A 901,000-nucleotide genomic window follows, 5' to 3' on the forward strand; every position below is an offset into this window, starting at 1 on the left:
CGCTTCCACCACGCCGCCGCCCTCGTGGCCGAGGATCGCCGGGAACACGCCTTCCGGATCTTTGCCGGACAGGGTGTAGGCATCGGTGTGACAAACGCCGGTGGCGACGATCCGCACCAGCACTTCGCCTTTTTGCGGTGGCATCAGCTCGACTTCTTCGATCTTCAGCGGCTGGTTCGGGCCCCAGGCAACGGCGGCGCGGGTTTTGATCATCTCCATCATAGTCTCCTCAGTGGTTTTCTTTTTAAATCAGGCGATATCGACAACGTCTGATAAATCGTTGGGGGTGCTTTCATCAACAGCGGCGGTTTCCGTCTGTTCAATAATCAACTCTTTCAGCGCGCGCACGTTCGGCCCGAACGCGTCGCGGCGCCACAGCAACCAGGTGGCGGTGTCGGCCACGTCCGGCGGCAGGGTGTGAACCCGAACCCGCTCATGGCCCGGCAGCAGGCTCAGCACCGAATGCGGGATCATCGCCAGCCCGGCGCCGCTGGCGACGCAGGCCAGCATGGCGTGATAGGACTGGATCTCCATAATTTGCCCCGGCCGCGCGCCTTCGCGCTTGAACCAGGCCTCCAGCCGCAGGCGGTAGGAGCAGCTGGCGCGAAAGGCGAACAGCGTCTCGCCATTGGCGTCTTTGGCGCTGTGGATCGGCGCGTGATCGAGACAGGAGATCACCACCATATGTTCAGGATAGGCGATGCAGCCGTTCAGCTCGTCATAGGGTACCGGCCCGTCGACCAGCGCCGCGGCCAGCGTGCCGGCGCGCACTCGATCGGCGATTTCGCCGGAGGTACCGGTGGTCAGCGACAGCGAAACCTGCGAGAAGCGCTGGTGGTAAGCCGCCAGCAGCGAGGGCAGGCGGGTAGCGGCGGTGCTTTCCATCGAGCCGAGGGCGAAGTTGCCCGCCGGTTCGCCGGCGTGGGTGATGCTCATCGCCTCGTCGCTCAGCGCCAGGATGCGATTGGCGTAGCACAGAAAGTTATGGCCCATCGGCGACAGGCGCAGGCGCTGTTTTTCGCGGATAAACAGATCGGCGCCCAGCTCCTGTTCGAGCTGGCGCAGCCGGGTGGTCAAATTCGACGGCACGCGGTGCAGCTGCTCGGCGGCGCGGGCGACCGAGCCGGTTTCCGCCACGCAGCAGAACATGCGAAGCTGGGTCAGATCCATAATATTCTCGTTTCGTGATGAACTTGATAACTATTATTCAGTTTTTGTGAGTTTAATACTGCGGCATGATACTGGCAACTTTCTTTTAACCTTTTGGATACCGGTATGGCTTTACGTATTGCCTTGAGCGGTTTTGCCGCACTGATCGTCGCGATGGGCATTGGCCGCTTCGCTTTCACTCCCCAGGTGCCGCTGATGATCGCGGAACACCAGTTCAGCCTGACCGGCGCCGGGCTGGTGGCGGCGATCAACTATTTGGGCTACCTGTGCGGTGCCTACGACGCGATGCGCGCCACGCGCCACGTCGAGCGGCGTCTGTGGCTGGGCGTATGGGGCGCGATGGCGCTGACGCTGCTGTCGGCGCTGGCGCAGGATGAATGGACCCACGGCGCGCTGCGCTTCGTCATCGGCTGGGCCAGCGGCTGGGCGATGGTGCTGGTGGCGGCCTGGACCAACGAGCGGTTGGCGCACTACGGCCGGCCGGCGCTGAGCGCGGCGGTGTTCGCCGGGCCGGGTGCCGGTATCTTCCTCAGCGGCATGCTGGCGGTGGGCATCAACACGCTGGGGCTGACGGCAGCGCAGGCCTGGCTGGTGTATGGCGGGCTGGCGCTGGTGTTGGTCGGAGGAATTAGCGCCTTTCTGCCGCGCAGCGGCGAGCTGCATCGCCCGGACGTGGCCCCGGAGCCGCTGCTGCTGACGCCGGCGCTTAAACGCCTGGTGTGGAGTTACAGCCTGGCCGGGTTCGGCTACATCCTGCCGGCGACGTTCTTGTCGCAGATGGCGGCGGCACGTTTTCCCGGTAGCCTGTTCGCGCAGTTCGTCTGGCCGGTGTTCGGCGGCGCGGCGGTGCTGGGGATCGTTATCGGCATTTTGACTCGCCACAGGCTGACCACCCAGAGCCGGCTGGCGATCACGCTGTGGATACAGGCGCTGGGCGTGCTGAGCGCCGAAGTGGTGCCGGGCGTGGCCGGCCTGGCGTTGGGGGCGTTGCTGACCGGCGGCGGTTTTCTCTGCGTGGTGCAGCTCGCCCTTCAGCACGGCCGTGAATTGGTGCCGCGCCATGCGCGCTATATGGCCGGGTTGCTGACCACCGGTTATGCGATCGGCCAACTGGTCGGGCCGATGTTGTCGGCGCTGTCGACCGCCATGACCCATCGGCTGGAGCCGGCGTTGTATGTGGCGGTGGCGGCGCTGTTGGCGGCTGGTGCGCTGGTGGTGAATACCCCGGCGCGGCGGCTGGCGCAAAAAACGGCGATGAGCTGATTAAAATCCATACAAAAAACGTGGAATCCCGCAGCCGGCCTGATTGTGCTAAATGCGAATATTTCACCTGCGGATGAAGCACTATCACTGGATAATCGCCGCGCTCTCATCTACAGTGGGGGCAAAATCTTGACCGGGTTCACGTTATCCATCACGAAAACTCTGCCGTCACGAGAGCAAGCAATTCGCCGGCCGCACGCCCTACCAGGCCGCCGGCGGGTTCCGTCCGCAGGAGAACAAGTACATGACATCATTAAGTAAAGAAGCCGCGCTGGTGCATGCGGCGCTGGAAGAGCGTGGTCTGGAGACGCCGCTGCGCGGGGAAGTGCTGGATCGCGAAACGCGCAAGCGCCGCATCAAAGAGCACATGACCGAAATCATGCAGCTGCTGAATCTCGATCTGTCCGACGACAGCCTGGCGGAGACGCCGCATCGCATCGCCAAAATGTATGTCGACGAGATCTTCTCCGGGCTGGACTACGCCAACTTCCCGAAAATCACCGTCATCGAGAACAAAATGAAGGTGGATGAGATGGTGACGGTGCGCGATATCACGCTGACCAGCACCTGCGAGCACCACTTCGTGACCATCGACGGCAAGGCCACCGTGGCCTATATCCCGAAAGACTCGGTGATCGGCCTGTCGAAGATCAACCGCATCGTGCAGTTCTTCTCCCAGCGTCCGCAGGTGCAAGAGCGCCTGACCCAACAGATCCTGGTGGCGCTGCAGACTCTGCTCGGCACCAATAACGTGGCGGTATCGATCGATGCGGTCCATTATTGTGTCAAGGCGCGCGGCATCCGCGACGCGACCAGCGCCACCACCACCACCTCGTTGGGGGGGCTGTTCAAGTCCAGCCAGAATACCCGCCAGGAGTTCCTGCGCGCGGTGCGTCATCACCAGGGGTGATGGCGTTGCGGGGCGACCCGCACGACGACAACAGGCGCCTGCGGGCGCCTTTTTCATGAGCGGAAGACAGCGATAAAAAATGAACAGTCACCCTCTGCCGCGCATCGCCACGCTGGACTGCGTGCGCGGCATCGCCATTCTCGGCATTTTATTGCTGAACATCAGCGCCTTCGGCTTGCCGAAGGCCGCCTATCTCAACCCGGCCTATCTGGGCATGCCGTCGTCGCGCGACGCCTGGACCTGGGCGCTGCTCGATCTCTTCGCCCAGGCCAAGTTTCTGGCGATGTTCGCGCTGTTGTTCGGTGCCGGGCTGCAAATGCTGCTGCGGCGCGGCAAAAGCTGGATCCGCGCGCGGCTGTCGTGGCTGGTGCTGTTCGGCCTCGCACACGCCATCTTCCTGTGGGACGGCGATATTCTGCTGGCCTACGGGCTGATCGGCCTGGTGTGCTGGCGCATGATCCGCGAAGCCAAAGAAACCTTCCAGCTGCTGAAAACCGGCGTGGTGTTGTATCTGATCGGCGTAGCGGTGCTGCTGCTGCTCGGCTTCGTTTCGCACGGTGAACCGGGCAATTTCTGGCAGCCGGGCGTGGCGGAGCTGCAGTACGAGAAGTTCTGGAAGCTGCAGGGCGGTTTCGAAGCCTGGCGCAGCCGCGCCGATCTGCTCTCGTCCAGCCTGCTGGCCATCGGTGCGCAGTATGGCTGGGAGCTGGCGGGGCTGATGCTGTTCGGCGCCGGGCTGATGCGCAGCGGCTGGCTGCGCGGTAGTTATTCCTCCGGTTATTACCTGCGGCAGGCGGCGTGGCTGCTGCCGCTTTCGGTGCTGATCCAGCTGCCGGCGGTGGCGCTGCAATGGCAGGTCCACTGGGACTATCGCTGGAGCGGTTTCCTGCTGCAGGTGCCGCGCGAGCTGGGCGCCCCGCTGCAGGCGATGGGCTATCTGGCGCTGTGCTACGGTTTCTGGCCCGCGCTGTCGCGCATGCGCATCGCCCACTGGCTGACCCTGGTGGGACGCATGGCGCTGAGCAACTACCTGCTGCAAACGCTGATCTGCACCACGCTGTTTTATCGCTTCGGCCTCTATGAGCAGTTCGACCGGCTGCAGCTGTTGGCGTTCGTGCCGCTGGTCTGGTTGGCCAACCTGGCGTTTTCCGCACTGTGGCTGCGTTACTTCGCTCAGGGGCCGATGGAGTGGCTGTGGCGCAAGCTGACGCAGCTGGCCGCCGGCGCAGCGGAACCCAAAGCGCTGAAGTGAGCGTCTGCCGACAGGTTAAAAAAATGTATGTAAACGTTTTCTTTCCTGTGACGTAATTCACGCGAGCAGCGGACCAATCGGGGTAGGATAGCGCCACCGGCCACTACCCTGATTTCAGGATCCCACATGCCTTCAGTTCATCCGATCACCATTCGCGACGTGGCGAAACGCGCCGGGGTCTCCGTGGCGACCGTCTCCCGCGTGCTGAACCACAGCGCGCTGACCAGCAAGGAGACGCGCGAGCAGGTGCTGCAGGCGGTGGCGGAGCTGGGCTATCGCCCCAACGCCAACGCGCAGGCGTTGGCGACCCAAAGCAGCGATACCCTGGGCGTGGTGGTGATGGACGTCTCCGACCCGTTCTTCGGCGCGCTGGTGAAAGCGGTAGACACGGTGGCGCAGAAACACCACAAATACCTGCTGATCGGCAACAGTTATCATCAGGCGGACAAAGAGCGCCACGCGATCGAAGTGCTGATCCGCCAGCGCTGTAATGCCCTGATTGTTCATGCCAAAGCCCTGAGCGACGCCGAGCTGATCGGTTTTCTGGAGCAGGTACCGGGCATGGTGCTGATCAACCGGATTATCCCCGGCTATGAGCCGCGCTGCGTCGGGCTGGATAACGTCTGCGGCGCGGAAATGGCGATGCGTCTTTTGCTGTCGCAGGGCCATCGACGCATCGGCTATCTAGGCTCCAATCACCCGATCGAAGACGGGCCGCTGCGCCAGCAGGGCTATGCGCAGGCGATGGCCGCCGCCGGGCTGGCCACGCCCGACAACTGGCGCGCCTACGGTTCGCCGGATTTGCAGGGCGGCGAGGCAGCGATGGTGGAGCTGCTGGGGCGTAACCTACAGCTGAGCGCGGTGTTCGCCTACAACGACGCCATGGCCGCCGGCGCCATGGCGGTGCTGAAAGAAAACGGTATCACAGTGCCGCAGCATTTCTCGCTGATCGGCTTCGACGACATCCCCATCGCGCGTTACACCAGCCCCAAACTCACCACGGTGCGCTATCCGATCGTCTCGATGGCCACGCTGGCCACCGAGCTGGCGTTGCAGGGCGCAGCGGGCCTGGCGGAGCCGCAGGCCGCTCATCTGTTCATGCCGACGCTGGTGCGGCGCCATTCTGTCGCCCCCTGGCAAAGTGAGGCGACGGTCACTCTCTGACGATTTAATCTTGTGTAACCGTTTTCAATCTGTGAGAAAATTCACAGAATATTAACATCGCGCCGTCTATGCTCTAGGCGTTTTCCGGCGCAAAGGCCCTTGCCGCTGCAACCTTTACCTCGCGCTGACACAGCATTTCTCGGAAATAACAAGATCCACGGACGACAGGTGTTGAGTGGAAATCGCCTGGCCTGGGGTGTGCGCACTGCCGGTGACCATTGGCTCAAAGACGAGTAATACCCTACACAGAACCGGAGACTGACAATGAATAAGAAGGTTTTCACCCTGGCCGCCATGGCCGCAGCCATGATGTTTGGCGCCGCAGCCCATGCTGACACCCGTATTGGCGTCACGATTTACAAGTACGACGACAACTTCATGTCGGTGGTGCGTAAGGCTATTGAGAAAGACGCCAAGGCTTCACCGGACGTCACCCTGCTGATGAATGACTCGCAGAACGACCAGTCCAAGCAGAACGATCAGATCGACGTGCTGCTGGCCAAGGGCGTGAAAGCGCTGGCGATCAACCTGGTCGACCCAGCTGCGGCGCCGGTGGTTATCGATAAGGCGCGCGCAAACGATATCCCGGTGGTGTTCTACAACAAAGAACCTTCCCGCAAGGCGCTGGACAGCTACGACAAGGCGTATTACGTCGGCACCGATTCCAAAGAATCCGGCGTGATCCAAGGCGAGCTGATCGCCAAACACTGGAAAGCCAACCCGGCCTGGGATCTGAACAAAGACGGCCAGATCCAGTATGTGCTGCTGAAGGGCGAACCGGGCCACCCGGATGCCGAAGCGCGCACCACCTACGTGGTGAAAACGCTGAACGAAAAAGGCATCAAGACCCAGCAGCTCCAGATGGATACCGCGATGTGGGATACCGCGCAGGCGAAAGACAAGATGGACGCCTGGCTCTCCGGCCCGAACGCCAACAAGATCGAAGTGGTGATCGCCAACAACGACGCCATGGCAATGGGCGCGGTGGAAGCGCTGAAAGCGCACAACAAGACCAGTATCCCGGTGTTTGGCGTCGATGCCTTGCCTGAAGCGCTGGCGCTGGTGAAATCCGGCGCGATGGCGGGCACGGTGCTGAACGACGCCGACAACCAGGCGAAAGCCACCTTCGAGCTGGCGAAAAACCTGGCGGCGGGCAAACCGGCCACCGAAGGCACCCAATATAAAATCGAAAATAAAGTCGTGCGTATTCCTTACGTCGGCGTAGATAAAGACAACCTGTCTCAGTTTGTTAAATAAGAATTGAGATCCCGCTAAGACCCCGCCGGCGGCGCCAACACCAGGAATACCGCCGGCGGGGATGTTTACGACTGCAAGATCGTTAAGCCAGGTGTATTTATGGCCGATAGCTCACGCGAATTTCTGCTGGAAATGACGGATATCTGTAAGTCATTTCCCGGCGTCAAAGCCTTGGACAATGTCAATTTACGCGTCCGCCCGCACTCGATTCACGCCCTGATGGGGGAGAACGGCGCGGGTAAATCGACGTTGCTGAAATGCCTGTTCGGCATTTACAAAAAAGACAGCGGCAGCATTGTGTTTCAGGGCCGGGAGATCGATTTCAAGAGTTCGAAAGAAGCGCTGGAGCACGGCGTTTCCATGGTGCACCAGGAGCTGAACCTGGTGCTGCAGCGCACCGTGATGGACAACATGTGGCTGGGGCGCTATCCGACCAAAGGCCTGTTCGTCGATCAGGAAAAAATGCTCAAAGACACCCAGGCGATCTTCGACGAGCTGGATATCGACATCAACCCGCGCGAAAAGGTGGGCAACCTGTCGGTATCGCAGATGCAGATGATCGAGATCGCCAAGGCGTTCTCCTACGACGCCAAAATCGTCATCATGGATGAACCGACCTCCTCGCTGACGGAGAAAGAGGTCAATCACCTGTTCACCATCATCCGCAAGCTGAAAGAGCGCGGCTGCGGCATTGTTTATATCTCGCACAAGATGGAAGAGATCTTTCAGCTTTGCGATGAGATAACGGTGCTGCGCGACGGCCAGTGGATCGCTACCCAGCCGCTGGAAGGGCTGGATATGGACAAGATCATCGCCATGATGGTCGGCCGTTCGCTCAGCCAGCGCTTCCCCGACAGGCAGAACACGCCGGGTGAGGTGATCCTTGAGGTGAAGAACCTGACGTCGCTGCGTCAGCCCTCGATCCGCGATGTGTCCTTCGATCTGCACCAAGGCGAGATCCTCGGCATCGCCGGGCTGGTGGGCGCCAAGCGCACCGATATCGTCGAGACGCTGTTCGGCATTCGCGAAAAGGTGGCGGGCACCATCAAGCTGCACGGCAAGGCGATTGACAACCACAGCGCCAACGAAGCCATCAACCACGGTTTTGCGCTGGTGACCGAAGAACGCCGATCCACCGGGATTTATGCCTACCTCGACGTGGGTTTCAACTCGCTGATCTCCAATATCCGCAATTATAAAAACAAGCTCGGCCTGCTGGATAATGCGCGGATGAAGAGCGACACCCAGTGGGTGATCGACGCCATGCGGGTGAAAACGCCGGGGCATCACACCCATATCGGCTCGCTGTCCGGCGGCAATCAGCAGAAGGTGATCATCGGCCGTTGGCTGCTGACGCAGCCGGAGATCCTGATGCTGGATGAACCGACGCGCGGCATCGACGTGGGCGCCAAGTTCGAGATTTATCAGCTGATGACCGAACTGGCGAAGAAGGGCAAGGGGATCATTATCGTCTCGTCCGAAATGCCGGAGCTTTTGGGGATCACCGACCGCATTTTGGTGATGAGCAATGGTCAGGTTGCGGGCATCGTTAACACCAAACAGACCTCGCAAAATGAAATCTTACGTCTCGCCTCCCTGCACCTTTAAGGATCGGAATTATGAACGCGCTAAATAAAAAAACCTTATTTACCTATTTCAAGGAAGGCGGCATTTACGTGGTGTTGCTGGTGCTATTGGCCATCATCATCATTCAGGATCCGACTTTCCTCAGCCTGATGAACCTGAGCAACATCCTGACGCAGTCTTCGGTGCGCATCATCATCGCGCTGGGCGTGGCGGGGCTGATCGTGACCCAGGGCACCGACCTGTCCGCCGGGCGGCAGGTGGGGCTGGCGGCGGTGGTGGCGGCCACGCTGCTGCAGTCGATGGATAACGTCAACAAGGTGTTCCCGCACATGGAAACCTGGTCGATTCCCCTGGTCATCCTGCTGGTGTGTGCGGTCGGCGCGGTGATCGGCCTGGTTAACGGCCTGATTATCGCCTATCTCAACGTGACGCCGTTCATCACTACGCTGGGTACCATGATCATCGTCTACGGCATCAACTCGCTGTATTACGATTCGGTCGGCGCTTCGCCGGTCGCGGGCTTCGATCCGAAGTTTTCCACCTTTGCCCAGGGCTTCTTGCGCTTCGGTGACTTTAAGCTGTCGTACATTACCTTCTATGCGCTGATCGCCATCATATTCGTCTGGATCCTGTGGACCAAGACCCGCTTCGGCAAGAACATCTTCGCCATCGGCGGCAACCCGGAAGCGGCCAAGGTGTCCGGGGTCAACGTGCCGTTGAACCTGATCATGATCTATGCGTTGTCCGGCGTGTTCTACGCCTTCGGCGGCCTGCTGGAAGCGGGGCGCATCGGCAGCGCCACCAATAACCTCGGCTTTATGTACGAGCTGGATGCCATCGCCGCCTGCGTGGTGGGGGGCGTCTCCTTCGCCGGCGGGGTGGGGACGGTGTGGGGCGTGGTGACCGGGGTGATCATCTTCACCGTCATCAACTACGGCCTGACCTATATCGGCATCAACCCGTACTGGCAGTACATTATCAAGGGCAGCATCATCATCTTCGCCGTGGCGCTGGACTCGTTGAAATACGCCAAGAAGAAGTAGATTTGCCGCAGCACAGACAACAAGGCCGGCCTATTGCCGGCCTTTCTTTTGGGCGTTTGCCGCGTCAGGGCTGTTTGGCTTTCTGCTTCTCTTCTTTCAGCTTGTGCTCCAGCTCCACCAACTGTTCCGGTGAAACGGCGGGATAGCCCTGGGCGTCTTCCGGCACGGTGTGCATGGCGGAGATCGGGATCAGCGGGCCAAGGAAGCGCGGTTCGCGCTTGAGGATGTACAGATCGGTCAGCGCGCCCAGGCGAGCGAAGATCTCGCGGGCGCGCACCGTCATCATGTCTTTCGGCGACGGCACCGCGTAGCACTGCGCCTGAATGCCCATGTGCAGGGCGATGAACAGCGCGCGCTCGCAGTGGAAACGCTGGGTGATGATGATGAAATCGTTGGTGTCGAACACCTTGCGGGTGCGCACGATGGAGTCCAGGGTACGGAAACCGGCGTAGTCCAGCACGATATCGCTCGGCGCCACGCCGGCGGCGATCAGATCGCGACGCATGGTCATCGGCTCGTTATAGCTTTGCTGGGCGTTGTCGCCGCTCAGCAGCAGGTATTTCACCTTGCCGCTGTTATAGGCGTTGATCGCCCCCTGAATGCGGTAACGGTAGTACTGGTTGATCACCCCGGTGCGGTAATACTTGGCGGTGCCGAGTACCACGCCGACCTGGCGGTGCGGCAATTCCTGCAGTTCGTCGTAGACGTAAGGCGCGGTTTTCCAGCTGATCCAGCGATCCAGCGCAATAGCCGAACCCATCAACACCGCAATGATGATGAACAGGCTGATGATCAGGCGTTTCCACATGTTGTTGCCTTACGCGCGCCGGGCTGAAAAAGATGGATCAAGGCTACTTTACCTGACCGAACGACGCAAGACGCGAACCGCCTGAAGCACGCGCAACGCCGCATTTTTAGGCGGTTTTGTCGCACAAAAAAGCCCGGCGGTGCCGGGCTGGGTCAATTTAGCGCGCCAGTTAGAACGAGGTGCGCTTGTAGCTGCGGTACTGCGGCCGCCAGAAGTTGTGCTCGATGGCTTTCGACAGCGCGTCTTCGGAGGTGACGATCGCCACGCCCTGCAGCTGCGCCGCTTTACCCACTTCCATGGCGATGCACTTCGACACGCCCTGAATATCGTCGATATTCGGCAGCAGTGCGCCGTGGCCGTCGGTGGCCAGCGGCGAACAGTCCGCCAGTGCGCGGCTGGCGGCCATCAGCATGGCGTCGGTGACGCGGGTGGCGCCGGAGGCCAGCACGCCGAGGCCAATCCCCGGGAAGATGTAGGAGTTGTTGCACTGGGCGATCGGGTACAGCTGTTCTTTATAGCTCACCGGCGCGAACGGGCTACCGGTTGCCACCAGGGCGGCGCCGTCGGTCCAGTTGATGATGTCTTCCGGACGGGCTTCCACGCGCGAGGTCGGGTTGGACAGCGGCATCACGATAGGGCGTTCGCAGTGCTTGTGCATTTCGCGGATCAGCTCTTCGGTAAACAGCCCCGGCTGGCCGGACACTCCGATCAGAATGGTCGGCTTGGCGTTGCGCACCACGTCCAGCAGCGAGATGGCGTCGCTGGCGGTTTCCCAACCGGCCAGGTTGTCGCTCTTCTGTACCAGCTTGCTCTGGAAATCGAGCAGGTTCGGCAGTTTGTCGGTCAGCAGGCCGAAGCGGTCGACCATGAATACGCGGGCGCGCGCTTCGTCTTCGCTCAAGCCTTCGGACTTCATCTGCGCGATGATTTGCTCGGCGATGCCGCAGCCGGCGGAACCGGCTCCGAGGAAGGTGACGGTCTGATCGCGCAGCTGGCTGCCGGCGGCGCGGCTGGCGGCGATCAGGCTGCCGAGGGTGACCGCGGCGGTGCCCTGGATGTCATCGTTGAAGCAGCAGATCTCGTCGCGATAGCGGTTCAACAGCGGGGTGGCGTTGTTCTGCGCGAAGTCTTCGAACTGCAGCAGCACGTTCGGCCAGCGGCGTTTGACCGCCTGAATAAACTCTTCGACGAAGGCGTGGTACTCCTCGCCGGAGATGCGCGGGTGGCGCCAGCCCATGTACAGCGGATCGTTGAGGCGCTGCGGGTTGTTGGTGCCGACGTCCAGCACCACCGGCAGCGTGTAGGCCGGGCTGATGCCGCCGCAGGCGGTGTACAGCGACAGCTTGCCGATGGGGATGCCCATGCCGCCGATGCCCTGGTCGCCCAGGCCGAGGATACGCTCGCCGTCGGTGACCACGATCACCTTGACGTTCTGCTTGGTGGCGTTTTGCAGCATGTCATCGATGCGATCGCGGTTCGGGTAGGAGATGAACAGCCCGCGCGCGCGGCGATAGATATCGGAGAAGTGTTCGCAGGCCTCGCCGACGGTCGGGGTGTAGATGATCGGCATCATCTCGCTCAGGTGCGAGTCCAGCAGCCGGTAGAACAAGGTTTCGTTGGTGTCCTGGATGTTGCGCAGGTAGATGTGCTTGTCGTTATCGTTCTTGAAATCCTGGTACTGACGGTAGGCGCGTTCCACCTGTTCTTCGATGGTTTCCACCGCTTCCGGCAGCAGGCCGTGCAGGTTGAAGTGGCTACGTTCTTCCTCGGTGAAAGCGCTGCCTTTGTTCAGCAGCGGAAATTCCAGCAGAATCGGGCCGGCGTAAGGGATGTAGAGCGGGCGTTTGCTTTCGTATTCTAGTTCCATCAGTTTTACTCTTCACGTATCAGATAACTTTATTGCCGACGATCCTAAGAGATAAAGAGAAGATGTACAGCATTTGTTGCCAGATGATGAACCAGGTTGGCGTAATTATCGACAATCAAATGATTTTTTAACTAAAGAAAGTCTCTCTGGCGGCGTTGGGGCATTGTATTTGGCGGGCGGGGCTGTTAGCGGCGGAACCGGATGGCTCCGCCGTGGTGCGCTTAGAACGCGGCGCGGCTGACGTTTTGGCAGCCCAGTGCCGCCAGCGTGGCGCGGGTGGTGTCCCACTGGCTGAGGATCGCCTCTTGCGGTTCGACCAGCACGGCGCGGCGGATGTTCAGGCAATCGCCGCCGGAGAGGTTCAGCAGGATCAGCGCGGCCTGCAGCGGCGGCAGGCTCGGGTTGAAGGCGGCGTTTTCTGCATAGCGGCCGGCGTAGAGGTTACCGTCCTGCGTTTCCAGCGCCACGCCGCTGTGGGCGTTGCTGTACGGTGCGTGGCTCTGATTGGCCGCCGCCAGCGCCGCCTGCGTCAGCGCATCGTCCAGCGCCAGCCGATGGCCGTGATCGACCTTGTCCATCAGCAGCGAAGCGATATCCAGATCTTTCGGGCCGAAGGCGTCCGGCAGATAGTCCGCCAGCGTGGCCGGCGCGCGGCCCGGCAGACGGATCTGCAGTTCGCCGCCGCTGTTCAGTTCATTCATAAACTGACGGCAGTGGCCGCACGGCGTGTAGTTGACGGTGACCGAGGCCAGCGCCGGCTCGCCGCGCAGCCAGGCATGGGTAACCGCGCACTGTTCCGCATGCACGGTTTGCTGCAGCGGTGCGCCGCTGAATTCCATATTGGCGCCGAAATAGAGGTTGCCACTTTGCCCGCGCGCGATGGCGCCGACGTGGAAGTGCGATATCGGGGTTAACGAGCAGGCCGCCGCCAACGGCAGCAGTGCGAATGCCAGCGCGTCATCGTCCAATCCGCAGCCTGTGCGGATCGCCGCCGCTTGCTCGGCCGTGAACATCGCCGGAAAGTCAGGCACGTCCAGATAGGGCCGCAGGGCGGATTGCAGTGTCGCAGGCAGTGCGCTGAACGCGGTGTGAAAACGCGGATGCATAGAAAGTCTCTCTACAGGTTAACGGGATAACATTCTAGGCAGGCCAGAGACATTAAAGTGTGATTAATGTCTCTTAATTGATGAAATTAATGCAATGAGATACATAAATGCGAGATGTATCGCAGGTTTCATCCTGTTCAACCGAACAGGTGCAGCAGCACCGGGAACAGGAATGGTGCCAGCAGCGAGGTGATGATGCCGCAGATTACCAGCGCCAGCGAGCCGAAAGCGCCTTCCTGGTAGTCCATCTCCGCGCAGCGTGCGGTGCCCAGCGCGTGGGATGCGGTACCCATCGCCAGACCGCGCGCCGAGTGGGTGGTGATTTTCAACAGGTTGAACAGCGTATGGCCGAACACGGCGCCGAGGATACCGACGAAAATGACGCAGACCGCGCTGATCGCCGGAATGCCGCCGAGCGAGTCCGCGACGGCCATGGCGATCGGCGTAGTGACCGATTTCGGCAGGATAGAGGCGGCGATTTCCGGCGTGGCGCCCAGCCACAGGGCGATGGCGCCGCCGCTGATCATGGCGGTCAGGCTGCCGATGAAGCACACCGCGATAATCGACTTCCAGCGCGCGCGGATCTGGTGCAGTTGTTCATACAGCGGGAAGGCCAGCGCGACAACCGCCGGCTGCAGCAGATCGTTGAGGATTTTGCTGCCCTGAAAGTAGCGCTCATAGGGGATGCCGGTGAGCAGCAGCAGCGGGATGATCACCGCCATGGAAACCAGCAGCGGGTTGAGCAGCGGCATGTTCAGCTTGCGCGCCAGCCAGCGCGCGGCGAAATAGACCGCCAGCGTCAGCGGCAGCGACCACCAGATTTCATGGATCATGGGTTGCCCTCCGTGTCGTCGGGTTTACCGGCGATGCGGCGCTCACGGTGAAAATAGTGTGAGGTATAGCCGACCACCACCAGCACCATCAGCGTGCTGATGAGGCAAGAGATAACCAGCGGGCCCAGATGCGCGACGATCTGGTCATAGTATTTCATCACCCCGACGCCGATCGGCACGAACAGCAGCACCATGTAGCGGATCAGCAAATGGCAGCCGGGTTTAACCCATTTGGCCGGCAGGATCTGGGTAGAGAGCAGGGCGAACAGCAGCAGCATGCCGAGGATGCTGCCGGGAATGGCGAACGGCAGCAGCGCCGCCAGCGCATTGCCGACGAACAGACAAAGGTAGATGAGGAGCAGGGCTCTCAGGTATTTCCAGCACAGTGTGAGCACGTTGGCCATTGTCTTTTCCCGTTTAACTGACGTATTCATCATACAATTAAACTGTGAGCCATGCCACAGAACGCACCATGAATTCTCGCTATGGATGCCATGCCCGATCGGCGGGTTGACAGCCCACAATGACCGCTGCTGGCGGGATCAGCGCGCGTCTTCGGCGGTTGCCGCCGCGTGTTCCGCCAGCCGGTGGCCAAGGAAGAAAAACAGCAGGCTGAGCAGCGCGGCGACGATCAGCATCACGAACATCAACGGCGGCGTGGCATAGCTGAGCAGCACCCCGCACAGCACCGGGTTGATGGCGCCGCCCAGCGCGCTGAGGTTCTGTACCCCATAGTAGCTGCCTTTCAGGTGCGGCGGCGCGATAAAGTCGATGAACATGTATTCCACCGGGATAACGATGATTTCGCCGAGGGTGAACACCGCCATCGCCGCCAGCCACAGCCAGACCATCTGGCCGGCCATCATAAAGCCGAGCAGCCCGACGATGAAAAACAGCGTGCCCAGCGCCAGCCAGCGCAGCATGTTTTCCTGACGCATGCCGCGGCTGAGCAGGTATTGCAGGGCGATGACGATGCTGGCGTTGACGATCATCACCAGCCCGATGATTCTGTAGGCGAACTCGGCGCTGGAGACGGTGATCAGGTACTGCGACAGATAGCCGGTGAACTGACCGAACACGACGGCACCCAGGGTACTGCCGAGAGTGAAGTAGATCAGCCGCCGATCGCTGCGCAGGATAGTCACCGTCTGGCGGAAGTTGGGGAGCGCCGCGGGGGCGGCGGCTGGCGTTGCACGCTGTTCCCGACCGCGCAAGCGCAGGCTTAGCGTCGCCACCGTCGCCAGCGCCAACCCGCCCGACAGGTAAAACGGCAGCAGCGGGCTAAGCCCGGCCACCAGAACGCCGAGCGCAGAACCGATCGCCCAGCCGACGTTGACCAGCGTGTAGTTGATTGAAAAAGCCTTGATGCGCTGCTCGACCGGCAGCCAGTCGGCGAAGCAGGCCTTAATGGTGATGCTCAGCACCGAATAACAGGTATGCAGGATCGCCAGCACCACGATCACGCCGCCGGGGCGAGGGATCCAGGGAAGGGCGAAGAAGCTCAGCGCAAACAATAAAATCGACAGCAGGATCAGACGGTTCTTGCTGAATTTGTCCACCAGATAGCCGCCGTACAGGCTGGCAAGGATGCCGAGGGTCAGGCTGACGCCCAGGATCACGCCCACGCTCTTCGGCAGCAGATGGAAATGCTCGGTGAGGTAGATGGTAATGAACGGCAGCGTCACGCCGCGGCCGATGGTCAACACCAGCGAACTGGCCAGCAGCATGTTAATCAGCGAGGGGAATCCCTTCATTCGAGGCCTGTGTATGCATACAGTTATTGGGCAATGCAGATAACATAGCGTATTTTGGCGAGGACGGAAGGGGAAAGCCGAAAATTAGTTTAAAAACAGAGGCTGCGTCGGCAGCCTCGTCAAAAACAGCATTATTTACCGTGTTCGGCCTGCAGCGTGGCGAACCACGGCTGCACGAAGTCGCTGCTGCTGCCCCAGCCGGGGATGATCTTCGCTAGCCCGGCGACGTTGACCGGCCCCGGCTGCGCCAGCAACAGTGCCTGCGGAATGACCGTCGCTTTGAACTGATAGCTGTCCGGCGTGCTTTCCCCGGCGATCTTGTTGGCCACCAGGCGCAGGTTGACTGCGCCGATAAGTTTCGGATCCACCGCTACGCTGACCTGCCACGGGCTGCCGGCTTCGCGCATCAGTTGCAAGTCCTGGTTGGAGATATCGATGCTGTACAGCTTGATCTCGGTGCGGCCGTTCTCTTTCAATGCTTTGTAAGCGCCCTGGGTGAAGGCGTCCCAGGTGCCCCAGATGGCGTCGATCTTGCCTTTCGGGTATTTCGCCAGCACCGCGCCCACTTTATTGGCGGTATCGCCCTGTACGTCGGAGGAGACCGCGCCGATCGATTCCAGCTCGTGAATGCCCGGATGCTGTTTCAGCAGCTGCTGATAGGCGGCCTGGCGGCGTTCCATCGGCGGGAAGCCGGCTACCCAGAGTTTGATGATGTTGGCCTGGCCGTTGAAATCCTTCACCAGCTGGCCGAAGGAGGCGTTGGCCAGCGAAGCGTCGTCCTGCTGCGAGACGGTGACGCCGGGAACGCTGCCGTTGACGTCGGTATCGAAAGCCGCGACGGCGATGCCGGCCGCCGCGATGCGTTTGACCAACTCGGTGGAATAGGGGGCTCGCCCCTGCGAGAGAATGATGCCGTCATATTTCTGGCTGATAGCCTGGTTGACGAAGTCCTGGAAGCGTGCGTCGTCGCCGTTGCTGAGGAAGGTGTCCACCTTGAAGCCCAGCTTGCGTCCTTCCTGAATAGCGCCCGCCAAAAATTGCGTGGTGTTGTCGTCGGATCCGAGGTTGCGGATCACCGCGATGCGCACCGGCCCCTGATGCTGAGCGATGGCGGCCGGCACGGCGGCGTTTTCCGCCGCCTGCAGCGGCAGGGCGGCCAGCAGGCTGAGGGCGAGCAGCGAAGTCTTGAGAATTTTCATTATTATAGGCTCCAAAAAAGCGGGTAAACGGTCCCGGTGAAGGTCTGTTATAGCAGTCTTTCTGTCTGGACGTCTATTTGTTGTTGCGGAGCATCATAGCGAGATGCGGCGGGCGAGGGAATCAGAGCGGTTATGACTTTTTCTTACTGTTTATAACGTTGGGTTTGAGGCATTAAAAAGGGCCGAGCAAGCTCGACCCTTGATGTAACGCGCCGGCGCGGTTACTTGACCTGCATGCCAGGCTGCGCGCCGCTGTCCGGGCTCAGCAGGAAGATCTCTTTCCCGCCGGGGCCTGCCGCCATCACCATGCCTTCCGAAACGCCGAAGCGCATTTTGCGCGGCGCCAGGTTGGCGACCATGATGGTCAGGCGGCCTTCCAGCGCTTTCGGATCCGGGTAGGCGGAGCGAATGCCGGAGAAGATCTGGCGCGATTCGCCACCCAGATCCAACTGCAGCTTCAGCAGTTTGTCGGAGCCTTCGACAAAGTCGGCGCTCTTGATCAGGGCGATGCGCATGTCCACCTTGGCGAAGTCGTCGAAGGTGATGGTTTCCTGAATAGGATCATCGGCCAATGGACCGGTCACCGGCTTGGCGGCGGCCATGTCTTCTTTCGAGGCGTTGACCATTTCGTTGACCTTGTCCAGATCGATGCGGTTGAACAGCGCTTTGAATGCGTTCACCTGGTGGCCCAGCAGCGGCTGCGGGATTGCGTCCCAGCTCAGCTCGGCGTTGAGGAACGCTTCGGCGCGTTCGGTCAGCGAAGGCAGCACCGGCTTCAGGTAAGTCATCAGCACGCGGAACAGGTTGATGCCCATCGAGCAGATGGCCTGCAGATCGGCGTCGCGGCCTTCTTCCTTCGCCACCACCCAAGGTGCCTGCTCATCCACGTAACGGTTGGCCAGATCGGCCAGCGCCATGATTTCGCGGATCGCGCGGCTGAACTCGCGGCCGGCGTAAGCTTCGGCGATGCTCTGCGCCGCGTCGACGAAGGTCTGGTACAGTGCCGGATCGGCCAGGCTGTCGGCCAGCTTGCCGCCGAAGCGCTTGTTGATAAAGCCGGCGTTGCGCGACGCCAGGTTCACCACCTTGTTGACGATATCGGCGTTTACGCGCTGCACGAAGTCTTCCAGATTGAGATCGATGTCATCAATGCGTGAAGAGAGCTTGGCGGCGTAGTAATAGCGCAGGCAGTCGGCGTCCAGATGCTGCAGGTAGGTGCCGGCCTTGATGAAGGTGCCGCGCGACTTGGACATTTTGGCGCCGTTCACCGTCACGTAGCCGTGCACGAACAGGTTGGTCGGTTTGCGGAAGTTGCTGCCTTCCAGCATCGCCGGCCAGAACAGGCTGTGGAAGTAGACGATGTCCTTGCCGATAAAGTGATACAGCTCGGTGGTGGAGTCTTTACGCCAGAACTCGTCGAAGTCCAGATCGCCGCGCTTGTCGCACAGGTTCTTGAAGGAGCCCATGTAGCCGATCGGCGCGTCCAGCCAGACGTAGAAGTATTTGCCCGGCGCATCCGGGATCTCGAAGCCGAAGTAAGGCGCATCGCGGGAGATGTCCCACTGCTGCAGGCCGGATTCGAACCACTCCTGCATCTTGTTCGCCACTTGCTCTTGCAGCGCGCCGGAGCGCGTCCACGCCTGCAGCATTTCGCTGAAGGCCGGCAGGTCGAAGAAGAAGTGCTCGGAGTCGCGCATCACCGGCGTCGCGCCGGAAACCACGGACTTCGGATCGATCAGTTCCGTCGGGCTGTAGGTGGCGCCGCACACTTCGCAGTTATCGCCGTATTGATCCGGCGATTTGCATTTCGGGCAGGTGCCCTTCACGAAACGATCCGGCAGGAACATGCCTTTCTCCGGATCGTACAGCTGAGAAATGGTGCGGTTCTTGATAAAACCGTTTTCTTTCAGGCGGCTGTAAATCAGGGTGGACAGCTCACGGTTTTCATCGCTATGGGTCGAATGGTAGTTGTCATAGCTGATGCCAAAGCCGGCGAAATCCTGTTGGTGCTCCTGGCTCATCTCCGCGATCATTTCTTCCGGTTTCACGCCCAGTTGCTGCGCTTTCAGCATGATCGGCGTGCCGTGCGCGTCGTCCGCGCAGATGAAATGCACTTCGTGGCCGCGCATTCGTTGGTAACGCACCCAGATATCCGCCTGGATGTGCTCGAGCATGTGGCCGAGATGGATGGAACCATTTGCGTACGGTAGCGCGCACGTCACCAATAATTTTTTCGCGACTTGAGCCATAGTGAGAACTTGCTTTCTGTAATGAATAAAAGGGCCTTCGATGTTAACCGATCGCGCCCTTCGCTGCTAGGGCGGTTTCTTACAGGTTATACGCGCCAGCCGACGGGCAGTTCTGATATGCTTAGCCGGAAGCTACCCATTCAAAATCAAGGAGCCGGGATGAACGCAAAATCCCCTGAGCAGACCAACCCCGAAGTTCTGCGCGCCCTGGTGACCGGTGTACTGGCCGCCTTTGAACACCCGACGTTGAAAAACAATCTGACCGCATTGAAGGCTATTCATCACTGCGCGTTGCTGGACGATGTGCTGCATATCGAACTGACGATGCCGTTTGCCTGGCAGAGCGGTTTTGAGGCGCTGCAGGCGAGCGTCGGCCCCGAGCTGTTGCGCGTGACCGGCGCTTCCGCCATCGACTGGAAGCTGAAACACGACATCACAACGCTGAAACGCGCCAACGGCCAGGCCGGCATCAAAGGCGTGCGCAACATCGTCGCCGTCAGCTCCGGCAAAGGCGGGGTGGGGAAATCCAGCACTGCCGTCAACCTGGCGCTGGCGCTGGCCGCCGAAGGGGCCAAAGTCGGTATTCTGGACGCCGACATTTACGGCCCGTCGATCCCCAACATGCTGGGTACCGAACATGAGCGGCCGACCTCGCCGGACGGTCAGCATATGGCACCGATCGTGGCGCACGGCCTGGCGACCAACTCCATCGGTTACCTGGTGACCGACGATAACGCCATGGTGTGGCGTGGCCCGATGGCCAGCAAGGCGCTGATGCAGCTGCTGCAGGATACGCTGTGGCCGGATCTGGATTACCTGGTGCTGGACATGCCGCCGGGCACCGGTGACATCCAGCTGACGTTGTCGCAGAACATTCCGGTGACCGGCGCGCTGGTGGTCACCACGCCGCAGGATATCGCCTTGCTGGATGCCGCCAAGGGCATCGTGATGTTCGAGAAAGTGCATGTGCCGGTGCTGGGCATCGTGGAGAACATGAGCGTGCACATCTGCAGCAACTGCGGTCACCATGAGCCGATCTTCGGCACCGGCGGCGCCGAGAAGCTGGTGCAGAAATACCACAGCCGTCTGCTGGGGCAGATGCCGCTGCATATCTCGCTGCGCGAAGACCTGGATCGCGGTACGCCGACGGTGATCAGCCGCCCGGACAGCGAATTCGCCGAGATGTATCGTCAGCTCGCCGGCCGCGTGGCCGCGCAGATGTATTGGCAGGGCGAGGCGATCCCGACGGAGATTGCTTTCCGCGCGCTGTAATCTGCCTATGGCAATGCAAGAGCCCGGCTTAAACGCTGGGTTTTTTTATGGGATGCGGGCAGGGTTGTGCAAATCCGCGCGGGTATAAGGACGTTCGATTTGCGCCAGCGTTTTGGCGATATGTTCCAGCAACCCCTGGGTGGGGGCCGGCTGACGCTGTCCCATCAGTGCCAACGGCAAGGCCAGCGCGATGGCAAGGTGTGGCCAGGAAAGGCGTGGACGAGCCTTGGCGCGTTGCAGCCACAGGAACAGTGCGCTGGCCAGGTAGCCTAAAATCAGCCCGCTGATCACCTCGGATACTGAGTGAACGCGAATTTCCAGCCGCGACACGCCGATGGTGAAAGGCAATATCCACCCGGTCAATAGCGCGAGGCTGCGCACCGGATGGGAAAATCGGCCGGTCAACGCCCAGAGCAGCGGCGGCCAGATGCTGGCCGCGAGGGCCGAATGGCCGCTGAATCCGGTGAAATCATAACTTGCGTTACCAATACCCCAGCCCATAAAGGCCAGTTTGGACAGGCAGACCAGCCCGCCGGTGAAGCCGAAGATCAGCGCCCACTGCCAGCCTGCCGCGCGGGTGGCGGAAGACGTGAGCAGCAACAAAAACAGAATCAGCGCACAGGGCAGCAGCAGCATGCTGTCGCCGAAAAAAGTCAAAAAATACCAATCCAGCACATCAATCTCCGATGAAGGGCTACGGGGAGCATAAGTCAGCGCAGGAGTGTATCTTGTTACCGCGCGTTGCCCTAGCCGTGAGATTCTTAAAATGCTGCAGGGCCGATAAGACGAGACAGCCCGAATTCGCCCGCCGTCGCGCAATATACAGTGGCGCAAACCCCGACGACTCCCTATAATTGTCGCGTTTTAGTTCCCCCCTTCACATTACGAAATCAGGTCTTTAATTTTATGACTGACAATCCGCATCAGTGCGTCATTATTGGTATAGCTGGCGCATCTGCCTCCGGAAAAAGCCTTATTGCCAGCACGTTGTACCGCGAACTCCGCGAGCAGGTCGGCGATGAGCACATCGGCGTTATTCCAGAAGACAGTTACTATAAAGACCAGACTCACCTGACCATGGAAGAACGGGTCAAAACCAACTATGACCACCCGAGCGCCATGGATCACAACCTGCTGTTCCAGCATCTGCAGATGCTGAAGGCCGGCAAGGCGATCGAACTGCCGCTGTACAGCTACACCGAACACACGCGCAAGAAAGAAACCGTCCATCTCGAACCTAAAAAAGTGATTATTCTGGAAGGTATCTTGCTGCTGACGGATATCCGCCTGCGCCAGGAGATGAACTTCTCGATCTTTGTCGACACGCCGCTGGATATCTGCCTGATGCGCCGCATGAAGCGCGACGTCAACGAGCGGGGCCGCTCGATGGATTCGGTGATGGCGCAATACCAGAAGACCGTGCGCCCGATGTTCCTGCAGTTTATCGAACCTTCCAAACAATACGCCGATATCATCGTCCCGCGCGGTGGCAAGAACCGCATCGCGATCGATATTCTGAAAGCCAAAATCAGCCAATTCTTTGAATAATGCCGCTTAATGGCCGGAAATGTGCATTTCCGGCCGGCGGCCAACTATTTGCACCCCGGCGTAGACCTTTCGCCCGTTGTGTGGCAATTTTTGTTTAGTGACGCGTTTTGATGGAGAAGAAAGACATGAGACTGTGCGACCGCGATATAGAAGCCTGGCTGGATAGCGAGAAACTGGTGATTTCCCCGCGCCCGCCGCTCGAACGCATCAACGGAGCCACAGTAGATGTCCGTTTGGGCAATCAGTTTCGCGTGTTCAGTGGCCATACCGCGCCTTTTATCGATCTTAGCGGGCCGAAAGATGAAGTTAGTGCCGCGCTGGATCGCGTGATGAGCGACGAGATTGTCCTGCCGGAAGGCGAGGCGTTCTTCCTCCATCCCGGCGAGCTGGCCCTGGCGGTGACGTTCGAATCCGTGACGCTGCCGGACGATCTGGTGGGTTGGCTCGACGGCCGTTCTTCTTTGGCGCGCCTGGGGCTGATGGTGCACGTGACCGCGCACCGTATCGATCCGGGCTGGCATGGGCGCATCGTGCTGGAGTTCTACAACTCCGGCAAGCTGCCGCTGGCGCTGCGGCCGGGGATGCTGATTGGCGCCTTGAGCTTTGAGCCGTTGTCCGGCCCGGCGGCCCGGCCATACAACAGCCGCCAGGACGCAAAATATCGCGATCAGCAGGGCGCAGTAGCCAGTCGAATCGACAAGGATTAACGGCGCGGGATGCACCGTCGGTGTGGCGCTGACAAGAGGGTGGCATGAGAAGATTACTGACGACATTGGCGATTTTACTGGTGGTCGTGGTGGCGGGGATGTCCGCGCTGGTACTGCTGGTCAATCCGAATGATTTTCGCGGCTACATGGTCAAAAAGGTCGAGCAGAAGAGCGGCTACCAGCTGACGCTCGAAGGCGACCTGCGGTGGCACATCTGGCCGCAGCTCAGCATTTTGGCCGGCCGCATGACGCTAACCGCACCGGGTGCCAAAGCGCCGGTGGTGAGTGCGGAAAACATGCGCCTCGATGTCAAACTGTTGCCGCTGCTGTCGCATCAGCTGTTTGTGAAGCAGGTGATGTTGAAAAACGCGGTTATCCGCCTCACGCCCGACAGCGAAGAGCACTCGCAGGTGGATGCCCCAATCGCACCCGCCGGTAGCGCTACTGACGCGGCAGACGCGGCCTGGAAGTTCGATATCGATAACCTTCGGGTGGTGGACAGCCTGCTGATTTGGCAGCGTGCCGATAACGAACAAATCAATGTCCGGGATATCAATCTCACCCTGCAACAAACGGAAAAACGCCGGGCGCAGCTGGAACTTTCCAGCAGGGTTAACCGCGATCAGCGTGACCTGATCTTCAGCATGGCGGCCGATGTCGATCTGCAGCAGTTCCCACGTCAGATTGGCGCCAAAGTGACCCAGTTCAATTACCAACTGGCGGGCGCGGATATTCTGAACGGCGGTATTCAGGGAGAGGGTAATGCGCAGGTGGTCTATCAGCAGACGCCGGCGCAGATTGCCGTCAGCCAGCTGAACGTCAGCGCCAATAACAGTCAGTTGACCGGCAATATCAGCGCCACGCTGGGGGCAGTGCCCGGCTATGTGGTGAACCTCAATTCGGCAAACCTCGATCTCGACGCGCTTTCCGGCTGGCAATCCAGCACCACGACCGCCGAGCAGCCCGCCGTGACTTCCGCGCCGGTGATCGCCAGCCAGGTTGACGATAGGCAGCAAAACCTGGAGGCGCTGCGCGATTTCACTGCACAGTTGAACCTGCAGGCGGCACAGGTAACCTATCGCGGTATGAACGTTACCCAGTTGGCCGTTACGGCGGACAACCAACGCGGCCTGCTGACGTTGCACAAGCTTGCCGGGCAGTTGGCCGGCGGAGATTTTTCCTTGCCGGGAACGCTCGACGCGCGCGGCAATAAACCGGTGATAAGCGTGCAACCGGTGCTGAATCAGGTTGAGCTCGGCACGGTGCTCAAGGCATTCGATATGCCGCAGATGCTCACCGGCAAGTTCAGCATTAAAGGGGATCTGACCGGCGAACGCCTCTCTTTACAGGCATTTGAGCGCCGCTGGCGCGGTACGGCGCAGCTGGCGATGCAGGATGCGCAGCTGCACGGCCTGAATATTCAGCAGCTGATTCAGCAGGCGGTGGCGCGTAATGATAACAGCGTACGTGGGCAAGACAGCTATCAGCGCTATACCGAAGTCAAAAGTGTCTCGGCGCAGGCCAGCCTGAATCAGGGCACGGTCAAACTCAGCGGCCTGACGGCGGATTCACCTTTGCTGGCGCTGACCGGCGCCGGCAGCATCGATATGCCGGGCAAACAGTGCGACATGGCGCTCAACGTGCGCGTCACCGGCGGTTGGCAAGGGCGCGGTGAGCTGATTGAGCAACTGCAAAAAACGCCGATCCCGCTGCGGGTCTATGGGCCTTGGCAACAGCTGAATTATCAACTGCAGGTCGATCAAGTGCTGCGTAAAACGCTGCAGGATCGGGCCAAGGATGCGTTGAACAAATGGGCTGAAAAGAACAAGGATTCGCGCGAAGGCCAGGATCTGAAGAAGCTGCTCGACAAGCTGTAATCTCATCTGACGCGGGCCGCATTGTGGCCCGCGTCAATCTCGATGTTTCCCGCGATAATTTCTCTCCGTTACCTTGATGAAGGTCATGAAGACTCGCGCGCAGATTGTGCAGAGTAAGGGGCTGTTCTGCTATGACTATGCGCCTGAGCGCGAAAACATGACGAGTTGAGGAAACATGATAGAGCTTCTTATTGGCGCCGTAGTGGCGGCGGGCGTGGGCCGTTACATCATCAAGGGGTATTCCGCCACCGGCGTTCTGATGGTGGGCGGGTTACTGCTGCTCGGTATCAGCGCCCTGATGGGGAAAACGCTGTTGCCGTCCGGCGCGGCGTCTACCGGCTGGCGCGCGACCGACATGATCGAATACGTCAAGATTCTGTTGATGAGCCGCGGCGGCGATCTGGGCATGATGATCATGATGCTGTGCGGTTTCGCCGCTTACATGACGCATATCGGCGCCAACGACGTGGTCGTCAAGCTGGCCTCGCGCCCGTTGCAGATGATCAACTCGCCTTATCTGCTGATGGTGGCGGCCTATTTTGTCGCTTGCCTGATGTCATTGGCGGTCTCTTCCGCCACCGGCCTCGGCGTATTGCTGATGGCGACGCTGTTCCCGTTGATGGTGAACGTTGGCATCAGCCGCGGGGCGGCGGCGGCCATTTGCGCTTCGCCGGCGGCGATTATCCTGGCGCCGACCTCTGGCGACGTGGTGCTGGCGGCCAAGGCGGCGGAGATGCCGCTGGTGGACTTCGCGTTCAAAACCACGCTGCCGATCTCGATTGCCGCCATCGTCTGCATGGCCGTGGCGCACTTTTTCTGGCAGCGCTATCTCGACAAAAAGAACAATGAACAGCATCACATCATGGACGTCAGCGAAATCAACACCCACGCGCCGGGGTTTTATGCGATTTTGCCGTTTACGCCGATCCTCGGCGTGCTGATTTTCGACGGAAAATGGGGGCCGGAGCTGCATATCATTACCGTACTGGTCGGGTGCATACTGTTGGCGGCCGTGATCGAGTTTGTGCGCAGCTTCAGCGCCAAACTGGTATTCAGCGGCCTGGAAGTGGCCTATCGCGGCATGGCGGACGCTTTCGCCAGCGTGGTGATGCTGCTGGTGGCCGCGGGTGTGTTCGCGCAGGGGCTGAGCACCGTCGGCTTTATCAGCGGCTTGATCGGGCTGGCGCAGTCGTTCGGCACTGGCGGTTTGATCATGATGTTGGTGCTGGTGGTGATCACCATGCTGGCGGCCATGACCACCGGTTCCGGCAATGCGCCGTTCTATGCGTTTGTTGAACTGATCCCGAAACTGGCGGCGCAGATGGGCGTGAATCCGGCCTATCTGGTGATCCCGATGCTGCAGGCGTCTAACCTCGGCCGCACGCTGTCGCCGGTCTCCGGCGTGGTGGTGGCGGTTTCCGGCATGGCGAAAATCTCGCCGTTCGAGGTGGTGAAACGCACTTCGGTGCCGGTAATTGTCGGGTTGGTGGTGGTGATCGTGGCGACCGAGCTGCTGGTTCCCCAGTAAAAGAAAGGCCGGGCGATGCCCGGCCTCAATGCTAAACCTCGTAGTCCCCCGGTGGGGGAGGCGGGGTGATCTTCACTTTCAGGATGCGGTGGCTGTTGACCTCCAGCGGTTCGAACAGATAGTCACCGATCTTGATTTGCTCGCCTTCTTGCGGCACACGCTGGCTGTGTTCCATCAGCAGCCCCGCCAGCGTGTGGTATTCGCGCTTGTCTTCCAGCGGCATCGGCAGGTACAGCACCAGATCTTCCAGCGGCATATAGCCGTTGGCAATCCAGCTGCCGTCTTCGTTTTGCTGAATATCATGGCGTGCGTCCACCTCTTCGCCGGCCTCCGGCAGATTGCCGGCGATGGTTTCCATCACGTCCGTCAGGGTGACGATACCTTCGACGGAACCGAACTCGTCGACCACAAAGGCAAAGTGCGTCTGTGCCTGGCGGAACTGCTCCAGGGCGCTTAACAGCGTGAGCTGTTCCGGGAAGATCAGCGGTTGGCGTATCAACGCGCGCAGATCCAGCGGCGCCTGTGCCAACTGCTGTTTGAGGACGTCGATAGTGTGGATAACGCCCAGCGGTTCGTCGCTGGCGCTGCTTTCCACCACCACGATGCGCGTGTGCTGATTACGCTCCAGTAATTGCGTCAGTTTTTCCTGCGGATCGTTCAGCTCGAGGTATTCGACGTCGTGACGCGAAGTCATGATGCTGCTGACCGTGCGCTGCGCCATGCCCAGCACGCGTTCGATCATGCGCCGCTCTTGCTGATTGAAGATCTCGCCGTTTTCGCTGTCGCTGTCTGCCAGCAGGTTGGCGGAGTGGCTGTCGACCTCCGCTTCTTCGTGTTTACCACTCAGCATGCGCAGTACTGCCTCGGCGGTGCGCTCGCGCAGTGGCCGCACCTTCGACAGGAAGCGCCGGCGGTTGAACTGGGCCAGTTGGTTCAAGGCCTCGATCATCACCGAGAAACCGATCGCCGCGTAGAGGTATCCTTTCGGAATATGATAGCCGAAGCCCTCCGCCACCAGGCTGAAGCCGATCATTAACAGGAAGCTCAGGCACAGGATAACGATAGTCGGGTGAGCGTTGACGAAGCGCGTCAGCGGCTTGCTGGCCAGCAGCATCAGGCCGATGGCGATACACACCGCGATCATCATCACCGCCAGGTGGTCGACCATGCCGACTGCGGTGATCACCGAGTCGAGCGAGAAAACGGCGTCCAGCACCACGATCTGCGCCACCACCGGCCAGAAACGCGCGCCTTTGCGTGCGCCGTGCTGCTCTTCATCCTTGCCCTCCAGCCGTTCGTTCAGCTCCATGGTGGCCTTGAACAGCAGGAATATCCCGCCGACCAGCATGATCAGATCGCGGCCGCTGAAGGGGTGCTCTGCGACGATGAACATCGGTTTGGTCAGCGTCGCCAGCCACGAGATGGAGGCGAGCAGCGCCAGGCGCATGACCAGCGCCAGCAACAGACCGACGACACGAGCCTTATCTCTTTGTTGTTTTGGTAGTTTGTCCGCCAGAATGGCGATGAAGACAAGGTTGTCTATACCCAGAACGATTTCCAGCACGACCAATGTGGCCAGGCCGGCCCAAATTGTTGGATCAGCGATCCATTCCATACGCCCAATTTCACCTGTAAGTTCTACGGCTTATGCCGCACGGGAATGATGGGCGCTGAGGCGGCAAAATTCAACTTTAATCAGAGGAAGTGGATGAAAACAGGTTATTTCGGCAGAAAAAGCACCCAATAATTTAAAGCACATTCAGGTGTGTCTGGCATCATGGGGAAACGGTGTATGAGAACGCTAACTGGGTTGTTCATAAAAGACACATGCTTTAAAAATCAATAATATCAACGTATTGAAATAGGCTTCTTATGCTATTATTTGCATAGCTCCAGCGCATTAGTAGTCTTATTCTGAAAACACCTAGCCACGGGTATCTAAGGCTTGTATCAGCAAGTCAATAGTATAAGAATCTTAGCCATATAAGCGAAGATAACTCGCGTTTTTTGGTTATAAGGGCATAGATTCTCGTTGTTCTTCAAGCTGCGAAATACCAACGTGTGATGCGAGCTCTTTGTCATGCACCGAAGCGTGCTTAGCGTTCATTGGATTGCGTACAGGAATTTTTCATAACAGCGCTTTGGCAGCTATAAGCCAAGGGCGGTAGCGTGTCTGAACGAATTGTTTGCGCTGCAATAGCTTGCCTAAAATTCGCTGTTTATACTATATAAATCAGTTAATTGCTTGTGGAAATGGAAATGCAGAAAAGACTGAAGGCTGTGATCCCAGTGGCGGGTTTGGGCACTCGTATGTTGCCGGCAACCAAGGCGATTCCTAAAGAAATGTTGCCGGTGGTCGATAAGCCACTTATCCAATACATTGTCAGTGAGTGTGTCGCCGCCGGCATTAAGGATATCGTGCTGGTCACCCACTCTTCGAAAAATGCGATTGAAAACCATTTTGACACTTCTTTCGAGTTGGAAGCGGTGCTGGAAGCTCGTGTAAAACGTCAGTTACTGGCTGAAGTGCAAAACATTTGCCCGCCGGATGTGACCGTGATGCAGGTGCGTCAGGGGCAAGCGAAAGGGCTCGGGCATGCGGTATTGTGCGCGAAACCCATGGTAGGGGATTCCCCTTTTGTCGTCTTGCTGCCAGATGTGCTGCTGGATGATGCCACGGCGGATCTTCGTAAAGAAAACCTGGCTAAAATGATCCAACGCTTTGAGGCAACAGGGTGCAGCCAAATCATGGTTGAACCGGTGCCGGAGCAGGATGTGTCAAAATACGGCGTGGTTGACTGTGCAGGCGTGACGATCGCTGCGGGAGAAAGTGCGCCGATGTCTGCCGTGGTTGAAAAACCCTCACGCGAGGAAGCGCCTTCTAACCTGGCGGTAGTGGGGCGTTACGTGCTTTCCGCCGCTATTTGGCCGTTGCTCGAGAAGACGCCTCCAGGCGCGGGCGATGAGATCCAGTTGACTGATGCGATCGCCATGCTGATGGATGAGCAAAGAGTGGAAGCCTTCCATATGAGCGGTAAATCACACGACTGCGGCGATAAACTTGGTTATATGAAGGCCTTTGTGCAATACGGTCTACGCCATGCCACAGAAGGTGAAGATTTCTCGCGATGGTTGAAGCTGGCCTTGAATAACAACTAACATGTGGCTGAGTACGTTCACAAGATTGAAGAGGACGAGCATGACGAAGTTGAAAGCTGTCATTCCTGTCGCTGGCCTTGGCATGCATATGCTACCGGCGACCAAAGCGATTCCTAAAGAGATGTTGCCGATCGTCGATAAGCCGCTGATTCAATACATTGTCAATGAATGTGTTGCGGCTGGGATTAAAGAGATCATCCTGGTGACACATTCTTCTAAGAACGCCATCGAAAACCATTTCGATACCTCATTCGAGCTGGAGGCGATGCTGGAAGCTCGCGTGAAGCGGCAGCTGTTGGATGAAGTGCAGTCGATAACGCCAAAAGGCGTAACGTTAATGCATATTAGGCAAGGGCAACCTAAAGGGTTGGGTCATGCGGTGCTTTGCGCCAAACCATTGATCGGAGACGATCCTTTCGTGGTGCTGTTGCCGGATGTGTTGCTTGACGATGCTAAAGCCGATCTGAAAAAAGATAACCTGGCTCACCTCATTGCGCGCTTCGAAGAGACGGGTTTGAGTCAGGTACTGATCCAACCCGTGGATGAGCATGTTTTGCGCGACTATTCCGTTGTGGAGTGCCAGAACAATGCGTTGCGGCAAGGTGAGTCTTCATCCATTACCGCGATTATCGAAAAACCGGACAGCGGTGTTCAACTGAAATCCAACTATTCAGCCGTTGGGCGCTACGTGCTTTCAGCCGCTATCTGGCCCATTTTGGAAAGAACCGAGCCGGGTGCCTGGGGGCGCATTCAGTTGACGGACGCGATTGCCGAATTGTTGAAACATCAGACGGTAGAGGCCACTGAGTTGGTTGGCGAGTCGTTCAACTGCGGTGAGAAAATGGGCTACTTGCGGGCATTCGTGACTTACGGGTTGCGCCATCCTACGCAGGGAAAAGCCTTCCGCGAGTGGGCTGAACAACTCTTTCTCTAGAGTTGTTCAATTACCTTTATGATGGCTGGTTTGGAGCAATATCCGACCGGCCTCCGCTATGTTTAGGCAAAAGCGATGGTGCTTATGCTGCTCTTTTTATTTAAGAACTATGCAATAATGCTCCTAGGTTTTAAGTCTAACAAATCTGAATTCAACGCTTGCTCAATGAAAGTGCGTTTTAGGATGTCTTCGTGTGAGCATTGATAACTCATTTCGCTGAGTGCCGCGGTAGGCGCCATGGTTGGCTGGGACTTGGCATTACATGCATTTTTTACTTTGAAAGTGATGATAACTCGATGGCAAAAAAACAATGGAAACTGATACCGCTTCTGGTATCTATCAGTGTGGCTAGCGGCTGTACTATCGTGCCGGGCTCTCATCTTTCAACTAGTGGTAAAGACGTAGTAAAACAGCAAGATAGCGATTTTGATCTCGATAAGTTGGTTAACATTTACCCACTGACACCTAGCCTTATCGAGAAGTTACGGTCGAAACCAGTGGTTGCACAGCCTAATTCTTCGTTAGAACGTGAATTGCAAAACTATGAATACCGTATTGGCGTCGGCGATGTGCTGATGGTGACCGTATGGGATCACCCGGAGCTGACAACGCCAGCGGGGCAATACCGCAGTGCCAGTGATACTGGTAACTGGGTCAACTCGGACGGGACTATTTTCTATCCGTATATTGGCAAAGTGAAAGTTGCAGGAAAGACAGTCAGTCAGGTACGCAGTGATATTGCCGGCCGTCTCGCTCAGTATATTGAGAGCCCGCAAGTTGACGTCAGCATCGCCGCATTCCGTTCACAGAAAGTTTATGTGACTGGTGAGGTTGAGAAATCAGGTCAACAACCTATCACTAACGTTCCATTGACGATTATGGACGCTGTGAATGCTGCGGGTGGGCTGAGTGCAAATGCTGACTGGCGAAATGTGGTATTGACACACAATGGCAAAGAACATCGCATATCCCTGCAAGCATTGATGCAGAAGGGTGATCTCACGCAGAATCACCTGCTATATCCTGGCGACATTCTGTACATCCCACGCAATGACGATCTGAAAGTATTTGTGATGGGGGAAGTGAAAAAGCAGTCTACCTTGCGTATGGATCGGAGTGGGATGACCTTAACCGAAGCCTTGGGTAACGCGGAGGGGATGGATCAGGCAATGTCTGATGCAACGGGTGTCTTCGTTATACGGCCTCTGCGTGGAAGTGAAGGGAAGAAGATTGCCAACATTTATCAGTTAAACGCCGCCGATGCTTCTGCGCTTGTTATGGGCACAGAATTCCAATTGCAGCCCTACGATATTGTCTATGTGACAACCGCACCTGTAGTTCGTTGGAATCGTGTGATTACCCAGTTGGTACCGACCATTACCGGCGTACACGATATGACCGAAACAGTACGGTTTATCAAACAGTGGAATTGACAAATGTTTGATTCAATCTTAGTGGTTTGTGTAGGTAATATTTGCCGCTCCCCTACAGGGGAACATTTGTTGAAAAACTTATTGCCTACGAAGAATATTGCTTCTGCAGGACTTGGTGCATTAGTCGGAAAACCCGCAGATCCATCTGCGGTTGATGTTGCGTTAAAGAATGGCACTTCTCTTGAGGGTCATGTCGCACAGCAACTAACAGCATCTATGTGTCGTGAATATGATCTTATACTTGTTATGGAGAAAGGCCATATTGATGCGGTCTGCCGTATAGCCCCGGAAGTTAGAGGAAAAACGATGTTGTTTGGCCATTGGCTGATGCAGCGTGAAATTGCTGATCCATATCGCCAAAGCCGTGAAGCCTTCGAATTTGTTTACCAGCTTCTTGATGAGTCTGCTAGAAAGTGGGCCAACGCATTAAGCCGATAGTCATTCAGGATATCCAATGTCAGAAAAAACAAAAGTAAGTAATGCGAGTAACGATAGGTCCGATGGGGTAGATTTAACTCGCATTGTAGGTGAGGCGATAGATAACCGTTGGCTTATTATTGGGACAACGGCTATTTTCTTAACATTAGGCATACTTTATAGCATTTTCGCTACACCAATTTATAAAGCTGATGCTTTAGTTCAGGTAGAGCAAAGTGTTGGTAACTCGTTGCTGAATAACATCAGTCAAATGTTGCCGACAAGCCAACCTGAGTCGGCTCCAGAAATCGAACTTCTCAAATCACGAATGATTCTGGGAAAGACAGTCAATGAATTAAACTTACAAATAGTCGTCAAGGAAAAGTATTTCCCGATATTTGGCAAGGGATTTACGCGATTAAGTGGCGAGAAGCCAGGTGAGTTAGCCATTTCTAAGCTTACTGTCCCCTCATCTTGGGAAGATAGTGATTATATTACGTTGACAGTGGGTGATGACTCCAGTTTTACTCTTAGTAAAGATGGCGATGAGTTTGCTAAAGGTAAAATAGGTCAGCTTATCTCTAAGGCTGATGATTTCTCTATACAAGTAGATGATATTCGTGCTGATGTAGGCACGAAATTTAAAGTGTATAAGATTAGCGAACTTGAAGCGGTCAATAATTTACTAGAGCAGCTTGATGTAGCTGATAAAGGAAAGGATACGGGGATTCTTTCTCTGTCAATGACGGGTGAAAACCCTGTTTTAATAAGAGAGACTCTTCAATCTATTACGCAAAACTATTTAGAACAGAATGTGGCACGGAAGTCTGAAGAGGATGCGAGAAGTTTAGACTTTTTGAAAGAACAACTGCCAAAAATTCGAGCTGGTTTGGATGGGGCTGAAGAGAAACTAAATCAATACAGACAGAAAAAAGACTCTGTTGACCTTTCACTGGAAGCAAAATCGGTACTGGACACTATAGTATCTGTCGATTCTCAGTTGAATGAGCTGACGTTCAAAGAGGCGGAAATATCTAAGTTGTATACTAAGGAGCATCCATCATACAAAGCTCTTTTAGAGAAGCGTAATACACTGGAAAAAGAAAGAGACAGATTGAATAAACGTGTAAACGCAATGCCTGAAACACAGCAAGAAATCTTGCGATTGAGCCGTGACGTTCAGTCCGGGCAAGCCGTCTACATGCAGTTGTTAAATAAAGATCAAGAGTTGCGCATTTCAAAAGCCAGTACTGTCGGCAATGTACGCATTATTGACCAAGCGATGGTGCAGCCAAAACCAGTAGAACCAAAGAAAATTGTGGTCATACTAGTAAGTATGATTCTTGGAACTTTCATCTCCTTTGCATATGTACTATTACGTTCGTTCCTTCATCGTGGCATTGAAAGCCCTGAACAATTGGAAGAGCTTGGCATAAATGTGTATGCAAGTGTGCCGCTTTCTGAATGGCAACGTAAAAAAGATCTCGATTTTGCTAATAAAATAAAGGGTAAAAAGAAAAATACAGATGCGAATACCTTGCTAGCATTTGGCAATCCGGCTGATCTGGCCATTGAGGCCATCCGCAGCCTGCGAACCAGTTTGCATTTTGCCATGATGGAAGCGAAGAATAATGTCTTAATGATATCAGGCGCTAGTCCTGGGATCGGTAAGACATTTATCAGTGCAAACTTGGCTGCAGTTGTCGCTAAATCTGGTCAACGCGTATTGTTTATCGATAGTGATATGCGTAAAGGCTATGCTCATGAGCTAGTAGGGCTTGCAGGAAATAATGGGCTATCAGATATTTTATCTGGAAAGCTTGAATATAAATCTACAATTAAGTCAGTCGGAGAAGGGGGGTTTGACTTTATCTCTAGAGGCCAGATACCACCGAATCCTTCCGAGCTTTTGATGCACTCGCGTTTTTCGACGCTTCTGAGTGAAGTATCAAAAGATTATGATTTAGTATTGGTCGATACACCACCGATCCTTGCAGTAACGGATGCAGCCATTATAGGTAAGCATGCCGGTACATCGCTCGTCGTTGCCAGGTTCGAAGTCAATACTCCGAAAGAGATTGATATCAGTATCCGTCGATTCGAGCAAAATGGCATCGAAATAAAAGGTGTGATCTTGAACGCTGTAATAAGAAAAGCGATAAACTACTATAACTATGGTTATGATTATTACGACTATAGCTATGAAGATAAGAAAAGTCGGAGTTAATTGGTGAGAAACGGAAGACGGCATTAGATGAATTTAATGCCGTCTTCGACTATATACAGAGTAGTCACTTGATTTCCCTGTAATTTTTAAGTTAGATATATATTGAAGATAACAAGAGAGATTTGTTAGGGTCTCTGCTTATCTAGCATTTAGGGATGGGAAAGCTTATGAGTGCCATGAGTTACTCAAAAAAAACTAATTTAGTTAAAATTTCTTTGGCATTATCAGACTTTTTATTTTTTAATCTTTCATTGTTTATTGGTGTATTTATCGTTGAGTTTTTTGGCGGTGACATAGATAATTTTTTACCTGAAACTGAAATGCCCGCAAGGCTTTTTACCCATATAATGCTTTCGTTATTATGTGTGACTTGGTTTTGGGTGCGGTTACGCCATTATACATATAGAAAACCATTCTGGTTCGAGCTCAAAGAAATTCTAAGAACGCTTCTTATTTTTTCCATCTGTGATTTGGCTCTCGTCGCTTTTTCAAAATGGCAATTTTCCCGCTATGTGTGGGTTTGTACGTGGACTCTTGCTTTGCTGATGGTGCCTTTTGCGAGGGCATGTACAAAACACTTCCTAAACAAAATTGGGCTGTGGAAAAAACATACCGTCATTATTGGAGCGGGCAAGAATGCGCGGGATGCATATGCAGCGTTACAAAGTGAAGAGGTTATGGGATTTGCCATTACGAGCTTTTTCTCACCGACTTCGAATTCAAAAAAAGAACTATTAGGTATTCCTGTTGTATATGACGAGGATAAGTTATGGGCACAGTGCGACCCGGCGACGACTCAATTTATAGTAGCATTAGAGTTAGAGGAAAATATAATCCGAGATGAATGGTTAAAAAGATTGACAACGCATAATTGCCGTTCCGTTTCCGTCATCCCAACTCTTCGTGGTGTTCCGCTGTATGGCACTGATATGTCGTTCATCTTTAGCCATGAAGTGATGATATTAAGAGTGAATAATAATTTGGCGAAAAGGACTTCACGCTTTTGCAAACGCGTTTTCGATATTATTGGAGCAACGAGTATAATTGTTTTGCTCTCACCGGTTTTGGCCATTTTAGCTTATCTCGTTTCAAAAGATGGTGGTGCTGCCATTTATGGGCATGAAAGAGTTGGGCATAACGGTAAAAAATTCAAATGTTTGAAGTTCCGTTCGATGGTTGTAAACTCGCAGGAAGTATTGCAAGAGCTATTAGAGAACAATGCCGAAGCTAGAGCTGAATGGGCCAAGGATTTCAAGCTGAAAGATGATCCCAGAATAACTGCCGTGGGTAAGTTCATTCGCAAGACGAGTCTTGACGAATTACCCCAACTCTTTAATGTAATAAAAGGTGAAATGAGTTTAGTTGGGCCTCGACCTATTATAGAAAAAGAATTGGAGCGCTATGCCGGCGATGTAGATTATTATCTTATGGCAAAACCAGGCATGACAGGTTTATGGCAGGTGAGTGGACGTAATGACGTTGACTATGAAACACGAGTATATTTTGATGCGTGGTATGTGAAAAATTGGTCAATGTGGAATGATATTGCGATTTTATTTAAAACTATTGGTGTTGTAGTCAAGAGAGATGGTGCTTATTAGTTTTCAGGAGACCATGAATTGTGACTCTGCTCAATTACTACTCTATAAGGCTATGTTTTTCATTTTTGCTATGATGTGCAATAATAACTTAAGGCTGCATGATGAATGAAAGTTATCTTAAACGATTCGAATTCTTATTTTATGCCTTTTTCTTGGTCTCTTTCTCACTTCTTGCGGCTATTTCGCCCGTGCTTGGCTTTTATGTCCCGATAATATTCTTGGCATTGAACTTTGGAAGTAATAAAACATTCAGGATATTAATCTCAATAATAATATTGTATAGCAGCATGTTTGTCTTTGCATCAAGAAATATTGCCAGTGGTTCTATAAAAGATGACTTTGCCAATATATATTTCCCTGTTTTTAATATGCTTACCCACGGAAGCACAATATTTTATTATCAATTCACTAAGGGGGCTGAATTCTTCCTGCCACTATATTTTAAAATAATCTATAACGTTTTCGGTATTTCTCAGCCAGTACCAATCATGGCTGCAGTTACCGCTTTATGCTTAGGGTTGTTTTATATTTGGCTTGAAAAGTATGGTTTGAAGAGTATTAGTGAAAATAAGCGTTCATTATGTGTTGCATCATCACTTGCCCTTTTGGTATTTGCTGTAACCACGCAAAATATGAGGCAGGCAATATCATGTGTTTTTTTGCTTTACGTTATAACTTTTTATTTTGAGCGAAAGTGGCTGCTATTTTACGTATTCCTATTCTTGGCAACGACATCACATGTTACTGCTCTCTTAATATTTCCTTTGTTCACTATTCTAATGGGGGAGAATGAAAGAAGGAAGAAGATACTTGCTGCCACAGCAGTATTTGTCTCGTTATTCTTTAACATCGTTATAGGTATTATAATCGCGAAAGGCTTGCTTGGAACTGCAACATATAAACTTCTATTTTATGCGGATGTAGACTCAGGTGATATGACACTTGGCTACCTGAAGTACTTATTTATAACGTGTGTTGTTGGTATTTTCTATTTCTCACCGGAACATAAAAAATATAAAAGTCTTCTTTTCTACGGAACATTCATTTACTTCGTCTTAACGCCGATTCCTGTTGTTTCTCATCGATTGCTTATGTTGATGGTTGCATTTATGAACGGTTACCTAATGTTTTTGGCATTTTTTAGGATATTATGGGTCTATAGAATTATCTTAATAGGATATTGTGTCTATAGAATATTTAAAATAGGGCCTTATTTCTCACCTGATACTGGCGATGATAGCTTTATGAACCTTTGGTTTAGCTACCCTTGGGTAGGTGAAACTTTCTTATATTACCTCAAGTAGAAGTGATAGTCTTTGTAATATAAGGCAATACTTGGATTCAACTAAAATGAAAATTATCATTTTTAATACGCTCTATTACCCATACCAAATTGGTGGCGCAGAGCGCTCAGTACAGCTCCTTGCTGAAAGTTTGAGTAATAACGGAGATGAAGTTACCGTTGTTACCTTACATGATAGCAATGATGTGGAACAGGTTAATTATAATGGTGTGAGTATAGTAAGGTTGCCATTGCTGAACTTTTATTGGCCTTGGAGGGAAGTGCAGGGGCGAGTAACTAAGCTATTTTGGCATATACGTGACATTTATAACAGTAAAATGCTAGAGATAATCACAAATAGGTTTGCCAGCGAAACCTATGATGTCGTACATACCAATAATCTTTGTGGGTTTTCTGTAGCTGTGTGGGAATGGGCAAAACAAAGAAATTTTCCTATTGTACATACTGCACGAGATTACTATCTGATGAATCCTAATGCGAAATTATTTCGCAAAGGGGAAAATCATTCACCGAAAACAATTGATTCATTGATTTTTTCTTTCGTCAAGAGAAGAGATGCGCGAAAAGTTACTAAGTTTGTGGGGATTAGCCAGTATATTAAGAAATTACATGTTCAAAACGATTTTTTCAGGAATGAAATATCCGAAGTTATCTATAACAGTATTGATATAAAAAGAACCCCATGGCCGAATAAAAGAAAATATAAAGACGGCGGCAGGGTTACTTTCGGGTATTTAGGCAGAATAGAGGAAAATAAAGGAATTGAGTTTCTGCTCAATGCACTAGATAAACTAGGCAGAGAAGATCTAAATTTGCTAGTGGCCGGTAAGGGGGATGACGAATACCTACAATTTTTGGAAAGAAAATATTCAAAAATTAATGTTGAATTTATAGGCACAGTCAAGATTAATGACTTTTTCCCTCAAATAGATTACCTGATTACGCCATCATTGTGGCATGAACCATTCGGCCGAGTGGTTGTTGAGGCTAATTCATTTGGTGTCCCTGTCTTAGGTAGCAATCGAGGAGGGATCCCTGAAATCATTGTTGAGAACGAAACTGGGTTTGTATTTGATGCCGATGATCAGTACTCACTAGTTACATTGTTGCAGAATGTTTTAATGTTCGACGGTCATAAATATAGCACGCTATCAGAAAATTCTGTTTTATTTTCACAAAAATTTTCGAGTGAAAATGTTATGAGAGAGTATGTAAGAATTTATGATGATGCAATTCAATCGAACAGTGCTGAAAGAATGTAGAGTATTAAAAATCGTATTGGCTATTAGCGAGTGAAATTATATGATAGAAAGAGAGTTTATCTTTGATAATAGATGGATCGGAGAACATGGGATAGGCCGCTTTGCTAAAGAAGTGCAAAAAAGTAATTTAAAATTAGAAGAAATAAAACTAGCAGGAAATCCAGCGGGGAAATGGGATGTACTGAAGTTAACGCTTTTTTTACTTGTTAATAAAAGTAAATATTATTTTTCTCCCGGGTATAACGCACCTCTTTTATGTGCAAAGCGCTCTATTATTACAGTGCATGACCTGAATCATATTGATATAGATTCAAACAGTTCTTTTTTGAAAAGAGTTTACTATAACTACGTTTTAAAAAGAGCGTGTAAAAATGCACTTATAGTTTTTACTGTGTCAAAGTTTTCCAAGAAAAGAATTGTTGAATGGTCAGGTACCAACGAAGAAAAAGTTATTGTCGTTGGAAATGGCGTATCAGATGAGTTCGATAAAAATGCAGTCGCGTATAAAAATGTATCACCTTATATTCTTATGGTTGGGAATAGAAAGGAACATAAGAATGAAGATATGGCATTACTTGCCTTTTTAAAAGCAAAAATATCTTCTGATTATCAATTATTGCTGACTGGTGATTCATCACCAAAGTTGACTGATATTTTGGCCAAGAATAATGCTTCTGATAGAGTAAGATTTCTTGGTAAGGTAACAAATAAAGAGTTAGCATCCTTGTACAAAGGGGCTACTTGCTTACTTTTTCCTTCTCTATACGAGGGGTTTGGGCTTCCTGTTATTGAGTCCATGGCTTGTGGGACACCAGTTATTACTTCTAATACGACTTCTTTACCAGAAGTTTCAGAAGATGCCGCCTTATTAGTTAATCCTAATGATTTAAATGAGATAACAGGCGCAATTGAAATAATTGTCAATAATGCAGACATTCGCGATTCAATGGTGGTAAAAGGATATAAGCAGGCTGAGAAATTTCAGTGGTCAGAAACTCGGGGTATCATAGAGAATGCAATTAATCGCCTTTAGCCTTTAGTTAGAGAAAGGCCCTGCCAAGGCAGGGCCCTTTGAGTATTGACTTACATTGAGCTCAGGCTTGTCAAAAAATCATTGAACTCGTTAACATTGATTGGATGATATTTTCTCCAAGAGATTTGTGTTTGCTTGTTTGTCGGTGAAACTATCGATATGGTTATAATTCCTTTGCTGCTTTCACTTTCTGTAAAACGATAGGAATCATCTTTAACAACTCTTGCGAGTTCTTTTACTGAAACAGCAGATTTTTTCGGTGTGTTAGTGGTACTGAAGAAACCATAGTTATTTTCCGGTTCATCCTTATTGCTGCCATCGTCAATGAGATCATACCACCAAAGTCCTTTGATATAAGGTTTACTTCTGGCTAACATAGTGAACTTTATTATATTCTGCGCAACACCGTCTTGAGATAGGTCCTTAACATTATACATTGTAGGGTAGCCATTCTCACTAATATATATATCTTTAGGCTTGCCGGTCTTGCTAACAATAAGTTTTTCAACTTTTTCTATTTCTTCAATTCCCCTTTCCGGAGGTTTAGTTCCAGGGGTTGAAATTCTTGTTGAGTAAGCATGGACTGAGATGGCATCAGAATAATCCAAGATGCCATTGTCAATTAGTCCATCAAGCCATGTCATATATTTTGGGATAGTAGGGTTTATTGAGCCAACCATAACTATTGCGTTAGGATCGTTTTGCTTTATTCTTTTATAGCTTTCTCGTGCTAATGCCGTGTAAACTAAAGGATCTTCTGGTGGGATTGAATTTTTTTTTACACCTGTTCCTTGCAGCCATTCATTCCATATTTCATAGTATCTCACTTTATCTCTATAATGATGAGAAACCCAGTTAGCATAATTTGCGAAGGCATTGATCTGGTCTTGAGAATATGGATAGCCTGATGGAGTATATAGCTCATTGCCGTAGTCCAGCACAAGCAGTGCAGTTGTTGATTTGTCCTTACTGATTATTTGTAACAGCTCATTACTTTTTTCAAGTGGGCCCTGAATTGAGTATATTCCCTTTTCTTTTTCAGTGCTGTTCCAGCTAAAGTCGGTTCTAAATGAGTTAAACCCATACTGTTTTGCTAGATTTACATAGTTTTCTGTAGGTGCACTGAATTCCGCTGGATGAACCCCGATACCCAATTCGAAGGCGTATACAGTGCTGCATGCGAGGCTTAATCCCAGCACAGTTAAGATGTTTACATGAAGCAACGATTTTCTCATGACTAGCTCCAATTGTGTTACTATTGAGTATAGCATTACGAGTATATGATTCGCTCTCTAACATGGCAAATGACACTGAAGAGTATTTTAAAAGTAACTATTAATAGTGAATGCAAAATATTGCTTTCTCTCGTTATTTGATGTTCCGCCTGACGTTAGAGCAATTTGCGTGGACATATGATATCTTTATGTGTCAGTTTTTTTTGATTGATGTTGGCAATAGTAAATCTTACCAAGCTTCAGAGGCCGTTCGATGCTATATGTTAATGCTCGGTTTTTAACACAAGAAGTTACTGGTGTGCAGCGGTTTGCAGAGATGATCTCTCTAGAACTTTCTCGTTTAAAGAAAGATATATGCTTCTTATGTCCTCCTGAAATTTTGAGGCTTGGCACAGCAGAAAAATTGAATGTTAAGATTATCGGCCGTTTCTCGGGCCCCTTGTGGGAGCAGATTGAGTTACCTAATTTCCTCAAAAAACTTGACAATCCTCTTTTGTTAAATTTAGGAAGTACTGGGCCTGTTTTCTATGAAAATAAAATAGTCACTCATCATGATGTATCATATCTTAGGTATCCTAGAAGCTACTCAAAATCGTTCGTTTTTTTTATAAACTGATCATTCCTTTAATGGTGAAAAGATCAAGACATCTTATTACTGTTAGCGAGTTTTCAAAGTCTGAAATAAATCAAGCATATAAAACAGAGCTAAGTAAAATATCTGTTATCTATAACTCAGCCAATGTTCTGTTTGAGCAAAAAAAAATTTTAGAGCACAATGATAATCAGGAAGTATATTTGCTGGCTGTCTCTTCCCCTAATTACCATAAGAATTTCCATGGGATGCTGGACGCATTCTTGAGTGCAATGGAGAGAGTGAGTTGCAGTAATATTATAAAACTTAAAATTATCGGCGCCACTTCCCCTATATTTTCAAAACCAAAGTACCAGCGGAACAAATACTCTAATAATGTAGAGTTTATTGGTAGGGTCGATGATAAAAAACTTGCAGGACTCTATCAGAATGCTCTGGCTTTTATTTTTCCTTCTTTTTATGAAGGGTTTGGCATTCCACCTCTAGAAGCTCAGGCGTCTGGCTGCCCTGTTATCGCATCAAATAAGGCTGCTATCCCTGAGGTTCTTGGTAACAGCGTATTATATTTTAATCCCGATAGCTGTGTGGATATTAGTGATGCAATGGTGAGAATTATTGAAAATTCAGATTTACGTAGCTCATTGATTTCACTCGGTCTTGAGAATGTGCGCAGATTTTCTTGGGAACAATCTGCTCGAAAAGTTATCGCTCTTGTGAATAACATTGAAGAAAGTTATTAATACTGCTTTTTAATAGAAGTTTAATTACTGGTTTTAAGGGTTTGTTATGTCAAAGGATTTAAATGTCGGTATTATTGCTGATTGGTTGGTCAGTTATGCCGGTGCTGAGAAGGTTATTTCAGAGTTTATTGATATTTTTCCTGAATCAGAGCTCTATTCTGTTGTTGATTTTCTCTCCGATAAATCACGAGAGCTTTTTAATAATAAAAAAGCCAAAACTACGTTTATCCAAAACTTACCGTTCGCGCAGAAGAAGTATCAAACCTATCTGCCACTTATGCCACTTGCCATTGAGCAACTAGATGTTTCTAAGCATGATGTAATATTATCTAGCAGCCATGCAGTCTCAAAGGGAGTGCTTACTGGTCCCGATCAATTGCATATTAGCTATGTGCACTCACCAATTCGTTATGCTTGGGATCTGCAGCATCAGTATTTGAACGAGTCAGGTATGAGGAAAGGGGTTAAAAGCATGTTGGCCCGTTTCTTACTCCACAAAATTAGAATGTGGGACTATCGAACTGCAAACGGAGTTGACCATTTTATTGCTAATTCTAAATTCATTGCAAGAAGAATAAAAAAGGTCTATGGCCGTGAGGCTGATGTAATATATCCGCCCGTAGATGTGGAGCGTTTTTCTCTGGTATCAAAAAAAGATAACTATTATTTTACCGCCTCTCGGATGGTACCATATAAGAGAATGGACCTCATTGTTGAGGCTTTTAGCCATATGCCGGATAAAAAATTAGTTGTCATCGGCGATGGTTCAGAAATGAAAAAGATAAAGTCTAAAGCAAGTGGAAACATCGAAATTCTTGGTTATCAAAGTAATGATGTTATGAAAGAACATATGCAAAATGCGAAAGCTTTTGTTTTCGCCGCTGAAGAGGATTTCGGTATCACGCCTGTTGAGGCGCAGGCTTGTGGTACGCCTGTGATTGCTTTTGGAAAAGGTGGTTCCTTAGAGACAGTACGACCTTATGGCATTGATAATGCCACGGGTTTCTTCTTTAGAGAGCAAACTATTGCTTCGATCGTAGATGCGGTCTCACAATTTGAAAATCATGTTGATGCTGTTTCACCTGACGCTTGCAGAAACAATGCGATGAGATTTTCTTCGACCAGGTTCAAGCAAGAAATGGCACAGTATATAAACGAAAAATATGAATTATTCAAAGATAAAAAATCAATCGTTTATTAATTATCACGGAATGTTAAGTAGAGGACTTTATGCTGGTTGTTAATTTAACGACAACATCTGGACGATTAGACTTATGTGCGGTTACTCTTTGGTCCCTCATTCATCAAGAGTTGTTGCCCGACCGAATTGATTTATACATATCTCATGATGCTTACATGGCTGATAATGGAATAGATAATCTCCCTGAGTGGTATGAAAAATTAAATAATATAAAAAAAATCATTAATATTAAGTATGTCGAAAACACTGGTCCCTACCGGAAGATTTTTCCTGCATTGGCAGAGTGTGCTCAAGATGACATTTTGGTTTATGCTGATGATGATGTCGTATATGGTAGGTGTTGGTTAAAGACATTAGTTTCTACTTTTAATAGATTTAATGGTGAGGCTGTTGTTGCGGCCAGAGTCAGAATTAAAAATAAGAATTTATTTGGACGATACCAGAGTTATAATCGATATGCAGTCTCTCTTTCCGAAAGGGAGATGTCTAATGATTTTATTATTACCGGTGTGGGAGGATGTGTTCTCAAAAAGGAACATGTGCTTGAATCCTTCATAAGTAATCACGAATTTATCAATATAGCTCCGCGTACTGATGATCTTTGGATTAGCAAGTTACTTGAACTATCGGGAAGTAAGGTTGTTACTTGCCCTAAAGCGCTCGTACATGTCATGGAAATTCAGCACTCTAATGATGCGCTGAGCCAAACAAATAATATTATTTTTAAGACTAAAGGATTCTCTAAATTTATGGTAAAGGTTAAGAATTTGATTTTTGGCTATTTTGGTGTTTCTCTGTCTAACAATGATCAGATTATGCGTAAGATTGATTCTTATTTTTCCATGGAAAGAAAAATTGATTAATTTAGTGTCTTTATACTTTATTTCTGCCATCACTGATAAGTTTTTTTCGTATCCAAGAGGGCCTCATGGGGTTATTTAATAACGTCAAATGGGTTACCATATCTCAATTGATAAAAGTCGTTTGTCAGCTTTTAGGCATGATTATCTTCTCTAGGTTTTTGACCCCTGGAGAGATAGGCGTAATGTCGATGACGCTGATTGTTGTCAACTTCGTAAATGTTTTACGGGATATGGGTTCATCGGCGGCTATAATACAAAGAGATGAACTTACCGACAGCCTTAAATGTAGTGTTTTTTTTCTCAACTTATCCCTGGGATTTTTTTTGTTTATTATAGCTTTTTCACTCTCTGGTGTTATAGCTAACTTCTTCAAAGAGCCGGAGCTGGCAAACACAGTGAAAATAGTAGCGATTGCCTTCCCTATCAATAGTATGACAGCAGTACATCTTGCTTTACTTGAGAGAGAGTCAAAATTTAATAAGACAGCTGTGGTTGAAATTACTGCCTCGATATTGGCCCTTGTTATGGCTGTTTTTTTTGTCATATATGGAGCGGGTGTTTACAGCTTAGTTATTCAAACTGTATTGTATGCAATAATAAGCGCACTGGGTTTTTGGATCTATTCTGGATGGTTGCCTAAGTTTAGATTCAAACTTGATGATGTTCGGTCAATTTTCAGGTTTAGTTCTAATTTAGTGGGTTTTAATTTTATAAATTATTTTTCACGAAACTCAGATCAAATAATTATCGGTCGTTCCTTTAGTTCAGCTGTGTTAGGCCAGTATTCTCTTGCATATAGGGTAATGCTATTTCCAATACAGAACATAACATTTGTACTAACGCGCTCTCTTTATCCTGTATTAAGTCGACTGCAGGAAAATAACGTTGAGGCTGTTTCTACTTATTTTAAAGTTATTAAAACGATAGCTATTGTCATTCCTCCATTGATGTTGGGGATGGCAGTGGTAAGTCATGACTTTGTGCTTGTTGTCTTTGGCGCACAATGGACCATGGTAGCCGATATGTTAATTTGGTTGGCCCCGGTTGCCATAATGCAGTCTATGGTAAGTACTACGGGCTCAGTTTTCATGTCTCGAGCGAGGACGGATCTCCTTCTAAAGATTTCCTTGTATAACTCTATCCTGCAGGTAGGGGCATTCGTTATAGGTGGTCTATTTAGCATTGCTGTCCTCATTAAACTTTATCTTATCGCAAACGTTTTTATGTTTGTGCCAAATATGTACTTGGCTGTAAAAGAAATTGGGGGGGGCTTTATTTCTTTTCTTTCCGTGATCATTCGTCCACTGTTAGCGGCTGCGATGATGGCAATACTTTTGATGGTTATATCTGATTATATTGATGTTTTTTCAATGGAAGGTATAACCGCACTTATTCTAAAAGTGGCTTTAGGCATATTGTTCTACTGTGTTTCAATTCTTATTTTTGAATGGAAGCTTGCGTCAAGTTGGTTCAAAACCAGGAAGATGAAAAGTCTTAATTTTTAGTTAATTTTAATCTTTCCATTTTTCATAAGGGTATACCGTGGTGTTTGTATTTTTACATGAGATTTTATTATAAACACCACTTTTCATTCCTAGTTTAGTTACCATATCAGAAACCATATCTTAATCTCCTCGAGAAAATTTATTTAGGTAAAAAATCCTATACACCTCAATATCTCCGCTTTTTCCTCATGGGCTTCTCTTAAATATCCAATTCTATCTCTTTGAATTAATTCATTTTTTGGCTTTAATCTCTTTTATACTGTTGCTAATTAAACTTTTTCAACGAAAATTATTTTGTTTTTTTATTTTTTCAGGTCTAACCTAACTTATTGTATATTCAGGTTATTTTAATTTCTTTTTGCTCGCATTGACAATGCTAAAACTATGAACTGTACTCACCTTGGTTGCCATCTCATCTTTTGTGGCATCTCTTTTTGTTTATTTTATGGCTTCTTAACAGTTTTACCTATATCTCGCAGGGGGATTCTATGTCGGGGTTAGCTTATCAGCAACAAGCCGCAGCTATTCTTTATGCCGTATTGGGGACTAAAGCTACTATTTCTGCTTTTGATCAAGTTGGGGCGCAGTTTGAGAGTGGTACTCTTTCTAGCAGCGCATATGTTCAGAATCTGCTGTCTTCTTCACAAGGAGTGGCCTTATATCAAGGGAAATCAACGTCAGACGTTGTTCAGGCTATTTATACAACTGTTTATGGACAGGCACCTTCTGCCGCCGAGTTATCTAGCCTCCTTTCGCTAGGCTCTCTCCCGGTTATCTTGTCTTCTGTTATTAATAATGTATTGAATTACAGCGGTTTTGATGCGACTCAACTTGCCGCACAAGATTCTTTTACGAATACCATTAATACTATTCTTTATCCTTCTGTAAATGCTGCCGCAGCTCCTGGTGCCGCTGATGTTCAAGGGCTTTTCTACGTTTTTGGCATGGGTACAACAACCGATGCTTTAAATACATATGGTGCGGCTATTGCGTCTGGCGCTCAAACCGTTTCTGATGTTGCTGCTGCAATAATAAGTTCAAGAACGTATCTATCCGGAATCAGTAATAGTGACTTTGTAGCACGTCTTTTCACTAATGGTTATCAGCGTTCGCCTACTCAGACTGAATTAAATCAGTATCTGAGTGAATTATCTTCAGGTACAACAAGAGCTCAGGTTGCCCTGGAGGTAATTGCTTCATTGAAAGGCACAGTTGCTTCTTCCGATGCGGCTGCTCAGGCCCACTTTAATGGTGCGCTTACAGTGTATAGCCCTGGACAACTTGCCGGATTGGCTTATCAGGAACAAGTTTCTTCGATTTATTTAGCTGTCCCAGGCCGAGATATTGATGCATCTGGTGTTGATCCTTATTCGAAAAGCCTTGCAGCAGGTCAAACCTTTAATAGTTTAATCAGCACGCTTTTAGCTTCTTCCGAGTTTCAGCGTAAAGGAGCCCAGCTCACCGGTAACGACTTTGTTCAGCATGTATATACAGCTGTTCATGGCACGGCTTCGACCGCGGCTCAGTTGGCCCAATACAGCGGGTTGGCAAACAAATCCTTAATCGTCAGTGCAATTATTAATGACCTCCGCACATCAGTAGCAACTGATAATGCGACTGTTACTCAACAACATGCTTTCGAGTATGATATTGGTAGCAGCTTACTTTACAAAACAGCGGCCACGCTTTCAGTCACATCTGGGGGAGGGAATGCTACTGGTACTGTAAATACTGGTGCTAGTCATACCCTGAGTAATGCTGAAACCGCTGTACTTGCTAACGCTGTACTGAATGCCAACGCCGCCAGCCTGGTCAACCTGAAGTTCGCCGATCATCTGGCTAACCTGACCATCAATGGCACCAGCGCGGCAACGGTGAATCTGTCTGATAACGGCGTCAACCCTGGCGTGGCGGTGACTGTCAACAACGGCAACGTCATTCTGAACGCCAGCTCCGGTTCAGACAACGTGGTCGTGACTTCGACGGCTAACATCGCGACCGGTACCGCACAGTTTAACCTCGGCGCCGGCAATGACAGCCTGCACTGGGCGGGTAACGCGGTTTCCGGCGGTGCGAATACCGTTGCCAATACCGTCAAGGCTGACGGCGGTACCGGCACGGACTCCATCTCTGCCAACTTCATCACCAAAACCGTCGTGACCAACCAGAACGCCCTGGGCATTCGCACCAGCACCGTGACCAGCAACGCCAACAACTTCTCGAACTTCGAGAAGATCGACCTGACCGGCTATATCGGTAAGTCTGTCGGTACGCTGATTACGACACCGCTGATTGGTTCACCGACCACCACCAGCGTCACTACGCCAACCCACACCTTCGACTTTGGCCTGACCAACGGCACGTCTACGGTAGAAGGGACTACGGGCGGTACGGTCACCCAGAACGCGGCGGCGACCAACCTGGGGGCGCAAGGGTTCGTGATCTCCGGCCTGGCTAACGTCAACGTCATCAACGCTGCCGGCGGTAACGCCGCACAGCTGGAAGTGAAAGGGGACGCGACCTCCGCCAGTACGCTGAACTTCACCTTCGTCCAAAACGCCACCGACCACTTTAACATCAACTTCGACGCGGTAAGCTCGGCGAACGTGAATGCCGGCGCCATCAGCCTGAACAGCAGCAGCAGTGCGCTGTTGGGCACCGCGCTGACGACGGTGAACGTGGCTTCCGGCGGTACCGGCTCGTTCAGCAACATTCTGTCCCTGGCTGGCACCAATGCGCAGGTTCAGACCGTCAACGTGACCGGTGACCATGCGCTGAACTTGACGTTGGGCAGCGGCTTCAGCAACGTTCGTGATATCAATGCGTCCACCAACACCGCGGGTCTGAATCTCGACTCCAGCCATGGCGGTACCGGTGATGGTATCATCGTTCAATTGCTGAACATTCTGCCGCTGAGCGTCATTACCACCAACCTGTTGGCACCGGTGTTGACGGCGTTGGGCCTGAACGGTTACCAGATGACCGTAGAAGGCTCCAGTGCTGCCGATACCCTGGGCGTTATTGGCAACACCACGCTGACCGGTGGCGCAGGTGCCAACACCTATAACATCAAGGCGAGTAACACGCAGTCGGGTGTGACCATCAAGGACTTTAATAGCCTCAAGGACTCGATTGTCGACGTCAACCATGGCGGCCTGACTATCTCCGATAACGCCAGCGGCACCGCGGTAGCGAACTACGGTACGCGCTCTGCCGACACGTTGGATGCGTTGTTGGGGACACTGGTCGGCGGTTTGACCAATGGCGTTATCGGCCTGCTGGGCGGTATTCTCGGTCTGGATAGCAGCAACTCCCTGACGGCGAAAGTGGGTGTGGCATCCGTTGTATTCAGCGGTGGCGGCAATACCGCCAGCTCCTATGTGATTATCGACAACAACGATAACCACACGCTGGACCTCAACGATACCGTGGTATACCTGACTGGGCAAAACCACCAGCAATTGGTGGATACTCTGCACTACGCCTAAGTATGCGTTCCTGTGGGGTATAATTCCCATTGAAACTGTTAGTCAATAAATAATACGGGGTGTGTAAACACCCCGTATTCTTTGAAAATTGTGAACTACGTCATTATCTCTAATTTATTCCCTTTCGCACTAAGCTCGCTTTGCCCTGTCTGTTATTTACCCCGCTGTTTTTATTTGTTTTTTTCTGTGGTTCGTGAGGCGATTTTTTTTGCTTACGGCCTTGCTGATATCCACTTTCTCTACCTATAGTTAGAAAAAGTATCTGCAGTCTCGAGCATGTCTGGGGTGGGGGTTATTTAGGATTTATTTTATTTTTCCCTTTTTAGGATTTTCCTTATAAGAGTCCAATGCGGATTTTGACTGACAGTACACATGATGTAAGGGTAGAACGTGAATCAATTTATCCCGCGCAACGAAATTGCGGATGTTATACGGACTCGCAGCAAGGTTTTCTGGACCGTTGGCATATTTACCGCATTTATTAATTTATTAATGCTAGTTCCTTCTATCTATATGCTCCAGGTTTACGACCGGGTGCTGCCTTCGCGCAATGAAATCACGCTGTTAATGCTGACGCTGATCATGCTGGGTATGTTCGGCATGATGTCCTTGCTGGAATACGTGCGCAGCATGGTGGTGATCCGTATCGGCAGCCAGCTGGATATGCGGCTCAATACGCGCATTTATACTGCGGCTTACGAGGCGAATTTAAAAAACGGCTCTTCCGATGCCGGCCAGATGCTGAGCGATCTGACCAACGTGCGTCAATTCCTGACCGGCAGTGCGCTGTTCGCCTTCTTCGATGCGCCGTGGTTCCCTATTTATCTGCTGGTGATTTTCCTGTTTAACCCTTGGCTGGGGTTGTTCGCACTGGTGGGCTCCTTGCTGTTGATCGCCCTGGCGGTGATCAACGAAGTGGTGTCGAAGAAACCGTTGGCGGATGCCAGCCGGCTTTCAATCATGTCGGGCAATCTGGCCAGCACCAACTTGCGTAATGCCGAAGTGATTGAAGCGTTGGGGATGTTACCCAACCTGAAGGGGCGCTGGTTCAGTTTGCATCAGCGCTTCCTGAACAGCCAACGTATCGCCAGCGAGCGGGCATCACGGGTCACGTCGATCACGAAATTTGTGCGTCTGTCGCTCCAGTCGCTGGTTTTGGGCCTGGGGGGCTGGCTGGCGATCGATGGGCACATCACGCCGGGCATGATGATCGCCGGTTCCATTTTGATGGGGCGCACGTTGGCGCCTATCGAGCAGGTGATCAACGTTTGGAAAAGCTGGAGCTCCGCCAAGCTGGCTTACCAGCGCCTGGTGCGTTTGTTGGAGCAGCATCCGCCGCGCGGTACCGCCATGTCGCTGCCGCGCCCGGAAGGGGTGATTTCCGTTGAAGGGGTGACCGCGACGCCGCCCGGCTCGAAGGGGAGCGCGGTGTTGCATAACGTCAGCTTCGCCATTCAGCCGGGAGACGTGCTGGGGATTATCGGGCCAAGTGCGTCCGGCAAGTCGACGTTGGCGCGCCTGCTGGTCGGCATCTGGCCAGTCAGCGAAGGCATCGTGCGGCTGGACAACGCCGACATCTACCAGTGGAACAAGGACGAGCTGGGGCCTTACATCGGCTATCTGCCGCAGGATATTGAGCTGTTCGCCGGCAGCATCGCGGAGAACATCGCCCGCTTCAACGAGCTGGACTCGGAGAAAGTGATCGAGGCCGCCAAGTTGGCCGGGGTACATGAGCTGATTCTGCGCTTCCCCAATGGCTATGATTCGGTTATTGGCAGCGGAGGCGCCGGGCTTTCCGGTGGACAGAAACAGCGTATCGGTTTGGCGCGCGCGCTGTATGGCGATCCCTCTCTTATCGTGCTGGATGAACCCAACTCCAATCTGGACGATGCCGGCGAGCGGGCGTTGAACCAGGCCATTACGTTCCTTAAACAGCGAAATAAGACGGTGATCCTGATTACGCACCGCACCAATCTGCTGGCGATGACCAACAAGCTGCTGCTGCTGGTTAACGGGAACGTCAATGCGTTTGGCCCAACGCAGCAGGTGCTGCAGGCCTTGGCGAATGCGCAAAAAGCGCAGGTGCCTACGCAGGCGGTGCGTGCGGTGAACTCCGAGCCGGATGAAGGCGATGTTCCTAAAACTCAAATTAATTAAGCCGTGAACTGGCCTGGCGGCGCCGTTGCGTCGCCGGCAGTCAAAGGAGTTGGTATGTCTACGCATATTGGCGAGCCGAATGACTCGTACTCAGAACAGATCCCGCTGGATGAGCGCCGTTATACCCGTCTCGGGTGGTTGGCGCTGGGTGTGGGCGTGTTCGGTTTCTTGGCCTGGGCGGCGTTTGCACCTTTGGACAAAGGGGTCGCGTCTCCGGGATCGGTAACCGTTTCCGGCAACCGTAAAACGGTGCAGGCACCGGCCAGTGGCATCATCAAAAATATCGTGGTGAAAGACGGCGACAAGGTGAAAGCCGGCGAAGTCCTGGTACAGCTGAGCCAGGTGCAGGCACAGGCGCAGGTCGATTCGCTGCGCGATCAGTATTACACCACGCTGGCGACCGAAGGGCGCTTGCTGGCTGAACGGGACGGTCTGAGCAAGGTCACTTTTTCCCCTGTTTTCGCTCAGGTTAAGGATCAGCCGCGTGTCGCGGAGATCATTGCGCTGCAGACGCAGCTGTTCGCCTCCCGCCGCCAAGGGTTGCAAAGTGAAATTGACGGTTATAAGCAGTCGATGGACGGGATCCGTTTCCAATTGAAAGGCCTGCAGGACTCACGCGCCAACAAACAGATCCAACTCTCCAGCCTGCGTGAGCAGATGAACAGCATGAAACAGCTGGCGGCGGACGGTTACCTGCCGCGCAACCGCTATCTGGAAATTCAGCGCCAGTTCGCCGAGGTGAACAGCAGCATCGATGAAACCGTCGGGCGGATTGGCCAACTGCAAAAGCAGCTGCAGGAATCTCAGCAACGCATCGATCAGCGCTTTGCCGACTATCAGCGCGAGGTCAGAACGCAGCTGGCGCAAACCCAAATGGACGCCAGCGAGTTCCGCAACAAGCTGCAAATGGCCGATTTCGATCTGGGCAACACCGCTATCACCTCACCGGTGGACGGCACCGTGGTCGGATTGAATATCTTCACTCAGGGGGGCGTCGTGGGAGCGGGTGACCACCTGATGGACGTGGTACCCAGCCAGGCGACATTGGTGGTGGATTCTCGCCTCAAAGTCGACCTGATCGATAAGGTGTACAACGGGTTGCCGGTGGATCTGATGTTTACCGCCTTCAACCAAAACAAAACCCCGAAAATTCCGGGAACGGTCACGCTGGTTTCCGCCGATCGTCTGGTCGACAAAACCAATGGCGAACCTTACTACCAGATGCAGGTCACGGTCTCGCCGGAGGGCATGAAAATGCTCAGTGGCGAGGACATCAAGCCGGGGATGCCGGTGGAAGTGTTCGTGAAAACGGGGTCACGCTCGCTGCTGAGCTATCTGTTTAAACCTATTTTGGATCGCGCTCATACTTCATTAACCGAGGAATAATTTTGATTCATTCAAAACGACAGGCTGCCGGTCTGGTTATCGGCACCCTTTTGTTTGCGATGTCTGCGCCGGTTTATTCGATAGGGATTTTAGACGCATATTCGCTGGCATTAGAAAAGGACCCGACCTTCCGGGCGGCTATAAAAGAAAAAGAAGCGGGAGATGAGAACGAAAATATCGGCAGGGCGGGGCTGCTGCCGAAGGTATCGCTGAACTACCAGAATTCGCCGCGCAACTGGCAAACGCAGAAGTACCCGCAAAGCGATTTCTTTGGCAACATTACGGAAGCGACGCGTCGTCAGCAGTACCGCAGCTACTCCAGCTCGGTGACGTTGACGCAGCCGCTGTTCGATTATGAGGCCTATGCGCGTTACAAAGGCGGCGTGGCGCAGACGATGATGTCGGATGAACGCTACCGCGGCAAACTGCTCGATCTGGCGGTGAGGGTGATCAGCGCCTATGTCGAAGTGGCCTATTCCAAAGATCAAATCGCCCTGGCAGAGGCGCAAAAAGCGGCCTATAAAGAGCAGCTGGCGTTGAACGATCGGCTGATGAGCGCGGGTGAGGGAACGTTGACCGACGTTTCCGAAACGCAGGCGCGCTACAGCCTGGCCGAGGCGCAGGTGATCGAGGCGCGCGACGCGCTGGATGCCGCGCAGCGCGAGCTAGAGGTGATCATCGGCGTGCCGTTGAATCAACTGGATGAGCTGCAGGTCTTACGGCCAGGCAAGTTCCAGGTGGCACCGCTGATCCCGTCGAAGTTCGAAGAGTGGCAAAAGATCGCCCTGGAGAATAACCCGGTGCTGGCCGCCTCGCGCCACGGCGTCGATGCGGCAAAATACGAGGTAGAGAGAAACCGCGCCGGCTTTATGCCGAGTGTGCAACTCTATGCTTCGCATTCGGAGAACGATTCCAGCAGCGACAACACGGTTAACCAGAAATATCGCACCGACAGTATCGGGGTGCAGGTGAGTTTGCCGATTTACTCCGGCGGCGGCGTGGCGGCCTCAACGCGGCAGGCGGCGGCACGCTACGGCCAGGCGATGGCCGAGATGGACACGCAGGTTGGCACGACGCTGAACGATCTGCGCAAACAGTTCAATCTGTGCATCAGCAGCCGCGCCAAGCTGGCGGCCTACGAGCTGGCGGTGAAGTCGGCGACTACGCAGGTGACGGCGACCCGGCAGAGTGTTTTGGCGGGGCAGCGCGTCAACGTCGATGTGCTCAACGCCGAACAGCAGCTCTATAGCGCCCAGCGCGATCTGGCCTCTGCCAAGTACAACTACATTAAGTCCTGGATTACCCTGCTGAGCGACTCCGGCACGTTGGACGAGAAGGATGTGCTGCGCGTGGCGCAGTATTTCGCCCGCAGTAGCTAGCAACATATTCTCTATGAGCATTAATCTGAAAGAGCAGCACTAAGCTGCTCTTTTTTGCGTTAATACGTTATGTTATCGGCTCGTGATTGCTCTCGTATTTTTGCTAACCTAGCTTATTTCTACACATAATTCCCGTTAAAGGGCAGTAGGTTAGAGAAATTTATATTTTTAGTAAAAGCGCGGCGATTGGTTGACGATCGTATGAGTTTTAGAATGATGGTGCCGCTGAGGTGTGGCGTCTTCGTTATAAGCATGATTCTGAGTAAAGGGTAGATAATGTCCAAACTAATTCCTGTGGTTATGGCTGGCGGTACTGGGAGTCGTCTATGGCCGATGTCGCGTGAATCGTTTCCTAAACAGTTTTTGTCTATTGATGATAGTGGCGTAAGCCTGCTGCAACAGACGTTACAGCGTTTGTCGGGCCTGGCTGGCATTGAAGTTGCCGCTCCTCTGGTCATCTGCAACGAGGAACATCGTTTTTTAGTTGCCGAACAATTACGTGAAATTGGACAGTTAGCGACCAATATTATTTTAGAACCCGTAGGACGTAATACCGCCCCCGCAGTGGCGTTAGCCGCTCATCTTGCTGCTGAGGGAGACGAAGAGAGTATGCTTTTGGTGCTGGCAGCGGACCATCTGATCACCAAAGTGGGTAATTTTCACGCGGCTATTCAGACGGCTATTTCGTTTGCAGAAAACAACCAACTGGTCACGTTTGGCATTATCCCTGAGCACCCTGAAACGGGCTATGGCTATATTAAGCGTGGCGAGCACCTTTCCAATGCATGTTTCAAAGTTGATTCGTTCGTTGAGAAACCGCGTTTGGAGAAAGCGGTTGAATACCTCGCCAGCGGTGATTACAGCTGGAATAGCGGTATGTTTATGTTCAAGACGGCCAAGTTCCTGCAGGAACTACGGCAGTTCAGTCCTGAAATTTTCAGCACAACCCAGCAGTCTGTGAGCAACAGTCAACGCGACATGAATTTTATCCGGGTTGGGCAAGACATCTTCAAACACTGCCCGAGTGACTCCATCGACTATGCGGTGATGGAAAAGACGCATGACGCGGTGGTGATTCCTATTGATGCGGGTTGGAGTGACGTTGGTTCCTGGTCCTCATTGTGGGAAGTGTCAAAGAAGGATCATTTGGGTAATGTCAACGTGGGTGAAATTATCTCGATCGATTCCAATGATAACTACATTTCCTCTGAGTCCGCGTTGGTGGCGACCATCGGGCTGGAAAACCTGGTTGTGGTCAACACCAGTGATGCTCTACTGATTGCTCATAAAGACAAAGTGCAGGATGTCAAAAAAGTCGTCGATGAGCTTAAAAAGCGAAACCTTCATCATTTCCGCCAGCATTCAGCCTCTTATCGCCCCTGGGGCAAAATTTGCGACATCGACAGCGGCCCGCATTTCCAAGTGAAAAAGATCATTGTGCGGCCAGGCGAAGGCTTGTCAGTACAACGTCATCTCCACCGTGCTGAACATTGGGTGGTCGTGAGCGGGACGGCAAAAGTTAACGTTGATGATAAAGAGTTCTTCTTATCTGAAAATCAGTCCACCTTTATTCCTGCGGGCAGTGTCCATACGTTGGAAAACCCCGGCAAAATCGATTTGGAAATGATTGAGGTCAGATCGGGTCGCTATTTGGAAGAAGATGATATTGAACGCTTACAAGATCGTTATGGCAGAGTTTAAGAAAGGGTTTGGCAATGCAAAAGTTGACATGTTTTAAAGCTTACGACATCCGGGGAAAATTGGGCGAAGAGCTGAATGAGGACATCGCGTACCGTATTGGGCGCGCCTACGGCGAGTTTTTGAAACCCAAGTCTATCGTATTGGGCAGCGATGTACGCTTGACCAGTGAAAGCCTGAAGCTGGCGCTGGCGAAAGGCTTACAGGATGCGGGTTCCGACGTGATCGACATCGGCTTAACCGGGACCGAAGAAATCTATTTTGCCACGACCTATTTAAAAACGGATGGTGGCGTGGAAGTCACCGCCAGCCATAACCCTATCGATTACAACGGCATGAAGTTGGTGCGTGAAGGCTCTCGCCCGATTAGCGGCGATACCGGGTTACGGGCGATCCAAGAACTGGCGGAGAAAAACCAATTCCAGGTGCCGACGGCAACGCGCGGTCGCTATGTTCGCCAGGACGTATTAGGGGCTTATGTAGAACACATTCTGTCCTACGTCGACGTGACAAATTTCAAACCGTTGAAGCTGGTGATCAACTCGGGCAACGGCGCGGCGGGGCATGTGATCGATGCTATTGAAGCGCAACTGAAGGCGCAGGGTGTACCATTGGAGTTTATCAAGGTGCATCACCAGCCGGACGGCACTTTCCCTAACGGTATTCCCAACCCATTGCTTCCTGAGTGTCGTGCGGATACTGCCGATGCGGTGCGTGAGCATGGCGCTGATATGGGTATTGCGTTCGACGGCGATTTCGATCGCTGCTTCCTGTTCGATGAAAAAGGTGATTTCATTGAGGGTTATTATATCGTCGGCTTGCTGGCGGAGGCCTTCTTGCAGAAACAGCCGGGCGCGAAGATCATCCACGATCCACGTCTGAGTTGGAACACCGTCGATGTGGTCACCGGTGCCGGGGGCGTACCTGTGATGTCGAAAACTGGCCATGCCTTCATTAAGGAACGCATGCGTGCGGAAGATGCCATTTATGGCGGAGAGATGAGCGCCCACCACTATTTCCGAGATTTTGCTTATTGTGACAGCGGCATGATTCCGTGGCTGCTGGTCACTGAACTGGTCAGCGTGAAGGGACAAACTCTGGGACAGCTGGTACAGGATCGCATTGTCGCCTATCCGTCTTCCGGTGAGATCAATATCAAGCTGGTTCAGCCGGCCGCGTCTATCGAAAGCGTTAAGCAACACTATTTAGCGCATGCCGACGAGGTGGACTATACCGATGGCATCAGCATGGCGTTCGCAGGCTGGCGTTTCAATCTGCGTTCCTCCAATACGGAACCGGTAGTGCGTCTTAATGTCGAATCACGTGCTGATGTTGCGCTGATGCAAGAAAAAACCGACGAGATTTTGGCGCTGTTGTCAAACTGAGTACGTCGCGAAAGGAGCACTATAGAGCTGTCTTGGACAGCTCTTTTTTTTTGTAAGGCTTAAACTACCCATGTTCTGTCTTACACGCACTTGGGATGCTTTAGAAAGGCAGTGAGGTTTTCTCTTGATATAACCAAGAACGGGGCTAAATATTTTAGCCTCTTTGCAGGGAGCCTGGTCAAAGCCACCTGGTAGGCCGATTGTTTACTTACCGGCCAAAACCAAGTGCACCAAGGGAACTCTGGGGACATATGGATGGTCAATTATGATCGAAAAGGCGTGCGTGAGTCCAAGTTTCATTTAGAATCAATTGATTGCTTAAAGAAGACAGTTCATCTGGAGCGCCAGGGGCGCGAGTAAGGAGTTTTTATGGCGATTTTAGTCACCGGTGGTGCCGGTTATATCGGTTCTCACACTGTTCTAGCTTTGTTGGAACATGGCGAAGATGTCGTAGTGTTAGATAATTTATCGAACTCTTCCAATGAGTCTCTGCGTCGCGTTGAAAAACTCGCTGGTAGAAGTGCTCAGTTTTACCAAGGCGATATTTTGGATGCTGAGTGCCTGCATCGTATCTTCGAGGCTCACGACATCTCGGCCGTAATCCATTTTGCTGGGCTAAAGGCTGTCGGAGAGTCGACGCGCAAGCCGCTAGAGTATTATCAGAACAATGTCACTGGCACGTTGGTATTGTTGGAGGAAATGCGTCGTGCGGGTGTACATAAGTTTATCTTCAGTTCTTCTGCCACGGTGTACGGTACTCCAGAGCAAGTTCCTTTGACTGAGACGTCACGCGTTGGCGGTACGACGAATCCTTACGGCACGTCGAAGTTGATGGTTGAACAAATTCTGCAAGATTTCGCTAAAGCAGAACCGCAATTCTCCATTACCGCCTTGCGTTACTTTAACCCGGTCGGGGCGCACGAATCTGGCATGATCGGTGAAGATCCAAATGGTATACCTAACAATCTGATGCCTTATATTGCTCAGGTGGCAATCGGAAAACTGGAGAAACTGTCAATTTTTGGTGACGACTATCCGACCCAGGATGGCACGGGTGTCAGAGATTATATTCATGTCATGGATTTGGCTGAAGGTCACCTCAAGGCGATTGAACACATCGATGAGCATCAGGGCTTTACGGTCTATAATCTGGGGACTGGGGTAGGGTATTCGGTGTTGGAGATGCTCCATGCTTTTGAAAAGGCTTCAGGTCGCAAAGTAGCTTACCAAATTGTACCACGTCGAGACGGCGACATTGCAGAGTGCTGGTCCGCTCCAGGGTTGGCGTTCAAAGAATTGGGGTGGAAGGCTACCCGTGATTTGGATGCTATGATGCGTGATGCGTGGAATTGGCAGAAGAACAACCCTCAGGGTTATCGTTAAAGTAACACCGAAACAGGTGTGATTTTTTATTACACCTGTTTTATCTAAATTATATTAATGCTTGTTTTTTTACATTATATTTAAGTCAGTCTCATGTATTAAAAAAATTATTATCACCATCAGAGTTATCCTATATTAATTTTTGTCGAGTAAATGTTGACCCTGACCCAAAATCCTGTTCCATTCAGAAACAGAATTCCGGCATGATGAATACTTCCCTGAGCGGAGGTTGTGCCGATGAAAAAGTCACGATTCACCGAAGAGCAGATTGTCTTTGCCCTGAAACAGGCCGAACTGGGTACGAGCGTGCCCGAAGTCTGCCGTAAGCTGGGCATCTCCGATGCCACGTTTTACATCTGGCGAAAAAAATATGGCGGGATTTCCCCTTCTGAGCTGAAGCACATGCGGCAGCTTGAGGAAGAGAATCTCAGGCTGAAGAAGCTGGTTGCCGATCTCAGCCTCGACAAAGCCATGCTGCAGGATGTCCTGGCAAAAAAGAACCGACGCTGGCGCGCCTGCGCGAATGGGGCCGGGACCTGCAGGCACGTTACGGGGCCAGCGAGAGACCGGTCTGTTTTGCACTACAAATCAGCCGTAGCTCTTTCCGCTACCGCTCTGTGGCGGCAGACGACAGTGCACTCCGCCTGCGAATCAGGGAAATCACCGAAGCCCGGGTTCATTATGGCTACCGCAGAGTTCACGTCATGCTCAGGCGGGAGGGCTGGGGGGATAATCACAAACGCATTTACCGGCTCTATCGCGAACAGGGTCTGTCCCTGCGTCTCAAACGCCCGCGGCGGAACAAATCGGCGCAGCGGCGACAACCGCAGCCTCAGGGGCTGTATCCGAATCATGTCTGGGGCATGGATTTTGTCTCTGACGCCTTATTTGACGGGCGTCGGTTACGTCTGCTGACGGTCATTGATCTCTACACGCGCGAATGTCTGGGGATTTGCGTGGGTCAGAATCTGCGCTCAACGGAGGTCGCAGAGATGCTGAACGCCATTGCGCTCAGACGTCCCTTACCACAATTGCTGAAAACCGATAACGGCTCTGAATTTGCAGGGAAAATGCTGGACAAATGGGTATACGAAAGAGGGAGCCGCATAGACTTCTCACGACCGGGAACGCCCACGGACAATGCCACAGTGGAGTCGTTCAACGGCAGGCTGCGGCAGGAGTGCCTGAATGAAAACTGGTTCATGTCCCTGGAGGATGCCCGGTGCAAAATCGAGGCCTGGCGCATACACTATAACCAGAGAGGTCCTCATTCTGCGCTGGGCTGGATGACCCCGTCTGAATTTGCTGAAAAGTCTGCCGGTTGCCAGAACATGCAACCAACATGAAGCCGGTTATTCCTGATTATGACTGGAGCATATTCGGGGTCAGGGTCAAAATAAAGACATTACTAACATCGGGGTGTATTAATCAACGGGGGGCAGGTCAAGCCAGCTATCATTTCTATGTCTAGCCAGACATTATAACGCTTAACGATTTGATATGTTAGAGTATTGTTATTACTAATGCGGTCCCTAGAGGTGGATTGAGTGCATGCTGGAGGATGCTTTAACGGAATGAGGAAACTGTGCTATCCTGCAATGTCTTCAATAGCGAACTATCTGAAGTTGATTTAGAGGGCGTTTAGACCCATTTAAATATAGTTCAATGTGGGGTGTTCTCGGCTTATTCAGGATGACGCAGCGCTAGGGAGACACTGGTTGGGTAGGAAATTCCGAGTGAGTGAGTAGTCAAATGAAAGTAATTGATACAAAGATTGCCGGCGTCAAAGTGATTGAACCTAAGATTTTCGGTGATCGGCGTGGCTTCTTTTTCGAAACGTTCCAAAAGCAACGCTACCGAGAGCTACTTGATATTGAACATGATTTTGTTCAAGACAACTATTCTCGTTCGACACGTGGTGTACTGCGAGGTTTACACTTTCAGACCTCTCGCCCTCAGGGGAAGCTGGTCTATACCCTAAGAGGGGAGGTCTATGATGTCGTGGTGGACATCCGTCCAAATTCACCTTCTTTCAAACAGTGGTTAGGGATCAATCTGTCTGAGGACAACAAGAAACAGCTTTGGATCCCACCTGGCCTTGCTCATGGTTTCTTGGTGTTAAGTGATGAAGTAGACTTTGCTTATAAATGCACCGATTACTATGATCCGAAGAACGAGCACTGCTTGAGCTGGAACGATCCTGAATTGGCGATTGAATGGCCTATAGAGCATCCTCAGCTTTCTGAGAAGGATCTTAAAGGCAAATTATTCAGCGAGCTTTTTTAAATGCGCATACTGGTAACTGGCGGTAATGGCCAGCTAGGCCATTGCTTGGCGGATACACTGCCTGACAATTGGCAGATCATTAGCCTAGACCACAAACAACTTGACATTGCTGATTGGTCTGCAGTTCAGCAAACTGTCGCGGCGTTGAATGTAGATTTCATTGTAAATGCAGCAGCTTATACGCTAGTGGATAAAGCTGAAGAAGAAATCATCGCTGCGGAGGCTGCAAATGTTATCGGTCCAGCTAATCTGGCTATGATTGCTGAGAGCCTAAGCATTCCACTGATTCATATTTCGACAGACTATGTTTTTAGTGGCGCAGAAAAAGGTATTTCTTTGTGTGAAAATTCACCAACGGAGCCGCTAAACGTCTATGGACAAACCAAACTGCTTGGCGAACAAGCCGTACTAACCACGTGCTCACGCGCCGTGGTGATCCGCACATCCTGGTTATTCAGTGAGTATGGCAGCTCTTTTGTACATACCATGCTTAAATTGGGAAAGACACGTAAATCGCTTGCTATTATTAACGATCAATTTGGCCGTCCTACCTATGCTGGTGATTTAGCTAAATGTATTCTCACTATTATTAGCCAAGGGGTTAATGAACCCATGCTATATCATTTCTGTGGAGATAAGATTGTCTCGTGGTATGAGTTTGCTGCGGAGATTTTTTCTTTAGCTAAATTGTTTGATGATAGTTATAGATTTATGGATTTGTCTTCTATTAACAGTGAACAATATAAATGCGCGGCCAAAAGACCTAAGCATGCGATACTTAACTGCGAAAAAATATATCGTGAACGTGGGATCTGCAATAGCAATTGGCGAATGAGCCTGGACAAAGTAGTTCCGAAAATTATTTACCAGATGAATAATTAATATGAAGACATTGTTGAAAAATACAGGTTTGATTTTTAATCTTACTAAGCGGGATGTTGAGAGCCGCTATCGTGGGACCAGTCTTGGTATAGTATGGTCACTGCTAAATCCTGTGATTATGCTTTCCATCTACAGCTTTATTTTTGGTTTTGTGTTTAAAGCCAAGTGGGGGCTGACAACGACAGAGAATTACACGTTGATTATGTTTACCGGTCTACTGACGCATGGTTTTATTGCTGAGTGTCTTGGCAAGGCGACAACGATATATGTATATAATGTCAGCTACGTAAAAAAAGTTTTATTCCCTCTTGAGTCCTTGTGCTGGGTGTCTGTTTTTGGCGCATTATTCCAATTCTTTATGGGATGTATTGTTTTCGCCATTTTTTGTGTTTTATTAAAACAACCTGTTAGTCTAATGGCATTATTGGTCCCTATTGTCATTCTGCCATTGGTTTTATTATCATATAGCATTTCATTATTCTTGTCATCGCTAGGTGTTTATATTCGTGATATGGGGCAGATTGTTTCAGTTATTATTTCCTTAATGTTATTTATGTCGCCTATATTCTATCCTATTACTGCTGTTCCAGAACAATATCGCATGCTGATTTATATTAACCCGTTAACGTTTATTGTCGAAGCTTTACGCGATGTTGTCTTGTACGGAAAATTATTCAGTCTTGAAGGGTATGCACTCTATTGGGGCATCAGTATTATGCTGTACGTATTAGCTATAACTTGGTTCAAAAAGGTAAAGAGGGGCTTTGCTGATGTCCTCTAATGTTGTTGTCTCTGCGCAAAATTTGCGTAAAGTTTATCAGATTTATTCCAGCCCGATGCAGCGTCTGGGGGCTTTGCTGGGTTATCGGGGGGCTAAGGGTAGGGAATTTGTCGCTCTGGATTCCGTTAACTTTGAGATTAGAAAAGGTGAAACAGTCGGCATTATTGGTGTCAATGGTTCCGGTAAATCAACTCTGTTGCAAATGATTTGTGGTACTTTGGCGCCTACAAGTGGCAGTGTATTTACTAAAGGGCGTATTGCACCTTTGTTAGAGCTTGGTGCTGGGTTTAATCCAGAATTTACAGGGCGTGAAAACGTTTACCTGAACGCCTCTCTTTTGGGCCTAACGCGTAAAGAAATTACGGAGCGTTTCGATAAAATAGCCAGCTTTGCCGATATTGGTGAATTTCTCGAACGGCCGGTTAAGACTTTTTCGAGTGGTATGTTTGCACGTTTAGCCTTTGCAACAGCCATTCATGTCGATCCTGAGATATTAATTGTAGATGAAATTCTTGCTGTCGGAGATTCACGCTTTCAGCGAAAATGTGTAAAGAAGTTTAATGAAATCAGAAATGATGGGTGTACAATCCTGTTCGTTTCACACGATGATTATCAGGTTCGCAATATTTGTAATAGTGCACTATATCTTGAAAAAGGTGTGCAGCGTTATTTTGGAAATGCAGATGTTGCTGTTCAGCATTACCTTTCTGATATGCAGAAGAGTGTGGTGGAAGCTCAAGATGCAGAAAATAAAGCTATTGAAAATGAAATTAGTAGCAGATTGGTAAAAATAACTAATGTCTCTCTTCTCGATCAGTCTGGAAATTCAGTAATAGAGCTGGCAAGCGGCGACAATGTTAAACTGTCTTTCGATTATAAATATGAAGGAAGTGACGGGGAATTCGATGGGCTGACCTTTGTCTTTAATCTTTATCGTAAAGATGGGGTATATATCTGTGGGACGACTACAGCAATGCGTGGCTTAGAACCATTTCCCCTTAGTCGGGAAGGTCGAGTGACCATTGATTTCCCCGCATTGAAGTTGTTGTCAGGTATTTATAACTGGCGAGTAGCTGTCAATGATCAAGATGGGATCCAGATAATTAACGAAGCTGTACCGGTCTGTGAGTTTTCTGTAGCCGATAACTTCAGTGCCGTTGGAATTTATGATATTGAACATAGCTGGTCTGTGGTGGCCAAGGGGTAAGTATGGAACGGATTGAGAACGATCTTCTTAAGTTGCAGTTTTTAAAAGAAGAACATCACCAGCGTTATCAGTACGTTGCCAGTTTTGCCAAGGGAGTTGTGGTTGACTGTGCATGCGGTATCGGATATTCGGCACCTATTTTCTTGTCTAACCCTGCTGTAGTTAGTTACACAGGGTTGGATGTTGATCGTGAGGCGATCGCCTATGCAAAAGAGAATAATACGACGAATTCTCGTTTTGAGCACGGTTCGATTTTAGCCTTGCCGTTCGATGACTGTAGCATCGATACATTTATCTCATTAGAAACGTTGGAGCATCTTGAGCAACCTGAATTAGCGATTGCAGAAGTCAAACGCGTGTTGAAACCAAATGGGGTATTTATTTGCTCGGTGCCAACTAAAGATTACGAGAATTTTTGTGTCAGTTTGTATGGGCCGAATCCGTACCATATTCAGGCCTTCTCTTTGGATGCCCTGAAATCATTGTTGCAAGCCCAATTCGCGCATGTTGATATTGCTGTTATCGCTCAAGAACTCGTCTCTATAGTGCATACGTTTCAAGATCAAAAGATGCCGCTTACGGTATTTGATGCAAAAAACAAGAACGTAATGAATGGCTCTTTCATTGCGATTTCATCTAATGCTGATGTTATTTATAATAAGAATACGCTATTTACAGGTATGAGTCGCATAGAATATGATCAAGAATTGGTCTACCCATTGCGCCAAAGTTTAGAGTTTGCAGAACGCTTGGCTGAACAACGTTGGCAGTTGTTGCTTGAAGCTGAACAAAGAATCAATGAAGTAACACGTTATAAAGAACAGGCAGAGTGCATCTCTGAAGAAAGAATGCAAGCATTCAGGGACACGGAAGAGATGGTCCGTTCTCGTGATCAAGCTTTGTCTGAGGCAGAGCGGATTATTCAGTCGCTTAAGGAACAGCTGGAAAGCGTTTCAAAGCAAAATTCGAACCAATAACTCTGTGAATGGATTATATCTACAATGATTGTCACGATTGCCGATAATATCGAAACCATTCTGGTCGATTTTTTTGATACTGTAGTCGAGCGTAGTTGTCACCCTGAGGTCGTGAAACGTAAGTGGGCTGCTGCTCTCGTGGATTCATATCGTATTTCTCTATCCGTAGAGGAGCTATATACGCTACGTCTAAGAATCGAAGCGGGATTGTGCGCCAGTAGTCAAATGCAAGGCGATGACGCTGAATTCCGTTACGACGATATGTCGCTTGCCCTGTATTATGAGCTTCAACGTGCACAGATTGTGGTTCGCTTGCTTGAAAGTGAGTCCTTCGTCGCTTTTTGCCGTGATCTAGAGTTGGCTATTGAACTATCGGTGCAAAAACCGATAGTAGCAACGTTGGATATGCTGAGAGCTGAAAAAGCGAAAGGTAGACGTATTTATCTGGTTTCTGATTTTTATTTGGACCAACAATCAATTATCTATTTCGCCAAACATCATGGATTCTATGATATTTTTGATGGATTTTTCGTTTCTAGCGAAAATAAGCGGACGAAGAAAGAAGGGCGAGCTTATGACGAGGTTATTGCAAGATTAGGTTTGGATGTTAAAAAGACGATCATGTTGGGGGATAATACGCACAGTGATGTGGCGATGTCGGTAGCCAGAGGACTGTTTGCGCATCATTTACCCGTGGAACAGCACCGATATGATGAGAGCCTACGGGCGGATCGTGAGCGCCTTGCGGTGGAGAATAAAGTTAACCAAGTGATCGCTGAAGATAATTTCAGCTTCAACTGGATAAGTAGTGCTATTTATTTATTCACTCGTCGGCTTTATTGGTCTTTGGTGATGAGTAAAGCTAAAAACGTTTATTTTTTTGCAAGGGAAGGCGAGTTTCTTCAAAAGGCGTTTGATAAATTTCAAGCTAGCTTGCCGAAAGGTTTTTCGCGTATTACTAGCCATTATATGTATGTGTCGCGTCGATCAACCTACCTACCTTCATTAGGGCCTTTGGGCGGCAGCACATTCAACAAATTATTATATCAGTATGGTTCATGTAGTCTGGCTGTCTTTTTGAAAAGCATTAATCTCGATGATTATGTATCTGAGTTTAAAGTGCGTTTTCCTCAGGTGGACTTTGAAGAGCAGCACTTGAATATTGCCGGGTTACCAGCGTTTTCTGCGTTAATGGATGATGAATTCTTCAAGACTATCTACGAGCGTGAGCGTAAAGAGCAGAATGTCTATCTTAATGACTACTGTGACTCGTTGATGACGGAAAAGCATGATGAATGGGTTCATGTAGTTGATGTTGGCTGGAAGGGCAGTATTCAAGATAATTTGGTAAAAGCGACCCAGCGCAATATGTCTGGTTATTATTTCGGCATTTTGGATGGGGCAGAAACCCATAAGAATAATATTAAACAGGGGTTGCTGTTTGACCATCAGTGGGGGCAGCGCCTCGGTGATGGTATGTTTAACGAGTTCCGTGCCGGTTTTGAAGTTTTTATGGGAGCATCGCATGGCAGTCTCAAGAGATATGGCGACAGTATCGATAATTTTGTTTTCGACCACAACGATTCAGAGCTCGCTTTCTTCTATGAGCAAATAGCGCCATTCCAAGAGCGTGCATTGCATCAGTTCAATGGTTTTGCAAAAATAGAGCGTGCTTATTCGCTATCTGATCATGAGATCAGCAAAGCGGTTAAAAAGTTTTACTTTCGTGGTGTGATGTTGCCGAGCCGAGTCGAACGAGAACGGTTTTCGTTAATCAAACACTATGAGAATTTTGGAGTATTCAACTTTAGCTCCTTTGGGCAGAGCAGACGCTCCCCTCTGTCTTATTTTAAGCGCTTGGTGAGAAATCCTCGACATACCCTTGGTTCTGCTTGGTGGAAACCTTTGGATTTTCATGCGAATGGCGTGTGGTACTTGAAATATCCTTATTTTTTGGTGAAAAGAATAAAGTTTAAAGGGGCTAAATAATGAGAAAAATTGCTTTTTTACTATGGAGTCCGGATATCAGTGGCGGCACTAATGTTATTTTTGAGCATGCTACACGTATGCGAAAGAATGGTGACGATATCACGATTATCACTGAGGATAAACCGAACGATAAGCGATTGAAGTGGTTTCCAGGTGCAGAAAAAATGACCTGGATGGATTATTCTGAAGCTGCTGACAAGCAGTTTGATCTGGTTATTGCGACCTGGTGGCGTACTGTATTTTATCTTCATAAAATCAATGCGAAGAAATATGCATTTTTTGTTCAATCCATCGAATCGCGTTTCTATCCGGAAGATGAGGTAACTTTACGCACGCTTGTTGATCTTACCTACAGTTTGCAAGTTAATTTTATCACTGAAGCAACATGGATTAAAGAATACCTTAAAGAGCATTTTGACCAAGATGCGTTATTGGTCCGAAATGGGATTAGCAAGGAGTATTTTAACGATGGGATTAAACCCAAAGTGCCTCGAGCACCTGAAAAGCTGCGTGTATTAGTGGAAGGTCCGTTAAACGTTAGCTTTAAAAATACGGAACTTGCGGTGGAGTTATGCCGACAGTCTCGCGCTGATGAGGTCTGGTTTGTCACATCTACAGAAATTGGCGCTTACCCGAATGTTGATCGCCTGTTTAGCCGCGTGTCAATTTCTGAGATCGGTAGTATTTACGCCTCTTGCGATGTTTTGGTTAAACTTTCCACTGTTGAAGGAATGTTTGGCCCACCGTTGGAGATTTATCATACCGGTGGAACCTCTATCAGTTATGATGTGACCGGCTACGACGAATATATTGAGCATAATGTCAATGGACTGGTATCTATCAGCCGCCAAAACCAAGAAATCATCGAATTTATAAACCGCCTTAAGGATAACCCTAATGAGCTGGCTCAATTGAAAGCAAATGCTTTGGCTACCGCTGAAAAGTGGCCGGATTGGGAAAGCAGTTCCAAAGAGTTTGCAGCAGCATGCGAGCAGCTTATTGCATCGGGAGTTATTACCTCGGTTACCTTACTTAAGGCGCAGACCGAGCGTTTTTGGCTCTTCTATGAGGAGTCTTTGCGTCAGGTTCCTTTGAGTGGACAGGTGGGAATTCCCTCTCTAAATCGGTATGCACATTTTCGTCAGCGTGTTATCAATAAATTGCATCGTGACTATCCTGCGATTTTTTCCGTGCTTCGAAAAATAAAATGGACGGTAAAATCATATCTGCCGGGAGCTCGATAAGTGTTTGAGTACGAAGTTGTAGTTTGTACTTACAACGGTGAACGCTACATTGTCGAGCAGCTTGCCTCGATTGTAAGCCAGACAATCTGTCCGCAAAGGATCATTGTCAGTGACGATGGTTCTACGGACAATACGCTTAAATTGGTTGCTGATTTCGCTGCAACGACATCAGTTCAGTTCGATGTACAGCAGCGTGTTGCGGGTCCAAAAGGACCCGCGCATAATTTTCTGCATGCGCTTTCTTTGACGACTGCAGCTAACGTCTTTTTAAGCGATCAGGATGACGTTTGGGTAACTGATAAGATTGAACATTATCAGCGCGTAGTAAGCCAAATCGGAGATGATTCTCAGCCTTTATTGATCTTTTCAGATGCTGAATTAGTCGATAGCGAACTTCGTTTCTTGAACGCTTCTTTTTTACAAAATGAGCGTCTTAATCCTGTACAGCAGTTGGTGTTTCCTCGCTTGATTTTCCAAAACTGCATCCAGGGTGCAACCGTGATGGTGAATCGAGCATTGCTTAAGCTTCTTCGCCCTAGTCAGCATATGTTGATGCATGATTGGTGGCTGGGGTTGCTGGCCATCACTTTTGGACGCTTGGTATTCATTCCTGAACGCTTGATCAAGTATCGGCAACATGCGCATAACGTAGTTGGCAGCAGTGGCTATGGATTGAAACGTATTCTGGCGAAATTTATGCGACTGTCCTCAGTTGCACATCAGAATCGGCTAGTGATTGAGCAGGCGGTAAGTTTCTATGAGATATACGGTAAGGGGCTCAAAAAAGAGGATAAGAAATTTTTAGAGAGGATGTTAAGATCCCGTCGCTTTATGCTTTGGCAGCTTTTCTTGCTAAAATTTGCGGTTGCAAGAACAACCATTACGAGAACTGTTTCCTTATATTTCTTATATTAGAGTTTTTATGCCTGAATCTTTAGTTAAGCCATATCGGTGCTTCATTTCAGTTATATCTCACGGTCATGGCAACATGATCATTGCCGATGGATGCCTAAAACTGCTGGCTTCAAAAAATTACATTGTTGTTTTGAAAGATAACAAGCCACAGCGTGAACTTCAGGAATATTGTCAGGACTCTGGCATTCATTATCTTGTTGATCAGCCAATGGGTTTTGGCGCAAACAATAACTATATTTTCACTTGGTGCCAGCAAGAGCTTGGAATGCGAGATGAGGATCGCTTTCTGGTGCTTAACCCCGATGTTTTTATCGAACCAACCGTGCTGGCAGCGCTGCTGTCGCATGCGGAACATAACTCATACCCGATAGTTGCGATCAATCTTTTCAACGATAAAAATTTTACTTTTTATGATAAGGGGATAAGGCATTTTCCAACCATTAGCAGCTTTGTCGTTTCATTCTTGGTGCAGAAGAATAAGTCTATCTACGACAAGAGTAAAATTACCCAGGATACGGAAGTTGAATGGGCGGCAGGTTCATTTTTGCTGTTTAGTGCCCAATGTTATCGAGAGCTGGGTGGATTTGATACGCGCTACTACATGTACTGTGAAGATCTTGACATTTGCTGGCGAGCGAGGCGGGAGTTAGGGATAAACGTCGTTTATTTGCCTCAATTTAAAGCATTGCATCTTGCTCAAATGCGCAGTCGCTCACTTTTTTCTAAACATTTTATCTGGCACGTTACCAGCGCTTTGCGTTTTTGCTTGAAACAAGCGTTGAATAGATAAAATTGTCTTATCAACCTCACGAGAGTGTCGACCTATCGCACCAATCACTACCCACCCGGTTCAATCCTGAGTTAACATGTGTGCCACATCACAAAACCTGCTGGCCGACGTTGCCGGCAGGGTCATCCTCAGACAGGAGTTCCTAAATGTCCAAGCAACAAATCGGCGTTGTCGGCATGGCGGTAATGGGCCGCAACCTCGCGCTTAACATCGAGAGCCGTGGTTACACCGTTTCCATTTTCAACCGTTCTGGCGACAAGACTGACGAAGTGATCGCTGAGAACCCGGGCAAAAATCTGGCGCCGTATTACACCGTTGAAGAGTTTGTTGAATCGCTGGAAAAACCGCGCCGTATCCTGCTGATGGTGAAAGCGGGCGAAGCGACGGATAAAACCATTGCCTCGCTGACTCCGCACCTGGACAAGGGCGATATCCTGATCGATGGCGGCAACACCTACTATCAGGACACCATCCGTCGTAACCGCGAACTGTCCGACCAGGGCTTCAACTTCATCGGCACCGGCGTTTCCGGCGGTGAAGAGGGCGCGCTGAAAGGGCCTTCCATCATGCCTGGCGGCCAGAAAGAAGCTTACGAGCTGGTGGCGCCGATCCTGGAGAAAATCGCTGCGGTTGCGGAGGGTGAGCCTTGCGTGACCTACATCGGCGCTGACGGTGCCGGCCACTATGTGAAGATGGTGCACAACGGCATCGAATACGGCGACATGCAGCTGATTGCCGAAGCCTATTCTCTGCTGAAGCAGGCGCTGAACCTGAGCAACGAGCAGCTGGCCGAAACCTTCGCCGAGTGGAACAAGGGTGAGCTGAACAGCTACCTGATCGACATCACCAAAGACATCTTCACCAAGAAAGACGAAGAGGGTAAATACCTGGTCGATGTGATCCTGGACGAAGCCGCCAATAAAGGCACCGGCAAGTGGACCAGCCAGAGCTCGCTGGATCTGGGCGAACCGCTGTCGCTGATCACCGAATCGGTGTTTGCACGCTACCTGTCCTCGCTGAAAGATCAGCGCGTTGCCGCCTCTAAAGTGCTGACCGGCCCGAAAGCGGCGCCGTTCACCGGCGACAAAGCCGAGTTCATCGAGAAGGTGCGTCGCGCGCTGTATCTGGGCAAGATCGTGTCCTACGCGCAGGGCTTCTCTCAGCTGAAAGCCGCGTCTAAAGAAAATAACTGGGATCTGCACTATGGCGAAATCGCCAAGATCTTCCGCGCCGGCTGCATCATCCGCGCCCAGTTCCTGCAGAAGATCACCGACGCGTATGCGGCGGACGCCGATATCGCCAACCTGCTGCTGGCGCCGTACTTCAAGCAAATCGCCGACGAATACCAGCAGGCGCTGCGTGACGTGGTGGCTTATGCCGTGCAGAACGGTATCCCAACGCCGACCTTCTCTGCTGCGATCGCCTACTACGACAGCTACCGCTCCGCGGTGCTGCCGGCGAACCTGATCCAGGCGCAGCGCGACTACTTCGGCGCACACACCTACAAACGCATCGACAAGGAAGGCGTGTTCCATACCGAATGGATGGAATAATCCCGCTCGTTGAACGATAAAAAAAGCCGCCGAGGTTAACGCCCGGCGGCTTTTTTATTGCGCGCGATTTAACGTCACGCTTTTTTCTGATGCCGCTCGCGCAGCCGGCCGATCACCGCGCTCAGATCCAGCTCCTGGTCCTGCAGCAGCACCAGCAGGTGATAGATCAGGTCAGAAGCTTCGTTGGTCAGCTCTTCGCGATCGTTGACCGTGGCGGCCAGCGCGGTTTCCACGCCTTCCTCCCCGACCTTCTGCGCGATGCGCTTGGTGCCGCTGGCGTACAGGCTGGCGGTGTACGAGCTGTCCGGGCTGGCGTGCTTGCGCTCCGCCAACAGCTGCTCCAGCTGATAGAGGAACGTCCAGTCGCTGGCGGCCGGGTGGAAGCAACTGCTGTTGCCGAGGTGGCAGGTCGGGCCGATCGGGTTGGCCAATACCAGCAGCGTGTCGTTATCGCAGTCCGGCGTGATGCTGACCACTTTGAGGAAGTGGCCGGAGCTTTCACCCTTGGTCCACAGGCGCTGCTTGGTGCGCGAGAAGAAGGTGACGTTGCCGCTTTGCTCGGTGGTCGCCAGCGCTTCCGGCGTCATATAACCCAGCATCAGCACTTCGCCGGAAACGGCGTGCTGCACGATGGCCGGCATCAGGCCGTCGGTTTTTTCCCAGTCCAGCTGGTTGCTCTGTTGTTCTGTCAGCACACGCGAATCTCCACGCCTTGTTCAACCAGGAACCTTTTCAGTTCGCCGATATTGATGATTTGTTTGTGGAACACCGATGCCGCCAGGGCGCCATCGACGTCCGCATCGCGGAACGCTTCCAGGAAGTGCTCCATGGTGCCCGCGCCGCCGGAGGCGATCAGCGGCACTTTGCAGACCTCGCGCACCCGGCGCAGCTGCTGCAGATCGTAACCGTTGCGCACGCCGTCCTGGTTCATCATGTTCAGCACGATCTCACCGGCTCCGCGGCGCTGCACTTCCTGCACCCAGTCGAGAGTTTCCCACTGGGTGATGCGGGTGCGGCTCTCATCGCCGGTATATTGGTTGACGTGATACTTGCCGGTTTCACTGTCGAACCAGGTGTCGATGCCCACCACGATGCACTGCACGCCGAAGCGTTCCGCCAGGCGGCTAATCAGCTCAGGATCGGCCAGCGCCGGCGAGTTGATTGAAATCTTGTCGGCGCCGAAAGACAGGATCTGGCTGGCGTCCTCGGCGCTTTTAATGCCGCCGGCGACGCAGAACGGAATATCAATCACCTCCGCCACGCGCGATACCCAGCTTTTGTCCACCACCCGGCCGTCGCTCGAGGCGGTGATATCGTAAAACACCAGCTCGTCCGCCCCTTCTTGCGCATAGCGCTGCGCCAGCGGCACGATGTCGCCGATGATTTCGTGGTTGCGGAACTGCACGCCTTTTACCACTTGCCCGTCTTTAACATCCAGGCACGGGATTATCCGTTTTGCCAGCATGCGATCGCCTCCTCAACGCTAAATTTACCTTCCAGCAGGGCGCGCCCCACGATCACGCCGGCAACGCCGCTGCCGCGCAGCTGGGCGATGTCGTCCAGATTACCGATGCCGCCCGAGGCCTGGAAGGCCACCTGCGGATAACGGCGGCCGATCGCCTGATACAGCGCCACGTTGGACCCGGCCAGCGTACCGTCGCGCGAAATGTCGGTGCACAGCACGTGCTTCAGCCCGTAGGGCAGGAACTGCTCCACCACCTGTTCCAGCGTGGCGTCGGAATCCTCCTGCCAGCCGCTGATGGCCACGCGTTTCACGCCCTGCGCGTCGATGCGCACGTCCAGCGCCAGCACCAGCGCGTCGGCGCCGTAGCGCTCGAACCAGCTCTGCACCAACTGCGGCTGTTTCACCGCGGTGGAGCCGATCACCACGCGCGTGGCGCCGGCCTCCAGCAAGGCGCTGACGTCCTGCTCGTTGCGGATGCCGCCGCCGACCTGCACCGGCACGTCAACCCCCGCCAGCAGCTTGCGCAGCAGCGGGATCTGGCGCGCCGCCGGATCCTTGGCGCCGGTCAAATCGACCAGGTGCAGCACCTGTGCACCTTGCCGTTGATAATCCTGCAGGCGTAACAGCGGATCGTTGCCGTAGTCGCGCTGTTGGCCGTAATCGCCCTGATGCAAACGCACCACGTTGCCGTCGATCAAATCCAAAGCCGGAATAATCATGCTGCCTACATCTCCAGAAAGTTTTTCAACAGTTGCGCGCCGGCCGCTCCAGAACGTTCTGGATGAAACTGCACGCCGAAGAAGTTGTCTTTTTGCACGGCGGCGGTGAAGGGCTCGCCGTAGTTCGCCTGGGCGATGGTGCTGGGGCATATCGGCATCGCATAGCTGTGAACGAAATAGAAGTAGGCGCCGTCATCGATGCCGCGGAGCAGATGGTGGCCCGCCTGCGCGGACACCTGGTTCCAGCCCATGTGCGGCAGCGGCAGGCCGAAGTCGGTCATCTGCTTGACCGGCGTATCGATGAGGCCGAGCGTGGTCACGCCGCCGTTCTCTTCGCTGCTGGCCGCCAGCAGCTGCATGCCGAGGCAGATGCCCAGCACCGGCTGCGTGCAGGCCTTGATCAGTTCGATCAGATCGCGCTCGCGCAGTTGATCCATCGCCGCCTGTGCGGTGCCGACGCCCGGCAGGAACAGCTTGTCGGCGCGCAGCACGATCTCCGGATCGCGGCTCACCTCCGGCTGATAGCCCAGGCGCCGCACCGCGTAGGTGACGGAGGCCAGGTTGGCGCAGCCGGTATCCAAAATCACCACGTTCATCACAGCACTCCTTTCGAGCTCGGCAGGGTATTGCCCTCGACGCGGATCGCCTGGCGCAGCGTGCGGCCAAACACTTTGAACAGGCTCTCGACCCGGTGGTGGTCGTTTTTGCCCTTGGTCTTCAGGTGCAGCGTGCAGCCCATGGTATAGGAGAGCGAACGGAAGAAGTGCTCGACCATTTCGGTGCTGAGATCGCCGACGCGCTGATAGTTGAACTCGGCCTTGTACTCCAGGTGCGGGCGGCCGGAGATATCCAGCGCGCAGCGCGCCAGGCATTCGTCCATCGGCAACACGAAGCCGAAGCGGGCGATGCCGCGCTTGTCGCCGAGCGCCTTGTTCAGCGCTTCACCCAGCGCCAGGCCGGTGTCTTCCACCGTGTGGTGATCGTCGATATACAGATCGCCTTTGACGTCGATCTCCATGCGGAAGCCGCCGTGGGTGGCGATCTGATCCAGCATGTGATCGAAGAAGCCGACGCCGGTTTTGATCTTGCTGCCGCCTTCTCGATCCAGCCAGACGTTGACGTCGATCTGCGTCTCTTTGGTCACGCGATTAACCCGCGCGTGGCGATCGCGCAGGGTCAGCTGGCGCACGATCTCTTTCCAGCCCAGCACGCCGCGCTGGTAGCGCAGCCCCTGGATGCCCATGTTTTCTGCCAGCTGCACGTCGGTCGGCCGATCGCCGATCACGTAGCTGTGGGCGGCATTCAGCACGCCGGGTTCGAGGTAACCCTTCACCAGCGCGGTTTTCGGCTTGCGGCAGTCGCAGTTGTCCGCCGGCAGGTGCGGGCAGATCAGCACATCGGCGAACTGAATGCCCTGCGAGCTGAGGATCTGCATCATCAGGTTGTGCGGCGGATCGAAGGTTTCCTGCGGGAAACTGGCGGTGCCGAGCCCATCCTGATTGGTGATCATCACCAGCTGATACCCCGCCTGTTGCAGCGCCAGCAGGGAAGGGATCACGTCCGGCTCGAGCGCCAGCTTGTCCAGGCGGTCAACCTGGAAATCTTCCGGTGGCTCGGCGATCAGCGTGCCGTCACGATCGATAAAGAGGATTTTTTGGCTCACATTGGCTCCTGGCGAGTCTGGTTGGCGCCGGGCAGGGCGGACAAGGCGTCCACCACGCGTTGACATTCGTCGCGGGTGCCTATGGTGATGCGCAGGCAGCCGGACAACCCGGGCTGTTTGTTTTGGTCTCGTAAGATAATGCCCTGATCCCACAAGCTTTTAAACACATTACTTGAGGCGGTGAAGCGGGCCAGCAGGTAATTGCTGTCGCTGGCGAAAACCTGCTCGACGCAGGCGCATTTTTCCAGCTGTTGCTGCAGCCAGCTGCGGGTGGCGGCAATGTCGGTGACGCGCTGGCGCATGGTGCGGATACCTTCTTCGCTCAGCGCCTGTGCGGCGATATCCGCCACCGGCGTCGAAAGCGGGTAAGGCGCGATCACTTTCAGCAGCAGGGCGATCAGATCTTCATTGGCGAGCGTAAAGCCGCAGCGCAGGCCGGCCAGCGCGAAGGCCTTCGACAGCGTGCGCAGGATAGCCAGGTGCGGATAGTCGCTCAGCCACCCGGCCACGGAGGCCTGCGGGCAAAACTCGATATAGGCTTCGTCCACCGCGACGATCGCCTTGCCTTTGGCAAGCTCCAGCAGGCTGCGCAGAGAGTCCGGATCGATCAGGTTGCCGGTCGGGTTGTTCGGGCTGCAGACGTAGATCAGCTTCACGTTGTCCATGCTGTCTGCGATGGCCGGCAGATCCAGCTGCCAGTCCTCTTTGGCGGCTACGGTGCGGCGCTCCACGCCGAAGGTTTCGGCGCTGACGGCGTACATGCCGTAGGTCGGCGGGCAGAACAGAATGGCGTCTTTGCCCGGCTCGCAGAAGGCGCGGATCAGCAGCTCGATGCCTTCATCGGCGCCGCGGCTGACCAACACCTGCTCTTTCTTCACCCCGGCGTAGGCGGCGTAGCGTTCGATCACCAACGCCGGCTGGCACTCCGGATAGCGGTTGAAGGTCTGCGCGGTCAGCTGGAACTCGGGCGCGATCGGGTATTCGTTGGCGTTGAGCCACACGTCGCCCTTACCGCCGAGGCGGCGCGCCGATTGATAAGGGGTCAGCTCGCGAACGTTGGCGCGCGCCAGTTTTTCGATGCTCATGCTTGCTCCTTCAGGGCGGCGACGCGCAGGGTCACGGCGTTCTTGTGGGCGATCAGCTGCTCGGCGGCAGCCAGGGTCTCGATGGTGGCGGCCAGGTTGCTGAAGCCCTGCGGCGTCAGCTCCTGCACCGTCATGCGTTTTTGGAAATCGGCCAGCCCCAGGCTGGAGCAGGTGGCGGTGTAGCCGTAGGTCGGCAGCACGTGGTTGGTGCCGGAGGCGTAATCGCCGGCGGACTCCGGCGACCAGTCGCCGAGGAACACCGAACCGGCGCTGGTGATGCCGTCTACCAGCTCGCGCGCATTGCGGGTCTGAATGATCAGGTGCTCCGGGCCGTAGCGGTTGCTGATGGCCACGCACTCAGGCAGATCGCGCGCTACGATCAGGCGGCTGCTCGCCAGCGCCTGGCAGGCGGTCTCGGCGCGCGGCAGCTCGGCCAGCTGGCTTTCCACCGCTTCGGCCACTGCCTGCGCCATTGCCGCGTCCGGCGTCAGCAGGATCACCTGCGAATCCGGGCCGTGTTCGGCCTGCGACAGCAGATCGGAAGCGACGAACGCCGGGGTGGCGCCGGCGTCGGCGATCACCAGCACCTCCGAAGGTCCGGCCGGCATGTCGATGGCCGCGCCGTCGAGACGCTGGCTGACCTGCCGCTTGGCTTCGGTCACGAAGGCGTTGCCCGGTCCGAAGATTTTCGCCACGCGCGGCACGCTTTCGGTGCCGAACGCCAGGGCGGCGATCGCCTGCGCGCCCCCGACCTGAAACACTTCCTGCACGCCGCACAGCTGCGCCGCATACAGGATCTCATCGGCGATCGGCGGCGGCGAGCACAGCACCACCCGGCGGCAACCGGCGATGCGCGCCGGCGTCGCCAGCATCAGCACGGTGGAGAACAGCGGCGCCGACCCACCGGGAATATACAGGCCCACCGAGTCGATTGGGCGGGTCACCTGCTGGCAGCGCACGCCCGGCTGCGTTTCGACGTCCACCGGCGGCAGTCGCTGCGCGTTGTGGAAGGTGTCCACGTTGGCGACGGCCACCGCCATCGCCTGTTTGATGTCATCGCCCAGTCGGGCGCAGGCGGCGGCGATCTGCTCGGCGCTGACGCGCAGCGCGGCGACGTCCGCCTTGTCGAAACGGGCGCTGTAATCGCGCAGCGCCCGATCGCCGTTGGCCTTCACGTTGTCGAGGATCTCGCTCACCGTGCGGGTGATGCTGTCGGAAGCGGCGATTGCCGGGCGCATCAGCAGCTCGGCCTGGCGTTCGGCGCTGCACGTTGCCCAATCGATCGGCGTGTTGAAGGTCGACATGGCGTTACTCCATCATCTTTTCAATCGGCAGCACCAGAATCGAGCTGGCGCCGAGCGCTTTCAGTTTTTCCATGGTTTCCCAGAACAGGGTTTCGCTGCTCACCATGTGCATCGCCACGCGGTTCTGCGCGCCGGCCAGCGGCAGAATGGTCGGGCGCTCGGCGCCCGGCAGCAGCGCGACGATCTCGTCCAGCTTCTCGCTCGGCGCGTGCAGCATGATGTATTTGGATTCACGCGCCTGGATCACGCCCTGAATGCGGGTCATCAGGCGGTCGATCAGCTGCTGCTTGGCTTCCGGCATTTCGCCGTCGCGCTGAATCAGGCAGGCCTTGGAGCGGTAGATCACTTCCACTTCGCGCAGGCCGTTGGCCTCCAGCGTGGCGCCGGTAGAGACCAGATCGCAGATGGCGTCGGCCAGGCCGGCGCGCGGCGCCACTTCCACCGAGCCGTTCAGCAGGCAAGATTTAAAGCGCACGCCCTGCTTGTCGAGGTATTGCTTCAGCAGGTGCGGGTAAGACGTGGCGATGCGGGCGTCCTGCAGGCTTTGCGGGCCGGTATATTCGGCGTCGAGCGGGGTGGCCAGCGACAGGCGGCAGCCGCCGAAATCGAGGCGGCGCAGGGTGAAGTAGCGCGGGTCTTCGCCCTGAGCGCGGCGGCTGAGCAGCTCTTCTTCCAGCACGTTTTCGCCGATGATGCCCAGATCGACCACGCCGTCCATCACCAGGCCCGGAATGTCGTCGTCGCGCACGCGCAGGATATCGATCGGCATGTTTTCCGCGAAGGCGATCAGGCGCTGCTGCTGCAGGTTGATCTTGATGCCGCAGCGCGCCAGCAGCTCCTGGGATTCATCGCTCAGGCGGCCCGACTTCTGCATTGCGATCCGTAAACGTGTCTTGTCCAGCATGGTAACCTCTGTTTAATCTGTAATTTTATGAATTTATTGTAAAAACTATTCTTTTCTGTCTGTCCGGAGCCAAAAAAAAACCCTCGGAAGAAATCTTCCGAGGGCTCTCTCTTGCGTTCTGCGCGCCACTGGAAGATTAACAAACCGTCTTCCAGCACTCATCGCCTGAAAGACTAGTCAGGGTGATGGTGATGATGGTGGTTGAACTGAACGCGTGTCATGGTGTTTTTCTCTAATCAAAAGCCGGTAAAAACCGTATGCCAATTAAGCTAAACTATCCGCTGTCCACCGCGCAACCCTTTTTTAACGTCATAAATTTAATTTATTGAAACAGGTTAGGTTATTAGCCGCAGACGGCTTTACCTAACCTTAAGCCGGGCAGATTGTATCGCTGTGCGCAGTGGCGTAGCCTTAGGGGTAGGGCGCTGCGATCTTCAGGAGAGGAAGAGGATGAAAAAGGTAGCCATTATTGGTTTGGGTTGGCTGGGCATGCCGTTGGCGCTGTCGCTGATGGGCCGCGGGTATGATGTGGTCGGCAGCAAAACCACGCCGGATGGCGTCGAGGCCGCGCGCATGAGCGGCATCGAATGCTATCAACTGGAGCTGACGCCGGAGCTGGTGTGCGATCCGGACGATCTGGAATCGCTGCTGCGCGTGGATGCGCTGGTGGTGACGTTGCCCGCACGCCGCACTGTCGAAGGCAGCGAGAACTATTTCAATGCGGTGCGCATGCTGGTGGACAGCGCGATGGCCTTCGGCGTGCCGCGGGTAATCTTTACCAGTTCCACCTCGGTGTATGGCGAAACCGCTGGCACGCTGCGCGAAGAGTCGCCGCTGCGGCCGGTCTCGCCGTCGGGCCGGGTGCTGGCCGAGCTGGAGCGCTGGCTGCATGAATTGCCGAACACCTCGGTGGACATTCTGCGGCTGGCGGGGCTGGTGGGCGTCGATCGTCACCCCGGCCGTTTCCTGGCGGGCAAGCTCGATGTGAAGGGGGGGGCGCAGGGGGTGAATCTGGTGCACCAGGACGACGTCATCGCCGCCATCCAGCTGTTGCTGAAGCTGCCGAAGGGCGGTCACGTGTACAACCTGTGCGCGCCGCGTCATCCGGCCAAACGCGAATTTTATCCGGCGCTGGCCGAGCAGCTGCACCTGGAGCCGCCGCAGTTCGCCGACGAAGCGGAGCAGGATGAGCGGCTGGTGGACGGCAACCGCATCTGCAACGAGCTGGGTTTTGAGTACCAGTATCCCGATCCGGCGCGCATGCCGGTCAGTTAAGGCAGCATACGTCGTTTAAAGCGGGAAAAGGTGGCTCGTCACAAAGTCGACGAACAGCCTGATTTTGGCAGACAGGTGGCGGCCCGACGGCCAGAGGACATGAAAAACCATGTTCTCGCGGTCGTATTCATCCAGAACCGTCACCAGGCTGCCCTGTTCCAGCTGTCTGCGCACGGCGATCTCCGGCAAATAAGCGATGCCGAGCCCTTGTTCCGCGAAGCACACCTGCGGATCGAGGGTATTTGTCACCATGCTGGCCGGCCGTTCGGGGAGCATCTCCGTCTTGTCCCCCAGCGGCCAGACATCCAGTTTGCCGGTGCTGGGAAAGCGATAATGCAAACGGGCATGGCTTGTCAGATCCTCGGGCTTGCTCGGCATACCCGCTTTGTTGAAATAGCCCGGCGCGCCAACGAAAACCTTGCGGCAGGTGCCCAACCGGCGGGCAACCAGCCGTGAATCGCTCGGGGTTCCGCTGCGGATAACGGCATCGAAACCTTCCTCAATCACGTCAACCAACCGATCCGAATAATCAATATCCAGCTCGATCTCAGGATAGCGGCGCTTGAAGTCCCCCAGTTTTGGCATGAAAAGCGTGCCCAGCGACGGGAGACTGATGCGCAGCTTACCCTGGGGCATTCCCCGCGTTTGCAACAGTTCGGCTTCCGCGTCTTTCACCTCGCTCAAAATGCGTCGGCACCTTTCCAGGAACACGGCGCCTTCCGGCGTCAGGTTGACCGTGCGGGTGGAGCGGTGAAACAACCGCACGCTGAGCCGTTCCTCCAGCCGGGCGATGGTTTTGCTGACCGCCGACGCGGAGATCCCCAGCTGTTGCCCGGCCGCCGTGAAGCTGCGGCTTTCACTGACCCGCACGAAAACGTCGAGAGAACCCAAGCTTTCCATAGGCTTCCATTCTATTGATGACCTTTACGTCATGAGTGTTGTTCACTTTAGCCTGTTTTTCTTTTATCGGCGAGTGGGCAGCATGATGCAAACGTCATCCGCAATGGGCGGAAACATCTTTGAATGGGGAGTGATTGATGAATCAAACGACGATATCTGCGCCTGCCGGGAGCAGCGAACGGTTGCCGCTGGGGGGCCTGCTGGCGTTGGCGATGGCCGCTTTCATCACGCTGTTGACCGAGATCATGCCGGCGGGCGTGCTTTCTTCGATCGCGGGCGATTTGAAGGTGTCTGAAAGCCTGGCGGGGCAGTTCATCACCGCCTATGCGGTGGGGGCGTTGGTCGCCGCCATTCCGCTCACCGCATTGACGCAGGGCATGCGGCGCCGCCCCTTGCTCTTGAGTGCGATCTGCGGTTTTGCCATCGTCAACCTCGTCACGGCGCTGTCGCATGATTACCACGTCTCATTGGCGACGCGTTTCTTCGCCGGCGTTTTCGGCGGCATCGTTTGGTCCTTGCTGGCCGGTTACGCCGTGCGCATGTCACCGGCCCATCTTGGCGGCCGCGCTATTGCGATCTCCGGCGCCGGCGCCACCCTGGCGCTGGTGCTCGGCGTACCGCTCGGCACGTTGCTTGGCCGAGCCATCGGCTGGCAGGGCGCCTTTGGCCTGATGACGTTGATGGCGGTGATGCTCGTGGTGTGGATCATCGCCATCGTGCCGGATTTCCCCGGCCAGGCTAAGGCGCATCGCCCGTCTCTGAGCGGCGTATTCTTGCAATGCGGGATCCGCGCCGTGCTGTTCGTGGTGTTCACCTTCATCGTTGCCCACAACATTCTGTATATCTACCTGGAGCCTTTCCTCACGCCGTCGGGGTTATCCGAGCGGGTCGATATCGTGCTGTTTATCTTTGGGCTGGGGGCGATTGCCGGATTGGGCGTCGCCGGGATGCTGGTCGATCGGCGAGTCCAATCTCTTACGGTGATGAGCATCGTCATCTTTGCCCTCGCCGCCGTGTTGCTGGCAAGTGGGGGAAGGATAGCCCCGATGGTCTATCTCTCCGTCGCATTGTGGGGCGTGGCTTTCGGTGGCTTTGCCACCCTCACGCAGACGGCATTGTCACGCCTTTCCGGCCGCGCGGCCGACGTGGCGCAGTCCATGTATACGACGGGCTGGAATACCGCCGTGGCCGCCGGTGGCGCGATCGGTGGCATGCTGCTCGACAAGGGCGGAGCGGCCTCTTTTGCCTGGGCCATCATCGGGCTCCTCATCCTGTCTTTAACCGGCACGCTGTTTGCCATGAATCGGGCGCTGGCCTCTCAGCGATGAGGTGATTGGCGTGCGGCGCGCGCCAAATCCTCCAGCAGCGCGTTCAACGCCTCGTCGGGCTGGACAGGGCGGCTGACCAGGCTGAGCGTGGCGCGGTAAGAGAGCGCCGCGCCGCCCAGCTGCCGCAGCAGCCCCTGTTCCACCCAGCGCGCCGCGTAGTGGGTGGGCAGGTAGCCGAGACAGGAGCCGCTCAGCACCAGATGGGCGACGCTTTCCATATGATGGGCTACCGCAGCCAGGTGAGGCGGCGCGATCGGGCACAGCTGCTGCGCCAGCAGGTAGCCGCGCTTGACCCAGCGCGCGTTTTCAATCTGCTCGCGCTCCGGTTCTTCCACCGCGAACAGCGGGTGATCCGCACTGCAGTAGATCGCCTGCGTCTCCTCCAGCCATGGCTGATAACGCAACGCCTCCAACTGTTGGCCGAAGTAGCCGATGCCCAGATCGAGCTGCCGGTGCAGCAGCCCCTGCTCAATCTCGTTCGGTGAACAGATGCGGCACTGCAATTGCACGTCCTGATGTCGGCGCTGGAAGTGTTTGATGGCCTGGCTGAACGGGTTGCCCGGCAGCGAAACCAGATTATCCACCAGACCGATCTGCAGATCGCCGGTCAGCAGGCCGTTCAGCGACTGGCTGACCCGGGTGAAGTCGCGGGCGGCGTTGAACAGCGAGCGGCAGGCGATCAGCATGCGTTCGCCCTTGGGCGTCAGCCGGAAGCCGGAGCGGCCGCGTTGGCACAGGCGAAAACCCAGCCGGGTTTCCAGCGAGGCCAGGTGGGTGCTGATGGTGGATTGGTTCATCAGCAGCGTTTCCTGCGCGGCGCTGACGCCCTGGGCTTCTGCCACCGCGACGAACACCCGCAGCAGTTTCAGATCGATATCGCTTAGGTTGGTGAGCATTCCCCCTCCGCAGAACGTCGGCCGGTTAACCCATTTTTAACATCGAAGAAATAGGGGCGGCGCTGAAGATATGGCCTTCTTTATGGCATGAGGTGGAAATAAAAATCAATACTTCAATAAGTTAGTTGCATCGCGTTTTTCGATGTTTACATGCAAAAGCGGGAATGGTAGCCGGGATGGCCAACGGGGTAGTCTGCGAATGTTGCTCAAATGTTTCAATTCATCGCAGATCAAGACAAGGAAACGCCATGCTGAACCAACCCCAAAGCGGTAACGACATGCCGCGCTTTGCCGGTATTCCCACCATGATGCGCCTGCCCGCAGCCGATCAGGCGCACGGTCTGGATGCCGCCTTTGTCGGCATTCCGCTGGATATCGGTACCTCCAACCGCAGCGGCACCCGCTATGGCCCGCGCCAGATCCGCCAGGAGTCGGTGATGATCCGCCCTTACAACATGGGCACCGGCTCCGCCCCGTTCGAACGGCTGCAGGTGGCCGATCTGGGGGATGTCGCCATCAACCCTTACAGCCTGGCGGACAGCGTGCAGCGCATCGAGGCGGCTTACCACGAGATCCTGGCGCACGGCTGCATGCCGTTGACGCTCGGCGGCGACCACACGCTGACGCTGCCGGTGCTGCGCGCCGTCGCCCGTCGGCATGGCCCGGTCGGGCTGATCCACGTCGATGCGCATTCCGACACCAACGAGGAGATGTTCGGCGAACAGCTGGCGCACGGCACCACCTTCCGCCGCGCGTTCGAGGAGGGGCTGCTGGCACCCGAAAAAGTGGTGCAGATTGGCCTGCGCGGCAGCGGCTATGCGGCGGACGACTTCGACTGGTCACGCCGCCAGGGCTTCCGCGTGGTGCCGGCCGAGGCCTGCTGGCACCGATCGCTGACGCCGCTGATGGCGGAGATCCGCGAACAGATGGGCGATGCGCCGGTTTACCTCAGCTTCGATATCGACGGACTGGATCCGGCCTTCGCACCGGGCACCGGCACGCCGGAAGTCGGCGGGCTGTCGGTCTGGCAGGGGCTGGAAATCGTGCGCGGCTGCCATGGGCTGAACCTGGTGGGCGGCGACGTGGTGGAGGTGTCGCCACCTTACGATCGCTCCGGCAACACGGCGCTGCTGGCCGCCAACCTGCTGTTTGAAATGTTGTGCGTGCTGCCGGCCCGCTGAGGCCGGTGCGCTGACCCTACCGGCGGAGCGGTTGCGTCGGGGCCCCTGATAACAATAACAACGGAGTGGAGGTACCCATGAATCTCGATCTGCTGGTCGTGGTGTTTTACTTTCTGGTGATAGGCGCGGTGGGGTGGATGGGCATTCGCCGCGCCAATTCCAAAGAGGCGTATCTGGTCGCCGGGCGCAATCTGGGGCCGGGGCTGTATTTGGGCACGCTGTCGGCGGTGGTGCTCGGCGGCGCGTCGACCATCGGCAGCGTCAAACTCGGCTACACCTACGGCATCTCCGGCGTCTGGCTGTGCGGCGCGCTCGGGCTGGGCATCGTGGTGCTGAGCCTGGTGCTGGCCAAGCCGCTGCTCAAGCTGAAGCTGTATACCGTCAGCCAGGTGCTGTCGCGGCGCTATCACCCGGCCGCGCGGGTCACCAGCGGCGCGATCATGCTAGCGTATGACCTGATGGTGGCGGTGACCTCGATCATCGCCATCGGCAGCGTGATGCAGGTGATGTTCGGCCTGTCGTTCAGCGCGTCTATCCTGCTCGGCGGCGGGCTGGTGGTGCTGTATTCGACGCTGGGGGGGATGTGGTCGCTGACGCTGACCGACATCATTCAGTTCATCATCATGACCGTTGGCATGATGCTGGTGCTGATGCCGATGAGCATCGTCAAGGCCGGCGGCTGGGACGCCTTCACCAGCCTGCTGCCCGCCGGTTACTACCGGCTGTCGTCGATCGGGTTGGACACCATTCTGGTGTTCTTCCTGATCTACTTCTTCGGCATTCTGATCGGCCAGGACATTTGGCAGCGGGTATTTACCGCCCGCAGCGCTAACGTGGCGCGCTTCGCCGGGCTGGGGGCGGGCGTCTATTGCGTGCTGTACGGCGTGACCGGTGCGCTGATCGGCATGGCCGGCAAGATCGTGCTGCCGTCGCTCAGCAACACCGACGGCGCCTTCGCCGCCATCGCGCAGGCGGTGTTGCCGGTTGGCGTCAGCGGGCTGGTGGCCGCTGCGGCGTTGGCGGCGCTGATGTCCACCGCCAGCGCCTGCCTGCTGGCCTCTTCCACTATCGCGCTGGAGGACGTATTGCCGGCCATCCGGCGCAAACCTTCCGGCGGGTTGGCCGCCGGGCGCGTCACCACGCTTTTCATGGGCGCAGTCATGCTGGGGCTGGCGTTTGTGGTACGCGACGTGATGGCGGCGCTGACGCTGGCCTATAACCTGCTGGTGGGCGGCATGCTGATCCCGCTGGTGGGGGCGATCTTCTGGCCGCGCGCCACCAGCGCCGGCGCCATTGCCAGCATGCTGACCGGCAGCCTGTGTGTGGTGGGGTTGATGGCCTGGCACGGCATCGACGCCAACAGCCCAATCTACGGCGGCCTGCTGGGCGGCGGCGTCGCCTTCGTGCTGGGCAGCCTGCTGAGCCGCCCGGCGCCGCAGCTGCAGGCCCAAACCGAGCGTTGAAACGACGCGGCTAATGACCGCGATGAGGTGGGACATGAACAATCGCAATGTGGCGTCACGCCCAAAAATTGAAGTGCGCTCGATAGACTATGTGCCCCGTCACGAGCGGCATGGCAAGGTTTGGCATCAGGCGCCGTTTTGGTTCACCGGCAATTTCGTTTTGACGACGATGGTGGTCGGTTTCACCGGCCCGGCGTTGGGGTTGGGCGCGCTTTATTCGATGCTGGCCATTGCCGCCGGCGTAGGGTTCGGCACGTTCTTCATGGCGTGTCATGCCAACCAGGGGCCGCGCATGGGGCTGCCGCAGATGATCCAGTCGCGGGCCCAATTCGGCCTGCGTGGGGCCATCGTTCCCTTTGCCGCCGTGGTGTTTGTTTACATCGGCTTCAACGTGTTCAACGTTATTCTCGCGACCGATGCGATCAACACGGTGTTGCCGGGCCACCGTCTGCCCTGGTATGCGTTGCTGATCGCGGTGGCCGTGCTGTTGGCGATCGTCGGCCACGATATGCTGCATGCGGTGCAGCGCTGGCTGACCTATGTGATGATGGCGGTGTTCGGCGTGCTGACGATCGGCGCCGTGTTGTCGCTGCGGATGGACGCCGCCGTCGGCGCCGGGCATTTCTCGTGGGCGGCCTTTTTGATTCAGCTGTCGGCCGCCGCCGGCTACCAGATCAGCTACGCGGTGTACGTCTCCGACTATTCGCGCTATTTGCCGCAGGAAACGCCGTCTGCCAAGGTGATCTTTTGGACTTATCTGGGGGCGGCCGGATCGGCGCTTTGGCTGATGTCGCTGGGCGCATTTCTGGCTTCAGCCTTACCGGCCCCCGATGCGATCGGCAGCGTACAGGCAGTGGGTAATGCCGTCTATCCGGGGTTTGGCACGCTGGCCGTGCTGATCGCCGTGCCCTCGCTGGTCGGCATCATGGCGGTCAACTGTTATGGCGCAATGCTGACCAGCCTCAGCGCGATTGATGCGTTCCGTAAAGTGACGCCGACGTTGAGATTACGCATGTTCGGCATTGGCGTCGTCGCCATGACGGTGTTTGCGGTGGCGTTGGCTATCCCGGCAAGCTATCTCGCCAGCTTCAATACCTTCGTGCTGCTGATGCTGTATTTCCTGGTGCCCTGGACGGCGGTGAATCTGATGGACTTTTACGTGGTGCGCGGTGGGCATTACGCGATCGGTGAAATCTTCAGCCCGGCGGGGATCTACGGCCGCTGGGGGCGCTCCGGCCTGACGGCCTACGCGATCGGCCTGCTGGCGATGGTGCCGTTCATGACGTTGGGCTTTTACACCGGCCCCTTTGCTGTTTTACTGGGCGGCGCGGATATCGCTTTTCTGGTCGGCCTGCTGGTGGCCGGGAGCGTGTATGTCGTGATGTGCCGGAAGCTCGATCTTGAAGCCGAACGGCGGGTGGCGTTGTGCTGCGAGGGTTTATTGGAAGGAGAACGGGAGTGAAGGAAAAAATCAGCGTCGCATGCTGCCAGTTAGCGTTGCGGGTAGGGGAAGCGGAACATAACCGGGCGCTGTCCGCCCAGGCGATCCGCCGGGCGGCGCAGCACGGCGCCAACGTCATCGTGTTGCCGGAGCTGGTGAACAGCGGCTACGTGCTGCGCGATAAGGCGGAGGCGCGGGCGTTGGCCGAGGCCGAAGACGGGCCTAGCCTCAGCCTGTGGCGGGGCCTGGCGCGCGAGTTGGATGTGGCGATCGTCGCCGGTTTCTGCGAACGCCTGCTCGATGGCGAGGTGGCCAACAGCGCGGCATTGATCGATGCGCAGGGGGTGAGGGCGATTTATCGCAAAGCGCATCTGTGGCACGAAGAGAGCACTATTTTTACCGCCGGCGATCGGCCGCCGCCGGTCATCGAGACCCGCTTCGGCCGGTTGGCGGTGATGATCTGTTACGATCTCGAATTCCCTGAGTGGGTGCGGCTGCCGGCGCTGGCCGGCGCTCAGCTGCTGTGCGCGCCGGTCAACTGGCCGCTGGCGCCGCGCCCGCAGGGCGAACGGCCGGCGGAGATGGTGAAGGCGCAGGCCAACGCCTCCGTCAATCGGCTGTTCATCGCGGTGTGCGACCGTTGTGAAACGGAGCGCGGCGTTGCGTGGATCGGCGGCTCGGTGATCGTCGACGCCGACGGCTATCCGTTGACGCAGAGCCTGGCGGGCGAAGGCATGGTACTGGCATCGATGGATATCGGCGCAGCCGATGACAAGCACATCGGCCGCCACAATCACGTGCATCGCGATCGGCGGCCGATGCTGTATTGAAGCGGCGGGGCGGGCTGCTCCGCAGCGTTTTTTTGCCGGCGGGAACAGCCGCCGTTTTGGCGCTTACAGCCAGCCCGATTTTTTCAGCTTCTGATACAGGAAAATGCAGCCGACGGCGGTCACCCCCAGCGTGGCGTGATAGGCCCACGGGAATTTCAGCTCCGGCATGTCGGCGAAGTTCATGCCGTACAGGCTGAAGACCACCGTCGGAATGGCCAAAATCGCCCCCCAGCCCGCCAACCGTTTCACCACCTCGTTCTGCTTGACCGTCACCAGCGCCAGGTTGACGTGCATGGCGTTGGTCAGCATTTCACGCATGTCGTCGATATTGCTGACCACCTGATGCGCGTGATCCTGCACGTCGCGCACATAGGCGCGCAGCTCTTTTGGGATCACCTCTTCGTGCAGGCGGATCAGCTGGTTGCAGATTTCATCCATCGGCAGCGCGGCGTTGCGCAGCGCCAGCAGATGGCGGCGCAGGGTATAGACGTTCTCGATCGCCGCCTGATCGAACTCCGACTGGAACATGTTGGCTTCAATATTCTCGATGGTGCTCTCGAAGCGCGCCACCACGCTGCGGTAGTTGTCCACCACAAAGTCCAACACCGAATAGAGGGCAAAGCCCGGCCCGCGGCACATCTGCTTGCGGTTCTCTTCCGCCTTGGCGCGGATCGGCGCGTAGCTGGGCGAGGCGCCGTGGCGCACCGTCACCAGAAAGTTTTTGCCGACGAAGAAGTGGGTTTCACCGTATTCGATTTCGTCGTGCTCGCCCCACTGCGCGGTTTTGACCACGATGAACAGCGAATCGCCGTAGGTCTCCAGCTTCGGCCGCTGGTGCGCGCACAGCGCGTCTTCGATCGCCAGATCGTGCAGGCCGAACTCCTCCTGCACCTTGCGCATAAACGCCGGTTCCGGCTGCCGGAGCCCCAGCCAGACGAAGGTGTCCGGCTGTTTGACCACCTCGCTGATATCGTCGATGGTCACTTCGCCCAGCCGTTGGCCGGCTTTGTACGCCACACAGTTCACCACCATGCTTTTGCTGTCCATCCGTCCATCCATTAATCAGTCAGGGTTTTGGTGAGAAAATAACACTCATGTTCCACCGGATAATCTTTCAGCGTCATTTGCAGCTGATAGCCGAGTTTTTCGTAGAACGGCCGCGCCTGGAAGCTGAAGGTATCCAGGCGAGCGTAGCGGCAGCCGCGCGCCTGCGCCTCGCGTTCGGCGGCGCGCATCAACCGGCCGCCGAGGCCGCTGCCGCGTTGGGAGTCCGCCACCCACAGCCACTCGACGCTCAGCCAGTTGCCCCAGGTTTCGGCGGTCAGCCCGCCGATCACCGTGCCGGCCTCGTCGCGCGCATAGACGCTGAGCGGCTTGCGGTGGCTGGCGTCGATATGCGGCAGGTTGTAAGCGCGCAGGCCTTGCCTGATCGCATCGAGGGTGTGTTCGTCAATCGCGTCGGTAACGGTAATGTCCATGATTCCTCCTGGGTGATGCGTTAACTTAAGCACACTGCGGCCAAAAGGCAACCTGTTGAAATGTAATGCAAACGACCGCGCCCGCTGAGTGGGCTACACTAAACGGGTCATTTCACCCTCAGGAGGATGCCATGCCCCGATTGACTTTGCTGGCCGGTTTGCTGCTGTGCTGCGGCCTGCTGCACGCCGCGCCGACGGTCAGCCAACTGCAGGACGGCCTGGAACACCCGTGGTCGCTGGCCTTTTTGCCGGCGGAACAAGGTTTGCTTATCACCGAGCGGCCCGGCCGGCTGCGGCTGTGGCAGCAGGGCAAAGGCCTGTCGCCGCCGATCGCCGGCGTGCCGCAGGTATACGCCGAGGGGCAGGGTGGCCTGCTGGAGGTGTTGCCGGCCCCCGACTTCGCCGCCAGCCGCCGGGTGTACCTCAGCTTCGCCGAACCGGGCGAGGGCGGCAAAGCCGGCACGGCGGTCGGCTACGGCCGTTTGAGCGACGACGGCGCGCGGCTGGAAAACTTCAAGGTGATCTTCCGCCAGCTGCCCAAGCTGTCGGTCGGCAATCACTTCGGTGGCAAGCTGGCGTTCGACCGGCAGGGCTACCTGTTTATCGCGCTGGGCGAAAACAACCAGCGGCCGACGGCGCAGGAGACCGACAAGCTGCAGGGCAAGCTGGTGCGGCTGACCGCCGAAGGCGCGGTGCCGCCGGACAATCCCTGGGGCGGCCAGGCCGGCAAACGGCCGGAAGTTTGGTCCTACGGCCACCGCAATCCGCAAGGGCTGGCGATGAACCCGTGGAGCGGTGCGATCTGGGAACACGAGCACGGCCCGCGCGGCGGCGATGAGCTCAACATCCCGCAGCCGGGTAAAAACTACGGCTGGCCGCTGGCCACCTACGGCATCAATTATTCCGGCCAGCCGATCCCGGAGGCCCGGGGGGAACGGGTGCCCGGCACCGAACAGCCGCTGCACTATTGGCGGGTTTCGCCCGGCCTCAGCGGCATGGCGTTTTATGACGGGCAGCGCTTCCCCGCCTGGCGGCACTCGCTGTTCATCGGCGCGCTGGCGCAAAAGGAGCTGATTCGCCTGACGCTGGAAGGCGACAAGGTGGTGGCGGAGGAGCGGTTGCTGGGCGATCGCGGCGAGCGCATTCGCGAGGTACGCAGCGGGCCGGATGGCTACCTGTATCTGCTGACGGACGAGCGGGACGGCAAGCTGCTGAAAGTCGGGGCGTCGTAACGCCCCGCAGCGATCAGGTGAGTTCGCTCATCACGCCGCGCTGGTAGGCCGGGCGAGCGCGCAGCTGCTGATACCAGCGCTCCATGTTCGGCCGCGAGCGGCGGGCGATCGGCATCTCGAACCAGGCGTAGGCGAAGCTGCCGAGCGGAATATCGCCGAAGCCGAACGCGTCGCCGGAGAGGTAAGGCTGATGCGCCAGCGCCTGTTCAATGACGTCGAAGTGTTTTTCCAGCGTGGCGATCGCCGCTTCGATTTTCGCCATGTCGCGCAGCTCTGGCGCGGTGCGGATCAGGCCCCAAAAGACGATGGTGAAGGCCGGAACGATGGTCGAGGTGGTCCAGTCCATCCATTTCTCGGCGGCGGCGCGCGCCTGCAGATCTTGCGGATAGAACGTCGCATCGCCGAATTTCGCCGCCAGGTAGCGCACGATGGTGTTGGACTCCCACAGCACGAAGTCATCGTCCTGCAGCAACGGCACCAGGCCGTTCGGGTTCAGCGCGCGGTAACTCTCTTCGTTAACCTTGCCGAACGCGCCGCCGGCGTTGATGTGGGTATAGCTCAGTCCCAGTTCGGCGGCGCACCACAGCACCTTCCTGACGTTGTTCGAATTCTCACGACCCCAAATGGTCAGCATGGGATAACTCCGTTAGCGGATTAAAGAGCCTTAATACCTACGCCACAATGCGCTTTTTGTCACACCGCAGGGCACTTTTTGCCTGCCGCTCAGCGCTCCCAGCGGCACACTTCCCAGCCGTGCTCCGCCGCCAGCGCGCTCAACTCGCTGTCGGGGTTGATCACCGTAGCGCTGTCGACGAATTGCAGCATCGCCTTATCGTTGAGGGAGTCGCTGTAGCCGTGGCTGTGTTCGAATTTCAGGTGCGGATGCTGCGCCAGCCAGTGTTGCAGGCGGATCACCTTGCCCTGTTGGTAGGTCATGGTGCCGTAGGTGTTGCCGGTGAAGCGGCCGTCGCTGATTTCCACGCCGATCGCCAGCGCATCGTCGGCGCCGAGCTGTTCGGCGATCGGCGCCACCAGGTGCTCGCCGGTGGCGGAGATCACCAGGATGCAGTCGCCGCGCTCGCGGTGCCACTGCAGGCGTTCACGGGCGGCGGGGTAGACGCGCGGCAGGATATCGCGGCGAATGTAGCGTTGCACCCAGCCGGCCACGGTTTGCACGCTCAGGCCGGTCAGCGGCGCCAGCGTGGCCTGCATGTAGTCCTCCATCGACAGCTTGCCCTGATAATAGAGCTGCATCAGCTGCTGCTCCTGCAGTTCCAGCTCCGCCGGCGCGAAGCCCTGGCCGACCAGCCAGCGGATCCACAGGCTGGCGCTGTCATCGTCAATCAGGGTTTCATCCAGGTCGAATAAGGCTAAATCCATCAGTATTTCTCCGGCAGGCAGGGTATGAGGTCGTTTACAGGATAGCGGATAGCGCCCATCGCCAGCCAGCGGCGTCGGCGAAATTGCGCAGAGCATAAGAAACATTGATGACGGTTTTGCGACAGTTTGTTGAACGTTTGCATAACTTAGAACGCAACAATATTGGCCGCCCCGGCGAGCGCGGTGATAACTATGAGGCAAACGCAGCCACCCGCCGGGGAGAGACAATGTTGATTATTCGCCTGTACGGCAGCCCGATCGCGATCGGGGAAGAAGAGGAACCGCATGATGACGCACCTGACGACGCTGAAGACGCTGCCGCTGCTGGATCTTTCGCAGCTTGACGGCGATGCGCGCCGGCGGCGCGCCTTTCTTGACGATTTGCGCGCGGCGGCCCGCGACGTCGGTTTTTTCTATCTGCGCGGGCACGGCGTGGACAGTGCGCTGAATGCGCGGCTGCAGCAGGGCGCGCGGCAATTTTTCGCGCTGCCGGAGGCCGACAAATTGGCGGTGCAGATGGTGCATTCGCCGCACTTTCGCGGTTACAACCGGGCGGCGGCGGAGCTGACGCGTGGCCAGCCGGACTGGCGCGAGCAGTTCGATATCGGCGCCGAACGCCCGGCGCTGACGCTGTCTGACGACACCCCGCGCTGGGCGCGCCTGCAGGGGCCAAACCAGTGGCCGGCGGCGCTGCCGACGCTGAAACCGCTGCTGCTGCAGTGGCAACAGGCGATGACCGCCATGTCGCTGCGGCTGCTGCGCGCTTTCGCTTTGGCGCTGTCGCTGCCGGAGCAGGCTTTCGATCGCTTGTACGGCGAGAAGCCCAACGAACACATCAAACTGATTCGCTACCCGGGGCGGGACGCTACCGGCAGCGCGCAGGGCGTCGGCGCGCACAAGGACTCCGGCTTTCTCAGCTTCCTGCTGCAGGACGAGCAAAAAGGGCTGCAGGTGGAGGTGAGCGAAGGGCGGTGGATTGACGCCCAGCCGCGTGAAGACACCTTCGTGGTGAACATCGGCGAGCTGCTGGAACTGGCGACCAATGGCTACCTGCGCGCCACGGTGCACCGGGTGGAAACGCCGCCGGCGGGGCGCGACAGGCTGTCGATCGCCTTCTTCCTCGGCGCGCGCTTGGACGCGGTGGTGCCGTTGTATCAACTGCCGCCGCCGCTGACGGCGCAGGCGCGCGGCCCGGCCAGCGATCCGCTCAACCCGCTGCTGCGCGACGTGGGGTATAACTACCTGAAAGGCCGCATCCGTTCCCACCCCGATGTGGCACAGCGCTTTTATCGGGACGTCATCGGCGTCTGAACATCAGGCACAAAAAAGCCCGGCGCGCCGGCCGGGCTGATGGCGATTGATTCGGGCGATTATTCCGCCAGCGCCTGCTGCAGATCGGCGATCAGATCTTCCACATCCTCAATCCCCACCGACAGGCGCACCAGCTGCGGCGTGATGCCGGTTGCCAGGCGCTGTTCCAGCGGAATGGAGGCGTGCGTCATGCTGAACGGCTGGCTGATCAGGCTTTCCACGCCGCCCAGGCTTTCCGCCAGGGTGAACAGGTGCGAGCGCTGGATGACCCGGCGCGCATAGGCGTCGTCGCCTTTCAACCGCACCGAGATCATGCCGCCGAAGCGCGTCATCTGGCGCGCCGCCAGTTCATGCTGCGGGTGGCTCTGCAGGCCGGGATAGTAGACGTTTTCCACCTGTGGCTGGCTTTCCAGCCACTGGGCGATGCGCAGCGCGCTGTCGCTGTGGCGCTGCATGCGCAGGGCCAGGGTGCGGATGCCGCGCAGCGTCAGGAAGCTGCTGAACGGATCGAGAATGCCGCCGACCGCGTTTTGCAGGAAACCGAGCTGCTCCGCCAGCGCCGGGTTATCCCCCACCGCCGCGACGCCGGCCACCACGTCGGAGTGGCCGTTGAGGTATTTGGTGGCGGAGTGCACCACCACGTCAAAGCCCAGATCCAGCGGACGCTGCAGATACGGCGAAGCGAAGGTATTGTCCGCCACGCTGATAAGCTGATGCTTTTTGGCGATCGCGGCGATGGCGCTCAGATCCGCCAGTTTCAGCAAGGGGTTGGTCGGGGTTTCCACCCAGATCATTTTGGTATCCGACTCGATCGCCTGTTCCAGCCCGGCGAGATCCGCCGGTGACACGTAGGTGACGCGCAGGCCGGCGGTGCGGCTGCGCACCTTTTCCAGCAGGCGATAGGTGCCGCCGTACAGGTCGTCCACCGCGATCAGGTGGCTGTCCTTATCGAGCAGCTCCAGCACCGTGGAACAGGCCGCCAGGCCGGAGGCGAAGGCGTAGCCGCGGCTGCCGCCTTCCAGTTCGGCGATGGCGCTTTCCAGCGCGGTGCGCGTTGGGTTGGCGCTGCGGGAGTATTCGTAGCCGGTATGCTCGCCCGGCGCCGGTTGGGCGTAGGTGGAGGTGGCGTAAATTGCCGGCATCACGGCGCCGGTGGCATCCGGGGTGTAACCGGCGTGAACGGTCAACGTATCAAACTTGGCCATAATGGGTCCTTATTAACGTAATTTTTGGCGCCAGGCGTTAAGCACGTCTGTGCGGGTAATCAGGCCGAGGAAGCGCTCGCCGTCGAGCACCACCGCGACGTGGCCATGGTTGAAGGTGGCCTGCAATTCTTCGTAGCCGGCTTCTTTTTGCAGCGTATGGACCCGCTTGGTCATTGCGCTACTGGCCGGCAGGCTGAAGTGGGCGGCGTCGGCCTGGACGGCGTTCAGCAGATCCCACTCATCGATCAGGCCGACCACCCGATCGCCTTCCAGCACCGGCAGCTGCGAGATGTCGTACAGCCGCATGCGGGCGTGCACGATCGCCAGCGTGTCGTCCGGCGCGGCAGAAACGGCCGCACCTTCGTCGTGGCGGTAGGCGATCAGATCGCGCAGATCGCCGTGCTGCGGTTTGCTCAGGAGACCCTGTTCCAGCATCCAGTGATCGTTATACATTTTAGACAGGTATTTGTTGCCGCTATCGCAGACAAAGGTCACTACCCGCTTGGGTTCGGTCTGTGCGCGGCAGTAACGCAGTGCGGCGGCCAGCAGGGTGCCGGTGGACGAGCCCGCCAGCACGCCTTCCTTGCGCAGTAGATCGCGCGCGGTGGTGAAGGCTTCTGCGTCGCCGATGCGGTAAGCGTTGCGGACCTGGTCAAAGTCGCTGAGCGGCGGGACGAAGTCTTCGCCGATGCCTTCCACCAGCCAGCTGCCCGCTTCGCCGATGTGGCCGTTATCGAGATAGTCCGCCAGGATAGAGCCGGCAGGGTCGGCCAGCACGAATTCGGTCTGCGGCGAAACGTCGGCGAAGTAGCGGCTCAGCCCGCCCAGCGTGCCGCCGGAGCCGACGCCAACCACGATAGCGTCCACCTCATGCTCCATCTGCCGCCACAGTTCGGGGGCGGTGGTGGTGGTATGGGCCGCCGGGTTGGCCGGGTTGTTGAACTGATCGATATAAAAGGCGCCGGGGATCTCCCCGGCCAGGCGTTGGGCGTAATCCTGATAGTAAGCCGGATGCCCCTTGCCGACGTCCGAGCGGGTCAACAGCACTTCCACGCCCAGCGCGCGCAGGTGGAAGATCTTCTCGCGGCTCATCTTGTCCGGCACCACCAGCAGCAGCTTATAGCCTTTCAGCGCCGCCACCAGCGCCAGTCCCAGGCCGGTATTGCCGGCGGTGGCTTCGATGATGGTGCCGCCCGGCTGCAGCTTGCCGTCGCGCTCGGCCTGTTCGATCATCGACAGCGCCACGCGGTCTTTGATCGAACCGCCGGGGTTTTGATTCTCCAGCTTGACGAACAGCCGGCACGGGCCGGTATCGAACTGGGTCAGTTCCAGCATCGGGGTATTGCCAATCATCTCGATGACGGAATGGGGGATCGCCATGACTTATCTCCAGGATTATTCGGTATAAAAGTCGTTATATGGATGATAGCGCTGATGATAAGCGCTTTAAAAAGAACAAATAACGGCTCTATATGCCATTATGGAATATATTAATCTTTTTAGACGTATAGATGCGCAGATGTTTAGCGGTGCAGATGCTTGGCCGTGTAGCCGTGGGTGGATGCAAAAATGCGCGTCGCGATGCTTTTTTGAACGATAAGCGGGGGCCTGCGTACAGTTATGTAAAAATGCTGAAAATTCACGCTAAACCCTGCAAAAATAAGATAAATCACATAAACTCACAGCATGGGCATTTTCGGTGCGTTGTGTTACCCGCTATGGGCGCCGCAGGGGGTTGCGGCCGGCACGCGCGCACCGGGCCACTCTCGCTGGTTGGCTTAAAACGTGAACATGTTTGAAAGTTAACGCTATTTCAATGGTTTGAATGGACACTCTGGCGACGTCATGATGAAAAAAAACTTATCCACTTCCCTGAAAAAACTGACCTTCAGCGTAGGCATCCTGTTGCTGGCCGCCCCGGCCGTGCACGCGGCCGAGCCGCCGGCGCCGCCGCAGGTAGACGCCAAGGCCTACATTCTGATGGATTACAACAGCGGCAAGGTGCTGACCGAAGGCAATGCCGACACCCGTCTCGATCCCGCCAGCCTGACCAAGATCATGTCCAGCTACGTAATCGGCCAGGCGATCAAGGCCGGCAAGATCAAGCCGGAAGACCTGGTCACCGTCGGCAAAGACGCCTGGGCGCCCGGTAACCCGGCGCTGCGCGGTTCTTCGCTGATGTTCATCAAGCCGGGCGATCAGGTGCCGGTGCTGGAGCTGAATAAGGGCATCGTGATCCAGTCGGGTAACGACGCCAGCATCGCGCTGGCGGACTACGTGGCGGGCAGCCAGGATTCGTTCGTCGGCCTGATGAACAACTACGCCAAATCCCTGGGCCTGCAGAATACCCACTTCCTGACGGTGCACGGTCTGGATGCGGAAGGGCAGTACAGCACGGCGCGCGACATGGCGCTGCTGAGCCAGGCGCTGATCCGCGACGTGCCGGACGAATACGCGCTGCATAAAGAAAAAGAGTTCACCTTTAACAAGATCCGCCAGATTAACCGCAACCGCCTGCTGTGGAGCAGCAACCTGAACGTCGACGGCATCAAGACCGGTTACACCAGCGGCGCCGGCCATAACCTGGTGGCGTCGGCCACCGACGGCCCGATGCGTCTGATCTCGGTAGTGCTGGGCGCGCCGAGCGATCGCGTGCGCTTCAGCGAAAGCGAAAAGCTGCTGACCTGGGGCTTCCGCTTCTATGAAACCGCGACGCCGATCAAGGCCGATAAGCCGTTCGTCACCCAGAAAGTGTGGTTCGGCGACGTCAGCGAAGTGCCGCTCGGCGTGGCGAAAGACGCCTCGGTCACCATTCCGAAAGGGCAGATGAAAAACCTGAAGGCCAGCTACAAGCTGACCCAGCCGACGCTGGAAGCGCCGCTGGCGAAAAACCAGGTGGTCGGCACTATCGATTTCCAGCTGGACGGCAAGACCATCGAACAGCACCCGCTGGTGGTGATGCAAGAGGTGAAAGAGGGCAACTTCTTCAGCCGCATCTGGGATATGGTGATGATGAAGCTGAGCCAGTGGTTTGGCGGGATCTTCGGCTAAATACCCTGATGTGAGGAGCGCGCCCCGGGCGCAAGATTCTCGACCAAGCCGCAACGGAGACGTTGCGGCTTTTTTTTCGCGAGTTTCTGGGATGCGGGTGTTTAAAAGTAGTCCACCAGCATGGTGGCGCCGCTGGTGAAATCGCCTTCCGCCAGGGTGATGGCGCTGTTTTTCACCGGCACCGCATCAAGCGTCGGCGGATTGGCGTAATCGATGTTCAGCGGGGTATTGATGGCGAAGGCCTTACCGTTGGCCAACAGCTTGATGCCCAATCCATTGACGCTGCTGGTTAACACGCTGCCGTCGAAGGCCGCCGCGCCGCCCATGATCTTCATTTTCAGCTGGCGGCTGTTATCCAGAAACTCGCATTTGATGCTGTAATCGATGCGTTGCATATAGCGATTGCCGTCGATGCGCTTGATGCCGACCTTGCCGAAGTCGATATCGATGGTGCGCCCGTCATTGATCACGCAAGGCGGAGGCGCCACCACGGTGGCGGTGATGTTGACCTTGGTGCCCTGGTCGGCGGCCTGGGCGGCGGCGCTGATCAGGCTCAGCGACCACAGCAGAGCGCAGCGCGTTTTTTTCGTCATGTTCATTCTGGCTCCCGTTTCAAGGTGCGCTGAAGATCAGCGTGGCCGAGCCTGACAGCGGGCCGGTAGCGATGCTGGTGTAAGGCACATTGTTCTTCACCGGCACAAAGGTTACGGTGTCGTTGCCCAGCCCGTTGACGATGCGCGTTCTGAAGGCATTGTTGGGCTTTACCACTGTGCCGTTGTACACCATGGCCACGCCGACGTTAGGGTTGCTGGTCTTGATAAAATCGCTGGAGAAGCCACTGGCGTCGCTGACCATGCGGATCAGAATATCCTGCGTCGCGCTCTGGTCGTCGCATTGGTAGCTGAGCGCCTTGTCCTGTTTGATTTGGGCGTCGCTGGCGCTTTGAGTCAGAAAGTCCTGGCGGATCTGACCAAAGTCGACATTAATTTGCTGGCCGTTGTTGATGGTGCAACTGGTGGTGACGAAGTAGGCGTCGTTGTCGGCGATCAGGCGCCAGCGATAAACGCCGCACTGCGGGCAACCCGGCTGATCGTTGGTCTGAATAAAGTTGATTTGGCCGATGACGTCGCCCTTGTTCACCTTGATGTCCGGCGTTGGGAAACGGTTCAACACGATATAGACCCGGATGGCGACCGACTGGGTCTGTAACCCGGTAAGGCTGAGTACGCTGATACCTGATGGCACCGGAGAGTTGTAATCGCTGCCGTTGATGGTGGCACCGCTGCCGATGGTGCCAAAAATCGCACTGTTCATCGACAGTGCCGGGCTGTCGGTTTTGAGATAGTCATACCAGCTCGCGACGTCATTTTTACAGGTGACCTGGCTGACGTTGACGATTTCGTTTTTGCCATAAGAAAGCTGTGGCCCGATGCGTACCCGGACGTCAACCGGCGTGGTCGAGCCCCCGGGTGGAATCAGTCCGCCATCGGATGTGCGGCAGGTAAATGCGTTGGCATTGCCAAGCAGCATGAAGAAAGATAATGCCAGGCAGCAACGTAAAAATAGCAGGGCTGTTTTTCTCACGATAATATCCCAATATATATAAATAGTGTGCGGCATTACTCCGCAATGAAATATCGCCAATCAGGCCGGTTGGCCATATTTATTCCGTTAAAGGGGAGTGAGGGCATCTCTGTTGGGGATGCCGTCGTTATCACCGTTCAGCAACGCGGTGGGATACCACCTCAACGAGTTATTGATAGAGCCGTCCGTCACAATCACTTTTTGCCGGGCGACAAGATCCAACAACAGCCGCCGAGCCCGGTAAACACCGACGTTGACGGCATTGGCCAGTTGCCGTGTCGATAGCCATTGCTGCGGCGGCGGCAGACCGGCGACGGGGCACTTGCGGGGTGACTGCGCAAATAATGTTTGCAGCAGATCGTGCTGCAATTGCCGTATTTCCTTTTGTTTCGGAGATAACGCTTCCATAGCACTTCCTCTGTATTCCGATTGCTGTATTCCTAAGAAAAAACAAACTTTCGCTGCCTACCAACAACGAGGTAAAACGCGAACAAAGAAAAATCCTATCTATTTATCAGGATTGAAAAAAAGGCGTTGCCCGCCCCGTTTTTACCTATACCAAGGCTGGGGGGCGTCACGCTGAAACCTAAAATTTTGGTTTATTATATTCACAAAGCGCCACTTTGCGATCTGATTACTTGGGAATCCCAGAAAAACAGGATATTGCTCTATAAAAGCATCTTTTACGATCTATGAGCCTAAAAATAACAGTAAATTAACTTCAATTAGGAAATAAATTGCGAATGTTCGCCTTGATCAAAAAAAACCTTTTTTTGCTTGGAGGCATTTGCCAGAATATTCATCGCCGGACAAGAAGGGCGGATTAGAAAGTATTGGTCTCTGCTTGTTGTGATTTCGTTTATTTTTATATGACGAATTCATTAATGGGTGGGCCGCTGCGAACTTGCCGTAATCGACATGTTTATTGTCGGTGCCTTTGGGTTTTGGCAGTTAACCAACCAGCAAGATGCTAAAGAATCAGGGCTGCGCATATATAAGCGCGAGCGGGTTTCCTGTTGCTCTTTTTCTTGATTGGAATATGCATTTTTTCTTATAAGGAATATAGGTTCTATGAAACTTAACAAAATCATGATGGCTGCAGTGATTGCATTTGGCGCAAGTTCTTTTGCACAGGCAGCCGATCAGGGACACGGTAAGGTCACCTTCACGGGCTCTATTATTGATGCGCCATGCTCTATTGCACCCGAGTCGATCGATCAGACCGTAGATCTGGGCCAGGTTTCCAACGTGGCGTTGAAAAACGGCGGCAAATCCAACCCGCGTCCGTTTGAAATCAAACTGGAGCAGTGTGATATCACCACGCTGAAAACCGTTAAAACCACCTTCAGCGGCGTAGCGTCGTCCACCGACAAGGATCTGTTGGGTATCGCGGGTACCGCCAGCGGCGCCGGCGTAGCCATCTCTTACAATGGTCAGCCGATCAAACTGGGTGAAGCGACTACCGCGCAGACCCTGAACACCGGCAACAACACCCTGCATTTCGCTGCCTACCTGCAGGGTGAAGGCGCTTCCGCCGCCATCGTTCCGGGCGATTTCACTGCCGTAGCCGATTTCACCCTAGCTTATCAGTAAGTGAGTCCGAAGGCTTAATCAACCAGGCATGGGGTTCGCCGCATGCCTGGTGAATCTCCCTGTCAAAGGAATGTCGCGATGTTTTTACCAAGGAATCGAGCGGGTGCCGTTCTTTTGGCGTCGTTGGCGTTTGCGCCCGGCTATGCAACTTCCGCCGCGCAGGGGTGGGGCAAAGTCAACATGCACGGCGCCATTATCGACACCGCCTGCGCCATTGCCGCCGGCAGCCGCGATCAGACGATCGATATGGACACTATTCCTCTCGGACAGATCATTCGTGACGGCCAGGGGATGACCAAACCTTTCAGTATCGAATTGGTCAATTGCATTTTGGAACGGCCGGAAAACAAGCCTGACTGGAAATTCTTTCAGGTCACGTTTGATGGTTATGCGGAAGGCGCTCTGTTTGGCGTACAGGGCGATGCGCGCGGCGTTGCTTTGGAGATAAAAGACAGCAGCGGCACGGCGGTTATTCCAGGGAAACCTTTGCCGATGGAGGGAATAATACCGGGAAACCGAGTGCTGAATTATTCCATGACGTTGATGCCGAATCACCAGCCGTTGAAGGTGGGAGCGTATTTTTCCACAGTGCGTTTTAAGCTGGATTATTTTTGATTTTTTCTCGTACTGACGGTTAATTCGTTATTGAAAGGACTTTATTATGCTTTCACCGGCAGGGAAGTTATTTCGTCTTCAGGCCTTGGGGCTTTGCGTTGCCCTTTCTCTGGGAAATCCAATCGCGTTGGTCTATGCCGCCGACGTGATTCAATTCAATACCGACGTATTGGACATCAACGATCGTAAAAATATCGATCTGAGCCAATTTACGCGCAGCGGCTACATCATGCCGGGCGTTTATACCATGGTGGTGCACGTCAATAAGAACGATCTGCCGGAACAGCCGGTGACGTTTATGGCGCCCGAGAACGATCCAAAAGGCAGCGAAGCCTGTCTTTCGCCGGAATTGGTTAACCAACTGGGGCTGAAAGAAAAACTGTTAAGCACGCTGAATTGGACGCACGGCGGCCGTTGCCTTGACGCTTCCAGTCTGGCGGGGATGGAAGCCCGCGGCGATCTTGCCAGCTCCTCACTGTATCTCAACATTCCTCAGGCCTATCTGGAATACAGCTCGGAAAACTGGGACCCGCCTTCGCGCTGGGATGACGGTATTCCTGGGCTGCTGTTTGACTATAACGTCAACGCCCAAACGCAAAAGCATCAGAAAGGCGGCAGCAGTTACAGCCTGAGCGGCAACGGCACCGGCGGCGCCAACCTGGGCGCCTGGCGTCTGCGCGCCGACTGGCAGGCCAACCTCAACCATCAGACCGGTTCTTCTCAGCCTACCGATAAACAGTTCGACTGGAGCCGCTATTACGCCTACCGGGCGATCCCGGCGCTGCGTTCGCGGCTGACGATGGGTGAGGATTACCTGAACTCCGACATTTTCGACAGCCTGCGCTTTACCGGCGTCAGTCTGCGATCCGACGACAGCATGTTGCCGCCCAACCTGCGCGGCTATGCGCCGGAAGTGACCGGCGTGGCGAAAACCAACGCCAAGGTGGTGGTCAGCCAGCAGGGGCGCGTGCTGTATGAAACGCAGGTAGCGGCGGGGCCGTTCCGCATTCAGGACATCAATGATGCAGTTTCCGGCGAGCTGGACGTGCGTGTCGAAGAGCAAGACGGCAGCGTGCAGGAGTTCAAGATGAACACCGCCAACATTCCTTATCTGACGCGGCCGGGTACGGTGCGTTACAAGCTGGCGACGGGCAAACCGTCGGAGTGGGGGCACCATCTGCGCGGGCCGATGTTCGGCACCGGCGAGTTCTCCTGGGGGATCAGCAACGGCTGGTCGTTGTACGGCGGGGGCATCGCCGGCGGCGATTACAACGCGCTGTCGCTGGGGATCGGGCGCGATCTGATGGCGCTGGGTGCGCTGTCGTTCGATGCCACGCAGTCGCGTGCGCGTTTGCCGCAGGATGGCACGCTGACCGGCGGTTCGTACCGGCTGAGCTATTCGAAGAACTTCGATGAATACGACAGCCAGGTCACCTTCGCCGGTTACCGCTTCTCCCAGGAAGATTTCATGAGCATGGGGGACTACCTGGATGCGCGTTACGAAGGGGGGCGCAGCGGCAAGAGCAAAGAGATGTACACCATCACCTTCAACAAGCAGTTCCGCGAACTGGGGCTGAGCACCTATCTCAACTACAGCCACCAAACCTACTGGGATCGGGCGCCGAACGATCGTTACAACCTGATGGTATCGCGCTACTTCGACATCGGCGATTTCAAGAACGTCAGCGTGTCGCTGTCGGCCTATCGCAACCGTTACAACGAGCGCAACGACGACGGGATGTATCTGTCGCTGTCGCTGCCCTGGGGCAGTGCAGGCACGCTCAGTTACAACATGACGCTCGATCGCGAGGAGAACGCTCACCGGGTCGGGTACTACAACCGGGTCGATGAACACAACAACTATCAGATCAGCGCCGGCGCCGCACGCAGCGGAGCGACGGCCAGCGGTTATTACAGCCATCAGGGCGACATGGCGCAGATCAACGCCAACGCCAGCTACCAGGCCGGCCGCTACAGCGCCGTCGGCATCGGCGCGCAGGGCGGCCTGACGATGGCGGCGGAAGGGGCGGTGCTGCACCGCGTCAACACGCCGGGCGGGACGCGCTTGCTGCTCGATACCGAAGGCGTCGCCGGTGTGCCGGTACGTGGCTACGGCAGTACGGTGCTGACCAACCGTTACGGCAAGGCGGTGGTGGCGGATGTAAATAGCTACTACCGCAACAAGGCCAGCATCGATCTCAACAGCCTGAGCGACAACGTCGAGGCGACGCGTTCCGTGGTGCAGGCCACGTTGACCGAGGGGGCCATCGGCTACCGCAAGTTTGAAGTGATTGCCGGCGAGAAGGCGATGGCGATCGTCAAGCTGGCGGACGGCAGCGAGCCGCCGTTCGGTGCCACGGTGCTGAATGCCCGTAAACAGGAGACCGGCATCATCAATGACGGCGGCAGCGTTTACCTGTCCGGCCTTAACCCCGGTGAGCGCATGAGCGTGCACTGGAACGGCGCGGCGCAGTGTGAAATCCAGTTGCCGTCGCCGCTGCCGGCCGAAATGTTGATGAACACGTTGCTGCTGCCTTGCCGTCCTCTTGCCGGCAGCAAGCCGGCGGCTGACGCCAACTGACATACACCCGGCGGAGCCCGCTCCGCCGCTAAACCGCCGGGGCGGGCTCGTCCGCTTCCGGCCGACTGGAACCGTGAAGACATGATGAATCTGACTATGACCAGAAAGACCGTTTTCCTTGTGGGCCCGCTCGCTGCCGCGTTGACGATTGGCGCGGTCAGCCTGCCCGCTCATGCGGCTATCGCGCTGGATCGCACGCGCGTGATTTTCGACGGCGACCTGAAAACGGTCAGTCTCAACATCAGTAACCAGAACAAACAGTTGCCGTATCTGGCGCAGGGATGGATCGAAGACGATCGCGGCAACAAGATCCAAAGCCCTTTCACCGTGCTGCCGCCGGTGCAGCGGGTGGAGCCGGGCAAACCGAGTCAGGTGAAGATCCAGTCGCTGCCGGCGGCGCGTCAGCTGCCGCAGGACAGGGAGACGCTGTATTACTTCAACCTGCGCGAGATCCCGCCGCGCAGCAATAAGCCGAACACGCTGCAGATAGCGCTGCAGACGCGCATCAAAATGTTTTATCGCCCGGCGGCGCTCGCCCCGAAAAAGAACGCCGCACCGTGGCAGGAGCAGTTGACGCTGACCCGGCAGGGCGACAAGTACGTGGTGAACAACCCGACCCCGTATTACGTGACGATCGTTGAGGCGAGCGCCGGCAAGGACGGAAAAGGGGCGGCGGGCTTTGAACCGCTGATGGTGGCGCCGAAGGCCAGTGCCCCGCTGAACGTCTCCGCCGTGAGCCTCGGCAACGGCCCGTCGCTGGCATACATCAACGATTACGGTGGGCGGCCGCAGTTGAACTTCCGCTGCGCCGGCAATGCCTGCCAGGTCGTGCCGGTCGCCAAATGACGAGCCGCGCGCCAGCAGGGAAGACAGAGTGAACACAGCGGAGTGAACGAATCATGCAACGAAAGATCCCCATGCTGTTGGGAAAGGCCTATGAACGTCATCAGCGACGCACTATCGGCCTGACGGTGTTGGCCGCGCTGATGGTACCGCTGACGGCAGGCACGATGCTGATGCTGATGCCGTCGGCCCGCGCGGTGGACAACTGGGACGTGGAGGGCGCGAACGGTACGCTCCACGTCTACGGCGCGTTGACGGAAAGCGCCTGCAGTCTGGAAATGACCACCGCTCGTCAGGAAGTATGGCTGGGCGAGACGGGAACGGCGCACTTCCAGCGTCCGGGCGATCGCGGCACGCCGGTGGCGTTCGAGCTGACGCTGAAAGATTGCCTGCGGGCGCCGGCGAGCAACCGCGACGCCTGGACCGGAGTTCTGGCCTGGAGCGGCAGTCAGCCCGCAGTGTCCGTGGCGTTTGCCGCGCCTGCGGATGGCAATGCGCCGAGTTTGGTCAGGGTGGCCGGCGTCACCGGCTTGGGGCTGCAGTTGGCGGATGCCAGCGGCCTGCCGGTGCGCCTCGGCGCGCGTAACAAACCGATCTTGCTGACGCCGGGGCAAAACACCCTAACGTATACGGTGACGCCGGTGCGAACCCCGGCGACGCTGAGTGCCGGCGCCTACCGTGCGGCGATCGATTTCCGCCTTTATTACGACTAATACGCCGCTTGCGCCGGACCGGCGCAAGCCTAATCAAAGGGAGTGGCGTTATGCGCGCGACAAAGACGAACCGGCGCCGGAGCGCGCTGTTGGGGGCAGGCATGGTCATGGCGGCCGGCATGATGGCGCCGCCGGTGGCTGCGGCGGAAAACATGCGCTTCCACGGTACGCTGGTGGCAGAGCCGTGCGTCATTCAGCCGGGAGATGAGGATATCCAACTGGATTTCGGCACCATCGTCGACAAATACCTGTATCTGAACACCCGCACCCATAGCCAAACCTTCGCGTTGCACCTGACCGAGTGCGATCTCAGCTTGGGCAATACGGTGGCCATCACGTTTACCGGCACCGAGAACGCTAAGCTGCCCGGCCTGTTGGCGCTGGATGCCGGCAGCCTGGCCTCGGGGATCGGCATCGGGCTGGAGGACAGCACCGGCAAGGCGCTGCCGCTCAATCGCGCCAGCGATAAATTCCGCCTGAATGCCGGCAACACCACGCTCACGCTGCAGGCCTATGTGCAGGGGGAGCCGGAGGCCATCCAAACGAAGTCCATCGGCCGCGGCACCTTCAGCGCGGTGGCCACTTTTACGTTGGAATACGAATAAGCGTCTACAAGGACAAAAAACGCAATGATGATAAAGCCCCTCAATCGCGCTCTGCGCATGGGCCTGCTGTGCCTGTTGGCGTTGAGCGCCGCCGCCTGTCAAAACCAAAAGTCGGGCAAACCGGCCGTGAACACCAAAAATCAGGCTGTGCAAGCGCCGTCAGAAGAGGCTTTGCGCAAGCAGCGTGAGGCCGAGCAACTGCAGCAGTGCCAGCAGCAACTGGGTGCATTGCGCACGATCGACGAGAAACAGTATCAGCGCTATAAACAGGCCTTCGACAGCCTGATGAGCGGCGCTTCGCAGTACGCCAACCTGCGCGCGCGGGTAAACGGCGACACGCAGGAGACGGTGGATGCGCTGTATCGCTACAAGGTCAACTATCTGTGCGCCGGGGTGAATCAGGCGGTGTTGACCGGCTTGGCAGATCGCGGGGAGCAGATTAAATGAGGCTGCGGCTGCTGGGCTGTGCGGCTCTGCTGTTCACCGGCGTCGCGCAGGCGGACGACGGCGTGCCGGCGCTGCTGCAGTTTGCCGAGCAGTATCAACGGCAGAACACCGGGCCGGCGAGCGAAAACGCGGCGCCCGCCGACCGCGGGGCGGGGCAAAAAAAGCGTGAGCCGGCAAAGCGTCCACCGGACACCCACCAGCCGGCTTCACCGGCCAAAGCTTTTACGCTGAGCCAGGAATTATTGGCGCGTGACCAACAGCTGGCGCGCCAGCGAATGGAACTGACGGTGTTGCGCCAGGAAATTGCCGCGCTGCGGGCGGAGAAAGCGACGCCACCCGTCGCGACGTTGCCCGATTCGTCAACGCTGCAGCAGTGGATCGCCGGGCTGGGCGCCGCCTGGCGCGGCTCGCCCGATGCGCAGCGCGCCGAGGCGCTGCTGCGGCAGGCGATGCAGGAAACCGCCAAAACCAAAGCGACGGCGATGCAGGCCGAACGGCGCGTCACCGAGCTGGAGTCCGCTGCGCAGGCATCGGCACAGACGCTTGCACAACGCCAGCGCGAGCACCAGGAGGAACTGCACGCTCTGCGTACCGCGCTGGAGGCGAGTGAGCAGAAGCGGGCCGATGAGCAGAAAGTGACCCAGCAGACGCGCGAAGCGCTGTTGGCGCTGCATAAGCGGCTGCAATGGGAGGTGACGCCGGAGCAGTTGAAGGATGAACGCAAGCGTTTGTCCTATGCGGCGGGCAGTGCGCTGGGGCGGGATATTCAGGGGGTAGTGACGGAGCGTCAAAGCTGGGGCGTACCGGTGGACCGCGACAGCCTGTTGGCGGGCGTCATCGATAGCGTGTCGGGGCGTTTGCAGCTGCCGGCGGATGAACTGAATAAGCTGACGGCGCAGGCGGATGCCGCCGCCATGGCCGCGCGTGAGAAACGCGTTAACGAACAGCAGCGGCATGATGAAGATTATCTGGCGCAGTTCAGTCAACAAAAGGGCGTAAAACAATCGGCGATGGGCTTTTGGTATCGGGTGGATTACGCCGGTGAGGGCGCGCTGGCGCCAACGGCGGTGGTCGATGTGGTCGTGAAGGAGAAATTGACCGACGGCACGGTGATCCAGGATATGGAACTGAGCGGCAAGGTGCTGTCGCAACCGCTGTCCGAGTATCCGCCGCTGTTCAGGGAGGCGATAAGCCATCTGCACAACCACGGTTCGCTGACGATGGTCGTGCCGCCGGCGCTGGCCTACGGCGAAACCGGCTACCCGCCGAAAGTGCCACCTAACGCCACCATGATTTATGAATTACGCATCGACAACAGTCAGGCTCCGGCAAAGGGGGCCCAGGCGGTTAAACGGGAAGCCGGAACGGCGGGAGGGCAGGGATGAACACCATGATAAAAATCGCGCTATTTGATGAAAACCGTTACTTCAGCGCCGGTTGGCAGGAGGCCCTGGCGCTGCATTTCAGCACTTACGGCAAGCGTACGCTGTTACTGGATGCGCAGCAGGTTCATGAAGCCGATCTGGTGTTCTGCTATTTTCCTCCCGGCGTGCAAAGCTGCTTTTGTCACTTCTTTGAGGCGCAGACCGCAGGGCGCAAAACGCTGTATTTCTCGTTGCGAACGCCGGAGGGGCGGCATAAACGCACCGTCGGCACCCGCTGCTCGCTGGAGGCCGGCGTCATCTACCACGATACGCCGCTGGTATCGGCATTGTATCAGGTGAGCGCCGAACTGGAGCGGCGCGGCAAATGGCCGGGCAGGCCGGGTTGTGGCATGAACTGCGTATGCCAGCACCGAGGCCTGACGCTGCGCGAACAGGAGATCATGCGCTGCATGACGCGGGAGATGGGGGTGACGCAAATTGCGCGGATGCTGGACATCAGCGTGAAAACCGTCAGCAATCACAAAATGAGCGTTATGCGCAAGATGGGATTCCGGCGTAATGCCGAACTTTACGGTTGGCTGCGGCACAGCGCCCGTCCCGGCGCCGTGGGGGCTCGAGCCGGCATTCAGCCGGGCGTTGCGGCAGGGAAAGAGCGGCATTGAAACGGCGCCGGCCAGATCGGAACGGCCGGCGCTTTTAGTGATTCGCCGTGGCGGTCAGTTGCAGGCCACGACCTTGATCGCCAGCCCGCCCTGGGAGGTTTCGCGGTATTTGGCGTTCATGTCTTTGCCGGTTTCGTACATGGTTTCGATCACCTTATCCAGACAAACTCGCGGTTCGCTGGTGCGGCGCATCGCCATGCGTGCGGCGTTGACCGCCTTGACGGCGGAAATGGCGTTGCGTTCGATGCAGGGCACCTGAACCTGGCCGGCGAGCGGATCGCAGGTCAGCCCCAAATGGTGCTCCATGGCGATCTCCGCCGCGATGCACACCTGCGCCGGGCTGCCGCCCAGTAGCTCGGTCAACCCGGCCGCCGCCATCGAACAGGCTACGCCCACTTCCCCCTGACAACCCACTTCGGCGCCGGAGATCGAGGCGTTCATCTTGTACAGCGCGCCAATCACCCCGGACGCCAGGAAATAGCGGGTGTAGGAGTTGGCGTTTACCGGACGGATGAACTTGTCGTAGTAAGCCAGCACCGCAGGGATGATGCCGCAGGCGCCGTTGGTCGGCGCGGTGACCACGCGGCCACCGGCGGCGTTCTCTTCGTTAACCGCCAGCGCGAACATGTTGATCCAATCGACCACGTTCATCGGGTCGATATTGTTCTTGTCGCCGGTCACCAGAATGCGGCGCAGCGCGGCGGCGCGGCGCGGCACTTTCATCGGGCCGGGCAGCAAGCCTTCGGTGTTGATACCGCGTTCGATACCGGCGCTCATCACCTGCCAGACGTCGGCGAAGTGTGCGTCGATATCCGCCTTGCTGCGCAGCGCCAGTTCGTTCTGCATCACCAGGCCGGACAACGACAGCCCGGTGTCTTTGCAATGCTGCTGCAGATCGTGCGCCGATTTGAACGGGTAGGGCACCGGCGTGGCGCCCTCGGCGGATTGGCCGAAGTGCTCTTCGTCGACGATGAAACCGCCACCGATCGAGTAATAGGTTTTGCTGTGCAGCAGGCGTTCACCGGCGAAGGCGTGGATGCGCATGCCGTTTTCGTGCAGCGGCAGGTTGTCGCTGTGGAAGTTCATGCCGCCGTGCAGCGGGAAATCCACCTCGTGGTGGCCGTTGGCCAGCGGCAGGCGGCCGCGCTGTTCGACGTCGCGGATAAAGCCCGGAATGCTGTCGATGTCCACGTCGTGCGGCAGGTTGCCGGCCAGGCCCATGATGATGGCGATATCGGTGTGGTGGCCTTTACCGGTCAACGACAGCGAACCGTACACGTCGACCACCACGCGGGTGGTGTCCTGCAGCTGCTGGTGGGCGATCAGATCGTCGACGAACTGTTTGCCGGCTTTCATCGGGCCAACGGTGTGGGAGCTGGATGGGCCGATGCCAATCTTGAAAATATCGAAAACGCTGACCATGGTCTCGCCTCCTTCTTCAGGTTTCAGGCGGTGAATACGGGAAATGGGGGAGTGCGGGAGGGCCGGCGCGCAGCGGCGCCGGCCGGACGTGATTAGCCGAGCAGGCTGAACACGATAGCAGAGATGGCAATCAGACCCATCACAACCACGAACACGTTGCTGATGTGGCCGCTGTACTTGCGCATGGCAGGCACTTTACGGATGGCATACATCGGCATCAGGAACAGCAGCATGGCGATGATTGGGCCGCCCAGGGTTTCGATCATGCCCAGGATGCTTGGGTTCAGGGTGGCGACGATCCAGGTGGTCACCAGCATGAAGATAGCGGTCATGCGGTTCAGCTTGGCGGTGCTGACGGTTTTGCCGCGGCTCTTCATCGACTTGGCAACCAGGCCGTTGAAGCCTTCACGCGCGCCCAGGTAGTGGCCCAGGAACGATTTGGTGATGGCGACGAAGGCGATAACCGGCGCGATGTACGCGATCATCGGGTTGTTAAAGTGGTTAGCCAGGTAAGACAGAATCGAGATGTTCTGCGCCTTGGCTTCCGCCAGGTTTTCCGGCGTCAGGCTCAGCACGCAGCTGAACACGAAGAACATCACGGTCAGCACCATCATGATGTGTGCATAAGCCAGAATGCGGGAGCATTTTTTCTCGGCGTCTGCGCCGTACTCTTCGCGTTTGGCAACGGCGAAGGCGGAGATGATCGGCGAGTGGTTGAAGGAGAACACCATTACCGGGATCGCCAGCCACAGGGTCATGATCAGGCCGTGGCCCATGCCGGTACCGCTGCCGGACAGCGACACGTTTTCGAAGATGGCGCCGGTCCAGTTAGGGATCAGATACACCGCCAGCAGCATCAGCACCGCGACAAACGGGAAGACCAGGATGCTCATGGTTTTCACGATGGCCTGCTCACCGAAGCGCACGATGGTCATCAGGCCGACGATCAGGATCAGCGACAGGATGGCGCGCGGTGGCGATGTCATGCCCAACTGGTGGGTGATGAAGCTGTCGACGGTGTTGGTGATCGCCACGCTGTAAACCAGCAGAATCGGGTAGATGGCGAAGAAGTACAGCAGGGTAATCAGTTTACCGGCGGTGATACCGAAGTGCTCTTCTACCACGGCGGTGATGTCTTCACCGGGATTTTTGCCGGACAGAACGAAACGGCACAGGCCGCGGTGGGCAAAGAAGGTCATCGGGAAAGCGATGATGGCCATGATGATCAGAGGAATCAAACCGCCGATGCCGGCGTTGATTGGCAAGAACAGGACGCCTGCGCCGATGGCGGTGCCGTACAGGCCCAACATCCACATGGTATCCGTTTTACGCCAGGTACTGCTGGAGCCCGAGGCCGCAGAGGCAATTGTGCCGGTCTGTGTAGTGTCCATAAATATCTCCGAAGTGAACACGAATTTAAAATTAAAAGGCAAAACTTAAGGTTAAACCGTCAAACGTCCTATTCAGGCAACGCTTGCGGTAAGAATCAGGTGTTGCTTGCGGGGATGTTTTGGCGTCCCCCTGGTTGTTTATTGCGTTCATTACCAAGGCACAGCGCCGGGTAATTCACTAAAGACTTTTCACCGTCACGGGCGATAAAAGTCGTTACCGCTGCCGACAGGTCTTTGCCTGTCGATTTTTGTTGGCGGCAAGATAACGATTTACAGTAGAAACAACCGTGATCCTGCTCTCAAATGCGTAATATGTGCAGTTATCCGCTTTTTCATCGATTTTTCGCGCATTTGTTGCACATTTGTGTAAGATTTTGTGCTGAGAACGCTCTCATAAAAATTTCTGCGATTATGCGGTTTGTACAATAATTAGCCGGATAAAGCGCTGTGCTCAGCAGCAAGCCGAGCAATATATTTTATGCGTGGTTTTGGATCTAGCGAAAAACCCGGATTAAGCAGTTTTAGTGACGTAGATCACATTGTATTTTTAAGTAAAATTGAATTTATATTTTTGTTTTTAAATGATTTTTTATGAAAGGCACCGCTAATAACGAAGGGAAATTACTTACGTGGTTAGCGGATAAAAATGCGTAACCATTCATCATATAAATAACAGATACCTAACAGGTATTGGTGAGATTTGCTGCAATCGCGTAAACCGCCGTTTATTTAAACATCCCGGCCTTTGGCGCGATTTATCATATAAAAGCCATAAATAGTCGTTAATTCACCCAACCGACAGCGTGTTTAGCCTGCGAGAAAATAATCACTCGGATGACCTGTTGCATTTTATTAACCTGATGTTGCGTGCGGATAAGCGAAAAACGCGAATCGATTGCGCATTATTTGTACATTTTCGGGCGGGGAAAGAAGGGGATTGCGGCAGTGCGCCGTCGGTTTCGACGGCGCAGAAGGCGGATTAATAGCGGGTAGCGATGGCGTTGTCGTTGAAGAACGCCATGAAGTCGGCGTCCGGCTGGCGGTCGCTGATCACCCGATCGAACTGCGTCAGGGGGCCGATGCAGGCCGGTTTGGTTTTGCCGAACTTGCTGTGGTCTGCCACCAGGATCTTTTGCTGCGCCATCGCCATGGCGCGATGCTTCATCTCCAGCTCGTCGAAGTTGAAGCAGGTGGCGCCGTGCTGCAGGCTGAGGCCGGCGGCGGAGATAAAGGCGATGTTCGGGCAGATGTGATCGAGCTCGTTACGGCCGCTGACGCTGGAAAAGATGTAGTTGTTCGGCTTGAACTCACCGCCGCACAGGACCACCTTGCAGTTCGGTTTGTCCTGCAGCGCCAGGAAGGTGTTCAGCGAATGGCACACGGCGGTGAAGGTCAGCTCGTCGGCGATGGCGTCGATGATCGCCGGGGTAGTGGTGCCGCAGTCGAAAAACACCGTGTCGTTTTCATTGATCAACGGCGCCGCCAGCAGGCCGATGCGCCGTTTCTCCATCACCTGCTTGGCTTTTTGATCGGAAACGAAGTAGTTGGTCACGCCGTTGCTGCGCGGATCGGTCACCACATAGCCGCCGAGCAGTACCACCGCCGCCGGCTCGGCGCTCAGATCGCGGCGAATGGTCATCTCCGAGACCCCCAGCAGCGCGGCGGCTTCTTTCAGGTGGATCTTGTCAGCGCGTTTTAACGCCTGAACTAGCCGGTTGATACGTTCTTCGCGCCGTGTTTCCATAGGTCCGTCTTCCCACAGGTAGTAGAGGTAAAAGGGCGTGCCGGCGTGTCCGGCGCTAAACACAACAATGCGGGGCAATATCGGGCCGCCTTGGCCGCCCGTATTGTCCCGCATCGGAGTGGATTGGCTGTGCCCGTCAGGGCATGCCGACGATCAGTAGCTGCCCGCCGCCGGCTGAGCGCCGGAAACGATGGCGACGCCGGAGCTGGTGCCGATACGCGTGGCGCCGGCGTTGATCATCTTCTCGGCGGTGGCGCGATCGCGCACGGCGCCGGAAGCTTTCACGCCCATTTCGCTGCCCACGGTCTCGCGCATCAGTTTGACGTGCTCTTCCCGAGCGCCGCCGGTGCTGAAGCCGGTGGAGGTTTTCACGAAGGCCACATCGAGTTCGCGACACATTTCACAAACCTGGACGATCTGTGCATCGCTGAGCAGGCAGGTTTCCAATATTACCTTCAACGGGATCGCCGCGCAAACCTCGCGCACGGCGGCGATGTCGGCTTTCACTTCGTCCAGCAGGCCGCTTTTCAACCAGCCGACGTTGATCACCATATCGATCTCTTGCGCGCCGGCGGCGATTGCCGCTTTGGCTTCAAAGGCTTTGGCGACGGTCAGGCCGGCGCCCAGCGGGAAACCGATCACCGAGCAGACTTTCACGGTGCTTTCTTGCAGCAGCTGGGCTGCCAGCGGCACGTAGCCGGAGTTGACGCATACCGCATAGAAGTTGTGCTGCTGCGCTTCTTCGCACAGCTTGGCGATCTGCAGTTCGGTGGCGTCCATCGCCAGCAGGGTGTGGTCAACATAGCTGGCGTAATCGATGGTTTCGGTGGTCATCGCGATTCCTTAGTGAGGTTAAGACAGTAAGCGGGATGGATAATGTGAGAATAATAACATTTAGATGCCGATAAACCTAGTGATGTTTAAAAAATGTCGATTCGATCGTCGCTATCATGCTGTTATAGGTATAACTTAAAGGCGTTTCATTTGTTATTTAAATAACATTTCAGGGCTCGCGGCCTGCGCGGGCGCAACGTCGAGGGAAAAAAGATGAAGATCAACATCGATCTGGCTCCTGAAGCTTTCGGGGCGCATCGGCAGGAACTGTTCCGCAATGCGGATTTCGCGGTGAGCACGCATCGCTGCACAGAACGCGGGCCGATGCTGACGTTGGCAAATCATCGTGGCGCACTGACGGTTTTGCCGTATCAGGGCCTCGCGATCTGGGACGCCGAGTTTGACGGTTATTCGCTGAAGTCGGGCCGCCGCAGCGTAAAGGGCGCCGGAAGAAAGCGCGCTGGCGATGCCGCGTTCTGTCCTGCCTGGCCGAATCAGGACGGTGAGCCGCTGCAGATGCAACGCGTGTGGCTCCAGCTGGCGGGCGATGAGCTGTCGTTGCACGGCGAGGGGGAGCGGGCGGGGGGGCGTTGGCGCATCGGCCCGGCGCTGCGTCTGGCGGCGCAGAGCGCGCAGTTCGCCATTGAGATGCAGGTCACCAACCTGGCCGAGCGGCCGCAGCCGCTGCAGTATGTGTGCCGCCTCAATTACGATTGCATTCCCGATGCGGTATTCCGCCAGAATCTGCCGGCGCCGGCGCTGTTGGGGGATGCGCTCGGGCGGGAGCTGCTGTGCTCCGACGATCTGTCGCGCTACGTGGATCAGGCCGAGTTCTTTATGCTGGCGCCGCAAGGCCGGCGCTATGTGACGCGCTTCGCCACCGGGCAATTCAACTATGGTCTTCGACGCATCGCCGTTCAGGGCAACCGGCGGCTGCTGGCTTTTATCCAGCCGGCGAACTGTCGCCCGAATGCGCCGGAAGGAGAGGCAGAGGTGATGCTGGGAGCGGGAAAAACGCGGGCGTTTTGCGTGACCACCGGCGTGGTGTGAAATAACGGGGCGGTAACGCCCCGGTCATGTTGTGCGGTTACTCTTTCACCCAGCCACGGCGAATGGCGAAGGCGAACAGGAAACGATACAGGCGCGACAGCTTGTCGGCGATGGCATCGCCGAACAGATTCCACACCAGCTGGGCGAACAGGCAGCCGACCAGGCCGAGCAGGAAACCGCCGACCATATCCAGCGGCCAGTGCACGCCGAGGTAAACGCGTGACCAGGCGATGCCGACGGCGACGATCATCAGCAGCACGCCGGACCAGACCCGGTGCCAGAACAGGAACGCCAGCGCAAAGGTAAAGATGGCGGTGCCGTGATCGCTCGGGAACGAGCTGTCCGGCGCATGTGCCAGGAAGGTATAGCCAACGCCGGCGACGAACGGGCGCTCATGCGGCAGCAGCGCGCCGATGGTGGCGGCGGCGAGCATGGCGAACAGCAGCGCGATAGTGGTTTTCGCCACCACCTGGCGCTGCGATGCCAGCTGGCTTTGCGGCCCCCACAGCCACAGGCCGACGATCAGCAGCGGCACGATGATGATCAGATCGCGCGCCAAAAAGGTGGCGAAATCGATCATCCACTCGGGAGACGCCGGGGTCGCATTGATCCAGGCGAAAAGAAAATGGTTCAACTGTTCCATAACCGTTACCTCGTCTTGCGGCGCCAATAGCCGCTAACCGTCCAATAAATAGCCAACTGGCTTAACCAAACCCACCAACCCGCCCACAGGTTATGGGTAAGAAAATGGGCGCCGCGCATGATCTGGCCAAAGCCCATCACCATGCCGAGCGCAATGCCGCCGCACCAGCACCACCAGGCCAGGCGCGGACGCTGCGGATAAAACAGGAAAAACAACGCCATGACCGCGAAACCGCTCGAGGCGTGCCCGCCGGGGAAGCAGCGGCCGGGGCCCGGCAGCGCCGGTACCGCGCCGAACAGCGGGAAGGACATCGCCTTGCCGCCGTACTCGATCAGATCCCACGGGCAGGAGTGCGCGCTGGTGGCCTTGAGAATGCCTACCACCAACGGGCCGATCCCGATCAACAGCATGGTCACGATCAGGCGCGCGCTGCGGCGATAGATGCCCCAAAACAGCGTCAGTACCGCCCCGACGATCACTATTTGCTTCAGCAGGCGGTGGTTGATCAGATCCAGCCAATAATTGTTTTGCCACGGGAAATGCCCGCTGGCGGGATCGTACCAAGAGTTGCTGATCGCCCAGTCCAGCTGTTCGTTGCGGGAGAGCCACAGGAATACCAGGCCGCTGATCAGCAGGCCAAAAACCTGCCAACGGTAAAAGGATGCCGGCAGGGAGTAAAGGGCGGTTGTCTTAATTTGCGGTGTCGTTGAGGATTGATTTAATGACGATTCTGGATTCACGCGCAGGCTCGGTGACAGGATTGAATAACGCCACTGTAATAATTCTGTCTTAAGAAAACCTTAGTCCACCGGTAAGAAAACCCTGTCCGACGCTACCGCCTTCGGCTAAGGTAATCGTTTGCTTTTTTTCGGGATGAGAGGGTGATGATGAAGAATAAAGCGCGTGTCTTACTGTTGGCGGCCGCCGGTGCGGCCTTTTCTCCGCTGTGCTTTGGCCAACCGGCGGCCGCTGGGCCTATCGTGGTGCAGGGCGCCATGCCGGTGGAGGCGGAACGTTTCGCCCAGCGGTTGGTGAACCCGCGCGAGGAGCAGATCGGTGGCTGGCGCTTTTGGCACGGCACCGTAGACGGCTACCCGGTGGTGGTGTCGGAGACGCTGAAGGGCATGTCCAACGCTGCGGCGGCCACGGCGATTGCCGCCACGCAGTTTCACCCGGTGGCGATCATTAACCAGGGGACCGCCGGCGGCCATGACCCGGCACTGAAAGTGTATGACATCGTGCTGGGCAAATATTCGGTCAATCTCGGCGCGTTCAAAACGCCGGCCAAGGCGTTGGGGGAAGGCAGCGACTCGCGGCAGTGGCAGCCGATGGATCTGTTGGCTTCCAAGGGCAGCGCCGGCGAGGACAAAAAGGCGCACAGCCTGCGTCAGTTTCCCGCCGACCCCAACCTGCTGGCGATTGCGCAAAGCGTTAAGAGCGATTACCGACAGGGCAAGGTCGTGGAAGGGGTGATCGGCTCGGCCGACGTGTGGAACAGCGAGCTGGACCGTATTCGTTATTTCCACGACCGCTACCGGACGTCGGTCGAAGAGATGGAGACCGCCTCCGCCGCGCAGATCGCCGCCGAATTCAAGGTGCCGTTTGTCGGCATTCGCGTGTTGTCCAACAACATCACCAACCAAGGCAAGTACGATCCGCAAACCGGGCTGGCATGCCAAGATTATGTCTATCAGGTGGTGAAGGCCTATATCGCTAACCTGAAGAAACACTGAGTCATTGCTCCGGTTAATTGACGATATTAGGCGATTGTCACTACTGATAGCCTATTGTAAAGAAGATTAAACCTGTGGCGAGCTTGGCGGTAGTGTATTAGTTTATAGGCGGATTATTTGACAAAGTGTAGGGATAAAACATGAACAAGGCATCCGTTGTATTTTCCGGCCTGCTGATGGCCGTTTCCGCCGGCGCCATGGCGGCTACCTCTGGCGATGATGCGGATATCAGCAAACAGCCGCTGGAAAAGGTCGCGCCTTACCCGAAAGCCGAGAAGGGCATGAATCGCCAGGTGATCTACCTGCCGAAGCAAGAGCATGAAGAGAACTACAAGGTAGAACTGCTGATCGGCAAGGTGCTGGAAGTGGACTGCAACCGCCACATGATCGGCGGTACGCTGGAGACTAAAACCCTCTCCGGTTGGGGCTATGATTACCTGGTGCTGGAGAAGCTGTCCGAACCAGCCTCGACCATGATGGCTTGCCCGGACAACACCAAGACCAAGCAATTCATCGCCGCTAATCTGGGCGACGCCGCGATGCAGCGCTACAACAGCCGCCTGCCGATCGTGGTGTATGCGCCGAAAGACGCGGAAGTAAAATACCGCATCTGGAAAGCCGAAGATACCGTAAGCCAGGCCGAGCAGAAGTAATCGCCGCCTGATGCCACTCCGCTTGCCCTGCGCGGCAGGCGGAGACTTTTCCCCGTTACGCTTTCCCTTCGCTCGCCAACACCGCCCGTTCGGTTTCTTCGCCCATGGCGACCAGCCAGGCCAATACCGTTGAGAATATTGCATCGTCCTGGCCGTCGGCCTGGGTCATCAGCACATAATCCGTCCCGTCAGGCGCAAAGCCATATGGCGCCACCAGCGCGCCGTTGACGATATCATCCGCCACCAGCGCCAACGGGCCGATGCCGATACCGGCGCCGGCGACCGCCGCCTGCAGGCTGAGATAGAAATGTTCGAAACGCAGCTCGTTGCCCGGCCGGATCTCGATGCCGCTGTGGGCACACCAGTCGCGCCAGGCGTGCGGGCGCGTCTCGGTGTGGAGCAGGGTGCCGCGCAGTTCACGCCCCGTCGCGGCATGCTCCCGGCGGCAAACCGGGCCGACCCGTTCTTTGAGGAACGGGCGGGCGACCACGTCGTCGGCGATCGGGAAATCGTTGCGGCGAATCGCCAGATCGATGCCTTCACGCGAGAAGGCGACGGCGCCGCCGGCGGAGACCAGCTGCAAATCGCGTTCTTTCCCCACCGCCTGCTGCAAACCGGCCAGACGCGGGATCAGCCAGCGGATCAGAAAGGTCGGCTCGCAGGAGATCACCAACGGGCGATTCTGATGATGCCGACAGGCGCGGTCGATCGCCGACTGCAGGTTGTCCAGCCCCCGGCCGATCTCGCTCGCCAGCTCTTGCGCCTGCGGCGTCGGATGCACCATGCGGCTGGTGCGTTGAAACAGCGCGAATCCCAGGGTCTGCTCGAATTCGCGCACCGCGCGGCTGACGGCGCCGTCGGTGATGTTGAGAGATTTGGCGGCTTTCGACACGCTGCCGTACCGCACCGTAGCTTCGAAAGCCCGCAATACCGCCAGGTTAGGCAATCTTCGTTGACGCACTGCGCCCCCTTTTGATTGAGTTTTTGTCAATCATCGATACTACGCAAATCGTTTTTTATTGCCAGCCAAATCAGCCAAAGTGTGCATCACTTTCCACTTACGGGTAACTGCGATGATTGCCATTCTCGCCGATGATCTTACCAGCGCGCTCGACGGTGCGGCTCCGTTCGCCGCACGCGGACTGAATGCCTGCGTCATGCTGCGCCTGCCCGATGCCGCGTTGCAGGGCGCTGAGATCGTCGCCTTCGATTTAGATTCCCGCTTCGTTTCGCCGGAGCAGGCGGAGCAGCGTTTTCGTCATGCCGCCGCCTGCGTGAAGCGGGCGCGCCTCATCTACAAAACGGTGGATTCCACGCTGCGCGGCAATCTGGGGCCGGAAACGCGCGGGGCGCTGACGGGCAGCGGGCGCCGTCTCGCCATCGTCGCGCCGGCCTTCCCGGATGCCGGCCGCACCACGGTGGATGGCCGGCAATACGTCGACGGCGTCGCGCTGGAGCAGACCGCCTTTGCGCGCGATCCGAAGAACCCGATCGTCACCGGCTACGTCATGGAGCGCATGGCGGGGCTGGAGCAGACGCGCTTTCAGGTATTCGACGCCGCAGACAACGGCGAGTTGGATGAGGTCGTGAGGCGGATCGGCATTGCCGAACCGGTGGTGTGGGTGGGATCGCCGGGCCTGGCGGCGGCGCTGTCGCGTGCGTTGTCCCCCGGGGATAACGCGCCGCCCGCTCAACCACCGCTGAGAGCCCGCAAGGTGCTGGTGGCGATTGGCAGCCTGCATCCGGCGAATGCCGCCCAGCTGGCAAGCCTGCGGCAGGCGGGCGCGGTTCTGGTCACGCTGCCTGAAGCGGCCGATCCCGAGGCGGTAGCGCAAGAGGTGCGCGCGGCGTTTGCGCGTGCCGATGTGGTTTGCCTGATATCGCCCCGGGCGCGAGCGGCCGTGGCGGATCATGCCGCTGCGCTGGGCGCGGTCGTCAGCCGTTGCACGGAAGCTTTCGACGGGTTGGTGGCGACCGGCGGGGATACCGCGCGGCGCATCGTCGACGCTATGGCGGCCGGCTCATTGACGCTGTTCGGTGAGGTGGAACCCGGCGTGCCTTTCGGGTTGTTGAATCTGCCGGGCCGCAGGCTGCCGTTCGCCACCAAGGCGGGCGGTTTTGGCCGGGCTGCCACGTTGTTGAACTGCGTAACCCGGTTGCGCGCTGACCGAGAAGGAGAAGAACGATGACCCTTTCCACTTTGCCGCTGGCGATAACCATGGGCGATCCCGCCGGCATCGGGCCGGAGATCATTGCCAAACTGGCGGCCACAGAGCGGTTGAGTACGCCTTATGTGGTGATTGGCGATGCCGGTGCCCTGGCGCGCGCGGCGGCCAGTCTGGGGCTGACGCTGCCTATCCGCGAGCTGCCCGCCTCGCTGGCGGGATGGGACGAAGCCTGGCGGCGGGGGGAGACCGCCGTCTATTCCGCCGGCGTTGCGCTGCCGGGGGACTTGCCTCTCGGCAGGCTCGATAAGCGCGCGGGCGCGGCGTCTTATGCCTGGGTGGTTGCCGCCATCGATCTGGCGCTGGCGGGGCGCATCGCCGGCATCGTCACCGCACCGCTGAACAAGGAAGCGATGCGCCTGGCGGGGATCGATTATCCGGGGCACACCGAGATCCTGGCGGCGCGCTCGGGCACCCAGGACTTCGCCATGATGCTGGCCAACGACGAGCTGCGGGTGATCCTGGTTTCCATTCACGTTTCGCTGCGGGACGCCATCGACGCGGCGACCGTGGAAAACGAACTGCGCGCGTTTCATCTGGCGCAAACGGCCTGTCGGGCGTTAGGCATAGCGAAACCGCGCATTGCGGTGGCCGGCCTGAATCCGCACGCCGGGGAGAATGGCCTGTTCGGCCGCGAAGATCTTGACGTCATCGTGCCCGCCATCGCCCTGGCGCGGGAACAGGGGTTGGACGTCAGCGGCCCCTGGCCCGGCGATACCGTTTTCATGCGCGCCCGGCGCGGGGAGTTCGACATCGTGGTCGCCCAATATCACGACCAGGGCCTGATCCCGGTGAAATATCTCGGGGTGGATCACGGCGTTAACGTCACCGTCGGCCTGCCGTTTATCCGCACCTCGGTCGACCACGGTACGGCGTTCGATATCGCGGGCAGCGGACGGGCGGAACACGCCAGCTTGCTGTACGCCTTCCGGCAGGCGGAAAAAATGCTGCGCGCCCAATAACTCACATCACCTGAAGACAATGACAATAAGGAAACACCATGCACACACCCGAGTTTATTTTCATGCTGACGCGCAACGACAGTACGGTGCCCGATGCGCAAGCGCGGCTACCAGAAGTGCTGGCTGCCGGCGTGAAGCATATCGGCTTTAAGGATATCGGTCTGCCGCTGGATCAACTCAAACTGTTGGCGCAGGCAATTCACGCCGGCGGCGCCACCGCTTATCTGGAAGTGGTTAGCCTGGATGAGGACAGCGAGATGAATTCGGCGCGCGCGGCGCTGGCGTTGGGCGTTGATGTATTGATGGGGGGAACGCGGCCGGAAAGCGTGCTGCCGATCATTCGTCAGTCTGGCCTGCGCTACTATCCGTTCGCCGGCCGCATCAGCGGCCACCCCAGCGTGCTGGAAGGTGACATTGACGATATTGTCGCCAGCGCCCGCCAGCGCGCCGCTTTACCGGGCGTGACAGGGCTGGATCTGCTGGCCTACCGCTTCGCCGGCGACGTGCCGACATTGATTCGTCGGGTGTGCGATGCGGTCGACAAACCGGTTTATATCGCCGGGTCCATCGACCGGGAAGATCGCATCGCCGCCGTGGTGACGGGCAATGCGGTTGGCTTCACCGTCGGTACCGCGGCGCTGGACGGCGTGTTTCCCGCCGACAAGCCGGGGCTGACGGCGCAAATCAACGCCGTGAAATGCCTGATTGGCAATGTGATCCGCAAACTGTAACGCGTCTCCATCCGGTTCTTTCCACGGCGATGGGATGGTTATCTCATTCGTTGAAGAGTTAATTTGCATGGCTTCTCTTTTTTAATGCTCTTGCGAGCAGGCACGCCCTTGGGCGCTCGCCGACGTTTACCCGGCAAAATAGCGTAATTGCCGCCAGGTTCAATATATATAGAGGGAGTGAAAAATGAGTAAAGGGTTAGGGAGTGCCGTTGTGGCGCTGAGCCTGTTGTTAACCGGCTGCGATACTTTCAGCCTGCTGCGCGATCAAAAGATCGCCGACGCCTTTCACGTCGGCGCCGACAAGCGCTCGGTCAGCCGGGATTTCGGCGCGCCGATCGCCACTCGGCCGACGCTGAACGGCCAGGGTGTGTGCCACGACTACAACCACCGCTTGCCGAACGGCACCGTGACGCCGTTCTACGTCGGCTTCAGAAACAGCGACGGCAAAGTGGTGGCCTTTGGCCCCACCACCTGCGGGGAAGCGCAGGCCAACGGCAACCTGAACAGTGATGAACCTATCAAACAGCGGTTCTAGACGGGCATTGCTGCGCCGGCCTGGGGCCGGCGCCATTAAACATCACAACAATCCTTTCCTGTGGTTGCAACCGTTACCTATTTGCATGCACACTGCTTTGCCGTGATTTGAAATATGTGCTTCATTTGAGAAAGGATATCTTAATGGCCAAACTTCTTCCTCCCGGTTATTGCATTGTTGAGCAGCCTGGGCCACTTGCCTTTCAGGCACAACAGCTTTTTGGTGGCCGCACCAACGATGCCAGCAGACAATTTATGGCGGTCAATGCCGATAGTTCGTGGTTAAAGCCGGGGCAAATTGTGCTGCTCATGGATCCAGAAAACCCCCTCACGCCTGATACCATGCGCCTTTTAAGACTGACGAAGCAAAATGTGAATCGTACCATTGCGCCGATGACCACCGATGATGCGGGATTTTTGCAACGAAACTATGGCGCCATTGCGGCACTCACGTCGGCAGGAGACAAGTTATTCGGTACTGCGAGCGATGTCGGTGAGAAGTATTTCCGACAGATTGAGTCTACGTTACAGAAAATTGAACGGAGTTATCAGAGTCAATTTCGCTCTCAAGGTAGTCTGATTAGCCAACAATTTTATGCTGAACGCGCCGCATTATTCGCAGAGCTTAAGGTTATGGTAAATAAGCCTGTTTTGTCGCGACTGGTGCAAAAGGCGGTGAAGTTTAAACCCTATGAAGATATGCGGCATGCACTTAATCTTTCCAGTAAGTCTATTGTTCACGAATGGTCTACAGCGGGGGTTGGTGCAATTAGAGGTTATGCCACTTACCTAGATGGCGCCTCACGGGCTGCCACTTTCATGAAAAGTGGTGGGTATATTGCTATTGCGTTCTCAGGTTTGAATGCAACCAATGAAGTGATGTATGCATGCACCGCTGGGCGTGAGGGGGACTGTCCGAAGGTCGCAGTCAAAGAGTACAGTCAGTTTGGTTTCAGCACTGGAGGCGCCATTTTGGGGGGAAGCGGCGGAGCTATGCTGGTTGGCGGAATTTGTGTGGCTGCCGGCGTTGCTACAGGTGGTGCCGCTGCGTTTGCCTGTGGATTGGTAGGATCGCTGGGGGGAGGGCTGCTAGGCGGAGCCGCTGGTGAAAAAGTTGGAAGCAAGTTTGGTGACAGCGTAAACACGCTATTTTTTGACTGAAGAGGATGTCGGCAGTGGAGCTGTTTTTAACAAAAGTTTTTGTGGCGCTTGGGTTTGTTTTTATCTTGCTATTTTTAGTAAGTTTAGTGCTGTTTGTTAAGAATAAGTCTAACTACGCTCAGCTAGTCGAGAACTATCTCGATGCGGGGTTGCTCATGCCAAGCTATGATAAGTTCTTGGCCCGGATGGGGTTCTTGGGGAGTTTTCCTGTCGCGTGGTTCTTTAGAAAAATTCTTGAGCGTAAGAAAATTAAAATCGCTGCTGGAGAGTATTTGCCGGAAGCTTCTTATGCTTTCCTCCAACAGCAACCCACTGAGAGGGTCGGTTGGGTTAGAAAGTATACGACCTTGTACTTCAGTTTGTTTCCCATTTTCATCGTGCTGGTTGTGTTGTCTTTTTGGATATGAACTGATAAGTAATAGAACGTATGATTTTTTCATTACTAGGATATATTATATTAATCATGTTTTTATATTCTTTTTTATATGGTACGGTCAGGTTAAAATTTTTTAGGTGAGATTTTATAGATAATGCTTTAGTATTCTGATATTATGCGGCGAATGATATTTTATTGCTGAAAAATAAAACTGAAGGTAATTAATATGACACAGGAACAGCAGATCCAAGGTAATCTTGAGCTTGATGATAATGTAACGGTAGATGATAATGAGTTAGGGAGCACGCCGTATGAGCATATTAGAGAAAGGAAGGTTGTTATTCAGCCATATGATTATGCGGTAAGAACACTTATGGACATGATCATTGATGGTGATTTAGTACTAGATCCTAATTATCAGAGAAAATATCAGTGGGATGATGTTAAAGCCTCTAAATTTATAGAGTCAATTATCTTGAATATTCCTGTGCCTGTTGTTTATTTGGCTGAGGAAAAAAATGGTACATTTAGTGTGATTGATGGCCAGCATAGATTGACATCGTTATTTAGATTCATTAAAGCAAATGAGCTAAGAGCGGTCTTTGACGATACTGCTATTGAACCTCTCACTATCTCAGGGCTTAAGATTATGCCAGAGCTCAATGGGCAGTCGCACGCTGAGCTTGACCGCTCTTATAAGTCTATAATTGCCAAGCGTCCGATTAGATGTATTGTGGTGCTCAATGAGTCAGATGAGGCTCTAAAATTTGAAGTTTTTGAAAGATTAAATACCGGGAGCGCTTCTCTAACCGACCAAGAGGTCAGAAACTGTGTTTATCGTGGTAATTATAATGAGTTGATAAAACACCTCTCGGACTATGCTCCATTCAAAGAGTTACTTTCTCTACCAGAGCATGCTGATCGTGCAATGAAAGGAACTGAATTGGTTCTGAGATTCCTTGCATATCGGGAACTTACTGCTACGACCGACTACTCTGATAATTACTCTGAGTATCTTAATTTACATATGGAAGATAATAGAGATATATCATCAGGTCGCATTGAGAATATTAGTAAAACTTTCTATGAAACTGTGGATTTAATCTACAGTACCTTGGGGCCGGGGATAGCCTTCAGAAAACCTAAGGATAGAGTTCATCCAGAACAATCAGGCTTTGCACATAATGTGATTAATGGTGCGATTTATGAGTCTCAGATGGTCTCATTCTCTCGCGTGATAGATAGTGGAGAAAAAATAGAAAATATTAGGAATAAATCGCTGGGAGTGTTCTCCATTGATGAGTATTGGAGCAGCTTATTCCAAGGAACATCGCAAAAGAACAAGGCACTTAGGAGGAGTACGATTTTGACACAAGCTCTTTTGGGGTGAGTTATGAAGATACAATGTGTACCGACACAGGTTAGAAACTTCGAGGAGATTAAGTTTCTTTCAGATACTGCCCGTGAGAAACTAAATCAACCTGGTGGTGTTACGATAGCAAATGCAATTACACGTTCAGGGTTAGTGTTGCTTTGTGGCTATTTTGAGGGATTCTTAAGGGAGATGTGTAAAGAGTTTGTCGATATTATCAATGATTCCGGTGTGTCGGCAAAGCTTTTACCTTTATCAATGCTATCAGACCATTCTGAAAGTTGTTTGATTAAGCTGAATAATAGAAGTGAGACCAAGTTTTCGCAATTTGTAAATAGTTTGGTTTCTGACCTTCCACTATCGATGAATAGTAAAAAATTATCATCAACAAATGCAAATCCCACTGTTGATACTATCGAAAAAATATTTGAAGTGTTTGGGATTGAGGCTGTGCTTGATATCATAACCATTGAAGATTACCACTTTGATGGTATGTATAACAATGAGTCCCAATTAACACATGCTATACGTAGAACCATTAGTGCCGCTGCAAACGGTGATTTGGCTAAAGAAATGGCCATTATCTCTGAGTTAGAAAGAAAATGGACCCCGAAACTGAAAAGGCGCCGGATTGGATATATTCAAGTTATCGATGATCTTTTAAAGAAAAGAAACCGAATTGCTCATGGTGAAGGATTAGAAATTATTACGCCTGATGAGTTAGAAGAAACCCAGGAAGCTGTCCTTCGATTATGCCTTAAGCTAAATTCCAAGCTTGAAGATAAACTAGTGAACTTAATCCCAAGTTATACAATGCACACTGCAGAGCAGGCAGAGCAGGCAGAGCAGGCAGAGCAGGCAGAGCAGGCAGAGCAGGCAGAGCAGGCAGAGCAGGGATCCTGATGGATGTATTGCAGCAGTATTGTGTAGGTAGGTGATGCGATGTAGCTGTTCAAATGGCAAATAATGTTCTGTTTAACAAAAAACCCGATAATCTTGAACCTAAAAGGCGGGATTATCGGGCTCCACAAAATGGGGACATCAAAGAAAAGCAGTGGCACTAATTCAGACTGCGGCCCCCAACGAAAGTTCTGGCCGGCGACAAAAAAATCAAAATATTTTTATCGCCGATCCATCTCTCCCGCTAATCGATCAGCCGAGTATCCCCGGCCATAGCACCACGATGAGTGAACCCGCCAGCGTTAACAGCACGTTAGCGATGGCGTAGGTGCCGGCATAGCCCAACGCCGGGATATTGCTGCGTGCGGTGTCACTGATAATTTCCATCGCCGGCGCGCAGGTGCGGGCGCCCATGATGGCGCCGAACAGCAGGGCGCGGTTCATGCGCAGCACGTAGGCGCCGAACAGGAAGCAGATAACCACCGGCACCAGGCTGACGATCAGCCCGGCGATCAACATCTGGCCGCCGACCGCGCCCAGGCTGTGGCCGATGCCGGCGCCGGCGCTCAGGCCCACGCCCGCCATAAACACCATCAGGCCGAATTCTTTCACCATGTTCAGCGCGCCCTGCGGAATGTAGCCGAAGGTCGGGTGGTTGGCGCGCAGGAAGCCGAGCATGATGCCGGACATCAGCAGGCCGGCGGCGTTGCCGATGCCGAACGAGAAGTTACTGAACTGAATGGTGATCTGGCCGATCAGCAGGCCGATGATGAAGAAGGCGCAGAACGCCAGCAGGTCGGTCACCTGGCTGTGGATCGAGATAAAGCCAATCTTCTCCGCTACGCTCTTCACACGGCGTGCGTCGCCGCTCACCTGCAGCACGTCGCCCTTGTTGAGCACGATGCTGTCGTCGATCGGCATTTCGATCTGGCTGCGGATCACGCGGTTGAGGAAGCAACCGTGGTCGGTCAGCTTCAGCTGGCTCAGGCGCTTGTTCACCGCGTTGCTGTTCTTCACCACGATCTCTTCGGTCACGATGCGCATGTCGAGCAGATCGCGATCGAACACTTCCTTGCCGTTGCGGAAGCTCGGGTCCAGCCGCGCGTGGGCGTCTGGGTAGCCGACCAGCGAGATCTCGTCGCCCACCTGCAGCACCGCGTCACCGTCCGGGTTGGCCAGAATGCCGTTGCGGCGGATGCGTTCGATGTAACAGCCGGTCTGGCGGTAGATGCCCAGTTCTCGCAGGTTTTTGCCGTCGGCCCAGGCCACCAGCTCGGGGCCGACGCGGTAGGCGCGGATCACCGGCAGGTAGACCTTGCGCTGGCTGTCGGTGTCCAGGCCGCGTTCGCGGGCAATCTGCTGGGCAGAGGTGGACAGGTCCTGGTGCTGCAGCTTCGGCAGGTAGCGCGCGCCGAAGATCAGGCTGACCAGACCGATCAGGTAGGTGAGGGCGTAGCCGAGGCTCAGATGATCCTGCGCCGCCAGCAGCGCCGGGCCGTTGACGATGGTGTTGCGCAGCGTGTCGCCGGCGCCCACCAGCACCGGCGTCGAAGTCATCGAGCCGGCCAGCATGCCGGCGGTCAGGCCGATGTCCCAGTGGAACAGCTTGCCGAGACCGATGGCGAGCACCATTGCCGAGCCGACCATCACCAGCGCCAGCATCAGGTAGTTTTTGCCGTCGCGGAAGAAAATCGAGAAAAAGTTGGGCCCGGCTTCCACGCCGACGCAGAAAATAAACAGCATAAAGCCGAGATTCAGCGCCTCGGTGTTAATGGCGAAGTGTTGCTGGCCGAGCAGCAGCGAAACCACCAAAACGCCAATGGAATTACCGAGTTGGACGGAGCCCAGACGGAGTTTACCGAGGCACAGCCCCAGTGCGAGTACCACGAACAGTAACAGAATGTAGTTACCGTTTAACAAACTAGCGACGTTTATGTTCACGGAGGATAACTTATTGTTTACCAGTAAGTGCTTGATATAGATAACTATAAGAGATAAATTCAGCCTTAAAACGACGTCATAAATCACCACCAGCGTAAGGCGAAGCGAACCATCGTTCGGCGGCGTTCATTCTAGACGCTATGACCGATGACAGCCAGCACAGAAAGCTGATTTCCTGCGCCGCCGTGCGCATTTAACTCTCTTTTGACCAAGGAAAAAATTCGGTTCAGCGTCACCTCACGGGTGGCCGGGCTGATTTCTATTGATGCGGTAATTGGGCGGGGGAGAATTCGCATGACGAGTTATAGATATTGGCTGAGCATCCTCAGCTGTTTTTTGTTGTTCAGCCTGGTGTTTCTCGGCCAGCAAACCGGCCTGTTCGGCAGCACGGATCATGAGCATCACGGCGAAACCGGCCTGCTGCTGTTTGTGATCCCCGGTGCGATCGCCAGCTATCTGTCGAGCCGCAAGCGGCTGCTTTGCCCGCTGCTCGGCGCGCTGTATGCGCTGCCGCTGTGCCTGCTTATCCGCCATTTCTGGCTGACACCGTCCTCTTCGTTCTGGCAGGAGCTGGCGTACGCCACCAGCGCGGTGTTTTGGTGCGTGTTCGGTGCGATGCTGATGCTGTTCGCCCTCGGCCTGTTGCAGACGCTGCAGCAGCTGCACCGGCGGCAGCGGCAATAAAAAAAGGCGCGTTAAGCGCCTTTTTTGTCTTTGTCGTTCAAAAAGTTACTGGAACAGGTTCAGGTGTTCTTTGGCGTAAGCTTCGAAATCGGTGCAACCGCCGATGTGCTTCTCATCCAGGAAGATCTGCGGCACGGTTTCAACCGGTTTGCCGACGGTTTTTTCCAGATCGGCCTTGGTGATGCCTTCCGCATGGATGTCAACGTAACGGAAGTTGAAATCGTCGCGTTCTTCAGTCAGTTTTTCCGCCAGTTCTTTAGCGCGGACACAATAAGGACAGCCAGGACGCCCGAAGATTACTGCAAACATGCAACGCTCCTTAATTGGATTTTCAATAAATTGTTCGCTACCGCAACGACATCCCGTCACCGAAAAAGTCATTACCTGCGTCAGATGGCGCCTACTATGCCCGTTGAGGCGGTGAAAAAAAAGCAGGAATTACCTGTTAATCTGATTCATGTAACCAATTAGTCGGCCGGGGCTGTCGCCGCCGACGGGAATTCACTACACTGGGGGCAGACCTTCTGGAGAAGAAAAATATGCGTTCATTCGGTGACTTACCGCGCCCGGTGCTGGTGTTGGAAGGGCTGGGCATCGTGATGCTGGTGTTGGCCTACCTCAGCATTCACGGCCACCTGCAGCTGCCGGGCTGGCTGGCGTCGCAGCAGGCGGCGGTTGGCATGATTTTCCTCGGTGTAGCGCTGATGGTGCCGGCGGCGGCGTTTCTGGTGTGGCGCGTGGTGCAAGGCTTCGGGCCGTTGATGCGCGGCGGGTTGCCGCCGGAAAACGATCGCCGCAAACCGCAATCGAAAGATAATCAGGACAGCGATCCGCGCGCCTGAGCGTCGCGGCCGCTAACTCGCCTGCCGGGCAGGCGTTGGCCTTTTTGGGGTGACGAGTGAAAATTGCCATTCTTTCTCGCGACGGAACGCTCTACTCATGCAAGCGGCTGCGTGAAGCGGCGGAAGATCGCGGGCACAGCATCGATATCATCGACCCGCTCTCCTGCTACATGAATATCAATCCGGCGGCGCCGACCATTCATTATCGCGGCCGCCAACTGGAGCGTTACGATGCGGTGATCCCGCGCATCGGCTCCGCCATCACCTTTTACGGCACCGCGGTGCTGCGCCAGTTCGAGCTGCTCGGCAGCTACCCGCTAAACGAATCCGTGGCCATTACCCGCGCCCGCGACAAGCTGCGCTCGCTGCAGCTGTTGGCGCGGCAGGGCATCGATTTGCCGATCACCGGTTTTGCCCATTCGCCCGACGACACCGGCGACCTGATCGAGCTGGTCGGCGGCGCGCCGCTGGTGGTCAAGCTGGTGGAGGGCACGCAGGGCATCGGCGTGGTGCTGGCGGAAACCCGCCAGGCGGCGGAAAGCGTGATCGACGCCTTTCGCGGGCTGAACGCCCACATCCTGGTGCAGGAATACGTGCGCGAGGCGCAGGGCAGCGATGTGCGCTGCCTGGTGGTCGGCGGCCGGGTGGTGGCCGCCATCGAGCGGCAGGCCAAGCCGGGTGAGTTTCGCTCCAACCTGCACCGCGGCGGCACCGCCCGCAAGGTGACCATCACCGCCAGGGAGCGGGCGATCGCGGTGAAGGCGGCGAGCACGCTGGGGCTGGACGTCGCCGGGGTGGATATTCTGCGCGCCGAGCGCGGCCCGCTGGTGATGGAGGTCAACGCGTCGCCGGGGCTCGAAGGCGTGGAAACCACCACCGGGCTGGACATCGCCGGCATGATGATCGAATACATCGAGCAGCGCGGCCGGCCTGGCTTTCGCCTGAAATCCGGCGGGTGACGGGGCGGGCGGCGCGCTTTTCTCGCCGAGCAATATCTTAATTAGTGAATTAAGCCGCATTGATCGTGGCGTATCGGGTGAATATTCCGTAAGCTATGCGCCTTTTCGCGTATTGAATATTGTGAGGCTGGTTATTATGGATTCACTCATTGTCCCCGATTTGGCGCTGTTGCGGCGCTGGCTGGATCAGTCGGGCATTTCTTTCTTTGAGTGCGATTCCTGCCAGGCGCTGCACCTGCCGCACATGCAGAACTTCGACGGCGTGTTCGACGCCAAGATAGATCTGGTGGACAACGTCATTCTGTTCTCCGCGCTGGCCGAGGTGAAGCCGACCGCGCTGATCCCGCTGGTGGCGGACCTGAGCCAAATCAACGCCAGTTCGCTGACCATCAAAGCCTTTGTCGACATTCAGGACGACAACCTGCCGAAGCTGATCGTCTGCCAGTCGCTGAGCGTGGCGGTCGGCATCACCTATGAGCAGTTCACCCACTTTATGCAGCAGGGTGAAGAGCAGGTCTCGATGGTGATCCTCGAAGCGCGGGCGAACGATCTGCTGTTTATGGGGGATGAAGAAGAGATCCCCGCTGGCGCCGTGCGTCAGCCGATGCTGCACTGATCCTCGCCGTACCTTAAGCATGCCGTCGCTCCGGCGGCATGCTGCCGTTATTCCCCTCCGCAATAAAATATTCTGCACTTTGGCCTTTGCCGCCCGATCTTTCTCTCCTTTTGTGCCGTTAATGGCGTATCACATAGAGAAAAACTGCATAAAAAATCGATAAAAGGCGTTTTTTACCCTGGGGGCTGGCGGGTTGCGGTAGCAGCGGCTATGCTGCTGATTCTGCAAAGGGCTTGCGATTTCCCTTGTGACCACGCGAGCAGGGCAGTGAAAAAAGGCGCATGCAATCATATGCATAGCCATTCAGTTCGCGGTTGCAACGATTGCGCTCAATCAGGAAAGGTTTTGTATCGCTGCAGATACAAGTTCAATTCTATGATTCACCCTGTTTTGGAGGAAGTTACGGATGGTCACCCAACGTAAAAAGTGGTTATCGGGTGTGGTTGCCGGCCTGTTGATGGCCGCGTCCGTCACGGCGTCAGCCGAAGAGAAAACGCTGCACGTGTATAACTGGTCCGACTATATCGCGCCGGATACCCTGGCCAAATTCCAGAAAGAAACCGGTATCAAAGTGGTGTACGACGTCTTTGACTCCAACGAGGTGTTGGAAGGCAAACTGATGGCGGGCAGCACCGGCTACGATTTGGTGGTTCCTTCGTCCAACTTCCTCGAGCGTCAGTCGCAGGCCGGCATTTTCGAGCCGCTCGACAAGAGCAAGATCCCCAACTACAAAAATCTCGATCCCGAGATGCTGAAGCTGGTGGCGCACAACGACAAGGACAACAAATACGGCATCCCTTACATGATGGTGACCACCGGCATCGGCTATAACGTCGACAAGGTGAAGGCGGTGCTGGGGAAAGACGCGCCGGTCAACAGTTGGGATCTGATCTTCAAGCCGGAAAACCTCGAGAAGCTGAAAAGCTGCGGCGTTTCCTTCCTCGATGCGCCGAGCGAAGTCTACGCTACCGTGCTGCACTACCTCGGTAAAGATCCCAACAGCACCAACGCGGCGGACTACACCGGCGCGGCCAACGATCTGCTGTTGAAGCTGCGGCCGAACATCCGCTATTTCCACTCTTCCCAGTACATCAACGATCTGGCGAACGGCGACATCTGCGTGGCGATCGGCTGGTCCGGCGACGTGATGCAGGCGGCCAACCGCGCCAAAGAGGCGAAGAACGGCGTGAACGTGGCCTATGCGATCCCGAAAGAGGGAGCGCTGACCTACTTCGACATGTTCGCCATGCCAGCGGACGCCAAGAACAAGGACGCCGCCTACCAGTTCCTGAACTTCTTGCTGAAGCCGGACGTGATGGCGGACATCAGCAATCACGTTTACTACGCCAATGCGGTGAAGGATTCCACGCCGCTGGTGAATGCCGAAGTGCGCGACAACCCGAACGTCTATCCGCCGGCCGATGTTCGCGCCAAGCTGTTCACGCTCAACGTGCAGTCGCCGAAGCTGGATCGTGTCATTACCCGCGCATGGACTAAAGTTAAAAGCGGGAAGTGATGATAGGGGGATAGCCCCCTATCGTCGGTAAACCGGCAGGCGGGTGCCCCGCCTGCATTGCCGTTTTGGGCCACGGCGCTCGCCGTGGTTTTGTGCCGCTTTACGCCGGAGAGCACCCCGATTGAACGACGCCATCCCTCGTCCTCAAGCCAAGTCGCAGAAGGTTTTCACCCCTCTGCTGGAAATCCGTAACCTCACCAAAACCTTCGATGGGCAGAACGCGGTCGAAGACGTCAGCCTCACCATCTACAAGGGCGAGATCTTTGCGCTGCTCGGCCCGTCCGGCTGCGGCAAATCCACCTTGCTGCGCATGCTGGCCGGCTTCGAGCAGCCTTCGGAAGGGCAGATCGTGCTCGATGGGCAGGATATGTCGCACGTGCCGCCGTACCAGCGGCCGATCAACATGATGTTTCAGTCTTACGCGCTGTTCCCGCACATGACGGTAGAGCAGAACATTGCCTTCGGCCTGAAGCAGGACAAAATGCCGCGGGCGGAAATCGCCGAGCGGGTGGCGGAAATGCTGGCGCTGGTGCATATGCAGGAGTACGCCAGGCGCAAGCCGCACCAGCTTTCCGGCGGCCAACGGCAGCGGGTGGCGCTGGCGCGCAGCCTGGCCAAGCGGCCGAAGCTGCTGCTGCTGGATGAGCCGATGGGCGCGCTGGACAAGAAGCTGCGCGATCGCATGCAGCTGGAAGTGACCGACATTCTCGAGCGCGTCGGCGTGACCTGCGTGATGGTGACGCACGATCAGGAGGAGGCGATGACCATGGCGGGGCGCATCGCCATCATGAACCGCGGCAAGTTCGTGCAGATCGGCGAGCCGGAAGAGATCTACGAGCATCCGAACAGCCGCTTCAGCGCCGAATTCATCGGCTCGGTCAACGTCTTCGACTGCGTATTGCAGGAGCGGCACGACGACGCGCTGATCCTGCAAAGCCCCGGATTGCGCCATGCGATCAAGGTCGATCCGGACGCCTCGGTGGTGGACGGCGTGCCGATCCAGGTGGCGCTGCGGCCGGAGAAGATCCTGCTGTGCGAACAGGTGCCGGCAGACGGCTGCAACTTTGCGGTGGGGGAAGTGGCGCACATTGCCTACCTGGGCGATCTGTCCATCTATCACGTGAAGCTGCACAGCGGGCAGATTATCAGCGCCCAGCTGCAAAACGGCCACCGTTTCCGCAAGGGGATGCCGACCTGGGGCGATGAAGTGCGTCTGTGCTGGGAAACCGACAGCTGCGTAGTGTTGACGGTGTAGTGGAGCCGGTGAGGAGTAACCCGTATGACCCTGCTTTCTGACCGCACGCCGGAACCGCCGGCCAAAACGCCCGGCACCTTCAAGGCGCTGTTCCACCGCCTGCTGATGGCTCATGGCCGCAAGCTGGTGATCGCGCTGCCGTATTTATGGCTGACGCTGCTGTTCATGCTGCCGTTCCTGATCGTGTTCAAGATCAGCCTGGCGGAGCTGGCGCTGGCGGTGCCGCCCTACACCGAGCTGCTGAGCTGGGCGGACAGCAAGCTGAACATCGCGCTCAACTTCGCCAACTACCTGCAGCTGACCGACGATCCGCTGTATATCGACGCCTATCTGCAGTCGCTGCGCGTGGCGGCGGTCTCGACGCTGTGCTGCCTGATCATCGGCTATCCGCTGGCCTGGGCGGTGGCCCACAGCAAGGCGTCAACCCGCAACATTCTGCTGCTGCTGGTGATCCTGCCTTCCTGGACCTCGTTCCTGATCCGCGTTTATGCCTGGATGGGCATTTTGAAAAACAACGGCATTCTGAATAACTTTCTGATGTGGCTGGGGGTGATCGACCAGCCGCTGGTGATCCTGCACACCAACCTGGCGGTGTATATCGGCATCGTTTATTCCTATCTGCCGTTTATGGTGCTGCCGATCTACACGGCGCTGATCCGGCTGGATTACTCGCTGGTGGAGGCGTCGCTGGATCTGGGGGCCCGGCCGCTGAAAACCTTCTTCAGCGTGATCGTGCCGCTGACGCGCGGCGGGATTATCGCCAGTTCGATGCTGGTGTTCATTCCGGCGGTGGGCGAGTTCGTGATCCCGGAACTGCTCGGTGGGCCGGACAGCATCATGATCGGCCGTGTGCTGTGGCAGGAGTTCTTCAATAACCGCGACTGGCCGGTGGCCTCGGCGGTCGCTACCATCATGCTGCTGTTGCTGATCGTGCCAATTTTGTGGTTCCACAAACACCAGAACAAGGAAATGGGGGGGGCAGGAATGAACAACTTGCCGGTAGTGCGTTCACCGTGGCGTATCGCCATCCTGACGATCGGCTTTACCTTCCTGCATGCGCCGATGCTGATGTTGGTGATCTACTCCTTCAACAGCTCCAAGCTGGTGACGGTATGGGCCGGCTGGTCCACGCGCTGGTATACCGAACTGTTCCACGACTCGGCGATGATCAGCGCGGTGGGGCTCAGCCTGACCATCGCCGCCGCCTCCGCCACCGCCGCGGTGGTACTGGGCGCCATCGCCGCCGTGGTGATGGTGCGCTTCGGCCGTTTTCGCGGTTCGACCGGTTTTGCGTTTATGCTGACCGCACCGCTGGTGATGCCGGACGTGATCACCGGCCTGTCGCTGCTGCTGCTGTTCGTGGCGATGGGGCACGCTTTCGGCTGGCCGTCGGAGCGCGGCATGTTCACCATCTGGCTGGCGCATGTCACCTTCTGTACCGCTTACGTGGCGGTGGTGATCAGCTCGCGCCTGCGCGAGGTGGATCGCTCGATCGAGGAAGCGGCGATGGATTTGGGGGCGCCGCCGCTGAAGGTGTTCTTCGTCATCACCTTGCCGATGATCGCGCCGGCGCTGATCTCCGGCTGGATGCTGGCATTCACCCTGTCACTGGACGATCTGGTGATCGCCAGCTTCGTCTCTGGGCCGGGCGCCACCACGCTGCCGATGCTGGTATTCTCCAGCGTGCGCATGGGGGTGAATCCGGAAATTAACGCGCTGGCCAGTTTGATCCTGCTGGTGGTGGGCATTCTCGGCCTGATCGCCTGGTGGTTTATGGCGCGCTCGGAAAAACAACGATCGCGTGAATTACAGCGGGCGGCCCGTAGCTGAATCGTAACAAACCTGCTATTTTTGCAATCAATAAGTATTGCAACTAACTACCTGACGTTACATGCGCCATCTGTATTGGTGGCGCGTCGTAGCGGAACACGGATATGTCAGACATGCTGAAAAGCGGGCAGGGAATGGGATCGACTTCGGATGCACCGGTGCCGGTGATGGTGGCGGGTACCGCCATGGTCGCGATCAAGTGTATCAGCGTGGTGCTGCTGTTGGGCGAACTGGGCGTCGACGGTGCGCAGGAGTTCGTCAACACCAGCGCGCAGGCGTGGGATTCTACCCTTATTTTTCTGGCCGGCCTGATGCTGCTGTGCCTGCAAATCAGCTGCGGTTTTGCGGTGATGCGCGGCCGCAACTGGGGGCGCTGGGGCTATGTGGTCTGCCAGTGCATCGTGGTGCTTTACCTGCTGTTGGCCACCATCGGCAGCGTTTTCCCCGAGGTTTTTACCGTGGAAGGGGAAACCAGCGGCCAAATCCTGCACGTTCTGATCCTGCAAAAGATCCCCGACGTGGTGATCCTGGCGTTGCTGTTCGTCCCTACCGCCAGCCGCCGCTTCTTCGCCGCGCGCAAGTGAGATTTTAGGCGCGCGGAGTGGTAAACTCTGCGCCCTTAATTCGTCATCCTGAACTTCACGGTAATCTTCATGCATTGCGCTTTGTATACGGCGGGCACCTGCCGTTCCTGTCAGTGGCTGGAAAAGCCCTATCCGCAGCAACTGGCCGACAAACAGCATCACCTGCAATCGTTGCTGGCCGGACGCGACGTCGCGCAGTGGCTGCAGCCGGTGGCGGGAGAGCTGAGCGCATTTCGCAATAAAGCCAAGATGGTGGTCAGCGGCAGCGTGGAGCGCCCGCTGCTCGGCATGCTGCACCGCGACGGCATGCCGGTCGATCTGAGCGACTGCCCGCTGTATCCCGCCGGCTTTGCGCCGATGTTTGCGGTGCTGAAAAGCTTCATCGCCCGCGCGGGCCTGACGCCGTATAACGTGGCGCGCAAACGCGGCGAGCTGAAGTACCTGCTGCTGACCGAAAGCACGCTCGACGACGGCGTGATGCTGCGCTTCGTGCTGCGTTCGGAAACCAAGCTGGCACAGCTGCGCGCCGCGCTGCCGTGGCTGCAGCAGCAGCTGCCGCAGCTCAAGGTGATCTCCGCCAATATTCAGCCGGTGCACATGGCGATCATGGAAGGGGAGCGCGAGATCGCGCTGACCGAACAGCAGGCGCTGGAGGAGCGGTTCAATCAGGTGCCGCTGTTTATCCGCCCGCAAAGCTTCTTCCAGACCAACCCGCAGGTGGCCGCCGATCTGTATGCCACCGCCCGCGACTGGGTGCGCGCGCTGGGTATCGACAGCATGTGGGATCTGTTCTGCGGCGTCGGCGGTTTCGGCCTGCACTGCGCGCAACCGCAAACGCGGCTGACCGGCATCGAAATCAGCGCGGAAGCGATCGCCTGCGCCCGCCAGTCGGCACAGCGGTTAGGGCTGCTGCACGTAGATTTTCAGGCGCTCGATTCCACCCGCTTCGCCACCGCCGAAGGTCAGGTGCCGCAGCTGGTGCTGGTCAACCCGCCGCGGCGCGGCATCGGCCAGGCGCTGTGCGACTACCTGAGCCGGATGGCGCCGGAGTATATTCTCTATTCCAGCTGCAACGCCGAGAGTATGGCGAAAGATATCGAGATGTTGCCGGGGTACCGCATCGAACGGGTGCAGCTGTTCGACATGTTCCCGCATACCGCGCACTACGAGGTGCTGACGCTGTTGGTGCGGATTTTATAAAACATAAGGCCCGGATAACCGGGCCTTATTGTTTACTGCGGGAACCACTTGTCGTTGATGGCCTTGTAGGTGCCGTCGGCCTTGATGGCGTCCAGCGCGGCGTTCAGCTTGGCCAGCAGCGCTTGGTTATCCGGGCGCACCGCGATGCCGAGGCCGGTGCCGAAGTATTGCGCATCGGTGATGTGCTCGCCCACCGGCGCCAGCTGCGGGTTGGTCTTCAGCCACTCGTTCACCACGGCGGTGTCGCCGAACACGCCGTCGATACGGCCGTTTTTCAGCTCCAGAATGGCGTTCTGGTAGCTGTCGTAAGAGACGGTGCTAATCTCCGGATGCTTGTCCTGCATGTATTTCTGGTGGGTGGTGCCATTTTCCATGCCGAGCTTTTTGCCTTTCAGATCCGCCAGCGAGCTGAACTTGCCTTTTTGCGCGATCACGATCGCCGAGTTGGCGTAGTAAGGCTGGGTGAAAGCGACCTGTTTGCTGCGCTCCGGCGTGATGTCCATACCGGAAATCACCGCATCGTATTTCTTGAATTTCAGCGCCGCGATCAGGCTGTCGAACGCCTGGTTGGTGAAGGTGCACTGCGCCTGCATCTGCTTGCACAGCGCGTTGGCCAGATCGATATCGAAGCCGACGATCTGGTTGTTGGCGTCCAGCGATTCGAACGGCGGGTAGGTGGCGGAAGCGGCGAAGCGGATGGTTTCGGCCGCGGTGGCGTTAAAGGTGATCCCGGCCAACATCGTCGCGGCAAGCAGCAGTTTTTTCATGCGTAGAGCTCCTGTCTGAATCCTGAAAGTGATTATTCGCTATCGTTTGTTTTTACTGGTAATCACCAGAGGTTTTTACGTGTGCGCCTGCTGATAACCCTGCCACTGGGTGAATTAAAATGCAATATAAATGATTAAGTATTGCTACGGGGATAAAAAAAGCCCCGCGCAATGGCGGGGCTTATGGGGGGAGGCGGCCTCAGTTGCGGCGTTCAAACGCCAGCGCGCGGCGCTCCACCAAGCGCATCAGCAGCGTCAGCAGGCCGTTGACGCACAGGTACACCAGGCCTGCGGCACCGAATACCATGACGTCGTAGGTGCGGCCGTACATCAGCTGGCTGTAACCCATCACCTCCATCAGCGTGATGGTGTAAGCCAGCGAGGTGCTTTTGAACACCAGCACCACTTCGTTGGAGTAAGACGACAGCGCGCGCTTGAAGGCGAACGGCAGCAGGATGCGCAGCGTCTGCCGACGCGACATGCCCAGCGCTTCGCACGACTGCCACTGCCCGGCGGGAATGGCGCGCACCGCACCGTAGAACAACTGCGTGGTGTAGGCCGCGCTGTTCAGCGCCAGCGCTATCATCGCGCACAGCCAGGGCTGCGACAGCAGGTTCCACAGCCACGGGTAGTCGCGGATGGCCGGGAACTGACCGGGGCCGTAGTAGATCAGGAAAATCTGCACCAGCAACGGCGTGCCGGTGAACAGCGTCACGTAGATCTTGACCAGCGGCGTCAGGATTGGCGTTTTCAGCGTCAGGATCACCGTCAGCAGCAGCGACAGCACCAGCGCGACGAGCAGCGCGGCGACGGTCAGCGTCAGGCTGGTGTGCAACCCTTTGAGGATCTCCGGTAAATACTCAATCATCAGACCGGCCCCCGCTCAAAGCGCGTGGCGCGCAGCTCAATGCGTTTGATGACGTATTGGCTGAACAGCGTCACCAGCAGGTAGATGGCCGCTGCGATCACATACCAGGTAAAAGGTTCCTGGGTACGGGTGGCGATGCTCTTGGTTTGCAGCATCAGATCGTTCACGCTGATCAGCGACACCAGCGCAGTGTCTTTCAGCAACACCAGCCACTGGTTGCCGAGGCCGGGCAGGGCGTGGCGCCACATCTGCGGCATGATCAGACGAAAGAAGATCGCCGCCTTGCCGAGCCCCAGCGCCTGGCCGGATTCCCACTGTCCCTGCGGCACCGCTTTGAGCGCGCCGCGCAGCGTCTGCGAAGCGTAGGCGGAATAGAGCAGGGCCAGAGCGATCACCCCGCACAGGAACGGGCTGACTTCGAAATTGTCGATCGCCAGCTGAATCGGCAGCTGGAACAGACCGAGGTTGAGGGTAAAGCCGTCGGAGAGCATCAGCAGCAGCTGCGACGAGCCGAAATAGATAAACAGCACCACCAGGATTTCCGGCAGGCCGCGCAGCACGGTCACCCAGGCGGTGCCGAGCCAGCTGACCGCTTTCCAGCGGGACGATTCCCATACGGCGAACAGCATCGCCAGAATCAGCCCGAGGATCAGGGCGCAAACGGCAAGGCCGACGGTCATGCCGGCGGCGCTTGCTAAAGGTTGTAATTCATTCATCGGGGCGTATTACTGCTGGAACCATTTTTTGTAGATGGTTTCATAGGTCCCATCCTGCTTGATCTTGTCCAGAGCGGCGTTGAACTTGCCCTGCAGATCGGTGTTCTTCTGGCGTACCGCGATGCCGAGGCCGGTGCCGAAGTAGTCTTTATCCGTCACTTTGGCGCCCACTGCCACCAGCGCGTCATTCTGTTTCAGCCACTCGTTCACCACCGCGGTATCGCCGAACACCGCATCAACGCGGCCGTTCTTCAGATCCAAAATGGCGTTCTGGTAGCTGTCGTAAGGCACGGTGGTGATTTCCGGGTGCTTGTCGGTCAGGTATTTCTGGTGGGTGGTGCCGTTTTGCACGCCCACTTTCTTGCCTTTCAGCGCCGCCACGTCGGCGATTTTGCCTTTCTGCGCGATGAACAGCGCCGAGTTATCGTAGTACGGCTTGGTGAACAGCACCTGCTTTTCACGCTCCGGCGTGATGTCCATACCGGCCATGACCGCATCGAAACGCTTGAACTTCAGGCTCGGGATCAGGCTGTCGAACGCCTGGTTGGTGAAGGTGCACTCGGCCTGCATCTCTTTGCACAGGGCATTGGCCAGATCGACATCAAAACCCTGAATCTTGTTGCCGGCGTCAATAAATTCAAATGGAGGATAGGAGGCTTCAGTAGCGAAACGGATCGTTTCGGCTGCGGAGGCGGAAACGCTGATGCCGGCCAGAACGGCGGCGATTATTAGTTTTTTCATCGCAAACTCCCCAAATTGCAGCAAGTTAATTGTTAGTGTGATAAGTAGTTGGCAAACTCGGTGGTCCGCGGCTGCGTGAAGTGGCTGCTGTCGCCTTGCTCCACCACGTGGCCGTTTTCCATGTACACCACGCGGCTGGCGGTCTTGCGCGCCACTTCCACTTCGTGGGTGACGATCACCTGCGTGATGCCGGTGCCGGCCAGTTCGCGAATGATGCTGACGATCTGAGCGGTGATTTCCGGATCCAGCGCCGCGGTCGGTTCATCGAACAGCAGCACCTGCGGTTCCATCATCAGGGCACGGGCGATCGCCACGCGCTGCTGCTGGCCGCCGGAAAGGTGCAGCGGGAAGCGATCGGCGAAGTCGGTCAGGCGCAGACGCTTGAGCAGCTTGTCGGCACGCTCCATCGCCTGAGCCTTGGTCAGACCCAGCACGCGGCAAGGCGCTTCGATCAGGTTCTGAACCACGGTGAGGTGAGGCCACAGGTTGTATTGCTGGAACACCATGCCGACATTTTGGCGCAGTTCGCGAATGGCTTTCTCGCCCGGCGCCTGCTTGAAGTCGAATTGGTTGCCGGCGATCTGCAGTTGGCCCGAACGCGGCATTTCCAGCAGGTTCAGCACCCGCAGCAATGAACTTTTCCCGGCGCCGCTTGGGCCAAGCAGCACCAGGGTTTCCCCGGCTGGACAATCCAGCGTGATGTCAAACAGCGCCTGGTGAGCGCCGTAATAGCAATTGATACCGTTAAGTTGAATACTCATGCGCCAGAATTGAATAGACATTGATGCCGCAAATGTTAACTTCCACAGAATACTTATGCAATCTTTGTGCGTTAAAATTTATGAGTGTGCGGCGGGACAGTAAAAGATTAGCACAAGATACCGCGACTCAAGCCGAGGGAGGGGATTTGTGGCGCAGGCTGTGAGATCGGTAGCGAAATTTTTTCTATTGGACGAAATGCGAGCGGTGGGCGGGCGGCGGGGATGACCGACGCGGCAAGCCCGCGTCGGCCGGGGTATTGCGGGTTACTGGTTTTCCAGCACCTGGCGCACGCTGCCGTTGGTGGCGTGCGCTGGAACATTCAGGTAGCGAATATCATCAACCACCCAGCAGGTGCCTTCGCGCACCATCAGCACTTCGTCCTGCCAGTTCACGCTGCTGTTGGCGTCTTTTTGGTAGCTCAAGTCAACGCGCAGCGGGATGTTTTTCGCGTCGGTGTTAGGAATGGTCGAGGCGCTGGCGACGGACGCGCTGCTTGGCCCCTGCGCATTGCCGGAGAACAGATCGCCGGTTATCCGGTGCTTGCCCGGGTTCTGGCCGGCTCTGACCAGATCCTGATACAGCACTTTGCTCAGGTAAGGTTGCAGCTGCGCGAGGCGGTTGCTGTCCGGCAGGCCGACGCCCTGCTGGATGCGCAGGTCATAGAACTTTTGCGCGACCGTATCCGGGCCGCCTTCCACACAGCTGCCGCTGCGGGTGCCGATATCCTTGTATGCCGGTTCCACCGTGGTACAGGCACTCAGCAACAGCGCTAAGGGTAAAACAGCCGCAATCGTTTTTGTTTTCATCTTATTACCTTATGTGAAAGTTTCTACCATGAAGACCGATAGCTTACAGTATAAATGCGTTTTTTTGGCCTTGCATTCGTACTGCGTGCCATTGATTAAGCGAACATAATGCCAATCCTCTGGTCATAGATACGTTGAATTAATCAAACAAGGAATTCTGATGCAGCTTTCAACTACCCCGACCCTGGAAGGGTTCACCATCACCGAATACTGCGGCGTCGTCACCGGCGAAGCGATCCTCGGCGCTAACATTTTTCGTGATTTCTTCGCCGGCGTGCGCGATATCGTCGGCGGCCGCTCGGGCGCTTATGAGAAAGAGCTGCGCAAGGCGCGCTTGATTGCGTTCGAAGAGCTGGAAGATCAGGCGAAAGAGCTGGGCGCCAACGCGGTGGTCGGCATTGATATTGATTATGAAACCGTTGGTAAAGACGGCAGCATGCTGATGGTGACCGTCAGCGGCACCGCGGTGAAAGTCAGCCGCTAACGCCATTCTCGCGCCCCGGCCGTTCCGCCGGGGCGACGTTTTCTTGCTTTACCCCACCTTGTGCTGCTCGACGATCGGGCGGTGTTCCTGCGGTTTCACCGGCGCCGGCTCTTGGCGATGCTGTATCGGCTGAACGGACGGTTGACGTATCTGCGGCGCCGGGGCCGGATGCGGCATGACGCGCTCTTGCGGCATCGGCGTCGGGCGCACTACCGCCGGGTGCGGCGCTACGGCCGGTTCGTGCACCACCGGCTGAGCGACGTGCGGCGCAACCTGAACCGGTGGCCGCACGGCAGATTGATGCATCGGCGCGACGGCCTGCATCGGATGCGTCTGTACCGGCGCGGAATGCCCGGCCATCGGCTGCTGCGCGTGGGGCGTCGCAGGCGCGGTATGTGTGAACGTCGGCATACTCATCGGTTGCTGCACATGGGGCGCGTTGACCGATTGTTGCAGGTGCGGCGTGGCCGCTACCGGCTGGTGCACGGCTATCGGCTGCTGTACGTGAGGCGGCACCGGCTGGGTATGCGCAAAGTTCGGCAGGGTCATCGGCGCATGGGCCGCAGGCGCGACGCGCGGCTGTTGCGGCGCGCCGATGGGCGTCGGTTGGCTGAAGCGCGGCGTTGGCGCGGCGGTGGTCGTATTGTAATTGTTCACCGTGCTGGTGCTGCTGCGATTCACATTGTTGACGTTGTTATATTGGTTGATGTTGGTGACGCGATTCACCACGGTGGAGGAATGCGACACGTAGGGCGCATTGCGGTAGACCACCGGCTGGCGGCGATCGTCCCAGCGCATATCCCAGTTGTGCCAGCCGCTGTTGTGCTGATTGAACAATGAGGCGACCGCGATGCCGACGCCGAAGCTGATCGCGCCGGCCGCCAGCATGTCGCCGCCGCTGTAGCCGGAAGGTTGATACTGATAGCTGGGATAGGTGGGGACCGGCGTGCCGTAGGCCACCCAAGGGTCGTAATGCGGGACGTAAACCGTATCCGGCTGGCTGGGCTCAATGACGATGGTTTCGCCCGGCGCCGCGACCACGCGCTGGCGATAAGACTGTTGCTCAACGTAACGGGTGGTGGGCGCCACGACGATGCGCTGCTGCGGGGTGTTTTTCAGCGTGCCCTGGCTGGCCGCCCGCTGGCGCATCACCTGAATGGCGTTCATCACGTCGGTGGGATCGTTGAGGTAGGCGCTGCCCAGGGCGGTGGTCCAGGGGATGTTTTTCGCCATCTGATCGAGTACGTCGGGGAATTGCACCAGGCCGCGCACGCTGGGATCCCAGGGCTGAGCGTCGGCTGCCGAGCTGAGCGCCGCCGGCTGCAGGCCGCGGTTTTGCACCAGCCAGGCATCTGCGGCGCTGATTTGGTCGGGATAACCCGCGCCGGCCAACACCTGCGCCAGCAGCTTGTCGGGGAACAGCGCCACCGGGCTGACCAGCTGGTACAGCTGATCGGCGGTCAGCGGCGTATAGGCCGGCGCACTTGCAGTGGCGGCGGGAGCGGCCGGGGGCGGGGCGCTTGCGCCCATCGCGTCGGCGACTTTTTGCCGATCGCAGCCGCTGAGCGGCAGCATGGCGGCACAGAGCAACCAGGACAGACAGCGAGGTGTGAACATGTTCGACTCCGCTCTTTCAGCGCAGATGATACTTTGAGACTATCATGGGCGTGAGAGGCCGCCAGTCGGGAGAAACACCCGCTTGCACATCGGCGTTGTCTGTCATCATTTCTCGGTGAGCGTGATGATTGGACACAGATTAATCGCGCGGCGTTACCGCTTTCACGGACGTCAATCAGGAGGATAAGTGAAAATTTGGCCAGGGATCATCGCCACCGCGCTGTTGGCGGGATGCCAAAATCCGCAGCAGGACACGCTCGTCGATCGTGGCGCTTACCAACTCGAAACCCTGCATCAGGCGCAGGGCGCCGATCAACGCATCCGGTTTTTGGTGATGCACTACACGGCGGAAGACTTCCATTCATCGCTGAAAACGCTGACCGACGAGCATGTCAGCGCCCATTATCTGCTGCCGGCGCACCCGCAGCGCGAGCACGGCAAACCGACGGTGTACCGGCTGGTGCCGGAGGCGATGCGCGCCTGGCATGCCGGCACCAGCGCCTGGCGCGGCCGCAGCAACCTCAACGACACCTCGATCGGCATCGAAATCGTCAACAAGGGCTTCACCCGCAGCATGCTGTTCACCCACTGGCAACCCTATACGGCGGAGCAGATCGCCGTGCTGATCCCGCTGAGCCGCGACATTATCCAACGCTATGGTATCCAGCCGCAGGACGTGGTGGGGCACAGCGATATCGCGCCGCAGCGCAAGCAGGATCCCGGCCCGCTGTTCCCCTGGCGGCAGCTGGCCCAGGCCGGTATCGGCGCCTGGCCGGACGAACGAGACGTGCAGCGTTTGCTGGCGGGGCGCGATCGTCATGCGCCGGTACCGATGGTGCCGCTGCTCGAAAAGCTGGCGCGTTACGGCTATGCGATCGACCCGTCATGGGATGCGCGGCAGCAGCGCAATGTGGTGGCGGCGTTTCAGATGCACTTCCGGCCCGACGATGTGCGCGGCGAGCCGGATGCAGAGAGTGAAGCGATTGTCGATGCGCTGCTGGTGAAGTACGGCGCGGCGCGTTGATTACAGGCCGTGCAGCTTGCCGTGATCTTTCAGCCAGCGGGCGGTGCGCGCGATGCCTTCTTCCAGCGAGACGATCGGCTGATAGCCCAGCTCTTGCTGCGCACGGGTGGTATCGAGCGTGAGGTCGAAGTTGAGTTTGGCGACGCCGTAGTGGGTCAGCACCGGCTCCTTCTCGCTTTTGCTGCCGAGGCGTTCCATGCCGCGCGCCATCATGTCGAGCATCGGATAGGGGACGGAGCGGATGCGGCATTTCATGCCCAGATCGTCGATCAGCTGCTGCACCACGGTGCGTAGCGGGCGCGGCTGCTGGTTGGTGATGTTGTAGGCGCGGCCGGACGGGGTATCTTCTTTTAGCGTCGCCAGCCACATGGCGTGCACCGCATTCTCCAGGTAGGTCATGTCCACCATTGCCGCGCCGCCGCGCGGCAGCAGCAGGTTGCCGTAGCGTTTTATCATCTGCAGCAGCCGCGGCAGCATCACCTTGTCGTGCGGCCCGAACAATCCCTGCGGGCGCAGAATGGTGAAATGGGTCTGCGGATTGGACAGCGCCAACTGCTGAATCACCTGCTCGCCGGCGGCCTTGCTGCGCGCGAATTCGTTGGCGTAGCGCTGCGGGCGGAAGTCTTCGGTCACGTTGCGGTGATGGTGGTAATCGAAATAGATCGCCGGGGAGGAGATGTGAATGAACTGCGCTACGCCGTAGGCCGCCGCCCATTCGCCGAGGCGGCGGGTGGCGCGGACGTTGGCCAGTTCGAAGGCCTCTTCGGTGCCCCAGGGCGAGGTAAAGCTGGAGCAGTGCCACAGCACGTCGACGTCCGCCAGCATCGCCTTGGCCTGCGAAGAGATCAGATTGGTGAGATCGGCATGAATAAACTCCGCGCCCATTTTTTCCAGCAGGCCGCCCATCGCCTGGTTGCGGCCGGTGGCGCGCACTTTGATGCCCTGGCGGCGCAGATATTCAACGGCGTTACGGCCTAACCCACTGGTGGCACCGGTGACCAATACCTTCATAACGGACTCTATTCTCACCCAAAATCGGAACACCGGCGGGCGCTTGCGGCGCTCCCAGCAAATAAGATGCCATTCTTCCGTGATTTCGTGCGCTATGCAATCGGAAAGCCCCGAAGCACAGCGGCAAACTGTGCGGTTGATCGACAAATGAACGGCGTTCAGCGCTGTTGGCGGTCCAGGCTCTCGGCAAGCTCGGCGATGCGTTTCGCCATGCCGCGAAAAATGAACAGGTGTGCGGGCATCATGGCGAACCAATACAGCAGCCCGCTGAAGCCGGCCGGATGCCACCAGGCGCGCACGTCCAGCGTGCGGCGATCGCCGTGATCGGTGATGCTGAAGCTCAGCCGCCCCAGCCCCGGTGCCTTCATGCCGAACAGCAGCGCCAGTTGCCGCAGCGGCTTCAGCGTGATGACTTTCCAGCCGTCGATCTCGTCGCCGAGCGCCAGGGTCGCGCGCGCCGGGCGGCCGTAGGTCACCCCGTTGCCGATCATGTCGTCCATGCGGGCGCGGATGCGCCACAGAATATTGGCGTAGAAATAGCCTTCTTCGCCCCCCAGCTGCTGCACCGTTTGCCACAGGGCCTCGCGGGTGGCGGCGGTGTCCAGCGAACAACCGGCCTGTTTCGGATAGTAACCGTAGCCGGGGCGCCAGCGGGCCCGCGCCGCCGGATCGTAGCCCCAGTCGGCGGAATCGACCACCTCCTGTTCGCGCTGCAGCGTGGTGGCGACCGCCTGATCAAAGGTGTGCAGCCGCTGCGGGATCAGGGCCTGCAGCGGCCGGCCGTCGGCGGGCAGATCGTGCTTCAGCCCCTGGATCAGCGCACGGGCGATCGGCGTCGGCACCGAGGTGATCAGGCTGATGAACCACACCGAAATCAGCCGCGTCGGTAAAGGGATCGGGATCAGCCAGCGCCGCTTGCCGCTGAGAGCGATAAAGCGTTTGAACATATCCTGATAGCTGAGGTACTCCGGCCCGGCAACGTCGAAGATGCGGTTTTCCTGCGCCGGGTGCGCCAGCAGATCGGCCAGATAAACCAGCAGGTTCTCCAGCGCCACCGGCGACGACTTCGAGCGCACCCAGCGCGGCGGCGTCAGCACCGGCAGGTTATAGACCATGTCGCGCATCACTTCGAACGCCGCCGAGCCGGGGCCGACGACGATGCCGGCGCGCAGCTCGGTCACCGGCACGCCGCTCTGGCGCAAGATCTCGCCGGTCAGGCGGCGGGCCGCCAGGTGCGGTGAGCTGTCGTCGTTCGGCTGCAGCGCGCCGAGAAAGATCACCTGTTTGACGGCGGCATTGCGCAGTGCGTCGCGCAGGTTTTCCGCCGCCTGGCGCTCCTTCTCGATAAAATCGTCGCCGTCGCCCATCGCGTGCACCAGATAGTAAAGCGTATCGATCTCCCACAGCGCCGCGCTCAGGGTCTCCGGGCGATACAGATCGGCATACAGGCAGTTGACCTGCGGCCAGTGCCGCTCCTGCAGCCACTCGATGCGCCGCGCGGCGGCGGTAATCTGGTGCCCCTGTTCGATCAGGTGCGGGATCAGGTTCTGGCCTATATAGCCGCTGGCTCCAAGAACCAGTACGCGTTGGGGTGTCATCGGGCCGCCTTGTGCGGTAGAGGATTGGCTGAACGACAGGATGCCAAATTCAGGGTTTAAATGCACTTTTTGTATGGGTATAAGCCGGTTGCATACGTCGCGGTGCGAGTTCACACTACGCGCCCCCTTACCGAACGAAAGACCGGATGTCATGAAGCTCAATGTGATTTGTTACGCCCTGCTGGGCGTGGCGCTGCTCGCCAGCCTGTTCTCGCTGCATCCGGTGTGGATGTGGTTGCTGTTGGCCAACCTGCTGACGTTTCTGATCTACGGCGGCGATAAGCTGGCGGCGCGCAAAGGATGGCGGCGGGTGCCGGAGGCGACGCTGTTGCTGTTCGGCGCGCTGGGCGGGTGGTTGGGCGCACTGGCGGCACAGCAGCTGTTTCGCCACAAAACCCAGAAGCAGCCGTTTAAAACCTGGTTCATCCTCAGCGTGGCGCTCAACCTGGTGGCGGTGCTGGGGCTGTGGTACTGGGCTTATGGCCGCTGGATCTTCTGATTACAACAGCAGCGGTAGGGTAGCGCTGGCGGTGGCCTGCATCGCCTGAGCGTAGGCGGGATCGCGCTGAGCCAGTTCGGCGATCATCAACTCCACCAGCAGCATGGCGCCGACTTTGGCCGGCAGGGCGCCGGCGGTCAGCGGCCCTTCCGGTTTGGCCGCCACCAGCAGCGTATCCGCCATTTTAGCCAGCGGGCTGCGTTGGGTGTTGCTGATTGCGATCACGCGTGCGCCGCGCCCTTTGGCCAACGTCACCGCATGCAGCACGTCCTTGGTTGAGCCGGAGCTGGAGATGACGATTAGCAGATCCCGCTCACTCAGCGAGGCGGCGTTCATCGCCGCCCGGTGCATGTCGCTGAACAGCTGCGCCGGTTTGCCGAGGCGCAACAGTTTGTAGTGCAGGAAATCGCCGATGATGGCGCTGGCGGCGACGCCGTAAATCTGCACCGAAGCGCAACGCTCCAGGCTGTCCGCCGCCTGTTGCAGCGCCTGCGGTTCCAACAGCGCGCCGGTATCCCGCAGCGCCTGCACGCTCTCTTCCACCAAATTTTCCGTTGCGCTTTGCCGCGTCGTCGCCTCCGGCTGGTTTTGTTGCAGGCTGAGGGCCAGCGCCATTTTAAATTCGGTATAGCCTTTACAGCCCAGATGGCGGCACAGCCGCGTGACGCTGGCTTCGCTGGTGGCGCTTTCACGCGCCAGTTCGGTGATGGTCAGGTAAACGGCGAGGGAGGGCTCCGCAAGAAGATAGTTGCCGAGCTTTTGCAGCGTGGGGCTGTACCCCGCCAAATCCTGCCGCAGCCGCAATAACAAGTTGCCTGTATTCATCACGTTACCTTTCTGAGTATTCCCGTTTCTATTGTGGCGGAAAGACGCCACCGCTCGCCAGCGAAATCGACGGATTGTGAAGCCGATCATCGTTGTAAATAAAATTTTCATTAAATTAATTTTAATGTGGTAAAAATTTTCATCATAAAAATGATAGCAGGGGAAAATTTATGTCAACACCAGAATTGTCGCGCTCCGGCGGCTGGTTCGAAAAAGCCCAGCTGTTCGGCAAGTCGTTCATGCTACCGATCGCCGTGCTGCCGGCGGCCGGTCTGCTGTTGGGGATCGGCGGCGCGCTGTCCAATCCCAATACCGTCGAGGCGTATCCCTTCCTCGACGTCGGCTGGCTGCAAAGCGTATTTACCGTGATGGCCAGCGCCGGCGCCATCGTGTTCGCCAACCTGGCGGTCCTGTTCGCGGTCGGCGTGGCGGTGGGGCTGGCCAAAAGCGACAAGGGCACGGCGGGGCTGGCCTCGCTGATCGCCTATCTGGTGATGAACGCCACCATCAATGCGCTGTTGAAAATCAACGGCACGCTGGCCACGCAGAACGCCGGCGCGCTGGGGCAGGGAACGCTTCTCGGGATCCAGACGCTGGAGACCGGGGTGTTCGGCGGGGTGGTCATCGGTCTGGTGACCTGGTATCTGCACGGCCGCTACAACAAGATAGCGCTGCCGCCGTTCCTGGGCTTTTTCGGCGGCTCGCGCTTTGTGCCGATCGTCAGTTCGCTGGCGGCGATGGCGGTCGGCGCCCTGATGACCGTGGTGTGGCCGCCTTTCCAACGGCTGATCTTCGGCATGGGCGGCCTGGTGGAGGCTAGCGGCTATCTCGGCACCTTTATCTACGGCTTCGTGCTGCGCATGCTTGGGCCGTTCGGCCTGCATCACATCTTCTATCTGCCGTTCTGGACCACCGCGCTCGGCGGCAGTGAAGTGATCAACGGACAGCTGGTGGAAGGCACGCAGCGCATTTTCTTCGCCCAGTTGGCCGACCTGAATACGCAGCAGTTCTACATCGGCACGGCACGTTTCATGTCCGGCCGCTTTATCACCATGATGTTCGGCCTGGTCGGCGCCTGCCTGGCGATGTACCAAAGCGCGCGTCCGGAGAACCGCAAGCGCGTCGGCGGGCTGCTGCTGTCGGCGGCGCTGACCTCGTTCCTGACCGGCATCACCGAACCTATCGAATTCTCGTTCCTGTTTATCGCGCCGGCGCTGTACGTGGTGCACGCGCTGTTCGACGGCCTGGCGTTCACGATCGCGCACATCCTGCATATCACCATCGGCCAGACGTTCTCCGGCGGTTTTATCGATTTCATGCTGTTCGGCGTGCTGCAGGGCGAAGCGAAAACCCACTGGATGTACGTGCCGCTGGTCGGGGTGCCCTGGTTCTTCCTGTACTACTTCACGTTCCGTTTCCTGATCTTGCGCTTCAATTTCAAAACGCCGGGGCGCGAGGCGGAAACCGTGCCGGAAGCGGTGATGACCGGCTCCGAACGCTCGCAGCAGGTGCTGGCGGCGCTGGGCGGCAAAGAGAATATCGTCGAACTGGATTGTTGCGCCACGCGGCTGCGCGTGACAGTAAAACAGAGCCGGTTGCTGGACGAAAGCGGGTTGAAAGCCAGCGGCGCGCGGGCGGTGATCGTTCGCGGCAACGGCGTTCAGGTGATCTACGGCCCGCACGTGACCATTATTAAAAACGAAGTCGAGGAGTTGTTGGATTTATGACGCTTTCCATTTTGCAGCAGATTAAGGGCCGGCTGGTGGTGTCTTGCCAGGCGCTGGACGACGAGCCGCTGCACAGCGATTTTATCATGGCGCGCATGGCGCTGGCGGCCGAGCAAGGCGGTGCGGCGGCGATCCGCGCCAACGGCGTCGAAGACGTTAAAGCCATCATGCGCACGGTGGCGCTGCCGGTGATTGGCATTATCAAGCGCGATTATGCCGGCAGCGATGTCTATATCACGCCGACCCTGCGTGAAATCGATGAGCTGATGGCTGCGGCGCCACAGATGATTGCGCTGGACGCGACCGGCCACCCTCGGCCAGGGGAGCTGCAGCTGGCGGCGTTGGTTGCCGCGATCCGCGCCAGGTATCCCCGGCTGCTGCTGATGGCGGACATCGCCACCGTGGAAGAGGCGCAAGAGGCTGCCCGGTTGGGGTTCGACTGCGTGGGCACCACGCTGCACGGCTATACCGCCGAAAGCCGGGGCACCCGACTGGCGGAGGACGATTTCGGCTTTCTGCGTGCGGTGCTGGCGGCGGTGCCGGTGCCGGTCATCGCCGAGGGCAATGTCGAAACGCCGGCGATGGCCGCACGCTGCCTGGCGTTGGGGGCGCATGCGGTCGTGGTGGGCGGCGCCATTACGCGCCCGCAGCAGATTACCCGCCGCTTTGTCGAGGCCATCGGCGGGCGGTGAAGGGCTCCCCGGCGCGCCGGGGAGGAGGGATCAGGCGTGCTGCCGGAGGAACTCCCGCCATAGCTCGACCACCCGCTGCAGATCCTGACGGCTGACGTCGAGGTGGGTCAGAATGCGCGTCAGCGGGCCGCTGCTGATCAGCACGCCGCGTTCGCGCATCCACGGGCCGAATTTGGCCGCCAGCGCCGGTGATTGGCGCAGGTACAGCACGTTGGTCTGTGCGCCGGGTTCGGCGATCTCTACGCCGATCTGCCGCAGCTGTTGCTCCAGCCAGACCGCGTTGTCATGGTCTTCGCGCAGCCGCGCGACGTTATGTTCCAAAGCGTAAAGACCGGCCGCCGCCAGGATGCCGGCCTGACGCAGCCCGCCGCCGGTCATCTTGCGCCAGCGCAGCGCGCGCTGAATGAAGGCCTCGCTGCCGCACAGCAGCGATCCGACCGGCGCGCCCAATCCTTTCGACAGGCAAATGGTGAAGGTGTCGCAGTATTGCACGATCTCTTTCAGCGGCAGGTTCAGCGCCACGGCGGCGTTGAAGATGCGCGCGCCGTCGATATGCAGCGCCAGCTGCCGCTCGCGGGTAAACTGCCACGCCTGCTGCAGGTAGGCCTGCGGCAGAACTCGGCCGCTGATGGTGTTTTCCAGGCTCAGCAGCCGGGTGCGGGCGAAGTGGATATCGTCGGGTTTGATGGCGGCGGCGAGCTTGTCCAGCGGCAGCGTGCCGTCCGCGTCGGCCTCGATCGGCTGCGGCTGGATGCTGCCCAGCACCGCCGCGCCGCCGGCCTCGTATTTATAGTTGTGCGCCTGTTGGCCGACCAGATACTCGTCGCCGCGCTGGCAGTGGCTCAGCAGCGCCACCAGGTTGGCCTGGGTACCGCTGGGCAAAAACAGCGCCGCTTCTTTGCCCGACAGGCGTACCGCCTCGGCCTCCAGCGCGTTGACCGTCGGGTCATCGCCGTAGACGTCGTCGCCGACCTCTGCCTGAGCCATCGCCTGGCGCATGGCGGCGCTGGGGCGGGTGACGGTGTCGCTGCGTAGATCGATAAGCATAGGGTTCCTGGAATGTAAGGGAGAGGAAAAGGGTACATGGCATCATATACCCTTATTTCACCGGGGGCATCTTGCTTAGCGCAGCCAGTTGGTTTTCGCCAGCTCGACCACTTCGTCGCCGCGGCCGTTGATGATGGCGCGCAGCATGTACAGGCTGAAGCCTTTCGCCTGTTCGAACTTGATCTGCGGCGGCATCGCCAGCTCTTGCTTGGCGGTGACCACGTCCAGCAGCGTCGGGCCGGGGTGCGCCAACATCTCCTGCAGCGCGCCGTCCAGCTCCGAGGCTTTTTCCACGCGGATGCCCTTGATGCCGGCGGCGTTGGCGATCGCCGCGAAGTCCGGGTTATGCAGGTCGGTGCCGTCGGTCAGATAGCCACCGGCCTTCATCTCCATCGCCACGAACCCCAACACGCTGTTGTTGAACACCACGATTTTCACCGGCAGCTTGAGCTGCGCCAGCGACAGGAAATCCCCCATCAGCATGGTGAAGCCGCCGTCGCCGCACATGGCGATCACCTGTTTATCCGGTGCGGTGGCCTGGGCGCCGATCGCCTGCGGCATGGCGTTGGCCATCGAACCGTGGTTGAACGAACCGAGCAGGCGACGCTTGCCGTTCATTTTCACGTAGCGAGCGGCCCACACCGTCGGCGTGCCGACGTCGCAGGTGAAGATGGCGTCGTCGCTGGCGTACTGGCTGAGCTGCTGCGCCAGATACTGCGGGTGGATCGGCTGGTCGTCGTTGGCGGTCGCCAGCCCGTCGAGATCCTTGCGCGCGTTGCGGTAGTGCTCCAGCGCCTTGTCGAGGAACGCCCGATCGCGCTTGGGCTCCAGCTGCGGCAGCAGGGCGGTGAGGGTGGTGTGGATATCGCCCACCAGCGCCATGTTGACCGGGCAGTGCGCGCCGATGCTGCCGGGGTTGATGTCGATCTGAATGATGTTGGCGTTGGTGGGGTAGAACGCGCGGTAGGGGAACTGGGTGCCGAGCAGCACCAGCGTGTCGGCGTTCATCATCGCGTGATAGCCGGATGAGAAGCCGATCAGCCCGGTCATGCCGACGCTGTAGGGGTTATCCCATTCGATATGCTCTTTGCCGCGCAGCGCGTGCACCACCGGCGCCTGCAGCAGCTCGGCCAGCTTGACCACCTCATCGTGCGCGCCGGCGCAGCCGCTGCCGCACATCAGGGTGATGTTCTTCGCCTTGTTCAGCGTTTCCGCCAGCTTGTTCAGCTCGCTCATCGGCGGCTGCACCAGCGGCAGCGCCGGGGTATGCCAGGTCAGGGTCGCGTCTTCCGGCGCCATGCGCAGCGCCACGTCGCCCGGCAAGACCACCACCGAGACACCGCGGTTGAGGATCGCCTTGCGCATGGCGATTTCCAGCACGCGCGGCAGCTGTTCCGGGTTGGAAACCAGCTCGCAATAATGGCTGCATTCGCGGAACAGCTCCTGCGGATGCGTTTCCTGGAAGTAGCCGCTGCCGATTTCGCTGGAAGGAATGTGTGCGGCGATCGCCAGCACCGGCACATGGTTGCGGTGGCAGTCGAACAGCCCGTTGATCAGGTGCAGGTTGCCGGGGCCGCAGGAACCGGCGCACACCGCCAGCTGGCCGGTGAGCTGGGCTTCGGCGCCGGCGGCGAAGGCGGCCACCTCTTCATGGCGGGTGCCCAGCCATTCGATGGTGCCCATGCGGTGCAGGCTGTCGCTCAGGCCGTTGAGCGAATCGCCGGTCACCCCCCAAATGCGTTTTACGCCGGCTTGATCCAGCGTTTTGGCGATCAGTGTGGCTACGGTTTGCTTCATGGTTCCCCCAAACATGGTTTGAAAAACGATGTGTACTCGATCCGGTGAGTGGCAGCAGAACAACTGCAAGCATAGCTTACCGGCTGTGGACGAGATGCGGTCAGGAAGGGTAAAGAGCGTAGGACGGAGGAAAGTGTAACCGGGCGGGGATGAGGGAGCTTGCCGATAAATGCCCCATCGCGGCGATGGGGCCAGGGGATCACGCCAGCGTGACGCCGCCCTGCAGCTGGCAACTGCAGGCCAGCACATAGCCCTGAGCTACCTCTTCCGCGCTCAGCGTCATGGTGCTGGTGGTGGTGTAGTCGCCCTCGAGGATGCGGGTTTTGCACGAGCCGCACACCCCGGCGCGGCAGGCGGCGTTGACCGGCAGGGCATTGGCCTCCATCGCCGCCAGCAGCGTGCTGCCGACCGGCACGCGGAATTCGCGCAGAGGGCGGGCGGCGCGCAGCGTCAGCCCTTCGGTGGCATCGGCCTGCGTTGTCGGCGTGTGGAACTGCTCTTTATGGAAACGCTCAGCCGGCACGCCGAGCCGGCGGCACAGCTGCTCCATCTGTTCCATGTAGGGCGCAGGGCCGCAGGTCATCACCGTGCGTTCGGCGATATCCGGCGCCGCCTGCCGCAGCGTCTGTTCATCGATGCGGCCGCTGAGGTAGCCGGGTTGCAGATCCCGCTCGGCCATCAGCGTCAGGCGCAGCTGCGGATGGGCGGCGCACAGCGCGCGCCACTGATCGGCGAAAATCGTGTCGGTGGGGGTGCGCACGTTAACGATCGCGGCGATATCGCAGGCCGGACGGTTGGCGGTCAGCCAGCGGCACATAGAGACGATCGGCGTCACGCCGCAGCCGGCGGCCAGCATCAGATAACGATCGGCCGGGTGACGCTCGCAGCTGAACTCGCCCTGCGCGTCGGACAGCCACAGCGTGTTGCCGGGCTTGACCTCTTGCGTCAGCCAGCGCGATCCGACGCCGTCCGGCAGGCAGCGCACGCTGATGCTGAGAAAGCGGCTCTGGCCGGGCGAGGAGGAGAGCGTATAGGCGCGCAGTGTCTCCTCGCTGTTGCGGATGCTGACCAGCGCGAATTGGCCGGCCTGGTAAGGATAGAAAACGTCGCAGATCAGGTTCAGCGTCCAGACGTCGGCGGTTTCACGCTGGATGGAATGCACCTGCATGCGGTTCGGGCAAAGCGGAGTGGGTTGAGTCATCGGGGCACCTCAAAAAACTAAGGGGCCGGCGCAGGCGGCCCCATAACGTAACGGCATCAGGCGAGCAGCGCTGCGATATCCTGCTCGACGGTGGTGATCGGACGCAGGCCGAATTTCTCGTTGAGGATCGCCATCAGGTTGTCGGTCAGGAAGCCCGGCGCGGTCGGGCCGGTGACGATGTTTTTCACCCCCAGCGACAGCAGCGTCAGCAGAATGACGATCGCCTTCTGTTCAAACCACGACAGCACCAGGCTGAGCGGCAGCTCGTTGACGCTGCAGCCGAGCGTGTCCGCCAGCTTGACCGCCAGCATGATGGCGGAGTAGGCGTCGTTGCACTGGCCGACGTCCAGCAGGCGCGGCAACCCTTCCAGGGTGCCGAAGTCCAGCTTGTTGAAACGGTACTTGCCGCAGGCCAGCGTCATGATCAGGCAGTCTTGCGGCACGCTGCGGGCGAAGTCGGTGAAGTAGCTGCGCTCGTCGCGGCTGCCGTCGCAGCCGCCGACCAGGAAGACGTGGCGCAGTTTTTTCTGCGACACCAGATCGATCACCGTGTCGGCGGCGTTCAGCAGCGTCTGGCGGCCGAAGCCGACGGTGATCAGGTGTTCGATCTCGGTATAAGGGAAGCCGTTCATGCCCTGCGCCTGGCGGATCACGGCGCCGAAGTCGTCGCCTTCCAGATGGTTGACGCCCGGCCAGCCGACGATGCTGCGGGTCCAGATGCGATCGCCGTAGTTGCCGACGTTCGGATCGATGATGCAGTTGGAGGTCATCACGATCGGGCCGGGGAATTTGGCGAATTCCGTCTGCTGGTTCTGCCAGCCGCTGCCGTAGTTGCCCACCAGATGCTTGAATTTTTTCAGTTCCGGATAGCCGTGCGCCGGCAGCATTTCGCCGTGGGTGTAGACGTTGACGTTTTGTCCTTCGGTTTGTTCGAGCAGCATGCGCAGATCTTTCAGATCGTGGCCGGAGATCAGAATGGCTTTCCCGGCTACCGGGCGCACGTTGACCGCGCTGGGCCGCGGATCGCCGTAGGCCTGGGTTTCGCCGCGATCGAGGATCGCCATCACGTTGAAGTTCATCTTGCCGATGCCCATGGCGTTGTTCAGCAGGGTGTCGACGTTGCGCGGCCGGGTGCCGAGCCAGGCCATAAAGGCGTGGTAGTCGGCATAGAGCTGCTCGTCGAACTGGCCGAGCACGTGCGCGTGTTCCATATAGGCCGCCGCGCCTTTCAGGCCGTACAGGCACAGCATGCGCAACCCGTGGACGTCGTCGCCGACCTCGGCCTTGTCGCTGTTGAGGGCAAACTGCGCCGCCTGTTGCAGCAGCGCAGGCATATCGTCACCGTCCAGCTGCAGCGCCGCCATCGGGTGATCGACGCGTACGCCGGCGTCCAGCAGCCGGCAACGGGCGGCCAGCGAATCGCGCAGCAGCAGGGTTTCGCGCGCGTAGCCGATGATGCGCTGAGAGTCGAAGTTAACGTTGGTCAGGGTGGAGAAGAAGGCGCGCGGGGCGAAGCTGTCGATCTGGTGGTCAACGATGCCCAGCGAACGCGCCTGCAGCGCCCAGGCGGAGAGCCCCTGCAGCGCCGCCACCAGCAGATCCTGCAGATCGGAGGTTTCCGCCGTCTTGCCGCACATGCCCTGAGCATACGCGCAGCCGTTGCCTGCCGGGGTACGGATGGTTTGTTCACATTGCACACAGAACATAGTCGCTTCCTTATATTTTTAAAGTTGCATTTGTAATGCTTGTTTAAAAGCATAGATCGGCGATCGGGGTTGCAAAAGGCTTTTGTGCGACTACTGCGGGCAAGTTTGATTTAGCGCAATTTTGCCGTGCGGATGGGAATTATTACGCTTTGGGGGCCGGAAGGCCCCCAGGGGAAAGGATCAGGAGAACAGGGCGATCAGCACCGGCGCCAGCAGGCTCAGCAGGAAGCCGTGCACGATGGCGGGGGGCACCATGTCCAGCCCGCCGCTGCGCTGCAGCACCGGCAGGGTGAAGTCCATCGAGGTGGCGCCGCACAGGCCGAGGGCAGTGGAGCGGCTGCGGCGCACCAGCGTCGGGATCAGCATGATCGCCACCAGCTCGCGCGCCAGATCGTTGAAGAACGCGGCGCTGCCCATCACCGGGCCGTAGGCGTCGGTGATCAGAATGCCCGACAGCGAATACCAGCCGAAGCCGGAGGCCATCGCCAGCCCGGCCTTGACCGGCAGCCCCAGCAGCTGCGCCGCCAGCGCGCCGCCGGCCAGCGACGCGACGGTCACCACCAACGCCACCAGCGTGCCGCGGCGGTTGAGCACGATCTGGCGCAGCGTCATGCCGCTGTTGCGCAGCTGAATACCGACCAGCAACAGCAGGAAGATCAGCGCATATTCACTGCCTTTATGGGCGAACTGCAGCCATTGCCACTGCGTCAGGCCGAGCAGGAAGCCGCCGAGCACCACGCCGCACAGCTTGAGCGACTCCAGCGCCATGTGCACGCGCGATGGCAGCTTTTCCTGTTTATGGCTGCTGCGCCACGGCATGCGCCGCTCCAGCAGCGCCAGCAACAGCAGATTGGCGCAGAGAATGCAGAAAAAGAACACCGCGCTGTATTGGAAGATCAGCACCAGGTTGCTGCTGAGATCTTCCATGAACGCCAGGCTGATACCCATGAAAAACAGGATCACGTACACCATCCAGCTCAGCAGCCGGTTGATCAGCACCAGCAGCGGGTGATGGCGTAAGGGAATGAGGTAACCGACAATCAGCGGTAACAGAATAATCAACAGTCCTGAGTACATGGTGCAGCTTGTGTCCTTGAGTTTTGAAGCGCGCCGAACGGCGGCGAGGAGCACACGCTAACCAAAAGCCCGGCCGGAGTAAAGCGGCAGATTTGACGTTGGCCGCTTGACCTGCAAGGGGTTTTTTGACCATGCTCTGTGAAGGTCACCTCATTGAAGAGGCGACGGCGCGCACGGGAGGCGGCGGATGTTCTTGGAGCGTATCGAAATTGTAGGTTTTCGCGGCATTAATCGGCTGTCCCTGATGCTGGACGACAACACGCTGTTGCTCGGCGAAAACGCCTGGGGTAAATCCAGCCTGCTGGATGCGCTGACGCTGCTGCTGGCGCCGGAGCAGAAGCTGTATCGGTTTGAAGCGCACGACTTTCATTTCCCCCCCGGTGAAGAGTCGGCCAAAGAGCGCCACCTGCAGGTGGTGTTCACCTTCTGTGAAAAAGACATCGGCCATGCACACCTGCCGCGCTATCGCCACCTGACGCCGCTGTGGGTCAAGGGGGAAGATGGCCTGAGCCGCATTCATTATCGCTGCGAGGGCGAGCTGGCCGACGACGGCACGGTGTGTACCTGGCGCGGTTTTCTCGACGCCGACGGCAACGCCTTTCAACTGCACCATATCGAACAGCTGGCCCACGCCATCATCCGCATCCACCCGGTATTGCGCCTGCGCGACGCGCGCTTTATTCGCCGCCTGCGCCCCAGCAGCCTCGGCGATGAACGCAAACCCGATACCCAGGCGCTGGCGCAGCAGCTGGATCAGCTGACGCGCGAGCTGGTGCGTAATCCGCAGAAGCTGACCAACGGCGAGCTGCGTCAGGGCCTGGCGGCCATGCGGCAGCTGCTGGAGCACTACTTCGCCGAGCAGAGTTCGCAGGTGGCGCGGCCGCGCCGCCGCGGCGGCGAACCGGAGCAGGATGCCTGGCGTGCGCTGGACGGCATCAACCGCATGGTGGCCGAACCGAACAGCCGCAGCATGCGCCTGATCCTGCTCGGGATGTTTTCCACCCTGCTGCAGGCCAAGGGCGACGTCAAGCTGGATCCGCACGCCCGGCCGCTGCTGCTGGTGGAAGACCCGGAAACTCGTCTGCATCCGATCATGCTGTCAGTGGCCTGGGGGCTGCTCAATCAGCTGCCGCTGCAGCGCATTACCACCACCAACTCCAGCGAACTGGTGTCGCTGGTGCCGGTGGAGCACGTCTGCCGGCTGGTGCGCGAGTCGGGGCGGGTCGCGACCTACCGTCTCGGGCCGCGCGGGCTGAGCGCCGAAGACGGGCGGCGCATCGCGTTTCACATCCGTTTCAACCGGCCGTCGTCGTTGTTCGCCCGCTGCTGGCTGCTGGTGGAAGGCGAGACCGAAGTGTGGCTGCTGAACGAACTGGCGCGCCAGTGCGGCTACCATTTCGAGGCGGAAGGGGTGAGGGTCATCGAATTCGCCCAGTGCGGCCTGAAGCCGCTGCTGCGCTTTGCCCGCCGCATGGGCATCGAGTGGCATGCGCTGGTGGACGGCGACGAGGCGGGCAAAAAGTACGCCAATACCGTGCGCAGCCTGCTGGACAATCATGAAGACAACGAGCGCGATCGGCTGACCGCGCTGCCGGCGCCGGACATGGAGCACTTCATGTTCCGCGAAGGGTTTGGCCCGGTCTATCACCGGATGGCGTCGGTGCCGCTCAACGCGCAGATGCCGGTGCGCAAGGTGATCCTGAAAGCGGTCCACCACTCGTCGAAGCCGGATCTGGCGATCGAGGTCGCGATGCAGGCCGGCGAATGGGGCACGGACTCGGTGCCGCCGCTGCTGAAGAAAATGTTCTCACGGGTGATCTGGCTGGCGCGCGGCCGGGCGGACTGACGGCCCGCCGGGCGTTATCGGGCGCAGAAATGTGCCGCCAATCCTTGTTCCAGCTCGTCCAGCAGCTGATAGCGGCGGCGATACTCGGCGCGCTTCTTGCTGGCAATCTCTTCGATCGGCTTGCGAGCGATGCGTTCGGGCAGCAGGAAATAGCCGCTGTCGAGCGGTTTGGCGCCCATCGACAGCCAGAACTGATCGTAATCGGCGTGCAGTTTGTCCTTCTTCTTACTCTGGTAACGCCAGTTTTGATAGATATGGGTGGCGTTGCCGACCGCCACGATCTGGCGGATGCCGAGGTGCCGCGCCAGCGTGCAGATGCCTTCCAGCACCAGCCGTTTGGGGAACAGGCCGTGACATTCTTTGGTGGTGTGCTGGATCTCGGCGTGCGGCACCTCATGGTTTGCGCCCTGCAGGCCGCCGATGAACAGCGTCGGCTGCTGCTGATAATGCATCAGCGCAAAGGTGATCTCCGCCAGCATCACGCCGTTGGCGTTGCGCAGCAGCAGCGTGGCTTCCCCTTCTTTATTCAGCTTGTCGATCGCTGCCAGTTCCAGCGCGATCGGCGCTTCGTTTTTGCCCATCGCTCTGGCCAGCACGAAAGACTGCGGGCCGAGGTGGCCGAGGCGCATCTTCAGCGGCATGCGCTGCGCGATGAGATCGTAATGATCGCGCAGGGCGAACAGGCATTCGATCTTGCTCATGTTGGCCGCCAGATACGGGCGATGCAGTTTGCACGGCAGGTTCGGCTGTGCGCTCAGGATCTCCTCCAGCAGCGGGTTGCTGGCCAGGGTGCTGAGCAGGCCGCTGGTAGTACGCCAGTTGAGCAGCGAACGGCCGAGAAACTTCAGGCGAAACGAGGTTTTTTTCCAGGCGTTGCTCGGGGCCTTTTCGCCATTGATCAGCGCCGTCATCAGTTGCCAGCCGTTAAGGGGCTGGGCGGAGGCGAGTGGGTAGCTGAGCTGTGACATGATGAAATCCTTGGCTGTATTGAATGGCGCTATTTCATCAAGGCTTCACTAAACGGGAGTTCAATGCTGAACTGTAACCAGGCGTGTCTCCACATTGTGTTGAGCTAAGGTTTAGTTATTCCCTACGGTGCGTGCTAATTTAGCTCCGCCGCCGCAAAGGGCGGTTGATATTCACAAGCACAGGCAGGTCAATTTTGACAGGGTTTAAAGGACATAAACGCCGCTGGATACTCGCTCTGGCGGTCATTGCTGCGCTTGCCGCGGCGGCCGTTTGGCACTTTCGCCATCCGGCGCCAACCGATTTCAAAACGGTAAAGGCCACCCAGCGCGATCTGCAGCAGAACGTGTTGGCGACCGGCCAGCTGGACGCGGTGCGCAAGGTTGACGTCGGTGCGCAGGTCAGCGGGCAGCTGAAAAAGCTGTATGTCGAGATCGGCGACAAGGTGAAGAAAGGCCAGTTGCTGGGGGTTATCGATCCGCAACAGGCGCAGAACAGCATCCGCGAAGGCGAGGCGACGCTGCGTGAGCTGCATGCGCAACTGTTGCAGGTGCAGGCCGAACAGCAGCTGGCGGCGGTCACGCTGCAGCGCAACCAGGCGCTGGCCAAACTGCAGGCAGTGTCGCGCCAGGATCTGGATCAGGCGGCGACGCAGCTGGCGGTGAAGAAGGCGCAGGTGGGCACCATCAATGCGCAGATCGCGCGGAACCAGGCCAGCCTGGATACCGCCAAGATCAACCTGGCCTATACCCGCATCGAGGCGCCGATGGATGGCGACGTGGTGCAGATCACCACGCTGCAGGGCCAGACGGTGATCGCGGCGCAGCAGGCACCGAACATTCTGACGCTGGCGGATCTCGGCACCATGCTGGTGAAGGCGCAGGTATCGGAGGCCGACGTCATTAACCTCAAGCCGGGTCAGAAGGCCTGGTTCACGGTGCTGGGCGATCCGACCCGGCGCTTCGACGGCGTGCTGAAAGACATTCAGCCGACGCCGGAAAAGGTCAACAACGCCATCTTCTATTACGCGCGTTTCGAAGTGCCCAACCCGAAAAGGTTGCTGCGCTTACAAATGACGGCGCAGGTGCATATTCAGCTGGCCGGCGTTGAGCAGGCGCTGGTGATCCCACTGGCGGCGCTGGGCGATCAGATCGCCGACAATCGCTACCACGTCTCGGTGCTGAAACAGGGCAAGGAAGAGAAGCGCGAGGTGGCTATCGGCCTGCGCAACAATATCGACGTGCAGATCCTCAGCGGCCTCGAGGCGGGCGATGAGGTGATCGTCAGCCGCGGCGGCGTGGAGGCCGGCTGATGGCGGCGCTGTTGCAGCTGAGCGGCATCCGCCGCAGTTACCGTTCCGGCGAGCAGACGGTGGAGGTGCTGAAGGGGATCAGCCTGAGCATCGAAGCCGGTGAAATGGTGGCGATCATGGGGGCTTCCGGCTCCGGCAAATCGACGCTGATGAACATTCTCGGCTGTCTGGACAAGCCGAGCGCCGGCGTGTATCGGGTGGCCGGGCAGGATGTGGCGACGCTGAGCGACGATGCGCTGGCGCAGCTGCGGCGCGAGCATTTCGGCTTTATCTTTCAGCGCTATCATCTGCTGCCGCACCTGAGCGCGGCGCACAACGTCGAAGTGCCGGCGGTGTACGCGGGGCTGGGCAAAGCGGCGCGGCGCGAACGGGCGGTGGCGCTGTTGCGGCGTCTGGGGCTGGGGGAGCGCGTCAACTACCGGCCGAGCCAGCTTTCCGGCGGCCAGCAGCAGCGCGTCAGCATCGCCCGCGCCCTGATGAACGGCGGGCAGGTGATCCTGGCGGATGAACCGACCGGTGCGCTCGACAGCCACTCCGGCGAAGAGGTGATGGCGATCCTCAAACAGCTGTGCGCCCAGGGCCATACCGTGATCCTGGTGACTCACGATCCGGCGGTAGCGCGCCAGGCGGAGCGGATCATCGAGATCCGCGACGGCGAGATTATCGCCGATTCGCGTCCGGCACCGCAGGAGAATGCGCAGGCCAAGCCGTTGGCGCTGGCCGCCGCGGCGGCTTCCTGGCGGCAGGTGGGCGGCCGTTTCCGCGAGGCGCTGGTGATGGCCTGGCGTGCGATGGCGGCCAACAAGATGCGCACCGCGCTGACCATGCTTGGCATCATTATCGGCATCGCCTCGGTGGTGTCGATCCTGGTGATCGGCGACGCCGCCAAGCAGATGGTGCTGGCGGACATCAAATCCATCGGCACCAACACCGTCGATATCTATCCCGGCAAGGACTTCGGCGATGACGATCCGACCTACCGGCAATCGTTGAAATACGGCGATCTCGATGCGCTGCGTGAACAGCCTTACATCAGCGCGCTGTCGCCGAGCATCAGCAGCAGCATGCGGCTGCGCTTGGGCAACGTCGACGCGGCGGCCAACGTCAACGGCGTCAGCGAGCAGTTCTTCCGCGTGTACGGCATGAGCTTTACCCAGGGCGTCGGCATCGATCCGCTGCAGGTGCAGTCGCAGGCGCAGACGGTAGTGATCGACGCCAATACCCAGCGGCGGCTGTTCCCGCACCAGAAGAACGTGGTGGGCGAGGTGATCCTGGTAGGCAACATGCCGGCGACGGTGGTCGGCGTGGCCAAGGAGAAACAGTCGATGTTCGGCAGCAGCAAGACGCTGAACGTGTGGGTGCCTTACAGCACCATGGCCAACCGGCTGATGGGCAACAATTATTTTGACTCGATCACCGTGCGCATCCGCGACGGCTACGACAGCAAGGAAGCGGAACAGCAGCTGTCGCGCCTGTTGACGCTGCGTCACGGCAAGAAGGACTTCTTCACCTATAACATGGACAGCCTGGTGCAAACCGCCGAGAAAACCACCCGCACGCTGCAGCTGTTCCTGACGCTGGTGGCGGTGATTTCGCTGGTGGTCGGCGGTATTGGCGTGATGAACATCATGCTGGTATCGGTGACCGAACGCACGCGCGAGATCGGCATCCGCATGGCGGTGGGCGCCCGTTCCGGCGACGTGTTGCAGCAGTTCCTGATCGAGGCGGTGTTGGTCTGCCTGGTGGGGGGCGCGCTGGGGATTACGCTGTCGTTCGCCATCGGCCTGGCGGTGCAGCTGGTATTGCCGGGCTGGCAGATCAGCTTCCCGCCGGCGGCGTTGCTGAGCGCGTTCCTTTGTTCCACCGGCATCGGCGTGGTGTTCGGCTACCTGCCGGCGCGCAATGCCGCGCGGCTGAATCCGATCGATGCGCTGGCGCGCGAGTAAGTAAAAGGCATAAAAAATGCCAGTCACACGGCGGCTGGCATTTTTATCGCAGTACGGTCAATGCAGCGCGACGCTGCCGGAAGCGTTTAGGACAGCGCCTCGCTTTCCACCGGCACAATAAGGCTGGCATGGTTCCCTTTTGGCCCTTGATGCACGTCGAAGCTGACCTGCTGGCCCGCCTTCAACGTTCTGTAACCATCCATCTTGATGGTGGAATAATGCGCGAAAATATCTTCGCCACCGCCGGCTGGGCAGATGAAGCCAAAACCTTTGGCGTTGTTAAACCATTTAACAGTACCCGTCTCCATGCTTTTACATCCCTCGCAACGCTATTTTAAGTGAGATGAATAACTGATTTCGCACCCGCCGTGGGCAGGTAGCAGCGTGGACAAAGGGTGGTTAAAAGACCACCAGCCACGAATTTACACTCTAGAGCAAATGATCGGGCCGTCAAGGGATCGGCTTTTGTCGGCGGGGAGCAGTTCACCAAAGTTTGAAGCAGGTAACGCTATTGCCACGATTCAGTCACAATTGGCCCGTTTTTTTGCGCACGTTACAGTGCGGCGGGACGAAGCCGAAGATGATAAAATAGTAACTATCCCCCACTTTGAATAACCGAAACCTGCCCCCATATAAGAGGGCAGAGCAGAGAAGATGAGCAGCGATGGGCAATAACAACGACTGGCTAAACTTTGAACACTTGGCCGAAGAAAAACAAATCGATGCGGTAAAACCGCCGTCTATGTATAAAGTTATACTTAACAACGACGATTACACACCGATGGAATTTGTGATTGACGTTCTGCAAAAGTTCTTTTCTTATGATATTGAACGCGCAACGCAACTGATGCTCACGGTCCACTATCAAGGCAAGGCGATCTGTGGTGTTTTTACCGCCGAGGTGGCGGAAACCAAAGTCGTTCATGTGAACCGGTACGCAAGGGAGAACGAGCATCCGTTGCTTTGTACGCTGGAAAAAGCCTGAATAAGGCAATCTATTGGGGAGGTGCTTATGCTCAATCAAGAACTGGAACTCAGTCTCAACATGGCTTTCGCCAGGGCGCGTGAGCACAGACACGAGTTTATGACCGTGGAGCACCTGTTGCTGGCGTTGCTGAGCAACCCTGCCGCGCGAGAAGCGCTTGAGGCATGTACGGTGGATCTGGCCGCGTTGCGCCAGGAGCTGGAAGCCTTCATCGAACAAACCACACCGACGCTGCCCGCCGGCGAAGAAGAGCGCGACACTCAGCCGACGCTCAGCTTCCAGCGCGTGCTGCAGCGCGCGGTCTTCCATGTGCAATCTTCCGGCCGCAGCGAAGTGTCCGGCGCCAACGTGTTGGTGGCCATCTTCAGCGAGCAGGAGTCGCAGGCGGCCTATCTGCTGCGCAAACACGACGTCAGCCGTCTCGACGTGGTGAACTTCATTTCACATGGCACGCGTAAAGACGAGCCGGGCCAAGCGCCGAATGCGGAAAACCCGGTGAACGAAGAGCAGTCCGGAGGGGAAGACCGTATGGAAAACTTCACCACCAACCTCAATCAGTTGGCCCGTGTGGGCGGCATCGATCCGTTGATCGGCCGCGATCGTGAGCTGGAGCGCGCGATTCAGGTGCTGTGCCGCCGTCGTAAAAACAACCCGCTGCTGGTCGGCGAATCCGGCGTCGGCAAGACCGCCATCGCCGAAGGGCTGGCCTGGCGTATCGTGCAGGGTGACGTGCCGGAAGTGATGGCGGACTGCACGCTGTATTCGCTGGATATCGGTTCACTGCTGGCCGGCACCAAATACCGCGGCGACTTTGAGAAGCGTTTCAAAGCGCTGCTCAAGCAGCTGGAACAGGATCAGAACAGCATTTTGTTCATCGATGAAATTCACACCATCATCGGCGCCGGCGCGGCTTCCGGTGGGCAGGTGGATGCCGCCAACCTGATCAAACCGCTGCTGTCGAGCGGCAAGATCCGGGTGATCGGCTCGACCACCTACCAGGAGTTCAGCAACATCTTCGAAAAGGATCGCGCCCTGGCGCGCCGTTTCCAGAAGATCGACATCACCGAGCCGACGGCGGAAGAGACCGTTCAGATCATCAACGGCCTGAAGGCCAAGTATGAAGCGCACCACGACGTGCGTTATACCGCCAAGGCGATCCGCGCCGCGGTGGAGCTGTCGGTGAAATACATCAACGATCGTCATCTGCCGGACAAGGCGATCGACGTGATCGACGAGGCGGGCGCCCGCAGCCGGTTGATGCCGGCCAGCAAGCGCAAGAAAACCGTCAACGTGGCCGATATCGAATCCGTGGTGGCGCGCATCGCTCGCATCCCGGAGAAAACCGTGTCGGCCAGCGATCGCGACGTGCTGAGAAACCTGGGCGATCGCCTGAAGATGCTGGTGTTCGGCCAGGATCAGGCGATCGAAGCGTTGACCGAGGCGATCAAAATGAGCCGCGCCGGTCTGGGCCACGAGCGCAAGCCGGTCGGTTCCTTCCTGTTCGCCGGGCCGACCGGGGTCGGGAAAACCGAGGTCACCGTACAGTTGGCCAAGGCGATGGATATCGAGCTGCTGCGTTTCGACATGTCCGAGTACATGGAGCGGCATACCGTCAGCCGTCTGATCGGCGCGCCTCCGGGCTATGTCGGTTACGATCAGGGCGGGTTGCTGACCGATGCGGTGATCAAGCATCCGCATGCGGTGGTGCTGCTCGATGAGATCGAGAAGGCGCATCCGGACGTGTTCAACCTGCTGCTGCAGGTGATGGACAACGGGACGCTGACCGACAACAACGGCCGCAAGGCGGACTTCCGCAACGTGATCCTGGTGATGACCACCAACGCCGGGGTGCGGGAAACCGAACGCAAGTCGATCGGCCTGGTGCAGCAGGACAACAGCACCGACGCGATGGAAGAGATCAAGAAGGTGTTTACGCCGGAGTTCCGAAACCGTCTGGACAACATCATCTGGTTCAACCATCTGTCTACCGAGGTGATCCAGCAGGTGGTCGACAAGTTCATCGTCGAACTGCAGGCGCAGCTGGATGCGAAGGGCGTCTCGCTGGAAGTGAGCGATGATGCGCGCGACTGGCTGTCGGTGAAGGGCTACGACCGTGCGATGGGCGCTCGTCCGATGGCGCGCGTCATGCAGGAGAACCTGAAAAAACCGTTGGCCAACGAACTGCTGTTCGGCTCGCTGGTGGACGGCGGTTCCGTGAAGGTCGAGCTGGACAAAGACAAGAAACAGCTGACCTACCACTTCCTCAGCGCCGCCAAGCGCAAGGCGGACGAGGGCGCGGTGCACTAAGGCCGCCTTCAGGCAAAGAAAAAGCGATGCTTCGGCATCGCTTTTTTTATGGGTGAGATTCACCGTACAACAGAAACGAGTGAGCCCTCTCAGTTTACCTGCGCACCTGCAACCCGTTGTATAACGTCGCTGCGGGGGTAAACGGAAAGGGCTCCCGAGGGATTACATCCTCGATGCCGCCAGCGTGTGGCGCGCGGTGAGCCGATTAACGGCTACGGAAGACAATGCGGCCTTTGCTCAGGTCGTACGGGGTCAGCTCTACAGTGACTTTGTCGCCCGTCAGGATGCGGATATAGTTTTTACGCATTTTACCGGAGATGTGTGCGGTTACCACGTGCCCGTTTTCCAATTCAACGCGGAACATGGTGTTCGGCAGCGTATCAAGAACGGTGCCCTGCATTTCAATATTGTCTTCTTTGGCCATCGAATCCTCTAGGTCTAACTACCTTAGTTTTTAACCGGCAAGATAATGCCGAAAAACCCCCATTATGTAAAGATGTGTCGGTGAACATTGCACCGTTTCCACCAATTAGTTTACTGGAGAGGGCGGTTCAGCCGGCTGTGGGGATATAACTTGCGGCTCCCAGCACGCCGGCGCCAAAGGCCGCCGTTGAAGGGTGCTGAGCTGCTGCAAAAATTGACGGCGCGGAATTTCACGCGCGCCAAGGCGGGCAGTGTGAGCGTTCAGCACCTGGCAGTCAATCAATTCCCCGCCATAAGCAGCAAAATGGCGGCAAAAGGCCATCAATGCGCATTTTGAGGCGTTGGTGACGCGGCTGAACATCGATTCGCCGCAGAACAACGCGCCCTGCGCCACGCCGTACATGCCGCCGACCAGTTGATCATCCTGCCACACCTCCACCGAGTGCGCATAGCCGAGGCGGTGCAGATGCTGATAGGCGCGCTGTACCTCCGGGCCGATCCAGGTGCCTTCATCCGGCCGGTGGGCGCAGGCGGCGATCACCGCGGCGAAGTCGTGATTGAGCGTGATGCGAAACGGATCGTGGCGCAAAAAGCGTTTCAGGCTGCGGTTGAGATGAAACTCGGCCGGGAACAGCACCGCACGCGGATCGGGCGACCACCACAGAATCGCTTCCCCCGGCGAGTACCAGGGGAAGATGCCGCGCTCGTAGGCCGCCAGCAGCCGCGGCGCCGTCAGGTCGCCGCCGATAGCCAGCAAGCCGTTAGGGTCGCGCAGGGCGCCCTCAGGCGAGGGAAACGCCAGCGACTGGGGGGAAAGCTTAACGATGCGCATACAGGCTCTCTGCGTCCTCTACGGGCCGATTACGGCGCCAGGTTGCTGATACGGTTGCGAAAGCGGGCATAGCGGCCCTGCCGGCGCATCAGGGTGGCGTGATCGCCCTGTTCGACAATCCGGCCGTCGTCCATCACGCAAATGCGGTCGAGATGCTCCAGGCCGTACAGACGGTGCGTCACCAGGATCAGCGTCTTGCCCTGACAATGCCGGCGCAGCAGCGCCAGGATCTGCTGCTCGGTTTCGGCGTCCAGCCCTTCGGTCGGTTCGTCGAGCAGCAGCAGCGGGGCTGGGTGCAGCAGCGCGCGGGCGATGCCCAGACGGCGCTGTTCGCCGCCGGACAGCTGCCGGCCGCCTTCGCCCAGCCAGGCGTTCAGCCCGCTGTCGCTGTCCAGCAATTTGCCGAGCCCCACCTGCTGCAGCACCTCGCTCAGGCGAGCGTCGTCGGCGTCCGGCGCGGCCAGCCGCAGGTTTTCCCGCAGCGTATCGCTGAAGATATGCACCCGCTGGCTGACGACCGTGGTCATCCGACGCAGCGTGGTTTCATCATAATCCTCCAGCGGTTCGCCGTTGAGCAGAATGTTGCCGCCGTCGGTGCGCCAGGCGCGGGTCAGCAGCTGCAGCAGGGTGGACTTGCCGCAGCCGGTGCGGCCGAGCAAGGCGATGTGTTCGCCGGCCGCGACCTCGAGCGTGACGTCGCGCAGCACCGGCTGCGGCTGGTCGGGGTAGGTGAAACTCAGCTGCCGCAGGCTAAGCTGAGCGCGATCGGCGGCGGCCGGGCCGGTGGCCGGGAAGGTGACCTCCGGCTGACGATCGATGATCTGTTTGACCCGCGTGGCGGAGGCGATCACCTGACCGAGATGCTGGAAGGCACCGGCGACCGGCATCAGCGCTTCGAACGACGCCAGCGCGGCGAAGACAAACAGTGCGATCAGCGCACCGGGTTGGGTATCGCCGCCGATGCCGGCGGCGGTCAGCCACAGCAACAGCGTCACCGTCAGCCCGCTGGCGAGGATCATCAACGCCTGCGCTTTGCCGCTCAGCGAGGCCTGCTGCCACTGGCGGCGTTGCCACCGCTGTTCGGTGGCGTTCAGGGTCTGGCGGAAGTCGTTGACGGCACCGAACACCACCAGCTCGGCCTGCCCCTGCAGCCAGGCGGTCAGGTCGGTACGGTATTGGCCGCGCAGGGCGGTAAGCTGGCCGCCGATCGGCTTGCCGGCGCGATAGAACACCGGCGGCACCAGCAGCAGCAACAGTAACAGAATGCCGCCCAGCGTCAGGGCGAGCGCAGGATCGAGCCAGCTCAGGCCGTAGGTGACCACCAGGATCACCACCGCCGCGCTGATCAGCGGCGAGATCACCCGCAGATAAAGATGATCCAGCGTGTCCACGTCCGCCACCAGGCGGTTGAGCAGGTCGGCTTGGCGGAAGCGGGCGACGCCGCCCGGCGTCAGCGGCAGGATCTTGCTGAAGGTGAACACCCGCAGATGCGACAGCACGCGGAAGGTGGCGTCGTGGCTGACGACTCGCTCTGCATAGCGCCCGGCGGTGCGGAAGATTGCCGCGCCGCGCACGCCGGCGGCCGGCAGCATGTAGTTGAAGGTCAACAGGCCCGCCAATCCGGCCAGCGACGAGGCGGCCAGGAACCAGCCGGAGAGTGCCAGCAGGCCGATGCTGGCCAGCAGAGTGACGATCGCCAAAAGGATGCCGAGGCTAATCAGCAGGCTATGGCGGCGATACAACGCCAAAAACGGCAGCAAAACGCGCATGATTAAAGCTCCCCGCGGCGATGGGCGATCAGAGTGGCAAACAGGCCCGGTTGGGCGCTGAGGGTGGCGTAATCACCCTGTTGCACGATGCGCCCGTTATCCATCACCCAAATCTGATCGTAGTCTTCGGTATCTTCCAGCTGGTGCGTTACCAGCAGGGTGGTTTGCTGATGCGAAGCGGCATTCAACGCCTGCATCACCCGTTGTTCGCTGTGGGCGTCGAGGCTGGCGGCCGGTTCATCCAGCAGCAGCAGGCTGCGCGGGCCGATCAGCGCCCGGGCGACCGCCACGCGCTGCGCCTGGCCGACCGACAGGCGAGCGGCGTTGTCGCCCACTTCGGTGTCGAGCCCCTGCGGCAGATAAGGGAGCAGTTCGCTGACGTAGGCGAGTTCCACCGCCTGCTGCAGCTGCGCTTCGTCGGCCTGCGGGCAGCCCAGCAGAATATTGGCGCGCAGGGTTTGCGCCGGCAGGTGCGGGTTCTGGCCGACCCAGCTCAGCTGCTGACGCCAGGTTTCGGCGGACAGTTCACGCAGCTCAATGCCGTTGACGGTCAACGACCCGCGATAGGGCAGGAAGCCGAGCAGCAGATTCAGCAGCGAGCTTTTACCGGCGCCGCTCAGCCCGACCAGCGCCACGCGCTGCTGCGGTTGCAGGGTGAAGCTCAGCGGCCCGGCCAGCAGTACGCCGTTCGGCGACAGGATTTCCAACGCGCTGGCCTGCAGCGTCAGCGGTTGATCGGTGGGCAGTTGCCGCGTGCCGCTGCCCATCTGCTCGCCTTCGGCGCTGAGGAAGGTTTCCAGCGCTTCCGCCGCGCCGATCGCCTGCGCTTTGGCATGGTAGAAGGTGCCGAGATCGCGCAGCGGTTGGAAAAACTCCGGCGCCAGAATCAACACCAGAAAACCGGAAAACAGCGTCACGCCGAGGCCGTAGCTGCCGAAGTTGAGTTCGCCGAGGTAGGAAAAGCCGAAGTACACCGCCACCACGGCGATGGAGATCGAGGCGAAGAACTCCAGCACGCCGGAAGAGAGGAAGGCCAGGCGCAGCACTTCCATGGTGCGGCCGCGGAAGTCTTCGGAGGATTTGGCGATCTGCGCGGTTTCGGCCTGCGCGCGGTCGAACAGCCGCAGGGTGTCCAGGCCGCGCAGGCGGTCGAGGAAGTTGCCGCTTAATCGCGCCAGCGCCACGAAGTTACGGCGGTTGGCGTCGGCGGCTCCCATGCCGACCAGCGCCATAAACAGCGGGATCAGCGGCGCGGTCGCCAGCAGAATGATGCCTGCGGCCCAATTGATCGGGAAGACGGCGATCAAAATCAGCAGCGGGATGAAAACCGCCAGATACATCTGCGGCAGATAGCGCGAGTAATAGTCCTGCATATCCTCGATCTGCTCGACGATGATGCTGGCCCAGCTGCCCGCCGGTTTGCCCTGGATCCAGGCCGGGCCGAGCTGCTGCAGCTTATCCAGCACCTGTTGGCGCATGCGCTGGCGGATCACCTGCCCACACAGGAAACCGATCCGTTCCCGCAGCCAGCTTAACAGCGCCCGCAGCGCGAACGCAGCGGCCAGCCAGATAAACGAAGGGATCAGCTGTTCGCGTGGGGTATGCTCGATGATCAGGGCGTGCAGCAGGCTGGCCAGCAGCCACGCCTGCGCCACGATCAGCAGGCCGCTGAACAGCCCCAACAGCATGGAAAGGCGCAGCCAACGCTGCGCTAACGAACTCTGGGTTTTAAGCCAACGGGTTAACTGTTGCTGTCTGGTTTTTTTCATCAGATATGCGTCTGCGTCGCCGGCGCCCGTTTGTTACGGGCTGGGTTAACGTACTGTTAAATAATAGTGTTTGGCGCAATCGGCGACAAACAAGCGAGGTCCCATGTTACCTCGTCACCCGGCAGACTGAAAATAATAAAGCGGCCAAATGTGGCTATAACAGACGCGTTACCGACTATTTGACTTCCTCACTCGCGGCCTCGGCTTCCAGAGCGGCGCACACCGACGCTCGCCCTGCGATCCGCGCCACATAATGCTGGAGCGGCGGCCACTCGCTCAACGAAATCTCGAAGCGCGCCATCCAGCGCAACACGGTAAACAGATAAGCGTCTGCGACGCTGAAATGCGTTCCCAGCAGATAAGTTTGCGGTGCCAAAGCTTGCGCGATATAACCCAATCGCCGCCTCAACTTGTCGCGCAACAACGTCTTGGCGCCGTCGGGCAAGGCATCATTGAATAAAGGGGCGGCGCCGGCATGGATCTCGCTGGTGATGAAATTAAGCCATTCCTGCAGCCGTACTCGCTCAAAGGCCGTCGGTGGCGGCGCCAGCCGGCACTCTGGGCGCAGGTCGGCGAGGTATTGAACGATGGCTGGGCCTTCGGTGATCACATTGCCATCGTCCAGTTGCAGGGCGGCGACGTAGCCTTTGGGGTTGATGCGATAGAAATCCTCACCGTCGGCGCAGCGCTTGCTGCGATTGTTCACCCTGATCAGGGTGAAAGGGAGCGCTAATTCGCGCAGGACGATATGTGGGGCAAGCGAGCAGGCATCGGGAGCAAAATACAGCTTCATGCTATTTCCTTGTGGGTCAATGAGAACGCTTGCCACAGCATGCCGACACGGGCAGCGGCGGGAAAATGGAAATTTCAGAAAGCCGCTATTAGCTCAGCGACTGGTCAGGGTTTGCTCCCGTTCTCGCAGGTAACTCAGCAGGGTTTGGACGGGGGGCTGGGCCGCCGCATCGGATGAGCACGCGAGGCCGAAACGGCGATAAATCGGCGCAACGAGCGGCAGAGCGCAAACCCCGAGCGCGTCGGGCGGGATCACGGAGGCGGGCATCAGCGCAACGCCCGTGCCCTCCCTGACCAGCGTCAACGCCGTTTGCCAATCGCTGACGGTGGCGCGGATATCGGCCAGCGCCAAACCTGACTGCTGCGCCAATCGTTGCGCATTCACATCACACCCGCCGGTCGCCAGGATAAAAGGCAGCCGGAACAGGGCATCCAGCGCCACCGGCCGCCGCGCTCGCGCCAGCGGGTGCGCGCTGGGCACGACCGCCAGCCAGGCATCCTCTCCCAAAGGGAAGCACAGCCGCTCCGGCGCCGGATTGAGCACCACGCCGATGTCTGCCGTTGCCGATGTTAACCAGCTCTCCACTTCGTGATCGGTGCCCTCGAGCGTAATCAGCTCAATGTCGGGGTACAGACGGCGAAATTTGCGCAGCAGCGGCGGCAACAGCTTGCTGAATGCCGACGGGAAACTGGCCAGGCGTATTTTGCCCGCGTGCGCGTTACCGGCTTGTTGCGCACACTGCTGAATGGCTCGCAGTGCTTCCAACATCGTGCGGGCATGGGTGACGATCTGTAGGCCGCTTTGGGTCAAGACGACATTGTGCGGTTGGCGAACCAAAAGCCGGGTGCTCAGCATTGTCTCCAGTTGAGCGATGGCCTGGCTGGCGGCAGACTGCGTCATACCGCAGAGCGCGGCAGCCTGAGTGATGGTGCCGCTGTCGGCGACGGCAACCAGCAGGCGCCAGTGAAGAAGATTATGCATCGGCGTGCATCCTCTTGAAGAGCGAAGACAAAAAAAGCGGCTCGAGAGCCGCTTTTTGCTGGTGGCGAGAAAGCCTTAGCAGACTTCTGCGCCGGCGATGCCGTCCAGGTAACGCTCTGCGTCCAGCGCCGCCATACAGCCGGTGCCGGCGGAGGTGATCGCCTGGCGGTAAATGTGATCCATCACGTCGCCTGCGGCGAAGACGCCGGGGATGGTAGTTTGGGTCGCATTGCCGTGAATGCCGGACTGTACCTTGATGTAGCCGTTTTCCAGCTCCAGCTGGCCGCCGAAAATGCCGGTGTTCGGGCTGTGGCCGATGGCGATGAACACGCCGGCCAGTTCCAGTTCACGGGTTTCGTTTTCCGCTTTGGTGCTGCGGATACGCACGCCGGTCACGCCCATTTCATCGCCCAGCACTTCGTCCAGCGTATGGTCGGTGTGCAGCACGATGTTGCCGCTTTTCACTTTTTCCATCAGCCGGTCGATCAGGATCTTCTCCGAACGGAAGCTGTCGCGGCGGTGGATCAGGTGAACCTCGGCGGCGATATTGGACAGGTACAGCGCTTCTTCAACGGCGGTGTTGCCGCCGCCGACCACGGCGACTTTCTGGTTGCGGTAGAAGAAACCGTCGCAGGTCGCACAGGCGGAAACGCCTTTGCCCTTGAACGCGTCTTCGGAAGGCAGGCCAAGGTAGCGGGCGGAGGCGCCGGTTGCGATGATCAGCGCGTCGCAGCTGTATTCACCGCTGTCGCCGAACAGGCGGAACGGACGCTGCTGCAGATCGACGCTGTTGATGTGATCGAAGACGATTTCAGTCTGGAACTTCTCCGCGTGCTCGCGCATGCGCTCCATCAGCGCCGGGCCGGTCAGGCCTTCGGCGTCGCCCGGCCAGTTTTCCACTTCGGTGGTGGTGGTCAGCTGGCCGCCTTGTTCCATACCGGTGATCAGCACCGGGCTCAGGTTGGCGCGCGCCGCGTAAACGGCGGCGGTGTAACCGGCCGGGCCGGAGCCCAGAATCAGTAATTTGCTATGTTTAGCCGTGCCCATGAATAACCTCTTTATTCCACAATGGCGGACAATGGAACCGATTGTAGGGAAAATGGCGCAGTAAAAAAAGCGCCGGGCGACGTTGTTAACGATTTGTATGATAGTTGTCGCCTATTAATGCACCCGCTGTCGGCAAATCGTACGCTGAACGCAGAAATTTACCTTATCAAAGCCGCATTCGGCTGCCGAATCGCCAACCGCGCAAAAACGGCGCATTCTGCGACTTCAGCCGCTCCCTGCCGGGGTTTATCTGCCAGCGATTCATAACCAAAAATGGGATGCAGACTTTTCGTGACGGTACGTTGTTCTGATTTTGCTTCTTTTACTTTGACAATCCGCTGCGCATTTGCGAAAACATCATAGGAAGAAGAAATTATCCCCGTAACACCAGCAAATCGTACGTATTTGCGCCGCGAGTCGGCAATGCGCGGTGGATGTGCGGAGCAGGGCGCGCAAGCGTTTGCTGATTTTTTCTCGACCTAAACGTCGTTACCGGCGTCGCGCGGGGTTGGACAGACAGGCTGCGCGGCGTGGAATGATGGTAGTGAAGAAGCACATGACAGGCATCGGGTCTTCGCTTGGAACGAACCCTTACACATTGACGTTGGCTAGGGTGTGGCAAGTGCACGGAAGAAAATAAGAGAGACAATAATAATGGCAGACAACAAGAAACGCCCGGGTAAAGATCTTGACCGTATCGACCGCAACATCCTGAATGAGCTGCAGAAGGATGGGCGTATTTCGAACGTCGAGCTTTCGAAGCGCGTGGGGTTATCCCCGACACCATGTTTAGAACGCGTGCGCCGTCTCGAGCGCCAGGGTTTCATTCATGGCTATACCGCATTGCTTAACCCGCATTATCTGGATGCGTCCCTGCTGGTTTTCGTGGAGATCACGCTGAACCGCGGCGCGCCGGATGTGTTTGAGCAATTCAACTCGGCAGTGCAGAAGCTTGAAGAAATTCAGGAGTGTCATCTGGTTTCCGGTGATTTCGACTACCTGTTGAAAACCCGCGTACCGGACATGTCGGCTTACCGCAAACTGTTGGGTGAAACCTTGCTGCGTCTGCCGGGGGTCAACGACACCCGTACCTACGTAGTGATGGAAGAAGTGAAACAGAGTAACCGTCTGGTTATCAAAACACGGTAAGGTGCAGGTGCAAAACCTGATTAAATTGGTTACACTCCTGTTTATTCATACAGTTTCGGCGCCGGGGAAGCTTCTCGGCGCTGTTGCTATGTCAGCTAACAGGAACCTGGAGAGCCTTTCTTGAGCCAGGAATATACAGAAGATAAAGAAGTTACCCTGAAAAGACTCAGCAGTGGCCGGCGTTTGCTGGAAGCTGTGCTTATCGTGGTAGCGATTTTTGCCGTTTACCTCATGGCTGCGCTGGTCAGCTTCAACCCGTCTGACCCAAGCTGGTCGCAGACCGCGTGGCATGAGCCGATTCACAATTTGGGCGGCGGTGTTGGGGCCTGGTTGGCCGACACGCTGTTCTTCACCTTCGGGGTGCTCGCCTACGCGATACCGCCGATCATGCTGGTCCTGTGCTGGGCGGCCTATCGCCAGCGCGGCAACAGAGACTACATCGACTATTTCGCGCTCTCCCTGCGCCTGATCGGCACCCTGGCGTTAGTGCTTACCTCCTGTGGGTTGGCGGCGCTGAACGTTGACGATCTCTATTACTTCGCTTCCGGTGGCGTGATCGGCAGCCTGCTGAGCAACGCCATGTTGCCGTGGTTCAACGGCATCGGCGCCACGCTGGCGCTGCTGTGCGTGTGGGCGGCGGGGCTGACGCTGTTTACCGGCTGGTCCTGGCTGGTGATCGCCGAGAAGATCGGCGGTGCTGTGCTGGGCGTCGCGACGGTGATGACCAACCGCTCACGCCGCGAAGAGCGCTATTTCGAGGATGACGAACGTTACGTTGACGACGAGCCTGAGCAGGCAGGGAAGGGCGCCGCAGCCGCGGTTGCCGCGACCGCCGCCGGAGCCGCGGCCGCCGATGACGACGTGCTGTTCTCCGCGCCTTCTGTCACCGAAAGCGCCAAAGAGGCGGCGGAAGACGCCGCCGATCCGTTGCTCAGCGGCCTGCGAGCCGACGATGGTGAGGTTGAAGCCGACGCCGCGCCAATCGCGCCGGCGGCTTCGCCTGCACCGGCGGTGACGGCAGAGATCCACGAGCCCGTTGCCGCACCGATCGCCACACAGGCGCCGTCGGTCACGGTGGCGCCGGCCGCGCCGGCCTCGGTCAATCAGCACCCGGTGAGCGCCCCGGCGCAAGACGCCACGCCGCCGCTGTATTCCTTCGAAATCCCGGAAGAAACGCCTGCGCCTAAGGCGACGCGTCCCGTCGATCCTTATCGGGACGACGATGAGCCGCGCCTGGGCAATTGGCAAGAGCCGGCTGCGCCGCAGCCGCCGGCGCGTTCTCCCTTTGATTTTACCGCCGCGCAGCGCGACAGTGCCGACGTCAGCGGAGCGGGGGGGTTCAGCGCCACCGGCGCCAAGCCACAGCTGGATACGGCAGCCGCTGCCGCTGCGGGCGCCGCAGCGGCGACCTTCATGCCGGCTTTCACGGCCACCAGCGACGGCAATCCGCAGGTTAAGCAGGGCATCGGCCCTGAGCTGCCGCGGCCGAATCCGGTACGTATTCCGACCCGCCGAGAGCTAGCTTCTTACGGCATCAAGCTGCCTTCGCAGCGTGCGGCCGAGCAGGAACAGCGCCAGGCCGAGGTGGAGCCTCAGCAGCCGACGGCGGTGAGCCCGCAGGAAGAAGAGGCGCTGCAGGAAGCTGCGCTGCGTCAGGCGTTTGCCGAGCAGCAAAGCCAACGCTACGGCGAAAGCTACGCGCCGGAGCAAGATGACGAGAGCGCCCTGCAGGAAGCCGAGCTGAGCAAGGCGTTTGCCGAACAGCAGAGCCAACGTTACGGCGAAGGTTATCAACAGAACGACGAAGAGGCGCTGCAAGAGGCCGCGCTGCGCCAGGCATTCGCCGAGCAGCAGCAGGCGCGCTACGGCCAGCAAGAACCGGCCCCGCAGGCGCCGGCTGCCAGCCCGGTCGATACCCGCAATGCTTTCAGCTTCTCGCCGATGGCGGATTTAGTGGACGATGGCCCGAGCGAGCCGATGTTCACGCTGTCCCCGCAGCTTGAAGAGCGCATTGAACAGCAAAGCGAGCAAGAGGACGACGTGCCGTTCGGCCAGTTTGAGCCTGCAGCGCCGGTTGCCCAACCTCAGCAACCGCACTCGCAGTCTCAGCAGTACCAACAGCCGCAGCAACAGCAGTATCAACAGCCGTCGCAGCCGCAATATCAGCAGCCCCAGCAACCGGTGCAGCAGCCGCCTCAGCAAACTCAGGCCGAGCAACATCCGGCGATGGACAGCTTGATTCACCCGTTCCTGATGCGCAACGATCAGCCGCTGCAGAAGCCGACCACGCCGCTGCCGACGCTGGATCTGCTGACCGAAGCGCCGAAAGAGGTGGAGCCGGTCGACTCCTTCGCGCTGGAACAGAAGGCGCGCCTGGTGGAGGCCAGCCTGGCCGATTACCGCGTGAAAGCCGACGTGGTGGACATCCTGCCGGGGCCGGTCATCACCCGCTTCGAGCTGGATCTGGCGCCGGGCGTTAAAGCGGCGCGCATTTCCAACCTGTCGCGCGATCTGGCGCGCTCGCTGTCGACTTCGGCGGTGCGCGTGGTGGAAGTGATCCCCGGCAAGCCTTACGTCGGTCTGGAATTGCCGAACGCCAAGCGGCAAACGGTGTACCTGCGCGAAGTGCTGGATTGCCCGGCCTTCCGCGACAACCCATCGCCGCTGTCCATCGTATTGGGTAAGGATATCTCCGGCGAGCCGGTGGTGGCCGATCTGGGCAAAATGCCGCACTTGCTGGTCGCCGGTACCACCGGTTCCGGTAAGTCGGTCGGGGTCAACGCCATGATCCTGAGCATCCTGTATAAAGCCACGCCGAAAGAAGTGCGCTTTATCATGATCGACCCGAAAATGCTGGAGCTGTCGGTTTACGAAGGCATTCCGCACCTGTTGACCGATGTGGTCACCGACATGAAAGACGCCGCCAATGCGCTGCGTTGGTGCGTGGGTGAAATGGAACGCCGCTACAAGCTGATGTCTGCCCTGGGCGTGCGTAACCTGGCCGGCTACAACGAGCGCGTCGATCAGGCCGAAGCGATGGGGCGCCCGATCCCGGATCCGTTCTGGAAGCCGACCGACAGCATGGACATCACGCCGCCGGTATTGGAGAAAGAGCCGTACATCGTAGTGATGGTCGACGAATTCGCCGATCTGATCATGACGGTTGGCAAGAAGGTCGAAGAGTTGATCGCTCGCCTGGCGCAGAAAGCGCGTGCGGCGGGTATCCACCTGGTGCTGGCGACCCAGCGTCCGTCGGTGGATGTGATCACGGGTCTTATCAAGGCCAACATCCCGACGCGTATCGCCTTTACCGTGTCGAGCAAAATCGACTCCCGCACCATCCTCGATCAGGGGGGGGCCGAGTCCTTGCTGGGTATGGGTGACATGCTCTATCTGGCGCCGAACTCCTCGATTCCGGTGCGCGTACATGGCGCATTCGTGCGCGATCAGGAAGTGCACGCGGTGGTCAAGGATTGGAAAGCGCGCGAGCGGCCCCAATATAAAGAGGGTATTCTCAGCGGCGGCGAAGACGGCGAGGGCGGTGCCGGCGGCGGTATGGACGGTGACGAAGAGCTGGATCCGTTGTTTGACCAGGCGGTGGATTTCGTGGTGGATAAACGCCGCGCCTCCATCTCCGGCGTGCAGCGCCAGTTCCGTATCGGTTATAACCGCGCGGCGCGCATCATCGAACAGATGGAAGCGCAGGGCATCGTCAGCGAGCAGGGGCACAACGGCAACCGCGAGGTGCTGGCGCCGCCTCGGCACGATTGATGGTCGTTTAGCCATTGCAATTCAATCAGAAAGGGCCGCTTAAGCGGCCCTTGTGCAAAGAAGCGTAAACCCGTTTCTTCTCGGAACATTGGCCTACCGGCCGATCGCCGGCTTCGGGTAAAGTGAGCGGGTATAGGGTTGATTTGACCCGCACGGCGTCGCCCTGCGGTTAACGCATTTCATAAGGTATCTGGAATAATGAAAAAACTGTTAGTTGCCTGCTGTCTGCTTTCGGGATTCGCTTCTACCTCCGTGCTGGCCGATGCCGCACAGGATCTGCAAAGTCGCCTGGCGAAGGTGAACAGTTTCCACGCCAGCTTCTCACAAACCGTGACCAGCGCCGACGGCGCCGCGGTGCAACAGGGGGAAGGCGAGCTGTGGGTGAAGCGGCCAAACCTGTTCAACTGGCACATGACCTCGCCCGATGAGAGCGTGCTGGTCTCCGATGGCCAGACCCTGTGGTTCTATAACCCGTTCGTCGAGCAGGTGACGGCGACCTGGCTGAAGAACGCCACCGGCAATACGCCGTTTATGCTGATCACCCGCAATAATGCCAGCGACTGGAAACAGTACAACGTGAAGCAAAAGGGCGATGATTTCGAGCTGACGCCGAAGTCCGCCAGCGGCAACCTGAAGCAGTTCGCCATCAGCGTGACCAACAGCGGTACCATTCGTAGCTTCGCTGCGGTGGAGCAGGATGGTCAGCGCAGTTCCTATACGCTGAAAAGCCAGCAGAACGTCGCCGCCGATCCGGCCAAATTCAAATTTACCCCGCCGAAGGGGGTGACGCTGGACGACCAGCGCCAGTGAGGTGCAAGTGAGTAATAATCTGTCGCTCGATTTTTCCCAGAACGAGTTCCAGCCGTTGGCCGCGCGTATGCGGCCGACCACGCTGGCGCAGTATATCGGCCAGCAGCACCTGCTGGCCGCCGGCAAGCCGCTGCCGCGCGCCATCGAGGCCGGGCAGCTGCACTCGATGATTTTATGGGGGCCGCCGGGCACCGGGAAGACGACACTGGCAGAGCTGATCGGCCGTTACGGTCAGGCGGATGTCGAACGGATCTCCGCCGTGACCTCCGGTATCAAGGAGATCCGCGAGGCGATCGAGCGGGCGCGGCAAAATCGCGACGCCGGCCGCCGCACCATCCTGTTCGTCGACGAAGTGCACCGCTTCAATAAGAGCCAGCAGGACGCTTTCCTGCCGCACATCGAAGACGGCACCATCACCTTTATCGGTGCCACCACCGAAAACCCGTCGTTCGAACTGAACTCGGCGCTGCTGTCGCGCGCCCGCGTCTATTTGTTGAAGGCGCTGACCGCCGAAGACATCGGCCAGGTGCTGGATCAGGCGATGAACGACAAGGCGCGCGGTTTTGGCGGCCAGAACGTCGAGCTGCCGGCCGAAACGCGCCGCCTGCTGTCGGAACTGGTGGGCGGCGACGCGCGCCGGGCGCTGAACAGCCTGGAAATGATGGCGGACATGGCGGAGCTCGACGTCAAAGGCGTGCGGGTGCTGACGCCCGAGCTGCTGAAAGAGGTGTCGGGCGAGCGCAGCGCGCGCTTCGACAACAAGGGCGACCGTTATTACGACCTGATTTCCGCGCTGCATAAATCGGTGCGTGGCTCGGCGCCGGACGCCGCGCTGTACTGGTATGCGCGCATCATTACCGCCGGCGGCGATCCGCTCTATGTGGCGCGCCGCCTGCTGGCGATTGCCTCTGAAGACGTGGGCAACGCCGATCCGCGCGGCATGCAGGTGGCGATCGCCGCCTGGGATTGTTTCACCCGCGTGGGGCCGGCGGAGGGCGAGCGCGCCATTGCGCAGGCGATCGTTTATCTCGCCTGCGCGCCGAAAAGCAACGCGGTCTACACCGCGTTCAAGGCCGCCATGCGCGACGCCAAAGAGCAGGCCGATTATGACGTGCCGGAGCATTTGCGCAACGCGCCGACCAAGCTGATGAAGGAGATGGGGCTGGGGGCGGAGTACCGTTACGCTCACGACGAACCCAACGCCTACGCCGCCGGCGAGAACTATTTCCCGCCTGAAATGGCCCATACGCGCTACTATCAACCGACGTCGCGCGGGCTGGAAGGGAAAATCGGCGAAAAGTTGGCATGGCTGGCTGAGCAGGATCAAAATAGCCCGACAAAACGCTACCGCTAGCGAGGCCGTTGCGGTAAGGTTAGCGGGTATCACTCTTCTTTTATGCGGCTATAAATCAGCCGCATAGAACAACAACACTTCTTTCAATAACAACAAGCACAGGATTAGCATGCTCGATCCCAATCTGCTGCGTAATGAGCTAGACGCAGTCGCCGTCAAACTGGCTCGCCGAGGCTTTAAACTCGATCTGGATCTGCTGCGTTCGCAGGAAGAACGTCGCAAAGTTCTGCAGGTAGAAACTGAAACGCTGCAAGCGGAACGCAACTCCCGATCGAAATCCATCGGCGCGGCCAAAGCGCGTGGGGAAGACATCGAGCCGCTGCGTCGCGAAGTGAACGAGCTGGGTGACAAGCTGGATGCCGCCAAGGCGGCGCTGGATGCGCTGCAGAGCGAGATCCGCGATTACGCCCTGACGCTGCCTAACCTGCCGGACGACGCCGTGCCGGATGGTAAAGACGACAGCGAAAACCTGGAAGTGACCCGCTGGGGCGAACCGCGCCAGTACGACTTCGCGGTGCGCGATCACGTCGATCTGGGCGAAATGGCCGGCGGGCTGGATTTTGCCGCCGCGGTTAAGCTGACCGGTTCGCGCTTCGTGGTGATGAAAGGGCAAATCGCCCGCATGCACCGTGCGCTGTCCCAGTTCATGCTGGATCTGCACACTGAGCAGCACGGCTACCTGGAGGCCTACGTGCCTTACCTGGTCAACCACGCCACGCTGTACGGTACCGGCCAGCTGCCGAAGTTCGGCGAAGACCTGTTCCATACCCGTCCGCTGGAAGAAGAAGCCGACAGCAGCAACTACGCGCTGATCCCAACGGCGGAAGTGCCGCTGACCAACCTGGTGCGCGACGAGATCGTGGAAGAGGAATCTCTGCCGCTGAAAATGACCGCACACACGCCATGCTTCCGTGCTGAAGCCGGTTCTTACGGCCGTGACACCCGCGGTTTGATCCGCATGCACCAGTTCGACAAGGTTGAAATGGTGCAGATCGTTCGTCCGGAAGATTCGATGGATGCCCTGGAAGAGCTGACCGGCCACGCGGAAAAAGTGCTGCAGCTGTTGAACCTGCCTTACCGCAAGGTGCTGCTGTGCACCGGCGACATGGGCTTCGGCGCGTGCAAAACTTACGATCTGGAAGTGTGGCTGCCGGCGCAGGATACCTACCGCGAGATCTCGTCCTGCTCCAACATGTGGGACTTCCAGGCTCGCCGCATGCAGGCGCGCTGCCGCAGCAAAGCCGACAAGAAACCGCGTCTGGTCCACACCCTGAACGGCTCGGGCTTGGCGGTTGGCCGTACGCTGGTGGCGGTGTTGGAAAACTACCAGCAGGCCGACGGCCGCATTCAGGTACCTGAAGTGCTGCGTCCTTATATGGGCGGCCTGGAATATATCGGCTAAACGGCAAACCACGAAAAAAGCGCCTGCGGGCGCTTTTTTTATGTCGAGAATTCAGCCCGTAGTCAGCGTATAAGCCTGTTGAATGTAGTCCGCCAGATGCTTGCTTTTCACCTCGTCGGGCGAGTGGAGCTTGATGTGCCGCCGATACTGGCCGCTGCCTTCAAGTTGCTGATAGCGATCTTCCAGTCGGTGCCCTTGGCCGAATTCCACCGTGACGTGATTGCGGTAGGCGAAAACGCCGCAGAAAAATTGGCTATGCGAGAACATGATGCCGCCGTATTTGACCGATTCGGTGACGCCGTTGCCGCTCTCCGCAGCGATCCGCCGCACCTGCTGCACAATGGCCAGCAGGTCACCTTGCGTGCTGCCGATGTCCGCCAGCAGGGCCTCTACCACCGCATTATTTGCCTGACTCATCTTGTTTCTCCGTCGTCAAATTCGCACTGTGCTGAGCATAGCGCTTTTTCAGCCGGTTAGCCGGAAACAAATCGTGCGGTGAAATGATAAGAGGCGATTGACTTTTTTATCGCCAGTGGCATGATGCGCGCACTCTCATTGCGCGTTCGGTCACAATCTCACTATGTCCGCATACTCTCGCCCAGTGCTCTTATTGCTCTGCGGCCTCTTGCTGCTCACGGTATCCATTGCCGTTTTGAATACGCTCGTGCCTCTTTGGTTAACCCATGCTCAGCTGTCGACCTGGCAGGTGGGAATGGTCAGCTCCTCTTATTTCAGCGGCAACCTGTTGGGCACGCTGGTAGCGGGCAAACTGATCCAGCGCGTCGGCTTTACCCGCAGCTATCATCTTTCTTGTCTGGTGTTCGCCGCCGCAACCGCCGGCATGGTGCTGTCGATCGATTTTTGGAGCTGGCTGGGCTGGCGCTTCTTCGCCGGCGTCGGCTGCGCCTGGATTTGGGTGATCGTGGAAAGCGCGCTGTTGCGCAGCGGCAATCTCAGCAACCGTGGCCAGCTGCTGGCGGCCTATATGATCGTTTATTACCTCGGTACGGTGACCGGCCAATTGTTGTTGAGCATGACCTCGACGGAATTGCTGCACGTGGTGCCGTGGGTGACCGCCATCGTGATCAGCGCGATGTTGCCGATGCTGTTTGCGCGGGTCAACCGCCATGAAGACGAGCCGCAGCAGGCAGCGGTGTGGACAATGCTGAAACGCCGCAGCGCGCGCCTCGGCATCAATGGCTGCATCATTTCCGGCATCGTGCTCGGTTCGCTGTACGGCCTGATGCCGCTGTACCTCTCCCATCAGGGCATGAGCGACGCCAACGTCGGTTACTGGATGGCGCTGCTGGTCAGCTCAGGCATCGTCGGCCAATGGCCGGTCGGTCGCCTGGCCGATCGTTACGGGCGTCTGCTGGTGCTGCGCATTCAGGTATTCGTGGTGATCCTCGCCAGCGTGGCGATGCTCGGTAACTACGCCATGGCGCCTTCGCTGTTCATCCTCGGCTGCGCCGGCTTTACCCTGTACCCGGTGGCGATGTCCTGGGCCTGTGAGAAGGCGCTACCGCACGAGTTGGTGGCGATGAACCAGGCGCTGCTGATGAGCTACACCATCGGCAGCCTGCTGGGCCCGTCGATGACGGCGCTGCTGATGCAAAACTACTCCGATCGCGTGCTGTTCGTGATGATCGCTGCCGTGGCGCTGGTTTACCTGCTGATGCTGCTGAAGAAGCAGAAGCCGGATCACCATCACACGCCGTTCGCTGCCGCCTGAGCATAAAAAAACCGGCCATGAGCCGGTTTTTTTTGGCGCTGCGCCAATCAGTAAATGACTTTGTGGCCGTAGCTTTCCAGGATGCCTTTGACGCGATCCATGGTCTCGGCCTTCGGCGGATGAACGCCGTCCAGCTTGTACTCTTCCCCCATCGCCACCCATTTGTGCTTGCCCAGCTCGTGGTAGGGCAGCAGCTCGATTTTCTCGATATTGGTCATGTCTTTGGTGAACTCGCCCAGCAGGTGCGCCGACTTGTCGTCGTCTGACCAACCCGGCACCACCACGTAGCGGATCCAGGTGCGCTGGTTGCGTTTCGCCAGGTAGCGGGCGAATTCCAGCGTGCGGTGGTTGGAGACGCCGACCAGGTTCTGGTGGATCTCGTCGTTCATCTGTTTCAGGTCCAGCATCACCAGATCGGTGGTGTCCAGCAGCTCGTCGATCACCGGATCGTAGCGGCGCACGAAGCCATTGGTGTCCAGGCAGGTATTGATGCCTTCGGCGTGGCAGGCGCGGAACCAGTCGCGCACGAATTCTGCCTGCAGGATCGCCTCGCCGCCGGACGCGGTCACGCCGCCGCCGGAGGCGTTCATGAAGTGGCGGTAGGCCACCGCGTCTTTCATCAGCTCTTCAACGGTCACTTCTTTGCCGCCGTGGGTATCCCAGGTGTCGCGGTTATGGCAATAGAGGCAGCGCATCAGGCAGCCCTGGAAGAAGACGATAAAGCGGATCCCTGGCCCGTCGACGGTGCCGCAGGATTCGAAGGAGTGGATGCGACCAGTTACTGACATTGCGGGGTTTTCTCCAATATTGACTGTCAAACGCAGTCTAAAAATAGGCGCGTGGCCGCCGGCCAGGTATCTGCGATGCAGTGGCGGTGTGAGCCCGCCACCGGGGGTAATGATGCCTGTCGGCCGGTCAGTTGCCGGATAACTGTTTTGCCGGCTATCCATTCAGTATAGATGTCCGGCAAAACAGACTCTACAGAGTCAGGGGAGAGCGGTGGGAGAAAAGGGCCGGCAGAACCGGCCCTGACTTTGGCACCGGGCGGTTTCCCGCCCGGTTGGCGTATTACATCGTTTGAGTGAAGGTACGAGTAATGACGTCCTGCTGTTGCTCTTTGGTCAGCGAGTTGAAGCGCACGGCGTAACCGGAAACGCGGATGGTCAGCTGAGGGTATTTCTCAGGGTTTTCCATCGCGTCCAGCAGCATTTCGCGGTTCATTACGTTGACGTTCAGGTGCTGGCCGCCTTCGATGGAGGCTTCATGGTGGAAGTAACCATCCATCAGGCCCGCCAGGTTGGCTTTACGCACGTCGTCGTCTTTACCCAGCGCGTTAGGCACGATGGAGAAGGTGTAGGAGATCCCGTCTTTCGCGTAGGCAAACGGCAGTTTGGCTACCGAGGTCAGGGAGGCTACTGCGCCTTTCTGGTCGCGGCCGTGCATCGGGTTGGCACCTGGGCCGAACGGTGCGCCTGCGCGGCGGCCATCCGGGGTGTTACCGGTTTTCTTACCGTACACCACGTTGGAGGTGATGGTCAGTACGGACTGAGTCGGTACCGCATTGCGGTAGGTGCGCAGTTTCTGAATTTTCTTCATGAAACGTTCCACCAGGTCGCAAGCGATGTCATCGACGCGGGCGTCGTTGTTACCGAACTGCGGATACTCGCCTTCCACTTTGAAGTCGATGGCCAGGCCGTCTTCGTCGCGAATGGTGGTGACTTTCGCGTACTTGATGGCAGACAGGGAGTCGGCTGCCACGGACAGACCGGCGATGCCGCAAGCCATGGTGCGATAAACGTCACGGTCATGCAGCGCCATCAGCGCAGCTTCGTAGCTGTACTTGTCGTGCATGTAGTGAATGATGTTCAGCGCGGTCACGTACTGCTTGGCCAGCCAATCCATAAAGTGGTCCATGCGCGCCATGACTTTGTCATAGTCCAGCACTTCGTCCATCATCGGCGCTTCTTTCGGGCCGACCTGCATTTTCAGTTTTTCGTCAACGCCGCCGTTGATGGCGTACAGCATGGTTTTCGCCAGGTTGGCACGGGCGCCGAAGAACTGCATTTGTTTGCCGACGATCATCGGGCTGACGCAGCAAGCGATGGCATAGTCATCGTTGTTGAAGTCAGGGCGCATCAGGTCGTCGTTTTCGTACTGAACGGAAGAGGTGTCGATGGACACTTTCGCCGCGAATTTCTTAAAGTTCAGCGGCAGCTTCTCAGACCACAGAATGGTCATGTTCGGCTCCGGAGACGGCCCCATGGTGTACAGGGTGTTCAGGAAGCGGAAGCTGTTTTTGGTGACCAGGGTACGGCCGTCGACGCCCATACCGGCCAGGGATTCCGTTGCCCAGATTGGGTCGCCGGAGAACAGCTCATCGTACTCAGGGGTACGCAGGAAGCGCACCATACGCAGTTTCATCACCAGGTGGTCGATCAGTTCCTGCGCTTGTTCTTCGGTCAGTTTGCCCGCCTTGATGTCGCGCTCGATGAACACGTCGAGGAAGGTGGACACGCGGCCGAAGGACATGGCGGCGCCGTTCTGGGATTTCACCGCGGCCAGATAGCCGAAGTAGGTCCACTGCACCGCTTCTTGCGCGCTGGTGGCCGGGCCGGAGATGTCGTAACCGTATTTAGCGGCCATCTCTTTGATCTGAGCCAGAGCGCGGTGCTGTTCAGCGATCTCTTCGCGCAGCTGGATGGTCATTTCCAGATCTTCGCCGTTTTCCAGTTTTTCCTGCAGCGATTTGAACTGGTTCAGTTTGTCGGCCATCAGGAAGTCGATACCGTACAGCGCCACGCGGCGGTAGTCGCCGATGATGCGGCCGCGGCCGTAGGCATCTGGCAAACCGGTCAGCACGCCGGATTTACGGCAGTTCAGGATGTCTTTGGTGTAAACGTCGAATACGCCCTGGTTGTGGGTTTTACGGTATTCGGTGAACACTTTTTTCAGCTGCGGATCCAGTTCGCGGCCGTACACTTTGCACGAACCTTCGACCATTTTGATGCCGCCGAACGGGATCAGCGCGCGTTTCAGAGGGGCGTCGGTCTGCAGACCTACGATGGTTTCCAGCTCTTTGGCGATGTAACCCGCGTCGTGAGAAATGATGGTTGAAGCAACGTTGGTGTCGAAATCAACCGGCGCGTGAGTGCGGTTTTCCAGTTTGATCCCTTCCATAACCTTGTCCCACAAGGTGGTGGTGGCTTGAGTTGCGCCAGCCAGGAAGGATTCGTCACCCTCATAAGGCGTGTAGTTTTTCTGGATGAAGTCACGAACGTTGACTTCATTCTGCCAGTCACCCTTGCTGAAACCTTCCCAAGCGTTGGCTAATTTCTCGTTAAGTTCGGTCATTGTACACCTACCTTTGATTGTGGATTTCTAACTCTGCGCGCGGTAACTCACAGCTTAGTGCTGTTCGCGGCCCCCGCGCAGATAAATTACCCAGTAAGTCAACCCAACCAGCAGACCGCCGCCGATGATGTTGCCGATGGTGACCGGAATCAGGTTGTCGATGATGAAGTTGCTTACTGTCAGATGAGCGAATTGCTCAGGTACCGCCCCTACGGCTTGCCAGAACTCCGGCGTGGCGAAGTGTTTGACCACGATGCCCATAGGGATCATAAACATGTTGGCGATGCTGTGTTCGAAGCCGCTGGCGACAAACATCCCGACCGGCAGCACCATGGCGAGCATCTTGTCGGTCAGAGTACGGCCGGAGTAGCTCATCCAGACCGCCAGGCAGACCATCAGGTTAGCCAGAATGCCGAGGCACACGGCTTCGATAAAGGTGTGATGCAGCTTGTGGTCTGCGGTTTGCAGGACATTCAGGCCCCACTGGCCGTTGGCGACCATATACTCGCCGGAGAACCAGATCAGCGCCACGAAGAACAGCGCGCCGACCAGGTTGCCGAGATAAACGTTCAGCCAGTTGGCGCCCAGCTGGCCCCAGCTGATGCGGCCGCTGGCCTTGGCGATGACGATAAGCACGGTAGAGGTGAACAGGTCGGCGCCTGACACCACCACCAGCATTAACCCGAGAGAGAAACAGATGCCGCCGACCAGTTTCGCCAGCCCGAAAGGCACGCCGGCGGTGCCGGTGGTCGCCGTGATGTAGAAAACGAAGGCGATGGAAATGAAGACACCGGCGGTGATCGCCAAATAAAACGTTTTCAGCGGATGTTTGGTGGCTTTATACACGCCGGCATCTTCAGCGATTTTCGCCGTTGCCGCAGGTAAAATCAGATCGAATGGGCTGTCAGTTTTCAAACTAACTCTCGCTCTTAAGGGTTAAAACAACGCAATGAGATACTAGCAAAGCAGTATAGGGGAAAATTTGATTTGGATCATAAGGCGGGGAAGTAGAGCGGCAAAATGGCGTGTTTTTTGTGTGGTTTTTTAGGTTAATTTATTGATTTTTAAATAAAAACATTTTTTTAATGTTTGCAAAATTTTTTGAATTCATCGGGTGGACGGCGTAGGGTAAAGTTAAATTTTTAGGCGTTTTGTCGCCGTTCGTCGCTGAAAGTTTAATTATCGGTTAATTATTATTTCACCGTCTGGCAACAATCGCCGGTTTATTTATTCTTATGCTCGTTTAACCGCCTATTTTTCTGCGGGAAAATAAAACAGAATGCGTTGAAATAAACCGCAAAATGAAAACGCCGCAGCGGAGTGCGGCGTTTGACCGGGGAGGGTACCCCAAAAGTGGCGGTACCCTCAATGGCGATTAGGCCTTGGCCCAGTGACGGCGCTTGGCCGCCTGCAGCTTCTCGTAGGCCGCCAGCAGCGCCTGATGGGCCGGCAGCGCCTTCAGATCGGCATCGACGGCGAACAGCCCGTTGAAGCGCTCTTCACCACTGATGGCGGCCGAGGCCGCGTCCACCGCTTCCTGGCCGTACATTTTCACGAACGCGGTATAGTATTGCGCCGCTTCGCGCTCAGGCTCCTGCGCCAGCAGCAGCAGCGTTTGCAGGCAGCGGTAGTAGTTGCTGCGCGCCGGGCTCAGCACCGAGGCGTTGAAGTCCTGCGTCCACTCGGTCCAAATCAGCGCCTGATCCAGATCGCCGCCCGCCAGCGCCAGCATCGACTTCAGCTCGCCCACGCGCAAGGTATGCCAGGCGTTGTCTTTGCCGCTGGCAATGCCCAGCAGTTCGCGTACGCGGGTGAAGTCGTCCAGCCCTTCGTCGTCCAACTGCTCGATCAGCGCCAGGTACTCTTCCGGCTCCCACTCGCTGCCCGGCAGCGCCAGCAGCGTATCGCGCAGGTGCGCGCCCATGCTGTTGTTGGCCAGCAGCAGGTCTTCCGCCGGATAAATGTCGGACATGCCCGGCACGATGATGCGGCAAGCGTAGACGCCCAGGTGCTCGTAGTCGGCGATGTACACTTCCGCGTCTTCTTTGTCGAAGATGCTCATCAGGGTGGCGAACTCTTCCTGCGTGCTGCCGCTGAAGTTCCAGTCAACGAACGGGTAATCGGCGTCCTGTTTGAACAGATCCCAGGAGATCAGGCCGCTGGAGTCGATGAAGTGCGTTTCCAGGTTGGTGTGTTCCGCCACTTCTTCGTCATCGAAGGTCGGTGCGGTGAACACGTCGAGATCTTTCAAGCTGCGGCCCTGCAGCAGTTCGGTCACCGTGCGCTCCAGCGCCACGCCGAAGTCCGGGTGCGCGCCGAACGAAGCGAAGCAGGTGCCGTTGGTCGGGTTGAACAGCACCACGCAAATGACCGGGTAGTTGCCGCCCAGCGAGGCGTCATAGGAGAGGATCGGGAAACCTTCCTCTTCCAGCTTGGCGATGGCTTCCACCACGCCCGGGTAACGGTTCAGCACTTCGTCCGGGATCGCCGGCAGGCTGATGGATTCGGCGATGATGCGGTTTTTCACATAGCGCTCGAACACTTCCGACAGGCCCTGCACGCGCGCTTCGTTGGCGGTGTTGCCAGCGGACATGCCGTTGGAAACATACAGGTTGCCGATGATATTCATCGGGATGTACACCGTTTGCTGGTCGGACTGACGGGTAAACGGCAGCGCACACACGCCGCGATCGGCGTTGCCGGATTGCAGATCGACAAGATCGCTGGCGCTCAGCTCTTGCTGCGGATCGTAGAAGGCGTGCAGGCGTTCGTCGAGGATACCGGCCGGCAGCGCGTCGTCTTCAGGGATCGGGAACCATTTTTCATTCGGGTAGTGCACGAAGTCGCCTTCGGCGATCTGCCGGCCCAGATAGAAATCGGCGAAGAAGTAGTTGGTGGACAGGCGCTCGAAATATTCACCCAGCGCGGAGGCCAGCGCGGCTTTTTTGCTGGCGCCTTTGCCGTTGGTGAAGCACAGCGGGCAATCGCGATCGCGAATGTGCACCGACCACACGTGCGGCACCGGGTTCAGCCAGGAGGCTTCTTCGATGTTGAAACCGAGATCGCTCAGTTTCTGCTGGAAACGGGCGATGGAGTCTTCCAGGGCGGCGTCTTTACCGGGGATAAAAGTTTGCGTCATTGTCTTCACTTTTTGCGCGTACTAAAAACGCGCAATGATACGGGGTTTTACGCTGGAGCTCCACGTATTCCTAAAGCGGCGGCAAAGTCACAGTTTTTTTAAGGATAAAGGCCATAATTCAGCGAGTTATCTGTCACGGAGAAATCTAATGAAATCAGTGAAACTCAGCGCGTTAACCCTCCTGTTGACCGGCTTCAGCGCCTCGGCGCTGGCGCTGCCCAACATCACTCTGCTGGCGACCGGCGGCACCATTGCCGGCGGCGGCGATTCGGCGACGAAATCCAACTATACGGCGGGCAAGCTGGGCGTCGAGGCGTTGGTCGATGCGGTGCCGGCGCTGAAAAACATCGCCAACGTGCAGGGGGAGCAGGTGGTGAACATCGGTTCGCAGGACATGAACGATCAGGTATGGCTGACGTTGGCGAAGAAGATCGACGCCGACTGCAGCAAGACCGACGGCTTCGTCATCACCCACGGCACCGATACGCTGGAAGAGACGGCCTACTTCCTCGATCTGACGGTGAAGTGCGACAAGCCGGTGGTGCTGGTCGGGGCGATGCGCCCGGCGACGGCGATGAGCGCCGACGGCCCGTTCAATCTGTACAACGCGGTGGTGACGGCGGCGGATCCGCAATCGGCCAACCGCGGGGTGCTGGTGGCGATGAACGACACGGTGCTGGATGCGCGCGACGTCACCAAGACCAACACCACCGCCGTGCAGACCTTCCAGTCGCCGAACTTCGGCCCGCTGGGGTATATCCACAACGGCAAGATCGATTACCAGCGCTCGCCGCAGCGTAAGCATACCCGGGATACGCCGTTCGACGTCAGCAAGCTGAACGAACTGCCGAAGGTCGGCATCGTCTACAACTATGCCAACGCCTCCGATGCGCCGGCCAAGGCGCTGATCGCCGAAGGCTATCAGGGCATCGTCAGCGCCGGGGTCGGCAACGGCAACCTGTATAAAACGGTGTTTGACACCCTGGCGACGGCGGCGCACAACGGCGTGGCGGTGGTGCGTTCATCGCGGGTGCCGACCGGCGCCACCACCGAAGATGCGGAAGTGGACGACGCCAAGTACGGCTTTGTTGCCGCCGGCACGCTGAATCCGCAAAAAGCGCGCATTCTGCTGCAGCTGGCGCTGACGCAAACCAAAGACGCGCAGCAAATCCAGCAGATGTTCAATCAGTACTGATCGTTTTCTCTTCTGCGGGGGCCGGTCGGGCTCCCGCAGCTATCTTGGCTGAATACAGCATAAAACACCGCGTTAACCCGCTGAATTTCCCCATGTCGCAGGGTTTTATCGTCCAAACAATCGCGACGGCCGCAGAGCCTGTCATCACCCGGCGCGGCCGTTTACCGCCGACGGGTGAATAAGCGTTGCAGCCATGGGGCGTGAGTGATAAAACCGATGGGTTGGTTAACGCGAGCGTTAACTTCGGGCGTCTTTTCGACAGGTCGCTTTTCTGCGGCGAACAGTGAATGTGGTGAGGGGAAATGACTCAGGTTTATAATTTTAGCTCTGGCCCGGCGATGCTGCCGGTGGAAGTGTTGCGTCGTGCGGAACAGGAACTGTGCAACTGGCACGGGCTGGGCACGTCAGTGATGGAGATCAGTCACCGCAGCAAAGAATTCATCGCCGTTGCCGAGCAGGCGGAACAGGATCTGCGCGATCTGCTGAAAGTCCCCTCCAACTATAAAGTGCTGTTTTGCCACGGCGGCGCGCGCGCGCAGTTCGCCGCGCTGCCGCTGAACCTGCTGGGCGACAAGGCCACCGCCGACTATATCGACGGCGGCTATTGGGCGCACAGCGCCATCAAGGAAGCGGAAAAGTATTGCGCCCCGAACGTCATCGACGTGAAAACCCGTATCGACGGCCTGAGCGGCATCAAGCCGATGAAAGAGTGGCAGCTCAGCGCCGACGCGGCTTATGTCCACTATTGCCCGAATGAGACCATCGACGGCGTGGCCATCGATGAAACGCCGGACTTCGGCGACAAGGTGGTGATCGGCGATTACTCCTCGACCATCCTGTCCCGCCCGCTCGACGTCAGCCGTTTTGGCGTGATTTACGCCGGCGCGCAGAAAAATATCGGCCCGGCCGGCTTGACGCTGGTGATCGTGCGCGACGATCTGCTGGGTAAGGCACGCAAAGAAGTGCCGTCGATCCTCGACTACACCGTGCTGGCCGAGAACGACTCGATGTTCAACACTCCACCGACCTTCGCCTGGTACCTGTCGGGGCTGGTGTTCAAATGGCTGAAAGAGCAGGGTGGCCTGGTGGAGATGCAAAAACGCAATCAGGCCAAGGCCGAACTGCTGTACGCGACCATCGATAAATCCGACTTTTACCGCAGCCAGGTGGCGATCGCCAACCGTTCCTGGATGAACGTGCCGTTCCAGCTGGCCGATGCGGCGCTGGACAAGGTGTTCCTCAGCGAGGCCGAAGCCATCGGCCTGCAGGCGCTGAAAGGGCACCGGGTAGTTGGCGGCATGCGCGCTTCTATTTACAATGCCATGCCGCTGGCCGGCGTGCAGGCGCTGACCGACTTCATGGCCGACTTCGAACGTCGTCACGGTTGATTCCGTCAGCCCGCCCGGCGCGGGCTGCTCAGGCTGTTGTCCTTTTGCATTAAAGCGGCTCCGGCATTATCCCGGAGCCGTTTCGTTTATCAGAATTGGAGAGTTTTGTTCACATGGTGGATTCCCTGACGTTACACCCGGTCGCCCTGGTCAATGGCACCGTCAACTTACCCGGCTCCAAGAGCGTTTCTAATCGCGCTCTGCTGCTGGCGGCGCTGGCGAAAGGAACGACCCGGCTGACCAACCTGCTGGACAGCGACGACGTGCGTCATATGCTGAACGCGCTGCAGGCGTTGGGCGTGAACTATCAGCTTTCCGCCGATCGCACCGTATGCGAAGTGACCGGCGTGGCCGGGCCGCTGGTGGCCGAGCAGCCGCTGGAACTGTTCCTCGGCAACGCCGGGACGGCGATGCGCCCATTGGCGGCGGCGCTGTGCCTCGGCGAAGGCGACGTGGTGTTGACCGGCGAACCGCGCATGAAAGAGCGCCCGATCGGCCATTTGGTGGACGCGTTGCGCCAGGGCGGGGCGCAGATTGATTACCTCGAGCAGACCGATTACCCACCGATTCGCCTGCGCGGCGGCTTCCAGGGCGGCGACGTCACCGTTGACGGCAGCGTCTCCAGCCAGTTCCTGACCGCGTTGCTGATGACTGCGCCGCTGGCGCCGCAGGATACGCAGATCCACATCAAGGGCGAGCTGGTTTCCAAGCCGTACATCGACATCACGCTGCATCTGATGCGTACCTTCGGCGTATCGGTGAGCCACGACAACTACCGGGTGTTCCATATCCAGGGGCGTCAGACGTATATCGCGCCGGGCGATTACCTGGTTGAGGGCGACGCTTCTTCCGCCTCTTACTTCCTGGCGGCGGCGGCTATCAAAGGCGGCACCGTGCGCGTGACCGGCATCGGCCGCAAAAGCGTGCAGGGCGACACCAAGTTTGCCGACGTGCTGGAGAAAATGGGCGCGCGCATTACCTGGGGCGACGATTTCATCGAATGCAGCCGCGGTGAACTGCGCGGTATCGACATGGACATGAACCACATTCCGGACGCGGCGATGACCATCGCCACCGCAGCGCTGTTCGCCGAGGGGCCGACCACCATTCGCAATATCTACAACTGGCGGGTGAAGGAGACCGACCGTCTGGCGGCGATGGCCACCGAGCTGCGTAAAGTGGGGGCGGAAGTGGACGAAGGCGAAGACTACATTCACGTCGTGCCGCCGGCCAAACTGCAGTTTGCCGAGATTGGCACCTACAACGATCACCGCATGGCGATGTGTTTCTCGCTGGTGGCGCTGTCGGATACTCCGGTCACCATTCTCGATCCGAAATGCACCGCGAAAACCTTCCCGGACTATTTCGAACAGCTGGCGCGCATCAGCCAGCCGGCGTAACCCGTCAAATCGTTTATTTTAGGGCCCCTTTGTGGGCCTTTATCATTTTTAACCTTTGGCAACCGGCGTTTCTTCTATACTTTTTCGCGGTTGTGCGCTTATTTTCAACAACCGGACAGTTCCAGGGTAACAGATTGCCGTAGGGCAGCGTATAATACGCCACCGTATTTGCCCCTGATTGGGCAGGTGGCAGAGAGTACGGCGCGCGGGCCTTGAGCCGAGGCGCACCGTGTCTCTGTGAGGTTTTCTACCTGAAGGAGAGAGAAATGACGGCTACAGCCCCGGTGATAACCGTTGATGGACCAAGTGGCGCAGGCAAAGGCACGCTGTGTAAAGCGTTGGCCGAGTCCCTTGGTTGGCGTTTGCTGGACTCCGGCGCGATCTATCGCGTGCTGGCGCTGGCGGCGTTGCATCATCAGGTGGATATCACTTCTGAGGAAGCGCTGGTTCCGCTGGCCGCACATCTCGATGTTCGCTTCGTTGCCCAGGACGGCAAGCTGCAGGTGATTTTGGAAGGTGAGGACGTCAGCAATGAGATCCGCACCGAAACCGTCGGCAACACCGCGTCGCAAGCGGCGGCGTTTCCGCGCGTGCGCGAGGCGCTGCTGCGCCGCCAGCGCGCATTCCGCGAGGCGCCCGGCCTGATTGCCGATGGCCGCGACATGGGCACGGTGGTGTTCCCGGACGCGCCGGTCAAGATTTTCCTCGACGCCAGCTCGGAGGAGCGCGCGCACCGCCGCATGCTGCAGTTGCAGGAGAAGGGCTTTAATGTTAACTTTGAACGTCTTTTAGCCGAGATAAAGGAACGGGACGACCGTGACCGTAATCGGCCTATCGCGCCTCTGGTGCCCGCTTCTGACGCCCTCGTGCTGGATTCTACCAGCATGTCGATCGAAGAAGTGATCCGGCAGGCGTTGACGTATGCACAGAAAGTGTTGGCGTTGCCGCAGCAATAAGCGCGGCGGCGCTATTGGCTTTTTGTCATATTTGTCATAGCGGTATCGCAATATATCGGGTAAAATTTTACCCCTGTAACCTTAAACCCTGTCGGCATGGAGCCAATGGCGGGGTATGTGAAACAACCCCATTCGGCGGGACGCTAAATGGACGTTAAACTAAAGAACCCTGAAGATTAACAACATGACTGAATCTTTCGCTCAACTCTTTGAAGAATCCTTAAAAGAAATCGAAACCCGCCCGGGTTCCATCGTTCGTGGCGTCGTTGTTGCTATCGACAAAGATATCGTACTGGTTGACGCCGGTCTGAAATCTGAGTCTGCCATCCCGGCTGAGCAATTCAAAAACGCCCAGGGCGAGCTGGAAATCCAGGTTGGTGACGAAGTTGACGTTGCTCTGGATGCTGTTGAAGACGGCTTCGGTGAAACCCTGCTGTCCCGTGAGAAAGCTAAGCGTCACGAAGCTTGGATCACGCTGGAAAAAGCTTACGAAGAAGCTGAGACTGTAACCGGTGTTATCAACGGCAAAGTGAAGGGTGGCTTCACCGTCGAGCTGAACGGCATCCGCGCGTTCCTGCCAGGTTCCCTGGTTGACGTGCGTCCGGTACGTGACACTCTGCACCTGGAAGGCAAAGAGCTTGAGTTCAAAGTCATCAAGCTGGATCAGAAGCGCAACAACGTTGTCGTTTCTCGCCGTGCGGTTATCGAATCCGAGAACAGCGCTGAGCGCGATCAACTGCTGGAAAACCTGCAGGAAGGCATGGAAGTTAAAGGTATCGTTAAGAACCTCACTGACTACGGTGCATTCGTTGATCTGGGCGGCGTAGACGGCCTGCTGCACATCACTGACATGGCTTGGAAACGCGTTAAGCACCCAAGCGAAATCGTCAATGTTGGCGATGAAATCACTGTTAAAGTGCTGAAGTTCGACCGCGAGCGTACTCGTGTATCCCTGGGCCTGAAACAGCTGGGCGAAGATCCATGGGTTGCTATCGCGAAACGTTACCCAGAAGGCACCAAGCTGACTGGTCGTGTAACCAACCTGACTGATTACGGCTGCTTCGTAGAAATCGAAGAAGGCGTTGAAGGTCTGGTACACGTTTCTGAAATGGATTGGACCAACAAAAACATCCATCCGTCCAAAGTTGTTAACGTGGGCGACGTAGTGGAAGTGATGGTTCTGGACATCGATGAAGAACGTCGTCGTATCTCCCTGGGCCTGAAGCAGTGCAAATCCAACCCATGGCAGCAGTTCGCAGAAACCCACAACAAGGGCGACCGCGTTGAAGGTAAAATCAAGTCTATCACTGACTTCGGTATCTTCATCGGCCTGGACGGCGGCATCGACGGCCTGGTTCACCTGTCTGACATCTCCTGGAACGTTGCAGGCGAAGAAGCAGTACGTGAATACAAGAAAGGCGACGAAATCGCAGCGGTTGTTCTGCAAGTTGACGCAGAGCGCGAGCGTATCTCCCTGGGCGTGAAGCAGCTGGCTGAAGACCCGTTCAATAACTACCTGTCTATGAACAAGAAAGGTGCTATTGTTACTGGTAAAGTCACTGCAGTTGACGCCAAAGGTGCTACAGTTGAATTGGCAGGCGGCGTAGAAGGTTACCTGCGTGCATCTGAAGCCTCTCGCGACCGCATTGAAGATGCAACTCTGGTTCTGAACGTAGGTGACGAAGTTGAAGCTAAATTCACCGGCGTTGACCGTAAGAACCGCGTTGTAAGCCTGTCCGTACGTGCTAAGGACGAAGCTGACGAGAAAGACGCCATCGCAACTGTTAACAACAAACAGGAAGAAGGCAACTTCTCTAACGCAATGGCTGAAGCTTTCAAAGCGGCTAAAGGCGAGTAATGACGGGGGGCGGTTTCTGACCGCCCCGATACGGTAGTTTAGCTGCAAAGCTTGGAGGTACTATGACCAAGTCTGAACTTATTGAAAGACTTGCTGGCCAGCAATCTCATATTCCGGCGAAGGCCGTTGAGGATGCAGTGAAAGAGATGCTTGAGCACATGGCCGCAACGCTGGCCGAGGGCGAACGCATTGAGATCCGCGGATTCGGCAGTTTTTCTCTTCACTACCGTGCCCCGCGTGTAGGCCGCAACCCGAAAACCGGTGATAAAGTTGAGCTGGACGGCAAGTACGTTCCTCACTTCAAACCCGGCAAAGAGTTGCGTGACCGCGCCAATATCTATGGCTAGTCGCTGACTGCTCATAGCGTTGTTGCTTGTAAAGAATATAAAACGGTGCCTTTAAGGCGCCGTTTTTTTTCGCCTGCGATTCTCCACGATACGCTAGTGAATTGCGTACTGCGCCGCATTTGCGGTGTGGCTGCTGCATAGGCCTCTCTTATTCTGCCATGCTCACCGCATCTTCGTTAAAGCCCGCTGGCGGTGACATATCGCCTCAACGATCCTGCTTGCTTGCCGTGACGCGTTTTTGCTCATGGTGGAGCCGATGGGAGAAGAGCGATCAAAATTTCGCTGGATCTGGCGATATTCGCCGTTATCTGCGGCATCCTGCCGCTGCTGGTTTTACCGCGGTTGCCAGAGCCATGGCTGCTGTGGCCGATGCTGTTTGTCGCCTGTTTACTGCTGCGCACCCGTTGGCCGATCTGCCGTTATTTGGCCTGCCTGGGTTTGGGATTCCTATGGGCGGTTTTCAACGCCGGAAGCCTGCTTGGGCAAATGGAGCGCCTAAGCCACATGCCGGATGTAACGGCGGTGGCGCAGGTGAGCAGTGTCGCACTGAAGCCTGCCGCCAGTAAGCAGACGCTGATGCGCTTCGAACGAGTCGACGGCCATTGGTTGGTGCCTGCGCTGGCGTTTACCACGACGTGGGTCCCAGAACGGCAGCGGCTGTGCGCCGGGCAGCGTTGGCAGTTGAAACTGCGTTTGCGGCCGGTGCATGGCAAGCTCAATGAAGGCGGCTTTGACAGCCAGCGTTGGGCAATCGCGCAGCGCCAACCTTTGACCGCGCAGGTCAGGCAGGCTCGTTTGCTGGATGGCGATTGCGGCCTGCGCCAGCGCATAATCAGCCATGCGGAAACCAACATCGGTGAATTGCGTTACAAAGCGGTGTTGCTGGCGCTGGCGTTTGGGGAACGCACCGCACTGGAACAGGCTTTGCGCACGCTGATGCTGAAAACCGGCATTGCGCACCTGATGGCTATTTCGGGACTACATGTGGCGATGGTCGCCATTTTGTTTTGGGCGGTGCTGCGTGCGCTGCAGTTTTTTCTTCCCGCCCATCTGATTGGTTATCGCTTTCCGCTGGTCGCGGGCTGGGTGGCGACGCTGATCTATGTCTGGTTGGTGGGCGCCCAGCCACCGGCGGTACGCACCGCGCTGGCGATGACGCTGTGGATGCTGCTTCGTTTGCGCGGCGTTCATTGTTCTTCCTGGCAAGTGTGGCTGTGGTGCGTCGGGCTGATTTTGTTGTGCGATCCGCTGGCGGTATTGTCAGACAGTTTTTGGCTGTCGGTGCTGGCGGTAGGGTGTTTGATTTTTTGGTTCGAATGGGCGCCGCTCGGCGAGCGATTTCGTTCCGCCTGGTATTGGGCGCCTGTACGCTGGCTGCATATTCAGTTGGGCATGACGCTGCTGCTGGTGCCGATGCAGGTCGCGCTGTTTTTAGGCCTGACGCTGACCTCGTTGCCGGCCAATCTCTGGGCGGTGCCCATCGTTTCATTGGTGACGGTGCCGTTGATTTTGCTGGCGGTGATCGGCGGCGTCTTCCCCTCGCTAAGTTACGGGCTTTGGTGGTTGGCCGATTTCACGTTGAGCGGGGTGTTTGTGCCGTTGCATTACCTGCAGCGAGGTTGGGTGGATTTGGGGGCTGCCTCGCTGCTGGCCAGCATAGCGGGATGGCTTATCGTTATCTGTTGGCGCTTTCATTGGTGGTGGCGCTATGCGCCGGGCCTGGCGACGATCGTGATATGCTGCGTGCTGTGGCGAGGAAAAGAACCGGGATACCGCTGGCGCGTCGATATGCTTGATGTCGGGCACGGCCTGGCGATGGTGATAGAGCAAAACGGCAAAGGCATATTGTATGACACCGGCGATCGTTGGCCTGCAGGCAGCGCCGCCGAGCGGCATATTTTACCGATGCTGAACTGGCGGGGTATTGCACTGGAACAGATCATTATCAGCCATGCTCATCTCGATCATATCGGCGGGCTGCCGACGGTACAGAGTGCGTTTCCACAGGCGACGGTGCGCAGCCCGATACGCGGGGAGGGGCACTTGCCCTGCGTCGCCGGTGAGCGTTGGCGCTGGCAGTCGTTGCAATTCGAGGTGCTGTGGCCGCCGAAAACGCTCAAAAGGCCGGTCAATGACGACTCCTGTGTGATTCGCATCGACGACGGGAAATACAGCCTGCTACTTACCGGCGACGCGGAAAAGAAGGCGGAAGCACAGCTGATTCGATTGCGCCGCGACCGTTTAGCGGCCACGGTATTGCAGGTGGGGCACCATGGCAGCAGAACGTCTTCGACGCCGCCGTTTCTGCGCGCGGTCAATCCTGAGGTGGCGCTGGCGTCAGCATCTCGTTACAACAAATGGCGATTGCCGGCGCGTCAAGTGGTCGCCAGATACCGGGCAAATGGCATTACATGGCGTGATACGACGCGCTCCGGCCAGTTATCGGTACTTTTTTTCGACAACGATTGGCAAATTAAAGGCTTTCGCGAACAATTAATGCCCCGTTGGTACCATCAGCGGTTTGGCGTAGAGGGTGATAATGAGTAAAATAGGCCGCTATTTCTTCCGATGCTGGTATTTGCATGATGAATGATAAAGATCTCTCGACCTGGCAGACGTTCCGTCGACTCTGGCCGATGATCACTCCTTTTAAGACCGGGCTGATTGTGGCCGCCATTGCGTTGATTATGAACGCAGCGGGGGACACGCTGATGCTGTCTCTGCTTAAACCGCTATTGGACGATGGGTTTGGAAAAACCGACAGCAGCGTGTTGGTGTGGATGCCGCTGGCGGTGATTGCGCTGATGCTGATGCGCGGCGTGACCAGCTTTGTTTCAAGCTACTGCATTTCCTGGGTTTCCGGCATGGTGGTGATGCAGATGCGCCGCCGCCTGTTTGGCCACATGATGAGAATGCCGGTGGCCTTCTTCGATCAGCAGTCTACCGGGACGCTGTTGTCGCGCATTACCTATGACTCCGAGCAGGTGGCCTCCTCCTCTTCCAGCGCCCTGGTGACCGTGGTGCGTGAAGGGGCCTCGATCATTGGCCTGTTCATCATGATGTTCTACTACAGCTGGCAGCTGTCGGTGATCCTGATCGTGCTGGCACCGATCGTCTCCATCGCCATTCGCCTGGTGTCCAAGCGTTTCCGCAACATCAGCAAGAACATGCAGAACACCATGGGGCAGGTGACCACCAGCGCCGAGCAGATGCTGAAAGGCCATAAAGAAGTGCTGATCTTCGGTGGCCAGCAGGTGGAAACCGAGCGCTTTAACTCGGTCAGCAACCGCATGCGTCAACAGGGCATGAAACTGGTCTCCGCGTCTTCGATTTCCGATCCGATCATTCAGCTGATCGCTTCGCTGGCGCTGGCGTTCGTGCTGTTTGCCGCCAGCTTCCCAAGCGTGATGTCAACCCTGACCGCCGGTACCATTACCGTGGTGTTCTCGTCGATGATCGCGCTGATGCGCCCGCTGAAGTCGCTGACCAACGTCAATGCCCAGTTCCAACGCGGGATGGCGGCATGCCAGACGTTGTTCTCCATTTTGGATATGGAACAGGAAAAAGACACCGGCACCCGCGAAGTGAAGCGTGCGAAAGGCGATATCGAATTCCGCAACGTTACCTTCTACTACCCGTCCAAGGAAACGCCGGCGCTGCGTGATATCAACCTGAAAATCGCCGAAGGCAAGACCGTCGCATTGGTGGGCCGTTCCGGTTCGGGAAAATCCACCATCGCCAACCTGTTGACGCGCTTCTACGATATCCAGGAAGGCGAAATCCTGATGGATGGCCACGATCTGCGCGAATATACCCTGGCCTCACTGCGTAATCAGGTGGCGCTGGTCTCGCAAAACGTGCATCTGTTCAACGACACTATCGCCAATAACATCGCCTATGCGCGCGAGAGCGAATACAGCCGCGAGCAGATTGAGAAAGCGGCCGAAATGGCGTACGCGATGGACTTCATCAACAAGATGGAGAACGGCCTGGATACGGTGATCGGTGAGAACGGCGTAATGCTGTCCGGCGGCCAACGTCAGCGTATCGCCATCGCGCGTGCGTTACTGCGCGACTGCCCGATCCTGATCCTGGATGAGGCGACTTCTGCGCTGGATACCGAGTCCGAACGTGCCATCCAGGCTGCGCTGGACGAGTTGCAGAAGGACCGTACTTCGCTGGTGATCGCGCACCGTCTGTCGACGATTGAGAAGGCGGACGAGATCCTGGTGGTGGAGGACGGCCGCATCGTCGAACGCGGCGAGCACGCCGAATTGCTTGAGCGACAGGGCGCCTATGCGCAACTGCACCGCATGCAGTTTGGTCAATAATGATTGAGCGCATCTGGTCCGGCGGTTCGCTGCTTTATCTGGCGCTGCTGCCGTTCTCCTGGCTGTATGGCCTGCTCAGTTGGCTGATTCGCCTCAGTTATCGCTGTGGCCTGCGCAAAAGCTGGCGCGCGCCGGTGCCGGTGGTGGTGGTGGGCAACCTTACCGCCGGCGGCAACGGCAAAACGCCGATGGTGATCTGGCTGGTGGAACACCTGCAGCAGCGGGGCTATCGCGTTGGCGTGGTTTCGCGCGGCTACGGCGGCAAGTCGGCGGTCTATCCCCTGGTGCTTAATCAGAATACCTCGACCCGCGAGGCGGGGGATGAGCCGGTGCTGATTTATCAGCGCACCGGCGCGCCCGTGGCGATCGCGCCCAAGCGAGCCGAGGCGGTGCAGGCCTTGCTGCAACAACAGCCGCTGGATGCGATCATCACCGACGACGGCTTGCAGCACTATGCCTTACAGCGTGACTTCGAGCTGGTGGTCATCGACGGCGTGCGCCGTTTCGGCAATGGTTGGTGGTTACCGGCCGGGCCGATGCGCGAGCGTGCCGCGCGGCTTGGCAGCGTCGATGCGTGCGTCGCCAATGGCGGCGTGGCACAGGCGGGGGAGATTGCCATGCGCCTGCAGGCGCGTGACGCGGTGAACCTGCTGAGCGGTGAACGTCGCCCGGCAGCCGAGCTGCCGCGCGTGGTGGCGATGGCGGGGATCGGTCATCCGCCGCGTTTCTTCGCGACGTTGGAAAAGCTGAACGTCGAGGTGGTGCAGGAAGTGGCGTTTGCCGATCATCAGGAATATCAGCAGCCGCAGCTGACGGGGCTGGTTACCGCAGAGCAAACGCTGCTGATGACGGAGAAGGACGCGGTGAAGTGCCGCGCCTTTGCCCAGCCTAATTGGTGGTATTTACCGGTTGATGCGGTGCTACCGTCCGCTCAGGCTGAGCAACTGCTGCAGGATATCGAATCTCTGCTGACCAAGTAACCTCAGGATGCCAGCGTGACAAGCCCCAGGGCTTGCGCGCAGGCTTCCAGCGAACGCTGCTGGGTTTGCTGATACAGCGCCAGCTCGTCGATCACCTCACTGCCCAACGCTTGTTCAAACGCAGCCCGGCTGGAAGCGGCGTTGTACTGTGCGTGGCGGCTGTCCCCCAGATTTGACTGGAAAATCCCCGCTGCGCTGACCGGCAGAAAATCTTCATACACCAGCGGCTGGAAGCGAACGTGTTCTTTCTCGAGCAGTTGCTCCAGGGTACTGTGCTTATCCAGCGACTCTTTGGCCGCCAGGCCGCATTCGGTCGGGAAATAGCGGAACCAGGCCAGCTGTTGCTCGCGCAGCGTGGCGTAATCATCCGGAAACGCCCGGAAGTTTTCCTCCAGCAGTTGGTAGTAGCGCTCGGCGTTCTTCTCGCTTGGCGGTGCCTGCAGCGCATCGTTGGTCGCCTGCAGCAGGCGGTCGTAGAGTGCGCGCCCTTTAGGCGTCAGTGCCACGCCGCGCTGTTCGATCTCGCCGAAGCGCGCGGTATGGTGACCGGCGATGGCGTGGCCGTCGTGCTCAACGAAATCGACGCTTTCTTCCAACGCCTTGAAGCTGGTCTGGCGCAGCAGGATTGCGCGGCGGCGGCGCGGCGGGCCCTCGATGACCGCTTTGGGCGTAATGCCGCGGCCGGGCATTGCCTGTTGAACGCGATCGATATCCAGCGTGCGCGGCGTCAGGTGGTTGATATGCGGCCCTTTAAACGCCACGACGTCGGCGATCAGGCGATGCTGATCGTGCAACTGCCGGTATTCTTCGGCGCTGACCGTCGCCTGATTGTGCCAGCGGAAGGTTTCCAGCGCTTGTTCGACAAATTCCTGCGCCTGCGCTGCATTCAATCCGCCTTGCGCTTCCTGCAGCGCGATCAGTTCCAACGCGCGATCGGTAAAGATGCGGCGGCGCGCCAGCAAGCGCTCGGCCAGCTCACGCAGCGCGAGATCTTCTATCAGTTCCAGGCGCAGCAGGGAGGTGAACACGCGGAAAGGACTGATCTGCAGCGCGTCTTCATGTACGGCGCGAAAAGCGGTGGAGTGCACCGGAACGCCTGCTACCGACAGGTCATAGTAACCGACCGGCGCCATGCCCATCACCCGGAACAGGCGGCGCAGGGTGGCCAGCTCGCCTGCAGTGCCGACCCGGATTGCTCCGTGGCGCTCCATGGCGAGGCGTTCTATCTCGCCGGTGATTTGCAACTGATGAGCCAGAGCGGCATCTTCGCGCAGAACCTGTCGATTGGTTTCCGCCACCAACTCCAGCAGATCGCCGTACAGCGGTACCTCCTTTTGGTACATGTCCGACATCGCGTGGGAGAATCTGGCGCGGATTTCATTAGGTGAAACGAACTGCTGGGCGGTCATGCGCATAGCTCCTTGATTCAGCATAATCTGAAAAATCGTGTTTTTAGCGGCAAAAGTGCTGGCGAAAAAGTCGTCTGCCTTGTTTTCCCCTCAAGTTTAGCCATCTGATTTGGGATTTGTTATAGAGGCGCCAAGCATATTAGAGTTTTATGCGTTAGCTCTCATTTGCAGCGCACAGACGGACAAATGATGCGCCGGCCTGGGGGAAGAGGCGGTGGATGGGCTGCGAAGAACGGTAAATTAATTCATGTGTATTCAGGGGGATAAAAATAAATTCGGCGTAATGGCGAATTTAATGCAATAAACCTCTTGTGCATTCACCAGATTTATGAGTAAATGCAAGTCGGCCTGTAATCCAGACCTATTTATGTTCGAGTTTAGAGTTAAGCAGTTCCTCCAAAAACGTTATCATCCGATTCCGCTTCAAAGACGAACCTTCTAAGTACCTCCCATAAGTAATGTTTCTGAAATGGCCCCAATTGCCTCTTATGGCAGGTTTTGTAAATATATTTAAAGGTAAATGTAATGTCTAAGAAGACTGGTCAGGTTAAGTGGTTCAACGAAAGCAAAGGTTTTGGTTTCATTGAGCAGAACGACGGCGGCAAAGATGTATTCGTACACTTCTCCGCAATCATGACCGACGGTTTCAAGACCCTGGCTGAAGGCCAGCGCGTCGAGTACACCATCCAGGACAGCCCGCGCGGGCCGGCTGCCGCCAACGTAGTTGCTCTGTAAGATTACAGGGAACGCGTATAAGAGATCTTAATACAACCATGGTGACGCTTTAGCGCCGAGTCATGCGGAAGATATTAAGCTCAACAAGCCCGCCTTAGTGCGGGTTTTTTATTTTTTTGCTCACGAGAGGTTTGTTACGAAAAACTTTAGGATGGGCTGGTAGCGTCCAGACAATATAAAAAATGACGTTGTCAAGGATGCTCAAGTAAAAGGATATAAGTTATGTTTAAAAATACTGTGTTAAAAATGGGCCGCGTGAAATGGTTTAATCAGGCCGAAGGCTATGGTTTTATTTCACCGGTAGATGGCAGCGACGAAATCTATGTCAATCGCAACGCTATCGCCAACACCAAAAATAAGTCGTTGAACGAAGGTCAGAACGTTGAGTTCTCGATCTATCGCAGCTCGCATGGGCTGTCCGCGGCAGACGTTATCGCGTTCTGATCGCATCCTCCTTCCTCGCCAGTGCCGGTGTCGCCACCCGCAAGCACTGGCGAAGATAAATCCCTCGATATCCACTATTATCAGGCCACTGCCTACTTGCCACGGATATCAGGATGACCACCCCGATAATTTCCCTTACCGCTGCTCGCGCGCTGCACCTTGCCGCCCAGGGGCTGCTTTCTCCGCTTAAACGCCAGGCTAAGCCCGATGACGTCGTGAGCGCGATCCAGCGCATGGGGCTGTTACAAATCGATACCATTAGCGTCGTCGCCCGCAGCCCGTATCTGGTGCTGTTCAGCCGTTTGGGCGCCTATCAGTCGGAGTGGCTGGAGCAGGCGCTTGCCGGCCGCAAGCTGTTCGAATATTGGGCGCACGAAGCCTGTTTCCTGCCGATTGATGATTTTGGTTTGCTGCGGCACCGCATGCTGGCGCCTCATGATATGGGCTGGAAATATTCAGCCGACTGGGTGCAGCAGCACCAGGCGGCGATGGACAGCCTGCTGCGGCACATCGAACAACAGGGGCCGGTGCGCTCCGCCGATTTCAGCGCCGAGAAAAAGGGCAACAGCGGATGGTGGGACTGGAAACCGGAGAAACGACACCTGGAGATCCTGTTTACCGCCGGCAAGCTGATGGTAGCCGAACGCCGCAACTTCCACCGGGTTTACGATCTGACCGAAAGATTGCTGCCGGCCTGGGACGATGCGCGTCATACGCTGCCTGCGGAGCAGGCGCGCAGGCAGATGCTGCGCCGCACCTGCCGCTATCTGGGTATCTTTCGCGCTGAATGGTTGGCAGATTACTATCGGCTGAAACGCGTGGCGCCAAAAGCCTTGCTGGCAGAGCTGCAGGAGCAGGGGGAGATTACGCCAGTGCAGGTAGAGGGGCTGGAAGGGCCGTTCTATGTGCATGAATCTCTGGCGGAACTGCTGCCGCTGGCGGAACAGGGCAAACTCAAATCGACGGTCACCAGCCTGCTCTCCCCCTTTGACCCGGTGGTATGGGATCGGCGCCGGGCGCTGGAGCTGTTCAACTTTGACTATCGGCTGGAGTGTTATACGCCGAAAGAAAAACGCCGCTATGGGTACTTCACCCTGCCGGTGCTGCACCGCGGTGAGCTGGTGGGGCGCATTGACGCCAAGGCGCACCGTCGCCAGGGGGTGTTCGAGATCATCAGTTTCCATGCGGAGCCGCAGGTGCGCTTCGGCAAACAGCGGGCGCAGGATATCCGGCAGGCCATCGCGCGTACGGCCAAATGGCACGGTGCGCAACGCGTCGCGCTGGGCGACATTCCGGCGGCGTTGGCCGCTGAATGGGGGGCCGGCTGGGAAGTGGGATAACGAACGACGCCGTCGGTGGGTAAAACGAAGTTCAGCGCCGCTCGTTACAAAGGGGCTCAGTGGCTGAAGTTAGCGAACAGAGCGATGATTTTATGCAGACGTTTGATCACGTATCACGGACTTTTTTTGTGATTTACATCACAAAATTCTACGCCGGGATGCGCCCCAGTTCAAGCTGTTGCCCCCGCGCGATGAGGAAATATCGGTGGGTTGGCGCCACCGGTGATTAACCTGAGGCCGGGCGTTATGCTATCCTCACAGCCTTTCCCAGATGACCTATCCCCTTACGGAGGATGCATGGACCACCGTTTACTCGAAATCGTTGCCTGCCCGGTATGCAACGGCAAACTCTATTTCAATAAAGAAAACCAGGAACTGGTGTGCAAAGCGGACGGGTTGGCTTACCCGCTGCGCGATGGCATTCCGGTGCTGTTGGAAAATGAAGCGCGTGCGCTGTCGCTGGATGAGAAGCACGCATGAGTTTTATCGCTATTATTCCCGCCCGCTACGCCTCGACCCGTTTGCCGGGTAAACCGCTGGCCGATATTCACGGCAAGCCGATGGTGGTACACGTGATGGAGCGCGCCCGCGAGTCCGGCGCCAGCCGCGTCATCGTGGCGACCGATCATCCTGAAGTCGCCAAAGCGGTGGAAGCCGCCGGCGGCGAAGTGTGCATGACCAGCCCGGATCACCATTCCGGCACCGAGCGGCTGGCGGAAGTGATCGCGCACTACGGCTTTGCCGACGACCAGATCATCGTTAACGTGCAGGGCGACGAACCGCTGATCCCACCGGTGATCGTGCGTCAGGTGGCGGAGAACCTGGCGGGCAGCCAGGCCGGCATGGCGACGTTGGCGGTGCCGATCGAGAGTGTCGAAGAGGCTTTCAACCCCAACGCGGTGAAGGTCGTGATGGACGCGCAGGGCTACGCGCTCTATTTTTCACGCGCCACCATTCCGTGGGACCGTGAGCGTTTCGCCGCGTCGAAAGAGAGCATCGGCGACAGCCTGCTGCGTCATATCGGCATCTACGCGTACCGCGCCGGCTTCGTGCGTCGCTACGTCAGCTGGGCGCCGAGCCAGCTGGAACAGATCGAGCTGTTGGAACAGCTGCGCGTGCTGTGGTACGGTGAAAAAATCCACGTGGCGGTCGCGAAAGCGATCCCGAGCGTGGGGGTCGATACGCCGGAAGATCTCCAGCGCGTGCGCGACAGCATCCAACCCTGAGCCTGAGTTCGTCGGCGCGCCGCGCAACGCGCCGACGATGCAATCCCCATGATTGTTCCCCGTTTTGTTGATCTGCGTTGAAGAATTTTTCCGCTCACCGTTCGATGATGTTACATCCCCCCTTATTAGCCTGAGGTGAATGCCTTATGGAGCAGTTACGCGCCGAACTGAGCATTGTGCTGGGTGAGTCCATCAGCCGGCTGGAGCGGGTGAGCGAGCAGCCTTATGCGCATATGTATTCGCTGTACGATCGGCAGGGCAACGCGATCCCGCTGATGGCGAAAAGCTTTATCTGTCAAGGCATCGCCCAGCAGGAGGCTTACAAGCTGTCGATGCTGGCGCGCGACGGGGATATTCGGCTGCCCACGGTGTACGGCGTGGTATGTACTCAACAGACGCCGTATAAGGAAATCCTGCTGATCGAGCGCCTGCGCGGCGTGTCGGCTGAAGCGCCGACGCGCTCGCCGGATCGCTGGAACATGCTGATGGAACAGATCGTTGACGGGATATTGGCCTGGCACCGCATCGACAGCCACGGCAGCGTCGGCAGCGTTGACAGCACGCAGGAGAACGACTGGTTTTGCTGGTATCAACAGCGGGTCGAAGTGCTGTGGGCGACGGTAGTCAATCTCACCACCCCGCAGCTGACCATGGCGGATCGGCGTTTGCTGTACCGCACGCGCGAAACGCTGACCCATTTCTTCGTCGGCTTCGACGATCCCTGTGTTCTGGTGCACGGTAACCTGTCGCTGCGCAGCATGCTGAAGGATCCCAAAAGCGATCAGCTGCTGGCGATGCTTAATCCCGGCGTGGTGCTGTGGGCGCCGCGTGAATACGATCTTTTCCGCCTGTGCGAGGCGGGTATGCCCAGCCAACTGCTATTCCGCTATCTGCAGCGCGCGCCGGTCGCCGACGCTTTCCTGGCGCGGCGCTGGCTGTATGTGGTGTGGGAAGCGGTAGGGCGCTTGGTTCATACCGGCAAGCTGGAGCGGCGGCCGTTCGACTATGCGTCGCAACAGCTGCTGCCCTGGCTGGCCGGTTGAACGGGCCTTACTCGGCGCCGGCGCGATCCGCGCCTTTCAGCCACTGCCACAGGCTGCCCAGCGTTTCATACCAGGCACGTTCGGTATGGCCGAGGAACATCGAGGACGGTGTGGCGCGATCCCAGATATTCAGCGGCGAGTCGATCGCCAACTGGTTGGCCGGCGCCGGGATCGGGTGCAGGCCTTTCGCCTCGAAGAAGCGCATGGCGCGCGGCAGATGGTTGGCAGAGGTCACCAGAATGAACGGTTGCTCGCCGACCAACTTGGCGACCTGAGCGGCTTCTTCCTCGGTATCGCGCGGTTCCCTCAGGATCACCATATCGCTGCGCGGCACGCCCAGGCTTTCGGCCACCAGCGCCGCCGTGGCGGCGTTGCTTTGCATGCTTCCGGCGGATGCGCCGGTAAACACCATTCTGGCGCCGGGATGTGCAAGGTAAAGCCGCACGCCTTCCGTCACGCGCGGCAGGCTGTTGCCGAGCAAATTCGAGCTGGGCGCCCAATCGGGATTGTAGGTATAGCCCCCGCCCAACACCACGATGTAACTGACCGGATCGTTGCCGCGATAAGTCTGGTATTGGGCTTCGATCGGCCGCAGCAGCCGGTCGGCCACCGGCTGCAGGCTGAAAAGCAGTAAAAACAGCCAGCTCAGCGTAAAAATCGTCTTACCGCTTTTTTGCCAGCGGGTGAACCACAGCAGCAGCAGCGCCAGCCCCATCAGCAGCATCAACAGCGGCAGCGGCATCAGCATGGCGCCAAAGAACTTTTTCAGGTTGAACAGCATCGAAAATCAGATCCTTTTGGGTGAAAAATCGGCATCCAGGCATAAACCGGCCGCAAGAAGATACATTCTAAGCCAGTCTGTGCCAAAATAGCAGGTTTGAATAGGCGTGCGCTTTGCCGCCGACAAGAATGAGATCAGCGGAGCCGTTGTCCATGCAGGATCGCAATTTTGACGATATTGCTGAAAAATTTGCGCGTAATATTTACGGCACCACGAAAGGAAAAATTCGCCAGGCGGTGGTTTGGCAGGATCTGACCGGGTTGCTGGCGCAGTTGCCGCAGCGGCCGCTGCGCATCCTCGACGCCGGGGGCGGTGAAGGCCATATGGCCTGCCAGCTGGCAGAATTAGGACATCAGGTGTTGTTGTGCGATCTTTCTGGTGAGATGATCCAGCGCGCCGCGCAGCTGGCTGAGCAGAAAGGTGTGAGCCAGAACATGCAATTCGTACAAAGTTCTGCGCAGGATATCGCTCAACATTTGGAACAGCCGGTTGATCTGATATTGTTTCATGCAGTGCTTGAATGGATCGCCGAGCCCGAAGCGGCGCTGCAGGCGTTGTATGACTGCCTGACGCCGGGCGGCGCGCTGTCGCTGATGTTCTTCAACGCCAACGGCCTCTTGATGCGCAACGTGGTGTTGGGTAATTTCCAACTGGTGGATCCCGAGGTCAGGCGGCGCCGCAAGCGTTCGCTGTCGCCGCAATATCCGCACGATCCGCTATTGGTCTACGGTTGGCTGGAACAGCTGGGCATGCGCATCGGCGGCAAAACCGGCGTGCGGGTGTTCCACGACTATCTGCAGAGCAGACAGCTGCAAACACAAAAATTTGAAGAGTTACTGGCGCTTGAACAGCACTATTGCCGGCAGGAGCCGTACGTGAGTTTGGGGCGCTATATTCACGTCATGGCGCATAAACCAAACCTGAAGGACGAACTATGAGTGAATTTTCCCAGACAGTACCCGAACTGGTCGCCTGGGCACGGAAAAATGATTTCTCTATTTCGCTCCCTACGGAGCGTCTCGCATTTCTGCTCGCCATCGCCACCCTGAACGGCGAACGGCTGGACGGCGAGATGAGCGAAGGTGAGCTGGTTGATGCATTTCGCCATGTCAGCAAGGGTTTTGAACAGACGCATGAAACGGTGGCGATGCGCGCCAACAATGCGATCAACGACATGGTGCGCCAGCGCCTGTTGAACCGCTTTACCAGCGAACTGGCGGACGGCAACGCGATTTACCGCCTCACGCCGCTGGGTATCGGCATTACCGATTACTATATTCGCCAACGCGAATTCTCCACGCTGCGTCTGTCGATGCAGCTGTCGATCGTGGCGCAGGAACTCAAGCGCGCCGCCGACGCCGCCGACGAGGGCGGCGACGATTTCCATTGGCACCGCAACGTGTTCGCGCCGTTGAAATATTCGGTGGCGGAAATCTTCGACAGCATCGACATGACCCAACGCGTGATGGACGAGCAGCAGCAGAGCGTGAAAAACGACATCGCGGCGCTGCTGAGCAAAGACTGGCGGGCGGCGATCTCCAGCTGCGAGATGCTGCTGTCGGAAACCTCGGGCACCCTGCGCGAGCTGCAGGATACGCTGGATGCGGCGGGCGATAAGCTGCAGGCCAACCTGCTGCGTATCCAGGACGCGACCCTCGGCAACGTGGAGCTGGGCTTTGTCGACAAGCTGGTGTTCGATCTGCAAAGCAAGCTTGATCGCATCATCAGCTGGGGCCAGCAGGCGATCGACCTGTGGATCGGCTACGATCGCCACGTACATAAATTTATCCGTACCGCTATCGATATGGATAAAAACCGCGTGTTCGCCCAACGCCTGCGCCAGTCGGTGCAAACCTATTTCGACCACCCGTGGGCGCTGACCCATGCCAATGCCGATCGCCTGCTGGACATGCGCGACGAAGAACTGGCGCTGCGCAGCGAGGAAGTAACCGGGGAACTGCCGCCGGATCTGGAGTTCGAAGAGTTCAGCGAAATTCGCGAACAGCTGGCGGCAATGATCGAAGAGGCGCTGAAGGTGTATCAGGAACAGCAGATGCCGCTCAACCTTGCAGCGGTGATGCGCGATTATCTGGCGCAATATCCGCGTGCGCGTCATTTCGACGTGGCACGCTTAGTGGTCGACCAGGCAGTGCGCCTCGGTGTGGCTGAAGCAGATTTCTCAGGGTTGCCGGCGGAATGGCAGGCAATCAATGATTACGGAGCCAAGGTCCAGGCCCATGTCATCGACAAATATTGAACAAGTAATGCCAGTCAAGCTGGCCAAGGCACTGTCCAACTCGCTGTTCCCGGCGCTGGACAGCCAACTGCGCGCGGGTCGTCACATCGGTATCGATGAGCTGGACAACCACGCCTTTTTAATGGATTTCCAGGATGAGCTGGAAGAATTTTACACCCGTTACAGCGTCGAGCTGATTCGGGCGCCGGAAGGTTTCTTCTATTTGCGCCCGCGCTCCACCACGCTGATCCCGCGTTCGGTGCTGTCCGAGCTGGATATGATGGTCGGTAAAATCTTGTGTTACCTGTATCTCAGCCCCGAGCGCCTGGCGCATGAGGGCATTTTCAGCCATCAGGAGCTGTACGACGAGCTGCTGAGCCTGGCCGATGAGAACAAGCTGCTGAAGTTCGTCAACCAGCGCTCCACCGGCTCGGATCTCGATCGGCAGAAGCTGCACGAGAAGGTGCGCACCTCGCTGAACCGCCTTCGCCGCCTCGGCATGGTCTACTTCATGGGCAATGACAGCAGCAAGTTCCGCATTACCGAGGCGGTGTTCCGCTTCGGTGCCGACGTGCGCAGCGGCGACGATCCGCGTGAAGCGCAGCTGCGCATGATTCGCGACGGCGAGGCGATGCCGGTTGAAACCAGCCTGTCGCTGAACGATGAGAATGAGGCTGAGGATCAGCAGGTTGATAACGCTCCTGACGGTGCAGAGGATGAACAGGAATGATTGAACGCGGTAAATTTCGCTCGCTGACGCTGGTTAACTGGAACGGCTTCTTCGCCCGCACCTTTGATCTGGATGAGCTGGTGACCACGCTGTCCGGCGGTAACGGGGCAGGGAAATCCACCACCATGGCGGCCTTCGTCACCGCACTGATCCCCGATCTGACGCTGCTGCACTTCCGTAACACCACCGAAGCGGGCGCCACCAGCGGCTCGCGCGATAAAGGCCTGCATGGCAAGCTGCGCGCCGGCGTGTGTTACTCGACTCTCGACGTCGTCAACTCGCGCCACCAGCGCGTGGTGGTGGGCGTGCGTCTGCAGCAGGTGGCGGGGCGCGATCGCAAGGTCGACATCAAACCGTTCACCATCCAGGGCCTGCCGACCGCGGTGCAGCCGACCGAGCTGCTGACCCAGACCGTGGGTGAGCGCCAGGCGCGCGTGCTGTCGTTGCAGGAGCTGAAGGATCGCGTGGAAGAGATGGAGGGGGTGCAGTTCAAGCAGTTCAACTCCATCACCGATTACCACTCGCTGATGTTCGATCTGGGCGTGATCCCGAAGCGTCTGCGTTCGTCCGCCGATCGCAGCAAGTTCTACCGTCTGATTGAAGCGTCGCTGTACGGCGGTATTTCCAGCGCCATCACCCGCTCGCTGCGCGATTACCTGCTGCCGGAAAACAGCGGCGTGCGCAAGGCGTTCCAGGACATGGAAGCGGCGCTGCGCGAAAACCGCATGACGCTGGAGGCGATTCGCGTCACCCAGTCGGACCGCGATCTGTTCAAACATCTGATCTCCGAGGCCACTTCCTATGTGGCGGCGGACTATATGCGCCACGCCAACGAACGCCGCATCCATCTGGACGGCGCGCTGGCGCTGCGCAGCGATCTGTTGGGCAGCCGCAAGCAGCTGGCCGCTGAACAGTATCGCCATGTGGAAATGGCGCGTGAGCTGAGCGAACAGAGCGGTGCCGAATCCGATCTGGAAACCGATTACCAGGCCGCCAGCGATCACCTGAATCTGGTGCAGACGGCGATGCGTCAGCAGGAGAAGATCGAACGCTATGAAGCCGATCTGGAAGAGCTGACCTACCGTCTGGAAGAGCAGAACGAAGTGGTGGCCGAGGCGAGCGAGCAACAGGCCGAAAACGAAGCGCGCGCCGAAGCGGCCGAGCTGGAAGTGGATGAGCTGAAGAGCCAGCTGGCCGACTACCAGCAGGCGCTCGACGTGCAGCAGACCCGCGCCATTCAGTACCAGCAGGCGCTGCAGGCGTTGGAGCGCGCACGCGCCCTGTGCCAACTGCCGGATCTGACTGCAGATAACGCCGAACAGTGGCTGGACACCTTCCAGGCCCGCGAACAGGAAGCGACCGAAGCGTTGCTGATGCTGGAACAGAAGCTGAGCGTGGCCGACGCCGCGCATGGCCAGTTCGAACAGGCCTATCAGCTGGTGGGGAAAATCGCCGGCCAGGTCAGCCGCAGCGAAGCCTGGCAGTGCGCGCGCGAATTGCTGCGCGACTGGCCTTCGCAGCAGCACCTCGCCGAGCGCGTTCAGCCGCTGCGCCTGCGCCTGAGCGAACTGGAACAGCGTCTGCGCTCGCAGCAGGACGCCGAGCGCCTGCTGCAAGAGTTTTGCAAACGCCATGGCCAAGAGTACCAGCCTGACGATCTCGATATGCTGCAGCAGGAGCTGGAAGAGCGCCTGGAAGCGCTGACGCAGAACGTCAGCGAAGCCGGCGAACGCCGCATGGAGATGCGCCAGGAACTGGAGCAGATCCAGCAGCGCATCCGTGAGCTGACGGCGCGCGCGCCGGTGTGGCTGGCGGCGCAGGACGCCCTGGGCCAGCTCAGCGATCAGAGCGGAGAGCCGCTGGAAAACAGCCAGCAGGTGACCGAATACATGCAGCAGCTGCTGGAGCGCGAGCGTGAAACCACCGTCGAGCGCGACGAAGTGGCGGCCCGCAAACGTGAAGTGGAAGCGCAGATCGAACGTCTCAGCCAGCCGGGCGGCGCGGAAGATCAGCGCCTGGTCACGCTGGCCGAACGTTTCGGCGGCGTGCTGCTGTCGGAAATTTACGATGACGTCACCATCGACGACGCGCCTTACTTCTCGGCGCTGTACGGCCCTTCGCGCCACGCTATCGTGGTGCCGGATCTGTCGCTGGTGCGTGAGATGCTTGAAGGGCTGGAAGATTGCCCGGAAGATCTTTACCTGATCGAAGGGGATCCGCAGTCGTTCGATGACAGCGTGTTCGCCGTCGAAGAGCAGGACAAAGCGGTGGTGGTGAAGATCGCCGATCGCCAGTGGCGTTACTCCCGTTATCCGGAAGTGCCGTTGTTCGGCCGCGCGGCGCGCGAAAACCGTCTGGAAGTGCTGCATGCCGAGCGTGAAACGCTGGCGGAGCGCTACGCCACGCTGTCGTTCGACGTGCAGAAAACCCAGCGCTCGCACCAGGCTTTCAGCCGCTTTATCGGTACCCATCTGGCGGTGGCGTTCGACGCCGACCCGGAAGCGGAGATCCGCGGCCTGAACGCCCGTCGTGGCGAGATCGAACGTGCGCTGAACAATCACGAAGCGCAGAACCAGCAGCAGCGTCAGCAGTATGAACAGGCCAAAGAGGGCATTTCCGCGCTCAACCGCCTGATGCCGCTGGTGTCGTTGCTGAACGATGAAACGTTGCAGGACCGCGTCGACGAGATCCGCGAAGAGCTGGAAGAAGCGCAGGACGCCGCGCGTCATATCCAACAGCACGGCGTGTCGCTGGCCAAGCTGGAACCGCTGCTGTCGGTGCTGCAGAGCGATCCGCAGCAGCATGAACAGCTGCAGCAGGACTACGCGCAGGCGCAAAGCGTGCAGCGTCAGGCTAAACAGCAGGCGTTCGCGCTGACTGAAGTGGTGCAGCGTCGCGCGCACTTCAGCTACACCGACTCTGCCGGCATGCAGAATGCCAACAACGATCTGAACGATAAGCTGCGCCAGCGACTGGAGCAGGCGGAAACCGAACGCGCCCGCGCCCGTGAGCAACTGCGTCAGTATCAAACCCAGTTCACCCAGTACAGCCAGGTGCTGGCCTCGCTGAAAAGCTCGTACGACGCCAAGCGCGACATGCTGAAAGAGCTGAGCCAGGAGCTGGTGGACATCGGCGTGCAGGCCGACGCCAATGCCGAAGCGCGCGCCCGCGCGCGTCGCGACGAACTGCATGCGGCGCTGAGCAACAACCGCGCTCGCCGCAATCAGCTGGAGAAACAGCTGACCTTCTGCGAAGCCGAAATGGACGGCCTGCAGAAGAAACTGCGCAAGCTGGAACGCGATTATCATCAGCTGCGCGAGCAGGTGGTGACCGCCAAGGCGGGCTGGTGCGCGGTGATGCGCCTGGTGAAAGACAACGGCGTGGAACGCCGCCTGCACCGCCGCGAGCTGGCGTATATGGATGGCGACGAGCTGCGCTCGATGTCGGATAAGGCGCTCGGTGCGCTGCGTCTGGCCGTGGCAGATAACGAACACCTGCGCGACGTGCTGCGCCTGTCGGAAGATCCGAAGCGGCCGGAGCGTAAGATTCAGTTCTATATCGCGGTGTACCAGCACCTGCGCGAGCGCATCCGTCAGGACATCATCCGCACCGACGATCCGGTCGAGGCCATCGAACAGATGGAAATCGAGCTGGGCCGTCTGACCGAAGAGCTGACCGCGCGCGAGCAGAAGCTGGCGATCAGTTCGAAAAGCGTGGCCAACATCATTCGCAAAACCATTCAGCGCGAACAGAACCGCATTCGCATGCTGAACCAGGGGCTGCAGGCCGTTTCGTTCGGCCAGGTGAAGAGCGTGCGCCTGAACGTCAATGTGCGCGAAGCGCATGCCACCCTGCTGGACGTGCTCTCCGAGCAGCAGGAACAGCATCAGGATCTGTTCAACAGCAACCGTCTGACCTTCTCCGAAGCGTTGGCCAAGCTGTATCAGCGCCTGAATCCGCAGATCGACATGGGGCAGCGCACGCCACAGACCATCGGCGAGGAGTTGCTGGACTACCGCAACTACCTGGAGATGGAAGTGGAGGTATACCGTGGCTCCGACGGCTGGCTGCGTGCGGAAAGCGGCGCGTTGTCTACCGGTGAAGCCATCGGTACCGGGATGTCAATCCTGGTGATGGTGGTGCAGAGTTGGGAAGAAGAATCCCGCCGCCTGCGCGGTAAAGACATCTCGCCGTGTCGCCTGCTGTTCCTCGATGAAGCGGCGCGTCTGGACGCCAAGTCGATCGCTACGCTGTTCGAACTGTGCGACCGTCTGGAGATGCAGCTGATCATCGCGGCGCCGGAAAACATCAGTCCGGAGAAGGGCACCACCTATAAACTGGTGCGTAAAGTGTTCCAGAACCACGAGCATGTGCACGTGGTGGGGCTGCGCGGTTTCGCCGGCGAGCCGCCAGCGCTGGGTACTGCGCCGGTTGAAACGCCGTAACGCAGAAAAACGCCCTAAAAATCCGAAAATAGCCGCCGCAGGGTGGCTATTTTTTTGTGCGCGTGGATGATAGTCCTGCTTTTTTATCCGTTGAAAAGCGGTTAGTTTAATCACATAAACAGTTATTCGACGCCCGCAGGGCGAAACGGCCTTTCTGTTTGTATACTGAAACTATATGCAGTTTTTGACGTTTTTTTTGTGAGCATACAGGGGGCAAGGGATGTTGCTTAAAAAGGGAAACTCTCTACGACGTTTGGCGCTGAGTGGCGCTATCGCCTGTAGTCTTGTGTTGTCGTTTTCCGCATCGGCTACCGTCACGGCGTTGCCGGTGGCATCAGCAGGCATGTCCGTTGCGCAGAGCCGTTCTGAGCTGCTGGCCGCGTTGCCGCGCGGCATGGATTTGCACTACCTTTCCACGCTGGCACCGCTGTATGCGGCGAATCACATGCAGCCGATGTGGCAGGATCGCGAAGCCGTTCAGCAGTTTCAGCAGCAGCTGGCCGAACTGGCGATGTCCGGCGTGCAGCCGCAGTTTACCCAATGGGTGAAAATGTTGACCGATCCGGCGCTCAGTGAAGCGGGCCGCGATGCGGTGCTGTCCGATGCGATGCTGGGCTATTTACAGTTCGTCTCTGCCATCGGTGCCAACGGCAACAACTGGCTGTACAGCAATATTCCCTACAAGCTTGGCTTGCCGCCCACCGCGGTGATCAACCAATGGCAACTGGCGGTGCGCCAGGCGCGTACCCTGAGCTATGTGAATTCGCTCGCGCCGCAGCATCCGCAATACGCCAAGATGCATCAGGCGCTGCGCGACATGCTGGCGGACAATCGTCCGTGGCCACAGGTGGGCAGCGGCCCGAGCCTGCGCCCAGGCCAAATGAGCAACGATATCCCGGCGCTGCGTGAGATCCTGACGCGTACCGGCATGCTGGCTGCCTCGGCGCCGGAAGCGGAGCCGGAACCGGCGGTGGTCTCGGCGAAGAGCAATGAGCCCGACGATGGCGGGCTGACGGTAGACGAAGAGAAAAGCCGCGTGACGGTCAGCCCATCGGCGGCGCCGGTAACGGAGTTGACTGCGGAGCAGACGCCGCCGCAGATTGGCAGCGTGGTGAGCGACAATCTTTATACCAATGAGCTGGTGGAGGGCGTCAAGCGCTTCCAGAAATGGCAGGGGTTGACGGCGGACGGCGTGATCGGCGTGCGCACCCGTGAGTGGCTCAACGTGTCACCGAAAACCCGCGCCGCGCTGCTGGCGCTGAATATCCAACGCCTGCGAATTTTACCGGGGCATGTCGGCACCGGCATTATGGTGAATATTCCCAACTACTCGCTGACCTACTACCAGAACGGCAATGAAGTGCTGTCTTCCCGCGTGATCGTCGGGCGGCCGAGCCGTAAGACGCCGCTGATGAGCAGCGCGTTGAACAACGTGGTGGTCAACCCGCCGTGGAACGTGCCGACCACGCTGGTGCGCGAGGACATTGTGCCGAAGGCGATGCGCGACGGTAATTACTTCCAGAAACACGGCTATACGGTACTGTCGGGTTGGAGCAACGATGCGGAAGTGATCAACCCGGCGATGATCGACTGGAGTATGGTTTCTGCGCGCAACTTCCCGTACCGCGTCCGTCAGGCGCCGGGTGCCACCAACTCGCTGGGGCGCTTCAAGTTCAATATGCCGAGCTCGGACGCCATCTACCTGCACGATACCCCGAACCACAGCCTGTTCCAGAAAGATATCCGCGCACTCAGCTCCGGCTGCGTGCGGGTGAATAAGGCTTCCGATTTGGCGAATATGCTGCTGCAGGACGCCGGCTGGAACAACAGCCGCGTGTCTTCCACGCTGAAAGAGGGGAATACCACTTATGTGAATATTCGCCAGCGTATTCCTGTAAAACTGTATTATCTGACCGCCTGGGTTTCGGATGACGGCCAACCGCAATTCCGTACAGATATTTACAATTATGATAATACGGTGCGATCGGGCGCACAAATTTTGGCTCAGGCCAAAAAATTAATGCAGTAAATGCAGTAATTATAAATAAATAACGGTCAGAATGTTTGGCTATACCGCAGGCCCTCGTCGCCGGGGGCCTGTAAACCTAGGCGTATCGCGGGTTGACTCAGCATACGCAGGCGGTTATGGTTCGGACAGTGCGCTGCTTTGTGCATTTATTTTGACATTCTTGCCGGGTTTAATAGAGTCATGGACAAAATTGATCATCACCGCCGTAAATGGCTGGCGCTAGGTGGCGCCGCTATGGGCATAGCGCTGCTTCCAGGGCAGGCGTTTGCCAGTCTTTCCACCGCTCGACCGCGTATTTTAGTGCTGAATAACCTGAATACCGGTGAATCTATTAAAGCCGAGTTCTTTGACGGCAAAGGTTACAATAAAGAAGAGTTGGTGCGGCTAAATCATCTGTTCCGCGATTATCGCGCCAACAAGGTTAAATCGATCGATCCCCGCTTGTTTGATCACCTCTATCGCCTGCAGGGGCTGCTGGGCACCAGCAAGCCGGTGCAGCTGATCTCCGGATACCGTTCCGTAGATACCAACAACGAACTGCGTGCGCATAGTCGCGGCGTGGCCAAGCACAGCTACCACACCAAAGGCCAGGCGATGGATTTCCATATCGAAGGCATCCAATTGAGTAATATACGTAAAGCGGCGTTAAAAATGCGCGCCGGTGGTGTAGGATATTACCCACGTAGCAACTTCGTACACATCGATACCGGCCCGGTTCGGACCTGGTAATCGCTGTGCCATCAGTGAATAACGCCGCCCCTTGCGGACGCGGCGTTATTGTCGTTGGAGCCTTATGAAATACCATCTTATTCCCGTTACCGCCTTTAGCCAGAATTGCAGCCTGATTTGGTGCGAAAACACGCAGCAGGCGGCGTTGGTCGATCCCGGCGGTGAAGCGGAGAAAATCAAAGCGGAAGTCGCGCGGCAGGGGGTGACGATCACTCAGATTCTGCTGACGCACGGCCATTTGGATCACGTCGGTGCGGCGGCGGAGCTGGCGGACCATTATCAGGTGCCGATCTACGGCCCGGATAAAGAAGACGCGTTTTGGCTGGACGGTTTGCCGGCGCAGAGCCGGATGTTTGGACTGGAAGAGTGCGCGCCGCTGACGCCGACCCGCTGGCTGTCGGAAGGCGATGAGATGCAGGTGGGTGAGATGACGCTCAAGGTGCTGCACTGTCCAGGGCATACGCCGGGCCACATCGTCTTTATCAATGAGCAGGCGCGTTTGGCGCTGGTGGGCGACGTGCTGTTTAACGGCGGCGTGGGGCGCAGCGACTTCCCGCGCGGTGACCATCAGGCGCTGATTGCCTCTATTCGTACCAAACTGTTGCCGTTGGGCGACGACATGCGTTTTATTCCCGGCCACGGCCCGATGTCGACCTTCGGTCACGAGCGCCAGACCAACCCGTTCCTGCGCGAAGAGCCGGCGGTGTGGTAACGATTATTTCCCGGCAGGAAAAATCAAGGGGCGCATAGAGCGCCCCTTTTTTTATGACCTTGACCCGTCCTGAATAGCGTTGACACATTTTACTCACGCACAGAGGAAAATGTGATGAACCAGTATATTAAACGCACACAACGCGATTACTCTCTATCCTTTAAACTGGCCGTCGTCGAACAGGTCGAAAAAGGCGAAATGACTTGCCGTCAGGCTACAGACCGTTATGGTATCCAAGGCAACGTAACCGTCATGAACTGGCTGCGCAAATACGGTCAGCTTGACTGGCGAACCTCTCCTTCCACCCAAAAGTGCAGAGGCAACATGCCCAAACTTCCCCTGACGCCCGAACAGCGTATTAAAGAACTTGAGCAGCAACTGGCTGAATCTGAAGTCAAAGCCCAGTTCTTCGAAGCTGTCGTCAAAGTGATGAACACCGACTTTGGCGCCACGCTGACAAAAAAGCAGCTAACCGCCTTATCGCGCAAACACAAGTACCGGGACTCACAGTAACGCGGGCCTGCCGATGGATGGGCATCAGCCGACAAGCGTGGTATCAGTCCCTGCAGCGTGAAGCAGGCAAAGAGGAGCAGGCCCGGCATCTCGTCGAACAGGTGACGGCCATCCGCTTGCACCAGCCCCGACTGGGGACACGTAAGCTGCATCACCTGTTGCGGCAACGCCCCGAACCGGCGTTGCATGTGGGGCGCGACCGGCTGTTCAGTATCCTGCGTTGCGCGCGGTTACTGGTGATGCCTAAGCGGGCATATCACAAGACGACGCAGAGCCATCATCGTTTTTATCGTCATCCCAACCTGCTGAAGGCGGGGGACAATCAGGTCATCGCCAGCCGTCCGGAACAGGTATGGGTGGCGGATATCACCTACTTGCCGCTGAGAACGGGAACGGCGTATGTCAGCCTGGTAACGGATGCCTGGTCGAGAAAAATCGTGGGGTATCATGTACATGACAGTCTGCATACCCGGCACGTCGCCAGCGCGTTCAAAATGGCGCTGGCCGGCAGACGCACGACGTTGCCGCTGGTGCACCACTCGGACAGGGGTATCCAGTACTGCTCACAGGAATATCAGGCGTTACATCAGAGATATGGCATCACCTGTTCGATGACGGATGGGTATGACTGTTACCAGAATGCGCTGGCGGAACGGGTAAATGGGATACTTAAAACGGAATACCTGCTCGGCAGGCCAGAAGACATCGTACAGGCAAAAAAGATGGTCAGGGAGTCGGTGAACCTCTACAACGCACAGCGGCCGCACCTGTCGCTGAAATACAAAACGCCCGATGAGGTTCATCGGGCGTTATCCGGCTGAAAAGTGTCAACCTATATCAGGACTAGTCACCTGCGTCGATGCTTTTAGAGCACGGCGACGATGGCTTCACAGAGCGGCGCCATGTTGTCCGGCGTCATGCCAGCCACGTTCACCCGGCCTGAGTTAACGGCGTAGACGCCGAACTCTTCGCGCAGACGCAGCACCTGTTCTTTGGTCAGGCCGCTGAACGAGAACATGCCGTTCTGCTGGATGATGAAGCTGAAGTCCTGCTGTGCGCCTTTCTCCTGCAGGGTGTTCACAAACAGCTGACGCATACGGTGAATACGCTGGCGCATGTCGGTCAGTTCCTGCTCCCACATCGCGCGCAGCGCGTCGTTGCCCAGAATAGTGGCCACCACGGCCGCACCGTGTGACGGCGGGTTGGAATAGTTGGCGCGAATCGCCGCTTTCACCTGGCTGAAGGCGCGATCGGCGGTTTCGGCATCGGCAGCCACAATGGTGCAAGCGCCGACGCGCTCATTGTACAGACCGAAGTTTTTCGAGTAGGAACTGGCGACGATCAGCTCTTTATGTTTGGCGGCGAAAATACGCAAGCCCTGCGCATCCTCTTCCAGTCCATTGGCGAAGCCCTGATAAGCGAAGTCGAACAGCGGCAGCCAGCCGTTGGCGACGGAAAGTTCGGCCAGCTGCGCCCACTGCTCCGCCGTTGGATCGATACCGGTCGGGTTATGGCAGCAGCCGTGGAACAGCACCACATCGCCGGCCTGCGCCTGTTTCAGGCTGTTCAGCAGGCCGTCGAAATCCAACGCGTGGTTGGCGGCGTCGTAGTAGGCGTATTCCAGCACTTCCAGGCCCACGGCGCTAAAGACGTTCTTGTGGTTCGGCCAGCTTGGGTTGCTAATCCAGATGCGTTTGGCGCTGGTCTGGTTAGCGATAAAGTCTGCCGCCACGCGCAGGCCGCCGGTGCCGCCTGGCGTCTGAGCGGTGCGCGCGCGACGATCGGCGACGATCGGGCTCTCTTTACCGAACAACAGCTCTTGCGTGCAGCTGGCGAACGCCGGGATGCCCTCAATACCGAGATAGTTTTTGGTGGTCTCATTTTCCAGCAGATACTGCTCAGCTTTTTTTACGCTGGTCAGCACCGGGGTTTTACCGGTTTCGTCTTTATAAACGCCAATCCCTAAATTGATTTTATTCGGGCGGGCGTCGGCGCGGAAAATATCGGTCAGGCCCAGTATCGGGTCGGCGGGTGCGGCGGTGATTTTTTCAAACATGTCAGGTGCTTCCAAATCTCGGAGTTAAGCAGACAGAAGCATCAGGGTAACGCCAGTTACCGGCTTTGCCAACCGTTTGCGATAAAAACACCGCGATCTTGCGAAGGGGGAGTATTAGGCAGAAAAAATGATGGGGAAGGAGAAATTGGCAGGATAAAAAATTACCGGCTGACACAAACAAAAACAGGGCCGAAGCCCTGTTTTTTAACTTAGCCGACGGTAAACCGCCGTTAAGCGAGACAACTTAGAACTGGTACACCAAGCCAACGCCAACGATGTTATCGGTAGCGATCTTGTTAGCTTCGGTGAATTCATTTTTATCCAGCAGGTTGATTTTGTAATCAACATAGGTGGACATGTTTTTGTTGAAGTAGTAAGTGGTACCAACAGAAACATATTTGACCAGGTCAGCGTCGCCGCCGTCGAAGCGAGCGCCGTGCGCGGTGCGGCCAGCCAGATCCTTACCTTTAGACTGCAGGTAAGATACTTCTGGACGCAGACCGAAATCGAACTAGTACTGAGCGGTCACTTCGAAGTTCTGAGTTTTGTCAGCGATAGAGAAGTCAGACTCACCGTATGGGGTCATGTTGCGAGTTTCTGCGTACATGGCCGCCAGGTAGACGTTGTTGGCGTCGTATTTCGCGCCCACGGTCCATGCGTCAGCTTTCTTGCCCTTAGCGGTAGAAAGGTCTTTCTGATCATCGGTACGGCTGGATGATGCGTATGCCGCACCGAAGCTTACGCCTTCGCCGATGTCATAAGTAGAGGAGATACCCCAGCCGTCGCCGTTTTGTTTCTTGATGTCGCGACCGTCGTTCTGGTTCTTGCCCTGGTATTGCAGAGCGAAGTTCAGACCGTCAACCAGACCGAAGAAGTTGTTGTTACGATAGGTCGCAACGCCGTTGGTACGGCCGGTCATGAAGTTGTCGGAGTAGGTGTAAGTATCGCCACCGAACTCTGGCAGCATATCGGTCCAGCCTTCCACGTCGTACAGTACGCCGTAGTTACGGCCGTAGTCGAAGGAGCCGTAGTCAGCGAATTTCAGACCGGCAAAGCCCAGACGGGTTTTGGTGCCTTCGGTGCCCTGAGACTCGGAGTGGTTGGACTGAACGTTGTATTCCCACTGGCCGTAACCGGTCAGTTGGTCAGTAATCTGGGTTTCACCTTTGAAGCCAAAACGAACATAGGTCTTATCGCCGTCATTATCTTTGTCTTTGGAGAAGTAGTGCAGACCGTCAACTTTGCCGTACAGATCCAGCTTGTTGCCGTCTTTGTTGTAGATTTCAGCTGCGTTTGCTGCACCAGCAGCCAACAGAGCCGGGATAACCACTGCAAGAATGTTGCGCTTCATCATTATTACCCTCATTGGTGTTATTCGGACACCTTTGCCACTGCCGCCAATAATTCTTTGGGAACTATTGTTGATAGATTGGTGTCGTCCTGTGTCTGAACGCAGTGTTCCATTCACAGGCGGGTTAATCTAGGACGAAAATGATACCAATGTCCCAATCGGGTTGCAAAAAGAAAGCATGTGTAACCAAATGTAATTTTTAGGGAACTTTGTGACGTGCGTCAATATTAAAAAATGCGAAAGGCCAGCGATGCTGGCCTTTGTTTTGTAACGAAATCGTTTAAAAAACGTTTGATCGTATAAATTAGAAGCTTGCGTTACGTGGCGTGCGTGGGAATGGAATCACATCGCGCACGTTTTGCACGCCGGTGACATAGGCGATTAAACGTTCAAAGCCCAGGCCGAAACCGGAGTGCGGCACGGTGCCGTAGCGGCGCAGATCGCGATACCACCAGTAGTCTTCTTTATTCAGCCCCATCTCTTCCAGACGCTGGTCGAGGACGTCGAGGCGTTCTTCACGCTGCGAGCCGCCGATGATTTCGCCGATGCCCGGTGCCAGAACGTCCATGGCCGCGACGGTTTTGCCGTCTTCGTTCATGCGCATATAGAACGCTTTGATGTCTTTCGGGTAGTTTTTCACCACCACCGGCGCCTGGAAGTGTTTCTCAGCCAGGTAACGTTCATGCTCGGAAGAGAGATCGATGCCCCAGGAAACCGGGTTTTCGAAGGTTTGGCCCGAGGCCAGCAGGATCTCGATGGCGTCGGTGTAGTCCACTTGGGCGAAATCGGAAGAAACGAAACGCTCCAGACGAGAGATTGCGTCTTTATCCACGCGCTCGGCGAAGAATTTCAGGTCATCGGCACGTTCATCCAGCACCGCCTGGAACACATACTTCAACATGCTTTCGGCCAGGCCGGCAACGTCGTCCAGCGTCGCGAAGGCCACTTCCGGCTCGATCATCCAGAATTCTGCCAGATGGCGGCTGGTGTTGGAGTTTTCGGCGCGGAAGGTTGGGCCGAAGGTGTAAACCTTGGACAGCGCACAGGCGTAGGTTTCGCCGTTCAGCTGGCCGGAAACGGTAAGGAAGGCTTCTTTACCGAAGAAGTCTTCGCTGAAGTCGACGGTGCCCTTGTCGGTGCGCGGCAGGTTTTCCAGATCCAGCGTGGACACGCGGAACATCTCGCCGGCGCCTTCGGTATCGGAGGCGGTGATCAGCGGGGTGGACACCCAGAAATAGCCGTTTTCATGGAAGAAGCGGTGGATCGCCTGCGCCAGGGTATGACGCACGCGCGCCACGGCGCCAATCAGGTTGGTGCGCGGGCGCAGGTGGGCCACTTCGCGCAGGTATTCGATGCTGTGGCGTTTGGCCGCCATTGGGTAAGTGTCCGGATCGTCGACCCAGCCGACCACTTTGATCGCGGTGGCCTGCAGTTCGAAGCTCTGGCCTTCGCCCGGTGAGGCGACGACCTTACCGGTCACTTCAACCGAGCAACCGGTGGTCAGGTGCAGTACTTCATCCTGATAATTCGGCAGAGAATTATTAACGACGGCCTGTAACGGATCAAAGCAGGAACCGTCATAGACGGCCAGGAAGGAGATACCAGCTTTTGAATCTCTCCGGGTACGTACCCAGCCGCGTACGGTGACTTCACTGTCAACCGCAGCACGACCTTGCAGTACGTCGACTACAGGCACTACGCTCATAGATTTCTCTCTTTAATAATTTGGTTTAGAAATAGCTTACAACCCAAGAATATGGGGGTAATGGCTATGTTACTTGCCGCGGTGCAGAGCACAAGCAGAAATCATCGGATTGGCGCAACATTTATCGTGGCTGGCTGAAAAGAGGGCGTTCGGGATAAAAACAAAAAAGCCGGCGCGTGAACCGGGCCGGCTTTCTCCCTATATAAAGAAGGATCAGCTGGCTTTCTTCACCAGCGGCAGATCGAAGGCTTTGCGCAGGGCCCTGACGAACGCCTGATCCTGACAAATGGTTTTGCCGGGGCTGTCGGAGAGCTTGGCCACCGGTTTGCCTTTGCACTCGACCAGTTTGATCACGATATTCAGCGGCTTGACGCCGGGAATATCGCAGGTCAGGCGCGTGCCGATGCCGAATCCGAGGTTGATGCGTTGATAGAAGTGGCGGTAGAGCGCCAGCGCTTTATCCAGATCCAGGTTGTCCGAGAACACCAGCGTTTTGCTCATCGGATCGATGCCCAGTTTCTCGTAGTGGGTAATGGCCTTTTCGCCCCACTCAACGGGATCGCCCGAATCGTGGCGCAGCCCCTGATAACGCTCGGCGAACTGAGGGCCGAAGTCGCGCAGGAAGGCGTCCATGGTGATGCAGTCGGTGAGCGCGATGCCAAGCTGGTCCGGGTATTCATCCAGCCAGGCTTGCAATGCGGCGCGCTGGCTGTTGGCCAGCACCGGGCTTATCTGCTGGTGCGCCTGGAACCATTCATGCGCCTGCGTGCCGACCGGCACCAGGCCGAGCTGGTGAGCCAGATCGTAATTGCTGGTGCCCGATAAGTACGGGAATTCGGCCTGCAAGGTGCTGACGATGGCCTGCTGAACGCCCTGAGAGAAACGGCGACGGGTGCCGAAGTCCATCAGCTTGAAGCGCGAAAGGTCCAGATCGCCCGCCAGCGTCTTGAACTGTGCCAGCTTGGTCTGCAGATGTGCCACCGCCTGTTCCGGCGTCACCTGCGCAGAGCGGCGGCGGTGCACCACTTCGCTGATCACCGCCAGCAGCGGCACTTCCCACATGATCACTTCGCGCCACGGCCCGGCGATGCGGATGTGCAGCTTGCCGTCACGGTTCTCGACGATCACCTGCTGCGGATCGTAGCGAAACGTCCGCAGCCAGTTCAGATAATCCTGACGGAAGAAGGGCAGGCCCGAGAGATAAGCGAATTCGGCGTCGGTCAGCGCCAGCCTGCTCATCAGCGCCACCTGGGCGCGGATCTCGTCGGCATATTCGCCCAGCAGTTCGTCGCCGCGGCAGCGGAATTCCGCCGCCACGCTGATCGCGGGATAGCGATGGAACACTGCTTGCTGCATATGAAGCTTATAAGCATCGGTATCAAGCAGTGATGTCAAAATCGGGGAAGCGTATTGAGTCATAGCGCGTTACAGCATCCTCGTCAGGCGCGTGTCCAAATCCGGATAATCATAAAAGTGGGGGTGGAGTATACCCGGATTATCCTGTTATTGAAGCTGCATCACACCATAAATCACCAAAGCGGGTCGAGGATTAAACGTGCCTTTATGGCGGCCTGGCGGCGGCGGGGAAGAAAAAAAGCCAGATATGCGTGTAAGGTGAATGACTTAGCCTAATTAGTCATAAAAATTATAATGTTAATTATTTTAAACAGCGAATCAGATAAACCCGACCTGAGTGTGTACGCTGACCCGATCCTTGCCGTTCTTTTTGCAAAAATAGAGCGCTTCGTCCGCCTGTTTGATCGCCGCCTGCAGCGCGGTGAACGCGTTGACCGGCGCAATGCCGCAGCTGGTGGTGAAACGCACTTGCCGTCCGTCGGTCAGATTTAGCGTCAGGCGATGAGTACGGGTGCGCAATTGCTCCATGATGTCCCGCGCGTTGTCCAACGAACAGTTGCCCAGCAGCACCGCGAACTCTTCGCCGCCGTAGCGGCAGAAAATGTCGCTGGCGCGGAACGCGCGTTGCAGCAGGTGGCCGAATGCCACCAGCGCCTGGTCACCCACGTCGTGGCCATAGCTGTCGTTGAGCTGTTTGAAGTTGTCGATATCGATCAGGCAAAAGGCCTGTGGATAGCTGCTGTCACCCAGCAGCTGACATTCAAGGAAGAATTTACGGCGGTTATAAATATTGGTGAGCGGATCGAGGAAGGAAGAGGCCTCGAGCTCTTTAATCAACAGTTGCTTCTCACTTTCCAGCGAGACCTTGTCCAGCTGGTATTGCCTGAGCTGCTGAATGGCGTCGCTGATGGCGATCAGTTCCCGGCTGTAGAAGGCGTCGTTGCGATCGATATTCATCTCGCCGCGGGACAGCCGAACGATATTGTTGTGGGTCTTGGTCAGCCAACGGTTGATGTTGGTGCAGAACACCAGCGCCGGCAAAATGAACAGCAACACCACCAGGCCGGCGAGCGCGATCATGCCGTAAATGGTGGTCTGGCTATCGTAAATTTTGTGACGCGAAGCGACGGTTTCCAGCTCGAAGCTGCGTTGATACAGCGCCTGCGAAAGTCCGCTCAGCTCGTCGACATAGCGCGAAATAAGCGCTGCGGGATAGGGTTTTTGGGTGTTGATGGCGGTGTATAACCCATCGGTGACCTGCTTGAGACGTTCGGCCGACACCAGGGTGAGCAACTGATTGACGAGCTCGGTGGTTTGCACGTCGTCGTAGTTGATCTTCATGAAGATCAATCGGGTGCTCAGTGCGTTCAGCACGCCGGTCAACTGAATGGACTTCAGGTAGGCGTCTTTGCGATCGAGCGGGTTGACGTTGACGTCGATAATCTGATCGCTTAACTCCGTCAGTGACATATTCAGCCGGTTGTTGAGGCGAATGGCCTCGAGAAACATAAAGGAATCGGTATCCACCATCCGGGTATCGTAGGTGTAGCGATAATAGCTCTTGCTGGTTTGCGAGATGTAATAGGCGCTGTTGATGTTGAACAGATTGGCATTGGCGTTGTTGACCTGCGAAAGCTGCAGGTTGTCGTTATCCAACAGCTGTTCCATCAGGCCGATCATCGACAGCGCGGCGATTTTTTGCCGTACTCCGAGCTGCCTGGCGACCGTGTCGTTCAGATGTTCGCGGATCCGGGTAATTTTCTCACGCGCCGCCCGATCGGCGGCCAAACATTGCGCGCGGGTGATTTGCGGATCGATCAGGCTCAATCGTTTGAGGCGGTGAGCCTGCAGTGAGGCCTGGAAGGCCTCGGAAATTTCTTTGGCGCGATCGATCTTATACAGGTTGAGCTGGTTATCGCGGTAGTCGGTATGGGCTTCGAGCAGCTCCTCGACGATGAACAGCGAGAAGGAGGTCATCAGGCACAGGGTAAAAAAATAGATTGCGTATTTGATTTTCATAGTGCGAGTCATCCCTGGGCCTGATTTGGCAATTATACCACTATGCCGCTTGTGCCGCCTCAACTATGCCGGCGCGCCCGGACGGCGTTTTTTTAGCATTAAATGCTGATTTCTATTTAGCCATTGGTCACCCGCGCTGTCGTCTGGCGGCGATTTATGATTTGCCTCTGATTTCTCTCTCGTGGTCGCCCGGCGGCTCTGGGCTTTTCGGCCAGCTGTGATACAGTTTATTCACAATCAGGTCCGCCGTGCGCCGCAGGGGAACACACCGGCTGCGGCGCGGAGGAGAAGAGCGGCCTGCACCTATAACTCACTGAGACGTTTAAGGGTTTTTATGACACAACAGCCACAGGCAAAATATCGCCACGATTATCGCGCGCCTGATTACACCACGACCGATATCGATTTGGACTTCAGTCTGGATGCGGAAACCACGCGCGTGACCGCCGTCAGTAAAATCAAACGTCAGGGTGCGGCCGGCGCCCCGCTGGTGCTGGATGGCGAAGATCTGACGCTGGTGAGCATTCAGGTCGACGGTCAACCGTGGAGTGCCTATCGTCAGCAGGATAACCAACTGATCATCGAAGAGTTGCCGGGACAATTCACTCTTACCATCGTCAACGACATTCACCCGGCGAAAAACACCGCGCTGGAAGGGTTGTACCTGTCCGGCGATGCGCTGTGCACGCAATGCGAAGCCGAAGGCTTCCACCACATTACTTATTATCAGGATCGCCCGGATGTGCTGGCGCGCTTTACTACCCGCATCGTGGCCGACAAGGCGCGCTATCCGTTCCTGCTGTCGAACGGCAACCGCATCGGCCGGGGCGAATTGGCCGATGGCCGCCACTGGGTGCAATGGCAGGATCCGTTCCCGAAACCTTGTTACCTGTTCGCGCTGGTGGCGGGGGACTTCGACGTGCTGCGCGACAGCTTCACCACCCGCTCCGGCCGTAAGGTTGCGCTGGAGCTGTTCGTCGATCGCGGCAACCTGGATCGCGCCGACTGGGCGATGACTTCGCTGAAGAATTCGATGAAGTGGGACGAGACCCGCTTCGGCCTGGAATACGATCTCGACATTTATATGATTGTGGCGGTCGATTTCTTCAATATGGGCGCGATGGAGAACAAAGGGTTAAATATCTTTAACTCCAAATATGTGCTGGCGAAGGCGGAAACCGCCACCGACAAGGACTACCTGAACATCGAAGCGGTGATCGGCCACGAATACTTCCACAACTGGACCGGTAACCGCGTGACCTGCCGCGACTGGTTCCAGCTCAGCCTGAAAGAGGGGCTGACGGTGTTCCGCGATCAGGAGTTCAGTTCCGATCTGGGATCGCGCTCGGTCAACCGCATCGATAACGTGCGCGTGATGCGCGGCGCGCAGTTCGCCGAAGACGCCAGCCCGATGGCGCACGCCATCCGCCCGGACAAAGTGATCGAGATGAACAACTTCTACACCCTGACGGTGTATGAAAAGGGTTCCGAAGTGATCCGCATGATGCACACCTTGCTGGGGGAAGCGAACTTCCAGAAAGGGATGCAGCTCTATTTCGAACGCCACGACGGCAGCGCCGCCACCTGCGACGATTTCGTGCAGGCGATGGAGGATGCGTCCAACGTCGATCTGTCGCGCTTCCGCCGTTGGTACAGCCAGTCCGGCACGCCGCTGTTGACGGTACGCGACGAATACGACGCACAAACCCAGCAGTATCGCCTGCATGTCAGCCAGAAAACCGCGCCGACCGCCGATCAGCCGGAGAAGTTGCCGCTGCATATCCCGCTGGATATCGAACTGTACGACAGCGAAGGCAACGTCATTCCGCTGCAAAAGGGCGGCCTGCCGGTCAACAACGTGCTGAACGTCACCGAAGCGGAGCAGACCTTCGTGTTCGACGGCGTGGCGCACAAGCCGGTGCCGTCGCTGCTGCGCGAATTCTCCGCGCCGGTGAAGCTGGACTATCCGTACAGCGATCAGCAGCTGACCTTCCTGATGCAGCACGCGCGCAATGAATTTGCGCGCTGGGATGCGGCGCAGAGCCTGCTGGCGACCTATATCAAGCTGAACGTGGCGCGGCACCAGCAGAAGCAGCCGCTGTCGCTGCCGCTGCACGTGGCCGATGCATTCCGCGCGGTGCTGCTGGACGAAAAACTGGATCCGGCGCTGGCGGCGCAGATCCTGACGCTGCCGTCGGAGAACGAAATCGCCGAGCTGTTCGCCACCATCGATCCGGAAGCGATCGCTGCGGTGCACGAAGCGATAGTACGCTGCCTGGCGCGTGAGTTGGCCGATGAATGGCTGGCGGTGTATCACGCCAACAAGACCGACGGCTACCGTGTGGAGCACGCCGAGATCGCCAAGCGCGCCTTGCGCAATGTTTGCCTGGGCTACCTGGCGTTCGGCGAAGATGTGGCGCTGGCGGATCGGCTGGTGAGCGAACAGTATCGCCAGGCGGATAACATGACCGATTCGTTGGCGGCGCTGTCCGCCGCGGTCGCGGCCCAGCTGCCGTGCCGCGATGCGCTGCTGGCGGCGTTCGACGAGCGCTGGCATCAGGATGGCCTGGTGATGGACAAATGGTTCGTGCTGCAGGGCAGCAGCCCGGCGGCAGACGTGCTGAGCAAGGTGCGTGCCCTGTTGCAACACCGCTCGTTCAGCCTGAGCAACCCGAACCGCACCCGCTCGTTGATCGGCGGCTTCGCTTCCGGTAACCCGGCGGCGTTCCATGCGGCGGACGGCAGCGGCTATCAGTTCCTGGCGGAGATCCTCAGCGATCTCAACCAGCGTAACCCGCAGATCGCCGCGCGCCTGATTGAACCGCTGATTCGCCTGAAGCGTTACGACGCGGGCCGCCAGGCGCTGATGCGCAAGGCGCTGGAACAGTTGAAAGGGTTGGAAAATCTGTCCGGCGATCTGTACGAGAAGATCAGTAAGGCGCTCGACGCCTGATTTTTTCACGCTGAATAGATCAAGGGACGGCTTTTGCCGTCCCTTTTTTTATCCGTTCAATTCGCCGCCTGGCGCGGGCTGGCCCCGGTAGCCGGCGGCGATAATACCCGTTCCAGCACTTCGGCTTCCAGTTCCGCCAGCCGGGCCGAGCCTTTGCGGCGCGGCCGTGGCAGATCGAGGGAGAGATCCAGCCCGATGCGTCCCTCTTCGATCAGGATCACCCGATCCGCCAGCGCGATGGCTTCGCTGACGTCATGCGTGACCAACAGCACGGTAAAACCGTGCTGTTGCCACAGCGTTTCTATCAACCCTTGCATCTCGATGCGCGTCAGGGCATCCAGCGCTCCGAGCGGTTCGTCCAGCAACAGCAGGCGAGGGCGGTGGATCAGCGCGCGCGCCAGGGCGACCCGTTGCTTTTGCCCGCCGGACAGCGCCGCCGGCCAGTCGCGGGCGCGATCCGCCAAGCCGACCGCGTCCAGCGCCTGCAGCGCCGCATCGCGCCACTGGCCGCGCAGCCCCAGCCCCACGTTGTCGATCACCGTTTTCCACGGCAGCAGGCGCGCATCCTGAAACATCAGCCGGGTATCCTCTTTAACGGCGGCAAGCGGCGCGTTGCCGCTGAGCAGCACGCCGCTGCTGGCCTGTTCCAGGCCGGCCAACAGGCGCAACAGGGTGCTTTTGCCACAGCCGCTGCGGCCGACCACCGCCACGAACTGCCCGGCGGAGATGTGCAGCTGAATATTGTCCAGCACCGTACGGTTGCCGTAACCTTTGCCGATGGACTCCAGCGTCACCGGCGTGCCTTGCGCAAGGCGAGCGGGAAGGGTCATAGCGCTTCTCCCTGTTTCAGTTGATAGGCCGGATGCCAGCGCAACCAGACGCGCTCAAGCAGCTGCGCGCCCACGTCCGCCAGCTTGCCGAGCAGGGCGTACAGCACGATCGCCACCACCACCACGTCGGTTTGCAGAAATTCACGCGCGTTCATCGCCAGGTAGCCGATGCCCGAATTGGCCGAGATGGTTTCGGCGACGATCAGCGTCAGCCACATGAAGCCGAGAGCGAAACGCACGCCGACCATAATCGACGGCAGCGCACCCGGCAGCACCACCTGTGTAAACAGGCGGAAACCGCTCAGGCCGTAGCTGCGGGCCATCTCCAACAGGCCGCGATCGATGTTTTTGATGCCGTGATAGGTATTGAGATAAATCGGGAACAGCGTACCGAGCGCCACCAGAAAGATCTTGGCGGATTCATCGATGCCGAACCACAGGATCACCAACGGGATCAGCGCCAGGTGCGGCACGTTGCGGATCATTTGCACCGAGCTGTCCAGCAGGCGTTCGCCCCAGCGCGACAGCCCGGTAATAAAGCCGAGGATCAGCCCGATGCTGCCGCCGATGGCAAAGCCGATCAACGCGCGCTGGCTGCTGATGCTCAGATGCTGCCACAGTTCGCCGCTTTGGCTCAGGCTCCAGAAGGCGGCCAGCACTGCGCTCGGCGCCGGTAAAATACGGTTGGACAGCCAGCCGGTTTCGACGGCGATCTGCCAGAGGATCACCAGCGCCAGCGGCAGCGCCCAGGGGGCCAGCCGATACAGGATGCGTTGCGCGTTCTTTGCCATCGGGGCGCTCCTCAGCTCTGCGACACTTTTTGCGGAACATAGATGTTGGCCACCACTTCGCCCTGCGGGCGCACCGGCTGAAGGCGCGCGGGTGTTTCCTCCAGCGTCAGATCGAGGTGCGGGAACAGCAGTTCGCCGACGCGGTAGGCCTCTTCCAGATGCGGATAGCCGGAAAGAATGAAGGTGTCGATGCCCAGATCGGCATATTCCTGCATGCGCGCCGCGACCGTCGGGCCGTCGCCCACCAATGCGGTGCCGGCGCCGCCGCGCACCAGGCCGATGCCGGCCCACAGGTTCGGGCTGATCTCCAGGTTATCCTTTTTGCCGCCGTGCAGCGCCGCCATGCGCCGTTGGCCGACGGAGTCGAAACGCGCAAAGGCCTGCTGTGCGTTGGCGATGGTTTCCTCATCGAGGTGCGCGATCAGCCGGTCGGCGGCGTGCCAGGCCTCTTCGGTGGTTTCCCGCACGATGACATGCAGGCGGATACCGAAGCGTACCTGGCGGCCTTTCGCTGCCGCTTTGGCGCGCACCTCTTCAATCTTCTCTTTAACCTGCGCCGGCGGCTCTCCCCAGGTGAGATACAGTTCTACCTGTTCGGCGGCCAGATCCTGCGCGGCGGCGGAGGATCCGCCGAAATAGAGCGGCGGGCGCGGCTGCTGCACCGGCGGGTACAGCAGTTTGGCGCCTTTCACCTGAATATGCTTGCCGTCGAAATCGACGGTTTCGCCTTCCAGCACCCGGCGCCAGATATGGGTGAACTCGGTTGAGGCTTCGTAGCGCTCTTCATGGCTAAGGTGCAGCCCCTCGGCCGCCAACTCTTCCGGATCGCCGCCGGTGACCAGATTGAACAGCGCACGCCCGTTGGACAGGCGATCCAGCGTCGCTGCCTGGCGCGCCGCCAGCGTAGGGGAGATGATGCCCGGCCGCAGCGCGACCAAAAACTTCAGCCGCTGGGTAACCGGGATCAGCGAGGCGGCCACCAGCCAGGAGTCTTCGCACGAGCGGCCGGTGGGGATCAGTACCCCGCCGAATCCCAGCCGATCAGCCGCCTGGGCGATCTGCTGCAAATAACTGTGATCGACGCTGCGCGCCCCCTGTGCGCTGCCAAGATAGTGGCCGTCGCCGTGGGTGGGTAAAAACCAGAAAACGTTCAGGCTCATCGTTAATCTTCTCCCATGAGTTATTGCGCGCTTGGGCGCCAGATGCGTTGCGAGATGTCAACCTTCACCGGCACCAGCCGGTTGGCGTAAAACAGGTCAGCGGTTTGCTGCTGCGCGGCGATCGTCTGCGCATCGAGCGGTGTGATGGCGGTTGGCGGGCGGTGATCCAGATAGCTGGCGATCACCGGTTCCGGCAATCCCATGGCGTTGGCCAGCAGGGTCACGCTTTGTGCCCGGTCGCTGCGGGTGAGTGCATCGGCCTGGGTCAGCACCGTCAATACCTGGCTGATAAAGGTGCCATTGGCTTCGACATAGGGGCGCGCCGCCAGATAGAAGGAACCCGTCTGGTTCAGATTGGTGCCGTCGCCGAGCACCCGCACGCCGCCCTGCAGCAGCGCGGCGGAATAATAGGGATCCCAGATGGCCCAGGCGTCGACGTTGCCCTGTTGGAAGGCGGCGCGCGCATCGGCGGGCGTCAGATAGGCGGGCTGGATATCGGTGAACTGCAGGCCGGCCTTTTGCAGCGATCGCAGCAGCAGGTTGTGCGAGCTGGAGCCTTTCTGGAAGGCGACCTTATGGCCTTTCAGATCGGCGACGGTTTTGATCGGGCTGTTTTCCGGCACCAGGATCACTTCCGCCTTAGGTTTGGGCGGCTCAACGCCGACATACAGTAGGTCAGCGCCGGCGGCCTGCGCGAAGATCGGCGGAATATCGCCGGTGCTGCCCAGATCGATGCTGCCGACGTTCAAGGCCTCCAGCATCTGCGGGCCGGCGGGAAACTCGATCCAGCTGATGCGGGTGGCGGGGAAACGTTCCTCCAGCAGCCGGTGGCTCTTCGCCAGCACCAGGCTGACCGACCCTTTTTGGTAGCCGATGCGGAACTGCGCCGGATCCTGCGCCGCGGCGGCATTGGCCCAGACCAGCGACAGCAGGCCGGTGAGGGTTGCGGCGCTCAGCCAGCGTCGTAAAGCGATGCGTTTTTTCATTCAGGCTCTCCTTTTCCAGGCATTTCAGGCGGTCTGACGCGCCGCCAGCGGCGACGCGACGCGCAGCGCGGGCGGTTTGCGGCGGCCAAGCGCCAGATAAAAACTGGCCAGCGCCTCTTCCAGCCGGGCGGCGACGGCGTCGGTGAGCGTGGCGCCTTCGCCGGTCAGCTGGATCTGGCTGTCGTCGGCGAACACGCCGTGCAGCACTTCCTGCGCTTTCAGCGCCGCCAGCACTGGTTTGAGCGCATAGTCCACCGCCAACATGTGGCCGATCGAACCGCCGGTTGCCAGCGGCAGCACCACCTTATGATCCAGAGCGCGTTCCGGCAGCAGATCCAGCAGGGTCTTCAGCGCGCCGGAAAACGACGCTTTATAAACCGGCGTGGAAATCAGCAGGCCGTCGGCCTGCGCCAGCTGGTCGGCAAATGCCTTGATCGCCGGGCTGTTGAAGTTGGCATACAGCAGGTCTTCGGCATCGAAGTCGTGCAGGGTATAAGCCGTCACGTCCACCCCTTGCTGCCGCAGCCAGTTCTGGCTCAGCGCGAGCAGTGCGGCGGAACGTGATGGGATGCGTGGGCTGCCGGCCAGTGATATAACGCGCATTGCCACTCCTTATAACTAAAAGTTAGGTTTAATTAGAAAATAAACAGGAAGTGTTTTAAACCTACCAGCAATCGGGCGCGTTTTTTAAATCTCATTTTTTGATTTCGATATGCGCAAAAGCGGATTGGCGCCGTTTTGGCGGCGAAGCGGGAAAACGGTTGCGTAAAAACCGCTTTTTTTGCCTTTAATCAATTCCAATTGGGCGGGGGATGCCGGATAATATGCCCCCGGTTTGCAACCGGGAAATCAGGAGAGTCCATGTACTACCCCCTCATCAGGAAAGCGTTGTTCCAGCTCGATCCGGAACGTGCGCACGAAGTGACCTTTCGTCAGCTCAGCCGTATTACCGGCACCCCATTAGCGTTTCTTGTCCGTCAGTCCGTGCCGACCAAACCGGTCAGCTGCATGGGGCTGTCGTTTAAAAACCCGCTGGGATTGGCCGCCGGTCTGGATAAAAACGGCGAGTGCATCGATGCGTTCGGCGCGATGGGCTTCGGCCATGTGGAAGTCGGCACCGTGACGCCGCGCCCGCAACCGGGCAACGACAAGCCGCGCTTGTTCCGCGTGGTTGAGGCGGAAGGCCTGATCAACCGCATGGGGTTCAATAACCATGGCGTGGACAATCTGGTTGAAAACGTTAAGAAATCCCATTTCGGCGGCATTCTTGGGATCAATATCGGCAAGAATAAAGATACCCCGGTCGAACAGGGTAAAGACGATTATTTGATCTGCATGGATAAAGTTTATCCGTATGCCGGTTATATCGCGATTAACATCTCGTCACCGAATACGCCGGGGTTACGATCCTTACAGTATGGTGAAGCGCTGGACGATCTTTTGGCGGCGATTAAAAATAAGCAGCAGGAATTACATGCGCGCCATCACAAATATGTGCCGGTGGCGGTAAAGATCGCGCCGGATCTTTCAGAAGAAGAATTGATCCAAATTGCCGATAGCCTGGTGCGGCATAATATCGATGGCGTGATCGCCACCAATACCACGTTGGATCGAAAATTGATCCAGGGGCTGAATTACTGCGAACAAGCGGGCGGGTTAAGTGGGCGTCCGTTGCAATCACGCAGCACCGAAGTGATCCGTCGTCTCTCCACCGAACTGCAAGGGCGCTTGCCGATTATCGGCGTGGGCGGCATCGATTCGCTGACGGCGGCGCGCGAAAAAATGGAGGCCGGCGCGAGCCTGCTGCAAATTTATTCCGGATTTATCTATCACGGCCCGCGTTTGATTAAAGATATCGTTACCCATATCTAATATTTTTCCTCTCATTTTATTCCGGGGGTTTATTTCTGCCCCCGGCTCGTCTATATTTTGTTCGTTAGCATAAATATCGTTCGCGGAATTATCCGATGTTTAAGCTATTTTATCGGTGATAAAATCGCCTTTTAGGGTGAGTGCGGCGTTGGCATAGGCAGCGAGAAGGATACGAAATGAAGATAAAACCTGACGATAATTGGCGTTGGTATTTTGATGCCGAACACGATCGGCTAATGCTGGATTTAGCTAATGGTATGATCTTTCGTTCACGTTTCCCGGCCAAAATGTTAACGCCGGACGCCTTCGATGAATGCGCTTTTTGCGTGGATGACGCCGCCCTTTATTTCACCTATGAAGAACAGTGCAAACAGGTCAAGCTCAGCCATGAGCAGCGCGCCGAGCTGGTGTTGAATGCGCTGGTCGCCTACCGCTTCCTGAAACCGCTGATGCCGAAGAGCTGGCATTTTTCGCAGCAGCATTACCCGTTGCAGCCGAAAAACGGCGAGCTGGCGGCGGTGAAAGTGATGGAAAGCGGCGCGGAAGCGCGCCTGCTGGTGGTAGAGGCCGGGGATAACGCCAGCCTGTGTCTGCTGGCGCAAAACCAGCTGACGGTCGCCGGCCGCACCATGGTATTGGGCGATGCCATCAAGGTGATGCACGATCGGTTGAAACCCTGCGCGCAGGATGAAAGCGCCGCCCCGGCTTACGACAGGGCGGTATAAGGCGGATTACGCCAGGGTCAAATCACTTTTCGGGATGCAGCTGCAGCACAGGATGGTGCCGTTGTCGCCCAGCGCGCTTTTCTTCAGGGGCGCGACTTCACCGCTCAGCAACGTAATGCGGCAACTGCCGCAAATCCCGGCGCGGCAGGAGTAAGGTACGCGGATGCCTTGCTGTTCCAGCTGCTCGAGCAAGATCTGCTGGTTATTGCCGGTAAACACCTTTCCTTCGTATTCGATAGTGACGCTGTGCTCGCTGTCTTGCGGCGCTTGCACGCTCTCCACCACTTTGCCTGCGCCATAAGGGCGCGGCGGTTTGGTCGACAGCACTTCCACCGTATCGCCCACGCGAATAATGCCGCTGTTGCGCGCGATCATGTTCTGGCCGAAATCGATGTCGCCGTTGTCGGCGGAACGGAATTTTTGCAGCGTGCTCAGCGGTTCGCCGCTCGGGTGCTTGCGGCCACGCTCGGTGCTGACGGTGGTGAGCACGCAGCGGCTGCAGGGTTTCACCAGATCGAACATGACGTCGCCGACGCGGATCACCTGCCAGCCGTCCTCGGCCCAGGCGGTCGCGCCACTCACCACCAGGTTGGGGCGGAACTGTTCCAGCTTGATGCTGCCGGGGCAACGCTGCTGCAGATCGTTGAACGAAGCCTGGTTAATCAGCAGATAAGGATAGCCGTCGGCAAACGTCAGCGGGATCTCGGGGTGCTTCTTCACTCGGCGGGTCAACTCCGGCCCCAGCCAGCGCAGCTGCACGTCACGCTGGAAATAGCCGCTCAGCCAGCGGTTGATCTCATCCGGCGCGATCAGCGCGGTGAAATGGTTGCCCCACACCTCGGTCGGCTGCGGCGCGGCGGCGAAGTCGCTGAAGCGAATGGCGGCGCTTTCGCCGTCCGGCGCGGTCAGGAATAGCCCGTCCGGCAGCAGCGCCGGCGTGAACAGCACCATCTGCGGGTATTGGCGCGCGGTAATAAAGGTGCCATCCGGTTCGGTGATCATAAAGTTGCGGTCGAAGGCCAGACCGCTGCTGCCGACCTGGGCGTAAGAAAGCTGCAGACCGCGCAGTGATTTAACCGGATGGACGTAGAGTCTGGAAAGCGTGATCACCCTTATCTCCGTGCGATTATTAAATAGAAGGGAGCAACTTTATGACAAGCGGTGCGGATTAGCTATAATGCGCAACAATTTTCTTTTTGGTGATAAGCACGATATGAACTCTTTGTTTGCCAGCACGGCGCGTGGATTGGAAGAACTGTTAAAAAGCGAGCTGGAAGCGCTTGGCGCTCACGACTGCAAAGTGGTGCAGGGTGGGGTACATTTTCAGGGTGACGATCGTCTTCTGTACCAAAGCCTGCTGTGGAGCCGCCTGGCTTCGCGCATTCTGTTGCCGCTGAACGAATTCCGCGTGCACAGCGATCTGGATCTGTACCTCGGGGTGCAGGCGATCGACTGGCCGAGCATTTTTGGCGTGGATAAAACCTTTGCCGTGCATTTCAGCGGCGTGAACGAAGAGATCCGCAACAGCCAGTATGGCGCGCTGAAGGTGAAAGACGCCATCGTCGACAGCTTTACCCGCAAACTTGACCAACGCCCGACGGTCGCCAAGCAGCAGCCGGATATTCGCGTTAACGTCTTCCTGCAGCGCGATCTGGCCAGCGTGGCGCTCGATCTGAGCGGTGAAGGCCTGCATCAGCGCGGTTACCGCGATCTCACCGGCCAGGCGCCGCTGAAGGAAAACCTGGCGGCCGCCATCGTGCTGCGTTCCGGCTGGCAGCCGGGCACGCCGATGCTCGATCCGATGTGCGGCTCCGGCACGCTCTTGATCGAAGCGGCAATGATCGCCGCCGATCGCGCGCCGGGCCTGCACCGCCAACACTGGGGCTTCAGCGCCTGGAACGGCCACAACGCCGAACTGTGGCGTGAAGTCACCACCGAAGCGCAGGTGCGCGCACGCCGCGGCCTGCAGGAAACCGCCTCTCGCTTCTTCGGCTCTGATATCGATCGCCGGGTGATTGAAATGGCGCGCGGCAACGCCCGCCGTGCCGGCGTCGCCGAGCTGATCACCTTCAACGTCGGCGACGTGGCGCGGTTGACCAATCCGCTGCCGGAAGGTCCGCACGGCACCGTGATCAGCAACCCGCCGTACGGTGAGCGTCTGGAAAGCGAACCGGCGCTGATCGCGCTGCACAACATGCTGGGCCGCGTGATGAAAAGCGCCTTTGGCGGCTGGCAGCTTTCGCTGTTCAGCGCCTCGCCGGAGCTGTTGAGCTGCCTACAGCTGCGCGCCGAGCGCCAGTTCAAGGCGAAAAACGGTCCGCTGGAGTGCGTGCAGAAAAACTATCAGCTGGCGGCGAACCCAGCCGGAGCCACTACCGGCGGCGTGCAGGTGGCGGAAGATTTCGCCAACCGTCTGCGCAAGAACTTGAAGAAGCTCGACAAGTGGGCGAAACAGCAGGGCATTGAATGCTACCGCCTGTACGATGCCGATCTGCCAGAATACAACGTCGCGGTGGACCGCTACGGTAGCAAGGTGGTGGTGCAGGAGTATGCGCCGCCGAAAACCGTCGATGCGCAGAAAGCGCGTCAGCGCCTGTTCGATGTGATCAACGCGACGCTGGCGGTGCTGGAATTGCCGTCGAATCAGCTGATCCTGAAAACCCGCGAGCGGCAGAAGGGCAAGAACCAGTACGAGAAACTGGCGCAGAAAGGCGAGTTCCTGCTGGTGGAAGAGTATAACGCCAAGCTGTGGGTCAACCTGACCGACTATCTCGATACCGGCCTGTTCCTCGATCACCGTATCGCGCGCCGCATGCTGGGCGAGATGAGCAACGGCAAGGACTTCCTGAACCTGTTCGCCTATACCGGCACCGCCAGCGTGCACGCCGGGCTGGGCGGCGCACGCAGCACCACCACGGTGGACATGTCGCGTACCTATCTGGAATGGGCGGAGAAGAACCTGCGAGCCAACGGCCTGACCGGCCGTCAGCATCGGTTGATCCAGGCCGACTGCCTGTCGTGGCTGAGCAACGCCAACGAACAGTTTGACGTGATCTTCATCGATCCGCCGACGTTCTCCAACTCCAAGCGGATGGAGAACACTTTTGACGTGCAGCGCGATCATCTGGCGCTGATGAAAGATTTGAAACGGTTGCTGCGCCGTAACGGAACCATCATGTTCTCGAACAACAAGCGCGGTTTCCAAATGGATATGGCAGGGCTGAGCGCGCTGGGCCTGGAGGCGAAAGAGATCACCGCCAAGACGCTGTCGCAGGACTTTGCTCGTAACCGTCAGATCCACAACTGCTGGCTGGTGACTCACGCCGGCGAAGGAAAATAATTACTATGTCGTTAATCAGCATGTCCGGCGCCTGGCTCTCTTTCAGCGATGCGCCGCTTTTAGACAACACCGAAATTCATATCGAAGACAACGAGCGCGTGTGTCTGGTCGGGCGCAACGGCGCCGGTAAGTCCACGCTGCTGAAGATCCTCGGCAAAGAGATCCCGCTGGACGACGGCCGGGTGGTCTACGAACAGGATCTGATCGTGGCACGCCTGCAACAGGATCCGCCGCGTAATATCGGCGGCAGCGTGTTCGACTTCGTGGCCGAAGGCGTCGCGGAGCAGGCGGAACACCTGAAGGCGTATCATGCGATTTCTCACCTGGTGGAGAGCGATCCGAGCGAGAAAAACCTGGCGCGCATGGCGCAAATCATGGAGATCCTCGACCACCAGGGGCTCTGGCAACTTGACAGCCGCATCAGCGAAGTGCTGCTGCAGCTGGGGCTGAACGGCGACGCCGAGCTTTCCTCGCTGTCCGGCGGCTGGCTGCGCAAAGCGGCTCTGGGGCGCGCGCTGGTGAGCTCGCCGCGCGTGCTGCTGCTCGACGAACCGACCAACCACCTGGATATCGAAACCATCGACTGGCTGGAGGGTTTCCTGAAAGAGTTTGACGGCAGCATCGTCTTCATCTCGCACGACCGTTCGTTTATCCGCAACATGGCGACGCGCATCGTCGATCTGGATCGCGGCAAGCTGGTTTCCTGGCCGGGCAACTACGATCTGTATCTGCAGAGCAAAGAAGAAGCGCTGCGGGTGGAAGAGCTGCAAAACGCCGAGTTCGATCGCAAGCTGGCGCAGGAAGAGGTCTGGATCCGTCAGGGCATCAAAGCGCGCCGTACCCGTAACGAGGGGCGCGTGCGCGCGCTGAAGGCGCTGCGCGTCGAGCGTTCCCAGCGCCGCGAAGTGATGGGCACCGCCAAGATGCAGGTGGAAGAGGCGACTCGCTCCGGCAAAATCGTGTTCGAGCTGGAAGACGTCAACTATCAGGTCGGCGAAAAAGTGCTGGTGCGCGGTTTCTCCGCCCAGGTACAGCGCGGCGATAAGATTGCGTTGGTGGGGCCGAACGGCTGTGGCAAAACCACGCTGCTGAAACTGATGCTCGGTCAGCTGAAAGCCGACAGCGGCCGCGTGCACTGCGGCACCAAGCTGGAAGTGGCCTATTTCGACCAGCACCGCGCGGATCTCGATCCGGAGCGCACGGTGATGGACAACCTGGCGGAAGGCAAGCAGGAAGTGATGGTCAACGGCCGTCCTCGTCACGTCTTGGGCTACCTGCAGGACTTCCTGTTCCACCCGAAACGCGCGATGACGCCGGTGAAGGCACTTTCGGGCGGTGAGCGTAACCGCCTGCTGTTAGCTAAGCTGTTTCTGAAACCGAGCAATCTGCTGATCCTCGATGAACCAACCAACGATCTCGACGTCGAAACGCTGGAGCTGCTGGAAGAGTTGATCGACGGCTATCAGGGCACCGTGCTGCTGGTCAGCCACGATCGCCAGTTCGTCGACAACTCGGTGACCGAGTGCTGGATCTTTGAAGGCAACGGCGTGATCAACGCCTTCGTCGGCGGTTACTACGATGCGCATCATCAGCGCGCCACGGCGAAACCGATTCGCCAGGCGGCGCCGAGCGCGAGCAAACCGGCGGCGGAGAAAAAGACCGAACAGCCGAAGAAAGCGGCGGCCAAGCTGAGTTACAACCTGCTGCGCGAACTGGAACAGTTGCCGCAGCGGCTCGAACAGCTGGAGGTGGAAATCGAAGCGCTGCAGGCGCAGATGAGCGATGCCGACTTCTTCACGCGGCCGCACAGCGAAACGCAAGAAGTGCTGACGGCGCTGGCTAACGCCGAGCAGGCGCTCGAGCAGGCCTTCGCCCGTTGGGAAGAGCTGGAAGCGATGAAAAACGGCTGACCGTTGCGATACCGCCCGCGCGCTGCTGCGGGTGGTATCGACGTGCCGGTGAGCAACGTTATTGAGGAGGAATATGGTGTGTTCCCACAACAATCATCAGCAGCATAGCCATTCCGTACCTTCGGCGGAGCACCAGGATAACCTGATGCTGTGCCCGCAGTGCGACATGCTGGTGGCGCTGCCGCCGCTGGCCTATGGCAGCAAAGCGGTATGCCCGCGCTGCAAAACCACGCTCAGCACCCGCTGGGACGAACCGCGCAAGCGGCCGATCGGTTACGCGCTCAGCGCCTTGTTCATGCTGGTGCTGGCCAACATTTTCCCGTTTATCAACATGCGCGTCGCCGGCCTCGGCAACGAAATCCGGCTGATTCAAATTCCGGAGGTCATGGTGGCGGAAGACTACGCCAGCATGGCCACCTTGTTTATGGTGTTCGTGCAGCTGATCCCGGCGTTTTGCATGGTGGCGATCGTTCTGCTGTGCGCCAAAGTGCGCTTGCCGCTGGGGCTCAAAGAGTGGATGGCCCGGGTGCTGTTCCAGTTCAAAACCTGGTGCATGGTGGAAATTTTCCTCGCCGGGGTGCTGGTCAGCTTCGTCAAGCTGATGGCCTACGGCGATATCGGCATCGGCAGCAGCTTCGTGCCTTACTGCCTGTTTTGCCTGCTGCAGGTGCGCGCCTTCCAGTGCGTGGATCGGCGCTGGCTGTGGCAGGACATCGAACCGGCACCGCGTCTCGATCGCCCGCTGACGGTGGGGCGCACCGGCATGCGCCAGGGCGTGCGCTCCTGCGCCTGCTGCACGGCGATCCTGCCGGCCAATCAGGTGCGCTGCCCGCGCTGCCACACCAACGGCTACGTGCGCCGCCGCCACAGCCTGCAGTGGACGCTGGCGCTGCTGGTGACCTCCATCATGCTGTATATCCCGGCCAACCTGATGCCGATCATGGTGACCGAGGCGCTGGGCAACAAGATGAATTCCACCATCATGGCGGGGGTGGTCCTGCTGTGGGGGAGCGGCTCTTATCCGGTGGCGATGGTGATTTTCATCGCCAGTATCATGGTGCCGTCGCTGAAAATGCTGGCGATCGGCTGGTTATGCTGGGATGCCAACGGCAGGAAGAAGCCGCGTGCCGACAGCGAGCGGATGCACCTGATTTATGAAGTGGTCGAGTTCGTTGGCCGCTGGTCAATGATCGACGTGTTTGTGATCGCCGTATTGTCGGCGCTGGTGCGAATGGGGCAGTTGATGAGCATTTATCCTGCGACGGGCGCCGTGCTGTTCGCGCTGGTGGTGATCCTCACCATGTTCGCCGCCATGACATTTGATCCCCGGCTGACCTGGGATCGCGCAAGTGAAACAATCAACAAGGAGCCGCAAGGTGACGGAAAATAATCATAGCGTCGCAGACGTTGAGAAGATCAAACGCTGGTCGCCGGTGTGGATCATTCCCATCGTGACCGCGCTGATCGGCGCCTGGATCCTGTTTTACCACTTCAGCCATCAGGGGCCGGTGGTGACGCTGGTCACCACGACGGCGGAAGGGCTGGAAGCGGGTAAAACCAAAATCAAAAGCCGTAGCGTGGACGTCGGCGTGGTGGAAACCGTCACGCTGAGCGATGATCTGAGCAAGGTGATGGTGCAGGCGCGTCTCAATGCCGGCATGGAGAAACTGCTGCGTCAGGACTCCGCCTTCTGGGTGGTGAAGCCGCAGATCGGCCGTGAAGGCGTTTCCGGGCTGGGCACGCTGCTGTCCGGCGCCTATATCGAACTGCAGCCGGGCAGCAAGGGCAAAGACGGCAAAGACAACTATCAGCTGCTCGATGCGCCGCCGCTCGCCTCCCCGGACGCCAAGGGGCTGCGCATCGTGCTGGACAGCGAGAAATCGGGCCAGCTCAACGCCGGCGACCCGGTGCTGTTCCGCGGCTATCGCGTCGGGTCGGTGGAAACCAGCTACTTCGATCCTAAAGAACGCGCCATGCGCTATCAGCTGTTCATCACCGCGCCTTACGACCAGCTGGTCACCACCAACGTACGCTTCTGGAAAGACAGCGGCGTGGCGTTCGACATGTCGGCGCAGGGCATGCGGGTGGAGATGGGCTCGTTGACCACGCTGTTCAGCGGCGGCGTCAGCTTCGACGTGCCGGACGGCTGGGATCGTGGTGAACCGGCGAAAGAGAAGGCAGAGTACCGGCTGTTCGACAACCAGCGCAGCACGCAGGATTCGCTGTATACCGTGCATAAGAATTACCTGCTGTTCTTCTCCGATTCGGTACGCGGCCTGCAGCCGGGCGCCCCGGTCGAGTTCCGCGGCATCCGCCTGGGCACGGTAGCGCAGGTGCCGTTCTATAAAGACGGCATGGCGCAGCGCCTGGATAACGACTACCGCATTCCGGTGTTGATCCGCATTGAGCCCGATCGGCTTCATAAACAGCTGGGGGACAACGTCGATATAGAGGCGCACCTAAAAGACGCGGAATCGCGCGGCATGCGCGCCTCGATGAAGTCCGCCAACCTGCTGACCGGTTCGCTGTATATCGATCTCGACTTCTATCCGCAGGAGAAACCGTGGAAAGGGCCGCGCGAGCTGTTCGGTTATCCGCTGATGCCGACCACCAGCGGCGGGCTGGCGCAGATCCAGCAGAAACTGATGCAGACGCTGGACAAGATCAACGCGATGCCGATCAATCCGATGATCAACGAAGCGACCAAGACGCTGGCGGAAAGTCAGAAAACCATGAAGTCGACGCAGCAGACCATGAAGTCGCTGAACGACATCATCGCCAGCAAAGAGATGCAGGCGCTGCCGCAGGACATGCAGAAAACGCTGCTGGAGCTGAACCGCAGCATGAAAGGGTTCCAGCCAGGTTCACCGGCTTACAACAAGATGGTGGGCGATATGCAGCGCCTCGACCAGGTGTTGCGTGAGCTGCAACCGGTGCTGCGCACCCTGAATGAGAAGAGCAACGCGCTGGTGTTTGAAGCCGCCGGCAGCACTGACCCTCAGCCGAAGAAGGCCACGAAATGATGAAATGGATCCCGGTAGCCCTGGCGCTGTTGCTCAGCGCCTGCAGCAGTTCGCCACAGAAGACCTACTATCAGTTGCCGGCGCTGGGGGTGCCGGCCGCGGCCGGCAGCAGCGGCGCTTCCACGCGCCAGCTGTGGCTGGAGCACGTGAGCGTGGCGGATTATCTGGCGCAGAGCGGTGTGGTGTATCAGACCAACGACGTACAGTATGTGATAGCCCAGAACAACCTGTGGGCCAGCCCGCTTGACCAGCAGCTGCAGCAAACGCTGGTCACCAACCTGAGCAGCGCGCTGCCGGGCTGGGTGGTTTCTTCGCAGCCGATGAGCAGCGATCAGGATGTGCTGAACGTGACCATCAGCGGTTTCCATGGCCGCTTTGACGGCAAGGCGATCGTTCGCGGCGAGTGGGTGCTGAACCGCCAGGGGCGCTTGATCAAACGGCCTTTCAGCCTGGAGTTGAAACAGGGTGAGGACGGCTATGATGCCCTGGTGCGCACGCTGGCGCAGGGCTGGCAGCAGGAAGCTCAGGCTATCGCAGCACAGATGGGCGGCATTTAGTCATAATTTGGTCTAAAATTGTCTAATCCCTGTCAGCTTGGAAAGTCTTTTTTCCTCCCTGGCAGGGATTCTTTTTTTATTTCAAACGGTTAAACCCTTCCCCGGCAGATCAGCCACTTAGCACTTTCCTCGGGCGTAGCTCACAAATATGACATTGGCGTGAATTTTGCGCATTGATCTTCTCTTCTTTTAGCGCTATTGATTACTCGTGGCTGCGCAAAAAGCAGCCATTGTTTTCTTTCCACCAGACCAAAATGAGGGAAACGAGGCATGAAGAGACAGAAACGCGATCGTCTGGAAAGGGCGCATTCGAGAGGGTATCAGGCAGGTATTTTAGGGCGTTCCAGGGAACATTGTCCCTACCAATCATCAGTGGACGCCCGGTCTCAATGGCTGGGAGGTTGGCGAGAAGCCATGGAAGACAGGGCTGTGACCGCTTAAGCGGCTCCCTGTCAAATAAAAGGAATAACCTCCGCCCTTGGCGGAGGTTTTTGTTTGTGGCCTCTGAGGTGGCATCACCCAGGGCGCTCTCAGCGGGGTTATTGCTTCGCGCTGGCCTGACGAGGAGCAAGAAAGCGTGATTCGTATAGACGAGGCACGCTTTAGGCGCTCTGGTGGCGGGTAAACAGGAGATCCTTAAATGGAGGGCGGAGGCGGTGCAAGGCATTGAGGGATAAAAGAAATGCCGCCACGATAGACGTGACGGCATGCGCGATCGTTGGAAAAGAAGGCGGTGGCCGCCTTCTCGTCAGCGTGATTAGAACGCTGCGGTATCCTTGAACAGGCCCACTTTCAGATCGGTGGCGGTATAGATCACTTCGCCGTCAACCAGCACTTCGCCATCGGCGACGCCCATGATCAGCTTGCGGGTGATAACGCGCTTGAAGTTAATGCGGTAAGTCACCTTCTTGGCGGTTGGCAGCACCTGGCCGGTGAACTTGACTTCACCGACGCCCAGCGCGCGGCCTTTGCCTTCGCCGCCCAGCCAACCGAGGTAGAAACCGACCAACTGCCACATGGCATCCAGGCCCAGGCAACCGGGCATGACCGGATCGCCGATAAAGTGGCAACCGAAGAACCATAGGTCCGGATTAATATCCAGCTCCGCTTCCACATAACCTTTGTTGTGAGTCCCGCCGTCTTCGCTCAGTTTGACCACGCGGTCCATCATCAACATGTTACCTGCCGGCAACGGTGGGCCACCGGCGCCGAACAGCTCGCCACGGCCGGATGCTTCGAGGTCTTCTTTCGTATAGGAATCGCGTTTATCTACCATGTTCTCAGTAAGCCTTATTTTAATGAAGGACGCAGGTTAGCTAACACGTGTACGCTGAACAAGTCCGATCAGCCGTGGTTGAACCAGTTGAGCCAGCGCAGCGGCCATGGACGACGGCGTTCCTGCAGGCTCACCTGCGCAATCCGTTCCTGAATGGCCGCCAACAAATTCGGCTGTTGTTCATCAGAGTAGAGGCAACCTGTAAGCAAAGGCAAGGCTTCCGCCGCGCTCTCTACCGCCCACAGATGGAATTGCCCCTCGCGTACCGCGTCGACGACATCTTGACGCAGGCAGAGGTGGCGCACGTTGGTCACGGGCAATACCACGCCCTGTTTGCCCGTCAGGCCGCGGCGTAAACAAACTTCGAAGAAACCTTCGACCTTTTCGTTAACGCCGCCTATCGGCTGTACGTTGCCGAATTGGTCGACGGAGCCGGTGACGGCGAGCTGCTGTGTGATTGGTTGCTGCGACAGAGCGCTGACCAAGGCGCACAGCTCGGCGAGCGAAGCGCTGTCGCCATCCACTTCACCGTAAGATTGTTCAAAGACGATGGAAGCGGAGAAGGGCAACTGCTGATCCAAATCCAGTTCGGCGATAAGGAACGCCTGCATGATCATCATGCCTTTAGCATGCAGGTTGCCGCCCAGCTCGGCTTTGCGCTCGACGTCGGTAAACTCGCCGTCGCCAAGATGCACGACGCAACTGATGCGCGAGGGCTCGCCGAAGCTGCGCGGATGGCCGGGATAATCCAGGACTGACAGGCCGTTGATCTGCCCGATCACTTCACCCTCGGTCTCAATCAGGATCTGACCCAGCTCAATCTCATCCTGCATACGCTCGGCCAGATAGCTTTCACGCCATTCGCGGGCATTCAACGCCGCCTCAAACGCTTTGGCGGTAATGCGCTCCTCTTCGGCATACAGTGCGGCCTCGGACAGCTGCTGGCCAAGCCAAACCGGCGAGAGTGGCAGGATGCCCTGATCGCCGGTGTAACGCACAGCCTGGACGATCAGCGGCGGCCAGGCGTCGGCCGCTAACATCGGCAACTGCCGATCGGCAATCACGCCGTTGACGTAGCCGCACCACTGCGCCATATCATCAACTTCAGTCAGTTGCAGATCGTCTTCGTATTCGCCATAGACGGCTTGTTCACTCAGTTCCGGCTCGATATCGTGGAAATCGGCCAGGCCGTGGCGGTCGCCGACCACAATCAGCCGCAGATCCAGCGGCATCGGCGGAATGGTTACCGGCAGTGGGCGGGTTTCGTCAGGCGAAACCCAATGGAACTGGCGCTGGCCGATCATTTGCTTCAGCCGCAGCCATAGCAACGGCTGGGCCAGCAGCGCCCTGGCCGACAGGATCAGGACGCCGCCGTTGGCCTGGTGCACCAGACCTGGCTGCAGGGTAATGTCGCCATGGTGGATCCGTACGCAGCCAAACAGCTGCTCGGGTTCAATCCATTCCTGAAACACGCAAGCACCGCCGGCGGCGAAAGGTTCATCGCCACGGCTGGCCGGTTCTACGCTGACCTTGCCATCCTGAATGACGTAGTGGCTGCCGCGGTATGTCGCGTCTTTCGTCAGCAACGGTTTGACGGCGTTAGCAATCAGTTCCAGGTACTCTCGCGTTTCTTGCGCTTTCAACAGCATGAAACGCGGTGGCGACTGAGGGTGGCAAAATAGCGTCAGGGCATTTTCCAGCCGAGGCTGAATGGCGGAAAAGGGCACGGGTGCCAACTGAGCGGCGGTATCAAATATCGCCTGATAAGGCGTTACGTCCGGCAATAAAGATTGCCATTCAAGTCGGTTATTGGTCAAAGTGTTAGATGCAATCGTTAAAAAGGGAAAGGGGGATTATACAAGAATAACGGCGGCTTGATACATGTGGAGTGCCAGTTGGCATCAGGGAGTTTGACATCGCGCGATGACTGTGCAAAAAACATTCTAAATGACGGCTTAATTGCCGGGGAAATTCGGCGCAAAGCTGTTATGCTTATTTGAAGTTACGCGGTCACTGAAGAGCTCAAGATGAAATATCAGCAACTGGAAAATCTGGAGAGCGGTTGGAAATGGAAGTACCTGGTGAAGAAGCACCGGGAAGGGGAACTTATTACCCGCTACATTGAAAACAGCGCTGCTCAGGAGGCGGTTAACGAGCTGCTGAAGCTGGAAAATGAGCCGGTAAAGGTACTTGCATGGATTGCCGCTCATATGAATCCGGAGCTGGATAACCGGATGAAGCAAACGATCCGCGCCCGCCGCAAACGTCATTTTAACGCAGAACATCAGCATACGCGTAAAAAATCTATCGATCTGGAGTTTTTGGTTTGGCAACGCTTGGCTGCCCTGGCGCGCCGTCGTGGCGTCACGCTGTCGGAAACGGTTGTGCAGCTTATCGAAGATGCTGAGCGCAAAGAGAAGTATGCGAATCAGATGTCGTCGTTGAAAGAAGATTTGAAGGCGATTCTCGGTAAAGAACCTAAGTAAACGGGGCAGAGCGCCTTAGTTACACTGGGTCTTGAATGTTCTGATAACAGCAGGACGAAAAAAAACCCCGCAATGCGGGGTTTTTTATTAGGCGAGTAAACTTAGCCCTGAGGCTGAGTTACAACGTCTTTGATACCTTTAACTTCGATCTCTACGCGACGATCTGGTGCCAGGCAGTCGATCTGAGCTTTGGTAGCGCGGCCAGCTTTGTAGCCACAGGTGTTGCCAGTAACTGGATCAGCTTTGCCCATGCCACGTGCAGAGATTTTGTCTGACGGGATGCCTTTGGAGACCAGGTAGTCAACAACGCTTTGTGCGCGTTTTTCAGACAGTTTCTGGTTGTACTGAGCAGAACCAACGGCGTCAGTGTAACCCAGAACAACTACGGAACCGTCTTTAGGATCCATGGAGCTCAGCTGGGAGTACAGCTGATCCAGAGCCTGCTGACCTTGTGGCTTCAGAGTTGCTTTGTTGAAGTTGAACAGCACGTCAGACTTCAGAGTGAAACGCTTGGTTTCAACAACTGGAGCCGGAGCTGGAGCTGGAGCAACTGGAGCAACTACGTCATCCTGACCGAAGCGGTAAGAAACGCCCAGGCTCAGCATGGTGTTGTCTGGACGTGCGCCAACGGTACCTGCGTCACCGATGTTGCTTACGAACTGGTAGTCCAGGCGGGTAGCCCAGTTTTTGGTCAGTGCGTATTCAACACCAACAGCAGCCAGCGGAGAAACGCCGGTGTCGTGGTCGCTCAGACGCTGACCAGTGCGGCCGTAGTTAGCTTTGGAGTCTGCACGCCATACCATACCACCCAGACGAGTGTAGATATCCAGATCGTCAGCAATTGGGTAGCTCAGTTTAGCAGCCAGTTGAACGCCCTGCGCTTTGAAAGCACCGTTGTTCACGCTGCCTTTGTAAGGCATACGGCCGAGCCAGTCATAGCCCAGTTCGAAGCCCAGGTATTGGTTTGCCTGGTAGCCCAGGAACGCGCCGGCACCCAGCTGATCTTTGTGGGTTGGGCCGTTGCCGATACCGTTCTGGTAACCGTTGCCGTAGAAACCAGTGTCGTGGTACTGGGACCAGCCCAGTTTAGCACCGGTGTACCAGGTGTTATCTTTTGGAGCGGCTTGCGCTACGGTAGCGAAACCTGCCAGTGCCACTGCTAATGCGATAGCTGTCTTTTTCATTTTGCGCCTCGTTATCATCCAAATAGGCAATGAGCTTTAAAGCTGTTTTAAGCCCTTGGTTAAATTCCTTCGCCAAGGTTTAAGCCCTCGTTTGTTACTCGCCAGTTTTTCTGACGTTATAGAGCAACCTTGGCGATGTAAAGTCTACAACGTGGCGCGAAAGTTACAAGTGTGATGTGATAAGGCTCTAAAAAAAAACGCGGAATCGTACATATTTGCTAACATTCTTAGCCTAAAAAAACGACGATTCATCGGGCGTTTTTGCTTGGCAAACCGCGGCCGGACTAGCTTTGTGCCTTATCCCGCAAAGGTTCCCTCTACGGGGTGCGAAAATGATGGGAAAAATCCTAAATTTACTTAATGATACAAAGAAGAGTGAATTTTTAGGGTGGAACAGTGTCCGTGAGTCGGGTCAATGTCACGTTGAGGACGCATGATAAACCCGTAGGCATTACCCAATTCTGCAGCACGTCTTAATTTTAGACGATCCTCTTCCGTTAGCTCGGGCAACCAGCCGAGTACCACGCTGTAGTTCCCCGTTTGCAGCGCTTTTTCCATTGCCTCAACCGTATTCACCGGGCTGATTTGGCTCAACTGTACCATTTTATCCACCGGCAGGCCGGATTGCTGCAGCCATTGCTTGCTTAACTTTTGCTGCGGCGTCAGCCACAGAAGCCAGCGAGACTGCTTGCCCAGTTGCTGCAGCAGGGGCAACAGCAGTTGAGCCACTGCGGGCTGGCGCTCGTTGTAAACAAGTTCACTGATCAAGCCATTCTCTTTGCCGACATTTGTGTTCTTCGCAACGCTGTTCGCGGTAAAAGAGCCATGGCTAAAATGAGGTTGGTAGAGTGATTGAGTACGCATAAAGTTCCCGCCCGTCGTGTTACTGTATGTTTATACAGTATCCCTGATTTCGGATAAGATCAACCCAAATTTTCGTAGCGGCTCGCATAATTGCGATCATTTTTTGTACCGGTGTTTTTTGTGATTGGCATGCAGACGGATAGTGCGTATTTTTCTAATTAGTTGTTCACGTTACTTTTTTCATTGATGAGAGAAATAATACGACCGGAACCTAAAAAGGAGGAACGCTATGAAAAGGATGTCGACGAGAAGAATTACGCAGGCTAAAAGTTGCTTCGCGGCGCTGGGCTCCATCACCACGCGGTCACAGTTTGGCGGCTATGGGCTGTTGGCTGAGGGGGTGATGTTTGCAGTGATAGCGGAAGGCGAGCTGTATTTGCGGGCTACAGCGAGCATGGAACCGGCCTTTCGCGCTCGGGGCATGGTTAATATGGTCTATTCCAAGCGCGGTGTGCCCATCACTTTGCGCTATTACTGGGTTGACGAGTCACTGTGGCGGGAACGTAACGAATTGGTGGGGCTGGCCTGGCAAGCTGTCAGGGAGGCCCGTCGGGAACAGCGGCTCAAGGCCGGCGACCACGGCAGATTGAAGGCGCTGCCGAATATAGATGTCAATATGGAGCGACTGTTGTGGCGAGCGGGTATCCGCAACGCTTATGACCTGCGGTTGCAGGGCGCGAAACGCAGCTATCTTAGCCTGCTGCAACAACAGACCAATCTGGGATTGCGCGTCCTGTTGTCGCTGGGCGGGGCGATAGCCGGTTATCATCAGGCGGCATTACCGGCTGAATTGCATAACGAATTGGTGCGCTGGTTCGATCATATGATGGCGATGCGCCGCCATGGACATGAGCCGGTGATTCAGGGCCCGTAGAGCAGGCCCTGAATAATTAGGCTGTCTTATTGATTTGGGTGTGCAGCGCGGTGAGTTCCGGCAGAAGTTCTAGCACCAGACCCACCTGCTGCAAAACCAGCTGTTCTTTGCTTTCAGGTTCCGGAACGGCTTGGCGAATGCGCTCCGCCAGCTGTTCCAGCGCCTGCGCAATGCGCTGGCTGTTCTGTTCTTCCTGATGCAGGGCGCCGTCCACGTAACACACGGCATCATTGAGCAGGTCGAGCGTGGCAGGGGTATTCAGCCGCTCGCGGTGCGCACCCAACGCCGAGATGTAACTCAGGAGTGTGTGGTTCAGGCAGAGCAGGCGAAAGGCGGCTTCCTGCAGAGCCTTGTCGGCCTTGGGATCGGCGGACATGTTGGAGATGACCGAAGCCAGCTCGGCATCGCTGTTGTGGGCATCTCGCCGCGCAATGCGGTAGGCGAGGCCGTTATCCTTACCCTGGTGGTATTGCACCAGAATGGCGTCCAGATAACGGCAGTTGGCATTCAGCGTTTTATCCACCACCGCCGGCAGTTGGCGGAACTTCCAGTCCGGCCAGATAAAGCTGACTGCCGCCCAAGCGATGGCGCAGCCCAGCAAGGTATCGTAAACGCGCGGAGCTGCCACTTCGAATCCTTCACCCAACAGGTTAAAGCACAACAGCACCAGCAGCGTGATGAACATCGTCGCGTGCGCATATTGTACGGTGCGGAAAGCGAAGAACAGAACGCCGGTGATGACGATCAACACCAGCTGACCTTCCAGTGAAGGCACGAAATAGAGGATTGGCAGGCCGATAAGAATACCGGCCAGGGTACCGATGATGCGCAATGCCAGGCGTCGGCGGGTGGCATTGTAGTTCGGTTGGCAGACGAACAGGCTGGTCAACAGGATCCAGTAACCGTGCTGCATGCCGGTGAATTGAATGAAGGCATAACCCACGCAAAGCACCACCGACATGCGGATCGCGTGGCGAAACAGGGCCGACTGGGGCGTCAAATGGCGGCTGATGCGCAGCCGGATATCGCTCCAGCCGGTTAAGCGGTCATCGGCCAGGCTGTTCTCTTCCGCTTGCCCGCTGGCCAGCGTCTGCTCTGATTCGATATTGGCCAGCTGCGCATCGATCGCATGCAGGTTTTTCAACAGATGCGCCAGCGCCTTGGTCTGCTCGGTATTGCCCTGGGTTTCGGCGATGCGCACCAATGCCTCCTGAATGCGGCTGAAAGCCGGTTCAAAGCGCGGGTTGTGCTGGTACTTTTGCCGCAGCAGGATCGATTGTGCCAATTGGCGGCAGGCGCGCGCCTGCATGCTCAGCAAACGCTGGAAGCGGAACAAAATGTCGCTGTGGCGGAATTGCCGGCTGAGCGCGTGGTACTGAACGTGGGAAGAGCTGGCGCGTTCGTGGATATCCTGCGCGACAAAATAGTAGTGCAAGGTGCGGCGGGTGCCACGCTGGCCGCGATCGCCTTTCAGGCGCGTCAGCAGCGAGGCTTTGGTTTGGTTAAGCAACGCGACCAAGGCGCTGTTGGCCATCGCGACATCCATCCAGGGCAGATCGGCGTCGCGCTCGGCATCGGGATCGAACAGATTGGCTTTGGCATCCAGATAGTTGGCCAACTGATCGTAGCAGCGCGCGAGGTTCTCTTGCAGCGGCCGGATAGGGAACAGCAGGTGGCCCGCCAGCATCAGCAGGTTGTACCACAGTGCGCCGATCACCAACAGCAGCGGTTGCTGATACCAGGCGTCGTACATGGCGGTACCGAGCATGGTATAAACCGCGATCAGCAGCGCGCCGAAGGCGATGGTGGCATAACGTTGCCCCAAGGCACCGAGCAGGATAAAACCGCAGGTTGACGTGGTTAAGCCAAGGGCGAACAACCAGGGGTAGGGGAACAGCAGCTCGATTGAAGCAGAGGCGACAAAGAAGCACACCAGCGTGATCAGCAGGTTGCGTAACCTGCCGGCCAGGCGGTCATCCAAATCAGTCAGGGCCGCCGCCACGACGCCCAGCGTTAGCGGGATGGTCAGCTTGGGAATGCCCAGCCACCAGGGAACGGCGGTGGTGCCGATCAGCGCAATAAGGATGCGCAGGTGGTACAGCAGGTTGCTGTTGTAGGTATAACGACGAACTGCGGGTGCAAAAGAGAGCACGAAAAACTCCTCAAACGGAGAAAAAATTAACGCTGATGATAGTGGCGGCGAGCATTCTCAATACGCGCTTGCTGAGCCATTTCTACCGAGACGACGCGGCGCCCCACCGGCCACAGCGCGATGGCGGCAATTTTGAAATTGGCGATGCCGACCGGAATGCCGATGATCGAAACGCACTGCACGATACCGGCGGCGATGTGTGACAGGCATAGCCACCAGCCGAACAGCACCAACCAGATAATGTTGAGCAGCGAACCGCCGGCGGAGAGCAGCGCATTGCTTTTTTCCGGGTAGAGTTCATCGACGTGGATTGCCTCATTGCCGAAAGGCACCAGCGACAGCTTGGTGATTTCCCAGCAGGAGCGGGTGAGCGGCAGCGTGATGACCAGCAGCACGCTGAACACCGTGGCGATGAGCCAACCCAGCGTGGTGAAGAAACCGCCCAACACAAAATTAAGAATATTCAGTACAGTACGCATAGACGTCATTCTGCTCTAATGATGGCCAAACCGCGATGCGGGCGTATTCACGATAAAAACGCAAAATCTATTCTACCCTTTTTTTAGGTTCATCGCGCTTTACCGGGGAACGCTGCTTTGATTTTCAGGAAGAAGTAAGCGTTATCCCGGTATCCATAGGCCATCCGCTTCATCACTTTTATCTTATTGTTCATCCCTTCCAGCACGCTGGTATTCAACCTGTGTCTGGCACTCGCGATGATGCCACCGGCATACCCTTTCAGTTTCTCGGCGAAGTGTTGCAACGCCTTGATTCCGCTTTCCTGAGACTGCCTGTACCAGCTTACCCAGCGTCTCTGCGCCTCTTGTTCACTCGGGGCGTACCACAGTTCTTTCAGCGCTGTTTTCATCAGCCAGACCACATTCAACGGCTGATTCGCCTCCAGCAACTCCGTGAGCTTTACCTCATGCCCTTCGGGCAGGTTTTCTGGGTTGCGCAGCAGCAGCCAGCGGCTGCGTTTGATGACCTGACGCGCTTTTGGGTTATCACGGAGTTGATTGGCCTGGTCGACGCGGACCCGGTCGATAACCTCCCGGCCATACTTTGCCACCACATGGAACAAGTCATAGACCACTTCCGCCTGCGGGCAGTGATGCCTGACCTCCAGGTCTAACGCCGTATTCATATCCATGGCGACAGACTGGATAGCAGCACAGCCTTCAGCGCCCAGCCAGACGAAGAAGGGGCGGAAGGCCGCTCTGCTGCGGCCTTCGCCCACCCACAACACCTGTTGCGTATCCGCATCCATCACCACGGTGGCATAACGATGTCCTTTGAACAGGGCGAACTCATCCATCACCAGACGGCGGAGGGTATGGCGCTGCGGCTCTGTCCGTTCCCGCAGCAGACGCCGGTAGTCGATATTCTTGACCGTATGCCAGTGCAGGCCGGTGAGTTGTGCAACGTGCTTAATCGGCAGTAAACGGGTCAATGACTCAACCCATACGGATAGCGTCGTGGTATATCTCTGGCGTTCAGGCAACCAGCTGATTTTTTCGGTGGTGACCCCGCAATGGGGGCAACACAGGCGCCGGACGGGGACGTTGAGCCAGACGACCCAATCGAGCAGCTGGCGTTCACGCACTCGGCGGAAGGAAACATCATGCACAACAGGCACCCGCCCTTCACAGCGCCGGCAGCAGGGGGGGGACGGCAGAATCAGGCTGGAGCTGGATAAGCAGGGAGTTGGCAGAAGGATGCGAGAAGGAATTGACGATAAAGCCTTCCCAGAACAGGGAGCAAAGGTTAGCATTCATAGTGACGGCAGTTTTGAAGGTTTAGGGTGTGTTTTGGCGAATACAAACCTAAACGTTCTGACTGCCGTTTTCTATTGGTTCACGCTAAAGCGCGATGAACCTTTTTTTAGCGCTAGAGTGCCACTGCTTATCACAGGTAAACTGGCAGATATCCGTTATTTAATCTCAACATAGTCATGGCGCGACGATATGGAACTTAAAGCGACATCGCTGGGGAAACACCTGGCTCAGCACCCTTATAACCGCGTGCGGTTGCTGCACGCCGGCGTTGAGGTGAGCGGGGAAAAACATGAATACCTGATCCCCTTCAATCAATTGATTCAGGTCAGGTGCAAGCGCGGCATCGTCTGGGGCGAGCTGGAATTTGAATTGCCGGACGAAAAAGTGGTGCGGCTGCACGGCACCGAATGGCAGGAAACGCAGCGTTTTCATCATTATCTGCAGCAGGCCTGGCAGCAGTGGAGCGCAGAAATGAGCGAGGTCAGCGCCGGCGTGTTGCAACAGCAGGTGGCGCAGATCCAGCGCATCGAGCAGCAAGACAAATGGTTTAAAAAGTCTGAGCTGGGCAAGTTGCAGCAGCAAATCCACGAGGCTTTCTCCGCGTTGCCGATGCCGGTAGCGCGTCTGGATGAGTTTGATAACTGCCGGGTTGATTATCATCTGTGTCTGCAATGGCTGCAGCAGGGGCTGCGCAGCGTCGAACAACGCAACCGGCAGTGGACCGAACGCATGCTGGAGCAACATCACGACTTCTTCCAGACCGTCGAGAGTTCACCGCTCAATGACTCTCAGAGCCGTGCGGTGGTCAACGGCGAGGATTCCGTTCTGGTATTGGCGGGGGCCGGCAGCGGCAAAACGTCGGTGCTGGTGGCGCGCGCCGGCTGGCTGCTGCGCCGTCAGGAGGCGGAGCCGGGCCAAATTTTGCTGTTGGCGTTCGGCCGTCAGGCAGCGAGTGAGATGAATGATCGCATCAAAGCGCGTTTGGGCGATGTCGGCATTCAGGCCAAGACATTCCATGCATTGGCGCTGCAGATCATTCAACAGGGCAGCCGCAAAGCCCCGGCCATCAGCCGATTGGAAACCGATGCCAAAGCGCGCAAAGCGTTGCTGATTACCCACTGGCGCCAACAGTGCGCAGAGAAAAAAGCCCAGGCCAAGGGGTGGCGTCAATGGTTGAGCGACGAGTTGGCATGGGAAGTGCCGGAAGGCGACTTTTGGCAGGATCAACGCCTGGCGGATCGGCTGGCGGGCCGCTTGGAACGCTGGCTGGGGCTGATGCGCATGCACGGCGGCAGCCAGGCGGAAATGATTGAGCAGGCGGATGAAGAAATCCGCGATCTGTTTTCAAAACGCATCCGGCTGATGGCACCGCTGCTGAAAGCCTGGAAAAGCGCCTTGAAAGAGGAAGGGGCGGTGGACTTCTCCGGTCTGATCCATCAGGCGGTCAATATTCTCGACAAGGGGCGCTTTGTCAGCCCGTGGAAACATATTCTGGTCGATGAGTTTCAGGATATCTCGCCGCAGCGTGCGCTGTTGCTGGCGGCGCTGCGCCGGCAAAACAAACAGACCTGCCTGTTTGCGGTGGGGGATGACTGGCAGGCGATCTATCGTTTCAGCGGTGCAGAGTTGACGTTAACCACGGCGTTCGCCACTCACTTCGGTGAAGGGGCGCAGTGCGCGCTGGATACCACTTATCGTTTCAATGAACGTATCGGTGAGGTAGCCAACCGGTTCGTGCAGCAGAACCCGCACCAGTTGAAAAAACCGCTCAACAGCCTGAGCAAGGGCAATAAAAAGTCGGTGGCGATCCTGCCGCACGAGCAGCTGGAGCCTTTGCTGGATAAGCTGAGCGGCTATGCCAAGCCGGACGAGCGCATCCTGGTGCTGGCGCGCTACCATCATCTGAAACCTGAAGCGCTGGCGAAAGCGGCCACCCGCTGGCCCAAGCTGGATCTGGAATTCATGACCATCCATGCCAGCAAGGGGCAGCAGGCGGAATACGTCATCATCGCCGGTTTGCATGAAGGGCGTGACGGTTTCCCCGCCGTGGCGCGCGAGTCGGTGTTGGAAGAGGTGCTGCTTCCGCAGCCGGAGGATTTTCCGGATGCTGAAGAACGCCGCCTGCTGTATGTCGCATTGACTCGCGCCAAACATCAGGTATGGCTGTTGCAGGATCGTGAACGCCCTTCGGTGTTCGTCGAACAGCTGCAAGATCTTGGCGTACCGGTGCAGAAAAAACCATAGGCATCAGGCCTGGCGGTAGCCAGGCCGCGAGGACTACTTCAGGCGCTCTTGCAGATAGCGCTGATAGTCGGGGATGGCGATCTCCACCTCGCTTTTGAACAGTGGAGAGTCGATCAGAAAGTCCGCGGTCGAGCGGTTGGTGGCCACCGGGATATTCCATACGGTCGCCAGCCGCAGAAGCGCCTTCACGTCCGGATCGTGCGGTACCGCGTTCAGCGGATCCCAGAAGAAGATCAGCATGTCTATCTTGCCTTCCGCAATCAATGCGCCAACCTGCTGATCGCCGCCCATGGGGCCACTCAGCATGCTGGTGACCGGAATGCCGCTGGCGCGCTGGATCAGGTTACCGGTGGTGCCTGTGGCGTACAGCTGGTGCTGCGCCAAAATGGTCTTGTGGCTCTCTACCCACTCCAACAGGGCCTGTTTGCGGTGATCGTGCGCCACCAGCGCAATGTGTTTGCGCGCGGCGATAGTGCGGGTGGTCAATTCCATCTCGGTGTCCTTCGCTAATCGGGGATGTGCGACAGATTACTGAAACTGTTTTTCACTGCCTAGCGTTTGCGCTTGAAAATGCGAAGAAAAGGCGCCTTTGCGGGGAAAGACGCCGGGAAGGATCAGCGAACCGGCTGTTTATTGGCCCACCGCAGAAAACGCTTCTGTGTTTCCTTGTCGGCTTGCTGGAACCAATATTGCAGCATCTGTTCCGACACGTTTTCCCCTTTCAGCGTGACCGTTGGGGCGTTCAGCGGCGTGCCGGCCAGCGAGGGCGTTGAGGGATTACCGGCGTTCGCCTGAACGAAGGCCGCGACGGAGGCGGAGCGATTCTGGCGGTTGTAATCCGTCATCACCTTTTCCAAATCGGCATTGAAGGTGACGCTGTCGGGATGCAGCACGTCATGCCGGAACGGCAGGGCGTTGCCGTCTTTATCGACCACCAGATAATTCAACGTCTTGTCAAAGCGTTGCGCATCGCGATCGTTCTCGATGCGCGGCAGTTCGATCGCCACCTGGCTGATCTTTTGCGTATTGAAGGAGGCAACCAGCGGCAGGGAAGCATAGGCCTGCGTATGCTGGCCGGCGCGGACGTTTTTGGTCACTTTAAACAGCAGCTGGTGCTGTCCGCCATCCAGTTCAAGACTGTCGGCGCCTTTTAACAACGAACCTGTCATTTTCTTGCCGTCGACCACCAGCAGGTCGATGTCCGGGGAGAGTTTCAGGGTCGTAGCCGCGGCAGGCATGCTGATGCTGAGCAACGCCGCAACCACCAGACCAAATTTCATCATTATCTCCTTATAAAGTGACGTAGCTCTAAGTGTTGAACGCGGCACAGGTTGTGTCAAAATTTTTCAATCGGGCGTTATGTTCACATTTTTACATATTTTATCGCGATTAGACACGACCATGAGCAGCTGAACCGCGACAGCCTCTGACCATAAGATTGCGCTGAAGTTTCCCTCGCGTTGCGTTTAGCCGAGCGGGTGCCGATCGGTTACACTCGAAGCGGAGAGTGGCGGAGTGATAAACGGGAGTTGAAGATGCAAGATCAAGAGATTATCGAGCTGTTGCAGCAGGTGAAAACTATCGCGCTGGTCGGTGCCAGCGATAACCCGTCGCGGCCCAGCTATGGGGTGATGGCATATCTGTTGGCGCAAGGCTACCAGGTGATCCCGGTCAGCCCAAAACTGGCGGGGCAGACGCTGCTGGGGCAGCCGGTTTACGCTACGCTGGCCGCTATACCACAGCCGGTGGATATGGTTGACGTGTTTCGCAATTCAGAGGCGGCTTACGGCGTGGCGCAAGAGGCGATAGCGATCGGCGCCAGGGCACTGTGGCTGCAGATCGGCGTGATTAACGAGCAGGCGGCGGAGCTGGCGCAACAGGCCGGGCTGCGCGTGGTGATGGATCGCTGTCCGAAAATCGATATTCCGCGTTTGGGGCTGGAGCGTTGAATAAAAAGGGCCTGGCGTGATGCCAGGCCCTCTCGGGTTTCTCAGGTCTTGGCGCGGTCAATTGCGCAAGCGTGGCGCCTGTAGCTGGTGGCGGATGGATTCCGCCAGTTCATCCAGCGATGGTTGCTCGGGGTGTGCCTCCTGGGCTTCGCTATCCAGCTGCGCTTCCGCCAGATAGGTGTGTACCGGTTGGCCTTCCTCGTCTTCCATCACCACGTGGTACCAAGGGGCGGAACGCAGTTCATCGTTCGCCGCTATCTCGTCAGCTTTGGGTTGTTCCAAAGAGTATTCCGGGTCGATATCGATCACGACACCTAAATACCCCAGCAGTTTATGCCTAACCTGTTGTCCGATACCGAATTTGCTGGCAATCATGATGACCTCCTGAGAAACAATGCCTTGCTCATATATGGGGGCAAGGCAGCGCATTTCAAGTTACATCACCCGACAAGCGAATCCTTTCAGGTACAGCCCCTCAGGATACGTGGCGATCACCGGGTGATCGGCAGCCTGCCGGAACTGCTCTATAAATTGTACATCACGTCCGGCATCTACAGCGGCGTCGGCCAAAATTTTCTGGAACAGGTCGGTCGGCATCAGCCCGGAGCAGGAGAAGCTGAGCAGAATGCCGCCCGGATTCAGCAGCTGTAGCGCCAGCATGTTGATGTCTTTGTAGCCGCGGCAGGCGCTGGCCAGCTGGTTTTTGTTCTCGACGAACTTCGGCGGATCCATGATGATCAGATCGAATTTCTCGCCCTGGGTGCGGTAGTTGCGCAGCAGCTGGAACACGTCATCGCGGACGAACTCCGCTTTGTTCAGATCCAGCTTGTTGAGCTCGACGTTCTGCCGGGCGATATCCAGCGCCGCCTGCGAGGTATCCACGCTGATCACCTGCGCGCAGCCGCCCATCAGAGCGGAAACGGCGAAGGCGCCGGTGTAGGAGAAGCAGTTCAGCACCCGACGGCCGGCGGAGTAATTGCGCGCCGCCAGGCGGCTGTCGCGCTGGTCGAGGTAGAAACCGGTCTTGTGCCCCTGCTGAATATCCACCAGCAGCTTCATGCCGTGTTCGGTGATCGGCAGCAGTTCCGGCGGCAGATCGCCCAGCACCGGGCCCTGCGCCAGCGGCAGGCCTTCTTTTTTGCGCACCGCAACGTCGGAGCGATCGTAGATCGAACATTCCGGGTAGCAATGTTGCAGGGCGGAAAGCAGGGCCGGGCGCTGGTATTCGGCACCGGCGGACAGCAGCTGCAGCACCAGGAAATTCTGGAAGCGATCGATAGTGATACCCGGCATGCCGTCGGACTCGCCGGCGATCAGACGGTATCCGTCCAGACCGTCGCGCTGCGCGACCCAATCGCGCCAGCTTTGTGCTTGCTGCAGGCGGCGAATGAAGAAATCGATGTTAATCTCTTCATCTTTCTGGAAGGTCCAGACGCGTGCGCGGATCTGCGACTCGGGCGAATAGGCGCCGCGCGCCAGCCACTTGCCCTGGCTGTCGAGAATATCGATGGTTTCACCGGAGAGGGCTTTACCCTCAACGCGTTGAACGGCACCGGAGAACACCCAAGGGTGGCGACGGAGTAAGGACTTTTCACGTCCTTTGGCGAGAAACAGGCGTACGGTCATAATTAATAATGCTGCCAGCTAGGAGAGAAACAGTGACACGGCGGTGCAAAGGCACGGCAATGCCATAACGAAAACTGAATAAGGGGGCGATTATGACACAAGTTTGCATAGCTGCGTATGTGTATGGCGTGGTGCAGGGGGTCGGGTTCCGCTATTCCACCCAGCGGCAGGCTGAGGCGCTGGGGGTGACCGGCTATGCGCGCAACCTTGATGACGGCAGCGTTCAGGTGGTGGCCTGCGGCACGCAGGCGCAGGTGGACACGCTGGTGGCGTGGTTGAAACAGGGCGGCCCGCGCAGCGCGCGCGTCGAGCGCGTGCTGGTGGAGCCGCAGGGCGCGGTCGATTACGTCGGTTTTGGCATTCGCTATTGAATACCCGCCGGTAGCGGCGCTGCGGGCGGAGCGGTCAGATGCATTTTACCGGTTTCGGCAATCCGGCGATCTTGGTAGCTTGTTTGGCCGGCCCCTTCGGGAACAGGCGATACAGATAGCGGCTGTTGCCTTTTTCTTCGCCGTATTTTTGCGCCATGGCCTTGACCAGCATGCGAATCGCCGGGGAGGTGTTAAATTCCTGATAGAAGTCGCGCACGAAGCGCACCACTTCCCAGTGTGCTTCGGTGAGCACGATCTCTTCCTGTGCCGCCAGCAGTGGCGCCAGCCCTTCATGCCAGTCGGCGCTGTTTTTCAGATAGCCCTGCGCGTCAGTGTCGATAACCTGACCTTCAAACTCCAACATACTGCCTCGATAACGGATAATTCGGAACGGCCGCCAGTTTAGCAAATTTTTTCGGCCGCAAAAAACAAAGCCCCGCCGGAGCGGGGCCAGGAAGGCATGTGTAACGTGCGATCAGTTGCTGCGGGCGAAGCCCAGAATGCTCAACAGGCTGATGAACATGTTGTAGAGCGACACGTACAGGCTAACGGTGGCGCGAATGTAGTTGGTCTCGCCGCCGTGAATGATGTTGCTGGTTTCCCACAGGATCGCGCCGGCGGAGAACAGGATGAACAGCGCGCTGATAGCCAGGTGCAGGGCAGGGATCTGCAGGAACAGGTTGGCGATCACCGCCACCAGCAGCACCACAAAACCGGCCATCATCATGCCGGACAGGAACGACATGTCTTTACGGGTGGTCAGCACGTACGCCGAGCAGCAGAAGAAGACGGCTGCGGTGCCGCCCAGCGCCAGCATGATCAGGTCGCCCGCGCCGGCGTTCAGGAACGAACTGAGGATTGGACCAAGGGCGTATCCCATGAAACCGGTCAGCGCAAACGCCGCCAGAATGCCCGCCGGGCTGTTGGCCAGTTTATGGGTCAGGAACATCAGGCCATAGAAACCGACCAGCATCAGCAGCAGACCCGGCGCCGGCAGACCCAGCATCGTGCTGGCGGTTGCGGTCAGGGCTGAGAAGGCCAGGGTCAGGGATAACAGGAAATAGGTGTTGCGCAGGACTTTATGCGTGCTGAGCAGCGAGTCGCGCGAAGAAGATGAGACGACAATGCGGTCCATAATGCTCTCTCTTATCAAGCCATCACAAAATAATGCCGATAATAGGCAGCGCAAGCGCTTGATTAAAGTTTGTTTACCAATCTTTACCCTTAGTTATCATTACGGCAACAGCGAGGGGATGAGGTGCGCGTTTGTTCACCGTTTGCTGCACCTTCGCCGGTTTTTCGCGCGGTTGAACGCGCCCGGGCTTTACAAGTGAATGAGGTCTGTTTATAGTGCGCGTCGTTGCGGAGGGGTGGCCGAGTGGCTGAAGGCAACGGTCTTGAAAACCGTCGACGGGAAACCGTTCCAGAGTTCGAATCTCTGCTCCTCCGCCATACATTCTGACCCCGTGCTCTCTGAGCACGGGGTTTTTTGCTTTTGCGTGCGCAGAAACTGGGGCGCTTTTGCAGGAAACGCGATCGGCTATTGATAAGGGCCACGCATCGGTGAGATTATGCGGTCATCAAGGTTGGCTGCCCGGATGCCTGCTGCTGTCAGGCGCTGCCGGGGTGATAATCAACGCCACCTTATCAATTTCGCTTAATGCTCGTATGGAGACAGAGATGAACTGGTATCAAGTCGCCCTATGGACCATGATATTTTTGAAGTCCGGCGCTTTCCTGGTGTTCGTGTGGTGGTGGATGTTCAAACGCGCGACCAAACCCTATGTGCGCCCGCAAGACGTCGTGGTGGACGATAAGCCGTATGATGAGAACCTCACCATGGAAGAGGTGATGAAGAATCACGGCATTGTCCGCACGGATATGTCGGTAAAATAGCCCCTCCCCAATCGGTATCTGGGGCGTGTTTGCCATAAACGCGCCCTTTGTGCTGTTTCGTTGTCTCTCCATTACATTCTGTTTTCACGTTAACGGCATAGCGTGACCGGGAAAAGCACGCCATGAACGATGTACGCATCCTGCCGAACTTTACGCATCGAAAAAACGCCGTTCTTAATGCCGAGAGAGAGCATGGGGATTTCTTTGATCAGCTCATCCGGTGCGTTGTCGTCGGGGGTTTTGCTGATTTCTCGGTGGGTAGTCATGTAAAACCCGTGAGCTAACCTCCTTATATCAAAGTTTATTTTTCTATCCAGGCTGTAGGTTTTTTCTCTCACGGTAATGTCCCCGCGCTGCACGATCATGGCATGGTGTTCGTCATAGATGAATAAACTGCCCGTCACTTTTAATTCCAGGTTATCGCCTGAAGCTAATCGTTTTTTAGTTATCGTATCGGCCTGGCAATTCATATGCACTGGTGCTGCGGGCGTTAAAACGCGGAACAGGACAATGAAGAGGATCACTGTCAAAAATCCGATAGTCAGTATTTTGGGATTGTGCAATACGGCCATTTATTTTCCGTTGAGAATTTTGTAGGTGACACACTGGGTATATTGATCTTGCGAACTGAAATAACACACACCAAGAAAGGTGTTATAAGTCAACGTGTGCTTTATGGAGGAGAAATAGATATCCGCCTTGCTGTTGATGCAATCGACGCCGCTGCTCTCTAACGCTTGGTTAACCATGCTTTTTTCCAGGTTGTCATCAATATGCTTGTTCGCATCCAGAGAATACAAGGTGCAGTGGTCTTTTTTTCCTAGCGGAACTAACTTTTCTCTCGGTTGATCGGGCGGTTCAATAGGATAGAACGTCGCGACGAACAACAGCGGAATAAATACGCCGCAGATAGCGGTAATAGCGCTAATCTTTGCCTTCTTCTGCGGTGACGTGATATGAGATCCGGCAACCGGCGGGGGAGGCGAAAGCGGCTCTGATGTGGAAGAGGGCGGCGTTTCGTTCACGGTTATCTGCGGTGATGGATAAATATCAATCATGGCGGTAAAGCAAAAACCGACTTTTGCCAGGGTCTTTATGGGGGCGGTTTCTCTCCCCAGCAGTTTGAATGCTTTCCTTATTTCACTGACGGCCACGTTGAGGCTGATCGATGAGCCTGAAAAACCATACTCTTCCCATACCTTTTTTATCAACATCTCACGTTTCAATGGGATATTCGGATGAGTCAGCATTTCAATTAACAGGCGTGAAGCCGGGTTGGATATCCGTATCGATGACTCATCATTGTCAATGAGTTGGAGACGACACGCGTTTGCGTCATAGATAACGCAGAGGTCGATAATATATTTCATGTATTCAGGTTTTTATAATGATATAGGCTTCCAGTTCGCGGCTAGTATTTAGTGAAACTTCGGAGAGGTCAAGGTTCCGGGCGGAAAACATAAACAATTCAGGGCTTTTTTTATTTTTTCGGCGAACGAAATGTACGGTGGATTACCCTCTTACCGGTCTTTTTTGGTGTTAAATTCTGAAAATATAATATTTTGTAGATTATAATCATTAAAATTTGCGTTAATAAAAATAATGTTCCTGTTGTTAATGGTTTGATGCAGAATTATCTTAGTGTTTTAAGGCACCGGTTTACGTGCCAGTCGCTTATTGTTTGCTCCGAACGGCAATGCGAATTTTCCAAGAAAACGGCGGGTATTTAGTGCAAGGTATCGCCGTTGTCCTTAGCCATGGATGGAGGAAGTATGCTCAGTATCGGTATCGTATCTGAAAACATCTTTTTCAGAGCGGCGATAAAAAGAATATTGATGCCAAGGATTTTTCATAAAGATCACGTTATTGCCTACTACGACGATCTGCCTTTGGCTATGGGGCGTAATTGCCACGATATTCTGATCGTCGATGATGCGGTAAAAGGCATGCTGCGCTTCAGCATGGCGATGACATTATTGTCTGCTATTCATGGCGTAAAGGTTTTTTTGACGACGGAAGACAAGCGCCGTCTGTTATTTCGTTCCGTCTCGCGTGATGTGGTTGTGCTCGATAAAAAAATCAGTATCCCCGGTATGAGTAAAGAGTTTTCTTTTCTGGTGGATAAGGTCACGCAGCACTCTGCATTAAATGGAGACGTTGAGGGCGGAACGGTTCGCAATACGAAAAATCGCCTGACGGAAAGTGAGGTGGAAACGCTCCATTTGCTTTCCTTCGGTTATACGGTGACTCAGGTTTCCCGAATTCTTGATAAAAGCGTAAAAACGGTCAGCACGCAGAAATGCAGTGCATTACGCAAAATGGGATTGAAAAATCGAGTGCACAACTTATTGGAGATTTCATCCGGTTTCTCGGAGGTTATCTAGAAGTCGTTATGTTCACCGTTTTCATTACCGGCTGATGAATAACGCTATGGCTTGATTTTATAAAAACAGGAATGTGTTCGCCCTTTTGCCTCTGTATTACGGGGAGGGATTATTTCATCCCGCCGGCAGCGGCCGTTTTTTATTTATTCCCTCAAACCAAACTGTTATGGAGTTTTATCTCATGATGAAGAAGATGCTTTCTGTTGCAATCATGGCGGCTGCGGTCGCTGCGCCAGTGGCTTTTGCTGAAGACAATTCCGCCGGTGGCGTCATTAACTTTACCGGCGCCATTACCGACACCACCTGTACGATTAACGGCGGCAAGAGCGCGGATTTCACCGTAGCGCTGAGCCCGATCTCGGTGACTGACGCGGGTAACACCGTTGGGCCAATCACCAAAAACAAGAAGTCCTTCTCGCTGACCTTCTCCGGCTGTTCGCCGGCGGCCGGTACCGCAGGCACCCCGCTGAAAATCTACTTCTCCTCGGCGGATAACATCTCGACCGACGGCAAATATTTGCTGAACAACTCGGTCAACGAGAACGACGCTTCCGTCGCGAAGAACGTGGGCTTCTCTCTGGCGGAAACCGGTTCTTCCACCCCCATCCAGCTGAACGTGCCTTATGTCACCGACATCATGGGCGACAAAGCGGCACCGGATTCAGAAACCCTGACGTTGGACGCGTACTACTACAAAACTAACGCCGAAGCGGCAAAAGTGGGCGCTCTGAGCTCCAACGTGACTTACACCATTTCTTACCTGTAATCGCGCTGACAGCCAGGCCCTTGATGGGCCTGGCCACCCGGGGGAACGATGAAAAAATACATGATGATAGCGGCGTTGTTGCTCGGTTCCGTTGGTGCCCAGGCCAATGTGGTGGTTAACGGGACGCGGGTGATCTACCCGGCAAACAACAAGGATGTGATTGTCCAACTGCTGAATAACGGCGCCGATCCCTCACTGGTTCAGGCCTGGATCGACGACGGCGATATCAATTCCACCCCGGAAACCGCTAACGTGCCGTTTTTGCTGTCGCCGCCGGTGGTGAAAGTGAACGGCAACAGCGGGCAGCAGCTGCGCATTCAGAAAGTCGGCGCCGCATTGGCGGCGGATCGCGAATCGGTGTTCTATCTCAACGTGCTGGATATCCCGCCGACGCCGGAAAACCTCCAGGGCACCAATACCCTGCAGTTGGCGATCAAGTCACGCATCAAGCTGTTCTACCGCCCGCAGACGCTAACCCGCGGCGTAGAAAACGCGATGGAAAAACTGACGCTGCAAGCCAATGGTAAAGGGTTCAACGTCATCAACAACAGCCCGTATTTCATCACGGTAGCGAATATCGGCCAGGGTACGGACAAGCATCTGCTGGTTGATTCGCTGATGGTCGCGCCGTTTTCCACCCAGTTTGCTGCCAGTAAACGATCGGTCAGTAAAAACGTCCGTTATGACCTGATGTATATCGACGATCTGGGGGCTTACAAGTCTAAAGCCATCACCGCACACTAACCTGAAAGAACAACAATGAAGCTGAATAAAAAAGTCCTCTCGCTGCTGACCGCCTCTTCATTCTTGTTGCCGGATACGGCCTGGGCGGTGACGTTCGATACTTCGCTGTTGGCCGGCGAATCACGCGATTCCGATCTCTCGCGTTTTTACCTCAATAATGACATGCCTGCCGGCCGGCAGGAGATTGATGTGTATGTCAACCATGACTGGAAAGGGCGCTATGCGCTGCTGTTTGGCACACAACGCGACGATATCCAAATCGACTACCAGGATGCGCAGCGGCTGGGCATCGATCTGAGTCAGTTGCCGAGGCCCCAGGCACCGTTGACGACGCTGTCGATCGCCACGCTGGTACAGGGTGGGCGGTTCGATATGGACGTCGGTGCGCTGAGCCTGCGGCTGACGGTGCCGCAGGCGCGGGTCAACCGGTCGGAGGCGGGATACGTGGATCCGGCCTTCTGGAATCGCGGCATCTCCGCATTGACGCTGGCTTACAACGCGACGTACTACCACGCCGAGGCGCGCGGCGACGGCAATCACAGAAATAATGACGATTTTTATACCGGGTTGGAATCCGGGATCAATCTGGCCGGCTGGCAATTTCGCGACAGCAGCAGCTTTCGCCACGGCAGTGGGCGAGGGAGCCACTGGCAGAACAACACGCGCTACCTGCAGCGCGGCTTCGCCGACATCAAATCCAACCTGATCGCCGGTGATTTTTATTCGCCGGGGGATCTGTTCGACTCGGTACGCATCCGCGGGGTGGCGCTGGCGTCGGACATCAGCATGCGTCCCAACTCGCAGCAGGGCTTTTCACCGGTCGTGCGGGGCGTGGCGCAAACCAACGCCCTGGTGAAAGTGATGCAGAACGGCAACGTGATCTACCAGGAAAACGTGCCGCCGGGCGCCTTTACCCTCGACAGCATTCAGCCGACCGGCTCGGCGGGCGATCTGTGGGTGACGGTCAAAGAGGCGGATGGGCGCGAACAGTCGTTCAGCGTGCCGTTTTCCGCCGTACCCAACATGTTGAAACAGGGTGTCAGCCAATACAGCGTGCTGGCCGGCAAGGTGAACGAAAGCAATACCGATTACGATCCCGGCTTTGTGCAGGGTACCCTGCAGTACGGTTTCAACAACCTGGTGACCGGTTATGCCGGCAGCATTTTGAGCGACGACTATCAGGCCTGGCTGCTCGGCAGTGGCTGGAACCTGCCGATAGGGGCGGTGTCCATCGATCTGACGCATGCCGATACCCGCCTGAAAAACCGCCGTGAAAGCGGGCAGAGTTTTCGTATTGCCTACAGTAAATTTCTCGACGTCACCGCGACCAACTTCACGCTGGCGGCCTACCGTTACTCCACCCGCGGTTACTACAGCTTTACCGACGCCATTTACTCCAATGACGGCTACCGCCAACTGGAACGGCAGTTTGACCGCTGGCGCGACGAGGAGGGCGTGTCCGAACTGGATATGAACACCTGGGACGCGCTGCGTTCCGCTCGGCCGAAAAATACTTTTACGCTTAACCTGAACCAGCGTCTTAACGAAGGGTGGGGCACGCTGTTCTTCTCCGGTTCCCAGCGCGATTACTGGACGGCCAACGCGAAAAGCCGCGAATACCAGCTGGGATACTCCAACAATCTGGGGCGTGTCAGCTACTCCGTTTCCGCCAGTCGGGTGCGTAATAGCCAGCGTGAGGAAGAAACGCGTTATTACCTGTCGTTCAGCCTGCCGCTGTCGGTGTTCGACAACAACGCCTATCTCAGCACCGGCCTGTCGGTGACGGACTCTCACTATCAGCAAAGCACGGTCAGCCTGAGCGGCAACGCGTTGGAATCCAACCGCCTGAGCTACTCGCTGAGCGGCAGCAATCGCAGCGGCGGAGACAACATGGCCGGCCTCAATGCGGCCTATCGCACCCGCCTCTCGACGCTCGGCGTCTCCTACAGCGAAGGCAACGATTATCGCCAGAGCGGCCTCAGCGCGCGCGGCAGCCTGGTGGCGATCCCCTGGCATGTGCTGGCGTCGAACGAAATCGGCAACACCATGACGGTGGTCGAAGCGCCGCAGGCCGAAGGGCTGATGGTCAACGGCGACGAAAGCATTGTGACCAACGCGCAGGGCCTGGCGCTGGTGCCTTATGCTACGCCGTACCGGCAAAATTCGATCACGCTGTCGGATACCGGCCACAGCAGCGGGGCGGAAATCAGCGGCAACGTTGCCAACCACGTGCCGTACTACGGTGCGGTCAGCTACCTGAAATTCGAGACTGACCCACGTCGGCCATTCCAGCTGCGAGCGCAGCGCGCCGATGGCGCACCGTTGCCGTTCGGTGCCGAAGTGCTGGATGAAAGCGGCCGATCGATAGGCTTTGTCGGCCAGGCCAGCGTGCTGTACCTGCGCGCCGAACAGCCGCCGACGGCGTTAACGGTACAACTGCGCGACGGCCGTTGCCGCATCGCCAAACCGACTCTGGCGCTCGACGCGTCGCCCGGCGTTTGCCGCTAATACAGGATAACCAAACCTATGATCAGGCTGATTTTTTTGTTGCTGCTGTCTGGGCTGTTCAGCGGCTATAGCTATGCTTCCTGCTATGGCAAAGGGGTGGAGTTTGCGTCGCCGATTTTCGTCGATCTCTCCGATAAGCTGAGCGCCAATACGCCGGTATGGGAGGCGCAATACAATACCCAGTACACCGGCACCTTTAACTGCAGCAAGTCCAAAAGCAACTTTTCCTACACCATCAAACTTCCGACGAAAGACTCGCAGGCCGCGATTTTCGGTTTTAACGATGGCCAACAGTGGGTCCGCGCAGAAATCACCCACAAGATAAGTGACAGAACGTTGAGGGGGCGAGGGGAACACTCTGCTTCAGAATTAAATTCCCCGATGACCATTCGTTATTCTCTGGTGCAAAAGCCTAAGGATGGGCGGGTGGTACCGGGCGATACACTGATGCTCGATGATGCTTTAATGGTGAGTGATGTGACCGGCATCGGCATACTGGAGTTACCGTTTTGGCTGCTGGAGCAGGTGGGGAAACTGCTCACTTGGTTGCTTACCGGCAATTGGCCTTATGAGGATCGCGATATGTATGGCCAGCCGATGAACATCAAGTACGCGCCGAAAACCACCACCTGCCGTTTTGACAACGCCGGCCTGACGGTCAGATTGCCCAAAATGGGCGTGGCGCAGGTGCTGAGTAACAATCAACCCGGCTACACGCCGTTCTCGCTGAACATCAGCTGCCAGAACATGCAGCAGGAAGGCATCGCCGATCGCGCCGTTGAGATGTTCCTGTCCAGCAATAACCTGCTGGCCTCCGACGCCAGCGTGTTGACCAATGCCAATGCGGGCGGGGCGCAAGGGGTGGGGCTGCGCCTGGTCAAGCGCGACATGCCGAGTTCACCGGTGGTACTGTCGCCTTCCAACGTCGATCGCGGCAGCGCCACCTCACTGTTTCACGTCGCCGCCGGCGGCAGCCTGAACAGTCACTTCATCATCGGCATGGGGGCTTATTATTACCCTTATCAGCGCGATGGCGTCACACAGGGGGAAATCAACACCTCGGCCACGTTGAACATCATCTATCCCTGAGAGGCTCGGGCTCGGAATAACCGGTGCGCAACCTGCTTCGCTCACCGGTGTTCCGTCGGGCGTTCGAAAATATGCGCGCCGGCGCCCTGTTGGCCCCAAATATCGTTTGGGTTGCGCAGCGGGCAGTCGGTGAGCGACAGGCAGCCGCAGCCGATGCAGCTGTCGAGATGGTCGCGCAGCACCGTCAGCCGCTGAATGCGCTCATCCAGGGTTTTGCGCCAGGCGGAGGACAAAATTCCCCATTGTTCGGCGGTCAGCTTGCTGCCGGTGGGAAAGCGGCCCAGCGTGGCGCGGATCTCCTCCAGCGGAATGCCCGCGCTTTGCGCGATCTTGATCACCGCGATGTAGCGCAACACCACCGGCGTGTAGCGGCGCTGGTTACCGGCGTTGCGCGTTGCCTGAATCAGCCCCTTGCTTTCGTAAAAGTGCAGCGCGGATACCGCCACGCCGCTGCGCTTCGCCACTTCCCCCACGGTCAAAAGCCGATAGGTGTCAATCGGTTCATTTCTTGCCATTCCACGTTCCTCAGCTTGACCTCAAGTTAACCTGAGGTTTTATAGTGCAGCCAGCCGGGCTTGGCAACCGGCATCTCTCGTCACCTGCCTGCGCTGCGTCGGGGGAAGGATGGCTTTGGCTGTAAAATCAGGAAGAAACCGTTACATGATGAAACGATACCTCATTATTGCCGCGCTGCTGGCGGCGCTCGCCGTCGCTGCCGTTGCGATGCGATCCACCGCGCGGCAAAACGAAGGCGCGCCGGCCTATCCGCCGGTGAAAGTGGCGCTGGCGCCCGCCCTGCGTGAACAGGCGGCGCGCAGTTACGCCGGCGTGGGCGAGCTGGAGGCGGCCAGCCAGGTGGCAGTGGCGGCGGAGACCAGCGGCCGCATCACGCGCATTCTGTTCGAATCCGGCCAAACGGTGCGGCAGGGACAGCTGCTGGTGCAGCTCAACGATGCGGTCGAGCAGGCTGAGCTGGTGCGCCTGCAGGCGCAATTGCGCAATGCCGATCTGCTGTTGGCGCGCATGCGCAAGCTGATGAACCTCAACGCCACCGCGCGGCAACAGCTGGACGATGCGCTGGCCGAACGGGATATGGCGCTCGGTGCGGTGCAGGAAACGCAGGCCAAAATCGCGCAAAAGGCGATCCGCGCGCCGTTCGCCGGCACCATCGGCATTCGCCGCGTGCATGAAGGGCAATACCTCAACGCCGCCGACGCGGTGGCGAACCTGGTGGACGCCGATACGCTGCGCGTCAATTTCTCGCTGGACGAACAAAGCGGCGCCGGGCTGGCGCTGGGGCAGGCGGTGTCGGTGCAGGTTGGGGCGTATCCCGATCGCGCTTTCCCCGCCGCCATTACCGCTATCGACCCGATGATCGGCAAATCCCGCACCGTGCAGGTGCAGGCGACGTTGACCAACCGCCAGGGGGTGCTGAAGGCCGGAATGTACGCCGGCATTCGCGTCACGCAGCAGCAGCGCGTGGCGGTGTTGACGGTGCCGGAAACGGCGCTGACCTACACGGCCTACGGCGATACCGTGTTCCTGGCGCAGCAGGGTGAAAAGGGCATGACGGTCAAACGCGTTTCGGTCGCCGTGGGTGAGCGCAACGACGGGCGTGTCGAGATCGTCAGCGGCCTGCAGGAAGGCGATCGGGTGGTGACCTCGGGCCAGCTCAAGCTGAGCGATGGCATGGCGGCCGAGCCGGTGGCGCAGGATACGTTGAACGCCGCCCAGGCCGGTTCTTGAGGAGAGACCGATGACATTTACCGATCTGTTCGTGCGCCGGCCGGTGCTGGCGCTGGTGGTCAGCACCCTGATCCTGCTGTTCGGCGCGCTGGCGCTCAGCCAACTGCCGATCCGTCAATACCCGCTGTTGGAAAACTCCACCATCACCATCAGCACCGACTATCCCGGTGCGTCGTCCGAGCTGATGCAGGGCTTTGTCACGCAGCCGATCGCCCAGGCGGTGTCGTCCGTCGAGGGCGTTGACTACCTTTCATCCTCGTCGGTGCAGGGGCGCAGCGTGGTGACGGTGCGCATGGCGCTGAACCGCGACTCGACCCAGGCGTTGACCGAAGTGATGGCCAAGGTCAACCAGGTGCGCTACAAGCTGCCAGAGCAGGCTTACGATCCGGTGATTGAGCGCTCCGCCGGTGAAGCTACCGCCGTCGCCTATGTCGGCTTTTCCAGTAAAACGCTGTCCACGCCGGCGCTGAGCGAATACCTGACGCGGGTGGTGGAGCCGATGTTCACCACTATCGACGGCGTCGCCAAGGTGGAAGTGTTCGGCGGGCAAAAAATGGCGATGCGCCTGTGGCTGGATAGCGATCGGCTGGCCGGCCGCGGCCTGACCGCCGCCGACGTGGCCGACGCGGTGCGGCGCAACAACTACCAGGCGGCGCCGGGCAAGGTGAAAGGGCAGTATGTGGTTGCCAACGTGCGGGTGAATACCGATCTCACCAGCGTGGAGGAGTTCCGCAATCTGGTGGTGCGCAACGACGGCAACGGCCTGGTGCGCCTGAAAGACGTCGGCACCGTGGAGCTGGGCGCCGCAGCCACGGAAACCAGCGCGCTGATGGATGGCGAACCGGCGGTGTTTCTCGGCGTCTTCCCCACGCCGACCGGCAACCCGCTGGTGATCGTCGACGGCATTCGTCACCTGATGCCGGCAATTGACAAGATGCAGCCGCCGGGCGTGAAGATGGCGCTGGCGTTCGAAACCGCACGCTTTATCCAGGCCTCGATCGATGAAGTGGTGCATACCCTGCTCGAAGCGCTGGCGATCGTGGTAGCGGTGATCTACCTGTGTCTGGGATCGCTGCGCACCGTGCTGATCCCGGTGGTGACCATTCCGCTGTCGATCCTTGGCGCCGCCGGGCTGATGCTGGCCTTCGGCTTCAGCGTCAATTTGCTGACGCTGCTGGCGATGGTTTTGGCGATCGGTCTGGTGGTGGACGACGCCATCGTGGTGGTGGAGAACGTGCATCGCCATATCGAAGAGGGGAAAACGCCGCTGGCGGCGGCGATGATCGGCGCGCGCGAAGTGGCGGGGCCAGTGATCGCCATGACCCTGACGCTGGCGGCGGTCTACGCGCCGATCGGCCTGATGGGCGGGCTGACCGGCGCGCTGTTTCGCGAGTTCGCGCTGACGCTGGCCGGCGCGGTGGTGGTGTCCGGCGTGGTGGCGCTGACGCTGTCGCCGGTAATGAGTTCTCTTCTACTGCCTGCCAAACAGAGCGAAGGGCGCGTGGCGCGCGCCGCCGAGTGGTTCTTCGGCGGCCTGACGCGGCGCTATGCGCGCGCGCTGGATTTCTCGCTGCACCACCGTTGGGTGACCGGCGCGCTGGCGCTGCTGGTGATGATCAGTCTGCCGCTGCTGTACCTGATGCCGCAGCGCGAGCTGGCGCCGACCGAGGATCAGGCCATCGTACTGACCGCCATCAAGGCGCCACAGCACGCCAACCTGAACTATGTCGAGCGTTTTGCGTACAAGCTGGACGAGGTTTACAACCGCATGCCGGAAACCGAAAGCCGCTGGATCATCAACGGCAGCGACGGCACCGCGTCCGGCATCGGCGGCATCAACCTGACGCTGTGGCAGGCGCGCCAGCGCTCGGCGTCAGCGGTGCAGGCCGATCTGCAGCGGGCGGTGAACGACGTCGAAGGCACCAGCATTTTCGCCTTCCAACTGCCCGCGCTGCCGGGCTCCACCGGCGGGCTGCCGGTGCAGATGGTGCTGCGCACGCCGCAGGACTACCCGCAGCTGTATCGCACCCTGGAAGAGGTGAAGCAAAACGCCAGAAACAGCGGCCTGTTTATGGTAGTGGACAGCGATCTGGACTACAACAACCCGCTGGCGGAGGTGCATATCGACCGCGCCAAGGCCAACAGCCTCGGGATACGCATGAGCGATATCGGCGAATCGCTGGCGGTGCTGGTGGGAGAAAACTACCTCAACCGCTTCGGCATGGACGGGCGCGCCTATGACGTGATCCCGCAGAGCCTGCGTGAACAGCGGCTGACGCCGCAGGCGCTGGCGCGGCAGTACGTTCGCACGCAGGACAATACGCTGGTGCCGCTCTCCACCGTGGTGTCGGTGGCCGTTAAGGTCGAGCCGAACAAGCTGACCCAGTTTAACCAACAGAACGCCGCCACCCTGCAGGCCATCCCCGCGCCTGGCGTTTCGATGGGCGAAGCGGTGGCCTTCCTCGAACGGCAGGCCAATGCGCTGCCGGCCGAATTTAGCCACGACTGGCAGGGGGATTCGCGCCAATATACCCAGGAAGGCAGCGCGCTGGCATTCGCGTTCCTGGCGGCGTTGGTGATCATCTACCTGGTGCTGGCGGCGCAGTATGAGAGCCTGAAGGATCCGCTGATCATCCTCATCACCGTGCCGCTGTCGATCTGCGGCGCCTTATTGCCGCTGGCGCTGGGTTGCGCCACGATGAATATTTATACCCAGGTCGGGCTGGTGACCCTGATCGGGCTGATTAGCAAGCACGGTATTCTGATGGTGGAGTTTGCCAACGAACTGCAGATGCATCAGGGGTTGACGCGGCGTGCCGCGATTTTGCAGGCGGCGCAAATTCGCCTGCGGCCGGTGCTGATGACCACCGGGGCGATGGTGTTCGGCTTGATCCCGCTGCTGTTCGCCAGCGGCGCAGGGGCTGCCAGCCGCTTCGGTCTGGGATTGGTGATCGTGTCCGGCATGCTGGTGGGCACGTTGTTCACCCTGTTTGTGCTGCCGACGGTGTATACGCTGCTGGCGCGCGATCACGCGGTGGCGTCGCCCCGGCAGCGTGAGTTGGCCGCCGCGCAAAAGGCGCTGACGGAATAAACCGCCGGCGCCCGGATGAAAAATAAACCCGCCGAGGCGGGTTTTTTCGTCAGTTTTTGCAGCCCATCAACTCCGGCAGGACGCCGGGTTTGCTCTTCAGCGAGGCCTGTACGTCGTCCGGCAGACCGGCCCAGATGATCAGGCCGGTACGCTTCTCGATCTCGTCCACCGTCACGCGGAATTGGCAGAAATCGGCGCCCTTCGGCGTGTTTTGATCGAACAGGAAGGCGGCATAGTGGTTCACCGCCGGGCTGTTGTTGATGAAAATCACCTTCCAGTAGGCGCTGGGGATGGTGTGCGCTTTCTGGGTGCCCGGCAGTTTGCCCATATCGCGCTCATACAGCGGCCCGGTCACGGTATAGACTGAGGAGATATCGGCGCGATCGATCAGCTTGCGTTCCTGATCTTCCAGCCGCGCCCAGGCGCCCTGGTTCAGATCGGACTTTTGCGGCGTGATGTTGGACAGGTAGTTCAGCGATTCCCAGTCGGAAACGCCCGCCAGCGAGGCCAGCGGCGCCTGATGACCGCGATCGACCTTCAACGCCGCATTGGCGCCGGTGTAATCGGCGGGCGCCAGGGTATCCGCCGGATTGAGCGCCGGGTCGGTTTTCCAGTTGCGCGTCTTGCCACTGGCCGGCGTGTCTTTGGTGATGTGATAGGCTACCCAGTTGGCGAATTTGGTGGTGCTGTTGTTGTTCAACGTATAAGCATGACGCACGATCGACACGTTGCTGCTGCCGCCGGTCGGGCAGCCGACCGCGCAGTTGTCGATGGATTCGAGCGTGTCGGCCGACGCCTGTACGGCGAACAGCAGGGCGGCCAGGGCCAACATCTTGTTGTTAAAGCGCATATTCATATCCTCAATAAGTTAAAAAATACTGTATATATCTACAGTGAATTAAACTTATCGCAGTGAAACGAATACAACAATGCAACATATTCATGTTGTGAATGTGTCGGCGTTGGCAGAGCGGAACGGCGCCCTACACGCCGCTTGGCCGATCAAAAACGCCAAAATGCGCGTGAACAAAGGATCAGCATCGGATAGATCTCGAGGCGGCCGAGCAGCATGGCGGCGCACATCAGCCATTTCGCCACATCGTTCAGCGTGCCGAAACCGGCGGCGGTTTCTCCGTACCCCAGCCCCATATTGTTGATGCAGGCGGCGACGGTGGCGAAGGCGGTGACCAGATCATAGCCCATCAGATTCAGCAGCCAGATAAACAGGCAGGTGAACAGTACGTAGAGGAAGAAGAAACTCCAGACGGAGCGCAGCGTTCGATCCTGGATCGGTGCATTGCCGACCTTGATGGTATACATGGCGTTGGGATGCACCAGTTGGTTGATCTCGAGCCGACTTTGCTTGTACATGATCAGAAAACGCAGTGCTTTAATGCCGCCGCAGGTGGAGCCGACGCAGCCGCCGAAGAAACTCGCCGCCAGCAGCAGCATGATGGTATGGGACGGGATCCGGGTGTAATCGGCAATCGCCAGGCCGTTGTCGGTCATCATCGAGCTGGTGAGGAAAAAGCCGTGCACGAAGGCGTCTTTGACGCCGTACATGCCTGAACGGTACAGCTCGATACACACGATCGCCACGACGATGGCCAGTATCAACAGGAAAAAGCGCAGCTCGGGGCTGCGGTACAGCGGTTTCAGGCTGCGGCGGCCGACGGCCACGAAATAGAGCGTGAAGTTCACCGCCGCCAGAATAGAGAAAATGCCGCCGACCATTTCCACCGCCGAACTGTCGTAGTACCCCAGGCTTTCGTTGCGGGTGGAAAATCCGCCGAGCGAAACGGTGGAAATGCCGTGGCATAACGCATCGAACCACGGCATGCCCGCCAGACGAAAGGCGACGGTGCAGGCTAATCCCAGCCCAAGGTAGATCAACCACAGGTTTTTCGAGGTATCGGCCAGGCGTTCCTCCTTGAACGGGCCGGGCATTTCCGACTGGTAAAGTTTGGCGCCGCCGATGCCCAGCAGCGGCAGCACGGCCACCGCCAACACGATAACCCCGAGGCCGCCGATAAAATTGAGCTGGGAACGGTAGTAGAGGAATGATTTGGGCACGTTCGAGACGTCATTCAGCACCGAGGCGCCGGTGGTGGTGATGCCGGAGACCCCCTCAAACATCGCGTCGACCAGCCGGACGTTCAGCGTATCATCCAGCCACAGCGGCAGGGCGCTGATCGCGGAAAACAGCAGCCAAAACATCACGATGATCAGAAAGCCGTCCTGAGTGCGCAACTGCACTTTCGACTGGCGGGTGCTGAACCAGCCCAATCCGCCGAGCGTGGCGGCCACCACCAGGGTATAGAAGAATGAGAAGGCGCTTTTTTCTTTATACAACAGGCCCATCAGCAGGGGCGGGATCATCGAAAGGCTGTAAAGAAGGACCAAAAAGCTGCAAAGATGAATGACGACCAGGATTTGTTTGGTTTTGACCATGCTGTTGCTCGGAATGCCTGCCGACAATGTGTCAATTTATTGAAGTGTATCAAGCATAAAGCAGGCGATATAAAAATAGCGTAAAAATTCATATCGCCGAATAAGTATGGCCGGTGAGCCTGCCGGGGAGACGTTATTCCAGCAGGTCGTTGACCGTGCGGCGCACATAGTGCGTCATTTGCGCCAGATCGTCCGGCGATACCGGGCCGCCGCCGGCGCGCACCACCTGCTGTTCAATCTGGGCGATCTCTTGCTCGACCTTGTTGGCGATTTGCACTTTGACTATCTTGTCCACCGAAGACAGCAGCACCTTCAAGACCACTTTCAGCGCGATGTTCTCGCAGAACGAGTCGTAGTGATGAACCGGCGGCGGCGGGGCCGGAGCCGGCTCGGGCGCGCGCGGAGCCAGAGCCTTGAAGCTGTCTACATTTTCAATAATAAGATCCATGTCTCTTATTAGTTCATCAAAATCTTTAGACACTGACTTATTCCCTTCGCTGTGCGCAAAAAACAGAACGCCCGTCCTCGCGCCTAAGGCTGACGAGCGACGGGCAGAACGAATTCGGGCCTGGCCTTCAGACGCTGAATGGCCGGGGGAGGGGCATTCTAACCTTGCGGCGGGTCGGCAACAAGATGGGGCCGTGCGAATGCGCGACCCTTTGAATCACAGGCGCAGGAGGGTGCTTAACTTTTCAGCTTGGCGGTGATTTTTGCCACGTGCTCGCCCTGATAGCGGGCAATGGTCAACTCTTCGTTGCTCGGTTGCCGCGAACCGTCGGCGCCGGCGATGGTGGTGGCGCCATACGGGGTGCCGCCGCGTACCTGCGAAACGTCAAACAGCTCTGGCGTGGCATAGCCGATCGGCACGATGATGAAACCGTGGTGCGCCAGCGTGGTCCAGGTGGAACTGATGGTGTGTTCCTGGCCGCCGCCGGTGCCGGTGGAAGAGAAGACGCTGCCTACCTTGCCGTACAACGCGCCGGAAGCCCACAGGCCGCCGGTCTGATCGAGGAAGGTGCGCATCTGCCCGGCCATATTGCCGAAGCGGGTCGGCGTGCCGAAGATAATGCCGTCATAGTCCGCCAGCTCCTGCGGGCTGGCGACCGGCGCCTGTTGATGTTGTTTGCCCCCTGCTTTGGCAAAGGCCTCCGGCGTCATGGTTTCCGGCACGCGTTTAATCGTCACGTCCACGCCGTTAACCCGATTCGCGCCTTCGGCCACCGCCTGCGCCAGGTGTTCGATATGGCCGTACATTGAGTAATAAAGCACCAACACTTTCGTCATGTTCCGTACTCCCGCTCAGATGATTAACAAAAACCCTTGATAAGCATAGAAGCGAATGACGAATTTGGTTTTGTCGAATGGCGGATTCAGGGCAAGCGCCGCAGCTTGTGCGCCAGCCGCTGTTCCTGCCAGCGGCTGAAGACATTGCGCAGCAGCAGGGTACGCACCGCCCGCATGACCAGCGCGAGGCTCATGCCGCCGATCGCCCACAGCGACCAGAGATATTGCGGGTGGGTAAACCAATTGATGGCGAACAACATCACGCCAATCACGGCGAAACGCACCGCCATGCTCAGCAGTTTGCCTTCTGCCGCGACCTGGCGACGAATGCGCTGTTCGTCAGGCGTCTCTTCCTCCATTGCCTGTTGCGGCTGCGCATTGAGATCGCTGACCTGCACGCCCAGCGCGGCAGCGATCGCGGTCAAGGTTTCCAGGCTGGCCTGTTCACCGTTTTCAATCCGCTGGACGGTGCGGGTGCTGAGGCCGGCGATCGTCGCCAGCTGCTCCTGCGACCAGCCTTTTTCCAGACGTAATGGCCTGATGCGGTACTTTTGCATGGTGCACTCCTGAGTTCGCTGTCACTGTCATTCAGTGTAGGGCGAGCGGGGTGGCGGCGCCACGACAGCGGCACGACAGCGACACGACATCCGCCGCCGGTGTGGGCCGGCGGGCGGTCAGAAGGCGACGTTGCGGATAAAGCGCAGGGGCAGCTCGCCGTGGTTGGCGTAAGCGTAGCGCTGATCGCTGTTGAAGGTTTGCGTGGCGCCGACGGTGAGCGTCAGCGTATCTTGTTCCAGCTCCAGCGTCAGAGTACCGGCAATCACGTAGATCATTTCGCTCCAGCCTTCGGCGTCCGGCGCAGAGTCATAGCGCTCGCCCGGCATCAGCGTCCATTCCCACAGCTCGGCCCGCTGCCGTGCCGGTACGCTGGCGGCGAACAGCGCCTGGCTGCCCGGCTGCGCGCCTTGCCAGGCCAATTCCCCGACCATATGGCTGCCGCGCGCCTCCGGCGCCTGGATCAGATCGGTAAAGGAAATCGCCAGGGCGGCGGCGATCTTGTCGAGCACCGCCAGGCTAACGTTGCGATCGCCGGCCTCGATGCCCGCCAACATACGGCGGCTGACGCCGGAAAGCTCGGCCAGCGCCATTTGGCTCAGGCCCGCCTGTTGGCGGTAGCCGCGCAGGTTGCTGCTCAGGTACTGCAGCACCTTGGGGGGATCGGTTTTTGCGTTATGCGCCGTATTGCTCATCGCCGGGCTTTATCTCATACTGGCAGGATCTGTGCATTATATTGCACTCAGCAGGAAGGGCAAGCCGGTGTCAGCAGCAAAAAAATCCTTTATTTCCGTCGTGGTTCCGCAAATCAGGCTGCCGGAAGCGGTGTTGATTTTCATCACCATGATCTGGGGCGGCACCTTTTTGGCGGTGCATCACGCGATGCAGGTCAGCGGGCCGTTCTTTTTCGTCGGCCTGCGTTTCGCCACCGCTACGCTGGCGCTGACCCTGTTTTCGCTGCGCGTGCTGCGCGGCCTGACCCTGTATGAACTGAAGGCGGGCGGGCTGATTGGGCTGGCGATTATGTTTGGTTACAGCATGCAAACCGTCGGCCTGCAGACCATCACCAGCAGCCAATCGGCGTTTATCACCGCCATGTACGTGCCGATCGTGCCACTGTTGCAGTGGCTGGTGCTGGGGCGGTTCCCCGGCATCATGTCGTGGGTCGGCATTCTGTTGGCCTTTACCGGCCTGATGCTGCTGGCGGCGCCGAGCAGCACCGACATGACGCTGAGCCTCGGCGAAATTCTGACGCTGGCCGGCACCCTGGGGATGGCGGCAGAGATCATTCTGATCGGCGCCTTCGCCGGTAAGGTCAATATCCGCCGGGTGACCATCGTGCAGCTGGCGACCGCCTCGCTGACCTCATTTTTGATGATGGCGCCGACCGGCGAGTCGCCGCCGCCGTATTCGGATTACCTGCTGTACAGCGCCATTGGGCTGGGGCTGGCCAGCGCCTTGATTCAGCTGACCATGAACTGGGCGCAGCGCAGCGTTTCGCCGACGCGGGCCACGGTGATTTACGCCGGCGAACCGGTCTGGGCGGGCATCGTCGGGCGGTTGGCCGGCGAGCGTTTGCCGGGCGTGGCGTTATTGGGGGGCGCCTTGATCGTGATTGGGGTGGTGGTCAGCGAGCTGCGCGTGCGGCGCAAGGATAAAGCGGCGGTGGCGACGGAAGCGGATTAGTGCAGAGGCACAGAAAGAAGAAAGGGGCGGAGATATCCGCCCCTTTTTGCATCATGCGGTTTTCTTCTTGCGCAGGAACACGTAAGACAGGCCGAGCACGATGAACCACAGCGGGGTGACGATCAACGCCTGGCGGGTGTCTTCACGCAGCGACAGCAGCACCAGCACAAACACGAAGAACGCCATGCACACCCAGCACATCAGTTTGCCGGCCGGCATCTTGTAGATCGATTTCTGGTGCAGCGCCGGGCGCTGTTTACGGTAGACCAGATACGAGCACAGGATGATGGTCCAGACGAACATGAACAGAATCGCCGATACGGTGGTCACCAGGGTGAAGACCGTCATCACGTTCGGGATCAGGTAAATCAGCACCACGCCACCCAGCAGGCAGATGCAGGAGAAGGTGAGGCCGTTGGCCGGCACCGCGCGCTTGGACAGATTGGCGAACGATTTTGGCGCGTCGCCTTCCTGCGCCAGCCCGAACAGCATGCGGCTGGTGGAGAACACGCCGCTGTTGGCGGAGGAGGCGGCGGAGGTCAGCACCACGAAGTTGATCACGCTGGCCGCGGCAGGCAGGCCGATCAGCACGAACAGTTCAACGAACGGGCTCTTGTCCGGCACCACGGAGTTCCACGGCGTGACCGACATGATGACGATCAGGGCGAACACATAGAACATGATGATGCGGATCGGAATCGAGTTGATGGCGCGCGGCAGCGATTTCTCCGGATCCTTGGTTTCTGCGGCGGTGGTGCCCACCAGCTCAATGCCGACGAAGGCGAATACCGCAATCTGGAAGCCGGCGAAGAAGCCGCTGATGCCTTTCGGGAACATGCCGCCGTCATTCCACAGATGGGTGAATGAGGCCACGGTGCCGGTCGGCGACTGGAACTGCATGGCGATCATCACCAGCCCGGCGACGATCAGCCCGACGATGGCGACGATTTTGATCATTGCAAACCAGAATTCCATTTCGCCGAACATCTTCACGGTCGCCAGGTTAAGGCCGAGCAGCAACAGTACGCACAGCAGCGAAGCGATCCATTGCGACAGCCCGGGGAACCAGAACTGGGCGTAGGCGGTAATCGCCACGACGTCGGCGATGCCGGTGACCACCCAGCAGAACCAGTAGGTCCAGCCGGTGAAGAAACCGGCCCACGGGCCGAGCAGATCCGCAGCGAAATCGCTGAACGATTTGTATTCCAGATTGGACAGCAGCAGCTCGCCCATGGCGCGCATCACGAAGAACAGCATAAAGCCGATGATCATGTACACGAAGATGATCGACGGGCCGGCCAGGCTGATGGTTTTACCTGAGCCCATAAACAGACCGGTGCCGATGGCGCCGCCGATGGCGATCAGTTGAATATGTCGGTTAGTGAGGTTTCGCCGTAGATGATCTTCTGAAGCGGGCGTCGCGTCAGTCGCTATTTTAGAGTGATCTACCATCTGATGATGTCCTGTTTTACCTGTCATTAGTGAAGTCGCGAGCTCTGAAGTGGCTCTTTTTTATACATTTATCCGGTTGGCCCGGCTTTAGTAAGGTAGTGCAATAACGCCACCTTTGTGCAACATGTTTACAACATTTATACGCGGGATAAAAGTCGATCAATCTTTACACGGAGGAGGCAAATCGGACGTTCAGGGAGCGGAAGATTACTCTTCAAAAGGTGGGATTAACAGACCTTATGCGGCTTATCTCGTTGATTAAACAAAGGGTTGCAAAGCTCGCATGAGAAAAAGTAATGAGTGGAAGCGTTTGACGGCGGCACTGACGAGGAGGACAGTTTATCTCGTTGGGTCGTTAGCTCAGTCGGCAGAGCCGTTGACGCTTAATCAATGGGTCACAGGTTCGAACCCTGTACGACCCACCAACCAAATCAGCGTGTTACGCCGAGGTTTTTCTCTGCTTGTTTCCTCATTGCGCCGTTTTAAGCGCGCTTTTTGCAAAAAAATTCGCATTTTTCGACTGATGTTCAGAAAGGTGATCTGGCGCAAACTGCGGTGTTGCACGGCAGTTTATACGGCAAGAGAGGCTGTGCGCTGGCGCAACGTCGGCGCATGAGCCGATCATTTGCCCAAGAATCTTTCAGGTCAAGATGCGGGGAATAAATGCGCAGCCGACATCAAGATCAGCGCCCAGGCGGCGGCCGAGAGTGCGGCGGTGGCATAGACGCGCCCCAGCGGCAGCTTCAGCATGCCGGCCACCAGCGGTACGGTATAGCGCATTACCGCCAGAAAACGCGAGGCGAACAGCAATGGCAACCCGCGCTTTTGCAGGGCGCGCTGGGCTTTGTGCAGCGGCGCATGAAAACGCGCCGGTAGCCGGCTGCCAAGATCGCGGCGGCATAGCAGTGCGCCGCAGTGGAACGACAAGATCGATCCCAGCGCGGCCCCGAGGGTGATGGCCGCCCAAACGGCGCTGACAGGCAGCGCGTGCTTGCCCGCAACGATGCCCATCAGCAGCGTGACCGAGGCGGGCGGCAGGACGGAGGAAACGAAGATCACGGATTTACCCAGCGCAAACAGGAAAATCAGCAGCAGCAACATCTCCGGCTCCGGGGTGTATTTGGCGATAATATGCGTCAATTCATCCATTTAACACCTGTGGGCGAGGGGGTTGAATGCCAGTGTCCCATCCGCAGGTTCAATAATGGCTAAATAACGCGCCGCTATCCGGCAATCTTTGCGTCTTGCTTGCTCACGTCGGTGCGCCGGTTTTTGAGCGCCCACAACAGCGCGGCGCACAGCAGTGCAAAGGCGGCCAGCACCAGCGGCCCGGCGTGCGGGCTGTGAAAACGCTGTTCCGCCTCGGTGCGGATAAGCGGGGCTAAAAAGCTGAACGCCGCGCCGAGCGTGGTGCAAAAGCCGATGCCGGCCGCCAGTGCCGGGCCGGTGAGCACCTGAGCGGGAAACGTCCAGAAAATCGGCTGTACCGCCAGGAAACTGACTGCACAACAGCTCAGTGCGGCGATAGCGAGCAAAGGACCGGCATAGGAAGAAACCACCAGCCCCAGCGCCGCCGCGACCATGCAGGCGACGGCGATCGGTAGTCTTCTGGCGGTGTTTCTGTCGGCAAAGCGCGGCAGGAAATAGACGCCCAGCGCAGATAACGCCCAGGGAATGGCGGCCACCAGCGAGGCCTTGAAGCCGAGATGGGTGCCCATCAGCGAGGCGACCTGCGAAGGCAGGAAAAACATCAGGCCGTACACGCCGATCTGCAGGGTGCCGTAGATCAACGCCAGATGCCAAACTTTGCCGTTTCTCAACGCTGCTTTGACGCTGCTGGTTTCGGTCTGCTGCTGTTCGGCGGCCAACTGTGCGACCAGCGCCGTGCGTTCTTCCTCAGTCAGAAAGCGGGCCTGCTGCGGGCTATCGTCGAGATAGAAAAAGGCGAAGACGCCGAGGGCGACGGCCGGCAACCCTTCCAGCACGAACATCCAGAACCAGCCGGGCTTACCCAGCACGCCGTGCATCTCCAGCAATGCCCCCGACAGCGGGGAGCCGAGCGTCAGGGCCGCCGGCACGCCGAGCACGAAAATGCCAATGACCGAGGCGCGCACCTTATTGGGAAAATAGATCGACGCGAGCAGCAGGATGCCGGGGTAAAACCCGGCCTCGGCGATCCCCAGCAGAAACCGCAGGACGATAAACAGTTGTTCGTTGGTCACCAGCCCGGTGCAGGCCGACAGCGCCCCCCACAGCGCAGTGGTGGCGCTGAGCCAGCGTTTGGCGCCCCAGCGGTTCATCAGCAGGTTGGCCGGGATGCCGAACAGCGCATAGGCGGCAAAAAATATCCCCGCGCCGAGCGCAAAGGCGGATTGGGACAGCGCGATATCGATAGCCATCGCGTCCTTGGCAAAGCCGACGTTAACCCTGTCGATAAAGGCGACAAAGTACATGGCGAACATCAATGGCACCAGCCTGCGCCAGGTTTTGCGAATGGCGACGTTGAGCGCAGGAGCGGCATAGGTGGTGTGATTCACTGGCGTTAACCTCTCTTCTGAGAATGACAAGCGTCGGTCACAGGACCGTCCTGATGCCGTTGCCCTCAACACGACGGTAACCACGGTTTCTCTTCGCGATCCTTAAAGGTCTAAAGGACTAAAGGACTAATGGTCAGGCCTTTGAGGGCAAAAAAAACGCCGCGTATCGGGTCGGCAGGTTGGTGCAGACATCACCATGGTAAATGGTGTGTTGCTTTTTTGTTAACCGGAAGTTCACACAGGGTCAGGGTAGGTTCAAGCGCTTTGATCGAGATCTGTGTGCGCTATCACCGAATTGACAACCCGGCGATAGGCCTGGAGCAGGGTGCTTTCATCTCGGGAGTGAGGACGCTAAGGTGAGGCACGGCAAAACAGAATGCAGGAGCGCAACATGCTGAAGGTCATCGCTGAAGACTTTATCCACCCGGAACACATTGAAACCGTTATGCCATGGTATCGCGAGCTGGTGGAGAAAACCCGTCAAGAACCGCTGTGCATCAGTTATGAACTGTGCATCGACCAGCAGGACCCCGGGCATTTTATTTTTATCGAAAGCTGGCCGGATCGCGCCGCCCTGGATGTGCATTGTCAGACCGAGCATTTCACCCGGCTGGTGCCACAGATCAATCAGCATCAGCGCAAGCCTTGCACCTTCCTGTTTATGCAGGTATTTCCCGGTTTGAACGGTGACTAGATGAAAAAAGCCCCGCAGGGGGGGCGGGGCTAATGGCTTCTCAATGCATCTTTTAATGGTTAATAAATAACCTTATTGCTTGAGGCATACCCTGAGAATGCTCCTAAATGTATTCATACTATGAATGATTATGCGCAGTGGCCTCGCTGGCGGTCCTGATGTCGCGCAACATACGGCGGCGTATCAGCCCGCTGACCAGGCGAATAGTATACCAGTAGGGGGTGAACCGCCGTCGGCTGGCGTCGTCGGGGCAGAAGATGCGCGTTTCCGTTACCAGGCGGCAGTGGCCGCTCGGCAAAGGGGTCACGACGTAACCCAACGCCAGTTTGGCTACGCCGGGCTGAGCGAAGGCCAGAAACCCCGGCCCGTCGGCGACGTCCTCCAGACCGTATTCGGCCTGCCAAAAGCGGCCGATCAGGCCATAGACCAGCGCCGTTTCATCCCGCTCAAGCAGGCAAAAGTTATGCAGGCCAAACGGCGGTGGGTTGGGTTTATCGCGCGGTATCAGCCGTGCGGGCAATTCGCGCAGCGCTATCATGCTGCGGAAAAAGCGATCGTGCTTGGGATCGTAAGCGGCCACGGCCGCCAGTATCCGGGCCGGCGGTGCGGCGATGGTGATGGCATGCCGCTCCGAGAACTGGTATTGCCCAAGGTATTTATTCAGCAGCGCCATGCTTTGCATTCTCCCGCCATTCGCTTTGCAGCAGAGCGAAACCGAATTCGTCGCCCCACGCGCCTTTAAAAAACACGTTTTGCCGCCAATGGGCCTCGCGCTGAAAACCCAGCTTGCCGAACAGCGCGGCGGCGCCAAGATTACGGGCGTCTACCACCGCGGTAATGCGGTGCTTCGCCAGCGGCCCGAACAGCAGGGCGATGACGGCGTTCAGCGCCTCGTGCGCCATCCCTTGCCGCTGATGGCTGGGCGCGCAGGTCACGCCCAGTTCAGCCTGGCGCCCCGCATCGAAAAAATGCACCGCGACATCGCCGAGCAACGCGCCGTCTTCGCGGCGCTCGACCGCCAGTTGAAACCAGCTGTCTTCACGGTTGAACTCGAGCCGCCGCTGCCGTTCGAAAAAGGCCTGCGCATCGGCGGCGCCGTAGTCGCTCCAGCTTTGATAGCGCGCCACGTCGGGGTGGCTGCGGTAGGCGGTAAAGTGGGGCAGATCGTCGGCCGTGAACGGGCGCAGGATCAGCCTGGGGGTCAGCAGAGGCAAAGGGCGCATTGTTTTTCCTTATCAGCGCATTAGGGCTACCGGCAGTGTAGCCCAGCGCCGAGAGGCGGGCTGCGTAAAATGAGCTGTGGCGGAAAAGCGGAAATGCCGGTTCAGGCGAACCGGCAGGGGTATTATCGGCGGGCGACAGCCTGACGCAGGCGCTCGACCGGGCCTTGTTGAAAAGCGAATGAGGGGGCTTCCTGCCGTGCCAGCCCCTGGCGCACGATGGCCTTAACCGTTTGGCTGGCGGCAAGATCTTTTCCGGCGATCTGTTCGGCGATGCGCAGTGCTTCTTCCCGGGCCGTCCCCTCGCTGATACGGGAAATGGCGCCGTGTGATAACGCCTCCTGCGCATCGACGATTCTGCCGGTCAGCAGCCAGTCGAGCGCGACATAGGGAGAAACTCGCGCCGGCAAGCGCGCGCACCCGCCTTGTGCGGCGACCAATCCGAGCCCGGTTTCGGGGAAGCTGAAGCGTGCGCCCTGGCCGGCGACGATCAGATCGCAGGCCAGGGCGAGCTCAAAGCCACCTCCGTAAGCGATGCCATCAACGGCGGCGATGATCACCTTGGCGATCTGCGCATGGATCAGCCCGCCAAACCCCTCCGGCGTGACGATGGGCAGTTCACCCTGATGAAAGGCGTTGATATCCATGCCGGCGGAAAATACCGCCGGTTGACCGGCCAGGACGATCGCGTGCACCGAGTCATCGTTATCTGCCTGCCGCAGGTAGGTGCGGATCAGCTCGGCCATCTGCAGGTTGATGGCGTTCTTTTTTTCCGGCCGATTGAGGGTGATGACCGCAACCTGCTCGCCATGGCGCTCATAAAGCACCGGAAGGGCTTCATTCATTGTTGGTCTCTCCCCGGAAAAACAGCAGCGTCAGCAGCAGGGCGATGGCGCCGAGCGGCAGCGAAAACAGCGGCAGGTAATGGGCCGGCAGCGCGTAGAGCGTCAGGCCGCCCAGCATGCCGCCCGCCGCGATGCCGGCGTACAGCACCGAGCTGTTGAGCGACACGGTCAGCGCGCCAAAGCGTTTCGACAGCGACAACAGGTGATGTTGGATCGGCACCAAATACATCCAGCCGGTAATGCCCCAGACCAGGAAGATGGCCAGTACCCACCAGGGGGAAGTGACATAAAAGGCCAGCAGAAACAGGGACAGCGTCTGGAGCGCCACGGAAAACAGCAGCACAAACTTGCTGCCGAGGGCATCGGTTAACGCACCGGAGGCAAAATTGCCGATCACCGCGCCAATACCGAACACCAGCAGCGCGAGGGGCAGAATCGCCTGCGGGCCGAACTGGGTGTTTTTCAGCAAGACGCTGACGTAGCTATAGACGATGTGTTCCGAGCAAACGGCAAAAAAGGTGATCAGCAGCGTAGTCAGCACCGCCTTTTGCCGCAGCGGGGCGAGCCGCTCTTTCAGCGAATGCTTGCCCGGTGGCGCAATGGCGCGCAGCGCCAGCGACAGGCCCAGCAGCGCAATTGCCCCCAACAGGGCGATGAACAGGAATATCTCACGCCAGCCGATCAGTTTGGCGAGAAAGGTACCGAATGGAATACCGAGCGCAATAGCCAACGTCATGCCCCCATAGACGATGGAAATGGCCAGGCCGCGGCGTTTTTCCGCCACCAGCCCCACGGCGGCGGCGGCGGCCTGCGGCGTGTAACAGGCCGCTCCCAATGCGGCCAGCACTCTGCCGAACGAGATCTGCAGGTAGCTGGTGGCCCAGGCGCAGGCCAGATTGCCGGCGATGAACAGTACCAGCGCCAACTGCAGGATATGCTTGCGGTTGACGTTGCCGAGCAGCCAGGCGGTCAGTGGCGCGAACAGCATATAAGCCAGCGCGAATACCGATATCAACTGCCCCGCTTGCGCGGGGCTGACGGCAAAGGTATCGGAAATGTCACTGAGCACGCCGGCCACGATAAAGGCGTCGGTGCCGATGGCGAACGTACCGGTTGCCATTAGACAGAGCGTGACCAGATGGCCGTTATAATCCGCTAACTTCATCCTGCCCTCCGCAGATCGTTCACCGCCCAGACCCGTCCCAGCGCCGCCAGGAACGTCTCCACGTCGGCATGGGAGTGCGCCGAGGTTGGCGTTACCCGCAGCCGCTCGCTGCCTGCGGGCACCGTCGGCGCATTGACCGGCTGCACGTAAATATCATGCTCATCGAGCAGTACTTTGCTGATGTGTTTGTTGCGGTGCGGATCGCCGACCCGCAGCGGCAGGATATGGCTGTCGGCCGACACCAGCGGAATGCCGGCGGCGCGCAGGCCGGTTTTCAGATGATCGACGATCGCCAGCAGGTGCTTGCGCTGGGTGTCATGCTCGAGGTTGTATTTAAAACTGGCCAGCGCGGCGGCCACCACCGGCGCCGGTGACGAGGTGCTGAAGACGAATGCCGGGGCCCAGCTGCGCACCGCCTCCACCACCGAGCGGGGTGCGGCGATATAGCCGCCCGCCGCACCGTAAGACTTGCCGAAACCGCCCTGAATAATGGTGATTTTATCCAGCAGGCCCAGCTGTTCGGCGTAACCCAGCCCCCGTTCGCCATAGACGCCGGCGGAGTGGATCTCGTCGAGATAGGTCAGCGCCTGATACTGTTCCGCCAGCGCCACGATCTGTGCCAAGGGAGCGAAGTCACCGTCCATGGAATACAGCGACTCGAAGGCGATCAGCTTTGGCCGCGCCGGATCGGCGGCCTGCAGCAGCTCGGCGAGGTGTGCCACATCGTTGTGGCGGAAGATCTTTTTCTCCGCCTTGCTGTAGCGGATACCGTAAATCATCGAGGCGTGATTCAGCTCGTCGGAGAATACGATCAGATCGGGAATGGCGTCACACAGGGTGGACAAGGTGGCGTCGTTGGCGCCGAAACCGGTAGTGAACAGCAGAGCCGATTCTTTGCCGTAAGCGCTGGCCAGCAGCGTTTCCAGTTCGCTGTGGTAGACCGAGGTGCCGGAAATGCTGCGGGCGCCGCAGGTGCCCAACCCGACCCGGTTAACCGCTTCGGTGGTGGCCAGCAGCACTTTGGGGTGGTGGCTCATCGCCAGATAGTCGTTCGAGCACCAGACGTTGAGACGGCGCTCACCTTGCTGTCCGTGGCTGGTGGCCCAGGGTTTGTCCTGTACGCCGCGTTCAAGGTTGAGGAACTCGCGAAAACGCCCCTGTTTTTTGGTTTCCGCCAGCTTTTCTTCAAGAATGTTCAGTACGCTCATAGCATATTCCTTGTGTTAAACGGCTTTAAGGTTTAGTGACAGACCCTGGCCGACGCCGACGCACATCGTCACCAATGCGTTGCTCGCCTGTCGGTCGCGTAATTCCAGCGCCGCCGATAGCACCAGGCGCGCTCCGGACATCCCCAACGGATGACCGAGCGCGATGGCGCCGCCGTTCGGGTTAACCCGCGCGTCGTTGGCGTCGATACGCCAGTGTTTCAGCGCCGCCAGGACCTGTGAGGCGAACGCTTCGTTAATCTCGATGATGTCGAAGTCGTTTAAGGTGAACCCGCCGCGCTGCAGTAAGCGCTCGGTGGAGGCGATCGGCCCCAGCCCCATCAGCGCAGGTTCAACCCCGGCGGCCGCGCTGTCGCCGATCTCCGCCAGAGGTTGCCACCCCTGACGCTTCACGTAGCGCCCGGAAGCCAGCAGCAGCACGGCGGCGCCGTCGTTGATGCCGGAAGCGTTGCCTGCCGTGACTGTACCGCCGGCGGAGAACGCCGGTTTCAGCGTCTGCAACTGTTGCAGCGTGCTGAGCCGGGGAAACTCGTCCTGCGCGAATGTGCGGGTCGTTTTACGATCCGCCGGCACGTCTACGGGCGTGATTTCCCGCGCCAGCCGGCCGCTGTCGATCGCCCGGCGAGCCTTCTGCTGCGAGGCCAGCGCGAACAGATCCTGTTCCTCGCGTGAGATATGCTGCCGTTGAGCCACGTTTTCCGCCGTGATGCCGAGCGGATCGCTGCCGTAGCGCTCCGCCAGCCGCGGATTAACAAAGCGCCATCCCAGCGTGGTGTCGTACAGCTTTACCCCCTTATCGAATGGCGTTTCGCTCTTGCTCAGCACATAGGGCGCGCGGCTCATGCTTTCCACGCCGCCGGCCAGAATCAGTTCGCTAAGGCCGCTGCGGATTTTTGCCGCGGCGTAGATCACGGCATCCAACCCGGAGGCGCAAAGGCGGTTGAGGGTGATGGCCGGCACCGACGGATCCAGTCCGGCAAGCAGCGCCGCCATGCGGGCGACATTGCGGTTGTCCTCGCCGGCCTGGTTGGCGCAGCCCAGAACCACTTCGTCCAGGCTCGCTTCCGCCGCCGGATGGCGCTGCAGCAGACTGCGAATGATCGTTGCCGCCATGTCGTCGGGGCGGGTATGCGCCAGGCTGCCACCATAGGCGCCGATCGCCGTGCGCGTGCCGTCGATCAGATAAACGCCGTCATCTTGAATGCTCATCATTAATCCTTAAGGCGTGGTCGTCAGCGCCGGTTGCGCGGCGTGCAGAAGGGTGTAATGCGGCGCATAGCGTGCTGCGTGCAGCAGCTGCGCCAGGTTGCTCAGCGTCGTCCTGACGTTTTTCTCCCCCAGGCTATCTAGCCAGCCGAAAATGCCGTCGGCGTAGTTAACGCCGGCGACGGCGGCGACATCGATGTCTTCCCGGCTGCAGACGCCGCTTTCCACCATGATCACCGACTCGTTGATTAGGCTGCTGAGGACGCGGGCGACGATCAGCGCCGGGGAATCCTTGATAAATTCAACCTGCGGGATTGCCGTGTGCAGCAGGCGTAAGAACAGCGCTTTATTGGCTGCAGAGGCATGGCGGCTGTGCGCTGCCACCAGATACGCCGTGTCGGCGTAATTCAGGGCGACATCGACCACAAAGGCATCCGCCGCCGTCTGCTCGGCCAGCTGGTTTGCCGTGCGGCCATCGGTGATGCTGACGCTGAAAGCGTCATTGATCCGGACGGCCGGCCCCAGGCCCGGTAATGCCGGCCGTTGTTCCACGCGCAGCTGTGGCCACTGAAGCGCGGCACGTTGTTGTAACAGGGTAAAAAAAGGGTGTTCGCCGTAAACGTGCAGCGTCTCAATGTCTGCATCGGTGGCGGCCATCACCGGCGGGGCGTTTTCTTCGGCGGCAAAATAGGAGCGGCCGTTCTTTTTTCCCAATAGACCGGCATCGACCAGCGAACGCTGCAGGTGGCCGGGGGTATAGCGCGCGTCGTATTGCATGTCCTGCCAGATTTGCCGACTGACCTGATAGTTGATGTCCTGGCCGATAAAATCGGTCAGCTCGAGCGGCCCCATACGAAAGTGCCCGCCAGCCTTGAGGGCACGGTCGATCTGCGGCGCGCGCGCCACGTGTTCTTCCAATAGGCGGAACCCTTCCAGGTAGTAGGGGCGGGCCATGCGGTTGACGATAAACCCCGGCGTGGCCTGGCAGACAACATCGCGTTTCCCCAACGCGGCCACCAGTTGACGGCAACGCTCCGTGGTGGCGTGTGCGGTAAAGTAGGCCGGGATGATTTCAATCAGTTTCATCAGCGGCGCGGGGTTAAAAAAGTGCAAACCGATAAACCGCTCGCTGTGCGTCACCGCGGTTGCCAGCTTATTCAGCGACAGTGAGGAGGTATTGGTGGCGATCAGCGTGTCGGGCTTGACTGCCGCGGCTATGGCCGCCAGCACCTCAAGTTTGGTTTGCTCTTGCTCGGCGATGGTTTCTATCACCAGCTCGCTGTCGGCAATGGTCTCAAATACCGAGGTGAACACCAGATTGGCCAACACCGCGCCTTTATCCTGCAGCGCGATCTTGCCCTGTTCGACTTTCTTGTTCAGGTCTAGCTCGATATAGTCGCGAGCCTGATTGAGGGTATTGCCGTTGCGATTATAAAGCACCGTGCGAATGCCTTTTTGCGCGAAAAGATAAGCGATGCCTCTGCCCATCGTTCCCGCGCCGATAATCGCAGCCGACTGAATTGCCGCATTACTTTCTGCCATAGAAAATCCCCGTCACTGTATGCCATGCGAAATTCGCAAATGCTTATTATCTCTTTGGATTTACGGCGGCACTGGGTGCCTGTCTGGAAAGTAATTGGCGGTGTCCTGGCTGTCTAACGGTAGAAATGACAGGTTTACGTGCCGAGGAGATTATGCTATTCGCGTAGTTTTCCTGTTCGGTGCAATAAAAAGGCTTATTTTAAAGGGAATAGCTGTTTTCGTTATAGCGTTGGTATTTTTTATTATATGAAACGGCTACTGGCGCCGGGCGACGATATTCTATAGTGAGTCTGACCTATCGATAAATCGGCATCGCTATCTGGAGAACCTGCGTTATGGATACCCGCACTCAACGGCTCATGGCGGAGGTAATTGGCAGCCTGGCCGATCGCGAATGCTTTCTGACGCAGCTGGAGCCCTGCGCCGAGGCGTTGGGGTTTGATTATTTCTCCTACATCGTGTTTTCCTGTTATCCGGCCAGCCGCCCCAAGATGCTGATCGAAGGGAATTTTTCAGCGAACTATCTCGAGGATTACCGGCGGCAGCGGGTGTATTTGCAGGATCCGGTTATTGAGCGCGCTCACCATTCCACGCTGCAGTTCCAGTGGGACGAAAGCTTTTATCACGAGCGGCCGACGCTTTGGCGGTATATGGCGCAATTCGGCCTGTGCGCCGGCTGGTCGCAGTCGGTTAAGGATTGTTATGGCCGGCTGGGGATCCTGACATTTGCCGGTAAAGCGCTACCCGAGCAAACGCCGCAAGCGCGCGCAGTAAATGAAACTTTTTTCCTTTGGCTGGCGCAAACTGCCCATAAAACGCTGCGTGAAGCCTTGATCTCGGTGAACGACGACGCGATAAAAGATGTGCTGACGCTGCGCGAAAAAGACATCTTACGCTGGTGCAGCGAAGGGAAAACGGCGGAAGAGATCGCGCTGTTGATGGGGGTGAGCGAGCGTACGGTCAATTTCCATATCGGCAACTCGATTAAAAAACTTTCTGTCGCTAATAAGACCGCTGCCACCGCCAAAGCGGTTTATTTGCAGCTGATTTAATCTCGAGTGCTAAATAATTAAGCGCCTATCCGTTATCGGTGTGATGTTTATATTTTGTTAAATTAAGAACTATCCTTATCAGTATTTACCCCCGATCACAAAAGCGTGATAAAGCGATTCACCGCGCCCGTGCGCGGCAGTATTCTGTAGGCACCCGGTTTACATAGAAAGGACGTAATATGTACAAGACTATTTTGGTGCCGATCGATATTGAAGAGGACCTGTTGACCGAACATGCGCTGAAGCATGTGGAATATTTGGCGAAGATGTCCGGCGCTAAAGTGCATTTCTTCCATGCGCTGCCGGATGCCTCGGCTTTTGTTACTGCCTATTCGTTCGGTCTCAAGGAATTTGAGAATCAGGCGGAAGTGAAGGCGGTCGAGAAGCTGAAGAAAATCATGTCGGAAATCGATCTGCCGTTGGAACGCCTCAATTACACCGTCAGCTTCGGCTCTGCGCGCGATCAGGCGCTGGAGCTGGCGGAAGAGATCGACGCCGATCTGATCATCATCGGTTCGCGCCGCCCGAGCGTGAAAACCTATCTGCTGGGGTCTAACGCTGCCGCTATCGTTCGCCATGCCAATATTTCGGTGATGGTCGTCAGATAATCCGTCTTAAGCCCACCGTTTTCGGGCGCGTTCTGCGGTTGCCGGTCGGCTGCAGAGCGTGCCTGGCGTTTTATTGCCATCTCAGCCTGAGCTGCTACGATTTTAGCTGACGTTTTTATGCCAACCTGGGCACCGGCCTTGCGCATATTCTTCATCTCGGCCAGAAGAGGGGCAGCTATGCCATTAGAAGTTGATGGGATCATCAGAGGCGATCGGGGCAGTGAACCGAGCCGTTGGCAACATGCGTCAACCAAACCGCTTATCACGCTGACCTGGCATCACACCATTCCCTGGAACTGTTTGCGTAATGTCTGGAATGGTCTGGTCGCGGGGCAGCATTGGGACGCGCTGGACGAGTTTATGAACCTGATCGGTGTGCCAAACCGCGCCGAGGTGCTCAAACAGATCAAGAATAAAAACCTGCAGGATCGCGATGGATTACACACTCTGGTGACCTGGCAAGGATGGAATATCGTCGAGGGGCCGGGTAATGAATATCGTGCGCAGGGGGACGATCCCGGTGAAAACTTCGACGGTTGGTCGGGTAAGGGGATGAGCACTAATCAGCAGGCGACGCAGCAGCAGGTCAACGTGTTGTATCAGGTGATGGCGCCGTTGGGCAACCGGGCGCTGGACGCCGCCAGACAGGCGCCGCCCATTACCACTGAGGAAGCGGGCGTTTTGCAACGGACGATTAAACAGACTCGCCCAACGTTGCGAGGAAAGGAACCGATCCGGTGGCAAGAAGACATGTGGCATCAGGTGCAGCCGGGTAAAGAGGCGAAACACTTCGCCCGCTGGGATACCAAACCGGTATGGCGCAAGCGCCTGCACAGCGACCTGGCTCAGGCAGGATAAAACTCGCCCGCGCCGGATTGCCGGCGCGGGGGAATCAATCCGGCGCTAATCGCACAGCGCCACGATTTCGTCGTACAGCGTCCTGGGGATCTCCACGCCGTCTCGTTCGCTCTGCCTCCGCTGCCGATAACGGCGTTCGCCGGGGATGCGTGCGTCTTGCGCCTGCATATCAGCAAACATCGCCTCTGCGCTGGCGAAATATTTCGCCCTATCCGCACCGAGAAAACGTTCAGGATCCAACGCGATGATCAGCTCACCGCCGTAAGGCGACGAACCGGTGCCGTCGTCGTAGGCCAGCGATTCCTTGCTGGTCATATCGCCGATCAGCGGCCCGGCCAACAATTCAACCATCGCCGCCAGCGCCGAGCCCTTATGTCCGCCGAAGGTCAGCATTGCGCCCTCCAACACGCTGGCGGCATCGGTGGACGGATTGCCTGCCTTATCAATGCCCCAGCCTTCAGGCAGCGGGGTGCCTGCGCGGCGATGCAATTCGATTTCGCCGCGCGCCGTTGCGCTGGTGGCCATGTCGAATAAAAACGGCGGGCGATTCGGGCGCGGCCAGCCGAAGGCGATGGGGTTGGTGCCGAACAGCGGGCGTGAACCGCCGGCCGGCGTCACCCAGGCGTGGCTGGGCGTGCAGGCCAAGGCCACCAACCCCTGCTCGGTCAGCGGTTCGATGTCGGCCCACAGCGCGGAGAAGTGCACGCAGCGGTTGATCGCCAACGCGGCGATACCGTTGGTGCGCACCTTATCGATAAAGGCCGGCAGAGCGGTGCGGTAGGCCAGCAAAGAAAATGCGCCGCCGGCATCGGCGCGCAAGATAGCCGGCGCTTGGTCGAACAGCCTGGGTATCGCATCGGCAGAAACCTTGCCTGCCTGCAGCGATCGCACGCAGCCCAAGAGCCGGTACAACCCGTGCGAAGCGCAGCCGTCGCGTTCACCCTGGGTGACATTTTGTGCCACCGCCTCGGCATGCGCCTGATTGAAACCGTTGCTGCGCAGTGCGCGCAACGCCAGTTGATAAGCCTGTTCCAGCGACAGAACGTGCGTGGATGTCATTTTGATGTCCTCCCTGGGTTCATTCTTCTTCATCGCCGATAAAATTGGCCTGGGGTAAACAGGTATAGGCGCCCCAGTAGTAAACCGCCAGCGCAATCACCGCCATGGTAAGGGTGTCCCACGGGTGGGCAATGGCGCCGATGCCGCCGAAGCTGCTGAGGTAGGAGAGTGAGATCACCAGCGCATAGAAGACGATCAGCCACAGCGAGGACCAAATTTGCTGCCGGAGGCTAACGGCGTGGGTCGGCACCTGATTTTTGAACAGGATGTAGATGAAGAACATCAGGATCTGCAAACCGAGCAGCCAGGAGACGGTATCCCAGCCGGACCAGAAGACGATCAGCGCCGAAATGATAAACGACAACGGGCCGAGCACGCAGAAAGCGCGCACCCGGAACGGACGCGGCATATCGGGCGCATTGCGCCGCAGCCCGGCGGCGGTGACCGGGGCGATGGCGTAGCTCAGCACCAGCGCGGCGGACACCACGCCGATCAGCTTTTCCCACGACGGGAACGGCAGCGTCCAGAATACCGAGAGAGCGAAGGTCAGCCACAGCGCCGGGCGGGGAATGCCGGACTCGCCATCTACCCGGGTGAACAGTTTGAAGAAGGTGCCGGCGCGCGCCCAACCGTAGATCACGCGAGGCGTGGCGTTCATATAGATATTGCCGGTGCCGCTCGGTGAAACGATCGCGTCGCTGACCACCAGAAATGCCAGCCATCCCATGCCCAGCGTGATGGCGATATCGCGAAACGGCAGGGAGAACTGTTGGCTGATGCCGGCCCAGCCGCCGCTCAGCATCTCGCTGGGGATACTGCCGAGAAACGCTATCTGCAGCAGCACATAGATGATGGTGGACAGCACCACCGACAGGATCAGCGCGATGGGAATGGTGCGCTGCGGCCTTTGCACCTCGCTGGCGACCGAAATGATCGGCGTCAGGCCGAGGTAGGCGAAGATGATGCCGCCGGCGGAAATGGCGGCCTCAACCCCAGCGGAACCGAAGGGAGCAAAGCCCTGGCTGTGCAGGTTTTCCGGTTTGAAAAAGCTGAACAACACCACGATCACCAGCAGCGGCACCAGAAATTTCAGCACGCTGATCAGGTTATTGGATTTGGCGAAGGTTTTGACGCTGTAGTAGTTGAGCGCGAAGAAAAAGCACAGCAGCGCCAGCTGCACCAGCCAGCCGATCGGCGTAGGGTCGCCGGAACCCGGCAGGCTGAGGAACGGGAACCAGGCGGCGGCGTATTGCCGGGCGGCGACGACTTCGATGGCGATCAGGCTTGAGAAGGCGATCAGCGTGATAAACCCCAGCAGATAACCCATCAGTTCGCCGTGCGAGAACACCGGATAGCGAATAATGCCGCCGGCGCGCGGCAGGGCGGCGCCCAGCTCGCAGTAGACGATGCCGAGCAGCAGCACCGCCAGGCCGCCGATCAACCAGGAATAGATGCCGGCCGGGCCGGCGATGGAGGAGACATGGCTGGCGGCGAACAGCCAACCGGAGCCGAAGATGGCGCCCAGACCGATGAACGTCAGATCGGTGAGCGTAAGCTGCTTCTTGAATTTGCCTTGGGTTGTCATGGTATTACCCTTTTGTTATTGAGTGGCAGGCAGATGCGGCCGGGCTAATTTGGGGCAGGTGAAACCAGGGGATCTCGGGTGAAAACGCCGTTCACCAGCCGCAGTAGGTTGAGCGGGTTGGCGTCCTGCAGCGGTGGCGGCAACAGCGCCGCTGGTGTGTTTTGCAAACAGACCGGCCGCAGGAAACGTTCGATGGCCATCGTGCCTACCGAGGTGCCGCGTGCGTCGCTGGTCGCCGGATAGGGGCCGCCGTGCACCATGGCGTCGCACACTTCTACCCCGGTCGGATACCCGTTGAACAGCACCCGACCGGCTTTACGTGCCAACAGCGTCGTCAGCCCGGCGGCCATATCGAGATCGCCGTGATCCGCCAGCAGCGTGGCGGTCAACTGACCTTGCAATGCCGACAGCGCCGCGTGCAGCTGTGCTTCGCTATTTACAGCGACCAGGATGCTGGCCGGGCCGAAGACCTCCTGTTGCAGCAGCGGATCGGCCTGCAGCAGCAGTGCCTCCTCCGCTTGATACAGCTGTGCCGTCACCCTATGAGGGGGCGTTTCGCTGCGGCCCGCCAGACGGCGCATACCCGGGTGCGCATCGAGGGCCGCCAGCCCGTGACGGTAGTGCTCCAGCGTGCCGGTATTCAGCATCGGTTGCGGCTCGGCGGCGTTGACCAAGGCGCTCATCGTTTCGGCCAGCCGATCGAAGGCGGCGCCACGCAGCGCGACGATCACGCCGGGCTTGGTGCAGAACTGACCGCAACCGAGCGTAAAGGAAGAGACCAGTTCCTGCGCGATGTGCTGCCCGCACCGCGCCAGCGCCTGCGGCAGGATCACGACCGGGTTGATGCTCGACATTTCGGCGAAGACCGGGATGGGGTGAGGGCGTCGCGTCGCCAGATCGAAGAGCGCTCGACCACCTTGCAGTGAGCCGGTGAATCCCACGGCCTGAATCGCCGGATGTTGTACCAGGTCGGCTCCCACGCGGTTGCCGAAGATCATGTTGAAGACGCCGGCAGGCATCCCCGTACGTTTCCGGGCGCGCTCGATCGCCTGAGCGCTCAGCTCGGCGGTGATCATATGGCCGCTGTGCGCCTTGAACACGACCGGGCAGCCGGCGGCGAGCGCGGCGGCGGTATCGCCACCCGCGGTGGAGAACGCCAGCGGGAAGTTGCTGGCGCCGAATACCGCCACCGGGCCGAGCGCCGTGCGGTATTGCCGTAGATCGGGGCGCGGCAAGGGGGAGCGCTGCGGCAGCGCGCAGTCGATACGCACGCCCTCGACGTCGCCGCGCCGCAGCAGCGTAGCGAACAGCCGCATCTGGCCGCTGGTTCTGGCGCGTTCGCCGCTCAACCGCGCCGGCGGCAAGGCGGTTTCCTGCATGGCGAAGGCGAAAAAAGCCTCATCCAATGCGTCTAACTCCTCGGCAATGGCGTCGAGAAAGTTCGCGCGTTGTTCCGCGCTGAGCTGCGAATAGGGTGCAAAGGCCGCGGCGGCAGCTTCTGCGGCGGCGGAGGTTTCTGCCGCCGTGGCCTGGTGGAAGCGGTAGCCGGTCGGCTGACCGTCGTCGGCACGCAGGCTGAGCAGCGCCGCTTCTCCTGTGGCGCGGCGTTGGCCGCCGATAAATTGTTGGCCGCTGATGGCGGCATAGCGATCGTTGGGCATCGGTTCCCCCCGGTAGAGAAAGCATGACGCCCGGCATGGCCGGGCGATGAAGGCGTTACAGGCCGACGTTCGGCAGCGCAGGGCGAGTGGCCAGCGCTTTATCGATCACGGCGTTGATCTCGGTGAGCGTCCCGCCCTGCAGCGGCAGGCGCGGCGGACGAGTGACGGCGCTGCCGCGGCCGACCCGCTGTTCGCAGAGTTTGATGCACTGCACCAGATCGGGGCGGGCATCGAGGTGCAGCAGTGGCATAAACCAGCTGTACAGCGCCAAGGCTTCCTCATAGCGTTTTTCCTTCGCCAGCCGGAACAGCGTTTTCCCTTCGCGCGGGAAGGCATTGGACATGCCGGAGATCCAACCTTGCGCACCAACGGCGAGGCTTTCCAGCACCACATCGTCCAACCCGGCAAACAGCACGAAGCGATCGCCGACTTCGTTGCGCAGATCGATAAAACGGCGGGTGTCGCCCGAAGAGTCTTTGAAGCACACGATATTTTCGCAGTCGACCAGCGAGGTCAGGATGTCGGGCGTGACGTCATTTTTGTAAATGGGAGGATTGTTATAGACCATGATCGGCAGATCGGTCGCGCAGGCGACGCTGCGGAAGTGCGCGGCAGTTTCGTGCGGCTTGGCGGAGTAGACCAGCGCCGGCATCACCATAATCCCGTCGACGCCGGCCTTTTGCGCTTCACGCGCCATGTTCTGCGCGAAGGCGGTGGTGAACTCGGCGATGCCGGCGATCACCGGAACTTTACCGTCGGCGGCGTCTCTTGCCACTTCGATCACCGCCAGCTTCTCTTGCACCGTCATCGAGGTGTTTTCACCGACGGTGCCGCACACCACCAGGCCGGAGACGCCGTCGCGCACCAGGTTTTTAATCACCGTATGAGTGGCATCGAGGTCCAGAGAGAAATCGTTGCGGAACTGGGTCGTCACCGCCGGGAATACGCCGCTCCAGCTTATGGCTTTATGGCTCATCGTGTTTGTCCTGTCGTCCGAAAGTGTTAATGAAAAGTGAATCTTTGGTAAGGCTCACCGACAGATTGACCGGTATTGCGCGGGGTGGCTTGACGCTTTTCGCCGATTGCCGCGACGAAATTGGCACAATGGCGCCGAATAGCGGGCGTGAAAAAAACGGGCGCCGGTGCACCGTGAAAAGAGGGGGATAACCAGATAAATCAGCGTATTAAGCGGAAAGCGTCAGGCGGAAATCGCGCGGCGTAGAGCCGGTCATCGCTTTGAATTGACGGCTGAAGGCGCTGTGATCGGTGTAGCCGCACAGTAGCGCGATGTCGGTGATCGGCAGATCGCCGGCCAGCAGTTCCGTGGCCTTTTCCAACCGCACTTTGTGGATCATCTGGCGCGGGGTGAGGTGGAAGATACGCTTGCAATAGCGTTCGATCTGCGCCACCGACAAGCCGGTCAGCACCGTCAGCTCCTCAAGTGCGATCGGCCGTGCGTAGTGGCGGCGGATGTGCACGTCGATCGCCGCCAGCCGTTGGTAGGCCGGGTGATGGGCCCTGGCCTCCTGCAGATCGTGAGAAATACCCGCCATACCGATGATTTTGCCCTGCGCGTCGTACAGCGCCAGCTTTTGCGTCAGGCACCAGCCGGTTTCGCGGCCGTTGTACAGGTGCATTTCCAGCTGATCCTGGATCAGCACGCCGTGGCGCAATACCCGCAGATCCTGCTCAGTGTAGCCGGATCCGAGCTGGGCGGGAAAAACGTCGGCGGAGGTCTTGCCCAGCAACGGCGTAACGGTTTTGAAACCGCAGCGCCTGGCCAGCGTCAGGTTGGCCAGCAGGTAGCGGGCCTGGGCGTCTTTGATAAAGAACACCACGTTGGGGATCGCGTTCAGCAGCGGCGCGATCAGCGCCAGCGTATTCAGCAGATCGCGCAGGTTGTTCGGGCGCTGCTGCGCCAGGCCGTCGCACAGGCGCGAAAGATGTTCGACGGCGAAAACGTCCTCTTGCTCCGGCAGCCCCACGAGCGAAGGCGGAGAGAGAGAAACCGGAGGCTGATAGTCTGAAGTGGATCGCATAGCTGTCCCTTTTCGGTCGTTAGCCGGAAAAACAGGCGGCTCGGATTGATGTCTTCGCATCAATATTAACTTTTCTTTAACGAATCAAGCGCTATTTCCGGCCGCCTGCCAAATATGCGGATTGCCGCATACTTTTGCCGCGCGGTGCGTGGCGGTTGCTTGAAAACTGCGGCGTTTCTCGCCACGCGGAGGTTTAGTATGAAAGTAAGATTATGATAAATAAGTTATTGTTATGGTTTTCGTTAAGGGCGTACCCGTGACGCGTCAGGCCTGACTTTTGTCACTGTGCTGATTTCTTCATTTGCCGCGCCGAAACGCATCAAGCCGTTATGGCCACATTCGTTCAGGCTAACGCCATTGGTAACATCTCATTAACCCAGGAGACGCCGATGGCACTTTCTGCGCATATCACCGCTTTGCGGGCGATCGATTCTCATACCGGCGGAGAGCCGACCCGCCTGATCGTCGAAGGCTTTCCCGATCTTGGCGAGGGCAGCATGGCGGAACGGCGGGCGCGTTTCGCGCAACATTATGACGATTGGCGTTGTGCGGTGATGCTAGAGCCGCGCGGTAACGACGTGTTGGTGGGGGCGTTGCTGTGCCGCCCCTGTTCGCCACAGGCCACCGCCGGCGTGATCTTCTTTAACAACAGCGGCTACCTGGGCATGTGCGGGCACGGCACTATCGGGCTGATCGCTTCGCTGGCGCACCTGGGGCGCATCCACGTCGGGCGTCACCTGATAGAGACCCCGGTCGGCCCGGTAAACGCCACGCTGCACGAGGACGGCAGCGTCACGGTGGAGAACGTGGCGGCTTATCGTTACCGCCGCCAGGTGCGGCTTGAGGTGGCGGGTTACGGGCCGGTGACGGGTGACATCGCCTGGGGCGGCAACTGGTTCTTCCTGATCGGCGAGTCGCCGTTGCCCATCGATAAACAAAATCTGGAGGCGTTGACTGCGTTCACCTGGGCGGTGCGGCAGACGTTGGAGCAGGCGGGCATCTGCGGTGAAGACGGCGGAGCGATAGACCATATCGAACTGTTCGGTGACGATCCGCAGGCCGACAGCCGCAGCTTCGTGCTGTGCCCCGGCAAAGCCTATGATCGCTCCCCGTGCGGCACCGGCACCAGTGCCAAACTGGCGTGTCTGGCAGCGGAAGGCAAGCTGCCGCCGGACACGCAGTGGCGGCAGGCCAGCGTGATCGGCAGCGAGTTTCAGGCCTACTATCGCCGGAATGGCGATCGCATTACCCCCTTTATTCGCGGGCAGGCCTATGTGTGCGCCGATAGCCAACTGCTGCTCGACGAACGCGATCCCTTTGTCTGGGGAATACGCTGATGGGCGTCGGGCGGAAAGCTGATGTCATCGTGATCGGCGCCGGCATCATCGGTGCCGCCTGCGCCTGGCGGCTGGCGCGGGAGGGGTATCGCGTCTCGGTGGTGGACGATCGCCGCGCCGGCGCTACGGCCGCCGGCATGGGGCATCTGGTGTGCATGGACGACAACCCGGCTGAGCTGGCGTTGAGCGCTTATTCGCTGCGGTTATGGCGTGAAGTGACGGGGTGCATGCCGCAAGCGTGTGCCTGGCGCGGCTGCGGAACGCTATGGCTGGCGGATAAAGTGGATGAAATGGCCATCGCCGAGCAAAAACGGGCGCGGCTGGCGGAGCTGGGGGTAGCCGCGGAACTGCTGACGGCGGAGCAGATCGCCGCCGTGGAGCCGATGCTGCGGCACGGTCTGGCCGGGGGACTGCGGGTGCCGGGCGACGGCATTCTGTATGCGCCGCTCGCGGCTCGCTGGCTGTTGGCCGACGGTGGCGCGGCGATCGACGTGGTGCATGGCGAAGCATCAGCGCTGGAAGAGGGGGCCGTGCGGCTGGCGGACGGCAGGCGCCTGGCTGCGCCTATAGTGGTCCTGGCCTGCGGCCTTAGGGCCAATAGCCTATTGCCCCAGACTTTGCTGCACGCCAAGAAGGGCCATCTGGCGATCACCGATCGCTATCCGCCGCGGGTGCGGCATCAGTTGGTGGAGTTGGGATACGGCGCCAGCGCGCATGCCAGCGGCGGCACCTCGGTGGCATTCAATGTGCAGGCACGGCCAACCGGGCAATGGCTGATCGGTTCTTCCCGCCAGTTCGATGCCGTCGATTCGGCGTTGGACATGCCAGTGCTGGCGGCGATGCTCACGCGTGCGCAGCATTTCTTGCCCGTGCTGGCGCAGATGAACATCATTCGCTGCTGGACCGGGCTGCGCGCCGCCTCTGTCGACGGGCTGCCGCTGCTGGGCGTGCATCCGCGGCATTCCTGGCTGTGGCTGGCGTTGGGGCACGAGGGATTGGGCGTCACGACTGCCCTCGGCAGCGCCGCGCTGATTACTGCTCAGATCGGCCGGCAAACGCCGGAGATTGACGATACCCCGTATTTGGCGGCGCGGGCGTTTGCCGCCGAGGAGCTGTCGGTATGAATGAAGGACAAAACACGCTTACGTTGAGCATCGATGGCGATCCCTGCCGGGTGCCGGTTGGCATTAGCGTCGCTGCGGCACTCAGCCTGTGTGGCGACGCTCGTTGTCGGTTGTCGATTTCACACCAACCGCGTGCCCCCTTTTGCGGCATGGGCGTTTGTCAGGAGTACCGGGTGACCATTAACGGTCTGCGTCGTCTGGCGTGTCAGACGTTGTGCCAAGCCGGTATGCGCATTGAGAGGAGCGATGATGAGTAACTTCGACTGTGAGGTGCTGATCGTCGGTGCCGGGCCGGCCGGCATGGCGGCGGCGCTGGCCGCAGCGGAAAGTGGTGGTCAGGTGCGCATGATTGATGATAATCCGCATCCCGGCGGGCAAATCTGGCGTGATGGGCCGCAGGTGGCTTTGCCTGAAACGGCGAACCGCTATCGGCATGCGATAGCGACGAGGGAAAATATTGCGCTACAGTCCGGCTGCAAGCTGGTGGCGCAGTGTGGCGTTGGCCGATTGGCCTATGAAGATGCCGAAGGTTGCGGCGTGATTCGCTATCAAAAGCTGATTTTATGCAATGGTGCGCGTGAACTGTTGCTGCCGTTTCCCGGCTGGACGCTGCCGGGGGTGACCGGCGCCGGTGGCCTACAGGCGCAAATCAAGCAGGGGCTGGCGATCCGTGGTGAGCGAGTGGCGATCGCCGGCAGTGGTCCGCTGTTGCTGGCGGTGGCGAACAGCGTGAAACAGGCCGGCGGCGAGGTAGTGCTGGTGGCGGAACAGGCGCCGCTTTGGCGGTTGGCGGCGTTCACCGGCGGGCTGTGGCGCTGGCCGGCCAAACTGCGTCAGGCGTTTTCCCTGATGCCGCGTCGTTACCTTGCCGGCAGCCGGGTACTGGCGGCGTTGGGGCAAGAACGTTTAACCTCGGTGCACGTCAATAACGGCGGGCGGGAGAGAACGATCGCCTGCGACAGGTTGGCCTGCGGTTTTGGCCTGGTGGCGAATATTGAGTTGGCGATGCTGCTGGGGTGTCGGATAGAACACGACGCCGTAGCGGTGGATCATTGGCAGCAAACCAGCCTGGCGCATATTTTTGCTGCCGGGGAGTGTACCGGCATCGGCGGCAGTGAATTGGCACTCACTGAAGGCGCTATCGCCGGTTATGCTGCCACTGGGCAGCGGGAAAAGGCAGAGCGCCTGGCGGCGCAGCGGCGGCAGTGGCGACGTTTCGCTACGGCGGTGGCAAGCACCTTTGCACTTGATGATCGCTTGAATTCGCTGGCCAAACCGCAAACGATACTGTGTCGCTGCGAAGACGTCACGCTGGAACAGGTGAGCCATCAGCCAGATTGGAACACGGCCAAGCTGAGCAGCCGTTGTGGCATGGGAGCTTGCCAGGGCAAAGTCTGTGCGACGGCGGCGAGGCAGCTTTTGGGCTGGCCTTTACCGCCACCGCGTGTGCCTTTAACGCCGGTCAGAGCGGAAACGCTGGTTGCGCTGGGAGGGCATTGCAGCGACGACGCCAATTGATGGCGCATCGCTGCGGTGACGTTTCAGTCCAATCCTACGTCGCTGCATCACCATTGCGGCCAATAGTAGGTTTTCTCACGCCAGCCTTTGCCGTACATACAGGCTTCGATGGTGGCGTCTCGGGCGGACTGATTGCGATCGGTCTGCACTGTTTTAATCGACGGTTCCTTGTCATAGCGGTATCCCGATGGACAGTCTTTCTTGTTCTTCTCGCAAGGAATGTATTTGTTTTCGTAGCTGAACTCCACGTCCCGCACCACGTCCGGGGGGGAAGCGATCATAGCCGCGGCTACGGCATTCGGCATATTCGGCATTCCGGGTACTCTCAACCGCGCCGGGCCTTTCCCATTGTGTGCAGGCGGTCAACATCAATAACGGCAAAACAATCAAACAACGGCAATTCTTCATGGTGTCCCTAATTCTTTCTCTATCCTGAGGCTCGCCGCCTAGGAATGTTCCTAACTGGCGAGGTGGGAAAGTGTAATAAACTGACGGAACAATTGGAAATGATAATTGTTATTGTTTAGGTGTGATTAAGGTAGCGCCGCGTCGTGAGAGGATGTGGCGAATTGAGGGAGGCCTGCAGGGATCGCGATCTCACGACGAGGGGGGCGATGTGACGCTAGTTTTATCCATTCTCTTTTTTGCCGCAATATACCGATCGCCATTGCATCATTTCGAGCAGAGAAACAATATGCATGCTAAGCATTTTCTTATCCTATTTTAAGGTCATTTTTATTTAGGATATTTACCCATGCCTAAAATTTAATTCCCGGTATTAATACCTTATTTTTTTATTTCTGTTTTTTTATTGTGGTTTTATTTTCAGATTTCATCCATGAAAGACTTTTTAGTTACAGGGAATTCATTTGCATTTTAAATTTGGATTTTTTAAATTCAGCTCAGATGAAGGATAACCGTTCGCGACAGAGTCAAAAAAGGAGTTTATTTTGTCTGGGATAAAGAAAACGCCTGAAAGTCATGACGGTTTACCTTCACCATCAGAGGATTATGATGCATTTAAGCACCTCTCTGATGTTGGCGCCGTGTTGGGATATGGGCGAACTCGCTTTTATCAGTGGTGCCGCGGGCGTGGATTTCTAACCCCGATGAATGTGCCTTCACATGAAATGATCAGCCTGGGATATATGGTGGCGGTGTTATCAGAGACCGGCCATACCCGGGTTTACGTCACGCCGGATGGTTTCAGTTACGTCAGTGGTGCGTTTGCGGCAGATATCCAACGTGGCATGGTCAAGTTTTAAATTTGCAATAATCGCCTTTATTTCAAGAGCTTTAATGCAGAATCTTCTTATTCCTGAGGGCTGGTGGGGGCGTGGGAAGTTGTCCGATTTTTTCGCCTCTGCGACATGAATGCTACTGGAGGCAGCTATTCTCTTGTTACGATAAGCATTATTTTCTTCTGGAGCCAAGGATGAAGCATTACGCCGCGTTGTTATTTGCCTCTGCACTGTTAACGGGATGTGCGACTCAAGCCATACCGCCGCAACAGGCTCAGTTACCGCCCCCGAGCCGTCTGATGCTCTATCAGAATATCCCGGATACGCCTTACGCCACGGTGGTGGTGGTTCGCGACAGCGGAATGCTCGCAGGCAGCTGCCGCACCGGCGTCTATGTGAATGGGGAGTTTGCCGCTTCGCTGGAGGCGAAAGAAAAAGCAGAGTTTCGCGTGCCGCCAGGCAATATCTCGGTCAGTATCGGGCAAGATATGATCGAGAATCACCTGTGCATTTGGCGTGATACCGGAGGCAGTATACCGATGACGCTGCGCGCCGGTGAAAGCCGCTATCTGCGCATCGCCGGTGACCGGCAGCGCGGTTTCGTTTTGCAGGCGGGGCGACCGTAACCCCGGCCGGGCAAGGGCGTTAACGTCCTTGCCACCATCCCCAGAGGGTAATTAATAGCCACGCCGCCGCAATCCAGCACAGCACCGCCGCCCCCAGGGCCAACGACAGCCGCAGGCTGTTAATCAGGAAATACAGAGAAATCAAATACACCAGATAGGGCAGCACTGCCCACATGCCGAAAATCAGCGTCGTTTTCAGCGCCGCAATGGAACGCTCGTTGCCGACAATGTAGTGCGCAATCAGGGCGAAGGTGGGGAAAAGCGGAACTAAACCGGCGATATAATAATTGCGCGTTTTGGCCAGCAGGCCGATCAGAACCACGACCAGTGCGCCGATCAGCGCTTTGACAAGGATGCCCATAATGGTCCCGGGTGTGGGGGAAAGCCAACACACTGCCCGAAAGCACGTGCAAGATCAATGGGGTGTGGCGTCACGCGGGGAAAAGCAGACCCGCATGAAGCGCGGGTCTGAGACGCAACGCTTACTGACGGTAAGCGTGCTTGATTTGCTGAATACTGTTCTTGAAGATTTCCGCCTGGGTGGGATCTTCAATCTGGGCGATAAAACGTTCCATGTTGATGATAACTTTCCCGGCGTCGGCCTGGCCGATCGACTTCAGGATCAGCGTCAGCGTGGCTTTGAGGCAGGCAACCTCGGTCGCCAAGATCTCCGGGTTTGCAGACGTAGTGAAATCAACGTTGCTCATTTTCTCTCCTGATTTTTTGAGGCCGTAGCCTGATACAAGCTGCTTTGGCACACCGCGCGCGGGCTAAACGTTGCCCCATGCGCAGCGGCGAATTTAACTGGGCGCGGAGTATAGCATAGCATGCGTCCATCATCTGCACCGGGCTTGCTCAGCTCACGCCGGCGGGCAGCGTCCGTTCACCGCCAGCCTGAATCATCCATTATCGGTAAGTTATTTCGGGGCGGTTAACAAGTATTTGTCCGACACGTTATTGTTGAACCATTGGGGTTATTATAATTATTTGAGGCGGCTGGCACCGATTTTGCCGATGTTCGCCGGGAATAATAGTTCTGCACGTCGGGTGTTCGGCCGGCGATGGCGGTGGTTTTTGCTACGTCTTTAAATATCAAATGATTACAAACGGCCAACCGCCGTGCTAATATTATTCATGTCGTGATTGCTTACACAGATTTCCCCCTCGCTGCATGATTATCGCGCTATCCTGTGTCTGACGCGGCGCAACGAAATTATTTTCGTCGCCCGATCTTTTCCGACGTGACGATTTATTGGCGGCATAGACGGCTAAAATTGAAAAATCAGCTCTGCTCCGCAAAGTTATTCGGAAGTATGTATTAATCTGTGTTCATTCTTGTCTGAAAAACAAGTAATATCTCAGGCGAAAACAGAGGCTGATTGCGTTACTCCCTTTTTTTGGAGATTTTTCCTTGATTAGCGTTCTTCTTGTTGATGACCACGAACTGGTGCGCGCAGGGATACGACGCATTCTTGAAGATATCAAAGGTATAAAAGTTGTCGGTGAGGCCCAATGCGGTGAAGACGCCGTAAAATGGTGCCGTGGCAACGCTGTCGATATCGTGCTGATGGACATGAATATGCCGGGCATTGGCGGGCTGGAAGCCACGCGCAAGATTGTGCGTTATGCACCCGACGTCAAAGTCATCATGTTGACTATCCATACTGAAAACCCGTTGCCCGCGAAGGTGATGCAGGCGGGGGCCGCCGGTTATCTGAGCAAGGGCGCCGCGCCGCAGGAAGTGATTAACGCCTTGCGCTCCGTGCATGCGGGGCAGCGCTATATCGCGTCTGATATCGCCCAGCAGATGGCCCTGAGTCAGCTGGAGCCCCAGGCCGAAACGCCGTTCAGCTGCCTGTCTGAACGCGAGTTGCAGATCATGCTGATGATCACCAAAGGCAAAAAAGTGAATGAGATCTCGGAGCAGTTGAGTCTCAGCCCGAAAACGGTGAACAGTTACCGTTACCGCATGTTCAGCAAACTGAATATCAGCGGCGACGTCGAACTGACCCACCTGGCCATCCGACATGGATTGTTCAATGCGGAGACGTTGTTAAGCAGTGAATGACCGTTTTGATGCCAAAGCCTTCCTGAGTACCGTCACCAGCCAGCCCGGCGTCTACCGTATGTACGACGCCACGGGCACGGTGATCTACGTCGGTAAAGCCAAAGACCTGAAAAAACGTCTCGCCAGCTATTTTCGGCAGCAGGTCAGCAGCCGTAAAACCGAGACGCTGGTTAAAAATATCGCGCAAATAGACGTAACGGTTACCCACACCGAAACGGAAGCGCTGTTGTTGGAACATAACTACATTAAATTGTACCAACCGCGATATAATGTTCTTTTGCGCGACGATAAATCTTATCCGCTGATTTTTCTCAGCGCGGATACCCATCCCCGTTTGGCGGTGCATCGCGGCGCCAAACACGCCAAGGGCGAATATTTCGGGCCTTTTCCCAACTCTTATGCCGTGCGTGAAACGCTGGCGCTGCTGCAGAAGCTGTTCCCGATCCGCCAATGCGAAAACAGCGTGTATCGTAATCGCTCGCGCCCGTGTCTGCAGTATCAGATCGGCCGCTGCCTGGGCCCTTGCGTCGCTGGCCTGGTGAGTGAAGAAGAGTACCGGCAGCAGGTGGACTACGTGCGGCTGTTCCTTTCGGGCAAAGATCAGCAGGTGTTGCATCAGCTGATTGCGCGCATGGAAGAAGCCAGCAAACTGCTCAATTTCGAAGAGGCGGCGCGCATTCGCGATCAAATTCAGGCCGTGCGCCGCGTTACCGAACGGCAGTTCGTGTCGGGCGACAGCGACGATCTGGACGTGATCGGCGTGGCGTTCGACGCCGGTATGGCGTGCCTGCATGTGCTGTTCATCCGTCAGGGCAAGGTGCTGGGGAGCCGCAGCTATTTCCCTAAAGTGCCGGGCGGCACGGATATGAGCGAAGTGGTGCAGACCTTTGTCGGCCAGTTCTATTTGCAAGGCAGCCAGGCGCGTACCTTGCCCGGCGAGATCCTGTTGGATTTCAGCCTGCCGGAAAAAGACCTGCTTGCGGAGTCGCTCTCCGAGCTGGCGGGGCGCAAGATCCAAATTCAAAGCAAGCCGCGCGGTGACCGCGCCCGTTATCTGAAGCTGGCGCGTACCAACGCGGCAACGGCGTTGACCACCAAGCTTTCGCAACAGTCGACGATCCATCAGCGGCTGGCGGAGCTGGCCAAGGTGCTGAACCTGACGGAAATCAACCGCATGGAGTGCTTCGATATCAGCCATACCATGGGCGAACAAACCGTGGCTTCGTGCGTGGTGTTCGACGGTAACGGCCCGGTGCGCGCGGAGTATCGGCGCTACAATATCAGCGGCATCACCCCCGGCGATGACTACGCGGCGATGACGCAGGTGCTGAAGCGCCGTTACGGTAAGGCGCTGGAAGAGAAAAAGATCCCGGATGTCATCTTCATCGACGGCGGCAAAGGGCAGCTCGGCATGGCGATCGACGTGTTCAAATCGCTGAACGTTACCTGGGACAAGAACAAGCCGCTGCTGATTGGCATCGCCAAAGGCGCCGATCGCAAGGCCGGGTTAGAAACGCTGTTCTTCGTGCCGGAAGGCGAGGGGATTTCGCTGCCGCCGGATTCGCCGGCGCTGCATGTGATCCAACACATCCGCGATGATTCGCACAATCATGCGATTACCGGCCACCGGCAGAGAAGGGCGAAAGTCAGAAATACCAGCGCACTGGAGCTGATTGAAGGCGTAGGGCCGAAACGGCGCCAGGTGCTGTTGAAGTATATGGGCGGACTGCAACCTTTGTTGAACGCCAGCGTGGAGGAAATTGCAAAAGTGCCGGGTATTTCACAAGCATTGGCAGAAAAGATCTACAATGCATTGAAACACTGAGGGCAATGTAGCAACATACTCTTAATTTCCACTCTAGCCAGATAGTTACCGTAGCATTATGCAATTGAATATACCGACTTGGCTTACCCTGTTTCGCGTAGTTCTGATCCCATTCTTTGTGCTGGCGTTTTATCTGCCGTTCAGCTGGGCTCCGATGGTTTGCGCCGTTATCTTTGTGTTTGCCGCCGTCACCGACTGGTTTGACGGCTTCCTGGCACGCCGCTGGAAACAAACGACGCGCTTCGGGGCGTTTTTGGATCCGGTTGCGGACAAAGTGATGGTGGCGGTGGCGCTGGTGCTGGTGGCGGAGCACTACCACAGCTGGTGGATCACGCTGCCGGCGGCCACCATGATCGCCCGTGAAATCATCATTTCGTCGCTGCGAGAGTGGATGGCGGAAATTGGCAAACGCAGCAGCGTGGCGGTGTCCTGGATCGGCAAAGTGAAAACCATGGCGCAGATGATGTCGCTGGTGGGCTTGCTGTGGCGGCCGGACCGCTCCGTAGAGTATGTGGCGATCGGTTTGCTGTATATCGCGGCGGTACTGACTTTCTGGTCGATGTTCCAATATTTGAATGCTGCGCGCAACGATCTGCTGGAACCGTGATCGATGCGCTGCAAAAATCGGCAAACGATCGTGATGAGCCAACAATTTTATTGACTCATCACGTCAGGTAAGTAGAATGCATCGCATCAGACGACAACGATGAATTGCCGAAAGATAGCAAAGAAATCAGTCAGTTCTGGTAATGCGGGAATAGCTCAGTTGGTAGAGCGCAACCTTGCCAAGGTTGAGGTCGCGAGTTCGAGCCTCGTTTCCCGCTCCAAACATTAGCCTGCTGAATCCCCGTGATTCGGCAGGTAAGCGAAAGGGGCCTCGGCCCCTTTTTCGTTTTCTATTCCCTCTCGCTTTCTGTACCTCACCCCTCTTTAATCAGCGGCTATGTTTCTGGCCGTCGATTCGATATACCGAAGCAACAGAATCGCGCGTTCTTCTTACATGATGTACTTTTTCTCTCCTCGCAAATAGTCTGGACATCCCAGTGGTTTTTCAGGCGGTATCGCCGCTCGGGGATGCTGCACAAACGACTTCAAGAAGGGATGTTTCCGCGAGTCTGATAACAAGGATTAAACCCTGCTGGGCGGCGTCGCTTGGGCGGATAGCCGCTACCGACGTTGATTCCGCCATCTTTGTTACTGATTAATCGTGATGTCGTTCAAGCCATTGTCGCCCGATGAGTTTTATCGGGCGTTTTACTATTGCGGCGAGGCGTTCTTTAGACGACAAAAGAGGGCGACTTGTAGGTTTCTATAACGTTTACTCTCTGGATAAGAGTAAATTGAACCGAGTTTGATACGGATGTACTGCGAATACGAAGAAGGGAGCCCGATGGTTTCAAAACTGAGTACGGTAGAGTTTATCATCGGCAATATCTCTGCGTCGGGTAAGCTTTCGGCGAAGAAGATGTTCGGTGAGTATGGTATTTATTGCGCTGAGAAAATGGTGGCGCTGGTCTGTGATGATCGGTTGTTTGTTAAACCGACGCCGGGTGGCAAAGCGTTTCTGAACGGACATTCAGAAGCGCCACCTTATCCGGGCGCAAAGCCTTGTTTTGTGATTCCGGAAGAGAAGTGGGGCGAAAGCGCCTGGCTTTCCCAATTAATCGCGCTCACTTATGCTCAGTTGCCTGCGGCGAAGAAAAAGGCCTCGAAGAAACCCACTTAAGCCTATGGATTACGGCGCCCGCCGGGTTGGGGCCTCTTTTTATTGCAATCCATAGGTTAAATATCCACTGCCGGTATCAAAGGAAGCGGGAACGGGAGGGAGTATGACGTCTGGCGCTATGCGGCATCTGGTCAGAAGAGTGGCAGGATGCATATTGTTCTTCGGGCTGGTCGCCCCGCCGTTAGGGGGCATGCTGATGCTGCTGCTGATGACGTTTGGTATCAGTGGCTATGTGGATCCCGGATACTTTAACGTCGGCGATGTGCTGGGAATGCTGGTGTTCATTGGGGCTTTTTCCTATGCGCTCGGTTTTCTGCCGGCATGTTTGGTGGGGGCTATCGTCGGAATCGCTCATCCCGGCATTCGCCGATTGCGGTGGTTTCTGTTGTTATGCGCGGTGCTATCCGCTGTTGCTCCTGGTTTGCTGAATGCCGATCAGCGTATTTTTGGTACGATCGCGGTTTTGCCAGGCACGATCGCTGGGTTTTTATGGTGGCGCCGGAGGTTGCGCGATGTCTCCCATGATGATGCTGTGCACGGTACCCCATCACCATAAGCAAATGAAAAGCCGGAGAGGGCGCGGGTAAGCGGTACCTGCCGAGAAAAAAGAACCGATTTGCCCGTGAATTCCTGAACCGATGCATATAAAATCAACATTCCGCTTGCCTTTGCGTCGGCATTGTGAACAGTGCGCCCACAAAATAAGCAGTTGAAAGCGTTAGAGAACTTTTTGCTATTTCGGGGGGTTGCCAAGGTGGGGGGTTTAGTCCATAATGCAGTCCATCGATTCGGCAGTAACGAAATAAATTACTTAAGAATCAGATGATTAGGATAAGCGATTTCAACATCGCCAACCAAAAGAACAAAACGAAGTGGGTGAATCACCGGCTTTGGCCTGAAAAGGCAAACAGAATAAAGGCGCGTTAACAAAGCGGTTATGTAGCGGATTGCAAATCCGTCCAGTCCGGTTCGACTCCGGAACGCGCCTCCAACTTTCCCGAGCCCGGGTGGTGAAATCGGTAGACACAAGGGATTTAAAATCCCTCGGCTTATGGCTGTGCGGGTTCAAGTCCCGCCCCGGGTACCAGGGAACAAAAATACCGAATAATCAAAGCAATAAGTAGTAATGTCGTAACCGCCGAGAGGCGGTTTTTTTGTGTCTGAAATTCGTACTGCACCGGCATTTTTTCCTTTCTTGTTATCCCCTATACCCATGGATTGCCGCGTGCTTGGGGAGCCCCGCAGGGCTCCGAAATACAACTCATAAGAAACCGAACGCCGCGGCGAGGATCCAGCCGAAGACGCAGGAGACGCTGACGCCGATCAGGCCGGGCAGAATAAAGCTGTGGTTGATCACGAAGCGGCCGATGCGGGTGGTGCCGGAGCGGTCGAACTGGATCGCCGCCAGATCGCTGGGGTAGGTCGGCAGAATATAATAACCGTAACAGGCCGGCGCCGAAGCGACGATATAGGCCGGGTTGACGCCGATTGCCAGCGCCACCGGCACCAGTGCCGCCAGCGCGGCGGCCTGCGAGTTGACGAATTTCGACACCAGCAGCAGGATCAGCGCATAGGCCCAGGGATATTCTTTCACCAGCACGCCCAGCGTGGCTTCGATCTGCGCCAGGTGCGCGCCGAACATGGTTTCCGCCATCCAGGCGACGCCATACACCGCCACGATGGCGATCATGCCGGAGCGGAACACTTCGTTTTTAGAGATAGACGCCGGGTTGGTGCGGGTAATGATGACGATCAACGCCCCGGCCATCAGCATGCACATCTGGATCAGCAGGACCATGGAGAGCGGTTTGCCGCCGAAGCTGGGCCGCAGATCGGAAAACGCCCCCAGCACCGCCACCAGTGCGATGGTGGCGAGGAAAATCCACATGGCGATCCAGTTGCTGCGTGGCAGCACCCGATCCAGTAAGGTGGCGGCATCGCCATAGACATAGCGATGGTTTTCCGGCACTGAGATGAATTTCTGGAACTCCGGGTCTTTGTCCAGGTCTTTGCCGCGGAACCAGCTGAAGATGCCGATCGCCAGAATGCCGCACAGCGTAGAAGGTATGGTGATAGAGAGCAGGTCGAGGAATTCCAGATGGCGGCCATTGAAGGTGTAACTGCTGAGCATCGCCACCAGTGAGACCACCGCCACCGAAACCGGGCTGGCGATAATACCCATCTGCGCGCCGATCGAGCTGGCCGCCATCGGCCGCTCCGGGCGGATGTTATTTTTGATCGCCACGTCATAAATGATCGGCAAGATGGTGTACACCACGTGCCCGGTGCCGCACAGGATAGTGAGAATGCAGGTCACGAACGGCGCGATGATCGAGACATAGCGCGGGTTACGTCGCAGCATCCGTTCGGCGATCTGCAGCATGACGTCCAACCCGCCCGAGGCCTGCAGGGTGGCGGAGGCCGCCACCACCGCGATGATCACCAGCATCACGTCTACCGGCGGTTTGCCGGGCTGCAGGTGAAAGCCGAACACCAGGATCATTAACCCGATCCCACCCAGTAACCCCAGCGCAATGCCGCCCTTACGCGCCCCATACAGCAGGCATGCCAATATCACCGCTAATTGCAGAAAGAAATCCATGATAAATACGCCTTAATAATGTTGAACTTAACTGCGCTCAGTTTCCGGCCGTGTTGGCTGCAGAAAATTGTTTTAAATCTAAAGGCACTAATAATTTTGTGGTTATTAACCCTAAAGAGTGATGCTGGTCACACTCAAAGGAGTCAGGGCGTAGGTGGCATCCGCACGAAAAAGCAAGCTAACAGGTCTGACCTCTACTATATGAGAGGTTTACTGACCCGAGGAGAAACCCATGGACCCGACAAAAATGACAGGACTGGCGCTGTTACAGGCTGCGATGGCCGGTAAAATCCCACCGGCTTCGATCGCTGAAACCGTGCCCATGAAACCGGTGGCGGTTGAAGAGGGGTACATCCGCATCTTGGCGCGGGCTGACGGGCGCCACCTGAATCCGCTGGGGGGCGTTCATGGCGGCTTTGCCGCCACGGTCTTGGACTCGGTGACCGGTTGCGCGGTGCACAGTACGCTGGGCGCGGGGATTGGGTATGGCACCGTCGATCTGCAGGTTAAAATGTTGCGCCCTGTGCCGAAGGAAACTGACCTGATCGCCGAAGGGCGTCTGGTCTATGCGGCCAAAAACGTGGCCTTCGCGGAAGGCACGCTCAAAACGGCGCAAGGGAAGCTGCTGGCTTCGGCAACCGCCACTTGTTTTATTATTCGCCCTACCGAACAAGCATCGCAATAACCTGCCTTTTATCGGGCTTCGGGCTATCAACCCGGGGCCTGATGCATTTCTCTTCGGTTGCACACAGCGCTGCGCTACGGCGGCAGGCGCGATACGCCATTGTGGTCTAGTATTCTGGGGTAAAAATTTATCGGAGTGATTATGCAACCGTATCCGTATAAAGAGGTTGAGTTTGATCATGAGCTTTGTTTGGCGATTGGCAAAGCCGTGTTGGACGTGGTGTCACAGGGGGATGAAACCAGCGCTCCAGGGGTGATGAACGCGATTGAGCGGTCGGTGGAACAGGGGCTGAATGACGACGAAATCGCCGCTGCCGACGATGCCCTGGATTTGATGGCGCGTCTCATCCACGGCTGCCGGTTTGTTAATCTACCGGGTGAAGAGGAGGCTTCTCGTGCATTGGTTGAATTTCAAACGCTACAAGAGTGACGTTGCCAGACAGGCCGTGCCGCCGCATTTGAATGCGGCTGAATTTGCACGGCATTACGCCGATAAGCCGCAAACCGATACGGAAGAGTATCTTTCGTTGAGCGGGGAGATGTGCTGGGATGCGGTGGTGCTTTGTGCCCACCGTTCAGGCGCGCTCAGCAAGGCGAAATACAAGCAGCTGTGGCAGACGGTGTTCGATAAGCAATACAAACATTTCGTTAGCCCGGACGATACCGAGATCCGCACGATGGCCGATATGCTGCGCGCGCCGCAGGGATGTTTTATCGGCATATTCTCCCTGCGTGACGCGGCGGCGCCCCGTTTGCTGCATGCCATGATCGGTACCGGAGCGGGATTTGCCGCAGGCAATAAAAATCTTTGCATCGGCGTGGGGGGCGCGGTCGGCTGGGAAAATCTCAATCTGGCGCGCGATCTGCGTTGGCAGCCTGAAGGCGGCTTTTTACGCCAGGGCGACAACGAAGTGCTGCGCATATTTTATCGGGCTTTCCCCGCCTGAGCCGGCCCGCATGCGTGTAGAGTAAAAAACCGCCGTCTGGCGGTTTTTTATTGGCGCGCGTCGCCCTTATTTGAACCCGCCGTTGCGAATGAATTCGAGGCCGGCGGTGGTGATCCGCGTTTGATTCGGGTCGATATCATAGTTGTTCTCGTCGATGTCGCTCATCACATAGGCCTGTATCAGGCCCTTGGTTTTGAGATAGGCGAAGGGATCGGCGAACGCATGCGGGCTGGTGGCGTCTTGTTTCCACAGTTCGTAGGTTTTTTCATCCAGCGTGCCGGGGTGATTGGCGGCCAGTCGTGTCAGGATCTGATTGTAGAACGCATAATCGGTCATGATACAGTCCCCTTTATCGCGAGCGATAATCGCGGAAAATGGCGGTAAGGTCTTTCAATCATAGCCGATGTTTTCCACCGCCTGTGCGGGTTAGCCGCGTTGGCTTTCAATCCAGTGGAACAGGCGTGAAATGGTGAAGGTGATATCGCCGATGTTGAAGAGTGCGCCGAGCCACAGGGTGAGCATAACAAGGATGCCGATGATGACGGGAAGGTCCATTTTGCTCATGATCGCGTGCTTCATCAATTAAGAGTGTGCTGTAAAGCCTACCATCAAACCCGATTGTCATAAAATGCGCTGCGTATTCTTTCGGTTGAATTCAAAGCAAAAAAGCCACCCAAATGGGTGGCTTTTGTCTTTCAGCGCCGATCAGTCCAGCTTGGGATGCTGGTCGATCAGGATCTGCTTTTTCTTTTCCAATTCGGCGATCTGTGCGTTGATGTCCTCGACTTTCTGTTCGATGTTGTCGTAGGTCTCCTGCAGCAGCTCTTTCGCCTCTGAACGGTCAGATGCAGCCGGCGTCGCGCCGCGCAGCGGTTTGTTGGCGGTTTCTTTCATGTACAGACCGGTGATAAGACCGATCACCGCCACGACCATCAGATAGTAGGCCGGCATGTACAGGTTGCCGGTCACTTCGACCAGCCAAGCGGCGGCGGTCGGCGTCGCACCGGCGATCAGCACCGAAATGTTGAACGAAATCGCCAGCGCGCTGTAGCGGATGTGCGTCGGGAACATCGCCGGCAGAATCGAGGCCATCACCCCGGTGAAGGAGTTGAGCAGCACCGCCAGCACCAGCAGACCGACGAAGATCAGGCCAATCACGTTGCTGTTGATCAGAATGAAGCACGGGATCGCCAGCGCCAACAGGCCGATGCTGCCGCCGATAATGAACGGCTTACGGCCGATGCGGTCACTGGTCAGGCCGATTACCGGCTGTACGAACAGCATGCCGATCATGATGGCGATGATGATCAGAACGCCGTGATCTTCCGAGTAGTGCAGGTTATGCGACAGGTAGCTCGGCATGTAGGTCAGCAGCATGTAATAGGTCACGTTGGTGGAAATCACGATGCCGACGCACACCAGCAAACTTTTCCAGTGTTTGGCCGCGATCTCTTTGAACGAGGTTTTTGGCGGATTTTCGATGGCGTTGCGATCCTCTTTCTCCATCTTGTCCACGTGCTGTTGGAACGCCGGGGTTTCTTCCAGCGCATGGCGCAGATAGAGGCCGATCAAGCCCAACGGCGCGGCGATGAAGAACGGGATACGCCAGCCCCAGTCGAGGAAGTTGGCTTCGCCGACGATGCTGGAGATCAGCACCACCACGCCTGCGCCCATCACAAAGCCGGCGATGGAGCCGAAGTCCAGCCAGCTGCCCATAAAGCCGCGTTTGCGGTCCGGCGAGTATTCGGCGACGAAAATTGCCGCACCGGAATATTCACCGCCGACGGAGAAGCCCTGCGCCAGCTTGGCCAGCAGCAGCAGGATCGGTGCCCAGATACCGATCGACGCATAGGACGGGATCAGGCCGATACAGAAGGTGCTGACCGCCATGATGATAATGGTGACCGAGAGCACCTTTTGGCGACCGAACTTGTCACCCATGGCGCCAAAGAACAGACCGCCGAGCGGACGCACCAGGAAGGGCACGGAGAAGGTTGCCAGCGCGGCGATCATTTGTACGCCGGGCGAGGCGCCGGGGAAGAAGACCTGGCCAAGTGCGTAGGCGACAAAGCCGTATACGCCGAAGTCGAACCACTCCATCGCGTTGCCCAGGGCCGCCGCGGTGATCGCCTTCTTGAGTTTGCTGTCATCGATGATGGTGATGTCGTTAATGTGCATCGGTTTATGTCGTTTTTTTCTTAACTTCATATAATCATCCCTTAATGAATTATTCGTTGTTCGTGAAAGCGTAATCTCCGTTCACTGTTGTTTTCGAGTTATCAAATCGGCTAATCGAATCGCGGTTCAAGACGATTCATTATCCACATTTAAGTTGAGATGTGGATCACAAAATACGGCCGTTTATACCAAGGTTATGTCATTTAGGTGACTAATTATTTTGCATCTATAGCTTAACGTTATATCTTGCGGCGATCAAATACAGCAGTTTAACTTAAGTATTTGCACCGATTTGGTGCGAGAATGGTCTAATAATTGTGCGATTTGACGGTTTTTCGTCTGATTGGCCATGTTTGAAGTATAGAGAGTGCGGGAGATAAAACAGGAAAAATTGATGTGTTTGCCGCTTAAAATCTACCTGGCCGGATGGCCAGGCAGTTTGGATTAGAGGGCCGATGAACCGCCGAATTCCAGATAGATTTTCGCCAGGTTCTGGTACTGCGCGAAGCGGTTTTCGTCCACCGCCAGCTCCGCCTGACGACGCTGCTCCTGAGCATTCAGCCAATCGGTAATGGTGACGGCGCCCTGCCGGTAACGCACCTCGTTCAGCCGCTCCGATTTGCGCGCCAGCGCCAGCGAAGCCTGTAGTTGCGCCTCTTGTGCCAGCAGCTGCGCGCGCAGCGACAGGGCGTTATTCACATCGCCCATCGCCTTGTACAGCGCCTGCCTGAATTCCAGCACCTGCTGTTCGTAGTCGTTACGGGCGATCTTGATATCCACCCCCATTTGCCGCCATTGCAGGAACGGCAGCGTCAGGCCGGCGCCGAGACTGCCCGTCGGGTTGCGCAGAAACTCCAGCAGTGCGCTGCTGCTGGTGCCCAGCGAGCCGGTCAGTCTGAAAGCGGGGTAGTATTGCAGACGTTTCTCGTCGACGTTGGCCAGAGCGGCGCGCAACCGCAGCTCTTTGGCGCTGAGATCCGGGCGACGGCTCAATACGTTGGCGGGAATGCCGGTGCTGATCTGCGGCATTGCCGCCGTCGGCAGACGTGCGGGCGCGATGGTGGTCTGGCCTGAAGGTACGCCCAGCAGCACCGCCTGTTCGTTCAACGCCTGTTGACGCTCGTGTTGCAACGTCAGCAGCCGGCTTTCCTGCGTCAGTACGTTTTGTTCCGCGTTCACCACGTCGAGTGCCGAGATGCTGCCGGCCCGGTAGCGGGCGTTGGCCAGCCGCAGCGTCTGTTTGGCGTAGGCTATGCTCGCCTGGCTGACGCCGATCTGCTGATTGAGGAAGCCGATGCGCCAGTAATTCGTGGCGGCGTTGGCCAGCAGCGTCAGGCGCGCCGTCTGCAGATCCTGCTCGGAAGCCTGGCTGGCCCATTCGGCGGCGTCGCGCTGGCGCGCCAATTTGCCCCACAGGTCGACTTCATAGCTCGTAGAGAGCGTCGCGCCGCTGGTTTTATTCCAGGCGGAGGACTCCGACAGCGGGCGATTGATGTTGCTGTTCAACGAAGCGTTGACGTCGGGCGCGGTGCTGATGCCGACGCGTTCAGCCTCGAGGCGCGCGCGGTAGAGGCGCAACACGGCGACGGCCAGATCGTTGTTGCTGGCCATCACCTGATGCAGCCAGCGGTCGAGCTCGGGATCGTGGAAATCGCGCCAGTCGAACGGCGTCGGCGCGGCGTTTTCGGCGGCGTGCTGCCAGCTCGTCGGGTAGTTGACCTGTGGCGCCCGGTAGTCGCTTTTCAGGGCGTTGCCGCAGCCGGCGGTGAGCAGGGCGGCGAGGCTTAATGCCAAGGGAGAGAAAATTTTCATGGGTTACTCGCTGGCCAATGAAACGACCGGATCCATCCTTGCCGCTTTGCGGGCGGGGAGATAACCGAAGATCATGCCGATTAAGGTTGAACAGAAAAACGCCGTCGCGGCGGCTTGCCAGGAATAGATGGCGGTGAACATGCCGCCCGCCAGCGAGGTGAACAGCGAACCGGCGGCGAACGACAGTGCGATGCCCAATGCGCCGCCGATCAGGCAGACCAGCACCGCCTCGATCATGAACTGTTGCATGATGTCGCCGCGCCGTGCGCCGACCGCCATGCGCACGCCGATCTCATGGGTGCGCTCGGTCACCGAGACCAGCATGATGTTCATCACGCCCAGGCTGCCAATCACCAGCGAGATCGAGGCCACCATCAGGATCAGCAGGCTGAGCGTCATCGAGGTGCGCTCGATCGATTTACGGAACTGATCGCGGTTGAACGTCATGAAATCCTTGACGCCATGGCGCTGGGTCAGCAACTGCGTAATGGCACTGACGGCGGCTTCGCTGGCGACGTCATCCTTCAGCCGCACGGTAATGCCGCTGAGCGTGGTTTTGCCGACCATGCGGTACATCACCGTGCTGTAGGGCATCCAGACGCTGATGCGGTTGGGCGCATAGTTGCGTTCGCTTTTGGCGACGCCGACCACCCGCGCCGGCACCGAGCCGAGAAACACGATCTGGCCGAGCGGTTCGACGCCGAAATCGCCGAACAGCGCCTGGCGCGCGTTGTCGTCGATGATCACTTCCTGCAGCGCGTTGCGATCGTCGCGGAAGGTGGCGCCTTGCACCAGCGTGATGCCGTTGACGCGGAAATAGTCGCGCCCGACGCCGGTGATTGACGCGGTGGCGGATTTACTGCGAAAGCGAATGCTGTCGGACGCGCTGACCTCCGGGCTGACGCTGTCGACGAAGCTTTGCTGCGCCAGCGCGTCGGCATCGGCCGGCACCAGGGTGCGGATGCTGTCGATGGCGTCGTCGAAGAAATCACGCCCCGGATAGATGCTTACCACGTTGGTGCCAAGTCCCTTGATATTCTCCAGCGTGCGCTGCTTGGCCCCTTCGCCCAGCGCCACGACCGTAACGACGGCGGCGATGCCGAAGATAATGCCGGTCATGGTCAGCGCGGTGCGCAGGCGATGGGCGTTCATCGCTTTCAGCGCCATGTGCAGCGATTCACGGGTGCGGTCGATCAGGCTTTGCCAGCCGCTTTGCCGGCTGCGGTTCGGCGGCGGCAGCGCTGCGGCGGGCGCCGATTGGCGGCCGCTGTCAGCGATGATCTCGCCATCCCGCAGCTCGATGACGCGCTGCGCATGTTGTGCCACGTTCATATCGTGGGTGACGATCACCACGGTGTGGCCGCGCTGATTGAGCTCGCTGAGGATCGCCAGCACTTCCTGGCCGGATTGGGTGTCCAGCGCGCCGGTCGGTTCGTCTGCCAGGATAATTTCGCCGCCGTTGATCAGCGAGCGCGCGATGCTGACGCGCTGTTGCTGGCCGCCGGAAAGCTGGCCGGGCTTGTGGTCTTCGCGTCCTTCCAGACCCAACCGAGCGAGCAGCTGTGCTGCCCGCTGCCGCCGCTGATCGCGCCGGGCGTTGGCGTAGATGGCCGGAATTTCAACGTTGCCCAGCGCGCTGAGATCGGGCATCAGGTGATAACGCTGGAAGATAAAGCCGATATGCTCGCGGCGCAGGCGGGCCAGTTCGTCCGGCGATAGGTGGGCGGCGTTCTGGCCGCTGATGTAGTAGTCGCCGCGATCCGGCACGTCGAGACAGCCCATGATGTTCATCAGCGTCGATTTGCCGGAGCCGGAGGCGCCGATGATCGCCACCAGCTCGCCGGCGGCGATGGTCAAATCGATGTCTTTCAACACCGTCAGCGCCTGACCGCCGTTGGTGTAGGTCCGGCTGATGCCTTTTAGCTCGATGATCGCGTTCACAGGAAAATGCCATCCTCAGCCGACTTGGCGGCGGGCTGCGACAGCACCACGGTTTCACCGGCTTTCAGGCCGCTGAGGATCTGAATGTCGACGTTGTTGGTGATGCCGGTGGTCACTTCGCGCGTTTCCAGCCGCTGATCCTGGGTCAGCACCTGCACCTGTTGCACTTTTCCTTCGGTTTTATGCACCGCCTGGATTGGTACCAGCAGAGCATTCTTCGCTTCGCCGAGCAGCAAGGAAACCTGCGCGGTCATGGCGATGCGCAGGCGGTTTTCCGGGTTGGGCACGTCCAGCAGCGCGTTGTAATAGACCGACGCGTTCGAGGTGCCGGAGCCCGAAGCGGAGCTGGTGCCGGCGAGCGAGTCGTCTTTCATCACCGATTCCGGCGCCAGTTCGATGGTGCGCAGCGTGGCGTCGTAGCGTTTATCCGGATCGGAGAAAATGGTGAAGTAAGCCTTTTGCCCGGGCGAAATGCGGGTGATGTCGGCTTCAGAGATCTGCGCCTTGATGGTCATCATATCCAGCCGCGCCAGCTTGACGATGGTCGGCGCACTTTGGGTGGAGTTGACCGTTTGCCCCTGCTGCGTGACCACGGCGATGACGATACCGTCCATCGGCGCGACGACGCGGGTATACCCCAGGTCGATCTTTTTCTTGTCGACTTCAATCTGCGCCTGCACCAGGCGCGCATTGAGCGAAAGCAGTTCGGCGCGGGTGGTGGCGAGCGTGGCCTCGGCGGTTTCGAAGTCTTCACGCGAGCTGGCTTCGTCGTTCAGCATGCGCCGCTGGCGTTTGAAACGCGACTCGGCCTGCTTAAGCTGTGCCTGCTTGGCCTGCAGTTCGGCTTTGATGACGTTCAGCGCCGCCTCGGCGTTGCGCAGATCGTTGCGCTGTTGCAGATCGTCGATGTCGGCGATCGGCTGTCCTTTGGTGACGCGATCCCCCAGTTTGACCTTCAGCGATTTGACTTCACCGGAGACCCGCGCGCCGACGTTAACGCGTTCGACGGCATCCAGTCGCCCGGTGGCCAACACGGCATTCTCGATATCGCCCAGGCGGGCCGGTGCGGTAACGTAATCCTGCTGCGGCGGGCGTTGCCAATAAAGGGTTAGCGCGATGGCGACGGCGATGAAAACGATGACGGCGATCAACGCCAGACGACGGGGTGTGAGTTTCAGTGATGGCATGCCCAGGTTTTCCATAACGATAAAAGCGGCGGTTCCAGTCTGCCATCATGGCAGCGCCAGCCTGAACTGGCGCTAAACGTGAGGCGCTTGCCCGCTGGAAAGGGGATAGTAAAGGCTTTCCCGCTAAAGATCACGGTGAGTTATTATCCGCCGGGTGTGCAACCGGCTGTGCGGCACGCTATACTGGCTAAAAAACCAGTATTCATTCATCAGCAGGATAACGCCGCCGCCATGATGCCAAACCGCCTCGAGCCGGAAATCGACATTTACCAATACCCGGAGCACCTGCGCGCCTGCCTGGCGCCGTTGCCCAAAGGGCCGGGCGTCTATGTGTTTCACGGCCAGAGCGAAAGCCTGCCGCTTTACATCGGTAAAAGCGTCAACGTACGCAGCCGCGTAATGGCACATTTCCGTGCCCAGGATGAGGCAAAAATGCTGCGGCAAACCCGGCACATCAGCTTTATTGAGACTGCGGGCGAGTTGGGGGCACTGCTGCTGGAGGCGCAATTGATCAAGCAACAGCAGCCGCTGTTCAACAAACGCCTGCGGCGCTCGAAACAGCTGTGCGCGCTGCGTCTGCAGGCGGACACGGTGACGATTGCCCACGCCAAAGAGATCGATTTCGCCGTCACGCCCCACCTTTATGGGCTGTTTGCCAATCGCCATGCCGCGCTGGAAAAGCTGCGCGCCATCGCCGACGAGCATCGTTTATGTTACGGCAAGCTGGGGATCGACAAGCTGCCCGCCGGGCGCGCCTGCTTCCGCTACAGCCTGCGCAAGTGCGCCGGTGCCTGCTGCGGCGTGGAGCCGGCGCAGGAACATGCGCGGCGGCTCGGCGCGGCGCTGGAACAGCTACGCATCGCCTGTTGGCCGTTCGCCGGGCGAGTGGCGTTGGAAGAGCAGGGCGAGACGCTGCGCCAGTACCATGTAATTCACAATTGGTTTTATCTGGGCTCGGTCAGCAGCCTGGCGCAGGCACAGCGGCTGCAGAGCGCGGCCAGCCACTTTGACAGCGATGGCTACAAGATTTTGTGCAAGCCGCTCATCACCGGCGATTACCGGATTATTGAGCTGCCGTAATGCCATAACGCTATCGATAACCTAAGACTTATCTGTAAATTCAGGGTATTATGCTAAAAAAGCTTGAGTCCATAAGGTTGTTGTGGATAATGGCACCCCGAAGCGAAGGAACGCGCTATTAACTCAGTTGGCAGAGTGATTGGTTTTATAATGGCTTGTTTTGGCTTGAAAATTGATAGACGCGGGTTCGAGTCCTGCATAGCGCGCCAGCTTTCTTCCCTTCATCTCACCGCGCTTACCGTAAAGCGCACCCGGGTTGATTTGCACTATCGGCTCCTCGTTGGGATTTTCGGGTGTGCTTTACCGTAACCGCTGGCTTTCCTTCCTCTTTCTCTTTCGATCCTTTGCTAAACTGTAATCAGGCAGGCTTGCTGCCCGGCAACAGGAGGTCGATATGTCTCACTCCGAGCAACTGCAGGAACTCTTGCAACGCGTCGCCGCCCTCGAGGCGAGAGAGAAAGCGCTGAGCGCCGCGTCCAACGCTTATCAGGCGATTATCACCACCATGTTGGGCAATATGGAGAAGACCGAACGTGACCGGATCATCGCGATGATCGATCAGGCTCATGAAATCGCTTACGCCCGCGCCATTCAACGCAGCAACGAACCGCAAAAGCAGAAAATCAAACAGGCCGACGATGTAGCCCAGCGCATGTTCATGTTTGCGCAAGGCAAGGCCGCCCAGCCGCGCTGAATCCGAACTATAACAGTTGCCGCCATTAAGTTGGCTAACTGATCTACCCGGCGAAACTGTACTTGTGTTACTTTTGGCGGTGAGATTTGATGGCAATGCTGTTTCCAGCATAAGGTTGTAACGATGGACGCGATTAAAAGCATCTTGGTTAAAGAGATTGAACAGATCAATCGGCGCGAAGGGCGTGACGGCAAGCCGCGCTTCAACAGCGAATTCGCCCGCACTCACCGCTATCTGTGCCTTGCCATGTTCGCCGGTTATTTCGCGGTGATCGCCGTGATGTACCAGGTGCCTTACATGGGGATATATGCCTTCCTGGGCTTCACCGCTTTCGTGCTGTTCATGTTCGCCATGCTGCTGATAGAGATCCGGCCGGTATACCGCTTCGAGGACATCGGGGTGCTGGATCTGCGGGTTTGCTACAACGGCGAATGGTACTTTACCCGCGCGCTGTCGCCTTATGCGGTGCAGCAGCTGCTGGATGAGCCGTCTATCGGCGCCGCGCTGAAACAGAAGATGCGGGTGATCATCGGCAACAAGGGCGAAATCGACTTCTACGACGTGTACGACATGGCCTACGGAAAAAAGCCGCAGGATGAGCCACCGCAGCTGGCGGCGGCAAACTGAAAGGTTTCCGGCCGGCGGCTTGTCGATTATACTCAGCGTTTGAACGTGAAGCAGAGTGAGGACCAAGCGATGAGTGATGATATTTTCGATTTTGATATCGATGCCGAACTGGCGAAAGCCGAAGAAAAAGCGGCGCAGAAGGTAAAAGAGGTCCCTGAGTTCCTCGAAGACGAAGCGGACTGCGAAGGTTGCAAGATCTGATCGCCTGACCCATAAAAAAAACCGCCGCGGCGGTTTTTTTATCTCTGAGCGTCGCGCGGTATCAATCCAGCACGAATCCCCAGATGAGGAACGCCGCCACCAGAATCAGGCAAAGCGCGGACACCGTCACCAGTATTTTCCCCAGAATGTCTTTTTCTTGTTCCCGCTGCTTCACGTTTAAATTATCCAATTAAAAGTCTATGGACCAAACCGGCGATGCTGAGATCGAGCGCCGCTACGCCCAGCGCCATGATTGTCATCACCGAAAGAAATCGAGTCTTGCCGTTCACATCCCTAATCCCTGTTGGCGCCGCTGTTAAATTGTTTTTATATCAACCGGATATAATTCAGCGGCGCCGTACTTCATGCATCATGATAGTGATTAAGAACGTTCTTAAGGCCAGAAGTTCCCTCGTCTGGTAACGCAGCCGGTGCGGCAGCGTCAGTCGGTTACGATCCGCACGCCTATTTTTCTGACTTGATTGCCGTCCATTTCGGCGATGGTCCAGGTCAGGCCGTCCCATTCCACCTGGTCGCCGATCACCGGTTCGCCGCCAATCAGCTGAATGACGAACTGGCCAAGCGTCTGCTGCTCGTCCACGTCGTCTTGCAGATTGAGGCCATAAAGCTGCGAGATGTCGCTTAAACGGGCGTCGGATTGCAGGATAAAGTCGCCGAAGAAGCGCTCGTCGAGCGTCACGGCCGGCGCCTGGCTGAACAGCTTGCCGAGGATCGGCAGGTCGTGCTCATGGCCGATGACGCACAGAATATCGTTCTCCCGCAGTCGGGTACTGCCGCTAGGGTGCAGCAGCTCTTTGCCGCGGAACAGGGCGGCGATGCGGGTGTTGGGCGGCATTCTCAGCTCACGCAGCGCCGCGCCGACGCACCAGTTTTCTGCCGAAAGCTGATACACGAACTGCTCCCACTGGTTCTCCGGGTGCACATCCAACCCAACGCGGGAGATCGGCGTCAGCGCCGGCGGCACGATCACCTTGGCTTTTTTGGCGGCAAACGACAGCGTGGTGCCTTGCAGTAGTAGGGAGACCAGCACCACAAAGAACGCCACGTTGAAGAACAGCTGGGCGTTGGGCAGGCCGGCCATCATCGGGAACACCGCCAGGATCACCGGCACTGCGCCGCGCAGGCCGACCCAGGAAATAAAGCCGCGTTCCCGCAGGGTAAAGCTGCGGAACGGCAGCAGGCCGATAAACACCGACAGCGGGCGGGCAAACAGGATCATCCACAGCGACAGCAGCAGGGCAGGGATGGCGATCGGCAGCAGTTCGTGCGGGTTGAGCAGCAGGCCGAGCACCAGGAACATGCCGATCTGGCTGAGCCAGGCCAGGCCGTCGAAGGTTTGTACGATGCCGTGACGGTTGCGGATCGGTCGATTTCCCAGCAGCAGGCCGCACAGGTACACCGCCAGAATGCCGCTGCCGTCCAGCGCGGTGGTCAGCGCGAAAATAAGAATGCCGCCGCTCACCGCCAGCAGCGGATAAAGGCCGTCCGCCAGTTTGATGTGGTTGATCAGCGTCAGCAGCAGCCAGCCGCCGCCCAGACCGAAGACGATGCCCATGCCGAACTGCTGCATCAGATGCAGCGGGAAGGTCCAGCTCAGCGCGGTTTCCCCGGCGGCGATCATCGCAATCAGCGTGATGGTGAGAAATACCGCCATCGGATCGTTGCTGCCGGACTCGATCTCCAGCGTGGCGCTGACACGTTCATTCAAGCCTTTGCCGCCCAGCAACGAGAAGACCGCGGCGGCATCGGTGGAACCGATAATGGCGCCGATCAGCAAGCCCTGCAGCAGATCGAGATTGAACAGCCAGGCGGCGGCCATGCCGGTCAGGCCGGCGGTGATCACCACGCCGACGGTGGCGAGAGACAGCGCCGGCCACAGGGCGACGCGGAAAGAGCTGACCCGGGTGCGCATGCCGCCGTCGAGCAGGATCACCGCCAACGCGAGGTTGCTGACCAGGTAAGCGACCGGATAATTGCTGAAGACGATGCCGCCGGGGCCGTCGACGCCGGCCAACATGCCGATCGCCAGGAAGATCACCAGGATCGGAATACCGAGCCGGGAAGAAAATGAGCTGAGCAGAATGCTTGCCCCCACCAGCACGGCACCGATGACGAACAAACTGTTAATGGTGCTGGCATCCAAAATATCGTTCTCCTGAGGCTGGGGGATAGGGGGCACTGCGCGTGTGTCGATGATAGCGTGTTTAGTGGGTAAAACGCCAAGGCTGATTGCGAAAACAACCGATCAATTATTGCCCTTTGGTGTGATTAACCGAAGAAAGTGAGGAGAAGAGAGAGAATCCTGCCTTTTATCCAACATTATCAGGCTGCTGTATTTCGGCTTTGGCAACAATGGCCGATCGTGGCTGAGGGAAAAACCATTAAGCCCGCGCAGGCAGGCTCAATGGTTTGCAGGCGCGGTAGGGTTAGTGGTCGAGCGATTCCAGCGCCCGTTTGATCAGCTCGCTGGCCAACTTGCTTTCCGTTTCGGAAATGCCGTCGAGATTGAAGTTGGAGAGTTCAGTGACCAAAACGCTGCGTTCTTTGCCGCTGATTGAGGCGTCCAACGCGGACAGCAGCCTACCGAGGATCTTCAGCAGGGTGGCGTTTTCCACTTCGGCTTCCTGAGCCGGGGTCTTCTTATCAGTCATTCAAAATCCTCTCTGTCGTGACGGAAGGGAGATGCAGCTAACGCCATCGAATGAAGTAAACGATCGCGCAGCCCTTCGGGGGTGTTGAGCCCAATCACTACCGTAAGGCAGGGATCCGGATTTCTACTTATGCATCGCAGTTATAACGATTAGGGTATCTATTCAGCCGTATCACTTTGCCCTAACGGACGGCGCCAGGCTGAGCAATGTGTGCTTTGCATGCAAATCACCAGTATAGGCTTTTTGCACGACGGCAAGATGACAGGAAACCCCTGCAAACGATCGGGTTTACAGGGGCGCAAGGTTATTGCGGTTTGCCGGAGAACAAGAAGCGCAGCACCGGAATACGCTTGTGCAGTTCATATAAAGCGAAGGCCAGCGAGAACACAAACAGCAGGCCCAGCAAGAATCCCAACAGGTTGTTGCCGATATAAGGCGTCACGAAAGCGCCATATATCAGGGTCAACGGGTGGTGCACCAGATATATAAACAGTGAGGCGTTGACCAGATAGGTGATGCGCGGCGAGTGATAATTCAGCAGGTTATGCCCGAAAGAGAACACCACGTTGGTCATCAGGATCCCCATTAGGGTTTTGATCACCACTTCCAGCTCGAACATATAGCTGCTGTGTGCCAACAGCTTTTGATTCAGCATATATGCGATAAACAGCAGCAGCGAGCCGAGCAACGCCAGCGGCGAGCGACGCAGAAAAATCTCCTTAAGCCACACGTACTTAAACGCATAAGCGCCGAGGATGAAGAACGGCAGGTAGAACATCGTCTCCATCACCACGAAATTGAACAGGCCGTTGGATAATAGCTGCGGCGCGACAATTAAAATAATACGGTGTGCGGCCGAATAGCATACCGCATAAATAAAGAAACACAGTGAGATGTTTCCTAATCCACGCAGTCTGTTTATTAACGCCGGAATATGTTCACGAGTTTGACGCTTGATTTTACGGAACAGATAAAAGCAGGCACAGGTTAACAACGACAGCGTCAATAAGAACCACAGATGAGAAACCAATTCCCAAACTGTTACATTTAATTTCTGATAGAGAGAAAATTCATCCCAGCCGTTTAATTTATCGGTGAAATATTTAAGCATGAAAAACTGCGGCACCGTAATTAGCGGGATGGCGCTCAACAGCGGGATCGCCACCCGCTCCAGCCTGACCTTCAGCCACTGGTGGCGCTCGTAGCGCTCGTAAAGCATGTAGGAGAAGTAGCCGGATATCACGAAGAACACCTGCATGCGGAAAGCGTGGATGAAGTCGTTCAGCACCGTGAGCGAGAAGGAGGGGGACGCGCTGTTCACCGCCCAGGCATGGCTGGAATAAATCAGGGAGAGGTGAAACGGAATCCCGAGCAACATCAAATAGGCTCGGATCGAATCGAGGAAAAACTCGCGCTGTTTGCTGCCTTTAGTCATAGATTACCGCTGGTGATTTAATCGGGTGCTCATTAACACGCTTAATAAGTCGTCAAACGTTAAATTGTTATCCGAAACCCTACTATAGCCCCCCGCATTTTTCCATAGCGTCTTGTTGCGCGGCTTGCTACGCTGGTGTTCCATCAGCTGCTTAAACAATGAGCCGTAAACATGAACCATCCATTTATCATGTTGTCGGAAAGCTGAGTAATCCATTAATATGGATTTAAATGATTTGAGCACACGAATAGGGGGGGGATGTGCTAGTTAATATATTATCCGGACAACCACGCGCCGCGAGCGTTCGTTGGTTAGGTGCTACCGTATTGTTCACGCTGTTCAGTTCGCCGGCATGGGCCTTTTCTATTGATGATGTGGCCAAGCAGGCGCAGGATCTGGCCGCCAAAGGTTTCGAAGCCCCGAAAAGCAACCTTCCTTCTCAGTTCCGCGAGATGAAGTTCGCAGACTATCAGCAGATTCAGTTCAATCACGATAAAGCCTATTGGAGCAAGCTGAAAACCCCTTTCAAGCTTGAGTTTTATCATCAGGGGATGTACTTCGACACGCCGGTGAAAATCAATGAAGTCACCTCCACCAGCGTAAAACAGATCAAGTACAGCCCGGATTACTTCAACTTCGGTTCGGTCAAACACGACCCTGAATCGGTGAAAAACCTCGGCTTTGCCGGCTTTAAGGTGATCTACCCGATCAACAGCGCCGACAAAAACGATGAGATCATGAGCCTGCTGGGCGCGAGCTATTTCCGCGTGGTGGGTAAAGGGCAGGTTTACGGGCTTTCCGCTCGCGGCCTGGCTATCGATACCGCTTTGCCGTCCGGCGAAGAGTTCCCGCGTTTCCGCGAATTCTGGGTTGAGCGTCCGAAGCAGGGCGACAAACACCTGGTGATCTACGCGCTGTTGGATTCCCCGCGCGCCACCGGCGCTTACCGTTTCACGGTGATCCCGGGCCGCGACACCACCGTGGACGTCGAGTCTAAAGTGTTCCTGCGCGACAAGGTGGGTAAACTGGGCCTGGCACCGCTGACCAGCATGTACCTGTTCGGGCCGAACCAGCCGTCGCCGACGCTGAACTATCGCCCGGCGTTGCACGACTCCAACGGTCTGTCTATCCATGCCGGCAACGGCGAGTGGATCTGGCGCCCGCTGAACAATCCTAAACACCTGTCCGTCAGCACCTATACCGTCGAGAACCCGAAAGGCTTCGGTCTGCTGCAGCGCGGCCGCAACTTCAAGGATTACGAAGATCTGGACGATCGTTACGATCTGCGCCCAAGCGCCTGGATCGAACCGAAGGGCGACTGGGGTAAAGGCAAGGTCGAGCTGGTGGAGATCCCGACGGCGGATGAAACCAACGACAATATCGTGGCGTTCTGGACGCCGGATACGCTGCCGGAAGCCAAAAAGCCGCTGACGCTGAGCTACCGTCTGAACTTCACCCGCGACGAAGACAAACTGCATTCGCAAGACATCGCCTATGTGGCGCGGACCATGCGTTCGACCGGTGACGTGAAGCAGTCCAACCTGATTCGCGAGCCTGACGGCAGCGTGGCCTTCCTGGTCGACTTCGTCGGCCCGGTGCTGAAAGGGCTGGACGCCAACACCCCGGTCGCTTCTCAGATCAGCATCGGCGACAACGGTGAAATGGTAGAAAACAACGTCCGCTATAACCCAGTGACCAAAGGCTGGCGCTTGACGGTACGTCTGAAAGTGAAAGACGACAAGAAGCCGGTAGAAATGCGCGCGGCGCTGGTCAATGGCGATAAGACTCTGTCGGAAACCTGGAGCTATCAGCTACCTGCCAATGAATAAGCCTACTCAACCCGCCCAGGATTATCTTGCGGCGCTGCCTCTGACCGCTGAGCGGTCGGAGGCGCTCAACCCTCACACGGCGGATGACGCTCAGGCACTGGAGGCGCTCCATCGGCAGATGGGCGCCGCCGACGCCAACGTCAACAGCCTGTCGGCGGATGACGTGGCGTTGGCCTCGGTCAAACCGCGCATCGAAAGCGCCTGGCCGGATGCGGTCAGCGATGACGATTTCGACACCGACGCCGAAGGGCGCGCCATTCTGAAGGCGACGCCGCCGATCAAACGAACCACCATGTTCCCGGAAGCCTGGCGTACCAACCCGGTGGCGCGCTTCTGGGATTCTCTGCTGGGGCGTTCGCCGCACAATCGGCACGCCACCAAAGAGGAGGCCGAGGCCGAGAACCGCTGGCGCGTTGTCGGTTCCATGCGCCGCTATGTGCTGCTGGTGCTGATGCTGGTGCAGACCGGCATCGCCACCTGGTACATGAAAACCATCTTGCCTTATCAGGGCTGGGCGCTGATCGATCCTATCGCCATGCTGGATCAGGATCTGATGCAGTCGGTGCTGCAGCTGCTGCCGTATGTGCTGCAAACCGGCATTCTGATCCTGTTCGCCGTACTGTTCTGCTGGGTCTCGGCCGGTTTCTGGACCGCGCTGATGGGCTTCCTGCAGCTGCTGATCGGTAAAGACAAATACAGCATTTCCTCCACCATCAAGGGCGATGAGCCGATCAACCCGGCGCACCGCACCGCGCTGATCATGCCGATCTGTAACGAAGACGTCGAACGCGTGTTCGCCGGCCTGCGTGCGACCTATGAGTCCGTCGCTGCGACCGGTCAGCTGGAACACTTCGATATCTACGTACTGAGCGACAGCTACGATCCGGACATCTGCGTGGCGGAGCAAAAGGCGTGGATGGAGCTGTGCCGCGATGTCGACGGCCACGGCCGCATCTTCTATCGCCGCCGCCGCCGTCGCGTAAAACGCAAGAGCGGCAACATCGACGACTTCTGTCGTCGTTGGGGCGGTGAGTACAGCTACATGGTGATCCTGGACGCCGACAGCGTGATGAGCGGCGAATGCCTCACCGGGCTGGTGCGTTTGATGGAAGCCAACCCGAACGCCGGCATCATCCAGTCCGCGCCGAAGGCGTCCGGTATGGATACCCTGTATGCGCGCGTGCAGCAGTTCGCTACCCGCGTTTACGGGCCGCTGTTTACCGCCGGCCTGCATTTCTGGCAGCTGGGCGAGTCGCACTACTGGGGCCATAACGCCATCATCCGCGTGAAGCCGTTTATCGAGCACTGTGCGCTGGCGCCGCTGCCGGGCGAGGGTTCCTTCGCCGGTTCAATCTTGTCGCACGACTTCGTTGAAGCGGCGCTGATGCGCCGCGCCGGCTGGGGCGTGTGGATCGCTTACGATCTGCCGGGCAGTTATGAAGAGCTGCCGCCCAACCTGCTGGACGAGCTGAAACGCGACCGTCGCTGGTGCCACGGCAACCTGATGAACTTCCGCCTGTTCCTGGTGAAAGGCATGCACCCGGTGCACCGCGCGGTGTTCCTGACCGGCGTCATGTCCTACCTGTCGGCGCCGCTGTGGTTCATGTTCCTGGCGCTCTCCACCGCGTTGCAGGTGGTGCACACCCTGATGGAACCGCAATACTTCCTGCAGCCGCGGCAGCTGTTCCCGGTCTGGCCGCAGTGGCGGCCCGAGCTGGCGATAGCGCTGTTCTCCACCACGCTGGTACTGTTGTTCCTGCCGAAGCTGCTCAGCATCGTGCTGATCTGGGCCAAGGGCGCGAAAGAGTACGGCGGGGCGTTCCGTCTGTTCATTTCGATGCTGATGGAAATGCTGTTCTCGGTGCTGCTGGCGCCGGTGCGCATGTTGTTCCACACCGTGTTCGTGGTGAGCGCCTTCCTCGGTTGGGAAGTGGTGTGGAATTCGCCGCAGCGTGACGATGACGATACGCCTTGGGGCGAAGCGTTCCGCCGCCATGGCTCGCAGATGTTGCTGGGCCTGGTATGGGCCGGCGGCATGGCGTGGCTGGATCTGCGCTTCCTGTGGTGGCTGTCGCCGATCGTGTTCTCGCTGATCCTGTCGCCGTTCGTGTCGGTACTGTCGAGCCGCGCGACGCTGGGCATGAAGAGCAAACGCGCCAAGCTGTTCCTGATCCCGGAAGAGTACAACCCGCCGCGCGAGCTGCTGGCGACGGAAGAGTACCTGCATCTCAACCGCAACCGCGCGCTGACCAACGGCTTTATGCATGCGGTGGTCAACCCGTCCTTCAACGCGCTGGCGACGGCGTTGGCGACGGCGCGTCACCATCTGCGTGCTACCCTCGATCGCAACCGCGAGGAGCGGGTGAACGAAGCGCTGCAGCTGGGGCCGGAGAAGCTGGTGAAGGGCAAACGTCTGGAGCTGCTGAGCGATCCGGTCACGCTGGCTCGTCTGCACCAGCGCGTCTGGCTGTTGCCGGAAGGCGCTGCCTGGCGTGAGCACTATCAGCAGTTGCCGCACAACCCGCTGGCACACCCAACGGGCCGACGTTAATCGCTGAACGGTAACGCTCAGACGGGGAATGCGCATGGCGCGTTCCCCGTTTTTTTTTACCTTTTGCTTACGCGCGCCGGTACCGGAAGAGAAAGGGAACTGTGATAGACTGCGGCCGATGCGTTGTTCACTCGCGAAACAACCCTTTGCTCAGAGTCAATGTCGTGAAGCTCTCTTCCTACCTTCGGCTGGCCTGCGTGGCGGCCGGCGTGATGGTCTTAACCGGTTGCGGCAGCATCATCAGCCGCACCGTGCCCGGTGCGGGGCATGGCCACCAGTACTATCCCGGCGTGCAGTGGGATTTGCGCGATACGCCCTGGCGTTACGTCACGGTGATAGATGTGCCGCTGTCGATGGTGGTGGACACCTTTATGCTGCCGTTCGATGCGCAGCATGGCCCCTATGAATAAACCTGCTCAGCGGGTGGCGAACACCACCAGCTGATAGCCTTTCTGCCCACAATGGAAAGGCGCCAGCGCCGTCATGCCCAACCCTTGCACGTGAGCGGCCAACGAATGCGGATTGTCGTCGTCGATAAACAGCGCGCCCACGTCGTAGTCATGACTGGTGTACGCTTTGACGGCGGCGTAGAGGCGTTTCAGCACGCCTTTGCCGCGCCAGGCGGCGTCGAGGCAAACCGGGCCGTAGAGAAACACCCGCTGCTCACTCAGCGCCCGCCCGGCAAACGACTGCGTGGCGAGCGTCGCCAGCATCGCATCCACCACCGGCGGCCGCGGTTGCACGTCGGCGGGCATCAGGCAAACGAACCCTGCCAGTTGGTTCTCCTGCTCGGCCACTAGTATGCCGATGCCGCGGTTGATCGCCGTCAGCTGCGCCTCATTCATGCGCGATACGATAAATCCCTGCCGTTTTCGGCGCTCGTCGAGCGCTTCCGGCACGTTTTCCCCCTGCAGCTGTAAAATGGCGGGGTAGTCGGTAGGGCGGGCCCGGCGGATAATCATGCTGCCTCCTTGGCGATAAAAACGTGGTGCGGGTTAACGTTCATCCCATTCATCGGCCGCGGCCTGGCCTTCTTCGGTATCCAGCGGCGGCTCGAGCTGGAAGTCGCCTTCTTCCCATTCGTACAGGGTATTTTCGTCTATCCACTCGGCGGTGATCTCCACCTCGTCGTAGTCACCGTCGAATATCGCCTGCGCCGCCGCACCGCTGCGCAGCGGCAGGCATTCCACCGCTTCGCCTTCATCTTCGAAGAATTCGGCCTGCCACATCGTGTCGCCATCCTGCATCACATACTTTTGCAGATTGAACTGCTGCGGCACCGGCGGTTCGTCATCGCCGCCGCCTTCGGCGGTGTCGATAAACTCTTCACGTGCGGCCTCGATGGCTTCTTCCAGGGTTGCATACAGGCTCATGTTCGCCTCCGTTGACAATCAGAGTAGAGCGCCCGGCGCACTGCCGTCGCGTGGGTGAAAACGTCAAAACTAATTGTTGTCTCACTGGCGCAGGATGCAAATTTTTTTGTTGTCCGCTTTGCGACGACGGTTGTCCGCAAAGCGGGAGAAGAAGAGGCGATGGCGGGAAATAATGACGCTATCGTTCACTCAGGTGCCAGGAGAAGCCCATGTTAATCGATCCTTCAAGCAAATACCGACCGTTCCCGCCGGTGACGTTACCGGACCGCCAGTGGCCTGCGCGTACCCTGCGGCAGGCGCCGCGCTGGTGCTCCAGCGATCTGCGCGACGGCAACCAGGCGCTGGCGGAGCCGATGGATAACGCGCGCAAGCGCGAATTCTATCACTTGTTGTTGCAGTGCGGTTTCAAAGAGATTGAGGTGGCTTTCCCTTCGGCGTCGCAAACGGATTTCGATTTTGTGCGCACGCTGATCGCCGAGCAACTGATCCCGCACGACGTCACGATTCAGGTGCTGACGCAGTCGCGAGACGATCTGATCGATCGCACCTTCGAGGCGCTGCTGGGGGCGCCACGGGCTATCGTGCATCTGTACAACGCCACGGCGCCGATGTTTCGCGACATCGTGTTCCGTCAGGATAAGGCCGCAACCGTGGCGCTGGCGGTGAACGGCGCGCGGCGCATTCGCCGGCATTGCGAGGCTCAGCCCGATACCGCCTGGTGCTTCGAGTATTCGCCGGAAACCTTCTGCTTTACCGAATTAGAGTTCGCGCTGGAGATCTGCGAGGCGGTGGCGGAGGTGTGGCAACCGGGGCCGCAGCGGCCGATGATCATCAACCTGCCGGCGACGGTGGAGGTGAGTACGCCCAACGTGTATGCCGATCAGATTGAGTGGTTCTGCCGTCACTTCAGCCGTCGCGCCGATGTGGCGATCAGCGTACATCCGCATAACGATCGCGGTACCGGCGTGGCCTGCGCGGAGCTGGCGCTGCTGGCCGGTGCCGATCGGGTCGAAGGCTGCCTGTTCGGCAACGGAGAGCGTACCGGCAACGTCGATCTGGTTACGCTGGCGTTGAATCTCTATACCCAGGGCGTGGCGCCGGGCCTGGACTTCAGCCGCCTGAAACAGGTGGTGGAAGTAGTGGAACAGTGCAATCAGCTGCCGGTGCATCCTCGCCATCCTTATGCCGGTGAGCTGGTGTTTACCGCCTTTTCCGGTTCGCATCAGGATGCGATCAAAAAAGGTTTCGCCGCGCAACGGCAGCGACAAGATGGCTGGTGGCAAGTGCCTTACCTGTCGCTCGATCCCGCCGATGTCGGCTGCAGCTATGAGGCGGTGATACGGGTCAACAGCCAGTCCGGTAAAAGCGGGGCTGCCTGGCTACTGGAACAAAATCATGGGCTGGCGTTGCCGCGCGGTCTGCAGATTGATTTCGGCCAGGTGGTGCAGCGTGCGACCGACGGCAGCGGGAAGGAAATGAGCGGCGCACAGCTGTGGCGCTTATTCCGCGACACCTATGGGTTGGTGGAGCAGCCGTGCTTGCAGCTGTTGAGCTACCAGACGGAAAGTCATGGGGTTGAGGCCTACAGTTTCAACGCGCGAGTTGCTTGCGAGGGAGAGCCACTGCGCCTGCAGGGTGCCGGCAACGGTCTGCTTTCCAGCGCGGTGGATGCGCTGCGCCGGCGCTTCGGCTTGCCGCTGGCGATCGAAGATTACCACGAGCATACGCTGGGGCATCAGAGCGACAGCCGAGCGGTGGCCTACATCCGCTGTACGCTGCCGCAAGGTGAGGCTACCTACGGCGTTGGCATCGACGTTGACTCCGCCAGCGCTTCGCTGCAGGCGCTGTTCAACGTTGCCGGGCGCTATCTGTCGTCGGCGCGGTCCGGCTGAAATAGTCGCTGGGCGCAACCCCCAATAACCGGCGGAACATGGCGCTGAACGCGCTGGGGCTGTCATAGCCAAGATCCAGCGCCACTTCTAACACTGAGCGGCCGGTCGCCAGCGCGTTCAACGCCGCCAGCAAACGGGCGCGCCGCACCCAATCACTAAAATGCAGCCCGGTTTCTCGCTGGAAGCGCCGCGACAGGGTGCGTCCGCTGACGCTGAGATGAGCGGACGCCTGTTCCAGCGTCCAGGGCTGTGCCAACGTGGCCTGAATATGGCGGCATAAGGCAAGCAGTGAGGCCTCACGCGGTTCGGGCAGGTGCAACGGCAGGATCGGCAGCATTCTCAACTCATCCAGGATCAGTTCCATCACGCGCTCATCGCGCCCGCCGCTCGGATAGCCGGGCGCAATCTCCATCGCACAGATAATCAACTCGCGCAGCAGCGGTGAAACCTGCACCACCTGGCATTGGGCCGGCAGATCGGCGCGCGCCAACGGATCGACGAACAGCGTCCTGGCTGCCACCTGGCCGGTGATGCGCAGGCTGTGCACCATTTTCGCCGGTACCCAGACGCCGCGGCCGGGTGGCACCACCCAACTGCCGAGCCGGGTCGTGACCTGCACTACGCCGCTCAGGCTGTGAATCAGCTGCGCGCAGTTATGGTAATGATCCGGCTCGCTGTCGCCGTGGCGATAATCCCTGGCCAACGGCCGGACGGGCTGATCGACCGGCAGAACGTCATGAAACAGCAGCATCGTTAGCGGCCTCCGCGCGGCAAAAAGGGGGATGACAGCATGCCATGCGGCGCGGTTCCACACCAGCCTGTGGCACGCGGCAGACAAATAATTTATAAAATGATATTATATAATTTTATAAATTAATTGGAGGGGTGATGGATATCGACGCGATGCGCAAGGCGGCGGCGCAGGCCGGTGCGATGCTGCGTACCTTGGGCAATGAAGATCGGCTGCTGCTGCTGTGCCGGCTCAGCCAGGGCGAGATGGCGGTGAGCGAGCTGGCGCAGGCGCTGGCTATCCGCCAGCCGACGTTGTCCCAACAGCTCGGCGTGCTGCGCGAGGAGGGGCTGGTCTCCACCCGGCGAGCCGGCAAACAGATTTACTATGCGGTAGCCGATGCCAAAGCGCTGGCGCTGCTAACGACCCTGTATCAACTGTATTGCCCACAGCCGGAGAGCCGAGATGACCATTGACTGGCAACACTTCACGCCCTATTCCGCGCTGGCGGGTGGGGCCATTATCGGTGGTGCGGTAGCGCTGCTGCTGCTGTTCAACGGCCGCATCGCCGGCATCAGCGGCATTACCGGCGGCTTATTGAGCGCGGGCGGCCGGGAGCGGGGCTGGCGCGCCGCATTTCTTGGCGGGTTGCTGATTTCTCCCTGGCTGTATGCTGCTGCGGCGGCTTTGCCTCCTGGTGAGGTCGCGGCCGGCAGCGGCTGGCTGGCGATCGCGGGGCTGTTGGTGGGGGTGGGTACCCGATTGGGCAGCGGCTGCACCAGCGGGCACGGCGTGTGCGGCGTCGCGCGGCTGGCGCCGCGATCGTTGGCCGCCACAGCGGTGTTTATGCTGCTGGGCTTTACGACCGTGTGGCTGATGCGCCATCTGCTGGGAGGGTGAAGATGCTTAAGTCTCTGTTGGCGCTGCTGAGCGGCGTGATTTTCGGTCTGGGGTTAATTATCGCCGGCATGGCCAATCCGGCCAAAGTACTGGCGTTTCTCGATATTACCGGCCAGTGGGATCCTTCGCTGGCGTTGGTGATGGTTGGGGCGATTGCGGTAGCGGCGCCGGCCTTTATGTGGGCGCGCCGACGCGAGCGGAGCCTGTTGGGGGAACCGCTGCAGATCCCGGCCGCTAGGCGTGTGGATCGCCGTTTGCTGGTGGGCAGTGCGTTGTTCGGCATCGGTTGGGGCATTGCGGGCATCTGCCCTGGCCCGGCCTGGGTGTTGGCGGGGGCGGAGATACAACGGGTATGGCCGTTCCTGCTGGCGATGCTGGCGGGTATGGCGCTGTATGAGATTATCATGAGGTGGAGGCGTTCATGTCGATAGCCAAGGCGGTGCTGCGCATTGCGCGCCCGACCGATAGGTTGCAAGAGATTGCCACGCTGTATTGCCGCGGGTTGGGGTTTGAAAGGCTGGGCGAGTTTGTCGATCATCAGGGCTTTGACGGCATTATGATCGGGCATCCGCAGCATGCCTACCATCTGGAGTTCACGCAGCATCGCGGGGTGCGGGTCGGGCAGGCGCCGACGCAGGATCATCTGCTGGTGTTTTACCTGCCGGATGAGAACGAATGGCGAGCCGGGTGTGAGCGGATGCGGGCGGCGGGATTCTTGGCGGTCGTCGCCTATAACCCCTATTGGGATAGGGCGGGGCAAACCTTTGAAGATCCTGACGGCTACCGGGTGGTCCTGCAACATCAGGCCTGGCAAGCATAAAAAAACCGGCGCCTCGAGCGCCGGTTTGCGAGATAAAAATGGGTTATCCGTCAGGCGGTGGTCGCCGGTTTTTGCGCGCTCTTGGACTGGGTATTTTCCAGCATGCGGCGAATCGGCACGATCAGCACAATCAGCACGGCGGCGCAGATCAGCAGCGCGACGGAGCAGCGCGCGAACAGATCCGGCAGCATATCCAGCTGGTCGGCCTTGACGTGGCCGCCGATCAGGCCGGCGGCCAGGTTGCCCAGCGCGCTGGCGCAGAACCACAGCCCCATCATTTGCCCGCGCATTCTCTCCGGCGCCAGCAGCGTCATGGTGGCCAGCCCGATCGGGCTCAGGCACAGCTCACCCAGCGTCAGCATCAGGATACTGCCCACCAGCCACATCGGCGATACGCCGGCGCCGCCGTTGCTCAGCACATTCTGCGCGGCCAGCATCATCAGGCCGAAACCACCGGCGGCGCACAGGATACCGATCACGAACTTGGTGATGCTGCTCGGGCGCACGTTATTGCGCGCCAGCGCAGGCCAGGCCCAGCTGAACACCGGTGCCAGCAGGATGATGAACAGGGCGTTGATCGACTGGAACCACACCGCCGGGATCTCGAAGTCGCCGACCATGCGATTGGTGTAATCGTTGGCGAACAGGTTGAACGAGGTCGGCTTCTGTTCAAACGCCGACCAGAAGAACGCGGCGGAGATCAGCAGGATGAAGCACACCAGCAGGCGTGCACGCTCTTTGCGGCTCAGGCCGGCAAAGGCGAACAGGTAGATGAAATACAGGGTGACCGACGCGGCGATGACGTACACCAGCACGCTGGCTACCTCAACCGGGTTGATGACGATGGTGCCCTGAGCGATCAGCACGATGACCGCAGCCAGGACTACCGCCAATGCCAGCAGCCAGGCGCCGACGCCTTTTTTCTTCGCGACCGGGCTGTTCCAGGTGGAATCCAGGCCCACTTCGCGGTCATAGCGTTTCATCGCCGGTACGGCGAACACCCGGAAAATCACCAGCGCCACCAGCATCCCGATACCGCCGATGCCGAAGCCCCAGTGCCAGCCGTGTGACTTGATCAGCCAGCCGGAGATCAACGGGGCGATGAACGAACCGATGTTGATGCCCATGTAGAACAGCGAGAAACCGCCGTCGCGGCGCGCATCGCCTTTCTTGTACAGCGTGCCGACCATCACCGAGATACAGGTCTTGAACAGGCCTGAACCGAGCACGATGAACATCAGGCCGATGAAGAACAGGTTGGTGCCCATCACCGCGGACAGGGCGATCGACAGGTGGCCGAGGGCGATCAGGATAGAACCGTACCAGACGGCCTTGCGTTGGCCGAGCCAGTTGTCCGCCAGCCAGCCGCCCGGCAGTGCCGCCAGGTACATGCTGCCGGCGAAAATGCCGACGATCGCCGACGCGTTCTCACGCGCCAGACCCAGGCCGCCGTCGTACACGGTGGCGGCCATAAACAGGATCAGCAGCGGACGGATGCCGTAGAACGAAAAGCGTTCCCACATTTCGGTGAAGAACAGAGAACCCAGCGGATAGGGATGGCCGAAGAAGGTCCGGCTTTCTGACTTATTGACAGAGGATTGCATAACGATTTCCCAATAAAAAGGCGCTGCATGGCTGCAGCCCGTACTGTGGTTGTATGTGTATTTAATGAAGGCGATCCGCCCAATGCGGATTACCCGACAAAACCGCGGCTGCAACGCTGATAAACCGTGGAAAGCGTGCTGACCTTTTTTCACTTGGCCGATGGTTCACATCTGGCGTGATATTATTTAACCATTTGATAACTGGTCGTTGGTTTTGTCTAGTACCTGTATCCCATTTTTTAGACGAAAAGTCGACAAGCATCTCCTTTTCTGGTTTTTCTGTTGGTTGTGGCGGGAATATGATTGACAGCGGGTTTTATGCGCTGAAAGTTAATTAATTGTTGATAAACAAGATGTTGAGGTAAGAATGTTCCGAGTTGGCCGAAAATTCGCAGGCCCGAAGGAAGCATTATTAAAAGTAGGGGAAACGCGGCGTTGATCCGGCCAATGGCGGAAATTGGCGATAAATGCAGCTATTGTTCTTCCTGCAACGTGTCTTCCCGCATGTAGCCCGGCCGCCGCCGCAGACACCACCAGGAGTAACCGGCGTTGAACAGCACCACCAAAGCGGTGACGCCGAAGACCGCGCGAAAACCGTAGCCGGCGGAGACCGCGGCACCAAGCAATGGGCCGCTGACGTTGCCGACGTCGCGGAACGATTGGTTATAGCTGAAAATGCGGCCGGCCACCTGATTGGTGCAGTTGTAAATCAGCAGCGTCTGTACCGCCGGCAGCAGCGCGCCGTCGGCCGCCCCCAGCAGAAAGCGCAGCACCCCGAGCTGCCACGGCGTTTGCACGAAGGCCATCGGGATCAGCAACAGCACCGAGACGATCAGCATACATATCAGAATGCGCTCCGGGCCGATGCGATCGCCCAGCTTGCCCAGCCGTGGGGCGCTCATCAACGCCGCGACGCCGGGCACCGAGGCGATCAGCCCGCTGATAAACGCCAGGTTATGGGTGGCGCCGGCCAGATCGCGCACATACAGCGTCAGGATCGGCGCAATCGAGCCGGTAGCAATCTGGATAATCATGGTAGTCACGAACAGGCTGAGCACCAGCTTCGGGTTTTTCAGCGAGGCAAACACCTGCCGTGCGTGCAACATGTCGCGTTTCTGTACCGGGGTGAATTGCTCTTTGACATACAGCAGCGTCAGCACGAAGCAGACGAACAGCACCGCGGCGGTGATGTAGAACACCGGGCGCAGACCATAGAGGTCGGCCAACAGGCCGCCGATGAGCGGGCCGATCAGCGCACCGCCGACGCCGCCGGTTGACAGGGTGCCGAGCGCCCAGCCGCTGCGGTTGCGTGGCACCTGGGTGGCGATCAGCGCGTTGGCGTTGGGTATGAACCCGCCGAGCAGGCCCAGCACCGCTCGCAGAACGAGAAATTGCCAGACCGTTTGCGCCATGCCCATCAGTACCATGACGATCGCCATGCCCAATGCGGAGCGCAGCAGTATCAGTTTACGGCCGCGTCGGTCGGCCAGGGCACCCCAAAATGGCGCGGCGATAGCGGAAAACAGGAAGGTGATGCTGAACAGCAGACCGGACCACATGTTGAGCGCCTGATGGCCGGTTACGCCCAGCGTCTCTACATACAGCGGAAGAAACGGCATCACCAGGCTGAAGGCGGCGCCGGTGAGGAAACACCCTACCCAGGCGACGAAAAGGTTACGTTTCCAGTTAACGGGTTCTGCTACCGAAGCCATAAATGTCCACTGCCGAAAGGTGACGCGCTTTGCCGGCGGCAAGATGAAGGGGCAAAACGTGAAAGTTAGCGTGGTAAGTATGCGCCGCAAGCGCGGCGACGGCAAACGAGGGGGCGAAGATTGGGCAAAAAATGAAATAAAGTTTTAAAAATGGCGTTTTAACCTTATTCCGCGCTTGGCGCGCGGAATTTACAGCGTTTTATAGTCCGGCCAGCGCCTCGAAACCGGCGGCGGTGGTGGTGGCGCTAAAGTCGGTGACCTCGTAGTGAGCCACGGCGTTGAAGGGATCTTCGGCCAGGATGGCGTCCAGCCGCGCACGGTCAATGCCCTTGGCCAGGATCACGCCGCCGGTGCGGGGATTTTTGCGGCCGGAGGCGATAAAGGTGCCGTCCTGGAAATAGGTCTTCAACCAGGCGATGTGCCCGTCAAGGTGGCTGTCGACTTCGGCGATCGGGCGATGGTAGGTCAGGCTGACAATGTACATAGCGGCTCCGGGTTGGCGGCAAAGGCTTTACCATCCCACCGTCGCCGTCGATTCTCAAGAGGCGCGCAATAAAAAACCCGCCGGTGGCGGGTTTGCTTTATCAGTAGAGCGAAGGCTCGCCTTCCGGGCGGGTCTTGAAGCGACGATGCAGCCACATATATTGGTCAGGCGCCATCAGGATCTCTTTTTCCACCACTTTATTCATAAAGGCGGCGGCCTCGATTTCATTATCCAGCGGGAAGTTTTCCACCGCCGGTTGCATGATCAGCTCATACCCTTTGCCGTCCGGCAGGCGGCGCGGGGTGAACGGAATGATCGCCGGTTTGCCCATCCGCACCAGCACGTAGCTGCCGGTGGTGGTAGCGGCTTTGTCCACCGCGAACAGCGGCACGAAAACGCTGCTGCGCGGGCCGTAGTCGTGATCCGGCGCATACCAGATGATATCGCCCTGTTTCAGCGCGCGGATCATGCCTTTGACGTCCTTGCGATCCAGCATCGACTTGTTGGAGCGCATGCGCCCCCAGGTTTGCAGCCAGTCCATCAGCTTGTTGTCGTGCGGGCGGTAAACGCCGATGCCCGGGTTATGAATGCCGAAGATGCGCGCGCCCAGCTCCAGCGTCAAAAAGTGCAGGCCAATCAGCAGCACGCCCTGGTGGTTGTCGCGCGCCTTTTGGATGTGTTCCAGGCCGCTGACCTTGAACCAGCGCTCGATGCGCCAGTTAGGCCAAAACCACGCCATGCCGGTTTCAAACAGCCCCATGCCGACCGATTCGAAATTCTTTACCACCAGCGCATCGCGTTCGGCCTGCGGCATGTCGGGAAAACAGAGCTCGAGGTTGCGTTGGGCGATAGCGACGCGGCGCTTGAGAAAGCGCATGGCAAACCGCCCGATCGAGGTGCCGAGCCAGTAGATGACGGGGTAAGGCAGCAACACCAGCAGATACAGCAAGCCGATGCCGACCCAGGTCAGCCAATAGCGTGGGTGCAATAAGGAGCGATTGAAAGTAGGAACTTGAGTCATGGGTTCTCTGTTTGAATACGGTTGTTTAAGTGTAATGACAGAGTCATAGCATGGTCTGGCAGCCGGGTGAGTTCGGCCGCAAGGTTCGTTTCTGCCGTTTGTTTGCGACTATTGTGGCATTTTTCTCGCGCTCCGGGAAAAAACAACGCATTAAAACCCCCTTTTCGGCGTTAAATATGCATCAGGTGCCGGATTTTTCCACAATATTTCCCGCTAAAGGCCAACGGCAATATCATGGCCGGGCATTATTCAGGCGCAACCGTGTAGGCATTATGGCGGGGCTGCGCGGCGGCGGTTTTTCGGGTATCATGTGCGCCGCGCGCGGGCCGGCAGGCTGCGCGCGATAATCAGTCACCTCCCGAAAGACAGGAAAGTACACCATGCCAGTGTTACATAACCGAATTTCTAACGAGGAACTGAAGGCGCGCATGCTGGCGGAAACCGAGCCTCGCACCACAGTTTCTTTTTACAAATACTTCTCCATCGACGATCCCAAAGCGTTTCGCGACAGCCTCTACGTTCAGTTCGAAAAACTGAAGGTGTTCGGCCGCATCTACGTGGCGAAAGAGGGCATCAACGCGCAGATCAGCGTGCCGCAGCATAATTTCGACGCGTTCAAAGCCGCGCTGTTCGCCTCGCACCCGGCGCTGGATCAGGTGCGCCTGAACATCGCGCTGGAAGACGACGGCAAATCCTTTTGGGTGCTGCGCCTCAAGGTGCGCGAGCGCATCGTGGCCGACGGCATCGATGACGAGAGCTTTGACCCAAGCAACGTCGGCGAGTATCTGCAGGCCGATCGCGTCAATCAGATGATCGACGATCCGAATACGGTGTTCGTCGATATGCGCAACCACTATGAGTACGAAGTCGGTCACTTCGAAAACGCCATCGAGGTGCCGTCGGATACCTTCCGCGATCAGCTGCCGATGGCGGTGGAGATGCTGCAGGACAGCAAAGACAAAAACATCGTCATGTACTGCACCGGCGGCATTCGCTGTGAAAAAGCCAGCGCCTATATGCTGCACAACGGCTTTAAAAACATCTACCACGTGGAAGGCGGGATCATCGAGTACACCCGCAAAGCGAAAGAGCAGGGGTTGCCGCTGAAGTTTATCGGCAAAAACTTCGTGTTCGATGAGCGCATGGGCGAGCGCATCTCCGACGATGTGATCGCCAACTGCCATCAGTGCGGTGCGCCGTGCGACACCCACACCAACTGCAAGAACGACGGCTGCCATCTGCTGTTCATTCAGTGCCCGAGCTGCGCCGCCAAGTTTGAAGGGTGCTGCAGCGAGATTTGCCGCGAAGAGCTGAAGTTGCCGCGCGAAGAGCAGCGCGCGCGCCGTGCCGGCCGTGAAAACGGCGTCAAGATCTTCAATAAGTCGAAAGGCTTGTTGCAGACTACGATGCACATTCCGGCACCGGAAGAAGAAGGCCCAGCCCGCTGAGCCTGAGGAAATGAGAAGCCCGGCCGCCAAGCCGGGCTTTTTTTTATTTCTCGCGTACGCCTTCTACGGAGATGATCAGCTCAACGTCTTGCGACGCCGGGCCCAGATCGGTGGTGATGCCGAAGTCTTTCAGCTTGATCTTGCCGTTGGCTTCAAAGCCGGCGCGGTAGCCGCCCCACGGATCGTTGCCCTGGCCAATCAGTTTGGCGTCCAGCGTGACCGGCTTGGTCACGCCGTTCAACGTCAGGTTACCGACCACCGCATAACCGTCGCCGCTTTTCTTCACTTCGGTGGATTCAAACTTGGCCTGCTTGTTCTTCTCTACGTTGAGGAACTCGGCGCTGCGCAGGTGCTTGTCGCGTTCGGCGTGGTTGGTGTCGACGCTGGCGGTATTGATGGTCACGTTGACCTTGTCCTTGGACGGATCTTTTTCGTCGAAGGTGAAGCCGCCGTCGAAGTCTTTAAAGCTGCCGTACAGCCAGCTGTAGCCCAGGTGCTGGATGCGGAATTCGATAAAGGCGTGCTGGCCCTGTTTGTCGATCTTGTAGTCCGCCGCCAGTGCGGAACCGGCGCTAAGCAGCAGGGCGCCTGCGGTCAGGCCCAATACGGTCTTTTTCAACATAGCAATCTCCATAAATCCAAAGGTTAATCGGCGCTGCTACCCAGCATCCGTTTCAAAGTGACATCACGATCGATAAAGTGATGTTTAAGCGCGGCCAGCCCGTGCAGTACCGAGAGCACTACCACGGCCCAGGCCAGGTAAAGGTGAATGGCGCCGGCGGTATCGGCTTGCTCCGCCATGCCGGTCACGGTGGCGGGCACGTCGAACCAGCCGAATACGCTGATCGGTTGGCCGTCGGCGGTCGAGATCAGATAGCCGCTGATCAGAATGCCGAACAGAACGGCGTACAGCGCCAGATGCGCGAGAATGGCGCTGACGCGAGTGAGGCGACCATAGCTGGCCAGAGGCTTGGGCGGCGGCGAGACAAAGCGCCAGATCACGCGGATCACCATGACGATGAACAGCAGCGCGCCGATGCTTTTGTGGATCTCCGGCGCCTGGTGGTACCAGACGTCGTAATAGCCCAGCGTAACCATCCACAGACCAAGTGCGAACATGCCGTACACCGTCAGCGCCACCAGCCAGTGGATTAACACTGACACATGACCGAAACGATCGGCGGTATTTTTCCAGAGCATCCTGTTTCCTTCGATTACCGATTGGCTGGCTGCAATAATTAAACTTTAGGAAACATAAAATCAATAATAAATTTAACTATGTTACTTCTTAGAAATATTAGTCAGTGAATTTGTTTGAGATGTTCGGAGTTCATCAGATAAATCGTTGAAGATGATATTATTTCTTTCACGTAACGATTATGCTAGTTGTTGAAAATTAGGCTTATTATCTATTAATGTCAGCTTTTGTCATTTTACGTAAACCGTCCATAAATTGCTCGGTGGGATTATTTGTTGGCAAAGGTTATGCCTATTTCTCGCGGCGAAGAGCAGATCGAAAGATTAATTTTTTCGAACGGTTACGCTAAATCCTCTGCGGCATAGCGGCGGACTTTGCTACCATTAGCGCCAAGCGTCGGCTCTTGATGGCCGGCTAACCCAATGAAATAACAAGGAAACATCATGGGCCGAACCCGTGTAACCGACAACAGCCTGCGTTTGGCCATCCTGCTGGCGATGTTGGTGATCATTCTGGCTGGGGTGAAAGCCGCCGCCGACATCGTGGTGCCGTTTCTACTGGCGGTGTTCCTCGCGATGGTACTGAATCCTCTAGTGGCTATGCTGGAACGCCGACGGGTGCCGCGCATCCTTGGGGTGACGCTGCTGGTAACGGCGGTGATTGTGGTCGTGATGCTGTTCATCGGCATGCTGGGCGCTTCGCTGAACGAGTTCGCCCGTTCGCTGCCGCAGTACCGCGGCATGATGATCGAGAAACTGCGCGAGCTGCAGTATTACGCCGATCGCTTCAATATCAGCCTCTCCAGCGAAGCGATGCTGCAATATGTCGATCCCAGCGCGGCGATGAATCTGGTTACCCGCATGCTGGGGCACCTGTCTGGCGCCATGACCAACGTCTTCCTGCTGCTGATGACCGTGGTGTTTATGCTGTTTGAAGTGCAGCTGCTGCCTTATAAGCTGCAGCAGGCGCTGGATAAGCCGAATGAAGGCCTCGCCGCGATGCGGCGGGCGCTGGACGGCGTGACGCGTTATCTGGTGATTAAAACCATCATTAGCCTGGCCACCGGGGTGATCGTCTGGATCTTCCTGGCGGCGGTCGGCGTACGCTTCGCCTTTATCTGGGGGCTGCTGGCGTTTCTGCTCAACTATATTCCCAATATCGGCTCGGTATTGGCCGCCATTCCGCCGCTGATTCAGGCGCTGCTGTTCAACGGATTGGGTGATGCGCTGGTGGTGGCGGGAGGTTTTATCGCAATCAACATGGTGATCGGCAATATCCTCGAACCGCGGGTGATGGGGCGCGGGCTGGGGTTGTCGACGCTGGTGGTGTTCCTGTCGCTGATTTTTTGGGGCTGGCTGCTCGGCCCGGTCGGCATGCTGCTGTCGGTGCCGCTGACAATTGTGGCGCGCATCGCGCTGGAGACCACCGAGGGCGGCTATCGGCTGGCGGTTATCCTGGGCGACGGCCGCCCTCCGCGCCAGCCTCCGGCAGAGCCGGAGTGAGGAGAATTCTTGTAGCCACGTTGTGCCCGGGGTTGTTAATGCGTTTGAATAACCCCCCCCAACGGTGGCTTAACGCTTCTATCTGACTGTTTATAGTTTGCGTGGTTGACCAATACATTCACTCTGGTTTATTTACTGTTCATTAAACGGACTGCCTGTTTTATTAAGGGTAAATCAACCATCGAGCCACCAACCTGAAAAGCATAGTTATCTCTGGATTGTTTTAACACCTCTTCAGCCCATTTAATTTGTTCCTCCGTAGGGCTAAATGCCTTGGCAACCACATTGATTTGATCCGGATGAATACATAATTTAGCACCGAATCCAAGGGAACGAGCATGACAGCAATCCGTTAACAACGTTTCGGACGTACAAAATTCGGGGGTGACGCAATCAATAGGGGGCGATAGGTTGGCAAGCCGTGAAGCCACCACGATACGACTTCTCGCATAGAGAAGTGCCTCAGGTGTTTGCAGACAATTAATATCGTGTGAATAATCTAAAGAGCCGAACGCTAATCTGACCACACCGCTACAGGCTATACTCTCACAGTGATACAATCCTCGCGCCGTTTCTATGATGCCGATAAAGGGTAGTCTTGATATTCCGGAATTAAGCCTTGAATTTATATGGACTATCGTTTCACTGCATTCCAGTTTTGGCACCATCACACCCGTAATCAATGGCTTATTTAATGAATTGAGCAAGCTGATGTCGTCATCAAACTCCTTGTCGTTTGGATGATTTATCCGGATATATATTCCGGTTTTAATGCTGCTCTTATTAATTTTATGCAGCCAACTCAGAACGTTATCGCGACCAAGGGGCTTTTCGTTCGGATGAACGGCATCTTCAAGATCAATAATGATCGCATCGGTACCACTGGCCAACGCCTTTGAAAACATAACCTCTTTATTAGCAGGGACAAACAAATAGCTAATCTCTACACTCATACCTTTACCGCCTAAGTGATTGATATAAATTTGTAATCTCATCATTGATTACGGTTATGAGAATGATATTGATTATCATTTACATGAATTTATTTTGATGGTAGCGTAGTGACTGAAAGTTTTCAAGGAGCCTGAGAGAGCAATGAAATATCACGTTGACCTTAAGATGCTCAATTTACACCTAATCGTTTCAACCCTCTTACATTGGGAGAAAATATGATGGAGTTGGCAGATGAGAATGGCTTTGCAGGACAAGCACTTTCAACACAACCTGATTTTTCGGCACGTAACGCACTCTCTCGCATAATTCGTTGTCTTTTTGCGGAAAAACTACTTGATGAAAAGAAACTTGAGGTTTTCGGTGAAGAAAGTAGGGTTAATTACCGCCTCTCTGATGGAGAACATATCCTTCAGCTAAATCTAACGGCGGTTTTTCCGGCGAATAGTGTTATTAATCGTGGTGATATTATCCTCGAGGCAGCCGACGGGAGCAAAACCCCGATTCAGTCACATGAACAACTGATCGACGTCCTGAAAAATGAATTTAGTTTCAGCCCATCGGCTGAGGGTATAGCTAAATTCAATAAAGATGTTGCTAACAGTATCCATAATGATCGGCTGGCCAGAGCGCATCGGTCAAAATGGCGGAATAGCATTGCTAAAGATATGGAGAAAGAGGGGGAGTCTTATTTTGTTAAATGGGTAGGACGCCATCACAGTTTGAGAGAGGGGGCGACCCTCCTGGACCAGTGGGGATCTCTGGAAGGCCACCCTTATTATCCTACCTGGAAGTCCCGGCCTGGATTAAACGATGAAGACATCGAAGCCCTGTCCGCCGAATTTGGAGCCCGAGTCACTCTTCGCATGGGGGCCATACAGGACGACATGGTTTATTGCGAGAAGATGCCTCATGTTCAGGATATCCGTCAATGGCTGTCATCGGCCTTTCCTGGCGTCTGGAGTGAATGGTGCGACTGGCTCGAAAGTCAGCATCGCAACCCTCAAGAATGGCTGCCCATTCCCCTTCACCCCTGGCATCTTGAACATTGGATCTTGGGTCATTTCGCCAAAGAAATAGACGAAGGAATTCTTTTGCCATTTGGTCCCGAAATTGAAACCGCACCCTCAATGTCGTTCAGAACAATGCTTCCGACGGCCCCGGCATTGCCTTTTATAAAATTGCCCGTTGCCATATGGATGACCAGTGAGATGCGCAGCCTCCAGGCTAAATCCATTCACATGGGGCCGCGTATTAGTACGATTATTGAGGATATCCTGGATGTGGAGCAAGGTTTTGACGGCAAGCTCGACTTTTTCCGGGAAGATGCCGCATGGCACTTTCGTCATAAAGATCGTATGGATGACGCTGAGGGTAAGTTTCTCTCCGTCGTGTTTCGTAGTACGGATGCGTGGACAAGAAACGATAATTCATTGGCTATCACGGTTGCATCGCTATTTACCGCGCTCCCGCATAAATCCGATCCCCTTATCAGTGAGCTGATTGCCTTGTCAGGAGACACGCCTGAGACATGGTTTCGTCATTATACCCGGATCATACTGAAGCCGGTCTTGGCTATGTATTTGATTTATGGCGTGGCGCTTGAAGCACACCAACAAAATACGCAGGTTTTATTTGATGATTCCGGCCGCGCTGTGGCCATGCTTATCCGTGACTTCGGTGATGGCCGCAGCTGGGCCCCGGCACTCCGTAAGCAAGGTTACGAACTCAAACCTTATATCTGGCCTGGCATTTTACCCACGGTGTTTGAAGATGATATTGAACCCGTCAGAACCTTCGTCGTGGATGCTTGCCTTGTCAGTCATTTACATGAAATCGCCCTTTGCCTGACTCACTTCTATTGCATCCCAGATAACCGTATGTGGAAAGTTATTGGCGAAGAACTTGACCGTGTATTTAAAGAACTTCACCCAAGGCTGGATGCCAGTTTCTGGCATCAGGAACGCGAGCATTTTATGAACCATCCCTGGTATACCCGCTCATTAATGAGCATGCATTTACAACAATATACTGATTATCGACTTCAGCACGGTCTTAATAATCCTTTAGCTGATTGATACGCCGGTAACTCTGGGACTAGAGATAATGGTTATGAATCGTAGAAAGAAGTTTCTGGTTTTGGCTGTTGTAGAAGTTTTAATTCCTTATATTGCGAACGCGGAAGATACCGTTGTCGTTAGCGCCGACAGTACAGTTACACAAACTGAAGATGCACTATCCAAACAAACCCATATTGGCTTATTAGGAAGTAAAGTCATTCATGATACGCCATTCAGTATCAAGGTATATAACTCGCGATACATTGAAAATAGGCAGGCTAAATCTCTCGGCGATGTTATAAAAAATGATTCATCCGTGCGGGTTACCTCTCCTTCAGGTGGGATCCTGGATTCTTTCATGATCCGTGGATTCCCTATTGGCGAAGGCAATACCGGTGAAGTGGCACTCAATGGTGTCTATGGTGTGGCACCAAATTATCAATTATTGCCGCAATATCTCGAACGAATAGAGTTACTGAAGGGGCCGGGCGCGGGACTCTATGGGATGTCCCCGAACGGAGGGGTTGGCGGTGTCATCAACGCAGTGACTAAAAGGGCTACAGCTCAGGATATTAAACGCCTCACCACCGCCTGGGAGTCCAACAACCAACTCGGTGCATATGTCGATGTCGGTAAATTGTGGGTTAACCCGGACGGGGAGATGTGGGGAATCCGTTTTAACGGTGGCGGTAGTGGTGGCGATTTGGCACTCGACAATGCCAATAAAAATACGGCATTAGGCGCGCTTGCTCTCGATTATGGGAACGGAGGGGTGAGGGCTTCCCTTGACCTGCTTGATCAATATCAGCGAGTCAAATCCCCAAATCGCCCCTTCACCGTCGCTGCAGGCATTGATGTTCCGGATGCTCCTGATGGCAAGACAAACATCGCACAAAAGGGGATGTGGTGGAAAATCCGGGATCAGGGGGCATTGCTACACACAGAATACGATATTAATGACAACGTGACCGTTTTTGCGAATGCAGGCGGTGGACGCTCGATGGTTTCACGCATATCAGAGCAAACCCCTAATATTATTAACGACAAAGGGGATGTCGTCTCGACGATTACTAATTTCCGCTTTAAGGTGAATCGTTATATTTTAGAAACTGGCGCAAGAAGTTATTTTTCAACCGGTTCCATTGATCATCAGGCGACGCTGCAGGTCAGTTATTACCATGATCGCCTCGCTATCGCCAGCACCTGGGGACAAACGGTAGATTCCAATATTTATTCCCCGCCAGACGTTGATGTCACCCTGCCTTCTGCGCCAGCCAGAGTATCAAAAACCTCCTCCAGCCAGTTAAGTGGTCTCGCGCTTGCCGACACAATGACCGTACTGGATGGAAGTGTTGACATCACGCCAGGCGTGCGTGTCCAAAGGGTTCGTGCCGATAACTTCGCCGCTAATGGCGATCGTTCATCCTCCTATGATGAATATGCCGTCACTCCGATGCTTGGCCTGGTCTACCGTCCCTGGAAACCCGTTTCGCTGTATGCCAACTACATTGAGGGGCTCAGCAAAGGTGATGTCGCCCCTGGTACGGCACAAAACGCAGGTCAGGTGATGCGTCCATACCGATCGCGTCAATACGAAGTGGGCATTAAATACGATGAGGCGGGAATCCAAAGCAGTCTTGCTCTTTTCCAGATCACGAAGCCAAGCGGTGCAATCGACGGTAACAATACATTCAATTCCAACAGCGAACAACGGAACCGTGGAATTGAACTGAATATCTCCCATGAACCTCTGGATAATTTGCGAATGTCAGGAAGTCTTTCCCTGATTGATGCTGAGCTCACCAAATCTCCCACCACTGGCGTTCGTGGTAACAAACCCGTTGGTGTATCCCCGATACAAGCAAACACGAGTGTGGAATATGACCTCCCTGTCCTACGGGGATTGTCCCTGAACAGTCATGTCAATTACAGCGGGAAGCAGTACGTCAATCAGGCGAATACGCAGTCTATCCGTTCTTGGACCACGGTAGATATGGGGGCTGCCTATAAAACGCGTGTTTACGGTACACCGGCAACTTTCCGCTTTGATGTTCAAAACGTGTTAGATCGCCATTATTGGGCTGGCGTGGCGTCATACAGCACCATTGCGCAGGGAGCGCCACGCACCTTCCTTGCATCGGTAACCATTGATTTCTGAGAGGATTTAATATGGCTTCGCTGTTAAATACCTATTGCCGGGAAACAACTTCATGGCGGTTAAGCCCGGCCAGAGAATTACCCCCCTATGTGGATCCTGTTATTGCCCGATGGTTAGAGACGTCCCCTGATACTCTTGTTCGCTTATCAGAAATTTACGGTTCTCCGCTCAATATTGTTTGGCCGCATACCGTGGAGAATAATTTCAATGCGATGGCTGCTATTACGGCGGGATTTGGCATTGAAGCGAAATTTTATTATGGCGTTAAAGTCAATAAATCACAGTCGTTATTACAGGCGGCCGTCACTGCCGGAACAGGGGCTGATGTATCCAGCCTGCATGAACTCAACGATGCTATCCGCGCTGGATGCAGAGGCAACGATTTGTGTGCCACTGGGCCTGCAAAAACAATACGTTTTTTGCAGGAGTTAATTCTGCAGGGGGCGCGGATTGTTGTGGATTCAGTCGAGGAAATGGACGACCTCATGGAGGTAGCTAAACGCTGGAAAAGCCCGACAGGCCGGATCAGTATACTACTGCGCCTTCGCCCCGCGTTCAGCCATACCAGCCGTTTTGGTATGTCATCCCGTGAAGTGAGTGCTGTGCTTCAGAAACTCGAGACCTGTAATCCCTTAAAAATCGATGGCTTCCATTTCCATCTTAGTGGCTACTCGCCCGTATCCAGGGTTAACGCTTTTTTTGACACTTTACCGTTAATTGCCTGCGCCCGTAGCCTTGGCCATTCCCCATGCATTATCGATATCGGGGGAGGATTGCCCGTTCAGTATGTAGAGGGGAATTGCTATAAGGCATGGCTATCCTCACAAACGCAGGAAAACTATCGTACTCGACGGGTCCCGGATGCTTTCTATCCCTATGGTGGCGATATAAACGCTGAGCACTGGCTCACTCAGTTTCTTGGCGGCGCGGACCCTGCGGGTAAAAGAGTCTGCGATGCATTAATCGATGAAGGATTAACGCTGTGTGTCGAGCCCGGAAGAAGTCTGGCCAACCAGAGCGCCATAAGTGTTTTTCGCGTATGTCGAGTCCGGCCTCACGGTGATTCCGGATACGTTATTTTTGTCGAGGGAAGTAGCTTCAGTGCATGCGAAACGTGGTTCAACTCTGAATTCCTGAGCGATCCGCTCCATATTCGTCAGAATTCTCATGAGCCACCTCCTGCTGCGAAAGCATGGATTGCGGGTCATAGTTGCCTTGACGAGGACGTTATAACTAACCGTCTGATTACATTCAAGCACCTGCCTGAACCGGGCGACTTGCTGATATTTGCCAATACTGCTGGTTACCAAATGGATTTACTGGAAAACCAGTTCCACCGGCACCCGCTCCCCACAAGACTGACCGCGGTCATGAGCTCGCGCCAAAATCTCATTTTTACCGTTGACAATTAAGGAGTTGTAAAATGATCTTCAGAAAAGTAACTGATTTGATTGGCAATACTCCCGTCATTCAATTACCGCTGGCGCAATCTGAATCTCGCCTTTATATCAAAGTGGAGAAAAACAATCCTGGCGGGAGCATGAAAGATCGCATGGCCAGAAATATGATTGTTGCGGCGCTGAAATCAGGGCGGATCCAACCAGGCGGGACAATTGTTGAATCATCGTCAGGCAATACGGGGATCGGCCTGGCCATTGCGGCTATCGAATTCGGGCTTAAATTTATTGCAGTGGTGGACCACCATGCCGCTCAGGATAAAATTACCATCATGCGAGCTCTGGGAGCAGATATTCGTTACGTTAAGGGTAATTACGGCGAAAATGAAGTCGCGGTTGTGGAACGACAGCGTATGGCGGCTGAAATTGCGAGTGAAATACCCGGCGCAGTGTTCATGAACCAATCAGATAATGCAGCCAATGCCGGTGGATATGCAGACCTGGTGCGTGAAATTATCTGCCAGATTGGCAAAGTCGACGCGTGGGTTGGATGTGTTGGTACTGGCGGTTCGATGACAGGGATAGCGCATGGCCTCAAGGTTCATAATCCGGATACAGTCACGATCGCCGTAGAGCCAGAAGGCTCTATCGTATTTGGAAAGCCGGGAAAGCCCTATTATCAATCAGGAACCGGCACACCGGAAGGAGACACCGTCGGATTAGTTCTGGATTACAGCTGCATTGATTATGGTGAACAGGTTTCCGACGTCTGCGCTTTTGAAACTGCACGCTATCTTGCGCGCCGTTTCGGGCTGCTTGTTGGCGGTTCTACCGGTGGTGCAATATATAAAGCGTTGGAATTTATCAATAATGGAACGATTCGGGGGAATGTGGCTCTCGTTATTGCAGATGGCGGTGAAAAATATCTAAATACGATCTTCAATGAGGAGTGGCTCAAAGAACGGGATCTTCTCTCCGAGCAAGTTTGGGGGCAACTTGATAGCTGGTTTGCACTCTCTTCTGTTGAGGAGGGAGAATAATGTTCTCAGGCGAGAAGTTAAGGGTAACAATATGTGGGGCCGGCCGTACGGGCCATCTTGCTGCCATTTTATTCAGTCAAAATCCCGCAGTTGCAGTCACTCTCTACACTAGCCGGCCAGAAACTGTCACCGCATATCAAGGCAGTGGCGCTCAGTTGCATGCGATCATGCCTGACGGAAATGTTATAAAAGCCCCTGCCGTCAGGATGACGGCGTCAGCCGATGAAGCCTGTAGCGCTGCAGATCTCATTATCATTACTGCCCCAAGCCATGTGCGCGAAAGCGTGCTTCACAGCATCGCGCCAGCGCTGCCCCGGCATAAGCAGGTCTTCGTCGGAGCCATTCCCGGTTTTGGCGGATTTGACTGGATGGCAGAAAAAGCATTTGGAGGCTTATCGAATATTGTTATATGGGGCATGAAAGATGTCCCCCATATTGCGTTTGATCTTGTACCTGGAAAAAGTGTCAGGATGGGGGGGGCGAAATCACAGTTGTACGTGGCTGTTCATTGCCGGGAAACACCTGAGAATACCGATATTCTGCTTGATTACCTAAAGCAGCTTTATGAAGCTCCCGTCACTCTGCTTTCTAATTACCTGGAGATTACCCTTACACCAGGAAATCCAATCATGCACAGCTCCGTCATTTATGGTCTCATCGGTCCATGGGGGCAGTGGCACGGGCATGCTTTCAATCATATTCCGTGTTGGTGGAGTGACTGCCCGGAACTCGGTGCTTATTTCCTCGCTCGCTGTGATGAGGAAAATCAGGCCTTATGTAAAGCGGCCGAACTTTCACTGGGTATCGATCTCAGCTCTGTGCAGTCATTGCAGCAGGAAATAGTCGAGGCATACGGTGACTCAATTTCTGACCCCAGAACACTCCTCAGCGTTTTACGAACGAATAAGGCCTATGAGGGTATCCCGCTGCCTCTGATCCGCGAAGGGCGATCCGACACTTTTATTTTTGATAAAAACCATCGGGTTTTTCGGGAAGATATTGGCTGTGGTTTAAGCCTGCTGGTTTCGATCGGCCAGAGGCTCAGGGTGCCAACACCATATATAGAAGAAATCTATTACTGGTGTTGCGAGTATATGGGAGGGAAGATTGCCCCCTCTCCGATCCCCGCCGATTGGCCAACGATAAGGGGGGAGTGAGGATGCGCGTAACGGGCAGCGTGACTTTTATTGTCCAGTTTCTGTTTATCGTGCAACTGCTTTCGATGGGAGCGATGGAAATGAGTGGCCCTTTTTGGCCGCTTCATCTCGAAAGTATGACGTCCACAGAACTACTGAGCATCGCTGGCACGGGAGTGTATATAGCGCCGATGCTTGGCGTTATGCTAACCAGTACATTCTGGGGGCGGGTAGGCGACAAAACGGGCAATAAAGTCATGATGATCCGCGCACTGATGGGCCTGGCATTAACGCAACTCGGGCTTGCTTTCGCCAATGAAGTCTGGCTGGTGCTTATTTTACGTTTTTTGCAGGGTACCTGTGCGGGTTATATTGCGCCGGCTCAGGCCTATGGTATTGCAATGGTGCCAGCGGCACAGCGTACGAGACTTTTTGCCTGGTTACAGGTGTCAACCAACGCAGGCTCTTTGGCAGGGGCGATTATCGGGGGAGCCATTCTCGATCTACTGAGTTTCTTCTGGATAAACGTCAGCGCATTTATTATTTGTACGCTGTGTGCACTGATTGTTCTTTTCATATTACCTGCTGATGCTCCTCATGAAGTCTCGTCCACTTCAGCTGTTCATTCAAAAGATAAGAAAAGGACTCCAACTGGAATCAACAATGGCGTCATTGTTGGCTTACTGACGGTTCTTGGCTTGTTATTAATGAGCCGCATGATTACGCAAACGCCTTTTTCTCTTTATGTCAGCACGGTGTTCAATGCCCCTAATTGGCTAACAGGATTAGCTTATGGATTACAGGCTACGGGAGTGATTGTATCAGCGTCTCTCTGGGCAAGATTGTTTGAAGCGCACGATATAGCCAGCACGCTCTACCGAATGGTGGGGGTCATCATGGGATGTATCCTGGTAACACTGCTGCTGGCTACAGTAAGGGAAACCCTCTGGTTTATCGGGCTTTATTTTTTATGGGGAATTCTCCTTGGCGCAACCACGCCTGTGCTTACCGCATTAATCTCGCGTACAACAGCCGAAGGTATGCAAGGGTATATATTGGGGGTAGTCCAGAGTATCAGCCAGTTCGCCTCCATTGCAGGTATTGCTTTGGGGGGCGTAGTCCTTCTCTGGCCAGGGTTGTCAGCGTTGTTTCTTTGCGTTGCGGTCATGTATTCCATGACTTTAATTATTACGTTAAAAATCAGCCGCTCTTCAAGGGAATTCAACAAGAAAATAGGTTATGAGAAATGATATTACGACTTGTGCTCTTTATTGTATTGTTAACCTCATCAGTTGCTCATGCTGAACAGACGATGACGCCTGTAACCGATCTCTTCGGCCGGACCGTTAACATCAAATTACCGGTACAGCGTGTCATCCTTGGGGAAGGGCGCCAACTGTATCTGGTCGCCATGCTTGATAAAGAAAATCCTGCCAAGAGGATAGTGGCCTGGCGGAAAGATTTAATACAGTCAGATCCGGCAACATGGCAGCAGTACCGGCAACAGTTTCCACAACTGGAGAAAATCCCGACATTTGGGGGCCGCGAGCAAGGGGCCTTCGATATCGAACAGGCTATTAATCTGAAACCTGACGTCATCATCATGAATATGGATGCGCGAAATGCCATTGTTGACTCAGGGTATGAAGCCGCACTTGCCAGTGCGGGTATCCCAATTGTCTACGTGGATTTTCGGTATGACCCTATTGCACATATTCCTCCAACAGTGAAACTATTTGGCGAGTTATTTGGCCAATCGGAACGCTCTGAAGCCTATTTGAAATTTCGCGAGAGTGAGTTACAACGCGTCACATCCAGGACTTTAAAATTAAAGAATCCATTGCCAAAGGTATTTTTAGAACGTCTTGGAGGTTATTCAGAAGAATGCTGTATGACCTTTGGCAAGGGGAGCTTTGGGCGTTTTACTAAATTAGCCGGAGGAGACAATATCGCAGCCAATCTTGCTCCCGGTTCATTTTTTACGTTAAATCCTGAAAAGGTGATAGCTGCAAATCCTGATGTCGTCATACTCACCAGCGGGAATTTTCAGGCCTTCGTTCCTGGTGGAAGGTGGATCCCTCTCGGGCCGGGCGTCAATATCGACGAATCCAGGCGTAAGCTGGCATGGTTCACCAGCCGTCCAGCTTATGCAGATAGCACTGCACGCCGTAATAGCGCATTTTTCGCCATCTGGCATCAGTTCTACAACAGCCCGTATGATGTCATTGCCATCCAGCAACTAGCCAGATGGATACATCCACAATTATTCGCGGACCTGGACGCTGATGACACATTCCGTCGCCTGCATCAGGAATTTCTTCCCGTTCCGTATCAATCCGGATATATGGTAAGCCTGCAAAAAGAGGAGAATAACCATGACGTTAAGTCTGGCACAACTCCGCGCTGACACGCCAGGGACTGAGCATGTTATTCATTTTAACAATGCAGGAGCAAGCTTAATGCCTGTCCCGGTTATACAGGCTGTACATGAACACTATTTAAAAGAAATTACCCTCGGTGGGTATGAAGCCGCAGATCGTGAGCGCCAATGGCTTGGTGATATATATGGTTATCTGGCGAAATTGATCCAGGCAAAGCCTGCAGATATCGCGCTTGTGGAAAATGCTACCCGGGCCTGGGACATCGCATTCTACTCTCTTCCCTTGCGCCCAGGGGATATCATCCTGACTTCGACCACTGAATATGCAGGCAATTATATACCTTACCTGCAACGACAAAAACGTGATGGCATTCAGATCAACATTCTGGAAGCGGATGAGGATGGGGCTGTTTGTCTGAAGCAGTTACAACATGCCCTTGACAATCCTCGAGTCAGATTAATCAGTCTCCCAATACTGGGAACTCATGGAGGACCAATACAGCCGGTAGAAAAAATAGGCGCCCTTGCTCGTGATGCTGACGTGTGGTTTTTCCTTGATGCTTGCCAGGGTATTGGACATTTACAACTTGATGTCCAAAAAATTGGGTGCCACGTGTTAACAGCCTCAGGGCGTAAATACCTGAGAGCTCCACGCGGTACGGGTTTTTTATGGATGGACAGCACCCTGAGTTCGAATATTGAACCGGTGTGGCTTGATCACCATGCTGCCAGTCTTATAGATGAGCAGCGTTATCATATTAGCGAAGGAGCCCGACGATTCGAATGCTGGGAGGCAAATATTGCTGACAGGCTTGGCCTGGGGGCGGCCGCGAAATATGCGCTTTCGTTAGGGCAAGGTAAAGTAACGCAAAGGATTTTTAATTTGGCTAAGCAACTTCGCTCAGGCCTGAAATGTATACCGCACGTTCAGTTACAGGATAAAGGAGAGAATCTGTCAGGAATCGTTACATTTACAGTTAAAAATAAAACAGCTGAATCTGTTAAGGAATACCTATCGGCTCAACCACGTCGAATTAATGTCTCATGTTCTCGATCGAGTTCGACATTCATTGACATGCGAAATCGTGGGCTGGAGTCAGTCGTTCGTGCATCCGTTCATGCGTATAACAGTGAAGATGAGATAGATATCTTACTTAATGCCCTTGAAAATTTCAGGTGAGGTGAACATGCAGTATGAGGTAATATTACATCCAGTTGCCTTGATCCGTCCCTCTGAAGAGGTCAACATGGAACATGTTATAGCATTAACAGAGGAGATAGCGCGTTGCCAAAAATGGATAACACCCGTTCCCATTGAAAAAAACACGGGGATCATTATGGATGGCAACCATCGATATCGCGTGGCCAATAATCTTGGGCTAACGTACCTTCCTTGTATATTGCTTGACTATACTGATGTACGCGTGAGAGTACACGACTGGAATAATGGTGAGCCGTTCTGCCCGTTAAAAATCAGAGAGCACATAGTCAACCAAGGAAAAATTTTTCCGTATAAAACCACTCGTCATTTATTTTCACCGGTTCTTCCAGTTGTTGATTTTCAGCTAAGGCAGTTACTCGATATAAATTCATTAACCATGTAACTATTGTTGGCTCTGAAAAAAATTAATACCGGAGCCTTTTTTGCTGGAATAGTTTTGCACTAGGGAGTTGGCATGGACTGTGGAATCACTGAGGTTTTGCTACTTGTAGTGAATGCTTTTAGAAACTCTGTCATTACTTAGCTCATGACATTTTAATAATCGCCAATGCTTAGAGGTTTTTACAAAAACCAACTCTATCGACAAATATATACCTGCTAAAACGATTGAGCTTGTCGATAACATCTGCCAGCAGCGTGTTCCGTTGATTCAACTGACAGAGATGGCTTTTGGAAAGGGCGGAAAGGCACAAAAATCTGACTGGTCGCCGGCATCACTGACATGAGAAACGGTTTCAACTGTAGTGGCACAGTAAATTTGCCCACCTGATTAAAGGTGATATTCTCACTCCAACATGAAACAGGTGACTTAATGAACAAGAAAACTAAGCGTACTTTCACCCCTGAGTCCAGGCTGGAATGTGCACAGCTGATTGTTGATAAGGGATACTCGTATCGGCAAGCCAGTGAGGCGATGAATGTCGGCTTTACCACGCTTGAAAGCCGGGTACGCCAGCTCAGGCGAGTGTGTCAGGGGATCACGACTTCTGCGACCCCCATGACTGCAGAGCAGCAACGTATCCGCGAGCTGGAAAAGCAGGTTCGCCGCCTGGAGTAACAGAATACGATATTAAATAAGGCTACTGCGCTCTTGATGTCCGACTCACTGAACGGTTAACGATAGTTGCCAGGCTGAGTGACAGCCACACGGTTGTTACCCTTTGCTCCGCTCTGGGAATACACCGTAGCAGTTACCGATACTGGCGAAAACGACGCGATACTGTCAATCCGGCGCGAGTCAGGTTGTACAGCGAAATACGCCAAGCATGGAACCAGAGTCGGGGCTCTGCTGGTGCACGCACTCTGGCTGAAATGCTGACCCAGAACGGCGTCCCGATGAGTCGTTACCGTGCCGGGCGTCTCATGAAATACCTGAATCTGAGCAGTTGTCAGCCCGGAAAACATCAGTATAAAAAATCCCCGCCAGGAACATATCTGTTTGCCGAATTTACTCGAGCGTCAGTTCACTGTGCCGGAGCCAGACCGGGTATGGTGTGGAGATATTACGTACATCTGGGCAGGGCATCGCTGGTGCTATCTGGCAGTTGTCATGGATCTTTTTGTCCGCAGAATTATCGGCTGGAGTCTGTCAGCGAATGCCGATACAGCGTGGGTAAGTCGTGCCCTACGGATGGCCTATGAGATGCGTGGCCAACCCCGGTAGGTCATGTTCCATAGTGATCAAGGAAGCCAGTATACCGGCCTTAAATATCAACAAGTTCTTTGGCGTTACAGGATAAAGCAAAGCGTCAGTCGGCGAGGGAACTGCTGGGATAACAGCCCAATGGAACGCTTCTTCCGTAGTCTGAAAACAGAATGGTTCCGACAAATGGTTACGCGGGGAGTGATGAGGCCCGGCGTCAAATCGGCGGTTATATCCTGAATTACGACAATAGCGTCAGACCTCATCATTACAACGGGGGGCTGACGCCGGAAGAATCAGAGAACAGATACCGTTCTTACTGTAAAACCGTGGCCAGTATTACTTTACCACTACAACCCCAATCTGCTGTTGTTGCCTGGCTTGTCGTACTGGCTGAAGTTGTTTTCAGGCATCTATCAGAGGATACGTACTTAAAGGTGGCGAAGATCTCAAACCCACTAGATTTAATGAGTTCATCGTTTGACTCTTTAATTGTCATGCTCATTTTGCTATCGATCGTTATTTCTTGGGTAACGATGCGCCTTATCTCAAAGCGTAGAGATTGATAGCATAATAATGTCCGTTGCCCTAATAAAAGGGCATCTCACCACTAATAAGTTTGCATTAACGGAAAAGGCGCCTTTTCCTTCCTCCATTGTATTTTATTTATTGGGAACCCCGTTGAGTAATGGTTAATCCACCGCAATCGTCTCCGATACCGTCGGCGTAAGGAATATTTTGCCGCTTACGCCGGGTAGGGCTGCGTGCTGCAGCGCCGCTGCGTACTGACGCAAAGGATAAATCGCGGCAGGTGGGCGCAAAGCCAGCTGGCCGCGTCGCAGCAGCTGGAATAGCTGATAAAACGCCGTTTGCCACTGCGCCGGTGCTGCCTGCGCATTCCATTTGCGCAAGTGGAACAGCGAAGCGCGCAGCTTCAATTCGTCTACCACGCGCCGCCAGTCCACCTGGCGCCCACCCAGCAGGCCCAGCGCCACAAAGTCGCCGCCGGTGCGAACCGCCCGCGCCAGCTGCAATCCGTCTTCTCCGCCGATGCAGTCGATAGCGGCGCGGGCGCCAAAGTGGGTCATTTGCGCCAGCTGCGGGGCTTCAATAACGCGCCAGGCGCCGGCGGCCAGCAGCGCTGGGCGATGAGCGAGGTTGCGTACCACCACCGCCAGACGAATGCCACGCAGCGCCGTCAGTTGCGCCAACAGCAGGCTAACGGCGGAGCCGCCGCCGTTGAGCAGCAGCACGTCGCCGGCGCTGAGCGGTAGCCATTGCGTCAGCAGCACCCAGCAGGTGAGCGGGTTGATATAGATTTGCGCTGCGCTGGCGTCGTCGATGTCGTCCGGTACCCAGACCACCCGTTCTTCAGGCAACGTGACGAAGGTTTGCCAACTGCCGTCACCCGCTACCGCCAGTGCGCGTCGGCCGGTCGAGCGTCCGCTTTGCGGATCGACGATGACGCCTACGCCTTCATAGCCAGGCACCTGCGGCAGGGCGATGCGGTGCGCGTATTGGCCGTGAATCGGGATCAGGTCGGAAGGGTTGATCGGGGCATAGCGCATCTGCAGTAGCCGCCGGCCGGGGCGCAGCGACGGCATGCTCGTCTGCTGCAGCGCCAGCACCTGGGCGGGATCGCCGAAGCGGCTGAAGCTCAATCGGGGAAATGACGACGGCATGGGTTACATCACGAAGAAAAAATAGACATCCAGCGCCAGCAGCACCAGCCACAGACAAAGATACAGCACCAGGTGCTCACGCACGTTGTTGACGATAGCCGCCAGTATTCGGTTTAACATTTCAGCCGCCTGAAGAAAGAGACCTTTGATTATAGTCCTTTTCTCGGCACCTTTTATAGCGGGGCGCGCGTGAGCGCTGGAAGAGTGGCGATAAAAAAGCCTGCGTTATCGCAGGCTTGATGTTACACCGCCAGCAGCGCCAGCGGCGTCGAATTCGTTGGCGCGCTGGGCGGGTAGAAATAACGCAGCACGTTATACAGCGAGTAGAACTCCAGCCGGTTGCGCGCGTTGATCTTCTCCGTGATATGGCGCTTGTGCACATACACCGTATGCGAGCTGATCTGCAGCTTTTTCGCGATGCGGTAGTTGGGCATTTCCGCCATCCAATATTTCATCACCGTCAGTTCCTGCGGGCTGAACAGGGAACGCTCTTCGCCGTCATCGGCCAGCGCCAGCGGATTTTCGCGCAGCGTGCGCAAGGTGAGCGGCAGAATGCTTTTATTGAACAGGAACGCGTTATCGGCGATGCGCATTGGCGTTTCGCTGTAGGGGTAAGGCGTATCGAGATAGATAAACAGCAAGGCAGACTGACTGGCTTCCATAAACGCCAGCAGCTGTGCGTCCGCTTCGTTATAGCGGCACTGGTTGCTGAGGTTCACCAGAATGTGGCTCGGCTGAAAGCTGGCCAACAGCGGCGTAGCGTACTCAATGCTGTGGCAGCACTTGATCGTTGTAATCCCACTATCAGCAAAGTAGCTGGCTATACCGACCCGGGTGAAGCAGCATTCGTCCACGACAAGTAGTTTCATGGTGACGTCCTTGTTGAAAGCCGATGGAGCATATCTTCTGTAAAATAGGACTTACACTGCAAGTGTTCAATTCGGAAATTCAAATGCTGAATGCAAGAAATTTCCGTTATCAGAATTTTTACTTGGTATTTAAAAGAGTTAGCAGGTTAATAAATTGTAACCGCCAAATTTTGCTGTCCAGGGCTCTGCGGCAACCTGGACAGAGAAATCCTTCGCTTAGCTAAATCGTTTCAGACCAAAGCTGGAGACGTCGACCGGCGGCGCTTTGTCCTGCGCGAACAGCGCGGCAATCTCACCCAACGCGCTGGCGAACTTGAAGCCGTGGCCGCTCAATCCGCTGATGACCATCAGGCGATCGCACTCCGGCAGGGTATCGATAATAAAGTCTTCGTCGGGGCTCATGTCATAACTGCAGGCTTCGCCGTGTAAACATACGCCTACACCCGGCAAAAACTGCCGCAGGAAGGAGAAAACTTCGGTACCGTCGCTGGCGTAGCTACCGAAGGGTTTACGCTGCTCGGGGGCATCCATCGGCTGCCCGCCGTCGTGTTTACCCACTTTCAGGCCGTCGTTATCCGCCGGGAAGCCGTAATAGTGCGTGCCGTCCTGCGCTTCGACGGTAAAGGCCGGGAAGCGATTGTTCACGCTGTAGCGGCCGTCCGCCTGATGCCAGGAGAATACCTTGCGCAATGGCGTAATCGGCAGCTGCGGCAACAGCGCTTTCACCCAGGTGCCGGCGGTGACCACGGCTTTTTGCGCCGTGAAACGCCCTTCGCCGGTGACGACCTCAACGCCGCCATCGATAGGCTCCACCGCGCTGACCGGGCAGTTGAACAACTGGCTGCAGCCGGCCTCTTTCGCCAGCTTGATCAGGCTGGCCACCGCCAGTTCGGAACGCAGGAAGCCGGCGTCCGGCTCGAAAACGCCGACGTAACCTTCCGGAGCGCGGAATTCCGGCCAGCGTTGAGCGATCTGTTCGGCACTGAGGGTTTGTGCGTTCAGGCGGAATTTCTGCGCGCTCTGCTGAGCATTGCGAATGAATTCGGAGTGCTGCGGCCCCAAATTGAGCACGCCGCACGACTGGAACAGTTCCTCGCCGGATTGTTGAATCAGCGCATTCCACAACGCCTGTGCGCGCAGCACCAGCGGCACGTACTTTTCACCTTCGCCGTAAGCGTGACGGATGATACGGGTATCGCCGTGATGGCTGCCGTTGCGGTGCGGGGGAATGGCGCTGTCGATCATCAGCACTTTCAAGCCGGCCCGGGTAGCGTAATACCCTGCCGCCGCGCCGACTGAACCGCTGCCCACCACAATCAAATCATATTCCACGTGCCCACCCTCTCTGATAGCGATTTCTTATCGCCCCATGATAAAAGGTTGCCGAGCGCAATGCACTGATTGAACGGCGAAAGGCAAAGAAAAAGGCGCCGGGAATGGGGCGCGGCGCCTCAGGGGTTAGAGGACGATGAATCAATGTTTTCTGCGATCAAGATCCTGGTAATCCGTAGCTTCAATCTTGGCGATGCCGGCCTCTAAAATATTGATTAATTGACGGGCGACATCTGTGGTCAGCCAAAGCGTTCTGTCTACTTGGGCTTCTTCTGGCGTTTGGTCTAGTGAAGACAGGTAATGAAGGCGTATCATCATGGCGTCGTAAACGTCGACAGTACTGATATCCCAACCGACAAGCGGGTGCGTCTGAATTACTTCATCATTTCTGTCCATAAAGACCCCTTATTGAGTAGTAACTACCGTGAGTGACTAACGAGGATCAATGCGGCTCATCATCATGAGAGCAATTACAGTATACGCATCCGCTTTCATCGGTGGAGGGGGTTGTCACCGAAATTTGCAAAATAAATATTTATTCGAACAATTATTCTACAAACCGGTATGCGAATTTTTGGATGAGTAAAGCGCAGGGCGTTATTCCGCGCCGGCTGGCGGCGGTGAGCCGTGCAGGCATTTTTCCAGCTCTTCGGCCAAATGGGCGAAATGTTTTTGCGTTTCGGCGTCGCGGTTCTGGCTGTGCGATTCCAGCTTCAGGCTGTGGATCAGCAGTTGGTTGGCTTTGTCATCCAGGCTGAAGGCCAGATAAGAGAAAGCCACTTCCAATACGTTCAAGCGCCTTTTCTGATCGGCAATCAGCGCCAGCAGTTCACCAAACGTCATCGCGTCTTCGGATTTCACCTTGTCCGGGGCCATGCTTACTCCTTTGCGTTAACTACAGCGCTGAGGCGGATTTTGTTCCAAAGTAAGGGTAAGCGATGAATGGGCAGGGCGCCAGAAACAAAAAAGCCGGAGAGCGACCCCCGGCAAAAACAGCATTGCAGTGTTATTCTGCGCTGAACCACTCGTCCGCGCTTTCCCAGGTTTCCTGAAGGATTTCCTCGATCAGATCCCGGTCGGTTTTGGCGCCTCCCAGCACGGAGAGGCCGTTGGCGCCGGCATAACGTACTTGCACGACGGCGTCTGGAAACTGGCGATTGACCCGCTTGCCCAGTTCGCCGGTCAGCGCCTCAATGGCACCCGCCGGCAGCGGCCGGGTTTTATCTATAGTGACTTCAACACGCATAATTGCCCCCGAAGCGATTTACTGTTTATTTATACAGTTAACCGCATGCGGGGGCAAGAGGGCGGAGCAAAAATATCAGTCTTTCAGCGACCAGTTCAGGGTTTCACCGGCCAGGAAGGGGATCACGGATTCATTGCCCAGGGCGATCTCTTCCGGTTGGGTGGTTGGCACGCGCTGCAGCTCGATGAAGTCTTCGTTGAGCGGCAGACCATAGAAGCGTGGACCGTTGAGCGAGCAGAAGGCTTCAAAGTGCTCCAACGCGCCGAGTTGTTCGAACACGGCAGCGTAAGCCGGGATGGCATTCGGCGCGTTGAAGCAGCCGGCGCAGCCACAGCTGGATTCTTTGCGGTGCTTGAGATGCGGCGCGGAGTCGGTGCCGAGGAAGAAACGATCCGAACCGCTGGCGACCGCCTGACGCAGCGCTTCCTGGTGGACATTGCGCTTGAGGATCGGCAGGCAGAACAGGTGTGGGCGAATGCCGCCCACCAGCATGTGGTTGCGGTTGAACATCAGGTGCTGTGGCGTGATGGTGGCGCCGAGGAAACGATTGCCTGCCTGCACATATTGCGCCGCTTCTTTGGTGGTGATGTGCTCGAAAACGATCTTCAGCTCCGGGAACTGGCGGCGGATAGGTTCCATGACCTGTTCGATAAAGCGCGCCTCGCGGTCGAAAATATCGACGGCAGGATCGGTCACTTCGCCGTGGATCAGCAGCGGCATGCCGATTTTTTGCATCTGTTCGAACAGCGGGTAAATGCCGGTCACGTCGCTGACGCCGTGGCTGGAGTTGGTCGTAGCGTTGGCCGGATACAGCTTGGCGGCGGTAAACACCCCTTGCTCGAAGCCGTTGACCAGTTCACTGGCGGCCAGGGAGTTGGTCAGGTAGCAGGTCATCAGCGGAGTGAAGTTGTGGCCCTGCGGGACCGCCGCCAGAATGCGATCGCGGTAGGCGCGCGCGGCGGCCACGGTCGTTACGGGGGGAACCAGGTTCGGCATCACGATCGCCCGGCCAAATACCTGGCTGGTATAGGGCACCACCGTTTTCAGCATCTCGTCGTCACGCAGGTGGATATGCCAGTCGTCTGGGCGGCGGATTTTCAGAACTTGAGGTTGTGCGGTCATCTAGCTAGGCTCCGGCGGTCAAATACGTCTAATGAAAAGCGAATAATGGGTTTATTCACGCCGGGGTGTAAGGATAAGCGGAAAGTGCCTGAGATGCATCTGTTTGTTGGCGACAAGTTGAAATCAATAGGGCGGCGGGCGCATAGTGGCAGAGATTTCAACGATGCCGACGCCAATACCGTCGACCTTCATCAAGTGGAAAGGGAGAAAGCAATGGAAGTACGCGTTATCGCCACCCTGCAAGCGAAAGCGGGATTTGAAGCCGCCGTCAGCGAAGCGGTGCACGATATTATCGAGCCGAGCCGCCAGGAGTTGGGCAACCTGCAGTATGATTTGCATCGCGATCTGGAAAAACCGGGTGTCTTCGTGTTCTTTGAGCGTTGGGCCAGCAGTGAAGCGCTGGATAAGCATAATGAGACGGCGCATTTTCAGCAGTTCGTCAGCCGGCTTGACGGCAAGTTGGATGTTTTGGACATCAAGAAACTGAAAAAGATAGCCTGAGCCTTTTTACCGGCAAGAAAAAACCCGCCGATGGCGGGTTTTTTTTAGGGTTGCAGATTAACTCATTCGTTAACCGGCTGCGGCTTAGTGGCCGGCGCGGTCGCCTGGCTCACCGCCGAATGGCCGCCTGCGGAGCCTTTGCCTTCAAAGTTGAAGGAAGGGCGCTGCCAATCGCTGTGCTTGCGTTCTTCCGGCACGTAGGCCGGCGCAGGCGCTTTGGTCATCGGCGCAGTGGCGATGTGTTTGTACAGCACGTCCTGCACGGCTTTTACCGGTGCCGGCTGCTGAGCAACCACAGGCGCAGGTTCCGCGGCGATTGGCGCTGGGGCTTTTTCGACCGGAGCGGCTTCTACGGCGGCTGCCGCAGGTGCGGCTTCTACCACTGGCGTTTCTTCCGCTGGCGTGGCTTCTACCGGTGCAGTTTCGACCACAGGCTTCTCTTCCACCAGCTTGGCTTCAACCACAGGCTCTGCAGTTACGGCTTCAGCTACCGGCTCGGCTTCCACTGCCGGGGCAGTCTCTTCCGCTTTCGGCTCTTCAACTGCGGCAGGTGCCGGTGCGGCTTCCACCGATGCCGGGGTTTCCTCGGCCGGGGTGGCAACGACCGGTGCCACGGCTGCCGCTTCTTCCGTTACGGTGACGGCTGCAGTTTCAACGGCGGCTTCTGGTGCCGGCTCGTTGACGCTGGCCGCAGCCTGAGTTTCTTCCACGGCAACGCTGTGTTGTTCAACCGCTGCGGCGACAACCGGTGCCGCTGCCTGTTCTACGACTTCGGCCTGCACTTCGGTTTCTTCAACCTGAGCAACCGGGTAGCTTACCCAGACTTTGCCCGACGCCATTTCCGGCGAAGCGAATGCGCCTGCCAGCGGCATTGGGGATTGCAGCGGGTAACGCTCATCACGGTAACGGCGGCGGCGCTGGCCGCTGACGCGCAGGTGACGCGGTGAACGACGGGAGCGACGCGGCATGCCTTCGCCGTTGCCGCGGTTTTCGCCCTGGGCATCGTCTTCCGGCTGAGCGGCAACGGTTTCCGGCAGCAGCTTGACGCTGTCGTCGGCAGTCGGCTGCGCGTCGGCGGCTTTCGCTACCGGCGCTTTCGGCGCCAGCAGTTCTTCCGCTGCACGCTGCAGTTCTTCTTCCGCAGACAGGATGCGCACTTTCTGCGACAGAGGGCGGCGCTGACGGCGTTGCATGTTCTGCTGCTGGCGTTCTTCCTGCTCTTCGTCGGTGCTCTCGATCGCGTCAACGCTTTCCAGCGCTTTCACTTCCTGCTGAGCCTGGCGCTTCTCTTCCTGACGACGACGCTGGCGTTCAGCACGTTGCTCACGACGCTGCTGCTGATCTTCGCGCGGCGCTTTAGCGCTTTCTTCCGAGGCGGTTTCCTCAGCGACCGGTGCGTTCTGCTGCTGGTTGCGGCGGTTACGGCGCTGTTCATCACGGGATTCACGCGATTCACGGCCTTCACGGTTCTCACGCGGTTCACGGTTGTCGCGCTCGCGATTGTCACGGCCTTCACCGCGCTCTTTACGCTCGCCGCGTTCCGGACGATCGGCACGCTCACCGCGCTCTTTACGGCCGGTGCCTTGACGGCGTTGACCGCGACGATCCTGACGACGGTTTTCACCGTTGCCTTCCGCCTTCGGCGTTTCGGCCGGTTTGGCTTCTTCGACGGCAGGTTGTTCTTCACCGGCGAACAGGCTCTTCAAACCCCCGAACAGGCGGCCCAGGAAGCCCGGCTTGGCGGCGACCGGCGCTGTGGCTTGAGCCTTGGCGGCGGCAGCGGCAGGCTTGGCCACGGCGACAGCTTCTTCAGCCGGCGGCGGCGCATCGGCGGACAGGGAGAAGGAAGCCAGGGCCGGTTGCTCCGGACGCTTGCGTTCCATCGGCGCATCTTCCAGCGGGCGCTCCATGTCTTCTTCATGCAGCTTCGGCAGCAGGTAGCTCAGGGTAGAGGTTTCTTCACCTTTACGCACACGCAGCACCGAGTAGTGCGGGGTTTGCATCTGATCGTTCGGCACGATGACGGCTTTCACGCCGCCCTGGCGTTTTTCGATCGCGCTGACGGATTCGCGCTTTTCGTTCAGCAGGTACGAAGCGACCTGAACCGGCACGATAGCGTGAACTTCTTTGGTGTTTTCCTTCAGCGCTTCTTCTTCGATCAGGCGCAGGATGGACAGCGCCAGCGATTCGTTGTCGCGGATGGTGCCGGTGCCGTTACAGCGTGGGCACACGTGGTGGCTGGACTCGCCCAGCGACGGGCTGAGGCGCTGACGAGACATTTCCAGCAGGCCGAAACGGGAAATGCGGCCGATCTGGATGCGCGCACGGTCCTGGCGCACGGCGTCGCGCAGGCGGTTTTCCACTTCGCGCTGGTGGCGAACCGGCGTCATGTCGATGAAGTCGATGACGATCAGGCCGCCAAGGTCACGCAGGCGCAGCTGGCGAGCGATCTCGTCCGCCGCTTCCAGGTTGGTGTTGAACGCCGTCTCTTCGATGTCGCCGCCGCGGGTTGCGCGGGCGGAGTTGATGTCGATGGCGGTCAGCGCTTCGGTGCTGTCGATGACGATCGAACCGCCGGACGGCAGGCGCACTTCACGCTGGAAGGCGGATTCGATCTGCGATTCGATCTGGTAGTGGCTGAACAGAGGGATTTCACCGCTGTACAGTTTAATTTTGCTGCTGAAATCCGGGCGGCCCAGCGCAGCGATGTGCTCTTTGGCCAGATCGAGAATTTTCGGGTTGTCGATCAGGATTTCGCCGATGTCCGGGCGCAGGTAATCGCGGAAGGCGCGCACGATAACGTTGCTTTCCTGGTGGATCAGGAACGGCGCAGGGCGGCCCTCGGCGGCTTTTTTAATCGCTTCCCAGTGCTTGAGACGGAAGGAGAGATCCCACTGCAGCGCGTCGGCGGATTTGCCTACGCCCGCGGTGCGAACGATCAGGCCCATGCCGTCCGGCAGTTGCAACGAGGAGAGCGCTTCTTTCAGCTCGGTGCGATCGTCGCCCTCGATGCGGCGGGAAATACCGCCGGCACGCGGGTTGTTCGGCATCAGCACCAGATAGCTGCCCGCGAGGCTGATGAAGGTGGTCAAGGCGGCGCCTTTGTTGCCACGTTCTTCTTTGTCTACCTGAACGATGACTTCCTGGCCTTCGCGCAGCACATCTTTGATGTTCGGGCGGCCATGGGAAGAGTAATTGCTAGGGAAGTATTCGCGGGCGATTTCTTTAAGGGGGAGGAAACCATGTCGTTCTGCGCCGTAGTCCACGAACGCTGCTTCAAGACTTGGTTCAATGCGGGTGATTTTGCCTTTGTAAATATTCGCTTTTTTCTGCTCATGACCCGGACTTTCGATATCCAAATCATACAGCCGCTGTCCATCTACGAGGGCAACACGCAACTCTTCCTGCTGAGTTGCGTTAATCAACATTCTTTTCATCTTAACTTACTCGTTATTTTTACATTATCGACAAAGCTGCGGGCAAAATAACCTCATGGCCGGAGTTAAACCGAAAGCCCCGTGTCTTCTCGCAAAGCCGTCAACCTCACGGTTGTCGCCTGCATAGGGGCGCATTATCTCGGTAAGCCTGCTTTTCTTTGTGAAAGACAGCACTTTTACTAGGGGAATAGCCTCTGAATTACGTCGACAGATCTGATTCCATTTGCCGGCCAAGCTGCAACCCGCAGCCCGCTAATTGTTTGATTTCGCATTACGTCTTACGCCATTGCTGCGTTTTTGCGCGATCAGACAAATTTTATAATCCCACCGTTTTCCCTGTTTAACGGGAATCAACGCGGAAAGTAACTGCATTATTCCACTGCTGATGCCGTTATAGCAAGGTGACTTTTCCTTAACTGCGGAAGAAATCGCAAACGTTCAAATCGGCTTGCTGCCTTATTGTCCGCTGGGGTTTCGCCCGCCGTTAGAGAGACAGTTAAGCACAGAAAAAGATGTGGCGCTATTCACGCGCTCTATTTAGAATCCCGCACCATGAAAACGAACAATCCAGCAGTACAATTCATCACGATATCCGACGACGAAGCCGGTCAGAGAATCGACAACTTTCTGCTCGCTCGCCTGAAAGGCGTGCCGAAGAGCATGATTTATCGCATCGTGCGTAAGGGCGAGGTGCGGGTCAATAAAGGACGCATCAAGGTCGAATACAAATTGGCGGCCGGCGACGTGGTGCGCGTGCCGCCGGTGCGGGTGGCCGAACGCGAAGAGACGCCGGTGTCCGCCAAGCTGGATAAGGTAGCCGCACTGGCAGACTGCATCCTTTATGAAGACGACCACCTCCTGATCCTCAACAAGCCCTCCGGCACCGCGGTGCATGGCGGCAGCGGCCTGAGCTTCGGCGTGATCGAAGGGTTGCGCGCGCTGCGCCCGGAAGCCCGTTTCCTCGAGCTGGTGCACCGTCTGGATCGCGACACCTCCGGCGTGCTGTTGGTGGCCAAGAAGCGCTCCGCGCTGCGCTCGCTGCACGAACAGCTGCGGCTGAAGGGGATGCAGAAGGATTATCTGGCGCTGGTGCGCGGCCAGTGGCAATCCCACTGCAAGGCCGTACAGGCGCCGCTGCTGAAAAACATTCTGCAAAGCGGTGAGCGCATCGTGCGCGTCAGCAGCGAAGGCAAGCCTTCGGAAACCCGCTTCAAGGTGGAAGAGCGTTACGAATTCGCCACCCTGGTGAAGGCCAGCCCGATCACCGGGCGCACTCACCAGATCCGCGTGCACACGCTGCATGCCGGGCATCCGATCGCCTTTGACGATCGCTATGGCGACCGCGAGTTCGATCGCCAGCTGGCGGGTACCGGCCTGAAGCGGCTGTTCCTGCACGCTGCGGCGCTGCGCTTCGAGCATCCCTCCACCGGCGAAACGATGCGCATCGAAGCGCCGATGGACGAAGAGCTGCGCCACTGCCTGCAGGTGCTGCGCCGGCAGGCGGCCAAGTAATCCGCGTCAGACCAGCGGGTTGATGCCCTCAGCCCGCAACATCTCCAACAGCGCGATCAACGGCAGGCCGATCAGGGCGTTCGGGTCCCGGCCTTCCAGCCTGTCAAACAGCGCGATCCCCAATCCCTCACTCTTGAAACTGCCTGCGCAGTTCAGCGGTTGCTCCAGACGCACATAGGCGGCGATCTCCGTTTCGCTCAGCGCGCGAAAATGCACGTGGAACGGCTCGCACAGGGCCTGCAGCTGTTTGCTGCGGCCGTTGTACAGCGCCAGGCCGGTATAAAAAGTCACGGCCTGGCCGGCGGCCAGGCGCAGCTGCGCCCGGGCGTTCTCCTCGGTGTGGGGCTTGCCGGTGATGTTGCCATCGATCACGCAGACCTGATCGGAGCCGATGATCAGATGTTCGGGATAGGCGAGGGCCAGCGCCTGCGCCTTCGCTGCTGCCAGGCGCAGCACCAGCGCTTCGGCGGTTTCGCCCGGCAGTGGGGTTTCATCCACCTCGGGTGCGGCACAGTCGAAGGGCAGCTGCAGCTTCTCCAGCAGCATTTTTCGATAGGGGGAGGTGGAGGCTAAAAGCAATCTCTGCATAATTTTTTTCGCAAACCGTAGCGTAAATGGGTACGGCATTTTAAACTGTCGGCCGCTGTGGAAGCGAATATTGGTGAAAGGAGCCGTTTTACGGCCTTTTTCTTTGACTCTATGTCGTTACAAAGTTAATATGCGCGCCCTATGCAAAAGGTAAAATTACCCTTGACCATTGATGCGGTACGTACCGCTCAGAAACGCCTGGACTATGCTGGTGTCTATGCGCCTGAGCAGGTTACTCGTGTTGCCGACTCCGTGGTCAGTGTGGACAGTGATGTCGAGGTGTCGTTGTCGTTCAATATCGACAATCAGCGCCTCGCGGTGATAACAGGGCATGCGGACGTCACGGTAACGTTGATGTGCCAACGCTGTGGAGTCCCGTTCGAACATCAGGTTCACACAACATATTGTTTTAGCCCGGTCGTCAATGATGAGCAGGCTGAGGCATTACCGGAAGCGTACGAACCGATCGAAGTTGACGAGTTTGGCGAAGTCGATCTGTTGGCAATGATTGAAGACGAAATTATTCTTTCACTGCCTGTCGTTCCGGTACATGAATCTGAACACTGTGAAGTGTCCGAAGCGGACATGGTATTCGGCCAACTGCCTCCCGAGGCGGAGAAACCGAATCCGTTTGCCGTATTAGCCAGTTTAAAGCGTAAGTAATTGAGGAGTAAGGTCCATGGCCGTACAACAGAATAAACCAACCCGTTCCAAGCGTGGCATGCGTCGTTCTCACGATGCTCTGACCACGACTACTCTGTCTGTAGACAAAGTATCCGGTGAAACTCACCGTCGTCACCACATCACTGCCGACGGTTTCTACCGCGGTCGCAAGGTTATCGGCTAAGTAGCGATACCTTGACTCGTCTAACCCTGGCGTTAGATGCAATGGGCGGGGACTTCGGTCCCTGCGTCACAGTGCCTGCTTCGTTGCAGGCACTGGCCTCTAATTTACAGCTTCATCTCCTGCTGGTCGGCAATCCCGACGTCATCTCCCCTTTGCTTGCCCACGCCGATCCGGTTCTTCTGGAGCGTCTGCAAGTCGTGCCCGCCGAGTCCGTGATCGCCGGCGACGCCAAACCTTCACAAGCGATACGCGCCAGCCGCGGCACGTCGATGCGCATTGCGCTCGAGCAGCTCAGCAGCGGAAACGCGCAAGGCTGCGTCAGCGCCGGCAATACCGGTGCGCTGATGGGATTGGCGAAGCTGTTGGTCAAGCCGCTGGAGGGCATCGAACGCCCGGCGCTGATGACGGCGATCCCGAATCAGCAACGCAGTAAAACCGTGGTGCTGGATCTGGGCGCCAACGTTGAGTGCGACAGTACCATGCTGGTGCAGTTTGCCGTGATGGGTGCGGTGATGGCGGAAGAGGTGATCGGCATTGCGCAACCGCGGGTGGCGCTGCTGAATATTGGCGAAGAAGAGACCAAAGGCCTGGATAATATCCGCGAAGCGGCCGCTGTGCTAAAAAATACTCCGGCAATCAACTATATTGGTTACCTGGAAGGAAACGAACTGCTCACCGGCAAGACCGACGTGTTGGTTTGCGATGGCTTCGTGGGCAACGTCACCCTGAAAACCATGGAAGGGGTGGTCAGGGTGTTCTTATCGCTGCTGAAATCGTCCGGCGACGGAAACAAGCAAGCGTGGTGGCTGAAATTGTTGGGCCGTTGGTTGCAAAAACGGGTGGTTAAGCGGTTCGGCCACCTGAACCCCGACCAGTATAATGGCGCATGTCTGTTAGGATTGCGCAGCACCGTAGTCAAGAGCCACGGCGCTGCGAACCCTCACGCGTTTGCAGTCGCAATCGAACAGGCTGTGCAGGCGGTGCAGCGGCAAGTCCCGGAAAGGATTGCTGCGCGCCTTGAGGCTGTATTACCTAAGAGTGACTGATCGTACATGTATACAAAGATTCTCGGTACGGGGAGTTATTTGCCCGTACAAGTGCGCACCAATGCTGATTTGGAAAAAATGGTGGATACCTCTGACGAGTGGATCGTCACGCGTACCGGTATCCGCGAACGTCGCATCGCCGCTGCGGATGAAACCGTTGCGACGATGAGCTTCCAGGCCGCTGAGAAAGCGCTGGAAATGGCAGGTGTGGCTAAAGAAGACATTGGGCTGATCGTCGTGGCGACCACCACGACCACTCACGCGTTCCCGAGCGCGGCGTGCCTGGTGCAGCAAATGTTGGGCATCAAAGACTGCGCGGCGTTCGATCTGGCTGCGGCCTGCGCCGGCTTTACTTACGCGCTCAGCGTGGCCGATCAGTACGTGAAAAACGGTGCGGTCAAACATGCGCTGGTTATCGGCGCGGACGTCTTGTCGCGCACGCTGGATCCTGAAGATCGCGGCACCATCATTCTGTTTGGCGATGGCGCAGGGGCGGTGGTGCTGGGGGCTTCTGAAGCGCCGGGCATTCTGTCTACCCATCTGCATGCCGACGGCAGCTACGGCAACCTGCTGACGCTGCCGTACAAGGATCGTCAGAATCAAGACAAGCCGGCCTATGTCACCATGGCGGGCAACGAAGTCTTCAAGGTTGCGGTTACCGAGCTGGCGCGCATCGTCGATGAGACGTTGCAGGCCAACAATATGGACCGCAGCGAGCTGGATTGGCTGGTACCGCACCAGGCCAACCTGCGCATCATCAGCGCAACGGCGAAAAAACTGGGCATGGGAATGGACAAAGTGGTGGTGACGCTCGATCGTCACGGCAACACCTCTGCCGCCTCGGTGCCTTCCGCACTGGACGAAGCCGTGCGCGACGGGCGAATTCAGCGTGGCCAACTGGTGCTGCTGGAGGCCTTCGGCGGCGGCTTTACCTGGGGCTCGGCGCTGGTTCGTTTCTGATTTGGACAGGAAGAAAAAATGACGCAATTTGCTTTTGTTTTCCCGGGCCAGGGGTCACAGACCGTTGGCATGCTGGCCGAATTGGCCGCACAGTTCCCGATCGTTGAAGAAACCTTCGGCGAGGCCTCTTCCGCCCTGGGTTACGACCTGTGGCAGCTGGTGCAGCAAGGCCCGGCGGAAGAACTGAACAAAACCTGGCAGACCCAACCGGCTCTGCTGGCCGCCTCGGTGGCGATTTTCCGCGTTTGGCAGCAGCAGGGCGGTAAAGCGCCTGCGCTGATGGCGGGTCACAGCCTGGGCGAATACTCGGCGCTGGTCTGCGCCGGCGTGCTGGACTTCAAGGCGGCGATCCGTCTGGTCGAGCTGCGCGGCAAGCTGATGCAGGAAGCGGTGCCGGAAGGCACCGGCGCGATGTATGCCATCATCGGTCTGGACAACGACGCGATCGCCAAAGCGTGTGAAGAGTCTGCGCAAGGGCAGGTGGTTTCTCCGGTCAACTTCAACTCGCCGGGCCAGGTGGTCATCGCCGGCAACAAAGAAGCGGTTGAGCGCGCAGGCGCCGCCTGCAAAGCCGCCGGCGCCAAACGTGCGCTGCCGTTGCCGGTGAGCGTGCCTTCGCACTGCGCGCTGATGAAGCCGGCCGCCGACAAGCTGGCCGTGGCGCTGCAGGACATCACCTTCAACGCGCCGCAGGTGCCGGTGGTGAACAACGTCGACGTGCGCACCGAAAACGATCCGGAAGCGATTCGCAGCGCGCTGGTGCGTCAGCTGTACAGCCCGGTACGTTGGACCGAGAGCGTAGAATTTATCGCAGCACAGGGAGTGACGTCGCTGCTGGAAGTGGGGCCGGGCAAAGTGCTGACCGGCCTGACTAAACGTATTGTTGACACCCTGACGGCTGCGGCGGTGAACGACACCGCCAGCCTGTCGGCGGCGCTTGAACAATAAAGAGGAAAATGATGAGCTTCGAAGGTAAAATCGTTCTGGTCACCGGCGCGAGCCGCGGTATTGGCCGAGCTATTGCAGAAACGTTTGTGGCACGCGGCGCCAAAGTGATCGGCACCGCGACCAGCGAGAGCGGCGCTGAAGCGATCAGCAGCTACCTGGGCGCAAACGGCAAAGGGTTTATGTTGAACGTTGTTGATGCGCAATCTATCGACAGCGTGCTGGCATCGATTCGCGCCGAATTTGGCGAAATCGACATTTTAGTGAATAATGCCGGCATCACGCGTGATAACCTGCTGATGCGTATGAAGGATGACGAGTGGGAGGATATCCTCGACACCAACCTGACTTCCGTATTCCGCCTGTCAAAAGCGGTAATGCGCGCTATGATGAAAAAGCGGTTTGGCCGTATCATCACCATCGGTTCCGTTGTCGGCACCATGGGGAACGCAGGGCAGGCGAATTACGCGGCGGCTAAAGCCGGTCTGATTGGTTTTAGCAAATCTTTGGCACGTGAAGTTGCTTCGCGTGGCATTACGGTCAACGTCGTGGCACCTGGCTTTATTGAGACGGACATGACACGGGCGTTGACAGATGATCAACGCGCAGGCATTTTGTCATCAGTTCCAGCCAACCGGCTGGGCGATGCTAAAGAAATCGCCAGCGCTGTTGCATTTTTGGCCTCTGATGAGGCCGGCTATATCACCGGTGAAACGTTACATGTCAATGGCGGCATGTACATGATTTAAAAAATGTGAAAACCATTTGCGTTATTTGAGGCAAAAACCGCAAAATAGCGTAAAATCGTGGTTTGACCAGCCGGGATTTAGTTGCATCTTTTTCAGCATTTTATACACTACGAAAACCATCGCGAAAGCGAGTTTTGATAGGAAATTTAAGAGTATGAGCACTATCGAAGAACGCGTTAAGAAAATCATTGTTGAGCAACTGGGTGTTAAACAGGAAGAAGTTTTGAACAACGCTTCTTTCGTTGAAGATCTGGGCGCTGATTCTCTTGACACCGTTGAGCTGGTAATGGCACTGGAAGAAGAATTCGACACCGAGATTCCAGACGAAGAAGCTGAGAAGATCACTACTGTTCAGGCAGCTATTGATTTCATCAACGCTAGCCAGCAGTAAGAGAACATATCTAGGCGGTCGTTCGACCGCCTAAGTTTTTTCTATCCCTAGTGTCATATTTTTCCCTCCCTGGAGGACAAACGTGTCTAAGCGTCGAGTAGTTGTGACCGGACTGGGCATGTTGTCTCCTGTCGGCAATACGGTAGAGTCCACGTGGAACGCTCTTCTTGCCGGTCAGAGTGGCATCAGCCTGATCGATCATTTCGATACCACTGCCTATGCGACCAAGTTTGCTGGCCTGGTAAAGAATTTTAATTCTGAGGATTTCATCTCTCGCAAAGATGCGCGCAAGATGGACGCCTTTATCCAGTACGGTATCGCTGCCGGCATGCAAGCCATGCAGGATGCAGGTCTGGACATCACCGAGGCTAACGCCAGCCGCATTGGAGCCGCGATCGGTTCCGGCATCGGCGGCCTGGGTTTGATCGAAGAAAACCACAGTTCACTGGTTAACGGTGGCCCACGGAAAATCAGTCCGTTCTTCGTGCCATCCACCATCGTGAATATGATTGCAGGCCACCTGACAATCATGTACGGCATGCGTGGCCCAAGCATTTCCATTGCCACCGCCTGTACTTCAGGTGTGCACAACATCGGCCATGCGGCGCGTATCATTGCTTACAATGATGCTGACGTGATGCTGGCCGGTGGGGCAGAGAAAGCCAGCACCCCATTGGGCGTCGGTGGCTTTGGCGCAGCGCGCGCCCTGTCCACCCGTAATGACAACCCGCAGGCGGCGAGCCGTCCGTGGGATAAAGACCGTGACGGCTTCGTGCTGGGCGACGGCGCCGGCATGATGGTGCTGGAAGAGTACGAGCACGCGAAAAAACGCGGCGCGAAAATCTACGCCGAAGTGGTGGGCTTTGGGATGAGCAGCGATGCTTATCACATGACGTCACCGCCGGAAAACGGCGCGGGCGCTGCGCTGGCGATGGAAAATGCCCTGCTTGACGCCGGTGTGACCCCGTCACAAATCGGCTACATCAATGCGCATGGCACCTCTACGCCGGCGGGTGACCAGGCGGAAGCGCAGGCGGTGAAATCCGTCTTCGGCGCCGATGCCCACAGCGTGCTGGTGAGCTCGACCAAATCGATGACTGGCCACCTGTTGGGTGCGGCAGGCGCGATCGAGTCTATCTTCACCGTGCTGGCGCTGCGCGATCAGGCGGTACCGCCAACCATCAACCTGGATAACCCGGATGAAGGTTGCGATCTGGACTTCGTGCCTCACGAAGCGCGCCAGGTCAGCGATATGGAGTTCACCCTGTGTAACTCCTTCGGCTTCGGCGGCACCAACGGCTCGCTGATCTTCCGCCGAGTGTAACTCGCGCTGCGGATAGCTGACGAAAAGCCCGGTTTTTTAACCGGGCTTTTTTACGCCTGCCGTTTGGCCGCTGGCGGAGCTGCGTATCGTCTCGCCGCCTGCTATCCTGCGAGCGTAATGAAATAACCCGGCAACAGGAGGAAGCATGTACTGGATTAACGGACAGCGCCACGATGCGCTGGCGCCGAGCGATCGTGGCCTGCAGTTCGGCGATGGCTGCTTTACTACCGCCCGGGTTATCGACGGTAAAATCGAGCTGCTGCCCTGGCATCTGGAGCGGTTGCAGCAAGCGGCGCAGCGGCTGATGCTGCCTGCCACCGATTGGCTGGCTTTCGAGCGGGAGATGGCGCTGGCGGCCGAATCAATTCCGCTCGGCGTGGTCAAAGCGATACTGACGCGCGGCAGCGGCGGGCGGGGTTACAGCCCGACGGGGTGCGAAAATCCGACGCGTATCGTCGCCCGCAGCAGCTACCCAGCGCACTATTTGCAGTGGCGCGAGCAGGGCATCGCGCTTGCGCTCAGCCCGGTGGCGCTGGCGCGCAATCCGTTGCTGGCGGGGTTGAAGCATTTGAACCGCCTGGAGCAGGTGCTAATCCGCGCGCATCTTGACCAGACGGCCGCCGACGAGGCGCTGGTGCTTGACACTGCCGGTATGCTGGTGGAATGCTGTGCGGCTAATTTGTTCTGGCGTAAGGGAAACGCGGTATTTACCCCGGATCTGAGCCAGGCCGGCGTCGCGGGCCTGATGCGGCGGCGGGTGATCGCGCTGCTGGCGGGCTCGGAATACCGTCTGCACTGCGTCAGTGAACCGCCGGAGACGCTGGCCGATGCCGACGAAGTGCTGGTGAGCAATGCGCTGATGCCGCTGCTGCCGGTAAACGCTGCGCAATCATGGCGTTATGCTTCGCGCCAGCTGTATGATTTTTTGCGTCCACACTGTTAACCATGGCTGATTGATGAAGAAAAGAAAGCTGAAGGTCCTGTCTGTTATTGTTGTTCTGGTATTGGCGCTGCTGTTTTGGGGCTACCAGAAGATCGAACGCTTTGCCGATACGCCGCTGGCTATCCAGCAAGAAACCATCTTCAAACTGCCGGCCGGCACCGGCCGGGTAGCGCTGGAAGGGCTACTGGTACGCGATAAACTGGTACGCAACGGGCGCTGGTTCCAGTGGCTGCTGAAGCTGGAGCCGGAGTTGGCGGAGTTTAAAGCCGGTACCTACCGGTTCACGCCGGGCATGACGGTGCGCCAGATGCTGAAACTGTTGGCCAGCGGTAAAGAGGCGCAGTTCACCGCACGCTTTATCGAAGGCTCACGCCTGCGTGACTGGCAGCAGGTGCTGCAGCAGTCCAAATACCTGAAACACACCCTGGCGGGCAAGAGTGAGGCGGAGATTGCCGCAGCGCTCGGCATTCCTGCGGGAGAAACGCCGGAAGGGCATTTGTACCCGGATACCTATCAGTATACCGCCGGCATGAGCGACATCGCGCTGCTCAAACGCGCACACGTGCGCATGAACAAAGCGCTGCAGGCCGCCTGGGCCGGCCGCGACACCAGCCTGCCGTATAAAACGCCGGAAGACCTGCTGACCATGGCCTCGATCGTCGAGAAAGAGACCGCAGTGCCGGAAGAGCGCAGCAAGGTAGCGTCGGTGTTCGTCAACCGCTTGCGCATCGGCATGCGTCTGCAGACCGATCCGACGGTGATCTACGGCATGGGCGAAAGCTATAATGGCAACATCACGCGCAAGGATCTGGAGACGCCGACGCCGTACAACACCTATGTGATCGCCGGCCTGCCGCCAACGCCGATCGCCATGCCGGGTGAGGCCTCGCTGCAGGCGGCTGCCAATCCGGCCAAAACGCCTTATCTCTATTTTGTCGCCGACGGCAAGGGTGGGCATACCTTCACCACCAATCTGGCGAGCCATAACCAGGCGGTGCGCGTGTACCGTCAGGCGTTAAAGGAAAAGAATGAAAAGTAAATTCGTTGTTATCGAAGGGCTGGAAGGCGCGGGTAAAACCACCGCGCGCGATACGGTGGTCAATGTGCTGCGCGAACACGGCGTCAGCGACATCGTCTTCACCCGCGAGCCGGGCGGCACGCCGCTGGCGGAGAAGCTGCGCGATCTGTTCAAGCGCGGCATCGACGGCGAATTGCCGACCATCAAGGCCGAAGTATTGATGCTGTACGCCGCGCGCGTGCAGCTGGTGGAAACCGTGATCAAACCGGCCCTGGCGCGCGGCGCCTGGGTGGTGGGCGATCGCCACGATCTCTCTTCACAGGCTTACCAGGGCGGCGGCCGCGGCGTGGATCCGCAGCTGATGAGCTCGCTGCGCGACACCGTGCTGGGGGATTTTCGCCCGGATTTGACGGTGTATCTCGATCTGCCGCCGTTGGTCGGCCTGCAACGCGCACAGGCGCGCGGTCAGTTGGATCGTATCGAACAGGAGGCGCTGCCGTTCTTCGAGCGCACCCGCGCTCGCTATCTCGAGCTGGCGGCGCAGGATAAAACCATCGTCACCGTCGACGCCGCCCAGCCGCTGGAGCTGGTGACCGCGGCGATCCGCTGCTGCCTCGGCCACTGGCTGCGGCAGCAGGAAGGCGCATAATGAACTGGTACCCGTGGCTGAACGGCCCTTATCGCCAGCTGGTTGGGCAGTACGCCGACGGCCGCGGCCATCATGCGCTGCTGCTGCACGCGGCAACGGGCAACGGTGACGACGCGCTGGCCTACGGCCTGAGCCGCTGGTTGATCTGCCAGCAGCGCAACGGTGAAAAAAGCTGCGGCGAGTGCCACAGCTGCCGGCTGATGCTGGCGGGCAACCACCCGGATTATCACGTGCTGGCGCCGGAAAAGGGCAAGAGCAGCCTGGGCATTGAGCCGATCCGTCAGGTGATTGAAACGCTGTACGCCCACGCGCAGCAGGGCGGCGCTAAAGTGATTTGGCTGCCGCAGGCGGAACAGCTGACCGAGGCGGCGGCCAACGCGCTGCTTAAAACGCTGGAAGAGCCGCCGGAGAAAACCTATTTTCTGCTGGGTTGCCGTGAGCCGTCGCGCCTGATGGCTACGCTGCGCAGCCGCTGCCTGTACTGGCATTTGGCGAGCCCGGATGAGCAGCTCAGCCTGCAGTGGCTGGGCCGACAGGCGGCCGGCTCTCAGACGGACCGCCTCACGGCGCTGCGCCTTCACGACGGTGCGCCGCTGGCCGCCGAACAGCTGTTGCAGCCGCAGCAGTGGCAACAGCGCAGCACCCTGTGCGCCGCGTTGAGCGCCGCGCTGCCGCAGCGCGATATGCTGTCGCTGCTGCCGGTGTTGAATCATGAAGACGTCGCCGAGCGCCTGCACTGGCTGTGCGCGCTGCTGGTGGACGCGATGAAGTGGCAGCAGGGCGCGCATCAGTATGTATTGAATCAGGATCAGCAGCCGCTGGTGCATCAGCTGGCCAGCCTGCTGAGCAGCGCCTCGCTGCAGCAGATCGTGCAGCAGTGGCTGAACTGCCGCCATCAGCTGCTCAGCGTGGTGGGCGTCAATCGTGAGCTGCTGCTGACCGAACAGTTACTTCGCTGGGAACAGATGCTCGGCGCCGCCGGCTATTCCCACCCTCATTCGCTGTAAAGTAAAAGAGTTAAACATTATGTTGTTAGTCGATTCTCATTGCCACCTTGACAGTCTGGATTATCAAACGCTGCACCAGAATGTGGACGATGCGCTGGCCAAGGCCAAAGCGTGCGACGTCGGCTATGTGCTGGCGGTCGCTACCACGCTGCCGGGCTACCGTTCCATGACCGAGCTGATCGGTGAGCGCAACGACGTGGCCTTCTCCTGTGGGGTGCATCCGCTCAATCTGGAAGAGGGGTATGATTACGCCGAGCTGCGCCGCCTGGCGGCGGCGGAACAGGTGGTAGCGCTGGGAGAAACCGGGCTCGATTACTTCTACCAGAAAGACAATCTTGAGCTGCAGCAGGACTCTTTCCGCGAACATATCCGCATCGGCCGGGATCTGAACAAGCCGGTGATCGTCCACACCCGCGATGCGCGCGCGGATACGCTGGCGATCCTGCGTGAAGAGAACGCACAGGACTGCGGCGGCGTACTCCACTGCTTCACTGAAGATCTGGCCACGGCCGAAGCTCTGCTGGATCTGGGCTTTTACATCTCCTTCTCGGGCATCGTGACCTTCCGCAACGCTGAACAGCTGCGTGAGGTGGCCCGCTATGTGCCGCTGGATCGCATTCTGGTGGAAACCGATTCGCCTTACCTGGCGCCGGTGCCGCATCGTGGCAAAGAAAACCAACCCGCCTATGTGCGCGATGTGGCTGAATACATGGCGGTATTGAAGGGCGTCAGCCTGGAGCAACTGGCCGAAGCCACCACCGCCAACTTTTCACGTTTATTTCACCTCGAACTGTGATCTTTGACCTAGGCTATAGCTGTAGGTCATTGTCTGCGTAATTTTTTTTAAGCTCGTAATTAATCACTGAAACGGGTAAGGTTCCCTCCCGTTTCAGGGTGATTGATGCATGTTTTTTGGTCAGTTTTGCCAAAAAACAGCCGGTTTATGCAAAGTTACCGCGGCTCGATCATCGAAACGTGATTGTCATCAAACATTGCGCAGGCTATTTATTTTACTCTGCGTAATAAATTCAAGGGGTGCTCAGACACCCTGAATTGCAGGGGTTTTTCTCCCCCCCTTGCAGCGCGAATTATCGCGACAAGAAGTAGCAAAGCATTATTACTCAGGAGCACACTCAACTATGTTCAAGAACGCATTTGCAAACCTGCAAAAAGTAGGTAAATCGCTCATGCTGCCGGTGTCCGTGTTGCCTATCGCAGGTATCCTGCTGGGCGTCGGCTCCGCCAACTTTAGCTGGCTACCTGCGGTAGTCTCCCACGTGATGGCGGAAGCGGGCGGTTCGGTCTTCGCCAACATGCCGCTGATTTTCGCCATCGGCGTCGCCCTGGGCTTCACCAACAACGACGGCGTTTCTGCGCTGGCGGCGGTGGTGGCCTACGGCATCATGGTGAAAACCATGGCGGTGGTTGCGCCGCTGGTGCTGCACCTGCCGGCTGAAGAGATTGCGGCCAAGCACCTGGCGGATACCGGTGTGCTCGGGGGGATTATCTCCGGTGCCATCGCGGCCTATATGTTCAACCGCTTCTTCCGCATTCAACTGCCGGAATACCTGGGCTTCTTTGCCGGTAAGCGTTTCGTGCCGATCATTTCCGGTCTGGCGGCGATCGTTCTGGGCGTAGTGCTGTCCTTCATCTGGCCGCCGATCGGTACGGCTATCCAGACCTTCTCGCAGTGGGCGGCTTATCAGAACCCGGTCGTGGCCTTCGGCATTTACGGCGTGGTTGAGCGTGCTCTGGTGCCGTTCGGTCTGCACCACATCTGGAACGTACCGTTCCAAATGCAAATTGGTGAATTCACCAACGCGGCGGGCCAGGTATTCCACGGCGACATCCCTCGCTACATGGCGGGTGACCCAACCGCGGGCAAACTGTCCGGCGGCTTCCTGTTCAAAATGTACGGTCTGCCTGCTGCGGCCATCGCCATCTGGCACTCGGCCAAGCCGGAAAACCGCGCGAAAGTCGGCGGCATCATGATCTCCGCCGCGTTGACCTCGTTCCTGACCGGTATCACCGAGCCGATCGAGTTCTCCTTCATGTTCGTCGCGCCGATCCTGTACGTGATCCACGCTATCCTGGCCGGCCTGGCGTTCCCAATCTGCATCCTGTTGGGCATGCGTGACGGCACCAGCTTCTCGCACGGCCTGATCGACTTTATCGTACTGAGCGGCAACAGCAGCAAAATCTGGCTGTTCCCGATCGTCGGCATCGTCTACGGTCTGGTGTACTACACCATCTTCCGCGTGCTGATCGCCAAGCTGGATCTGAAAACCCCGGGCCGTGAAGACACCGCTGCCGAGCAGACTGCGCAGGGCGGTTCCGAAATGTCCGCGGCGCTGGTTCAGGCCTTCGGCGGTAAAGAAAACATCACTAACCTGGATGCTTGCATCACCCGTCTGCGCGTCAGCGTGGCCGACGTGTCCAAAGTTGACCAGGCGGGCCTGAAGAAACTGGGCGCAGCGGGCGTAGTCGTCGCTGGCTCCGGCGTGCAGGCCATCTTCGGCACCAAGTCCGACAACCTGAAAACCGATATGGACGAATACATCCGTAATCACTGATTCAGGCAGGGGAGTTACCAAGGGAGGCGAAAGCCTCCCTTTTTTTGCAAGGTCCAAAGTAGAACGAACCCGCGCCAGAGCAGGTCTGTAATGGATGAGATCGAATTATTGTGCAAAACTGCGCGGGATTTCGCCGTTAAACCGACTTAAGATTGTTGCGTTGACGTGTAGTCCCAACAACATAGGTCTAATGTCTATACCTATAACAAGGATTTTGTAAGAAGGACTCTTCGAGTGAAAAAATACTCCTATCCGTTTCTCTTCGCTGCGACCATATCATTTCTAATTGTTGTTTTTCTATTCATCGTATGGAAGCGAGAAATTTATCAAATCACTTTTCTCCGTGTTTCAACGAATCGCTGCATGGTTGTTTCTGCGATGGTGTTTTCCCTATTTATTTCATTGTATTTTATAAATAAAGGTGCTGTTAAAAGCAATAAGTACATTGATTATCTAAAGTTTTATGGTGGCGCTTGCGTTTCTTTGTTATTTATTTTTTTGATTCCAATAATCACAATTACGTATCTGGTGCCAGGCGAAACGTCCAGTTATACGGTCCACTATTCTTACGCATCAGGAAGTTACAAAAGCTGTTCTGGTGCAGATGTTGATGATCCTGATTTAGGGACCAATATCAGGATATGTTACCCCGGTGGTAACTATGAATCTGACAGGGTGATTTTTGTTCAGAAAAGGAGTAATGCCTTGGGAGCTGTGGTTTTGCATGCAACTACATCTCCTTGAAATATCAAAATGAGGAAGAGTGATCATATCCGCATACTGGAAGGGATGAACAATAAGATAAAAGTGGTGAAGCGAATGGCCTATGGTTTTCGGGATAACGCTTACTTCTTCCTGAAAATCAAAGCAGCATTTCCCGGTAAAGCGCGATGAACCTTTTCTATCAGGCACCAAGCCGCTGTTCGAGTTCGGCGAGAGAAGAGAGGAACCAGACCTGTTCGCCGCGGTTGGCTTCACGCACGAAATCTTGCAGCGCGTTGCTTTGCGCCGGCCGGGGGGGGTGATATCGCCCAGCAGCGCCACGCGCAGGCGGTAGTTGATGAATTTCTGCGATATGGCGCGGCCGCCATGCCGCTTCTGAGTTGGAAGAAGGCGGCGTCGAGGCGGTGACGGGGAGGGCAATCATCCCGGCATCGTGTTCAAAGGCGGGCGCGATAAACAGGCTGACGTCGTTTTCGTCTTTCAACAGCGGCCCGGCTTCGGCGAAAACCACCAGGCGCAGATCATGGATTTGCCGCACGGCGTAGCTCATCGGCGCTCCGGGAGTCAGGGTTTGGCGTGCTTTTGCAGGTAATGCTCAAACACCGCCAGCGTTTCGTCCGAGATATGGTGCTCAATCCCTTCGCTGTCCAGCTCGGCAGTTTCGCTCGGCACCCCGACGCACATCAGCAGATCGACCACGATGCGGTGACGGCGGCGCACCTTCTGCGCCAGCTGCTCGCCTTCTTCCGTTAAAAACACCCCGCGATAAGGGCGCGATTCCACCAGCCCAGCGCTTTTCAGCCGCGCGATATTTTTGATCGCCGTCGGGTGAGACACGCCGAAGCGGCGCGCGATGTCGGTGGTTCTGGCTTCGCGGGTGCTTTGCAGCAAATCGGCGATCAGCTCAACGTAATCTTCGATCAGCGCATTGGACTGCGCTTCGCGGGCGCGGCTAAAACGCAGGGCGTGCTCGGCCTCGTCCGGCATGTCGGTCTGGGCGTGGCGGTCGGCGTTATCTGGCGCGCGGGTAACCATAGCGTGGGGCGTCCTGTAAGCATAAAAATGGCATCTCCCGGCAATGCGGGGAGGGTTGCCCTAAGTTAGTCCAAATAGCACACATTATCAATTCGATGCCACGCATTGTGGTAGTTAGAAATATCTCTACACAAAGCCAATGAATTTCGCCTGTTGCATAAAGTGTAGCCGATGCTACATTGTCAGCATGATAGGTGGAAAAATAACCAGTGAAAGATTGAGGGTACTTCATGCGTGATGCGGCAACCACTCCATCGTTAACCGAACGGACCAACATTGCGATTGGCGCCGCCCTTGCCGGACGCAAGCGCGGTGCCTTTACGCCGTTGCTGTTCGCCGGCCCGGCGGTGATTGCCTCTATTGCCTATATGGATCCCGGCAACTTCGCCACCAACATTCAGGCCGGGGCGAAATACGGCTACAGCCTGCTGTGGGTGGTGGTGATGGCCAACCTGATCGCCATGTTGTTCCAGGCGCTGTCGGCCAAGCTGGGCATCGTCACCAATCGCAATCTGGCGGAGATGTGCCGCGACCAGTTTTCACGGCCGGTAGTGATCGGCATGTGGCTGCTCAGCGAAGTGGCGGCGATGGCCACCGATCTGGCGGAGTTTCTCGGCGGGGCGATCGCGCTGGCGCTGCTGTTCCATATGCCGCTGCTGGCAGGGATGGGGGTGACGGCGGTGATCACCTATGCGCTGTTGATGGTGGAAAAAAAAGGTTTCCGCCCGGTCGAGCTGATGATCGGTGGTCTGGTGGGCATCATCGCGCTGTGTTACCTGGTGGAGATGTTCATCGTACCGGTGGACTGGCAGGCGGCCGGGATCGGCATGGTGACGCCGCAGCTGCCGGACGCGCAGGCGCTGACCATCGCCGTTGGCATTATCGGCGCCACCGTGATGCCGCACGCCATTTTCCTGCATTCGGGGCTGACCCAGCACCGCAGCCCGGCCAGCGATAACGGCGAACGGCGCAAGCTGCTGCGTTTCTCCAATATTGAGGTGGTGATCGCGCTGGCGCTCGCCGGGCTGGTGAATATCGCGATGGTCATCATGGCCTCGAGCGCCTTCCACGCCGGTAACAGCGACGTGGCCGAAATTGGCACTGCCTACCATACGCTGACGCCGCTGTTCGGTGCAGCGGCCGCCGGCATCTTCCTCGCTTCGCTGATCGCCTCCGGCATTTCCAGCTCGGTGGTGGGCACCATGGCCGGGCAAATGATCATGCAGGGCTTCGTTGGCTTCCGCATTCCGGTGTGGGTGCGCCGCCTGGTCACCATGGTGCCGGCGTTTATCGTGGTGGCGATGGGCGTCAACGCCACCGACGCGCTGGTCTACAGCCAGGTGGTGCTGAGCCTGGCGCTGCCGGCGCCGATGATCGCGCTGGTGATGTTCACTCGCCGCCGCGACATCATGGGCGAGTTCGCCAACGGCCGTTGGACCAGCCTGGCGGCGATAGTCGGTACGGTGGTGATCGTGCTGCTCAACGTGGTGCTGCTGTTGCAGACCTTCGGCGTCGAGATCCCTGGGCTGGGGTGATCTTATGGGCCGCGCGGGGTGCGGCCGCTTCGCTAAATTATAAATTCCCCACGCCACCGTCCATCTGCAGCTCGGCGCCGACCATAAAGGCCGACTCGTCCGCCGCCAGAAACACCGCCGCTTTGGCCAGCTCCAGTGCGCTGCCCATGCGGCCGATCGGCACCAGCGCGCGGATATCGTCGCGCAATGCCTGCTCATCCGCTTCCGCCAACCCCAGCTTACCCAACGCCGGGGTTTCGGTCGGGCCGGGGCTGAGGCCGTTGACGCGAATGCCGCGCGCGTGCAGCTCACCGGACAGCGTTCTGGCCAGCGACAGCAAGCCGGCTTTGCTGGCGGCATAGGCGCTGCTCTGCGGCAGGCCGATATGGGCGCTGACCGAACCGCACAGGATCACCGAAGAAGGGTTGGCCAGCAGCGGCAGCAACGCCTGGATCAGAAAAAACGGCCCCTTCAGGTTGATGTCCATCAGCCGCTGATAGCTCTGCTCATCCCACTCCTGCAGCGGGCGATGCATAACGTCGCCGGCGTTGATGTACAGCACGTCCAGCTGCGGCCACCGTTGCCCCAGCCGCTGCGCCAGTTCGCGCTGCTGCGGGATATCGCCGGCGTCGCTCAGCAGCAACAGCGCCTTGCCCGCCAATGCCTGGCCCGCCGCGTCCAGGGCGCTTTGGCTGCGCCCGGTGATCGCCACCGTCGCGCCCTCGGCGATGAACTGGCGGGCGGTTTCCAGCCCGATGCCGCTGGTGCCGCCGGTAATCAATGCGTATTTGCCTTGCAGTCGTGACATAACCGATTCCTCTTTAGCGTTAGTTGCGGCATTATTTGCGCTATAGTTCCTTTTGCATAGTAGGCACCTTTTGGATACTAGAGGGCGAGGTGGGATGAAATGACGGCGCAAGCGCCATTAGCGGCGGAAAATAATTTGGCGGCGTTGCCGACGCCGGGCGAATCCTGCCCGATGGTGGACTTCGTCAATCTGGTGTCGGGCAAGTGGGCGATACCGATCCTGTATCGGCTGATAATGATCGATGGCCCGGTACGATTCAGCGAACTGCAGCGGGCGGTGGCGCCCATTGCGCAAAAAGAGCTGACGCGCCAGCTGCGGCTGTTCGAGCAGCGCGGCCTGGTGACGCGGCAGGTGTTTCCCGAAGTGCCGCCGCGGGTGGAGTATCAGGTCACCGCGCTCGGTAAGTCGCTGCGGCCGACGCTCGATTCGCTGGCCGAGTGGATGCGTCGGCATGCGCCGCAGCTTATCGGCGGCTAGTCGCCGATGCCCGGTGGGTTGATGGCAGAGCGCTCGACCTTTTCGTCGCCTTCGCCCCAGCGCTCCAGCACCTGCGCGTATTCGCCGCTGACGATGACGCCGTTGATGGCGGCGTTGATGGCGTTTACCAGCCCATTGCCTTTCTTGCTGGTAACCGCGACGTAGGCCACGCTGGGGCCGATGCCGACCATTTTGGTCTTGCCGGTCAGCGCCGCCTTGTAGGCGCCGGTGGAGTGGGGGCCGAAGAACGCGTCGGCGCGCCCGGACTGAATGCTCAGGTTGGTGGCGGCGTCGTCGGTCACATAGATCGGCTGCACCGGCGGCAGCCCGGCGGCGCGGTTCTGTTTATCCCATCCCAGCAGAATGTTTTCCTGATTGGTGCCGGATCCGACGATGATCCGCAGCCCGGCGACGTCCTGAGGCCGGTTGATCGAGGTGATGTGGCTGGTGGATTTGACGTAAAAGCCCAGCGTGTCCACCCGATAGGTGGCGAAGTCGAATTTGGTCTTGCGCTGTTTGGTGACGGCGATGTTGAAGATCGCCGCATCGTATTTGCCGGCGCTGATGCCCAGCGGCCAATCTTCCCAGGAGGTGGGCACCAGATTCAGCGCCAGCCCGAGGCTGTCGGCCACCAGGCGGGCGATGTCCGGATCGCTGCCGATCAGCGTTTTATTGTCATCGGCGAACAGCGCCAGCGGTGGGGAGTTCTCGAACGCCACCGCCACCGTCAGCTTGCCGGGCACCGCAAAGTGAAAGTTCGCCGGAATCAGTGCGATAGCGGCCGGGTTCGGCTCTGCGCGTATCGGCTCTCGGTTAGCCTGCAGATCGATACCGCCCGCCGTGGCCGCCTGAACGGCCGCGCTCAGCAACAGCGCGCACAGCGCCGAAATCCTCAGTGGCATAACACCCTCTACTCTTTGTTAATCATGGGGTTACTATTGGCGGCGGCACGGGGCAAGTAAAGCAACAATAGTGAATAACCAAAGTGAAAAGATGCACAAGCGGGGCGCCGGCCTGCGCGAATCTGCAGCACTCGACGCGGAAAGTGCGCAATCAGGTTGAAAGCAGTAGAATTTGTCACTCATACTGCGTACAGCTAATTGTGTAAAACAAGGAACGCCAGATGGCCGAAGAAACGATTTTCAGTAAAATTATCCGCCGCGAAATCCCTGCTGATGTGGTTTATCAGGATGAACTGGTCACCGCTTTCCGTGACATCTCCCCTCAGGCACCCACCCATGTGCTGATCGTTCCCAACGTGCTGATCCCAACCGTCAACGACGTGACCGTGGAGCACGAAGCCGCGCTGGGCCGCATGATCACCGCCGCGGCGAAGATCGCCGAACAGGAAGGCATCGCCGAAGACGGCTATCGCCTGATCGTCAACTGCAACCGCCACGCCGGTCAGGAGGTCTATCATATTCATATGCACCTGGTCGGTGGCCGCTCGCTGGGGCCGCTGTTGTCACGTTAAGCGAGGAAATCATGCGCGGTAAAAAAACTCTGCGTGGTCTGGTGGCGTTGGCGTTGGCGTTGGCGTTGCCCGCCGCGTTGCTGATGGGGTGCAGCTCGCCGTCAGGCATCGCGGTCAATAAACGCCAAACGGTGGTGATGGATCCTTCGGTGCTGACCGCCGGCATTTTGGCCGATACGCCCTCGATTTCGAACGCCTCCGGGCGGGTGATGGCGACCTCGGTGCTCAACAACAGCCAATCGACGCCGGTCACCGTGCATTATCGTTTCTATTGGTACGACGCGCAGGGGCTGGATATTCGCCCCTTCGAGAAACCGCGCGAGATCGTCGTGGCGCCCGACTCGGACGCCAAAATCTACTCGATTAACGGCAACCTGGACGCCAAAAGCGCGCGTCTGTATCTGTACCTGTAAGCGCTTGCCAGGTTTGGAGAAAAAGCATGAAAAAGTACGTCTTAGTGGCGCTGGCCGCATTAACCCTGAGCGGCTGTCTGTCGCGTCCGCCTGAGCCGGATCAGCCGCTGCCGCCGGTCACCGTCGAGCCGGATCAACCGAATCCGCCGGTCGAGCAGCCACAGCCGCCAACCAGCGAGCCGGTGCCGCAGCCGCCGAAAATCCAGCAGCTTGACTGGCTGGGCAGCGTTCAGCCGCTGGTGGGGCAGATGCTGAAGGCCGATGGCGTCACGGCCGGCAGCGTGCTGTTGCTGGACAGCGTCAAGAACAATACCAACGGTTCGCTGCAGATGGGCAAAGCTACCGCTGCGCTGTACAAGGCGCTGGCGTCGAACTCCACCTTCAGCGTGGTGCCGGAAGCGAAGCTGACCAGCGCCCGACAAACGCTGGGCCTGTCGGCGGATGACAGCTTCGGTTCGCGCAGCAAGGCGATTGGCCTGGCGCGCATCGTCGGCGCGCAGTACGTGCTGTACAGCGACGTCAGCGGCGACGTGAAGTCGCCGGCGTTGGATATGCAGCTGATGCTGGTGCAAACCGGCGAGATCGTCTGGTCGGGCAATGGCGCCGTTAAACGCTGAGGCCGCGCTGCGACGATTGATGGAAACCAGACTGCCGGCGGTGAATACCGCCGGTTGTCATTTCAGCCCGGTGCAGGGGCTGACCGGCGAGAGCTGGCGCATCGACGGTGTGGGCATCACGCTGTTGGCGCGGCAGCACAGTGCGGAAAAACGCGCGCTGGGCGTGAGCCGCCGGCGGGAAGCGCGGGTCTTGCGCCGCTGCGCGCCGGGGCTGGGGCCATGGGTTTTCGCACAAAATAATCAGTGGCTTATCCTCGAATGGCTCGAAGGTGACGTCGTCACAGATACCGAGTTTGCGGCGCTGAATCAGCGCGGCGAGCTGGCGGCGATGGCGGCGGAACTGCACCGGCGGCCGCTCAGCGGTTACCGACTGGATCTGCGACGGCAGTTCCGCCGCTACTGGCAACAGCTGGATAGGCGGCGTTTAACCCCTGACTGGCTGCGCCTGCAGCGTCATTTTTTACGCAGCGCCTTACCACGGCCACTGCGCCTGGCGCCGCTGCACATGGACATCCATCCGGGCAATCTGCTCGCCACCGGCGAAGGGCTGCGGCTGATCGACTGGGAATATGCCGCCGACGGCGACGTGGCGCTGGATATCGCCGCGTTGTTTCGCGGCAACGGTTGGTCGGCCGGCCAGCAGCAGCACTTTTTGCAGCACTACGCGCGCCAGGGCTATCACGACGTCGCCCGGCTGCAGGCGCAGGTGCGCCGCTGGCTGCCGTGGGTGGATTATCTGATGCTGCTGTGGTTTGAAGTGCGCTGGCAGCAGAGCGGCGACGCCGAATTTTTGCGCTGGGGCGCGGCGGTGCGCCGGCGACTTTGTTTATCATCATCCGAATTCTGAACGAACAATAATGAAGTGAGGTGCCCGTGGGCCCAGTAATGCTAGATGTCGCCGGCTACGAGCTGGATGCAGAAGAACGCGAAATTTTGAAACACCCGCTGGTTGGCGGATTGATCCTGTTTACCCGCAACTTCCACGATGCGGAGCAGCTGCGTGAGCTGGTGCGCCAGATCCGCGCCGCCTCGCACGATCGGCTGGTGGTGGCGGTAGATCAGGAGGGCGGGCGCGTACAGCGCTTCCGCGAGGGCTTCACCCGCCTGCCGGCGGCGCAGTCGTTCGCCGCGTTGCACGATGCGCAGGAAGGCGGTCGTCTGGCGCAGGAGGCCGGCTGGCTGATGGCGGCGGAAATGATCGCACAGGATATCGACATCAGCTTTGCGCCGGTGCTGGACATCGGCCACGGCAGCGCGGCGATCGGCGAGCGTTCGTTCCACAGCGATCCGCAGCAGGCGCTGGCGATGGCGGAGCGCTTTATCCTCGGCATGCACAGTGCCGGCATGAAAACCACCGGCAAACACTTCCCGGGGCACGGCGCCGTCAGCGCCGATTCGCACAAGGAAACCCCGCGCGATCCGCGGCCGCTGGCGCAGATCCGTGAGCACGACATGGCGATCTTCCGCGAGCTGATCAATCGCCAGCTGTTGGACGCCGTCATGCCGGCCCACGTCATCTATACTGAAGCGGACCCGCGTCCGGCCAGCGGCTCGCCTTACTGGCTGCAGCAGATCCTGCGTCAGGAGCTGGGCTTCGAAGGCGTGATTTTCTCCGACGATCTGTCGATGGAAGGCGCCGCCATTATGGGCAGCTACGCCGAGCGCGGCCAGGCGGCGCTGGATGCCGGTTGCGACATGATCCTGGTGTGCAACCACCGCGAAGGTGCGGTCAGCGTGCTGGATAACCTGTCCCCGGTCAAAGCAGAGAAGGTGAAGCGGTTATATCATCGCGGTCAGTTCACCCGTCAGGAACTGCGCGACTCCGAGCGCTGGCAGCAGGCGCACAAGGCGCTCAGCGCGCTGAGCGAACGCTGGGAGGAGCACAAGCAGCGTTCGCAAGGGTGAATCCAGGCGCCGCGCCGCGGCGCAGAGCGGAAATGATGAGGGCCGCGCCCGCGGCCCTTGGCTTGTTGCGAGGATCCACATGATTATCTATTTGCACGGCTTCGATTCCACCAGTCCCGGCAATCATGAAAAGGTGTTACAGCTGCAGTTTATCGATCCGGACGTGCGCTTCATCAGCTACAGCACACTGCATCCGCGTCACGACATGCAGCATCTGTTGAAAGAGGTGGACAAGGCGGTGCAGCAGGGCGGCGACGCGCACCCGTTGATCTGCGGGGTCGGCCTCGGTGGTTTTTGGGCGGAGCGCATCGGCTTCCTGTGCGGCATTCGCCAGGCGATGTTCAACCCCAATCTGTACCCGGAAGAGCACATGCACGGCAAGATAGACCGGCCGGAAGAGTATCGCGATATCGCCACCAAGTGCGTGGAGGATTTCCGCGAGAAGAACCGCGACCGCTGTCTGGTGGTGCTGTCGCGGCACGACGAGGTGCTGGATAACCGGCGCAGCGCCGAATTGCTGCATCACTACTACGAAATCGTCTGGGATGAACAGCAGACGCACAAGTTCAAAAACATCTCACCCCATCTGCAGCGGATCAAGGCGTTCAAGGCGCTGGGTTAACAGTTTCATAACGCCGCCGCGAGCCGCGCTCCCCGTTTTGTACCGACGGAAAGTGCGGCTTTTTTGTACGCCAAGGTAAAGTTTTTCGTGGCAATCGGCAAAATTTAAAACTGTGACTCAGCGCTAACTATTTGAATCACAATCCCCAAAAAATCCCCGCGTCCAGCCTTTAACCAAAAAAATTTGATGTACGTCAATTTTGGTATGACCAAATAACCTCGCATGTTATTCTGGCCTTAGAGAGCCGATTTATTTTAAGCGAACCCTATGTATTCTAAGGATATTATTTATTTACCCTGGAATAACAAATGGTTCACATTTAGGGGGTTATTTTGACAACGCCAAAGAAGAAAATCGTTATTGTTGGCGGCGGCGCCGGTGGCTTGGAGCTGGCGACCAGCCTGGGCCATAAACTTGGCCGCAAGAACAAAGCGGAGATCACGCTGGTGGATCGCAACCACAGCCATTTGTGGAAACCGCTGTTGCACGAAGTGGCGACCGGTTCCCTCGATGACGGCGTGGATGCGCTCAGCTACCTGGCGCACGCGCGCAACCACCATTTCAGCTTCCAACTGGGGTCGTTGACCAACATCAACCGCGAGACGCAAACGCTGCAGCTGGCGCAGATCTGCGACGAGCAGGGCGGCGAGCTGGTGCCGGCGCGCGAATTGCCGTACGACATCCTGGTGATGGCGCTGGGCAGCACCTCGAACGATTTCGGTACGCCGGGCGTGAAAGAGCACTGCATCTTCCTGGATAACCCGCATCAGGCGCGTCGCTTCCACAACGAAATGCTCAACCTGTTCCTGAAGTTCTCGGCGCAGCCGGGGCAAAAAGAGCGGGTCAACATCGCCATCGTCGGCGGCGGCGCCACCGGCGTTGAGCTGTCCGCCGAACTGCACAACGCGGTGAAGCAGCTGCACAGCTACGGTTTCGAAGGCCTGGACAACAGCGCATTGAACGTGACGCTGGTGGAAGCCGGCGAGCGCATTCTGCCGGCGCTGCCGCCGCGCATTTCCGCTGCGGCGCACCAGGAGCTGATCAAACTGGGCGTACGCGTGCTGACCAACACCATGGTGACCAGCGCGGACGCCAAAGGCCTGAACACCAAGGGCGGCGAGTTCATCGACGCCGATCTGATGGTATGGGCGGCCGGCATCAAGGCGCCGGACTTCATGAAAGACATCGGCGGCCTGGAAACCAACCGCATCAACCAGCTGGTGGTGGAGCCGACGCTGCAGACCACGCGCGATCCGAACATCTTCGCCATCGGCGACTGCGCCTCCTGCCCGAAAGAGGGCGGCGGTTTCGTGCCGCCGCGCGCCCAGTCGGCGCACCAGATGGCCTCGTGCTGCGCCACCAATATTCTGGCGCTGATGAACGGCCAGACGCTGAAGCCATACGTGTATAAAGACCACGGCTCGCTGGTGTCGCTGTCGCGCTTCAGCACCGTCGGCAGCCTGATGGGCAACCTGATGCGCGGCTCGATGATGGTGGAAGGGCGCATCGCGCGCTTCGTTTACATCTCGCTGTACCGCATGCACCAGGTGGCGCTGCACGGCTACATCAAAACCGGCCTGATGATGCTGGTAGGCGGCATCAACCGGGTGATCCGCCCGCGTCTGAAAATGCACTGATCCTGCCTTCGTCGACCAACCCGCGCCGGTTCGCCCGCGCGGGTTTTTTTATGGCGGCGCGAGGCGAACGGCGGCGGTTGTTTGATTCTTCAGCATAAGCTGTCGTCGGCATGGGTAAAATTCTTAAGATTCCTCCTAAACAGCGGCAAAACGGCCGTTTTCCCGCATTTTTGGTCCCCTTGTCTTATTGCGGGCCCTCAAATCATTGTGCAGACTTTACCTCGTTTACAGACGGCGCGTCGCGCACGCCGTAAACCGGGATACCGCAAGCCGCCCATGCGCAAAATAATAAGCGCGGTGCAGCCGGTCACAGACCCCGGACAAAATGCGTGGTAACACTTTCAGGAGGTTTCCTGTGAACAAATCAATGTTAGCCGGTGTTGGGATTGGTATCGCTGCCGCTCTGGGGATTGCCGCGGTAGCCAGCCTGGACGTCTTTTCTGCCGGTCCGCAGTACGCGCAGGTGCTCGCCGCAACGCCGATTAAAGAAACCATCAAAACGCCGCGTCAGGAATGCCGCAACGTCACCGTTACGCATCGTGCGCCGGTGCAGGATGAAAACCGCATCGCCGGTTCTGTGCTGGGCGCAGTGGCGGGCGGCGTGATCGGCCACCAGTTCGGCGGCGGTCGCGGGCGCGACGTGGCGACCGTGGTCGGCGCGCTGGGCGGCGGTTATGCCGGCAACCAGGTGCAAGGGGCGATGCAAAACAACGACGTCAGCACCAGCGTTCAGCAGCGTTGCAAAACGGTCTACGACAAGTCTCAGAAAATGCTGGGTTATGACGTGACCTACAAGATCGGTAATCAGCAGGGCAAGATCCGCATGGATCACGATCCGGGCACGCAAATCCCGTTGGACAAAAACGGCCAGCTGGTGCTGAACAGAGCCTGATCGCCACATTCGAATTAAGCCCGCGGGCAGTGTTAGTTCTGATCGTTTAACCCGGTTAAGCGAGCGGCGTTAACATTGACGCGGGTTTCTGTTTTCTGCCTGCCCAAAAATTTGCGATCGTTCTAATGTCTGCGTGCGATATCACTGGGCAAAACTTCAAAAAAGCCCCCGTGTTTGTTATATTATTGTGCAATTAAGCGGTGTGTTCGGCGCCAATCGCCGCACCGGTAAAACCCGAGTATTTCGTCTCGCAGAGATAACGACATGTTAGATTTTCGCTTTCCGACAGCGTTGCAAATGGTCCTTAGCGTCGCCGTAGCTGAGAAGCAGGGCATGCGTTCGACGAGCGCCACCCTCGCCGCCGCTCTGGAAGCCAACCCCAGCTTTATCCGCAAACTGATGGTCCCGCTGACTAAAGACGGCATCATCGTTTCTACCCTGGGCCGAAACGGCTCTATCCACCTTGGCCGCCCGGCGGAAGAGATCACCCTGCGGGACATCTATCTGGCAGTGATCGACGACAAGCGCATCTGGGCTTCCCGCCCTGAAGTGCCGGCCCGCTGCCTGGTGAGCGCCAACGCCTGCTGGTATTTCAAATCGGTGGTGAACGAGGCCGAGCAGGCTTCGCTCGCGGTGCTGGCCCGCCATACCGTGGCCGATTCGCTGGCCGAACTGGAGCGGGGCGACAAGCGCGCCTGCGCGGAATACGCCGCCGAGCAACAAGAGGCCGAAGCCGCCGGTAAATAATCGCGGTTCGCATGCATAAAAAAGGTCGGGCAATGCCCGACCTTTTTGCATGTTAAGACGATGATTACGCCGTCTGCGGCTGCGCTTTGCGTGCCACCAGGCGCCGGAGAGTGACGTAGAACACCGGCGTTAGGAACAGCCCGAACAGGGTGACCCCCAACATGCCGGAGAACACCGTGATGCCGGTGACGCCACGCACCTCGGCGCCGGCGCCGTGACCGAGGATCAGCGGGATGGTGCCGGCGATGAAGGCGATGGAGGTCATCACGATCGGCCGCAACCGCAGGCGACAGGCCTCCAGTGCCGCTTCGACGATGCCTTTGCCCTGCATTTCCAGCTCGCGGGCGAACTCGACGATCAGAATGGCGTTCTTGCAGGCCAGCCCCATCAGAACGACCAACCCGACCTGCACGAACACGTTGTTGTCGCCGCCGGTCAGCCACACGCCGAACAGCGCCGACAGCATGGTCATTGGCACGATCAGGATCACCGCCAGCGGCAGCGTCCAGCTTTCGTACAGCGCCGCCAGCGCGAGGAACGCCAGCAGCACCGCTACCGGGAACACCACCAGCGCGGCGTTGCCCTGGGTCGATTGTTGGTAGCTCAGATCGGTCCACTGGATGTTCATGCCGTTCGGCAGCAGCTTGCCGGCCATCTGCGTCAGCGCGCCCATCGCCTGGGTAGAGGAGAGCACGCGCGGATCGGCGTCGCCGATCAGGTCCGCCGCCGGGAAGCCGTTATAATGGATCACCGGATCCGGCCCGTAGGTGGTGCCGATGCTGACCATACTGCCGATCGGCACCATTTCGCCCTTGTCGTTGCGGGTGCGCAGGTTGGCGATGTCCTCCACGCTGTCGCGGAACTGGCCGTCGGCCTGCGCCATCACCTTCCAGGTGCGGCCGTAGCGGTTGAAGTCGTTGATGTAAGACGAACCGAGGTAGGTCTGCAGCGTGCTGAACAGCGCATTAAGCGGTACCCCTTGCGCCTTGGCCTTGTCGCGATCGATTTTGGCGTCCAGCTGCGGCACGTTGGCCTGATACGAAGAGATCGGGAACCCCATCCCCGGCGTTTGCATAATGGCGCCGGACAGGGTGTTGATCGCCGTTTGCAATGCGCCGTAGCCCGGCCCGGCACGATCCTGCACGTACAGTGAATAGCCGGAGCCCTGGCCGATGCCGAGGATCGGCGGCGGCATGATTGAGAAGGCGAAGCCTTCCTGAATCTGTGAAATGCGTGCGTTGATCTCGGCGTTGATCTGCGCCGCGGTGCGGGTACGGGTGCTCAACGACTCCAGCGCGAAGAACACCGTGCCGGTATTCGGCGTATTGGTGAACTGCAGCGCATTCAGGCCGGGGAAGGCCACCGCATCGGTGACGCCGTCCACGCTCAGGCCGATGGCGCTCATCTTGCGGATCACCGCATCGGTGCGCTCCAGCGAGGCGCCTTCCGGCATCTTCACGCCGCCGATCAGGTACAGCTTGTCCTGCGTCGGGATAAAGCCGCCGGGCACGGTCTTGAACATCACCCCGGCGGCGGCCAGCAGCAGCAGGTAGACGACGAACACCGCGCCGCGCCGGCCCAGCACGCGGGAGACGCCGCGCTGGTAGCGTTGCGAACCGCTGGCGAAGAAGCGGTTGAACGGCCGGAACAGCCAACCGAACAGCCGGTCGATCAGGCGCGACGGCAGATCTTTCGGCGCGCCGTGCGGTTTAAGCAAGCGCGCCGCCAGCGCCGGCGACAGGGTCAGCGAGTTGATGGCGGAGATCACCGTCGAGATGGCGATGGTGACGGCGAACTGCTTGTAGAACTGGCCGGTAACGCCGGAGAGGAACGCCATCGGCACGAACACCGCACACAGCACCACGGCGATGGCGATGATCGGGCCTGAGACCTCGCGCATCGCCTGGTGCGCCGCCGCCAGTGGCGACAGCCCCTCTTCTATATTACGCTCGACGTTTTCCACCACCACGATGGCGTCATCCACCACGATGCCGATCGCCAGCACCAGCCCGAACAGGCTGAGGGTATTGAGCGAGAAGCCCAGCATATACAGCACGGCAAAGGTGCCGACTACGGAGATCGGGACCGCCAGCAGCGGAATGATCGAGGCGCGCCAGGTCTGCAGGAACAGAATGACCACCAGCACCACCAGGATCACCGCTTCCAGCAGGGTATCCACCACCGCGCGGATCGAATCGCGCACGAACACCGTCGGATCGTAAGGCGATTTCCAGCTCATGCCGTCCGGGAAGCGGGTCGCCAGCTCGGCCATCTTGCCGCGCACTGCGTCCGACAGCTCGATGGCGTTGGCGCCCGGCGACTGGAAGATACCGATACCGACCGCATCCTTGTTGTTGAGCTGGGCGCGCAGCGCGTAGCTGCCGGAGCCCATTTCGATGCGCGCCACGTCGCGCAGCCGCACGATCTCGCCGTTGTCGCCGCTCTTGAGGATGATGTTGCCGAACTCTTCTTCGGTTTGCAGGCGGCCCTGGGCGTTGATCGACAGCAGATAGTCGCTGCGCGTCGGCATCGGCTCCGCGCCGAGCTGGCCGGCGGAGACCTGCACGTTTTGCTCCTGCATGGCGCTCACCACATCGGAGGCGGTCAGGCCACGCGCGGCAACCTTGTTCGGATCGAGCCAGATGCGCATCGCATACTCACCGGCGCCGAAAATCTGCACCTGGCCGACGCCCGGCAGACGGGCCAGCTCATCCTTGACCTTCAGGGTGGCGTAGTTGCGCAGGTACAGCGAATCGTACTTGCCGGAAGGCGATACCAGATGCACCACCAGCGTCAGCGCCGGAGACTGCTTCTGAGTGGTGATGCCCTGGCGGCGCACGTCTTCCGGCAGGCGCGCTTCGGCCTGCGCCACGCGGTTTTGCACCTGCACCTGCGCCTGATCGGGATCGGTGCCCGGGCGGAAGGTGACGGTGGTCACCAGCACGCCGTCGGAACCGGCGACCGATTTCATGTACATCATGTTTTCGACGCCGTTGATCGCTTCTTCCAGCGGCGTGGCCACCGTTTCAGCGATCTCTTTCGGGTTGGCGCCCGGGTATTCGGCGCGCACCTGCACGCTGGGCGGCACCACGTCCGGGTACTCGCTGATCGGCAGCAGCGGGATGGCGATCGCTCCGGCGACAAAAATCAGGATCGACAGCACCGCGGCAAAGATCGGCCGGTCGATAAAAAAACGGGAAAAGTCCATGGGTCAGAAGTCTCTGCTGGGAGCTTAGTTAAGTGCGGAGGCGATAGGGTTCATGGCGACGGCTTTCGCGTCGACCGGCATGCCCGGCATAAACACTTTCTGCATGCCGTCGACGATCACCCGATCGCCGTTTGCCAACCCTTTCTGCACGATGCGCAATCCTTCGGCCATGCGGCCCACGTCGATGTCGCGGCGCTGCGCCTTGCCGTCTTTATCGACGATGTAAACGAATTTGCGGTTCTGGTCGGTCATCACCGCTTTATCGTCGATCAGCATGGCGTTGAACTCGGCGCTGCCGGGCATCTGTACCCGGGCGAACAGCCCCGGCGTGAAGCGGCGCTCGCGGTTATCGAGCAGGGCGCGCATGCGGATGGTGCCGGTCCCGGCGTTCAGCTGGTTATCGGTGAAATCCACCAGCCCCTGATGCGGGGTGCCGTCTTCGCCTACCAGGCCGACTTTCACCGGCAGGCGCGCGTCGTGCCGGCCCTGCTGCTGATAGCGCAGGAAGGTGGCTTCATCCACGTCGAAATAGACGTAGACCTTGTCGAGCGACACCAGCGTCGTCAGCACGCTGGCGCTGTCGCCGGCGGTGACCAGGTTGCCGGCGGTGATCATTGCGCGGCTGGCGCGCCCGTCAATCGGCGCGGTAACGCGGGTAAAGTCGAGATTCAGCTGCGCCATATCGAGCTGGGCCTGCGCTGCCAGCACGTTGCTTTGCGCCTGCGCGGCGGACGACCGGCGCTGCTCCCAAACTTCCTGAGAGATGGCCTGAGTGCCGATCAGTTTCTCGGTGCGCGAGGATTCGCTGCGCGCCAGGGCGGCCTGGTTGCGAGCCCGCACCAGCTCCGCCTGCGCCTGTTCGCGTGCGGCGCGGTAGGTGCGATCGTCGATGGTGAACAGCACCTGGCCTTTCTTCACCTCGTCGCCTTCGGTGTAGTTGACCCGCTCGATGTAGCCGGAGACCCGTGGGCGCAGCTGCACGCTTTGCACCGCTTCGACCCGGCCGTTGAAGGCATCCCATTGGCTGATCGGCTTGACCACCACGCTGGCGGCGCTGACCACCGGCGGCGGTGGCGGGGCGTTGTGTGCGACGCTGTTGTCGCACCCGGCGAGCAGGGCGGCCAACAGCGCCACCCCGGAGAGCCGCTGGCCCAGAGCGACGGCGCGCGTGCGGCCGCCGGCATTGAACGATGAGTTTGGTTGATTTGCCATTATTTTTATTCCGATAAGTAAGCGCGGTCAGGCCCCATACCCGGCCCTGTTCTCCGGGATTCGCCCCTGCGCCGGCGTGCGGCGAGGGGGCGGCTGCGTCGTGTAGCGGCGCAGCGTTAGGTTTTGAAACACATTGGTGTCACATTAATGTATCAATATCGGTTACATTAATTTGGTGGAGTATAGTGGCGGCTTTCCGGTAAATGCAATAATAAAAATTGCATTTAAAGCGAAACTGTTGCAACGTATGTGCATCGGGCAGAGGGTGACCCTGCCGAATGATGGGAGCATCAGCATGAACACTACGGGCTTTATTACCGATTTGAAGGCGTGGATCGACAACAATCTGGAAGAAAAACTGGATATCAACACCGTGGCGGACCGCGCGGGCTATTCCAAATGGCATCTGCAGCGCATGTTCAAGCGCCAGACCGGCTACGCGCTGGGGGAGTATATCCGCATGCAAAAACTGAAAGTGTCGGCGGAGCGCCTGGCCAACAGCGGCGAGCCTATCGTCAGCGTGGCGATTTCGCTCGGCTTCGACTCACAGCAGTCGTTCAACCGCAGCTTCAAACGCCAATTTGGCCAAACGCCGGGCGACTGGCGCCGCGCGTTGGCGCAGCCGGCGTCCATGGGGCGCGCGCACCACTGAGCGGTTGGGCAGTGGGGATAAAAAAGCCTGAATTTGCGTTCGGGCTTTTGTGTCTTTACCCGTGGGGATTCAAAAGTTGGCGCAACTGCCTGACTTCGCCACCGTGTCGCTGTCGCGGCAGAATATGCGAATCGCCTCGTTGAGGGAGTTTGAACGAGAAGGCGTCCAGTAGTTTTCAATGACCAGGTAGCGAACGGTGTGCTGGCGGGAGTGGAAGCCAAGGACGTCAAATATGCCTTCAATAGCGGCAAGTACAGGGTTTGACGAGTCGATTTCATAACGAATATCGACGATGGCCGCCTCCGGCGCCATCCAGGTGCGATTGGAAAGCGGCGGCACGCGAAACTTGAATGAGGCGTTCGCGGATAGGCGCTGGCCATCGAGCTCTTTAAATTCTGCGGCGGGAACATAGCTCTGGTTGCCGCCCGGCAAGGTAATCTGCCCTTTTTCGTCGCGGGTGGCATACACATCCTCGGTGACTTTGTAGATCACTTGCTGGACGTCGGGGGGAATGATGCGGAAGGAGGTTACGGTACGATCCGAAGGCGTGTCATTCGTCAGTTGGAACTCATAGGCTCTTCCGACGGATTGAACGAAAGCTAATGAAACGTTGCCGGCGAAGTACTGATAGGTGGCGCCCAATATCGCCACGAGAATCCCCGAGCCTACCAAAAATGCCGATACTTTCGCCAAACGGTTATTTGATTTTGCTTTAACGGGGCCTGTCTTTGGCCGCGGGGCATTGCCTTTCTTCTTACGCGCCACGTTTCTCCCTTGCATTATGCATTGGCCTATCTTTATGAGGGCATTATGGTCGACAGCTTATGCCGCTGTCGAGGGGGCTCCCTCCCGGTCGGTGCGCTATGCATACAAAAAAGCCTGAACTTTCGCTCAGGCTTTCTCGTTAGAATATGGCGGTGAGGGAGGGATTGATTCGCTGCGCTCACCCTGCGGGCCGCCGTTGGCGGTCCAAAACGCAGGCGTTTTGTCGAACCCTGTCGAGGGTTCTCACCCTCCCGGTCAGTGCGCTATGCATGCAAAAAAGCCTGAACTTTCGCTCAGGCTTTCTCGTTAGAATATGGCGGTGAGGGAGGGATTGATTCGCTGCGCTCACCCTGCGGGCCGCCGTTGGCGGTCCAAAACGCAGGCGTTTTGTCGAACCCTGTCGAGGGTTCTCACCCTCCCGGTTGGTGTGCTATGCATACAAAAAAGCCTGAACGCGAGTTCAGGCTTCTTCGTAGAATATGGCGGTGAGGGAGGGATTGATTCGCTGCGCTCACCCTGCGGGCCGCCGTTGGCGGTCCAAAACGCAGGCGTTTTGTCGAACCCTGTCGAGGGTTCTCACCCTCCCGGTCGGTGCGCTATGCATACAAAAAAGCCTGAACGCGAGTTCAGGCTTCTTCGTAGAATATGGCGGTGAGGGAGGGATTGATTCGCTGCGCTCACCCTGCGGGCCGCCGTTGGCGGTCCAAAACGCAGGCGTTTTGTCGAACCCTATCGAGGGTTCTCACCCTCCCGGTCAGTGCGCTATGCATGCAAAAAAGCCTGAACGCGAGTTCAGGCTTCTTCGTAGAATATGGCGGTGAGGGAGGGATTCGAACCCTCGATACACTTTCGCGTATACACACTTTCCAGGCGTGCTCCTTCAGCCACTCGGACACCTCACCATATTTTTTTGTTGCGAAATCATCGCTGCAACGGGGCGCTACTATAGGGAGTGGGGCCGATCCGGTCAAGAATAATTTCTGTGTTTTTGTTCGTCCGCTCAAGCCGTGCGCACTTTGCTGAAAACTGCGGCGAACGGCAGGGCACATGTCATGAATGGGTGAGAAAATCAGCGGTAAAGTTCGTGGATAACCGACGGTAATGGGGATCACTGTCGCAGAGGGGGAAAGATGCTCGCCCCTCTCGTCGGTGCACCATGCAAAAAAAGCCTGGACGCGAATCCAGGCTTTCTCTTTGAATTTGGCGGTGAGAGAGGGCTTGATTCGCTGCGCTCACCCTGCGGGCCGCCGTTGGCGGTCCAAAACGCAGGCGTTTTGTCGAACCCTGTCGAGGCTTCTCGCCCCTCTCGTCGGTGCACCATGCAAAAAAAGCCTGGACGCGAATCCAGGCTTTCTCTTTGAATTTGGCGGTGAGAGAGGGCTTGATTCGCTGCGCTCACCCTGCGGGCCGCCGTTGGCGGTCCAAAACGCAGGCGTTTTGTCGAACCCTGTCGAGGCTTCTCGCCCCTCTCGGCGGTGCACCATGCAAAAAAAAGCCTGGACGCGAATCCAGGCTTTCTTTTTGAATTTGGCGGTGAGAGAGGGGTTCGAACCCTCGATACACTTTCGCGTATACACACTTTCCAGGCGTGCTCCTTCAGCCACTCAGACACCTCACCGTTTTGTTGCCGGAAACGCTTTGCGCTGTCGACGGGCGCTAATGTAGGAGAATCTGATCTCAGCGTCAACCCTCTTATTCCATTCTCATGACTGTTTAGCCAAACTTGCAGCAATTTGCTGATTTACCGAACGATATTCCCACTCGCGGCCGCCGGCGGGCAGGGCAGGCAGCGGTTGGAATCCATGAAAGACGATTATTTGACCTTTTTCTGTACAGGCAGCTCAATATGTCGCCAATGAGATTGGGTTGTTTGATGTTATATGCATTAATACTGGATTATTAGTCAGATGTGTCGCTAAATGGAATCATGTCGGCGCGGCGTTTTTGGCAAGGAATATCACGACGCCGCGCAGATTGCCGGGTGACAGGCCGGCGATATCGCAGACAGGGACAGACTCATTACATAATAATGCAGTAGAGGTTCGTTTTGACTCCTTCAGATGCCATGCCGGCGCCGCAAGCGCGCCATGCCATTCCCCCCGGTGCGGGGGCGCTGTTCTTCATCCAGATCTTCGCCACGCTGGGCTTCGCCGTGCTTTACTCTACGCTGGTGCTGTACGCCACCAAGCGGCTGGGCTTCAACGAAAGCAGCGCCAACGCCATGATGGGCGTATTCGGCGCCTTCAACTATGGCCTGCACATGTTCGGCGGTTACCTCGGCGGCCGATTCCTCAGCAACCGCAATCTGTTCGTGCTCGGCATGGTGCTGCAGGTGATCGGCTGCGCGCTGATTGCCGTTGCGGGCGTGTGGGGGCTGTACTGGGGGCTGGCGATGTTCCTGACCGGCAGCGGCCTCAACGTCACCTGCATCAATATGATGCTCACCCAGCGTTTCAAGCCGGACGATGATCGGCGCGAATCGGCGTTCCTGTGGAACTACGCCGGTATGAACCTCGGGTTCTTCGTCGGCTTTACCGTCGCCGGTTATTTCCAACTGACGGAAAACTACCGCGCGCTGTTCCTGTTCGCCACGCTGGGCAACGCGGCGGCGATCATCGTCGCCGTCTGCCGCTGGCGCATTCTGGCGGATCTCAATACCCCGCTGCACGACGCCAGCCGCAGCCAATACCGCTGGCGCATGCTGGTCGGGTTAGCGGTGCTGGTGGCGCTGGTGCCGATTATCCGCGTGATGCTGACCCATGCCGAATTCAGCGGCCACTTCGTGATCGTGCTCGGTGCGCTGATCTTCCTGATGCTGTGCGTGGTGACGCTGCGCCACCATCCGCGCGATGAGCGCCGCAGAATGGCGGCCTATCTGATCCTGGCGCTGGGCTCGCTGGTGTTTTGGGCGCTGTACCAGCTGGCACCGATGGGGCTGATGCTGTTCTCCGAGCACAACATCAACCTGAACGTTTACGGCATTCAGGTGGCGCCGCAGTGGATCCAGAACATCAACACGCTGGTGATCGTGGTGGGCGGCCCGCTGCTGGCCTGGTGGTTCAACCGCCTGCGCGCTCGCGGTTGCAACATCGACATTCCGCTGCAGTTCTCCGGATCGCTGTTCTGCATCGGATTGGGCATGCTGGTGCTGCCGCTGGGTATCAGCATGGCGGGCGGCGACGGGCTGGTGGCATTCAAATGGATCGTTATCAGCTATGTGCTGCAAAGCGTCGGTGAATTGATGATCTCGCCGATCGGCTACGCGATGATCGGCAAGCTGGCGCCGCCGCGTTATCAGGGCGTGATGATGGGCTGCTGGATGATGGTGACCGGCGTCGCCTCGGTGCTGGCGGGCTACGTCTCCGGCCTGATGCCGGAAAACAGCGGCAGCACGCCGCTGCAAACCAACCCCGGCTACAGCGAAATCTTCAGCGTGCTGGGCTGGGGGGCGACGGGCGTCGGCGTGGCGATGCTGATTCTCATTCCGCTGCTGCGACGCCTTATCCGGCGCGACGGCCCGTCTGCCGCCTGATTCGCTAACATGCACAACAGCCCCACTGGTCGGGGCTGTTTTTATTTTGGGCTTTAACGCTTGCATCCGGCGGCGAATCGCGGAAGGCTGGAGGAAAACCAATAAAAACAAACGGGAGCCCGCAGTATGAACATCATTTATTACCACCCCTTGTTTAACGCCCAGGAATGGCTGGCCGGCATCAAACAACGCCTGCCGCAGGCCGAGATCCGCGAGTGGCAGCGCGGCGACGAGCGGCCGGCCGATTACGCGCTGGTGTGGCGCCCGCCGCACGAGATGCTGGCCAACCGCCGCGATCTGAAAGCGGTGTTCGCCCTCGGCGCCGGCGTTGACGCGATCCTCGATCAGGAGCGCAAGCACCCCGGCACGCTGCCCGCCGGCGTGCCGCTGCTGCGGCTGGAGGATACCGGCATGGCGCAGCAGATGCAGGAGTATGCGCTGAGCTATGTGCTGCGCTATTTCCGCCGTTTCGACGAGTATCAGGCGCTGCAGCAGCGGCAGGAGTGGCAGCCGCTCGATCCACACTCGCTGGATGATTTCACCATCGGCATTCTCGGCGCCGGCGTGCTGGGGCAGAGCGTGGCGCGCAAGCTGACCGAGTTTGGCTTTAGCGTGCGCTGCTGGAGCCGCAGCGCCAAACAGATCGATGGCGTGCAAAGCTTCGCCGGAGAGGCGCAGCGCGCGGCCTTCCTCGACGGCGTCAAATTGGTGATCAACCTGCTGCCCAATACGCCGGAGACCGTCGGCATCCTCAACCGCGAGCTGTTCGCGCAGTTGAGCACGGGTGCCTATCTCATCAACATCGCGCGCGGCGCGCATCTGGTGGAGGCCGATCTGCTGACGGCCTTGGATCAAGGGCAACTGGCCGCCGCCACGCTGGACGTGTTCGCCCGCGAGCCGCTGCCGCAGGATCACCCGTTCTGGCGTCATCCGCGTGTCACCATTACCCCGCATATTGCTGCCATCACGTTGCCGCAGCAGGCGATGGATCAGATCGTCGCCAACATCCGCGCGCTGGAGGCGGGGCATGCCCCGGCCGGCGTGGTCGACAGGCAGCGGGGTTACTGATCCTTCAGCCGCCGTTCGGTAACTGATAAGCTGTTATCGTCATCGCGCCTGTCCGTACCTTTGCGGGCGGGCCCTCTGGAAGGAGAAACAATGTACCCCGTTGATTTGCATATGCACACCGTCGCCAGCACCCACGCCTACAGCACGCTGCACGATTACATCGCCGAAGCCCAGCAGAAGGGCATCAAGCTGTTCGCCATCACCGATCACGGCCCGGACATGGCCGATGCGCCGCACTACTGGCACTTTATGAACATGCACGTGTGGCCGCGCCTGGTGAACGGCGTGGGCATTTTGCGCGGCATCGAAGCCAACATCAAAAACCTTCAGGGCGACATCGACTGCACCGGCCCGATGTTGACCGCCACCGACGTAATCATCGCCGGTTTCCATGAGCCGGTGTTTGCGCCGCAGGATAAAGCGTCCAATACTGAAGCGATGATCGCCGCAATGGCGCAGGGGGACGTGCATATCATCAGCCACCCCGGCAACCCGCGCTACCCGATCGACATTCCCGCCGTCGCGGCGGCGGCGGCCAAATACGAGGTGGCGCTGGAGCTGAATAACTCGTCGTTCACCCACTCCCGCAAGGGCAGCGAGGCCAACTGCCGGACGATCGCCGCCGCGGTGCGCGATGCCGGCGGCTGGCTGGCGCTGGGCTCGGATTCGCACGTCGCCTTTTCGCTGGGTAACTTTGAGCACTGCGAGCGCATTATCGAAGAGGTGGGCTTCCCGCAGGAGCGCATTCTCAACGTTAGCCCGCGCCGGTTGCTGGACTTTCTCGAGCGGCGCGGCAAGCCGGCGATTGCGGAACTGGCTGATTTGTGACATCGTCCCGGCAAAATTTTCCGTATTGTATAAGGCATTATCATGAATGAGTTTTCCATTGTCTGCCGCGTGCTGGGTACGCTGTTCTACCGTCAGCCGCAGGATCCGCTGCTGGTGCCGCTGTTCGCGCTGATCAAAGAGGGCAAGCTGCAGCAGCACTGGCCGCTGGAGCAGGATGACCTGCTGAAGCGCCTGCAGCAGGGCTGCGACGTCAACCAGCTGGCGACCGACTTCAACGCGATGTTCGTCGGCAGCGAATGCAGCGTGTCGCCGTTCCGCTCCGACTACGTCGAAGGCGCCAGCGAGGCGGAAGTGCGCACCTTCCTGCAGCAGCGCGGCATGCCGCTGGCGGAGGCGCCGGCCGACCATTTCGGCCAGCTACTGTTGGCGGCGTCCTGGCTGGAAGATCAGTCGCAGGAAGATGAAGCGCAGGCGCAGATTGCCCTGTTCGACGAGTTCCTGCTGCCATGGTGCGGCCGCTTCCTCGGCAAAGTGGAAGCGCACGCCACCACCGCTTTCTACCGCACGCTGGCACTGATGACCCGCAACGCCATCCAGGCGATGCGCGACGAGCTGGCGGAGTACGAGCAGGACGACGAAGCGGGCGACGAAGAAGCGTAACGCCGCAGCTCATCCCGGCGGGCCGCCCGGCCCGCCGAACCGCTAAACACAGGTTTGCATCCCCCAGACGTAAATTGACAAAAGTTCCCCTAATCTGGCGGTTTACCATCGGTTCGGCCGCGCCTGCGCGCCGCGCTTTTTCACGCAAGGGGTAGATGATGAAAAGTAACTGGATGCAGCAGATTCAAACGTTGATCGGTCAGAAGGCCGGCGCGATGGGCGGAGCGGAAGGCATCGGCAAGCTGCTGGCGCCCACGGCGCTGGGTGGCCTGGTCGGCGTGCTGTTGGCCAACAAATCCTCGCGCAAGCTGGTGGGCAAGTTCGGCAAGAATGCGCTGATCGTCGGCGGCAGCGCGGCGGTGGGGGCGGTGCTGTGGAACAAGTACAAGCAGCGGGTGAAGGAGACCCATCAGGGCGAACCGAGGTTCGGTTTGCAAACCACGCCGGTGGATCTGCGCGCCAAACGCCTGGTGCAGGCGCTGGTGTTCGCCGCCAAGAGCGACGGCCATATCGATGCCGACGAGCAGCGCGCCATCGATCACAGCCTGGCGCAGCTGCAGGTGGGGGAGGAGGCGCAGGGCTGGGTGCAGGAAGCGCTCGATCAGCCGCTCAACCCGGAATTGATCGCCCGCAGCGTGCAAAACGAAGACGAGGCGCTGGAGGTTTACTATCTGAGCTGCCTGGTGATTGACGTCGACCACTTTATGGAGCGCGGCTACCTCGATGCGCTGGCGCAGGCGCTGAAGATCCCGGCGGACGTCAAGCAGGGCATCGAGAGCGACGTCAACGAGAAAAAACGCGAGCTGGCATAGCGCCGCTTGGCAAGCCGGGGGGAATCGTGTCACTCTTGCCGCAATCTATGTAAGCGGATGATTTAGCAATGATGACCCCACCGAAAGCGGAAAAACGCCCTTATCCCATCACCATCCACGGCGACACGCGCGTGGATGACTATTACTGGCTGCGCGACGACGAGCGCGCAGACCGCCAGGTGCTGGACTACCTGCAGGCGGAGAACGCCTACACCGATGCGATGCTGAAACCGCAGCAGGCGCTGCGCGAAACCCTGTACGAAGAGATGGTGGCGCGCATTCCGCAGCAGGAACATTCGGTGCCTTACGTGCGCCACGGCTATCGCTATCAGACGCGCTATGAGCCGGGCAACGAATACGCGATTTCCGTGCGCCAGCCGCAGGCCGAGAGCGAGCACTGGGAAGTGCTTATCGACGGCAACCAGCGCGCCGAGAACCACGAGTTTTACACCCTGGGCGGGCTGGACGTCAGCCCCGACAACCAGCGGCTGGGGGTGGCGGAGGATTTCCTGTCGCGCCGCCAGTATGACATTCGCTTCAAGAACCTGGCCGACGGCAGCTGGGCGGACGAAGTGTTGGAGAACACCTCCGGCAGCTTCGAGTGGGCCAACGACTCCTCGACGGTGTACTACGTGCGCAAGCACGCCAAGACGCTGTTGCCGTATCAGGTCTATCGTCACGTGGTGGGCAGCGATCCGCAGCAGGACGAGCTGATTTACGAAGAGCGGGACGATACTTTCTACGTCGGGTTGGAGAAGACCACATCTGAGCGCTTTATCCTGATCCACCTGAGCAGCACCACCACCTCGGAGATCCTGCTGCTGGACGCCGATCGTGCGGACGCCAAGCCGCAGCTGTTCGTGCCGCGCCGCAAGGATCACGAATACGCCATCGATCACTATCACCAGCATTTCTACATCCGCTCCAACAAGGACGGCAAGAACTTCGGCCTGTACCAAAGCGAACAGGCGGACGAAGCGCAGTGGCAGACGCTGATCGCCCCGCGCGCCGACGTGATGCTGGAGGGCTTCAGCCTGTTCCGCGACTGGCTGGTGGTGGAGGAGCGCAGCGCTGGCCTGACGCTGCTGCGCCAGATCCACTGGCAGACTGGCGAAGAGAAGCGCATCGCCTTCGACGATCCGACTTACACCACCTGGCTGGCGTATAACCCGGATCCGGATACCGCGCTGCTGCGCTACGGCTATTCGTCGATGACCACCCCGACCACGCTGTACGAGCTGAACATGGACAGCGGCGAGCGGACGATGCTCAAGCAGCAGGAAGTGAAGAACTTCACGCCGGAAAATTACCGCAGCGAGCGAGTGTGGGTGAAGGCGCGCGACGGCGTCGAGGTGCCGGTCTCGCTGGTGTATCGCCAGGACAGCTTCCAGCGCGGTGCCAACCCGCTGATGGTGTACGGCTACGGCTCCTACGGCAGCAGCATGGATCCGGCGTTCAGCGCCAGCCGCCTGAGCCTGCTCGATCGCGGTTTTGTGTTCGTGCTGGCGCACATTCGCGGCGGCGGCGAGCTGGGGCAGCTGTGGTATGAAGACGGCAAGCTGTTCAACAAGCAGAACACCTTCAACGATTTTATCGACGTGACCGAAACGCTGGTCGCCCAAGGGTACGGCGACGGCAAGCGGGTGTTCGCCATGGGCGGCAGCGCCGGCGGCCTGCTGATGGGGGCGGTGATCAACCAGGCGCCGCAGCTGTTCCACGGCGTGGTGGCGCAGGTGCCGTTCGTCGACGTGGTGACCACCATGTTGGACGAGTCGATCCCGCTGACCACCGGCGAATACGACGAGTGGGGCAACCCGAACGAGCAGGCCTATTACGACTACATCAAGCAGTACAGCCCGTACGATCAGGTGAAGGCGCAGGCATACCCGCATCTGCTGGTGACCACTGGCCTGCACGATTCACAGGTGCAGTATTGGGAGCCGGCCAAGTGGGTGGCCAAGCTGCGCGAGCTGAAAACCGACGATCGGCAGCTGCTGCTGTATACCGACATGGATGCAGGCCACGGCGGCAAGTCCGGGCGCTTCAAGGCCTATGAGGATATTGCGCTGGAGTACGCCTTCATTCTTGCGCTGGCGGAGTAACGACGAACGGCGGGCGGCCAGCGCCGCCCGCCTTGTTAGCCAATCAGATAGTATTTCAGCGTGTGCTTCATGTCCGGGCTCAGATCGTCGATGGATTTCAGCATCCAGCGCAGATAGCCGGGGTCTTCCTGGGCGATGCGATCGATCTCCTGCCCGCGATACTTGCCGAATTTGAACTTCTTCAGCAGCACCGGTTGTTCGGTGATCTGCACCATTTGCTCCGGCGTCCAGCCCGAATCCTTGATGATGCGTTGCAGCAGCGCGGCGGTGACGTAGCAGTCATACAGTGCGCGGTGCGGGTACAGCGTGGCGTCTGCCGGTAGCTGCACGTCCAGGTTCAGCGCGTAGCGCAGATATTGGTTGCCGTACTTGATGTCCGGATACAGCGTGCGCGCCAGCTTGAGGGTGCAGATCCAGGCGCCGTTCATCTCCGGCAGCACGCCGCGATCGAAAGCGGCGTTGTGCGCCACGTAGTAGGGGCTGCCCTGATAGCGGCCGATCGCCACCGCGATGCGCGGTTTGCCTTCCACCATTTGCTCGGTGATGTGATGAATCGCCATCGCGTCGAGGCTGATGGGGCGATCCGGGCTGACCAGATCGCTCATCGGGTTGGTTAACTGACCGTCGAGCAGATCGAGGGAGGCCACTTCTACCACGCCGCCGTCCAGCCCGCAGGTCTCGGTATCTATTACGCGTAACGTCATGTTTTCCTCCGCGTTGCCGTCAGCCCTCAGCTTAACCGGCACCGGCGGCCGTGCCAACCGTCGGAAGTCTTGTCGGCGATGATCAGACTTGAGGCGTCATCCGGCGCGGCAACCAGGAGCGCTCCCGTGTTATCCCAGATGGCGCTGCGGCCTGCCGGGATCCAGCCACCGGTCGGTGCCGCATGGTTGGCCATCAGCGTGACCATACCGTAACGCCGGGCATAGTCTGCCAGCGCTGCGCTGTCTTTCGCGTAACCGGCTTCAGATACCAGCACGCCGGCGGCATAAATGTGCGCACCCGCCCGTGCGGCGGCGCTCGCGTGGTCGGGCTCCGAAGTATCGGCACAGATAGCCAGCGCGATGTTGTGGTGATGGAGTTCCAGCAACGAGCCGCCATCGCCGGGCGCGAAGTATTGCTGTTCCGCGCCGTGCAGATGCTGTTTGGTATAGGTAGTCAATGCGCCGTTGGGGTGAAAGATCAAGGCGGCGATATGCAATGCCGGGCCACTGCGCAAAGGCGCGCCGACGACGATTGTCATCTGCCGTGATTGCGCCGCTGCACTGAGCGGCAGCAGGCGAGGATCGTCCAGCGTCAGCGCCAGTTCGGCAGCATTGGCCAACTCATAGCCGCTCAGCGACAGCTCGGGAAAAACCAGCAGCTGCACCTGCTGATCTGCTGCCTGCGCAACAAATTCAAGGTGACGTTCAAGGTTGCAGGCGATATTGGCCGCTGCAGCGGGGTATTGGGCGGCGGCAAGGGTGAGGCAGGACATCGGCCATCTCTCCAGTGAGGCAATAAAAAACCCGCCTTGGCGGGTTTAATGACGGATGGAAGGACGCTTACTCACCAGACGGATGCGCTTTTTTGGCGCGTTTCTCCGCACGTTTCTCAGCTGGGGTTTTCAACGGCTTCTTCTTCGCATTCTTTTTGCTATCCATTCCCTTACTCATGATGGCCTCTCGTTACCTATGATTGGGTGGCTTGCTCAGCCATTAACCGCCTAAAGCCAAGAGGATGCAAGCGGCAAAGTGCAGCTTTAGGTTAACCGGCTGTTTGTGCATGAAATTTTGTTTTTGGATGACCGGGTGCTAAAAACAAATATTATGTTATAATGTTACACTTTTGGTGTTGGGAGAGCGCAATGACAGTCATGACGTTACCGGATGCGCAGCAACTGCTGGCCATGCCGGATTCTGATTATATGAACTCGGTTCAACGGGCGTTTTTCCGCCAGCTGCTGCAGGATGAGCGGCAAAAGCTGCTGCTGCACATCGATGAGCTGAAAAAGGATATCGACGGCGGCGAAGCGACGGGCGATGAAGCCGACAAGGCGGCGCGCGAAGAGGATCTGCGCCTGCTGTTCCGCCAGTTGGATCGCGAAAGCCGCCTGTTGCCGAAAATCGATGCGGCGCTGGCGCGATTGCAGAACGGCGAGTACGGCTACTGCCGGGAAACCGGCGAACCTATCGGGCTGGCGCGCCTGCTGCTGCGCCCGACGGCGGAGCTGAGCATCGAGGCGAAAACCGCACAGGAGATGCGTGAGCCGCATATGCGCAAAGGTGGCTAATTGAGTCCCGCCGGGGGGCGAATGTGCCCCTCAACCGATCGGACCTGTGGGCATTTTGCAGGCAGGTCGTTGTGATTTTGAGCAAACGCGCGCCGAGTTCTCGGGGCGCGTTCGAGTTTTCGGGTTTTACCGTTGACCTGCCGGGCGGCTTCCGCTTTGATGAAAGCATGACTCACAGAGAGACGGAAAGCGCCATGGAACAATTACGAGGTTTGTACCCGCCGTTAGCAGCATACGACAGCGGTTGGCTGGACACTGGGGATGGCCACCGGATCTACTGGGAGCTGAGCGGCAACCCGAACGGCAAACCGGCGGTCTTCATTCACGGCGGGCCGGGCGGCGGCATCTCCCCGCATCATCGTCAGCTGTTCGATCCGGAACGTTACAAGGTGCTGCTGTTCGATCAGCGCGGCTGTGGCCGCTCCCGTCCGCACGCCAGCCTGGACAACAACACCACCTGGCATTTGGTGGCCGATATCGAGCGGCTGCGCGACATGGCCGGCGTCGATCAATGGCTGGTGTTCGGCGGTTCCTGGGGATCGACGCTGGCGCTCGCCTATGCGCAGACTCACCCTGAGCGCGTCAGTGAAATGGTGCTGCGCGGCATCTTCACCCTGCGCAAGCAGGAGCTGCATTGGTATTACCAGGACGGCGCTTCACGCTTCTTCCCGGACAAATGGGCGCGCGTGCTGTCCATTCTGTCGGATGACGAGCGTAAAGACGTGATCGCCGCCTACCGGCAGCGGCTGACCTCGGCCGATCCGCAGGTGCAGCTCGAAGCGGCCAAGCTGTGGAGCGTGTGGGAAGGGGAAACGGTCACGCTGTTGCCGAGCCGCGAATCCGCTTCGTTCGGCGAGGACGATTTCGCCCTGGCGTTCGCCCGCATTGAAAACCACTATTTCACCCATCTGGGCTTCCTGGAGAGCGATGACCAGCTGCTGCGCAACGTGCCGCTGATCCGCCATATTCCGGCGGTGATCGTCCACGGCCGCTATGACATGGCCTGCCAGGTGCAGAACGCCTGGGATCTGGCCAAGGCCTGGCCGGAAGCGGAACTGCATATCGTGGAAGGAGCGGGGCATTCGTTTGATGAACCGGGCATCTTGCACCAGCTGATGATCGCCACCGACCGGTTCGCCGGCAAGTGACGTAAAAAACCCGCCGTAACGGCGGGTTTTTTGTTATTTGACTTTCGGCTCGTACGGCAGGCGCGAAAACCTGTGGGATTCCGCGCGGTAGTGCGCCACGCGCTCGCGAAAATAGTCGCGCAGCGCTTCCGGCTGCTCACGCTCCACCACTTCCGGGATCACCGGCATGTTGTAGCGCTCTTTGTACGCCACGCCTGAGGCGGCGAGATCCACGTTCACCCGGTCCATCTCTTCTTTAGACAGCTCGGCCAGATTGTAACCCACGCTATGCTCCTTACTTACTTTACCGCTTTGAACCTGCGCAGAAGGTAATCCACCCGGCGGCGCTTGGCAAGCCCGTTGCGCCGCTGCCGTGGGCGATATTTGTCCGGGAGTAATGCAATCTATTTATTCTTTTAAATAAGAATGATTCGCTTTTTGATTAGAATAAAAGATGAAAATAATTATCATGTTAATTCTTAATGTAATTAAATTATTTTAATTTGTTGATATATATGGTTTTTATAATTAATGTGATTTGAGTGTAAATAAGGTGTTTTTATTTTTGCGGCAGCAGGGCATAATGCGCGAAAATTAAATTCATGACCTGCAAAATAAAAGGAATCATTATGCTGACGCAAGAAATGACTCAAAAGCTGAATGAGCAACTGAATCTGGAGTTCTACTCCGCCAACCTGTACCTGCAGATGAGCGCATGGTGCAGCGATAAAGGCTTTGAAGGCGCCGCCGCATTTCTTAAAGAGCACTCTCAGGAAGAGATGCAGCATATGCAACGTCTGTTCGACTACCTGAGCGACACCGGCTCTCTGCCGCTGCTGGGCAGCATCGCCGCACCGCCGGTGACGTTCGAATCGCTGGCGGACGTGTTCCAGCAGACCTACGAACACGAACAGCTGATCACCCGTCAGATCAACGAACTGGCGCACGCCGCCATGACCGCACATGATTACTCCACCTTCAACTTCCTGCAGTGGTACGTGGCGGAGCAGCACGAAGAAGAGAAACTGTTCAAATCCGTGCTGGATAAGCTGGCGCTGGTGGGCACCAGCGGCAAAGGCCTGTTCTTCATCGACAAAGATCTGAAGAAAATGGGCGCGATGGGCCAGGGCGGCAACGGCCAGGCTTAATCCGCATCAGAACACCGAAAACCGCGCGCGGGCGAGCCTGACGCGCGGTTTTTTTTACCCTGCGTTTATCACGGTTATGCGGCGATACGTGCTGCCGGATCGCAAAATGCCAGTGATGCGCTCGACTTGCCGCAGCGTGGTCGTTATGATTTACCGCGATACGCTACAGGGATGGTAGAGTCAAAACAGCGGGTTAGCCGATACAACCCGTTTTTCTGTTTACCCGTGGCGCAATCATTTGCGGTGGGTTGGGGCCGCTGATACATCGCCTTGGCTGTGGCCTTAACCCTTATGACCCTCTTTATACTGTTAAGGGATACCACTGTGATCGGTAAAATTCGTTCCTCCTGTCGCCTGCTTTCCACCGTTTTTGTCCTGTTCGTCGGCCTGTCTTCGCAGCAAGCGCTGGCGCACGCCCACCTGAAAGTGCAAACGCCGAAGGCCGACGCCAGCGTCAGCCCGGCGCCGAAAGCGCTGACCCTCAGCTTCTCCGAAGGCATCGAGCCGAACTTCAGCGGCGTGAAAATCACCGGCCCGGACAACGCCGTGGTGAAAACCGGCAAGCTGCAGCTCGATCCGAACAACAACACCCAGGTCAATGTGCCGATCGAAGGCGAACTGAGTGCGGGCAAATACAACGTCAGCTGGCATGTGGTGTCGGTCGACGGGCATAAAACCAAAGGCCAGTACAGCTTCACCGTAAACTGATCGTGAGTCTGGCGACCCTGTTCGTTCTGTGTCGCTTGGTGCACTTTGCGGCGGTGATGCTGATGTTCGGCATCAGCCTGTTCACCGCCTTACTGTCACCGCAGCGCCTCTCCCCGATCCTCTCCCGCGATGTGCGCCCGCTGCTGCTTGCCGGCACCTGGATTGCCGGGCTTTCCGCCGTGGCGCTGCTGGCCATTCAGGCCGGGCAAATGGGCGACGGTTGGGAAGACGCCTGGCGGCTGGAGGTCTGGTGGGCGGTGCTCGGCACCACCTTCGGCGAAGTATGGTGCTGGCATCTGGGCCTGTCGCTGCTGGCGATCCTGAGCCTGTTGCTGCCGGAAAGGCCGCGCGCGCAGGCGTTGGCGCTGTGTTCGGCGCTGCTGCTGGTCAGCCTGGCGTTCATCGGCCACGCGGCGATGCACGAAGGCACGCTGGGCGCGCTGCACTGCGCCAACCATGCGGTGCACCTGCTGGCCGCCGGCTACTGGTTCGGCTGCCTGGCGCCGCTGCTGGTTTGCCTGCGTTACCTGCAGCCGCCGCAGTGGCGCAGCGACGCCATCACCACGCTGATCCGTTTCTCGCGCTGGGGGCACCTGGCGGTGGCGGCGGTGATCGTCACCGGCATCGTCAACAGCCTGATCATTCTCGGCGGTTGGCCGCTCAACCTCGGCTCGTCTTATCAGCGCCTGCTGCTGATCAAAACCGCGCTGGTGGCGCTGATGGTAATGGTGGCGCTGGCCAATCGCTATGCCATCGTGCCGGCAATGAGCCGCGTGCCGGCGCTGGCGCAGCGCGGCGTGGTGCTGGCCTGCTGGCTCGAAGTGGGGCTGGGGATGGCGGTGCTGCTGCTGGTCAGTTTATTTGCAACCTATGCGCCGGTTTGACATTTCGGCTTGCCGCAACCGGGCAAGCTGCGGGAAAATCGACGTGAATAGCAACCTTAAGGCCAACACATGAAATCGGTATTACTCGGCATTACGCTGCTGGCAACCGCGACTGGCGCGCTGGCGGCAGACAAACTGGTGAACATCACCAAACTGGAATACGGCAAACAGTGGGCGTTCACCAAGGAAGAAGTGACGCTGCAGTGCCGCAGCGGCGGCGCGCTGTTCGTGCTCAACAACAGCACTCTGATGCAATACCCGCTCAACGACGCAGCGGAGCAGCAGGTGAAGAAGGGCCATCAGCGCGCGCAACCGCTGGAGGTGCTCCTGCTGGACGACCCTGCCGAACCGGGGAAAAAAATGAGCCTGGCGCCGTTTATCGAACGCGCCGAGAAGCTGTGCGCTGACTAACCGCTTGTTTGCCAACGCCTTGCCCAGAGCGCGCGGATTGATGCGCCTTTGCCGCATAGTTATTTCGTCACGAAACTATCATGCGGCCGCCGGGCGGCTGGCAAAACTGGCGCGGTAGGCTACTCTTAAAGTGCACGGCTGAACAAGCCCTGCATTAAATGCCAACTTTTAGCGCACGGCTCTCTCCCAAGAGCCATTTCCCTAGACCGAATATAGGAATCGTATTCGGTCTTTTTTTGGATTGTTGATTTTAAAGGGTTTATTTTCGTTTGTCCGAAAATGTCCGAAATATGTCCGAATTTTGATATTCGGTCTTTTACAGCATCACGTATTCCTTCCCCCTCGTTTTGAGATATTTCAGCGTCATCATTTCCGTTGTATGCCCCAGCAGCTTTTGAGCAAATGCCTTGTCGTTCTGCTTTTCGTACAGGCGGCCGGACAGGCTTCGGATCTCGTGGAGCGTCGGCGGGCTTTCCTGAAACTCCAAACCTGATGCTTTCCGTGCGGCGACAAATTTTTTCGTTAGCCCGTCCGGATGTAATGAGCCATCAGGCTGTTTTTGTGGATGCCAGCGCTAATCATAAAATCTGTTGTGTTAACCAACCGACAGCGGCCAATCATGGCGCCAAGGTGAACCCCCATACATTTCAGTTATAGGTCAAGGGGGGGGTAAAGCATAGCCCCCGTCTTGCCTTGTTCAGCCTGCAGGCGGCCGTCTACAACATGGCTGAAGCGCATCCGGATCAGATCTTCGCGGCATTGGCCGAAGATTGGGGCGAGATCCATCGTCAGGTAAAATCACGGTGGTAGCAGTATAGTCTCTGCGGCATTCCCTAATGCTTCACTCCAGACTTTCGAGCATTACGACAGTTTTCGCCGCGCGGGTATGATCTTTTTGAACTCCCGACGGTTCAACCCTGCGCGAGCCGAGATCTCATTCGCAAAAATGGACAACCTAGAATTTAACGATTTGTACCAGGCCGCGCTCAACGCGCTGTGGATCTTCATCTTAAACAAATCCTTCCTAACTATCGCCGAGGCATAAAACGCCGCGGCTCAGCTTCTCGATTATGTCGCATGAGTAAACTGACAGACGAGGCACGTGGCTGTGATTATGAAATCAGGATTCTCGGTATCTGTACAGCCGACCCTGAACCAGATGGTTTACACCCGAGTGACGCAGGATGCATCGTGATGGCCACAAAAATACAGGCGTCTCTCGAATCGATTTCACAAGGTATTGGGGCCGGGATGATTCCCGGCTATTTAAGTATTTTAAAATTTTTAGTATGTTATTTTATTTATTTTTCCTAGTGGGACTTCAGATACTTTATCATCTCCATCCGTAATGAAGATGCTATCACTTGTCCTAAGTAATAGTTTGGTATTAATTTCCTTTTTATCTTCAAAGTGGATTGTTACTCTGGTTCCACCACCATATTTTATTTCCTTTAAGATGGCGCCATATACGTTACCATTAAATAAGAATAATGGAGTGCTGACTAAATAAAACAAGGTTGTAAAAGTACATGCTGTAGTGAAAAATTTTCTGTCAATTAGAGGTAGGGATGCACATATAAAGTAAGTGAATGAAACAAAAAACAAAAATAAATAAATTGGGATTGGTATTGCCTTGCTCACCCAAAAATAAGGCATCATTGCAACGGCAATGGATGAAATAAATGAGGCTACAATAGCTCCTGTAATGCTCATTGGTTTTTGTGAGGTGTTATATAACCAATGGATAGCCTTTGGAGTTTTGCTTTTCAATTGAAATGAATCAACAATTTTTCTTTGAATCTTGTTTGACCACTTATTTGATGATAGGTTTATTTTTACTATAAAATAAAAAATCATATATATGATGGCACATAATAGCATTACCGAGAAACTTATTGATGCTATTGTGACCTTTAAGTATGGTGACCCCTCGGCTGGGATTCTAAATCCATTCGATAACGCATAAAAGTAAGTTGCATATTCGCTTAGAAAACCAATGTACCCCGAACCACCAAGCGCGCTAACTATTCCGGCTAGAATTAATTTGATTGGTATTGAAAATCTCGAAGCGGTTTTAACTGTTTCTATGTTCATTGGTATTTGAAATGTCCATATTTAGATTTAACTTATGTTGTTGATTATAATGGGGGTTGTTTTTTGAAACTGGATTTTTATATTAAAAAGTTGCAGCGCAGTATTTTTATAACAGAAGCTTCAGTTAAAGTACAGATTGTTTATGTGAAAAAGCCATGAAGCTAGTAGTCGTTATGTTTAAAATTAATCGATTAACCTTGTGTTTGTCGATGGGGTAATATAGGTGCTAGTTCTTAAGATTCGAATGGGTTATTGAGAAAGATCGTATTGTTGACTGTTTTTTGAATTATTTTTAATCAAATTTGAAAGTTCGAAAACCAAGACTGCTTCTATAGCGAGGCTTATGTTTTGAATGATGTTTCCGAGACTAATGGACGGCATTGATTTTGCCAGTCGTACTACTAGTGTTGGCGTTCTTCATCTTCGGGAAATCATCTGCAAAAATCCCCATCCTCCACCCGCACATATCGCTAATTTAGCCGCACCAAAAGTCATTACGTCATCTAAGGCGCTGATAAGCTCCGTTCATTGTTCTCATTACCGGTTAAGCGAGTATAGCATTGTGATTAATATCAATATGTTAGTTCTTATAAAAGGAAGCCTGTGTTGAACGATCGGCTGAGCCAGTTGAAGAAGGCGTTGCCTGGCTATCTCGAGGCGTGGCGTGAGGGGGCTTTACCCTCTGACTGGGGGCAGATGGCCAACCCCGAAGTGGTTGCCGCCCTGTTGGCGGAGTGGGAGGCGCTAAGCGAATTGGCGTCTCTGTTCGAAACCGCGACTGAAACCCCAACCGAGCCCGCCGCGTTTTGGCGGGCGCGTGCCGAGCTGATGGCGCAGCGCAATCGTGAACTCAGTGCACAATTGGCGACGCCAATCCGTCTGCCTGGCACGCGGGTGGCTTTCTTTGGCTACGTTAAAACGGCGGTAATGGACGCCAGGCAGGTTAAGTCGGCGATTAGCATCACCGGTTTTCTCATTGATGCCGATGATAAAAATGACAGCGTACCGTCATGAACTCTGTCCAGTAATGCATGAGTTTGGAGAATAAACGCGAACGAATAATGTCACTCCTGCGATACGAAGCAAGGTTCAATTCACCCGGCCAATTTGTTAGGATCACGCAACCTAGATGACTAATGGTGCAGTACATTGAAAATTAAAGCGTTGTTATTTGTTGCGTTGGCCGCGCTGGCCGGCTGCAACCAGGAGGGAACCTTGATGAATCAGCCCGCAAACGAGAAAGGCGGCCAAACGGAAGTGTTGCTGGTGAACAGCGTGCTGGTGGACTGCGTGGGCGTCGGCCCGATGAAGTGCATGCAGGTGCGCCGCTCCGCGCAGCAGCCGTGGGAGTTGTTCTATACCGGCATCGAGGGTTTCACTTTCGAACCGGGCTATCAGTATCGGCTGAAAGTGCTTGTTACCCCGGTGGAGAACGTGCCGGCCGATGCCTCATCGCTGCGTTACACGCTGATTGAGCAGCTGGAAAAGAACAAGGCGTAATGGCTCTACCTTGTCACCACCAAATGGCGTTTCATTTGGTGGTGACGACTTCAGGATAGTTTGTCTTTTTTCTTTCTTCTGGAGGATTCGAAAGTGGCGAAGGCATGTGCAAGAGCAAACCCCAACGCACAGTAGCGTAGAGGCCAATTTTCTTTGGCCCATGTTTCAGAGTCAGCAATAAACATCGCGTTGCCGTTGGCAAAAAGGGTAAATTGCCAGCAAAGGATTAAAAAGCATATCGTAACCAGAACGACATAACCCTTGGAACCCAGAGGCGGTCTGAAGCCGTATTTCACGGCCAGACAGGCTGCGGCAGCGAGAGTAGAAAGAATATAATATAAAGTCGGTTCCATCACTGTTCCTGGCTGCCTTTATAAATGGAATTAAGGGTTGAGACATCTGCGCCACCTTCAAGCATCAAGCTGGTTCTTCCCATGTTTCTCCAACCGCGAATATAGTCTGTATTGATGTAGCGAAATAATCGCCAGGCTTCGGGTTTCAGCGACAGTTTTAGTAAACCATAGCCTGATAACAGTAAGTCTACGCCACCTAACGCCATGTCTGCTGCTGAATGGGAATAGCCTAGCGTTGAAGCCGCAGAACGGTACATCATTCGGCCTGGACCAATAGTATTCTTGCCAAATAACAGCGTATAACCGTTTTCGTAGACATTATTGATGCCATTGATTAAAAGTAACGTTCCTGGAATGGCTCCGACGCCAGTCCAATCCAAGCCCACGCCGAGTAAAATTTGTGCTATTCCCGAGAGGAAGCCAACGCCGGCTAACACGTAGGTCACTACGGCGTCATGATTGACTTTCTTTCTCATTACGGCATAAGGTGTCACGGCGTCAGTTCGCAATAAGCGCTCTTGCTCAGAAAGCGATTGATATTCTTGCTTCATTTCTCTCATTGCAACATTCGCCGCTTCACCTACTTGTTGGCATTTTTGCAATTTATCATTCACAAAGCAGTGCATCTCATGTCTGAAGGCATGACCGACTGTCCGATCTTTTAAAAAGTCCCTATTAACGCGCTCTGAGAGTTCTAAAAGCATACGTCCTTGTTGACGAGCCATCGTTTGCGAGTAGGTATTTAAACGTTCCTTTAGTAACAGTGGATTATCCATTTTTCTTTGTTCCTCCCTGGATTTCGACCAAAAAACAGCCACACCATAACGCAACGCCAGAAGCATGATCAACTTTTGCTGATTTGAAGAGGGAAGGCTTGAACGCGCTGAGGGTGCGAAGCGCGGCGCGTGAAGGTATCACGATGCGGAGTTGGGCAACCCTGATCCCTCGACTAAACTGGTCTGTTCACTGCGCTTGTTTTCGCACTTTCTTAAGTATATTGAGAAAATCAGGTATATTGTCCTTCGGTTTTTAGCTACCAAGAAAAAATTACTATGATTATCAAACCTAAAATTCGTGGTTTTATCTGCACCACCGCTCACCCGGCAGGCTGTGAAGCCAACGTCCGTGAGCAAATCGCCTACGTTAAGTCGCGCGGCGAACTGAAAAACGGGCCTAAAAAGGTGCTGGTCATTGGTGCATCCACCGGTTACGGTCTGGCCTCGCGCATCAATGCCGCTTTCGGCAGCGGTGCGGCCACCATCGGCGTATTTTTCGAGAAGCCTGGCAGCGAAGGCAAAACCGGTTCCGCCGGTTGGTACAACTCCGCCGGTTTCGACAAGGCAGCTAAAGAAGAAGGCCTGTACGCGAAAAGCATCAACGGCGACGCATTTTCCAATGAGTGCCGTCAGACCGTTATCGATCTGATCAAGAAAGACCTGGGTCAGGTTGACCTGGTGGTTTACTCGCTGGCTTCGCCGGTGCGTAAGATGCCGGAAACCGGCGAAGTGGTGCGTTCCGCACTGAAGCCGATCGGCGAGCCGTACAAATCCGTCGCGCTGGACACCAACAAAGACGTGCTGGTTGAGGCCGTGGTCGAGCCGGCCAACGAGCAAGAAATCGCCGACACCGTGAAGGTGATGGGCGGCCAGGACTGGCAGCTGTGGATGGACGCGCTGGACGAAGCGGGCGTGTTGGCGGATAACGCGCAGTCTGTCGCTTACTCCTACATCGGTACCGATCTGACCTGGCCAATCTATTGGCACGGTACGCTGGGCAAGGCGAAAGAAGATCTGGATCGCGCGGCGCACGCCATCAACCAGAAACTGCAGGCCAAAGGCGGCGCGGCTTACGTTGCGGTGCTCAAGTCGGTGGTGACGCAGGCTTCTTCCGCCATTCCGGTGATGCCGCTGTATATCTCCATCGTGTTCAAGATCATGAAGGAGCAGGGCATTCACGAAGGCTGCATCGAGCAGATCCAGCGTCTGTTCGCCACCAAGCTGTACAGCGGTGCGGCGCCGGATACCGACGAGAAACACCGTCTGCGCCTGGATGACTGGGAACTGCGCGACGCCGTGCAGGAAACCTGCCGTGAAATCTGGCAGCAGCTGAACGACAGCAACATCAACGAACTGACGGATTACCAGGGCTACAAGGCGGAATTCCTGCGCCTGTTCGGCTTCGGTCTGCAGGGCGTTGATTACGATGCCGATCTGAGCGGCGAAGCCAACTTCGACGTGATCGAACTGGTCTAAGCGCGTCGAGCGGTCAAACAAGGTCGGGTTAGCCCGGCCTTTTTTATGGTTCATCGCGCTTTACCGGGGAACGCTGCTTTGATTTTCAGGAAGAAGTAAGCGTTATCCCGGTATCCATAGGCCATCCGCTTCATCACTTTTATCTTATTGTTCATCCCTTCCAGCACGCTGGTATTCAACCTGTGTCTGGCACTCGCGATGATGCCACCGGCATACCCTTTCAGTTTCTCGGCGAAGTGTTGCAACGCCTTGATTCCGCTTTCCTGAGACTGCCTGTACCAGCTTACCCAGCGTCTCTGCGCCTCTTGTTCACTCGGGGCGTACCACAGTTCTTTCAGCGCTGTTTTCATCAGCCAGACCACATTCAACGGCTGATTCGCCTCCAGCAACTCCGTGAGCTTTACCTCATGCCCTTCGGGCAGGTTTTCTGGGTTGCGCAGCAGCAGCCAGCGGCTGCGTTTGATGACCTGACGCGCTTTTGGGTTATCACGGAGTTGATTGGCCTGGTCGACGCGGACCCGGTCGATAACCTCCCGGCCATACTTTGCCACCACATGGAACAAGTCATAGACCACTTCCGCCTGCGGGCAGTGATGCCTGACCTCCAGGTCTAACGCCGTATTCATATCCATGGCGACAGACTGGATAGCGGCACAGCCTTCAGCGCCCAGCCAGACGAAGAAGGGGCGGAAGGCCGCTCTGCTGCGGCCTTCGCCCACCCACAACACCTGTTGCGTATCCGCATCCATCACCACAGTGGCATAACGATGTCCTTTGAACAGGGCGAACTCATCCATCACCAGACGGCGGAGGGTATGGCGCTGCGGCTCTGTCCGTTCCCGCAGCAGACGCCGGTAGTCGATATTCTTGACCGTATGCCAGTGCAGGCCGGTGAGTTGTGCAACGTGCTTAATCGGCAGTAAACGGACCAGTGACTCAACCCATACGGATAGCGTCGTGGTATATCTCTGGCGTTCAGGCAACCAGCTGATTTTTTCGGTGGTGACCCCGCAATGGGGACAACACAGGCGCCGGACGGGGACGTTGAGCCAGACGACCCAATCGAGCAGCTGGCGTTCACGCACTCGGCGGAAGGAAACATCATGCACAACAGGCACCCGCCGCTCACAACGACGACAACAGGGCATGACGGCAGCGTCAGGCTGGAGCTGGATAAGCAGGGAGTTGGCAGAAGGATGCGAGAAGGAATTGACGATAAAGCCTTCCCAGAACAGGGAGCAAAGGTTAGCATTCATAGTGACGGCAGTTTTGAAGGTTTAGGGTGTGTTTTGGCGAATACAAACCTAAACGTTCTGACTGCCGTTTTCTATTGGTTCACGCTAAAGCGCGATGAACCTTTTTTATTGTCCGCGCGTTGGCGACCACCGCCTGACTCATCAGTCCACTTGATCATTGACAGCAATAAATTATCGTTTTACGATAATTTATTGCTGTTGATTAAGGGATAGAAAATTATGGGCGCTGCGCCAAGGATCCATCTGCCGCTGTATGTGCGTTGTCTGTGTTTGCTCATTATGGCGATGCTGATCGTCAGCACCGGCGTTGAGATGTTCATCATCGTGCGGGACTGGCTGCAGGGCGTAGCCTATCGCGATATCGTCGCCTCTTACCGGGAATATTACCCGGAGCTGCTCGCCTACGCGATCCCGCAGCAACGCTGGGCGCTGTTCGCCACGCTGGTTATCGACATGCTCGGTTATTTGCCCTATTACAGCGCGCTGCTGTGCGGCGCCGGGCTGTTTTATCAATTCTTCCGCGGCAACGTGTGGCATCGCAACAATATGGTGCTGTTGCAGATCATTGGCATCTTGCTGATCGTCGATGTGTTGTTCCCGTCGTTAGCCGGTCTGCTACAGGTAATGGTATTGACCGCCGATGAAAAAATGCTGTTTATCCTTTATTATGGCGTCAATAGCGAGTCGGTGCGCTCGCTGATCGTAGGCTGCGCAATCCTGGTATTTAGCCGGGTATTTCTGGAAGCGTTGCGGCTGAATGAAGAACAGCTTTCTTTCGTGTGAGAATAGAGTGGCAATAATCGTAAGTCTTGATGTCATGTTGGCCAAAAGGAAGATGCGTTCAAAGGAGCTGGCGGAGCAGGTGGGGATCACCGAGCAAAACCTGTCTCTGTTGAAAAACGGCAAGGTCAAGGGAGTCAGGCTGGAAACGCTGGACAAGATCTGCCGCATTCTCGACTGCCAGCCTGGCGATCTGCTGGCCTGGCAGCCGGACGGCGAAGAGTAAGATCCCAGCGCACTCGGAAGTGCGCTGAGCCTGCTGGCCCATTTCTGCGATTAGCGTTGTCTTATTGAACGATATTTGTTTGATTCAGGTTAATTAAAATAACGGGTGATTAACACTTGCGTATTCTTTTTGTCGCAGGCGATTGCATGCGGCGAAAGTTATTAAACTAAATAAACTCGTTTTTCATTTACCGTCACTACCAATAGCGTTATTTTAAGGGAAATAGTATGACATGGCGTAATTCTCTTCTGGCATTGTGTCTTGTATTAAACGGATGCAGTGCCATTCACCCCACTGTTTCATCCTCATCCTCCTCCACTCACTGGGGGAATTGGGGGACACCGCAGCCCGCAACGCGAGAACAGAAACAGCGCATTATCGCCGGCGAATCCGCCGCTGCCGTGCTGAATGAAGGCAGGGTCGGTATCGGCGGTACGCTGGATTGGTCGAAAATAGGGGGGCGCTAACCGCCGATCTTTATTCGGCGGGGCGGCAGACGTTATCTCAAAGATATTGTGGAACGGTTTATTATTAATTCGCTACTCTGTTTTTTCGATGCGTTATTTATCTTTAAACGATGAATCTCTGCTTGTTGAATATATATCAACATACCCAGACATCCTTACAGGAGTTTTCAATGGCAAAGCGTATTGTCGCCATATTGATAATGTCGTTGTTGAGTCTGCAAGCAAATGCGGCCCGTTACGATCGGCAATGCGAGGGAATTTCTCCCGTGCTGTTTCAGAAGAAATTGAAAGAGCTGGCGCATGGCCTGCGACAAGAGATGGCTGAGCCGACCCCGCCCACGGAGAATGAGGCCGAAACCTTGGCGCGTCTGGCGGAATGCGATGCCGAAAACGCGAAAGCGCCGGCGACGGGAGGGCAACATGCGCCCGATCCCGCGGAGCCTCAGGTGTCTTCACTCAACGGCTGTTGAACGGTTCTCTGCGTCGTTTTTCGCGGCGCGCCCCAGTCGGCTTATTCATGGAGCTTGTGTATTGAAACTACCTTCGTTAATCGCTGCGGCGCTGGCGCTGCTGGCCTCATTTTGCAGTCAGGCGTTCATCGATCGCCATTCCTCGCCCGGCGCCTCGACGGAAAGTCCCTCTGCGGCGGGGTGTCCGGCGCGGCTGGATGGCTTGTTACAGCATGTTTGGTTGGCTGAACAGATTCAGGCGGAGCGCATGCAGCTAGCGCTGCTGCGTGCGGAGCGGGAAGCGTTGGAAATCCGGTTGCAAACGCAGGAAGCGGCGAGACCTTCCGCGCAGGGGCATCAGAGCGCCCGATCGGCCTGTGAGCAGGGTGCCGATATCGTCCGCTGCCTGTCGCTGCGTCTGCGGCGGACGTCTCTGACGGGGCCGCATCGGCCGTTTGTCGGCGTTTATTGCCGCGCCTGGCTGAATGGCCGGCCGCTGAATTGCTAAAGATGAGAACAGGGATTTGTCAGGAGTTTATCGATGAAAAGGCTAGTGTTGGCCGGCGCGGCCTTGTGTTGCGCCTGCTTTGCGCAGGCGCGGGTGGATTTGGAATACCACGCGGCGGCGCCGAAGGACAATAAAGTCCCCGAGGAGTACCAGAAAAAACGCAGCGCGCTGCGCCACAAGGTGTGGAATGTCGACAGCCTGACGCAGGCCAATGAGCAGGCGATCGCGCGTGAGCAGCTGCGCGAGGCCGCAGAAGCCGCCAAGCGGCAGCAGCATCACCTGGAGCAGCAGCAGAAAAAGCAGCGCTGCCTGCGGAGATACTCGAAAGATCCTCACCGCGAGGCGAGGTGTTACATGTACAACTTCTAGCTTTCAACGTCCGGGCGCTTGCAGCGCCCGGCGTCGTTTATGCCGGGCGACAATGCTCTTTCAGCATGGCGATCGCGTCCGGCTTCAGCTGATACAGATAGACCGGGCGGCCGGTGGCGCCGTACAAAATACGGGTGCCGAGAATGCCGCTCTCCGCCAGATAGATGAGGTACTTGCGGCAGGACACCCGCGAAATGCCGATGGCGTTGGCCAGGTTGTCGGTGGAGAATTCACTGTCGTGCTGCTGTTCTATCCACTCGCACACCGTGCTCAGGGTGATGCTGGTCAGGCCCTTCGGCAGCTTTTTGCTCTCCTGGCCGCCGGGCTGGCGGCGCAGCAGGCTGTCGACGTCGGCTTGCGAAAACTCGCGCTGCGCCAGAAGCTGTGACTGCTGCCGGTAGTGGCTCAGCGCCTCTTTGAAGCGGCTGAACTGGAACGGCTTGATCAGGTAATCCACCACGCCGTAGTGCAGCGCCTTTTGCACCGTGTTCACATCGCTGGCGGAAGAGATGATGATCACATCGGTCTTCTCGCCCAGTTCGCGCAGGCCGGGCAGCAGGTCCAGCCCGTTCTCCTGCTGCATGTAGATATCCAGCAGCACCAGATCGATGCTGACGCTGGCGTCGGCCAGCAGGGCGCGCGCTTGGCTCAGGGTAGCGACCGTCGCCTGGCAGTGAAAACCGCTGACCTGGCTCAGGTAGTATTTGTTCAGCTCTGCCACCATCGGGTCGTCGTCGACAATCAGTACGTTAATCATGGGTTCTGCTCTTGGCCTGATAGGGAAGGTACACGAAAAATTGGGTCAGCTCGCCCGGTTCAGATTCGAAATCGATGCTGCCCCCCAGTTTCTCCAGATGGCTGCGGATCAGCGCCAGGCCAATGCCGCGTCCCGTTCCCTTGGTAGAAAATCCGTGTTCGAAGATGCGCGCGCCGATCGCCGGATCGATGCCGGGGCCGTCGTCGCTGACGATACAGTGTAATTGATCGTCGTGGTGATGGAAGCTCAGGCCGATCTCGTGGCCCTCAACGCCGTCGATGGCGTCGATGGCGTTTTCGATCAGGTTGCCGAGCACGCTGATCAGCACATGGGTGGTTTCCGCATCGTCGGTTTCCGGCAGCAGGCTGGTTTCCTCGATGGTCAGCTCAACGCCGGCTTCGTGGGCGCGGCTGATCTTGCCGATGAAGAAGCCCGCCACTTCCGGCGAGTGAATCTTGCGCAGCAGCGCGCCGATCTCTTCCTGATAGTTGCTGGCGGTATTGATGATGTAGTTTTCCAACTGCTGGTAGGCCTTCATGTGCAGCATGCCGAGTATCACGTGCAGCTTGTTCATAAATTCGTGCGACTGCACCCGTAGCGCATCGGCGTAGTGCGCCATGCCGCTCAGGCGCTGCAGCAGGCGGCTGACCTCGGTCTTGTCGCGGAAGGTGGCGATGGCGCCGGTCACCTGGCCGTTGACGATCACCGGGACGGTATTGGTCAGCAGTTCGCTGCCGTTGAAGTTGATCTGCCGATCGCGCAGCGGTTTGCCGCTGCCCAGCACCTCCGCCAGATGCAGCTGCGCCGGCCAATGCTTGCTGGCGGCTTCCAGCAGCAGGTTTTCCACCGGGCCGCTTTGGCGCAGCAGGCGCTTGGCCTCGTCGTTGACGATGGTGATGCGGGATTCATTATCGACCGCGATCACGCCTTCTTTAATCGATTGCAGCATGGCGTTGCGCTGTTCGAACAGGTTGGAGATTTCGTAAGGCTCGAAACCCAACATGATGCGCTTGAGTGCGGAGACCAGGAAGAAGGTGCCCAGGCTGCCGACCAGCGCGGCGAAGGCGATGGTCCAATAGATGATCCAGCGGCTTTCCGCCACCACCCGCTGCACGGTATCCAGCGCGATGCCGAGCGCCACCACGCCGATTTGCTGTTTCTGCGCGTCATACACCGGCACGAACACCCGCAGCGCCGGGGCCAGCGTGCCGCGGTTGATGGCGCTGTTGACGTTGCCTTGCAGCGCGGGCGCCAGATCGTCGCCGATAAAATGCTTGCCGATCAGCCAGGGTTTGGGGTGCGAATAGCGGATGCCCTGCATATCCACCACCACCACGAACAGCAGCTCGTTTTGATGGCGCACCTGCTCGGCGAAGCGCTGAATGGCGCCGCTTTGGTCGCGCCGCTGCAGACCGTCAACCACCGTGCTGGAGAGCGCCAGCGTATTGGCGACGGCGATGGCTTTCTGCTGCAGCTGATCTTGCCCCTCGCGGCTCATCTGTACGAAAAACAGCGCGAACACCACCAGCAGCACCGAAGCGATGATGGCGGACACCATCAGCGTGATGGAGGTGCTCAGCTTGAGCGGCACCCGTTGTTTTGGCATGGCGGTTCTCCGAATGGCGATATCACGGCGTATTCTAGCGAGGAATGAGGCAAGCTGCAGTTACCGGCAGCAGGTTATAGCATGCTGCCGGGGAGCGGGGGGCTTATTTTAGTTACAAAAGCGGGTCACTGCTGGTGGTAGATCTCCAGCGCCTGTTGGCCGCTGGCACCCTGATGGATGATTGCCATCAACGCACGCACCACCTGCGACGGATTGCTGTGTTGATAGACGTTGCGGCCGTAAACCATGCCGGAGGCGCCCTGGGCCATCAGCGCGGCGGATTTCTCCAGCACCGGCCCCAGCTCCCCCTTGCCGCCGCCGCGCACCAGCGTCGGGCAGCGCGCCGCTTCCACCACGCGGTGGAAATCTTCCACCCGTTCGGTCGGGTCGGCCTTGATGATGTCGGCGCCCAGCTCGCGCGCCAGCCGCACCAGCGGCACGATCTTCTCCACGTCGCCGAGCGAGCCGTAGGCGGCGCCCTGGCCGGCCGGGGCCATCACCAGTGGTTCGATCATCAGCGGCATGGCGTATTGATCGCAGGCGTGGCGCAGGCGGCCGATGTTCTCCACGCACTGGCGGAAAATGCCGGGCTCATCCGGGATCATATACAGATTGACCACCACCGCGGCGGCGTCCATTTGCAGCGCCGCGAGGATCGGCGCCTCCGGGTTGTGCAGCACCGCCCACATTTCGCGGTGGCGCGCGGCGTTATAGGCGTTGCCGACGTCGGTGCGCATCACCAGCGCCGGTTTTTCGCGCTGCGGCGCGCGCTGCAGCAGATCCGCCTGGCCGTAGTTGACCTGAATGGCGTCAGGGCGCGCGGCGATCAGGTTGCCCATCACCCGTTCGATATCTTCCAGGCCGATCAAGAAATCCGGTTCGTTGGCGATGCCGTGATCGATCGCCACATCCAGGCACTTGCCGTTGTTGAACAGGCGGTTCATCCGCACCTTACTGCTGAGCTGCATGTCAGGTCCTCCTGAGATAGGGATATGTCCATTATTGCCGAGTAAGGATGGTCGGGAAACGCGGAAACCGCAAACTGCGTGGCCGCTCGCAGTTTTTGCCGGCGCACGAAAGGGGGACCTTTGCCGGCGGCTTTCATTTCATTTGTTAGATCCGTGTCATGTTTTTGTTAATAAGCCATTCCAAAATGCATGTTTCGCTTGTTTGGGTTAAAAAGTTTCAATAATCTAAATTATGAAATAAACATTTAAAAACGCGCTGATGGTGCCGTTTTCTGTGCCAGGGGTTTATTTCAATTGATTGTTTTTAATCTGTTTTGAGATCTTGATCACCATTTTCCTAACGGCCTTTATACGGCGATAACGCGGTAAATTCGCCGTATCAAAGGGATAACACCGACCGTATTGTTGTTTGAATGTAAAAAATATTTTTCATTAGCTGTCAACCAACAGACCTCTTCATTCTAACGATTAAAGGGTAACGAACATGAAGCTGAAGAAACTGATCGCCGCCTCGGTACTGATGTGCATGCTGCCAGCCAGCGTGTTGGCGAAAGACATCAAGATCGGCGTTTCCATGGCTTACTTCGATGACAACTTCCTCACCATTCTGCGCCAGTCGATGCAAAACAAAATGAAGGCCGACGGTAACGTCAGCGGCCAGTTCGAAGACGCCAAAGGTGACATCGCGCAGCAAATTCAACAAATCGAAAACTTCGTCAGCCAGGGCGTCGACGCCATCATCCTGAATCCGGTGGATACCCAGGGCGTCAAGCCGATGATTAAGCTGGCCGAGAAGGCCAAGATCCCGCTGGTGTTCGTCAACCGCAAGCCGGAAGTGGCGCTGCCGGCCGGCATGGCCTACGTCGGCTCCGACTCCAAGCTGGCCGGCAAGCTGCAGATGGAGGCGCTGGCCAAGTTGATGAACGGCAAGGGCAACGTAATGATCCTGATGGGTGAGCTGTCGAGTGAAGCCACGCGCGACCGCACTCGCGGCGTGGAAGAGGTGGCGGCCAACTATCCCGGCATCAAAATAGTCGACAAGCAAACCGCCAAGTTCTTCCGCAAAGAGGCGGTGGACGTTACCACCGACTGGATTTTGTCCGGCCAGCAGATCGACGCCATCGCCTCCAACAACGACGAAATGGCCATCGGCGCTATTTTGGCGCTGAAGCAGGCCAAGAAATCCGGCGTGCTGGTGGCCGGCGTTGACGGCACGCCGGACGCGCTGGAGTTCATCAAGAAGGGCGATCTGGCGTTGAGCGTGTTCCAGGACGCCAAAGGCCAGGGCGAAGGCGCGGTGCAGACCGCCGTTCAGCTGGTGAAAGGCGAGAAAGTGGAGAGCAACGTGCTGATCCCTTACCAGCTGATCACCCAGGCCAATTACCAGCAATTCGCCGATAAAAACAAGAAATAAGCCTTGAAGCCCGCCGCGGGCGCCGGTGTGGGGCGAGCGCGGCGGAAAACGTGGGTCAGTGCGGAGGTAAGCGGTATGTACCCTTATGTTCTTGAGGCCGAAGGCATCAGCAAGCAGTTCCCCGGCGTCAAAGCGCTGGATAAGGTCTCGATTAAAATCAAACCCGGCAGCGTGCACGCGCTGATGGGGGAAAACGGCGCGGGTAAATCGACGCTGATGAAATGTCTGATCGGCATCTACCATCCGGACGAAGGCTCGATCAAAATCAAAGGTCGGCCGGTCACCTTCAGCGACACGCTGCAGGCGCTGCATTCGGGCATTTCCATGATCCACCAGGAGCTGAACCTGGTGCCCTACATGACGGTGGCGGAAAACATCTGGCTGGGGCGCGAGCCGGCGCGGCTGGGGTTCGTCAACCACGAACAGCTGAACGAACAGACCCGCGAACTGCTGGCGCGGCTGAACATCAAACTGCAGCCGGAAACGCTGGTGGGCGAGCTGAGCATCGCCAACCAACAGATGGTGGAGATCGCCAAGGCGGTATCCTACAACGCCGATGTGCTGATCATGGACGAACCGACCTCGGCGCTGACCGAAGGCGAAGTGGTGCACCTGTTTGCCATCATTCGCGAACTGCGCGAGCAGGGCAAAGGCATCATCTATATCAGCCACAAGATGGATGAGATCTTCGCCATCACCGACGAAGTGAGCATCTTCCGCGACGGCACCTTCATCGCCTGCGACAAAACCGCAAACCTGACCAAACAGTCGCTGATCACCATGATGGTGGGGCGCGAACTGACGCAGATGTTCCCCAAATTCAACAACAATATCGGCGAGGAAGTGCTGCGGGTGGCGGGGCTGCGCCGCAGCGGCTGGTTCCATGACGTGTCGTTCAGCGTCAAGCGCGGCGAGATCCTCGGCGTCGCCGGGCTGGTGGGCGCCGGGCGCAGCGAAGTGATGGAGAGCCTGTTCGGCATGCACCCGGCGGACGGCGGCGAGATCTTTATCGAAGGCCAGGCGGTGAAAGTGGATTCCCCGGCGAAGGCGATCGAGAGCGGGCTGGCGTTCCTCACCGAAGACCGCAAAAAATCCGGCCTGTTTCTGGTGCTGTCGGTGGTCGAGAACATGAGCATCGTCAACCTGTCGGAATACATCGGCAAGAACGGTTTCGTCAGCCACGTGCAGATGGCCAAAGATTGCATGGATCAGATTAAAAAGCTCAACATCAAAACGCCGACCATGGATCAGATCATCAATAACCTCAGCGGCGGCAACCAGCAGAAGGTATTGATCGCGCGCTGGCTGCTGGCGCAGCCGAAAATCCTGATCCTCGACGAACCGACGCGCGGCATCGACGTGGGGGCGAAAGCGGAAATCTACCGCCTGATCAGCGAGCTGGCCAACCGCGGCGTCGCCATCATTCTGGTCTCTTCCGAGCTGCCGGAGATCCTCGGCATGAGCGATCGGGTAATGGTGATGCACGGCGGCCGCATCACCGGCATTTTGGACAAAGACGACGCGGACCAGGAGAAGATCCTGGCGCTGGCCTCAGAATAACGAAGGGTGAACATCATGAGTAACGTAAAGATTGAGAAGCCGCTCTCCGCCGATTCAACGGGCAAGGGAACGCTGTTCTCCGGGCTGAGCGGCAAAATGCCGAAGGATACCGGCATCTTCATCGTGATGATCGGCATCGCGCTGATCTTCGAAATCCTCGGCTGGTACCTGCGCGATCAGTCGTTCCTGCTGAACCCGAACCGCCTGCTGCTGATCGTGCTGCAGGTGGCGATCATCGGCATCATCGCGGTGGGCGTCACCCAGGTGATCATCACCACCGGCATCGATCTCTCCTCCGGCTCGCTGATTGCGCTGACCGCGGTGGTGGCGGCCAGCCTGGCGCAGACCTCGGACAGCATCTCGCCGATGTATCCGGGGTTGCTCGATCTGCCGGCGGCGATCCCGATCGGCGCGGGGATCGGGGTGGGCATCGTCTGCGGCTTTATCAACGGCTTCCTGATCACCCGCACCGGTATTCCGCCGTTCATCGCCACGCTGGGGATGATGGTGTCGGCGCGCGGCCTGGCGCAGTACTACACCAAGGGCAACCCGGTCAGCTTCCTGTCGGACGGCTTCACGTCAATCGGCCAGGGCGCGATGCCGGTGATCATCTTCCTGGTGATTGCGGTGATCTTCCATATCGCACTCAAGCACACCCGCTACGGCAAATACATCTACGCCATCGGCGGCAACATGACCTCGGCGCGGGTCTCCGGCATCAACGTCAATAAGTACCTGGTGACGGTTTATACCATCGCCGGCGGCCTGGCGGGGTTGGCGGGCGTGGTGCTGGCGGCGCGCGTCAGCAGCGGCCAGTCGAGCATGGGGATGTCCTACGAGCTGGACGCCATCGCCGCGGCGGTGATCGGCGGCAGCAGCCTGATGGGCGGCGTCGGGCGCATCACCGGCACGCTGATCGGCGCGGTGATCCTCGGCCTGATCAAAAGCGGCTTCACCTTTATCGGCGTCGATTCTTACATTCAGGACATCATCAAAGGCGTGATTATCGTTGCCGCCGTGTCGATCGACATGCGGCGCAACCGTAAAAAACACTGATTGCCGTGAATTGCCGCCGGCGCCAGGGTTGGCCGGCGGCGTTTTTTTACCGGGGGACACATCATGAATTACCTGAAAGGGCTGTGGCTGGCGGTGGCGCTGTGCGCGTCTACCCCGGCATGGGCGCAAACCATCGGCGTGTCGATGGCCTATTTCGACCAGAACTTCCTCACCATCATCCGCCAGGCGATCGACAAGGAGGCCAAGGCGCGCGGCATCACCGTGCAGTTTGAGGACGCGCGCGGCGACGTCGGCCGCCAGACCGATCAGGTGCAGAGCTTTATCAGCGCCGGGGTGGACGCGATTATCGTCGATCCGGTCAACTCGGCCAGCACGCCAGTGATGACCAAAATGGTCCAGGCCGCCGGCGTGCCGCTGGTGTACGTGAACCGAACGCCGGGCGACGCCAAACTGCCCCAGGGCGTGGTGTTCGTCGGCTCCGACGAGCGGGAATCCGGCACGCTGCAGATGGAAGAGCTGGCGCGGCTGGCCGGCTATCAGGGCAACGTGGCGGTGATGATCGGCAACCTGACCGACGCCGGCGCGCTGCAGCGCACCAAAGACGTGGAGCAGGTGGTGAGCAAGTACCCGAAAATGAAGGTGGTGCAGAAGCAGAGTGCCAACTATTCACGCAGTGAAGGCATGGATCTGATGATGAACTGGCTGACCAACGGCGAAGCGATCGACATCGTCGCCGCCAACAACGACGAGATGGCGATCGGCGCAATCATGGCGCTGCAGCAGGCGGGCAAGGCGGGCAAGAAAGTGCTGATCGGCGGCATCGACGCCACGCCGGACGGCCTCAAGGCGCTGGCCTCCGGCAAGATGCAGGTCACGGTGTTCCAGGACGCGGTCGGGCAGGGCAAAACCTCGGTCGATGTGGCGCAGCGCATGATCAACGGTGAAAAGCTCGAGCCGTATTACTGGATCCCGTTCGAGCTGGTGACGCCGGCCACGATGCAGAAGTATGCGGCCAGGCCGTGAGTTAACCGTCAGATTCGCGTTGCCGGGGCGCTGCTTGCAGCGCCTTTTTTATTGGCGTCAGTTACATGTCCGTTTGCGGCCAGCGCGGCGCGGGATCTTGCTTCACACTGAGGATCTTTAAACCGCGTGAGGATGAGCGATGAACGCATTGAACGGCAAGGTGGCGGTGATCGGCGGCGCCAGTTCGGGGATCGGCAGGGCGGCGGCGCTGCTGTTCGCCCGCCAGGGGGCTGCGCTGGTGTTGGGCGCCCGGCGTGAGCGGCTGTTGGCGGAGCTGGTGGAGGACATTCGGCGCGAGGGCGGCCGGGCGCTCGCGGTGGCGGGCGACGTGCGCGATGAAGCCTTCGCCGAACGGCTGACGGCGACGGCGGTCGACGAATTCGGCGGGCTGGATATCGCCTTCAACAACGCCGGCGCGCTGGGGCCGCTGGGGCCGTCGCTGGCGCTCACCGCGCCAGAATGGCGCGAGGTGCTGGAAACCAACCTGTCCAGCGCCTACTACGGCGCCAAATATCAAATCCCCGCCATGCTGGCGCGCGGCGCGGGCTCGGTGATTTTCACCTCCACCTTCGTCGGCCACACCGCGGCGTTTCCCGGCACGGCGGCCTATGCGGCCGGCAAGTCGGGGCTGATCGGCCTGACGCAGGCGCTGGCGGTGGAGTTCGGCGGGCGCGGCATTCGGGTGAACGCACTGCTGCCGGGCGGCACCGATACGGCGATGGGCCGGCAGATGAGCAATACCCCGGAGGCGCTGGCGCAGGTGGCCGAACTGCACGCGCTGAAGCGGCTGGCGGTGCCGGAGGAGATCGCGCAGGCGGCGCTGTATCTGGCGTCTGACGCCTCCTCATTCGTCACCGGCACCGCGATGCTGGTGGACGGCGGCGTGTCCATCCAGCGCGGCTGAGGCCACGGGCGCCGTGGCCTCAGCGGGCGTCAGAAAGCGGACAGGTGGCGGCGCACGATCTCGCGGCCGATCTCCAGCGAGGCAGTCGCCGCCGGAGAAGGGGCATTGCACACGTGCAGCGAGCGTTTCCCCTGCACGAAATGGAAGTCGTCCACCAGCTTGCCGTCGGCGGTCAGCGCCTGAGCGCGCACGCCGGCCGGGCCGGGCCGAATATGCTGCTCCTGCAGCGCCGGGATCAGCCGACGGGCGTTCTCGGCAAAGCGGCGGCGCGACAGCGAACGGCGCATTTCCGCCAGCCCTTCGCCGAGGTAGTTGCCGGCGATTTTCCAAAAGCCGCGATAGCCGAGCACCTCGCTCAGATCGCGCAGGCTGAAGTCGCATTTGCGGTAGCCTTCGCGTTTGAAGGCCAGCACCGCATTGGGGCCGACGTCGCGTTTGCCGTTATACATGCGGGTAAAGTGCACGCCGAGGAAAGGGAAATCCGGGTTGGGCACCGGGTAGATCAGATGGTTGACCAGGTGGTTTTTCGCGTCGTCCAACACATAGTATTCACCGCGGAACGGCACGATCTTCATGCCGGTTTCGTAACCGGCCAGTTTGGCGATGCGATCGCTGAACAGCCCCGCGCAGTTGATCAGCAGCCGTCCCTCGAAGGTGTCGCCGGCGGCGGTGACGGTGACGCCGGTGGCGTGCTCGCGGAGGGCCTCAACTTGATGGCCGTAGGCGATCTCGCCGCCGCGTCGCACAATGATCTCCGCCAGCTTGGCGGCCACCTCCGCGTAGTTGACGATGCCGGCGTTGGGCACCAGCAGCGCTTCAAGGCCATTGACGTGCGGTTCGCGCTCCCGCAGCTGCGCCTGTGACAGCCGGGTGACCTGCAGGCCGTTTTGCAGGCCGCGCTGATAGATGTTCTCCAGCCGATCCAGTTCGTTTAGCTGGGTGGCGACAATCACCTTGCCGCATTGGTCGTGATACAGGTCGTGTTCGCGGCAGAAGGCGAACATGCTGCGGTTGCCCTGTTTTGCCAACTGCGCTTTCAGGCTGCCGGGCGTGTAGTAAATGCCGGAATGCACCACGTTGCTGTTGTGGCCGCTTTGGTGCGCCGCCGGGCCGCGTTCTTTTTCCAGGATCAGAATGCGCCGCTGCGGATCCGCTTCCTGCAGCGCATTCACCACGCCGAGCCCCACCAGGCCGGCACCGATAACGATCGCGTCGTACATCACGGCTCTTGCTCCTCGTTTTCCAGGCGGCGTAATTTGCCGCGTACGTTGTTCAGATGGCTTTGCATGGCGGCGGTGGCCGCCGCCGCATCGCCGTCGCGAATGGCGATAAACACCCGCTCATGTTCGTCGATCACCCGCTGGCGCTCGGCCTGCCGCCCTAGGTTTTTGCTGAGCGAGTACACCAGCACCCCCAGATACAGCTCGTGCATGTTATCGAGGATCTGCACGAAAAAGGGGTTATGCGAAGCCTGCATGATGGCGCGGTGGAACAGGTAGTCCTGCCGATAGCCGATCTGGCCGTCGTGCAGCGTACAGTGACGAAAGGCGAGGTGCGCCTGTTCGATCGCCTGCAATTCCTGTTCGGTACGGCGCTCGGCGGCCATGCGCGCCGCCTGCTGCTCCATGACCTCGCGCATTTCCAGCAGCGCTTCCACCTCGCGGTGGTCGGCTACCTCCATCACCAGCGGTTCGTATTTGCTCAGCAGCGAATGCTGTTCCACCCGGTGGCCGCCGCCCTGGCGTGAGGAGATGATGCCGCTGACCTCCAGCACGCCGAGCGCCTCGCGCACCGGCACCCGGCTGACGCCGAACGCGTCCGCCAACACGTTTTCCGACGGCAGCTTCTCGCCGACCGGAAAGGTGCCGTCGTTGATGCCGGCTTTCAGCTGCGCCAGCACCTGATGAGAGGCTTTCTGGCGCGTGACCTTGCGGATCATGACGCGCCTCCCGGCAGCGCGGCGCGCTGTTTATAGCGCAGCAGGTGCATGGCGGCGGCGGCGGCGATCAGGGCCGCACCGCCCAGATCGGTTATCAGGCCCGGTTTGATCAGTAAAATCGCCGCCGCGGTAAACAGCACCCGCTCCAGCCAGTGGGTCTTTATCAGCCAGAAATTGGCGCTGGCGATCGACAGGGCGTAGATCCCCACCAGCGCGCTGATCACCATATGCAGCACCGACAGCGGGTTGAGATCGTCGCCCTGCATCAACAGCATCGGGTTGTAGACCAGAATGAACGGGATGATAAAGCCCGGCAGCGCCAGCCGCACCGCGTCCCACGAGGTTTGCATCGGATCGGCGCGGGCGATGCTGGCGGCGGTGTAGCTGGCCAGCGCCACCGGCGGCGTGATGTTGGACAACGCACCGAACCAGAACACGAAGAAATGCGCCGCCAGCGGCAGCACGCCGGCTTTGATCAGGATCGGCGACACAGTCACCGCTACCACGATGTAGAGCGCGGTCGAGGGTAGCCCCATGCTGAGCACGATGCACACCAGCATCACCACCAGCAGGATCATCCACAGGGTGTTGTCGGTCATGGCGACGATGTTGAACGCCAGCGTGGAGCCGATGCCGGTCATGGTCACCACGCAGATGATTACGCCGATGGCGGCGCAGGCGATGGTGACCTGGATCGAGCCGCGCGCCGCGTCATTCAAGGCCCGCGCGATTTTTTTCGGCGTCATGCGCACCGAACTGTCGGGGGTGAGCCAGCTGGCGACGATGATGGCAATGATGCCGAGGAAGCCGGCATAGATCGGCGTTTTGCCCAGCAGCAGCGTGCCGATGACGATGACGAGCGGGAGCAGCAGCAGCCCGCGCGCCTTCAGCACCGCGCGCACCTGAGGGATGTTCTCCTTGTTGATGCCTTTTAGGCCCTGTTTCTTGGCTTCCAGATCGATAGCCATGATCAGCGCGGCGTAATAGAGCAGCGCCGGCACGATGGCGGCGATGACGATGGTGGTGTACGAGATGCCGAGGAAGCCGGCCATGATAAACGCCGCCGCGCCCATGATGGGGGGCATGATCATGCCGCCGGTGGAGGCGGTGGCTTCCACGGCGCCGGCGAAGCGGGACGACAGCCCGATGCTTTTCATCAGCGGAATGGTGAAGGTGCCGGTGGTGGCGACATTGGCCACCGCGCTGCCGCTCAACGAGCCGGTCAGTGCCGACGAGATCACCGCCACCTGGGCCGGGCCGCCGCGGCGGCGTCCGGCGGCGGCCAGCGCCAGATCGTTGAACAGCGCGGTTGCGCCGCTGACGCTGAGAAAGGCGCCGAACAGAATAAACACCACGATGGCCGTGGAGGCGGTGGACAGGGTGATGCCGAAAATCCCCTCGCCGGTCATGAACAGCCGATACAGCAGGCGTTCTACCGAGAAGCCCCCGTGGCCGAAGATGCCCATGAAGTATTGCCCGAACAGCGCATAGAGAATGGCGAAGCTCGCCAGGCCGGGGATGAAATAGCCGGTGGTGCGCCGCGCGGCTTCGAACAGCACGCCGATACCGATCGCCGCCATCACATAGTCGGTGGCGTTGGGGATGCTCTTGCGCACCACGTGCAGATCGAGGTAGTTAACGTAGAAATAGCCGTAGCTGACCAGCGTCAGGATGATGAACAGATAGTCCCAGCGGTTGAAGCTGCGGGTGGCGTACCGGGCCGAGAAGGGGAACAGGATAAAGCCCAGGATCAGAATGCCGCTCAGGAAAGTGGTGTTGCGGTAGAACTCCTGCGTGTTGGACAGCGCGTTGGCGTAGATGGCATAGGCGGAGATGGCGATCGCGAGGACGGTTGCCAGCTGCAAATAGACGCCGCTCAGCGGCCGGTTGCCGGCGCCGGCTTCTTTGTCCAGATCGACGGCGGGCTGCGGTGAAGAAGAGTGAGTGCTCATACGTCCTCCTGGATTAGGGGTTGGCGGCCAGCGCGGCGGCTTCCGGCGGGATCAGATAATCGGGTATCTCGACGCCGGCTTCGCGGTAGTAGCGATAGGCGCCGAGGTGCAGCGGCACGGAAACGCCTTTCAGCGCATTTTCCAGCGAGATGTATTTGGCCGAGCTGTGTACCTGGTGCACTTCCGGCAGGTTCTCGAACATCGTTTTGGTCAGGTCGTACACCAGCTTTTCATCGAGCCGGCTGAGGGCCACCAGAATATTGGGCTGTGCGATGGTGGCGACCGCCTTGGGCTGGCGCGGGTAGGTCTCCGCCTTGATGTCGAAGCGGAACCAGGAGTTGGCGATGGCGTTGATGCTGGCCAGCTGTTCGTCGGTGACTTCCAGGATGCGTGCCGGCACGCCGCTGGCATACATATCGGTGACGGCGGCGGCCGGCACCCCGGCGGGCAGGGCGCCGCCGTCCAGGCGCCCGTCGCGCATCGCGGAAACCGTGTCGCCGTAGCCGAGGTATTCCGCCGACAGCGACTTCTTGGTCAGGTTGACGCCCTGCAGGATGATCATCGTCGACTGTTCGGTGCCGCTGGCCTGCGGCCCGACGGAAAAGCGCGTGCCGGCGATATCGTTCAGCGTGCCGTCTTTCACCCGGCTTTCCAGCATCACGAAGTGTTCGACGTTGGGCCACAGCATGGAGATGGAGCGCAGATCGCCGTAGGCGCGGCCGTCGAAGTTACGCACGCCCTGATAGGCTTCGACGGCGATCAGGCTTTGCAAAATCGCCAACTGCGCCTCGTCTTTTTGCAGCAGGTCGATATTCTCGATCGAGCCGGCGGAGGATTGGCCGGTGACCTGTATCCCCTGGTGCTTCAGCCGGTTGCTCCAGACGTTGGCCAGCCCGACGCCCATCGGATAGTAGGTACCGCCGGTGGAGGCGGTGGCGACGGAGAGGAAGGTTTTATCGGCGTTTTCCGCTTTGCCGGCGATGGCCAGCAACGCGGCGCCGGCCACGGCGCAGGTAACAAGCAACGTTTTGATTTTTCTATTTTTCATTATTTTCCCCAGCGGTTTTTTTGAAACAAATAGAAAACATTTACGCAAACTTGTATACAACATGGCAGCTTTATTCACCTAAAACGCAGTGCTTGATTTGTGATCTGAGTGGGCGAAAATTGAACGGTGCGGCGGGGGGGGCAGAAATGAAAAACCCGTGGCCGGGCGCCACGGGCATGCGGGGGAAGGTTACCAGCCTTTGACGGCGTCGCCCTTGTAGATGTCGGCGGCGCTGGCCGCCACTTCGTCGGTCTGATAGGCCTTGACCAGATCCTTCACTTTCTCGCTGTCTTTGTTGTCGATGCGGCTGGCGAAGATGTTGACGTACGGCGAGTTTTTGTCTTCGACAAACAGCCCGTCCTTGGCCGGCGACAGGCCAATCTGGCTGGAATAGTTGGTGTTGATGATCGCCAGCGTCACTTTCTGATCGTCCAGCGCGCGCGGCAGCTGCGGCGCTTCAATCTCGACGATCTTCAGCTTTTTCGGGTTGCCGACGATGTCCAGCGCGGTCGGCAGCAGGCCGACGCCCTCTTTCAGGGTGATCAGCCCCTGTTTTTGCAACAGCAGCAGCGAGCGGCCCAGGTTGGTCGGATCGTTCGGCACCGCCACCTGCGCGCCGTCCGGCAGCTGGCTGAGTGCGGTTATCTTCTTCGAATAGCCGGCGATCGGGTAGACGAAGGTGTTGCCCACCGCCGCCAGCTTGTAGCCGCGCTCCTGCATCTGCTTGTCCAGATACGGCTTGTGCTGGAAGGCGTTGACGTCCAGATCGCCGTTGTTCAGCGCTTCGTTCGGCAGCACGTAGTCGTTGAAGGTCACCACCTCCACGTCCAGATCGTATTTCTGCTTGGCAACCTTTTGCACCACCGCCCACAGCGACTGATCGATACCGGCGCTGATGCCGACCTTGATGTGGTGATCGTCCTGTGCCGTCGGGCCACAGGCGGTCAGCAGCAGCGTGCCGGCGGCGGCCAGCGCCAGGGTGAGGTTTTTCAGCGTAAATGTCATTTTCCCAGGGTCCTTGTCAACATTGCCTGCTAATTTGGGCGGGCAGAATAGTGGCAGTGACTGTAGGTAATCGCTGGGCTAAAACAAAATACTGATTCACTATGACTCATAGCGATTAGCTATGAGCGGCCGCCGCCTGGCGCGGTGCGGATTGTTTTGACGGCGAATCGGCGGGCTTATTATGATAGCCGTTGGCCCGCGAGGGCAGACTGGGTACTGAAACGAAGGAAAAGACAATGCGATTGAACACTTGGAGCAAGGCGCTGCTGCCGCTGGTGGTGTTGGCCTGCGTCTCGGCGACTCAGGTTCGGGCGGCGGAGAGCGATACCGGGCCGATCCCCAAACAGCTGCTGGGCAACTGGCGCGTCAGTAAAATTGTGCCGACCCAGACCACCGGCTGCTGGGATCAACAGCAGGCGCAGAGCCTGATCGGCGGCAAAATCAGCTACAAAGCGGATGCGTTCAGCTGGAACGGCACGGCGCTGAAAAGCGAAGGGGCCACCGTCAGCACCGTAGAAGCGCAGGAGTTTGTCGAGGACAATTCCGGCAGCAGCTCCTACATCGATTTCCCGATGCTGGGCATCAGCACGCCGTCGGTCGAACGCGTGGCCATTCAGCACGCGGATACCGCCATCAAAGGCATCACCGATCAGGGCACCGCTGGGGTGCCCGGCGATAACGTGCTGGTGAAAGACGCCAACACGCTGATCCTGTCGCTGTGCAACGTCTGGTTTGAGGCGCAGCGCGAGAGGTAATTTTTTGCCTTCAGCCCCGGCAACGGGGCTTTCCCACCGTTTCGCCACCCGTCATACGCGCCATTTCTGAACTAAAATTAACCATAACGATATGACCCCGGCGTGATATCGGAGCCTCGGCTCTACCGAGTCCATGACAGGAGGCGCTATGTGTTACCACCATATTGTCATTGCCACCGATCTAAGCGATGACGGCAAACGGCTGGTTGAAAAGGGGGCGCTGCTGGCGGAGGCGCTGCAGGCCAAACTCTCGCTGATCTATGTGGACGTTCACTACGACACCTACCACGCGGCGATCGGCTTTTCGGAGCGCAGCTATGACGGCGTGCCATTCGAAGAGAAGATCCGCAAAGAGCTGGAGCCCACCACGCAAAACGTCAATTACCCGATCGCGGAAGTGATTATCGGGCGCGGCGGCTTCGTCGATGAACTGCGTACGGCAGTCGTGGATAAGAACATCGATCTGCTGGTGTTCGGCCATCACCACGATCTGTGGAGCAACCTGTTTTCTTCCACCCGCAATGCCATCAACCAGCTGAATATCGACGTGCTGGTGATCCCGATCCGCTCATAAACGCGGGCCACCGCCGGGCAACGATGGCGGTGGCCGCTGCGGCTTATTGCGTGAAGAAGTCGTTATACAGCATGTACAGGTGCGCCGCGCTCCAGGAGAAGTTCGGCGCGCCTTGCTGCTTGCCGGTGAGCGGGTTGTAGTTCTCGCGGATCGGCCCGTCGGCGACCAGGCCGTCGGCGTGGCGGAAGAAGGCCTGCGCCATCGCCACCGCATCGTCGCGATAGCCGTAGCGCTCCATGCCCTTGAGGCCGAAATACAGCTGATCGACCCACACGCGGCCACGCCAGTAGATGTCCGCGCCGAACGCCGGATTGGTCAGCGCCGCGGTGCCGAGCGGCACGTAGGTATTGAACTCGCGCGGATCCTTCATCACCCTGGCCACCGCATCGGCGTGCGGCTGGCTGGCGGCGCCGTTGAACAGCGGCGACCAGCCTTCCGGCCCTTTGCCGCGTTCGACGATCGGTTTGCCGGCGCAGCCGTTGGCCAACGGCCGGCTTTCGATGCGGATGTCATAGAAGAAACCGCTCTGCTTGTCGAACATGCAGGTGTTGATGTAGGCCGCCAGCCGGTCGGCTTTGGCGCGAAAGGCGGCGGCCTCGGCGCCGCGGCCCAGAATATCGGCCATCTCTGCCAGATAGCGGTTGTCGCTGTACATATAGCTGGCCTGATCCACCGACTCCTGCAGCAGCGAGTAGCCGAGCAGCGTACCGTCCGGCGCGCGGTTTTCGGCGAATTTTACCTGCCAGTCTTCGCGTTTGCCGCCCTGCGCCACATAGCGCGCCAATTGATCCGGATCGATAAAGCCGAATACCGCCGCATCGTCGCGGCCCGACTCCCAGGAGGCGGCGGTCTGCGCCGGGATCTCGATGCTGTCGTACTGCCCCTCGCGCACGATGCGATCGTAATTGTCGAGGCCGGCCAGCGTTTGCTCGCGCTGCCCGCGTTTGACGGCAAACAACATGCGCCCGTCGGGGGTATTGTGCGCTTTGTCGCGGGTGGCGCCGTACTCCGGCACGCCGTTGCCGTTGTGATCGCGGTTGCGCAGCCACCAGTCATGGTAGGCCACCAGCTTCGGGTACATCTCCGCCAGCCAGCCCTTATCGCCGGTGACGCGATACACTTCCATCACCGCCCAGGCCGCCAGGCTCGGCTTGGTGTTGCGCTCGTTCCAGTTGCCGCCGTCGCCGCCGCGCTCCGGGCTGGGGTTGTAGGCGATAAGGTCGGGCAGAAAACCGGCGTCCCACGGGCGCAGGGCGTCGCCCGACCGGATCTGGAAGGCGAACACTGCGCGAATGTTGTCCTTGGCCACGTCCGGGTTGAAGTGCGCCATGGCGTAGGCCTGTTTCCAGGTGTCCCACGGCCAGGTTTGGTTGCCGGAGAACCAGCGCCCGGTCACCGACGGGGTGACCGAGTCGAACTTCATCGCCCCGGCTGCGCCGCGCCAGTTGCCGTTCAGCGTTTCCATCGCTTTGACCGCCACACGGGTTTGTTCCGGCGTGGCGTGCGGGTTGCTGAGCCCAGTGGCGAGATAGCCTTCCCAACGCTGGGCCGACGCGGCCATATAGCGCTGCGGGTGAGCGAGGATATCGGCGATAGCGCGCTGTTCGCGCTGCGCCTCTTCGGCGGTGAGCAGGTGCGAGTAGGTGGTGTACAGGGTGGTGGAGCCGGTGATGCGCGCCGTGGCGCGGAAGCGGTGGCCGTCGACCGTGGTGCGTTGCGGCAGCGATTTGTGGATCTGATACTCGGACTGGCCCGAGGTCATCAGCTGCGACGGCGCGCGCACCTTGCCGAAGGTGACGCGCAGGCCGTCAGCCGTCGGCACAATGCGGCGCGTATAGTCCGGAAACGCCTGCTCGAGGGTCGCCGGCGGCTGCGGTTTTTGCTCTTTGGCCGCGTAGCGCTCCAGCAATTCACCGTCCCACACCAGCTCCAGCGGCGTGTCGGTCAGGATTTGGGTTTCCAGCAGCGAGGTGCGCGCGGCGGCGAAGCGCAGCGTCAGGTTGACGGTCACGCCCGGCGCGCTGAGCCGCTGCACCAGGGCGCCGGGCAGGCTGTAGGCCGTCATGGTGAAATGCACCGGTTTACCGTCTCGATAGACGCTGAGCCGATCGAAATTGTTGGCCATAAAGTTGATGTACTCTTCGGTCAGCAGCGCCGGGCCGGGGAAACCGCCCATGCCTTCCGGCCCGCTCGGCAACAGGTGGCCGTGCCAGGCGCCGAGATCGAAGAACGGATTGAAGCGCTGGTGATCGTCGAAATCGTAATCGAGCATAAAGTGCGGCGCGCCTCGGCGGTCGATGACGTTTTTATAGCGCTCGGCCAACGGGGCGTCGGCGTCGGGTGTGTTCGGCGCACACCCCGTCAGCGCCAATGCGAGGATGAGGGCGGTGGCCAGCGGGGTCAGGGGAATCATGTTCATCGTAGGAGCCTCAACGGTTACCAATAGAAATATTGCATCAGAAACACCGAGTTGCTGGCACCGGTGCTGTCGTTGCGCATGAAGAATTTGCTGTCCAGCGCAGTGGCCAGCTTGCCGCCGGCGTATTCGTACCAGACGCCAAACTGGGCGTATGAGGTGGCGGTATCCGCCGCGCTATCAAACCGGTGGCGGGCGTAGCTGTAGGCGGTGGAGAGATACAGCCCTTTGGCGGTTTCCGTCATCGCGCTGAGCATCAGGCCCGATTCGCTGCCGGGATGGCCGCCGCTGTCGCCTTTGCCGGTGTGGTGCCAGACGCGGCCGGCCAGGTGTGTGCCGCGCAGCCCCAGCAGAAACAGCTGCCCCAGGCCGTCGGTCACTTCCAGGCCGGTCAGCAGTGTCAGATTGTCCTGCAGGTCGTACTGGGTGTAGCCGTTGACCATCGCTCGGTAGGTATACTTGTCGGAATAGCGGTCGTATTTACCGAAGTGCAGCAGCGCCTTGCTCTCGTCGATGCGGCTTTCCGGGGCCGCCGTCACGCTGTAGCGAAAGCGCCCGGTCAGGTTTTGCAGCTTGGCGGCGTAGCTGAGATCGCGGGTGTTGGGGATCACGTAGCCATACTCCGGCGTGAAGTCGCCCCACCACTGCAAATCGTCGAGCGACGAATCGTTGCGCACGCTGAGCATCATCTCGGTGCCGTCGTCGGTGCGGTAACCGCCGTAAAAGCGGTTCAACCCACCCTCGAAGCCGCCCCAGCTGTGGTCCGGCGTCCAGGCGTGGCCCTGGCTGTCCGCCTGCACGGTCCAGCCTTCACCGTAAATCAGGCCGAACCAGTGGCCCCGTTTGATCTCCAGGCCACCTTCGATATAGGTGCCGTCGCTGTATTGATGCTGATGTTCGCCGTTCAAATAGACGCTGCCGCCGATGCCGAGCTCGCCGTAAAAACGCAGGGCGGTCGCGGTGCTATCGGGTAGCGGCGGCGGTGGGAGCTGATTGCGCTCCGCCGGGGCCACCGGTTCCTGCGCCGCCCAGGCGGGCGCATTAACGAGCAGCAACAAGGGCAACAGGGCGTGATGGCTTAGTGATTTCATGGGGCATAGCCTGGTGTTGGATGGATCGGAACGTCAGCCGAGCGGCGGCTCACGCGAGGTCGCTCCCGGATCCCTGGGAGAAGAGAAAAAGTCCGCCCTCATGGGGCGGTAAACGGCAGGTATATTAGTAAAATATTTAGTAAAAAATACGCTTAAATCAGTAAAGCGTTAACTTGATCACAGCGGGCGAAATGGGTATCTTTCGCTGCAGACGCCCGGCAACGGCTGGCATGAGCGTGCGCTGGCCCGGTCTGGGAAGGAGAGGAGGCGGGCGGCGCTGTACGCCGCGGCGCTATCCGATTAAGCTACTGTTTTTCGTCTGTGCATTGGGACTCTATGGCCACACTGAAGGAAATTGCTGAAGCCGCTAATGTGTCCGTCGCCACCGTTTCGCGCGTGTTGAATGACGACCCCACCCTGAGCGTGAAGGCGCAAACCCGCCAGAAGATCCTGGAAGCGGCGGAGCGCCTCGAATACAAGGTCGCGCCTTCCAAACGGCAAAGCGGGCAACGCCTGCATTTCGCCGCGCTGTTCACCTATACGCAGGGCGTGGAGATCAACGATCCCTATTACCTGGCGATGCGCTACGGCATCGAAACGCAGTGCGAAAAGCTGGGCGTGGCGCTGAGCGCCGGTTATGACTTCAACGGCGACAAGGCGCTGCCGGCGGCCGACGGCCTGCTGGTGATCGGCCGGCCACAGCCCGCGCTGTATGAGCAGCTCAGGCAGCAGGAAACGCCGGTCGTATTCGTCGACGGCGTGGTGGAGGATGAGCGGTTCGACTGCGTCAATGTCGACCTGTACAAGATCAGCCGCAAGGTGATCGACTACTTCATCGGCCGCGGCTATCAGCGCATCGGCTTTATCGGCGGGCGCGACGATCCGGCCGGTATCGACCAGCGCGAGCAGGCGTTCGTCGAGTATGGCCGGCAGCAAAACGTGGTGCGAGCGCAGGATATTTACCACGGTGATTTCAGCAGCCAGTCGGGCTACCAGTGCGCCAAAGCGATGTTGCAGAGCAAGAATGGCTATCCGCCGGCGCTCCTGGTGGCGACCGATTCGATCGCGATCGGTGTGCTGCGCGCGCTGCACGAACACGGCATTCAGGTGCCGGGGCAGATCGCGCTGATCAGCGTCAACGACATTCCCACCGCCCGCTTTATTTTCCCCGCCTTGTCCACGGTGCGCATCCCTTCGGAAACCATGGGCGCACAGGCCGTCAACCTGCTGGCGGAGCGCCTGCGCGATGAGCGCGCCGTCCCGCTGTCGATCTTCGTTCCCAGCTCGCTGCAGCTGCGCGACACCACCGTCACCTGACCGGCCCCCACCTCGGCGGGGCGTCGCGTTGGCGCCCCAAATTAACGTCATGATAAAAAAAGGCATTTGAGATTTATTGTGATCCCGTCGTCATTTGGTAAATATCAACTGTAGTTTTTACTAAATATTTACTATCGTTTCCGCATTGCACAGGTGTCGGGAGACGTGACGTGAATAATTGGGAAAACATTGATAAACAGTCGGAGCACCGGTTGGCGCCGCGCGCGAGCTTCTTCAGCTACGCGGACGCCGAGCATGCGCTGAGCTTCGATCGCAACGCCAGCCGGCGCTTCCAGCTGCTGAGCGGCCGCTGGCGTTTTCGCTTCTTCGAGCACCCGGCGCAGGTGCCGGCGGCGTTTTATCGGGAGCCGATGAACGATTGGGGCGATATGGCGGTGCCGGGCATGTGGCAGCTGGAAGGGCACGGCCACCTGCAGTACACCGACGAGGGCTTCCCGTTCCCGATCGACGTGCCTTACGTGCCGACCAACAACCCCACCGGCGCCTATCAGCGCCACTTTACGCTCGACGCCGGTTGGCAAGATCAGCAGGTGCTGATCAAATTCGACGGCGTGGAAACCTACTTCGAGGTGTACGTCAACGGCGACTATGTCGGCTTCAGCAAGGGCAGCCGGCTGTGCGCCGAGTTCGACATCAGCCCCTATGTGCGGCAGGGCGAGAACCTGCTGTCGGTGCGGGTGATGCAGTGGGCCGATTCCACCTATATCGAAGATCAGGACATGTGGTGGATGGCCGGCATCTTCCGCGACGTCTATCTGATCGGCCAGAGCGCCACTCACCTTCACGACCTGACGCTGGTCACCACCTTCGATGAACGCTACTGCGACGCACAGTTGGCGATCGATGCCGAACTGCATCATCTCGGATCGCAGGCCGCCGAGGGCTGCCGCCTGCAGGCGCAGCTGTTCGACGGCGATCGCTGCGTGGCGGAGCAGTGGCGCGACGATCTGCGCATCGAGCAGGCGCTGAGCTGCCGTTTCGAACTGCCGGTCAGCTGCCCGCAGCAGTGGAATGCGGAAAATCCCTATCTTTATCAGCTGCTGCTCAGCCTGTATGACGGCGCCGGCAACCTGCTGGGCGTGGTGCCGCAGCGGGTGGGTTTCCGCGAGATCGCGGTGCGCGACGGGCTGATGTACGTCAACGGGCGCTACCTCAAGCTGCACGGCGTCAACCGCCACGATCACGATCACCGCAAAGGGCGCGCCGTCGATATGGCGCGGGTAGAGCGCGACATCGTGCTGATGAAGCAGCACAACATCAACTCGGTGCGCACCGCCCATTACCCCAACGATCCGCGCTTTTACGAGCTGTGCGATCTCTATGGCCTGTTCGTGATGGCGGAGACCGATTTGGAAAGCCACGGCTTCGCCAACGTCGGCGATCTGAGCCGCATCACCGACGATCCTCGTTGGGAACAGGCCTACGTCGAGCGCATCGAGCGCCACGTGGCGGCGCAGAAAAACCACCCGTCGATCATCATCTGGTCGCTGGGCAACGAGTCCGGCTACGGCTGCAACATTCGCGCCATGGCCCGGCGCTGCAAGGCGCTCGATCCGACCCGTCTGATCCACTATGAAGAAGATCGCGACGCCGAAGTGACCGACGTGATCAGCACCATGTATTCCCGCGTGGCGATGATGAACGCCTTCGGCGAATACCCGCACTCCAAACCGCGCATCCTGTGCGAGTACGCCCACGCGATGGGCAATGGCCCCGGCGGGCTGTTCGAATACCAGTCGGTGTTCAACCGTCACGCCAGTTTGCAGGGGCACTACATCTGGGAGTGGTGCGATCACGGGCTGCTGAGCCACGACGAGCAGGGGCGCGAGCGCTACCAGTACGGCGGCGATTACGGCGACTACCCGAACAACTACAACTTCTGCATGGACGGCCTGATCTATCCGGACCAGCGACCCGGCCCCGGCCTGCGGGAATACCAGCAGGTGCTGTGCCCGGTGGAGGTGACGGCGGAAGAGGGCGCGGGTGACGTGCTGCGGGTGAAAAACCGCTATTGGTTCAGCTCGCTGGCGGACATCACGTTGAAGGTCAGCGTCAAGACCGACGGCCGCCAGGTGGCAAGTTACGAATTCAAGCTGCCGCATCTGCAGCCGGGCGAGAGCGAAGACATGCATCTGCCGGTGTTGGCGCTGGGGCAGGGGGAAACGCTGGTCGACGTGGCGGTGCATAAGGACAGCGCCACCCGCTACAGCGAGAGCGGCCAGCGGCTGGGGCATTATCAGCATCTGCGCCAGGCGGCGACGCGGCTGCCGGCTCCACCGCTGGCCGATGCGCCGGCGCTGCAATGCCGCGAGGAACATCATCAGCTGATCGTCAGCGGCGGCCGTTTCCAGCTGGCATTCTCGCTGCTGAGCGGCGAACTGCTGTCGTGGCGGGTAGACGGTGAAGACGTGGTGGGGCGCGCGCCGCGCATCACCTTCTTCAAACCGGTGATCGATAACCATAAACAGGAATATGAGGGGATTTGGCTGCCGCAACATTTCCCCATCATGCAGCAGCATTTCCGCCGCCTCAGCCGGCAATGGCAGGGCGAAGATCTGCTGCTCGAGGTGCACAGCCTGATCGCGCCGCCGGTGTTCGACTTCGGCATGCGCTGCACCTACCGCTGGCGCATCTCCGCGCAGGGCTACGTCAGCCTGGATCTGGCCGGTGAGCCTTACGGCGATTTCCGGCAGATTATCCCGAAAATCGGTCTCGATTTCGGCATCAGTCGCCGCTTCGAGCAGGTGGAATACTACGGCCGCGGGCCGGGCGAGAACTACCGCGACAGCTGCCGGGCCAACCTTATCGGCCGCTACCGGCAGCGCGCCGACGCGCTGTTCGAACACTATCCGTTCCCGCAGGACAACGGCAACCGGCAGGACGTGCGCTGGCTGAGCCTGCAGGACGCGGCGGGCAAGGGGATCTTCATCCAGCCGCGGCGGCCGATCAATTTCAGCCTGTGGCCTTACAGCGCCGAGATGCTGCACCAGGCCCAACACATCAACGAGCTGGAACCGAGCGACTGCCTGACGCTGAACCTGGACGACCAGATCCTCGGCCTCGGCTCCAACTCCTGGGGTTCCGAAGTGCTGGATACCCACCGGGTCTATCTGGCGCCGTTCAGCTACGGCTTCACGCTGGTGCCGTTCGACGGGCGGCAAACGCAGGGCGCCGCGCTTGCCGGTTATGACTTCGCGCCCGCTCACCATCACCCGCAGTCTGCGGAGGAAAACGCATGATCATTCTCGAATCCCTGGCGGAGTTCCAGCGCATTTATCACAGCGGCAAGAAGTGGCTGCGCTGCATGGAGGCGATCGCCAATGTCGATCGCATCAGCCCAAACGTGTGCCATTCGATCGGCGACTCGCTGACCTATCGGCTGAGCCTCGGCGCCGGCCGCCGGCACGGCTGGCTGGAGGGCAACCGCCGTTACTTCGACGTGCACTATTACCTCGACGGGGAAGAGACCGTCGAGGTTGCCGATAAACGGGCGCTGACGACGGTGGCGCCCTATCAGGACGAAACCGACCGCGAGTTTTTCAGCGGCGAAGGCGAGAGGCACCGGGTCGGAAAAGGCAACGTGGTGATCTTCGAAAACCACCAGGCTCACCGCTTCGCAGAAAGCGGCAAGGTAAAAAAAGTCATTTTAAAAGTGACGGTGGAAGACAGCTATTTCGTCAATAAATAGCGCGCCCGCCGATCGATAACAACAAACCGAAGTCCCCTACACCATTCGGAGAATCTCTATGGCTGCGTCGAACAGAAACACCATCGGCAAGTTTGGCCTGCTGTCGATGACGTTTGCGGCAGTGTTCAGTTTCAACAACGTGATTAACAACAATATTCAGCTCGGCATCGCCTCGTCGCCGGTATTCCTGGTGGCGACGATCATTTACTTCATTCCCTTTTGCCTGATCATCGCCGAATTCGTCTCGCTCAACCGCAACTCCGAGGCCGGCGTCTATGCCTGGGTGAAAAGCGCGCTCGGCGGGCGCTGGGCGTTTATCACCGCCTACACCTATTGGTTCGTGAACCTGTTCTTTTTCACCGCGCTGCTGCCGCGCGTCATCGCCTACGCCTCTTACGCGTTTTTAGGCTATGACTACGTGTTCACGCCGCTGACCACGGCGATCATCAGCATCTTCCTGTTCGCCTTCTCGACCTACATCTCCAACAGCGGCGCGAAACTGCTGGGGCCGATGACCTCCGTGACCTCGTCGCTGATGCTGCTGTTGACGTTTTCCTACATCATTCTGGCGGGCGCGGCGGTGCTGGGCGGCATTGAGCCGGCCGACCCGATCAACGTGCAGGCGATGACGCCGAACTTCAACTGGGCGTTCCTCGGCATTACCGCCTGGATCTTCCAGGCGGCGGGCGGGGCGGAGTCCGTGGCGGTGTACGTGAACGATGTGAAAGGCGGCAGCCGCGCCTTCGTGAAGGTGATCATCGTTTCCGGGCTGTTCATCGGCGTGCTGTATTCGGTGTCATCGCTGCTGATCAACGTCTTCGTGCACCGCACCGATCTGCACTTTACCGGCGGTACGGTACAGGTGTTCGAAGGGCTGTCGGCGCACTTCGGCCTGCCGACGATGCTGATGAACCGCTTTGTCGGCATTGTTTCCTTCACCGCCATGTTCGGCTCGCTGCTGATGTGGACAGCGGCGCCGGTGAAGATTTTCTTCACCGAGATCCCGAAGGGCATTTTCGGCGAAAAAACCATTCGCCTGAACCGGCACGGCGTCCCGACGCGCGCCGCCTGGATTCAGTTCTTCATCGTTATCCCGCTGATGCTGATCCCGACGTTGGGTTCCAGCAGCGTGCAGGACTTGATGAACACGCTGATCAACATGACCGCCGCCGCCTCGATGCTGCCGCCGCTGTTCATCATGTTGGCCTACCTGAATTTGCGGCTGAAGTACGACCGGGTGGCGCGCGATTTCAAAATGGGCTCGCGCCTGCAGGGCATCGCCATCGTCAGCGTGCTGATCGCCATCTTCACCGTCGGCTTCTTCGCCTCGACGTTCCCGACCGGCGCCAGCATCATGACCATCGTGTTCTATAACGTCGGCGGGTTGGTGGTGTTCCTGGGATACGCCTGGTGGAAGTACAACCGCTACTCGAAGACCCTGAACGCCGAGGAGCGCTACCACGAAGACATGCCGCTGGCGCGTCTCGCGCTGGAAGCGCAGGAAGGGGCGCCGGCCGGGCAACCCGCGCTGACCACGCCCGCTTGCCATAAGCCGCTGTAATCTCTCCTCTATCGGCTCCGCGCTCCGGCGCGGAGTCTCGCTTCGCGGAAAAAATTCCTGCCCCGGCGTTTGCATAATGCATAAGTGAATACTAATGTGTTTATATGAACGAAAATGACATCTTCAAAGCGTTGGCCGATCCGACCCGCCGCACCATCTTCGACAAACTCGCCGCCGGCAGCATGAACGCCAGCGCGTTGCGCGAAGGGCTGCCCATCAGCCAGTCGGCAATGTCGCAACACCTGGCGGTGCTGCGCAATGCCGGGCTGGTGCGTGAGGCGAAGCAGGGGCGCTGCGTCAACTATCAGGTCGACCCGGACGGGCTGGCGCAGATCGCCCAGTGGCTGGCGAAGTACCGCGCCTGGTGGCCGGCGCGCATCGACGCGCTGCAAACCTTACTGAAGGACATGGATCAATGAACAAACGGGCTGAACCGCCGCACGATCGGCTGGTGTTGGAATATTCGCTCGATGCGCCGCCGGAAAAAGTGTGGCGGGCGCTCAGCATTCCCGAGCTGCGCGAGCAGTGGCTGCCGACGGGCGACCTGGCGCAGGCCGAGCCGCTGGCCACCACGCCGGGCGAGGCGGTGAGCTACCGTCTGCGTGACGACCAACCGCCGTTCCTCGAAAGCGTGGTGACGCTGCAGATTGTGCCGGATGCCGGCGGTGGCAGCCTGCTGCGGATTATTCACCAGCTTGACGCCGCCAACGACGGCCCGACGACGATGATGTGCGCCGCCTGACGCGTTAAACACACTTCCCTTATTGCCAACCCAGGAGTTCACCGATGCGTGAGAAGATGATGCTCGTCCCGATGGTGGTGGAACAGACCAGCCGGGGAGAACGCTCCTTTGATATTTATTCGCGCCTGCTGCGCGATCGGATCGTGTTCCTCAACGGCGAAGTCAATGACGACGTGGCTGAAATGCTGTGCGCCCAGCTGCTGTTTCTGGAGGCGGAAAACCCGGAAAAACCGATCCACCTGTATATCAACTCGCCGGGCGGGGCGATCACCAGCGGGCTGGCGATTTACGACACCATGCAGTACATCCGTGCGCCGGTGCATACCCTGTGCATGGGCACCGCGCGTTCGATGGGCTCGTTCCTGCTGATGGCCGGCGAACCGGGGCACCGCATGGCGCTGCCCAACGCCAGCCTGCACGTGCACCAGCCGCTGGGCGGCTTTCAGGGGCAGGCCTCCGACATCTTGATCCACGCCGAAGAGATGAAGCGCACCAAAGAGCGAGTGATTCGGCTGTACGCCCAACATTGCGGCCTGAGCGATGAAGCGGTGGAGCTGGCGCTGGATCGCGATCGCTTTATGACCGCCGACGAAGCGGCGGCCTGGGGGCTGATCGATAAGGTGCTGCGGGAGCGGTAAAATGGCTCAGCGGGGCTCGGCGGCCTGCGGCGTGTGCCAAACCCGTTCAAGCCCGAATTCGACCATCGCGAAATAGAGGCTGAAATAGCGCTCTGCCATGATAAAGAACGAGCTGTTGAGTTCGATCACCACGTTATTGGTGGTGGTCAGCAGGCCCGATTTTTCCGCCGCCTGCAGAATGCGATTGACGTGCGCGCGTGAGACGGAGCATGACTTGGCGATTTTCGCCGAGGAGAGCAGCAGAAACGGGGAGTTCTGCCGGATGCTTTCGATATGCAGCATCAGCAGCACCATGTGGCCGGCGTCCTTGCTGATAAACAGCCCGGATTGCTGCACCAGATCGATCAGGTAGATCTCCTTGAGCATCAGCTGCCCGTAGGCGGCGAAAAAGGTGGGCAGAAAGTCGGGCGCCGCCAGCAGCGCCGCGATGGGCATCTGTGGCGCCAGCGCCTGATAGGGCCGCGCCATGGAGGCGATCAACGCCTGGGTTTCCGCCAGCGCGTGCGGCGTAGGCTTATAGCGCAGTTGGCGCTTGTCATGTTCGCAGGGTTTGACCTCCAGCCGGCGGCCGACCCGCAAAAAGAACAGAAAGGAGTCCAGGGAGTTCTCGCTGATCATGTTCTTTCCTTTAAAAAAGGCTTTGATGTCTTTCAGCCCGGCGGTGGGCTGGTGGTAGTAAATGGACAGGATGGTGGAACAAATGATGAACCGGCTGTTCCTGAAGATGATTTTGTAAAACAGCGGATGCTTCTTGTAGGTCTCTTTCAACAATTCCCCGTGTTTGACGATGGCGGTGTGAAATGCCGGTGACTGCCTGATGTTGTTGGCCTGTTTCTCCAGGTGAAACTGTAGCTGGAATCTGCTTAGACTCATTTTTCCCTATTTCCTGTACTTAAAAAATGTGCTGCTTTTTATCGTTATGGGTTTGCTGTGTATGACTTGACGATCTGCTGGCCCTGGTCGTTGATGAGGGTGGCCTGAACGGTGATCTGTGAAGGGAGTGTCGGCGCCGTAACGCCGTCGAGGTGATAATCCCGCATGCTGAACGGTGCGGTCATCATGTCGCTTTCTTGCCGTACCGGGTAATCGCGCCTGTCGGTTTTCACGGCGATGCGGGCGAAGGAGAGATAAAACGCCGACCGGTTGTGACAGCGCAGCAGATAGCCGCCCGGCGTTTTTTGCAGCGTGAACGAGACGGCCTCGGCTGCGTTTTCGGCATTCCCCGGCAGCGCTTTGGGGCGGTAGAAGATTTTCATCTGCGTGTTCATCGCCAGCGTCACGCGCGACGCCAGCGGCGGCGTGATCGGCTGGCTGGGTGGGATCTCATACAGGTTAAGCCAAAACACCGATTCCCTGTCGGTGGGTAGGTTCGCGCCGGCAAACAGGATCCGCAGCCCTTTCAGCGCCGAAGGCGGCAGAGCGAACACGCTGGGCAGGGTAACAAACGGCGCGTGCGACAGTTCGGGGGCGGCGTTGACGTCGCCGTTATCAACCCAGGTTTGCGCCACGATCGGGTAGCCGTTGGTGTTGAGCAGCATCAGGTTTTTTTCCGTGTCGCCCTCGCGGAAAATCACCCGGGTAGCGGAGGCGATGATGCCCGCCTGCGCCCCCATGGCCGCTAGCGCCAGCAACAAGGCGCATCCCATCGTCAGATATTTCTTTCTCATCATTATTGCACCTTAACCCAGACGTAGGCCCTGGCGTCCACTTTGCCGGCGGTGACGGTTTGCCCGGGCAGCCGGGCGAGCGTGGCGGTGAGCTGGGTGGTGTAGTGGGTAAACCCCGCCGCAGTGCTGCCGCCGCCGCTGGCGCCGTTGAGCACCGGGTACCAGCCGGCGTCGTTGCCCTGCGGGCATTGCCCGGCGCTGCAACGCGCCCAGCCGACGAAGTTCATCGGCGCGCCGTTGCCGGCGTTGGCGAGTGCGATGCCCACGCCGGTGGCGACGCTGCTGTCGGTGCCGTAGCCGCCGGAGAGTAGGTAGCTCACGCCGCCGTTGGCGCTGACCAACCCGAGCTGCTGCGCCGCGACATAGCTTTCATACGGTACCTGCAGGCCGAGGGCGGTATTGTTACTGCTGACGCCGGACACGGCGGCGTTGTCGCATTCGATATTGAGGGTGAACTGCGCCTGTGAGATTTGCCCGGCGGTCAACTGGCTGACGGAAATGGTCGGCAGGATCACCAGCGGCGTGACGTTGCGCGCCACGCAGGTGGCGGTATAGGTCAAGGAGGAGATCGGTGCGGTGCCCATGCCCATCGCGTTCCAGCGCCCGGTGCCCCAGGTGGCGTAGTTGGTGGCGGAGTCGCTGCCGATAGGATCCGAGGCGATGCCGGGCCCCTGAAAGGTGACATAGCCGTTCGGTTGCGTGCAGGTATAGTTCGAATTGCCGGTGGTCGAGGCCATGCCCACCAGCGGGTTGCCGGCGCTGTAGCCACAGTAGTTGCTGGCGCCCGCGCCCGGCAGCGAGCTGATGCGGATCAGATCGGCACGGATGGCGCTGAAGTCTTTCACCCGAATCTGAATTTTGCTGCCGACGGTGGCGTAGCGGGTAATCGGCGCCGACTGCCAGTAGCGGGTAAAAACCTTGCCGGAATCCAGATGGGTCAGGCGGATGCCGACGTAGGGGAAGTAGGTGGCGTAGTAGTTGGGGTTGCCGTCCTGGGCGCCCAGATCGTAATAGCCGCCGACGCGATCGTCGCCGTTGGTGGCGAAGACTTCATAGATCTGCCCCGCATCGCCGGCGTCGCATTCATACAACACTTTGTTGGGGTCGGGATAGCGCGTGCCGGAGGTGAGGTCGAACACGCTGGTGCCGAGCGGCGTGCCGACGGGCTGCAGGTAAGTGCTGGTCAGGTTAACCCGGCCCAGCGCCGTGCCCACCCCGCAGGGATCGCAACCGGAATCGATCCAGGGGGCGACCCGGGTGCATTGCGCCAGCGCGGTGGGCGCGCCGAACAGCGACAGGGCGAGCAGCGCCAGGGCGGCGATCGGGTAAAAAATGCGTTTCATCGTCTCTCCTGAAAATAAGTTTAATGGGCTAGCGGCACGGGGCGCTGAGCCGTTGAATCGGGCCGTCTTCCCCGGCAGACAGGCGGTAATGCAGCGTGCACTGCTGGCCGGGGGCGTCGCCCCAGTTCAGCGTCAGTTCCCCGGCACGCTTATCGCTGCGCAGATACACCTGATTGGCCTGGCCGACCATGCCCACGCTGTTGCCTGCCGCGTCAAGGACGTTGGCGCCCATCGGGATCGGTGCGTTATCGGGCCGCTGCGCGGTGATCAGCAGCGCCTGGCCGCGCACGGTGTTGAAGTGCAGGCGCACCGTGGCACCGGCATAAGGAGCCACGCGCCGCTGGCCGTCTTCCAGTTCCGCTTTGTCGTTCATGCCCTCGGGGTTCAGCGCGACGGTGTTGTAGTGATAGGGCACCAGCGACGGCGCCAGGGCGTAGCCGAAGCGATCGACGCGCGCGCCCTGGCCGTCCATCACCCGTGCGCCGCTGGCGCCGGGCGCCTCAATCAGGGCGAAGGTGTCGCCGACATACGGCCCTAATGTTACGCCGCCGCGGTGAGCCACCACCGCCCCCTGCAACGACAGGGAGCCTTGTCGGTACTGGCGCGCGGTGGAGAACGAGCCGGTGACGTTGGCGTAAGGCAGACGGGTTTGCAGGTTGCCGCCCCAGATGCTTTGTTGGCGATCGTCGTCGGTGGTGAAGTTCAGGCCGTAGCTGACCGGCTGTTCGTCGCCGACGCTGCCCGACAGCGCAGCCTGATAGTTGCCGCCCTGTCCCTGGCTGTGGTTGGCCAACAGCGAGACGCTGGGGGCGGATGACGAACGGCCGAGCGGGAAGCTCAGCGACAGGGCGGTGACGGTCTGCGCGTTTTGCGCCAGCGGCGCGCTGTAGACGTTATCCAACGGCCCGTAGCCGCGGTAGTCGCCGTTGCTGTAGCCCAGGCTGCGGGTGCGGGTGACGGAGAGGTTAAGCGCCACGCCGTTGCCGAAGGTTTTCCCCCAGCCCAGCTGGAGCTGATTGTCGCGGCCGCGCTGATCGCGGTAGTCCTGAGTCGAGCCGGACATCGTCAGGCTGCCGAACGCCCCCATCCCCTGATTGACGGCGACCTCGAAGCGCGAACGCTGGCGGTAGGAGTCGGACTGCCAGTTTTGGCCGGTAGTGGCGGCGCGCCGTACGCCGAGCACGTCGCTGAGATCGCGAAAGCCTTCGGTGGAGTAGCGGTAGCCGGCGATGGATAAGGTGGTGTCCGTCGGGCTGAAGGTTCGGCTGTAAGAGAGGTGCAGCATCCAGCCGGAGGCGCCACCGTCCGGCAGGCTGGCGTGGGAATAGGTGGTGTCCATGCCGAAGGCGCCCAGCCAGCTGCTGTATACCCCGCCCAGCATCATCGCCTGGTAGCCGTCCGCCAGCTGGTTGCCGAGGTTGAAGGTCAGGGCGTTGGTCAGGCCGTGCTGCCAGGTCACTTCGCTGAACAGATCGTTGTCGCCGACGTAGCGGGAACGGCCGACGATCGCGGAGTAGCGCGACTGGCCGGGGCGGATGGATTCCGGCACCGCAGCGAACGGCACGGTGAAGGTGCTGACGCTGCCGTCGGCTTCCGTCACCACCACGGTGAGATCGCCGGCGTAGTTGGTGGCGTACAGATCGTTGATGGCGAACGGCCCCGGCGCGACGGTGGTTTCATACAGCGTGCTTTTGCCCTGCAGCACCGTCACGCGCGCGTTGCTTTTCGCCACGCCGCGTACCACCGGCGCATAGCCGCGCTGCGAATCCGGCAGCATGCGGTCGTCCGAACTGAGCTGAATGCCGCGAAAGCCCAGGCCGGAGAAGAAGTGCCCGTCGGTAAAGCCTTCGCCCAACAGCATTTCGCTGCGCCAGGGCAAGATCGCGCGCTGTACGTAGCGGCGGCTGGTGTCCAGGTGGCCGCCGAACTCGCGATCGTAGCGGTAGCTGGACTGCTGGCGGTAGCGCCATAGCCCGAGGTTGAACCCGCCGTTCAGGTTGGCGTAGGTCGAGTCGAGATCGCGGGTTTGCCCCTGTCGGTAACTGACGTGGTACTGGTTGAGGTTGTAATTGACGAAGGCCATCGTTTCTCCGCTGTCCAGGCTGGCGGGATTGACGCTGCCGCGCGGCTGGCCGTTCAACAGCGCCTGCGGAATGCTGAGATCCAGCCGCAGCCGCGAAATGTCTGCGTTCACCGCAATGTCCTTGAGATCCCGACCGGGCAGCAGGCATTCTGCTTCGGCGGCCGCCGGCGGATTTTTCAGCCCGAAGCGCGTCAGCTGCGGCCGATCGAAACAGGGCAACACCTGCTTGCCTGCGCGCACGAAGCGAATTTGGTCGCGCTCGAGAAACTGGCCGTTGAGGTACAGATCGATCTGATAGCTGCCGGGGGCAACGGCGTCCTGTTGGTTGAACTGGCTCAGTGCGCTGTTGCTCAGCACGCTGCCGCGCAGCAGCGCGGGATCGAAGGTATAGCCGTCGGCGGCGGCGCAGCCCAGCGGCAGCGCCAGCAGCGCGCAACACCAGCGCGCGGGCAGCGGCGTCGCCTTGCGGACATCGAACATGAAAACCTCCCTGTCTGGTTTCACCGCGCGACGTTCAGGGTGCGTGAGATTTCCACCCCATAGTCATTGATGACGCGCAGTGCGACCTGCCGCACCTCCCCGTTCACCGGCCAACTGGCCTGCGAAAACGGCGGGATCAGATCCGCCTGCGGGATGGCGATGCGCTTCGCGCCGCTCAGGATCGCGGCCTGGCTGACGTTGGCGTAGTAGCCGGTCGGGTTGTCGACGCGCAGCGCGTTACCGGCCTGGCGCAGGCTGAGCCGATCGATGACGTGGTTGGCGTCGCCGGCCAACCCGGCGGGGCGATAGAACACCTTCAGCCGATTGGTGACTACCAGCAGCAGTTTGTTCTTGTCGCTGTCCGTCTGGCGCACGGCGGGCACCTGCAGGAAGTTGAGATAGAACAGCGATTCGCGATCGCGCGGCAGCGGCTGGCCGACGAACGACAGCCGCACCATCTGCCCGCTGTGCGGATTCATGCGGAAGATTTGCGGCGAGGCGACAAAGGGCGCATCGGCGTTTTCCGGCGTGGATTTGGGGTTATTGATGTCGAGCCAGATCTGCATCAGCGCCGGGGTGCCGTCGTCATTGGTGAACTGCAGCGTTTTTTCCCGCGCCTCGGCGGGGTAGATCACGCGGTTGCCGAGCAGCGTCACGCTGGCCGACGCGTGGGTAGCGGCAAAACTCATCAGGCAAAGCGACAGGGCGGCCCATCGGCGGGCGGAGCGGGTTATCTGCGGCATAAACGTGAACCGATAAAGGGAGCGAGTCATTCAGCGCCGCCCGGCGAAGGGCGGCGCTGGCATCAACAGGTATGGCGCCTGACGCCGGCTTATTTGTAGCTAATGGCGAACTGTGCGGTGGCGATCACCGAACCGGCCGCCACGCCGGTGTCTTCCGCGTAGTAGCGGGCCACCAGGTTCTGCGAGGTGGAAGTGGCGTCTTTGGCCAGCGTCATCGCCGACGTGGTGACGGTCGAACCGCTGGCGAACGACAGCGGCGTGGTGGCGTCGCTGTCCAGCAGTTGAATGGACACTTTGGCCGCATCGCCCGCGTTGCCCAGGTTGCCGTTGGTGGTTGGGTTGTTGCCCGCCAGCACGGTTTTGATCGCCGTATCGCTGGTTGCGGCCGCACAGCCGGTCACGTTGACGGTGAAGGTGGTGTCGCCGGCGGTGGCGCCTTTGGTGGCGAGTTTGCTGGCGGCGACGGTAGGCAGCAGAACGACCGGGTTGGATTGGTTGCCGTTAATATTCACCGAGCAGGTTTGTGTGCTGACTTCGCCTTTAAATTGCACCGTATTGGACGAAGCGGCCGCACAGGTGCCGGAGAGAGCCAGCATGGATAATGCGACTAATTTAACATTCATGTGAAATGCCCTTTAATTTACTTTAGAGAAAAGCTTTCCTGACAGTAATAAATTACTGACGTGCGGTTGTGGGTTAATCATGTTGCGCAATTGTTTTTTAAACGCGTCGGCAAACATGGATTTTCATCCTAACAAACTAAGAATTTTCCCTATAGGTGTTTCGAATAAGGCAATAAGACGAGAAGGCCTGTTGTTACATTTTTTTTCATTTTCGCTTATATCATACAAAATAGAAAATAGATCTATATCATTGCGTTGCGATTTTATTGGATCGCCGGTTTTTGTGATTGAAATAATTTGAAACATTCATGCCTTTTTTGCGTATTAATCAACGTGCTGACGGCTGCCTGATTATTTGAAAAACATGTTATCAAGATGTTTTATATCGGTGTGCTTTGCAGGAGAATTACCCCAAAAAAGAGCAGCGACAAGCCGCCTGAGGTGTGGAAGCATGCGTCCATGCTGATAAGGAGAATTAAAGTGAGAGTGATTTATATCGACGGTTCACCGCTGTGCCGGCTGGGCATGAAAACATTATTGGGCGGCGGGGTAATAACCTTATCCTCACCCAATATGAATATCATTAAAAATATAAGCCCGGCGCCTGATTTAATTATTATGGAGTTTCCTCAGGAGATTTACCGGTTCGAGGCGTATTTAGAATTCATTAAATATTCGCGCGGTGAATATAAAGGTGTCCGGTTACTGTTCTTCATCGATAAGACTTCACCGCTGATCCTGGCGTTTATCGCTGCGGCGCAGCCGGATGCGGTTTTGCACAAACGGGAAGCGCTGCAGGTGGTGCGAGAGACCTGCGCAACGCTGGCCCGCCAGGAGACGAGCGAACGACACGTGGTGAACCGGCAGCGGGCGGCGGCAATCACGCCTGGCGAGGCGGCGGTGCTGTGTGAAACCGCCCGCACCGAAGATATCCGCCTGACCGCGCGGCGGCTTAACCTGCACCCGAAAACCGTTTATTCGCACCTCAATAACGCCGGCAAAAAGTTCGGCATCCGCAATCGGGTCGAACTGCTGAAGATGATTGCGCTGTTGTAGCGTGCCGTTAGCGGGTTTTGCCGACGGCCAGCCGCCATCGCGTGATCTCATCGGCGCCGGGCCCGGCGGCCAGCGCCAGGTTTTGCGGCGGCAGCGATTCGCCGGTCACGGCATCGACCACGCGCAGGGTGGCGGGGTGGCCGGTCGCGCGGTCAACCACGCGCAGCGGCGGCCCGGCCAGCTCGGACAGGTTCCATTTGTCGCCAATCTGGATCATCGCCATCACCAGCAGCCCGAGATCTTTTCCCTTCTCCGTCGGCAGATACTCGTAGCGATCGGGGCGCGTTTGGTATTGCCGCTTTTCGATGAGGCCGCTGCCTTCCAGTGCCCTGAGCCGATCGGCCAACGTGCTGTTGGTGATGCCGGTCGACTGGCGCAAATCGTCATAGCGCGAGAGCCCCAGCAACAGATCGCGCATGAGGATTGCGCCCCAGCGATCGCCCAATGCCGACAGCACGTGGGCCACCGAGCACGTCATGCCTTCAAACCCTTTTGCTTTCACTTTGCCTTGCCTCCGTTTGCCGCCGTAATGCGGATAATTTTATCGCCTCGGCTTGATCACTTCAATGATTGGAGTTATTACTCTTATTATTGGAGTTTATGTTTAACAGTGGCCGATGGTCTGAACGCCGGCCGGAAACCCACGCCTTCACCGAGGAGATACCGCGATGCCACTGTGGCAGATTTACCACCCTGAACCGGCCTTCAGCACCGCCGATAAACGCGCGCTTGCGCAGAAGGTCACCGCCCTGTACCAGGACTTTTTGCCGCGCTTCTACGTCAACGTCTTCTTCCACGCGTTGCCGCCAGGTTCGGCCTATCTCGGCGGCGAACCGGCCGATGATTTCGTGCGGGTGACCATTGACCATATCGCGCGCGCCATGGACAACGATGCGGAGCAGCAGCAATTTCTGGCGGCCTGCACCCGTATCCTGCAACCCTACATCGCCGCGCATGGGCTGCGCTGGGAACTGCACGTGGACGAAACGCCGTTCTCGCTGTGGACGATTGACGGTTTGAAGCCGCCGGCGCCGGGAACGACGGCAGGCGAAAAGTGGCGCAGCGAGAACCGGCCTTCGGTGTGGGAGGGGGTGATGGGTTGAGTCTGGGGATATCAGGACAAAAAAATCCACGCCGAAGCGTGGATTTTTACGTTTCCGGCAGCCGAGAGAAACGCTGCGGGGAAGGGATTAGACGTTGAACAGGAAGTTCATCACGTCGCCGTCTTTGACGATGTAGTCTTTACCTTCTGAGCGCATTTTACCGGCTTCTTTGGCGCCTTGTTCACCCTTGTAGGTGATGAAGTCGTCGAAGGCGATGGTTTGGGCGCGGATAAAACCTTTCTCGAAGTCGGTGTGGATCTTGCCGGCCGCCTGCGGGGCGGTAGCGCCGACCGGGATGGTCCAGGCGCGCACTTCTTTTACGCCGGCGGTGAAGTAGGTCTGCAGGTTCAGCAGCTCGTAACCGGCACGGATCACGCGGTTCAGGCCCGGCTCTTCCAGGCCCAGCTCGGCCATGAACTCGTCGCGCTCTTCGTCTTCCAGCTCGGCGATGTCGGATTCCACGGCGGCGCACACGGCAACTACCACGGAGCCTTCGGCGTCGGCGATTTTACGCACGGTGTCCAGGTACGGGTTGTTCTCGAAGCCGTCTTCGTTGACGTTGGCGATGTACATGGTCGGCTTCAGGGTCAGGAAGCTCAGGTATTTGATCGCCGCTTTGTCTTCTGCGGTCAGATCCAGCGCGCGCAGCATGCCGGCGTTTTCCAGGTGCGGCAGGCATTTTTCCAGCGCCGCCAGCTCGGCCTTGGCGTCTTTGTCACCGCCTTTGGCTTTCTTCTGCACGCGGTGGATGGCGCGCTCGCAGGTGTCCAGGTCAGACAGCGCCAGCTCGGTGTTGATGACGTCGATGTCTTCGGCCGGATCGACCTTGTTGTTGACGTGAATGATGTTGTCGTTCTCGAAGCAGCGCACCACGTGGCCGATGGCTTCGGTTTCGCGGATGTTGGTCAGGAACTGGTTGCCCAGACCTTCACCTTTAGACGCGCCTTTCACCAGGCCGGCGATGTCGACGAATTCCATGGTGGTTGGCAGAATGCGCTGCGGCTTGACGATCTCGGCCAGCTTATCCAGACGCGGATCGGGCATCGGCACCACACCGGTGTTCGGTTCAATGGTGCAGAACGGGAAGTTGGCTGCTTCAATGCCCGCTTTGGTCAACGCGTTGAACAGGGTGGATTTGCCTACGTTAGGCAGGCCGACGATACCGCATTTGAATCCCATGTTATAATCACCTTAAATATCTTAACTATCAGCCGGTTAGGTTTAATCGACTGCATAAAGGGCAAAATAATGCCGCCATTATACACGTAATGGGCGTTTATCTCGATCAGACTTGCTTGGCCGGGGCGAACCCAGCGCGGGCGGCCGGTTTTTATTTGAGATTTGGATCACATTTACCCATACTGGCCGTTCCGATTAACCGACAGGAAACGCGCCGGATGTATTTCTTGCCTACGCCACCCTGAGCTGTGCCCGCCTGCAGTCTGCCGCCCCTTGCGGTACCCCATACCCGCTACGCGGGGAGATGATGCCATCTGTCATAAGTGAATAATGCATGTTTAACCTGAGTAACGTCAGGATCGCGGACGTTAAAAATGAAGTCCTGGCGGGCTTTGTGGTGGCGGTTTCGATGATCCCCGAGGCGGTCGGCTTTTCGCTGGTCGCCGGTCTTTCGCCGATCGTCGGTTTGCATACCGCGTTTATCATCGGCCTGGTCACGGCACTGTTCGGCGGCAAGCCGGGCATGGTTTCCGGCGCCGCCGGCTCCATTGTGGTGGTGCTGATGAGCCTGGCGGCGCAGTACGGCATGGGCTACGTGCTGTGGGCCACGCTGTTCGCCGGGGGGATTCAAATCCTGATTGGCGCCTTCCGGCTGGGCAAGTTCATTCGTCTGGTGCCGCTGCCGGCGATCCACGGCTTCGTCAACGGCCTGGCGATCGTCATCATGCTGGCGCAGCTGAAGATGATCGCCGGGCAGGGGCCGCTGATGTACGGCCTGGTGGCGCTGGCGATTGCGGTGGTGGTGCTGTTCCCGCGCCTGACCAAAGCCATTCCGTCTTCGCTGGCGGCGCTGCTGGTGGTTTCGGCGTTGGCGATTGGCCTCAATCTGCACACGCTGCGGGTGGGCGATCTGGCGGACATTTCCGGCGCGCTGCCGCACTTCAGCCTGCCGACGGCGCCGTTCACCCTGGAGATGGTGCGGGTAGTGCTGCCCTATGCGGTGGTGATCGCCCTGGTCGGTTTGATTGAATCGCTGCTGACCATGACGGTGCTGGATGAAATGGGCGGCAAGAAGGGGAACGGCAACCGCGAGAGCATCGCGCAGGGCGCCGGTAATGCGGTATGCGGCCTGTTCGGCTGCTTCGCCGGCTGCGCGATGATCGGCCAGTCGATCATCAACTTCACCTTGGGCGGGCGCGGGCGCATTTCCGGCACGGTGGGCGCCATTTTGTTGATTCTGTTCGTGGTCAGCCTGTCGCGCTATATCGGCCTGCTGCCGGTGGCGGCGCTGGCCGGGGTGATGCTGGTAGTGTGTTACAACACCTTCGAGTGGAGCTCGCTGCGCCGTTTGCGCCGCATGCCGAAGGCGGACGCGCTGGTGATGCTCGCCGTCACGCTGATCACCATCTTTACCGATCTGGCGGTGGCGGTGATCAGCGGGGTGATTATCTCGGCGCTGGTGTTCGCCTGGCAGCAGGCGCGCATCCGCGTGCGCCAGCGGCAGGTGACGGGCGACGTGGCGGTGTATCAACTGGATGGCCCGCTGTTCTTCGGCTCCGCTGCCGGTTTCGCCGAGCTGTTCGATCCGCAGAGCGATCCGCAGAATGTGGTGCTGGATTTTGCCGGCACCCGGGTGATGGATTCCAGCGGCGTAGAGGCGATCGATAAGCTGACGGCGCGTTATCTGGCGGCGGGAAAAAGCATTCGTCTGCGCCACCTGAGCGGTGACTGCGTGCGCTTGCTCAAGCGCGCCGGGCCGTTCTGCAGCCATGAACTGGACGATCCGCAGTATTACGTGGCGGAAGAGGGCTTCACCGCCGATGACCGCCGCGTGAGCGAGGAGACCTTCAACCCGCGCGGCTAGATGCAGGCAGCGGGCAGGGCGCCCGCTGCGGCAAGGTTCAGGCCTGCGCCTTGAAGCTGTGCAGGCGCTGAACGGTTTTTTCCAGCCCGTCCTTCATCAGCATCTCGGTGCAGCGCAGCGACTCGTCGATCGCTTCGTCAATCATCTTCTGCTCGCTGGCCGGCGGCTTGCCGAGCACGAAGCCCACCACCTTGTTCTTGTCGCCCGGATGGCCGATACCGATACGCAGGCGGTAAAAGTTCGGGTTGTTGCCGAACTTGTTCTGGATGTCTTTCAGGCCGTTGTGGCCACCGTTGCCGCCGCCGAGCTTGATTTTGGCCACGCCGGGCGGCAGATCCAGCTCGTCGTGCGCCACCAAAATCTCGTTCGGCTCGATGCGGTAGAAGTTGGCCATCGCCAGCACCGCTTTGCCGCTCAGGTTCATGAAGGTGGTCGGCACCAGCAGGCGCACGTCGTTGCCCGCCAGGTTCAAGCGGGCGGTGTAGCCGAAGAACTTGCTCTCTTCTTTCAACTGCTGATTGTGGCGCTGGGCCAGCAGATCGACGTACCAGGCGCCGGCGTTGTGGCGCGTCTGGGCATATTCCGCGCCCGGGTTGGCCAGGCCGACTATCAATTTAATACTGCTCACTGGGAGATTCGCTATGATCAGGGTAATGGAAAGGGCCTTAGTCTACCTGCCGGGGCGGCGAATGACAAAATCCGATCTCCGCCGTCGCCTTAGGTAAGAAAGACGAATGATTCATTAGCTGAATAATTCAATTTGTCCGCTAATTTTCAGCGGTGTGTTAAGAAGTGTCAATAATTCTTTACCATTTGTGATCGCCTCCGCAATCCCCTTGCCGCCACAAGGACTATACTTAACTTATCAAAGTGGGTTAACAAGTTGCAGCGTTATCCCGGTTGGCACATGGCAATCATGGAGGTGGCATATGAAACGCAGAAACGCGGACAGAATGGGCAACTTTTTTATGGGGCTGGGCCTGGTCGTGATGATCGGTGGCGTCGGATACTCCATTGTTGCTGAAGTATCCCAGTTCGATTTACCGCAATTTTTCGCCCACGGCGCCATCATGAGTATCTTCGTCGGCGCGCTGTTGTGGCTGGTGGGCGCGCGTATCGGCGGCCGCGAGCAGGTGGCGGATCGCTACTGGTGGGTAAAACACTTTGATAAACGGTGCCGTAACGACCAACATCGTTCGTCGCATTGATTAAAAAAGCAGAAGGGAAGCAAGAGCAGGGCAAGGGAATATCTGCCGTGCATTAAGGTTTGAGGTCATGTCGGACTACGAGTAGAAAACCCGTTGTTGCTCACGCACCAACGGGTTTTTCTTTTTCTGCTGTCGGGCACGCTATCTTTCCGGCACGGTGGGCGCCGCACCGGAAAGACGACGAATCAATGCTCGAACATCGCAGAGATCGACTCTTCGTTGCTGATGCGGCGGATGGCTTCAGCCAGCATGCCGGACAGGGTCAGAGTGCGAACGTTTTTCAGTGCCTTGATTTCCGGCGACAGCGGAATGGTGTCGCAGACGATCACTTCATCAATCACCGAGTTCTTGATGTTGTCCACGGCGTTGCCGGAGAAGATCGGGTGCGTCGCGTAGGCGAATACGCGCTTGGCACCGCGTTCTTTCAACGCTTCAGCCGCTTTACACAAGGTACCGCCGGTGTCGATCATGTCGTCGACCAGCACGCAGTCGCGGCCTGCCACGTCACCGATGATGTGCATCACCTGAGACACGTTCGCGCGCGGGCGGCGTTTGTCGATGATGGCCATGTCGGTGTCGTTCAGCAGTTTGGCGATGGCGCGGGCACGCACTACGCCGCCGATGTCCGGGGAAACCACGATCGGGTTTTCCAGGTTCTGCTGCAGCATGTCTTCCAGCAGGATCGGGCTGCCGAACACGTTGTCTACCGGTACGTCGAAGAAGCCTTGAATCTGCTCAGCATGCAGATCCACCGTCAGAACGCGGTCAACCCCTACGCTGGAGAGGAAATCGGCAACCACCTTGGCGGTGATCGGCACACGCGCGGAACGCACGCGGCGATCCTGGCGGGCATAGCCGAAGTAAGGGATAACGGCGGTAATACGACCTGCGGAGGCGCGACGCAGGGCGTCGACCATCACAACCAGTTCCATCAGGTTGTCGTTGGTCGGGGCACAGGTGGACTGGATGATGAAAATATCACCGCCGCGTACATTTTCGTTGATTTGCACGCTCACTTCGCCGTCGCTAAAACGACCTACAGCGGCGTCACCAAGGCTGGTGTACAAACGGTTGGCAATACGTTGTGCTAGTTCCGGGGTGGCGTTACCAGCAAAAAGCTTCATATCAGGCACGAGAAGAACCTCAGGCTTGCGTCCAGAGAAGATATTGTCATACGACATCACCAAGGGGCAGTCGGCGACGCCGGCGCAATATACATACGGGTATGTAAAACTAAAATTGAGACCGCAGGCAGCGCAGGGATAACAGGGCCAGGTGTGCATGACCCTGCGCAGCGAAACGTTGAGCTACGACTCAAACCGCCCGGAACGAATGCGATGTAGTGGGGAGACGTTAACGCCGCGCGCTACAAAACCACACAACCACTCCGGGGCTTGATTTAACACCTGACGGGCGGCGATTTCTGTGTCGAATTCAGCAAACACACAAGCACCTGTGCCAGTCAGGCGTGACGGGGCGTATTCTAACAGCCATGAAAGAAGCTGTTCAACCTCGCGAAAACGTTTTCTTGCGATCGGTTCGCAATCATTTGCGTACGGCGCCTGCAACAGCTCACTTAAGGAGCGAACCGGGGTGTCTCTTTTCAATTCGGGGTCACCGAAGATAACCGGCGTCGGGATACCGACGCCGGGATGCGCCACCAGATACCACTTTTCCTGCGGCTCGGCCGGCTGCAGGCACTCGCCGATGCCTTCGGCGAAGGCGGCGTGGCCGCGCACGAACACCGGCACGTCGGCGCCGAGGCTGAGCCCCAGCGCTGCCAGTTGGTCGTCGCCAAGACCGCAGCGCCACAGTTCGTTGAGCGCCACCAGCACGGTGGCGGCGTTGGAGGAGCCGCCGCCCAGGCCGCCGCCCATCGGCAGGCGCTTGTCGATGCTGATGTCGGCGCCGCGCGGTGCGGTCTGCAGGCCGCGCTCATCGCAATAGCGCTGCAGCAGGCGGGCGGCGCGCACGATCAGGTTCTGTTCGTCCGGCACGCCGTCGACCGGCGTCAGCAGATGAATGCGGTCGTCCTGGCGCGGGTCAATGGTCAGGGTGTCGCCGTAGTCCAAGAACTGAAACAGCGTCTGCAGCAGGTGATAGCCGTCTTCACGACGGCCGGTGATGTACAAAAACAGGTTGAGTTTCGCGGGGGAGGGCCACTGGCGAATCATTTGAGCGTCCAGTTATCCATTTTCAGCTTGATGCGCTGCTCGCCCTGCTGCAGTTCCAGGCGGTTCGGCAGCGTCGGCTGCACCTCGTTGCTGTAGCCCTGGTAATCCACTTTCCAGGTTTGGCCGCCTTGCTGGTAAGTCAGCTTGCTCAGGCGATATTGGTCATCCAGCGCAAAATCGTTGGCTTCGCCCGGCAGGCCGAGCATCCACTGGCGCAGGTTGTTCAGCGGGATCGCCATGCCGGTCAGCTTGCGGATCATCTCTTCCGGGTTGTCGCTGACGTAGCGTTTGCCCTGGTTGTCGGTCAGCTGCACCACGTTTTTCTGCACGTTGAGATCCATTTCCGTGCTGCCCAGCGGGTTGGTCAACAGCAGACGGTAGCGCTCCGGCGAGAACTGCTGCCAGAAGAAGCGGGCGTAGACTTTTTTCTGATCAGACAAGTAGGCGAAGGAGCCGCGGGTCTGATAGGTGCTGAGCTGCTGCACCGCCTGCTCATGGGCGCGCCACTGGGGAGACGTCGGGCTGGTGGCCGGGCCGGTCGGCTTGGTGGTGGTACAGGCGGCCAGCACCAGGCTGGCCAGCGGGATCAGACGGAGCAAACTAACTTTGCGTATTGGCATAACTTTCTCTTGTCCTTTTGTCCTTGCGGGCATGCGCGACGAAACCCGGATTCAGCGCTCACGCTAACGGGGCGGCGGCGGCGCGTCAATTTTTTGCTGCATCGCGTTGAATCTTGCCGTTTTTACCGGCGCAATGCCAACCCGGTACGCGCATTGGGGCGTCATTAAGATTAACACAATCGTTTCGTGCCGTTGTTCGGGGGCAACAATTTTCGATACGGCGGGGTGACCGCCGTTAGCGTTTGGTTGATGTTTGCCTCGGTATGCTGCCGGGGGTTTTTGTTGCGGGAAATAATCGAATGAAGATTGCGACGCGGATAATCATTTCGCTTCTGTGTTTTGCCGGCGCGGTATTTTTTTATTTTCAGGCCAAGCAGGTTTTTTGCCAGCAGGTCTCTTTTATCCTGGAACCCTCCTACCGTTGCGGCACGCTGGGTTGGTAAACGCGCGGATTATAAGCGGATAACCTGCAGGTTTTACCGAATCCAGTGCGGGAGATCGCATCCTGCGCTAAAATTCAGTATGTTATGTCGTCAAATTATAAATTATCTCACTGTATTTATTAATTATTCATCGATTGATGCCATCTATGGCAACGATTGAACGGAAGATGCGGTTGTTACTTTTATTGATCCTGCGCATCAAGTAGAATGCCGTTCAACGAGAACCCGTACCAACAGAAGTATTACTCGAAGCAATGACCCTGCTGGCGTTAGGTATAAATCACAAAACCGCTCCGGTTTCTCTGCGTGAAAGGGTGACCTTCTCGCCAGAGTCCATCGATGAGGCGCTGACCAGCTTGCTCCAACAACCGTTGGTGCAGGGCGGCGTCGTGTTGTCCACCTGCAACCGCACCGAGCTGTACCTCAGCGTAGAGCAGCAGGAACACATGCACGAGCAGCTGGTCGCCTGGCTGTGCGCCTACCACAACCTGCGCCCGGAAGAGGTGAAGAAAAGCCTGTACTGGCATCAGGGCAACGACGCGGTCAGCCATTTGATGCGGGTGGCCAGCGGGTTGGACTCATTGGTGCTGGGCGAACCGCAGATCCTCGGGCAGGTGAAAAAAGCTTTCGCCGAGTCGCAACGCGGCCAGTCGCTGTCCGGCGAGCTGGAGCGTCTGTTCCAGAAATCCTTCTCCGTTGCCAAGCGCGTGCGTACCGAAACCGACATCGGCGCCAGCGCGGTCTCCGTGGCTTTTGCCGCCTGTACCCTGGCGCGCCAGATCTTCGAATCGTTGGCCGATCTCAACGTCTTGCTGGTGGGCGCCGGTGAAACCATCGAACTGGTGGCGCGCCACCTGCGCGAACACAAAGTGCGGCACATGATCATCGCCAACCGCACCCGCGAGCGCGCCCAGCTGCTGGCGGACGAGGTCGGCGCGGAGGTGATCACCTTGCCGGAGATCGACGAACGCCTGGCGGACGCCGACATCATCATCAGTTCCACCGCCAGCCCGCTGCCGATCATCGGTAAGGGGATGGTGGAGCGCGCGCTGAAGGCGCGCCGCAACCAGCCGATGCTGCTGGTGGATATCGCCGTACCGCGCGACATCGAACCGGAAGTCGGCAAACTGGCCAACGCCTATCTCTACAGCGTGGACGATCTGCACGCCATCATTCAAAGCAATCTGGCGCAGCGCAAAGCGGCGGCGGTGCAGGCGGAGTCGATCGTGCAGCAGGAAAGCACCAACTTCATGGCCTGGCTGCGCTCGCAGGGCGCGGTGGAAACCATCCGCGACTACCGTTCGCAGGCCGACCAAATTCGCGCAGAGATGGAGGCCAAAGCGCTGGCCTCCATCGCGCAGGGCGCCAACGTGGAGCAGGTTATTCACGAGCTGGCCCATAAACTGACCAACCGTCTTATTCATGCCCCCACCAAATCCCTCCAGCAGGCCGCCGGCGACGGCGACGTGGAGCGGTTGCAGTTATTACGCGACAGCCTTGGGCTGGATCAGCATTAGTTTTCTCTATTAACAGGGTTTATTACCACGCATGAAGCCTTCTATTGTTGCCAAACTGGAAGCGTTACAAGAGCGCCATGAAGAAGTGCAGGCGCTGCTCGGCGATGCCGGCGTTATCGCCGACCAAGACCGGTTCCGCGCGCTGTCGCGAGAATACGCGCAGCTGACCGACGTCAGCCGCTGCTTCCTGGAATGGCGTCAGGTGCAGGAGGATCTGGAGACGGCGGAAATGATGCTGGACGATCCGGAAATGCGCGAGATGGCGCAGGAAGAGCTGAAACAGGCGCGGGCGGCCAGCGAAGAGCTGGAGCAGCAGCTGCAGGTGTTGCTGCTGCCGAAAGATCCGGACGATGAGCGCAGCTGCTTCCTCGAAGTGCGCGCCGGCACCGGCGGCGATGAGGCGGCTATCTTCGCCGGCGATCTGTTCCGCATGTACAGCCGCTATGCGGAAAGCCGCCGCTGGCGCGTCGAGGTGATGAGCGCCAACGAAGGCGAACACGGCGGTTTCAAAGAAGTGATCGCCAAAGTTTCCGGCGACGGCGTGTACGGCCAACTGAAGTTTGAATCCGGCGGCCACCGCGTGCAGCGCGTGCCGGAAACCGAATCCCAGGGGCGCATCCACACCTCCGCCTGCACCGTGGCGGTGATGCCGGAAGTGCCGGAGGCCGAGCTGCCGGACATCAACCCGAGCGACCTGAAAATCGACACCTTCCGCTCCTCCGGCGCCGGTGGCCAGCACGTTAACACCACCGACTCGGCAATCCGCATCACCCACCTGCCGACCGGCATCGTGGTGGAGTGCCAGGACGAGCGTTCACAGCACAAAAACAAAGCCAAGGCGATGTCGGTGCTGGGCGCGCGCATTCGCGCCGCCGAGATGGCCAAGCGCCAGCAGGCCGAGGCGTCCACTCGCCGCAACCTGCTGGGCAGCGGCGACCGTTCCGACCGTAACCGCACCTACAACTTCCCGCAGGGGCGGGTGACCGACCACCGCATCAACCTGACGCTCTACCGCCTGGACGAAGTGATGGAAGGCAAACTGGACATGCTGATCCAGCCGATCGTGCAGGAGTATCAGGCCGATCAGCTGGCTGCGCTGTCCGCCGAGCAAGAGTGATGGACTATCAACACTGGCTGAAAGCCGCCGCCGCGCGTTTGACCCACAGCGACAGCGCCCGGCGCGACGCGGAAATCCTGTTGGGTTTCGTGACCGGCAAGGCCAGAACCTTCCTGATGGCGTTCGGGGAAACTCAGCTGACGCCAGCGCAGCAACAGCAGCTGGAGACGCTGCTGGCGCGCCGCGAACGCGGTGAGCCGGTGGCCTACCTGGTGGGCGAGCGCGAATTTTGGTCGCTGCCGCTGTCGGTTTCGCCCGCAACGCTGATCCCACGCCCGGATACCGAATGCCTGGTGGAGCTGGCGCTGGCGCGCCTGCCGCCACAACCCTGCCACTTCCTCGATCTCGGCACCGGTACCGGCGCCATCGCGCTGGCGCTGGCCGGCGAGCGCCCCGATTGTTCGGCCATCGGCGTCGATGTGCAGCCGGAGGCGGTCGCGCTGGCGCAGCACAATGCGCACAAGCTGAAGATCGACAACGTCCGATTTCTACAGGGCAGCTGGTTTGCGCCGGTGGCGGGGCAACGCTTCGCGCTGATCGCCAGCAATCCGCCCTATATCGACGCCGCCGATCCGCATTTGTCGCAGGGCGACGTGCGCTTCGAGCCCGGCAGCGCGCTGGTCGCCGCCGATCATGGGTTGGCGGATCTGGCCGCCATCGTGCGCCAGGCGCCGCACCATTTGCAGCCCCAGGGCTGGCTGCTGTTGGAACACGGCTGGCAGCAGGGCGAGAGCGTGCGCGCGCTGCTGCAGGCCGCCGGATTTTCCGCTGTCGCCACCCACCGTGATTATGGCGACAACGACCGCGTGACGCTCGGCCAATGGCCGGGATAAGCGCCTCTCATAATAACGACGCCCGAGCCATTTAAGGGAGCATCATGACTGCATACACCGCGTTGAAACATTTCCATTTGCTGACGGTCGCCATCAGTATTACCTTGTTTGTGCTGCGTTTTTTTTGGCAATGGCGCCGCTCGCCGATCATGGGCCGCCGCTGGGTCAAGGTAGCGCCGCACCTGAACGACACGCTGTTGTTCGTCAGCGGCATCGCGCTGGTGGTGATGTTCGGGTTTTATCCGCTGCTGGGTATGGACTCATGGCTGACCGAGAAGCTGTTTGGCGTTATTATCTATATCCTGCTTGGCTACGTCGCATTGGGCAAGAAGACCAAAAGTCAGCGGCTGCGAACCGTGGCGTTCGTGCTGGCGTTGGGCTGCCTGTACCTGATAATTAAACTTGCCACGACGAAAATACCGTTTTTGATGGGATACCTATGAGTAGCATTGCTGATTTTGAATTTAACGCCTCGCCGCTGAGCGAAGGGGTGATCCTGGTGTCGCAGTCGGTGCGGCGCGATTTCCCGGTTGCTGACGTGGAGCGCAAGCTGCAACAGCTGGTGGACGAAGCGCGCGCGGCGGTGCCGGTCGATATCACTCAGGAGCAGCAACTGGATGCGCTCATCGAACTGTTTTACAAGACCTGGGGATTCGGCGGCGCCAGCGGCGTGTACCGCCTGTCGGACGCCATCTGGCTGGACAAGGTGCTGGAAGCGCGGCAGGGGACGCCGGTCTCGCTGGGCACTATCTTCCTGCATATTGCCAACGCGCTGGATCTGCCGCTGCTGCCGGTGATTTTCCCCACTCAGCTGATCCTGCGCGCCGACTGGCTGGACGAAGAGCTGTGGCTGATCAACCCGCTGAACGGCGAAACCCTGAGCGAGCACCAGCTGGAAGTGTGGATCAAGGGCAACCTGGGGCTGGGCGCCGAGCTGGAAGACGACGATCTCGACGAGTCGGAGAACATCATGGTGGTGCGCAAGATGCTCGATACGCTGAAGGCCGCCCTGATGGAAGAAAAGCAGCTGGAAATGGCGCTGCGCACCAGCGAAACGGTGCTGTGCTTCGATCCGGAAGACCCGTACGAGATCCGCGACCGCGGGCTGATTTACGCCCAGCTGGAGTGCAACCATATCGCGATTTCCGACCTCAACTATTTTGTCGAGCAGTGTCCTGAAGACCCGGTCAGCGAAGTGATCAAAGTACAGATCCATTCGATTGAGCCGAAACAGGTGACGCTGCATTAATTCAATGACTCCGTGCAGTTTGCAAGGCGACGGTTACAACCTTAACAAAGGCGAAAGCATGAAACAGAAAGTGGTTAGCATTGGCGATATCGACGTAGCAAACGATCTGCCGTTTGTGCTGTTTGGCGGTATGAACGTGCTGGAATCGCGCGATCTGGCGATGAGCATCTGCGAACACTACGTCACCGTGACGCAAAAACTGGGCATCCCTTACGTATTCAAAGCCTCTTTCGACAAGGCCAACCGTTCCTCCATCCACTCGTACCGCGGTCCGGGCCTGGAAGAAGGGATGAAGATCTTCGAAGAGCTGAAAAAAACCTTCGGCGTGAAAATCATCACCGACGTGCATGAAGCGGCGCAGGCGCAGCCGGTTTCCGAAGTGGTTGACGTGATCCAGCTGCCGGCCTTCCTGGCGCGTCAGACCGATCTGGTGGAAGCGATGGCGAAAACCGGCGCGGTGATCAACGTCAAGAAGCCGCAGTTCGTCAGCCCGGGGCAGATGGGCAACATCGTCGACAAGTTCAAAGAAGGCGGCAACGACCAGGTGATCCTGTGCGATCGCGGCAGCAACTTTGGCTATGACAACCTGGTGGTCGACATGCTGGGCATCAACGTGATGAAAAACGTGACCGGCGGCCATCCGGTGATCTTCGACGTGACCCACGCGCTGCAGACCCGCGATCCGTTCGGCGCCGCGTCCGGCGGCCGCCGCGCTCAGGTGGCCGAGCTGGCGCGCGCCGGTATGGCGGTTGGCCTGGCCGGCCTGTTCCTCGAAGCGCACCCGGATCCGAAAAACGCCAAGTGCGACGGCCCGTCCGCGCTGCCGTTGGACAAGCTGGAGCCGTTCCTGGCGCAGATGAAAGCCATCGACGACCTGGTGAAGAGCTTCCCGGAGCTGGATACCAGCAACTAAGCGCTCGTCGCCATAAAAAAAGCCCGACTTGTCGGGCTTTTTTACGTTTAGGCGCCGGTGGCCGCCAGCGCTTCCGGCAGCGTCGGGTAGAACTGCAAGCGGCCCTCGATCGGCTGCACCCGCGCGCGCGCCAGGGTTTTCAGCGGCTGGAACGGCACGTCGGTGATCACCAGCTTTTTGTCCGCAGGCAGCACGTCGATAAAGCGCCGCAGGGCGCTCAGGCCGCCGGCATCGAGCACCGGCACCGCATCCCATTGCAGCACGATCGTGCGGTAGCCTTCGCTGCGCGCCAGCAGTTCGCTAAAGATGCGCTCGGCGGCGGCGAAGAACAGCGGGCCGTTCACCCGCAGTACCAGGCGGCCGTCGCCGGCGCTCAGCTCGCTCAGCCGCGTCATGCGGGCGATGCGGCGCATAAACAGCAGCGACGCCAGCACGATGCCCACGGTAATGGCGATCACCATATCGAACAGCACCGTCAGCGACATGCACAGCAGCAGCACCAGAATGTCGTCCTTCGGTGCCCGGCGCAGCAGATAAATTACCTTGTGCGCCTCGCTCATGTTCCAGGCGACCATCAGCAGCAGCGCCGCCATCGCCGCCAGCGGCAGGTAAGAGAGCCACGGCGCCAATACCAGCAGCGCCAACAGCACCAGCAGCGCGTGGATGATGGCGGACACCGGCGAGGTGGCGCCGGCGCGCACGTTGGCGGCCGAACGGGCAATCGCGGCGGTGGCGGTAATGCCGCCGAAGAACGGCGCGATGATGTTGCCCGCACCCTGGCCGATCAGCTCGCTGTTCGAGTTGTGTTTCTTGCCGGTCATGCCGTCGAGTACCACTGCGCACAGCAGCGATTCGATCGCGCCGAGCATCGCCATCGAAAACGCCGCCGGCAGCAGGGCGGAAACGGTTTGCCAGCTCAGGGTGAACGGCTGCCCGCCGCCGCCCGGTAGATCCCAGGGCAGCAGCAACTGCGGTAGGATCGGCGGGATGCCCTGGCCGCTGCTGCCGTCGGCCAGCAGGTAGCTGAAGCGCGAGCCGATGGTTGCCACCGGGTGGTCAAACAGCGCCAGCAGACCCATTAGCGCGGTGCCCGCCAGCAGCGCCGGCAGGTGGCCAGGCACCCGTAGGCCGAGCTTGGGCCAGAAGATCAGGATCAGGAGCGTCACCGCGCCGATCAGGGTATCGCCGAAATCCAGCGTTGGCAGCGCCTGCAGCAGGGCGTACAGCTTGCCGACGTAATTTTCCGGCGTGTGCGCCAGCTGCAGGCCGAAGAAGTCCTTGATCTGCATGGTGGCGATGGTGATGGCGATACCGGAGGTAAAGCCGAGCGTCACCGGCAGCGGAATGTACTCGATCAGCCGGCCAAAGCGCGCCAGCCCCATCAGCAGCAGAAACACCCCGGAGATCAGCGTGGCGACCAGCAGGCCGGCCAATCCGAACTGCTGCGAAACCGGATACAGGATCACCACGAAGGCGGCGGTGGGGCCGGAGACGCTGTAGCGCGAACCGCCGCTGACGGCGATGACGATCCCGGCGATGGCGGCGGTATACAGGCCGTACTGCGGCGGCACGCCGCTGGCGATCGCCAGCGCCATCGCCAGCGGGATGGCGATAATACCGACCGTCACCCCGGCGATAGCGTCTTTCAGCAACCGCGTCAGGCTATAAGGTTCCCGCCAGCAGGCGTCTATCAGCGCGCTGAAGGGGCGAATTTTGTTTATTTCATGCGTTTTCATCTACGGTGCGTACCAAATCTTCAAAAGTGAAAGGAATGGCGGGCCCGATGAGGTCCGTCTTGTCACGTGACAGATACCATACGCCCTTTGTTCAGAGGATTACCAGACCTGTGTCAATTTGGCGCAGGAAATCAGAGAGTCGCCCTTTTGTTTGGCGCTAAATGCCGATAACAGATAAGTCAGCCGCAGATTCTGCGGCTGAAAAGAAAAGGAATAATCAAGGTTTTAACGGCTAGTGGAGCGCGGGTAGGGATAAGCCGAGAAAGTGGGCTAAAGTGCTTACCAGCAGCTGGTGATCTTCCTTCTGCGGCGCGCCGGAAATGCTGATGCTGCCGACGCAGCCGAGGCCGGCCAGGGTGAGCGGGAAGGCGCCGCCGTGCACCGAATAGTCGCGTACGCTCAGCCCGTAGCGCTCCTCCAGCGACGTTTGCCGCTGCTGCAGGCGCAGGCCGATGGCGTAAGAGCTTTTGTGAAAATGATTCACCAGATTGCGCTTGCGCCGCACCCAGTCGGCGATGTCCGGCGTGGCGCCCGGCATGGCGTAATAAAACAGCGTTTGCCCGGCCAGTTGGATCTCGATGGCGATGCTCAGGCCGCGCCGCTCGGCGGCGGTTTTCAGCGCCGCGCCCAGCTCCCAGGCGGTGGCGGCGTCAAAATGGGTAAAGGCCAGCGTCGCTTCCTGTTCGCTGAGCGCCTGCAGTTCATCGTCGATATTCATACGGTTCTCCCCCGATAACACAAAGCACAGAGTAGCCTGAAGCGCGCATCGTGAGATAGACGGCTTGGCGATAAGATAGAACTGCTACTCTATTAATAGACTGTGTAAAATAGCCGCCGCCGAAGCGGAGACGACAGGGATGCGTTATTCAACGTCTGCATATCAACCCCTGGCGATCCCGAGGAGCCGCTGACTATTTATGACCTACATTGCGTCCATTCCCGCCATTTACAGCGACGCCTGCATCACCTACGCCACGCTGTCGGTAAGCTATTTCGTTCTCAGTAAAAATGCGCCGTTCTCCTCTCGCTCTGCGCTGTGGAAGCGCGTCGTATTCGGCCTGTTGGCCGGGGTGGCGGTGCTGTATTTAAGCCAGGACCGGCTGGAGCTGAGCGATAAGGTGCACTACAGCTTTGCGATGATTCCGATGATCCTGGTGACTTTTTTCGGCGGCGGCATCAGCGGGCTGGTGAGCTTTTTGTTCGCCATGGCGCTGACCGGCGGTTTCACCGTCGATAACCTGTTTATCGCCTCAATCCTGGTGCCGCTGCTGCTGTCGCGCGTGTGGCTGAAGAAATCCCACTGGGTGTTTTACCTGACGATCGGCGCCATCGCGATGTATCGCATCGCGGTGGTGTGGCTGCTGGTGGACATGAGCGGGCTGTGGCTGGACGTGTTGCTGTACCAGGCGGTTTCCGCGCTCTGCCTGGCGATTTGCTACCATGCGCTGAATTTCAAAGAGCGCCACATCTACGCCTATTTCGCGATGCGCGCCCGCGCCACGACCGACAGCCTGACCCATATCAACAACCGCGCCAGCGTCGATTACCACCTGATGCTGCAGCGCGCCGAACGCCGCCCGTGCGGGCTGATGATCCTCGATTTGGATGACTTCAAAAAGATCAATGATACCTACGGCCACCCGGCCGGCGACGTGCTGCTGGCCAGCGTCGGCCGGCTGCTGCAAAACAGCGTGCGCAACGAGGACTTCGTCGGGCGTTACGGCGGCGAGGAATTTATGGTGATCACCGCCAGCTACGATCCGCTGGTTATCGGTGGGGTGGCGGAGCGCATTCGCAGTGCGGTGGAGAGCTCGACGTTTTTGCTGAATGCCCACGATGAAGCGCACATCACGCTGTCGATCGGCGTGTCGCTGTATCTGCCCGGCATGACGCTGGACAAGGCAATCGCCATGACCGACGAAGCGTTATATGAGGCGAAGCGCAGCGGTAAAAATCGGGTGGTGACCAGCCGCGTGATGCAGCTGGCGCCGCTGGGCGCCGGTTTCCCGCGCGAGTAAGCCGCCTCCCGCCGTGCCGGCGGAAGGCGTTGGCTCAGGCCGCCAGCGTGTGTTCGCGGAAGGCGTCCAGCAACTCTTCGGTGAACGTCAGGCGTTTCTGGCGATCGGCCAAATCGAGCGTGAACTTCAGCTTGCTCGGGCCGTCCAGGCGGTAAACCTGCGGATTGCCCTGTAGCAGGCCGATCAGATAACCGGGATCGACGCGGTTGTTGTCGCCGAACTCGATAAAGCCGCCGCGCTCGTTGTTCTCGATGCGTTTGATGCCCAGCTTCTGCGCATGCAGGCGCAGCGCCGCGCACTGCAACAGGTTGCGCGCCGCGTCCGGCAACTGGCCGAAGCGGTCGATCAGCTCGACTTTCAGCTCATCCAGCTCGCCGTCGCGCTTCGCGCTGGCGATACGCTTGTACAGCGAAAGACGGGTATTGACGTCGGGAATGAAATCTTCCGGCAGCAGCGCCGGCATGCGCAGTTCCACCTCGGTCTGGCTGCTGGTGAGATCTTCCAGCGACGGTTCGCGGCCGTTTTTCAACGCATCGACGGCGCTTTCCAACAGCTCCATGTAGAGCGAGAAACCGACGGTGGTCATCTGGCCGCTCTGGTCTTCGCCCAGCAGTTCACCGGCGCCGCGGATCTCGAGATCGTGGGTCGCCAGCGCGAAACCGGCGCCGAGATCTTCCAGCGATGCGATGGCTTCGAGCCGTTTATGGGCGTCGGTGCCCATGGCTTTCGGGTTCGGCGTCAGCAGATAGGCGTAAGCCTGGTGGTGCGAACGCCCGACGCGACCGCGCAGCTGGTGCAGCTGCGCCAGGCCGAAGCGATCGGCCCGCTCGATGATGATGGTGTTGGCGCTGGGGATATCGATGCCGGTCTCGATGATGGTGGTACACACCAGCACGTTGAAGCGCTGGTGGTGGAAATCGTTCATCACCCGTTCCAGATCGCGTTCGCGCATCTGGCCGTGGCCGATGGCGATGCGCGCTTCCGGCACCAGTTCCGCCAGGCGCTGCGCCGCTTTCTCGATGTTTTCCACGTCGTTGTAGAGGTAGTAAACCTGGCCGCCGCGCAGCACTTCGCGCAGGATCGCCTCGCGCACCACCAGGCTGTCATATTCGCGCACGAAGGTCTTCACCGCCAGCCGGCGCGCCGGCGGGGTGGCGATGATCGACAGATCGCGCATGCCGCTCATCGCCATGTTCAGGGTACGCGGGATCGGCGTGGCGGTCAGCGTCAGGATATCGACGTCGGCGCGCATCGCCTTGATGCGTTCTTTATGGCGCACGCCAAAGCGGTGTTCTTCATCGACGATCAGCAGCCCCAGGTCTTTCCAGCGCAGATCGCTCTGCAGCAGCTTGTGGGTGCCGATGATGATGTCTACCTTGCCTTCGGCCGCGTCATCCAGCACCTGCTGCTGCTCTTTGGCGCTGCGGAAGCGCGACATCATTTCGATGCGGATCGGCCAGGTGGCGAAGCGATCGCGGAAGTTGTCGAAGTGCTGCTGTGCCAGCAGGGTGGTCGGCACCAGCACCGCCACCTGCTTGCCGTTTTCCACCGCCAGGAAGGCGGCGCGCATCGCCACTTCGGTTTTGCCGAAGCCGACGTCGCCGCACACCAGGCGGTCCATCGCCAACGGCTGGCACATGTCGCTCAGCACCGCGTTGATCGCCTGTTCCTGATCCGGCGTGGTTTCGAACGGGAAGCTCTGGCAGAACAGCTGGTACTGTTCGCGGTTGTGTTTGAAGGCGAAACCGGCCTTGGCGGCGCGCTGGGCGTAGATATCCAGCAGCTCCGCCGCTACGTCGCGCACGCGCTCGGCCGCTTTCTGCCGCGCGCGCGTCCAGGCGTCGCCGCCCAGTTTGTGCAGCGGGGCGTTTTCGTCCGCGCCGCCGGCATAACGGCTGATCAGATGCAGCGAAGAAACCGGCACGTACAGCTTGTCCTCACCGGCGTAGGAGAGGATCAGGTACTCGGCCTTGATGCCGCCGGCCTCCAGCGTGGTCAGGCCGACGTAGCGGCCGACGCCGTGCTCCAGATGCACCACCGGCTGGCCGGGATGGAGCTCCGCCAGGTTGCGGATCAGAGTATCGGTATTGATGGTGCGCCGGTTATCCTGCCGGCGGCGGCTGACGCGCTCGCCGAGCAGATCGCTTTCGCAGATCAGCGCCCGCTGGCGCAGGCCGTCGAGGAAGCCGTGTTCGGCGGCGCCGACCATCATGTAACGGCCCGCCGTTTCCGCCTGATCGAGGCGCTGAATCAGCGCCGGCGCCAGCTTGATGCGGCCGAGCAGATCCTGCAGCGTTTCACGCCGCCCCTCGCTCTCGACGGAGAAAATCACGCTGCCGTCGAAGCCTTCGATAAAGCGCCGCAGGTTATCCAGCGGGGATTTATGCTGCGCTTGCACCGCCAGATCGGGCAGGGCATGGTAGTCCAGATTGGTATTGCCGGCCTTGGGCGGCAGCTTATCGGTTTTCAGCGCGATGCGCGGCCAGGCCTTCAGCTCGCCGAACAGCGCGTCGACGCGCAGCCACAGCGTATCGGGTGCCAGCAGCGGGCGCATCGGATCGACGCGGCGGCTTTCGTAACGCTGGTTGACGTCCTGCCAGAAGCGCTCGGCGGCGCCCTCCAGATCGCCGGTGTTGACGATCAGCGTATTGGCCGGCAGATAGCTGAACAGCGACGGCAGCGGCTGGCTGAAGAACAGCGGCTGCCAGTATTCGATGCCGGCCGGCCAGGCGCTTTTGCTGACCTGCTGATAGATGTGCTCGGCGTCGCGGCGCACCTCAAACTGCTCGCGCCACTGGCTGCGGAACAGCTCGATGGCGTTTTTGTCGGTGGGGAACTCGTGGGCCGGCAACAGATTGATGGCCTCGACTTCGCTCAGCGTGCGCTGGGTATCGACGTCGAAGATGCGCAGGCTGTCGATTTCGTCATCGAAAAAGTCGATGCGGTAAGGCTCATCGCTGCCCATCGGGTAAAGATCGAGCAACGCGCCGCGGGTGGCGAATTCGCCGTGCTCCATCACCTGATCGACGCTGCGGTAACCGGCCTGTTCCAGCTGCGCGCGCAGCTTGTCGCGCGACAGGCGCTGGCCTTTCTTCATCACCAGCGCGTGGCCGTGCAGGAACTCGTGCGGGCAGACGCGCTGCATCAGGGTGTTGACCGGCAGAATGATCACGCCGCGCGCCATGGTCGGCAGGTGATACAGGCTCGACAAACGATCCGAGATGATTTCCTGATGCGGCGAGAAGCTGTCGTACGGCAAGGTTTCCCAGTCGGACAGCGTGGTCACCATCTGGTCGGTGAACTGCTGGATCTCGTCGCGCAGCCGCAGGGCGTTTTGCATGTCCGGCGCGATCAGCATCACCGGGCCTGGGTGGCGTTCGACGATCTCGGCGCACTCCACGGCGCAGGCCGCGCCGGTCAGTTGCCCCAGCTGGCGCAGATCGCCCGCGCGATCGGGCAGAGAATAACGGGGGGATGAGGAACGGTTACGGCTATCGGAAGTGCTCATTCAGGTATCTTTAATCAATGTGTTAGAGGGCGTTCCGGCACGGATAACCCAGCGCCTTTATGCTGTTTATAGTAGCCCAGCGGCCGCCAAACTGACACAGCAAAAAGCGCTCTACCCTGATGTTCCGCCTGTTATTTAACCGATACGCCGCGTTAATTTTCGCCGGCCAGGGTGAGATAGTGCGCAATCTTGTCGACGTCAAGGTTGCCGCCGCTGACGATAACGCCGACCTTTTTACCGCGCAGATCGAGCAGGCCGTTCATCGCCGCCGCGGCCGCCAGGCAGCCGGTCGGCTCAACCACCATTTTCATCCGCTCCATAAAGAAGCTCATTTGCCGACACAGCTGGGCGTCGCTGACCGTCAGAATGCCTTCGACATATTCTTGAATGATCGGGAAGGTCAGCCGCCCGACCTGTTGGGTCTGCGCGCCGTCGGCAATGGTTTTCGGCACCGGGATGTGCACCGGTTCACCGCGCTGAAAGGCTTGCTGAACGTCGTTGCCGGCTTCGGGCTCGACGCCGAACACGCGACAGCCCGGCGACCAGTGATGCGCCGCCACCGCGCTGCCGGCCAGCAGGCCGCCGCCGCCGGTGCACACCAACAGCAGATCCAATGGCCCGGTCTCTTCAAACAGCTCCTTGGCGGCGGTGCCCTGGCCGGCGATCACCTGCGGATAATCGTACGGTGGCACCAGCGTCAGGCCCCGCTCTGTGGCCAGGCGTCGGGTGATTTCTTCACGATCTTCGCTGTGGCGCTGATAGATGACCACGTTGGCGCCGTAGCCGCGCGTCGCCGCCAGCTTGGCCGCAGGGGCGTCGTGGGGCATTACGATGGTGGCGCTAACGCCCAATTCGCGCGCCGCCAGCGCCATCGCCTGTGCGTGGTTGCCGGATGAAAAGGCGATTACCCCGGCCCGACGCTGCTCTGCGCTGAGTTGCGCGATGGCGTTATAGGCGCCGCGAAATTTGAAGGCGCCGATGCGCTGAAAATTCTCGCACTTGAAGAACAGCTGCGCGCCGGCGATCTGGTCGGCCTGGCGCGAAGTCATGACCGGCGTGCGCAGGGCATGCCCGGCGATAACGTCGGCGGCGGTGGCAATATCGGCGGCGGTGATGCAGCGTGGGACTGAACTCATGGCGACCTCGCACAGGTAAGGATGGGGACGATGCATTGCTTGGTGTGGTTTTTTAATTTACTCTTTGTAAAGTTATTGTCAAATGGTTAACTCAATGAGCGATCTCAGGCAGGAAAATGCGCTGTTGCTGCGCGAAGCGGAAAAAATTGTTCAGGCGTTGGGCGTGATGTTTGCGCCCGGTTGCGAAGTGGTGCTGCACGATCTGACCCAGCCCGATCGCGCCATTGTCGCCATCGCCAACAATCTGTCCAACCGCCGCATCGGCGACGCCGCGACGGAAATGGGGCTGGAGCGCATCGCGTCGCCGGAGTTTCCTGACGTGGTGCAGAACTACGCCAGCGTGTTTCCGGACGGGCGCCCGGCCAAGAGCACCTCGATCGGCCTGCGCAATAGCCAGGGCCGCTTTGTGGCGGCGATTTGCCTCAATCTGGATGTGTCTATCTTCAACAGCGTCACCGCTATCCTGCAGCAGCTGACGGCGGTGGTGCAAAGCGCCGCGCCGCAGGCGGCGGAGAGTGCACGCTCGCTGTCGGACATCGCCGCGGCGATCAACGCGTTCGCCGCGTCGCATGCCACCCAGCCGCGCGCTTTGTCTTCCGAACAGCGGTTTCAGGTGGTGCAACAGCTGAAGCAGCAAGGGTATTTGCAACTGCGCGGCGCGGCCACCATGGTGGCCGAAGCGCTCGGCATCTCGCGGGTGTCGGTCTATAACCTGCTCAAGCGAGACGCCGGATGAGGGGCCGCCCGGCGCAATAAAAGGCCGCCGGGTGTTCCCTAAACGAGGGAGAGCCTTTATTATCCATGATCACTTTGCTTAAGCCACGGCTATCAAACGGATTTCATGTATCAACCTGTCGCGTTATTCATTGGCCTGCGCTACATGCGCGGGCGAGCCTCAGACCGCTTCGGGCGGTTTGTTTCCTGGCTTTCCACCATCGGCATTACGCTGGGGGTGATGGCGTTGGTCACCGTGCTGTCGGTGATGAACGGTTTCGAGAAGGATCTGGAGAACAACATCCTCGGCCTGATGCCGCAGGCGTTGGTCACCAGTCCGCAAGGATCGGTCAACCCGCAGCAGCTGCCGGCCTCCGAGGTGCAGAAGCTGCAGGGCGTCACGCGCGTCGCACCGCTGACCACCGGTGACGTGGTGCTGCAAAGCGCCCGCAGCGTGGCGGTCGGGGTGATGCTCGGCGTCAATCCCGACGAAGCCGATCCGCTGACCCCGTATCTGGTCAACGTCAAGCAGCAACAGCTGCAGCCGGGCCAATACAACATCATCATCGGCGAACAGCTGGCGGGGCAACTCGGCGTCAAGCGCGGCGATTCGCTGCGCGTGATGGTGCCGAGCGCCAGCCAGTTCACACCGATGGGCCGGATTCCCAGCCAGCGCCTGTTCACCCTTATCGGCACCTTCCACGCCAACAGCGAGGTGGACGGCTATCAGCTGCTGGTCAACCAACAGGATGCTTCGCGCCTGATGCGCTACCCGGCGGGCAACATCACCGGCTGGCGCTTGTTCCTGCAGCAGCCGCTGGCGGTCGATACCCTCAGCCAACAGGCGCTGCCGGCGGGCACGGTCTGGAAAGACTGGCGCGATCGCAAGGGCGAGCTGTTCCAGGCGGTGCGTATGGAGAAAAACATGATGGGGCTGCTGCTCAGCCTGATCGTGGCGGTGGCGGCGTTTAACATCATTACGTCGCTCGGCCTGCTGGTGATGGAAAAGCAGGGCGAGGTCGCCATTCTGCAGACCCAGGGGCTGACTCGCCGCCAGATCATGTCGGTGTTTATGGTGCAAGGCGCCAGCGCCGGCATCATCGGTTCGCTGCTCGGCACGCTGCTCGGCGTGCTGCTGGCCACCAACCTGAATAACCTGATGCCGATCCTCGGCGCCCTGATCGACGGCGCTTCGCTGCCGGTGGCGGTCGATCCGCTGCAGGTAACGATCATCGCCGTGGTGGCGATGGCGGTTTCCTTGTTGTCCACGCTTTATCCTTCATGGCGCGCTGCCGCCGTACAACCCGCTGAGGCTTTACGTTATGAGTAACCATCTTTTGCTGCAGTGTGACAACCTGTGCAAGACCTATCAGGAAGGCAATCTGCACACCGACGTGCTGCGCAATGTCAGCTTTGCCATGCAGCAGGGCGAGATGATGGCGATCGTCGGCAGCTCGGGTTCCGGCAAGAGTACCCTGTTGCACCTGCTGGGCGGGTTGGACTCACCGACCTCCGGCGAGGTGATCTTCAAGGGCGAATCGCTGAACGCCATGTCTTCGGCGGCCAAGGCCGAGCTGCGCAACCGCCAGCTGGGCTTCATCTATCAGTTTCACCATCTGCTGCCGGACTTCACCGCGCTGGAAAACGCCGCCATGCCGCTGCTGATCGGCGGCGCCAAGCCGGCGCAGGCGCAGGAGAAGGCGCGGGAGATGCTGGCGGCGGTCGGGCTGGAAAAACGCAGCAAGCACCGCCCGTCCGAGCTCTCCGGCGGCGAGCGTCAGCGCGTGGCAATCGCGCGCGCGCTGGTTAACAACCCGGCGCTGGTGCTGGCGGACGAACCGACCGGTAACCTGGACAAACGCACCGCGGACAGCATCTTCGATCTGCTGGGCGAGCTGAACGTGCGTCAGGGCACCGCTTTTCTGGTGGTGACGCACGATCTGCAGCTGGCCAAGCGCCTGAGCCGCCAGCTGGAAATGGCCGACGGACACCTGCAGGCGCAGCTGACCCTGATGGGGGCCGAGTAATGGCGGGAGCCTCACTGTCCTTCCTGACGGCCCTGCGTTTCAGCCGCGGCCGTAAACGCGGCGGCATGGTGTCGCTGATCTCGGTCATCTCCACCATCGGCATTGCGCTGGGGGTGGCGGTGCTGATCGTCGGCCTGAGCGCGATGAACGGCTTTGAGCGCGAGCTGAAGAACCGCATTCTGGCGGTGGTGCCGCACGGCGAACTCGAGCCGGTCAATCAGCCGTTCAGCGGCTGGCCGTCGATTCTGCAGCGGGTGGAAAAGGTGCCGGGTATTGTGGCCGCCGCGCCGTACATCAACTTTACCGGCCTGATGGAGAACGGCGCGCAGCTGCGCGCGGTGGAAGTCAAAGGCGTTGATCCGCAGCAGGAGAGCCGGCTGAGCGCGCTGCCGCAGTATGTGCAGGGCGACGCCTGGGCCAACTTCAAGCCCGGCGAACAGCAGGTGATCCTCGGCAAGGGCGTGGCCGACGCGTTGGGCGTCAAGCAGGGCGCCTATGTGACGGTGATGATCCCCAACAGCGACCCGGAAATGAAGCTGCTGCAGCCGAAGCGCATCCGTCTGCACGTGACCGGCATTTTGCAGCTCAGCGGCCAGCTCGATCACAGCTTGGCGCTGGTGCCGCTGGCCGATGCGCAGCAGTATCTCGATATGGGTGACAGCGTCACGGGTATCGCCCTCAAGATGAACGACGTGTTCGCCGCCAATAAACTGGTGCGCGACGCCGGCGAAGTGACCAATTCTTATATCTACATCAAAAGCTGGATCGGCAAGTACGGCTACATGTATCGCGATATCCAGATGATCCGCGCCATTATGTACCTGGCGATGGTGCTGGTGATCGGCGTGGCCTGCTTCAACATCGTGTCCACGCTGGTAATGGCGGTGAAAGACAAAAGCGCCGACATCGCGGTGCTGCGTACCCTGGGCGCCAAAGACGGCTTTATCCGCGCCATCTTCATCTGGTACGGGCTGCTGGCCGGGCTGCTGGGCAGCCTGAGCGGTGTAGTGATTGGGGTAATCGCCTCGCTGCAGCTGACCAACATCATCCGGGGCATCGAGAAACTGGTCGGCCACTCCTTCCTGTCGGGTGATATCTACTTCATCGACTTCCTGCCTTCCGAGCTGCACTGGCTGGACGTGCTGATCGTGCTGGCAACCGCCATCGTGCTGAGCCTGTTGGCCAGTTGGTATCCGGCCAGGCGAGCCAGCCGCATCGATCCGGCGCGGGTGCTGAGCGGACAATAAAACCCACGGGGAGGCAGCGATGCCGCCCCGTTTTTTTAGCCTGGGGATGGGTTATGTACTACGGTTTCGATATGGGCGGCACCAAGATTGAGCTGGGGGTGTTCGACGACAACCTGCAACGCATTTGGCAAAAGCGGGTGCCGACGCCGCGTGAAGATTACCGGCAGCTGCTGGCCACGCTGTGCGATCTGACCCTTGAGGCGGATGCGTTTTGCGGCCGGCGCGGCAGCGTCGGCATCGGCATCCCGGGCCTGCCCAACGACGATGACGGCACGCTGTTTACCGCCAACGTGCCGGCGGCGATGGGGCGACCGCTGCCGCACGATCTGGCGGCGCTGATCGGGCGCGAGGTGCGGGTCGATAACGACGCCAACTGCTTTGCGCTGTCGGAGGCCTGGGACGACGAGTTTCGCCGCTACCCGACGGTGCTGGGCATCATCCTCGGCACCGGCGTAGGCGGTGGGCTGATCGTCGACGGCAAGACGGTGCCTGGGCGCAACTATATCGCCGGCGAGTTCGGCCATTTGCGCCTGCCGGTGGATGCGCTCGAGGTCTTGGGGCGTGATGTGCCTCGCGTTGCCTGCGGGTGCGGCCACCAGGGTTGCATTGAAAATTACATATCGGGCCGCGGTTTCGAATGGATGTACGCCCATTTCTATGGCCGGCACTTGCCTGCCACCGAGATCATTGCGCATTATCAGGCAGGTGAGCCGCAGGCGGTGGCTCACGTCGACCGCTTTATGGACGTGCTGGCGATCTGCCTGGGCAACCTGCTGACGGTGCTGGATCCGCACCTGGTGGTGATCGGCGGCGGGCTATCGAACTTCGACGCCATTTACCAGGCGTTGCCGCAGCGGCTGCCGGCGCACCTGCTGCGGGTGGCCCGGCTGCCGCGCATCGAGAAGGCGCGCTATGGCGACGCCGGCGGCGTGCGCGGCGCAGCGTTCCTCAATTTGGTCAACAGGGAAAAGTAAGGAGAGAGTTAATGCACACTCGCCATCGGCTGTGTCAGTTTCGCAAGAGTAAGCATGTGCTGCATCAGCGCTTTCGTTCACGCATTTTTCACCGTGACACCATGGCGGCGGCCGAGCTGAAAAAGCCGTTTGTGGTGGTGTTGACCGGGGCCGGCATTTCGGCCGAGTCGGGCATTCGCACCTTCCGCGCCGCGGATGGGCTGTGGGAAGAGCACCGGGTGGAGGACGTCGCCACGCCGGAAGGTTTTCAGCGCGATCCGGCGCTGGTGCAGGCGTTTTACAACGAACGCCGCCGCCAGCTGCAGACGGAAGAGATCGCCCCGAACGCCGCGCACCGTGCGCTGGCGGACCTGGAAGAGTGGCTGGGGGACAACTTCCTGCTGGTCACGCAAAACATCGATAACCTGCATGAACGCGCCGGCAGCAAGCGGGTGCTGCACATGCACGGCGAATTGCTGAAGGTGCGCTGCACCCAGTCGGGCCAGGTGTTCGAATGGCCCGGCGATCTCAGCGTTGACGACCGTTGCCACTGCTGCCAGTTCCCGGCGCCGCTGCGGCCACACGTGGTGTGGTTCGGCGAGATGCCGCTGGGTATGGACGACATTTACCAGGCGCTGAGCAAGGCCGATTTCTTCGTCGCCATCGGCACCTCCGGCCACGTCTATCCGGCGGCCGGCTTCGTGCATGAGGCGCGGCTGGGCGGCGCCTACGCCATGGAACTGAACCTGGAACCGAGCCAGGTGGAGAGCCAGTTCGACGAGAAACACTACGGGCTTGCCAGCGAAGTGGTGCCGCGTTTTGTGCACAAGTTCCTGGTGGGCAAGGTGGCGCGGGCCGACAGGCCCTGAGAAAGGCATCAGGGCGCACTGCGCGCCCTGATGGGATGGCGGGGCGTGTTAGCGCCCGGCTTTCAGCTTTTGGAAGTAGCTTTCGTACAGCGTGCTGGCGTCGCCGACGTCGTTTTGCCACTCGCCGTGCTCAATCACCGCCTTATCCGGGTAGAGTGATTTGTCGTTGGCGATCTCCGGCGACAGCAGCTTCTTCGCCGCCAGGTTCGGCGTCGGATAACCGATGGTTTCCGCCACCTGCACCGCGATTTCCGGCCGCAGCAGGAAGTCTATCAGCTTCAGCGCCCCCTCGACGTTGCGCGCATTGGCCGGAATGGCCAGGCTGTCCATCCAGAAGATCCCGCCTTCCTTCGGCCAGACGATCTCCAGCGGCGTGCCGGCCTGGCGCGCCACGAAGGCCGAACCGTTCCACACCATACCGACGTTGACTTCCCCTTCCATAAACGGGTTGCCCGGGTTGTCGGAGTTGAAGGCCAGCACGTTCGGCATCAATTTCTGCAGTTCGTGGTAGGCGGCTTCGATCTCTTTCGGGTCGGTGGTGTTGCCGGAATAGCCCAGCTTGAGCAGCGCCATCTGGAACACTTCGCGCGCGTCGTCGGTCAGCAGCAGGCGGCCTTTGTACTGCGGCTGCCACAGATCGGCCCAGGACGTGACGGTAGAGGGCTCCTGCGCATCACTGTTAACGCCGATGGCGGTGGCGCCCCAGATATAGGGGATGGAATAGTCGTTGTTAGGATCGAACGGCTTGTTCAGCAGGGTAGGATCAAGATCCTTGAAGTGGCTGAGCTTGCTCTTGTCGATTTTTTGCAGCATGCCTTCCTTGCTCATCTTGGCGATGAAGTAGGTGGAAGGCACCACCAGATCGTACGCGCCGTCTTTATAGGTCTTCAGCTTGGCGTACATGCTTTCGTTGGATTCATAGGTGGAATAGATCACCTTGATGCCGGTTTCCTTGGTGAACTGCTCCAGCAGCCCCGGCGGGACGTATTCAGTCCAGTTATAGAAATACAGCGTTTTGCCGTCAGAGGCGTTTGCAGAGCAGAAACTCAGCGCCATCATCCCGGCTGCGAGCAGATGTGACCACTTTTTCATGCAGCGTATCCTTCAGCAGTAATGAGCCGAACCCGTATGGGCAAACCGTTTGGCGACCGCGCCATACCCCAGAAAGGGGCCATTATAGGGGCCGGGGCGGGGTGGGTAAAGGCGGTTATCCCAGCGGCAAATCAGCGGGTTAACCGAGCCTGGCCGATCAAAAACGGCCGCAGTCATATCACTGCGGCGAATGAAAGAGGCGGGCGCCGCAGCGCCCGGCGGTAAGGATTACTCGGCCTTGGGCGAGCGATCGCGCATCACCCACTGGCTGGCGATCACCAGCACCAGCGACAGCAGCAGCAAAATGGTGGCCAGCGCGTTGACCTCCGGCGAGACGCCGACTTTCACCATCGAATAGATCTTCAGCGGCAAGATTTCGTAGCTCGGCCCGGTGACGAAGGAGGAGACGACCACGTCGTCCATCGACAGGGTGAAGCTCAGCAGCCAGCCGGCCGCCACCGCCGGCATCGCCAGCGGCAGTATGATCTTGCGCAGAATGGTGAGCTCGCTTGCGCCGAGATCGCGCGCAGCCTCCAGCATCTTCACGTCGAACCCTTTCAGGCGCGCGTAAACGGTCACCACCACGAACGGCAGGCAAAAGGTGATGTGCGAGAACAGCAGCGACCAGAAGCCGAGCGAAATGCCGAGCAGCATGAACAGCACCAGCAACGAGATAGCCATCACGATATCCGGCGACATCATCACCACGAACAGCATGCCGCCGACGAACGGCTTGCCGCGGAAGCGGTAGCGGTACAGCGCCACCGCGGTCAGCGAGCCGATCAGCGTGGCGAAGGTGGCGGAGAGCACCGCCATGGTCAGCGAGTGGCCGGCGGCCTGCAGCAGGCTGTCGTTATTCAGCAGCGTGCTGTACCACTTGGTGGTGGCTCCTTGCCAACTGATGCCGAAGCGCGAGGCGTTGAAGGAGTTGACGATCAGGATGACGATCGGGATATACAGGTAGGCGTATACCAGCGTCATAAAGCCGCCGCGCAGCAGACGTCCAATCATGCCAGATCCTCCTTCTTGTTCAGCAGGCGGGCGGCCCGGTAATAGACCAGCAGCAACAGCCCCATCACCAGCGTCAGGCAGATGCTGGTAGCCGCGCCGAACGGCCAGTCGCGGATGTTGAGGAACTGGCTTTTAATCACGTTGCCGATCAGCAGATTCTTGGCGCCGCCCATCAGATCGGCGACGAAGAACAGCCCCATCGCCGGCAGCACCACCAGCAGGCAGCCGGCGATAATGCCCGGCATGGTCAGCGGCACGATGATGCGGATAAAGGTCTGCAGCTTGCTGGCGCCGAGATCGCGCGCCGCCTCCAGGCAGGACTTATCGAGCTTTTCGATGCTGGAGTAGAGCGGCATCACCATAAACGGCAGCAGGATATACACCAGGCCGAGGATCACCGCTTCCGAGGTGTACATGATGCGCAGCGGCTTGTCGATGACGCCGACCCACAGCAGCGCGTCGTTGAGATAGCCGCGGGTGCTGAGAAACAGCTTTAGGCCGTAGATGCGGATCAGCGAGTTGGTCCAGAAGGGCACGATCAGCAGAAACAGCAGCAGCGGCCGCACCTTCTGCGGCAACCGCGCCAGAATAAAGGCGAACGGATAGCCAATCACCAGGCAGCACAGGGTGGCGACCAGCGCCATGTTCAGCGAGTGCAGCAGCACCTGGGCGTACAACGGATCGAACAAGCGCCGGTAGTTGTCCAGCGTGAACACCATCTGCACCAGGTTGGCGTCATCGCGGGTCAGGAAGCTGGTGGCGATGATCATCAGGTTGGGCATGAACACGAACAGCAGCAGCCAGGCGACGACGCCGACGATCACCACATTCTGGAAGACTTTACGCGATTTCTTCATCGGCCAGCACCACCTCCCAGCTTTCAACCCAGGTCACCGCCATCTTCTGGTTGAGCGAGTGGTCGACGTCCGGATCGTCTTCATTGAAGAACTCGCTGACCATCACCGTTTTACCGCTCTCCAGCTCAACCACCGACTCCAGCGTCATGCCTTTGTAGTTGCGCTCGCGCACGTAGCCGATCAGCCCGTCGTGCTGCGCGCTGTCGTTCACTTCTTCTACCCGCAGATCCTCCGGGCGCAGCAGCACCTTCAGCTTTTGGCCCGGCTCTACCGGCAGATCGGCATAGATGTCGCACTCGCGGCCTTCGACGTTGGCGCGCACCCGCTGCGGATCGAGGCGCTGCAAGACCACCGCGTCGAAGATGTTGATCTCGCCGATAAAGCTGGCGACGAACAGGTTCTTCGGCTCTTCGTAGATTTCACGCGGCGTGCCGTCCTGCTCGATGCGGCCTTCACGCATCACTACGATGCGATCCGACATGGTCAGTGCTTCTTCCTGATCGTGGGTGACGAATACGAAGGTGATGCCCAGCTTGCGCTGCAGCGCCTTCAGCTCGTTCTGCATCTGTTTGCGCAGCTTGTAGTCCAGCGCCGACAGCGATTCGTCCAGCAGCAACACCTTCGGCTTGTTGACCACTGCGCGGGCGATGGCCACGCGCTGCTGTTGGCCGCCGGAGAGCTGGCCCGGCCGCCGCTTGGCGAACGCATCCAGCTGCACCATGCGCAGCGCCTCTTCGACGCGCGGCGTCAGTTCCGCCACCGGCACCTTTTGCATGCGCAGGCCAAAGGCGACGTTGTCGAACACCGACATGTGCGGAAACAGGGCATAGCTCTGAAACACGGTGTTGACGTGGCGATGTTCGGCCGGAATGGCGGTGATGTCCTGGCCGTCGAGCACGATGCGGCCCCGATCGGCGTCTTCAAGACCGGCGATCAGGCGCAGCACCGTGGTTTTGCCACAGCCGGAGGGGCCGAGAATGGTGAGGAATTCGCCGTGGTTAATCGCCAGTTCGAGATCGGCAATGATGGTTTTGCCATCGAACGCTTTGCTCAGGGCATGCAGTTCAACAAGGGGAGTCAGAGAGGATGTCTCAGTCATTTATCGTATTACTCTATCCCGTGGGCTAATGCAGATAGAACCGCAACTGGAAAAGACTGCCGGAGCTTGCGGAATGCCCGCTGATCAAATGAAGCTCAAACCAGTTGCGCCAATGGAAATTTTTCGAGCGCGCATGATAGACGCTGAATGCCGGAATTGAAAGCCGATCCGGCCCAGATGCCGCGTTTTTCATCATGATAGCGACAAATGACCCTGTGATGACAGTGTTATTTCCCTCATAAATCATCACAAAAATTAATGATATTGGCGAATTCTGGTTAAAAATGACCTGACGCAATATTTGATCCTGATCGGTTCCGCATAATGAAACGCGATATTCTGAGGGGCCGCTACCATGGACAAATTACTTGACCGCTTTTTCAACTACGTCTCTTTCGACACCCAGTCCAAAGCGAACGTAAAGCATGTGCCGAGCACCGACGGGCAGTTGAAGCTGGCGCGTGCGTTGCAGCAGGAAATGATCGCGCTCGGCTTCGAGCGGGTGTCGCTCAGCGAACACGGCTGCGTGATGGGCACCTGGCCGGGCAACGTCGCCTGGCCGGTGCCGGCGGTCGGTTTTATCGCCCATCTGGATACCTCGCCGGATTTCAGCGGCAAACACGTCAATCCGCAGATCGTCGAGAACTATCGCGGCGGCGACATCGCGCTGGGCATCGGCGATGAAGTGCTGTCGCCGGTGATGTTCCCGATCCTGCACCAGATGCTGGGGCAGACCCTGATCACCACCGACGGCAAAACGCTGCTGGGCGCCGACGACAAGGCCGGCATCGCCGAGATCCTCACCGCCATGGTGCGCCTGCGCGCGCGCAAAATCCCGCACGGTGACATCCGCGTGGCCTTCACCCCGGACGAGGAGGTGGGCAAGGGGGCACAGCTGTTCGACGTGGCGGCCTTCAATGCCGAATGGGCTTACACCGTGGACGGCGGCGGCGTCGGCGAGCTGGAGTGCGAGAACTTCAACGCCGCCTCGGTGACGATCAAAATCCTCGGCAACAGCGTGCACCCCGGCAGCGCCAAGGGCGTGATGGTCAACGCGCTGTCGCTGGCCACCCGCATTCATCAGGCGCTGCCGGCGGACGAAGCGCCGGAGACCACCGAAGGCTACCAGGGCTTTTATCACCTCAGCAGCATCAAGGGCAGCGTAGAGCGCGCCGAAATGCACTATATCCTGCGCGACTTCGAGCGCGAGGGGTTTGAAGCGCGCAAGCGCAAGATGGTGGACATCGCCCGCGAGGTCGGCAAAGGCTTGCCGCGCGATTGCTATATCGAAGTGAGCATCGAAGACAGCTACTACAACATGCGCGAACAGGTGGCGGAGCACCCGCATGTGATCGCGCTGGCGCAGCAGGCGATGCGCGACTGCGACATCGAACCGGTGATGAAGCCGATCCGCGGCGGCACCGACGGCGCGCAGCTGTCGTTCCGCGGCCTGCCGTGTCCGAACCTGTTCACCGGCGGCTACAACTACCACGGCAAGCACGAATTCGTGACGCTGGAAGGCATGGAGCAAGCGGTGGCGGTGATCATGCGCATCGCGGCGCTGGCCGCCGAGCGGGCGCGGTAAACGGGACGCTTGCGATCGGCATAATCGCTTGCCGTAACAGGGCGTTGCTCATAGTGTGGAAGCCTATTCCCCACGCATAAGGACCGCATGATGAGCACCGAATACCGTATCGCCAGCCCGCATTTGGCGCAGTTCGTTCAGGCGATTTGGCGCCAGGCCGGCAGCACGGCGCGTGAAGCCGAGCTGGTGGCCGATCATCTGGTGCAGGCCAATCTGGCCGGGCACGACTCGCACGGCGTCGGCATGATCCCCAGCTACATGGCGTCGCTGGCGCAGGGGCAATTGCAGCTCAATCAGCATGCCGAGGTGGTGCGCAATGCCGGCGCAGTGCTGACGCTCGACGGCGCGCGCGGCTTCGGTCAGGTGGTGGCCAGCGAAGCGATGGCGCTGGGCATTGAACGCGCCGGCAAGCTGGGCCTGGCGGCGGTGGCGCTGCATAACGCGCACCATATCGGCCGCATCGGCCATTGGGCGGAGCAGTGCGCCCGCGCCGGCTTTATCTCGATTCATTTCGTCAACGTGGTGGGCGATCCGATGGTGGCGCCGTTCGGCGGCAGCGATCGCCGCTTCGGCACCAACCCGTTCTGCGCCATTTTCCCGCGGCCGGGCCGCACGCCGCTGCTGTTGGATTTTGCCACCAGCGGTATCGCCTTCGGCAAGACCCGGGTGGCCTATAACAAAGGGCTGTCGGTGGCGCCGGGCTATCTGATCGACGAACACGGGCAACCCACCACCGAACCGAAGGTGATGCACGAAGCGCCGTTCGGTTCGCTGTTGCCGTTCGGCTTGCATAAGGGCTATGCGCTGGCGGCGATGTGCGAGATCCTCGGCGGCGCGCTCTCCGGCGGCCGCACTACCCACGCTGCCACGCTGAAAACCGACAGCGACGCCATCTTCAACTGCATGACGACCCTGATCCTCGATCCTCAGGCCTTCGACGCCCCGCAAATGCAGGCCGAGGCCGAAGCCTTTATCGGCTGGGTCAAGGCGTCGCCGCCGAGCGGCGAACAGCCGATCGCCGTTCCGGGAGAGTGGGAAGAGGCTAACCGCGCAGCGCGGCTGGAGCAGGGCATCCCGATCGATGCCACTACGTGGCGGCAGATTGGCGCGGCGGCGGAGCAGGTTGGCATGGCGGCGGGGGAACTGGCGGATTATCGCGCGCAGGCGCGCCAGGCATAAAAAAGCCACCCGGCAGGGTGGCTTGTTCGCGTGACGGCAATCAGTCGTTAAAGTACCAATACCCGCTGTTGACCAGCGCGGTCAGCAGCGCCAGGAACGACGGGTCGTCCACCGCGTCGCCGAGCAGGGCGGCGTCGACGCTGAAGTTTTGGCATAGGGCGTCTGCGGCCTGCAGCTGGTCGGTGTCGATCAGCTCGCCGTTGACGAAGCAACGATCGCCGACGCGCAGCACGCGCAACCCACCCAGGCGCTGCAGCGCTTCACCCTGTTGCAGCAGCTCGTAGATTTCCCCGGCCTGATACGGTGGCTCCGGCGGCGCCAGATCCAGCTCGTGGCGCGACTGGGAGATGAACTCGCCGAACCAGTGCTGGAAGTGTTCCGGCTGTTGCACCAGATCCAGCATCATCTGCCGTAAGGCGTCCACTTCCTGCGGCAGGATCTCCGCCGGGTGTTCGCGCAGTTTAACGTCCGGATCGCCGTAGCGCTTGCTGCCCAGCTCGCGCGCCAGCACGTAGTCGGCGAAGCCGCTCACCAGCTCGCGGCCGTTCGGCGCGCGGAAGCCCACCGAGTAGTTGAGCGCGTTTTCCAGCGCGTAGCCTTCGTGCGGGAAGCCCGGCGGAATGTAGAGAATGTCGCCCGGCTCCATCTCTTCATCGATGATGGCGTCGAACGGTTCCACCTGCAGCAGATCCGGATGCGGGCAGTGCTGTTTCAGCGGCGTTTTTTCCCCGACGCGCCAGCGGCGGCGGCCGGTGCCCTGAATGATGAATACGTCGTACTGATCGAGGTGCGGGCCGACGCCGCCGCCCGGTACCGAGAAGGAGATCATCAGGTCATCCATCCGCCAGTCCGGCAGCCGGCGGAACGGGCGCATCAGCGCCGCGGAAGGCTCATGCCAGTGGTCCACCGCCTGCACCAGCAGCGACCAATTATTCTCGCTCAGGTGGTCGAAGCTCTCGAAGGGGCCGTGCGCAACCTGCCAACGGCCCTCCTGGTGGCTGACCAGGCGGCTGTCCACTTCGTTTTCCATCGCCAGCCCGGCCAGCTCATCCGGGGAGATCGGATCGATAAAGTTTTTGAAGCCGCGCTTGAGAATCACCGGACGTTTTTGCCAATAACGTTGCAAAAAATCGTTCCAGTCCAGGTCTAATTGATAATCCATGTTCTATTCCAGGAGAGAGGAGTGAGCCTGAGTGCGATTATAACGGAAGTTTGGCCCCGTGGATCGGGGCCGCAGAGGCATAATTTACTCGTTGTGGTGGGTGTCGTGCTGGCGGGCGAAGGTGACCTGCATGCGCGCGCCGCCGAGCGGGCTGTCGCTGATGACGATTTCGCCGTCGTACTGCTCGATGATCTCCGCCGCCACCGACAAACCCAGGCCCTGGCCGGGGCGCAGGGTATCCACCCGCTGGCCGCGCTGGAAGATCAGCTGGCGCTTGCTTTCCGGGATCCCCGGGCCGTCGTCGTCGATGACGATGGTGAGGTTTTTCTCGGAGTGCAGTGAGGTGATCTCAACGAACTCCAGACAGTATTTGCAGGCGTTTTCCAACACGTTGCCCATCACTTCCATAAAGTCGTTCTTCTCGCCCATGAAGGTCACCTCCGGCGAGATGTCCAGCGTGATCGCCACCCCTTTGCGCTGATAAACCTTGTTCAGCGCCACCACCAGGCTGTCGAGCAGCGCAGGTACCGAATGGATCTCGCGCGTCAACACCGTCTGGCCGGAGTTGATGCTGGCCCGGTGCAGGTAGTAACCGATCTGCTGTGAGATGCGCCCGATCTGATCCAGCATGATCGGCTCGGCTTCTTCGATGGTGGTCTGTTTGCCGCTGCGCAGCGAACGCAGGGTACTTTGCAACACCGCCAGCGGCGTTTTCAGGCTGTGGGTCAGATCCGACAGGGTGGTGCGATACTTGGTGTAGCGCTGGCGCTCGTTGCGCACCAGAATGTTCAGATTGCGCACCAGCCCGCGCAGCTCGCTGGGCGGGTTCTCATCCAGCTGATCGCGCTCGCCGTTCTCCAGCTCGCCCACCTGATTGACCAGCGCCTTGATCGGCCGCAGGCTCCAGTAGGCCGCCAGCCACAGCAGCGGCACCACCAGCAGCAGGTTGGCCAACAGCACGTAGCTGAACCACTCCCACACCACGTCGGAGCGCTGCAGCTCCTGCGGAATGCTGTCGACCACCACGATGGTCAGCGCCGGCAGGCGAGGCGTGGCGGCATAGGTGTTGACCGCCACCGAGTGAGTCAGCGCGTTCTGATCGGTATCGTCATAATTCTTCAGCTGATCCTGCGCTTTGGGGTTGTCCCCCAGCACTTCGCTACTAATGCGGGTATCGGTATCAATTTCGTAAAAGCCGGCCTCTTCCAGCCATTCCTTGTTGATCAGCTTCTCCAGCTCCGGCACGTTGCGCTGGCTCCACAGCAGGTTGCCTTTATCGTCGTAGATAAACACCAGCGTCGGGAAGTTGAGATCGATATCGGGGGGAATGGCGATGGTGAGCTTGTTGTCTTTCCACTGCGCCAGGCTGAAGAACAGGTTGCTCTCGCTGCGCAGCAGGCGGAAGGCGGTCTTGTCGAAGCTGACGATGTAGCCGACGACCGCCACCAAACCGTAAGAGAGCGACAGCGCCAGGATCACCCCGGCGGTCGCCATCAGGAAGCGGGCGCGCAGCGAAAACGGTTTTTTATCCTTGTTGAACATCATGTTCACTTCGCGTCAAAACGATAGCCCTGGCCACGTACCGTGGTGATCACTTCATGTGGGTATTCCGCCTGCACCTTTTTACGCAAGCGGCCCATCAGCACGTCGATGGTATGGCTTTCACGCAGTTCGGCGTCCGGGTAGAGTTGCAGCATCAACGAATCCTTGCTCACCACCTTGCCGGCGTTGCGGATCAGGGTCTCGATGATGGTGTATTCAAAAGCGGTCAGCTTGATTTGCCGATCGTTAACGCTCAGTTCGCGGCGCGACAGATCGATCTGGAACGGCGGCAGCACGATCACCTGCGAAGCCAGGCCGCTGTTGCGGCGCATCAGCGCCTGCATGCGGGCGATCACTTCTTCCAGGTGGAACGGTTTGGTTACATAGTCGTCGGCGCCGGCTTCCAGCACCGCCACTTTGTCCTGCCAGCTTTCGCGGGCGGTCAGCACCAGGATCGGCAGCTTGGTCTGGTGCGCGCGCCAGCGGCGGATCAGGCTCAGGCCGTCTTCACCCGGCAGGCCGAGATCGACGATGGCGATATCCGGCGCGTGTTCCTGCAGGAAGTAATCGGCTTCCTTGGCGTCTTCGGCCGCGTCGACCTGATGGCCCATCTCGCGCATCTGAACGGAAAGGTGGTGGCGCAGCAAACCATTATCTTCAACAACCAGTACTCGCATGGCGAACTCCTGTGACTGTGCGGGTGAACGTCCTGTCACCCACGCGATAAAAGGGAACACGCTCTGCGGCGTGTCAGGGGATAACGCGGCCACCTGAACCATTTTGGCAAAAAATGCTGAGGTTATGGTAGGTATAACCCGCTCGGCCCGCAAGAGAGCCGAAGCAATGTATTAAAATAAGCGTTATCAATTTGTTCGCTGACATTATTGGCAAGCTCTGATAAACGTCGGATAAACAGCGGCGGGGCAACGTTAAACGCACCTTAAACGCGGTGGGCATTGCCGGCAGGCGGAAGGGTGAACCGGATCGCTTGAAAAGCTTTAAAGGTACTAATAAGGTATTATTGATGTATCGGCACACTTTTCAGGAGCGACGGATGAAGCAGTTAACCCAGGCAGAACGCATAGCGGGCGCACTTTACGGACAGATGCTGGGCGACGCGCTCGGCATGCCTTCCGAGCTGTGGCCGCGCGAGCGGGTTAAGCGCTACTTCGGCTGGATAGACGGCTTTCTCGATGGGCCGCAGGAGAACACCGCCGCCTGCTACTTCAAGGCCGGGCAATATACCGACGATACAGCGATGGCATTGGCGTTGGCCGATGCGCTGCTGGAAGCGGAAGGCGAGGTGGTGCCGGAACTGATTGCCCGCAACGTGATCCGCTGGGTGGACGGTTTTGACGCCTTCAACAAGAACATTCTCGGCCCCAGTTCCCAACTGGCGCTGAGCGAGCAGAAAGCGGGCACGCCGATCGCCGAGTTGGAAAACAACGGCATCACCAACGGTGCGGCGATGCGCATTTCGCCTTTGGGCTGCGTGCTGCCTTCCGCGCCGCTGGAGGATTTCTACCGGCAGGTGTGGCTGGCCTCCAGCCCGACGCACAAATCCGACATCGCCGTCGCCGGTGCAGTGGCGATCGCCTGGGCCGTCGCGCGGGCGGTGGAGGGGGCACAATGGGCCTCGATTCGCCTGGCGTTGCCGGAGGTGGCGGAGTATGCCCAGCGCCGGCAGGAAACGACGTTCAGCCCTTCGCTGGCGGCGCGCATCGAACTGGCGTTTCAGGTGGTGGATGAAGCCGCTGACACCGAGCAGGCCTCCGAACGGGTGTATCAGCTGATCGGCGCCGGGGTGAGCACCATCGAGTCGGTGCCCGCGGCGCTGGCGATGGTGCAGCTGGCGCAAACCGATCCGACCCGGTGCGCCGTGCTGTGCGCCAACCTGGGCGGTGACACCGACACCATCGGCGCGATGGCCACCGCGATTTGCGGCGCGCTGCACGGCGCAGAAGCGATCGAACCCGGATTGCTGGCGGAGTTAAAACGGGTGAATCCGCTGGATATCGAGGCTTACGTTCAGGCGTTCGCGCGTTTTCGCCGCCGCCGACAGGGTGAGGCGTAAGCGACCGCGTGACGCAACGGATCAGCTTTCGCTGGTAAACTCGTACATGTCGCTGCGGCAGAAGCTTTCGCTGTATTCGATCGGCTTTTTATGGTGGTCGAACAGCGTCTGGCGCACGATCAGCAGCGGCATCGGCTCCGAGAGCCGCAGCGCCTGACGGATATCGTCGTCGGCCATCGCTGCGCTGACCTGGCTGCGCAGCGATCCCATCTCAACCTTATTGCGCCGGAAGTAGTCGTACAGCGAAATGCCAATCTCGTCGACGTTGGCAATTGCCGTCACCACCACGTAGGACACCGCCACCGACATTGGCCGCCGATCGATCAAGTGAATGCGTTTGAGTTTGTAGATCGGCGTTCCGGCCGCCAGCTGGAGCTTTTCAGCCAGTTCAGCGCCGGCGGGCATCCGCTCGCGGCTGATCCACTGGGTGTCCGGCCGGCGCCCCTGCTGTATCACCTCGCGCGAGAATCCTTTGACGTCCGCCAATGAATAGAACAGCTTCGGCTCGGGCCGCTGCGGTTGGATAAAAGTGCCTTAACCGCGCGAACGGCCGATGATGCCATCCTGTTCGAGGCAGGCCAGCGCTTTGCGCACCGTGATGCGCGAGATGCCGAGCCGTTCGGTGAACAGGCGCTCGCTGGGCAAAAAATCCCCCGAATTCAGCAACCCTTGTTCGATGGCCTGGCGCACCGAGGCGTTGAAGCGCAAATACAGCGGCATCGCGCCCGCGCTGGCCAGATCCTGCTGCAGTTTGTCCAGCAGACGCTGGTTGGTCTCCTTGCTCATAGCCGACGGAAGTCCTGTAGCCGCAATGCGATGGCTTATTTAAGGGGATTTCGCCGGGCAGCGCAACTGCCGCCGCCGGGGTGAAATGAGGTAGAGTAGTGCGTCGGCCCCCAGAGCCAGGAGAAGCAATCCCCCATGAGTGACACCCCACGACACGCGGACGACGCGGCAATCCTGGCCGCCTTCGCGCAGCAGCGTCGGCAAGGTCTGACCCGGCGTTCGGCGCTGCATCAGGCTCTGTTGCAACTGATCGCCGCCGGAGAACTGCCCTGGCGGACGAAGCTGCCGCCGAGCCGTGCGTTGGCGGCCCGGCTGACGGTGGCGCGCGACACGGTGGAACAGACCTACGCGCGGCTGGAGGCGGAAGGGTTCATCAGCCGATCGGTGGGGCGCGGCAGCTTTGTGCGTTATCGCTGCGACACGCTGCTCGGCCGCGAACTGCTGGCGACGGCGACGGGGCAAGAGGCGCGGCTGGCGGAACGCGAGCTGAGCGATCGCGGCCGGGCGCTGCTGGCGGTCAGCCATACGCCGCACACCTGTCGCCAGGCTTCGCTGACGCCTTCGCTGGCGGATCTGCGGGCGTTCCCCATCGAGCAATGGCTGCAGCAGGAAAAGCAGGCGCTGCGGCGGCACGGCGAGCGATTGTTGGGGTATGCCGATCCGCAAGGGCTGCCGGAGCTGCGCGCGGAGATCGCGCACTATCTGCAGCGGGAGCGGGGCATCAAGGCGACGGCGGAACAGGTGATCGTGGTGACCAGCTCTCAGCAGGCGCTGGCGCTGTGTACCCAGGTGCTGTTCGATCCCGGCGATGCGGTGTTCGTCGAAGAGCCGGGTTATCAGGGAGCGAAAAAACTGGTGCAGTCGGCGGGGCTGCAGGCGCGGCCGATCGGCATCGACGAGCAGGGGCTGGACGTCAGGCAGCTGATGCAGGCCTCGGGCAGCGGGCGCGGCGTTTATATCACGCCGTCTCATCACTACCCGCTGGGGTATTCGCTGAGCCTCGATCGGCGGCTGGCGCTGTTGCAGTGGGCGCAGCGGCAGCGCGCCTGGATCATCGAAGACGATTATGACGCCGAGTTCAACTACGACCGGCAAACCAAGGCGGCGTTGCAGGGGTTGGACGGCGGCGGGCGCACGCTGTACATCGGCACCTTCAGCAAGACGCTGTTTCCGGGGCTGCGTATCGGCTTCATGATCGCGCCGCCGCAGCTGGTGCGGCCATTGGTCGCCGCCAGACAGTTTCAGGACGGCTACACGTCGGCGCTGGCGCAGATGACGCTGTTCCACTTCCTGCACGAGGGGAGCTACGCCGAGCATCTGCGCAATATGCGCACGCTGTACAAGGCGCGGCTGGACGTGCTGTACGACGCGGTGCATCGTCACCTTGCGGCCTGGACGCGCCCGGCGCTGCCGCAGGGCGGGCTGCAGCTGGTTTGCCCGTTGGCGGATGCGGCGACGGAGCGGCGGCTGGTGGCGGCGGCGGCCGAGCGGGGAATTCGGCTGTACGGCCTGGCGGACTTCTACACCGGCATGCCGCAGCGCGGGGCGTTGGTGCTCGGCTTCTCGGCCTATACGCCGGATGAGATCGTGCGCTTTATCGCCACGCTGGCGCAGGTGTTCAGCGCGCTGCCGGTGGAAAGCGACGGTTAAAATTGGTCTGCTCTGCGTTTTGAATTGGTCCGTATTGCACTGTCTCCGCGCGGTGTATTCTGCCGCTATCCGATTATTTCCCTAATGGAAATAATATCTTACTCAGAGAGGCGCTATGAACCCATCAAACCCTAAAGTGACTATCCGCAGAATCAATGGCGACGACAAAGCGCAATGGCTGGCGTTGTGGCAGGGCTATCTCGATTTTTATCGCGCCGACGTGGCGCCGCAGGTGACCGAGCGCACCTTCGAACGCCTGGGGCAGGATGAACAGGTGTACGGGCTGGTGGCGGAGGATGCCGAGGGCCGGCTGCTGGGGCTGATGAACCTGGTGTTTCATCCGTCCACCTGGAGCGCGGTCGGCTATTGTTATATCGAAGATCTCTATGTGTCGCCGCAGGCGCGCGGCCGCAAGGTGTCGGAAAAGCTGTTCGAACAGGCGTATCGGCTGGCGGAGGCACGCGGCAGCGATCGGGTCTATTGGATGACCCAGGAGTACAACGCGCCGGCGCGCTCGCTGTACGACAAAATCGGCAGAAGAAGCTCGTTTATCGTTTATACCCGTTAACTGCAGGAGGCGTGTATGGCAATGAATCGTTATGGTCAGCCGGTTGGCGAACCGATGCCGGATTGGCAGCCGGCTCGCCGCCCGGGCGGCGCGACGCTCGGCGGGCGTTTCTGCTCGCTGGCGCCGCTCGAGCCGCAGCGGGATTACGCCGCGCTGTTCGAGGCGTTTCAACTGGCGCCGGACGGCCGCGACTGGACCTATCTGTCTATCGAACGGCCCGATACGCCGGCGGCGATGCTGCAACATCTGGAGACGCTGCAGGCCAACCCGGCGCTGGTCAATCTGACGGTGTTCGACGCCGCCAGCGACGCGCCGGTGGGCACGGTGGCGCTGATGCGCATCGACGAGGCCAACGGCGTGCTGGAGATCGGCCACGTCAGCTGGTCGCCGTTGATGAAACAGCGCTCCAGCGCCACCGAAGCCATCGCACTGCTGCTGCGCTACGCCTTCGACACGCTGGGCTACCGCCGCTGCGAGTGGAAGTGCGACAGCCATAACGCGCCGTCGCGCCAAGCCGCGCTTCGCTTCGGTTTTCGCTACGAGGGTAACTTCCGTTTCGCGGTGATCGTCAAGGGGCGCAGCCGGGATACCGACTGGTTCGCCATCACCGCCGACCGTTGGCCGGCGGTGCGTCAGGCGCTGGCGCGCTGGCTGGGCGCGGACAACTTCGATGCGCAGGGGCGGCAGATAGCCAGGCTGCAGGTGTTGCGCGGCGAATGATAAGCAAAAAGGCGGCCCAGGGGCCGCCTTTTTATCGGGCTAAAGCGCTTACTTCAGCTCGTCGACCATGGTAGTGGCGCGGCCGATGTAGTTGGCCGGGGTCATCGCCTTCAGACGGGTTTTCTCTTCTTCCGGCAGCGCCAGGCCATCGATGAACGCCTGCATGCCGGCGGCGTCCACGCGTTTGCCGCGGGTCAGCTCTTTCAGCTTCTCGTATGGCTTCTCGATACCGTAGCGGCGCATCACGGTCTGGATCGGCTCGGCCAGCACTTCCCAGTTGTGATCCAGTTCGTCCAGCAGGTGCGCCTGGTTCACCTCCAGCTTGCTGATGCCTTTCAGGGTGGCCTGATAGGCGATCAGCGCGTAGCCCAGGCCCACGCCCAGGTTACGCAGCACGGTGGAGTCGGTCAGGTCGCGCTGCCAGCGGGACACCGGCAGTTTACCCGCCAGGTGGCCCAGCACGGCGTTGGCCAGGCCCAGGTTGCCTTCGGAGTTTTCGAAGTCGATCGGGTTGACCTTGTGCGGCATGGTGGAAGAGCCGATTTCGCCGGCGATGGTCTTCTGCTTGAAGTGGTTCAGGGCGATGTAGCCCCAGATGTCGCGGTCGAAGTCGATCAGGATGGTGTTGAAACGCGCTACGCAGTCGAACAGCTCGGCGATGTAGTCATGCGGCTCGATCTGGGTGGTGTACGGGTTCCATGTGATGCCGAGCGAGGTCACGAACGCCTCGCTGAACTGGTGCCAGTCCACTTCCGGGTAAGCGACGATGTGGGCGTTATAGTTGCCGACCGCGCCGTTGATTTTACCCATGATCTCCACGCGCTCCAGCTGGCGGTATTGGCGCTCCATGCGGTAAGCCACGTTGGCGAACTCTTTGCCGACGGTCGACGGGGTCGCCGGCTGGCCGTGGGTGCGCGACAGCAGCGGAATATCGCGGTATTCCAGCGCCAGCCCTTTCAGCGCGTCGATGATTTTGCGCCAGTATGGCAACACCACGTCCTGACGGGCGCTTTGCAGCATCAGCGCGTGCGACAGGTTGTTGATGTCTTCGGAGGTGCAGGCGAAGTGGATGAACTCGGACACCGCGTGCAGCGCAGGCACCGCCGCCACTTTTTCCTTCAGGAAATACTCGACCGCTTTCACGTCGTGGTTGGTGGTGCGCTCGATGGTTTTGATGCGCTGAGCGTCTTCTTCATTGAATTCCGCGACGATTTTGTCGAGGAAAGCGTTTGCGTCGGCGTCAAAAGCGGGAACTTCCTTAATTTCTGCGCAGGCCGCCAGTTTTTGCAGCCAACGTACTTCAACCTGTACGCGGAATTTCAGCAGACCGTATTCGCTGAAAATGGGGCGCAGTGCGCTGACTTTATCACCGTAGCGTCCATCAACGGGGGAAACGGCGGTCAGTGAGGATAATTCCATCGGTAGCAACTCCTGGGATCGATTAACAATGAGCAACGATATTTTGCGCCTGTTTGAACAGACGATTACGGGAAAACATTAACTGCAGGCGGCTGCCGCCGACCTGTTGCCACAGCACGGCGGCGCGAATGCCGGCCAGCAGCGTGGCGCGAACCTTGGCCTGCACCTGCGGGTTCTGCAAGATTGCCGGCGAGCCGGTCACCTGGATGCGCGGCCCGAGCGGGCTGACCACGTCGACGTAAATGCCGGCCAGCGCGCTGATGATGGTGTCCGACTCAAGATCGAAGTGCGCCAGCTGGCGCTCGAGCTGGCCGAGGCGTTCGCCGAGCGTGTTCATCGCCGGTTTGTTGGCGTTAAGCTTGCGCTCCAGCACCATCAGGCTGATGGTGTAGCGGGTCAGTTCCGCACCCGGCCCTTTGTTGTTGGCGTTAAGCACGCCCATCAGGGTTTCGAGGCCGACCATCAAATTGCGTTCTTCACCGCCGAACACCGCCAGCGTGGAGGGCGGGTCCATCTGCAGCAGGCTTTTCAGCGAGGTTTGAAAGGCTTCGCGGTTGCATTGCCCTTCATGGGCCAACTGCTGAACCAAACGCGCCGCCTGGCTGATACCCGCCATGGCCAGCGTGATGTCATAATAATTCTTCGCCACGATTACTCCTGTAAACGCTGTGAACGGTACATGGCTTACTGCATAAGGTTGTGTGTATCGCCAGGATAACGGCGGCGGCCGCGAACGGGAACGATCGGGCGTGGCTGTAACAACGATGACAACGAATGCCGCGGATCATGCCACAAAATCGAGGGTAAACCCAGCGTCTAATACGCCCGTAACGAGGCGGAGGCGCCGTGCGGCGCAGAACTGTGCAAATAGGAGCCGAAAATCTCCGGCGTAGCGACGCGAACATATTGTTGCGGCGGCAAATAAAGTGCGGCGGCTGCATCTATACTGCCAACGTGAGCCCTCAAATAAAGACCTTTATATGCACGTAAAAAACAAGCAGCCGCTGCCGGCGGTGACGCTGGCGGCCATCGGCGTGGTGTACGGCGATATCGGCACCAGCCCGCTGTACACTCTGCGCGAATGCCTGACGGCAGAGGAGGGCATCACCATGACGCCGGCCTCGATCTACGGCTTTCTGTCGCTGATCTTCTGGCTGCTGACGCTGGTGGTGTCAATTAAATACATTTGTTTCGTGATGCGCGCCGACAACGACGGCGAGGGGGGGATCCTGACGCTGATGTCGCTGGCGATCCGCAAGCTGGATGCGCGCTGGGTGCCGGCGGCGGTGCTGATCGGGCTGGTGGGCGGCAGCTTCTTTTATGGTGATGGGGTGATCACCCCGGCCATTTCGGTGCTCTCGGCCATCGAGGGGCTGCAGATTATCGCCCCCGAGCTGGACCGCTTTATCGTGCCGCTCTCGCTGCTGGTGCTGACCGCGCTGTTTGCGATCCAAAAACACGGCACCGGCAGCGTCGGCAAGCTGTTCGCGCCGGCGATGGTGATCTGGTTCCTGACATTGGCGCTGCTGGGCATCGGTGGCATTTTGCATCACCCCGGTGTGCTGCGGGCGTTGAACCCTTACTGGGCGGTGAATTTCTTCCTCGAGTACAAGACGGTATCGTTCTTTGCGCTGGGCATGGTGGTGCTGTCGGTGACCGGCGCCGAAGCGCTGTACGCCGATATGGGCCACTTCGGTAAAAAGCCGATCCGCCTGGCGTGGTTTACCCTGGTGGCGCCGTCGCTGGTGTTGAACTACTTCGGCCAGGGGGCGCTGCTGCTGGCTAATCCGGCGGCGATCAACAACCCGTTCTTCCTGCTGGCGCCGACCTGGGCGCTGATCCCGCTGCTGGTGATCGCCACGCTGGCGACGGTCATCGCCTCGCAGGCGGTGATCTCCGGCGTGTTCTCGCTGACGCGCCAGGCGGTGCGGCTGGGCTACCTGCCGCCGATGCGCATCATTTATACCTCCGATCAGGAGTCCGGGCAGATTTACATTCCGGTGGTGAACTGGCTGCTGTTCGCGGCGGTGCTGATCGTGATCATCAGCTTCAAACACTCCGGCAACCTGGCCTCGGCTTACGGCATCGTGGTGACCGGCACCATGCTGCTGTCGTCGATTTTGCTGAGCATCGTGGCGGTGAAAAACTGGGGCTGGCCGCGTGCGCTGGGCGGACTGATGTTGGTTGTCATGCTGTGCATCGACGTGCCGCTGTTCGGCGCCAATCTGATCAAGCTGGCGACCGGCGGCTGGCTACCGGTGGCGCTCGGGCTGACCATTCTGCTGATCATGCTGACCTGGAAGACCGAGCGTTCGCGCCTGATCCGCCGGCTGCGCGACAACCAGGAAGGACTGACCGCGCTGATCGAGTCGCTGGAGAAGGCGCCGCCGAAGCGGGTGCCGGGCACCGCCGTGTTTATGGAACGCACGCCGCACGCGGTACCGCTGGTGCTGTTGCACAACCTGAAGCACAACAAGGTGCTGCATGAGCGCGTGGTGCTGCTGACCATCGTCACCACCGACATGCCGTACGTGCACAACGTGCAGCGGGTGGCGATCGAACAGCTGTCGGCGAGCTTTTGGCGGGTGGTGGCGAGCTACGGCTGGCGCGAAACGCCCAACGTGACGGACATCCTTTACCGCTGCGGCCTGGAAGGGATGAGCTTCACCATGAACGAGACCTCGTTCTTCATGTCGCGCGATACGCTGGTGCTGGGCAAACGGCCCTGGTATTTGCGCATTCGCGGCAAGGTGTTCCAGCTGTTGCAGCGCAACGCGCTACGGGCGCCGGACCTGTTCGAAATCCCGCCGAACCGGGTGATCGAGCTGGGGGCGCAGGTGGAATTCTGAATAAAAAAAACGCTGCGGTAAACGCAGCGTTTTTCTTTTGCCGGGCAGTTACGCCAGGCGCTGTTCGATGATGCCGCCGCCGAGGCAGATTTCGCCCTGGTAGAACACCGCCGACTGGCCGGGGGTGACGGCGGAGACCGGTTCGTCGAAACGCACTTCGATGCGTTCGTCGTCGAGCGGGGTCACGGTGCAAGGGATATCCTGCTGGCGATAGCGGGTCTTCACCGTGCAGCGGAACGGGCCGCTCAGCGGCAGGCGATCCACCCAGTGCAGCTGCTGTGCGATAAGGCCGACGGACATCAGGCGCGGATGATCGTGCCCCTGTGCGACCACCAGTACGTTGTTGGCCACGTCTTTATCCACCACGTACCACGGATCTTCGCTGCTGTCTTTCAGGCCGCCGATGCCCAGCCCTTTGCGCTGGCCCAGGGTGTGATACATCAGGCCCTGGTGTTCGCCGACGGTCTGGCCGTCAACGCTGACGATCGGGCCCGGCTGCGCCGGCAGGTAGCGGCCGAGGAAGTCACGGAACTTGCGCTCGCCGATAAAGCAGATGCCGGTGGAGTCTTTCTTCTTGGCGGTGACCAGCTCCAGCTGCTCGGCGATGCGGCGCACCTCCGGCTTCTCCAGCTCGCCGACCGGGAACAGGCTCTGCGCCACCTGCTCGTGGCTCAGGGTGTAGAGGAAGTAGCTCTGATCTTTGTTACCGTCGACGCCGCGCAGCAGGCGGCTCTTGCCGTCCACGTCCTGGCGGCGCACGTAGTGGCCGGTGGCGATAAAATCGGCCCCCAGATCTTCGGCGGCAAACTCCAGGAAGGCTTTGAATTTGATCTCTTTATTGCACAGGATGTCCGGGTTCGGCGTGCGGCCGGCCTTGTACTCTTCCAGGAACAGCTCAAACACGTTGTCCCAGTATTCCGCCGCAAAGTTCACCGTGTGCAGTTCGATGCCCAGCTTGTCGCAGACCGCTTGCGCGTCGGCCAGATCGGTCGCGGCGGAGCAGTACTCTTCGTCGTCGTCTTCTTCCCAGTTCTTCATGAACAGCCCAGCGACCTGATAGCCCTGTTGCTGTAACAGATAGGCGGTAACGGAAGAGTCGACGCCGCCGGACATACCGACGATTACTTTTTTCTGGCTGTTGTCTGACATGGGGATCTCACGAACTTGAACACGAACCGTGCTGATAAAAACAAGCGCAGGATTTTACCACGTTGGCCGCGCCGGCGCACTGTTCATCTTGTGCTGCCCGGCGCCCTTAAAACGGCCAGGCGAAGCTGCCGACCAGCGACAGCGGGTAGCGCTCCGGCTGCTGGTAGCTGCGAATGCTCTCCGCCACCAGTGCGGAACGCAGGTTGGGCGCCTGCAAAATCTCGTCGGCGCTCAGCCACAGGCAGCGATCGATGTCGCTGTCGTGCGGCTCGGTCGGCAGCGGCTGTTCCAGCTCGATAACGAAGCAAAAACGCAGGAACGGCGTGCGATCCGGCGCGATCCACTGGTGCAGGCGCAGGAACGCCTGAGGCGTGGCGCGGATGCCTGTCTCTTCCCACAGCTCGCGTTCGGCAGCCTGTACCAGCGTCTCGTCGGCCTCGAGGTGGCCGGCCGGCTGGTTCCACAGCGCTTTGCCGTTGATGGTCTCTTCGACCACCAAAAATTTGCCGGCGGCGTGCACTACGCAGGCCACGGTGACGTGCGGTTTGAACATGCGCTCTCCTTACAGCGGTTTGTCGATGCGCTGGTAGATGTCGTCCAGTTCGGCGATGCGGGTGCGGTAGCTTTGCAGCAGGCAGGCGGTATCGCCGCCGCACCGCTGGCGTTTTGCCAGCCAGGCCTGCTGGCTGTCCTGCATCGCGCCACGCGCGCCCATGGCGAACAGGCCGCGCAGGAATTGGTACTTGGTGGCCATTTGCACATCCAGATCGTTCAGCGTGCGGTTGGCGCAGATGGCTTGCTCATCGCGGTTTGCCGCCTTGGCGCAGTCGAAGCTGGCGGCCTGGGCGGCGAACGGGGCCGCCAGAGCGGCGAGCAGTAGCGCGATCGGCGTGTATTTCATGGCGCCTCCATCGGTTATCGGTCTACAGAGAATCGATGCTTTTCCATTCACCAGGCTGCAGTGAACCCAGCGAAAGATTACCCATACTGTAGCGAATCAGGCGCAGGGTAGGGAACCCGATATGCGCCGTCATACGACGCACCTGGCGGTTTCGCCCTTCATACAGGGTGATTTTCAGCCAGCAAGTGGGGATGGATTTACGTTCGCGGATCGGTGGGTTGCGCGGCCACAGCCACTGCGGCTCGGCCACCAACTCCACCCCGGCGGGCAGCGTGGGGCCGTCTTTCAGCGTGACGCCGCTGCGCAATGGCGCCAGATTGCTCTCCTGCGGCGCGCCCTCGACCTGCACATAATAGATTTTGCCGGTGCGCTTCCCCGGCTGGGTGAGCTGCGCCTGCAGCTGGCCGTCGTTGGTCAGCACCAGCAGCCCTTCGCTGTCGCGATCCAGGCGCCCGGCGGCGTAAACGTCGGGGAAGGGGATGTACTCTTTCAGCGTGGCGCGGCCGGCTTCGTCGGTGAACTGCGGCAACACGTCGAAGGGCTTGTTGAATAACACAATTCGGCGCGGCCCTTTCGGCGCGGCGGGTTTGGCGGCATTCGGCTTGCTGAATCGTTTAACGTTGTGATTTCTAACAGAGAATTTTTTCATAACAGTTGAGATTACGGATGATAAGCGCATTATAACCGAATCCGTTTCGGATTGGCGCGGACCGAATATTCAAGTAGTATCTACACGCATCTTACAAAGCATTAACAAAATTGCGCTTGAAGGAGAGGTTGATGGAAAGCAAAGTAGTTGTTCCGGCAGAAGGTAAAAAAATCACGGTTGACGCCCAGGGTAAACTGGTTGTTCCTCATAACCCGATCATCCCGTTCATCGAAGGCGACGGCATCGGCGTTGACGTGACTCCTGCCATGATCCACGTGGTTGATGCGGCCGTTAAAAAGGCTTACCACGGCGAACGTAAAATCTCCTGGATGGAAATCTACACCGGCGAAAAATCTACCCACGTTTACGGTAAAGACGTGTGGCTGCCGGACGAAACTCTGGACCTGATCCGCGACTACCGCGTCGCCATCAAAGGCCCCCTGACCACCCCGGTCGGCGGCGGCATCCGTTCTCTGAACGTGGCCCTGCGCCAGCAGCTGGATCTGTACGTGTGTCTGCGCCCGGTGCGTTACTACCAGGGTACCCCAAGCCCGGTGAAACAGCCTGAGCTGACCGACATGGTGATCTTCCGCGAAAACGCCGAAGACATCTACGCCGGCATCGAGTGGAAAGCCGGCTCCGCCGAAGCGGACAAAGTGATCAAATTCCTGCGCGACGAAATGGGCGTGAAGAAAATCCGCTTCCCAGAGCAGTGCGGTATCGGCGTGAAGCCATGCTCCGAAGAAGGGACCAAGCGTCTGGTGCGTGCGGCGATCGAATACGCCATCACCAACGACCGTGACTCTGTGACCCTGGTTCACAAAGGCAACATCATGAAGTTCACCGAAGGTGCCTTCAAGGATTGGGGCTATGAGCTGGCGCGCGAAGAGTTCGGCGGCGAGCTGATCGACGGCGGCCCATGGCTGAAGATCAAGAACCCGAACACCGGCAAAGAGATCGTGGTTAAAGACGTGATCGCCGACGCCTTCCTGCAGCAGATCCTGCTGCGCCCGGCGGAATACGACGTGATCGCCTGTATGAACCTGAACGGCGACTACATCTCCGACGCCCTGGCGGCCCAGGTTGGCGGCATCGGTATCGCACCGGGCGCCAACATCGGCTCCGACTGCGCGCTGTTCGAAGCGACTCACGGCACCGCGCCGAAGTACGCCGGCCAGGACAAAGTGAACCCAGGCTCCATCATTCTGTCCGCAGAAATGATGCTGCGCCACATGGGCTGGTTCGAAGCGGCTGACCTGATCGTTAAAGGCATGGAAGGCGCCATCGCCGCCAAGACCGTGACCTATGACTTCGAACGCCTGATGGAAGGCGCTAAACTGCTGAAATGTTCAGAGTTTGGCGACGCTATCGTTAAGCACATGTAAGTGTGTTCAGCGCTTGAATGAGAGCGGGAGCCTTAGGGCTCCCGTTTTTTATTGTTCAAATATGAGTGAGGTATCGGACAGGCTCAGCGAGCGGCGTTAGCCGATTCACGCACGACCAGCACCGGGCAATTGGCGTGGCGGACAACGGCGGTGGCATTGGAGCCGAGGAGGTAAGTGATCGCAGAAGGGCGGTTGGAACCCATCACAATAATCTCCGCGTTAAGCGCATCAGCAAGTTCCAGGATCTGATCTTTAGGATCGCCGACGGCAACGTGCGTGGTCACTCTATCTTCAGGCACGCTGAATTGTTTTGCCGCTTTTGCCAGCCCCTCGGTCGCTAGCGCAATGGTTTCATCTTTGGTTTCCACCGCCGCGGTGGCGGCAAAGCCGAAGGCCGCGTAGGTGGCGCGCGACGGGATCACCGCCAGGAAATGGACGTGGGAGTCTTCGAGCCTGGCGAGCGCGTTGACATGCGGGATGACCTGCTGTGTTAATTCCGGCTCGGTAATATCCACGGGAACCAAGATTGTTTTATACATACTCCCTCCTTATCGTTATCAAAAAACTCCACTTTTTGGATTATAGCTGCTTGATGCAGGGAAAGGAGAGATCCCTATGGCAAACCTGAGAACGTTGGCGCTAAATGTCAGGTGTTTATCGGTGTTATCGTTAAATTCACGCAAGCGCGCCGGTTTTTTGAGTAGAAAAGGAGCCATTGGCTCCCTTGGTTTTAGCTGGCTAAGGTTATCGAAATCTTAATGCGGGATCTCTGAAACCTCTTTGACTTCCGTCTTGTTGATTTGCTGTTTAACGCCATTGGCGTCGGTATAACCGATCAACCCGGCAGCGGTTTCTTTCGGCTTGCCGTCACTGATGAGCGTTCGCCCGTCGTGGGTATGGATGGCGTAGCTGGTGCGTGTGCAGCCTGACAGTGCGGCGATGGCAACCAGGGCGATCGCGGGAAGAACAAGCGTTTTTTTCATTTGTAGCTCCTTTTAGTTATCCAACTCACTCATGTTTGCAATTTGGTCTCGATTGATTTGTTCCGTTTTGCCCGTTTCTGCATTTCGATAGGAGACTAACCCGGTATCTTTATCGACCTGAGGCTTGCCGTCGGTGACAATGGTCTTGCCATCCGTTGTTTTGATCGCCTGATTGGAAGCGCAGCCCGCTATGAACATCACCGTAGTCGCAGTAAGAAGCGCGGCAAAGAGTCGTTTACTTTTCATACTTACCATCCTGGTTACTTAAATGAATTTAATAGCAGGAAAGTAAGTATAGGCAGAATCTCCAGATTGCTAGCGTTGAAACGCTTTTAATGCGATAAAAATTAAGAATTTCTTAATTTATTGATGGGGTGATTGATCGTTCGGATAACAAAGTTATCGATAGGTCAGGGTTCGCAGACGTACTGCCCGGTGAGGGTGCTATGGCTTCATGTCATCATCGGCCCAAGATACTCCGCATGCCGATGCTTGATACTAACAATGTCTCTGGTGGTTTGGCGTTAATTCTGTATAAGTATGCGCCGGGGATCTTTTCGAATACAACGTTGATTCGGCTGATAATCATCCATAAGGACAGGGATATGATAATAACGCATTCAGGCTACAAAACCGGCATCGCCATACTATTGGCAGCGATGACCGCGCTGACGTTAACGGGGTGTACCAAGCACACTGCCCCCAGCCAAAACGATCCGGCGAATAAAGAGGTCGATGATCTTTTCGCCAACCTTGGTGACCCAAAGACGCCTGCGCCGGGAAAAGAAAAATTACATTACATGACTCAGGTGCAAGCTGAGATTCAACGCCATTTAAAAGACGCCGCCACTTACTCAGGCCAACGCTGTACATTGCGTATCACGCTGGCGCCGGACGGCATGCCAGTCGGTGTTCGAACTGAAGGAGGCGATCCGGATCTTTGCCGTGCCGCCATGCAGGCGGTTGCCGATGCGCGTCTGCCTAAGCCGCCAACGCCAGAGATCCAAAATGCGTTCCAAATTATCACGTTGGAATTTCGCCCTCAGTGAATAAGCAACGCTATCCCGGTCAAGGCCGGGATTTTTTATTGCCTGCACCCTGCGTTAATGGGTGAAAATCACTAAAGCCATTGATGAATGGTGACGATAACCCTTAAAACTCCTGATTATAAAAGAGTGGCAATGCGTTTTTTCTGGGTCAACATCGGTGGCAGCGTCGCGGAAGTTTTGAAGGGCGAATTCCTGTGGGCGCCGCAATATGGAATAAATAAAACGGGGAACATGTTTAAACCTGCCGGGTGGGAAACGGTCAAAAAAGTCAAAGAGGGTGACCTGATTTTTTGCCACAAGGGTAGGAGGATAATCGGCGTGGCGACAGCGGTACGCGATGCTTACTCTGCACCGCGGCCGGAGTATCGGGCTGCGGGACCGCGGCATATTGCGGGTACCAAAGTCGATTTGAAACTGACGTGCCTTGAACTACCCATTGATGTTTCCCTTTTTAATCAGGCGTTCATACGCATGCACAACCCGACTTGCCTTCCGCGCGTTTTTAATAAGACAGGCGGATGCACCGAAAACTATATGTGCGAGATCCCCGCACCGGCAGCCGCGTTGATCGCCTGTTTTATCTCGGAAAATCTCTCGATCCATTTCCATGCGGATACCGTCGAAATCACCAAAGAGATCGGTGGTGAGCAAGCAACGGTGATTCAGGCGCGGATTGGGCATGGCCCCTATCGCGATAAAATGTTAAAGCGGTGGGGAAACCGGTGCGCCGTCACGGGGATTGCGGAGCCGTCCATTCTCATTGCCTCTCACATCGTTGCCTGGTCGATTGCGACCTCAGAAGAAAAAGTGGATCCGCACAATGGTCTGCCGTTAATCCCCAATCTGGACAAGCTGTTCGATCGCGGCATGATCAGTTTTGCCGATGACGGACGTTTGTTGTATTCACGGACGATGAGCGGTTTGTTAGGCGAGCTAAGGATCCCGTTGGACGCCAACATTAGCGGGTTGTCTGAAAAGAACAGAGCTTACCTGCGGCGGCATCGAGCGAGATGGGGTTTTGAAGTAGAGCCCTGATGCAGGTTTGCAAATCAGGGCCGGCGCTCCTACCGATACATCATCGCGCTCACGCGCTCTGCTCGATCTTTAAAACCGTTGCTGCGCATCGTTACCACGTAATAGCGGTAGTGATGTTTCTGTGCGTATTCGCGCACCAGATCTTCGGCGAACAGGCCGCTGAAGGTGACGGTGGTGACGAACGTCAGCCCTTTCACTTCGTAGGTGCCGATCTCTTGCGGGGTGCCGATATACGGCGGCGGGAACACGGTTTTGTGGAACTGGCAGCCGGCCAGCAGCAGGGTAAACAGCAGGGCGGCGGAGATTTGCGGTATTCTCATCGGGAAATGCTTTCCTTCCTTGGCGTGTGTTTTGGTAACTCTATAATAGGATTACAAAATTCGACCGGGATGTAAAAACTATCCCGCCGCGGTTGCCGTTTCGTTGATGCGGTATCGCCGCTACCCATAAACATAAGGGGGTATACATGCCTGTTCGTCTTGCCACTGAAACCGATGCCGCAGCCCTGATCGCCCTCGACAGCGTCGCCGAATACGATCCGCGGCGCGCGGCGCAGATCCGCACCTGTTGCGGGCAGGGTATCGTTATCTTGCTGAACAACGGGGCGTGGTGATGGGTTACGGCGTGCTGCACTATCACTTCTTCGGCTGCGGCTTTATCGAGCTGCTGATGGTTGGCGAGCGCTATCGTCGCCGGGGCGTCGGGCTGGTGCTGATTACGGCGTTGAAGTCCCACTGTCGGCACCCGAAGCTGTTCACCTCCACCAATCGCTCCAACCTGCCGATGCAGCGGCTGCTGTTGAACGCCGGGTTTGTTGCCAGCGGCCAGATTGACAATCTCGATGACGGCGATCCGGAGCAGGTATTTTTTATCCCGGCGCGCTAATAAAGCCGGACATCGACCGCCTGCTGTTGCAGCCAGGTGCTGACGTAGCCATAAGCGGCATAGAAGGCCAGCAGCGCGAAGAGCAGCACGGAAAGCGAGGCCAAAAATTTGACGTCGCCGTGCTTCGACAGCTGATAAGCGCAATAGAAAAAGGCCATCAGGCACAGCAGAGTGAAGGCGATAGCCAGCGTGGCGTAAAAAATAAGCATAACGAAACCCGTTCTTCCTTGTAAGCGCGGCAAGGATACCACAGACAAAAAAAGGGGCCCAACTGGGCCCCGGCGTGATTCGCTGCGGGAGGGTTACTCCGCCGCGTCGGGATGGTTTTTGCCTTCTTCGATGAATTCTTCGTCGATCTCTTCGATGTTTTCCTCGCTGTCGCGGCCGGACAGGATGTTCCAGCAGGCGATGAACAGCGCGGCGATCAAGGGGCCGATGACGAAGCCGTTGATGCCGTAGATCTCCATGCCGCCCAGGGTGGAGATCAGGATCAGGTAGTCCGGCATTTTGGTGTCTTTGCCCACCAGCAGCGGGCGCAGGATGTTGTCCACCAGGCCGATCACCACCACGAAGAACACCACCAGGAAAATGGCTTTCCACAGCATGCCGGTGGCGAAGAAGTAGATCACCGCCGGCACCCAGATGATGGCGGAGCCCGCGGCCGGAATGATCGACAGGAACGCCATCAGCGCGCCCCACAGCAGGCTGCCGTCGATGCCGGTAAAGTAAAACGCCAGCCCGCCGAGCGCACCTTGCACTACGGCGACCACCACCGTGCCCTTGACGGTGGCGCGGGAGACGGCGGCGAACTTCACGAACAGGTGGTGCTTCACGTGCTGGGAGAGCGGCAGCGCTTCGAGCGCCAGGTTTACCAGATAGGGGCCGTCTTTCAGCAGGAAGAACAGCAGGTAGAGCATTACGCCGAAACCGACGACGAAGTTGAAGGTGCCCTTGCCGATCAGGAACACGCTGCCCGCCAGGTATTGCCCACCTTTGAGCGCCACCTCGGAAAGCTGCTTTTGGATCTCGGCGGCGCTGTTGAGGTTATGCTCCGCCAGGAAGCGCTGCGCCCAGCCGGGCAGGTGGCGCATAAAGTCCGCCAGCATGGTCGGCAATTGGCTGTTGTTGGTCTGCAGCTTGGTGTAGATCACGTTGAATTCCATCGCCAGCGACGAGGCGATGATCGCCAATGGCGTGAACACGATCAGGCAGATCAGCGCCAACGTCAGCAGCGACACCACGCCGTTGCGTTCGCCGACGTACTGCTTCAGCTTCTTTTTCACCGGATGGAAAATCACCGCCAGAATAATCGCCCACAGCACCGAGGAGTAGTAAGGCCCCAGCACGTCGAGAAAGGCGGCGGTGACGATAAACAGGATCAGGATAAAGAATCCTTTGGAAATGCCTTTAGACATCATAGTCGTCCCTCAAAAGATGAATTTTCAGCATAGATGAACTGAATGAAAACAACACTATCATCACCTTTGCTTAACCGGTAGGGGATTTTTAGTGGCGTATTCCATAGGGTTATTAAGGGCAAGGCGGGTGCCACACGGTGAACAGGCGGCGGCATGAGAAAAGAAAGAGGGCTAAATAATTAATAAAATTTATCGATTGTGTTTCATTTTGTGAGCCGCGCTTGCCGCCTGCGCCAGGCTTTCCTGGTGTTGATGAGGGCGGCCGTTCGCCCGATATCACGAAGGAGTATGCAAATGACTGAACGCAAACGACTCGGCGTCATCGAGAAAACGCTACTGATCGCCTTTGCCGGCCTGCTGGTGTATTTCGCGGCCACCGGCGCCTTGTCATTATCGGGCCTTGATCATCACTGGCCTTACCCTTCGCGATAGGCAGGCACCTGCACCAGGGAAAATTCAGCACCGCTTATCACAAACAGAACGACTTTTCTGCTTATTACCCCGCATTATGCCGCCGGCTGAGAAAAGCCAGCGCCAACAGCGCCCCTGACACCGCAGCCGCCAGCACCAGCCACGCCGGGGCCGCCCAACCGGCCGCGGCCACGATGGCGCTCAGCGCGACCGGGCCGATCACCTGGCCGAGATAGTTCCCCTGCATCACCAGCCCCAGGCTCAGCGGCAGCAGCGTCGGTTCCGGCGTCGCCGCCGGCGTGGCGGCCAGAATGGTGGCGGGCAGCATGCCGGCGATGGCGCAGAACAGGAAACACAAGGGGATCAGCAGGCCGTTGGGCGTCATCGGCAGGAAAATGCCGATGCCGAAGATGCCTATGATCAGGCTGGTGGCCGCGAGCAGGCTACCGGCCCGCAGACCACGCGACAGCAAGAGCCCGGCGGCGAGGTTACCGATGATGTTCGCCGCCACCGCCGCCGCGCTGATGCCGCCGGCGGCCGCCAGCGACAGGCCGATGCGTTGCATCAGGAAGATCGGCAAGAAGGTCATCACCGAGAAAAACTGCAGGTTGTAAGTGGTGAACATCAGCGCCAGCAACAGCGGCCGACGCGCCCGCAGCATCGCACCCAGCGCTTGCCGCAGCTGTAACGGCGGAACGTGCGCCTCGGCGGCACGGCGGGAGGTGGTCAGCGGCAGCATCAGGGCGGCCAACAGCGTCAACGCCGCACCGGCCTGCCAACTTTGTTGCCAGTCGGCGAGATGGGGGCCGAAAAACAGCGAAACGGCGATGCCCGCCGGCATGAAGGTGCTCCAGATGCCGAACACCAGGCTGCGCTGCGCCGGGGCGACGAGGCGGTTCAGCACTGCTGGTGAGGAGACCACCACGATCACGAAGCCGAGGCCTTCGACAAAGCGGCTGACGATCAACCCGCCGAAGTCGTGTAGCGTGGCGCCGGTAAAGCTGGCGGCGCTGACGATCAGCAGCCCGAGCGCCAGCAGGCGCCGATCGCCCCAGCGGCGCACCAGCAGCCCGGCAGCGATGCCGCCGAACACCCCGACGAAGGGAAAGGCCGAAATCACCCAGCTCAGCGCCTCAAGCGAACGGCCAAACTCGGCCTGCAGCGCCGGCAAGGCAATGGTGGCCTTGCCCACGTGCAGCGCCGCGGCGATGCCGGCGAACAGCACGTTGACGACGGCTAACCAGGGTGTGGCGGCGGGAAGAACGCGGTCGATGGCGTCCGGTTTAATCGCGGTCATAACACTCTCCAGTGGCGGTAACGCCATCACTATGAGCTCTTGCAACGGCTGAGGTCGTTCAAATGCTGCGCTATCACGCGGAGAAATTATTCATTTCGAGCTTTATGGATTGCGCGCCTTTGTTGTTTGGTTCGCCAGCGTGCCGCCCTGCTTGGACGCGGGTGCCCGTTCAGCGGTTTACTGTTCCGGCACGCAGCGAGCGTGCCCGATCAATTTTATTTATAAGGAGCAGTGTATGTCAGAGATGATGAATGAAAACGGAGCGCCGGTGATGGAGTGGAGCTACGGCGGCCGGGGTGATGATATCAGCAGCAGCCTGAGCCTCGACACGGTTGAGGAGCAGCCGCAGGGTTTCCTGATGACGATCGATCGGCCGGTGCAGATCTTTAAAGACGCGCTGTCGCCGATGATGGCTTTTGTCACGCTGCTGCGTCCGCTGTATGCGAAGACGGGCGAGGGATTCCAGTTCGTGCCGGTTTCCAACCCCTGGACCGACGTGCAGCGCCTGCCGCCAAGCGCCGGCTATCTGGGCGTGCAGGTCAACGCCGGGCTGTTCTTCCACGGCGCCAAACCGACGCACTATAAAGATCGCGACGGCCAGATGAAACCGATCGACGGCGGTACTGTCCTGCAGAACATCACCGTGCTGCATCAGGTGGCGCAGCCGCAGGGCCCGGGCGAAGGCGGGATCTGAGTCTGAAACGTTATCACGGGGCCGGACGCGGCCCTTATCTCGCCTTGAAAACCGCCCTTGGCTTGGGTAAAAAGGGTTGTCTATTCAAGGAGAAGAGTATGTACAGCGACAACGAGAAAAAATTTTATATCATCCTTAACCGCAACCACGAACCGGCCACGCTGTTTAACGCTTCCTGCCATCTGACGGCGGGCATCACCGATCTGATCGAGCAGCGCGAGTTTCACCACTATCCGAGCAACCTCGACGGCGTCAGCGCCAATATGAGCCACTATCCGATCGTGATCCTGCAGGCCAAGAACAGCAGCCAGCTCAGCAACCTGATTCTGAAGTGCAAGGAAGAGGGCGTGTTGTCCAACTTCTTCACCACCACCATGCTGTCGCACTCCGCCGAGCAGCAGATCGCCGACACCGCCAACACCCCTTACGAACAGCTGGATTTCGTGGCGGTGGCGCTCTACGGCGACGCCGAACAGCTTAAGCCGCTGACCAAGAAATTCTCCGTCTACCGCTGAAAACGCGGGATCTCAGACGCTGGCGCCGTCGTAACTGTGGATCTGCAACGCATCCAGCGCAATGTCAGGCACGCAGCGCAGGTTGACGGCGCACATCGCGGCGCCGTCCGGCGCAGTGCCGTAGGCGAAGGGCTGGGCACCGCAGACTCGGCAGAACTGATGGCGGATCTTGTGGTGATTGAAGGTGTAGGTGCTGAGCTGGTCCTGGCCGCTGTTGAGCGTGAAGGCGCTGATGGGGAAGAACGACAGCAGCAGCCCTTTGCGGCGGCAGATCGAACAGTTGCAGCTGAGGGCCTCGGTGGGCAGTTCGGCGTCCACGGAGAAGGTGACGGCGCCGCAGTGGCAGCTTCCCTGGAATGACATGGCGGTGATCCTGTGGCAGGAGGGCGGGTTTGCCCAGTATAGTGCAATTTATCGCCATTCGGCCGCGCCGGGCGCGGTTTCCTTAATAAATGCGCGGTTTTCTGGTAGGTTAAGGTTTAACGTCATCAAAAGGAGATCGCGATGTTAGAGCATTACTATCCGGCAAACATGGGCGCCGAACCGGTCACGGACGAACAGCACAAGCGGCTGGTGGCGGTGCAGGCGGCGCTGGAGCTTATCAAGGCTACGCTGTCAGACACCAACGATGGCAATGGCGTGGATTTCCAGCTGAAGGCGGCGGAGAAGCACATCGGCCCGATGGCCGACGCCATTCAGGAAGCCCTGAAGTAATGGTTCGCCGTCACCTCAACCGCCCGCACCGGGCGGTTTTCTTTTGCGCCGATTACTGCGATTTTTTTAGTGGCGCATTGCCTTTTTCCCGGCTGGTGCCGTGAACGACGCGATCCTACTCTAGCGATCCGAGTCCTTATCAGGGTCATGCTCATGTTCCGCTTCAGCCTCTTTTCTTTCTTATTACAGCGCCGCCGGCGCTTACCCTGAGGGCGTCGCCTGGAACCCGCGCGCCGGTGCGTTCCTCGTCTCCTCCCTGCGCGGCGGGCAGCTTGGCCTGGTTTATCCCAATGGCCGCTATCGGCGGTTTTCCACCGGTAAGGGGCTTATCACCACCTCCGGCATGCTGGTGGACGCCGAGCGTAATCGGGTGCTGGTGTGCAACGAAGACGTGGGGGCTCCCTCAGCTCTGCGCCCGGTACGCGCAATCGCGTGGCGCAGGTGCTGGAGTTCAATCTCGATACCGGCGAGCTGCAGCAGACGTACGATCTCTCATCGTTAAGCCGTGGGCCGACGCTGGCCAACGATCTGGCGCTCGACGCGCAGGGCAATATCTACGTGACCGACAGCTTCCAGCCGCAGATTTACAAGATCGACCGGGCAACGCGCCAGGTATCGATTCTGATGCGCTCAGCGCGTTTGATGCCGGCCGACGCTCCCGCCGCTGCGCAGGGCACGCAGCCTTATCTCAACGGCATCGTGTCTCACCCGGATGGCTATCTGATTGCGGCGGACTACACCCGAGGGCTGTTGTGGAAGGTGACGTTGGATAACGCGCCTGCGATAAGTGAAATCAGGCTGCCGCAGCGGCTGAAAGGGCCGACGGGCTGCGGCTCAAAAATGCCCATGAATTGGTGATCGTACAGTCTTTTCCGGGGGCAAAGGGGAGCATGTCCGGCGACGTAATGCTGCTCTCCTCGAACGACGGCTGGGCCAGCGCGCATATCACGGCGGTCGACACGCCGCCGGAATTGGATGGGCCGACCGGCGCCGCGCTGCGCGATGGCCAGGTGTGGGTCGTCAACTCCCGTTACCCCCGTTTGTTTGCCGACGTCGCTCAGGCCGAGAGAACCAGGACGTTCAGCATCGTCAGGGTGGCGTTAGAGCGGAGGCCCGCCGATCGGCGACGGTTGCCAACCCGGCCGGAATAGGATTAAATGCCGCACTAACTGTATAAATAAACAGGTGCGCTGCGATGAGTCTGATGTTGAAGGGTGAAAAGATTGACCGTAACCGCTTTACCGGCGAAAAAATTGAAAACGGCAGCTTTATGCTGTGTGATTTTTCGGGTGCCGATCTGACCGGCACCGAATTCATCGGCTGTCAATTTTACGATCGCGAGAGCCGACAGGGCGGTAACTTCAGCCGCGCGATCCTGAAAGACGCGAGTTTTAGAAGCTGCGATTTATCGATGGCCGATTTCCGCCACGTTGACGCATTGGGGGTGGAGATCCGCGAATGTCGCGCGCAGGGAGCAGATTTTCGCGGCGCCAGCTTTATGAATATGATCACCAGCCGCACCTGGTTTTGCAGCGCCTATATCACCAAGAGCAACCTGAGCTACGCCAATTTTGCCAAAGTGGTGTTGGAGAAATGCGAGCTGTGGGAAAACCGTTGGCACGGTGCGCAGGTGCTCGGCGCCAGCTTCAGCGGCTCCGATCTGTCCGGCGGCGAATTCTCCGGTTTTGACTGGCGCGCCGCCGATGTCACCCAGTGCGATCTGAGCAACGCGGAACTGGGCGAGTTGGATTTGCGCACCACCGATCTGCAGGGCGTTAAAATGGACAGTCACCAGGCCGCTCAACTGCTGGAGCGGTTGGGGATCGCAATCATCGGCTGAAGAGCTGCCTGATGCCCAGGCTGATGATCAGCACGCCGCAGGCGCGATCGATCCAGGCTTTACTGCGTCGGTAGGCGCTGGCGATCGGCGCGTGCGATAGCACCAGCGCCACCAGGCCATACCACAGGCTAGCGACTACCGCGACCTCCAGCAGCATGGCGGCGAAGGTGGGCATGGAGACATGGGCAGGCGCCGCCGACGAAAACACCGCGGCGTAAAAGGCGATAGATTTGGGGTTGGCGATGTTGGTGGCGATGCCCTGCAGAAAGGCGACGCGAAAACCGCTTTTTCCGGTCACCGTGGAGGGGCCGGAAGAAGGCGCCGCTTGGGCGATAAGCCGATAGCCGAACCACAGTAAATAGCCGGCGCCGGCCACTTTTACCGCTAGCGCCAACCAGGGGAACAAGGCGAAAATTATACCGACGCCGAGCAGGGCGCTGCTCGCCCAGAACAGGTTGACCAAGACAATGCCCGCCACCAGAGCGAAAGCCTCGCTGCGGCGCGCGGAAACGGCTTTGTGGGCGACGGCGACAAAATTGGGGCCGGGGATCACCACGCCGACGATATAGACGGTGAAAACGGCGAGCACGGCTTGCATATCGATCATCGGTTAGCGGCCTGTAAGAAGGGGGAACCTAGTTCTATAATGAATCGCCGGTATGATCCAGCAGTGCGAAAAAATTTTTTCATAGGCCGTTAGCGGCAGATGCAGGCGGTGCTTTGCGGTAATAAATTTATGAGGCAGATGAATATAATTTAAAATATATCTTGCTTAAATAACTCAGCCGTGTGTAAATAGCGTCATCGGTTTGTAGTACAGACCTTATGAAAGCAGTTTTAGTAAAGCAGTTCTCAGTATTAGCGATATCCCTCAGATACCTCTTTTCCCGCGAATTTTCTTCTCTAGTGCCCCATAAGTTTCCAATAAAAACAGACCTCTATCGCCATATGGCGTCGCAAAAATATAAAGGAAATATCTCTATGTCTACTAAAATGACAGGTTTGGTGAAATGGTTCGATGCAGGTAAAGGCTTCGGCTTTATCACCCCGGCAGACGGCAGCAAAGACGTGTTCGTACATTTCTCTGCTATCCAGAGCAACGATTTCAAAACGCTGGACGAAGGCCAACAGGTTGAGTTCACCATCGAGAATGGCATGAAGGGCCCTTCTGCCGGCAACGTGGTCGCGTTATAATTTTCGGCCGAGGTACGATTTCTTACGACAGCGATGAGGGTTTAAGCCGGAGCAGTTAAGAAATAACGTCCTCAGCCTGAATAAACTCCGGGTTCACCCGGAGTTTTTACCAATACGTCATTAGCTCAGCAGGAAGAGCGGCAGCGAAATTATTCGTTGGCGGACTGGGGTTCGATTCCTCGATGACGTTCCAATAATTAATTATTATTGGCAACAGAAAAACAGATTGTCGCAGAATTAATAACGTCTCGTTTCAGTCTATTTTTCTGTTGTGAAAAAGTCGCGCTTAGGCTGCGTAATGTTGGAGTGTTGGATGGACGCTTACGCCATAACATGACAGCCGGGAAAGTCACCGGCCCGCGATTAATAGCCCCGGCCTTGGCCGGGGTTTTTTGTGCCCGCGATCTTAACGCTGCGAGTCCAGCCGTTCGTTGTTTTTCACCACGTCCTGCGCCTTGAGGTAGCTCTCGATCAGCAGCTGATAGGCCGGGAAGATTTTGGTGTAGACCTCGGCCCACTGCTGAGCGTCGGCGCGGTTCCAGCTGCCCTGCAGCTCGGAGGCCACGCCGGCGGTGTCGATCGGCACCACGCCGGCCTGTACCACGCGCGCCAGGGTGATTTCCTGCGCCATTTTCGAGTAGGTGCCGGAGGCGTCGATCACCGCGAACACTTTATAGCCTTCGGCCACCGCGCTGATGGACGGGAAGGCCATGCAGACGCTGGTGATGGTGCCGGCGATGATCAAGGTTTTGCGGCCGGTGGCTTTGACCGCCGCTACGAAGTCCGGGTTGTCCCAGGCGTTGATTTCCCCTTTGCGGGCGACGTATTGCGCGTGCGGCGCATTTTGGTGAATTTCCGGGATCAGTGGGCCGTTTGGGCCCTGCGGCACCGAGGCGGTGGTGATCACCGGCAGTTTGCTGAGGGTGGCGATGCTGGCCAGGGCGGCGGCGCGGGCGCGCAGTTCGGTCATCGGCATGTCGGCGACGGTTTGGAACAGGCCGCTTTGGTGGTCGATCAGGAGCATGACCGCGTCATTGGCATCAATAACAGGACGCTGGCCGTTGAAGTTGGCTGGAGTGCTCATGGTGTTTTCCTTTTCTCGTCGTAAGGTCAGTGGGTATCTTCTTTGATTGATAAGGCTGAAACTCAGCACTTGCCTACAGTGTAGGGAGGGGAGAAAAATCCGGTAGACCGTGCAGGCGGGATGCATTGTTCCACAGATGGAACGACGGTGCGGCAGGCGAGCGACCCCGCGCTGGGCTAAACTTAAGATGCATGAGAAACATGCGGCAAGGAGCGCCATCCTGTTTACGGAGTTGACGAGGAGGGCCGCCATCATGGCTTATCGGCATATCGTTGTCGCCACGGATCTCAGCGAAGACGCCGAGTTCCTGCTGGGCAAAGGCGCCAGACTGGCCGCCGCGCTCAAGGCCAAACTTTCCCTGATCTATATCGATATTCACCGCGCCGGTTATTACGTCGATCTGGGCGTGGGCGATTACAACTACACCGATCGCACCTTTTCGGAGCGGGTGAAGAATATGCTCAATGCGATCAAAGGGCAGTCGTCCTATCCGGTCGAAGAGGTGATCGTCAGCCGCGGCGCGTTGACGGAGGAACTGAATCGGGTGGCGAAGGAGAAAGGGTTCGACCTGGTGATCTTCGGCCACCATCACGATGTCTGGAGCCGGCTGGTTTCTTCGGCACGCCAGGCGATCAACGAACTGAATGTCGATCTGCTGGTCGTCCCCATCGAGAAGAAATAGTCGCGGCCGCCTGCGGGCGGCTGCCGTTTTTCATTCACATCTTTTATCTCTGAGTGGCCATAACCGCACACCCGCAATAGTCTCGCACGCTGACAATCCGCCAGACAAATAGTGACTTACCGTAATTTTATTTTATCCATCAATATGTTGGCCAAAATCCGATAAAGGTTAATCCAGCGCATTGAAATCACTGACATACCTCCTTTTGGTTAATAAACCGCACGTTTTGACTGGCTCTCAGGGGAGAGGCGCCTTATCCTCGGGGTAATGAGATTTGTATGACTTATATAAATACGTTCACATGGAGGAGGTCTCATGCGTTTTGACAATAAAGTCGTGGTTATCACCGGTGCGGGCAACGGCATGGGGGAAGCGGCGGCGCGGCGGTTCTCCGCCGAGGGCGCCATCGTGGTGCTGGCCGACTGGGCCAAAGAGGCGGTAGATAAGGTTGCCGCTTCGCTGCCGAAGGGCCGGGCGATGGCGGTACATATCGACGTGTCCGATCACGTTGCGGTTGAAAAAATGATGAACGAGGTGGCGGAAAAACTGGGCCGCATCGACGTCCTGCTGAACAACGCCGGCGTACACGTGGCCGGCAGCGTGCTGGAAACCAGCGTCGATGACTGGCGCCGCATCGCCGGGGTCGATATCGACGGCGTGGTGTTCTGCTCCAAATTCGCCTTGCCTCACCTGCTGAAGACCAAGGGCTGCATCGTCAATACCGCGTCGGTGTCCGGCCTGGGCGGCGACTGGGGCGCGGCCTACTACTGCGCGGCGAAAGGCGCGGTGGTCAACCTGACGCGCGCCATGGCGCTGGACCACGGCGGTGACGGCGTGCGCATCAACTCGGTCTGCCCGAGCCTGGTGAAAACCAATATGACCAATGGTTGGCCGCAGGAGATCCGCGACAAGTTCAATGAGCGCATCGCGCTGGGCCGCGCGGCGGAGCCGGAAGAAGTGGCGGCGGTGATGGCGTTCCTGGCCAGCGACGACGCCAGCTTTATCAATGGCGCCAACATCCCGGTCGATGGCGGGGCGACCGCCTCGGACGGCCAGCCGAAGATCGTTTAAGCGTTAACGCACAGGCCCGGTCAGGATGACCGGGCCTGCTGTTTTAGACGCCGATGCGGTCGCGCAGCGTGTAGTAGGCCGCGCCGATGGCGGTGAACGGGATCTGCAGATTGCGCCCGCCGAAGAACGGCAGGTGCGGCAGCTTGGCGAAGGCGTCGAAGCGTTCGGCGTCGCCGCGCATCAACTCGGCGATCAGCTTGCCTGCCAGATGGGTGCAGGTCACGCCGTGGCCGCTGTAGCCCTGCATGTAGTACACGTTATTCTCCAGCCGGCCGAACTGCGGCATGCGCGACAGCGTCAGCAGGAAGTTGCCGGTCCAGCGATAATCGATACGCACCCCTTTCAGCTGCGGGAAGGTCTTCAGCAATTTTGGCCGTATCAGGTTGTCGATGTCGTCCGGATCGCGCGCGCCGTACACCACGCCGCCGCCGTACAGCAGGCGATGATCGGCGGTGATGCGGTAGTAATCCAGCAGGTAGTTACAGTCTTCCACGCAGTAGTTCTGCGGGATCAGCGCCTGTGCGATCTCCGGCGCCAGCGGCTCGGTGGTCACCACCTGAGTGCCGCACGGCATGCTGCGCTTGGCCAGCCGCGGCTCCAGCTTGTCGCCCAGATAGGCGTTGCCGGCGACGATGACGAAACGCGCCTTCACTTGGCCGTTGGCGGTGCTGATGAGCGCCGGTTCACCGTGGCGGATGTTCGTCACCGCCGATTGTTCGAAGATGCGCCCGCCCTGCAGGCGAATCGCCTCGGCCTCGCCCAGCGCCAGGTTGAGCGGATGGATGTGGCCGCCGCTGTGATCGAGCAGCGCGCCGACGTAGCGATCGCTGGCAACTTCCTGGCGTACCCGATCCGCATCGAGCAGCTCGAGCTGGGTATTGCCGTAGCGTTCCCAGTTGCGTTTTTGCTCGATCAGCGCATGGAACTGCTTGTTGTTCAGCGCGGCGAAGATGCCGCCGGGGCGGTAGTCGCAGTCGATGGCGTAGCGGCTGATGCGGCTGCGGATGATCTCCGCGCCTTCAAACATCATGCTGCCGAGCAGGCGGGCGCTTTCCGCGCCGTAGCGCTCTTCAATCACATCGATGTCGCGGCTGTAAGAGTTGACCAACTGGCCGCCGTTGCGGCCGCTGGCGCCGAAACCGATGCGCGCCGCTTCCAGCACCACCACGTTATAGCCGGCTTCCACCAGAAACAGCGCGGAGGAGAGGCCGGTATAGCCGCCGCCGATCACGCAGACGTCGCACTCGATAGATTCATTCAGTTGCGGATAGGGCTGATGTGCGTTGGCCGTGGCCGCATAGTAGCTTTTTACGTGTTCAGTCATGAGATAAACCCTTATTCCAGCGAGATCCAGGTGGTTTTCAATTCGGTGAACTTGTCCAGCGCGTGCAGCGATTTGTCGCGACCGTTGCCGCTCTGCTTGTAGCCGCCGAAGGGGACGGTCATGTCGCCGTCGTTGTAGTTGTTGACGAACACCGTGCCGGCCTTCAGTTGGCGCGCCATGCGGTGCGCACGGGCCAGATCGCGGGTCCAGACCGCGGCACCGAGGCCGTAGTCGCTGTCGTTGGCCAGCTGCAGCGCCTGTTGCTCGTCGTCGAAGGTGGTCACCGCCAGCACCGGGCCGAAGATTTCATCGCGCGCCACGCTCATGGCGTTGTTCACCTGGGTGAGGATGGTCGGCCCCAGGTAGCCTGCGTGGTCGCCCTGCGGATGGTCGCGCCCGTCAAGGAACAGCGCGGCGCCCTGGCTCAGCCCCCGATCGATATAGCCGGCCACTTTTTCGCAGTGGCCGCTGTCGATCAGCGTGCCCATCACCGTGGCGGGATCGAGCGGATCGCCGGGAACGAAGGCCGCCGCGTGTTTGCGCAGCGCCTGCAGGAACGCTTGCTCAATGCTCGCTTCGACCAGCAGGCGAGTGCCGGCGATGCACACCTGCCCCTGATTATAGAAGATGCCGGCGGCGGCGCTGCGGGCGGCCTGATCCAGATCCGGGCAATCGGCGAAGACGATATTGGCGCTCTTGCCGCCGGCCTCCAGCCAGACGCGTTTCATGTTCGATTCGCCGGCGTAAATCATCAGCTGCTTCGCCACCAGCGTGGATCCGGTGAAGGTGAGGGCATCGACGTCGCGGTGCAGCGCCAGCGCCTTGCCGGCATCGTGGCCATAGCCGGGCACCACGTTCAGCACGCCGTCCGGCAGCCCGGCCTGCTGCGCCAGTTTGCCGAGCAGGATGGCGCTCAGCGGCGATTTTTCGGAGGGTTTGAGCACCACGCTGTTGCCGGCGGCCAGCGCCGGACCGAGTTTCCAGCAGGCCAGCAGCAGCGGGAAGTTCCAGGGCACGATGGCGCCGACCACGCCGATCGGCTCGCGCTCGATCAGCGCCAGTGCATCGCGACCGGTGGGGGCGATTTCGCCGTACACCTTATCGATCGCTTCGGCGTACCAGCGGATGCAGCGAATGGCGCCCGGCACGTCGTCGCGCAGGCTGTGGCGAATCGGTTTGCCGGTGTCCAGCGTTTCCAGCAGCGCCAGCTCTTCGTGATGCTGCTCCATCAGCTCGGCGAAGCGCAGCAGCGTGGCCTTACGCTGCGCCGGGGCGGCCTGCGCCCAGTCGCCACGCTCAAAGGCGGCGCGCGCCGCGCTGACCGCCCGATCGATGTCGGCGGCTTCACCCCGCGCGATCTGCGCCAGCTCACGGCGCCCGGCGGGATCTTCCACGGCGAAACTTTTCCCCGCGGCGGCCGGCTGGTAGCGGCCGTCGATAAACAGCTGGTGCTCAATCTTCAGGGCCTGCGCCCGTTGTTGCCAATACTGCAAATGGTGAAAGTTCATGCCTGGCTCCGTTGATCAGAATGTCGTCGGCGTATGGGCGCTGATAATCCGGCAAATGCGCGCCGACGTGTTGCTGAAACTGTGGGGGATGCCGGTATTGATGGCGTAGCTTTGCCCGGCCAACAGGTGATAGCTCTGGCCGTTGACCTGCAGCACCACTTCGCCCTCCAGCAGCGTGCCGATCTCTTCCCCTTGGTGTTTGATGCGCTCGCCGGTGGTGGTGCCCGGTTCGTAGGTCTCGATCATCATCGCCAGCGTGCGGTTCGGGTCGCCGTTGTGGATAAGCTTCATCGAAACGCCCTGGCTGCCGATTTCGATCAGATCGTCACTGCCAATCACGATCTGCGGCTCCGTCGGTTTTTCCGGCTCGGCGAAAAACGCCGACAGCGACAGACCGTATACCGTCAGCAGCTTTTGCAGCGTGCTGATGGCCGGGCTGACCTTGTCCTGCTCGATAGTGCTGATGGCGCTGTGGGTTAACCCAGACAGTTCGGCGACCCGGCGCTGCGACAACCCTAATTGTTGACGGATCTGCGACAGACGTTTTCCCGGTGCCAAGCTGACGTCGCTCATGGGCGTTTTTCCTTTTGATAGTTCCGACAGGCGGTGATGAAACCATCAAACAACAGGCGCGACAGGGCGTACTCGTCGCTGTTCCACTCCGGGTGCCACTGCACGCCGAGCGCGAAAGGCTGATCGCGCACGCTGATCGCTTCCACCAGCCCGTCGGCGGCGTGCGCCTCGATGCGAACGCTCGCGCCCAGGGTTTTGGCACCCTGGCCGTGCAGCGAGTTCACCCAGAATCTGTTGCAATCCGGTATCAGTTGCGAAAGCAGCCCTCCTTCCTGAACGATGACTTCGTGGGCGGGGGCGTATTGCTGTTCCAGCGGCAGGTCGTGATCTTCACGGTGTTCCTGCAGCTCGGGCAGTTCGTACAGGCGGCGATGCAGGGTGCCTTGGGTGGCGACCACCATCTCCTGCATGCCGCGGCAAATGGCGAAAAGGGGAATGCGCCTGTCGAACGCCTGGCGGATCAGCGCCAGGCTCAACGCGTCTCGGCCAGGATCGGCGTCAGGCTCATCGCCGTTTTCACCATAAAGGTGCGGCTGCACATTACTGGGGCTGCCCGGCAGCAAAATGCCGTCGAGGCGCGGCAGCAGTTCCGCCAGCATTTCCGGCTCTGCCAGCGCGTGCGGCAGGGCGATCGGCAAGCCGCCGGCGGTGATAACGGCATTCAGGTACTTTTCTTGCAAGGTCTGTGTGAGGTGCCCGTTTAACCTATACCTGCACATGACGACGCCGATGACTGGTCTGTTAAATATATTGTCCATGCTATCCCCTTGGTACGTTCGAAATTATGAACGATAAGCTTCTCTACCACCGATTTCGTTCAATATTCTATAAATCTAGCAGTCGATTGGGCAATATTCAAACCAAAAGTAACACTTGCAAAACAAATTTGTTTCATCTACGTTTCATTTGTGGGCATTATATTGAACAAGACGGTCAATAAACATCGACGACAGCAAAACACAAACGGCGGGTGAACCATGCAGACCAACATCGTAGAAGTGGAAAACTTTGTTCAGCACAGTGAAGAGAGACGAAGTAGCGCGTTCCAGCGCGAAGTGAAGAAGTACCTGGAACGTTATCCGTTAACCCAACATGTCGACGTACTGTTGACCGATCTGAACGGCAGCTTCCGCGGCAAGCGTATCCCGGTCGGCGGCCTGAGCAAGCTGGAGAAGGGCTGTTACTTCCCGGCGTCGGTATTTGCGATGGATATTCTCGGCAACGTCGTCGAAGAGGCCGGGCTGGGGCAGGAGCTGGGCGAGCCGGATCACGTGTGCGTGCCGGTGCCGGGCACGCTGACGCCGTCGGCGGCGGATCCGCAATATATTGCGCAGGTGCTGCTCACCATGCTGGATGAAGATGGCACTCCCTTTGACGTTGAACCGCGCAATGTGCTGAACCGAGTGTGGCAGCGTTTGCGTCAGCGCGGGCTTTCCCCCGTGGTAGCGGTAGAGTTGGAGTTCTATCTCATCGATCGTCAACGCGACGCGGAGGGCTATCTGCAGCCGCCGTGCGCGCCGGGCACGCAAGAGCGCAACACTCAAAGCCAGGTGTATTCCGTCGATAACCTGAACCACTTCGCCGACGTGCTGAGCGAGATCGACGAACTGGCGCGTTTGCAGGGCATTCCGGCGGACGGCGCGGTGGCGGAGGCGTCGCCGGGGCAGTTCGAAGTCAACCTGCACCATACCGACGACGTGCTGCAGGCCTGCGATCACGCGCTGGCGCTGAAGCGGCTGGTGCGCATGGTGGCCGAGAACCACAACATGCAGGCGACCTTTATGGCCAAGCCGTATGAGGAGCACGCCGGCAGCGGCATGCACGTGCACATCAGCATGCTGAACGCGCAGGGCAACAACGTGTTCGCCGACGACGATGGCGAAGACTCGGTGCTGCTGAAACAGGCGCTGGCGGGCATGATCGCCCTGATGCCGTCTTCGATGGCGCTGCTGGCGCCGAACGTCAACGCCTACCGCCGCTTCCAACCCGGCATGTATGTGCCGACCCAGGCCTCCTGGGGGCATAACAACCGCACCGTGGCGCTGCGCATTCCCTGCGGCGATCGCGATAACCACCGCGTGGAGTACCGCGTGGCGGGTGCCGACGCCAACCCTTATCTGGTGATGGCGACCATTCTGGCCGGCATCGTCTACGGCCTGGAAAGCGCGTTGCCGCTGCCTGAGCCGGTGACCGGCAACGGGCTGGAGCAGGACGGGCTGCCGTTCCCGATTCGCCAGAGTGACGCACTGTACGAGTTCGAACATCAGCCGGTGCTCAATGCACTGCTGGGCGAACGCTTCAGCCATGTCTACCTGGCCTGCAAAACCGATGAGCTGGTGCAGTTCGAGCGCCTGATCACCGAAACCGAAATCGAGTGGATGCTGAAAAACGCCTGATCCCGCTCACCCTGCGACGACCGCGCGCGTCCGGCGCATTTCATCGGCTCTCCTGTGGCCGGTGAGGCTGCGCGCTGCGGTACAGAATTTCTTCTATCACGGCGTACAGGACGCCGACGAGGAAATAACCATGACTCAGTCATCCCCCTGCGCAGACGTTTGCCTGTGCCGCAGTACCTACGGGCCGGTCGCCGGCCGCCCGACATTGACCCCAACCCGTTTTTCCCGCCGCCTGAGCAGCAGTTTCCCCGCGGCCTCTCTGAATGACGTTGCACGGTTGACAGCAGAGGACCAAGAGGGGAAATGCCATGACGATTAAAGCCATCGACGGCGGCCCGGCGGGCAAACCGCAGCTGCGCAAATCCCTCAAGCTGTGGCAGGTGGTGATGATGGGCCTGGCCTATCTGACGCCGATGACGGTGTTCGATACCTTCGGCATCGTCTCCGGCCTCACCGACGGCCATGTGCCGACCTCCTATCTGCTGGCGCTGGCCGGCGTGCTGTTTACCGCCATCAGCTACGGTAAACTGGTGCGCCAGTTTCCTACCGCCGGCTCCGCCTACACCTATGCGCAGAAGGCGATCAACCCGCACGTCGGTTTTCTGGTGGGGTGGTCATCGCTGCTCGATTATCTGTTCCTGCCGATGATCAACACGCTGCTGGCGAAGATTTACCTGACCGCGCTGTTCCCGGAAGTGCCGCCCTGGGTGTGGGTGGTGGGCTTCGTTATCTTGATTACCGCCATCAACCTGAAAAGCGTCAATCTGGTGGCCAACTTCAATACCCTGTTCGTACTGGCGCAGGTCGCGATCATTGTGGTGTTCATCTACCTGGTGGTGCGCGGCCTGCACAACGGCGAGGGGATGGGCACGGTGTGGAGCCTGCGGCCGTTCCTCAGCGAGAATGCGCACCTGCTGCCGATCATTACCGGCGCCACTATCCTGTGCTTCTCGTTCCTCGGCTTCGATGCGGTCACCACGCTGTGCGAAGAGACGCCCGACGCCGCCAAGGTGATCCCGCGCGCCATCTTCCTGACCGCGCTGTACGGCGGGGTGATCTTTATCAGCGTGTCGTTCTTTATTCAGCTGTTTTTCCCGTCCATTCAACGCTTCCACCAGCCCGATGCCGCGCTGCCGGAGATCGCGCTGTACGTAGGCGGCAAGCTGTTCCAGTCGATCTTCCTGTGCGTGACCTTCATCAACACGCTGGCCTCCGGCCTGGCGTCGCACGCCAGCGTGTCGCGCCTGCTGTACGTGATGGGGCGCGATAACGTGTTCCCGGAGAAATTCTTCGGTTACATCCACCCTAAATGGCGCACGCCGGCGCTCAACGTGCTGATGGTCGGGCTGGTGGCGCTATCTGCGTTGTCATTCGATCTGGTGACTGCCACGGCGCTGATCAACTTTGGCGCGCTGGTGGCCTTTACCTTCGTTAACCTGTCGGTGATCAGCCACTTCTTCATTCGCGAAGGGCGCAACAAAAGCTGGAAGGATCGTTTCAACTTCCTGTTCCTGCCGCTGGTGGGGGCGCTGACGGTGGGCGTGCTGTGGCTGAACCTGGAGAAGAGCTCGCTGACCATGGGATTGATCTGGGCGACGCTGGGCTTCGGCTATTTAGCCTGGCTGACCCGGCGTTTTCGCCAACCGCCGCCGCAGCTGGAGCGGCAACCGCAGCAATAAATTCACAGGCGGGAGTTTCCCGCCTTTCTTTTTGGCGCGTGCAGCAGTAGAGTGAAAAACCTGATAAAAAATAACCTATTGGACCTACCTTATGCCCGCTTTGCCCTCGCGTACCCGCGCCACGCTGTTCGGTTTATTGGCCATTGTGCTGTGGAGCAGCGTCGTCGGCCTGATCAGAAGCGTCAGCGAAGGGCTGGGGCCTGTCGGCGGCGCGGCGATGATCTACAGCGTCAGCGCGGCGTTCTTGCTGGTGGCGCTCGGCGTGCCGAAATGGCGCAGCTTTCCGCGGCCTTATCTCATCGTCGGCAGCCTGCTGTTCGTCAGCTACGAGATCTGCCTGTCGCTGTCGCTCGGCTACGCCAATACCCGCCTGCAGGCGATAGAAGTGGGCATGATCAACTACCTGTGGCCCTGTTTCACCGTGCTGATGGCGTTGGCGCTCAACGGGCAAAAGGCCAAATGGTGGCTGCTGCCGGGGCTGCTGCTGTCGCTGTTCGGCATCGGCTGGATCATGAGCGGCGAGGGCGGCTGGTCGCCGGCGCAAATGCTGGCCAACGTGCGCAGCAATCCGCTCAGCTACGGGCTGGCGTTCAGCGGTGCGGTGATCTGGGCGCTGTACTGCAACCTGACCAAGAAGATCGCCCAGGGCAGCAACGGCGTGGTGCTGTTTATCGTGCTGACCGCGCTCGCGCTGTGGCTGAAGTATGCCTTCAGCGCGGAAAGCGGCATGCAGTTCAGCCTCGGCGTGACCGTGACGCTGCTGTGCGCCGGGGTGGCGATGGGAGCGGGGTATGCCGCCTGGAACGTCGGCATTCTGCACGGCAACATGACGCTGCTGGCCACCGTCTCTTATTTTACCCCGGTGCTGTCGGCGGTGTTCGCCGCGCTGGTATTGCACACCTCGCTGACCGCCAATTTTTGGCAGGGCGTGGCGATGGTTACCCTCGGCTCGTTGATCTGCTGGCGGGCAACTCGCGGAAATTAACGGAAATTATCCGCCGTCGGCGCAATGTTGAACTAGAATTTAACTAGCCATGTTGCCTGAAGGAACGACGATGATGAGAAGCGACATTCAATTTATTCAACAACCCGAAATCGACGTGCATCACTATGAGCGCGGCGATACCGTGCGCCTGACCACGGCGAATCTGCGGCATGAATATCAGCTCGACGTTTATATTTTGCGTCGCGACGACAAGCTGATTTATGGTTCGGTCGTTGCGGCGGCGCCCAAGACCGACATTCCGGTCGCCAGCTGGGAGGTGAAAAACGGCGAGGAGGTGGCGTTCCGCCAGGAAAATATCGCCAAGGCGGTGCCGGCGGTGAACTGATTTGACGTTCCGCACTTTCTCCTCATTCTGATGAAGGCCGACGTTTATACGTCGGCTTTTTCTTTTCCACGACGCAATGGTGACCAGATGACGCCCTGATGTCATTTGGCTCAAAAACTGCGCTAAAAATCGCTGTGCATGACAAAAATCACAGCGAATGTGAATTTGCATGAAACATAATTTGACAAATGTGAACGCAATCGATTACCTATTCGCGAAATGCGTAACTGGATCACAGATTCTTACAGTCAGTGGTTTCTATAATGCGCGCGTCATCCGAGTTTCTGTGTGAAGACAACGCCAGGTGTCGGCAGACTCATTGTCATCTTTTCTAAACGGGCAGGAAATGGCCCTTTAAGCATGTGGTAATAAAATGAAAAAAATAGCTCTCGCAGCAGGTGTACTGCTCGCAGCGTCTTACAGTGCATCATCAATGGCTGATAGCAAAGACAGTCAATACGTCTCCGACTGGTGGCACCAGAGCGTTAACGTGGTGGGCAGCTACCACACCCGTTTCGGGCCGCAACTGAACAACGACGTGTATCTCGAATACGAAGCCTTCGCCAAGAAAGACTGGTTCGATTTCTACGGCTACGTTGACGTGCCGAAGTTCTTCGGCGTGGGCAACACCCCGGATCGCGGCATCTGGAACAAAGGTTCCCCGCTGTTTATGGAGATTGAACCGCGCTTCTCCATCGACAAACTGACCGGCACCGATCTGAGCTTCGGGCCGTTCAAAGAGTGGTACTTCGCCAACAACTACATCTATGATCTGGGCCACAACGCCGACGGCCGTCAAAATACCTGGTACATGGGTCTGGGTACCGATATCGACACCGGCCTGCCGATGAGCCTGTCGATGAACATCTATGCCAAATACCAGTGGGAAAACTACCAGGCTGCCAACGAGAACAGCTGGGACGGTTACCGCTTCAAGGTGAAATACTTCGTGCCATTGACCCAGGTATGGGGCGGCAACCTGAGCTACATCGGCTTCACCAACTTTGACTTCGGTTCCGATCTGGGCAAGGACAGCCATTGGGTTGACGGCACCGGCAAACAGGTACGCACCGGCAACTCGATCGCCTCCAGCCATATTTTGGCGCTGAACTACGATCACTGGCACTATTCTTTCGTGGCGCGTTATTTCCATAACGGCGGCCAGTGGCAGGATGGCGCGGATATCGGCACCCCGCAGGGCCCGATCAAGTCTACCGGTTGGGGTTATTACCTCGTGGTCGGCTATAACTTCTGATTTTCCGTGTTATCAGAAACAGAAAACCCCGCCTGGCGGGGTTTTTTTCGTCATCACTGGGCTTGTTCGACCGGGAGATGCTTCACCGGCATAAACAGCCTGCCTTTGATCACGTGACATTCATTATTTATCCAACTAATGATTTGTTCACGGCTGACGCCTTCCGACTGCGCGTACCGATGAAGATCGCCGTTAAAGTGCCGAGTGATGTATTCCATGAGGGTCATTTGCACGTCTTTTGCTCCTGAACGCCCACCCGTTGCCAGCCTGGCCACCGCGGGAGGTTGAGGTTTCTCAGACAGCGAATGTAAATTATCGGCAACTAAATCTCAACATAAAGCACCCTATCAGGGCGACTGCGGCGGGAAAAAGAATCCCGCACGGAGAGGCGGGAAGTGTTCGCTATTATCATTATGGATGATAAGAATAAGATTTGAGGTGCGACGAAAAAGAGCACGCTAACTCTTTTTTGTTACTTTCCCACGCTAGCGTAAGGCTTATTTTTCTTCAAGAAAAATCTGAGGTAAGTATCGGCATTTTCGAGGCGTTTTGCGTTAAAACAAGATTTTGGCGCGTCTGCCGTCTCGCGCGCCATCATCTCGGAGTTTTCCTTATACTTCGTCCGGGAACGGCCCGCTATAGTCAATAGAGTCACCCACGCAGGAATACACAACATGAACAAACGTCGTACGACCCTAACGGTGTTGGCGCTGATTGCGTCACTGGGGTTGTCATCCGCTCCGGCTCTGGCCGACAAAGGCGGCAATGGTAACGGCAACGGTAATGGCCATGGCAACAGCGGCAATCACGGCAATCACGGCAATAACGGTAACCATGGCAACAACGGTAACAACGGCAATCACGGCAACAAAGGCAATAAAGATAAAGGCGGCTATAGGAACGACGATAATCTGGTATCAGTCAGCCTCTCGCGCGACCGCGCCCGTTCGCTGGCGCACAACTATGGCCTGACCGGCTACAGCTCGCTGCCGCCGGGCATCGCCAAAAATCTGGCGCGCGGTAAACCGCTGCCGCCGGGTATCGCCAAAAAAGTGGTGCCTTACTCGATGCTGCGCGAGCTGCCGCAGTACCCGGGGTATGAGTGGCGTATCGCCGGCGACGACCTGGTGCTGGTCGCGCTCAGCACCGCGATTGTGGCCTCCGTCATCAACGGCGTGTTCGACTAACGCCTGTCGAGCGTTATCGGGCCCCGCTGCGGCGGGGCCTTTTTATTTGCCAGCGCGGGGCGGACGTGGTGAACTTTAGGCCTGACGTTTTCACCGCATCATAAGGGAGGTGCCATGTTCAGGGCGTTATTGATCGCCTGTTGTTTGACCAGTTTTCCGGCGTTGGCGGACGGCGCTGCCGCCCTCGGCGAGCTGGTGAACCAACGGCTGTCGTTGATGAAGGACGTTGCCGGTTACAAGGCCCAGCAGCATTTGCCGATCGAAGACCTGGCGCAGGAGGCGAAGGTGTTGGCCAGCGCGCAGGCGGAGGCGGGGCGTTTGGGGCTTGAACCGGCGTCGGTGCGGCCTTTTATCGCCGCGCAGATGGACGCCGCCAAGGCGATTCAGTATCGCTATCGTGCCGACTGGCTGGCGAGCCCGGAAACCGGTTGGCAGCCGCGCCCGTTGACGCAGGTGCGCCCGCAGATTGCGCGGTTGAGCAGCCAGATATTGCAACGGCTGGCGGAGCGGCTGCGTGCCGGCCCGCTTGGCGAAGCGGATCGGGCGGCGTTTATGGCGTCGGTGGATCAGGTGAACCTCAGCGCCGCCGACAAACGGCGGCTGGCGGATGCGCTGCTGGCGGTCAAAACCGGCAGCGCAGGCTGAGCGTCAGTCGTGGCCGACGGTGCTGCGGTGGAAGGTCAGCATCCGGCTGCGGTTGGCGATGAGATCCACGTTGTAACCGCGGAAATAGAGGCAAAAGCGTTTTAACCACGGGCCGTCCTGGCACTCCACCAGCATGCGGCCCTGGCCGAGCGGGCTGAGCGTACCGGTCTGCGCCGCCGGGCCGACGCCGATATGTACCCGATCGCCACGAATTTCAAAAGCGGTGCGATAGTGCGGGTGATACCACAGCCCCTGCACATGCTTCAGGCAGTCGCCGTTGGCCGTGACCGGGAGAAAACGGCGCGCCACATGCCCGACTTCGCCCTCGACCGCTTCGCCGGTCCACTTCAATTTGATTGGCATATGGGCGGACAGCGACACCGCGTACCCGTCCTCGCCCTGATACAGCGGTTCACCGCTGCCCAGATAGGCCAGGTTGCCGTCTTTAACCTCCAGCCAGTGCGGCTCGGCCAGCGTGGCGTAGAGGCCGTCGGGGATCGCCGTGCTGCGCTGCGGCAAAGGTTCGCCCAGCAGCGCCGCCATCACCTGCAAAGCCATACCGAAACTGTCGCAGTCTTCGCGGTTGGCCACCAGCGCGACGCCGACCTGGCGATCGGGCGCCAGCAGGAAATAGGTTTTGTAACCGGCGTGGGAACCGCCGTGGCCGAGCAAGCGGCGGCGGCCCAGCGGGGTTTGCGCCAGTCCCAGGCCATAGGCGCTGAACTGGCCCTGATTGAGGCGGCGCGGGGCGCCGAGTTGCGCCAGCACGCCCTGGCCGGGGCCCTCGTCGGCCAGCAGCGTTTGCAGCCAGCGGGTGAGGGCGTGGAGGCTGCCGGTCAGGCTACCGGAGGCGGAAAGGTGCAGGCCGGCGCTGGCGTGTTGCCAGCCCTGCGGCGCCCGCCAGTAACCCGGCACCAACCCCGGGACCACGTCGAACCAGCTTTCCGGCGCCTGCATCTGTACCTGCAGCGGCCGGGCGATGTGCTGTTGCACCAGTTGGTCGAAATCATACCCTTTGCTGCGCAGCGCGGCCTCCAGCAGCCGATAGCCGGTATTGCTGTAGGCGATCTCGCTGCCGGCTTCGTAGTTCAACTTCTCCAGCCCTTCGACAAACTGCATGACCGGCTGCGCCTCGCTGACGGCGTGCAGCGAGATGCCGAGCAAGCCGAGCGTCTCGCGCACGTCGGGCAGGCCGCCGGTCATGTCCAGCGCCTGGCCGACGGTGACGTCCGCCAGCGCAGGCTGCAGGGCGGGCAGCAGTTCGCCCAAGCGCTGATCGAGCCGAATGGCGCCGCCGGTGGCGTTCAGCGCCAGCGCGGCGAAGATATGTTTGGTCACTGAGGCGTAGCGCACCACGCTGTCGACGGTGAAGGGGGTATTCTGCGCCAGATCGGCCAGGCCGGCGCAGGCGGTGGCGCGGAGTTGTTCGGCGTCAAACAGGGTGATGGCGCCGCCGGGTTCGCCACGCCGTTGCCAGCCGGCCAGCAATTGTTCGGCGAGGGCGCCGGCAGCGCGCCAGTTTAACGGTGTTACAGACATAGGGCCTCCAGAGTGATGGTTTGAAACGGGCCAGCTCGGCCACACGCCGCCCGGCGCTGACGATGAGCGCGGGCTTTTCGGCTGATTGTGGCGCAGTGCGTTTTTCGTCGGCCGCTGTTTTGTGCGCTGTTTAGACCAGTCAGTGGGGAATCACGCGAAACTTTGATATAGCGCGCAGATTGCGGCTGACGTTGCGGCTAAAGGCAGAGGGAGAAACAGGCGCCCGGCGGCGCCTGCAGAGGGATCAGTTGAGTTTGGCGGCGCCGTCCAACAGGCCTTCAATCATCTGCTTGAGCAGGCGCTGCAGCGAGGCGGCGCGCTGCGGTTCGAATGCGTAAGGATACTGTTCGGACATGTAATTCACCTGCGCCAGTTCGAGCTGGATCGCATGCTGTTGCTGCTGCGGCTGCCCGTAGGCGCGGGTGATGTAACCGCCCTTGAAGCGGCCGTTCAGCACGTGGGTGTACTGCTGTTGCTGCTCGCAGCAGGCGACCAGCCGATCGCTCAGCGCCAGGGCGCAGCTTTCGCCGCCGTTGGTGCCGAGGTTGAGATCCGGCAGCTGGCCGTCGAACAGCCGCGGGATCACCGAGGCGATGGAGTGTGCGTCGAACAGCAGCGCATAGCCGTGCCGCGCCTTGAGGCGTGCCAGTTCGTCTTGCAGCTGCTGATGATAAGGTTGCCAAATCTGCTGCAGATAGCCGGCGCGTTCTGCGTCCGTCGGCGTTTTGCCCGGCAGGAAGCTTGGGCGGCCGTCGAACAGCACGTCGGGATACAGGCCGGTAGTGGCGGTGGTATACAGCGGCTTGTCGTCCGCCGGGCGGTTCAGATCGATGACGAAGCGCGAATAGTTGCCGACCAGCACGCTGGCGCCCATCGCCCGGGCAAAGTCGTACAGCTGCGGAATGTGCCAGTCGGTATCGGGCAGCGGGCGGGCGTCATCGGTCAGCCCGGCCTCGACCGCCGGCGTCAGTTGCGTGCCGGCGTGCGGGATGCTGATCAGCAGCGGCAGGCTGCCGCTCTGGAAGCTAAAAGGATCGCGAATGGTCATTGACGTACTTCTCCTCGGAAAATCACCGTACAGGGCAGCTGGCCGCCCAACCAATAAGCCAGTTCCGCCGGCCGCGACAGCGGCCAGTGAACGAAGTCCGCCACCTTGCCGGTTTCCAGCGTGCCGTGGCTGTGTTGCAGCCCCAGCGCTTTGGCTGCGTGGGTGGTAACGCCCGCCAACGCTTCTTCCGGCGTCAGGCGGAACAGCGTGCAGGCCATGTTGATCATCAGGCGCAGCGACAGCGCCGGCGAGGTGCCGGGGTTGGCGTCGCTGGCGATCGCCATCGCCACGTGGTGCTTGCGGAACAGCTCTACCGGCGGGCACTGGGTTTCGCGCAGCAGGTAATAGGCGCCGGGCAGCAGCACCGCCACGGTGCCGGCATCGCCCATGGCGCGGGCATCTTGTTCGGTGGCGTATTCGAGATGGTCGGCGGAGAGCGCGTGATGGCGCGCCGCCAGCGTGCTGCCACCGAGGGCGGAGAGCTGCTCGGCGTGCAGCTTGACCGGCAGACCGGCGGCCTCGGCGGCGGCGAAGACCCGCTCCACCTGCGCCGGTGAGAACGCCAGATGTTCGCAGAAGGCGTCAACCGCATCCGCCAGCCCGGCGGCGGCCGCCTGCGGAATGATGGTATCGCAGACCAGATTGATGTAGTCGTCGGCGCGGTTGGCGTATTCCGGCGGCAGCGCATGGGCCGCCAGACAGGTGGTTTTCACCTCGACCGGCAGCAGCTCGCCCAACTTGCGCGCCACCCGCAGCATCTTCAGTTCGCTCTCCGGGCTGAGGCCGTAACCGGATTTGATCTCCACGCAGGTGACGCCTTCCGCCAGCAGCGGCCGCAGGCGGAACAGCGCCTGCTCCAGCAGCAGCGCCTCGTCGGCCTCGCGGGTGGCTTTCACGGTGGAAATGATGCCGCCGCCCTGCGCGGCGATGTCGGCGTAGCTCACGCCGTTCAGCCGCTGTTCGAACTCGCCGCTGCGGTTGCCGCCGAACACCAGGTGCGTGTGGCAGTCAACAAAGCCGGGGGTGATGATGCCGCCGTCGAATTTCACCGTTTCGTCCGCGATCAGGCCGGGCGGCAGCGCCGCATGTTCGCCAATCCAGACGATCTTGCCGTCGCGTACGGCGATCGCGCCGTCGGTCAGGGTGTGATAGTTGCCGTCGCGCATGGTGACGATATCGGCGCCGTGCCACAGGCTGTCACAGTGAATCTCAGACGTCATTGCTTTCCTCCGCCGGAGCCGCAGCTCCTACATGGTTGTATATACAATTAAAAACAACCTAACGCATTCACCGGGATGTCACAAGAGGCGGGAGAGATTTTGTTATCAGGATGTGATCGACCGCGGAGATGCGGGCGCAGGGCGCGCCCGCCGGGGATCAGACTTCGCTGGTGAAGCGGCCGAACAGTTGATAACGGCTGCCGGGGTACAGCAGCCGGGCCGAGGTCACCACGGTTTTGCCGGACCAGGTGCGGCGATGGATCAGCAGGCCGGGTTCGTGGTCTTCCAGCTGCAGCAGCTCGCGCTCGCGCAGGGTGGGGATCACCGCTTCGACGATGTGCTCACCGGCGGTCAGCGGCGCGGCCTGCGTCAGATAGGTATAAGGCGTGACGCGGTCGAAATCCTGCTTCAGGTAATCCGGCGCCACCAGCGGGTTGACGCAGCGGTCTTCCACCTGCACCGGCACATCGTTTTCGTAATGCACGATCTGCGAGTAGAACAGCCGTTGGCCGGGTTGAATGCCCAACGCCGTCGCTTCTTCCTCGCTGGCCGCTCGGGCCTTCAGCTCGAGGATCTTGCTGCTGTGGCGATGGCCGCGCGCGGCGATCTCATCGGCGATGTTGTGCACTTCCAGCAGCGCGGTATGCGCTTTGGCTTCGGCGACGAAGGTGCCGACGCCCTGCATGCGAATCAAAAAACCTTCGCTGGTCAGCTCGCGCAGCGCGCGGTTGATGGTCATGCGGCTGACGCCCAGTTCCGCCACCAGTTCACTTTCGGAGGGCACGCGCTGGTGCGGTTGCCAATGCCCCGCACGGATTTGATTCACGATCGCCTGTTTGACCCGTTGGTAGATCGGGGCGGGGGCATCGCTCATTGCAGCCGCCAGTTGTAACACGGTCTGTTGTTCAGCCACGACGTTAACCTCGTCAAATAAAAAAATAATAACACCAGTTTACTGTTGATGTCGGCGTATGTATATGTATATACAACTAGTGGCCGTCGCGCCAGAAACTTGACGGCGACCGCCAAAAATTCCTGAATGCGCGCCATCGCCGCGCCTCATTCGCCGTTACACCAACAGTGGAATACTGCCATGCCTGCTTATTTTGCCCCACGCGCTTTGCTCCCAGAGGGCTGGGCGCATAACGTCCGGCTGGACGTCGATGCGCAAGGTTATCTGACTCAAGTTACCGCCGACGCTGAACCGCAAGGCTGCATCCGGCTGCACGGCGATGCGGTGCCGGGCATGCCGAACCTGCACTCCCACGCTTTCCAGCGCGCGATGGCCGGGCTGGCGGAAGTGGCGGGCAACCCGCAGGACAGCTTCTGGACCTGGCGCGATCTGATGTACCGCCTGGTGCAGCGCCTGACGCCGGAGCAGGTGGAGGTGGTCGCCCGTCAACTGTATATCGAAATGCTCAAGGGCGGATACACCCAGGTGGCCGAATTCCACTACCTGCATCACGACGCCGACGGTAAGCCTTACGCCGATCGCGGTGAAATGACCGGCCGCCTCAGCGAGGCTGCGCATCAGGCCGGCATCGGCATGACGATGCTGCCAGTGCTGTACAGCTACGCCGGTTTCGGCGCGCAACCGGCGCAGCCGGGGCAGAAACGTTTTATCCAGGATACCGAAAGCTATCTGCACCAGCAGCAGGTGATTGCCCGCCAGCTGGCGGATCGTCCGTTGCAGAATCAGGGGCTGTGCTTCCATTCGCTGCGTGCGGTGGAGCTGGGCCAGATGCAGCAGATTTTGGCCGCGTCGGATCGCACTTTGCCGGTGCATATTCATATCGCCGAGCAGCAAAAAGAGGTGAACGACTGCCTGGCGTGGAGCGGGCAGCGCCCGGTGGCCTGGCTGTATGATCATCTGCCGGTCGATCAGCGCTGGTGTCTGGTGCATGCCACCCATCTGGATCGCGATGAGCTGGAAGCGCTGGCGCGCAGCCGCGCGGTGGCCGGCCTGTGCCTGACCACCGAAGCCAACCTCGGCGACGGCATTTTCCCCGGCGACGCTTACCTGCAGCGGCAGGGGCGCTGGGGCATCGGTTCCGACAGCCACGTTTCGCTCAACGTGGTGGAAGAACTGCGCTGGTTCGAATACGGCCAGCGGCTGCGCGATCAGCGCCGCAACCGTCTGACGACGCCGGAACAGTCGGCGGTGGGCGATGTGCTGTACCTGCAGGCGCTGCAGGGCGGCGCGCAGGCGTGCGGCGCGCCGATCGGCCGATTGCAGAGCGGCTATCGCGCCGACTGGCTGGTGCTGGACGGCGACGACCCGTATCTGGCGGCGGCGCCGGACGTCTCGATCCTCAACCGCTGGCTGTTCGCCGGCGGCAAAGAGCAAATTCGCGACGTGTTCGTCGGCGGCCGGCAGGTGATCGAGCAGGGGCGGCACGCACTGCAGCAGCAGAGCAGCGCCGAGTTCCTGCAGGTGTTGAAAACCTTTCAGCAGGAGGCGTAATGAGCCTGACCCGTTTTAGCTTCGCCGCGCTGCCGGTCAGCCCGTGGCGCAACGGCGGTGGGGAAACCCGTGAAATCGTCAGCTGGCCCCCGGGCGCGCAGGATTTTGACTGGCGCGCCAGCATCGCTACCATCGCGCAGGACGGGCCGTTTTCCGCCTTTACGGGCATCGACCGCTCGATCACTTTGCTGGAAGGCGACGGCGTGCGGCTGTTCAGCGCCGGGCATATCGACCATCAATTGGCTCGCGTCGGGGAACCGTTCGCGTTCTCCGGCGACGTGGCGCTGGAAGCGACGCTGCTGGGCGGCGCCAGTCAGGATTTCAACATCATGACGCGCCGCGGCCGGCAGGCGGCCGAGGTGCGGCGCAGCACGGCGCCTGTCACCCTGCTATCCCACCAGGCGGGCGTGCTGTATGTGCTGAGCGGGGTCTGGTCGCTGCCGGGGGGCGGCGAACTGCGGGCGCGCGAGGGCGTCTGGTGGGCGGCGCAGACGGTGGGCGGTGAAGTGGCGCCGCTGACGGCCGACGGCGCTCTCCTGTGGGCGAACATCACAGCCTGCTAACGCAGAGTAGAGTCCTGCGCCCGGTTATGGGATTATTCACTTTTTCCCATTAATCATCATAAAGAAGGGCGCATGGCTTCGCTGAAAGACGTCGCAAAACTTGCCGGAGTCTCGTTGATGACGGTGTCCCGCGCCATCAATGAACCCGGCAAGCTGCGGCCGGAAACCTACCGCCGCGTCAAACAGGCTATCGACCAGTTGGACTACGTGCCGGATCTCTCGGCGCGGCGTATTCGCGGTGACGGAAATCGCGTGCAGACGCTCGGCGTGCTGGCGCTGGACACCGCCACGACGCCGTTCTCGGTGGAAATGATCCTGTCGATTGAGAAAACCGCGCGCGAGCGAGGCTGGAACAGCTTCGTCGTCAACCTGTTTGCCGACGACAACGCCGAACAGACCGTCGATTTGCTGCTGGCGCATCGTCCTGATGGGGTGATCTTCACCACGATGGGGCTGCGTGAGGTGACGTTGCCGGCCAAACTGCTGGACAAAAAGCTGGTGCTGGCCAACTGCGTCAGCCCGGCACATTCGATCGCCAGCTACATTCCTGATGACGAGCAAGGGCAGTATGACGCCACGCGCGCGCTGATCGCCAAAGGCTATCGCGCGCCACTGTGCATTCATTTACCGGCGGATACGCTGGCGGCGGGCCTGCGCCGTCGCGGTCTGGAACGCGCCTGGCGCGAAGCGGGGCGCGATGTTGAACAGCTGCGGCAGTATCATCTCGAACTGAGCGGCGGCGACCAAAGCTATCGTGACTGCGTCGCGCTGCTGGAGCGGCATTTCTCTGCAGGAAGGCGCGATTGCGATGTCGTGGTGTGCGGGAACGATCGGATAGCCTTTCTGGTGTATCAGGTATTGCTGGCGCAAGGATGGCGGATACCGCAACAGGTAGCGGTGCTGGGTTACGACAATATGGTCGGCACCGGCGAGCTGTTCCTGCCGGCATTGACGACGGTGCAGCTGCCGCATTACGAGCTGGGCCGCCTTGCGGCGCTGCATGTGATTGAGCAGCGGGAGCCGCGTGAGACGGTGAAAGTGCCTTGCCCGCTGTTGGAGCGTGGTTCGCTGTAAGCGCACCGGGTGCGTCGCTCTGCGCCCGGTGCTCATTCCCATTATCCCCAGAGGCTTGCCAACTGCCATCCCGTGATGGGCTCAAACTGTGCCCGGCCGCCTTCGGCGAACAGGCTGAGGCGGCGATCGCCCGCCGTCGGATAAATTCGGCTGGTCAGGCAGGCCTGCCCCTGATTGACGAAGATCTCCAGCGATGAGCGATCAATGAAGATCCGTAGCGACAGGCTGTCACCTTCTGGCAGCGGCACGCTGCGGCAGGTGCACAGGGCGCGGTTTTCATGAAAACGTTCCAGCACCAGCCGGTGCGCCTGATTGTCGACGAACAGCCGCGCCGCACTCCCGATGGCCAGCCCGTAGCGCTCGGCGTCGTTGTCGGCCGGTCTCAACGTCAGGGTGAGTTCCTGCACGTCGTCCGCCAGCGGCAGCTGCTGATTGGTCAGCGTCTGTGCCAAAAAGGTGTGCGATTCTCGGCGCAGCGCCGTCAGTTCACGCGCCGGGTTCATGCGGAGGCTGCCGTCGGCGGCCAGCGTCAGCTCACGCGGCAGGGTGAGGGCGCCGGCCCAACGGTGCGCTTTGCTGGGCATCGGGGATTCCCACATATCCATCCAGGCAAACAGCAGCCGACGGCCGTCGGCGGCGGTGAAGGTCTGCGGCGCATAGAAATCGTGGCCGGCATCCAGCTCGCAGAAGGGTTGGGTCACCCTAAAGTCGCTGTCAGGCCGCCAGTGGCCGAGCAGATAGCCGCTCTGGAAGCGATTGCGGTAGCGGTAGCCCTGTGCCGCCAGCCCCTGCGGTGAGAACAACAACAGGTGTTGTTCCCCCAGCGGGAAGAAATCCGGGCATTCCCACATATACCCTTGATGCGCCGCCTGCGCACCGGCCAGCACCCGGTCGAAGCGCCAGGCGCGCAGGTCTGCAGAACGGTACAGGCGCACCTGGCCCAGGCCGTTTTCTTTGGCACCGACCACCAGCCACCATTCGCCGTTCTCGCGCCAGACTTTCGGATCGCGGAAATGCTGAATGCCGTCCGGCGCGGCCAGCACCGGCCCGTGCTTGACGAAGCCTAGGCCGTCTTCGCTGGTGGCCAGACATTGCACTTCCCGCACCTGGCTGTCGTCGCCGGGCTCGCCCAGCCACACGTGGCCGGTGTAAATCAGCGTCAGCACGCCGTTGTCATCCACGGCGCAGCCGGAAAAGCAACCGTCTTTGTCATAGGGCGTATCGGGCGCCAGGGCGATGGGCTGGTGCTGCCAGCGGATCAGATCGCGGCTGGTCGCGTGCCCCCAGTGCATGGGGCCCCAGTGCTCGCTATAGGGGTGATGCTGGAAGAAGGCATGATAGACGCCGTCAATACAGATCAGGCCGTTGGGATCGTTGATCCAGCCGGCGGGCGGCGCGAGATGGAACTGCGGGTAGTATTCGTCTCGGCGCTCTGCGCGCAGGGCTTCGACCGCATGGTCGGCTTGAGCTAAGGCAGTGTTCATTGGACAGACTCACTTGATTTAATGGCGGATTGAAAGGGGGTTGCGCTGGCGGAACGTTCGCCGCGCAGCAGGAAACAGGAGACAAGCGTCGTAGCGGCGACCGCGCACCCCATCAGTAGATAGGTGTCGGCAAAGCCGATGCGGTCATAACCGTAGCCCGCCAGCGGCGACAGGAAGCTGGCCATCACCTGGGTGATGAACTGAAAGCCCACCAGGTAAAGCGTTGAGGAGAGGCGACTGTCGAAGCGGCTGGCGATGTATTTGAAGATAGCGATCAGCAGGATCGGCAACTCTACGGCGTGCAGCAGTTTCATGGCGGAGATCATCAATGCGCCGCTGACCAAGCCTGAGCCGAACATGCGCAGCGCCATCACGCCACCGGCCAGCAACAGCCCCTGTTTGGCGCCGATGCGGTTCACCAGCAGCGGCGCCAGGAACATGCCGCCGGCTTCGAGGAAGACCTGCAGCGAGTTGAGGAAGCCGTACATCTCGTTGCCCTGTTCGCGAGAAGCGAACTGCGAGGCGAAGTAGACCGAAAATTGCTGATCGAAAACGTTGTACACGCTGATACCGAGCACAAACACCACCAGCGCCCAGAAGCCCGGCATACGCAGCAGCGCCAGCGCATCCTGCAGCCGCAGATTTTCCGGTTTGCCGAACGCCAGGCCCGCCATGGCGTTCGGCTTCAGCTCGCGCACCTGGCTGAGCAGCAACAGGAATACCACGGCGGCGGCGGAGGCCAGCCAGAAATTGATGTTCGGATCGATATTGAAGATAAAACCGGCCAAAAAGGTGGCGCTGGCCCAGCCGAGCGATCCCCACATGCGGGCGCGGCCGAATTCGAAACCGCTGATGCGGCTGACTCGCTCGGTATAAGATTCCAGCGCGCCGATGCCGGCGAAGAAGGTGGCGCCGATAAATACCCCGCCGACCAGTGCGCCGAGCGGCAGGCTGCTGGCCAGCAGCGGGGCGTAAACGTAGATAAAGAACGGGCCGGTCAGCAGCAGCATCACGCCGAGAAACTGCAGCAGGTGCTTGCGCAGCCCAAGTTTGTCCTGAATAAACCCGTACAGTGGCTGTGCGCACAGCGCCACCAACGAGATAGCGGAGAAGATCAGGCCGGTCTCGGCGCCTTTCAGGCCGATCTTCTGATTCAGCCACAGTGAGATCAGCGAAAAGCTGGAAGACCAGGTGAAGAAAAAGAAGAACAGCAGGCCGCTGAGCAGCACGTAATATTTTTTAGTTTCGCGGTTCATGGGTAGGGCCCCGGTGAGTGAAGTTAGCTCTATTGTTAACGTTAACTCACAAGGGGATGAAGCTAGCAGATATCACGCGTGCGATGTTAATCACAAAAGTTAACGTTAACATTTTGGCGTTGTGATCGAGGTCACGAGTTGGCAAGGGGGGGCGATGTGCCCCCGGAGGATTAACGTTCGTTCAGCGAGCGCAGATGGTCGTCGCGGCGCAGCGTCATCAGCGCAAAGAGGCTGACCACCGAGGTGGCGACCACGTAGTAGGCGGGAATGTCGATATTACCGGTCTGTTTGATGAGGCCGGTGATAATCAGCCCGGCCGAGCCGGAAAACACCGCATTGGACAGCGAGTAAGCCAGCCCCAAGCCGGTATAACGCACCCGGGTCGGGAACATCTCCGCCAGCATCGCCGGGCCGGGGCCGGCCAGCAGGCCGACCACGGCACCGGCGATCATGACCGCCAGCCCTTTGGCCCACAGTGAACTTTGCGCATCCTGCAACAGGTGCAGCAGCGGGAAGGTGAACAGGATCACCGCCGCCACCGCCGTCAGCATCACCGTTTTACGCCCCAGTTTGTCGCTGATGATGCCCGCCGGCAGAATGGTCAGGGCGAAACCGACGTTGGCCAGCACCGTCGCCACCAGCGCCTGCTGGAAGGTGGCGTGTAATGAAGTTTGCAAATAGGAAGGCATCACCACCAGGAAGGTATAGCCGGCGGCCGACCAGCCCATCATGCGGCCGATGCCGATCAGAATGGTTTTCACCACGCCGCCCAGCTTCGCTTCCGGCGGCGCGGCGGCGTGTTCCGCCTGTTGCTGCGCCTGGGTGAACGTGGGCGTTTCCTCGAGCTTGAGCCGCAGCCACAGCGCCACGGCGCCCATCGGCAGCGCCAGCAGGAAGGGAATACGCCAGCCCCAGTCATGCAGCTGCTGCGCGCTGAGCAGCGCGGCCAGCAGCGCCACCAGCCCAGCGCCGGCCAGCAGGCCGAGCGCGACGGTCAGCGACTGCCAGGCGCCGAACAGCCCACGCTTGCCCTTCGGGGCGAACTCGGTCATCAGCGACACGGCGCCGCCGAATTCGCCGCCGGCGAACAGCCCCTGAAACATGCGCAGCAGCGTCAGCAGCAGCGGGGCGGCGACGCCGATCGAGGCATAGGTCGGCATAACGCCGATCAGCGCGGTGGCTAGCGTCATCAGCAGCAGAACCGCAATCAGCGTCGGGCGACGACCGATGCGATCGCCGATGCGGCCGAAGATCACCGCGCCGATCGGCCGACAGAAAAACGCCAGCGCGAAGGCGGCGTAGGTGAGGATCAGGCTGGTGATTTCATTTTCACCCTGCAGCGTGAAAAAATTGGCGGCGATAACGGTGGCCAGGAACCCGTACACCCCGAACTCATACCATTCGATAAAGTTGCCGACCGAGCCGGCCAGCAACGCCTGACGCGAGCGGCGCGCGTCGAGAGTCTGTTGATTCATCCCCGTTCCCATACTTTTGAATTATTGTTCGTCAGTTCTAAATTTATACGACAAAACAATCAATTGATTTCAGCGGGAACTGTGAGGCGATCAGCGCATGCCGTCTGTACGCCACCATTCGGGGCAAACATCGGCGAACGCATGTGAGGTCGGGCGCAACTCCGGCAGATTGGCCCGATCGAAGCTGCCGGTGGCCAGCGCCACCGTCGGCTCGTCGTCGATCGCCCCCAGCGTGCTGCCGCAGCGCGGGCAAAAGGCGCGGCTGGAATAGGGTGAAGAACGGTATAGGGCCGGCATGCCGCCCGGCCCGTTCCACTCGACGGCCTGACGCGGAAATTCGACCCAGCAGAGCGTCGGCGCGCCGGAGTGGCGGCGGCAAAAATCGCAGGAACAGCTGTGTGGGTTGCCTGGCAGGCCGTGCGCCTGAAAGCGAATATGCCCGCACAGGCAGCCGCCGCTATAGCAGGGATTTTCCATGATGTCTCCGTCATGAGCGCAGGGGAAAACGATGAAAATCACTATAGCAATATCGCGAAAAATTAACAGGTTCCCGCTGATGCATTACCAGAGCAACGGCGCCGGTTCGCGGCCGTTTTCGGCGTAGTACAGCGACGGCAGGAACTGCGCCAGATAGCTGAACTCGTTGTAGCAGTGGCGCATTAGGTTAAAGCCGATGTCGTCCGGCAGCTCGTCGTGGGCGTTGGCGCAGGCTTTGCCCAGCAGGAAGCGGCTGCGCAGCACGCAGCCATAGGGCGTGTCGCGCACCAGATGCAGCATCTCGCCGTCGCAGGGATCGCCGTTGTCATCCAGCGCCACCTGGTCACCGAAGCCGATGCGTGCGCAAACGGCGGCGGAGAGCGCCTGCGCGTCGCGCGCCTGGCGCAGCGGCTGCGGGGCGAAGAAGTCCTCGGCGGCGTGAAACTTGAGGCGCGCCGCGACCGGCGGCAGCTCCGCCAGCCACTCGACCGCTTCGATACTGGCGCCGACGTAGCTTTCCCCCTTTTTCCAGTGGCGATCCCAGCCGCGGTGTTCGACGTGATCGTGTGGGTGCCACCAGTTGATGTGCTGCGTGTTCTCAAAGAAGGTGAACCACCAGTCCAGCATGCGCCCCTTGCAGCCGTGCAGATCGGTACGGACCGCGACGGTTAGCAAACCGTCGGCGCTGCGACTCAGCCCCATCTCCAGCCGCAGCGGTTCAGGTTTGAGCAACTCGTTGATATCGTTAACGCCCCACGGCGCCAGCAGGGAAGGATGTGTCATAATGGGTTCCTATTTTATTTTGGAAACGAATCGTGTTTCCAAAATAAAACTATGCCGCTATGCTGAGTCTGTCAATGCTTGTGAGGAATAAATATGGCGAACCCGAATGACGAACCGCTGCGTGCTCGCGGCCGGCCGGCCACGCCGGAAACGGCACTGCGCGCCGCGTTGGCGCAGGCGACGCTGGCGCTGTTGCTCGACGGCGGCTATGCCGCGGCAACGGTGGATGCGGTGGCGAAACGCGCCGGGGTGGCTAAAAAAACCCTGTATCGCTTTGCCGCCAACCGCGACGAACTGGTGGCGCAGGTGGTAAGCGGTTGGACCGAGGCGTTTCAGCCGGCCTTCGCCCAGGATGCCGGGCAGCGGGCGGCGGTTGCGCCGCTGTTGGAAAAAGGGCTGCAGGCCATCGCGCAGCAGGTGCTGAGTGCGGAAGCGGTGGGCATGTTCCGGCTGCTGCAAAGCGAATTTCCGGGGCGCGAGGGGTTGCTGGAGAGCTACCAGCGCAACGGTATTCAGCGCGGCCGGGCGACGGTGGCGGACTGGCTGCAGCGCCAGCAGCAGTGCGGGTGGCTGCGTGAGCGCGACTGGGCGCAAACCAGCGACCTGCTGTTGGCGATGACCATCGCCGAACCGCTGCGGCAGATGACGCTGGGGCTGTTGCCGCCGGGCAGCGCGATCGACGAGCGCATCGCGGCGGCGGTGGCGCTGGTGATGCCGGGTTTGCTGGGAGAGGAGTGAAAACAAAAAAGGGCCGACGAATCGGCCCTTGAGCGGGGGAATGCCGTTACCGTTTAGGCCCGGCGTTCACCAGTTTTTCGCCCGCCGGGGTGACGGTATATTTGGCGAAGTTATCGATAAAGCGCTGCGCCAGATCCTGCGCTTTTTCCTGCCACAACGATTCGTCGGCATAGGTTTTGCGCGGATCGAGAATCGACGGATCGACGCCCGGCAGCGCGGTCGGCACGTCCAGCCCGAAGATCGGCAGCGTGAAGGTCTCGGCCTGCTCAATGTCGCCATTCAGAATGGCGTCGATGATGCCGCGCGTATCTTTGATCGAGATGCGCTTACCGCTGCCGTTCCAGCCGGTGTTGACCAGGTAAGCCTGGGCGCCGGCGGCCTCCATGCGTTTCACCAGCACTTCGGCATACTGCGTCGGGTGCAGCGTCAGGAACGCGGCGCCGAAGCAGGCGGAGAAGGTTGGCGTCGGCGCGGTGATGCCGCGCTCGGTGCCGGCCAGCTTGGCGGTGAAGCCGGACAGGAAGTGGTACTGGGTTTGCTCAGGCGTCAGGCGCGATACCGGCGGCAGTACGCCGAAGGCGTCGGCGGTCAGGAAGATGATCTTGCGCGCATGGCCGGCTTTGGACACCGGCTTGACGATGTTCTCGATGTGATAAATCGGATAGGAGACGCGGGTGTTCTCGGTCTTGCTGGCGTCGTCGAAGTCGATGCTGCCGTCGGCCAGCACGGTGACGTTTTCCAGCAGCGCATCGCGGCGGATCGCCTGATAGATTTCCGGCTCCGCCTGCGGCGACAGCTTGATGGTCTTGGCGTAGCAGCCGCCTTCGAAGTTGAACACGCCGTCGTCGTCCCAGCCGTGCTCGTCATCGCCGATCAGCTGGCGCTTCGGATCGGTGGAGAGGGTGGTTTTGCCGGTGCCGGACAGGCCGAAGAACACCGCCACGTCGCCTTGCTCGCCGACGTTGGCCGAGCAGTGCATCGAGGCGATGCCCTTCAGCGGCAGCAGGTAGTTCATGATCGAGAACAGGCCTTTCTTCATCTCGCCGCCGTACCAGGTGCCGCCGATCAGCTGCATGCGTTCCGTCAGGTTGAAGGCGACGAAGTTCTCCGAGTGCAACCCTTGCTGCTGCCAGTCCGGGTTGGTGCATTTGGCGCCGTTCATCACCACGAAGTCCGGCTCAAAGTCCGCCAGTTCGGCGTCGCTCGGGCGGATAAACATGTTTTTCACGAAGTGCGCCTGCCAGGCCACCTCGGTGATGAAGCGCACTTTCAGGCGCGTGTCGGCGTTGGCGCCGCAGAACGCGTCCACCACGAACAAACGCTTGCCGGAGAGCTGGTTGCCCACCAACGTTTTCAGATGCTGCCAGACTTCCGGGGAGAGCGGCTGGTTGTCGTTCTTGCCGGTGCCGTTGTCCGACCACCAGACGGTATCGCGCGTGGTGTCGTCGCGCACGATGTATTTGTCCTTCGGCGAACGGCCGGTGAATTCACCGGTCGCGACGTTGACCGCGCCCAGCTGGGTGAGGGTGCCGCGTTCCAGCGGCGGCAGGTCGGCGCGGGTCTCTTCGGCGAACAGTAATTCATAGCTGGGGTTATAGACGACGTCGGCGGCCTGATGAATGCCGTAGCGAGCGAGGGTTTGTGGGGTAACAGCGCGTGAAGACATATTCTACTTCCTTATGAGTCATATTATGCCTCTTTCCCGTGCGGTGCCGCGCGCAGGATTAAGGTTCGGATCAAGCTGACCGGATTCAGCTAATGCGTTTCCAGTTCTTTATTAATAAAGCAGGAGGCTTTTTCGCCCTCCTATAGCATAGCAGCGAATTTAAACCCGATTACTTTAATTACAAAATGCTGACGATAATTAATTAAAACTAACCTTGGCGGAGGGTCACAATATTGAATTCCGCCGGCGTAATTTAGTTTTGCATTTTTATTTTTTATCATATCGTCAGAGCTGTCTACTGTTTTATTTCTTATTAGAAAAAGCGAAGTCCACAATAGGATTCTTCGTAATCATTTGTTTTTACTTGGCTATGTCAGGATCGTTGCGCCAGGTGAATCTAACCGTACTGTACGCTTGTCAGCAGGGTGAATAATGAAACAGATAAATGCAGAACTGGCCTGTGATAAAAATACGGCATCGTCCGAATCCTCAGGATTAATTAATCAACTTCGTCAAATAGATATCGGTGCGGTACCGATCGCGCTGTTTATCACGATTTGCGCGATCGTGGCGATTTCCGCCTATGCCAACTTCCTGCCGAAGAATATGATCGGCGGCCTGGCGGTGATAATGACGCTGGGCTTTGCGCTGGCGCAGTTGGGAAAAAGCATTCCCGTGCTGCGCGATATCGGCGGGCCGGCCATTCTGTGTTTGATGGTGCCGTCGGTGCTGGTCTATTTCAATGTCTTCCAGCCTAACGTCATGGGCACCGTCCATTTGCTGATGAAAGACGCCAACCTGCTGTATTTCGTCATCGCCAGTCTGGTGGTCGGCAGCATTCTCGGCATGAATCGGGTGATCCTGATCCAGGGGATGATTCGCATGTTCGTGCCCTTGGTGGTCGGTACGGTGACGGCGGTGATCACCGGGCTGCTGGTGGGCAAGCTGTTCGGTTTTACCTTCTATCACACCTTCTTCTTCATCATTGTGCCGATCATCGGCGGCGGCATCGGCGAGGGGATTTTACCGCTGTCGCTGGCCTATTCGGCGATCCTGGGAGCGACGCCGGATGTCTACGTCGCGCAGCTGGCGCCGGCGGCGGTGCTGGGCAATATCTTCGCCATCGTGACCGCCGGGGTGCTGGCTCGCATCGGCATGCAGCGCAAGGCACTGAGCGGCGACGGCATGCTGATCCGTTCGGCGCAGGAGAACGCGATGTTCGCCATCAAGGAGCAAAGCGGCAACGTCGATTTCCAACTGATGGGCGGCGGTCTGCTGGTGATCTGCGCCTTCTTTATCGTCGGTGGCCTGTTCGAACACATCGTGCATATTCCCGGCCCGGTGCTGATGATCCTGTTCGCGGTGTTGTGCAAGTACTGCCGGGTGATCCCGGCCTCGATGGAAACCGGCGCGCACAGTTTCTACAAGTTCGTCTCCACGGCGCTGGTGTGGCCGCTGATGATCGGTCTGGGCATGCTGTACGTGCCGCTGGAAAGCGTGGTGGCGGTGTTCTCGGTCGGTTATGTGGTGGTCTGCGGCTCGGTGGTGCTGTCGATGGGGCTGGTCAGTTTCCTGATTGCGCCTTACCTGAAGATGTTCCCGGTGGAAGCGGCGATCGTCACCTGTTGCCACAGCGGCCTGGGTGGCACCGGTGACGTGGCGATCCTGTCGGCGTCGAACCGCATGGGGCTAATGCCGTTCGCCCAAATTGCCACGCGCATCGGCGGCGCTTCCACGGTCATCGGCGCGACGCTGCTGCTCGGTTGGTTAGTCTGAGTCCAGAATTTCTTATGGATAGCCGGGGTTGGATTGCCCCGGTTTTTTTATGCTTTTTTTCCGCTTATCGTGATAATGCTGATGATTACCTTGAAAATCATTCGTATGGCGCAAATGCATAGTCGTACTTTATCTAAGAAAATTCTGTACTCGGCGAAAATGTGTCTATTCTTTTCTCTTAAGGGATTATCGTTCTCATTCAGAGTGCCGAGGGAAGGCGCCACCGCATTACCGATATCCCCGTATTGATTCAACACCGGGCCGCTGCCGTTCAGGCAATCCGCCAGTTGGGGCATCCCCCCGATTGAATTGACGAATATGGAGATAAGGTTATGCCATCAAGCAATGCTTCCGTTAAGGCCGAAGGCGTATTAGCCCTGCTGGGCGCTTATAAACCCGATGAAGACGACACCATTACCGTGCTTCATCCGTCGAAAACGTTCGAAAACGCCGGTCTGGAGCTGGTGCGCGGCGATCGCAGTTGGCACGACAAGGGCGTGACCGACACGCCGGTCACCCTGACCTTCAGCTTCTGGGAAAAGGCGCCGGGCAACATGTCGAGCATGGGCATCAGCGGCTTCAGCAGCTTTAACGCCGAACAGCGCGAGCAGGCCAAACTGTCGTTGCAGTCATGGTCCGACGTGGCCAACATCACCTTTACCGAAACCAGCAACACCGCCGCGGCCAACATCAAATTCGGCCTGTTCGACTACAGCTCGCGCGGCTCCTATGCCTTTGCGTATAACCCGGACACCTCGCCTTCGGTTGCCGGGCAAACCTGGTATAACGCCAAGAACCATACCTTCGTCAACAATCAGATCCATGAGAACGAGTACGGTCGCCAGACCTTCACCCATGAAATCGGCCATGCGCTGGGGCTGCAACACCCGGGCGACTATAACGCCGCGCCGGGCGTCAGTATCACCTACGGCAAGGACGCGACCTATTTCGAGGACAGCCGTGCCCACAGCGTGATGAGCTATTTCAGCGAAAGCAACACCGGGCAGGACTTTAAAGGCGCTTACTCTTCCGGGCCGCTGCTCAACGACATCACGGCGATCCAGCACTTCTACGGCGCCAACATGAACACCCGCACCGGCGATACGATCTACGGCTTTAATTCCAATACCGATCGCGACTTCCTCACCGCCACCAGCGCGCAGGACAAGATTGTTTTCACCGCCTGGGATGCCGGCGGTAACGACACCTTCGACTTCTCCGGCTTTGGCCAGAATCAGCGCATCAACCTGAATGAAAAAGCGTTCTCGGACGTTGGCGGCCTGAAAGGCAACGTGTCCATCGCCGCAGGCGTAACGATTGAAAATGCCATCGGCGGATCGGGCAACGATGTGCTGGTGGGCAACGCCGGCGACAATGTGCTCAAGGGCGGTGCGGGCGATGATGTGTTGTACGGCGGCAAAGGGGCCGATCAGCTGTGGGGCGGCGCTGGCAAAGATACCTTCGTCTATTTCGCGGCGGATGAATCGACGGCGGCGGCACCGGATTGGATCCGCGACTTCGTGCGCGGTGAAGACAAGATCGATCTGACGCTGTTCAACACCGGCAGCGCGGACGGCATTCGCTTCGTCGATCAGTTCAGCGGCAAGGCGGGTGAGGCGATGTTGAGCTATGACGCGCAAAGTCACGTCAGCGACCTGGCGATCAACCTGGGCGGCGCTTTTGGCGCCAGCGATTTCCTGGTGAAAGTGGTGGGGCAGCCGCTGGATGCCGGCGATTTCGTGTTGGCGTAATGCGGGCAACAAAAATAGGGCGTTTTGGGTAAAAACCCGACAATTCCTATTAATTCCGTCATATTAGCGTGACATAGTAGCGCGCAGAAGGCCGGGCTTGCATACCTCGGGCTTCTGTCGGATCGCCAACCTTTTCGGTTGGCGATTCATTTTCCGCCTTTCAACATGTTGATGGCGGCGCCGAGCAGGATGCGCCGTTCGATATCGTTGCTGTCCGCCAGCTGCCGCGCCAGATGTTTTTCCAGCGTTTCCACCGACAGCGCTTCGCCACGATGGCGCAGCTGCATCACGCCGTCGCCGATCAGGCGTGCGACCTCATCCCATACGGGTTTAATCTCCTGTTCCGAGAACGTCATGGCCTACCTCGGCTGGTTGATTTTTGCCCAATGTAGCAGCTGAACTGCGGCTTCGCTACCGGCCACCCAAAACAGGAAGCATAAAAAACAAGCCATCAGTATTTCTTCTGGTTTTTACGCTCAATACTGGCGGTGTCGAAAAGCAGGAGAAAACATCATGAACTGGGTCGAAACCTTGGCGGAGTACTACCGCCTGAGCCGCACGGGTGAAACGCAGCATTGGCTGTGTCGCCGCTGGTTGCCACAAGGGGAAGCGCGTTTGGCCTATTTGCAGGAGCTGCTGGAGCCGACCGCGCCGCGACGGCGGTGAGCACGACGCCGGCGCTTAGGCCGGCGCCGGTTCGCGAGATTAACCGAAGGCGATCGCCGCCCAACGCAACAGCAGCAACGCCAGGCAGATCAGCAGCAGCACCACGACCATTTTACTGAGTTTGTTGCCCATGCGTTTTGTTGCCACGTTGCCTCCTTAACTGAAGTACCACCCGCCGACGAGGGTGATGAGGAAAAGCGTCACCAGGGCGACGCCGTTGAGTAAATCGCTGAAGGTATCGTCAGCATCGATGTCGTCTTGCCGCATGTTGCCGCCTGGCGGTTGCCATTGGGTGAATAATGTCCACAGTATGCGCCCGGCAGCGCGACAGGCACAGCGAAGAACGGTAAAAACTCGTAAAGGCGGCGGTGGCGGAACGCGCAGTCGCGCTTGCGACGGATGCAGACGGCCGGCAATACGTTGTACTATCCTGTCTGCATTGATGCATTTTTCCAAAAGGTATAATCATGGCGACGGCAATTCCACAGAAATACGAGCACCTTGAGCGCTGGGCGTTCGGCGATACCGAGCAGCAGGCCGATGAAGTGGTGCAATTGATCCTCAATGGCACCAAAACGGCCACCTGTTCCAACCTGGACGGCGAAGGGATCCCGCAGGCCGGCGACCTGTTCCTGGTGGTGGACGGTAAAGGTGAACCGGTCTGCGCGGTTGAACTGACCGCGGTGGAAATGAAAACGTACGATCAGGTCGATGAAGCGCACGCCTTTGCCGAAGGCGAGGGCGATCGTTCGCTGGCGCATTGGCGCAAAGAGCTGCAGCGCTTCTTCGAAGAGTATGATCTGTTCTCGCCGGACATGACGCTGGTGCTGATGAATTTCAAAGTCGTCGACAAGTTCTAAACGGATGCGCGCCGTTCCCTACGAATGCCAGTGGGCAAGCCCGGAGCTGGCCGCCGAACTGAGCGCCGGCCGCATGACGCTGGCGCAAGACGAGAATTGGGCGCGCAGCGGCGCCCGCGATCGGGCGGAGTACGTCGAGTGGGCCAACCACGTGTGCGGCATGGCCTGCCTGAAAATGGTGCTGAGCCATCGCGACGGCGAAGCGCCGCCGCTGCTGGAGCTGGCGCGGCGTAGCCTGCCTTACGGTGCCTATGTGCGCGAGGGGGAGCGGATAAAAGGGCTGATTTACGCGCCGTTCGTTGAGTACGTGCGCGAGCAGTTTGCGCTGCAAGCGGAGGTGAAGGTGGGGCTGGAGGCCGCCGAGTTATGGGCGCTGCTTAGCCAATACCGCTACTTTATCGCCTCGGTGCATCCCTCCATTCGCCGGCCCGAGAGCCTGCCGCCGCAGCGAGGCGGGCATCTGGTGTTGATCACCGCCGCCGATACGCAAAGCGTAACCTTCCACAACCCTTCGGGCGACAGCCCGGCAACGCGCGAGCGGGTACAGCTGCCGCTCAACCGCTTCACCCCTTTCTTTGCCGGCCGCGGCATCGCCATCGCATAAAAAAACGCGCTGTTTCCGATGAAAGCAGCGCGTCGTCAGCAGGCCCGGCGTATTTTCATGCCAGCCGCATCACCCAGGCGTCCGCCTGCCGATCGTAGTGCTGCTTGTACAGCAGCGACTGTTTGCCATCAAGGATCGCCGGAATGCTGGTGTGTTCATCCCAGCCGTCGAGCTGCATACACAGGTCCGGATCGGACTTGCAGGGAATGCTCAGGGTGCCGGCGCGGTCGGCGCCGGCGTGAAGATGCGCGTCATCGACCTCGAAGCTGCCAATTTTTACGACGGTTTTGCTCATGGGAACTCCTTGCTCAATGATGTGGTAGGAGGTTAGACCAGTAAGGCCATCGGTATGAGCATAGCCAAATGAGCAAAAAATGCCACATAAAAAATACATTCTGGCAACATTCTTCCTGAGCGGCTAGCGGCCACGCTAATAGGTCACGACATAGCTGACGTTATCCTGATAGGTACCGACCGGCACTTCGGTCTGCGCCGGATTGATGGCGGCGGTAAAGGGGATGCTTTGCGCCAGACCGGTGCCGGTGCCGCTTTGCGCGTTGGTGCTGCTCCACACGGTGCTGGTGTTGGGCAGGTAGATCTGATACTGCAGGAAGTTGCTGGTGCCGCTGAGCATTCGCCGCCAACCGGTGATGGGGTTGTTGCCGTTGGTAAAGTAGGAGCTGTATGACTGGGATTTGGTGCAGGTCAGGGTGATGCTCTGGTTGATCGGGTTGAATTGCCCCACCAGCGCCATGCTGCCGAAGTTGACGTTGTTGGCGGTATTGATCAGGCAGCTTTTGGTGATGACCGCGGTGACGGTCACGGTGCTGGGTTGGTTGGTGCCGTCCCACCAGATACACAGCCCTATCAGGCCCAGGCCGCAAATATGGTAGTTCCACACCAGGTTAATGGTGTCGGTATAGGTGCCGGCGCTGACGTTCGCACCCGCCACGGTTTTGACGTACACCGGAAAGTTGACGTTGGAAGAGATCAGGATCAGCGACAGCAGGTTCAGCGAGCTGTAGTCGATGGTCTGGCCGACGCTGTAGGGATATTGGTAGTTGGCATCCGGGTAGATGAGATAGGAGATTTTATCGCCGGAGCCGTTGCCGTTCAGCAGGGCCATATTGTTGGTGGTGGAGGCAATCTTGACCGTGACGGTGTTTTGCGTCAACAGATTGAGCCCCAGCCCGGTACAGTTGAGCCCGGCGGTACCCTGGGCGCTGATCTGGCCGTTGTAGACGGCGAAGGAGTTGCTGCTGGGCAGGGTCACCGTGCCGTTGGTAGTGGCGCAGTCCGCCAGCGCGCGTTGCCCGCACAGCAGCAGCAGCGCCGCCAAAAGAATTTTCACTTGCCGATACATCGTTCTTCTTCTCCGTGTGTTATTGGCAGACGAGGGGACCGACGCGCTGTAGCCCCTGCGGATTGGCCAGGCTGAAGCTGACCTGGCACGGCGCGCCGCCGTCGGCCGGGATCACGCTCAGCCGGTTGTGCTGCTGCACCGGGTCGATATAGGTCATGCCATCCCACCCGACATAGCTTTGTTGATTGCTGCCGATCACCGCCACCTGGCTGCCGTTGGCCAGCGGTTTGCCTTGCGCATCGACCAGCTCCACGTCGGCGGCGGAAAGGCGCTGGACGGGGAATTCGACCAGGTAGCCGCTGTGATCGCGAATGGCGACGGTTTTTTCTACTGACGGTAAATTGACATCCGCCGGCAGATTGAGCGGATCAATCTGGAATTTGGCGTGGTAATACGAAGTGACGGTGGGCACCAACAGGTAGCCTTTGTCGTTGGTGACGCCGATGCGCTGGTTCTCGTAGCTGACCGGAATGCCGGCGTAGCCGTTGGTCGAAACCAGGGCAAAGGCGTCGTTGATGGTGTTGGTGGCGTATACGCCGCCGTTCATCGCCACCAGCGAACCGCTGACTTCGCCCCAGCGGGTGTAATCGTTACGGTTGCCGTACAGCCCGGCGCGGGTTTCCAACAGCGAGGTGCGCCAGGTCAGGTCTGCCTGGCGGTAATCGCTGTTGCTGCCTTGACCGCCGGCGTAGGCCAGGTTCCAGCCGAAACCGCCGTCGGTCGGCGCGGCGCGGCTGTACGCGACGCGTTCGCTCCAGCGGTTGCCGGCGTCGCGGGCGGTACTGACGTTAGCGGTGCCCCAGGCATCGAACGGAATGCTGATCTGCAGCTGCGAGCTGTAGCCGTCGCCGCCGATCTCGCGGTTCGCCGAGGCGTACAGGCTGATATTGCGCCACAGCGTCAGGCTGTACGACAGGTTGACCAGGCGGGTGCGCTGGCCGATGGCGTCGCGCACGTCGAAATAACCGGCGCCCAGGCTGCCGAAGCGGCTCAGGCCGATGCTGCCGGTCAGTTGATCGGTGCGGCGGCTCAGGCGGTGGCTGCTCTTGTAGGTAGAGAGGTCGCCGAAGTCCGCGCTGCGCAGTACCCGTTGGGCATTGAGGCTGAAATATTGGTTGCTGTAGGTATAGCTCAGGCTGGTCTGATCGCCGTGGCGGCCGGTGTACTGATAAACCGGCCTGGCATCCGGTTGCTGTACCGGTTGGCCGGTGATCGGATTGTAATAAAGGGGCGTGACCGGTGGGGCGTTGAAGGCATCGCTGCCCGCCTGGCTGTAACTGTAGGAGGCGTTGAGGACCCCTAACTGCCCCAGGCGCACGCCCGCGCCGGCGCCGGTGACCGCCAGCTCAGCAGCGCCTTCCGCTCGCCCTTCGAGCGTCAACCAATCAGTGACGCCGTAACGCCCGCTGCCGCTGGCCACCCATTGGCCGTAGTCTGCGGAGCGGTAGCCGTAATTTTGACGCAGCGCCCCTGCCGACAGGCTGAAATCGCTTAGCCCGGCCTGCAGCAGCGAGCTGGCGACATAGAACGGCACCGTGGTGCTGATCTGGCGGCCGAGCGCGTCGGTGGTGACCACCGTCGCCTGGCCGGCGCCGTTGATGTAAGGCACGGTATTCAGGGTGAACGGGCCGGGGTTCACGCTGACGGAGGTATTCTTATAGCTGTTGATGTACAGATCGACGCTGCTCGGCACGGCGGCCTGGCCGGAGAACTGCGGCAGCGGATAGGTAATCAGATCCGGCCGCGTGGCGAAGTTGCGCGCCACCTGCAGGCCGCCGATGCGCACCGAACTGGTCCAGGGCAGCGAGCCGGTCGTGAGATCGCCGGCGGTATAGCTGAGCATGGTGTCGTCGTCGCTGTAGCGCCAGCTGCTGTCGTAGCGGATATAGCGATTGTTCTGCTGTGCGGCGGTCTCGCCGTTGAAGCTGCTGCGGAAAATGCCGGTGTTGGCGATAACGCCGAAGCCGTCGAACAGCCGCTGTTCGCTCCAGGCGGAAAAATAGCCCGGATTGCCGCGCCCGCCGCTCTGGCTGACGTAGGCGTCGTAATTCAGCAAGAAGCCCAGGCTGCTTTGCGCCGGCAGCCGCTGTTCCGGGTTGGCGTCGCCGAGGGTTTGCTTGGGCAGCCAGTCGTTGGGCACCGAGATCAACAGCTGCTGCGTTTCGCCGCTGTAGGTGACGTCGACCTTATCCAATTGATCGACGGCGATTTCTTTCGCTTGCTTGTCCGCCACCGGCAGGCCGGCGTCGCTCAGTTGCTGCGGCGTCAAATAGTAGTGGCCGCCGCGGTAGGTGACCGGCACCACTTTGCCGGTCTGGCGGCCGTTCACCACCGGCTCCAGATACAGCGTGGTGTCCGGCATGCTGATGGCGCTGGGCGGCGGCGGAAGGTCGTCGGCGGCGGCGTGCGGCGGCCACAGCTCCACCGCCATACAAAGTACGGCCAGGGCCAGCGGCTTGAGCTGCATGCCGCGCGTGGCCGGCGACGAGATCCGCTTCACCTGCACCTCAGGCTCAGTAAGACGGAATGGTTACGGGTTGCTTATTATCGTTGACCATCGCCTGCAGCTTGCCGGCGGCGAAACTGCCCGAAGGCGGCAGGGCAAAGCGCATCTGCGAACCCGGCAGCACATAGCCCAGCAGCCCGTTGTTGAGCGGCTTGCCCTGGATGCTGACCTGCGACAGGCGAGCGTGCACGATGCCGTCGTTGCGCACGTCGAGCCAGCGCTGGCTGTTTTGCTGCAGCAGCCGGTAGCTGAGCTTCGGCTGGTTGGCGGTGGCATAGTCGCGCGGGTGTTCGAAGTCTTGCTTGGTCCAGACGCCTTTGCCGCTGACGAACAGCGGCACCGAATAACGCATCTGGAATTTCAGCCCCATCTGCGCACCCTTGTCGGGCGCCGCGCCGTCTTTATCCTTGATTGGCACTTCGTCAACCAGTATCCGGTAAGCCCGTTCTTGCCCGGCGGCGACCGGGATCTGCTTGATCAGGCGAATCAGCTGGCGTTTGCCGGGGAGAATGGTGGCGACCGGCGGGCTGGCGACCACGTCGCTCTGGTTGCGGTAGTCGTCCTTACCGCCGGTTTGTTGCCAGCCGAGCACGCGGATCTGCATATAGACCGGTTTGCTGTCGCGGTTTTCCAGCCAAAGGGCCGTCGCCTGCTGGTTGTCTTCAATCGCCGGATCGATAGGCCAAATCAGAATGGAGGCGGCGGCGAAGGCCTGCGGTTGACCGGCTAACAGCAATCCTGCCAGCAGGGGCAGGCGGAGCAGAGTACTACGCATAATGTGATCCTTTTTAAAAGCTCAATAACTCACCGTCACTAAGACCGTATCGTTGTAGGTGCCGCTGGTGGGCAAGGTGCTGCTCGCCATTAAACTGGCGTAGATTTTTATTTCTTGCGTACTGCCGGTGGAGGAGACGGTTTGGACGGCGCCGCCGTTGCCGCCGTCGCCCCACAAAACGGCGTAGTTGGCATCCTGGTAGAGCTGGTAAACCAGCGTTTCCGAGGTCACCGAGTTCAACAGTTTTCGCCCGCCGGCGATGGAGCCGGTGACGTTATTGCCGACGTTCAATCCCAGGGTTACGCTGAGCCCGGGATTGCAGCGGATCAAAATGGAGCCGGCGCCGGCGCTGGAGACGATTTTTATCGGGCTGCTCAAGGACGCCACCTGGCCGAAGCTCATGCTGCCGAACGAGGTAACGTTGGTGACGCCGCTGCCGAGCACGCAGCCTTTGATGATCGAAGCGTTGACCGTAAAGCCCTGGCTGACGGTATCGGCACGGGCCGTCGGGGCGCCGATCAGCGCCGCCAGCAGCAGGGTGCGCAGCGTTCCGTTAATCACCAATTTATCGTCACCTGCACCGTATCCGTATAGTTGCCCGTCGCCGGCGTCGTTTGTACCGGGATCATGCCGTACACCGGCAGCCAGACGCTTTGGCCGGTGGCGGTCTGGGTGACGCCGGTGACGTTATCCCAGACGGTGGCGTAGCTGGCGCTGGTATACAGGTTGTAGTTCACGCGGGCACCCGCCGCGCTTTGCAGATAGCGCGCGGCGGTATTGCCGCTCTGTCCGCCGCTGAGCAGCACCGTGTAACTGGTGCCGTTGTTGCAGTTGATCTGCAGTGCGCCGGCGTTCGCCTGGCCGGTCACCTTTATCGCCGTATTGAGGAAATAGACCGTGCCGAAGTTAAAGGTGCCGAACGTGGTGTTGCCGCCGCTGGTGGTGCCGGCGACGCAGGACTTGACCAGGGTGGCGCTGACGCCCACCGTCGCGGTGCTGACGTCGGCGCGGCAAACGCCCGCCAACGACAGCAGCATGCAGGTGACGGCCAGGCGCGTCATGTTTACCAGGTGACGGTCATGGTGACGGTATCGCTGTACGCACCGGCCGCTGGGGTGGTGCCTGCCGCAGGTACCAGGCCGTAGACGATCAGCGGTACCGCCGAACCGGTGCCGGTGCCGGTCAGCAGGCCGGTGGTGCTGTTCCACGGTACGGCGTGGGCGCTGTCCTGGTAGAGGTTATAGCTGATATAGGCCGGTACGCTGCTGGCCATGCGCCGTTGGCTGCCGGTGGCGTTGAGGCCGTTGTCCAGCGCCACGGTATAGTTGGTGCCGGTGGTGCAGTTCAGCCCCAGCGTGCCGGTGCCGCCGCTGCCGGTGGCGCTGGCGGTGATGACGTTAGCCAGTGAGGAGTAGGTGCCGAAGCTGATGGAGCCGAAGCTGTTGGTGGTGCCGGAGCTGGTGCCGCCGGTGACCACGCAGCCGGCGCCGATGGTCAGGGTGACGCCCAGCGTGCCCTGAATGGTGCCCGCCGCGTAGGAGGTGCCAGAGGCGCACAGCAGAAGCGCTGCCGAGGTTAATGCCGCCAGAGTCTTTTTCATCGTGGTTCCTTGCCGTAGTAGAGAAGCCTGCCAAAAAGCCCGAAAAATGAGTCAAATGCATTAATCTATTTACAGATTAATTAATAGAATAAGAACGTGAGAATGTCGCGCTAAAAGATTAAAAACTTTATTTATTTTTAACCGCGATCGCAGGTTCGCTGCGGCGGCCGTGTCACGGGCATGAACACTCAGGGGGTAATGATAAGGCGGGTGGGAATATTATTACTTAATGAATAACGGAGCGCACTGACGGCGCTCCGTTGACGATGAAACTCACCAGGTGACGGTCATGGTGACGGTATCGCTGTAGACGCCCGCCGCCGGGGTCGTTCCCGCGGCAGGCACCAGGCCGTAAACGATCAGCGGTATCGCCGATCCGGTACCGGTGCCGGTCAGCGTGCCGGTGGTGCTGTTCCACGGCAGGGCGTGGGCGCTGTCCTGATAAAGGTTGTAGCTGATGTAGGCCGGCACGCTGCTGGCCATGCGCCGCTGGCTGCCGGAGGCGTTGAGGCCGTTGTCCAGCGCTACGGTATAGTTGGTGCCGGTGGTGCAGTTCAGCCCCAGCGTGCCGGTACCGCCGCTGCCGGTGGCGCTGGCGGTGATGACGTTGGCCAGCGAGGAGTAAGTCCCGAAGCTGATCGAACCAAAGTCGTTGGTGGTGCCGGAACTGTTGCCGCCGGTGACCACACAGCCGGCGCCGATGGTGATCGTTACGCCCAGCGTGCCCTGAATGGTGCCCGCTGCGTTGGCTGTGCCACTGATGCACAGCAGAGGTGCTACCGAGGTCAAAACCATCAGAGTTTTATTCATCATGATTCCTTGCCGTGTCAGAGAAAGCCCGCAAAAACGCCACCCAGAGCTGAGTTGAACGCATTAATTTACTTACATTTAAATTAATAGGATAAGAACGCGAAATTGTCTTGATCAAAGGCTAAAAACTTTTTTCTTTTCCGGCGGGGATATACGGACGGGGAGGCGGAATAGTGCAACTTGGAAATGATTAGAATAATAACGAATGACGATAGGAATATTATTAGCGTTATTTTGGCGCCGGGGGATGCGGTTCCCCGGCACCGGATCGATTACAGGTGAAAATCCAGCGCGCCGTCGCGCACCAGCTCGCGCGGCAGGTTGTTCTTGATGCGGCTGCCGATGCGCTTGGCGATGCCCAGCGGCTGGCCCTGGTAGGTGACGATGCATTCATCGCCGGCCGGCGGCTGCTCCGGGTAGAGATCGCGGCCGTGATACCACTCCTGCGCCAGCGCGGCGTCCAGTTCGAAATGCGGTTTGCCGCCGGTGCCGGCCAGCGCGATCGCCGCCTCGTGCTGCCAGCGGAAACCTTTCGGGAATCGTTCCGCCAGCTTGAGGCCGATACGCGAGAAGCGCACTTTACCGAACAGCGGTTCCAGCTCGGCCGGGAACAGCCAGAGCTCTTTGTCGCGCTCCCACAGCCGGCTGTCATCGCCCCAGGTTAAGCCGGATGCGGCGGCGGCTTGGGCGACCAGCGCCGCCTCTTTGCCGGACAGCGGGCTGAACGGGAATTTACCCACCTTGTAGGTCGGCTTCGCCAACGGCACCACGGCGCGCTGTTTGCGCAAGCGGGCGACGAAAAAGCCTTCGCTGTCGTAAATCTGCGGGAAGACGTGCAGGAAGCCTTCGGCGGTCAGCGCCTTGTCGGCGCCGGGGAACAGCGCACCCAGCGGCTCGACGCTGACCGCGTCGCCGTAGGTGTCCAGCAGCCAGCGCACCACCTGCTGGTTTTCCTGCGCATTGAGCGTGCAGGTGGAGTAAACCATCACGCCGCCCGGCGCCAGCGCATGAAACGCGCTGTCGATCAGTTCGCGTTGGGTGGCGGCGATCTCGGCCACGCTCTGTGGCGACCAGTTGCTCATGGCGTCCGGATCCTTGCGCACCACGCCTTCGCCTGAGCAGGGGGCATCGAGCAGAATGGCGTCGAAGCTCTCCGGCAGCGCGGCGCCGAACACCCGGCCGTCGAAGTGGGTCAGCGCGGCGTTCTTCACGCCGCAGCGGCTGATATTGGCGTGCAGCACTTTTACCCGGCTGGCGGAGTATTCGTTGGCGACGATGCCGCCCTGATTGCCCATCAACGCGGCGATTTGGGTGGTTTTGGAGCCTGGTGCCGCCGCCACGTCCAGCACCCGATTAGGCGCTGCGCCGCCCGAGAACAGCGCGCTGACCGGCAGCATTGAACTGGCCTCCTGAATGTAGAACAGGCCGCTCAGGTGTTCGGCGGCGCTGCCCAGACGCAGTTCTTCATCGTCGCGCTCGATCCAGAACCCTTCCGCGCACCAGGGGATGGGCTCCAGTCGCCAGTCGTAATCCTGCACCAGCGCCAGGAAGTCGGCGACGCTGATTTTCAGCGTGTTGACGCGCAGGCTGCGGCGCAGCGGGCGCTGGCAGGCGGCGATAAAATCTTCCATCGCCAGCTCGGCGGGCATGATGGCGCGGGTGGCATCAAGGAAAGCGGGGGGCAGAAAAACGGCGGTGGATTTGGCCACGGGGCGAACTCTCAGGGTGCAATAAAGACAAGGGCGAGAGTTTATCACAAAGCGGAAAAAAACAGGGCCCGGCAATGCCGGGCCCTGAGGAAAATGCGAAATTTAATCGCGCGGAATGGCGGTGCCCCAGGTTTTCCAGTCCTTCGGCTCTTCCGGATTCAGCAGGAAGTGTTTGTTCGGCGTCGCTTTCGGCGCCAGCGGAATGGTCGGCGGCGTGGCGAAGGCGATACCGCCGCGGATGAACTGCTGGAAGGTCCCGCTCTTGATCACGCCGCCGGTCAGGCCGAACTGCAGGTTGTACCCCGAAGCCAGCCAGAACACGCTGTTGTTGCGCACCAGATGCTGATACTTCTTGCTGATGCGCAGCGCGACATGCACCCGGTCTGACATGGCGCCAAGGTAGAAGCCGGTGATGGTGCCGACCTCCACGCCACGGAACAGCACCGGCGTGCCGATCTGCAGCGAGCCGGTTTCGGCGGCGTCGAGCACCACGCTCAGGCCGTCGAGATAGCGCGAGTCGGTGATGCTGGCCTGCTGCAGTTCGAAGGTGCGCAGCTCGCGGCCGCGCCCCGGCTCCACGTTGATATAAGGCTGGAGCAGGGTATCGAGGTTGCTGACGCCGGCGGCGGAGATCTCCGGCGAGACGATCGAGAAGCGGCTGCCCAGACGCGCGAAGGTCTGCACGTATTCCGGATACAGCACCGCTTTGGCCAACACTTCGTTGCGCTCCGGCGCCAGCTGCAGCGACTCCACCTGGCCGACGTCGATGCCGAGGTAGCGCAGCGGCATGCCCGCCGACAGCTTGCTGGCGTCGTAGGTTTTCAACGTGATTTGGCTGCCCACCGCGCGAGCGGCGGTTTCGCTGGCGTACAGCACGCGGTTGGCGCCCTTGTTAAGCGTCACGCCCTGCAGGTTGTCGAAGCTGATGGCGCCTTTCAGCGCGCGGTTAAGCGGCGAAGCCTGCACCGTCAGCCCGCTGCCGTTGAGCTGCACCTTGGCGCCGCCTTCGGCCCAGAAGATGCTTTCACGGGTCAGCAGCTTGCGGTATTCCGGGCTGATGTAGACGTCCACCTCAAACTCGTTGGCCTTTGGCCGCACGTTGACGATTTCGCCCACCTGGAATTTGCGATACAGCACTACCGAACCGGCCTGCACGTCCGGCAGGCTGGTGGCGCTGAGGGTCAGGGTGGTGGCCGGGGCGTTGCCGACGATGCCTTCCTCGGCTTTCTCGCTGTTGGCGTACAGCGGGTATTGGCCGCCCGGTTCCCCCTTGCTGCCGGGAATAATGCGCACGCCGCCGTCTACCCACTCCTGGGCGCTGGCGCCGAGCACTTCCATGCCGTCGATGCCCAGCTTGACGTCGAGGCGGCTGTTGACCACGAATTTGCTGTCTTTGTGCAGCAGGCCGCGATATTGGGCGTCGATGGCGGCGGTGAACACCACGCCGCCGGCGGTCAGGGTGCGGCTCAGGATCTGGCCGACTTTCACGCCGTGCACCACCAACGGCTGCCCCACGTCGATGCCGTAGCTTTGCGGCGCATTCAGCGTGACGGTCAGCACACCAGGCTGTTGCAACAGCGTCTCGCTGCTGTCCAGCACGTTGAAGCGCTGCTGCGGCTCGCCTTCACCCGGTACCAGCTCCAGCGTGGTGCCGGTCAGCAGCTGGCTGAGCTTGGCGTCGTTGAGGCTGATGCGCGGGCTGCGCATCACGATGCGGGTGCCGCTGCGCATCAGATCGACCACCGAAGGATCGATGGTCAGTTCACCGACCACTTTGCTGTCCTGCTGCAACGTCAGCTTGGTCAGGGTGCCGACCTGCAGCCCCTGGTACATCAGCGGCGTGCGGTTTTCACTCAGGTTGTTGCCGCTCGGCAGATCCAGCAGGATATTGACGCCGCGCTGGCTGTGGGCCAGATCGGGATACAGGGCATAGCTCTGGTCGCCCTTGGCCTGCTGGCCATCGGCCGGAGAATCGAAGGCGATGGCGCCGTTGACCAGCGCCGCCAGGCTCTCCATCTGTACCGTCGCGCCGGACAGGCTGAAATCGCCCTTGAAGCCGGAGACGTTCCAGAAGCGGCTGTTGTTTTTCACCAGATGGGCGAAGCGGCGATCGATCAGCACGTCGATGGTCACGCCCTTATTGCCTTCGCTGATGGTGTAGTCGCACACCTTGCCGACCGGGATTTTACGGTAGTAGACCAGTGAGCCGCTGTTGAGCGAGCCCAGATCGTCGGCGTGCAGGTGGATCATCAGCTCGCCGGTGTTCAGGCGGTACTTCGGCTGGGTATCGAGCGCGGTGAAGTGGGTTTGCTCCTTGCCGCTGCCGGGCATCATGCCGATATAGTTGCCGCCGACCAGCGCATCGAGGCCGGAGACCCCGGCCAGCGAGGCCTTCGGCGTCACCAGCCAGAACTGGGTGCCTTCGCGCAGCGAGTCTCCCAGATCGCTTTTGATGCTGGCCTCCACCACGATGCTGCGCAGATCTTTGCTCAGGCTGATTTTTTGCACCGTGCCGACCTCAACGCCCTGATAGCGCACCGGCGTGCGGCCGGCGACGATGCCCGCCGCCGATTGGAAATCGATGGTGACGGTGGTGCCGCGCTCCTGGAAATTGTTATAGACCAGCCACCCGGCGATCAGCAGGGCGATGAACGGCAGTAACCAGAACGGTGAAATGCGGCGTTTGTTCTTGACCCGCGCTTCAGTCGGTGTAGTCGGCGTTTCCTGTTGCATGTGCATCCCAAATCAATCGGCTATCGAGCCATTCAACGGCAAGAATAGTCAAAATGACCGCCGAGCCAAAGTAAAACGCGGCCGGTCCCATAGTAAAAGATAACAGCTGGTCGCGGTTTACCAGCGACATCATCAAGGCGATAACGAACAGATCGAGCATCGACCAGCGGCCGATCCAGGTGACCAGGCGCAGCAGGCGAATGCGCGTCTTCAGGCTGTGCGAGGTTTTGAAGTGGATGCTCAGCAACAGCGTGATCAGCACGATCACCTTGGTAAAAGGCACCAGCACGCTGGCGATGAACACGATGGCGGCGATCGGCACGTTGCCGGAGGTGGCCAGTGAGACCACGCCGGAGAAGATGGTGTCTTCCATCCGCACGCCGTTGGCGTAAATGATGGAAATCGGCAGCAGGTTGGCCGGTATCAGCAAGATCATCGCCGCGATCAGCGCCGCCCAGGTTTTCTGCAGGCTGTAGGGCTGGCGGTGGCACATCGGCACATGGCAGCGCGGGCAGCGGCCGCGCGCGTCAGGGTAGCCGGTATAGTGGCAGGACAGGCAAATGTGCAGTGCCGCCGGTGGGCCTTCCGGCTGTTCCTGCGGGTAGTAACGCTCCCACAGCTGCTCCAGGTTGACGTGGATCAGCGTCAGGATGCTGAGCAGGGTGAGCGACAGGTAAGCGATCAGCGCGCTGCCGGGTTGGATGTCGGCGTAATCCTGCACTTTGATCGCCGCCACCGCCATGCCGATCAGATAAATGTCCAGCATCACCCACTCTTTCAGCCGCTCCAACATCAGCAGCACCGGGCGCAGGTTCATGCCGAGCGCGTGGCCGAAGCGCAGGTAGAGCAGCGACAGCGCCAGCGTCAGCGGGGCGCCGAGGGTGCAAAACGCCACCATGCTGGCGGTCAGTGGATCGCCCTGGCGGCTCATCTGCCAGATGCCCTCCAGCAGGCTGGCGTCGATGCGCGTGCCGAGCAGGCGGATGCTGATCAGCGGTTCGGTGAAGGCGAACGGCATCAGCAGCAGCATGGCGATCGCCATGGCGGTCAGGCGCGTCATCGACCAGTCGCGGCCGCTCACCACCTTGGCGTTGCAGCGCGGGCAATAGGCGGCCTGATTGCCGCTGAGCGGCGGCAGCACGAACAGCAGGTCGCACTCGCAGCAGCGCTGGTGGCGCGCTTTGGAAAGGGGGGCGGTGATCGCGTGTATTTTCATCTTTGACAAGTAGCTGCCCTTGAGCCCGCCGGAACTGTCAGCGTAGCTGAAAAATAAACCGGCCGCGTCACCGGCGATCGGGCGCCGGACGGTAAAACGAGGTAAACCGGGATTCTGAGCGGCAAACATACCCCGAGCGGCAGGGTTTTGTGAAGCAACAGATGATTAACCTTGTGGCTATACGCATTTAATGCTTATTTTATAGGGCCTAAGCTTTGGGCTTCTGGCCATCTTCACTGTTTCAATGGTTATCACATGACAAAAGAACAATTCTACGCGGAATTAAAACGTGACCTGAGCGCGTTGCTCGGTGGGGAGACCAACTTTATCGCGGCGCTGTCCAACGCCAGCGCGTTGATCAACGAGCGTCTGGATGACGTGAACTGGGCCGGTTTCTATCTGATGGATGGCGACCAGCTGGTGCTGGGGCCGTTCCAGGGCAAGATCGCCTGCGTGCGCATCCCGGTGGGCAAGGGCGTGTGCGGCACGGCGGTGGCGGAAAATCGCGTGCAGCGCGTCGGCGACGTGCATGCGTTCCCGGGCCATATCGCCTGCGATGCGGCCAGCAATGCGGAAATCGTGCTGCCGTTGGCGGTTGGCGGCCGGGTGATCGGCGTTTTGGATATCGACAGCACGGTTTATCAACGCTTCGACGAACAGGATGAAGCGGGCCTGAAAGCAGTGGTGGCGGGGCTTTGTGAGCAACTGGAACAGTGTGACAGTGCGAAATATGTGACTGTAGCGGCAAGTTGATCGACGGTTAACGTGGCAATTACCGATGGCGTCATTATAATGACGCCTGTTCATGCCTGTGGCTTGTTGGCAATACCGTTGTAATCAGGAAATTTCATGGAAAATCAACCTAAGTTGAACTCTAGTAAAGAAGTCATTGCTTTTCTTGCCGAGCGTTTTCCGCTCTGCTTTAGCGCCGAAGGCGAAGCTCGTCCGCTGAAAATCGGTATTTTTCAGGATTTGGTAGAGCGCGTGCAGGGGGAAGAGAATCTCAGCAAAACGCAATTGCGTTCTGCCCTGCGCCTGTACACCTCAAGCTGGCGTTACCTGTACGGCGTCAAAGTTGGCGCGCAGCGCGTCGACCTGGACGGCAATCCGTGCGGTGAACTGGAACAGCAGCATGTCGATCATGCTCGCCAGCAGCTTGAAGAAGCCAAAGCGCGCGTTCAGGCACAGCGTGCCGAACAAAACGCCAAAAAACGTGAAGCCGCCGGTGAATCCGCCGATGCCGCGCCACGCCGTCCGCGCCCAGCCGGTAAAAAGCCTGCTGCACGTCGCGAAGGCGGAGCCGCGCCGGAAAACCGCAAGCCGCGCCCACAAACTCGCCCACAGCCAGCTCGTCAACCTCGTGCAGCAAAAGAGGAAAACCAGCCGCGTTATGCGCCAGTCACGGATATCTCTAAACTGCAAATTGGCCAGGAAATCAAAGTCAGAGCAGGCAAGAGCGCGATGGATGCTACCGTACTCGAAATCGCTAAAGATGGCGTACGTGTGCAGCTCTCTTCCGGTCTGGCGATGATTGTGCGCGCAGAACACTTGCAGTTCTGATACGGAGGCCAACCAAGGCATGAACAAATTCGTCAGATTAACAGCGATTGCAGGGCTGCTGTGGGCGGGTGTCAGTTACGGCGCGGAAACAGCCAACATCCGCATCGGCCAACTGCCCCAACTGCAACAGGAACCCCAGCACGCTACGGTGAGTGAGCGCGTGACCTCGCGCTTCACTCGCTCTCATTACCGCCAGTTCGCCCTCGACGCGGAGTTTTCAGGCAAGATCTTCGATCGCTACCTGAACATGCTGGACTACAACCATAACGTGTTGCTGGCCTCCGACGTGGCGCAGTTCGCCGGCAAACGCAACCAGGTTGGCGAAGAGCTGAAAACCGGCAAGCTGGACACCTTCTACGCGCTGTTCAATCTGGCGCAGAAACGCCGTTTCGAGCGATACACCTATGCGTTGTCGCTGCTGGAAAAGCCGATGAACTTCACCGGCAACGGCACTATCGATCTCGACCGCAGCAAAGCGCCGTGGCCGAAAGACAAGGCCGAGCTGGATAGCCTGTGGGATGCGAAAGTCACCTATGACGAGCTGAATCTCAAGCTGACCGGCAAGACCGACAAAGAAATCCGCGACACGCTGACCAAGCGTTATCAGTTCGCCATCAAGCGCCTGACGCAAAGCAACAGCGAAGACGTCTTCCAGCTGGCGATGAATGCCTTTGCGCATGAAATCGACCCGCATACCAACTATCTGTCTCCGCGCAACACCGAGCAGTTCAACACCGAGATGAGCCTGTCGCTGGAAGGCATCGGTGCGGTCCTGCAGATGGATGACGACTACACCCTGATCAACTCAATGGTGCCGGGCGGCCCGGCGGCGAAGAGCAAGGCGATCACCGTGGGCGATCGCATCGTCGGCGTCGGCCAGGCCGGCAAACCGATGGTGGACGTGATCGGCTGGCGCCTGGACGACGTGGTGTCGTTGATCAAAGGGCCGAAAGGCAGCAAAGTGCGCCTGGAGATCCTGCCGGCCGGCAAGGGCACCAAAACCCGCGTGGTCACCTTGACCCGCGAGCGCATCCGCCTGGAAGACCGCGCGGTGAAAATGACCATCAAGACCGTCGGCAAAGAGAAGGTGGCGGTGTTCGACATCCCAGGCTTCTACGTCGGTCTGACCGATGACGTGAAAGTGCAGCTGCAGAAGATGGCCAAGCAGAACGTCAAGAGCGTGATCATCGATCTGCGCACCAACGGCGGCGGCGCGCTGACCGAAGCGGTGGCGCTGTCCGGCCTGTTCATTCCGAGCGGCCCGGTGGTGCAGGTGCGCGACAACAACGGCAAAGTGCGTGAAGACGCCGACACCGACGGCGTGACCTACTACAAAGGCCCGCTGGTGGTGCTGGTCGATCGCTTCAGCGCCTCCGCTTCCGAGATCTTTGCGGCGGCGATGCAGGATTACGGCCGCGCGCTGATCGTCGGCGAACCGACCTTCGGTAAAGGCACCGTGCAGCAGTACCGTTCGCTGAACCGCATCTACGATCAGATGCTGCGCCCTGAGTGGCCGGCGCTGGGGTCGGTGCAGTACACCATTCAGAAGTTCTACCGCGTCAACGGCGGCAGCACCCAGCGCAAAGGGGTAACCCCGGACATTCTGATGCCGACCGGCGTCGATCCGGCGGAAACCGGCGAAGCGTTTGAAGACAACGCCATGCCGTGGGACAGCATCAATGCGGCGACCTACAGCAAGACCGGCGATATGGTGCCGTTCGAGCCGGAGCTGCTGAAAGATCACCAGCAGCGCATCGCGCAGAATCCGGAGTTCCAGTACATCGCGCAGGATATCGCGCATTACAAGGCGCTGAAGGATAAACGCAACATCGTGTCCCTCAATCTGGCCGTGCGCGAGAAAGAGAACCACGATGACGATGCGACCCGTCTGAAACGCATCAACGAGCGCCTGGAACGTGCGGGCAAGAAGCCGCTGAAATCGCTCGACGATCTGCCGAAGGATTACCAGGAACCGGATCCGTACCTGGATGAAACCGTGCATATCGCGCTGGACCTGGCTCATCTGGAAAAAGAACAGCCCGCTCAGCAGCCAACGCCGGCCAAATAAGGCCGCGTCAGGCAGGATGAAAAACGCACCCTCGGGTGCGTTTTTTTATGGCCGCGTTACGTGCTGCTCAGACGGCTTTCTTGCGGTGGCGCAGCCCGAGCCGGATGCAGGAAACCACCACCAGCAGGCAGCCGATCAGCGACAGCAACAGCGGGACTTCGTGCCAGAACAGCCAGCCCCAGGCAATATTGAAAACGATGCCGATATAGCGCACCACCGAGACCACGATCAGGTTATCGGAGGAAAAGGCCTGGGTTAAGACAACCTGTCCCAACAGCGATACCAGGGCGATGGCGAGCAGGATGGCAAACTGGTAGACGTTGGGCCAGACGAAGGCGTTCCACATCAGCGGCAGCGAGATCAGCGTCGCGATAAACAGGAAATAGAACACGATCTCGTAGTTGTGGTGGCGTTTGCTGAGCTTGTTGACCGACAGATAGGCGATGGCGGCAAACACCGCGCTCATCACGCCAACCAGCGACGCCAGGGTATACGTTGAGAAATGCCACGGCCGCACCAGCAGCACGGCGCCGATGATGACCAGCGCCAGCCAAAATGCGGTATTGGCACTGATCCGTTCACGCAGCACCAGCAAGGAAAGCAGAATGGAGAAAAACGGCGACAGGTAGGCCAGCATGCTGGCGTCGGCCAGCGTGAGGTGGGCGATGCTGTAAAAATAACAGATGAGATACAGCCCACCCATAGTGCCTCGCAGTACCAGCAGCGGCCGGTCCTCGCGGCTGAAGGCGACGCCGTGGCGATACATCAGCAGCAGAACCAGCAGGCAGCCGATGCTGCTGCGAAAGAACACGATTTCCCCGGTGGGGATGTCGTCGGCGATGGTTTTGACCAGCGCATTCATGACGCTGAAAATCAGCGAGGCGAAAATGGCCAGCAGCGCACCCTGATTCATGCTTGCCCCCGCCACTGACGGTAGGTGATGGCCGCCTGTTCGTCGCAGGTATCGTCCAGCAGCGAATGATGGCAATGCTCGGCGCCGATCCGGGTGACGAAGCTCTGCAGCGCCAGCTGAAAGCGCGCCAACAGGCGCCGGGCGGTGGGCATCTCGACGCCAAGCCGCTCCGCCAGCAAGACCAGCGCGCGGAGTTTTCGCACGTCTTCCAGCGGCACGCGCGGCAGGCACCACAGACCTTGAGCATCCTGAAAGACTCGGGCGACCCTGACGGCGGAAAAATCATAGTAGCGACCCTGCGCGTCCGGTTCGGAATAGGGATCGACCAGCAGCGCGGTATAGCGCGTAAACAGCGCATAGCGTTGTTCCGCCGGCGCGAGCTGCGGGAAATGGTCAATCCAGCGGCGGCTGACCATGCGGGAGGGAACCGGGTAGCTGTCGTCGTTCAAAAAGCGCAGCAGGTTGATCTCTTCGACGCCGAGATGGTTGAGCAGCCTTTTGTAATCCTCCGACAGTTCGAGCATATCGGCGATAACCTCGGGACAGAGGGGCCCTTCGGGATAGGTTTTATACAGGTATTGCACCGGCGTCTGCGGCTGGAATATCGCCTTCAGCGTGGTATCGGCCAGCGCCAGCGGCGGATGAACATAGTTGGTGATGCTGAAGCGCTCGGCGGCCAGCAGGCTGTCGCAGCGCCGGGCGTCGATAGCGTGACGCGCCAGCACCGAGCCGATCCAGTCGAGTTCGGCGCCGTCTGTCGCCGGGCTTTGGGCTGCGAGATAGATCCGCTGTTTGAAGGCCTTGGTATAGGCGCGGTAGGGCTGCGCCGCATCCTGATATTTGGTGTCGGCGTAATAACTGGACAGACTGATGATCCCGACGTGGGATTGGCCAGCCGCCTGCAGCAGGTTTTGCACCATCAGGCCGGAGCCGATGGACGGGGAAAGCAGGATCAACGAACGCAGGTGGGGTAAGGTGGCCCACGGCACCTGCCGCAGCACCTCGTAATAGCGATCGGCGGGCACGGCGAGGATCAGCCGCTGCCAGTCGCCGCCGATCAGCGACAGATCGTCGCAATAACTGTCTACTGCCACCTGCGCATCGCGCTGGGTCTGCCGCGCCTTGCCGACGCCTTCCAGATGCAGGCTGGGCGTGTGCGCGAGATGCGCCTTCAGGCGTTGTCCTTTCTCGCTTGGGCGATTGTACAGGCCGATGCGCGTGTCGGCCGCGGCTTGGATATCCGCAGCCAATTGGATCGCCGCCGGACCGGCGCCGAGGATCAGGGTAGGAAACGCGTTATTCATGGCGATGAGACTCCAAAATCAAGAGATCGTACAGCGGGGTGGCAACCGGTTTACCGCTGACGCGCCAGGGTGAACGGGCAGCCAGATGGTGATAAGGGCAGTTGAAGATCGACTTAAGGCCGTTACCGTAGCGCAGCAGCAGTTTGCCGCGCTGAGGCAGTAAAGGCCGCAGCTGCATCAGCAAGGTCTGCTTGTCCGCCACCAGAGAGGCGATGATGATGTGATCGATGTCGCGGTCGGTCAGGCCGTTCAATTTATCGATGCAGAGGATTTGCCGTGACAGCCCCAGATGGCGCGTGAGGCGGCGGGCAAAACGCTGGGCCGCCGGGTCGCAATCGTAGCAAATGACGGTGGCGGAGAGCCTGGCGACCAGCGCCAGCGCGGTGGTGGGCAAGGCGCCGCTGCCCACCAGCAACACCCGTTCACCGGGTTTGATGTCGGCGGCGGCGATCTCCAGCTGCAGGGCGCTATCGAAATTGTTCAGGTAGGCGTTGGTCTGTGCCGGCTCCCGGCAGAGCGTGGCGACGCGATGCTTCTCGTAATCGCATAAGGCGGCATTGGCCACCGCTCGCAGCTGGGTGATTTGCGCCGTTATCGAGCGATCGTTTTCCAGCTTGCGGCGATAGGCCTGCAGCTGCGGCAGATCGTTAAAGGCCTGCAGGCGGCTGAAGCGCCGTTCCAGCAGGGAAAAATGGCGCCGATCTTGCCGGGCGGAACGGTGAAGCTGGTGGATTTCCTGTTGCAAGCCGGCGAGTTGCGCCAGCATGTCCGCCTTGGTCAGAGTGTACATGGGGTTTCTCCGTGTGCGTGTAACAGCTGTGTCGGCAGCAGAAAGGGGTAGCCTTGCGGGCTGATGCCGCTTTCGATACCGACGCCAAATACGCGGGACATCATCGGGTGCCCCATCATCTGATGGGTGTCGCCGTGGCAAATGACGCGTCCGTGCTCGAGCAAGGTGAGAGAATGGCAGTAGCGCAGCGCCAGCCCCAGATCGTGGATCACCAGCAGCGTGATGCAGCGATGACGCCGGCTGTAGTCGGCGATCTGGTTGAGCACGCGCAGCTGATGGTGGATGTCCAGCGCGCTGGTGGGCTCGTCGAGTAAAATGAGCTGCGGCTGAGAGACGAAGGCCTGCGCCAACATCACCAACTGCCGCTGCCCGCCGCTGAGGCGGTTGAAAGGGCGATCGGCAAGCGCGGAAATGCCGCATTCCGCCAGCGCCTGTTCGACCGCGTCGGCCTGTGCGGCGCTGACGCGCCACCCCAACTGGCGTACCTTGCCCAGCAGCACCATGTCAAACGCGGTCAACGCCGACTCGCCGCGATTGAGCTGCGGCACATAGGCGATGCGGCTGGTTTTCGGATCGAGCGTGCGCTCGCGATAGGCGATAGCGCCGCTGTGCGGCAGCATGCGATTGATCGCTTTGAGCAGCGTCGATTTGCCGGCGCCGTTGGGCCCGATGATGCCGCCGAGCTTTGCCTCCGGCCAGGCCAATGAAACATCGGCTAACAGCTGACGTCGATGCAGCGTGACGCCGACGCCGGTGAGGGTCAGTTGAGTCATGGGCGTTTAACCTGTCGGGTGACGAAGTAGAACAGCACCGGCACGCCGATTAAGGCGATAACGATGCCGATGGGCACTACGCCGTTCGGCAGCACCAGTTTGGCGACGATCGACGCGCACAGCAGCAGCAGGCTGCCGCAAAGGGCGGAAATGCAGATCAGATAGCGTTGATCCTCGCCCACCAGAAAACGGGCGAAATGCGGGGCGATCAGCCCGACGAACCCGATGGTGCCGACAAACGAGACCGAGGCGGCCGTCAGTAAGGTCGCCAGCAGAAAGGCCAGCTTGCGCAGCGCGCTGACGTTGATGCCCAGCCCCTGGGCCTGTTCTTCGCCGGCGGACAGTGCGGTCAGGCGCCAGGCCAGCCGCAGGCTGACGACCAGCGCGCAGAACAGGACGCCGCCGGTGATCGCCACGCCGTGCATATTGGCTTTGAGCAGGCTGCCGAACAGCCAGAAGACGATTTGCTGCATGGCTTCCTGCGAGGCCAGAAACAGCAGCAGGGATTGCAGCGACTGAAAGAAGAACAGCACCACGATGCCGCTCAGCACCAAAATTTGCGGCGTCATACCGCGGCGCTGTCCCAGCAGATAGATAGGTACGCAGGCCAACAGCGCCATTAGCGAAGCCAGCAGCGGCGTGCCCAGTGCCAGCGCGCCACCCAGGCTGAATCCGGTGATGATCGACAGCGCCGCGCCAAATCCCGCCGCGGCCGAGATCCCCAGCGTATACGGGCTGGCGAGGGGGTTGGCCAGCACGGTCTGCATCAACAGACCGGCCAGCGCCAGGCTGGCGCCGACGACCAACGCGGTGAGCGTCATCGGCAAGCGAATCGACCAGAAAACCACCTGATACAGCTCGTTGCCTGGCGCGGAGCCGGGCCAGAGCATGGGCAGGATATCCGAGAGGCTAAGGTGCGCGGCGCCGACGGTCAGATCGACGACGGCGGCCGCCAGCAGCGCGCCGAGCAGCGCCAGCGTCAATAGCCCGCGGCGCAGCCTGCGCCGTTGTAAAAACGCACGTCCTGTGTGGGCCACGGCTACTCTCCTTGCCAGCGTTGCAGGAAGACGCCGTCAGCCTCTATCGGTAAGTATTGGCGGTAGAACTGCGCCAGGTTGCGTGGGGGATCAACGTCGGCAAACGCGGCCGGATAGAGGGCTTTCGCCAGATACTGAACAAAAATAAAATCGTAAATCGTGCGCGCGCCGCCATGGTAGAGCGCATAGAGGCGCTGGTTTTTTATCGCCGGCAGCTGCGGCCAACCGGCACGCCGGGCGTACTGAGCAAGGCGTGCCTGAAGGGGGGCAGCCTGTGCGCCGTAGCCCATCGGTACAGCGTTTGGCATGTTTTCCCAGTCGCCGCCGGCGAGGAAAATGACGTCCGGCTTTTGGGTCAGTACATAGTCGGCGCGTAAAGGCGCGGGGCTAGCGACGACGCCGGCGGCGATATTGCGGGCGCCGGCCAGCTGTAACAGCGGCCCCCAGACGGAGGCGCCATAGCTGCTGCTGTATTCGCCGGGCCCCTTGTCGCCGAGTTCGATATAAGCGGTCGGTGGCGGCAGCTGCGCCTCGCGAATACGCCGCTGAGTATCTTCAAGGCTCTGCCGATACTCGCTGGCCAGCCGTTCTGCACGCTCGGGGTGGCCCATCGCCTGACCCATGGCCCGAATGCTGGCGAGTTTGACTTCCGCACCCTGGTTGAAGTCGACGACGATGTAAGGAATGTTGAGCTGTTGCAGCACCGGCAGGTAGTTGGCGAAGCCGTCGAGCTGCCATTTCGCCAGGATCAGCAGGTCTGGCCGCGTGGTCAGCAGGCGTTCGAAGTCAAAGCTCTGATTGTAGAGCGAACCGACATCGACCAGCTGAGCGAGCCGTGGTAGCGCCGCCTGATAACGCGGCCATTGGCTGGTGCGCAAGGCCCAGTCGCTTTTAGAGAAGGCGGCCACCTGTTGAAAACTGTCCGGGCCGTTTACCGCCAGAAAATCTTCGTAGTAAAAGCCGATATAGGCGCGTTGTGCGGGGGCGGCCAGGGTGACCTGGCGTCCTTCTGCGTCGGTGAGGTGGATTTCAGCTTGCGCGACGTGGCAAAAGAGCAGCCACGCAGTCAGTATACAGACGAGGCGAGGTAACATGATTGACATCCCTTTACGATCAATTGTGATGTTATAATGTAACAATTAATCGCGAGATTCAAACTTTCCTGTCAGGCGAGGCGAGCGCTGCGTGAGCGAAGGCGGTGAGAGCCTGGCGGCCATAAAAAGTGTGCGGGCAATTTTTCTCGACGTCATTTTGCGTGGCCAGGAATTTTTTCTGAGAAATCTCTCCGCCTTGCGCAACAATCGTTTACAATTTGCCAAATCCCGGTCGCGCGTCGTTTTTGTAAAGTTTCGTATTTTTAGTAGGTTAATGACGCGCGACTCTTGAAACTGTGACGAATGCCCATACGATCTAGGGTATCTTAGACAGCGTTTTGTTAACATTTATGAGGAAGTAAACATTTTATGATGCGTATAGCTCTGTTCCTGCTCACCAACCTGGCGGTGATGTTGGTTTTCGGGCTGGTGCTCAGCCTGACAGGAATCCAATCCAGTAGCGTTCAGGGCCTGATGATCATGGCCGGTCTGTTCGGCTTCGGCGGCGCTTTCGTGTCGTTGCTGATGTCCAAGTGGATGGCGCTGCGCTCCGTCGGCGGGGAAGTGATTGAACAACCGCGTAACGAAACCGAAAACTGGCTGCTGGAAACGGTGCGCCGTCAGTCGCAGCAGGCGGGCATCGCCATGCCGCAGGTCGCTATCTACCACGCGCCGGACATCAACGCCTTCGCCACCGGCGCACGCCGCGACGCCTCGCTGGTCGCCGTCAGCACCGGCCTGCTGCAGAGCATGAGCCGCGACGAAGCGGAAGCGGTCATCGCGCACGAAATCAGCCACGTCGCCAACGGCGATATGGTGACCATGACCCTGATTCAGGGCATCGTGAACACCTTCGTCATCTTTATTTCGCGCCTGATCGCGCAGGTCGCCGCCGGCTTCCTGGGCAACCGTGATGGCGAAGGGGAAGGCAACGGCAACCCGATGATTTACTTCGCGGTGTCGATGGTGCTGGAACTGGTGTTCGGCATCCTGGCAAGCATCATCACCATGTGGTTCTCGCGTCACCGCGAGTTCTACGCCGACGCCGGCTCCGCCAAGCTGGTGGGCCGCGAGAAGATGATCGCCGCCTTGCAGCGTCTGAAAACCAGCTACGAACCGCAGGAAGCGGGCAGCATGATGGCGTTCTGCATCAACGGTAAATCCAAGTCGTTCAGCGAGCTGTTCATGTCGCACCCGCCGCTCGACAAGCGTATCGAAGCGCTGCGTTCCGGCCAGTACCTGAAGTAATCGGCTGAATGAAAGGAAAAACCCCGGCTCGCCGGGGTTTTTTTATGTCCGCTATTTCACCTCGCGGCTTGGCTGCGCCGTTGGCGCCGTCGATTGGGTGATGCGCAGGCTGCTGACCGCCGCCGCCAGAGTGGCGAACACACCGGCCAGGATCAGCGATGCGTGGGTGCCGGAGGTGGGGAACAGGTTGAACATCAGCGCCACCAGCGCGGCCCCCGAGGTTTGCCCCAGCAGGCGAGCGGTGCCCAGCATGCCGCTGGCGCCGCCGCTGCGGTTACGCGGCGCGGCGGAGATGATGGTGTGATTGTTGGGCGACTGGAACAGGCCGAAGCCGGCGCCGCACAGCACCATGCGCCAGATGATGTCCCCATTCGACGGATCCGCGGGCAGCAGCGCCAGCGAGAACAGCCCAAGCGCGAACACCGCCAGCCCAATGCAGCCCAGCAGGCCGGCGTGCACGCGCTCCACCAGCCGGCCGGCGATCGGCGCCATGACTACGATCGCCAGCGGCCACGGCGTCAGCAGCAGCCCGGTCGCCACTTCGTCGCGGCCCAATGCGCTTTGCAGGAAGAACGGCAACGACACCATCGCCAGCATTTGCGCAGCAAACGAGCAGATTGAGGTGCCCATCGACAGGGCGAAGATCGGGATGCGCAGTAAATCGACCGGCAGCAGCGGAAATTCCTGGCGCAGCTGGCGGCGCACGAACACCGCGCCAATCGTCAGCAGCGCGGCGATCTCGCTGAAGATCAGCGTCAGGCTTTGGCCCTGGGCGAAGCCGCTGATGGCGGTGATCAGCAGGCCGAAAGTCAACGCGTTCAGCACGGCGCTGGTGGGATCGAAACGGCGGTTATCGCTTTTTTGGCCGTTGGCCGGTAGGAACTTCATGCCCAGCAGCAGCGCGACGAGGCCGATCGGCAGGTTGATGGCGAACAGCCATTGCCAGGAAGCGACCGACAGGATCGCCGCCGCCACCGTTGGCCCGGCCGCCGAGGAGCAGGCGACGATCAGCGAGTTGATGCCCATGCCGCGGCCGAGAAAACGCTGCGGATAGATGATGCGGATCAGCGCGGTGTTGACGCTCATGATGGCGGCGGCGCCAAAGCCTTGCAGCACGCGGGCGATGGTCAGCGTAAGCAGCGAGTCTGACAGGGCGCAGAACAGCGAGGTAATGCTGAACACCAGCAACCCGGCCTGATAGATGCGGCGATAGCCGATCAGATCGCCGAGCGACGCCAGCGACAGCAGAGACACGGTGATCGCCAGCTGATAGGCGTTAACCACCCAAATGGAGCTGGCCGGGCTGGCGTTGAGATCGCGTGCGATGGTGGGCAGCGCCACGTTGGCTATCGCGCCGTCGAGCACGGATACGGTAATGCCGAGGGCGATGGCGAAGATCGCCCCATAGCGTTGCGGGACGGGGAGGCCGTCGGAACAAGGACGCATGTTGGTCTCAGCGGTATTTATTCAGGGGAGTATTATCATGCTAATCATATTCGTCCGTGATTGCATGCCCCTTGTCCGCTTTATTGTAAACGGCGGTGAGTGGACCGGGGTTATCCATTAGGCTTCAATCGCTTAGCGTTCAGCCGCGTTGCGCGCCGCGATCTGTTCCGATTATACTGAAACCCTTGTTTAAATTTCCTGAAACAAAACCGTTAAGTAGGGTATTCACCATGGCTAACGCAGATTCAGACAAGCAACCGGATGCCGTCTCATCCGTGATGAAAGTGTTCGGCATTTTGCAGGCGCTTGGCGATGAGTGCGAGATTGGCATTACCGAACTGTCCCAGCGGGTGATGATGTCCAAAAGCACCGTCTACCGTTTTCTGCAAACCATGAAAGCGCTGGGCTACGTCTCGCAGGAAGGCGAGACGGAAAAGTATGCGCTGACGCTCAAGCTGTTCGAGCTGGGCGCCAAATCGTTGCAGAATGTCGATCTGATCCGCAGCGCCGACGTACAGATGCGCGAGCTGTCGAACCGCACCCGCGAAACCATCCACCTCGGCGCACTGGACGAGGACGGTATCGTCTATATCCACAAGATAGACGCAATGTACAACCTGCGCATGTATTCGCGCATCGGCCGCCGCAACCCGCTGCACAGCACCGCCATCGGTAAAGTGCTGTTGGCCTGGCGCGATCGGGATGAGGTGGCGCAGATCCTGTCGCAGATTGAATTTACCCGCAGCACCGAGCATACCCTGACCAGCGCCGCCGAACTGTTGCCGGTGCTGGAGCGGGTGCGCGAGCAGGGATACGGCGAAGATGCCGAGGAGCAGGAGGCGGGGATCCGCTGCATCGCGGTGCCGGTATTCGATCGGTTCGGGGTGGCGATCGCCGGGCTGAGCCTCTCTTTCCCGACGCTGCGTTTTTCCGAAGCGGCGCGGGAGGAGTATGTGGCGCTGCTGCACGTCGCCGCCCGGCGCATCAGTGAACAGCAGGGCTATCACGACTACCCGTTCTAACCCTTCGCTTCGATGAACAAGGCGCTGCCATGGCAGCGCCTTGTTGCTATTTTGCGCCCGGCGTCAGCCGCTGCGCAATCCGCTCCAGCACTAACATCAGCAGCAACGTGGCCGCCACCAGGATCATGGTCAGCGTCGCGCCGTTGGCGATGCTGCCGCGATCGGTCAGGCTGAAGATAGTGACCGGCAGCGTCGCCCAGCTCGGTGGGTAGATCATCATGGTCGCGCCCAGCTCACCCATTGACAGCGACAGGCTGAGGGCGAAGGCGGAGATCATATAGGGAGCGATCATCGGCAGGGTGACGTGACGCAGGCGAAACAACGGCGAAGCGCCCAGGCTGGCGGCGACGTTTTCGTAGTCGCTCGAAAGCCGGGTCAGCCCGGCCATCACGTTGCCGAAGGTGAAGGCGGAAATCAGCACGAAGTGGGCGACGGGCACGATCAGGAAGGTACCGTTCATCTGCAGCGGCCCCTGGCTGAATGCCACCAGCATCCCTAACCCGATCGACACCGAAGGCACCGCGCTGGGTATGAAGAACAGCGTACTCAGCAGGCGCTGGCCGCGCCCCTGATAGTGGCGCAGCGCCAACGCCGCCCAGGTGCCACACAGCAGCGCGAACAGGCTGGCGCTGAAACCGATAGCCAGGCTGGAGACCAGCGCGTCCCAAGAGGCGCCACTGAAGGCCTGGTGGAAATGGCTGAGGGTGAAGCCGCTCGGCAGCACGCCGTTCCACTGTTCGCTCAGGCTGGACATCAGGATCACCGCCAGCGGCAGGCAGAAGAACAGGGCAAACAGCGTGACCGCCAGCGTGCAGGCCAGGGTGCGGCCGGTGCGAGACCAAATCAACATCGTCAGTTCCTCAGCCCGGCGCGCGCCGCGGCGTAGCGGTAAAGGGAGAACAGCCCGAGCGACAGCGCGATATTCACGACGGCGATCGTGCAAGCGACGGCGTAATCCGACTCCAGAATTGCTTTGGAGTAGACCATCATCGGCAGCGTGGTGACGCCCTTGGCACCGATAAACAGCACGATGCCGAACTCATTGGTGGTCAACAGCAAACACAGGCTGCCGCCGGCCAGCAAGGCCGGCAGCGCGGCGGGCAAAATCACCTGGCGCACCACGCGCCCCGGCCGGGCGCCGAGGATGCTGGCGGCCTCGAGCTGGCTGCGATCGATCTGCGACAGCGCCGCCATCAGCGGGCGCATCACCAGCGGCGTAAACACGGTGATTTCCGCCAGGATCACGCCCCAAATGGAGTAAAGAAAGTCCACCGGCGGCAGGGTAAAACCGAAGGCCGCCATCAGCGTGCCGTTCAGCAGGCCGGCGGATCCGTAGATAAAGGTGAAGGCCAGCGTGATCAGGAAGGTCGGCATGGCGATAAAGGTATCGATCACCCGGGCGATCAGCCGGCTGCCGGGGAACGGCGTAAACACCAGCAGCAGCGACAGCAGGGTGCCGAGCACCAGGCAGCCCAGCGTCGCCAGCAGCGCAATCTGCAGCGTGTTGAGCAGGGCGCCGACAAAGCGTCGGGATTCGAACACCTGTTGCAGCGCGGCGGCGCTGAACAGCCCCTGATCGTCGGTAAACGCCTGTTTGACGATCAGCGCCAGCGGATAGAAAAACAGCGTCGCCAGCACCAGCAGCGGCAGCAGGATCCACAGGCGGCGCGGCAAGCGCAGCCGCAGAGCCGGGTGAATAAGCGTAGAGTCGGTCATGTCAGTCCTCGATCAGTACCGCGTCGTCGGGGGCGAAATAGAGCGGCACGCGCTCGCCGATCTGGGGCATCCGGCTGCGATGGGTGGTGACCACGCGCAGCGGATGGCCTTGCGCGTCGAACTGCAGGTGCGTCAATTCCCCCTGCCAGTGAATATCGCGCAGCGTACCGATGAGGCAGTTGCTGCGCTGGGCGTCGGCATCGAGCGCAATATGCTGCGGCCGAATACACAGCAGTTTGTCGAAACCGCGTTGTGCGCCATAGGTAAAGCAGCCGATCACTTTGCCAGCGCAGCTGACGGTGGTCATGCCTTGCCCGGTAGTGGTCTCCAGCGCGGTGGCCGGCAGCAGGTTGGCGCGGCCGAGGAACTCGGCGGCGAAGCGGTTCGTGGGATGGTGGTAAAGCGCGCGGGTCCCGCCGTGGGCGATCAGGTGGCCGTCGCGCATGATGCCAATCTTGTCCGCCAGCGTCAGCGCTTCGCCCTGATCGTGGGTGACGTACAGGATGGTCAGGTCAGGCAGTTCGCGGTGCAGGCGGGCGATCTCTTCCACCATGCTGTGGCGAATTTGCGCGTCCAGCGCCGACAGCGGTTCATCCAGCAGCAAGACTTTGGGGCGCACCGCGATGGCGCGGGCGATCGCCACGCGCTGCTGTTGGCCACCGGAGAGCTGGCTGGGATAGCGCTTGGCGTAGGCGGACATGCCGACGATGGCCAACGCCTCTTCGACGCGCTCGGCGGTGAGGCCGCGCGGCTTGCCCTGGGCGCGCAGACCGAACGCCACATTGTCTTCGACGCGCATATGCGGAAACAGCGCGTAGTTCTGTACCACCATGCCCAGGCCGCGCTCATAAGGTGGCACGTCGGTGACATCGACGTCACCGATGGCAATACGCCCGGCGGAGGGCTGCACGAAGCCGGCGATCGCCCGCAGCACGGTAGTTTTGCCCGAACCGGAGGGGCCGATCAGCGCCAGCACTTCGCCGGGGGCGATGGTGAGCGTCAGGGGTTTCAGCACCTCGGTGCCGCGATACGACACGCTGACGCGGTCGAGCTGAATGCCCGACGGCCCACGACCAGACGAGAAAGTTTCATAGCTTCAGCCTCACTGTTGCGGGTTAATGTGAAACTGGTATACACCAGATATGCGGCCAAGCTAATCGGCGAATATGACAAACAAATGAAAGCGGCAAAATAGAGTTGCCGGCAACGGAGATTGGGCGTGGGAGAGAAAAGGGGGCGGCAGGCGCAGCCCCGTCATGCTGGGGGTTAAAGCGTATCGACTTCGATGCGCAGGCTGTCGTGGCGCCAGTATTCGATATCGAAATCGAGAATGCGGCCGTGCTGATCGTAATTCAACCGGCGCAGCAACAAGGCGGGTAGGCCGACCATGGCGCCGAGCGCGTTGGCGGCGCGGTAAGGCAGGGCCGTCGGATAGAACGACAGATGCATGTTGCTGTAAATCAACGCGTAATGCTGTTGATAGACCTCGGTCAGGCTGCCGTTGAGATCGTGGCTGAGCAGTGCCGGCACCCGCTGCGGCAGGCAGTGGTTTTCGCAATAGCAGATGGCGCGGCCGTCGGCGTAACGCACGCGGCGCAGCAGATACACCTGATCGAACGGCTCGAGCGCCAGCGGCTGCATCACGTCGAGCGGCACCGTGGTTTTCTCGCCGGACAGCAGCGCGGTGCGCGGCGTTCGCCCCTGCTCCTGGCAGAGGCGGTGGAAGTTGGTGTTCTGCGTCGGATCCAGCCACAGCCGTTCCGGCGTGACGAACCAGCCGCGGCGATCGGCGCGGTAGATGGCGCCGGTGGCCTCCAGCTGCGCCAGGCTCTCGCGAATGGTAACGCGGGTGGTGGAGAAGATGGCGCACAGTTCGCGCTCCGAAGGCAGCTTGTCGCCCGCCTGCAGCGCGCCGCGGGTGATGCGCGCCTGAAGCTGATCCTTGATCTGCAGGTAGTGGGGCATATCGCCCTGATGTTCTTTCATTTCATCTCGCTATGGCATCGGCCCGACATTCCGGCACGCGCTTATTATACATAGCCAGATGAATTTTTTGTTTCACCGCGCTTTGTCGTTTGACCGGGGAAGGAATTTGCCGCCACAATGCCTGTAATCTGGTATAGACCAAATAGGCAAATAACATGTCCGATCGTAACTACCTGCTGTTGACCCCCGGCCCGTTGACCACGTCGAAAACGGTAAAAGAGGCGATGCTGTTCGACAGCTGCACCTGGGATGAAGATTACAACCTGGGCGTGGTGCAAAGCATCCGCCAGCAGTTGGTGGCGCTGGTGACGCCATCCGCCGGTTACACCTCGGTGTTGCTGCAGGGCAGCGGCAGTTTTGCGGTGGAAGGCGTGCTGGGCACGGCCATCGGCCCGCAGGACAAGCTGCTGATCGTCAACAACGGCGCCTACGGGGCGCGAATGATCGAAATGGCGCGGCTGATGGATATCGACCACCACGCTTTCGACTGCGGCGAGGTCAATGAGCCGGACGTGGCGGCGATGGAGGCGGTGCTGAAAAACGATACGCGCATCAGCCATATCGCCATGGTGCACTGTGAAACCACCACCGGCATGCTCAACCCGCTGCAGAAGGTCGCCGGCCTGGCGGCGCGCAACGGCAAGACCTTTATCGTCGACGCCATGAGCAGCTTCGGTGGCATTCCGCTGGATGTGGACGCGCTGGGCATCGATTTTCTGATCAGCTCCGCCAACAAATGCATTCAGGGGGTGCCGGGGTTCGCTTTCGTCATCGCCCGCCGCAGCGAGCTGGAGAAATGTGCCGGCCGTTCGCGCTCGCTGTCGCTGGATCTGTATGCCCAGTGGCGCTGTATGGAAGACCAGGCCGGCAAATGGCGCTTTACGTCGCCGACCCACACCGTGTTGGCCTTTGCGCAGGCGCTGAAAGAACTGGAACAAGAGGGCGGCATTGCCGCGCGCCACCGCCGCTATCAGACCAATCAGCGGCGGCTGGTGGCGGGTATGCGCGAACTGGGCTTTGAGACTCTGCTTGATGATGCGTTGCATTCGCCGATCATCACCGCGTTCTATTCGCCAAAGGCCGACACTTACCGCTTCGCCGAATTTTATCAGCGCCTGAAGCAGCAAGGGTTTGTGATCTATCCCGGCAAAGTGTCGCAGAGCGACTGTTTTCGCATCGGCAACATCGGGGAAATTTACCCGCAAGATATCGAACGTTTGCTGGCGGCCGTCGGGCAGGCGATGTACTGGAATCAATAAGGATTGACCATGAAACAGATCAACGCAGTGATCCTCGACTGGGCCGGCACCACGGTGGACTTCGGCTCCTTTGCGCCAACGCAGATTTTTGTCGAGGCATTCAAACAAACCTTCGATATCGACATCAGCCTGGCGGAGGCGCGCATTCCGATGGGGCTGGGTAAATGGCAGCACATCGAGGCGCTGGGCAAGCTGCCGGCGGTCGACGCGCGCTGGCGGCAGAAGCTGGGCCGTTCGATGACCCATCAGGACATCGACGCGCTGTATCAGGCGTTTATGCCGCTGCAAATCGCCAAAGTGATCGACTTCGCCGATCCCATCGAGGGTGTGCCGCAGGTGATTGCCGGGCTGCGCGAACAGGGCATTAAAATCGGCTCCTGCTCCGGTTATCCGCGTGCGGTGATGGAGGTGCTGGTGCCTGCCGCCGCGCAGCGCGGCTACGCGCCAGATTACTGGGTCGCCACTGACGATCTCGCGGCCGGCGGGCGGCCAGGGCCGTGGATGGCGTTGCAGAACGCGATCGCGCTGGGCATCGATGCGGTGGCGCACTGCGTGAAGGTGGACGACGCGGTGCCGGGCATTGCTGAAGGGGTGAACGCCGGGATGTGGAGCGTCGGATTGGCGCTGTCCGGCAATGAGTTTGGCGCGACCTGGCAGGAGTACCGCCAAATGGCGGAAGGTGAGATAGAGCAGCGCCGTACGGCGGCCGCCGATAAGCTGTACGCGGCGGGCGCGCACTATGTGATAGACACGCTGGCGCACTTGCCGGGCGTGATTGCCGACATCAACCGGCGGCTGGCGAACGGCGAGCGGCCGTAACGACCGAGCGCGGGGCATAAAAAAACCGGGGATAATCCCCGGTTTTTTTCGTTTTGAGACGGCGTTAACGGTGAGCCAATTCGACTTCGTCTTCGCTGTCCATCACGGCTTTGTCGGTTTGCTTCATCAGCTGGCTGGTGATGGTGCCTGCCGCCATGGAGCCGTTGACGTTCAGCGCGGTACGGCCCATGTCGATCAGCGGTTCGACCGAGATCAGCAGCGCGACCAGCGTCACCGGTAGGCCCATCGCCGGCAGCACGATCAGCGCGGCGAAGGTGGCGCCGCCGCCCACGCCCGCTACGCCGGCGGAGCTGATGGTGACGATGCCGACCAGGGTGGCGATCCACACCGGATCCAGCGGGTTGATGCCGACGGTCGGCGCAACCATTACCGCCAGCATTGCCGGGTAGAGGCCCGCACAGCCGTTCTGGCCGATGGTGGCACCGAACGACGCCGAGAAGCTGGCGATGGATTCCGGCACGCCCAGGCGGCGGGTCTGCGCTTCCACGTTCAATGGAATGCTGGCGGCGCTCGAGCGGCTGGTGAAGGCGAAAGTGATCACCGGCCACACCTTGCGGAAGAACTTCATCGGGTTAACGCCGGTGAAGGCCAGCAGCACAGCGTGCACCACGAACATGATGGCCAGGCCGATGTACGAGGCCACCACAAAGCTGCCGAGCTTGACGATGTCGTGAATGTTGGAACCGGCGACCACTTTGGTCATCAGCGCCAGCACGCCGTACGGCGTCAGCTTCATGACCAGACGCACCAGCTTCATCACCCAGGCCTGCAGGGTGTCGATAGCCACCAGTACGCGCTCGCCTTTCGGCTTGTCGTCTTTCAGCAGCTGCAGCGATGCCACGCCGAGGAAGGTGGCGAAAATCACCACGCTAATGATCGACGTCGGGCTGGCCCCGGTCAGATCGGCGAACGGGTTTTTCGGGATGAACGACAGCACCATCTGCGGCACGGTCAGGTCGGCCAGTTTACCCACGTAGTTGGTCTGGATCGCCGTCAGGCGCGCGCTTTCCTGCGCGCCCTGCACCAGGCCTTCGGCGGTCAGGCCGAACAGGTTGGTGACCAGCACGCCCACCAACGCCGAGATCAGCGTGGTGAACAGCAGTGTGCCGATAGTCAGGACGCTGATTTTGCCCAGAGAAGAGGCGTTGTGCAGCTTGGCCACCGCGCTCAGGATCGAGGCGAACACCAGCGGCATGACGATCATTTGCAGCAGCTGCACATAGCCGTTGCCGACGATGTTGAACCAGCTGATGGATTCTTTCAGCACCGGGTTGTCGGAGCCGTACACCAGCTGCAGGCCCAGGCCGAACACCACGCCGACCACCAGGCCGACCAGCACTTTTTTCGCCAGGCTCCATTGCTTGTGGCGGGTTTGCGCCAACAGCAACAGGAGCGCGACAAACACCAGCACGTTAATCACGAGCGGAAGATTCATCCCCAATGTCTCCAATAATCTTTCTTATAAAAACGACTACGCATCACGTATGTCGCGATGTAAATATCGTAACAGTTTGCCGAGTGGCCTACTTATATCCAAATGGAATTTGATATAGCTTTTTGTGTGTTCTTGTTCGTTTTATATACATGAAGGTGATGAGTTGAGCGGATTTTTGTGATCAGAGTCTGATATTTCTGATTTGTTCGACATAGGATTGCACCGGCAGGGTGAAATCACCTTGCCAACAGATGGCAAACGCCACCAGGCACAGACACAGCACGCGCTCGAGCTGGTTGCCTTTTTGCGAGTTGAGCAGCGGCAGGCGAAAACGCCAGCGGCATGGCCACAGCAGCGGAACGCCGGCGGGAGTGAGCATATCGGCCAGCAGATGGCTGAAGTAACCGATGATCATGGCGTGCAGCGCGTCGGCCGGGATCGGCCAGCTGCGCGGCACGTCCAGCTGGAACAGCGCCATGCCGCCGGCGATCGCCAGCAGGCTGTGGGTGAAGCCGCGGTGGCCGAAGGCGCGGGCGATGGGCAGGGCAATCCAGCGCAGACGCTGGCCCAGTATCGACTTGGGGTGATCGATGTCCGGCAGCAGCGAGGTCAGCAGCGCGGCGGGAATGATGTGCCACCAGTCGCCGGTAGCCAGCTCTGGCGTCACTTCCGCCTTCTTGGCGAAGATCGCGCAAGCGACAGAGAATATAAGGTGTCCTTCCGCGGTCATGCTGTTGCGATTCCGGCTGGTAAACTGTTAATTTATCCAGTATATGGGAAAATTCCCAGTAGTGGAAGCAGTTACCCTGTAACCAATTGTTTATTTTTCCCGGTTTTACAACGGCTTGTTACGGCAATGCGTAACAAATCATCGCTTTTGACGGGCGTGAACAAAAAGCGGGCAATGGGCGGTGCGAAACGGAGAGAAACAAGGGCGGTTTTCAGTACGCAGCGGCGGGAGGAAGCGGCGGCCGCGAAGAGCGCTGCGTGGCAGTGACAACGTTCCGCGGACCGTCGCTTTCCCTGTCGCCCAGCATAATAACAACAGCATGCCGATTCAATAATAATGAAACGCTGTTTCGTTTGTTTTGCTGCACGGATCCCTTTTATGGCGCTGAGCGGAAAGCCGGGGCGCCGGTGGCCGGCGCCGCAGGTCAGGCAAAATGGGCGGGGGTGAGCTGTTCCAGGGTCTCCAGCTGGTGGTCCGCCAGGGCCCAGCGCGGATCGTGGCGATATTCGGCGGCCGGGATCACGATGGAGCGCATGCGCGCGGCCTTGGTGGCGATCATGCCGTTAAAGGAGTCTTCCAGCGTGATGCAGCGCAGTGGATCGCTGCCCAGCCGTTCGGCGGCGATCAGGTAGACCTCCGGGTGTGGTTTGCTGTACGGCAGGTATTCGGCGGAAACCAGCTGATCGAAGTAGCCCTCAAGATCGAACATCTTCAGCACCTGCTGTTGCATATGCAGCGGCGAGGCGGAGGCGAGACCGATGTTCAGCCCCTGCTCGCGGCACAGTTCCAACGCCTGCCGGACGCCCGGCAGCAGCGGGCGCGTCTCGTGCACCAGCTCGATGGCGCGTTCGATAATCCGTGCCGACACCTCATCGAGCGAAACCCCTTGCCACGGCATCGCCTGGTACCACATTTTCACCACCAGATCGATGCGCAGCCCCAGGGTGTCCGGCAGTTTGTGGCGATCGGACAGATCCAGACCCAGTGCGCCGAAGACATCCAGCTCGGCCTGCAGCCACAGCGGTTCCGAGTCGATCAACAAGCCGTCCATATCAAAAATTGCGGTTTCAATGCGTTGCGAATAAGCCATTAACGGTTAACTCCTGCCGGCGCGGGTGAATGTGCCCGACACTCTATCATCGCCGACGGCGAGACTAAAATCTTTGCCTGCGCGTTTGGCTTTTGCCAAAGCGAAGGATATTCCACATCTCGCGCAACTTTAGCCACCAGCGTTGGTGTTGGCGCTCGGTAACCTGTTGCAACATGCGCGCATAGTCCAGCACCAATCCCGGCGTCCAGGTCATGCTTTCGCCACGGCTGCGTAGTACCGCCAGCATCCACAGATTGGGATCCAGCACCAATAACAGAAAACGGCGCCACAGATGTTTATCGCCCAGCACGCCCTCCAGCGCACTGTCGAGCGCGCCGATGACCGTGGTGGAGCAGTTACGCCGGGTCAGGTTGTAAGTCGCATCCTGTCGGTAGCGTAACCAGAATGCGCGCAGCGCCGCCGGGTTATAGCGATAGAACTGAATTTTCTTGTCCGGGGGGCACCAGGCGGCGATCTCGCCCGACAGGTCGGACAGGAAACGTCCGTCGACGTTGTTCTGTTCGCCGGCATGCAACAACTGGCGGAAATCCTGAACGGAATGGCTGATGTCGTTGAGCGGGTAGTGACTGATATACACATCCGGCGCGAGCGCCAGGGCGGCATGACCGGTGGAGATATTGCCGCCGTTGTCGACCGCCGCGATGTATCGGTCGACGATGTAACGCCGGCGCGGATCTTTAGCCGCACCAATCGGTGTCCAGACATACACCGTGAGCGGCGCAGTCTCATCCGCCGGGTGTGGTGGCTGCCGGGTTGGGTGCTGATTCAGAGAAAAGCTTGTCAGTCTGCGGGCGATGCGCAATAAAGCCCAGCCGGAAAGCACCATCATCACGCCGAGGCAAAAGGGCACCGTCATCCGATGCGGCGCCGGCCAGCCGACAAAAATCATCAACGAAAGCAGGATTTCGCCGCCGCCCGCCAGCGCCACGGCTTTCCATCGGCTGTGTTGAATCACCGTGGAGGAGGCGATGCGCACGGCGCCGTCAAGCAGCAGCGCGCTGCCAAACACCACGGTGGCGACGATGTTATCGTCTGCGGGCACGTCCAACATTAAAAAGGCCATAAACACGAAGCCCAGCCCCTTAAGCAGCACCGGCCGGCTGGCCGAAGAGCCGATCACCAGCGCGGCGGATATCGCCACCAGCCCCTCCAGCGCCAGGATGACCGCCAGCGCATCCAGCGCCAGCACGGACCGGCCATCCTGCAGGATGTCGAACAGCATCAGCGCCCCTGCGGCTACCCACAGCCAACCGAACAGCACCAGCAGGCGGCGCTGGCCGTGCAGCGCCTGCGCGCCCAGCAATAAGATAATCAGTCGAATCATGACGCCCTCTGGTTAAACGGGTAACCTTATCTCTTCAATGATAGTGCGCGAACGTCGTTAAGCAGTTGATTTCGGCGAATTCGGCTAAGCTTGTAGCACAGCGGGAATGAAGAAAACGGTGGGCGAGTTTCGCCAACTGCAGGTAGACTTAGCCGATTCGGTTACGTCGCTAACAAGGGGAACACATGACGTATCAACAGGCCGGGCGTATCGCCATTTTGAAACGCATTCTCGGATGGGTGGTTTTTATCCCGGCGTTGCTGTCGACGCTGATTTCCGTGCTGGGCTTCATCTATCAGCACAGTGAAAAAACCAAGGGCATCAACGCGGTGATGTTGGATTTTGTTCACGTGATGGTGGACATGGTGCGTTTCAATACGCCGTTCCTGAACCTTTTCTGGTACAACTCGCCGGTGCCTGACGTGGATAAAAGCCTGTTCAGCGGCGCTAATCTGATGTTCATCATCATCTACATACTGATCTTCGTCGGGCTGGCGCTGCAGGCTTCCGGCGCACGCATGTCGCGCCAGGTCAAGTTCATCCGCGAAGGGTTGGAAGACCAGATGATCCTGGAGCAGGCCAAGGGCAGCGAAGGGCACACGCGCCAGCAGCTGGAGGCGCGCATCACGCTGCCGCACCACACCATCTTCCTGCAGTACTTCCCGCTGTATATCCTGCCGATCGTGATTGCGGTGATCGCCTGGTTCGTGATCCGCCTGTTGGGGCAGCTGGCCGGCGCGGCCTGAACCATGAACGGGGCGCCGAGCGGCGCCCCGGAACGTTATGACGCCTCGGGCTGCAACAGCGCCTCCACCGCGCGTTGCGCCGCCACCAGATGCTGGCCACCGAACAGGTTGCTGCGGTTGAGCAGGTAGTACAGCTGATACAGCGGCTGGCGCTCGATAAATCCGGCCCCCAGCGGCCATACGCTCTGATAGCCGTCGTAGATCTGCGGCGGCAGCTCGGGGTACAGCGGCAGCATCGCCAAATCGCACTCCCGGTCGCCCCAGTAGCTGGCCGGATCGAACAGAATCGGCCCGTGGGCGGTCATCGCGCAGTTGCCCGGCCACAGGTTGCCGTGCAGCAGCGAAGGCTGCGGCTGGTGGTGCTGCAAGCGCAGATACACCCGATCGACGATGTCGTCGATGTCACCAAAGGTCATGCCTTTCTCGGCCGCCAGCTGCAGCTGCCAGCCGATGCGCTGTTCGGCGAAGAATTCCGACCAGCGGCGCTGCCAGGCGTTGGGTTGCGGGGTGGTGGTCAGATCGCTGTCGAAGTCGAGGCCGAACTGCGGTTGCTCGCTCCACTGGTGCAGGTGCGCCAGCTGCTGGCCCAGACAGTAGGCGCCGTGGGCGTCGAGGGGTTTCAGCTGCTGATACTCCAGCAGCAGGAAGCTGTAGTCGCGATCGCTGCCGACGCCGTACACTTCCGGCACCCGCACGCTTTTGCTGCGCGCCAGCAACGCCAGCTGATCGGCCTCGGCGGTGAATATCGGCAGTTGTTCACGGGCGTCGCATTTCACGAACACCTCGTTGTCACCGTAACTCACGCGCCACGCCGGGTGAATGTCGCCCCCGGGCAGTTCAATCCTTTCGCGTATCTCTGCGCTGCCAAGATGTTCACTTAACAGACGGCTAACGGCTTGCCACATGGTATTTCCCCCTCTGTGCTGCCTGATAATTCATTAGGTTAGCGTCTTTCCCGTGGTGAAAACACGACGCGGCGCACAGCCGGCGTCAAAGGCGGCGATTTTTTCAGCGCCTCGCCAGCTCAAAGTATATACCCTATTGATTAATTTAAGCGCAATACCGGTTGCAACTTGATGACAACGACGCGATGAGCGGGGGGAGGCGATGCGGCGAGCAGAGGGCATCGCCGCATCGGTGAGTTAACCGCCGGTGAGAGCGCTTTGGTTACGCTGTAACGGACGCAGCTTGCTGTACAACAAGGCGATAACGAACAGCACGGCCTGTACGATGACGATGCAGGGTCCGGTGGCGCCGTCGATGTGGAAGCTGATCAGGGTGCCGAGCACACAGGAGAACACCGATACTATCGTCGCCACCATCAGCATGCGGTCGAAGCGGCAGCACAGCATAAAGGCGATGATGCCGGGGGCGATCAGCATGGCGATCACCAGGATTACCCCCACAGCCTGCAGCGAGGCGACGATGGTCATCGCCAGCAGGCACAGCAGCCCGTAGTGCAGCAGCTTGACCGGCAGGCCAATCACCCGTGCATGATGCGGATCGAAGCAGTACAGCATGAAGTCTTTACGCTTGAGCAGCACCACCGCCAGGGTGATGCCGGCGATCAGCAGGGTTTGCTTCAGCTCGCCGTCGGTAATGCCCAGCATGTTGCCGAACAGAATGTGGCTCAGGTGCTGGTCGGTATCGATGCGCGAGAACAGCACCAGGCCGAAGGCGAACATGCCGGAAAAGACGATGCCCATCACCGTGTCTTCTTTCACCCGGCTGTTCTCTTTCAGGTAGCCGGTGGCTACCGCGCAAAAGATGCCGGAGAGGAACGCGCCGATCGCCAGCGGGATGCCGACCACGAACGCCACCACGATGCCGGGCAGCACCGCGTGCGAGATGGCGTCGCCCATCAGCGACCAGCCTTTGAGCACCAGATAGCAGGAGAGCACGGCGCACACTACGCCGGTGACGATGGCGGCGACGATCGCCCGCTGCATGAACGGGTAGGCGAAGGGTTCGCTGAGCAGTTGATACAGGGTGTCCATCAGCGGCCTCCGGTTTGCGAATGCGCCACGCGGCGCCGGGACGCCAGCAGGCCGTGTTTCGGCGCGAAGAAGAACGCCGCCAGGAACACCAGCGTTTGCAGGGTGACAATCACGCCCCCGGTGGCACCGTCGAGGAAGAAACTCAGGTAGGCGCCGACGCCGCTGGTCAGCGAACCGATGATGATGGCGATGATCACCAGCCGGCTGAAGCGATCGGTCAGCAAGTAGGCGGTGGCGCCCGGCGTGATCACCATGGCGATCACCAAAATGGCGCCGACGGTTTGCAGCGCGGCGACGGTGCAGGCGCTAAGCAGGGTGAAGAACAGGATCTTCAGCTTTAGCGGCGACAGGCCGATCGACACCGCGTGGCTTTCGTCGAAGAACACCGCCAGCAGGTTTTTCCACACCAGGCACAGGATCAGCAGCGAAACGCCGATGATGATTTCCACCTGCAGCACGTCTTCATCGGCGATGCCGAGGATATTGCCGAAGATGATCGACTGTACGTTGACCGCGGTGGGGTTGAGCGACACGATCAGCAGGCCGACGGCGAAGAAGGTGGAGAAGATAAAGCCGATGATGGCGTCTTCGCGCAGCCGGGTGATGTGGCGCACCAGCGTCATCGCCAGCGCCGCCAGCATGCCGGTGAAGAAGGCGCCGGCGGCATAGGGCAGGCCGAGGGCGTAGGCGCCGGCTACGCCGGGCACCACTGAGTGCGACAGCGCGTCGCCCATCAGCGACCAGCCTTTCAACATCAGATAGGCGGAGAGGAACGCGCAGGCGGCACCGACGATGGCGCTGACCCAGATGGCTTTCACCATGTAGTTATAACTGAAAGGCTGCAGCAGAAGGTCCAGCATCAGGATTGTTTCTCCCTGGCCTGGCTGTTGGCCGGCGGATCGCTCTTGGTGTGGCCGTAGAACACCGCGGGGCGCTCATCGTCGGTTAACACCGTAACGGTGCGCGGATCGTTGTCGTCGTGCAGATCCGGGCCGGAGAGGTTGATATGGCGCAGCACGCCGCCGAACGCCTGTTCCAGGTTGCTCTGGGTGAAAGTGGTCTCGGTCGGGCCGGCGGCCAGCACCGTGCGGTTGATGAGGATCACCCGATCGCAAAACTCCGGCACGCTGCCGAGGTTATGGGTGGAGACCAGGATCAGGTGCCCCTCGTCGCGCAGCGCGCGCAGCAGCTCGATAATGGCGTTCTCGGTTTTTACATCCACGCCGGTGAACGGCTCGTCCAGCAGCAGTACCGTGCCCTGTTGCGCCAGCGCGCGCGCCAGAAACACGCGTTTTTTCTGGCCGCCGGACAGCTCGCCGATCTGTCGGCTGCGCAGCTCGCTCAGGCCGACGCGCTCCAGCGCCTTGTCGACCCGCAGCCGGTCTTCGCGCGACGGGATGCGCAGGAAGTTCATCTTGCCGTAACGGCCCATCATCACCACGTCTTCCACCAGCACCGGAAAGTTCCAGTCGACGTCTTCTGTCTGCGGCACGTAGGCGATCAGGTTCTTTTTCAGCGCGTCCGCCACCGGTTTGTCGCTCAGCGACACCTGGCCGGCAGTGGGCCTGACCAGGCCCATGATGCTTTTGAACAGCGTCGATTTGCCGCTGCCGTTGACGCCGACCAGCGCGCAGATCGAACCGCCGCTCAGGGTAAAGCTGGCGTTATGAATGGCGGTGTGCCCGTTGTTGTAGGTTACGGTGACGTCGTCCACGTTCAATTCTGGGCGGACAAACGGTTCATGGGTCATTGATCGAATCCTTTGGCGATGGTTTGCACGGTGGTGTTGAGCAGGTCGATATAGGTCGGCACCGGGCCATCGCGGGTGGACAGCGAATCCACGTACAGCACGCCGCCGTATTTGGCGCCGGTCTCTTTCGCCACCTGCTTGGCCGGCTTGTCGGAAATGGTGCTCTCGCTGAACACCACCGGAATATGGTGGGCGCGCACCGCGTCGATCACCCGACGCACCTGCTGCGGCGAGCCTTGTTCATCGGCGTTGATCGGCCAAAGATAAACTTCTTTCAGCTGGTAGTCCTGCGCCAGATAGCTGAAGGCGCCTTCGCTGGTCACCAGCCAACGCTGTGCGGCAGGAATGCGCGCCAGGCGTTCGCGCAGCGGGGCGTCCAGCGCGCCGATCTTCTCTGCGTAGGCCTTGGCGTTGCGGTTGTAGGTTTCCGCATGGGCCGGATCGTGCTCTACCAGCGCCTTACGGATGTTCTCTATGTACACCAGCGCGTTGCTCGGCGACATCCAGGCATGCGGGTTCGGGTTGCCGTTATACGGCCCTTCGCGGATCGGCAGTGGGGTGATGCCTTCGGTCACGACCGCCGCCGGCACCTGCTTGATGTTCTCGAAGAAGCGCTGGAACCAGCGTTCCAGGTTCATGCCGTTCCACAGGATCAGATCGGCGTGCTGCGCCTTGACGATGTCGCGCGGGGTAGGTTGATAGTCGTGGATCTCGGCGCCCGGTTTGGTGATGGATTCTACCACGGCGGCGTCACCCGCCACGTTCTGGGCGATGTCCTGAATGATGGTAAAGGTGGTCACCACGCGCAGCTTCTTTTCCGCCAGCGCGTGTGGGCTGGCCACGGCGGCGCCGAGCAGCAGGCAGGCGAGCGTGAAAGGGCGTAACAGTGCGGCAGCGCGGGGAAGGCGACTGCGGCGAAAAGTGCAACTTATCAATGGCATGATGACGTCTCCTGGTTCAAATGAAAATGATTATCAATATCAATTGAAGCGAAGTCAAGCGTCACTTGCCCACCGCCGGCGGGGTATTTCTCCAACTGAAAAAATAATACCGTCCGGGGAGTTATAGCATTTTATGTATCAGTATGTAACCGCTGAAGGTAGTCCTTACAGCTGCATATCGCCACCTCCGGCTGTTTTCCCAAGGCCAACTGCCCAAACCCCTGCGCCAGCCGCTGTACATCCTCTTGATCCAGCACGGTTATAAACGCAAAACTGTTGCTGCCGAGTTCGTGGTGAACGCCATTCTCGTCTGTCACCGACGTGACAAAACCCTCCCGCGTCAATTGCCCGGTCAGCTTCGCCAGGTCGGTCAATCCTTCTTCCTGATAGCGAAAAGTCACCACAAAGCAGCTTGTTGCAGATTGACTCATAAATCACCTCTTGGTATATGGATAGCTTGAGATTAGTCCAAAAAATTACTGCAGGTGTCCTTACAAGTTGTATATGCTACGCAACTCATTGAAAGGAGTGAGGGATTCTGTGAAAACAAAAATAGGTTGCCTTACGGCAATTTTACTTTTGTCGGGGTGCGCCAAAGACCCGCAAACGGCAAGCAATATTTCAGGCAGTGGCACAACGCGCGGCGGTTGGTTAAAACCCCCTCCGCAGGCACCGGTAAACCGCACAGGCACGCCGGTTGTCTATAACGATTACATTCGTCAGGCCGCCAGCAACTATGGCGTCGACGAAACGCTGATTAAAGCGATTATTCAGGTGGAGTCCGGGTTTAACCCGAACGTGGTCAGCACCTCGAACGCAGTGGGATTGATGCAGCTTAAGGCTTCTACCGCCGGCCGCGACGCCTATCGCATGAAAGGACGAAGCGGGCAACCCAGCTCGCGAGAGCTGAAGGATCCGGCGGTCAATATTGATCTGGGAACGGCCTATATCAATATTCTTCAAAGCCAGCAGCTAGCCGGGATCAACAACCCACAGACTTTGCGTTATGCCACCATCGTTTCGTACGTGAACGGGGCGGGCGCCATGTTGCGCACCTTCTCCTCGGACAAGCGCGTGGCGGTCAATCGCATCAATCAGATGAGCCCGGATGAGTTTTATCAGCACATCCAGAAAAAGCACCCGGCACCGCAGGCGCCGCGCTATTTGTGGAAGGTGACCACCGCCTACCAGGCGATGTCGCAGTAACCCTCCATCCTGTCGAATCGGCCGCTGAACGCGGCCGATTTTGTTTCCGGCGCCGTTCCAGTGCGCGACTTACTTCTCATTTTTCGTTATTTCCTCACTGCTTATCAGAAAAACCGCACAAAAAGTTAAATTTACGGTAGTAGATAAATCTTTACGTTCATTCAATAAGTTACCGGTAACATTTTTGCTTTTGCGCGCATTGTGACCTTCAATAAATATACAAATAAGTAACAAATTATTTTAAAAACCCGTATCGATCGCAAGGTTGCGGTTAAATAGTTGTGACTATCTTTGGATGGAATGTGACATGTCGAACCATAAAACCAACAATTCGCGGCGCGATTTCTTGTTGAAATCGATGACCTTAATTCCTGCGGCGGTAATTGGTGGCAGCGGCGTTGGCGCGCTGACGGCACCGACACCGGCGGTCGCGGCCTCGAACACCACAACGCAGAACGATTACCAACCGACCTTCTTCACCCCGGAAGAGTGGGCCTTCATCAAGGCCGCCGTCGCGCGCCTGATCCCGGCCGATGAACGCGGCCCCGGCGCACTGGAAGCCGGCGTGCCGGAGTTTATCGATCGCCAGATGAATACCCCGTACGCCACCGGCGCCATCTGGTACATGCAGGGGCCGTTCAACCCCGATGTGCCGAAGGAGATGGGCTATCAGCTGCCGCTGGTGCCCAAGCAAATCTACAACCTCGGCATCAGTGACGCCGACGCCTACAGTAAGAAAACCGCCGGCAAACCCTTCGCCGAACTGGATGGCGCGCAGCAAGACGCCATGCTGCAAAAGTTTGAGTCCGGCGAGGCGGAGTTCCAGCAGCTGCCGTCGAAACTGTTCTTCTCCTATCTGCTGCAAAACACCCGCGAAGGTTTCTTCAGCGATCCTATCCATGGCGGCAACAAAGACATGGTGGGCTGGAAGCTGATTAATTTTCCGGGCGCGCGCGCCGATTTTATGGACTGGGTTGAGCGAGGGGAGCGTTATCCCTTCCCGCCGGTCTCGATTCGTGGGGAGAGGGGCTAATTATGGCAACGGTAATGAAAAAAGTAGACGCGGTGATCGTCGGCTTCGGCTGGGTGGGCGCGATCATGGCCAAAGAGCTGACCGAGGCCGGCCTTAACGTGGTGGCGCTGGAGCGCGGCCCGATGCGCGATACCTATCCGGACGGGTCTTACCCGCAGGTGATCGACGAGCTGACCTATAACATTCGACGCAAGCTGTTCCAGGATCTGTCGAAAAGCACCGTCACCATTCGCCACAACAGCAGCCAGACCGCGGTGCCTTACCGCCAGCTGGCGGCGTTCCTGCCGGGCACCGGCGTCGGCGGCGCCGGCCTGCATTGGTCGGGCGTGCATTTCCGCGTCGATCCGATCGAACTGCGCATGCGCAGCCACTATGAAGAGCGCTACGGCAAAAACTTCATTCCGAAGGACATGACCATACAGGACTTCGGCGTGACCTACGACGAGCTGGAACCGTTCTTCGACAAAGCGGAGAAAGTGTTCGGCACCTCCGGCACCGCCTGGACCATCAAAGGGCAGAAAGTGGCGCAGAAGGGCGGCAACCGCTTTGCGGCGGATCGCTCCAGCGACTTCCCGCTGCCGGCGCAGAAAAATACCTACTCCGCCCAGCTGTTCGAAAAAGCGGCGCTGGAGGTGGGTTATCACCCATACAACCTGCCGTCCGCCAATACCTCGGACTCTTACACCAACCCGTACGGCGCGCAGATGGGCCCGTGCAACTTCTGCGGTTTCTGCAGCGGCTACGCCTGCTACATGTATTCCAAAGCTTCGCCGAACGTCAACATTCTGCCGGCGCTGCGCATGGAAAAACGCTTCGAGCTACGCACCAACGCCAACGTGCTGAAGGTCAACCTGACCGACGACAAGTCCCGCGCCACCGGCGTGAACTACGTCGATGCGCAGGGCCGCGAGATTGAACAGCCGGCCGATCTGGTGATCCTGGGCGCGTTCCAGTTCCACAACGTGCACCTGATGCTGCTGTCCGGCATCGGCAAGCCTTACGATCCGGTGACCGGCGAAGGCGTGGTCGGGCGCAACTTCGCCTACCAGAACATGACCACCATCAAGGCGTTCTTTGATAAAGACGTGTTTACCAACCCGTTCATCGGCGCCGGCGGCAACGGCGTGGGCGTGGACGACTTCAACGCCGATAACTTCGACCACGCCAAAGAAGGCTTCGTCGGCGGTTCGCCATTCTGGGTCAACCAGGCGGGCACCAAGCCGATCTCCGGCCTGCCGACCCCTCCGGGCACCCCGGCCTGGGGCAGCAAGTGGAAAGCGGCGGTGGCGGATGCCTACACCCATCACGTTTCGATGGACGCCCACGGCGCGCACCAGTCGTACCGCAACAACTATCTGGATCTCGATCCCAACTACAAGAACGTCTTTGGCCAGCCGCTGCTGCGCATGACGTTCGACTGGCAGGAAAACGACATCAAGATGGCGCAGTTCATGTACGACAAGATGGCGCCGATCGCCAAGGCGATGAACCCAAAACTGATCGCCGGCAGCCCGAAAAACGCCAACAGCCACTTCGACACCACCAGCTACCAGACCACCCACATGAACGGCGGCGCGGTAATGGGGGAAGATCCGAAGACCAGCGCGGTCAACCGCTATCTGCAGAGCTGGGACGTGCACAACGTGTTCTCGATCGGCGCCTCGGCCTTCCCGCAGGGGCTGGGCTACAACCCGACCGGCACCGTGGCGGCGCTGGCTTACTGGTCTGCCCGCGCTATTCGCGAGCAGTATCTGAAAAACCCAGGCCCATTGGTGCAGGCATAAGGACGGCGAACGATGAAAGCATTTGTACCGGCACTGGTTCTCAGTGCAGTGAGTTTTTCCGTTTGGGCGCAGGACGCCACCGTCAGCAGCGAGCTTATCAAGCGCGGTGAATACCTGGCGCGTGCCGGCGACTGCGTGGCCTGCCACACCGACGGCAAGAGCGGCAAAACCTTCGCCGGCGGTCTGGCGATGGAAACGCCGATCGGCACCATCTATTCCACCAACATCACGCCGGACAAGAAAACCGGCATCGGTGATTACAGCTTCGAAGATTTCGACAACGCGGTGCGTAAGGGCGTAGCCAAAAACGGCAGCACCCTGTACCCGGCAATGCCGTACCCGTCGTTCGCGCTGGTGAAAGAGGAAGACATGCGCGCCATGTATGCCTATTTCATGCACGGCGTGCAGCCGGTGGAGCAGGCCAACAAGGATTCCGACATCCCGTGGCCGCTGTCGATGCGCTGGCCGCTGAGCATCTGGCGCGGCATGTTTGCGCCGTCGCCTGCGGACTTCGTGGCTGATGCCAAGGCCGATCCGGTGATTGAGCGCGGCCGTTATCTGGTGGAAGGCCTGGGCCACTGCGGCGCTTGCCATACCCCGCGCAGCATCACCATGCAGGAAAAAGCGCTGAGCAACAGCGAAAGCGACGACTATCTGTCCGGCAGCAACGCGCCGATCGACGGCTGGGTGGCTTCCAGCCTGCGCAGCGACCGTAAGGATGGCCTGGGCAGCTGGAGCGAAGCCGAGCTGACCGAGTTCCTGAAAACCGGCCGTAACGACAAGGCGATCGTGTTTGGCGGCATGAGCGACGTGGTGGAGCATAGTCTGCAATACCTGAGCGACGACGATCTGACCGCCATCGCACGCTACCTGAAATCGCTGCCGCCGAAAGACGGCAAGCAGCAGGCGGCTCCGGTCGAAGACAGCGTGGCCAAGGATCTGTGGCGCGGTGACGACAGCAAGCCCGGCGCGGCGCTGTATGTCGATAACTGCGCGGCCTGCCACCGCACCGACGGCGTGGGCTACAAGCGCGCCTTCCCGTCGCTGAAGGGCAACCCGGTGGTGCAGACCGAGGACGCGACCTCGCTGATCCACATCGTGCTGACCGGCAACACTACGCCGGCGGTGCAGGGGGCGGTGTCCAACATCACCATGCCGCCGTTCGGCTGGCGTCTGAACGATCAGCAGGTGGCGGACGTGGTGAACTTCATCCGCACCAGCTGGGGCAACAGCGCCAAACCGGTGAGCGCCTCCGACGTGGCCGACGTGCGTAAAGACCGCTCGATGATCCGCGACGAGAAGGCGATGGGCAGCGCCGAGGTGCCGGACCATCCTGACGCGAAGAAGTAAACCGCTTAAGGGCTCCGCAAGGGGCCCTTAGTTTTTTCTGTGCATGCCGGTTTTTTCAGCATTTCCTGTTCGCAAATCGTCCGCTCGGCCGATAAAACATAGACCCGCAGCGGATTTTTCATTATCCTTTGCCGTCCTTTCATCAGGCGTAAGTATGAAATATCGCTTTAATTCACTGATTACTATTAAAAAGTTCGCGGAGAAGGATATCCCGTTAGGCGCAATCGTTGGCGCCGCAGATTAAGGTAGACTGTCTCATGAGTACGATTTCTCCCGATTCAGGCACGCTGACGGCCGCTCAGCCAGCCAAATGGAACAAAACCGACACCGTCTGGATGTTCGGTCTTTATGCCACCGCGGTGGGTGCCGGCACGCTGTTCTTGCCGATCAACGCCGGTTTGAACGGCCCGCTGGTGCTGCTGTTGATGGCGCTGTTCGCTTTCCCGCTGACCTATTTGCCGCACCGCGCGCTCAGCCGCTTCGTGCTGTCCGGCTCCAGCCGCGACGGCAATATTCACGATGTGGTGGTGGAACACTTCGGCGTGCTGGCCGGCAAAATCATCATGGTGCTGTATCTGATGGCGTTCTTCCCGATCGTGCTGGTGTACAGCATTTCGATCACCAACGCGCTGGACAGCTTCCTGATCCATCAGTTTCACGTGGCGCCGCTGCCGCGCATCTGGCTGAGCCTGGCGGTGGTGGTGGTGCTCAATCTGGTGCTGCTGCGCGGCAAAGACAGCATCGTGGCGGCAATGGGCATGCTGGTGTTCCCGCTGCTGGTGTTCCTGATGGGCATTTCGCTGTACCTGATGCCGAGCTGGAATACCGCCAACTTCGTTCACGGCCTGGCCGCCACCCGTTTCGACACGCCGGGACTGTGGCATTCGCTGTGGCTGGCGGTGCCGGTGATGGTGTTCTCCTTCAGCCATGCGCCGATCATCTCTTCCTTCGCCTCGACGCAGAAGAGCCTGTACGGCGACAAGGCGGAACGCCGCTGCGCGCGCATCATGCGCTACAGCTATGTGCTGATCTGCGTCACCGTGCTGTTCTTCGTGTTCAGCTGCGTGCTGAGCCTGTCCCATGAAGATATGCAGCAGGCGAAAGACCAGAACATCACGGTGCTGACCACGCTGGCCAACAAGTTCTCCAACCCGCTGATCGCCTATCTCGGCCCGGTGATGGCGATGCTGGCAATGGCCAAATCCTATCTCGGCACCTCGCTGGGGGTGACGGAAGGGGCGACCAGCCTGATCGACGGCGTCACGCGCGCGGTCGGCAAACCGCTCAGTTCGCGTATGACGCACCGCATCTCGGCGGTGTCGCTGTTCCTGCTCACCTGGGCGGCGACGGTGTGGAACCCCAGCGCGCTGCACATCATTGAAACCATCAGCGGCCCGCTGATTGCCGCCATCCTGTTCATTCTGCCGATGTACGCGGTGCGTGCGGTGCCGGCAATGCGTAAATACCGCGCGGCGAGCAACGTCTTCGTGCTGGTGATGGGCCTGATTGCGCTGTCGGCGCTGATCTACGGCCTGGTGTGATCCTCAGGGCGCGCCGCTTTCCGGCGCGCCTCTTCATCCCGCGTTACACATCCCTTTGCAATTAATCGCCCGGCAACGCGGCGCGACCTTTGATAATGCTAGCCATTCTCATTACTATTCCCTGGTTGAATTGTTTACCAAGGAGCTTTTCGTGCACCGTCGAATCACTCTGTCGGCGCTGGTTTGCGCCGCCGCGCTTTCCGCCCCGGCGATGGCCACTACTTATCCGCTGACCCTGACCGACACTTCCGGCCAGACACTCACCCTCCAGCAAGAGCCAAAACGCATCGTGGTGCAGGACGGGCGCGATATTCTCACGCTGGCGCTGCTCGACCGCGCCAACCCGTTCGATCGGCTGGTGGCCTGGAATAACCTGCTGAAGAAAAGCGATGCGGCGACCTGGGACATCTTGCAAAGCAAATGGCCGGCAGCGAAAAACATCATCGATATGGGGTTCAGCGACAAGGGCGAAGTCAATCTGGAAAGCGTGATCGCCAAACGCCCCGATTTGATGATCGCCCAGCTGCGCTCCAAACCTTCCCTGAACCAAACCGGCGTGCTGGATAAGCTGAAGGCGTTGAACGTGCCGGTGCTGTTTATCGACACCATGCTCAAGCCGGTGGAAAACACGCCGAAAAGCGTGACGCTGCTGGGGGAAACCCTCAACCGCGAAAGCGAAGCCAAGCAATATACCGATTATTATCAGCAGCATTATCAGGCCATTCTGGCCAAGACGCAGGCGGTGGAACCCAAGCCGCTGGTATTCTTTGAGGCCAAGGCCGGCCTCAATGGGCTGGAATCCTGCTGCTTCACCCATGCTCACGTCGGTTGGGGCGCGCTGGTAGAGGCGGTCGGCGCGCGCAATATCGGCTCTGCGCTGCTGCCGGGCGCCACCGGCGACGTGGCGCTGGAGAAAGTGATCAGCATGAAGCCGGACGCCTACATCGTTTCCGGTTCGCAGTGGGCCAGCAAGACCAACGCTGCGGTGCCGTTTGGCTATGGCGTGACGCAGCAGCAGGTGGATGAGGCTTTCAACCGCATGAAGCAGCGCCCGGGGTTCGCTCAGGTGTCGGCGGTGAAGGAAGGGCGGTTCTACGGCATCTACCATAACTTCTACAACCACCCGTACAACATCGTCGGGCTGGAGTATCTGGCGAAGTTTATCTATCCGGCGCAGTTCCCGGATCTGGATCCGGCCAAGACCTACAGCGAGATCCTCAGCCGCTTTACCGAAGTGCCGGAAGGCAAGGGCATTTTGGGCGCGCAGGCGCCGGCGGGGAAATAACGGCAACGGGCGCGACGATCGCGCCCGTTTTTTATCGTCAGGCGGCCGGCGTATAGGTGGAGATAATCTCCAGTACGCCGTTGATGATGAACTGCACGCCCATGCACACCAGCAGGAAGCCCATCAGGCGCGAGATCGCCTCGATGCCGCTTTTCCCCACCAAGCGCATGATGGCGCCGGAACTGAGCAGGCAGCCCCACAGGATCACCGCGACCGTCAGAAAGATGGCGACCGGTGCCACGGCCAGCACCCAGGGTTCAAAACCCAGCGTGTTCGCTTTGACGCTCGACGCCGAGCTGATGATCATCGCGATGGTACCCGGCCCGGCGGTGCTCGGCATGGCCAATGGCACGAAGGCGATGTTGGCCGACGTCTTATGGCGCAGCTCGTGTGACTTGCTCTCCACCTCCGGTGCCTCTTCAGGGCTCTGCTGGGGGAACAACATGCGAAAACCGATGAAGGCGACGATCAGCCCGCCGGCGATGCGCAGGCCGGGGATCGAAATGCCGAAGGTGTTCATCACCACCTGCCCGGCGTAAAACGCCACCGTCATGATGCAGAACACATAAACCGAGGCCATCAGCGACTGCTGATTACGCTCTTCGCGCGTCATATTGCCGGACAACCCGAGCAGCAACGCCACCGTGGTCAGCGGGTTGGCCAGCGGCAACAGCAGTACCAAACCCAGTCCGATGGCCTGGAATAACTGCAAAATACCCGTCATAAAAAACTCCCTGTGCAACGTTCAAGCCGCCAGGCGGCTCATGAGCTGAACAGCCTAGCCTGCCGCGTGCCTGGCGGCAATGGGGATAGCTCGGAAGGTTAATTAACCGTCGGCCGGCGTTTCCTCTTCGCCATTGCACTCGCCGGCGAGCTCCGGTTCATCCTCACAGCCCAGCGGCGCTTCATTGACCGCAATCGCTCGCGGCACTGAACGCGCGCCGAAATGCACCAGCCCATACAGCGTCGCTAATACCGCGCATAGCACGACGAGGACTGCGAGTAACCGGTTCATATTTGCATGGGCCTCGGTGGGAGCTGACTGGTTTCAGGATAGTGGCTGGCGGCGAAGACCGCCACGTGGAGCAGATATATCGCCGAGCGGCGATGACAAAATGCGCTGCGTTCGGAAAAGGTGCGCAATTTTTGTTTTTTTTATGGCCTTTTTCGCTGCAGTTGGCCGGTAAAGGCCGGCGTTTCGCATCAATTGCTACACCCTGCAGGCTCAGCTGCCTACCATAGGCGCGCTTTAAAACGATAATGAGACTGATTATGCAAGACGAGTTGAAACTTTTACTGGGGAAAATCGGCGCATTCGCGCTTTCCGGCGCTTTTTTGGCGGCCTTGGTCGGCCTGGTGTTTATCGACGTACACTGGCTGCACAACTTCGTGCATGAAACCTCGCTGACCGAAGTGGCGCAGGAACTGTTGCTGCTCGCCATCGCCGGTGGTTTTTTCGCCGCGGCCTGGCGACAGGCTGAACGCCGCTCCGCCTGGATGCTGGTCGGCGGCTTCTTTCTCTGCATGTTGATCCGCGAGATGGACTTCGCCTTCGATGCGCTGTGGCACGGTGCGTGGGTGTGGTTCGCGCTGGCGGTCGCCTTGGTTTGCCTGTGGTATGCCGCCAGGCACATCGCGGCGACGCTGCGCGGCCTGGCCGATTTCGTAACGCATCCCGGCTACGGCATGATGTGCGCGGGCCTGCTGTGCATTCTGGTGTTTTCACGCCTGTTCGGCATGAGCGCGCTGTGGCAAACGCTGATGTTGGACGGTTATAACCGGGTAGTGAAAAACATGGTGGAAGAGGGCTGTGAACTGCTGGGCTACGGCCTGTGCCTGCTGGCCACCCTGAGCTACATGAAAACCGTTTTTGCGCCGGATGACGCGAAAGCGTGAGGGCGGCGCTTTATTTATCCGGAACAATATTCTCACTCTAACACTAGAAATCCGTCTGATTGTTAAGGTGGATTCAAAAATTTCAAAGGCTGCCTTCGGGTGGCCTTTTTGATCACAACAGGTAAGAGCATTTGCGGCGAGACGGGCGGTAACGTTGCGGTTGAGCGGAGTGTTCTTTCCGTTGTGATGAAGAACAAGATGGCAGTCCGGTCGAGTCGGCAGCATCGGAACCCTTGCAGTCTCATCCGATGACCTATTGTTTGAGATTTTTGCTATATCGCTTATTGTTTAATCGATCTAATTTGTTTCTTCCTGTTAGTAAAATGGAGGTGACTATGGGTAGGATTGAAAATATAGACAGCATTAATTCCGAAATCGGACGAGCGGTTCGCAGTCTTTCCAGTAAAGGCTACGTTGTTTGCTTGAATGGCATACTAGCTAAGCTAGCAGAGGAGCGCATCAATGAACCGAATTTCACGCGTAGGCGTGTACTGACAAGGGCAATTGAGACATTAATTTAATTAATGTTTTTTAGATGCATGTTTAAGTAAGGCCACGACTGTAAGCCCCAGTAAACCGCTGGGGCTTTTTGCATTTCAGCCCCAGCCAACATCCGACACACACCGTATCGCCAAATCGTTTACGGCTGGTGGCAGAACCCTACCCATAACCCGAAGCCGGGAAAGAGCCCCGGAAGGGGGAGGTTATGAAAATGCCCTGGAAGAACGAACCCAACATTCTCTCAATGCTGATTGCGTTCGGCATGACCTTGCTGGGAGCCATTGCCAGTTACTCATTCAAAGTGCTGAACGGCGAGGCCTTCAGTTGGCGCACGCTGTTTCTGCAGCTCTTCGTTTCTATCTTCGCCGGGTTAACCATGGTGATGATCGCCCTGCACTACGACTAGCCGTCAGAAGTGATGGGTGGCGTCTGTGGAATGGCGGGTTGGTCTGGCGCTTCGCTGATTAAGGCGTTAGCGCGTCGATTCCTGAATAAAGCGAGCGATAGCAATGAATATCAGTAAAAGCGGCATTGAGCTGATTAAGCGCTTCGAAGGTCTGCGCCTGAAAGCCTATCAGGATTCGGTGGGCATCTGGACGATTGGTTACGGATGGACGCAGCCAGTTGACGGTAAGAAAGTCGGGCCAGGAATGCAGTGTAGTGGTCAACTAAAACTGGCCACCGCTTTAGAGTTTTTCCAGTATCGGTTTTCCGATTCGTTTGGGGGCAACCCACCGTTATAGTCATGCGGCCTTAGCGAGCTGTAATACCCGACGATATAGTCTGTGATCGCATGAGCAGCTTCGCTAAAGTTTATATAACCTGTCACTGGCACCCACTCGTTTTTCAGGCTCCGGAAGAAGCGTTCCATCGGGCTGTTGTCCCAACAGTTTCCACGTCGGCTCATACTCTGCCTGATCCGGCAACGCCACAGTAACTGCCGGAACTGCCTGCTTGTATAGTAGCTACCCTGGTCACTGTGGAACATCACTCCGGCTGGTTTACCGCGAGCTTCCCACGCCATTTCCAGCGCTTTGATGGTCAGCTTGCTGTCCGGTGAGAATGACATTGCCCAACCCACCGGTTTCCTTGCGAACAGATCGAGAACAACAGCAAGGTAAGCCCAACGCTTGCCTGTCCAGATATACGTCACATCGCCGCACCACACCTGATTAGGTTCTGTTACTACGAACTGTCGCTCAAGGCTATTCGGAATAACGATGTGTTCATGACCACCACGTTTATACCGGTGGGTAGGCTGCTGACAACTCACCAGTCCAAGTTCTTTCATGAGCCTTCCGGCAAGCCAGCGTCCCATTCTGAAACCTCTCAGGGTTGCCATAATCGCGATACTTCTTGCACCAGCGAGCCATGGCTGATGTTATGCAGCTCCAGAACCTGACTGCGTAACACAGCTCGCCTGCCGTCTGGCTTTTTGGGGCTTTTTTCCCAGTATTTGTAGCTGCTGCGGTGAACCCCGAACACGTGGCAAAGTGTGACCACAGGATACTGCGCTCTGAGTTTCACGATTAACGAGAACTGTTCAGGGAGTCCGACATCAAGAGCGCGGTAGCCTTTTTTAATATGTCGTTTTCCATTTCAATGCGTTGTAGCTTTTTCTTCAGCTCACGTATTTCAATCTGTACCGGGGTTATAGGGGAGGCTTTAGGTATTTTGCCCTGTCGTTCATCCCGCAGCTGCTTTACCCATCGCGTCATGGTAGAAAGCCCCACATCCATAGCACTGGCCGCAGCTGCAACGGTGTAGTTCTGATCAAGAACCAGTTGAGCGGATTCGCGTTTAAACTCTGCGCTGAAATTTCTTTTTTTCATTGAGGCACCTGTAATGTTCTGAGGTGAGCATATCACCTCTGTTCAGATGGCCAATTTACTGTGCCACTACACTCGGGGTATCTGTCGTTTTCGTTGAGAATGAAGATCTGCCGGCCGGCGAGTGTTGACTGCTCCGCTGGTGGGTTTGCAGTGATGGTAGCCTACATCGTTCCTAGCCGTTTCACTTATCATGGTGATACAATCACCTTTCCGTTATGGCGTAACAACATAGTACATTTCAAATTGTGTACATATGAGTGTACATATCTGGCAGGGTAAAGCTGGATAGCGTCGATAACATCATGTAGTTAAACAATATTGTATTTCTTCATGTGATCTGTCGTGTGGGTCACCACTGTAGATAAGGAATTATTAATGCCTGTTATTACTCTTCCTGACGGTAGTCAGCGTCATTTCGACCACCCCGTTTCCCCGATGGATGTCGCGCGCGATATCGGCCCTGGCCTGGCGAAAGCCTGTATCGCCGGCCGCGTCAACGGCGAGCTGGTTGATGCCGGCGATCTGATCGAATCAGATGCGCAGCTGGCCATCATCACCATCAAAGATGAAGACGGTCTGGAAATCATGCGCCACTCCTGCGCGCACCTGCTGGGTCATGCGATCAAGCAGCTGTGGCCGGATACCAAAATGGCGATCGGTCCAGTGATCGACAACGGTTTCTATTATGACGTGGATATCGACCGCACCCTGACGCAGGAAGACCTGGATCTGCTGGAAAAGCGGATGCACGAGTTGGCCGATAAGGATTACGACGTCATCAAGAAGAAGGTCAGCTGGCAAGAAGCCCGCGACACCTTCGCTGAGCGCGGCGAAATCTACAAAGTGGCGATCCTGGATGAGAACATCAGCCATGACGATCGTCCTGGCCTGTATCACCACGAAGAATACGTCGACATGTGCCGTGGCCCGCACGTGCCGAACATGCGTTTCTGCCACCATTTCAAGCTGCAGAAAACCTCCGGCGCTTACTGGCGCGGCGACAGCAAAAACAAAATGCTGCAGCGTATCTACGGCACCGCCTGGGCAGACAAGAAGCAGCTGAACGCCTACCTGCAGCGTCTGGAAGAAGCGGCCAAGCGCGATCACCGCAAGATCGGCAAACAGCTCGACCTGTATCACATGCAGGAAGAAGCGCCGGGCATGGTGTTCTGGCACAACGACGGTTGGACTATCTTCCGCGAGCTGGAAGCCTTCGTGCGCATGAAGCTCAAAGAGTACCAGTACCAGGAAGTGAAAGGTCCGTTCATGATGGACCGCGTGCTGTGGGAAAAAACCGGCCACTGGGAAAACTACAAAGACGCCATGTTCACCACCGCGTCGGAAAACCGCGAATACTGCATCAAGCCGATGAACTGCCCGGGGCACGTGCAGATCTTCAACCAGGGCCTGAAGTCGTACCGCGATTTGCCGCTGCGCATGGGCGAGTTCGGCAGCTGCCACCGCAACGAGCCATCGGGCTCCCTGCACGGCCTGATGCGCGTGCGTGGCTTCACGCAGGATGACGCCCACATCTTCTGTACCGAAGAGCAGGTGCGTGCCGAAGTGAACGAATGCATTCGCATGGTCTATGACGTGTACGGTACTTTTGGCTTCGACAAGATCGCCGTCAAGCTGTCTACGCGTCCGGAAAAACGCATCGGCACCGACGACATGTGGACCCGTGCGGAAGAAGACCTGGCCGCCGCGCTGACCGAGAACGGCATTCCGTTTGAATATCAGCCGGGTGAGGGGGCCTTCTACGGACCGAAAATTGAATTTACCCTGCATGATTGTTTGGATCGCGCATGGCAATGTGGTACCGTGCAGCTCGATTTCTTCTTGCCGGGCCGTTTGGGCGCCTCGTACGTTGGCGAAAACAACGATCGCGTCGTGCCGGTAATGATTCACCGCGCCATTTTGGGCTCCATGGAACGCTTCATCGGTATCCTGACCGAAGAATACGCCGGGTTCTACCCGACCTGGATCGCCCCGGTGCAGGTGGTGGTGATGAATATCACCGACAGCCAGTCTGATTACGTCCAGCAATTGACCAAAAAACTGCAGGATGCAGGTATTCGCGTGAAAGCGGACTTGAGAAATGAGAAGATTGGCTTTAAAATTCGCGAACATACTTTACGTCGAGTCCCTTACATGTTGGTGTGCGGCGACAAAGAGGTCGAAGCAGGCAAAGTTGCCGTTCGTACCCGCCGTGGCAAAGACTTGGGAAGCCTGGACGTAAACGAAGTCGTAGACAAGCTGCTGAAAGAGATTCGCAGCCGTAGTCTTCATCAACTGGAGGAATAAAGTATTAAAGGCGGAAAACGAGTTCAACCGGCGCGTCCTAATCGCATTAACAGAGAAATTCGCGCGCAAGAAGTTCGCCTAACCGGCGTCGATGGCGAGCAGATTGGTATTGTCAGTCTGAATGAAGCTCTTGAAAAAGCTGAGGAAGCGGGCGTTGATTTAGTAGAAATCAGCCCAAATGCCGAACCGCCAGTTTGCCGAATCATGGATTACGGCAAATTCCTCTACGAGAAGAGCAAGTCGACGAAAGAACAGAAGAAGAAGCAAAAAGTTATCCAGGTGAAGGAAATCAAATTCCGTCCTGGTACCGATGATGGCGACTATCAGGTCAAACTACGCAACCTGATTCGCTTTCTGGAAGATGGCGATAAAGCCAAAATCACCCTGCGTTTCCGTGGGCGTGAGATGGCGCACCAGCAGATCGGTATGGAAGTGCTTAACCGCGTCCGTAAAGATCTGTGTGAAGATATGGATCTGGCAGTGGTCGAATCCTTCCCTACGAAGATCGAAGGCCGCCAGATGATTATGGTGCTCGCTCCTAAGAAGAAACAGTAAGGCTTACAAGTAATGGAACCCGCGCGACGCTTGCGCCGTGTGGGTTTTATTCGCCCAACTGATTCGTTGTTTAACAATGCGAAGTGGATTTAATTAAAATGCCAAAGATTAAAACTGTACGTGGTGCAGCCAAGCGCTTCAAAAAAACCGGCAGCGGTGGTTTTAAGCGTAAACATGCCAACCTGCGTCATATTCTGACCAAAAAAGCAACCAAGCGTAAACGTCACCTGCGTCCGAAAGGCATGGTGTCTAAAAACGATCTGGTCCTGGTTACCGCGTGCCTGCCGTACGCATAAGCCATTTTTTTTGAATTTAGAATAAGACTTTAGGAGAGAGCATATGGCTCGCGTAAAACGTGGTGTAATTGCACGCGCACGTCACAAGAAAATTATGAAGCAGGCGAAAGGTTACTACGGTGCCCGTTCGCGCGTATATCGTGTTGCCTTCCAGGCAGTAATCAAAGCAGGCCAGTATGCTTACCGTGACCGTCGTCAACGTAAGCGTCAGTTCCGTCAGCTGTGGATTGCACGTATCAACGCAGCTGCTCGTCAGAACGGTCTGTCTTACAGCAAGTTCATCAACGGCTTGAAAAAAGCGTCGATCGAAATTGACCGTAAGATCCTGGCTGACATCGCAGTCTTCGACAAAGTGGCCTTCGGCGCACTGGTTGAGAAAGCGAAAGCAGCTCTGGCGTAAGTCAGTAGAAGAGGGAGCTTGCTCCCTCTTTTAATCTTTGTTTTCAGCGACAAATATTGACTTTTATTGGCCGCCGCTATATCACTGGTGGGCAATCATCGACAAGGTACCGCAATCATGCACGCAGCTATTTTTCGTTTCTTTTTTTACTTTAGCGCCTGACTTCAGGAGGCTTTGCGCGTAAGAAAAGAAACGAAAAGTAGCGCCTAAGCCTCCCTCGTGGAGGCTTTTTTGTTTTTGGCCATCGTCCCGCCTTGCAAAGCGTTGCGGTGAGAGCGGCAGGCGTTGAGCGAGCCTTGTGCCTCGCTGGTGAGTCGCCTGGCCGGCAACGTATTGAAAAGTCTTTGAAGATTGCTCAAAGGCGTGTTCGAATAATAGATAACAATTACTTAGGGCCATCCCGGCCAGAGGAAGAGGAAAGCAATGCCACATCTCGCAGAGCTGGTTGCCAATGCCAAGGCAGCCGTAGAAGATGCCCAGGATGTTGCCGCGTTAGATTTGGTACGCGTCGAATATTTTGGCAAGAAAGGTCATTTCACCTTGCAGATGCAGTCTCTGCGCGACGTACCGGCGGAAGACCGTCCGGCGGCCGGCGCGGTGATCAACCAGGCCAAGCAAGAGGTGCAAGACGCGCTGAACGCGCGTAAGAACGCGCTGGAAAGCGCCGCGCTGAACGCGCGCCTGGCGGCTGAAACCATCGACGTGTCCCTGCCGGGCCGTCGCATGGAGAACGGTGGCCTGCATCCGGTGACCCGCACCATCGACCGTATCGAAACCTTCTTTGGCGAGCTGGGCTTCTCCGTTGCCACCGGCCCGGAGATTGAAGACGATTACCATAACTTCGACGCGCTGAACATTCCAGGGCATCACCCGGCGCGCGCCGACCACGACACCTTCTGGTTCGACGCCACGCGTCTGCTGCGCACCCAGACGTCCGGCGTGCAGATCCGCACCATGAAGAACCAGCAGCCGCCGATCCGCATCATTGCGCCGGGCCGCGTTTATCGTAACGACTACGATCAGACGCACACCCCAATGTTCCACCAGATGGAAGGGCTGATCGTCGATAAAGACATCAGCTTCACCAACCTGAAGGGCACGCTGCACGATTTCCTGAACAACTTCTTTGAAGAAGACCTGCTGGTTCGTTTCCGTCCGTCCTACTTCCCGTTCACCGAGCCGTCCGCTGAAGTGGACGTGATGGGCAAGAACGGCAAGTGGTTGGAAGTGCTGGGCTGCGGCATGGTGCATCCGAACGTGCTGCGCAACGTGGGCATCGATCCGGAAGTTTACTCCGGCTTCGCCTTCGGCATGGGCATGGAGCGCCTGACGATGCTGCGTTACGGCGTCACCGACCTGCGCGCATTCTTCGAAAACGATCTGCGTTTCCTCAAACAGTTTAAGTAAGGCGGGAATATCACATGAAATTCAGTGAACTCTGGTTGCGCGAGTGGGTAAACCCGGCCATCAGCAGCGAAGCATTATCCGATCAAATCACCATGGCCGGCCTGGAAGTGGACGGCGTGGATCCGGTTGCCGGCGCGTTTAACGGCGTCGTCGTGGGCGAGGTGGTCGAGTGCGGCCAGCACCCGAACGCCGACAAACTGCGCGTCACCAAGGTTAACGTAGGCGGCGATCGCCTGCTCGACATCGTCTGCGGCGCGCCAAACTGCCGTACCGGCCTGAAAGTGGCGGTCGCCACCGTGGGCGCGGTGCTGCCGGGCGATTTCAAAATCAAGGCCGCCAAGCTGCGCGGTGAACCTTCGGAAGGCATGCTGTGCTCGTTCTCCGAGCTGGGCATTTCCGACGATCATGACGGTATCATTGAGCTGCCGCTGGATGCGCCGATCGGCACCGACATCCGCGACTATCTGAAACTGAACGACAACACCATCGAGATCAGCGTCACGCCGAACCGCGCCGACTGCCTGGGCATCATCGGCGTTGCGCGCGACGTGGGCGTACTCAACCAGGTTGCGCTGACCGAGCCGGACATGAGCCCGGTAGCCGCCGCCATCGACGCCACGCTGCCGATCCGCGTTGACGCGCCGCAGGCGTGCCCACGCTATCTGGGCCGCGTAGTGAAAGGCATCGACGTCAAGGCGCCAACCCCGCTGTGGATGCGTGAAAAACTGCGTCGCTGCGGTATCCGTTCTATCGATGCCGTGGTTGACGTCACCAACTATGTGCTGCTGGAGCTTGGCCAGCCGATGCACGCCTTCGATCTGAGCCGCATCGACGGCGGCATCGTGGTGCGCATGGCGGAAGAAGGGGAAACCTTGACGCTGCTGGACGGCAACGAAGCCAAACTGAACGCCGACACCTTAGTGATCGCCGATCATCAAAAAGCGCTGGCGATGGGCGGCATCTTCGGCGGCGAGCATTCCGGCGTCAACGGAGAAACTCAGGACGTGCTGCTGGAGTGCGCCTTCTTCAGCCCGCTGTCGATCACCGGCCGCGCGCGCCGTCACGGCCTGCACACCGATGCTTCTCACCGCTATGAGCGTGGCGTCGATCCGGCGCTGCAGTACAAAGCGATGGAGCGCGCCACGCGCCTGCTGCTCGACATCTGCGGCGGCCAGGCCGGCCCGGTTATCGACGTGACCGATGAAAACGAACTGCCGAAGCGCGCTACCATCACGCTGCGCCGCGAGAAGCTGGATCGTCTGATCGGCCACGTGGTGCCGAGCGAGCAGGTTAGCGACATTCTGCGCCGCCTGGGTTGCCAGGTAACCGAACAGGGCGACAGCTGGCAAGCGGTCGCGCCGAGCTGGCGTTTCGATATGGAGATCGAAGAGGATTTGGTGGAAGAAGTGGCGCGCGTTTACGGCTACGACAACATCCCGGATGTGCCGGTTCGTGCCGATCTGGTGATGACCCAGCATCGCGAAGCCGATCTGACGCTCAAGCGCGTGAAGACCATGCTGGTGGATAACGGCTACCAGGAAGCGATCACCTACAGCTTCGTCGATCCGAAAGTGCAGGCATTGCTGCATCCGAATGAAGAAGCGCTGATCCTGCCGAGCCCGATTTCGGTCGAGATGTCGGCGATGCGTCTGTCGCTGTGGACCGGCCTGCTGTCTGCGGTGGTGTATAACCAGAACCGCCAGCAGACGCGCCTGCGTCTGTTTGAAAGCGGCCTGCGCTTTGTGCCTGATAGTGCGGCAGATCTGGGTATCCGTCAGGACGTCATGCTGGCAGGCGTGATCGCCGGCCATACGCACGATGAGCATTGGGATCTGGCGCGCAAGCCCGTCGACTTCTATGATTTAAAAGGGGATCTGGAGTCTGTTCTCGAGCTGACCGGTAAATTATCCGAAATTCAGTTCCGGGCGGAAGCCAATCCGGCCCTGCATCCAGGGCAAAGTGCGGCGATTTATTTGCACGGCGAACGCGTAGGTTTCATCGGTGTGGTTCACCCGGAACTTGAACGTAAACTGGATCTTAACGGCCGCACCGTGGTGTTTGAACTGGAGTGGAACAAGCTTGCGAGCCGCGCCGTGCCTCAGGCGCGGGAGATTTCGCGCTTCCCGGCAAACCGCCGTGATATCGCCGTTGTGGTGGCTGAAAACGTCCCTGCAGAAGATATTTTGGCCGAGTGTAAGAAAGTTGGCGCAAATCAGGTAGTTGGCGTAAACTTGTTTGACGTGTACCGTGGCAAGGGCGTGGCAGAAGGTGACAAGAGCCTGGCTATCAGTCTGGTATTGCAGGATACCGCTCGTACACTGGAAGAAGAGGAGATAGCCGCTACCGTTGCAAAATGCGTAGAGGCTCTAAAACAGCGATTCCAAGCATCCTTGAGGGATTGAACCTATGGCGCTTACTAAAGCTGAAATGTCAGAACACCTGTTTGAGAAGCTTGGGCTTAGCAAACGGGACGCCAAAGACCTGGTGGAACTGTTCTTTGAAGAGGTCCGTCGGGCCCTTGAGAATGGCGAACAGGTAAAACTGTCGGGTTTTGGCAACTTTGATCTGCGTGACAAGAACCAACGTCCGGGGCGTAACCCGAAGACCGGCGAAGACATTCCGATTACGGCGCGCCGCGTGGTGACCTTCCGTCCGGGGCAGAAGCTGAAAAGCCGGGTAGAAAACGCCAGCCCGAAAGGGTGAGTGACGTGACATCAAAAAAGGCCGCTTGCGCGGCCTTTTTCTTTTTTTGGGAAAATTCAGTTTATTCCTAATGGGCAATGTAAGAATTAAAGTTATTCATTAAAGCACTACGGCAAAAATTTATTTAATCTTATTTGCGGAATATTCTTATATCTTATTTTGTGTGATGGGTGGCCTTATTTTTCATTTCAATAACGACCATAATAATGGCCTGGGCCGTCGCCGCGGTGGCCGCCGCCCCAGTGCGGGCCCCAGCAGCAGGCGCTGAGGCTTAAGGCCAGGGCCACAACGGCCAGCAACATACCTATACGTTTAATCATCTTATTATCCTCCGGTGGGAATCCATTTAATTATAATTGTCTTGCGGCTTGAGAGACGTCAGTTATTCGTTAAACCTTGTCAGTGGTTATGATAATTAAAGGCGGCGGCAAACAGTGTAGAGATTGTGTAAGGCCGTCGAAAACGATCTGAAAATAGGCATCGATGAGATAGTCGTTAAATAAGCACGCTGATATAACCACTGCAGCAAGAAAAATAGAGTGAGAAGGTAAAATGAAAAAGATCCTGTTGCTGGTGTGTTTCCCACTGTTGCTGCCGCTGGCGGCGCAGGCCGATGTGTCCGTCGATATCAACGTGCCGGGCGTTTCCCTGCATCTGGGGGATCAGGACCGTCGCGGCTACTACTGGGATGGCTACGACTGGCGTCCACCGCAGTGGTGGCATGCGCACCAGGGCCGCGGTCTGGGTGAGCGCAATGCGCGCGGTTTGTATTGGGACGGCGGACGCTGGCAACCTTCGCCGCCGCGTGGCTATGAGCATCGCGAGCCGGAACGCAGCGGCAATCCGTTCCACGGCGATCGCGATAATCGCGACCGCCGTCATGACGATCGGGGTGACCATGATCGCCGCGATGACGGCCGCGGTCAGCCTTATCCGCCGGGCAACGCCGGCCCACATCGTTAATCCCTGAGTTTATCGGCGGCTGGTTTTGCCATCATCATGGTGATGACGGGCAGGGCCAGCCGCTGCTTTCCTGCGCCATCGCCTACGCAAGGCTTCCCCTTGCGGCGTTAACCCCCTAATATTCGACTCAGACGTCAATTATCCGGCCACGACAGCGGCCGGCAGGGAACCGCCGCGCCATGCCAACCAGCCGTACTTTCACCTTACTGTTGCAACATCAGCGCTACCGCGATAAACGCCAGGTCACTCTGCTGGCGCTGGGCGTGACGGTGGCGTTGCTGTTCAGCCTTTGCGCCGGTGATCAATGGATATGGCCGTCAGAGTGGTTCAGCGATCGGGCGCAGCTGTTCGTTTGGCAACTGCGTTTACCGCGCGCGCTGGCGGTGATGCTGGTCGGCGCCGCCCTGGCGGTGGCGGGCGCGGTGATGCAGGCGCTGTTTGAAAACCCGCTGGCGGAGCCCGGTCTGCTGGGGGTGGCTAACGGCGCCGGCGTCGCGCTGGTGTTGACGGTGCTGTTAGGGCACGGTTTGTTGCCGGTGGCGCTGATGAGCGCCGCCGCGATAGCCGGTGCGCTGGCGATGACCTTTTTGCTGCTGGGCTTCGCTCGGCGTCGGCGCCTGACCAATGCGCGGCTGTTGCTGGTTGGCGTGGCGCTGGGCATCGTGTGCAGCGCGCTGATGACCTGGGCGGTCTATTTCAGCACCAGCCTCGATCTGCGGCAGCTGATGTACTGGATGATGGGCGGTTTTGGCGGCGTCGACTGGCGGCAAAAGTGGCTGGTGCTGGCGCTGCTGCCGGTGCTGCTGTGGCTTTGCGGCCAGGGCAGAGCGCTCAACCTGATGGCGCTGGGCGAGGTACAGGCGCGGCAACTTGGGCTGTCGCTGCATCTGTGGCGTAATTTGCTGGTGCTGGCGATCGGCTGGCTGGTCGGCGTCAGCGTGGCGCTCGCCGGAGTGATTGGTTTTGTTGGGTTGGTGATCCCGCATATTTTGCGGCTCACCGGCCTGACCGACCAGCGCTATCTGCTGCCGGCCTGCGCGCTGGCGGGAGCTGGGGTGTTGCTGGTGGCCGATGTGATCGCCCGCGTTGCGCTGCTGGCGGCCGAGCTGCCGATCGGCGTGGTGACCGCCACGCTGGGGGCGCCGCTATTTATCTGGTTACTGACCCGGACAAAGGGCGTAAGGTAGTTTTCTTCATTCACCTGCCATTAAAAAACCAAAGGATGACAACCGATGAGCAAGCCAATCTACAACCTGCCGTTACACACCATCGAAAATCAGGCGACCACGCTGGGCGCCTACCAGGGCAAGGTGCTGCTGGTGGTCAACGTGGCTTCGGAGTGCGGCCTGACCAAGCAATATGAAGGGCTGGAAGCGCTGTACGAAACCTATCGCGATCGGGGGCTGGAAGTTTTGGGGTTCCCGTCCAATGAATTCCTGGGCCAGGAGCCGGGCAGCAACGAAGAGATCCTGGCGTTTTGCCGCGGCACCTTCGGCGTGCAATTCCCGATGTTCGCCAAGATTGAGGTGAACGGCGAACATCGGCATCCGCTGTACCAGGCGCTGATTGCCGCGCAGCCGGATGCTGTCGCACCGGAGGGCAGCGAGTTCCTGGCGCGGATGACCAGCAAAGGGCGGGCGCCGAAGCACGCCGGCGATATTCTGTGGAACTTCGAGAAATTCCTCGTCGCGCGCGACGGCACGGTGATCCAACGCTTCTCGCCTGACACCACGCCGGAAGATCCGGCGCTGGTGGCGGCGGTAAAACAAGCGCTGGCAGGATAAGACGGATGCTGCAACTCGTCGAGGTTGGGGTGGCGGGGCGCCTGGCGCCTTTTTCGGCACAGATTGAAGGCGGGTTGCAGGTTCATCTGATCGGCCCAAACGGCGCCGGGAAGAGCACCCTGCTGGCGCGGGTAGCCGGCATGCTGCCGGGGCTGGGCGAGGTTCGCCTGGACGGGCGCGCGCTGGCCGATTATCCGGGTAACGCGCTGGCATGCCGGCGCGGCTATCTTAGCCAGCAACAGCCGCCGGTGTCGTTGATGCCGATGTTCCAGTATTTGGCCTTGCACCGGCCAGCGGCAGCGGCGCAAACCGATGTGGAACACGCCATTCTCTATTTGTGCCAGCGGCTGAGGCTGGTGGATAAGCTGTCACGCATGCTGACGCAGCTCTCCGGTGGCGAATGGCAGCGGGTGCGGCTGGCGGCGGTGTTGCTGCAGGTGTGGCCCAGCGTCAATCCGCACAGCCGGCTGTTGTTGCTGGATGAGCCGACCAACAGCCTGGACGTGGCGCAGAAAGTCGCGCTGGATCGCCTGCTGCGGGAATTTTGCCAGAGCGGGCGCAGCGCGCTGGTGTGCGCGCACGATCTGAATCATACCTTACAGCAGGCCGATCGGGTTTGGTTGCTGCACGCCGGGCGGCTGGTGGCACAGGGGGCCACGCGTGAGGTGATGGCGCCAACGCTGCTGTCGCAGATCTATGAAGTGGACTTCCACCTGCAATGGGTGGGGGACCAGCGTTGGATCATGACCCGCACGGCTTGAGTCGCGGCGGCGGCGGGGTGTAACGTAAACGAAAACTAAACGCAGTGAATATAAATAGCCGGGTAATCATCGGTTAATATTGGGCTGCCTCTCATTTTCTTATCGATTTTCTTGAAAAACGTCGATGACGTGCTACGCTTGATTCGGCAAAAATGAAATACGTAAATAATTATTAATAAATATAAGAAACTGATTTTAATAATGATTTTAAATAGATGATGGCGACACCCACCAATCAGTTGACCCACTGATGACAAGTCTCGTCTTAAGGTTTAGTTAAGCTTGCGGCCTTACATTGGCAGTTAATCCACGGAAACGATTCTTCTCTGGCGTTTAATATCCGTTAAACGAAAGGGATTTACAGTGTCATCAAAAGCAGTTCGATACGTTTGGGGTTAACTATGGATCAATTTTTGCCTTTCTCTCGTCCGGCCATCGGCGATGAAGAAATCGCCGCGGTAGAGAAAGTGTTGCGTTCCGGTTGGATCACCACCGGGCCGCAAAACCAGCAGCTGGAAAGCGACTTCTGTTCCACCTTCGGCTGTAAGCATGCGATCGCCGTCAGCTCCGCCACCGCGGGCATGCACATCACGCTGATGGCGCTGGGCATCGGCCCCGGCGACGAAGTCATCACCCCTTCGCAAACCTGGGTTTCCACCCTCAACATGATCGAGCTGCTGGGCGCCATGCCGGTCATGATCGACGTTGACCGTGATACGTTGATGGTCAGCGCCGCCGATGTTGAGGCTGCCATCACCCCGAAAACCAAAGCGATTGTTCCGGTGCACTACGCCGGCGCTCCTTTGCAGATGGACGCGCTGCGCGCTGTGGCCGAACGCCACGGTCTGCCTTTGATCGAAGACGCCGCCCATGCGGTCGGCACGCGCTACAACGGCGAATGGGTCGGTGCGCGCGGCACGGCGATTTTCTCGTTCCACGCCATTAAAAACGTGACCTGCGCCGAAGGCGGCCTGATCGCCACCGACGACGATGCGCTGGCTGATCGCCTGCGTTGCCTGAAGTTCCACGGTCTGGCCGTCGATGCCTTCGATCGTCAGCAGCTTGGCCGCAAACCGCAGGCCGAAGTGGTGGAGCCGGGTTACAAATACAACCTGTCCGACATTCACGCGGCGATCGCCGTGGTGCAACTGTCGCGCTTCGCTGAGCTGAACGCGCGCCGTAAGGCGCTGGCACAGCGCTACCTGAGTGCGCTGGAAGGCTCACCGTTCCAACCGTTGGGCGTGCCGGATTACCCGCATGATCACGCCTGGCATCTGTTTATGGTCCGTGTCGATCCTGAGCGTTGCGGCATCGATCGCGATCGGTTGATGGAGCGTCTGAAAGAGGTTGGCGTCGGCACCGGGCTGCATTTCCGCGCCGCGCATACCCAGAAATTCTACCGTGAGCGTTATCCGCAGCTTTCCTTGCCGAATACCGAATGGAACTCGGCGCGGCTGTGCACTTTACCGCTATTCCCTGATATGACCGACGCCGACGTGGATCGCGTGGTCAATGCCTTGTCTTCTGTTGTGGAGTCTTTACGTGTCTCGCGTTGAACCGATTAAAAAAGTGTCGATAGTCATTCCGGTATACAACGAGCAGGAAAGTCTGCCGGCGTTGCTGGAGCGTACTACCGCCGCTTGCAAGCAGTTATCTCAACCTTATGAAATCATCCTCGTCGACGATGGCAGCAGCGACAGCTCCGCGGACATGCTGACCGCGGCGGCGGAAAAGCCGGACAGCCACATCATCGCCGTTTTGCTGAACCGCAACTATGGCCAGCACTCGGCGATCATGGCCGGTTTCAACCAGGTGACCGGCGATCTGGTGATTACGCTGGATGCCGATCTGCAGAACCCGCCGGAGGAGATCCCTCGTCTGGTCAGCGTGGCGGAAGAGGGCTATGACGTGGTGGGCACCGTGCGCGCCAACCGTCAAGACTCCTGGTTCCGCAAAAGCGCTTCGCGCGTGATCAACATGATGATTCAACGCGCCACCGGCAAGTCGATGGGGGACTACGGCTGCATGCTGCGCGCCTACCGTCGTCATATCGTTGAGGCGATGCTGCACTGCCACGAGCGCAGCACCTTTATCCCGATTCTGGCGAACACCTTCGCCCGTCGCACGACCGAGATCGACGTGCGTCACGCCGAGCGCGAGTTTGGCGATTCCAAGTACAGCCTGATGAAGCTGATCAACCTGATGTACGACCTGATCACCTGTCTGACCACCACCCCGCTGCGTTTGCTCAGCGTGGTCGGCAGCATCGTGGCGTTGTCCGGGTTTGTGTTGGCGCTGGTGCTGATTGCGCTGCGTCTGCTGCTCGGCCCTGAATGGGCCGCCGGCGGCGTGTTCACCCTCTTCGCCGTGCTGTTCACCTTTATCGGCGCCCAGTTTGTTGGCATGGGGCTACTGGGTGAATACATCGGCCGCATCTATACCGACGTGCGCGCACGTCCTCGCTATTTTGTTCAGAAAGTGGTCGGCGTACAGCAGGACCACAATACTCAGGAAGAAGAATGATGAAAGCTATTGTATTTGCTTACCATGATATTGGCTGCGCAGGTCTGAAAGCGCTGACTGAGGCGGGTTACGACGTGCAGGCCGTATTCACGCACACCGACGACCCTGGTGAGAACAACTTCTTCTCCTCCGTGGCCCGTTTGGGTGCCGAATTGGATCTGCCGGTCTATGCGCCGGAAGACGTGAACCACCCGCTGTGGGTTGACCGCATTCGCGATCTGCAGCCGGACGTGATCTTTTCGTTCTACTACCGCCACATGCTGAGCGACGAGATCCTCTCGCTGGCACCGCAGGGCGGCTTCAACCTGCACGGTTCGCTGCTGCCGCATTACCGTGGCCGCGCCCCGGTGAACTGGGCGCTGGTGAACGGCGAAACCGAAACCGGCGCCACGCTGCACAAGATGGTGAAACGCCCGGATGCCGGCGACATCGTCGGTCAGCAGAAAGTGACCATCGCCGACAGCGACACCGCGCTGACGCTGCACAAAAAAGTGCTGGAAGCCGCGCAGGCCGTATTGAAAGAGCAGTTGCCGAAGCTGAAGAACGGCACCGCCACCTTCACTAAGCAGGATGAGTCTCAGGCCAGCTACTTCGGCCGTCGCACCGCGGCGGACGGCGAGATCCTGTGGCACAAGTCCGCCAAAGAGATCAACAACCTGGTACGCGCCGTCACGGAACCGTACCCGGGTGCCTTCAGCTACCTCGGCCAGCGCAAGCTGATCGTCTGGCGCTCTCGCGTGTTGGATACCCAACACGACAAGCAGCCGGGCACCGTACTGAGCACCTCGCCGCTGGTCATCGCCTGTGGCGAAGGCGCGCTGGAGATCGTTGCCGGTCAGAACGACAGCGGCCTGTACGTGCAGGGCAGCCGCCTGGCGCAGGAGATGGGCATCGTCACCGACGTGCGCCTGGCCGCCAAGCCGAACGCCGTAATGAAACGCCGCACTCGCGTGCTGATCCTCGGGGTTAACGGCTTCATCGGTAACCACCTGACCGAGCGCCTGCTGCGTGACGATCGCTACGACATCTACGGCCTGGATATCGGTTCTGACGCCATCAGCCGTTTCCTCGACAACCCGCGTTTCCACTTCGTGGAAGGCGACATCAGCATCCACTCCGAGTGGATCGAGTATCACATCAAGAAATGCGACGTGGTGCTGCCGCTGGTGGCGATCGCGACGCCGATCGAATACACCCGTAACCCGCTGCGCGTGTTCGAGCTGGACTTCGAAGAGAACCTGAAGATCGTTCGCGACTGCGTGAAATACAACAAGCGCATCATCTTCCCGTCCACCTCAGAAGTGTACGGCATGTGCGACGACAAAGAGTTCGACGAAGACCATTCGCGCCTGATCGTCGGGCCAATCAACAAACAGCGCTGGATCTACTCGGTCTCCAAACAGCTGCTGGATCGGGTGATCTGGGCTTACGGCGCTAAAGAAGGTCTGAAGTTCACGCTGTTCCGTCCATTCAACTGGATGGGGCCGCGTCTGGATAATCTGGACGCTGCGCGTATCGGCTCTTCCCGTGCCATCACCCAGCTGATCCTCAACCTGGTGGAAGGTTCGCCGATCAAACTGATGGACGGCGGCGCGCAGAAACGTTGCTTCACCGACATCAACGACGGCATCGAAGCGCTGTTCCGCATCATCGAGAACCGCGACGGCCTGTGCGACGGCCAGATCGTCAACATCGGCAACCCGACCAACGAAGCGAGCATCCGCGAGCTGGCGGAAATGCTGCTGGAAAGCTTCAACAACCACCCGCTGCGCGACCGCTTCCCGCCGTTTGCCGGCTTCAAGGACGTTGAGAGCAGCAGCTACTACGGTAAAGGTTACCAGGACGTTGAGCACCGCACGCCGAGCATCAAGAACGCTCACCGCCTGCTGGGCTGGCAGCCGACCATCGAGATGAAGCAAACCGTCGCCGATACGCTGGACTACTTCCTGCGCACTACCGTTCAGGAAGGGAACGGTGCATGAAGAAAGTCGGTCTGCGGGTTGATGTAGATACCTTCAGCGGCACCCGTGAAGGGGTGCCGCAGTTGCTGGACCTGTTCGACAAGTACGACATTCAGGCCAGCTTCTTCTTCAGCGTGGGACCGGACAACATGGGGCGCCATCTTTGGCGCCTTTTGCGTCCGAAATTTCTGTGGAAAATGCTGCGTTCGAACGCCGCCTCGCTGTACGGGCTGGACATTCTGCTGGCCGGCACCGCCTGGCCGGGGCGCAACATTTCACGCGCGTTGGGGCCGCTGATGAAGCGTACCGCCGAAGCCGGCCATGAAGTCGGGCTGCACGCCTGGGATCACCAGGGGTGGCAGGCCAAGGTCGGCAAGTGGAGCGAGGCGCAGCTGACCGAACAGGTGCAGCTGGGCGTCGATGCCCTGAGCGCCAGCACCGGCCAGCCGGTGAAATGCTCCGCCGTGGCGGGCTGGCGTGCCGATACGCGCGTGCTGGAGGTCAAGCAACGCTTCGGCTTCCATTACAACAGCGATTGCCGCGGCACCCATCCGTTCCGTCCGGTGCTGAGCGACGGGCGTCACGGCACGGTGCAGATCCCGGTGACGTTGCCGACCTTCGACGAAGTGATCGGCAGCGAAGTCAGCATGGCCGACTTCAACGACTACATTCTGCGCGCCATCGAGAACGATCGCGGCGTGCCGGTGTACACCATTCACACCGAAGTGGAAGGTATGTCGCAAGCGGCGATGTTCGAACAGTTATTGCAACGCGCACGGCAGCAGGGCATCGAATTCTGTCCGCTTAGCGCGCTGTTACCACAAGATTTGGCGTCACTGCCGTTGGGCCGCATCAAGCGTGCTCCTTTCCCCGGTCGCGAAGGTTGGCTGGGTTGTCAAACCGATGTGAAGGACGTTACATGAAGGCGCTAAAAGGATCCTGGGCCATTCTGCTGGCCGTTTTTTTTGCTCTGGTTTACCTGATCCCACTTAACGGCCGCCTGCTGTGGCAGCCGGACGAGACGCGTTATGCCGAGATCAGCCGTGAAATGCTGCAGCGCGGCGATTGGGTTGTGCCGCACCTGCTGGGGCTGCGCTACTTCGAAAAGCCGGTGGCGGGTTACTGGTTCAATAACATCAGCCAGTGGCTGTTCGGCGAAAACAACTTTGCGGTGCGCTTCGGTTCGGTGTTCAGCACCGGCATGACCGCACTGTTGGTGTTCGCGCTGGCGATGCTGATGTGGCGCAATGCGCGCCGCGCCAGCCTGGCGGTGCTGATATTCCTGTCGATGGTGCTGGTGTTCAGCATCGGCACCTACAGCGTGCTGGATCCGATGATCTCGCTGTGGCTGGCGGCGGCGATGGTCAGCTACTACCTGACGCTGAAAGCCACCTCGGTCAAAGGCAAGCTGGGCGCCTACGCGCTATTGGGCTTGGCCTGCGGCATGGGCTTTATGACCAAGGGCTTCCTGGCGCTGGCGGTGCCGGTGATCGCGGTGATCCCGATCGTCATTCAGCAACGTCGTATCAAGGATCTGCTGTGCTACGGCCCGGTGGCGATCGTGACCGCTACGTTGCTCAGCCTGCCGTGGGCGCTGGCGATCGCGCAACGCGAACCCGATTTCTGGAATTACTTCTTCTGGGTCGAACATATTCAGCGTTTCGCCGAAGATAACGCCCAGCACAAGGCGCCGTTCTGGTATTACCTGCCGATCCTGCTGGCGGCGGTGCTGCCGTGGCTGGCGCTGCTGCCCGGTGCGCTGCTCAAGGGTTGGCGCGAACGCGTACAGCGCCCGGAGCTGTTCTTCCTGCTGAGCTGGGCGATGATGCCGCTGATCTTCTTCAGCATCGCCAAAGGCAAGCTGCCGACCTACATTCTGCCGTGCATGGCGCCGCTGGCGCTGCTGATGACCGCCTATGCGGAAGACTACGCCGCCACCCTGCGCGCCAGACTGTTCAAGGCCAATGCCTGGCTGAACGGCCTGTTCGGGCTGATCGGCATCGTGGCGCTGGTGGTGTTGAGTTCCGGCCTGCTGCCGAAAGCCCATCTGTTTACCGCGCAAGAGTGGCCGAAGGTGGTGCTCGGCCTGATCGCCTTCGGCGGTTGGCTGCTGTTCGCGCTGGTTTCCGCACGCGATAACGGCCGTCAATGGCGCTGGGCGGCGGCCTGCCCGGTATTGCTGTGCCTGGTGATCGGCTACGCCATCCCGCAACAGGTGACCGATTCCAAGCTGCCGCAGAACTTCGCGCGCGCCACCATGGCCGAGCTGGGCGACAGCCGTTACGTGCTGACCGACAGCGTCGGGGTAGCGGCCGGTTTGGCCTGGGAACTGAAGCGTAGCGACGTGCTGATGTACAGCCAGAAAGGCGAGGTAGCTTATGGTCTGGAGTATCCGGACGCCAAAGGCCACCTGATCAGCGACGCCGACTTCCCGCAGTGGCTGGCGCAGGCGCGCAAGCAGGGGAACGTGTCGCTGGTGCTGCAGCTGTCCCGTGGCGAAGCGCTGCCGCAGGAACTGCCTGCCGCAGACAAGGTGGATCGCATGAATCGCCTGGTGCTGATGTGGTATAAACAGCAACCATGATCGGTTTTCTGTTAGTGATAGTGGTCAGCCTGCTCACCTGCGGTGGGCAGCTGTGCCAGAAGCAGGCGGCGCACTGTTGGGAGCGGGCGGACGAAGCGCGGCTGAAGCAGACGCTGCGTTGGCTGGCGCTGGCGGTGCTGCTGCTGGGGCTGGGCATGGCGGTGTGGCTCAATGTGCTGCAACGCCTGCCGCTCAGCCTGGCTTACCCGATGCTCAGCCTGAACTTCGTGATGGTGACGCTGGCGGCGCGCTGGCTGTTTCATGAGCCGACGACCGCTCGCCACTGGTGCGGCGTGGCGTCGATTATGCTGGGGATCCTGCTGATGAGCGTGCATTCATGAGGGGCTATGCCTGGGGCGCTGCCAGCGTACTGTTGGTGACGCTGGCGCAGTTGCTGATGAAGTGGGGCATGGTGCAGATCCCGCTGATGTCGTTCGCCGACGTCTCGTTGGCGTTGATCGGCGACTACTGGCTGCCGCTTCTGGCGGTGGGCGGCGGCATCTTCGGTTATGCGCTGTCGATGCTGTGTTGGTTCTTTGCGCTGCGCCACCTGCCGTTAAACCGCGCTTATCCTCTGCTGAGCGTCAGCTACGCGCTGGTCTATCTGGCGGCGGTGATCCTGCCGTGGTTTAACGAATCCGCTACGCTGCTGAAAACGTTGGGCACGCTGTTTATTCTGTTCGGCGTCGGGCTGATTAACAGCAAACCCAAGACAAAATCGCCGGAATAGGGTCAAAACCGGCGATCCTGCTATTATCTCCCTCATGGCGCTTGCCTTTTTCCCCGTGCGGGAGATAAATTAACGCCAAATAGCGCTCTCCTTACGTGGTGCCGGCTTCGCCTCGCAGGCGGTGGTGGTGTGCCGATTGGCATAATGCGGCAGCGTGTTCAATGAAGGAATATTATGCGGATGCGTGTGTGGTTTTTATTAGCCAGTTTGATCCTCGCCGGCTGCAGCAGCCATGCGCCGCCGCCGAGCGGCCGCTTGGCGGACTCTATCGTGGTGGTGGCCCAGCTCAACGAGCAACTGCGTCAGTGGTACGGCACGCCGTACCGTTACGGCGGCCTGGATCGCGGCGGCGTAGATTGTTCCGGCTTTGTTTACCGCACGTTCCGCGATCGTTTCGACATGCAGTTGCCGCGTTCGACCGAAGAGCAAACTTCGCTGGGCACCAAGGTTTCGCGTGATGAGCTGATGCCGGGCGACCTGGTGTTCTTCAAAACCGGCGGCGGTGAGAACGGCCTGCACGTCGGCATTTACGATACCAACGACCAATTTATCCACGCTTCGACCAGCCGCGGAGTGATCCGCTCCTCGCTCGATAACGTCTACTGGAAGCGGGTGTACTGGCAGGCGCGACGCATTTAGCCTTAACCTATTGATTTGGTGTATCATGGCGGCATCACGTGTTTTGAACGGTGCCTGCCATGAACAGTCTGCGTTTACTGATCTCCGATTCCTACGATCCCTGGTTTAACCTGGCGGTGGAAGAATGCATCTTCCGCGAGATGACCACGCAAAAAATTCTCTTTCTGTGGCGCAATGCCGAAACGGTCGTGATCGGCCAGTCGCAGAACCCCTGGAAAGAGTGCAACACCCGGCGCATGGAGCAGGACGGCATTCGGCTGGCGCGGCGCAGCAGCGGCGGCGGGGCGGTATTTCACGACCTGGGCAACACCTGTTTCACCTTTATGGCCGGCAAACCGGGTTACGACAAAAGCGTCTCGACCGACATCATTCTGCAAGCGCTGCGGCAGCTGGGCGTCACGGCCGGCGCGTCGGGGCGCAACGATCTGGTGATGGAAACCGCCGACGGGCCGCGCAAAATATCCGGCTCGGCCTATCGAGAAACCCAGGACCGTGGTTTCCACCACGGCACGCTGCTGCTGAACGCCGATCTGGAGCGGTTGGCGGACTACCTCAATCCGGATCCCAAAAAGCTGCAGGCCAAGGGCATCACCTCGGTGCGTTCGCGCGTCGCCAATTTGGCGGAGTTTTTGCCGGGTATCAGCCATGAGCAGGTGTGCGAAGCCATCGTGCAGGCCTTTTTTGCCCACTATGGCGAGACGGCCGAGCCGGAGATCATTTCGCCGGACGTATTCCCCGATTTGCCCGATTTTGCCGCGCAGTTCGCCAAACAGAGCAGTTGGGAATGGAATTTCGGCAAGGCGCCGGCGTTCAGCCATCTGCTTAATGAGCGCTTCGTCTGGGGCGGCGTGGATCTGTTCTTCGACGTGGAGAAGGGAACGATTGCTCGCGCGCAGGTGTTCACCGACAGCCTGAATCCCGCCCCGCTGCAGCGGCTGGCGGAAGCGCTGGTGGGCTGCGCGTATCGCAGCGAGCCCGTTGCCGCCTGCTGCGATCGGCTGATGGTGGATTATCCGCAACAGGCGGCCGAATTGACCGAACTGCGGCAATGGCTGAGCGAAACGATCCGTTAGCCGGTATGGGATGGTGAAGGGGATGAGCGTGCTCATCCCTTTTTTTATCGCTGAAATCGACGCTTCGCAGAGGCGTAGCGCAGATTTTCTGAAAATCAAGGTGGGCATTTTTTTACGTTTTCAATGCTGAGAATAACGGGCGGAATTGATGCGTTATTAAATTTAATCAGTCATCGTTAACGGCAGGAAAAATCGGCGTTACAGCAGAAAGATTATTTTACTTTATTTAAGATTTTTCTTAAATAAAACAACGGAGATAAGTCAAATTTAGCCCGTCATCCAATCCCCTTAAGCCAAATACCTTTTCATATCACGCATTGGGCGAGAAAGGTGGCATAAGTTCAGCTGCTTTTCTTTTGCGCCTTTCGCGATTGTCGTATAGCTTTAATCTATCAATTAAATGATATTTCATGGGTATTTGCATTGATATTTCCGATTAATCCCAGAAGGATTGATCGATAAAATATATTGATATACGATGATACGCTAGCCATTCATCCTGTGGCATTAAAATGAACATCCAACTCGAAGCTGACTTTATTAGTAGCTATGTTTTTCAACCTGTTTACTCAATGGAGGGCAGGCTGTTGGCGGTGGAAATGTTGAGCCGTTTCAACAGTCTCGACGGTGATTTAGCCATGCCGGCCGAAATTGGGATTAATTTATTGGCGCCTGAACAAAGGATTGAGTTATTTAATGAGCAATTGAAACTTGCGGAGCGGCACGCGGACTGGTTTACCGGTAACAGCGTGCAGTTGACCATCAATATCGAAGAAACCATCGTCGAACTTATTCTTTCCGATCCGGCATTGTGCCAATGGATCAGGCAATATCCTTTTATTGCATTCGAAATGAGTGAGAGTTTTTCGAATCTTTCGGCCGGGAAGAACAACCCGTACGTGCAGCGATTAAGCGAAATGTTTACGCTGTGGCTCGATGATTTCGGTTCCGGTAAAGCCACCTTGACCGCGCTGTATGATGGTTTGTTTGACTATGTAAAGATAGACAAGCGTTTTTACTGGCAGCTGTTTACCCACCAGGGGTATGACGTGGTCATCGACTCGTTGTTAAAGAATATCAACCTGTTGTGTAAAGGCGTGATCGTCGGAGGAATAGAGAAAAAAGAGTACTTTAATAAACTCAGATACGCCGGTGTTTTAGGCCTGCAAGGTTTTTTATGGCCCAGCGTTGGTGTGGATAATCTGCAAACTTTGCTGGCGAAGCCCAGCGAGTTCAATAATTAAGAAGTGATATAAAAAACTACACACAATGAGGTAAATAATGCGCGGGGTGATGTTTGCCGTGATTCCGTCGCCGTTATTCGCCATCGTTTTTTGGCTGATGACACCGTTTTGTCAGCCCGCGTTAAACCGCGTTTCCTCCGTCAGGTGGAAACGCCAAACTCCCCGCATCCGTCCTGGCGACAGGCGGATGCGTTCTCCCTGCATTCCTTCGGTGTTAATCCGCCCGTCCAGGCTCTACACTACGCTGAAACGGAGGGCCTATGCCGCAGTTCGATAACGCTTACTACCAACAGTTACCCGGTTTCTACACCGCCCTGCACCCGACGCCGCTCAAGGATGCGCGCCTGCTGTACCACAGCGAGCCGCTGGCGCGCGAGTTGGGGCTGGATGAAAGCTGGTTTACCCCGGATAAAACCCCCATTTGGGCGGGAGAAACGCTGCTGCCCGGCATGCAGCCGTTGGCACAGGTGTACAGTGGCCACCAGTTTGGCGTATGGGCCGGGCAGCTGGGGGATGGCCGCGGCATTTTACTGGGCGAACAGGTCCTGGCGGACGGCAGCCACCGCGACTGGCACCTGAAGGGCGCCGGGCTGACGCCCTATTCGCGTATGGGGGACGGCCGCGCGGTGCTGCGCTCGGTGATCCGCGAGTTTCTGGCCTCCGAGGCGCTGCATCATCTGGGGATCCCGACCACCCGGGCGTTGACCATCGTGACCAGCCGGCAGCCGGTGTTCCGCGAGCAGCCGGAACGCGGCGCCATGCTGATGCGGGTGGCGGAAAGCCACGTGCGCTTTGGCCACTTTGAGCACTTTTACTACCGCAAACAGCCGGAGCAGGTGCGGCAGCTGGCGGATTTCGTCATTGCCCGTCACTGGCCGCAGCTGCAGGATCAGGCTGAGCGTTACCTGCTGTGGTTTACCGACGTGGTGGAACGGACGGCGCGCCTGATCGCCCATTGGCAAACCGTCGGTTTCGCTCACGGCGTGATGAACACCGACAACATGTCGATTCTCGGCATCACCATTGACTACGGCCCTTACGGCTTCCTCGATGACTATCAGCCCGGTTATATCTGCAATCACTCCGACCATCAGGGGCGTTACGCCTTCGACAATCAGCCGGCGGTGGCGCTGTGGAACCTGCATCGCCTGGCGCAGACCCTGTCGGAGCTGATGACCACTGAACAGCTGCAGCAGGCGCTGGCGGCGTATGAACCGGCGCTGATGCGCGCCTACGGCGAACAGATGCGCGCCAAACTCGGCTTCTTCACGCCGACGGCGCAGGACAATGACGTGCTCACCGGTTTGTTGAGCCTGATGGCGCAGGAAGGGCGGGACTATACCCGCACGTTCCGCCTGTTGAGCGACACTGAACAGCAACAGGCGCAGTCGCCACTGCGCGACGAGTTTATCGACCGCGCGGCGTTCGATTCCTGGTATCAGCAGTATCGTCAGCGTTTGCAGCAGGAGCAGGTGAGCGATGCGGAGCGGCAACGGGCGATGAAGGCGGTGAACCCGCGCCTGATCCTGCGCAACTATCTGGCGCAGCAGACCATTGAAGACGCGGAGCAAGACGACGTGGGCCGTTTGCAGCGGTTGCATCAGGCCCTGCTGCGGCCGTTCGACGATGCGCCGGAATACGACGATCTCGCCGTGCTGCCGCCGGACTGGGGCAAACATCTGGAGATTTCCTGCTCCAGCTGAGATGAAAAAGGGCGCTTAATGGCGCCCTTGACGTTATTGACGCAGGTAGACCTGCGGCAGCGACACTTCGGGATGATGCACCACGCCGAGATCGGCCTGATACCAGCGGGTGAGGATCTCCGTCTGCAACACCTCCTGCGGCGTGCCGCTCGCCACCAGACGCCCCTGATGCAGCAGCAGGATCCTATCGGCGTACAGCGCGGCCAGGTTGAGGTCGTGCAGCACACAGCAGACGCCCAGCGGCTGTTGGCGCGTCAGCGAGCGCAGCAGGCGCAGGCTGTGCTGCTGGTGGTACAGATCCAGCGCCGAGGTCGGCTCGTCGAGAAATAGCCAGGCGGGAGACGGCTGCGGTTGCCACAGCTGCGCCAACACCCGAGCCAGCTGCACCCGCTGTTGTTCGCCACCGGACAGTTGGCGGTAGTCGCGCTGCGCCAGCGCCAGGCAATCGGTCTGCGCCATCACCTGTTGGATCGCCTGATGCTCGTCGCGTTTTCCGTGCGGCGCCCGCCCCATGCTGACCACTTCCTCCACGCTGAACGGAAACGCCAGATCGCTGTACTGGCGCATCACGGCTCGGACTTTGGCCAACTGCTGCGGCGCCCACTGTTCCAGCGGGCGATCAAGCAGGCGACATTCGCCGCAGTCCGGCGTCAAATAGCCGGTCAGCAAGCGCAGCAGTGTCGATTTTCCGGCGCCGTTAGGGCCGATAATCGCTACCATTTCACCGCCGGCAAGGCTGAGCGATACGTCGTTGATCAGGCGGCGCGCACCGAGGCTGTAGCGCAGCTCTCGGGCCGTCAGGCAGGCGGCGTTATCCACCGGTTCGCTCCCGCTGGCGCATCACCAGCCACAAGAAGTAAGGACCGCCGATCAGGCTGGTCATCAACCCTACCGGCATTTCGGCCGGCGCCACCAGCGTGCGCGCCAGCGTATCGCTGACCAGAAGCAGGCAGGCGCCGCCCAGCGCGGAGCAGGGCAGCAGCCAGCGGTGATCGCCGCCGAGGCGCATGCGTACCAGATGCGGCACCACCAAACCGACGAAGCCGATCACGCCGCTCATCGCTACCGCCGCGCCGATCAGCAAGGCGCTCAGCAACAGCAACTGCAGCTTGGCGCGCTGGACGTTCACCCCGAGGTAGTGGGCCTCTTCGTCCCCCAGCTGCAACAGGTTCAACCGGCGCGCCTGCAGCAGCGTCAGCAACGCGGCTGGCAGGATCAGCGAGGCGGAAACCGCCAGCGTCGGCCACTGTGACTGGCTGAGGCTGCCCATCATCCACAGCGAGAACTGGCGCAGCTGTTGATCGCTGCTGACGTAAGAGAGCACGCCGATGGCCGCCATGCACAGGGCGTTGATGGCGATGCCCGCCAGCAGCAGCCGCGACAGATTGCCGTGCCCGCTGCGGCTGATGCCGTAGATCAACAGCGACACCAGCAGGCTGCCGAGGAACGCCGCCAGCATATGGCCGTACAGCGCGATCGTCACCGGCAACGCCAGCGGCATCACGATGAACAGGGCGACAAACAGCGCGCCCCCGCTGCTGATGCCCAGCAGGCTCGGATCCGCCAGCGGGTTGCGGAACAGCCCCTGCATCACCGCGCCGGATACCGCCAGCGCGCAGCCGATCACCACCGCCAGCAGCACGCGCGGCAGGCGGATGTTCAACCAGATGTGCCAGGCGGCGTCGCTGAAAGGTTCGCGCCACAGGGTGCGAAACGACAGCGTCAGCGCGCCCAGGTTGGCGGCGACCAGCGCCAGCAGCGTCAGCAACACCAGCAGACCGATGATGGCCAACTGAGGCGAGGTGCGACAGCGCATTACTTTTGCTCCGCCGCGTGGCGCAGTTTGGCCAGCGCCGCCGGCGTTTCCAGACCGAAGCCCAGCAGCGCCATGTCATCGACGATCAGTACGCGGCGCTGCTTGCCTGCCGGCGTCAACGCCAGGCCCGGCAGCGTCCACAGCTGCTGTTCGCCGCCGAGGGTGCGCACGCCGTCGGTGGTGACCAGCAACAGATCCGGCGCGCTGGCGATGACGCCTTCCTGCGACAGCGGACGGTAGCGGTCAAAACCCTGCATGGCGTTTTTCAATCCGGCGGCGGCAATCACCGCGTCGGCGGCGGTGTGTTGCCCGGCGGCCATCGGCGTGATGCCGCCGTGGCTCATCACGAACAGCACCTTGACCGGCAGCGGGGAGGTATCGACCGCCGCCAGCTGTTGTCGATAGCGCTCGCTCAGCTGTTTGCCTTGCTCAACGCGCTGCAGCGCGGCGGCAATCGTAGCGATTTTCTGCGGCACCGCCTGCAGGGTGGTGTCACCCGGTACGCTGACCACGTTGACGCCGCTGTCCGCCAGCTGTTTGAGCACCAGCGCCGGCTGTGCCAGCTCGGTCGTCAGCACCAGCGTCGGCTTCAGCGCCAAAATGCCTTCGGCATTCAGCTGGCGCATATAGCCGACGTCCGGCAGCTTTTTCACCGCTTCCGGGTGCAGACTGGTGCTGTCGCGGGCGATCACCTCGTCGCCGGCGCCCAGTGCGAAGGCGATTTCCGTCACGTCGCCGCCGATCGAGACGATGCGCTGCGCCGCCGCAGCGGTGAGCGGCAGCGCCAGCGCCATCATCAACGCCAGGCGGCGGATCAAGGAAGATTTCATGCGGCGATGTCCTTGGCGGCGAGCGCGGCAACCTGCTCGCGCCACTGGGTTTGTTCCGGCTGCCCTTCGGTACGCTGGCCATACAGCTGCGCAATCTGCGTGCCGTCGGCGGCGAACAGCTCCAGGCTGGTGACGATGCCGTCCTTGGTCGGCTTGCGGGTGATCCAGCTTTCGGCGATGGCGTCTTCGATCAGATGCAGCGTGAAGCGGCGGTTGAACACGTTGATCCAGCCTTCCTGCGGCATCAAACGTTCGATCTGGCCGGTGAAGATCTGCACGCAGCCGCGGTTGCCGACGAAGATCATGATCTCGTTTTGCTGCTGCTGCGCCGCTTCCAGCAGCTGCGACAGCGCGCTGTTGTCCACCTGATAGGCCAGATCGTCGCCGACGGCGCGGAACGCCTGCTGGCGCGTCAGTTTGTTGCGGCTCAGCAGCTGGAAGAACTGGTGAACGTCGGTCATCGCGCGCCATTCACCGTCGATTTTGGCATGATCCTGCGTCGTTTCATCCGCGGTGCTCGCCTCGGTGGGCTGCAGCGCCAGCGCCGGGTTTTCTTCGCTCAGATGGCGTTCCACCAGTGCCATCCAGGCCGGCAGATCGGTCTCTTCGGTGGTGTAGACCTTGTGCAGTGCATCGCCCTGTTGGTCGAAGAACTGGATGCTGTGGCGCACGCCGCGCTTGTTGGTTTCGCTCATGGCGAAAACGCTGGTCCAGTGGTTGAGGAACAGGCGCAGATCCAGCTCGCGCGGGTTGAGGATCAGCCCGGCGTGGCCGTTGAGGTGCTGGTTGCGGTAGCGGCCCATCTGCTCATGCACCGCATAGCTGTTGCGGGTGATGGACTTGGTGACGCCGATCTGCTCAAGCTCGGTCAGCAGGGTGCGCGCATCGGCCTGCAGGCGGCGAGTGTCGTGGCCGACGCGGGCGTGCGTCAGCTCCGCTTCGCTGACGCCAAGGATCGCCGCCAGATCGCGGGCGTACTTGCCGGGGTGATCGATTTTAGCCTGTTGGTAGCGTTCGTATAGGGTGTTGCTCATGCGGGATTCTCCTGCGCTGTGATGCGAACGGCGGACAACCGGGTTGTCCGCCAGATAGTCAAATGATTACCACTGGTAGCTGACCAGCAGTTTGGCGTTGCGGCCATCCTGCGGGATGCCCGGCGGCGAGTAATATTCTTTGTCGAAGGCGTTGCCCAGCACTACGGTGGTGGTCACGCCCTGCAGACGATCGCGGCCCTTATAGCTCAGATAGAAGTCGTTGACGCCGTATCCGCCTTGTTCCGAGTAGGTGGCGGGCACTCGCTTGGCGCGCTCGGCGAAGGTGGCGACCCAGCCGACGGACAGACCGGTTTCGCCCAGTGGCACGTCCAGCGAGCTGGTGACGGTATCCGGGTTGATGTCGGCCAGCCATTCACCGGTCGCTTCATTTTTGCCACGGGTGCGGTTATAGGCCAAGTCCCAGCCAAACCACGGTGTTTTATAACTGAGTGCCGTGTCCCATCCCCAGATCTTGGCGCGATCGACGTTGGTTGAAAATGTGGTGCAGCTGATGCAGTAAGGCCCGCGTGGCCCACGCCCTATCTCCATGGTGTAATCGGGAGTGATGTAATCCTTAGCCTTGGTATCGAAGTAGCTGGCTTTGAACTGCAGGCTATCATCGGCCAGCATCAAATCATCGAAACGCAGACCAAATCCGTACTCTTGGGTTTCGTTGGTTTCTGGTTTCAAATTTGGGTTAGGCACCCAATAGTTGGTGAGGGTGGTAGGCCCCATGGGTATCGAAAAGTGTTTGGAGTCGTTGTACATCTCACCCATCGTCGGCGCGCGGAACGCCTGAGAGTAGGAGCCGAACAGCATCAACCAATCGGTGGGGGTAATGCTGACTGCGCCGCGTGACGACCACTTGTCAGCATTGACATCGGCATAACCGTCGCTTGAACCTTTGTAATTGTCATAGCGGGTGCCGGCGAGCAGCGTGATGGGCAGATCGCGCAGCGTAATTTCATCCTGCAGCCAGCCGGAGGCGAAGTTGATCTTGGCCTGCGGGAAGCTGGTGGTGGCGCCGCCCGGCTGCTGTTTCTGTTCATAGACCTCGGAGCCGTAGGTCAGCAGGTGTGACGCAAAGCTGTCGGCGAACAGACGCGTGCGGTTTTCCAACTTGCCGCCGTTGGTGGTCTGCTTGCGGAATTCGTCGGTCGCACCGGCGTTGTGCGCATTGATTTTGACTTCCGAGGTATACAGTTTCAAGGTGGCGTCCAGCCAATCCTGGCCGACCGGCTTGAGCTTATAGCTCAGAGCGGCATCGCGCTGGATGGTGGAGCGGTTGGTCATCGGGTTGCTGCTCGAGATGCCCGGCGTCTGCGGGTTTTTCGGCTCCTGGGCGCTGTTGTTGTAGTAACGCAGAGCGCCGCTCAATGACTGATTGTCGTCGATTTTCCAGGTGCCTTTGGCCAGCACGTTGCTGATGGTTTCGTCGTTTGGCGCATCGAAGCCGTTGCCCTGACGCAGATTGCCGACGTCGCGGGTGCCGAACGACAGCAGGCCGTCGAGGTTATCGGTCTTGCCGTAAGCGCTGGCGCCCATGCCCAGGCTGTGATCGCCGGTGCCGGCGGACCCATAGACGCGGAACCCGGTATCGTGGCCCGGCAGCAGCAGATCGGCGGCATCGACGGTCTCGTAGGCGATGACGCCGCCCAGTGCGCCGCTGCCGTACAGCAACGCAGAGGGGCCACGCACGATTTCAATGCGCTTGACCAGCGCCGGATCGAGGAAGGTGCCGCCGATGTGACCGGTATCGGTACCCTGGCGGATGCCGTCGACCAGCGTCAGCACGCCGTTTTTGCCGTAGCCGCGCATCGTTACGTCCTGACCGTTGCTGCGCCCGGTGCCGTTGACGGTGATGCCCGGCACGCGGCGCAGCATATCGGCGGCCGAGGTGGCGGTCTGGCTTTCCGGCGAGTTGCCTTCGATCACCGTGACCATCATCGGCGCTTCAAAGCTGCTGCGTTGGTTGCCGGTGGCGACCACGGTCATGGTCTCGTCGGCGGCTTTGGCTTTTTTGGCCGCTGCCGCGTTGGAAGAGGATGTTGTGCTGGTGTTTTGTGCCAAGGCCACCGTAGGCAGAGCGCAGGCAATCGCCAGACTCAAAGCGGAAAAACGCAGCCGGGTGGAAAATGTCAGAGGCATGGTGCAACTCTCCGTATGTAATAAAACATATCAATAGATTTGCTGGCTGCCTGGATCAAAAGATCGGGGTGGCTGGCGTTTGAGGATGCTGTGGTTATTTGGTCAGGATCAATTTCCCGGCTTTGGTCTGCCGCAGCTGATAGCGCTGGCCCTGATGGGTAATGAACGCGATGCCGTCGGCGCCGAGCAGCTGTGCGCTGTCGTAGCTGGGCGGCGCGTTTGCGCTGTGCTCGGTCGGGGCCGCGGCGGCGGGAGTAGGCGTGTTGGCAGTATCCATCATCATTGTGCTTATAAAACAGATCATTAAATGGTAATTAATATCAAATTGAGAATCATTATCATGTGAAGGAAAGGTTACATCAAGGAAAATTTTCTTACCGATGGAACCTTTTTGTCGAATGGACATCCGGCGGCGGGCCAAGCGCACTCGGCCCGTAAAAAAGGGGCGTTATTTCAGCAGGGTTTCGATGCGGTCAAACAGACGTTCGGGCTTGGTGATCGGTGCAAAGCGTGTGACGCGCTGGCCGTCGGCGGTGAGCAGGAACTTGGTGAAATTCCACTTGATGCGGCGGCTACCCAAAATGCCGGGCGCCAGGCGTTTCAGCTCATTGAACAGCGGGTGCGCGCCGGGGCCGTTAACGTCTATCTTGCTGAACAGCGGGAAACTGACGCCGTAGTTGAGGCTGCAAAAGTTGGCGATCTCAAGCGGGCTGCCCGGCTCCTGAGAACCAAACTGGTTGCAGGGGAAGCCGAGCACCACCAGGCCGCGTTCGCGATAGTATTGCCACAAATTTTCCAGCCCGCGGTATTGCGGGGTGAAGCCGCACTTGCTGGCGGTGTTGACCACCAGGTAAGCGCGCGCCGGGAAATCGCCCAGCGTTTTTTGCTCGCCCTGCAGCGTGACGCAGGGGATGGATAACAGAGAGTGAATCATGCCGGGGCTCCAGGTGCGTTTCGGCGGGTGCAAAGAGGTTGTAATCAGTATAGATGAGCGGGGTGGGAGGGATAAAGCCGGGGCGAAGCCCCGGCCTAGGTTGCGTCAGAAACGGCTATCGACCGCATCCGCCAGCATCGCCAGCAGCTGCTCGCTGTCGGACCAGCTCAGGCAAGGATCGGTGATCGACTGGCCATAGGTCAGCGGCTGGCCGGCGACGATTTTCTGCGTGCCTTCCACCAGGAAGCTTTCCGCCATCACGCCGGTGATGGCGGCGGAGCCGGCGCGGATCTGCTGGCAGACGTTGTCGGCCACTTCCAGCTGGCGGCGGTGCATCTTCTGGCAGTTGCCGTGGCTGAAGTCGATCACCAGGTGCTCCGGCAGATCGAACTCGCGCAGGCTGTCGCAGGCGGTAGCGATGTCGCTGGCGTGGTAGTTCGGCGTTTTGCCACCGCGCATGATGATGTGGCCATACGGATTGCCGCTGGTCTGGTAGATGGTCATCTGGCCATGTTTGTCCGGCGACAGGAACATGTGCCCGGCACGCGCCGCACGAATGGCGTCGATGGCGATGCGGGTGTTGCCGTCGGTGCCGTTTTTGAAGCCGACCGGGCAGGAGAGCGCCGAGGCCATTTCACGGTGGATCTGGCTTTCGGTGGTGCGCGCGCCGATGGCACCCCAGCTGATCAGATCGGCGATGTATTGGCCGACCACCATGTCCAGGAATTCGGTGGCGGTCGGCAGGCCGAGCTGGTTCACTTCCAGCAGCAGGCGGCGCGCCATTTCGATGCCGCGGTTGACCTGGAAGGTGCCGTCCAGCGCCGGATCGGAGATCAGGCCTTTCCAGCCGACGACGGTGCGCGGTTTTTCGAAGTAGGTGCGCATCACGATTTCCAGACGATCCTGGTAGCGCTCGCGCAGGGCGTTCAGCCGGCCGGCGTAATCGACGGCGGCGTCGAGATCGTGGATGGAGCAGGGGCCGATCACCACCAACAAGCGGCGGTCTTCACCGGTGAGGATTTTTTCAATGCGTTTTCGTGACGCTGTCACGTTATCGGCGACGGCCGCCGAGATCGGCAGCTTGTCTGCCAACGCTTGCGGCGTGACGAGGCTGTCGATGCGCGCGGTCCGCAGTTCATCTGTTTTGTACATGTTGTTCCCTGGAAACTGTTCTTCTCTGCGGCAGGAGTGCCGGGAAGTGATGGCGATCACAATAACGCAAAAAGCGCTGAATTCAACCGTAGAGATTGCGTTCTGTTGATCAAAGCCGCGAAAAAAAGCACAAAAAAATCAGCTGCTGCTGAAATAAACGGCAGGCGGCGGGGCGCGACGGCCCCGCGAGGAAAAGATCAGAACATGCGGCGGCTCATGCCGAGGATATCGAGGATTTTGGTGGAGATCTCTTCGACCGAATAGTTGGTGGTATTGAGATAGCGGATCTGGTTTTTGCGGAACAGCGCCTCGACCTCGGCGATCTCCATGCGGCACTGGCGCAATGAGGCGTAGCGGCTGTTTTCGCGCCGCTCTTCGCGGATCGCCGCCAGGCGCTCCGGATCGATGGTCAGGCCGAATAATTTATGCTGAAACGGTTTCAGCGAAGCCGGCAGGTGCAAATTGTCCATATCGTCGGCGATAAACGGATAGTTGGCGGCGCGGATGCCGAACTGCATCGCCAGATAAAGGCTGGTGGGGGTTTTGCCGCAGCGCGACACGCCGAGCAGGATCACCTGCGCCTGATCGAGGTTGCGCAGCGAAATGCCGTCATCGTGCGCCAGGGTATAGTCGATGGCGGCGATGCGGGCATCGTACTTGCCGAGGTTGCTGGCGGTCAGGCCATGGGTGCGGTTCGGCACCGGCGTCGGTTCCACGTCCAGCTCGCCCTGCAGCGGGCCGACCAGCGCCTGCACGATATCCTGGCAGAAGCCCTGGCTCTGGACGATCACATCGCGCACTTCCGGCGAGATGATGGAGTAAAACACCAGCGGCCGCACGCCGGTTTCATTATAGATATCATCGATTTGTTGGCGAACTGCGCGTGCGCGGGCCTCGGTTTCGACAAACGGCAAGGTGTACGTGGTTGCCGTGACCGGGAACTGCGACAGCACCGCGTGCCCCAGCACTTCGGCGGTGATCGCCGTACCATCCGAAATATAAAAAACGCTTCTTTCCACCCGAGGCTCCTTACCTGAGAACGGTGTTCCTGCTGTCATCACTGCCAATATCATGAGCCGCAGACGATTCGCCGGTAAAGGGGCGAGGGAAAAAATTGTGACGGCGGGGCGGTAAACCGCCTTGCGGCGGCGCGTGAAGAAAAGCGCACTTTGACGACGGTAAAAATCGTGGCGCAGCGACGCTTTTCGATCCGAAACGCAAGTTTGCCGCTATTTTCACCAAAAACGGTAGCGTTTGCGTGGTCATTAAAACAGAAGTTTAAAAAGAACGTAATTTGTTGAGAACTAAGCTTTTCGTGCGATTGGGAACGGTTCCCAGGCAAATCAGCCGGTTAGGACATTCTCTTAAAAACCACTTTCTTCAGTGGGTTGATCGATTCACCTTTCCATTTTCCCCAGATCAGTGTGCTAGTCTGATTCGGTTCCGTGTTAGCGGCGCCGTAAAGCAAGCGAATTAAATCCGTCTTTACCCTACTGATAGCAATAAGGATTGTCTCGATGTCCAACAATGGCCCAGACTTGCGTAATGTGCTTTGGTACAACCAGCTTGGCATGCACGACGTTGACCGTGTCGGCGGCAAAAACGCCTCCCTCGGTGAAATGATCACCAATCTTTCCGATTTGGGCGTGGCCGTGCCAAACGGTTTTGCCACCACCGCACAGGCGTTTAACGATTTCCTCGAACAAAGCGGTGTTAACCAGCGCATCTATCAGCTACTGGATCAGACCGACGTTGACGACGTTGTACAACTGGCCAAGGCCGGCGCCCAGATCCGCCAATGGGTGATCGACACGCCGTTCCACGCTGAGTTCGAACGTGAAATTCATCAGGCTTACCAACAGCTCGCCGACGGCGAGCCGGAAGCCTCCTTTGCGGTGCGCTCCTCCGCCACGGCGGAAGACATGCCGGACGCGTCCTTTGCCGGCCAGCAGGAAACCTTCCTCAACGTGCAGGGCATCGACGCCGTGATGGTGGCGATCAAGCACGTGTTCGCGTCGCTGTTCAACGACCGCGCCATCTCGTATCGCGTGCATCAGGGCTATGACCACCGCGGCGTGGCGCTGTCGGCGGGCGTACAGCGCATGGTGCGCTCCGATCTGGCCTCCTCGGGCGTGATGTTCACCATCGACACCGAGTCCGGCTTTGATCAGGTGGTGTTCATCACCTCCGCCTTCGGCCTGGGCGAAATGGTGGTGCAGGGCGCGGTGAACCCGGATGAGTTCTACGTGCACAAACCGACGCTGCAAAACGGCAAGCCGGCGATCGTGCGCCGCAACCTGGGCTCGAAAAAGATCCGCATGGTGTACGCACCGTCGCAGGATCACGGCAAGCAGGTGCGTATCGAAGACGTGCCGGAAGCGCAGCGCAGCCGTTTCTCGCTGACGGATGACGAAGTGCAGGCGCTGGCGCAGCAGGCGATCCTGATCGAAAAACATTACGGCCGCCCGATGGATATCGAGTGGGCGAAAGACGGCCATACCGGCAAGCTGCTGATCGTGCAGGCGCGCCCGGAGACCGTGCGCTCCAACGAGCAGACCATGGAGCGCTACCAGCTGAACGGTTCCAGCCCGGTGCTGGTGGAAGGCCGCGCCATCGGCCACCGCATCGGCGCCGGCCCGGTGAAAGTGATCCACGACATCAGCGAAATGGATCGCATCCAGCCGGGCGACGTGCTGGTCACCGACATGACCGACCCGGATTGGGAACCGATCATGAAGAAAGCCGCCGCGATCGTCACCAACCGCGGCGGGCGCACCTGTCACGCGGCGATCATCGCCCGTGAGCTGGGCATTCCGGCGGTGGTGGGCTGTGGCCACGCCACCGACGTGCTGAAAGACGGCCAGAAAGTCACCGTCTCCTGCGCGGAAGGCGACACCGGCTTCGTTTACAGCGATATGCTGGACTTTAGCGTGCAGAGCTCCGAAGTGACCGAGCTGCCGGATCTGCCGCTGAAGATCATGATGAACGTCGGCAACCCGGATCGCGCCTTCGACTTCGCGCGTTTGCCGAATGAAGGCGTGGGCCTGGCGCGGCTGGAATTTATCATCAACCGCATGATCGGCGTGCACCCACGCGCGCTGCTGGAGTTTGACCAGCAGACGCCGGCGCTGCAAAACGAAATTCGCGCGCTGATGCAGGGTTACGATCATCCGGTCGAGTTCTACGTCGGCCGCCTGACCGAAGGCATTGCGACGCTGGGCGCCGCGTTCTGGCCGAAGCGCGTGATCGTGCGTCTGTCCGACTTCAAATCCAACGAGTACGCCAACCTGGTGGGCGGTGACAAGTATGAACCGCACGAAGAGAACCCGATGCTGGGCTTCCGTGGCGCCGGCCGTTACGTGGCCGACAGCTTCCGCGATTGCTTCGCGCTGGAGTGCGAGGCGGTGAAACGCGTGCGTAACGAAATGGGGCTGACCAACGTCGAAATCATGGTGCCGTTCGTGCGCACCGTGGCGCAGGCGGAAGCGGTGGTGGCCGAGCTGGCGCGTCAGGGGCTGAAGCGCGGCGAAAACGGGCTGAAAGTGATCATGATGTGCGAGATCCCGTCCAATGCGCTGTTGGCGGATCAGTTCCTCGAGCACTTCGACGGCTTCTCTATCGGTTCCAACGACATGACCCAGCTGGCGCTGGGGCTGGATCGCGATTCCGGCGTGGTGTCGGAGCTGTTCGACGAACGCAACGAGGCGGTGAAAGCGCTGCTGTCGATGGCGATTCAGGCGGCCAAGCGCCACGGCAAATACGTCGGCATCTGCGGCCAGGGCCCGTCCGACCACGAAGACTTCGCCGAGTGGCTGATGGAGCAGGGCATCGACAGCCTGTCGCTCAATCCGGACACCGTGGTGCAGACCTGGATCAATTTGTCGAAAAAGAAATAATGTCTCGGCATCGCTAAGGCATTAACGCCAGGCCGCAGTTTACGCTGCGGCCTTTTTATTTCTGAATGTAAATAACGGCGCGTAAAATAATCAATTTGGCGAAAAAAGAATAAAAAAAAGCCCACCGTAGGAGATGGGCAAAGACTACACACAGCAATTCACATGTATGGCATTACATAGTTCAGAAAGGTTGCTTTAAAATCAGTGATTTGAAGCAATAGATGGCCATAATACTAGATTTTTGAACGCGACTAGTCATTAAGAATCATCCTAATCGATAGCGGCATCACATTTTATTTGCGGGCGTTATCTCTTTTTACCGCTTGCAATACACAGGGATTTACATTGCACCTTTCATTCGCCGAGCCCCAATCAATATATGGCGGCATTATATTTGGCGTAGATATTACTCGAATGAGGTAGGAATAATGACGGGGCGAAATATTCCGCCCGACGATGCGGGCGGAAGGGGGGATTAGCGTTTTTCCAGATCTTCGATGACTTGCTCCGGCGCGGTGGTCGGCTCCGGCGCTTCATTCATCCAGGCGGTCAGCAGGCGATAAGATACCGCCAACACCACCGGGCCGATGAACAGGCCAATCATACCGAAGGCCAGCAAACCGCCGATAACGCCGGACAGGATCAGCAGCAGCGGCAGATCGGCGCCCATGCGGATCAGCACCGGGCGCAGCACGTTATCCAGCGTGGCTACCACGCAGCTCCAGACCAGCAGCACGGTGCCCCAGGTGGTATCGCCATGCCAGTACAGCCAGATGATGGCCGGCACCAGCACCAACAGCGGCCCCAATTGCGCCACGCAGCAGATAAAGATCAGCATCGTCAACAGGGTGGCGGCCGGAATGCCGCTCACCGCCAGACCGATACCACCCAGCACCGACTGCACCAGCGCCGTCACCACCACGCCCAGCGCAACGGCGCGGATCGCCTGGCCGCCCAACAGCACCGCCGCATCGCCGCGCGCAGAACCGAGGCGCACCGCAAAGTGGCGGATACCCAGTGCCACCTGCTCGCCGCGCGCATACAGCAATGCGCTGAACAGCAACATCAGCGCGCAGTGCAGCAGCAGACGGCCGATATGCGCCGCCTGTGCCACGAACCAGGTGGCGGTCTGGCCGAAGTACGGCTGCACCTTCGCCAGCAGCGCGGCGCCGCCGGCGTTAACCAGCGTGTGGTAGCTGGTGTAGAGCCTGTCGCCGATCATCGGCACGGACTGCAGCCAGGCGAGGTCGGGAATGTGCAGCTTGCCCGGTGAACTGGCCCAGGCGATCAGCGGCGCGCTGTTATCTACCACGCTGCTGATCAGCAGGGAGATTGGCAGAATGAACAGCAGGATCAGCAGCAGGGTCATGACCAACACCGCCAGCGAACGGCGGCCCCACAGCAGTTTTTGCAGTTTGAGCAGCAGCGGCCAGGTGGCGATCACCACCATGCCCGCCCAGGCGAAGCCGAGAATAAACGGTTGGATCACCCAAAAACAGGCGACGATCATGATGGCGATAAACAGCACGCCGAAAATAATTCGCGGTAAGTCGTAACGCGATTGCGGGAGTGGCATCAGTGGCTTCTCATCCTGGTCAATTAAATCCCTGGCACCGGCGAATCGGGGTGCCTGTCGGTCGGTTTCTCACCGCCGGGCGGCCGCCTGTGGCGGCGCTCGCAGGGCGGTAATAATGTGAATGCCTTCACTAAACGAGTATGTTAGTTTTTAGTGTCACTAAAAAATAGGGTGGGTCTGAATTAAAGGCCCGATTCAGCGTACATCAGCGCATAAAAAATAGACGGACAGGGTCAAAAAGCGAATGATCCCACAGATTTCTCAGGCGCCCGGCCTCGTTCAACGGGTGCTCGACTTTTTGGAAGCACTGAAGCAAAACGGATTCAACGGCGACACCGCCATCAGCTACGCTGACCGGCTGACGATGGCCACCGACAACAGCATCTATCAGCTGTTGCCCGATGCGGTGGTGTTCCCCCGTTCCACCGCCGACGTGGCGCTGATCGCCCGTCTGGCCGGGGAAGAGCGATTCAAGACGCTGACCTTCAGCCCGCGCGGCGGCGGCACCGGCACCAACGGCCAGTCGCTCAATACCGGCATCGTGGTCGATATGTCGCGCCATATGAACCGCATTCTGGAGATCAACGTCGAACAAGGCTGGGTAAAAGTCGAAGCCGGGGTGATCAAGGATCAGCTGAATCAATATCTGCGGCCGTTCGGCTACTTCTTCTCGCCGGAACTGTCCACCAGCAACCGCGCCACGCTGGGCGGCATGATCAACACCGACGCCTCCGGCCAGGGCTCGCTGGTGTACGGCAAAACCTCCGACCACGTATTGGGCCTGCGGGCGGTGCTGCTGGGCGGTGAGATGATCGATACCCGCGCCATGCCGACGGCGCTGGCGGAAACGATTGCTCTGGAAGAGACCGCTGAAGGACGCATCTACCGCACGGTGCTGAGCCGCTGCCGCGAGCAGCGTGCGCTGATCCTGGAGAAATTCCCCAAGCTCAACCGCTTCCTCACCGGTTACGATCTGCGCCATGTGCTGAGCGACGATCTGCAAACCTTCGATCTGACGCGCATCCTGACCGGCGCCGAAGGCACGCTGGCGTTTATCACCGAGGCGCGGCTGGACATCACGCCGCTGCCGAAAGTGCGCCGTTTGGTTAACGTAAAATACGACTCCTTCGACTCGGCGCTGCGCAATGCGCCCTTTATGGTCGAAGCCAAGGCGCTGTCGGTGGAAACCATCGATTCCAAGGTGCTGAACCTGGCGCGTGAAGACATCGTTTGGCACTCGGTGAACGAACTGATCGCCGACGTGCCGGATAAAGAGATGCTCGGGCTGAACATCGTCGAGTTCGCCGGCGACGATCGGGCGCTGATCGACGGCCAGATGGAATCCCTTTGCCAACGGCTGGACGAACTGATCGCGCAACGGCAGGGCGGCGTGATCGGTTACCAAATCTGCGGCGATCTGGCGGGCATCGAGCGCATTTACAACATGCGCAAGAAGGCGGTCGGGCTGCTGGGCAACGCCAAAGGGCGCGCCAAACCGATTCCGTTCGCCGAGGACACCTGCGTGCCGCCGCAACACCTGGCGGACTATATCGTCGAATTCCGTCAACTGCTCGACGACCACCACCTGAGCTACGGCATGTTCGGCCACGTCGACGCCGGGGTGCTGCACGTGCGCCCGGCGCTGGACATGTGCGACCCGCAGCAGGAGGTGCTGATGAAGCAAATCTCCGATCGGGTGGTGGCGCTGACCGCCAAATACGGCGGCCTGCTGTGGGGGGAGCACGGCAAGGGGTTCCGCGCGGAATACAGCCCTGAGTTCTTCGGCGAAACGTTGTATGAAGAGCTGCGCCGCATCAAGGCGGCATTCGATCCCGATAACCGCCTGAACCCGGGCAAGATCTGTTCGCCGCTGGCGGTGGATGCGCCGATGATGCAGGTGGACGCGGTCAAACGCGGCACCTTCGATCGCCAGATCCCGGTCGAGGTGCGCACCTCATTCCGCGGCGCGCTGGAGTGTAACGGCAACGGCCTGTGCTTCAACTTCGACGTGCGCAGCCCGATGTGCCCGTCGATGAAGATCAGCGGCAACCGCATTCATTCACCGAAAGGGCGGGCGACGCTGGTGCGCGAGTGGCTGCGTCTGTTGGCCGAGCAGGGCGTCGATCCTTTGGCGCTGGAAAAACAGTTGCCGCAGCAGCGAGTCAGCCTGCGCGGTTTGATCGAAAAGACCCGCAACAGCTGGCATGCCGGCAAGGGCGAGTATGATTTCTCGCACGAAGTGAAAGAGGCGATGTCCGGTTGCCTGGCCTGCAAGGCCTGCTCCACCCAGTGCCCGATCAAGATTGACGTGCCGGGATTCCGTTCGCGCTTCCTGCAGCTCTACCACACCCGCTATCTGCGCCCGGTAAGCGACTACATGGTCGCCGGCGTGGAGAGCTATACCCCGTTGATGGCCCGCGCGCCGAAGGTGTTCAACTTCTTCTTCCGCCAGCCGTGGCTGCGGGAGATGAGCCGCAACGCCATCGGCATGGTCGATCTGCCGCTGCTGTCCAGCCCGACGCTGCGTCAGCAGCTGTCCGGCCATCGCGCGACCACGCTGACGCTGGAGCAGCTGGAAGGGCTGAGCGCCGAGCAGCGCGCAGAACACGTGCTGATCGTCCAGGATCCGTTCACCAGCTATTACGACGCCAAAGTGGTGGCGGACTTTGTCCGGCTGGTGGAGAAGCTCGGCTATAAACCGGTGCTGCTGCCGTTCTCGCCGAACGGCAAGGCGCAGCATGTGAAAGGTTTCCTGACGCGCTTTGCCCGCACCGCGCGCAAAACCGCCGATTTCCTCAACCGCGTGGCGCAGCTCGGCATGCCGCTGGTGGGCGTCGATCCGGCGCTGGTGCTGTGCTACCGCGACGAATACCGCGAGATCCTCGGCGCCGAACGCGGCGATTTCCAGGTGCAGTTGGTGCATGAATGGCTGCAGCAGCGGATTGCGGATCGCGCCGAACAGCCGGCGACCGGCGAGCCGTGGTATCTGTTCGGCCACTGCACCGAAACCACCGCGCTGCCGGCCAGCGGCCAACAGTGGGCGGCGATCTTCGCCCGCTTCGGCGCCAAACTGGAGAACGTCAGCGTCGGCTGCTGCGGCATGGCGGGCACTTACGGCCATGAAGCCAAGAACCTGCAAAACTCGCTCGGCATTTATGAGCTATCATGGCATCCGACGCTGCAGCGTTTGCCGCGGCAGCGCTGCCTGGCGACCGGCTATTCTTGCCGCAGCCAGGTGAAACGCATCGAGGGCAATGGCGTGCGCCACCCATTACAGGCACTTCTGGAGATGATTGAGTGAAATTGTGGAAACGTGAAACATCGCTGGAGCAGCTGAACCGCGCCGGCGACGGCTGCATGGTCAGCCATGTGGGCATCGAGTTTACCCTGCTGGGCGACGATTTCCTCGAGGCCACCATGCCGGTCGATGGCCGCACCCGGCAGCCGTTCGGGCTGTTGCACGGCGGGGCATCGGTGGTGCTGGCGGAGTCGATGGGATCGATGGCCGGCTACCTGTGCAGCGAAGGCGAGCAGAAAGTGGTGGGGCTGGAGATCAACGCCAACCATCTGCGCGCGGTGTTCGATGGCCAGGTGCGCGGGGTGTGTCGCGCACTGCACGTCGGCCGTCGCCATCAGGTGTGGCAAATCGAGATCTTCGACGCGCGCGATCGGCTGTGCTGCACCTCGCGTCTGACCACGGCGGTCATCGACTGATCCCCGCCGGTTTCCGCAGGCGATCGGTCTGCGGAGCCTTTCGCCTTACAGCTGAAACGGCACGCGTTTGACGAAGTCCTTCTGAAACGCGTTCGCCTTCTCCCAGGTGCCTTCCATTGCATATTTTTGGCAGATCAGCGTCAGCGTGTGGCGGGCGAAGTGGTAGCTTTGCACCCGAAACAGCTGGCAGCGCTGTGGGTTGTTGATCTCGACGATCAGCCGGTTGTGCAGCTTGCTGAGTGCGTGCAGGTAGCTGTCGTCGTCGCCGTTCTCCAGACAAAGATTGGCCATGGTGAGGCTGACGCTGTTGTACCGCTTCAGATGGTCGATATTGCATTCCGGGCGCCGCAGCGCCGCTTCGGCCATATAAAAGTCCACCGTGGCGTCGCGCACGCTGAATTTGTATTCATCAATCTTGCCCAGCAACCATGCGTTGATCGAAAGAGTCATTGGCTTCGCGCTCAAATTCAAATTGAATGATAATCATTATTATATAAACTGCCGCGTTGCCGATCAATCCCGGCGCGGCGTTTTTTTATTGCTCAGGAGAGTAAAAGACCGCCGCCGACCCAACTTAATCCTGAGCGACTAAACTTTAACCTGAGGGCCACGCGCTTGCGCCGCGCCACGAAATGCCGATAAACGCACATTTACGACAGACAGAATGCAGAAATAGGTATTTTCTATGAATGTTTAGAACGGCAACGCACCGCAGCGCTGTAACGCTGACGGGCCACCGGGGAACGCGGTACGGTGATGCAGGATAGATAACGAATTCATAGGGATAGCATGTACACCTTGCCGCCTGACGCCGCAAGCCGCCACGGGTGTCCCGTTGGCTTGCCGCACGCCGCAGCGAAAAACCGCGCTCGCGGCGGATACCCCCGCAAAACAAACGGTTGAAGTGATAATCGTTATCACTAACATATAAGCAACCCAGATTGGCTGTGGCCAAACACGAGTGTGAGGTAGACCCTATGCAAACGGAAAATGTCGGCACTTTTTCTCTGGATGAAAATGTCTGGCAAGGCATTTCGCTCAGCGACAGCGCCGTACGACAAATAACGAAACTGATGCAGCAGGATCCGCAGGTGAAAGGGCTGCAGCTAGGGGTGAAACAATCCGGCTGCGCCGGCTTTGCCTATGTGCTGGATCTGACCCGCGAACCCGCTGATGACGATCTGCTGTTTGAGCGCGACGGCGCCAAACTCTATGTGCCGCTGAAGGCTATGCCGTTCATCGACGGCACCACGGTAGATTATGTCCGCGAAGGGCTGAATCAGATATTCAAATTCAACAACCCTAAAGCTCAGCATGCCTGCGGGTGCGGCGAGAGCTTTGGCGTTTGAGCGATGCAATCAACATGACACGAAGCAATGTAGAAATGCCTAATGAAGTGCAGGCTTGGGTCAGCGAAGGTCGCTACAAAGAAGGTTTCTTCACCCAGCTGGCAACCGATGAGTTGGCCAAAGGCATCAACGAAGAGGTGGTGCGCGCCATCTCGGCCAAGCGCAGCGAACCCGAGTGGATGCTGGAATTCCGCCTCGAGGCCTACCGTGCCTGGCTGCAGATGGAAGAGCCGCACTGGCTGAAGGCCAATTACGATCGCCTGAACTACCAGGACTACAGTTACTATTCGGCGCCGTCCTGCGGCAGCTGCGACGATGCCTGCGGTTCGCAACCCGGCGCCGAGCAGCAACCGGGCGCGGCGACGGAAAAAGATTACCTGACCAGCGAAGTGGAGCTGGCGTTCAATCAGCTCGGCGTGCCGGTGCGCGAGGGCAGTGAGGTGGCGGTGGACGCCATCTTTGACTCGGTCTCGGTCGCTACCACTTACCGTGAAAAACTGGCGGAGAGCGGGGTGATCTTCTGCTCGTTCGGCGAAGCTATCCAGGAATACCCGGACCTGGTGCGTCAGTACCTGGGCCGCGTGGTGCCGTCCAACGATAACTTCTTCGCTGCGCTGAACGCCGCGGTGGCCTCCGACGGCACCTTCGTCTATGTGCCGAAAGGCGTGCGCTGCCCGATGGAGCTGTCGACCTATTTCCGTATCAACGCCGCCAAAACCGGCCAGTTCGAGCGCACCATCCTGATCGCCGACGAAGGCAGCTACGTCAGCTACATCGAAGGCTGTTCCGCCCCGGTGCGCGACAGCTACCAGCTGCACGCGGCGGTGGTGGAAGTGATCCTGCATAAAGACGCCGAAGTGAAATACTCGACGGTGCAGAACTGGTTCTCCGGCGGCGAGAGCAAGGGCGGCATCCTCAACTTCGTCACCAAGCGCGCGCTGTGCGAAGGTGCCGGCTCGAAAATGTCCTGGACCCAGTCTGAAACCGGCTCGGCCATCACCTGGAAATACCCGAGCGTGATCCTGCAGGGCGACAATTCGATCGGCGAATTCTTCTCGGTGGCGCTGACCAGCGGCCATCAGCAGGCGGACACCGGCACCAAGATGATCCACATCGGCAAAAACACCAAGTCGACCATCATCGCCAAAGGTATCTCTGCAGGTCACAGCGAGAACACCTATCGCGGCCTGGTGAAAATCCTGCCGGGGGCGGAAAACGCCCGTAACTTTACCCAGTGCGACTCGATGCTGATCGGGCCGGACAGCGGTGCCCACACGTTCCCTTACGTTGAAGCGCGCAACAACAGCGCTCAGCTGGAGCACGAAGCCACCACCTCGAAGATCGGCGACGACCAGCTGTTCTACTGCCTGCAGCGCGGCATCAGCGAGGATGACGCCATTTCGATGATCGTCAACGGTTTCTGCAAGGACGTTTTCTCCGAGCTGCCGCTGGAGTTCGCCGTCGAGGCACAGAAACTTCTGGCCATCAGCCTGGAACACAGCGTGGGTTAATCGCCGCATTTTTAGCGCCGTCGGCGCTATCTGAGGACACAGCATGTTAAGCATCAAGAATTTGAAAGTCAGCGTGGAAGGCAACGAGATCCTCAAGGGATTGGATCTGGAGATCAAACCGGGCGAAGTGCACGCCATCATGGGGCCGAACGGCTCGGGCAAGAGCACGCTGTCCGCCACGCTGGCCGGGCGTGAAGAGTACGAAGTGACCGAAGGGGAAGTCACCTTCAAGGGCAAGGATCTGCTGGAGCTGGATCCGGAAGATCGCGCCGGCGAAGGCGTGTTCCTGGCCTTCCAGTACCCGGTGGAGATCCCCGGCGTCAGCAACCATTTCTTTCTGCAGACGTCGGTCAACGCGGTGCGCAAATACCGCGAGCAGGAGCCGCTGGATCGCTTTGACTTCGCCGATTTCATCGAAGAGAAAATCGCGCTGCTGGATATGCCGGCCGATCTGTTGACCCGTTCGGTCAACGTCGGCTTCTCCGGCGGTGAGAAAAAACGCAACGATATTCTGCAGATGGCGGCGCTGGAGCCGGATCTGTGCATTCTCGATGAAACCGACTCGGGCCTGGACATCGACGCGCTTAAGATCGTCGCCAACGGCGTCAACTCGCTGCGGGACGGCAAGCGCGCCTTTATCATCGTGACCCACTATCAGCGCATTCTGGACTACATCAAACCGGATTACGTACACGTGCTTTCCCAGGGGCGCATCGTTAAATCCGGCGATTTCTCGCTGGTGAAACAGTTGGAGGAGCAGGGCTATGGCTGGCTTACCGACCAACAGTAATTCAAACGCGCTGCAGCAGCTGTATCGCCTGTTCGAAGGCCGCGGCGGCGAGCGTTCGCCGCATGCGCTGGCGCACTGGCAGCAGGCGCTGCGCCTCGGCTGGCCGACGCGCAAGCATGAAAACTGGAAGTACACGCCGCTGGAGAGCCTGCTGGAGCAGCAGTTCCTCGATCCGCAGCCCGCGCCGGTGAGCGCAGAGCAGCTTGAGGCGCTGGCGCTCGGCATCGATGCCTGTCGGCTGGTGTTTATTGACGGCCGCTACAGCGCCGCGCTCAGCGATGGCGATCTGGGCGACTACCAGTTCGAATTGACCGCCTACGGCACGCCGCAGGCGCTGCCGGAGCCGATCCAGCCGGAGATTTTCCTGCACCTGACCGAAAGCCTGGCGCAGGAAACCAGCCTGATTCGTTTGCCGGCCGGCAAGGCCCCGGCCCGCCCGCTGTACCTGCTGCACATCAGCAGCGGACGCGGCGCCACCGGGGAAGTGAACACCGTGCATCATCGTCACCATCTGGAGATCGGGCGCGGGGCCGAGGCGGAAGTGATTGAACACTATGTCAGCCTGGGCGAGGCCGCGCACTTCACCGGCGCGCGCTTGACCGCCAACGTGGCGGACAACGCCGGGCTGTTGCACTGCAAGCTGGCGTTTGAGAGCCAGCCGAGCTACCACTTTGCCCATAACGATCTGGTTATCGGCCGCGACGCGCGGGTGAAAAGCGACAGCTTCCTGCTGGGCGCCGGCCTGACGCGGCACAACACCAGCGCACAGCTGAACGGCGAAGGCGCAAACCTGGTGATCAACAGCCTGGTGCTGCCGGTGGGCAAAGAGATCTGCGATACCCGCACCTATCTGGAGCACAACAAAGGCTATTGCGAAAGCCGCCAGCTGCATAAAACCGTGGTCAGCGATCGCGGCAAGGCGGTGTTCAACGGCATGATCAAAGTGGCCAAGCATGCGATCAAAACCGACGGCCAGATGACCAACCATAACCTGCTGTTGGGTAAGGTGGCGGAAGTGGATACCAAGCCGCAGCTGGAGATCTACGCCGACGACGTCAAATGCAGCCACGGCGCCACCGTGGGGCGTATCGATGAAGAGCAGCTGTTCTATCTGCAGTCGCGCGGCATCGACAAACACGCGGCGCAGCAGATGATCATCTTTGCCTTCGCCGCCGAGCTGACCGAAGGCATCGCCAACGACACCATCCGGGAACGGGTGCTGGCGCGCATCGCCCAGCGCCTGCCGGGGGAGGCTGCATGAGTTATCCGATTGAACGCGTGCGCGGCGATTTTCCGCTGCTGGCGCGTGAGGTGAACGGCCAACCGCTGGCCTATCTCGACAGCGCCGCCAGCGCGCAGAAACCGCAGGCGGTGATCGACCGCGAGCTGGAGTTCTACCGCCACGGTTATGCGGCGGTGCATCGCGGCATCCACACCCTGAGCGCCGAGGCGACTCAGCAGATGGAAGCGGTGCGGGAGCAGGCGGCACGCTTTATCAACGCCGCCTCGGCGGAAGAGATGGTGTTCGTCAAGGGCACCACTGAAGGCATCAATCTGGTGGCCAACAGCTTTGGCCGCCACCTGCTGCAGCCGGGCGATGCGATTCTCATCACCGAGATGGAGCACCACGCCAACATCGTGCCGTGGCAGATGCTGGCGCAAGAGCGCGGGCTGCAGCTGCGGGTGTGGCCGCTACAGCCGGACGGTACGCTGGATTTGGCGCGGTTGCCGGAGCTGGTCGATGCGTCCTGTAAACTGCTGGCGCTGACCGAGGTCTCCAACGTGCTGGGCACCGTCAACCCGGTGCGCGACATCATCGCCGGCGCCAGAGCCCTGGCGCCGAATTTGACGGTGCTGGTGGACGGCGCGCAGGCGGTGATGCACCAGTGCGTCGATGTTCAGGCGCTGGACTGCGATTTTTACGTGTTTTCCGGCCACAAGCTGTACGGTCCTTCCGGCATCGGCATGCTGTATGGCCGCCAGGCGCTGCTGCAGCAGATGCCGCCGTGGGAAGGGGGCGGCTCGATGATCCGCCAGGTCAGCCTGACGGCGGGCACCACCTTCGCCGATCCGCCGTGGCGCTTCGAGGCCGGTTCGCCGAACACCGCCGGCATCATGGGGCTGGGGGCGGCGTTCGATTACGTCGAAGCCCTGGGCCTGAATGTGATCCACGATTATGAACAGTCGCTGATGCACTACGCGCTGAAGGCGCTCAGCCAGGTGCCGACGCTGAAAGTCTATGGCCCGGCCCATCGCGCCGGGGTGATCGCCTTCAATCTGGGTGAACACCATGCCTATGACGTCGGCAGCTTCCTCGATCAGTACGGCATCGCCATTCGCACCGGCCATCACTGCGCAATGCCGCTGATGGCGTTTTATCAGGTGCCGAGCATGTGCCGCGCTTCGCTGGCGTTATATAATACCCGCGAAGAGGTGGACCGGCTGGTGGCCGGGCTGCAACGCATTCATCAGCTATTAGGCTAGGCCGGGGCACGTCCCCGGCGGTACAAAAGGATCCCCATGGCGAATTTGCCGGACAAAGATAAATTGGTGCGAAATTTCTCCCGCTGTTTGAACTGGGAGGAGAAATACCTGTACGTGATTGAACTCGGCGCCAAATTGCCGCCGCTGGACGAGGCCGAGCGGCAGGCCGGCAACCTGATCTCCGGTTGTCAGAGCCAGGTGTGGATTGTGATGCGCCTCGATGAGCAGGGGCAGGTCGAATTTTACGGCGACAGCGACGCGGCGATCGTCAAAGGCCTGCTGGCGGTGGTGTTTATTCTGTATCGCCAATTGACGCCGCAGCAGATTGTCGAGCTTGACGTGCGGCCGTTTTTCGCCGAGCTGGCGCTCAGCCAACACCTGACGCCTTCGCGTTCACAGGGGCTGGAGGCGATGATCCGCGCCATTCGCAGTAAAGCCACGCAGCTGGCCTGAGCCTGAACGCCCCGTCCTTGAGGGCTCATTGATACATTCGCTTTGTCAATGAGCCTTTACAATCCACGCTTTCCCCCCAGATAACATCCCCAATTCAGTGATATTTCAGCAGCTTATCCGTTGACGTTTCGTTGACAATCAGCGGCGGTGATTACGTTATAACGTGTTGATTTTTAGAGAACTTATTGCCTTTGATGCCAGCATTGCTAGTATTAATCAGGTATTGTCTGATTTACCCGCCGCCAGGCGCTCGTTAGCCTTGGGGACGAACCGTCATAAAAAATATAGGGATGATAATGAAACGTGCGTTGAGTTTAATGGGCATGGTCTTCGCCACCGTATTGGCCGGCACGCAGGCCGCCAGTGCGACCGAGTACCCGCTGCCGCCGCCGGACAGCCGTCTGATCGGTGAAAACACCACTTATACCGTGCCAAACGACGGCCGTCCGCTGGAGGCGATCGCCGCCGACTACAAGATTGGCCTGCTGGGCATGCTGGAAGCCAACCCCGGCACCGACCCGTTCCTGCCTAAGCCGGGTACGGTGCTGACCATTCCGACCCAAATGCTGCTGCCTGATACCAAGCGTGAAGGGATCATCGTCAACCTGGCCGAGCTGCGCCTTTACTACTATCCGAAAGGCGAGAACAAAGTGATCGTCTATCCGATCGGTATCGGCCAGACCGGGATGCACACGCCGCTGGAAGTGACCTCCGTCAGCCAGAAGATCCCCAACCCGACCTGGACGCCTACCGCCAACATCCGCAAACGCTATCAGTCCCAGGGCGTGACGCTGCCTGCGGTGGTGCCGGCCGGGCCTGAGAACCCGATGGGGCTGTTCGCCCTGCGTCTGGCGATGGGGCGCGGTGAATACCTGATTCACGGCACCAATGCCAACTTCGGGATCGGCATGCGCGTCAGCTCCGGCTGTATTCGTCTGCGTCCGACGGATATCGAAGCGCTGTTCAACCAGGTGCCACGCGGTACGCGGGTGCAGGTGATCAACGATCCGGTGAAGATTTCGGTTGAGCCGGACGGCAAACGCTATGTGGAAGTGCACCAGCCGCTGTCGCGGGTAGAAAGCGACGATCCGCAGACCATGCCGATTGCGTTGTCTAAAGCGGAGAAAGCCTTCGCTGCAGATGGGCAAACCGATCGCGCCGTGTTCGATAGCGCGGTTGTACGCCGCTCTGGCATGCCGGTGCTGGTCAACGTGGGGGAGAACCCGTCTGAGGTGCGTTTAACGCCTGTAGCGGCGCCAGCGGCGAATAAGAGCCCATTTAAGGCAGCACCAATCAGTTCAGTGAACTAAGTTTGCAGGACTGAGCGGTCGAAGAGGGGTTCAGCGTGCTGAACCTCTTTTTTTTGCCTGCCGAGCTGGAAAGCCCAGGCGACAAACAGGCAAAAAAAACGGCGCACAATGTGCGCCGTTTTCAATAACCAAAGCTATCTTACTTTTTGTAAGCGTGAGCTTGGTTGTCCAGACGCTGGTTAGCGCGTGCTGCGTCGTCTTTAGCCGCTTGAACGTCAGAACGCATTGCGTTCACGTCGTTGCTCAGCTGATCAACTTTAGCGTTCAGAGTCTGAACGTCAGAAGACAGTTGATCGATTTTAGCGTTGCTTGAGCAGCCAGCCAGCAGAGTGGAACCCAGGATTACCGCGCCCAGTACCAGTTTAGTACGATTCATTATAACACCCTCTAGATTGAGTTAATCTCCATGTAGCGTTACAAGTATTACACAAACTTTTTTCGAAAGAGAATAATTTTTTAGTGTTGAGGTGCTTTATTTTGATCGTTCGCTCAAACTTGCATCTGGTTTTACAAATTAGTTAAAAAAACGAGGGAAAACAGCCGGCTTCCATGGGACTACTCCGATTTGTTATTAGCTAAATAATGAGCAGTTCGCGGTTGCGTTTTGAGAAAAATAGTTTACTGCCGATAAAAAAAACGCCGCAAAGCGGCGTTTTGATCAAGATAATTATGTCACGTTTTATATTACAGCACGTGTACCGAGGCGGTGTTGGTGGTGCCGCTCGGCACCAGCGCGCCGGAAACCATCACCACGACGTCGCCTTTTTGCGCCAGGCCGCTGGCCAGCGCGGCTTCTTTACCGATGCGGTAGAAGTCGTCGGTGGAGGCGATTTCTTTGACCATCTGCGGGATAACGCCCTTGCTCAGCACCAGCTGATGCGCGGTGGTCTGGTTGGTGGTCAGCGCCAGGATCACCGCGTTCGGGAAGTATTTACGCACGGATTTCGCTGACTTGCCGCCGCTGGTGGCGACGACGATCAGCGGCGCGTCCAGTTTTTCGGCGGTTTCAACCGCACCGCGGCATACCGCTTCGGTGATGCGCAGCTTGCGGCGATCGTTCAGGGTATCGATGCGGCTTGGCATCACGCGATCGGTGCGTTCGCAGATGGTCGCCATGATGTTGACCGCTTCCAGCGGGTATTTGCCCTTGGCGCTTTCGCCGGACAGCATGACGGCATCGGTGCCGTCCAGAATGGCGTTGGCGACGTCACCGGCTTCCGCACGGGTAGGGCGCGGATTCTTGATCATGGAGTCGAGCATCTGGGTGGCGGTGATCACCACTTTACGCGCACGGTTGCATTTTTCGATCATCATCTTCTGGGCGAAGATCACTTCTTCTACCGGGATCTCGACGCCCAAGTCGCCACGGGCAACCATGATGCCGTCGGACGCTTCGAGGATCTCGTCGAAGTTGTTCAGGCCTTCCTGGTTTTCGATCTTGGAGATGATCTGGATCTGCTCGCCGCCGTGGGCTTTCAGGTGTTCGCGGATCTCCAGCACGTCGGAGCGCTTGCGGATGAAGGATGCCGCCACGAAGTCGACGCCTTGTTCGCAGCCGAAGATCAGGTCGCGCTTGTCTTTTTCGGCCAGCGCAGGCAGCTGGATCGAAACGCCCGGCAGGTTGACGCCCTTGTTCTCGCCCAGATCGCCGTTGTTCAGCACCTTACAAATGACTTCGTTTTCGGTCACGTTGGTGACTTCCATGCCGATCAGGCCGTCGTCAACCAGCACGGTGTTGCCGATCTTCAGGTCGGCGGCGAAGCCGGCGTAGGTGACCGCTACGCGATCGCTGTTGCCGATCACGCTCTGGTCGGTGGTGAAAGTGAAGGTTTGGCCGGCGACCAGCGAGGCGTCTTTGCCGCCTTCCAGTTTCATGGTGCGAATTTCCGGGCCTTTGGTATCCAGCAGGATGCCGGCGTTGATACCGGTTTTCGCCATCACGGCGCGCATGTTCTTGATGCGGTTGCCGTGCTCTTCATAGTCGCCGTGAGAGAAGTTGAGACGCATCACGTTCATGCCCGCATTGAGCAGGTTGGTCAGCATTTCTTCCGATTCGGTTTTTGGACCGATGGTACAAACAATTTTGGTCTTTTTCATGGCGGAGTTTTCTACAAGTTGTGATGGATAAAAAAACGAATTTGACCGGCGCGGTTTACGCCGGTAGGGAATTTGGGCCGTGCCTGGTGGTGAAAAACATAGTTAAGGATAGGTGACGACAGTTGAAGCGGGGCGGAAAAATTCAGCCCGCGCGGGGGCGCGGGGATGCTGCGCAACGGGGTAAGATCAGATCGTGTTGTTATAGCGTTTTCGCAGATCAAGGGCTGAAACCATTCAACTGATAGACGTTGCGCATTATAAAGGCTAAGCGGTGGGAAACAAAATAAAAAACCGCGGCGGCGCGGCGGATATGTCAAAACGGGGGCAAATGTGGCGCAAATGCAACGCGTTGCGGGTCGCTTGTTGCGCAAATAACCATGCTGTAAATACAGGTTTAACGCGTTTGGGGAATTTCCAGCAGCACGCCGGCGCTCAGGCAGAAGCAGCCGCTGGCGACGTTGGCCGGCAATATCAGGCTCTCGCCGGCCCGTACCACCCGGGTGTCGCCGCCGAGGGTAAATTCGAATTCACCGGAGATCACCTGGGTTTGCCGCGCGTGCGGGGGCTTTTGCAGCTGGCCGAAGGCGCCGGCCTCGAAACGCACTTCCGCCGCCGGTGTACCGTCGCTCATCACGCCTTCACGGCGGGCAAGGCCATTGTCGAGCGGTAAAAAGGCGGTTTTGGCGGTAAAGGTGGTCATGTGGTGTTCCTGGTGGCTGATGGCGGTAGCACGGCGCGATCGACATAAAAGTCAGGCGGTCGGGCAGAGACGAAACAACGGGAAGTATAACGCGATAGGGGGAGAGATGAATCAGCAATATGGTGCGTCCGAGTGGACTCGAACCACCGACCCCCACCATGTCAAGGTGGTGCTCTAACCAACTGAGCTACGGACGCACTGCACTGCTTCTGAAATTTGGTGCGTCCGAGTGGACTCGAACCACCGACCCCCACCATGTCAAGGTGGTGCTCTAACCAACTGAGCTACGGACGCACTGTACTGCTTCAGGAATTTGGTGCGTCCGAGTGGACTCGAACCACCGACCCCCACCATGTCAAGGTGGTGCTCTAACCAACTGAGCTACGGACGCATCTTTTCCTGTCTGTCATGGCTGACAGCGGGGACGAATATTAACGAGCTCCCCGCGTGCTGGCAAGGGGAAAAGCGCAATTTTATTCGGTATTTCACGCGATTGCTGAGGTTGTGCGCAGTCCGGCGCTTTTTTCCGCAAACCGCAGCCCGGCCGGGGATGAAACCGGCCGGGCGCGGGCTCAACGCGTGGATCGCTGCAGGATGACGGCGGTCGGCTGTTTCTGCAGCCAGCGCATGCGCAGCGCCATCATGATGGCGGCGAAGGTCAGGCCGATGATAAAGCCGATCCAGAAACCGCTTGGCCCCATTGCCGGCACTACCACATCGGTTAACGCCAGCAGATAGCCGCTCGGCAGGCCTAACACCCAATAAGCGATGAAGGTGATGAAGAAGATCGCGCGGGTGTCTTTATAACCACGCAGCACGCCGCTGCCGATCACCTGGATAGAATCCGAGATTTGGTACAGCGCCGCCAGCAGCATCAGCTGCGACGCCATCGCCACCACCGCCGGGCTGTCGTTGTACAGCAGGGCGATCGGTTCGCGGAAGGTGGCGGTAAACAGCGCGGTGCAGACGGCCATGGTGATGCCGACGCCGATGGCGGAGTAGGCAGCGACACGGGCGCCTTCAACCGAACCTTCCCCCAGACGGTAACCGACGCGGATGGTGGCGCCGACGCCCAGCGACAGCGGCAGCACGAACATCAGCGCGCTGAAGTTAAGCGCGATCTGGTGGCCGGCAACCGCAACGATCCCCAGCGGCGAAACCAGCAGCGCCACCACGGCGAACAGCGTGACTTCGAAGAACAGCGCCAGCGCCACCGGCATGCCGATGCCGATCAGGCGCTTCAGCGCCGCCCAGTCCGGGCCGCCGAGATCGCCTGCCTGGCGTTTGATGTCGCGCTGCGAGGGTGCGCGCTTCACGTACCAGCGCATCATCAGGAACATGATCCAGTAGACGCTGCCGGTGGCGACGCCACAGCCGACGCCGCCCAGCTCCGGCATGCCGAACTTGCCGTAGATGAAGATGTAGTTGATCGGGATATTCACCAGCAGGCCGAGGAAGCCGATCACCATGCCGGGCTTGGTTTTGGACAGGCCTTCGCACTGGTTGCGCATCACTTGGAAGAACAGGTAACCCGGCGCTCCCCACATAATGGCGTGCAGATAACCGACGGCTTTATCCGCCAGCTGCGGGTCGATGTTGTGCATCATGTCGATGACGAACTTGCAGTTATACAGCACCACGATCAGCAGCACGGACACGCCGGAAGCCAGCCAAAAGCCCTGGCGCACCTGATGAGCGATGCGATCGCGCCGCCCGGCGCCGTTAAGCTGGGCGATAACCGGGGTCAGCGCCAGCAGCAGGCCGTGGCCGAACAGGATGGCCGGCAGCCAGATTGAAGTGCCGACCGCAACCGCCGCCATGTCGGTGGCGCTGTAGGCGCCGGCCATGATGGTATCCACCACGCCCATGGCGGTTTGCGATATTTGCGCGATGATGACCGGGATAGCGAGAGCCAATAAACTACGCGCTTCAATTAAGTACTTCTGCACGCATACACCTTTCTATTTATATATGTGGGAGGGAGGGCTGCCGCGAGAGGACAACAATTAAAATAGCGGAATTTTGTCAAAAATATTGTACCTGCTCGGCGTCGTTAAGCAAACGCCGCAGATAAATAGTTATTAAATGCGCAGGCCCGCATTTTTTGCCTACGCGGATTTGGTTTTCAGCGCCAACTGGGGCAAACTGCCGGGAGCGTTTTAACCTATTAGTAAGAAGAGGCACATATGTTCACCGGTATCGTACAAGGCACCGCGCCGCTGGTCGCCATTGATGAGAAACCCAATTTCCGCACCCACGTGATCGAGATGCCTGCCGAGCTGTTGCCGGGGCTGGAGCTGGGGGCGTCGGTGGCCCATAACGGCTGCTGCCTGACCGTGACCGCGGTGGAAGGCAACCGCGTCAGCTTCGATTTGATCAAGGAAACGCTGCGCCTGACCAACCTCGGCGATCTGGCGCTGGGCGACATCGTCAATATCGAGCGCGCGGCGAAATTCAATGACGAAATTGGCGGTCATTTGATGTCCGGCCATATTATCTGCACGGCGGAAGTGGCCAAGATTTATACGTCAGAAAATAACCGCCAGGTATGGCTGCGCATGCCGAATGCGGAATTGATGAAATATGTGCTGCACAAAGGTTTCATCGGCATCGACGGCATTAGCCTGACCATCGGCGAAGTGGTGAATAATCGTTTCTGTGTGCACCTGATCCCGGAAACGCTGGATCGCACCACGCTGGGTAAGAAACGCCTGGGCGATAAGGTGAACATCGAAATCGATCCGCAAACGCAGGCGGTGGTGGATACCGTCGAGCGCGTGCTGGCCAACCGGGAAGCGACGCTGGCGGCGGCGATGGCGCCGGCGCACAAAGACTGACAGCGATTCTGGCGTTGCCGCCGGTATCGAATCATAAGCAGAGAGGAGAAACGCGTGAAGTTTTATGGGAAAACGTTGTTGTTAACCGCGTTGCTGGCGCTGAGCGCCTGCAGCAGCTCACCTGAGCAGGGCGCCGGCGCGCAAATGGCCGATGCGGACGATACCTGCGGCGCTTCGCAGTATCAAAACTTCGTCGGTAAGCCGATGACCTCGCTGGAAGGCGTGCAGATCGACGCCAAGGTGCGCGCCATTCCGTACAACTCTGCCGTTACCATGGATTTCAACCTGCGCCGCCTGAACTTCCTCGGCGATAGCAACGATAAAATCATTCGCGTTTATTGCGGTTAACCCGCAGGGTCCGAGAGAGCAAAAAAAAGCCCCGGCGATGATGTTGCCGGGGCTTTTTTATGGTTCATCGCGCGACGCGAATGCCGCCTTCAACGCCTTTCGGGCTGAACACCACCTGCCACAGCTGCAGATCGCGCGCCCGGAACGCGCCGGCGCAGGCGTTCAGGTAGTAGCTGAACATCCGCTCGAAGCGTTCGGAATAGCGCGGGGCAAGCTGCGGCCACGCCTGTTTGAAGCGTTCGAACCAGGCCATCAGCGTGCGATCGTAGTCGGCACCGATGTTGTGCCAGTCTTCCATCACGAAATGGCCTTCGCTGGCTTCGGCGATATGGCTCACTGAAGGCAGGCAGCCGTTCGGGAAAATGTACTTGTTGATCCACGGATCGACGTTCATGTCGGTTTTGTTGGAGCCGATGGTGTGCAGCAGGAACAAACCGTGCGGCGCCAGATTGCGTTCCACCACGTTGAAATAGGTGCGGTAGTTTTTCGGCCCGACGTGCTCGAACATGCCGACGGACACGATGCGATCGAACTGCTGATGCAGATCGCGGTAATCCTGCAGCAGGATCTGTACATCCAGCCCGGCGCAGCGCGCCTGAGCCAGCTTCTGCTGTTCGGCGGAAATGGTCACGCCGACCACCGACACGCCGTAATGCTTCGCCGCATAGGCGGAGAGGCCGCCCCAGCCACAGCCGATATCCAGCAGGCGCATGCCCGGTTGCAGCTGCAGTTTTTCGCAGATCATCCGCAGCTTGGCTTCCTGCGCTTCCTCCAGTGTAGTAGCGTCTTTCCAGTAGCCGCAGGAATATTGCATGTAAGGATCGAGCATCAGGGTAAACAGATCGTTGCCAAGATCGTAATGTTCTTTGCCGACGATCCAGGCGCGCTTTTTCGATTGCAGATTGGTCAGGCGCGCGGCGGCGATACGCAGGGTATCTTTCAGGTGGTGGGGAAGTTTCTTCTCCAGCCCGGCGCTGACCACGCGCTGGAAGAACATATCCAGCCGCTCGCATTCCCACCAGCCGTCCATATAGCTTTCGCCCAGCCCCAGCGACCCTTGTTGCAGAACGCGTTTAAAGAAATCGGGGTTTTTAACCTGAATATCGAAGGGGCGCGATCCGTTGATTTCAATGCCGGCCAGGCCGAGCATTTCATGCGCGATACGGTACCACTGACTATCCTGGATACTCAGATCTTCTATACACGATGAACTCATAGCTTCTCCATCACCTTCTTCTGACTGATGACCCGTTAGGAAACAGCTTAGACAATTTCTGCGGGTGCATACGTTTACCGGCGGAAAATAGGCCCGCGGCGTCTGATATCCGACTATGAACAGAGGAAATTTTAAGAAGCTACCCGACGCGAACGGCGCGGGATAAATGCATCCTTAAAAAAAAGAGTGTGACGCAAAGCGCGTACACAAGCGCTAATTGAGATATAGAGATTATAAGGTGTTACTTTACAAGGTTGTTTTTGAGTATAGGCGTGCCGAGGCGTTGACTCAACTGTAAATCGCACTCGGCACGCATATTCTTTAAGTGATTATTAAACTTGGTAATTATGACGCTGAGTTAGCATGTTCCCGCTGCGCCTTTCGCTGCGCATCGGCCGCTTTTCCCCGCTGCAGGAAATACCCCAGCGCGGCCAGGATCACCGTCGATACCATCACCGTCACCGTCGCCAACAGCGGCTGGGCAATAAACGCCGACACCAGCATGCTTGCCACAAAGCACAGCCCCAGCTGCAGCGTATTTTGCAGCGCGGCGGCCTTGCCGCTGCTTTCCGGGAACGGCATCAGCGCATTCGCCACCATGATTGGGTAGCCAGCGCCGTTAACCAGCGCCATCACGCAGAACGGGATCAGCAGCGTGGTGAGCGTCGGCTCGGTCAGGGTCGCCACCAGATACAGCGCCACCATGCTGACACCATAAGCTACCAGCAGCCACGGCAGCAGGGTTTTGCCATTGATGCGCTTGAGCGCGGCGCGGCAGCCGTAGCCACCCAGCAGGAAGGCCAGCGTTTGCGGCACGTAGCTCAGACCGATGTCGCTCGGGCTGTAGCCCATGTCACCGAGGATGAACGGCGAGCCGGTCAGCCAGGCGAAGAAGCCGGCCGAGCAGGCGGCGTACATGGCGACGTTGCCGCTGAACACCGGGGATTTCAACAGTTGCCAGAAGCTGACGCCGTTTTTTGGCGCATCGGCGGTGGGTTGCGTTTTGGCGCGCTCTTTGAGCATCAACGTCGGCAGCAGCAGCAGCGCGGTGATCACCAACAGCGCGGCGAAGATCGCGCGCCAGCTGGCGTGGTTCAGCAACCAGGCGCCCAGCAGCGGGGCCAGCGCCGGCGACAGCGCCACCAGCGGCATAATGGTGGCGAATACGCGGTTGGCTTGGCCTTCGCGGTAACGGTCGATCACCAATGCTTGCCAGATGGCGGTGGCGGAGCAGACGCCGACGGCCTGAATAAAGCGCAGGATCCAGAGCTGCACGGCGTTTTCCACCCACAGCATGCCCAGGCAGCCGAGGGCGAACAGCGTCAGGCCGATCAATAAGACCGGTTTGCGGCCCAGACGGTCGGAGAGCGGCCCCCACAGCAGCTGCGCGAAGGCGAAGCCGGCCAGGAAGATACTCAGGCTGGCGCTCACCGCGCCGGCGGAAATTTGCAGTTCTTCCCGCATGGCGCCGAAGGCGGGCAGGTACATGTCGGTCGCCAGATAACCCAGCATGCTCAGGCCGGCGAGGTAGAACATAAAGCCAAAGGAATTTCGCATGGTATTTCTCGTTAATATTTTAATGTCGCAGGTTTTTAGCGCCGGCCAGTGTATCCGGCTGGATCTCTGCTTGTGAAACGGTAATATTTGCAAAGTGCTGTTAAAAAAATTGAAGGCAAAGCGATGTGGTCTGAATATTCTCTTGAAGTGGTCGACGCGGTGGCGCGCACCGGCAGTTTCAGCGCGGCGGCGCAGGAGCTGCACCGGGTGCCGTCGGCGGTGAGCTATACCGTACGGCAGCTGGAGCAATGGCTGGCGGTGCCGCTGTTCGAGCGGCGTCACCGCGATGTGGAGTTGACGCCGGCCGGCGCGCTGTTTATCAAGGATGCGCGAGTTGTTATCAAAAAAATGCTCGACACCCGCCGCCACTGTCAGCAGGTGGCCAACGGGTGGCGCGGCCAGCTGAATATTGCGGTGGACATCATCGTCAAACCGCAGCGCAGCCGCCAACTGGTGCTGGATTTCTACCGTCATTTCCCCGACGTCGAACTGATGCTACAACCCGAGGTGTTCAACGGCGTGTGGGATGCCTTGGTGGACGGCAGGGCGGACATGGCGATCGGCGCCACCCGTGCGGTGCCGGTCGGCGGCGGCTTCGCCTTCCGCGACATGGGTTATATGAACTGGCTGTGCGTGGTCAGCCCGCAGCACCCGCTGGCGCAACTGACAGGGCCGCTGAATGACGAGCAGCTGCGGCCGTACCCTTCACTTTGCCTGGAGGACACCTCGCGCAATCTGCCCAAGCGCGTCACCTGGACGCTGGATAACCAGCGGCGGCTGGTGGTGCCGGACTGGACTTCGGCGCTCGACTGTTTGTGCGCCGGGTTATGTGTCGGCATGATGCCGGCACATCGGGCACTGCCGCGGGTGCAGCGCGGTGAGCTGAAGGCGTTGCAGCTGCAGCAGCCGTTTCCCGCCAGCCCTTGCTGCTTGACCTGGCAGCAGGATAAACCCTCACCGGCGATGAGCTGGCTGCTGGCGTATCTGGGCGATGGGGAGACGCTGAACCAGGAGTGGCTGAGCGAGGCGGAACCGGAAGCCGTGCAGGCTTCCGGCGCGGGGGATTAGCGGCGGTAGTCGATGAACGGGCCGTCGGCGACCGAGCGGCGTTCAATCAGCTTCGGATGCACCTCGATCACCTGCGACTCTTCGCGTTTGCTGATGATGCGATCCAGCAGCATGGTGAAGGCCATTTCGCCCAGGCGTTCTTTCGGCTGGTGAATGGTGGTCAGCGCCGGGGTGAAGTAACGGGCGTTGCGCACGTTGTCGTAGCCGATCACGGAAATATCCTGCGGCACCCGCAGCCCCAGCTCGTCGGCGGCGCAGATGGCGCCCATCGCCATGATGTCGCCGCCGCAGAATACCGCGGTCGGCCGCTGCTTTTGCGACAGGATTTGGTGCATCGCCTTGTAGCCGGACTCCGGCTCGAAGTCACCCTGGACGATCCACTCTTCGCGAATGTCGATATGCGCTTCCTGCAGTGCCTTCATAAAGCCCTGGTGACGGCCGCCGCCGGTATTGCGCGACAGTTGGCCCGGAATGGCGCCGATATCGCGGTGGCCGCGCTCGATCAGGTAACGGCCGGCCAGATAGCCGCCTTCGAACGCGTTATCGATGATGGTGTCGGTGAAGTCGCCGCGCGCGGCACCCCAGTCCATCACCACCATAGGGATGTTGCGGTAGTCTTCCAGCATGCCCAGCAGCTGATCGGGGTACTCGGAGCACATGACCAGCAGGCCGTCGACGCGCTTTTGCGCCAGCATCGCCAGGTAGGCGCGCTGCTTGTCCAGATTGTTGTGCGAGTTGCACAGGATCAGGGTGTAGCCTTTGCTGTAGCAGCTGTTTTCCACCGCCTCGATCACTTCGGCAAAGTAGGGCGCTTCGCTCGAGGTGGCCAGCAGGCCGATCGACTTGGTGTGATTGACTTTCAGGCTGCGCGCTACGGCGCTCGGCGAGTAGTGCAGCTCTTTGATGGCGGCCCACACGGCCGCTTTGGTCTCTTCGGCGACGAAACGAGTCTTATTGATGACGTGCGAAACGGTGGTGGTGGAAACGCCCGCGCGTTTGGCCACATCTTTAATCGTTGCCATGTAAGGAATGACTCCTGAACTCACATGTTTACAGCATGTAAGTGTGATGTTAATCGTTTGCCTACGTAGATCCTTCTCCAGAGAAGCGAAAACTGAGTTTTTAGTGTGTTGAAGTCTTCAGCGCTTAATCAGGAGGGGCATGGATGCCGGTACGCAGTTGTGAACTGCGAATTTTGTCGCATATTGAACAAAAGTGGAAGAGGTAATCGAGATTATAAACCGGGAAATGATAACAAGATTTTATCGGCGAACTGTGGGAAAATGATTTGACGTACTAATTGTGCGCCTTTTATCCTTAGGAAAGCCCATTTTAAAGGAGTTGTCATGGATACCGAATTGAAGATGTCGCTGTTCACCACCGTCTGCGCATTGGCGGTCATTATCGCTTTCAGCTTCGTTGCCGCGTTGAACTGATTTACCCCCGGTTATAAAAAAGGCGCAGCCTGGCTGCGCCTTATCACCTCAGAACCTGCGCTTACGCCAGGTTTTCCGCTGCGAAGGTCCAGTTGACCAACGCCCAGAAGTTTTCCAGGTATTTTGGACGCGCATTGCGGTAATCGATGTAATACGCGTGTTCCCACACGTCAACGGTCAGCAGCGGTTTGTCTTCACCGGTCAGCGGGGTGGCCGCGTTGGAGGTGTTGACGATCGCCAGCGCGCCGTCCGGTTTTTTCACCAGCCAGGTCCAGCCTGCACCGAAGTTTTTCACTGCGGCATCGGTGAACTGCTCTTTGAACGCAGCGAAAGAGCCGAAGGATTTGACGATCGCTGCCGCCAGTTCGCCCTGCGGTTCACCGCCGCCCTGTGGCGACAGGCAGTGCCAGTAGAAGGTGTGGTTCCACACCTGCGCAGCGTTGTTGAATACGCCGCCGTTAGAGGTCTTGATGATCTCTTCGAGCGATTTGCCCTCGAACTCGCTGCCTTTCACCAGGTTGTTCAGGTTAACCACGTAGGTGTTGTGGTGTTTGCCGTAGTGGTATTCCAGGGTCTCGGCGGAGATGTGCGGCTCGAGCGCGTTTTTCTCATACGGTAATGCAGGTAATTCAAACGACATTGCTTCCTCCTTTACAGCGCCATTCGCTTCCCGCCGGGGCGAGAACCATATGGGCCGTTTTTTATTGTGGTCATTCAATATTAACAATTTTCATCATAAAAAACAGGAGGAAAAGCGAGAAATGCGCGTGGGGAAGTGCGATGGACGATAGCTTGAGCAGGCGGTTGCGACCGGGGCCGCAACCGTGCAGAACAGGGCATTAACGAATGGTTTTCGGCGTCACTACGCGGCGTGCGCCGATGTAGTGGTTCTGCCAATAGTCGTTGTCGAGCTGGCTGATGCGGATCTCTTCACCGGTGCGCGGCGACTGGATGAATTTGCCGTTGCCGAGGTAGACGCCGACATGGTCCGCCACGCCGCGGTTGTTGATGCGGAAGAACACCAGATCGCCGCTTTCCAGTTCGCTTTTCTTGATCGGTGCCGCATCGCGCAGGTGATACATCTCGTTGGCGGTGCGCGGCATCTTGATTTTCACTACGTCTTTATAGGCGTAATAGATAAGGCCGCTGCAATCGAAGCCGGTGCGCGGCGAGCTGCCGCCCCAGCGGTAAGGTTTGCCCATCTGGCCCATCAGCTTGGCCATCGCGGTCTGCTTGGCGTGCTGGTAGCGTTTTTTGTGCGCGGGGCTGAGTTTCAACGGCTTTTCTTCACGCGCCAGTTTGGCGGTGGCCATACCGGCTTCGCGGTGGCGACCATAGCCTTTTTTATAGCCCTTTTTCGGCGGGGTGACTTTAATCTTGGCGGTTTTCTGCGCTTTGGCCTTGGGTTTGGCGCTGACGATCTTTTTCGCGCTTTTCTCGCTTTTCGTCTTGGCGGTCTTGGTTTTTTTCTCGGGGGCCGTCACTTTGGCTTTTTTGGCGGCTTTGTCCGCTTTCTTTTTTCTGCGGTCATCGGGCCGCGCTTCATTAGCATGGCTTTTACGCTGCTCGGCGGCAACACGCGCCTGTGGCGCAGCGTGCGCCAAATTGAAGAAGAGCTGCGTAAACAGCAGCGCAAAGAGCGTAAGAATTAAACGCATGTCGACGTCACCAACCTTGGCCCCGAAACGGATATCGAAAGAGTTACAGTATTCCCGAATTTCGCCATATAAAACAGCGAAGAACTCATAAATAATAATCCATATTGTGAGAAAACGTTAATGACATTTTTTTTGTTTCAAAATCAGCCTGTTGGTGTATGAAAAAGCGCCAGTTGGCGGTGGGGATATAATTAATCCGCGCCGTCATCGCGACGCAATATATTAGTGAAATAGTCGGATTAAAAATGTTATTCTCGACGTATGTTTTGACCGGAATGACGTGGCCGGTGAAACGCGATCGGCGGCGGGCGAATATCCTTGCAAAAGATGGCGTTTTCTTGCGACTGTTCCAGCCGCTACAATAGCCCGCGTGATGCATGTTGTAGCCATGAAATGTGGCTTGAGGAAGCAATAAATGACGACGACACTTGAAAAAATTCAGCACCAGATCGCTGAAAACCCGATTCTGCTGTACATGAAAGGTTCGCCTAAGCTGCCGAGCTGCGGCTTCTCCGCACAGGCTGTGCAAGCGCTGTCCGCCTGCGGCGAGCGTTTCGCCTACGTGGATATTCTGCAAAACCCGGACATCCGCGCCGAGCTGCCAAAATACGCCAACTGGCCGACGTTCCCGCAGCTGTGGGTAGACGGTGAGCTGGTCGGCGGTTGCGATATCATCATCGAGATGTATCAGCGCGGCGAATTGCAGCAGCTAATCAAAGAAACTGCGGAAAAGTATAAAGCGCAGGAAGACCAACAGTCTTAATCGACAGGCTTGCGGTTATCGCGCAATGGGCGGCGCCAGTGCAAACTGGGCCGCCTTTTTTGTTGGGCTTATTCGGCGAGGTCGCCGGCGGGAAGCGGCCAGCCGCCGAGACGTTTCCAGCGGTTAACCAGCTCGCAAAACAACAGGGCGGTTTGTTCGGTGTCGTACAGGGCGGAGTGCGCCTGGCTGCTGTCGAACGGCATGCCGGCGGCGATGCAGGCTTTCGCCAGCACCGTTTGGCCCAGCACCAGGCCGCTCAGCGCGGCGGTGTCGAAGGTGGCGAACGGATGGAACGGGTTGCGCTTCAGGCCGGCGCGCTCGGCTGCGGCCATCAGGAAACTGTGATCGAAGTTGGCGTTGTGTGCCACGATAATGGCCCGGTTGCAACCGCGATCCTTGAGCCCTTTGCGCACCGCTTTGAAAATGGCGTGCAGCGCGTCATATTCGCTGACCGCGCCGCGCAGCGGGTTGTGCGGATCGATGCCGTTGAACGCCAGCGCTTCCGGCTGTAGGTTGGCGCCCTCGAAAGGCTCCACGTGGAAGTGCAGGGTCTCGTCCTGCTGCAGCCAGCCGTCTTCATCCATTTTCAGCGTGACGGCGGCGATCTCCAGCAACGCATCGGTATTGGCGTTGAAGCCGGCGGTTTCAACATCTATTACTACGGGATAAAACCCACGAAAACGACCACTCAGGGCGTTAAGATCACTTTTCTCGGCCATCAGTTTCTTATCTTCATCGAATGCAGCGCGCATTATGGCAAATTTTGCGCCCGGTTGCAGGCGCTATCGCGCGGAGAATCAGCAGGGCGCAGTGCGCCCTGAAGGGGAGGCTTAGTGGCCGAGGCCCTGACCGGCATGTTTATTTTCGATCAGCTCGATTTTGTAGCCGTCCGGATCTTCAACGAAGGCGATGACCGTGGTACCGCCTTTCACCGGGCCGGCTTCGCGGGTGACCTTGCCGCCTGCGCGGCGGATGCTGTCGCAGGTGGCGGCAACGTCGTCCACGCCCAGCGCCAGGTGGCCGAAGGCGGTGCCCATGTCATAGCTGTCGGTGCCCCAGTTATAGGTCAGTTCGATAACCGCGCCTTCGCTCTCTTCCGTATAGCCGACGAAAGCCAGCGAGTATTTGTACTCTGGGTTTTCGCTGGTGCGCAGCAGGCGCATGCCTAATACCTTGGTGTAGAAGTCGATGGCGCGTTGCAGGTCACCGACGCGGATCATGGTATGGAGTAAGCGCATAATTCCTCTGAATTGACTGTGCCGTGGCAGACGGCGGGTGGATTGAAGCTCCAGCGAGTATAGCCTTGTCCCGCAAGGGAATTCAACGTGACGAATGAGTGACAATGTCACTTGTGGGTCTCGCGACGATGATGTCTAAATATTGATCGAGCGTACCGATCGATACAGATTAATTGATCTGCACAATCAATTATCTATTTCGACGGCAAGCGTGTAAAAATTGAACGGCAGTAGAGCACAACACCAGGGAACACCGGCCCGCCCCGTGCGGGCTTTTTTGCGGGCGGCGCATAAAAAACGGCCAGGCAGTCGCATGGCCGTTTGGGATCAGGACGGGTTACTTCGCCAGAAACGGATAGTCGGTATACCCTTCGGCGCCGCCGCCGTAGAAGCTTTCCGGCTTAGGTTCGTTCAGCGGCGCGTGCTGACGGAAGCGTTCCACCAGATCCGGGTTGGTGATGTAGCTGCGGCCAAAGGCCACCGCGTCGATGAAACCTTTTTCGATCAAGGCTTCGGCTTTTTCGGCGGTGTAGGCGCCGGCGCCGACGATCACCCCTTTAAAGTGGGCGCGCACCGAGTCGCGGAAGGCGTCGGAATACGGCTTGCCGCCGGCCCAGTCCGGTTCGGAGATGTGCAGGTAGGCGATATTGCGCTTGTTCAGCTCTTCCACCAGATACAGCGCCGCGTCTTCCTGATCTTCACCGTTGTCCAGCCCGTTGAACGGTCCCAGCGGCGAGATGCGGATGCCGATGTGCTCGGAACCCCATTCGGCGACCGCCGCGTCGACCACTTCCAGCGTCAGGCGGGTGCGATTCTCGATGCTGCCGCCGTATTGATCGGTACGTTGGTTGGAGGCCGGCGACATGAACTGATGCAGCAGATAGCCGTGGGCGGCATGCAGTTCGATGAAGTCGAAGCCGGCTTCCCGCGCGTTGGCGGTCGCCTGGCGGAAATCGTTGACGATGCCCGGGATCTCGCTGGTTTCCAGCGCGCGCGGCGTGGAGGTCGGCACGCGCACCCAAGCGCCGGTTTCATCACGCACGGTGGTGCGGGTCTCGGCGTTGATTGCCGAAGGGGCGACCGGCGCTTGTCCGCCCGGCTGCAGGCTGGTGTGGGAGATGCGGCCTACGTGCCACAGCTGCACGGCGATATGGCCGTTTTTATCATGCACTGCCTGCGTGATGTTTTTCCATGCGGCGATCTGCTCCGGCGTATGCAACCCCGGCGCACCGGCGTAGCCTTTCGCCTGGAAGGAAACCTGCGTCGCTTCGGTCACGATCAGGCCCGCGCCGGCGCGCTGTGCGTAATATTCCGCCATCAGCGGCGTAGGAATGTCGCCCGGCTCGATGCTGCGCAGACGCGTCAGCGGAGCCATAAACACGCGGTTGGGCAGGGTGATGGCGCCAACCTTCAGCGGAGAGAGCAATTTTTCAGTCTTCATAGTGCATCCTGTATTTAATAGACCGGTCGTCTAGTAATGGGCGATAAAAAACCACGAACTGCATTTTTCAATAAAAAGAAATTGTTACCGTTACGGTTGCGGCGGGCGCAGCAGCAACTCGATGCTTTCCAGCGCGCTGGTCAACGGCGCCAGCGAGTGGCGGATCTTGGCGCGCAGCGAAGCGCCGAGCCACAGTGAGTACAGCGTCTCTGCGGTCGCTGCCGGGCTCATGGCCACCGACAGCGAACCCTCGGCGATACCGCGTTCGATGGCCTCCTGCAGGTGGCCGATCACGCGAGCGGTGCCCGTTTCCAGCGCATGGCGCATCGGTTCTGACAGATCGCTCACCTCGGCGGAAAGCTTCACCGCCAGGCAGGCGTTATGGCATTCGCTGCGGCAGTGGTAGCTGATGGCCTGAGCGTAATAGCCCAGCAGCTGGTGGCGGGCATCGCCGTGCTCATCGGCAAACAACGCCTGCATTTCTGCATCATAATGCGCGAAATAGCGTTGCAGCATCGCTTCACCGAAGGCTTCCTTCGAGCGGAAATAGTGGTAGAACGAACCTTTCGGCACGCCCGCAGTGGCCAGCAGTTCGCTCAGCCCCATGCCGGTAAAGCCCAGGCGCAGGCTGAGAGTTTCGCCGGTGGCGAGCAGATGTTCACGTGTGTCCACGTTGCAATGCGTTGATTTGGTCATCATGGTGCCGAGCATAATAGACCGATTGGTCTAGGTCAATGGGAATAAAAAAACCGGCGCACAAAACGCCGGTTGTCTGCGAACTATTGTGCCCCAGCGGCACGAGGAAGTTAAGCGCTTACGCCGCGTTGCGGCAACGTTGCAGGATATCCAGCCGGGATTGATATTCGCGACTCTGTACGTTCAGCATGCCCAGCAGGGTATGGAACAGGTTGTCCTGCGACACATCGTCCTTTTCCGCCAGCGCGTTCAGGCACTGGCGATCGACGCCGAAGTTGCGCTGATAGTCGGCCGACATCCACATCAGGAAAGGCACGTGCGTTTGCTGGCTCGGCGCGAAGACATAAGGCGTGCCGTGCAGGTACATGCCGTTTTCCCCCAGCGACTCGCCGTGATCGGACAAATAGACCAGCGCGGTATTGAAGCGGTCGTCATACTGCTGCAGCAGCTTGATGGTGGCATCGAGCATCGCGTCGGTATACAAGATCGAGTTGTCGTAGGTGTTCACCAGCTGTTCATGGCTGCAATCCTGGATCTGATTGCTGTTGCAGGTCGGCGAAAACGTCTGGAATTCTGGCGTGCTGCGGCGGTAGTAAGCCGGGCCGTGGCTACCCATCTGGTGCAGTACGATCACGCCGTCGTCTTTCAGGCTATTGATGTAGTCGTTCAGCTTGTACAGCAGCACGTTATCCATGCAAACTTCGCCGTCACAGTCCTGCAGCAGTTTCAATTTGGTCATGTCGATGTGCGGCACCCGGTCGCAGGCGCCTTTGCAGCCGCCGTCGTTATCGCGCCACAGCACGTTGACGCCGGCATGCGCCAGCACGTCGAGCATGCCCTCCTGGTGCGCCGCCTGAGTCGCGTCGTACTCTCTGCGCGGCATGTTGGAGAACATACAGGGGACGGAGATCGCCGTCTCGGTGCCGCAAGAGCTGGCGTTCTTGAAGTAGACCACGTCGTCCTGCTTCAGGCGCGGGTTGGTTTCGCGCTCGTAGCCGCCGAGGGAGAAGTTTTCGGCGCGGGCGGTTTCGCCCACCACCAGGATCACCAGCGTTTTCTTGGCCTGCCCGGCGTTCAGCGGCCCTTTGCGCGCGTCTTCACCGATTTTTACCAGCGGCAGATTGCGGGTGAAATAGCGCTGTTCGGTAAACTTGATCGTGCCGGCGACGAAGTTGGAAGGCGTCAACATCTTCACCACGCTTTTATTGTTGCGGATCGGCGAAGCGTAGTCTTTGTAGAACAGCGCGGCGACGATCAGGATCACCACCAACGACAGCATGACGTTGGCGGCGCGCAGCCCGACCATATACCACCAAGGGCGGGTCTGGCGAATATGGGTTAAGCAGACCGCCACCGCCGGCAAAACGCCGAGCAGCGCCAGCCACAACCCCATGCGCGGCGTCAGCAGCGCCGTCGCTTCCTGGGTATTGGTTTCGAAGGCGTTCTGCATCATGTTGCCGTCGATCACCACGCCATAGCTGTACATGAAATAGTTGGCTGCGGCGCTGCCGAGCAAGAAAAAGACGATCAGCGGCTTGCGCAGGTAGGGCACGGTCAACACGCTGAAGATGATATTCAGCGCACAGAAAATCACCACCGGCATGCTGGCGGCGAAAATGACGCTGTGGACGCTATCGAAGGTGATATACGACCAGGCGCGATGCAGGAATAACGCGTTTTGAAACAGAGTGAAGAACAGGGCGGTGGCGAGGATAAAACCGAGGCTGTTGCACTGTAAGCGTTGACGTAACCACATTGCCAAATCTGGATCCTGAGAGGAGATAATGCCTTGAAATCTACCGGATGAAACTTAAGAAAACCTTAGAAATTCAGAATACTGGCGGGGGTGAACGCAGGGAAAACGCCAGGCCGGGCGGCCTGGCAATGAGGCAGTTTAGTAGGCGGCGGTGAACTGTGCGCGAATAAACTGTGGTTTTTCAATCTCATCGACGATGGCGACCGCCAGGTCTTCCACCGAAATGCTGGCCGGCGCTTCGCCGTTCATCAGCAGCTGGGTGGTGCCGAGGCGGAACTGACCGGTACGTTTACCCGGTTCCAGCAGGGCGGCCGGCGAGAGATAGGTCCAGTCGAGCACCGATTCATTGCGCAGCTTGTTGCGCAGATCGCGTACCGCCTGCGCGCCGGGGCGGATATTTTCCGGGAACTGCGGCGTATCCACCAGTTCAACGCCCGGCGCCACTTCCAGGCTGCCGGCGCCGCCGACCACCAGCAGGCGCTTGACGCCGGCCTGTTCGACCGCGGTGAGGATCTGTTGGGCGCCTCGAGCGGTCTTTTCATACAGGTTGTCTTCGCCCCAGCCGGGGTTGTAGGCGCTGATCACTGCATCCTGACCGCGCAATTGCCCCGCCAGCCAGGCTGTATCGGCAACGTCGCCCAGTGCGACGGTCAGATTGGCGTGCTCCGGCAACTCTTTTTTCTGGCGGGCGATCGCCGTCACCTGAATGCCGCGAGCCAGCGCTTCATCCACCACGCGGCGGCCAACAAAACCGGTTGCTCCAATAATGGCTACTTTCATCTGTATGCTCCTTCGGGGATGTGTTCAGTATCATGAAGCAGGCCGATATGCCTGCTGCGTGGTTTATACTCTAGCCCTTAACAATAGCCGTGATTAGTGCCATATTCATGCTTTCTTGATTAAGTAAAACTTCATAATCGTGGATAAACTCAATCGAATGGCGATATTCGCCACCGTGGTGGCGGAGGGATCGCTGGCCGGCGCGGCGCGGCGGCTGGGCATGACGCCGTCGGCGGTCAGCCAGCATATGCGCTCGCTGGAGAAAGCGCTCGGGGTGCCGCTGCTGCACCGCTCCACCCGTCGTCTGGCGCTGACCGAGGCGGGGGCGGCGTTTTACCCCGGCTGCGAGGCGATGCTGCAACAGGCGCAGCAGGCGGAGCAGCGGTTGGCGGAGCTACGAGATACGCTGGTGGGCGAGCTGCGCATTGCCACCCCGGTCGGCATCGGCGGCCGATCGCTGGCGGAGGCGCTGGCGCCGCTGCTGCAGGCGCATCCCAAGCTGACGCTGCGGGTGCTGGCGGACGATCGCATCGTCGATATGATAGAGCAGCGGGTCGACATTGCGCTGCGGGCCAACCGGCAGCTGGCGGACGCCAATATGATCGCGCACCCGCTCACGGCGTGGCCGATGGTGCTGTGCGCCGCACCGCGTTATCTCAGCCAGCATGGGGTGCCGGAAAAACCGCAGGATTTGGTGCAGCACCGCTGGATCTCCAGCGGCTACAGCGGGGCCCATCTGGATCTGCTGCACCAGTCCGGCCAGCAGGTTAAGCTGCGGCTGGCGGAAGGGCAGATCGTCAGCGAGAGCATGAACGTGATGCGCGCCTTTACCCGCGCCGGGCTGGGCATTTCCATTCAGCCGCTGTATGAAATTGGCGACGAGCTTCAGCGCGGCGAGCTGTTGTTGCTGTTGCCGGAGTGGCGGCCGGCGCCGCTGCGGCTGCACGCGCTGACGCTCGAGCGTAACGTGCCGGAGAAAAGCCGTCAGGCGCTGCGTTATTTGCGCGACTATTTTCGCCGCAATGGCGAAAAGGGACTTGCCAGCGGCGGCGATGGCGTCTTCAATTAGCAAGAGAACGCAGGAGGCCCCGTGGCGCAGCAGCTTGAATTTTTCGACATCCCCAGCCCGTGTCGTGGCATTTGCCAGGCCGACGATCGCGGATTCTGCCGTGGCTGCCTGCGCAGCCGCGAGGAACGCTTCGGCTGGATGAGCATGAGCGACGCGCAGAAGCGCGAGGTGCTGCGCCTTTGCCGTCAACGCTTCCTGCGCCTGCAACGCGCCAATAAAGCGCCCGACGAGCCGCTGCCGGAACAGCCGTCGCTGTTTTAACCTTTCCTGATCTGCCGCACGTTCGTGTGGCTTACCGCTTCCCTGTGCCTCACCGGCTTGTGTATGCTGGCTGACAACTAATGTCATGAGGTTTTCGCAATGGTAGAACGTATACGTCTCGCGCCGCAGGGGCCTGAATTTTCCCGCATGATTTGCGGTTACTGGCGGTTGATGGAATGGGGCATGTCGCCGCAGCAGCTGCTGACGTTCATCGAACAGCATGTTGAACTGGGCGTCACCACCGCCGACCACGCGGATATCTACGGGGGTTACGCCTGTGAACAGGCGTTCGGCGACGCGCTGCGCCTGAAGCCGGCGCTGCGCCAGTCGCTGGAGCTGGTGACCAAGTGCGGCATCGCCACCACCGCCAAGCCCGGCAATCCGATCGGCCATTACATCACCGACCGCGACCATATCGTACAGAGCGCGGAACAATCGCTGCGCCATCTGCATACCGACTACCTCGATCTGCTGCTGATCCACCGGCCGGATCCGTTGATGGATGCCGACGACGTGGCCGAAGCCTTCGTCGCGCTGCATAAAAGCGGCAAGGTGCGCCATTTCGGCGTTTCCAACTTTACGCCCGCGCAGTTCCAGCTATTGCAGTCGCGCCTGCCGTTCACGCTGGCGACCAACCAGGTGGAGATCTCGCCGATTCACCAGCCGGCCATTCTCGACGGCACGCTCGACCAGTGCCAGCAACTGCGCATCAAGCCGATGGCCTGGTCCTGCCTGGGGGGCGGGCGCCTGTTCAACGACGCCGAGTTCCAGCCGCTGCGTGACGAGCTACAGCGGGTGGCGCAAGAGATCGGCGCCGATACCATTGAACAGGTGGTGTACGCCTGGGTGATGCGCCTGCCGTCGTCGCCGCTGCCGATTATCGGCTCCGGCAAGATTGAGCGGGTGCGCTCGGCGCTGAAGGCGCAGAAGCTGGTGCTGAATCGCCAGCAGTGGTTCCGCATTCGCAAGGCGGCGCTGGGGTATGACGTGCCTTAAGGCGGAGCAAAAAAAAGAGGAAAGCCGGGCGGCGAAAGCGCCCGGCTTTTTTTACGCCGCTCCTTAGGCCAACACCACCTGATCGGTGTTGAAGTGATCGAGCGAAACGCCGATCAGCGTGACCTGGCTGTGGCCGAAGGCCAGCACCAGATCGTCGTTTTGCTGCGTGGCGTAGTCGCGGATATTCCCGCTGGCGCCTTCGGTGCCAATAAACACCAGCTTATCGGTGGCGTTGAAGCCATACAGCTGGTCGCGGCCAAAATCGCCGCTGAACAGGAAGGTATTGCCGTTGCCGACGCCCTTCAGGATGTCATCGCCGCTGCCGCCGACGAAGGTCAGGTTGCCGCCGGCATGGCCGATCAGCGTGTCGTTGCCGGCGTTGCCGAACAGCCAGGCATCGTGGCTGCGAGCCTGCAGGAGGTCATCGCCGTCGCCGCCGGTGGTGGCAGCGGCATAGGCTTTGAGGCCCGAATCCGATTTCAATCCGGCCGCGGTCACCTGATGATCCACCTCTTTGTTGAAAATCAACCAGGAGGTTTCTTTGCTGCGCAGGGTGCTGATGTCGTCCGCCAGCGTAATGCCGCCTTTGGCGTCGCGCAGGTAAAGCGTATTGCCATCGTAGGCGACCTCGGTGTTCTTCAGCGCCTGCTGGGTATCGAAGATATTGTGGCCTTTGCCGCCGGCAATCAGGTTGTAGCCGCCGGCGTCGCGGAAGATATCGTTGCCGTCGCGGCCCTCGAGATAGTCGTTGCCTTTGCCGCCCTTGATCAAATCATTGCCGTCGCTGCCGATGATAAACGTCGGTCCGCTGTGCGTCTCCGCGTTGCGGTTCAGGTCTTGCACCCAGGTATTGCCGCGCGTCACGTTCGACAAGTTGGAGACGATGATGGTCGAGTCCTTGTCGGTCAACGAATAAAATTCGGAGTTCAGCACCCGCATCAGCCCGTCCTGATAGAAGAACGGCAGGTGCGACAGCCAGGCCGGAATGTTGAGAATGGAAAACGGCAGCAGGTTCCAGGCGTCCGACGCGTAATGGTCGTTGAAGTTGACGATATTGTTGGTGGCGGAGGCGTGCGGCGCATCGTGTACGCCCAGTGACGGCAGGGTTAGCGAGGTGCCGTCGAGCGCACGGAACACCGGATCGTTTTCGTAGCCGATGTTGATCACCTTGCCGCCGGCTTCGTACTGGGTCGGCGAGGCGAAGGCAACATAGTTGGACTGCGCGTAGAAGCCGCCCCAGTTGGCGTCGCTCTGAGCCGCCATGCTGTTGACCGCCAGCCCGCCGAGGCTGTGGCCGCTGACCACCACGTCCTCGCCGCTCAGCCCGTGCGCCTGCGCGAACTTCGCTACGTCGCCCAGCAGATTGCCGAAGGCGTTCAACGTGTAGCCGTCAGCGTAGCCTTTCGGCCCGAAACCGGCCAGCAGATCGTTAATCACATCGCCGATGGTATCGCCGATCAGCGACTCGCGTGGGCCGCTGGTACCGCGAAATGAGATGCCAATGGCGGTGAGATTGCCTTCGCTGTCATATTTGCCCAGCACCTCGGCCTGAGCGGTGGTGTAACCGGCGGTCTCGCCGTAGTAGGTGCCGCGTGCATCGGTTTTGCCGGCGTAACCCAGCTGCGCGGCGCTGATGACCGACCAGCCGGCATTGTTCACCGCCTCCTGCGCGGCCTGTTCTGAGTCGGGGTTCCAGGGAAGGCCGGGCAGGCCGCCCTGCGATTGGGTGCTGCCGATGAGCGCGGTGATCAGCGTCAGCGGCAGGCCCAGCCCGAAGCCGGTCTGGTGGTAGCCTTCGTCGAAGCCGTTATCGATATTGTGGTAAGCGTAGGTAGAGATGGCCAAGGCGTCGGAAAACAGCGTTTTCGACGCGTTTTCGTCCAAATCCTTATAGCTAAAGATGCCCATATCAGTTCCTTATGAATTATGCCGCCTGGCCGGGAGTGCACTCTCATGCGTCGGCGGTGGAAACAGGGAAACACGTTAGCCGAACGACAGCTGGTCAGAGGACCAACATCGGTAGAAATAGTATTAGCCCTAAATATTAGGTTTGCGAATCAAATTGGCGAGATTGTGCGTTGGTTAACAGCGCCTGCGCCGGCTCTCCTATACTGAAAGCTCAGCAGAGACATTAAGGAGACTGATTGATGAAACGTTATTGGTATGCAGCACTTGGCCTGATGGCGTGTGGCGCGGCTCAGGCGGCGACAACCGACGTCGAAATGCACCTGGTGACCGGGCAGGGGATCGGTCAGGATATCGGCAAGGTGGTCATCAGCGAAACGCCGTACGGCTTGCTGTTCACGCCGAGCCTGAAAGCGTTGCCGGCCGGGGTACATGGCTTCCACGTGCATGAAAAAGGCAGCTGCGAGCCGGGTATGAAGGACGGCAAAGCGGTGGCGGCGCTGGCGGCCGGCGGGCATTTTGATCCGCAAAAGACCGGGAAGCACCTCGGGCCGTATGCCGACGGGCATCTGGGCGATTTGCCGGCCATCTATGTGACCGCCGACGGCATGGCGAACTATCCGGTGTTGGCGCCGCGGCTGAAAAAAATCAGTGACATTGAGGGCAAGGCGCTGATGGTGCACGCCGGCGGCGATAACCACTCGGATCACCCACTGCCGCTCGGCGGCGGCGGTGAGCGTTTCGCCTGTGGGGTGATCAAGTGATCACCCGCCGCTAACGGCCGGCGCGGTGGCGGGCTGGCCCATCGCCTGCTGCAACTGCTGCAGCGAGCAGTAGAGTCGCCAAATCAGGCCGGCCAAATCGCGTGCCGCCTGTTCCGGGTGGTGCGCCAGCGCGTTGCTCATGCGCAGCAGCTCCTGCAGCGTGGCGTCCAGCGAACTGTGCTGCACGCCTTTCTCCGTCATGATACCGCGCAGGCAGTGGATGCAGACATCGCGCACCGTCGACAGCGGGTCGGAGCGGGTTTGCCAGTCGCGCAGCTGCCAGACGATATGGCTGCAGTTGAGCAGCACCACGCCCCAGCGCAGCAGCCAGGTGCGCGCTTCCTGATCCTGACTTTGATTGAGCTGGCTAATGCGATGGTAGATCAGCGATTCGAACTGGCTTTCGCTCTGCTGCGGCCGTTTGCTCAACTGATCGATAAAATCGCGCCGCAGCGCGCGGATAATGCGGCGGCTTTTTCGTTTGTCCGAGCTGGGGCGCAGGATCTGAAACGCCAGCCCGGCCAGCAGCACGCCGACGACTTTAGCGATGTTATCATTGATGAAAGACTGGTAGTCATAGCTCGGTGGGTTGCTGACGGTCAGGAACGACCCCATAAAGACGATCAGCTGCCCCCAAAGCGCGGCATAAGGCGGGTTCTGCAGCTTGAGCATCTGCATGGTCACCAGGATCGGAAACAGGAAGGCGCAGAACACCCAGAAGTCGTCAATCTGGATCATCAAACCGAATTTCACCACGAAGCAGACGACCGAGAGCAGCAGCACCGCCTTGAGCAAGGTGCTGACGCTGTTGATCGGCGAAGGCGTCGAGGAGTAGAGCACGCAGCTGATGGCGGTGAGCGTCAGCGCCGCGCTGCCGGCGTCCCACTGCGTGTTGATCCAATAGGCGCAGCCGATCACGATGCACAAAAAGGTGCGCAGACCGTTGTAGGCGGCTTCGTAGCTGTCGGTATGGCGCGCCAGCGAGGTGACGCGCGGCGGCTGGAGCTCGCTGACCGCCGTGGCGCTCTCCAGCCGCTGCAGCCAGCGGTTGCAGCGCAGGTAAAGCCAGCAGAAATGGCGCAGGCGCAGCCAGAAGGCGCGATGGCGGTAGTCCGTAGGGTCTTGCGGCGCGATCTGCTGAAGCAGGCGCGCCAAACGGTATTTGTCGGTGGCGGGATCGCGCAGCTCGTCCAGCAGTTGCGTTATCACCGGCATCAGATTGGCGGGGCGATCCGGCCAGTTCAGCAGCATGCGGCGCAGGCTGGAGATAACGCTGGTAATGCGCAGCTGCTGGTGCAGCAGATAGTTGAGCAGGTTATTTTGCCGCCGCAGCCGGTAGTGGCTCCAGAACGCCTGAATACGCAGCAGGTTCATGGTCAGGATCTGGCCGATGACCCCTTCGTGCGAGGTGCGCATCTGGGCGGTGATCTCCGGCTGCCACAGCATGGCGGCGTGCTCCAGCAGGCGTAGCTGCATGCGCCGCAGCGAGGTCAGCAGCGCTTCACCGTCGGAGGTACTGGGCAGGATCATCATCATCAACCCGCCGCACAGAATGCCGGTGATCACTTCGCAAACCCGCGCCTGCGCGATATCGAAAATCTGCTGGGTATCGGTGACGTTGACCGTGCCGAAGGCGATGATGGCGGCGGTATAGCCCGCCAGCGCGAACGCGTAAGAGACGTTGTTTTGGTAATGGTTGGAGATATAGGTGCACAGCCCGATCCAGGCGGCGATGAACAGCGTAAACAGCCAGGGATCGTTCAGACAGTGGCCGGCGATCGCCACCGACGCGGCGGCACCCATCAGGCTGCCGAAGATGCGGCCGATGCTTTTGCTGATCACGCCGCCGACGGTGGGGAAACTCACCACCGCTGCGGAGGTGAGCGCCCAAGAGGGCTCGTCGAGCTCGAGCACGAACGCCACCCACAGCGCGAGACACATCGCCAGCGAATTGCGCAGCGCATAGCGCCATTGGCCGCCGGTCGCCTTACCCCAGGGGGTACGGCTCCACTCCAGAAAGGGCAGGTTCACACTTTAGTTCCGCTGATGAATCGAAATGGTGCAGGTGGTGCCGGCGACCAGCGTCAAATCGGCGGGCACGTTGAGCAATTTTATCCGTACCGGCACGCGCTGAGCCAAACGCACCCAAGGAACATTAGGCTTAACGTCCATTAATAGATCGTTGCTGCTGTCGACGCTCTGATCGTAAATGGCGCGGCCGATGCTCTCTACTTCCCCCTGCAGCGGCGTGTTGCCGTTATATAAAACGATGTCCGCTTTATTGCCTTCTTTTATATGCTTCAGCTTGGTTTCTTCGAAATAACCGAGTACATAAAACGAATGCACATCCACCAACGCCACCAGCGGCGTACCGGCGTTGGCGTAGTTCCCGACCCGCGCCTGCAGATTGGTGATATAGCCGTCGGTTGGCGCGTAAATTTTGGTTTTGCTCAAATTCCATTTGGCCTGTTCCAGGTTGGCCAGGGCGGCTTTATAGGCGGCCTTCATTGCCTGAGCGGCTAAATTGGACGCGTCTAAATCTTCAGCGGAAATAACGTTACGCGGCAAACCGCGGCGGCGAGCGGCCTCGTGGTCTGCCTTGGCCAGATCGGATTGCGCTTTTGCCACCGCGGCCTCGGCATTGTCCAGCGCGATCTGGTAGGGCACCGGGTCGAGGGTAAAAATCAGACTTCCCGCAGGTACGAACTGATTGTCATTCGCGCTTATTTTCTCTAATCTTCCAGAGACTTCAGGGGTGATATTGACGAGTTCGGCGCGCACTTTTCCATCACGGGTCCATGGGGATTGCATATAATAATTCCAGAGCCACCAACCGGCGCAGACGGCAATGGCGCAGACGATCACCGTAGAAAAGTATTTTAATGTTTTATGCCGCATGGGTTACCAACTCGCTAAAATCCATAAGGAACCGCTGACGGCCAGCACGAAAATGGACAGGTCCATCAACATGGGATGCCAGAGTTCACCGGAATACATCCAGTCTCTCAGCAGCTGATGAATCAGCAGCCATAAGACCAGTCCTAGTAAAAAAGCTTTAAATATAGGTGGAAAATAAAGCGATGCCCCCAGGACCAAATCGGGTAAGGGGGATGAGGTGTGTAACCATGATGTATTCACATTAACAATCCCTAAGGGTGAATATGTTGAATATTTGCATAACGATTAAACAATAGCGGCTAAAAATAGTGGATATTTCCACAATATACATTATATACATTTGTGTTTTTAATGTGAGTTACCCAAAATAGTCTAAACTCTGGGAGGTAATGTTAGCATGCTAATTATAAGGAGGGGGAAGTGGAGTCAACATTAGGTTCAGATTTAGCACGATTAGTTCGTGTTTGGCGCGCGCTCATCGATCATCGGCTCAAGCCGTTGGAGCTGACCCAAACGCACTGGGTCACTTTGCACAATATCAATCGTTTGCCGCCGGAGCAGTCGCAAATCCAGCTGGCCAAGGCGATCGGTATCGAGCAACCGTCACTGGTTCGTACGCTGGACCAACTGGAGGAGAAAGGACTGATCACGCGCCACACCTGTGCCAACGATCGCCGCGCGAAGCGCATCAAGCTGACCGACGCGGCCGATCCGATCATCAGGGAAGTGGACAGTGTGATCACGTCTACACGCAGTGAGATTTTAAGCGGCATTACCGCCGACGAAGTGCATCTGTTGGTAGGGCTGATTGGCAAGTTAGAACAAAATATCACCGAACTGCAGAACAAATAATAATATTCTTATATTCTACGATTACAGTTTCACAGCATCAGAAATAAAACCGGAGGCGATTGCCTCCGGTTTGCCGTTTGTCGCCGACTGACTTACAGCGGAGAGACGGTGATGGTGTCGCCCATGCGCGCCATGCGCACGCGCTGTCCTGGGCTGAACTTGGTGTCGCCCGCTTTCTGTACCACCACGATGTTCTCTTTCTGGTCGGTTTTGATTTCCAACTCGTAGCCTGAGGTACGGCCGGCCACTTCACCGATGCTGTTGCCCGCCGCGCCGCCGGCGATGGCGCCCGCCGCGGTAGCCAGCGTACGGCCGGTGCCGCCGCCGACGGTGTTACCCAACAGGCCGCCAATCACCGCGCCGCCGATCATCCCCAAGGCGTTGGAGCCTTCGCCGCCCTGGATTTTAACCGGACGCACGGAAACCAGCGTCCCGTAGGTGACGTTCTGCACCTGCTTGGCCTGCGAGGACGAGTAGACATCGCCGGACATGGATTCATTGGCACAGCCGGCCAGCGTAACGGCGGCGACGGCAACGACGAGAAGACGCTTGATCATACAAAACTCCTGATGGTAGTAGTCCATAACCTGGCAATGTTCTCCAGGCAAGATTCAGTGAAAATGATAGACAAAGTATGGCTGAAAGTTGACACACCGCCATGCTCCATCGCTGCACGCAGCTTATCTTTTCTCTGTTCAACCAATAATAAACCGCGGTTTACCTTTATGACAGCCTTGGCCGACATTCCGTTGCCTGTTATGGCACGGTTTAACACATAACATGTGCCACAGCGGCGCCGGGAGGTGGTGTTTGGCTCACGGCCTGTAAAAAAAGCATCATAATTCATGGCGTTAATCCGGCAATTCTGGTTTATTTGTCAGGATAAAATTTGCTTACCGCGCGGGTTAGAGGATGTTGCTATGAAGTCAGGCCGCTATATAGGCGTCATGTCCGGCACCAGTCTGGACGGAATCGATGTGGTATTGGCCGCGATCGACGATCGCATGGTGGCTCAGCAGGCCAGCTATAGCCATCCGATGCCGATGGCGCTGAAAAAAGAGATTCTGGGCATGTGCCAGGGGCAGCAGACCACGTTGGCGGCCGTCGGCCGGTTGGACGCTCAACTGGGCACGCTGTTCGGCGAGGCGGTGCTCGGCTTGCTGAAGCAAACCGGCATCGACGCCGAGCAGATCACCGCCATCGGTTGCCACGGCCAGACGGTGTGGCACGAACCGGAAGGCGAGGCGCGTTTCTCGATGCAGCTCGGCGATAACAACCGCATCGCCGCGCTGACCAATATCACCACCGTCGGCGATTTCCGCCGGCGCGACATGGCCTACGGTGGGCAGGGTGCGCCGCTGGTGCCGGCGTTTCATCAGGCGCTGCTGGGGGATCCCGTCGAGCGGCGCATGGTGCTGAACGTCGGCGGCATCGCCAATCTTTCTCTGCTGTTGCCCGGTACGCCGGTGCGCGGTTTCGATACCGGGCCGGGCAACATGCTGATGGACGCCTGGGTGTGGCGCCACCGCGCGCAGCCTTACGATCAGGACGGCGGCTGGGCCATGCAGGGGCGGGTTTGTTTACCGCTGTTGCAGCAGATGCTGGCGGATCCGTACTTCGCGCTGCCGGCGCCGAAAAGCACCGGCCGCGAGTATTTTAATATCGCCTGGCTGGAGCGGCAGCTGGCCGGATTGCCGGCGATGGCGCCGGTCGATGTGCAGGCCACGCTCACGGAGCTGACCGCCGTCAGCATCAGCGAACAGGTGCTGCTGGCCGGCGGGTGCGAGCGTCTGCTGGTGTGCGGCGGCGGGGCGCGCAACGTGCTGCTGATGGCGCGCCTGTCTGCGCTGCTGCCGGGGACGGAGGTCGGGCTGACCGACGATTTCGGCGTCAGCGGCGACGACATGGAGGCGCTGGCTTTCGCCTGGCTGGCGTTTCGCACGCTGTCTGGCCAGGCCGGCAACCTGCCTTCGGTGACCGGCGCAAGCCGTGAAACGGTGTTGGGTGGGATTTATCCGGTTTTGCCATTGGGGGCCCGTTAGCTCTGTTAGGATAGCCTGTGAAGGATTTTTCTAAGGAGCAACAGCATGAAAAAAGTCATTTTCGTCGCCGGCGCGCTGGCGCTGTCCGGCTGCAGCTACATCCTGCCGCAAAGCAGCCAGACGATGCACTACCAGTGCGGCACTACGCCGCTGACGGTGGCGCTCGACGGCAAGGCGAGCGAAGTCAGCCTGCTGATGGATGGCGAGCAGCTGCATCTCAAGCAGGTGCTGGCGCTGACCGGTGCCAAATACAGCGACGGCAAATACACTTTTTGGTCGAAAGACCGTAACGCCTATCTTGAGCGTAACGGCAAGGTAGTCATGAGCGACTGCGTGTTGACGGAGTGACGGTCGGCGGCGGCGTCGGAGCGATTGAGTTCCTGGCGCCGCAGGCGCAGAATGTAACGACGGATTTTTCAGTTGGTCGATAACCCAGATGATTGAAAAGAATGAGTTTGATGTTGCGGACCTGCGCCGTGAATACACCCGAGGCGGCCTGCGCCGCCACGATCTGACCGCCAATCCGCTCGAACTGTTCGAGCGTTGGTTGAAACAGGCCTGCGATGCCCGCCTGGCCGATCCTACCGCCATGTGCGTCGCGACCGTCGACGAACACGGCCAGCCTTATCAACGCATTGTGCTGCTCAAACATTTCGATGAGCAGGGGCTGGTGTTCTACACCAACCTCGGTAGCCGCAAGGCGCAGCAGCTGGCGCACAACCCGCATATCAGCCTGCTGTTCCCCTGGCACATGCTCGATCGCCAGGTGATTTTCCTCGGCCAGGTGGAGCGTCTGTCGACCCTCGACGTGCTGAAGTATTTCAACAGTCGCCCGAAAGACAGCCAGATCGGCGCCTGGGTGTCGCAGCAATCGTCGCGCATTTCCGCGCGCGGCGTGCTGGAAAGCAAATTCCTCGAGCTGAAGCAGAAGTTCCAGCAGGGCGAGGTGCCGTTGCCGAGTTTCTGGGGCGGATTCCGCGTGAAATTCGACTCCGTCGAGTTCTGGCAGGGCGGCGCCCATCGCCTGCATGACCGTTTCCTGTATCAGCGGGACGGGAATGACTGGAAAATTGACCGACTGGCACCCTGAAGACGGAAAATCCCCTCTAAGCGCTGGTGCTGACGCCGCCGGCGCTTTATTCTATGCGCTACCCTGAATTTTTTATTTCGCCACTGGGCGAAAGGCCGTGTACCGGCAAAGGTGCATTCGTTTATACATGGAGTCATTGATGGCAAGCAGCAACTTGATTAAACAACTGCAAGAGCGGGGCCTCGTTGCCCAGGTTACGGATGAGGAAGCGTTAGCGGAGCGACTGGCGCAAGGGCCAATTGCACTGTATTGCGGTTTCGATCCGACCGCTGACAGCTTGCATTTGGGCCATCTGGTTCCTCTGTTGTGCCTGAAGCGCTTCCAGCTGGCCGGCCACAAGCCGGTGGCGCTGGTGGGCGGCGCCACCGGCCTCATCGGCGATCCGAGCTTCAAAGCGGCGGAGCGCAAGCTGAACACCACCGATACGGTGAACGAGTGGGTTGAGAAAATCCGCAAACAGGTTTCTCCGTTCCTCGATTTCGACTGCGGCAGCAACAGCGCTATCGCGGCCAACAACTACGACTGGTTCGGCGGCATGAACGTGCTGACCTTCCTGCGTGACATCGGCAAGCACTTCTCCGTCAACCAGATGATCAATAAGGAAGCGGTTAAGCAGCGCCTGAATCGCGACGACTCCGGCATCTCCTTCACCGAGTTTTCCTATAACCTGCTGCAGGGCTTCGATTTCTCCGAGCTGTACAACCGCCACCAGGTGGAGCTGCAGATCGGCGGTTCCGATCAGTGGGGCAACATCACTTCGGGTATCGATCTGACGCGTCGCCAGCACCAGAAGCAGGTGTTCGGTCTGACCGTGCCGTTGATCACCAAAGCAGACGGCACCAAGTTCGGTAAAACCGAAGGCGGCGCGGTCTGGCTGGCGCCGGAAAAAACCAGCCCGTACAAGTTCTACCAGTTCTGGATCAACACCGCCGATGCCGACGTCTACCGCTTCCTGAAGTTCTTCACCTTCATGAGCCTGGAAGACATCAACGCGCTGGAAGAAGAAGACAAGAACAGCGGCAAGGCGCCACGCGCCCAGTACGTGCTGGCGGAAGAAGTGACCGGCATGGTGCACGGTGCGGAAGGCCTGGCGGCCGCGAAGCGCATCACCCAGAGCCTGTTCTCCGGCGCGCTGCACGACATGACCGAAGCGGACTTCGCCCAGCTGGCGCAGGACGGCATGCCGACCATCAAACTGGATGGCGACGCCGATCTGCAGCAGGCGTTGGTGAATGCCGAACTGGTGCCGTCACGCGGCCAGGCGCGCACCATGATCGGTTCCAACGCGGTGACCATCAACGGCGAGAAACAGTCCGATGCCGAATACCGCTTCAGCGATTCAGACCGTCTGTTCGGCCGCTACACGCTGCTGCGCCGCGGCAAGAAACACTACTGCCTGGTGGATTGGCAATAACGAATAATGACGGTAAGGGGCCCTGGCGGCCCCTTTATTTTTGGGCAGCCGCCCGGCTGCCGTATTCCGAACGAGTTCTGTCGATGAAAAACATTCTTTCTATCCAGTCGCACGTGGTGTTTGGTCACGCCGGCAACAGTGCGGCGGAGTTCCCGATGCGCCGCATGGGCGTCAACGTCTGGCCGCTGAACACGGTGCAGTTCTCCAACCATACGCAATACGGTCAGTGGACCGGCTGCGTCATGCCGGCCGGCCACCTGACCGAGATCGCGCAGGGCATCGCCAATATCGATCAGCTGAAACGCTGTGATGCGGTGTTGAGTGGCTATATCGGTTCGCCGGAGCAGGGCGACCATATTCTGGAGATCGTGCGTCAGGTTAAGCAGGCGAACCCGAATGCCTGGTATTTCTGCGATCCGGTGATGGGGCATCCGGAAAAGGGCTGCATCGTGGCACCGGGCGTGGCCGAGTTTCACTGCCGCCAGGCGCTGCCGTGCAGCGACATGATGGCGCCGAACCTGCTGGAATTGGAGATGCTGAGCCAGATGGCCGTCGCCGACGTGGCCGATGCGGTGCAGGCCGCCCGCGCGCTGATCGCCAAAGGGCCGCGGCTGGTGCTGGTCAAGCATCTGGCCCGCGCCGGCTATCACGCCGACTGTTTCGAAATGCTGCTGGTGACGGCGGACGAGGCCTGGCACATCAGCCGGCCGCTGGTGGACTTCGGCGCGCGTCAGCCGGTCGGCGTCGGCGATTTGACCAGCGGTCTGCTGCTGGTGGATCTGCTGAAGGGCGAGGCACTGGATAAAGCGCTGGAGCACGTCACCGCCGCCGTGTATGAGGTGATGCTGACCACGCAGGAGATGGGCGAGTACGAACTGCAGGTGGTGGCGGCGCAGGATCGGATCGTGCAGCCGCGCAGCGAGTTCAAAGCGGTCAAACTGTAAGTGGCATTCGGCCCCGGCGACAGCCGCCGGGGCCGAATGTTTACTTCAATCCTTCGGCGTTCAGCGCCGCATCTACCGCCGGGCGCGCCGCAACGCGATCGAACCAGGCCGCCAGATGGGCGTGCTTGCGCACGTCGAACTGCAGGGCAAACGCCCAACGCAACACGGTGAACAGGTAGGCGTCAGCCACGCTGAAACGGCTTCCCAACAGGAAGTGCTGCTTCGCCAGCACCGAATCCAGATAGCTGAACTGCTGCTCCAGCTTGGCGCGCGCGATGGTTTTATATTCCTCGGGCGTTTTCGGATTGAACAGCGGGCTGAATCCTTTGTGCAGCTCGGTGGCGATGTAGTTCAGCCATTCGATCGCGTGGTAGCGCGACAGAGTGCCCGCCGCCGGGATCAGGTTGCGGTCCGGCACGCGGTCCGCCAGGTATTGCACGATCGCCACGCCCTCGGTCAGCAGGCTGCCGTCATCCAGCAGCAGCGCCGGTACCTGTCCCTTGGGGTTGATGGTGAGGTAATCGGCGCCGCTCTCGGTTTTCTTCTGCGCCAGGTCGACCTTCTCCGCCGTAAAATCCAGCCCTGCCTCACGCAGCACGATATGCGGGGACAGCGAACAGGCGCCGGCTTTATAGAACAGTTTCATCGGAAGCTCCTTGTTGATGACGAATGACGGGCATGCTTAACCTCTCATCGTAGTCCCATAGCGCCAAAATTACAGCGGCTTAGCTAACAAATTTAACCGATGATCGCCTCGGCGGGCTGCAGCTGCGCCAGCGTTGCGGCGATCTGCTGCTGCAGCGCCTGCGGCGCCACCTGCATCGGCGAGCGCAGCTCGTTGGCGATCAGCCCCTGCTGGGCCAGCACCGTCTTGACCGGCGCCGGATTGGGGAAGCTGAACATCTGGTGGATCATCGGCAGCAGCTCATAGAAGTTGCTGCGCGCCGCGGCCAGATCGCCGGCGGCGACCTGCTGCGTCAGCTGGACGAAGCGTTCCGGGTGAACATGGGCCGCGGCGGAGATGGCACCGGTGCCGCCGAGGCACAGCGTGGTGAGGATCAGATTGTCTTCCCCGGTCATCACATCGATCTCGCCGTCGGCGATCAGCGCCATGGTGGCGTCAGGGCTGCCGCCGCAGTCCTTGATGGCGACGATGCGCGGGTGGCGTGCGAGCCGGCGCAGCGTGGCCAGCTCCATGGCGATGCCGGTGCGCTGCGGAATGTTGTACAGGATCACCGGCACGGTTGAGGCGTCGGCCAGCTGGGTGAAATAGTCGATCAGGCCGCATTGCGAAGGGCGGATGTAGTAAGGCGCCGGGATCAGCACGCCGGCGATGTCGCGCAGCTGAATGGCCTGCTGCATTTGCAGCGTGGCGACCATATTATTGCCGGACAGGCCCATCACCACCTGATGGGCGGGCGCCACTTCCAGCACGGCATCGAGCACCGCCAGCTGTTCTTCTTTGCTCAGCGCGGCGGCTTCACCGGTGGAGCCGCAGACCACCAGACCCTCGATGCCGGCGTCGAGCAGGTGCCGCGCCAGGCGTTTCACCGCCGGCAGATCGACGGCATCGTGATTGAAAGGGGTAACCATCGCCACCCAAATACCCGAAAATGAGGCCATAAAATATTCCTTCTGTGTGACCGACAGAGAAGCCAGATGAGAAAATTGAAGGCGGGGCGTTGCGTGCCATCCAGTCAGCTCATCTGACGGGACAGCTCGCCCCGGTCAAATGAGCGTCTGTTTCTTCGATTTTACCGCCGCCAAACCGCCAATAGGCAACGCGGGCGTCATCAGCATGTCAGCGTTACGTGGGTAGGCCATGGCAGTCTCGTGAAAAGGGGAAGTGGGGTGATAATGAATAGTCTTCATCAGGCTGTCAATTTACAACAGATTGATAACATTGTTATTCATGATTCGGTAGCGAGGATGAGTTTGGCTAATAAATAAAAATCCCCGCGGCGGCGGGGAGGGTTTGGACGGCTCAGCGCGGCGGGCGGGAGCCGATGGTAGCGGACCAACTGAAGGTGTCGCCGCTCGGCCGGTAGCGGTTGGCCTTGCGTTCCGCGCGCTCAGCCTTGGCGAGTTTCGCTCTGGCGGCCATGATGCGCGTCACCACCTCGTCCTTGACCTTGTGTTGTTCGGCGTTGGTCAGTGGCCTGCCGTGACTTTTGCGTGCCTTGTCCAGTTCGGTTTTAACTTCCCGCTGTTCGCTTTCCGTCATCTCTTTCAACGTCAACTTTTTCATCTGTGCCGCCCGTTCGGTGAAGTTGGTTTTCAGTTTAACGGTGTTATGTGACCGAAAATGTTATGGGCATAACGAAAATGCCCGGTAAGCCCACGTTACACCTCTTCCAGCAGATCGTCGACAAAGCGTCGCATGCGTTCGGTGCGCAGCTCGGCCATGTGCCGCCCGGCGGCGGTCTGGAAGCTGTCTTGCAGTTTGAACAGCTTGGTTTCGAAGTGATCCAGGCTGAAACGTTTGTCGTCGTATTGACGATGTTCGGCACGCGGGTCGGCGGCATCATACAGCGCGCTGCGCATGCGGCCGCCGATATAGAAGCAGCGCGCCACGCCGATCAGGCCAATGGCGTCGAGACGATCGGCGTCCTGCAGGATCCTCGCCTCCAGCGTTTGCGGGGGGATGCCGGCGGAAAAACTGTGCGCTTCGATAGCATGGGCCACCGCCGCGATATCCGCCGGCGCCCATTCCAGTCGGGTCAGCGTCAGCGTGGCCTGCTGCGCCGCCATGCGCGAGGCCAGATGACGCTGCGGCGAGTTTTTTTCCACCGCGACGGCGTCGTGCAGCAGCACTGCCGCGCAGAGAATGCGGCGGTCGCCGCCTTCCAGCTTGCTGATTCGGCGGCAGTTCTTCCAGACCCGGTGCAGGTGCGCGACGTCATGCGAACCGTCGTCCGACTCGAGGGTCAGCGGCAGCAGCGTTTGCGCCAGCGCCTGGTAGGGGGAGAAAGGTTGTAACAGCTCTTGCGTCAGCGAGGGTAAAGACACGTTCAGCTCCTGTTGGGGGAAATCGGTCAATCAGCATAGCCGCGCCGGATGCCGGGAGAATGACAGTAAAACGGCTATTGTTTACTAAAGTGCAACCCACTATTGTCATAACTGCGGTTTTTGCAGCGAAACAAGCAACCTAGAATAGCCGCATTCCGCCGTCTCCGCTTGGTGAGAGCCTGTGTCCGCGGGGATGGCCGGAATACCCTCATCAGCCATTGGAGAAGAGACATGCCAACCCCTCTTGAGATAGTGCGCGCAACCTATGAAGGCAGTTCCGAAGAAAACGGCCGTAATCTGCTGGCTGCGCTGGCCCCCGATGCCGAGTGGACCGAAGCCGCCGGTTTCCCCTACGCCGGTACCTATATCGGCCCGGAAAATATCATCAAGAATGTGCATCAGCGCCTGGGCAGCGAATGGCAAGGCTACCGCGCCGATGTCGACCACTTTTACGACGCCGGTGACAATGTGATCGCGCAAGGTTTTTATCACGGCACCTACCGGGCCACCGGCAAATCCTTCAGCGCCTCTTTTGCGCATATTTATACGCTGCGCGCCGGCAAAATCGTGAAGTTTGTGCAGATTGTCGACAGCGCTAAAGTGTTGGAAGCGATGCAGCCTTAATCGCCGCTGCGCTTGCCGAATTTGCGGTCGAACTCGCGTCGGTAACCCCGGGCCTTGTTGCGATCGCGGATCCACAGATAGCCGCACACCAGCGCAACCGCTCCCGAGAAGGTGACGTTGCGCATATCCCGGTCATACCAAAATACCAGCAGCGCATCCAGCGCCGCAATCAGCGCGATCCATTTATACATATGGGATTGACGCCGCGTAGCGGCGTTGAGTCGCTTTAACTGTCTGGCTTCGTCCAACACCTGTTTTTGCTGCATAGCGTTTCGTTATCATCAGGCTGTTCACGCTAAATTAGCAGAATTTCCCTCACCGCCGCAAAGATTAACGCGCGGTGCCATGCGGTTTTCACCGCCCCTGGCGCGGCGCAGAAAATTTGTGCGCGGGTGCTTGAATTGTTCATTGGGCGTGGTAGGTTATTTATTCGCTATTTTTGGGTTTTTATTCAACTCTCGCCGTGTCATCAAGCTGCAGCACTGGGCGGTTAACGTGATGGGTTCGATACATGCGGCGGTTAACTTCGGCAGGAGGATGTGATGAACGATAAAACGGCACGCCCGCAGGATGTGGTTCAACAACAGCTTGACGCCTATAACGCCCGCGACATCGACGCCTTCATGGCCTGCTGGGCGGACGACGCGCAGTATTACGAGCATCCCGACACGCTGTTGGCCAGCGGCAAGGCGGCGATCCGCGAACGGCATCTGGTGCGTTTCCAGGAGCCGAGTCTGTATGGCGAACGGATAAAACGCATGGCGGTGGGGAACATGGTGGTCGATCAGGAAGTGGTGACGCGCAACTTCCCGCAGGGGCGCGGCAAAATGGATGTCATCGCCATCTACGAAGTGGAACAGGGGCAGATCGCCAAAGCCTGGTTCAAGATCGGCCCCTGTGTGCCGGATGAGGGCGCGCTCTAGCCGCGCATTATTGCAACGCCATCACCGCCTCTATCTCTACGCACACCTGCGGTGAGAACAACGCGCTGACCGCCACCAATGAACAGGCCGGCAGCGCGCCATCGAAATAGTCAAACAGCACCGGGCGCACGCCCGCCAGATCGGCAATGTCGGTCAGGAAAACGCTGATTTTAATCAATGCCTTGAGATTCACGCCTTCGCTGGCGGCGATGGTTGCCAGCTGTTCGAGGATCTCCTGCGTCTGTTCTGGCGCGCTCAAGCCTTGCGCGTCGGTGGCGAAGGCCGTCAATCCCGACACGTACAGGCGATCGCCGTGGCGCACCGCATGCACATAGGGGCCGCCCGGCGTGGGCAACTGCGGATAATTCGTGCGTTTTAATGATGTCATGATCAAACCCCGCGCAAGACCGGTTAATAAAATCGACAAACTTGGTTAGGATACTGAGGAAACGGCGGCCAGACGCCGCACACCGATGATATTTGAGAGTATCATCCCTCTTTATTTTATACGTCGTCTCTCACGCAAATGTGACAGTGCGGCGCAGATCGGCCACAAGGACGCATGAGACGATGAACCCGCTTTTTACTCCCTACCTGCAACGCTGGCAACTGGAACAGGACGGCAAAGCCTTCGAAACCCACAGCAGTTTGCTGATGCCTGTGCGTTACCGGGGCGAGGCGGCTATGTTGAAGATCGCCCGCGAACAGGAAGAGCGCTTCGGCGGCCAGCTGATGTGCTGGTGGCGCGGGGAAGGCGCCGCGCAGGTGCTGGCGTGGCACGACGACGGTATTCTGCTGGAGCGCGCGCAGGGTGAAGGTTCGCTGGCGCAGCTGGTGCGTGACGGCGACGATGAGCAGGCCACGCAGATCCTTTGTCGGGCGATCGCCGCGTTGCATGCGCCGCGTGCCGCGCCGTTGCCCGAGCTGATCCCGCTGCAGGAGTGGTTCAGCTCGCTGTGGCCGGCGGCGCAGGCGCACGGCGGCATGCTGCGTCTCAGCGCCACGGCGGCGGCGGAGCTGCTGAGCAGCCCGCGAGAAGAAAGCGTGCTGCACGGCGATATCCACCATGACAACGTGCTGGACTTCGGCGAACGCGGCTGGCTGGCGATCGATCCCAAGCGTTTGTACGGCGAACGGGGCTTCGATTACGCCAATATCTTCTGTAATCCCAACTACGGCATCGCCACCGATCCGGCCATTTTCCAGCGGCGCGTGGAACAGGTCTGTCGCTTGGCCGGGCTGGAGCGCCGGCGCTTGCTGCAATGGATCCTGGCCTGGTCGGGGCTCTCCGCCGCCTGGTTTATGGAAGACGGGCAGGCGGCGGATATCGACTTCCGCGTGGCCGAGCTGGCGGCGCGCGCATTGGATCTCCCGCTGCCGGACGGCGATTCAGGGTTCATCCTGCCAGTAATCGAGCGAGGTTGAAGGGCGCTGCAGGTAGCGTACCTGCTCGCCGTCTGCGCTGCGCGCCATCGCCTGGTATTTGCCGGAATCCGGGTACATCACCAGCTCCGGCTGCTCGCGCGTGCTGACGGACAGGTACTTCAGCGGCGCATCGGAGGTGTTGATGATCTGGTGCGGGTATTCCGGGCCCGGCGGAATGAAGATGACATCCCCGCTGACGATCGGCAGCATTTCTCCGGCCACCCGCAGCGTACCGCTGCCTTCCAGAATGATGAACATTTCCTCCTGAGCGTAGTGAAAATGGTAGGGGCAGGAACGCATGCCCGGCGCCACGCAATCGAAGGAGGCGCCCAGCTTGTTGGCGGCGGTGCCGGTGCCGAGGCGAGCGCCGACGCTGTCATACAGCGGCGGCCGCCGATCGTGTTGCTTATCTACCCGTTCGACATTGCGTATCAAGCGCTGAGCTAACAGCGCAGCTTTCTCAGTCATAGGCTTCCTTGGTGACATTGTCACTTAAAAATTGACGATAGCCAGAGAAAATCCGTCCCAGCCCTTACTGCCCACGGTTTGCAAGGCGGTGGCGGTCAAGCGGGGTTCCTGCGCCATCATCGTGAAGAACTCGCGTACGCCTTGTACACGGGCGTCCGTACTGGCGGCGTCGGTGACTGCGCCATCGCGCACCACGTTGTCACCGATAATCACCGTGCCTGGGCGCGCGAGTTTAAGCGCCCAACGCAGGTAATCGGGGTTGCTGGGTTTGTCGGCGTCGATGAAGATGAGATCAAAGGGGGCCAGGGTGTGCAGCGTCGGCAGGTGAGTCATGGCGGGGCCGACGCGCAGCTCAACCAGGCCGTCGAGACCGGCGCGAGTGATATTCTGGCGGGCGACGGCGGCGTGGCTTTCATCCGCTTCCAGCGTGATCAATTTGCCACCCGCCGGTAGCGCGCGCGCCAGCCAGATGGTGCTGTAGCCGCCCAACGTGCCGATTTCCAAAATGCGTTTGGCGTTCACCATGCGGGCGAACAGCTGCAGCAGTTTGCCCTGATTCGGCGCCACATCATGCGCCGGCAGCCCGGCGGCGGCGTTGGTCGCCAGCGCCTGCAACAGGGCATCATCTTGTTCTACCAGGCTGTCTGCGATATAGCGATCGACCTGTAACCATTGTTCCTTTTCTTTCATGCGGGCCTCGTGCGGGAAACGCAGTGTGCCCACCAAGTGAAGGCGTCGCCGCCGAGCTTGTCAATGCACGGCGTGCGTTTGGCATCTCATGCTGCCGTTCCTCGCCGCGGCAGCGACAGCAGCAGATGGGCGATGGCGCCGCCGACAATGCCCCAGAAGGCCGAACCGATGCCCAGTAATGTGACGCCGGAGGCGGTGATGAGGAAGGCGATCAGCGCTGCGTCGCGCTGTTTCTCATCATGCAGCGCGCGCTGCAGGCTGCCGCCGATGGTGCCGAGCAGCGCCAGCCCGGCGATGGTGTGGATCAGGGCGACCGGCAACGCGCTGAACAGCAGGCCGATGGCGCCGCCGAACAGCCCGGCCAGCAGGTAGAAACCGCCGGCGGCCACCGCGCCCATATAGCGCCGCTGCGGATCGGGATGCACGTCCGGCCCCATGCAGATAGCGGCGGTGATCGCGGCGATGCACACCGAGAAGCCGCCGAACGGCGCCAGCAGTAACGCGGTCAGCGCCGTCCAGGCGATCAGCGGTGACGTAGGCACGCGGTAGCCCGCCGCCTGCAGCGTGGCGATGCCGGGAGCGTTCTGCGAAGCCATGGTCACCACGAAGAAGGGTACGCCGATGCCCAGCAGCGTCGGCCAGCTGAAGTGCGGCGCGGTAAATTCCGGCATGGCGAACGCCGGCACATGCTGCGTCAGCTGGATATTGCCCTGCAACGCGGCGATCGCCAGCCCGGCCGCCAGCGTCAGCACGATGGCGTAGCGCGGCTGATAACGGCGGCTGAGCAGATAGGCCAGCCCCATGCCGGCGCTCAGAGGGAAATTGAGCTGCAGCGAAGCGAAGGCGTCCAGACCGAAACGCAGCAAGATCCCCGCCAGCATCGCGGCGGAAATCGCCTGCGGAATGTAGTCCATCAGGCGGGCGAACAGCCCGGTGACGCCGCACAGCAAGATCAGACCGGAAGCGAAGATAAACACGCCGATCGCCTCGTTGATCGGGGTGCCGGGCAGGCTGGTGACCAGCAGCGCCGCGCCGGGCGTCGACCAGGCGGTGAGGATCGGGGTACGGTAGTAAAGCGAGAGTCCGAGCGAGGTGACGCCCATCGCGATCCCCAGCGCGCTCAGCCAGCCGCCGATCTGCGCCGGCGTGGCACCCGCAGCGGCGGCGGCCTGGAAAATGATCGCGGCGGAGCTGGTGTAACCCACCAGAACGGCGACAAAGCCGGCCATGATGGCGGGCAGGGTCAGATGGCGCAGGGAAAGGGCTGGGCGCATGAGTGGCTCCAATCGGTGATTGTGCGTTATAACGCACGTTGAGAAATCAGCATAGCACCGTGCGTTATAGCGCACAAGCGGGTATAATCGGGCTCGACACGCAGAGGAGAACTGGATGCAGGAACTTGCCGGCCATTTGGCACACACCCTTCGTACGCTGCGCGCACAGCGCGGTTGGAGCCTGACGCAGGCGGCGGAATACACCGGCGTCAGCAAGGCGATGCTCGGGCAGATCGAACGCGGCGAATCCAGCCCGACGGTGGCGACGCTGTGGAAGATCGCCACCGGTTTCAACGTGGCGTTCTCCGCTTTTCTTGAGGCCTCCCCCGCGCAGCAGCAGGCGACGCTGCACCGTTACGGCGATCTGCCGGTGTACGATCAGGACAACGCCGATATGCGCGTGGTGCCGCTGTTTCCCTACGATCGCCAGCTGGGTTTCGATATGTTCGTCATCGATCTTGCGCCGGGCGCGCTCAGCGAGTCGTCGCCCCATGAGCCGGGCGTGATCGAGCATGTCATCGTGATCAGCGGCCGGTTGGAGTTGGCGATAGACGGCGAATGGCGCAGCCTGGCCGCCGGCGAGGCGATGCGCTTTCAGGCCGATCGGCCGCACGCTTACCGCAACGCCAGTTCACAAACGGTGCGTATCCACGATCTGATCCACTATCCTCAATCCTGACTCAACGCGGCGGCCGTGGGCTTTGACTCCGCGCCGCCAAACGCCTACCTTGTTGAAAATGACTCTTATTTCACAGGCTGTCGCCCACGACGGGGCGGCGTTGCAGTCGACTCAAAAGGAGCTTGATTTTGCCGGTCACCAATCGACGTCAGTTCATTAAACTCAGTGCGCAAACCGCAGGAGCCGTATTCGCGATGACTTCATTACCCAACAGTATCCGCCTGGCGATGGCGGCGGAAGGCGGCGCGGCCGCCGGCGATGAATTCCTGTGGCTGGAAGAGCTGCAGGGTAAAAAAGCGCTGCAATGGGTGCAGCAGGAAAATCAACGCACCGTGGCGCGTTTCGGTCAGGGCGAAGACTTTCAGCGCATTGAGCGCGAGGTGTTGGATATCCTTAATAAAGACACCCAAATCCCGTGGGTGAGCAAGCGCGGCGAGTACTATTACAACTTCTGGCAGGATCAGGCCAACCCGCGCGGCCTGCTGCGGCGCACCACGCTGGACGAGTACCGCAAGGCCAAACCGGCCTGGGAGACGGTGCTGGATATCGATGCGTTGGGTAAGGCGGAGGGCAAGGATTGGGTCTATCAGGGCTCACAACCGCTGGCGCCGGAATACCGCTATTGCCTGATGCAGCTGTCGCCGGACGGCGGTGACGCCACCGAAATCCGCGAATTCGATCTGGTGGCCAAACGCTTCGTCAAGGACGGCTTCAACGTGCCGGTGGCGAAAAGCCGGGTCTCCTGGGTCGATCGGGACACGCTGTTCATCGCCACCGATTTCGGCCCCGGATCGATGACCCAATCCGGTTACGCGCGCATCGCCAAACGCTGGCGGCGCGGCACGCCGCTGAGCGCCGCCGAAACGCTGTACGAAGCGCAGCCCGAGGACATGGCGGTCTTCGCCTATCACGATCGCACGCCGGGCTTTGAGCGCGATTTCGTCGGTCGCAGCCTGGATTTCTATCGCCGCGACTATTTCCTGCTGATGCAGGACGGCCGGCAGAAAAAAATCGATATCCCGGCCGACGCCGAGCTGGACACGCATCGGGAATGGCTGCTGATCAAACCGAGCAGCGACTGGGAGGTGGGCGGCAAGCGTTATCCGTCCGGCGCGCTGCTGGCGGCCAACTTCGATGACTATCTGGCGGGCAAGCGCGAGCTGCAACTGCTGTTTACCCCGACGGCGGAGCAGGCGCTGAGCGGCTACAGCGGCACCCGCGATCATCTGATCCTCAGCATCATGGATAACGTGGTCAACCGGCTGGAAGTGCTGACGCCGCAGGGCGGCAGCTGGCAACGTCGCCCGCTGGGCAACCCCGGCGCCATCAGCACCATTTCCGCCGGCGGCATCGACGAAGAGAGCAACGCCTATTTCCTGACCGTCAGCGGGTTCCTGCAGCCGACTTCGCTGTACATGGGCAATCTCGACGGCGGTGAGGCGACGCTGCTGAAACAGGCGCCGCAGGATTTTGACGCGTCAGGCTACCAGGTGAGCCAGCATTTTGCGCGTTCCAAGGACGGCACCCGCGTGCCGTATTTCCAGATTGCCGCCAAAGATCTCAAACCGGACGGCAGCACGCCGACGCTGCTGTATGGCTACGGCGGGTTTGAAGTGCCGCTGCTGCCGGGCTATCTCGGCGGCAAGGCGCCGGCCTGGTTGGAGCGCGGCGGGGTGTACGTGGTGGCCAACATCCGCGGCGGCGGCGAATACGGCCCGGCCTGGCACCAGGCGGCGCTCAAGCAGAACCGCCATCGTGCCTACGAGGATTTTGCCGCCGTGGCCGAAGATCTCATCACACGCAAGGTGACCTCGGCGCCGCATCTGGGGGCGCGCGGCGGCAGCAACGGCGGCCTGTTGGTGGGCAATATGCTGACGCTGTATCCGCAGCTGTTCGGCTGCATCGTCTGCGAAGTGCCGCTGCTGGACATGCAGCGCTATACCCGGCTTTCCGCCGGCGCGTCGTGGATCGCCGAATACGGTGACCCGAGCAAGCCGGAGGAGTGGGCCTACATCAAGACCTTCTCGCCATACCACAACATTCAGGCGCAGACGGCCTATCCGCCGGTGCTGTTCTATACCGCGACCAGCGACGATCGGGTCAACCCGGCCCACGCCCGCAAAATGGCCGCGCGCATGCAGGCGATGGGGTATCAGCAGGCCTATTTCTATGAAAATACGCAAGGCGGGCACAGCGCCGCCGCCGACAAGCAGCAGGCGGCGTTCCACAGCGCGCTGGTAAGCGAATTCATGTGGGCCAACCTGAGCGGCAAACCCAAGTCAGCGTAAGCCTTTTTCTTGCAGACATAAAAAAAACACCGGGGCGTTAACCCCGGTGTTTTTATTTACGTTCAATCTGCCGGCGATCAGCGAGCCGCGGTGGCTTCCTGCGCTTTCTGATTGGCGTCTTCGGTGGTGTCCAGCGTCATGCGGTACAGCTTCGGCGCGGTCAGCATCATCAGGATAGCGATGACGGCGGTGACGATGCCGATCTGCATAAACACATGGCTGTAGATGGCCAGCGAAGCGTGCGCGTCGTTGATGTCGCTCGGGACGGCGGTCAGACCGGCAACCTTACCGGCGATCAGCGCGGCGGCGGCGGTGGTCAGGAACCAGGAGCCCATGATGAAGCCCATCAGACGCTGCGGCACCAGCTGTGCCACCATTGCCAGACCCAGGCCGGAAATCATCAGCTCGCCGATGCTCTGCAGCGCGTAGCTCAGGATCAGCCAGTTGACCGACACGATGCCCTGTTCGTTGGCGAAGCTGGCGCCCCATGGCAGCACCAGGAAGGCGCAGGAGCAGAGGATCATGCCGAAAGCGAACTTGTGCGGCATCGGCAGGCGATCGCCCATTTTGTTATACAGCGCGGCCAGAATCGGGCTGGCGAGCATGATCCAGAACGGGTTCAGCGCCTGATACTGCTCCGGCTCGAAGGCGACGCCGAAGATGCTGTGTTCCACGTTATGGATGGCGAAGAAGTTCAGCGAGGTTGGCATCTGGCTGTACAGCACGAAGAACACCACCGCTTCCAGCATCAGCAGGAAGGCGACGATCATCTTGCGGCGTGCGGCGCCGTGCAGGGCGAAGGTTTCCTTGGCGAACACCAATACGATGCCGGCGGAAACCAGGGCCAGCGCCCAGCGCGCAATCACCTGGTTGTGCAGCAGCCAGCTGGACACGGCGATCAGCGCCACGATGCCGACCAGCACCATCAGCAGTTTCGGCAGATGCAGCGGCTTGAAGTCAGGCTTGGAACCGTTTTCCTTCACCCACTTGTGGCACATCATAAAGTTGACCAGGGTGATCAGCATGCCGACCACGCTCAGGGAGAACGCCACGCTCCAGCCGTATTTTGCCGCCAGCCACGGAGTCGCCAGCATGGAGAAGAAGGAACCGATGTTCACCGACATGTAGTACATGGTGAAGGCGCCGTCGATACGCGGATCGTCTTTCTCATAGCAGGTGGACAGCAGGGAGGACGGGTTGGCCTTGAACAGGCCGCTGCCCACGGCGATGGTCGCCATCCCCATGTAGACCCAGAAGATGTCGTGGCCGGAGTAAGCCACCATGGCGTAACCGGCGGCCAGCACCAGCGCGCCGAGCACGATCACGCGTTTGGCGCCCAGCACCTTGTCGCCCAGCCAGCCGCCGATGGCGACGAAGCCGTATACCAGGGCGCTGAAGGAAGAGAACAGGGTGATGGAGTCGGCTTCGCTCATGCCGAGCATCTTGACCAGATAAACCGCCATGATGCCCTGCAGGCCGTAATAGCCGAAACGCTCCCACAGTTCGATCGAGAAGATCAGATAGAACGCTTTCGGTTGTTTGAACGCGTTAAGGCTAACGCTCTCCGGGTGTTGGTTGTTTGCTGTTGACACTGGTACCTCTGTTTTTTCGCAGCCCGTCTTTGGAGGACGGGAAAGTACAAAAGTTGATGCGGAACGGCATCCTTTTGCGTTGTTATAGGATGGGGACGGCGGTTAATGTTCACTATCTTTGTCAACGTGGCAAGCAGTTTGTCATATTCGGTTACATTTAACGCCCGCAGGATTATGCCTCGATGTTGCAAATGTTATGCAGTATTAACTTTCGGGTTTTAATGGTTTGCCGATTTTTTGTTTTGATTAAAAGCTATACGGATTTTAAACAGGGATATATTCTGCTGAATTGCTATTTTTTAGCGCATCAGTGTATGTACGGTTATTAATCCGTTGGAATGTTGTGTATATGGCGCGTTTTGTAAAATTATAGAAATTTAGGAAAACGGGACTGGCATTTGTGAACGCCTTGTGATCCCGAAAGCGTGACGTTCACCGCAATTTTCGACTAATTTTTCGCTTGAAAATAACACGGCACTGAGTTTTTCACTGAAAACCGTGATAACGCCGGGGTTACTGCTGCGCGATATCACATTTCCGATAAAAAAGAGGCGTTGGCGGGGGGAAGGGCGCGGTGGGGTACGGTTTGCCGCACCCCACAAACTCAGGACTCCGGATAAACCTTTTCTTTATACTCGCACAGGTCTTCGATAATGCAGGAGCCGCAGCGCGGTTTGCGCGCGATGCAGGTATAGCGGCCGTGCAGGATAAGCCAGTGGTGGCAATCGACCTTGAATTCGGCGGGCACCACCTTCAACAGCTTCTCCTCCACCTGATCGACGTTTTTGCCCGGCGCGAAGTGGGTGCGATTGCACACCCGGAAGATATGGGTGTCGACGGCGATGGTGGCCCAGCCGAAGGCGGTGTTGAGCACCACATTGGCGGTCTTGCGGCCGACGCCGGGCAACGCTTCCAGCGCGGCACGGTCTTCCGGCACTTCGCCGCCGTGCAGCTCCAGCAGCATGCGGCAGGTTTTGATCACGTTTTCGGCTTTGCTGTTGAACAGGCCGATGGTCTTGATGTACTCCTTGACGCCATCAACCCCCAGCGCCAGCATGGCGGCGGGGGTGTTGGCGACCGGATAAAGCTTGGCGGTCGCTTTGTTGACGCTCACGTCGGTGGCTTGCGCAGACAGCAGCACCGCAATCAGCAGTTCAAACGGCGTGGTATACACCAGCTCGGTGGTCGGGTGCGGATTGTTGTCGCGCAGCCGGGTCAGAATTTCCAGTCGCTTCTGCTTGTTCATCAGGCCTTCTCAGCACGTCCTTGTTCCAGCAGCGGTTCCACCGCCACGGCGCGGGCTTTGCGCGCCTTCATTTTTTCGTCGATCAGATATTTGACCGCCAGCAGCAGCCCCAGGCCGATAAAGGCGCCCGGCGGCAACATCGCCAGCAGGAAGGGGCTGTCGAAATGCACCACTTCGATGCGCAGCGACTTGGCCCAGCCGCCCAGCAGCTGATCGGCGCCGTCGAACAGCGTGCCGTTGCCCAACAGTTCGCGCATCGAGCCCAGCGTTACCATCACGCCGGTAGCGCCGAGGCCGATGGCCATGCCGTCCAGCGCCGAGAGGCCGACCGGCTTCTTGGCGGCCACCGCTTCGGCGCGGCCCACCACGATGCAGTTGGTCACGATCAACGGAATAAAGATGCCGAGCGACTGATACAGGCCGAAGGCATAGGCGTTGATCAGCATCTGCACGATGCTCACCACGGCGGCGATGATCATCACGTAGATAGGAATGCGCACCTCGCTCGGCACCCAGCGGCGCACCGCGGAGATGGAGGCGTTGGTCAGCGTCAGCACCAGCGTGGTGGCCAGCCCCAGGCCGAGCGCATTGGTGACGGTGGAGGTCACCGCCAGCAGCGGACACATGCCCAGCAGCTGCACCAGGGCGGAGTTGTTTTTCCACAGCCCCTGGACGATCAATTCTTTGGCTTCACTCATTCGCTGGCTCCACACGCAGGTAAGCTTTCAAGTTTAGGCGGCAGCGTTTCCATATACAACGCCGTGCGGCGTACCGCATTGACCACCGCTCGCGGGGTGATGGTGGCGCCGGTGAACTGGTCGAACATGCCGCCGTCTTTCTTCACCGCCCAGCGCTTATCGTCCGGGCCTTCGATTTTCTTGCCGCTGAAGAAGGAAATCCAGTCGGAAATGCGCAGTTCGATTTTGTCCCCCAGCCCCGGGGTTTCGTGGTGTTCAATCACGCGGGTGCCGAGCACCGTGCCGTTGAAATCGGCGCCGACCAGCAGCTTGATGGCCCCGGAGTAGCCGTCCGGCGCGGTGGTTTCCAGCGCGGCGGCGGTCGGTTGCCCGTTTTTGCGCGCCAGGTACAAGTGGTGCGGTGCGCCGTCGCCCAGCGCTGAATCGCTGACCAGGAAGCATTCGTTTTGCATGACGTTGTCGTAGTTTTCCGGCGGTACCACCTGATCGAGCAGCGCTTTTTGCTGCAGCGCCGCCTGATGGGCGATGGTGGTTTTCGTCAGGGCGTAAACCACGGCGGTCAGGCCGGTGGTGACCGCCGCGAACACCGCCAGCGTGGTGCCGTGCTTTCTCATGGAATTCAGCATGGCGGCTCCTTAGCGATGGCCGTACACGCGCGGCTGCGTGTAGTGGTCGATTAACGGGACGGTGATGTTGGCGAGCAGCACGGCGAAGGCTACGCCGTCAGGGTAGCCGCCATAGACGCGGATCAGCCATACCAGCACGCCGATCAGCGCGCCGTAGATCAAACGGCCCTTCGGCGTAGTGGAGGCGCTGACCGGATCGGTGGCGATAAAGAACGCGCCCAGCATGCTGGCGCCGGAGAACAGGTGGATCAGCGGCGAAGCCTGATGCGCCGGATCGATCCACCAGGCCAGGCCGGAACAGAAGGCGATGGCGGCCAACATGCTGAAAGGGATCTGCCAATGGATCAGGCGGCGCGCCAGCATAAACAGGCCGCCGGCCAAGAAGCCGAGGTTGACCCACTGCCAGCCGATGCCGGCCAGGGCGCCGCCAAACAGCGGCTGCTGCAGCACCTGTTCCACGCTGTGGCCGCTGCGCAGGCCGGTTTTGAAGCCGTCGAGCGGCGTGGCCTGGCTGATGCCGTCCACGCCCATCTGCAGTTCGTGCAGCGTCGCGCCTTGCGAGGTATGGCCGCTGAAAATGGCCAGCAGCGTGTCGTGGAGCGACAGCGCGGTGGCACGCAGCTCATCCGGCGGCAGCCAGCTGGTCATCTGTACCGGGAAGGAGATCAGCAACACCACGTAACCGACCATTGCCGGGTTGAACGGGTTCTGCCCGAGGCCGCCGTACAGCTGCTTGGCGATGACGATGGCGAAGAAAGTACCGATGACGATCATCCACCAGGGGGCCAGCGGCGGCAGGCTGATGCCGAGCAGCAGCGCGGTCAGCAGGGCGGAGTTATCCGCCAGCCGGCTGCGCACCGGCAGCTTGCGCAGCTTGAGGATCGCGCCTTCCGCTGCCAGCGCGACGATCGCCGCCAGCGCCACCTGAATCAATACGCCGTAGCCGAAGAACCAAATCTGTGCCGCGATGCCGGGAATGCACGCCAACATAACCCACAGCATGATGCGACTGGTGCTTTGCTGGTTGTGGGTGAAAGGCGAGCTGGCGATGTGTAAGCCTTTGGCGGCTGTGGGTGATACCGGCCTGAACTTCATAGAGTAACGATACCTTCTGCGCCGCGCCTGCGGCAGTTTCGATGCGCCGTTCTGAAGGCGCGGCAAAAATGATAGCCGAGCATTCTACCTGATTCGATGCGAGGGTAATACGCCTTAATAATAGGGGTATTCAGCTTTTCGCATTCGCGGCGATCGGGGCAATGCAATTTGATTTTTTTTGGCCGAAAAATGGGCTAACGTAAGGAATTGTCAGTGGAACTTGTGCCGTTATCGACCGCAAAAAACCGGGTAACCGTATGAATGAGATATGATTTTTCTCCAAGTTTTCGCACAAAATAACAACTTTCACATAATCTGTGTAGGTTACTATCGCGACATTATTGAGTTAGTGAATCCATAATAATGACAAATGAAGACATTTTTTTTATTGAAGAGCTAATTGAGTGGGTGGAGATACATCTGGAGAAACGGCCAAACCTGGATGAAGTCGCGCGTATTTCGGGCTATTCCAAGTGGCATCTGCAGCGTAAATTCAAGCGTATTACCGGCATTCAACTCGCCACCTATATCCGTTCGCGCATCCTGACGCGCGCCGCGGTGGCGCTGCGCATCACCCGTCGCTCGATCATCGACATTTCTGATGAGCTGGGCTTCGACTCGCAGCAGACCTTTACCCGCATGTTCAAGCAGCGCTTCAACATCACCCCCAATCGCTACCGCGCGATGGAGCACTGGGACGTGAAAAACCTGATGCCGCGCTTTAACTTCGAAGCCAGCTACGGCGCCGGTTATTATCCGGAGGTGAAGCGACTGACGCTGCCCGAGATGCAGTTGGTCGGCTTCACGCGCCGGCTGGATTTCGCCTCCGAGCAGGAGCTGGAGTACTCTTCCTGCATGGCGATGAAGGACGAGATTTTCAACGACTTCTTCAAGGGGCTGCACGTCGACTGTCGGCGGATTTACAGCATCTACTCTCCCCATGCCGGGGAAGGCGACGAGCTGTCATCCACGCTGGTGATGGCGGTCGATTCTGAACACAAAAAAGATATTCTTTCCAACCATCAGATAGACACCTTTCATCTGCCGAGCCGCGAATTTATCTCCATCAAACATAAAGGCTCAGCGAAAGAGTGCGTGCAGTTTTTCGGCTACCTGATGTCGCATGTGATGCCGGGACTGAAGGATGAGGTGCGCGGCAGTATGGAAATGGAGATCATTCAAACCAAAGAGTGGAATCCGGAATCCAAACTGCGCCAGATTGAAGTGGATTACACCTACCTGATTTCTATCGATTAAACGGCGCCCGGCAAAGGCCCGGCGCCGCTATCGATCATTTTTCTTCCGTTTCGGCCGCCAGCGATGCTCTGGAGGCTTTCTTGGCTTTGGCGCGGGCGATAGCCGCTGCCACCGCCGCCTTGCGCGGATCTTCCTCGGCGGTTGCCGGCGCCGTTTCCTCCGGTGCAGGGGCGTCCGCCTGCTGCGCCGCTTTCTTGGCTTTGGCGCGGGCGATAGCCGCTGCCACCGCCGCCTTACGTGGGTCTTCCTCGGCGGTTGCCGGCGCCGTTTCCGCTGGAGCAGGAGCGTCCGCCTGCTGCGCCGCTTTCTTGGCTTTGGCGCGTGCGATAGCCGCTGCCACCGCCGCCTTACGCGGGTCTTCCTCGGCGGTTGCCGGCGCCGTTTCCACTGGAGCAGGGGCGTCCGCCTGCTGCGCCGCTTTCTTGGCTTTGGCACGCGCGATAGCCGCTGCCACCGCGGCCTTGCGCGGATCTTCCTCGGCGGTTACCGGCGCCGTTTCCGCCGGTGCAGGGGCGTCCGCCTGCTGCGCCGCTTTCTTGGCTTTGACACGCGCCAGGGCTGCAGCCACCGCCGCCTTACGCGGATCTTCCTCAGTGGTTGCCGGCGCCGTTTCCGCTGGAACAGGGGCGTCCGCCTGCTGCTCTGCTTTTTTGGCTTTGACGCGCGCCAGGGCGGCAGCGACCGCCGCCTTACGCGGATCGTCCTCTGCTACGGCAGGAGCAGTGCCATCTGCGGCCGGCACTTCTTTGCGTGCTTTCACACGGGCCAGCGCCGCGGCCACGGCGGCTTTGCGCGCGTCGTCGCCGGAAACGGCCGGTGAGGCTTGCTCTGCTTCGGCCGCCAACTGGGCTCGGCGTTCGCGCGCCTGCGCTTTACGCGCTTCGCGGGCGGCGATCATCTCGCTGTTATCCGGCTGCTGGCCGTTGACCGGCGTCACCGCCGCTTCGGTATTTTTGCTGCGCACGCGCGCCAGCGCGGCCTGCACCGCACTCTGATCGTCGTCGGTCAGTTTGACGGCGGCCTTTTTATGCCGCTCTTCGCGTGCCAGCTTCTCGCGCTCCAGGCGCGCGAGCTTGGCTTCGTAACGCGCCTTGGCCTCGGCGGTACGCGCCGCCTCCAGATCGATAGCCTTGATCTCGGCCTTTTCCTGACGGTAGTACTGCACCAGCGGGATGTTGCTGGGGCAGACGAACGCGCAGGCGCCGCATTCGATGCAGTCGAACAGGTTATGGTTGCGCGCCTTGTCGTGCTCTTGTCCGCGGCTGAACCAGTACAGCTGCTGCGGCAGCAGCCCGGCAGGGCAAGCGTCTACGCACAGGCCGCAGCGGATACAGGACTGCTCCGGTTCCTGCGGCGTCATTTCATCGACCGTCGGCGCCAGAATGCAGTTGCTGATCTTGACGATCGGCACGTTCAACGCGGGCAGGGTAAAGCCCATCAGCGGGCCGCCCATGACCACCATCTGCTGCGCCTGCGGGCGGAAACCGGCGAAGTGTAGCAGGTGCTGCACCGGCGTGCCGATGCGCGCCCACAGGTTGCCCGGGCGCTCGATCGCCTCGCCGGTCAGGGTCACTACGCGTTCAATCAGCGGTTCGCCGTCGACGATCGCTCGTTTGATGGCGTAGGCGGTGCCGACGTTTTGCATCAATACGCCGATAGCAGAGGAGTGCTTGCCGGGCGGCACTTCCTTGCCGGTGAGGATCTTGGTCAGCTGCTTGGCGCCGCCGGACGGGTATTTGGTGGGAATAACGCGCAGCCCAATGCCGGACTGGCCACGCAACGCCTGTTTCAGCGCCGCGATCGCTTCCGGTTTGTTGTCTTCGATGCCGATCAGCGTGACCTTGGGTTGCAGAATGTGTTGCAGGATCTGCGTGCCTTCAATGATCTGATCGGCATGTTCCTGCATCAGGCGATCGTCGGCGGTGATGTAAGGCTCGCACTCTGCGGCGTTGAGGATCAGCGTTTCCACGCCGCTCATGCCGCCCTGCAGCTTGCTGGCGGTCGGGAAACCGGCGCCGCCCAGCCCGGCGATGCCGGCCTGATGAATACGTTGAACCAGCTCCGCGGCGGGCGCCTGGCGGTAGTCCGCCACCGGATCGCGCTCGCACCAGCGGTCTTCCCCGTCCGCCTCGATAATCACGCACAGTTCCGTCAGCCCGGAAGGGTGAGCGGTGATATGCGGCGTAATGGTGCTGACGGTGCCCGAGGTTGGGGCGTGTACCGGCACGGTGCGGCCACGGCCGACGGTCAGCGGCTGGCCTTTCAACACCCGATCGCCGGCGTTGACGCACAGCTCGCCTTCGGGCCCCAGATGTTGCTGCAGCGGAATGATAAAGGTCTTGGGCAGGGGAGCGACACGCAGCGGCACACCGCTGGACTGCGTTTTCATTTCCGGTGGATGGATCCCGCCGTCGAAATCCCAGATCCGGTCTTTTTTAAAGGCGGCGAACAGATTAAGCATGTTGCTCCACGTGGATCACTTGCACCGGGATCGTCTTCATGTCCCACTTCCAGTTGGCAGTGGTGGTGGCGACCGGTCTCATTTCAATACAGTCGGTAGGGCAAGGGGCGACGCACAGATCGCAGCCGGTGCAGAGGTCGGTGATGACGGTGTGCATGGCGCGGGTGGCGCCGACGATGGCGTCCACCGGACAGGCCTGAATGCACTTGGTGCAGCCGATGCAGTTGGCCTCGTCGATATAGGCCACCTTACGCTCCGGCTCAGCGGCGGCTTCGCTGCCCAGCGGCTGCGGCTCGACGTTGAGCAGCTCCGCCAGCTTCAGCATCACCTGTTCGCCGCCCGGCGCGCATTTGTTGATCATCTCGCCGTTGGCCACCGCCTCGGCGTAGGGGCGGCAACCGGGGTAGCCGCACTGGCCGCACTGGCTCTGCGGCAGGATCGCGTCGACCTGCTCGGCAACCGGATCCTCTTCCACCTCAAAACGGCGCGCGGCGTAGCCCAGCACCAGTCCGAACAGCAGTCCGAGCGCGCTTAAAGCCGCGATAGCTATCCACAACGCAGTCATTAGAATTTCACCAGCCCGGTAAAGCCCATAAAGGCCAGCGACATCAGCCCGGCGGTGATCAGCGCGATCGAGGAGCCGCGGAACGGCGCCGGCACGTCGGCGACCGCCAGGCGTTCGCGAATGGCGGCGAACAGCACCATGACCAGCGAGAAACCGGCGGCGGCGCTGAAGCCGTAAACGGCGGACTGCAGGAAGTTGTAGCCGAGGTTGACGTTAAGCAACGCTACGCCAAGTACCGCGCAGTTGGTGGTGATCAGCGGCAGGAAGATCCCCAGCAGGCGGTAGAGCGCCGGGCTGGTTTTGCGCACCACCATCTCGGTGAACTGCACGACGACGGCGATCACCAGAATGAAGGAGAGCGTGCGCAGGTACACCAGATCCAGCGGAACCAGAATAAAGGTGTTGATCACCCAGGCGCTGACGGAGGCCAGCGTCATGACGAAGGTAGTGGCCATTCCCATGCCGATGGCGCTTTCCAGCTTCTTGGAAACGCCGAGGAACGGGCACAGGCCAAGAAACTTCACCAGAACGAAGTTGTTCACCAGTACGGTGCCGACAAACAGGAGCAGGTATTCGGTCATTGCGATGCCTAAAAAAATAAAAGCCGCCTATTATCGGGAATCGGCGGCCGGACGACAACATATGAATCGCAGGGGTATTGCCTTTTTTGGTGAAAATTTACACAAACCACCCGATAAAACGTGCTGCAATCGCCTTTAACGTTCGGTAAAGGTGCCTTTGACCCGCTGCGAACGCTTGATGTAAGGCACCAGCAGCGCCGCCATCAGCAGCGGCCAGCCGAGGCTGCGCACCGCCACTTCATCCGGCACCGGCGCGAAGGCAAAGGCTTTCACCGCCAGGATCACCGTGATCAGCAGCCACAGCAAGAACAGCTTGGGGAAGCGCAGCGACCGCCGGCAAAACAAAAGCACCAGCCACAGGGTAAAGCACCACATCAAGAGCGTGGTCAGCACCGAAAAGTACCATTGCAGGGTAAACGCCTGGGCGTTGGTCAGCAGGTAGTCGCGCGACTCGGGCATAAAGATCGCCATGGCGTACAGGAGCAGCATCAAACTGGCGCTGAGCAGGGTGACGATCAGATAGGCCAGCGGGGCCAGCAACCAACCGCCGATACGAGAGTATTCAGCTTGAGACATAAAGGCTTCCTGATTGAAACGGGGATCACAGGCGGCATAGCTTAGCGGGTAATACCGGCTTCGTCATCTCAATCAACCGGATAGCTCGGCATCGCGGCGCGTGGCAGCACGTTTGGCTACTCGACGCCGTATCGAGCCCGCTTTAAATTAACATCTCATTTACTTCTTGTTCCATCCGGCCGCATGGTGTCAAATCGAAAGGTCTGTCGTGAGCCTGCAAGAGGAAATCCCATGGCTGAGAAAATTCGTGTCGGGCTGGTCGGTTACGGCTACGCCGGCAAAACCTTTCATGCGCCGCTGATCGCCGGTACGCCGGGGCTCGAGCTGGCCGCCGTCGCCAGCAGCGATGCCGGCAAAGTGCACGCCGACTGGCCGTCGATGGCGGTGGTGGGTGATGCGCAGGCGCTGTTCGCCGATCCGGCCCTCGATCTGATCGTGATTCCTACCCCCAACGATACCCATTTCCCGCTGGCGCAGCAGGCGCTGGCCGCCGGCAAGCACGTGGTGGTGGATAAACCGTTTACCGTGACATTGTCACAAGCGCAGGTGCTGCAACAGCAGGCGCAGCAGAGCGGGTTGCTGCTGTCGGTATTCCATAACCGCCGCTGGGACAGCGATTTCCTTACCCTGAAAGCGCTGCTGAATGAGGGGGCGCTGGGCGAGGTGGTCTATTTCGAGTCGCATTTCGATCGCTACCGGCCGCAGGTGCGCCAGCGCTGGCGCGAACAAGGCGGCGTCGGCAGCGGCATCTGGTTCGATTTGGGACCGCATTTGCTCGATCAGGCGCTGCAGTTATTCGGCAAGCCCGACCGGCTGTTCGTCGATTTGGGGGAGCTGCGGCCGGGCGCGCAGGCGGTGGACTATTTCCACGCGCTGCTGAGCTATGGCAATCGTCGCGTGGTGCTGCACGCCAGCATGCTGGCGGCGGCGGAGAGCCCGCGCTACGTGGTGCACGGCACCCGCGGCAGCTATGTCAAATACGGCCTGGACCCGCAGGAAGACCGGCTGAAGGCCGGCGAGCGCCTGCCGCAGGCCGACTGGGGCTATGATATGCGCGACGGGGTGATGACGCTGTCACGTGGCGATCTGCTGGCGGAGCAACCGCTGCTTAACATTCCCGGTAACTACCCGGCATATTACGCCGCGGTGCGCGACGCGATCGCCGGCATCGGCGAAAACCCGGTGCCGGCCGCCGACGCCATTGCGGTGATGGCATTGATCGAACTGGGGCTGGAGTCGGCCCGGCTGCAGCAGGCGCTGCCGGTGGCCTGATACCGCCCGTTTCTCCAGTGGCCCGGCGCAGCGTCGGGCCTTTTTACGACTTTACGTGCAAGGAAATCCGTTTCATGTCCTGGTTGCAGCGTTTGCGCATTGATAAATTTTTGTTGGTTCTGATTTTGGTGGTGATCGTCGCCTCGCTGTTCCCCTGCGAAGGCATCTGGAAAACCTTCTTTGAGCACCTGACCACCGCCGCCATCGCGCTGCTGTTCTTTATGCACGGCGCCAAGCTGTCGCGCGAGGCGATCGTCGCCGGCATGAGCCACTGGAAGCTGCATCTGCTGGTGTTCCTCAGCACCTTTGCGCTGTTCCCGCTGCTTGGGCTGGCGATGAACCTGCTGGTGCCGGGCATCATGACGCCGACGGTCTATCTCGGCTTCCTCTACCTGTGCGCGCTGCCGGCCACGGTGCAATCGGCCATCGCCTTTACCTCGGCGGCGGGCGGCAACGTGGCGGCGGCGATCTGCAGCGCCTCGGCGTCGAGCATTCTCGGCGTGTTCCTGTCGCCGCTGCTGGTGGGGGCGTTAATGCATACCCAGGGCGGCAATACCGACGTGCTGCACGCCATCGGTTCAATCATTCTGCAGCTGATGGTGCCGTTCGTAGTCGGTCACCTGGCGCGGCCGCTGATCGGCAAGTGGGTCGATCGCCATCGCAAGCTGATCAACCTGACCGACCGTTCGTCGATCCTGCTGGTGGTGTACACCGCGTTCAGCGCGGCGGTGGTGGAAGGGATTTGGCACCGTATCGACGGCTGGTCGCTGCTGACCATTCTGGTGATGTCGCTGGTGCTGCTGACGGTGGTGCTGGTGATCAACACCTATGCGGCGCGCTGGCTGGGCTTCAATACCGCCGACGAGATCACCATCGTTTTCTGCGGCTCGAAAAAGAGCCTGGCGAACGGCATCCCGATGGCCAACGTGCTGTTCCCGGCTGCAGCGGTGGGCGCCATGGTGCTGCCGCTGATGATTTTTCACCAGGTGCAGCTGATGGTGTGTGCGGTGCTCGCGCAGCGCTATGCGCGTAAAACCGCCAAACAGCGGGCCGAGGCGGAGGCGCTGGTGGCCAAATGACGATGGGCGCGTGACCGCGCCCATAATAAAGAGAGTTAACCCTGAACTTTGGCGCGCAGCGCCTGTTTTTCCTGCTCGCTGAGGAAGGCCAGCTTCAGGCCGTTTTCTTGTGCGGTGCGGATTTCCTCCGGCGTCAGCCCGGCCTGCGGCGCGGCGACGCGGTATTCGTGCTCGATCTCGATGCCCTGAACCGCCGGATCGTCGGTGTTGATCGATGCCAGCACGCCGTGGCGCAGGAAGGTGGCCAGCGGATGCTGCGCCAGCGAAGGCACGGTGCTGGTCTGGATGTTGGAGGTCAGGCAGGATTCGATGCCGATGCCGTGTTCCGCCAGGAAGTCCATCAGTGCCGGATCTTCGACCGCTTTCACCCCGTGACCGATACGCTCGGCGCCCAGCTCGCGGATCGCCTGCCAGATGCTTTCCGGGCCGGCGGCTTCGCCCGCGTGCACGGTGATGCGCAGGCCGGCGTCGCGCGCGCGGTTAAAGTGGTTGAGGAACAGGCTGCCGGGGAAGCCCAGCTCATCGCCCGCCAAATCCAGCGCGGTAATGCCGTCGCGGTGCGCCAGCAACCCTTCCAATTCCTGCAGACAGGCGGCCTCGCCAAAGGTGCGGCTCATGATGCCGATCAGGCGAATGTCGATGTCGCGATCGCGGCAGCCCGAACGGATCCCGTCGATCACCGCTTCCACCACGCCGGCGACCGGCAGCTGGTGCTTCATCGCCATGTAGTAAGGGGAAAAACGCAGCTCGGCGTAGTGCAGGCCGGCGTTGGCGGCGTCTTCGACGTTTTCGTAGGCCACGCGGCGGCAGGCGTCCAGATCGCCCAGCACCGCCACGCCCCAGTCCAGTTTTTGCAGGAAGCTGACCAGATCCGGTTCGGCGTGGGTGATCTGCACGTGCGGGCGCAGGCTCTCCAAATCGTTGGCCGGCAGGGCGAGATTGAACTGGCGACCGAGGTCGAGAATGGTCTGCGCGCGGATATTGCCGTCGAGATGGCGGTGAATGTCGGTAAGCGGTAGGCGGGGATCGATCATGCTGGGCACTCGCTAATTTATCGTAGGTAAAGTGCAGAACAGTATAAAAACAAATGAATGAAACTTGCTATCTCGTTGCATAAAAAAGTGACTTGCATCACAAATAATACGAGGTGTATCGCATTATCGTCGTGAATCAGGCTTTCAACACGCTGACGCCCGCCTGCTGCAACGGCGCGATCAATGCGTCGTCGGTGGCGCGTTCAACGATGATGGTATGCGCCAGCGTAATGTCACCGATCGCATACTGCGAGGCGGCGTTAAGCTTGGCGGCGGAGGCCAGCACCACGGTTTCCGCCGCGCGGGCCGCGAGCGCCCGCTTGATGTAGGCTTCTTCCAGATCGCCGGTGCTCAGCCCCGCGGTGGGGTGCACGCCGGTCACGCCCATAAAATAGATATCGGCGCGAATATGCGACATCGCTTCCACCGCGGCGGCGCCAACGCTGACGATCGAATGCTTGTACAGCCGGCCGCCGATCAGGATCACCTCCACCGTGGGATGATCGACCAGGCCCACGGCGACGCTGGGGCTGTGGGTGACGATAGTGGCGTTCAGGTTGAGCGGCAGCTGCCGGACCAGTTCTGCAGAGGTGGTGCCACCGTCGATAATCACTACCTGGCCGGGGGCGATCAGCGCCGCTGCGGCTTTGGCGATCGCGCGTTTGGCGCCGGATTCCAACTGATTGCGCTCGGCGAAGCTGGCAATGGCAGAGGAAACCGGCAGGGCGCCGCCATGTACCCGTTGCAGCAACCCCTCGGCGTCGAGTTCGCGCAGATCGCGCCGGACAGTGTCTTCCGACAACCCAAACATTTCGCTGAGCTGCTTGGCCAACACCTGGCCATCCTCGGCCAGTTTTTCCAGGATGATTTTCTTGCGCTGGCTGGTCAACATGGCCATTTTCCTCTCAAATTTGCTTTGCACGAAATACCTTGATAATACACGAAACTGCACGATATTATCAATTTCCTTCCTCTGGCGGAGTAAACCGATGATAGCCACCAAAGACAGGGTTCGCATTGTCGAAACCCGGGTGTTGTCCGATGACTGGTACCTGCTGAAAAAAACCACCTTTGATTTTCTGCGGCGCGACGGCGTTTGGCAGCGACAGAGCCGTGAGACCTACGATCGCGGCGACGGCGCGGTGATTTTGCTGTTCAACCGGCAGGCGCAAACGGTGATCCTGACGCGCCAGTTCCGTTTTCCGGTGTTCGTCAACGGCCATGACGGCATGTTGATTGAGGCTGCCGCCGGGTTGCTGGACAACGCGTCGCCGGAGGCGCGCATCCGCGCCGAAGCGGAAGAGGAAACCGGCTATTTCGTGCAGAACGTGGAAAAGGTGTTCGAAGCCTACATGAGCCCAGGCTCGGTCACCGAGAAGCTGCACTTTTTCGTCGGCGAGTATCAGGCGGGCGATCGCATCAACGAGGGCGGCGGGGTGGCGGCGGAGGGGGAAGATCTGGAAGTGCTCGAGCTGCCGCTGGCGCAAGCCCTGCAGGCGATTCGCCAGGGCACGATCGTTGACGCCAAGACTATCATGCTGCTGCAGTTTGTCGCCTTGAACCGGACGTTGGAGGAAGAACGATGAAAGCCCAACAAATCCTGATCGCCGGCCCCTATCGCAGCGGCACCGATGGCGATCCGCAGCGTATCGCCGCCAATCTGGCGCGCCTGGAACAGGCGGCGCTGGCGGTTTACCTGCGAGGGCACGTGCCGGTGATCGGCGAATGGCTGGCGCTGCCTTTGGCGGCGGCGGCGGGGTCCACTCAGGTTGGCGATGCGGTGAGCGAGACGTTTCTTTACCCGGTGGCCCACCGGCTGATTGCGCAGTGTCAGGCGGTGTATCGCATCGAAGGGGCGTCTGCGGGGGCCGATAACGACGTGCGGCTGGCCAACGAGTGGGGCCTGACGGTCTATCGCCGCCTGGAGGACATTCCGACTGTTCAGGGGTAATCGAGGGGCGGGCGGAGGCTCGCCCCCTCGCGCTATTGCTCGCCCAGCACCAACCGCAATCCGGCGATCAGCTTGTCCATGCCGGCCTCCAGCTTGCTGCGCGGGCAGCCGACGTTGAGGCGCAGGAACCCGCGGCCTTCCTCGCCGTAGGTAAAGCCCGGCATGATCGCCACCTTTTCGCGCTCGATCAGCGCCTGCTGCAGCGCCCGATCGTCAACGGCCAACGGCCGCAGATCGATCCAGGCCAGGTAGGTGGCCTGCGGCGGGCGCCAGCCCAGCGCCGGAAACGCCTGTTCCAACCGCTCGGCGACGTAGGTCAGATTATCCTGCAGATAGTCGCGCAGGGAATCCAACCAGGGTTCGCCGTGGCGATAGGCGGCCACGTGCGCGGCGACCGCCAGCACCGCCGGCGATGAGAGGCCGTCGCGGGCTTTGAGCTGCTGGAAGTAAGCTTCGCGGCTGGCGTCGTCGCTGATGAAGCCGTAGGCACCGGTCAGCGCCGGGATATTGAAACTCTTGGAACCGGAGGTCAGCAGGGCCCAGCCGCCGGTCGCCACCTGGCTCCACGGCGTATGGCGGTGTTCCCCCCAGACCATGTCCATGTGGATCTCATCGCTGATGACGCGCACGTCGTGGCGCTCGCACAGTTCGGCCATCTGCTGCAGCTCGTCGCGGCGCCACACTTTGCCGGTGGGGTTATGCGGGCTGCACAGCAGCAGGATCTTGGTCTGCGGCCGCGCCAGCAAGGCCTCAAGGTGCGCCATGTCGCAGCGCCAGTCGTCGCCGGCCTTGTGCAGCGGGCAGGCCAACAGCTGGCGCTGGTTGGCGAGGATCACTTTGTAGAAGGCGTCGTAGGCCGGAGTATGGGTCACCACGTAGTCGCCCGGTACGGACCATTGGCGGATCAGCTGCGCCGCCATGTAGATAACGGAAGGGCCGTACACCGCCGTTGCGGTGTCGATGGCGGCGTTGAAACGTTGCTGATACCAGTGGCGCAGCGCGCCGAGAAAATCCTCGTGCTGCCAGCGGCTGTAGCCCAGCACGCCGTGCTGCAGGCGCTGCTGCAACGCTTCGAGAATGCACGGCGCGGTGGCGAAATCCATATCGGAGATGGTGAACGGCAGCAGATCGGCGCTGCCGAAGCGATCGGCGATATAGTCCCACTGGGTGCACCAGGTGCCGTGGCGGTCGATCGGGGTGGCGAAATCAAACATGGGTGGCTCCCTGCAGCGCCGCGGCAGGTTGCGCCGTGGCTATCAGTGAGTCTAATTCATCCTTCACCGATTGCACCTGTGGGCCGATCACCACCTGCAGGTTATGCTCGTTGAGATGCACCACACCGATGGCGCGGTTGGCCTTCAGCGCCGCGTCGTCCACCCGGTTCATGTCATTGACCGACAGGCGCAGGCGGGTGATGCAGTTGTCCAGCGTGATGATGTTGTCCGGGCCGCCGAGCGCCGCCAAAATTGCCGGCACGTTGTAGCCGGATTTGCCCACCGCGCCGGCCGGCGCGCTCTGGCTGACGGCGCTGTCGCTTTCGCGGCCCGGCGTTTTGATGTTAAAGCGCTGGATGGCGAAGCGGAAAATGGCGTAATAGCCGACAAACCAGACGGCGGCCACCACCGGCACCAGATACCACTTGGTGGCGGTGCCGTGCAGAATGCCGAACACCACGAAGTCGATGATATTGCCGTCGGTGTTGCCGATGGTCACGCCCAGCAGCGCCATCACGGTAAAGCCCAACCCGGTGAGCAGCGCGTGGATCAGGTAGAGGAACGGCGCGACGAACAGGAACAGGAACTCGATCGGCTCGGTGGTGCCGCCAACCACGCAGGCCACCACGCCGGAAATCAACAGCCCTTTGATTTTATGGCGGTTCTCAGGTTTGGCACAGTGATACATCGCCAGCGCCGCGCCCGGCAGCCCGCCGAGGAACGCCGGCATTTTACCCTGCGACAGGAAGCGGGTAGCGCTCTCGGCGAAGCCGGTGGTGGTCGGGCAGGAGAGCTGCGCCTGGAAGATGGTCAGGGCGCCGCTGACGCTGTGGCCGCACACTTCCATGGTGCCGCCCGCCTCGGTAAAGCGGATCAGCGCCACCAGAATGTGCTGCAGGCCGAACGGCAGCAGCAAGCGTTCGCCGGTGCCGAACAGCATCGGGCCAAAGGCGCCGGCGCTGTTGATCACCCAGCCCAGCCCGGTGATGCCGGCGGCGAACCACGGCCAGATCAGCGGGATCACCAGGCCGCACAGGCCCAGCACCACGGTGGTGACGATCGGCACGAAGCGCGTGCCGCCGAAGAACGCCAGCGCGTCCGGCAGGCGGATGGTGTGGAAGCGTTCATGCAGGCGATAGACGATGATGCCGACGATCACCGCGCCGAGGATGCCGGTATCGATCGACTGAATCCCGAGAATGTTCTGGATATTGTTGGCTTTCAGCACCAGCGGATCGCCGGTGGGCAGCACGCCGGCGGCGGTCAGGTAGAAATTGGTGCCCAGATTCAGCACGGCGAAGCCGACGAAGCCGGAGAAGGCGGCGACGCCCTTGTTTTCGCGCGCCATGCCCAGCGGAATGGCGATGGCGAACATCACCGGCAGGAAGCTGAAGGCGAAGGAACCTACCTTGCTCATCCAGGTAAAGATCAGCTGGAAGATCGGGTGGCCGATAAACGGCATCAGGGTGATCACGTCGCGGCTGCTCAGCGAGCTGCCGATCCCCAGCATGATGCCGCAGAAAGAGAGCAAGGCGACGGGCAACATGAAGGTTTTGCCCAGGCTCTGGAAGAACTCCCAGAGGGTGATTTTTGGTTTGTTGGCTGCTGACATAACCGACTTCTCCTGGCGAAAAGACGAGCAAAAAGGGGGCTTCTGATTAGGTAAAAAGAAGATAAAACGTTTTACCTAGCAAAAATGCGCCACCAATCACAAATCTGCCGCCCGGTTTCTGGCGACAATGCGGCAGGCAGTAAAACGTTTTACTGAGCTAACGGATTCGGTATACCCTTGATCATTACGGCGGGTTGCCCAGGAACGGGTTCGCAGAGACTATGAGCATCAAAAAAATCACCATCACCGATGTGGCGCAGCAGGCGGGCGTGTCGGTCACCACGGTTTCCCTGGTGTTGAGCGGCAAGGGGCGCATTTCGCCGACCACCGTCGAGAAGGTCAATCAGGCGATAGAGCAGCTGGGCTATGTACGCAATCGCCAGGCGGCGACGCTGCGCGGCGGGGAGTCCGGGGTGATTGGCCTTATTCTGCGCGACATCTGCGAACCCTTCTATGCCGAAATGACCGCCGGGCTGAGCGAAGCGCTGGAGGCGCACGACAAGCTGCTGTTTTTGACGCAGAGCGGGCGCGACGGCCAGGGTCTGCAGCGGGCGTTTGACGCGCTGCTGGCGCAGGGCGTCGACGGCATCGTGCTGGCGGGCGGTATTCGCGCGGCGGCGGGCCTGAAGGAAAAGGCGGCCGAGCAGGGCGTACCGCTGGTCTGCGTGGCGCGCTCCAGCGGCCTTGATGGCGTGGACGTGGTGCGGCCGGACAACATGCAGGCCGCCAAGCTGGCCACCGAATTTCTGATCAAGCGCGGCCACAGCCAAATCGCCTACCTTGGCGGCCAGAGCGACTCATTGACACGCGCCGAGCGGCTGGGCGGCTTTTGCGCCACCCTGGTGCAGTACGGCCTGCCGTTTCGCAGCGAATGGATCGTCGAGTGCGATTGCCGGCAGCGCGAGGCGGCGGAAGCGGCGGAACAACTGCTGCGCCATTACCCGAACATTACCGCCATCGTCTGCCACAAGGCGTCGGTGGCGCTCGGCGCCTATTTTGGCCTGGCGCGCAGCGGCCGCAGCATCGGTTCGGACGGGGTAGACGCCTACTACGGGCGGCAGGTGGCGCTGATCGGCTTCGGCGACGTGCCGGAGGCCGAACTGACCGAGCCGCCGCTGACCTTCGTCTCCAGCTCGGCGCGGGAAGTGGGGCGCAGCGCCGCCGCGCGCCTGCTGCAGCGCATCGGTGACGCCGACCTGCCGGCGCAGAACGTCATTCTGCCGCCGACGCTGATCCGGCGCGGTTCCGCCTAGCCCTGCCGCTGTTCCTCTTCCGCCTCCCGGCGGATCCAGCCGATAAAGGTTTTCATCGCCGGCGTCAGATCCCGCGATTTCAAATGGGTCAGCCAATAGGCGCCGAGCGCGGCCTCGGCGGCAAACGGCCGCTGCAGCGCGCCGGCGGCCAGTTCGCGGCGGAACATGCTGACCGGCGCCAGCGCCACGCCGTCGCACTGGATCGCGCCTTCCACCATCAGCCTTGACGAGTCGAACACCGGGCCGTTGATCCGCCACGGCGTCACCTGTGCCGCCGCGAACCACTGCTCCCATTCATCCTTGCGGTAGGTGCGCATCAGCTGCTCGTGCTGCAGATCCTGCGGCGTGCGCAGGCGCGCGGCGACCGCCGGCGGGCAGAGCACCGTCAGCGGCGCGTCGAACAGCTTGATATTGCAGGTGGCGGGCCAGAGCCCTTCGCCGAAGCGGATGGCGAAATCCATGCCGTCGGCCGACAGATTGACCAGGTTGTTGTGGGTGAGCACCCGCAGATCGATAAACGGATGCGCCGTGCGGAACGCCGCCAGCCGCGGCATCAGCCAGCCGACGGCGAAGGTGCCGACCACCGCCACCGTCAGCACCTCGTGGAAATGCCCGCCTTCGAACTGCTGCAGCACTGCCTCGATACGGTCGAAGGCGTCGCTCAACACCGGCAGCAGCGCCTGGCCCTCTTCGGTCAGATCCAGCCCGCGCGGCAGGCGGCGGAACAGCTGAATGCCCAGCTGTTCTTCCAGCATGCGCACCTGCTGGCTGACGGCGGCCTGGGTGACGCGCAGCTCCAGACCGGCGCGGGTGAAGTTCAGGTGACGAGCGGAGGATTCGAACGCCCGCAGGGCGTTGAGGGGAAGTCGATTGCGCATTGTCGATAGCCATAAGTTTTTCTTTATGCTGGCTGAAATTATTATCGCTTGTCAACCCGGCGGCAAAATCCGATATTTGGCGCGGCTGCTCAGAGTGTCACGGCAGCCGTAAAGGAATGACATCATCAATCAGGGAAAGCGCCGTATATAACGCCAATAAAAACTTTTGGCCGCGGCCGATGCCCTGCAACCTAAGAGCTTCTATCATGACGAAAATGAACCGCCTGGCGGCCGCGCTGATCGCCGCACTGATCCTGCCGACCGCGCACGCCGCACAGCAGCAGGATATCGACGCCGTTATTCAGCCGCTGATGAAAAAATACGGCGTGCCGGGCATGGCGATCGCCGTGTCGGTCGACGGCAAACAGCAGATTTACCCGTACGGCGTCGCCTCGAAGCAGACCGGTAAACCGATCACCGAGCAGACGCTGTTTGAAGTGGGCTCGCTGAGCAAGACCTTCACCGCGACGCTGGCGGTCTATGCGCAGCAGCAGGGCAAACTGTCGTTTAAAGACCCGGCCAGCCACTACCTGCCCGAGCTGCGCGGCAGCGCCTTCGACGGCGTCAGCCTGCTGAATCTGGCGACGCATACCTCCGGCCTGCCGCTGTTCGTGCCGGACGACGTGACCAACAACGCCCAACTGATGGCCTACTACCGGGCCTGGCAGCCGAAACACCCGGCGGGCAGCTACCGCGTCTATTCCAACCTCGGCATCGGCATGCTGGGCATGATCGCCGCCAAGAGCCTCGGCCAGCCGTTTATCCAGGCGATGGAACAGGGGATGCTGCCGGCGTTGGGCATGAGCCACACCTACGTGCAGGTGCCGGCGGCGCAGATGGCCAACTATGCGCAGGGTTACAGCAAGGACGATAAGCCGGTGCGGGTCAACCCCGGCCCGCTGGACGCCGAGTCTTACGGCATCAAGTCCAACGCCCGCGATCTGATTCGCTATCTGGACGCCAACCTGCAGCAGGTGAAGGTAGCGCAGCCGTGGCGCGACGCGCTGGCCGCGACGCACGTCGGTTATTACAAGGCGGGCGCGTTCACGCAGGATCTGATGTGGGAGAACTACCCGTATCCGGTGCAACTGTCGCGTTTGATTGAAGGCAACAACGCCGGGATGATCATGAACGGCACGCCGGCCACTGCCATCACGCCGCCGCAGCCGGAATTGCGCGCCGGCTGGTATAACAAAACCGGCTCCACCGGCGGTTTCTCCACCTACGCGGTATTTATCCCGGCGAAGAATATCGCCGTGGTGATGCTGGCCAACAAGTGGTTCCCGAACGACGATCGCGTCGAAGCGGCTTACCACATCATCCAGGCGCTGGAGAAGCGCTGACGGTCAGGGGCGCCGGCGGGGCGCCCCTACCACCGGTGCTGCCGTTCACGCCGCTCGCGCATGAAATCGATAAAGGCGCGCAGCTTGAGCGGCAGATGCTTGCCGGCGGGAAAGTAGATGAAAAAGCCCGACGCTTCGCTGGCGTAACCCGGCAGCACTTCCACCAGTTGCCCCTGCGCCAGCTCCTGCAATACCGTGCCCTGAAAACGCTGTGCGATACCCAGGCCCGCCAACGCCGCATCTTTGATCAGCCGATCTTCGTTAAAAATCAAACTGCCGCTGACGTCCAGCGCGCGTTCATCGTCGCCCAGGCTAAAATACCAGGGTTCCCGTTTGCCGCTGCCGGGGAAACGGTAGCGCAGGCAGTGGTGAGCAGGCAGATCGTCCGGCGTGGCCGGAACGCCGCAACGCGCCAGATAGTCGGGCGAGGCGACCAGCACCCGGCGCTGGCCGTTGTCGATCGGCACGGCGATCATGTCTTTTTGCAGCATGGCGTGCATGCGAATGCCGGCATCGAAACTGCCCAGCACCAGATCGGAAAAGCGGTCTTCGGTAAACAGTTCCAGCTGCACGTCGGGATAGCGCCGTTGAAATTCCGCCAGGTGCGGCATTACCAGCAGCGAGGCGGCCAGCTGCGGCAGCGTGATGCGCAGCAGGCCCGCCGGGTGTGCGCCCAGGGCGCGCACGTCGTCCGCCGCCACGTCGATCTGGCTCATCGCCGGCGACACCTTCTGATAGAACAACCGGCCCTCATCGCTGAGGCGCACCGAGCGGCTGGTGCGGTGAAATAGCCGCACTCCCAGCTGATTCTCCAGCGCCTGAATGTTTTGTGACACCGCCGGCGGCGTGACGCCGAGCTGGCTGGCCGCGCGGGTAAAGTTGCCCAGGCGTGCGACGGCTTCGAAATAGGGCAGCAGCTGCAGGAGTGAACTCATCTATCAATAACCTATGCTTAATGATTCATTAAATTATGCCTTATTTTAATTTATGACGAACGTTTTAGACTGATTTTACTTTCCATCAGCGAGATGAAAATCATGTCGGCAGAACAACGGGCGTTAACAGAACGGATCGCGGCGATCGATCAACAGGCGATGGCCGAAGGGCGCATCGTGGGCAGCGTGGTGCTGGTGGCGCGGCAGGGCGAGATTTGCTACGCCGGGGCGGCCGGCTATGCCGATCGTGAAGTGCGGCGGCCGATGCGGCGAGAAACGCAGTTCCGGCTGTCGTCGGTCTCCAAACCCTACACCACGCTGGCGGCGCTGCGCCTGATCGAACAGGGCAAGCTGAGCCTGGACGACGCGGTCAGCGAGTGGCTGCCGTGGTTTACTCCGGCGCTCGCCGACGGCCGGCGCCCGGCGATCAAGATTCGTCATTTGCTGAGCCATACCGCTGGGCTGGACTATCGGCTGAACCAGCCGCCGACGGGCGTTTACCACCAGTTGGGGATCCAGGACGGCGTGGAGCTGTCGACGCTGACGCTGGAGCAAAACCTGCGGCTGTTGGCGCAGGCGCCGTTGCTGTCGGCGCCGGGGGAACGCTTCAATTATTCTCTGGCGCTCGACGTGCTTGGCGCGGTGCTGGAACGGGTGACGGGCATGCCGCTGCCGCAGCTGTTTGTCGAATGGGTGGCGCGGCCGCTGGGGCTCGGCAATACCGCGTTCCATGCGACGGACGCCGCGAACCTGGCGACGCCGTATTACAACACCCCGCAAGGGCCGCAGCGCATGCCGGAAGGCCTGCGGGTGGCGCTGCCGGAGGGGATGGCGGGGGGCGAAGTGCTGTTTTCACCGATGCGGGCGCTCAACGCCGGGGCCTATCCTTCCGGCGGCGCGGGCATGGTCGGCGATGCCGACGACGTGCTGAAGCTGGTGGAGGTATTACGCAGCGGCGGGCAGGGTATTTTGCAGCCGGACACGGTGGCGTTGCTGCGCAGCCCGCACGTGGGCGCGCAGGCGCAAACGCAAGGGCCAGGCTGGGGATTCGGTTTTGGCGGGGCGCTGCTGGTGGACGCAGAAGCGGCGCAGACGCCGCAGCAGGCCGGCACGCTGACCTGGGGCGGGGTTTACGGCCACAGCTGGTTCTTTGATCCACAGGCGCAGCTGAGCGTGGTGATACTGACCAACACCGCGTTTGAGGGCATGTGCGGCCGCTATCCACAGCAGATTCGCGATGCGGTTTACGCGGCGTAAATAAAAAGGGCCCCGCAGGGGGCCCTTGATCAGGCTTTCAAACGCTTACTGCGCCGGTGCCGGAGCAGGCTGTGCATCCTGCGCCGGTTCACCGTCTTCCGCCGGGGCGCCCAGCAGGCCGAACTGGCCGATGAACTCCTGCAGCGACATTTTGTTGCCGTTCAGGTCAACCTGGTTGTCGGCATAGTGGAACGTGCTCGCGATCACGCCGTCTTTCTGGGTGGTCAGCTTGAACATCTGGCCCATGGCCGCCAGGCCCTGTACTTGCTGCTGCGCCAGTTTCTGCGCGTCTTCCTCATTGTAACCCTGCAACAGCGCGGTTTTCGCGGTCACTTCGGTGGCCATCGCTTCCGGAATGGTCAGGTTGATATCCAGCTTTTTAACCGCCTGCGCGATCAGCTGATCCGGCGATTGTGCCGGGGAGGCGGCCTTGCTCGGATCGGTCAGCGCCAGATCCAGCGTGAAGGTGCTCTCGCCCTTGCTGTTTTTCCAGCTCAGCGGTGCGATGCTGAGGCTCGGGTTGCCTTTCAGCAGCAGCGGCAGGTTCTTTTGCAGCAGTTCGGCGTTTTGCTGCTCATACACGGCCGGATCCAGGTTCTCGCCCTGTTGCAGCAGCGCCATGGTCTGGCGGTTGTAGCTGTCGGCGAAGTCTTTCAGCGCTTTGCCGTCGACGTTGTCGATTTTCAGCGCCAGCTTGCCGGCGCCGAAGTCGTTGCCCTGCACCTTGAGCGCGTCCATGGTGTAGTCGATCTGGCCGCCGATGTTGCTGCTGCCTTGCTCGCCGAACTTGCTCACCAGGTTGAAACCGTCCAACGCCACGGTATCTTTACCGTCGATCGTCAGTTTGAACTGCTTCAGCGTCATCGTCTGATCGCCGAGCTTCACGCCGAACTTGCTCTCGTTGCTGTTGCCTTTCAGGTTGAAGCCCTGGAAGGTGATCTGCTCGTTTTGACCGAATTCGTTCGGGCTGGCGAACACGATATTGTCGCTATTGGCATCCAGCACGAATTTTTTCAGATCGCTGGACACGTCGGCGTTAATGGTAGCGCCGCTGAATTTCAGCGAAGACTTATCTTTTTGGTAGTCCAGCGGGATGATGTCGATGGCAGACGAGGTGTCCCCGCTGTAAGAGATGCGCGAATCGGCGGTAAACAGCGATTTGCCTTTGGTGGTGTCAAACAGACCTTTCACCGCCGGGGTATTTTCCAGCTCGGTATGCACCGACGCCATGCTCGGCAGCAGATTGAATTTTTTCAGCTGGGCGAAGGGGAACGGGCCGTGATCGATGGTTTCCAGGAACGCCACTTCTTCACCGGTTTTCAGCGCCGCGTTTTCACTGGTATCCGTGCCGTCGGAACGCAGCACATAACGCACTTTACTGCTGAACAGGCCGCGCTGGTAATTTTCATAGCTCAGCTTCACGCCGGCTTTCGGCAGGTAAGCTTTCAGCTGGCCGTTGGCGTTGTCGACGACTTCGCCCATGTGCTGCTCGATCTGTTTCCCGGTGTACCAGGATGCCCCGGTCCATGCTGCGCCAAGAACCACAATGACGCTGACAGCGACTAACGATTTTTTCATAGCTCTGTTTCATCCTTTTTTCTTATCACCCTCCGTTGCGCGGGAGGGGCAAATAGGGGCCGACAAAAAACGCCCGCAGGCGTTTAATTGTGGGGGTAGCTCTCGCTTTCAGCAAGCAATTTGCTGAAATTTATCAACGGTTAGGCCAGCTGGTTATAAACCCTGGCGATGCGGCCGCTGCCGCTGACGTTGACCGGGGATTCGAAAGCCCCGATAAAGCAGGATTCGCCCGGCTTGAGCGTCAGGCGCTGCCCTGATTTTTCCAGCGTCGCTTCGCCGGCGACGCAGAACACGATGGCCGCGCTTCGCTGCGCCAGCGCCTGCGGCGCGGCGGTCAAATCGTGCAGCGAGAAGGCGAAATCCTCCACCGGGATCGGGAAGAACAGCGCGTTGCCGCGTTGCTCCGGCTGGGTTAGCAGGCCGGACGCCGGCTGCGGGCGGAACTGCAGGTTGGCCAGCAGCTCAGGCACGTCGATGAATTTCGGCGTCAGGCCCGCGCGCAGCACGTTATCCGAGTTGGCCATCACCTCCAGCGCCACCCCTTTCAGGTAGGCGTGCGGCGTTTCCGCGTACAGGAACATCGCCTCGCCCGGCGCGAGCTGCACCACGTTCAGCAGCAGCGGTGAGAACAGGCCGCTGTCATCCGGATAAAAGCCGGCGATAAAACGCACGGTATCCCAGGGCTCGCCCTGCTGATTGTTGAGCGCGGCCTTCAACACGCCAAGCGCCAGCGACTTTTGCTCGCCGCTCATGGTCAACAGGCTGGCGAACAGGGTGGACAGATGCGCGGTGTCCGGCTGCTGCAGGAAGGCGGCGATGTCGTGGTGCGCGCCGGCGATCGGTTGCAGCAGGGAAACGATATCGGCCAGTTCGCGAAAGCCGTTCATCGCCAGGAACGGCGTCAGGGCGAACACCAGTTCGGGCTTGTGATTGGGGTCTTTGTAATTGCGTTCGGCGGCGCTCAGCGGGATGCCGGCGGCGTTCTCTTTCGCGAAGCCGATCTCGGCCGCCGCTTTGCTCGGGTGGACCTGGATCGACAGCGGTTGATCGGCGCACAGCACTTTAAACAGGAACGGCAACTCGCCAAAGCGGCTGGCGACGTCGGCGCCCAGTTGCTTTGGCAGGTCTTCATCGATTAGCTCGCGCAGCGAACGCAGTGCGCCATCGGCGCCCGGCACGCGGGAAGGGCTCTTGGGATGGGCGCCCATCCACAGTTCGGCCATCGGCTGATTATCGGGGTTGGCGATACCGTAAAGACGGGTCAGCGCATCGTGGCTGCCCCAGGCGTAATTCTGTACCGCATTGGTCATTTTTTGCATGTCGATAAACGTCCTTCTGCGTCATTGCCGCACTACATAGCAATAACTCACTGATTTTATAAGATTAACTTAATCTATGCCGACGACCATCATACGCCCGCGTCGGCGGGAAAAATCATGGGCGCGATCAAAATAACGCCGGATAACGTCGCGCCCGGCAACGGGCCAAAGTATAACGTGATAACGATCGGCGCCTCAAATGGCGCACAGGGCCTCAAGGCGGCCGTCAAAAGCCGCCAATCGATTATTCTTTGGTACAGCGGGGTTATTGCCGATAGCCCGGGCATTTTGCCTCATTATTTATTTTTCAGCATGTCAAACTATGTCGGCTGAATTTATTTTTTACCGTCTGAGCCATTCCCTTATTATTATTTTCGCGCTGCGCTGGGCGTTCACACGCCGAGCTTAAACCGGCGCGCCAGACCTCTTTACCGTAACGGCTAACGAGTCGATTTAACGAAACCAGAGGTCTGCTGCATGAAAAAATTGTTGTTGCTGTTGGGGCTTTGCACCGGCGCAGCCCAGGCGGCGGTGATTGTCACCTATCCTTACGCCGCGCCGCGCACCGTAGTGATCGCGCCGGCGCCGATCGTTGTTGCACCCGCGCCGGTAGCGGTTCCCGCCGCGATCGCGCCCGTGGCCCATCCGCTGGCGCTCACCGCCGGCGCGGCGGCCGGGGCCTATCGCCATCATGAACGGCAGGACGCCTACGACGAAATCAATCATCTGCAGCAGCGTATCGATGAGCTTAATCAGTTACAGGCCCAGCGCATCAATAATTTTAATTCGCGTCATCCGCGTTAATCGTTACCCACGCTTTTATTCTCCGGGGCATGCCCGGCCGTTTATTTCGGCGCGGGTTAACCGGCGGCAAATAACCGCGTCATGAAGGAGTAAAAGAGATGAAACGTGCTGTGAGATAACTCTCTTAATGCGAATAGTTATTATGTCACTATACTGGGAGTGCATGCCGACGGGGGGTAGCGCGTCGGCCTAACCCTACAATTTTAGGAATTATGCTAAGGAGACAATGATGGCAGGCGTTCGTATCGAAAAAGACTCTATGGGCCCCATCGAAGTACCGGCCGACAAGCTGTGGGGCGCGCAAACCCAGCGTTCGTTGGCGCATTTCCGCATTTCCTCCGAAAAGATGCCGACCGCGCTGATCCACGCGCTGGCGTTGACCAAGCGCGCCGCTGCGCAGGTGAACGTGGATCTGGGGCTGCTGCCGGCCGAGCGGGGCGCCGCCATCATCAACGCCGCCGACGAAGTGCTGGCGGACAGCCATGCCGACCAGTTCCCGCTGTCCATCTGGCAAACCGGTTCCGGCACCCAGACCAACATGAACATGAACGAAGTGTTGGCCAACCGCGCCAGCGAGCTGCTGGGCGGCGTGCGCGGTGAAGAGCGCAAGGTGCACCCGAACGACGACGTCAATAAGAGCCAGAGCTCCAACGACGTGTTTCCCACCGCGATGCACGTGGCGGCGGTGATTGCGCTGCGCGAGCACCTGATCCCCGAGCTGAAAGTGCTGCACAAGACGCTGAGCGACAAGGCCGAAGCCTACCGCGATATCGTCAAAATCGGCCGCACCCACCTGCAGGACGCCACGCCGCTGACCCTGGGGCAGGAGATCTCCGGCTGGGCGGCGATGCTGGCGCACAACCTGAAGCACATCGAAGACAGTATCCCGCACATTGCCGAGCTGGCGCTGGGCGGCACGGCGGTCGGCACCGGCCTGAACACCCATCCGGAGTACGCGGTGCGCGTGGCTAAAGCGCTGGCGGAGTTGACCCATCAGCCGTTCGTCACCGCCCCGAACAAGTTCGAAGCGCTGGCGACCTGCGACGCGCTGGTGCAAGGGCATGGCGCGCTGAAAGGGCTGGCGGCTTCGCTGATGAAGATCGCCAACGACGTGCGCTGGCTGGCGTCCGGCCCGCGCTGCGGCATCGGCGAGATTTCGCTCCCGGAGAACGAACCGGGCAGCTCCATCATGCCGGGCAAGGTCAACCCGACCCAGTGCGAGGCGATGACCATGCTGTGCGCCCAGGTGCTGGGCAATGACGTGGCGGTGAACATCGGCGGCGCTTCCGGCAACTTCGAGCTGAACGTGTTCCGCCCGATGGTGATCCACAACTACCTGCAGTCGATTCGCCTGCTGGCCGACGGCATGCAGGGCTTCAACGAGCACTGCGCGGTGGGCATCGAACCGAACCGCGATCGCATCACCCAGCTGCTGAACGAATCGCTGATGCTGGTGACGGCGCTCAATACCCACATCGGCTACGACAAGGCGGCGGAAATCGCCAAGAAAGCGCACAAGGAGGGGCTGACGCTGAAAGCCGCGGCGCTGAAGCTCGGCTACCTGACCGAAGCGCAGTTCGACGAGTGGGTGCGGCCGGAAGCGATGGTCGGCAGCATGCAGAAATAATCACGTCATGTTTAAACGGGGCGCGTTTGCGCCCCGTCTTTTCAAGCCAATCTCTCCAGCACCGACAACAGCGCCTGCGGCTCCGGCCGCCGGGTGTAATCGGCGTGCGCTTCAGCATAGGCGATACGGCCATCGCGGGCGATGATGAACCGCGCCGGCAGCGGCAGCGTCCAGCTATCATCCTGGTTGAACTGCGCCAGATCGAGGCCGAGCCGCTGTTGATACAGGGCGATCAGCGCGTCCGGCAGGCGGTAACGCAGGCCGAATTGGGCCGCCAGACGGTTGCCGGCATCGCTGAGCAGCGCAAAGGTGAGATCGTGATCGCGCATGGCCTGGCGGTTATGCACCGCGCTCTGCGGCGAAACGGCCACGAGCTGCGCGCCGTACTGCGTGATGGCGGGCAATATGGCCTGCAGGGCCTGTAGATCGAGCGTACAGTAGGGGCACCAGATCCCGCGATAGAAACTGACGACCAGCGGGCCCTTTGCCAACAACGCCGCGGAAGAACATGACCGGTTTTCGCAGTCCGACAGGGTAAAGCCGGGCGCGGCGTCGCCGACCTTCAGGGCGCGTTCGGCGATGCCGGCAGCGATCTGCGTTTGGATCGCCTTACGCATCAGCGCGTGCTCTTGTTCTGTGAGTGTGAACGGCAGTTGGCCGGATTCGAACTCCGCTTTGAAGGCATCGAGTTTGTCTTGCAGTGTCATGCGTTCTCCTGACGGGAATGAGGGTTACGCTCATCTTGCCCATTCCTGAATGGCGCGTGTAGACTGCAATAAATGCTAACCGTTATTCCATTAAGGAATGCTATGGGCAAGTTTGCCGATTACGAAACCTATGCCTGCGTTTACGAGAGCGGTTCCTTTACCGCAGCGGCGCGGCGGCTGCACGTGGGGCAGCCGGCGGTCTCGAAAGCGGTGGCGCGGCTGGAACAGCAGCTCGGCACACGCCTGATGCTGCGCTCGACCCACGGCCTGCAGCCGACGGATGCGGGGCAGCAGCTGTATCAACGCACCCGACGTATCCTGAACGCGCTGGCGGAGACGGAAGCGCTGGTGCAGAACGCCGGCGAAACGCTGAGCGGCCGGCTGCGGGTCGCCTCGGCAGCGGTGTTCGCCCGCATCGTTCCCTTGCCTGATTTGACGGCGTTTATGCGCGCCAACCCGCGTTTGAACGTCGATCTGCTGCTGGATGACGGCAACCTGTCGTTGATTGAAGAGGGCATCGATATTGCCCTGTGTATCGGCGAGCTGGAGGATTCCGGCTTTACCGCCCGCAAACTGGGTGAGGTAAAGCAATGTGTGATCGGCACGCCCGGCTATTTTGCCGCCGCCGGCATGCCGCAGCGGCCGGAAGATCTGTTGCAGCACGAGATGGTGATTTACCACCGCCGTGGCGGCGGCGAGCACTGGCGCTTCAGCCGCGAAGGAGAACAGCGCGCGCTGCGGCTGCCGGGGCGCATGCGGGTCAATGCGGCGGAGTGCGTGCGCGAACTGGTGTTGGCGGGATTCGGACCCACTATCGCCAGCGAAGGCATGTTCCGCAGCGAGCTGCAAAGCGGGGCGGCGATCGCGGCATTAGCGGACTGGCAGCTGCCGCCGCTGGCGCTGTGGGCGGTGTTCCCCGGCGGTCATTTCGTCTCGGCTAAGGCGCGGGCTTTTGCCGACTTTGTCCAAACCGCGTTATGCAGTGAGCCGTGATATGTCGCGCGCACAACGTTTACTCGATCTGATGCAGCTGCTGCGCAGCCACCGTTATCCGGTGGCGGGCCATGCGCTGGCGCAAACGCTGGGCATCAGCATGCGCACGCTGTACCGCGATATCGCTACGCTGCAGCAGCAGGGGGCGGAGATCGTCGGCGAGGCGGGCGTCGGCTATGTGCTGCGGCCCGGCTTTATGCTGCCGCCGCTGATGTTCTCGCAGGCAGAGACAGAAGCGCTGGTGCTGGGGATGCGCTGGGTCAGCCGCCGCGGCGACAGCCAGCTGGCGAGCGCGGCGGGCCAGGCGCTGGCCAAGATCGCCGACGTGCTGCCGCCGGCGCTGCGGGAGGAACTGGAGGCCAACACGCTGTTGATCGCGCCGGTTCAGGCGCCGCCGGTGGCGGATGCGATGCGGGTGTTGATCCGTGACACCATCCGCCGCGAGCGCAAGCTGCATATCGACTATCTCGATCTGGCGGGGCAGCGCAGCGAACGCCTGCTGTGGCCCTTTGCGCTGGGTTTTTTCGAGCAGTTCCAGATGCTGGTCGCCTGGTGCGAGCTGCGCCAAGCGTTTCGCCATTTTCGCCTCGATCGCATTCAGGCCGCTACGCCTTTGGAACAGCGCTATCCGCGCGGTCGGCGGCGGCTGTTGAAAGAGTGGCGCCTCAGCGAGGGCATTGCGGAGCAATAGCGGCACGCTGCTGCCATAAACTGTCAGTCGCGCCCCTTAGTCTGTACCTATCGGGAGCCGGCCGGTTCCCATCACCCAGAGGACAGACCGATGACCCTTCCCAGCATGACCCTGCTTTACGTCGACAACCCGCTGAACAGCGCCGCCTTTTATCAACGTTTACTGGGACAGGCGCCGGTAGAGCTTTCCCCCGGCTTCGCCCTGTTCGTGCTCAACAACGGCTTCAAGCTGGGGATGTGGGCCAAACAGGGGGTAAAACCTGCGGCGACCCTGACCGGCGGCGGCGGTGAACTGGGCTTTTTGTGCCAGGATCCGCAAGAGGTCGAGGCGCGCTATAACCAGTGGCGCGAACTCGGGCTGCCGATTGAGCAAACGCCGACCGAGATGGAGTTCGGTTACACTTTCGTGGCGCGAGATCCGGACGGCCATCGCCTGCGGGTGTATGCCCTCAGCGAGTAGCGTCGTCGGTATACAGGTGCAGGCGCGGCACCAGCAGCCGCAGCGGCCGGGCGTCGGGTTTGTAACGGTGTTTCACCGCGTCGACGTCGTAGTTGAGCAGCTCGCCAATCTTCGGCACTGTGGCGCCGCTCTCTGCCTGACACAGGGCGATCAGCGGCAGCGGGCAGGGATGTTGCACCTGTTTTTGCTGCTGCTGATACCACACCCGGGCGATTGGCTGCACTTTGACCGGCCGCTTGATTTTCAGCGTCGCGTGCTGCGGCAGGCGGCTGACGTCGTCTATCTCGCGGCTGACCAGGGCAGCCCACTGTTCACGGCTGTGCGGCGGTACCGCACGGCCGGCTTTCAGGCTTTTCTCCAGCTGCGCCAGGATGTCGTCCCGCTTGACGTTTTTGATGATGTGCTTGTTGGCCCAGCCGAAGCGCACGGAGTCGGGATTGGTCAGGGCAGTGAGGGTGCGATAGGCGCTGAGGGTAATCAGCCCGTGCAGATGGGTGTGCACGAACTCGAAACGCTGCTCCGGCGCCAGGCCGGAATCGACGGTGATAATCTGCTCCAGTTCGCCCTTCAGTCGGTTGATGAGCGCCAGCTGCGTTTGCAGCGCCTGATACTCCGGCTGTTCCACCGCCAGGCAGATGACGCCGGGCAGGCGCACGGCCGCCTTGCTGCTGACATTCTCCCGGTTATGGTGGATGAACAGCCGCTGATAATGCTCCAGCGCCAGATCGCGCGCCGCTTGCCCCACATGCTGTTCGACCGCGATATGCGAGATAGCCTGATGCTCCTGACCTTTTTCAACCTCCGGCAGGCTGAACACCCGCGCCGCCAGCAACCGCAGTGGGGCGATCTGCTGCTGCAGCGCGCCGAGCGCCTGCTCCAGCTCGGTAAAGCAGGCGTTCATCCGGCCAATCACATCGTATCTGCTCATCGCACGCTCCTATATTAGTTACAACATACTATAGAAGAGTGGCGGACTGGGGGCAACATCGGCCCCTGAGCCGGCGGCAGCTTCACCGGCCACCCGGCTTACCAGCGGAAATGCGCCATAGCGGCCTCTACGACAGGGCACGTAATACACCCGGTATGCGTAGTGTTTTGATTCATTGATGGATTTTCTCCTGTTCGTTTGCGTTTTGTTTAATCCATTTTCCGATCGCCGTTGTCCAAACGCTGGAACAAACAGAATGGCAGGACGCTATGAGCCCTTGGGGTTATCTTTTCTTCTGTCATTAACGGGTGCTTTAAACGGAGGTTCACTGTGGATATTAAACAGAAAGTCAAAAACATGACGCTGGAAGAGAAAATCGGGCAAAAAATCATGCTGGATTTTCGCTACTGGGATCGGAACGGTAGCAGCAATCAGGATATGGCCGTCCCCGATGAAGCCATTGGCAAGCTGATCGCCGATAACCACGTGGGTGGGGTGATCCTGTTCGCCAATAATCTTAAAGACAAGCAGCAGATCAACACGTTGACGGCCTGGTATGCCGCGATGAAAACCCACGCGGGCATTCGTTTGTTTATTGGCACGGATAACGAAGGCGGTAACGTTTTCCGGCTGCCGCGCGGCGACTATGCCTCATTCCCCGGCAATATGGCGCTGGCGGCGGCGATTGAAGGGGGCGCGGATGAACAGCTCGCCGTTGAACAGGGCAAGCTGATGGCCCAGGATATGCGCGCGTTGCATATTAATACCAACTTTGCCCCGGTCGTGGATGTCAACACCAACCCGTTCAACCCGGTGATTAACGTTCGCGCCTTCAGCGATGATAAGAATACCGTTTCTCGTCTGGCAGAGAAAATGGTGGCGGGCATGAAGCACCAGGGGCTGATCACCGCGTATAAACACTTCCCCGGCCATGGCAGCACCTCCACCGACTCGCATACCGGTTTGCCGCGCGTCGATCGCTCGCGGGAAGAGGCTTTTGCCATCGATATCGCCCCTTACAAGCAGGCCATCGATCGCTGCGCGGCGCCGGATATGGTCATGACCGCGCATATTCAATATCCGGCATTGGATAACCGCCAGATAGATACCCGCAGCGGTGAAAAAATCACCGTGCCGGCCACCATGTCGCATGAAATTCAGACCCAGATCCTGCGCAATGAATTGGGGTATGCGGGCGTAACGATTTCAGATGCGCTGGATATGGGCGCGATTGCCGAGCATTTCAGCCAGCAAGGGGCGGCTGAAAACGTCTTTGCCGCCGGGGTGGATATTGCCCTGATGCCTGTCAGCATCGCCTCGCCGGCCCAGGCGAGCCTGCTGCCGGCGTTGATCCGGTACCTTGCGGACAGAGTGAAAACGGGGCATCTCAGCGAGGCCGATATCGATGCCTCGGTCGAGCGAATTTTGCGCCTGAAATTACGCCATAGCCTGATGGGCCATAGCGATAGGTCGTGTTCTAACGATATTGCGTCGTCAGCGCACAAGCTGGAAAAACGCATCGCCGATCGTTCCATTACCGTGGTTATCAACCACCACAGTCTGTTGCCGTTAAAGGACAAGGCGCTGCGCTACTTTATTCTGACGCCGTGGGGCGAGCAGGCCAACGGCATTGCGCGCGTGATGGCGCAGGAAGGGTATCAGAACGTCGTTGCCGCGAAGGAAACGGAGCTGAGCGACGCCCAGGTCAGGGAACATATTGCCGGCTGCGACGTGTTCTTGCTCGGAACCCTCTCAACCCGCTTTACGCCGGCTGAACAGGATGGGGTCGTTACCTCCGCAACCGGAGCGGGTAATGACAGCAGCCCTTATCCGGGCTGGTTGAAATACGCCGCCGAGCAGGGGAAAAAACGCGTTCACCTCTCACTGCGCGCCCCTTACGATATTGTGAACTATGCCGCCGAGGTGGAGGCGGCCGTCGCCACGTACTCCTACTACGGGTATGACAGCGGCGTGTGGCGTGGCCCTTCAATGGTCTCTTTGGCGCAGGTGCTGACGGGTAAAATCAAACCGCACGGAAAACTGCCGGTCAACACCTGGCATGACTACGATGTGGAAACCAATACGGGCAAGGTGGCGTTCCCTCGCGGGACGGGGCTGAGCTGGTAATGGGATAAGGACACCGGCGTCGTCTGAACAGGGCGACGCCGATAGCTTGATAGCGTTGAGAAAGCGGGCAGTTTCTTGCTCTGCACGCAACGACATGGGATAACCGTCACTCACGGAAGGAGAACCAGAATGCCGACAGGCGTAACAAAATTAGGCGGATGGCTGTTGATGGCCGCCATGCTGGGCGTGAGCGGATGCGCCAAGCCGCCCGAACCGGAGAAGCCCCCGCAACCGACGCCGCCGATAACACCGATGCGGGGCATCTGGCTGGCCACGGTCATTGGCCTGGACTGGCCGCCGGCGGCCTCCCTGAAAGCGGAAACCGCGCAAGAGCGGGTTCGCCTGCAGAAACAGGGGCTGACGGACGCGCTGGACGAGATGGTGAAAACCGGGATTAACGCGGTGTATTTTCAGGTTAAACCGGACGGCACGGCTCTGTGGCGCTCAAATATCTTGCCCTGGTCAGAAGTCTTGACCGGCACCGTGGGCCAGGATCCGGGTTACGATCCGCTGGCCTTTATGCTGCAAGAAGCGCACCGGCGCGGCATCAACGTGCATGCCTGGCTGAATCCCTATCGGGTTTCTATGAATACCCGTCCACAAACGATTGACGCACTCAATCATACGCTGCAGTCGCCGCCGGCCAGCGTCTATGCGCTGCATCCCGACTGGATTCGTACCGCCAACGAGCGCTTCGTGCTCGATCCCGGTCTGCCCGACGTGCGCAACTGGATCACCGGCGTGGTGGCTGAAATTGTCAAAAACTATGAGGTCGACGGCATTCAGTTTGACGATTATTTCTATTACGAAACGCCGCAATCGCCGCTGGATGATGAACGAACGTATCGCGCATACGGCAAAGGATTTGCAGACAAAGCCGCCTGGCGCAGGGACAACACGCTGCAATTGATAAAACAGGTTTCAGCCACCGTCCGAGCATTGAAGCCTGCGGTTGCGTTTGGCGTCAGCCCGGCGGGCGTCTGGCGAAACCAGGCGGACGATCCTGACGGCTCGGCGACGCGGGCCGGCGCGCCATCGTACGATACGGCCTATGCCGATACGCGTCAGTGGGTCAAACTGGGGTTGCTCGATTACATCGCGCCGCAGCTGTATTGGCCTTTTGATCGTGAAATTGTCCGCTACGACGTGCTGGCCAACTGGTGGGCCGAGGTGGTGAAGGGCACGCCGGTCCGGCTCTATGCCGGGGTGGCGCTGTATAAAGTGGGTACGCCTGCCGCCAGCGAGCCGGCCTGGACCATCGATGGCGGCGTCCCCGAGCTGAAGAGGCAGCTGGATCTCAACGAGAGCCTGCCGGGGATGGGGGGGACGATACTGTTCCGGCAGCGTTATCTGACTGAGCCGCAAACGGACAAGGCGGTGGAGTACCTGCGCACCCGCTGGAAAACCGGCCAATAATCACAGGCACTGGCATGACGAGCCGCGGCAAACCACCGCGGCTTTTTCTTTTCAGAGACGGGCCGCTTCCGGCAGGCGTTTCAGGTAATGCACCACCAGCAGCGCCAGCAGCAGCATCAGGCTGATGAACGCCGCCACGCCATGCCAGCCGAAGCTGTGCCAGAACACGCCGCCGAGGGTGCCGGCCACGCTGGATCCAACGTAATAACAGAACAGATACAGCGACGACGCCTGGCCTTTGGCGCGGCGCGCACGACGGCCGATCCAGCTGCTGGCCACCGAGTGGGCGGCGAAGAAACCGGCGGTGAACAGCATCATGCCAATAAAGATAGCCGGCACCTGCGGCAGCGCGGTAATCAGGATCCCGATCAACATAATCACGATCGAGGCCAGCAGCACCGGGCCGCGCCCAAAGCGCGAGGTGAGCGCACCGGCTTTGGGCGAGCTGTAGGAGCCGGTGAGGTACACCACCGACAGCAGGCCGACAATCGCCTGGCTCAGGTGGTAAGGATCCGCCAGCAGGCGATAGCCGATGTAGTTGAACAGGGTGACGAAGCTGCCCATCAGCAGGAACCCTTCCGCAAACAGCAGCGGCAGGCCCTTATCGTGCCAATGCAGCTTGAAGTTGATCAGCAGGGTGCGCGGGCGCAGCGAGCTGGCGCGAAAATGCCGCGAGGCGGGCAGGATGCGCCAGAACATGCAGGCGGCGGCGAGGGCGAACAGGCCGATGACCCCGAGCGATACGCGCCAGGAGAAGAAGTCGGTCAACACCCCGGTCACCAGGCGGCCGCTCATGCCGCCGATCGAGTTGCCGCTGATGTACAGCCCCATCGAGAAGGCGACGAAGCTGGGGTGGATCTCTTCGCTGAGGTAGGTCATGCCGACCGCCGCCACGCCGCTCAGCGACAGGCCGATCAGCGCGCGCATCAGCAAGATGCCGTGCCAGCTGGTCATAAAGGCGCAGATCAGCGTGCAGACCGCCGCCAGCAGCAGCGCCACCACCATCACCGACTTGCGGCCAATGGCGTCGGACAGCGGCCCGGTGAACATCAGGCCGATCGCCAGCAGACCGGTGGAGACCGAAAGCGACAGGCTGCTTTCCGCCGGCGATACGCCGAAATCTTGCGACAGCACCGGCAGGATCGGCTGCACGCAGTAGAGCAGCGCGAAGGTCGCCAGCCCGGCGGAAAACAGCGCCAGCGTCACGCGCATAAACTGCGGCGTGCCGCGTTCGATATAGGGGAGTTTGTTGTTGAGGGTAGAGCGTTTTACTTTTGGCGCAGCGGCCGCGTCATCGTTGGCGGCCAGCGTCGACGGCATCGCGGCCGCAGAACGCACAGGGGTTGTCACAGCGTTTCCTTACCGAACTTCGGGGAGATAAACAGACACTTTACAGATAACAAAATGATAGGGAGCGGTGAATTTTTTGTCTAATATATTAATAATTCAAATTAAGACGTTTTAAATATGAATATCGAATTGAGACACCTGCGTTACTTTATCGCCGTGGCGGAGGAGCTGCATTTTGGCCGCGCCGCCGAACGGCTGCGGATCTCCCAGCCGCCGCTCAGCCAGCAAATCCAGGCGTTGGAAGAGATGGTCGGCGCGCGGCTGCTGGCGCGCAACAACCGCAACGTCAGTTTGACTCAGGCCGGAGAGATGTTCCTCAAAGAAGCCTACCAGGTGCTCGATCAGGTCGGGCGCGCGGCGGAAAAGGCGGCGCGTCTGGATCGCGGCGAGCTGGGGGAAATGACCATCGGCTTTACCTCTTCCGCGCCCTTTATCGGCGTAGTGGCGCGCAGCCTGCGCGCCTTTCGTCAGCACTCCCCGCAGGTGCATATCAAAATGCGCGAAATCAACACCAAACAGCAGATCGAACCGTTGTTGAACGGTGAGCTGGATCTGGGGGTAATGCGCAATACGCGGCTGCCGGAGGTGCTGCACTATCAGCTGCTGCTGCGGGAACCGCTGGTGGCGGTGGTGCCGGAAGGGCATCCGCTGGCGGAAACGCCCGGCGGCGCGCTGCGTTTCCAACATCTGGCGCAGGAGCCGTTCGTGTTCTTCTCGCGCGAAGTGGGCACCGCGTTGTACGACGAAATACTGCTGTTGCTCGGCAAGGCAGGCATTACCCCGTACATCACCCAGGAAGTGGGGGAAGCGATGACCATCATCGGGCTGGTCTCCGCCGGGTTAGGGGTGTCGATTCTGCCGGCCTCATTTGCCCGGGTGCGGGTGGACGGCGTGCGCTATTTGCCGCTGGCGGAGCCCGACGCCACCACCGAAGTGTGGCTGGTGCATCACCGCCGGCGGCCGCTGACCGCCGCCGCGCAGGCGCTGATGGCGTTGATGCTGAAATGACGTTGAGCTTGGGCAAATAAAAATCAATTCACGCTGAAATTGCGAGGAATTTGTGCAGCAAATCACATAACGAATCAAATAGTTGACGCTGTATGACAAAAGCCCCACCATAACCCCTAGTCTTTATTTAGAAGCGCGAAAAATAGTAGGAGCAGGTTTGTGATTGCGGTTGGGCAGCCTGGGCATATCGATCAAATCAAGCAGACCAATGCGGGGGCGGTTTATCGGCTAATCGATCAACTGGGCCCGATTTCGCGCATCGAACTGTCAAAACGCGCACAGCTGGCGCCCGCCAGCATCACCAAGATCGTGCGCGAACTGCTGGAAGCCCATCTGGTCAAGGAAACCGAGTACCAGGAAATCGGCAGCCGGGGCCGCCCGGCGGTGGGGCTGGTGCTGGACACCGAGGCCTGGCACTACCTGTCCGCCCGCATCAGCCGCGGCAGCATCACGCTGGCGCTGCGCGATCTCAGCAGCAAACTGGTGGTTGAGGAGCAGCTGCCGCTGGCGGCCGAACACCCCGAACCGCTGCTGAAACGCATCCTGACCGAAGTCGACCAATTCTTTATCCGCCACCAAAGCAAGCTGGAGCGGCTGACGGCGATCGCCATCACGCTGCCGGGCATGATCGACGTGCAGTCCGGCGTGGTGCACCGCATGCCGTTTTACGACGTGCTGGAGATGCCGCTCGGCCCGGCATTGGAAACCCGCACCGGTCTGCCGGTTTACCTGCAGCACGATATCAGCGCCTGGACCATGGCCGAGGCGCTGTACGGCGCCTCGCGCGGCAGCCAGAACGTCATTCAGGTGGTGATCGACCACAACGTCGGCGCCGGGGTGATCACCGGCGGCCATGTGCTGCACGCCGGCAGCCACAGCGTGGTGGAGATCGGCCACACCCAGGTCGATCCCTACGGCAAACGCTGTTACTGCGGCAACCACGGCTGTCTCGAAACCGTGGCCAGCACTGAGAACATGCTGGAGATCGCCCAGCAGCGGCTGAGCGGTTCGATGAGCTCCAGCCTGCACGGCGCGCCGCTGACCGTCGAATCACTGTGCGACGCCGCGCTGGCGGGCGATCAGCTGGCGCGGGACATCATTCTCGGCGTTGGGCACAGCGTGGGGCGCATTCTGGCAATCATGGTCAACCTGTTCAATCCGGAGAAGATCCTGGTGGGCTCGCCGCTCAACCGCGCGGCGGAGATCCTGCACCCGGCCATCGCCTCCTGCATTCGCCAACAGGCGCTGCCGGCCTACAGCGAGCAGGTCAAGGTCGAATCCACGCAGTTCTTCAATCAGGGCACCATGCCCGGTGCGGCGCTGGTGAAAGAGGCGCTGTACAACGGTTCATTGCTGGTACAGCTGCTGCAGGGCTAACATCAGAACTTCTTAATAATCCCGCAAAAGATTGAGCTACCTCAAGCCCCTACGTGGCAGCATCCCCTAGAATTTTTCCGAAAGACTTCTTCGCCGCCGGTGCGGCGACACATTGTTAACGGGGCATTCTGGGGCATTTTATTCATGTTGAAGCGTTTATTTGTGACAGGCACGGATACCGACGTCGGTAAAACCGTGGTTTCCCGCGGGTTGATGCAGGCGCTGGCCGCCGAGGGCCGTTCGGTGGCCGGCTACAAGCCGATCGCCGCACGCTGCCAGGAAACCAGCGAGGGTATCCGCAATAAAGACGCTTTGGTGTTGCAGGCATCTTCAACCCTGCCGCTGTCCTACGAGGAGATCAATCCCATCACCTGCCTGGATGAGGTGTTTCACGCGCATGCGACCGAGGACATCAACTATGGCGTGATGAGCAGCGGTCTGCGGGATCTTTCCGTCAAAGCCGACACGGTGGTGGTGGAAGGCAGCGGCGGTTGGCGGGTGCTGATGAACGATCTGCGGCCTTACGCCGAGTGGGTGGTGCAGGAACAGCTGCCGGTGGTGCTGGTGGTGGGCATCAAGCTGGGCTGCGTCAGCCACGCGCTGCTGACCGCGCAGTCGATCATCAACGACGGCCTGCCGCTGCTGGGCTGGGTGGCCAACCGCATCAACCCGGGGTTGGCGCACTATGCCGAAACCATCGCGGCGCTGCAGCAGCGCATTCCCGCGCCGCTGCTGGGTGAAATTCCCTATTTGCCACGCGCGGAGCAGCGCGAGCTGGCGCACTACCTCGATATTTCCACGCTGCTGTAAGCCCGCTCTAGGCGCACAGCGCCGCCAACAGCCGGGCGGCGATCAGCAGGCCCAGCCCATACACCGTGTGGGTGAGCAGGCTGAGGAGCCGCGCTTTTCGCGGGTAGGCGGTTTTCGCCGCCGCCACGCCAAAGCCCAGCGCGGGCTGCATCACCAGAAACGGCGCCGCCAGGCTCAGCCAGCCGCTCAACAGCGCGATGAGCGGCTCCGGCGCCGTATACCACCCGATGCCCGCCAAACCGATCGGGATAAAGGCAAACGCGATGCCGACGGCGTAATGCAATATCCAGCCGATTGTTCTCTCCCCCCGGCGCGGCGGCGCCGTAACGATGGTGGCGTGAAACCAGCGGCCGTCGAACATGCCGAGAAACCAGCGGCCCACCAGCGCATAATCGAGAGAAGGGATGCCGAAGCGCCGCTTCAGCAGCAGCGCCCACAGATCCATGCAGAGGGTGGCGCCGGCGCCGGTTAACAGGATGCGCACTAACAGATCGGGGGTCATAGGGGTGTCCTTGGCTCAGTGACGTGATAATGTGCGCACAGTGTGCAACTTAAAGTCGGCTTCAAGTCAATGGCAAAAGAACTGGATATCGGCGCGGTGGCGCGCCTGAGCGGGATCGCGCCTTCCGCGCTGCGGCATTACGAGAAGAAAGGGCTGATCGCGTCGACGGGCCGCCACGGTTTGCGTCGCCAATACGCCGCCGGCGTGCTTGACCAACTGCGGCTGATCGCGCTGGCGCGCCTGGCCGGCTTTACGCTGGACGAGATGAGCGCCTTGTTTGACGAACGGGGCAAGATAGCGCTCGATCGCGGGCTGCTGGCGGCGCGGGCGGATGAGCTGGATCGCCATATCCAGCGCCTGATTCAGGTACGCGACGGGCTGCACCACCTGGTTGATTGCCCTGAACCCGAGCACCTGCAGTGCCCGCAGTTCAGGAAAATCCTGCAGCAGGGCGAGTTCTAAGCCTCGCGTTTGGGCGGCGGCGCCGAGTGATACACCGACACCGGCCGCAGGCCGCGCGACACGGTGGTGGCGATCACGCACGAGAGCAGAATGCCGGGCAGCAGGGCGTACTCGCCGGTCATTTCAAACACCATCAGCGCCGCCATGATCGGCGCATGGGTGGTGGCGGCCAGCAGGGTAGCCATGCCGGCCAACGCCAGCAGCAGCGGCACCGCCGTATCCATGCCCGGCCACAGGCCAAACAGCTGACCGATGATCGAACCGAGCGCGGCGCCGACGAACAGCGTCGGGGTGAAGACCCCGCCCGGTGCGCCCGACCCGCTGCTGGCAAGGATCGCCAACAGTTTGCACACCAGAATCGCCCCCAGCAGCAGCACCCCCGGCGGCGCGATCAGCAGCGCCTGCACCACGCTGTAACCGTTGCCCCATACCTGCGGGAACAGCAGCGAAAGCAGCCCGACGATCAGGCCGCCCAGCGCCAGCTGCAACGGCGGCTTCAACCGCAGCGAGCGGAAGGCATGGCCGGTGGCGGTCATCAGCCATAAAAACAGCGGCCCGCCGGCGCCGGCCACCACGCCGACCAGCGCCATCAGCAGGTATTGCGTCGGCAAGGGGGCGGCGAGCGGCGTCACCAGATAGAGCGGCGCCTGGCCGCCGTTGAGCAGGTTGGTCATCAGCAGGGCGCTGACCGCGGCGATCACCACCGGGCCGAGCGAGGCCAGCATCAGGGTGCCGAACAGGATCTCGGCGATAAACAGGCTGCCCGCCAGCGGCGCATGATAGGCGCTGGCCATCCCGGCGGCGGCGGCGCAGGCCACCCACAGTTTCCACTCTTTCTCGTGCGTAAAGCGCTGAGCGAACAGCGAGCCCACCAGCGCCGCCAGCAGGATCATCGCACCTTCACGGCCGATGGCGCTGCCGCTCGACACCACCAGCAGCGACGCCAGGCACTTCACCAGGCTGGCACCGGTGTCCAGCTTGCCGTTGCCGGTCTCGATCGCTTCCATATAGTCGGTGGGCGCCGCCGGGCGCTGGTGGCGGTAGCGCTGGTGAATATACAGCAGCAGGCCCGCCGCCAGGCCGCCCAGCGCCGGAGTGAGGGCGCGCCGCCAGCCGGGCAGCGCGGCGGCGGCGGCCACCAGGCTGCCGTCGGCATTGCCGAGCAGCAGCCACTCGAGGCCAATCATCGAACGGTGGAACAGCCACACCGCCAGAGCGGCGGCGACGCCGATGAACACGGCGATAAACAGGCTGCGCAACAGGGCGCGATAGTGGTGCAGGTGGACCAATCTTTTCATGCGTGGGCGGCGTCGTGAGAAAAATCAAAGGGTCATCAGCGCATTGTGCTTGGCGCTCCGGCCGATGACCAGTGAATCTTTAGCAAACTGCGGCGTGGGCGGGGCGGTGAGCGCCCCTGAGTGAGTTATTGCGGCGTCAGCACCCGGCGCGTGCGGCCGGAGCTGAGGTAGTCGGCGATGTAATCCTGCGAGATTTCGCCGCTGTAGCGGCCGTCTTCATCGACGATCGGCATCCAGGAGGTGTTGTGCTCGTACAGCTTCGACAGCACCACGCGCAGGTTCTCCTCCGCACGGGCGGTGACGCGGAAACGGTGCAGACTGTCGGCGCAGACGCCCGGCGCGCCGCGCGCCTCGCGGCGTTTGACGTACCCCAGCGGCTTGCCGTCGGCGTCCACCACCGTCACCGAGCGAGCGTCGATATCGTCCATCAGCCCGAACGCTTCCACTAGCGGCGTTTCCCGCCGCACCGTCACCGTTTGTTGCTGATCGGTCACGTCGCCGGCCTGCACCAGCAGCAGGCGCTTCAGCGTGCGGTCCTGGCCGACAAAGGAGGCGACGAACTCGTTCGCCGGCCGCGCCAGCAGCTCATCGGCGCTGGCGTTCTGTACGATTTTACCCTGGCGGAACACCGCGATGCGATCGCCGAGCTTCAGCGCTTCATCGATGTCGTGGCTCACCAGCATCACGGTCTTTTTCAGCTGGCGCTGCATGTCGAGAAACTCGTTCTGGATGGTTTCGCGGTTGATCGGATCCACCGCGCGGAAGGGTTCATCCATCAGCAGCACCGGCGGATCGGCCGCCAGCGCGCGGATCACGCCGATGCGCTGCTGCTGCCCGCCGGACATCTCTTTCGGGTAGCGGTGCAAAAAGCGCTTGGGATCCAGCGCCACCATGCTCATCAGCTCCTCGGCGCGATCGTGGCAGCGTTTTTTGTCCCAGCCCAGCATGCGCGGCACCACGGTGATGTTTTCCTCGATGGTCATGTTGGGGAACAGACCGATCTGCTGGATGACGTAGCCGATTTTGCGGCGCAGGCTGACGGTATCCAGCGCGCTGGTGTCTTCACCGTTGATCAGAATGGTGCCGCCGGTGGGTTCGATCAGGCGGTTGATCATCTTGAGCGTGGTGGTTTTGCCGCAGCCGGAAGGGCCGAGCAGCACGCAGATTTCGCCTTCCGGCACGTCCAGATTGATGTTGTCGACGGCGTTGAACGGCGTGCCGTTCTTCTGCATGAACTGTTTGGTCAGATTTTCCAATTTAATCATGAACGGATCCCCTTGGGCGTTAGCGCAATTTGCAAGCGGTGCAATAACCAATCGAGAACGATCGCCAGCAGGCTGATCATCACGGCGCCGGTAATCAAATTGAGATTACGCGGATCGGCGCCTCAGCCCGCGTCAGCGCTGGGATGCGGGGAAAGTGAAAAAAAACCGCAGCAAAACGTTACGCCGTAACAATCAGTCCAAATGGTGCGATTCGCCGCCGGCAAAGGCAGGATGTGAGGGCGGATAGACTTGGCGCAGGCGCTTGCTGATATACTCATGGAAAATAAAAACGCCAGGAAACCTGCATAACGCCATGACAAATAACGTTTCACCCGCACCCATCGCCCACCGCCCGTTGATTCTGATCGCCTGCATGCTGGCGATGTTCATGTCGGCGATCGAAGCCACCATCGTCGCCACCGCCATGCCGACCATCATCGGCGATCTCGGCGGCTTCTCGCTGCTGGGGTGGGTGTTCGCGGTCTATTTGCTGGCGCAGGCGATCACCATCCCCATCTACGGCCGCTTGGCGGATCTCTACGGCCGCAAGCGGGTGTTCTTCTTCGGCGCTACGCTGTTCCTGCTGGGATCGGTGCTGTGCGGCTTCGCCCCCGACATGTATTGGCTGATCGGCTTCCGTCTGCTGCAAGGGTTGGGCGCCGGCGCCATCATGCCGATCGCCTCCACCATCATCGGCGACATCTACAGCGCCACCGAGCGGCCGAAGGTGATGGGCTACCTGTCGAGCGTATGGGGCGTGTCGGCGATCATCGGCCCGCTGCTGGGCGCGTTTATCGTCCAGCATCTGCCGTGGGCGCTGGTGTTCTGGGTCAACCTGCCGATCGGCCTGCTGGCGATGTTCTTCCTCTGGCGCTATCTGCCTGCGCATCAGCAGCTGCGGCGGCACGCGCTGGATCTGGCGGGCACCGCCTGGCTGACGCTGTTCGTTTCGGCGCTGCTGCTGGCGCTGTTGCAGATGGAAAGCCTGGGATGGTGGGTGGCGCCGTTGCTCGCGCTGGCGGCGGCGTCGCTGGCGCTGCTTGTCCGCCAGGAGCGGCGCGCGGTCGAACCGCTGTTCCCGCTGGCGCTGTGGCAAAGCCGGGTGATCGTCGCCGGTAACATCGGCGGGCTGGTGATCGGCGCGGCGATGATGGGCATCAGCGCCTTCCTGCCCACCTTCATTCAGGGCGTGATGGGCGGCTCGCCGCTGGAGGCGGGCACCACGCTGGCGCTGATGTCGATCGGTTGGCCGCTGGCCAGCACGCTGAGCGGCCGTTTGATGCTGATGACCTCGTATCGCGCGACGGCGCTGCTGGGGGCGCTGCTGTTGGTGGCCGGCGGCCTGATCCTGCTGATGCTGCAGCCGAACGGCGGCCTGCTGTGGGGCCGGGTGGCGGCGTTTATGGTCGGCGCCGGCATGGGGCTGTGCAACACCACGTTTTTAGTGTCGGTGCAGAACGCGGCGCATTACAGCATTCGCGGCATCGCCACCGCCTGTACGGTATTTACCCGCATGGTGGGTTCGGCCATCGGCACCGCCATTCTGGGCGCCACGCTGAACCTCAACCTGCAGTGGCGTTTGCCGGAAATCGACGATCCGGTGCAGCGGCTGATGGAGCCGGCGGTGCGGCAGAGCATGGGGAGCGAAGCGCTGGCGCAGCTTATCCAGCAGGTGGCGGCTTCGCTGCATTGGGTGTTCCTGGTGTCGGCGTTGGTGTCGTTGCTGGCGCTGGCGGCGGCGATGCTGATCCCGGCGCGTTGTCGACCGCAGGGCGAAGAGGAAGAGGCGGAGCAGGCTTAAGGGAAAAGGAAAGGGCGCGATGTTGCGCGCCCTGGGTAGCCGAAGCGGCTTACTGCGCGTTGGAGGTGTCCTGGCTGGTGCCGGTCTGCGCCGCGTCACCGCGATCGTCGCCGTTGTTCAGGCGGGTATAGACGATCTTCTGGGTGTCGTTTTCGCAGTGGCCGACCACTTGGCCGCCGGCCTGATCGGCCTGATCGTTAGGCACGATCTCCAGTTTGAAGCCGGACTCCGGAACGCCGTTATTGATGATTTTTTGCGAAATGTCCGCTTTCACGCTTTCGCAGGAGGCCAGGGCTGCCAACGGCGCGCCGGCCAGCAATACAGCGGTTAATATCAGCGTTTTTTTCATCACGTCATCCTTTTAGACAATGGACTTCCTGTAACAGGATAGCAGTAACGGCGGCCGGGTTTCACGCTTGCCCGCCCGCCGCAGGCGGATTAAGGAATAATCCGACGCCCGGTCTGGCGATCCAGGCATTTACGGGTGTCCGGCTCCCAGTACGCGTTGACGTTGTTGCTGTCGTTGCAGCGGTCTTCGTCATCCGCCGCGCGATCGGCCTTGTCGAACTCTTTCTCGACGCGAGTGTTAACCTTGTGGCGCAGGGTTTTGGTATCATTCCACTGCTCTTTGCTCTGGCGCGCTTCTTCGGTGCTCATCGCGCCGCTGCCTTTGCCATCGACGGTGACGCAGGTGCTGCCCTGAGTGCAGGTGGCGGCCAGCGCCGGCGCCTGCCAGGCGCCCATGACGGCCAGCATGGCGACCGGCAGCATCCCGCGTAGCAGTCGTTGGGTCGAAAATGTTTTCATCGTTTCATCCTTATGAGTGAGTGCGCCTGATGATGGCGACACTGGCGTTACCTCGCCCGCAGGCGTGGTGACAAATATACCACTGCGTTCCTGGAATTCACCAGCCAAGCGCCGATTCGTTTAATTTACCGAGAGAAAACTGCGACCGATGTTAAAAACCACGCTGTTGTTTTTCGCCACTGCGCTCGCCGAAATTATCGGCTGTTTCCTGCCTTATCTCTGGCTCAAGAAGCAGGGCAGCGCCTGGCTATTGCTGCCGGCGGCATTGAGCCTGATGCTGTTTGTCTGGCTGTTGACGCTGCATCCGGCGGCCAGCGGGCGGGTCTACGCGGCCTATGGCGGCGTGTATGTGGCGACGGCGCTGCTGTGGCTGCGGGTGGTGGACGGGGTGAAGCTGTCCGCGCTGGACTGGGTGGGCGCCGGGGTGGCGCTGGTGGGCATGCTGATCATCGTTTCCGGCTGGCGTGCGGCCTGAGGAAACAGGGCGGGAGTCGCCTCCCGCCGTTGGAGATCAGGCGCCGCGGTGGATGTTCAGCCCGGCGAAGGACTGGCTGACCGGCATCATTTCCAGCGTGTTGATGTTGACGCGCGCCGGCAGCGTCGCGACCCAGAACACCGACTCGGCGATGTCTTCCGGCGTCAGCGCATCGGCGCCTTCGTAGGTTTTGTTGACCTTGCCGTCATCGCCTTTGAAGCGCACGTTGGAGAATTCGGTGCCGCCCACCAGGCCCGGCTCGATATCGGTCACGCGGATGCGCGTGCCGTGCAGATCGGCGCGCAGGCCCAGGCTGAACTGTTTGACGAACGCCTTGGTGGCGCCGTACACGTTGCCGCCGGCGTAGGGCCAGTTGGCGGCGGTGGAGCCGATGTTGATCACATGGCCGACGTTGCGCTCGACCATGGCCGGCAGCAGCGCACGCGTCATGTTCACCAGCCCTTTGGCGTTGGTGTCGATCATGGTTTCCCAGTCATCGGCGTTGGCCTTGTGCGCCGGCTCCAGCCCCAGCGCCAGCCCGGCGTTGTTCACCAGCACGTCGATCTGGCGCAGCTCGGCCGGCAGTGCTTCGATCGCCTGTTGAATGGCGGCGCGGTTGCGCACGTCGAGCCGCACGATGTGCAGCGCTTGCCCGAGTTCTTCCTGCAGCTCTTCGAGACGCTCAAGGCGGCGCCCGGCGGCGATCACCTGATGGCCTTCACGGATAAAACGGCGCGCAATGGCCTCGCCGAAACCGGAGGTGGCGCCGGTAACAAAAATAATCATGTTGCTGTTCCTCAACTGTTTTTACCCTACATGCCTCTATCATTAGCACAAACCCGCAGGCAGTGGCAGCGGTTATCGCGGCGCAGAGAAAAAAAGGCCAAGCCGGGCCGTGGCACGGTGCGGATCAATGTTGAGGCGGCAGGTGGTAGACCACGGCGTCATACTTGACGCGTTCGCAGCGGCCGGCCAGCACGCCGCCCAGCGACTCGGCCAGGCGGCGGCTGGCGGTATTCTGTTCGGCCACCGGGTAGACAAGGTGCGGCGGCTGAAAGCGCTCGGTGGCCCAGCGCGCGATACTCTGCACGATTTCGCGGCCGTAGCCCTGGCCGTGCAGGCCCTCTTTCACCCAGATGCCCAGCTCCGGGGTGTGGCTGCGCAGGTTATGCGCGCCGCCGACGCCGACGAACTGCCGGTCTTCACGCCGGCGGGCGACGAAGATCACTTCTTCACCTTCGCGCATCAGCGGCAGCCAGCCTTGCCAGACGTTGGCGAAATCTTCCGGCGACGCCTCCGGCTCAAAGGTCATAAAGCGCGTCAGAGTGGGGGTGATCGCCTGGTAAACATCGTCGGCGTCTGCTGCGGTAAAGGGGGCAATCAACAAACGGTCGGTGTCCACGCGGCACTGAGAAAGGTCATTATGATTCATCTTATTTTCCCTCGCTTTTCAGGCCAGAACGGCAAAAAATCCGCGCCTATAAATTAGGGCGGATCGTCGATATTACGCGCATTGGCGGCAGAAGCGACTTATTTTTCGTCGCTTGGGCAAGATGGAAAGAATGGGCTTGGTGACAATGTCACGCTATAAGTGAGGCGGCGAGCGCGATGAGGTGCGCCCGCCGCTGAGTGTCAGAACTTCACCGAGCCTTGCAGATAGATCGTGCGCGGCTGGCCGACGTACAGACCTTTGTTATTGTCGTCATAGGCGCGGGTGAAATACTCGTGGTTGAACAGGTTTTTCACGCCGACGCCCAGATTCAGACCGGCCATTTCCGGGCCGAAATCATAGGCGGCGCGCACGCCCCACAGCATATAGCCGGGAATGCGGCCGGTGCTGCCGTCGGCGCTTTCCGCCACGGTGTTGGCGTTGTCGGCGAACTGGCTGGATTGGAACTCGCCGTTAAGGTTAAACGCCCAGTTGCCCGGCGTGTAGTCCAGCCCCAGCGTGCCTTTATGCTTCGGCGAGAACGGCACCTGATTGCCCTTGTAGCCGCCGTCTTCACGGATGGTGGCGTTGACGTAGGCGTAGCTGGCGTAGGCGGTCAGGTCGTCCAGTTTCGGCGTCAGCTGCGACAGATCGTAACGCAGGCTGCCTTCCAGCCCGGCGTGGCGGGTTTTGCCGCGCGCGGTCACGCTGTCGGTCACCTGGTTGGAGTCGTACTGGTTGTTGAAGTTGATCAGGAACAGCCCGATCTCACCGGTCAGCGCATCGCCGGCGTAGCGGGTGCCCAGCTCCCAGGTGCGCGCCTTCTCGGGTTCAATCTTGCCGCTGTCGACCGCTTTACCCATCTGGCTGTACTGTACGGTGCCGAAGGAGCCTTCGGTGTTGGCGTACAGGTTCCAGTATTCGTTCAGGTGATACATCACGTTCAACGCCGGCAGCGGCGCGTTATAGCTGACGTCGAGGCGGTTGTTCTTGATGTAGTTGTTCTGATACGACTTGATGTACTCGTAGCGCATGCCCGGCGTAATGGTCCAGTCGCCGATGTCGATGCGATCGTCGATATAGAAGGCGTGCGCCTCGGTGCCGGACTGGGTGTCGCGATCGTACGGGCTGGCGGTGGACGGCAGCCGGCCGGTGCCGGCCTTGCTGGTGTAGCGCAGTTCGTGGGTGGATTCGCTGACGTAGCGGTAGCCGACGCCGACCTCATGGGCCGAATCGCCCCAGCGGAAGCTCTGGCTGTAGCGCGGTTCCACGCCGCGCACCCAGTATTCGCGCGGCGACAGCGTCAGGTTTTTGCCCTGATCCAAATAGCCGCTGCGCAGGGTGTAGGTGTAGAAGCTCTGCACGTCGAACTTGTGCTGCTGATCCGGCTGATACTGATAGCCGAAGTTCGCCAGCTGGCGCCGGCCCCAGAACTTGTCGTACGGTCGCGTCGACTGGAACGGGTTGGCGTTGTAGTCCGCCCGGCTCAGGCCGCCCGGCATGTCCGCTTCGCCTTCGTAGTATTGCAGCAGGCTGTTGAAGGTGTGCACCTCGTTCGGAGCGTAACGGCTTTTCAGCATCACGTCGTCGATCTTGGTCGCGCTGTGTTCGCGCCAGTCGCTGCCGCGGGTGCCGGAGTAGAGCAGCGCCGCGCCGAGGCCGTTGTCGGCGGTGCCGCCGATCATCAGGTTGCCGGTGCCTTTCGGGTGATCCTGGCGCGAGGTCGGGCTGAGCTGCCCTTGCATACCGGCCTCCATGCCGAAGGTTTTCGGGATGGCACGGGTGACGAAGTTGACGACGCCGCCGACGCTCTGTGGCCCGTAACGCACCGCGCCGCCGCCGCGCACCACGTCAATCGCATCCATATTGCCGAGCGAGACCGGCGCCAGCGACAGCTGCGGCTGGCCGTAAGGGGCGAAGGGCACCGGGATGCCGTCCATCAACACGGTGGAGCGGCTGGCGAGGCGCGGGTTGAGGCCGCGAATGCCGAAGTTCAGCGCCATGTCATGGCTGCCGGTGCCGTTGTTCTCCGGCGCCACCACGCCCGGCACACGGTTCAACGCTTCGCGCACGGTGGTGGTGCCGGTTTTGGCGAATTCTTCGCGGCGCACTACGTCGCGCGCGCCGGGATGTTCGAACACGTCTACCTGACGGCCTTCCGCCAGCCAGTCACCGACCACGGTGATGTCTTCTTCTTTTTTCTGCGGCTGCGGCAGTTTGGCCAGCGTGTAACCGTGGTTGCCGAGCGCCTTAGCCTGCAGGCCGCTGCCGGCCAGCAGGGCGTTCAGGCCGTCATCGACGCCGTAGCTGCCGCTCAGGCCCGGCGAACGTTTACCGGCGGTCAGCGTGCCGTCCACCGAGAGCGCGATGCCGGCGCGCGCGGCGAACGCGTTCAGCGCGCCGTCCAGCTCACCGGCCGGAATGTGGTAGGTTGCAGCGGCGCTGGCGGCGCTCGCCGTCAGCGGTGCGGCGAAGGCCAGACCCATGGCCACGGCCAGCGGCGTGGCCCGTTTTCCCCAAAGCGAAGCCGGCGCTCCCTTTCCCCAAGCGTTGTTCATACCTTCTCCTGAATCATTTTTTATTTATTGCTGCAGTGTTTTCCTGGGAGTCGGATGAGCAAAGCAAAAGGGATAATCAAGAATGCGATTTTTTATCATTTTCATTTAAAGGGATTCAGGCGGGGACGATTTGCAGCCAATAGCGGGTAAAGCTCTGCAGGCGCACCGGCAGGGTCTGGCGGAGCAGGGCGAGGGCGCGATCGGTATCGCTGAGCGGGAAACTGCCGCTGACGCGCAGGCCGGCGACGGCCGGATCGCAGCTCAGGTGGCCGCGCCGGTAGCGCGCCAGTTCGGCGATCGCCCGGTCCAGCCGCCACTGGCTGACGCTCAGCACGCCGCGCAGCCAGCCGTCCTCCGCCGCAGCCGGTTGCTTTTCGCTGAAGGCCGTGGCGCTGAAGCCGATCTGTTCTCCGGCCTCCACCCGGCGCGTTTGCCGCGCGTCCTGCGCCAGCTGCGCTTCGACCGCATGCTCCAGCACCGTCAGCCGAGTCTCGCCGCCACTCTCACGCACCAAAAAGCGGGTGCCGAGCGCGCGCATCGCTCCCTGCGGGCTTTGCACCCACAGCGGCCGGGGGTCTCGTCCGGTAACCAGGCTGATTTCCCCGGCGTGCAGGCGGATCAGCCGTTGGCGATCGTCGTAATGCACGTCCACCGCGCTGGCGGTGTTCAGCACCAGCTGGGTGCCGTCGCTTAATACAATGGGTTTGATCTCGCCGGTGGCGGTGCGGTAGTCGGCGCGCAGCTCCCGGCCGAGCGGCGACTGGTAAAGAAAGCCGCTGCCACCCACGCCGAGCAACAGCAGCAGGCTCTTCAGCAGGGTGCGGCGATCGATCGCCGATTGGCGGCCGGCGCGATCGAGTGCGCGGTAGCTGAACTTGCCCGGCACGCCCTGCAGCTGGCTCTGCAACGCTTCGACGCGCTGCCAGGCCCAGCGGTGATCGTCATGCTGCTGATGCCAGGCTTGCCACTGTTGGCGCTGGCGGTCGGTGACGTGCTCATCGCACAGCAGGGCATACCAGTGTGCGGCCATCTTCAGCGCCTGGCGCTGCTCGGGGGTGATGGCGTTGCTCATGAGAAAACGTCGTTTTCCAGGCTGAACAGCAGGCAATGCTCGGTGGCCTTGGCCATGTATTTTTTAACCGAGCTGATCGACACGCCGAGGCGCACGGCGATGTCCGCATAGCCCAGGCCTTCGAGCTGCGACAGCAGGAAGGCCTGTTTCACCTTCGGCCCCAGGCCGTCGAGCATGGCGTCTATCTGCTGCAGGCTTTCCAGCAGGCTCTGGCGCTGCTCCGGCGACGGGGCATAGCCATCCGGGATCAGCGCCAGCATCTCCAGATAGGCGCGCTCCAGCGTTCTGCGGCGAAACAGATCGACCATCACCCGTTTGGCGACGGTGACCAGAAAATCTTTCGGCTCGCGCAGGGTCGCCGCGGCGTCGCTTTTCAGCAGGCGCATGAAGGTGTCCTGCGCCACGTCGTCCGCGTCGAAAGCGCAGCCCAGCCGCCTGCGCAGCCATCCCTGCAACCAGGCATGGTGGGTGGCGTAAAGGCGCGACAGCGCGGTGTGCGGTGCGGAAGCGGTGGCGGACATGGTTTTCGCATTGCTGGTCAAAAAGATGCGCGGATGATAATTGAGAATGGTTATCGTTTCAAGTTTGTCGGGTGGCCTGCGGAATGGGTCTGACCGCTTTGCATCGCGTTAAAATAACCGCAACGGCCGCGAAATTATCCGCTTGCCCCGTAAAGGTGCAGCGGCACGGTGTTATTCCGGCAAGCAAACGGTTGCTATTGGTCTGCCGCTGAAGGCCGCCTCGTGTTTTATTCTTTTTCATCGGTTGGTTTTCTTTGATTAAATTAATATATCTCTGTTTTTAAATGGAAATATATTTCATGGCCGCCTATTGGCACACGGCTTGCTATGCTTAACCCGGTCTTTGAGTTTGGATAATAAAAGGCATTGTTTCATCAGCGAAGATTATTACGCGGGTGAGCCTGGCCGGTCGTCACAAGGAAGAAAATAATGGCACTGCAATTCACTACGGCTATTCGTGGCAATTTTTTTGATATCACCGCCTGCGTGGAGGAACCGCAACAGCTTGACGAACGCCTGCGGCACATTCCCGACGGTTTGTTGCTGCTCAACGAGGGCACCATCGTCTGGTTCGGCAGCTGGCAGCAGGGTGAGGCGCTGTTGCCGCCGGGTTTCGCGGTCACGGAGTATCGCGACAAACCGATCGTGCCGGGGTTTATCGATACCCACATCCACTACCCGCAAACCGAAATGATTGGCGCCTATGGCGACCAGCTGCTGGGCTGGTTAAACAATTACACCTTCCCGACCGAAAGCCGTTACGGTTGCGAGCAGCACGCCGACGAGATGTCGGCCTTCTTTCTGCGGGAGTTGCTGAGCAACGGCACCACCACCGCGCTGGTGTTCGGCAGCGTGCATCCGCAGTCGGTCGATGCGCTGTTCACCCAGGCGCAAACGCTGAACATGCGCCTGATCGCCGGTAAGGTGATGATGGATCGCCATGCGCCGGAGGCGCTGCTGGAAACGCCGGAGCAAAGTTATCGCCAGACGCGTGCGCTGATCGAGCGCTGGCACGGCAAAGGCCGCCTCGGTTACGCCATTACGCCGCGCTTTGCGCCCACCAGTACCCCGGCGCTGCTGGCGCAGGTGCAGCGGCTGCGCGAAGAATTCCCCGACGTTTGGCTGCAGACGCACCTGAGCGAGAATCCGCAGGAAGTGGCCTGGGTAAAATCACTGTTCCCGCAGAGCCAAAGCTATCTGGACGTTTACCACCGCTATGGCATGACCGGCGGCAAAAGCGTGTTCGCCCACTGCCTGCACCTGGAGGAGCAGGAGTGGGACTGCCTGTGCGAGACCCGCTCGGCAATCGCGTTTTGCCCCACCTCCAACCTGTTCCTCGGCAGCGGGCTGTTCGATCTGCAGCAGGTCTGGCGCAAGCGGGTGAAGCTCGGCATCGGTACCGACGTGGGGGCCGGCACCACCTTCAATATGCTGCGTACGCTGGGCGAGGCGTACAAAGTCGGCCAGCTGCAGCATTACCGGCTCTCCGCCGTAGAAGCGTTCTATCACGCCACCCTGGGCGGCGCCCGCGCGCTGGCGCTGGACGACAAAATCGGCAACTTCAACGTCGGCAAAGAGGCGGATTTCGTGGTGCTCGATCCGGCGGTCACGCCGCTGCAGCAGTTGCGCTACGCCAACAGCGCCACGTCGGCGGAACAAGGGTTCGTGCTGATGACGCTGGGGGACGATCGCAACATTTATCGCACCTATGTGGACGGCAAGGTGGTTTATCAGGCGCCGCGCTGACGCAGCCGCGCCTGCAGCCAAACGCTGAGCGGCGCGACGGCGACCGCGCTCAGCGCGCACAGCCATAACAGGCGTTGCAGGCTAAGCGGGGTGAGGCCGCTGCTCAGCAACGCGGAGGAGAGCAGGAAGGCCGCCGTGGCGCTCAGGTGTATCAGGGCGGTTTGCAGTACGCCAAAGGCGGCGCGCTGCCGAGCGTCCGGCCAGCGCATGCTCAGGGAGGAGATCGCCACCAGTCGCGCATAGGCCGCCGCGAGAAACGCGACCATGAACAGCTCGCCGCGATCGCCACCGCGCGCCGCCAGCCACAGGCTGCCCAGCAGCAACAGCGTGGCGCCCACCGTCAGCGTCACGACGCCAAAGCGTTGCAGCCAGCGGCCCGCCAGAACGGTCGCCAGATAGCCGGCCACGCCGCCGATGAGAAACAGCCAGGGCAAATGCGCGTCTGCCACCTGTAGCCGCTGGGTGAGCAGCGGCGCCAGCACCGGGATCAGCAGCATCGGGCTGAACTGCGTCAGGCCGGCGGCGGCGGCGAACAGCAGCAACCGGCGATCGAGCGCGACGGGCGCGGTAGCCCGTGGCTGCGGCGCATCCCTGGGAACGAACAGCGCGACCAAGACGGCCGCCAGCAGACACAGCCCGCCGATAGTCACCAGCGCGGCGCGCCAGCTTGCCACTTCGCACAGGTACAGCATGCCCGGCATGCCGACAATGCTCACTAACGAAAAGGACGCGATCACCGTCGCCAACATTCTGCCGTGCAGCGCGGCCGGTGCGGCGTTGAGCAGCAGACCGATCCCGACGCCCATCGTGGTGCCGCCCAACAGCCCGGCCAACAGCCGCAGTGCCAGCAGCCAGTAAAACTGCTGGGTTGCAGCGATCAATAAGGTGGTCACGCCCAGCAGCGTGACGTTGAGCAGCAGAAAGCGCCGCTTCTCAACGCCGCCGATCCAGAAAAATGCGCCGATGCCGGAAATCACCGCAGCCAGCGTATAGGCCGCGCTGACATAGCCGGCGAAGCTGACGGGCACGGAAAAATCGGCGGCCATGTAGAGGAATATTGGGTTGAATACCATGTATTCCAGGGCATTGGTGAACTGAATAAAGGCGATGACCAGCGCTATCGCCGTCAGCTTTCTCGCGGGTGTCATAAGCATCCATCGGTTGCAGAATCAGGCCGGCAGTGTAGCGTTTGGCGTTGGTCGGGATTAGATGGTAGAAATGGCATAGTTTGTTATCAAATTAGGGATAATCATGCGCGCCAAATTGGATTTAAATCTGTTACGCATTTTCGTGGCGGTGGTGGAACAGGGGAGCTTCGTCGGGGCGGCGCGAGCGCTGGCGATGCCGACTTCCAACGTCAGCCGCTACATCTCTCAGCTGGAGCGTCAGCTCGAGCAGCGATTGCTCGAACGTAGCACCCGTTCGATGCGGTTGACGCCGAACGGCCAGCTGTTGCATGAACGCACCCAGCCGCTGCTGGCGTCGCTGGAACACACCGCGCAAACCCTCAGCGAGCGGCAGCAACAGCTGCGCGGGCCGCTGCGCCTGTGCGTGCCCAATGAAGTGGGGCCATACCTGTTGGGCGAGCCGCTGGCGGCGTTCGCCCTGCAGCATCCGCAGATCGAAATCAGCTGCGTGACCAACCTGGCGGGTATGACGTCGCTGCTCGACGATGTCGATCTGGCGGTGATGATCAGCCGGGGCATGCTGGACGACAGCGACTATGTCGCGCAACCGCTGGCGTCTTTCCCCTGCATCGTGGTGGCCGCTCCGGCGTTGCTGGCGCAGTGGTCGCCGTCGTCGGAGATTGAACAATTCACGCAATTGCCCTGCATCAGCACGGTGGATGCGCTGAAGGGGATGCCGTGGCAGTTCGTCCGCCCGGACGGAACCTTCGTTACCGTCCCGGTCAATGCGCGCTATCGCGTCAACAGCGGGGAGATGGCGCTGAAGGCGGCCTTGGCCGGCGTGGGGTTCGCCATGCTTTCCGAGCTCGGCTGCCGGCCGTTTCTGGCCGACGGCCGTTTGGTTGAGGTGCCGCTGGCACTGCCGCCGGCGCCGTTGCAGCTGTATGCCGTTTACCCCGGCCGCCGCTATCTGCCGGCCAAAACGCGCGCGTTGCTGACGTTCCTGATACAGCAGGTTGGCGCGGCGGCTAACTTCTAATCACTTGTTTTTGCTCAAACTGCCAACTGCGCCTAAGCTAGGTGATGACTCTGAGGGAGCCATTCCCCGAGACCTTATTCCGTGAACATGGAGGAGTTTCGATTTGATGCGTTTATCCACATTGGTGCTGGCGATCGGCATGGCGCTGGGCTCGCAGGCACTGGCAGCAGAAACCCAACCTCACGCCGACCATAGCGCGCTGCCCAGCGGCCAGGCGAAGGAGGCTACCGTGACCGGTGAAGCCAATCAGCACGACAAGCAAAAGACTCAGAATCCGTTCTTCTATCAAAGCCGTCTGCCGTTCCAGGCGCCGCCGTTCAACCTGATCAAGGAGAGCGACTACGCGCCGGCGATCGAGGCGGGCATCAAGCAAAAGCGGGAAGAGGTGGAGAAGATCGCCAACAACCCGGCCAAGCCTAATTTCAAGAATACCTTCGTGGCGCTGGAACGGGCCGGTTCGCTGCTGACGCGGGTGATGAACGTGTTCGGCGCCATGACCTCGGCCAACACCAGCGACGCGCTGCAGAAACTGGATGAAGAAACCTCGCCGAAGCTGGCGGCATTGAACGACGACATCATGCTCAACGGCAAGCTGTTCGCTCGCATCAAGGCCATCTATCAGGATCGCGATGCGCTGAAGCTGGATCCGGAATCGCGGCGGCTGGTGGAAGTGACCTACAAGAACTTCGAGCTGGCGGGCGCCAACCTGTCGGACGCCGACAAGGCCAAGCTGAAGGCGCTGAACCAGGAAGCGGCGACGTTGAGCACCCAGTTCACCAACAAACTGCTGGCGGCGAGCAAAAACGGCGCGCTGGCGATAACCGACCCGGCGAAGCTGGACGGCCTGTCGGAAGGCGAGCTGGCTGCGGCGGCCCAGGCGGCCGCCGAACGCAAGCTGGAGAAACAGTGGCTGCTGGTGCTGCAAAACACCACGCAACAGCCGTTGCTGCAGAGCCTGAAAGATCGCGATACCCGCCAAGCGCTGTTCGACGCCTCCTGGACGCGTGCGGAGAAGGGCGACGGCAACGATACCCGCCAGACCATTTCCCGTCTGGCCAAGGTGCGCGCCGAACAGGCCAAGCTGCTGGGCTATCCGAACTACGCCGCCTGGAAACTGCAAAACCAGATGGCCAAGACACCGGATGCCGCGCTGAGCTTTATGCGCAACATCGTACCGGCGGCCACCGCGCGCGCCGAGCGTGAAGCCAAAGACATTCAGGCGGTGATCGACCAGCAGAAAGGCGATTTCAAGGTGCAGGCCTGGGACTGGCAGTTCTACGCCGAACAGGTGCGCAAGGCCAGGTACGATCTGGACGAGTCGCAGATCAAGCCTTACTTCGAGCTGAACAACGTGCTGAACAACGGCGTGTTCTACGCCGCCAACCTGCTGTACGGCATCAGCTTCAAAGAGCGTAAGGACATTCCGGTCTACCAGCCGGACGTCAAGGTGTATGAAGTGTTCGACAAGGACGGCAAATCGCTGGCGCTGTTCTACACCGACTACTTCAAGCGCGACAACAAGGGCGGCGGCGCCTGGATGAGCAACTTCGTCGATCAGTCGAAGCTCAACGGCACCAAGCCGGTGATCTACAACGTCGCCAACTTCACCAAACCGGCACCGGGCCAGCCGGCGCTGCTGTCGTATGACGACGTAATCACGATGTTCCACGAGTTCGGCCATGCGCTGCACGGCATGTTCGCCGATCAGGAATACCCGAGCCTGTCGGGCACCAACACCGCGCGCGACTTCGTCGAGTTCCCGTCGCAGTTCAACGAGCACTGGGTCAGCGATCCGAAAGTGTTCAGCCACTTCGCCAAGCACTACCAGAGCGGCGAGGCGATGCCGCAGGAACTGGTCGACAAGATCAAGAAGGCCGACAAGTTCAACAAGGGCTACAGCATGACCGAGCTGCTGTCCGCCGCGCTGTTGGACATGCACTGGCACATGCTGACCGCCGACCAACCGCAGCAGGACGTGGACAAGTTCGAGGCCGAATCGCTGCAAAAAGACAAGGTCGATCTCAGCTACGTGCCGCCGCGCTACCGTTCCAGCTATTTCCAGCACATCTGGGGTAACGGCTACGCCGCGGGCTACTACGCCTATCTGTGGACGGAAATGCTGGCGGACGACGCCTTCCAGTGGTTCACCGAACACGGTGGCTTGACCGCCGAAAACGGCCAGCGCTTCCGCGACATGATCCTGTCGCGCGGCAACAGCCAGGATCTGGAGAAGCTGTACATCGACTGGCGCGGTAAAGAGCCGAGCATCGAACCGATGCTGATCAACCGCGGGCTGAAGGACGAGTAACCGCGAGTGTGCTCATGCAGAGTAAAAGGCGCAGGAGATTGCGCCTTTTTACTTGGCGATCTTGATTGAAACATGAAAGGAACATGGATATGCAGGAGCTACTGAAAATTGGAAATTGGATTTTATCAACGTTCCAAAGTGGGACTTTAAATGTCATGGCATTAGGCGCCATCTTTCTTATTTTTAGATGGCTTTTTCGTGATATTTCCTCAATAAAACTCTTTGGTTTAATGTCAGATCGTTATCGTAAAAGGCTGGTTGCTGAGAAGAAAAACGGCATTGCGGAAAAAGAGTATGCGAAGATTGTTGATTTTGAAATAAAGCGCACGTCAATTAAAAAAATCATTGGAATCAGTAATTCACACATACAGAATGAAATGATTAAAATTATCATGAACTCCCATGAGTTACTGGGCCCCAAATACTTCAGTAAATTTAATTTTTTCATGTCGTTGAAGAGTGGGAAGGTCTTTGTCGATGAGGGGAAAATAAAAAGAAGATATAAAGATGCATTCTGGATGATGCTGTTTTCGTTTTCTTTCTTGATAGCTTCCTTTGTTAACCTCAGAAGCGATCCTCTTTTTGGATTCGCGCTTTTTGTTCTCTGGGGGGTATTTCTTTTGATATCAATCGCTGCATTTCCTCCATCTTGCGGGCTTAGAAAGAAAGCTCAAGAACACATAGACGCCTATTATTCAGATTCTGGGCGGTAATGTCGGAGCGCAAAATATTGCGCCCCCATCATTAATTCAGCGGTTCACCACCTTGGCCGGCAGGGCCACCACCAGCAGCGAGCTGAGCAGCAGGCAGCCGGCGAAGGCCCAAAGCGCGCCGCCGCTCTTGCCGGTCAGATCCAGCGCCAGCCCCATCAGCGAATTGCTCACCAGCCCGGCGATGTTGGCCAGCGAACAGGCCAGCGCGAAGCCGGTCGCCGCCGCCGTGCCGCGCAGGAAGGTGGCCGGCAGGCTGAAGAATACCGGCACCGCACCGATGATCGCCGCCTGGGCGATGGAGAACAGCAGCACCGTGGCCAGCGCATTGTGGGTGAAGAAGGTGCTGCCGGCCATTGCCAGCGCGCCGACGATAAACGGCACGATGATATGCCAGCGCCGTTCGCGCAGTCGGTCGGAACTGCTGCCGATCAGCAGCATGCCGAGCAGGGCGGCGACGCTGGGGATCGCCGTCAGGTAGCCGATGGTGGTGATGTCGGTGACGCCGGCGGTTTTGATGAAGGTCGGCATCCAAAAGCCCATGGCGTAGGCGCTGAGCAGAATGGCGAAGTCGATGCCGCCGAGCATCCACACTTTCAGGTTGAAGAAGCCGTCGCGGAAGCTGTGCTTGCCGTGATCGGCCTCGGCGTCGTCACGCGCCAAATCGTCGGCGATGCGCTGTTTCTCCTCGGGCGTCAGCCAATTGGCCTGCTGATAAGTGTTAGGCAACAGCCAGAAGGTCAGCACGCCCAACAGCACGCTGGGAATGCCCTCCAGCAAAAACAGCCACTGCCAGCCGTGCAGCCCGTGGCGCATGTCGAAATGGCCCATGATCCAGCCGGAGAGCGGCCCGCCTATTACGCTGGACAGCGGCAGGCCGATCATGAACAGCGCGATGATGCGGCCGCGGCGATAGGTCGGGAACCACAGCGTCAGGTAAAAGAGCACGCCGGGCAGAAAACCGGCCTCCGCCACGCCGAGCAGAAAGCGAATGACGTAGAACTGGGTCGGCGTGGTGACGAACATGGTGGCGGTGGACAACAGCCCCCAGGTGATCATGATGCGGGCGATCCACATTTTGGCGCCGACGCGCTGCAGGATCAGGTTGCTCGGCACCTCGAACAGAATATAGCCGACGAAGAACAGCCCGGCGCCCAGGCCGAAGGCCGCTTCGCTCAGCTGCAGCGCGTCGGCCATCTGCAGCTTGGCCAGCCCGACGTTGATGCGATCGAGGTAGGCCGCCAGGTAACACAGGCAAAGAAACGGGATCAGTTTCCAGGTGATTTTGCGGTACAGCAGCAGCGATTCTGCGTCCGCTTTCCCCGCCAGCGGGGTGTCGACAATGGCCATGATGTTGTCTCCAGGTGGTGCGTGTTGGCCTCCGCAGGAGGCGCCTGTTGTGTTTGCGTTGCATGGGCGCCGCCCTGTTTCGGGCGGTCGCGTGAAGCGCTGTCTGCGCCTTCGTTATTGTCGTTGCAGGTGAATCGTTGACTCATAACCGGTTCAGGTAGTCGAGCGCCTCCCGTTTGTGCACCACGTCGCCGTATTTGCTGTCGATGTCGAACAGGTTGGCTTCGTGCGGGCCGGGGTGACGATCGCCGACGCACTCGCGCACCACCATGGCGCGAAAGCCGTGTTGCACCGCGTCCACCGCGCTGGCGCGGATGCAGCCGCTGGTGGAGCAGCCGATCATCAGCAGCGTATCGATCCCTTGCGCCACCAGCAGCGGCGCCAGTGCGGTACCGAAGAAGGCGCTGGCGTATTGCTTGCTCAGCACCACCTCATCGGCCAGCGGCGCCACCGGCGGGCAGAACGCCGCCAGCGGGTTGCCCGCCACCATGTCCTTCATCACCGGCGCTTTTTTGACCCACAGGCCGCCATCGGCAAAATGGCCTGCATGATAGCGGATGTGGGTGTGGATCACAGGAATTCCCGTGCGGCGCGCACAGGCCAGCAGCTCGCGGCTTTCCTCGACCGCGCTCACCACGCCCGGCGCGAACAGCGGCGCGCCTTCGGTGGTGTAGGCCTGCATAAAGTCGATCGCCAGCAGCGCCGGGCGCCGGCCGAAGCCGAGGCGCTGGCCCCAGACGCCGCGATAGTTGTCGCTGAGGGTGTCGTTCATTCTGCCTCCTCAATAGGCGCCGGACAGCAGGGCGCCGGCGCCGGGGACGATCGGTTCCAGCTCCAGCGCGGTCAGCATCGCGTAAGTGGTGGCGATGGCGGCGGTGATCACCGGTTTGCCGGTTTGGGCTTCCACCGTCGGAACGGCCGGCAGCGAAGGCATCTGTACGCAGGCGGACAGCACGATAGCATCGACCTCGCGTAAATCCATCTCGGCGACGATCCCCGGCAACCTGGCCGGATCGTGCCGGCCGACGTCGAGGTTGTCCGGGATCTCCAGCGCGCGCCATACCTTGACCTCAATGCCTTCGTGCTGGATGTAGTCCACCACCAGCTGGGTCAGCGGTTTCATATAGGGCGCCACCAGCGCGATGCGTTTGGCGCCGATCACCTTCAGGCCGTTGACCAGCGCGCCGGCGCTGCTGATAACCGGCGCGGCGGCCTGATTGTCTTTCGTCACCTGCGCCAGCCGAGCCTGCGATTCGCGGTGGTAGCCCAGCCCCATTGCCATGATGGCCACCAGGCAGGCGTAGCCGAGCACGTCGACCCGCGCGTCGGAGAGCTCCAGCGCGCAGCGATCGGACTCGGCGTCCATCGCCGCCAGCTCTTCTTTATTGACGTGTTTCATGCGCATGCGGCTGGAGTGAAAGGTGAAACGCTCCGGGCGTATCAGCTGGCGCGCGCCCAGCATCGCCGGGATCTCGGTTTCCATCGTGGTGTTGGAGCTGGGCACGATCTGGCCGATGCGGTAGTGGTTGCTCATGTCGGTGTTCCTCAGTTAATCCAGAAAATCGCCCAGGGCGCGGAAGAAGCCGTCGAAATCGTCCCACGGGATCATGTGTCCGGCGTTCTCGACCTCGACGATGGCGATCTCCGGCTGCAGCGCGCGGATCTCCGCCCGGTCTTCGGGCTGAATGACGCCGCCTTTGCCCGCGGCGATCAGCAGCGTCGGCAGGGTCAGCAGCGGGTAGTCACGGTGGCTGTCCACCTGATGAAAATCGTCGTAGGCGCGTTGGATCGCCGGCTCGTAGCAGGTATGCAGCCACTCGGCGCGCAGCCGGCGCTGCTCTTCGCTCCAGGTCGGGCAGAAGGCGCGCATCTGCTCGGCGCTCATGCCCGGCAGCGACTGCCGGATCGAGTCGGCGTACCACGGCCATTGGCCGGGATAGGCGCGGCGGCCGGGGCCGGAAACCGGCGGATCGACCAGCACCAGCCGCCGCACGCCGGCGGGCTGCAAAACGGCGGCGCGCAGGGCGAAGCGGGCGCCCATCGAATGGCCGAGCAGGGCGTAACTGGCCAGGTTCAGCGCGGCGGCGAAGGCGTTGACGTCCTGCGCGCAGGTCTCTGCGTCATAAGCCAGTTCCGGGCCGCTGGACGACAAACCGCGGCCGCGCACGTCGAGTACGTAGACGTCGTATTTTTCTCCCAGCCGCTCGGCGACGAAGCCCCAGGTGATCGCCGGGCTGGTGATACCGGGGATCAGGATCAGCGCCGGGCCGTGGCCGCCGTAGCGCAGGTAATGTTGGCGAATGCCGTTGGCGTGAACGTGGGCGCCGTAGAGGAAGGTGCTCATGCGGCGTTCTCCGATTTCAGCGCTTGCGCGTACAGGTCATAGCCGTAGACCCAGGCCGGATCTTCCTGAGTGCGCAGGAAGGTGTTGGCGTTGGACACCGCCTGCACCCTGGATGCGCGCTCCTTGCGGTTGGCTTCATACAGCTGGAAGGCGGTGCGGTAGTCGCCGAGGCCGGTTTCCTGCAGGCAGCGGGTCAGCATGGCGGCGTCTTCGATCGCCATCGCCGCGCCCTGCGCCATGTGCGGTTTCATCGGGTGGCAGGCGTCGCCGAGCAGCACCAGGCGGCCTTCGCTCCACAGCGGCAGCGGTTTGCGGTTCAGCAATGGCCATTTGGTGACCTGCTCGCTGGATTCGATCAGCGCCTGCACGATCGGGTGGTAGCCGGCGAAGGTCTCGAACATCTCTTCGCGGCTGCTGTCGATGAAGCTGCCCTGGAAATCCCAGGCCGGGTGCGGCACGCCGCTCACGTAGTAATACTCGTCGCGCCGTTGGGTGGTGTAGTAGACCATCAGATGGCGATCCGCCGACCACCACTTCACGCAGTCTTCGAACGTCAGGTTGTATTTCGCCAGCTTCTCGCCGCGGATCAGCGCGCGGTGGGCTACCCAGCCGCTGTAGGTCGGCGCTTCCGCCCCCAGTAGATGTTCGCGGATGCGCGAATTGATGCCGTCGGCACCGATCACGATGTCGGCATGGGCCGAGGTGCCGTCGACGAAGTTCAGCACCACCTCGTCCCCGCGATCTTCAATCTTGCTCAGGCATTTGCCGAAGTGCAGGGTGCCGGGCTGCAACGCGGAAAGCTGCAACGCCTGCAAATCGCCGCGATGCACTGTCACATAGGCAGCGCCGTACTCCCGGCGGGCGAAGGCGCCCAGTTCGATGCGCGACAAATAGTCGCCGCTCTCGGCGTCGCGGCTGAACCAGAAATCGGGATGAGACGCCATCTGCTCCAGCCGCTGCTCAATGCCGAGCCGGCGGAAAATCTTCAGGACGTTCGGCCCCATGTGAATGCCGGCGCCGAGGCGCGAGAACGCCGGGCTCTGTTCATACAGATCGACGGTAAAGCCGGCTTTTTGCAGCAGCCCGGCGGCGGCGGCGCCCCCCAGCCCGGCGCCGACGACGGCGATGCGTGGTTGTTTGCTCATCATGTTTCCCCTGTCTGTTGGCTTTTTTCAGCGTAGGCCCAACGCGTGGCTGGACGTTCGATTTATAGTGTATGCGCTAGATAACGCAAAGTTGCAAAAGTGTTAAATCAGATCTTGCTCACGCTAATTGACGGCGCATTACTGTTAAACTCATGTTAATCACAGGATTGTAGAGGGATGAAATAGGACTTTCTTATGATGGATAGTCGCAGCTTGCTTTCCTTTGCTTTTTTGACTTAGATAAAAATGAGTGTGATCACTTTAAATTGTTTGAAAAATCACCGCCGCCTTGCGGGCGTCGGACACCCTTGACGAGACAGGAGACAGGCCATGGCGGTCAATGAAACCCAGTTGGTACAGCTGTTCGAGCAGGTGCTTACGCTGTCGAAGGTCGATGCTTCGCAGAGCGTGGCGATCTTGAAAAGCCATTATTCCGATGCGCGCACGGTGCGCGCCGCGACCGACGCGGCGCTGCGGCTGGGCGCCAGGGTGTATGCCGTCGAGCTGCCGGCGTTCAACCATCCGCGGGCGATGGGCAACGACATGACCGCCTATTGCGGCGATACCGCGCTGACCGGCAACCTGGCGGCGCAGCGTGCGCTGGAGGCCGCCGACCTGATCGTCGATACCATGATGCTGCTGCATTCGCCGGAGCAGGAGCAAATCCTGAAAACCGGCACCCGCATCCTGCTGGCGGTGGAGCCGCCGGAGGTGCTGGCGCGCCTGTTGCCCAACGCGGAGGACAAGGCGCGGGTGCTGGCCGCCGCCGCCGTGCTGGAGCAGGCGAAGCTGATGCAGGTGACCTCCGCCGCCGGCAGCGATTTCCGCGCGCCGCTCGGGCAATACCCGACGGTGACCGAGTACGGCTATGCCGATGAACCGGGGCGCTGGGATCACTGGCCGAGCGGCTTCCTGTTCACCTGGCCGAATGAGGAGCAGGCGGAAGGGGTGCTGGTGCTGGAGGTCGGCGATATCTTGCTGCCGTTTAAAAGCTACGCGCGCGAACGCATCACGCTGGAGATCGAACAAGGGTTCGTTACCCGCATTCACGGCGGTTTCGAGGCGGAATACCTGCGCGAATACATGAAATACTTTGACGATCCGGAGGTGTACGGCATCTCGCACATCGGCTGGGGCCTGCAGCCGCGCGCCCAGTGGACGGCGATGGGCCTGCACGACAAGAACGACGGCATGTGCATGGACGCGCGCGCGTTTTACGGTAACTTCCTGTTCTCCACCGGGCCGAATACCGAAGTGGGCGGCACGCGCAAAACGCCTTGCCATATGGACATCGCGCTGCGCCGCTGCGACATCCGCCTCGACGGGCAAACGGTGGTGGCGGACGGGGAAGTGGTGGCGCCGGAGGCCTCGCGCGTGCGCCGGGCGTAATCGTTGCTGCCAACGGCGGGGGTTTGTACTATTCTCGTGGATTCCATAGATGGTGAGAGTAACGCAATGACGCCCCCCGAATACCCGTCAGCCGTGAGCGGCCAACCCGAAAATTATCATTTTACCGAGCAAGTCGGGCACCTGCTGCGCAAGGTTTATCAGCGCCACCTGGCGATTTTCCAGCAAAACGTCGGCGATTCGCAGCTGACGGCGGTGCAGTTCATCACCCTGTGCGCGGTGCGCGATATGGGGCCGAGCTCGCTGACCGAGCTGGTGCAGGTGACGGCGGTGGATCAGGCCACCATACGCGGCATCGTCGAGCGGCTGAAGGCGCGCGATCTGATCACGGTGACGCCGGATCCGGTGGATCGGCGCAAGGTGGTGGTCGGCTTGACCGACGCCGGCGCCGTGCTGCTGACGGAAACGGTGCCGCAGGCGGCGAAAATTACAGAGCTGACGTTCGGCACGCTCAACCCGGCCGAACGGATAGCGCTGATATTCCTGCTGAATAAAATGCTGGAAGATCCGCCCACCGGCTGATTCGCCCGCGCAACGTCGGTTGCCTGGTGGTCGGTGGCGAGAGGCCAGCCCATAAGACCATCAAGTGCAGGCGGAGACGCGAACAATGGCGATATCTGAAGTGCAGTCGCCCAGGGAAGGCGCGAAAACCACGCTGACGGAGCATCCGCTGATGCTGTCGGTAAACGGCGAACAGCTGCATGCGCAGGTGATGGCGGATACGCCGCTCTTGCTGGTACTGCGCAACGATCTGGCGCTCAACGGCCCGAAATACGGCTGCGGCTTGGGCGAATGCGGCGCCTGTACCGTGTTGATCGACGGCGTGGCGGCGCGCTCCTGCGTGATCCCGGCGCTCGGCGTGTCCGGCCGGGCGATCGTGACCCTGGAAGGCCTTGGCGATCGCCAGCGCCCGCACCCGGTGCAGCGTGCCTTTATCGAAGAGCAGGCGGCGCAATGCGGCTACTGCCTCAACGGCATGATCATGACCACCAAAGCCCTGTTGGATCGCAATCCCGCCCCGAGCGAGGCGGAGATCCGTCAGGCGCTGTCCGGCAACCTGTGCCGCTGCGGTACCCATCTCGAAATCCTGCGTGCGGTTCAGCGCGCCATCATTCTCTGCCGCGATGAGGACGCCCACGCCCATGACTGATTCCCGTCCCTCATCGCCGAGCCAGGCCGAATTGCTGCAGCGCGACGGCGTGCTGCTGATCGTCGACAGCGTGCAACCGCCGTCGGGGCCGGTGCCCAAAGGGCAAACGCCGGTGCTGAAGCCCAAGGAGCAAGGGCTGTTTATCGCCCTGTGCGGCAGCGGCGAAATCTATGCCTTTAACGGCCATGTCGATCTCGGCACCGGCGTGCGCACCGCGCTCGGGCAGATCGTCGCCGAAGAGCTGTACCTGCGCATGGATCAGGTGCGAATGGTGTTGGGCGACACCGAACGCGCGCCGAATCAGGGCGCCACCATCGCCAGCGCCACGCTGCAGATCTCCGCCGTGCCGCTGCGCAACGCCGCCGCCGAAGCGCGCCGTTGGCTGTTGCGCCAGGCGGCGCAGCGCTTCGATGCGCCGGTGGAACAGCTGACGCTGGAGGAGGGCGTGATCCGCAGCCCGCAGGGGCAGGCGCTCAGCTACGCCGAGCTGGTGGCCGGCGGTCATGTCGAACTGTCGATTTCCGGCGACGCGCCGCTGAAACCGCAGGCGGAGTATCGCCTGGTGGGCACCAGCGCCGCGCGCGTCGATATTCCGGCCAAGGCGACCGGTGAAACCACCTACGTACACGATATGCGCCTGCCGAACATGCTGCACGGCCGGGTGGTGCGGCCGCCCTATGCCGGGTACGACAGCGGCGAGTTTGTCGGCACCAGCCTGCTGGCGGTGGACGAAACCTCGATCGCGCATATTCCCGGCATCGTCAAACTGGTGGTGATCGGCGATTTCATCGGCATTGTCGCCGAGCGCGAAGAGCAGGCGATCAAGGCGGCGCAGGCGCTGCAGGTCAGCTGGAAAGACTGGCGGCGCAATTTGCCGCAGATGACCGACGTGGCGCAGGCGCTGCGCGACAACCCGCATTCGACCCGGGTGGTGCACGATACCGGCGATGTGGACGCGGCGCTGGCGGCGGCCGACAGGCGTTTCACCCGCAGCTACCTGTGGCCGTATCAGCTGCATGCCTCGATTGGCCCTTCCTGCGCGCTGGCGGACTACCGGCCGGAGCGCCTGCAGGTCTGGTCAGGCAGCCAGAACCCACACCTGCTGCGCGCCGATCTGGCCTGGCTGCTGGAATACCCGGAAGCGCAGATCGAGATCGTTCGCATGGAGGCGGCCGGTTGCTATGGCCGCAATTGCGCCGATGACGTCTGCGCCGACGCGGCGCTGCTGTCGCGCGCGGTGGGCAGGCCGGTGCGGGTGCAGCTGACCCGCGAACAAGAACATGTGTGGGAACCGAAGGGCACGGCGCAGCTGATGGAAGTGGACGGCGGGCTGGACGCCGCCGGGCACCCGGTCGCCTACGACTTTCGCACCTATTATCCTTCCAACGGCGCGCCGACGCTGGCGCTGCTGCTGACCGGCCGGGTCGAACCGCTGCCGGTGGCCTATGAAATGGGCGACCGTACCTCGGTGCCGCCTTATGAGTATCCGGCGCTGCGCGTCAGCATCGAGGACATGGCGCCGATCGTGCGCGCCTCCTGGATGCGCGGCGTTTCCGCCTTGCCGAACACCTTCGCTCACGAATCTTATATCGATGAGCTGGCCCACGCCGCCGGCGTCGATCCGCTGGAATACCGGCTGCGCTATATCCATGACGAACGCGCCAGTGAGCTGATGCGCAGCACCGCAGAGCGCGCCGGCTGGACGCCGCATACCGAACCGATGCAGACCCCGGCGGAAGACGGCGTGCTGCGCGGGCGCGGCTTTGCCTACGCCCGTTACATCCACAGCAAGTTTCCCGGCTTTGGCGCGGCCTGGGCCGCCTGGGTGGCCGACGTGGCTATCGACAAAGCCAGCGGCGAAGTGGCGGTGACGCGCATCGTGGTCGGCCACGATGCGGGCATGATGGTCAACCCGGACGGCGTGCGCCACCAAATTCACGGCAACGTGTTGCAATCGACCAGCCGGGTGTTGAAAGAACGTGTGACCTTTGAGGAATCGACGGTCTCCGCCAAAGAATGGGGGGCTTACCCGATCCTGACCTTTCCGGAGGTGCCGGAGGTGGACGTGATGATGATGCCGCGCCCTTACGATCCGCCGCTGGGCGCCGGGGAGTCGGCGTCGGTGCCCAGCGCGGCGGCCATCGCCAACGCGGTGTTCGACGCCACCGGCATTCGTTTTCGCGAGCTGCCGATCACCTCGGATAAGCTGCGAGAGGCGCTGAACGGGCCGGACGCCGAGCGGCAGGCCGCACCGCCCAAGAAAAAGAAGCGCGGCAAATGGTGGTTCGGCGGAGCGGCGGGGCTGTTCGGCGCGGTGCTGGGCATCGCGGGCAGCGCTTTGCCGTGGCGGGCGGAGATCGCGCCGGTGGCGACGCCCGGCGCCGGCACCTGGTCGGCCGCCACGCTGGAGCGCGGCCGCCAGTTGGCCGCCGCCGGAGACTGCGCGGTTTGCCATACCGCATCGGAAGGGGCGACCAACGCCGGCGGGCTGGCGATGGCGACGCCGTTCGGCACGCTTTACAGCACCAACATTACCCCGGACGTGGCAACCGGCATCGGCAACTGGTCGTTTACCGCGTTCGATCGGGCGATGCGCCAGGGCATCGCCCGCGACGGCCGCCATCTGTATCCGGCATTTCCTTACACCGCATTCAGTAAAATGACCGACGGCGACATGCAGGCGCTGTACGCTTATCTGATGTCGCAACCGGCGGTGCGCCAGAGCAATCCGGCCAATCAGATGCGCTTCCCGTTTAACCTGCGGCCGCTGATGGCCGGCTGGAACGCGCTGTTCCTGCGCCAGGGGGAATTTCAACCCGATCCGCAACAAAGCGCGCAGTGGAATCGCGGCGCCTATCTGGTCAACGGGCTCGGCCACTGCGCCGCCTGCCATTCGCCGCGCAATCTGCTGGGGGCAGAAAAGGGCGGCGCGGCTTTCCTGGCGGGGGGGGATAGTGGACGGATGGGAAGCGCCGGCGCTGAATCAATTGGCCAATGCGGACAAGCCCTGGACCGAGGAGCAGCTGTTTCAGTACTTCCGCAGCGGGCATTCTGCCGAGCACGGCGTGGCGGCCGGGCCGATGGGGCCGGTGGTCAGCGAACTGGCGACGTTGCCGCAGAGCGATCTGCGGGCGATGGCCAACTATGTGATGTCGCTGAGCACCAAGGCGACGCTGAATGTGGAACCGCAGGCGCAGTTGGCGGCCCGTGCTTTGCCGGCGGCGGGGCAGCTGGCCGGCGAGCGGTTGTTTCAGGGCGCTTGCCAGGCCTGCCACAGTGCCGCCGCCGGCGGGCCGCAGCTGTTCGGCGTCAGCCCGGATCTGGCCAATAACACCAATATCTTCAGCGATCGCCCCGATAACCTGATCAAGGTGATCCTGCAAGGGATCCCCAAGCCGGCCACCGCCGAATTGGGATTTATGCCGGGCTTTAAGGACAGCTTTTCCGATCGGCAGGTGACGGCGCTGGTGAATTATCTGCGCCAACGCTATGCCGGCGACAAACCGGCCTGGCGCGACGTGGAGGCGCAGGTGGCGCGGCTGCGTGCGGAGCCGGGGAATCATTAACATTGTAAATTGTTACATTGGGTTATTGACTGGCGGCGTTCATTCGGGGATTAATGTTAGCCTGATTTTTACCTTACCTATAAAAAACAGTAAGTTAACATGGCATTAACCACGCATAAAATGGAAAACGGCCTGGCCGTAACAGTTCGTTTACCTGATAACCCGGCCAAGGTTCCGGCGATTATTCTGTGCCACGGCTTCTGCGGCATTCAGGAGCTGTTGCTGCCGGCCTTTGCCGAGGCCTTCGTCAACGCCGGTTTTGCGGCGGTGACGTTTGACTATCGCGGCTTCGGCGCCAGCGAGGGTGAACGCGGGCGGCTGGTACCGGCGCTGCAGATTGAGGATATCCTGGCGGTGAGCCGGTGGGTGCAAACGCACCCGCAGATCGACAGCGAGCGCATCGGCCTGTGGGGCACGTCGTTTGGCGGCTGCCACGTGTTCGGCGCTGCCGCGGCCGAGCCGGCCATCAAATGCGTCGTTAGCCAGCTGGCCTTCGCCGACGGGGAAACCATCGTGACGGGGAAAATGGCCGCCGACGAAAAACAGACGTTCATCGCCACGCTGGACAAAATGGCGGAGAAGCAGCAGGCCACCGGCAAAGAGATGTTTGTCGCCGTCACCCGGGTGTTGAGCGATGACGAGTCGAAGGCGTTCTTCGAGGAGAACAAGGTGCGTTACCCGGCGATGGACATCAAGATCCCGTTCCTGACCGTGCGCGAAACGCTGCGCTATCAGCCGCGTGACAATGCGGCGCGAGTCACATGTCCGGTACTGGTGGTGGTGGCGGGCGGCGATACCGTGAATCCGCCGGAGCAGGGCATCGCACTGTATGAGGCGGTAGGCAGCGCGAAGAAGGCGCTGCATGTCGAGCAGAATGCGAAGCACTATGACATGTACGCCGGCCCGCATTTCGCCGGCATCATCGGCCGTCAGATCGCCTGGTTCAACGATCACCTGTAATTCCGCCTTCCCCCTGGCGCAGGAACGCCACGAGCCGCTGCGTCGGCAGCGGCAGCTGCGCCCATTCGCGCACCACCAGCGACAGGCGCCGGGTCGCCCAATCGTCCGTCAGCGGCAGGGCGCCGTGTCGGATCTGCGGATGGCGTTGGGCGCTCTCTTCCGGCACCACCGCCAGCCCGGCGCCGCGCCGCACCATGCGGCAGATGGCGTCGAAATTAGCGGCGCGCGCCCGTAGCCGCATCGGGCCGCCGCTGCGTATCGCCAGCTGCTCCAAATGCTGTTGCAGCGCGCTTTCTTCCGGCAGGCCGATAAACTCAAAAGACAGGGTGTCCGCGAAGCTGACCGTGCGGCGGCCGCTGAGCGCATGCCCCGGCGGCAGCGCCAGCACCAGACGATCCTGCCGGAAAGGGTAGCTTGTCAGCCCGCGCAGATCGGCGTGATCCGCCACGATGCCGATATCCGCCGCCTGTTCGGCGATCGCCTGCGCGATGACCGGGCTGGGCAGCTCCTCCAGCGCGATGTCGGTGTGTGGGTGCAGCACCAGAAAATCCGCCAGCAGCTCCGGCAGAAAAGCGTCGGCGGCGACGGTATTGGCGACGATGCGCAGCTGGCTGCGCTGGCCTGGCGCGAACTCGGCCATGTCACCCCGCAGCCGGTCGCGCTGTTGCAGCAGCACGCGCGCGTGTTGCAACAGGCGTTCACCGGCGGGCGTCGCCTGGACGCCGCGCGGATTGCGGGTCAGCAACGCCACGCCGGCCTGTTGCTCCAGCCCGCGCATGCGTGCGCTGGCGGCGGCCAGCGATAGCCCGACGCGCTCGGCGCCGGCGGTGATGCTGCCGGTCTCGAGCACCGCCGCCAACAGTCGCAGATCGATAAAGTCAAAATGCATGCGTCTTCCTCTGTTTTTGCCGCTGGCAGGCTCTGCCATTGCCGCATTGTGCCGCGCCGTGCCGTCGGCCACAATCGGGCCGTTGATTGCCATAAGGATAGACGTATGCCGCTGACGTTACTCGAGATTATCGCCCTGACGGGCATTTTTACGCTGGCCGGCACGGTCAAGGGGGCGATCGGCCTGGGATTGCCGACGGTGTCGATGGGGCTGCTCAGCCTGATGATGCCACCGGGGCAGGCCGCTGCGCTGCTGCTGTTGCCCTCGTTGATCACCAATCTGTGGCAGTTGCTGTGCGGGCCGCGGCTGGGGGCGCTGTGCCGCCGGCTCTGGCCGATGATGCTGTGCGTCACGCTGGGCACGTTGCTGAGCGCCGGCGCGCTCACCGCTACCGACGGCCGCCTGGCGCCGCTGGCGCTGGGCGCTTGTCTGATCGGCTATGCGCTGTTGGGATTCACCCGTTTCGATTGGCGCGTTTCCGCCACGGCGGAGCCTTGGCTGGGGCCGCTGTGCGGCCTGGTGACCGGTGCGCTGACCGGCGCCACCGGCGTATTCGTCATACCGGCGGTGCCCTATCTGAACGCATTGGGCCTGGCGCGTGACGATCTGGTGCAGGCGCTGGGGCTGTCGTTCACCGTCTCGACGCTGGCGCTGGCCGCCGGATTAGCCTGGCATCAGGCGCTGCCCGGCGCGCTGCCCGGCGCGCTGCTCGGCGGTTCGCTGCTGGCGCTGCTGCCGGCGCTGGGCGGCATGTGGCTGGGCGGGATCGTGCGTCGTCACAGCAGCCCGCTGATTTTTCGCCGCCTTTTCTTTATCGGGTTATTAATCTTGGGAATTGAGATTGTTTGGCGTTCAATTAATTAAATCGATAGCATTTATGTGTAATTAGGTCAGGTATATTATTCTGCATTTTATTCTAATATGATGGGTTGCAATATTTAGAACGCACTTGGCTTATTGTTTTTAATCCTGAAATACAGGATGGTTATGGATTGTTATTAGTGTGTTTTACTTTTGCCACTAAAGCTATTTTCAATGACTGTAAAACCAGTAAACCCATAGGAGAATATTTATGAAGGAAATTTTAAGTAGCCAATTTGATGCGGTGTCGGGGGGATGGCAGGATCGCGATGGCAGTGGAAAAAGATCGTCTGATAACGGAGGCTCTGGTTCTTCAGCTCGTGGTGGAAATAACGGCGGTGACCGCGGGCTTCAGTCATTCTTGTCAAAAAACAGCCCTTATGGCAGCGGTTCCGGCGCCAGTGGTTTCTGGGGGAATGGCAGTTCTACAGGAAATGGGTATGGCGGCAATGGCACTGGACCGAGAGAGACCAGAGAATCCGGAACCAAACGTTAATTAACAGTTGCAATCCCAGCACAGAAGTGAAATTCTGTGCTTTTATGGGGTATATGATGAATAAATATGTTGTTTTTATAAAGAGCGATGAATCAAGGGTGCTGAGAAAGGAAGTGGTGACACGAGCAATAATTAAAGATATGAAGCAGAAGGGGTTCAGAAAGCATCATGTTGAAGTAGACGCTGAGAACGAGAACGATGCCATTAACAAACTAAATAAGAACAGCAATGACTATTTAGATTCACTGAAAAATTTTTCCGGTGATTTATTGCTCTGTTCTATTTGCGTCATTGTTATGGTCATGGTTTATTTATTTAGCTGAGCCATAATCAGTATTGAGTCATTCAAGTTATTTATACTATATTTTGTATGGTGATTTAAATGAATCATGGCGTATTGGGTGTCGATTTGCCAAAGATAGAAAGGTTATCCGTTCCAAATATCCTGCATTTTGTATGGATCGGTGACTTAAATGAAGTAAATACTCATTATATCGACATATGGGAAAAAACGAATAAAGATAAGCAGATATTCTTTTGGTATGACAAAGACTCTTCACTGTGTCATTTACTAAACAATGCCATACAAGATTTTGTCAACGCGAAAAAAATCAGGGATAAAGTAAGGGCTGAGTTAAAAATAAAAAACTCAGCTTTTAATTATATATACCAAAGAATAAATGAGGGCTTTTCTTTTGATGAGCTAGTTATTGATTTTTTGATAAAAAATGAGATCCCTTATCAAAGGCAGCCAATGGCTATAGAAGACGCATGGTTTGATTGCAGGGGCTTTGTAAAAAAGAGTATAACAGAACTTTTTTACAACGTTTCTGACGATTTCATTAAGTATTATTATTATGAGATTATATTAAGGTGTAATCTTGCCAGTGCAAGCGACATCATCAGGCTTTTAATTATCTACCAATATGGTGGAACTTATGTCGATGTTGACACACTCCCATACACTGACAATATATATCATGGGGTAAATAAGCATATAGAAGAAGAGGGCATTGTCGAGAGTGACTCGTTTCTGTTATTTAAGACCCTGTGTTTTTTAAAAAAGATAAATTCAGAAGAGCTATGGTCTGAAGCAGTGATTGGCTGTGATGAAAATGAGTTAGGAGTAGATGCTGTTGGATTTGAAAAAATAAAACGGCTTATCGAACAGGATCTCTCTGATTTTTCTCTGGATATGATATTGCCATTGGGGGAAACATACGTTTATAAAAATTTGTTGGCGCTAGGATCGCTCAGAAGATTTAAAGGTGTGTATTTTAATAATTTCATATCTTCTCATCAAAAATCAAAAGCGATAAGGATCATCCTTAGAACTATGAAGAAAAGGTATCGCTTTTTGGAAAAAAATAATTGCATATTTGATTATTACGTTGATGATAAGACCACGTGTTACCTGACCAGGCTTTTAACATGGCGGACCGAGTTAATAACAAGGGACTATTGTGTGACTCCGGTCTTAACCGGTCCAGGATTAATTGTCGAGGTTTTATTGGGGTTGGCTTATAAAGTATTCAATATTGACTGTTCAGTTGAGCCACATATTATAGCAGAGTACATGCAAAATTCTGATTTTGGCATTGCACTATTCCAACACAACATAGATACACCTGATGGCGCCTATTCCACATGGCGAAAATAAAAAATAGCTTTGGATGCAAGGTGATTTAAGTTTCGATGGGTTATTGCCAATCTACTCGCGTGTGAATTTTTTCATGATACTTCACTAAGGGACGCTGAGTATGTTTCGCCAGGAAGCGATCGATAGTCAGAAAATGAAATGGCGTGGGCGGGCATTGCTGTTGCCCGGCATTCCCTTTTGGCTCGCTGCAGGGCTCTGCCTGTTTTTTTTCATTGCCTTTCTCACTTTCGCGATCGCCGGTACCTATACCCGACGGGTCAACGTGACCGGAGAGATCAGCACCTATCCGCGCGCCGCTAATGTCTATTCCGCCGTCCAGGGGGTGGTGGTCAAACAGTTTGTCACCGAAGGGCAGGTGATCACCGCCGGCGCGCCCATTTACCAGATCGACGTCAGCAAGAGTACTCATAGCGGTGTCGTCAGCGACAACCAACGTCGGGACATCAATAGCCAACAGGCGCGCATTGCACAAATTATCAGCCGACTGGAAAGCAGCAAGCAGGCCACGCTCACCATGCTGGAAAAACAAAAGGCGCAATATACCGCCGCGTTCTCCCGCTCCACCGTCATCCTCGAACGCGCCCAGGAAGGGATACGTATCGCAAAGGAAAACATGGAGAACTACCGGCACTATCAGACCAAGGGGCTGATCAACAAGGATCAGCTCACCAACCAGGTGGCATTGTATTACCAACAACACAACAATCTGCTGAGTCTGTCTGGCCAGAACGAACAGAATGCGCTGCAGATCACCGCGCTGGAAAGCCGGATTCAAACCCAGGCCGCCGAATTCGACAACCAAATTTACCAGATGGAGTTGCAGCGCTACGAGTTGCAAAAAGAGCTACTGAACATCGATGCCGGCGGGGCGATCGTCATCCGCGCACTGGCCGACGGTCGAGTCGACTCTCTGAGCGTCACGGTCGGTCAGATGGTCAACATTGGCGACAGCCTGCTGCAGCTACTCCCCCAAGATATCGAACACTATGCTCTGGTGCTTTGGGTGCCCAACGACGCCATCCCTTACATTACCGCCGGAGATAAGGTCAATGTGCGCTATGACGCCTTTCCGGCGGAAAAATTTGGCCAGTTCGCCGGCACCGTGTCCGTCATATCCAAAGCCCCGGCCTCACCGCAGGAAATGCGGACCTATCAGGGGGCCCCAAAAGCGGCACTGACCGCCGCCGTGCCGTACTACAAGGTGATTGTCATGCCGGAGAAACAGGCCATTGCCTACGACGGTAAACGTCTGAGCCTGGAAAACGGCATGACAGCGCAAAGTACTTTGTTTCTGGAAAAAAGGACGATTTATCAGTGGATGCTGTCACCGTTCTACGACATGAAGCACAGCGCGACGGGGCCGGTCGATGAGTAAGCCCACGTTCAAACAGCGGGTTAGACAGCTGGATTTTCGGCTGCGCCATCGGGTCCCGATGGTGCACCAGGCCGAGTCATCGGAGTGCGGGCTGGCCTGCCTGGCGATGATTTGCGGCCACTACGGCAAAAACATTGACCTTATCGCGCTGCGTCGGCAATTTAACCTGTCGACACGCGGTGTCACGCTGGTTGGACTGACCGGCATCGCCGAACAACTGGGGCTGGCCACTCGCGCTCTATCGCTGGATCTAAACGAACTCAGCGCCCTGAAAATGCCCTGTCTGCTGCACTGGGAATTCAACCACTTCGTGGTGCTGGTCAGTGTTAAACGCAACCACGCAGTGCTGCATGATCCGGCGCGCGGACGCCGGAGCGTCAGCCTGACAGAGTTGTCGCACAGTTTCACCGGGGTGGCGCTCGAGGCCTGGCCCGGCAGCGAATTCACTGCTGACAGCATCCGCCACCAAATTCGCCTTCGTACGCTGATCGGCAGCGTGCACGGTCTCAAGGGGGCGCTCTGCAAGATCTTTTGCCTGTCTCTGGTGTTCGAAACCATCAACCTGGTGATGCCGGTCGGCACACAATTAGTGATGGATCACGCTATTCCCGCCGGGGATCGCGGGTTACTGACGCTTATCTGCGCCGGATTGATGCTCTTTATCTTATTGAGGGCTGCCATCGGCATGGTGCGGGCATGGTCCGGACTGGTCATGTCGACGCTCATCAACGTACAGTGGCAGTCCGGGTTGTTTACCCACTTGTTGCGCCTGCCGCTGGGCTACTTTGAACGACGTAAGCTGGGTGACATTCAGTCGCGTTTCGGCTCACTGGATACGCTGCGCAGCACCTTCACTACCAGTATCGTTGGAGCCATCATGGACGGCATCATGGTGATTGGCGTACTGGTGATGATGATGCTTTATGGCGGCTGGCTGACTTGGGTGGTGCTCGTGTTCACCGCACTCTACGTGCTGATGCGTCTGCTGACCTATGGGCATTACCGCCAGCTTTCCGAAGAAGCACTGGTCAGGGAGGCCCGGGCCGGCTCGTATTTTATGGAAACGCTGTACGGCATTGCCACCGTCAAGATGCAGGGCATGGCGGAACGTCGCATAGCTCACTGGCTCAACCTTGAAATTGACACCATCAATACCGGTATCCGGATCACCAGAATGGACATGCTGTTTGGCGGGATCAACACCTTCATTGCCGCCTGCGATCAGGTCGTTATTCTTTGGCTGGGAGCCAGTCTGGTGATCGATAATCAGATGACCCTTGGCATGTTCGTCGCGTTCGGCGCCTTTCGCGGGCAGTTTTCCGACCGCATCGGGTCGCTGACAGAGTTTTTGCTGCAGCTGCGCATGATGAGCCTGCATAACGAGCGCATTGCCGATATCGCCCTGCATCCGCGGGAGGCGCGTAAACCCGACCATCCTTACACGGCGGGCCTGCAACCTGTTGGATTGACGACCCATGCCCTGAGTTATCGTTACGACAGCCAGTCACCGGCCATCTTTGATGGCCTGGACATCACTGTGGCGCCGGGCGAGAGCGTGGCCATCGTAGGCCCGTCCGGCGCCGGCAAGACCACGTTGATGAAAGTGTTGTGCGGGCTGTTTCCCCCGGACTCAGGGCGGGTTGAGGTGAACGGCGTCGATATCCGGCAGCTTGGTATCAACAACTACCACAAGATGATCGCCTGCGTGATGCAGGACGACAAGCTGTTCTCCGGCTCGATCCGGGATAATATCTGCGGTTTTTCGCACGACGTGGACGATGCCTGGATGGAGGCGTGCGCACGGGCCTGCTATCTGCATGACGTACTCATACGTATGCCGATGGGGTACGAAACTTTGATCGGCGAACTGGGGGAAGGATTGTCCGGGGGGCAAAAGCAACGCCTGTTCATCGCCCGGGCGATCTACAAAAAACCGGCTATTTTGTTCCTGGATGAGGCCACCAGCGCGCTGGATAAGGAGAGCGAAGCGGTCGTGAATCAGGCAATCAAGAGGCTCAATATCACGAAGGTGATCATTGCCCACCGTGAAACGACCATTGCGTCGGCAGATCGGGTAATTTATTTTGGTTAAAAATAAGGCACATGACGAGTGGCGATAATCAGCGCCCTCGCCAGGTTATAAATATGATAACCCAATGAGGGGACGTGATATCACCGGCGGCACTGGCTGCTAACACCGTTTCGGTTACGACTGCCTGCTAAACCCCCAATAAGGCTCAGGCCAGCGAGCCAACCCAAATGGTCTCCTGTATGCTGGAGAGGATGCCTTCGCCGATTTTGCTCTCCCGTTCTTCATACCCGCCGTGGGCGATGCCCCTGCCTTTGCCGTGCGTGAGTTCGCAGCGCTTGCACGTTTTCAACCCCCGTTGTTTCACTCGATAGCGGCGTCGCCCTGGCCGTAGAGGCGGCAAAAAAGTCGTGCAGGCAATGAACGGTGATGGGGCCAGGCTATTTTTTCTGCCCGCTTTGGTTTTCAATTTACGGCGCGGCGCATTGCGCGATATTCTGGTTTTCTGATGGGCTAACGGCAGATGAGGGAACCATGACAGACAGCCAGGTGTTTGAACAACAAAGCCTCGACAATCTGCTGAGCTATTGGCGGCGCCATCGCCGCCTGCCGGGCGCGCGCTATCCGGCCGGGCCGACCGACAGCCTGTGCGACGTGCCGGGCGTCAGCGTCGGGCATCACACTTTGGCCGACGGCGAATGCCAGACCGGCGTCACCGCCATCGTGCCGCCGGGCGATCTGTTCAACCAGCCGCTGCCGTGCGGCAGCGCGGTGCTCAACGGCTTCGCCAAGCCGCTGGGATTGGTGCAATTGAATGAGCTGGGGGAGTTGCAGACGCCTATTCTGCTGAGCAACACCTTCGCCGTCGGCACGCTGTTCAACGCCATGGTGCGGCGCAGCTGCCTGCGCTACCCGCAGATCGGCCGCGGCAGCGCCACCATCAACCCGTTGGTACTGGAGTGCAACGACGGCTACCTCAACGATATTCAGGCGATGGCGGTGCGTGAGGAGCACGTCTTCAGCGCGTTGGATAACCATTCAACCCGCTTTGCGCGCGGCAGCGTCGGCGCCGGGCGCGGCATGAGCAGCTTCGGCCTGAAGGGCGGCATTGGCACCGCCTCGCGCTATTGCCCGGGATTAGGCACCATGCTCGGCGTGCTGGTGCTGGCCAACTTCGGTACCCTCGACTCGCTGACGCTGAGCGGCGTGCGCGTTGGCCCGGCGCTGGGCAAGCTGTTGGCGGATCCGCCGCCGCAGGTGGACGCCGGCTCGGTCATTATCATCATCGCCTGCGATCGGGCGCTGGACAGTCGCCAGCTGAACCGCATCGCCCGCAGAGCGGGCGCGGGCCTGGGGCGGGTGGGTAGCCATTGGGGGCATGGCTCCGGCGATATCGCGCTGGCGTTTTCCACCCGGTTGCTGGGAGCCACGCTACCGGACGAAAGGCTGGAGCCGCTTTTTGCGGCGGCGGCGGACGCCACCGAATACGCGGTGCTGGATGCGTTGCTGAGCGCCGAAGGCGTCAGCGGCTTCCAGCAGCATGCGCGCGCAGCGCTGGGCCCGCTGCTCGATCGGCTGGCGGCGGCAAATTAAATAACGGGAGTGTGATGTGAAGGTCTTTATCTCTGCGGATATCGAAGGTATTGCCGGCGTGATGCGGCCGGAGCAGTGCAACCCGGCCCACGCCGACTATGCGGCGGCGCGTGAACTGATGGAACAGGAGGTCAACGCCGCCATCGACGGCGCTTTCGCCGGCGGGGCCACCGAGGTGACGGTGGCCGACAGCCACGCCATGATGCAGAACCTGCGCGCCGATCGCATCGATGGGCGCGCGCGGCTGGTGCAGGGCAAACCGCGCGGGCTGTCGATGGTGGAAGGGCTGCAACACCAACGCTACGACGGCCTGATGTTTATCGGCTACCACAGCGCTGCCGGTGAACATGGCGTGCTGGCGCACACCATCAACGGCCGGGCCTTTTACCGCGTCAGCCTGAACGGCGAAGCGGTGGGCGAAAGCGATCTGTATGCAGCGGCGGCGGCCGAATTGAACGTGCCGCTGTGGCTGGTGAGCGGTGACGACGAGCTGCAACGCTGGATTGCTGAACGTTATCCTCAGTCTGGCTATGTGTGCGTGAAGCGCGCCATCTCGCAAACCGCCGCCGAATCGCTCAGCCCGCAGCGGGCGCGCGCCGAGATCCGTGAACGGGCGATGCAACAGGTGCGCCTGGGCGGGAAGCTGCCGGTGGAACGCCGCTTCATGCCGCCTTATCGGCTGACGCTGATGGCGGCCAAACCGGTGCTGGCGGATCTGTTCAGCCTGGTGCCCGGCGTGCAGCGCCAGGACGCGCTGACCGTGGCCTTCGACAGCGACAACATGGCGGCGCAAATCAACCTGCTCAGCGTCTTCTCCTATCTGGCGACGACGCAGAACTGACTCCGGTGCGGGTTTCCTGCCCGCATCGCACGTTTTTCCAATAGAAAATCCCTCTTCAACATTAAGCCTACTGGATAATAGGCTACGCTAATTATTGCTCTGTTGCGCTATATCACCTGACGGGCGCGCCAAGCCATTCCCATAACAAGATTTGTTTCGCCGAAGGCAGTGACGCCTTCGGCTTTTTTGGAGTCATGAGCAATGAGCATATCCCAAGTTCCGCTTTCGCGGCGGCGGTTTATCGTCGGCGCCGGGGCGTTGGTGATCGGCGCCTATCTGCCGTCCACCGGCGCGCTGGCGCGTTCGGCTGCCCCGGCCGCCTCCGGCGCGGCGGCGTTTGACGCCAACGCCTTCGTTCAGATCGGCGCCGACGGCGTCGTCACCGTGATCAGTAAACACACCGAAGTGGGCCAGGGGGTCTATACCGGCATGGCGACGCTGGTCGCCGAAGAGCTCGATGCCGACTGGGCGCAGGTACGGGTCGTCGCCGCGCCGGTGGACACCAATATCTACAAAAACCTGACCTTCGGATTCCAGGGCACCGGCGGTTCCAGCTCGGTGGCCAATGCTTATGAGCAGATGCGGCGCATGGGCGCCATGGCGCGCGCGCTGCTGGTGCAGGCCGCCGCACAGAGTTGGAAAACCTCGGCGCAGGAAATTACCGTGCAGGCAGGCAAGATCCGCCATGCCGCCAGCGGGCGCGAGGCGGGCTTCGGCGAGTTCGCCGCGCTGGCCGCCACGCTGCCGCCGCCGGATCCCGCCAGCCTGACGCTGAAGGATCCGGCCAATTTCACCCTGATCGGCAAAACGCGCGGCCTGCACCGCGTCGATTCGCTGGCGAAAACCAACGGCAGCGCGCAGTTCTCGCAGGATATCCACGAACCGGACATGTTGACCGTCACCATCAAGAAGCCGCCGCGCTTCGGCGGCAAGGTGGCGACCTTCGATGCCGAACGGGCGCTGGCGGTGCCGGGGGTGGTGGCGGTGAAGCAAATCGCCACCGGCGTGGCGGTTTACGCCAAAAACACCTGGGCGGCGATCCAGGGGCGGGAGCGGCTGAAGGTGACGTGGGACGACGCGCAGGCCGAACGGCGCAACACCGAGGAGATCTACGCCGAATTCCGTCAGGTGGCGCAGAAAACCGGCGTGGTGGCGAAGAGTCTCGGTAAGCCGGACGAGGTGTTCGACAAGGCCGACAAGGTGATCGAGGCCGAATACACCTTCCCCTATGTCGCCCACGCGCCGATGGAGCCGCTGGACGGCTATCTGTTCTGGGACGGCGAGAGCGTCAAGGCGCGCTACGGCTGCCAAATCCAAACGCTCGATCACAAGCAGCTGTGCGATCTGTTCGAGTTGCCGCCGGACAAGGTGCAGATTGAAACCATTCTGGCGGGCGGCAGCTTCGGCCGGCGCATCGATTTAGGCAACCCGACGCTGGGGCCGGATCTGGCGGCAGACATGGCGGCGGCGGCCAAGGGCATCGGCCCCGGCCACGGCGTGAAGGTGGTATGGACGCGTGAGGACGACATCCGCAACGGCTGGTATCGCCCGATGATCCTGCACCGCCTGCGCGGCGCCATCCGCGGCGGCAAGGTGGTGGGCTGGACCGATACCGTGGTCGGCCACTCCTGGACGCGCCACAGCGCGATGGATGCGCTGGTGGTCAACGGCCTCGATCAGATGATGGTCGAGGGCGCCAGCGAGGTGTCATACACCTTCGAAGCCTTCCGCTGCGATGCGCACATCGTGCCGGGCAAGGTGCCGACCACCTCGCTGCGGTCGGTGGCCAGCACCCACACCGGCCATGCGGTGGAGAGCTTTATCGATCAGCTGTTGCAGGAAACCGGGCAGGATCCGGTCGAAGGGCGGCTGGCGCTGATGGGCGATGCGCCGCGTGCGGCGGGCGTGCTGCGCGCGGTAGCGAAAGCCGCTGACTGGCAGGGCGCGAAAGTGGTGGGCGGACGCGCGCGCGGCGTGGGCGTCGCCAAGGCGTTCGATACCTATGTGGCGCAGGTGGCCGAGGTCTCGATCGGCGAAGGCGGCATCCCGAAAGTGCACAAGGTGTGGTGCGCGGTGGACTGCGGCGTGGCGGTGAACCCCGACGTGATCCGCGCGCAGATCGAGGGCGGCATCGGCTACGGCCTGAGCATGGCGCTGTACGGCAATATCACGCTGAAAGACGGCGTGGTCGAACAGTCCAACTTCAATAACTTCCGGCCGCTGCGCATCGATGAGATGCCGGAGATCGAGGTGATCATCGTGCCCTCGAGCGAGAAACCGACCGGCGTGGGCGAGCTGGGGGTGCCGACCATCGCCCCGGCGGTCGGCAACGCGCTGGCGCTGCTCGGGCGGCCGCGCACCTCGCTGAGCCTGCCGCTGCATAATCCTACCGCGAACCCGGCGTCTGACAAGGAGAGAACCTGATGATTCAATTAACCGTAAACGAGCAGCCGCTGACCTTCGAGGGCGATCCGCACATGCCGCTGTTGTGGTTTTTGCGTGACGAAGCCGGCCTGACCGGCACCAAGTTCGGCTGCGGCATCGCCATGTGCGGCGCCTGTACCGTGCATCTGGACGGTGTGCCGGTGCGATCGTGCATGACGCCTGTCTCCGCCGCCGTCGGCAAAAAAATCACCACCATCGAAGCCGTGGGCGCCACGCCGGAAGGCAAGGCGGTGCAGGAAGCCTGGCTTGATCTGGATGTGGTGCAGTGCGGCTACTGCCAGTCCGGCCAGATCATGAGCGCCAGCGCGCTGCTGGCGCAAAGCAAGGATCCGAGCGATGCGGACATCGACGCGGCGATGGGCGGCAACGTCTGCCGCTGCGCCACCTATGTGCGCATTCGCGCCGCCATCCACCAGGCCGCCAAGGCGTTGGGTTAGGGAGAGATGCGATGAGCAACGCCTTGAAAGGGCTGTTATGGCTGATTATCGCCGTGGTGGTGTTGGCGGGAGGATACGCGCTGTACACGCTGCTGCGGCCCACCGGCGCGGAGCCTGCGGCGCCGATCGCCGGGGCGCCGGCCGGCATCACCGATAAACTGGCGCGCGGCGAGTACCTGGCGCGCGCCGCCGACTGCGTGGCGTGCCACACCGCGCCGGGCGGCACGCCGTATGCGGGCGGCTTCGCCTTCAAACTGCCGTTCGGCACCATTTACGGCACCAACATCACCGCCGACAAGGAGACCGGCATCGGCAACTGGAGCGACGATCAGTTCGTGCGCGCGGTGCGTGAGGGCATTGGCCCGCAGGGCAACCTGTATCCGGCGATGCCGTACACCTCGTATACCGAACTGAGCCGCGACGACGTGCTGGCGATCAAAGATTATCTGTTCAGCCTGCCACCGGTGAAGCAGGCCAACCCGCAAAACGATCTGTCGTTCCCGTTCAACCAGCGTTGGGGCATGAAATTCTGGAACCTGGCGTTCTTCCATGAGCAGCGCTTTGCGCCGGATCTCAACAAGGACGAGCAGTGGAACCGCGGCGCCTATCTGGCGACGGCGCTGGGCCACTGCGGCGAGTGCCACACGCCGCGCAATCTGGGGTTCGGCCTCAACCAGAGCAAGCACCTGAGCGGTGAAGTGGTGCAGGGCTGGTTCGCCGCCAACATCACGCCGGATAAGCAGACCGGCATTGGCGGCTGGAGCGACCAACAGCTGTCGCAATATCTGGCCACCGGCCATGCGCCGGGGCGCAGCAGCGCCGCCGGCCCGATGGCGGAAGCGGTGGAAAACAGCCTGCAGTTCCTGACGCCGGAAGACAATCTGGCGCTGGTGAAATACCTGCGCGATATCGAACCGATCGCCGGCGACGGCGCGGCGGCGGTGAACCTGCAGCCGAAGGGCGCGGGGGCCTCCACGCCGATCCTGCCGGGTGGGCAAGACAGTTCGCTCGGTCGGCGGGTGTTCGCTAACGACTGCAGCGGCTGCCACCAGTGGAACGGGCCGGGCCGCCAGAGCGAGTATGCGTCGCTGGTGGGCAGCACGGCGGTGAACGATCCGCAGGGGCGCAGCGTGGTGCAGGCCATTCTGAAGGGGACGAGTATCAGCATCGGCGATCGGCATGAAATGATGCCGGCGTTCGGCAGCGCCTATTCCGATGAGGAAGTAGCGGCGGTCGCCAACTTTGTGGTCGGCCACTTCGGCGATAAGCAGGGCAAAGTCACCGCCATACAGGTGGCGGAGCAGCGCAAGCAGTAGCGTGATACGGCGCGCGGGCCGGCTTAGCCTGCGCGCTTCTCGACCAGAAAGTCCAGCAGCGCCCTGACCTTGGAAGACATGTGCTCACGGGAGGGGATATACAGGTAGAAGCCGGGAAACGGCTGCGACCAGGGCTGCAGGATCCGCACCAGTTCACCGCGTTCCACCAGCGCCTTCACGGCGAAATCAAAGTGCTGAATAATGCCGACATGCTGCAACGCGGCGCGGATCATGCCGTCGTCGTCGTTGGTGATCATGCTGCCTTGCGGCTCGACGGAAAAGGTATGGCGCGCGTGCCGCTCGATAGTGGAAAACTCCCATTGATAAATGGCGCCGCTCGTTGCGTGGCGAAAAGCGATGCAGTTGTGGTTGACCAGATCCGCCGGCGTGGCGGGCGTGCCGTAACGGCTGAGGTATTGCGGCGTGGCCACCGCCACCAGTTCCACCTGCGGGGTGATGGGGATCGCCACCATATGCTCGGCGAGGCTTTCACCCAGCCGCACGCCGGCATCGTAGCCTTCGGAAATGATGCTGGCCATGCCGTCGTCCATCACCAGCTCAAGTTTAAGCCTGGGATAACGCGCCAGAAATTCGCCGACATGCGGTTCGATAAAGTGCTTGGCGGCCGTGCGCGAGGCATTTATCCGCAGCAGCCCCGCCGGCTCGTGGCGGCTCTCTTCCAGCGTGCCGACGGCGTGTTCGATCGCGTTGAGGGCGGGGGCCAGGGCCTCGAGCAGGCGTTGCCCTTCCTCCGTGAGCGACATATCGCGGGTGGTGCGGTAGAGCAGCTTGACGTTCAGCTGTTTTTCCAGCGCCTTCAGGTTTTGCGACAGCGCGGCGCGGGAAACGCCCATTTGGGCCGCCGCTTTGGTAAAGCTGCGGTGCTGCGCGATATGCGCGAACCACGCCAGTGAGGGAAGCAGGGAAGGGTCCATCGATATGCTCCGCATTGTAAACCACAGCTTAACACTGTAGTCCATTCCCTGTGCTTCTCAAAGAACAATACGGCATCTAAAGTAAGCGTTATCCCAGCGGAAGCGATGCCGAGCGCGTTTCCCGAGCCAGCAACCCTGTGAGGAACTCATGATGAAAACGGTCAAAATCAAGCGTCAGTATTGGGACATCGCGGCGGATATCCATTTCCCACCGGATTTCGACGAGCGGAAAAAGTACCCGGCGATCATCAGCGCCCACCCGATCGGCAGCTGCAAAGAGCAGACCTCGGGCAACGTCTATGGCGCGGCGCTGGCGAAAGCCGGCTTTGTGGTCATCGCGTTCGACGCCAGCTTCCAGGGCGAGAGCGGTGGCGAACCGCGCTTTATCGAAGATCCCGCTCAGCGCGTGGAAGATTTTCGCGTCGTGACCGATTATCTGGTGACGCTGGATTACGTTGATGACCAGCGTATCGGCGTGCTCGGCATCTGCGGCGGCGGCGGTTACGCCATCAACGCTTCGATGACGGAGCGGCGCATCAAAGCGGTGGCGACCATCACCGGCGCCAACTATGGCCGGGTGATGCGCGAGGGCGTGTTGGCCAATGGCGATCCTGTGGTTTTTCTGGAGGATATTGCCCGGCAGCGCACCGCAGAAGCGCGCGGCGCGGCGTTGCGCGTGGACGTAGGCCTGTACCCGAGCGTTGAGGCGGCGCAACAAGACGGCGCCGATATCGATCTGCGTGAGGCGACGGAATACTACCGGACGGCACGCGGCGAGAAGCCGAACGGCGTAAACAAGACGCTGTATTCCCATAACGCGGTAGCCGTGGGGTGGGATGCGTTCCACCTGGCGGAAGTGCTGCTGACCCAGCCGCTGCTGGTGATCGTCGGCAGCAAACCCGGCCTGTTCGGCGCGTTGCGCGACGGCTATGAGATCGTGCGCCGCGCCAAATCGCAGCACAAAGAGCTGGTGGTGGTGGAAGGCTGGTCGCATTACGATCTCTACGACAAGCCGGAGCCGGTAGCCCAGGCGCTGGAGAAGCTGGTGCCGTTCTTCAAAGCCACGCTGTAATCGGCAGGCCGGAGGGCGAGGGAGAGACTCCCTCGCCGTGGCGTCAGCGGCTGCGCCGCGACATCACCCGCTTGTCTTTCGGCCGATCCTGCCAGTCCTCAACCTGATTGTTGAAGTTATCCGCCAGCAGGTAGGCCGGGGTTTTCGCCAGCCAGTCGGACAACGAAATATCCTGATAAATGCCATTGTCCATCACGATCAGCACCTTCAAATCCTCATCGCCGATGTTCTCGATGTAATGGCCGAAGCCCTGCGGCACGTAGCCGACGTCTGAAGGGGCGAACTCTTCCGTCTGCGCGTGGCCGTGCGAGCTGAACACCGTCATGCGGCCCTTACCGGCAATATAGTATTGCCATTCGTTGGCATTGGGGTGCCAGTGCAATTCCCGGATCGCGCCGGGTTTCACGATCTCGATGATGCCGGTCATGGTGGTGGAAATGGGAAATTCTTTCGATGACACCAAATGTACGCTGCCGGCGTCATTTTCAAAGAACGGCTTTTGCTTCATTAATTCATAGCGGTGGGTCAGCGGGGCGTTATTTAATCCGCCGTCGTTTTTCGGCAATGGTAAGGCGGGCGGAACGGCGCCGCCAACAATATAGGCTTCACCCTGTTTGGCCTTGGAAAATACCGCCGCCGGCATGTCGACGCTTTTTTCCAATACCTCTTTCGGCATATGCGCCACCCAATCGGTGATGCTGAAGGTGCCGAATTCGGAGAAATGGCCGTTATCGAACGCCAGAATAAAATGCGCGCCGTCCGCCAGCGCCTGAATGGAATGGCCGTAGCCTTTTGGGAAATACCACACGTCGCCGGGCCCGAAATCCGCCACTTCGCATTTGCCCTCGGGATCGAGGATGGTGATGCGCGCATGGCCTTCCAGCATAAACGCCCATTCGGCGGCGATGGCGTGCCAGTGCAGCTCACGCACGCCGCCCGGCTCCAGCGTCATGTCGACGCCCGCTACGCCTTCGGAGATCGGGAATTGCTCGACGGTGGCCTCGCGCGCCCAGCCGCTGGGCAGGCTGCGTTTTTTGCTGTCGGTGAATTTGTACTTATAGAGATGCTGCGCATTAGCAGGCGGCTGATAGCTGCTGGGGGGCACGATATTGCGATGGTCGTCGGCAGCGGCATTTTTAGCGATGCCGCCGATCATGCCGGCGGCGGCCGCGCTGACGGCGGAGACTTTCAATATATCACGACGCGATAGCATAGCGTTTTCTCCAACATAAAACCGTGCGCCCGCAGAGGCAGGCGACAGGGAAGGCGCGAGCGCCATTGAAATGATTTTTGTCATCGGCGGGAACAGGCTGTGACCCTTAAATCCTAGTGGCTGGAATGTATTGGGTAGGCGCTTATTTGTTTGCGTTTGTTACTAAGTGAGAGCGGGTTTGATTAATTCCCCGGAAGTTGAATAGTCATTAATTGGAATTAATTTTAGTCGCCGCCCGGTTTAAATAAATAATAAACGAACGGCATTTTTTATTGGCCGTTTGGGCTTTTTATGACGCCCCCACGGTCTCCAGCACCAGCTGACGAAAGTGCTCGACGATCGGCGAAGCCGGGCTGCGGCGCAGCGCCAGATAAAGCGGGGCGCTGAGCTGTGCCTCTTCGGCGAGGGTGCGATAGACGATGCCGTCGCCGCCCAGCCGCCGCATCGAGCCGGGCACCACTGACAACCCCAGCCCGGCGCCGACCAGGCTGAGGGTGGCCGGCAGGCGCGGCGCTTCCTGTACGATGCGCGGGCTGAAGCCGGCGCGGTGGCAGGCGGCCAGAATGGCGTCGTACAGCCCCTGGCCGGCCGGGCGGCGATAGAGAATAAACGCCTCGTGCGCCAGTTCGGCCAGCGGCAGCGGCTGCTGCGTTTGTTGCGCCAGTCGGTGGCCCAGCGGCAGGGCGACGATCATCGGTTCGCTGAGCACCGGCTCCACGCTCAGGCCGGGAATGCCGCTGGCCGGCGAGCGCACGAAGGCGGCGTCGAGGCGCTGTTCCAGCAACGCCTCCATCAGTTCGCCGCTGCCGGCTTCTTCCAGCTGGGTAGTGATGCCCGGCAGGATGTCGCGGTAGCGGCGCAGCAGGTTGGGCACGAACGGGTGCAGCGCGGCGGAGCTGGTGAAGCCGATGGCGATGTGCCCCTGCTCGCCGCGAGCGGCGCGCTGCACCGCTTCGCGCAGCCGTTCGGCGCGCGCCAGCAGGGCGCGGGCCTCTTCGAACAGCACGCCGCCGGCTTCGGTGACACGCACGCCGCGCGGCAGGCGCTGCAACAAAGTTACGCCCAGCTCATCTTCCAGCCCCTGCAGCAGGCGGGTCAGCGGCGGCTGCTGGATAAACAGCCGCTCGGCGGCGCGGGTGATATTGCCTTCTTCCACCACGGTGACGAACGCCCGCAGGCGACGCAGTTCGATCATAGCCATACCTCAAAGGTATCTTTGGTTGTTCCGGAATGCATTAGACATCATGGCACGGCGGCGCGCATGATACCAGACATCAAAACAAGCGATGTGGAATGGCAATGTCATGTCAGATATCAATACGTTAAAACCGCACCCGGCGGCAGCGCCGGGCAACGCAGAGCTGTTTGTGGGCTTTCTGTGGCTGGGGCTGATCGGCTTCGGCGGCGTGCTGCCGCTGGCGCGCAGCATGCTGGTGGAGCGCCGGCGCTGGCTGAGCGGTGAACAGTTTACCGAGCTGCTCGGGCTATGCCAGTTCCTGCCCGGCGGCAACGTGATCAACCTATCGGTGGCGGTAGGGATGGAGTTTCGCGGGCTGCGCGGCGCGCTGTGCGCCTTGCTGGGCCTCATTAGCGCGCCGACGGCGATCGTGGTGGGGCTGGGCGTGGTCTACGCCCGCTTCCAAAACGATCCCCATGTTCAGCATGTGTTCGCCGGGCTGGCCGCCGCGGCCGCCGGGCTGCTGCTCTCGACCGGGATCAAGATGCTGCTGCCGCTGCGCGGCAAATGGCCGGCGCTGGCGATCGTTGCGCTGGCCCTGATCGCCATCGCCTGGCTGCGCCTGCCGCTGTTGCCGACCATGCTGGTGCTGGCGCCGCTGAGCATTCTGCTGATGTGGCGGTGGCCGTCATGAGCGGGGTATTGATGGCGCTGGCGCTGATCTTCACCGAGCTCTCTCTGCTGGCGTTTGGTGGCGGTATGACCATTCTGCCGGAAATGCAGCGGCAGGTGGTGGAGGTGCATCAATGGATGAGCGCCCAGGAGTTCAGCGCGCTGTTCGCCATGGCGCAGGCCGCGCCGGGGCCGAACATGATGATCGTGCCGCTGGTCGGCTGGCACGTGGCCGGCTGGGCGGGGCTGCTGGTTTCTTCGGTCGCCAAGTTCGGGCCGTCTTCCATCGTTACGCTGCTGGTGATGGGCGCCTGGCGGCGCTTTAAGGATCGCCCGTGGCGCCGCATCGTGCAGGCCGGCCTGGTGCCGCTGACCGTGGGGCTGGTGGCGGCCAGCGGTATCTTGATCGCCGAGGCTTCCGCACCCAGCTGGCGGCTGGCGGCGATCGTGGCGCTGGCGACGGGGCTGAGCATGAGCAAGCGCCTCCATCCGCTGTGGGTGCTGGCGGGTGGCGCGCTGCTCGGGTTGCTGTTCGCCTGAGGGATTAACGCGGGATCAGCACAAAGCGCGAAGGGCCGCCGCGATCGATCAACTCATAGCGCTTCGGCGCGGTCAGGGCCAGAAACGCCACCATGCTCCCTTCGGCGTCGGTCAGCGTCATGCCGTCCGGCGTCGGCCGCCAGGCGACCGGCAACGTTTGCAGCGCCAGCGGCTGCAGGCACTCGGCGGAGGCGCTGAAGCGGAAGGCATTGGTGTTGGCTACCGCTTCGTCGCTCAGTTGCACCTTGCAGACGGCTTTACCGTCGCCGATGGCGGCGAGCTGCCACTCGCCCTTCAGCGCGGCGGGTTCCAGCAACGGCAGTGAACTGCCCAAGGCACTGCTGCACAATACGCTCATAACAACTCCTGTCAGGCTGGCGCGGCGCAAGGCGCGCGTAAGGTAATGGGCTGGCATCGGGTCACTCCTTTCGGCTGTCCGTTCACACTTTAGCATGTACCCATCCTGATGGTGAGGGAAGGGTTAGGTTTTTTAATCCTCGATAATTCTGATCTAACCGGCGATAACGTGCCCAAAAAGACGAGTCATTAGCCCACCGATACGCTTATCACTCTCATTAATACTGCGCTAATACAAATCGTTATGATTATTTCCGTCTTAACGCCCGGCGCGAAGACGCGCGGCGGCGTGGGCTCGCGCCGCCGGGGTGAGTCACTATACTGGTCAATGCTAAGCCTTGGCTTAGATTAGAACGACTGATGAATAGTCTTACAAAGCGAGTGGATTCCTAGTGTGTAAAAGGAGAATGCAATGAGCAGTCGCCACAACGACATTTTGCAAGATGACGATGAGTTCACCAGCCTGGCCGCCACATCCCCCAACGATCATAACTATCAGTTTTACTATCACCAGCCCGGCAGCCCCTATGACGGATTGGGCTACGGCGCGCTGTTTACGCTGGACAACGCCAACCTGTACAGCAACCAGCGCGGCGGAGCAGCCATCAACAACCTGGGTAAAATCCGCGATAACTTCAGCTTCGACCGCGCCGCCGATCAGCTGACGCGGCCGGGCCTGACGCACAACGGCGATCAGGTCTATCACCAGCCTGTGGCGCTGACCTATTCCTTCCTGACGCAGAGCGCGCTGAACCGCATCGGCCAGACCGGTGACGGCGACAAGGGGCTGCAGCCGCTGACTCAGGCGGCGCAGGCTCAGGCGCTGAAATCGATGCAGGCGTGGGCCGACGTGGCGAACGTGACCGAGTCCACGGTGGCGGCGTTCGACGTGATTGAAGACTTCGAGCATGGTATCGATAAGATCGATCTCTCCGGCCTGCGCTTCAACAACAGCCTGAGCGAGCTGCGCTTTATCGACAGCGGCAGCGCCTTCAGCGGCCAGAAGGGCGAGATCCAGCTCAACTTCGACGCCTTCAACGGCACCACCGATCTGCTGATGAACACCCAAAGCAACAGCTACGCCGCCGACTTCAAGATCCACGTGGTCGGGCAGGTGGAGCAGAGCGATATTCTGTTTGCCTGAGGGTGATGAAGGGGAAAGAGAAAAGGGCCGAACGGCCCTTTTTTTACGGCTGGGCCGCCGCCGCGCCTTCCGCCACGAAGGAGCCGGTCGTCACCGCGCCGCTGCGGCGGTAGTGGGCCACGATCACGCCGCCGGGCGAGACCACCGATTGGGCCAGCGTGAAGGCCGCCGGCGCCGCGTTGTCATCAAACAGCCGCTTGCCGCCGCCGAGCAGCACCGGGTAGGTGAGCAGGCGCAGTTCGTCCAGCAGATCGTTGGCCAGCAGCTGTTGCATCAGCGTGCTGCTGCCCTGCACCAGCAGCACCGGCCCCTGGGTGCGCTTCAGCTCGCGCAGCCGGGCGATGATGTCCCGCCCCAGCCACTGGCTGTTCTGCCACGCCAGCGTCTCGCCGTGGTGGGTGGCGACGTACTTGGTGGCCTGATTGAATACGCGGGCGATATCGGCGGAAAACGGATCGGCCTCGTCGGTGATCTGCGGCCAGTAGCCGGCGAAAATGTCGTAAGTGCGCCGCCCCAGCAGCAGATCGAACGGCGCCGAGAAAAGATCGCCCATCGTTTCCGCAATGGCGTCATCCCAGTAGGGGGCGGTCCAGCCGCCGAAGCGAAAGCCGCCGCTGCGATCTTCGTCCTGCCCGCCCGGCGCCTGCATCACGCCGTCGAGGCTGACGAAGGCGCTGGCAATAATCTGTCGCATGGCTGTCTCCTGCCGTTGAGTGCCAGCTGAAAGTTTAGCCGCCGCGCGGCGGCTACGCCAACCGGCCGCTCAGGGCTGCAGCGCCTTGAGCAGTGCCTGATGGAAACGCTCCGGCTCCTCCATTTGCGGCGCATGGCCCAGCCCGGCGAACTCGATCAGCGTGGCGTGCGGGATCAGCTTCGCCGCCTGTTTGCCCAGTTCCGCGTAGTGACCGATCCTGGCCTTGACCGCCGACGGGGCGATATCGCTGCCGATGGCGGTGGTGTCGGCGGTGCCGATCATCAGCGTGGTGGGGGTTTGCAGATCCTTGAACTCGTAGTATACCGGCTGGGTGAAGATCATGTCGTAGATCAGCGCCGAGTTCCACGCCACCAGGCGATGGCCCGGCCCGTTGTTCAGCCCGGCCAGCATATCCACCCAGCGATCGTACTCCGGCTTCCAGCGGCCGCCGTAGTAGGTGCGCTGCTCATAGTTGCGGATGCCGTCAGCGGAGGTGTTCAGCTCGCGCTCGAACCATTGATCGACGCTGCGCCACGGCACGCCTTTCGCCTTCCAGTCCTCGAGGCCGATCGGGTTGACCATGACCAATTGCTCCACCGCCTGCGGATACATCAGGCTGTAGCGCGTGGCCAGCATGCCGCCGGTGGAGTGGCCGATGACGATGGCCCGGCTGATTTTCAGGTTCTGCAGCAGGCCGTGGGTATTTTGCGCCAGCTGCTGGAAGCTGTACTGGTAATGCGCCGGCTTGGTGGAGGAGCAAAAGCCGACTTGGTCGGGCGCGATCACGCGGTAGCCGGCTTTGCTCAGCGCCTTGATGGTGTCCTGCCAGGTGGCGGCGCAGAAGTTTTTACCGTGCAGCAGCAGCGCGGTGCGGCCGTTGGCGGCGCCTTCCGGCGGCACGTCCATATACCCCATCTTTAACATCTGCCCCTGCGAGGTGAAGCTGAACTGCTGCAACGGGTAAGGGTAGTGAAAACCCTGCAGCTCCGGGCCGAACTTCGGCGTTTCGGCGGCGGCGGGGAACGCGGCCAGCGTGGCGCACAGCAGTGCGCTGCGGGTGAATCTTAGCATCCTGATCTCCTGAAAAGGGCGATAGCCGAGTATAGCCATAATCGGCGCGTCGGCGCGCCGGCGGTTTCAGATAATTCTGTAATGTTACGGCCCGATCCCGGGCAAGGTTCCGGCCACGGCCTTATACACAGTGAACGCGGTCACGCCGCGCAACATTGGCGGTGCCTGATGGTTTTATTTCAAGGCTAAGTTATGCGATGCTTAAGCATTATTTATGCAAAAGGATCCTCGCATGTCCGCTTTATCCCGCTGCGCTTTCAGCGAAGGCAGCGTCGCTTTGCCGGAAGGCTACGCCGATCGCACCGTCAACGTGCTGTTGGCCGGCGATGATGTTTCCCCCTCAATCAATATTTCCCGCGATGCGCTGCAGCCGGCGGAGAACCTGGAAGGCTACGTCACCCGCCAGCTCGATGCGTTGGCGCAGGGGCTGAAAGGCTGGGCGCTCAAAAGCCGCGAGCCGGCGACGCTGGGCGATGGATTAACCGCCGGTGAATGGGTGCGCGCCAGCTACCTGCGCGACGGCAAACGCATCTGGCAAAACCAGGCGGTGTTCGCGCTGGCGGAGGGCCGGGTGCTGGTGTTCACCCTGGCGATGGCGCGCAAGCTGACGCCGCAGGACGACGCGCTGTTGCAGCAGGTGCTGAGCAGCTACCGGGCGGCATAACGATGAACTCTTCACGTAAAAGGAACTTACGATGACCGAAGCGGCCCGCGTCGGCGATACCATCGGGCACTCCCATGCCCTGGCCGGCATGATTGCCGGCACCCTTGTCGGCGGCCTGATCGCCGCCGCAGGCGCGGTGGCGGCGGGTGCACTGTTCGTCGCCGGCCTGGCGGCTTCCTGTATCGGCGTTGGCGTGTTGCTGATCGGCGCCAGCCTGGCGGTGGGGTATCTCACCGGGGAGGCGGCCACCGCGGCGCGCGACGGCATTGCCGACGCCGGTGCCGGAAGCCTGACCCCCAAAGGCAATATCGTCACCGGCTCCCCCAACGTCTTCATCAACGGCAAACCCGCCGCGCTCGCCACCAACAGCCAGGTGGCCTGCAGCGACGACGGCCCGAGCATGCAGATGGCGCAGGGCTCCGACAAGGTCAGCATCAACGGTCAGCCCGCCTCGCGCGTGGGGGACAAAACCAACTGCGACGCGCAGGTGATGGAAGGCTCGCCCAACGTGTTTATCGGCGGCGGCACCGTCACCACCTTGCCGATCAAGCCCGAAGTGCCGGATTGGCTGTACAAGGTCTCTGACCTGACGCTGCTGTTCGCCGGCCTGGTGGGCGGCGTGGGGGGCGCCGCCGGCAAGCTGGGGGCGCTCGGCAAACTGCTGGGCAAGCTGCCCGGCATCAACAAGCTGGCGCGCATCGCCTGCCGCGCCGGCACCCTGATGACCGCCACCGCCGCCGTCGGCATTATCGCCCGGCCGGTGGATATCGTCAGCGGCCAGAAATTCCTCGACGGCGAAGACGATCTCGATTTCGTGCTGCCATCGCGCCTGCCGGTCGCCTGGCAGCGCTATTGGCGCAGCGGCAACCCCGGCGACGGCGTGCTGGGCCGCGGCTGGAACCTGTTCTGGGAGAGCAGCCTGCAGCCGTATCAGGACGGCCTGGTGTGGCGCGCGCCTTCCGGCGACTTCGTCGCTTTCCCTATGGTGCCGCGCGGCCACAAAACCTACTGCGAAGCCGAAAAATGCTGGCTGATGCACAACGACGACGGCAGCTGGCAGCTGTTTGACGTCGGCGAACAGATTTTCCACTACCCGCCGCTGGCGGGCGACCAGCCGAGCCGGCTCAGCATGATCACCGACGCCATCGGCAACGCCACCTCGCTGTTCTACGACGACGAAGGGTTGCTGAGCGAACTGGTGGACAGCGCCGGGCAGCGCCTGATGTGCCGCTATGCGCAGGGCCGCCTGTGCGAAGTGGCGCTGCAAACCGCCGAAGGCGAACGGACGCTGGCGCGCTACGGCTACGATGAGCAGGGCCAACTGACGACGGTGAGCAACCGCGCCGGTGAGGTAACGCGCCGCTTCGGCTGGCGCGACGGCCTGATGATCAGCCACCAGGACGCCGCCGGGCTGCTGAACGAATACCAATGGCAAGAGATCGACGGCCTGCCGCGCGTGACGGCCTACCGCAACAGCGCCGGAGAGTCGCTGGAGTTCGGTTACGACTTCGCCGGCGGGCGCCGCAGCGCGGTGCGTGGCGACGGCAAGCGGGCGGAGTGGCGGCTGGATGACGACGACAACGTGGCGCAGTACACCGATTTCGACCAGCGCCGCTACGGTTTTATCTACCAACGCGGCGAGCTGTGCAGCGTGCTGCTGCCCGGCGGCGCGCAGCGCCAGAGCGAATGGGATCCTTACGGCCGCCTGCTGTCGGAGACCGATCCGCTCGGCCGCGTGACGCGTTATCAATATTCGCGCAACAGCGGCCGACTGTTCGCCGTCGCGTACCCGGACGGCAGTAGCGAAGCGCAGCACTGGGACACGCTGGGGCGCCCGACGCGCTATGTCGATGCCCTGGGCCACGCCACGCTGTATCGCTATCCGGATGACGAAGAGAGCCTGCCGGCCGGCGTGATCGACGCGCTGGGCGGGGAAGTGAAGCTGGAGTGGGACGCCCGCGGCCAGCTGACGCGCTACACCGACTGTTCCGGCAGCGTCACGGCTTATACCTACGATGCGCTGGGGCAACTGACGGCGCAGACCGATGCCGAAGGCCACCAGACGCGCTACCTATGGGATAACGGCGGGCGCCTGCATACCCTGATCCACTCGGACGGCAGCGAAGAGCGCTTTAACTGGAATGCACACGGCCAGCTGGCCGAACATCAGGACGCGCTGGGCAGCCTGACCCGCTGGCAGTACAACGCCCTGGGGTTGCCTGTCAGCATCACCGACCGCATCAACCGCACCCGGCGCTATCACTACAGCCCGCAGGGCTGGCTGACGCGGCTGGAGAACGGCAACGGCGGCGAATACCGCTTCAGCTACGATGCGGTGGGCCGCGTGCTGGCCGAAGAGCGCCCGGACGACACCCGCCACTATTATCGCTACGGCGCGGCCGGGCTGCTGGAGGAGCACCGCGAGGTCGGCCTGCCGGGCAGCGCGGGTGAGCTGACGCAGCGCGAACAGCGCTTCCGCTTCGACGAGGCCGGGCAGCTGGTCTGGCGCGGCAATGCCAGCGCGGAATGGCATTACCGCTTCGACGCCATGGGGCGGCTGCGCGAGCTGAACCGCCTGCCGACGGCGAGCGGCGCGGCGCTGGGCATCGAGCCGGACAGCGTGCAGATGCGCTATGACGCCGCCGGGCGGCTGCTCGGCGAGCAGGGCGTGAACGGCGAGCTGCAATACCAGTGGGATGCGCTGGCCAACCTGCAGGCGCTGACGCTGCCGCAGGGCGATCGCCTGCAGTGGTTGTATTACGGCTCCGGCCACGCCAGCGCCATTAAATTCAACCAGCAGGTGGTGAGCGAATTCACCCGCGATCGCCTGCACCGGGAAACCGGCCGCAGCCAGGGGGCGCTGCAGCAGCAGCGGCGTTACGACGCCATGGGCCGCCGCAGCTGGCAGAGCAGCGCCTTCGGCCACGACAAATTGACCCGGCCGGAAGACGGCGTGCTGTGGCGCGCTTATCGCTACACCGGCCGCGGCGAGCTGGCCGGAGTGAGCGACGCGCTGCGCGGCGAAGTGCACTACGGTTACGACGCCGAAGGCCGCCTGCTGCAACACCGCGAACCCAATCAGGGCAAACCGGGCGCGCGGCTGGTGTACGATCTGGCGGATAACCTGCTGGGCGAGCGCAGCCCGCAGAGCGACATCGACGCGCACCTGCCGCTGGCGCCGATCGCCGATAACCGGCTGACGCACTGGCAAAAACTGTTTTACCGTTACGACGCCTGGGGCAACCTGATCAGCCGGCGCAACGGCCTGTACGAACAGCACTATCGCTACGACGCCGACAACCGACTGGTGCAGGCGCACGGCCGCGGCCCGCAGGGCGAATTCGAGGCGCAGTACCATTACGACGCGCTGGGCCGCCGCAGCCGCAAGGCGGTGCGCTACAAGGGCAAAACCGAACAGACGACCCGTTTCCTGTGGCAGGGCTACCGGTTGCTGCAGGAGCAGCGCGACGACGGCAGCCGCCGCAGCTGGAGCTACGATCCGGCCAGCCCGTGGAGCCCGTTGGCGGCGCTGGAGCAGGCGGGCGACAGCCGCTCGGCGGATATTTACTGGTATCACACCGATCTGAACAGCGCGCCGCTGGAGGTGACCGACGCGGCGGGCAACCTGTGCTGGTCCGGGCAATACGACACCTTCGGCAAGCTGCAGGGCCAGACGGTGGCCGGCGCGGCGAAGCGGCAGGGCGCGCAGTATCAGCAGCCGCTGCGCTACGCCGGGCAATACCAGGACGACGAAAGCGGCCTGCACTACAACCTGTTCCGCTACTACGAACCCGAGGTGGGGCGTTTCACCACGCAGGATCCGATAGGGCTGGAAGGCGGGCTGAACCTGTATCAGTATGCGCCGAACCCGCTCAACTGGATAGATCCGTTAGGCCTTTCAAAATGTGAACCGGAAAAATGGGATGTAAATTCACATCAAGGTAATAAAAATGCGGTGAAAGGGAAGAATCTAGGGAAGGTGCGAATAAGCAGGTCATTTCTTCCCAAGCTGACTCGCTGATTAAAATTTCGCGGATCTGGGCCGATTTTTTTCCCGCAAACACATCGAATCAGCCTATTTAGGCTATTTTTTCCACCATTTCTGGCGTTATTTCCGGTTTTTACTGAGATCTCTCCCACTGACGTATCATTTGGTCCACCCGAAACAGGTTGGCCAGGGTGAATAACATCGCCAGTTGGTTATCGTTTTTCAGCAGCCCCCTGTATCTGGCTTTCACGAAGCCGAACTGCCGCTTGATGATGCGAAACGGGTGCTCCACCTTGGCACGGATGCTGGCTTTCATGTATTCGATGTTGATGGCCGTTTTGTTCTTGCGCGGATGCTGCTTCAAGGTTTTTACCCTGCCGGGACGCTCGGCGATCAGCCAGTCCACATCCACCTCGGCCAGCTCCTCGCGCTGTGGCGCTCCTTGGTAGCCGGCATCGGCTGAGACAAATTGCTCCTCTCCATGAAGCAGATTACCCAGCTGATTGAGGTCATGCTCGTTGGCCGCGGTGGTGACTAGGCTGTGGGTCAGGCCACTCTTGGCATCGACACCAATGTGGGCCTTCATGCCAAAGTGCCACTGATTGCCTTTCTTGGTCTGATGCATCTCCGGATCGCGTTGCTGCTCTTTGTTCTTGGTAGAGCTGGGTGCCTCAATGATGGTGGCATCCACCAAAGTGCCTTGGGTCATCATGACGCCTGCTTCGGCCAGCCAGCGATTGATGGTCTTGAACAATTGACGGGCCAGTTGATGCTGCTCGAGCAGGTGGCGGAAATTCATGATGGTGGTGCGATCCGGCAGGGCGCTATCCAGGGATAATCGGGCAAACAGGCGCATGGAGGCGATTTCGTACAGGGCATCTTCCATGGCACCGTCGCTCAGGTTGTACCAATGCTGCATGCAGTGAATACGCAGCATGGTCTCCAGCGGATAGGGCCGTCGGCCATTGCCCGCCTTGGGATAAAACGGCTCGATGACAGCGGTCATATTCTGCCATGGCAGAATCTGCTCCATGCGGGAGAGGAAAATCTCTTTTCGGGTCTGACGGCGCTTAGTGCTGAATTCACTATCGGCGAAGGTGAGTTGATGGCTCATGATGTCCCTCTGGGATGCGCTCCGGATGAATATGATGATCTCATATCAGGAACTTGTTCGCACCTTCCTTAATCGTGCAAACACAGAGTTTATTGCTCGGATGGACGCCGATCCTTCTTTCCGGCGAGATATGTTGGGCCGATACCCGGAATTGGGAGAATGGATGAAAAACCCGAATAAAGCTTCGAGCCCGCCAGTATTAACATGGCATCATCATGAAGATGTTGGTCGCTTGGTGTTGGTTGATCGTGTAGATCATGCAGACAATCACGCTCTTTATCATCCTACGGGTAAAGGAGGACGAGAAATGTGGGGTGGAGGAGAGCCAGGGAGACGAGGTAAGCTGGATGGCGCCACGGGTAATCCTAAGCCAAGCGGAGCCAGGAGAAGATCAAAAGGGGGATGCTAATGAAAGAACTAGAGTATATGACGCCTTACAGGCTAGAAGATCTAATTATTAAAATCGTTCAAGAGGGCTATATAAAGGATAATTTCTGCCTTTATACCAAAGAGTACGAGGCAATTGCGACACTTGAGCTGACATGCTATCTCGAACGTTATCCAGAGGTTAGTGATGATGATGAAGAAGTTTATCCTGACTATGTTGAACAAAATGAGTTGGAGCTATTCTTTTATGGAGATCAATTCATGGATGTGCTCAGAAGTGCACTGAATCAAAAGCCAAGTGCAACTGTGGATGAGCTTATATCAGCATTGAATTATTACTTGGAGAATGATGCTTTCATCACGTTTTCCTAGGTGTAATAACCTTCGCTCTCCAGTAAAGATTTTTGCTGCATTTCTGAATGTCCTATAGCACTCCTGCGTGGATTCTATCCACGCAGGAGTGCACACCATGAAAACCAATACGTTGATAGGTCCAATAGCCTCGATGGCTAATTGATAGTTGTACCACTTAATGTCTCAGTTCCGCCGACTGGGCCACTGTAACCAAGGGTGATACCGTGAGGCCAGTAACGGAGTGGGCGGTAGCATGTTAAAAAGAGCAATAAGTTCTGGGATCTAGTGATTTTGACGTTGCTATTTCACATCCTGAGGTATATCAGAAAGCCGCAAGGCGGTGCGCTACAAGGGCAAAACCGCACAGACGACCCGTTTCCTGTGGCAGGGCTACCGGTTGCTGCAGGAGCAGCGCGACGACGGCAGCCGCCGCAGCTGGAGCTACGATCCGGCCAGCCCGTGGAGCCCGCTGGCGGCGCTGGAGCAGGCGGGCGACAGCCGCTCGGCGGATATTTACTGGTATCACACCGATCTGAACAGCGCGCCGCTGGAAGTGACCGACGCGGCGGGCAACCTGTGCTGGTCCGGGCAATACGACACCTTCGGCAAGCTGCAGGGCCAGACGGTGGCCGGCGCGGCGAAGCGGCAGGGCGCGCAATACCAGCAGCCGCTGCGCTACGCCGGGCAATATCAGGACGACGAAAGCGGCCTGCACTACAACCTGTTCCGCTACTACGAACCCGAGGTGGGGCGTTTCACCACGCAGGATCCGATAGGGTTGCGCGGCGGGTTGAACCTTTATCAGTATGCGCCGAACCCGCTGATGTGGGTGGATCCGTTTGGGCTTGATGTTATACGTTTACGGCATTACACAAGTAATCAAGGTTTTGCAGCAATAAAAGAAAGTATGAAGATACTTGCAGGTGATCAAAATGCTGTATTTGCAGTTAGAGCAAAAGGAAAGTCATTAAGCATGGCTGATGCAGCAGATAAATTTAAAATAAAGCAAAACCACGCTAAAAATTACATCGATTTTGATATAGATAAAAAACGAGTAGAGTTTAGAAAAAATGATTTAGGCGTTGAAGAATATAAGATAAAAGGCGATATTGAATTAGATAGGAAAACAACCAAATTTAATAAGAGATGCTAGAATTATGAGAGAGAATAACTCAGGAAGTACTAATGATCTAAAAGAGATTTTAATATCTTTGGAAGAGATTGTTACTGTTATAGATAAAATAGGCTCTGGGTTCGATAAAAGCGGAAAAACGGCATCGGCATTGTTGCTTTTCTTTAATCAATGTAATGTGTTAGACAAATTATCCAGAACAAGAAAGTATTTATATCAGGAGTTAGAAAATCGATTATCTCCTGAAGAGTATGATGAGTGGATAGAAAAAGATTTTCCCACATGGAAACCGCCTTATGAGAAAACTGAAGAGGAAATATTGGGGATGTTAAATTCAATGAGACAAAAATAAATTTTTATATAACATCAAAAAATTGATAAAATTCGGAAGGGTTGCTCGATCCTTCCGGTTGTTTTTATCCGTTATTAGATGGGGTTTATAATCGTTACTTGTCGGTACGCAAGTATATTCCATTGCTGTAGCTGTATTATCACCTTGCCGGACATCACATTGATCGCCAGCGATTGGTCGACCAAGTCGTTTTGCGTCAGCTAATCCTCAGCCAGATACAATTAGCCGTCATCTCGTTCTCTGATGGTTGGGCAGTCAATGTGCCGTGATTTTAGCCAGGGTGTCGAGTTTTACAATAATTAAAACAATGAGTTAGTATGTTTTGGTGGTGCCGTTATACTATCTGAAGGCAAAAGAACGCACGTCAGAGCGGCTGTATTTTGAGTATGTTAATAGAGTAACGGGTAATAGCCGGGAAGCCAGCAACGGTGCGGGCGGTAGCGTGCCATGAGAAAGGCCAACCAAAGAATAAAAGTGATAGGTGCTTCTAATGAGAATAAAGCTGATTACTGATAGTAGGGGGTGTGTGAATAAGACTTTCTCTTTCACAACAGATACTGCGACCTTGTCAGTTTTGATTTGGTGTCTTTAAAAAATAGAGTTAGCGACGATGCTGGTTGGTGGAGCATTCCAGAGGATGAACAGGAAGAAGTAAATAAAGGTAATGTGTTGTTTTTGAATCTTGGTGAAGACGGTCAGTATACGGTTCGAGTTGTTGATAACATAAGTGAGAACTACAAATCATTATTTTTGAATGTGCCTTCAGGAAAGGTTTTTGTTGGGGCAGGGGAAGATACCAGCGGTGGTGACCTTGAACCTGACGGTTCTGACTATATGTCAGGTGTGTTTTTGATTTTGGATATAGGAAATTACGAAGTAAGGTTTAGAAGAGACTCTCTCGATATAGTCATTTCATTTATTAAAAATAGTGAAAATAAAAATGAAGAGAGTGCATTAATTAGGAACTAATTTGTACTTTTTTACAACATGTCAACAATGACCCTCTTTTATTTTAGGGGAATTCGTTGAAAGGAACACCGCGAACCCAATCAGGGCAAACCGGGCGCGCGGCTGGTGTACGATCTGGCGGATAACCTGCTGGGCGAGCGCAGCCCGCAGAGCGACATCGACGCGCACCTGCCGCTGGCGCCGATCGCCGATAACCGCCTGACGCACTGGCAAAAACTGTTTTACCGTTACGACGCCTGGGGCAACCTGATCGGCCGGCGCAACGGCCTGTACGAACAGCACTACCGCTACGACGCCGACAACCGGCTGGTGCAGGCGCACGGCCGCGGCCCGCAGGGCGAGTTCGAGGCGCAGTACCATTACGACGCGCTGGGCCGCCGCAGCCGCAAGGCGGTGCGCTACAAGGGCAAAACCGAACAGACGACCCGTTTCCTGTGGCAGGGCTACCGGTTGCTGCAGGAGCAGCGCGACGACGGCAGCCGCCGCAGCTGGAGCTACGATCCGGCCAGCCCGTGGAGCCCGCTGGCGGCGCTGGAGCAGGCGGGCGACAGCCGCTCGGCGGATATTTACTGGTATCACACCGATCTGAACAGCGCGCCGCTGGAAGTGACCGACGCGGCGGGCAGCCTGTGCTGGTCCGGGCAATACGACACCTTTGGCAAGCTGCAGGGCCAGACGGTGGCCGGCGCGGCGAAGCGGCAGGGCGCGCAGTATCAGCAGCCGCTGCGCTACGCCGGGCAATATCAGGACGACGAAAGCGGCCTGCACTACAACCTGTTCCGCTACTATGAACCCGAGGTGGGGCGTTTCACCACGCAGGATCCGATAGGGCTGCGCGGCGGGCTGAACCTTTATCAGTATGCGCCGAACCCGCTGATGTGGGTGGATCCGCTGGGGCTGAGTGGCGAAAGTGTCTTTATACATTATACGGATAAAAGCGGTTTTGAGAGTATAATGAAAACAGGAGTTCTCGAGGCTAACGCCAAGGGGAAGGTTTATATAACAGATATACTTATGTCACCTAACGATGTCATGCGGGACATTCTTATTAATGATCCTAAGCATGTAGGAAGAGGTGATTATGCTATTATCTTTAAAGCAGATCCTGTGCAAATGAGTAACATAAAACAGTCATCCGCCCTTGAATACATTCATAATGGAAGGCTGAAATTAAAAGATGTCCTTTACTCTGGGGGGAACCCTTATTCCATAGTATCTAAAATGAATTATGAAACGAGAAGTAAATTAACCTTTAATCAGATTAAGGCAATGGGGAACTGTGGTGGATGAAAATAAAAAGAAAATGATTGTTACTCAGGCTGAAATTAGTGCGCTGAAGAAGCTTATAATGTATGTTAAGTTTTCTTGTGATGATGTTGAGTCATTAGAGTATGCTGGTAGTTATGCAATCAATAGCTTCTTTGATAAGTTGATTGCTATTGATTATCTTGGAGAGTTTGAGCGAAAATTTTATGACATACAAAACCCGGACAATGAGATTGCAGTAATGAACAAAATTAATAAATATCAACATGATTCTTTAAATAAAATGAGTGACGAGACTATGAGGGAAGTCTTTAAACAATGTCTTCATCCATTTAAACCAAGATAAAGTATCTTAATAGGAGGGCAATACTCTCTTACTAACCACATAGTTCGAAGGGTTTATAAGCCTCCTGTGGCAGCACCGTCGGTTGTCGCAGGAGTGATGTGACAACGGCGACTGTTTGGCGGATATTTTCTGGTGTTACATTGATCGGATTAGTGCGTTATTGGAAGTAAGTGACACGGTGTATAATCTAGGTGGGTAATGATTAATATGTTTGAAAATAATAGATTAATTGACAAGCTGGTATTTTTGAATGAATCTAATAAAAATGAAAGTGTCATTATGAATTTTTATTCTTGGGTCCATATTATTTATGGGGTGATTGTTTTTTATAGAAGAAAAAGTGAAGAGGAAGCAAGTTATATAATTAACAATACACCTATGTTTACAACACCACCCAAGAATTTCATGGAGGCCTGTATGTTAGGTCATGAGGATGAATATTATTGGGGTATGGTAATGTCACATGGTGATAGATATTTTGAGAAGGGTTTTCCTCGTACAGCACCGAATGATTATTTTGAATGGGAGGATAGTTATATAAAAGATCACAAGCTTGAGAGAAATACGCTAGTTTTTAATGATTAAAACAAGTGATATTGTTAGAGTCTGCAATTCTCAGTCGGTTCTAAATGTTTAGAATGAAACGTATCTAAAAGAGCAGACTTGATGGTTTTTAAATATCCATCCGTACACATTGATAAGTCACTTAATATTATGGTGTCTAACATGATTGATTTTAACGCTAGGATTGTGTCTGGTGTTTCTATAGGGAATGTCGTTCTAAATGAAAATATTTCATTATATATTAATGAGATGCAATCCAGATTTAGCGTTAAGATTAAAAACCACTCCCTACCTGACGGGAGTGAGCGAAAGTCATATACAGCCGATAATACCTTATCCGTCATAACTGATAAAGACGGTATCATTTTGTCACTTGGATGTAATGCTCATTATCAAGGGGGCTACAATGGAATCATATTCCCCGGAATGGAAATAACAGATATAATCAAGCTGACGATATCACAGAAAATATACAATGGTTCAATAGTTATTAATGATGATTTTGGTATTTCGTTTATCCTCCCATGCCCATATGATGAGATTGCCGATTCGATAAACGATATTCCTGGTGGGGTGATAATAAACGAAATTTTCGTATCTGATTTTTCATTCTGGCGTTAGCTTATGGAACATATCAGTGAATTTAGTGAGAATATAATTAAATATGGGGTGGTGATATAATTGTTACTGGCTACATAGATTCGGATACACCACCGATTTTTCACCCGATGTATGACAGAGTTTACTTTATATCAGATGAGGCTATATTTAAATTTTACATTGATGATGATGGGGTTGTTAATTTACATTTGGTTGAAAACATCGCTCCGTGGTTTGAAGTAGATGTGGATGATCAATTTTCCATGATGTCAATCTATTCACAAGCTTTTAAAACTGAACGGGAAGTTAAAATAATTGCAGTGAATTATAGTGAAGAACCGTTCTCAGTGTTCATCGTCAGGTATAAAGATGGTGACAATGAAAATTCACTGTATTTAGAGCCAAAGAGTTTTTTTGGCTTTTTGATTTCATAGAAAAAACCATGAAATGATTAGGAGTTCAATGTGAGCAAGGAATTAAAGCTTGATGTTATGAATAACAAAATGACTTGATTGAAGGGACTTTTTGCCACTCGCTTTTTGAGAGGTCGTTCTTTGATGAAAAGCTATTAAGTGACTTAATAAATAATTCTGAGGCGTTTTTAAAAGAAAACGAATGTGATAAGGATGTTTTAAATTTGCTATCATGGGTTTTCAATGGTGTTGATCAGTGTTTTACATCCCATAATGATGAAAATGACTATTATTTAGAAGTTATATGGCTGTCTGTCTCAGGAGCCATGAAATTGAATATCATTGGGCAATGCTGATAGCTTATGGTGAACAGTATTGGCTGAAAGGTGTAGAATCCAAACAGCCTGATGGCTACTTTGACTGGGATGTGCAATACAGGAAAGAACATAACTTAGCAGAGGAAAGCTTTGTTTTTAGCAATTCATGAATCGCGACTCGATAGGGTCTAACATCCTTCCAAATGTCCAACGCCTTCCTTATCCTACATCCCCCCAAACTAAATACCCAATGTACCGTTAATCAGGGTGCGGCACTGCCCGCCGATCCAGGGTTCGCCGTCAATAAAGCGCACGCTCACGCGGCCATCTCGATTCAGTTGGGTGCCCTGGCGCACCTGGTAGCCCTGTGCGGTCTGGCCGCCGTCGGGAAAGCGATTGGCCTTCAATAAGCGCGCCAGGCAGGCGTTGGCGCTGCCGGTCACCGGATCTTCAATCAAGGCGCCGCATTCCACCATAAACGCGCGCATTTCGTAATCGGCCGGTTCGGCCGCGGAACAGGTGCCATAGATCACCACGCCATCCACATCGCAAGCCGTTTGCAGCCGTTTAATCGTGGCCTGATCCGGCGTCACCGCCAGGCAGGATTGTGCATCAGGCAGGCGCACCATCAGCCAGCGGATGCCCATCTCGGCAATCACCGGCGGGGTATCGGCTTCAATCACCGCCGGCTGTAAAGCGGCCATCAACCGTTCTGTTTCCTCAGCCGCCATTGGGCGGAACTCAACTTCGGGCGCGGCGAACGCCAATGTGCCTTCCGGCTGGATATTGACCGCCACCAGGCCGACGCCGCATTCCTGCATCACCGTTCCGGGGTGTTTAGGCGCCAATCCGGCTTCCAGCAGGGCGTGGGCGGTGCCCAGCGTCGGGTGGCCGGCGAAGGGCAGCTCTTTTTCGGTGGTGAAAATGCGCACCTTATAATCCGCCGCCGGGTGCGTCGGCTTAAGCACAAAGGTGGTTTCCGAAAGGTTGGTCCAACGGGCCAATGCCTGCATTTGCGCGGTGCTCAGCCCCTCGGCCTCCAGCACCACCGCCACGGGGTTGCCCTGCAGCGGCGTGCGGGTAAACACGTCCACCTGTTTGTAGGCGCGGGGTGTCACATCATCACTTCTGAGCATTGGCCATCATCCGTTATCAACAAACCCTGATGATAACGATATTCGCCAATGACTTCAAAGGGTTGAATTTTGTTTTGAGATACCCGCCCGTCGCCATTTCAGCCCCGGCTTGGCGAACATCACCAGGTTGCCCAGCAGAATCAGGCACAGGCCCAGCACGGCGTTGAAGTGCCACTGGTAGCCTTCGTAGATCGTTGAGATGGTCAGCGCCACCAGCGGGAACAGCAGGGTGCTGTAGGCCGCCGCGCCGGCGCCGATGCGGCCGAGCAGGCTGAAGTAAGCGGCGAAGGCGATCACCGATCCGAAAATTGCCAGGTACAGCAGGGAGCCGATATAGCGGCTGCTGTATTCCATCTGGAACGATGCGCCCTGCGCCAAGGCGATCAGCGCCATCAACAGCGCGCCGTAGGTCATGGCGTAGGTGTTGGTGGAAAAGATATCCAGCCCGCGGCGCTGATGGCGCGTGCTGATCATGTTGCCCAGCGAGAAGCCGTAGGTACCGAGCGCGCTCAGGCCGATGCCTTTGAGCAGCTCCGGCGCCATGCGGGTGGCGGCCAGATCTTGCCAGAACAGCGCCACGATGCCGGTCAACCCCAGCAGCGCCGCCGGCAGCAGGTTGGGGCTGGGGCGCTGGCGGAAAAACAGCAGGCTGTTGAGGGCGTTGAACAGTACTGCCATCGAGAAGATCACCGATTCCAGCCCGCTGCTGATGTAGGCCGCCGCGTGGTAGAAGCAGAAAAAGTTGAAGCCGAACACGCAGCAGCCCTGCAGCACGCAGAACAGATGATCGCGCGGGGCGAGGCGGCGCAGGCGGCGCGTTAGCAACAGCACGGCGAACATCACCGCGGCGGAAATGGCGAAGCGGTAAGCGATCGATACGGGAATGGCCACCGGGCCTTCCTGTTGCAGGGTGATCGCAATCCAGGTGGTGCCCCAAATCAGCACCACGGCGAGGTACAACAGCGCATTCATTCTATTTGTTACTCCGAAAAAACCGATGGCGCAGTATCCGCTTTGGCACGCGGCGGCGCTTGCAGCGCTTTGCGCCCAGTTGCATATTCTTGCGCTTTTTTTGCCAAAAGCGTGGGGCGGCGGCTGGTATGCGGCGGCGCCACTCTTTACACTGTCGGCATGTCGAACAACGGGGCCGGCGATGTCCAACTATCAGGCGTTTGAAACACTGCGTGAGCACAAGGCGCGGCTGCACGGCAGCGTGCTGCTGGGCACCGGCGTGGAGCTGGCCGCCTGGTCCAACTGCAACGATCGCGTCACGCAGGAAAGCGCCGACCACCATACCCTGAGCCTGTACGTCGCCGACGGCTATGAGTGCTACCAGCAGGTGCCGGGCGGTTGGCGCAACGGCGGCGGGCCGGATCGGTTCTGCATCATGCCGCGCCAATACGCCTCCACCTGGGACGTGCGCAGCGATCTGTCGTTCGTGCACCTGTATTGCACCGACGGGCATCTGCGGCAGCTGGCGGAGCAGACCTGGGATCGCAGCCCGGCGGCGATCAACGTAGAGCCGCGCAGCTTCGGCGAAGATCCGCAGATCACGTTGCTGTATCGCCAGTTTTTGCTCAACTGCGACTGGCGGGACAGCGCCAATCTGCTGGCACTCAGCAGCGCGTCTAACCTGCTGATGTCGCATCTGATCCAACGCTACAGCCAGCTGCAGTGGAAACTGCCGCAGGCGCGCGGCGGCCTGGCACCTGCGGTGGCCAGGCGGGTGCGGGAATATATCGAAAACCACCTCGATCGGCCGCTGCTGCTGGCGGATCTGGCGGCGCAGGCCGGGTTGAGCGAGTACCACTTCGCCCGCATGTTCAAGCACGCCACCGGCCTGGCGCCGCACCAGTTTGTGATGCGCGCCCGGCTGCAGCGGGCGGAACAGCTGTTGCGGCACAGCCAGCAGCCGATCACCGAGATCGCGCTGGCGTGCGGCTTCAGCTCCGCCAGCCATTTCAGCAACCGCTTCAAGGCGGCCTATGGATTTGCTCCGCTGCAGGTGCGGCAGGGGCGCTAACCGGAAGGGAGTGCAAGCATGGATCAACAATTTGCGGGCTTGGGCGTGTTGTTCGTCGCCGGATTCGGGCCGATCACGCGTGAGAGCGACGAGAGCAAGGCGTTTTATGTCGAGGCGCTGGGGCTGCCGCTCAAGCCGATGCCGGGCAACGAGAGCTATCTGCTGGCCGAGCAGGGTGCGCTGGACGGCGTGAAACACTTCGCCCTGTGGCCGCTGGCGCAGGCGGCGCAGTCCTGCTTTGGCGACGATCGCTGGCCGGCGGATCTCGCGGCGCCGCAGGCGTGGATCGAATTTGACGTGGCAGACATGGCGTTAGCCACTCAAGGGCTAATCGATCGCGGTTATCGGCTGCTGGTCGCAAACCGTGAAGAGCCGTGGGGGCAAAGCGTTACCCGTTTGCTCAGCCCGGAAGGGTTGCTGGTCGGCGTCACCTATACGCCCTGGCTGCGTTAAACGCCGCACCGTTCGCCGCTGTTTCCCTGCGGCGGGCGGCTTAAGAACAAATTCGCATTAGCTTAAAGCGATCTGCGCTATAGACCTATCGAATCCCCGAACTATCCCCCATCCTGAAAACAGTAATCCCGTACATTGCGTAAAAACCAAGGGCCAGAACGCGCTATTGCCATGCCATTTTACGGCGATTTCCCCCCGTCTTTTTTTTGCCGCCAGGTACCTGATAGGAATAGAGATTATTCTTATATTTCCGCTAACCGTTAAGAAATAATAATGATTCTCGTTTTCAACCACGGAAAGGAGAAGGAACGATGAAAACAGTGAAGCGAACGGGTATCGCGTTGGCGATAGCCCTGACCTTCCCCCTGGCATTGCCTGCCGCTACGGCGGCGCAAACCTCCCTGACAAACAGTAAGGCGGCGACGATGACGGAAAAACACGGGCAGTTTATTGCGGTTGGTAAAGTGGTGCAGGTGACCTTTGGCGATTTCGCCTTCAAGCTGGATTTTACCGATGACAAGACCATGACCTTCACCGGCATCGGCGAGGCGTCGCAGGGCATCACCGATACCGTACAGTACACCGCGGTGGAGATTCGGCCGAAGGTCTACATGGTCTACTGGCATGAGCCGCAGTCCGGCGACAACGTGACGCATATCGAGGACTTCGAGCGCGGCGAGGTGTACACCAACATCGCCGCCAAGGACGGCAGCTTCACCCATCTGAAAGGGCAGCTGAAAATCGTAGGTCACTCAGGAAAATAAGGAGCAGTTATGAAAAAGGCATTGATCACCTGTGCGATCGTCGGCGGCCTGCTGGCGAGTTACCCGGCGCTGTCAACGGATCAGGCGGCGTCTTACAAATCGGCCGGCAAGGGCGGTTATCATCATGCTCAGCAAAAGCTGAAGGTGGTGGAAGATCTGTACGCGGGCTTCTTCAACCGCCATGACATCGGCGTAGCGCAGAGGCTGATTGTGGAAAACTACAAGCAGCATAACCCGTTCGTCGGCGACGGCATCAAGCCGTTCCTGGATTTCTTCAGCCAGACCTTTAAGGACAACCCGCAGTACAGCGCCAAAATATACCGCAGCGCGGTCAACGGCGATTTGGTCTACGTTCACGTCAAATACCAAAATAACCCGCAGGATCGCGGCACCGCCAGCGTGGATATTTATCGGGTGAACGATCAGGGGAAAATCACCGAGCATTGGGACGTCAATCAGGATGTGCCGGAAAAATCGGCCAACGACAATACCATGTTCTGATCCGCAAGGGCCGCTGCGGCGGCCCTCAACACGCCCGCAACACTTTATTTACTTACATAAATATTAAATGCCTGCCGCGTCGAGTAGGCTACGGCCGCCTTTGGCAGTGGTGGCACGGTTGATGGGCGTCATTGTCCCACCACTGCTTGAGGCGTTTCCCCGCATTTCCCGTTATCCCGCGCGTTGACTCTCCACTTTTTTGAACTGATGGCGCAGCTGCAGCGCATTGCAAAGCACCAACACCGCCGTCACGGCGAACACCCAGCGGAACCCCATCATCGCCGAAATGCCCGACCCCAGCAGCGGGCCAACCACGTTGCCCAGGTACATAAAGGATTGGTTATAGCCGAAGATGCGCCCGGTCACCTGATCGGAGGAATACTTCAGCAGCAGCGCCTGCACCGCCGGCATCAGCGCGCCGTCGGCGAAGCCCAGCAGGAAACGCAGAATGCCCAGCTGCAGCGGCGTATTGACCCAGGCCATCACGGCGAACAGGCCGGTGGTGAACAGCAGCGCGGCGATCAGGATGCGCGCGGTGCCGATGCGATCGCCGAGCCGCCCGAGGCGCGGGGCCGATATCAGCGCCGCGATGCCGGGCACGGCGGCGATCATGCCGCTGACGAAGGCGATATTGCTGACGTTGCCCGACAGTTCGCGAATGAACAGCGTCAGGATCGGGCTGATGGAGGAGTTGGCCAGCTGAATCATCAGGGTGCAAACGAACAGGGTGACGATCAGCGTCGGATAGGGCAGCGACCGGAATACCGCCTTGCCGCTCAGCTGATCCGCTTTTTTCACCGTGATGCGCCGCTCTTTAATCAGGAACAGCGTCACCAGGAAGCTGACGAACATCAGCCCGGCGGTGACGAAAAACACCACCCGCAGCCCCAGATGATCGGCCATCAGCCCGCCCAAGAGCGGCCCGGCGATCACGCCGGAGATCTGCCCGGTCGAGAGCGTGCCCAGCGCCCAGCCGCTTTTATCGCGCGGCGCCTGCGAGGCGACCAGCGCCATGGCGTTGGGAATATAGCCGGACGTCAGCCCCATCAGGGCGCGCAGCGCGAACAGCTGCCAGACGTTGGTGGCCAGGCCCTGCAGCGCGATGACGATCGCCATGCCCAGCGAGGCGCGCAGCAGCATCAGCTTACGGCCCTTACGGTCGGCCAGGCTGCCCCACAGCGGCGACACCACTGCCGAGACCAAAAAGGTGCCGCTGAATACCAGCCCGGACCACAGGCTGAGGGATTGCGGATCGCTGACGCCGAGCTGTTCGACGTACAGCGGCAGAAAAGGGAGGATTTGGCTCATCGCCAGCCCGGTGAAGAAACACCCGAGCCAGACCGAGATCAGATTGACTTTCCACGCTTCCATCGGCTTACCGTACCACGTTGAATAAGGAGGGTTTTATTAAGCAAGGTAATAATAACACTACAAATTAATCGGCGAGGGGCAAATGCGTGAGCAAACGTAACCCTGCCGATGCAGTGTCTTTTTTGCTATATATTAATAGCTATATTATCATAGGTAACCAGGTTAGGCCAGAGCGGCGCGGTAGCCAGGAAGGGCACCGCGCGATCCGGCGGTGTAAAGCAGGGATAAACTGAACGCTAGATTGATGCCAATGAAAAAAGATCATCCTGAAGACGTGACGCTGCTGCGCACGCAGTTAATGTCGCTGGTGCGCCGTTTACGGCGCGAATCGCGCAGCGACGAAAAATCCTGGGCCCAGCTGATGCTGTTGGGGGCTATCGATCGCCACGGCGGCGAGGCGACGCCGTCGCTGCTGGCGGAATCGGAGCGCATGCGCTCCTCTAACCTGGCGGCCGCCTTGCGTGAGCTGGAGGCCGATGGCTTGCTGGTGCGCACGCCGGACGCCGAAGACAAACGCCGGGTGCGGGTGCGCCTGACGCCCGCCGGGCTGGGCCTGCTGCAGCAAAGCCGCAGCCGGCGCGAGGCGTGGCTGCTGGCGGCGATGGAGAGCTGTTTAACGGAGCGGGAGCAGGCGCTGTTGATTGAGGCGGGGGCCTTGATGGCGCGGCTGGCGGCGGCACCGTCAACGGAAACGGAATAATCGGCGGGCGGCCGGTGCGCCGCCCCTGCGGCGAGATTACGGCATCGGCCAATCGACCGGCATGGTGCTGACCACGTCCACGTAGCGATCCCAGGCCGAAGACCAGAATTGGGTGAAGGCTTCCAGAGTAAGGTGGATGCCCATCAGGCCCATCACGAACCAGCAGGCGGTAAACAGGCCCAGGCTGCTGAACATGAACGCCATGCCGTTGCGGCTGGTCTTACGGCAAACGACGTTTAACTGGCTGGCGAAGAACATCATCACGGCGCTCAGCAACTCCCAGCGCATCATGACTAAACCGGTGGCAATGGTACTCATCGAACTCGATCCTATGTAACAAAAAGCCGCATCCGGCAGGGCGCCGACAGGGAAATGCGGGGGAATATCGGGAATAGTGTGATTAAGATCACATTGTAGCATTGGGGCGAACGGCGGCTCAATGGGAAGCGCGGTGAAAAAACGCCGACGGTAACATTCCAATATGCTGAAACAGTTATGCCATTTCATTAGCAACCTTTTCATGGGGCGGTGCGCCCGATAACGCTATGCTTGCCGGCTTTTCAGTTCCCTGATTTTGCGGGGAAATGTGACGCAAAAGGTATCGGCACCGCATGGCCCTGTTAAAAGAAAAAATTCGCGACCACTCTGCGGAAGAGAGGCTGTTTATCCGCCGGGCAGGCGTAGCGCTGGCGCTGGTGGTGGTCTGTTTTGGCGCGCTGATCGTCAATCTCTACCGGCTGCAAATCCGCCAGCACGGCTTTTACCAGACGCGTTCCAACCAGAATGACATCAAGATGCTGCCGATCGCCCCCAGCCGCGGGCTGATCTTCGATCGCAACGGCATTCCGCTGGTGCGAAACGTGACACTGTATCGTATCGAGGTCACGCCCAGCAAAATCAGCGACATGGCGACGCTGCTGCGGGCGCTGACGCCGATCGTCGACCTGACGCCGGAGGACATCAGCGCGTTTCGCGACGACATGCACCACAACAGCCGCTACAAACCGGTGACGCTCAAAGCCGGGCTGAGCGACACCGAGGTGGCGCGCTTTGCCGTCAATCAATACCGTTTCGACGGGGTGACGATCGATACCTATCAACAGCGTGAATATCCTTACGGCGCCCAGCTGGCGCACGTACTGGGCTATGTGTCGAAGATCAACGACAGCGATCTCAAACGCCTGGACAAGGCCGGGCTGAGCGAGAACTATGCCGCCGACCGCAACATCGGCAAACAGGGCATCGAGGCCTATTACGAGTCAGAACTGCACGGCACCACCGGCTATCAGGAGGTGGAGGTGGATAACCACGGGCGGGTGATCCGCCTGCTGAAGGAGCAGCCGCCGAAGGCCGGCAAGAACATCTACCTGACGCTGGATTTGCCGCTGCAGCAGTACATCGAATCGGTGCTGAAGGGGCAGCGCGCCGCGGTGGTGGTGGAAGATCCGCGCGATGGCGGCATCCTGGCGATGGTCTCCAGCCCCAGCTACGATCCCAATCCTTTCGTCAAAGGTATCGGCTATCAGGCCTATAAGACGCTGCTGACCAACCCGGATTTGCCGCTGATCAACCGCGTCACTCAGGGCTTGTACCCGCCGGCGTCGACGGTGAAGCCCTACATGGCCGTTTCGGCGCTGTTCGCCGGGGTGATCACACCCACCACCACCTTTTTCGGTGCGCCGACCTGGACGCTGCCCGGCACCGAACGCCGCTACCGCGACTGGCTGAAAACCGGCCACGGCATGCTCAACGTCACCAAAGCGATCGAGGAGTCCGCCGACACCTTCTTTTATCAGGTGGCGTATGAGATGGGCATCGATCGTATCCACCACTGGCTGAGCCAGTTCGGCTACGGCCAGTCCACCGGCATCGATCTGAACGAAGAGTACCGCGGCGTGCTGCCGAGCCGCGACTGGAAGCTGAAGGTGCACAAAAAGATTTGGTATCAGGGGGATACGGTTTCGGTGGGCATCGGCCAGGGGTATTGGGTGGCGACGCCGATCCAGATGGTAAAAGCGCTGACCACGCTGATCAACAACGGCCAGGTGAAAACGCCGCATCTGCTGTATTCGCTGCAGCAGGGCAATCGGGTGACGCGCTACCAGCCGCCGATGCAAACGGCGCAGATCGGCGATCCCCACTCGCCTTACTGGGGCATCGTGCGTAACGGCATGTACGGTATGGCTAACTTGCCGAACGGCACCGGTTACAAGCTGTTCCACACTGCGCCGTATCAGATCGCCGCCAAATCCGGCACCTCGCAGGTGTTCAGCCTGAAGCAAAACCAGACCTACAACGCCAAAATGATCCCGGTGCGGCTGCGCGATCACATCTTCTATACGCTGTTCGCGCCTTACAAAACCCCCCGGGTGGCGATGGCGCTGATCCTGGAAAACGGCGGCGGCGACGGCGTGGTGGCGGGGCCGACCGCCCGCGCGATACTCGACCACATTTTTGACCCGGCCAACGCGCCGCAGCCCGGCAATCCGGCGCAAAGTAAACCGCAGTTAAACGACAGTGCGGATGTGCAACGGTGATGCGGTTTGTTTTTACTTTCTTACAAACTGCAATCTCCTGACCATTTCCGGCAAGGTAGACTGAAATAACACCATAAACCGAATAAAAACGCAGGGTTAACACAACAGTGGCGCCATCGACAAAAAAAAGCGGTAAAACCTATTCCACAGTTCGTTTCGGCTGGATTTGCGCCGGCATGCTGGTCTGTTTTTTTCTGTTGGCGTTCAGGGTCGGCTATCTGCAGCTGCTGGAGCACCAGCAGCTGGCGGATCAGGCCGACCAGCGCTCGATCCGCACCCAGGTGGTGCCGACCAACCGCGCCATGATCACCGATCGCAACGATGAGGCGCTGGCGGTCAGCGTGTCGTCCAAAGACATCGTGCTGGATCCGAAACACATTCTCGATACCCAGACCGACACCGGCAACGAGCGCTGGCAGAGCATGGCCAACGTGCTGAAGATCCCGCTGGCGGACGTGCAGCATCTGATCCAGAGCAACGCGCACAAGCGTTTCGTCTATCTGGCGCGCAAGGTGGAGGACGACAACGCCGCCTACATCAGCAAACTGCATCTGACCGGCGTCAGCACCGAGCAGGATTTCAGCCGCTTTTATCCGATGGGCCAGGACGCCGCCGGGCTGATCGGCATCGTCGGCCAGGACAATCAAGGGCTGGAGGGTATCGAGCTGGGCTTCAACCCGCTGTTGCAGGGCAAAAACGGCCTGCGGGTCTATCAGAAGGACGGCAGCGGCGCGGTGATCGGCGTGCTAAAAAGCGTGGATCCGGTGCCGCCGCCGAACGTGACGCTCAGCATCGACAAATTTATCCAGTATGTGCTCTATGCGCAGATCCGCGACGGCGTGGTGGCCAACCAGGCCGATTCCGGCTGTGCGGTGCTGGTCAAGATCGACACCGGCGAGATCCTCGGCATGGCCAGCTACCCGTCGTTCAACCCGAACAACTATGGCAGCACCCCGGCGAAAGACATACGCAACGTGTGCAGCAGCGACAGCTTCGAACCGGGCTCGACGGTGAAACCGGTGGTGGTGATGGTGGGGCTGGAGCATAAGCTGATCCGGCCGGATACGGTGCTGGATACCACGCCGTATCGGGTGAACGGTCACCTGATCAAAGACGTCGGCCACTGGTCGAAGTTGACCATCACCGGCGTCCTGCAAAAATCGAGCGACATCGCGGTATCGCACATTGCGCTGGCGCTGCCGGCCACGGTGCTGCCGGCGGTCTATCGCAGCTTTGGCCTGGGGCGGCCGACCGAGCTTGGCATCGGCAACGAGAGCAGCGGCTATCTGCCGCAGCATCGTGAACGCTGGGCCGATATCGAACGCGCTACCTTCTCCTTCGGCTATGGGCTGCGCGTGACGCCGCTGCAGATGGCGCGCGAGTACGCCGCTATCGGTTCCTTCGGCATTTATCGGCCGCTGTCGATCACCAAGGTGACGCCGCCGGTGATGGGGCAACGTATTCTGCCGGCGGATACGGTACGATCCGTGGTGCATATGATGGAGAGCGACGCCTTGCCGGGCGGCAGCGGGGTGAGCGCCGCGGTGCCGGGCTACCGGCTGGCGATCAAAACCGGTACCGCCGAGAAAATGGGCCCGAGCGGCAAATACGACGGCGGCTACATCAACTACACCGCCGGCGTGGCGCCGGCCAGCGATCCGCAGGTGGCGCTGGTGGTGATGGTCAACAACCCGAAAGCCGGCAAGCACTTCGGCGGTTCGGTGGCCGGGCCGGTGTTCGGCAAGATCATGGCCCAGGTGCTGGAGCACATGAATATTCTGCCGGATGCCCAGCCGCTTAACGTGGTGTCGTCGGTCAAGGGGTAATGATTTAAGCGGGAAATATTGGGCCAGAGAATCTCTGACCCAATATTTAATGCAACGAGTCTGACTTACGCGTTATTTCCCTTGGGTTGCCCACCATTTCGCTACGCAAGCATTGGGTGCCTGAATAGTTTTACCTTCTTTGGTGATATAAGGTACCGGTGAGTAGATTCTTGAGCAGTAGCCTGCCGGGCGTTCGGTAGCATTAACGGTGAGAGGGAGGCTAACGGTGGTGGCTAAAATCGCTGTGAGCAGCATCAGATTTGATAACTTCATCATTCTTCCTTAATTAATGAAAATAGAGTTTCATGCTTGCCGTTACACGACGAGCGCTAATGAGAGTATTAATTTGTGGGTATAACGTCTACGGCAGATTTCATTATGGATAGGCCCTGATTCATTGATTAATATTTATATCAACATCTAAAAACAACATTTACTTTACCGAACGCAATTGCTGTCTTTCATTGAAATAAATGTGCCAACAAGCGGTTAGCTGGACTCAAGGTAATGCTTCAGCGCCTGCAGATCGGCGTTCACCAGCTCGGCGTCGCGGGCGAACATCGCATCGTCCATGTCCGGCTGGCGGAACAGGGTGAAGATCACCTCGGTGCCGCGCCGGTTGGCGAGCGCGCGCAGCGGCACGTAGACCACGCCGCCGTCCGGCAGCGTCACCCAATGATCCAGTACGCCGAAGGCATTCGGCGCGCTGAAGCGAATGCGGATCCGCCCCTGTGGGGTGTCCGCCACCCAGTCTTCATCTTCCCGCCGCAAGCTGTTGGCTAACCCTTTGGCCCACAAGGGGAAGTTTTCCGGCTGGCTGAGAAAGGCATACACTTCGTCACAAGGGCGGTTGATGGCAACATGCAGCGTTTGTGCGCTCAGCATCGTGGTTTCTCCGGTTGGCGGCGATACTTCAGTGTAGATCCCGCCGCGCTTAGAAGTAGTAACCGATGTTCACGTTGGTGCGAAAATACCATTTATTGCTGCCGGGGGACTGGGTGCCGGTCCAGCCGGTGGCGTTTTCTACGCCGCCCCACGGGTTGGCGTTCTGCGCCCAGGTCAGATCCACCCACAGCATCACCGGCATGGCGAATACTTGTACCCCCAGCGTGTTCATTTTAGAGTCGGAGCCGCCGTGCCTGTCCTTCCAGAGCACGCTGTAATCGTTGTAGAACCGCAGCTTTTTCACCGGCCCCCAGGGCACGTCGACGTCGCGCGCCAGGTTGATGGCGGCGGTGGTGGCCTGCGACGGGATCAGATAGGCCGGCGTCAGGCCGTTGCCCCCCATCAGGATCACCGAATTGTTGGCCCCGGCCGGGCCTTTGGCGTCGTAACCGTAGCGGATCACCTGGCCGGACAGATGCCAGGGATCGTAATTCACCAGCGTATGTAAGCCTGCCGCCCAGAAGCTGCCGTTATCGCCGGTCGCCTGGTTGTAGAGCCGCGAGGCCGCCAGCGAACCGCCGAGCTCATTGTTCCAGCCGCCCTGATGGAAAGCGCGCGTCAGCCGCAGGTTTACCTGATCGCGTTTTTCGTTGCGCTGCAGGTGCTGTGACGCATAGTTGGTGTTCTTCAGATCGTCGTAGCTGGCGACGTCGGGGGCGTAACGCACGCCGGTCGGCATCATGCGCGGGTAGTAGGCGGCGTCGAAGGCCCAATCGTCATGTTGGTATTGGTATTTGGCGCCCAGTCCGGTGTTGACGCCAAAGCCGAGGTAAAACGGAATGCCGTACGACCAGCCGAACTGCGGGTAGGGCATCAGGCCGAACGGTTTGAACGGCGCGCCGAGCTGTACGGCGGAGCGCTCAGACAGGTGGTAGCCGACATAGGCGCGGTCGATGGCGTATTTGCGCCGATCCTGAAACCAGAATCCGCTATCGAAAAACGCATCGTTTACCTGGCCGGCGGCATCGATGCGAAAGGCGTCAAAGCGTAAATGCGGAGGATTCCGATAATTGCTGCTGTGCCAGTCTTCATAGCGATAATTGGCGCGCAGTGCGCCGCCGATATCAATATTCTTTTTATTATCCTCGCTTTGCCAATGAATATGCGGAAATGCCGGACGGCTTTTTTTTACCGGCACCACGGTGGCGGCAGCGTCGTTGGGTATTGCGGCGACGGTTGCATAACTCACTGGTGAAACAAGGAAAAAACAAAGCGTAATCTTGCGCATGCCTGGCCCCTGAAGAAAGTAGACTGTTTATTAAGGCGAGCGAGTTTCACCTGTGAACAGGGTGCTTACGCTCATCGGTTTTATATTTGAGGCGATTTTATCGGGCGTTTAATATATTAAATTCAGCGCCGGTTAATATATGAAACTTTGTTTATTTTTTTATGGGAAAACTATAAATCCGGTATTAAACAAGTCAAGAAATAAAAATGAGAGTTGACGAGCAATACCGATTATTGGGTTGTCTAGGTCGGCGGGGGCGGCACAGAGCAGGCTGAAATATTAGTGTCATCAATGCCCGTTAGACTCGCGGCATCCTGGTATTACTGACTAAAAATCATGAACATAAAACTGACACTGGGCCGCAGGGTAAAATCTGCGGCGGCGCTGCCGCGCGCGTTTGGCTTCGGCAAGAGCATGGGCTTATTAAGCGGCGTAATTTGCGTTATTGCGCTATTTTCTCTGCTGCAACTGTTTTCCACCGTATTTATTTCCAATATTCTGCGCGACGCCAAGGCTAACCTGGTGGCGGGCAACGGCTTGCATCGCCAGCAGGCGACGATGGATCGCGCCAGACTGTCGCTGCTGACGGCCAGCGACAGTTTGAACCGTGCGGGCATCTATTACCTGCAGGACAAAGCCACCGGCTCCGACGGCAGTTGGCACAGCCTGCTGGATGAATCGTTGGCGGCGCTGCAGGCCTCAGAGCAGGCCTTCGTCCAGTTCGAGCGCTTGAGCGCGGAGGCGCCCGAGGCGGCGGGCGCCCTGAAAGACAGCTACCGCCTGTTCTATGACGGCCTGAAAGAGCAGGCGCAAGGGTTGCAGGGCAGCAGTATCGATGCGTTTTTCGCCGTGCCGATCCAGGCGTTTCAGGCGGATTTTAACGAGAAGTACCTCGCTTATCAGGCGCTGAAAGAACGGCGTGGCGATGATGTCAACGTGCGGCAATTGGCGGCGCTGGAGCAGGCCAGGACCTTTGCGCTCGGCGCGCTGGCCGCGCTGGCGCTGATCGCCGTGGGGGTGTGGGTCGGCGTCTCTCGCTGGGTGATCGCGCCGCTGCGGCGGGCGATCGCGCACCTCAATGTGCTGGCCGCCGGCGATCTTTCGCGGCCGCTGCCGCCTGAGCGGGCATTCAACCGCGAGATGCGCCAGCTGCAGACCAGCATTGGCCACATGCAGGGCGGCCTGCAGCGCCTGGTCAGCGAGGTACGCGATGCGGCGAGCGGGATCCTGAACGGCGTCGGGCGGCTGGCGGACGGCAATCGACAGTTGACGGCGCAGTCGGCGAAGCAGAACGGCGAATTGCAGTTGGCGACCGAGCAGGTGCAGCAGCTGGCGGCGCGGGTGGAGGAAAACGGCCAATACGCGCAGCAGGCCAGCCAACGAACCGAACAGGCCCGGCAGTGCGCCGGCGCCGGTGAACAGATGATGCAAACCGTCAATGTTTCGATGCAAGGGATCGTCAACCAATCGGCCAAGATGCGCGGCATCGTCGCGCTGATCGACAGCGTGGCGTTCCAGACCAATATTTTGGCGCTGAATGCGGCAATCGAGGCGGCGCACGCCGGCGTTCATGGCCGCGGCTTTGCCATCGTGGCCAAAGAGGTGGGGCTGTTGGCGCAAAAGAGCAGCCATTCGACACGCGATATTCAGCAGTTGATCAACCGTTCGCTGCAGCAAATCGATCAAGGTTCGCAGGCGGTGGAGCTACTGACGGGCAACCTGCGCCAGATTATCGATCTGGTGAACAAATGCAGTGCGCTGATGGGGGACATTTCCCTGGCATCGCTCAATCAGGGGGAGAGCATTCAGGACGTGACGGCGCGCATCTCGGCGCTGAATCAGGTGGTGCGGCAAACCGGCACGGTGGTGAACGCGGTGACCGAGGCTTCGCAGCTGTTGCAGGGCGAGTCGGAACGGTTAGAAAAAGCGATGGCGCGTTTCAGGCTGCCGGCGCAATAAATACTTCCGATGCAGGCTAATGAATAATAAAGCTGCGCTTAACGTTATTTATTATTTTCGCACACTGAGAAAGTTAAGCGGTTAAATAAAAGCGCAGGCCGACGCTTATGGATTTAAAAAGCATCGGCCTGCAGAGATTATTTTTGACGGGATGATTAACGGCTGGTCTGGTGGCCGATAATGCCGCCGAGCGCTGCGCCGCCAAGGGTGCCCAGCGTGCTGCCGTCGGTCAGCACCGCGCCGCCGACGGCGCCCACGCCCGCGCCGATCGCCGTGTTGCGATCGCGATTGGACATATGCCCACATGCGGTAACGGAAAGCGTTGCCATCACCACCACCAACACACCTGCGGCACGTTTAATATTCATAATGAGTTCCTGGTAAATTGACTGATTAATGGATTAAAAATAATCCGATTAACCTGCCGGTAGAAGTTGGGATGAATGTATTCCTCCGTAAGAAAATCGAACAGGTAAAAATTCTTAATTTTGCGGCGGTGAAAAGCGTTTGCTCGCCGAATGTGCGGCCGCCGGTAAAATCGTGGGTCTATACTGGAAAGACGCCTCGCGGGGGCGGGGCGCACACTCTGGAGGACGCCATGTCCGATCTCGTTTCCGCCTCCGGCAAACCGGTGAAAATCCCCGGCCCGGACCACCCAATCACCTTGACCCGCCATCCGGCGCGGGTTGTTGTGCGTACAGCCGGTCAGACCCTGGCCGACAGCCGCAACGTGCTCATCCTGCAGGAAGCCACCTATCCGCCGGTGTTTTACTTTCCGCGTGAGGATGTGAATCGGGCGCTGTTGCAGAAAAACGAGCACGTCATGCTGCCCTTATAAGGGCGACTGCAGTTATTTCTCCCTTGTGCTTAACGGCGCGCAGGAGGCCAATGTGGCCTGGAGTTATGAAATGCCCTACAACGCCGTGGTAGCGATCAAGGATTATCTGGCATTTTATCCCGATAAAGTGACGGAGATCCGCACCGAAGCGTGAGCCGGCGCCGCCATCGGGCGGGGGCAGGTTGACATTCTTATTGTCCCTACTCATTATGTGTATTACCGGAAATTGATACGCTTTCCTTATGTTTTAATCCGATATAAACGAAACTCTGAGCAGGTGCCAAGGTGTCTACCTCTACGCGATTTGCCGTTGCCATCCATATTCTGACCAACATCACGCTGTGTCGCGGCCAGACGGTGCGTTCTGAAGATATCGCGCGCAGCGTCAACACCAACCCGACGGTGGTGCGGCGCATCCTCGGCGCGCTGGCGGAGGCCGGGCTGACCTATTCACAGATGGGGCAAGGCGGCGGGGCGTTGCTGGCGCGGCCGGCGGAAGCGATCTCGCTGCTGGACGTGTATCGCGCGGTAGAGGATCAGCCGTATTTTATGCTGCACCGTACCCGGCCTAACGATGCGTGCTATATCGGCCACGCGATTACCCCGGTGCTGGAGCAAGAGTTCGCGCGCGTCGGTCACGCGCTGGAAGCCAGCCTGGGGCAAACCAGCATCGCCGAAATGGCCGGGCAGGTCGAGCGGCGCGCAGGCTATCCTTTTATCCCTTGTTCACCGCAATATCAAGCGGATACGCAATAAAAACCCTCGCCAATTCCCGCTACGCGCAGAGCATTTTTTGCATTGCTTTAATGTAATTGTGTAAGTTACATTAGCTCGCATCAAGTGTGATGTAGCTCACGTTTTAGACTGCCTCCCCACGATACTCAACCGATTGGCCGGAAACCTTTTCTTCCGGCGCAGATTCGCTGTGCTTATAAACCAGGAGAGAACGATGTTAGAAATGATTGAAAGCTTGGCCACCGTGGTGGTCCTGGTGCCGGTAATGGTAGCCGTCTTGCTCGGCGCGATTTACGGCCTGGGTGAAGTGTTCAACGTCTTTTCCGCTATCGGCCGCAAAAACGGCTGATGGCACGCCAGGGGGCGGTTCTCGTCCTCCGGCTCCCCTCCGAATTATCCTGTACCCTCCTTGCTTCATAGCGTAAATCCCCCTCTACTCCAGAAAAAGTCGGGCGCTCAGCGTATCGATGAACACCCTGAGTTTCGGCGTCAGGTGCTTGCTGGAAGGCCACAGGACTTTAAAGCTGCCGCTGTGGTGACTATGCTCGCGCAATATCTGCTGTAATCGCCCCTGTTCCCGTGCGCGCTTCACGGCAAAATCCGGCAAACAGGCGATGCCCTGGCCGCTTTCCGCCAGGTAAATCAGGGTATCGACGGTGTTGCAGACCAGCCGGGTGTTGATACCCTCGGCGAGCAGCTTTTCCCATCCGGCGATCGGCCAGGGTTCCACTTTGCCGGTCGAGGGAAATTTGTACAGCAGGCAGGCATGGCCTTGCAGTTCCGCCGGTTGATGCGGGATCCCCATCTGGCGCAAATAATCCGGCGAGGCCACCAGCTGCAGATGAAACGTGCCCAGCTGGCGGCTCATCAGCCGTGAGTCCTCGGTCTCGCCGACGCGAACTACGGCATCAAAGCCTTCTTCGATGACATCGACCCGGCGGTCGGAAAAATCGGTTTCCAGCTCAATCTCCGGGTAACGCCGGACGAACTCCGCCAGCACCGGATTCAACAGGCCGCCCACCAACGGCAAACTGACACGCAGCTTGCCGCGCGGCGCGCTGTGCGTATCGCTGATTTCCCGTTCCGCCGCCGCTAATTCCCCGAGAATACGCTGGCAGCGGAGCAGAAACAGCCGGCCTTCGGCGGTTAACGTCATGCTGCGCGTGCTGCGGTGGAACAGGCGTGCACCCAGCCGATTTTCCAGGCGGGCGATGCTTTTCCCCACCGCGGAGGCAGAAATGCCGAGCACGCGGCCGGCCTCAACGAAACTCAGCGTCTCCGCGGCCTGCACAAAGACGCTCACCCCAGACAGATTATCCATTGCTTGCCTCATTGAGGACGAAATTGTCCGCTATGAAAGGAAATCTAGCCTGTTTTTCCGTTAATCGCCACGCTCTATGCTCGGTGGCGACAGCATGGGCTGACTACCTGGAGCAATAAAGATGAGTGAATACGGATCCTTCGCCAACGCGATCGACGGCGCGATAGAGAAAGCCTTGCGCGAAAAACGATTGGTTGGCGCGGTCGTTTTGGTGGCGCAGGGCGGTGAGATTGTTTATCGACGCGCGGCGGGCATGGCAGATCGCGAAGCGGGCAAACCGATGGCGTGCAATACGCTGTTTCGGCTGGCTTCGGTGTCCAAACCGATCGTGTCCACGGCGGCGCTGGCGCTGATGGCGCGAGGAGACATGCGGTTGGACGATCCCGTTACCCGCTGGCTGCCGGATTTTCGTCCGCGGCTGGCGGACGGCACCGTCCCGTTGTTGACGCTGCGCCATTTAATGACCCATACCGCCGGGTTAAGCTACCGCTTTTTTCAGCCGGAAGACGGATGCTACGCACGATTGGGCGTCTCCGACGGGATGGATGAGGCGGCGGTCAGCCTGCCGGAAAATGTGCGGCGCATTGCTTCCGCGCCGTTGCTGGCACCGCCCGGCGCGGAGTGGCGTTATTCCATCGCCACCGATGTGTTGGGCGCGGTTATTGAACGGGCGAGCGGCCTGCCGCTGGCGCAGGCGGTCAAAAAATGGGTGACCGGGCCGCTGGCGATGACGGATACCGATTTCCTGGCGGTGGACGCCGCGCGCCTGGCGGCCGCTTACGCTGACCATCCCGGCGAGCCACGCCGCCTGCGCCAGCCGGATCGTTTACCCTTCATCGACGGCAGCGCCGGTTTTCATCTGTCGCCGGCGCGTGCGCTGGATCCGCAGGCGTACGCCTCCGGCGGCGCCGGCATGGTCGGTTCGGCGGAGGATTTCCTGCGCCTGCTGGAAACGTTGCGCCAGGGGGGCGGGCAGGTACTGCCAACCGATTGGGTGGCGGCGCTGACCACCAACCAAATCGGCGATCTGCCGATGCCGTTTTGGCCAGGGCGCGGCTTCGGCCTGGGCATCACCGTGCTGAAAGATCCCGTCGCCGCGCAAACGCCGGAGTCTGTGGGCAGCTGGCGGATGGGCGGCACCTATGGCCACTCGTGGTTCGTCGATCCTGCCCGGCAGCTCAGCGTGGTGGCGTTTACCAACACGGCGCTGGAAGGAATGTCCGGCGCCTTTGTCGGCGAGATTTGTCAGGCGGTTTATGCCGCCACGGGAGTGCCGTCATGGGCCTGATGCCACCGATTTTCTTCATCGCGCTGGGGTTGTTCGGCGTTTACTGCATTGAGTTCGGCGTGGTGGGTATTTTACCGCAGATCATCACGCGCTATGGCATCTCCACGGCGCAGGCCGGCTGGCTGGTCGGGGTCTTCGCCCTGACCATTGCGCTGTTCGGGCCGCTGTTGGTGCTGCTGGCGTCGCGGTTCAATCGCAAACGCATGTTGTTGATCGCGTTGGCCGTGTTTGCGGCAGCCAGCGCGCTGGCCGCTCAGGCGGACAGCTTTGCCATGCTGATGCTGCTGCGTATTTTGCCGGCGTTGTTTCATCCGATCTACTTTTCACTGGCTATGGTGGCGGCCGCGGCGCTTTATCCGCCGCATCTGGCCACCAAAGCAACCGCTTATGCGTTTATCGGCACCAGCATGGGGATGGTATTGGGCATACCGCTGACGCAATGGATCGCCGGGCAGTTCAGCTATGAGGCATCGTTCCGATTTTGCGCGCTGGTCAACCTTCTGGCGGCGCTGGGATTGCTGTGGCGCTTGCCTGATGCGGCCGTGCAGCGTCTCAGCTACGGCAAGCAGTTGGCAATCCTGCGCAGCGGCACGCTGTGGTTGAATATCATTACCTGCGTACTGATCTTTGCCGCCATGTTTGCCGTCTACGCTTACGCAGCCGAGTACCTCAGCCGTGAAGCCGGTATTGGCGACGCCGCCATCGGCTGGCTTCTGGTGGCGTTCGGTGTGGGCGGCGTCGCGGGCAACCTGTTGGCCGGCAAGTGGTTGAGCCGCCACCGCGCAGTGACGGTGCTGCTGCATCCGATAGCCTTGATTGCGGCTTATGCGCTGTTGTATCGCTACGGCAGCGCGAATATCGGCTCGATGACGGCACTTTGCCTGTATTGGGGGGCGGCGCACACCAGCGGTTTGATCGTGACGCAGGTCTGGCTGACCTCCGAAGCGCCGCAGGCGCCGGCGTTCGCCACCGGGCTGTATATCGCCTTTATCAACCTGGGCGTGGCGGTGGGGTCGCTGGTGGGCGGTTGGTTTATCGCTGCCTGGGGGCTACAGGGCAGCCTGCTGTGTGGGGCCATGTTTGCCGCACTGGCGGCGATCGCGATCGCCGCCAGGCTGTGGCTGCAACGGCAGGCTACGGTTGCGTTGCGTCAATCATCGCCATCACCTGCCGAAACATCGCGCTTTCCGCATCGGCCAGTTCGTTGACCAGCGTAAAGTGGTTGCAGTGGCGATCGGCCAGCAGCTGGACGTCGAGGCCGCGCGCCATGCAGGCGTCAAAATCTTCCACCGAAGCGCGGGCGTTGTATTGCACGGCGCGCGCGCTCAGGTCTTCAAACGTCAGATCGATGCTCATCACTTCTCCGGATTGTTATGCGTTATGCCTTCATCATCGTCCCACAGGCGAAAAGATGTTTGATCTCCGGTGCGCATCATTGCGGCTTCTCCGATGCTGTTTTCTGCTGTATATTGCTGTTTTATGCTTTTTATTGCGGAATATACCCATGCACAAAGCGGCACGACAGCGCCATTTACTGGATTTGCTCAGCGAACGCGGGCAGGCGGCGGTGGCGGAATTGGCCGGCGCCATCGGCGTTTCGGTCGATACCGTGCGCCGCGATCTGGCCGATCTCGAGCGGCAAGGGTTGGCGCAGAAACATCACGGCGGGGCGATCGCGCTCGAACCGTCCGACATGCCGCGCCAGGCGCGTGCGGCGCTGTTGCCGCAGGTCAAGCAGCGGCTCGGCCGCGCGGTGGCCGCGCAGATCCCACCCGGCAGCACCCTGATGCTGGATGCGGGCAGTACGCTGCTGGCGGTGGCGCAGGCGCTGCGTGGGCCGGCCACGGTGATCACCGCTTCGCTGGATATCGCGCAGTGCCTGAGCGACAGGCCGGAGATCAACCTGATCCTGCTTGGCGGCCAGTGGGATGCGCGCCAGCGGCTGTTCGCCGGCGGCGCCACCCTGGCGTTGTTGGCGCGCTACCGCGCGGACATCGCCTTGTTGGGCGCCTGCGCGGTGCATGCGCAGCTGGGGCTGAGCGCCGGCGAAGAGGCCGATGCTGAGGTCAAACGCGCCATGCTGGCCAACAGCGGCGAGCGCTGGCTGGTGGCCGACCATATGAAACTGGATCGCTGCGAACCGCATCACGTTGCGGATCTGGCGCAGGTCCAACGGCTGTTTACCGATCGCCCGTGGGACAACCTGGACGAACAATCACTGATTGAACTTTGTGTCGTCGCCGACGACCGCTAGAGGAGAACACTGATGAACGATACCGCACGACCGTTGCAGGTGGCGCTGATTGGCTACGGCTTCGTCGGCAAGGCGTTTCATGCGCCGCTGATTAACGCGGTGCCGGGGCTGGACCTGAGCGTGGTGGCTTCGCGCGATGCCGCCAAGGTGCATGCCGATCTGCCGCACGCGCAGGTGATCGCCGATCCGCTGGAGGCTATCCGCCGGCCGGAGGTGGATTTGGTGGTGATCGCGTCGCCGAACGACACCCATGCGCCGCTGGCGCTGGCCGCGTTGGAGGCGGGCAAGCACGTGGTGGTGGATAAGCCGTTTACGCTGGATTTGGCGCAGGCGCGCACGCTGATTGCGGCGGCGAAAAAACACGATCGTCTGCTGTCGGTGTTCCAGAACCGCCGCTGGGACAGCGACTACCTGGGCGTGAAGCAGGTGATCGAACAGGGGCTGATCGGCAAGGTGACGCACTTTGAGTCGCACATCGATCGCTACCGCCCTGAAGTGCGGGTGCGCTGGCGCGAACAGAACCTGCCGGGGAGCGGGCTGTGGTTCGATCTGGGGCCGCACATGGTCGATCAGGCGCTGCAGCTGTTCGGTTTGCCACACAGCGTGCAGGCCAACATCGCCACGCTGCGCCCCAACGCGCAGGTTAACGACTGGGCCCACGTGGTGCTCAACTACCCGACGCACCGCGTGATCCTGCACGGCAGCATGCTGGTGGCGGGGGGCGTGGCGCGCTTTACCGTACACGGCGAGAAAGGCAGCGTGGTCAAAGCGCGCGCCGACGGGCAGGAGAGCCAACTGTTGGCCGGCGTGACGCCGGGCTCGGCGGAGTGGGGCAAAGACGACGACGCGATGAGCCTGTTTATCGGCACGGAGCCGGTGCGCACGCTGCCGACGCCGGATGGCGACCAGCGTCAATATTACGTCCAGGTCCGCGACGCGCTGCGCGGCGTCGGGGCCAACCCGGTTACCGCCCCGCAGGCGCTGGCGGTGATGGCGGTGCTGGAGGCGGCCACCCTGGCGGCGGAAACCGGCGTCACCCAAGCTCTGCCGCTCACCGAGGCAGAAATCGCCGCCTGGTAACGGTTCGCGGCAGATAAGGCGTCAGACGCATGGATACAGTGCATGTCGTGCGTCTTCCGCCATCCCAACCCCTGGCATAGGCTAATCCTCAGTCTATGTCAGGAGTGTTTATCATGTTATCCCATCCTTCGCCGCAGGGCGTGCGCGGCATATTGGCCGCACTGTCTCTGAGCATGCTGCTGTCATCGCTCGGCATCAGCATCGCCAACGTCGGGCTGCCGGCGCTCGCCACCGCGTTCCATGCTTCGTTCCAGGCGGTGCAGTGGGTATTGCTCTGTTATTTGCTGGCCGTCACCACCTGCATCATCGGCATCGGTCGCTTGGGCGACAGCCTTAATCGCCGCCGCCTGCTGTTGGCGGGCATCGCGCTGTTTACCGCCGCTTCGCTGGCTTGCGCGCTGGCCCCACAGCTTTGGCTGCTGCTGGCGGCGCGCCTGGCGCAGGGGCTGGGGGGCGCGGTCATGATGTCGATCGCCATGGCGCTGGCGGGCGAGGCGCTGGGCACGGAAAAAATCGGCCGCGCGATGGGGCTGCTCGGCACGATGTCGGCAGTGGGCACCGCGCTGGGGCCGTCGTTGGGCGGCGCGCTGATCGCCGGTTTCGGCTGGCGGGCGATGTTTCTGATCAATCTGCCGCTGGGCCTGTTGGCGCTGTGGCTCGCCTGGCGATACTTGCCGGATGGGGCACGCCCGGCAGCGCGCCAGGAACCGTTCGATCGCGCCGGTACGCTACTGCTGGGCGGCGCATTGCTCTGCTATTCGCTGGCGATGACCCTCGGGCGCGGCAATTTCGGCGCGCTCAACCTGGCGTTGATGCTGGGGGCGCTGTTGGCGGGGGCGCTGTTCATCGGCGTGGAACGCCGCGCCGCCTCGCCGCTGTTGGCACCGACGATGTTCCGTCATCCGGCCCTGACGGCGGGGCTGGCGGCCAGCGCGCTGGTGATGACGGTCATGACCGCCACGCTGGTGGTCGGGCCGTTCTATCTGTCACGCGCGCTGGGGCTAAGCGCCGCGCAGGTCGGGCTGGTGATGTCGGCGGGACCGGCGGTGGCGATCCTGACCGGCATTCCGGCCGGTTATTTGGTGGATCGTTTTGGATCGCAGCGCATCGCCCAGTTTGGGCTGGCGGCGGTGGCCGCCGGTGCGGCGTTGCTGTCGCTGCTTAGCCGCGTCGGCGTGCTCGGCTATGTAGCGCCCATCGCGCTGCTGACCGCCGGCTATGCGCTGTTTCAGGTGGCCAACAACACCATGTTGATGAAGGATTTGTTTCCCGAGCGACGTGGGCTTATCGCCGGTATGGTGAACCTGGCGCGCAACCTCGGGGCGATCACCGGCGCTTCGGCGATGGGGGCGCTGTTTTATCTGGCTTCGCAGCGGGTGGCGGGCGCGGCGGCCGCCGCGGCTTACGGGATGCAGGTGACTTACGGCGTGGCGGCGCTGTTGGCGTTGGCGGCGTTGCTCATCGCCCTCGGCGGCCGCCGGCTGATGCTGCGTTACGACGCGCGCTGAACCGCGTAGCGTTCTTGCACGAACCCGTTATCCGAGGGGGTGACGGCGAGCAGGCGCAGGCGCTGCTCCGGGCCATCGGCGCCGAATAAGGGAATGCCGCCGCCCAGCAGCAGCGGCACGCGCGTGATAGTCATCTCGTCGATCAACCCGGCCTGCAGGAAGCGCTGAACGGTCTGGCCGCCGTCGATATACAGGTGACGGCAGCCTTGCTCGGCCAGCTGCGCCACGATGGCCGCCGGTTCGCCAGTCATCCAGCGAACGTGCGCGGTATCTTGTTGTGCGGGCGGTTGCGTCGACAGCACCACCACCGGCAGTTCGCCATAGGGCCACTCGGGAAAGGCGCGGACTTTCTCATAGGTATGGCGCCCCATCACCAGCGCGTCGATGTCGGCGATAAACGCCTCATAGCTTAGCCCGTTGAGCAATGAAACCGCGTACTCGGGCCGCAGCAGCCAGTCGATGTCGCCGTCCGCTCCGGCGATGAAGCCGTCCACGCTGGTGGCGATGTAAACCGAGCATTTCATCAGGCGAGATCTCCCCGGTAAACCACATGCACCTTGTTGCCGTCGGGATCGCGCAGGTAAGCACCGAAATAGCCTTTGCCGTAGTGCGCGCGTTCGCCGGGTTCGCCTTCACTGCAGCCGCCCGCCAGCAGGCCGGCGGCGTAGGCGCGCTTGACCGCCAGCTCATCGGCGGCGAGAAAGGCCAGCATGCTGCCGTTGCCGGCGCTGGCGGGCTGTCTGTCGAAGGGTTGGTAGGCATAGAAACGCGGCAGCGCTTGCCCCGGCATCACCCAACAGCGGGCGGCGGGACCGCCGTCCGGCGTCACTTCCCGCCGCTGTAATCCCAGCGGCAACAGAATGGCGTCGTAGAATGCGGCGGCAGCGTCCAGATCGCTGACGCCGACGGTAATATGACTGAACATGGCGCTTCCTTTCTGAAGAGGGATGAACGCATCAAACAGTAGCAGCGATACCGCAGGATGGACAGGCCATACGACGTCAAAATCCGTTGGCGTGGATCCAGCTCAACGTATCACCGAGCGTTTGCTCCAGCGGTCTGAAGCTCAGCGCGAGTTCGCGTTCGCTTTTAGCCGAATTGTAATGGGACCGGTCGGCTTCTTGCCTCATCAACCTTACTGTCGCCAGACTCAGCAGGATAGGCTTGCCACTGAGGCGGGAATAGGCTTCCTGCATTGTCGCCAGCGCGTACAACAGCGGGGTGGGTAAAACGCGAGTTGGCGTTTTGACATTGGCGATTTTGCCTAACATCTGCACCAGCGCTTGCATGGAGATATGCCTTCCTGCCGCCAGATAGCGCGCCCCTCGCTCTCCACGCTCGGCGGCACAGATCAGCGCCAGCGCCACATCGCGGGCATCGACCACTGAAAAACTGCCTGGAATCAGGCCCGGCAATTTACCGAGCAGGACGTCGCGAGCTAACTGCCCCGAAGAGGTGGGGCCTAAATCAGCGGGGCCCCACATCCATCCCGGTAATACCATGTTGCCGTGCATATCGGGATACCGTTGTAAAAAGTCGAGTACGGCGTGGTCGGCCATAATTTTGCTGCGGTAGTAATCATCGGCGTCTTCCTCACGGCGCAGACAGGTCTCGTCCAGCAACTGCCCGGCTTCTCCAGCTAATACGGCGACGGAAGAGGTGTGGACGAAACGTCGAATGCCCGCGCACCGGGCGTGTTCCAGCAAGCACTTCGTCCCTTCGATGTTGACGGCGTGCAGGTTGTCCCAATGGTTGCCGCCCTGGTAGTTTTCGCGAAAATAAGCGGCGGTGTGAAACAGAACGTCACATCCTGTCAGGCGCTCGGCGAAAGCGGCCACATTCAGCATATCTCCGGTGACTCGCTCAATCTCAGGAGCTTCACCGAACTGCCGCCGGCATTTTTCATCCGAGCGCACCAGCGCGCGAACATGCCACCCTTGCGCCAACAGGGCGCGTACCAGATGGTTACCGAGTAGCCCAGTAGCGCCTGTGACGAAAGCCGTTTTTGTTTTTTGCATTTTAAAATCTCAATAGTTATTCGGATTTCAGTTGATATTTAAATTAGTGGCGGACATTAAAAATATCAAGTGATATCTTGAGTGCTGTTCTACGGCAGAGAAAGGGAACTATCTCAATGAAAACGACGAAAAAACGTTTAACGCGTGAGGAGAGCCAACGGCAAACCCGCGACCGGCTTATAGAAACCGCCAGGCAGTTGTTTATCGCCAACGGCTACGGTGCGGCTTCCATACGAGATATCGCGAGTCAGGCGGGGTATTCACAGGGCGCGTTCTATTCTAATTTTGCCACCAAAGAGGCACTGCTGTTGGCGCTTTTACAACGCCATATGCAGGCGGAGGCGGGGCAATTGGCGAGTTTGACGCAATCCGATGCACGTACGCCGAAGCAGGTGCTGGCGGCGTTGGAAACCTGGGCGGCGACGCTGAATCTGGACGTGGATTGGGGCATGCTGTCGGTCGAGTTGCAACTTCATGCGCGGCGCAGCCCAACGTTTGCCGCCGAATATAACAAAATCTGGCGACATCATCAGGCGGCGATAGCGTCAGCGCTGGAAGCGTTGTTTGATCACTTGGATAAAACGCCGCCGGCAGAGCCGGAAGAATTAGCGGCGGCGTTTATGGCCATGGCGCATGGACTGGCATTGCAGAAAGCCATGCAAGGCGGTGAGCCGTACGGAAAAATCCTGATGGTATTTTTACGGGGGCTATTGTCCGCGCCGTCGGAATAGGCGCGGCCTCAATTGCTCTCTACGCGCGGGTTGGCGTGGGTCGGCTGGCTGGGATAGTCCACCTGATGCTTATGCAGGTAATCGCGGATCAGCTGGCGTACCACCTGGGAAGGGGTAACGTCCTGCTGCAGGCACAGGTCTTCCAGGGCTTTTTTCTTGTCCGGGTCAATCAGCACCGTGAGCCGCGCCGTTTTCTTTTCCATCAGGATCCTCCAGAGAATGATAACTGAATGATAATACCACGTGGGCGAAGCGGCCAGCCAGACCGCGTCGCCCCCACCTTTAGCGGAAATGCAGCCGCTCTATTTTGCGCGACAGATAGCCGAGCTCGCAGTTGAACAGTTCGCCGCTGCCGGCGGCCAGATTGCGCAGCGCGCTCAGCGGCAGCGTCACCCGGGCTAGCGTGGCGTAAATAATCACGTTGCCGCTGGGGGCGACGCAAAACAGCACGGTGCTGAATACCCGGTGCAGGCTGTGGTACAGCAGGCTATTTTCGTCGGGCAGATCGTGGTAATTCAGCACCAGCCAGCCCCCGTCGTTCAGCCGCGCAGCGCAGTTTTCCAGGAAGGTCTGGCTGCCTTGCTGCGGATCCATGGCAAACGCCGAATAGAGATCGGAGAAGATCAGATCGTAGCGCGTCTCGGCGGGCGGGCGCACGAAGTCCATGGCATCGGCGGTGCGCAGGCTGATGGTGTCGGTGGCCGGCAGCGTAAAATAACGGCGTGCGACGGCGATCACCGCGGCGCGCAGCTCGACCACGTCCAGGCGCATCGTCGGATCGAGGGCGTGCAGCGCACGCAGCAGGCTGCCGCCGCCCAACCCCAGGATCAACGCCGACGTCGGCGGCTGCCAGGCCACCGCCATCAGCATCGCTTTGATGTAGTTGTGGATCGGCTGCGCGGGGTTGCTGAGGCTCATCTTGCTCTGCTCGCAGATGCCGTCAAATCGCAGCGTGCGGTAGTCCTTGTGATCGGAAACGATGATTTCGCCCCAGGCATCGGCTTCGCGGGCAATCACCTGGCCGCGCGGAGAGAAATCGAGGGTTCTGAGTAAGCTGTCAACCAGAGACATGGTATTCGCAGGGCTCCTTTGGCAAGCGGCCTATTTACGGGCGCACATGAAATCGGCGGTGCAAATGCGTTGGCCGTCGATGCTGGCACGGCCGGTAAAGCGGGCGATCGCCCCGCGCCGGCGCACAAAGGCGACCTCCATCAGCACCTGATCGCCGGGGCGGGCGGCGCGATAAAACCGCGCCCGCTGGATGGCGGCGAAATAGTAATGTTCCCCTTCGTTCAGCGCCCCGAGATAGTAATGGGCCAGCAGGCCGGTGCTTTGCGCCAGCGCTTCTACCAACAGCACGCCGGGAAAACCGGCGAAGTGAGCGTGGCCGCTCCAGAACGTCGGCTCATTGGCGGTGATGTTCTTGATGGCGCTCAGCCGCCCTTCGGCAATGCAGGTGCCGGCGGGCAGCACGCGATCGACCAACAGGCAGGGATAGCGATGAGGCAAAATCGCCTGAATATCGTTGAATTGCAGGGGATGACCATTCAATGGCATGGGGGCGCGTGATCCTGTCTGCGGCGAAACCGGTGCGATGGCCGGCGTTCAGTCCATGGTGAGTGTAATAGGATTATAATAAAATTATCATCAGATGTGCCAGATGAAAGACATGATGGCGGAGAAACAGGCGTAGAATGGAGAGGAAGGAAGCACCCGATGCTGGCGATCGGGTGTGGTAACGCGTGGTTAGTGCTTGGAACGGATGACCTTGTCCAGATAGCCCATCACGAAAGCGGACAGCACGAAGGTGAGATGGATGATCACATACCACATCAGCTTGTTGTCCGGCACATTCTTGGCGTCCATAAACACCCGCAGCAGGTGAATGGAGGAGATGGCGACGATGGAGGCGGCGACTTTGTTTTTCAGCGAGGTGGCGTCCATTTTGCCCAGCCAGCTCAGCTTTTCTTTCCCTTCGGTGATATCCAGCTGTGAGACGAAGTTTTCATACCCGGAGAACATCACCATGACCAACAGCCCGCCCACCAGCGCCATGTCGACCAGCGACAGCAGGGTCAGGATCAGATCGGCTTCGGCGATAGAAAAAATGTTGGGCAGGACATGCAGGATCTCCTGAAAAAACTTGATCGACAGGGCGACCAGAGCCAGTGAAAGGCCGACATAAACCGGTGCGAGCAGCCAACGGGAGGCGTACATCGTGTTTTCGAGCAAGCGTTCAATCATAAAATTTTATTAATTACGTGGCTAAAAGAGCGCTCAGTATAACGCAGGAGACCCGGGCGAAATCAACCGCTTGCGCCGGTAAAGGGCGATCTCAGGCCGCTACGCGCGCCGTTTTGCGCCCGCTGCGGATCCACAGCGCCACGGCCCCCGCAGCCGTCGCCAGCGCCACGACGCCCGGCCAGCCCGCGCTTGCCAGAATGCGGCTGCCGAGGACGGCGCCGCTCGCCATGCCGATGAATACGCCGGTGAACAAGAGGGCGTTCAAGCGGCTGCGGGCCGCCGGATCGAGACCGTAGACGATGGTTTGGTGCGCGATCAGCGTCGCCTGGATGCCCAGATCGAATCCGACGGCGCTCAGCGCAATGAGCGCCAGCTGCGCCGGGAGCGGCAACAGCGGAAGCAGAAACATCAGGGCGAAGGCGGCCAGGACCAGTCCCGCGCCGATGCGGGTCACGGCGTCAGGGCCGTGCCGATCGGCCAGACTTCCCGCCAACGGGGCCGCCAGCGCACCCGCCGCCCCCGCCAGGCCAAACGCGCCGGCCGCCGCGCTGCCGATCTGGTAGCGCTCCGCCAGCATCAACGCCAGCGTTGACCAGAAAGCGCTGAAGCCCAATGACAGAAAACCTTGCGCCAGCGTTGCGCGCCGCAGCTCGGGATACGCGGCCCACAGATGCCCCAGCGAGCGCAGCAGTGCGGGGTAACTCAGCGCGTTATGGGGGCGAAGACGCGGCAACATGTGCCAGATCGCCAGCGTGATCGGCAAAACGCCCAGCGCCGCCAGCGCGTAAACGCTGCGCCAGCCGGCGTACTCGGCGAGCGCGCCGCTGAACACGCGCGACAGCAGAATGCCGGCCAATAGCCCGGTCATCACCGCGCCGACGGTTTTGCCGCGGCTGGCCTCCGGCGCCAGCGTGGCGGCGGCGGGGATAATGTCCTGTGCGACGGTGGCGGTCAGGCCTATAGCCAGGCTGCTGAGCAACAACAGCGGGAACGAGGCGGAAAACGCGCAAAGCAGCAGCGTCAGCGTCAGCAGCACGCCTTTTATCAGAATGATCCGCCGGCGATCGTACCGGTCGCCAAGCGGCGCCAACAGCAAAATGCCCAGCGCATAACCCAACTGGGTCAGCGTCGGCACCATGCCGGCATCGGCGACGCCAGCGTGAAAATCGGCGGCCATCATGCCGAGCATGGGCTGGCTGTAATAGATTGAAGCGACGCTGAGGCCGGCGCCGGCCGCCAGCAGAAATACGACGTTGTCGGACGGGGCGCCGTAGGTGGCGGAAGTGCTCATGACAAAGATCCCTGCGAAGTGAATGTGCGGCCATTTTTACCCCTTGCTTCATTCCGCTGTAGCCCCCTCGCAGGTAAAACTGTTATACACTTAACGTATGAATAAAATTAATTTACCCAACGGCGACCGCATAACTTTGCTGCATACGCTGGTGCGCATCGTCGAAAGCGGCAGCCTGTCGGCAGCGGCGCTGCAGCTCGACACCTCACAACCGACGATCAGTCGGCGCCTGCAGGCGTTGGAGCAACTGCTGGGCGCCAAACTGATCCAGCGGACGACTCACGCCCTCAAACTGACTGACGACGGCGAGCGCTGTTACCGACAGGCGCGGGGGCTGATCGAACAATGGCAAAGTCTGGAGGAAGGGCTGGGCGGCGCGCGCGACGAACCGGTCGGCGTGTTGCGTGTGCGAGCGCCGCATGCTTTCGGCCAGGATCAGTTGATCGGTCCGTTGGGCGAGTACTTGCGGCGCTACCCGCAAACTTACGTTGAGTGGACGCTGAACGATCATTCTCCGGACTTTATTCCCGAAGGCGTGGATTGCGCCATTCACGTCGGTGCGGTGACCGATCCGTCGGTCGTGGCGGTGTTGCTGGCGGAGGTGCCGCGCAGCACAGTAGCGTCACCGGCGCTGCTGACGAGCCGAGAGCCGGTCCGCTGTCTTGACGATTTGGCGCGGTTGCCGTGGTTGGCGTTGAACAGTTTTTATCGCAATGAAGTGGTGCTGACCCATGTTGAGCGCGGCGAGCAGGGGCGGTTCGATATCACGCCGAGGTTGAGCACCGACAGCCTGTACGCGGTGCGCAAGGCGGCGCTGGAGGGGCTGGGCGTCGCGATAGTCTCGTCCTGGCTGGTGCGGGACGATGTGGCCGACGGGGCGCTGCAAACCGTGTTGCCGGCCTGGCGCGCCGCGCCGCTGCCGATCTACCTGCTGTATCCCTACGCCAGCTATTATCCGGCTCGCCTGCGCAAGTTCATGGAAATGATGAAAGAAGTGATGCCGCGCATTCTCGGCGCGCGGCCGCCGGCGGCGGGCTGACGCCGTTCAGTGCCTGGCTTTCTTACCGTCGCTGTGGCCGAGAGAACGATCGGGGAAGCTGTGATCGCGCAGCCGCTGCTTCAGCTGCGCCGCATCGGGGAAGCCGCCGTCAATTTTGCGATCCCAAATCATCACGCCATCGACGCTGATTTGATAGACCCCGCCGGTGCCCGGCATCAGGGTGACGGAGGCGAGATCGTCGCCGAAGGTATTCAGCAGCTCTTGCGCCATCCAGCCGGCGCGCAGCAACCAGTTGCATTGTGAACAGTAGTGGATCGTCACTGCGGGGGCATTTTTCATCGATGATCGACCGGTAGGGGTAACGGCTCGCAATCAGCCTGATGGATCTGCAAACGATGGTGGCTTTGTCTCGCCAAATAGTCAAGCGTCTGCTGTGGCATGGGTGGCTGAGTGTGCGTCACGGTCGCTTGCTGCCGGCAAACCATTCAACCCCACGCAGCATGCCCGCCCAATAAAACCGGGGTAAAAACCAGGCTTTCAGCCACCAGGCCATACGGCTGGGTTGGGTTGCGTCGAGCAGGGGAAACGTAGGCAGCAATTTACCGTCGTAGCCAAACTCTGCCAGCACAACTTTGCCTTTCTCGACCGTCAATGGACAGGAACCATAGCCATCATAATGGGCAGTGAGGGGGGCGCCATGAATCCGTGCCGCGACGTTTTCCGCCACCACCACCACCTGCTTTCGAGCTGCCGCTAAGGTTTTGGCGTTTGGCGTTGAGCAACAGTCACCTGCCGCAAAAATATCCGGCCAATGCTTATGCTGCAGCGTCAATTTATCCACATCGCACCAGCCGGAACCCTCAGCGAGTCCGCTTTGCGAAATAAACGCCGGAGCCGATTGAGGCGGCACCACGTGGAGCATATCGAAGGGCAGGGTTAACTCGCGGGTTCCTTCTGCATTGGTCTCCACGGCGAATGTCGCTTGCCGATTCTTACCATCAACACGGATTAAATTATGATTGAAATTGACCTGTGCACGGTATTTCCCCAAATACGCGTTCAGCGGGGGGACAAATTGCGGAATGCCGAAAACCGCCGTACCTGCAAGGCAGAAATTGACGTTAATATTATTCAGAATGCCTTGGCGTCTCCAGTGATCGCATGATAAATACAAGGCTTTTTGCGGTGCGCCGGCACATTTTATGGGTAGCGTCGGTTGAGAAAATATCGCCTGGCCGCTTTTCATTTCCCGAACCAGTTTCCAGGTATATTCGGCAAGATCAAAGCGATAATTAGAGGTGACGCCGTTTAGTCCCAGGGTGTCTTCAAGGCCCTCTATTTTATCCCAGCGTAAAACGAGGCCACACGCAACAATAAGAAAGTCATAGTTTATTTTCTGCCCTTGGCGAGTCACGATGTATTTTTGACTGGGCTCAACCCTGATAACGCTATCCTGTACCCATGCGGTTCCTGCGGGCAGGACAGCGCGCAGGGAACGCCGTGTTTTATTGATATCAAAGAGCCCGCCGCCCACCAGGGTCCATGCCGGTTGATAATAATGCCAGTCGTTAGGTTCCACTATCGTTATATCGATGTTTTTAACTCGCTTCCTTATGCTTGCCGCGATACCTATTCCGGATGAACCGCCGCCAATAACAACGACGTTTTTCTGGGTGTTTATTTTTTCTGGTTTCATGCAGGCCTCCTTTCATAAGAAAGTAGGGGGTTGTTGTCCAGATTAAAAGCGAATTCATAGAACTTGTGGTTATATAAAAAATCATATATTCCATTTTGCTATATGTAATAACAAATTGAAATAAGTTATTTGACATTGCCGATGAACTGATCGTTAATAAATGGCACGAGCATCATTAAGGGATTAGGGCAGTGGATTTTTTCCATTTCAGTTTTTATATCGTGATGCTGTTAGTGGTCACCGGGGGAATTGTGGGATTCCTCCTGGCCCTGACCGGCGGCGGAGGCTCAATCGTCTGCGTGCCATTATTGCTGTATATGGTGAAAGTGCCGGATACGCATTTGATTATAGGCACCAGCGCCATGTCTGTGGCCATTAACGCGCTGGTCAATCTCGCCGCGCATGCTGCCAAAGGCAACGTCAGGTGGCAGACCGGGGTTGTCGTTTCGCTGGTCGCTGTCATGGGGGCTCTGGCGGGGTCTCAGATGGGAAAAATCACGGACGGACATTACTTGACCCTGCCTTTCTCCCTGTTGATGCTGGTTGTCGCCGGATTGACGCTGAAAAGAAATCACCTTGCCGGCACTCCCTTGCCATCCCCCCATGCTGCCGTTCATCCCGCCATCGTATGGCCCAGCGTCCTCGCTCTGGGCGGGCTGGCGGGCTTTCTGGGCATTGGCGGCGGATTTTTGGTTGTGCCGGCGCTGGTTTGGTTTTTCCGCTTTTCGATGGTTGAAGCAGTGGCAACCTCACTGGTGGTCGTGGCGGCCATGGGGCTATCGACCAGCGCCAGCTACGCCATGTCCGGAAAGGTATCGATCGCGATTACGTGCTGGCTCATCGTCGGCGGCGTTCTGGGGGGCGTGGTGGGGGTGGCGCTCGCCGAGCGTCTGAAAAAACGCGAGGACATTATCAATGTGCTCTATGCCGTCATGCTGCTGGCGCTGGCCCTGTATATGTTATTTAAAAGCCTATGAAACGGAAGGAAAAAAACATGCGCATCTGCATTTACCACCCTCAACTCTCCTTTTCGGGCGCGCCTGAAGCGAGTGATTTCAAGGCGCTGTCTCAACAGGGCTACCGCCTTATCGTCAACAATCGGCCGGACGAGGAGCCGGGGGAGTATCTTGACCATCTGCAAGAGAAAGCGTTGGCAGAACAAGGGGGAATGCGTTACGTCTATCTCCCTTATACGTTCGATACGCTGACCTGGGAGACCGTTTACACCTTCCAGTTTCTGTTGCGACAAGGCAAGAAAACCCTGGCGCACTGCAGAAGCGGGGCTCGCTCTGCCTGCCTTTCCCTGCTGTATGCGCTGCGCGAAGGTCAGATAGATGAAGCGCAGTTTCGCCGCCAATGCGACGAATACGGCGCGGACGCCGATAAGGCGCTCAGTTGGTATGACAAGCATCGGTCCGTGCGGGCCACTGCGGAAGTTCACGCGTTTTATGAGCCGGAAAGCGGCAGCCTGCAGTATGTTGTTGCCGATCCCGAGGCGCGCCGCTGTGCGATTATCGACCCGGTGCTGGATTTTGACCGCCGATCGGGCACGGTCTCGCATCAACAGGCCAAGGATATCCTGAATTTTATCCATCAACGGGGGTGGGGAGTGGCCTGGGTGCTGGATACGCACCCGCACGCCGATCATTTTTCGGCCGCCACCTGGCTGGCGCAGAAAACCGGCGCCTTCACCGGCATCGGTGAAAAAATTACCGCCGTTCAGGGGCTGTGGGAAGAGATCTATAATTTAAAAGACCTGCCTGCGGCCAACACCGTCTGGGATGTGCTGTTCGCGGACGGGGACGTCTTTTTTATCGGCAACCTGCGCGCTGAGGTTCTGCTGTCTCCCGGGCACACGCTGGCTTCCGTCACCTACTGCATTGCGGATGCGGCGTTTATCCACGATACGTTCTTCATGCCGGACAGCGGTACCGCAAGGGCCGATTTTCCTGGCGGCAATGCGGAGGCCTTGTGGGAGTCATTGCAGCGGATCTTGAGCCTGCCGGCGGATACCCGCCTGTTTACCGGCCATGATTACCGCCCGGCGGGGCGTGAGGCCCGCTGGGAAAGCACCGTGAGAGAGCAGCGCGAGAACAATCCTTGGGTGGTCAACATGGATAAATCTCGGTTTATTGCGCAAAGAAAGCAGCGGGACGCCACGCTGCCGCACCCGGAACTCATGTTGATGGCGCTGCAGGTCAATATTCGCGGCGGCGTTCTGCCTGACTGTGAAGACGATGGGCAACACTATCTGAAAATCCCCGTGAATCGATTTAAGGGATGAGTCGAACAGCAAAATTTCAGGCGGATTGGACAGAAATCGTTGGCACCGGCAGCGGGGCCGTGGTGTCAGCGGCTGGATGTTTGTTTTGCGGCAATCCGGTTGATGCCATACAGCAAGATAACGCTGACGCTGCCCACGAGCAGCGAACGCAATAGGCCGCTAACCCCCTGGGTTACTCCGCAGCTATCCAGCGCCATAAACAGCGCAACGGTAAGCAGCAACGCCAGTGGCACGCTCCACCAGCGGAACTGTATTTTGGAAAACATGTGCAGTTGCCTCTCCATTTTGCGTTGGTGGCCCAATCACGCCTCGTTGATGACACGTGTGCAACCCTGGCCATTTTTATCATCCGCCGCCGCTGGGGCGGCTGTCAATCCGAATGAGATCGCGCCGTCTGTTAATTATTTTTTATGAAATAATCATGCTGATTCATATTTAATTATTTGTTTTTACACAAAACACGCGGCGCTTGCCCTCATCGAATACAGTCACTACATTAACAACTGTACCTCCCATTCTGCTAAGGAAAACACCATGAAAGCTGCCGTAGTGACGAAAAACCATACCGTAGACATTCAGGATAAAGTGCTGCGCCCGCTGAAGCACGGCGAGGCGGCGTTGAAAATGGAGTGTTGCGGGGTGTGCCACACCGATTTGCACGTGAAAAACGGCGATTTCGGCGAGGTGCCGGGCATTACGTTGGGGCATGAGGGCATCGGCGTGGTCTCCGCCGTCGGTGAGGGCGTCACCTCGTTAAAAGTGGGTGACCGCGCCAGCGTCGCCTGGTTTTACCAGGGTTGCGGCCATTGCGAATACTGCGTCAGCGGCAACGAAACCCTGTGCCGTTCGGTGAAAAACGCCGGCTACAGCGTTGACGGCGGCATGGCGGAAGAGTGCATCGTGGTGGCGGACTACGCGGTGAAAGTGCCGGACGGGCTCGATTCTTTCGCCGCCAGCAGCATCACCTGCGCCGGCGTTACCACCTACAAGGCGGTGAAGATTTCCGATATCAAGCCGGGGCAGTGGATCGCCATCTACGGCCTGGGCGGGCTGGGCAACCTGGCGCTGCAGTATGCCAAGAACGTGTTTAACGCCAAGGTGATCGCCATCGACGTCAACGACGGCCAGCTGGAGTTCGCCAAACAGATCGGCGCCGATCTGACCATCAACTCCAAAACGCAAAACGCGGAGGAGATCATTCAGCAGCAAACCGGCGGCGCTCACGCGGCGGTGGTGACGGCGGTGGCGAAAGCGGCCTTCAACTCGGCGGTGAATGCGGTGCGCGCCGGCGGTAAAGTGGTGGCCGTGGGGCTGCCGCCGGAGAGCATGGATCTGAGCATTCCGCGCCTGGTGCTGGACGGCATTCAGGTGGTGGGCTCGCTGGTGGGTACGCGCGAAGATCTGAAAGAGGCGTTCCAGTTCGCCGCCGAAGGAAAAGTGACGCCGAAAGTGACCAAACGGCCACTGGGCGATATCAACGCCATCTTCGACGAGATGAAGGCGGGCACCATTCGCGGTCGCATGGTGATCGATCTCGGCATGGCGAAATAAATCACGCCATCAACCATGCAAATAAGAAGGCCACCTGCGGGTGGCCTTCTTGTTGTTACGCCCTAATCAGAACAGGCCCAGCGGTTTGGCGTCGTAGCTGACCAGCAGGTTTTTCACCTGTTGATAGTGCGACAGCGCCGCCTTGTGGGTTTCGCGCCCGATGCCGGAGTTCTTGTAGCCGCCGAACGCGGCGTGCGCCGGATACAGGTGGTAGCAGTTGGTCCACACGCGCCCGGCTTTGATCGCGCGGCCCATGCGGTAGGCACGGTTGATGTCGCGGGTCCACAGCCCGGCGCCCAGCCCGAACTCGGTGTCGTTGGCCAGCGCCAAGGCTTCGGCCTCATCCTTGAAGGTGGTGACGCCAATCACCGGCCCGAAGATCTCCTCGCGGAAGAAGCGCATGCTGTTGTTGCCGGTAATCAACGTCGGCTGCAGGTAGAAACCGTTTTGCACTTCGTCGCCACGCTGGGCGGGTTCGCCGCCCACCACGATTTTTCCGCCCTCGTTTTTAGCGATGTCGATGTACGACAGGATCTTGTCGTACTGCTGTTTTGACGCCTGGGCACCGATCATGGTCTCGGTGTCGAAGGGATCGCCCTGGCGGATGGTGGCGATGCGTGCCAGCACTTTCTCCATAAACTGCGGGTAGATGGATTCCTGGATCAACGCGCGTGAAGGGCAGGTGCAAACCTCCCCCTGATTGAAGAAGCCGAGCACCAGCCCCTCAACCGCCTTGTCGATAAACTCCGGCTCCGCCTGCATGATGTCTTCAAAATAGATGTTCGGCGATTTGCCGCCCAGCTCGACGGTGCTGGGGATGATGTTTTCCGCCGCACAGGCGAGGATATGGCGGCCGACCGGTGTGGAGCCGGTGAACGCGATCTTCTCGATGCGTTTGCTGCGCGCCAGCGCTTCGCCGGCCTCGGCACCGAAGCCTTGCACCACATTGAGCACGCCCGGCGGCAGCAGATCGCCGATCTCTTCCATCAGCACGCTGATGCCAAGCGGGGTTTGTTCCGCCGGTTTCAGCACCACGCAGTTACCGCCCGCCAGCGCCGGCGCCAGTTTCCAGGCGGCCATCAGCAGCGGGAAGTTCCACGGAATGATCTGGCCGACTACGCCCAGCGGCTCATAGATATGGTAGGCCACGGTGTTCTGGTCGATCTCCGCCGCGGTGCCTTCCTGCGCGCGCAGGCAGCCGGCGAAGTAGCGGAAATGGTCGACCGCCAGCGGCAGATCGGCATTCAGGGTTTCGCGGATCGGTTTGCCGTTGTCCCAGGTTTCGGTCAGCGCCAGCATCTCCAGCCGCGCTTCGATGCGATCGGCGATCGCCAGCAGCACGTTGGAGCGCTCCTGCACGCTGGTTTTGCCCCAGGCGTCCGCCGCCGCATGCGCCGCGTCGAGCGCCAGCTCGATGTCCTTGGCGTCGGAACGCGGGAATTCGGCGATCGGCTGGCCGGTCACCGGCGAGGTGTTGGTGAAGTAGTTGCCGGATACCGGTTCGACGAATTTGCCGCCAATGTAGTTGCCATAGCGTTTGCGGAACGAAACCAGCGAGCCAGGCAAACCGGGGTGGACATATTTCATGTGAAGCACCTCTCTGCAGATGATAACCGGCGCTATTGCGCTGCGCCTGTGAGTGCGGCATGCCGCCGCAGCAGGGAGAAGCACGCCCCGTGCCAGATTGATGAATGGCGAAGATGCTCGTTAAAAGAGCTTATTTATTAGCGTGTTAAAAACGGATATGGCTTGGCGAATAGAGCGGTGTCGCCGCCGGCGATGATTTTTTGTGTCCCGTGTCGCAACGCCTGGTACACATCTATGATACATATTTGCAACACTCGCGAACGGGGGAGAAACGCATGTTGCCTGACGACCGCTTGCCCACTGAGGGCGCCAGTTTGTTGACCCATCCGCTGGCGGAATCCTGGCAGCGCAGCCGGGGCTACGGCCTGGCGCGCGCCGATCAGCACATCTCGTTCATCAAAGCCGGGTTGCTCGAAGAGCGGCGCAGCCGCAACGACTGGGTGCCGCAACGGGTGCAGCCGCTGATCGAGCAGCTGGGCGCGCAAATTACGCGCCAGCCCGCCATTGTGGTCATTGCCGACGCCGACGGGCTGGTGCTGGAAACCCGCGGCAATACCGATTTTCTGCATAAGGCATCGCGCTTTGCGCTGGCGCCGGGCAACCCGTGGGGGGAAGCGGAGCGGGGCACCAACGCCATCGGCACCGCGCTGGCGCTGGGCGCGTTCTGCGAAGTGCGCGGCGATCAGCATTACCTCAACCAAAATGCCGGATTGAACTGCACCGCCGCGCCGATCTACCGGCCGGATGGCCACATTGCCGGGATATTGGATCTTTCCGCCCCCGCGCAGCGGCCGTATCGCGATGCACAGCGCCTGATCATGCAGGCGGTGCGACATATCGAACACCGCTGGGTCAGAAGCGCGATCGCCGATCGTCACTGGACGCTGCGCCTGCACGCCGACGCCGGTAGCCTGGGCAGTGCGCAGGAGCTGCTGCTGGTGTTTCACGACGAAGTGCTGGTCGCCGCCAATCGGCTGGCGATGCTGGAGTTCCAGCTTTTACCGGCCGCATTCGGCTCGGTTGAGTTCGCCCAGCTGTTCCCCGATCTGCTGCGACAGCCTTCCGGCGCACCGCACCAGACGCTGGCCGGCAATCAACGGCATTATTATTCCCTGCTCGAGGCGCCGCAGCGCCGCGTCAGCGCCCTGCGTTCGGTTTCGCCGCCGGCGGAAAGGCATGACGAACAGCATCAGAAGGCGCTGCGCATTCTCAATGCCGGTCTTTCCCTGTGCGTGACCGGCGAAACCGGCTGCGGCAAGGAGCACTTCAGCCGACGCCTGTTTCAAGAGAGCCGCTGGCGCAACGGCAACTTCGTGGCGATCAACTGCGCGGCGCTGCCTGAGCCGCTGATCGAGTCCGAGCTGTTCGGCTATGCCCCGGGGGCGTTTACCGGCGCCAACCCGAAAGGCTATATCGGCAAGATCCGCGAGGCGGACGGCGGCGTGCTGTTCCTCGATGAAATCGGCGACATGCCGGCGGGCCTGCAGACGCGGCTGCTGCGGGTGTTGCAGGAAAAAACGGTCACGCCGCTCGGCAGCCGCAGCGCTTATCCGGTCGATTTCGCGCTGGTCTGCGCCACGCACCACGATCTGCCTCGGCAGGTACAGGCGGGGGCGTTTCGTGAGGATTTGCTGTACCGCATACAGGAATACAGCCTGCGCATTCCGCCGCTCAGAGAGCGGGCGCAGCTGGAAGCCTTCATTCTGCAGCTGTGGCGAGAGCTGGGCGGCGAGCGGCGCGACATTCGCCTGCTGCCGGAGGCGCTGGCGATGCTGGCGCGCTACCCTTGGCCCGGCAACGTGCGGCAGCTGTTGAGTACGCTCAAGGTGTTGCTGGCGCTGGCGGACGATCATGCGGTGCTCACCCTGGACGATCTGCCGCAGTCCATCGCGGTGCTGGCGCCGCGCCAGGATAACGCCGATACCGGCCTGGAGGCGCTGCAGGCGGCGATCGGCAGGGCGGGCGGTAATCTCAGCCGGGCGGCGAAGGCGCTCGGCGTTTCGCGCAGCACGCTGTACCGCAAGCTGGGAAAGCAGAAAGCGGCGGCGGAATGAAACATCATGATTGATCATCAATAGCCGGCCCCTCGATGCGGGGCCGGTGCATGTTTTAGTCTCCCAGTCCCGGCGGGTTAATCTCGGAATGGGCAATCTTCTCGTCGCTCTCCGCCCAGCGATCCAGCACCTGCAGATAGCTGCCGTTGGCGATGGCGCCGTTGAGCGATGCCTGCACCGCGTCCACCAGGCCGTTGCCTTTCTTCAGCGTGACGGCGATGTTGGCGGTTTTCGGCCAGCCGCCGGGCACGATGCCTACCAGCCGGGTTTTGCCGGTCAGCCGCGCCTGGTAAGCGCCGGAGACGTTGGGCCCGAAGGTGGCGTCGGCGCGGCCGGACTGAATGGCCAACGTGGAGGCGGCCTTGTCGGTGACGTACACCGGCTGCAGCGGCGCCAGTCCCTTGGCGCGGTTCTCCTTGTCCCAGGCCAGCAGCACCGCTTCCTGGTTGGTGCCGGAATCGACGATGATCTTTTTACCGGCGATATCCCGCGCGGTGTTGATCTGGGTGATCTTGCTGTCGGATTTGACGTAGAACCCCAGCGTATCCTGACGATAGGTGGCGAAATCGAATTTGGTCTTGCGTTCGTTGGTTACGGTGATGTTGTAAACCGCGGCGTCATATTTGCCGGAGGCCACCCCCAGCGGCCAGTCTTCCCACGAGGTGGGCACCAGCTTGAGTTTCAACCCCAAACCGTCGGCCACCAGGCGCGCGATGTCCGCCTCGCTGCCGATCACCGTTTTATTGTCGCGGGCATAGAGGCCGAACGGCGGGCCGCTGCCCAGCAGGGAAATGGCCACCGTCAGCGTGCCGGGCTCCACGAACTTGAAACCGGCGGGGATTTTGGCGACCGCCTCGGCGTTCTTCACCGTATGGATCGGCGTTTCGTTGGCGACGATATCTACCCCTGGCGCGGCCGCGGCGGAAAAGCTCAGCAGCGCCGCCATCACTATCATCTTTTTGCTATCTATCATTATGTTAATTACCTTCATTATTAGGATTGTCACAGGGTCGTTGCACTATCTCTGAAGGCTAAAGGTCTGTGAACGAACAAAATCAACTATCCAATCTTGGAAAAATCATGATGCGCCGCCGGCGCTGAGACATCGAGGACGAACCATGCTGTCGCGCTTCGCTACGTTGGGCCGCATACCGCGCGGCGTTTGGATCTTGGGTGGGGTGAGCCTGCTGATGGACGTTTCCTCGGAAATGATCCACAGCCTGCTGCCGCTGTTTATGGCGACGACGCTCGGCGTCAGCGTGATCGTCATCGGGCTGATCGAAGGGCTGGCGGAGGCGACGGCATTGGTCGTCAAGGTATTCTCCGGCGTGCTCAGCGATTACCTCGGCAAGCGTAAAGGGCTGGCGCTGCTGGGCTACGGGCTGGGCGCCATCAGCAAACCGTTTTTTGCCGTCGCGTCGTCGTCCGGCATGGTGATGAGCGCGCGTCTGTTGGATCGCGTGGGCAAAGGCATCCGCGGCGCGCCGCGCGACGCCCTGGTGGCCGATGTGACGCCGCCGGAAATTCGCGGCGCGGCCTTTGGGCTGCGCCAGTCGCTGGATACCGTCGGCGCCTTTTTAGGACCTCTGCTGGCCGTCGGCTTGATGCTGCTGTGGCACAACGATTTTCGCGCCATCTTTTGGGTGGCGGCGATCCCGGCGGCGCTGGCGATCGCGCTGCTGTTCTTCGGCCTGAAAGAGCCGGCCGCCGCGATAACCGACAAGCGTACCAACCCGATTACCCGCGCCAATCTGCGGCTGCTGGGGCGTGGCTATTGGTGGGTAGTGGGCATCGGCGCCGTCTTCACGTTGGCGCGCTTCAGCGAGGCGTTTCTGGTGCTGAAGGCGCAGCAGGGCGGCACGCCGCTGGCGTTGATCCCGCTGGTGATGGTCGCCATGAACCTGGTCTACGCCTGCTCGGCCTATCCGTTCGGTAAACTTTCCGACCGCATGAGCCATAAAGGAATGTTAAAAGCCGGTTTACTGGTGCTGATCGCCGCCGATGTGGTGCTGGCGTTGAGCGATCATTGGGCGGGCGTGCTGTTTGGCGTGGCGCTGTGGGGCGTGCACATGGGCATGACGCAGGGGCTGTTGGCTGCGATGGTGGCGCATACCGCGCCGGCGCACCTGCGCGGCACCGCGTTCGGCATGTTCAACTTGGTCAGCGGTGTGGCGCTGCTGCTGGCGAGTCTCGGGGCCGGCATGCTGTGGGAGCGGGTCGGTTCCGCTTCCACCTTTTACGCCGGCGCGATCGTCTGCGTGGTGACGCTTATCGGCATGCAGCTGGCGCCGTTCGGCGAACAGCAGGGCGTTTAACGGCCGTCGACAGGCTGCGGTGCTGCCTGCAGCAGCTCGGGCACCCGCTGGGGTTCCACCGCCCGGCTGAACAGAAAACCCTGGCCGATATGGAAACCGGCTTCGCACAGCGTTTGCCGCTGCTGCTCGGTTTCCACTCCCTCGGCGATGATATCGATCGACAGCTTTTGACCGAGAATGCCGATGCTTTCCACGATCGCCAGGATCGCCGGTTCGGTATTCATACGTTGAACGAAGTCGCAGTCCAGCTTAATGCAGTCCAGCGGATAATCCATGATATGGCTGAACGAGGAGTGACCGGTGCCGAAGTCGTCCAGGGCGATGCGGATGCCCATCTCCTTGAGCATTTGTAATGCGCGCAGCACGTACTTCGAACCGTGCTTGTTGAACGCGTGTTCGGTCACCTCCAGTTCGATCAGATGATGGGGTATGTGGAACTTCAGCAGGCGCTGCAGGAACGTTTCGGCGTAGTTGTCGCGTAAAAACTCGATCGGCGACACGTTCAGCGAGATGGGCTGCACCGCCACGCCGGCCGCGCGCCAGCGGGCGATATCGGCGAAGACCTTCAGCTGCATGGCTTCGCTGATCTTGGTCGCCAGCTCGTAGTCGTTGAACGCCTCGCTCACCGTCGCCGGCAGCTGCACACCGTTGATCGGGCAGTGCCAGCGCAGTAAGGCTTCAAAGCCGACGATGCTACCGTCGGTCAGGCTGACCTTCGGTTGGTAGCTGGGGCGGATGCAGTTGTCGCGCACGATCTGGCGCGCGTAGTTGAGCTGGCTGGCGCGGGCGCGCGCCTTGTCCATCATCTTGCGGTCGAACATATAGACACCGCCCCGGCCGCCGTCTTTCAGCTCATACAGCGCAGTATCGGCGCATTTCATCAGTTCCGAAGCGTCGCGGGCGTCTTTGGGGTAGATGGCGCCGCCGATGCTCATGCCGCAATGCAGCGTCTTGCCGCCGTGGGTGATCGGCGTCTCCAGCTGCAGCAGAAACTTGTTGGCGATGCGGAAAATATCCTGCTCGTTTTCGACGTCGCTGATCACCACGGCGAACTCATCGCCGCCGAGGCGAGAGACGAACGAGTGCGTATTCATGCAGGCGCTGAGCCTTTTGCCCAAAACCCGCAGCAGATGGTCGCCCGCCGCGTGGCCCAGCGTGTCGTTCACCAGCTTGAAGTGGTCAAGATCCAGCAGCATCAGCCCAAGCGACTTGTTGCCGTGCAGGGCCCGCTTCATTTCTTGCTTCAGTTTCTTCTTGAACAGGCGCCGGTTGGGCAGGCCGGTCAGTTCGTCATATTCGCTGGCGAGCAACAGGCGTTGCTCCATCACGCGTTGCGAAGTCACGTCGCGTGAGACGCACAAGATCTCGGCCACGGTGCCGTGTTCGTCGCTGACCGGCGTAAGAATGTTGTCCCAGTGCTGTTTTTTGCCCTGCGGCGTCACGCTCAATCCCGTGAAGCGCGCATTTTTTCCGGCTCTGACGCTGCGCAGCGCTTTGCGGCCGCGGCGCCGGATCTCGGGCGACAGCAGCCCCAACCAGGGCATGCCAAACTCTTTTTGCCCCGGATCAAGGCCGAGCGCCAGGCTGCCGGAGCGGTTCATGTGGCGCAGCGTGCCGTCGTGATTGATCACTTTAATGCAGTCGACGCTGGCGTCCAGCATGTCTTGCTGGATAGACAGCGCCTGAACGTTTTGCTGGCGCTGCAGCATTTGCGGGTGAATGTCGGTCGCCGTCAGGTACCAGCTGGGCTCCAGCGCCATGCCGTCCTGCCGGGCGTTAAACGCCAGCATGAACCAACGGTAGGCGCCGCTGCGATCGCGCAGGCGGGCCTCGCCGGCGAACGAGGAGAGGGCCACGATCGCCTGGCGCCATTGCGCGGCCAGCCGCTCGCGATCGTCGGGGTGCAGGGCATCGAGCCAGTCGGCGGCGCCGTGTTCCCCGGCGATGGCGCCGGTATAGTCGCGCCATTGTTTATTGAAGTAACCGCCAAGGCGGTTGCCGAAGCAAATCAGGCCGGGCAAGTCGTCTACGATTTCGCCATAGAGATCAATCGGATTTTTGTTATTGCTCTGCTTGGGCAACAGGGTCATGCGGTATTTCCTCGGAAAATTACCCATATTCTCGCTCTAGAGCAGAGCTTCTTTCAATATAGTCTTGCCAATGAAAATGGGAATAGCCAGCGGGCGCGGCTAAAAATCGGCCCGCTAGCATGGAATACATCCAGCGTGAACGCATTAGGAATACTCCTGTTATTTATAAGCATCCCTTATATTGCAGCGAAAAATAAGTGATCGGACCACGCCGCGTTATTGCCGTGAAAATTAATCATTATTGATGTTTCTCTATGGCTAAATGTTCAGTCGCCATGATGTACTCCCGACCGGTATTCTGCCTTCTCTATGCGGTAATACTGACAAAAATCGCAGTCCAGACGGGGATGAACGCCATTTTATGCACTATTCAGCGCCCGTTTACTGGGGCTTAGCGGAAAAATCATGATGCAAATCAAGAAATGTTTTGTTTCATATGTTGACACTTTGCTTACGAATGGGATAGCCTCGCGAATGAAAATCATTAACAAAATTGGATGATTAAGCGAGATGCACCCACTCTCTGATTCTCCCGCTTCGGCCGGATGGCCGAACTGCCCCGGCGTAGCGGCACCGATAAACGTACATTCGCCTCCTGTTTGCCTCTCTGCGCCATAGGTGCCAGGCGCGGCGGCATGCTCTTGTCTGCTCGCACTATTTTCGTCACTCAGCATGTCTTTTCATGCGGCCCGTATCGGGTCTGCATGCGCTATCTGTTATTTCACGATCGAGGGAGGTCGCAGGGCGGTTAAAACGTAAGTTTTCTTCTGGGTATAAATAAACATGGAGCGTAAAATGAAACTTAATAAGAAATTGAAGTTAGCGTATTGCGTTTTTCTGGGTTGTTATGGCTTATCCATTCATTCTTCTCTTGCCGCTTATCAGGATCCCGGTCGCTTGGGCGCGCCTGACAGCTGGAAAACCGCCGAGTTTAACCGCCAATGGGGGCTTGAGGCTATTTCCGCCGAGTTTGCCTATGCCAGAGGCTATACTGGAAAAGGCGTCACCATCGGCATTATCGACAACGCCATTCTTTCCCATTCTGAATTCGCCGGCAAACTGACGCGATTGGATAACGGCAGTTATAATTTCTCGTACGATAAACAAGACAATATGTCTTTCGGCGATCACGGCACCCATGTAGCCGGTATTGCCGCAGCGAAAAGAGACGGCGGCGGCATGCACGGCGTGGCTTTCGACGCGGATATTATCGGCACCAAATTGAATGACTACGGTAACCGCAACGGCCGTGAGGAGTTGATTCAGAGCGCGGCTCGCGTCATCAACAACAGCTGGGGGATTGCACCGGACATTCGCCGTGACGCCAAAGGCGATATCATCTGGTTGCCGAACGGCAGGCCGGACTACGTGGCATTCGTAAAAAGCGACGTGATCGGCGAGATGATGCGCAACAAGGCCAGTGTGGAATGGGGCAGCGAACAGCCGGTGCCTACCGGCGCGCACAGCGCGATGCCAACGCTGCTGCGGGCGGCCCGGCACGGTAAGCTGATCGTCTTCTCGGCAGGCAATTACAACAACTACAATATTCCCGAAGCGCAAAAATCACTGCCTTACGCCTTCCCGGACGTCTTGAACAATTACCTGATCGTGACCAACCTGAGCGACGAAAACACGTTAAGCGTCTCTTCGACCAGCTGCGGGCAAACGGCCAGTTATTGCGTTTCCGCACCGGGGTCCGATATTTACAGCACCGTCGGCCGGCTGGAGTCCAATACCGGCGGCGCCGTTAATCGCGAAGCTTATAATAAGGGCGAGCTTTCGCTTAATCCCGGCTACGGCAATAAATCAGGCACCTCAATGGCTGCGCCGCACGTTACCGGCGTTGCCGCCGTATTGATGCAACGTTTCCCTTATATGAGCGCCGATCAAATATCCGCGGTAATTAAAACCACCGCCACCGATTTGGGTGTCGCCGGTATTGATAATCTGTTCGGCTGGGGACGTGTCAATTTGCGCAATGCGATCAACGGCCCGAAAATGTTTATTACCAAAGAGGATATCCCGCAGGAATATTATGTACCGGGCTCCTACAGTGAAAAACAGTTCGTGGTGAATATCCCCGGTCTGGGAAATATCGTCGAACCCGGTACCTCTGTTGAGCGGCGCTGCACGTCGAGCGAATGCGACTTCGATGCGTGGAGTAACGACATCAGCGGGCACGGCGGCTTGACCAAAACGGGCGCCGGTACGCTGGCGTTGTTGGGTAATAACACCTATCGCGGTGATACCTGGGTGAAACAGGGCGTGTTGGCGATCAACGGTTCGGTGGCGTCCAACGTCTATATCGAAAATAGCGGCACGTTGGCCGGTGAGGGCACCGTCAGCGCCTTCAGAGCGGCTCGGGGCGGCAGCGTCGCGCCGGGTAACGGCATCGGCACGCTGCACGTGTTGCACGATGCCATTTTTGATCGCGGTTCGCAGTATAACGTGGAAGTGGCGGGCAATGGCCGCAGCGACAAGATCGACGCACGACGCGCGTTTCTCAATGGCGGCAGCGTGAACGTCAGCCTGGAGCACAGCAAAAACCTGCTGTCGCAGAATGAGGCGCAAAGTTTGTTGGGCAACAAATACACCATCCTGACGACGACGGACGGCGTCAACGGCCGGTTCGAAAATGCCAATCCAGCGTATCCGTTTGTTAATGTGACGCTGGATTATCAGGGTAATGACGTCGGCCTTGGCATCACCCGCACCGCCGCTCGTTTTGACACCCTGGCCAGCACTGAGAACGAGAAAGCGGTGGCTCGCGCGGTGGAAACGCTCAACGCGACGGAGCCGGTCACGGAAACGGTGAAGCGCAGCGTGGCTGCCCCTACCGCTGAGGCGCTGAGCGCACTGCAAGATGATCAAGGCAAAGCACAAGCCGTTACCGAAGAAGCGGGCATCGTCACCGGCCATCCGGTGTATGAAAGCTTCCTCGGCTTCACGTCGGCCAGAGAGCTGCAACAGGCGACCCGCCAACTGTCCGGCCAGGTCCATGCGGATATGGCTTCCGCCCAGATTAACGAAAGCCGTTACCTACGCGATGCCGCCACCGAGCGCCTGCGCCAGGCGGAAGGCCGCCGTATCGCTTCCGATATCAAAGCGGATGACAACGGCGCCTGGGCGAAACTGCTGGGCAACTGGGGGCATGCTTCCGGCAACGATAATGCCACCGGTTACCAAACGTCCACCTACGGCGTGCTGCTGGGCCTGGATGGCGAGCTGTTTGACGACGGCCGGCTTGGGGTGATGACCGGGTATACCCGCACCTCACTGGATGGCGGTTATCAGTCAGATGCTCACAGCGACAACTACCATCTGGGGCTGTACGGCAACAAACGTTTCGGTGCGTTGGCGCTGCGGGCGGGGGGCACGTATACCTGGCATCGTATCGATACCTCGCGCTCGGTGAACTACGGCGCGCAGTCGGATCGCGAGAAGGCCAGCTATAACGCGCGCACCGGCCAGCTGTTTATCGAAAGCGGTTACGACTGGACGAACGACACGGTCAATCTTGAGCCATTCGCCAACCTGGCTTATACCCACTATCGTAACGAGGGGATCAATGAGCACGGCGGGGCGGCGGCGCTGCGCGGCGACAAGCAAAGTCAATCAGCCACCGCTTCGACGCTGGGGCTGCGCGCAGATACGCAATGGCAGGCCGATAGCGTGGCGATCGCGCTGCGCGGCGAACTGGGCTGGCAGCATCAGTACGGCAAGCTGGAGCGCAAAACGCAACTGATGTTCAAACGTACCGATGCGGCGTTCGACGTGAACAGCGTGCCGGTTTCCCGCGATGGCGCGGTGCTGAAAGCGGGCGTCGATGTTGCGGTAAACAAAAACGCCGTCTTGTCCCTCGGCTACGGCGGGCAGCTATCGTCAAACCACCAGGATAACAGCGTCAACGCCGGTCTGACCTGGCGCTTCTGATCGCGTTTACCCCGTTTGACCTTACTCAGCCTCCATCGCAACGATGGGGGCTTTTCTCCAGGCCTTAGTTACGCCAATCTGATCCCGGGCACAGACATTTCCTGGGTGATCAGCATGGTGCTGACCGGTATCGCATCCCCATTGTGTTGTTCACGACGGGCTAACTGGGCAGTGCAGCTTTAAATGTCATCGCCCTGGAAAAGCCGCTGCTGCCAGTGCAACAGTTGGGTCAGCGTGACTGGCGCAGCGTCAGCAATGGCCTCGCGATCTTCCAAGGCAATTTCTCGGGCGCGCTGCAACGATTCGGTGCTGAGGCGCTGCAGGCTTTGCCGCAGCGCCTGTTGTATTTGCGCCAGCTCGCCAGCGCCAATGTGCGCCAGCTCATGGCGCATCTGCAGTAAGAATTCGTCGGTTAACTGCCGCAGCGGTTCAACGTTGAACGTCGGGGATTGCAGGGCGAACAGCATGCCCTCGGTATCGGCACAGCGGTGGAAGGCGCATTGCACCACGTAACCCACGTTGCGATCCACGCGCAACCGCTGAAAATAACGCGGGGCGTAAAGCTGAGCCAGCACGCGCAGCGCCCAACGGCCTTCGGCTTCGCCGTTTTGCAGCGGGTAAAACTGCAGTAAGGCGCTTTCGGGGCCGCTTTCCGTCAGCGTGACGGGGCGATGATGGTGAGGTGTCGGCAGCGGCGGCTCAGCGGCCACGGAATAGGGGAAACCGTACAGCAGGTGCGACAGCTGCCGTTTTAACTCGCCATCGCCGCCGATCAAGGTGGCATGCCATTGCGCCGCTGCGGTTGGCGCGCTGAGCGCCGCCGGCAATTGGGCTAACAGACGGCGAATGGCGATATCGTTTTGCTCTTTCCGCTGCGTATGGCGCAGGTTTCTCGCCGCCTCGTTGAGAACGGCCGGCGACAACACCGCCAGCGCCCGGTTTACGACGCTCAGCCCATGGCAGATCAGCGCGTGGCTGCCCGCCAACTGCAGCAGCCACACGCCCTGGTGGCGTTCGAAGCTTAAATGTCCCTCCTGATGCGCCAGTTCGGCCGCCCCGGCGCGCAGCGCCGCCTGTATGCCGCAGGCCTGTTCATCGCTGAAGGGGCTGGACGGCGCCGGCCGCAGCAACAGCACCGGCTGCGCTTCGCCAGGGAGCAGATGCCGCAGCGGCGCCAGGCCGGAAGGCAAGGTCGGACTCGGCAGCGCCGCCGCGGCGGTGAAAAAGCGAAAAGGTTCCGTTGCGGGCGTCAGCGCGGCGCCAACGAAGGGGCCAAGCGCCAGCGGCAACCCTTGAATTTCACGGGGTTCGCCGCCGCCATCGGGCCGTACGGCCAGGCGGCGGCGCGGCGCGCTAATCAGCGCCGCAATATGCCGTGGCCAATCGTCGTTCGGCTCCGCCGGCGGCAACCCAAACGCTCTGGCGCGCAGCTGATCGAGCGGCGCCAAACGGTGGAAATCGCGATTGGCCAGCCGCTCGTAATGCGCAAGCTGAGCCGGTGCCAGCACCTGCAGCGCCTGCAGCCACGCCAACAACGCGCTTTCGATGTGGGCAGCTTCAGCAGCTGAACCGTGATTGACGGTAAAGATAAAACTCAGCAGCGCGTTGTTCTCGCTGCAGCGCGAATAATCGAGCCGAACCGCATCGCACCACGCCTGAGCGCGCAGCCGGGCCAGCAGCCCGCCGGGGGCTTCGTCCAGCAGCAGGCGCTCCAGCCGCCGCAGCCAACCGCGCGCATGGGAACACGGCAGGGCAAACACCAGTCTCAGCTGCGGCGTGCCGGGAAGAGACAGGGTGTAATCTTTCGCAGCGGTCAGCGGCGGTGAGGCTTTGTGCGGTATGGCGCTGCCCGATGGCAAGCGGCTGCCGTAACGCTGGGCCAGCGCATGCAGCTGCGCCAGTGATTGTGGGCCTTGCAGCCACAGCGTCAGGTTTGGCGCGCGAAAATAGCGCCGGTGAAACTGCCGCAGCGCCTGCTGCAGGGCGGAAATGTCGCTGCCGAAAGCGGCGCGGCTGCCGATATGAAAGCGGTGCATGGCGTCCAGGCCGGTGAACATCTGCCGCTGTGCGGCTTCGCAGCGGGTTTCCACCTCGGCGCGCAGCAGGCGATATTCAGCGTCGATGACCTCAATCTCCTGTGCGATCGCCTCGGCCGCCAGCTGTGGGGCGGCGAGCATATCGCTCAGCCGCGCCAGCCCCTGCGCCAAATGATCGGCGCCCACCTCGAAGAAAAACGCGGTTTGCGTGGCCTGGGTGGTGGCATTCAGTCGGCCGCCGACCGACGGTACCCAGCCCATCAAACTATCTTGCGCGCTGAAGTTCTCGCTGCCGCGAAACAACATATGCTCCAGCAGATGCGCCAGGCCCGGCCAGGCGGTGGGCGCCTGAAAACTGCCCGCTTCAATGCGCACCAGCGCGGCGGCGCTAGCGGCGGCAGGATCGCTTATCGCCTTGACGGCCAAACCGTTGTCGAGCTGCCAGGAGGCGCCGGCGAGTGCCATCGTCAACCCTTGAAAATCAGACGGGAGTTGGTTTGATTCCGAAAACGCAGCTGATCGATACCGATCTGCGAACGGTTCGCCGCTTCCCGCGCCGCCAGAATGGTGCCGTGGTGCGGCGATTTGCCGCATACCGGGTCGGCGTTGTCGGCGTTGCCGGTCAGCATGAACGCCTGACAACGGCAGCCGCCGTAGTCTTGCTCTTTCTCCGAGCAGGAACGGCAGGGCTCCGGCATCCAGTTATAGCCGCGATAGCGGTTAAAACCGAACGAGTGGTACCAGATATGCTGCAGATCGTGCTCCAGCACCGACGGGAAGGCGATCGGCAACTGACGGGCGCTGTGACAGGGTAACGCCATGCCTTCCGGCGTTACGCTCATGAAGATCGCCCCCCAGCCGCCCATGCAGCCTTTGGGGCGCTCCTCGTAGTAGTCCGGCGTGACGAACAGCAGGTTGGCCAGCTTGCCCTCGGCGGCCATGCGTTCGCGATAGTGTTTTACCACCGCTTCCGCGTCGGCGATCTGCTCGCGGGTCGGCAGCAGGCCCTCGCGGTTGAGGTGCGCCCAGCCGTAGAACTGGCAGGTCGCCAGCTCGACGTCGTCGGCGTCCAGCTGGATCGCCAGTTCGATAATACGGTCGATCTGGCCGATATTATGGCGATGCAACACGAAGTTGAGCACCATCGGATAGCCGAGCGCCTTGACCGCCTTGGCCATGGCCAGCTTCTGCTGAAACGCCTTGGCGGAACCCGCCAGCGCGGCGTTCAGCGTTTCGTCGCTGGCCTGAAAACTGATCTGGATATGGTCCAGCCCGGCGTCGGCGAAGGTCTGCAGCTTCTTCTCGGTCAGGCCGATGCCGGAAGTGATCAGGTTGGTGTAAAAGCCGAGATCGCGCGCGGCGGCGATCAGCTCGGGCAGGTCTTTACGCACCAGCGGCTCGCCGCCGGAAAAACCGAGCTGCACGCTGCCCATCGCCCGCGCCTGGCGAAACACCTCAATCCACTGCGCGGTGGTCAGCTCTTTTTCCTGCGCGGCAAAATCGAGCGGGTTGGAGCAATAGGGGCACTGCAGCGGGCAGCGGTAGGTCAGCTCCGCCAGCAGCCAGAGCGGCGGGTTCACCGCCGGCGCGCGTGCTTCAGTCACGGAAGGTCACCCATTTTTGTTCGTAGGCGCGCTGGAAAAATTCCAGCACGTCATCCGCCAACCCCTCGGCGCCGGGAAAGCGGGCGTTCAGCTGCGCGATGATGCCGTTCAGCGTGGTGTGGCCGTCGACCAGCTGCAAGATGGCGGCGGCGCTGTCGTTCAGCTTGGCCATGCCTTCCGGGTAGAGGATCACGTGGCTGTTTTGCACTTGCTCCCATTGCAGGCGATAGCCGCGGCGGAAGACGGGGGTATGTTCAGGGTTCAGCGTCATTACACCAGCCTCTGGTTGTGCCATACCCGCGCGGCGGTCACGCTGTGATAAGGCGGGCGGTTCAGGGTATAGGCCATGCTCATGGCGTCCAGCATGCTCCACAGAATATCCAGTTTGAACTGCAGGATCTCCAGCATGCGCTGCTGCTTTTCAACGGTGTCGCAATAGTCCAGCGCCAACGCCAAGCCGTGTTCCACATCGCGGTTGGCCTGGCCGAGGCGGCTGCGGAAATAGTCGTAGCCGGCGGCGTCGATCCACGGATAGTGCTGCGGCCAGCTGTCGAGGCGCGACTGGTGGATTTGCGGCGCGAACAGTTCGGTCAGCGAGCTGCAGGCCGCTTCTTGCCAGCAGGCGCGGCGCGCGAAATTGACGTAGGCGTCGACCGCAAAGCGCACGCCCGGCAGCACCAACTCTTCAGAGAGCAGGGCGTCACGCTGCAGCCCGACGGCTTCGCCCAGGCGCAGCCAGGCTTCGATGCCGCCTTCGCTGCCGCCGTAGCCATCGTGATCCAGGATGCGCTGCACCCATTTGCGGCGGGTTTCCGGCTGTGGGCAGTTAGCCATGATCGCCGCGTCTTTGATCGGAATGCTGGTCTGGTAGTAGAACCGGTTGGCCACCCAGCCCTGGATCTGCTCGCGGGTTGCTTCGCCGTTGTGCATCGCGATGTGGTACGGGTGGTGGATATGGTAATAAGCGCCTTTGGCGCGCAGCGCCGCTTCAAATGCCGGCGGAGTCAGGGGCAGTGGTTGCGTCATGGCGGTTCCCTACAGTTCGATATTCATGCCGTCCCAGCTCACTTCAATGCCGGCGGCGGTCAGACTTTGCCGCTCTGCCGAGTCTTCATTGAGGATTGGGTTGGTATTGTTAATGTGGATCAGGATTTTGCGCCTGGCGGGCAAGGTGGCGAGCAGGGCCGCCAGCCCGTGTTCTTCCGCCAGCGCCAGATGCCCCATGTCCTTGCCGGTATTGCGGCCCACGCCGGCGTTGGCCAGCTCGTTGTCGCGCCACAGCGTGCCGTCGATCAGCAGGCAGTCCGCGCGGCGCAGCCACGGCATCAGCGCCTCGTCCGGCTCACCCAGGCCCGGTGCGTACAGCAGCCCGACCCCGCGCGCGGTATCTTCGATAAACAGCGCCACGTTGTGGCCCGGCAGCGGGCGATCGCGGTACGGCGAATAGGGCGGCGCGTTGCTGAGTAGCGGAATGGCGGTAAAGCGCACGGTCGGGCAGACCGCCGTGCGGAACGGCTCCCCGGGCGTCACCGGGTGGTGAATCAGCCCGCCGTGCCAGTGGGAGAGCATGGGAAACACCGGGAAGCCGGTGCTGAGATCGTCATGCACTTCAGGCGTGCACCAGACGTGATGCGGGCAGCCCTCGCGCAAATTGAGCAAGCCCGCGCTGTGATCGATCTGGCTGTCGGTCAACACGATCGCGCCGATACCGGTGCCGCGCAGCACATCGGGATTATTCAATTCGGGCGAGGCCAGCAGCTGATGGCAAATGTCCGGGGAAACGTTGCACAGTACCCAGTTTTTACCGTCGTCGCTGACGGCAATGGAAGACTGGGTGCGGCGCTTGGCGTTGATGCTGCGGTCGCGAACGCCCCGGCAGTTGTCGCAGTTGCAATTCCACTGGGGAAAGCCGCCGCCTGCTGCTGAGCCGAGAACTTTTATCTGCATGTCTAAACCAGAAAGAGAGGGAAAGAAATGCCCGCGCGAAAGGCGGGCAGACGGGCGATTAACGGTTGGAAATGTACAGCGTCACTTCCAGACCCAGACGCAGGTCAACAAACTCAGGTTTAGTCCAGGTAGTCATAGCGGTGCTCCTTAGCATGCATCGTAATAGTTCGAACCCAATGAGAAACGTTCGCATTCGGCCGGCCCAATGTTGACGAAATGTGACGGAGATCGCAACCTTTAAAGCGTAACCGGGTTATTCGCCCCAGGTGGTGGCGAGCACGTTCAGCCAGTTGCGCCAGGTCAGCTTCTCCAGCAGCCGGTTATCGAACCCGGCCTGTGCCAGCGCTTGCGTCAGCAGCGGCAGGCCGCCGACATCCGCCAACGGGTGCGGTACGTTGACCCCGTCAAAATCAGAGCCAAATCCCACGCGATCTTCACCAAGTTTAGCGATCAAATACTCAACGTGTTTAACAATTTCTGTTAAGCCGGTTGTTGCACTGTCACGTTTGCCGTCCGCACGCAGGAAGGCGGTACCGAAATTGACGCCGACCATCCCGCCGCTCTGAGCGATGGCGTCCAGCTGTGCGTCGGTCAGGTTACGCGGTTGCGGGCAGAGGGCGTGGGCGTTGGAGTGGGTGGCGACCAGCGGCGCGCGGCTCAGCGCGGCGGTTTGCCAGAAGGTTTTCTCGTTCATGTGCGAGACGTCTATCATGATGCGGCGGCGGTTGCAGGCGCGGACCAGCGCCTCGCCGGCCGGCGTCAGGCCGGGGCCGGTATCGGGTGAGCCGGGGAACGGCCCGCTGACGCCGGTGCCGAAGGCGTTCGGCAGATTCCAGGATGGCCCGATGCTGCGCACGCCCAGCCGGTAGAAGGCCTCCAGCTGCGTCAGCTCCGCATCGATCATACCGGCGCCTTCAATATGCAGCACCGCGGCGATTTGTCGGTTAAGTCGACACTGTTCTATCTCGGTGGCGGTGCGACAGATGCGCAGCTGCCCCTGAGAAGCTTGCTCCAGCTGCTGCAGGATGGCGATTTGCCGTTCGGCGATCGCCAGCGGATCGAAGGTGGCCTGCGCCTCGTCCTGCGTTTGGTGGCGCATCTGGGCGATATAGCTGAGCGGGGGAATAAATACCGCGAATAGTCCGCCGAAAAATCCGCCGCGCCGCATGCGGGCGAAATCGAGGTGGCCCGGCGTGACGCGGGAATAGAAGGCGGTGGCCGGATCGTCGTCATGCTGCAGCCACAGGTTGAGCAGCAGGTCGTTATGGCCGTCGAACACCGGCCAGAGAGGGGGAAGTGTCATGGGCGCTTCACTGAGTCAGGCATCGTGAACGCTATGTTCTCCCATCGCGCGAGGGGGAACAACCCTCAGGCTATGGGGGCTTTGCCGTCGGCTGGATCACTCGCCGTCAGCAGGGCAAAATTTAGTGACATTGTCACTCTGTGCGAAGCGGTTCTTGCACGCGTTGGCGGCAGACCGTCAGCAGTAGCTGGCGCAGCCAGCGGTGATCGGCCTCGGCGTCCAAGCGCGGATGCCACATTTGCGACACGGTGATGGGCGGCGTTTTCACCGGCAGCTCGAAGACGCGCAGCGGGCCGCCCGCCGGTTGCGCATGCAGGAACGAGGCGGGCAGCAACGCCAGCAGGTTCGAGGCTTGCGCCACCGCCAGCGCCGCCGGAAAGCTCGGCACCACGGCGGCGATATGGCGTGCCAGCCCCAGCTCCGCCAGCGCGGCGTCTACCGGCCCGAGGATGCGCCCGCTGCGCGAGGCCACCACGTGGCCGCAGGCGGCGTAGTCGGCGGCGCCGATCTCCGGCTGCTGCGCCAGCGGGTGTGAGGTTCTCATCACACCGACGAAGCGATCGCGGAACAGCGCCTGCAGGCGGATTTCCGGGCCCATGTCACCCAGCACGCCAATCTCCAGATCAACCAGCCCTTCACGCAGGGGGCGGTCGCTTTTCTCCGGCTTGGGCGCAAAGCGCAGTCGCACACGCGGCGCCTGTTCGGCCGCGGCGGCGATCAGCGCCGGGCCGAAGGCTTCGACGAAGCCGTCGTTAGCGCGCAGCGTAAAGGTCCGATCCAGCACGGCGGGATCCAATGCCCCCTGCGCCGGGCGCAACACCGCGCGCGCTTCGAACGCTGCGTGCCGCGCCCGTTCGCGCAGCGTTTCGGCATAGGGTGTCAGCACCATATGGCGGCCGGCGCGCACCAGCAGGGGATCGCCGGTGGCCGCGCGCAGCCGGCTGAGGGTGCGGCTCATCGCCGAAGCGCTTAAACCGAGACGCCGTGCGGCGCCGACGACGCTGCCCGCCGTCAGCAGCGCGTCGAGTGCGATCAACAGGTTGAAATCCGGATCGGTCATGCGTGGGTGTCCTGTTGTGCTGGAAATGGGGGAAGGCGTTTGCTGCAGTATATCAGCGTAAACGCTGCGTCTCCTGCGATTGATGAGCAATAAAAAAGCCGATAACGGAGGTTATCGGCTTGGGTGGCAGGCTGGGCGACGTTACGCCGGCAGCTGCTGTGCGGTTTTCTCGACCAGCGCCAGCAACAGCTTGATGTCTTCCAGCGTCACGATCGGGTTCAGCAGCGTCATCTTCAGGCAGGTCACGCCATCGAACTCGGTCACGCCGACGTTGGCGCGGCCCGATTCCAGCAGGGCGTCGCCGATGCGCTGGTTGAACAGCGCGACGGCCGCGTCGCCGTTCGCCGCCAGCTGCACCGGACGGTAGCGGAACAGCACGCTGGCCAGCTGCGGCTGCATCACCAGTTCCAGCGATTCCTGATCGGCGATGTAACGCGCCACCTGCTGCGCCAGCGTCACGCCATGATCGATGATCTCGGCGTATTGCTTCTGCCCCAGCGCTTCCAGCCCCATCCACAGCTTCAACGCATCGAAGCGGCGGGTGGTCTGTAGCGATTTGGACACCAGGTTCGGCACGCCTTGCGCTTCGTCAAACTCGGAGTTCAGGTAGGCTGCCTGATAGCGCATCAGCTCATAGTGGCGCTCGTCTTTCAGCAAGAAGGCACCGCAGCTGATGGTCTGGAAGAACTGCTTGTGGAAGTCCAGGGTAATGGAGTCCACCAGTTCCAGGCCGTCCAGGTAGTCGCGGTACTGCTCGGAAAGCAGCAGCGCGCCGCCCCAGGCCGCATCCACGTGTACCCAAATCTGCTGTTCCGCCGCCAGCCGCGCGATGTCGCGCAGCGGGTCAATGGCACCGGCGTCGGTGGTGCCGGCGGTGGCGACAATCGCCATCACCTGCTCGCCGTTGGCCTTGGCCTGCGCCAGTTTTTCCGCCAGATCGTTCACGTCCATACGGGCGAAGCGATCGGTTTTCACCAGGGTGACGGACTGATAGCCGAGGCCCATCAGCGCCATGTTCTTCTGCACCGAGAAGTGGGCGTTTTCAGAACAGAACACCTTCAGCTTGCGCAGATCGCCCACCAGGCCGTCCTGCTGCACGGAGTGGCCCTGACGCGCGAAGAACGCATCGCGCGCCAGCATCAGACCCATCAGGTTGCTCTGGGTGCCGCCGCTGGTGAACACCCCGGCATCGCCGGGCTGGTAACCGACCTGGGCACGCAGCCACTCGATCAGCTTCATTTCGATCAGCGTGGCCGACGGGCTTTGATCCCAGGAATCCATGCTCTGGTTGGTGGCGTTGATCAGCACTTCGGCGGCCTGGCTAATCACCAGGCTCGGGCAGTGCAGGTGCGCCACGCACTGCGGGTGGTGCACCGACAGGCTGTCTTTCAAAAAGTACTCGATGGCACGATCGATAGCCGCCTGGTTGCCCAGGCCTTGCGGGGTGAAGTCGAGCTTGATGCGCTCGCGCAGTTCGGCCACGCTTTTGCCCTGATACATCTCGGGCTGCTGCAGCCATTGCACGACGGCTTCACTGCTCTGCGCGATCGCCTGGCGGTAAGCCTCGGCGCTGTGCGCCGAGGAAGCCAGAATCGGGTTTAACTTGGACATCGCGGTCATTCGCTCCAATCAGACTGGCTTGACGCCGGCGGCCAACAGCGCCTGCTCAAATTTATCCAGGAAAATACCCAGCTCATCGTTGGTGATCAGCAGCGAAGGCAGCAGGCGCAGCACGCAGCCGTTGCGCCCGCCGCGCTCCAGGATCAGGCCGGATTCGAAGCATTTCTTCTGCAGCAGCGCAGACAGTTCGCCATCGGCCGGGTAGCAGCCCATGTGATCCTGCGCTTCATTCGGCTTGACGATCTCGATGCCGATCATCAGGCCCAGACCGCGGACGTGACCGATCACCGGATAACGTTTCTGCAGCTCGGCCAGTTTGCCTTTCAGCCATTCGCCTTGAGCGGCCACTTTGTCGGCGACCTTGTGCTCTTTCAGGTATTGCAGGGTGGTCAGGCCGGTGGCCATCGCCAGCTGGTTGCCGCGGAAGGTGCCGGTGTGGTGACCCGGTTCCCAGGCGTCAAACTCTTTCTTGATGCCCAGTACCGCGAGCGGCAAGCCGCCGCCGACCGCTTTCGACATCACGATGATGTCCGGCTCGATGCCGGCGTGTTCGAAGGCGAACAGCTTGCCCGTACGGGCGAAACCGGCCTGAACTTCGTCGATGATCAGCAGAATGCCATGCTCCTGCGTCACTTTGCGGATGCGCTGCAGCCACTCGGCAGGTGCCGGGTTAACGCCGCCTTCGCCCTGAACGGCTTCCAGGATCACCGCCGCCGGTTTACGCACGCCGCTTTCCACGTCGTTGATCAGGTTGTCGAAGTAGTAGGTCAGCGCCTTGACGCCGGCTTCGCCGCCGATGCCCAGCGGGCAGCGGTATTCATGCGGATAAGGCATGAACTGCACTTCCGGCATCATGCCGTTGATCGCCGCCTTCGGCGACAGGTTGCCGGTGACCGACAGCGCGCCGTGGGTCATGCCGTGATAACCACCGGAGAAGCTGATCACGCCGGAACGGCCGGTGTGCTTTTTCGCCAGCTTCAGCGCGGCTTCCACCGCATCGGCACCGGACGGGCCGCAGAATTGCAGGCAATACGCTTTGCCTTCGCCCGGCAACAGAGAGAGCAGGTAATCGGAGAAACGATCTTTTAACGGGGTCGTGAGATCGAGAGTATGTAACGGCAAGCCGCTGGTAATGACATTTTGGATGCTTTGCAGGACGTCGGGGTGATTATGTCCAAGAGCCAACGTTCCCGCCCCGGCCAGGCAATCAAGATATTGATTATTCTCAACATCAGTGATCCAAACGCCCTGGGCTTTCGCAATTGCCAACGGCAATTTGCGCGGATAACTCCTAACATTCGACTCAAATTCGGCTTGGCGCGCCAAATAGGTTTCATTGTTTCCGTTTAATGAGTTTGCAACTAAAGTATCAATACGGACTTTATCCGTCATCATATCTCTCCTACAACCGAAGGTCTCAACACGCTCCGATTGAATTAATGAATTAGAAAAGTAACTGCCTTGTGAAAAGCGCGACCAATATATGGCTTTTTCGCCTGGGACTCAATAGCCGATTTTGTTTTGAATTGTTTGGTTTTTTCTTAGGCTCATCAATATGTTGTTGATTTATTGACCGTTGATTTTGCCGGTAAAAAACAACATATCGTTAACATGGCACAAAAATCCTTTCCGCCGCCAACCTGCAGGCGGCTTTAATACGCTTATTAATAAGGTGAATTTCCGCTTAATAACATAAATAGGAATTAACGGCTTATTTTTATCTATTCACCACCTTAAGTCCTATAGCGTTTATATACACAAAATTTGTGATGAATATAAATGGCCAACCGTTAAAAGCGCAGCATCCAGATCGGTGATTTCTCTCAGATTTCACGTAGCGCGATCAAAAAAGCGCGATTTTTACGCAGCGCCGGCCGGTGCGCCGGCGCTGTTGCCGTTAACGTTGCCGTAACCAGGCGTGGTAGCGCTGCAGGATACGGCGGGTGCGCCATTGATCGACGATCAGCGTGAACAGCGGGGAGTAGCGTACGTTGCGCGGCCGATTGTCACTCAGCGCTCGCATCCGGCGCTTGACCAACGCCATGCGGGCGAGCGACGCCATCGCTTTGCTGCGCCAGGTGACCGGGGCAGGCAGCGCATGGGGAGCCGCGCCGGTTTGCCAGCGCCGCGGCAGATCGGGCACTTCCGCCATGGCGGTGGCGATGCCGGCAACCGCAACGCCGCTGTCCAGCACCCGCCGCGCCACCGAAGGACGGGCGATGCCGCCGGTGGTCATCACCGGCATGCGGGCCACCGCAGCAAGATCGCGGGCGAAGGACAGAAAATAGGCTTCTCGCGCCAGGGTGCGGCCGTCCGCCGTTTCGCCTTGCATCGCCGGGCTTTCGTAGCTGCCGCCGGACAGTTCGATCAGATCGACCGGCAGATCGTTCAGCATCAGCACCACCTGGCGGGCATCGTCCGATGAAAAACCGCCGCGCTGAAAATCGGCGGAGTTCAGTTTGACCGCCACGCAAAAGCCCGGCGAGACGCGCTCGCGCACCGCACGCACCACCTCCAGCAGCAGGCGGGCGCGGTTCGCCAACTCGCCGCCCCAACGATCGTTGCGTTGGTTGGTCAGCGGTGAGAGAAACTGGGATATCAGGTAACCGTGCGCCGCGTGGATCTCCACGCCGGTAAAACCGGCCCGTTCGGCGGCGTGCGCGCTGGCGGCGAAGCGCGCGATAACCTCGGCGATCTGCGTTTTATCCATCGCCTGCGGCTGGGCGAACAGCTTGCTGTGCTTGCCCATCGCCAGCGGGATGGCGGAGGGCGCCCATGCGTTGCCGCCCATGTTCGCCATCACCTGCCGGCCCGGGTGGTTAAGCTGCATCCACACCTGCGCGCCGCCCTGGCGTGCGGCTTTGGCCCAGGTTTCGAACGGGGCGAGCGGCGTGTCTTGTTCCAGCACCACGCCGCCGGGGCCGGTCATGGCGCGGCCGTCGATCATCACGTTGCCGGTGATGATCAAGCCGGCGCCGCCTTCGGCCCAATAGCGGTATAAGCGCCACAGCGCCGGGCCGGGCAGTTGGCCCGGGGCGGCCAGATTTTCTTCCATCGCCGCCTTGGCCAGACGGTTGGTCAGGCGGCTGCCGTTGGGCAGCGTCAGTGGGGTAAACATCGGTTTTGCGCTCCTGTCGTAAGGGGAATGGCGCTATACTAGGTTTAAAGTTAACTTTAAGGTCAATAGGGCATGAAGATCGGAGAATTGGCGCAGCGCGCCGGCGTGGCTGCCTCGGCGATACGCTACTACGAGCAGCTGGGGCTGCTGCCGAAACCGGTGCGCGGCGTCAACGGCTATCGGGTCTACAGCGATAGCGCGCTGGAGCGATTGCACCTGATCCAAATCGGCCAAAATCTGGGGTTTTCGCTGCAGGCGATCCAACGCGTGCTGGCGCTGCAGGGCAGCGCTTATGAGGATGGGTTGATACGTGGCGTCGATGAACGGCTGGCGGAGATCGAGCTGATGATGGCCACGCTGAATGAACAACGAGAAACCTTGTTGACGACCCGGCTGACCTTATTGGAGTCCGGCGTTGCCGGGCTGTGCCAAGCCAAGGGCGTAAAACAGGCCGACGCATCGCCGGCCCGGCCGGCAAAGCTTAGCGGCGTTTAAAGGCGAAACGCCCGGCATACACCGCCGCGGCGCCCAACTGATCTTCGATGCGCATCAGCTGATTGTATTTTTCGATCCGCTCGCCGCGGCTCGGCGCGCCGGTTTTCAGATGGCCGGCTCGCATCGCGACCGTCATGTCGGCGATAAAGCTGTCGACGGTTTCACCGCTGCGGTGCGAGATAAAGGTGCCCCAGCCGTTCGCCTGGCAGAGCTGTACGGCGGCGAAGGTTTCGCTCAGCGTGCCGATCTGGTTCAGCTTGATCAGCGCCGCATTGGCCAACCGTTCATCAATCCCGCGCTGGATGTATTTCACGTTGGTGACGAACAGATCGTCGCCGACCAGCTCCACCTGGTCGCCCAGGGCGTCGCTCAGAATACGCCAGCCGGCCCAGTCGTCTTCGGCCAAGCCGTCTTCAATCAGCACGATGGGGAAGTCCTGCACCAGCCGTTGGTAATAGGCCGTCATCTGGGCTGCGTCCAACTCGAGGTTCTCGCTGCGCAGGCGGTACTTGCCGTCGGCGTAGAATTCGCTCGAGGCCGGATCCATGCAGATCGCGATATCTTCTCCCGGCCGGTAGCCGGCTTTTTCTATCGCCTGCACGATCAGCTCGAGCGGCTGGCGGTTTGAGGCGACCGCCGGCGCGAAACCGCCTTCGTCACCGACGCCGACCGACAGGCCTTTTTCCAACAGGATTTGGCGCAGCGCCTGATAAACTTCACTGCCCCAGCGCACGGCCTCGCGCAGCGACGGCGCGCCCAGGGGAGCTATCATGAACTCCTGAAAGTCCGCCCCTTGCCACCGGGCGTGCACGCCGCCGTTGATGATATTCATGCAGGGCACCGGCAGCAGGTTGGCGCCGATGCCGCCCAGATAACGATACAGCGGCAGCTGCGACAATTGCGCCGCGAGGCGGGCGGCGGCCAGAGAAACACCGAGCAGGGCGTTGGCCCCCAATCGGCTCTTGTTCTCGCTGCCGTCCAGCGCGATCAGCCGGCGGTCTATCTCCTCTTGTTGGCGCACATCCACTCCGCGCAGCACCTCGTTGATCGCCGTTTTGACGCTGTGCACCGCCTCCAGTACGCCTTTGCCGCCGAAACGGTGCGGATCGCCGTCGCGGTGCTCCACCGCCTCGCGCGACCCGGTGCTGGCTCCCGAAGGCACCGAAGCCCGGGCCACGACGCCCGCCGCGCTCATTTCGACTTCGACGGTCGGGTTGCCGCGCGAATCCAGGATCTCTCTGGCGGTTACACTTTCAATCTCATCGCTCATGGGTAGTCACCTCGTTCTAGGGAATGGGAACGTGCTTTATCAGCACATCGATGGATAAATGGTTGATGAATTCGAAGCCGAAGGAGGCATAGACGCCAAACGGACGGTTCTGATGGCCGAGCAACAAAAGATCGACGCCTTCACGGGCAATCAGGGCTTCGACGTCTTTGAAGCGATGGATGCTGACCATTGCGCGCACCTCCAGGGGGATTGAGCAGTCGTCCACCAGGCGGCTGAGCATGGCTTTGGTGGCGATCACCTCGCTGGACTGGCGATCTTTGGTTTGCGCATCGCTGAGGTAGTCCAGCTCGGCATAGTCGGCGCTGATGTGCGCCACGGTAATGCGCGTATTCATCTGCTGATTGAGGCGTTCGGCATGGCGCAACAGCAGCCGGCCGTCGCGTTCATCCTGCACCAGCAGTAAAGCGTGTTGGTAGATCGGCATGACTTATCTCCCTGCGTGAGCAATCTGTAGGGTTAACCACGGTAAAACCTCTTTTTTTCGGCTCGTCATCCCGGGCAGCGACACCTGCCGAATGGCGAGCACCCGGTTCGACGAGAAATACAGGGTGGATCGGCGGTGGGTGATATCGGTAACCAGGAGCGCGGTCATCTCCAGCCCGGCTTCCTGCTTCGCCTGCTCGAGTGCCTGTTGCAGCGCGGGCAACAGCGGATCGATGTCGCTCATGGCCCGCACTTCTATCTGCGACAGCAGCAGCGAAACGGTATGGATGCGGTAATTCTTGGCATCGCGCTGCAGCAACTGCGGGACGGATTGCCCGGAGAGATCGGTTTTGGCGGCCAGTAGCCCGGTGGTGAAGGTGTCATAGTCGACGTGAGAAATTGCGCGCAACCGGGTGACCGCCCGCCGATCCTGTTCCGTGGTGGTCGGCGCACTGAGCGCGACGGTGTCGCTCAGGATGGCGCCCAGCAGCAGCGTGGCCTGTGCGGCGTTAAGTGGCATCGGTTTTTCTGCCGTCAGGATCTGCAGGATCACGGTGGCGCAACAGCCGACGGCGCGCACCCAGACATCGGGCGGGTTGCGGGTGACTAATGTGCCCAGCCGGTGATGGTCGATAACGCCGACCACGTCGCTGTCGGGCAATGAGGCCGGGCCTTGTTCGATATCGGTAAAGTCGACCAGCCAGACTTTGCGGTCACGGAGATCGTCTGTCAGCAGCGCAGGCGCCTGTACGCCGGCGGCAGCCAGTATGTAGCGGGTTTCCGGCGTCAGCTCGCCAAGGCGGAAAGCCACGGCCGGTTTGCCGAGGTGATTGAGCCAGTCCGCGACCACCAGCGCGCTGCAGATGCTGTCGCTGTCGGGGTTTTTATGGCCGAAAACGTACAGAGGCATTTCCCGTGCGACGACATCGGGCTGGAGTGGAAAAGAGGTAAAACGTGAAATTTCATTCATAGCGACTCCTGACATACCTGCCTAAAAAATAAAGCGAAGTTGTATATCAGGCGTCATCATCCGGTTCGAGTGAACGCGGCGGTTGGGAAAGGTGGAACACCATCACCTTGTGAACGACTGTAGCGCAGCGCGGGGGTAAACGCAACGTTGGAACCGGCATGGATTAATCAAATCATTGCGTCGATCATCATTTAATTGTGCCAAATCCGCTCTTAATATAATTAACAATCTCACCATTCCCGTTTGAATTAAAAATAAATTCGGCAAAAAAAAGACATTATAAAAAAAGGGGCTAGAATTTATCTGATAACTTATTGCCGTTTAACGAATATACCGTTGAATATCATTCCCGAAAGGAAGTGCAATGACATCAGAACAGCCTGTAGCTACTGCGCCGAGCGTTAGCGAGCTGAGTGCGCAGATTGAAAAGAATCTTAAATATCAACTCTGTGTGGCCTTGTCGGCGGCAACTGAAAGCGACATTTTCAATGCAGTGGCGCTGACTGTTCGTCATTATCAATACGATGACTTTCTGATTACGCAGCAAAGACAACGCGCGGAAAAAAAGAAACGTCTTTATTATTTGTCGATGGAGTTTTTATTAGGTCAGTCACTGCGCAATAACCTGATCAATATCGGCTTGCTGACGAATATGCAGCGCGCGGTTACCGAATTGGGATTCGATTTCGAGCGCATTATTGATGAAGAGCCCGATGCAGCTCTAGGCAACGGCGGGTTGGGGCGCTTGGCCGCCTGTTTCATTGACTCGATGGCCACGTTGGACATCGCCGCTTCCGGGCACGGCATCAAATACGAGTATGGGCTCTTCAAACAGGCGATCCACGACGGCAGGCAAATCGAACAGCCGGATGACTGGCACTCCACGCACTCGCCGTGGCTGGTCGAGCACCACGCCCAACAGATGCTGATCCCGATCGGCGGCCGCGTTGAGCACGGTGAAGACGCCGAGGGAAACTATAACCCGATGTGGATGGATTGGCGGATTCTCGTCGGGATCCCGCACGACTATCTCGTTTCCGGTTATCAGGGGTCTGCGACCAATAAGTTGAGGCTTTACAGCGCACTGGCTTCAGATTCCTTCAATATTCATATCTTCAACCGGGGTGACTATATCAAGGCGGTGAGCGAGAAAATCGCCTCCGAGAATATCTCAAAGATTCTTTACCCGGCGGATGAGGCGTTGACCGGCAAGGAGCTTCGCCTCACGCAGGAATATTTCCTGGTCGCCTGTACGCTGCGAGACGTGCTGGCCGATTATGCGAAGGAAGAAGCGCCGATCGCGGCGTTGCCGGAACGGGTGGCGATCCAGCTCAACGACACCCATCCCGCTCTGGCGGTGGCAGAACTGATGCGCCTGTTGGTCGATGAGCACCAGCTGCCGTGGGAGCAGGCCTGGGACATCACGCAGCGAACCTGCGCCTTCACCAATCACACGCTGATGCCCGAAGCGCTGGAAACCTGGTCGGTGAGCCTGTTTGAAAAGTTGCTGCCGCGTCATTTGCAGATCGTTTATGAGATTAACCGGCGTTTTCTGGCGGAAGTGGCCGCACGCTGGCCCGAGCAACCGCAGCTGTTGCCGTCGCTTTCCCTGTTCACGGGCGAAAACGACAAAAAGATGCGGATGGCTAACCTGGCAATCGTCGGCAGCCATCGGGTTAATGGCGTGGCAAAGCTACATTCGGAATTGATCAAGAAAAACCTGGTGCCGGATTTTTATTTTATCTCGCCGGAAAAATTCATTAACCAGACCAACGGCGTCACGCCGCGCCGCTGGGTGCAGCAGGCTAACCCACCGCTGGCAGCGTTTCTGCATCAACATTTGGCTAAGGAATGGCCGACGGATTTGCAGCAGTTGGCCGGGCTGGAGAAATTGGCCGACGATGTTGGCGCGATCGACGAAATACGTACGATAAAACGCGCAAATAAGGGCACCTTGTGTCGGCTGATTGCAGAGCGACACGGTATCCATCTCGATCCGATGGCGATGTTCGACTGCCAGGTGAAGCGGATCCACGAATATAAACGGCAATTGCTGAACATTCTCCACGTGATAGACCTTTATCTGGAGATCAAGGAAGGCGGTAAAACCATCGCGCCTAAAGTGCATCTGTTCGCCGGTAAGGCCGCGCCGAGTTATGCGGTGGCCAAGTTGATCATTCAACTGATCGGTTGCGTGGCGCAGCGCATTAATCAGGACGCTCGCGTCGGCGGCCAGCTGAAAGTGGTGTTCCTCGAGGACTATAAGGTCTCGCTGGCCGAACGCATTATCCCCGCGACCGATCTGTCCGAGCAAATCTCGACCGCCGGTACCGAAGCCTCGGGCACCAGCAATATGAAATTCGCCCTCAATGGCGCATTGACCATCGGCACGCAGGATGGGGCAAACATCGAAATCCGCGATGCGGTTGGGGCGGACAATTTTTACCTGTTCGGTGCCACCGCAGAGGAAATCGACGCCATCAGGCGCAGCGGTTACCACGGTGGCGATCATTATCGCAACAATCCGCGTATCGCCCGTGTGGTGGACTCACTGACGTCGGGCCTGTTTACGGCCGACCCTGAACTGTTTGCGCCGTTACGCAATATCCTGATCGCCGGCGACTATTTCTGTCATTTGCAAGATTTCGAGAGCTATCGGCTGGCTCAGCTGCGAGCGGCGGCCGATTTCGACGAACCGGAGCGGTGGCACCGTCGCGCCCTGTTGACCATCGCACGCATGGGCGGTTTTTCCAGCGATCGCACCATTCGCGGCTATGCCAAGGAGATTTGGGGGATGAATTACTGATATGACCACCCGTTTATTACGGCGCCTGTCCCCGCTTGCCGGCTGTCTGTTCAGCGTTTGCGGCTGGGCGGCGGACACGACGCCTAACCAACCGGCAGTGCGGGTGTTCACCAGCCCTTGGGCGCGTCTGTTCTCCGGCAGCGAATCGTCTTTCTCCGCGGCGCTGACCTATAACTCGGATTTGGCCCGGCATCCGGTTTATGTGCCCACGGGGAGCGACTCTTCCGAGATCCGCGATAAGTACAATCAGCGCCTGCTGCTGAGCATGCAGTATTCGCCGATGAGCTATTTCTTCGCCAACATGACGGTGCGAATGCCGCTGCAGGACACCAATAAATACAGCACCGATTTCGTTTACAGCTTTGGCTACGATGACTGGCACCCCGGCACCTTCAGCCTGGTCTACGGCAACTATAACGATAATAACCACTTTTATCCGGCCAGCGGCGACAGACACACCTATTTTGAACAAGGCGCCTGGACGTTTGCGTATAAATTCAGTTTGCCGGACAGCGTCGAAAAACACCTGCTGATCAACAAGGAAGACGCGTTGATCTGCCAGGTGGGATACAGCTATGTCCCGCGCTACTATTCGTTGGCCGACAGCGGCATCAAACGTAACAAAAGCTCGCTGTTGGCCAGCTGCGGTTACACGCTGCTGCAACACTATTTCCTGCGCGTGTCGTCGTTCTATTACCCCGACAGTCAGCAACAGCAGCCCTGGGACTACGACTACACCTACAGTATCGGCTATGTGTCCAGCTATTTGCCGGGCGCGGTTTCCGTGCATTACGACAACTACACCGGTACGCGCTACCCATGGCGCAGCGATGCCAATGCCAATTTTCGGCGCGGGACGATCAACCTGAGCTGGACGCTCCCGTTTTAAGCGAGTGTGACTGTGGAACCGACGGAGAAAGACAGCGCATCCCCTTTGACCATCCTGATCGTCGATGACTCCAGGAGCTACCGGCATCTGCTGGGCAGCATGCTGAGCAAATGGGGCTACCGGGTGTTGGAGGCGCAGGACGGCGTGCACGCGCTGGCGATGTTGGAGACGCAAACCATCAACGCCGTCATCAGCGATTGGGAAATGCCGCAAATGGACGGCGTGGCGCTCTGCCACCAAATTCGCCAGCGTGATTTCGGTCATTACATCTATGCCATTCTGGTGACGGCGCGCCAGTCGATCGACGATCTGGTGCAGGGGCTGGAATCTGGTGCCGACGATTTCCTCTCCAAACCGGTCAATCAGAGTCAGCTGCGCGCCCGACTTCATGCCGCCGAACGCATCCTGACGTTAGAAAGC

Annotated in this window: 852 protein-coding genes, 11 tRNA genes, 5 other RNA genes, 17 pseudogenes, 1 riboswitch and 2 other annotated features (2 of these 888 only partly in view); of the genes and pseudogenes, 475 read left to right on the forward strand and 410 right to left on the reverse strand. The window is 59.0% G+C overall.

All coding sequences use genetic code 11. From position 1 onward, the window contains the following. Positions 1 to 219 carry the 5' portion of an S-(hydroxymethyl)glutathione dehydrogenase/class III alcohol dehydrogenase gene (locus C3F38_RS10160; RefSeq protein ID WP_038880962.1) on the reverse strand. It extends 906 nt beyond the left edge of the window, so 219 of the gene's 1,125 nt are visible here — the first part of the coding sequence; it begins with the start codon at positions 217 to 219; its stop codon lies beyond the left edge, outside the window. Positions 220 to 249: 30 nt separating this feature from the next. Beyond that, a complete protein-coding gene (locus C3F38_RS10165; protein WP_016928453.1) occupies positions 250 to 1,170 on the reverse strand; it encodes a LysR family transcriptional regulator in 921 nt (306 codons plus the stop codon). Positions 1,171 to 1,275: 105 nt separating this feature from the next. On the opposite strand from C3F38_RS10165, the gene C3F38_RS10170 reads away from it, so the two are divergent. The 7 genes from C3F38_RS10170 to mglC all read left to right on the forward strand — a co-directional run bounded on the left by C3F38_RS10170 (position 1,276) and on the right by mglC (position 9,646). Next, on the forward strand, positions 1,276 to 2,433 hold the full coding sequence (locus C3F38_RS10170) for a YbfB/YjiJ family MFS transporter (protein ID WP_055317576.1): 1,158 nt from the start codon (positions 1,276 to 1,278) through the stop codon (positions 2,431 to 2,433). 244 nt (positions 2,434 to 2,677) lie between these two features. Beyond that, a complete protein-coding gene (gene folE, locus C3F38_RS10175) occupies positions 2,678 to 3,343 on the forward strand; it encodes a GTP cyclohydrolase I FolE (RefSeq protein ID WP_004938969.1) in 666 nt (221 codons plus the stop codon). Between the two features lie 79 nt (positions 3,344 to 3,422). Next, positions 3,423 to 4,595 (forward strand): DUF418 domain-containing protein YeiB, encoded by a 1,173-nt coding sequence (gene yeiB, locus C3F38_RS10180; protein WP_055312406.1) that lies wholly within the window; start codon positions 3,423 to 3,425, stop codon positions 4,593 to 4,595. A 126-nt stretch (positions 4,596 to 4,721) separates the two neighbouring features. After that, positions 4,722 to 5,759, forward strand: a complete 1,038-nt coding sequence (galS, locus tag C3F38_RS10185; protein ID WP_047728135.1) for an HTH-type transcriptional regulator GalS — start codon at positions 4,722 to 4,724, stop codon at positions 5,757 to 5,759. A gap of 264 nt (positions 5,760 to 6,023) precedes the next feature. After that, the gene (mglB, locus tag C3F38_RS10190) at positions 6,024 to 7,016 is read left to right on the forward strand and encodes a galactose/glucose ABC transporter substrate-binding protein MglB (RefSeq protein WP_038880978.1); all 993 of its coding nucleotides are present in this window, start codon (positions 6,024 to 6,026) and stop codon (positions 7,014 to 7,016) included. 99 nt (positions 7,017 to 7,115) lie between these two features. Continuing rightward, entirely contained in the window at positions 7,116 to 8,624 is a 1,509-nt protein-coding gene (mglA, locus tag C3F38_RS10195; RefSeq protein WP_033637724.1) for a galactose/methyl galactoside ABC transporter ATP-binding protein MglA, read from the forward strand. 11 nt (positions 8,625 to 8,635) lie between these two features. Beyond that, positions 8,636 to 9,646, forward strand: coding sequence for a galactose/methyl galactoside ABC transporter permease MglC (gene mglC, locus C3F38_RS10200; RefSeq protein WP_004938953.1), 1,011 nt, complete (start codon positions 8,636 to 8,638; stop codon positions 9,644 to 9,646). Between the two features lie 64 nt (positions 9,647 to 9,710). Here the strand turns inward: mglC and sanA are convergent, their stop codons facing one another. The 8 genes from sanA to metG form a co-directional block, all read right to left on the reverse strand. Next, the gene (sanA, locus tag C3F38_RS10205) at positions 9,711 to 10,454 is read right to left on the reverse strand and encodes an outer membrane permeability protein SanA (protein WP_004938948.1); all 744 of its coding nucleotides are present in this window, start codon (positions 10,452 to 10,454) and stop codon (positions 9,711 to 9,713) included. Between the two features lie 169 nt (positions 10,455 to 10,623). Then, a complete protein-coding gene (locus C3F38_RS10210) occupies positions 10,624 to 12,321 on the reverse strand; it encodes an NAD-dependent malic enzyme (protein ID WP_004938945.1) in 1,698 nt (565 codons plus the stop codon). 221 nt (positions 12,322 to 12,542) lie between these two features. Further along, positions 12,543 to 13,427: a cytidine deaminase gene (cdd, locus tag C3F38_RS10215; protein ID WP_057523666.1), complete on the reverse strand. Its 885-nt coding sequence runs from the start codon at positions 13,425 to 13,427 to the stop codon at positions 12,543 to 12,545. 137 nt (positions 13,428 to 13,564) lie between these two features. Continuing rightward, positions 13,565 to 14,260 (reverse strand): CidB/LrgB family autolysis modulator, encoded by a 696-nt coding sequence (locus C3F38_RS10220; RefSeq protein WP_019454415.1) that lies wholly within the window; start codon positions 14,258 to 14,260, stop codon positions 13,565 to 13,567. Then, positions 14,257 to 14,664, reverse strand: a complete 408-nt coding sequence (locus C3F38_RS10225) for a CidA/LrgA family protein (protein ID WP_038880991.1) — start codon at positions 14,662 to 14,664, stop codon at positions 14,257 to 14,259. Before C3F38_RS10225 ends, C3F38_RS10220 begins: the two co-directional genes overlap by 4 nt. A 138-nt stretch (positions 14,665 to 14,802) precedes the next feature. Further along, positions 14,803 to 16,014 carry an MFS transporter gene (locus C3F38_RS10230; RefSeq protein ID WP_038880993.1) on the reverse strand — a complete coding sequence of 404 codons (1,212 nt, stop codon included), beginning with the start codon at positions 16,012 to 16,014 and terminating at the stop codon, positions 14,803 to 14,805. A gap of 131 nt (positions 16,015 to 16,145) precedes the next feature. Beyond that, a complete protein-coding gene (locus tag C3F38_RS10235; RefSeq protein ID WP_048233149.1) occupies positions 16,146 to 17,213 on the reverse strand; it encodes a sugar ABC transporter substrate-binding protein in 1,068 nt (355 codons plus the stop codon). A gap of 221 nt (positions 17,214 to 17,434) precedes the next feature. Next, the gene (metG, locus tag C3F38_RS10240) at positions 17,435 to 19,462 is read right to left on the reverse strand and encodes a methionine--tRNA ligase (RefSeq protein WP_004938929.1); all 2,028 of its coding nucleotides are present in this window, start codon (positions 19,460 to 19,462) and stop codon (positions 17,435 to 17,437) included. Positions 19,463 to 19,621: 159 nt separating this feature from the next. Between metG and apbC the strand changes: the two genes are divergently transcribed. Continuing rightward, the gene (apbC, locus tag C3F38_RS10245; RefSeq protein ID WP_038880999.1) at positions 19,622 to 20,734 is read left to right on the forward strand and encodes an iron-sulfur cluster carrier protein ApbC; all 1,113 of its coding nucleotides are present in this window, start codon (positions 19,622 to 19,624) and stop codon (positions 20,732 to 20,734) included. A 45-nt stretch (positions 20,735 to 20,779) separates the two neighbouring features. On the opposite strand, the gene C3F38_RS10250 is transcribed toward apbC, so the two are convergent. Further along, positions 20,780 to 21,409 carry a phosphatase PAP2 family protein gene (locus C3F38_RS10250; RefSeq protein WP_055316227.1) on the reverse strand — a complete coding sequence of 210 codons (630 nt, stop codon included), beginning with the start codon at positions 21,407 to 21,409 and terminating at the stop codon, positions 20,780 to 20,782. Between the two features lie 231 nt (positions 21,410 to 21,640). On the opposite strand from C3F38_RS10250, the gene udk reads away from it, so the two are divergent. The 4 genes from udk to dcuC all read left to right on the forward strand — a co-directional run bounded on the left by udk (position 21,641) and on the right by dcuC (position 26,394). After that, the gene (gene udk / locus C3F38_RS10255) at positions 21,641 to 22,282 is read left to right on the forward strand and encodes a uridine kinase (protein ID WP_004938922.1); all 642 of its coding nucleotides are present in this window, start codon (positions 21,641 to 21,643) and stop codon (positions 22,280 to 22,282) included. A gap of 125 nt (positions 22,283 to 22,407) precedes the next feature. Further along, positions 22,408 to 22,989 (forward strand): dCTP deaminase, encoded by a 582-nt coding sequence (gene dcd / locus C3F38_RS10260; RefSeq protein WP_019454407.1) that lies wholly within the window; start codon positions 22,408 to 22,410, stop codon positions 22,987 to 22,989. Positions 22,990 to 23,033: 44 nt separating this feature from the next. Beyond that, on the forward strand, positions 23,034 to 24,866 hold the full coding sequence (gene asmA, locus C3F38_RS10265) for an outer membrane assembly protein AsmA (protein ID WP_055316230.1): 1,833 nt from the start codon (positions 23,034 to 23,036) through the stop codon (positions 24,864 to 24,866). Between the two features lie 175 nt (positions 24,867 to 25,041). Beyond that, positions 25,042 to 26,394, forward strand: coding sequence for an anaerobic C4-dicarboxylate transporter DcuC (dcuC, locus tag C3F38_RS10270; RefSeq protein WP_038881007.1), 1,353 nt, complete (start codon positions 25,042 to 25,044; stop codon positions 26,392 to 26,394). A 31-nt stretch (positions 26,395 to 26,425) separates the two neighbouring features. Here dcuC and C3F38_RS10275 read toward each other — a convergent pair whose 3' ends face one another. Next, the gene (locus C3F38_RS10275; RefSeq protein ID WP_047728117.1) at positions 26,426 to 28,009 is read right to left on the reverse strand and encodes a TerC family protein; all 1,584 of its coding nucleotides are present in this window, start codon (positions 28,007 to 28,009) and stop codon (positions 26,426 to 26,428) included. A gap of 644 nt (positions 28,010 to 28,653) precedes the next feature. Between C3F38_RS10275 and galU the strand changes: the two genes are divergently transcribed. The 9 genes from galU to C3F38_RS10320 all read left to right on the forward strand — a co-directional run bounded on the left by galU (position 28,654) and on the right by C3F38_RS10320 (position 39,763). Beyond that, on the forward strand, positions 28,654 to 29,553 hold the full coding sequence (gene galU / locus C3F38_RS10280; protein ID WP_055316232.1) for a UTP--glucose-1-phosphate uridylyltransferase GalU: 900 nt from the start codon (positions 28,654 to 28,656) through the stop codon (positions 29,551 to 29,553). 40 nt (positions 29,554 to 29,593) lie between these two features. Further along, on the forward strand, positions 29,594 to 30,487 hold the full coding sequence (locus C3F38_RS10285; protein ID WP_055316236.1) for a sugar phosphate nucleotidyltransferase: 894 nt from the start codon (positions 29,594 to 29,596) through the stop codon (positions 30,485 to 30,487). A gap of 296 nt (positions 30,488 to 30,783) precedes the next feature. Continuing rightward, entirely contained in the window at positions 30,784 to 31,920 is a 1,137-nt protein-coding gene (locus tag C3F38_RS10290; RefSeq protein ID WP_055316234.1) for a polysaccharide export protein, read from the forward strand. Between the two features lie 3 nt (positions 31,921 to 31,923). After that, a complete protein-coding gene (locus C3F38_RS10295; RefSeq protein ID WP_071934080.1) occupies positions 31,924 to 32,358 on the forward strand; it encodes a protein tyrosine phosphatase in 435 nt (144 codons plus the stop codon). Positions 32,359 to 32,374: 16 nt separating this feature from the next. Next, complete coding sequence (gene wzc / locus C3F38_RS10300; protein WP_055316235.1) at positions 32,375 to 34,564, forward strand: tyrosine-protein kinase Wzc; 2,190 nt, start codon at positions 32,375 to 32,377, stop codon at positions 34,562 to 34,564. Between the two features lie 167 nt (positions 34,565 to 34,731). Then, on the forward strand, positions 34,732 to 36,165 hold the full coding sequence (wbaP, locus tag C3F38_RS10305; protein ID WP_055317738.1) for an undecaprenyl-phosphate galactose phosphotransferase WbaP: 1,434 nt from the start codon (positions 34,732 to 34,734) through the stop codon (positions 36,163 to 36,165). Positions 36,166 to 36,263: 98 nt separating this feature from the next. Further along, positions 36,264 to 37,469, forward strand: a complete 1,206-nt coding sequence (locus C3F38_RS10310) for an EpsG family protein (RefSeq protein ID WP_080479055.1) — start codon at positions 36,264 to 36,266, stop codon at positions 37,467 to 37,469. 46 nt (positions 37,470 to 37,515) lie between these two features. Further along, positions 37,516 to 38,730: a glycosyltransferase family 4 protein gene (locus C3F38_RS10315; protein ID WP_055317724.1), complete on the forward strand. Its 1,215-nt coding sequence runs from the start codon at positions 37,516 to 37,518 to the stop codon at positions 38,728 to 38,730. 40 nt (positions 38,731 to 38,770) lie between these two features. Continuing rightward, positions 38,771 to 39,763 carry a glycosyltransferase family 1 protein gene (locus tag C3F38_RS10320; RefSeq protein ID WP_071934112.1) on the forward strand — a complete coding sequence of 331 codons (993 nt, stop codon included), beginning with the start codon at positions 38,771 to 38,773 and terminating at the stop codon, positions 39,761 to 39,763. Positions 39,764 to 39,813: 50 nt separating this feature from the next. Here C3F38_RS10320 and C3F38_RS10325 read toward each other — a convergent pair whose 3' ends face one another. Then, positions 39,814 to 40,998, reverse strand: a complete 1,185-nt coding sequence (locus tag C3F38_RS10325) for a cellulase family glycosylhydrolase (protein ID WP_071934113.1) — start codon at positions 40,996 to 40,998, stop codon at positions 39,814 to 39,816. Between the two features lie 627 nt (positions 40,999 to 41,625). Here C3F38_RS10325 and C3F38_RS10330 point away from each other — a divergent pair. From C3F38_RS10330 to gndA, 22 genes are all read left to right on the forward strand, one after another. Next, a complete protein-coding gene (locus C3F38_RS10330; RefSeq protein WP_369916970.1) occupies positions 41,626 to 42,330 on the forward strand; it encodes a glycosyltransferase family 4 protein in 705 nt (234 codons plus the stop codon). A gap of 46 nt (positions 42,331 to 42,376) precedes the next feature. Then, positions 42,377 to 43,531 carry a glycosyltransferase family 4 protein gene (locus C3F38_RS10335; RefSeq protein WP_055317725.1) on the forward strand — a complete coding sequence of 385 codons (1,155 nt, stop codon included), beginning with the start codon at positions 42,377 to 42,379 and terminating at the stop codon, positions 43,529 to 43,531. A 29-nt stretch (positions 43,532 to 43,560) separates the two neighbouring features. Next, positions 43,561 to 44,394, forward strand: a complete 834-nt coding sequence (locus C3F38_RS10340; protein WP_103767464.1) for a glycosyltransferase — start codon at positions 43,561 to 43,563, stop codon at positions 44,392 to 44,394. Positions 44,395 to 44,459: 65 nt separating this feature from the next. Then, positions 44,460 to 45,899 (forward strand): MOP flippase family protein, encoded by a 1,440-nt coding sequence (locus C3F38_RS10345; protein WP_055317748.1) that lies wholly within the window; start codon positions 44,460 to 44,462, stop codon positions 45,897 to 45,899. 488 nt (positions 45,900 to 46,387) lie between these two features. Then, positions 46,388 to 49,387: a DUF4214 domain-containing protein gene (locus C3F38_RS10350; RefSeq protein WP_055316621.1), complete on the forward strand. Its 3,000-nt coding sequence runs from the start codon at positions 46,388 to 46,390 to the stop codon at positions 49,385 to 49,387. Between the two features lie 390 nt (positions 49,388 to 49,777). After that, positions 49,778 to 51,544, forward strand: a complete 1,767-nt coding sequence (locus C3F38_RS10355) for a type I secretion system permease/ATPase (RefSeq protein WP_047728091.1) — start codon at positions 49,778 to 49,780, stop codon at positions 51,542 to 51,544. A gap of 54 nt (positions 51,545 to 51,598) precedes the next feature. After that, on the forward strand, positions 51,599 to 52,930 hold the full coding sequence (locus C3F38_RS10360) for an HlyD family type I secretion periplasmic adaptor subunit (protein ID WP_038881050.1): 1,332 nt from the start codon (positions 51,599 to 51,601) through the stop codon (positions 52,928 to 52,930). Positions 52,931 to 52,932: 2 nt separating this feature from the next. Continuing rightward, the gene (locus C3F38_RS10365) at positions 52,933 to 54,309 is read left to right on the forward strand and encodes a TolC family outer membrane protein (RefSeq protein WP_055316574.1); all 1,377 of its coding nucleotides are present in this window, start codon (positions 52,933 to 52,935) and stop codon (positions 54,307 to 54,309) included. Positions 54,310 to 54,585: 276 nt separating this feature from the next. After that, complete coding sequence (locus C3F38_RS10370) at positions 54,586 to 56,010, forward strand: mannose-1-phosphate guanylyltransferase/mannose-6-phosphate isomerase (RefSeq protein ID WP_055316575.1); 1,425 nt, start codon at positions 54,586 to 54,588, stop codon at positions 56,008 to 56,010. Positions 56,011 to 56,024: 14 nt separating this feature from the next. After that, positions 56,025 to 57,392 (forward strand): phosphomannomutase CpsG, encoded by a 1,368-nt coding sequence (gene cpsG, locus C3F38_RS10375; RefSeq protein ID WP_055316577.1) that lies wholly within the window; start codon positions 56,025 to 56,027, stop codon positions 57,390 to 57,392. 369 nt (positions 57,393 to 57,761) lie between these two features. Continuing rightward, positions 57,762 to 58,775, forward strand: a complete 1,014-nt coding sequence (gene galE / locus C3F38_RS10380; protein WP_055316578.1) for a UDP-glucose 4-epimerase GalE — start codon at positions 57,762 to 57,764, stop codon at positions 58,773 to 58,775. Positions 58,776 to 59,012: 237 nt separating this feature from the next. After that, positions 59,013 to 60,121, forward strand: a protein-coding gene (locus C3F38_RS10385) for an IS3 family transposase (protein WP_369916765.1) whose coding sequence is annotated in 2 segments (ribosomal slippage) — positions 59,013 to 59,277 and positions 59,277 to 60,121 — 1,110 coding nt in all. Because the reading frame shifts where the segments join, the coding sequence is not laid out codon by codon here. A 406-nt stretch (positions 60,122 to 60,527) separates the two neighbouring features. Further along, a complete protein-coding gene (rfbC, locus tag C3F38_RS10390) occupies positions 60,528 to 61,061 on the forward strand; it encodes a dTDP-4-dehydrorhamnose 3,5-epimerase (RefSeq protein ID WP_055316582.1) in 534 nt (177 codons plus the stop codon). After that, on the forward strand, positions 61,062 to 61,943 hold the full coding sequence (gene rfbD, locus C3F38_RS10395) for a dTDP-4-dehydrorhamnose reductase (RefSeq protein WP_055316585.1): 882 nt from the start codon (positions 61,062 to 61,064) through the stop codon (positions 61,941 to 61,943). A gap of 1 nt (position 61,944) precedes the next feature. Further along, positions 61,945 to 62,724: an ABC transporter permease gene (locus C3F38_RS10400; protein WP_055316587.1), complete on the forward strand. Its 780-nt coding sequence runs from the start codon at positions 61,945 to 61,947 to the stop codon at positions 62,722 to 62,724. Next, positions 62,714 to 63,931 (forward strand): ABC transporter ATP-binding protein, encoded by a 1,218-nt coding sequence (locus C3F38_RS10405; protein WP_055316590.1) that lies wholly within the window; start codon positions 62,714 to 62,716, stop codon positions 63,929 to 63,931. The genes C3F38_RS10400 and C3F38_RS10405 overlap by 11 nt, the downstream gene beginning before the upstream one ends. Before the next feature lie 2 nt (positions 63,932 to 63,933). Next, on the forward strand, positions 63,934 to 64,908 hold the full coding sequence (locus tag C3F38_RS10410; protein WP_055316593.1) for a bifunctional 2-polyprenyl-6-hydroxyphenol methylase/3-demethylubiquinol 3-O-methyltransferase UbiG: 975 nt from the start codon (positions 63,934 to 63,936) through the stop codon (positions 64,906 to 64,908). Between the two features lie 24 nt (positions 64,909 to 64,932). Then, complete coding sequence (locus C3F38_RS10415; RefSeq protein WP_055316595.1) at positions 64,933 to 66,897, forward strand: HAD family hydrolase; 1,965 nt, start codon at positions 64,933 to 64,935, stop codon at positions 66,895 to 66,897. Next, positions 66,897 to 68,141, forward strand: a complete 1,245-nt coding sequence (locus C3F38_RS10420; protein WP_055316598.1) for a glycosyltransferase family 4 protein — start codon at positions 66,897 to 66,899, stop codon at positions 68,139 to 68,141. The genes C3F38_RS10415 and C3F38_RS10420 overlap by 1 nt, the downstream gene beginning before the upstream one ends. Then, complete coding sequence (locus C3F38_RS10425; protein WP_055316600.1) at positions 68,142 to 69,056, forward strand: glycosyltransferase family 2 protein; 915 nt, start codon at positions 68,142 to 68,144, stop codon at positions 69,054 to 69,056. A 73-nt stretch (positions 69,057 to 69,129) separates the two neighbouring features. Beyond that, positions 69,130 to 69,846 (forward strand): glycosyltransferase, encoded by a 717-nt coding sequence (locus C3F38_RS10430; RefSeq protein ID WP_080479019.1) that lies wholly within the window; start codon positions 69,130 to 69,132, stop codon positions 69,844 to 69,846. Positions 69,847 to 69,992: 146 nt separating this feature from the next. Beyond that, positions 69,993 to 71,399 carry an NADP-dependent phosphogluconate dehydrogenase gene (gene gndA, locus C3F38_RS10435; protein WP_047728076.1) on the forward strand — a complete coding sequence of 469 codons (1,407 nt, stop codon included), beginning with the start codon at positions 69,993 to 69,995 and terminating at the stop codon, positions 71,397 to 71,399. A gap of 74 nt (positions 71,400 to 71,473) precedes the next feature. Here the strand turns inward: gndA and hisIE are convergent, their stop codons facing one another. From hisIE to hisL, 9 genes are all read right to left on the reverse strand, one after another. After that, positions 71,474 to 72,094 carry a bifunctional phosphoribosyl-AMP cyclohydrolase/phosphoribosyl-ATP diphosphatase HisIE gene (hisIE, locus tag C3F38_RS10440; RefSeq protein ID WP_055316606.1) on the reverse strand — a complete coding sequence of 207 codons (621 nt, stop codon included), beginning with the start codon at positions 72,092 to 72,094 and terminating at the stop codon, positions 71,474 to 71,476. Next, positions 72,088 to 72,864 (reverse strand): imidazole glycerol phosphate synthase subunit HisF, encoded by a 777-nt coding sequence (gene hisF / locus C3F38_RS10445; RefSeq protein WP_033633500.1) that lies wholly within the window; start codon positions 72,862 to 72,864, stop codon positions 72,088 to 72,090. The genes hisIE and hisF overlap by 7 nt, the downstream gene beginning before the upstream one ends. Beyond that, entirely contained in the window at positions 72,846 to 73,583 is a 738-nt protein-coding gene (gene hisA / locus C3F38_RS10450) for a 1-(5-phosphoribosyl)-5-[(5-phosphoribosylamino)methylideneamino]imidazole-4-carboxamide isomerase (protein WP_047728071.1), read from the reverse strand. Before hisA ends, hisF begins: the two co-directional genes overlap by 19 nt. Before the next feature lie 5 nt (positions 73,584 to 73,588). Beyond that, positions 73,589 to 74,179, reverse strand: a complete 591-nt coding sequence (hisH, locus tag C3F38_RS10455; protein ID WP_103767463.1) for an imidazole glycerol phosphate synthase subunit HisH — start codon at positions 74,177 to 74,179, stop codon at positions 73,589 to 73,591. After that, on the reverse strand, positions 74,179 to 75,246 hold the full coding sequence (hisB, locus tag C3F38_RS10460; protein WP_033637767.1) for a bifunctional histidinol-phosphatase/imidazoleglycerol-phosphate dehydratase HisB: 1,068 nt from the start codon (positions 75,244 to 75,246) through the stop codon (positions 74,179 to 74,181). Before hisB ends, hisH begins: the two co-directional genes overlap by 1 nt. Then, positions 75,243 to 76,331 (reverse strand): histidinol-phosphate transaminase, encoded by a 1,089-nt coding sequence (gene hisC / locus C3F38_RS10465; RefSeq protein WP_055316608.1) that lies wholly within the window; start codon positions 76,329 to 76,331, stop codon positions 75,243 to 75,245. The genes hisB and hisC overlap by 4 nt, the downstream gene beginning before the upstream one ends. After that, entirely contained in the window at positions 76,328 to 77,635 is a 1,308-nt protein-coding gene (gene hisD / locus C3F38_RS10470; RefSeq protein ID WP_055316611.1) for a histidinol dehydrogenase, read from the reverse strand. The genes hisC and hisD overlap by 4 nt, the downstream gene beginning before the upstream one ends. A gap of 4 nt (positions 77,636 to 77,639) precedes the next feature. Continuing rightward, entirely contained in the window at positions 77,640 to 78,539 is a 900-nt protein-coding gene (gene hisG / locus C3F38_RS10475) for an ATP phosphoribosyltransferase (RefSeq protein ID WP_004938793.1), read from the reverse strand. 71 nt (positions 78,540 to 78,610) lie between these two features. Next, positions 78,611 to 78,737: a sequence feature (His leader region), on the reverse strand. Next, on the reverse strand, positions 78,713 to 78,760 hold the full coding sequence (gene hisL / locus C3F38_RS10480) for a his operon leader peptide (protein ID WP_100396937.1): 48 nt from the start codon (positions 78,758 to 78,760) through the stop codon (positions 78,713 to 78,715). Its footprint overlaps the feature before it by 25 nt. A gap of 229 nt (positions 78,761 to 78,989) precedes the next feature. Here hisL and C3F38_RS10485 point away from each other — a divergent pair, with 229 nt between their 5' ends. After that, positions 78,990 to 79,814: an SDR family oxidoreductase gene (locus C3F38_RS10485; RefSeq protein ID WP_047728063.1), complete on the forward strand. Its 825-nt coding sequence runs from the start codon at positions 78,990 to 78,992 to the stop codon at positions 79,812 to 79,814. A 15-nt stretch (positions 79,815 to 79,829) separates the two neighbouring features. Here C3F38_RS10485 and C3F38_RS10490 read toward each other — a convergent pair whose 3' ends face one another. Next, positions 79,830 to 80,714 carry a LysR family transcriptional regulator gene (locus tag C3F38_RS10490; protein ID WP_055316614.1) on the reverse strand — a complete coding sequence of 295 codons (885 nt, stop codon included), beginning with the start codon at positions 80,712 to 80,714 and terminating at the stop codon, positions 79,830 to 79,832. A 137-nt stretch (positions 80,715 to 80,851) separates the two neighbouring features. Here C3F38_RS10490 and C3F38_RS10495 point away from each other — a divergent pair, with 137 nt between their 5' ends. Then, a complete protein-coding gene (locus tag C3F38_RS10495) occupies positions 80,852 to 82,042 on the forward strand; it encodes an MFS transporter (RefSeq protein WP_080479020.1) in 1,191 nt (396 codons plus the stop codon). Here the strand turns inward: C3F38_RS10495 and C3F38_RS10500 are convergent. Further along, on the reverse strand, positions 82,033 to 82,938 hold the full coding sequence (locus C3F38_RS10500) for a LysR family transcriptional regulator (RefSeq protein WP_047728053.1): 906 nt from the start codon (positions 82,936 to 82,938) through the stop codon (positions 82,033 to 82,035). The two genes, C3F38_RS10495 and C3F38_RS10500, sit on opposite strands and share 10 nt — an antisense overlap. Positions 82,939 to 83,186: 248 nt before the next feature. On the opposite strand from C3F38_RS10500, the gene speB reads away from it, so the two are divergent. The 4 genes from speB (at position 83,187) to C3F38_RS10520 (ending at position 87,853) form a co-directional block, all read left to right on the forward strand. Then, positions 83,187 to 84,119 (forward strand): agmatinase, encoded by a 933-nt coding sequence (speB, locus tag C3F38_RS10505; RefSeq protein WP_033637774.1) that lies wholly within the window; start codon positions 83,187 to 83,189, stop codon positions 84,117 to 84,119. 77 nt (positions 84,120 to 84,196) lie between these two features. Continuing rightward, a complete protein-coding gene (locus tag C3F38_RS10510) occupies positions 84,197 to 85,582 on the forward strand; it encodes a sodium:solute symporter (protein WP_055316616.1) in 1,386 nt (461 codons plus the stop codon). Between the two features lie 34 nt (positions 85,583 to 85,616). Beyond that, a complete protein-coding gene (locus tag C3F38_RS10515; protein ID WP_100247389.1) occupies positions 85,617 to 87,044 on the forward strand; it encodes a cytosine permease in 1,428 nt (475 codons plus the stop codon). Further along, positions 87,041 to 87,853, forward strand: a complete 813-nt coding sequence (locus C3F38_RS10520) for a nitrilase-related carbon-nitrogen hydrolase (RefSeq protein ID WP_047728048.1) — start codon at positions 87,041 to 87,043, stop codon at positions 87,851 to 87,853. The genes C3F38_RS10515 and C3F38_RS10520 overlap by 4 nt, the downstream gene beginning before the upstream one ends. Positions 87,854 to 87,916: 63 nt before the next feature. Here the strand turns inward: C3F38_RS10520 and C3F38_RS10525 are convergent, their stop codons facing one another. Together C3F38_RS10525 and C3F38_RS10530 are read right to left on the reverse strand one after the other, a co-directional pair. Beyond that, on the reverse strand, positions 87,917 to 88,900 hold the full coding sequence (locus tag C3F38_RS10525; RefSeq protein ID WP_055312326.1) for a magnesium and cobalt transport protein CorA: 984 nt from the start codon (positions 88,898 to 88,900) through the stop codon (positions 87,917 to 87,919). Between the two features lie 11 nt (positions 88,901 to 88,911). Then, positions 88,912 to 89,331, reverse strand: a complete 420-nt coding sequence (locus C3F38_RS10530; RefSeq protein WP_055312327.1) for a GNAT family N-acetyltransferase — start codon at positions 89,329 to 89,331, stop codon at positions 88,912 to 88,914. 131 nt (positions 89,332 to 89,462) lie between these two features. On the opposite strand from C3F38_RS10530, the gene C3F38_RS10535 reads away from it, so the two are divergent. Further along, entirely contained in the window at positions 89,463 to 90,563 is a 1,101-nt protein-coding gene (locus C3F38_RS10535; protein ID WP_057523658.1) for a PQQ-dependent sugar dehydrogenase, read from the forward strand. Between the two features lie 13 nt (positions 90,564 to 90,576). Here C3F38_RS10535 and C3F38_RS10540 read toward each other — a convergent pair whose 3' ends face one another. Together C3F38_RS10540 and C3F38_RS10545 are read right to left on the reverse strand one after the other, a co-directional pair. Beyond that, the gene (locus C3F38_RS10540) at positions 90,577 to 91,197 is read right to left on the reverse strand and encodes a glutathione S-transferase family protein (protein ID WP_048233208.1); all 621 of its coding nucleotides are present in this window, start codon (positions 91,195 to 91,197) and stop codon (positions 90,577 to 90,579) included. Between the two features lie 89 nt (positions 91,198 to 91,286). Next, positions 91,287 to 91,943: an HAD family phosphatase gene (locus tag C3F38_RS10545; protein WP_004938759.1), complete on the reverse strand. Its 657-nt coding sequence runs from the start codon at positions 91,941 to 91,943 to the stop codon at positions 91,287 to 91,289. Between the two features lie 107 nt (positions 91,944 to 92,050). On the opposite strand from C3F38_RS10545, the gene C3F38_RS10550 reads away from it, so the two are divergent. Beyond that, complete coding sequence (locus C3F38_RS10550; RefSeq protein ID WP_071605323.1) at positions 92,051 to 92,287, forward strand: hypothetical protein; 237 nt, start codon at positions 92,051 to 92,053, stop codon at positions 92,285 to 92,287. After that, positions 92,232 to 93,254 (forward strand): isopenicillin N synthase family oxygenase, encoded by a 1,023-nt coding sequence (locus tag C3F38_RS10555; RefSeq protein WP_055317553.1) that lies wholly within the window; start codon positions 92,232 to 92,234, stop codon positions 93,252 to 93,254. Before C3F38_RS10550 ends, C3F38_RS10555 begins: the two co-directional genes overlap by 56 nt. 59 nt (positions 93,255 to 93,313) lie before the next feature. Here the strand turns inward: C3F38_RS10555 and C3F38_RS10560 are convergent, their stop codons facing one another. After that, on the reverse strand, positions 93,314 to 94,459 hold the full coding sequence (locus tag C3F38_RS10560; RefSeq protein ID WP_055317545.1) for a PLP-dependent aspartate aminotransferase family protein: 1,146 nt from the start codon (positions 94,457 to 94,459) through the stop codon (positions 93,314 to 93,316). Between the two features lie 12 nt (positions 94,460 to 94,471). Beyond that, positions 94,472 to 95,839 carry a cystathionine beta-synthase gene (locus C3F38_RS10565; protein ID WP_047728028.1) on the reverse strand — a complete coding sequence of 456 codons (1,368 nt, stop codon included), beginning with the start codon at positions 95,837 to 95,839 and terminating at the stop codon, positions 94,472 to 94,474. 465 nt (positions 95,840 to 96,304) lie between these two features. Between C3F38_RS10565 and C3F38_RS10570 the strand changes: the two genes are divergently transcribed. Next, the gene (locus tag C3F38_RS10570; protein ID WP_038881127.1) at positions 96,305 to 97,510 is read left to right on the forward strand and encodes a serine hydrolase; all 1,206 of its coding nucleotides are present in this window, start codon (positions 96,305 to 96,307) and stop codon (positions 97,508 to 97,510) included. A gap of 101 nt (positions 97,511 to 97,611) precedes the next feature. Here the strand turns inward: C3F38_RS10570 and C3F38_RS10575 are convergent, their stop codons facing one another. From C3F38_RS10575 to C3F38_RS10585, 3 genes are all read right to left on the reverse strand, one after another. Then, positions 97,612 to 98,103, reverse strand: a complete 492-nt coding sequence (locus C3F38_RS10575) for a fimbrial protein (protein ID WP_233211709.1) — start codon at positions 98,101 to 98,103, stop codon at positions 97,612 to 97,614. A 19-nt stretch (positions 98,104 to 98,122) separates the two neighbouring features. Beyond that, entirely contained in the window at positions 98,123 to 99,040 is a 918-nt protein-coding gene (locus C3F38_RS10580; protein ID WP_071934072.1) for a fimbrial protein, read from the reverse strand. A gap of 141 nt (positions 99,041 to 99,181) precedes the next feature. Beyond that, positions 99,182 to 99,502 (reverse strand): hypothetical protein, encoded by a 321-nt coding sequence (locus tag C3F38_RS10585; protein WP_047728024.1) that lies wholly within the window; start codon positions 99,500 to 99,502, stop codon positions 99,182 to 99,184. A gap of 663 nt (positions 99,503 to 100,165) precedes the next feature. On the opposite strand from C3F38_RS10585, the gene C3F38_RS10590 reads away from it, so the two are divergent. From C3F38_RS10590 to C3F38_RS10630, 9 genes are all read left to right on the forward strand, one after another. Beyond that, positions 100,166 to 100,687: a fimbrial protein gene (locus tag C3F38_RS10590; protein WP_025302212.1), complete on the forward strand. Its 522-nt coding sequence runs from the start codon at positions 100,166 to 100,168 to the stop codon at positions 100,685 to 100,687. Between the two features lie 78 nt (positions 100,688 to 100,765). After that, entirely contained in the window at positions 100,766 to 101,302 is a 537-nt protein-coding gene (locus C3F38_RS10595) for a fimbrial protein (protein ID WP_047728021.1), read from the forward strand. 46 nt (positions 101,303 to 101,348) lie between these two features. Further along, positions 101,349 to 103,883, forward strand: coding sequence for an outer membrane usher protein (locus tag C3F38_RS10600; RefSeq protein ID WP_072271313.1), 2,535 nt, complete (start codon positions 101,349 to 101,351; stop codon positions 103,881 to 103,883). An 81-nt stretch (positions 103,884 to 103,964) separates the two neighbouring features. Next, a complete protein-coding gene (locus C3F38_RS10605; RefSeq protein WP_055317546.1) occupies positions 103,965 to 104,729 on the forward strand; it encodes a fimbria/pilus periplasmic chaperone in 765 nt (254 codons plus the stop codon). Positions 104,730 to 104,800: 71 nt separating this feature from the next. Continuing rightward, entirely contained in the window at positions 104,801 to 105,439 is a 639-nt protein-coding gene (locus C3F38_RS10610; protein ID WP_055317547.1) for a fimbrial protein, read from the forward strand. Positions 105,440 to 105,489: 50 nt separating this feature from the next. Next, positions 105,490 to 106,044 (forward strand): fimbrial protein, encoded by a 555-nt coding sequence (locus C3F38_RS10615; RefSeq protein WP_055317548.1) that lies wholly within the window; start codon positions 105,490 to 105,492, stop codon positions 106,042 to 106,044. 24 nt (positions 106,045 to 106,068) lie between these two features. Further along, positions 106,069 to 106,491, forward strand: coding sequence for a hypothetical protein (locus C3F38_RS10620; RefSeq protein ID WP_047728015.1), 423 nt, complete (start codon positions 106,069 to 106,071; stop codon positions 106,489 to 106,491). Then, entirely contained in the window at positions 106,488 to 107,876 is a 1,389-nt protein-coding gene (locus C3F38_RS10625) for an FKBP-type peptidyl-prolyl cis-trans isomerase N-terminal domain-containing protein (protein WP_055317549.1), read from the forward strand. Before C3F38_RS10620 ends, C3F38_RS10625 begins: the two co-directional genes overlap by 4 nt. After that, positions 107,873 to 108,538 carry a helix-turn-helix transcriptional regulator gene (locus tag C3F38_RS10630; RefSeq protein ID WP_047728013.1) on the forward strand — a complete coding sequence of 222 codons (666 nt, stop codon included), beginning with the start codon at positions 107,873 to 107,875 and terminating at the stop codon, positions 108,536 to 108,538. The genes C3F38_RS10625 and C3F38_RS10630 overlap by 4 nt, the downstream gene beginning before the upstream one ends. Positions 108,539 to 108,592: 54 nt before the next feature. Here C3F38_RS10630 and C3F38_RS10635 read toward each other — a convergent pair whose 3' ends face one another. The 4 genes from C3F38_RS10635 to deoC all read right to left on the reverse strand — a co-directional run bounded on the left by C3F38_RS10635 (position 108,593) and on the right by deoC (position 113,929). Continuing rightward, a complete protein-coding gene (locus C3F38_RS10635; RefSeq protein WP_055317550.1) occupies positions 108,593 to 109,960 on the reverse strand; it encodes an L-serine ammonia-lyase in 1,368 nt (455 codons plus the stop codon). A gap of 92 nt (positions 109,961 to 110,052) precedes the next feature. Continuing rightward, positions 110,053 to 111,351 carry an HAAAP family serine/threonine permease gene (locus C3F38_RS10640; RefSeq protein ID WP_038881129.1) on the reverse strand — a complete coding sequence of 433 codons (1,299 nt, stop codon included), beginning with the start codon at positions 111,349 to 111,351 and terminating at the stop codon, positions 110,053 to 110,055. 979 nt (positions 111,352 to 112,330) lie between these two features. Next, positions 112,331 to 113,095 carry a DNA-binding transcriptional repressor DeoR gene (gene deoR / locus C3F38_RS10645; protein WP_038881131.1) on the reverse strand — a complete coding sequence of 255 codons (765 nt, stop codon included), beginning with the start codon at positions 113,093 to 113,095 and terminating at the stop codon, positions 112,331 to 112,333. Between the two features lie 153 nt (positions 113,096 to 113,248). After that, entirely contained in the window at positions 113,249 to 113,929 is a 681-nt protein-coding gene (gene deoC / locus C3F38_RS10650; protein ID WP_038881133.1) for a deoxyribose-phosphate aldolase, read from the reverse strand. 213 nt (positions 113,930 to 114,142) lie between these two features. On the opposite strand from deoC, the gene C3F38_RS10655 reads away from it, so the two are divergent. Continuing rightward, the gene (locus C3F38_RS10655) at positions 114,143 to 114,979 is read left to right on the forward strand and encodes a hypothetical protein (RefSeq protein WP_038881136.1); all 837 of its coding nucleotides are present in this window, start codon (positions 114,143 to 114,145) and stop codon (positions 114,977 to 114,979) included. A gap of 37 nt (positions 114,980 to 115,016) precedes the next feature. Here C3F38_RS10655 and ybjG read toward each other — a convergent pair whose 3' ends face one another. Together ybjG and C3F38_RS10665 are read right to left on the reverse strand one after the other, a co-directional pair. Continuing rightward, the gene (gene ybjG / locus C3F38_RS10660) at positions 115,017 to 115,622 is read right to left on the reverse strand and encodes an undecaprenyl-diphosphate phosphatase (RefSeq protein WP_038881139.1); all 606 of its coding nucleotides are present in this window, start codon (positions 115,620 to 115,622) and stop codon (positions 115,017 to 115,019) included. Between the two features lie 5 nt (positions 115,623 to 115,627). After that, positions 115,628 to 116,362 (reverse strand): phosphatase PAP2 family protein, encoded by a 735-nt coding sequence (locus tag C3F38_RS10665; RefSeq protein ID WP_038881142.1) that lies wholly within the window; start codon positions 116,360 to 116,362, stop codon positions 115,628 to 115,630. 147 nt (positions 116,363 to 116,509) lie between these two features. Between C3F38_RS10665 and C3F38_RS10670 the strand changes: the two genes are divergently transcribed. Further along, the gene (locus C3F38_RS10670; RefSeq protein WP_038881209.1) at positions 116,510 to 117,355 is read left to right on the forward strand and encodes a 5'-methylthioadenosine/S-adenosylhomocysteine nucleosidase; all 846 of its coding nucleotides are present in this window, start codon (positions 116,510 to 116,512) and stop codon (positions 117,353 to 117,355) included. Between the two features lie 140 nt (positions 117,356 to 117,495). Next, complete coding sequence (gene eco, locus C3F38_RS10675) at positions 117,496 to 118,008, forward strand: serine protease inhibitor ecotin (RefSeq protein WP_038881146.1); 513 nt, start codon at positions 117,496 to 117,498, stop codon at positions 118,006 to 118,008. 55 nt (positions 118,009 to 118,063) lie between these two features. On the opposite strand, the gene C3F38_RS10680 is transcribed toward eco, so the two are convergent. Continuing rightward, entirely contained in the window at positions 118,064 to 118,969 is a 906-nt protein-coding gene (locus C3F38_RS10680) for a LysR family transcriptional regulator (protein WP_053056821.1), read from the reverse strand. A 112-nt stretch (positions 118,970 to 119,081) separates the two neighbouring features. Here C3F38_RS10680 and C3F38_RS10685 point away from each other — a divergent pair, with 112 nt between their 5' ends. The 8 genes from C3F38_RS10685 (at position 119,082) to C3F38_RS10720 (ending at position 126,272) form a co-directional block, all read left to right on the forward strand. Beyond that, positions 119,082 to 120,197, forward strand: a complete 1,116-nt coding sequence (locus C3F38_RS10685; protein WP_038881149.1) for a four-carbon acid sugar kinase family protein — start codon at positions 119,082 to 119,084, stop codon at positions 120,195 to 120,197. Next, on the forward strand, positions 120,194 to 121,195 hold the full coding sequence (gene pdxA, locus C3F38_RS10690; RefSeq protein ID WP_048233216.1) for a 4-hydroxythreonine-4-phosphate dehydrogenase PdxA: 1,002 nt from the start codon (positions 120,194 to 120,196) through the stop codon (positions 121,193 to 121,195). Before C3F38_RS10685 ends, pdxA begins: the two co-directional genes overlap by 4 nt. A gap of 38 nt (positions 121,196 to 121,233) precedes the next feature. Continuing rightward, positions 121,234 to 121,926: a 4-hydroxythreonine-4-phosphate dehydrogenase gene (locus tag C3F38_RS10695; protein WP_047728007.1), complete on the forward strand. Its 693-nt coding sequence runs from the start codon at positions 121,234 to 121,236 to the stop codon at positions 121,924 to 121,926. Positions 121,927 to 122,110: 184 nt separating this feature from the next. After that, positions 122,111 to 122,461, forward strand: a complete 351-nt coding sequence (locus C3F38_RS10700) for a hypothetical protein (protein WP_134267038.1) — start codon at positions 122,111 to 122,113, stop codon at positions 122,459 to 122,461. A gap of 143 nt (positions 122,462 to 122,604) precedes the next feature. Continuing rightward, positions 122,605 to 123,621, forward strand: coding sequence for a hypothetical protein (locus C3F38_RS10705; protein WP_048233218.1), 1,017 nt, complete (start codon positions 122,605 to 122,607; stop codon positions 123,619 to 123,621). 14 nt (positions 123,622 to 123,635) lie between these two features. Next, positions 123,636 to 124,028: a hypothetical protein gene (locus C3F38_RS10710; protein ID WP_134267034.1), complete on the forward strand. Its 393-nt coding sequence runs from the start codon at positions 123,636 to 123,638 to the stop codon at positions 124,026 to 124,028. A 195-nt stretch (positions 124,029 to 124,223) separates the two neighbouring features. Continuing rightward, entirely contained in the window at positions 124,224 to 125,387 is a 1,164-nt protein-coding gene (locus tag C3F38_RS10715) for a DUF262 domain-containing protein (protein WP_048233222.1), read from the forward strand. A gap of 3 nt (positions 125,388 to 125,390) precedes the next feature. Continuing rightward, positions 125,391 to 126,272 carry an MAE_28990/MAE_18760 family HEPN-like nuclease gene (locus C3F38_RS10720; RefSeq protein ID WP_103767462.1) on the forward strand — a complete coding sequence of 294 codons (882 nt, stop codon included), beginning with the start codon at positions 125,391 to 125,393 and terminating at the stop codon, positions 126,270 to 126,272. A gap of 249 nt (positions 126,273 to 126,521) precedes the next feature. Here the strand turns inward: C3F38_RS10720 and C3F38_RS10730 are convergent, their stop codons facing one another. Beyond that, on the reverse strand, positions 126,522 to 128,210 hold the full coding sequence (locus tag C3F38_RS10730) for an aspartate:alanine antiporter (protein ID WP_047728000.1): 1,689 nt from the start codon (positions 128,208 to 128,210) through the stop codon (positions 126,522 to 126,524). 294 nt (positions 128,211 to 128,504) lie between these two features. On the opposite strand from C3F38_RS10730, the gene C3F38_RS10735 reads away from it, so the two are divergent. Further along, complete coding sequence (locus tag C3F38_RS10735) at positions 128,505 to 128,894, forward strand: inner membrane protein YbjM (protein WP_055317581.1); 390 nt, start codon at positions 128,505 to 128,507, stop codon at positions 128,892 to 128,894. Positions 128,895 to 128,939: 45 nt separating this feature from the next. Here the strand turns inward: C3F38_RS10735 and C3F38_RS10740 are convergent, their stop codons facing one another. Continuing rightward, on the reverse strand, positions 128,940 to 129,203 hold the full coding sequence (locus C3F38_RS10740; RefSeq protein WP_004938676.1) for a GrxA family glutaredoxin: 264 nt from the start codon (positions 129,201 to 129,203) through the stop codon (positions 128,940 to 128,942). A 230-nt stretch (positions 129,204 to 129,433) separates the two neighbouring features. Here C3F38_RS10740 and C3F38_RS10745 point away from each other — a divergent pair, with 230 nt between their 5' ends. The 9 genes and pseudogenes from C3F38_RS10745 (at position 129,434) to rlmC (ending at position 137,696) form a co-directional block, all read left to right on the forward strand. Beyond that, the gene (locus tag C3F38_RS10745; protein ID WP_033646672.1) at positions 129,434 to 129,736 is read left to right on the forward strand and encodes a YbjC family protein; all 303 of its coding nucleotides are present in this window, start codon (positions 129,434 to 129,436) and stop codon (positions 129,734 to 129,736) included. Between the two features lie 56 nt (positions 129,737 to 129,792). Then, the gene (gene rimK / locus C3F38_RS10750) at positions 129,793 to 130,695 is read left to right on the forward strand and encodes a 30S ribosomal protein S6--L-glutamate ligase (protein ID WP_038880682.1); all 903 of its coding nucleotides are present in this window, start codon (positions 129,793 to 129,795) and stop codon (positions 130,693 to 130,695) included. A gap of 136 nt (positions 130,696 to 130,831) precedes the next feature. Then, on the forward strand, positions 130,832 to 131,311 hold the full coding sequence (locus tag C3F38_RS10755) for a YbjN domain-containing protein (protein ID WP_004938666.1): 480 nt from the start codon (positions 130,832 to 130,834) through the stop codon (positions 131,309 to 131,311). A 406-nt stretch (positions 131,312 to 131,717) separates the two neighbouring features. Continuing rightward, positions 131,718 to 132,827 (forward strand): spermidine/putrescine ABC transporter substrate-binding protein PotF, encoded by a 1,110-nt coding sequence (gene potF / locus C3F38_RS10760; protein ID WP_048233230.1) that lies wholly within the window; start codon positions 131,718 to 131,720, stop codon positions 132,825 to 132,827. Between the two features lie 121 nt (positions 132,828 to 132,948). Beyond that, the gene (potG, locus tag C3F38_RS10765; RefSeq protein ID WP_038880684.1) at positions 132,949 to 134,082 is read left to right on the forward strand and encodes a putrescine ABC transporter ATP-binding subunit PotG; all 1,134 of its coding nucleotides are present in this window, start codon (positions 132,949 to 132,951) and stop codon (positions 134,080 to 134,082) included. 24 nt (positions 134,083 to 134,106) lie between these two features. After that, positions 134,107 to 135,063 (forward strand): annotated as a pseudogene (gene potH, locus C3F38_RS26550) (putrescine ABC transporter permease PotH); the annotation flags it as partial. 3 nt (positions 135,064 to 135,066) lie between these two features. Next, on the forward strand, positions 135,067 to 135,912 hold the full coding sequence (potI, locus tag C3F38_RS26555; RefSeq protein ID WP_233790575.1) for a putrescine ABC transporter permease PotI: 846 nt from the start codon (positions 135,067 to 135,069) through the stop codon (positions 135,910 to 135,912). 104 nt (positions 135,913 to 136,016) lie between these two features. Beyond that, the gene (locus C3F38_RS10775; RefSeq protein ID WP_047727995.1) at positions 136,017 to 136,496 is read left to right on the forward strand and encodes a YbjO family protein; all 480 of its coding nucleotides are present in this window, start codon (positions 136,017 to 136,019) and stop codon (positions 136,494 to 136,496) included. A gap of 69 nt (positions 136,497 to 136,565) precedes the next feature. Further along, positions 136,566 to 137,696, forward strand: coding sequence for a 23S rRNA (uracil(747)-C(5))-methyltransferase RlmC (gene rlmC / locus C3F38_RS10780; RefSeq protein ID WP_048233233.1), 1,131 nt, complete (start codon positions 136,566 to 136,568; stop codon positions 137,694 to 137,696). Between the two features lie 32 nt (positions 137,697 to 137,728). Here the strand turns inward: rlmC and artJ (C3F38_RS10785) are convergent, their stop codons facing one another. From artJ (C3F38_RS10785) to C3F38_RS10810, 6 genes are all read right to left on the reverse strand, one after another. After that, entirely contained in the window at positions 137,729 to 138,463 is a 735-nt protein-coding gene (gene artJ, locus C3F38_RS10785) for an arginine ABC transporter substrate-binding protein (RefSeq protein WP_038880691.1), read from the reverse strand. Between the two features lie 199 nt (positions 138,464 to 138,662). Continuing rightward, positions 138,663 to 139,331, reverse strand: coding sequence for an arginine ABC transporter permease ArtM (gene artM, locus C3F38_RS10790; protein ID WP_038880694.1), 669 nt, complete (start codon positions 139,329 to 139,331; stop codon positions 138,663 to 138,665). Next, the gene (artQ, locus tag C3F38_RS10795; protein WP_025159684.1) at positions 139,331 to 140,047 is read right to left on the reverse strand and encodes an arginine ABC transporter permease ArtQ; all 717 of its coding nucleotides are present in this window, start codon (positions 140,045 to 140,047) and stop codon (positions 139,331 to 139,333) included. The genes artM and artQ overlap by 1 nt, the downstream gene beginning before the upstream one ends. A 9-nt stretch (positions 140,048 to 140,056) precedes the next feature. Next, the gene (gene artJ, locus C3F38_RS10800; protein ID WP_055317583.1) at positions 140,057 to 140,788 is read right to left on the reverse strand and encodes an arginine ABC transporter substrate-binding protein; all 732 of its coding nucleotides are present in this window, start codon (positions 140,786 to 140,788) and stop codon (positions 140,057 to 140,059) included. 32 nt (positions 140,789 to 140,820) lie between these two features. After that, on the reverse strand, positions 140,821 to 141,549 hold the full coding sequence (artP, locus tag C3F38_RS10805; RefSeq protein WP_038884338.1) for an arginine ABC transporter ATP-binding protein ArtP: 729 nt from the start codon (positions 141,547 to 141,549) through the stop codon (positions 140,821 to 140,823). 264 nt (positions 141,550 to 141,813) lie between these two features. Beyond that, on the reverse strand, positions 141,814 to 142,356 hold the full coding sequence (locus C3F38_RS10810; RefSeq protein WP_055317584.1) for a lipoprotein: 543 nt from the start codon (positions 142,354 to 142,356) through the stop codon (positions 141,814 to 141,816). A gap of 160 nt (positions 142,357 to 142,516) precedes the next feature. Here C3F38_RS10810 and C3F38_RS10815 point away from each other — a divergent pair, with 160 nt between their 5' ends. Further along, positions 142,517 to 142,840: a heavy metal-binding domain-containing protein gene (locus tag C3F38_RS10815; RefSeq protein WP_004928400.1), complete on the forward strand. Its 324-nt coding sequence runs from the start codon at positions 142,517 to 142,519 to the stop codon at positions 142,838 to 142,840. 48 nt (positions 142,841 to 142,888) lie between these two features. Here C3F38_RS10815 and C3F38_RS10820 read toward each other — a convergent pair whose 3' ends face one another. Continuing rightward, a complete protein-coding gene (locus tag C3F38_RS10820; protein ID WP_055317585.1) occupies positions 142,889 to 144,457 on the reverse strand; it encodes a DUF3300 domain-containing protein in 1,569 nt (522 codons plus the stop codon). 187 nt (positions 144,458 to 144,644) lie between these two features. On the opposite strand from C3F38_RS10820, the gene C3F38_RS10825 reads away from it, so the two are divergent. Next, the gene (locus C3F38_RS10825; RefSeq protein WP_055311983.1) at positions 144,645 to 145,481 is read left to right on the forward strand and encodes an N-acetylmuramoyl-L-alanine amidase; all 837 of its coding nucleotides are present in this window, start codon (positions 144,645 to 144,647) and stop codon (positions 145,479 to 145,481) included. On the opposite strand, the gene C3F38_RS10830 is transcribed toward C3F38_RS10825, so the two are convergent. Together C3F38_RS10830 and C3F38_RS10835 are read right to left on the reverse strand one after the other, a co-directional pair. Beyond that, the gene (locus C3F38_RS10830) at positions 145,482 to 146,492 is read right to left on the reverse strand and encodes an NAD(P)-dependent oxidoreductase (RefSeq protein WP_004928393.1); all 1,011 of its coding nucleotides are present in this window, start codon (positions 146,490 to 146,492) and stop codon (positions 145,482 to 145,484) included. 158 nt (positions 146,493 to 146,650) lie between these two features. Then, complete coding sequence (locus C3F38_RS10835) at positions 146,651 to 148,090, reverse strand: DUF2867 domain-containing protein (RefSeq protein ID WP_055311985.1); 1,440 nt, start codon at positions 148,088 to 148,090, stop codon at positions 146,651 to 146,653. A gap of 151 nt (positions 148,091 to 148,241) precedes the next feature. Here C3F38_RS10835 and C3F38_RS10840 point away from each other — a divergent pair, with 151 nt between their 5' ends. Next, positions 148,242 to 148,589 (forward strand): DUF1294 domain-containing protein, encoded by a 348-nt coding sequence (locus C3F38_RS10840; protein ID WP_038880711.1) that lies wholly within the window; start codon positions 148,242 to 148,244, stop codon positions 148,587 to 148,589. On the opposite strand, the gene C3F38_RS10845 is transcribed toward C3F38_RS10840, so the two are convergent. Beyond that, the gene (locus C3F38_RS10845; protein WP_055317586.1) at positions 148,590 to 149,417 is read right to left on the reverse strand and encodes a MurR/RpiR family transcriptional regulator; all 828 of its coding nucleotides are present in this window, start codon (positions 149,415 to 149,417) and stop codon (positions 148,590 to 148,592) included. A gap of 167 nt (positions 149,418 to 149,584) precedes the next feature. Between C3F38_RS10845 and C3F38_RS10850 the strand changes: the two genes are divergently transcribed. Then, positions 149,585 to 151,141, forward strand: coding sequence for a PTS transporter subunit EIIC (locus tag C3F38_RS10850; RefSeq protein ID WP_055317587.1), 1,557 nt, complete (start codon positions 149,585 to 149,587; stop codon positions 151,139 to 151,141). Then, a complete protein-coding gene (locus C3F38_RS10855; RefSeq protein ID WP_047727972.1) occupies positions 151,138 to 151,833 on the forward strand; it encodes an N-acetylmannosamine-6-phosphate 2-epimerase in 696 nt (231 codons plus the stop codon). Before C3F38_RS10850 ends, C3F38_RS10855 begins: the two co-directional genes overlap by 4 nt. A 30-nt stretch (positions 151,834 to 151,863) precedes the next feature. On the opposite strand, the gene ltaE is transcribed toward C3F38_RS10855, so the two are convergent. From ltaE to C3F38_RS10880, 5 genes are all read right to left on the reverse strand, one after another. After that, positions 151,864 to 152,880, reverse strand: a complete 1,017-nt coding sequence (ltaE, locus tag C3F38_RS10860; RefSeq protein ID WP_038880723.1) for a low-specificity L-threonine aldolase — start codon at positions 152,878 to 152,880, stop codon at positions 151,864 to 151,866. Positions 152,881 to 152,955: 75 nt separating this feature from the next. Next, entirely contained in the window at positions 152,956 to 154,677 is a 1,722-nt protein-coding gene (gene poxB / locus C3F38_RS10865) for a ubiquinone-dependent pyruvate dehydrogenase (protein ID WP_055317588.1), read from the reverse strand. A 199-nt stretch (positions 154,678 to 154,876) separates the two neighbouring features. Continuing rightward, complete coding sequence (hcr, locus tag C3F38_RS10870; RefSeq protein WP_055317589.1) at positions 154,877 to 155,878, reverse strand: NADH oxidoreductase; 1,002 nt, start codon at positions 155,876 to 155,878, stop codon at positions 154,877 to 154,879. A gap of 56 nt (positions 155,879 to 155,934) precedes the next feature. Beyond that, positions 155,935 to 157,584, reverse strand: coding sequence for a hydroxylamine reductase (gene hcp / locus C3F38_RS10875; RefSeq protein WP_055317590.1), 1,650 nt, complete (start codon positions 157,582 to 157,584; stop codon positions 155,935 to 155,937). 180 nt (positions 157,585 to 157,764) lie between these two features. After that, positions 157,765 to 158,661 (reverse strand): lysine exporter LysO family protein, encoded by an 897-nt coding sequence (locus C3F38_RS10880; RefSeq protein ID WP_055317591.1) that lies wholly within the window; start codon positions 158,659 to 158,661, stop codon positions 157,765 to 157,767. Positions 158,662 to 158,848: 187 nt separating this feature from the next. Between C3F38_RS10880 and C3F38_RS10885 the strand changes: the two genes are divergently transcribed. Continuing rightward, a complete protein-coding gene (locus tag C3F38_RS10885; protein WP_047727964.1) occupies positions 158,849 to 160,507 on the forward strand; it encodes an ATP-dependent endonuclease in 1,659 nt (552 codons plus the stop codon). A gap of 14 nt (positions 160,508 to 160,521) precedes the next feature. Here C3F38_RS10885 and C3F38_RS10890 read toward each other — a convergent pair whose 3' ends face one another. Continuing rightward, positions 160,522 to 161,475 carry a VirK/YbjX family protein gene (locus C3F38_RS10890; protein WP_038880736.1) on the reverse strand — a complete coding sequence of 318 codons (954 nt, stop codon included), beginning with the start codon at positions 161,473 to 161,475 and terminating at the stop codon, positions 160,522 to 160,524. Positions 161,476 to 161,669: 194 nt separating this feature from the next. On the opposite strand from C3F38_RS10890, the gene macA reads away from it, so the two are divergent. Both macA and macB read left to right on the forward strand, forming a co-directional pair. Beyond that, positions 161,670 to 162,785 (forward strand): macrolide transporter subunit MacA, encoded by a 1,116-nt coding sequence (macA, locus tag C3F38_RS10895; protein WP_048233241.1) that lies wholly within the window; start codon positions 161,670 to 161,672, stop codon positions 162,783 to 162,785. Then, on the forward strand, positions 162,785 to 164,731 hold the full coding sequence (gene macB / locus C3F38_RS10900; protein WP_047727959.1) for a macrolide ABC transporter ATP-binding protein/permease MacB: 1,947 nt from the start codon (positions 162,785 to 162,787) through the stop codon (positions 164,729 to 164,731). Before macA ends, macB begins: the two co-directional genes overlap by 1 nt. A gap of 86 nt (positions 164,732 to 164,817) precedes the next feature. Here macB and cspD read toward each other — a convergent pair whose 3' ends face one another. Further along, entirely contained in the window at positions 164,818 to 165,039 is a 222-nt protein-coding gene (cspD, locus tag C3F38_RS10905; RefSeq protein ID WP_004928349.1) for a cold shock-like protein CspD, read from the reverse strand. Between the two features lie 356 nt (positions 165,040 to 165,395). On the opposite strand from cspD, the gene clpS reads away from it, so the two are divergent. Then, positions 165,396 to 165,716: an ATP-dependent Clp protease adapter ClpS gene (clpS, locus tag C3F38_RS10910; RefSeq protein ID WP_004928347.1), complete on the forward strand. Its 321-nt coding sequence runs from the start codon at positions 165,396 to 165,398 to the stop codon at positions 165,714 to 165,716. A 27-nt stretch (positions 165,717 to 165,743) separates the two neighbouring features. After that, the gene (gene clpA / locus C3F38_RS10915; RefSeq protein ID WP_048233243.1) at positions 165,744 to 168,023 is read left to right on the forward strand and encodes an ATP-dependent Clp protease ATP-binding subunit ClpA; all 2,280 of its coding nucleotides are present in this window, start codon (positions 165,744 to 165,746) and stop codon (positions 168,021 to 168,023) included. Positions 168,024 to 168,228: 205 nt separating this feature from the next. Here clpA and infA read toward each other — a convergent pair whose 3' ends face one another. From infA to trxB, 7 genes are all read right to left on the reverse strand, one after another. Then, the gene (infA, locus tag C3F38_RS10920; RefSeq protein WP_002211347.1) at positions 168,229 to 168,447 is read right to left on the reverse strand and encodes a translation initiation factor IF-1; all 219 of its coding nucleotides are present in this window, start codon (positions 168,445 to 168,447) and stop codon (positions 168,229 to 168,231) included. Between the two features lie 105 nt (positions 168,448 to 168,552). Further along, complete coding sequence (gene aat / locus C3F38_RS10925; protein WP_047727955.1) at positions 168,553 to 169,278, reverse strand: leucyl/phenylalanyl-tRNA--protein transferase; 726 nt, start codon at positions 169,276 to 169,278, stop codon at positions 168,553 to 168,555. A 29-nt stretch (positions 169,279 to 169,307) separates the two neighbouring features. Next, positions 169,308 to 171,047, reverse strand: coding sequence for a cysteine/glutathione ABC transporter ATP-binding protein/permease CydC (gene cydC / locus C3F38_RS10930; protein ID WP_048233245.1), 1,740 nt, complete (start codon positions 171,045 to 171,047; stop codon positions 169,308 to 169,310). 2 nt (positions 171,048 to 171,049) lie between these two features. Beyond that, complete coding sequence (cydD, locus tag C3F38_RS10935) at positions 171,050 to 172,816, reverse strand: cysteine/glutathione ABC transporter permease/ATP-binding protein CydD (protein ID WP_047727951.1); 1,767 nt, start codon at positions 172,814 to 172,816, stop codon at positions 171,050 to 171,052. 175 nt (positions 172,817 to 172,991) lie between these two features. After that, positions 172,992 to 173,609 (reverse strand): glutathione transferase GstA, encoded by a 618-nt coding sequence (gene gstA, locus C3F38_RS10940; protein ID WP_055311998.1) that lies wholly within the window; start codon positions 173,607 to 173,609, stop codon positions 172,992 to 172,994. A gap of 93 nt (positions 173,610 to 173,702) precedes the next feature. After that, positions 173,703 to 174,590, reverse strand: coding sequence for a LysR family transcriptional regulator (locus tag C3F38_RS10945; RefSeq protein WP_047727948.1), 888 nt, complete (start codon positions 174,588 to 174,590; stop codon positions 173,703 to 173,705). A gap of 75 nt (positions 174,591 to 174,665) precedes the next feature. Next, entirely contained in the window at positions 174,666 to 175,637 is a 972-nt protein-coding gene (gene trxB, locus C3F38_RS10950; protein WP_047727946.1) for a thioredoxin-disulfide reductase, read from the reverse strand. A gap of 654 nt (positions 175,638 to 176,291) precedes the next feature. On the opposite strand from trxB, the gene lrp reads away from it, so the two are divergent. The 5 genes from lrp (at position 176,292) to serS (ending at position 184,123) form a co-directional block, all read left to right on the forward strand. After that, a complete protein-coding gene (gene lrp, locus C3F38_RS10955) occupies positions 176,292 to 176,786 on the forward strand; it encodes a leucine-responsive transcriptional regulator Lrp (protein WP_004928318.1) in 495 nt (164 codons plus the stop codon). 120 nt (positions 176,787 to 176,906) lie between these two features. Further along, positions 176,907 to 180,557 carry a DNA translocase FtsK 4TM domain-containing protein gene (locus tag C3F38_RS10960; RefSeq protein WP_055316243.1) on the forward strand — a complete coding sequence of 1,217 codons (3,651 nt, stop codon included), beginning with the start codon at positions 176,907 to 176,909 and terminating at the stop codon, positions 180,555 to 180,557. A gap of 198 nt (positions 180,558 to 180,755) precedes the next feature. Next, the gene (gene lolA / locus C3F38_RS10965) at positions 180,756 to 181,367 is read left to right on the forward strand and encodes an outer membrane lipoprotein chaperone LolA (protein WP_019454555.1); all 612 of its coding nucleotides are present in this window, start codon (positions 180,756 to 180,758) and stop codon (positions 181,365 to 181,367) included. A gap of 67 nt (positions 181,368 to 181,434) precedes the next feature. Continuing rightward, the gene (locus tag C3F38_RS10970; RefSeq protein WP_055316265.1) at positions 181,435 to 182,721 is read left to right on the forward strand and encodes a replication-associated recombination protein A; all 1,287 of its coding nucleotides are present in this window, start codon (positions 181,435 to 181,437) and stop codon (positions 182,719 to 182,721) included. 109 nt (positions 182,722 to 182,830) lie between these two features. Next, positions 182,831 to 184,123 (forward strand): serine--tRNA ligase, encoded by a 1,293-nt coding sequence (serS, locus tag C3F38_RS10975; protein ID WP_038880767.1) that lies wholly within the window; start codon positions 182,831 to 182,833, stop codon positions 184,121 to 184,123. 51 nt (positions 184,124 to 184,174) lie between these two features. Here the strand turns inward: serS and C3F38_RS10980 are convergent, their stop codons facing one another. Then, complete coding sequence (locus C3F38_RS10980) at positions 184,175 to 184,540, reverse strand: DUF1801 domain-containing protein (RefSeq protein WP_038880770.1); 366 nt, start codon at positions 184,538 to 184,540, stop codon at positions 184,175 to 184,177. 163 nt (positions 184,541 to 184,703) lie between these two features. Here C3F38_RS10980 and C3F38_RS10985 point away from each other — a divergent pair, with 163 nt between their 5' ends. Beyond that, complete coding sequence (locus C3F38_RS10985) at positions 184,704 to 185,855, forward strand: MFS transporter (RefSeq protein WP_047727941.1); 1,152 nt, start codon at positions 184,704 to 184,706, stop codon at positions 185,853 to 185,855. Between the two features lie 47 nt (positions 185,856 to 185,902). Here the strand turns inward: C3F38_RS10985 and pflA are convergent, their stop codons facing one another. From pflA to ycaO, 4 genes are all read right to left on the reverse strand, one after another. Then, entirely contained in the window at positions 185,903 to 186,643 is a 741-nt protein-coding gene (gene pflA / locus C3F38_RS10990) for a pyruvate formate lyase 1-activating protein (RefSeq protein WP_015377324.1), read from the reverse strand. A gap of 280 nt (positions 186,644 to 186,923) precedes the next feature. Then, positions 186,924 to 189,206, reverse strand: coding sequence for a formate C-acetyltransferase (pflB, locus tag C3F38_RS10995; protein ID WP_016928324.1), 2,283 nt, complete (start codon positions 189,204 to 189,206; stop codon positions 186,924 to 186,926). 54 nt (positions 189,207 to 189,260) lie between these two features. Beyond that, on the reverse strand, positions 189,261 to 190,121 hold the full coding sequence (focA, locus tag C3F38_RS11000) for a formate transporter FocA (protein ID WP_019454548.1): 861 nt from the start codon (positions 190,119 to 190,121) through the stop codon (positions 189,261 to 189,263). A 460-nt stretch (positions 190,122 to 190,581) separates the two neighbouring features. Beyond that, positions 190,582 to 192,345 (reverse strand): 30S ribosomal protein S12 methylthiotransferase accessory factor YcaO, encoded by a 1,764-nt coding sequence (gene ycaO / locus C3F38_RS11005; RefSeq protein WP_033640817.1) that lies wholly within the window; start codon positions 192,343 to 192,345, stop codon positions 190,582 to 190,584. A 148-nt stretch (positions 192,346 to 192,493) separates the two neighbouring features. On the opposite strand from ycaO, the gene ansB reads away from it, so the two are divergent. The 9 genes from ansB (at position 192,494) to lpxK (ending at position 204,800) form a co-directional block, all read left to right on the forward strand. Continuing rightward, positions 192,494 to 193,540 carry an L-asparaginase 2 gene (gene ansB, locus C3F38_RS11010; RefSeq protein WP_055316245.1) on the forward strand — a complete coding sequence of 349 codons (1,047 nt, stop codon included), beginning with the start codon at positions 192,494 to 192,496 and terminating at the stop codon, positions 193,538 to 193,540. Positions 193,541 to 193,842: 302 nt separating this feature from the next. Continuing rightward, complete coding sequence (serC, locus tag C3F38_RS11015; RefSeq protein ID WP_033633446.1) at positions 193,843 to 194,928, forward strand: 3-phosphoserine/phosphohydroxythreonine transaminase; 1,086 nt, start codon at positions 193,843 to 193,845, stop codon at positions 194,926 to 194,928. A gap of 113 nt (positions 194,929 to 195,041) precedes the next feature. After that, positions 195,042 to 196,328 (forward strand): 3-phosphoshikimate 1-carboxyvinyltransferase, encoded by a 1,287-nt coding sequence (gene aroA / locus C3F38_RS11020; RefSeq protein ID WP_048233255.1) that lies wholly within the window; start codon positions 195,042 to 195,044, stop codon positions 196,326 to 196,328. A gap of 266 nt (positions 196,329 to 196,594) precedes the next feature. Continuing rightward, positions 196,595 to 197,284 (forward strand): (d)CMP kinase, encoded by a 690-nt coding sequence (gene cmk / locus C3F38_RS11025; RefSeq protein WP_004928270.1) that lies wholly within the window; start codon positions 196,595 to 196,597, stop codon positions 197,282 to 197,284. Between the two features lie 184 nt (positions 197,285 to 197,468). Next, positions 197,469 to 199,142: a 30S ribosomal protein S1 gene (gene rpsA / locus C3F38_RS11030; RefSeq protein ID WP_004928267.1), complete on the forward strand. Its 1,674-nt coding sequence runs from the start codon at positions 197,469 to 197,471 to the stop codon at positions 199,140 to 199,142. Between the two features lie 62 nt (positions 199,143 to 199,204). Then, positions 199,205 to 199,489 carry an integration host factor subunit beta gene (gene ihfB, locus C3F38_RS11035; protein WP_004928264.1) on the forward strand — a complete coding sequence of 95 codons (285 nt, stop codon included), beginning with the start codon at positions 199,205 to 199,207 and terminating at the stop codon, positions 199,487 to 199,489. 276 nt (positions 199,490 to 199,765) lie between these two features. Beyond that, a complete protein-coding gene (locus tag C3F38_RS11040; protein ID WP_080479011.1) occupies positions 199,766 to 202,036 on the forward strand; it encodes a ComEC family protein in 2,271 nt (756 codons plus the stop codon). 35 nt (positions 202,037 to 202,071) lie between these two features. Continuing rightward, on the forward strand, positions 202,072 to 203,820 hold the full coding sequence (gene msbA, locus C3F38_RS11045; RefSeq protein ID WP_047727931.1) for a lipid A ABC transporter ATP-binding protein/permease MsbA: 1,749 nt from the start codon (positions 202,072 to 202,074) through the stop codon (positions 203,818 to 203,820). Then, entirely contained in the window at positions 203,820 to 204,800 is a 981-nt protein-coding gene (lpxK, locus tag C3F38_RS11050) for a tetraacyldisaccharide 4'-kinase (protein WP_047727928.1), read from the forward strand. Before msbA ends, lpxK begins: the two co-directional genes overlap by 1 nt. A gap of 2 nt (positions 204,801 to 204,802) precedes the next feature. Here the strand turns inward: lpxK and C3F38_RS11055 are convergent, their stop codons facing one another. Continuing rightward, complete coding sequence (locus C3F38_RS11055; RefSeq protein ID WP_055312002.1) at positions 204,803 to 206,209, reverse strand: VOC family protein; 1,407 nt, start codon at positions 206,207 to 206,209, stop codon at positions 204,803 to 204,805. Positions 206,210 to 206,734: 525 nt separating this feature from the next. Between C3F38_RS11055 and C3F38_RS11060 the strand changes: the two genes are divergently transcribed. From C3F38_RS11060 to C3F38_RS11085, 6 genes are all read left to right on the forward strand, one after another. After that, on the forward strand, positions 206,735 to 206,944 hold the full coding sequence (locus C3F38_RS11060; RefSeq protein ID WP_019454537.1) for a cold shock domain-containing protein: 210 nt from the start codon (positions 206,735 to 206,737) through the stop codon (positions 206,942 to 206,944). A gap of 222 nt (positions 206,945 to 207,166) precedes the next feature. Next, the gene (locus C3F38_RS11065; RefSeq protein WP_004928241.1) at positions 207,167 to 207,388 is read left to right on the forward strand and encodes a cold-shock protein; all 222 of its coding nucleotides are present in this window, start codon (positions 207,167 to 207,169) and stop codon (positions 207,386 to 207,388) included. 113 nt (positions 207,389 to 207,501) lie between these two features. Further along, on the forward strand, positions 207,502 to 208,728 hold the full coding sequence (locus C3F38_RS11070) for a winged helix-turn-helix domain-containing protein (protein ID WP_055312003.1): 1,227 nt from the start codon (positions 207,502 to 207,504) through the stop codon (positions 208,726 to 208,728). 297 nt (positions 208,729 to 209,025) lie between these two features. After that, positions 209,026 to 209,208, forward strand: coding sequence for a Trm112 family protein (locus C3F38_RS11075; protein WP_004928237.1), 183 nt, complete (start codon positions 209,026 to 209,028; stop codon positions 209,206 to 209,208). Then, complete coding sequence (gene kdsB, locus C3F38_RS11080; RefSeq protein WP_038880803.1) at positions 209,205 to 209,954, forward strand: 3-deoxy-manno-octulosonate cytidylyltransferase; 750 nt, start codon at positions 209,205 to 209,207, stop codon at positions 209,952 to 209,954. Before C3F38_RS11075 ends, kdsB begins: the two co-directional genes overlap by 4 nt. A gap of 146 nt (positions 209,955 to 210,100) precedes the next feature. After that, positions 210,101 to 210,997, forward strand: coding sequence for a YcbJ family phosphotransferase (locus C3F38_RS11085; protein ID WP_038880806.1), 897 nt, complete (start codon positions 210,101 to 210,103; stop codon positions 210,995 to 210,997). Between the two features lie 7 nt (positions 210,998 to 211,004). Here C3F38_RS11085 and elyC read toward each other — a convergent pair whose 3' ends face one another. After that, the gene (gene elyC / locus C3F38_RS11090; protein WP_038880809.1) at positions 211,005 to 211,778 is read right to left on the reverse strand and encodes an envelope biogenesis factor ElyC; all 774 of its coding nucleotides are present in this window, start codon (positions 211,776 to 211,778) and stop codon (positions 211,005 to 211,007) included. A gap of 152 nt (positions 211,779 to 211,930) precedes the next feature. On the opposite strand from elyC, the gene cmoM reads away from it, so the two are divergent. The 8 genes and pseudogenes from cmoM (at position 211,931) to C3F38_RS11130 (ending at position 224,019) form a co-directional block, all read left to right on the forward strand. Next, complete coding sequence (gene cmoM / locus C3F38_RS11095; protein ID WP_015377334.1) at positions 211,931 to 212,716, forward strand: tRNA uridine 5-oxyacetic acid(34) methyltransferase CmoM; 786 nt, start codon at positions 211,931 to 211,933, stop codon at positions 212,714 to 212,716. Next, entirely contained in the window at positions 212,713 to 214,035 is a 1,323-nt protein-coding gene (gene mukF / locus C3F38_RS11100; protein WP_004928228.1) for a chromosome partition protein MukF, read from the forward strand. Before cmoM ends, mukF begins: the two co-directional genes overlap by 4 nt. Continuing rightward, entirely contained in the window at positions 214,016 to 214,744 is a 729-nt protein-coding gene (gene mukE / locus C3F38_RS11105; RefSeq protein ID WP_033637863.1) for a chromosome partition protein MukE, read from the forward strand. The genes mukF and mukE overlap by 20 nt, the downstream gene beginning before the upstream one ends. Then, positions 214,741 to 219,189 (forward strand): chromosome partition protein MukB, encoded by a 4,449-nt coding sequence (mukB, locus tag C3F38_RS11110; protein WP_055316248.1) that lies wholly within the window; start codon positions 214,741 to 214,743, stop codon positions 219,187 to 219,189. The genes mukE and mukB overlap by 4 nt, the downstream gene beginning before the upstream one ends. Positions 219,190 to 219,409: 220 nt before the next feature. Next, entirely contained in the window at positions 219,410 to 221,218 is a 1,809-nt protein-coding gene (ldtD, locus tag C3F38_RS11115; protein ID WP_071934059.1) for a L,D-transpeptidase, read from the forward strand. Positions 221,219 to 221,398: 180 nt separating this feature from the next. After that, positions 221,399 to 221,947 (forward strand): YcbK family protein, encoded by a 549-nt coding sequence (locus C3F38_RS11120; RefSeq protein ID WP_025302289.1) that lies wholly within the window; start codon positions 221,399 to 221,401, stop codon positions 221,945 to 221,947. A 64-nt stretch (positions 221,948 to 222,011) separates the two neighbouring features. Beyond that, positions 222,012 to 222,659, forward strand: coding sequence for an MBL fold metallo-hydrolase (locus tag C3F38_RS11125; protein ID WP_038880818.1), 648 nt, complete (start codon positions 222,012 to 222,014; stop codon positions 222,657 to 222,659). Positions 222,660 to 222,773: 114 nt separating this feature from the next. Continuing rightward, positions 222,774 to 224,019, forward strand: a pseudogene (locus C3F38_RS11130) (IS3 family transposase). A gap of 18 nt (positions 224,020 to 224,037) precedes the next feature. Here C3F38_RS11130 and C3F38_RS11135 read toward each other — a convergent pair. From C3F38_RS11135 to C3F38_RS11155, 5 genes and pseudogenes are all read right to left on the reverse strand, one after another. Beyond that, positions 224,038 to 225,228, reverse strand: a complete 1,191-nt coding sequence (locus C3F38_RS11135) for an amino acid aminotransferase (RefSeq protein WP_019454526.1) — start codon at positions 225,226 to 225,228, stop codon at positions 224,038 to 224,040. Between the two features lie 244 nt (positions 225,229 to 225,472). Continuing rightward, a pseudogene (gene ompC, locus C3F38_RS11140) lies at positions 225,473 to 226,582 on the reverse strand (porin OmpC). Between the two features lie 301 nt (positions 226,583 to 226,883). Further along, complete coding sequence (asnS, locus tag C3F38_RS11145) at positions 226,884 to 228,284, reverse strand: asparagine--tRNA ligase (RefSeq protein ID WP_038874233.1); 1,401 nt, start codon at positions 228,282 to 228,284, stop codon at positions 226,884 to 226,886. Positions 228,285 to 228,497: 213 nt separating this feature from the next. Beyond that, complete coding sequence (gene pncB, locus C3F38_RS11150; protein ID WP_055316256.1) at positions 228,498 to 229,703, reverse strand: nicotinate phosphoribosyltransferase; 1,206 nt, start codon at positions 229,701 to 229,703, stop codon at positions 228,498 to 228,500. A gap of 255 nt (positions 229,704 to 229,958) precedes the next feature. Then, positions 229,959 to 231,659: a GGDEF domain-containing protein gene (locus tag C3F38_RS11155; protein ID WP_055316259.1), complete on the reverse strand. Its 1,701-nt coding sequence runs from the start codon at positions 231,657 to 231,659 to the stop codon at positions 229,959 to 229,961. 334 nt (positions 231,660 to 231,993) lie between these two features. Here C3F38_RS11155 and pepN point away from each other — a divergent pair, with 334 nt between their 5' ends. Beyond that, on the forward strand, positions 231,994 to 234,612 hold the full coding sequence (gene pepN, locus C3F38_RS11160; RefSeq protein WP_055316260.1) for an aminopeptidase N: 2,619 nt from the start codon (positions 231,994 to 231,996) through the stop codon (positions 234,610 to 234,612). A gap of 56 nt (positions 234,613 to 234,668) precedes the next feature. Here the strand turns inward: pepN and ssuB are convergent, their stop codons facing one another. From ssuB to ssuE, 5 genes are read right to left on the reverse strand one after another with little or no spacing between them, the layout of a single operon-like run. Continuing rightward, complete coding sequence (ssuB, locus tag C3F38_RS11165; RefSeq protein WP_038874242.1) at positions 234,669 to 235,442, reverse strand: aliphatic sulfonates ABC transporter ATP-binding protein; 774 nt, start codon at positions 235,440 to 235,442, stop codon at positions 234,669 to 234,671. Then, positions 235,439 to 236,233, reverse strand: coding sequence for an aliphatic sulfonate ABC transporter permease SsuC (ssuC, locus tag C3F38_RS11170; RefSeq protein ID WP_033646585.1), 795 nt, complete (start codon positions 236,231 to 236,233; stop codon positions 235,439 to 235,441). The genes ssuB and ssuC overlap by 4 nt, the downstream gene beginning before the upstream one ends. 11 nt (positions 236,234 to 236,244) lie before the next feature. Next, complete coding sequence (ssuD, locus tag C3F38_RS11175; protein WP_055316262.1) at positions 236,245 to 237,393, reverse strand: FMNH2-dependent alkanesulfonate monooxygenase; 1,149 nt, start codon at positions 237,391 to 237,393, stop codon at positions 236,245 to 236,247. Between the two features lie 20 nt (positions 237,394 to 237,413). Next, positions 237,414 to 238,379: a sulfonate ABC transporter substrate-binding protein gene (locus tag C3F38_RS11180; protein WP_038874248.1), complete on the reverse strand. Its 966-nt coding sequence runs from the start codon at positions 238,377 to 238,379 to the stop codon at positions 237,414 to 237,416. 24 nt (positions 238,380 to 238,403) lie between these two features. After that, positions 238,404 to 238,982: an NADPH-dependent FMN reductase gene (ssuE, locus tag C3F38_RS11185; protein WP_038874250.1), complete on the reverse strand. Its 579-nt coding sequence runs from the start codon at positions 238,980 to 238,982 to the stop codon at positions 238,404 to 238,406. 258 nt (positions 238,983 to 239,240) lie between these two features. On the opposite strand from ssuE, the gene pyrD reads away from it, so the two are divergent. Together pyrD and C3F38_RS11195 are read left to right on the forward strand one after the other, a co-directional pair. Beyond that, positions 239,241 to 240,251, forward strand: a complete 1,011-nt coding sequence (pyrD, locus tag C3F38_RS11190; protein WP_019454516.1) for a quinone-dependent dihydroorotate dehydrogenase — start codon at positions 239,241 to 239,243, stop codon at positions 240,249 to 240,251. A gap of 176 nt (positions 240,252 to 240,427) precedes the next feature. Continuing rightward, positions 240,428 to 240,976 (forward strand): cell division protein ZapC, encoded by a 549-nt coding sequence (locus C3F38_RS11195; RefSeq protein ID WP_004928171.1) that lies wholly within the window; start codon positions 240,428 to 240,430, stop codon positions 240,974 to 240,976. A 6-nt stretch (positions 240,977 to 240,982) separates the two neighbouring features. Here C3F38_RS11195 and C3F38_RS11200 read toward each other — a convergent pair whose 3' ends face one another. Further along, on the reverse strand, positions 240,983 to 242,086 hold the full coding sequence (locus C3F38_RS11200) for a YcbX family protein (RefSeq protein ID WP_038874255.1): 1,104 nt from the start codon (positions 242,084 to 242,086) through the stop codon (positions 240,983 to 240,985). A 103-nt stretch (positions 242,087 to 242,189) separates the two neighbouring features. On the opposite strand from C3F38_RS11200, the gene rlmKL reads away from it, so the two are divergent. The 6 genes from rlmKL to rmf all read left to right on the forward strand — a co-directional run bounded on the left by rlmKL (position 242,190) and on the right by rmf (position 250,247). Next, positions 242,190 to 244,316 (forward strand): bifunctional 23S rRNA (guanine(2069)-N(7))-methyltransferase RlmK/23S rRNA (guanine(2445)-N(2))-methyltransferase RlmL, encoded by a 2,127-nt coding sequence (rlmKL, locus tag C3F38_RS11205; protein WP_094966301.1) that lies wholly within the window; start codon positions 242,190 to 242,192, stop codon positions 244,314 to 244,316. 5 nt (positions 244,317 to 244,321) lie between these two features. Continuing rightward, complete coding sequence (locus tag C3F38_RS11210; protein WP_055316263.1) at positions 244,322 to 246,226, forward strand: ABC transporter ATP-binding protein; 1,905 nt, start codon at positions 244,322 to 244,324, stop codon at positions 246,224 to 246,226. 73 nt (positions 246,227 to 246,299) lie between these two features. Further along, positions 246,300 to 247,616, forward strand: a complete 1,317-nt coding sequence (pqiA, locus tag C3F38_RS11215; protein WP_071845268.1) for a membrane integrity-associated transporter subunit PqiA — start codon at positions 246,300 to 246,302, stop codon at positions 247,614 to 247,616. Next, positions 247,603 to 249,249: an intermembrane transport protein PqiB gene (gene pqiB, locus C3F38_RS11220; RefSeq protein ID WP_048232766.1), complete on the forward strand. Its 1,647-nt coding sequence runs from the start codon at positions 247,603 to 247,605 to the stop codon at positions 249,247 to 249,249. The genes pqiA and pqiB overlap by 14 nt, the downstream gene beginning before the upstream one ends. After that, a complete protein-coding gene (gene pqiC / locus C3F38_RS11225) occupies positions 249,246 to 249,806 on the forward strand; it encodes a membrane integrity-associated transporter subunit PqiC (RefSeq protein WP_055317072.1) in 561 nt (186 codons plus the stop codon). Before pqiB ends, pqiC begins: the two co-directional genes overlap by 4 nt. A 270-nt stretch (positions 249,807 to 250,076) precedes the next feature. Next, a complete protein-coding gene (rmf, locus tag C3F38_RS11230) occupies positions 250,077 to 250,247 on the forward strand; it encodes a ribosome modulation factor (protein ID WP_004928150.1) in 171 nt (56 codons plus the stop codon). 316 nt (positions 250,248 to 250,563) lie between these two features. Here the strand turns inward: rmf and fabA are convergent, their stop codons facing one another. Together fabA and C3F38_RS11240 are read right to left on the reverse strand one after the other, a co-directional pair. Continuing rightward, positions 250,564 to 251,082 (reverse strand): bifunctional 3-hydroxydecanoyl-ACP dehydratase/trans-2-decenoyl-ACP isomerase, encoded by a 519-nt coding sequence (gene fabA, locus C3F38_RS11235; protein ID WP_038875228.1) that lies wholly within the window; start codon positions 251,080 to 251,082, stop codon positions 250,564 to 250,566. Between the two features lie 68 nt (positions 251,083 to 251,150). Beyond that, on the reverse strand, positions 251,151 to 252,899 hold the full coding sequence (locus C3F38_RS11240; protein WP_055317073.1) for a Lon protease family protein: 1,749 nt from the start codon (positions 252,897 to 252,899) through the stop codon (positions 251,151 to 251,153). A 210-nt stretch (positions 252,900 to 253,109) separates the two neighbouring features. On the opposite strand from C3F38_RS11240, the gene matP reads away from it, so the two are divergent. After that, positions 253,110 to 253,568, forward strand: coding sequence for a macrodomain Ter protein MatP (gene matP, locus C3F38_RS11245; RefSeq protein ID WP_019454505.1), 459 nt, complete (start codon positions 253,110 to 253,112; stop codon positions 253,566 to 253,568). A gap of 101 nt (positions 253,569 to 253,669) precedes the next feature. Here the strand turns inward: matP and ompA are convergent, their stop codons facing one another. Beyond that, entirely contained in the window at positions 253,670 to 254,752 is a 1,083-nt protein-coding gene (gene ompA, locus C3F38_RS11250; protein ID WP_038875614.1) for a porin OmpA, read from the reverse strand. A 357-nt stretch (positions 254,753 to 255,109) separates the two neighbouring features. Further along, positions 255,110 to 255,616, reverse strand: a complete 507-nt coding sequence (gene sulA, locus C3F38_RS11255) for an SOS-induced cell division inhibitor SulA (protein WP_047727899.1) — start codon at positions 255,614 to 255,616, stop codon at positions 255,110 to 255,112. Between the two features lie 229 nt (positions 255,617 to 255,845). On the opposite strand from sulA, the gene C3F38_RS11260 reads away from it, so the two are divergent. Next, positions 255,846 to 256,490, forward strand: coding sequence for a TfoX/Sxy family DNA transformation protein (locus C3F38_RS11260; RefSeq protein ID WP_055312436.1), 645 nt, complete (start codon positions 255,846 to 255,848; stop codon positions 256,488 to 256,490). A 16-nt stretch (positions 256,491 to 256,506) separates the two neighbouring features. On the opposite strand, the gene yccS is transcribed toward C3F38_RS11260, so the two are convergent. The 3 genes and pseudogenes from yccS to C3F38_RS11275 all read right to left on the reverse strand — a co-directional run bounded on the left by yccS (position 256,507) and on the right by C3F38_RS11275 (position 260,417). Further along, positions 256,507 to 258,642, reverse strand: a complete 2,136-nt coding sequence (yccS, locus tag C3F38_RS11265) for a YccS family putative transporter (RefSeq protein ID WP_055317074.1) — start codon at positions 258,640 to 258,642, stop codon at positions 256,507 to 256,509. A gap of 26 nt (positions 258,643 to 258,668) precedes the next feature. Continuing rightward, the gene (locus C3F38_RS11270) at positions 258,669 to 259,121 is read right to left on the reverse strand and encodes a YccF domain-containing protein (RefSeq protein ID WP_004928120.1); all 453 of its coding nucleotides are present in this window, start codon (positions 259,119 to 259,121) and stop codon (positions 258,669 to 258,671) included. Positions 259,122 to 259,210: 89 nt separating this feature from the next. Next, positions 259,211 to 260,417 (reverse strand): annotated as a pseudogene (locus C3F38_RS11275) (ISL3 family transposase). Here C3F38_RS11275 and C3F38_RS26390 point away from each other — a divergent pair. Beyond that, entirely contained in the window at positions 260,358 to 260,591 is a 234-nt protein-coding gene (locus C3F38_RS26390) for a hypothetical protein (RefSeq protein ID WP_199767247.1), read from the forward strand. The pseudogene C3F38_RS11275 and the gene C3F38_RS26390 sit on opposite strands and share 60 nt — an antisense overlap. A gap of 15 nt (positions 260,592 to 260,606) precedes the next feature. Further along, the gene (gene helD, locus C3F38_RS11280) at positions 260,607 to 262,661 is read left to right on the forward strand and encodes a DNA helicase IV (RefSeq protein WP_055316222.1); all 2,055 of its coding nucleotides are present in this window, start codon (positions 260,607 to 260,609) and stop codon (positions 262,659 to 262,661) included. Positions 262,662 to 262,694: 33 nt separating this feature from the next. Here helD and C3F38_RS11285 read toward each other — a convergent pair whose 3' ends face one another. After that, positions 262,695 to 263,153, reverse strand: coding sequence for a methylglyoxal synthase (locus C3F38_RS11285; RefSeq protein WP_038875247.1), 459 nt, complete (start codon positions 263,151 to 263,153; stop codon positions 262,695 to 262,697). Positions 263,154 to 263,275: 122 nt separating this feature from the next. Then, positions 263,276 to 263,941, reverse strand: a complete 666-nt coding sequence (locus tag C3F38_RS11290; RefSeq protein WP_055312439.1) for a DUF2057 family protein — start codon at positions 263,939 to 263,941, stop codon at positions 263,276 to 263,278. 255 nt (positions 263,942 to 264,196) lie between these two features. Here C3F38_RS11290 and C3F38_RS11295 point away from each other — a divergent pair, with 255 nt between their 5' ends. Continuing rightward, the gene (locus tag C3F38_RS11295) at positions 264,197 to 264,610 is read left to right on the forward strand and encodes a CoA-binding protein (protein WP_047727892.1); all 414 of its coding nucleotides are present in this window, start codon (positions 264,197 to 264,199) and stop codon (positions 264,608 to 264,610) included. 57 nt (positions 264,611 to 264,667) lie between these two features. Here the strand turns inward: C3F38_RS11295 and hspQ are convergent, their stop codons facing one another. Both hspQ and rlmI read right to left on the reverse strand, forming a co-directional pair. After that, on the reverse strand, positions 264,668 to 264,985 hold the full coding sequence (gene hspQ / locus C3F38_RS11300) for a heat shock protein HspQ (RefSeq protein WP_033637900.1): 318 nt from the start codon (positions 264,983 to 264,985) through the stop codon (positions 264,668 to 264,670). A gap of 60 nt (positions 264,986 to 265,045) precedes the next feature. Then, on the reverse strand, positions 265,046 to 266,236 hold the full coding sequence (gene rlmI, locus C3F38_RS11305; protein ID WP_038875254.1) for a 23S rRNA (cytosine(1962)-C(5))-methyltransferase RlmI: 1,191 nt from the start codon (positions 266,234 to 266,236) through the stop codon (positions 265,046 to 265,048). A 92-nt stretch (positions 266,237 to 266,328) separates the two neighbouring features. Here rlmI and yccX point away from each other — a divergent pair, with 92 nt between their 5' ends. After that, complete coding sequence (yccX, locus tag C3F38_RS11310; RefSeq protein ID WP_047727891.1) at positions 266,329 to 266,607, forward strand: acylphosphatase; 279 nt, start codon at positions 266,329 to 266,331, stop codon at positions 266,605 to 266,607. A 34-nt stretch (positions 266,608 to 266,641) separates the two neighbouring features. Here yccX and tusE read toward each other — a convergent pair whose 3' ends face one another. Continuing rightward, positions 266,642 to 266,971 carry a sulfurtransferase TusE gene (gene tusE, locus C3F38_RS11315; protein WP_004928095.1) on the reverse strand — a complete coding sequence of 110 codons (330 nt, stop codon included), beginning with the start codon at positions 266,969 to 266,971 and terminating at the stop codon, positions 266,642 to 266,644. A 111-nt stretch (positions 266,972 to 267,082) separates the two neighbouring features. Further along, positions 267,083 to 267,742 (reverse strand): FtsH protease modulator YccA, encoded by a 660-nt coding sequence (yccA, locus tag C3F38_RS11320; protein ID WP_004928091.1) that lies wholly within the window; start codon positions 267,740 to 267,742, stop codon positions 267,083 to 267,085. Between the two features lie 229 nt (positions 267,743 to 267,971). Between yccA and C3F38_RS11330 the strand changes: the two genes are divergently transcribed. Both C3F38_RS11330 and C3F38_RS11335 read left to right on the forward strand, forming a co-directional pair. Then, positions 267,972 to 268,059 (forward strand) — tRNA-Ser (locus tag C3F38_RS11330). A 228-nt stretch (positions 268,060 to 268,287) separates the two neighbouring features. Then, on the forward strand, positions 268,288 to 268,503 hold the full coding sequence (locus tag C3F38_RS11335; RefSeq protein WP_038875263.1) for a hypothetical protein: 216 nt from the start codon (positions 268,288 to 268,290) through the stop codon (positions 268,501 to 268,503). An 89-nt stretch (positions 268,504 to 268,592) separates the two neighbouring features. On the opposite strand, the gene C3F38_RS11340 is transcribed toward C3F38_RS11335, so the two are convergent. Then, complete coding sequence (locus C3F38_RS11340) at positions 268,593 to 269,075, reverse strand: hypothetical protein (RefSeq protein WP_055316219.1); 483 nt, start codon at positions 269,073 to 269,075, stop codon at positions 268,593 to 268,595. Next, on the reverse strand, positions 269,076 to 269,873 hold the full coding sequence (locus C3F38_RS11345; protein ID WP_103767496.1) for a winged helix-turn-helix domain-containing protein: 798 nt from the start codon (positions 269,871 to 269,873) through the stop codon (positions 269,076 to 269,078). A gap of 402 nt (positions 269,874 to 270,275) precedes the next feature. Here C3F38_RS11345 and C3F38_RS11350 point away from each other — a divergent pair, with 402 nt between their 5' ends. From C3F38_RS11350 to C3F38_RS11370, 5 genes are all read left to right on the forward strand, one after another. Further along, positions 270,276 to 270,887, forward strand: coding sequence for a response regulator transcription factor (locus C3F38_RS11350; protein WP_055316217.1), 612 nt, complete (start codon positions 270,276 to 270,278; stop codon positions 270,885 to 270,887). A gap of 181 nt (positions 270,888 to 271,068) precedes the next feature. Continuing rightward, complete coding sequence (locus C3F38_RS11355) at positions 271,069 to 271,653, forward strand: fimbrial protein (RefSeq protein WP_038875270.1); 585 nt, start codon at positions 271,069 to 271,071, stop codon at positions 271,651 to 271,653. A gap of 48 nt (positions 271,654 to 271,701) precedes the next feature. Then, a complete protein-coding gene (locus C3F38_RS11360) occupies positions 271,702 to 272,397 on the forward strand; it encodes a molecular chaperone (RefSeq protein ID WP_038875272.1) in 696 nt (231 codons plus the stop codon). 15 nt (positions 272,398 to 272,412) lie between these two features. After that, positions 272,413 to 274,905 (forward strand): fimbria/pilus outer membrane usher protein, encoded by a 2,493-nt coding sequence (locus C3F38_RS11365; RefSeq protein WP_038875275.1) that lies wholly within the window; start codon positions 272,413 to 272,415, stop codon positions 274,903 to 274,905. An 18-nt stretch (positions 274,906 to 274,923) separates the two neighbouring features. Next, entirely contained in the window at positions 274,924 to 275,994 is a 1,071-nt protein-coding gene (locus C3F38_RS11370) for a fimbrial protein (RefSeq protein WP_038875277.1), read from the forward strand. Positions 275,995 to 276,035: 41 nt separating this feature from the next. Here C3F38_RS11370 and soxR read toward each other — a convergent pair whose 3' ends face one another. Then, a complete protein-coding gene (gene soxR, locus C3F38_RS11375) occupies positions 276,036 to 276,509 on the reverse strand; it encodes a redox-sensitive transcriptional activator SoxR (RefSeq protein ID WP_055312174.1) in 474 nt (157 codons plus the stop codon). A gap of 145 nt (positions 276,510 to 276,654) precedes the next feature. Between soxR and C3F38_RS11380 the strand changes: the two genes are divergently transcribed. Continuing rightward, positions 276,655 to 277,740 (forward strand): efflux RND transporter periplasmic adaptor subunit, encoded by a 1,086-nt coding sequence (locus tag C3F38_RS11380; RefSeq protein ID WP_038875282.1) that lies wholly within the window; start codon positions 276,655 to 276,657, stop codon positions 277,738 to 277,740. 10 nt (positions 277,741 to 277,750) lie between these two features. Continuing rightward, positions 277,751 to 280,831: a MexW/MexI family multidrug efflux RND transporter permease subunit gene (locus C3F38_RS11385; RefSeq protein WP_055316214.1), complete on the forward strand. Its 3,081-nt coding sequence runs from the start codon at positions 277,751 to 277,753 to the stop codon at positions 280,829 to 280,831. Positions 280,832 to 280,880: 49 nt separating this feature from the next. On the opposite strand, the gene C3F38_RS11390 is transcribed toward C3F38_RS11385, so the two are convergent. The 6 genes from C3F38_RS11390 to C3F38_RS11415 form a co-directional block, all read right to left on the reverse strand. After that, positions 280,881 to 281,681 (reverse strand): DNA/RNA non-specific endonuclease, encoded by an 801-nt coding sequence (locus C3F38_RS11390; RefSeq protein ID WP_038875289.1) that lies wholly within the window; start codon positions 281,679 to 281,681, stop codon positions 280,881 to 280,883. Positions 281,682 to 281,833: 152 nt separating this feature from the next. Beyond that, positions 281,834 to 283,282, reverse strand: coding sequence for a TrkH family potassium uptake protein (locus C3F38_RS11395; RefSeq protein WP_055316211.1), 1,449 nt, complete (start codon positions 283,280 to 283,282; stop codon positions 281,834 to 281,836). A gap of 133 nt (positions 283,283 to 283,415) precedes the next feature. Continuing rightward, on the reverse strand, positions 283,416 to 283,730 hold the full coding sequence (locus tag C3F38_RS11400; protein ID WP_016928271.1) for a hypothetical protein: 315 nt from the start codon (positions 283,728 to 283,730) through the stop codon (positions 283,416 to 283,418). 236 nt (positions 283,731 to 283,966) lie between these two features. Further along, complete coding sequence (wrbA, locus tag C3F38_RS11405; protein ID WP_049201633.1) at positions 283,967 to 284,566, reverse strand: NAD(P)H:quinone oxidoreductase; 600 nt, start codon at positions 284,564 to 284,566, stop codon at positions 283,967 to 283,969. Between the two features lie 86 nt (positions 284,567 to 284,652). Beyond that, on the reverse strand, positions 284,653 to 285,123 hold the full coding sequence (locus tag C3F38_RS11410; RefSeq protein WP_049272896.1) for a helix-turn-helix domain-containing protein: 471 nt from the start codon (positions 285,121 to 285,123) through the stop codon (positions 284,653 to 284,655). Positions 285,124 to 285,240: 117 nt separating this feature from the next. Beyond that, entirely contained in the window at positions 285,241 to 285,816 is a 576-nt protein-coding gene (locus tag C3F38_RS11415; RefSeq protein WP_047727877.1) for a helix-turn-helix domain-containing protein, read from the reverse strand. A gap of 67 nt (positions 285,817 to 285,883) precedes the next feature. Between C3F38_RS11415 and C3F38_RS11420 the strand changes: the two genes are divergently transcribed. Further along, positions 285,884 to 286,807: a DMT family transporter gene (locus tag C3F38_RS11420; RefSeq protein WP_055317303.1), complete on the forward strand. Its 924-nt coding sequence runs from the start codon at positions 285,884 to 285,886 to the stop codon at positions 286,805 to 286,807. 51 nt (positions 286,808 to 286,858) lie between these two features. Here C3F38_RS11420 and cycA read toward each other — a convergent pair whose 3' ends face one another. Further along, positions 286,859 to 288,259 (reverse strand): D-serine/D-alanine/glycine transporter, encoded by a 1,401-nt coding sequence (cycA, locus tag C3F38_RS11425; protein WP_043141829.1) that lies wholly within the window; start codon positions 288,257 to 288,259, stop codon positions 286,859 to 286,861. A gap of 349 nt (positions 288,260 to 288,608) precedes the next feature. Here cycA and C3F38_RS11430 point away from each other — a divergent pair. Beyond that, positions 288,609 to 288,684: transfer RNA gene (locus C3F38_RS11430), tRNA-Lys, on the forward strand. Between the two features lie 220 nt (positions 288,685 to 288,904). Here C3F38_RS11430 and C3F38_RS11435 read toward each other — a convergent pair. Beyond that, complete coding sequence (locus C3F38_RS11435) at positions 288,905 to 289,408, reverse strand: DedA family protein (protein WP_055317304.1); 504 nt, start codon at positions 289,406 to 289,408, stop codon at positions 288,905 to 288,907. A gap of 74 nt (positions 289,409 to 289,482) precedes the next feature. After that, on the reverse strand, positions 289,483 to 290,796 hold the full coding sequence (locus C3F38_RS11440; RefSeq protein WP_055317305.1) for an MFS transporter: 1,314 nt from the start codon (positions 290,794 to 290,796) through the stop codon (positions 289,483 to 289,485). Positions 290,797 to 291,187: 391 nt separating this feature from the next. On the opposite strand from C3F38_RS11440, the gene C3F38_RS11445 reads away from it, so the two are divergent. Continuing rightward, positions 291,188 to 291,490: a putative quinol monooxygenase gene (locus C3F38_RS11445; RefSeq protein WP_047730753.1), complete on the forward strand. Its 303-nt coding sequence runs from the start codon at positions 291,188 to 291,190 to the stop codon at positions 291,488 to 291,490. A gap of 118 nt (positions 291,491 to 291,608) precedes the next feature. Here the strand turns inward: C3F38_RS11445 and C3F38_RS11450 are convergent, their stop codons facing one another. The 7 genes from C3F38_RS11450 to C3F38_RS11480 form a co-directional block, all read right to left on the reverse strand. Beyond that, positions 291,609 to 292,163 carry a hypothetical protein gene (locus C3F38_RS11450; RefSeq protein ID WP_038875318.1) on the reverse strand — a complete coding sequence of 185 codons (555 nt, stop codon included), beginning with the start codon at positions 292,161 to 292,163 and terminating at the stop codon, positions 291,609 to 291,611. Further along, positions 292,147 to 292,713, reverse strand: coding sequence for a GNAT family N-acetyltransferase (locus C3F38_RS11455; protein ID WP_055317306.1), 567 nt, complete (start codon positions 292,711 to 292,713; stop codon positions 292,147 to 292,149). The genes C3F38_RS11450 and C3F38_RS11455 overlap by 17 nt, the downstream gene beginning before the upstream one ends. Positions 292,714 to 292,835: 122 nt before the next feature. Continuing rightward, positions 292,836 to 293,555, reverse strand: a complete 720-nt coding sequence (locus C3F38_RS11460; RefSeq protein WP_055317307.1) for an enoyl-CoA hydratase/isomerase family protein — start codon at positions 293,553 to 293,555, stop codon at positions 292,836 to 292,838. Continuing rightward, positions 293,548 to 294,720, reverse strand: a complete 1,173-nt coding sequence (locus C3F38_RS11465) for an MFS transporter (RefSeq protein ID WP_038875325.1) — start codon at positions 294,718 to 294,720, stop codon at positions 293,548 to 293,550. The genes C3F38_RS11460 and C3F38_RS11465 overlap by 8 nt, the downstream gene beginning before the upstream one ends. Next, complete coding sequence (hemA, locus tag C3F38_RS11470; protein WP_038875328.1) at positions 294,717 to 295,928, reverse strand: 5-aminolevulinate synthase; 1,212 nt, start codon at positions 295,926 to 295,928, stop codon at positions 294,717 to 294,719. Before hemA (C3F38_RS11470) ends, C3F38_RS11465 begins: the two co-directional genes overlap by 4 nt. A 15-nt stretch (positions 295,929 to 295,943) precedes the next feature. After that, positions 295,944 to 297,155 carry an acetyl-CoA C-acyltransferase gene (locus C3F38_RS11475; protein ID WP_038875331.1) on the reverse strand — a complete coding sequence of 404 codons (1,212 nt, stop codon included), beginning with the start codon at positions 297,153 to 297,155 and terminating at the stop codon, positions 295,944 to 295,946. Positions 297,156 to 297,164: 9 nt separating this feature from the next. After that, positions 297,165 to 298,694 carry a 3-hydroxyacyl-CoA dehydrogenase NAD-binding domain-containing protein gene (locus C3F38_RS11480; RefSeq protein ID WP_047727865.1) on the reverse strand — a complete coding sequence of 510 codons (1,530 nt, stop codon included), beginning with the start codon at positions 298,692 to 298,694 and terminating at the stop codon, positions 297,165 to 297,167. Between the two features lie 335 nt (positions 298,695 to 299,029). On the opposite strand from C3F38_RS11480, the gene C3F38_RS11485 reads away from it, so the two are divergent. The 3 genes from C3F38_RS11485 (at position 299,030) to C3F38_RS11495 (ending at position 301,212) form a co-directional block, all read left to right on the forward strand. After that, on the forward strand, positions 299,030 to 299,746 hold the full coding sequence (locus C3F38_RS11485) for a LuxR family transcriptional regulator (RefSeq protein ID WP_038875336.1): 717 nt from the start codon (positions 299,030 to 299,032) through the stop codon (positions 299,744 to 299,746). Between the two features lie 179 nt (positions 299,747 to 299,925). Continuing rightward, positions 299,926 to 300,354, forward strand: coding sequence for a universal stress protein (locus C3F38_RS11490; protein WP_038875339.1), 429 nt, complete (start codon positions 299,926 to 299,928; stop codon positions 300,352 to 300,354). Between the two features lie 177 nt (positions 300,355 to 300,531). Next, on the forward strand, positions 300,532 to 301,212 hold the full coding sequence (locus C3F38_RS11495; protein WP_047727863.1) for a hypothetical protein: 681 nt from the start codon (positions 300,532 to 300,534) through the stop codon (positions 301,210 to 301,212). Between the two features lie 45 nt (positions 301,213 to 301,257). On the opposite strand, the gene C3F38_RS11500 is transcribed toward C3F38_RS11495, so the two are convergent. The 5 genes from C3F38_RS11500 to C3F38_RS11520 form a co-directional block, all read right to left on the reverse strand. After that, positions 301,258 to 302,271, reverse strand: coding sequence for an Ldh family oxidoreductase (locus C3F38_RS11500; RefSeq protein WP_055317308.1), 1,014 nt, complete (start codon positions 302,269 to 302,271; stop codon positions 301,258 to 301,260). A gap of 19 nt (positions 302,272 to 302,290) precedes the next feature. Further along, a complete protein-coding gene (locus C3F38_RS11505) occupies positions 302,291 to 303,856 on the reverse strand; it encodes an APC family permease (protein ID WP_038875349.1) in 1,566 nt (521 codons plus the stop codon). A 44-nt stretch (positions 303,857 to 303,900) separates the two neighbouring features. Continuing rightward, positions 303,901 to 305,517: an aldehyde dehydrogenase (NADP(+)) gene (locus C3F38_RS11510; RefSeq protein WP_055317309.1), complete on the reverse strand. Its 1,617-nt coding sequence runs from the start codon at positions 305,515 to 305,517 to the stop codon at positions 303,901 to 303,903. A 55-nt stretch (positions 305,518 to 305,572) separates the two neighbouring features. Further along, the gene (locus C3F38_RS11515; protein ID WP_055317310.1) at positions 305,573 to 306,493 is read right to left on the reverse strand and encodes a dihydrodipicolinate synthase family protein; all 921 of its coding nucleotides are present in this window, start codon (positions 306,491 to 306,493) and stop codon (positions 305,573 to 305,575) included. Positions 306,494 to 306,701: 208 nt separating this feature from the next. Next, positions 306,702 to 307,556 carry an AraC family transcriptional regulator gene (locus tag C3F38_RS11520; RefSeq protein WP_047727858.1) on the reverse strand — a complete coding sequence of 285 codons (855 nt, stop codon included), beginning with the start codon at positions 307,554 to 307,556 and terminating at the stop codon, positions 306,702 to 306,704. A 389-nt stretch (positions 307,557 to 307,945) separates the two neighbouring features. On the opposite strand from C3F38_RS11520, the gene C3F38_RS11525 reads away from it, so the two are divergent. From C3F38_RS11525 to C3F38_RS11540, 4 genes are read left to right on the forward strand one after another with little or no spacing between them, the layout of a single operon-like run. Next, a complete protein-coding gene (locus C3F38_RS11525; protein ID WP_038875361.1) occupies positions 307,946 to 308,893 on the forward strand; it encodes a 4-hydroxyproline epimerase in 948 nt (315 codons plus the stop codon). Then, the gene (locus tag C3F38_RS11530; RefSeq protein ID WP_038875364.1) at positions 308,893 to 310,017 is read left to right on the forward strand and encodes an FAD-binding oxidoreductase; all 1,125 of its coding nucleotides are present in this window, start codon (positions 308,893 to 308,895) and stop codon (positions 310,015 to 310,017) included. The genes C3F38_RS11525 and C3F38_RS11530 overlap by 1 nt, the downstream gene beginning before the upstream one ends. Continuing rightward, positions 310,014 to 310,274: a (2Fe-2S)-binding protein gene (locus tag C3F38_RS11535; RefSeq protein ID WP_055317311.1), complete on the forward strand. Its 261-nt coding sequence runs from the start codon at positions 310,014 to 310,016 to the stop codon at positions 310,272 to 310,274. Before C3F38_RS11530 ends, C3F38_RS11535 begins: the two co-directional genes overlap by 4 nt. Next, positions 310,267 to 311,535, forward strand: coding sequence for an FAD/NAD(P)-binding oxidoreductase (locus C3F38_RS11540; protein WP_047727854.1), 1,269 nt, complete (start codon positions 310,267 to 310,269; stop codon positions 311,533 to 311,535). Before C3F38_RS11535 ends, C3F38_RS11540 begins: the two co-directional genes overlap by 8 nt. Before the next feature lie 47 nt (positions 311,536 to 311,582). On the opposite strand, the pseudogene C3F38_RS26845 reads toward C3F38_RS11540, so the two are convergent. Beyond that, positions 311,583 to 311,943, reverse strand: a pseudogene (locus C3F38_RS26845) (hypothetical protein). Between the two features lie 542 nt (positions 311,944 to 312,485). On the opposite strand from C3F38_RS26845, the gene C3F38_RS26165 reads away from it, so the two are divergent. Both C3F38_RS26165 and C3F38_RS11550 read left to right on the forward strand, forming a co-directional pair. Next, complete coding sequence (locus C3F38_RS26165; RefSeq protein WP_038875370.1) at positions 312,486 to 312,800, forward strand: hypothetical protein; 315 nt, start codon at positions 312,486 to 312,488, stop codon at positions 312,798 to 312,800. Between the two features lie 170 nt (positions 312,801 to 312,970). Continuing rightward, a complete protein-coding gene (locus C3F38_RS11550; protein ID WP_038875373.1) occupies positions 312,971 to 313,402 on the forward strand; it encodes a hypothetical protein in 432 nt (143 codons plus the stop codon). Positions 313,403 to 313,421: 19 nt separating this feature from the next. On the opposite strand, the gene C3F38_RS11555 is transcribed toward C3F38_RS11550, so the two are convergent. After that, positions 313,422 to 313,763, reverse strand: a complete 342-nt coding sequence (locus tag C3F38_RS11555) for a GlpM family protein (protein WP_038875376.1) — start codon at positions 313,761 to 313,763, stop codon at positions 313,422 to 313,424. A 121-nt stretch (positions 313,764 to 313,884) separates the two neighbouring features. Next, complete coding sequence (locus tag C3F38_RS11560) at positions 313,885 to 314,109, reverse strand: DUF2594 family protein (protein WP_004927950.1); 225 nt, start codon at positions 314,107 to 314,109, stop codon at positions 313,885 to 313,887. Positions 314,110 to 314,813: 704 nt separating this feature from the next. Here C3F38_RS11560 and uvrY point away from each other — a divergent pair. The 8 genes from uvrY to C3F38_RS11600 all read left to right on the forward strand — a co-directional run bounded on the left by uvrY (position 314,814) and on the right by C3F38_RS11600 (position 320,108). Beyond that, positions 314,814 to 315,470 carry a UvrY/SirA/GacA family response regulator transcription factor gene (uvrY, locus tag C3F38_RS11565; RefSeq protein WP_004927947.1) on the forward strand — a complete coding sequence of 219 codons (657 nt, stop codon included), beginning with the start codon at positions 314,814 to 314,816 and terminating at the stop codon, positions 315,468 to 315,470. After that, complete coding sequence (gene uvrC, locus C3F38_RS11570; protein WP_048233314.1) at positions 315,463 to 317,295, forward strand: excinuclease ABC subunit UvrC; 1,833 nt, start codon at positions 315,463 to 315,465, stop codon at positions 317,293 to 317,295. Before uvrY ends, uvrC begins: the two co-directional genes overlap by 8 nt. A gap of 58 nt (positions 317,296 to 317,353) precedes the next feature. After that, positions 317,354 to 317,902 (forward strand): CDP-diacylglycerol--glycerol-3-phosphate 3-phosphatidyltransferase, encoded by a 549-nt coding sequence (gene pgsA / locus C3F38_RS11575; protein WP_033642639.1) that lies wholly within the window; start codon positions 317,354 to 317,356, stop codon positions 317,900 to 317,902. A gap of 144 nt (positions 317,903 to 318,046) precedes the next feature. Beyond that, positions 318,047 to 318,122: transfer RNA gene (locus C3F38_RS11580), tRNA-Gly, on the forward strand. Positions 318,123 to 318,685: 563 nt separating this feature from the next. Beyond that, on the forward strand, positions 318,686 to 319,021 hold the full coding sequence (locus tag C3F38_RS11585; RefSeq protein WP_038875625.1) for a TfoX/Sxy family protein: 336 nt from the start codon (positions 318,686 to 318,688) through the stop codon (positions 319,019 to 319,021). Between the two features lie 103 nt (positions 319,022 to 319,124). Beyond that, a complete protein-coding gene (locus C3F38_RS11590) occupies positions 319,125 to 319,577 on the forward strand; it encodes a hypothetical protein (RefSeq protein WP_049194208.1) in 453 nt (150 codons plus the stop codon). Between the two features lie 361 nt (positions 319,578 to 319,938). After that, positions 319,939 to 320,012: transfer RNA gene (locus tag C3F38_RS11595), tRNA-Cys, on the forward strand. A 10-nt stretch (positions 320,013 to 320,022) separates the two neighbouring features. Beyond that, positions 320,023 to 320,108, forward strand: a tRNA-Leu gene (locus tag C3F38_RS11600). A 174-nt stretch (positions 320,109 to 320,282) separates the two neighbouring features. Here the strand turns inward: C3F38_RS11600 and C3F38_RS11605 are convergent. Beyond that, positions 320,283 to 321,623 carry an anaerobic C4-dicarboxylate transporter gene (locus tag C3F38_RS11605; RefSeq protein ID WP_055317312.1) on the reverse strand — a complete coding sequence of 447 codons (1,341 nt, stop codon included), beginning with the start codon at positions 321,621 to 321,623 and terminating at the stop codon, positions 320,283 to 320,285. Positions 321,624 to 321,855: 232 nt separating this feature from the next. Here C3F38_RS11605 and C3F38_RS11610 point away from each other — a divergent pair, with 232 nt between their 5' ends. From C3F38_RS11610 to C3F38_RS11620, 3 genes are all read left to right on the forward strand, one after another. Further along, the gene (locus C3F38_RS11610; protein WP_055311867.1) at positions 321,856 to 322,308 is read left to right on the forward strand and encodes a PaaI family thioesterase; all 453 of its coding nucleotides are present in this window, start codon (positions 321,856 to 321,858) and stop codon (positions 322,306 to 322,308) included. Positions 322,309 to 322,449: 141 nt separating this feature from the next. Beyond that, positions 322,450 to 322,737 carry a hypothetical protein gene (locus C3F38_RS11615; RefSeq protein ID WP_038875386.1) on the forward strand — a complete coding sequence of 96 codons (288 nt, stop codon included), beginning with the start codon at positions 322,450 to 322,452 and terminating at the stop codon, positions 322,735 to 322,737. Continuing rightward, a complete protein-coding gene (locus C3F38_RS11620; RefSeq protein WP_223294881.1) occupies positions 322,670 to 323,254 on the forward strand; it encodes a hypothetical protein in 585 nt (194 codons plus the stop codon). Before C3F38_RS11615 ends, C3F38_RS11620 begins: the two co-directional genes overlap by 68 nt. Positions 323,255 to 323,320: 66 nt before the next feature. Here C3F38_RS11620 and C3F38_RS11625 read toward each other — a convergent pair whose 3' ends face one another. The 6 genes from C3F38_RS11625 to C3F38_RS11645 form a co-directional block, all read right to left on the reverse strand. Further along, on the reverse strand, positions 323,321 to 323,590 hold the full coding sequence (locus tag C3F38_RS11625; protein ID WP_038875392.1) for a hypothetical protein: 270 nt from the start codon (positions 323,588 to 323,590) through the stop codon (positions 323,321 to 323,323). Positions 323,591 to 323,680: 90 nt separating this feature from the next. After that, positions 323,681 to 323,818, reverse strand: coding sequence for a hypothetical protein (locus tag C3F38_RS26395; protein WP_162215441.1), 138 nt, complete (start codon positions 323,816 to 323,818; stop codon positions 323,681 to 323,683). Positions 323,819 to 323,959: 141 nt separating this feature from the next. Next, on the reverse strand, positions 323,960 to 325,462 hold the full coding sequence (proP, locus tag C3F38_RS11630; RefSeq protein ID WP_038875399.1) for a glycine betaine/L-proline transporter ProP: 1,503 nt from the start codon (positions 325,460 to 325,462) through the stop codon (positions 323,960 to 323,962). A gap of 414 nt (positions 325,463 to 325,876) precedes the next feature. Next, entirely contained in the window at positions 325,877 to 327,244 is a 1,368-nt protein-coding gene (locus C3F38_RS11635; RefSeq protein ID WP_038875402.1) for a TolC family protein, read from the reverse strand. Between the two features lie 3 nt (positions 327,245 to 327,247). Then, a complete protein-coding gene (locus C3F38_RS11640) occupies positions 327,248 to 329,185 on the reverse strand; it encodes a MacB family efflux pump subunit (protein ID WP_038881825.1) in 1,938 nt (645 codons plus the stop codon). Next, positions 329,182 to 330,363 (reverse strand): efflux RND transporter periplasmic adaptor subunit, encoded by a 1,182-nt coding sequence (locus tag C3F38_RS11645; RefSeq protein WP_038875627.1) that lies wholly within the window; start codon positions 330,361 to 330,363, stop codon positions 329,182 to 329,184. Before C3F38_RS11645 ends, C3F38_RS11640 begins: the two co-directional genes overlap by 4 nt. Before the next feature lie 240 nt (positions 330,364 to 330,603). Here C3F38_RS11645 and cho point away from each other — a divergent pair, with 240 nt between their 5' ends. The 5 genes from cho (at position 330,604) to C3F38_RS26740 (ending at position 332,974) form a co-directional block, all read left to right on the forward strand. Beyond that, positions 330,604 to 331,452 carry an excinuclease Cho gene (gene cho / locus C3F38_RS11650; protein ID WP_038875409.1) on the forward strand — a complete coding sequence of 283 codons (849 nt, stop codon included), beginning with the start codon at positions 330,604 to 330,606 and terminating at the stop codon, positions 331,450 to 331,452. A gap of 112 nt (positions 331,453 to 331,564) precedes the next feature. Next, positions 331,565 to 331,661 (forward strand) — tRNA-OTHER (locus C3F38_RS11655). Between the two features lie 185 nt (positions 331,662 to 331,846). Beyond that, positions 331,847 to 332,146 carry a sigma-S stabilization anti-adapter protein IraP gene (locus tag C3F38_RS11660; protein ID WP_016928230.1) on the forward strand — a complete coding sequence of 100 codons (300 nt, stop codon included), beginning with the start codon at positions 331,847 to 331,849 and terminating at the stop codon, positions 332,144 to 332,146. Between the two features lie 123 nt (positions 332,147 to 332,269). After that, positions 332,270 to 332,773 (forward strand): YlaC family protein, encoded by a 504-nt coding sequence (locus C3F38_RS11665; RefSeq protein WP_038875410.1) that lies wholly within the window; start codon positions 332,270 to 332,272, stop codon positions 332,771 to 332,773. A 69-nt stretch (positions 332,774 to 332,842) separates the two neighbouring features. Beyond that, positions 332,843 to 332,974: a hypothetical protein gene (locus C3F38_RS26740; protein WP_015377413.1), complete on the forward strand. Its 132-nt coding sequence runs from the start codon at positions 332,843 to 332,845 to the stop codon at positions 332,972 to 332,974. A gap of 61 nt (positions 332,975 to 333,035) precedes the next feature. On the opposite strand, the gene C3F38_RS26745 is transcribed toward C3F38_RS26740, so the two are convergent. From C3F38_RS26745 to mdoC, 4 genes are all read right to left on the reverse strand, one after another. Beyond that, on the reverse strand, positions 333,036 to 333,164 hold the full coding sequence (locus C3F38_RS26745) for a hypothetical protein (protein WP_255411665.1): 129 nt from the start codon (positions 333,162 to 333,164) through the stop codon (positions 333,036 to 333,038). Positions 333,165 to 333,416: 252 nt separating this feature from the next. Continuing rightward, positions 333,417 to 335,138 carry a potassium/proton antiporter gene (locus tag C3F38_RS11670; RefSeq protein ID WP_055317313.1) on the reverse strand — a complete coding sequence of 574 codons (1,722 nt, stop codon included), beginning with the start codon at positions 335,136 to 335,138 and terminating at the stop codon, positions 333,417 to 333,419. A 283-nt stretch (positions 335,139 to 335,421) separates the two neighbouring features. Then, positions 335,422 to 335,646 (reverse strand): hypothetical protein, encoded by a 225-nt coding sequence (locus C3F38_RS11675; protein ID WP_038875417.1) that lies wholly within the window; start codon positions 335,644 to 335,646, stop codon positions 335,422 to 335,424. Between the two features lie 304 nt (positions 335,647 to 335,950). After that, a complete protein-coding gene (gene mdoC, locus C3F38_RS11680) occupies positions 335,951 to 337,081 on the reverse strand; it encodes a glucans biosynthesis protein MdoC (RefSeq protein ID WP_047727839.1) in 1,131 nt (376 codons plus the stop codon). A 260-nt stretch (positions 337,082 to 337,341) separates the two neighbouring features. Here mdoC and C3F38_RS11685 point away from each other — a divergent pair, with 260 nt between their 5' ends. The 3 genes from C3F38_RS11685 (at position 337,342) to C3F38_RS11695 (ending at position 341,871) form a co-directional block, all read left to right on the forward strand. Next, positions 337,342 to 338,910: a glucan biosynthesis protein G gene (locus C3F38_RS11685; RefSeq protein ID WP_170310507.1), complete on the forward strand. Its 1,569-nt coding sequence runs from the start codon at positions 337,342 to 337,344 to the stop codon at positions 338,908 to 338,910. Then, the gene (gene mdoH, locus C3F38_RS11690; RefSeq protein WP_038875422.1) at positions 338,903 to 341,461 is read left to right on the forward strand and encodes a glucans biosynthesis glucosyltransferase MdoH; all 2,559 of its coding nucleotides are present in this window, start codon (positions 338,903 to 338,905) and stop codon (positions 341,459 to 341,461) included. Before C3F38_RS11685 ends, mdoH begins: the two co-directional genes overlap by 8 nt. 212 nt (positions 341,462 to 341,673) lie before the next feature. Further along, entirely contained in the window at positions 341,674 to 341,871 is a 198-nt protein-coding gene (locus tag C3F38_RS11695) for a YceK/YidQ family lipoprotein (RefSeq protein WP_046688460.1), read from the forward strand. Positions 341,872 to 341,877: 6 nt separating this feature from the next. On the opposite strand, the gene C3F38_RS11700 is transcribed toward C3F38_RS11695, so the two are convergent. Next, positions 341,878 to 342,423 (reverse strand): GNAT family N-acetyltransferase, encoded by a 546-nt coding sequence (locus tag C3F38_RS11700; protein ID WP_055317314.1) that lies wholly within the window; start codon positions 342,421 to 342,423, stop codon positions 341,878 to 341,880. A 33-nt stretch (positions 342,424 to 342,456) separates the two neighbouring features. Further along, entirely contained in the window at positions 342,457 to 342,834 is a 378-nt protein-coding gene (locus C3F38_RS11705; protein WP_038875431.1) for a MysB family protein, read from the reverse strand. Between the two features lie 209 nt (positions 342,835 to 343,043). Here C3F38_RS11705 and leuA point away from each other — a divergent pair, with 209 nt between their 5' ends. Further along, entirely contained in the window at positions 343,044 to 344,726 is a 1,683-nt protein-coding gene (gene leuA / locus C3F38_RS11710) for a 2-isopropylmalate synthase (RefSeq protein ID WP_038875434.1), read from the forward strand. Here the strand turns inward: leuA and C3F38_RS11715 are convergent. Next, complete coding sequence (locus C3F38_RS11715) at positions 344,683 to 345,477, reverse strand: helix-turn-helix transcriptional regulator (RefSeq protein WP_038875437.1); 795 nt, start codon at positions 345,475 to 345,477, stop codon at positions 344,683 to 344,685. The two genes, leuA and C3F38_RS11715, sit on opposite strands and share 44 nt — an antisense overlap. A gap of 137 nt (positions 345,478 to 345,614) precedes the next feature. On the opposite strand from C3F38_RS11715, the gene C3F38_RS11720 reads away from it, so the two are divergent. Genes C3F38_RS11720 through C3F38_RS11735 form a run of 4 tightly spaced genes read left to right on the forward strand, consistent with a single transcriptional unit; the run spans position 345,615 to position 347,176 of the window. After that, complete coding sequence (locus C3F38_RS11720) at positions 345,615 to 345,932, forward strand: helix-turn-helix transcriptional regulator (protein ID WP_055317315.1); 318 nt, start codon at positions 345,615 to 345,617, stop codon at positions 345,930 to 345,932. Next, the gene (locus tag C3F38_RS11725) at positions 345,922 to 346,356 is read left to right on the forward strand and encodes a YeeE/YedE family protein (RefSeq protein WP_047727830.1); all 435 of its coding nucleotides are present in this window, start codon (positions 345,922 to 345,924) and stop codon (positions 346,354 to 346,356) included. The genes C3F38_RS11720 and C3F38_RS11725 overlap by 11 nt, the downstream gene beginning before the upstream one ends. 2 nt (positions 346,357 to 346,358) lie before the next feature. Further along, positions 346,359 to 346,787, forward strand: coding sequence for a YeeE/YedE family protein (locus tag C3F38_RS11730; RefSeq protein ID WP_048233331.1), 429 nt, complete (start codon positions 346,359 to 346,361; stop codon positions 346,785 to 346,787). Further along, positions 346,778 to 347,176 carry a VOC family protein gene (locus C3F38_RS11735; RefSeq protein ID WP_038875445.1) on the forward strand — a complete coding sequence of 133 codons (399 nt, stop codon included), beginning with the start codon at positions 346,778 to 346,780 and terminating at the stop codon, positions 347,174 to 347,176. The genes C3F38_RS11730 and C3F38_RS11735 overlap by 10 nt, the downstream gene beginning before the upstream one ends. A 50-nt stretch (positions 347,177 to 347,226) precedes the next feature. Here C3F38_RS11735 and C3F38_RS11740 read toward each other — a convergent pair whose 3' ends face one another. The 4 genes from C3F38_RS11740 to C3F38_RS11755 form a co-directional block, all read right to left on the reverse strand. Then, positions 347,227 to 348,780, reverse strand: coding sequence for a peptide MFS transporter (locus C3F38_RS11740; protein WP_038875448.1), 1,554 nt, complete (start codon positions 348,778 to 348,780; stop codon positions 347,227 to 347,229). Positions 348,781 to 349,253: 473 nt separating this feature from the next. Beyond that, positions 349,254 to 350,492 carry a multidrug efflux MFS transporter MdtG gene (gene mdtG, locus C3F38_RS11745; RefSeq protein WP_055317316.1) on the reverse strand — a complete coding sequence of 413 codons (1,239 nt, stop codon included), beginning with the start codon at positions 350,490 to 350,492 and terminating at the stop codon, positions 349,254 to 349,256. Positions 350,493 to 350,691: 199 nt separating this feature from the next. Beyond that, positions 350,692 to 350,976, reverse strand: a complete 285-nt coding sequence (locus C3F38_RS11750) for a YciI family protein (RefSeq protein WP_047727826.1) — start codon at positions 350,974 to 350,976, stop codon at positions 350,692 to 350,694. A gap of 100 nt (positions 350,977 to 351,076) precedes the next feature. After that, positions 351,077 to 351,997, reverse strand: coding sequence for a Kdo(2)-lipid IV(A) acyltransferase (locus C3F38_RS11755; protein WP_038875457.1), 921 nt, complete (start codon positions 351,995 to 351,997; stop codon positions 351,077 to 351,079). Between the two features lie 50 nt (positions 351,998 to 352,047). Between C3F38_RS11755 and C3F38_RS11760 the strand changes: the two genes are divergently transcribed. Both C3F38_RS11760 and C3F38_RS11765 read left to right on the forward strand, forming a co-directional pair. Next, the gene (locus tag C3F38_RS11760) at positions 352,048 to 352,344 is read left to right on the forward strand and encodes a hypothetical protein (protein WP_038875462.1); all 297 of its coding nucleotides are present in this window, start codon (positions 352,048 to 352,050) and stop codon (positions 352,342 to 352,344) included. 33 nt (positions 352,345 to 352,377) lie between these two features. Further along, a complete protein-coding gene (locus tag C3F38_RS11765; RefSeq protein ID WP_033638032.1) occupies positions 352,378 to 353,445 on the forward strand; it encodes a rhodanese-related sulfurtransferase in 1,068 nt (355 codons plus the stop codon). 43 nt (positions 353,446 to 353,488) lie between these two features. On the opposite strand, the gene C3F38_RS11770 is transcribed toward C3F38_RS11765, so the two are convergent. Both C3F38_RS11770 and C3F38_RS11775 read right to left on the reverse strand, forming a co-directional pair. Next, entirely contained in the window at positions 353,489 to 354,067 is a 579-nt protein-coding gene (locus C3F38_RS11770) for a YceI family protein (RefSeq protein ID WP_016928208.1), read from the reverse strand. 23 nt (positions 354,068 to 354,090) lie between these two features. Further along, a complete protein-coding gene (locus tag C3F38_RS11775) occupies positions 354,091 to 354,645 on the reverse strand; it encodes a cytochrome b (protein WP_033646456.1) in 555 nt (184 codons plus the stop codon). A gap of 441 nt (positions 354,646 to 355,086) precedes the next feature. On the opposite strand from C3F38_RS11775, the gene C3F38_RS11780 reads away from it, so the two are divergent. Next, complete coding sequence (locus C3F38_RS11780) at positions 355,087 to 356,145, forward strand: AI-2E family transporter (RefSeq protein ID WP_038875466.1); 1,059 nt, start codon at positions 355,087 to 355,089, stop codon at positions 356,143 to 356,145. Positions 356,146 to 356,273: 128 nt separating this feature from the next. On the opposite strand, the gene C3F38_RS11785 is transcribed toward C3F38_RS11780, so the two are convergent. Then, positions 356,274 to 357,143 carry a CoA ester lyase gene (locus tag C3F38_RS11785; protein WP_223294880.1) on the reverse strand — a complete coding sequence of 290 codons (870 nt, stop codon included), beginning with the start codon at positions 357,141 to 357,143 and terminating at the stop codon, positions 356,274 to 356,276. 171 nt (positions 357,144 to 357,314) lie between these two features. Between C3F38_RS11785 and C3F38_RS11790 the strand changes: the two genes are divergently transcribed. From C3F38_RS11790 to C3F38_RS11840, 10 genes and pseudogenes are all read left to right on the forward strand, one after another. Beyond that, complete coding sequence (locus tag C3F38_RS11790; RefSeq protein ID WP_055317317.1) at positions 357,315 to 359,174, forward strand: IucA/IucC family siderophore biosynthesis protein; 1,860 nt, start codon at positions 357,315 to 357,317, stop codon at positions 359,172 to 359,174. Positions 359,175 to 359,208: 34 nt separating this feature from the next. Beyond that, positions 359,209 to 361,314 carry a TonB-dependent siderophore receptor gene (locus C3F38_RS11795; RefSeq protein ID WP_055317323.1) on the forward strand — a complete coding sequence of 702 codons (2,106 nt, stop codon included), beginning with the start codon at positions 359,209 to 359,211 and terminating at the stop codon, positions 361,312 to 361,314. Positions 361,315 to 361,325: 11 nt separating this feature from the next. Then, positions 361,326 to 362,726, forward strand: a complete 1,401-nt coding sequence (locus C3F38_RS11800; RefSeq protein WP_055313500.1) for a Y4yA family PLP-dependent enzyme — start codon at positions 361,326 to 361,328, stop codon at positions 362,724 to 362,726. An 11-nt stretch (positions 362,727 to 362,737) separates the two neighbouring features. Then, positions 362,738 to 363,751, forward strand: a complete 1,014-nt coding sequence (locus tag C3F38_RS11805) for a PLP-dependent cysteine synthase family protein (RefSeq protein WP_038875474.1) — start codon at positions 362,738 to 362,740, stop codon at positions 363,749 to 363,751. Continuing rightward, positions 363,751 to 364,908, forward strand: coding sequence for an NAD/NADP-dependent octopine/nopaline dehydrogenase family protein (locus tag C3F38_RS11810; RefSeq protein ID WP_038875476.1), 1,158 nt, complete (start codon positions 363,751 to 363,753; stop codon positions 364,906 to 364,908). Before C3F38_RS11805 ends, C3F38_RS11810 begins: the two co-directional genes overlap by 1 nt. 2 nt (positions 364,909 to 364,910) lie before the next feature. Then, the gene (locus C3F38_RS11815) at positions 364,911 to 366,137 is read left to right on the forward strand and encodes an MFS transporter (protein ID WP_047727818.1); all 1,227 of its coding nucleotides are present in this window, start codon (positions 364,911 to 364,913) and stop codon (positions 366,135 to 366,137) included. After that, on the forward strand, positions 366,134 to 367,294 hold the full coding sequence (locus C3F38_RS11820) for an ABC transporter substrate-binding protein (protein ID WP_055317318.1): 1,161 nt from the start codon (positions 366,134 to 366,136) through the stop codon (positions 367,292 to 367,294). Before C3F38_RS11815 ends, C3F38_RS11820 begins: the two co-directional genes overlap by 4 nt. Continuing rightward, on the forward strand, positions 367,263 to 368,447 hold the full coding sequence (locus tag C3F38_RS11825) for an aminotransferase class V-fold PLP-dependent enzyme (protein ID WP_055317319.1): 1,185 nt from the start codon (positions 367,263 to 367,265) through the stop codon (positions 368,445 to 368,447). The genes C3F38_RS11820 and C3F38_RS11825 overlap by 32 nt, the downstream gene beginning before the upstream one ends. 7 nt (positions 368,448 to 368,454) lie before the next feature. Then, positions 368,455 to 368,871: a ParB N-terminal domain-containing protein gene (locus tag C3F38_RS11830; RefSeq protein ID WP_071605388.1), complete on the forward strand. Its 417-nt coding sequence runs from the start codon at positions 368,455 to 368,457 to the stop codon at positions 368,869 to 368,871. A gap of 393 nt (positions 368,872 to 369,264) precedes the next feature. Then, positions 369,265 to 370,475: pseudogene (locus C3F38_RS11840) on the forward strand (IS3 family transposase); the annotation flags it as partial. Positions 370,476 to 370,823: 348 nt separating this feature from the next. On the opposite strand, the gene C3F38_RS11845 reads toward C3F38_RS11840, so the two are convergent. The 8 genes from C3F38_RS11845 to pyrC form a co-directional block, all read right to left on the reverse strand. After that, a complete protein-coding gene (locus C3F38_RS11845) occupies positions 370,824 to 371,813 on the reverse strand; it encodes a zinc-dependent alcohol dehydrogenase family protein (protein ID WP_047727808.1) in 990 nt (329 codons plus the stop codon). A 3-nt stretch (positions 371,814 to 371,816) separates the two neighbouring features. Continuing rightward, positions 371,817 to 371,933 carry a DUF2770 family protein gene (locus C3F38_RS11850; RefSeq protein ID WP_004927822.1) on the reverse strand — a complete coding sequence of 39 codons (117 nt, stop codon included), beginning with the start codon at positions 371,931 to 371,933 and terminating at the stop codon, positions 371,817 to 371,819. A 122-nt stretch (positions 371,934 to 372,055) separates the two neighbouring features. Continuing rightward, entirely contained in the window at positions 372,056 to 372,682 is a 627-nt protein-coding gene (locus C3F38_RS11855; protein WP_038875489.1) for a LuxR C-terminal-related transcriptional regulator, read from the reverse strand. Between the two features lie 216 nt (positions 372,683 to 372,898). Then, on the reverse strand, positions 372,899 to 374,014 hold the full coding sequence (solA, locus tag C3F38_RS11860) for an N-methyl-L-tryptophan oxidase (protein ID WP_055317320.1): 1,116 nt from the start codon (positions 374,012 to 374,014) through the stop codon (positions 372,899 to 372,901). Between the two features lie 141 nt (positions 374,015 to 374,155). Further along, entirely contained in the window at positions 374,156 to 374,410 is a 255-nt protein-coding gene (bssS, locus tag C3F38_RS11865) for a biofilm formation regulator BssS (RefSeq protein ID WP_004927812.1), read from the reverse strand. A 201-nt stretch (positions 374,411 to 374,611) separates the two neighbouring features. Continuing rightward, positions 374,612 to 374,890 (reverse strand): hypothetical protein, encoded by a 279-nt coding sequence (locus C3F38_RS11870; protein ID WP_038875495.1) that lies wholly within the window; start codon positions 374,888 to 374,890, stop codon positions 374,612 to 374,614. Positions 374,891 to 375,020: 130 nt separating this feature from the next. Continuing rightward, on the reverse strand, positions 375,021 to 375,260 hold the full coding sequence (gene dinI, locus C3F38_RS11875) for a DNA damage-inducible protein I (protein WP_038875499.1): 240 nt from the start codon (positions 375,258 to 375,260) through the stop codon (positions 375,021 to 375,023). Between the two features lie 75 nt (positions 375,261 to 375,335). Further along, positions 375,336 to 376,382, reverse strand: a complete 1,047-nt coding sequence (gene pyrC, locus C3F38_RS11880; RefSeq protein ID WP_038875502.1) for a dihydroorotase — start codon at positions 376,380 to 376,382, stop codon at positions 375,336 to 375,338. A 213-nt stretch (positions 376,383 to 376,595) separates the two neighbouring features. Here pyrC and C3F38_RS11885 point away from each other — a divergent pair, with 213 nt between their 5' ends. Then, positions 376,596 to 376,883, forward strand: coding sequence for a putative quinol monooxygenase (locus C3F38_RS11885; RefSeq protein WP_015377446.1), 288 nt, complete (start codon positions 376,596 to 376,598; stop codon positions 376,881 to 376,883). A 62-nt stretch (positions 376,884 to 376,945) separates the two neighbouring features. Here the strand turns inward: C3F38_RS11885 and rne are convergent, their stop codons facing one another. After that, complete coding sequence (gene rne / locus C3F38_RS11890; RefSeq protein WP_071934106.1) at positions 376,946 to 380,320, reverse strand: ribonuclease E; 3,375 nt, start codon at positions 380,318 to 380,320, stop codon at positions 376,946 to 376,948. A 552-nt stretch (positions 380,321 to 380,872) separates the two neighbouring features. Here rne and rluC point away from each other — a divergent pair. After that, on the forward strand, positions 380,873 to 381,832 hold the full coding sequence (rluC, locus tag C3F38_RS11895) for a 23S rRNA pseudouridine(955/2504/2580) synthase RluC (RefSeq protein WP_038875510.1): 960 nt from the start codon (positions 380,873 to 380,875) through the stop codon (positions 381,830 to 381,832). A gap of 6 nt (positions 381,833 to 381,838) precedes the next feature. Here the strand turns inward: rluC and C3F38_RS11900 are convergent, their stop codons facing one another. Further along, entirely contained in the window at positions 381,839 to 382,420 is a 582-nt protein-coding gene (locus tag C3F38_RS11900; protein ID WP_055317322.1) for a nucleoside triphosphate pyrophosphatase, read from the reverse strand. Between the two features lie 141 nt (positions 382,421 to 382,561). On the opposite strand from C3F38_RS11900, the gene yceD reads away from it, so the two are divergent. From yceD to C3F38_RS11980, 16 genes and pseudogenes are all read left to right on the forward strand, one after another. Beyond that, complete coding sequence (gene yceD / locus C3F38_RS11905) at positions 382,562 to 383,083, forward strand: 23S rRNA accumulation protein YceD (protein WP_004927780.1); 522 nt, start codon at positions 382,562 to 382,564, stop codon at positions 383,081 to 383,083. Between the two features lie 16 nt (positions 383,084 to 383,099). Continuing rightward, positions 383,100 to 383,267, forward strand: a complete 168-nt coding sequence (gene rpmF, locus C3F38_RS11910; protein WP_004927778.1) for a 50S ribosomal protein L32 — start codon at positions 383,100 to 383,102, stop codon at positions 383,265 to 383,267. Positions 383,268 to 383,278: 11 nt separating this feature from the next. Beyond that, positions 383,279 to 384,313, forward strand: coding sequence for a phosphate acyltransferase PlsX (plsX, locus tag C3F38_RS11915; RefSeq protein WP_071845251.1), 1,035 nt, complete (start codon positions 383,279 to 383,281; stop codon positions 384,311 to 384,313). A 6-nt stretch (positions 384,314 to 384,319) separates the two neighbouring features. Then, positions 384,320 to 385,273: a beta-ketoacyl-ACP synthase III gene (locus tag C3F38_RS11920; protein ID WP_025302411.1), complete on the forward strand. Its 954-nt coding sequence runs from the start codon at positions 384,320 to 384,322 to the stop codon at positions 385,271 to 385,273. A gap of 18 nt (positions 385,274 to 385,291) precedes the next feature. After that, positions 385,292 to 386,221, forward strand: coding sequence for an ACP S-malonyltransferase (gene fabD, locus C3F38_RS11925; RefSeq protein ID WP_015377451.1), 930 nt, complete (start codon positions 385,292 to 385,294; stop codon positions 386,219 to 386,221). Between the two features lie 11 nt (positions 386,222 to 386,232). Beyond that, positions 386,233 to 386,967, forward strand: a complete 735-nt coding sequence (gene fabG, locus C3F38_RS11930) for a 3-oxoacyl-ACP reductase FabG (protein ID WP_016928193.1) — start codon at positions 386,233 to 386,235, stop codon at positions 386,965 to 386,967. Positions 386,968 to 387,121: 154 nt separating this feature from the next. Further along, positions 387,122 to 387,358, forward strand: coding sequence for an acyl carrier protein (gene acpP, locus C3F38_RS11935; protein WP_004719003.1), 237 nt, complete (start codon positions 387,122 to 387,124; stop codon positions 387,356 to 387,358). An 82-nt stretch (positions 387,359 to 387,440) separates the two neighbouring features. Then, complete coding sequence (gene fabF, locus C3F38_RS11940) at positions 387,441 to 388,682, forward strand: beta-ketoacyl-ACP synthase II (protein ID WP_038875521.1); 1,242 nt, start codon at positions 387,441 to 387,443, stop codon at positions 388,680 to 388,682. A 145-nt stretch (positions 388,683 to 388,827) separates the two neighbouring features. Beyond that, complete coding sequence (gene pabC / locus C3F38_RS11945; RefSeq protein ID WP_055317129.1) at positions 388,828 to 389,625, forward strand: aminodeoxychorismate lyase; 798 nt, start codon at positions 388,828 to 388,830, stop codon at positions 389,623 to 389,625. Between the two features lie 13 nt (positions 389,626 to 389,638). Further along, positions 389,639 to 390,664, forward strand: a complete 1,026-nt coding sequence (mltG, locus tag C3F38_RS11950) for an endolytic transglycosylase MltG (RefSeq protein ID WP_047727793.1) — start codon at positions 389,639 to 389,641, stop codon at positions 390,662 to 390,664. Beyond that, entirely contained in the window at positions 390,654 to 391,292 is a 639-nt protein-coding gene (gene tmk / locus C3F38_RS11955; protein WP_038875525.1) for a dTMP kinase, read from the forward strand. Before mltG ends, tmk begins: the two co-directional genes overlap by 11 nt. Next, positions 391,292 to 392,299, forward strand: a complete 1,008-nt coding sequence (gene holB, locus C3F38_RS11960) for a DNA polymerase III subunit delta' (protein WP_038875527.1) — start codon at positions 391,292 to 391,294, stop codon at positions 392,297 to 392,299. The genes tmk and holB overlap by 1 nt, the downstream gene beginning before the upstream one ends. A gap of 19 nt (positions 392,300 to 392,318) precedes the next feature. Then, positions 392,319 to 393,095: a metal-dependent hydrolase gene (locus tag C3F38_RS11965; RefSeq protein WP_055317130.1), complete on the forward strand. Its 777-nt coding sequence runs from the start codon at positions 392,319 to 392,321 to the stop codon at positions 393,093 to 393,095. 343 nt (positions 393,096 to 393,438) lie between these two features. Continuing rightward, complete coding sequence (ptsG, locus tag C3F38_RS11970) at positions 393,439 to 394,872, forward strand: PTS glucose transporter subunit IIBC (protein ID WP_016928184.1); 1,434 nt, start codon at positions 393,439 to 393,441, stop codon at positions 394,870 to 394,872. A gap of 234 nt (positions 394,873 to 395,106) precedes the next feature. Further along, on the forward strand, positions 395,107 to 395,616 hold the full coding sequence (locus tag C3F38_RS11975; RefSeq protein ID WP_071934105.1) for a hypothetical protein: 510 nt from the start codon (positions 395,107 to 395,109) through the stop codon (positions 395,614 to 395,616). 24 nt (positions 395,617 to 395,640) lie between these two features. Then, a pseudogene (locus C3F38_RS11980) lies at positions 395,641 to 395,766 on the forward strand (transposase); the annotation flags it as partial. Between the two features lie 10 nt (positions 395,767 to 395,776). On the opposite strand, the gene C3F38_RS11985 reads toward C3F38_RS11980, so the two are convergent. Together C3F38_RS11985 and mntR are read right to left on the reverse strand one after the other, a co-directional pair. Continuing rightward, entirely contained in the window at positions 395,777 to 396,145 is a 369-nt protein-coding gene (locus C3F38_RS11985) for a DUF4180 domain-containing protein (protein ID WP_233211727.1), read from the reverse strand. A 14-nt stretch (positions 396,146 to 396,159) separates the two neighbouring features. Next, entirely contained in the window at positions 396,160 to 396,630 is a 471-nt protein-coding gene (gene mntR / locus C3F38_RS11990) for a manganese-binding transcriptional regulator MntR (RefSeq protein ID WP_038875534.1), read from the reverse strand. 230 nt (positions 396,631 to 396,860) lie between these two features. On the opposite strand from mntR, the gene C3F38_RS11995 reads away from it, so the two are divergent. Further along, the gene (locus C3F38_RS11995) at positions 396,861 to 398,165 is read left to right on the forward strand and encodes an Nramp family divalent metal transporter (RefSeq protein WP_038875537.1); all 1,305 of its coding nucleotides are present in this window, start codon (positions 396,861 to 396,863) and stop codon (positions 398,163 to 398,165) included. 37 nt (positions 398,166 to 398,202) lie between these two features. Here the strand turns inward: C3F38_RS11995 and C3F38_RS12000 are convergent, their stop codons facing one another. Further along, positions 398,203 to 398,952 (reverse strand): SDR family oxidoreductase, encoded by a 750-nt coding sequence (locus C3F38_RS12000; protein ID WP_055317131.1) that lies wholly within the window; start codon positions 398,950 to 398,952, stop codon positions 398,203 to 398,205. A 99-nt stretch (positions 398,953 to 399,051) separates the two neighbouring features. Here C3F38_RS12000 and C3F38_RS12005 point away from each other — a divergent pair, with 99 nt between their 5' ends. Continuing rightward, on the forward strand, positions 399,052 to 399,429 hold the full coding sequence (locus C3F38_RS12005) for a helix-turn-helix domain-containing protein (protein ID WP_072145090.1): 378 nt from the start codon (positions 399,052 to 399,054) through the stop codon (positions 399,427 to 399,429). Here C3F38_RS12005 and C3F38_RS12010 read toward each other — a convergent pair. Beyond that, complete coding sequence (locus tag C3F38_RS12010) at positions 399,426 to 400,331, reverse strand: transporter substrate-binding domain-containing protein (RefSeq protein ID WP_038875543.1); 906 nt, start codon at positions 400,329 to 400,331, stop codon at positions 399,426 to 399,428. The genes C3F38_RS12005 and C3F38_RS12010 overlap by 4 nt on opposite strands. 221 nt (positions 400,332 to 400,552) lie before the next feature. On the opposite strand from C3F38_RS12010, the gene hinT reads away from it, so the two are divergent. The 9 genes from hinT to C3F38_RS12055 all read left to right on the forward strand — a co-directional run bounded on the left by hinT (position 400,553) and on the right by C3F38_RS12055 (position 407,736). Further along, a complete protein-coding gene (gene hinT, locus C3F38_RS12015) occupies positions 400,553 to 400,903 on the forward strand; it encodes a purine nucleoside phosphoramidase (protein WP_004928776.1) in 351 nt (116 codons plus the stop codon). A gap of 11 nt (positions 400,904 to 400,914) precedes the next feature. After that, on the forward strand, positions 400,915 to 401,316 hold the full coding sequence (locus C3F38_RS12020; RefSeq protein ID WP_055317132.1) for a YcfL family protein: 402 nt from the start codon (positions 400,915 to 400,917) through the stop codon (positions 401,314 to 401,316). A gap of 26 nt (positions 401,317 to 401,342) precedes the next feature. Beyond that, positions 401,343 to 401,933: a penicillin-binding protein activator LpoB gene (gene lpoB / locus C3F38_RS12025; RefSeq protein WP_038875549.1), complete on the forward strand. Its 591-nt coding sequence runs from the start codon at positions 401,343 to 401,345 to the stop codon at positions 401,931 to 401,933. Continuing rightward, a complete protein-coding gene (gene thiK / locus C3F38_RS12030) occupies positions 401,914 to 402,780 on the forward strand; it encodes a thiamine kinase (protein ID WP_055312611.1) in 867 nt (288 codons plus the stop codon). The genes lpoB and thiK overlap by 20 nt, the downstream gene beginning before the upstream one ends. Positions 402,781 to 402,818: 38 nt before the next feature. Further along, a complete protein-coding gene (gene nagZ, locus C3F38_RS12035) occupies positions 402,819 to 403,838 on the forward strand; it encodes a beta-N-acetylhexosaminidase (RefSeq protein ID WP_038875555.1) in 1,020 nt (339 codons plus the stop codon). Positions 403,839 to 403,917: 79 nt separating this feature from the next. Next, entirely contained in the window at positions 403,918 to 404,460 is a 543-nt protein-coding gene (gene ycfP / locus C3F38_RS12040) for an alpha/beta hydrolase YcfP (protein ID WP_033638056.1), read from the forward strand. A 332-nt stretch (positions 404,461 to 404,792) separates the two neighbouring features. Then, positions 404,793 to 406,097 (forward strand): NAD(P)/FAD-dependent oxidoreductase, encoded by a 1,305-nt coding sequence (locus C3F38_RS12045; protein WP_055317133.1) that lies wholly within the window; start codon positions 404,793 to 404,795, stop codon positions 406,095 to 406,097. Between the two features lie 355 nt (positions 406,098 to 406,452). Further along, positions 406,453 to 406,989, forward strand: a complete 537-nt coding sequence (locus C3F38_RS12050) for a glycine zipper 2TM domain-containing protein (protein WP_168166356.1) — start codon at positions 406,453 to 406,455, stop codon at positions 406,987 to 406,989. Between the two features lie 264 nt (positions 406,990 to 407,253). Beyond that, a complete protein-coding gene (locus C3F38_RS12055) occupies positions 407,254 to 407,736 on the forward strand; it encodes an Rrf2 family transcriptional regulator (protein WP_047727782.1) in 483 nt (160 codons plus the stop codon). A gap of 64 nt (positions 407,737 to 407,800) precedes the next feature. Here C3F38_RS12055 and sdeB read toward each other — a convergent pair whose 3' ends face one another. Next, entirely contained in the window at positions 407,801 to 410,944 is a 3,144-nt protein-coding gene (gene sdeB / locus C3F38_RS12060) for a multidrug efflux RND transporter permease subunit SdeB (protein WP_103767493.1), read from the reverse strand. 24 nt (positions 410,945 to 410,968) lie between these two features. Beyond that, complete coding sequence (gene sdeA, locus C3F38_RS12065; protein ID WP_055313789.1) at positions 410,969 to 412,156, reverse strand: multidrug efflux RND transporter periplasmic adaptor subunit SdeA; 1,188 nt, start codon at positions 412,154 to 412,156, stop codon at positions 410,969 to 410,971. Positions 412,157 to 412,451: 295 nt separating this feature from the next. Here sdeA and C3F38_RS12070 point away from each other — a divergent pair, with 295 nt between their 5' ends. Further along, on the forward strand, positions 412,452 to 412,808 hold the full coding sequence (locus C3F38_RS12070) for a helix-turn-helix domain-containing protein (RefSeq protein ID WP_048233868.1): 357 nt from the start codon (positions 412,452 to 412,454) through the stop codon (positions 412,806 to 412,808). Positions 412,809 to 412,877: 69 nt separating this feature from the next. Here the strand turns inward: C3F38_RS12070 and C3F38_RS12075 are convergent, their stop codons facing one another. From C3F38_RS12075 to C3F38_RS12105, 7 genes are all read right to left on the reverse strand, one after another. Then, complete coding sequence (locus C3F38_RS12075; RefSeq protein ID WP_139108063.1) at positions 412,878 to 413,573, reverse strand: hypothetical protein; 696 nt, start codon at positions 413,571 to 413,573, stop codon at positions 412,878 to 412,880. 147 nt (positions 413,574 to 413,720) lie between these two features. Then, positions 413,721 to 413,840: non-coding RNA, RtT sRNA (locus C3F38_RS12080), on the reverse strand. A 47-nt stretch (positions 413,841 to 413,887) separates the two neighbouring features. Beyond that, a non-coding RNA gene (locus tag C3F38_RS12085) (RtT sRNA) lies at positions 413,888 to 414,007 on the reverse strand. Positions 414,008 to 414,053: 46 nt separating this feature from the next. Further along, positions 414,054 to 414,173: non-coding RNA, RtT sRNA (locus C3F38_RS12090), on the reverse strand. A 46-nt stretch (positions 414,174 to 414,219) separates the two neighbouring features. Beyond that, positions 414,220 to 414,339: non-coding RNA, RtT sRNA (locus C3F38_RS12095), on the reverse strand. 46 nt (positions 414,340 to 414,385) lie between these two features. Continuing rightward, positions 414,386 to 414,475, reverse strand: a tRNA-Ser gene (locus C3F38_RS12100). A 626-nt stretch (positions 414,476 to 415,101) separates the two neighbouring features. Further along, positions 415,102 to 415,191 (reverse strand) — tRNA-Ser (locus C3F38_RS12105). Between the two features lie 447 nt (positions 415,192 to 415,638). Between C3F38_RS12105 and C3F38_RS12110 the strand changes: the two genes are divergently transcribed. The 6 genes from C3F38_RS12110 to C3F38_RS12135 all read left to right on the forward strand — a co-directional run bounded on the left by C3F38_RS12110 (position 415,639) and on the right by C3F38_RS12135 (position 422,536). Further along, the gene (locus tag C3F38_RS12110) at positions 415,639 to 417,105 is read left to right on the forward strand and encodes a peptide MFS transporter (protein WP_049194085.1); all 1,467 of its coding nucleotides are present in this window, start codon (positions 415,639 to 415,641) and stop codon (positions 417,103 to 417,105) included. A 126-nt stretch (positions 417,106 to 417,231) separates the two neighbouring features. After that, positions 417,232 to 418,173 (forward strand): glyoxylate/hydroxypyruvate reductase GhrA, encoded by a 942-nt coding sequence (gene ghrA / locus C3F38_RS12115; RefSeq protein ID WP_047727776.1) that lies wholly within the window; start codon positions 417,232 to 417,234, stop codon positions 418,171 to 418,173. A 90-nt stretch (positions 418,174 to 418,263) separates the two neighbouring features. Then, on the forward strand, positions 418,264 to 419,001 hold the full coding sequence (locus C3F38_RS12120) for a phosphatase (RefSeq protein ID WP_038875855.1): 738 nt from the start codon (positions 418,264 to 418,266) through the stop codon (positions 418,999 to 419,001). A 42-nt stretch (positions 419,002 to 419,043) separates the two neighbouring features. After that, a complete protein-coding gene (locus C3F38_RS12125) occupies positions 419,044 to 419,622 on the forward strand; it encodes a molecular chaperone (protein WP_055317665.1) in 579 nt (192 codons plus the stop codon). Positions 419,623 to 419,780: 158 nt separating this feature from the next. After that, a complete protein-coding gene (locus C3F38_RS12130) occupies positions 419,781 to 420,434 on the forward strand; it encodes a tellurite resistance TerB family protein (protein WP_048233870.1) in 654 nt (217 codons plus the stop codon). Between the two features lie 68 nt (positions 420,435 to 420,502). Continuing rightward, on the forward strand, positions 420,503 to 422,536 hold the full coding sequence (locus tag C3F38_RS12135) for a S9 family peptidase (RefSeq protein WP_055317666.1): 2,034 nt from the start codon (positions 420,503 to 420,505) through the stop codon (positions 422,534 to 422,536). Between the two features lie 35 nt (positions 422,537 to 422,571). On the opposite strand, the gene exoX is transcribed toward C3F38_RS12135, so the two are convergent. Both exoX and C3F38_RS12145 read right to left on the reverse strand, forming a co-directional pair. Beyond that, complete coding sequence (gene exoX / locus C3F38_RS12140; RefSeq protein WP_004928833.1) at positions 422,572 to 423,240, reverse strand: exodeoxyribonuclease X; 669 nt, start codon at positions 423,238 to 423,240, stop codon at positions 422,572 to 422,574. A gap of 26 nt (positions 423,241 to 423,266) precedes the next feature. Next, positions 423,267 to 424,013: a carbon-nitrogen hydrolase family protein gene (locus C3F38_RS12145; protein WP_055317667.1), complete on the reverse strand. Its 747-nt coding sequence runs from the start codon at positions 424,011 to 424,013 to the stop codon at positions 423,267 to 423,269. 369 nt (positions 424,014 to 424,382) lie between these two features. On the opposite strand from C3F38_RS12145, the gene dksA reads away from it, so the two are divergent. Further along, a complete protein-coding gene (gene dksA, locus C3F38_RS12150) occupies positions 424,383 to 424,808 on the forward strand; it encodes an RNA polymerase-binding protein DksA (RefSeq protein ID WP_038875849.1) in 426 nt (141 codons plus the stop codon). Between the two features lie 194 nt (positions 424,809 to 425,002). Next, positions 425,003 to 425,956, forward strand: coding sequence for a prolyl aminopeptidase (gene pip, locus C3F38_RS12155; protein WP_038875880.1), 954 nt, complete (start codon positions 425,003 to 425,005; stop codon positions 425,954 to 425,956). A gap of 33 nt (positions 425,957 to 425,989) precedes the next feature. Here the strand turns inward: pip and C3F38_RS12160 are convergent, their stop codons facing one another. After that, positions 425,990 to 426,220, reverse strand: a complete 231-nt coding sequence (locus tag C3F38_RS12160; protein WP_033638067.1) for a DNA polymerase III subunit theta — start codon at positions 426,218 to 426,220, stop codon at positions 425,990 to 425,992. A 344-nt stretch (positions 426,221 to 426,564) separates the two neighbouring features. Between C3F38_RS12160 and ftnA the strand changes: the two genes are divergently transcribed. From ftnA to C3F38_RS12180, 4 genes are all read left to right on the forward strand, one after another. After that, positions 426,565 to 427,083: a non-heme ferritin gene (gene ftnA / locus C3F38_RS12165; protein WP_038875847.1), complete on the forward strand. Its 519-nt coding sequence runs from the start codon at positions 426,565 to 426,567 to the stop codon at positions 427,081 to 427,083. 291 nt (positions 427,084 to 427,374) lie between these two features. Beyond that, positions 427,375 to 427,791: a CopC domain-containing protein YobA gene (yobA, locus tag C3F38_RS12170; protein ID WP_047727770.1), complete on the forward strand. Its 417-nt coding sequence runs from the start codon at positions 427,375 to 427,377 to the stop codon at positions 427,789 to 427,791. A 2-nt stretch (positions 427,792 to 427,793) separates the two neighbouring features. Next, positions 427,794 to 428,675, forward strand: a complete 882-nt coding sequence (copD, locus tag C3F38_RS12175; RefSeq protein WP_055317668.1) for a copper homeostasis membrane protein CopD — start codon at positions 427,794 to 427,796, stop codon at positions 428,673 to 428,675. Positions 428,676 to 428,744: 69 nt separating this feature from the next. Next, positions 428,745 to 429,086 carry a YebY family protein gene (locus tag C3F38_RS12180; protein WP_025302452.1) on the forward strand — a complete coding sequence of 114 codons (342 nt, stop codon included), beginning with the start codon at positions 428,745 to 428,747 and terminating at the stop codon, positions 429,084 to 429,086. Positions 429,087 to 429,402: 316 nt separating this feature from the next. Here the strand turns inward: C3F38_RS12180 and C3F38_RS26565 are convergent, their stop codons facing one another. Then, entirely contained in the window at positions 429,403 to 429,573 is a 171-nt protein-coding gene (locus C3F38_RS26565) for a tyrosine-type recombinase/integrase (RefSeq protein ID WP_226908983.1), read from the reverse strand. A gap of 459 nt (positions 429,574 to 430,032) precedes the next feature. Here C3F38_RS26565 and C3F38_RS12190 point away from each other — a divergent pair, with 459 nt between their 5' ends. Then, a complete protein-coding gene (locus tag C3F38_RS12190) occupies positions 430,033 to 430,131 on the forward strand; it encodes a DUF1367 family protein (RefSeq protein WP_230122671.1) in 99 nt (32 codons plus the stop codon). A 239-nt stretch (positions 430,132 to 430,370) separates the two neighbouring features. On the opposite strand, the gene C3F38_RS26170 is transcribed toward C3F38_RS12190, so the two are convergent. After that, positions 430,371 to 431,180 (reverse strand): hypothetical protein, encoded by an 810-nt coding sequence (locus C3F38_RS26170; protein WP_146052611.1) that lies wholly within the window; start codon positions 431,178 to 431,180, stop codon positions 430,371 to 430,373. 606 nt (positions 431,181 to 431,786) lie between these two features. On the opposite strand from C3F38_RS26170, the gene C3F38_RS12195 reads away from it, so the two are divergent. After that, entirely contained in the window at positions 431,787 to 432,194 is a 408-nt protein-coding gene (locus tag C3F38_RS12195; RefSeq protein WP_055312139.1) for a hypothetical protein, read from the forward strand. Positions 432,195 to 432,329: 135 nt separating this feature from the next. Continuing rightward, positions 432,330 to 432,680, forward strand: coding sequence for a DUF4377 domain-containing protein (locus C3F38_RS12200; protein ID WP_055317723.1), 351 nt, complete (start codon positions 432,330 to 432,332; stop codon positions 432,678 to 432,680). 50 nt (positions 432,681 to 432,730) lie between these two features. Here C3F38_RS12200 and C3F38_RS12205 read toward each other — a convergent pair whose 3' ends face one another. Next, positions 432,731 to 433,033: a hypothetical protein gene (locus C3F38_RS12205; RefSeq protein ID WP_049202506.1), complete on the reverse strand. Its 303-nt coding sequence runs from the start codon at positions 433,031 to 433,033 to the stop codon at positions 432,731 to 432,733. Continuing rightward, positions 433,033 to 433,875, reverse strand: coding sequence for a DUF4225 domain-containing protein (locus C3F38_RS12210; protein ID WP_055312138.1), 843 nt, complete (start codon positions 433,873 to 433,875; stop codon positions 433,033 to 433,035). Before C3F38_RS12210 ends, C3F38_RS12205 begins: the two co-directional genes overlap by 1 nt. A 210-nt stretch (positions 433,876 to 434,085) precedes the next feature. Here C3F38_RS12210 and fabV point away from each other — a divergent pair, with 210 nt between their 5' ends. Beyond that, positions 434,086 to 435,285 (forward strand): enoyl-ACP reductase FabV, encoded by a 1,200-nt coding sequence (gene fabV / locus C3F38_RS12215; RefSeq protein WP_047727768.1) that lies wholly within the window; start codon positions 434,086 to 434,088, stop codon positions 435,283 to 435,285. 50 nt (positions 435,286 to 435,335) lie between these two features. On the opposite strand, the gene C3F38_RS12220 is transcribed toward fabV, so the two are convergent. Continuing rightward, complete coding sequence (locus C3F38_RS12220; protein WP_233790577.1) at positions 435,336 to 436,502, reverse strand: ISL3 family transposase; 1,167 nt, start codon at positions 436,500 to 436,502, stop codon at positions 435,336 to 435,338. On the opposite strand from C3F38_RS12220, the gene C3F38_RS26570 reads away from it, so the two are divergent. The 6 genes from C3F38_RS26570 (at position 436,389) to C3F38_RS12250 (ending at position 439,340) form a co-directional block, all read left to right on the forward strand. Then, a complete protein-coding gene (locus tag C3F38_RS26570; protein ID WP_233790587.1) occupies positions 436,389 to 436,754 on the forward strand; it encodes a hypothetical protein in 366 nt (121 codons plus the stop codon). The two genes, C3F38_RS12220 and C3F38_RS26570, sit on opposite strands and share 114 nt — an antisense overlap. A gap of 6 nt (positions 436,755 to 436,760) precedes the next feature. Next, positions 436,761 to 437,324, forward strand: coding sequence for a DUF2975 domain-containing protein (locus C3F38_RS12225; protein ID WP_033642723.1), 564 nt, complete (start codon positions 436,761 to 436,763; stop codon positions 437,322 to 437,324). Between the two features lie 7 nt (positions 437,325 to 437,331). After that, entirely contained in the window at positions 437,332 to 437,547 is a 216-nt protein-coding gene (locus C3F38_RS12230) for a helix-turn-helix transcriptional regulator (RefSeq protein WP_025302459.1), read from the forward strand. Positions 437,548 to 438,184: 637 nt separating this feature from the next. Continuing rightward, positions 438,185 to 438,484 carry a hypothetical protein gene (locus tag C3F38_RS12240; protein ID WP_038875685.1) on the forward strand — a complete coding sequence of 100 codons (300 nt, stop codon included), beginning with the start codon at positions 438,185 to 438,187 and terminating at the stop codon, positions 438,482 to 438,484. A gap of 61 nt (positions 438,485 to 438,545) precedes the next feature. After that, positions 438,546 to 438,971 (forward strand): hypothetical protein, encoded by a 426-nt coding sequence (locus tag C3F38_RS12245; RefSeq protein ID WP_053056817.1) that lies wholly within the window; start codon positions 438,546 to 438,548, stop codon positions 438,969 to 438,971. Positions 438,972 to 439,004: 33 nt separating this feature from the next. Beyond that, entirely contained in the window at positions 439,005 to 439,340 is a 336-nt protein-coding gene (locus C3F38_RS12250; protein ID WP_055317571.1) for a hypothetical protein, read from the forward strand. Between the two features lie 37 nt (positions 439,341 to 439,377). Here C3F38_RS12250 and dcuR read toward each other — a convergent pair whose 3' ends face one another. The 3 genes from dcuR to C3F38_RS12265 all read right to left on the reverse strand — a co-directional run bounded on the left by dcuR (position 439,378) and on the right by C3F38_RS12265 (position 442,671). Next, positions 439,378 to 440,097 carry a two-component system response regulator DcuR gene (gene dcuR / locus C3F38_RS12255; protein WP_038875679.1) on the reverse strand — a complete coding sequence of 240 codons (720 nt, stop codon included), beginning with the start codon at positions 440,095 to 440,097 and terminating at the stop codon, positions 439,378 to 439,380. Next, positions 440,090 to 441,703 carry a sensor histidine kinase gene (locus tag C3F38_RS12260; RefSeq protein ID WP_055317570.1) on the reverse strand — a complete coding sequence of 538 codons (1,614 nt, stop codon included), beginning with the start codon at positions 441,701 to 441,703 and terminating at the stop codon, positions 440,090 to 440,092. Before C3F38_RS12260 ends, dcuR begins: the two co-directional genes overlap by 8 nt. 125 nt (positions 441,704 to 441,828) lie before the next feature. Then, positions 441,829 to 442,671 (reverse strand): class I fructose-bisphosphate aldolase, encoded by an 843-nt coding sequence (locus tag C3F38_RS12265; RefSeq protein ID WP_047727766.1) that lies wholly within the window; start codon positions 442,669 to 442,671, stop codon positions 441,829 to 441,831. Between the two features lie 484 nt (positions 442,672 to 443,155). Here C3F38_RS12265 and C3F38_RS12270 point away from each other — a divergent pair, with 484 nt between their 5' ends. From C3F38_RS12270 to C3F38_RS12290, 5 genes are all read left to right on the forward strand, one after another. Continuing rightward, a complete protein-coding gene (locus C3F38_RS12270) occupies positions 443,156 to 444,085 on the forward strand; it encodes a sugar ABC transporter substrate-binding protein (RefSeq protein WP_033642730.1) in 930 nt (309 codons plus the stop codon). Positions 444,086 to 444,160: 75 nt separating this feature from the next. Then, the gene (locus C3F38_RS12275) at positions 444,161 to 445,645 is read left to right on the forward strand and encodes a sugar ABC transporter ATP-binding protein (RefSeq protein WP_038875672.1); all 1,485 of its coding nucleotides are present in this window, start codon (positions 444,161 to 444,163) and stop codon (positions 445,643 to 445,645) included. A 15-nt stretch (positions 445,646 to 445,660) separates the two neighbouring features. Further along, complete coding sequence (locus tag C3F38_RS12280; RefSeq protein ID WP_038875862.1) at positions 445,661 to 446,701, forward strand: ABC transporter permease; 1,041 nt, start codon at positions 445,661 to 445,663, stop codon at positions 446,699 to 446,701. Between the two features lie 63 nt (positions 446,702 to 446,764). Continuing rightward, positions 446,765 to 447,685, forward strand: a complete 921-nt coding sequence (locus C3F38_RS12285) for a sugar ABC transporter substrate-binding protein (protein WP_055317569.1) — start codon at positions 446,765 to 446,767, stop codon at positions 447,683 to 447,685. Positions 447,686 to 447,824: 139 nt separating this feature from the next. Continuing rightward, the gene (locus C3F38_RS12290) at positions 447,825 to 448,589 is read left to right on the forward strand and encodes an SDR family oxidoreductase (protein ID WP_047727762.1); all 765 of its coding nucleotides are present in this window, start codon (positions 447,825 to 447,827) and stop codon (positions 448,587 to 448,589) included. A 29-nt stretch (positions 448,590 to 448,618) separates the two neighbouring features. On the opposite strand, the gene lhgO is transcribed toward C3F38_RS12290, so the two are convergent. The 5 genes from lhgO to metQ all read right to left on the reverse strand — a co-directional run bounded on the left by lhgO (position 448,619) and on the right by metQ (position 454,533). After that, positions 448,619 to 449,809 (reverse strand): L-2-hydroxyglutarate oxidase, encoded by a 1,191-nt coding sequence (lhgO, locus tag C3F38_RS12295; RefSeq protein WP_055317568.1) that lies wholly within the window; start codon positions 449,807 to 449,809, stop codon positions 448,619 to 448,621. Continuing rightward, the gene (locus C3F38_RS12300) at positions 449,809 to 450,528 is read right to left on the reverse strand and encodes a FadR/GntR family transcriptional regulator (protein ID WP_047727760.1); all 720 of its coding nucleotides are present in this window, start codon (positions 450,526 to 450,528) and stop codon (positions 449,809 to 449,811) included. The genes lhgO and C3F38_RS12300 overlap by 1 nt, the downstream gene beginning before the upstream one ends. Continuing rightward, positions 450,525 to 452,480, reverse strand: coding sequence for a TRAP transporter permease (locus C3F38_RS12305; protein ID WP_057523687.1), 1,956 nt, complete (start codon positions 452,478 to 452,480; stop codon positions 450,525 to 450,527). Before C3F38_RS12305 ends, C3F38_RS12300 begins: the two co-directional genes overlap by 4 nt. 13 nt (positions 452,481 to 452,493) lie before the next feature. After that, positions 452,494 to 453,528: a TAXI family TRAP transporter solute-binding subunit gene (locus C3F38_RS12310; protein WP_048233451.1), complete on the reverse strand. Its 1,035-nt coding sequence runs from the start codon at positions 453,526 to 453,528 to the stop codon at positions 452,494 to 452,496. Positions 453,529 to 453,717: 189 nt separating this feature from the next. Further along, on the reverse strand, positions 453,718 to 454,533 hold the full coding sequence (gene metQ, locus C3F38_RS12315) for a methionine ABC transporter substrate-binding lipoprotein MetQ (RefSeq protein ID WP_047727757.1): 816 nt from the start codon (positions 454,531 to 454,533) through the stop codon (positions 453,718 to 453,720). 236 nt (positions 454,534 to 454,769) lie between these two features. Here metQ and C3F38_RS12320 point away from each other — a divergent pair, with 236 nt between their 5' ends. Together C3F38_RS12320 and C3F38_RS12325 are read left to right on the forward strand one after the other, a co-directional pair. Next, positions 454,770 to 455,288, forward strand: a complete 519-nt coding sequence (locus tag C3F38_RS12320) for a hypothetical protein (RefSeq protein ID WP_055317450.1) — start codon at positions 454,770 to 454,772, stop codon at positions 455,286 to 455,288. A gap of 148 nt (positions 455,289 to 455,436) precedes the next feature. Next, the gene (locus tag C3F38_RS12325; RefSeq protein ID WP_015377548.1) at positions 455,437 to 455,862 is read left to right on the forward strand and encodes a universal stress protein; all 426 of its coding nucleotides are present in this window, start codon (positions 455,437 to 455,439) and stop codon (positions 455,860 to 455,862) included. Positions 455,863 to 455,905: 43 nt separating this feature from the next. Here the strand turns inward: C3F38_RS12325 and ygjK are convergent, their stop codons facing one another. Beyond that, positions 455,906 to 458,281, reverse strand: a complete 2,376-nt coding sequence (ygjK, locus tag C3F38_RS12330) for an alpha-glucosidase (RefSeq protein WP_055317451.1) — start codon at positions 458,279 to 458,281, stop codon at positions 455,906 to 455,908. Between the two features lie 17 nt (positions 458,282 to 458,298). Further along, on the reverse strand, positions 458,299 to 459,369 hold the full coding sequence (ygjJ, locus tag C3F38_RS12335; protein ID WP_055317452.1) for a protein YgjJ: 1,071 nt from the start codon (positions 459,367 to 459,369) through the stop codon (positions 458,299 to 458,301). Between the two features lie 336 nt (positions 459,370 to 459,705). Here ygjJ and ebgR point away from each other — a divergent pair, with 336 nt between their 5' ends. The 7 genes from ebgR (at position 459,706) to C3F38_RS12370 (ending at position 467,336) form a co-directional block, all read left to right on the forward strand. Then, on the forward strand, positions 459,706 to 460,686 hold the full coding sequence (gene ebgR, locus C3F38_RS12340; RefSeq protein ID WP_055317453.1) for a transcriptional regulator EbgR: 981 nt from the start codon (positions 459,706 to 459,708) through the stop codon (positions 460,684 to 460,686). A 170-nt stretch (positions 460,687 to 460,856) separates the two neighbouring features. Next, positions 460,857 to 463,946 carry a beta-galactosidase subunit alpha gene (gene ebgA / locus C3F38_RS12345; RefSeq protein WP_055317454.1) on the forward strand — a complete coding sequence of 1,030 codons (3,090 nt, stop codon included), beginning with the start codon at positions 460,857 to 460,859 and terminating at the stop codon, positions 463,944 to 463,946. Further along, on the forward strand, positions 463,943 to 464,395 hold the full coding sequence (locus tag C3F38_RS12350; protein WP_038871976.1) for a beta-galactosidase subunit beta: 453 nt from the start codon (positions 463,943 to 463,945) through the stop codon (positions 464,393 to 464,395). The genes ebgA and C3F38_RS12350 overlap by 4 nt, the downstream gene beginning before the upstream one ends. A 58-nt stretch (positions 464,396 to 464,453) precedes the next feature. After that, entirely contained in the window at positions 464,454 to 465,956 is a 1,503-nt protein-coding gene (locus C3F38_RS12355) for an amino acid permease (RefSeq protein ID WP_055317455.1), read from the forward strand. A 104-nt stretch (positions 465,957 to 466,060) separates the two neighbouring features. After that, the gene (locus tag C3F38_RS12360; RefSeq protein ID WP_047727753.1) at positions 466,061 to 466,375 is read left to right on the forward strand and encodes a helix-turn-helix transcriptional regulator; all 315 of its coding nucleotides are present in this window, start codon (positions 466,061 to 466,063) and stop codon (positions 466,373 to 466,375) included. Then, positions 466,372 to 466,698 carry an SRPBCC domain-containing protein gene (locus tag C3F38_RS12365; protein WP_038871982.1) on the forward strand — a complete coding sequence of 109 codons (327 nt, stop codon included), beginning with the start codon at positions 466,372 to 466,374 and terminating at the stop codon, positions 466,696 to 466,698. The genes C3F38_RS12360 and C3F38_RS12365 overlap by 4 nt, the downstream gene beginning before the upstream one ends. A 44-nt stretch (positions 466,699 to 466,742) precedes the next feature. Continuing rightward, positions 466,743 to 467,336 carry an ATP-dependent Clp protease proteolytic subunit gene (locus C3F38_RS12370; protein WP_038871984.1) on the forward strand — a complete coding sequence of 198 codons (594 nt, stop codon included), beginning with the start codon at positions 466,743 to 466,745 and terminating at the stop codon, positions 467,334 to 467,336. Positions 467,337 to 467,342: 6 nt separating this feature from the next. Here the strand turns inward: C3F38_RS12370 and C3F38_RS12375 are convergent, their stop codons facing one another. The 6 genes from C3F38_RS12375 to C3F38_RS12400 are packed head-to-tail and all read right to left on the reverse strand — an operon-like array spanning position 467,343 to position 474,275. Further along, entirely contained in the window at positions 467,343 to 468,209 is an 867-nt protein-coding gene (locus tag C3F38_RS12375; RefSeq protein WP_055317456.1) for a hypothetical protein, read from the reverse strand. Between the two features lie 44 nt (positions 468,210 to 468,253). Then, on the reverse strand, positions 468,254 to 469,006 hold the full coding sequence (locus C3F38_RS12380) for a molecular chaperone (RefSeq protein WP_233211694.1): 753 nt from the start codon (positions 469,004 to 469,006) through the stop codon (positions 468,254 to 468,256). After that, entirely contained in the window at positions 469,006 to 470,346 is a 1,341-nt protein-coding gene (locus C3F38_RS12385; RefSeq protein WP_055317457.1) for a fimbrial protein, read from the reverse strand. Before C3F38_RS12385 ends, C3F38_RS12380 begins: the two co-directional genes overlap by 1 nt. 28 nt (positions 470,347 to 470,374) lie before the next feature. After that, a complete protein-coding gene (locus C3F38_RS12390) occupies positions 470,375 to 472,909 on the reverse strand; it encodes a fimbria/pilus outer membrane usher protein (protein WP_047727749.1) in 2,535 nt (844 codons plus the stop codon). Between the two features lie 20 nt (positions 472,910 to 472,929). Next, the gene (locus C3F38_RS12395) at positions 472,930 to 473,682 is read right to left on the reverse strand and encodes a molecular chaperone (RefSeq protein WP_223182005.1); all 753 of its coding nucleotides are present in this window, start codon (positions 473,680 to 473,682) and stop codon (positions 472,930 to 472,932) included. A gap of 59 nt (positions 473,683 to 473,741) precedes the next feature. Then, entirely contained in the window at positions 473,742 to 474,275 is a 534-nt protein-coding gene (locus C3F38_RS12400) for a fimbrial protein (RefSeq protein ID WP_103767409.1), read from the reverse strand. Positions 474,276 to 474,650: 375 nt separating this feature from the next. Here C3F38_RS12400 and C3F38_RS12405 point away from each other — a divergent pair, with 375 nt between their 5' ends. Further along, positions 474,651 to 475,331: a helix-turn-helix transcriptional regulator gene (locus C3F38_RS12405; protein ID WP_224217809.1), complete on the forward strand. Its 681-nt coding sequence runs from the start codon at positions 474,651 to 474,653 to the stop codon at positions 475,329 to 475,331. A gap of 7 nt (positions 475,332 to 475,338) precedes the next feature. On the opposite strand, the gene C3F38_RS12410 is transcribed toward C3F38_RS12405, so the two are convergent. Next, a complete protein-coding gene (locus C3F38_RS12410; protein ID WP_047727747.1) occupies positions 475,339 to 475,833 on the reverse strand; it encodes a helix-turn-helix domain-containing protein in 495 nt (164 codons plus the stop codon). Positions 475,834 to 475,999: 166 nt separating this feature from the next. On the opposite strand from C3F38_RS12410, the gene C3F38_RS12415 reads away from it, so the two are divergent. Further along, positions 476,000 to 476,434 (forward strand): tautomerase family protein, encoded by a 435-nt coding sequence (locus tag C3F38_RS12415; protein WP_038872004.1) that lies wholly within the window; start codon positions 476,000 to 476,002, stop codon positions 476,432 to 476,434. An 87-nt stretch (positions 476,435 to 476,521) separates the two neighbouring features. Here C3F38_RS12415 and ychF read toward each other — a convergent pair whose 3' ends face one another. Further along, a complete protein-coding gene (gene ychF / locus C3F38_RS12420) occupies positions 476,522 to 477,613 on the reverse strand; it encodes a redox-regulated ATPase YchF (protein WP_004941048.1) in 1,092 nt (363 codons plus the stop codon). 334 nt (positions 477,614 to 477,947) lie between these two features. Between ychF and C3F38_RS12425 the strand changes: the two genes are divergently transcribed. Further along, a complete protein-coding gene (locus C3F38_RS12425; RefSeq protein WP_055317458.1) occupies positions 477,948 to 479,477 on the forward strand; it encodes a SulP family inorganic anion transporter in 1,530 nt (509 codons plus the stop codon). 37 nt (positions 479,478 to 479,514) lie between these two features. Here the strand turns inward: C3F38_RS12425 and pth are convergent, their stop codons facing one another. Next, positions 479,515 to 480,105 (reverse strand): aminoacyl-tRNA hydrolase, encoded by a 591-nt coding sequence (pth, locus tag C3F38_RS12430; protein ID WP_004941053.1) that lies wholly within the window; start codon positions 480,103 to 480,105, stop codon positions 479,515 to 479,517. Between the two features lie 301 nt (positions 480,106 to 480,406). Here pth and ychH point away from each other — a divergent pair, with 301 nt between their 5' ends. Continuing rightward, positions 480,407 to 480,685, forward strand: a complete 279-nt coding sequence (gene ychH / locus C3F38_RS12435) for a stress-induced protein YchH (protein ID WP_038872012.1) — start codon at positions 480,407 to 480,409, stop codon at positions 480,683 to 480,685. Positions 480,686 to 480,870: 185 nt separating this feature from the next. Here the strand turns inward: ychH and prs are convergent, their stop codons facing one another. The 3 genes from prs to lolB form a co-directional block, all read right to left on the reverse strand. After that, a complete protein-coding gene (prs, locus tag C3F38_RS12440; protein WP_004941061.1) occupies positions 480,871 to 481,818 on the reverse strand; it encodes a ribose-phosphate diphosphokinase in 948 nt (315 codons plus the stop codon). 174 nt (positions 481,819 to 481,992) lie between these two features. Beyond that, on the reverse strand, positions 481,993 to 482,859 hold the full coding sequence (ispE, locus tag C3F38_RS12445; RefSeq protein WP_038872015.1) for a 4-(cytidine 5'-diphospho)-2-C-methyl-D-erythritol kinase: 867 nt from the start codon (positions 482,857 to 482,859) through the stop codon (positions 481,993 to 481,995). Further along, positions 482,856 to 483,479 (reverse strand): lipoprotein insertase outer membrane protein LolB, encoded by a 624-nt coding sequence (gene lolB / locus C3F38_RS12450; protein ID WP_038872018.1) that lies wholly within the window; start codon positions 483,477 to 483,479, stop codon positions 482,856 to 482,858. The genes ispE and lolB overlap by 4 nt, the downstream gene beginning before the upstream one ends. A gap of 299 nt (positions 483,480 to 483,778) precedes the next feature. On the opposite strand from lolB, the gene C3F38_RS26175 reads away from it, so the two are divergent. The 7 genes from C3F38_RS26175 to kdsA all read left to right on the forward strand — a co-directional run bounded on the left by C3F38_RS26175 (position 483,779) and on the right by kdsA (position 489,551). Then, positions 483,779 to 483,922: a hypothetical protein gene (locus C3F38_RS26175; protein WP_158006779.1), complete on the forward strand. Its 144-nt coding sequence runs from the start codon at positions 483,779 to 483,781 to the stop codon at positions 483,920 to 483,922. Between the two features lie 254 nt (positions 483,923 to 484,176). Next, positions 484,177 to 485,439: a glutamyl-tRNA reductase gene (hemA, locus tag C3F38_RS12455; RefSeq protein WP_055317459.1), complete on the forward strand. Its 1,263-nt coding sequence runs from the start codon at positions 484,177 to 484,179 to the stop codon at positions 485,437 to 485,439. 31 nt (positions 485,440 to 485,470) lie between these two features. After that, positions 485,471 to 486,556: a peptide chain release factor 1 gene (gene prfA, locus C3F38_RS12460; RefSeq protein WP_038872021.1), complete on the forward strand. Its 1,086-nt coding sequence runs from the start codon at positions 485,471 to 485,473 to the stop codon at positions 486,554 to 486,556. Continuing rightward, entirely contained in the window at positions 486,556 to 487,389 is an 834-nt protein-coding gene (gene prmC, locus C3F38_RS12465) for a peptide chain release factor N(5)-glutamine methyltransferase (RefSeq protein WP_038872024.1), read from the forward strand. Before prfA ends, prmC begins: the two co-directional genes overlap by 1 nt. A gap of 41 nt (positions 487,390 to 487,430) precedes the next feature. Beyond that, positions 487,431 to 487,832, forward strand: a complete 402-nt coding sequence (locus C3F38_RS12470) for a SirB2 family protein (RefSeq protein WP_170310520.1) — start codon at positions 487,431 to 487,433, stop codon at positions 487,830 to 487,832. Then, positions 487,829 to 488,638 (forward strand): invasion regulator SirB1, encoded by an 810-nt coding sequence (sirB1, locus tag C3F38_RS12475; RefSeq protein WP_038872030.1) that lies wholly within the window; start codon positions 487,829 to 487,831, stop codon positions 488,636 to 488,638. Before C3F38_RS12470 ends, sirB1 begins: the two co-directional genes overlap by 4 nt. A 58-nt stretch (positions 488,639 to 488,696) precedes the next feature. Then, positions 488,697 to 489,551, forward strand: coding sequence for a 3-deoxy-8-phosphooctulonate synthase (kdsA, locus tag C3F38_RS12480; protein ID WP_038872048.1), 855 nt, complete (start codon positions 488,697 to 488,699; stop codon positions 489,549 to 489,551). Positions 489,552 to 489,598: 47 nt separating this feature from the next. Here the strand turns inward: kdsA and dauA are convergent, their stop codons facing one another. Both dauA and C3F38_RS12490 read right to left on the reverse strand, forming a co-directional pair. Continuing rightward, positions 489,599 to 491,287, reverse strand: coding sequence for a C4-dicarboxylic acid transporter DauA (gene dauA / locus C3F38_RS12485; protein ID WP_057523707.1), 1,689 nt, complete (start codon positions 491,285 to 491,287; stop codon positions 489,599 to 489,601). Between the two features lie 232 nt (positions 491,288 to 491,519). Then, positions 491,520 to 492,005: a heme-degrading domain-containing protein gene (locus C3F38_RS12490; RefSeq protein ID WP_038877820.1), complete on the reverse strand. Its 486-nt coding sequence runs from the start codon at positions 492,003 to 492,005 to the stop codon at positions 491,520 to 491,522. 199 nt (positions 492,006 to 492,204) lie between these two features. On the opposite strand from C3F38_RS12490, the gene C3F38_RS12495 reads away from it, so the two are divergent. Next, the gene (locus C3F38_RS12495; protein WP_047727726.1) at positions 492,205 to 493,305 is read left to right on the forward strand and encodes a GGDEF domain-containing protein; all 1,101 of its coding nucleotides are present in this window, start codon (positions 492,205 to 492,207) and stop codon (positions 493,303 to 493,305) included. 34 nt (positions 493,306 to 493,339) lie between these two features. Here the strand turns inward: C3F38_RS12495 and mfd are convergent, their stop codons facing one another. Both mfd and C3F38_RS12505 read right to left on the reverse strand, forming a co-directional pair. Next, a complete protein-coding gene (gene mfd, locus C3F38_RS12500) occupies positions 493,340 to 496,813 on the reverse strand; it encodes a transcription-repair coupling factor (protein WP_103791733.1) in 3,474 nt (1,157 codons plus the stop codon). 152 nt (positions 496,814 to 496,965) lie between these two features. After that, positions 496,966 to 497,949: a threo-3-hydroxy-L-aspartate ammonia-lyase gene (locus C3F38_RS12505; protein ID WP_055316624.1), complete on the reverse strand. Its 984-nt coding sequence runs from the start codon at positions 497,947 to 497,949 to the stop codon at positions 496,966 to 496,968. 94 nt (positions 497,950 to 498,043) lie between these two features. On the opposite strand from C3F38_RS12505, the gene C3F38_RS12510 reads away from it, so the two are divergent. The 6 genes from C3F38_RS12510 (at position 498,044) to cobB (ending at position 503,759) form a co-directional block, all read left to right on the forward strand. Further along, the gene (locus C3F38_RS12510; RefSeq protein WP_038877816.1) at positions 498,044 to 498,685 is read left to right on the forward strand and encodes a transcriptional regulator; all 642 of its coding nucleotides are present in this window, start codon (positions 498,044 to 498,046) and stop codon (positions 498,683 to 498,685) included. Between the two features lie 105 nt (positions 498,686 to 498,790). After that, the gene (gene lolC / locus C3F38_RS12515) at positions 498,791 to 499,993 is read left to right on the forward strand and encodes a lipoprotein-releasing ABC transporter permease subunit LolC (protein WP_038877815.1); all 1,203 of its coding nucleotides are present in this window, start codon (positions 498,791 to 498,793) and stop codon (positions 499,991 to 499,993) included. Then, positions 499,986 to 500,690: a lipoprotein-releasing ABC transporter ATP-binding protein LolD gene (gene lolD, locus C3F38_RS12520; protein ID WP_004941120.1), complete on the forward strand. Its 705-nt coding sequence runs from the start codon at positions 499,986 to 499,988 to the stop codon at positions 500,688 to 500,690. The genes lolC and lolD overlap by 8 nt, the downstream gene beginning before the upstream one ends. After that, positions 500,690 to 501,937, forward strand: a complete 1,248-nt coding sequence (gene lolE, locus C3F38_RS12525; protein ID WP_025302503.1) for a lipoprotein-releasing ABC transporter permease subunit LolE — start codon at positions 500,690 to 500,692, stop codon at positions 501,935 to 501,937. Before lolD ends, lolE begins: the two co-directional genes overlap by 1 nt. 53 nt (positions 501,938 to 501,990) lie before the next feature. Further along, positions 501,991 to 502,911, forward strand: coding sequence for an N-acetylglucosamine kinase (gene nagK / locus C3F38_RS12530; RefSeq protein WP_038877813.1), 921 nt, complete (start codon positions 501,991 to 501,993; stop codon positions 502,909 to 502,911). Between the two features lie 11 nt (positions 502,912 to 502,922). Continuing rightward, complete coding sequence (gene cobB / locus C3F38_RS12535; protein ID WP_015377583.1) at positions 502,923 to 503,759, forward strand: Sir2 family NAD+-dependent deacetylase; 837 nt, start codon at positions 502,923 to 502,925, stop codon at positions 503,757 to 503,759. Between the two features lie 48 nt (positions 503,760 to 503,807). Here the strand turns inward: cobB and potD are convergent, their stop codons facing one another. The 5 genes from potD to C3F38_RS26180 form a co-directional block, all read right to left on the reverse strand. Next, positions 503,808 to 504,851, reverse strand: a complete 1,044-nt coding sequence (gene potD, locus C3F38_RS12540; RefSeq protein WP_038877809.1) for a spermidine/putrescine ABC transporter substrate-binding protein PotD — start codon at positions 504,849 to 504,851, stop codon at positions 503,808 to 503,810. Between the two features lie 228 nt (positions 504,852 to 505,079). Further along, on the reverse strand, positions 505,080 to 505,862 hold the full coding sequence (gene potC / locus C3F38_RS12550; RefSeq protein WP_038877808.1) for a spermidine/putrescine ABC transporter permease PotC: 783 nt from the start codon (positions 505,860 to 505,862) through the stop codon (positions 505,080 to 505,082). After that, on the reverse strand, positions 505,859 to 506,719 hold the full coding sequence (gene potB / locus C3F38_RS12555; RefSeq protein ID WP_038877805.1) for a spermidine/putrescine ABC transporter permease PotB: 861 nt from the start codon (positions 506,717 to 506,719) through the stop codon (positions 505,859 to 505,861). Before potB ends, potC begins: the two co-directional genes overlap by 4 nt. Further along, positions 506,703 to 507,818, reverse strand: coding sequence for a spermidine/putrescine ABC transporter ATP-binding protein PotA (potA, locus tag C3F38_RS12560; RefSeq protein WP_038877803.1), 1,116 nt, complete (start codon positions 507,816 to 507,818; stop codon positions 506,703 to 506,705). The genes potB and potA overlap by 17 nt, the downstream gene beginning before the upstream one ends. Before the next feature lie 25 nt (positions 507,819 to 507,843). After that, a complete protein-coding gene (locus C3F38_RS26180) occupies positions 507,844 to 508,116 on the reverse strand; it encodes a hypothetical protein (RefSeq protein ID WP_055312280.1) in 273 nt (90 codons plus the stop codon). A gap of 57 nt (positions 508,117 to 508,173) precedes the next feature. On the opposite strand from C3F38_RS26180, the gene pepT reads away from it, so the two are divergent. Both pepT and C3F38_RS12570 read left to right on the forward strand, forming a co-directional pair. After that, complete coding sequence (gene pepT / locus C3F38_RS12565) at positions 508,174 to 509,403, forward strand: peptidase T (RefSeq protein WP_004941154.1); 1,230 nt, start codon at positions 508,174 to 508,176, stop codon at positions 509,401 to 509,403. Between the two features lie 90 nt (positions 509,404 to 509,493). After that, positions 509,494 to 510,582: a malate/lactate/ureidoglycolate dehydrogenase gene (locus C3F38_RS12570; protein WP_038877801.1), complete on the forward strand. Its 1,089-nt coding sequence runs from the start codon at positions 509,494 to 509,496 to the stop codon at positions 510,580 to 510,582. Between the two features lie 40 nt (positions 510,583 to 510,622). Here C3F38_RS12570 and C3F38_RS12575 read toward each other — a convergent pair whose 3' ends face one another. The 3 genes from C3F38_RS12575 to phoP form a co-directional block, all read right to left on the reverse strand. Then, positions 510,623 to 511,744: a cupin domain-containing protein gene (locus C3F38_RS12575; RefSeq protein WP_038877798.1), complete on the reverse strand. Its 1,122-nt coding sequence runs from the start codon at positions 511,742 to 511,744 to the stop codon at positions 510,623 to 510,625. Positions 511,745 to 511,828: 84 nt separating this feature from the next. Continuing rightward, positions 511,829 to 513,286 carry a two-component system sensor histidine kinase PhoQ gene (gene phoQ / locus C3F38_RS12580; protein ID WP_055316639.1) on the reverse strand — a complete coding sequence of 486 codons (1,458 nt, stop codon included), beginning with the start codon at positions 513,284 to 513,286 and terminating at the stop codon, positions 511,829 to 511,831. Between the two features lie 5 nt (positions 513,287 to 513,291). Continuing rightward, positions 513,292 to 513,963, reverse strand: coding sequence for a two-component system response regulator PhoP (gene phoP / locus C3F38_RS12585; protein WP_025302513.1), 672 nt, complete (start codon positions 513,961 to 513,963; stop codon positions 513,292 to 513,294). A 377-nt stretch (positions 513,964 to 514,340) separates the two neighbouring features. Here phoP and C3F38_RS12590 point away from each other — a divergent pair, with 377 nt between their 5' ends. Then, complete coding sequence (locus C3F38_RS12590; protein WP_038877795.1) at positions 514,341 to 515,360, forward strand: ADP-ribosylglycohydrolase family protein; 1,020 nt, start codon at positions 514,341 to 514,343, stop codon at positions 515,358 to 515,360. A 21-nt stretch (positions 515,361 to 515,381) separates the two neighbouring features. Here C3F38_RS12590 and C3F38_RS26850 read toward each other — a convergent pair. Then, positions 515,382 to 516,146, reverse strand: a pseudogene (locus C3F38_RS26850) (GntR family transcriptional regulator). A gap of 135 nt (positions 516,147 to 516,281) precedes the next feature. On the opposite strand from C3F38_RS26850, the gene C3F38_RS12600 reads away from it, so the two are divergent. The 3 genes from C3F38_RS12600 (at position 516,282) to C3F38_RS12610 (ending at position 519,084) form a co-directional block, all read left to right on the forward strand. Further along, positions 516,282 to 517,796 (forward strand): PLP-dependent aminotransferase family protein, encoded by a 1,515-nt coding sequence (locus C3F38_RS12600; RefSeq protein ID WP_055316628.1) that lies wholly within the window; start codon positions 516,282 to 516,284, stop codon positions 517,794 to 517,796. Between the two features lie 115 nt (positions 517,797 to 517,911). Next, positions 517,912 to 518,364, forward strand: a complete 453-nt coding sequence (locus tag C3F38_RS12605) for a GNAT family N-acetyltransferase (RefSeq protein ID WP_055316630.1) — start codon at positions 517,912 to 517,914, stop codon at positions 518,362 to 518,364. Positions 518,365 to 518,379: 15 nt separating this feature from the next. Continuing rightward, positions 518,380 to 519,084, forward strand: a complete 705-nt coding sequence (locus tag C3F38_RS12610) for a GNAT family N-acetyltransferase (protein WP_055316632.1) — start codon at positions 518,380 to 518,382, stop codon at positions 519,082 to 519,084. Between the two features lie 48 nt (positions 519,085 to 519,132). Here C3F38_RS12610 and purB read toward each other — a convergent pair whose 3' ends face one another. Beyond that, the gene (gene purB / locus C3F38_RS12615) at positions 519,133 to 520,503 is read right to left on the reverse strand and encodes an adenylosuccinate lyase (protein ID WP_033638215.1); all 1,371 of its coding nucleotides are present in this window, start codon (positions 520,501 to 520,503) and stop codon (positions 519,133 to 519,135) included. Between the two features lie 22 nt (positions 520,504 to 520,525). Beyond that, complete coding sequence (gene hflD / locus C3F38_RS12620) at positions 520,526 to 521,152, reverse strand: high frequency lysogenization protein HflD (protein WP_038877781.1); 627 nt, start codon at positions 521,150 to 521,152, stop codon at positions 520,526 to 520,528. 331 nt (positions 521,153 to 521,483) lie between these two features. Here hflD and kup point away from each other — a divergent pair, with 331 nt between their 5' ends. Further along, positions 521,484 to 523,352, forward strand: coding sequence for a low affinity potassium transporter Kup (gene kup, locus C3F38_RS12625; protein ID WP_047727716.1), 1,869 nt, complete (start codon positions 521,484 to 521,486; stop codon positions 523,350 to 523,352). 48 nt (positions 523,353 to 523,400) lie between these two features. Here the strand turns inward: kup and mnmA are convergent, their stop codons facing one another. The 4 genes from mnmA to rluE all read right to left on the reverse strand — a co-directional run bounded on the left by mnmA (position 523,401) and on the right by rluE (position 526,051). Then, positions 523,401 to 524,501 carry a tRNA 2-thiouridine(34) synthase MnmA gene (gene mnmA / locus C3F38_RS12630; protein ID WP_015377608.1) on the reverse strand — a complete coding sequence of 367 codons (1,101 nt, stop codon included), beginning with the start codon at positions 524,499 to 524,501 and terminating at the stop codon, positions 523,401 to 523,403. Positions 524,502 to 524,607: 106 nt separating this feature from the next. Beyond that, positions 524,608 to 525,054 carry an NUDIX hydrolase gene (locus C3F38_RS12635; RefSeq protein WP_025302526.1) on the reverse strand — a complete coding sequence of 149 codons (447 nt, stop codon included), beginning with the start codon at positions 525,052 to 525,054 and terminating at the stop codon, positions 524,608 to 524,610. A 9-nt stretch (positions 525,055 to 525,063) separates the two neighbouring features. Further along, on the reverse strand, positions 525,064 to 525,402 hold the full coding sequence (locus C3F38_RS12640; RefSeq protein ID WP_038877774.1) for a lysozyme inhibitor LprI family protein: 339 nt from the start codon (positions 525,400 to 525,402) through the stop codon (positions 525,064 to 525,066). A gap of 22 nt (positions 525,403 to 525,424) precedes the next feature. Beyond that, the gene (gene rluE, locus C3F38_RS12645; RefSeq protein WP_055316634.1) at positions 525,425 to 526,051 is read right to left on the reverse strand and encodes a 23S rRNA pseudouridine(2457) synthase RluE; all 627 of its coding nucleotides are present in this window, start codon (positions 526,049 to 526,051) and stop codon (positions 525,425 to 525,427) included. Between the two features lie 131 nt (positions 526,052 to 526,182). Here rluE and icd point away from each other — a divergent pair, with 131 nt between their 5' ends. Continuing rightward, a complete protein-coding gene (gene icd / locus C3F38_RS12650; RefSeq protein ID WP_015377612.1) occupies positions 526,183 to 527,436 on the forward strand; it encodes an NADP-dependent isocitrate dehydrogenase in 1,254 nt (417 codons plus the stop codon). Positions 527,437 to 527,519: 83 nt separating this feature from the next. Here the strand turns inward: icd and uspF are convergent, their stop codons facing one another. The 3 genes from uspF to C3F38_RS12665 form a co-directional block, all read right to left on the reverse strand. Beyond that, complete coding sequence (gene uspF, locus C3F38_RS12655) at positions 527,520 to 527,975, reverse strand: universal stress protein UspF (RefSeq protein WP_038877769.1); 456 nt, start codon at positions 527,973 to 527,975, stop codon at positions 527,520 to 527,522. Between the two features lie 216 nt (positions 527,976 to 528,191). Further along, the gene (locus tag C3F38_RS12660) at positions 528,192 to 528,419 is read right to left on the reverse strand and encodes a YgdI/YgdR family lipoprotein (protein WP_038877767.1); all 228 of its coding nucleotides are present in this window, start codon (positions 528,417 to 528,419) and stop codon (positions 528,192 to 528,194) included. 12 nt (positions 528,420 to 528,431) lie between these two features. After that, positions 528,432 to 528,665: a YgdI/YgdR family lipoprotein gene (locus C3F38_RS12665; RefSeq protein WP_038877765.1), complete on the reverse strand. Its 234-nt coding sequence runs from the start codon at positions 528,663 to 528,665 to the stop codon at positions 528,432 to 528,434. A gap of 236 nt (positions 528,666 to 528,901) precedes the next feature. Between C3F38_RS12665 and tolA the strand changes: the two genes are divergently transcribed. Then, complete coding sequence (gene tolA, locus C3F38_RS12670; RefSeq protein WP_233211697.1) at positions 528,902 to 529,468, forward strand: cell envelope integrity protein TolA; 567 nt, start codon at positions 528,902 to 528,904, stop codon at positions 529,466 to 529,468. A 132-nt stretch (positions 529,469 to 529,600) separates the two neighbouring features. Next, entirely contained in the window at positions 529,601 to 530,503 is a 903-nt protein-coding gene (locus C3F38_RS12675) for an HNH endonuclease (protein ID WP_038877763.1), read from the forward strand. 29 nt (positions 530,504 to 530,532) lie between these two features. Here C3F38_RS12675 and C3F38_RS12680 read toward each other — a convergent pair whose 3' ends face one another. Then, positions 530,533 to 530,823 (reverse strand): hypothetical protein, encoded by a 291-nt coding sequence (locus C3F38_RS12680; RefSeq protein ID WP_038877762.1) that lies wholly within the window; start codon positions 530,821 to 530,823, stop codon positions 530,533 to 530,535. A gap of 146 nt (positions 530,824 to 530,969) precedes the next feature. Here C3F38_RS12680 and C3F38_RS12685 point away from each other — a divergent pair. Next, positions 530,970 to 531,388, forward strand: a pseudogene (locus tag C3F38_RS12685) (N-acetyltransferase family protein). Here C3F38_RS12685 and C3F38_RS12690 read toward each other — a convergent pair. Together C3F38_RS12690 and C3F38_RS12695 are read right to left on the reverse strand one after the other, a co-directional pair. Continuing rightward, on the reverse strand, positions 531,385 to 531,597 hold the full coding sequence (locus C3F38_RS12690) for a hypothetical protein (RefSeq protein ID WP_038877757.1): 213 nt from the start codon (positions 531,595 to 531,597) through the stop codon (positions 531,385 to 531,387). The pseudogene C3F38_RS12685 and the gene C3F38_RS12690 overlap by 4 nt on opposite strands. A 93-nt stretch (positions 531,598 to 531,690) precedes the next feature. Next, positions 531,691 to 532,806: an AI-2E family transporter gene (locus C3F38_RS12695; protein ID WP_104456918.1), complete on the reverse strand. Its 1,116-nt coding sequence runs from the start codon at positions 532,804 to 532,806 to the stop codon at positions 531,691 to 531,693. Positions 532,807 to 533,100: 294 nt separating this feature from the next. On the opposite strand from C3F38_RS12695, the gene C3F38_RS26400 reads away from it, so the two are divergent. Beyond that, a complete protein-coding gene (locus C3F38_RS26400; RefSeq protein ID WP_164491941.1) occupies positions 533,101 to 533,238 on the forward strand; it encodes a hypothetical protein in 138 nt (45 codons plus the stop codon). A 64-nt stretch (positions 533,239 to 533,302) separates the two neighbouring features. Here C3F38_RS26400 and C3F38_RS12700 read toward each other — a convergent pair whose 3' ends face one another. After that, positions 533,303 to 534,514 (reverse strand): CynX/NimT family MFS transporter, encoded by a 1,212-nt coding sequence (locus C3F38_RS12700; protein WP_038877754.1) that lies wholly within the window; start codon positions 534,512 to 534,514, stop codon positions 533,303 to 533,305. Between the two features lie 235 nt (positions 534,515 to 534,749). Here C3F38_RS12700 and C3F38_RS12705 point away from each other — a divergent pair, with 235 nt between their 5' ends. Further along, the gene (locus tag C3F38_RS12705) at positions 534,750 to 535,208 is read left to right on the forward strand and encodes a hypothetical protein (RefSeq protein WP_038877751.1); all 459 of its coding nucleotides are present in this window, start codon (positions 534,750 to 534,752) and stop codon (positions 535,206 to 535,208) included. A gap of 98 nt (positions 535,209 to 535,306) precedes the next feature. Then, positions 535,307 to 535,723: a DUF2000 domain-containing protein gene (locus C3F38_RS12710; protein WP_038877749.1), complete on the forward strand. Its 417-nt coding sequence runs from the start codon at positions 535,307 to 535,309 to the stop codon at positions 535,721 to 535,723. Positions 535,724 to 535,735: 12 nt separating this feature from the next. On the opposite strand, the gene C3F38_RS12715 is transcribed toward C3F38_RS12710, so the two are convergent. Next, positions 535,736 to 536,086, reverse strand: a complete 351-nt coding sequence (locus C3F38_RS12715; RefSeq protein ID WP_038877747.1) for a GFA family protein — start codon at positions 536,084 to 536,086, stop codon at positions 535,736 to 535,738. A 141-nt stretch (positions 536,087 to 536,227) separates the two neighbouring features. Here C3F38_RS12715 and C3F38_RS12720 point away from each other — a divergent pair, with 141 nt between their 5' ends. From C3F38_RS12720 to C3F38_RS12730, 4 genes are all read left to right on the forward strand, one after another. Beyond that, a complete protein-coding gene (locus C3F38_RS12720; RefSeq protein ID WP_004941260.1) occupies positions 536,228 to 536,437 on the forward strand; it encodes a hypothetical protein in 210 nt (69 codons plus the stop codon). Positions 536,438 to 536,815: 378 nt separating this feature from the next. After that, positions 536,816 to 537,295 (forward strand): hypothetical protein, encoded by a 480-nt coding sequence (locus C3F38_RS26585; protein WP_223294950.1) that lies wholly within the window; start codon positions 536,816 to 536,818, stop codon positions 537,293 to 537,295. A 32-nt stretch (positions 537,296 to 537,327) separates the two neighbouring features. Beyond that, the gene (locus C3F38_RS26590; RefSeq protein ID WP_223294951.1) at positions 537,328 to 537,588 is read left to right on the forward strand and encodes a hypothetical protein; all 261 of its coding nucleotides are present in this window, start codon (positions 537,328 to 537,330) and stop codon (positions 537,586 to 537,588) included. 44 nt (positions 537,589 to 537,632) lie between these two features. Beyond that, the gene (locus C3F38_RS12730; protein WP_038877745.1) at positions 537,633 to 538,277 is read left to right on the forward strand and encodes a Qnr family pentapeptide repeat protein; all 645 of its coding nucleotides are present in this window, start codon (positions 537,633 to 537,635) and stop codon (positions 538,275 to 538,277) included. Here C3F38_RS12730 and C3F38_RS12735 read toward each other — a convergent pair. Further along, the gene (locus tag C3F38_RS12735; protein ID WP_038877742.1) at positions 538,267 to 538,884 is read right to left on the reverse strand and encodes a LysE family translocator; all 618 of its coding nucleotides are present in this window, start codon (positions 538,882 to 538,884) and stop codon (positions 538,267 to 538,269) included. The two genes, C3F38_RS12730 and C3F38_RS12735, sit on opposite strands and share 11 nt — an antisense overlap. Before the next feature lie 374 nt (positions 538,885 to 539,258). Here C3F38_RS12735 and cspA point away from each other — a divergent pair, with 374 nt between their 5' ends. Together cspA and C3F38_RS12745 are read left to right on the forward strand one after the other, a co-directional pair. Beyond that, complete coding sequence (gene cspA / locus C3F38_RS12740; RefSeq protein WP_033638238.1) at positions 539,259 to 539,471, forward strand: RNA chaperone/antiterminator CspA; 213 nt, start codon at positions 539,259 to 539,261, stop codon at positions 539,469 to 539,471. A 114-nt stretch (positions 539,472 to 539,585) separates the two neighbouring features. Next, positions 539,586 to 539,664 (forward strand): annotated as a pseudogene (locus C3F38_RS12745). A 213-nt stretch (positions 539,665 to 539,877) separates the two neighbouring features. Here C3F38_RS12745 and C3F38_RS12750 read toward each other — a convergent pair. Then, positions 539,878 to 540,555 (reverse strand): isochorismatase family protein, encoded by a 678-nt coding sequence (locus C3F38_RS12750; RefSeq protein WP_038877740.1) that lies wholly within the window; start codon positions 540,553 to 540,555, stop codon positions 539,878 to 539,880. A gap of 253 nt (positions 540,556 to 540,808) precedes the next feature. Here C3F38_RS12750 and C3F38_RS12755 point away from each other — a divergent pair, with 253 nt between their 5' ends. Both C3F38_RS12755 and C3F38_RS12760 read left to right on the forward strand, forming a co-directional pair. Further along, positions 540,809 to 541,237, forward strand: a complete 429-nt coding sequence (locus C3F38_RS12755) for a universal stress protein (RefSeq protein ID WP_038877738.1) — start codon at positions 540,809 to 540,811, stop codon at positions 541,235 to 541,237. 315 nt (positions 541,238 to 541,552) lie between these two features. Then, complete coding sequence (locus C3F38_RS12760) at positions 541,553 to 542,308, forward strand: SDR family NAD(P)-dependent oxidoreductase (RefSeq protein ID WP_025302549.1); 756 nt, start codon at positions 541,553 to 541,555, stop codon at positions 542,306 to 542,308. A gap of 43 nt (positions 542,309 to 542,351) precedes the next feature. Here C3F38_RS12760 and C3F38_RS12765 read toward each other — a convergent pair whose 3' ends face one another. The 4 genes from C3F38_RS12765 to puuD are packed head-to-tail and all read right to left on the reverse strand — an operon-like array spanning position 542,352 to position 546,471. Next, complete coding sequence (locus C3F38_RS12765) at positions 542,352 to 543,632, reverse strand: FAD-binding oxidoreductase (RefSeq protein WP_025302550.1); 1,281 nt, start codon at positions 543,630 to 543,632, stop codon at positions 542,352 to 542,354. An 11-nt stretch (positions 543,633 to 543,643) separates the two neighbouring features. Next, complete coding sequence (puuC, locus tag C3F38_RS12770; RefSeq protein ID WP_038877735.1) at positions 543,644 to 545,140, reverse strand: aldehyde dehydrogenase PuuC; 1,497 nt, start codon at positions 545,138 to 545,140, stop codon at positions 543,644 to 543,646. Between the two features lie 15 nt (positions 545,141 to 545,155). After that, a complete protein-coding gene (puuR, locus tag C3F38_RS12775) occupies positions 545,156 to 545,713 on the reverse strand; it encodes an HTH-type transcriptional regulator PuuR (protein ID WP_049288046.1) in 558 nt (185 codons plus the stop codon). After that, complete coding sequence (puuD, locus tag C3F38_RS12780) at positions 545,710 to 546,471, reverse strand: gamma-glutamyl-gamma-aminobutyrate hydrolase (RefSeq protein ID WP_038877729.1); 762 nt, start codon at positions 546,469 to 546,471, stop codon at positions 545,710 to 545,712. The genes puuR and puuD overlap by 4 nt, the downstream gene beginning before the upstream one ends. Before the next feature lie 219 nt (positions 546,472 to 546,690). On the opposite strand from puuD, the gene C3F38_RS12785 reads away from it, so the two are divergent. The 5 genes from C3F38_RS12785 (at position 546,691) to C3F38_RS12810 (ending at position 552,374) form a co-directional block, all read left to right on the forward strand. Further along, on the forward strand, positions 546,691 to 548,109 hold the full coding sequence (locus C3F38_RS12785) for a glutamine synthetase family protein (protein WP_038882148.1): 1,419 nt from the start codon (positions 546,691 to 546,693) through the stop codon (positions 548,107 to 548,109). Between the two features lie 308 nt (positions 548,110 to 548,417). Further along, positions 548,418 to 549,788 carry an APC family permease gene (locus C3F38_RS12795; RefSeq protein ID WP_047727708.1) on the forward strand — a complete coding sequence of 457 codons (1,371 nt, stop codon included), beginning with the start codon at positions 548,418 to 548,420 and terminating at the stop codon, positions 549,786 to 549,788. Positions 549,789 to 549,879: 91 nt separating this feature from the next. Then, complete coding sequence (gene yddG, locus C3F38_RS12800; RefSeq protein ID WP_038877724.1) at positions 549,880 to 550,773, forward strand: aromatic amino acid DMT transporter YddG; 894 nt, start codon at positions 549,880 to 549,882, stop codon at positions 550,771 to 550,773. Between the two features lie 73 nt (positions 550,774 to 550,846). Further along, entirely contained in the window at positions 550,847 to 551,119 is a 273-nt protein-coding gene (locus C3F38_RS12805) for a hypothetical protein (protein WP_004941292.1), read from the forward strand. 373 nt (positions 551,120 to 551,492) lie between these two features. Then, the gene (locus C3F38_RS12810) at positions 551,493 to 552,374 is read left to right on the forward strand and encodes a nucleoside-specific channel-forming protein Tsx (RefSeq protein ID WP_025160262.1); all 882 of its coding nucleotides are present in this window, start codon (positions 551,493 to 551,495) and stop codon (positions 552,372 to 552,374) included. A 53-nt stretch (positions 552,375 to 552,427) separates the two neighbouring features. Here C3F38_RS12810 and C3F38_RS12815 read toward each other — a convergent pair whose 3' ends face one another. Then, positions 552,428 to 552,607 carry a hypothetical protein gene (locus tag C3F38_RS12815; protein WP_025160261.1) on the reverse strand — a complete coding sequence of 60 codons (180 nt, stop codon included), beginning with the start codon at positions 552,605 to 552,607 and terminating at the stop codon, positions 552,428 to 552,430. Positions 552,608 to 553,048: 441 nt separating this feature from the next. Here C3F38_RS12815 and C3F38_RS12820 point away from each other — a divergent pair, with 441 nt between their 5' ends. Together C3F38_RS12820 and C3F38_RS12825 are read left to right on the forward strand one after the other, a co-directional pair. Continuing rightward, positions 553,049 to 553,561 (forward strand): anti-virulence regulator CigR family protein, encoded by a 513-nt coding sequence (locus C3F38_RS12820; RefSeq protein ID WP_055316240.1) that lies wholly within the window; start codon positions 553,049 to 553,051, stop codon positions 553,559 to 553,561. 114 nt (positions 553,562 to 553,675) lie between these two features. Then, positions 553,676 to 554,206: a chorismate mutase gene (locus tag C3F38_RS12825; RefSeq protein WP_038877720.1), complete on the forward strand. Its 531-nt coding sequence runs from the start codon at positions 553,676 to 553,678 to the stop codon at positions 554,204 to 554,206. Between the two features lie 3 nt (positions 554,207 to 554,209). On the opposite strand, the gene C3F38_RS12830 is transcribed toward C3F38_RS12825, so the two are convergent. From C3F38_RS12830 to hutC, 4 genes are all read right to left on the reverse strand, one after another. After that, positions 554,210 to 555,745: a serine hydrolase gene (locus C3F38_RS12830; RefSeq protein ID WP_055316238.1), complete on the reverse strand. Its 1,536-nt coding sequence runs from the start codon at positions 555,743 to 555,745 to the stop codon at positions 554,210 to 554,212. 244 nt (positions 555,746 to 555,989) lie between these two features. Then, entirely contained in the window at positions 555,990 to 556,793 is an 804-nt protein-coding gene (gene hutG / locus C3F38_RS12835) for an N-formylglutamate deformylase (protein ID WP_055312292.1), read from the reverse strand. Continuing rightward, a complete protein-coding gene (gene hutI / locus C3F38_RS12840) occupies positions 556,790 to 558,013 on the reverse strand; it encodes an imidazolonepropionase (RefSeq protein WP_038877714.1) in 1,224 nt (407 codons plus the stop codon). The genes hutG and hutI overlap by 4 nt, the downstream gene beginning before the upstream one ends. A gap of 157 nt (positions 558,014 to 558,170) precedes the next feature. Beyond that, on the reverse strand, positions 558,171 to 558,926 hold the full coding sequence (gene hutC / locus C3F38_RS12845) for a histidine utilization repressor (protein ID WP_038877712.1): 756 nt from the start codon (positions 558,924 to 558,926) through the stop codon (positions 558,171 to 558,173). A 180-nt stretch (positions 558,927 to 559,106) separates the two neighbouring features. Here hutC and C3F38_RS12850 point away from each other — a divergent pair, with 180 nt between their 5' ends. The 3 genes from C3F38_RS12850 (at position 559,107) to C3F38_RS12860 (ending at position 562,114) form a co-directional block, all read left to right on the forward strand. After that, positions 559,107 to 560,477 (forward strand): formimidoylglutamate deiminase, encoded by a 1,371-nt coding sequence (locus tag C3F38_RS12850; protein WP_055317163.1) that lies wholly within the window; start codon positions 559,107 to 559,109, stop codon positions 560,475 to 560,477. Beyond that, positions 560,477 to 561,040, forward strand: coding sequence for a HutD family protein (locus tag C3F38_RS12855; protein WP_038877707.1), 564 nt, complete (start codon positions 560,477 to 560,479; stop codon positions 561,038 to 561,040). Before C3F38_RS12850 ends, C3F38_RS12855 begins: the two co-directional genes overlap by 1 nt. A gap of 72 nt (positions 561,041 to 561,112) precedes the next feature. Next, positions 561,113 to 562,114, forward strand: a complete 1,002-nt coding sequence (locus tag C3F38_RS12860; RefSeq protein ID WP_038877706.1) for a LacI family DNA-binding transcriptional regulator — start codon at positions 561,113 to 561,115, stop codon at positions 562,112 to 562,114. 41 nt (positions 562,115 to 562,155) lie between these two features. On the opposite strand, the gene C3F38_RS12865 is transcribed toward C3F38_RS12860, so the two are convergent. The 5 genes from C3F38_RS12865 to C3F38_RS12885 form a co-directional block, all read right to left on the reverse strand. Next, entirely contained in the window at positions 562,156 to 563,598 is a 1,443-nt protein-coding gene (locus C3F38_RS12865) for a glycoside hydrolase family 32 protein (protein WP_055312293.1), read from the reverse strand. Next, positions 563,595 to 564,854, reverse strand: a complete 1,260-nt coding sequence (locus C3F38_RS12870; RefSeq protein WP_055312294.1) for an MFS transporter — start codon at positions 564,852 to 564,854, stop codon at positions 563,595 to 563,597. Before C3F38_RS12870 ends, C3F38_RS12865 begins: the two co-directional genes overlap by 4 nt. Before the next feature lie 170 nt (positions 564,855 to 565,024). Continuing rightward, complete coding sequence (locus tag C3F38_RS12875) at positions 565,025 to 566,329, reverse strand: MFS transporter (protein WP_038877699.1); 1,305 nt, start codon at positions 566,327 to 566,329, stop codon at positions 565,025 to 565,027. 90 nt (positions 566,330 to 566,419) lie between these two features. Then, positions 566,420 to 566,806, reverse strand: coding sequence for a GFA family protein (locus C3F38_RS12880; RefSeq protein ID WP_038877695.1), 387 nt, complete (start codon positions 566,804 to 566,806; stop codon positions 566,420 to 566,422). A gap of 84 nt (positions 566,807 to 566,890) precedes the next feature. Further along, the gene (locus C3F38_RS12885; protein ID WP_038877693.1) at positions 566,891 to 567,589 is read right to left on the reverse strand and encodes a DAPG hydrolase family protein; all 699 of its coding nucleotides are present in this window, start codon (positions 567,587 to 567,589) and stop codon (positions 566,891 to 566,893) included. A gap of 93 nt (positions 567,590 to 567,682) precedes the next feature. Between C3F38_RS12885 and C3F38_RS12890 the strand changes: the two genes are divergently transcribed. Beyond that, entirely contained in the window at positions 567,683 to 568,327 is a 645-nt protein-coding gene (locus tag C3F38_RS12890; protein WP_038877691.1) for a TetR/AcrR family transcriptional regulator, read from the forward strand. 46 nt (positions 568,328 to 568,373) lie between these two features. Here the strand turns inward: C3F38_RS12890 and pckA are convergent, their stop codons facing one another. Beyond that, a complete protein-coding gene (gene pckA / locus C3F38_RS12895) occupies positions 568,374 to 569,993 on the reverse strand; it encodes a phosphoenolpyruvate carboxykinase (ATP) (protein ID WP_038882150.1) in 1,620 nt (539 codons plus the stop codon). Between the two features lie 432 nt (positions 569,994 to 570,425). Between pckA and C3F38_RS12900 the strand changes: the two genes are divergently transcribed. Together C3F38_RS12900 and C3F38_RS12910 are read left to right on the forward strand one after the other, a co-directional pair. After that, positions 570,426 to 571,769, forward strand: a complete 1,344-nt coding sequence (locus tag C3F38_RS12900) for a 2-hydroxycarboxylate transporter family protein (RefSeq protein WP_038877686.1) — start codon at positions 570,426 to 570,428, stop codon at positions 571,767 to 571,769. Positions 571,770 to 572,101: 332 nt separating this feature from the next. After that, complete coding sequence (locus C3F38_RS12910) at positions 572,102 to 573,520, forward strand: serralysin family metalloprotease (RefSeq protein ID WP_055317161.1); 1,419 nt, start codon at positions 572,102 to 572,104, stop codon at positions 573,518 to 573,520. A 146-nt stretch (positions 573,521 to 573,666) separates the two neighbouring features. Here C3F38_RS12910 and C3F38_RS12915 read toward each other — a convergent pair whose 3' ends face one another. Next, positions 573,667 to 573,876 (reverse strand): hypothetical protein, encoded by a 210-nt coding sequence (locus C3F38_RS12915; protein WP_004931526.1) that lies wholly within the window; start codon positions 573,874 to 573,876, stop codon positions 573,667 to 573,669. 157 nt (positions 573,877 to 574,033) lie between these two features. Here C3F38_RS12915 and C3F38_RS26405 point away from each other — a divergent pair, with 157 nt between their 5' ends. Then, positions 574,034 to 574,186, forward strand: a complete 153-nt coding sequence (locus C3F38_RS26405) for a hypothetical protein (RefSeq protein WP_164491942.1) — start codon at positions 574,034 to 574,036, stop codon at positions 574,184 to 574,186. Between the two features lie 39 nt (positions 574,187 to 574,225). Here the strand turns inward: C3F38_RS26405 and yniD are convergent, their stop codons facing one another. After that, the gene (yniD, locus tag C3F38_RS26595; protein ID WP_016928013.1) at positions 574,226 to 574,318 is read right to left on the reverse strand and encodes a small membrane protein YniD; all 93 of its coding nucleotides are present in this window, start codon (positions 574,316 to 574,318) and stop codon (positions 574,226 to 574,228) included. Positions 574,319 to 574,653: 335 nt separating this feature from the next. Between yniD and C3F38_RS12920 the strand changes: the two genes are divergently transcribed. Both C3F38_RS12920 and C3F38_RS12925 read left to right on the forward strand, forming a co-directional pair. Beyond that, entirely contained in the window at positions 574,654 to 575,046 is a 393-nt protein-coding gene (locus tag C3F38_RS12920) for an ASCH domain-containing protein (protein WP_004931522.1), read from the forward strand. A gap of 4 nt (positions 575,047 to 575,050) precedes the next feature. Then, on the forward strand, positions 575,051 to 575,650 hold the full coding sequence (locus C3F38_RS12925; RefSeq protein ID WP_055317160.1) for a C39 family peptidase: 600 nt from the start codon (positions 575,051 to 575,053) through the stop codon (positions 575,648 to 575,650). Positions 575,651 to 575,705: 55 nt separating this feature from the next. On the opposite strand, the gene C3F38_RS12930 is transcribed toward C3F38_RS12925, so the two are convergent. The 11 genes from C3F38_RS12930 to yebS form a co-directional block, all read right to left on the reverse strand. Next, positions 575,706 to 575,945, reverse strand: a complete 240-nt coding sequence (locus tag C3F38_RS12930) for a DUF1480 family protein (RefSeq protein WP_004931517.1) — start codon at positions 575,943 to 575,945, stop codon at positions 575,706 to 575,708. 135 nt (positions 575,946 to 576,080) lie between these two features. After that, positions 576,081 to 577,013, reverse strand: a complete 933-nt coding sequence (locus C3F38_RS12935; RefSeq protein ID WP_047727697.1) for a spore coat protein U domain-containing protein — start codon at positions 577,011 to 577,013, stop codon at positions 576,081 to 576,083. A 19-nt stretch (positions 577,014 to 577,032) separates the two neighbouring features. Beyond that, entirely contained in the window at positions 577,033 to 579,480 is a 2,448-nt protein-coding gene (locus C3F38_RS12940) for a fimbria/pilus outer membrane usher protein (RefSeq protein ID WP_369916750.1), read from the reverse strand. Between the two features lie 46 nt (positions 579,481 to 579,526). After that, complete coding sequence (locus C3F38_RS12945; RefSeq protein WP_038877673.1) at positions 579,527 to 580,294, reverse strand: molecular chaperone; 768 nt, start codon at positions 580,292 to 580,294, stop codon at positions 579,527 to 579,529. 21 nt (positions 580,295 to 580,315) lie between these two features. Then, on the reverse strand, positions 580,316 to 580,831 hold the full coding sequence (locus C3F38_RS12950; protein ID WP_047730737.1) for a spore coat U domain-containing protein: 516 nt from the start codon (positions 580,829 to 580,831) through the stop codon (positions 580,316 to 580,318). Between the two features lie 20 nt (positions 580,832 to 580,851). Next, positions 580,852 to 581,355, reverse strand: coding sequence for a spore coat U domain-containing protein (locus C3F38_RS12955; RefSeq protein ID WP_038877669.1), 504 nt, complete (start codon positions 581,353 to 581,355; stop codon positions 580,852 to 580,854). Between the two features lie 2 nt (positions 581,356 to 581,357). Beyond that, on the reverse strand, positions 581,358 to 581,894 hold the full coding sequence (locus tag C3F38_RS12960; protein ID WP_038877667.1) for a spore coat protein U domain-containing protein: 537 nt from the start codon (positions 581,892 to 581,894) through the stop codon (positions 581,358 to 581,360). Between the two features lie 273 nt (positions 581,895 to 582,167). After that, positions 582,168 to 582,704, reverse strand: coding sequence for a spore coat protein U domain-containing protein (locus C3F38_RS12965; RefSeq protein ID WP_038877665.1), 537 nt, complete (start codon positions 582,702 to 582,704; stop codon positions 582,168 to 582,170). Between the two features lie 272 nt (positions 582,705 to 582,976). Then, positions 582,977 to 584,413, reverse strand: a complete 1,437-nt coding sequence (rsmF, locus tag C3F38_RS12970) for a 16S rRNA (cytosine(1407)-C(5))-methyltransferase RsmF (protein ID WP_055317159.1) — start codon at positions 584,411 to 584,413, stop codon at positions 582,977 to 582,979. A 102-nt stretch (positions 584,414 to 584,515) separates the two neighbouring features. Further along, positions 584,516 to 587,146, reverse strand: a complete 2,631-nt coding sequence (locus C3F38_RS12975; RefSeq protein WP_103767416.1) for a PqiB family protein — start codon at positions 587,144 to 587,146, stop codon at positions 584,516 to 584,518. Continuing rightward, entirely contained in the window at positions 587,115 to 588,362 is a 1,248-nt protein-coding gene (gene yebS / locus C3F38_RS12980; protein ID WP_048233880.1) for a membrane integrity lipid transport subunit YebS, read from the reverse strand. The genes C3F38_RS12975 and yebS overlap by 32 nt, the downstream gene beginning before the upstream one ends. 255 nt (positions 588,363 to 588,617) lie before the next feature. On the opposite strand from yebS, the gene C3F38_RS12985 reads away from it, so the two are divergent. From C3F38_RS12985 to prc, 3 genes are all read left to right on the forward strand, one after another. After that, entirely contained in the window at positions 588,618 to 589,115 is a 498-nt protein-coding gene (locus tag C3F38_RS12985) for a GAF domain-containing protein (RefSeq protein WP_038877659.1), read from the forward strand. A 96-nt stretch (positions 589,116 to 589,211) separates the two neighbouring features. Next, positions 589,212 to 589,922, forward strand: a complete 711-nt coding sequence (proQ, locus tag C3F38_RS12990) for an RNA chaperone ProQ (protein WP_033638287.1) — start codon at positions 589,212 to 589,214, stop codon at positions 589,920 to 589,922. Positions 589,923 to 589,941: 19 nt separating this feature from the next. Next, on the forward strand, positions 589,942 to 591,990 hold the full coding sequence (gene prc / locus C3F38_RS12995) for a carboxy terminal-processing peptidase (protein WP_038877658.1): 2,049 nt from the start codon (positions 589,942 to 589,944) through the stop codon (positions 591,988 to 591,990). 67 nt (positions 591,991 to 592,057) lie between these two features. Here the strand turns inward: prc and C3F38_RS13000 are convergent, their stop codons facing one another. From C3F38_RS13000 to C3F38_RS13025, 6 genes are read right to left on the reverse strand one after another with little or no spacing between them, the layout of a single operon-like run. After that, positions 592,058 to 592,903 carry a DMT family transporter gene (locus tag C3F38_RS13000; protein WP_038877656.1) on the reverse strand — a complete coding sequence of 282 codons (846 nt, stop codon included), beginning with the start codon at positions 592,901 to 592,903 and terminating at the stop codon, positions 592,058 to 592,060. Then, positions 592,900 to 594,207, reverse strand: coding sequence for an opine metallophore biosynthesis dehydrogenase (locus C3F38_RS13005; protein WP_055317139.1), 1,308 nt, complete (start codon positions 594,205 to 594,207; stop codon positions 592,900 to 592,902). Before C3F38_RS13005 ends, C3F38_RS13000 begins: the two co-directional genes overlap by 4 nt. Further along, positions 594,200 to 594,997, reverse strand: coding sequence for a cyclopropane-fatty-acyl-phospholipid synthase family protein (locus tag C3F38_RS13010; protein ID WP_038877650.1), 798 nt, complete (start codon positions 594,995 to 594,997; stop codon positions 594,200 to 594,202). The genes C3F38_RS13005 and C3F38_RS13010 overlap by 8 nt, the downstream gene beginning before the upstream one ends. Beyond that, positions 594,985 to 595,770 (reverse strand): ABC transporter ATP-binding protein, encoded by a 786-nt coding sequence (locus tag C3F38_RS13015; protein WP_038877648.1) that lies wholly within the window; start codon positions 595,768 to 595,770, stop codon positions 594,985 to 594,987. Before C3F38_RS13015 ends, C3F38_RS13010 begins: the two co-directional genes overlap by 13 nt. Next, positions 595,767 to 596,807, reverse strand: coding sequence for an iron ABC transporter permease (locus tag C3F38_RS13020; RefSeq protein WP_055317138.1), 1,041 nt, complete (start codon positions 596,805 to 596,807; stop codon positions 595,767 to 595,769). Before C3F38_RS13020 ends, C3F38_RS13015 begins: the two co-directional genes overlap by 4 nt. A gap of 2 nt (positions 596,808 to 596,809) precedes the next feature. Further along, positions 596,810 to 597,901 (reverse strand): ABC transporter substrate-binding protein, encoded by a 1,092-nt coding sequence (locus C3F38_RS13025; protein WP_038877643.1) that lies wholly within the window; start codon positions 597,899 to 597,901, stop codon positions 596,810 to 596,812. Between the two features lie 91 nt (positions 597,902 to 597,992). Here C3F38_RS13025 and C3F38_RS26185 point away from each other — a divergent pair, with 91 nt between their 5' ends. Both C3F38_RS26185 and htpX read left to right on the forward strand, forming a co-directional pair. Beyond that, positions 597,993 to 598,193, forward strand: a complete 201-nt coding sequence (locus C3F38_RS26185) for a hypothetical protein (protein ID WP_102779890.1) — start codon at positions 597,993 to 597,995, stop codon at positions 598,191 to 598,193. Between the two features lie 77 nt (positions 598,194 to 598,270). Further along, positions 598,271 to 599,149 carry a protease HtpX gene (htpX, locus tag C3F38_RS13030; protein ID WP_033638291.1) on the forward strand — a complete coding sequence of 293 codons (879 nt, stop codon included), beginning with the start codon at positions 598,271 to 598,273 and terminating at the stop codon, positions 599,147 to 599,149. A gap of 51 nt (positions 599,150 to 599,200) precedes the next feature. Here htpX and C3F38_RS13035 read toward each other — a convergent pair whose 3' ends face one another. After that, positions 599,201 to 600,595, reverse strand: coding sequence for an MFS transporter (locus C3F38_RS13035; protein ID WP_038877639.1), 1,395 nt, complete (start codon positions 600,593 to 600,595; stop codon positions 599,201 to 599,203). 230 nt (positions 600,596 to 600,825) lie between these two features. Here C3F38_RS13035 and kdgR point away from each other — a divergent pair, with 230 nt between their 5' ends. Continuing rightward, positions 600,826 to 601,617 (forward strand): DNA-binding transcriptional regulator KdgR, encoded by a 792-nt coding sequence (kdgR, locus tag C3F38_RS13040; protein WP_055317137.1) that lies wholly within the window; start codon positions 600,826 to 600,828, stop codon positions 601,615 to 601,617. A gap of 46 nt (positions 601,618 to 601,663) precedes the next feature. On the opposite strand, the gene C3F38_RS13045 is transcribed toward kdgR, so the two are convergent. The 4 genes from C3F38_RS13045 to phnR form a co-directional block, all read right to left on the reverse strand. Continuing rightward, on the reverse strand, positions 601,664 to 602,467 hold the full coding sequence (locus C3F38_RS13045; RefSeq protein WP_047727688.1) for an ABC transporter permease: 804 nt from the start codon (positions 602,465 to 602,467) through the stop codon (positions 601,664 to 601,666). 2 nt (positions 602,468 to 602,469) lie between these two features. Next, the gene (gene phnU / locus C3F38_RS13050) at positions 602,470 to 603,333 is read right to left on the reverse strand and encodes a 2-aminoethylphosphonate ABC transporter permease subunit (RefSeq protein WP_047727687.1); all 864 of its coding nucleotides are present in this window, start codon (positions 603,331 to 603,333) and stop codon (positions 602,470 to 602,472) included. A 1-nt stretch (position 603,334) separates the two neighbouring features. Continuing rightward, positions 603,335 to 604,390, reverse strand: coding sequence for a 2-aminoethylphosphonate ABC transport system ATP-binding subunit PhnT (gene phnT / locus C3F38_RS13055; protein ID WP_055312553.1), 1,056 nt, complete (start codon positions 604,388 to 604,390; stop codon positions 603,335 to 603,337). 209 nt (positions 604,391 to 604,599) lie between these two features. Then, positions 604,600 to 605,319 (reverse strand): phosphonate utilization transcriptional regulator PhnR, encoded by a 720-nt coding sequence (gene phnR / locus C3F38_RS13060; RefSeq protein WP_038877627.1) that lies wholly within the window; start codon positions 605,317 to 605,319, stop codon positions 604,600 to 604,602. A 155-nt stretch (positions 605,320 to 605,474) separates the two neighbouring features. Between phnR and phnW the strand changes: the two genes are divergently transcribed. Next, entirely contained in the window at positions 605,475 to 606,578 is a 1,104-nt protein-coding gene (gene phnW / locus C3F38_RS13065; RefSeq protein WP_057523631.1) for a 2-aminoethylphosphonate--pyruvate transaminase, read from the forward strand. Positions 606,579 to 606,587: 9 nt separating this feature from the next. After that, a complete protein-coding gene (gene phnX / locus C3F38_RS13070) occupies positions 606,588 to 607,397 on the forward strand; it encodes a phosphonoacetaldehyde hydrolase (protein WP_055317049.1) in 810 nt (269 codons plus the stop codon). 64 nt (positions 607,398 to 607,461) lie between these two features. On the opposite strand, the gene C3F38_RS13075 is transcribed toward phnX, so the two are convergent. The 4 genes from C3F38_RS13075 to C3F38_RS13090 form a co-directional block, all read right to left on the reverse strand. Beyond that, positions 607,462 to 608,853, reverse strand: coding sequence for an L-cystine transporter (locus C3F38_RS13075; RefSeq protein ID WP_038877619.1), 1,392 nt, complete (start codon positions 608,851 to 608,853; stop codon positions 607,462 to 607,464). Positions 608,854 to 609,034: 181 nt separating this feature from the next. Next, positions 609,035 to 609,583: a metal-dependent hydrolase gene (locus C3F38_RS13080; protein WP_047727683.1), complete on the reverse strand. Its 549-nt coding sequence runs from the start codon at positions 609,581 to 609,583 to the stop codon at positions 609,035 to 609,037. Positions 609,584 to 610,007: 424 nt separating this feature from the next. Then, the gene (gene hxpB / locus C3F38_RS13085) at positions 610,008 to 610,673 is read right to left on the reverse strand and encodes a hexitol phosphatase HxpB (RefSeq protein WP_055317050.1); all 666 of its coding nucleotides are present in this window, start codon (positions 610,671 to 610,673) and stop codon (positions 610,008 to 610,010) included. 64 nt (positions 610,674 to 610,737) lie between these two features. Continuing rightward, the gene (locus C3F38_RS13090; RefSeq protein ID WP_038877614.1) at positions 610,738 to 612,018 is read right to left on the reverse strand and encodes an HdeD family acid-resistance protein; all 1,281 of its coding nucleotides are present in this window, start codon (positions 612,016 to 612,018) and stop codon (positions 610,738 to 610,740) included. A 185-nt stretch (positions 612,019 to 612,203) separates the two neighbouring features. Between C3F38_RS13090 and C3F38_RS13095 the strand changes: the two genes are divergently transcribed. After that, positions 612,204 to 612,764 carry a YniB family protein gene (locus C3F38_RS13095; protein WP_038877612.1) on the forward strand — a complete coding sequence of 187 codons (561 nt, stop codon included), beginning with the start codon at positions 612,204 to 612,206 and terminating at the stop codon, positions 612,762 to 612,764. Between the two features lie 35 nt (positions 612,765 to 612,799). Here the strand turns inward: C3F38_RS13095 and C3F38_RS13100 are convergent, their stop codons facing one another. The 6 genes from C3F38_RS13100 to ghoS form a co-directional block, all read right to left on the reverse strand. Then, the gene (locus tag C3F38_RS13100) at positions 612,800 to 613,669 is read right to left on the reverse strand and encodes a fructosamine kinase family protein (RefSeq protein WP_004931452.1); all 870 of its coding nucleotides are present in this window, start codon (positions 613,667 to 613,669) and stop codon (positions 612,800 to 612,802) included. 237 nt (positions 613,670 to 613,906) lie between these two features. Beyond that, complete coding sequence (locus tag C3F38_RS13105) at positions 613,907 to 614,761, reverse strand: metal ABC transporter permease (protein WP_055312557.1); 855 nt, start codon at positions 614,759 to 614,761, stop codon at positions 613,907 to 613,909. Continuing rightward, positions 614,761 to 615,621, reverse strand: coding sequence for an iron/manganese ABC transporter permease subunit YfeC (gene yfeC, locus C3F38_RS13110; RefSeq protein WP_055317051.1), 861 nt, complete (start codon positions 615,619 to 615,621; stop codon positions 614,761 to 614,763). Before yfeC ends, C3F38_RS13105 begins: the two co-directional genes overlap by 1 nt. Continuing rightward, positions 615,621 to 616,511, reverse strand: a complete 891-nt coding sequence (locus tag C3F38_RS13115) for a manganese/iron ABC transporter ATP-binding protein (protein ID WP_047727680.1) — start codon at positions 616,509 to 616,511, stop codon at positions 615,621 to 615,623. The genes yfeC and C3F38_RS13115 overlap by 1 nt, the downstream gene beginning before the upstream one ends. Beyond that, on the reverse strand, positions 616,508 to 617,452 hold the full coding sequence (locus C3F38_RS13120; protein ID WP_038877601.1) for a metal ABC transporter substrate-binding protein: 945 nt from the start codon (positions 617,450 to 617,452) through the stop codon (positions 616,508 to 616,510). Before C3F38_RS13120 ends, C3F38_RS13115 begins: the two co-directional genes overlap by 4 nt. Before the next feature lie 131 nt (positions 617,453 to 617,583). After that, positions 617,584 to 617,883: a type V toxin-antitoxin system endoribonuclease antitoxin GhoS gene (ghoS, locus tag C3F38_RS13125; RefSeq protein ID WP_038877599.1), complete on the reverse strand. Its 300-nt coding sequence runs from the start codon at positions 617,881 to 617,883 to the stop codon at positions 617,584 to 617,586. Positions 617,884 to 617,992: 109 nt separating this feature from the next. On the opposite strand from ghoS, the gene C3F38_RS13130 reads away from it, so the two are divergent. The 6 genes from C3F38_RS13130 to C3F38_RS13155 all read left to right on the forward strand — a co-directional run bounded on the left by C3F38_RS13130 (position 617,993) and on the right by C3F38_RS13155 (position 625,651). Continuing rightward, positions 617,993 to 618,658 carry a transglycosylase SLT domain-containing protein gene (locus C3F38_RS13130; protein WP_025159924.1) on the forward strand — a complete coding sequence of 222 codons (666 nt, stop codon included), beginning with the start codon at positions 617,993 to 617,995 and terminating at the stop codon, positions 618,656 to 618,658. A 307-nt stretch (positions 618,659 to 618,965) separates the two neighbouring features. Further along, positions 618,966 to 619,691 (forward strand): gluconate 2-dehydrogenase subunit 3 family protein, encoded by a 726-nt coding sequence (locus C3F38_RS13135; RefSeq protein ID WP_055317052.1) that lies wholly within the window; start codon positions 618,966 to 618,968, stop codon positions 619,689 to 619,691. Between the two features lie 2 nt (positions 619,692 to 619,693). After that, complete coding sequence (locus tag C3F38_RS13140; protein ID WP_025302609.1) at positions 619,694 to 621,475, forward strand: GMC family oxidoreductase; 1,782 nt, start codon at positions 619,694 to 619,696, stop codon at positions 621,473 to 621,475. 12 nt (positions 621,476 to 621,487) lie between these two features. Then, on the forward strand, positions 621,488 to 622,825 hold the full coding sequence (locus C3F38_RS13145; RefSeq protein WP_055312559.1) for a cytochrome c: 1,338 nt from the start codon (positions 621,488 to 621,490) through the stop codon (positions 622,823 to 622,825). Between the two features lie 257 nt (positions 622,826 to 623,082). Continuing rightward, positions 623,083 to 624,366 (forward strand): hypothetical protein, encoded by a 1,284-nt coding sequence (locus tag C3F38_RS13150; RefSeq protein WP_055317053.1) that lies wholly within the window; start codon positions 623,083 to 623,085, stop codon positions 624,364 to 624,366. A 151-nt stretch (positions 624,367 to 624,517) separates the two neighbouring features. Further along, positions 624,518 to 625,651: an ABC transporter substrate-binding protein gene (locus C3F38_RS13155; protein WP_048233540.1), complete on the forward strand. Its 1,134-nt coding sequence runs from the start codon at positions 624,518 to 624,520 to the stop codon at positions 625,649 to 625,651. Between the two features lie 37 nt (positions 625,652 to 625,688). On the opposite strand, the gene C3F38_RS13160 is transcribed toward C3F38_RS13155, so the two are convergent. Then, a complete protein-coding gene (locus tag C3F38_RS13160) occupies positions 625,689 to 626,375 on the reverse strand; it encodes a MarC family NAAT transporter (protein WP_038877591.1) in 687 nt (228 codons plus the stop codon). A 102-nt stretch (positions 626,376 to 626,477) separates the two neighbouring features. Continuing rightward, complete coding sequence (locus C3F38_RS26190; protein ID WP_047727675.1) at positions 626,478 to 626,666, reverse strand: hypothetical protein; 189 nt, start codon at positions 626,664 to 626,666, stop codon at positions 626,478 to 626,480. A 257-nt stretch (positions 626,667 to 626,923) separates the two neighbouring features. Here C3F38_RS26190 and C3F38_RS13165 point away from each other — a divergent pair, with 257 nt between their 5' ends. The 3 genes and pseudogenes from C3F38_RS13165 to C3F38_RS26600 form a co-directional block, all read left to right on the forward strand. After that, complete coding sequence (locus C3F38_RS13165) at positions 626,924 to 627,547, forward strand: hypothetical protein (RefSeq protein ID WP_055312561.1); 624 nt, start codon at positions 626,924 to 626,926, stop codon at positions 627,545 to 627,547. Positions 627,548 to 628,253: 706 nt separating this feature from the next. Further along, positions 628,254 to 628,571 (forward strand): annotated as a pseudogene (locus C3F38_RS13170) (phage holin family protein). Further along, positions 628,558 to 628,701: pseudogene (locus C3F38_RS26600) on the forward strand (lysozyme); the annotation flags it as partial. The pseudogenes C3F38_RS13170 and C3F38_RS26600, both read left to right, overlap by 14 nt. Before the next feature lie 11 nt (positions 628,702 to 628,712). On the opposite strand, the pseudogene C3F38_RS13180 reads toward C3F38_RS26600, so the two are convergent. Further along, positions 628,713 to 629,880, reverse strand: a pseudogene (locus tag C3F38_RS13180) (IS3 family transposase). A 375-nt stretch (positions 629,881 to 630,255) separates the two neighbouring features. Between C3F38_RS13180 and thrS the strand changes: the two are divergent. The 23 genes from thrS (at position 630,256) to C3F38_RS13300 (ending at position 653,510) form a co-directional block, all read left to right on the forward strand. Beyond that, a complete protein-coding gene (gene thrS / locus C3F38_RS13190) occupies positions 630,256 to 632,184 on the forward strand; it encodes a threonine--tRNA ligase (protein ID WP_025159696.1) in 1,929 nt (642 codons plus the stop codon). A 3-nt stretch (positions 632,185 to 632,187) separates the two neighbouring features. Then, positions 632,188 to 632,739, forward strand: a complete 552-nt coding sequence (infC, locus tag C3F38_RS13195; protein ID WP_048233542.1) for a translation initiation factor IF-3 — start codon at positions 632,188 to 632,190, stop codon at positions 632,737 to 632,739. 98 nt (positions 632,740 to 632,837) lie between these two features. After that, a complete protein-coding gene (gene rpmI, locus C3F38_RS13200; RefSeq protein ID WP_004931418.1) occupies positions 632,838 to 633,035 on the forward strand; it encodes a 50S ribosomal protein L35 in 198 nt (65 codons plus the stop codon). Positions 633,036 to 633,078: 43 nt separating this feature from the next. Further along, the gene (gene rplT / locus C3F38_RS13205) at positions 633,079 to 633,435 is read left to right on the forward strand and encodes a 50S ribosomal protein L20 (protein WP_004931417.1); all 357 of its coding nucleotides are present in this window, start codon (positions 633,079 to 633,081) and stop codon (positions 633,433 to 633,435) included. A 113-nt stretch (positions 633,436 to 633,548) separates the two neighbouring features. After that, positions 633,549 to 633,671: a sequence feature (Phe leader region), on the forward strand. Next, a complete protein-coding gene (pheM, locus tag C3F38_RS26410) occupies positions 633,553 to 633,597 on the forward strand; it encodes a pheST operon leader peptide PheM (protein WP_121626058.1) in 45 nt (14 codons plus the stop codon). Its footprint overlaps the feature before it by 45 nt. A gap of 187 nt (positions 633,672 to 633,858) precedes the next feature. Continuing rightward, the gene (gene pheS, locus C3F38_RS13215; RefSeq protein WP_055317054.1) at positions 633,859 to 634,842 is read left to right on the forward strand and encodes a phenylalanine--tRNA ligase subunit alpha; all 984 of its coding nucleotides are present in this window, start codon (positions 633,859 to 633,861) and stop codon (positions 634,840 to 634,842) included. Positions 634,843 to 634,856: 14 nt separating this feature from the next. Beyond that, complete coding sequence (pheT, locus tag C3F38_RS13220; RefSeq protein ID WP_055317055.1) at positions 634,857 to 637,244, forward strand: phenylalanine--tRNA ligase subunit beta; 2,388 nt, start codon at positions 634,857 to 634,859, stop codon at positions 637,242 to 637,244. A 4-nt stretch (positions 637,245 to 637,248) separates the two neighbouring features. Next, entirely contained in the window at positions 637,249 to 637,545 is a 297-nt protein-coding gene (gene ihfA, locus C3F38_RS13225) for an integration host factor subunit alpha (protein WP_004931414.1), read from the forward strand. Positions 637,546 to 638,097: 552 nt separating this feature from the next. Further along, the gene (locus C3F38_RS13230) at positions 638,098 to 638,508 is read left to right on the forward strand and encodes a DUF2502 domain-containing protein (RefSeq protein ID WP_038871079.1); all 411 of its coding nucleotides are present in this window, start codon (positions 638,098 to 638,100) and stop codon (positions 638,506 to 638,508) included. Between the two features lie 179 nt (positions 638,509 to 638,687). Then, the gene (gene btuC / locus C3F38_RS13235; protein ID WP_038871076.1) at positions 638,688 to 639,695 is read left to right on the forward strand and encodes a vitamin B12 ABC transporter permease BtuC; all 1,008 of its coding nucleotides are present in this window, start codon (positions 638,688 to 638,690) and stop codon (positions 639,693 to 639,695) included. A gap of 45 nt (positions 639,696 to 639,740) precedes the next feature. Beyond that, on the forward strand, positions 639,741 to 640,292 hold the full coding sequence (locus tag C3F38_RS13240) for a glutathione peroxidase (protein WP_038871073.1): 552 nt from the start codon (positions 639,741 to 639,743) through the stop codon (positions 640,290 to 640,292). Positions 640,293 to 640,297: 5 nt separating this feature from the next. Next, complete coding sequence (gene btuD, locus C3F38_RS13245; protein ID WP_038871070.1) at positions 640,298 to 641,053, forward strand: vitamin B12 ABC transporter ATP-binding protein BtuD; 756 nt, start codon at positions 640,298 to 640,300, stop codon at positions 641,051 to 641,053. A gap of 401 nt (positions 641,054 to 641,454) precedes the next feature. Next, positions 641,455 to 642,609, forward strand: coding sequence for a UDP-4-amino-4-deoxy-L-arabinose aminotransferase (arnB, locus tag C3F38_RS13250; RefSeq protein WP_038871067.1), 1,155 nt, complete (start codon positions 641,455 to 641,457; stop codon positions 642,607 to 642,609). Continuing rightward, on the forward strand, positions 642,596 to 643,576 hold the full coding sequence (gene arnC, locus C3F38_RS13255; protein ID WP_047727671.1) for an undecaprenyl-phosphate 4-deoxy-4-formamido-L-arabinose transferase: 981 nt from the start codon (positions 642,596 to 642,598) through the stop codon (positions 643,574 to 643,576). The genes arnB and arnC overlap by 14 nt, the downstream gene beginning before the upstream one ends. Beyond that, a complete protein-coding gene (arnA, locus tag C3F38_RS13260; RefSeq protein ID WP_047730733.1) occupies positions 643,576 to 645,558 on the forward strand; it encodes a bifunctional UDP-4-amino-4-deoxy-L-arabinose formyltransferase/UDP-glucuronic acid oxidase ArnA in 1,983 nt (660 codons plus the stop codon). Before arnC ends, arnA begins: the two co-directional genes overlap by 1 nt. Beyond that, positions 645,555 to 646,460, forward strand: a complete 906-nt coding sequence (gene arnD / locus C3F38_RS13265) for a 4-deoxy-4-formamido-L-arabinose-phosphoundecaprenol deformylase (RefSeq protein WP_047727670.1) — start codon at positions 645,555 to 645,557, stop codon at positions 646,458 to 646,460. The genes arnA and arnD overlap by 4 nt, the downstream gene beginning before the upstream one ends. After that, positions 646,457 to 648,121 (forward strand): lipid IV(A) 4-amino-4-deoxy-L-arabinosyltransferase, encoded by a 1,665-nt coding sequence (gene arnT / locus C3F38_RS13270; RefSeq protein ID WP_047727669.1) that lies wholly within the window; start codon positions 646,457 to 646,459, stop codon positions 648,119 to 648,121. Before arnD ends, arnT begins: the two co-directional genes overlap by 4 nt. After that, a complete protein-coding gene (gene arnE / locus C3F38_RS13275) occupies positions 648,118 to 648,462 on the forward strand; it encodes a 4-amino-4-deoxy-L-arabinose-phosphoundecaprenol flippase subunit ArnE (protein WP_033642887.1) in 345 nt (114 codons plus the stop codon). The genes arnT and arnE overlap by 4 nt, the downstream gene beginning before the upstream one ends. Beyond that, positions 648,459 to 648,851: a 4-amino-4-deoxy-L-arabinose-phosphoundecaprenol flippase subunit ArnF gene (arnF, locus tag C3F38_RS13280; RefSeq protein WP_047727668.1), complete on the forward strand. Its 393-nt coding sequence runs from the start codon at positions 648,459 to 648,461 to the stop codon at positions 648,849 to 648,851. The genes arnE and arnF overlap by 4 nt, the downstream gene beginning before the upstream one ends. Before the next feature lie 174 nt (positions 648,852 to 649,025). Continuing rightward, a complete protein-coding gene (locus C3F38_RS13285) occupies positions 649,026 to 649,490 on the forward strand; it encodes an NlpC/P60 family protein (protein ID WP_016927954.1) in 465 nt (154 codons plus the stop codon). 59 nt (positions 649,491 to 649,549) lie between these two features. Then, positions 649,550 to 650,563: a lipoate--protein ligase A gene (locus C3F38_RS13290; protein ID WP_055317056.1), complete on the forward strand. Its 1,014-nt coding sequence runs from the start codon at positions 649,550 to 649,552 to the stop codon at positions 650,561 to 650,563. 512 nt (positions 650,564 to 651,075) lie between these two features. Further along, the gene (locus C3F38_RS13295) at positions 651,076 to 651,807 is read left to right on the forward strand and encodes an EAL domain-containing protein (protein ID WP_038871047.1); all 732 of its coding nucleotides are present in this window, start codon (positions 651,076 to 651,078) and stop codon (positions 651,805 to 651,807) included. 260 nt (positions 651,808 to 652,067) lie between these two features. Next, entirely contained in the window at positions 652,068 to 653,510 is a 1,443-nt protein-coding gene (locus C3F38_RS13300) for a protein adenylyltransferase SelO (protein WP_055317057.1), read from the forward strand. A gap of 33 nt (positions 653,511 to 653,543) precedes the next feature. Here C3F38_RS13300 and C3F38_RS13305 read toward each other — a convergent pair whose 3' ends face one another. From C3F38_RS13305 to C3F38_RS13345, 9 genes are all read right to left on the reverse strand, one after another. Continuing rightward, on the reverse strand, positions 653,544 to 654,329 hold the full coding sequence (locus C3F38_RS13305) for a heme ABC transporter ATP-binding protein (protein ID WP_038871042.1): 786 nt from the start codon (positions 654,327 to 654,329) through the stop codon (positions 653,544 to 653,546). Beyond that, entirely contained in the window at positions 654,322 to 655,326 is a 1,005-nt protein-coding gene (locus C3F38_RS13310) for an iron ABC transporter permease (RefSeq protein WP_048233553.1), read from the reverse strand. Before C3F38_RS13310 ends, C3F38_RS13305 begins: the two co-directional genes overlap by 8 nt. Further along, positions 655,326 to 656,156: a hemin ABC transporter substrate-binding protein gene (locus tag C3F38_RS13315; protein ID WP_047727666.1), complete on the reverse strand. Its 831-nt coding sequence runs from the start codon at positions 656,154 to 656,156 to the stop codon at positions 655,326 to 655,328. Before C3F38_RS13315 ends, C3F38_RS13310 begins: the two co-directional genes overlap by 1 nt. Further along, positions 656,153 to 657,190, reverse strand: a complete 1,038-nt coding sequence (locus tag C3F38_RS13320; RefSeq protein WP_055317058.1) for a hemin-degrading factor — start codon at positions 657,188 to 657,190, stop codon at positions 656,153 to 656,155. Before C3F38_RS13320 ends, C3F38_RS13315 begins: the two co-directional genes overlap by 4 nt. Before the next feature lie 66 nt (positions 657,191 to 657,256). Beyond that, complete coding sequence (locus C3F38_RS13325; protein ID WP_103767412.1) at positions 657,257 to 659,338, reverse strand: TonB-dependent hemoglobin/transferrin/lactoferrin family receptor; 2,082 nt, start codon at positions 659,336 to 659,338, stop codon at positions 657,257 to 657,259. A gap of 94 nt (positions 659,339 to 659,432) precedes the next feature. Next, on the reverse strand, positions 659,433 to 659,615 hold the full coding sequence (gene hemP, locus C3F38_RS13330; RefSeq protein ID WP_016927944.1) for a hemin uptake protein HemP: 183 nt from the start codon (positions 659,613 to 659,615) through the stop codon (positions 659,433 to 659,435). Positions 659,616 to 659,786: 171 nt separating this feature from the next. Continuing rightward, positions 659,787 to 660,272, reverse strand: a complete 486-nt coding sequence (locus C3F38_RS13335; RefSeq protein WP_038871031.1) for a glutathione peroxidase — start codon at positions 660,270 to 660,272, stop codon at positions 659,787 to 659,789. A gap of 105 nt (positions 660,273 to 660,377) precedes the next feature. After that, positions 660,378 to 661,424 (reverse strand): 3-deoxy-7-phosphoheptulonate synthase, encoded by a 1,047-nt coding sequence (locus tag C3F38_RS13340; protein ID WP_038871025.1) that lies wholly within the window; start codon positions 661,422 to 661,424, stop codon positions 660,378 to 660,380. Between the two features lie 197 nt (positions 661,425 to 661,621). After that, positions 661,622 to 662,482 carry a pyruvate, water dikinase regulatory protein gene (locus C3F38_RS13345; RefSeq protein WP_162215433.1) on the reverse strand — a complete coding sequence of 287 codons (861 nt, stop codon included), beginning with the start codon at positions 662,480 to 662,482 and terminating at the stop codon, positions 661,622 to 661,624. Between the two features lie 459 nt (positions 662,483 to 662,941). On the opposite strand from C3F38_RS13345, the gene ppsA reads away from it, so the two are divergent. After that, a complete protein-coding gene (gene ppsA, locus C3F38_RS13355; protein WP_048233560.1) occupies positions 662,942 to 665,320 on the forward strand; it encodes a phosphoenolpyruvate synthase in 2,379 nt (792 codons plus the stop codon). Between the two features lie 109 nt (positions 665,321 to 665,429). Here ppsA and rprA read toward each other — a convergent pair. Both rprA and ydiK read right to left on the reverse strand, forming a co-directional pair. Then, positions 665,430 to 665,539: antisense sRNA RprA (gene rprA, locus C3F38_RS13360), an RNA gene on the reverse strand. Positions 665,540 to 665,795: 256 nt separating this feature from the next. Continuing rightward, complete coding sequence (ydiK, locus tag C3F38_RS13365; RefSeq protein WP_055317060.1) at positions 665,796 to 666,896, reverse strand: AI-2E family transporter YdiK; 1,101 nt, start codon at positions 666,894 to 666,896, stop codon at positions 665,796 to 665,798. A gap of 244 nt (positions 666,897 to 667,140) precedes the next feature. On the opposite strand from ydiK, the gene C3F38_RS13370 reads away from it, so the two are divergent. Together C3F38_RS13370 and menI are read left to right on the forward strand one after the other, a co-directional pair. Next, complete coding sequence (locus C3F38_RS13370) at positions 667,141 to 670,197, forward strand: FAD-binding and (Fe-S)-binding domain-containing protein (RefSeq protein ID WP_055317061.1); 3,057 nt, start codon at positions 667,141 to 667,143, stop codon at positions 670,195 to 670,197. Further along, complete coding sequence (menI, locus tag C3F38_RS13375; RefSeq protein WP_047727660.1) at positions 670,194 to 670,610, forward strand: 1,4-dihydroxy-2-naphthoyl-CoA hydrolase; 417 nt, start codon at positions 670,194 to 670,196, stop codon at positions 670,608 to 670,610. The genes C3F38_RS13370 and menI overlap by 4 nt, the downstream gene beginning before the upstream one ends. A 45-nt stretch (positions 670,611 to 670,655) precedes the next feature. On the opposite strand, the gene C3F38_RS13380 is transcribed toward menI, so the two are convergent. After that, a complete protein-coding gene (locus C3F38_RS13380; RefSeq protein ID WP_047727659.1) occupies positions 670,656 to 671,060 on the reverse strand; it encodes a hypothetical protein in 405 nt (134 codons plus the stop codon). A 527-nt stretch (positions 671,061 to 671,587) separates the two neighbouring features. Between C3F38_RS13380 and sufA the strand changes: the two genes are divergently transcribed. From sufA to C3F38_RS13415, 7 genes are all read left to right on the forward strand, one after another. Then, the gene (gene sufA / locus C3F38_RS13385; protein WP_004931368.1) at positions 671,588 to 671,959 is read left to right on the forward strand and encodes a Fe-S cluster assembly scaffold SufA; all 372 of its coding nucleotides are present in this window, start codon (positions 671,588 to 671,590) and stop codon (positions 671,957 to 671,959) included. Between the two features lie 14 nt (positions 671,960 to 671,973). Continuing rightward, the gene (gene sufB, locus C3F38_RS13390) at positions 671,974 to 673,470 is read left to right on the forward strand and encodes a Fe-S cluster assembly protein SufB (RefSeq protein ID WP_038871010.1); all 1,497 of its coding nucleotides are present in this window, start codon (positions 671,974 to 671,976) and stop codon (positions 673,468 to 673,470) included. A gap of 43 nt (positions 673,471 to 673,513) precedes the next feature. After that, entirely contained in the window at positions 673,514 to 674,260 is a 747-nt protein-coding gene (sufC, locus tag C3F38_RS13395) for a Fe-S cluster assembly ATPase SufC (protein WP_004931365.1), read from the forward strand. Then, the gene (gene sufD / locus C3F38_RS13400; RefSeq protein ID WP_055317084.1) at positions 674,235 to 675,521 is read left to right on the forward strand and encodes a Fe-S cluster assembly protein SufD; all 1,287 of its coding nucleotides are present in this window, start codon (positions 674,235 to 674,237) and stop codon (positions 675,519 to 675,521) included. Before sufC ends, sufD begins: the two co-directional genes overlap by 26 nt. Next, positions 675,518 to 676,744 (forward strand): cysteine desulfurase SufS, encoded by a 1,227-nt coding sequence (gene sufS, locus C3F38_RS13405; RefSeq protein WP_055317085.1) that lies wholly within the window; start codon positions 675,518 to 675,520, stop codon positions 676,742 to 676,744. The genes sufD and sufS overlap by 4 nt, the downstream gene beginning before the upstream one ends. Before the next feature lie 36 nt (positions 676,745 to 676,780). Continuing rightward, the gene (gene sufE / locus C3F38_RS13410) at positions 676,781 to 677,197 is read left to right on the forward strand and encodes a cysteine desulfuration protein SufE (protein ID WP_038871003.1); all 417 of its coding nucleotides are present in this window, start codon (positions 676,781 to 676,783) and stop codon (positions 677,195 to 677,197) included. Between the two features lie 296 nt (positions 677,198 to 677,493). After that, a complete protein-coding gene (locus tag C3F38_RS13415; RefSeq protein WP_038871000.1) occupies positions 677,494 to 678,507 on the forward strand; it encodes a L,D-transpeptidase family protein in 1,014 nt (337 codons plus the stop codon). A 139-nt stretch (positions 678,508 to 678,646) separates the two neighbouring features. Here the strand turns inward: C3F38_RS13415 and C3F38_RS13425 are convergent, their stop codons facing one another. The 7 genes from C3F38_RS13425 to C3F38_RS13455 all read right to left on the reverse strand — a co-directional run bounded on the left by C3F38_RS13425 (position 678,647) and on the right by C3F38_RS13455 (position 683,253). Next, positions 678,647 to 678,883, reverse strand: a complete 237-nt coding sequence (locus C3F38_RS13425) for a major outer membrane lipoprotein (RefSeq protein ID WP_004931354.1) — start codon at positions 678,881 to 678,883, stop codon at positions 678,647 to 678,649. 308 nt (positions 678,884 to 679,191) lie between these two features. Next, on the reverse strand, positions 679,192 to 680,604 hold the full coding sequence (pykF, locus tag C3F38_RS13430) for a pyruvate kinase PykF (RefSeq protein WP_038870996.1): 1,413 nt from the start codon (positions 680,602 to 680,604) through the stop codon (positions 679,192 to 679,194). A 394-nt stretch (positions 680,605 to 680,998) separates the two neighbouring features. Beyond that, complete coding sequence (locus C3F38_RS13435) at positions 680,999 to 681,304, reverse strand: cupin (protein ID WP_055317086.1); 306 nt, start codon at positions 681,302 to 681,304, stop codon at positions 680,999 to 681,001. 120 nt (positions 681,305 to 681,424) lie between these two features. Continuing rightward, positions 681,425 to 681,501: transfer RNA gene (locus C3F38_RS13440), tRNA-Val, on the reverse strand. Positions 681,502 to 681,521: 20 nt separating this feature from the next. After that, positions 681,522 to 681,598 (reverse strand) — tRNA-Val (locus C3F38_RS13445). Between the two features lie 20 nt (positions 681,599 to 681,618). Continuing rightward, positions 681,619 to 681,695 (reverse strand) — tRNA-Val (locus tag C3F38_RS13450). A gap of 181 nt (positions 681,696 to 681,876) precedes the next feature. Beyond that, positions 681,877 to 683,253 (reverse strand): MATE family efflux transporter, encoded by a 1,377-nt coding sequence (locus C3F38_RS13455; protein WP_038874783.1) that lies wholly within the window; start codon positions 683,251 to 683,253, stop codon positions 681,877 to 681,879. Positions 683,254 to 683,490: 237 nt separating this feature from the next. Here C3F38_RS13455 and C3F38_RS13460 point away from each other — a divergent pair, with 237 nt between their 5' ends. Both C3F38_RS13460 and C3F38_RS13465 read left to right on the forward strand, forming a co-directional pair. Next, positions 683,491 to 684,141 carry a riboflavin synthase gene (locus C3F38_RS13460; RefSeq protein ID WP_016927930.1) on the forward strand — a complete coding sequence of 217 codons (651 nt, stop codon included), beginning with the start codon at positions 683,491 to 683,493 and terminating at the stop codon, positions 684,139 to 684,141. 54 nt (positions 684,142 to 684,195) lie between these two features. Continuing rightward, positions 684,196 to 684,489 carry an I78 family peptidase inhibitor gene (locus tag C3F38_RS13465; RefSeq protein ID WP_055317075.1) on the forward strand — a complete coding sequence of 98 codons (294 nt, stop codon included), beginning with the start codon at positions 684,196 to 684,198 and terminating at the stop codon, positions 684,487 to 684,489. Between the two features lie 64 nt (positions 684,490 to 684,553). Here C3F38_RS13465 and cfa read toward each other — a convergent pair whose 3' ends face one another. Both cfa and punC read right to left on the reverse strand, forming a co-directional pair. Next, complete coding sequence (gene cfa / locus C3F38_RS13470; protein ID WP_055317076.1) at positions 684,554 to 685,705, reverse strand: cyclopropane fatty acyl phospholipid synthase; 1,152 nt, start codon at positions 685,703 to 685,705, stop codon at positions 684,554 to 684,556. A gap of 345 nt (positions 685,706 to 686,050) precedes the next feature. Beyond that, entirely contained in the window at positions 686,051 to 687,262 is a 1,212-nt protein-coding gene (gene punC, locus C3F38_RS13475) for a purine nucleoside transporter PunC (protein WP_055317077.1), read from the reverse strand. Positions 687,263 to 687,385: 123 nt separating this feature from the next. Between punC and punR the strand changes: the two genes are divergently transcribed. After that, a complete protein-coding gene (punR, locus tag C3F38_RS13480; protein WP_038874791.1) occupies positions 687,386 to 688,330 on the forward strand; it encodes a DNA-binding transcriptional activator PunR in 945 nt (314 codons plus the stop codon). On the opposite strand, the gene purR is transcribed toward punR, so the two are convergent. After that, positions 688,327 to 689,352 (reverse strand): HTH-type transcriptional repressor PurR, encoded by a 1,026-nt coding sequence (gene purR / locus C3F38_RS13485; protein ID WP_033638375.1) that lies wholly within the window; start codon positions 689,350 to 689,352, stop codon positions 688,327 to 688,329. The genes punR and purR overlap by 4 nt on opposite strands. A gap of 324 nt (positions 689,353 to 689,676) precedes the next feature. On the opposite strand from purR, the gene C3F38_RS13490 reads away from it, so the two are divergent. Then, positions 689,677 to 689,766: a YnhF family membrane protein gene (locus tag C3F38_RS13490; protein ID WP_019455989.1), complete on the forward strand. Its 90-nt coding sequence runs from the start codon at positions 689,677 to 689,679 to the stop codon at positions 689,764 to 689,766. Positions 689,767 to 689,827: 61 nt separating this feature from the next. Here the strand turns inward: C3F38_RS13490 and sodB are convergent, their stop codons facing one another. Together sodB and C3F38_RS13500 are read right to left on the reverse strand one after the other, a co-directional pair. Continuing rightward, positions 689,828 to 690,406 carry a superoxide dismutase [Fe] gene (gene sodB, locus C3F38_RS13495; protein WP_004931333.1) on the reverse strand — a complete coding sequence of 193 codons (579 nt, stop codon included), beginning with the start codon at positions 690,404 to 690,406 and terminating at the stop codon, positions 689,828 to 689,830. A 199-nt stretch (positions 690,407 to 690,605) separates the two neighbouring features. Beyond that, positions 690,606 to 691,424, reverse strand: a complete 819-nt coding sequence (locus C3F38_RS13500; RefSeq protein WP_038874793.1) for a C40 family peptidase — start codon at positions 691,422 to 691,424, stop codon at positions 690,606 to 690,608. A gap of 415 nt (positions 691,425 to 691,839) precedes the next feature. Here C3F38_RS13500 and C3F38_RS13505 point away from each other — a divergent pair, with 415 nt between their 5' ends. Further along, positions 691,840 to 692,187 carry a Grx4 family monothiol glutaredoxin gene (locus C3F38_RS13505; protein WP_004931329.1) on the forward strand — a complete coding sequence of 116 codons (348 nt, stop codon included), beginning with the start codon at positions 691,840 to 691,842 and terminating at the stop codon, positions 692,185 to 692,187. Between the two features lie 68 nt (positions 692,188 to 692,255). Here the strand turns inward: C3F38_RS13505 and rnt are convergent, their stop codons facing one another. The 6 genes from rnt to C3F38_RS13535 form a co-directional block, all read right to left on the reverse strand. After that, positions 692,256 to 692,939: a ribonuclease T gene (gene rnt / locus C3F38_RS13510; RefSeq protein ID WP_038874795.1), complete on the reverse strand. Its 684-nt coding sequence runs from the start codon at positions 692,937 to 692,939 to the stop codon at positions 692,256 to 692,258. Positions 692,940 to 693,017: 78 nt separating this feature from the next. Further along, entirely contained in the window at positions 693,018 to 693,425 is a 408-nt protein-coding gene (gene gloA / locus C3F38_RS13515; RefSeq protein WP_004931325.1) for a lactoylglutathione lyase, read from the reverse strand. A 337-nt stretch (positions 693,426 to 693,762) separates the two neighbouring features. Continuing rightward, complete coding sequence (locus C3F38_RS13520) at positions 693,763 to 694,866, reverse strand: alkene reductase (protein WP_103767413.1); 1,104 nt, start codon at positions 694,864 to 694,866, stop codon at positions 693,763 to 693,765. 90 nt (positions 694,867 to 694,956) lie between these two features. Then, positions 694,957 to 695,577: a TetR/AcrR family transcriptional regulator gene (locus C3F38_RS13525; protein WP_047727651.1), complete on the reverse strand. Its 621-nt coding sequence runs from the start codon at positions 695,575 to 695,577 to the stop codon at positions 694,957 to 694,959. Positions 695,578 to 695,680: 103 nt separating this feature from the next. Further along, the gene (gene eptA, locus C3F38_RS13530; RefSeq protein WP_103767414.1) at positions 695,681 to 697,318 is read right to left on the reverse strand and encodes a phosphoethanolamine transferase EptA; all 1,638 of its coding nucleotides are present in this window, start codon (positions 697,316 to 697,318) and stop codon (positions 695,681 to 695,683) included. 138 nt (positions 697,319 to 697,456) lie between these two features. Next, entirely contained in the window at positions 697,457 to 698,098 is a 642-nt protein-coding gene (locus C3F38_RS13535; RefSeq protein WP_047727649.1) for an NAD(P)-dependent oxidoreductase, read from the reverse strand. Between the two features lie 139 nt (positions 698,099 to 698,237). Here C3F38_RS13535 and C3F38_RS13540 point away from each other — a divergent pair, with 139 nt between their 5' ends. The 3 genes from C3F38_RS13540 (at position 698,238) to C3F38_RS13550 (ending at position 700,424) form a co-directional block, all read left to right on the forward strand. Beyond that, a complete protein-coding gene (locus C3F38_RS13540; RefSeq protein ID WP_187135399.1) occupies positions 698,238 to 699,167 on the forward strand; it encodes a LysR substrate-binding domain-containing protein in 930 nt (309 codons plus the stop codon). A 21-nt stretch (positions 699,168 to 699,188) separates the two neighbouring features. Beyond that, complete coding sequence (locus C3F38_RS13545) at positions 699,189 to 699,428, forward strand: DUF1289 domain-containing protein (protein WP_019455980.1); 240 nt, start codon at positions 699,189 to 699,191, stop codon at positions 699,426 to 699,428. A 99-nt stretch (positions 699,429 to 699,527) separates the two neighbouring features. Continuing rightward, positions 699,528 to 700,424 carry an aldo/keto reductase family oxidoreductase gene (locus C3F38_RS13550; protein WP_038874812.1) on the forward strand — a complete coding sequence of 299 codons (897 nt, stop codon included), beginning with the start codon at positions 699,528 to 699,530 and terminating at the stop codon, positions 700,422 to 700,424. Positions 700,425 to 700,487: 63 nt separating this feature from the next. On the opposite strand, the gene C3F38_RS13555 is transcribed toward C3F38_RS13550, so the two are convergent. Continuing rightward, positions 700,488 to 702,332 carry a polyurethanase gene (locus C3F38_RS13555; protein WP_038874815.1) on the reverse strand — a complete coding sequence of 615 codons (1,845 nt, stop codon included), beginning with the start codon at positions 702,330 to 702,332 and terminating at the stop codon, positions 700,488 to 700,490. Positions 702,333 to 702,571: 239 nt separating this feature from the next. On the opposite strand from C3F38_RS13555, the gene sodC reads away from it, so the two are divergent. Then, a complete protein-coding gene (gene sodC / locus C3F38_RS13560) occupies positions 702,572 to 703,093 on the forward strand; it encodes a superoxide dismutase family protein (RefSeq protein WP_038874818.1) in 522 nt (173 codons plus the stop codon). Here the strand turns inward: sodC and C3F38_RS13565 are convergent, their stop codons facing one another. From C3F38_RS13565 to C3F38_RS13575, 3 genes are read right to left on the reverse strand one after another with little or no spacing between them, the layout of a single operon-like run. After that, positions 703,094 to 705,124, reverse strand: a complete 2,031-nt coding sequence (locus tag C3F38_RS13565) for an FUSC family protein (protein ID WP_055313107.1) — start codon at positions 705,122 to 705,124, stop codon at positions 703,094 to 703,096. A gap of 3 nt (positions 705,125 to 705,127) precedes the next feature. After that, the gene (locus C3F38_RS13570) at positions 705,128 to 705,991 is read right to left on the reverse strand and encodes an HlyD family secretion protein (protein ID WP_038874824.1); all 864 of its coding nucleotides are present in this window, start codon (positions 705,989 to 705,991) and stop codon (positions 705,128 to 705,130) included. Positions 705,992 to 705,994: 3 nt separating this feature from the next. Next, entirely contained in the window at positions 705,995 to 706,231 is a 237-nt protein-coding gene (locus tag C3F38_RS13575; RefSeq protein WP_048233582.1) for a DUF1656 domain-containing protein, read from the reverse strand. A gap of 180 nt (positions 706,232 to 706,411) precedes the next feature. Here C3F38_RS13575 and slyA point away from each other — a divergent pair, with 180 nt between their 5' ends. Continuing rightward, positions 706,412 to 706,843 (forward strand): transcriptional regulator SlyA, encoded by a 432-nt coding sequence (gene slyA / locus C3F38_RS13580; RefSeq protein ID WP_038874827.1) that lies wholly within the window; start codon positions 706,412 to 706,414, stop codon positions 706,841 to 706,843. Positions 706,844 to 706,935: 92 nt separating this feature from the next. On the opposite strand, the gene C3F38_RS13585 is transcribed toward slyA, so the two are convergent. Then, positions 706,936 to 707,400, reverse strand: coding sequence for a glycine zipper 2TM domain-containing protein (locus tag C3F38_RS13585; RefSeq protein ID WP_025159710.1), 465 nt, complete (start codon positions 707,398 to 707,400; stop codon positions 706,936 to 706,938). Further along, a complete protein-coding gene (locus C3F38_RS13590) occupies positions 707,397 to 707,690 on the reverse strand; it encodes a hypothetical protein (RefSeq protein WP_139108024.1) in 294 nt (97 codons plus the stop codon). The genes C3F38_RS13585 and C3F38_RS13590 overlap by 4 nt, the downstream gene beginning before the upstream one ends. A gap of 73 nt (positions 707,691 to 707,763) precedes the next feature. Between C3F38_RS13590 and anmK the strand changes: the two genes are divergently transcribed. From anmK to pdxY, 5 genes are all read left to right on the forward strand, one after another. After that, positions 707,764 to 708,885 carry an anhydro-N-acetylmuramic acid kinase gene (anmK, locus tag C3F38_RS13595; protein ID WP_055317080.1) on the forward strand — a complete coding sequence of 374 codons (1,122 nt, stop codon included), beginning with the start codon at positions 707,764 to 707,766 and terminating at the stop codon, positions 708,883 to 708,885. A gap of 45 nt (positions 708,886 to 708,930) precedes the next feature. Further along, positions 708,931 to 709,233: an MliC family protein gene (locus tag C3F38_RS13600; protein WP_004931294.1), complete on the forward strand. Its 303-nt coding sequence runs from the start codon at positions 708,931 to 708,933 to the stop codon at positions 709,231 to 709,233. Positions 709,234 to 709,321: 88 nt separating this feature from the next. Continuing rightward, positions 709,322 to 709,975, forward strand: a complete 654-nt coding sequence (pdxH, locus tag C3F38_RS13605; protein WP_038874836.1) for a pyridoxamine 5'-phosphate oxidase — start codon at positions 709,322 to 709,324, stop codon at positions 709,973 to 709,975. 139 nt (positions 709,976 to 710,114) lie between these two features. Beyond that, positions 710,115 to 711,389: a tyrosine--tRNA ligase gene (gene tyrS / locus C3F38_RS13610; protein ID WP_025302669.1), complete on the forward strand. Its 1,275-nt coding sequence runs from the start codon at positions 710,115 to 710,117 to the stop codon at positions 711,387 to 711,389. Between the two features lie 83 nt (positions 711,390 to 711,472). Further along, positions 711,473 to 712,333 (forward strand): pyridoxal kinase PdxY, encoded by an 861-nt coding sequence (gene pdxY, locus C3F38_RS13615; protein ID WP_038874839.1) that lies wholly within the window; start codon positions 711,473 to 711,475, stop codon positions 712,331 to 712,333. Between the two features lie 40 nt (positions 712,334 to 712,373). On the opposite strand, the gene gstA (C3F38_RS13620) is transcribed toward pdxY, so the two are convergent. The 4 genes from gstA (C3F38_RS13620) to C3F38_RS13635 form a co-directional block, all read right to left on the reverse strand. Further along, positions 712,374 to 712,979 carry a glutathione transferase GstA gene (gene gstA / locus C3F38_RS13620; protein ID WP_055317081.1) on the reverse strand — a complete coding sequence of 202 codons (606 nt, stop codon included), beginning with the start codon at positions 712,977 to 712,979 and terminating at the stop codon, positions 712,374 to 712,376. A gap of 92 nt (positions 712,980 to 713,071) precedes the next feature. Next, complete coding sequence (gene dapA, locus C3F38_RS13625) at positions 713,072 to 713,956, reverse strand: 4-hydroxy-tetrahydrodipicolinate synthase (protein WP_038874845.1); 885 nt, start codon at positions 713,954 to 713,956, stop codon at positions 713,072 to 713,074. A gap of 361 nt (positions 713,957 to 714,317) precedes the next feature. Continuing rightward, a complete protein-coding gene (locus C3F38_RS13630) occupies positions 714,318 to 714,581 on the reverse strand; it encodes a DUF3811 domain-containing protein (RefSeq protein WP_033638398.1) in 264 nt (87 codons plus the stop codon). Between the two features lie 95 nt (positions 714,582 to 714,676). Next, positions 714,677 to 715,372 carry an HD domain-containing protein gene (locus C3F38_RS13635; RefSeq protein ID WP_047727645.1) on the reverse strand — a complete coding sequence of 232 codons (696 nt, stop codon included), beginning with the start codon at positions 715,370 to 715,372 and terminating at the stop codon, positions 714,677 to 714,679. A gap of 201 nt (positions 715,373 to 715,573) precedes the next feature. On the opposite strand from C3F38_RS13635, the gene C3F38_RS13640 reads away from it, so the two are divergent. Further along, positions 715,574 to 715,966 carry a nuclear transport factor 2 family protein gene (locus tag C3F38_RS13640; RefSeq protein ID WP_004938379.1) on the forward strand — a complete coding sequence of 131 codons (393 nt, stop codon included), beginning with the start codon at positions 715,574 to 715,576 and terminating at the stop codon, positions 715,964 to 715,966. Here the strand turns inward: C3F38_RS13640 and C3F38_RS13645 are convergent. After that, positions 715,963 to 716,232, reverse strand: a complete 270-nt coding sequence (locus C3F38_RS13645; protein ID WP_038874848.1) for a hypothetical protein — start codon at positions 716,230 to 716,232, stop codon at positions 715,963 to 715,965. The genes C3F38_RS13640 and C3F38_RS13645 overlap by 4 nt on opposite strands. A 276-nt stretch (positions 716,233 to 716,508) precedes the next feature. Here C3F38_RS13645 and C3F38_RS13650 point away from each other — a divergent pair, with 276 nt between their 5' ends. Continuing rightward, complete coding sequence (locus C3F38_RS13650) at positions 716,509 to 716,889, forward strand: nuclear transport factor 2 family protein (protein ID WP_038874851.1); 381 nt, start codon at positions 716,509 to 716,511, stop codon at positions 716,887 to 716,889. A 7-nt stretch (positions 716,890 to 716,896) separates the two neighbouring features. Here C3F38_RS13650 and C3F38_RS13655 read toward each other — a convergent pair whose 3' ends face one another. After that, positions 716,897 to 717,277, reverse strand: coding sequence for a RidA family protein (locus tag C3F38_RS13655; RefSeq protein ID WP_038874872.1), 381 nt, complete (start codon positions 717,275 to 717,277; stop codon positions 716,897 to 716,899). Positions 717,278 to 717,459: 182 nt separating this feature from the next. On the opposite strand from C3F38_RS13655, the gene C3F38_RS13660 reads away from it, so the two are divergent. Further along, positions 717,460 to 718,314, forward strand: a complete 855-nt coding sequence (locus C3F38_RS13660; RefSeq protein ID WP_047727644.1) for an aminoglycoside phosphotransferase family protein — start codon at positions 717,460 to 717,462, stop codon at positions 718,312 to 718,314. Here C3F38_RS13660 and C3F38_RS13665 read toward each other — a convergent pair. From C3F38_RS13665 to C3F38_RS13675, 3 genes are all read right to left on the reverse strand, one after another. Next, positions 718,279 to 718,782, reverse strand: coding sequence for a cupin domain-containing protein (locus tag C3F38_RS13665; RefSeq protein WP_038874856.1), 504 nt, complete (start codon positions 718,780 to 718,782; stop codon positions 718,279 to 718,281). The genes C3F38_RS13660 and C3F38_RS13665 overlap by 36 nt on opposite strands. 24 nt (positions 718,783 to 718,806) lie before the next feature. After that, positions 718,807 to 719,472: an O-methyltransferase gene (locus C3F38_RS13670; RefSeq protein WP_055317082.1), complete on the reverse strand. Its 666-nt coding sequence runs from the start codon at positions 719,470 to 719,472 to the stop codon at positions 718,807 to 718,809. A gap of 86 nt (positions 719,473 to 719,558) precedes the next feature. Continuing rightward, entirely contained in the window at positions 719,559 to 720,746 is a 1,188-nt protein-coding gene (locus C3F38_RS13675; RefSeq protein WP_055312399.1) for a benzoate/H(+) symporter BenE family transporter, read from the reverse strand. A gap of 115 nt (positions 720,747 to 720,861) precedes the next feature. On the opposite strand from C3F38_RS13675, the gene C3F38_RS13680 reads away from it, so the two are divergent. Together C3F38_RS13680 and C3F38_RS13685 are read left to right on the forward strand one after the other, a co-directional pair. Then, entirely contained in the window at positions 720,862 to 721,425 is a 564-nt protein-coding gene (locus tag C3F38_RS13680; protein ID WP_038874865.1) for a helix-turn-helix domain-containing protein, read from the forward strand. A gap of 194 nt (positions 721,426 to 721,619) precedes the next feature. Then, positions 721,620 to 723,713 (forward strand): prolyl oligopeptidase family protein, encoded by a 2,094-nt coding sequence (locus C3F38_RS13685; protein WP_038874868.1) that lies wholly within the window; start codon positions 721,620 to 721,622, stop codon positions 723,711 to 723,713. Positions 723,714 to 723,790: 77 nt separating this feature from the next. Here the strand turns inward: C3F38_RS13685 and dtpA are convergent, their stop codons facing one another. The 5 genes from dtpA to rsxD form a co-directional block, all read right to left on the reverse strand. Continuing rightward, complete coding sequence (gene dtpA, locus C3F38_RS13690) at positions 723,791 to 725,305, reverse strand: dipeptide/tripeptide permease DtpA (RefSeq protein WP_038873079.1); 1,515 nt, start codon at positions 725,303 to 725,305, stop codon at positions 723,791 to 723,793. 604 nt (positions 725,306 to 725,909) lie between these two features. After that, on the reverse strand, positions 725,910 to 726,551 hold the full coding sequence (gene nth / locus C3F38_RS13695) for an endonuclease III (RefSeq protein ID WP_019455952.1): 642 nt from the start codon (positions 726,549 to 726,551) through the stop codon (positions 725,910 to 725,912). Then, positions 726,551 to 727,249 carry an electron transport complex subunit E gene (locus C3F38_RS13700; protein ID WP_038873082.1) on the reverse strand — a complete coding sequence of 233 codons (699 nt, stop codon included), beginning with the start codon at positions 727,247 to 727,249 and terminating at the stop codon, positions 726,551 to 726,553. The genes nth and C3F38_RS13700 overlap by 1 nt, the downstream gene beginning before the upstream one ends. Next, positions 727,246 to 727,875 carry an electron transport complex subunit RsxG gene (gene rsxG / locus C3F38_RS13705; protein ID WP_055312396.1) on the reverse strand — a complete coding sequence of 210 codons (630 nt, stop codon included), beginning with the start codon at positions 727,873 to 727,875 and terminating at the stop codon, positions 727,246 to 727,248. The genes C3F38_RS13700 and rsxG overlap by 4 nt, the downstream gene beginning before the upstream one ends. Positions 727,876 to 727,884: 9 nt before the next feature. Further along, a complete protein-coding gene (rsxD, locus tag C3F38_RS13710; RefSeq protein WP_048233608.1) occupies positions 727,885 to 728,970 on the reverse strand; it encodes an electron transport complex subunit RsxD in 1,086 nt (361 codons plus the stop codon). 363 nt (positions 728,971 to 729,333) lie between these two features. Between rsxD and C3F38_RS13715 the strand changes: the two genes are divergently transcribed. Further along, positions 729,334 to 730,227: a helix-turn-helix domain-containing protein gene (locus tag C3F38_RS13715; protein ID WP_038873091.1), complete on the forward strand. Its 894-nt coding sequence runs from the start codon at positions 729,334 to 729,336 to the stop codon at positions 730,225 to 730,227. A gap of 34 nt (positions 730,228 to 730,261) precedes the next feature. On the opposite strand, the gene rsxC is transcribed toward C3F38_RS13715, so the two are convergent. The 4 genes from rsxC to C3F38_RS13735 form a co-directional block, all read right to left on the reverse strand. Next, positions 730,262 to 732,688, reverse strand: coding sequence for an electron transport complex subunit RsxC (rsxC, locus tag C3F38_RS13720; protein WP_055317371.1), 2,427 nt, complete (start codon positions 732,686 to 732,688; stop codon positions 730,262 to 730,264). Continuing rightward, entirely contained in the window at positions 732,681 to 733,253 is a 573-nt protein-coding gene (gene rsxB / locus C3F38_RS13725; RefSeq protein WP_004938428.1) for an electron transport complex subunit RsxB, read from the reverse strand. The genes rsxC and rsxB overlap by 8 nt, the downstream gene beginning before the upstream one ends. Next, on the reverse strand, positions 733,253 to 733,834 hold the full coding sequence (gene rsxA / locus C3F38_RS13730; RefSeq protein ID WP_004938443.1) for an electron transport complex subunit RsxA: 582 nt from the start codon (positions 733,832 to 733,834) through the stop codon (positions 733,253 to 733,255). The genes rsxB and rsxA overlap by 1 nt, the downstream gene beginning before the upstream one ends. A gap of 135 nt (positions 733,835 to 733,969) precedes the next feature. Further along, positions 733,970 to 734,410: a DUF2569 domain-containing protein gene (locus C3F38_RS13735; RefSeq protein WP_038873882.1), complete on the reverse strand. Its 441-nt coding sequence runs from the start codon at positions 734,408 to 734,410 to the stop codon at positions 733,970 to 733,972. A gap of 231 nt (positions 734,411 to 734,641) precedes the next feature. On the opposite strand from C3F38_RS13735, the gene C3F38_RS13740 reads away from it, so the two are divergent. Then, on the forward strand, positions 734,642 to 735,682 hold the full coding sequence (locus C3F38_RS13740) for an oxidoreductase (protein ID WP_055317372.1): 1,041 nt from the start codon (positions 734,642 to 734,644) through the stop codon (positions 735,680 to 735,682). A 74-nt stretch (positions 735,683 to 735,756) separates the two neighbouring features. Next, on the forward strand, positions 735,757 to 736,761 hold the full coding sequence (locus C3F38_RS13745; protein ID WP_038873888.1) for a bile acid:sodium symporter family protein: 1,005 nt from the start codon (positions 735,757 to 735,759) through the stop codon (positions 736,759 to 736,761). Positions 736,762 to 736,796: 35 nt separating this feature from the next. Here the strand turns inward: C3F38_RS13745 and add are convergent, their stop codons facing one another. Beyond that, a complete protein-coding gene (add, locus tag C3F38_RS13750; protein WP_019455941.1) occupies positions 736,797 to 737,795 on the reverse strand; it encodes an adenosine deaminase in 999 nt (332 codons plus the stop codon). Positions 737,796 to 737,931: 136 nt separating this feature from the next. Continuing rightward, positions 737,932 to 738,687, reverse strand: coding sequence for a DeoR/GlpR family DNA-binding transcription regulator (locus C3F38_RS13755; RefSeq protein WP_038873891.1), 756 nt, complete (start codon positions 738,685 to 738,687; stop codon positions 737,932 to 737,934). Positions 738,688 to 738,784: 97 nt separating this feature from the next. On the opposite strand from C3F38_RS13755, the gene C3F38_RS13760 reads away from it, so the two are divergent. Both C3F38_RS13760 and C3F38_RS13765 read left to right on the forward strand, forming a co-directional pair. Further along, positions 738,785 to 739,381, forward strand: a complete 597-nt coding sequence (locus C3F38_RS13760) for an NUDIX domain-containing protein (protein WP_038873894.1) — start codon at positions 738,785 to 738,787, stop codon at positions 739,379 to 739,381. Then, a complete protein-coding gene (locus tag C3F38_RS13765; RefSeq protein WP_038873897.1) occupies positions 739,378 to 739,746 on the forward strand; it encodes a hypothetical protein in 369 nt (122 codons plus the stop codon). Before C3F38_RS13760 ends, C3F38_RS13765 begins: the two co-directional genes overlap by 4 nt. A gap of 32 nt (positions 739,747 to 739,778) precedes the next feature. On the opposite strand, the gene C3F38_RS13770 is transcribed toward C3F38_RS13765, so the two are convergent. Then, positions 739,779 to 740,960 carry a MalY/PatB family protein gene (locus C3F38_RS13770; RefSeq protein ID WP_038873899.1) on the reverse strand — a complete coding sequence of 394 codons (1,182 nt, stop codon included), beginning with the start codon at positions 740,958 to 740,960 and terminating at the stop codon, positions 739,779 to 739,781. After that, positions 740,953 to 742,572: a maltose/glucose-specific PTS transporter subunit IIBC gene (gene malX, locus C3F38_RS13775; RefSeq protein WP_057523718.1), complete on the reverse strand. Its 1,620-nt coding sequence runs from the start codon at positions 742,570 to 742,572 to the stop codon at positions 740,953 to 740,955. Before malX ends, C3F38_RS13770 begins: the two co-directional genes overlap by 8 nt. Positions 742,573 to 742,793: 221 nt before the next feature. Here malX and C3F38_RS13780 point away from each other — a divergent pair, with 221 nt between their 5' ends. Then, on the forward strand, positions 742,794 to 743,825 hold the full coding sequence (locus tag C3F38_RS13780) for a Mal regulon transcriptional regulator MalI (RefSeq protein WP_047727638.1): 1,032 nt from the start codon (positions 742,794 to 742,796) through the stop codon (positions 743,823 to 743,825). Here C3F38_RS13780 and C3F38_RS13785 read toward each other — a convergent pair. Next, the gene (locus C3F38_RS13785; RefSeq protein ID WP_047727637.1) at positions 743,822 to 744,703 is read right to left on the reverse strand and encodes a LysR family transcriptional regulator; all 882 of its coding nucleotides are present in this window, start codon (positions 744,701 to 744,703) and stop codon (positions 743,822 to 743,824) included. The genes C3F38_RS13780 and C3F38_RS13785 overlap by 4 nt on opposite strands. Before the next feature lie 206 nt (positions 744,704 to 744,909). Between C3F38_RS13785 and blaSRT the strand changes: the two genes are divergently transcribed. Further along, positions 744,910 to 746,046 carry an SRT/SST family class C beta-lactamase gene (gene blaSRT, locus C3F38_RS13790; protein WP_038873908.1) on the forward strand — a complete coding sequence of 379 codons (1,137 nt, stop codon included), beginning with the start codon at positions 744,910 to 744,912 and terminating at the stop codon, positions 746,044 to 746,046. 26 nt (positions 746,047 to 746,072) lie between these two features. Here the strand turns inward: blaSRT and C3F38_RS13795 are convergent, their stop codons facing one another. Beyond that, positions 746,073 to 746,981: a LysR family transcriptional regulator gene (locus C3F38_RS13795; protein ID WP_055317603.1), complete on the reverse strand. Its 909-nt coding sequence runs from the start codon at positions 746,979 to 746,981 to the stop codon at positions 746,073 to 746,075. 102 nt (positions 746,982 to 747,083) lie between these two features. Between C3F38_RS13795 and C3F38_RS13800 the strand changes: the two genes are divergently transcribed. Then, a complete protein-coding gene (locus C3F38_RS13800; RefSeq protein WP_055317610.1) occupies positions 747,084 to 748,238 on the forward strand; it encodes a serine hydrolase in 1,155 nt (384 codons plus the stop codon). Positions 748,239 to 748,283: 45 nt separating this feature from the next. Here C3F38_RS13800 and C3F38_RS13805 read toward each other — a convergent pair whose 3' ends face one another. Then, positions 748,284 to 749,816, reverse strand: coding sequence for a YdgA family protein (locus C3F38_RS13805; RefSeq protein WP_047727636.1), 1,533 nt, complete (start codon positions 749,814 to 749,816; stop codon positions 748,284 to 748,286). A 140-nt stretch (positions 749,817 to 749,956) separates the two neighbouring features. Continuing rightward, entirely contained in the window at positions 749,957 to 751,135 is a 1,179-nt protein-coding gene (gene manA, locus C3F38_RS13810; RefSeq protein ID WP_038873915.1) for a mannose-6-phosphate isomerase, read from the reverse strand. Positions 751,136 to 751,252: 117 nt separating this feature from the next. Between manA and C3F38_RS13815 the strand changes: the two genes are divergently transcribed. The 3 genes from C3F38_RS13815 (at position 751,253) to fumC (ending at position 753,566) form a co-directional block, all read left to right on the forward strand. Next, on the forward strand, positions 751,253 to 751,468 hold the full coding sequence (locus C3F38_RS13815; RefSeq protein ID WP_038873918.1) for a hypothetical protein: 216 nt from the start codon (positions 751,253 to 751,255) through the stop codon (positions 751,466 to 751,468). Between the two features lie 144 nt (positions 751,469 to 751,612). Further along, a complete protein-coding gene (locus tag C3F38_RS13820) occupies positions 751,613 to 751,939 on the forward strand; it encodes a hypothetical protein (RefSeq protein ID WP_055317604.1) in 327 nt (108 codons plus the stop codon). A 229-nt stretch (positions 751,940 to 752,168) separates the two neighbouring features. Next, positions 752,169 to 753,566 carry a class II fumarate hydratase gene (gene fumC / locus C3F38_RS13825; RefSeq protein WP_038873919.1) on the forward strand — a complete coding sequence of 466 codons (1,398 nt, stop codon included), beginning with the start codon at positions 752,169 to 752,171 and terminating at the stop codon, positions 753,564 to 753,566. A 41-nt stretch (positions 753,567 to 753,607) separates the two neighbouring features. On the opposite strand, the gene C3F38_RS13830 is transcribed toward fumC, so the two are convergent. Continuing rightward, positions 753,608 to 754,273, reverse strand: a complete 666-nt coding sequence (locus C3F38_RS13830; protein ID WP_055317605.1) for a peroxiredoxin-like family protein — start codon at positions 754,271 to 754,273, stop codon at positions 753,608 to 753,610. Between the two features lie 102 nt (positions 754,274 to 754,375). Here C3F38_RS13830 and C3F38_RS13835 point away from each other — a divergent pair, with 102 nt between their 5' ends. From C3F38_RS13835 to C3F38_RS13845, 3 genes are all read left to right on the forward strand, one after another. After that, positions 754,376 to 755,266, forward strand: coding sequence for a LysR family transcriptional regulator (locus C3F38_RS13835; RefSeq protein ID WP_055317606.1), 891 nt, complete (start codon positions 754,376 to 754,378; stop codon positions 755,264 to 755,266). A gap of 1 nt (position 755,267) precedes the next feature. After that, the gene (locus C3F38_RS13840; protein WP_055312389.1) at positions 755,268 to 755,957 is read left to right on the forward strand and encodes a YafY family protein; all 690 of its coding nucleotides are present in this window, start codon (positions 755,268 to 755,270) and stop codon (positions 755,955 to 755,957) included. Positions 755,958 to 756,047: 90 nt separating this feature from the next. Next, positions 756,048 to 756,416, forward strand: coding sequence for a VOC family protein (locus C3F38_RS13845; protein WP_028128189.1), 369 nt, complete (start codon positions 756,048 to 756,050; stop codon positions 756,414 to 756,416). Here the strand turns inward: C3F38_RS13845 and tus are convergent. Then, the gene (gene tus / locus C3F38_RS13850; RefSeq protein WP_038873930.1) at positions 756,406 to 757,344 is read right to left on the reverse strand and encodes a DNA replication terminus site-binding protein; all 939 of its coding nucleotides are present in this window, start codon (positions 757,342 to 757,344) and stop codon (positions 756,406 to 756,408) included. The genes C3F38_RS13845 and tus overlap by 11 nt on opposite strands. A 330-nt stretch (positions 757,345 to 757,674) precedes the next feature. On the opposite strand from tus, the gene C3F38_RS13855 reads away from it, so the two are divergent. Continuing rightward, positions 757,675 to 759,471: a glycoside hydrolase family 3 protein gene (locus C3F38_RS13855; protein WP_055317607.1), complete on the forward strand. Its 1,797-nt coding sequence runs from the start codon at positions 757,675 to 757,677 to the stop codon at positions 759,469 to 759,471. Between the two features lie 168 nt (positions 759,472 to 759,639). Further along, a complete protein-coding gene (locus C3F38_RS13860) occupies positions 759,640 to 760,887 on the forward strand; it encodes a glycoside hydrolase family 10 protein (protein WP_369916751.1) in 1,248 nt (415 codons plus the stop codon). Between the two features lie 51 nt (positions 760,888 to 760,938). Here the strand turns inward: C3F38_RS13860 and C3F38_RS13865 are convergent, their stop codons facing one another. Next, positions 760,939 to 762,207 (reverse strand): MFS transporter, encoded by a 1,269-nt coding sequence (locus tag C3F38_RS13865; RefSeq protein ID WP_170310523.1) that lies wholly within the window; start codon positions 762,205 to 762,207, stop codon positions 760,939 to 760,941. Positions 762,208 to 762,354: 147 nt separating this feature from the next. Between C3F38_RS13865 and C3F38_RS13870 the strand changes: the two genes are divergently transcribed. The 3 genes from C3F38_RS13870 to bioD all read left to right on the forward strand — a co-directional run bounded on the left by C3F38_RS13870 (position 762,355) and on the right by bioD (position 765,432). Continuing rightward, positions 762,355 to 763,245, forward strand: a complete 891-nt coding sequence (locus tag C3F38_RS13870) for a LysR substrate-binding domain-containing protein (protein WP_055317608.1) — start codon at positions 762,355 to 762,357, stop codon at positions 763,243 to 763,245. A 159-nt stretch (positions 763,246 to 763,404) separates the two neighbouring features. Continuing rightward, the gene (locus C3F38_RS13875; protein WP_055317609.1) at positions 763,405 to 764,622 is read left to right on the forward strand and encodes an ROK family transcriptional regulator; all 1,218 of its coding nucleotides are present in this window, start codon (positions 763,405 to 763,407) and stop codon (positions 764,620 to 764,622) included. 144 nt (positions 764,623 to 764,766) lie between these two features. Continuing rightward, on the forward strand, positions 764,767 to 765,432 hold the full coding sequence (gene bioD, locus C3F38_RS13880; RefSeq protein ID WP_038873941.1) for a dethiobiotin synthase: 666 nt from the start codon (positions 764,767 to 764,769) through the stop codon (positions 765,430 to 765,432). A 7-nt stretch (positions 765,433 to 765,439) separates the two neighbouring features. Here bioD and C3F38_RS13885 read toward each other — a convergent pair whose 3' ends face one another. Further along, positions 765,440 to 765,934 carry a DUF2938 family protein gene (locus tag C3F38_RS13885; RefSeq protein ID WP_055312387.1) on the reverse strand — a complete coding sequence of 165 codons (495 nt, stop codon included), beginning with the start codon at positions 765,932 to 765,934 and terminating at the stop codon, positions 765,440 to 765,442. Positions 765,935 to 766,003: 69 nt separating this feature from the next. On the opposite strand from C3F38_RS13885, the gene C3F38_RS13890 reads away from it, so the two are divergent. Beyond that, entirely contained in the window at positions 766,004 to 766,396 is a 393-nt protein-coding gene (locus tag C3F38_RS13890) for a helix-turn-helix domain-containing protein (RefSeq protein WP_048233642.1), read from the forward strand. On the opposite strand, the gene clcB is transcribed toward C3F38_RS13890, so the two are convergent. The 3 genes and pseudogenes from clcB to C3F38_RS13905 form a co-directional block, all read right to left on the reverse strand. Next, positions 766,393 to 767,694 (reverse strand): voltage-gated ClC-type chloride channel ClcB, encoded by a 1,302-nt coding sequence (gene clcB / locus C3F38_RS13895; protein WP_055312386.1) that lies wholly within the window; start codon positions 767,692 to 767,694, stop codon positions 766,393 to 766,395. The genes C3F38_RS13890 and clcB overlap by 4 nt on opposite strands. A 125-nt stretch (positions 767,695 to 767,819) precedes the next feature. Beyond that, a complete protein-coding gene (gene osmV, locus C3F38_RS13900; protein WP_055317350.1) occupies positions 767,820 to 768,959 on the reverse strand; it encodes an osmoprotectant ABC transporter ATP-binding protein OsmV in 1,140 nt (379 codons plus the stop codon). Next, a pseudogene (locus C3F38_RS13905) lies at positions 768,956 to 769,057 on the reverse strand (choline ABC transporter permease); the annotation flags it as partial. The pseudogene C3F38_RS13905 and the gene osmV, both read right to left, overlap by 4 nt. Positions 769,058 to 769,272: 215 nt before the next feature. Here C3F38_RS13905 and C3F38_RS13910 point away from each other — a divergent pair. Beyond that, on the forward strand, positions 769,273 to 770,760 hold the full coding sequence (locus C3F38_RS13910) for an MDR family MFS transporter (RefSeq protein ID WP_055312384.1): 1,488 nt from the start codon (positions 769,273 to 769,275) through the stop codon (positions 770,758 to 770,760). A 49-nt stretch (positions 770,761 to 770,809) separates the two neighbouring features. On the opposite strand, the gene C3F38_RS13915 is transcribed toward C3F38_RS13910, so the two are convergent. After that, positions 770,810 to 771,109 (reverse strand): DUF1161 domain-containing protein, encoded by a 300-nt coding sequence (locus tag C3F38_RS13915; protein ID WP_038873956.1) that lies wholly within the window; start codon positions 771,107 to 771,109, stop codon positions 770,810 to 770,812. Between the two features lie 89 nt (positions 771,110 to 771,198). Continuing rightward, positions 771,199 to 771,567, reverse strand: a complete 369-nt coding sequence (locus tag C3F38_RS13920) for a DUF1283 family protein (RefSeq protein WP_038873959.1) — start codon at positions 771,565 to 771,567, stop codon at positions 771,199 to 771,201. A 148-nt stretch (positions 771,568 to 771,715) separates the two neighbouring features. Here C3F38_RS13920 and C3F38_RS13925 point away from each other — a divergent pair, with 148 nt between their 5' ends. Next, entirely contained in the window at positions 771,716 to 772,042 is a 327-nt protein-coding gene (locus C3F38_RS13925) for a YnfA family protein (protein ID WP_025302721.1), read from the forward strand. A 36-nt stretch (positions 772,043 to 772,078) separates the two neighbouring features. Here the strand turns inward: C3F38_RS13925 and ydfG are convergent, their stop codons facing one another. The 5 genes from ydfG to fecI form a co-directional block, all read right to left on the reverse strand. Beyond that, the gene (gene ydfG / locus C3F38_RS13930) at positions 772,079 to 772,828 is read right to left on the reverse strand and encodes a bifunctional NADP-dependent 3-hydroxy acid dehydrogenase/3-hydroxypropionate dehydrogenase YdfG (protein WP_016927858.1); all 750 of its coding nucleotides are present in this window, start codon (positions 772,826 to 772,828) and stop codon (positions 772,079 to 772,081) included. Positions 772,829 to 772,952: 124 nt separating this feature from the next. After that, complete coding sequence (locus C3F38_RS13935) at positions 772,953 to 773,474, reverse strand: GNAT family N-acetyltransferase (RefSeq protein WP_055312383.1); 522 nt, start codon at positions 773,472 to 773,474, stop codon at positions 772,953 to 772,955. A 200-nt stretch (positions 773,475 to 773,674) separates the two neighbouring features. Beyond that, positions 773,675 to 776,029 carry a TonB-dependent Fe(3+) dicitrate receptor FecA gene (gene fecA, locus C3F38_RS13940; RefSeq protein WP_055317349.1) on the reverse strand — a complete coding sequence of 785 codons (2,355 nt, stop codon included), beginning with the start codon at positions 776,027 to 776,029 and terminating at the stop codon, positions 773,675 to 773,677. 115 nt (positions 776,030 to 776,144) lie between these two features. Continuing rightward, positions 776,145 to 777,101 carry a ferric citrate uptake sigma factor regulator FecR gene (fecR, locus tag C3F38_RS13945; protein ID WP_055317348.1) on the reverse strand — a complete coding sequence of 319 codons (957 nt, stop codon included), beginning with the start codon at positions 777,099 to 777,101 and terminating at the stop codon, positions 776,145 to 776,147. Next, positions 777,098 to 777,622 carry a ferric citrate uptake sigma factor FecI gene (gene fecI, locus C3F38_RS13950; protein WP_055312381.1) on the reverse strand — a complete coding sequence of 175 codons (525 nt, stop codon included), beginning with the start codon at positions 777,620 to 777,622 and terminating at the stop codon, positions 777,098 to 777,100. The genes fecR and fecI overlap by 4 nt, the downstream gene beginning before the upstream one ends. A gap of 429 nt (positions 777,623 to 778,051) precedes the next feature. On the opposite strand from fecI, the gene guaD reads away from it, so the two are divergent. Beyond that, a complete protein-coding gene (gene guaD, locus C3F38_RS13955) occupies positions 778,052 to 779,368 on the forward strand; it encodes a guanine deaminase (RefSeq protein WP_055317347.1) in 1,317 nt (438 codons plus the stop codon). On the opposite strand, the gene C3F38_RS13960 is transcribed toward guaD, so the two are convergent. Then, positions 779,353 to 780,516: an MFS transporter gene (locus C3F38_RS13960; RefSeq protein ID WP_038873972.1), complete on the reverse strand. Its 1,164-nt coding sequence runs from the start codon at positions 780,514 to 780,516 to the stop codon at positions 779,353 to 779,355. The two genes, guaD and C3F38_RS13960, sit on opposite strands and share 16 nt — an antisense overlap. Positions 780,517 to 780,619: 103 nt before the next feature. Here C3F38_RS13960 and C3F38_RS13965 point away from each other — a divergent pair, with 103 nt between their 5' ends. The 3 genes from C3F38_RS13965 to C3F38_RS13975 all read left to right on the forward strand — a co-directional run bounded on the left by C3F38_RS13965 (position 780,620) and on the right by C3F38_RS13975 (position 784,555). Beyond that, a complete protein-coding gene (locus C3F38_RS13965) occupies positions 780,620 to 781,534 on the forward strand; it encodes a LysR family transcriptional regulator (protein WP_055317346.1) in 915 nt (304 codons plus the stop codon). A 106-nt stretch (positions 781,535 to 781,640) separates the two neighbouring features. Next, positions 781,641 to 783,842, forward strand: a complete 2,202-nt coding sequence (gene dcp, locus C3F38_RS13970) for a peptidyl-dipeptidase Dcp (RefSeq protein WP_055317345.1) — start codon at positions 781,641 to 781,643, stop codon at positions 783,840 to 783,842. A gap of 89 nt (positions 783,843 to 783,931) precedes the next feature. Next, positions 783,932 to 784,555: a hypothetical protein gene (locus tag C3F38_RS13975; protein ID WP_055317344.1), complete on the forward strand. Its 624-nt coding sequence runs from the start codon at positions 783,932 to 783,934 to the stop codon at positions 784,553 to 784,555. A gap of 36 nt (positions 784,556 to 784,591) precedes the next feature. Here C3F38_RS13975 and C3F38_RS13980 read toward each other — a convergent pair whose 3' ends face one another. The 5 genes from C3F38_RS13980 to C3F38_RS14000 form a co-directional block, all read right to left on the reverse strand. Beyond that, positions 784,592 to 785,902, reverse strand: a complete 1,311-nt coding sequence (locus tag C3F38_RS13980) for an MFS transporter (RefSeq protein WP_038873983.1) — start codon at positions 785,900 to 785,902, stop codon at positions 784,592 to 784,594. Positions 785,903 to 786,044: 142 nt separating this feature from the next. Next, on the reverse strand, positions 786,045 to 786,674 hold the full coding sequence (locus C3F38_RS13985) for an N-carbamoylsarcosine amidohydrolase (protein ID WP_055312376.1): 630 nt from the start codon (positions 786,672 to 786,674) through the stop codon (positions 786,045 to 786,047). Between the two features lie 9 nt (positions 786,675 to 786,683). Beyond that, a complete protein-coding gene (locus C3F38_RS13990) occupies positions 786,684 to 787,385 on the reverse strand; it encodes an Asp/Glu racemase (RefSeq protein ID WP_170310522.1) in 702 nt (233 codons plus the stop codon). Between the two features lie 66 nt (positions 787,386 to 787,451). After that, positions 787,452 to 788,246 carry an alpha/beta fold hydrolase gene (locus C3F38_RS13995; protein WP_038873990.1) on the reverse strand — a complete coding sequence of 265 codons (795 nt, stop codon included), beginning with the start codon at positions 788,244 to 788,246 and terminating at the stop codon, positions 787,452 to 787,454. After that, complete coding sequence (locus C3F38_RS14000) at positions 788,243 to 789,394, reverse strand: FAD-dependent monooxygenase (RefSeq protein ID WP_033645813.1); 1,152 nt, start codon at positions 789,392 to 789,394, stop codon at positions 788,243 to 788,245. The genes C3F38_RS13995 and C3F38_RS14000 overlap by 4 nt, the downstream gene beginning before the upstream one ends. Before the next feature lie 327 nt (positions 789,395 to 789,721). Here C3F38_RS14000 and C3F38_RS14005 point away from each other — a divergent pair, with 327 nt between their 5' ends. The 5 genes and pseudogenes from C3F38_RS14005 to C3F38_RS14025 all read left to right on the forward strand — a co-directional run bounded on the left by C3F38_RS14005 (position 789,722) and on the right by C3F38_RS14025 (position 796,474). Then, positions 789,722 to 790,780 carry a 2,5-dihydroxypyridine 5,6-dioxygenase gene (locus tag C3F38_RS14005; protein ID WP_038873994.1) on the forward strand — a complete coding sequence of 353 codons (1,059 nt, stop codon included), beginning with the start codon at positions 789,722 to 789,724 and terminating at the stop codon, positions 790,778 to 790,780. A 66-nt stretch (positions 790,781 to 790,846) separates the two neighbouring features. Next, positions 790,847 to 791,320 (forward strand): MarR family winged helix-turn-helix transcriptional regulator, encoded by a 474-nt coding sequence (locus C3F38_RS14010; RefSeq protein WP_033634451.1) that lies wholly within the window; start codon positions 790,847 to 790,849, stop codon positions 791,318 to 791,320. 85 nt (positions 791,321 to 791,405) lie between these two features. Beyond that, positions 791,406 to 791,948: a (2Fe-2S)-binding protein gene (locus C3F38_RS14015; protein ID WP_038873997.1), complete on the forward strand. Its 543-nt coding sequence runs from the start codon at positions 791,406 to 791,408 to the stop codon at positions 791,946 to 791,948. Next, positions 791,941 to 795,514 (forward strand): annotated as a pseudogene (locus C3F38_RS14020) (molybdopterin cofactor-binding domain-containing protein). Before C3F38_RS14015 ends, C3F38_RS14020 begins: the two are co-directional and overlap by 8 nt. Positions 795,515 to 795,613: 99 nt before the next feature. Then, the gene (locus tag C3F38_RS14025) at positions 795,614 to 796,474 is read left to right on the forward strand and encodes an alpha/beta hydrolase (protein WP_047727621.1); all 861 of its coding nucleotides are present in this window, start codon (positions 795,614 to 795,616) and stop codon (positions 796,472 to 796,474) included. Here C3F38_RS14025 and C3F38_RS14030 read toward each other — a convergent pair. After that, complete coding sequence (locus tag C3F38_RS14030; protein ID WP_038880638.1) at positions 796,458 to 797,363, reverse strand: LysR family transcriptional regulator; 906 nt, start codon at positions 797,361 to 797,363, stop codon at positions 796,458 to 796,460. The genes C3F38_RS14025 and C3F38_RS14030 overlap by 17 nt on opposite strands. 105 nt (positions 797,364 to 797,468) lie before the next feature. On the opposite strand from C3F38_RS14030, the gene C3F38_RS14035 reads away from it, so the two are divergent. The 6 genes from C3F38_RS14035 to C3F38_RS14060 all read left to right on the forward strand — a co-directional run bounded on the left by C3F38_RS14035 (position 797,469) and on the right by C3F38_RS14060 (position 803,847). Continuing rightward, positions 797,469 to 798,227, forward strand: coding sequence for a sulfite exporter TauE/SafE family protein (locus C3F38_RS14035; protein WP_055317342.1), 759 nt, complete (start codon positions 797,469 to 797,471; stop codon positions 798,225 to 798,227). Positions 798,228 to 798,435: 208 nt separating this feature from the next. Continuing rightward, positions 798,436 to 798,720 (forward strand): hypothetical protein, encoded by a 285-nt coding sequence (locus tag C3F38_RS14040; RefSeq protein ID WP_154235506.1) that lies wholly within the window; start codon positions 798,436 to 798,438, stop codon positions 798,718 to 798,720. Between the two features lie 56 nt (positions 798,721 to 798,776). Further along, positions 798,777 to 799,043, forward strand: a complete 267-nt coding sequence (locus C3F38_RS14045) for a hypothetical protein (protein ID WP_038880676.1) — start codon at positions 798,777 to 798,779, stop codon at positions 799,041 to 799,043. 59 nt (positions 799,044 to 799,102) lie between these two features. After that, on the forward strand, positions 799,103 to 800,380 hold the full coding sequence (locus tag C3F38_RS14050) for a TcdA/TcdB catalytic glycosyltransferase domain-containing protein (RefSeq protein WP_055317341.1): 1,278 nt from the start codon (positions 799,103 to 799,105) through the stop codon (positions 800,378 to 800,380). Between the two features lie 100 nt (positions 800,381 to 800,480). Then, on the forward strand, positions 800,481 to 801,755 hold the full coding sequence (locus C3F38_RS14055; RefSeq protein ID WP_038880647.1) for an HlyD family secretion protein: 1,275 nt from the start codon (positions 800,481 to 800,483) through the stop codon (positions 801,753 to 801,755). Continuing rightward, a complete protein-coding gene (locus C3F38_RS14060) occupies positions 801,748 to 803,847 on the forward strand; it encodes a peptidase domain-containing ABC transporter (RefSeq protein WP_055317340.1) in 2,100 nt (699 codons plus the stop codon). The genes C3F38_RS14055 and C3F38_RS14060 overlap by 8 nt, the downstream gene beginning before the upstream one ends. A 145-nt stretch (positions 803,848 to 803,992) precedes the next feature. Here the strand turns inward: C3F38_RS14060 and C3F38_RS26200 are convergent, their stop codons facing one another. Then, on the reverse strand, positions 803,993 to 804,136 hold the full coding sequence (locus C3F38_RS26200; protein WP_158006787.1) for a hypothetical protein: 144 nt from the start codon (positions 804,134 to 804,136) through the stop codon (positions 803,993 to 803,995). A gap of 182 nt (positions 804,137 to 804,318) precedes the next feature. Between C3F38_RS26200 and C3F38_RS14065 the strand changes: the two genes are divergently transcribed. The 5 genes from C3F38_RS14065 (at position 804,319) to C3F38_RS14085 (ending at position 810,416) form a co-directional block, all read left to right on the forward strand. After that, complete coding sequence (locus tag C3F38_RS14065; protein WP_038880653.1) at positions 804,319 to 805,377, forward strand: P1 family peptidase; 1,059 nt, start codon at positions 804,319 to 804,321, stop codon at positions 805,375 to 805,377. 16 nt (positions 805,378 to 805,393) lie between these two features. Further along, on the forward strand, positions 805,394 to 806,218 hold the full coding sequence (locus C3F38_RS14070) for a M55 family metallopeptidase (RefSeq protein ID WP_055315583.1): 825 nt from the start codon (positions 805,394 to 805,396) through the stop codon (positions 806,216 to 806,218). 201 nt (positions 806,219 to 806,419) lie between these two features. Further along, positions 806,420 to 808,642, forward strand: a complete 2,223-nt coding sequence (locus tag C3F38_RS14075) for a molybdopterin cofactor-binding domain-containing protein (protein ID WP_057523674.1) — start codon at positions 806,420 to 806,422, stop codon at positions 808,640 to 808,642. Beyond that, on the forward strand, positions 808,642 to 809,100 hold the full coding sequence (locus tag C3F38_RS14080; protein ID WP_038880659.1) for a (2Fe-2S)-binding protein: 459 nt from the start codon (positions 808,642 to 808,644) through the stop codon (positions 809,098 to 809,100). Before C3F38_RS14075 ends, C3F38_RS14080 begins: the two co-directional genes overlap by 1 nt. An 11-nt stretch (positions 809,101 to 809,111) precedes the next feature. Next, on the forward strand, positions 809,112 to 810,416 hold the full coding sequence (locus C3F38_RS14085; protein ID WP_055317652.1) for a cytochrome c: 1,305 nt from the start codon (positions 809,112 to 809,114) through the stop codon (positions 810,414 to 810,416). A gap of 23 nt (positions 810,417 to 810,439) precedes the next feature. Here the strand turns inward: C3F38_RS14085 and C3F38_RS14090 are convergent, their stop codons facing one another. Next, positions 810,440 to 811,351: a LysR family transcriptional regulator gene (locus C3F38_RS14090; RefSeq protein WP_080479050.1), complete on the reverse strand. Its 912-nt coding sequence runs from the start codon at positions 811,349 to 811,351 to the stop codon at positions 810,440 to 810,442. A gap of 151 nt (positions 811,352 to 811,502) precedes the next feature. Between C3F38_RS14090 and C3F38_RS14095 the strand changes: the two genes are divergently transcribed. Continuing rightward, a complete protein-coding gene (locus tag C3F38_RS14095; RefSeq protein ID WP_038880663.1) occupies positions 811,503 to 812,423 on the forward strand; it encodes an alpha/beta hydrolase in 921 nt (306 codons plus the stop codon). A gap of 43 nt (positions 812,424 to 812,466) precedes the next feature. Here C3F38_RS14095 and C3F38_RS14100 read toward each other — a convergent pair whose 3' ends face one another. Both C3F38_RS14100 and C3F38_RS14105 read right to left on the reverse strand, forming a co-directional pair. Then, the gene (locus C3F38_RS14100) at positions 812,467 to 813,636 is read right to left on the reverse strand and encodes a cupin domain-containing protein (RefSeq protein WP_055317653.1); all 1,170 of its coding nucleotides are present in this window, start codon (positions 813,634 to 813,636) and stop codon (positions 812,467 to 812,469) included. A gap of 289 nt (positions 813,637 to 813,925) precedes the next feature. Further along, a complete protein-coding gene (locus C3F38_RS14105) occupies positions 813,926 to 814,837 on the reverse strand; it encodes a LysR family transcriptional regulator (RefSeq protein WP_047727613.1) in 912 nt (303 codons plus the stop codon). Between the two features lie 103 nt (positions 814,838 to 814,940). Here C3F38_RS14105 and C3F38_RS14110 point away from each other — a divergent pair, with 103 nt between their 5' ends. Beyond that, positions 814,941 to 815,507, forward strand: a complete 567-nt coding sequence (locus C3F38_RS14110; RefSeq protein ID WP_033634481.1) for a chromate transporter — start codon at positions 814,941 to 814,943, stop codon at positions 815,505 to 815,507. Beyond that, the gene (locus C3F38_RS14115; RefSeq protein ID WP_055313672.1) at positions 815,504 to 816,025 is read left to right on the forward strand and encodes a chromate transporter; all 522 of its coding nucleotides are present in this window, start codon (positions 815,504 to 815,506) and stop codon (positions 816,023 to 816,025) included. The genes C3F38_RS14110 and C3F38_RS14115 overlap by 4 nt, the downstream gene beginning before the upstream one ends. 4 nt (positions 816,026 to 816,029) lie before the next feature. Here C3F38_RS14115 and C3F38_RS14120 read toward each other — a convergent pair whose 3' ends face one another. Then, complete coding sequence (locus tag C3F38_RS14120) at positions 816,030 to 816,383, reverse strand: protease inhibitor Inh/omp19 family protein (RefSeq protein WP_038880671.1); 354 nt, start codon at positions 816,381 to 816,383, stop codon at positions 816,030 to 816,032. 411 nt (positions 816,384 to 816,794) lie between these two features. Between C3F38_RS14120 and C3F38_RS14125 the strand changes: the two genes are divergently transcribed. Next, positions 816,795 to 817,526, forward strand: a complete 732-nt coding sequence (locus C3F38_RS14125; protein ID WP_055317654.1) for a M10 family metallopeptidase C-terminal domain-containing protein — start codon at positions 816,795 to 816,797, stop codon at positions 817,524 to 817,526. A gap of 43 nt (positions 817,527 to 817,569) precedes the next feature. Here the strand turns inward: C3F38_RS14125 and C3F38_RS14130 are convergent, their stop codons facing one another. Then, positions 817,570 to 818,220, reverse strand: a complete 651-nt coding sequence (locus C3F38_RS14130; RefSeq protein ID WP_047727610.1) for a dihydrofolate reductase family protein — start codon at positions 818,218 to 818,220, stop codon at positions 817,570 to 817,572. Between the two features lie 69 nt (positions 818,221 to 818,289). Next, positions 818,290 to 819,291, reverse strand: a complete 1,002-nt coding sequence (locus tag C3F38_RS14135; RefSeq protein ID WP_047727609.1) for an alpha/beta fold hydrolase — start codon at positions 819,289 to 819,291, stop codon at positions 818,290 to 818,292. A 232-nt stretch (positions 819,292 to 819,523) separates the two neighbouring features. Here C3F38_RS14135 and C3F38_RS14140 point away from each other — a divergent pair, with 232 nt between their 5' ends. Together C3F38_RS14140 and C3F38_RS14145 are read left to right on the forward strand one after the other, a co-directional pair. After that, positions 819,524 to 819,955, forward strand: a complete 432-nt coding sequence (locus C3F38_RS14140) for a DcrB-related protein (protein WP_055317655.1) — start codon at positions 819,524 to 819,526, stop codon at positions 819,953 to 819,955. Positions 819,956 to 819,986: 31 nt separating this feature from the next. Further along, positions 819,987 to 823,976: an RHS repeat-associated core domain-containing protein gene (locus tag C3F38_RS14145; RefSeq protein WP_233211698.1), complete on the forward strand. Its 3,990-nt coding sequence runs from the start codon at positions 819,987 to 819,989 to the stop codon at positions 823,974 to 823,976. Here the strand turns inward: C3F38_RS14145 and C3F38_RS26855 are convergent. Next, positions 823,892 to 824,095 (reverse strand): hypothetical protein, encoded by a 204-nt coding sequence (locus C3F38_RS26855; RefSeq protein WP_341533147.1) that lies wholly within the window; start codon positions 824,093 to 824,095, stop codon positions 823,892 to 823,894. The two genes, C3F38_RS14145 and C3F38_RS26855, sit on opposite strands and share 85 nt — an antisense overlap. Beyond that, on the reverse strand, positions 824,077 to 825,057 hold the full coding sequence (locus tag C3F38_RS14155; RefSeq protein WP_009310076.1) for an IS5-like element ISKpn26 family transposase: 981 nt from the start codon (positions 825,055 to 825,057) through the stop codon (positions 824,077 to 824,079). Before C3F38_RS14155 ends, C3F38_RS26855 begins: the two co-directional genes overlap by 19 nt. Before the next feature lie 25 nt (positions 825,058 to 825,082). Between C3F38_RS14155 and C3F38_RS26205 the strand changes: the two genes are divergently transcribed. The 10 genes and pseudogenes from C3F38_RS26205 (at position 825,083) to C3F38_RS14200 (ending at position 831,461) form a co-directional block, all read left to right on the forward strand. Then, positions 825,083 to 825,466, forward strand: coding sequence for an HNH endonuclease (locus C3F38_RS26205; RefSeq protein ID WP_233790551.1), 384 nt, complete (start codon positions 825,083 to 825,085; stop codon positions 825,464 to 825,466). Next, on the forward strand, positions 825,466 to 825,816 hold the full coding sequence (locus tag C3F38_RS14165; RefSeq protein ID WP_038874581.1) for a hypothetical protein: 351 nt from the start codon (positions 825,466 to 825,468) through the stop codon (positions 825,814 to 825,816). The genes C3F38_RS26205 and C3F38_RS14165 overlap by 1 nt, the downstream gene beginning before the upstream one ends. Before the next feature lie 310 nt (positions 825,817 to 826,126). Beyond that, positions 826,127 to 826,951: pseudogene (locus C3F38_RS26605) on the forward strand (RHS repeat domain-containing protein); the annotation flags it as partial. Between the two features lie 4 nt (positions 826,952 to 826,955). Then, complete coding sequence (locus tag C3F38_RS14175) at positions 826,956 to 827,282, forward strand: hypothetical protein (RefSeq protein WP_233211736.1); 327 nt, start codon at positions 826,956 to 826,958, stop codon at positions 827,280 to 827,282. Positions 827,283 to 827,864: 582 nt separating this feature from the next. Continuing rightward, complete coding sequence (locus tag C3F38_RS14180; RefSeq protein ID WP_341533150.1) at positions 827,865 to 828,251, forward strand: DUF6386 family protein; 387 nt, start codon at positions 827,865 to 827,867, stop codon at positions 828,249 to 828,251. A gap of 63 nt (positions 828,252 to 828,314) precedes the next feature. After that, positions 828,315 to 829,541 (forward strand): annotated as a pseudogene (locus C3F38_RS14185) (RHS repeat domain-containing protein); the annotation flags it as partial. Further along, positions 829,534 to 829,863: a hypothetical protein gene (locus tag C3F38_RS14190; protein WP_224217802.1), complete on the forward strand. Its 330-nt coding sequence runs from the start codon at positions 829,534 to 829,536 to the stop codon at positions 829,861 to 829,863. The pseudogene C3F38_RS14185 and the gene C3F38_RS14190, both read left to right, overlap by 8 nt. Positions 829,864 to 830,070: 207 nt before the next feature. Next, positions 830,071 to 830,448, forward strand: coding sequence for a hypothetical protein (locus C3F38_RS26210; protein ID WP_146054016.1), 378 nt, complete (start codon positions 830,071 to 830,073; stop codon positions 830,446 to 830,448). A 141-nt stretch (positions 830,449 to 830,589) separates the two neighbouring features. Further along, a complete protein-coding gene (locus tag C3F38_RS14195) occupies positions 830,590 to 831,048 on the forward strand; it encodes a hypothetical protein (protein ID WP_047730727.1) in 459 nt (152 codons plus the stop codon). Between the two features lie 107 nt (positions 831,049 to 831,155). After that, positions 831,156 to 831,461 carry a hypothetical protein gene (locus C3F38_RS14200; protein WP_047727602.1) on the forward strand — a complete coding sequence of 102 codons (306 nt, stop codon included), beginning with the start codon at positions 831,156 to 831,158 and terminating at the stop codon, positions 831,459 to 831,461. Positions 831,462 to 831,996: 535 nt separating this feature from the next. Here C3F38_RS14200 and C3F38_RS14210 read toward each other — a convergent pair. Both C3F38_RS14210 and C3F38_RS14215 read right to left on the reverse strand, forming a co-directional pair. Further along, positions 831,997 to 832,893: a PhzF family phenazine biosynthesis protein gene (locus tag C3F38_RS14210; protein ID WP_055316889.1), complete on the reverse strand. Its 897-nt coding sequence runs from the start codon at positions 832,891 to 832,893 to the stop codon at positions 831,997 to 831,999. 54 nt (positions 832,894 to 832,947) lie between these two features. After that, entirely contained in the window at positions 832,948 to 833,865 is a 918-nt protein-coding gene (locus C3F38_RS14215; RefSeq protein WP_047727600.1) for a DMT family transporter, read from the reverse strand. Between the two features lie 181 nt (positions 833,866 to 834,046). Here C3F38_RS14215 and C3F38_RS14220 point away from each other — a divergent pair, with 181 nt between their 5' ends. The 4 genes from C3F38_RS14220 (at position 834,047) to C3F38_RS14235 (ending at position 836,634) form a co-directional block, all read left to right on the forward strand. Beyond that, a complete protein-coding gene (locus C3F38_RS14220) occupies positions 834,047 to 834,916 on the forward strand; it encodes a helix-turn-helix domain-containing protein (RefSeq protein WP_055313550.1) in 870 nt (289 codons plus the stop codon). 18 nt (positions 834,917 to 834,934) lie between these two features. Further along, complete coding sequence (locus C3F38_RS14225; protein ID WP_047727598.1) at positions 834,935 to 835,369, forward strand: glyoxalase/bleomycin resistance/dioxygenase family protein; 435 nt, start codon at positions 834,935 to 834,937, stop codon at positions 835,367 to 835,369. Positions 835,370 to 835,680: 311 nt separating this feature from the next. Next, entirely contained in the window at positions 835,681 to 836,133 is a 453-nt protein-coding gene (locus tag C3F38_RS14230) for a MoaF N-terminal domain-containing protein (protein ID WP_223294865.1), read from the forward strand. A 9-nt stretch (positions 836,134 to 836,142) separates the two neighbouring features. Then, the gene (locus tag C3F38_RS14235) at positions 836,143 to 836,634 is read left to right on the forward strand and encodes a nuclear transport factor 2 family protein (protein WP_047727596.1); all 492 of its coding nucleotides are present in this window, start codon (positions 836,143 to 836,145) and stop codon (positions 836,632 to 836,634) included. A gap of 171 nt (positions 836,635 to 836,805) precedes the next feature. On the opposite strand, the gene C3F38_RS14240 is transcribed toward C3F38_RS14235, so the two are convergent. Beyond that, entirely contained in the window at positions 836,806 to 838,005 is a 1,200-nt protein-coding gene (locus C3F38_RS14240; protein WP_038875189.1) for a multidrug efflux MFS transporter, read from the reverse strand. Between the two features lie 250 nt (positions 838,006 to 838,255). On the opposite strand from C3F38_RS14240, the gene C3F38_RS14245 reads away from it, so the two are divergent. After that, on the forward strand, positions 838,256 to 838,705 hold the full coding sequence (locus C3F38_RS14245) for a MarR family winged helix-turn-helix transcriptional regulator (protein ID WP_038875187.1): 450 nt from the start codon (positions 838,256 to 838,258) through the stop codon (positions 838,703 to 838,705). Positions 838,706 to 838,741: 36 nt separating this feature from the next. Here the strand turns inward: C3F38_RS14245 and C3F38_RS14250 are convergent, their stop codons facing one another. Next, positions 838,742 to 839,023: a YjcB family protein gene (locus C3F38_RS14250; RefSeq protein WP_033634498.1), complete on the reverse strand. Its 282-nt coding sequence runs from the start codon at positions 839,021 to 839,023 to the stop codon at positions 838,742 to 838,744. Between the two features lie 293 nt (positions 839,024 to 839,316). Between C3F38_RS14250 and mrdA the strand changes: the two genes are divergently transcribed. Next, on the forward strand, positions 839,317 to 841,242 hold the full coding sequence (gene mrdA / locus C3F38_RS14255) for a penicillin-binding protein 2 (protein ID WP_055316890.1): 1,926 nt from the start codon (positions 839,317 to 839,319) through the stop codon (positions 841,240 to 841,242). Positions 841,243 to 841,349: 107 nt separating this feature from the next. Beyond that, positions 841,350 to 843,068: a penicillin-binding transpeptidase domain-containing protein gene (locus C3F38_RS14260; protein ID WP_038875183.1), complete on the forward strand. Its 1,719-nt coding sequence runs from the start codon at positions 841,350 to 841,352 to the stop codon at positions 843,066 to 843,068. A 72-nt stretch (positions 843,069 to 843,140) separates the two neighbouring features. On the opposite strand, the gene C3F38_RS14265 is transcribed toward C3F38_RS14260, so the two are convergent. From C3F38_RS14265 to C3F38_RS14275, 3 genes are all read right to left on the reverse strand, one after another. Beyond that, positions 843,141 to 843,344 carry a hypothetical protein gene (locus C3F38_RS14265; RefSeq protein ID WP_223294866.1) on the reverse strand — a complete coding sequence of 68 codons (204 nt, stop codon included), beginning with the start codon at positions 843,342 to 843,344 and terminating at the stop codon, positions 843,141 to 843,143. A 213-nt stretch (positions 843,345 to 843,557) separates the two neighbouring features. Next, on the reverse strand, positions 843,558 to 843,953 hold the full coding sequence (locus tag C3F38_RS14270; protein WP_055316892.1) for a polyketide cyclase: 396 nt from the start codon (positions 843,951 to 843,953) through the stop codon (positions 843,558 to 843,560). A gap of 49 nt (positions 843,954 to 844,002) precedes the next feature. Then, a complete protein-coding gene (locus C3F38_RS14275) occupies positions 844,003 to 845,241 on the reverse strand; it encodes a hypothetical protein (protein ID WP_094461351.1) in 1,239 nt (412 codons plus the stop codon). A 414-nt stretch (positions 845,242 to 845,655) separates the two neighbouring features. Here C3F38_RS14275 and C3F38_RS14280 point away from each other — a divergent pair, with 414 nt between their 5' ends. Beyond that, positions 845,656 to 847,200 carry a methyl-accepting chemotaxis protein gene (locus C3F38_RS14280; protein WP_170310529.1) on the forward strand — a complete coding sequence of 515 codons (1,545 nt, stop codon included), beginning with the start codon at positions 845,656 to 845,658 and terminating at the stop codon, positions 847,198 to 847,200. A gap of 155 nt (positions 847,201 to 847,355) precedes the next feature. Here the strand turns inward: C3F38_RS14280 and osmB are convergent, their stop codons facing one another. Continuing rightward, positions 847,356 to 847,568, reverse strand: coding sequence for an osmotically-inducible lipoprotein OsmB (gene osmB / locus C3F38_RS14285; protein WP_004940700.1), 213 nt, complete (start codon positions 847,566 to 847,568; stop codon positions 847,356 to 847,358). 71 nt (positions 847,569 to 847,639) lie between these two features. Between osmB and C3F38_RS26750 the strand changes: the two genes are divergently transcribed. The 4 genes from C3F38_RS26750 to C3F38_RS14300 all read left to right on the forward strand — a co-directional run bounded on the left by C3F38_RS26750 (position 847,640) and on the right by C3F38_RS14300 (position 849,122). Continuing rightward, the gene (locus tag C3F38_RS26750; protein ID WP_239667092.1) at positions 847,640 to 848,038 is read left to right on the forward strand and encodes a DUF427 domain-containing protein; all 399 of its coding nucleotides are present in this window, start codon (positions 847,640 to 847,642) and stop codon (positions 848,036 to 848,038) included. A 25-nt stretch (positions 848,039 to 848,063) separates the two neighbouring features. Further along, positions 848,064 to 848,192, forward strand: coding sequence for a DUF427 domain-containing protein (locus tag C3F38_RS26755; RefSeq protein ID WP_239667091.1), 129 nt, complete (start codon positions 848,064 to 848,066; stop codon positions 848,190 to 848,192). 131 nt (positions 848,193 to 848,323) lie between these two features. Continuing rightward, on the forward strand, positions 848,324 to 848,794 hold the full coding sequence (locus tag C3F38_RS14295) for an Rrf2 family transcriptional regulator (protein WP_055316896.1): 471 nt from the start codon (positions 848,324 to 848,326) through the stop codon (positions 848,792 to 848,794). 193 nt (positions 848,795 to 848,987) lie between these two features. Then, positions 848,988 to 849,122 carry an AcrZ family multidrug efflux pump-associated protein gene (locus C3F38_RS14300; RefSeq protein ID WP_033643027.1) on the forward strand — a complete coding sequence of 45 codons (135 nt, stop codon included), beginning with the start codon at positions 848,988 to 848,990 and terminating at the stop codon, positions 849,120 to 849,122. A gap of 84 nt (positions 849,123 to 849,206) precedes the next feature. On the opposite strand, the gene C3F38_RS14305 is transcribed toward C3F38_RS14300, so the two are convergent. Beyond that, complete coding sequence (locus C3F38_RS14305) at positions 849,207 to 850,094, reverse strand: LysR family transcriptional regulator (RefSeq protein ID WP_047730722.1); 888 nt, start codon at positions 850,092 to 850,094, stop codon at positions 849,207 to 849,209. Positions 850,095 to 850,215: 121 nt separating this feature from the next. Here C3F38_RS14305 and C3F38_RS14310 point away from each other — a divergent pair, with 121 nt between their 5' ends. Continuing rightward, the gene (locus C3F38_RS14310) at positions 850,216 to 851,382 is read left to right on the forward strand and encodes a serine hydrolase (RefSeq protein ID WP_047730721.1); all 1,167 of its coding nucleotides are present in this window, start codon (positions 850,216 to 850,218) and stop codon (positions 851,380 to 851,382) included. Continuing rightward, a complete protein-coding gene (locus C3F38_RS14315) occupies positions 851,373 to 852,590 on the forward strand; it encodes an MFS transporter (protein WP_048233917.1) in 1,218 nt (405 codons plus the stop codon). The genes C3F38_RS14310 and C3F38_RS14315 overlap by 10 nt, the downstream gene beginning before the upstream one ends. Here C3F38_RS14315 and C3F38_RS14320 read toward each other — a convergent pair. Next, entirely contained in the window at positions 852,517 to 852,738 is a 222-nt protein-coding gene (locus tag C3F38_RS14320) for a hypothetical protein (RefSeq protein ID WP_055316898.1), read from the reverse strand. The genes C3F38_RS14315 and C3F38_RS14320 overlap by 74 nt on opposite strands. Positions 852,739 to 852,886: 148 nt before the next feature. On the opposite strand from C3F38_RS14320, the gene C3F38_RS14325 reads away from it, so the two are divergent. The 3 genes from C3F38_RS14325 to C3F38_RS14335 all read left to right on the forward strand — a co-directional run bounded on the left by C3F38_RS14325 (position 852,887) and on the right by C3F38_RS14335 (position 856,224). Continuing rightward, complete coding sequence (locus C3F38_RS14325; RefSeq protein WP_038872976.1) at positions 852,887 to 853,636, forward strand: DeoR/GlpR family DNA-binding transcription regulator; 750 nt, start codon at positions 852,887 to 852,889, stop codon at positions 853,634 to 853,636. Between the two features lie 12 nt (positions 853,637 to 853,648). Beyond that, positions 853,649 to 854,716 (forward strand): oxidoreductase, encoded by a 1,068-nt coding sequence (locus C3F38_RS14330; protein WP_055316900.1) that lies wholly within the window; start codon positions 853,649 to 853,651, stop codon positions 854,714 to 854,716. Between the two features lie 113 nt (positions 854,717 to 854,829). Continuing rightward, positions 854,830 to 856,224, forward strand: a complete 1,395-nt coding sequence (locus C3F38_RS14335) for an MFS transporter (RefSeq protein ID WP_038872982.1) — start codon at positions 854,830 to 854,832, stop codon at positions 856,222 to 856,224. Here C3F38_RS14335 and C3F38_RS14340 read toward each other — a convergent pair. The 3 genes from C3F38_RS14340 to C3F38_RS14350 all read right to left on the reverse strand — a co-directional run bounded on the left by C3F38_RS14340 (position 856,209) and on the right by C3F38_RS14350 (position 858,242). Continuing rightward, positions 856,209 to 856,748 (reverse strand): dihydrofolate reductase family protein, encoded by a 540-nt coding sequence (locus tag C3F38_RS14340; protein WP_170310527.1) that lies wholly within the window; start codon positions 856,746 to 856,748, stop codon positions 856,209 to 856,211. The genes C3F38_RS14335 and C3F38_RS14340 overlap by 16 nt on opposite strands. Next, positions 856,748 to 857,149, reverse strand: a complete 402-nt coding sequence (locus C3F38_RS14345) for a VOC family protein (protein ID WP_055316902.1) — start codon at positions 857,147 to 857,149, stop codon at positions 856,748 to 856,750. Before C3F38_RS14345 ends, C3F38_RS14340 begins: the two co-directional genes overlap by 1 nt. Before the next feature lie 76 nt (positions 857,150 to 857,225). Continuing rightward, on the reverse strand, positions 857,226 to 858,242 hold the full coding sequence (locus tag C3F38_RS14350) for an SDR family oxidoreductase (protein WP_055312828.1): 1,017 nt from the start codon (positions 858,240 to 858,242) through the stop codon (positions 857,226 to 857,228). A 116-nt stretch (positions 858,243 to 858,358) separates the two neighbouring features. Here C3F38_RS14350 and C3F38_RS14355 point away from each other — a divergent pair, with 116 nt between their 5' ends. Further along, positions 858,359 to 858,973 (forward strand): TetR/AcrR family transcriptional regulator, encoded by a 615-nt coding sequence (locus C3F38_RS14355; protein ID WP_038872994.1) that lies wholly within the window; start codon positions 858,359 to 858,361, stop codon positions 858,971 to 858,973. Positions 858,974 to 858,981: 8 nt separating this feature from the next. Here C3F38_RS14355 and C3F38_RS14360 read toward each other — a convergent pair whose 3' ends face one another. The 5 genes from C3F38_RS14360 to C3F38_RS14380 all read right to left on the reverse strand — a co-directional run bounded on the left by C3F38_RS14360 (position 858,982) and on the right by C3F38_RS14380 (position 862,508). After that, positions 858,982 to 859,176 (reverse strand): ribbon-helix-helix domain-containing protein, encoded by a 195-nt coding sequence (locus tag C3F38_RS14360; protein ID WP_038872997.1) that lies wholly within the window; start codon positions 859,174 to 859,176, stop codon positions 858,982 to 858,984. A gap of 79 nt (positions 859,177 to 859,255) precedes the next feature. Further along, on the reverse strand, positions 859,256 to 860,044 hold the full coding sequence (locus tag C3F38_RS14365) for a spermidine synthase (protein WP_038873000.1): 789 nt from the start codon (positions 860,042 to 860,044) through the stop codon (positions 859,256 to 859,258). Positions 860,045 to 860,074: 30 nt separating this feature from the next. Then, a complete protein-coding gene (gene fabZ, locus C3F38_RS14370; RefSeq protein WP_038873003.1) occupies positions 860,075 to 860,530 on the reverse strand; it encodes a 3-hydroxyacyl-ACP dehydratase FabZ in 456 nt (151 codons plus the stop codon). 189 nt (positions 860,531 to 860,719) lie between these two features. Further along, positions 860,720 to 861,214: a TIGR00645 family protein gene (locus C3F38_RS14375; protein WP_038873064.1), complete on the reverse strand. Its 495-nt coding sequence runs from the start codon at positions 861,212 to 861,214 to the stop codon at positions 860,720 to 860,722. 94 nt (positions 861,215 to 861,308) lie between these two features. Further along, positions 861,309 to 862,508: an MFS transporter gene (locus C3F38_RS14380; RefSeq protein ID WP_055316904.1), complete on the reverse strand. Its 1,200-nt coding sequence runs from the start codon at positions 862,506 to 862,508 to the stop codon at positions 861,309 to 861,311. A gap of 97 nt (positions 862,509 to 862,605) precedes the next feature. Here C3F38_RS14380 and C3F38_RS14385 point away from each other — a divergent pair, with 97 nt between their 5' ends. Further along, a complete protein-coding gene (locus C3F38_RS14385; RefSeq protein ID WP_038873009.1) occupies positions 862,606 to 863,547 on the forward strand; it encodes a LysR family transcriptional regulator in 942 nt (313 codons plus the stop codon). Between the two features lie 6 nt (positions 863,548 to 863,553). On the opposite strand, the gene C3F38_RS14390 is transcribed toward C3F38_RS14385, so the two are convergent. Both C3F38_RS14390 and C3F38_RS14395 read right to left on the reverse strand, forming a co-directional pair. Then, positions 863,554 to 863,847: a SelT/SelW/SelH family protein gene (locus C3F38_RS14390; RefSeq protein WP_004928553.1), complete on the reverse strand. Its 294-nt coding sequence runs from the start codon at positions 863,845 to 863,847 to the stop codon at positions 863,554 to 863,556. Positions 863,848 to 863,965: 118 nt separating this feature from the next. Then, a complete protein-coding gene (locus tag C3F38_RS14395; RefSeq protein ID WP_048233931.1) occupies positions 863,966 to 865,204 on the reverse strand; it encodes an FAD/NAD(P)-binding oxidoreductase in 1,239 nt (412 codons plus the stop codon). A gap of 191 nt (positions 865,205 to 865,395) precedes the next feature. On the opposite strand from C3F38_RS14395, the gene C3F38_RS14400 reads away from it, so the two are divergent. Together C3F38_RS14400 and blh are read left to right on the forward strand one after the other, a co-directional pair. Next, entirely contained in the window at positions 865,396 to 866,181 is a 786-nt protein-coding gene (locus tag C3F38_RS14400) for a sulfite exporter TauE/SafE family protein (protein WP_080435908.1), read from the forward strand. 17 nt (positions 866,182 to 866,198) lie between these two features. Further along, a complete protein-coding gene (gene blh / locus C3F38_RS14405; RefSeq protein ID WP_038873017.1) occupies positions 866,199 to 867,488 on the forward strand; it encodes a bifunctional sulfur transferase/dioxygenase Blh in 1,290 nt (429 codons plus the stop codon). Between the two features lie 65 nt (positions 867,489 to 867,553). Here blh and C3F38_RS14410 read toward each other — a convergent pair whose 3' ends face one another. Next, positions 867,554 to 867,754: a hypothetical protein gene (locus tag C3F38_RS14410; protein ID WP_038873021.1), complete on the reverse strand. Its 201-nt coding sequence runs from the start codon at positions 867,752 to 867,754 to the stop codon at positions 867,554 to 867,556. A gap of 268 nt (positions 867,755 to 868,022) precedes the next feature. Between C3F38_RS14410 and adhP the strand changes: the two genes are divergently transcribed. Then, a complete protein-coding gene (gene adhP / locus C3F38_RS14415; protein ID WP_004928541.1) occupies positions 868,023 to 869,039 on the forward strand; it encodes an alcohol dehydrogenase AdhP in 1,017 nt (338 codons plus the stop codon). A gap of 66 nt (positions 869,040 to 869,105) precedes the next feature. On the opposite strand, the gene C3F38_RS14420 is transcribed toward adhP, so the two are convergent. Further along, on the reverse strand, positions 869,106 to 870,626 hold the full coding sequence (locus C3F38_RS14420) for an aldehyde dehydrogenase family protein (RefSeq protein WP_038873027.1): 1,521 nt from the start codon (positions 870,624 to 870,626) through the stop codon (positions 869,106 to 869,108). Between the two features lie 275 nt (positions 870,627 to 870,901). On the opposite strand from C3F38_RS14420, the gene C3F38_RS14425 reads away from it, so the two are divergent. Further along, positions 870,902 to 872,680: a sigma-54-dependent Fis family transcriptional regulator gene (locus C3F38_RS14425; protein WP_055312838.1), complete on the forward strand. Its 1,779-nt coding sequence runs from the start codon at positions 870,902 to 870,904 to the stop codon at positions 872,678 to 872,680. A gap of 55 nt (positions 872,681 to 872,735) precedes the next feature. Here the strand turns inward: C3F38_RS14425 and C3F38_RS14430 are convergent, their stop codons facing one another. After that, entirely contained in the window at positions 872,736 to 873,653 is a 918-nt protein-coding gene (locus C3F38_RS14430) for an ABC transporter substrate-binding protein (protein WP_100247380.1), read from the reverse strand. A gap of 145 nt (positions 873,654 to 873,798) precedes the next feature. Between C3F38_RS14430 and C3F38_RS14435 the strand changes: the two genes are divergently transcribed. Further along, positions 873,799 to 874,995 (forward strand): MFS transporter, encoded by a 1,197-nt coding sequence (locus tag C3F38_RS14435; protein ID WP_038873036.1) that lies wholly within the window; start codon positions 873,799 to 873,801, stop codon positions 874,993 to 874,995. Here C3F38_RS14435 and C3F38_RS14440 read toward each other — a convergent pair. Together C3F38_RS14440 and C3F38_RS14445 are read right to left on the reverse strand one after the other, a co-directional pair. Beyond that, positions 874,992 to 877,085: a bifunctional diguanylate cyclase/phosphodiesterase gene (locus C3F38_RS14440; RefSeq protein ID WP_038873039.1), complete on the reverse strand. Its 2,094-nt coding sequence runs from the start codon at positions 877,083 to 877,085 to the stop codon at positions 874,992 to 874,994. The genes C3F38_RS14435 and C3F38_RS14440 overlap by 4 nt on opposite strands. A 359-nt stretch (positions 877,086 to 877,444) precedes the next feature. After that, positions 877,445 to 877,759 carry a hypothetical protein gene (locus C3F38_RS14445; RefSeq protein WP_038873041.1) on the reverse strand — a complete coding sequence of 105 codons (315 nt, stop codon included), beginning with the start codon at positions 877,757 to 877,759 and terminating at the stop codon, positions 877,445 to 877,447. Between the two features lie 223 nt (positions 877,760 to 877,982). Between C3F38_RS14445 and C3F38_RS14450 the strand changes: the two genes are divergently transcribed. Beyond that, positions 877,983 to 881,018 (forward strand): autotransporter domain-containing protein, encoded by a 3,036-nt coding sequence (locus C3F38_RS14450; protein ID WP_047730711.1) that lies wholly within the window; start codon positions 877,983 to 877,985, stop codon positions 881,016 to 881,018. 179 nt (positions 881,019 to 881,197) lie between these two features. Here the strand turns inward: C3F38_RS14450 and pqqF are convergent, their stop codons facing one another. The 11 genes from pqqF to C3F38_RS14505 all read right to left on the reverse strand — a co-directional run bounded on the left by pqqF (position 881,198) and on the right by C3F38_RS14505 (position 893,706). After that, on the reverse strand, positions 881,198 to 883,519 hold the full coding sequence (gene pqqF / locus C3F38_RS14455) for a pyrroloquinoline quinone biosynthesis protein PqqF (RefSeq protein ID WP_055316907.1): 2,322 nt from the start codon (positions 883,517 to 883,519) through the stop codon (positions 881,198 to 881,200). A 2-nt stretch (positions 883,520 to 883,521) separates the two neighbouring features. Further along, complete coding sequence (gene pqqE, locus C3F38_RS14460) at positions 883,522 to 884,658, reverse strand: pyrroloquinoline quinone biosynthesis protein PqqE (RefSeq protein ID WP_038873052.1); 1,137 nt, start codon at positions 884,656 to 884,658, stop codon at positions 883,522 to 883,524. Further along, the gene (gene pqqD, locus C3F38_RS14465; RefSeq protein WP_016927749.1) at positions 884,651 to 884,929 is read right to left on the reverse strand and encodes a pyrroloquinoline quinone biosynthesis peptide chaperone PqqD; all 279 of its coding nucleotides are present in this window, start codon (positions 884,927 to 884,929) and stop codon (positions 884,651 to 884,653) included. The genes pqqE and pqqD overlap by 8 nt, the downstream gene beginning before the upstream one ends. Further along, on the reverse strand, positions 884,929 to 885,684 hold the full coding sequence (gene pqqC / locus C3F38_RS14470; RefSeq protein ID WP_033634535.1) for a pyrroloquinoline-quinone synthase PqqC: 756 nt from the start codon (positions 885,682 to 885,684) through the stop codon (positions 884,929 to 884,931). Before pqqC ends, pqqD begins: the two co-directional genes overlap by 1 nt. 9 nt (positions 885,685 to 885,693) lie before the next feature. After that, positions 885,694 to 886,605: a pyrroloquinoline quinone biosynthesis protein PqqB gene (gene pqqB / locus C3F38_RS14475; protein ID WP_038873055.1), complete on the reverse strand. Its 912-nt coding sequence runs from the start codon at positions 886,603 to 886,605 to the stop codon at positions 885,694 to 885,696. Positions 886,606 to 886,663: 58 nt separating this feature from the next. After that, positions 886,664 to 886,741 carry a pyrroloquinoline quinone precursor peptide PqqA gene (pqqA, locus tag C3F38_RS14480; RefSeq protein WP_004937827.1) on the reverse strand — a complete coding sequence of 26 codons (78 nt, stop codon included), beginning with the start codon at positions 886,739 to 886,741 and terminating at the stop codon, positions 886,664 to 886,666. A gap of 117 nt (positions 886,742 to 886,858) precedes the next feature. Continuing rightward, complete coding sequence (locus C3F38_RS14485; protein ID WP_104456919.1) at positions 886,859 to 887,908, reverse strand: dipeptidase; 1,050 nt, start codon at positions 887,906 to 887,908, stop codon at positions 886,859 to 886,861. Between the two features lie 133 nt (positions 887,909 to 888,041). Then, positions 888,042 to 888,968 (reverse strand): LysR family transcriptional regulator, encoded by a 927-nt coding sequence (locus C3F38_RS14490; protein ID WP_038873060.1) that lies wholly within the window; start codon positions 888,966 to 888,968, stop codon positions 888,042 to 888,044. Between the two features lie 141 nt (positions 888,969 to 889,109). Then, complete coding sequence (locus tag C3F38_RS14495; RefSeq protein ID WP_038871724.1) at positions 889,110 to 890,579, reverse strand: aspartate aminotransferase family protein; 1,470 nt, start codon at positions 890,577 to 890,579, stop codon at positions 889,110 to 889,112. Positions 890,580 to 890,597: 18 nt separating this feature from the next. Further along, the gene (locus C3F38_RS14500; protein WP_071845411.1) at positions 890,598 to 891,980 is read right to left on the reverse strand and encodes a diaminobutyrate--2-oxoglutarate transaminase; all 1,383 of its coding nucleotides are present in this window, start codon (positions 891,978 to 891,980) and stop codon (positions 890,598 to 890,600) included. A gap of 505 nt (positions 891,981 to 892,485) precedes the next feature. Beyond that, positions 892,486 to 893,706, reverse strand: a complete 1,221-nt coding sequence (locus tag C3F38_RS14505) for an NADH:flavin oxidoreductase/NADH oxidase family protein (RefSeq protein ID WP_055316910.1) — start codon at positions 893,704 to 893,706, stop codon at positions 892,486 to 892,488. A 72-nt stretch (positions 893,707 to 893,778) separates the two neighbouring features. On the opposite strand from C3F38_RS14505, the gene C3F38_RS14510 reads away from it, so the two are divergent. Continuing rightward, complete coding sequence (locus C3F38_RS14510; protein ID WP_038871685.1) at positions 893,779 to 894,201, forward strand: MerR family transcriptional regulator; 423 nt, start codon at positions 893,779 to 893,781, stop codon at positions 894,199 to 894,201. Here the strand turns inward: C3F38_RS14510 and eno are convergent. Genes eno through C3F38_RS14525 form a run of 3 tightly spaced genes read right to left on the reverse strand, consistent with a single transcriptional unit; the run spans position 894,188 to position 896,885 of the window. Then, positions 894,188 to 895,471, reverse strand: a complete 1,284-nt coding sequence (eno, locus tag C3F38_RS14515) for a phosphopyruvate hydratase (RefSeq protein WP_038871684.1) — start codon at positions 895,469 to 895,471, stop codon at positions 894,188 to 894,190. The two genes, C3F38_RS14510 and eno, sit on opposite strands and share 14 nt — an antisense overlap. A 16-nt stretch (positions 895,472 to 895,487) precedes the next feature. After that, positions 895,488 to 895,916, reverse strand: a complete 429-nt coding sequence (locus C3F38_RS14520) for a hypothetical protein (protein ID WP_055316912.1) — start codon at positions 895,914 to 895,916, stop codon at positions 895,488 to 895,490. Positions 895,917 to 895,919: 3 nt separating this feature from the next. Continuing rightward, positions 895,920 to 896,885, reverse strand: a complete 966-nt coding sequence (locus C3F38_RS14525) for a DHHA2 domain-containing protein (RefSeq protein WP_080479022.1) — start codon at positions 896,883 to 896,885, stop codon at positions 895,920 to 895,922. Between the two features lie 40 nt (positions 896,886 to 896,925). Continuing rightward, a riboswitch (Fluoride riboswitch) is annotated at positions 896,926 to 897,001 on the reverse strand. 248 nt (positions 897,002 to 897,249) lie between these two features. On the opposite strand from C3F38_RS14525, the gene C3F38_RS14530 reads away from it, so the two are divergent. The 3 genes in view from C3F38_RS14530 to C3F38_RS14540 are tightly spaced (at most 12 nt apart) and all read left to right on the forward strand, a layout consistent with a single transcriptional unit that may run on beyond the window. Then, positions 897,250 to 899,691, forward strand: a complete 2,442-nt coding sequence (locus C3F38_RS14530) for a glycogen/starch/alpha-glucan phosphorylase (protein WP_055316914.1) — start codon at positions 897,250 to 897,252, stop codon at positions 899,689 to 899,691. A 1-nt stretch (position 899,692) separates the two neighbouring features. Then, a complete protein-coding gene (locus C3F38_RS14535) occupies positions 899,693 to 900,580 on the forward strand; it encodes a hypothetical protein (RefSeq protein ID WP_223294935.1) in 888 nt (295 codons plus the stop codon). A 12-nt stretch (positions 900,581 to 900,592) separates the two neighbouring features. Continuing rightward, positions 900,593 to 901,000: the start of a PP2C family protein-serine/threonine phosphatase gene (locus C3F38_RS14540; protein ID WP_223294936.1), read on the forward strand. The gene runs 828 nt beyond the window's last position; 408 of the gene's 1,236 nt are visible here — the first part of the coding sequence; it begins with the start codon at positions 900,593 to 900,595; its stop codon lies beyond the right edge, outside the window.

The sequence above is a fragment of the Serratia sp. SSNIH1 genome, from assembly GCF_002935055.1.
GTDB classification, from domain to species: Bacteria; Pseudomonadota; Gammaproteobacteria; order Enterobacterales; family Enterobacteriaceae; genus Serratia; species Serratia nevei.

What these genes read in the sequence shown, in the direction of transcription:
- C3F38_RS10165 (WP_016928453.1), bottom strand. Translation starts at nt 1,170, where the DNA reads ATGGATCTGACCCAGCTTCGCATGTTCTGCTGCGTGGCGGAAACCGGC.
- C3F38_RS10170 (WP_055317576.1), top strand. Translation starts at nt 1,276, where the DNA reads ATGGCTTTACGTATTGCCTTGAGCGGTTTTGCCGCACTGATCGTCGCG.
- folE (WP_004938969.1), top strand. Translation starts at nt 2,678, where the DNA reads ATGACATCATTAAGTAAAGAAGCCGCGCTGGTGCATGCGGCGCTGGAA.
- yeiB (WP_055312406.1), top strand. Translation starts at nt 3,423, where the DNA reads ATGAACAGTCACCCTCTGCCGCGCATCGCCACGCTGGACTGCGTGCGC.
- galS (WP_047728135.1), top strand. Translation starts at nt 4,722, where the DNA reads ATGCCTTCAGTTCATCCGATCACCATTCGCGACGTGGCGAAACGCGCC.
- mglB (WP_038880978.1), top strand. Translation starts at nt 6,024, where the DNA reads ATGAATAAGAAGGTTTTCACCCTGGCCGCCATGGCCGCAGCCATGATG.
- mglA (WP_033637724.1), top strand. Translation starts at nt 7,116, where the DNA reads ATGGCCGATAGCTCACGCGAATTTCTGCTGGAAATGACGGATATCTGT.
- mglC (WP_004938953.1), top strand. Translation starts at nt 8,636, where the DNA reads ATGAACGCGCTAAATAAAAAAACCTTATTTACCTATTTCAAGGAAGGC.
- sanA (WP_004938948.1), bottom strand. Translation starts at nt 10,454, where the DNA reads ATGTGGAAACGCCTGATCATCAGCCTGTTCATCATCATTGCGGTGTTG.
- C3F38_RS10210 (WP_004938945.1), bottom strand. Translation starts at nt 12,321, where the DNA reads ATGGAACTAGAATACGAAAGCAAACGCCCGCTCTACATCCCTTACGCC.
- cdd (WP_057523666.1), bottom strand. Translation starts at nt 13,427, where the DNA reads ATGCATCCGCGTTTTCACACCGCGTTCAGCGCACTGCCTGCGACACTG.
- C3F38_RS10220 (WP_019454415.1), bottom strand. Translation starts at nt 14,260, where the DNA reads ATGATCCATGAAATCTGGTGGTCGCTGCCGCTGACGCTGGCGGTCTAT.
- C3F38_RS10225 (WP_038880991.1), bottom strand. Translation starts at nt 14,664, where the DNA reads ATGGCCAACGTGCTCACACTGTGCTGGAAATACCTGAGAGCCCTGCTC.
- C3F38_RS10230 (WP_038880993.1), bottom strand. Translation starts at nt 16,014, where the DNA reads ATGAAGGGATTCCCCTCGCTGATTAACATGCTGCTGGCCAGTTCGCTG.
- C3F38_RS10235 (WP_048233149.1), bottom strand. Translation starts at nt 17,213, where the DNA reads ATGAAAATTCTCAAGACTTCGCTGCTCGCCCTCAGCCTGCTGGCCGCC.
- metG (WP_004938929.1), bottom strand. Translation starts at nt 19,462, where the DNA reads ATGGCTCAAGTCGCGAAAAAATTATTGGTGACGTGCGCGCTACCGTAC.
- apbC (WP_038880999.1), top strand. Translation starts at nt 19,622, where the DNA reads ATGAACGCAAAATCCCCTGAGCAGACCAACCCCGAAGTTCTGCGCGCC.
- udk (WP_004938922.1), top strand. Translation starts at nt 21,641, where the DNA reads ATGACTGACAATCCGCATCAGTGCGTCATTATTGGTATAGCTGGCGCA.
- dcd (WP_019454407.1), top strand. Translation starts at nt 22,408, where the DNA reads ATGAGACTGTGCGACCGCGATATAGAAGCCTGGCTGGATAGCGAGAAA.
- asmA (WP_055316230.1), top strand. Translation starts at nt 23,034, where the DNA reads ATGAGAAGATTACTGACGACATTGGCGATTTTACTGGTGGTCGTGGTG.
- dcuC (WP_038881007.1), top strand. Translation starts at nt 25,042, where the DNA reads ATGATAGAGCTTCTTATTGGCGCCGTAGTGGCGGCGGGCGTGGGCCGT.
- C3F38_RS10275 (WP_047728117.1), bottom strand. Translation starts at nt 28,009, where the DNA reads ATGGAATGGATCGCTGATCCAACAATTTGGGCCGGCCTGGCCACATTG.
- galU (WP_055316232.1), top strand. Translation starts at nt 28,654, where the DNA reads ATGCAGAAAAGACTGAAGGCTGTGATCCCAGTGGCGGGTTTGGGCACT.
- C3F38_RS10285 (WP_055316236.1), top strand. Translation starts at nt 29,594, where the DNA reads ATGACGAAGTTGAAAGCTGTCATTCCTGTCGCTGGCCTTGGCATGCAT.
- C3F38_RS10290 (WP_055316234.1), top strand. Translation starts at nt 30,784, where the DNA reads ATGGCAAAAAAACAATGGAAACTGATACCGCTTCTGGTATCTATCAGT.
- C3F38_RS10295 (WP_071934080.1), top strand. Translation starts at nt 31,924, where the DNA reads ATGTTTGATTCAATCTTAGTGGTTTGTGTAGGTAATATTTGCCGCTCC.
- wzc (WP_055316235.1), top strand. Translation starts at nt 32,375, where the DNA reads ATGTCAGAAAAAACAAAAGTAAGTAATGCGAGTAACGATAGGTCCGAT.
- wbaP (WP_055317738.1), top strand. Translation starts at nt 34,732, where the DNA reads ATGAGTGCCATGAGTTACTCAAAAAAAACTAATTTAGTTAAAATTTCT.
- C3F38_RS10310 (WP_080479055.1), top strand. Translation starts at nt 36,264, where the DNA reads ATGATGAATGAAAGTTATCTTAAACGATTCGAATTCTTATTTTATGCC.
- C3F38_RS10315 (WP_055317724.1), top strand. Translation starts at nt 37,516, where the DNA reads ATGAAAATTATCATTTTTAATACGCTCTATTACCCATACCAAATTGGT.
- C3F38_RS10320 (WP_071934112.1), top strand. Translation starts at nt 38,771, where the DNA reads ATGATAGAAAGAGAGTTTATCTTTGATAATAGATGGATCGGAGAACAT.
- C3F38_RS10325 (WP_071934113.1), bottom strand. Translation starts at nt 40,998, where the DNA reads ATGAGAAAATCGTTGCTTCATGTAAACATCTTAACTGTGCTGGGATTA.
- C3F38_RS10330 (WP_369916970.1), top strand. Translation starts at nt 41,626, where the DNA reads ATGGTGAAAAGATCAAGACATCTTATTACTGTTAGCGAGTTTTCAAAG.
- C3F38_RS10335 (WP_055317725.1), top strand. Translation starts at nt 42,377, where the DNA reads ATGTCAAAGGATTTAAATGTCGGTATTATTGCTGATTGGTTGGTCAGT.
- C3F38_RS10340 (WP_103767464.1), top strand. Translation starts at nt 43,561, where the DNA reads ATGCTGGTTGTTAATTTAACGACAACATCTGGACGATTAGACTTATGT.
- C3F38_RS10345 (WP_055317748.1), top strand. Translation starts at nt 44,460, where the DNA reads ATGGGGTTATTTAATAACGTCAAATGGGTTACCATATCTCAATTGATA.
- C3F38_RS10350 (WP_055316621.1), top strand. Translation starts at nt 46,388, where the DNA reads ATGTCGGGGTTAGCTTATCAGCAACAAGCCGCAGCTATTCTTTATGCC.
- C3F38_RS10360 (WP_038881050.1), top strand. Translation starts at nt 51,599, where the DNA reads ATGTCTACGCATATTGGCGAGCCGAATGACTCGTACTCAGAACAGATC.
- C3F38_RS10370 (WP_055316575.1), top strand. Translation starts at nt 54,586, where the DNA reads ATGTCCAAACTAATTCCTGTGGTTATGGCTGGCGGTACTGGGAGTCGT.
- cpsG (WP_055316577.1), top strand. Translation starts at nt 56,025, where the DNA reads ATGCAAAAGTTGACATGTTTTAAAGCTTACGACATCCGGGGAAAATTG.
- galE (WP_055316578.1), top strand. Translation starts at nt 57,762, where the DNA reads ATGGCGATTTTAGTCACCGGTGGTGCCGGTTATATCGGTTCTCACACT.
- rfbC (WP_055316582.1), top strand. Translation starts at nt 60,528, where the DNA reads ATGAAAGTAATTGATACAAAGATTGCCGGCGTCAAAGTGATTGAACCT.
- rfbD (WP_055316585.1), top strand. Translation starts at nt 61,062, where the DNA reads ATGCGCATACTGGTAACTGGCGGTAATGGCCAGCTAGGCCATTGCTTG.
- C3F38_RS10400 (WP_055316587.1), top strand. Translation starts at nt 61,945, where the DNA reads ATGAAGACATTGTTGAAAAATACAGGTTTGATTTTTAATCTTACTAAG.
- C3F38_RS10405 (WP_055316590.1), top strand. Translation starts at nt 62,714, where the DNA reads ATGTCCTCTAATGTTGTTGTCTCTGCGCAAAATTTGCGTAAAGTTTAT.
- C3F38_RS10410 (WP_055316593.1), top strand. Translation starts at nt 63,934, where the DNA reads ATGGAACGGATTGAGAACGATCTTCTTAAGTTGCAGTTTTTAAAAGAA.
- C3F38_RS10415 (WP_055316595.1), top strand. Translation starts at nt 64,933, where the DNA reads ATGATTGTCACGATTGCCGATAATATCGAAACCATTCTGGTCGATTTT.
- C3F38_RS10420 (WP_055316598.1), top strand. Translation starts at nt 66,897, where the DNA reads ATGAGAAAAATTGCTTTTTTACTATGGAGTCCGGATATCAGTGGCGGC.
- C3F38_RS10430 (WP_080479019.1), top strand. Translation starts at nt 69,130, where the DNA reads ATGATCATTGCCGATGGATGCCTAAAACTGCTGGCTTCAAAAAATTAC.
- gndA (WP_047728076.1), top strand. Translation starts at nt 69,993, where the DNA reads ATGTCCAAGCAACAAATCGGCGTTGTCGGCATGGCGGTAATGGGCCGC.
- hisF (WP_033633500.1), bottom strand. Translation starts at nt 72,864, where the DNA reads ATGCTGGCAAAACGGATAATCCCGTGCCTGGATGTTAAAGACGGGCAA.
- hisA (WP_047728071.1), bottom strand. Translation starts at nt 73,583, where the DNA reads ATGATTATTCCGGCTTTGGATTTGATCGACGGCAACGTGGTGCGTTTG.
- hisH (WP_103767463.1), bottom strand. Translation starts at nt 74,179, where the DNA reads ATGAACGTGGTGATTTTGGATACCGGCTGCGCCAACCTGGCCTCCGTC.
- hisC (WP_055316608.1), bottom strand. Translation starts at nt 76,331, where the DNA reads ATGAGCATCGAAAAACTGGCGCGCGCCAACGTTCGCGAGCTGACCCCT.
- hisD (WP_055316611.1), bottom strand. Translation starts at nt 77,635, where the DNA reads ATGTCGACCTTCAACACGCCGATCGATTGGGCAACGTGCAGCGCCGAA.
- hisG (WP_004938793.1), bottom strand. Translation starts at nt 78,539, where the DNA reads ATGCTGGACAAGACACGTTTACGGATCGCAATGCAGAAGTCGGGCCGC.
- C3F38_RS10485 (WP_047728063.1), top strand. Translation starts at nt 78,990, where the DNA reads ATGAAAAAGGTAGCCATTATTGGTTTGGGTTGGCTGGGCATGCCGTTG.
- C3F38_RS10490 (WP_055316614.1), bottom strand. Translation starts at nt 80,714, where the DNA reads ATGGAAAGCTTGGGTTCTCTCGACGTTTTCGTGCGGGTCAGTGAAAGC.
- C3F38_RS10495 (WP_080479020.1), top strand. Translation starts at nt 80,852, where the DNA reads ATGAATCAAACGACGATATCTGCGCCTGCCGGGAGCAGCGAACGGTTG.
- C3F38_RS10500 (WP_047728053.1), bottom strand. Translation starts at nt 82,938, where the DNA reads ATGCTCACCAACCTAAGCGATATCGATCTGAAACTGCTGCGGGTGTTC.
- speB (WP_033637774.1), top strand. Translation starts at nt 83,187, where the DNA reads ATGCTGAACCAACCCCAAAGCGGTAACGACATGCCGCGCTTTGCCGGT.
- C3F38_RS10510 (WP_055316616.1), top strand. Translation starts at nt 84,197, where the DNA reads ATGAATCTCGATCTGCTGGTCGTGGTGTTTTACTTTCTGGTGATAGGC.
- C3F38_RS10515 (WP_100247389.1), top strand. Translation starts at nt 85,617, where the DNA reads ATGAACAATCGCAATGTGGCGTCACGCCCAAAAATTGAAGTGCGCTCG.
- C3F38_RS10525 (WP_055312326.1), bottom strand. Translation starts at nt 88,900, where the DNA reads ATGGACAGCAAAAGCATGGTGGTGAACTGTGTGGCGTACAAAGCCGGC.
- C3F38_RS10530 (WP_055312327.1), bottom strand. Translation starts at nt 89,331, where the DNA reads ATGGACATTACCGTTACCGACGCGATTGACGAACACACCCTCGATGCG.
- C3F38_RS10535 (WP_057523658.1), top strand. Translation starts at nt 89,463, where the DNA reads ATGCCCCGATTGACTTTGCTGGCCGGTTTGCTGCTGTGCTGCGGCCTG.
- C3F38_RS10540 (WP_048233208.1), bottom strand. Translation starts at nt 91,197, where the DNA reads ATGCTGACCATTTGGGGTCGTGAGAATTCGAACAACGTCAGGAAGGTG.
- C3F38_RS10545 (WP_004938759.1), bottom strand. Translation starts at nt 91,943, where the DNA reads ATGGATTTAGCCTTATTCGACCTGGATGAAACCCTGATTGACGATGAC.
- C3F38_RS10550 (WP_071605323.1), top strand. Translation starts at nt 92,051, where the DNA reads ATGACGGTTTTGCGACAGTTTGTTGAACGTTTGCATAACTTAGAACGC.
- C3F38_RS10555 (WP_055317553.1), top strand. Translation starts at nt 92,232, where the DNA reads ATGACGCACCTGACGACGCTGAAGACGCTGCCGCTGCTGGATCTTTCG.
- C3F38_RS10560 (WP_055317545.1), bottom strand. Translation starts at nt 94,459, where the DNA reads ATGGCCAAGTTTGATACGTTGACCGTTCACGCCGGTTACACCCCGGAT.
- C3F38_RS10565 (WP_047728028.1), bottom strand. Translation starts at nt 95,839, where the DNA reads ATGGCGATCCCCCATTCCGTCATCGAGATGATTGGCAATACCCCGATG.
- C3F38_RS10570 (WP_038881127.1), top strand. Translation starts at nt 96,305, where the DNA reads ATGATGAAAAAAAACTTATCCACTTCCCTGAAAAAACTGACCTTCAGC.
- C3F38_RS10575 (WP_233211709.1), bottom strand. Translation starts at nt 98,103, where the DNA reads ATGACGAAAAAAACGCGCTGCGCTCTGCTGTGGTCGCTGAGCCTGATC.
- C3F38_RS10580 (WP_071934072.1), bottom strand. Translation starts at nt 99,040, where the DNA reads ATGCTGCTTGGCAATGCCAACGCATTTACCTGCCGCACATCCGATGGC.
- C3F38_RS10585 (WP_047728024.1), bottom strand. Translation starts at nt 99,502, where the DNA reads ATGGAAGCGTTATCTCCGAAACAAAAGGAAATACGGCAATTGCAGCAC.
- C3F38_RS10590 (WP_025302212.1), top strand. Translation starts at nt 100,166, where the DNA reads ATGAAACTTAACAAAATCATGATGGCTGCAGTGATTGCATTTGGCGCA.
- C3F38_RS10595 (WP_047728021.1), top strand. Translation starts at nt 100,766, where the DNA reads ATGTTTTTACCAAGGAATCGAGCGGGTGCCGTTCTTTTGGCGTCGTTG.
- C3F38_RS10600 (WP_072271313.1), top strand. Translation starts at nt 101,349, where the DNA reads ATGCTTTCACCGGCAGGGAAGTTATTTCGTCTTCAGGCCTTGGGGCTT.
- C3F38_RS10605 (WP_055317546.1), top strand. Translation starts at nt 103,965, where the DNA reads ATGATGAATCTGACTATGACCAGAAAGACCGTTTTCCTTGTGGGCCCG.
- C3F38_RS10610 (WP_055317547.1), top strand. Translation starts at nt 104,801, where the DNA reads ATGCTGTTGGGAAAGGCCTATGAACGTCATCAGCGACGCACTATCGGC.
- C3F38_RS10615 (WP_055317548.1), top strand. Translation starts at nt 105,490, where the DNA reads ATGCGCGCGACAAAGACGAACCGGCGCCGGAGCGCGCTGTTGGGGGCA.
- C3F38_RS10620 (WP_047728015.1), top strand. Translation starts at nt 106,069, where the DNA reads ATGATGATAAAGCCCCTCAATCGCGCTCTGCGCATGGGCCTGCTGTGC.
- C3F38_RS10625 (WP_055317549.1), top strand. Translation starts at nt 106,488, where the DNA reads ATGAGGCTGCGGCTGCTGGGCTGTGCGGCTCTGCTGTTCACCGGCGTC.
- C3F38_RS10630 (WP_047728013.1), top strand. Translation starts at nt 107,873, where the DNA reads ATGAACACCATGATAAAAATCGCGCTATTTGATGAAAACCGTTACTTC.
- C3F38_RS10635 (WP_055317550.1), bottom strand. Translation starts at nt 109,960, where the DNA reads ATGGTCAGCGTTTTCGATATTTTCAAGATTGGCATCGGCCCATCCAGC.
- C3F38_RS10640 (WP_038881129.1), bottom strand. Translation starts at nt 111,351, where the DNA reads ATGGACACTACACAGACCGGCACAATTGCCTCTGCGGCCTCGGGCTCC.
- deoR (WP_038881131.1), bottom strand. Translation starts at nt 113,095, where the DNA reads ATGGAAACACGGCGCGAAGAACGTATCAACCGGCTAGTTCAGGCGTTA.
- deoC (WP_038881133.1), bottom strand. Translation starts at nt 113,929, where the DNA reads ATGACCACCGAAACCATCGATTACGCCAGCTATGTTGACCACACCCTG.
- C3F38_RS10655 (WP_038881136.1), top strand. Translation starts at nt 114,143, where the DNA reads ATGAAGATCAACATCGATCTGGCTCCTGAAGCTTTCGGGGCGCATCGG.
- ybjG (WP_038881139.1), bottom strand. Translation starts at nt 115,622, where the DNA reads ATGGAACAGTTGAACCATTTTCTTTTCGCCTGGATCAATGCGACCCCG.
- C3F38_RS10670 (WP_038881209.1), top strand. Translation starts at nt 116,510, where the DNA reads ATGAAGAATAAAGCGCGTGTCTTACTGTTGGCGGCCGCCGGTGCGGCC.
- eco (WP_038881146.1), top strand. Translation starts at nt 117,496, where the DNA reads ATGAACAAGGCATCCGTTGTATTTTCCGGCCTGCTGATGGCCGTTTCC.
- C3F38_RS10685 (WP_038881149.1), top strand. Translation starts at nt 119,082, where the DNA reads ATGATTGCCATTCTCGCCGATGATCTTACCAGCGCGCTCGACGGTGCG.
- pdxA (WP_048233216.1), top strand. Translation starts at nt 120,194, where the DNA reads ATGACCCTTTCCACTTTGCCGCTGGCGATAACCATGGGCGATCCCGCC.
- C3F38_RS10695 (WP_047728007.1), top strand. Translation starts at nt 121,234, where the DNA reads ATGCACACACCCGAGTTTATTTTCATGCTGACGCGCAACGACAGTACG.
- C3F38_RS10700 (WP_134267038.1), top strand. Translation starts at nt 122,111, where the DNA reads ATGAGTAAAGGGTTAGGGAGTGCCGTTGTGGCGCTGAGCCTGTTGTTA.
- C3F38_RS10705 (WP_048233218.1), top strand. Translation starts at nt 122,605, where the DNA reads ATGGCCAAACTTCTTCCTCCCGGTTATTGCATTGTTGAGCAGCCTGGG.
- C3F38_RS10715 (WP_048233222.1), top strand. Translation starts at nt 124,224, where the DNA reads ATGACACAGGAACAGCAGATCCAAGGTAATCTTGAGCTTGATGATAAT.
- C3F38_RS10720 (WP_103767462.1), top strand. Translation starts at nt 125,391, where the DNA reads ATGAAGATACAATGTGTACCGACACAGGTTAGAAACTTCGAGGAGATT.
- C3F38_RS10735 (WP_055317581.1), top strand. Translation starts at nt 128,505, where the DNA reads ATGACGAGTTATAGATATTGGCTGAGCATCCTCAGCTGTTTTTTGTTG.
- C3F38_RS10740 (WP_004938676.1), bottom strand. Translation starts at nt 129,203, where the DNA reads ATGTTTGCAGTAATCTTCGGGCGTCCTGGCTGTCCTTATTGTGTCCGC.
- C3F38_RS10745 (WP_033646672.1), top strand. Translation starts at nt 129,434, where the DNA reads ATGCGTTCATTCGGTGACTTACCGCGCCCGGTGCTGGTGTTGGAAGGG.
- C3F38_RS10755 (WP_004938666.1), top strand. Translation starts at nt 130,832, where the DNA reads ATGGATTCACTCATTGTCCCCGATTTGGCGCTGTTGCGGCGCTGGCTG.
- potF (WP_048233230.1), top strand. Translation starts at nt 131,718, where the DNA reads ATGGTCACCCAACGTAAAAAGTGGTTATCGGGTGTGGTTGCCGGCCTG.
- potI (WP_233790575.1), top strand. Translation starts at nt 135,067, where the DNA reads ATGAACAACTTGCCGGTAGTGCGTTCACCGTGGCGTATCGCCATCCTG.
- C3F38_RS10775 (WP_047727995.1), top strand. Translation starts at nt 136,017, where the DNA reads ATGTCAGACATGCTGAAAAGCGGGCAGGGAATGGGATCGACTTCGGAT.
- rlmC (WP_048233233.1), top strand. Translation starts at nt 136,566, where the DNA reads ATGCATTGCGCTTTGTATACGGCGGGCACCTGCCGTTCCTGTCAGTGG.
- artJ (WP_038880691.1), bottom strand. Translation starts at nt 138,463, where the DNA reads ATGAAAAAACTGCTGCTTGCCGCGACGATGTTGGCCGGGATCACCTTT.
- artM (WP_038880694.1), bottom strand. Translation starts at nt 139,331, where the DNA reads ATGATTGAGTATTTACCGGAGATCCTCAAAGGGTTGCACACCAGCCTG.
- artQ (WP_025159684.1), bottom strand. Translation starts at nt 140,047, where the DNA reads ATGAATGAATTACAACCTTTAGCAAGCGCCGCCGGCATGACCGTCGGC.
- artJ (WP_055317583.1), bottom strand. Translation starts at nt 140,788, where the DNA reads ATGAAAAAACTAATAATCGCCGCCGTTCTGGCCGGCATCAGCGTTTCC.
- artP (WP_038884338.1), bottom strand. Translation starts at nt 141,549, where the DNA reads ATGAGTATTCAACTTAACGGTATCAATTGCTATTACGGCGCTCACCAG.
- C3F38_RS10810 (WP_055317584.1), bottom strand. Translation starts at nt 142,356, where the DNA reads ATGAAAACAAAAACGATTGCGGCTGTTTTACCCTTAGCGCTGTTGCTG.
- C3F38_RS10815 (WP_004928400.1), top strand. Translation starts at nt 142,517, where the DNA reads ATGCAGCTTTCAACTACCCCGACCCTGGAAGGGTTCACCATCACCGAA.
- C3F38_RS10820 (WP_055317585.1), bottom strand. Translation starts at nt 144,457, where the DNA reads ATGTTCACACCTCGCTGTCTGTCCTGGTTGCTCTGTGCCGCCATGCTG.
- C3F38_RS10830 (WP_004928393.1), bottom strand. Translation starts at nt 146,492, where the DNA reads ATGAAGGTATTGGTCACCGGTGCCACCAGTGGGTTAGGCCGTAACGCC.
- C3F38_RS10835 (WP_055311985.1), bottom strand. Translation starts at nt 148,090, where the DNA reads ATGACACCCCAACGCGTACTGGTTCTTGGAGCCAGCGGCTATATAGGC.
- C3F38_RS10840 (WP_038880711.1), top strand. Translation starts at nt 148,242, where the DNA reads ATGAAGCTCAATGTGATTTGTTACGCCCTGCTGGGCGTGGCGCTGCTC.
- C3F38_RS10850 (WP_055317587.1), top strand. Translation starts at nt 149,585, where the DNA reads ATGTCAACACCAGAATTGTCGCGCTCCGGCGGCTGGTTCGAAAAAGCC.
- C3F38_RS10855 (WP_047727972.1), top strand. Translation starts at nt 151,138, where the DNA reads ATGACGCTTTCCATTTTGCAGCAGATTAAGGGCCGGCTGGTGGTGTCT.
- ltaE (WP_038880723.1), bottom strand. Translation starts at nt 152,880, where the DNA reads ATGCTTATCGATCTACGCAGCGACACCGTCACCCGCCCCAGCGCCGCC.
- poxB (WP_055317588.1), bottom strand. Translation starts at nt 154,677, where the DNA reads ATGAAGCAAACCGTAGCCACACTGATCGCCAAAACGCTGGATCAAGCC.
- hcr (WP_055317589.1), bottom strand. Translation starts at nt 155,878, where the DNA reads ATGACTCAACCCACTCCGCTTTGCCCGAACCGCATGCAGGTGCATTCC.
- hcp (WP_055317590.1), bottom strand. Translation starts at nt 157,584, where the DNA reads ATGTTCTGTGTGCAATGTGAACAAACCATCCGTACCCCGGCAGGCAAC.
- C3F38_RS10880 (WP_055317591.1), bottom strand. Translation starts at nt 158,661, where the DNA reads ATGTACTCAGGACTGTTGATTATTCTGTTACCGCTGATTGTCGGTTAC.
- C3F38_RS10885 (WP_047727964.1), top strand. Translation starts at nt 158,849, where the DNA reads ATGTTCTTGGAGCGTATCGAAATTGTAGGTTTTCGCGGCATTAATCGG.
- C3F38_RS10890 (WP_038880736.1), bottom strand. Translation starts at nt 161,475, where the DNA reads ATGTCACAGCTCAGCTACCCACTCGCCTCCGCCCAGCCCCTTAACGGC.
- macB (WP_047727959.1), top strand. Translation starts at nt 162,785, where the DNA reads ATGGCGGCGCTGTTGCAGCTGAGCGGCATCCGCCGCAGTTACCGTTCC.
- cspD (WP_004928349.1), bottom strand. Translation starts at nt 165,039, where the DNA reads ATGGAGACGGGTACTGTTAAATGGTTTAACAACGCCAAAGGTTTTGGC.
- clpS (WP_004928347.1), top strand. Translation starts at nt 165,396, where the DNA reads ATGGGCAATAACAACGACTGGCTAAACTTTGAACACTTGGCCGAAGAA.
- clpA (WP_048233243.1), top strand. Translation starts at nt 165,744, where the DNA reads ATGCTCAATCAAGAACTGGAACTCAGTCTCAACATGGCTTTCGCCAGG.
- infA (WP_002211347.1), bottom strand. Translation starts at nt 168,447, where the DNA reads ATGGCCAAAGAAGACAATATTGAAATGCAGGGCACCGTTCTTGATACG.
- aat (WP_047727955.1), bottom strand. Translation starts at nt 169,278, where the DNA reads ATGCGCATCGTTAAGCTTTCCCCCCAGTCGCTGGCGTTTCCCTCGCCT.
- cydC (WP_048233245.1), bottom strand. Translation starts at nt 171,047, where the DNA reads ATGCGCGTTTTGCTGCCGTTTTTGGCGTTGTATCGCCGCCATAGCCTG.
- cydD (WP_047727951.1), bottom strand. Translation starts at nt 172,816, where the DNA reads ATGAAAAAAACCAGACAGCAACAGTTAACCCGTTGGCTTAAAACCCAG.
- gstA (WP_055311998.1), bottom strand. Translation starts at nt 173,609, where the DNA reads ATGAAGCTGTATTTTGCTCCCGATGCCTGCTCGCTTGCCCCACATATC.
- C3F38_RS10945 (WP_047727948.1), bottom strand. Translation starts at nt 174,590, where the DNA reads ATGCATAATCTTCTTCACTGGCGCCTGCTGGTTGCCGTCGCCGACAGC.
- trxB (WP_047727946.1), bottom strand. Translation starts at nt 175,637, where the DNA reads ATGGGCACGGCTAAACATAGCAAATTACTGATTCTGGGCTCCGGCCCG.
- lrp (WP_004928318.1), top strand. Translation starts at nt 176,292, where the DNA reads ATGGCAGACAACAAGAAACGCCCGGGTAAAGATCTTGACCGTATCGAC.
- lolA (WP_019454555.1), top strand. Translation starts at nt 180,756, where the DNA reads ATGAAAAAACTGTTAGTTGCCTGCTGTCTGCTTTCGGGATTCGCTTCT.
- C3F38_RS10970 (WP_055316265.1), top strand. Translation starts at nt 181,435, where the DNA reads ATGCGGCCGACCACGCTGGCGCAGTATATCGGCCAGCAGCACCTGCTG.
- serS (WP_038880767.1), top strand. Translation starts at nt 182,831, where the DNA reads ATGCTCGATCCCAATCTGCTGCGTAATGAGCTAGACGCAGTCGCCGTC.
- C3F38_RS10980 (WP_038880770.1), bottom strand. Translation starts at nt 184,540, where the DNA reads ATGAGTCAGGCAAATAATGCGGTGGTAGAGGCCCTGCTGGCGGACATC.
- C3F38_RS10985 (WP_047727941.1), top strand. Translation starts at nt 184,704, where the DNA reads ATGTCCGCATACTCTCGCCCAGTGCTCTTATTGCTCTGCGGCCTCTTG.
- pflA (WP_015377324.1), bottom strand. Translation starts at nt 186,643, where the DNA reads ATGTCAGTAACTGGTCGCATCCACTCCTTCGAATCCTGCGGCACCGTC.
- pflB (WP_016928324.1), bottom strand. Translation starts at nt 189,206, where the DNA reads ATGACCGAACTTAACGAGAAATTAGCCAACGCTTGGGAAGGTTTCAGC.
- ycaO (WP_033640817.1), bottom strand. Translation starts at nt 192,345, where the DNA reads ATGACGCAAACTTTTATCCCCGGTAAAGACGCCGCCCTGGAAGACTCC.
- ansB (WP_055316245.1), top strand. Translation starts at nt 192,494, where the DNA reads ATGAAATCAGTGAAACTCAGCGCGTTAACCCTCCTGTTGACCGGCTTC.
- serC (WP_033633446.1), top strand. Translation starts at nt 193,843, where the DNA reads ATGACTCAGGTTTATAATTTTAGCTCTGGCCCGGCGATGCTGCCGGTG.
- aroA (WP_048233255.1), top strand. Translation starts at nt 195,042, where the DNA reads ATGGTGGATTCCCTGACGTTACACCCGGTCGCCCTGGTCAATGGCACC.
- cmk (WP_004928270.1), top strand. Translation starts at nt 196,595, where the DNA reads ATGACGGCTACAGCCCCGGTGATAACCGTTGATGGACCAAGTGGCGCA.
- rpsA (WP_004928267.1), top strand. Translation starts at nt 197,469, where the DNA reads ATGACTGAATCTTTCGCTCAACTCTTTGAAGAATCCTTAAAAGAAATC.
- ihfB (WP_004928264.1), top strand. Translation starts at nt 199,205, where the DNA reads ATGACCAAGTCTGAACTTATTGAAAGACTTGCTGGCCAGCAATCTCAT.
- msbA (WP_047727931.1), top strand. Translation starts at nt 202,072, where the DNA reads ATGATGAATGATAAAGATCTCTCGACCTGGCAGACGTTCCGTCGACTC.
- lpxK (WP_047727928.1), top strand. Translation starts at nt 203,820, where the DNA reads ATGATTGAGCGCATCTGGTCCGGCGGTTCGCTGCTTTATCTGGCGCTG.
- C3F38_RS11055 (WP_055312002.1), bottom strand. Translation starts at nt 206,209, where the DNA reads ATGACCGCCCAGCAGTTCGTTTCACCTAATGAAATCCGCGCCAGATTC.
- C3F38_RS11060 (WP_019454537.1), top strand. Translation starts at nt 206,735, where the DNA reads ATGTCTAAGAAGACTGGTCAGGTTAAGTGGTTCAACGAAAGCAAAGGT.
- C3F38_RS11065 (WP_004928241.1), top strand. Translation starts at nt 207,167, where the DNA reads ATGTTTAAAAATACTGTGTTAAAAATGGGCCGCGTGAAATGGTTTAAT.
- C3F38_RS11070 (WP_055312003.1), top strand. Translation starts at nt 207,502, where the DNA reads ATGACCACCCCGATAATTTCCCTTACCGCTGCTCGCGCGCTGCACCTT.
- C3F38_RS11075 (WP_004928237.1), top strand. Translation starts at nt 209,026, where the DNA reads ATGGACCACCGTTTACTCGAAATCGTTGCCTGCCCGGTATGCAACGGC.
- kdsB (WP_038880803.1), top strand. Translation starts at nt 209,205, where the DNA reads ATGAGTTTTATCGCTATTATTCCCGCCCGCTACGCCTCGACCCGTTTG.
- C3F38_RS11085 (WP_038880806.1), top strand. Translation starts at nt 210,101, where the DNA reads ATGGAGCAGTTACGCGCCGAACTGAGCATTGTGCTGGGTGAGTCCATC.
- elyC (WP_038880809.1), bottom strand. Translation starts at nt 211,778, where the DNA reads ATGCTGTTCAACCTGAAAAAGTTCTTTGGCGCCATGCTGATGCCGCTG.
- cmoM (WP_015377334.1), top strand. Translation starts at nt 211,931, where the DNA reads ATGCAGGATCGCAATTTTGACGATATTGCTGAAAAATTTGCGCGTAAT.
- mukF (WP_004928228.1), top strand. Translation starts at nt 212,713, where the DNA reads ATGAGTGAATTTTCCCAGACAGTACCCGAACTGGTCGCCTGGGCACGG.
- mukE (WP_033637863.1), top strand. Translation starts at nt 214,016, where the DNA reads ATGTCATCGACAAATATTGAACAAGTAATGCCAGTCAAGCTGGCCAAG.
- mukB (WP_055316248.1), top strand. Translation starts at nt 214,741, where the DNA reads ATGATTGAACGCGGTAAATTTCGCTCGCTGACGCTGGTTAACTGGAAC.
- ldtD (WP_071934059.1), top strand. Translation starts at nt 219,410, where the DNA reads ATGTTGCTTAAAAAGGGAAACTCTCTACGACGTTTGGCGCTGAGTGGC.
- C3F38_RS11120 (WP_025302289.1), top strand. Translation starts at nt 221,399, where the DNA reads ATGGACAAAATTGATCATCACCGCCGTAAATGGCTGGCGCTAGGTGGC.
- C3F38_RS11125 (WP_038880818.1), top strand. Translation starts at nt 222,012, where the DNA reads ATGAAATACCATCTTATTCCCGTTACCGCCTTTAGCCAGAATTGCAGC.
- C3F38_RS11135 (WP_019454526.1), bottom strand. Translation starts at nt 225,228, where the DNA reads ATGTTTGAAAAAATCACCGCCGCACCCGCCGACCCGATACTGGGCCTG.
- asnS (WP_038874233.1), bottom strand. Translation starts at nt 228,284, where the DNA reads ATGAGCGTAGTGCCTGTAGTCGACGTACTGCAAGGTCGTGCTGCGGTT.
- pncB (WP_055316256.1), bottom strand. Translation starts at nt 229,703, where the DNA reads ATGACTCAATACGCTTCCCCGATTTTGACATCACTGCTTGATACCGAT.
- C3F38_RS11155 (WP_055316259.1), bottom strand. Translation starts at nt 231,659, where the DNA reads ATGAAAATCAAATACGCAATCTATTTTTTTACCCTGTGCCTGATGACC.
- pepN (WP_055316260.1), top strand. Translation starts at nt 231,994, where the DNA reads ATGACACAACAGCCACAGGCAAAATATCGCCACGATTATCGCGCGCCT.
- ssuB (WP_038874242.1), bottom strand. Translation starts at nt 235,442, where the DNA reads ATGACCCTTCCCGCTCGCCTTGCGCAAGGCACGCCGGTGACGCTGGAG.
- ssuC (WP_033646585.1), bottom strand. Translation starts at nt 236,233, where the DNA reads ATGGCAAAGAACGCGCAACGCATCCTGTATCGGCTGGCCCCCTGGGCG.
- ssuD (WP_055316262.1), bottom strand. Translation starts at nt 237,393, where the DNA reads ATGAGCCTGAACGTTTTCTGGTTTTTACCCACCCACGGCGACGGCCAC.
- C3F38_RS11180 (WP_038874248.1), bottom strand. Translation starts at nt 238,379, where the DNA reads ATGAAAAAACGCATCGCTTTACGACGCTGGCTGAGCGCCGCAACCCTC.
- ssuE (WP_038874250.1), bottom strand. Translation starts at nt 238,982, where the DNA reads ATGCGCGTTATATCACTGGCCGGCAGCCCACGCATCCCATCACGTTCC.
- pyrD (WP_019454516.1), top strand. Translation starts at nt 239,241, where the DNA reads ATGTACTACCCCCTCATCAGGAAAGCGTTGTTCCAGCTCGATCCGGAA.
- C3F38_RS11195 (WP_004928171.1), top strand. Translation starts at nt 240,428, where the DNA reads ATGAAGATAAAACCTGACGATAATTGGCGTTGGTATTTTGATGCCGAA.
- rlmKL (WP_094966301.1), top strand. Translation starts at nt 242,190, where the DNA reads ATGAACTCTTTGTTTGCCAGCACGGCGCGTGGATTGGAAGAACTGTTA.
- C3F38_RS11210 (WP_055316263.1), top strand. Translation starts at nt 244,322, where the DNA reads ATGTCGTTAATCAGCATGTCCGGCGCCTGGCTCTCTTTCAGCGATGCG.
- pqiA (WP_071845268.1), top strand. Translation starts at nt 246,300, where the DNA reads ATGGTGTGTTCCCACAACAATCATCAGCAGCATAGCCATTCCGTACCT.
- pqiC (WP_055317072.1), top strand. Translation starts at nt 249,246, where the DNA reads ATGATGAAATGGATCCCGGTAGCCCTGGCGCTGTTGCTCAGCGCCTGC.
- rmf (WP_004928150.1), top strand. Translation starts at nt 250,077, where the DNA reads ATGAAGAGACAGAAACGCGATCGTCTGGAAAGGGCGCATTCGAGAGGG.
- fabA (WP_038875228.1), bottom strand. Translation starts at nt 251,082, where the DNA reads ATGGTAGATAAACGCGATTCCTATACGAAAGAAGACCTCGAAGCATCC.
- matP (WP_019454505.1), top strand. Translation starts at nt 253,110, where the DNA reads ATGAAATATCAGCAACTGGAAAATCTGGAGAGCGGTTGGAAATGGAAG.
- ompA (WP_038875614.1), bottom strand. Translation starts at nt 254,752, where the DNA reads ATGAAAAAGACAGCTATCGCATTAGCAGTGGCACTGGCAGGTTTCGCT.
- sulA (WP_047727899.1), bottom strand. Translation starts at nt 255,616, where the DNA reads ATGCGTACTCAATCACTCTACCAACCTCATTTTAGCCATGGCTCTTTT.
- C3F38_RS11260 (WP_055312436.1), top strand. Translation starts at nt 255,846, where the DNA reads ATGAAAAGGATGTCGACGAGAAGAATTACGCAGGCTAAAAGTTGCTTC.
- C3F38_RS11270 (WP_004928120.1), bottom strand. Translation starts at nt 259,121, where the DNA reads ATGCGTACTGTACTGAATATTCTTAATTTTGTGTTGGGCGGTTTCTTC.
- C3F38_RS26390 (WP_199767247.1), top strand. Translation starts at nt 260,358, where the DNA reads ATGCGAGAAGGAATTGACGATAAAGCCTTCCCAGAACAGGGAGCAAAG.
- helD (WP_055316222.1), top strand. Translation starts at nt 260,607, where the DNA reads ATGGAACTTAAAGCGACATCGCTGGGGAAACACCTGGCTCAGCACCCT.
- C3F38_RS11285 (WP_038875247.1), bottom strand. Translation starts at nt 263,153, where the DNA reads ATGGAATTGACCACCCGCACTATCGCCGCGCGCAAACACATTGCGCTG.
- C3F38_RS11290 (WP_055312439.1), bottom strand. Translation starts at nt 263,941, where the DNA reads ATGAAATTTGGTCTGGTGGTTGCGGCGTTGCTCAGCATCAGCATGCCT.
- C3F38_RS11295 (WP_047727892.1), top strand. Translation starts at nt 264,197, where the DNA reads ATGCAAGATCAAGAGATTATCGAGCTGTTGCAGCAGGTGAAAACTATC.
- hspQ (WP_033637900.1), bottom strand. Translation starts at nt 264,985, where the DNA reads ATGATTGCCAGCAAATTCGGTATCGGACAACAGGTTAGGCATAAACTG.
- rlmI (WP_038875254.1), bottom strand. Translation starts at nt 266,236, where the DNA reads ATGACCGTACGCCTGTTTCTCGCCAAAGGACGTGAAAAGTCCTTACTC.
- yccX (WP_047727891.1), top strand. Translation starts at nt 266,329, where the DNA reads ATGACACAAGTTTGCATAGCTGCGTATGTGTATGGCGTGGTGCAGGGG.
- tusE (WP_004928095.1), bottom strand. Translation starts at nt 266,971, where the DNA reads ATGTTGGAGTTTGAAGGTCAGGTTATCGACACTGACGCGCAGGGCTAT.
- yccA (WP_004928091.1), bottom strand. Translation starts at nt 267,742, where the DNA reads ATGGACCGCATTGTCGTCTCATCTTCTTCGCGCGACTCGCTGCTCAGC.
- C3F38_RS11335 (WP_038875263.1), top strand. Translation starts at nt 268,288, where the DNA reads ATGAACTGGTATCAAGTCGCCCTATGGACCATGATATTTTTGAAGTCC.
- C3F38_RS11340 (WP_055316219.1), bottom strand. Translation starts at nt 269,075, where the DNA reads ATGGCCGTATTGCACAATCCCAAAATACTGACTATCGGATTTTTGACA.
- C3F38_RS11345 (WP_103767496.1), bottom strand. Translation starts at nt 269,873, where the DNA reads ATGAAATATATTATCGACCTCTGCGTTATCTATGACGCAAACGCGTGT.
- C3F38_RS11350 (WP_055316217.1), top strand. Translation starts at nt 270,276, where the DNA reads ATGCTCAGTATCGGTATCGTATCTGAAAACATCTTTTTCAGAGCGGCG.
- C3F38_RS11355 (WP_038875270.1), top strand. Translation starts at nt 271,069, where the DNA reads ATGATGAAGAAGATGCTTTCTGTTGCAATCATGGCGGCTGCGGTCGCT.
- C3F38_RS11360 (WP_038875272.1), top strand. Translation starts at nt 271,702, where the DNA reads ATGAAAAAATACATGATGATAGCGGCGTTGTTGCTCGGTTCCGTTGGT.
- C3F38_RS11365 (WP_038875275.1), top strand. Translation starts at nt 272,413, where the DNA reads ATGAAGCTGAATAAAAAAGTCCTCTCGCTGCTGACCGCCTCTTCATTC.
- C3F38_RS11370 (WP_038875277.1), top strand. Translation starts at nt 274,924, where the DNA reads ATGATCAGGCTGATTTTTTTGTTGCTGCTGTCTGGGCTGTTCAGCGGC.
- soxR (WP_055312174.1), bottom strand. Translation starts at nt 276,509, where the DNA reads ATGGCAAGAAATGAACCGATTGACACCTATCGGCTTTTGACCGTGGGG.
- C3F38_RS11380 (WP_038875282.1), top strand. Translation starts at nt 276,655, where the DNA reads ATGATGAAACGATACCTCATTATTGCCGCGCTGCTGGCGGCGCTCGCC.
- C3F38_RS11385 (WP_055316214.1), top strand. Translation starts at nt 277,751, where the DNA reads ATGACATTTACCGATCTGTTCGTGCGCCGGCCGGTGCTGGCGCTGGTG.
- C3F38_RS11390 (WP_038875289.1), bottom strand. Translation starts at nt 281,681, where the DNA reads ATGCGCTTTAACAACAAGATGTTGGCCCTGGCCGCCCTGCTGTTCGCC.
- C3F38_RS11395 (WP_055316211.1), bottom strand. Translation starts at nt 283,282, where the DNA reads ATGGTCAAAACCAAACAAATCCTGGTCGTCATTCATCTTTGCAGCTTT.
- C3F38_RS11400 (WP_016928271.1), bottom strand. Translation starts at nt 283,730, where the DNA reads ATGGATCTTATTATTGAAAATGTAGACAGCTTCAAGGCTCTGGCTCCG.
- wrbA (WP_049201633.1), bottom strand. Translation starts at nt 284,566, where the DNA reads ATGACGAAAGTGTTGGTGCTTTATTACTCAATGTACGGCCATATCGAA.
- C3F38_RS11410 (WP_049272896.1), bottom strand. Translation starts at nt 285,123, where the DNA reads ATGCAAAAGTACCGCATCAGGCCATTACGTCTGGAAAAAGGCTGGTCG.
- C3F38_RS11415 (WP_047727877.1), bottom strand. Translation starts at nt 285,816, where the DNA reads ATGAGCAATACGGCGCATAACGCAAAAACCGATCCCCCCAAGGTGCTG.
- cycA (WP_043141829.1), bottom strand. Translation starts at nt 288,259, where the DNA reads ATGGTAGATCACTCTAAAATAGCGACTGACGCGACGCCCGCTTCAGAA.
- C3F38_RS11435 (WP_055317304.1), bottom strand. Translation starts at nt 289,408, where the DNA reads ATGGATGAATTGACGCATATTATCGCCAAATACACCCCGGAGCCGGAG.
- C3F38_RS11445 (WP_047730753.1), top strand. Translation starts at nt 291,188, where the DNA reads ATGCTGAAGGTCATCGCTGAAGACTTTATCCACCCGGAACACATTGAA.
- C3F38_RS11450 (WP_038875318.1), bottom strand. Translation starts at nt 292,163, where the DNA reads ATGGCGCTGCTGAATAAATACCTTGGGCAATACCAGTTCTCGGAGCGG.
- C3F38_RS11455 (WP_055317306.1), bottom strand. Translation starts at nt 292,713, where the DNA reads ATGCGCCCTTTGCCTCTGCTGACCCCCAGGCTGATCCTGCGCCCGTTC.
- C3F38_RS11460 (WP_055317307.1), bottom strand. Translation starts at nt 293,555, where the DNA reads ATGAATGAAGCCCTTCCGGTGCTTTATGAGCGCCATGGCGAGCAGGTT.
- C3F38_RS11465 (WP_038875325.1), bottom strand. Translation starts at nt 294,720, where the DNA reads ATGAAGTTAGCGGATTATAACGGCCATCTGGTCACGCTCTGTCTAATG.
- hemA (WP_038875328.1), bottom strand. Translation starts at nt 295,928, where the DNA reads ATGAGCGTACTGAACATTCTTGAAGAAAAGCTGGCGGAAACCAAAAAA.
- C3F38_RS11475 (WP_038875331.1), bottom strand. Translation starts at nt 297,155, where the DNA reads ATGAGCATTCAAGATGACGGCGTTTATCTGATCGACGGCACGCGCACG.
- C3F38_RS11480 (WP_047727865.1), bottom strand. Translation starts at nt 298,694, where the DNA reads ATGGCAGAAAGTAATGCGGCAATTCAGTCGGCTGCGATTATCGGCGCG.
- C3F38_RS11485 (WP_038875336.1), top strand. Translation starts at nt 299,030, where the DNA reads ATGGATACCCGCACTCAACGGCTCATGGCGGAGGTAATTGGCAGCCTG.
- C3F38_RS11490 (WP_038875339.1), top strand. Translation starts at nt 299,926, where the DNA reads ATGTACAAGACTATTTTGGTGCCGATCGATATTGAAGAGGACCTGTTG.
- C3F38_RS11495 (WP_047727863.1), top strand. Translation starts at nt 300,532, where the DNA reads ATGCCATTAGAAGTTGATGGGATCATCAGAGGCGATCGGGGCAGTGAA.
- C3F38_RS11500 (WP_055317308.1), bottom strand. Translation starts at nt 302,271, where the DNA reads ATGACATCCACGCACGTTCTGTCGCTGGAACAGGCTTATCAACTGGCG.
- C3F38_RS11505 (WP_038875349.1), bottom strand. Translation starts at nt 303,856, where the DNA reads ATGACAACCCAAGGCAAATTCAAGAAGCAGCTTACGCTCACCGATCTG.
- C3F38_RS11510 (WP_055317309.1), bottom strand. Translation starts at nt 305,517, where the DNA reads ATGCCCAACGATCGCTATGCCGCCATCAGCGGCCAACAATTTATCGGC.
- C3F38_RS11515 (WP_055317310.1), bottom strand. Translation starts at nt 306,493, where the DNA reads ATGAGCCATAAAGCCATAAGCTGGAGCGGCGTATTCCCGGCGGTGACG.
- C3F38_RS11520 (WP_047727858.1), bottom strand. Translation starts at nt 307,556, where the DNA reads ATGCGATCCACTTCAGACTATCAGCCTCCGGTTTCTCTCTCTCCGCCT.
- C3F38_RS11525 (WP_038875361.1), top strand. Translation starts at nt 307,946, where the DNA reads ATGGCACTTTCTGCGCATATCACCGCTTTGCGGGCGATCGATTCTCAT.
- C3F38_RS11530 (WP_038875364.1), top strand. Translation starts at nt 308,893, where the DNA reads ATGGGCGTCGGGCGGAAAGCTGATGTCATCGTGATCGGCGCCGGCATC.
- C3F38_RS11535 (WP_055317311.1), top strand. Translation starts at nt 310,014, where the DNA reads ATGAATGAAGGACAAAACACGCTTACGTTGAGCATCGATGGCGATCCC.
- C3F38_RS11540 (WP_047727854.1), top strand. Translation starts at nt 310,267, where the DNA reads ATGAGTAACTTCGACTGTGAGGTGCTGATCGTCGGTGCCGGGCCGGCC.
- C3F38_RS11550 (WP_038875373.1), top strand. Translation starts at nt 312,971, where the DNA reads ATGAAGCATTACGCCGCGTTGTTATTTGCCTCTGCACTGTTAACGGGA.
- C3F38_RS11555 (WP_038875376.1), bottom strand. Translation starts at nt 313,763, where the DNA reads ATGGGCATCCTTGTCAAAGCGCTGATCGGCGCACTGGTCGTGGTTCTG.
- C3F38_RS11560 (WP_004927950.1), bottom strand. Translation starts at nt 314,109, where the DNA reads ATGAGCAACGTTGATTTCACTACGTCTGCAAACCCGGAGATCTTGGCG.
- pgsA (WP_033642639.1), top strand. Translation starts at nt 317,354, where the DNA reads ATGCAATTGAATATACCGACTTGGCTTACCCTGTTTCGCGTAGTTCTG.
- C3F38_RS11585 (WP_038875625.1), top strand. Translation starts at nt 318,686, where the DNA reads ATGGTTTCAAAACTGAGTACGGTAGAGTTTATCATCGGCAATATCTCT.
- C3F38_RS11590 (WP_049194208.1), top strand. Translation starts at nt 319,125, where the DNA reads ATGACGTCTGGCGCTATGCGGCATCTGGTCAGAAGAGTGGCAGGATGC.
- C3F38_RS11605 (WP_055317312.1), bottom strand. Translation starts at nt 321,623, where the DNA reads ATGGATTTCTTTCTGCAATTAGCGGTGATATTGGCATGCCTGCTGTAT.
- C3F38_RS11610 (WP_055311867.1), top strand. Translation starts at nt 321,856, where the DNA reads ATGGACCCGACAAAAATGACAGGACTGGCGCTGTTACAGGCTGCGATG.
- C3F38_RS11615 (WP_038875386.1), top strand. Translation starts at nt 322,450, where the DNA reads ATGCAACCGTATCCGTATAAAGAGGTTGAGTTTGATCATGAGCTTTGT.
- C3F38_RS11625 (WP_038875392.1), bottom strand. Translation starts at nt 323,590, where the DNA reads ATGACCGATTATGCGTTCTACAATCAGATCCTGACACGACTGGCCGCC.
- C3F38_RS26395 (WP_162215441.1), bottom strand. Translation starts at nt 323,818, where the DNA reads ATGAGCAAAATGGACCTTCCCGTCATCATCGGCATCCTTGTTATGCTC.
- proP (WP_038875399.1), bottom strand. Translation starts at nt 325,462, where the DNA reads ATGAAGTTAAGAAAAAAACGACATAAACCGATGCACATTAACGACATC.
- C3F38_RS11635 (WP_038875402.1), bottom strand. Translation starts at nt 327,244, where the DNA reads ATGAAAATTTTCTCTCCCTTGGCATTAAGCCTCGCCGCCCTGCTCACC.
- cho (WP_038875409.1), top strand. Translation starts at nt 330,604, where the DNA reads ATGATGCCAAACCGCCTCGAGCCGGAAATCGACATTTACCAATACCCG.
- C3F38_RS11660 (WP_016928230.1), top strand. Translation starts at nt 331,847, where the DNA reads ATGTCTCACTCCGAGCAACTGCAGGAACTCTTGCAACGCGTCGCCGCC.
- C3F38_RS11665 (WP_038875410.1), top strand. Translation starts at nt 332,270, where the DNA reads ATGGACGCGATTAAAAGCATCTTGGTTAAAGAGATTGAACAGATCAAT.
- C3F38_RS26740 (WP_015377413.1), top strand. Translation starts at nt 332,843, where the DNA reads ATGAGTGATGATATTTTCGATTTTGATATCGATGCCGAACTGGCGAAA.
- C3F38_RS11675 (WP_038875417.1), bottom strand. Translation starts at nt 335,646, where the DNA reads ATGACTGATAAGAAGACCCCGGCTCAGGAAGCCGAAGTGGAAAACGCC.
- mdoC (WP_047727839.1), bottom strand. Translation starts at nt 337,081, where the DNA reads ATGACTAAAGGCAGCAAACAGCGCGAGTTTTTCCTCGATTCGATCCGA.
- mdoH (WP_038875422.1), top strand. Translation starts at nt 338,903, where the DNA reads ATGAATAAGCCTACTCAACCCGCCCAGGATTATCTTGCGGCGCTGCCT.
- C3F38_RS11695 (WP_046688460.1), top strand. Translation starts at nt 341,674, where the DNA reads ATGGTCTTAACCGGTTGCGGCAGCATCATCAGCCGCACCGTGCCCGGT.
- C3F38_RS11700 (WP_055317314.1), bottom strand. Translation starts at nt 342,423, where the DNA reads ATGATTATCCGCCGGGCCCGCCCTACCGACTACCCCGCCATTTTACAG.
- C3F38_RS11705 (WP_038875431.1), bottom strand. Translation starts at nt 342,834, where the DNA reads ATGAGCCTGTATGCAACCCTGGAAGAAGCCATCGAGGCCGCACGTGAA.
- leuA (WP_038875434.1), top strand. Translation starts at nt 343,044, where the DNA reads ATGTTAATCGATCCTTCAAGCAAATACCGACCGTTCCCGCCGGTGACG.
- C3F38_RS11715 (WP_038875437.1), bottom strand. Translation starts at nt 345,477, where the DNA reads ATGCTGCTGTTTCATGACGTTCTGCCGGTCGATCAGCCCGTCCGGCCG.
- C3F38_RS11720 (WP_055317315.1), top strand. Translation starts at nt 345,615, where the DNA reads ATGGATATCGACGCGATGCGCAAGGCGGCGGCGCAGGCCGGTGCGATG.
- C3F38_RS11725 (WP_047727830.1), top strand. Translation starts at nt 345,922, where the DNA reads ATGACCATTGACTGGCAACACTTCACGCCCTATTCCGCGCTGGCGGGT.
- C3F38_RS11730 (WP_048233331.1), top strand. Translation starts at nt 346,359, where the DNA reads ATGCTTAAGTCTCTGTTGGCGCTGCTGAGCGGCGTGATTTTCGGTCTG.
- C3F38_RS11735 (WP_038875445.1), top strand. Translation starts at nt 346,778, where the DNA reads ATGTCGATAGCCAAGGCGGTGCTGCGCATTGCGCGCCCGACCGATAGG.
- C3F38_RS11740 (WP_038875448.1), bottom strand. Translation starts at nt 348,780, where the DNA reads ATGCAATCCTCTGTCAATAAGTCAGAAAGCCGGACCTTCTTCGGCCAT.
- mdtG (WP_055317316.1), bottom strand. Translation starts at nt 350,492, where the DNA reads ATGGCTTCGGTAGCAGAACCCGTTAACTGGAAACGTAACCTTTTCGTC.
- C3F38_RS11750 (WP_047727826.1), bottom strand. Translation starts at nt 350,976, where the DNA reads ATGTACATTGTCAGCCTGACCTACCATCGCCCGATCGCCGAAGTCGAC.
- C3F38_RS11755 (WP_038875457.1), bottom strand. Translation starts at nt 351,997, where the DNA reads ATGACTCAAGTTCCTACTTTCAATCGCTCCTTATTGCACCCACGCTAT.
- C3F38_RS11760 (WP_038875462.1), top strand. Translation starts at nt 352,048, where the DNA reads ATGGTCTGGCAGCCGGGTGAGTTCGGCCGCAAGGTTCGTTTCTGCCGT.
- C3F38_RS11765 (WP_033638032.1), top strand. Translation starts at nt 352,378, where the DNA reads ATGCCAGTGTTACATAACCGAATTTCTAACGAGGAACTGAAGGCGCGC.
- C3F38_RS11770 (WP_016928208.1), bottom strand. Translation starts at nt 354,067, where the DNA reads ATGTTGAAAAAGACCGTATTGGGCCTGACCGCAGGCGCCCTGCTGCTT.
- C3F38_RS11775 (WP_033646456.1), bottom strand. Translation starts at nt 354,645, where the DNA reads ATGCTCTGGAAAAATACCGCCGATCGTTTCGGTCATGTGTCAGTGTTA.
- C3F38_RS11780 (WP_038875466.1), top strand. Translation starts at nt 355,087, where the DNA reads ATGGGCCGAACCCGTGTAACCGACAACAGCCTGCGTTTGGCCATCCTG.
- C3F38_RS11785 (WP_223294880.1), bottom strand. Translation starts at nt 357,143, where the DNA reads ATGATGAGATTACAAATTTATATCAATCACTTAGGCGGTAAAGGTATG.
- C3F38_RS11790 (WP_055317317.1), top strand. Translation starts at nt 357,315, where the DNA reads ATGATGGAGTTGGCAGATGAGAATGGCTTTGCAGGACAAGCACTTTCA.
- C3F38_RS11795 (WP_055317323.1), top strand. Translation starts at nt 359,209, where the DNA reads ATGAATCGTAGAAAGAAGTTTCTGGTTTTGGCTGTTGTAGAAGTTTTA.
- C3F38_RS11800 (WP_055313500.1), top strand. Translation starts at nt 361,326, where the DNA reads ATGGCTTCGCTGTTAAATACCTATTGCCGGGAAACAACTTCATGGCGG.
- C3F38_RS11805 (WP_038875474.1), top strand. Translation starts at nt 362,738, where the DNA reads ATGATCTTCAGAAAAGTAACTGATTTGATTGGCAATACTCCCGTCATT.
- C3F38_RS11810 (WP_038875476.1), top strand. Translation starts at nt 363,751, where the DNA reads ATGTTCTCAGGCGAGAAGTTAAGGGTAACAATATGTGGGGCCGGCCGT.
- C3F38_RS11815 (WP_047727818.1), top strand. Translation starts at nt 364,911, where the DNA reads ATGCGCGTAACGGGCAGCGTGACTTTTATTGTCCAGTTTCTGTTTATC.
- C3F38_RS11820 (WP_055317318.1), top strand. Translation starts at nt 366,134, where the DNA reads ATGATATTACGACTTGTGCTCTTTATTGTATTGTTAACCTCATCAGTT.
- C3F38_RS11825 (WP_055317319.1), top strand. Translation starts at nt 367,263, where the DNA reads ATGACGTTAAGTCTGGCACAACTCCGCGCTGACACGCCAGGGACTGAG.
- C3F38_RS11830 (WP_071605388.1), top strand. Translation starts at nt 368,455, where the DNA reads ATGCAGTATGAGGTAATATTACATCCAGTTGCCTTGATCCGTCCCTCT.
- C3F38_RS11845 (WP_047727808.1), bottom strand. Translation starts at nt 371,813, where the DNA reads ATGCCGTCGTCATTTCCCCGATTGAGCTTCAGCCGCTTCGGCGATCCC.
- C3F38_RS11850 (WP_004927822.1), bottom strand. Translation starts at nt 371,933, where the DNA reads ATGTTAAACCGAATACTGGCGGCTATCGTCAACAACGTGCGTGAGCAC.
- C3F38_RS11855 (WP_038875489.1), bottom strand. Translation starts at nt 372,682, where the DNA reads ATGAAACTACTTGTCGTGGACGAATGCTGCTTCACCCGGGTCGGTATA.
- bssS (WP_004927812.1), bottom strand. Translation starts at nt 374,410, where the DNA reads ATGGACAGAAATGATGAAGTAATTCAGACGCACCCGCTTGTCGGTTGG.
- C3F38_RS11870 (WP_038875495.1), bottom strand. Translation starts at nt 374,890, where the DNA reads ATGGCCCCGGACAAGGTGAAATCCGAAGACGCGATGACGTTTGGTGAA.
- dinI (WP_038875499.1), bottom strand. Translation starts at nt 375,260, where the DNA reads ATGCGTGTTGAAGTCACTATAGATAAAACCCGGCCGCTGCCGGCGGGT.
- pyrC (WP_038875502.1), bottom strand. Translation starts at nt 376,382, where the DNA reads ATGACCGCACAACCTCAAGTTCTGAAAATCCGCCGCCCAGACGACTGG.
- C3F38_RS11885 (WP_015377446.1), top strand. Translation starts at nt 376,596, where the DNA reads ATGGAAGTACGCGTTATCGCCACCCTGCAAGCGAAAGCGGGATTTGAA.
- rne (WP_071934106.1), bottom strand. Translation starts at nt 380,320, where the DNA reads ATGAAAAGAATGTTGATTAACGCAACTCAGCAGGAAGAGTTGCGTGTT.
- rluC (WP_038875510.1), top strand. Translation starts at nt 380,873, where the DNA reads ATGAAAACGAACAATCCAGCAGTACAATTCATCACGATATCCGACGAC.
- C3F38_RS11900 (WP_055317322.1), bottom strand. Translation starts at nt 382,420, where the DNA reads ATGCAGAGATTGCTTTTAGCCTCCACCTCCCCCTATCGAAAAATGCTG.
- yceD (WP_004927780.1), top strand. Translation starts at nt 382,562, where the DNA reads ATGCAAAAGGTAAAATTACCCTTGACCATTGATGCGGTACGTACCGCT.
- rpmF (WP_004927778.1), top strand. Translation starts at nt 383,100, where the DNA reads ATGGCCGTACAACAGAATAAACCAACCCGTTCCAAGCGTGGCATGCGT.
- C3F38_RS11920 (WP_025302411.1), top strand. Translation starts at nt 384,320, where the DNA reads ATGTATACAAAGATTCTCGGTACGGGGAGTTATTTGCCCGTACAAGTG.
- fabD (WP_015377451.1), top strand. Translation starts at nt 385,292, where the DNA reads ATGACGCAATTTGCTTTTGTTTTCCCGGGCCAGGGGTCACAGACCGTT.
- fabG (WP_016928193.1), top strand. Translation starts at nt 386,233, where the DNA reads ATGAGCTTCGAAGGTAAAATCGTTCTGGTCACCGGCGCGAGCCGCGGT.
- acpP (WP_004719003.1), top strand. Translation starts at nt 387,122, where the DNA reads ATGAGCACTATCGAAGAACGCGTTAAGAAAATCATTGTTGAGCAACTG.
- pabC (WP_055317129.1), top strand. Translation starts at nt 388,828, where the DNA reads ATGTACTGGATTAACGGACAGCGCCACGATGCGCTGGCGCCGAGCGAT.
- mltG (WP_047727793.1), top strand. Translation starts at nt 389,639, where the DNA reads ATGAAGAAAAGAAAGCTGAAGGTCCTGTCTGTTATTGTTGTTCTGGTA.
- tmk (WP_038875525.1), top strand. Translation starts at nt 390,654, where the DNA reads ATGAAAAGTAAATTCGTTGTTATCGAAGGGCTGGAAGGCGCGGGTAAA.
- holB (WP_038875527.1), top strand. Translation starts at nt 391,292, where the DNA reads ATGAACTGGTACCCGTGGCTGAACGGCCCTTATCGCCAGCTGGTTGGG.
- C3F38_RS11965 (WP_055317130.1), top strand. Translation starts at nt 392,319, where the DNA reads ATGTTGTTAGTCGATTCTCATTGCCACCTTGACAGTCTGGATTATCAA.
- ptsG (WP_016928184.1), top strand. Translation starts at nt 393,439, where the DNA reads ATGTTCAAGAACGCATTTGCAAACCTGCAAAAAGTAGGTAAATCGCTC.
- C3F38_RS11985 (WP_233211727.1), bottom strand. Translation starts at nt 396,145, where the DNA reads ATGAGCTACGCCGTGCGGCAAATCCATGATCTGCGCCTGGTGGTTTTC.
- mntR (WP_038875534.1), bottom strand. Translation starts at nt 396,630, where the DNA reads ATGGTTACCCGCGCGCCAGATAACGCCGACCGCCACGCCCAGACCGAC.
- C3F38_RS11995 (WP_038875537.1), top strand. Translation starts at nt 396,861, where the DNA reads ATGCGTGATGCGGCAACCACTCCATCGTTAACCGAACGGACCAACATT.
- C3F38_RS12000 (WP_055317131.1), bottom strand. Translation starts at nt 398,952, where the DNA reads ATGTCACGACTGCAAGGCAAATACGCATTGATTACCGGCGGCACCAGC.
- C3F38_RS12005 (WP_072145090.1), top strand. Translation starts at nt 399,052, where the DNA reads ATGACGGCGCAAGCGCCATTAGCGGCGGAAAATAATTTGGCGGCGTTG.
- C3F38_RS12010 (WP_038875543.1), bottom strand. Translation starts at nt 400,331, where the DNA reads ATGCCACTGAGGATTTCGGCGCTGTGCGCGCTGTTGCTGAGCGCGGCC.
- hinT (WP_004928776.1), top strand. Translation starts at nt 400,553, where the DNA reads ATGGCCGAAGAAACGATTTTCAGTAAAATTATCCGCCGCGAAATCCCT.
- C3F38_RS12020 (WP_055317132.1), top strand. Translation starts at nt 400,915, where the DNA reads ATGCGCGGTAAAAAAACTCTGCGTGGTCTGGTGGCGTTGGCGTTGGCG.
- lpoB (WP_038875549.1), top strand. Translation starts at nt 401,343, where the DNA reads ATGAAAAAGTACGTCTTAGTGGCGCTGGCCGCATTAACCCTGAGCGGC.
- thiK (WP_055312611.1), top strand. Translation starts at nt 401,914, where the DNA reads ATGGCGCCGTTAAACGCTGAGGCCGCGCTGCGACGATTGATGGAAACC.
- nagZ (WP_038875555.1), top strand. Translation starts at nt 402,819, where the DNA reads ATGCTAGATGTCGCCGGCTACGAGCTGGATGCAGAAGAACGCGAAATT.
- ycfP (WP_033638056.1), top strand. Translation starts at nt 403,918, where the DNA reads ATGATTATCTATTTGCACGGCTTCGATTCCACCAGTCCCGGCAATCAT.
- C3F38_RS12055 (WP_047727782.1), top strand. Translation starts at nt 407,254, where the DNA reads ATGTTAGATTTTCGCTTTCCGACAGCGTTGCAAATGGTCCTTAGCGTC.
- sdeB (WP_103767493.1), bottom strand. Translation starts at nt 410,944, where the DNA reads ATGGACTTTTCCCGTTTTTTTATCGACCGGCCGATCTTTGCCGCGGTG.
- sdeA (WP_055313789.1), bottom strand. Translation starts at nt 412,156, where the DNA reads ATGGCAAATCAACCAAACTCATCGTTCAATGCCGGCGGCCGCACGCGC.
- C3F38_RS12070 (WP_048233868.1), top strand. Translation starts at nt 412,452, where the DNA reads ATGAACACTACGGGCTTTATTACCGATTTGAAGGCGTGGATCGACAAC.
- C3F38_RS12110 (WP_049194085.1), top strand. Translation starts at nt 415,639, where the DNA reads ATGCCGGCGCCGCAAGCGCGCCATGCCATTCCCCCCGGTGCGGGGGCG.
- ghrA (WP_047727776.1), top strand. Translation starts at nt 417,232, where the DNA reads ATGAACATCATTTATTACCACCCCTTGTTTAACGCCCAGGAATGGCTG.
- C3F38_RS12120 (WP_038875855.1), top strand. Translation starts at nt 418,264, where the DNA reads ATGTACCCCGTTGATTTGCATATGCACACCGTCGCCAGCACCCACGCC.
- C3F38_RS12125 (WP_055317665.1), top strand. Translation starts at nt 419,044, where the DNA reads ATGAATGAGTTTTCCATTGTCTGCCGCGTGCTGGGTACGCTGTTCTAC.
- C3F38_RS12130 (WP_048233870.1), top strand. Translation starts at nt 419,781, where the DNA reads ATGAAAAGTAACTGGATGCAGCAGATTCAAACGTTGATCGGTCAGAAG.
- C3F38_RS12135 (WP_055317666.1), top strand. Translation starts at nt 420,503, where the DNA reads ATGATGACCCCACCGAAAGCGGAAAAACGCCCTTATCCCATCACCATC.
- exoX (WP_004928833.1), bottom strand. Translation starts at nt 423,240, where the DNA reads ATGACGTTACGCGTAATAGATACCGAGACCTGCGGGCTGGACGGCGGC.
- C3F38_RS12145 (WP_055317667.1), bottom strand. Translation starts at nt 424,013, where the DNA reads ATGTCCTGCCTCACCCTTGCCGCCGCCCAATACCCCGCTGCAGCGGCC.
- dksA (WP_038875849.1), top strand. Translation starts at nt 424,383, where the DNA reads ATGACAGTCATGACGTTACCGGATGCGCAGCAACTGCTGGCCATGCCG.
- pip (WP_038875880.1), top strand. Translation starts at nt 425,003, where the DNA reads ATGGAACAATTACGAGGTTTGTACCCGCCGTTAGCAGCATACGACAGC.
- ftnA (WP_038875847.1), top strand. Translation starts at nt 426,565, where the DNA reads ATGCTGACGCAAGAAATGACTCAAAAGCTGAATGAGCAACTGAATCTG.
- yobA (WP_047727770.1), top strand. Translation starts at nt 427,375, where the DNA reads ATGACCCTCTTTATACTGTTAAGGGATACCACTGTGATCGGTAAAATT.
- C3F38_RS12180 (WP_025302452.1), top strand. Translation starts at nt 428,745, where the DNA reads ATGAAATCGGTATTACTCGGCATTACGCTGCTGGCAACCGCGACTGGC.
- C3F38_RS12190 (WP_230122671.1), top strand. Translation starts at nt 430,033, where the DNA reads ATGGACAACCTAGAATTTAACGATTTGTACCAGGCCGCGCTCAACGCG.
- C3F38_RS26170 (WP_146052611.1), bottom strand. Translation starts at nt 431,180, where the DNA reads ATGAACATAGAAACAGTTAAAACCGCTTCGAGATTTTCAATACCAATC.
- C3F38_RS12205 (WP_049202506.1), bottom strand. Translation starts at nt 433,033, where the DNA reads ATGGAACCGACTTTATATTATATTCTTTCTACTCTCGCTGCCGCAGCC.
- C3F38_RS12210 (WP_055312138.1), bottom strand. Translation starts at nt 433,875, where the DNA reads ATGCTTCTGGCGTTGCGTTATGGTGTGGCTGTTTTTTGGTCGAAATCC.
- fabV (WP_047727768.1), top strand. Translation starts at nt 434,086, where the DNA reads ATGATTATCAAACCTAAAATTCGTGGTTTTATCTGCACCACCGCTCAC.
- C3F38_RS26570 (WP_233790587.1), top strand. Translation starts at nt 436,389, where the DNA reads ATGCACAACAGGCACCCGCCGCTCACAACGACGACAACAGGGCATGAC.
- C3F38_RS12225 (WP_033642723.1), top strand. Translation starts at nt 436,761, where the DNA reads ATGGGCGCTGCGCCAAGGATCCATCTGCCGCTGTATGTGCGTTGTCTG.
- C3F38_RS12240 (WP_038875685.1), top strand. Translation starts at nt 438,185, where the DNA reads ATGGCAAAGCGTATTGTCGCCATATTGATAATGTCGTTGTTGAGTCTG.
- C3F38_RS12250 (WP_055317571.1), top strand. Translation starts at nt 439,005, where the DNA reads ATGAAAAGGCTAGTGTTGGCCGGCGCGGCCTTGTGTTGCGCCTGCTTT.
- dcuR (WP_038875679.1), bottom strand. Translation starts at nt 440,097, where the DNA reads ATGATTAACGTACTGATTGTCGACGACGACCCGATGGTGGCAGAGCTG.
- C3F38_RS12260 (WP_055317570.1), bottom strand. Translation starts at nt 441,703, where the DNA reads ATGCCAAAACAACGGGTGCCGCTCAAGCTGAGCACCTCCATCACGCTG.
- C3F38_RS12265 (WP_047727766.1), bottom strand. Translation starts at nt 442,671, where the DNA reads ATGCAGCTCAGCAGTAAGGTGCGGATGAACCGCCTGTTCAACAACGGC.
- C3F38_RS12270 (WP_033642730.1), top strand. Translation starts at nt 443,156, where the DNA reads ATGAAGCTGAAGAAACTGATCGCCGCCTCGGTACTGATGTGCATGCTG.
- C3F38_RS12275 (WP_038875672.1), top strand. Translation starts at nt 444,161, where the DNA reads ATGTACCCTTATGTTCTTGAGGCCGAAGGCATCAGCAAGCAGTTCCCC.
- C3F38_RS12280 (WP_038875862.1), top strand. Translation starts at nt 445,661, where the DNA reads ATGAGTAACGTAAAGATTGAGAAGCCGCTCTCCGCCGATTCAACGGGC.
- C3F38_RS12285 (WP_055317569.1), top strand. Translation starts at nt 446,765, where the DNA reads ATGAATTACCTGAAAGGGCTGTGGCTGGCGGTGGCGCTGTGCGCGTCT.
- C3F38_RS12290 (WP_047727762.1), top strand. Translation starts at nt 447,825, where the DNA reads ATGAACGCATTGAACGGCAAGGTGGCGGTGATCGGCGGCGCCAGTTCG.
- lhgO (WP_055317568.1), bottom strand. Translation starts at nt 449,809, where the DNA reads ATGTACGACGCGATCGTTATCGGTGCCGGCCTGGTGGGGCTCGGCGTG.
- C3F38_RS12300 (WP_047727760.1), bottom strand. Translation starts at nt 450,528, where the DNA reads ATGATCCGCAAGGTCACGCGCCAGAAAGCCTCTCATCAGGTGCTGGCG.
- C3F38_RS12305 (WP_057523687.1), bottom strand. Translation starts at nt 452,480, where the DNA reads ATGAGCACTCACTCTTCTTCACCGCAGCCCGCCGTCGATCTGGACAAA.
- C3F38_RS12310 (WP_048233451.1), bottom strand. Translation starts at nt 453,528, where the DNA reads ATGAAAAATAGAAAAATCAAAACGTTGCTTGTTACCTGCGCCGTGGCC.
- metQ (WP_047727757.1), bottom strand. Translation starts at nt 454,533, where the DNA reads ATGACATTTACGCTGAAAAACCTCACCCTGGCGCTGGCCGCCGCCGGC.
- C3F38_RS12320 (WP_055317450.1), top strand. Translation starts at nt 454,770, where the DNA reads ATGCGATTGAACACTTGGAGCAAGGCGCTGCTGCCGCTGGTGGTGTTG.
- C3F38_RS12325 (WP_015377548.1), top strand. Translation starts at nt 455,437, where the DNA reads ATGTGTTACCACCATATTGTCATTGCCACCGATCTAAGCGATGACGGC.
- ygjK (WP_055317451.1), bottom strand. Translation starts at nt 458,281, where the DNA reads ATGAACATGATTCCCCTGACCCCGCTGGCCACCGCCCTCATCCTCGCA.
- ygjJ (WP_055317452.1), bottom strand. Translation starts at nt 459,369, where the DNA reads ATGAAATCACTAAGCCATCACGCCCTGTTGCCCTTGTTGCTGCTCGTT.
- ebgR (WP_055317453.1), top strand. Translation starts at nt 459,706, where the DNA reads ATGGCCACACTGAAGGAAATTGCTGAAGCCGCTAATGTGTCCGTCGCC.
- C3F38_RS12350 (WP_038871976.1), top strand. Translation starts at nt 463,943, where the DNA reads ATGATCATTCTCGAATCCCTGGCGGAGTTCCAGCGCATTTATCACAGC.
- C3F38_RS12355 (WP_055317455.1), top strand. Translation starts at nt 464,454, where the DNA reads ATGGCTGCGTCGAACAGAAACACCATCGGCAAGTTTGGCCTGCTGTCG.
- C3F38_RS12360 (WP_047727753.1), top strand. Translation starts at nt 466,061, where the DNA reads ATGAACGAAAATGACATCTTCAAAGCGTTGGCCGATCCGACCCGCCGC.
- C3F38_RS12365 (WP_038871982.1), top strand. Translation starts at nt 466,372, where the DNA reads ATGAACAAACGGGCTGAACCGCCGCACGATCGGCTGGTGTTGGAATAT.
- C3F38_RS12370 (WP_038871984.1), top strand. Translation starts at nt 466,743, where the DNA reads ATGCGTGAGAAGATGATGCTCGTCCCGATGGTGGTGGAACAGACCAGC.
- C3F38_RS12375 (WP_055317456.1), bottom strand. Translation starts at nt 468,209, where the DNA reads ATGAGTCTAAGCAGATTCCAGCTACAGTTTCACCTGGAGAAACAGGCC.
- C3F38_RS12380 (WP_233211694.1), bottom strand. Translation starts at nt 469,006, where the DNA reads ATGATGAGAAAGAAATATCTGACGATGGGATGCGCCTTGTTGCTGGCG.
- C3F38_RS12385 (WP_055317457.1), bottom strand. Translation starts at nt 470,346, where the DNA reads ATGAAACGCATTTTTTACCCGATCGCCGCCCTGGCGCTGCTCGCCCTG.
- C3F38_RS12390 (WP_047727749.1), bottom strand. Translation starts at nt 472,909, where the DNA reads ATGTTCGATGTCCGCAAGGCGACGCCGCTGCCCGCGCGCTGGTGTTGC.
- C3F38_RS12395 (WP_223182005.1), bottom strand. Translation starts at nt 473,682, where the DNA reads ATGACTCGCTCCCTTTATCGGTTCACGTTTATGCCGCAGATAACCCGC.
- C3F38_RS12400 (WP_103767409.1), bottom strand. Translation starts at nt 474,275, where the DNA reads ATGAATGTTAAATTAGTCGCATTATCCATGCTGGCTCTCTCCGGCACC.
- C3F38_RS12405 (WP_224217809.1), top strand. Translation starts at nt 474,651, where the DNA reads ATGTTTTATATCGGTGTGCTTTGCAGGAGAATTACCCCAAAAAAGAGC.
- C3F38_RS12415 (WP_038872004.1), top strand. Translation starts at nt 476,000, where the DNA reads ATGCCACTGTGGCAGATTTACCACCCTGAACCGGCCTTCAGCACCGCC.
- ychF (WP_004941048.1), bottom strand. Translation starts at nt 477,613, where the DNA reads ATGGGATTCAAATGCGGTATCGTCGGCCTGCCTAACGTAGGCAAATCC.
- C3F38_RS12425 (WP_055317458.1), top strand. Translation starts at nt 477,948, where the DNA reads ATGTTTAACCTGAGTAACGTCAGGATCGCGGACGTTAAAAATGAAGTC.
- ychH (WP_038872012.1), top strand. Translation starts at nt 480,407, where the DNA reads ATGAAACGCAGAAACGCGGACAGAATGGGCAACTTTTTTATGGGGCTG.
- ispE (WP_038872015.1), bottom strand. Translation starts at nt 482,859, where the DNA reads ATGATTCGCCAGTGGCCCTCCCCCGCGAAACTCAACCTGTTTTTGTAC.
- lolB (WP_038872018.1), bottom strand. Translation starts at nt 483,479, where the DNA reads ATGCCAATACGCAAAGTTAGTTTGCTCCGTCTGATCCCGCTGGCCAGC.
- C3F38_RS26175 (WP_158006779.1), top strand. Translation starts at nt 483,779, where the DNA reads ATGAAGATTGCGACGCGGATAATCATTTCGCTTCTGTGTTTTGCCGGC.
- hemA (WP_055317459.1), top strand. Translation starts at nt 484,177, where the DNA reads ATGACCCTGCTGGCGTTAGGTATAAATCACAAAACCGCTCCGGTTTCT.
- prfA (WP_038872021.1), top strand. Translation starts at nt 485,471, where the DNA reads ATGAAGCCTTCTATTGTTGCCAAACTGGAAGCGTTACAAGAGCGCCAT.
- prmC (WP_038872024.1), top strand. Translation starts at nt 486,556, where the DNA reads ATGGACTATCAACACTGGCTGAAAGCCGCCGCCGCGCGTTTGACCCAC.
- sirB1 (WP_038872030.1), top strand. Translation starts at nt 487,829, where the DNA reads ATGAGTAGCATTGCTGATTTTGAATTTAACGCCTCGCCGCTGAGCGAA.
- kdsA (WP_038872048.1), top strand. Translation starts at nt 488,697, where the DNA reads ATGAAACAGAAAGTGGTTAGCATTGGCGATATCGACGTAGCAAACGAT.
- dauA (WP_057523707.1), bottom strand. Translation starts at nt 491,287, where the DNA reads ATGAAAACGCATGAAATAAACAAAATTCGCCCCTTCAGCGCGCTGATA.
- C3F38_RS12490 (WP_038877820.1), bottom strand. Translation starts at nt 492,005, where the DNA reads ATGAATATCGACGATGAACTGCAGGCGCTCAGCGAACAGGAAGCGACG.
- C3F38_RS12495 (WP_047727726.1), top strand. Translation starts at nt 492,205, where the DNA reads ATGACCTACATTGCGTCCATTCCCGCCATTTACAGCGACGCCTGCATC.
- mfd (WP_103791733.1), bottom strand. Translation starts at nt 496,813, where the DNA reads ATGAGCACTTCCGATAGCCGTAACCGTTCCTCATCCCCCCGTTATTCT.
- C3F38_RS12505 (WP_055316624.1), bottom strand. Translation starts at nt 497,949, where the DNA reads ATGAGTTCAGTCCCACGCTGCATCACCGCCGCCGATATTGCCACCGCC.
- C3F38_RS12510 (WP_038877816.1), top strand. Translation starts at nt 498,044, where the DNA reads ATGAGCGATCTCAGGCAGGAAAATGCGCTGTTGCTGCGCGAAGCGGAA.
- lolC (WP_038877815.1), top strand. Translation starts at nt 498,791, where the DNA reads ATGTATCAACCTGTCGCGTTATTCATTGGCCTGCGCTACATGCGCGGG.
- lolD (WP_004941120.1), top strand. Translation starts at nt 499,986, where the DNA reads ATGAGTAACCATCTTTTGCTGCAGTGTGACAACCTGTGCAAGACCTAT.
- lolE (WP_025302503.1), top strand. Translation starts at nt 500,690, where the DNA reads ATGGCGGGAGCCTCACTGTCCTTCCTGACGGCCCTGCGTTTCAGCCGC.
- nagK (WP_038877813.1), top strand. Translation starts at nt 501,991, where the DNA reads ATGTACTACGGTTTCGATATGGGCGGCACCAAGATTGAGCTGGGGGTG.
- cobB (WP_015377583.1), top strand. Translation starts at nt 502,923, where the DNA reads ATGCACACTCGCCATCGGCTGTGTCAGTTTCGCAAGAGTAAGCATGTG.
- potD (WP_038877809.1), bottom strand. Translation starts at nt 504,851, where the DNA reads ATGAAAAAGTGGTCACATCTGCTCGCAGCCGGGATGATGGCGCTGAGT.
- potC (WP_038877808.1), bottom strand. Translation starts at nt 505,862, where the DNA reads ATGATTGGACGTCTGCTGCGCGGCGGCTTTATGACGCTGGTATACGCC.
- potB (WP_038877805.1), bottom strand. Translation starts at nt 506,719, where the DNA reads ATGAAGAAATCGCGTAAAGTCTTCCAGAATGTGGTGATCGTCGGCGTC.
- potA (WP_038877803.1), bottom strand. Translation starts at nt 507,818, where the DNA reads ATGACTGAGACATCCTCTCTGACTCCCCTTGTTGAACTGCATGCCCTG.
- pepT (WP_004941154.1), top strand. Translation starts at nt 508,174, where the DNA reads ATGGACAAATTACTTGACCGCTTTTTCAACTACGTCTCTTTCGACACC.
- C3F38_RS12570 (WP_038877801.1), top strand. Translation starts at nt 509,494, where the DNA reads ATGAGCACCGAATACCGTATCGCCAGCCCGCATTTGGCGCAGTTCGTT.
- C3F38_RS12575 (WP_038877798.1), bottom strand. Translation starts at nt 511,744, where the DNA reads ATGGATTATCAATTAGACCTGGACTGGAACGATTTTTTGCAACGTTAT.
- phoQ (WP_055316639.1), bottom strand. Translation starts at nt 513,286, where the DNA reads ATGTTCAACAAGGATAAAAAACCGTTTTCGCTGCGCGCCCGCTTCCTG.
- phoP (WP_025302513.1), bottom strand. Translation starts at nt 513,963, where the DNA reads ATGCGAGTACTGGTTGTTGAAGATAATGGTTTGCTGCGCCACCACCTT.
- C3F38_RS12590 (WP_038877795.1), top strand. Translation starts at nt 514,341, where the DNA reads ATGAAGCAGTTAACCCAGGCAGAACGCATAGCGGGCGCACTTTACGGA.
- C3F38_RS12600 (WP_055316628.1), top strand. Translation starts at nt 516,282, where the DNA reads ATGAGTGACACCCCACGACACGCGGACGACGCGGCAATCCTGGCCGCC.
- C3F38_RS12605 (WP_055316630.1), top strand. Translation starts at nt 517,912, where the DNA reads ATGAACCCATCAAACCCTAAAGTGACTATCCGCAGAATCAATGGCGAC.
- C3F38_RS12610 (WP_055316632.1), top strand. Translation starts at nt 518,380, where the DNA reads ATGGCAATGAATCGTTATGGTCAGCCGGTTGGCGAACCGATGCCGGAT.
- purB (WP_033638215.1), bottom strand. Translation starts at nt 520,503, where the DNA reads ATGGAATTATCCTCACTGACCGCCGTTTCCCCCGTTGATGGACGCTAC.
- kup (WP_047727716.1), top strand. Translation starts at nt 521,484, where the DNA reads ATGCACGTAAAAAACAAGCAGCCGCTGCCGGCGGTGACGCTGGCGGCC.
- mnmA (WP_015377608.1), bottom strand. Translation starts at nt 524,501, where the DNA reads ATGTCAGACAACAGCCAGAAAAAAGTAATCGTCGGTATGTCCGGCGGC.
- C3F38_RS12635 (WP_025302526.1), bottom strand. Translation starts at nt 525,054, where the DNA reads ATGTTCAAACCGCACGTCACCGTGGCCTGCGTAGTGCACGCCGCCGGC.
- C3F38_RS12640 (WP_038877774.1), bottom strand. Translation starts at nt 525,402, where the DNA reads ATGAAATACACGCCGATCGCGCTACTGCTCGCCGCTCTGGCGGCCCCG.
- rluE (WP_055316634.1), bottom strand. Translation starts at nt 526,051, where the DNA reads ATGAAAAAATTCTCTGTTAGAAATCACAACGTTAAACGATTCAGCAAG.
- icd (WP_015377612.1), top strand. Translation starts at nt 526,183, where the DNA reads ATGGAAAGCAAAGTAGTTGTTCCGGCAGAAGGTAAAAAAATCACGGTT.
- uspF (WP_038877769.1), bottom strand. Translation starts at nt 527,975, where the DNA reads ATGTATAAAACAATCTTGGTTCCCGTGGATATTACCGAGCCGGAATTA.
- C3F38_RS12660 (WP_038877767.1), bottom strand. Translation starts at nt 528,419, where the DNA reads ATGAAAAAAACGCTTGTTCTTCCCGCGATCGCCCTGGTTGCCATCGCC.
- C3F38_RS12665 (WP_038877765.1), bottom strand. Translation starts at nt 528,665, where the DNA reads ATGAAAAGTAAACGACTCTTTGCCGCGCTTCTTACTGCGACTACGGTG.
- tolA (WP_233211697.1), top strand. Translation starts at nt 528,902, where the DNA reads ATGCCGATGCTTGATACTAACAATGTCTCTGGTGGTTTGGCGTTAATT.
- C3F38_RS12675 (WP_038877763.1), top strand. Translation starts at nt 529,601, where the DNA reads ATGCGTTTTTTCTGGGTCAACATCGGTGGCAGCGTCGCGGAAGTTTTG.
- C3F38_RS12680 (WP_038877762.1), bottom strand. Translation starts at nt 530,823, where the DNA reads ATGAGAATACCGCAAATCTCCGCCGCCCTGCTGTTTACCCTGCTGCTG.
- C3F38_RS12690 (WP_038877757.1), bottom strand. Translation starts at nt 531,597, where the DNA reads ATGCTTATTTTTTACGCCACGCTGGCTATCGCCTTCACTCTGCTGTGC.
- C3F38_RS12695 (WP_104456918.1), bottom strand. Translation starts at nt 532,806, where the DNA reads ATGATGTCTAAAGGCATTTCCAAAGGATTCTTTATCCTGATCCTGTTT.
- C3F38_RS26400 (WP_164491941.1), top strand. Translation starts at nt 533,101, where the DNA reads ATGACTGAACGCAAACGACTCGGCGTCATCGAGAAAACGCTACTGATC.
- C3F38_RS12700 (WP_038877754.1), bottom strand. Translation starts at nt 534,514, where the DNA reads ATGACCGCGATTAAACCGGACGCCATCGACCGCGTTCTTCCCGCCGCC.
- C3F38_RS12705 (WP_038877751.1), top strand. Translation starts at nt 534,750, where the DNA reads ATGTCAGAGATGATGAATGAAAACGGAGCGCCGGTGATGGAGTGGAGC.
- C3F38_RS12710 (WP_038877749.1), top strand. Translation starts at nt 535,307, where the DNA reads ATGTACAGCGACAACGAGAAAAAATTTTATATCATCCTTAACCGCAAC.
- C3F38_RS12715 (WP_038877747.1), bottom strand. Translation starts at nt 536,086, where the DNA reads ATGTCATTCCAGGGAAGCTGCCACTGCGGCGCCGTCACCTTCTCCGTG.
- C3F38_RS12720 (WP_004941260.1), top strand. Translation starts at nt 536,228, where the DNA reads ATGTTAGAGCATTACTATCCGGCAAACATGGGCGCCGAACCGGTCACG.
- C3F38_RS26590 (WP_223294951.1), top strand. Translation starts at nt 537,328, where the DNA reads ATGTCCGGCGACGTAATGCTGCTCTCCTCGAACGACGGCTGGGCCAGC.
- C3F38_RS12730 (WP_038877745.1), top strand. Translation starts at nt 537,633, where the DNA reads ATGAGTCTGATGTTGAAGGGTGAAAAGATTGACCGTAACCGCTTTACC.
- C3F38_RS12735 (WP_038877742.1), bottom strand. Translation starts at nt 538,884, where the DNA reads ATGATCGATATGCAAGCCGTGCTCGCCGTTTTCACCGTCTATATCGTC.
- cspA (WP_033638238.1), top strand. Translation starts at nt 539,259, where the DNA reads ATGTCTACTAAAATGACAGGTTTGGTGAAATGGTTCGATGCAGGTAAA.
- C3F38_RS12750 (WP_038877740.1), bottom strand. Translation starts at nt 540,555, where the DNA reads ATGAGCACTCCAGCCAACTTCAACGGCCAGCGTCCTGTTATTGATGCC.
- C3F38_RS12755 (WP_038877738.1), top strand. Translation starts at nt 540,809, where the DNA reads ATGGCTTATCGGCATATCGTTGTCGCCACGGATCTCAGCGAAGACGCC.
- C3F38_RS12760 (WP_025302549.1), top strand. Translation starts at nt 541,553, where the DNA reads ATGCGTTTTGACAATAAAGTCGTGGTTATCACCGGTGCGGGCAACGGC.
- C3F38_RS12765 (WP_025302550.1), bottom strand. Translation starts at nt 543,632, where the DNA reads ATGACTGAACACGTAAAAAGCTACTATGCGGCCACGGCCAACGCACAT.
- puuC (WP_038877735.1), bottom strand. Translation starts at nt 545,140, where the DNA reads ATGAACTTTCACCATTTGCAGTATTGGCAACAACGGGCGCAGGCCCTG.
- puuR (WP_049288046.1), bottom strand. Translation starts at nt 545,713, where the DNA reads ATGAGCGACGTCAGCTTGGCACCGGGAAAACGTCTGTCGCAGATCCGT.
- puuD (WP_038877729.1), bottom strand. Translation starts at nt 546,471, where the DNA reads ATGGACAATATATTTAACAGACCAGTCATCGGCGTCGTCATGTGCAGG.
- C3F38_RS12785 (WP_038882148.1), top strand. Translation starts at nt 546,691, where the DNA reads ATGCAGACCAACATCGTAGAAGTGGAAAACTTTGTTCAGCACAGTGAA.
- C3F38_RS12795 (WP_047727708.1), top strand. Translation starts at nt 548,418, where the DNA reads ATGACGATTAAAGCCATCGACGGCGGCCCGGCGGGCAAACCGCAGCTG.
- yddG (WP_038877724.1), top strand. Translation starts at nt 549,880, where the DNA reads ATGCCCGCTTTGCCCTCGCGTACCCGCGCCACGCTGTTCGGTTTATTG.
- C3F38_RS12805 (WP_004941292.1), top strand. Translation starts at nt 550,847, where the DNA reads ATGAGAAGCGACATTCAATTTATTCAACAACCCGAAATCGACGTGCAT.
- C3F38_RS12810 (WP_025160262.1), top strand. Translation starts at nt 551,493, where the DNA reads ATGAAAAAAATAGCTCTCGCAGCAGGTGTACTGCTCGCAGCGTCTTAC.
- C3F38_RS12820 (WP_055316240.1), top strand. Translation starts at nt 553,049, where the DNA reads ATGAACAAACGTCGTACGACCCTAACGGTGTTGGCGCTGATTGCGTCA.
- C3F38_RS12825 (WP_038877720.1), top strand. Translation starts at nt 553,676, where the DNA reads ATGTTCAGGGCGTTATTGATCGCCTGTTGTTTGACCAGTTTTCCGGCG.
- C3F38_RS12830 (WP_055316238.1), bottom strand. Translation starts at nt 555,745, where the DNA reads ATGTCTGTAACACCGTTAAACTGGCGCGCTGCCGGCGCCCTCGCCGAA.
- hutG (WP_055312292.1), bottom strand. Translation starts at nt 556,793, where the DNA reads ATGACCATTCGCGATCCTTTTAGCTTCCAGAGCGGCAGCCTGCCGCTG.
- hutI (WP_038877714.1), bottom strand. Translation starts at nt 558,013, where the DNA reads ATGACGTCTGAGATTCACTGTGACAGCCTGTGGCACGGCGCCGATATC.
- C3F38_RS12850 (WP_055317163.1), top strand. Translation starts at nt 559,107, where the DNA reads ATGCCTGCTTATTTTGCCCCACGCGCTTTGCTCCCAGAGGGCTGGGCG.
- C3F38_RS12855 (WP_038877707.1), top strand. Translation starts at nt 560,477, where the DNA reads ATGAGCCTGACCCGTTTTAGCTTCGCCGCGCTGCCGGTCAGCCCGTGG.
- C3F38_RS12860 (WP_038877706.1), top strand. Translation starts at nt 561,113, where the DNA reads ATGGCTTCGCTGAAAGACGTCGCAAAACTTGCCGGAGTCTCGTTGATG.
- C3F38_RS12865 (WP_055312293.1), bottom strand. Translation starts at nt 563,598, where the DNA reads ATGAACACTGCCTTAGCTCAAGCCGACCATGCGGTCGAAGCCCTGCGC.
- C3F38_RS12870 (WP_055312294.1), bottom strand. Translation starts at nt 564,854, where the DNA reads ATGAACCGCGAAACTAAAAAATATTACGTGCTGCTCAGCGGCCTGCTG.
- C3F38_RS12875 (WP_038877699.1), bottom strand. Translation starts at nt 566,329, where the DNA reads ATGAATCAACAGACTCTCGACGCGCGCCGCTCGCGTCAGGCGTTGCTG.
- C3F38_RS12880 (WP_038877695.1), bottom strand. Translation starts at nt 566,806, where the DNA reads ATGGAAAATCCCTGCTATAGCGGCGGCTGCCTGTGCGGGCATATTCGC.
- C3F38_RS12885 (WP_038877693.1), bottom strand. Translation starts at nt 567,589, where the DNA reads ATGACACATCCTTCCCTGCTGGCGCCGTGGGGCGTTAACGATATCAAC.
- C3F38_RS12890 (WP_038877691.1), top strand. Translation starts at nt 567,683, where the DNA reads ATGGCGAACCCGAATGACGAACCGCTGCGTGCTCGCGGCCGGCCGGCC.
- pckA (WP_038882150.1), bottom strand. Translation starts at nt 569,993, where the DNA reads ATGTCTTCACGCGCTGTTACCCCACAAACCCTCGCTCGCTACGGCATT.
- C3F38_RS12900 (WP_038877686.1), top strand. Translation starts at nt 570,426, where the DNA reads ATGAAACAGATAAATGCAGAACTGGCCTGTGATAAAAATACGGCATCG.
- C3F38_RS12910 (WP_055317161.1), top strand. Translation starts at nt 572,102, where the DNA reads ATGCCATCAAGCAATGCTTCCGTTAAGGCCGAAGGCGTATTAGCCCTG.
- C3F38_RS12915 (WP_004931526.1), bottom strand. Translation starts at nt 573,876, where the DNA reads ATGACGTTCTCGGAACAGGAGATTAAACCCGTATGGGATGAGGTCGCA.
- C3F38_RS26405 (WP_164491942.1), top strand. Translation starts at nt 574,034, where the DNA reads ATGAACTGGGTCGAAACCTTGGCGGAGTACTACCGCCTGAGCCGCACG.
- yniD (WP_016928013.1), bottom strand. Translation starts at nt 574,318, where the DNA reads ATGGGCAACAAACTCAGTAAAATGGTCGTGGTGCTGCTGCTGATCTGC.
- C3F38_RS12920 (WP_004931522.1), top strand. Translation starts at nt 574,654, where the DNA reads ATGGCGACGGCAATTCCACAGAAATACGAGCACCTTGAGCGCTGGGCG.
- C3F38_RS12925 (WP_055317160.1), top strand. Translation starts at nt 575,051, where the DNA reads ATGCGCGCCGTTCCCTACGAATGCCAGTGGGCAAGCCCGGAGCTGGCC.
- C3F38_RS12930 (WP_004931517.1), bottom strand. Translation starts at nt 575,945, where the DNA reads ATGAGCAAAACCGTCGTAAAAATTGGCAGCTTCGAGGTCGATGACGCG.
- C3F38_RS12935 (WP_047727697.1), bottom strand. Translation starts at nt 577,013, where the DNA reads ATGTATCGGCAAGTGAAAATTCTTTTGGCGGCGCTGCTGCTGCTGTGC.
- C3F38_RS12940 (WP_369916750.1), bottom strand. Translation starts at nt 579,480, where the DNA reads ATGCAGCTCAAGCCGCTGGCCCTGGCCGTACTTTGTATGGCGGTGGAG.
- C3F38_RS12945 (WP_038877673.1), bottom strand. Translation starts at nt 580,294, where the DNA reads ATGCGTAGTACTCTGCTCCGCCTGCCCCTGCTGGCAGGATTGCTGTTA.
- C3F38_RS12955 (WP_038877669.1), bottom strand. Translation starts at nt 581,355, where the DNA reads ATGACGCGCCTGGCCGTCACCTGCATGCTGCTGTCGTTGGCGGGCGTT.
- C3F38_RS12960 (WP_038877667.1), bottom strand. Translation starts at nt 581,894, where the DNA reads ATGAAAAAGACTCTGGCGGCATTAACCTCGGCAGCGCTTCTGCTGTGC.
- C3F38_RS12965 (WP_038877665.1), bottom strand. Translation starts at nt 582,704, where the DNA reads ATGAATAAAACTCTGATGGTTTTGACCTCGGTAGCACCTCTGCTGTGC.
- C3F38_RS12975 (WP_103767416.1), bottom strand. Translation starts at nt 587,146, where the DNA reads ATGCAACAGGAAACGCCGACTACACCGACTGAAGCGCGGGTCAAGAAC.
- yebS (WP_048233880.1), bottom strand. Translation starts at nt 588,362, where the DNA reads ATGAAAATACACGCGATCACCGCCCCCCTTTCCAAAGCGCGCCACCAG.
- C3F38_RS12985 (WP_038877659.1), top strand. Translation starts at nt 588,618, where the DNA reads ATGACAAAAGAACAATTCTACGCGGAATTAAAACGTGACCTGAGCGCG.
- proQ (WP_033638287.1), top strand. Translation starts at nt 589,212, where the DNA reads ATGGAAAATCAACCTAAGTTGAACTCTAGTAAAGAAGTCATTGCTTTT.
- prc (WP_038877658.1), top strand. Translation starts at nt 589,942, where the DNA reads ATGAACAAATTCGTCAGATTAACAGCGATTGCAGGGCTGCTGTGGGCG.
- C3F38_RS13000 (WP_038877656.1), bottom strand. Translation starts at nt 592,903, where the DNA reads ATGAATCAGGGTGCGCTGCTGGCCATTTTCGCCTCGCTGATTTTCAGC.
- C3F38_RS13005 (WP_055317139.1), bottom strand. Translation starts at nt 594,207, where the DNA reads ATGAATAACGCGTTTCCTACCCTGATCCTCGGCGCCGGTCCGGCGGCG.
- C3F38_RS13010 (WP_038877650.1), bottom strand. Translation starts at nt 594,997, where the DNA reads ATGTACACTCTGACCAAGGCGGACATGCTGGCGCAACTCGCCGGCTTG.
- C3F38_RS13015 (WP_038877648.1), bottom strand. Translation starts at nt 595,770, where the DNA reads ATGACTCAACTGACCCTCACCGGCGTCGGCGTCACGCTGCATCGACGT.
- C3F38_RS13025 (WP_038877643.1), bottom strand. Translation starts at nt 597,901, where the DNA reads ATGTTACCTCGCCTCGTCTGTATACTGACTGCGTGGCTGCTCTTTTGC.
- htpX (WP_033638291.1), top strand. Translation starts at nt 598,271, where the DNA reads ATGATGCGTATAGCTCTGTTCCTGCTCACCAACCTGGCGGTGATGTTG.
- C3F38_RS13035 (WP_038877639.1), bottom strand. Translation starts at nt 600,595, where the DNA reads ATGCGTCCTTGTTCCGACGGCCTCCCCGTCCCGCAACGCTATGGGGCG.
- kdgR (WP_055317137.1), top strand. Translation starts at nt 600,826, where the DNA reads ATGGCTAACGCAGATTCAGACAAGCAACCGGATGCCGTCTCATCCGTG.
- C3F38_RS13045 (WP_047727688.1), bottom strand. Translation starts at nt 602,467, where the DNA reads ATGTTGATTTGGTCTCGCACCGGCCGCACCCTGGCCTGCACGCTGGCG.
- phnU (WP_047727687.1), bottom strand. Translation starts at nt 603,333, where the DNA reads ATGACCGACTCTACGCTTATTCACCCGGCTCTGCGGCTGCGCTTGCCG.
- phnR (WP_038877627.1), bottom strand. Translation starts at nt 605,319, where the DNA reads ATGAAAGAACATCAGGGCGATATGCCCCACTACCTGCAGATCAAGGAT.
- phnW (WP_057523631.1), top strand. Translation starts at nt 605,475, where the DNA reads ATGTCCGATCGTAACTACCTGCTGTTGACCCCCGGCCCGTTGACCACG.
- phnX (WP_055317049.1), top strand. Translation starts at nt 606,588, where the DNA reads ATGAAACAGATCAACGCAGTGATCCTCGACTGGGCCGGCACCACGGTG.
- C3F38_RS13075 (WP_038877619.1), bottom strand. Translation starts at nt 608,853, where the DNA reads ATGAATCTTCCGCTCGTGATTAACGTGCTGGTGTTTGTCGCGCTCCTG.
- C3F38_RS13080 (WP_047727683.1), bottom strand. Translation starts at nt 609,583, where the DNA reads ATGACCGCGGAAGGACACCTTATATTCTCTGTCGCTTGCGCGATCTTC.
- hxpB (WP_055317050.1), bottom strand. Translation starts at nt 610,673, where the DNA reads ATGGCTTATTCGCAACGCATTGAAACCGCAATTTTTGATATGGACGGC.
- C3F38_RS13090 (WP_038877614.1), bottom strand. Translation starts at nt 612,018, where the DNA reads ATGATTCGACTGATTATCTTATTGCTGGGCGCGCAGGCGCTGCACGGC.
- C3F38_RS13095 (WP_038877612.1), top strand. Translation starts at nt 612,204, where the DNA reads ATGACGTATCAACAGGCCGGGCGTATCGCCATTTTGAAACGCATTCTC.
- C3F38_RS13100 (WP_004931452.1), bottom strand. Translation starts at nt 613,669, where the DNA reads ATGTGGCAAGCCGTTAGCCGTCTGTTAAGTGAACATCTTGGCAGCGCA.
- C3F38_RS13105 (WP_055312557.1), bottom strand. Translation starts at nt 614,761, where the DNA reads ATGGACACCCTGTATCAACTGCTCAGCGAACCCTTCGCCTACCCGTTC.
- yfeC (WP_055317051.1), bottom strand. Translation starts at nt 615,621, where the DNA reads ATGCTGGACCTTCTGCTGCAGCCTTTCAGTTATAACTACATGGTGAAA.
- C3F38_RS13115 (WP_047727680.1), bottom strand. Translation starts at nt 616,511, where the DNA reads ATGACCCATGAACCGTTTGTCCGCCCAGAATTGAACGTGGACGACGTC.
- C3F38_RS13120 (WP_038877601.1), bottom strand. Translation starts at nt 617,452, where the DNA reads ATGCCATTGATAAGTTGCACTTTTCGCCGCAGTCGCCTTCCCCGCGCT.
- ghoS (WP_038877599.1), bottom strand. Translation starts at nt 617,883, where the DNA reads ATGAGTCAATCTGCAACAAGCTGCTTTGTGGTGACTTTTCGCTATCAG.
- C3F38_RS13135 (WP_055317052.1), top strand. Translation starts at nt 618,966, where the DNA reads ATGTCGAACCATAAAACCAACAATTCGCGGCGCGATTTCTTGTTGAAA.
- C3F38_RS13140 (WP_025302609.1), top strand. Translation starts at nt 619,694, where the DNA reads ATGGCAACGGTAATGAAAAAAGTAGACGCGGTGATCGTCGGCTTCGGC.
- C3F38_RS13145 (WP_055312559.1), top strand. Translation starts at nt 621,488, where the DNA reads ATGAAAGCATTTGTACCGGCACTGGTTCTCAGTGCAGTGAGTTTTTCC.
- C3F38_RS13150 (WP_055317053.1), top strand. Translation starts at nt 623,083, where the DNA reads ATGAGTACGATTTCTCCCGATTCAGGCACGCTGACGGCCGCTCAGCCA.
- C3F38_RS13160 (WP_038877591.1), bottom strand. Translation starts at nt 626,375, where the DNA reads ATGACGGGTATTTTGCAGTTATTCCAGGCCATCGGACTGGGTTTGGTA.
- C3F38_RS26190 (WP_047727675.1), bottom strand. Translation starts at nt 626,666, where the DNA reads ATGAACCGGTTACTCGCAGTCCTCGTCGTGCTATGCGCGGTATTAGCG.
- C3F38_RS13165 (WP_055312561.1), top strand. Translation starts at nt 626,924, where the DNA reads ATGCAAGACGAGTTGAAACTTTTACTGGGGAAAATCGGCGCATTCGCG.
- thrS (WP_025159696.1), top strand. Translation starts at nt 630,256, where the DNA reads ATGCCTGTTATTACTCTTCCTGACGGTAGTCAGCGTCATTTCGACCAC.
- rpmI (WP_004931418.1), top strand. Translation starts at nt 632,838, where the DNA reads ATGCCAAAGATTAAAACTGTACGTGGTGCAGCCAAGCGCTTCAAAAAA.
- rplT (WP_004931417.1), top strand. Translation starts at nt 633,079, where the DNA reads ATGGCTCGCGTAAAACGTGGTGTAATTGCACGCGCACGTCACAAGAAA.
- pheS (WP_055317054.1), top strand. Translation starts at nt 633,859, where the DNA reads ATGCCACATCTCGCAGAGCTGGTTGCCAATGCCAAGGCAGCCGTAGAA.
- pheT (WP_055317055.1), top strand. Translation starts at nt 634,857, where the DNA reads ATGAAATTCAGTGAACTCTGGTTGCGCGAGTGGGTAAACCCGGCCATC.
- ihfA (WP_004931414.1), top strand. Translation starts at nt 637,249, where the DNA reads ATGGCGCTTACTAAAGCTGAAATGTCAGAACACCTGTTTGAGAAGCTT.
- C3F38_RS13230 (WP_038871079.1), top strand. Translation starts at nt 638,098, where the DNA reads ATGAAAAAGATCCTGTTGCTGGTGTGTTTCCCACTGTTGCTGCCGCTG.
- btuC (WP_038871076.1), top strand. Translation starts at nt 638,688, where the DNA reads ATGCCAACCAGCCGTACTTTCACCTTACTGTTGCAACATCAGCGCTAC.
- C3F38_RS13240 (WP_038871073.1), top strand. Translation starts at nt 639,741, where the DNA reads ATGAGCAAGCCAATCTACAACCTGCCGTTACACACCATCGAAAATCAG.
- btuD (WP_038871070.1), top strand. Translation starts at nt 640,298, where the DNA reads ATGCTGCAACTCGTCGAGGTTGGGGTGGCGGGGCGCCTGGCGCCTTTT.
- arnB (WP_038871067.1), top strand. Translation starts at nt 641,455, where the DNA reads ATGGATCAATTTTTGCCTTTCTCTCGTCCGGCCATCGGCGATGAAGAA.
- arnA (WP_047730733.1), top strand. Translation starts at nt 643,576, where the DNA reads ATGAAAGCTATTGTATTTGCTTACCATGATATTGGCTGCGCAGGTCTG.
- arnD (WP_047727670.1), top strand. Translation starts at nt 645,555, where the DNA reads ATGAAGAAAGTCGGTCTGCGGGTTGATGTAGATACCTTCAGCGGCACC.
- arnT (WP_047727669.1), top strand. Translation starts at nt 646,457, where the DNA reads ATGAAGGCGCTAAAAGGATCCTGGGCCATTCTGCTGGCCGTTTTTTTT.
- arnE (WP_033642887.1), top strand. Translation starts at nt 648,118, where the DNA reads ATGATCGGTTTTCTGTTAGTGATAGTGGTCAGCCTGCTCACCTGCGGT.
- arnF (WP_047727668.1), top strand. Translation starts at nt 648,459, where the DNA reads ATGAGGGGCTATGCCTGGGGCGCTGCCAGCGTACTGTTGGTGACGCTG.
- C3F38_RS13285 (WP_016927954.1), top strand. Translation starts at nt 649,026, where the DNA reads ATGCGGATGCGTGTGTGGTTTTTATTAGCCAGTTTGATCCTCGCCGGC.
- C3F38_RS13290 (WP_055317056.1), top strand. Translation starts at nt 649,550, where the DNA reads ATGAACAGTCTGCGTTTACTGATCTCCGATTCCTACGATCCCTGGTTT.
- C3F38_RS13295 (WP_038871047.1), top strand. Translation starts at nt 651,076, where the DNA reads ATGAACATCCAACTCGAAGCTGACTTTATTAGTAGCTATGTTTTTCAA.
- C3F38_RS13300 (WP_055317057.1), top strand. Translation starts at nt 652,068, where the DNA reads ATGCCGCAGTTCGATAACGCTTACTACCAACAGTTACCCGGTTTCTAC.
- C3F38_RS13310 (WP_048233553.1), bottom strand. Translation starts at nt 655,326, where the DNA reads ATGCGCTGTCGCACCTCGCCTCAGTTGGCCATCATCGGTCTGCTGGTG.
- C3F38_RS13315 (WP_047727666.1), bottom strand. Translation starts at nt 656,156, where the DNA reads ATGAAATCTTCCTTGATCCGCCGCCTGGCGTTGATGATGGCGCTGGCG.
- C3F38_RS13320 (WP_055317058.1), bottom strand. Translation starts at nt 657,190, where the DNA reads ATGAGCAACACCCTATACGAACGCTACCAACAGGCTAAAATCGATCAC.
- C3F38_RS13325 (WP_103767412.1), bottom strand. Translation starts at nt 659,338, where the DNA reads ATGCCTCTGACATTTTCCACCCGGCTGCGTTTTTCCGCTTTGAGTCTG.
- hemP (WP_016927944.1), bottom strand. Translation starts at nt 659,615, where the DNA reads ATGGATACTGCCAACACGCCTACTCCCGCCGCCGCGGCCCCGACCGAG.
- C3F38_RS13335 (WP_038871031.1), bottom strand. Translation starts at nt 660,272, where the DNA reads ATGATTCACTCTCTGTTATCCATCCCCTGCGTCACGCTGCAGGGCGAG.
- C3F38_RS13340 (WP_038871025.1), bottom strand. Translation starts at nt 661,424, where the DNA reads ATGTACAAAACAGATGAACTGCGGACCGCGCGCATCGACAGCCTCGTC.
- C3F38_RS13345 (WP_162215433.1), bottom strand. Translation starts at nt 662,482, where the DNA reads ATGACAGCAGGAACACCGTTCTCAGGTAAGGAGCCTCGGGTGGAAAGA.
- ppsA (WP_048233560.1), top strand. Translation starts at nt 662,942, where the DNA reads ATGTCCAACAATGGCCCAGACTTGCGTAATGTGCTTTGGTACAACCAG.
- ydiK (WP_055317060.1), bottom strand. Translation starts at nt 666,896, where the DNA reads ATGCCACTCCCGCAATCGCGTTACGACTTACCGCGAATTATTTTCGGC.
- C3F38_RS13370 (WP_055317061.1), top strand. Translation starts at nt 667,141, where the DNA reads ATGATCCCACAGATTTCTCAGGCGCCCGGCCTCGTTCAACGGGTGCTC.
- C3F38_RS13380 (WP_047727659.1), bottom strand. Translation starts at nt 671,060, where the DNA reads ATGACTCTTTCGATCAACGCATGGTTGCTGGGCAAGATTGATGAATAC.
- sufA (WP_004931368.1), top strand. Translation starts at nt 671,588, where the DNA reads ATGCAAACGGAAAATGTCGGCACTTTTTCTCTGGATGAAAATGTCTGG.
- sufB (WP_038871010.1), top strand. Translation starts at nt 671,974, where the DNA reads ATGACACGAAGCAATGTAGAAATGCCTAATGAAGTGCAGGCTTGGGTC.
- sufC (WP_004931365.1), top strand. Translation starts at nt 673,514, where the DNA reads ATGTTAAGCATCAAGAATTTGAAAGTCAGCGTGGAAGGCAACGAGATC.
- sufD (WP_055317084.1), top strand. Translation starts at nt 674,235, where the DNA reads ATGGCTGGCTTACCGACCAACAGTAATTCAAACGCGCTGCAGCAGCTG.
- sufS (WP_055317085.1), top strand. Translation starts at nt 675,518, where the DNA reads ATGAGTTATCCGATTGAACGCGTGCGCGGCGATTTTCCGCTGCTGGCG.
- sufE (WP_038871003.1), top strand. Translation starts at nt 676,781, where the DNA reads ATGGCGAATTTGCCGGACAAAGATAAATTGGTGCGAAATTTCTCCCGC.
- C3F38_RS13415 (WP_038871000.1), top strand. Translation starts at nt 677,494, where the DNA reads ATGAAACGTGCGTTGAGTTTAATGGGCATGGTCTTCGCCACCGTATTG.
- C3F38_RS13425 (WP_004931354.1), bottom strand. Translation starts at nt 678,883, where the DNA reads ATGAATCGTACTAAACTGGTACTGGGCGCGGTAATCCTGGGTTCCACT.
- pykF (WP_038870996.1), bottom strand. Translation starts at nt 680,604, where the DNA reads ATGAAAAAGACCAAAATTGTTTGTACCATCGGTCCAAAAACCGAATCG.
- C3F38_RS13435 (WP_055317086.1), bottom strand. Translation starts at nt 681,304, where the DNA reads ATGACCACCTTTACCGCCAAAACCGCCTTTTTACCGCTCGACAATGGC.
- C3F38_RS13460 (WP_016927930.1), top strand. Translation starts at nt 683,491, where the DNA reads ATGTTCACCGGTATCGTACAAGGCACCGCGCCGCTGGTCGCCATTGAT.
- cfa (WP_055317076.1), bottom strand. Translation starts at nt 685,705, where the DNA reads ATGAGTTCATCGTGTATAGAAGATCTGAGTATCCAGGATAGTCAGTGG.
- punC (WP_055317077.1), bottom strand. Translation starts at nt 687,262, where the DNA reads ATGCGAAATTCCTTTGGCTTTATGTTCTACCTCGCCGGCCTGAGCATG.
- punR (WP_038874791.1), top strand. Translation starts at nt 687,386, where the DNA reads ATGTGGTCTGAATATTCTCTTGAAGTGGTCGACGCGGTGGCGCGCACC.
- purR (WP_033638375.1), bottom strand. Translation starts at nt 689,352, where the DNA reads ATGGCAACGATTAAAGATGTGGCCAAACGCGCGGGCGTTTCCACCACC.
- C3F38_RS13490 (WP_019455989.1), top strand. Translation starts at nt 689,677, where the DNA reads ATGGATACCGAATTGAAGATGTCGCTGTTCACCACCGTCTGCGCATTG.
- sodB (WP_004931333.1), bottom strand. Translation starts at nt 690,406, where the DNA reads ATGTCGTTTGAATTACCTGCATTACCGTATGAGAAAAACGCGCTCGAG.
- C3F38_RS13500 (WP_038874793.1), bottom strand. Translation starts at nt 691,424, where the DNA reads ATGCGTTTAATTCTTACGCTCTTTGCGCTGCTGTTTACGCAGCTCTTC.
- C3F38_RS13505 (WP_004931329.1), top strand. Translation starts at nt 691,840, where the DNA reads ATGACGACGACACTTGAAAAAATTCAGCACCAGATCGCTGAAAACCCG.
- rnt (WP_038874795.1), bottom strand. Translation starts at nt 692,939, where the DNA reads ATGCGCGCTGCATTCGATGAAGATAAGAAACTGATGGCCGAGAAAAGT.
- gloA (WP_004931325.1), bottom strand. Translation starts at nt 693,425, where the DNA reads ATGCGCTTACTCCATACCATGATCCGCGTCGGTGACCTGCAACGCGCC.
- C3F38_RS13520 (WP_103767413.1), bottom strand. Translation starts at nt 694,866, where the DNA reads ATGAAGACTGAAAAATTGCTCTCTCCGCTGAAGGTTGGCGCCATCACC.
- C3F38_RS13525 (WP_047727651.1), bottom strand. Translation starts at nt 695,577, where the DNA reads ATGCTCGGCACCATGATGACCAAATCAACGCATTGCAACGTGGACACA.
- eptA (WP_103767414.1), bottom strand. Translation starts at nt 697,318, where the DNA reads ATGTGGTTACGTCAACGCTTACAGTGCAACAGCCTCGGTTTTATCCTC.
- C3F38_RS13535 (WP_047727649.1), bottom strand. Translation starts at nt 698,098, where the DNA reads ATGAAAGTAGCCATTATTGGAGCAACCGGTTTTGTTGGCCGCCGCGTG.
- C3F38_RS13550 (WP_038874812.1), top strand. Translation starts at nt 699,528, where the DNA reads ATGGTAGAACGTATACGTCTCGCGCCGCAGGGGCCTGAATTTTCCCGC.
- C3F38_RS13555 (WP_038874815.1), bottom strand. Translation starts at nt 702,332, where the DNA reads ATGGGCATCTTTAGCTATAAGGATTTGGACGAAAACGCGTCGAAAACG.
- sodC (WP_038874818.1), top strand. Translation starts at nt 702,572, where the DNA reads ATGAAACGTTATTGGTATGCAGCACTTGGCCTGATGGCGTGTGGCGCG.
- C3F38_RS13570 (WP_038874824.1), bottom strand. Translation starts at nt 705,991, where the DNA reads ATGCGGCATAAAACATTAAAATACTTTTCTACGGTGATCGTCTGCGCC.
- C3F38_RS13585 (WP_025159710.1), bottom strand. Translation starts at nt 707,400, where the DNA reads ATGATCAAGCGTCTTCTCGTCGTTGCCGTCGCCGCCGTTACGCTGGCC.
- C3F38_RS13590 (WP_139108024.1), bottom strand. Translation starts at nt 707,690, where the DNA reads ATGAATTATGATGCTTTTTTTACAGGCCGTGAGCCAAACACCACCTCC.
- anmK (WP_055317080.1), top strand. Translation starts at nt 707,764, where the DNA reads ATGAAGTCAGGCCGCTATATAGGCGTCATGTCCGGCACCAGTCTGGAC.
- C3F38_RS13600 (WP_004931294.1), top strand. Translation starts at nt 708,931, where the DNA reads ATGAAAAAAGTCATTTTCGTCGCCGGCGCGCTGGCGCTGTCCGGCTGC.
- pdxH (WP_038874836.1), top strand. Translation starts at nt 709,322, where the DNA reads ATGATTGAAAAGAATGAGTTTGATGTTGCGGACCTGCGCCGTGAATAC.
- tyrS (WP_025302669.1), top strand. Translation starts at nt 710,115, where the DNA reads ATGGCAAGCAGCAACTTGATTAAACAACTGCAAGAGCGGGGCCTCGTT.
- pdxY (WP_038874839.1), top strand. Translation starts at nt 711,473, where the DNA reads ATGAAAAACATTCTTTCTATCCAGTCGCACGTGGTGTTTGGTCACGCC.
- gstA (WP_055317081.1), bottom strand. Translation starts at nt 712,979, where the DNA reads ATGAAACTGTTCTATAAAGCCGGCGCCTGTTCGCTGTCCCCGCATATC.
- dapA (WP_038874845.1), bottom strand. Translation starts at nt 713,956, where the DNA reads ATGGCCTCATTTTCGGGTATTTGGGTGGCGATGGTTACCCCTTTCAAT.
- C3F38_RS13630 (WP_033638398.1), bottom strand. Translation starts at nt 714,581, where the DNA reads ATGAAAAAGTTGACGTTGAAAGAGATGACGGAAAGCGAACAGCGGGAA.
- C3F38_RS13640 (WP_004938379.1), top strand. Translation starts at nt 715,574, where the DNA reads ATGCCAACCCCTCTTGAGATAGTGCGCGCAACCTATGAAGGCAGTTCC.
- C3F38_RS13645 (WP_038874848.1), bottom strand. Translation starts at nt 716,232, where the DNA reads ATGCAGCAAAAACAGGTGTTGGACGAAGCCAGACAGTTAAAGCGACTC.
- C3F38_RS13650 (WP_038874851.1), top strand. Translation starts at nt 716,509, where the DNA reads ATGAACGATAAAACGGCACGCCCGCAGGATGTGGTTCAACAACAGCTT.
- C3F38_RS13655 (WP_038874872.1), bottom strand. Translation starts at nt 717,277, where the DNA reads ATGACATCATTAAAACGCACGAATTATCCGCAGTTGCCCACGCCGGGC.
- C3F38_RS13660 (WP_047727644.1), top strand. Translation starts at nt 717,460, where the DNA reads ATGAACCCGCTTTTTACTCCCTACCTGCAACGCTGGCAACTGGAACAG.
- C3F38_RS13665 (WP_038874856.1), bottom strand. Translation starts at nt 718,782, where the DNA reads ATGACTGAGAAAGCTGCGCTGTTAGCTCAGCGCTTGATACGCAATGTC.
- C3F38_RS13670 (WP_055317082.1), bottom strand. Translation starts at nt 719,472, where the DNA reads ATGAAAGAAAAGGAACAATGGTTACAGGTCGATCGCTATATCGCAGAC.
- C3F38_RS13675 (WP_055312399.1), bottom strand. Translation starts at nt 720,746, where the DNA reads ATGCGCCCAGCCCTTTCCCTGCGCCATCTGACCCTGCCCGCCATCATG.
- C3F38_RS13680 (WP_038874865.1), top strand. Translation starts at nt 720,862, where the DNA reads ATGCAGGAACTTGCCGGCCATTTGGCACACACCCTTCGTACGCTGCGC.
- C3F38_RS13685 (WP_038874868.1), top strand. Translation starts at nt 721,620, where the DNA reads ATGACTTCATTACCCAACAGTATCCGCCTGGCGATGGCGGCGGAAGGC.
- nth (WP_019455952.1), bottom strand. Translation starts at nt 726,551, where the DNA reads ATGAACAAGCAGAAGCGACTGGAAATTCTGACCCGGCTGCGCGACAAC.
- C3F38_RS13700 (WP_038873082.1), bottom strand. Translation starts at nt 727,249, where the DNA reads ATGAGTGAAGCCAAAGAATTGATCGTCCAGGGGCTGTGGAAAAACAAC.
- rsxG (WP_055312396.1), bottom strand. Translation starts at nt 727,875, where the DNA reads ATGCTGAATTCCATGAGAAAGCACGGCACCACGCTGGCGGTGTTCGCG.
- rsxD (WP_048233608.1), bottom strand. Translation starts at nt 728,970, where the DNA reads ATGAAGTTCAGGCCGGTATCACCCACAGCCGCCAAAGGCTTACACATC.
- C3F38_RS13715 (WP_038873091.1), top strand. Translation starts at nt 729,334, where the DNA reads ATGACAAATGAAGACATTTTTTTTATTGAAGAGCTAATTGAGTGGGTG.
- rsxC (WP_055317371.1), bottom strand. Translation starts at nt 732,688, where the DNA reads ATGCTTAATCTGTTCGCCGCCTTTAAAAAAGACCGGATCTGGGATTTC.
- rsxB (WP_004938428.1), bottom strand. Translation starts at nt 733,253, where the DNA reads ATGACTGCGTTGTGGATAGCTATCGCGGCTTTAAGCGCGCTCGGACTG.
- rsxA (WP_004938443.1), bottom strand. Translation starts at nt 733,834, where the DNA reads ATGACCGAATACCTGCTCCTGTTTGTCGGCACCGTACTGGTGAACAAC.
- C3F38_RS13735 (WP_038873882.1), bottom strand. Translation starts at nt 734,410, where the DNA reads ATGTCTCAAGCTGAATACTCTCGTATCGGCGGTTGGTTGCTGGCCCCG.
- C3F38_RS13740 (WP_055317372.1), top strand. Translation starts at nt 734,642, where the DNA reads ATGGCTGAGAAAATTCGTGTCGGGCTGGTCGGTTACGGCTACGCCGGC.
- C3F38_RS13745 (WP_038873888.1), top strand. Translation starts at nt 735,757, where the DNA reads ATGTCCTGGTTGCAGCGTTTGCGCATTGATAAATTTTTGTTGGTTCTG.
- add (WP_019455941.1), bottom strand. Translation starts at nt 737,795, where the DNA reads ATGATCGATCCCCGCCTACCGCTTACCGACATTCACCGCCATCTCGAC.
- C3F38_RS13755 (WP_038873891.1), bottom strand. Translation starts at nt 738,687, where the DNA reads ATGTTGACCAGCCAGCGCAAGAAAATCATCCTGGAAAAACTGGCCGAG.
- C3F38_RS13760 (WP_038873894.1), top strand. Translation starts at nt 738,785, where the DNA reads ATGATAGCCACCAAAGACAGGGTTCGCATTGTCGAAACCCGGGTGTTG.
- C3F38_RS13765 (WP_038873897.1), top strand. Translation starts at nt 739,378, where the DNA reads ATGAAAGCCCAACAAATCCTGATCGCCGGCCCCTATCGCAGCGGCACC.
- C3F38_RS13770 (WP_038873899.1), bottom strand. Translation starts at nt 740,960, where the DNA reads ATGTTTGATTTCGCCACCCCGATCGACCGCCACGGCACCTGGTGCACC.
- malX (WP_057523718.1), bottom strand. Translation starts at nt 742,572, where the DNA reads ATGTCAGCAGCCAACAAACCAAAAATCACCCTCTGGGAGTTCTTCCAG.
- C3F38_RS13780 (WP_047727638.1), top strand. Translation starts at nt 742,794, where the DNA reads ATGAGCATCAAAAAAATCACCATCACCGATGTGGCGCAGCAGGCGGGC.
- C3F38_RS13785 (WP_047727637.1), bottom strand. Translation starts at nt 744,703, where the DNA reads ATGCGCAATCGACTTCCCCTCAACGCCCTGCGGGCGTTCGAATCCTCC.
- blaSRT (WP_038873908.1), top strand. Translation starts at nt 744,910, where the DNA reads ATGACGAAAATGAACCGCCTGGCGGCCGCGCTGATCGCCGCACTGATC.
- C3F38_RS13795 (WP_055317603.1), bottom strand. Translation starts at nt 746,981, where the DNA reads ATGAGTTCACTCCTGCAGCTGCTGCCCTATTTCGAAGCCGTCGCACGC.
- C3F38_RS13800 (WP_055317610.1), top strand. Translation starts at nt 747,084, where the DNA reads ATGTCGGCAGAACAACGGGCGTTAACAGAACGGATCGCGGCGATCGAT.
- C3F38_RS13805 (WP_047727636.1), bottom strand. Translation starts at nt 749,816, where the DNA reads ATGAAAAAATCGTTAGTCGCTGTCAGCGTCATTGTGGTTCTTGGCGCA.
- manA (WP_038873915.1), bottom strand. Translation starts at nt 751,135, where the DNA reads ATGCAAAAAATGACCAATGCGGTACAGAATTACGCCTGGGGCAGCCAC.
- C3F38_RS13815 (WP_038873918.1), top strand. Translation starts at nt 751,253, where the DNA reads ATGGGCGCGATCAAAATAACGCCGGATAACGTCGCGCCCGGCAACGGG.
- C3F38_RS13820 (WP_055317604.1), top strand. Translation starts at nt 751,613, where the DNA reads ATGAAAAAATTGTTGTTGCTGTTGGGGCTTTGCACCGGCGCAGCCCAG.
- fumC (WP_038873919.1), top strand. Translation starts at nt 752,169, where the DNA reads ATGGCAGGCGTTCGTATCGAAAAAGACTCTATGGGCCCCATCGAAGTA.
- C3F38_RS13830 (WP_055317605.1), bottom strand. Translation starts at nt 754,273, where the DNA reads ATGACACTGCAAGACAAACTCGATGCCTTCAAAGCGGAGTTCGAATCC.
- C3F38_RS13835 (WP_055317606.1), top strand. Translation starts at nt 754,376, where the DNA reads ATGGGCAAGTTTGCCGATTACGAAACCTATGCCTGCGTTTACGAGAGC.
- C3F38_RS13840 (WP_055312389.1), top strand. Translation starts at nt 755,268, where the DNA reads ATGTCGCGCGCACAACGTTTACTCGATCTGATGCAGCTGCTGCGCAGC.
- C3F38_RS13845 (WP_028128189.1), top strand. Translation starts at nt 756,048, where the DNA reads ATGACCCTTCCCAGCATGACCCTGCTTTACGTCGACAACCCGCTGAAC.
- tus (WP_038873930.1), bottom strand. Translation starts at nt 757,344, where the DNA reads ATGAGCAGATACGATGTGATTGGCCGGATGAACGCCTGCTTTACCGAG.
- C3F38_RS13860 (WP_369916751.1), top strand. Translation starts at nt 759,640, where the DNA reads ATGGCCGCCATGCTGGGCGTGAGCGGATGCGCCAAGCCGCCCGAACCG.
- C3F38_RS13865 (WP_170310523.1), bottom strand. Translation starts at nt 762,207, where the DNA reads ATGCCGTCGACGCTGGCCGCCAACGATGACGCGGCCGCTGCGCCAAAA.
- C3F38_RS13870 (WP_055317608.1), top strand. Translation starts at nt 762,355, where the DNA reads ATGAATATCGAATTGAGACACCTGCGTTACTTTATCGCCGTGGCGGAG.
- bioD (WP_038873941.1), top strand. Translation starts at nt 764,767, where the DNA reads ATGTTGAAGCGTTTATTTGTGACAGGCACGGATACCGACGTCGGTAAA.
- C3F38_RS13885 (WP_055312387.1), bottom strand. Translation starts at nt 765,934, where the DNA reads ATGACCCCCGATCTGTTAGTGCGCATCCTGTTAACCGGCGCCGGCGCC.
- C3F38_RS13890 (WP_048233642.1), top strand. Translation starts at nt 766,004, where the DNA reads ATGGCAAAAGAACTGGATATCGGCGCGGTGGCGCGCCTGAGCGGGATC.
- clcB (WP_055312386.1), bottom strand. Translation starts at nt 767,694, where the DNA reads ATGAAAAGATTGGTCCACCTGCACCACTATCGCGCCCTGTTGCGCAGC.
- osmV (WP_055317350.1), bottom strand. Translation starts at nt 768,959, where the DNA reads ATGATTAAATTGGAAAATCTGACCAAACAGTTCATGCAGAAGAACGGC.
- C3F38_RS13910 (WP_055312384.1), top strand. Translation starts at nt 769,273, where the DNA reads ATGACAAATAACGTTTCACCCGCACCCATCGCCCACCGCCCGTTGATT.
- C3F38_RS13915 (WP_038873956.1), bottom strand. Translation starts at nt 771,109, where the DNA reads ATGAAAAAAACGCTGATATTAACCGCTGTATTGCTGGCCGGCGCGCCG.
- C3F38_RS13920 (WP_038873959.1), bottom strand. Translation starts at nt 771,567, where the DNA reads ATGAAAACATTTTCGACCCAACGACTGCTACGCGGGATGCTGCCGGTC.
- C3F38_RS13925 (WP_025302721.1), top strand. Translation starts at nt 771,716, where the DNA reads ATGTTAAAAACCACGCTGTTGTTTTTCGCCACTGCGCTCGCCGAAATT.
- ydfG (WP_016927858.1), bottom strand. Translation starts at nt 772,828, where the DNA reads ATGATTATTTTTGTTACCGGCGCCACCTCCGGTTTCGGCGAGGCCATT.
- C3F38_RS13935 (WP_055312383.1), bottom strand. Translation starts at nt 773,474, where the DNA reads ATGAATCATAATGACCTTTCTCAGTGCCGCGTGGACACCGACCGTTTG.
- fecA (WP_055317349.1), bottom strand. Translation starts at nt 776,029, where the DNA reads ATGAACAACGCTTGGGGAAAGGGAGCGCCGGCTTCGCTTTGGGGAAAA.
- fecR (WP_055317348.1), bottom strand. Translation starts at nt 777,101, where the DNA reads ATGAGCAACGCCATCACCCCCGAGCAGCGCCAGGCGCTGAAGATGGCC.
- fecI (WP_055312381.1), bottom strand. Translation starts at nt 777,622, where the DNA reads ATGTCCGCCACCGCTTCCGCACCGCACACCGCGCTGTCGCGCCTTTAC.
- guaD (WP_055317347.1), top strand. Translation starts at nt 778,052, where the DNA reads ATGGCACTGCAATTCACTACGGCTATTCGTGGCAATTTTTTTGATATC.
- C3F38_RS13960 (WP_038873972.1), bottom strand. Translation starts at nt 780,516, where the DNA reads ATGACACCCGCGAGAAAGCTGACGGCGATAGCGCTGGTCATCGCCTTT.
- C3F38_RS13965 (WP_055317346.1), top strand. Translation starts at nt 780,620, where the DNA reads ATGCGCGCCAAATTGGATTTAAATCTGTTACGCATTTTCGTGGCGGTG.
- dcp (WP_055317345.1), top strand. Translation starts at nt 781,641, where the DNA reads ATGCGTTTATCCACATTGGTGCTGGCGATCGGCATGGCGCTGGGCTCG.
- C3F38_RS13975 (WP_055317344.1), top strand. Translation starts at nt 783,932, where the DNA reads ATGCAGGAGCTACTGAAAATTGGAAATTGGATTTTATCAACGTTCCAA.
- C3F38_RS13980 (WP_038873983.1), bottom strand. Translation starts at nt 785,902, where the DNA reads ATGGCCATTGTCGACACCCCGCTGGCGGGGAAAGCGGACGCAGAATCG.
- C3F38_RS13985 (WP_055312376.1), bottom strand. Translation starts at nt 786,674, where the DNA reads ATGAACGACACCCTCAGCGACAACTATCGCGGCGTCTGGGGCCAGCGC.
- C3F38_RS13990 (WP_170310522.1), bottom strand. Translation starts at nt 787,385, where the DNA reads ATGGAAACCGAGATCCCGGCGATGCTGGGCGCGCGCCAGCTGATACGC.
- C3F38_RS13995 (WP_038873990.1), bottom strand. Translation starts at nt 788,246, where the DNA reads ATGAGCACCTTCCTCTACGGCGCCCACGTTCACGCCAACGGCATTCGC.
- C3F38_RS14000 (WP_033645813.1), bottom strand. Translation starts at nt 789,394, where the DNA reads ATGATGAGCAAACAACCACGCATCGCCGTCGTCGGCGCCGGGCTGGGG.
- C3F38_RS14005 (WP_038873994.1), top strand. Translation starts at nt 789,722, where the DNA reads ATGGCGGTCAATGAAACCCAGTTGGTACAGCTGTTCGAGCAGGTGCTT.
- C3F38_RS14010 (WP_033634451.1), top strand. Translation starts at nt 790,847, where the DNA reads ATGACGCCCCCCGAATACCCGTCAGCCGTGAGCGGCCAACCCGAAAAT.
- C3F38_RS14015 (WP_038873997.1), top strand. Translation starts at nt 791,406, where the DNA reads ATGGCGATATCTGAAGTGCAGTCGCCCAGGGAAGGCGCGAAAACCACG.
- C3F38_RS14025 (WP_047727621.1), top strand. Translation starts at nt 795,614, where the DNA reads ATGGCATTAACCACGCATAAAATGGAAAACGGCCTGGCCGTAACAGTT.
- C3F38_RS14030 (WP_038880638.1), bottom strand. Translation starts at nt 797,363, where the DNA reads ATGCATTTTGACTTTATCGATCTGCGACTGTTGGCGGCGGTGCTCGAG.
- C3F38_RS14035 (WP_055317342.1), top strand. Translation starts at nt 797,469, where the DNA reads ATGCCGCTGACGTTACTCGAGATTATCGCCCTGACGGGCATTTTTACG.
- C3F38_RS14040 (WP_154235506.1), top strand. Translation starts at nt 798,436, where the DNA reads ATGAAGGAAATTTTAAGTAGCCAATTTGATGCGGTGTCGGGGGGATGG.
- C3F38_RS14045 (WP_038880676.1), top strand. Translation starts at nt 798,777, where the DNA reads ATGAATAAATATGTTGTTTTTATAAAGAGCGATGAATCAAGGGTGCTG.
- C3F38_RS14050 (WP_055317341.1), top strand. Translation starts at nt 799,103, where the DNA reads ATGAATCATGGCGTATTGGGTGTCGATTTGCCAAAGATAGAAAGGTTA.
- C3F38_RS14055 (WP_038880647.1), top strand. Translation starts at nt 800,481, where the DNA reads ATGTTTCGCCAGGAAGCGATCGATAGTCAGAAAATGAAATGGCGTGGG.
- C3F38_RS14060 (WP_055317340.1), top strand. Translation starts at nt 801,748, where the DNA reads ATGAGTAAGCCCACGTTCAAACAGCGGGTTAGACAGCTGGATTTTCGG.
- C3F38_RS14065 (WP_038880653.1), top strand. Translation starts at nt 804,319, where the DNA reads ATGACAGACAGCCAGGTGTTTGAACAACAAAGCCTCGACAATCTGCTG.
- C3F38_RS14075 (WP_057523674.1), top strand. Translation starts at nt 806,420, where the DNA reads ATGAGCATATCCCAAGTTCCGCTTTCGCGGCGGCGGTTTATCGTCGGC.
- C3F38_RS14080 (WP_038880659.1), top strand. Translation starts at nt 808,642, where the DNA reads ATGATTCAATTAACCGTAAACGAGCAGCCGCTGACCTTCGAGGGCGAT.
- C3F38_RS14085 (WP_055317652.1), top strand. Translation starts at nt 809,112, where the DNA reads ATGAGCAACGCCTTGAAAGGGCTGTTATGGCTGATTATCGCCGTGGTG.
- C3F38_RS14090 (WP_080479050.1), bottom strand. Translation starts at nt 811,351, where the DNA reads ATGGACCCTTCCCTGCTTCCCTCACTGGCGTGGTTCGCGCATATCGCG.
- C3F38_RS14095 (WP_038880663.1), top strand. Translation starts at nt 811,503, where the DNA reads ATGAAAACGGTCAAAATCAAGCGTCAGTATTGGGACATCGCGGCGGAT.
- C3F38_RS14100 (WP_055317653.1), bottom strand. Translation starts at nt 813,636, where the DNA reads ATGCTATCGCGTCGTGATATATTGAAAGTCTCCGCCGTCAGCGCGGCC.
- C3F38_RS14105 (WP_047727613.1), bottom strand. Translation starts at nt 814,837, where the DNA reads ATGGCTATGATCGAACTGCGTCGCCTGCGGGCGTTCGTCACCGTGGTG.
- C3F38_RS14110 (WP_033634481.1), top strand. Translation starts at nt 814,941, where the DNA reads ATGTCAGATATCAATACGTTAAAACCGCACCCGGCGGCAGCGCCGGGC.
- C3F38_RS14115 (WP_055313672.1), top strand. Translation starts at nt 815,504, where the DNA reads ATGAGCGGGGTATTGATGGCGCTGGCGCTGATCTTCACCGAGCTCTCT.
- C3F38_RS14120 (WP_038880671.1), bottom strand. Translation starts at nt 816,383, where the DNA reads ATGAGCGTATTGTGCAGCAGTGCCTTGGGCAGTTCACTGCCGTTGCTG.
- C3F38_RS14125 (WP_055317654.1), top strand. Translation starts at nt 816,795, where the DNA reads ATGAGCAGTCGCCACAACGACATTTTGCAAGATGACGATGAGTTCACC.
- C3F38_RS14130 (WP_047727610.1), bottom strand. Translation starts at nt 818,220, where the DNA reads ATGCGACAGATTATTGCCAGCGCCTTCGTCAGCCTCGACGGCGTGATG.
- C3F38_RS14135 (WP_047727609.1), bottom strand. Translation starts at nt 819,291, where the DNA reads ATGCTAAGATTCACCCGCAGCGCACTGCTGTGCGCCACGCTGGCCGCG.
- C3F38_RS14140 (WP_055317655.1), top strand. Translation starts at nt 819,524, where the DNA reads ATGTCCGCTTTATCCCGCTGCGCTTTCAGCGAAGGCAGCGTCGCTTTG.
- C3F38_RS14145 (WP_233211698.1), top strand. Translation starts at nt 819,987, where the DNA reads ATGACCGAAGCGGCCCGCGTCGGCGATACCATCGGGCACTCCCATGCC.
- C3F38_RS14155 (WP_009310076.1), bottom strand. Translation starts at nt 825,057, where the DNA reads ATGAGCCATCAACTCACCTTCGCCGATAGTGAATTCAGCACTAAGCGC.
- C3F38_RS26205 (WP_233790551.1), top strand. Translation starts at nt 825,083, where the DNA reads ATGAATATGATGATCTCATATCAGGAACTTGTTCGCACCTTCCTTAAT.
- C3F38_RS14165 (WP_038874581.1), top strand. Translation starts at nt 825,466, where the DNA reads ATGAAAGAACTAGAGTATATGACGCCTTACAGGCTAGAAGATCTAATT.
- C3F38_RS14175 (WP_233211736.1), top strand. Translation starts at nt 826,956, where the DNA reads ATGAGAGAGAATAACTCAGGAAGTACTAATGATCTAAAAGAGATTTTA.
- C3F38_RS26210 (WP_146054016.1), top strand. Translation starts at nt 830,071, where the DNA reads ATGTTTGAAAATAATAGATTAATTGACAAGCTGGTATTTTTGAATGAA.
- C3F38_RS14195 (WP_047730727.1), top strand. Translation starts at nt 830,590, where the DNA reads ATGATTGATTTTAACGCTAGGATTGTGTCTGGTGTTTCTATAGGGAAT.
- C3F38_RS14200 (WP_047727602.1), top strand. Translation starts at nt 831,156, where the DNA reads ATGTATGACAGAGTTTACTTTATATCAGATGAGGCTATATTTAAATTT.
- C3F38_RS14210 (WP_055316889.1), bottom strand. Translation starts at nt 832,893, where the DNA reads ATGCTCAGAAGTGATGATGTGACACCCCGCGCCTACAAACAGGTGGAC.
- C3F38_RS14215 (WP_047727600.1), bottom strand. Translation starts at nt 833,865, where the DNA reads ATGAATGCGCTGTTGTACCTCGCCGTGGTGCTGATTTGGGGCACCACC.
- C3F38_RS14220 (WP_055313550.1), top strand. Translation starts at nt 834,047, where the DNA reads ATGTCCAACTATCAGGCGTTTGAAACACTGCGTGAGCACAAGGCGCGG.
- C3F38_RS14225 (WP_047727598.1), top strand. Translation starts at nt 834,935, where the DNA reads ATGGATCAACAATTTGCGGGCTTGGGCGTGTTGTTCGTCGCCGGATTC.
- C3F38_RS14230 (WP_223294865.1), top strand. Translation starts at nt 835,681, where the DNA reads ATGAAAACAGTGAAGCGAACGGGTATCGCGTTGGCGATAGCCCTGACC.
- C3F38_RS14235 (WP_047727596.1), top strand. Translation starts at nt 836,143, where the DNA reads ATGAAAAAGGCATTGATCACCTGTGCGATCGTCGGCGGCCTGCTGGCG.
- C3F38_RS14240 (WP_038875189.1), bottom strand. Translation starts at nt 838,005, where the DNA reads ATGGAAGCGTGGAAAGTCAATCTGATCTCGGTCTGGCTCGGGTGTTTC.
- C3F38_RS14245 (WP_038875187.1), top strand. Translation starts at nt 838,256, where the DNA reads ATGAAAAAAGATCATCCTGAAGACGTGACGCTGCTGCGCACGCAGTTA.
- C3F38_RS14250 (WP_033634498.1), bottom strand. Translation starts at nt 839,023, where the DNA reads ATGAGTACCATTGCCACCGGTTTAGTCATGATGCGCTGGGAGTTGCTG.
- mrdA (WP_055316890.1), top strand. Translation starts at nt 839,317, where the DNA reads ATGGCCCTGTTAAAAGAAAAAATTCGCGACCACTCTGCGGAAGAGAGG.
- C3F38_RS14265 (WP_223294866.1), bottom strand. Translation starts at nt 843,344, where the DNA reads ATGATGAAGTTATCAAATCTGATGCTGCTCACAGCGATTTTAGCCACC.
- C3F38_RS14270 (WP_055316892.1), bottom strand. Translation starts at nt 843,953, where the DNA reads ATGCTGAGCGCACAAACGCTGCATGTTGCCATCAACCGCCCTTGTGAC.
- C3F38_RS14275 (WP_094461351.1), bottom strand. Translation starts at nt 845,241, where the DNA reads ATGCGCAAGATTACGCTTTGTTTTTTCCTTGTTTCACCAGTGAGTTAT.
- C3F38_RS14280 (WP_170310529.1), top strand. Translation starts at nt 845,656, where the DNA reads ATGGGCTTATTAAGCGGCGTAATTTGCGTTATTGCGCTATTTTCTCTG.
- osmB (WP_004940700.1), bottom strand. Translation starts at nt 847,568, where the DNA reads ATGAATATTAAACGTGCCGCAGGTGTGTTGGTGGTGGTGATGGCAACG.
- C3F38_RS26750 (WP_239667092.1), top strand. Translation starts at nt 847,640, where the DNA reads ATGAATGTATTCCTCCGTAAGAAAATCGAACAGGTAAAAATTCTTAAT.
- C3F38_RS14300 (WP_033643027.1), top strand. Translation starts at nt 848,988, where the DNA reads ATGTTAGAAATGATTGAAAGCTTGGCCACCGTGGTGGTCCTGGTGCCG.
- C3F38_RS14305 (WP_047730722.1), bottom strand. Translation starts at nt 850,094, where the DNA reads ATGGATAATCTGTCTGGGGTGAGCGTCTTTGTGCAGGCCGCGGAGACG.
- C3F38_RS14310 (WP_047730721.1), top strand. Translation starts at nt 850,216, where the DNA reads ATGAGTGAATACGGATCCTTCGCCAACGCGATCGACGGCGCGATAGAG.
- C3F38_RS14315 (WP_048233917.1), top strand. Translation starts at nt 851,373, where the DNA reads ATGGGCCTGATGCCACCGATTTTCTTCATCGCGCTGGGGTTGTTCGGC.
- C3F38_RS14320 (WP_055316898.1), bottom strand. Translation starts at nt 852,738, where the DNA reads ATGAGCATCGATCTGACGTTTGAAGACCTGAGCGCGCGCGCCGTGCAA.
- C3F38_RS14325 (WP_038872976.1), top strand. Translation starts at nt 852,887, where the DNA reads ATGCACAAAGCGGCACGACAGCGCCATTTACTGGATTTGCTCAGCGAA.
- C3F38_RS14330 (WP_055316900.1), top strand. Translation starts at nt 853,649, where the DNA reads ATGAACGATACCGCACGACCGTTGCAGGTGGCGCTGATTGGCTACGGC.
- C3F38_RS14335 (WP_038872982.1), top strand. Translation starts at nt 854,830, where the DNA reads ATGTTATCCCATCCTTCGCCGCAGGGCGTGCGCGGCATATTGGCCGCA.
- C3F38_RS14340 (WP_170310527.1), bottom strand. Translation starts at nt 856,748, where the DNA reads ATGAAATGCTCGGTTTACATCGCCACCAGCGTGGACGGCTTCATCGCC.
- C3F38_RS14345 (WP_055316902.1), bottom strand. Translation starts at nt 857,149, where the DNA reads ATGTTCAGTCATATTACCGTCGGCGTCAGCGATCTGGACGCTGCCGCC.
- C3F38_RS14350 (WP_055312828.1), bottom strand. Translation starts at nt 858,242, where the DNA reads ATGCAAAAAACAAAAACGGCTTTCGTCACAGGCGCTACTGGGCTACTC.
- C3F38_RS14355 (WP_038872994.1), top strand. Translation starts at nt 858,359, where the DNA reads ATGAAAACGACGAAAAAACGTTTAACGCGTGAGGAGAGCCAACGGCAA.
- C3F38_RS14360 (WP_038872997.1), bottom strand. Translation starts at nt 859,176, where the DNA reads ATGGAAAAGAAAACGGCGCGGCTCACGGTGCTGATTGACCCGGACAAG.
- C3F38_RS14365 (WP_038873000.1), bottom strand. Translation starts at nt 860,044, where the DNA reads ATGTCTCTGGTTGACAGCTTACTCAGAACCCTCGATTTCTCTCCGCGC.
- fabZ (WP_038873003.1), bottom strand. Translation starts at nt 860,530, where the DNA reads ATGCCATTGAATGGTCATCCCCTGCAATTCAACGATATTCAGGCGATT.
- C3F38_RS14380 (WP_055316904.1), bottom strand. Translation starts at nt 862,508, where the DNA reads ATGAGCACTTCCGCCACCTACGGCGCCCCGTCCGACAACGTCGTATTT.
- C3F38_RS14385 (WP_038873009.1), top strand. Translation starts at nt 862,606, where the DNA reads ATGAATAAAATTAATTTACCCAACGGCGACCGCATAACTTTGCTGCAT.
- C3F38_RS14390 (WP_004928553.1), bottom strand. Translation starts at nt 863,847, where the DNA reads ATGAAAAATGCCCCCGCAGTGACGATCCACTACTGTTCACAATGCAAC.
- C3F38_RS14395 (WP_048233931.1), bottom strand. Translation starts at nt 865,204, where the DNA reads ATGAAACCAGAAAAAATAAACACCCAGAAAAACGTCGTTGTTATTGGC.
- blh (WP_038873017.1), top strand. Translation starts at nt 866,199, where the DNA reads ATGCGCATCTGCATTTACCACCCTCAACTCTCCTTTTCGGGCGCGCCT.
- C3F38_RS14410 (WP_038873021.1), bottom strand. Translation starts at nt 867,754, where the DNA reads ATGTTTTCCAAAATACAGTTCCGCTGGTGGAGCGTGCCACTGGCGTTG.
- adhP (WP_004928541.1), top strand. Translation starts at nt 868,023, where the DNA reads ATGAAAGCTGCCGTAGTGACGAAAAACCATACCGTAGACATTCAGGAT.
- C3F38_RS14420 (WP_038873027.1), bottom strand. Translation starts at nt 870,626, where the DNA reads ATGAAATATGTCCACCCCGGTTTGCCTGGCTCGCTGGTTTCGTTCCGC.
- C3F38_RS14425 (WP_055312838.1), top strand. Translation starts at nt 870,902, where the DNA reads ATGTTGCCTGACGACCGCTTGCCCACTGAGGGCGCCAGTTTGTTGACC.
- C3F38_RS14430 (WP_100247380.1), bottom strand. Translation starts at nt 873,653, where the DNA reads ATGATAGATAGCAAAAAGATGATAGTGATGGCGGCGCTGCTGAGCTTT.
- C3F38_RS14435 (WP_038873036.1), top strand. Translation starts at nt 873,799, where the DNA reads ATGCTGTCGCGCTTCGCTACGTTGGGCCGCATACCGCGCGGCGTTTGG.
- C3F38_RS14440 (WP_038873039.1), bottom strand. Translation starts at nt 877,085, where the DNA reads ATGACCCTGTTGCCCAAGCAGAGCAATAACAAAAATCCGATTGATCTC.
- C3F38_RS14445 (WP_038873041.1), bottom strand. Translation starts at nt 877,759, where the DNA reads ATGCTGAGTGACGAAAATAGTGCGAGCAGACAAGAGCATGCCGCCGCG.
- pqqF (WP_055316907.1), bottom strand. Translation starts at nt 883,519, where the DNA reads ATGGCACTCGCCGGCGCCTCCTGGCAGCTCGACAACGGTTTGGCCGTC.
- pqqD (WP_016927749.1), bottom strand. Translation starts at nt 884,929, where the DNA reads ATGACGCTGAACCCTGAACATACCCCCGTCTTCCGCCGCGGCTATCGC.
- pqqC (WP_033634535.1), bottom strand. Translation starts at nt 885,684, where the DNA reads ATGACGCAACCACTGCCCCTGACTCCGCCGGCATTTGAAGCGGCGCTG.
- pqqB (WP_038873055.1), bottom strand. Translation starts at nt 886,605, where the DNA reads ATGCAGATAAAAGTTCTCGGCTCAGCAGCAGGCGGCGGCTTTCCCCAG.
- pqqA (WP_004937827.1), bottom strand. Translation starts at nt 886,741, where the DNA reads ATGACTACCTGGACTAAACCTGAGTTTGTTGACCTGCGTCTGGGTCTG.
- C3F38_RS14485 (WP_104456919.1), bottom strand. Translation starts at nt 887,908, where the DNA reads ATGACACTTCCCCCTCTCTGGCCGGTGTTCGACGGCCATAACGACCTG.
- C3F38_RS14490 (WP_038873060.1), bottom strand. Translation starts at nt 888,968, where the DNA reads ATGACCGATCCGGATTTCAACCTGTTGATCGCACTCGACGCGCTGCTG.
- C3F38_RS14495 (WP_038871724.1), bottom strand. Translation starts at nt 890,579, where the DNA reads ATGTCCAAGTTAAACCCGATTCTGGCTTCCTCGGCGCACAGCGCCGAG.
- C3F38_RS14500 (WP_071845411.1), bottom strand. Translation starts at nt 891,980, where the DNA reads ATGACGGATAAAGTCCGTATTGATACTTTAGTTGCAAACTCATTAAAC.
- C3F38_RS14505 (WP_055316910.1), bottom strand. Translation starts at nt 893,706, where the DNA reads ATGTTTACCCCACTGACGCTGCCCAACGGCAGCCGCCTGACCAACCGT.
- C3F38_RS14510 (WP_038871685.1), top strand. Translation starts at nt 893,779, where the DNA reads ATGAAGATCGGAGAATTGGCGCAGCGCGCCGGCGTGGCTGCCTCGGCG.
- eno (WP_038871684.1), bottom strand. Translation starts at nt 895,471, where the DNA reads ATGAGCGATGAGATTGAAAGTGTAACCGCCAGAGAGATCCTGGATTCG.
- C3F38_RS14520 (WP_055316912.1), bottom strand. Translation starts at nt 895,916, where the DNA reads ATGCCGATCTACCAACACGCTTTACTGCTGGTGCAGGATGAACGCGAC.
- C3F38_RS14525 (WP_080479022.1), bottom strand. Translation starts at nt 896,885, where the DNA reads ATGAATGAAATTTCACGTTTTACCTCTTTTCCACTCCAGCCCGATGTC.
- C3F38_RS14530 (WP_055316914.1), top strand. Translation starts at nt 897,250, where the DNA reads ATGACATCAGAACAGCCTGTAGCTACTGCGCCGAGCGTTAGCGAGCTG.
- C3F38_RS14535 (WP_223294935.1), top strand. Translation starts at nt 899,693, where the DNA reads ATGACCACCCGTTTATTACGGCGCCTGTCCCCGCTTGCCGGCTGTCTG.